This window comes from Rosistilla carotiformis (genome assembly GCF_007753095.1).
Taxonomy (GTDB): Bacteria; Planctomycetota; Planctomycetia; order Pirellulales; family Pirellulaceae; genus Rosistilla; species Rosistilla carotiformis.
Genome location: NZ_CP036348.1, coordinates 922,743 through 1,845,488, shown reverse-complemented (window position 1 = coordinate 1,845,488; position 922,746 = coordinate 922,743). Strand labels below are relative to the sequence as shown.

At 57.7% G+C, this 922,746-nt stretch carries 691 protein-coding genes, 8 tRNA genes, 3 rRNA genes and 1 pseudogene (2 of these 703 running past the window's edge); 358 read left to right on the top strand and 345 right to left on the bottom strand.

What is annotated here, in order from left to right; genetic code table 11:
• From Poly24_RS06865 to Poly24_RS06845, 5 genes are all read left to right on the top strand, one after another.
• On the top strand, positions 1-137 hold the 3' portion of the coding sequence (locus tag Poly24_RS06865) for a biotin/lipoyl-binding protein (protein ID WP_145092353.1). Its footprint begins 2,101 nt before the window's first position; only the last 137 of its 2,238 coding nucleotides appear in the window; the start codon falls outside the window, past its left edge; it ends in the stop codon at positions 135-137.
• A 390-nt stretch (positions 138-527) separates the two neighbouring features.
• Positions 528-914 (top strand): DUF3467 domain-containing protein, encoded by a 387-nt coding sequence (locus tag Poly24_RS06860; protein ID WP_197452384.1) that lies wholly within the window; start codon positions 528-530, stop codon positions 912-914.
• Positions 915-1,147: 233 nt separating this feature from the next.
• Complete coding sequence (locus Poly24_RS06855) at positions 1,148-2,482, top strand: Gfo/Idh/MocA family protein (RefSeq protein WP_145092346.1); 1,335 nt, start codon at positions 1,148-1,150, stop codon at positions 2,480-2,482.
• A gap of 112 nt (positions 2,483-2,594) precedes the next feature.
• Positions 2,595-4,973 carry a DUF1592 domain-containing protein gene (locus tag Poly24_RS06850; protein ID WP_231753500.1) on the top strand — a complete coding sequence of 793 codons (2,379 nt, stop codon included), beginning with the start codon at positions 2,595-2,597 and terminating at the stop codon, positions 4,971-4,973.
• 13 nt (positions 4,974-4,986) lie between these two features.
• Complete coding sequence (locus Poly24_RS06845) at positions 4,987-6,351, top strand: DUF1552 domain-containing protein (RefSeq protein ID WP_145092338.1); 1,365 nt, start codon at positions 4,987-4,989, stop codon at positions 6,349-6,351.
• 38 nt (positions 6,352-6,389) lie between these two features.
• Here Poly24_RS06845 and tssG read toward each other — a convergent pair whose 3' ends face one another.
• From tssG to tssA, 7 genes are all read right to left on the bottom strand, one after another.
• Positions 6,390-7,649, bottom strand: coding sequence for a type VI secretion system baseplate subunit TssG (gene tssG / locus Poly24_RS06840; protein WP_145092335.1), 1,260 nt, complete (start codon positions 7,647-7,649; stop codon positions 6,390-6,392).
• Positions 7,646-9,478 carry a type VI secretion system baseplate subunit TssF gene (gene tssF / locus Poly24_RS06835; RefSeq protein WP_145092330.1) on the bottom strand — a complete coding sequence of 611 codons (1,833 nt, stop codon included), beginning with the start codon at positions 9,476-9,478 and terminating at the stop codon, positions 7,646-7,648. The genes tssG and tssF overlap by 4 nt, the downstream gene beginning before the upstream one ends.
• Entirely contained in the window at positions 9,475-9,963 is a 489-nt protein-coding gene (gene tssE, locus Poly24_RS06830; RefSeq protein ID WP_145092327.1) for a type VI secretion system baseplate subunit TssE, read from the bottom strand. Before tssE ends, tssF begins: the two co-directional genes overlap by 4 nt.
• Positions 9,964-10,138: 175 nt before the next feature.
• Positions 10,139-10,645, bottom strand: a complete 507-nt coding sequence (locus Poly24_RS06825) for an Hcp family type VI secretion system effector (RefSeq protein WP_145092324.1) — start codon at positions 10,643-10,645, stop codon at positions 10,139-10,141.
• 129 nt (positions 10,646-10,774) lie between these two features.
• A complete protein-coding gene (gene tssC, locus Poly24_RS06820; RefSeq protein ID WP_145092321.1) occupies positions 10,775-12,247 on the bottom strand; it encodes a type VI secretion system contractile sheath large subunit in 1,473 nt (490 codons plus the stop codon).
• A gap of 62 nt (positions 12,248-12,309) precedes the next feature.
• A complete protein-coding gene (tssB, locus tag Poly24_RS06815; protein ID WP_145092317.1) occupies positions 12,310-12,819 on the bottom strand; it encodes a type VI secretion system contractile sheath small subunit in 510 nt (169 codons plus the stop codon).
• Between the two features lie 77 nt (positions 12,820-12,896).
• A complete protein-coding gene (gene tssA / locus Poly24_RS06810; protein ID WP_197452383.1) occupies positions 12,897-13,976 on the bottom strand; it encodes a type VI secretion system protein TssA in 1,080 nt (359 codons plus the stop codon).
• A gap of 287 nt (positions 13,977-14,263) precedes the next feature.
• Between tssA and Poly24_RS06805 the strand changes: the two genes are divergently transcribed.
• The 9 genes from Poly24_RS06805 (at position 14,264) to Poly24_RS06765 (ending at position 36,794) form a co-directional block, all read left to right on the top strand.
• Positions 14,264-14,896 carry a DotU family type IV/VI secretion system protein gene (locus Poly24_RS06805; RefSeq protein WP_145092310.1) on the top strand — a complete coding sequence of 211 codons (633 nt, stop codon included), beginning with the start codon at positions 14,264-14,266 and terminating at the stop codon, positions 14,894-14,896.
• A gap of 41 nt (positions 14,897-14,937) precedes the next feature.
• Complete coding sequence (locus Poly24_RS06800) at positions 14,938-16,680, top strand: type VI secretion protein IcmF/TssM N-terminal domain-containing protein (RefSeq protein WP_145092306.1); 1,743 nt, start codon at positions 14,938-14,940, stop codon at positions 16,678-16,680.
• Between the two features lie 79 nt (positions 16,681-16,759).
• Entirely contained in the window at positions 16,760-19,585 is a 2,826-nt protein-coding gene (gene tssH / locus Poly24_RS06795) for a type VI secretion system ATPase TssH (protein ID WP_145092302.1), read from the top strand.
• Between the two features lie 159 nt (positions 19,586-19,744).
• Positions 19,745-20,215, top strand: a complete 471-nt coding sequence (locus Poly24_RS06790; RefSeq protein WP_197452382.1) for a thioredoxin family protein — start codon at positions 19,745-19,747, stop codon at positions 20,213-20,215.
• Between the two features lie 623 nt (positions 20,216-20,838).
• Positions 20,839-24,924 (top strand): tetratricopeptide repeat protein, encoded by a 4,086-nt coding sequence (locus Poly24_RS06785; RefSeq protein ID WP_231753499.1) that lies wholly within the window; start codon positions 20,839-20,841, stop codon positions 24,922-24,924.
• Between the two features lie 2 nt (positions 24,925-24,926).
• Entirely contained in the window at positions 24,927-29,192 is a 4,266-nt protein-coding gene (locus Poly24_RS06780) for a tetratricopeptide repeat protein (protein ID WP_145092296.1), read from the top strand.
• A gap of 150 nt (positions 29,193-29,342) precedes the next feature.
• Positions 29,343-30,923, top strand: a complete 1,581-nt coding sequence (locus Poly24_RS06775) for a DUF4384 domain-containing protein (RefSeq protein WP_197452380.1) — start codon at positions 29,343-29,345, stop codon at positions 30,921-30,923.
• A gap of 215 nt (positions 30,924-31,138) precedes the next feature.
• A complete protein-coding gene (locus Poly24_RS06770) occupies positions 31,139-33,160 on the top strand; it encodes a caspase family protein (protein ID WP_449314250.1) in 2,022 nt (673 codons plus the stop codon).
• A gap of 1,531 nt (positions 33,161-34,691) precedes the next feature.
• The gene (locus tag Poly24_RS06765; RefSeq protein WP_145092285.1) at positions 34,692-36,794 is read left to right on the top strand and encodes an esterase/lipase family protein; all 2,103 of its coding nucleotides are present in this window, start codon (positions 34,692-34,694) and stop codon (positions 36,792-36,794) included.
• Here the strand turns inward: Poly24_RS06765 and nqrM are convergent.
• Positions 36,791-37,108 (bottom strand): (Na+)-NQR maturation NqrM, encoded by a 318-nt coding sequence (gene nqrM, locus Poly24_RS06760; RefSeq protein ID WP_145092282.1) that lies wholly within the window; start codon positions 37,106-37,108, stop codon positions 36,791-36,793. The two genes, Poly24_RS06765 and nqrM, sit on opposite strands and share 4 nt — an antisense overlap.
• Before the next feature lie 291 nt (positions 37,109-37,399).
• Between nqrM and murB the strand changes: the two genes are divergently transcribed.
• The 5 genes from murB (at position 37,400) to Poly24_RS06735 (ending at position 42,828) form a co-directional block, all read left to right on the top strand.
• Positions 37,400-38,278: a UDP-N-acetylmuramate dehydrogenase gene (murB, locus tag Poly24_RS06755; protein WP_145092279.1), complete on the top strand. Its 879-nt coding sequence runs from the start codon at positions 37,400-37,402 to the stop codon at positions 38,276-38,278.
• A gap of 40 nt (positions 38,279-38,318) precedes the next feature.
• Positions 38,319-39,221, top strand: a complete 903-nt coding sequence (locus Poly24_RS06750; RefSeq protein ID WP_145092276.1) for a cell division protein FtsQ/DivIB — start codon at positions 38,319-38,321, stop codon at positions 39,219-39,221.
• A gap of 68 nt (positions 39,222-39,289) precedes the next feature.
• Complete coding sequence (locus Poly24_RS06745; protein WP_145092273.1) at positions 39,290-40,318, top strand: alpha/beta hydrolase family protein; 1,029 nt, start codon at positions 39,290-39,292, stop codon at positions 40,316-40,318.
• A 101-nt stretch (positions 40,319-40,419) separates the two neighbouring features.
• Positions 40,420-41,274, top strand: coding sequence for a fumarylacetoacetate hydrolase family protein (locus Poly24_RS06740; protein WP_145092270.1), 855 nt, complete (start codon positions 40,420-40,422; stop codon positions 41,272-41,274).
• A 210-nt stretch (positions 41,275-41,484) separates the two neighbouring features.
• Complete coding sequence (locus Poly24_RS06735) at positions 41,485-42,828, top strand: mandelate racemase/muconate lactonizing enzyme family protein (RefSeq protein ID WP_145092267.1); 1,344 nt, start codon at positions 41,485-41,487, stop codon at positions 42,826-42,828.
• 141 nt (positions 42,829-42,969) lie between these two features.
• Here Poly24_RS06735 and msrA read toward each other — a convergent pair whose 3' ends face one another.
• Complete coding sequence (gene msrA / locus Poly24_RS06730) at positions 42,970-43,617, bottom strand: peptide-methionine (S)-S-oxide reductase MsrA (protein ID WP_231753498.1); 648 nt, start codon at positions 43,615-43,617, stop codon at positions 42,970-42,972.
• Positions 43,618-44,018: 401 nt separating this feature from the next.
• Between msrA and Poly24_RS06725 the strand changes: the two genes are divergently transcribed.
• Both Poly24_RS06725 and Poly24_RS06720 read left to right on the top strand, forming a co-directional pair.
• Complete coding sequence (locus Poly24_RS06725; protein WP_145092264.1) at positions 44,019-46,019, top strand: hypothetical protein; 2,001 nt, start codon at positions 44,019-44,021, stop codon at positions 46,017-46,019.
• 206 nt (positions 46,020-46,225) lie between these two features.
• Entirely contained in the window at positions 46,226-49,342 is a 3,117-nt protein-coding gene (locus tag Poly24_RS06720) for a WD40 domain-containing protein (protein WP_145092261.1), read from the top strand.
• Between the two features lie 64 nt (positions 49,343-49,406).
• Here Poly24_RS06720 and Poly24_RS06715 read toward each other — a convergent pair.
• A tRNA-Ser gene (locus tag Poly24_RS06715) sits at positions 49,407-49,493 on the bottom strand.
• Between the two features lie 374 nt (positions 49,494-49,867).
• Here Poly24_RS06715 and Poly24_RS06710 point away from each other — a divergent pair.
• The 5 genes from Poly24_RS06710 (at position 49,868) to Poly24_RS06695 (ending at position 54,409) form a co-directional block, all read left to right on the top strand.
• Positions 49,868-49,951, top strand: a tRNA-Leu gene (locus Poly24_RS06710).
• Between the two features lie 629 nt (positions 49,952-50,580).
• Positions 50,581-51,075: a hypothetical protein gene (locus tag Poly24_RS06705; protein WP_145092250.1), complete on the top strand. Its 495-nt coding sequence runs from the start codon at positions 50,581-50,583 to the stop codon at positions 51,073-51,075.
• Positions 51,076-51,730: 655 nt separating this feature from the next.
• Positions 51,731-52,402, top strand: a complete 672-nt coding sequence (locus Poly24_RS27820; RefSeq protein ID WP_391556906.1) for an SMI1/KNR4 family protein — start codon at positions 51,731-51,733, stop codon at positions 52,400-52,402.
• Positions 52,403-52,958: 556 nt separating this feature from the next.
• The gene (locus tag Poly24_RS06700) at positions 52,959-53,765 is read left to right on the top strand and encodes a hypothetical protein (protein ID WP_145092258.1); all 807 of its coding nucleotides are present in this window, start codon (positions 52,959-52,961) and stop codon (positions 53,763-53,765) included.
• Positions 53,766-53,881: 116 nt separating this feature from the next.
• Positions 53,882-54,409 (top strand): hypothetical protein, encoded by a 528-nt coding sequence (locus Poly24_RS06695; protein ID WP_145092255.1) that lies wholly within the window; start codon positions 53,882-53,884, stop codon positions 54,407-54,409.
• Positions 54,410-54,850: 441 nt separating this feature from the next.
• On the opposite strand, the gene Poly24_RS27815 is transcribed toward Poly24_RS06695, so the two are convergent.
• Positions 54,851-55,021: a Rieske 2Fe-2S domain-containing protein gene (locus Poly24_RS27815; protein ID WP_391556905.1), complete on the bottom strand. Its 171-nt coding sequence runs from the start codon at positions 55,019-55,021 to the stop codon at positions 54,851-54,853.
• A 49-nt stretch (positions 55,022-55,070) separates the two neighbouring features.
• Between Poly24_RS27815 and Poly24_RS06685 the strand changes: the two genes are divergently transcribed.
• From Poly24_RS06685 to Poly24_RS06645, 9 genes are all read left to right on the top strand, one after another.
• Positions 55,071-55,565 (top strand): hypothetical protein, encoded by a 495-nt coding sequence (locus Poly24_RS06685; protein WP_145092250.1) that lies wholly within the window; start codon positions 55,071-55,073, stop codon positions 55,563-55,565.
• Between the two features lie 98 nt (positions 55,566-55,663).
• Positions 55,664-56,107 (top strand): NADAR family protein, encoded by a 444-nt coding sequence (locus Poly24_RS06680; protein ID WP_145092247.1) that lies wholly within the window; start codon positions 55,664-55,666, stop codon positions 56,105-56,107.
• 120 nt (positions 56,108-56,227) lie between these two features.
• Positions 56,228-56,581 (top strand): hypothetical protein, encoded by a 354-nt coding sequence (locus Poly24_RS06675; protein WP_145092244.1) that lies wholly within the window; start codon positions 56,228-56,230, stop codon positions 56,579-56,581.
• A 188-nt stretch (positions 56,582-56,769) separates the two neighbouring features.
• Complete coding sequence (locus tag Poly24_RS27305; RefSeq protein WP_145092241.1) at positions 56,770-57,036, top strand: hypothetical protein; 267 nt, start codon at positions 56,770-56,772, stop codon at positions 57,034-57,036.
• An 842-nt stretch (positions 57,037-57,878) separates the two neighbouring features.
• The gene (locus tag Poly24_RS06665; RefSeq protein WP_145092237.1) at positions 57,879-58,118 is read left to right on the top strand and encodes a hypothetical protein; all 240 of its coding nucleotides are present in this window, start codon (positions 57,879-57,881) and stop codon (positions 58,116-58,118) included.
• Positions 58,119-58,374: 256 nt separating this feature from the next.
• Positions 58,375-58,983 carry a hypothetical protein gene (locus Poly24_RS06660; protein ID WP_145092233.1) on the top strand — a complete coding sequence of 203 codons (609 nt, stop codon included), beginning with the start codon at positions 58,375-58,377 and terminating at the stop codon, positions 58,981-58,983.
• 676 nt (positions 58,984-59,659) lie between these two features.
• Entirely contained in the window at positions 59,660-60,172 is a 513-nt protein-coding gene (locus Poly24_RS06655; RefSeq protein ID WP_145092228.1) for a hypothetical protein, read from the top strand.
• Positions 60,173-60,789: 617 nt separating this feature from the next.
• Entirely contained in the window at positions 60,790-61,212 is a 423-nt protein-coding gene (locus Poly24_RS06650) for a hypothetical protein (RefSeq protein ID WP_145092225.1), read from the top strand.
• A 737-nt stretch (positions 61,213-61,949) separates the two neighbouring features.
• Entirely contained in the window at positions 61,950-62,417 is a 468-nt protein-coding gene (locus Poly24_RS06645; RefSeq protein WP_145092222.1) for a hypothetical protein, read from the top strand.
• A 70-nt stretch (positions 62,418-62,487) separates the two neighbouring features.
• Here the strand turns inward: Poly24_RS06645 and Poly24_RS06640 are convergent, their stop codons facing one another.
• The 7 genes from Poly24_RS06640 to Poly24_RS06610 form a co-directional block, all read right to left on the bottom strand.
• Complete coding sequence (locus Poly24_RS06640) at positions 62,488-62,808, bottom strand: hypothetical protein (RefSeq protein ID WP_145090855.1); 321 nt, start codon at positions 62,806-62,808, stop codon at positions 62,488-62,490.
• 38 nt (positions 62,809-62,846) lie between these two features.
• Positions 62,847-63,887 (bottom strand): helix-turn-helix domain-containing protein, encoded by a 1,041-nt coding sequence (locus Poly24_RS06635; RefSeq protein ID WP_197452378.1) that lies wholly within the window; start codon positions 63,885-63,887, stop codon positions 62,847-62,849.
• A 3-nt stretch (positions 63,888-63,890) separates the two neighbouring features.
• Positions 63,891-64,124: a hypothetical protein gene (locus Poly24_RS06630; RefSeq protein ID WP_145090849.1), complete on the bottom strand. Its 234-nt coding sequence runs from the start codon at positions 64,122-64,124 to the stop codon at positions 63,891-63,893.
• The gene (locus tag Poly24_RS06625) at positions 64,112-64,498 is read right to left on the bottom strand and encodes an ASCH domain-containing protein (RefSeq protein ID WP_145092217.1); all 387 of its coding nucleotides are present in this window, start codon (positions 64,496-64,498) and stop codon (positions 64,112-64,114) included. Before Poly24_RS06625 ends, Poly24_RS06630 begins: the two co-directional genes overlap by 13 nt.
• Before the next feature lie 4 nt (positions 64,499-64,502).
• Positions 64,503-64,700, bottom strand: coding sequence for a carbon storage regulator (locus tag Poly24_RS27810; RefSeq protein WP_145090844.1), 198 nt, complete (start codon positions 64,698-64,700; stop codon positions 64,503-64,505).
• A 131-nt stretch (positions 64,701-64,831) separates the two neighbouring features.
• Positions 64,832-65,131, bottom strand: a complete 300-nt coding sequence (locus tag Poly24_RS06615) for a hypothetical protein (RefSeq protein WP_145090840.1) — start codon at positions 65,129-65,131, stop codon at positions 64,832-64,834.
• Positions 65,128-65,427 carry a hypothetical protein gene (locus Poly24_RS06610; RefSeq protein WP_145090837.1) on the bottom strand — a complete coding sequence of 100 codons (300 nt, stop codon included), beginning with the start codon at positions 65,425-65,427 and terminating at the stop codon, positions 65,128-65,130. The genes Poly24_RS06615 and Poly24_RS06610 overlap by 4 nt, the downstream gene beginning before the upstream one ends.
• Before the next feature lie 215 nt (positions 65,428-65,642).
• On the opposite strand from Poly24_RS06610, the gene Poly24_RS06605 reads away from it, so the two are divergent.
• Entirely contained in the window at positions 65,643-66,242 is a 600-nt protein-coding gene (locus tag Poly24_RS06605) for a hypothetical protein (protein WP_145092214.1), read from the top strand.
• 145 nt (positions 66,243-66,387) lie between these two features.
• On the opposite strand, the gene Poly24_RS06600 is transcribed toward Poly24_RS06605, so the two are convergent.
• Positions 66,388-66,642 carry a hypothetical protein gene (locus Poly24_RS06600; RefSeq protein ID WP_145090831.1) on the bottom strand — a complete coding sequence of 85 codons (255 nt, stop codon included), beginning with the start codon at positions 66,640-66,642 and terminating at the stop codon, positions 66,388-66,390.
• Between the two features lie 1,239 nt (positions 66,643-67,881).
• Between Poly24_RS06600 and Poly24_RS06595 the strand changes: the two genes are divergently transcribed.
• The 3 genes from Poly24_RS06595 to Poly24_RS06585 all read left to right on the top strand — a co-directional run bounded on the left by Poly24_RS06595 (position 67,882) and on the right by Poly24_RS06585 (position 71,446).
• A complete protein-coding gene (locus Poly24_RS06595; protein ID WP_145092210.1) occupies positions 67,882-68,181 on the top strand; it encodes a hypothetical protein in 300 nt (99 codons plus the stop codon).
• Positions 68,182-68,510: 329 nt separating this feature from the next.
• Positions 68,511-68,882 (top strand): TolB family protein, encoded by a 372-nt coding sequence (locus Poly24_RS06590; RefSeq protein ID WP_197452377.1) that lies wholly within the window; start codon positions 68,511-68,513, stop codon positions 68,880-68,882.
• A 491-nt stretch (positions 68,883-69,373) separates the two neighbouring features.
• A complete protein-coding gene (locus Poly24_RS06585) occupies positions 69,374-71,446 on the top strand; it encodes an NHL repeat-containing protein (protein WP_145092204.1) in 2,073 nt (690 codons plus the stop codon).
• 349 nt (positions 71,447-71,795) lie between these two features.
• Here Poly24_RS06585 and Poly24_RS06580 read toward each other — a convergent pair whose 3' ends face one another.
• Entirely contained in the window at positions 71,796-73,115 is a 1,320-nt protein-coding gene (locus Poly24_RS06580) for a DUF5690 family protein (protein ID WP_197452376.1), read from the bottom strand.
• A gap of 390 nt (positions 73,116-73,505) precedes the next feature.
• Between Poly24_RS06580 and Poly24_RS06575 the strand changes: the two genes are divergently transcribed.
• From Poly24_RS06575 to Poly24_RS06530, 10 genes are all read left to right on the top strand, one after another.
• Positions 73,506-74,801 (top strand): outer membrane protein assembly factor BamB family protein, encoded by a 1,296-nt coding sequence (locus Poly24_RS06575; RefSeq protein WP_197452375.1) that lies wholly within the window; start codon positions 73,506-73,508, stop codon positions 74,799-74,801.
• 364 nt (positions 74,802-75,165) lie between these two features.
• Positions 75,166-75,513 (top strand): ribosome hibernation-promoting factor, HPF/YfiA family, encoded by a 348-nt coding sequence (hpf, locus tag Poly24_RS06570; RefSeq protein WP_145092198.1) that lies wholly within the window; start codon positions 75,166-75,168, stop codon positions 75,511-75,513.
• A gap of 257 nt (positions 75,514-75,770) precedes the next feature.
• Complete coding sequence (locus tag Poly24_RS06565) at positions 75,771-76,247, top strand: PTS sugar transporter subunit IIA (protein ID WP_145092195.1); 477 nt, start codon at positions 75,771-75,773, stop codon at positions 76,245-76,247.
• 30 nt (positions 76,248-76,277) lie between these two features.
• Positions 76,278-76,565: an HPr family phosphocarrier protein gene (locus tag Poly24_RS06560; protein WP_145092192.1), complete on the top strand. Its 288-nt coding sequence runs from the start codon at positions 76,278-76,280 to the stop codon at positions 76,563-76,565.
• 202 nt (positions 76,566-76,767) lie between these two features.
• On the top strand, positions 76,768-78,513 hold the full coding sequence (ptsP, locus tag Poly24_RS06555) for a phosphoenolpyruvate--protein phosphotransferase (RefSeq protein WP_145092189.1): 1,746 nt from the start codon (positions 76,768-76,770) through the stop codon (positions 78,511-78,513).
• 5 nt (positions 78,514-78,518) lie between these two features.
• Complete coding sequence (locus tag Poly24_RS06550) at positions 78,519-79,190, top strand: TIGR03936 family radical SAM-associated protein (protein WP_145092186.1); 672 nt, start codon at positions 78,519-78,521, stop codon at positions 79,188-79,190.
• A 169-nt stretch (positions 79,191-79,359) separates the two neighbouring features.
• Positions 79,360-80,961, top strand: coding sequence for an Rne/Rng family ribonuclease (locus tag Poly24_RS06545; RefSeq protein WP_145092183.1), 1,602 nt, complete (start codon positions 79,360-79,362; stop codon positions 80,959-80,961).
• Positions 80,962-81,447: 486 nt separating this feature from the next.
• Entirely contained in the window at positions 81,448-82,470 is a 1,023-nt protein-coding gene (locus tag Poly24_RS06540; protein ID WP_145092180.1) for a DUF1559 domain-containing protein, read from the top strand.
• A 166-nt stretch (positions 82,471-82,636) separates the two neighbouring features.
• Positions 82,637-83,086, top strand: a complete 450-nt coding sequence (locus Poly24_RS06535) for a carboxypeptidase-like regulatory domain-containing protein (protein WP_145092177.1) — start codon at positions 82,637-82,639, stop codon at positions 83,084-83,086.
• 130 nt (positions 83,087-83,216) lie between these two features.
• Positions 83,217-83,714, top strand: coding sequence for a hypothetical protein (locus Poly24_RS06530; protein ID WP_145092175.1), 498 nt, complete (start codon positions 83,217-83,219; stop codon positions 83,712-83,714).
• 699 nt (positions 83,715-84,413) lie between these two features.
• Here Poly24_RS06530 and Poly24_RS06525 read toward each other — a convergent pair.
• Positions 84,414-87,680: a PSD1 and planctomycete cytochrome C domain-containing protein gene (locus tag Poly24_RS06525; RefSeq protein ID WP_145092172.1), complete on the bottom strand. Its 3,267-nt coding sequence runs from the start codon at positions 87,678-87,680 to the stop codon at positions 84,414-84,416.
• 118 nt (positions 87,681-87,798) lie between these two features.
• Between Poly24_RS06525 and Poly24_RS06520 the strand changes: the two genes are divergently transcribed.
• Complete coding sequence (locus tag Poly24_RS06520; RefSeq protein ID WP_145092169.1) at positions 87,799-88,110, top strand: SelT/SelW/SelH family protein; 312 nt, start codon at positions 87,799-87,801, stop codon at positions 88,108-88,110.
• Positions 88,110-88,847, top strand: coding sequence for an alpha/beta hydrolase (locus Poly24_RS06515; RefSeq protein ID WP_145092166.1), 738 nt, complete (start codon positions 88,110-88,112; stop codon positions 88,845-88,847). Before Poly24_RS06520 ends, Poly24_RS06515 begins: the two co-directional genes overlap by 1 nt.
• 12 nt (positions 88,848-88,859) lie before the next feature.
• Here Poly24_RS06515 and Poly24_RS06510 read toward each other — a convergent pair whose 3' ends face one another.
• Complete coding sequence (locus Poly24_RS06510) at positions 88,860-89,936, bottom strand: Gfo/Idh/MocA family protein (RefSeq protein WP_197452374.1); 1,077 nt, start codon at positions 89,934-89,936, stop codon at positions 88,860-88,862.
• Between the two features lie 300 nt (positions 89,937-90,236).
• Between Poly24_RS06510 and Poly24_RS06505 the strand changes: the two genes are divergently transcribed.
• Positions 90,237-90,671 (top strand): hypothetical protein, encoded by a 435-nt coding sequence (locus Poly24_RS06505; RefSeq protein WP_145092160.1) that lies wholly within the window; start codon positions 90,237-90,239, stop codon positions 90,669-90,671.
• A 191-nt stretch (positions 90,672-90,862) separates the two neighbouring features.
• Here Poly24_RS06505 and Poly24_RS06500 read toward each other — a convergent pair whose 3' ends face one another.
• The 3 genes from Poly24_RS06500 to Poly24_RS06490 all read right to left on the bottom strand — a co-directional run bounded on the left by Poly24_RS06500 (position 90,863) and on the right by Poly24_RS06490 (position 96,264).
• Positions 90,863-92,221 carry an excinuclease ABC subunit UvrC gene (locus tag Poly24_RS06500; RefSeq protein WP_145092157.1) on the bottom strand — a complete coding sequence of 453 codons (1,359 nt, stop codon included), beginning with the start codon at positions 92,219-92,221 and terminating at the stop codon, positions 90,863-90,865.
• Positions 92,218-93,975: a divalent metal cation transporter gene (locus tag Poly24_RS06495; RefSeq protein WP_145092154.1), complete on the bottom strand. Its 1,758-nt coding sequence runs from the start codon at positions 93,973-93,975 to the stop codon at positions 92,218-92,220. The genes Poly24_RS06500 and Poly24_RS06495 overlap by 4 nt, the downstream gene beginning before the upstream one ends.
• 453 nt (positions 93,976-94,428) lie before the next feature.
• Complete coding sequence (locus tag Poly24_RS06490) at positions 94,429-96,264, bottom strand: phospho-sugar mutase (protein WP_145092151.1); 1,836 nt, start codon at positions 96,262-96,264, stop codon at positions 94,429-94,431.
• Positions 96,265-96,469: 205 nt separating this feature from the next.
• On the opposite strand from Poly24_RS06490, the gene glmM reads away from it, so the two are divergent.
• Entirely contained in the window at positions 96,470-97,819 is a 1,350-nt protein-coding gene (gene glmM, locus Poly24_RS06485) for a phosphoglucosamine mutase (RefSeq protein WP_145092148.1), read from the top strand.
• Between the two features lie 59 nt (positions 97,820-97,878).
• On the opposite strand, the gene Poly24_RS06480 is transcribed toward glmM, so the two are convergent.
• Both Poly24_RS06480 and Poly24_RS06475 read right to left on the bottom strand, forming a co-directional pair.
• Entirely contained in the window at positions 97,879-99,846 is a 1,968-nt protein-coding gene (locus Poly24_RS06480) for a DUF4838 domain-containing protein (protein ID WP_197452373.1), read from the bottom strand.
• A 265-nt stretch (positions 99,847-100,111) separates the two neighbouring features.
• A complete protein-coding gene (locus Poly24_RS06475) occupies positions 100,112-100,963 on the bottom strand; it encodes an RluA family pseudouridine synthase (protein ID WP_197452372.1) in 852 nt (283 codons plus the stop codon).
• A 236-nt stretch (positions 100,964-101,199) separates the two neighbouring features.
• On the opposite strand from Poly24_RS06475, the gene cysK reads away from it, so the two are divergent.
• Positions 101,200-102,135 carry a cysteine synthase A gene (gene cysK, locus Poly24_RS06470; RefSeq protein WP_145092138.1) on the top strand — a complete coding sequence of 312 codons (936 nt, stop codon included), beginning with the start codon at positions 101,200-101,202 and terminating at the stop codon, positions 102,133-102,135.
• Positions 102,136-102,169: 34 nt separating this feature from the next.
• On the opposite strand, the gene Poly24_RS06465 is transcribed toward cysK, so the two are convergent.
• The 4 genes from Poly24_RS06465 to Poly24_RS06450 all read right to left on the bottom strand — a co-directional run bounded on the left by Poly24_RS06465 (position 102,170) and on the right by Poly24_RS06450 (position 106,010).
• Positions 102,170-103,606 (bottom strand): phytoene desaturase family protein, encoded by a 1,437-nt coding sequence (locus Poly24_RS06465; protein ID WP_145092135.1) that lies wholly within the window; start codon positions 103,604-103,606, stop codon positions 102,170-102,172.
• Between the two features lie 28 nt (positions 103,607-103,634).
• Positions 103,635-103,895: an acyl carrier protein gene (locus tag Poly24_RS06460; protein ID WP_145092132.1), complete on the bottom strand. Its 261-nt coding sequence runs from the start codon at positions 103,893-103,895 to the stop codon at positions 103,635-103,637.
• Positions 103,896-104,018: 123 nt separating this feature from the next.
• Positions 104,019-105,278, bottom strand: a complete 1,260-nt coding sequence (locus Poly24_RS06455) for a beta-ketoacyl-[acyl-carrier-protein] synthase family protein (RefSeq protein ID WP_145092128.1) — start codon at positions 105,276-105,278, stop codon at positions 104,019-104,021.
• Positions 105,279-105,368: 90 nt separating this feature from the next.
• Positions 105,369-106,010, bottom strand: coding sequence for an ankyrin repeat domain-containing protein (locus Poly24_RS06450; protein WP_197452371.1), 642 nt, complete (start codon positions 106,008-106,010; stop codon positions 105,369-105,371).
• A gap of 340 nt (positions 106,011-106,350) precedes the next feature.
• Here Poly24_RS06450 and Poly24_RS06445 point away from each other — a divergent pair, with 340 nt between their 5' ends.
• Positions 106,351-107,529: a serine/threonine-protein kinase gene (locus Poly24_RS06445; RefSeq protein WP_145092121.1), complete on the top strand. Its 1,179-nt coding sequence runs from the start codon at positions 106,351-106,353 to the stop codon at positions 107,527-107,529.
• A 62-nt stretch (positions 107,530-107,591) separates the two neighbouring features.
• Here the strand turns inward: Poly24_RS06445 and Poly24_RS06440 are convergent, their stop codons facing one another.
• The 4 genes from Poly24_RS06440 to Poly24_RS27805 form a co-directional block, all read right to left on the bottom strand.
• Entirely contained in the window at positions 107,592-108,734 is a 1,143-nt protein-coding gene (locus tag Poly24_RS06440) for a glycosyltransferase (protein ID WP_197452370.1), read from the bottom strand.
• Positions 108,735-108,784: 50 nt separating this feature from the next.
• Positions 108,785-109,717 carry an alpha-1,2-fucosyltransferase gene (locus Poly24_RS06435; RefSeq protein WP_145092114.1) on the bottom strand — a complete coding sequence of 311 codons (933 nt, stop codon included), beginning with the start codon at positions 109,715-109,717 and terminating at the stop codon, positions 108,785-108,787.
• A 266-nt stretch (positions 109,718-109,983) separates the two neighbouring features.
• A complete protein-coding gene (locus tag Poly24_RS06430; protein WP_197452369.1) occupies positions 109,984-110,952 on the bottom strand; it encodes a glycosyltransferase family 10 domain-containing protein in 969 nt (322 codons plus the stop codon).
• Between the two features lie 86 nt (positions 110,953-111,038).
• The gene (locus Poly24_RS27805) at positions 111,039-111,977 is read right to left on the bottom strand and encodes a glycosyltransferase (protein WP_197452368.1); all 939 of its coding nucleotides are present in this window, start codon (positions 111,975-111,977) and stop codon (positions 111,039-111,041) included.
• 550 nt (positions 111,978-112,527) lie between these two features.
• Here Poly24_RS27805 and Poly24_RS06420 point away from each other — a divergent pair.
• Positions 112,528-113,622, top strand: coding sequence for a glycosyltransferase family 2 protein (locus Poly24_RS06420; protein WP_145092105.1), 1,095 nt, complete (start codon positions 112,528-112,530; stop codon positions 113,620-113,622).
• Between the two features lie 91 nt (positions 113,623-113,713).
• Here Poly24_RS06420 and Poly24_RS06415 read toward each other — a convergent pair whose 3' ends face one another.
• From Poly24_RS06415 to Poly24_RS06360, 12 genes are all read right to left on the bottom strand, one after another.
• On the bottom strand, positions 113,714-114,478 hold the full coding sequence (locus Poly24_RS06415) for a cephalosporin hydroxylase family protein (RefSeq protein ID WP_145092103.1): 765 nt from the start codon (positions 114,476-114,478) through the stop codon (positions 113,714-113,716).
• A gap of 43 nt (positions 114,479-114,521) precedes the next feature.
• Positions 114,522-115,424, bottom strand: coding sequence for an NAD-dependent epimerase/dehydratase family protein (locus Poly24_RS06410; protein WP_231753616.1), 903 nt, complete (start codon positions 115,422-115,424; stop codon positions 114,522-114,524).
• 5 nt (positions 115,425-115,429) lie between these two features.
• Positions 115,430-115,960 carry a dTDP-4-dehydrorhamnose 3,5-epimerase gene (gene rfbC, locus Poly24_RS06405; protein WP_145092099.1) on the bottom strand — a complete coding sequence of 177 codons (531 nt, stop codon included), beginning with the start codon at positions 115,958-115,960 and terminating at the stop codon, positions 115,430-115,432.
• A 10-nt stretch (positions 115,961-115,970) separates the two neighbouring features.
• Positions 115,971-117,197: a class I SAM-dependent methyltransferase gene (locus Poly24_RS06400; RefSeq protein ID WP_145092097.1), complete on the bottom strand. Its 1,227-nt coding sequence runs from the start codon at positions 117,195-117,197 to the stop codon at positions 115,971-115,973.
• A gap of 72 nt (positions 117,198-117,269) precedes the next feature.
• A complete protein-coding gene (rfbG, locus tag Poly24_RS06395) occupies positions 117,270-118,400 on the bottom strand; it encodes a CDP-glucose 4,6-dehydratase (RefSeq protein WP_145092095.1) in 1,131 nt (376 codons plus the stop codon).
• Between the two features lie 47 nt (positions 118,401-118,447).
• Positions 118,448-119,299, bottom strand: a complete 852-nt coding sequence (gene rfbF, locus Poly24_RS06390; protein WP_145092093.1) for a glucose-1-phosphate cytidylyltransferase — start codon at positions 119,297-119,299, stop codon at positions 118,448-118,450.
• Positions 119,300-119,486: 187 nt separating this feature from the next.
• The gene (locus Poly24_RS06385) at positions 119,487-120,326 is read right to left on the bottom strand and encodes a glycosyltransferase (protein ID WP_145092091.1); all 840 of its coding nucleotides are present in this window, start codon (positions 120,324-120,326) and stop codon (positions 119,487-119,489) included.
• A 401-nt stretch (positions 120,327-120,727) separates the two neighbouring features.
• Complete coding sequence (locus tag Poly24_RS06380) at positions 120,728-121,939, bottom strand: glycosyltransferase family 61 protein (protein WP_145092089.1); 1,212 nt, start codon at positions 121,937-121,939, stop codon at positions 120,728-120,730.
• A gap of 195 nt (positions 121,940-122,134) precedes the next feature.
• Positions 122,135-123,250 (bottom strand): type III polyketide synthase, encoded by a 1,116-nt coding sequence (locus Poly24_RS06375; RefSeq protein WP_145092087.1) that lies wholly within the window; start codon positions 123,248-123,250, stop codon positions 122,135-122,137.
• Positions 123,198-124,412, bottom strand: a complete 1,215-nt coding sequence (locus Poly24_RS06370) for an NAD(P)/FAD-dependent oxidoreductase (protein ID WP_145092085.1) — start codon at positions 124,410-124,412, stop codon at positions 123,198-123,200. The genes Poly24_RS06375 and Poly24_RS06370 overlap by 53 nt, the downstream gene beginning before the upstream one ends.
• Before the next feature lie 2 nt (positions 124,413-124,414).
• Positions 124,415-125,122 (bottom strand): methyltransferase domain-containing protein, encoded by a 708-nt coding sequence (locus Poly24_RS06365; protein WP_145092083.1) that lies wholly within the window; start codon positions 125,120-125,122, stop codon positions 124,415-124,417.
• The gene (locus tag Poly24_RS06360) at positions 125,116-125,610 is read right to left on the bottom strand and encodes a 6-pyruvoyl trahydropterin synthase family protein (RefSeq protein WP_145092082.1); all 495 of its coding nucleotides are present in this window, start codon (positions 125,608-125,610) and stop codon (positions 125,116-125,118) included. Before Poly24_RS06360 ends, Poly24_RS06365 begins: the two co-directional genes overlap by 7 nt.
• 447 nt (positions 125,611-126,057) lie before the next feature.
• Between Poly24_RS06360 and Poly24_RS06355 the strand changes: the two genes are divergently transcribed.
• A complete protein-coding gene (locus Poly24_RS06355) occupies positions 126,058-126,984 on the top strand; it encodes a hypothetical protein (RefSeq protein ID WP_145092080.1) in 927 nt (308 codons plus the stop codon).
• Positions 126,985-127,027: 43 nt separating this feature from the next.
• Here Poly24_RS06355 and Poly24_RS06350 read toward each other — a convergent pair whose 3' ends face one another.
• Entirely contained in the window at positions 127,028-127,690 is a 663-nt protein-coding gene (locus tag Poly24_RS06350; protein ID WP_145092078.1) for a J domain-containing protein, read from the bottom strand.
• Between the two features lie 81 nt (positions 127,691-127,771).
• Entirely contained in the window at positions 127,772-129,193 is a 1,422-nt protein-coding gene (locus Poly24_RS06345) for a pectate lyase (protein WP_197452367.1), read from the bottom strand.
• 127 nt (positions 129,194-129,320) lie between these two features.
• Here Poly24_RS06345 and Poly24_RS06340 point away from each other — a divergent pair, with 127 nt between their 5' ends.
• Complete coding sequence (locus Poly24_RS06340) at positions 129,321-130,586, top strand: sialidase family protein (protein WP_145092072.1); 1,266 nt, start codon at positions 129,321-129,323, stop codon at positions 130,584-130,586.
• 184 nt (positions 130,587-130,770) lie between these two features.
• On the opposite strand, the gene Poly24_RS06335 is transcribed toward Poly24_RS06340, so the two are convergent.
• Together Poly24_RS06335 and Poly24_RS06330 are read right to left on the bottom strand one after the other, a co-directional pair.
• A complete protein-coding gene (locus Poly24_RS06335; RefSeq protein ID WP_145092069.1) occupies positions 130,771-132,117 on the bottom strand; it encodes an acetylxylan esterase in 1,347 nt (448 codons plus the stop codon).
• Positions 132,118-132,363: 246 nt separating this feature from the next.
• On the bottom strand, positions 132,364-133,680 hold the full coding sequence (locus tag Poly24_RS06330) for a CCA tRNA nucleotidyltransferase (protein WP_197452366.1): 1,317 nt from the start codon (positions 133,678-133,680) through the stop codon (positions 132,364-132,366).
• Between the two features lie 41 nt (positions 133,681-133,721).
• Here Poly24_RS06330 and Poly24_RS06325 point away from each other — a divergent pair, with 41 nt between their 5' ends.
• Positions 133,722-134,168, top strand: a complete 447-nt coding sequence (locus Poly24_RS06325; protein WP_145092063.1) for an NUDIX domain-containing protein — start codon at positions 133,722-133,724, stop codon at positions 134,166-134,168.
• A 57-nt stretch (positions 134,169-134,225) separates the two neighbouring features.
• Here Poly24_RS06325 and Poly24_RS06320 read toward each other — a convergent pair whose 3' ends face one another.
• Positions 134,226-134,687, bottom strand: a complete 462-nt coding sequence (locus tag Poly24_RS06320; RefSeq protein WP_145092060.1) for a hypothetical protein — start codon at positions 134,685-134,687, stop codon at positions 134,226-134,228.
• A 274-nt stretch (positions 134,688-134,961) separates the two neighbouring features.
• Here Poly24_RS06320 and Poly24_RS06315 point away from each other — a divergent pair, with 274 nt between their 5' ends.
• From Poly24_RS06315 to Poly24_RS06260, 12 genes are all read left to right on the top strand, one after another.
• Complete coding sequence (locus tag Poly24_RS06315; protein ID WP_145092057.1) at positions 134,962-135,531, top strand: hypothetical protein; 570 nt, start codon at positions 134,962-134,964, stop codon at positions 135,529-135,531.
• A gap of 166 nt (positions 135,532-135,697) precedes the next feature.
• Positions 135,698-137,362: a DEAD/DEAH box helicase gene (locus Poly24_RS06310; protein WP_391556911.1), complete on the top strand. Its 1,665-nt coding sequence runs from the start codon at positions 135,698-135,700 to the stop codon at positions 137,360-137,362.
• Positions 137,363-137,643: 281 nt separating this feature from the next.
• Positions 137,644-138,930 (top strand): PQQ-binding-like beta-propeller repeat protein, encoded by a 1,287-nt coding sequence (locus Poly24_RS06305; RefSeq protein WP_197452365.1) that lies wholly within the window; start codon positions 137,644-137,646, stop codon positions 138,928-138,930.
• Entirely contained in the window at positions 138,927-139,382 is a 456-nt protein-coding gene (locus Poly24_RS06300) for an SRPBCC family protein (RefSeq protein ID WP_197452364.1), read from the top strand. The genes Poly24_RS06305 and Poly24_RS06300 overlap by 4 nt, the downstream gene beginning before the upstream one ends.
• Positions 139,383-139,904: 522 nt before the next feature.
• A complete protein-coding gene (locus Poly24_RS06295; RefSeq protein WP_145092049.1) occupies positions 139,905-140,765 on the top strand; it encodes an HAD-IIA family hydrolase in 861 nt (286 codons plus the stop codon).
• Positions 140,766-140,950: 185 nt separating this feature from the next.
• Complete coding sequence (locus Poly24_RS06290) at positions 140,951-142,099, top strand: NPCBM/NEW2 domain-containing protein (protein WP_145092046.1); 1,149 nt, start codon at positions 140,951-140,953, stop codon at positions 142,097-142,099.
• A complete protein-coding gene (locus Poly24_RS06285; protein WP_145092043.1) occupies positions 142,096-143,814 on the top strand; it encodes a S1C family serine protease in 1,719 nt (572 codons plus the stop codon). Before Poly24_RS06290 ends, Poly24_RS06285 begins: the two co-directional genes overlap by 4 nt.
• The gene (locus Poly24_RS06280) at positions 143,804-144,814 is read left to right on the top strand and encodes a S1C family serine protease (RefSeq protein WP_145092040.1); all 1,011 of its coding nucleotides are present in this window, start codon (positions 143,804-143,806) and stop codon (positions 144,812-144,814) included. The genes Poly24_RS06285 and Poly24_RS06280 overlap by 11 nt, the downstream gene beginning before the upstream one ends.
• 18 nt (positions 144,815-144,832) lie before the next feature.
• On the top strand, positions 144,833-146,785 hold the full coding sequence (locus Poly24_RS06275; protein WP_197452363.1) for a PDZ domain-containing protein: 1,953 nt from the start codon (positions 144,833-144,835) through the stop codon (positions 146,783-146,785).
• 6 nt (positions 146,786-146,791) lie between these two features.
• Positions 146,792-147,133 carry a hypothetical protein gene (locus Poly24_RS06270; RefSeq protein ID WP_145092035.1) on the top strand — a complete coding sequence of 114 codons (342 nt, stop codon included), beginning with the start codon at positions 146,792-146,794 and terminating at the stop codon, positions 147,131-147,133.
• Positions 147,134-147,523: 390 nt separating this feature from the next.
• On the top strand, positions 147,524-148,891 hold the full coding sequence (locus Poly24_RS06265; RefSeq protein ID WP_145092032.1) for a BON domain-containing protein: 1,368 nt from the start codon (positions 147,524-147,526) through the stop codon (positions 148,889-148,891).
• Between the two features lie 530 nt (positions 148,892-149,421).
• Positions 149,422-149,997: a hypothetical protein gene (locus Poly24_RS06260; protein WP_231753495.1), complete on the top strand. Its 576-nt coding sequence runs from the start codon at positions 149,422-149,424 to the stop codon at positions 149,995-149,997.
• Between the two features lie 98 nt (positions 149,998-150,095).
• On the opposite strand, the gene Poly24_RS06255 is transcribed toward Poly24_RS06260, so the two are convergent.
• Positions 150,096-151,400, bottom strand: coding sequence for a PQQ-binding-like beta-propeller repeat protein (locus Poly24_RS06255; protein ID WP_231753494.1), 1,305 nt, complete (start codon positions 151,398-151,400; stop codon positions 150,096-150,098).
• A gap of 389 nt (positions 151,401-151,789) precedes the next feature.
• Here Poly24_RS06255 and Poly24_RS06250 point away from each other — a divergent pair, with 389 nt between their 5' ends.
• From Poly24_RS06250 to Poly24_RS06230, 5 genes are all read left to right on the top strand, one after another.
• A complete protein-coding gene (locus Poly24_RS06250; protein WP_145092029.1) occupies positions 151,790-152,785 on the top strand; it encodes an aldo/keto reductase in 996 nt (331 codons plus the stop codon).
• A gap of 15 nt (positions 152,786-152,800) precedes the next feature.
• Positions 152,801-154,300, top strand: a complete 1,500-nt coding sequence (gene astD, locus Poly24_RS06245) for a succinylglutamate-semialdehyde dehydrogenase (protein ID WP_231753493.1) — start codon at positions 152,801-152,803, stop codon at positions 154,298-154,300.
• Positions 154,297-155,631 (top strand): N-succinylarginine dihydrolase, encoded by a 1,335-nt coding sequence (locus Poly24_RS06240; protein WP_197452362.1) that lies wholly within the window; start codon positions 154,297-154,299, stop codon positions 155,629-155,631. Before astD ends, Poly24_RS06240 begins: the two co-directional genes overlap by 4 nt.
• A 24-nt stretch (positions 155,632-155,655) precedes the next feature.
• On the top strand, positions 155,656-156,936 hold the full coding sequence (locus tag Poly24_RS06235; RefSeq protein WP_145092023.1) for an NAD(P)/FAD-dependent oxidoreductase: 1,281 nt from the start codon (positions 155,656-155,658) through the stop codon (positions 156,934-156,936).
• 200 nt (positions 156,937-157,136) lie between these two features.
• Positions 157,137-158,546: a DUF1598 domain-containing protein gene (locus Poly24_RS06230; RefSeq protein WP_145102632.1), complete on the top strand. Its 1,410-nt coding sequence runs from the start codon at positions 157,137-157,139 to the stop codon at positions 158,544-158,546.
• A 294-nt stretch (positions 158,547-158,840) separates the two neighbouring features.
• On the opposite strand, the gene Poly24_RS06225 is transcribed toward Poly24_RS06230, so the two are convergent.
• Entirely contained in the window at positions 158,841-159,479 is a 639-nt protein-coding gene (locus Poly24_RS06225) for a response regulator (protein WP_145092020.1), read from the bottom strand.
• A gap of 397 nt (positions 159,480-159,876) precedes the next feature.
• Here Poly24_RS06225 and Poly24_RS06220 point away from each other — a divergent pair, with 397 nt between their 5' ends.
• The 6 genes from Poly24_RS06220 to Poly24_RS06195 all read left to right on the top strand — a co-directional run bounded on the left by Poly24_RS06220 (position 159,877) and on the right by Poly24_RS06195 (position 170,315).
• Positions 159,877-161,316, top strand: coding sequence for a sigma-54-dependent transcriptional regulator (locus Poly24_RS06220; protein WP_145092017.1), 1,440 nt, complete (start codon positions 159,877-159,879; stop codon positions 161,314-161,316).
• A 552-nt stretch (positions 161,317-161,868) separates the two neighbouring features.
• Entirely contained in the window at positions 161,869-162,669 is an 801-nt protein-coding gene (locus Poly24_RS06215; protein ID WP_145092014.1) for a leucine-rich repeat domain-containing protein, read from the top strand.
• Positions 162,670-162,999: 330 nt separating this feature from the next.
• Positions 163,000-164,058, top strand: coding sequence for a DUF3500 domain-containing protein (locus Poly24_RS06210; RefSeq protein ID WP_231753492.1), 1,059 nt, complete (start codon positions 163,000-163,002; stop codon positions 164,056-164,058).
• Positions 164,059-164,335: 277 nt separating this feature from the next.
• On the top strand, positions 164,336-167,491 hold the full coding sequence (mfd, locus tag Poly24_RS06205; RefSeq protein ID WP_231753615.1) for a transcription-repair coupling factor: 3,156 nt from the start codon (positions 164,336-164,338) through the stop codon (positions 167,489-167,491).
• A 105-nt stretch (positions 167,492-167,596) separates the two neighbouring features.
• Complete coding sequence (locus Poly24_RS06200) at positions 167,597-168,808, top strand: peptidylprolyl isomerase (protein WP_145092008.1); 1,212 nt, start codon at positions 167,597-167,599, stop codon at positions 168,806-168,808.
• Between the two features lie 154 nt (positions 168,809-168,962).
• Complete coding sequence (locus Poly24_RS06195; RefSeq protein WP_145092004.1) at positions 168,963-170,315, top strand: hypothetical protein; 1,353 nt, start codon at positions 168,963-168,965, stop codon at positions 170,313-170,315.
• Positions 170,316-170,359: 44 nt separating this feature from the next.
• Here the strand turns inward: Poly24_RS06195 and Poly24_RS06190 are convergent, their stop codons facing one another.
• Entirely contained in the window at positions 170,360-171,364 is a 1,005-nt protein-coding gene (locus Poly24_RS06190; RefSeq protein ID WP_145092001.1) for a threonine ammonia-lyase, read from the bottom strand.
• A 132-nt stretch (positions 171,365-171,496) separates the two neighbouring features.
• Here Poly24_RS06190 and uvrA point away from each other — a divergent pair, with 132 nt between their 5' ends.
• From uvrA to Poly24_RS06160, 6 genes are all read left to right on the top strand, one after another.
• Positions 171,497-178,885: an excinuclease ABC subunit UvrA gene (gene uvrA, locus Poly24_RS06185; protein ID WP_145091998.1), complete on the top strand. Its 7,389-nt coding sequence runs from the start codon at positions 171,497-171,499 to the stop codon at positions 178,883-178,885.
• 66 nt (positions 178,886-178,951) lie between these two features.
• Positions 178,952-179,434 (top strand): hypothetical protein, encoded by a 483-nt coding sequence (locus Poly24_RS06180; RefSeq protein WP_145091994.1) that lies wholly within the window; start codon positions 178,952-178,954, stop codon positions 179,432-179,434.
• Positions 179,435-179,563: 129 nt separating this feature from the next.
• The gene (locus Poly24_RS06175; RefSeq protein ID WP_145091991.1) at positions 179,564-181,084 is read left to right on the top strand and encodes a lipase family alpha/beta hydrolase; all 1,521 of its coding nucleotides are present in this window, start codon (positions 179,564-179,566) and stop codon (positions 181,082-181,084) included.
• Positions 181,085-181,181: 97 nt separating this feature from the next.
• The gene (locus tag Poly24_RS06170; protein ID WP_231753491.1) at positions 181,182-182,165 is read left to right on the top strand and encodes a metal ABC transporter solute-binding protein, Zn/Mn family; all 984 of its coding nucleotides are present in this window, start codon (positions 181,182-181,184) and stop codon (positions 182,163-182,165) included.
• A gap of 30 nt (positions 182,166-182,195) precedes the next feature.
• Positions 182,196-182,984 (top strand): metal ABC transporter ATP-binding protein, encoded by a 789-nt coding sequence (locus tag Poly24_RS06165; RefSeq protein ID WP_145091989.1) that lies wholly within the window; start codon positions 182,196-182,198, stop codon positions 182,982-182,984.
• Entirely contained in the window at positions 182,984-184,504 is a 1,521-nt protein-coding gene (locus tag Poly24_RS06160) for a metal ABC transporter permease (RefSeq protein ID WP_145091986.1), read from the top strand. The genes Poly24_RS06165 and Poly24_RS06160 overlap by 1 nt, the downstream gene beginning before the upstream one ends.
• A 154-nt stretch (positions 184,505-184,658) precedes the next feature.
• Here Poly24_RS06160 and Poly24_RS06155 read toward each other — a convergent pair whose 3' ends face one another.
• Positions 184,659-186,410 (bottom strand): BBP7 family outer membrane beta-barrel protein, encoded by a 1,752-nt coding sequence (locus Poly24_RS06155; RefSeq protein WP_231753490.1) that lies wholly within the window; start codon positions 186,408-186,410, stop codon positions 184,659-184,661.
• A 531-nt stretch (positions 186,411-186,941) separates the two neighbouring features.
• On the opposite strand from Poly24_RS06155, the gene Poly24_RS06150 reads away from it, so the two are divergent.
• The 3 genes from Poly24_RS06150 (at position 186,942) to Poly24_RS06140 (ending at position 193,272) form a co-directional block, all read left to right on the top strand.
• Positions 186,942-188,465: a circularly permuted type 2 ATP-grasp protein gene (locus tag Poly24_RS06150; protein ID WP_449314248.1), complete on the top strand. Its 1,524-nt coding sequence runs from the start codon at positions 186,942-186,944 to the stop codon at positions 188,463-188,465.
• A gap of 198 nt (positions 188,466-188,663) precedes the next feature.
• Positions 188,664-189,620 (top strand): alpha-E domain-containing protein, encoded by a 957-nt coding sequence (locus tag Poly24_RS06145; protein ID WP_145091980.1) that lies wholly within the window; start codon positions 188,664-188,666, stop codon positions 189,618-189,620.
• 178 nt (positions 189,621-189,798) lie between these two features.
• A complete protein-coding gene (locus tag Poly24_RS06140) occupies positions 189,799-193,272 on the top strand; it encodes a transglutaminase family protein (RefSeq protein WP_145091977.1) in 3,474 nt (1,157 codons plus the stop codon).
• 201 nt (positions 193,273-193,473) lie between these two features.
• Here the strand turns inward: Poly24_RS06140 and lnt are convergent, their stop codons facing one another.
• The gene (gene lnt, locus Poly24_RS06135; protein WP_145091974.1) at positions 193,474-195,243 is read right to left on the bottom strand and encodes an apolipoprotein N-acyltransferase; all 1,770 of its coding nucleotides are present in this window, start codon (positions 195,241-195,243) and stop codon (positions 193,474-193,476) included.
• Positions 195,244-195,397: 154 nt separating this feature from the next.
• Here lnt and Poly24_RS06130 point away from each other — a divergent pair, with 154 nt between their 5' ends.
• From Poly24_RS06130 to Poly24_RS06110, 5 genes are all read left to right on the top strand, one after another.
• Positions 195,398-196,210, top strand: a complete 813-nt coding sequence (locus Poly24_RS06130; protein WP_231753489.1) for a TerC family protein — start codon at positions 195,398-195,400, stop codon at positions 196,208-196,210.
• 351 nt (positions 196,211-196,561) lie between these two features.
• Complete coding sequence (locus Poly24_RS06125) at positions 196,562-197,077, top strand: sigma-70 family RNA polymerase sigma factor (protein ID WP_145091971.1); 516 nt, start codon at positions 196,562-196,564, stop codon at positions 197,075-197,077.
• The gene (locus tag Poly24_RS06120) at positions 197,074-198,069 is read left to right on the top strand and encodes an anti-sigma factor (RefSeq protein ID WP_145091968.1); all 996 of its coding nucleotides are present in this window, start codon (positions 197,074-197,076) and stop codon (positions 198,067-198,069) included. The genes Poly24_RS06125 and Poly24_RS06120 overlap by 4 nt, the downstream gene beginning before the upstream one ends.
• A 37-nt stretch (positions 198,070-198,106) precedes the next feature.
• Positions 198,107-200,815, top strand: a complete 2,709-nt coding sequence (locus tag Poly24_RS06115) for a DUF1592 domain-containing protein (protein ID WP_145091965.1) — start codon at positions 198,107-198,109, stop codon at positions 200,813-200,815.
• Positions 200,816-200,834: 19 nt separating this feature from the next.
• Positions 200,835-202,139 (top strand): DUF1552 domain-containing protein, encoded by a 1,305-nt coding sequence (locus Poly24_RS06110; RefSeq protein ID WP_145091962.1) that lies wholly within the window; start codon positions 200,835-200,837, stop codon positions 202,137-202,139.
• 119 nt (positions 202,140-202,258) lie between these two features.
• Here Poly24_RS06110 and Poly24_RS06105 read toward each other — a convergent pair whose 3' ends face one another.
• The 7 genes from Poly24_RS06105 to Poly24_RS06075 all read right to left on the bottom strand — a co-directional run bounded on the left by Poly24_RS06105 (position 202,259) and on the right by Poly24_RS06075 (position 210,587).
• Positions 202,259-203,320 carry an Rpn family recombination-promoting nuclease/putative transposase gene (locus Poly24_RS06105; RefSeq protein WP_197452360.1) on the bottom strand — a complete coding sequence of 354 codons (1,062 nt, stop codon included), beginning with the start codon at positions 203,318-203,320 and terminating at the stop codon, positions 202,259-202,261.
• Between the two features lie 47 nt (positions 203,321-203,367).
• Positions 203,368-203,979 carry a phosphoesterase gene (locus Poly24_RS06100; protein ID WP_145091956.1) on the bottom strand — a complete coding sequence of 204 codons (612 nt, stop codon included), beginning with the start codon at positions 203,977-203,979 and terminating at the stop codon, positions 203,368-203,370.
• 32 nt (positions 203,980-204,011) lie between these two features.
• A complete protein-coding gene (gene queA, locus Poly24_RS06095) occupies positions 204,012-205,064 on the bottom strand; it encodes a tRNA preQ1(34) S-adenosylmethionine ribosyltransferase-isomerase QueA (RefSeq protein WP_145102627.1) in 1,053 nt (350 codons plus the stop codon).
• Between the two features lie 182 nt (positions 205,065-205,246).
• Complete coding sequence (locus Poly24_RS06090; protein ID WP_145091953.1) at positions 205,247-206,641, bottom strand: sulfatase family protein; 1,395 nt, start codon at positions 206,639-206,641, stop codon at positions 205,247-205,249.
• Between the two features lie 74 nt (positions 206,642-206,715).
• Positions 206,716-208,029 carry a 3-phosphoshikimate 1-carboxyvinyltransferase gene (gene aroA / locus Poly24_RS06085; RefSeq protein WP_145091950.1) on the bottom strand — a complete coding sequence of 438 codons (1,314 nt, stop codon included), beginning with the start codon at positions 208,027-208,029 and terminating at the stop codon, positions 206,716-206,718.
• On the bottom strand, positions 208,026-209,234 hold the full coding sequence (locus tag Poly24_RS06080) for an outer membrane protein assembly factor BamB family protein (protein WP_145091947.1): 1,209 nt from the start codon (positions 209,232-209,234) through the stop codon (positions 208,026-208,028). The genes aroA and Poly24_RS06080 overlap by 4 nt, the downstream gene beginning before the upstream one ends.
• A gap of 210 nt (positions 209,235-209,444) precedes the next feature.
• Positions 209,445-210,587, bottom strand: coding sequence for a hypothetical protein (locus tag Poly24_RS06075; RefSeq protein ID WP_145091945.1), 1,143 nt, complete (start codon positions 210,585-210,587; stop codon positions 209,445-209,447).
• Between the two features lie 365 nt (positions 210,588-210,952).
• Between Poly24_RS06075 and Poly24_RS06070 the strand changes: the two genes are divergently transcribed.
• The 4 genes from Poly24_RS06070 (at position 210,953) to arsJ (ending at position 216,200) form a co-directional block, all read left to right on the top strand.
• Positions 210,953-213,349 (top strand): VIT domain-containing protein, encoded by a 2,397-nt coding sequence (locus Poly24_RS06070; RefSeq protein ID WP_197452359.1) that lies wholly within the window; start codon positions 210,953-210,955, stop codon positions 213,347-213,349.
• Between the two features lie 191 nt (positions 213,350-213,540).
• Positions 213,541-213,915 (top strand): ArsR/SmtB family transcription factor, encoded by a 375-nt coding sequence (locus Poly24_RS06065; protein ID WP_145091939.1) that lies wholly within the window; start codon positions 213,541-213,543, stop codon positions 213,913-213,915.
• The gene (locus Poly24_RS06060) at positions 213,912-214,937 is read left to right on the top strand and encodes an ArsJ-associated glyceraldehyde-3-phosphate dehydrogenase (RefSeq protein WP_145091936.1); all 1,026 of its coding nucleotides are present in this window, start codon (positions 213,912-213,914) and stop codon (positions 214,935-214,937) included. The genes Poly24_RS06065 and Poly24_RS06060 overlap by 4 nt, the downstream gene beginning before the upstream one ends.
• A gap of 33 nt (positions 214,938-214,970) precedes the next feature.
• The gene (arsJ, locus tag Poly24_RS06055; RefSeq protein ID WP_145091933.1) at positions 214,971-216,200 is read left to right on the top strand and encodes an organoarsenical effux MFS transporter ArsJ; all 1,230 of its coding nucleotides are present in this window, start codon (positions 214,971-214,973) and stop codon (positions 216,198-216,200) included.
• Between the two features lie 26 nt (positions 216,201-216,226).
• Here arsJ and Poly24_RS06050 read toward each other — a convergent pair whose 3' ends face one another.
• The 7 genes from Poly24_RS06050 to Poly24_RS06020 form a co-directional block, all read right to left on the bottom strand.
• Positions 216,227-217,393 (bottom strand): SGNH/GDSL hydrolase family protein, encoded by a 1,167-nt coding sequence (locus tag Poly24_RS06050; protein ID WP_231753488.1) that lies wholly within the window; start codon positions 217,391-217,393, stop codon positions 216,227-216,229.
• Positions 217,394-217,828: 435 nt separating this feature from the next.
• Positions 217,829-219,370: a glycosyltransferase family protein gene (locus Poly24_RS06045; protein WP_145091927.1), complete on the bottom strand. Its 1,542-nt coding sequence runs from the start codon at positions 219,368-219,370 to the stop codon at positions 217,829-217,831.
• Positions 219,371-219,398: 28 nt separating this feature from the next.
• A tRNA-Leu gene (locus Poly24_RS06040) sits at positions 219,399-219,482 on the bottom strand.
• Positions 219,483-219,783: 301 nt separating this feature from the next.
• Positions 219,784-223,599, bottom strand: a complete 3,816-nt coding sequence (locus Poly24_RS06035; RefSeq protein WP_145091924.1) for a VWA domain-containing protein — start codon at positions 223,597-223,599, stop codon at positions 219,784-219,786.
• Positions 223,599-224,627 (bottom strand): vWA domain-containing protein, encoded by a 1,029-nt coding sequence (locus tag Poly24_RS06030; protein ID WP_145091921.1) that lies wholly within the window; start codon positions 224,625-224,627, stop codon positions 223,599-223,601. Before Poly24_RS06030 ends, Poly24_RS06035 begins: the two co-directional genes overlap by 1 nt.
• Positions 224,620-225,675 carry a hypothetical protein gene (locus tag Poly24_RS06025; RefSeq protein ID WP_145091917.1) on the bottom strand — a complete coding sequence of 352 codons (1,056 nt, stop codon included), beginning with the start codon at positions 225,673-225,675 and terminating at the stop codon, positions 224,620-224,622. The genes Poly24_RS06030 and Poly24_RS06025 overlap by 8 nt, the downstream gene beginning before the upstream one ends.
• Positions 225,672-226,637, bottom strand: a complete 966-nt coding sequence (locus Poly24_RS06020; protein WP_145091914.1) for a DUF58 domain-containing protein — start codon at positions 226,635-226,637, stop codon at positions 225,672-225,674. The genes Poly24_RS06025 and Poly24_RS06020 overlap by 4 nt, the downstream gene beginning before the upstream one ends.
• 466 nt (positions 226,638-227,103) lie before the next feature.
• On the opposite strand from Poly24_RS06020, the gene Poly24_RS06015 reads away from it, so the two are divergent.
• Positions 227,104-228,843 carry a SulP family inorganic anion transporter gene (locus tag Poly24_RS06015; protein WP_145091911.1) on the top strand — a complete coding sequence of 580 codons (1,740 nt, stop codon included), beginning with the start codon at positions 227,104-227,106 and terminating at the stop codon, positions 228,841-228,843.
• Here the strand turns inward: Poly24_RS06015 and Poly24_RS06010 are convergent.
• A complete protein-coding gene (locus tag Poly24_RS06010) occupies positions 228,791-229,918 on the bottom strand; it encodes a lysylphosphatidylglycerol synthase transmembrane domain-containing protein (RefSeq protein ID WP_197452358.1) in 1,128 nt (375 codons plus the stop codon). The two genes, Poly24_RS06015 and Poly24_RS06010, sit on opposite strands and share 53 nt — an antisense overlap.
• 96 nt (positions 229,919-230,014) lie before the next feature.
• Here Poly24_RS06010 and Poly24_RS06005 point away from each other — a divergent pair, with 96 nt between their 5' ends.
• Positions 230,015-231,562 (top strand): AI-2E family transporter, encoded by a 1,548-nt coding sequence (locus Poly24_RS06005; protein WP_197452357.1) that lies wholly within the window; start codon positions 230,015-230,017, stop codon positions 231,560-231,562.
• 93 nt (positions 231,563-231,655) lie between these two features.
• Here the strand turns inward: Poly24_RS06005 and Poly24_RS06000 are convergent, their stop codons facing one another.
• Complete coding sequence (locus tag Poly24_RS06000; protein ID WP_231753487.1) at positions 231,656-232,930, bottom strand: acyltransferase family protein; 1,275 nt, start codon at positions 232,928-232,930, stop codon at positions 231,656-231,658.
• Between the two features lie 362 nt (positions 232,931-233,292).
• Between Poly24_RS06000 and Poly24_RS05995 the strand changes: the two genes are divergently transcribed.
• From Poly24_RS05995 to Poly24_RS05975, 5 genes are all read left to right on the top strand, one after another.
• Positions 233,293-234,561, top strand: a complete 1,269-nt coding sequence (locus Poly24_RS05995; RefSeq protein WP_145091901.1) for a glycosyltransferase family 87 protein — start codon at positions 233,293-233,295, stop codon at positions 234,559-234,561.
• 48 nt (positions 234,562-234,609) lie between these two features.
• On the top strand, positions 234,610-235,248 hold the full coding sequence (pdxH, locus tag Poly24_RS05990; RefSeq protein ID WP_145091898.1) for a pyridoxamine 5'-phosphate oxidase: 639 nt from the start codon (positions 234,610-234,612) through the stop codon (positions 235,246-235,248).
• A gap of 123 nt (positions 235,249-235,371) precedes the next feature.
• Complete coding sequence (locus tag Poly24_RS05985; RefSeq protein ID WP_145091895.1) at positions 235,372-236,367, top strand: DUF1573 domain-containing protein; 996 nt, start codon at positions 235,372-235,374, stop codon at positions 236,365-236,367.
• A gap of 31 nt (positions 236,368-236,398) precedes the next feature.
• Positions 236,399-237,184 carry an enoyl-CoA hydratase/isomerase family protein gene (locus tag Poly24_RS05980; RefSeq protein WP_145091892.1) on the top strand — a complete coding sequence of 262 codons (786 nt, stop codon included), beginning with the start codon at positions 236,399-236,401 and terminating at the stop codon, positions 237,182-237,184.
• A 189-nt stretch (positions 237,185-237,373) separates the two neighbouring features.
• Positions 237,374-238,930 (top strand): Nramp family divalent metal transporter, encoded by a 1,557-nt coding sequence (locus Poly24_RS05975; RefSeq protein ID WP_231753486.1) that lies wholly within the window; start codon positions 237,374-237,376, stop codon positions 238,928-238,930.
• A 57-nt stretch (positions 238,931-238,987) separates the two neighbouring features.
• On the opposite strand, the gene Poly24_RS05970 is transcribed toward Poly24_RS05975, so the two are convergent.
• The 8 genes from Poly24_RS05970 to Poly24_RS27630 all read right to left on the bottom strand — a co-directional run bounded on the left by Poly24_RS05970 (position 238,988) and on the right by Poly24_RS27630 (position 249,870).
• A complete protein-coding gene (locus tag Poly24_RS05970) occupies positions 238,988-240,382 on the bottom strand; it encodes a sigma-54-dependent transcriptional regulator (protein ID WP_145091889.1) in 1,395 nt (464 codons plus the stop codon).
• A gap of 88 nt (positions 240,383-240,470) precedes the next feature.
• A complete protein-coding gene (locus tag Poly24_RS05965) occupies positions 240,471-242,999 on the bottom strand; it encodes a serine/threonine-protein kinase (protein ID WP_145091886.1) in 2,529 nt (842 codons plus the stop codon).
• Between the two features lie 520 nt (positions 243,000-243,519).
• Complete coding sequence (locus tag Poly24_RS05960) at positions 243,520-246,039, bottom strand: serine/threonine-protein kinase (protein WP_145091883.1); 2,520 nt, start codon at positions 246,037-246,039, stop codon at positions 243,520-243,522.
• A 94-nt stretch (positions 246,040-246,133) separates the two neighbouring features.
• Complete coding sequence (locus Poly24_RS05955; protein WP_145091880.1) at positions 246,134-246,697, bottom strand: ECF-type sigma factor; 564 nt, start codon at positions 246,695-246,697, stop codon at positions 246,134-246,136.
• Between the two features lie 454 nt (positions 246,698-247,151).
• Complete coding sequence (locus Poly24_RS05950) at positions 247,152-248,201, bottom strand: Gfo/Idh/MocA family protein (protein ID WP_145091877.1); 1,050 nt, start codon at positions 248,199-248,201, stop codon at positions 247,152-247,154.
• 111 nt (positions 248,202-248,312) lie between these two features.
• Entirely contained in the window at positions 248,313-248,519 is a 207-nt protein-coding gene (gene yidD / locus Poly24_RS05945) for a membrane protein insertion efficiency factor YidD (protein WP_145091875.1), read from the bottom strand.
• Positions 248,520-248,557: 38 nt separating this feature from the next.
• Entirely contained in the window at positions 248,558-248,926 is a 369-nt protein-coding gene (gene rnpA / locus Poly24_RS05940) for a ribonuclease P protein component (RefSeq protein ID WP_197452356.1), read from the bottom strand.
• Entirely contained in the window at positions 248,923-249,870 is a 948-nt protein-coding gene (locus Poly24_RS27630; protein ID WP_145091867.1) for a DnaJ C-terminal domain-containing protein, read from the bottom strand. The genes rnpA and Poly24_RS27630 overlap by 4 nt, the downstream gene beginning before the upstream one ends.
• 294 nt (positions 249,871-250,164) lie before the next feature.
• Between Poly24_RS27630 and Poly24_RS05930 the strand changes: the two genes are divergently transcribed.
• Complete coding sequence (locus tag Poly24_RS05930; RefSeq protein WP_145091864.1) at positions 250,165-251,550, top strand: CehA/McbA family metallohydrolase domain-containing protein; 1,386 nt, start codon at positions 250,165-250,167, stop codon at positions 251,548-251,550.
• Positions 251,551-251,713: 163 nt separating this feature from the next.
• Here the strand turns inward: Poly24_RS05930 and Poly24_RS27625 are convergent, their stop codons facing one another.
• The 4 genes from Poly24_RS27625 to Poly24_RS05910 all read right to left on the bottom strand — a co-directional run bounded on the left by Poly24_RS27625 (position 251,714) and on the right by Poly24_RS05910 (position 255,874).
• On the bottom strand, positions 251,714-252,163 hold the full coding sequence (locus Poly24_RS27625; RefSeq protein WP_145091861.1) for an RNA recognition motif domain-containing protein: 450 nt from the start codon (positions 252,161-252,163) through the stop codon (positions 251,714-251,716).
• Positions 252,164-252,465: 302 nt separating this feature from the next.
• A complete protein-coding gene (locus tag Poly24_RS05920; protein ID WP_145091858.1) occupies positions 252,466-253,287 on the bottom strand; it encodes a sugar phosphate isomerase/epimerase family protein in 822 nt (273 codons plus the stop codon).
• Positions 253,288-253,445: 158 nt separating this feature from the next.
• On the bottom strand, positions 253,446-253,874 hold the full coding sequence (locus Poly24_RS05915) for a DUF2780 domain-containing protein (protein ID WP_145091855.1): 429 nt from the start codon (positions 253,872-253,874) through the stop codon (positions 253,446-253,448).
• A 293-nt stretch (positions 253,875-254,167) separates the two neighbouring features.
• Positions 254,168-255,874 carry an alpha-keto acid decarboxylase family protein gene (locus Poly24_RS05910; RefSeq protein ID WP_145091852.1) on the bottom strand — a complete coding sequence of 569 codons (1,707 nt, stop codon included), beginning with the start codon at positions 255,872-255,874 and terminating at the stop codon, positions 254,168-254,170.
• A 203-nt stretch (positions 255,875-256,077) separates the two neighbouring features.
• On the opposite strand from Poly24_RS05910, the gene Poly24_RS05905 reads away from it, so the two are divergent.
• On the top strand, positions 256,078-257,373 hold the full coding sequence (locus tag Poly24_RS05905) for a thymidine phosphorylase (RefSeq protein ID WP_145091850.1): 1,296 nt from the start codon (positions 256,078-256,080) through the stop codon (positions 257,371-257,373).
• Positions 257,370-257,801 (top strand): cytidine deaminase, encoded by a 432-nt coding sequence (locus Poly24_RS05900; protein WP_145091848.1) that lies wholly within the window; start codon positions 257,370-257,372, stop codon positions 257,799-257,801. The genes Poly24_RS05905 and Poly24_RS05900 overlap by 4 nt, the downstream gene beginning before the upstream one ends.
• Before the next feature lie 143 nt (positions 257,802-257,944).
• Here the strand turns inward: Poly24_RS05900 and Poly24_RS05895 are convergent, their stop codons facing one another.
• Both Poly24_RS05895 and Poly24_RS05890 read right to left on the bottom strand, forming a co-directional pair.
• Positions 257,945-259,351: an undecaprenyl-phosphate glucose phosphotransferase gene (locus Poly24_RS05895; protein WP_145091845.1), complete on the bottom strand. Its 1,407-nt coding sequence runs from the start codon at positions 259,349-259,351 to the stop codon at positions 257,945-257,947.
• A 213-nt stretch (positions 259,352-259,564) separates the two neighbouring features.
• Positions 259,565-259,942 carry a hypothetical protein gene (locus Poly24_RS05890; protein WP_145091842.1) on the bottom strand — a complete coding sequence of 126 codons (378 nt, stop codon included), beginning with the start codon at positions 259,940-259,942 and terminating at the stop codon, positions 259,565-259,567.
• A gap of 650 nt (positions 259,943-260,592) precedes the next feature.
• Here Poly24_RS05890 and Poly24_RS05885 point away from each other — a divergent pair.
• From Poly24_RS05885 to araD, 6 genes are all read left to right on the top strand, one after another.
• Positions 260,593-261,681 (top strand): lipopolysaccharide biosynthesis protein, encoded by a 1,089-nt coding sequence (locus tag Poly24_RS05885; protein ID WP_231753485.1) that lies wholly within the window; start codon positions 260,593-260,595, stop codon positions 261,679-261,681.
• A gap of 42 nt (positions 261,682-261,723) precedes the next feature.
• Positions 261,724-262,938: a glycosyltransferase family 4 protein gene (locus Poly24_RS05880; RefSeq protein WP_145091836.1), complete on the top strand. Its 1,215-nt coding sequence runs from the start codon at positions 261,724-261,726 to the stop codon at positions 262,936-262,938.
• Positions 262,931-263,737, top strand: a complete 807-nt coding sequence (locus Poly24_RS05875; protein WP_145091833.1) for a WecB/TagA/CpsF family glycosyltransferase — start codon at positions 262,931-262,933, stop codon at positions 263,735-263,737. The genes Poly24_RS05880 and Poly24_RS05875 overlap by 8 nt, the downstream gene beginning before the upstream one ends.
• 272 nt (positions 263,738-264,009) lie before the next feature.
• The gene (locus Poly24_RS05870) at positions 264,010-264,732 is read left to right on the top strand and encodes a uracil-DNA glycosylase family protein (RefSeq protein WP_145102625.1); all 723 of its coding nucleotides are present in this window, start codon (positions 264,010-264,012) and stop codon (positions 264,730-264,732) included.
• Positions 264,733-264,736: 4 nt separating this feature from the next.
• Positions 264,737-265,303, top strand: a complete 567-nt coding sequence (locus Poly24_RS05865; protein WP_145091830.1) for a hypothetical protein — start codon at positions 264,737-264,739, stop codon at positions 265,301-265,303.
• 63 nt (positions 265,304-265,366) lie between these two features.
• Entirely contained in the window at positions 265,367-267,103 is a 1,737-nt protein-coding gene (gene araD, locus Poly24_RS05860) for an L-arabinonate dehydratase (RefSeq protein ID WP_145091827.1), read from the top strand.
• Positions 267,104-267,177: 74 nt separating this feature from the next.
• Here araD and Poly24_RS05855 read toward each other — a convergent pair whose 3' ends face one another.
• Positions 267,178-268,149 (bottom strand): glycosyltransferase, encoded by a 972-nt coding sequence (locus Poly24_RS05855; protein WP_145091824.1) that lies wholly within the window; start codon positions 268,147-268,149, stop codon positions 267,178-267,180.
• A 190-nt stretch (positions 268,150-268,339) separates the two neighbouring features.
• On the opposite strand from Poly24_RS05855, the gene Poly24_RS05850 reads away from it, so the two are divergent.
• The gene (locus tag Poly24_RS05850; protein ID WP_145091821.1) at positions 268,340-268,576 is read left to right on the top strand and encodes a hypothetical protein; all 237 of its coding nucleotides are present in this window, start codon (positions 268,340-268,342) and stop codon (positions 268,574-268,576) included.
• 159 nt (positions 268,577-268,735) lie between these two features.
• Entirely contained in the window at positions 268,736-272,059 is a 3,324-nt protein-coding gene (locus Poly24_RS05845; protein ID WP_145091818.1) for a beta-ketoacyl-ACP synthase 3, read from the top strand.
• Positions 272,060-273,341: 1,282 nt separating this feature from the next.
• Here the strand turns inward: Poly24_RS05845 and Poly24_RS27920 are convergent.
• Positions 273,342-275,855: a hypothetical protein gene (locus Poly24_RS27920; RefSeq protein WP_231753484.1), complete on the bottom strand. Its 2,514-nt coding sequence runs from the start codon at positions 275,853-275,855 to the stop codon at positions 273,342-273,344.
• A 401-nt stretch (positions 275,856-276,256) separates the two neighbouring features.
• Here Poly24_RS27920 and Poly24_RS05835 point away from each other — a divergent pair, with 401 nt between their 5' ends.
• The 3 genes from Poly24_RS05835 to Poly24_RS05825 all read left to right on the top strand — a co-directional run bounded on the left by Poly24_RS05835 (position 276,257) and on the right by Poly24_RS05825 (position 280,280).
• Complete coding sequence (locus Poly24_RS05835; RefSeq protein ID WP_197452354.1) at positions 276,257-277,540, top strand: Gfo/Idh/MocA family protein; 1,284 nt, start codon at positions 276,257-276,259, stop codon at positions 277,538-277,540.
• A gap of 299 nt (positions 277,541-277,839) precedes the next feature.
• Positions 277,840-278,586, top strand: a complete 747-nt coding sequence (locus Poly24_RS05830) for an ABC transporter ATP-binding protein (RefSeq protein ID WP_145091812.1) — start codon at positions 277,840-277,842, stop codon at positions 278,584-278,586.
• Positions 278,583-280,280 (top strand): hypothetical protein, encoded by a 1,698-nt coding sequence (locus tag Poly24_RS05825; RefSeq protein ID WP_145091810.1) that lies wholly within the window; start codon positions 278,583-278,585, stop codon positions 280,278-280,280. The genes Poly24_RS05830 and Poly24_RS05825 overlap by 4 nt, the downstream gene beginning before the upstream one ends.
• Before the next feature lie 25 nt (positions 280,281-280,305).
• Here Poly24_RS05825 and Poly24_RS05820 read toward each other — a convergent pair whose 3' ends face one another.
• Positions 280,306-281,505: a hypothetical protein gene (locus Poly24_RS05820; protein ID WP_145091807.1), complete on the bottom strand. Its 1,200-nt coding sequence runs from the start codon at positions 281,503-281,505 to the stop codon at positions 280,306-280,308.
• Between the two features lie 578 nt (positions 281,506-282,083).
• Between Poly24_RS05820 and Poly24_RS05815 the strand changes: the two genes are divergently transcribed.
• On the top strand, positions 282,084-283,133 hold the full coding sequence (locus tag Poly24_RS05815; protein ID WP_145091804.1) for a 3-deoxy-7-phosphoheptulonate synthase: 1,050 nt from the start codon (positions 282,084-282,086) through the stop codon (positions 283,131-283,133).
• Positions 283,134-283,205: 72 nt separating this feature from the next.
• Here Poly24_RS05815 and Poly24_RS05810 read toward each other — a convergent pair whose 3' ends face one another.
• The 3 genes from Poly24_RS05810 to Poly24_RS05800 form a co-directional block, all read right to left on the bottom strand.
• A complete protein-coding gene (locus Poly24_RS05810) occupies positions 283,206-284,651 on the bottom strand; it encodes a sulfatase family protein (protein WP_145091802.1) in 1,446 nt (481 codons plus the stop codon).
• 49 nt (positions 284,652-284,700) lie between these two features.
• Positions 284,701-286,131 (bottom strand): sulfatase family protein, encoded by a 1,431-nt coding sequence (locus tag Poly24_RS05805; protein ID WP_145091797.1) that lies wholly within the window; start codon positions 286,129-286,131, stop codon positions 284,701-284,703.
• 293 nt (positions 286,132-286,424) lie between these two features.
• On the bottom strand, positions 286,425-287,486 hold the full coding sequence (locus tag Poly24_RS05800; RefSeq protein WP_145091793.1) for a sulfotransferase family protein: 1,062 nt from the start codon (positions 287,484-287,486) through the stop codon (positions 286,425-286,427).
• Positions 287,487-287,753: 267 nt separating this feature from the next.
• Here Poly24_RS05800 and Poly24_RS05795 point away from each other — a divergent pair, with 267 nt between their 5' ends.
• A complete protein-coding gene (locus Poly24_RS05795) occupies positions 287,754-291,224 on the top strand; it encodes a DUF4175 family protein (protein WP_145091790.1) in 3,471 nt (1,156 codons plus the stop codon).
• On the opposite strand, the gene Poly24_RS05790 is transcribed toward Poly24_RS05795, so the two are convergent.
• Positions 291,221-291,754: a zinc ribbon domain-containing protein gene (locus Poly24_RS05790; RefSeq protein ID WP_145091787.1), complete on the bottom strand. Its 534-nt coding sequence runs from the start codon at positions 291,752-291,754 to the stop codon at positions 291,221-291,223. The two genes, Poly24_RS05795 and Poly24_RS05790, sit on opposite strands and share 4 nt — an antisense overlap.
• A 290-nt stretch (positions 291,755-292,044) precedes the next feature.
• On the opposite strand from Poly24_RS05790, the gene Poly24_RS05785 reads away from it, so the two are divergent.
• Together Poly24_RS05785 and Poly24_RS05780 are read left to right on the top strand one after the other, a co-directional pair.
• Positions 292,045-293,067, top strand: coding sequence for a DUF1559 domain-containing protein (locus Poly24_RS05785; RefSeq protein ID WP_197452568.1), 1,023 nt, complete (start codon positions 292,045-292,047; stop codon positions 293,065-293,067).
• Positions 293,068-293,172: 105 nt separating this feature from the next.
• Positions 293,173-293,598: a DUF4198 domain-containing protein gene (locus Poly24_RS05780; protein ID WP_145091781.1), complete on the top strand. Its 426-nt coding sequence runs from the start codon at positions 293,173-293,175 to the stop codon at positions 293,596-293,598.
• Positions 293,599-293,626: 28 nt separating this feature from the next.
• Here Poly24_RS05780 and Poly24_RS05775 read toward each other — a convergent pair whose 3' ends face one another.
• From Poly24_RS05775 to Poly24_RS05755, 5 genes are all read right to left on the bottom strand, one after another.
• Positions 293,627-295,225, bottom strand: coding sequence for a PPC domain-containing protein (locus Poly24_RS05775; protein ID WP_145091769.1), 1,599 nt, complete (start codon positions 295,223-295,225; stop codon positions 293,627-293,629).
• A 28-nt stretch (positions 295,226-295,253) separates the two neighbouring features.
• Positions 295,254-296,573: a DUF1501 domain-containing protein gene (locus tag Poly24_RS05770; RefSeq protein WP_145091766.1), complete on the bottom strand. Its 1,320-nt coding sequence runs from the start codon at positions 296,571-296,573 to the stop codon at positions 295,254-295,256.
• A gap of 4 nt (positions 296,574-296,577) precedes the next feature.
• Positions 296,578-298,770, bottom strand: coding sequence for a DUF1549 domain-containing protein (locus Poly24_RS05765; RefSeq protein WP_145091763.1), 2,193 nt, complete (start codon positions 298,768-298,770; stop codon positions 296,578-296,580).
• 167 nt (positions 298,771-298,937) lie between these two features.
• Positions 298,938-300,971: a M13 family metallopeptidase gene (locus Poly24_RS05760; protein ID WP_145091759.1), complete on the bottom strand. Its 2,034-nt coding sequence runs from the start codon at positions 300,969-300,971 to the stop codon at positions 298,938-298,940.
• A 199-nt stretch (positions 300,972-301,170) separates the two neighbouring features.
• Entirely contained in the window at positions 301,171-302,256 is a 1,086-nt protein-coding gene (locus Poly24_RS05755) for an FHA domain-containing protein (protein WP_145091756.1), read from the bottom strand.
• A 366-nt stretch (positions 302,257-302,622) separates the two neighbouring features.
• Between Poly24_RS05755 and Poly24_RS05750 the strand changes: the two genes are divergently transcribed.
• From Poly24_RS05750 to Poly24_RS05730, 5 genes are all read left to right on the top strand, one after another.
• Positions 302,623-303,699: a mannose-1-phosphate guanylyltransferase gene (locus tag Poly24_RS05750; protein ID WP_145091752.1), complete on the top strand. Its 1,077-nt coding sequence runs from the start codon at positions 302,623-302,625 to the stop codon at positions 303,697-303,699.
• Between the two features lie 185 nt (positions 303,700-303,884).
• Complete coding sequence (locus Poly24_RS05745; RefSeq protein WP_145091749.1) at positions 303,885-304,187, top strand: hypothetical protein; 303 nt, start codon at positions 303,885-303,887, stop codon at positions 304,185-304,187.
• A gap of 63 nt (positions 304,188-304,250) precedes the next feature.
• Positions 304,251-305,945, top strand: a complete 1,695-nt coding sequence (locus tag Poly24_RS05740) for an ABC1 kinase family protein (protein ID WP_145091746.1) — start codon at positions 304,251-304,253, stop codon at positions 305,943-305,945.
• Positions 305,946-306,073: 128 nt separating this feature from the next.
• Positions 306,074-307,420, top strand: coding sequence for a magnesium transporter (gene mgtE, locus Poly24_RS05735; RefSeq protein WP_145091743.1), 1,347 nt, complete (start codon positions 306,074-306,076; stop codon positions 307,418-307,420).
• Positions 307,421-307,614: 194 nt separating this feature from the next.
• Positions 307,615-308,706 (top strand): ferrochelatase, encoded by a 1,092-nt coding sequence (locus Poly24_RS05730; RefSeq protein WP_231753483.1) that lies wholly within the window; start codon positions 307,615-307,617, stop codon positions 308,704-308,706.
• A 9-nt stretch (positions 308,707-308,715) separates the two neighbouring features.
• On the opposite strand, the gene Poly24_RS05725 is transcribed toward Poly24_RS05730, so the two are convergent.
• Entirely contained in the window at positions 308,716-310,629 is a 1,914-nt protein-coding gene (locus Poly24_RS05725) for a sulfatase family protein (protein ID WP_197452353.1), read from the bottom strand.
• 286 nt (positions 310,630-310,915) lie between these two features.
• Between Poly24_RS05725 and Poly24_RS05720 the strand changes: the two genes are divergently transcribed.
• The 6 genes from Poly24_RS05720 to Poly24_RS05695 all read left to right on the top strand — a co-directional run bounded on the left by Poly24_RS05720 (position 310,916) and on the right by Poly24_RS05695 (position 317,347).
• Positions 310,916-311,668 (top strand): flagellar hook-basal body protein, encoded by a 753-nt coding sequence (locus tag Poly24_RS05720; protein ID WP_145091737.1) that lies wholly within the window; start codon positions 310,916-310,918, stop codon positions 311,666-311,668.
• A gap of 12 nt (positions 311,669-311,680) precedes the next feature.
• Entirely contained in the window at positions 311,681-312,487 is an 807-nt protein-coding gene (gene flgG / locus Poly24_RS05715) for a flagellar basal-body rod protein FlgG (RefSeq protein ID WP_145091735.1), read from the top strand.
• Positions 312,488-312,516: 29 nt separating this feature from the next.
• Complete coding sequence (flgA, locus tag Poly24_RS05710) at positions 312,517-313,611, top strand: flagellar basal body P-ring formation chaperone FlgA (protein ID WP_145091733.1); 1,095 nt, start codon at positions 312,517-312,519, stop codon at positions 313,609-313,611.
• Positions 313,612-313,672: 61 nt separating this feature from the next.
• Positions 313,673-314,467 (top strand): flagellar basal body L-ring protein FlgH, encoded by a 795-nt coding sequence (locus Poly24_RS05705; RefSeq protein WP_145091731.1) that lies wholly within the window; start codon positions 313,673-313,675, stop codon positions 314,465-314,467.
• Between the two features lie 552 nt (positions 314,468-315,019).
• On the top strand, positions 315,020-315,664 hold the full coding sequence (locus tag Poly24_RS05700) for an exopolysaccharide biosynthesis protein (RefSeq protein WP_145091729.1): 645 nt from the start codon (positions 315,020-315,022) through the stop codon (positions 315,662-315,664).
• Positions 315,665-316,063: 399 nt separating this feature from the next.
• On the top strand, positions 316,064-317,347 hold the full coding sequence (locus Poly24_RS05695; RefSeq protein WP_145091727.1) for a transaldolase family protein: 1,284 nt from the start codon (positions 316,064-316,066) through the stop codon (positions 317,345-317,347).
• 12 nt (positions 317,348-317,359) lie between these two features.
• Here Poly24_RS05695 and Poly24_RS05690 read toward each other — a convergent pair whose 3' ends face one another.
• On the bottom strand, positions 317,360-317,602 hold the full coding sequence (locus Poly24_RS05690; protein WP_145091725.1) for an acetyltransferase: 243 nt from the start codon (positions 317,600-317,602) through the stop codon (positions 317,360-317,362).
• Between the two features lie 237 nt (positions 317,603-317,839).
• On the opposite strand from Poly24_RS05690, the gene Poly24_RS05685 reads away from it, so the two are divergent.
• From Poly24_RS05685 to Poly24_RS05675, 3 genes are all read left to right on the top strand, one after another.
• Positions 317,840-319,696: a transketolase gene (locus tag Poly24_RS05685; protein WP_145091722.1), complete on the top strand. Its 1,857-nt coding sequence runs from the start codon at positions 317,840-317,842 to the stop codon at positions 319,694-319,696.
• A 246-nt stretch (positions 319,697-319,942) separates the two neighbouring features.
• Positions 319,943-321,025 (top strand): flagellar basal body P-ring protein FlgI, encoded by a 1,083-nt coding sequence (locus Poly24_RS05680; protein WP_231753482.1) that lies wholly within the window; start codon positions 319,943-319,945, stop codon positions 321,023-321,025.
• Complete coding sequence (locus tag Poly24_RS05675; protein ID WP_145091715.1) at positions 321,022-321,354, top strand: rod-binding protein; 333 nt, start codon at positions 321,022-321,024, stop codon at positions 321,352-321,354. Before Poly24_RS05680 ends, Poly24_RS05675 begins: the two co-directional genes overlap by 4 nt.
• A 25-nt stretch (positions 321,355-321,379) precedes the next feature.
• Here Poly24_RS05675 and Poly24_RS05670 read toward each other — a convergent pair whose 3' ends face one another.
• Positions 321,380-321,601, bottom strand: coding sequence for a SlyX family protein (locus Poly24_RS05670; protein ID WP_197452352.1), 222 nt, complete (start codon positions 321,599-321,601; stop codon positions 321,380-321,382).
• Positions 321,602-321,738: 137 nt separating this feature from the next.
• Here Poly24_RS05670 and Poly24_RS05665 point away from each other — a divergent pair, with 137 nt between their 5' ends.
• On the top strand, positions 321,739-322,704 hold the full coding sequence (locus Poly24_RS05665) for a Gfo/Idh/MocA family protein (protein ID WP_231753481.1): 966 nt from the start codon (positions 321,739-321,741) through the stop codon (positions 322,702-322,704).
• Positions 322,705-322,732: 28 nt separating this feature from the next.
• Here the strand turns inward: Poly24_RS05665 and Poly24_RS05660 are convergent, their stop codons facing one another.
• The 3 genes from Poly24_RS05660 to Poly24_RS05650 form a co-directional block, all read right to left on the bottom strand.
• Complete coding sequence (locus Poly24_RS05660; RefSeq protein WP_145091710.1) at positions 322,733-323,311, bottom strand: hypothetical protein; 579 nt, start codon at positions 323,309-323,311, stop codon at positions 322,733-322,735.
• A 146-nt stretch (positions 323,312-323,457) separates the two neighbouring features.
• Positions 323,458-323,640 carry a CPXCG motif-containing cysteine-rich protein gene (locus Poly24_RS05655; RefSeq protein ID WP_145091707.1) on the bottom strand — a complete coding sequence of 61 codons (183 nt, stop codon included), beginning with the start codon at positions 323,638-323,640 and terminating at the stop codon, positions 323,458-323,460.
• Between the two features lie 109 nt (positions 323,641-323,749).
• Positions 323,750-324,676 (bottom strand): ABC transporter ATP-binding protein, encoded by a 927-nt coding sequence (locus Poly24_RS05650; protein ID WP_145091704.1) that lies wholly within the window; start codon positions 324,674-324,676, stop codon positions 323,750-323,752.
• Between the two features lie 292 nt (positions 324,677-324,968).
• Between Poly24_RS05650 and Poly24_RS05645 the strand changes: the two genes are divergently transcribed.
• Positions 324,969-325,550 carry a fasciclin domain-containing protein gene (locus tag Poly24_RS05645; protein ID WP_231753480.1) on the top strand — a complete coding sequence of 194 codons (582 nt, stop codon included), beginning with the start codon at positions 324,969-324,971 and terminating at the stop codon, positions 325,548-325,550.
• Positions 325,551-325,565: 15 nt separating this feature from the next.
• On the opposite strand, the gene Poly24_RS26890 is transcribed toward Poly24_RS05645, so the two are convergent.
• The 5 genes from Poly24_RS26890 to Poly24_RS05625 all read right to left on the bottom strand — a co-directional run bounded on the left by Poly24_RS26890 (position 325,566) and on the right by Poly24_RS05625 (position 329,099).
• Positions 325,566-325,739, bottom strand: a complete 174-nt coding sequence (locus tag Poly24_RS26890) for a hypothetical protein (RefSeq protein ID WP_197452351.1) — start codon at positions 325,737-325,739, stop codon at positions 325,566-325,568.
• Between the two features lie 379 nt (positions 325,740-326,118).
• A complete protein-coding gene (locus Poly24_RS05640) occupies positions 326,119-326,436 on the bottom strand; it encodes a DUF2442 domain-containing protein (RefSeq protein ID WP_145091701.1) in 318 nt (105 codons plus the stop codon).
• Positions 326,417-326,620: a DUF4160 domain-containing protein gene (locus Poly24_RS05635; protein ID WP_231753479.1), complete on the bottom strand. Its 204-nt coding sequence runs from the start codon at positions 326,618-326,620 to the stop codon at positions 326,417-326,419. Before Poly24_RS05635 ends, Poly24_RS05640 begins: the two co-directional genes overlap by 20 nt.
• Before the next feature lie 247 nt (positions 326,621-326,867).
• Positions 326,868-327,641, bottom strand: a complete 774-nt coding sequence (locus Poly24_RS05630) for a ThuA domain-containing protein (RefSeq protein WP_145091698.1) — start codon at positions 327,639-327,641, stop codon at positions 326,868-326,870.
• Between the two features lie 45 nt (positions 327,642-327,686).
• Positions 327,687-329,099 carry an MFS transporter gene (locus Poly24_RS05625; protein WP_145091695.1) on the bottom strand — a complete coding sequence of 471 codons (1,413 nt, stop codon included), beginning with the start codon at positions 329,097-329,099 and terminating at the stop codon, positions 327,687-327,689.
• 362 nt (positions 329,100-329,461) lie between these two features.
• On the opposite strand from Poly24_RS05625, the gene Poly24_RS05620 reads away from it, so the two are divergent.
• From Poly24_RS05620 to Poly24_RS05605, 4 genes are all read left to right on the top strand, one after another.
• Entirely contained in the window at positions 329,462-331,969 is a 2,508-nt protein-coding gene (locus tag Poly24_RS05620) for a PSD1 and planctomycete cytochrome C domain-containing protein (protein WP_145091692.1), read from the top strand.
• 104 nt (positions 331,970-332,073) lie between these two features.
• Positions 332,074-333,534, top strand: a complete 1,461-nt coding sequence (locus Poly24_RS05615; protein WP_145091689.1) for a DUF1501 domain-containing protein — start codon at positions 332,074-332,076, stop codon at positions 333,532-333,534.
• A 480-nt stretch (positions 333,535-334,014) separates the two neighbouring features.
• A complete protein-coding gene (locus tag Poly24_RS05610) occupies positions 334,015-334,428 on the top strand; it encodes a 6-pyruvoyl trahydropterin synthase family protein (protein ID WP_145091686.1) in 414 nt (137 codons plus the stop codon).
• Positions 334,425-335,468 (top strand): DMT family transporter, encoded by a 1,044-nt coding sequence (locus tag Poly24_RS05605; RefSeq protein ID WP_145091683.1) that lies wholly within the window; start codon positions 334,425-334,427, stop codon positions 335,466-335,468. Before Poly24_RS05610 ends, Poly24_RS05605 begins: the two co-directional genes overlap by 4 nt.
• On the opposite strand, the gene Poly24_RS05600 is transcribed toward Poly24_RS05605, so the two are convergent.
• Positions 335,461-336,273 (bottom strand): hypothetical protein, encoded by an 813-nt coding sequence (locus Poly24_RS05600; protein ID WP_145091680.1) that lies wholly within the window; start codon positions 336,271-336,273, stop codon positions 335,461-335,463. The two genes, Poly24_RS05605 and Poly24_RS05600, sit on opposite strands and share 8 nt — an antisense overlap.
• A 431-nt stretch (positions 336,274-336,704) precedes the next feature.
• On the opposite strand from Poly24_RS05600, the gene Poly24_RS05595 reads away from it, so the two are divergent.
• Positions 336,705-338,273: an S-layer protein gene (locus Poly24_RS05595; RefSeq protein ID WP_231753478.1), complete on the top strand. Its 1,569-nt coding sequence runs from the start codon at positions 336,705-336,707 to the stop codon at positions 338,271-338,273.
• 57 nt (positions 338,274-338,330) lie between these two features.
• On the opposite strand, the gene Poly24_RS05590 is transcribed toward Poly24_RS05595, so the two are convergent.
• The 3 genes from Poly24_RS05590 to Poly24_RS05580 all read right to left on the bottom strand — a co-directional run bounded on the left by Poly24_RS05590 (position 338,331) and on the right by Poly24_RS05580 (position 343,051).
• On the bottom strand, positions 338,331-338,828 hold the full coding sequence (locus Poly24_RS05590) for an acetolactate synthase (protein ID WP_145091677.1): 498 nt from the start codon (positions 338,826-338,828) through the stop codon (positions 338,331-338,333).
• A 110-nt stretch (positions 338,829-338,938) separates the two neighbouring features.
• Complete coding sequence (locus tag Poly24_RS05585; RefSeq protein WP_145091673.1) at positions 338,939-341,512, bottom strand: TolC family protein; 2,574 nt, start codon at positions 341,510-341,512, stop codon at positions 338,939-338,941.
• A 306-nt stretch (positions 341,513-341,818) separates the two neighbouring features.
• Complete coding sequence (locus tag Poly24_RS05580; RefSeq protein ID WP_145091670.1) at positions 341,819-343,051, bottom strand: amidohydrolase family protein; 1,233 nt, start codon at positions 343,049-343,051, stop codon at positions 341,819-341,821.
• 34 nt (positions 343,052-343,085) lie between these two features.
• Here Poly24_RS05580 and Poly24_RS05575 point away from each other — a divergent pair, with 34 nt between their 5' ends.
• Positions 343,086-345,311: a protein kinase domain-containing protein gene (locus Poly24_RS05575; protein ID WP_145091667.1), complete on the top strand. Its 2,226-nt coding sequence runs from the start codon at positions 343,086-343,088 to the stop codon at positions 345,309-345,311.
• Positions 345,312-345,323: 12 nt separating this feature from the next.
• Here Poly24_RS05575 and Poly24_RS05570 read toward each other — a convergent pair whose 3' ends face one another.
• Positions 345,324-345,698 (bottom strand): VanZ family protein, encoded by a 375-nt coding sequence (locus tag Poly24_RS05570; RefSeq protein ID WP_197452349.1) that lies wholly within the window; start codon positions 345,696-345,698, stop codon positions 345,324-345,326.
• Between the two features lie 140 nt (positions 345,699-345,838).
• On the opposite strand from Poly24_RS05570, the gene Poly24_RS05565 reads away from it, so the two are divergent.
• From Poly24_RS05565 to Poly24_RS05555, 3 genes are all read left to right on the top strand, one after another.
• Positions 345,839-349,387 carry a hypothetical protein gene (locus Poly24_RS05565; protein WP_145091660.1) on the top strand — a complete coding sequence of 1,183 codons (3,549 nt, stop codon included), beginning with the start codon at positions 345,839-345,841 and terminating at the stop codon, positions 349,385-349,387.
• Positions 349,384-351,810 (top strand): serine/threonine protein kinase, encoded by a 2,427-nt coding sequence (locus tag Poly24_RS05560; protein WP_145091657.1) that lies wholly within the window; start codon positions 349,384-349,386, stop codon positions 351,808-351,810. The genes Poly24_RS05565 and Poly24_RS05560 overlap by 4 nt, the downstream gene beginning before the upstream one ends.
• Before the next feature lie 222 nt (positions 351,811-352,032).
• Positions 352,033-352,965: a beta-propeller domain-containing protein gene (locus tag Poly24_RS05555; protein WP_145091654.1), complete on the top strand. Its 933-nt coding sequence runs from the start codon at positions 352,033-352,035 to the stop codon at positions 352,963-352,965.
• Between the two features lie 33 nt (positions 352,966-352,998).
• Here the strand turns inward: Poly24_RS05555 and Poly24_RS05550 are convergent, their stop codons facing one another.
• Positions 352,999-354,018 carry an ABC transporter ATP-binding protein gene (locus Poly24_RS05550; protein WP_145091651.1) on the bottom strand — a complete coding sequence of 340 codons (1,020 nt, stop codon included), beginning with the start codon at positions 354,016-354,018 and terminating at the stop codon, positions 352,999-353,001.
• 227 nt (positions 354,019-354,245) lie between these two features.
• Here Poly24_RS05550 and Poly24_RS05545 point away from each other — a divergent pair, with 227 nt between their 5' ends.
• The gene (locus Poly24_RS05545) at positions 354,246-354,584 is read left to right on the top strand and encodes a scaffolding protein (RefSeq protein WP_145091647.1); all 339 of its coding nucleotides are present in this window, start codon (positions 354,246-354,248) and stop codon (positions 354,582-354,584) included.
• 35 nt (positions 354,585-354,619) lie between these two features.
• Here the strand turns inward: Poly24_RS05545 and Poly24_RS05540 are convergent, their stop codons facing one another.
• Positions 354,620-354,844: a hypothetical protein gene (locus Poly24_RS05540; RefSeq protein ID WP_145091644.1), complete on the bottom strand. Its 225-nt coding sequence runs from the start codon at positions 354,842-354,844 to the stop codon at positions 354,620-354,622.
• Between the two features lie 494 nt (positions 354,845-355,338).
• Here Poly24_RS05540 and Poly24_RS05535 point away from each other — a divergent pair, with 494 nt between their 5' ends.
• Both Poly24_RS05535 and Poly24_RS05530 read left to right on the top strand, forming a co-directional pair.
• Positions 355,339-356,163 (top strand): phosphoadenylyl-sulfate reductase, encoded by an 825-nt coding sequence (locus Poly24_RS05535; protein WP_145091641.1) that lies wholly within the window; start codon positions 355,339-355,341, stop codon positions 356,161-356,163.
• 9 nt (positions 356,164-356,172) lie between these two features.
• Entirely contained in the window at positions 356,173-356,607 is a 435-nt protein-coding gene (locus Poly24_RS05530; protein ID WP_231753477.1) for an RrF2 family transcriptional regulator, read from the top strand.
• A gap of 325 nt (positions 356,608-356,932) precedes the next feature.
• On the opposite strand, the gene Poly24_RS05525 is transcribed toward Poly24_RS05530, so the two are convergent.
• Positions 356,933-358,336: a polysaccharide biosynthesis/export family protein gene (locus tag Poly24_RS05525; protein WP_145091638.1), complete on the bottom strand. Its 1,404-nt coding sequence runs from the start codon at positions 358,334-358,336 to the stop codon at positions 356,933-356,935.
• A gap of 300 nt (positions 358,337-358,636) precedes the next feature.
• Between Poly24_RS05525 and Poly24_RS05520 the strand changes: the two genes are divergently transcribed.
• From Poly24_RS05520 to Poly24_RS05510, 3 genes are all read left to right on the top strand, one after another.
• Positions 358,637-358,819, top strand: a complete 183-nt coding sequence (locus Poly24_RS05520) for a hypothetical protein (protein WP_145091635.1) — start codon at positions 358,637-358,639, stop codon at positions 358,817-358,819.
• A gap of 1,091 nt (positions 358,820-359,910) precedes the next feature.
• Positions 359,911-360,576 (top strand): hypothetical protein, encoded by a 666-nt coding sequence (locus Poly24_RS05515; protein WP_145091632.1) that lies wholly within the window; start codon positions 359,911-359,913, stop codon positions 360,574-360,576.
• A 736-nt stretch (positions 360,577-361,312) separates the two neighbouring features.
• Positions 361,313-363,496, top strand: coding sequence for an O-antigen ligase family protein (locus Poly24_RS05510; RefSeq protein ID WP_231753613.1), 2,184 nt, complete (start codon positions 361,313-361,315; stop codon positions 363,494-363,496).
• A 190-nt stretch (positions 363,497-363,686) separates the two neighbouring features.
• Here the strand turns inward: Poly24_RS05510 and Poly24_RS05505 are convergent, their stop codons facing one another.
• A complete protein-coding gene (locus Poly24_RS05505; RefSeq protein WP_197452623.1) occupies positions 363,687-364,163 on the bottom strand; it encodes a hypothetical protein in 477 nt (158 codons plus the stop codon).
• A 106-nt stretch (positions 364,164-364,269) separates the two neighbouring features.
• Here Poly24_RS05505 and Poly24_RS05500 point away from each other — a divergent pair, with 106 nt between their 5' ends.
• Positions 364,270-366,078: an O-antigen ligase family protein gene (locus Poly24_RS05500; protein WP_231753612.1), complete on the top strand. Its 1,809-nt coding sequence runs from the start codon at positions 364,270-364,272 to the stop codon at positions 366,076-366,078.
• A gap of 361 nt (positions 366,079-366,439) precedes the next feature.
• On the top strand, positions 366,440-368,812 hold the full coding sequence (locus Poly24_RS05495) for a polysaccharide biosynthesis tyrosine autokinase (RefSeq protein WP_145091621.1): 2,373 nt from the start codon (positions 366,440-366,442) through the stop codon (positions 368,810-368,812).
• Positions 368,813-368,979: 167 nt separating this feature from the next.
• On the opposite strand, the gene Poly24_RS05490 is transcribed toward Poly24_RS05495, so the two are convergent.
• Together Poly24_RS05490 and Poly24_RS05485 are read right to left on the bottom strand one after the other, a co-directional pair.
• On the bottom strand, positions 368,980-369,657 hold the full coding sequence (locus Poly24_RS05490) for a 3-keto-disaccharide hydrolase (RefSeq protein WP_145091616.1): 678 nt from the start codon (positions 369,655-369,657) through the stop codon (positions 368,980-368,982).
• A gap of 268 nt (positions 369,658-369,925) precedes the next feature.
• Positions 369,926-371,488 carry a sigma-70 family RNA polymerase sigma factor gene (locus tag Poly24_RS05485; protein ID WP_145091613.1) on the bottom strand — a complete coding sequence of 521 codons (1,563 nt, stop codon included), beginning with the start codon at positions 371,486-371,488 and terminating at the stop codon, positions 369,926-369,928.
• Positions 371,489-372,009: 521 nt separating this feature from the next.
• Here Poly24_RS05485 and Poly24_RS05480 point away from each other — a divergent pair.
• The 5 genes from Poly24_RS05480 to Poly24_RS05460 all read left to right on the top strand — a co-directional run bounded on the left by Poly24_RS05480 (position 372,010) and on the right by Poly24_RS05460 (position 382,036).
• On the top strand, positions 372,010-373,356 hold the full coding sequence (locus Poly24_RS05480) for a midas domain-containing protein (RefSeq protein ID WP_145091610.1): 1,347 nt from the start codon (positions 372,010-372,012) through the stop codon (positions 373,354-373,356).
• Positions 373,357-373,399: 43 nt separating this feature from the next.
• Entirely contained in the window at positions 373,400-376,366 is a 2,967-nt protein-coding gene (locus Poly24_RS05475) for a type I polyketide synthase (RefSeq protein WP_145091607.1), read from the top strand.
• A gap of 25 nt (positions 376,367-376,391) precedes the next feature.
• Positions 376,392-379,616, top strand: a complete 3,225-nt coding sequence (locus tag Poly24_RS05470) for an aminotransferase class III-fold pyridoxal phosphate-dependent enzyme (RefSeq protein WP_145091604.1) — start codon at positions 376,392-376,394, stop codon at positions 379,614-379,616.
• Between the two features lie 116 nt (positions 379,617-379,732).
• On the top strand, positions 379,733-381,085 hold the full coding sequence (locus Poly24_RS05465) for an EF-hand domain-containing protein (protein ID WP_145091601.1): 1,353 nt from the start codon (positions 379,733-379,735) through the stop codon (positions 381,083-381,085).
• An 87-nt stretch (positions 381,086-381,172) separates the two neighbouring features.
• On the top strand, positions 381,173-382,036 hold the full coding sequence (locus Poly24_RS05460) for an alpha/beta hydrolase family protein (protein WP_197452346.1): 864 nt from the start codon (positions 381,173-381,175) through the stop codon (positions 382,034-382,036).
• Positions 382,037-382,241: 205 nt separating this feature from the next.
• On the opposite strand, the gene Poly24_RS05455 is transcribed toward Poly24_RS05460, so the two are convergent.
• Positions 382,242-382,313: transfer RNA gene (locus Poly24_RS05455), tRNA-Gln, on the bottom strand.
• Positions 382,314-382,451: 138 nt separating this feature from the next.
• Positions 382,452-384,374, bottom strand: a complete 1,923-nt coding sequence (locus Poly24_RS05450) for a TlpA disulfide reductase family protein (RefSeq protein ID WP_145091598.1) — start codon at positions 384,372-384,374, stop codon at positions 382,452-382,454.
• A gap of 274 nt (positions 384,375-384,648) precedes the next feature.
• Here Poly24_RS05450 and Poly24_RS05445 point away from each other — a divergent pair.
• From Poly24_RS05445 to Poly24_RS05420, 6 genes are all read left to right on the top strand, one after another.
• Positions 384,649-384,722 (top strand) — tRNA-Ile (locus Poly24_RS05445).
• A 120-nt stretch (positions 384,723-384,842) separates the two neighbouring features.
• A tRNA-Ala gene (locus Poly24_RS05440) sits at positions 384,843-384,915 on the top strand.
• Between the two features lie 528 nt (positions 384,916-385,443).
• Positions 385,444-388,293: ribosomal RNA gene (locus tag Poly24_RS05435) — 23S ribosomal RNA — on the top strand.
• 118 nt (positions 388,294-388,411) lie between these two features.
• Positions 388,412-388,520, top strand: a 5S ribosomal RNA gene (gene rrf / locus Poly24_RS05430).
• A 355-nt stretch (positions 388,521-388,875) separates the two neighbouring features.
• Entirely contained in the window at positions 388,876-389,988 is a 1,113-nt protein-coding gene (locus Poly24_RS05425) for a polysaccharide biosynthesis/export family protein (protein WP_145091595.1), read from the top strand.
• A gap of 4 nt (positions 389,989-389,992) precedes the next feature.
• Entirely contained in the window at positions 389,993-391,270 is a 1,278-nt protein-coding gene (locus Poly24_RS05420; protein WP_145091592.1) for an alkaline phosphatase family protein, read from the top strand.
• 14 nt (positions 391,271-391,284) lie between these two features.
• Here Poly24_RS05420 and Poly24_RS05415 read toward each other — a convergent pair whose 3' ends face one another.
• Positions 391,285-391,908, bottom strand: a complete 624-nt coding sequence (locus Poly24_RS05415) for a CPBP family intramembrane glutamic endopeptidase (protein WP_197452345.1) — start codon at positions 391,906-391,908, stop codon at positions 391,285-391,287.
• A gap of 244 nt (positions 391,909-392,152) precedes the next feature.
• On the opposite strand from Poly24_RS05415, the gene Poly24_RS05410 reads away from it, so the two are divergent.
• Positions 392,153-393,751, top strand: coding sequence for a GumC family protein (locus Poly24_RS05410; protein WP_145091585.1), 1,599 nt, complete (start codon positions 392,153-392,155; stop codon positions 393,749-393,751).
• 60 nt (positions 393,752-393,811) lie between these two features.
• On the opposite strand, the gene Poly24_RS05405 is transcribed toward Poly24_RS05410, so the two are convergent.
• The 5 genes from Poly24_RS05405 to Poly24_RS05385 all read right to left on the bottom strand — a co-directional run bounded on the left by Poly24_RS05405 (position 393,812) and on the right by Poly24_RS05385 (position 397,139).
• A complete protein-coding gene (locus Poly24_RS05405) occupies positions 393,812-394,249 on the bottom strand; it encodes a hypothetical protein (protein ID WP_145091582.1) in 438 nt (145 codons plus the stop codon).
• Between the two features lie 175 nt (positions 394,250-394,424).
• Positions 394,425-394,703, bottom strand: coding sequence for a Sec-independent protein translocase subunit TatA/TatB (locus Poly24_RS05400; RefSeq protein ID WP_145091579.1), 279 nt, complete (start codon positions 394,701-394,703; stop codon positions 394,425-394,427).
• Positions 394,704-394,820: 117 nt separating this feature from the next.
• A complete protein-coding gene (gene tatA, locus Poly24_RS05395) occupies positions 394,821-395,015 on the bottom strand; it encodes a twin-arginine translocase TatA/TatE family subunit (RefSeq protein WP_231753476.1) in 195 nt (64 codons plus the stop codon).
• Positions 395,016-395,296: 281 nt separating this feature from the next.
• The gene (locus Poly24_RS05390; protein ID WP_145091576.1) at positions 395,297-395,920 is read right to left on the bottom strand and encodes a hypothetical protein; all 624 of its coding nucleotides are present in this window, start codon (positions 395,918-395,920) and stop codon (positions 395,297-395,299) included.
• A 106-nt stretch (positions 395,921-396,026) separates the two neighbouring features.
• Positions 396,027-397,139 carry a DUF1559 domain-containing protein gene (locus tag Poly24_RS05385; RefSeq protein ID WP_145091573.1) on the bottom strand — a complete coding sequence of 371 codons (1,113 nt, stop codon included), beginning with the start codon at positions 397,137-397,139 and terminating at the stop codon, positions 396,027-396,029.
• Positions 397,140-397,515: 376 nt separating this feature from the next.
• Between Poly24_RS05385 and Poly24_RS05380 the strand changes: the two genes are divergently transcribed.
• Complete coding sequence (locus tag Poly24_RS05380) at positions 397,516-398,655, top strand: 6-phosphofructokinase (RefSeq protein WP_145091570.1); 1,140 nt, start codon at positions 397,516-397,518, stop codon at positions 398,653-398,655.
• A 2-nt stretch (positions 398,656-398,657) separates the two neighbouring features.
• Here the strand turns inward: Poly24_RS05380 and nrdR are convergent, their stop codons facing one another.
• Entirely contained in the window at positions 398,658-399,134 is a 477-nt protein-coding gene (nrdR, locus tag Poly24_RS05375; protein WP_145091567.1) for a transcriptional regulator NrdR, read from the bottom strand.
• Positions 399,135-399,337: 203 nt separating this feature from the next.
• Between nrdR and Poly24_RS05370 the strand changes: the two genes are divergently transcribed.
• Complete coding sequence (locus Poly24_RS05370; protein WP_145091564.1) at positions 399,338-399,787, top strand: GYF domain-containing protein; 450 nt, start codon at positions 399,338-399,340, stop codon at positions 399,785-399,787.
• An 85-nt stretch (positions 399,788-399,872) separates the two neighbouring features.
• Here the strand turns inward: Poly24_RS05370 and Poly24_RS05365 are convergent, their stop codons facing one another.
• The 3 genes from Poly24_RS05365 to Poly24_RS05355 form a co-directional block, all read right to left on the bottom strand.
• A complete protein-coding gene (locus Poly24_RS05365; RefSeq protein WP_145091561.1) occupies positions 399,873-401,117 on the bottom strand; it encodes a hypothetical protein in 1,245 nt (414 codons plus the stop codon).
• A gap of 144 nt (positions 401,118-401,261) precedes the next feature.
• A complete protein-coding gene (locus Poly24_RS05360; protein ID WP_145091558.1) occupies positions 401,262-402,872 on the bottom strand; it encodes a pilus assembly protein N-terminal domain-containing protein in 1,611 nt (536 codons plus the stop codon).
• Between the two features lie 268 nt (positions 402,873-403,140).
• Positions 403,141-403,965, bottom strand: coding sequence for a TrmH family RNA methyltransferase (locus Poly24_RS05355; RefSeq protein WP_145091555.1), 825 nt, complete (start codon positions 403,963-403,965; stop codon positions 403,141-403,143).
• Positions 403,966-404,412: 447 nt separating this feature from the next.
• Here Poly24_RS05355 and Poly24_RS05350 point away from each other — a divergent pair, with 447 nt between their 5' ends.
• The 4 genes from Poly24_RS05350 to dxs all read left to right on the top strand — a co-directional run bounded on the left by Poly24_RS05350 (position 404,413) and on the right by dxs (position 408,922).
• The gene (locus Poly24_RS05350; RefSeq protein ID WP_145091552.1) at positions 404,413-405,552 is read left to right on the top strand and encodes an N-acetyltransferase; all 1,140 of its coding nucleotides are present in this window, start codon (positions 404,413-404,415) and stop codon (positions 405,550-405,552) included.
• A 109-nt stretch (positions 405,553-405,661) separates the two neighbouring features.
• On the top strand, positions 405,662-406,045 hold the full coding sequence (xseB, locus tag Poly24_RS05345; RefSeq protein ID WP_145091549.1) for an exodeoxyribonuclease VII small subunit: 384 nt from the start codon (positions 405,662-405,664) through the stop codon (positions 406,043-406,045).
• Positions 406,046-406,136: 91 nt separating this feature from the next.
• Positions 406,137-407,036: a polyprenyl synthetase family protein gene (locus tag Poly24_RS05340; protein WP_145091546.1), complete on the top strand. Its 900-nt coding sequence runs from the start codon at positions 406,137-406,139 to the stop codon at positions 407,034-407,036.
• 2 nt (positions 407,037-407,038) lie between these two features.
• Positions 407,039-408,922 carry a 1-deoxy-D-xylulose-5-phosphate synthase gene (gene dxs / locus Poly24_RS05335; protein ID WP_145091543.1) on the top strand — a complete coding sequence of 628 codons (1,884 nt, stop codon included), beginning with the start codon at positions 407,039-407,041 and terminating at the stop codon, positions 408,920-408,922.
• A gap of 180 nt (positions 408,923-409,102) precedes the next feature.
• Here the strand turns inward: dxs and Poly24_RS27620 are convergent, their stop codons facing one another.
• Entirely contained in the window at positions 409,103-409,231 is a 129-nt protein-coding gene (locus Poly24_RS27620; RefSeq protein WP_261343104.1) for a hypothetical protein, read from the bottom strand.
• A gap of 283 nt (positions 409,232-409,514) precedes the next feature.
• Here Poly24_RS27620 and Poly24_RS05330 point away from each other — a divergent pair, with 283 nt between their 5' ends.
• From Poly24_RS05330 to Poly24_RS05300, 7 genes are all read left to right on the top strand, one after another.
• Complete coding sequence (locus Poly24_RS05330) at positions 409,515-409,880, top strand: DUF2200 domain-containing protein (RefSeq protein ID WP_145091540.1); 366 nt, start codon at positions 409,515-409,517, stop codon at positions 409,878-409,880.
• Positions 409,881-409,972: 92 nt separating this feature from the next.
• Positions 409,973-411,292 (top strand): right-handed parallel beta-helix repeat-containing protein, encoded by a 1,320-nt coding sequence (locus tag Poly24_RS05325; protein WP_145091537.1) that lies wholly within the window; start codon positions 409,973-409,975, stop codon positions 411,290-411,292.
• Positions 411,293-411,597: 305 nt separating this feature from the next.
• Positions 411,598-412,098: a lactoylglutathione lyase family protein gene (locus Poly24_RS05320; protein ID WP_145091534.1), complete on the top strand. Its 501-nt coding sequence runs from the start codon at positions 411,598-411,600 to the stop codon at positions 412,096-412,098.
• Positions 412,099-412,316: 218 nt separating this feature from the next.
• On the top strand, positions 412,317-413,285 hold the full coding sequence (locus Poly24_RS05315; protein ID WP_197452343.1) for an alpha/beta hydrolase family protein: 969 nt from the start codon (positions 412,317-412,319) through the stop codon (positions 413,283-413,285).
• A gap of 299 nt (positions 413,286-413,584) precedes the next feature.
• Entirely contained in the window at positions 413,585-413,821 is a 237-nt protein-coding gene (locus Poly24_RS05310) for a hypothetical protein (RefSeq protein WP_145091531.1), read from the top strand.
• Positions 413,799-414,281: a hypothetical protein gene (locus Poly24_RS05305; protein ID WP_145091528.1), complete on the top strand. Its 483-nt coding sequence runs from the start codon at positions 413,799-413,801 to the stop codon at positions 414,279-414,281. Before Poly24_RS05310 ends, Poly24_RS05305 begins: the two co-directional genes overlap by 23 nt.
• Positions 414,278-414,871, top strand: coding sequence for an HNH endonuclease (locus tag Poly24_RS05300; RefSeq protein ID WP_197452342.1), 594 nt, complete (start codon positions 414,278-414,280; stop codon positions 414,869-414,871). The genes Poly24_RS05305 and Poly24_RS05300 overlap by 4 nt, the downstream gene beginning before the upstream one ends.
• Positions 414,872-415,054: 183 nt before the next feature.
• Here Poly24_RS05300 and Poly24_RS05295 read toward each other — a convergent pair whose 3' ends face one another.
• The 4 genes from Poly24_RS05295 to Poly24_RS05280 all read right to left on the bottom strand — a co-directional run bounded on the left by Poly24_RS05295 (position 415,055) and on the right by Poly24_RS05280 (position 423,965).
• A complete protein-coding gene (locus Poly24_RS05295) occupies positions 415,055-419,245 on the bottom strand; it encodes a c-type cytochrome (protein WP_145091522.1) in 4,191 nt (1,396 codons plus the stop codon).
• 135 nt (positions 419,246-419,380) lie between these two features.
• A complete protein-coding gene (locus Poly24_RS05290) occupies positions 419,381-420,832 on the bottom strand; it encodes a RecQ family ATP-dependent DNA helicase (protein WP_145091519.1) in 1,452 nt (483 codons plus the stop codon).
• A 361-nt stretch (positions 420,833-421,193) separates the two neighbouring features.
• Positions 421,194-422,468, bottom strand: a complete 1,275-nt coding sequence (gene serS / locus Poly24_RS05285; protein ID WP_145091516.1) for a serine--tRNA ligase — start codon at positions 422,466-422,468, stop codon at positions 421,194-421,196.
• Between the two features lie 126 nt (positions 422,469-422,594).
• Positions 422,595-423,965 (bottom strand): dipeptidase, encoded by a 1,371-nt coding sequence (locus tag Poly24_RS05280; protein WP_145091512.1) that lies wholly within the window; start codon positions 423,963-423,965, stop codon positions 422,595-422,597.
• Positions 423,966-424,131: 166 nt separating this feature from the next.
• On the opposite strand from Poly24_RS05280, the gene Poly24_RS05275 reads away from it, so the two are divergent.
• On the top strand, positions 424,132-424,476 hold the full coding sequence (locus Poly24_RS05275; RefSeq protein WP_145091509.1) for an ATP-dependent Clp protease adaptor ClpS: 345 nt from the start codon (positions 424,132-424,134) through the stop codon (positions 424,474-424,476).
• Between the two features lie 134 nt (positions 424,477-424,610).
• Positions 424,611-425,921, top strand: a complete 1,311-nt coding sequence (mtaB, locus tag Poly24_RS05270; RefSeq protein ID WP_145091506.1) for a tRNA (N(6)-L-threonylcarbamoyladenosine(37)-C(2))-methylthiotransferase MtaB — start codon at positions 424,611-424,613, stop codon at positions 425,919-425,921.
• Between the two features lie 30 nt (positions 425,922-425,951).
• Here mtaB and Poly24_RS05265 read toward each other — a convergent pair whose 3' ends face one another.
• Positions 425,952-426,872: a DUF1559 domain-containing protein gene (locus Poly24_RS05265; RefSeq protein WP_145102616.1), complete on the bottom strand. Its 921-nt coding sequence runs from the start codon at positions 426,870-426,872 to the stop codon at positions 425,952-425,954.
• A gap of 348 nt (positions 426,873-427,220) precedes the next feature.
• Between Poly24_RS05265 and Poly24_RS05260 the strand changes: the two genes are divergently transcribed.
• The 4 genes from Poly24_RS05260 to Poly24_RS05245 all read left to right on the top strand — a co-directional run bounded on the left by Poly24_RS05260 (position 427,221) and on the right by Poly24_RS05245 (position 432,741).
• A complete protein-coding gene (locus tag Poly24_RS05260; protein ID WP_145091503.1) occupies positions 427,221-428,798 on the top strand; it encodes an MraY family glycosyltransferase in 1,578 nt (525 codons plus the stop codon).
• Positions 428,799-428,934: 136 nt separating this feature from the next.
• Positions 428,935-430,578 (top strand): exosortase U, encoded by a 1,644-nt coding sequence (gene xrtU / locus Poly24_RS05255; protein WP_145091500.1) that lies wholly within the window; start codon positions 428,935-428,937, stop codon positions 430,576-430,578.
• A gap of 12 nt (positions 430,579-430,590) precedes the next feature.
• Entirely contained in the window at positions 430,591-432,111 is a 1,521-nt protein-coding gene (locus Poly24_RS05250) for a tetratricopeptide repeat protein (RefSeq protein WP_145091497.1), read from the top strand.
• 96 nt (positions 432,112-432,207) lie between these two features.
• Positions 432,208-432,741 (top strand): peroxiredoxin, encoded by a 534-nt coding sequence (locus Poly24_RS05245; RefSeq protein ID WP_197452341.1) that lies wholly within the window; start codon positions 432,208-432,210, stop codon positions 432,739-432,741.
• Positions 432,742-432,743: 2 nt separating this feature from the next.
• On the opposite strand, the gene Poly24_RS05240 is transcribed toward Poly24_RS05245, so the two are convergent.
• Positions 432,744-434,021, bottom strand: coding sequence for an O-antigen ligase family protein (locus Poly24_RS05240; RefSeq protein WP_145091494.1), 1,278 nt, complete (start codon positions 434,019-434,021; stop codon positions 432,744-432,746).
• Between the two features lie 11 nt (positions 434,022-434,032).
• Positions 434,033-435,697 (bottom strand): GumC family protein, encoded by a 1,665-nt coding sequence (locus Poly24_RS05235; RefSeq protein ID WP_145091491.1) that lies wholly within the window; start codon positions 435,695-435,697, stop codon positions 434,033-434,035.
• A gap of 505 nt (positions 435,698-436,202) precedes the next feature.
• On the opposite strand from Poly24_RS05235, the gene Poly24_RS05230 reads away from it, so the two are divergent.
• The 3 genes from Poly24_RS05230 (at position 436,203) to fliM (ending at position 439,828) form a co-directional block, all read left to right on the top strand.
• Positions 436,203-437,243 (top strand): DUF1207 domain-containing protein, encoded by a 1,041-nt coding sequence (locus tag Poly24_RS05230; protein ID WP_145091488.1) that lies wholly within the window; start codon positions 436,203-436,205, stop codon positions 437,241-437,243.
• 148 nt (positions 437,244-437,391) lie between these two features.
• Positions 437,392-438,666 carry a glutamate-5-semialdehyde dehydrogenase gene (locus tag Poly24_RS05225; RefSeq protein WP_145091485.1) on the top strand — a complete coding sequence of 425 codons (1,275 nt, stop codon included), beginning with the start codon at positions 437,392-437,394 and terminating at the stop codon, positions 438,664-438,666.
• Positions 438,667-438,754: 88 nt separating this feature from the next.
• Positions 438,755-439,828, top strand: a complete 1,074-nt coding sequence (fliM, locus tag Poly24_RS05220; RefSeq protein WP_145091482.1) for a flagellar motor switch protein FliM — start codon at positions 438,755-438,757, stop codon at positions 439,826-439,828.
• 123 nt (positions 439,829-439,951) lie between these two features.
• Here the strand turns inward: fliM and Poly24_RS05215 are convergent, their stop codons facing one another.
• The 8 genes from Poly24_RS05215 to Poly24_RS05180 form a co-directional block, all read right to left on the bottom strand.
• Positions 439,952-440,254: an HU family DNA-binding protein gene (locus Poly24_RS05215; RefSeq protein ID WP_145091479.1), complete on the bottom strand. Its 303-nt coding sequence runs from the start codon at positions 440,252-440,254 to the stop codon at positions 439,952-439,954.
• 295 nt (positions 440,255-440,549) lie between these two features.
• On the bottom strand, positions 440,550-445,265 hold the full coding sequence (locus tag Poly24_RS05210) for an Ig-like domain-containing protein (protein ID WP_145091476.1): 4,716 nt from the start codon (positions 445,263-445,265) through the stop codon (positions 440,550-440,552).
• 747 nt (positions 445,266-446,012) lie between these two features.
• Complete coding sequence (locus Poly24_RS05205; protein ID WP_145091473.1) at positions 446,013-447,524, bottom strand: coiled-coil domain-containing protein; 1,512 nt, start codon at positions 447,522-447,524, stop codon at positions 446,013-446,015.
• 17 nt (positions 447,525-447,541) lie between these two features.
• Positions 447,542-448,585 (bottom strand): DUF6384 family protein, encoded by a 1,044-nt coding sequence (locus Poly24_RS05200; protein WP_145091471.1) that lies wholly within the window; start codon positions 448,583-448,585, stop codon positions 447,542-447,544.
• Positions 448,586-448,603: 18 nt separating this feature from the next.
• Entirely contained in the window at positions 448,604-450,469 is a 1,866-nt protein-coding gene (locus tag Poly24_RS05195) for a carbon starvation CstA family protein (protein ID WP_145091468.1), read from the bottom strand.
• 101 nt (positions 450,470-450,570) lie between these two features.
• The gene (locus Poly24_RS05190) at positions 450,571-452,106 is read right to left on the bottom strand and encodes a hypothetical protein (RefSeq protein WP_145091465.1); all 1,536 of its coding nucleotides are present in this window, start codon (positions 452,104-452,106) and stop codon (positions 450,571-450,573) included.
• Positions 452,107-452,305: 199 nt separating this feature from the next.
• A complete protein-coding gene (locus Poly24_RS05185) occupies positions 452,306-453,265 on the bottom strand; it encodes a DUF502 domain-containing protein (protein WP_145091462.1) in 960 nt (319 codons plus the stop codon).
• Between the two features lie 158 nt (positions 453,266-453,423).
• Complete coding sequence (locus Poly24_RS05180) at positions 453,424-454,221, bottom strand: ComF family protein (protein ID WP_145091459.1); 798 nt, start codon at positions 454,219-454,221, stop codon at positions 453,424-453,426.
• Between the two features lie 267 nt (positions 454,222-454,488).
• Between Poly24_RS05180 and Poly24_RS05175 the strand changes: the two genes are divergently transcribed.
• The gene (locus Poly24_RS05175; RefSeq protein ID WP_145091456.1) at positions 454,489-455,823 is read left to right on the top strand and encodes an aminotransferase-like domain-containing protein; all 1,335 of its coding nucleotides are present in this window, start codon (positions 454,489-454,491) and stop codon (positions 455,821-455,823) included.
• A gap of 31 nt (positions 455,824-455,854) precedes the next feature.
• On the opposite strand, the gene Poly24_RS05170 is transcribed toward Poly24_RS05175, so the two are convergent.
• The 3 genes from Poly24_RS05170 to Poly24_RS05160 all read right to left on the bottom strand — a co-directional run bounded on the left by Poly24_RS05170 (position 455,855) and on the right by Poly24_RS05160 (position 460,071).
• The gene (locus Poly24_RS05170) at positions 455,855-456,997 is read right to left on the bottom strand and encodes a hypothetical protein (RefSeq protein WP_145091453.1); all 1,143 of its coding nucleotides are present in this window, start codon (positions 456,995-456,997) and stop codon (positions 455,855-455,857) included.
• 28 nt (positions 456,998-457,025) lie between these two features.
• The gene (locus Poly24_RS05165; RefSeq protein ID WP_145091449.1) at positions 457,026-459,377 is read right to left on the bottom strand and encodes a hypothetical protein; all 2,352 of its coding nucleotides are present in this window, start codon (positions 459,375-459,377) and stop codon (positions 457,026-457,028) included.
• A gap of 220 nt (positions 459,378-459,597) precedes the next feature.
• Positions 459,598-460,071, bottom strand: a complete 474-nt coding sequence (locus tag Poly24_RS05160; protein WP_231753475.1) for a low molecular weight protein-tyrosine-phosphatase — start codon at positions 460,069-460,071, stop codon at positions 459,598-459,600.
• A gap of 258 nt (positions 460,072-460,329) precedes the next feature.
• Here Poly24_RS05160 and Poly24_RS05155 point away from each other — a divergent pair, with 258 nt between their 5' ends.
• The gene (locus tag Poly24_RS05155) at positions 460,330-461,286 is read left to right on the top strand and encodes an MBL fold metallo-hydrolase (RefSeq protein ID WP_145091443.1); all 957 of its coding nucleotides are present in this window, start codon (positions 460,330-460,332) and stop codon (positions 461,284-461,286) included.
• Here the strand turns inward: Poly24_RS05155 and Poly24_RS05150 are convergent.
• The 3 genes from Poly24_RS05150 to Poly24_RS05140 all read right to left on the bottom strand — a co-directional run bounded on the left by Poly24_RS05150 (position 461,249) and on the right by Poly24_RS05140 (position 467,529).
• A complete protein-coding gene (locus tag Poly24_RS05150; protein ID WP_145091440.1) occupies positions 461,249-462,676 on the bottom strand; it encodes a DUF6513 domain-containing protein in 1,428 nt (475 codons plus the stop codon). The two genes, Poly24_RS05155 and Poly24_RS05150, sit on opposite strands and share 38 nt — an antisense overlap.
• 441 nt (positions 462,677-463,117) lie before the next feature.
• Entirely contained in the window at positions 463,118-464,488 is a 1,371-nt protein-coding gene (locus Poly24_RS05145) for a lipopolysaccharide biosynthesis protein (protein ID WP_145091436.1), read from the bottom strand.
• Complete coding sequence (locus tag Poly24_RS05140) at positions 464,485-467,529, bottom strand: PVC-type heme-binding CxxCH protein (RefSeq protein WP_197452339.1); 3,045 nt, start codon at positions 467,527-467,529, stop codon at positions 464,485-464,487. The genes Poly24_RS05145 and Poly24_RS05140 overlap by 4 nt, the downstream gene beginning before the upstream one ends.
• 176 nt (positions 467,530-467,705) lie before the next feature.
• On the opposite strand from Poly24_RS05140, the gene Poly24_RS05135 reads away from it, so the two are divergent.
• On the top strand, positions 467,706-469,025 hold the full coding sequence (locus Poly24_RS05135) for an outer membrane protein assembly factor BamB family protein (RefSeq protein ID WP_145091430.1): 1,320 nt from the start codon (positions 467,706-467,708) through the stop codon (positions 469,023-469,025).
• Between the two features lie 35 nt (positions 469,026-469,060).
• Here Poly24_RS05135 and Poly24_RS05130 read toward each other — a convergent pair whose 3' ends face one another.
• Positions 469,061-470,227, bottom strand: coding sequence for a glycosyltransferase family 4 protein (locus Poly24_RS05130; protein ID WP_197452337.1), 1,167 nt, complete (start codon positions 470,225-470,227; stop codon positions 469,061-469,063).
• A 270-nt stretch (positions 470,228-470,497) separates the two neighbouring features.
• On the opposite strand from Poly24_RS05130, the gene Poly24_RS05125 reads away from it, so the two are divergent.
• Together Poly24_RS05125 and Poly24_RS05120 are read left to right on the top strand one after the other, a co-directional pair.
• On the top strand, positions 470,498-472,174 hold the full coding sequence (locus tag Poly24_RS05125) for a HEAT repeat domain-containing protein (protein WP_145091424.1): 1,677 nt from the start codon (positions 470,498-470,500) through the stop codon (positions 472,172-472,174).
• A 26-nt stretch (positions 472,175-472,200) separates the two neighbouring features.
• Positions 472,201-472,758, top strand: coding sequence for a hypothetical protein (locus Poly24_RS05120; RefSeq protein ID WP_145091421.1), 558 nt, complete (start codon positions 472,201-472,203; stop codon positions 472,756-472,758).
• Here the strand turns inward: Poly24_RS05120 and aspS are convergent.
• The 3 genes from aspS to lpdA all read right to left on the bottom strand — a co-directional run bounded on the left by aspS (position 472,755) and on the right by lpdA (position 477,741).
• A complete protein-coding gene (gene aspS / locus Poly24_RS05115) occupies positions 472,755-474,542 on the bottom strand; it encodes an aspartate--tRNA ligase (RefSeq protein ID WP_145091417.1) in 1,788 nt (595 codons plus the stop codon). The genes Poly24_RS05120 and aspS overlap by 4 nt on opposite strands.
• A 187-nt stretch (positions 474,543-474,729) precedes the next feature.
• Positions 474,730-476,145: a DUF58 domain-containing protein gene (locus Poly24_RS05110; protein ID WP_145091414.1), complete on the bottom strand. Its 1,416-nt coding sequence runs from the start codon at positions 476,143-476,145 to the stop codon at positions 474,730-474,732.
• 204 nt (positions 476,146-476,349) lie between these two features.
• Positions 476,350-477,741 carry a dihydrolipoyl dehydrogenase gene (lpdA, locus tag Poly24_RS05105; RefSeq protein WP_145091412.1) on the bottom strand — a complete coding sequence of 464 codons (1,392 nt, stop codon included), beginning with the start codon at positions 477,739-477,741 and terminating at the stop codon, positions 476,350-476,352.
• Between the two features lie 307 nt (positions 477,742-478,048).
• Here lpdA and Poly24_RS05100 point away from each other — a divergent pair, with 307 nt between their 5' ends.
• The 3 genes from Poly24_RS05100 to Poly24_RS05090 all read left to right on the top strand — a co-directional run bounded on the left by Poly24_RS05100 (position 478,049) and on the right by Poly24_RS05090 (position 481,515).
• On the top strand, positions 478,049-479,077 hold the full coding sequence (locus Poly24_RS05100) for an FAD:protein FMN transferase (protein ID WP_145091410.1): 1,029 nt from the start codon (positions 478,049-478,051) through the stop codon (positions 479,075-479,077).
• 57 nt (positions 479,078-479,134) lie between these two features.
• Entirely contained in the window at positions 479,135-479,944 is an 810-nt protein-coding gene (locus Poly24_RS05095) for a hypothetical protein (protein ID WP_145091407.1), read from the top strand.
• A 260-nt stretch (positions 479,945-480,204) separates the two neighbouring features.
• Complete coding sequence (locus tag Poly24_RS05090) at positions 480,205-481,515, top strand: sigma-70 family RNA polymerase sigma factor (protein WP_197452335.1); 1,311 nt, start codon at positions 480,205-480,207, stop codon at positions 481,513-481,515.
• Between the two features lie 33 nt (positions 481,516-481,548).
• On the opposite strand, the gene Poly24_RS05085 is transcribed toward Poly24_RS05090, so the two are convergent.
• From Poly24_RS05085 to Poly24_RS05065, 5 genes are all read right to left on the bottom strand, one after another.
• A complete protein-coding gene (locus Poly24_RS05085) occupies positions 481,549-483,375 on the bottom strand; it encodes a TolC family protein (RefSeq protein WP_145091401.1) in 1,827 nt (608 codons plus the stop codon).
• A gap of 204 nt (positions 483,376-483,579) precedes the next feature.
• The gene (locus tag Poly24_RS05080) at positions 483,580-484,314 is read right to left on the bottom strand and encodes a hypothetical protein (RefSeq protein ID WP_145091398.1); all 735 of its coding nucleotides are present in this window, start codon (positions 484,312-484,314) and stop codon (positions 483,580-483,582) included.
• A 28-nt stretch (positions 484,315-484,342) separates the two neighbouring features.
• Positions 484,343-485,077: a metallophosphoesterase family protein gene (locus tag Poly24_RS05075; protein ID WP_145091395.1), complete on the bottom strand. Its 735-nt coding sequence runs from the start codon at positions 485,075-485,077 to the stop codon at positions 484,343-484,345.
• An 18-nt stretch (positions 485,078-485,095) separates the two neighbouring features.
• Positions 485,096-485,647, bottom strand: coding sequence for a YqgE/AlgH family protein (locus tag Poly24_RS05070; RefSeq protein WP_197452334.1), 552 nt, complete (start codon positions 485,645-485,647; stop codon positions 485,096-485,098).
• A complete protein-coding gene (locus tag Poly24_RS05065) occupies positions 485,644-486,657 on the bottom strand; it encodes a ketoacyl-ACP synthase III (RefSeq protein ID WP_145091389.1) in 1,014 nt (337 codons plus the stop codon). The genes Poly24_RS05070 and Poly24_RS05065 overlap by 4 nt, the downstream gene beginning before the upstream one ends.
• Positions 486,658-487,054: 397 nt before the next feature.
• Here Poly24_RS05065 and Poly24_RS05060 point away from each other — a divergent pair.
• Both Poly24_RS05060 and tig read left to right on the top strand, forming a co-directional pair.
• Positions 487,055-487,127 (top strand) — tRNA-Gly (locus tag Poly24_RS05060).
• 39 nt (positions 487,128-487,166) lie between these two features.
• The gene (tig, locus tag Poly24_RS05055; RefSeq protein ID WP_145091386.1) at positions 487,167-488,660 is read left to right on the top strand and encodes a trigger factor; all 1,494 of its coding nucleotides are present in this window, start codon (positions 487,167-487,169) and stop codon (positions 488,658-488,660) included.
• Positions 488,661-488,866: 206 nt separating this feature from the next.
• On the opposite strand, the gene Poly24_RS05050 is transcribed toward tig, so the two are convergent.
• The 8 genes from Poly24_RS05050 to Poly24_RS05015 form a co-directional block, all read right to left on the bottom strand.
• Positions 488,867-490,294: an NAD-dependent malic enzyme gene (locus Poly24_RS05050; protein ID WP_145091383.1), complete on the bottom strand. Its 1,428-nt coding sequence runs from the start codon at positions 490,292-490,294 to the stop codon at positions 488,867-488,869.
• 220 nt (positions 490,295-490,514) lie between these two features.
• Entirely contained in the window at positions 490,515-490,931 is a 417-nt protein-coding gene (locus Poly24_RS05045; RefSeq protein WP_145091381.1) for a YkgJ family cysteine cluster protein, read from the bottom strand.
• 89 nt (positions 490,932-491,020) lie between these two features.
• Positions 491,021-492,163 (bottom strand): aminotransferase class V-fold PLP-dependent enzyme, encoded by a 1,143-nt coding sequence (locus Poly24_RS05040; protein ID WP_145091377.1) that lies wholly within the window; start codon positions 492,161-492,163, stop codon positions 491,021-491,023.
• Positions 492,160-492,594 (bottom strand): molybdenum cofactor biosynthesis protein MoaE, encoded by a 435-nt coding sequence (locus tag Poly24_RS05035; protein ID WP_145091374.1) that lies wholly within the window; start codon positions 492,592-492,594, stop codon positions 492,160-492,162. Before Poly24_RS05035 ends, Poly24_RS05040 begins: the two co-directional genes overlap by 4 nt.
• Positions 492,595-492,597: 3 nt before the next feature.
• Positions 492,598-492,858, bottom strand: coding sequence for a MoaD/ThiS family protein (locus Poly24_RS05030; protein WP_145091371.1), 261 nt, complete (start codon positions 492,856-492,858; stop codon positions 492,598-492,600).
• A 79-nt stretch (positions 492,859-492,937) separates the two neighbouring features.
• Positions 492,938-495,880, bottom strand: coding sequence for an anaerobic glycerol-3-phosphate dehydrogenase subunit C (locus Poly24_RS05025; RefSeq protein ID WP_145091368.1), 2,943 nt, complete (start codon positions 495,878-495,880; stop codon positions 492,938-492,940).
• Positions 495,881-495,916: 36 nt separating this feature from the next.
• Positions 495,917-496,636: an LON peptidase substrate-binding domain-containing protein gene (locus Poly24_RS05020; RefSeq protein WP_145091365.1), complete on the bottom strand. Its 720-nt coding sequence runs from the start codon at positions 496,634-496,636 to the stop codon at positions 495,917-495,919.
• 100 nt (positions 496,637-496,736) lie between these two features.
• Positions 496,737-497,483 carry a Bax inhibitor-1/YccA family protein gene (locus Poly24_RS05015; protein WP_231753473.1) on the bottom strand — a complete coding sequence of 249 codons (747 nt, stop codon included), beginning with the start codon at positions 497,481-497,483 and terminating at the stop codon, positions 496,737-496,739.
• 332 nt (positions 497,484-497,815) lie between these two features.
• On the opposite strand from Poly24_RS05015, the gene dcd reads away from it, so the two are divergent.
• Entirely contained in the window at positions 497,816-498,394 is a 579-nt protein-coding gene (gene dcd, locus Poly24_RS05010) for a dCTP deaminase (protein WP_145091362.1), read from the top strand.
• Positions 498,395-498,530: 136 nt separating this feature from the next.
• Here the strand turns inward: dcd and Poly24_RS05005 are convergent, their stop codons facing one another.
• Entirely contained in the window at positions 498,531-499,715 is a 1,185-nt protein-coding gene (locus tag Poly24_RS05005) for an ATP-binding protein (protein WP_145102613.1), read from the bottom strand.
• A 614-nt stretch (positions 499,716-500,329) separates the two neighbouring features.
• On the opposite strand from Poly24_RS05005, the gene Poly24_RS05000 reads away from it, so the two are divergent.
• From Poly24_RS05000 to Poly24_RS04960, 9 genes are all read left to right on the top strand, one after another.
• A complete protein-coding gene (locus Poly24_RS05000; protein ID WP_197452333.1) occupies positions 500,330-501,196 on the top strand; it encodes an HDOD domain-containing protein in 867 nt (288 codons plus the stop codon).
• Positions 501,197-501,688: 492 nt separating this feature from the next.
• Positions 501,689-503,218: ribosomal RNA gene (locus Poly24_RS04995) — 16S ribosomal RNA — on the top strand.
• Positions 503,219-503,677: 459 nt separating this feature from the next.
• Positions 503,678-504,229: a sigma-70 family RNA polymerase sigma factor gene (locus Poly24_RS04990; RefSeq protein ID WP_145091357.1), complete on the top strand. Its 552-nt coding sequence runs from the start codon at positions 503,678-503,680 to the stop codon at positions 504,227-504,229.
• Positions 504,226-505,866: a LamG-like jellyroll fold domain-containing protein gene (locus Poly24_RS04985; RefSeq protein WP_197452331.1), complete on the top strand. Its 1,641-nt coding sequence runs from the start codon at positions 504,226-504,228 to the stop codon at positions 505,864-505,866. The genes Poly24_RS04990 and Poly24_RS04985 overlap by 4 nt, the downstream gene beginning before the upstream one ends.
• A 20-nt stretch (positions 505,867-505,886) precedes the next feature.
• The gene (locus tag Poly24_RS04980) at positions 505,887-507,266 is read left to right on the top strand and encodes a c-type cytochrome domain-containing protein (RefSeq protein WP_145091352.1); all 1,380 of its coding nucleotides are present in this window, start codon (positions 505,887-505,889) and stop codon (positions 507,264-507,266) included.
• 56 nt (positions 507,267-507,322) lie between these two features.
• The gene (locus Poly24_RS04975; protein WP_145091349.1) at positions 507,323-508,675 is read left to right on the top strand and encodes a DUF1501 domain-containing protein; all 1,353 of its coding nucleotides are present in this window, start codon (positions 507,323-507,325) and stop codon (positions 508,673-508,675) included.
• A 96-nt stretch (positions 508,676-508,771) separates the two neighbouring features.
• Positions 508,772-511,231 carry a serine protease gene (locus Poly24_RS04970; protein WP_145091346.1) on the top strand — a complete coding sequence of 820 codons (2,460 nt, stop codon included), beginning with the start codon at positions 508,772-508,774 and terminating at the stop codon, positions 511,229-511,231.
• Between the two features lie 126 nt (positions 511,232-511,357).
• Positions 511,358-513,571, top strand: a complete 2,214-nt coding sequence (locus Poly24_RS04965) for a DUF1549 and DUF1553 domain-containing protein (RefSeq protein WP_145091343.1) — start codon at positions 511,358-511,360, stop codon at positions 513,569-513,571.
• Between the two features lie 14 nt (positions 513,572-513,585).
• Entirely contained in the window at positions 513,586-514,572 is a 987-nt protein-coding gene (locus Poly24_RS04960) for an amidohydrolase family protein (RefSeq protein ID WP_145091340.1), read from the top strand.
• Here Poly24_RS04960 and rrtA read toward each other — a convergent pair.
• Together rrtA and mprA are read right to left on the bottom strand one after the other, a co-directional pair.
• Complete coding sequence (rrtA, locus tag Poly24_RS04955) at positions 514,564-515,172, bottom strand: rhombosortase (RefSeq protein WP_197452330.1); 609 nt, start codon at positions 515,170-515,172, stop codon at positions 514,564-514,566. The two genes, Poly24_RS04960 and rrtA, sit on opposite strands and share 9 nt — an antisense overlap.
• An 89-nt stretch (positions 515,173-515,261) precedes the next feature.
• Positions 515,262-517,478 (bottom strand): MprA protease, GlyGly-CTERM protein-sorting domain-containing form, encoded by a 2,217-nt coding sequence (gene mprA, locus Poly24_RS04950; RefSeq protein ID WP_145091334.1) that lies wholly within the window; start codon positions 517,476-517,478, stop codon positions 515,262-515,264.
• A 477-nt stretch (positions 517,479-517,955) separates the two neighbouring features.
• Between mprA and Poly24_RS04945 the strand changes: the two genes are divergently transcribed.
• A complete protein-coding gene (locus tag Poly24_RS04945) occupies positions 517,956-518,360 on the top strand; it encodes an HU family DNA-binding protein (RefSeq protein WP_145091331.1) in 405 nt (134 codons plus the stop codon).
• Positions 518,361-518,471: 111 nt separating this feature from the next.
• Complete coding sequence (locus Poly24_RS04940) at positions 518,472-518,690, top strand: hypothetical protein (protein ID WP_145091328.1); 219 nt, start codon at positions 518,472-518,474, stop codon at positions 518,688-518,690.
• A 63-nt stretch (positions 518,691-518,753) separates the two neighbouring features.
• Here the strand turns inward: Poly24_RS04940 and Poly24_RS04935 are convergent, their stop codons facing one another.
• The 5 genes from Poly24_RS04935 to Poly24_RS27615 all read right to left on the bottom strand — a co-directional run bounded on the left by Poly24_RS04935 (position 518,754) and on the right by Poly24_RS27615 (position 523,103).
• A complete protein-coding gene (locus tag Poly24_RS04935; RefSeq protein WP_145091325.1) occupies positions 518,754-520,085 on the bottom strand; it encodes an amidohydrolase in 1,332 nt (443 codons plus the stop codon).
• 217 nt (positions 520,086-520,302) lie between these two features.
• Entirely contained in the window at positions 520,303-520,932 is a 630-nt protein-coding gene (gene ruvA, locus Poly24_RS04930; RefSeq protein ID WP_145091322.1) for a Holliday junction branch migration protein RuvA, read from the bottom strand.
• Positions 520,933-521,111: 179 nt separating this feature from the next.
• On the bottom strand, positions 521,112-521,459 hold the full coding sequence (locus tag Poly24_RS04925) for a hypothetical protein (RefSeq protein WP_145091319.1): 348 nt from the start codon (positions 521,457-521,459) through the stop codon (positions 521,112-521,114).
• A gap of 258 nt (positions 521,460-521,717) precedes the next feature.
• Entirely contained in the window at positions 521,718-522,941 is a 1,224-nt protein-coding gene (locus tag Poly24_RS04920) for a DEAD/DEAH box helicase (protein ID WP_145091316.1), read from the bottom strand.
• Positions 522,942-522,974: 33 nt separating this feature from the next.
• Positions 522,975-523,103, bottom strand: coding sequence for a hypothetical protein (locus tag Poly24_RS27615; protein WP_261343103.1), 129 nt, complete (start codon positions 523,101-523,103; stop codon positions 522,975-522,977).
• A gap of 248 nt (positions 523,104-523,351) precedes the next feature.
• Between Poly24_RS27615 and Poly24_RS04915 the strand changes: the two genes are divergently transcribed.
• From Poly24_RS04915 to Poly24_RS04895, 5 genes are all read left to right on the top strand, one after another.
• A complete protein-coding gene (locus Poly24_RS04915; RefSeq protein ID WP_145091313.1) occupies positions 523,352-525,574 on the top strand; it encodes an NADP-dependent isocitrate dehydrogenase in 2,223 nt (740 codons plus the stop codon).
• Entirely contained in the window at positions 525,575-526,627 is a 1,053-nt protein-coding gene (gene lpxK / locus Poly24_RS04910) for a tetraacyldisaccharide 4'-kinase (protein WP_231753471.1), read from the top strand. It begins immediately after the preceding gene.
• 287 nt (positions 526,628-526,914) lie between these two features.
• A complete protein-coding gene (locus Poly24_RS04905; protein ID WP_145102611.1) occupies positions 526,915-528,723 on the top strand; it encodes a heavy metal translocating P-type ATPase in 1,809 nt (602 codons plus the stop codon).
• Positions 528,724-529,018: 295 nt separating this feature from the next.
• Positions 529,019-529,918 carry a DUF1559 domain-containing protein gene (locus Poly24_RS04900; RefSeq protein ID WP_145091310.1) on the top strand — a complete coding sequence of 300 codons (900 nt, stop codon included), beginning with the start codon at positions 529,019-529,021 and terminating at the stop codon, positions 529,916-529,918.
• A gap of 4 nt (positions 529,919-529,922) precedes the next feature.
• Positions 529,923-530,387, top strand: a complete 465-nt coding sequence (locus Poly24_RS04895) for a hypothetical protein (protein WP_145091307.1) — start codon at positions 529,923-529,925, stop codon at positions 530,385-530,387.
• Between the two features lie 165 nt (positions 530,388-530,552).
• On the opposite strand, the gene Poly24_RS04890 is transcribed toward Poly24_RS04895, so the two are convergent.
• From Poly24_RS04890 to Poly24_RS04875, 4 genes are all read right to left on the bottom strand, one after another.
• Complete coding sequence (locus Poly24_RS04890; RefSeq protein WP_145091304.1) at positions 530,553-531,305, bottom strand: SGNH/GDSL hydrolase family protein; 753 nt, start codon at positions 531,303-531,305, stop codon at positions 530,553-530,555.
• Between the two features lie 185 nt (positions 531,306-531,490).
• Positions 531,491-532,825 (bottom strand): glycosyltransferase family 87 protein, encoded by a 1,335-nt coding sequence (locus tag Poly24_RS04885; protein WP_197452329.1) that lies wholly within the window; start codon positions 532,823-532,825, stop codon positions 531,491-531,493.
• 19 nt (positions 532,826-532,844) lie between these two features.
• A complete protein-coding gene (locus tag Poly24_RS04880; protein WP_231753470.1) occupies positions 532,845-533,765 on the bottom strand; it encodes a prenyltransferase/squalene oxidase repeat-containing protein in 921 nt (306 codons plus the stop codon).
• A 115-nt stretch (positions 533,766-533,880) separates the two neighbouring features.
• Positions 533,881-535,260 (bottom strand): hypothetical protein, encoded by a 1,380-nt coding sequence (locus Poly24_RS04875; protein ID WP_145091298.1) that lies wholly within the window; start codon positions 535,258-535,260, stop codon positions 533,881-533,883.
• A gap of 393 nt (positions 535,261-535,653) precedes the next feature.
• Between Poly24_RS04875 and Poly24_RS04870 the strand changes: the two genes are divergently transcribed.
• Positions 535,654-537,312 (top strand): tetratricopeptide repeat protein, encoded by a 1,659-nt coding sequence (locus Poly24_RS04870; protein ID WP_197452328.1) that lies wholly within the window; start codon positions 535,654-535,656, stop codon positions 537,310-537,312.
• 381 nt (positions 537,313-537,693) lie between these two features.
• Complete coding sequence (locus Poly24_RS04865; protein WP_197452327.1) at positions 537,694-539,094, top strand: neutral/alkaline non-lysosomal ceramidase N-terminal domain-containing protein; 1,401 nt, start codon at positions 537,694-537,696, stop codon at positions 539,092-539,094.
• Positions 539,095-539,616: 522 nt separating this feature from the next.
• Here Poly24_RS04865 and Poly24_RS04860 read toward each other — a convergent pair.
• The 3 genes from Poly24_RS04860 to Poly24_RS04850 all read right to left on the bottom strand — a co-directional run bounded on the left by Poly24_RS04860 (position 539,617) and on the right by Poly24_RS04850 (position 542,812).
• Positions 539,617-540,363, bottom strand: a complete 747-nt coding sequence (locus Poly24_RS04860) for a creatininase family protein (protein ID WP_145091277.1) — start codon at positions 540,361-540,363, stop codon at positions 539,617-539,619.
• Positions 540,360-541,952: a sodium:solute symporter family transporter gene (locus tag Poly24_RS04855; RefSeq protein WP_145091274.1), complete on the bottom strand. Its 1,593-nt coding sequence runs from the start codon at positions 541,950-541,952 to the stop codon at positions 540,360-540,362. Before Poly24_RS04855 ends, Poly24_RS04860 begins: the two co-directional genes overlap by 4 nt.
• Positions 541,953-542,131: 179 nt before the next feature.
• Positions 542,132-542,812 carry a tRNA (adenine(22)-N(1))-methyltransferase gene (locus tag Poly24_RS04850; protein WP_145091271.1) on the bottom strand — a complete coding sequence of 227 codons (681 nt, stop codon included), beginning with the start codon at positions 542,810-542,812 and terminating at the stop codon, positions 542,132-542,134.
• A 128-nt stretch (positions 542,813-542,940) separates the two neighbouring features.
• On the opposite strand from Poly24_RS04850, the gene Poly24_RS04845 reads away from it, so the two are divergent.
• From Poly24_RS04845 to Poly24_RS04820, 6 genes are all read left to right on the top strand, one after another.
• Entirely contained in the window at positions 542,941-543,693 is a 753-nt protein-coding gene (locus tag Poly24_RS04845) for a hypothetical protein (protein WP_145091268.1), read from the top strand.
• Positions 543,690-544,757, top strand: a complete 1,068-nt coding sequence (locus Poly24_RS04840; protein ID WP_145091266.1) for a prenyltransferase/squalene oxidase repeat-containing protein — start codon at positions 543,690-543,692, stop codon at positions 544,755-544,757. The genes Poly24_RS04845 and Poly24_RS04840 overlap by 4 nt, the downstream gene beginning before the upstream one ends.
• A 219-nt stretch (positions 544,758-544,976) precedes the next feature.
• Positions 544,977-546,194, top strand: a complete 1,218-nt coding sequence (locus Poly24_RS04835; protein WP_197452326.1) for an NPCBM/NEW2 domain-containing protein — start codon at positions 544,977-544,979, stop codon at positions 546,192-546,194.
• Positions 546,195-546,367: 173 nt separating this feature from the next.
• Complete coding sequence (locus Poly24_RS04830; protein WP_145091260.1) at positions 546,368-546,688, top strand: MazG nucleotide pyrophosphohydrolase domain-containing protein; 321 nt, start codon at positions 546,368-546,370, stop codon at positions 546,686-546,688.
• The gene (locus Poly24_RS04825; protein ID WP_145091257.1) at positions 546,685-548,817 is read left to right on the top strand and encodes a hypothetical protein; all 2,133 of its coding nucleotides are present in this window, start codon (positions 546,685-546,687) and stop codon (positions 548,815-548,817) included. Before Poly24_RS04830 ends, Poly24_RS04825 begins: the two co-directional genes overlap by 4 nt.
• An 84-nt stretch (positions 548,818-548,901) precedes the next feature.
• On the top strand, positions 548,902-549,840 hold the full coding sequence (locus tag Poly24_RS04820) for an ABC transporter ATP-binding protein (protein ID WP_145091254.1): 939 nt from the start codon (positions 548,902-548,904) through the stop codon (positions 549,838-549,840).
• A gap of 74 nt (positions 549,841-549,914) precedes the next feature.
• Here the strand turns inward: Poly24_RS04820 and Poly24_RS04815 are convergent, their stop codons facing one another.
• On the bottom strand, positions 549,915-550,658 hold the full coding sequence (locus tag Poly24_RS04815; RefSeq protein WP_145091251.1) for a 2-phosphosulfolactate phosphatase: 744 nt from the start codon (positions 550,656-550,658) through the stop codon (positions 549,915-549,917).
• A 211-nt stretch (positions 550,659-550,869) separates the two neighbouring features.
• Between Poly24_RS04815 and Poly24_RS04810 the strand changes: the two genes are divergently transcribed.
• The 8 genes from Poly24_RS04810 (at position 550,870) to kdsB (ending at position 563,690) form a co-directional block, all read left to right on the top strand.
• The gene (locus Poly24_RS04810) at positions 550,870-552,207 is read left to right on the top strand and encodes a hypothetical protein (protein ID WP_145091248.1); all 1,338 of its coding nucleotides are present in this window, start codon (positions 550,870-550,872) and stop codon (positions 552,205-552,207) included.
• 3 nt (positions 552,208-552,210) lie between these two features.
• Positions 552,211-555,201, top strand: a complete 2,991-nt coding sequence (locus Poly24_RS04805; RefSeq protein ID WP_145091245.1) for an ATP-dependent DNA helicase RecQ — start codon at positions 552,211-552,213, stop codon at positions 555,199-555,201.
• 197 nt (positions 555,202-555,398) lie between these two features.
• Complete coding sequence (gene ftsH, locus Poly24_RS04800; protein ID WP_145091242.1) at positions 555,399-557,402, top strand: ATP-dependent zinc metalloprotease FtsH; 2,004 nt, start codon at positions 555,399-555,401, stop codon at positions 557,400-557,402.
• 73 nt (positions 557,403-557,475) lie between these two features.
• The gene (rsgA, locus tag Poly24_RS04795; RefSeq protein ID WP_145091240.1) at positions 557,476-558,630 is read left to right on the top strand and encodes a ribosome small subunit-dependent GTPase A; all 1,155 of its coding nucleotides are present in this window, start codon (positions 557,476-557,478) and stop codon (positions 558,628-558,630) included.
• Between the two features lie 367 nt (positions 558,631-558,997).
• Positions 558,998-561,505: a serine/threonine protein kinase gene (locus Poly24_RS04790; RefSeq protein ID WP_197452325.1), complete on the top strand. Its 2,508-nt coding sequence runs from the start codon at positions 558,998-559,000 to the stop codon at positions 561,503-561,505.
• A gap of 140 nt (positions 561,506-561,645) precedes the next feature.
• Entirely contained in the window at positions 561,646-562,062 is a 417-nt protein-coding gene (locus tag Poly24_RS04785) for a hypothetical protein (protein WP_145091234.1), read from the top strand.
• A gap of 177 nt (positions 562,063-562,239) precedes the next feature.
• Positions 562,240-562,872, top strand: a complete 633-nt coding sequence (locus tag Poly24_RS04780; RefSeq protein ID WP_145091231.1) for a 3-keto-disaccharide hydrolase — start codon at positions 562,240-562,242, stop codon at positions 562,870-562,872.
• 59 nt (positions 562,873-562,931) lie between these two features.
• Positions 562,932-563,690, top strand: a complete 759-nt coding sequence (gene kdsB / locus Poly24_RS04775; RefSeq protein ID WP_145091228.1) for a 3-deoxy-manno-octulosonate cytidylyltransferase — start codon at positions 562,932-562,934, stop codon at positions 563,688-563,690.
• A 30-nt stretch (positions 563,691-563,720) separates the two neighbouring features.
• On the opposite strand, the gene Poly24_RS04770 is transcribed toward kdsB, so the two are convergent.
• The gene (locus Poly24_RS04770; protein WP_145091225.1) at positions 563,721-564,773 is read right to left on the bottom strand and encodes a prenyltransferase/squalene oxidase repeat-containing protein; all 1,053 of its coding nucleotides are present in this window, start codon (positions 564,771-564,773) and stop codon (positions 563,721-563,723) included.
• A gap of 152 nt (positions 564,774-564,925) precedes the next feature.
• Positions 564,926-566,044 carry a Gfo/Idh/MocA family protein gene (locus tag Poly24_RS04765; protein ID WP_145091222.1) on the bottom strand — a complete coding sequence of 373 codons (1,119 nt, stop codon included), beginning with the start codon at positions 566,042-566,044 and terminating at the stop codon, positions 564,926-564,928.
• 221 nt (positions 566,045-566,265) lie between these two features.
• On the opposite strand from Poly24_RS04765, the gene Poly24_RS04760 reads away from it, so the two are divergent.
• The gene (locus tag Poly24_RS04760) at positions 566,266-567,699 is read left to right on the top strand and encodes a DUF1501 domain-containing protein (protein WP_145091219.1); all 1,434 of its coding nucleotides are present in this window, start codon (positions 566,266-566,268) and stop codon (positions 567,697-567,699) included.
• 21 nt (positions 567,700-567,720) lie between these two features.
• Here the strand turns inward: Poly24_RS04760 and Poly24_RS04755 are convergent, their stop codons facing one another.
• Both Poly24_RS04755 and Poly24_RS04750 read right to left on the bottom strand, forming a co-directional pair.
• On the bottom strand, positions 567,721-568,500 hold the full coding sequence (locus Poly24_RS04755; protein WP_231753469.1) for a hypothetical protein: 780 nt from the start codon (positions 568,498-568,500) through the stop codon (positions 567,721-567,723).
• 16 nt (positions 568,501-568,516) lie between these two features.
• On the bottom strand, positions 568,517-569,680 hold the full coding sequence (locus tag Poly24_RS04750; protein WP_145091216.1) for a prenyltransferase/squalene oxidase repeat-containing protein: 1,164 nt from the start codon (positions 569,678-569,680) through the stop codon (positions 568,517-568,519).
• 238 nt (positions 569,681-569,918) lie between these two features.
• Here Poly24_RS04750 and Poly24_RS04745 point away from each other — a divergent pair, with 238 nt between their 5' ends.
• Positions 569,919-571,862 (top strand): DUF1592 domain-containing protein, encoded by a 1,944-nt coding sequence (locus Poly24_RS04745; protein ID WP_231753468.1) that lies wholly within the window; start codon positions 569,919-569,921, stop codon positions 571,860-571,862.
• Positions 571,863-571,939: 77 nt separating this feature from the next.
• The gene (locus Poly24_RS04740) at positions 571,940-573,295 is read left to right on the top strand and encodes a DUF1552 domain-containing protein (protein WP_145091212.1); all 1,356 of its coding nucleotides are present in this window, start codon (positions 571,940-571,942) and stop codon (positions 573,293-573,295) included.
• 25 nt (positions 573,296-573,320) lie between these two features.
• Here Poly24_RS04740 and Poly24_RS04735 read toward each other — a convergent pair whose 3' ends face one another.
• The 3 genes from Poly24_RS04735 to Poly24_RS04725 all read right to left on the bottom strand — a co-directional run bounded on the left by Poly24_RS04735 (position 573,321) and on the right by Poly24_RS04725 (position 576,024).
• Entirely contained in the window at positions 573,321-574,199 is an 879-nt protein-coding gene (locus tag Poly24_RS04735) for an Rpn family recombination-promoting nuclease/putative transposase (RefSeq protein WP_145091210.1), read from the bottom strand.
• Positions 574,200-574,330: 131 nt separating this feature from the next.
• Positions 574,331-575,125 (bottom strand): SDR family NAD(P)-dependent oxidoreductase, encoded by a 795-nt coding sequence (locus tag Poly24_RS04730; RefSeq protein ID WP_145091207.1) that lies wholly within the window; start codon positions 575,123-575,125, stop codon positions 574,331-574,333.
• Positions 575,126-575,130: 5 nt separating this feature from the next.
• Positions 575,131-576,024 (bottom strand): fumarylacetoacetate hydrolase family protein, encoded by an 894-nt coding sequence (locus Poly24_RS04725; RefSeq protein ID WP_145091204.1) that lies wholly within the window; start codon positions 576,022-576,024, stop codon positions 575,131-575,133.
• 185 nt (positions 576,025-576,209) lie between these two features.
• On the opposite strand from Poly24_RS04725, the gene fhcD reads away from it, so the two are divergent.
• The 5 genes from fhcD to Poly24_RS04700 all read left to right on the top strand — a co-directional run bounded on the left by fhcD (position 576,210) and on the right by Poly24_RS04700 (position 581,447).
• Positions 576,210-577,106, top strand: a complete 897-nt coding sequence (gene fhcD, locus Poly24_RS04720; protein ID WP_145091201.1) for a formylmethanofuran--tetrahydromethanopterin N-formyltransferase — start codon at positions 576,210-576,212, stop codon at positions 577,104-577,106.
• A gap of 118 nt (positions 577,107-577,224) precedes the next feature.
• On the top strand, positions 577,225-578,859 hold the full coding sequence (locus Poly24_RS04715) for a formylmethanofuran dehydrogenase subunit A (RefSeq protein ID WP_145091198.1): 1,635 nt from the start codon (positions 577,225-577,227) through the stop codon (positions 578,857-578,859).
• Positions 578,856-579,677, top strand: a complete 822-nt coding sequence (locus Poly24_RS04710) for a formylmethanofuran dehydrogenase subunit C (RefSeq protein ID WP_145091195.1) — start codon at positions 578,856-578,858, stop codon at positions 579,675-579,677. The genes Poly24_RS04715 and Poly24_RS04710 overlap by 4 nt, the downstream gene beginning before the upstream one ends.
• Positions 579,678-579,770: 93 nt before the next feature.
• The gene (gene smpB / locus Poly24_RS04705) at positions 579,771-580,274 is read left to right on the top strand and encodes an SsrA-binding protein SmpB (protein WP_231753467.1); all 504 of its coding nucleotides are present in this window, start codon (positions 579,771-579,773) and stop codon (positions 580,272-580,274) included.
• A 78-nt stretch (positions 580,275-580,352) separates the two neighbouring features.
• A complete protein-coding gene (locus tag Poly24_RS04700) occupies positions 580,353-581,447 on the top strand; it encodes an NHL domain-containing protein (protein ID WP_145091189.1) in 1,095 nt (364 codons plus the stop codon).
• Positions 581,448-581,551: 104 nt separating this feature from the next.
• Here the strand turns inward: Poly24_RS04700 and Poly24_RS04695 are convergent, their stop codons facing one another.
• From Poly24_RS04695 to Poly24_RS04680, 4 genes are all read right to left on the bottom strand, one after another.
• On the bottom strand, positions 581,552-582,304 hold the full coding sequence (locus Poly24_RS04695) for a sensor histidine kinase (RefSeq protein WP_145091186.1): 753 nt from the start codon (positions 582,302-582,304) through the stop codon (positions 581,552-581,554).
• A 100-nt stretch (positions 582,305-582,404) separates the two neighbouring features.
• Entirely contained in the window at positions 582,405-584,798 is a 2,394-nt protein-coding gene (locus Poly24_RS04690) for a dockerin type I domain-containing protein (RefSeq protein ID WP_145091183.1), read from the bottom strand.
• Between the two features lie 263 nt (positions 584,799-585,061).
• Complete coding sequence (locus tag Poly24_RS04685; protein WP_145091180.1) at positions 585,062-586,093, bottom strand: agmatine deiminase family protein; 1,032 nt, start codon at positions 586,091-586,093, stop codon at positions 585,062-585,064.
• Between the two features lie 152 nt (positions 586,094-586,245).
• A complete protein-coding gene (locus Poly24_RS04680; RefSeq protein WP_145091177.1) occupies positions 586,246-587,310 on the bottom strand; it encodes a tetratricopeptide repeat protein in 1,065 nt (354 codons plus the stop codon).
• Positions 587,311-587,691: 381 nt separating this feature from the next.
• On the opposite strand from Poly24_RS04680, the gene Poly24_RS04675 reads away from it, so the two are divergent.
• Together Poly24_RS04675 and folP are read left to right on the top strand one after the other, a co-directional pair.
• On the top strand, positions 587,692-588,033 hold the full coding sequence (locus Poly24_RS04675; RefSeq protein ID WP_145091174.1) for a hypothetical protein: 342 nt from the start codon (positions 587,692-587,694) through the stop codon (positions 588,031-588,033).
• 83 nt (positions 588,034-588,116) lie between these two features.
• Entirely contained in the window at positions 588,117-588,977 is an 861-nt protein-coding gene (gene folP, locus Poly24_RS04670) for a dihydropteroate synthase (protein WP_231753466.1), read from the top strand.
• 42 nt (positions 588,978-589,019) lie between these two features.
• Here the strand turns inward: folP and Poly24_RS04665 are convergent, their stop codons facing one another.
• The 4 genes from Poly24_RS04665 to Poly24_RS04650 form a co-directional block, all read right to left on the bottom strand.
• Positions 589,020-589,808, bottom strand: coding sequence for an ABC transporter ATP-binding protein (locus tag Poly24_RS04665; RefSeq protein ID WP_197452324.1), 789 nt, complete (start codon positions 589,806-589,808; stop codon positions 589,020-589,022).
• A gap of 570 nt (positions 589,809-590,378) precedes the next feature.
• Positions 590,379-592,607 (bottom strand): HlyD family efflux transporter periplasmic adaptor subunit, encoded by a 2,229-nt coding sequence (locus tag Poly24_RS04660; RefSeq protein ID WP_145091168.1) that lies wholly within the window; start codon positions 592,605-592,607, stop codon positions 590,379-590,381.
• On the bottom strand, positions 592,604-593,740 hold the full coding sequence (locus Poly24_RS04655) for an HlyD family secretion protein (RefSeq protein WP_145091164.1): 1,137 nt from the start codon (positions 593,738-593,740) through the stop codon (positions 592,604-592,606). Before Poly24_RS04655 ends, Poly24_RS04660 begins: the two co-directional genes overlap by 4 nt.
• Positions 593,741-593,754: 14 nt before the next feature.
• Complete coding sequence (locus tag Poly24_RS04650) at positions 593,755-595,662, bottom strand: efflux RND transporter periplasmic adaptor subunit (protein ID WP_197452323.1); 1,908 nt, start codon at positions 595,660-595,662, stop codon at positions 593,755-593,757.
• A gap of 337 nt (positions 595,663-595,999) precedes the next feature.
• Between Poly24_RS04650 and Poly24_RS04645 the strand changes: the two genes are divergently transcribed.
• On the top strand, positions 596,000-597,847 hold the full coding sequence (locus Poly24_RS04645) for a TolC family protein (protein WP_145091158.1): 1,848 nt from the start codon (positions 596,000-596,002) through the stop codon (positions 597,845-597,847).
• A gap of 304 nt (positions 597,848-598,151) precedes the next feature.
• On the opposite strand, the gene Poly24_RS04640 is transcribed toward Poly24_RS04645, so the two are convergent.
• Entirely contained in the window at positions 598,152-599,798 is a 1,647-nt protein-coding gene (locus Poly24_RS04640) for a serine/threonine protein kinase (protein ID WP_145091156.1), read from the bottom strand.
• Positions 599,799-600,088: 290 nt separating this feature from the next.
• Here Poly24_RS04640 and flhA point away from each other — a divergent pair, with 290 nt between their 5' ends.
• From flhA to Poly24_RS04600, 8 genes are all read left to right on the top strand, one after another.
• Positions 600,089-602,233, top strand: a complete 2,145-nt coding sequence (gene flhA / locus Poly24_RS04635) for a flagellar biosynthesis protein FlhA (protein ID WP_231753465.1) — start codon at positions 600,089-600,091, stop codon at positions 602,231-602,233.
• Between the two features lie 86 nt (positions 602,234-602,319).
• The gene (gene flhF, locus Poly24_RS04630) at positions 602,320-603,606 is read left to right on the top strand and encodes a flagellar biosynthesis protein FlhF (RefSeq protein WP_145091153.1); all 1,287 of its coding nucleotides are present in this window, start codon (positions 602,320-602,322) and stop codon (positions 603,604-603,606) included.
• 205 nt (positions 603,607-603,811) lie between these two features.
• Positions 603,812-604,081 (top strand): hypothetical protein, encoded by a 270-nt coding sequence (locus Poly24_RS04625; protein ID WP_145091150.1) that lies wholly within the window; start codon positions 603,812-603,814, stop codon positions 604,079-604,081.
• A gap of 102 nt (positions 604,082-604,183) precedes the next feature.
• Positions 604,184-604,978 (top strand): FliA/WhiG family RNA polymerase sigma factor, encoded by a 795-nt coding sequence (locus Poly24_RS04620; protein WP_145091147.1) that lies wholly within the window; start codon positions 604,184-604,186, stop codon positions 604,976-604,978.
• 1,308 nt (positions 604,979-606,286) lie between these two features.
• Entirely contained in the window at positions 606,287-608,014 is a 1,728-nt protein-coding gene (locus Poly24_RS04615; protein ID WP_145091144.1) for a cyclic nucleotide-binding domain-containing protein, read from the top strand.
• Positions 608,015-608,034: 20 nt separating this feature from the next.
• Positions 608,035-608,853 carry a hypothetical protein gene (locus Poly24_RS04610; RefSeq protein WP_145091141.1) on the top strand — a complete coding sequence of 273 codons (819 nt, stop codon included), beginning with the start codon at positions 608,035-608,037 and terminating at the stop codon, positions 608,851-608,853.
• Between the two features lie 3 nt (positions 608,854-608,856).
• Complete coding sequence (locus tag Poly24_RS04605; RefSeq protein WP_145091138.1) at positions 608,857-611,220, top strand: MMPL family transporter; 2,364 nt, start codon at positions 608,857-608,859, stop codon at positions 611,218-611,220.
• 153 nt (positions 611,221-611,373) lie between these two features.
• Positions 611,374-614,325 carry a hypothetical protein gene (locus Poly24_RS04600; protein WP_145091135.1) on the top strand — a complete coding sequence of 984 codons (2,952 nt, stop codon included), beginning with the start codon at positions 611,374-611,376 and terminating at the stop codon, positions 614,323-614,325.
• Between the two features lie 41 nt (positions 614,326-614,366).
• Here Poly24_RS04600 and Poly24_RS04595 read toward each other — a convergent pair whose 3' ends face one another.
• The 13 genes from Poly24_RS04595 to Poly24_RS04535 all read right to left on the bottom strand — a co-directional run bounded on the left by Poly24_RS04595 (position 614,367) and on the right by Poly24_RS04535 (position 631,382).
• Positions 614,367-614,984 (bottom strand): sugar transferase, encoded by a 618-nt coding sequence (locus tag Poly24_RS04595; protein ID WP_145091132.1) that lies wholly within the window; start codon positions 614,982-614,984, stop codon positions 614,367-614,369.
• Positions 614,985-615,950, bottom strand: a complete 966-nt coding sequence (locus Poly24_RS04590; RefSeq protein ID WP_197452322.1) for an NAD-dependent epimerase/dehydratase family protein — start codon at positions 615,948-615,950, stop codon at positions 614,985-614,987.
• Positions 615,947-617,167: a glycosyltransferase family 4 protein gene (locus Poly24_RS04585; RefSeq protein ID WP_145091126.1), complete on the bottom strand. Its 1,221-nt coding sequence runs from the start codon at positions 617,165-617,167 to the stop codon at positions 615,947-615,949. Before Poly24_RS04585 ends, Poly24_RS04590 begins: the two co-directional genes overlap by 4 nt.
• Before the next feature lie 46 nt (positions 617,168-617,213).
• Entirely contained in the window at positions 617,214-617,909 is a 696-nt protein-coding gene (locus Poly24_RS04580; RefSeq protein ID WP_145091123.1) for a class I SAM-dependent methyltransferase, read from the bottom strand.
• A 1,072-nt stretch (positions 617,910-618,981) separates the two neighbouring features.
• Positions 618,982-620,142, bottom strand: coding sequence for a glycosyltransferase (locus Poly24_RS04575; RefSeq protein ID WP_145091120.1), 1,161 nt, complete (start codon positions 620,140-620,142; stop codon positions 618,982-618,984).
• Complete coding sequence (locus Poly24_RS04570) at positions 620,111-621,466, bottom strand: hypothetical protein (protein ID WP_145091116.1); 1,356 nt, start codon at positions 621,464-621,466, stop codon at positions 620,111-620,113. The genes Poly24_RS04575 and Poly24_RS04570 overlap by 32 nt, the downstream gene beginning before the upstream one ends.
• Positions 621,467-621,482: 16 nt before the next feature.
• The gene (locus Poly24_RS04565; RefSeq protein ID WP_145091113.1) at positions 621,483-622,304 is read right to left on the bottom strand and encodes a glycosyltransferase family 2 protein; all 822 of its coding nucleotides are present in this window, start codon (positions 622,302-622,304) and stop codon (positions 621,483-621,485) included.
• An 89-nt stretch (positions 622,305-622,393) separates the two neighbouring features.
• A complete protein-coding gene (locus tag Poly24_RS27795) occupies positions 622,394-623,017 on the bottom strand; it encodes a WcaF family extracellular polysaccharide biosynthesis acetyltransferase (RefSeq protein ID WP_145091110.1) in 624 nt (207 codons plus the stop codon).
• Between the two features lie 36 nt (positions 623,018-623,053).
• Positions 623,054-623,917, bottom strand: a complete 864-nt coding sequence (locus Poly24_RS04555; RefSeq protein WP_145091107.1) for an FkbM family methyltransferase — start codon at positions 623,915-623,917, stop codon at positions 623,054-623,056.
• On the bottom strand, positions 623,907-625,148 hold the full coding sequence (locus Poly24_RS04550; RefSeq protein WP_145091105.1) for an MATE family efflux transporter: 1,242 nt from the start codon (positions 625,146-625,148) through the stop codon (positions 623,907-623,909). The genes Poly24_RS04555 and Poly24_RS04550 overlap by 11 nt, the downstream gene beginning before the upstream one ends.
• Positions 625,149-625,264: 116 nt before the next feature.
• Positions 625,265-626,260 (bottom strand): class I SAM-dependent methyltransferase, encoded by a 996-nt coding sequence (locus Poly24_RS04545; RefSeq protein WP_197452321.1) that lies wholly within the window; start codon positions 626,258-626,260, stop codon positions 625,265-625,267.
• Between the two features lie 109 nt (positions 626,261-626,369).
• Complete coding sequence (locus tag Poly24_RS04540; RefSeq protein WP_145091102.1) at positions 626,370-629,003, bottom strand: O-antigen ligase family protein; 2,634 nt, start codon at positions 629,001-629,003, stop codon at positions 626,370-626,372.
• A 57-nt stretch (positions 629,004-629,060) separates the two neighbouring features.
• The gene (locus Poly24_RS04535; RefSeq protein WP_145091099.1) at positions 629,061-631,382 is read right to left on the bottom strand and encodes a polysaccharide biosynthesis tyrosine autokinase; all 2,322 of its coding nucleotides are present in this window, start codon (positions 631,380-631,382) and stop codon (positions 629,061-629,063) included.
• A 454-nt stretch (positions 631,383-631,836) separates the two neighbouring features.
• Here Poly24_RS04535 and Poly24_RS04530 point away from each other — a divergent pair, with 454 nt between their 5' ends.
• Entirely contained in the window at positions 631,837-633,165 is a 1,329-nt protein-coding gene (locus Poly24_RS04530; protein ID WP_145091096.1) for a nucleotide sugar dehydrogenase, read from the top strand.
• Here Poly24_RS04530 and Poly24_RS04525 read toward each other — a convergent pair.
• Positions 633,124-634,686: a lipopolysaccharide biosynthesis protein gene (locus tag Poly24_RS04525; protein WP_145091093.1), complete on the bottom strand. Its 1,563-nt coding sequence runs from the start codon at positions 634,684-634,686 to the stop codon at positions 633,124-633,126. The genes Poly24_RS04530 and Poly24_RS04525 overlap by 42 nt on opposite strands.
• 236 nt (positions 634,687-634,922) lie before the next feature.
• Between Poly24_RS04525 and nusB the strand changes: the two genes are divergently transcribed.
• The 3 genes from nusB to Poly24_RS04510 all read left to right on the top strand — a co-directional run bounded on the left by nusB (position 634,923) and on the right by Poly24_RS04510 (position 638,412).
• Positions 634,923-635,327 (top strand): transcription antitermination factor NusB, encoded by a 405-nt coding sequence (nusB, locus tag Poly24_RS04520; RefSeq protein ID WP_145091090.1) that lies wholly within the window; start codon positions 634,923-634,925, stop codon positions 635,325-635,327.
• A gap of 308 nt (positions 635,328-635,635) precedes the next feature.
• Positions 635,636-636,958, top strand: a complete 1,323-nt coding sequence (locus tag Poly24_RS04515; RefSeq protein WP_145091087.1) for an O-antigen ligase family protein — start codon at positions 635,636-635,638, stop codon at positions 636,956-636,958.
• Positions 636,959-637,140: 182 nt separating this feature from the next.
• A complete protein-coding gene (locus Poly24_RS04510) occupies positions 637,141-638,412 on the top strand; it encodes a redoxin domain-containing protein (protein ID WP_197452320.1) in 1,272 nt (423 codons plus the stop codon).
• 118 nt (positions 638,413-638,530) lie between these two features.
• On the opposite strand, the gene aroE is transcribed toward Poly24_RS04510, so the two are convergent.
• Positions 638,531-640,072 (bottom strand): shikimate dehydrogenase, encoded by a 1,542-nt coding sequence (gene aroE, locus Poly24_RS04505; protein ID WP_145091081.1) that lies wholly within the window; start codon positions 640,070-640,072, stop codon positions 638,531-638,533.
• A 429-nt stretch (positions 640,073-640,501) separates the two neighbouring features.
• Between aroE and Poly24_RS04500 the strand changes: the two genes are divergently transcribed.
• From Poly24_RS04500 to Poly24_RS04490, 3 genes are all read left to right on the top strand, one after another.
• Complete coding sequence (locus Poly24_RS04500) at positions 640,502-641,614, top strand: outer membrane protein assembly factor BamB family protein (protein WP_197452319.1); 1,113 nt, start codon at positions 640,502-640,504, stop codon at positions 641,612-641,614.
• A gap of 154 nt (positions 641,615-641,768) precedes the next feature.
• Positions 641,769-643,079, top strand: coding sequence for a coproporphyrinogen-III oxidase family protein (locus Poly24_RS04495; RefSeq protein ID WP_145091075.1), 1,311 nt, complete (start codon positions 641,769-641,771; stop codon positions 643,077-643,079).
• Entirely contained in the window at positions 643,076-643,555 is a 480-nt protein-coding gene (locus tag Poly24_RS04490) for a glycine cleavage system protein H (protein ID WP_145091072.1), read from the top strand. Before Poly24_RS04495 ends, Poly24_RS04490 begins: the two co-directional genes overlap by 4 nt.
• Before the next feature lie 131 nt (positions 643,556-643,686).
• Here the strand turns inward: Poly24_RS04490 and Poly24_RS04485 are convergent, their stop codons facing one another.
• Both Poly24_RS04485 and Poly24_RS04480 read right to left on the bottom strand, forming a co-directional pair.
• Positions 643,687-644,667, bottom strand: coding sequence for a hypothetical protein (locus Poly24_RS04485; protein WP_145091069.1), 981 nt, complete (start codon positions 644,665-644,667; stop codon positions 643,687-643,689).
• A 154-nt stretch (positions 644,668-644,821) separates the two neighbouring features.
• Complete coding sequence (locus Poly24_RS04480) at positions 644,822-648,163, bottom strand: type II secretion system protein GspD (protein ID WP_231753464.1); 3,342 nt, start codon at positions 648,161-648,163, stop codon at positions 644,822-644,824.
• A gap of 638 nt (positions 648,164-648,801) precedes the next feature.
• Between Poly24_RS04480 and Poly24_RS04475 the strand changes: the two genes are divergently transcribed.
• The 6 genes from Poly24_RS04475 (at position 648,802) to Poly24_RS04450 (ending at position 654,691) form a co-directional block, all read left to right on the top strand.
• Positions 648,802-649,389 (top strand): DJ-1/PfpI family protein, encoded by a 588-nt coding sequence (locus Poly24_RS04475; protein ID WP_145091066.1) that lies wholly within the window; start codon positions 648,802-648,804, stop codon positions 649,387-649,389.
• A gap of 123 nt (positions 649,390-649,512) precedes the next feature.
• The gene (locus Poly24_RS04470; RefSeq protein WP_145091063.1) at positions 649,513-651,312 is read left to right on the top strand and encodes an ABC-F family ATP-binding cassette domain-containing protein; all 1,800 of its coding nucleotides are present in this window, start codon (positions 649,513-649,515) and stop codon (positions 651,310-651,312) included.
• A 171-nt stretch (positions 651,313-651,483) separates the two neighbouring features.
• Positions 651,484-652,368 carry a serine/threonine-protein kinase gene (locus Poly24_RS04465; protein ID WP_145091060.1) on the top strand — a complete coding sequence of 295 codons (885 nt, stop codon included), beginning with the start codon at positions 651,484-651,486 and terminating at the stop codon, positions 652,366-652,368.
• Positions 652,369-652,516: 148 nt separating this feature from the next.
• On the top strand, positions 652,517-653,101 hold the full coding sequence (locus Poly24_RS04460) for a hypothetical protein (protein ID WP_145091057.1): 585 nt from the start codon (positions 652,517-652,519) through the stop codon (positions 653,099-653,101).
• A gap of 76 nt (positions 653,102-653,177) precedes the next feature.
• Positions 653,178-653,918 (top strand): ABC transporter ATP-binding protein, encoded by a 741-nt coding sequence (locus Poly24_RS04455; protein WP_145091054.1) that lies wholly within the window; start codon positions 653,178-653,180, stop codon positions 653,916-653,918.
• The gene (locus Poly24_RS04450) at positions 653,915-654,691 is read left to right on the top strand and encodes an ABC transporter permease (RefSeq protein ID WP_145091050.1); all 777 of its coding nucleotides are present in this window, start codon (positions 653,915-653,917) and stop codon (positions 654,689-654,691) included. The genes Poly24_RS04455 and Poly24_RS04450 overlap by 4 nt, the downstream gene beginning before the upstream one ends.
• 173 nt (positions 654,692-654,864) lie before the next feature.
• Here the strand turns inward: Poly24_RS04450 and Poly24_RS04445 are convergent, their stop codons facing one another.
• Both Poly24_RS04445 and Poly24_RS04440 read right to left on the bottom strand, forming a co-directional pair.
• Positions 654,865-656,040, bottom strand: a complete 1,176-nt coding sequence (locus Poly24_RS04445) for a hypothetical protein (protein ID WP_145091047.1) — start codon at positions 656,038-656,040, stop codon at positions 654,865-654,867.
• A 243-nt stretch (positions 656,041-656,283) separates the two neighbouring features.
• Positions 656,284-657,123 carry an ABC transporter permease gene (locus tag Poly24_RS04440; RefSeq protein ID WP_145091044.1) on the bottom strand — a complete coding sequence of 280 codons (840 nt, stop codon included), beginning with the start codon at positions 657,121-657,123 and terminating at the stop codon, positions 656,284-656,286.
• Positions 657,124-657,387: 264 nt separating this feature from the next.
• On the opposite strand from Poly24_RS04440, the gene Poly24_RS04435 reads away from it, so the two are divergent.
• The 6 genes from Poly24_RS04435 (at position 657,388) to Poly24_RS04410 (ending at position 662,942) form a co-directional block, all read left to right on the top strand.
• The gene (locus Poly24_RS04435; RefSeq protein WP_145091041.1) at positions 657,388-658,218 is read left to right on the top strand and encodes a sulfite exporter TauE/SafE family protein; all 831 of its coding nucleotides are present in this window, start codon (positions 657,388-657,390) and stop codon (positions 658,216-658,218) included.
• Between the two features lie 3 nt (positions 658,219-658,221).
• Positions 658,222-659,022: a TerC family protein gene (locus Poly24_RS04430; RefSeq protein ID WP_145091038.1), complete on the top strand. Its 801-nt coding sequence runs from the start codon at positions 658,222-658,224 to the stop codon at positions 659,020-659,022.
• A gap of 194 nt (positions 659,023-659,216) precedes the next feature.
• Positions 659,217-660,581 carry a hypothetical protein gene (locus Poly24_RS04425; RefSeq protein ID WP_197452318.1) on the top strand — a complete coding sequence of 455 codons (1,365 nt, stop codon included), beginning with the start codon at positions 659,217-659,219 and terminating at the stop codon, positions 660,579-660,581.
• A gap of 68 nt (positions 660,582-660,649) precedes the next feature.
• The gene (locus Poly24_RS04420; RefSeq protein ID WP_231753463.1) at positions 660,650-661,309 is read left to right on the top strand and encodes a DUF3299 domain-containing protein; all 660 of its coding nucleotides are present in this window, start codon (positions 660,650-660,652) and stop codon (positions 661,307-661,309) included.
• Between the two features lie 31 nt (positions 661,310-661,340).
• Entirely contained in the window at positions 661,341-661,940 is a 600-nt protein-coding gene (locus tag Poly24_RS04415; RefSeq protein WP_145091032.1) for a DUF3299 domain-containing protein, read from the top strand.
• A 198-nt stretch (positions 661,941-662,138) separates the two neighbouring features.
• Positions 662,139-662,942: an MBL fold metallo-hydrolase gene (locus Poly24_RS04410; RefSeq protein ID WP_145091029.1), complete on the top strand. Its 804-nt coding sequence runs from the start codon at positions 662,139-662,141 to the stop codon at positions 662,940-662,942.
• Positions 662,943-662,993: 51 nt separating this feature from the next.
• On the opposite strand, the gene cobA is transcribed toward Poly24_RS04410, so the two are convergent.
• Positions 662,994-664,490, bottom strand: coding sequence for a uroporphyrinogen-III C-methyltransferase (gene cobA, locus Poly24_RS04405; RefSeq protein ID WP_145091026.1), 1,497 nt, complete (start codon positions 664,488-664,490; stop codon positions 662,994-662,996).
• A gap of 128 nt (positions 664,491-664,618) precedes the next feature.
• Here cobA and rpsT point away from each other — a divergent pair, with 128 nt between their 5' ends.
• Complete coding sequence (rpsT, locus tag Poly24_RS04400) at positions 664,619-664,894, top strand: 30S ribosomal protein S20 (RefSeq protein WP_145091023.1); 276 nt, start codon at positions 664,619-664,621, stop codon at positions 664,892-664,894.
• 971 nt (positions 664,895-665,865) lie between these two features.
• Here the strand turns inward: rpsT and Poly24_RS04395 are convergent.
• Entirely contained in the window at positions 665,866-666,777 is a 912-nt protein-coding gene (locus Poly24_RS04395; protein WP_145091019.1) for a thiamine-phosphate kinase, read from the bottom strand.
• A 229-nt stretch (positions 666,778-667,006) separates the two neighbouring features.
• Here Poly24_RS04395 and Poly24_RS04390 point away from each other — a divergent pair, with 229 nt between their 5' ends.
• The 3 genes from Poly24_RS04390 (at position 667,007) to Poly24_RS04380 (ending at position 670,532) form a co-directional block, all read left to right on the top strand.
• Positions 667,007-667,660, top strand: a complete 654-nt coding sequence (locus Poly24_RS04390) for a hypothetical protein (protein WP_145091015.1) — start codon at positions 667,007-667,009, stop codon at positions 667,658-667,660.
• A 71-nt stretch (positions 667,661-667,731) separates the two neighbouring features.
• Entirely contained in the window at positions 667,732-669,414 is a 1,683-nt protein-coding gene (locus Poly24_RS04385) for a HEAT repeat domain-containing protein (protein WP_145091012.1), read from the top strand.
• Positions 669,415-669,509: 95 nt separating this feature from the next.
• The gene (locus Poly24_RS04380; RefSeq protein WP_197452317.1) at positions 669,510-670,532 is read left to right on the top strand and encodes a 3-keto-disaccharide hydrolase; all 1,023 of its coding nucleotides are present in this window, start codon (positions 669,510-669,512) and stop codon (positions 670,530-670,532) included.
• 40 nt (positions 670,533-670,572) lie between these two features.
• Here Poly24_RS04380 and recJ read toward each other — a convergent pair whose 3' ends face one another.
• The 4 genes from recJ to Poly24_RS04360 all read right to left on the bottom strand — a co-directional run bounded on the left by recJ (position 670,573) and on the right by Poly24_RS04360 (position 676,505).
• Positions 670,573-672,324 (bottom strand): single-stranded-DNA-specific exonuclease RecJ, encoded by a 1,752-nt coding sequence (recJ, locus tag Poly24_RS04375; protein WP_145091009.1) that lies wholly within the window; start codon positions 672,322-672,324, stop codon positions 670,573-670,575.
• A 26-nt stretch (positions 672,325-672,350) separates the two neighbouring features.
• Positions 672,351-672,515, bottom strand: coding sequence for a 50S ribosomal protein L33 (gene rpmG / locus Poly24_RS04370; RefSeq protein WP_145091005.1), 165 nt, complete (start codon positions 672,513-672,515; stop codon positions 672,351-672,353).
• 233 nt (positions 672,516-672,748) lie between these two features.
• A complete protein-coding gene (locus tag Poly24_RS04365) occupies positions 672,749-674,740 on the bottom strand; it encodes a hypothetical protein (RefSeq protein ID WP_145091002.1) in 1,992 nt (663 codons plus the stop codon).
• A 280-nt stretch (positions 674,741-675,020) separates the two neighbouring features.
• A complete protein-coding gene (locus tag Poly24_RS04360) occupies positions 675,021-676,505 on the bottom strand; it encodes a hypothetical protein (protein ID WP_145090999.1) in 1,485 nt (494 codons plus the stop codon).
• A gap of 297 nt (positions 676,506-676,802) precedes the next feature.
• Here Poly24_RS04360 and Poly24_RS04355 point away from each other — a divergent pair, with 297 nt between their 5' ends.
• The 4 genes from Poly24_RS04355 (at position 676,803) to Poly24_RS04340 (ending at position 681,377) form a co-directional block, all read left to right on the top strand.
• The gene (locus Poly24_RS04355; RefSeq protein WP_145090996.1) at positions 676,803-677,018 is read left to right on the top strand and encodes a hypothetical protein; all 216 of its coding nucleotides are present in this window, start codon (positions 676,803-676,805) and stop codon (positions 677,016-677,018) included.
• A gap of 143 nt (positions 677,019-677,161) precedes the next feature.
• On the top strand, positions 677,162-679,903 hold the full coding sequence (locus Poly24_RS04350) for a TolC family protein (RefSeq protein WP_145090994.1): 2,742 nt from the start codon (positions 677,162-677,164) through the stop codon (positions 679,901-679,903).
• Between the two features lie 128 nt (positions 679,904-680,031).
• On the top strand, positions 680,032-680,643 hold the full coding sequence (locus Poly24_RS04345) for an ECF-type sigma factor (protein ID WP_197452316.1): 612 nt from the start codon (positions 680,032-680,034) through the stop codon (positions 680,641-680,643).
• On the top strand, positions 680,640-681,377 hold the full coding sequence (locus Poly24_RS04340) for a hypothetical protein (protein ID WP_145090989.1): 738 nt from the start codon (positions 680,640-680,642) through the stop codon (positions 681,375-681,377). The genes Poly24_RS04345 and Poly24_RS04340 overlap by 4 nt, the downstream gene beginning before the upstream one ends.
• 46 nt (positions 681,378-681,423) lie before the next feature.
• Here the strand turns inward: Poly24_RS04340 and Poly24_RS04335 are convergent, their stop codons facing one another.
• Positions 681,424-682,113 (bottom strand): DUF2461 domain-containing protein, encoded by a 690-nt coding sequence (locus Poly24_RS04335; RefSeq protein ID WP_197452315.1) that lies wholly within the window; start codon positions 682,111-682,113, stop codon positions 681,424-681,426.
• A gap of 120 nt (positions 682,114-682,233) precedes the next feature.
• Here Poly24_RS04335 and Poly24_RS04330 point away from each other — a divergent pair, with 120 nt between their 5' ends.
• Positions 682,234-684,216 (top strand): NAD(+) synthase, encoded by a 1,983-nt coding sequence (locus tag Poly24_RS04330; protein ID WP_145090986.1) that lies wholly within the window; start codon positions 682,234-682,236, stop codon positions 684,214-684,216.
• A 217-nt stretch (positions 684,217-684,433) separates the two neighbouring features.
• Positions 684,434-684,507 (top strand) — tRNA-Arg (locus Poly24_RS04325).
• Positions 684,508-684,810: 303 nt separating this feature from the next.
• Here Poly24_RS04325 and Poly24_RS04320 read toward each other — a convergent pair.
• The 34 genes from Poly24_RS04320 to Poly24_RS27785 form a co-directional block, all read right to left on the bottom strand.
• Complete coding sequence (locus Poly24_RS04320) at positions 684,811-685,983, bottom strand: site-specific integrase (RefSeq protein ID WP_145090983.1); 1,173 nt, start codon at positions 685,981-685,983, stop codon at positions 684,811-684,813.
• On the bottom strand, positions 685,958-686,362 hold the full coding sequence (locus Poly24_RS04315) for a helix-turn-helix domain-containing protein (RefSeq protein WP_145090980.1): 405 nt from the start codon (positions 686,360-686,362) through the stop codon (positions 685,958-685,960). The genes Poly24_RS04320 and Poly24_RS04315 overlap by 26 nt, the downstream gene beginning before the upstream one ends.
• A gap of 637 nt (positions 686,363-686,999) precedes the next feature.
• Complete coding sequence (locus Poly24_RS04310) at positions 687,000-687,293, bottom strand: hypothetical protein (RefSeq protein ID WP_145090977.1); 294 nt, start codon at positions 687,291-687,293, stop codon at positions 687,000-687,002.
• The gene (locus Poly24_RS04305; protein ID WP_145090974.1) at positions 687,275-688,819 is read right to left on the bottom strand and encodes a hypothetical protein; all 1,545 of its coding nucleotides are present in this window, start codon (positions 688,817-688,819) and stop codon (positions 687,275-687,277) included. The genes Poly24_RS04310 and Poly24_RS04305 overlap by 19 nt, the downstream gene beginning before the upstream one ends.
• Positions 688,820-688,821: 2 nt before the next feature.
• Complete coding sequence (locus Poly24_RS04300; protein WP_145090971.1) at positions 688,822-689,433, bottom strand: hypothetical protein; 612 nt, start codon at positions 689,431-689,433, stop codon at positions 688,822-688,824.
• Positions 689,433-690,230 carry a hypothetical protein gene (locus tag Poly24_RS04295; protein ID WP_145090968.1) on the bottom strand — a complete coding sequence of 266 codons (798 nt, stop codon included), beginning with the start codon at positions 690,228-690,230 and terminating at the stop codon, positions 689,433-689,435. Before Poly24_RS04295 ends, Poly24_RS04300 begins: the two co-directional genes overlap by 1 nt.
• Before the next feature lie 2 nt (positions 690,231-690,232).
• Complete coding sequence (locus tag Poly24_RS04290) at positions 690,233-691,729, bottom strand: hypothetical protein (RefSeq protein WP_145090965.1); 1,497 nt, start codon at positions 691,727-691,729, stop codon at positions 690,233-690,235.
• A 17-nt stretch (positions 691,730-691,746) separates the two neighbouring features.
• Positions 691,747-692,187, bottom strand: coding sequence for a hypothetical protein (locus Poly24_RS04285; RefSeq protein ID WP_145090962.1), 441 nt, complete (start codon positions 692,185-692,187; stop codon positions 691,747-691,749).
• Between the two features lie 3 nt (positions 692,188-692,190).
• Positions 692,191-693,156, bottom strand: a complete 966-nt coding sequence (locus tag Poly24_RS04280; RefSeq protein ID WP_145090959.1) for a hypothetical protein — start codon at positions 693,154-693,156, stop codon at positions 692,191-692,193.
• On the bottom strand, positions 693,156-695,483 hold the full coding sequence (locus tag Poly24_RS04275; RefSeq protein ID WP_145090956.1) for a coiled-coil domain-containing protein: 2,328 nt from the start codon (positions 695,481-695,483) through the stop codon (positions 693,156-693,158). Before Poly24_RS04275 ends, Poly24_RS04280 begins: the two co-directional genes overlap by 1 nt.
• Before the next feature lie 21 nt (positions 695,484-695,504).
• The gene (locus Poly24_RS04270) at positions 695,505-695,765 is read right to left on the bottom strand and encodes a hypothetical protein (RefSeq protein ID WP_145090953.1); all 261 of its coding nucleotides are present in this window, start codon (positions 695,763-695,765) and stop codon (positions 695,505-695,507) included.
• A gap of 41 nt (positions 695,766-695,806) precedes the next feature.
• Positions 695,807-696,196, bottom strand: a complete 390-nt coding sequence (locus Poly24_RS04265) for a hypothetical protein (protein ID WP_145090950.1) — start codon at positions 696,194-696,196, stop codon at positions 695,807-695,809.
• Positions 696,197-696,255: 59 nt separating this feature from the next.
• Entirely contained in the window at positions 696,256-696,582 is a 327-nt protein-coding gene (locus tag Poly24_RS04260; RefSeq protein WP_145090947.1) for a hypothetical protein, read from the bottom strand.
• A 61-nt stretch (positions 696,583-696,643) separates the two neighbouring features.
• Positions 696,644-697,063, bottom strand: a complete 420-nt coding sequence (locus tag Poly24_RS04255) for a hypothetical protein (RefSeq protein ID WP_145090945.1) — start codon at positions 697,061-697,063, stop codon at positions 696,644-696,646.
• 10 nt (positions 697,064-697,073) lie between these two features.
• Positions 697,074-697,484 carry a tail completion protein gp17 gene (gene gp17 / locus Poly24_RS04250; protein WP_145090942.1) on the bottom strand — a complete coding sequence of 137 codons (411 nt, stop codon included), beginning with the start codon at positions 697,482-697,484 and terminating at the stop codon, positions 697,074-697,076.
• Positions 697,481-697,936, bottom strand: a complete 456-nt coding sequence (locus Poly24_RS04245) for an HK97 gp10 family phage protein (protein ID WP_197452314.1) — start codon at positions 697,934-697,936, stop codon at positions 697,481-697,483. Before Poly24_RS04245 ends, gp17 begins: the two co-directional genes overlap by 4 nt.
• Complete coding sequence (locus Poly24_RS04240; RefSeq protein ID WP_145090936.1) at positions 697,923-698,270, bottom strand: head-tail adaptor protein; 348 nt, start codon at positions 698,268-698,270, stop codon at positions 697,923-697,925. The genes Poly24_RS04245 and Poly24_RS04240 overlap by 14 nt, the downstream gene beginning before the upstream one ends.
• A 157-nt stretch (positions 698,271-698,427) precedes the next feature.
• The gene (locus tag Poly24_RS04235; RefSeq protein WP_145090933.1) at positions 698,428-699,000 is read right to left on the bottom strand and encodes a head-tail connector protein; all 573 of its coding nucleotides are present in this window, start codon (positions 698,998-699,000) and stop codon (positions 698,428-698,430) included.
• Entirely contained in the window at positions 698,985-699,302 is a 318-nt protein-coding gene (locus tag Poly24_RS04230; protein ID WP_145090930.1) for a hypothetical protein, read from the bottom strand. The genes Poly24_RS04235 and Poly24_RS04230 overlap by 16 nt, the downstream gene beginning before the upstream one ends.
• A gap of 27 nt (positions 699,303-699,329) precedes the next feature.
• On the bottom strand, positions 699,330-699,803 hold the full coding sequence (locus Poly24_RS04225; protein ID WP_145090927.1) for a hypothetical protein: 474 nt from the start codon (positions 699,801-699,803) through the stop codon (positions 699,330-699,332).
• Between the two features lie 132 nt (positions 699,804-699,935).
• Positions 699,936-701,327 (bottom strand): phage major capsid protein, encoded by a 1,392-nt coding sequence (locus Poly24_RS04220; RefSeq protein ID WP_197452313.1) that lies wholly within the window; start codon positions 701,325-701,327, stop codon positions 699,936-699,938.
• A gap of 255 nt (positions 701,328-701,582) precedes the next feature.
• Complete coding sequence (locus tag Poly24_RS04215) at positions 701,583-702,272, bottom strand: HK97 family phage prohead protease (RefSeq protein WP_145090921.1); 690 nt, start codon at positions 702,270-702,272, stop codon at positions 701,583-701,585.
• On the bottom strand, positions 702,269-703,822 hold the full coding sequence (locus Poly24_RS04210) for a phage portal protein (RefSeq protein WP_197452312.1): 1,554 nt from the start codon (positions 703,820-703,822) through the stop codon (positions 702,269-702,271). Before Poly24_RS04210 ends, Poly24_RS04215 begins: the two co-directional genes overlap by 4 nt.
• A gap of 121 nt (positions 703,823-703,943) precedes the next feature.
• On the bottom strand, positions 703,944-705,737 hold the full coding sequence (locus Poly24_RS04205; RefSeq protein ID WP_145090915.1) for a terminase large subunit: 1,794 nt from the start codon (positions 705,735-705,737) through the stop codon (positions 703,944-703,946).
• A gap of 55 nt (positions 705,738-705,792) precedes the next feature.
• Positions 705,793-706,557: a DNA-methyltransferase gene (locus Poly24_RS04200; RefSeq protein WP_145090912.1), complete on the bottom strand. Its 765-nt coding sequence runs from the start codon at positions 706,555-706,557 to the stop codon at positions 705,793-705,795.
• A complete protein-coding gene (locus Poly24_RS04195) occupies positions 706,554-707,057 on the bottom strand; it encodes a phage terminase small subunit P27 family (protein ID WP_145090909.1) in 504 nt (167 codons plus the stop codon). Before Poly24_RS04195 ends, Poly24_RS04200 begins: the two co-directional genes overlap by 4 nt.
• A complete protein-coding gene (locus Poly24_RS04190) occupies positions 707,057-707,371 on the bottom strand; it encodes a hypothetical protein (protein WP_145090906.1) in 315 nt (104 codons plus the stop codon). Before Poly24_RS04190 ends, Poly24_RS04195 begins: the two co-directional genes overlap by 1 nt.
• Complete coding sequence (locus Poly24_RS27790; RefSeq protein ID WP_145090903.1) at positions 707,301-707,693, bottom strand: HNH endonuclease; 393 nt, start codon at positions 707,691-707,693, stop codon at positions 707,301-707,303. Before Poly24_RS27790 ends, Poly24_RS04190 begins: the two co-directional genes overlap by 71 nt.
• A complete protein-coding gene (locus tag Poly24_RS04180) occupies positions 707,686-707,910 on the bottom strand; it encodes a hypothetical protein (RefSeq protein WP_145090900.1) in 225 nt (74 codons plus the stop codon). The genes Poly24_RS27790 and Poly24_RS04180 overlap by 8 nt, the downstream gene beginning before the upstream one ends.
• A gap of 134 nt (positions 707,911-708,044) precedes the next feature.
• On the bottom strand, positions 708,045-708,371 hold the full coding sequence (locus Poly24_RS04175) for a hypothetical protein (protein WP_145090898.1): 327 nt from the start codon (positions 708,369-708,371) through the stop codon (positions 708,045-708,047).
• A 73-nt stretch (positions 708,372-708,444) separates the two neighbouring features.
• Complete coding sequence (locus Poly24_RS04170) at positions 708,445-709,035, bottom strand: hypothetical protein (RefSeq protein ID WP_145090895.1); 591 nt, start codon at positions 709,033-709,035, stop codon at positions 708,445-708,447.
• Positions 709,036-709,126: 91 nt separating this feature from the next.
• Positions 709,127-709,717: a hypothetical protein gene (locus Poly24_RS04165; RefSeq protein ID WP_145090892.1), complete on the bottom strand. Its 591-nt coding sequence runs from the start codon at positions 709,715-709,717 to the stop codon at positions 709,127-709,129.
• Positions 709,717-710,331 (bottom strand): hypothetical protein, encoded by a 615-nt coding sequence (locus tag Poly24_RS04160; protein ID WP_145090888.1) that lies wholly within the window; start codon positions 710,329-710,331, stop codon positions 709,717-709,719. Before Poly24_RS04160 ends, Poly24_RS04165 begins: the two co-directional genes overlap by 1 nt.
• Positions 710,310-710,555, bottom strand: coding sequence for a helix-turn-helix domain-containing protein (locus Poly24_RS27785; RefSeq protein WP_391556934.1), 246 nt, complete (start codon positions 710,553-710,555; stop codon positions 710,310-710,312). The genes Poly24_RS04160 and Poly24_RS27785 overlap by 22 nt, the downstream gene beginning before the upstream one ends.
• A 1,008-nt stretch (positions 710,556-711,563) precedes the next feature.
• On the opposite strand from Poly24_RS27785, the gene Poly24_RS04150 reads away from it, so the two are divergent.
• From Poly24_RS04150 to Poly24_RS04105, 9 genes are all read left to right on the top strand, one after another.
• Positions 711,564-711,977: a hypothetical protein gene (locus tag Poly24_RS04150; RefSeq protein WP_145090882.1), complete on the top strand. Its 414-nt coding sequence runs from the start codon at positions 711,564-711,566 to the stop codon at positions 711,975-711,977.
• 232 nt (positions 711,978-712,209) lie between these two features.
• Positions 712,210-712,665 carry a hypothetical protein gene (locus tag Poly24_RS04145; RefSeq protein ID WP_145090879.1) on the top strand — a complete coding sequence of 152 codons (456 nt, stop codon included), beginning with the start codon at positions 712,210-712,212 and terminating at the stop codon, positions 712,663-712,665.
• Positions 712,666-712,760: 95 nt separating this feature from the next.
• Entirely contained in the window at positions 712,761-713,273 is a 513-nt protein-coding gene (locus tag Poly24_RS04140) for a DUF6714 family protein (protein ID WP_145090876.1), read from the top strand.
• Between the two features lie 86 nt (positions 713,274-713,359).
• Positions 713,360-714,043, top strand: coding sequence for a hypothetical protein (locus Poly24_RS04130; protein WP_231753462.1), 684 nt, complete (start codon positions 713,360-713,362; stop codon positions 714,041-714,043).
• Positions 714,044-714,068: 25 nt separating this feature from the next.
• The gene (locus Poly24_RS04125; protein ID WP_145090870.1) at positions 714,069-714,461 is read left to right on the top strand and encodes a hypothetical protein; all 393 of its coding nucleotides are present in this window, start codon (positions 714,069-714,071) and stop codon (positions 714,459-714,461) included.
• 196 nt (positions 714,462-714,657) lie between these two features.
• Entirely contained in the window at positions 714,658-715,167 is a 510-nt protein-coding gene (locus tag Poly24_RS04120) for a hypothetical protein (protein WP_145090867.1), read from the top strand.
• 594 nt (positions 715,168-715,761) lie between these two features.
• Complete coding sequence (locus tag Poly24_RS04115) at positions 715,762-716,214, top strand: sigma factor-like helix-turn-helix DNA-binding protein (RefSeq protein WP_145090864.1); 453 nt, start codon at positions 715,762-715,764, stop codon at positions 716,212-716,214.
• Entirely contained in the window at positions 716,211-716,699 is a 489-nt protein-coding gene (locus Poly24_RS04110; RefSeq protein WP_145090861.1) for a hypothetical protein, read from the top strand. Before Poly24_RS04115 ends, Poly24_RS04110 begins: the two co-directional genes overlap by 4 nt.
• A 90-nt stretch (positions 716,700-716,789) precedes the next feature.
• A complete protein-coding gene (locus tag Poly24_RS04105; RefSeq protein WP_145090858.1) occupies positions 716,790-717,545 on the top strand; it encodes a restriction endonuclease in 756 nt (251 codons plus the stop codon).
• 79 nt (positions 717,546-717,624) lie between these two features.
• Here Poly24_RS04105 and Poly24_RS04100 read toward each other — a convergent pair whose 3' ends face one another.
• The 7 genes from Poly24_RS04100 to Poly24_RS04070 all read right to left on the bottom strand — a co-directional run bounded on the left by Poly24_RS04100 (position 717,625) and on the right by Poly24_RS04070 (position 720,564).
• Positions 717,625-717,945: a hypothetical protein gene (locus Poly24_RS04100; protein ID WP_145090855.1), complete on the bottom strand. Its 321-nt coding sequence runs from the start codon at positions 717,943-717,945 to the stop codon at positions 717,625-717,627.
• A 38-nt stretch (positions 717,946-717,983) separates the two neighbouring features.
• A complete protein-coding gene (locus Poly24_RS04095; RefSeq protein WP_197452310.1) occupies positions 717,984-719,024 on the bottom strand; it encodes a helix-turn-helix domain-containing protein in 1,041 nt (346 codons plus the stop codon).
• A gap of 3 nt (positions 719,025-719,027) precedes the next feature.
• Complete coding sequence (locus Poly24_RS04090) at positions 719,028-719,261, bottom strand: hypothetical protein (protein ID WP_145090849.1); 234 nt, start codon at positions 719,259-719,261, stop codon at positions 719,028-719,030.
• Complete coding sequence (locus Poly24_RS04085; protein ID WP_145090847.1) at positions 719,249-719,635, bottom strand: ASCH domain-containing protein; 387 nt, start codon at positions 719,633-719,635, stop codon at positions 719,249-719,251. The genes Poly24_RS04090 and Poly24_RS04085 overlap by 13 nt, the downstream gene beginning before the upstream one ends.
• Before the next feature lie 4 nt (positions 719,636-719,639).
• Positions 719,640-719,837: a carbon storage regulator gene (locus Poly24_RS27780; RefSeq protein ID WP_145090844.1), complete on the bottom strand. Its 198-nt coding sequence runs from the start codon at positions 719,835-719,837 to the stop codon at positions 719,640-719,642.
• Positions 719,838-719,968: 131 nt separating this feature from the next.
• Positions 719,969-720,268: a hypothetical protein gene (locus Poly24_RS04075; RefSeq protein WP_145090840.1), complete on the bottom strand. Its 300-nt coding sequence runs from the start codon at positions 720,266-720,268 to the stop codon at positions 719,969-719,971.
• Positions 720,265-720,564, bottom strand: coding sequence for a hypothetical protein (locus Poly24_RS04070; RefSeq protein WP_145090837.1), 300 nt, complete (start codon positions 720,562-720,564; stop codon positions 720,265-720,267). Before Poly24_RS04070 ends, Poly24_RS04075 begins: the two co-directional genes overlap by 4 nt.
• Before the next feature lie 215 nt (positions 720,565-720,779).
• On the opposite strand from Poly24_RS04070, the gene Poly24_RS04065 reads away from it, so the two are divergent.
• On the top strand, positions 720,780-721,379 hold the full coding sequence (locus Poly24_RS04065; protein ID WP_145090834.1) for a hypothetical protein: 600 nt from the start codon (positions 720,780-720,782) through the stop codon (positions 721,377-721,379).
• A gap of 145 nt (positions 721,380-721,524) precedes the next feature.
• On the opposite strand, the gene Poly24_RS04060 is transcribed toward Poly24_RS04065, so the two are convergent.
• Positions 721,525-721,779: a hypothetical protein gene (locus Poly24_RS04060; RefSeq protein ID WP_145090831.1), complete on the bottom strand. Its 255-nt coding sequence runs from the start codon at positions 721,777-721,779 to the stop codon at positions 721,525-721,527.
• Between the two features lie 1,406 nt (positions 721,780-723,185).
• Here Poly24_RS04060 and Poly24_RS04055 point away from each other — a divergent pair.
• The 3 genes from Poly24_RS04055 to dgt all read left to right on the top strand — a co-directional run bounded on the left by Poly24_RS04055 (position 723,186) and on the right by dgt (position 726,002).
• Complete coding sequence (locus Poly24_RS04055) at positions 723,186-724,106, top strand: DUF1559 domain-containing protein (protein WP_145090828.1); 921 nt, start codon at positions 723,186-723,188, stop codon at positions 724,104-724,106.
• Between the two features lie 147 nt (positions 724,107-724,253).
• The gene (locus Poly24_RS04050) at positions 724,254-724,577 is read left to right on the top strand and encodes a carboxypeptidase-like regulatory domain-containing protein (protein ID WP_145090825.1); all 324 of its coding nucleotides are present in this window, start codon (positions 724,254-724,256) and stop codon (positions 724,575-724,577) included.
• 156 nt (positions 724,578-724,733) lie between these two features.
• Positions 724,734-726,002, top strand: coding sequence for a dGTP triphosphohydrolase (gene dgt, locus Poly24_RS04045; RefSeq protein ID WP_145090822.1), 1,269 nt, complete (start codon positions 724,734-724,736; stop codon positions 726,000-726,002).
• 111 nt (positions 726,003-726,113) lie between these two features.
• Here dgt and Poly24_RS04040 read toward each other — a convergent pair whose 3' ends face one another.
• Positions 726,114-727,388 carry an MFS transporter gene (locus Poly24_RS04040; RefSeq protein ID WP_197452309.1) on the bottom strand — a complete coding sequence of 425 codons (1,275 nt, stop codon included), beginning with the start codon at positions 727,386-727,388 and terminating at the stop codon, positions 726,114-726,116.
• A 306-nt stretch (positions 727,389-727,694) separates the two neighbouring features.
• Here Poly24_RS04040 and Poly24_RS04035 point away from each other — a divergent pair, with 306 nt between their 5' ends.
• Entirely contained in the window at positions 727,695-728,600 is a 906-nt protein-coding gene (locus Poly24_RS04035; RefSeq protein ID WP_145090819.1) for a hypothetical protein, read from the top strand.
• A 392-nt stretch (positions 728,601-728,992) separates the two neighbouring features.
• Here the strand turns inward: Poly24_RS04035 and Poly24_RS04030 are convergent, their stop codons facing one another.
• The 3 genes from Poly24_RS04030 to Poly24_RS04020 all read right to left on the bottom strand — a co-directional run bounded on the left by Poly24_RS04030 (position 728,993) and on the right by Poly24_RS04020 (position 733,835).
• Positions 728,993-731,935, bottom strand: a complete 2,943-nt coding sequence (locus Poly24_RS04030; protein WP_197452308.1) for a PVC-type heme-binding CxxCH protein — start codon at positions 731,933-731,935, stop codon at positions 728,993-728,995.
• Positions 731,936-732,018: 83 nt separating this feature from the next.
• A complete protein-coding gene (locus Poly24_RS04025; RefSeq protein ID WP_231753461.1) occupies positions 732,019-732,741 on the bottom strand; it encodes a site-2 protease family protein in 723 nt (240 codons plus the stop codon).
• A 272-nt stretch (positions 732,742-733,013) separates the two neighbouring features.
• Entirely contained in the window at positions 733,014-733,835 is an 822-nt protein-coding gene (locus Poly24_RS04020) for an SDR family NAD(P)-dependent oxidoreductase (RefSeq protein WP_145090810.1), read from the bottom strand.
• Positions 733,836-734,168: 333 nt separating this feature from the next.
• Between Poly24_RS04020 and pyk the strand changes: the two genes are divergently transcribed.
• The 9 genes from pyk (at position 734,169) to Poly24_RS03975 (ending at position 745,117) form a co-directional block, all read left to right on the top strand.
• Positions 734,169-735,782 carry a pyruvate kinase gene (pyk, locus tag Poly24_RS04015; protein ID WP_231753460.1) on the top strand — a complete coding sequence of 538 codons (1,614 nt, stop codon included), beginning with the start codon at positions 734,169-734,171 and terminating at the stop codon, positions 735,780-735,782.
• A gap of 311 nt (positions 735,783-736,093) precedes the next feature.
• On the top strand, positions 736,094-737,566 hold the full coding sequence (ffh, locus tag Poly24_RS04010) for a signal recognition particle protein (RefSeq protein WP_145090808.1): 1,473 nt from the start codon (positions 736,094-736,096) through the stop codon (positions 737,564-737,566).
• A gap of 134 nt (positions 737,567-737,700) precedes the next feature.
• Positions 737,701-738,087 carry a 30S ribosomal protein S16 gene (rpsP, locus tag Poly24_RS04005; protein ID WP_231753459.1) on the top strand — a complete coding sequence of 129 codons (387 nt, stop codon included), beginning with the start codon at positions 737,701-737,703 and terminating at the stop codon, positions 738,085-738,087.
• A gap of 1 nt (position 738,088) precedes the next feature.
• Entirely contained in the window at positions 738,089-738,772 is a 684-nt protein-coding gene (trmD, locus tag Poly24_RS04000; RefSeq protein ID WP_145090805.1) for a tRNA (guanosine(37)-N1)-methyltransferase TrmD, read from the top strand.
• Between the two features lie 71 nt (positions 738,773-738,843).
• Complete coding sequence (gene rplS / locus Poly24_RS03995) at positions 738,844-739,197, top strand: 50S ribosomal protein L19 (RefSeq protein ID WP_145090801.1); 354 nt, start codon at positions 738,844-738,846, stop codon at positions 739,195-739,197.
• 219 nt (positions 739,198-739,416) lie between these two features.
• Positions 739,417-740,229: a 4-hydroxy-tetrahydrodipicolinate reductase gene (gene dapB, locus Poly24_RS03990; RefSeq protein ID WP_145090798.1), complete on the top strand. Its 813-nt coding sequence runs from the start codon at positions 739,417-739,419 to the stop codon at positions 740,227-740,229.
• Positions 740,230-740,614: 385 nt separating this feature from the next.
• The gene (locus Poly24_RS03985) at positions 740,615-742,567 is read left to right on the top strand and encodes a sulfatase (protein WP_231753458.1); all 1,953 of its coding nucleotides are present in this window, start codon (positions 740,615-740,617) and stop codon (positions 742,565-742,567) included.
• 74 nt (positions 742,568-742,641) lie between these two features.
• Positions 742,642-744,123, top strand: a complete 1,482-nt coding sequence (locus Poly24_RS03980) for a sulfatase (protein WP_145090792.1) — start codon at positions 742,642-742,644, stop codon at positions 744,121-744,123.
• A 19-nt stretch (positions 744,124-744,142) separates the two neighbouring features.
• Positions 744,143-745,117, top strand: coding sequence for a hypothetical protein (locus Poly24_RS03975; RefSeq protein ID WP_231753457.1), 975 nt, complete (start codon positions 744,143-744,145; stop codon positions 745,115-745,117).
• Between the two features lie 16 nt (positions 745,118-745,133).
• On the opposite strand, the gene Poly24_RS03970 is transcribed toward Poly24_RS03975, so the two are convergent.
• Positions 745,134-745,934, bottom strand: coding sequence for a hypothetical protein (locus tag Poly24_RS03970; protein ID WP_145090789.1), 801 nt, complete (start codon positions 745,932-745,934; stop codon positions 745,134-745,136).
• A gap of 883 nt (positions 745,935-746,817) precedes the next feature.
• Here Poly24_RS03970 and Poly24_RS03965 point away from each other — a divergent pair.
• A complete protein-coding gene (locus Poly24_RS03965; protein WP_145090786.1) occupies positions 746,818-748,275 on the top strand; it encodes a sugar MFS transporter in 1,458 nt (485 codons plus the stop codon).
• Between the two features lie 63 nt (positions 748,276-748,338).
• Here Poly24_RS03965 and Poly24_RS03960 read toward each other — a convergent pair whose 3' ends face one another.
• The 3 genes from Poly24_RS03960 to Poly24_RS03950 are packed head-to-tail and all read right to left on the bottom strand — an operon-like array spanning position 748,339 to position 751,819.
• Complete coding sequence (locus Poly24_RS03960; RefSeq protein ID WP_145090783.1) at positions 748,339-749,772, bottom strand: phytoene desaturase family protein; 1,434 nt, start codon at positions 749,770-749,772, stop codon at positions 748,339-748,341.
• 20 nt (positions 749,773-749,792) lie between these two features.
• On the bottom strand, positions 749,793-750,509 hold the full coding sequence (locus Poly24_RS03955) for a hypothetical protein (protein ID WP_145090780.1): 717 nt from the start codon (positions 750,507-750,509) through the stop codon (positions 749,793-749,795).
• Positions 750,506-751,819 carry a hypothetical protein gene (locus tag Poly24_RS03950; RefSeq protein ID WP_145090777.1) on the bottom strand — a complete coding sequence of 438 codons (1,314 nt, stop codon included), beginning with the start codon at positions 751,817-751,819 and terminating at the stop codon, positions 750,506-750,508. The genes Poly24_RS03955 and Poly24_RS03950 overlap by 4 nt, the downstream gene beginning before the upstream one ends.
• A 39-nt stretch (positions 751,820-751,858) precedes the next feature.
• Here Poly24_RS03950 and Poly24_RS03945 point away from each other — a divergent pair, with 39 nt between their 5' ends.
• Positions 751,859-752,896: an extracellular solute-binding protein gene (locus tag Poly24_RS03945; RefSeq protein ID WP_145090774.1), complete on the top strand. Its 1,038-nt coding sequence runs from the start codon at positions 751,859-751,861 to the stop codon at positions 752,894-752,896.
• 20 nt (positions 752,897-752,916) lie between these two features.
• Here Poly24_RS03945 and Poly24_RS03940 read toward each other — a convergent pair whose 3' ends face one another.
• Positions 752,917-754,209 carry a peptidylprolyl isomerase gene (locus Poly24_RS03940; protein ID WP_145090770.1) on the bottom strand — a complete coding sequence of 431 codons (1,293 nt, stop codon included), beginning with the start codon at positions 754,207-754,209 and terminating at the stop codon, positions 752,917-752,919.
• 154 nt (positions 754,210-754,363) lie between these two features.
• Here Poly24_RS03940 and Poly24_RS03935 point away from each other — a divergent pair, with 154 nt between their 5' ends.
• Positions 754,364-755,011 (top strand): RsmD family RNA methyltransferase, encoded by a 648-nt coding sequence (locus Poly24_RS03935; protein WP_145090766.1) that lies wholly within the window; start codon positions 754,364-754,366, stop codon positions 755,009-755,011.
• On the opposite strand, the gene Poly24_RS26885 is transcribed toward Poly24_RS03935, so the two are convergent.
• From Poly24_RS26885 to Poly24_RS03915, 4 genes are all read right to left on the bottom strand, one after another.
• Positions 754,989-756,584, bottom strand: a complete 1,596-nt coding sequence (locus Poly24_RS26885; RefSeq protein WP_197452306.1) for a hypothetical protein — start codon at positions 756,582-756,584, stop codon at positions 754,989-754,991. The genes Poly24_RS03935 and Poly24_RS26885 overlap by 23 nt on opposite strands.
• 109 nt (positions 756,585-756,693) lie before the next feature.
• Positions 756,694-757,458 carry a HisA/HisF-related TIM barrel protein gene (locus Poly24_RS03925; protein ID WP_145090763.1) on the bottom strand — a complete coding sequence of 255 codons (765 nt, stop codon included), beginning with the start codon at positions 757,456-757,458 and terminating at the stop codon, positions 756,694-756,696.
• Positions 757,459-757,476: 18 nt separating this feature from the next.
• Positions 757,477-759,447 carry an ATP-dependent helicase gene (locus tag Poly24_RS03920; protein WP_145090760.1) on the bottom strand — a complete coding sequence of 657 codons (1,971 nt, stop codon included), beginning with the start codon at positions 759,445-759,447 and terminating at the stop codon, positions 757,477-757,479.
• 249 nt (positions 759,448-759,696) lie between these two features.
• Positions 759,697-762,123: an ATP-binding protein gene (locus Poly24_RS03915; protein WP_145090757.1), complete on the bottom strand. Its 2,427-nt coding sequence runs from the start codon at positions 762,121-762,123 to the stop codon at positions 759,697-759,699.
• Positions 762,124-762,496: 373 nt separating this feature from the next.
• On the opposite strand from Poly24_RS03915, the gene Poly24_RS03910 reads away from it, so the two are divergent.
• Positions 762,497-763,336 carry a purine-nucleoside phosphorylase gene (locus Poly24_RS03910; protein WP_145090754.1) on the top strand — a complete coding sequence of 280 codons (840 nt, stop codon included), beginning with the start codon at positions 762,497-762,499 and terminating at the stop codon, positions 763,334-763,336.
• Between the two features lie 44 nt (positions 763,337-763,380).
• On the top strand, positions 763,381-764,244 hold the full coding sequence (locus Poly24_RS03905) for a purine-nucleoside phosphorylase (RefSeq protein ID WP_145090751.1): 864 nt from the start codon (positions 763,381-763,383) through the stop codon (positions 764,242-764,244).
• Between the two features lie 488 nt (positions 764,245-764,732).
• Here the strand turns inward: Poly24_RS03905 and Poly24_RS03900 are convergent, their stop codons facing one another.
• Positions 764,733-765,044, bottom strand: coding sequence for a hypothetical protein (locus Poly24_RS03900; protein WP_145090748.1), 312 nt, complete (start codon positions 765,042-765,044; stop codon positions 764,733-764,735).
• A 986-nt stretch (positions 765,045-766,030) separates the two neighbouring features.
• Between Poly24_RS03900 and Poly24_RS03895 the strand changes: the two genes are divergently transcribed.
• On the top strand, positions 766,031-767,071 hold the full coding sequence (locus Poly24_RS03895) for a transporter (RefSeq protein WP_145090745.1): 1,041 nt from the start codon (positions 766,031-766,033) through the stop codon (positions 767,069-767,071).
• A gap of 448 nt (positions 767,072-767,519) precedes the next feature.
• On the opposite strand, the gene Poly24_RS03890 is transcribed toward Poly24_RS03895, so the two are convergent.
• The 4 genes from Poly24_RS03890 to Poly24_RS03875 all read right to left on the bottom strand — a co-directional run bounded on the left by Poly24_RS03890 (position 767,520) and on the right by Poly24_RS03875 (position 776,812).
• The gene (locus tag Poly24_RS03890; protein WP_145090742.1) at positions 767,520-770,528 is read right to left on the bottom strand and encodes a zinc-dependent metalloprotease; all 3,009 of its coding nucleotides are present in this window, start codon (positions 770,526-770,528) and stop codon (positions 767,520-767,522) included.
• A 326-nt stretch (positions 770,529-770,854) separates the two neighbouring features.
• Entirely contained in the window at positions 770,855-772,321 is a 1,467-nt protein-coding gene (gene hemG, locus Poly24_RS03885; RefSeq protein ID WP_145090739.1) for a protoporphyrinogen oxidase, read from the bottom strand.
• A 12-nt stretch (positions 772,322-772,333) separates the two neighbouring features.
• Positions 772,334-775,096 carry a DNA gyrase subunit A gene (gyrA, locus tag Poly24_RS03880; protein WP_391556933.1) on the bottom strand — a complete coding sequence of 921 codons (2,763 nt, stop codon included), beginning with the start codon at positions 775,094-775,096 and terminating at the stop codon, positions 772,334-772,336.
• Positions 775,097-775,468: 372 nt separating this feature from the next.
• A complete protein-coding gene (locus tag Poly24_RS03875) occupies positions 775,469-776,812 on the bottom strand; it encodes an ATPase, T2SS/T4P/T4SS family (protein ID WP_145090737.1) in 1,344 nt (447 codons plus the stop codon).
• Between the two features lie 214 nt (positions 776,813-777,026).
• Here Poly24_RS03875 and Poly24_RS03870 point away from each other — a divergent pair, with 214 nt between their 5' ends.
• Positions 777,027-778,301, top strand: coding sequence for an alpha/beta hydrolase family protein (locus tag Poly24_RS03870; protein WP_197452305.1), 1,275 nt, complete (start codon positions 777,027-777,029; stop codon positions 778,299-778,301).
• 13 nt (positions 778,302-778,314) lie between these two features.
• Here Poly24_RS03870 and Poly24_RS03865 read toward each other — a convergent pair whose 3' ends face one another.
• The 4 genes from Poly24_RS03865 to Poly24_RS03850 form a co-directional block, all read right to left on the bottom strand.
• Entirely contained in the window at positions 778,315-778,503 is a 189-nt protein-coding gene (locus tag Poly24_RS03865; protein WP_145090731.1) for a hypothetical protein, read from the bottom strand.
• A gap of 439 nt (positions 778,504-778,942) precedes the next feature.
• A complete protein-coding gene (locus Poly24_RS03860; protein WP_145090728.1) occupies positions 778,943-779,746 on the bottom strand; it encodes a DUF1796 family putative cysteine peptidase in 804 nt (267 codons plus the stop codon).
• 578 nt (positions 779,747-780,324) lie between these two features.
• Positions 780,325-781,080, bottom strand: coding sequence for a glycosyltransferase family 61 protein (locus Poly24_RS03855; RefSeq protein ID WP_145090725.1), 756 nt, complete (start codon positions 781,078-781,080; stop codon positions 780,325-780,327).
• A 228-nt stretch (positions 781,081-781,308) separates the two neighbouring features.
• Positions 781,309-782,685: an NTP/NDP exchange transporter gene (locus tag Poly24_RS03850; RefSeq protein ID WP_231753456.1), complete on the bottom strand. Its 1,377-nt coding sequence runs from the start codon at positions 782,683-782,685 to the stop codon at positions 781,309-781,311.
• Between the two features lie 93 nt (positions 782,686-782,778).
• On the opposite strand from Poly24_RS03850, the gene Poly24_RS03845 reads away from it, so the two are divergent.
• Positions 782,779-784,527 carry an AAA family ATPase gene (locus Poly24_RS03845; protein ID WP_145090722.1) on the top strand — a complete coding sequence of 583 codons (1,749 nt, stop codon included), beginning with the start codon at positions 782,779-782,781 and terminating at the stop codon, positions 784,525-784,527.
• Between the two features lie 165 nt (positions 784,528-784,692).
• Here the strand turns inward: Poly24_RS03845 and Poly24_RS03840 are convergent, their stop codons facing one another.
• From Poly24_RS03840 to Poly24_RS27770, 10 genes and pseudogenes are all read right to left on the bottom strand, one after another.
• The gene (locus Poly24_RS03840; protein ID WP_145090719.1) at positions 784,693-785,364 is read right to left on the bottom strand and encodes a hypothetical protein; all 672 of its coding nucleotides are present in this window, start codon (positions 785,362-785,364) and stop codon (positions 784,693-784,695) included.
• 87 nt (positions 785,365-785,451) lie between these two features.
• The gene (locus Poly24_RS03835) at positions 785,452-786,585 is read right to left on the bottom strand and encodes a M24 family metallopeptidase (RefSeq protein ID WP_145090716.1); all 1,134 of its coding nucleotides are present in this window, start codon (positions 786,583-786,585) and stop codon (positions 785,452-785,454) included.
• A 56-nt stretch (positions 786,586-786,641) separates the two neighbouring features.
• On the bottom strand, positions 786,642-787,166 hold the full coding sequence (locus Poly24_RS03830; protein WP_145090713.1) for an NUDIX hydrolase: 525 nt from the start codon (positions 787,164-787,166) through the stop codon (positions 786,642-786,644).
• 169 nt (positions 787,167-787,335) lie between these two features.
• Positions 787,336-789,816 carry a sodium-translocating pyrophosphatase gene (locus Poly24_RS03825; RefSeq protein ID WP_145090710.1) on the bottom strand — a complete coding sequence of 827 codons (2,481 nt, stop codon included), beginning with the start codon at positions 789,814-789,816 and terminating at the stop codon, positions 787,336-787,338.
• A gap of 510 nt (positions 789,817-790,326) precedes the next feature.
• Positions 790,327-791,724: a hydroxysqualene dehydroxylase HpnE gene (gene hpnE / locus Poly24_RS03820; protein ID WP_145090707.1), complete on the bottom strand. Its 1,398-nt coding sequence runs from the start codon at positions 791,722-791,724 to the stop codon at positions 790,327-790,329.
• Between the two features lie 3 nt (positions 791,725-791,727).
• Positions 791,728-792,690, bottom strand: a complete 963-nt coding sequence (locus Poly24_RS03815; RefSeq protein WP_145090703.1) for a phytoene/squalene synthase family protein — start codon at positions 792,688-792,690, stop codon at positions 791,728-791,730.
• Positions 792,687-793,586: a squalene synthase HpnC gene (hpnC, locus tag Poly24_RS03810; RefSeq protein ID WP_145090700.1), complete on the bottom strand. Its 900-nt coding sequence runs from the start codon at positions 793,584-793,586 to the stop codon at positions 792,687-792,689. The genes Poly24_RS03815 and hpnC overlap by 4 nt, the downstream gene beginning before the upstream one ends.
• Before the next feature lie 199 nt (positions 793,587-793,785).
• Entirely contained in the window at positions 793,786-795,525 is a 1,740-nt protein-coding gene (locus tag Poly24_RS03805) for an outer membrane protein assembly factor BamB family protein (protein WP_145090697.1), read from the bottom strand.
• A 249-nt stretch (positions 795,526-795,774) separates the two neighbouring features.
• Positions 795,775-796,104 (bottom strand): GyrI-like domain-containing protein, encoded by a 330-nt coding sequence (locus tag Poly24_RS27775; protein WP_145090694.1) that lies wholly within the window; start codon positions 796,102-796,104, stop codon positions 795,775-795,777.
• A 193-nt stretch (positions 796,105-796,297) separates the two neighbouring features.
• Positions 796,298-796,726, bottom strand: a pseudogene (locus Poly24_RS27770) (SRPBCC family protein); the annotation flags it as partial.
• Between the two features lie 204 nt (positions 796,727-796,930).
• On the opposite strand from Poly24_RS27770, the gene ispH reads away from it, so the two are divergent.
• Entirely contained in the window at positions 796,931-797,866 is a 936-nt protein-coding gene (gene ispH, locus Poly24_RS03790) for a 4-hydroxy-3-methylbut-2-enyl diphosphate reductase (RefSeq protein WP_145090688.1), read from the top strand.
• Between the two features lie 244 nt (positions 797,867-798,110).
• Here ispH and Poly24_RS03785 read toward each other — a convergent pair whose 3' ends face one another.
• Positions 798,111-798,521: a DUF1801 domain-containing protein gene (locus Poly24_RS03785; protein ID WP_145090685.1), complete on the bottom strand. Its 411-nt coding sequence runs from the start codon at positions 798,519-798,521 to the stop codon at positions 798,111-798,113.
• Between the two features lie 233 nt (positions 798,522-798,754).
• On the opposite strand from Poly24_RS03785, the gene gltX reads away from it, so the two are divergent.
• The 4 genes from gltX (at position 798,755) to Poly24_RS03765 (ending at position 802,503) form a co-directional block, all read left to right on the top strand.
• On the top strand, positions 798,755-800,308 hold the full coding sequence (gltX, locus tag Poly24_RS03780; protein ID WP_145090682.1) for a glutamate--tRNA ligase: 1,554 nt from the start codon (positions 798,755-798,757) through the stop codon (positions 800,306-800,308).
• 72 nt (positions 800,309-800,380) lie between these two features.
• Complete coding sequence (locus Poly24_RS03775; RefSeq protein ID WP_145090679.1) at positions 800,381-800,626, top strand: hypothetical protein; 246 nt, start codon at positions 800,381-800,383, stop codon at positions 800,624-800,626.
• A gap of 210 nt (positions 800,627-800,836) precedes the next feature.
• Positions 800,837-801,331 (top strand): hypothetical protein, encoded by a 495-nt coding sequence (locus Poly24_RS03770; protein WP_145090676.1) that lies wholly within the window; start codon positions 800,837-800,839, stop codon positions 801,329-801,331.
• Positions 801,328-802,503: a hypothetical protein gene (locus Poly24_RS03765; protein WP_145090673.1), complete on the top strand. Its 1,176-nt coding sequence runs from the start codon at positions 801,328-801,330 to the stop codon at positions 802,501-802,503. Before Poly24_RS03770 ends, Poly24_RS03765 begins: the two co-directional genes overlap by 4 nt.
• An 89-nt stretch (positions 802,504-802,592) precedes the next feature.
• Here Poly24_RS03765 and Poly24_RS03760 read toward each other — a convergent pair whose 3' ends face one another.
• Complete coding sequence (locus tag Poly24_RS03760) at positions 802,593-803,672, bottom strand: endonuclease/exonuclease/phosphatase family protein (RefSeq protein ID WP_145090669.1); 1,080 nt, start codon at positions 803,670-803,672, stop codon at positions 802,593-802,595.
• Between the two features lie 289 nt (positions 803,673-803,961).
• On the opposite strand from Poly24_RS03760, the gene Poly24_RS03755 reads away from it, so the two are divergent.
• On the top strand, positions 803,962-804,381 hold the full coding sequence (locus tag Poly24_RS03755; protein WP_145090666.1) for a M78 family metallopeptidase domain-containing protein: 420 nt from the start codon (positions 803,962-803,964) through the stop codon (positions 804,379-804,381).
• Positions 804,382-804,432: 51 nt separating this feature from the next.
• Here Poly24_RS03755 and Poly24_RS03750 read toward each other — a convergent pair whose 3' ends face one another.
• The 3 genes from Poly24_RS03750 to Poly24_RS03740 all read right to left on the bottom strand — a co-directional run bounded on the left by Poly24_RS03750 (position 804,433) and on the right by Poly24_RS03740 (position 807,487).
• On the bottom strand, positions 804,433-804,909 hold the full coding sequence (locus Poly24_RS03750; RefSeq protein WP_145090662.1) for a carboxypeptidase-like regulatory domain-containing protein: 477 nt from the start codon (positions 804,907-804,909) through the stop codon (positions 804,433-804,435).
• A 150-nt stretch (positions 804,910-805,059) separates the two neighbouring features.
• Entirely contained in the window at positions 805,060-806,046 is a 987-nt protein-coding gene (locus Poly24_RS03745; RefSeq protein WP_145090660.1) for a DUF1559 domain-containing protein, read from the bottom strand.
• A gap of 238 nt (positions 806,047-806,284) precedes the next feature.
• Complete coding sequence (locus Poly24_RS03740) at positions 806,285-807,487, bottom strand: AraC family transcriptional regulator (protein ID WP_145090657.1); 1,203 nt, start codon at positions 807,485-807,487, stop codon at positions 806,285-806,287.
• A 354-nt stretch (positions 807,488-807,841) separates the two neighbouring features.
• Between Poly24_RS03740 and Poly24_RS03735 the strand changes: the two genes are divergently transcribed.
• From Poly24_RS03735 to Poly24_RS03725, 3 genes are all read left to right on the top strand, one after another.
• Positions 807,842-809,143 (top strand): carcinine hydrolase/isopenicillin-N N-acyltransferase family protein, encoded by a 1,302-nt coding sequence (locus Poly24_RS03735; RefSeq protein ID WP_145090654.1) that lies wholly within the window; start codon positions 807,842-807,844, stop codon positions 809,141-809,143.
• Between the two features lie 61 nt (positions 809,144-809,204).
• A complete protein-coding gene (locus tag Poly24_RS03730) occupies positions 809,205-810,026 on the top strand; it encodes a BPL-N domain-containing protein (protein WP_145090651.1) in 822 nt (273 codons plus the stop codon).
• Between the two features lie 138 nt (positions 810,027-810,164).
• Positions 810,165-810,827, top strand: coding sequence for a hypothetical protein (locus tag Poly24_RS03725; RefSeq protein WP_145090648.1), 663 nt, complete (start codon positions 810,165-810,167; stop codon positions 810,825-810,827).
• Positions 810,828-810,857: 30 nt separating this feature from the next.
• Here the strand turns inward: Poly24_RS03725 and Poly24_RS03720 are convergent, their stop codons facing one another.
• On the bottom strand, positions 810,858-811,340 hold the full coding sequence (locus tag Poly24_RS03720; RefSeq protein WP_145090646.1) for a VOC family protein: 483 nt from the start codon (positions 811,338-811,340) through the stop codon (positions 810,858-810,860).
• Between the two features lie 394 nt (positions 811,341-811,734).
• Between Poly24_RS03720 and ggt the strand changes: the two genes are divergently transcribed.
• Complete coding sequence (gene ggt / locus Poly24_RS03715) at positions 811,735-813,456, top strand: gamma-glutamyltransferase (protein ID WP_197452302.1); 1,722 nt, start codon at positions 811,735-811,737, stop codon at positions 813,454-813,456.
• 830 nt (positions 813,457-814,286) lie between these two features.
• Here ggt and Poly24_RS03710 read toward each other — a convergent pair.
• From Poly24_RS03710 to Poly24_RS03700, 3 genes are all read right to left on the bottom strand, one after another.
• Entirely contained in the window at positions 814,287-815,585 is a 1,299-nt protein-coding gene (locus tag Poly24_RS03710; RefSeq protein ID WP_231753454.1) for a dockerin type I domain-containing protein, read from the bottom strand.
• 176 nt (positions 815,586-815,761) lie between these two features.
• Positions 815,762-816,838, bottom strand: a complete 1,077-nt coding sequence (locus Poly24_RS03705; RefSeq protein ID WP_145090636.1) for a TIGR03032 family protein — start codon at positions 816,836-816,838, stop codon at positions 815,762-815,764.
• Positions 816,839-817,869: 1,031 nt separating this feature from the next.
• Positions 817,870-818,433, bottom strand: a complete 564-nt coding sequence (locus Poly24_RS03700) for an RNA polymerase sigma factor (RefSeq protein ID WP_145090633.1) — start codon at positions 818,431-818,433, stop codon at positions 817,870-817,872.
• A gap of 269 nt (positions 818,434-818,702) precedes the next feature.
• Between Poly24_RS03700 and aroC the strand changes: the two genes are divergently transcribed.
• Both aroC and Poly24_RS03690 read left to right on the top strand, forming a co-directional pair.
• Positions 818,703-819,827 carry a chorismate synthase gene (gene aroC / locus Poly24_RS03695; protein WP_145090630.1) on the top strand — a complete coding sequence of 375 codons (1,125 nt, stop codon included), beginning with the start codon at positions 818,703-818,705 and terminating at the stop codon, positions 819,825-819,827.
• 311 nt (positions 819,828-820,138) lie between these two features.
• The gene (locus Poly24_RS03690; protein ID WP_145090628.1) at positions 820,139-820,417 is read left to right on the top strand and encodes a ferredoxin family protein; all 279 of its coding nucleotides are present in this window, start codon (positions 820,139-820,141) and stop codon (positions 820,415-820,417) included.
• Positions 820,418-820,553: 136 nt separating this feature from the next.
• Here the strand turns inward: Poly24_RS03690 and Poly24_RS03685 are convergent, their stop codons facing one another.
• The 8 genes from Poly24_RS03685 to Poly24_RS03650 all read right to left on the bottom strand — a co-directional run bounded on the left by Poly24_RS03685 (position 820,554) and on the right by Poly24_RS03650 (position 831,604).
• Complete coding sequence (locus Poly24_RS03685; RefSeq protein WP_145090625.1) at positions 820,554-821,120, bottom strand: family 16 glycoside hydrolase; 567 nt, start codon at positions 821,118-821,120, stop codon at positions 820,554-820,556.
• A gap of 71 nt (positions 821,121-821,191) precedes the next feature.
• Positions 821,192-823,009 (bottom strand): hypothetical protein, encoded by a 1,818-nt coding sequence (locus Poly24_RS03680; protein WP_145090622.1) that lies wholly within the window; start codon positions 823,007-823,009, stop codon positions 821,192-821,194.
• 344 nt (positions 823,010-823,353) lie between these two features.
• Positions 823,354-823,782 (bottom strand): Fur family transcriptional regulator, encoded by a 429-nt coding sequence (locus Poly24_RS03675; RefSeq protein WP_315852232.1) that lies wholly within the window; start codon positions 823,780-823,782, stop codon positions 823,354-823,356.
• A 300-nt stretch (positions 823,783-824,082) separates the two neighbouring features.
• The gene (locus Poly24_RS03670; RefSeq protein WP_231753453.1) at positions 824,083-824,358 is read right to left on the bottom strand and encodes a flagellar biosynthesis anti-sigma factor FlgM; all 276 of its coding nucleotides are present in this window, start codon (positions 824,356-824,358) and stop codon (positions 824,083-824,085) included.
• Positions 824,359-824,745: 387 nt separating this feature from the next.
• Positions 824,746-826,872, bottom strand: coding sequence for an alpha/beta hydrolase family protein (locus Poly24_RS03665; protein ID WP_145090613.1), 2,127 nt, complete (start codon positions 826,870-826,872; stop codon positions 824,746-824,748).
• Between the two features lie 229 nt (positions 826,873-827,101).
• A complete protein-coding gene (gene rnr / locus Poly24_RS03660) occupies positions 827,102-829,390 on the bottom strand; it encodes a ribonuclease R (protein ID WP_197452301.1) in 2,289 nt (762 codons plus the stop codon).
• Between the two features lie 135 nt (positions 829,391-829,525).
• Positions 829,526-829,729, bottom strand: coding sequence for a hypothetical protein (locus Poly24_RS03655; RefSeq protein ID WP_145090607.1), 204 nt, complete (start codon positions 829,727-829,729; stop codon positions 829,526-829,528).
• 66 nt (positions 829,730-829,795) lie between these two features.
• Complete coding sequence (locus Poly24_RS03650; protein ID WP_145090604.1) at positions 829,796-831,604, bottom strand: NADPH-dependent assimilatory sulfite reductase hemoprotein subunit; 1,809 nt, start codon at positions 831,602-831,604, stop codon at positions 829,796-829,798.
• Positions 831,605-831,861: 257 nt separating this feature from the next.
• Between Poly24_RS03650 and Poly24_RS03645 the strand changes: the two genes are divergently transcribed.
• The 8 genes from Poly24_RS03645 to Poly24_RS03610 all read left to right on the top strand — a co-directional run bounded on the left by Poly24_RS03645 (position 831,862) and on the right by Poly24_RS03610 (position 852,203).
• Positions 831,862-833,253 (top strand): aminotransferase-like domain-containing protein, encoded by a 1,392-nt coding sequence (locus tag Poly24_RS03645; protein ID WP_197452300.1) that lies wholly within the window; start codon positions 831,862-831,864, stop codon positions 833,251-833,253.
• 450 nt (positions 833,254-833,703) lie between these two features.
• Positions 833,704-835,848: a serine/threonine-protein kinase gene (locus Poly24_RS03640; protein WP_145090598.1), complete on the top strand. Its 2,145-nt coding sequence runs from the start codon at positions 833,704-833,706 to the stop codon at positions 835,846-835,848.
• Positions 835,849-835,856: 8 nt separating this feature from the next.
• Positions 835,857-836,540 (top strand): hypothetical protein, encoded by a 684-nt coding sequence (locus tag Poly24_RS03635; protein WP_145090595.1) that lies wholly within the window; start codon positions 835,857-835,859, stop codon positions 836,538-836,540.
• Between the two features lie 246 nt (positions 836,541-836,786).
• Entirely contained in the window at positions 836,787-838,946 is a 2,160-nt protein-coding gene (locus tag Poly24_RS03630; RefSeq protein WP_197452299.1) for an efflux RND transporter permease subunit, read from the top strand.
• A 293-nt stretch (positions 838,947-839,239) separates the two neighbouring features.
• Positions 839,240-848,524 carry a type I polyketide synthase gene (locus tag Poly24_RS03625; protein WP_145090589.1) on the top strand — a complete coding sequence of 3,095 codons (9,285 nt, stop codon included), beginning with the start codon at positions 839,240-839,242 and terminating at the stop codon, positions 848,522-848,524.
• Positions 848,525-848,533: 9 nt separating this feature from the next.
• Entirely contained in the window at positions 848,534-849,859 is a 1,326-nt protein-coding gene (locus Poly24_RS03620; RefSeq protein WP_145090586.1) for a GNAT family N-acetyltransferase, read from the top strand.
• Between the two features lie 235 nt (positions 849,860-850,094).
• On the top strand, positions 850,095-850,967 hold the full coding sequence (locus tag Poly24_RS03615; protein WP_391556904.1) for a phosphatidylglycerol lysyltransferase domain-containing protein: 873 nt from the start codon (positions 850,095-850,097) through the stop codon (positions 850,965-850,967).
• Between the two features lie 273 nt (positions 850,968-851,240).
• Positions 851,241-852,203: a DHH family phosphoesterase gene (locus Poly24_RS03610; protein WP_145090580.1), complete on the top strand. Its 963-nt coding sequence runs from the start codon at positions 851,241-851,243 to the stop codon at positions 852,201-852,203.
• 107 nt (positions 852,204-852,310) lie between these two features.
• Here the strand turns inward: Poly24_RS03610 and Poly24_RS03605 are convergent, their stop codons facing one another.
• The gene (locus Poly24_RS03605; RefSeq protein WP_145090577.1) at positions 852,311-853,051 is read right to left on the bottom strand and encodes a 3-keto-disaccharide hydrolase; all 741 of its coding nucleotides are present in this window, start codon (positions 853,049-853,051) and stop codon (positions 852,311-852,313) included.
• Between the two features lie 352 nt (positions 853,052-853,403).
• Here Poly24_RS03605 and hemB point away from each other — a divergent pair, with 352 nt between their 5' ends.
• Genes hemB through queC form a run of 3 tightly spaced genes read left to right on the top strand, consistent with a single transcriptional unit; the run spans position 853,404 to position 856,650 of the window.
• Positions 853,404-854,402 (top strand): porphobilinogen synthase, encoded by a 999-nt coding sequence (gene hemB, locus Poly24_RS03600; RefSeq protein ID WP_145090574.1) that lies wholly within the window; start codon positions 853,404-853,406, stop codon positions 854,400-854,402.
• A 46-nt stretch (positions 854,403-854,448) separates the two neighbouring features.
• The gene (locus Poly24_RS03595; RefSeq protein ID WP_145090571.1) at positions 854,449-855,930 is read left to right on the top strand and encodes a deoxyribodipyrimidine photolyase; all 1,482 of its coding nucleotides are present in this window, start codon (positions 854,449-854,451) and stop codon (positions 855,928-855,930) included.
• A 33-nt stretch (positions 855,931-855,963) separates the two neighbouring features.
• Entirely contained in the window at positions 855,964-856,650 is a 687-nt protein-coding gene (gene queC, locus Poly24_RS03590; RefSeq protein WP_145090567.1) for a 7-cyano-7-deazaguanine synthase QueC, read from the top strand.
• Between the two features lie 1,391 nt (positions 856,651-858,041).
• Here queC and Poly24_RS03585 read toward each other — a convergent pair.
• The 4 genes from Poly24_RS03585 to Poly24_RS03570 form a co-directional block, all read right to left on the bottom strand.
• Positions 858,042-859,601, bottom strand: coding sequence for a tripartite tricarboxylate transporter permease (locus Poly24_RS03585; protein WP_197452298.1), 1,560 nt, complete (start codon positions 859,599-859,601; stop codon positions 858,042-858,044).
• Positions 859,595-861,028, bottom strand: coding sequence for a tripartite tricarboxylate transporter substrate-binding protein (locus Poly24_RS03580; RefSeq protein WP_197452297.1), 1,434 nt, complete (start codon positions 861,026-861,028; stop codon positions 859,595-859,597). The genes Poly24_RS03585 and Poly24_RS03580 overlap by 7 nt, the downstream gene beginning before the upstream one ends.
• Before the next feature lie 8 nt (positions 861,029-861,036).
• Positions 861,037-862,641, bottom strand: coding sequence for a sialidase family protein (locus Poly24_RS03575; protein WP_231753452.1), 1,605 nt, complete (start codon positions 862,639-862,641; stop codon positions 861,037-861,039).
• 1,872 nt (positions 862,642-864,513) lie between these two features.
• Entirely contained in the window at positions 864,514-864,735 is a 222-nt protein-coding gene (locus tag Poly24_RS03570; RefSeq protein WP_145090558.1) for a hypothetical protein, read from the bottom strand.
• A gap of 96 nt (positions 864,736-864,831) precedes the next feature.
• Between Poly24_RS03570 and Poly24_RS03565 the strand changes: the two genes are divergently transcribed.
• Together Poly24_RS03565 and Poly24_RS03560 are read left to right on the top strand one after the other, a co-directional pair.
• On the top strand, positions 864,832-867,306 hold the full coding sequence (locus Poly24_RS03565) for a DEAD/DEAH box helicase (protein WP_145090555.1): 2,475 nt from the start codon (positions 864,832-864,834) through the stop codon (positions 867,304-867,306).
• A gap of 631 nt (positions 867,307-867,937) precedes the next feature.
• Positions 867,938-868,348 carry a hypothetical protein gene (locus tag Poly24_RS03560; RefSeq protein WP_145090552.1) on the top strand — a complete coding sequence of 137 codons (411 nt, stop codon included), beginning with the start codon at positions 867,938-867,940 and terminating at the stop codon, positions 868,346-868,348.
• 709 nt (positions 868,349-869,057) lie between these two features.
• Here the strand turns inward: Poly24_RS03560 and Poly24_RS03555 are convergent.
• The 12 genes from Poly24_RS03555 to Poly24_RS03500 all read right to left on the bottom strand — a co-directional run bounded on the left by Poly24_RS03555 (position 869,058) and on the right by Poly24_RS03500 (position 884,183).
• Complete coding sequence (locus Poly24_RS03555) at positions 869,058-872,861, bottom strand: HEAT repeat domain-containing protein (RefSeq protein ID WP_231753451.1); 3,804 nt, start codon at positions 872,859-872,861, stop codon at positions 869,058-869,060.
• A 110-nt stretch (positions 872,862-872,971) separates the two neighbouring features.
• The gene (locus Poly24_RS03550) at positions 872,972-874,633 is read right to left on the bottom strand and encodes a flagellar M-ring protein FliF C-terminal domain-containing protein (protein ID WP_145090549.1); all 1,662 of its coding nucleotides are present in this window, start codon (positions 874,631-874,633) and stop codon (positions 872,972-872,974) included.
• A gap of 64 nt (positions 874,634-874,697) precedes the next feature.
• The gene (gene fliE, locus Poly24_RS03545) at positions 874,698-875,003 is read right to left on the bottom strand and encodes a flagellar hook-basal body complex protein FliE (RefSeq protein WP_145090546.1); all 306 of its coding nucleotides are present in this window, start codon (positions 875,001-875,003) and stop codon (positions 874,698-874,700) included.
• 70 nt (positions 875,004-875,073) lie between these two features.
• Positions 875,074-875,496, bottom strand: coding sequence for a flagellar basal body rod protein FlgC (gene flgC, locus Poly24_RS03540; protein ID WP_145090543.1), 423 nt, complete (start codon positions 875,494-875,496; stop codon positions 875,074-875,076).
• Between the two features lie 22 nt (positions 875,497-875,518).
• On the bottom strand, positions 875,519-875,923 hold the full coding sequence (locus tag Poly24_RS03535) for a flagellar basal body rod protein FlgB (protein ID WP_145090540.1): 405 nt from the start codon (positions 875,921-875,923) through the stop codon (positions 875,519-875,521).
• Between the two features lie 27 nt (positions 875,924-875,950).
• Positions 875,951-876,355: an ATPase gene (locus tag Poly24_RS03530; protein ID WP_145090537.1), complete on the bottom strand. Its 405-nt coding sequence runs from the start codon at positions 876,353-876,355 to the stop codon at positions 875,951-875,953.
• Positions 876,356-876,393: 38 nt separating this feature from the next.
• Positions 876,394-876,852 carry a flagellar export chaperone FlgN gene (flgN, locus tag Poly24_RS03525; protein ID WP_145090534.1) on the bottom strand — a complete coding sequence of 153 codons (459 nt, stop codon included), beginning with the start codon at positions 876,850-876,852 and terminating at the stop codon, positions 876,394-876,396.
• A 58-nt stretch (positions 876,853-876,910) separates the two neighbouring features.
• Complete coding sequence (locus tag Poly24_RS03520) at positions 876,911-879,418, bottom strand: tol-pal system YbgF family protein (protein ID WP_145090531.1); 2,508 nt, start codon at positions 879,416-879,418, stop codon at positions 876,911-876,913.
• 24 nt (positions 879,419-879,442) lie between these two features.
• The gene (locus Poly24_RS03515; RefSeq protein ID WP_197452296.1) at positions 879,443-880,222 is read right to left on the bottom strand and encodes an alpha/beta hydrolase; all 780 of its coding nucleotides are present in this window, start codon (positions 880,220-880,222) and stop codon (positions 879,443-879,445) included.
• Positions 880,223-880,458: 236 nt separating this feature from the next.
• Positions 880,459-881,406 carry a malate dehydrogenase gene (gene mdh / locus Poly24_RS03510; RefSeq protein ID WP_145090524.1) on the bottom strand — a complete coding sequence of 316 codons (948 nt, stop codon included), beginning with the start codon at positions 881,404-881,406 and terminating at the stop codon, positions 880,459-880,461.
• Positions 881,407-881,581: 175 nt separating this feature from the next.
• Positions 881,582-882,973 (bottom strand): hypothetical protein, encoded by a 1,392-nt coding sequence (locus tag Poly24_RS03505; RefSeq protein ID WP_145090521.1) that lies wholly within the window; start codon positions 882,971-882,973, stop codon positions 881,582-881,584.
• Positions 882,974-882,983: 10 nt separating this feature from the next.
• A complete protein-coding gene (locus Poly24_RS03500) occupies positions 882,984-884,183 on the bottom strand; it encodes a hypothetical protein (RefSeq protein WP_145090518.1) in 1,200 nt (399 codons plus the stop codon).
• 276 nt (positions 884,184-884,459) lie between these two features.
• On the opposite strand from Poly24_RS03500, the gene Poly24_RS03495 reads away from it, so the two are divergent.
• From Poly24_RS03495 to Poly24_RS03465, 7 genes are all read left to right on the top strand, one after another.
• Positions 884,460-887,513: a hypothetical protein gene (locus tag Poly24_RS03495; protein WP_145090514.1), complete on the top strand. Its 3,054-nt coding sequence runs from the start codon at positions 884,460-884,462 to the stop codon at positions 887,511-887,513.
• A 90-nt stretch (positions 887,514-887,603) separates the two neighbouring features.
• Positions 887,604-888,638, top strand: coding sequence for a tetratricopeptide repeat protein (locus tag Poly24_RS03490; RefSeq protein ID WP_145090509.1), 1,035 nt, complete (start codon positions 887,604-887,606; stop codon positions 888,636-888,638).
• Positions 888,639-888,815: 177 nt separating this feature from the next.
• A complete protein-coding gene (locus Poly24_RS03485; protein ID WP_145090506.1) occupies positions 888,816-889,685 on the top strand; it encodes a MotA/TolQ/ExbB proton channel family protein in 870 nt (289 codons plus the stop codon).
• Between the two features lie 102 nt (positions 889,686-889,787).
• Entirely contained in the window at positions 889,788-890,225 is a 438-nt protein-coding gene (locus Poly24_RS03480; protein ID WP_145090503.1) for an ExbD/TolR family protein, read from the top strand.
• On the top strand, positions 890,222-890,710 hold the full coding sequence (locus tag Poly24_RS03475) for an ExbD/TolR family protein (protein WP_145090500.1): 489 nt from the start codon (positions 890,222-890,224) through the stop codon (positions 890,708-890,710). The genes Poly24_RS03480 and Poly24_RS03475 overlap by 4 nt, the downstream gene beginning before the upstream one ends.
• Before the next feature lie 264 nt (positions 890,711-890,974).
• Entirely contained in the window at positions 890,975-892,180 is a 1,206-nt protein-coding gene (locus tag Poly24_RS03470) for an HD-GYP domain-containing protein (RefSeq protein WP_145090497.1), read from the top strand.
• 44 nt (positions 892,181-892,224) lie between these two features.
• The gene (locus Poly24_RS03465) at positions 892,225-893,001 is read left to right on the top strand and encodes an SDR family NAD(P)-dependent oxidoreductase (protein WP_145090494.1); all 777 of its coding nucleotides are present in this window, start codon (positions 892,225-892,227) and stop codon (positions 892,999-893,001) included.
• Between the two features lie 19 nt (positions 893,002-893,020).
• Here the strand turns inward: Poly24_RS03465 and Poly24_RS03460 are convergent, their stop codons facing one another.
• From Poly24_RS03460 to Poly24_RS03450, 3 genes are all read right to left on the bottom strand, one after another.
• Positions 893,021-894,064, bottom strand: a complete 1,044-nt coding sequence (locus Poly24_RS03460) for a serine/threonine protein kinase (protein ID WP_145090491.1) — start codon at positions 894,062-894,064, stop codon at positions 893,021-893,023.
• 115 nt (positions 894,065-894,179) lie between these two features.
• Positions 894,180-894,491, bottom strand: a complete 312-nt coding sequence (rplU, locus tag Poly24_RS03455) for a 50S ribosomal protein L21 (protein WP_145090488.1) — start codon at positions 894,489-894,491, stop codon at positions 894,180-894,182.
• A 202-nt stretch (positions 894,492-894,693) separates the two neighbouring features.
• Positions 894,694-895,422, bottom strand: a complete 729-nt coding sequence (locus Poly24_RS03450) for a hypothetical protein (RefSeq protein ID WP_145090485.1) — start codon at positions 895,420-895,422, stop codon at positions 894,694-894,696.
• Between the two features lie 304 nt (positions 895,423-895,726).
• Between Poly24_RS03450 and serC the strand changes: the two genes are divergently transcribed.
• From serC to Poly24_RS03435, 3 genes are all read left to right on the top strand, one after another.
• Positions 895,727-896,839 (top strand): 3-phosphoserine/phosphohydroxythreonine transaminase, encoded by a 1,113-nt coding sequence (gene serC / locus Poly24_RS03445; protein ID WP_145090482.1) that lies wholly within the window; start codon positions 895,727-895,729, stop codon positions 896,837-896,839.
• Positions 896,840-897,007: 168 nt separating this feature from the next.
• A complete protein-coding gene (serA, locus tag Poly24_RS03440) occupies positions 897,008-898,636 on the top strand; it encodes a phosphoglycerate dehydrogenase (protein WP_145090479.1) in 1,629 nt (542 codons plus the stop codon).
• Between the two features lie 216 nt (positions 898,637-898,852).
• Positions 898,853-899,461 carry an RNA polymerase sigma factor gene (locus Poly24_RS03435; RefSeq protein ID WP_145090476.1) on the top strand — a complete coding sequence of 203 codons (609 nt, stop codon included), beginning with the start codon at positions 898,853-898,855 and terminating at the stop codon, positions 899,459-899,461.
• 29 nt (positions 899,462-899,490) lie between these two features.
• Here the strand turns inward: Poly24_RS03435 and Poly24_RS03430 are convergent, their stop codons facing one another.
• From Poly24_RS03430 to Poly24_RS03420, 3 genes are all read right to left on the bottom strand, one after another.
• On the bottom strand, positions 899,491-900,711 hold the full coding sequence (locus tag Poly24_RS03430) for a hypothetical protein (protein ID WP_145090473.1): 1,221 nt from the start codon (positions 900,709-900,711) through the stop codon (positions 899,491-899,493).
• Between the two features lie 478 nt (positions 900,712-901,189).
• Entirely contained in the window at positions 901,190-904,399 is a 3,210-nt protein-coding gene (locus Poly24_RS03425; RefSeq protein ID WP_145090471.1) for a protein kinase domain-containing protein, read from the bottom strand.
• Positions 904,400-904,411: 12 nt separating this feature from the next.
• Positions 904,412-905,734 carry an ATP-binding protein gene (locus Poly24_RS03420; RefSeq protein ID WP_231753450.1) on the bottom strand — a complete coding sequence of 441 codons (1,323 nt, stop codon included), beginning with the start codon at positions 905,732-905,734 and terminating at the stop codon, positions 904,412-904,414.
• Positions 905,735-905,949: 215 nt separating this feature from the next.
• Here Poly24_RS03420 and Poly24_RS03415 point away from each other — a divergent pair, with 215 nt between their 5' ends.
• The 3 genes from Poly24_RS03415 (at position 905,950) to Poly24_RS03405 (ending at position 909,822) form a co-directional block, all read left to right on the top strand.
• Positions 905,950-907,080: an EAL domain-containing protein gene (locus tag Poly24_RS03415; RefSeq protein ID WP_145090465.1), complete on the top strand. Its 1,131-nt coding sequence runs from the start codon at positions 905,950-905,952 to the stop codon at positions 907,078-907,080.
• A 562-nt stretch (positions 907,081-907,642) separates the two neighbouring features.
• A complete protein-coding gene (locus Poly24_RS03410) occupies positions 907,643-908,368 on the top strand; it encodes a FadR/GntR family transcriptional regulator (RefSeq protein WP_145090460.1) in 726 nt (241 codons plus the stop codon).
• A gap of 485 nt (positions 908,369-908,853) precedes the next feature.
• Positions 908,854-909,822, top strand: a complete 969-nt coding sequence (locus tag Poly24_RS03405) for a DUF1559 domain-containing protein (protein WP_145090456.1) — start codon at positions 908,854-908,856, stop codon at positions 909,820-909,822.
• 402 nt (positions 909,823-910,224) lie between these two features.
• Here the strand turns inward: Poly24_RS03405 and Poly24_RS03400 are convergent, their stop codons facing one another.
• Complete coding sequence (locus Poly24_RS03400) at positions 910,225-911,826, bottom strand: transposase (RefSeq protein WP_145090452.1); 1,602 nt, start codon at positions 911,824-911,826, stop codon at positions 910,225-910,227.
• 642 nt (positions 911,827-912,468) lie between these two features.
• Between Poly24_RS03400 and Poly24_RS03395 the strand changes: the two genes are divergently transcribed.
• The 6 genes from Poly24_RS03395 to Poly24_RS03370 all read left to right on the top strand — a co-directional run.
• Positions 912,469-915,369: a DUF1553 domain-containing protein gene (locus Poly24_RS03395; protein ID WP_231753449.1), complete on the top strand. Its 2,901-nt coding sequence runs from the start codon at positions 912,469-912,471 to the stop codon at positions 915,367-915,369.
• 92 nt (positions 915,370-915,461) lie between these two features.
• Positions 915,462-916,919 carry a DUF1501 domain-containing protein gene (locus Poly24_RS03390; RefSeq protein WP_231753448.1) on the top strand — a complete coding sequence of 486 codons (1,458 nt, stop codon included), beginning with the start codon at positions 915,462-915,464 and terminating at the stop codon, positions 916,917-916,919.
• A gap of 55 nt (positions 916,920-916,974) precedes the next feature.
• Positions 916,975-918,090: an alkaline phosphatase family protein gene (locus Poly24_RS03385; protein ID WP_197452295.1), complete on the top strand. Its 1,116-nt coding sequence runs from the start codon at positions 916,975-916,977 to the stop codon at positions 918,088-918,090.
• Between the two features lie 212 nt (positions 918,091-918,302).
• Positions 918,303-918,983: a hypothetical protein gene (locus tag Poly24_RS03380; protein ID WP_145090445.1), complete on the top strand. Its 681-nt coding sequence runs from the start codon at positions 918,303-918,305 to the stop codon at positions 918,981-918,983.
• 45 nt (positions 918,984-919,028) lie between these two features.
• Positions 919,029-921,521, top strand: coding sequence for a PAS domain S-box protein (locus tag Poly24_RS03375; protein ID WP_145090442.1), 2,493 nt, complete (start codon positions 919,029-919,031; stop codon positions 921,519-921,521).
• Between the two features lie 96 nt (positions 921,522-921,617).
• Positions 921,618-922,746, top strand: partial view of a TCR/Tet family MFS transporter gene (locus Poly24_RS03370; RefSeq protein WP_231753447.1) — the 5' portion only. Its footprint extends 131 nt past the window's final position; 1,129 of the gene's 1,260 nt are visible here — the first part of the coding sequence; its start codon is at positions 921,618-921,620; its stop codon lies off the right edge, out of view.

Below are 922,746 nucleotides of genomic sequence, written 5' to 3'. Positions count from 1 at the left end.
CCCGCGTCCCCTTACCCGATGTCGCCGATGGGATGCGTGTCGGTTATCGTGGCACCGCAAAGATCAGTGCCGCCCCCAAGTCGCTGGGTTGGCGATTTTATCGATTCTTAAACAAAACATTTCAGTTCGATTTTTAGGTAGAGCGCGACTGCGAACGACGCGTGTGGAGGGTCCACCGGGTCAAATGTGAGTCATCACAAACTTCCTGGATCGCGTGGCACCCCCTGTTTACCACCTGGAGTTCTTGGGAAAACTCACGTTAGTCAATTCAGTTGCTTGGAACAGCAATTCGAAGCTTGTAAGAGCCCTTAACAACTGTAGGATAAATGACCGTCGGGTGGGTATTCACTGGAACTTGACACCCCACCGGTCGATCTAACGAAACAACAACTATCTCTTGTTGCCGCAAGATAGTTGTTTGAATTTGAAAAATATGTGGCAACAAACCTCAAGTTTTGTGATCGTGGGTGCGTGCGGCCAGCCCGCCGCGCATACGGTGGAAAATGAAATCTACTGGAGAAGATAGAATGACCAAAGACGCGGAAACGCCCGAAGCGCCAGCGGCTGCAGCACCCGCAGCGCCAGCAGCACAACCAGCACAAGCGCAATCGCAACCCGTCCAAGTTCAAGTAACCGACGACAACGCGCAGGCATGTTATGCAAACTTCTGCCGCGTGACGGGATCGCCGGAAGAACTGATCATCGACTTCGGCCTGAACCCACAACCGATCGGTGTTCCTAAGGATCCAATCAACGTCAACCAACGCATCATCGTGAACTTCTTCACGGCCAAGCGTCTGTTGGCGGCATTGCAGATGTCGGTTGCCCGTCACGAAGCCGTCTTCGGCGTACTGGAAACCGATATCAACAAGCGCGTTCGCCCTGCGCAACAAAAGCAAGGCGAAAACAAATAAGCGGCAGGTCTCCCCAAGAACCTACCTGATCCAATCATGCCCTTCCGTAGTTCGCTGCGGGAGGGCATTTCACATAAACACAAGGTATAGTTTAACAAAGCACCCCTGCGAGGTGGTCGTGGCCGTAACCGCTGAACATCTGGATGCTGATTACGATGGTTTGGATGTTCTCTTGGGGTTATACTGGAGACTTCTATCCGCCTGTTTTCCCACCTCAAGAACAGTACAGAGCAATGCCAAACGCAGTTTCATCGGATCGCAACGACGACCGCCCAAACACCTCCACTCCCGATCGTCGCAATTTTCTACGTGCGACCGCAGCGGCATCGACTGCCGCCGCGATGACCGTTCCTTCGATGGTTCATTCCGAAGACCCAACGAAAAAACAAACCGTCAATCTTGGCATCGTCGGCTGTGGTGGACGTGGATCGGGCGCGATCAACGATTCCCTGTCGATCAACGAAGGCATTAAATTGATCGCGGCTGCCGATCTGTACGCCGATAAAAACGAACGCTTAAAGTCGACACTCACCCGCCGCCATCCCGAAAAAATCGATCTGGCCGACGACAAAATGTACGCTGGTTTGGACAGCTACAAGAAGGTCTTGGAAGATCCCGACGTCGACGTCGTGTTGCTGACCACGTCCCCTGCGTTCCGTCCCTATCACATTCTCGAAGCGGTCCAAGCCGGCAAGCACGTCTTCGCCGAAAAGCCATCGTGCGTCGATCCTGCGGGTTATCAGATCTGCTTGCAGGCCCACGAATTAGCTGAAAAGAACGGCACTTCGATCGTTACCGGCACGCAATATCGTCGCCAAGTGAACTATGTCGGTGCGGTCGACAAGATCCGCAGCGGAATGATCGGCGATATCATCAGCGCGACCAGCCGATATTGCTCAACCGGTATCTGGTACAAGAACCGGACCGAGGGAATGAGCGACACCGAGTACCAACTGAACAACTGGATGCACTTCATCTGGCTCTCGGGCGATCAGATCACCGAACAGGCGGTTCACAATATCGACACGATGAACTGGGTCATGGGCTCCGCTCCCGTCTCGGCTTACGGTTCCGGCGGCCGCTTCACGCGTCCCGACGACAGCGAAATGTGGGACAACATGGAGATCGATTACATGTACCCCGGCGACCGCAATCTGTCGTTCATGTGCCGTCAGGTCCCTGGCACCCGTGGCGACAACAGCAATGTGATCTACGGAACCGAAGCGAATTGTCACATCGGAGCCGGCAGCACCGGTTCGAAAATCGTCGATCGCAACGGCAAGGAACTGTGGTCGATGAAAGGCAGCATCGCCGACGCTTATCAACAAGAGCACAAGGATCTGGTCGACGCGGTCCGCAACAACCAGCCGATCGTCGAACTCAAGCAGACCGCGGAGAGTTCGTTGACCGCCGTGATGGGCCGCATGGCCGCTTACACCGGTCAATTGGTCAGCTGGGACTTTGTCACGAAAGAATCGAAGCTGGATCTGTTCCCCAAAGAACTGACTTGGGACGGAAAACGTCCTGCCGGCGAATTCGCCATTCCAGGGAAGACCAAATTGGTCTAACCGCGATTACAATCGATGCCTGTTGAATCATCAGAACGCTCCCCGCGCCGTCTTCTGGCGGCCGGGGACACCCTGGCAACCGGCATCTCGAATATTGGAACCCTCAACCAACGTGAACGACGCTTCTCTCTTCTCTTCAGTCGACGCGGAACATCATCGGCCCGCATGCCGTTCCCGATGGGTGCAAATCCATTTTTGCTGGGTGATCCCCAGCCTGTTGCTTTCCGTTTTCGCGACGCCCAGTAGTGCCGCCGATCTCGATCAGATTTTGAAATCGGATCTGCAACCGCTCCTGAAAACGTATTGCTTGGACTGCCACGATGCCTCTTCGGCCGAAGGCGGTGTTGCGTTGGAGACGCCCGCGTCGGCGCTGGCGATGCGAAAGGATCGCGAGACTTGGATGCGAGCCCTGCGGCAGGTGCAGGCCGAAGTCATGCCCCCATCGGACTCTCTCGAAATGCCTGCGGCCGATCGCGCCGCGATGATCCATCTGATCGACGAGGTCGCCAATTCGATCGACTGTGGCCCCAACGTCAATCCCGGAAAGATCACGCTGCGACGTCTTAACAGCAGCGAATACCGCAACACGATTCGCGAACTGACAGGCGTCGATTACACCCCCGCGGCAAACTTCCCCGGCGACGATGTCGGCTACGGCTTCGACAACATCGGCGACGTCTTGTCGCTGCCTCCGCTGCTGCTTGAAAAGTATCTGCAGGCGGCTGAAGAGATCATGGGCCAAGCGATCAAGACCGCGCCGGGAGCGCAACTGTTCAGCGTCCAACGCCCGGGGGAGAACCTCGACGACGCAGACAAGTACAGTAAACGCAACGGTAGCGTGAGGTTGAATTCCTACGGAGAGGTTTATCTGCAGGAACAGATTCCGTTCAGCGGTCAATTCGACCTCCGCTTAACCGCGTACGGCGACCAAGCGGGCGACGAGCCGGTGAAGATCGAGGTCAAGGTCGACGGCAAGCTGCAACGAATCGTCAATGTTCCCGCCTCCGACCCGACCGTTTACTCCGTCAAGCTGAAGTTGTCGAAGGGGAAGCACAAGATTTCGTTCACCTTCACCAACGACTTTTACAAGCCTGCCGCCGATGGCAAGAAAGGCGAAGACCGCAACGCGGCGATCGCCCATGTGATGTTGAGCGGGCAATCGGAGGTCGACAACTCCAAAGTGGTCGGCGACCTTCCGCCGTCGCATCGCAAGCTGATCTTTGTCAGCCCCAGTCGCGACAGATCCCCCGAGTCGGCCGCGGCCGAAGTCATCCAACGATTCGCCAGCCGCGCGTTCCGGCGTCCTGCGACCGACGACGAAATTCGTCGCTTGGGAATGTTGGCCGCTGAAGTCCGCAGCGACGGCGGAACGTTTGACGAAAGCATCCAAGTCGCGTTCCAAGCGGTCCTGGTTTCCCCGCACTTCTTATACAAATTCGAACAGCCCCGCCAGCCCGACGCTGACGGAGTCTATCCGCCGGTCAACGCGTTTGAATTGGCCTCGCGGCTCTCCTATTTCCTGTGGTGCAGCATGCCCGACGAGGAATTGTTCAAGCATGCTTGGAGCAATTCGTTGCACGATCCGGAGGTGCTGGCTGGACAGGTTCGCCGGATGATCAAAGATCCGCGTTCGGTTTTGATGGTCGACAATTTTGCCAGCCAGTGGTTGCAGCTGCGGAACCTCAGCAAATCGAATCCCGACCAGAGTCAATTCCCCGAGTTCGACGACGAGATTCGCAGCTTGTTGCGCCGCGAAACACTCACCTTTTTCGCCGCGGTGATGCGATACGACCGTCCGATCACTGAACTGCTCGACGGCCGCTTTACCTATCTGAATGAACGGCTGGCCAAGTTCTACGGCGTGCCTGGAATCAGCGGCGATGAATTTCAGTTCGTTCGTTTTAACGATGGCGTTCGCGGTGGCCTGTTGACGCAAGCGAGCATCTTGACCGTCACCAGCAATCCCACACGGACTTCCCCCGTCAAACGCGGGAAGTGGATCTTGGACAACATCCTAGGAACACCGCCACCTCCGGCACCGCCCAACGTTCCCGAACTGGAACGTTCCGAACTGACAGGCACCATGAGGCAGCGACTGGTTCAACACCGCGACAACCCAGCCTGCGCATCGTGTCACAAACTAATGGACCCATTGGGCTTTGCGTTGGAAAACTTTGACGCGATCGGACAATGGCGACAGCAGCAGGATGGGCTGCCGGTCGATGCCAGCGGCGAACTTCCCGGCGGCGTCAAGATCACCGGGATCGAAGACCTACGAAAGGTTTTAGTCGAACAGCAACGCGAGCAATTTGTTCGCTGTGTGACCGAGAAACTGCTGACCTTCGCACTAGGTCGCGGGTTGGAATATTATGACAAGTGTGCGGTCGACAAAATTCAGAATCGATTGGTCGCCAATGACTACCGGTTCTCTGAACTGATCTTGGGGATCGTGCAAAGCGATCCCTTCCAGAAGCAAGGCGTGAGGCAATAGAGCGATGAAACGGATGAACACCCATGCAACGACTCTGAATCGACGCACCCTGCTGCGTGGCCTCGGCACAGCGATCGCGCTGCCGCTGTTGGACGGGATGTCGCCAACGCGTTGCCTGACCGCCGCCGCAGCCCCAACCAACGCGGCAATTCCCATGCGGATGGCGTTTCTGTACGTTCCCAACGGGATGCACATGCCCGATTGGAAACCGTCGCAGGAGGGGAGCGATTATGAGTTGCCGCGGACTCTGAAAGAACTGGCAGCCCATCGAGCCGACTTCAACGTGATGACCGGCCTAGCGCTGAAGGGAGCCGAAGCACAAGGCGATGGCGGTGGCGACCATGCCCGCAGCGTCGCCGCATTTTTGACCGGTGCGCATCCCAAGAAGACCGACGGCGCCAACATCCAAAACGGCGTTTCGGTCGATCAAGTCGCGGCCGATGCGATCGGTTCGGCGACTCGTTTTGCATCGTTGGAATTGGGACTCGAGAACAGCGCCCAAGCGGGAACCTGCGACAGCGGCTACAGCTGCGCCTACTCTTCGAACATGTCGTGGCGGAACGCAACCTCTCCCGTCGCCAAAGAGATCGATCCGGCCAAGGTCTTCGACCGCTTGTTTGGACACGGCGACGGCGGGGCGGTTCGCGAAGCCCGCGCCACGCGACACAAGTACCGCAAGAGTGTCCTCGATTTCGCATTGCAAGAAGCCAACCAACTGAAGGATCAACTGGGCGTTTTGGATCGCCGCAAGTTGGATGAATACCTCTATTCGGTCCGCAGCATTGAAAAGCGAATCGTCGGAACGGACAAACTGGATGCGACCGAAGAAGGCGTGCCCGATTACCCGCGTCCGGCGGGCGTTCCACGCGAGATGCAGAAGCACGCCGACCTGATGCTGGACATGATGACTCTGGCGATGCAGACCGACAGCACGCGCGTGATTTCGTTTATGTTCACCAACGCCGGCAGCAACCGCGGCTACCCGGAACTGGAGGTTCGCGAAGGGCACCACGAATTATCGCACCACGGAAAAAGCGAAGAGAAGCAGACCAAGATCGCCACGATCAATCGCTTCTACGCCCAGCGGTTCGCCTACTTCTTAGAGCGTTTGAAACAGGTTCCCGAAGGGGACGGAACGCTGTTGGATCATTCGGCGATCGTCTACGGCAGCGGTATCTCCGACGGCGACCGCCACAACCACGACGACTTGCCAATCTTGTTGGCGGGACGTGCTGGCGGGCGGATTCAAACCGGCCGACACATCGTTTATCCGAAGAAAACGCCCCTCTGCAATCTCTACCTCTGGATGCTGCAACAAGCCGGAGCGCCAAGCGAAGCGTTCGGCGACAGCAACGGCGTGATCGATCGGCTGAGCTGATTTGGGTTCGACAACCGGTCTGTGCCGACCGGCATCGGCTAAGCGCCTGGGAAGATCGCATCGTTGGCGACCTCGGTATCGTCCGGGGTGCCGATCCAGCTGTCGATTCCCAGTCGCGTGAGCGAGGTTTCCGCCGTTAGCTGAGTTTCCAGCGGTTGTTCGATCTTCAGCAGTGGGCGGATGTCGAAGTCCAAACTGGGGCCGACACAGACGCGGACCATCTCTCCGAGCCGACGAAAGCCATCGCCGAGATGGTTTTCCGAAGGGGGAAGGAAGCGTTGGAAGTCGCGTGCCGACAACGGACCGACTTCGATTTGAACCTTCTGCTGACGCGACCAGATCCGTTCGCCTAACATCGCGTTGTAGCCGAGCTTGCATTTTTCAACGCCGAGCCGCGATTGCGATTCGGTTTCCAAGTTCAACCAACAGCTGTCGAACTGTTTCACACGCACCGGCACGCCCAACGCCTGCTTCAGGGCGGACTGCAAATTGGCGACGTTCATCGGTCGCTGCGACAACAATCCTGCCAATCCCAGCAGTTCGTCGCGATCGATCGTCCCCGCGCTGGGAGGACTCTCGTTTTGATCCGCCTTCGCTTCGTCGGATGCCAGTGATTGTGGAGTTGTTGCTGCCGCATGATCTTTGCGATCGGCGGGGCGCGGTTTTGTTTTGGGTTCGGGAGGGGACAGGCCCGCGATTGCGGAGAGGGCCACGCGAACGATCGTCGGCGACGGCTTGCGCTTGGCCGGTTCAAACTGTTGTCGGCGGATCGCGACGGGGAACCGATACTTGGCCCATGCGTCGAAGAACAACGAAACCATGCGATGGTTGAAGTTATCCAACCAATCGCGGAGCGCGTGGCGGTCGGTATGGCGGCTGGTCGCTTCGATCTGCTGCAGTCGCTGGGTGTACGATCGCGGCAGCGTCCCGCTGGGGCCGGTCAGTCCCATGAAGTTGACGCAAACTTGCGGCCGCTGTTGCTGCGCGTCCCAGCGGATCGATTCGATCGACGCGGTGGGAAAGGCTTGCGAATGCGGAACGGTGAATCGCAGCGATTCCTGCGACGGTTGAGCGAATTGACCGATTGGCGCCGCCGGTTGATCGACTTCGCTGGCAGCCAGTTGTTGCAGCAACAAAACGGCTTCGAAAAAGTCGAACTTCGAAGGTTTCCGGAACAGTTCGTGTCCGACCGAACCGACGGGCAAGCGTTCCAACGGATGAGGCGCATCGCTGGCGACGCCGGTCGTAAACGAGGCGTTGCCGGCGATCGAGGTGCGATTGGAAACGAAGTCGATCACAGCCGCGGCTCCTCGCCATCGTGCGGCGGAAAGTGGGCCAGTTTCCCGTCGCGTTGACGCGTCTCGACGACCGTCTCTACAAACGAATTGATCCCGCTAGCCAATCCCAGGAAGCGTTGCAACACCGATGCAAACAGATAGGCACCAGAGGCTTCAAAGTTGTCTTCGTTCAAGACGAACGTCAGTTGCGATCCCCGCGCGAAACAGCCCTCTTCGGGCGGCCCCACTTGTCGGGTCACGGTCCGGTGCCGCAGATCGATCACGCCGTCGATCATCTGCCGCGCCGCAGCGCCGCGGGTGTCGTAGGAGTCGGGATCGGAGAAGTCGTACAGACGCAAGATCTCGCGGAGCGATTCCAGCCCGTCGGGACCTTCCAGGAAGCGATGTCCAAGTGAAAGGTGGCTGATCAAGTTCCAATGAGCGTGGCGTCGCACCGGTGGACGCAGCGTTGCCGTTGGATGCTTCAGACAGCGAACCGAACTGATCGGGATCGCCGCGTCGACGTGCCACTTCACCGTGTCGCCATGCTGCCGGAGCAGAGTTGGAACGTCGCGGTCGGTGCACATCGCCCGCACGGTGACCACTTCGGCTGCCGGGGCGTGCGGATCAAAGTGTTCGTCGACAAGTTGCAGATAGACTTCCGATCCATGATCTCCAGCGGCTTGGCTGTCGCGACGCGCCGCGTGCCAATAACCCGAGACGGCGGGCTGGCCATCGCGTCGGCCGAGATCGAAAAATGGACGCCAATGTCGGTCGCCATCGATCCGCGAACTGATCACTTGATCGACGCTATAGACCTCGCATCCCATCCGCTTGGACGCGTCGGGAACGATGCGATATTCGTGTTGTTGCCGCGAGAACTGAATCGGTTCGCAGATCTTTGGATACAGGTTAACGACCGGGGTGCAGCCCAATTGGATATGGTCGGTACGAACCGATCCGCAGATCGTGTCGTGCGGAGCGTCCAAGAAGATCCAGACGTCCGCTTCGGGAGAGTGCAGTTGCTGGCCTGCGGTTTGCCAACCGGAGAGGTCGACAAACGAGAATTTCTCGGGAAACGAAAAGAGTTCGGTCAGCAAGCGGTAGCCGTCGAAGGATTGCGCGGGATAGGGGAGCATCGCTTGGTCGCGATCGAATCCGGTCGGCGTGAGGGCTTCGGCGGCGGGAACGCGAATCGCTTCGCCGCCGGGAGCGACAAAAGCAACTTCGATCGCATCGCGAACCAGGCCTTCGTACAGGCCGGCGACAACGGGATCGGGACCGGTCAGATGCAATCGCAGCGATTCCAACGGAATCGTATTGATCGGTTTGTTGTGCAGGTTGCGAACGCGAATCCGAATCGCCGAAGCGGTCCCTTGCGGCGCTGCGGGGCCTTCGCCCAACGGCGGCTGCAACATTTCGACGCTGCGGATTTCCAGCGGCCACAATTGGGTCGCTTGTGTTGTGGTGTAGCGGCACGCTTGGCCACCGACGGGAGACGTTCGCAGCGGCAGACCGCGTGGGACTGCGATTCCTTGCGGTGGCAGATTCGCGGGCTCTGCGGCCAGCGAGACGATGGCCATCGAAGGGATCGGCCGCAGGTAGTGCGGGTACAAGATCGACAGCAACGCGTCGGTGACCTCGGGCAGATCGTCGTCCAAGCGTTTGTGGATCCGCGCTCCCAACAAGGAGACCGATTGGATCAAGCGTTCGACGTGCGGATCGGCGGTTCCGGAGGCGTCCATCCGCAAACGGCCCGCGGCGGCGGGATAACGTGCCGCGAACTCGCGCGATTGTTCGGTCTGATAGTTCAGTTCGCGTTCGTAGTATTGGAACAGGGTCTGTGTCATTCTGCTTCCTGACCGATGCTGAACTGGCCGCTGGGTACGTGTAGCTTCGATTCGAAGACGATTTGTGGTGAGGTTTCAATCGCCAAACGAGCGACGACGCGAAACTTTAGCTCGCGAAACTTCTCTCCGTTGGCATTTCCTAGTTCGATTCGCACATCCGACAACCGCGGCTCAAAGGTGTTGATCACGTTCAACAGCGCGGCGGCTAGGCAGCGGCGGCCACTGGGCGTGTCCAAAGCGAAGGTCGATGGATCGGGGACGCCAAACCCGACGACCGATTCGGCCAGCAGGGGAAAATCGCGGGCCAGTTCGGGCAGCGACTGCTGGGTGTTCAAGAGGTCTTCCAGATCGCGGCGAACCGCGTTGCTGAGCGTGGCGACGTCGTACCACGGTTGGCTGTTGAAGCCGTTGTCGCTCAGATCGGCCAAACGATCGAAGACCGATGGCAACAGCGAAAGCTTGTTCGTTGGCAGAGTAGAACGCATGGTGGGAAAGCTTGCTGTGAAACGGTTGGGATGGGAAGTTCACCGCAACCCGGCGTGCCTGCGACCGGTGGTCTGCCGGTCGCGGCGAGATCTTGCCGTTGGAAGCGAGAGGTGTGGGCGAGTCGATTCGCAAACGAGCCGACTCACCGCTACCTCCACGCATCACGCGTTGATGCTAGACGCGTTTGTTCTTCTTCAGATCGTATCCGCCGGTCTTCGCCGAATTCAGCGAGCCGTCAGCTTTTTGTGGGTGGTATTCCCACTTGATCTTGGCGAAGTTCAAAGTGACTTCTTCGACAGGATGTCCTTCGACCCAAGCCCCTTCTTCGATCTCGCCCGCACCACCGCTGATGTGGCACGAAGCAACGATGATGTCTTCCATCGTGACCTTGTAATATTCCTTCTGTCCGCCACCTGCCTTACGGCATGTGAAGGTAGCGTCTTTGATGTGAGCACCTTCGGCACACGATTGCATCAACGCGGGGGAAGCGGAATTCAGGTAGGTGCGGAACTTGAAGTTTTCCATCTTCACCTTGCCAGCACCGCCGCCGCCACCTTGGCCAAAGCTACCGCTTTGTTGTTCAGCCCATTCGAAGTCGATCAGTTCGATTTCGTCCTTGTGCTTATCGTCTTCGGATTCGCCCTTGATGCCATCGATCTTCAAGAAATAGTCAACTGCCATGATTCAGATCCTTATATGTCGGGATGTTTTTAAATTGAAATTGTTTTCGAGCAATCAACGTCGCAGTGCGCGGACTGCGACGCGTCATGGCGACCCGATCGAAATCGGGCCGCGCGACCGATCAAGGTCTTAGCCTTGCTTAGGAACTTCGGCGACCAAACGCATCGAAGCACCCAGGGTTTCCATTTGGAAGTGCGGACGCAGGTAAGCGATCGCTTCGTACCAGCCTGGACGGCCAGGGATCTCAGCGACTTCGACGCGAGCTTCGCTCAACGGACGCTCTGCCTTGGTCTCTTCGCCAGCGGTGCTTGGATCGCAGACGTAGTTGCTGATCCAATCGTTCAACCACTCTTGGCATTCGGCGCGTTCCATCGACGAACCGATCTTGTCGCGAGCCATGACCTTCAGGTAGTGAGCGAATCGGCTGACGCACATCAGGTAGTTGATCTTCGACGACAGTTCCGCGTTGGCGTTGGCGTCTTCTTCGAAGTAGGTCTTTGGCTTTTGGCAGCTTTGAGCTCCCAAGAAGGCTGCGAAGTCGGTGTTCTTGGCGTGCAACAGTGGCAGGAAGCCAAGGTTCGACAGTTCGAATTCGCGGCGGTCGGTGATCGCGATTTCGGTTGGGCACTTCATCGCCACGTCGCCATCGTCGGTTGGGAAGGTGTGGACGGGCAGGTTCTCGACCTTGCCACCACCTTCGACACCGCGGGTTTGAGCGAACCAACCGTGCTTGGCAAACGCATCGGTAACGCGTGTTGCGTAAGCCCATGCGGAGCTCATCCACAGGTATTGGCCGTGATCGGTGCCATCGACGTGTTCGTTGAAGTCGAACGATTCGACCTTCTTAAAGTCGCCACCGTAAGGCAGACGGCCCAGAACGTTTGGCATCGTCAACGCGACGTAACGGCTGTCTTCGCTTTCGCGGAAGCTTCGCCATGGAGCGTAGTCAGCCCCTTGGAAGATCTTCGCCAGATCGCGAGGTCCGCTGAGGTCGGTGAAGCTGTCCATGTTGAACATGTTTGGATCGGCAGCAGCGACAAATGGCGCGTGTCCGGCAGCGGCAACGTTGCTGATCAAACGCAGCAGGTTGACGTCGTCGGCGGTGCGGCCGAAGTGGTAATCGCCGACCAGCATGCCGTAAGGCTCGCCGCCCAGTTGACCGTATTCTTCTTCGTAGCACTTGCGGAACATCGTGCTTTGGTCGAATTCAACGGCCTTTTCCAGATCCTTCTGCAATTCCGCCTTCTTGACGTTCATGACGCGGATCTTCAGACCGGTGCCGGTTTCCGAATTTTGCGTCAGGTAATGCAGACCGCGCCAAGTGCCTTCCAATTGTTGGAATTCGTCGCAGTGCATGACTTCGGCCAGTTGGACCGACAGCTTGTGATCGATCTCAGCGATCCAGCTGGTGATGTTGGTGACAACATCTTTGTCGATGGTCGCGTTGCCTTCGACAACTTTGCTAACAAATTGTTCGATGTAAGTTTGGTTGCGCGAACGTTCGCTGTCGTCCAGGGCGCGTGTTTGGTCCAAAATTTGGTCCATCAGCGACAGTTCCGCTACGGCTGCGCCGCCTTCGGATTCAGTTTGCAGGCTGCTCATAGGAATGCTCCGATAACGTGTTGGTTATGTATTTTTTGAGTGAATAACGGATCAATGCGGGACTACTCAGCAGGCGTGTCGCTGTTGAGTTCACTTTGCAAGCTCTTAGCGGCTTCGCTGTTTTCCAGCACTTCGCTCAGCAGTTCTTCCAGCTTGTCGTTGCCTTCGAGCTTGCCCAGCAAGTTCGACAGTTGAGTTCGCATGTCGAGCAATTCACGCAGAACAGGAACTTGGCGAGCGACCTGTTCGGGTTCGAAGTCTTCCAGCGAACGGAAGTTCAGTGCGACCGACAATTGCGAGTTGTCATCGGTCAATTTGTTGTCGACGCGAGCTGCGACGCGAGCGTTGCTCTTGGCCAAAACGTCGTCGAAGTTGTCGCGGTCGATTGGAACAAACTTGCGTTCCTTCAAAGGAGCATTGGCAACTTCGGGTTGGCCCGAAAGATCGGCCATCACGCCGACGACCAACGGCAGTTCCTTAGATTCCAACGCCCCGCCGGTGTCCACGTCGTAGGTCACTTGGACACGTGGTCGTCGGACTCGGTCCAGTGTGTGTTGTCGACTATCGCTCATCGAATGCCCCCAATTGAGAAAGCTAGGTTAAATGAATGTCCCCACAAACCTCGTCGTGGTGGACATGGATCGGAACTCTATTCGTCAATCCCTGACGCCTGATCACCGTCGGCGGACAAGCCTAATTCACGGTGAAACATCTCCAGTGTCGATTCTTCGTTGACCAATTGAGCCATCAATTCCGGGAACGGCAGCTGACCCAAGCGGGCGGCGCGTTGCACCATAAAAGGAATCGGGCTGTGCGGTTCGATCTGCCGCAGGATGGCAGCCGCTTCGGTCAGTTGTTGGTAGGTTTGGGCACGCAGTTGTTGCGTGGTTGCGACGATTGCCGTCGAATCGCTCGTGTCGGTTAGCGTGGGTGTTTTGGGTTGCGGCATGACTGCCTCCTCGGCATCGACGATGTCGCGCGATTCAAATTGTGGTTTTAGAACGCTGTCGAGCCATTGGCGAATGACGTTTAACGATTCTTCCAGATGGACAAACGATGGAGCGTACTCCCCCATCCGATCGACAAGCACCTGATGGAAGGATTCCAGTTCGGCGATCGCGCCATCGACCTCTTCCGACACCTGGCAGGCATCCTGGACCGTTACTTGGCGGATTGCGGTGGCGATTTCCGCACTCGTTAGATCTTCGCTCTTCCGCGTCGCAGTCATCAGACTGAATTTATGAACGCCTGCATTGAGAATTGGCAGCGACCGCAGAACGCTTGGCATCCGTGGCCCGCGATTGGGGTCGTCCAACAGATTTTCCAAGGGTGAACAGCGGGCGTCGGGATCGTCGGGATCCAGTTCCGGTGCCAACGTGTCCCAAAATTGTTCGACCATCCGTCGCATCAAGATCAGACCGTCGCGAAGTCCGGCGATGCCCCAGTGTTGCATCGCGGCTTCGGTTAGATGACATGCGATGCGAAGGTCTTTCGTCTTCTCGCACAACGCTTCGGTCGCGACCATCGTGATCGCCATCCAATCGACGCAGTCGGGACCACCGTCGGTGTCTTGGTCGTCGGGGTTTGCCGAGCGAGGCGGGTTTCGCAATTCGGCCAGTTCGGCTCGCAAGCCACGAGCATAAGCACGTCCATCTCCGCTGGGTCGGTCGCCATCGATCGCCTGTAACAGGGCGTCGATGTCGAAGGTGGCGGGGGATGTTACTTGCATCGCTGCTTCAATCAAAAAGTGTGATTTGGATTGGCGTCGCAGCAGTTGGCCGCGATGTCCGGAGAAAGCTAGACCACAAAAGTTGGCGACGCAAAAAGAAAGATTTGCATTTCCCAAATCGTTCGGATTTCCGCATACCCAGCATTCCACGGGCACGGTATGTAGTTGGCTAACTACATACATTTGCCGCAAATTCGTTGGCACTTCACACCTTTCCCCCCGGTCGTGACCTAGCTTTCGAAGCACGGAACCCGCTTCTGAAACCGTAGACAAAAAATCTAAAACTCATGCGACCTGAAACCGCCCAGCTAGTCGATCCGGTGCTCTCTATAACCTGGCAATTGCGCGAGGCGTTGGCCGCCGGACAGACCGAACGCTTTTCCAGCGGCCGCAGCGAATTAAAAGAGCTGCTGTCGAGGATTCGCAACGCCGAACTCGCCGCCGGGCACAGCACCAGCAGCGATTACCTGGGCCTCGGTTATCCGTTGGCCTGCTGGATCGATGAGATGATGACCGAGGATCCAACCGCCGGTCGGATCTGGAACGAAAACAAGATCGAAGGCGAGCTGTTCGGCAGCAACGATCGAGCTTGGATGTTCTGGCGTCAGGCGCAATTGGCCGAAACGCTTGGTCGTGGCGAAGACCTGGCCGTCTTTTATCTCTGCGTCAGCCTCGGTTTCACCGGCCAACACCGCAGTAATCCGGAACAGTTATCTGCCTGGATGCATCAAACGCGGCTCGGCCTGGGCCTGGTACCCGAATTGAAGCTTCCCTTCGCCAACGATTTGGCCCCTGCAACCGACGCACCTCCATTAACCGGCGCCGCGGCTCTGCAACGGGCGGGCTACATCGGTTGGACCTCCGCCGTCGTCCTGTTGCCCGTGATGTCCTACCTCGCCGTTTCGGCTTGGAACCGTTAACGCAACCACACACCGCCACCTCCGCCAGCCCCCTCTTTATAATGATTGCACTACTCAAAGCCTCACTCCGACAGATTGCGCGGATCGCCTTGATTGCATTTGCCCCGATGGTTGCCATTGGGCATGCCAGCGACCGGTGGCAGCGATGGGGCGTGATCGCGATACACGTGGTCGCCGTCCTGCTGGGCATCGCCGGACTGGGATACATTCAATACACGATGCAGTTGGACGCGTTGGTCCGGTCGTCGCTGCCGATGGTTCGCCTTACCTGGCTGCCATTGGTCGGATGTCTGTTGTACGCGATCGCCTGGTCGGCCTGGTTTGTCGCACACACGTTGCGAATGCCCGCCGAAAAGCCGCTCAGCGGTGGGATCCATTCCGCTTGGCAGGAGAGTTTGCATCGCTTCACCGCTGCCGGAATCGATGTCGCTCGCACACCGTTGTATCTGGTGTTAGGAAGTCCCGCCGGTGGTGTCCGCGACTTTTTCTCCGCCAGTCACACCGACCTGGTCGTGCTGCCGAGTGCCGAAGAAGCCGATCAACCGATCCAAGTTTGTGGCAACCGCGATGCGATCTACGTCTGCTGTCGCGAAGCTTCGCTGACTGGAAATTTCACCCGCCGCGCCGCCGCCGCGCGACAAAAGTACCTGGAAACGATGGGCAGCGAAGGCCCAACAAGCATCCACCGCGGACCTGCACACGTGTGGCAGGCGGGCGATGGAGCAAACACCCCACCGCAATCGCCAAGCTTTTCAGCCACCGCCCCCGCTGCGGCGAAGCCATCGTTTTCAACCGCTTCGGATACCGGAGCGTTGGCCGCCACGGCGACTCTTCCAACCACCGCTGCCTCCGTGGACCCAACCGTCAATCGGATGCACGATACCTTCGCGCAGATCGAAACGTTAACGACTGAAGAAGCGGTGGCGACCGTTCGACCGGCAACCATCCTGCAACCGCGGACCGCCAAGTTGCCGATGATGCGATTGGAACAATCCGAAGCGTTGGAACTGCTGGACCGTTTGGATGGCCTGTGCCGCGAGATCGCCGAAATTCGCCAACCGTTCTGCCCGATCAATGGCGTCGTTCTGATGCTGCCACTGGATGCCGCCGACTGCATCGAAACCGCCGACCACGTCGGGATGCGGATCGAACGCGACCTAAACACGATCGCCACGGCCACGCAGTCTTCGGTCTCGGCCCAAGTGATCTTCTGCGACCTGGAACTCTGCGAAGGAGGCCAGGCATTGCTGGACCGGTTCCCCGAAACGCAGCGTCATCGTCGCCTGGGGGCGATCCTGCCCGCACCGCCTGTCAGCGAACCGGACGCCGGTCCGGCGGGCATCGATCAAGCAGTCCGTTGGATCTGCGATGAACTGTTCCCACCGTTGGCCTACCGTTTGATGACTCGCAACCTGCAAGACGCCGCCCAAGATCGGATCTTGCGACAGGGAAATCACGCCATCCATCGCGTTGTCGACACGATGCGTCAACGCCGCGACGGGATGTCCCGTCTGCTGCGTCGATCGATCGCCGCGACCGCCGGCAACGTACGTCTTCGCGGATGTTTCGTCGCCGCGACGGGAGCTGCGGGAGCGACCAAACACGCTTTTGCCGAAGGCGTGATCCCTCAGATCCTGGACATTCAAAACGAAGTTCAATGGCTGCCCCAGCGTCGCCAACGCGACGTTTGGCAACGCCGAACCGCGGCGGCGATCTACGCCAGTGTCGCGATCACCACATGTGCTGTGCTGGCCTATCTGTTGGGCTGGCACGCGACAAACTAATCGCTCGCGATCGAGCGACTTCCCTTTTTAATTCACTTCCCACTCACATCACCCTTCCTTTCACGAGACGGTATCCACGATGGCATCGCTGCAACTCAAATCGCTTGTCAATAAACTGAACGATCCCACTCGCCGTTGCCTCGAATCCGCTGCCGGCTTGTGTTTGTCGCGGACCCATTTCCACGTCGAGATCGAACACTGGTTGCTGAAACTACTGGACGAAACCGATGGCGACCTGCCACTGTTGCTGCGTCACTTCGACATCGATATCGCCCGTTTCCAATCGGTTGCCGAAGGGGTGTTGGACAAGATGCGGACCGGCAACGGCCGTGCCCCGGCACTCAGCAACACCACGGTCGAATTGATCAAAGCGGCTTGGATGTTGGCGTCGGTTCAATACGCCGCTCCCCAAGTTCGATCGGGGCATCTGTTGGCGGCGATCGTTCGCGACCCGCTGCACTTCGAAATCGGTGCTCCCCTGGTCCGGTTGCTCGACGGAATTTCAGCCGATGCGATCACCGACGCGTTACCTGTCGTGACCACCCAAAGCGTCGAAGCGCGCGCGTCGCTGCCGACATCGTTTATGCAGTCCGGCAACGATTCGGCCCCAGCCAACGCTGGCGGTGCCCCCAGCAAAACGCCCAGCCTGGATCGCTACACCGCCGACGTCACGCAGCAAGCCCGCGATGGCAAGATCGACCCGGTCCTGGGCCGCGACGCCGAGATCCGACAATTGATGGACATCCTGCTGCGTCGCCGGCAGAACAACCCGATCCTGACGGGAGAACCGGGCGTCGGAAAAACCGCCGTCGTCGAAGGCTTTGCCCTGAAAGTGGTCAACGGCGACGTTCCCGAAGCGCTGCAGAACATCACGATCCGCTCGTTGGATCTGGGACAATTGGAAGCGGGAGCGGGAGTCAAAGGGGAATTCGAGAATCGTCTGAAATCGATCCTCAACGAAATCCAAGCCAGCCCCACGCCGATCATCTTGATGATCGACGAAGCCCACACGCTGATCGGTGCCGGTGCGCAAGCGGGAGGCGGCGATGCTGCGAACCTGCTGAAACCAGCCCTTGCCCGTGGCGAATTGCGAACGATCGCCGCGACGACGTGGTCGGAGTACAAGAAGTACTTCGAACAAGACGCGGCGTTGACGCGGCGTTTCCAAGTCGTCAAGGTCGAAGAGCCTTCGTTGGACGTGGCCAAGGCGATGTTACGTGGCGTGGCGAACAAGTTGGAACAGCATCACGGCGTGCGAATCCTGGACGATGCGATCGATTCGGCGGTCACGCTCAGCAGCCGATACATCACCGGTCGCCAGTTGCCCGACAAAGCGGTCAGCGTTCTGGACACCGCATGTGCACGGATCGCGATCAGCCAAAACAGTACCCCCGGCGCCATCGAAGACGCTCGTGCTCAGTGCGAACGGATCCGCCGACGCAGCGATCGGCTGCGAGACGAACAGAGCTGGGGTGCCGACCACGCCGATCAACTGGCGGAGATGAACGGTCGACTGGAACAAAGCGAAGCTAAACTGGCGGAGCTCGAAGCCCGCTGGCATCAAGAAAAGTTTGCGGTCAAAGAGATCTTGCAGATCAAAGACCAGATCCATCGAAAAAACGTTGAGACAACCGACACGTTGGCTAAGCCCGACGATCGCGTTGCCGAAAACGAATCGAACGATGAAACGTCGCCACTGGCTGCAATGTCGTTGACCGAATTGCAAGCGGAACTGACGCGGCTGGAAGCCGACTTGGACGACACCCAAGGAGAGGAACCGTTGATGTACGTCGACGTCGATTCGCAATCGGTCGCCAGCACGATCTCCGCTTGGACCGGCATTCCACTGGGACGGATGAGCACCGATCAAACGACGGCGGTTCTGAATCTGAAGCAACGGCTGGAAGAATCGGTCGTCGGCCAATCGCACGCATTGGATGAGATCGCTCGCCACATCCGCACCTCGCGAGCCGGACTGGGCGACCCGAACAAACCGATCGGCGTCTTCATGTTGGCCGGAACTTCGGGCGTCGGAAAAACCGAAACCGCGTTGGCCTTGGCCGACACGCTTTACGGCGGCACCCAACAACTGACGACGATCAACATGTCGGAGTTCAAGGAAGAGCATAAGGTTTCGCTGCTGATGGGTTCGCCTCCCGGATACGTCGGCTACGGCGAAGGGGGCGTGTTGACCGAAGCGGTCCGCCGTAAACCCTACTCGGTGATTCTGCTGGACGAACTGGAAAAGGCGCACCCCGGCGTGCAAGATGTCTTCTACCAAGTCTTCGACAAGGGACAGATGAAAGATGGCCAAGGCCGCGACATCGATTTCAAGAACAGCGTGGTGATCATGACGACCAATGCCGGCACCGACTTGATCGCTCAGATGTGCAGCGACGGGCGTCAACCGAGCCTGGTGGAATTGAAAGATGCGTTGCACGAAGAGTTGTTGAAAACGTTTAAGCCTGCCTTCTTGGGCCGGATCACCGTGCTCCCTTATTTCCCACTGGAAACCGACGTATTGCAGCGGATTGCCACGCTGAAGCTGAACAAAGTCGTTCAACGGACGCGCGAACACCACAAGGCGGAACTCGTCTTCACCGACGGTTTGATCCTGCAATTGGCGAAGCAATGCGTTTCGGTCGACACCGGGGCGCGAAAGGTCGACCAGGTGATCGAGCAGAACATCTTGCCAGAGCTCTCGGCCGAACTGCTGTCTCGCAATGTCGAAGGCCAGCCGGTGCGACGCGTTGTTGTCGATTGGGATGATCGCGGTGGATTCGTCTACGAATTCGAAGTCGATCAGGAAGAGGCGGTCGCTCCCGAAACCGAACCGACATCGCCAGCACTGCCGATCGATTCCACCGATTCCGCTGCCTGGATGCAAACGACCAACGAAGTTTGATCCCCGGATGACGACCACGGTCAGGCATCAGCCGCAACGTGACAGGGTCCGGTCCACCAACGATCCCTCAACGCGCGTTCCGCGGCTGATGCCTCCGAACACAAACACAGAACACCTCTCCCAACAGAACACTTCACCTTCACCCAAAGGGTTTCCATCATGAACAAGATCATGGGCATCGGGCTGCTTGCGCTCATCGTCTACTACGGCTACAACCACTACTCCAGCGACGGATTGGCGGGAATCACCGGCAACTACTCCGACGCCGACTTCGAGAAACAGATCGAAGGCCCGGGCTTGGTGCTGGTGAAGTTTGGGGCCCCTTGGTGTGGTCCCTGTCGGATGATCGACGAGCAACTGGAGCATGTCACCGGGAACGTCGAAGTGGTCAAGATCAACGTCGATCGCAACCGCGCGTTGGCTAGCAAATTTAAAGTCTCGGGGATCCCGCACACCGTGATCTTCCGCGACGGTAAACCGCTGGGACAGTTCACCGGCTACCGCGACGCCAAAGCGATCTCGTCGTGGGCTCGCCAGTTCGGATCGGAAGTCGCCCCGGTGCAAAACGCATCGACCGGCGGATCGATGCTGCAACCCAACGGCGTCAAAACGAATCCCTACGCCACCTAAATCAAAGCATCAATGCCTACGAGACGGTCGAGTGCCACTGGATTTGCCCATGTTCCCTGGCCGATACGGTAAGCCTCCTTTCATTGAAAAGGCACGCAATCGAGGAAACGTCCGTCGAACGGACGTCAGTGGGCTCCCAACACGTTGCACTCGAAGTGTGCCCCAGTTCGGATCTTTGCTTGCCAGTGCGAATGTGGGGGACATCGGAAAATCAACTCTCGAATGCCGGTTCCAACCCGATGCGGCGAGCGTCATATATCTCGCCTTGCGTCGCTTCGTAAAACCGCTAGCTACCTTCTAGTATCCGTCTGTGACTGCTGCGCCGGATGGAACCACAGCATGCGGCGGAACCGTGACGATGAAGAGCCGATCCGATACGGTTGCCGTTGGTGGGAGCACAACGAGCAGCACCGGATGGAAGCTTTGGATGGACATTTGTTCGCCGTGCGGGTTGGTAAACTCGATGACTATAATAGGGAGTGTCGCTAACGTTTACGCATCGCATCGCTATGGTCTCTCACTCAGCCACGATCGACATGATCCGTTTGAAAACCTGTGCGTGTTTCTGGCTTCTCCTTCTGATCGGGATCTGCTTTGCCAAGGCAGAGGCCGAGGAAGGCCCGATGATTCTGTTGCAGCACTCCGCAAAATTGATGAACGGCAACGAAGTGCTCGCAACGGTGCCAGCCAACACCTATCTCTATGTCTTAGAGCAAAAGGATGGTTGGTTCCTGGCGAAGCCTCCGAATTCGGACCGCCCAGGCTGGTTGAAATCGAGCGATCTTCAATACCACGCGATCGGACAGTCTCCTGCCGAGCAGGAGCGTTTGAAAAAGGCCTATCGAGATTTCGCTGTCTATCGAGAGTTGAACGCGAAAGCGGAATGGGCTGCGGCGATTGAACCCCTTCGACGTTGTTTGGTCGTCGAGCAGGACGTTCTCGGTGAAGAACATCCCGATGTCGCTGAATCTCGTTTGATGTTGGGTTACTTGCACAAACAACTGGATCAGCTTGTGCAAGCAACGGAAGAATTTGAAGCGGCCCTTGCGATCTATCAACGGTATCTAGGCAACAAACACGCCAAAACGGCAGAGTGTTTGTTTGGAATCGGCGACACGCTTCGTTTGAGCGAAAAGTTCGATGAAAGCCGCCGCAGTTTCGAACAAGCCCTTTCCGTTTTCGAATCGCTTGCAGATACCGACACCATTGAAAAGGGAAACATTGTCCATCGCTTGGGGCTGGTTGAGTTCTTCGTTGGCGACTACGAGACGGCGCGCAAGCACTTTCTACGAGCGTTGGCCATCTTTCGGATAGTGTTAGGAACCGAGCATGAACGGACCGCGGCGACAATGATGGACCTGGGGAATACGCTGTTCCAGCTTTCCGAATTCAAAGCCGCGGTGGATATTTTTCAAGAGATGCTGTCGGTTTCACGCAAGGTGCACGGCGATGAAAGTGCGGAAGTTGCGACGGCCTTCGCGAGTCTCGGCAAATCGACTTATAGCGACAATCAGTTCAAGCAATCGTTGGACTACTATCAACAAGCATTGAATCGATGGCTCGTAATCGTTGGGGAGGACGACGCAGAAACGGCCAGTGCGTTGACGGGTTGCGGACACGCAGCGCTTGGCATGTACGACTACGAAGCAGCCGAAGCGTATTATCAGCGCGTATTGGAGATCGAACGCAGGATATACGGCGAGTCGCATCTAGAGGTGGGCGCGACGATTCTGAATCTGGGCGTGCTGGAGAGCGCGCGCGAAGCCTATGAAGCGGCAATTCCGCTGTATATGGACGCCTTGAAAATCTTTGATCAGCAAAATCTCTCGGTGTCGGATAACACCGCCCGGGCGTGGCGCGAACTCGGAATCTGTCGCTATGAGTTGGACGATTTTGAGAAGGCCGCCGAGGACTTCAATCGCGCGTTGCCGATGTATGAACAGATCTACGGTTCGGAGCACCGAGAAGTTGCAATTTGTTTGAACTGGCTCGGGTCGGTTGCATCGCTAGGCAGGCAGGATCTTGAAGGCGCCAAGGCCTATCACACACGCGCCCAAGCGATATTTGAAAAGGTAAGCGGATGGCGGAGTACGGATGTCGCAGTAACCCTGCGGCAGTTGGGTGACCTGGCGCGTCAGTCGGATGACTACGCGACGGCACAACGTCTGTTGCAGCAAGCGCTAGATATTGTGCAGGAGACATGTGGCGATGTTCACGTCGAAACAGCGCACTTGCTCGATAGCTTGGGCGTGCTGTCGCACGGCAGCGGCGACTTTGTGGCAGCACGCCGACATTTTGATCAACAATTGCAGATCCATTTGAAGCTGTTTGGTGAGAAAAGTTCTCTCACTGCGGGGGCTCTGATTAATCAAGGTGACTTGGCGCACACGTTGGGCGACTACTCTACTGCGAAAGAGTGTTTTGAACGAGCGCTGAAAATCAACACGGAATTGTTTGGCGATGACGGCACCTACGTCGCCGAGCCGCTGAGTTTCCTTGCAATGGTGCATAAAGACTTGAAGGAGTACGAGAAATCACTTCAATACAACGAATTAGCACTCGAAAAAAGTCGCAAAGCACTGGGTGACTCACATTGGCATATTGCCAAACGGTACAACATGAAGGGCGCCATCCTGGAAGGAATGGGTGATTTGGACGCGGCGGAAGTTGCCTATCGAAAGGCGATTGAAATATTTCAATTGGCGCTTGGTCCGCAGAGCCTTGAAACGGTCGACGCGATTGAGAACCTTGCGGTCGTCAATCGCGATGCTGGCGATTTTGAGAACGCCCGCCAGGCGTTGGAGCAGGCATTGTCGATCCGGCGACGAACGCTGGGTCATGAACATTCGTCCGTCGTTTGGGTTCTGATGGCATTGGCCGAATTGGAGGCGCAGGCAAACCAAACCGTAAAGGCTGGTCAATATTTTGAACAAGCCCGTCGATTGTCCAGAAAGCGATTGGCGACCGTTTTGCCAACCATGACGGCGAACGAACAGATACACTTTCTACGTCGCAGTGAAACCGACGGCTTTGCCAAGTGTTTATCCTTCGCCGTCGAAAACCCCGAGTCCGAACGGATCAAGATTCAATCGGTCGGTTGGTTGATCAATGGCAAGGCTATCGGGCAAGAAGCGCTTGCCGAAAGTGCCTTATTATCGCGACCTGAAACGATTGAATATGTACGCCGTCTGCGCGTCGTTCGTGCTCGACTTTCCCAATTGGGAAGTCTGAGTGTCGGCCAGATGGATGAACAGGAACGACGCGAAGCGATAGCCGCCTTCGAAACCGAGCAACAGGATCTGCAGCGTCAAATCGCGGCGGCGGGAACTGGAATGTCGGATGTCGATCCTTGGGTTTCGGCGGGTCAATTGCGGGACAGCCTGCCCGCTGGTTCCATCATGATTCAACTTGCACAAATTTTCCCCTACGAGTTCCGCCAACACGCGTCGACGACAAACAAGCTGAATCAGGATGCACCACGATATTTCGCTTGGCTGATTCCCGCTAGCGGAGAAGGGGACGTGAAGATTGTTGATCTTGGTGATGCTGCGAAAATCGACGCTCTGGTCGAACAAACGACGACAAAACTGAAGGGGATGCCCGCCGACCCATCGCCTGAAATGGAGCGACAATCCGTTGGCGAACTGCAGCCTCTGATGAAAGGATTGGCAGATCGATTAATCGCCCCGTTGTTGCCTTTTGCCGAACAGGCCAAGGAATGGATCCTAAGCCCCGACGGAGCGTTGTGGTTAGCACCTTGGGCCGCGTTGCCAATCGAACGCGATTTTGTCATCGATCGACATGATTTGCGATTCGTCGTCAGCGGGCGTGAGTTGGTCGCCAGCCGTAGACAACATGCGGGGATCACGGAACCCGTGATCGTTGCGGATCCCGATTACGATCTGGAAATGCAAAATCTTGACCTTCGCAACATCGCCGATCATCCAACAAAAGATTCAGATGCTTCGGCGGATCACGATCTATTCGCGTTACGGGGCATCGAAGAAATCGACCATGTGAATCGTTTGAAAGGGACTGCCACCGAGGCAAAGTTGATCTCGCCGGAGATAGAACAACTTGCCGCGCGACCGCCGAAAGTGTTGTTGCAAGCTAACGCAACCGAAACGGCCGTCAAATCACTTTATCGGCCGCGATTTCTTGTGCTCAGCACGCATGGATACTTCTTTGAAGACCAGGTCGTTCGGCTCGATGCGGACCATCCTACAACGGACCGACCTAATGCACCTGCAACAAGAACGGCTGATGGCCGCCTGCTGGGCAATCCGCTAGTACGGTGCGGGTTGATGCTCGCCGGTTGCAATAACCGCCGGAATGTTCTCGATTCGGTGTCCGATGATGGCGTATTAACCGGATTGGAAGTTGTCGGAATCGACCTGCGAGGCACGGAGTTAGTTGTTTTGAGCGCTTGCAACACGGGTTTGGGAAGCATCCAATGTGGCGAAGGGGTCGCGGGACTGCGTCAAGCTTTTCAATTCGCCGGAGCCGAAGCGGTTGCTGCCACGTTGTGGACGATTCCAGACGACGCAACGGTCTCGCTGATGCAAACGTTCTTCGCAAATCTCGCCTCGGGAAAACGCAAAGCTCAAGCGTTATGTGATGCTCAACGCAGCATCATCGACCAGCGTCGCCGCATTGCCGGCGTCGCACATCCCTATTTCTGGGCCGCCTTTACTCTGACAGGAAGATAAGCGTGAACGCAATATTCCGCATCGTCTCTAACGGATCTCGACCGTGGTTATTCACGCTGGTTTTGTTTTCGATGACGCCTGCTTTTGCCCAAAAGACCGTCGAAGAACAGATCGCTCAGGCAGAAGCGACGCGAGAGAAAGCAGAAGCGCAATTGAAACAAATCGAAGACGCGCGGAAAGCACGACTCGAGCGTGACTTGGGGCCAGAGCAGGTGCAAAACCCGCCGTCAGGAAAGATGCCGAAGCCAGTAAACCCGACGGGTTCCAAAGACGATTTGCAAACCAAAACAAAGCAACCCGCGAACGACGAAGCGAACGACGAAGCGAACGAGGACCAGCCTTCGATCGCCCAACTGGAACGTGAAGTGCAACGTTGTTTACGTCAATTCGGTGTGAATAACGAGACCACCGGCTTCGCGCTGTTTGAACTCGCCTATGCATTTCATATGGAGGATAACTTCGAATCCGCTCGTAATTATTACAAACGTGCATTAGCATCTTTTGGCGCTTCGGTGGGAAACGACCAAACTATCGTGGGTACCACTCTCAACAATTTGGGCCAGATGTTTCATGAGGAAGAAGACTATGAATCGGCGAAAAACCTGTATCTTCAGTCGCTAGCAGTTTACGAGCGGACGGCGGACAAATCCCTTGAAGACGTTGCCAGAACCCTAAATAATCTTGGGACGGTATCATCAGCCTTGGGGGACTACGGAAAGGCAAAAGAGTACCTCGTCAAAGCGCTCGCTCACCGCAAGCGATTGCTGGGTGAACAGGATGACGTGACGATCGACACGATTTCCGAATTGGGGGATCTCGCATGTCAGACCGAAGCGTATGGGGAAGCGCGTCGCTATTATGATCAAGCGTTGAGTTTGTATCGGGCGAAAGGGAGTGAGAACAGCCAGCTGGCTGGAAACATCCTGAATGCGTTGGGGAATCTAAGTTGGGAAGAAAATAAATTTTCAGAAGCCTTTGATTTCTATCAAAACGCAACAAATGCTTATCGCAGCAGCGTCGGAGAGCAAAACGCCGACACCGCGATCGCTCTGTCCAATATGGGAGATTGCCAGCGTGCATTGAGCCGTCCTGCCGATGCATTGACGTTTTTCAATCAGGCATTGGCGATCCGTATCCAACTGTTTGGTGAAGACGATGTGGATACGGCAGAAACGATCAGCCTGATCGGCCAGTGTTACGGCGACATGTCAAATTTCAGCAAAGCAAACGAATATTTATTGCGTGCTTTGAACATCAACGAGAAGTTATTGGGTAATGAAGATCTGGCAGTTGCCAACGCCTTGAACCTGCTTGCAAGCGTAGCTCAAGCGGAGAGCCGATTCGAAACCGCGATTGAATGGTTCAATCGGTCGCAGCGGATCTACAGGAAAACGATAGGCGAACAAACGCCGGAATACGCAAATGGCTTGCGTGAACTGGGCACCATCGCACTGGAGTTGGATAAGCGTGACGAGGCGAAGGAGAAGATCGAGGCCGCGCTTGCGATCTATGAGGACGTATTAGGCGAAATCTCATTCGATACCGCAATCACGTTGAATCGTTTGGGCAATCTACTGTCATACAGCTTTGACGACTTCGATGGAGCTCGTGATTGTCATCAGCGCGCCCTCAAAACGATGATCGAACTCTACGGTGAAGAGGACGTGGACGTCGCTTCAACGATGCAAGACCTTGGCCTCGTTGCATACCGTTTGGACGATTATTCGTCGGCAATACAATTCTTCAACAAGGCGATTGGAATCCGCAGGAAAGTCCTGGGCGACGAGCATTTGGAATTGGCAAGAACCTACACCGCATTCAGCTGGGTGAAGATGTCGCTGGGTGACTACTCGACCGCACGCGGTTATCTTGAGACCGCGTTGAAGATTATTCGGGCACATTCATCGAATGATACGGACGATGTCGCTTCAACGTTGTCAGCAATGGGGCAGTTGGCAATGCAGATTGGCGACTATAGTTTGGCCGAACAACGGTTCAAAGAATCGTTGGGTATTTACCAACAGTTTTACGATTCGAACAATACGTATCTGGCAGGTCCTTTGGGCGATTTGGGGGAAGTCAACAAGAGACGCAAGCAATACGTTGCAGCTCGAGATTACTTTCAACAGGCGCTTGATATCTATCAACTGCAATTGGGTGCGGAAAGCAGTAGTGTCGCGTTCATGCTGAATAGTATTGGAAATGTTTGCGTTGAAGAGAAAGACTTTGAACAAGCGCTAACCCATTTTGAAAGATCGCTGAAAATCAGCGAGAAGGCCTTTGGGTTGGACCACTCCAATAATGTGTATGTATTAGAAGACATGTCGATGGCATATCGCGCATTAGGAGATTTCCCCAAGGCTCGGGAAACTTTGGATCGTTCGCGCGCGATGTTACTTCGAACTCTTGGCCCCGATCATCCAAACTATGCGTCCAGTCTGATGTCAACGGCAGAACTGGAGTTGATGTCCGGCGGAGGTCAAGCGGGAAAATCCATTCAAGAATCGCGGAGAATCGTGCGTCGTTATCTGGCGTCCATTTTGCCGACGTTGTCCAGTGCTGAGCAGATGCGTTTTTTGCAGGAAACCGAAACAGAGCAGTTTGCGAAAGCATTGTCCTTTGCACTATTAGACCAAGCCTCCGAACGGACAGTGCTGCAATCGATCGGTTGGTTGGTTAACGGCAAAGCAATCGGTCAAGAAGCACTCGCCGAAGGCGCACTGTTGTCACGTCCTGAGACCGCTGAAGATGTTCGCCGTTTGCGCGCCGTTCGCTCTCGACTGTCTCAACTGAGCGGCGCTGCAGCCGATCCCGCGGCAGAACAAACCCGCCGCGAGCAGATTGCGGCACTCGAATCCGAGCAACAGGACTTGCAACGCAAGATCGCTTCTGCCGGTACCGGTCTGTCGGGCCAAGATCCTTGGGTGTCGCCAGGTCAGTTGCGTGATAATATCCCTAGCGGATCGGTGATGGTTCAGATCATTCAGTTCAAACCTTATGATTTTCGCCCTGAATCGAAGCTCGAAACCGATGCGACACGGTGGGGAACGCCACAGTATGTTGCCTGGGTCATTCCAGCATCTGGTGAAGGCGACGTCAAAATCGTTCCACTGGGTGACGCCGTGTCGATCGACAAACAAGTGCAAGAGGTCGTGAACGAAACCGCGTTGAAAGATCCCGAGATCAGTGCCGAACAGCAACGAATTGCTGTTCAACGTCTGGCCCCCGCAACGAAGCGGCTGTCGGATCAAATCCTTTCGCCGTTGATGCCTTATCTCGACGAGGCCGATGAGTTAATTCTGAGCCCTGATGCAACGTTATGGTTGGTGCCGTGGGCTGCGTTGCCCGTCGGTTCCGATTTTTTGATCGACCGTTTGGACGTTCGTTACGTTGTCAGTGGACGCGAACTGGTGGGGCGTCGGCAGAATCACGCGGGTGTGACAGCTCCTGTGATCATGGCCAATCCTGACTACGATTCTGCTCGGGAACGACTTGCCGCGCAGGACGTCGCAAGCCCGCTAGCGGCACCCTCGCCGATGATGTTCGCTATGCGTAGCGTGGAGAACATTGACAATGTCCAACGTCTCAAAGGAACCGAGGTCGAAGCCAAACTGATCGAGCCGGAACTGCAACGGTTCGCGCGGCAATCGCCGCAAGTTTTTTTAGGCAATCAGGCAACCGAAACGCAAGTGAAGGCCAGCTATCGACCACGTGTTTTGGTACTAAGTACACATGGATTCTTTTTCGCCGATCAAGAGTCGGCGGCTGGCACCCCGCAACCATCTGCTAGTGCTTCGCGTTCATCGATGCAGGCGAGTCACGGCGGCAGCGTCATGCAAAATCCGCTGTTGCGGTGTGGACTGCTGTTTTCAGGTTGCAACCAACGCGATGCAAACGCGGATGATCTGTTAGACGATGGCGTGCTGACAGGATTAGAAGTCGTCGGCATCGATCTGCGCGGCACCGAATTGGTCGTGCTCAGCGCCTGTGATACCGGTCGCGGGGACATTCGCTGCGGGGAAGGGGTCGCCGGGCTTCGGCAAGCCTTTCAATTTGCGGGGGCCGATGCCGTTGCCTCTTCGCTTTGGAGGATACCTGATGAGGCAACCGTTCCGTTGATGCAGGCATTCTTTCAAAACCTAGCCAACGGCAAAAGTAAATCGGCTGCGTTATGTGCAGCTCAAAGATCGATGATCGAACATCGTCGCAATACACTGGGAGCGGCGCATCCTTTTTATTGGGCAGCGTTCACTTTGACGGGACGATGATTCCATGTTGCGTCTGTCCGCACGGCTTGCCAAAAGCGGATGAACGCGTTTTCTGACGATGATTTCGCAACAACACCTCACCTCTGCTCACCTCATGGAACCTTTTCGATGCACAACGTAGACAAATTTCTGCGAATATCCCTGTTGCTCGTGAGTACGTTTTTTGGGTCTCAGTTCGGGTGGACCGCCGAGACGGTGGAGTCGGTTTCTGCGATTCAGCAAGACGCTCCCGACTTTATGGTGAACGCACAGGTTAACCATGGCAATCAAGACTATCGCGAGGGGGATGAGTTTCGCATTCGAGTGGTCAGTGAACGCGACGCGTATCTTTACGTCATCTATCAACAATCCGATGGCAGTGCGTATCAGGTCTTCCCGAATGCAGGTCAGCAAAACAATCGCGTGAAGGCGAAAGAGGTCGTGACGATTCCTTCGGCGGACGATCAATTCCGCTGGCGAATCGCCGCGCCGTTTGGGACCGAGACCGTGAAGGTGATCGCAAGTGAAACGCCAATCGAAAACTTATCCAGCGAACAAATGAAGTCGAAGCGATTTAACGTGGTTTCAAAGGATGAGCTGGAACGTGTGACGAACAAGTTGGTCAATAAAAATGCGGTAGAGTCACAAGAGTCGGTACCGCCAAATGCTGAACAGCCGGCGCAGGTTTCAAAAACATGGGCTGAAACCGAAGTGAAAGTGACGACGTACGCCCGCAATCAAGAACTTGCGGCATCGGGGGCGAAACGATTTGCAGTCTACTTCGGTGTCTCTGAATACCAGTTCTCCAAACAAGCAGAACTATTCACCGAACACAATTCGAATCTTAGCAGTCCGCATCGCGATGCAATGATCTTGAACGAGATGATGAATCATGTGGGCGACATTCATGAGTCGCGTGTGTTTGTCAACGAACAAGCAACGCGTGCCAATCTCGAATCGATGGTGACCCAATGGCTGCCCCAGAAGTCGCGTCCTGGCGATACCGTCTTTATTTACTTTTCCGGCCACGGTGGACAAATTCCTGACGACGGAGGTGACGAAGCCGACAAACAGGACGAACTTCTATTGCCTTCCGACTTCATCGGGTTACCAGAATGTTTGGGTCTTTTGAAGCAGGCAGAGGAGGGAACGATCACGCCCGAAAACAAAGCACTGATTCCGGCTTTACGTCGCATAATTCAGGGGGTCGATTCGGCCGAAGTCGCGCATCACAAACTCGCGCGTCAAACCGGCGTCACCGACGATTTGTTCGCCCACTGGTTGCAATCGCTCGCCGGTCGCGAAATTGTTGTTATTTTGGACGTTTGCCATTCGGGCGGCTATGTGACCAACGAAAAATCGATTTCCGATCCTGATGCGATTTCACGGAATGTTCCCAATCGAAATCATGCGCCAATGCCTTCCGACTTTTTAGACCAAGAAGTCACGCGACTGAAAGACATTGGGCAATCCAATACTTGCGTTTTGACAGCAAGCTCAACGTCCGAACTTTCGTTGGTCCGACCCGATGGGAATCTGAGTGTCATGACACATGAGTTAATCATGGCGCTTCAACTAGCACGGGGCCCGATGGAGATCGAACAAACTTACGGTGTGGTGGCCCAGCGGTGTGCAGCGTTTTTTGCTTCCGAGGAATTCAAGGCCATGCAGAAGGGCAATGAAGAACTCATTCAACCGCATCATCCGTTGCTCTACAAACCGACCCAACAAAAGGTTTGGATGAAACCATAAGCACGATGTCGGGCATCAGCAGTAAGAATCTTACATCCACGCGACAAAAATGAACTTTCTGCAACAGGAAAACTTTGCAAAAGTCTTGGGCAATCATTTCAACATCACCATCGTACAGAAATACTCTCATGACGAACACAAGATATTGCAACCTTCGTTTTTCATCCCTCACGATCGCGACTTGGATCCTTTGCACAGTTAGTGCAACCTTCTCGGTGACGCCGGCGCCAGCCGCGGAAGCGACGGGGAACCAATGGGCCGTATTGATCGGAGCCGAGGCGTATGAGAGAGTCGTTCCGTTGCAATTCACCGTCAATGATGTTCGGCAACTCAGCGAGACCTTGAGCAGCTACGGTGGCTATCAAACGCGTCACCTGCTCGAATTGACCGATGAACAGGCCGATGCGGATTCTCAACCGCGCATTCAAACGTTAAAGAAGCGATTGCCGAAATGGCTCGCCGGCCCTAAGCCGGAAGACACGATCATGGTCTATTTCAGCGGTCATGGTTTTCAATCTGCTGATGGAAAGATGTACCTTGCACCCTTAGATTTTGATCCTCAAAACGCTGTAGAGACGGGTCTGTCGGTCGACTGGTTACGCGACGAAATTGGGAAATGCAAAGCCGATTTTAAGTTGTTGATTATCGATTCGTGTCATGCCGGGTCGGAAAAGAATGCCGTCGATGATGCAACCATGATGTCCGCCGATGTGATTGGCAACCAATTTAAGTCGGTTGCCGGCGTTGTCACACTGGCCAGCTGCAAATCGGATGAGAAGAGTCAGTTGTGGTATGGAAAGCAACGCTCGCTGTACAGTTATTGGTTGACCGAAGGGTTGAAGGGGCATGCGGACCGAGACAGCGATGGTCGCGTCGATATCGACGAATTGCATCGTTATGTCGATCGTCGCGTCCGGCACACTGCCGAAGCCAGTTTTTCGCGCGCCCAAACTCCCGTTCGGATCATCGGGCCACGGGTGGTGGGCGTGCCAGCGATTGTCAAGCTTCGCCCTCAAGAGATGAAGAAACTACTGGCCAACATGGCAGAGCATCTGGCCAATCTGATGGAAGAACATCGTTTGGAGAAGGTCGGGGTGTTGGAGTTTTCCGACGACAGCCAGTTGGAAGAGGTGTTGGGAGGCAACTTTGGTTTGTTGGGGAAATACTGCGGCGATGAAGTCGAACGCAATCTCACGCTGTTAAGCCAAGACACCGACTTTCGCGTCGTCGATCGCAATCGTTTGCGTGAGGCGTTGCGAGCCCAAGGGGGATTCAAACTGGCGGATCTGGCCTCAGCACAACGCGTCGAAAACCTCGCTGAAGAAGCCGATCAAATGAGGATGATCGCGTTGGGTTCGATTCGCGGTCGCAAGGGGCCGATCGTGCGGTTGCAGTGCGAATTGAAAGAGGCCGTCTCGGGCGATTTGATCGGTATCACCGGCGGAACCGCGGAGATGAGCGAAGGAGAATGGGCGATGATGGGGCAAAGCGTGGTGGTCAAACCGGAGGACCGCGCGGTTGTCTTGACCAATGCCCGTTCGGTCGCGGGGACCACCACGGGAGAGGTCCCAGCCACGGTGGTCGATCGCTTGGACCAGAAGATCGATCAACCGCATCCGCTGTCAGATCCCGAGTTCACCGACAAGCTGAACGTGAAGATCAAAGTGGGATCGCAAACACTGACGCCTGTCTTTGTCGACAACGATTGCTACGTTGGATTAAAGCCAGGGGACAACTATCGCATTCGCTTGGAGAACCACAGCGGAGATCTGGTGCTGGTGAAGGTTCTCGTCGACGGACTCGATACGACGCTCAAGGTTGCCGAAAAGGGACTTGCCACCGAATTGTGGGGCATGCCCGTCGCGAGCCTCGATGAAGCCGGTCATCGTTTTCTCGACCCTAACGGCGAAGAGGTGCGTGGCCGCGCTCCAGCTTGGGAAGTTTTTGGCTTCACTACGCAGACCGGCAAACGGGGCAAGGTGCGGTTGTTCGAGGTGGTCGACGCCAAGGATTCCCTTGCCAGCCGCCAAGGCTACAGCGAACAACTGGGGTTGTTGACGATCGCGTTCTACGAACCGGCCAGCGGCACGCGCGCCGTCGGCACCGCAGCCGGAGATGAACAAGAGATGGAGATCCAAAGGCGCCAAGGGCCTCGGCCGGGCAAATTGATGAGCGTTGTCCACATCCGCTATCTCGAACCGTCCGTCCTCGACAAACTGGGGCAGTCGGCTCCATAACCTGGCAAGGCCTCGTGCATACGCGAATTCATAAGTCGCAGCATTCCCGGAAAACACGAAACAACGAGTTTTCCGCATCGTCGCTGGAAGCGAACCGCTCTGCGACGCGATCGGTCGGCCTATTCGTGTGCCACTGTCTGCGCCAGTGCTCTCCGATCGAAGCAGCAAGACTCCCATGATGGAACCGTTTTGAAATGTGCCAAACGTCCAGTGACGGCTCGAGCTGAGCTTCCAGACGTGCCCTCCGATTCCCGGACATTGGTAGTGACAATGGGTTATGCCAAAGCTGGGACTTCGGCAACAAAACACTGGCAGAGCCAGTGGCACCCTGTCACCAAATGCCACAAGCAAAATAGGGGCTCCATCGGCAAACTCGGATCCACTCTGTCGTCGTGTGCCACTGGCTTTGCCAGTGCTTTCCGATCGAAGCAGCTAGCACCTCATGATCGGAACGTTTTCCAACACGGTTAAACGGTTGATGGCGGAGCGAGCTTCGAGCTTCCAAACACGGCCCTCGGTTTCCGGACTTTGGTAGTGGCATTGGGTTATGCCAAAGCTGGGACTTCGGTAACACAACACTGGCAGAGCCAGTGGCACCCTGTCACCAAATGCCACAAGCAAAGTTGGGGCTCCATCGGCAAACTCGGATCCACTCTGTCGTCGTGTGCCACTGGCTTTGCCAGTGCTTACCGATCGAAGCAGCTAGCACCTCATGATCGTAACGTTTTCCAACACGGTTAAACGGTTGGTGACGGAGCGAGCTTTGAGCTTCCAAACACGGCCCTCCGGTTTCCGGACATTGGTAGTGGCTTTGGGTTATGCCAAAGCTGGGACTTCGGCAACACAACACCGACAGAGCCAGTGGCACCCTGTCACCAAATGCCACAAGCAAAGTTGGGGCTCCATCGGCAAACTCGGATCCACTCTGTCGTCGTGTGCCACTGGCTTTGCCAGTGCTTTCCGATCGAAGCAGCAAGACTCTCATGATCGGAACGTTTTCCAACACGGTTAAACGTTTGGTGACGGAGCGAGCTTTGAGCTTCCAAACACGGCCCTCCGGTTCCCGGACATTGGTAGTGACAATGGGTTATGCCAACGCAGGGACTTCGGCAACACAACACTGGCAGAGCCAGTGGCACCCTGTCACCAAATGCTACAAGCAAAGTTGTGCTCCATCGGCAAACTCGGATCCACTCTGTCGTCGTGTGCCACTGGCTTTGCCAGTGCTTTCCGATCGAAGCAGCTAGCACCTCATGATCGGAACGTTTTCCAACACGGTTAAACGGTTGGTGACAGAGCGAACTTTGAGCTTCCAAACACGGCCCTCGGTTTCCGGACTTTGGTAGTGGCTTTGGGTTATGCCAAGGCTGGGACCTCGGCAACACAACACTGGCAGAGCCAGTGGCACCCTGTCGTCAAATGGACGTTCCGACATTTGAAGGCTGTGTTTTTGCGAGTCGCGTTGACACGGAGGGGCAAAATTTTCTAGTGTCGCCGCTGTTTTCCTGCGGAAGGATCAAAGGCCCAACGGATGCGGCGAGAAGTCAGGGTAGTTTCGACCGATTCGAATCGCGCTCTTGCGATCGGGCTGGTCGCTGCGCTCTGGTTGATTTGGCTGCCCGGTTGTGCCACGACCAGCTATATCCAAAAACGGAACACGCGCGAAAATCCGCTGACCGCTTCGCTGGCGCTCGTCTCCAATCGCGGCCCCCAGGAATCGCTGCGAACCAGCCAATTGCTGGAACGTTACGATCTGAGCGACGAATACAAAAAAGATCCCAACGCCGCGCTGCTGTCGCTGTGCACCCAAGACGAACAATCGCAAGAGAGCGAACGTTTGTATGCGGTTGCCGAACTGGCGTACATCCAAGGACAGCAGGCCAAGCACGACGGGCAAGCTGTCGAGGCGTTGCACTACTTCCAGCGAGCACTTGCAAGCAGTTATGCCTATCTGTTTTCACCCACGGTCGCCGATAACCGCAATCCCTACGATCCCCAATTCCGCGGCGCATGCGATCTCTACAACCAAGCCCTCGAAGATACGCTGCGGGTGTTGCATGCCGATGGCCAGTTACAACCGGGCAAGACGTATCAGTTGAGTTCGGGAGACAAGCACTTCACGATCAAAACACGGCTGGATGACCATTGGGACAAGCAGGACTTTGCCGAATTCGATCACTTTGAATTCGCTAGCGACTACGAGATCAAAACACTCAACAACCGCCACACCACGTACGGTTTGGGCGTCCCGCTGATCGCGATTCGCAAGCAGGCGAACAATGCCGCACCGATGGAAAAGTATTATCCCGACATGCTCAGCTTCGCCTGCACGGCGCTGCTGCAGTGCAGTTGGACGGGCGCGGTGGGCCCCGATGGCAAGCCCGAACCGCAATGTGAACTGGTTTTCTACAACCCGATGCGACGGTCGCGGACCGAGTTTGCCGGCCGTACGATTCCGCTGGAAACCGACATCACGACGCCGCTGGCCTACTTCTTGGACAACAAACAGTTTCATGATAAAGACATCGCCACCCTGGGGCTATTGAAACCGACCAAGGTACAGAACAAACAGGGTCTGTTCATGCTCGAAGCCTACGATCCCAAGCGGATTCCGGTGACGATGGTGCATGGACTGTGGTCGAGCCCGATGACGTGGATGGACATGTTCAACGACCTGCGCAGCTTTCCCGAGGTCCGAGAACGCTATCAATTCTGGTTCTATCTGTATCCGACAGGGCAGCCGTTTTGGATCAGCGCCGTCCAGATGCGGAAAGACATGAAAGATCTGCAGGAGACGATCGACCAACAATATCATGGCCACGATGCCAAAACGATGGAGCAGATGGTGCTGGTCGGACACAGCATGGGCGGATTGGTCAGCCGTCTGCAGACGCTCGACAGCGGCAACGACTTCTGGAAGATCGTCAGCGAAAAATCGATCGACGAACTCAATGCCAGCGACGAAGACCAAGCCCGCCTGGCGAGCACGCTCTTCTTCCGTCCCAACCCTTCGGTCAGCCGCGTGATCACGATCGGAACGCCGCACCAAGGGAGTGATTATTCCAACAGCACCACGCAGTGGCTGGGACGGCAGTTCATCAAACTGCCCGCCTTCCTGACCAACATCAGCACGCGATTGATCCGCGACAATCCCGATTACTTCCGCGACACCCAGCTGCTGACGACCAACACGTCGATCGATTCGTTGGCCCCCGATTCGCCAATCTTCCCGGTGATGATGCGGGCCCAGAAGAAGTCGCCGGTGAAATATCACAACGTCGTCGGATTGGTCTCCAGCAAAAGCTTGATCGGCCGGATCAAGACAAACAGCGATGGCGTCGTGGAACGAGAAAGCGCCGAACTGCCCGATGCCGTTTCACAGATTTTTGTCGAAGCCCAGCACACCGAGATTCACACCAAACCGGCGGCGATTCTGGAAGTCCGCCGGATCTTGCTGGAACACGCCAAAGAGATCGATTCGCGCGACCGCGTCGCCAGCGTGCCATTTCCCGTCAACGCTGTCGAACCGGTCAGCGTGACCTTTTCGGATTTGATTGCCCCCGAAGATGCGCCACTGGAGATCGCGATCCCGCTAGTTCCCGATGGCCAAGAAGAACCGGCGATGATGCGTTAAGTCGCCGCTTCGTGCTTCGAAGCTTCGTCGGCGGGCGTCATCCGATTGCGAAGCTCTTTGCACGCTTCGCTCGGGTTTTGGCACAACGCACAACTCTTCTCGCCCGTTTCGTTGGTGACGTTGCCCAGCCCGCCACAGCTGCCGCTGATCGGTCGCCGCCCAAACATCACACCGACCGCCATCCCCAGGCAGACCAACAGAAAGGCAGCCAAAGTGATGCCGACGATCACGGCGACGTGCGACGCCGCCCCCGACTCGCTAGCGACCTCGGCCGATTGTGCGACGATGCTGATAGAGTTTGCGAGAATAACCATGCCGATCATTATAGGGTGAGGTAGCTGGATTGGGAGAAAGTCGATTTGAGAGCCGCCTACGCTGGGACCGTTTTCATTCTATCGGCCGTAGCGCATTTTGTCGTGGCGTCGGCACGCAGCCTGCAAGCGATCGAGGAGCGGACGGTTTTAAATCTCCAGCTCCTTTTGCGGCACCCGCGGGGGCGGATTGCTCGCTTTTGCAACCGTCTCGGCTTGTCGAAGCAGGGCTAGATGTGCGACATTAGCAGCTTTCCCTGCGTGGTTTCTCTTGTGAATGGCAGAAAATAATCGATGAGTTTTCCTGAACACCTGCAGCATCTGATTTGCAACGACGAACCGTTAGCCCCCTACACCTGGCTGCGGATTGGTGGACCAGCCTGCTATTTCGCAGAACCCACCACGCGCGAGGAGCTGGTCGACTTGGTTCGCGCGGCGCACGCAGCGGAAATCCCCATTCGCGTGCTCGGCGGCGGTTCGAATCTTTTGGTCCGCGAATCGGGCTTTCCCGGACTGGTATTATCGCTTTCGGCGGCTTCGCTGGGAGAAATCCGCGTCGAGGAAACTCAATTGACCGCCGGTGGCGGAGCTCGGTTGTCGCATGTGGTCACGATGGCCGTTGGCAAAGGTCTGGCGGGCTTGGGGCATTTGATCGGCATTCCCGGAACCGTGGGGGGTGCTTTGCAAGGGAACGCCAGCGCCGGAGGGAGCGATATCGGGCAGTGCACCGAATCGGTCGAATTGCTATCGCTGTCCGGCGAGATCAGCACGCGTAACCGCGACGAACTGCAGTTTTCATATCGTCACAGCGATCTTGGCGATTCGATCGTGCTGTCGGCCAGTTTTCAATTGGAAGCGGGCGATCCGATCGAATTAACCAAGCGAATGCAGAAGCTGTGGATCGTGCGACGCAGCGAGCGACCGCGCGATGAACCGCGGGTGATTACGCCTTTCATCGATCCCGATGGCGCCACCGCTTCGGATTTGATCGAACAGGCCGGGATGAAGGGGATTCGGCAAGGCGCGGTCAGTTTGGACCCGCTGCGCCCCAAATATCTGGTCGCCAGCGACGGTGCGAGTAGTGACGACGTGCTAGCGTTGATCGACATTGTTCGCGACAAGGTTTCGTTACAGACCGGGATCGACTTGCAAATGAATCTTAAAATCTGGTAGCGTTGGCGATCATCGATCTCAGTGCGAACGGAAATGGCGGATGGGCGGAAAGAAGCAAAAACCAGCAAAGCCGACAGCGCCGGCCCCTAGCCGATCGACCTTCGGTAGTGCTGTCAGAGGCGCGATCAAGGCTCCCGCCGCACTGGCGTTTCTTTGGCCGGTGCTGCTTGTGACGGGAGGCTATCTGGCGTGGCATCGTTGGGGTGCCGACCAAATCAACCGTCGCTACAACGCGTTGAACATTGAACAGGTTCAGATTTCTCCGCCACCCGACTACATTCGTTCGAATGTGATCGAATCGGTCTTTCGAGCGACCGACTTGACGAAGGTCTCGTTGATGGATTTGCAAGCGACCGCGCAGATTGCCAACGCATTTGCCACCAGTCCTTGGGTTGAAAGTGTTCGCCGAGTGCAAAAGACCTCGACCGGAAATGTCGACGTCCACGTCGCCTACCGCCGCCCCGTGGCGATGGTCAAAGTCGTCAGCCGGCATCCGGAGGTCGATGGGATGTCGTTTTTTCCAGTGGATGGCCATAGTGTGCTGTTGCCCACCGATGATTTCTCCCGCGCCGACACGCTCAATTACATCCACATCATCGTCCAACGCGATACCTATCCCATCAGCGGTGTGGGATCGAAGTTTGGTGACACCAAGGTGGCCGATGCGGCATTATTGGCCATGCTTCTATCCCCGTATCGGGAATCCTTGGGAATCGAAGCGATCACGATCACCCAACGTGCGCCGCACGACGAGCGGCCGCAGTTGTTGAACCTCGTCATGAAGAACGGCAAGCAAATCGTCTGGGGGAGTGCTCCTGGCAAAGAACTCAACAACGAACCCCACGCATCGGTTAAACTGCAAGCCTTGCTGAAAGATTCCAATCGAAGCTTGAACGATCTGCATGTCGCGCAACCGCTGGCAGCCGACCCTGCCCGACGCTAATCTTGTGCTGCGGCGCAATCGATAGCTTCGTTTTTTGGCGCCGAAATATCAAAGCGGGAGAAGGTTAGATGCTGGGACCGGTTCGGATCGCGATTACGTTTGCGATGTCATTGATGACGACGTTGGCGAGTGCCCAGGAAGTCGGCTCGCAGAAGACCTTTCCCGCGCGGGATTCGTTGGCCGCGTTGGACGATCCCAGCCCCGACGCCGCGGACTGCTTACGCGGTTTTGCCTGGCAGAACGCCGCGTTTGACGTCCAATTAGAAAGCGACGACGCGACGCTGCGGAGCGTCCGATTCCCGTCACCTCTTGATACCGGCAACCCGATCAATGACCGGGTGACCATGAAATGGTATGTCGCCAAAGATAAAGATGGCAACGTACTGCATCGGCCCGCCGTACTGGTTGCGCACGAATCGGGATCGGGTATGACGGTGGGCCGCTTAGTTGCGAAGACCCTATCGTTGTACGGCGTGCATGCGTTCTTGATCCACTTGCCCCACTATGGCGATCGCCGCGACCGATCGATCAAACCGGAGAATCAAGATGTGGTCACGACGATGCGGCAAGCGGTGGTGGATGTCCGCCGCGGTCGCGATGCCATCGCCGTTTTGCCCGACGTCGACACAAGCTATATCGGATTGCAAGGAACAAGTCTGGGCGGTTTTGTCGCGGCGCTGGCTGGTAGCTTGGACGGCGGATTTGATAAGGTCTACATCACGTTAGCCGGTGGCGATTTTCACAGCCTGCTGGTCAATGGCACCAACGAAGCGGCCAAAATGCGGCAAAAGCTTGCCGATGCTGGCTACTCCGGTGACAAACTGAAGCAACTGGTCCAGCAAGTTGAACCGCTGCGGATCGCGCACCGTTTAACTCCTGAGCAGACTTGGATGTTCACCGGTTCGGAGGACAAGGTGGTGCCGTTCGCCAATGCCATGGCTTTGGCCAAAGCCGCAAAAATCTCCGCCGAACATCATGTGATCGTCCCGGCAAATCACTATTCGGCAATCCTTTATTTCCCGACGATCATCGATCTAATCGTTCGCGAAAGCTTGCCGGCCGACGTGATTCCGGCGGCGCTTAAGTCGGATTCTTAAGTGTCGTTGCATGGCGGTGCTCGCGATCGATTTCGACCCGGCACTGCGTTGCCAACCTTCCCATCTCCCAAACGCCACCCCCAAGTGCTATCCTAACGCTCATGAAACTCGCAAAATTCAAGCAACCCAATGGGCTCGTCGCGGCAGGCATTGTCGAGGGCGATTCGATCCAAGCACTCGATCTTTCCGCTGGAAAATTCGAAGCGTTGTCGGATCTGTTGGACGCCAAAGACATTCCCGCGGCGGTCGATTATCTTCCCAAACGCGATCCGCATTCGTTGGACAACGTGCAGTTGTTGCCACCGATCGACCGCCAGGAAGTTTGGGCCGCTGGGGTCACTTACAAACGCAGCCAAACAGCGCGGATGGAAGAATCCGAAGCGGCAGCGTCCTGTTATGACCGCGTCTATGTCGCCGATCGCCCCGAGTTGTTCCTCAAAGCGACACCGCACCGCGTGCGTGGCGAGGGACAGGAATTGCGGATTCGAACCGACGCGACCTGGAATGTGCCCGAACCCGAGGTGACGTTGGTGCTGAACAGTCGGATGCAGATCGTTGGCTATACGATCGGTAACGACATGAGCTCTCGCGACATCGAAGGCGAAAATCCACTGTACCTGCCTCAAGCCAAAGTCTACGACCAATGTGCCGGTCTAGGACCCTGGATCACGTTGAGCAGCGACATGCCGCCGCGCGAACAGATGACGATCGATCTGCAAATCCAACGCGGCGACGATGTTGTGTTTGAACAAGCGACCGACGCCGCACAGATGGCCCGCAGCTTTGAAGACTTGGCCAGTTGGTTGGGCCGCGACAACAGCTTCCCCAACGGCGTCTTCCTGATGACCGGCACCGGAATCGTTCCCGGCAGCGACTTTACGTTGGCTGCCGGTGACGTGGTTCGAATCTCCATTGCCGGGATTGGCACGTTGACGAATTCGATCGTTCAAGGCTAGTGCCTGTGCGACCGATGCACTGGGGCAAGCGTCGTGGACGCGTGGTACGGGTGACTTCGTGCGCTTCATAAACTCAGGGGACTCGTAACCTCGTCCACTACTGAATTTCGGGGACTCGTGACCTCGTCCACGACTTAATTTATCAGGCGTTGGCAACGCACGCGTCCTCCCTCTCACCCTTCCCTTTCTCCATCCCACCGCTGACCGCTCATGCTTTCCAATATTCGAATCTGCGACCTTCAAACCAACATCTCCAAACATCCCTATCGCACGCCGATGAAATTCGGCGGCCGTGTCGTCTCGGGGGTCGATGTCTTGGAGGTCCGCTGCACGGTGGAAACCAAGAGCGGACGCCGCGCCGAGGGGCTCGGTTCGATGACGATGGGAAATGCTTGGTCCTGGCCAAGCCAAGTTGTCTCTTCGGACCAGACCTTGGCTGCGATCGAAACGCTCGCTCAACGTCATGCCGCGGCGGCTTTGGAAGCAAAGGTTGAAGGGCATCCACTGGAAATCTGCCACACGCTGGCGAAACTGTTGCGGCCGATCGCTGCAGAGGTGACCCAGGAGGCGGGATTGGACGAAGCGATGCCGCAACTGGCCTGCCTGCTGGCCGCCAGCCCGCTGGAAGCTGCGTTGTTCGACGCCCAGGGCAAGGCGTTGGGAACCAGCAGCTATCGATTGCTCGGCAAAGATTATGTCGATTCGGATCTGCAGCCTTATCTGGGAAATGATTTCGCCGGGCGCTATCTGGATGAATTCGTCAGCCCACAGCCGCAAGCAAGTATGCCGATCTATCATCTGGTCGGGGCGTTGGATCCGTTGACCGATGCCGACGTCGATCAAGCGGTCGGCGATGGACATCCCGAAACCCTCGCAGCATGGATCGAAGCCGATGGGCTGACCCATCTAAAAATCAAGCTTGCAGGCGACGATCTTGATTGGGACATCGACCGCGTCGCGCGGGTCAGCCGCGTGGCCAGTGAGAGTTCCCGCGGGGCGAAGACCGATTGGCGGTTCTCGCTTGATTTCAATGAACGCTGTGCCAATCAACAGTATGTGATCGATATGCTCCAAGGCGTCGCCAAGGTGAGCGACGATGCCAACGGGCGGATTCAATACGTCGAACAACCGACGCATCGCGATCTGGCACGATTCCCCGAAAACACGATGCACGAGGTGACGAAGATGTTGCCCGTGGTGATCGACGAATCGTTGGTCGATCTTGAAAGTCTGCACCTCTCGCGAGAACTAGGTTACAGCGGGATCGCGTTGAAAGCCTGCAAGGGACACGCCGAAGCATTACTGATGGGAGCCGCGGCGCAACACTATAAGCTGTTCCTGTGTGTCCAGGATCTCACCTGCATCGGTGCCAACTTCTTGCACTCTGCATCGCTTGCCGCTCACATTCCCACCGTGGCCGCGATCGAAGGAAACGGTCGGCAGTATTGCCCGGCCGGGAACGAAGGCTGGGAAAAGAAGTTCCCAGGGATGTTCGAGATCACCGACGGCACCGTCGAAACGGGATTGCTTAACGGCCCAGGTCTCGGTTACTGAGCTTCCCGCCGCAGGGCGAGCGTCCGCCGCATTCGCAACGGACGCTGTCGGTTTGCCGCAGATGTGAGATAGCCTTCGATCCAGCGGGCGGTTCCGTTTTGGAACCGCCCCTCGCCGACGACGCCAAAGCGGCGCGCGCTCTTATTCCTTCTTCGCTTTGTCGCCGAAGATCGCTTGGAACTTTTTCACCTTGGGAGCGACAACAAACTGACAATAGCCTTGGCCAGGATTCTGGTTGAAGTAGTTCTGGTGATAGTCTTCGGCGGGGTAAAAGACCTCCGCGGCGCTGATCTCCGTGACTGCGGGACCACCGGGAAACGCATTCGCTTTGTTCAGTTTGTGCTTGTAGTTCGTCGCCAACTCTTTCTGCTCATCGTTGTGATAGAAGATCACGCTGCGATATTGCGTGCCGACGTCATTTCCCTGACGGTTTCGAGTCGTGGGGTCATGCGTTTTCCAAAACACTTCCAACAAAGTATCGAAGCTGACCTTGGTCGGATCATACGTGATCTGGCAAACCTCGGCGTGGCCGGTGCGCCCCGTGCAGACCATCTTGTAGGTGGGGTGAGGAACCTTGCCTCCCATGTAGCCCGAGACGATCTTCTCAACCCCTTCGAGCCGCTGAAAAACCGCTTCGACGCACCAGAAGCACCCGGCGCCAAAGGTCGCGATCTGCATCTCGCCGGTCGCCGCTTGAGCTGTGGCTTCGCTGCTTTCCTGCGGTTCATCCGCACCAACGGCAACCGCCGTCGTCGCGACCATCACCGCCATCATGATTAAATTACGCATCGTGGGATTGTCTCCATTTCTGTGGTCTTCGAGGCCGACGATCTCACCCCGGCTGAACCGTTTAGTATACCCGATCCGGTTTCGAGTCGACGGGTGCCCTGACGAAGAATTTCGCCGTCGACACGCTCGCGGCGTCGAGTCCGGTTTTCTAGGCGTCGGACGCGATAGGCATCACGCCTGGGCTCGTGCCCCCCTTTCCTAGCCAGTCGTCCGCGACAACCAGACGGATGTCTGGTCGGAAGCGAGAAAGTCGGCAAGACTCCCGATTGAAGGCCGTATAAAACGCAGAAACGTTGTTTGCCGATCGTGTTCCCTCGCCAGAACCAAGAATCCTCGGCGCGGGCGGATTAGCATAGACGGTAATGATGCTTTGGATCTCCCCCCGCGAATGCGCTCCGCCCATGAAATCTGTTCCTACCGACGACCGGTCGCGCCGATCGTTTCCGATTTTCACCTTTGCTTTGCTGAGTGTTGCTTGGTTCGGCCCGTTTGCTGCGGCGCGCGATCTGGTGTTGCCCGAGGTGCCTGCCAATTGGCAGTCGTTGCTGCAGACCGATCCCTCAGCGCTTCAGGAGCACCTGACCGCGGTCCTGGAGACACAGTGGGATGCTGTCGAGTTCGATGCCGACGATGATGCGTCGTCGCTGTTGGCGAAAGCACAGCAGATCTTCGCACTCAATGCCGCCACGCGGCAACGTGTCGATGCGCTTTGGAAACTGAGTGGTCCGATCGGGGCTTCCGCCGATTCCCCCGAGGCCCGCCCGGCGGCGGCCACCTTCTTAAAAACAATCTCCGCCTGGGTCGACTTCTCGGGACGCTTGCGGTTCGCGACGCGAGAACACACTCGCCAGACAGTACGCCGCCTGCCGCGGCGCGATGTCGCCCGACTGATCGGCCTGGCGCAACAGTATCAAGTGGGGATCGTCGCTCCAGCAATTGCGTTCGTCTTGGCTCAGCCCCCGGCAACCAGCAAGGTGCAGCCGTTTGATCATGCCACGCGAATGCAGTTGGTGCGTCTGATCCAATCGACTCACGAGATCGATGCCACCGCGTCGCTATACGAATTGTTGCGTTGGCCTCACACGCCCGATGCGCTGCGTTTGCATCTGTTGAATACGCTGCGAACGATCGGGATCTCCCAAGCCTCGTTGACCGATTCCAATCGCCTGACGCCGGCGGAATTGTTGGCCGAACTCGAACAGATGAAAACGCAATCACTGTCGGTCGAAGATCAACAACTGCGGATCGAACTGATGCCGTGGCTCGCCAGCCTAGCGGAACACGGCGTCCAAGGCGCAACGTTCCGCTGGGGGCCTGTGGAAATCCAAGCTGGCGATTGGGTCTTGCAACGCAATCCATCGCCTTACAATCGCTTCACCGATCTTTCCCCGGGCTTATTCACACATGTAGGAATCGCTGCAGAGGTGACCGACAACGCGGGCATTCGCCGAATCGTGATCGTCGATCTTCCGGAAACCGGCACCAAAATCGAAGCCGATACTGCCGACGAATTTGTCTCGACCAGCCTGCACTGGGTCGTGTTGCGTCATCGCGATCCCAAATCGGCGGCAGCCATGGGACGCGTCGCAGCGAAGCTGGCCGGTCGAACCTCCGAATTTGATCTGACCTTTAACACCGCGTTGGTTCACGAGCAACGCGGGATTGTCGACCGCCCCGACGATGCCGTGCGCACCTATTGCGCCGGATTCTTGGCGTTGTGCGCCCAGGAGGCGGGCGTGTCGTGGGAGCAGCTGTTTCCGTTGGTCGAACGACCGATCAACGATCGCTGCGGCGAGAATTTGGAATCGCTGGGGCTGACGATGACCGAATTCCTTTCTCCCAGCGGCCCGCTGTTTTCGCCCGACCTGCAAATCGTCGGCGCCCGGCCCCCGATGTACGCTCCCGACAATCAGATTCGCGAAGCCGTCTACGATCAATTCGCCCGAAGGATCTCCGAACGGGAGTTCCAAATGCACGAGACCTCGGCGCAGCGGTTGCGGCAGCAACTGGCCGAACTGAGCAGCGACTACAGCTGGGTTCGGGCAGCACTTGCCCAAGTCAACGATGTCAGCCCGGCGATCGATCTGGTCGTGGCCGGACGCGTGGCGACGATCGTCGAGAACTTGGATGCAATCGCCGACACGCAGGCCGAGGCGTTCAGCGATGCGATGACCTTGGTGACCGCTCAAGGCGTGCCAGCGAAGGCTCCCCCCGAAGAGGCAGCTCGGTTGACGGAGGTTCTGGCGAATCTGAAATCGGATCATCCGCAGTGGTTCGCCGATGCGGCAGCTGGAAAACTTTCGAACCGCCAGTTACAGCAACTTTTGACACGTTTTTATTCCGAACAGGGGCAAGTCTCGGTCGACGCGATGTTTTTCCCTGAATCACCTTCGCCGCAATAGAAGGTATCGCCAGCTCGATTGCCCGTTTTTTCAGCTCGGAATTGACGGCGACGCCACGGGTACGATGATTCCGCCGGCCCGATAACTTTTCAGTGTCATAATGCAGACCCAACCGGCGCCGTCGACTAGAATGTTTCCTGTCGGTCGATCGTGAATCGACAGCACGACCCTTCCCCGCCTCAGCTTCCTCAGCACACTCAAACGCTATGAACAGACGCTTTGCTCGTGCAATCTGCACGCTGGTTTTGACCTATCCATGCATTTCGGGGCTCACCGCGTCGGCACAGTTGCCGGTTGCTGAATTACCGGAGGACCGCGAGGTCAAATACAGCACCGACATCTTCCCGGTCTTAAAGAAGAACTGCGTCGCGTGTCACAATGCCAGTCGGGACGAGAGCGGTGTGAATCTGGAATCGGTCGAAAAAATGTTGGCCAGCGACAGCGACGAGCTGTTGGTCGCGGGAAAATCAGACACCAGTCGATTGTTTGCCCTGGCCGCTCACATCGATGAACCGATCATGCCGCCGGAAGACAACGAAGTTGGCGCGGCACCGCTGAATCCGATGGAGTTGGCGTTGTTGAAGCGTTGGATCGATCAAGGCGCGAAGGTCGACGTTGCCAATCCAGGCATGGTGAAATACGAATGGCAAGCATTGCCCGCGCATCTGCGTACCGTCTACGCGTCGACGATGTCGGGCGACGGTCGTCTAGCGGCAGCCAGCTTTGGCAATCAAATCCGCGTTTTTGGTAAAAGCTCTTCGACACCGATCGCTGAGTTGTCGAGCGTCGACGAAGCGGGCAAGCCGACTCCGCCGCACCTCGATTTTGTCCAAGACCTCGCCTTCTCGCCAGTCGACAACCGCTTGGTCTCGGCCGGTTTCCGAAACGTGAAAACGTGGACGATGAACCCTCCGCAAGCGATTGCGTTGCCAAGCTTCGATCCGGCGGCCAGTTTGTCGTTGGCGATCGATCGCACAGGAACTCAGGTTGCCAACTTTACAAAGCAGGGCGATGTGCAAGTCGCGGCGATTGGATCCGAGGCGTGGCAGTGGAATCAAAAGATCGCATTGCCCGAGGCGTTTGCTGGCGACGCGGCTCCCGCCGTGGTGGCAGCGATTGCTGTCGACGGCAAGACCGCTGCGATCGCGTGGCAACAAGAACTGCGGATCGTGAAGTCCGATGCGGCGGAAGCCGTGACGTTGACCTCCGAAAAACAAATCGCTTCGATGGCCTGGGATCGCAACGGCCGTCTGGTCACCGGCGACGAGAGTGGTGGTGTCACGTTCTGGGTTGCCGAGGGAGAGTCCTTCAAAGCGGTCACCGAATCGATGGGAGACAAGCCGGTATTGCATCTTGTTGTGCCAATCGAAGGGGCAGCCGTTTTGATGGCGGTCGATGCAGCGGGGAAGATCGCCGCATGGCATGCTGCGGAAACAAAGATCAAAGAGACGAAACAATTACCCGCGGCCGCGAAGTTTGTATCGCCGACGCGCGACGGTGCAGGGCTGTGGACGACGCTCGATTCGGGAGTGTTTGGACTGTTTGACATCGCATCGGGCAAGTTGGCGGAATCTCCGAAGTTCGATCCGGTCCAAGCCGAGGCTTATGCTCAAGCGAATTGGACCGTCTTGGTTGGCGAGCGATTGGTTGCCGCGACGGAAGCGGAATTAAAGACCGCGCAGACCAACGAGACGGCAGAAAAAACCAACCTCACCAATTCGGAAGCCGATGTGGCGGCCAAGGCGAAGGCTCGCGATGAAGCGAAGAAGCCGGCGGAGGATACGAAAAAGGCCGCCGACGCAGCACAGGCAGCATTGGTAGCCGAACAGGCCAAGCAGAAAGCGATGATGGAGAAGCGAGTCGCTTTGGCGGCAAAGATCCAGCAATTGGATGCCGCAGCGCCGGCGATGGTCAAAGAGAAAGAGACGGTCGCGGCCGCAGCGGCGGAGGTTGCGACGAAGATGACCGCCATGCAAACGGAGATCGCGGCGGTCGAGGCTGAGATGAAAAAGAAGCTCGACGAAATGAAGGCTGCTGCAGCGGCGATCGCAAAACAGAAAGCGGACCAAGAGGCCAAAGTGGCTGCGATTGCGGCCAAGATCGCTGCAGAAGCGGCTGCTAAAACCGCGGCAGCTGCCGAACTGAAGGCGATCCCAGACGATGCCGCGCTGGCCGCAGCGGTCAAGGCAGCGGCTGATGCCGCGGAGAAAGCGAAGAAGGAAGCAGAGGCGAAAGCGGAGGCTCTGCAGAAAGCCGAGTCGGCAGTCTCGCTGTCCGAAGAGTCCAAATCGCGAGCGGCCAAGCGTGCCGCGGAGTCGACAGAGGAAGTCGCTTCGCAAACCAAGCTCGTTGCGGCGGCGAAGGCCGAGCAGGAGCAGCGCAAGAAACACGAAGCGGCGGCGAAGGGAGCTCAGGATCAATCGCTGGCCGCCGACAAGGCACTGGCGGTTTTGGCTGACGGCAAGTTCCTTGTGACGCAATCGAGCGCGTCGGGACAGTGGAATCTGTGGACCGCTGCGGGAGATTGGATCACGGCACTGGACAAGGGAGGCGAATTGGTCGCCGCGGGCTCGCAGAGCGTCTTGATTCGAGGTGACAACGGTAAAGTGAAAGCGTATCGCTTGCCGGAGAAGCTGTGGGGCCAAGATCGGATGATCGGTTCGCCTACCGGCGAGAGTCCGTTTTCGGACCGCGTGTTGACTGTCGATATCGACCCGACTGGCAAGTGGTTGGTGACGGGCGGCGGCGAACCATCGCGTAGCGGCGAGGTGCAGATCTGGAATCTTTCCGACGGATCGCTGGTTCGCAATTTTGATAATCCGCACACCGACACCGTTCTGTGCGCTCGTTTCTCTCCCGACGGCAAGACCTTGGCGACCAGCAGCTCGGACCGGATGATCAAGCTGTGGGATCTCGAGACAGGAAAGTTGCTGAAGACCCTCGAAGGGCACACCCATCACGTCAACTCGATCGCCTGGAACGTCGACAACCGGCAACTCTCCAGCGCATCGGCCGATTCCAGCGTCAAGATCTGGGATGTGTCGACGGGACAGGCGAAGCGAACGATCGGTGGACTGACGGGCGAACTGACCCGACTTGTCTACGTCGGCCGCGATGACCGCGTCGGCTTCGTCAGCGGAGACCACTACTTCCGCGTCTATCGCACCGACAATGGCGGTCGCGAAACCAACGCCAAAGTGGCCGAAGGGTATCTGTACGCGTTGGCCTCCAACCGCGACGGGACGCTGTTTGTCCTGGGGGGAGCCGACGGGAATGCCAAGATCGTCGACAAAGCGGGAAAAGAAACGCAGAAGTACGAGTGATCGCCGCAACGACGCGGACCGCCACGAAAAAAGCCACTTGGAAAACTTCCAAGTGGCTTTTCAGCGGATGGGGTGGGATTCGAACCCACGGTACGGTTACCCGTACGCTAGTTTTCAAGACTAGAGCCTTCGACCACTCGGCCACCCATCCGTCTTATCGATCATTGAGCCGTCCGTCCCGCAGCACAGGTCTTCGGGCAAGGCAGCTCGCCCTGGAACCTTAGCATGTTTTGGAGCCAGTGCGGATGTGGAAAGTCTACTGTCCATGATGCAAAACGCAAAGTGCGGTTACCGCATCCGAATCGCTGCCAAGGTCGTCAGGAAGCGTTAAATCGCTACAAAATGATGCCTCGTCCTGATAATTTTTGTGGCCGGCTTGTAGGGTGGCTTGCAAAAAATCGTCTCCTGCGAGATACTTCCTGCACGCCGAGAGATTGTCGCCTGCCTGTGACAATCGCTCGCGCGTGATTCGATCCTGTGCCGAGCCCCTTTTGCATCGGCGCGGGTCGAAAGAATTTAGGTTGAGCCGAAGTGGCGGAATTGGCAGACGCGCTGGATTCAAAATCCAGTTGGAGCAATCCAGTGTGGGTTCGAGTCCCACCTTCGGTACTTGGTGACACGATCACCCGCAATCAAAGGCCCGCAAACACTCACGTGTTGCGGGCTTTTTTCGTATCCGCTTCGCTTCTGTTGTTGCTCTCGATCGCTTCCTTGCGGCACTTCGCGGGTGTATCTTTCGTTGCCCCACAGGCGCCCTCTTGGACCGCTCGGCCGAACGACTCTTGCTTGGTCATTGCCTCTTGCTTCCTCGCCATCGGTGCCGAATTCACAAGTCCACTCGAGCCGTCCTTTGTCGGGCACATCGCGAGCAACTCCGCCTCACGCGCTGCAGGCAAATTTTGAATCCGGCTTGAGCCATCCTTCCACGCCAGCACGTTGGACGATCCTCTTGAACGTCGCGTTGATTTCCACCTCAGGCGTCGAACGGGTACCTCCCCAACGGTTTCGTGGCGCTCGTGGCCCGCATCGCGAGAAGCTCCTAGACGCCCGAAAAGGTTCGCTGGAGCGACGCGGCGGCACTCATAGGAGTGCCGGCAGTTGCATGAGGGTGCGCAACCAGCGAGAATGGGCAGTACAATCAAAACTGTTCTCGCAGGGCAACCCGTGAGAACAGGACAATAAAACCTATTCTCAGCCGGACCAACCGGTGAGAAATACGTTACCCGACTGACATAGACATGACGGACAACCCGTTCCAGCCTCCATCGGATGACGCCAACCGGGATACGCCACCAATACGGCAACGTATCCCTAAACCCCGACCTGAAATTGCTGGCCAACTCAGTGCGTTCGGATGTCTCGGTGGTGCGTTGGTCGGCACGGTTGGCTTCCTCGTCTTGATTGCGGCAATTGAACTCTTGATGACGCCACCCTTTAAGTCGCCTCCGAACTACGGACAGTTTGGCATCATCGTCATTGGTGTTGGGTTCTACGCGGCACTTTTCGGCGTTTGCCTTGGCATTGTTCCATACGTTACTTGGCTCGGCTATATTCCCGTCCATCTGCTTGGGCTCTGGCTCATCTGGGCGATCGACAAGCAGTTCTTCGCTGAGGTTGACTGGACGGAGGCTCCGATCGTTGCGATGTTTGCTATACTTGCGCTCCCGACCCCGATTGCCGTTTGCGTAAACTTGTGGGTGAACCGCTATCCGCGAATCCCACACATGGGGTAACCATCGCGTGAACCGGAGCACGCGAGCCGAGCGTTTTGAAGTTGAAAACCTTTCGCGCGTGCCCGGTTACGCGTACCGTTATGCGGTAACACAATGATCGATTGCTTAGATGAAACGGTACAGCCACTCGACGTTGCGGCATTGAACCGACTCTTAACAGACACCGGTTCAGGACTACGGTTTGACGATGACTTCCTGTCAGCGATCCCACGCATACACGGCGCAAGTCCGGTAAATCAATATTTTACAGATAAGGCAGGTGCAGTTAGAAGGATTGGATGGTTCGTATCTTTCTACGACTTTGACTCAGATTTACCTGCGCCACGGCAAGTGGATTGCATGTATGGTGATAATGACACACGTGTAATCGATCGATCGCTTCAATACCTCGTCCGCTGGGGAGACATGTCCATCTACGGACCTTTTGACGACAAAAGAGCATTTTACCCTTTTGCTGCGCTATATCGAGACCCAAAAAACGACCACTCCGCACCATTTTCACTCTGCTGGCACCACGGGGACGGAAATGATTCGTTGTGCTTTGACACGTCTACGTCGCCATGCTCGGTGGTATATTGCAACTTCGATAATGCGCAGGACGCGTTTTGTCGGTGGGAATATGATGACGAGCAATATGATTTCGGGCACTTAGTTCATGTCGCTGATTCGTTCTCAGACTTTGCTACCATGCTGCACAAGACGTACGCGGAAGCAAGCGCATAACCAAGCGATGATACGGAGCGGCGGTGGCCACCGTTTTGAAGTGGCTGAGTCGTTTCCCGCCGCCCGCATATCGCCATCGTTATCCGACAGAACGATGAACAACGCTGATACAATTGCTGATCTCCAACGTCGTATCAGCGTTTTCCCTCCGATTGATTGCGTTACCAATCTTACAGTTGCTCCTCCGCCACCTCTTGCCCCAGCTTTGGTCTCCGAGTTCGAGACGGCAACCAACTTGCGTTTGCCTTCGTTTATCCGAAGGCTGTATTCCGAAGTTGCAAACGGAGGATTTGGCCCCGCATACGGAATTGTTCCGCTCATCGCATCTGGCGACGACACTATCCTCGACTGGAACTCCAGATACCGTTCCGCGAACCGATCAGAACCGGATGGGCCACAATGGCCCGACCACTTGCTTCACTTCTGCGAGGGTGGGTGCGTTACCACATACGTGCTTGACATCCGCACAGACGAAGCCCCCGTTTACAAAGTGGACGCCGATGCGTCCAATAATATCTATGATTGGCTTCACTTGGTTTCGCCATCTGTCGAATCGTGGCTTGCTGACTGGGCGCGTCATCCCGTAACGCAAGATCGCGGATAACCATGGATTGCACCGGAGTCGGGCTTGCGGGCGTTTTCAAATGGTTGACTTTACTCTCCCGACCCGGTGAATCCGGACGTTCCTCCACTAGCAATGAACCGTTCGAGTTTGCGATTCACACTCCGGAGCCTATTCGTGGCAATTTGCGTAATTGCGATTATCCTGGGCTTGATTTCCAACTGGTTGACGAAACCGTACGCTATCACCGGAAAATATCCAAATGGGAAACGTGCGTTTGAACAACTGCAGCGACGGACGATAAATGGTGAAGTCCAAGAAATCAAAACGACGTGTTGGTTTCCGAATGGTAAAATTGCTTTCAGACTCACGGCTGAAGAACAAACCTATTGGTATGCGAACGGAGAGAAGTTCGACGGTCGGAACACCGCTGAAGTCCAACAGTGGCTAAGAGCATACGGACACCAATTTGCGGATGCCGGTGAACCATCCCCACGACCGATTAACGGTTGCCTAAATTGGTGGAACGGGTGGTAGGATCAATCAACGTTTCCCGACTTCGCAGGGTTGCCGTGCCCCAACGAGGAGGAACCAAGGCATGGACACGGAGCGACCGTTAACGCGTTTTGGTAGTTGGAAACTCCGCTGCGGTCGCCCGGTCATGCCAACCGTTCGGCAAATGAGCAAGACTGTGGGAAATCAACAGTACGAGATGCGGTCCAATGTGTTTGGTGGTGAGTCGCTCTATCTTCCGCCAGGCGTCAGTCTTGAGACGGTTCCGACTTCGTTCCTTGAGTTGTTCACCGACCGTCTGACTGACCACCATGTCGCAATTTATAGAAACCCACGCGCGTACTTCAATTGGCTCGCTCGACGAGCACGGATTGCAGGGATGAAGAACTGGCTTTTGGCGATGGCTGCAACGAATCAATGCGGGCTCCATCTCCATCGTGCCGAATTTGGTCCATCTGTGCAAACTGAAGTATTCGTCCGGGGCTTTTTGCCTCACCCAAGACGTTTCTGTGACTTTCGGCTTGCCTCCAACAAACCGCTTTTTGATTTGCCGGTCGCGTTGCAAGACATCTACGAACTCATTGATGGAACGATTGAGGGCGATGTGTTTGAAGCGGGCGGGTTTGATAATCTGTCCAGCCTTAGGTTCGACGCTTCATCGCTCCCAATCCCTGATTCTCATGGCGTTTCCGACCTCGACCGTGCTTTATGGTTCTATACGAACAGCACTGGCGACCGGTTGCTTGCCGATGGTGAAAAGGTGTTTTGGTTTCTCCACGAAAACTGTGGACTCGTCGAAGCCGGGAATCTGACCAAAGTCGTTGACTCGTATTTCCTGTCGCTCCTGACTGGTGCCAAGTGGCTTTTTGATCCCTACTGTTCTTCACGCTAAGTCGCCGAACCATGGGTTGCACTAGAGCACGGCATCTGGCGTATTGCAGTGGAAAACTAATTCGCCGTGCCTAGTGAACCCTACCGTTCTGCTACGAAGGAAACACCCATCTCAGAATGAGAATCAAACGTCGCGTCGAGACGCCATTCTCGTTCAATACTCGCACGCTCTTTGCGATCGTTACCGTTTCTGCAATTGGGATGTGGCGTGGCGTTTTTGCATTGCTTGTGGCAATCGGAATTACCGCAATTCACTATCTAGTGCTCTCCGCGTTCGCATGGCTTTTGGCACGAACCAATGGACAACCCAAACCTCCGTATCATCGTTGGCGATTGGTCACAGCCGATAGCGGCGACACGATTCGGACCTGCACCACTACGTTCCTGATCTTCTTCGCTGTTTGGCATTTGTTCTGGTTGCTGGTTCTACTGCCACCAGGCTTCCCGCAGCTCTGGGATTCTCAAATTCACGGATTCTGTACCTTGGCTCAACTCGAACACACCGTAGCTGCCGCATTTGCTCTGCTGCTCATCACGTCGTTCCTGACCAACATTTTCGCTGGTACGCCTTTCTCTCATCGGATTTGCATTGACACCTCGACGCTGCTAACCTTGCTCTCGGCTACTCACTTTGCCATTCCTTAACCCGAGCGCAAGAGCAGAACCATCGATTGCAACGGAGCGGCGGTGGTCGCCGTTTTGGCAATGGCTGAGTCTCTCGCCGCCGCCCGCTGAATCGTGACGTTCTGTCCATCGTGTACACGTTGATTTCGCTAGGACAACTCAATGCGCACATACAGTTTTGAAAATAGCGAAATCGAAGTCCACTTCCGACCGTTTGGTGTCTTCTTGTGGTTGCTGGCAGGTTTTGAAGTTCGAGTTGGCGGACGAACCTATATCCCGAAGTTCGACACAGCAGGATTCAATACTCAGACCAATTTTCAGCTTCGATCCGGCGATAAGGAGCTTAGCGGAGTTGTGCGTTCGCTTGGACCGATGTGGCTTTTGCCCAGAATGCGATACGTAGTCAGGGTTGATGATTCCGAAATAGCTACAGACGCGCAAACATTGCAGCGATGGTATTTGTCATACTTTATGTGGGGGCTTGTCTTCGCCACCTGCATGCTTGCCGTGATAGGGGCAATTGTCGTTTTGATGATTGTTTTCCGGCTTGTTCAGTCGTAGATCGGAATTCAAATGCTGACAGAACCATCCCGTGCACCGAAGTACGGCTTGCGCGGTTTTCCAAATGGACACTCAACCTTCCGTACTCGGTGACGGGTGCCGTTACCCGACTGACATAGACATGACGGACAACCCGTTCCAGCCTCCATCGGATGACGCCAACCGGGATACGCCACCAATACGGCAACGTATCCCTAAACCCCGACCTGAAATTGCTGGCCAACTCAGTGCGTTCGGATGTCTCGGTGGTGCGTTGGTCGGCACGGTTGGCTTCCTCGTCTTGATTGCGGCAATTGAACTCTTGATGACGCCACCCTTTAAGTCGCCTCCGAACTACGGACAGTTTGGCATCATCGTCATTGGTGTTGGGTTCTACGCGGCACTTTTCGGCGTTTGCCTTGGCATTGTTCCATACGTTACTTGGCTCGGCTATATTCCCGTCCATCTGCTTGGGCTCTGGCTCATCTGGGCGATCGACAAGCAGTTCTTCGCTGAGGTTGACTGGACGGAGGCTCCGATCGTTGCGATGTTTGCTATACTTGCGCTCCCGACCCCGATTGCCGTTTGCGTAAACTTGTGGGTGAACCGCTATCCGCGAATCCCACACATGGGGTAACCATCGCGTGAACCGGAGCACGCGAGCCGAGCGTTTTGAAGTTGAAAACCTTTCGCGCGTGCCCGGTTACGCGTACCGTTATCAGACTGAAATCGCACATGCCTGAAACCATCAACTTCTACTTGGTCGACGACGAGTACGGTGCGTTCTCGAATTTCGCCGCGTATCCGATTGAACTCGATGGCGCAACATGGCCTACGACTGAACACTACTTCCAGGCACAAAAGTTTGCTGGGACTCAACATGCTGAGGAGATTCGGCTCGTCGAGTCTCCGATGAAGGCTGCACGAATGGGACGTGATCGGCAGCGCCCTCTTCGTTCTGACTGGGAGGACGTGAAGGACGATATCATGCGTGTCGCACTCTACGCCAAATTCACACAACATCCTGATCTGAGGGAACTACTGCTTGGCACTGGCGACGCTATGATTGTGGAACACACAAAGAACGACGGATACTGGGGAGACGGCGGCGACGGTACCGGACGCAATATGCTGGGTCAAATGCTTGTCGAACTACGCGCACGAATCCAGCGCGGCTGATAACCATCGCGTGCACCGGAGTACGCGAGTCAGGCGGTTTTGAAATTGAGAATCTTTCGCGCGTACCCGGTGACGCGTGCCGTTCCCCGACTAACTCAAAGCGGTTTCCGACACTGACCAATGCGTAAACAACAATCTCCGGCCGAACGACGATTGCGCCGAATCAAATCTGTTGCCGCGCTCATTCTGTTCGGATGCATTGTCATTTCCGTTTTCGGAACGGTTCATGGAATGGTGCGAAGCTTCAATGCAATTGCACTGGGAGGATCGGCACCGATTGAAGAGGACCTCGCCGAATCAATCCAATCGTCGATGACACTTACACGCATCTTGATACCTATCATGTTTATTGCTGGCATTGCTTGGGTCGGTAGCTGGTGCAAACTTCGAAGGCCGCTTACCATTGACATAGGTTCCGATCGATTGACTGCGGATGATCCGGGCTACCAACACACACAGCAAAACGACGGGTAACCATCGCGTGAACCGGAGAACGCGAGCTAAGCGATTTGGCCGTTAGAGACCTTCCCGCGCGTTCCCGGTTACGCGTAGCGTTACCCGACTGAAACATGAGTGGCACACTTCAACTGTTGACGCACATCGGGCTGGCAGGATTTTCACTCGGGCTCGGTCTTGCGGTGTTTCCCGATGCCAACGTTTTCGTGATGATGTTTGCCGCTTTGTTCTGGCTGATTGCGTACTTTCACTTCGCCGACGCTTTTTGGATTCCGTCGTGGGGGCGTGGACACGATTTCGTGGATCGAATTGGAATTGCAATCAAAGGAGTTGGTTTTGCGATGATTTCCGTATGCGTAATACTTGCTCCTTCGATTGGTTCGATCGCGATTGGGTTGATCGGTTTGATTGTGATCTTGTTTGGGCGCATACTATGGGAATTGCTGCTCGTTGACGGATCTTCGCCCCAGTGATCCTTGCGTACTCATTGTGGATAGGTGTGGCTCCAATGAGCGGGTAACCATCGGTTGCAACGGAGGCCGCGAGTTGACGTTTTTTGAAGTGGTGAGTCGTTCGCGCGGCCCCGCTGAACCGTACCGTTCGCCAACGGAATGCGAGGAGCAGCAAATGAAACGACGATTTCTTAACCTCCTTTGGGTCTCATCGCTCATTGGTTGCGCAGCAATATGTTTGCTGTGGATGCGCAGTACCTCCGGCGTTGACTCCGCAAGCTTGACCTATAATCGCTATCTCGCTAACGGACGCGCTGCATCTAATGAAGTTTACTTAACTTCCGATAGTCGATTGTGGATCAACATTATTGCAGGCTCTGTTGCACCCTATGACGGCCAACTTGTTTGGGGCTATCACGTAAGTGCTGACATGAGCAAGGGAAAGCCTCGTTTTCGATACGACCGAAGTCCCTATGCGACAAACGTCTTTGTAGGTGATGGTCGAGTGCCTACGAATGACAGTGCAATGTCTGGATGGGGACCGCTCCGTTGGCAAGACTTCCGAAGATCAAGTAATGGCGAGCAGTTCCGATCAATAACATTCGGTGTTTCCCATTGGGCGATTTTGATTCTATTCCTCTTGCTTCCGTCGTACCGTATTTACCTTCTGCGTCGTTCAACTAGGACAAATGCAACTAAGGCAAATGGCGAACAATGGGTTGCAACGGAGCGGGCGACAGAGCGATTCGGCAATGGTTGCTCAATCGCGCCCGCCCGCTGAACCCTGTCGTTATGCCACAACCCGCGTGTCCATCCTCGGTGACAAACTCACGCGTCCCCTGCTCACTGGAGACCCAAACCCTATGCGTCAATCGTTGATCCTCACTTCATTGACATTTGTCGTTTGCCTGGGCTGCGACACGGCAGCACGCCAACAGCAAGCCGAGGAAGCTCGACGACAACAGACGGTAAATGAACTCCGCGAACTGGGGGAAGAAATGCACAACAACCCAGAAAATCAGTCGGCACCCGATTCAACTGCGGCTGATACCTCGGAGGAAGATCCCGATTCGCCCAATAACAACGCCGCCTCTTCCGAGTGATTTACATGCCAGAGTCCTATGCCAGTTCACTGCGAGTACGTCGCGGTGAGAAGAGATGCCAAACACCAGATCGCCAAATTGTTTGTAACCTAAGTACACTCACCGTTTGCTACGGTTCGTCCGTGTCATCAAGGCAGATCGAACGGCATAACAAAAAAATGCACCGGAGTTGCCGACCGGGCCGAATTTGAAATCAACGTCGCTGTCGGCAACCCGGTGATTTTGCTCGTTATTTGCCAACGGTCAGGACGAGAACATGATTGCCTACTCTAAACGATTCGCAGTAACAGCCGCCGTAGTAGCCCTCATTTCGTGTGCCTGCTTGACTGGCAGAATTCGGCCGCAGTCCGACGCAATTTCAACACAGGCGCTTCCGACCGGTTCGGAGAGCCCGGAAGGCGTAGCGTGTGATCTGGTTCGCTCATACATTTCGAAGGACGCTGACCTGTTTCACGATCGCCGCTGCAAAGTTTCATGCGAGAATTCGTTTGACGCCACAGTGGCGTATGAATCCCTGACGCATTACGAGCCAGTGCAATTGAACCCCAATTCGCCAAGTTCAACCGTCGAACTGAAAATCAAGAGTGCCAGCATCAATTCGAGCGCCGCACCTTCAGCAGATACGTCCTTGAAGTGGGATACAGCACCGGGCTTTTCAAACCCAGGACGCGCAGAGTTGATGTTAACTTACGGCGCATTCGAATCAAAAGTCGTGGATGTGATTGCGACGTCACCCACCGGTCAAGAGTATTTATTTCGTGTTCAGGCAATGCAATACCCAGAGACGTGGGACCTCCACGATCCTGTGCCAAGCGGTGTTTGGCGAGGTCGACTCATCGCTGCCACGGAATCACAAAGCAAATAACCATGCGTTGAACGCGAGCGGGCGATCACGCGGATTTTGATATCATAGTCCAACGCGCCCGCCGCGTTAACGCGGTCGTTATCCGATCAAAATTACCTACTCATCCAGTTTCCATTGGCCCGAAACAATGGCAATCACACGCAAAGCTCAACGTAGAGTTGATCAGTTACTCGGTGTCCCGACGACTCGCCCGGTGCTTGCGATCGCTGCGTTCCTTGCGCCATTCGCTCTTACGGCCGTCGGGACTTGGCTTGACTTCAACCATTTCCTCGTCGTTGTGCCGTGCGCAGCTGCGGGCATTGCCAGTACGTTACTCTGTATTCAATTGCTTGGTGGCAACAGCATTCATCCAAAGTGGGTTCTCCTTGCGGGTCTCTGCTATGCTGTCTACGCCGGCCAAAACTGGTACATATTTGCGTCTCTCACCGCGGGGGTATTGCTTTGCTTGGCTGCAATCGACCGTTACGTCGGCTACTTCACTCCATTGTTTGGCCAATCGTCTAATCGCCACCGTGTCTTCCCAAAGTTCTAAACTCAGTGATGCTCACCTTCCCGCACGCTCTCCGCGGGCGGATAACAATAAAATGCAGCCGAGTTGCGGTCGCTGCGTGTTTCAAAGTTCCAGATCAACCGCCGCAACCGGCTGATTTTGGTCGTTAGCCATCTGGGAACAATAATGAATCCATCTCGACGAAGAGCGGCGATATCGATTGGGAGCGCAATGGCTTGCCTCTCGCTGAAACCCTGCTGTGAAGCGGATGACGAAACGAAAATTGCGTCAGATGCATTTACTGGAATTTGGTCATCACACTACCAGCAGACTTTTATTTATCTGATCATCCAACCCAATCAGAAGGCCGTCTTTGCACTCCTGGATCAGGGCTACAGTTTCGGGGAGGTTCCTTGGATTCCGGCAAAGAACGGAATCATCGTACGCGGATTCCCAATGCTACGACTCTGGCAAACAAATCAACCTGACCGGTGCAAGGTCCGAATGCAAGAGATACCGCCTGAAATGACGAATGACACGTTTGTGAAATTTCCTTTGAGCTTCTACATGACACGGCAGCAGGACCACTTGCCTGCAGCACTCGCCGAACTGGAGATTCCGAAAGATTGGCATGGTGCCAATCCGCCATCCGACTTTGATCGTATGGTCGGAAAACCACGAGTCGTCAACTTGAAATGATGGCTAACCAATGCAATGCACCGGAGCTGGCGACCGGCCGGTTTTCACATTGACAAACACTCGCGCCAGCCCGGTGATTGCGAGCGTTATCTGAATGAAATCGATTCGCCCGGCACGCCATTAGGTGTTTTTTAACGTTACGAATCGTAGCCGGAAGCTCGACGCCCGCAGGATGTCCGGACGAGATTAGCGAGGGGCCCCCCCCTCAAAAAAGTCCGGAAAAATATCTGCGCTGGCGGTCGGTCTACGCAAACCGGGCCGCGCCACAATATGCCCCTCCCCCGTCAGCAACCGAGCCACGTCTTCCACGCGAGAATGATCGCGACTGCACTTTAAGGCCGCGGCCGTGATCCGCCCGGTTCGATAAAGATTGACAACCTCCCCCAAAAGAGCTAACGTCGTGTTCCCAGCGTTCGCTTGTGCAACGCGAAACGGTGAGAACAGGTTGCCTATCCCATTCGCTACGGCATTATCGGGGTGAATATGTCGCTCACGCGACACTTGTTCTCACCGGTTCCCCAGAGAGAACAAGTCAAATACCCATATTCTCTCTCGGGAAAGTGGGTGAGAAACATTGTTATCCGACTGAAATGCTCGAATTCTGAGCCTCAACGAACATGTATGACTTTCGCCCGATCGACCACAAAGACTCCGACGCAGAATACGCTGCGTTGGTTCGAGGCGACGTTGCAAAGAAGGCGGGATGCGACCTGCTTGATACCGTCGATTCGGCTGCGCTTGTTGGTCGCTGGCGTAGTTCGCTCGACTACCGACATACCGAATTATTCGACTATGACTTTCGGGCGGACGGGACGTACTCGATGCCGACCTCGTTTTCAGGACCGACCCCAAATACCTGGCGCATTGACGGCGATCACTTCATCGATCATTCTTGGTGCCCGCCTGCGCCGGAATATGACATCCACGAACCGATGGACAATATCGAGACTTACCGTTGCGCCCAATTGACTGACGGTCGGTTCGCATACTGGAATGGTGATGGCAGCCTTCTCGTCTTCCTCACTCAAATAATCGGATAACCATCGCATGCAACCGAGGACGGGTGGTCAGTTTTTTCGTCTGCTTGCAAGTAGTTCGCCCGTCCCGGCTGATGCGTAACGTTATTCCGCTAGAGAGATCTAAATTGTTCGACCACTTTGATTTTTCGCTTCTGGATGACCCTGAGTTCAAGGAAGACTCCGTCCGCGAAGGAATCCGTAGCCTCTCATAAAGCTGCGATTCCCGATGGAGGATCGCGACGATCCGAAGTGATCGAACCTCTTTTCTTCTGATCCAACAAACAAAAGCCGCACGGAGGTCAATGGCATGAAGGAGTCGCACACGATTCAATCTGGGTCTGGTCGCAAAAGGCGCGAGACTGTAACGCTGACGATCGGCGAAACATACCGCGTCGAACCGTTGAACCCGCAAAAGAAAAAACATCGCGGTCGCGTCTGTGCGATTCTGGAATTCGATGATGATTTCATGCCGGGGTTTGCATCTGTTCGCTTCCACGACAACAACCGCGTCGGCAAAGTCGATTTGTCTGATCTTGTGCCCATCGATAGCGTGGTTGCTGTCGAGGATCGCCGGTGATCGCATGCCCATACACGGCATAACCAGGCCGTCACCCGGAGTGGCCGACCACGCGGGTTTTGAATTCATGGTCTTTTTGCGGCCGCCCGGTTACGGCTGTCGTTAATTTGACTGAAGTGCTTTCAAGCCCTCTTGCGACACCACGCCTTAGTATCCCCACATAGATAAGAAGGGTCATCATTTGTCTGACGTCGTTGTAGCAACATGTCTTACTGTTTTCGGAATGCTCTCAACCTCGCTTATTGCGGCTTTTGTGCAATGGAAGACATCTGCCTCTACGAGTGCGGCAACCCATGCACACGAACTCCAATCTGCGATTGCAGACGCTGCCCGTTTGCGACTCGAAAAGCGATTTGACTCTGTGATGGCAAACACAGCCGAACTGCTTTCAATTGTTGATCCGGACAATCAACAGTCCGCGAATCCTGACGACGTCGCTCGGATTGTCTTTTCGGCACAACTGCACCTCGATACATCCAAGGACGTCGAGCGGATTTTCTGCATCCGATTGACCGAACTCGCATTGTCTAGCCGTTCCCCGGATTCACGGCAAAGATTGGCTGCAAGCGACGCCGCGATCCGGGCGGCCCAAGCCTTCGCTGCTCAACACTACGACCTTCGCGACTGGCCGGGGCATAATGACGGATAAACCATCGCGTGCAAACGGAGCGGCGGTGGACAGTTTATACAAATGGTTTGCCGTCCGGTGACGCGGGACGTTATCGGGATCCCTCGACACGTTTCTGCCACCATGGCGGCAACGATGTTTCAAGTACCGGGTTTGTCGTCAGTCGAAGATAGAGATCGTGGATCGCCAACTGCCGCGATGACCCCATGCCGATCTGCACACCGCGAAGTAACGGGACCGCGACTGCGACGACATTGCCGTCCACAAACTGGGGCATGTCGACGTATTCCGTTTCGATTGGCCCATACCTATCGACAACCCAACGTTCCACCTCATCCGACGCTTTATTGCGATCCTCCAACGGATCGTGCGATCCCGGATTGCCAATCAAAGATCTTTCTCGATCTGGCATTTGCTTAACCTCGAAAATGGTTGGCTCGATCCCGTAACTTAACTGCACATTTGGCGTTCCTTGTCGGTTCGGGAATTGCGTTCTAGCAACTGCCGGTAGCGCTCCGGTAGCAGGTCGCAACCGAGTCCAGCAGCGGCCATTCGATCCGCAGCCACTGCCGCGATGGCCTTTGGGCTCGGCTTGTCGTATCCGAGCGATTCACGATTTGCCGCGTCGCGGTGTACCGCTGCGAGGATCCGCTCTGCAGCGACGTGGTCGCGTGCGTAAGCCGATTCCGGCTTCGGGTCAGGCCAACCATCCTCCGGCGGCAACACAGCGGAGGCGTTGCGACAGCGGCGGTACAGGGCAAACGGTCCATAGGCACCGACGCGGTCGGTGTACACATCGAGCAATCGCGTGGCGTGCTTGACGTCGACGGCTGCCTGCAGGTCAGCTAAAGCTCGACGCCATTCCCGGATGCCGGATAACGCGAGGCGCTGGGCTACGTGGTGCCAGGTCGCGGTCTCTTCGATCGGGGGAGGCAAATCAAAATCGCTCCCCTCACTCCCGCTCGTGTTTTGGGGGGGAGGGGGGAGAGCGGTTCTTTTTCGGTTACTTACGGTTCGTCGGACATATTGTCCGGGGTTCCGGTCAGACTGTCCGGGGTTCGTGTCAGACTGTCCGGGGTTAGCAAAAAAATGTCCGGGGTTGCCGGAGGGGAAAATGTCCGGGGTTGCGGTGGCGTTTGCTTTCGATACACGCAGAGAGATTTCGCCCCAATTGATCACCATGATGGGGCTTCGACCGTGCCTGTGCTCAATCACGATCAACTGTTCTGACTCAAGCAGCCGAATGGCACGGCGTACACTCCGTTCGCTGCAATTGATGTCGGCACCGATCGTCGCGGCCGAAGCCCAACAGCGACCACTCTTGCCGCAGTAGTCATCAATCGCGCGCAGCACGCTTAGCGCCATGCGTGAGCTGACACGCGCCGCCGCTTTGCCATCGCCGACGTCGGCGGACTTGATCGGCAGAGACTTCAGCAATCCCAGCTGGTCGCCGCGCGTGAAATCGATCGTTTGTTGCTTTGCGCCTCGCACCGATCAATCCTCAATCGCACCGAGTTTGCGAAGTTGTTCTTGACCATCGGCCAATTGGCAATGCTTGACCAATGGCAGCTGGTCGTCGGCAAGCGATGCCAGCTGCGCCCATGAAACGTCACGCCATCGACGACGGCGATATCCGCGGATTGAGACGCCGTCAGGCGTGATCCGAACGATTAGCTTCGGCTCGATGCGACGGACGATCGGGCGCGACAACGTTGCTATTCGTGGCATTCCGCCCCCCATGCAATCAGCTTGCCGTGGAAGGTGCCAACGCCATGAAACATCCGCCAGAACCGATGGAATGTTTCGAGCGATTCGAACCCGTCTGAGCTCGCGAAAGGGGCAAGATCGTTGACTGGCGTGCCGTCGATCTCAGCGGCAACGATTGATTCGTCGCCAACCTCCAACACGATGTTTTGCACCTTCAAGCAGACAGGATCCGGATCGAGGATCTTGCGGCATGCTTTCGTTCGCATGCCGGTGTAGAGCTGCAATCGATCGCCTTCGCGTGCATGTCGCCGTTTGATTATCCGGCGTACTGTATGCGATTTGGTACCTGATTCGCTCGCATCGACGAACTGGCTTTGGAAGTTGTAGGCGACCATCGCTTCAGGCCTCCACTTTGATATTCGCGGAGTCTCCATCGTCACCCAAATCGTCAACCAGCTCACTTCGCACGATGTCAACTTCGCGAGGCGCGTCGAATCCAAGGTAGATGCGGTTTCCGAGAACACGAACCACGGTAACGCGGATCACTTTGCCACAAATGTATATCGATTGGCCTGGGTTTCTGGCTAGGACTAACATCCTGCTAACTCCTTACGATTGAACAAACAAATACAATTCACCAAAAGCGACGGCAGGTTTCGAACCTGCACGGTGGCTGGGGCATAGACAGCCACCGCATCCCAAACGAACGTCGCTTTGTTTACGGGCGTTCACAACAACTCTTCATCGAAGTCGAATTGCAGTTGATTGCGCGTGGTTCGCCGTGCGCGAACCACGTCGATCTTTCGTGCTGGCGTTTTTCGCGACGTGACCGGTTGGATCGTGACGTCGTCGGGATCTTCCGGGTGTGGTTGCACGATCAGCTTGATCGTCACTTCGCGTTTCTCTGCCAAGCTTGGTCGTTGCCGACAATCCACCACGGCCGCGTGCAACTGTTCGCTGAAGTCGGTTGCCAGATCGGGCGACAACAGATGCAAGTTCTTCAGACTCAATTCGGCGGTATGACTCATCGCTGCAGAATCTCCCGTAGATCGGTGATCACCTGCTGGTCGAAGCCTCGCATGACAGCGTCGTCGCTCTCGGCAGTTTCAAGGACCGCACGCAATAGCTCATAGTCAACACAGGTGAGTTTGCCGGGCCTTGGCTCCAACTCAGAAAACTCACTATCGTCGTCCAATGCGTGAACGCCGATGCGATGCACCATCACCAAACATGTCACGCCACCGGGGGTGACGCCGTTCCACAGCCGGCACGGGACGCCGTCGATGTCGAGTTTTACGTCGGTCGATTCCATCGTCACTTGCATTGTGTTGTTCTCTTGGTTTGGTTGGTTCGGATTCAGCGCTGCCGAAGTTCCATCTCGTTCAATTCGGGCCCGTGCGTTTGCTACGGGCACCATCCTTTTTGACCATTTGCAGTTGGTTCAACCGCTCAGGGATTGCGATCATTAGTGGTTCGCTGGAAAACAATAGACGTGGGGCACTTTCGCCGACCGATGCAGTGCAAATGGATCCTGATTCAATGAATGACAACGACGATTCCGGATGCGTTCTGCAATGTGCCATCGCCGCGATCGGTGCCGTGGTGAGCATTGGAATAGCTGCTTTGCAGATCAATGCTGGCAACGCTGCGGCCGACAAGGCTTCGCAAAATGCACAGTTCATCGCCAGCAAGCAGGATGCATTGACGATCGAACTGGACAACGTCAAGCAGTGGCGGGAATCGCCACTGCTTGTGGTGCTGCGTACAATTCGCATCGCGGAAGACACGGCCAACTGCATCATCCAGAACAACGGTGGTCGCGACCTCGTGTTGTTCGGATTTGAGCTGCAGCGGACTGTTCCGCGAGTCACATCGAACAACGGCGGATCGATACCGCCACAACGAACGGTGATCGCTGCCGAACGAAGTCGATCGCAAACAATTGATTTCTCGCGATGCGATTTGACGTCGGACTGTTCGTTCTTCATGGATCCTGCAATCATCGTTAAACCGGGTGAGTCGCTCACGCTCCGCTGCGTGTTTCCGATCGGGCAAAAAGAGTACGGGCACATCGTGTTGGTTGACTCCAATTCAGTGACGCCAGAATTCCAGCTATTCCAATTCGAGCCATCGCGTTAGTTGCGGACCAATACCGACAGCGAGAAGCCGACCCCGAACGCAGCGACCGCAGTCATGGAAAGGTGGCTTTCGTTCAATCCGAAAACCAAGAACCCTGATTGCATCGCCAGAATTACGACGTTCAATCCGCGTGACATAACCCACCTCAGTTGTTGCTTGGTTCGAAGCTGGGACTCTGCTTGACTGTCTGATCGTTCAGCCGTTCGCCCAACTCTTTGAGCTGGACCGCGTAGAACTTCAAGTGCCCTATCAACCGTTGGTTCTCGTGTGCGAGATACACAACGTTCGATTCAAGCACGGCAACGCGAGACGCCAAACGGTCGACTCGTCGCCACGGCATGACGATGCGTGTGATACGAAGTCGCAAGAATGCGACGCGGTTTGAAAGTGATTCTTTCATCGCGGTTCCTTCCCTACGGACAAACGAAACGACCCCAGCTATCCGACCAACTTGTGCGAGCTGGGATGTCGAATAACTGGGGTCGATGGATCGAATGGTTTGATGGTTTCCCGCTCGCACAATCGAAGTATCGACGAGATTTCGGGAATCTCAACAGAGGTGGCGCTAGATACGGGGGGGGCGTTTTTCGCACCGACGTGTAGCGACGTGTAGCGGATATGTAGCGACGTGTAGCGGAAGAGTTGAGGGGAAATTTTTTCCAAATTCGTCTTGGATTGTCGCTTATCCAGTGCAAACAGTGATCGCATTTTGCGACTTCAAATCGGTTCGAATACGACCCTTGTCGTGCGCCACCGTCGCGCCACCAAATCGGTTCCCGGATTTGGGAATCCGGTGTGCGCATTAAAAACGCCGCTGCACGTTCGACGTGTAGCGGCGTGTCGCGGACGTGTAGCGATGTGCTTTGGATTCAAAATCCAGTGGCCGCAAGGTCGTGTGGGTTCGAGTCCCACCTTCGGTACTTGGTGACAAGATCACCAGCAATCAAAGGCCCGCGAACACTGACGTGTTGCGGGCTTTTTTCGTGCCCGTTCCGGTTCTGCGATTGCTCATGATTGCCTGCTTGCAGCACTTTGTGCGGTCCAGCTTTCGTTGCCCGACTGGCAACCCCATGCCCCGCTTGGTCGAACGCCTGTTTCATGGTCACTGCAACGTGATTCCTTGCCATCGGTGCCGAATTCCCGAGCGAATTTGTGACGTCCTATATCGGGTACAACGCGTCCAATTCTCCGCCTCACACGTTGCAGGCGAACTTTGCATCAGGCTTAAAGCCAGCCTTTCCCGTCAGCACGTTGGGCGATCCTCCTTAAACGTCGTATTGGTTCACCTCTGGCCTCTACGGAGATCTTCCAACGGTCTCGTGGCGCCCGTCGCCGCATTGCAAGAAGTTTCTTGACGCCTATATAAAATCGTTCGCCGGAGAGATCTGGCGGTACGCATGGGATTCGGAAGTTGCACGAGGGTGCGCGACCAGCGAGAATGCGCCGTACACTCAAAACGGTTCTCGCGGGCCAACCGGTGAGCGTAAACGCGATGTCGCCGAACCGTCGCATTTAGCACCGACGAAAACAGCATGATTAATCGGGGGCGCATCCTATATCTGATCCTTGCCGCGCTGATCGTTTTTAACGAAGCGACCAATGTCGTGTTCGCCTTTTCAGGTTCGTCGGAAACTTTCCGATGGCTAAAATCCGTTCTTCTACCGGCACTGATGATTTGGGCCGTGTGGAATCTGTGGCAAACGGGAGAAAAGTGGATGCGATGGGGTTTGGCGACATGGACATTCACAAAAGGCCTTACATCGCTATCGGCCTTGGGATACCTCATGTACCGTTTGGCCGAAATCACGCCACGCGAACGTTCAGACTTCTTTTTTCAAATTTCCGCGACTCTATTCACGCTACCCGCAATTCACGCGTGCATCTTCATCGCAATTGGCCTCACGTTGCTCTTCTCTCCATCAATACGCGCATTCCTTGATACGCGGTCCCAAAGTCCCAACGCAAATCATCCGTTTTCACCTCAATGATTTGTACTCACTTCTCAGAATTGCGACGCTAACATCACCCTTTGCCCCACCCTGCGACACATCAAATCGTTGCACCGGCGTGGCGAACATGCTGTTTTTTTCACACAACGCCAACCGTCGTCACCGAGTTAACCTAATCGTCACGGCGACGAGCATGCCTCGATTCTTCGTGCGTCTACAGTGTAGCGCGACGCAGTGTTTTGCCGGCTGTCCCAGGGGGACGCCGAGCGATCACGACAGACCACATGGACACCAAAACACGACAATTGACATCGCTTCCTTGGTTGACGCAGCCTTGTTCAACACGCCCGGCACAGGTGGCCGTGACCTCTACCTTCGAAGCCTTGAGAAGCTTACGGTTGTTCAAATCACAGATTCTGCTGAATATGAGGTTACTCGGGCACTTTCTCCCGACGGATACCGCATCGTTTACGCTGCGGGGGTGCCGGGTGACCGGGCGGATCACATACTCAAAATCGGCGTTGACGGAAAATCACATATTCAACTTACGGACATGGACGCTAGCGACACTACGCCCCGATTTTCTCCGGACGGATCTCAAATCATTTTCGCTCGCGACAAGACATCTATCCGGAGCGGCTTGGCCGCCAGTTGGGAGAATGGCGGCGTCATTTGTGTGATCAATCCTTGATGGCCCAGGAGAATCTCAAATGACGTCCGACGACTTGTAGTGCGCCGAGCAGGAATACACCAATGCCTTGGGCCGAAATCCTATACTTCACTTTACTGATTTTGTTGGTCGCTCCCGAAGTATCGTCGTGCTTGCGAGGAAAACGCTGTCCGATTTGTAAGTGCCGCATGAAGAGAACGGGATTGACGCATATTGTTCCGAACGGATCATTCCCAACTTGGTTATGCCGTCGATGCGATGCGAGGCTCTACGGAGACCCGCAAAAAACTGGCGAATGACAAGAAATCCTGATGACCATACGCGTCAAATTGTCCAACGCAAAAAAGAACCTTGAAACGCACGCAAGTCGCTGAAAACGTACGAATTTGCCATTCGTAAATCCAGCAAGGCGACTGCGTGATTTCTCGCGTTCTGCAACAAAGCGAAACTCCATCGGGGGTGCTACAATTTCAATCAACATGCTGGCTTAAAACCCTAAAGCGATGAAATACATGACTCTCAAGACTCTACTCTGTGCCACCCTAGTTTTCTCAGTTGGCTTAGTGGTCGGCCCAGCCTCCGCCGTTCAGCGCATTGAAGGAAGGGTTGCGGTAGCAGGCGGCTCGATTGGAAATGCCGAGGTCACTCTCTGGGAGACGACCTCGGAGGCTCCCCGGAAGATCAGCGCAACGCGGACGAGCCAGGATGGCAGCTTCGAATTGTCGATCACTGATGGGAACGCCGAAGCGGGCGTTTACTATCTGATTGCTATGGGGGGAGTGACGAACGAGGAGGCGGAGCCGAACCCGTCAATCACCCTGATGACGACCTTGGGCCCCACACCGCCAGATCGTGTGACGATCAACGAGCTCACCACCATCGCCTCCGCATACACCACAGCGCAGTTCCTTCACGATGGAGCGTTACGCGGTAACGCAACTGGCCTACGGATCGCTGCTGGCAATGTGCCGAATCTGGTGGATCTCGAAACGGGCGCCCACGGCCCCGTGATCGTGAACGCTTTGAACGGTCCTCGAACCACGACCTTAGCCAAGTTCAACACGTTGGGAGCGCTGCTCTCGGCCTGCATCTCGGGTAAACCACGGGTCTGCGAGAAATTATTCGAAGCGACGACGACGCCGGACGGGAGTGCGCCCTCCAATACGCTCAGTGCCATGCACAACATCGCGCGTTTCCCTGCCCACAACGCGACTAGAATTTTCGATCTTTTCGAAGCACTCGCTCCGGTGCCCGACGGGAAACGCTACCGTGACGTGGCATTCATCCCTTACCTTTTTCATGCGCCCAGCGCGTGGACCCTATCGCTAGTCTATGCCGGAGGCGGCTTTTACGCAGTGGGTGGTGCCGCCATCGATGGCGAGGGGAATTTCTGGACGAACAACAATTGGATGCCCGGTTCACAGACAACAATCTACCAACAATTCGGTGGCGGCGAGGGCAAATTCGCGCCCAACGGCAAGCCACTGTCTCCGATGATCACGGGCTTCAATGGTGGCGGTATCGACAGCCCTGGCTGGGGCATCGCCTTTTCGTCCGACGACAAAGTCTGGGTCACCAACCTGATCGGCCGGACGATTTCTGTCCTTGATCGCAGGACAGGCAAGGCGCTCTCGCCCGAAGGCGGCTACAATTTCGACGGCAAACTCGGGCAAATGCAAGGAGTCCTCGTTGCCCCGAACGGCGATGTCTGGACCGTCGACAACGAGAACAATCAAATCGTACACATTCCAGGAGGCGATATCTCGAAAGGTCGCATTCTCGGCCGGACGGTGGAGGGCAAACCGGTCGATGGAACGCTCCAGGTCAAGGGTCCATTCGGTATCGCCATCGACCAGCAGGACCGGATTTGGATTACGAACAGCGCCTCCAACACGGTGACCCGTTTTCCAGCGAGCAACCCCGGACAGGCCGAAGAGTTCGAGGTTGGATTCAGCCCGCACGCGATCGCGATCGACAGCAAGGGCAATGCATGGATCGGCAACCTGATCGGGCACCCCAAGGTCAGGGAGAAGTTGGCCTTGATCAAGCAAAAGTTCGAAGGCGAGATCGAGGCCCGGAAAGGCTCCATGACGCCCGACGATGTGGCTGCAAACATGTGGGCGGACTTGTGGGAAATCATCAACGAATATCCTGGTGGCGATATCTCGATGATCACTCCCGACGGCAAAGTACACGGCCCTTTCAATGCGGATGGTGCCATCACCGGCCCGTGGGGGATCGCGATCGATGGCAATGACAATGTCTGGGTGGCAAGCTCCACCAGCAGCTCCGTAACTCAGCTCGCCGGTGTTCGCCCCGAGACTCGCCCGCCGGGGGTGAAGACTGGCGACCCGCTCACTCCACACGAGGGCTATCTTGGCGGACTGCAAGTCATAGCGCCGATCGCTGTCGATCCGGCCGGTAATGTCTGGGTTGGCAATGGCTTCCACGATACGAAGGCAGGCTTCAGCAAAATTCCTCCTGAAGCCCGTTCCACCCAGTTCGGCGCCCACACGATCGTGGTCTTCTTTGGCGTGGCCAAGCCGGTGAAGCCCCCTCTGATTGGACCGGTCCGAGGATTTTAATTGCATCCGAAGCTCTGAACAGTGACGTTAGGATAGCGCATGATGCTCTCTCGAATTGCACAGGCACTTCGGTGGGCGGCCAACGGCTAACAACTACCGACTGATTGACAATCGGCTGGAACGATCGCGTTCGCAGCCATCTGCCCAGCTTGCAGATCCATCGAAGGCAATTCGGCTGGGTACGCGATGCATTGATGACTCGTTTTTACGTGGAGCATCGACCGCGACGCCCCTTACCCCGATGACGACCGAACCGCCGTTCTGCCTCGCTGCCAATTCATTCGCGACGATCAGACGTTCGCCATGGCCGTAGGATCCAGCGACCGAAAGAAAGAGCCAAACCGCTCGGCTAGGACGTCGGCAGTTCCAGAGCAAGCGGCGGTGCGGTGAGCCTCTGGCGGCTCGCCCGCATCGAAAAGTACACTTGGCAGCCGAGCATGCAGAGCAGCGAGATCAGCCCCGCGGCATAACATGTGGGCCGGAAGAAGGTCAAAAAATCGCCGCGCGGTGAGAATGCGTTTTTCGCTAACATCACTCCGACGTAGCCGAGATAGCCGATCGAATCAGCCAAGTACATCAGGTGAACCAAATTGCCTCGGTCGCGCGTCATCGCGATCAGTCGCTCGAAAATCGTGGTATGCGTGGCGACGTACGGTAGGTAAAGGCCGATGCCAAGCAGAACCATGAAGACGAACGGCGAGAGTAGCCCGACCTGCTGGCCATAGGTCGATAATAGCAAGATGCCAAAGCCGACCGAGCAGGTGGCTAATGCCAGCTTAAAGCTGCGGTAATTGTCGGAGATAAGCATCGCGGCACCGTTGGCAAGCGTGACGCCCAGACCGACCCACAGCTCCGAATAACTGAACAACTCCGGCGTCGTATTGACGCCAAGACTCTCCCAGATCTGAGGCGCAAAATCAGATCGCACGCTCCGCAGGATCGTGACCAACAGGTACATCACCAACAGAGGTGTCAAACCCCAGGCGTAACGTTTAAAAAAAGCGCGCCGTTGTTGCGTGGTCAGCGGCGTCCGTTCGCTGCGGGCGGCGATATCGGCCTGGCAAACGGGGGGAATTTTTCGAAGCATCCAGACAAACATCAGCAATGGAAGCAGGAACAACCCGCCGGCGAGGGCAGGCATCCAGAACCCTGGAACGCCCATGCTCAGCAGGCTCTTACCGACCGATTTGGTCACGCCATCAGAGAGGATAAAGCTGGTGCAAAGGATGGCCGCCATCGCTTCAGTTTGTCGGCGTCCTTCGAGGAATCCAAGCACCAATCCGAAGACCATACCCAACGGCAAACCATTCAGGAACAGGCAGAACAAATTGTAAGGAGCGGGCACCCAACCGAAACCGATCAGTGCGATCTCGGCCAGAACAACCAGCCCGATGATACTGGCCGCGCGACGGTTTGCCGGCAGTTCTGAAAGGATCTTGATACCCACGAATTTTGATAACGTATAACCAAAGACTTGCGCCGCCACGGCGACCGTCTTGTATCCCCAGCCCCATGCGGTGAGATCGTGGTAGTCGATCACCGTGAACGGTTTGCGAAAGGCATACATGCAGAAGTAGGTGCCGAAGGCAGCCACGCTTCCCCAAAGCATGAGCGACCACGAGACCAGGGGCGGCGACTGCGATGGTTTTGCGGGGCCGTGCGTGTCCATTGTCTCTCACGTTAACATACTAATAAACCTTTGCCACAGCAGCTATAAATACCACGCACCGCCCGTTGCTCAAGGCATCTTCACGCAATCCTCATCAAGGACCAACGCTCGTGTCACGCGGCGGCCGACAAAACCACCACGACAGTGCCCCCACTCCACCGCCCAAGCCGGCCCCACAGGTTACTTCCTTTCCTTAATGGCGCGTTGCAAGCCAGGCACGGGCCAGCAGGCCCATTCCATCTGCGGAACCAAATATCGGATTGCAATCGTGAATCAACCGGTGGCAGGGCGAGAAGATTGCGTTTCGCGAAGGCATGATCGATAATGGGGGGGACTGGAAACCGTTCCACTCGCTTCCCACCACCTCCGCTCCTTCCGAGACACGCCAACATGAGCCATTTGAAGCCCTTCGCCCTCCTTTGCTTGATGACTCTTTTCACGGTCTCTTCGCAAGCCGAAGCCCTTGAACCCGCCGGACGCAGCGGATTGCAGTTCCCTGCCAGCGATTGGCCTTTCTGGCGCGGCCCAAATCAAGATGGCATCGCATCGGCGGAGCAACAGCCCCCGACCTCGTGGAGCGAAACGGAGAATGTGCTTTGGCGTGCCAAGGTACCGGGTCGTGGTCACAGTTCACCGGTTGTGGTTGGCAACCGTGTCTTCATCGCGTCGGCCGATCCTCAGCGCGAGGCCCAAGTGGTGTTGTCGCTGGATCGCGCAACGGGAAAACAGATCTGGGAAACGATCGTCCACCAGGGCGGTTTCGAGACTCAAGGGAACAAGATGAACAAAAAGGCGACTCTGGCGTCGTCGACGATCGCTTCGGATGGGGAGCGGTTGTTCATCAATTTCCTAAACGGTGACGCGGTCTGGACCTCGGCGCTCGATTTCGAAGGCAAAAAACTATGGCAGACTCGGTTGACCGATTACGTCGTGCATCAGGGGTACGGCTCATCGCCAACGCTCTACAAACACCTGGTGATTTCATCGGCTGACAACAAATCGGGGGGCGCGATCGTGGCAATGGACCGGTCCAGCGGCGAGGTGGTTTGGCGACACAAACGCCCCGAAATGCCCAATTATCCGTCGCCGGTCATCGTGAAAGCGGCGGGCCGCGAACAGTTGATCATGACCGGTTGTGAACTGGTCACCAGCCTCGACCCGCTGACGGGGGAGACGATCTGGGAAACCCCAGGGGCGACGACCGAATGCGTCACGACGACGGTAACCGATGGAAACGTCGTTCTGACTAGCGGTGGATACCCCGACAACCACATCGCCGCCGTCGCGGCCGACGGTTCGGGCAAGGTGGTCTGGGAAAACACCGACCGTGAATACGTTCCGTCGATGCTGATCACCAAGGGGCATGTATTTGCCATTCTGGACGCCGGCATCGCGACCTGTTTGAACGTTTCCACGGGGGAACAGGTCTGGAAACAGCGGTTAGGAGAGACGTTCAGCAGTTCTCCGGTCTTGGTCGGCGACAACATTTATGTGACCAGCGAATCTGGAACCACCCATATTTTCAAGGCTCGCGTGGACGAATATCAAAGCGTGGCGACCAATTCGCTGGGCACCGAGGTATTTGCCTCTCCGGCGATTTGCGGAGGGCAGATATTTACCCGGGTCTCGTTGACGGTCGATGGGAAACGGGAAGAATTTGTAGTCTGCTTGATGGACCGCAACTGAGGCCGAGGGAGGTCGCTAGCGGGAAATTTCGCTCCGGGGGAGACGACAGGCCCCATTGGTCGCAACGGGTGGGCGAAGATGCCCAAACGAACTTTGTTCCGCAATCCCCAAAAAGAGCGAAAGCGAAGCGAACTGGATCTGAAAAAGCGTCAATTGAGGGTGACGGGAACAGTCCTGAGCGGGTATCGTAAGGTATTGTTTTGGAAGAACTTATGACCGAGCAAGCGAAGCATTTGAAACGGAAATACCGCCGAATCATGTGCACGCAATTACAGCAACGCTTACCTAAACAGGCATTTCGGCGTATGCTACTCGCTAGAAACGAGATCCGTTTCGATGCTGCAATCATTCTAAGGAGCAATCAATGCTAGTGAGCGTCTCTGCCCGACATGGCAATCTTGGAACTGGTGATCAATCGCTGATCGAAGACAAAGTTGAGAAGCTGCGTCGTTTGTATGATCGAGTGAACGCGATTGAAGTGATTGTCGATTTGGAGAAGCTCGAATCCCCGGTACTCGAAGCCAAAGTCTCGGTTGAACACGAGGAAGACTTCATCGCATCGGCGACCGCAGCGACCGTCATTGGAGCTCTCGACGTTGTGATCCCTAAGCTGGAAAAGCAATTGCGACGTGCGAAGGAGAAGCGTACCGAACACCGCGGAACAGGATTGAAGCACCTGGAACCGACCGACGTCACCGACGAAGTTCAATAAGAATTTGCCAGCCCGACAGTCCCCCCGTCCGGTGCGTGCAACATCGCACTCGGACGGGCGCCGTAATTTTCGATCCACTGGACAACTCGCGGCCGATAGAACATGCAGTACAACGATGCAAGACCGCACAGCCCTCCGGAAGCCGTTTGTCCTCGACGGGCACCGGTGGCTCCATGAAATCACCCACCAGCCCGATCATTGGGCGTCGTGAGACGGCCAAGCTCTGGCTGAATTTATTTAAAATCAAAGGATAGGTAATGAAATTCGCAGACTTTATTTGCGTCAAAGCGATCAAGCCGGATTTGGCATCTTACGACAAGGAAGCGGTCGTCACCGAATTGGTCGAAAGCTTGGTCACCGCGGGCGAGATCAAGGCCGCTGACAAAGCGGATATCATCGCAGCGGTGATGAAGCGCGAAGAACTTGGCAGCACCGGCATTGGCCGCGGTGTCGCCGTTCCGCACACCAAGCACCCCAGCGTTGAAAAGCTGGTCGGCACCGTGGGTGTCAGCGTCGACGGCGTCGACTTCAACAGCCTCGATGGCGAAAAAGTTCAACTGTTCTTCCTGTTGATCAGCCCTCCCGAACGTCCTGGCGATCACCTGCGGGCCCTGGAAAACATCTCGCGTCAATTGCGTGACGACACCTTCTGCCGGTTCTTGAAGCAAAGCAAGACAGTCGATGACATCAATCAACTGCTCGAAGAGGCTGACAACAACCAGTTTGCCTCTTAGACGCAAATCCCGCAGTTAACAATGCAAGCTATGTCCAATCCCACATGCCAGCAAATCGTCGTCGTCAAAAACGAAAAAGGGCTGCATTTGCGCCCGGCGGAACTGCTGGCACGGTTGGCGATGCAGTTTGAATCGACGGTCATGGTGACCAAGGACGATCAATCCGCCGACTGCAAGAACATGTTGTCCGTGCTGACACTGGGTGCAGTCCAGGGAACCCCGTTGGGGCTGTCGGCCGAAGGAAGCGACGCCGTCGAGGCGTTGGCAGCGGTTGCTGAATTGTTCGACCAAGGTTTCCATGAACTCGATTCCGAATGATCCGCCGCAGCGACCTATCGACGGGCTGCCGCGGTAAAGATCCCAACCCTTCGCGGGTTGGGACCGACGACTATTCAATTATCAAATCGTACAAAAAAGAAGAAATGGCAGGGCCACTTCGATTCATCTTCTCGATAGCTTGGCGATTCGGTCGCCTGTAGCATCGTGTCGATGACAAGGATGTTGCGCATGCCGCCATTGAATGCTCGAACTCCAAGGAATCCCGGTTTCACCCGGTGTTGCGATTGGTCCGGCCTTAGTCCTGGACGATGAAGGGTATCGCATCCCAAGGTGTCTTATTCCCGCGGCCGACATTTCGGTCGAATGGGGCCGGCTATTGTCTGCATTTGGCAAGGTCGCGAAACAACTGGAAGTGAACCGCAAGCAGACCGCCGAACGTTTAGGCGAGGAAGCCGGACGGATCTTCTCTGCCCAACAGCAGATGCTTAGCGACCCAGGCCTGCTGGCCGAACTGGAAGGTCGCGTTCACCAGCAACAGCAAAGTGCCGCGTACGCGGTCAGTCGTGTGCTCCACCGCTATGCCGAAGCGTTGGGCAAGCTGAACAGTCCATTTTTGGCCGAACGGGCCGAGGATGTACTGGATATCGAAAAGCAGTTGCTGCATCGGCTTGGGGCCGTCACCAGCGACCCGTTGAGTAATCTCGACGAGCCGGTGATCCTGCTGGCGAGGAATCTCACCCCCAGCGAAACGGCCAATCTGGATCGCCACTACGTGCGTGGGTTCTGCACTGAGATCGGCGGTCCCGGCGGACATACAGCAATTGTGGCCAAAGGGCTCGAGTTGCCAGCCGTGGTGGGGATCGGCCAATTCCTGGATCGGATCGGACAAGGTTCGCAAGTCATCGTCGATGGCGATCGCGGCTGCATGATCGTCGATCCCGACCAAGCCACGATCGATCGATACGAGGAACGGGCCCAGATTCGCCAAAAGCTGACGCTGCGACTGGCCGAACTTCGCGACCTGCCGGCCGAAACGGTCGACGGGCAACGGGTCACGCTTTCGGCGAACATCGAATTTCCCCACGAAGTGGACGCCTGCCTGCAGCGCGGTGCCGACGGCATCGGCCTGTATCGCACCGAGTTCCTGTATCTCAGCAGCGACGAAGAACCCAGCGAAGAAGACCACTACCAGGCCTACACGGAAGTTGTCGGAGCGATGCAAGGGCGACCGGTCGTTATCCGAACGCTCGACCTGGGGGCGGACAAGATGGGGCATACCTCGTTACACGAACCCGAAAACAATCCCTTCTTGGGACTCCGCAGCATCCGCTTGTCGTTGAAAAACCAGGACCTGTTCCGCACTCAAATCCGTGCCGTCTTGCGGGCGGCAGTCCACGGTGACGTGCGGATGATGTTCCCCCTGATCTCGACGCTGCAAGAATTGCGCACGGCGCGGATGTTGGTAAACATCGTGATCGACGATCTCCGCGAAGAAGGAGCCGATTTCCGCAGCGATATCCCGATCGGAATGATGGTCGAAGTGCCCGCCGCGGTCATCATGATCGATCGCTTTGCCGAAGAGGTTGATTTCTTCAGTATCGGAACCAACGATCTGGTGCAGTACACCCTGGCGGTCGACCGCAGCAATGAAAGCGTTGCCGAACTGTACCAATCGAGCGATCCGGCGGTGCTGCGGTTGATCAAACAAACGGTCGACGTTTCCAACAAGACCAACACGCCCGTCGGCATCTGCGGCGAAATGAGTTCCAATCCGGCGCGCGTGCTGTTGCTGCTGGGACTGGGCGTCCGCAGCGTCAGCGTTCCGCCTCTGGCGATCCCGCGGATCAAGAAGGTAATCCGCAGCGTGACGATCGCCGATTGCGAGGAGATCGCCTGCCGCGTGATGCAACTGGAGAGCGCCCGCGAAGTCGATTTGTATTTGCTTGATCGCCTGGGCGATCTGGTCCCTGAATTGGTTGTGCAATAATTCTCATGACACGAGCGCGATACCACATCCGCTTTTCGAAAACCGGCCCATTGCGTTGGATCAGCCATCGCGACCTGCTGCGATTGTGGGAACGCTTGTTCCACCGCATTGATCTGAAGCTGGCGATGACCGAAGGCTTCCACCCCAAGCCCCGGATGAACTTCCCTTCCGCACTCGCCCTGGGAACGGCAAGTCTCGACGAAATCGTCGAATTGGAACTGGCCGAACCGTTGAGCACCGAGGAATTGACGCAGCGTCTGTGCGATGATCAGCAGCCCGGTTTGGAAATTTTGCGAGTAACCGCGGTTCCCGAGGGCTGGCCTAAGGCAAAGCTGAAGTCAACAACGTACAATCTGCCCATTCCCGAAGCCGATCGGGAAACCCTGCTCAAGGAGATCGAGGCGCTGCGGCAACGCGACACGATCCAATTGGAGCGGAAAGGCAAGACACTGGTGTTCTCTCTGTCCGCAGAGATCGAGCACTTGGGAATCGAAGATGGCGTGCTCGTCTTCCGTTGCACGCCCGATCAAGGCGCGTCGCTACGCCCCACCGACCTGATTGAAGAACTGAAGATTATACACCTAACCGACAATGGCCAGTTTTTGACTCGAACGCGAGTCGAACTGGAAAACGAATTTGAGTCAACCACAAGCGTCACGGGGCAATTGACCAGTTAGATCGTTAGCGCCGGCAACGGACGAAGCAATCGTCGCTGCCGGCCGATGGCAACACGGAATGTTCGCATCGTATGCGTTTCAAGATTCCAACGGCACACATTGTGCCAACGGCCACAACCCTAACGGGCCCACCCGACAAAGGACGCAGTACCTATGAAAGGCAAACGATATGAAGAAGGAAATGCTTATCAATGTTGCCCAACCCGAAGAGAGTCGCATTGCGATTCTCGAGGATGGACAGCTTGAAGAGCTCTACACCGAACGTGCCAGTGCCGATAACTACGTCGGCAATATTTACCGTGGCAAAATCGTCAACCTAGAGCCCAGCATCCAAGCCGCGTTTGTCGACTTCGGTGTCGGCCGCAATGGTTTCTTGCACATTAGCGATGTCGAACCGCAATACTTCCGCCAAGGTGGTTTTGATCCTGAAGAGATCATGCGGGAATCGGACGAATTGGCCGAACAAGCGGCTAAGCGGGCTCGCGAACAGGGACGCAACCAACGCGTCTTCAAAGGGGGCCGGCCTCGCGTCAAGCCTCCGATCCAAGATGTCCTTAAGCGGGGCGACAGCATCCTCGTCCAGTGCATTAAAGAAGGCATCGGCACCAAGGGCCCAACCCTTTCGACCTACATCAGCATTCCTGGCCGCTTCCTGGTCTTGATGCCTGCCTTGGCTCGCGTTGGCGTCAGCCGCAAGATCGAAGACGACGACGATCGCAAACGCCTCAAGAAGGCCTTGCTGGAACTCAGCCCTCCCAAGGGCCTCGGCTTCATCGTTCGAACCGCCGGTGCTGGACGAACCAAGCAGGATCTGTCGCGCGATCTCGCCTACCTGCTGCGCCTTTGGAAAGCGATCCACCGTCGCTTGACCGAAAGCGAACAGCCGGGCGTGATCTACGAAGAAAGCGACATGATCATTCGCACGATCCGCGATATGCTGACCAGCGATATCGACGCGATCCAGATCGATGAGCGTGAAGCTTATGAACGGGCCAAGGACTTCATCCGCTTGGTGATGCCACGCGCCGCCGAACAGCTGAAGTTCTACGAAGGCACCGAACCCCTGTTCCATCACTACAAATTGGAATCGGAGATTCGCAAGATCCAAGCCCGCACCGTGCCGCTGCCCAAGGGAGGTTCGATCGTGATCGATCCGACCGAAGCTTTGGTTGCGATCGACGTCAACAGCGGTAGCCATCGCAGCGACAGCAATGCCGAAGAGAACGCGTTGCAAGTCAACCTGGCTGCCGCCCGCGAGATCGCTCGCCAATTGCGACTCCGCGATCTCGGTGGCGTGATCGTCAACGACTTCATCGACATGCGGAAGGAGAGCCACCGACGCAAGGTCGAACGCGCCCTGCACGATGCGATGGCTCGCGACCGCGCCCGCACCAAGATCTTGCGAACCAGCCCCTTCGGTCTGGTTGAAATGACCCGTCAACGCATTCGCCCAAGCCTGAAGCGCAGCGTCTACAAGGACTGCCCTTGTTGCAGCGGCCGCGGCGTGGTCAAGACCGGCGAGAGCATGTCGATCGAGGTCATCCGCATGTTGGCATTGGCATCGCGCAACGAACACATTCAACGCATCACGATCCGCGTGAACGATGAAGTGGCCGCGTATCTGAATAACAAGAAACGCCGCGAGATCATGCAGATGGAAGAGACCGGTGAAATGACGGTCCAGATCCTGGGCAGCGAGGGCTTGTTCCCCGAGCACATGGAGATGGACTGCCGCGACAAACATGGCGAATCGGTCGAAGTCGACAGCTGATCCAAAGCTGAAAGCGACGAATCAAAAAGCAAAAAGCTCGCCGAGGCATTCCGCTCTCGGCGAGCTTTTTTGTTGCAGCAGTCGCGTTCGGGGGCTGCCTAGGATTCGCATAACTGCTGCCCAAAGACTGGGCACCCAATGCCTACTTGTTTGACATCTTTCCGAGTGGACTTGCGGGCCGCGATATTGCCCGAGAATTCTCAACGAAAGGGACTGCAGCCGGAGAGCAAGGTTCTTCTTGCTCCGGATGTCCTGCCTCCCTCTGGAGCAAGAGTTGTGGAGGCGGATGCACCATTGCCCCATTTCCTCTCGCTCTGCAGCATGCGACGGGACGGATCGCAGCGGAACGACGCACCAGCCTGCTCCCGTAACTCCGCCGCATTGGCATGCGTTTTGCTTTCGAGAGAAGGACGGAAACTTGGGCTATCCACGGCTTCCTCCCACCGTTTCATCTCCCACCTACGATCCCCCGCAGAAACAGCTTTGATGAAAACACACAGAACCAAAAATGGATTCACACTCGTCGAACTGCTTGTCGTGATCGCCATCATCGGAATCCTTGTTGGGCTGCTGCTACCGGCAGTTCAAGCGGCGCGCGAGGCAGCTCGCCGTATGCAGTGCAGTAACAATTTGAAGCAACTGGGGTTGGCCCTCCACAATTATGAAAGCACCTACAAGAAGTTCCCTGCGGGGAGATTCAGCTTAGGAGCTCTGAATACCTCCAGTCCCACATCTCCCTACCTGCCCGATCCTTTGGCAAAAAATGGGCAGGGCTTAACCTCGCTCTTACCCTTCATGGAACAACAGCCTCTTTATGATCAATTCGATCACTCGTGCGCGTATGGCGACTACAGCCGACCAGGCGGTCCGCCACTGACGACCCCCAACGCAGTCGACTCTGGAAATGCTGCGATTTCGGAAGTTCTCGTCACCAGTTTCCGTTGCCCATCCGATGGTGGGACCGAAACTATCGCGCTCAGTGGGTATTACAGTCCTGATCGCGGAGCGGGCATTGCGGCGCAAAAAACTAACTATGACTTCTTGATGCCCGCGAGCACTTTGACCAATTACAACTACCACCGCGGAGTTTCGATCAGCACACGTTACGTGTTTGGTGAAAACAGCTACACACCGATCAGCGGAATCCAAGATGGCACAAGCAACACCCTCGCGATGGGTGAACTGACGCTGGAAACCTTCAATGGTGATACTTCGGCCTGGTCTTATGCTGGATGGCTTTCTGTCGGTATCGATCCGGTAGGCGCGTATAACAGCACCTTTCCGTCGCGCGGACTCAACGTTTGGAATTACGGCAACAATGCGAGCCCATTAAACAACATGCGAGGCCGACGCGCGTCTTGGTACAGCGTCGCGAGCTTGCACCCGGGGGGTTGCATGTTTGTCCTGGCCGATGGCTCCGTTCGTTTGATCTCTGAAACCATCGACACGACCAATCTAACGAACCTATGCCGTGCTGCGGATGGTCAGGTGATCGACGCAGAGTTCTAGTCTCTGTCGATTGCAAACTTTGATTTGTTGTGACTTGAAACGTCGCGATTCTACCGAAAGCCAACTCCCCACATCATGGGAATCGAACCAGTTTGCTGCTTCTATTCGGATCGTGATGTCGACATTCCATGGCTCCTAGAGAAATTTACTGAAGGGCGGACCAGAAGTGCAAAAACTTCAAATGTATTTGTTGGCGTTTAGCTGTTATTTTTGTATCGGATGCGGCGGCGACGGCGTAAATCGCGTCGGAATCAACGGCCAACTGCAGTCGGACGATGGCCCGATCGCCAACGCTTCGGTGCAGTTCATTCCGGAAGCGGGAACGATTGGAGACGGCGCCTTGGGAATGTCCGATTCCGAAGGGAAGTTCTCCGTCATTAGCTCGCGCGACGGCGACGGTGGCTTGCCTCCCGGGAACTACCGGGTCCGCATCAGCCAAATGGTTGATGGGAACGGCACGGTGCTACCGGCCGATGCAACGCAAGCAGAGTACCCCGATTCACGCGAGGGAATTCCAGCTCCCTATTCAACCCTCGACTCGCCGTTGGAGGTGACTATTTCTGAAGATGGCGGGGATGTGCTGATTGCGTTGCCTTCCGATCCGGCGAAAAAATAAGTTGCTCCAAGGGAGGTGATCCGAGACGAGAAAGTCGTGAGATCTCTCGCCACAAGGGAACTGCAGTGATGCAAACTTTTCCAGACCGCCTTCCTCCTCTCCGTCGCTCCTTTAACGCCTTGAGAAATACATGGCACTGCGCCGTTCAGCCTATCGTCTGCTATTGAGCCTTGGATTTTCTGCGCTGCTTCTGGGCTGCGGAACGGAATCCAAGCCCCCCGTTCCCTCTCCCGTTGTCTCAGAGTCTTCGGAACCGGCCGAGGATAGCCGAGTCGAATTGCAAGGCCCGAAAGCTTGGTTTGAAGAGCCCAACATCTGTTACTTCGAAGTGCAGTATCAGTTTGTTGCTGGCAAACCGTCTCACAGCTATCGTGTCGAAGTCTCCTTTCCCGGCAGTGAAAACGCCGGCGCCAAGGAGATGGCCAGCTGGGAATTGAAAGCTTCGGGAACGATACGCGATGGCATCGTTGTGCATTCCATGCCGATCCGCGAAGTGACCGTTAAGATGACCGAAGCCTTTTCACCGCAAGCCGGTTACCACGCAATCTCCAATGAAGCAACCGCTACGATCGATAAGCTGCCCGAGTCGAGCGCAGAGACCGAATCAGAAACGAGTGAATCGGATTGAGGCTCAGGACGCAAGTCCCTGAAACGCTCCGAGCCGCAACCGCATAAAGCCTGCCGCGCAAGCCCTCGCAATTATATACACGTGAGTCATGATGAGTTGTCGCGACCGACGCTTGCCAGGCCAGTGCTTCGTTGTTCGCAGACCATTCCACATCGCATCCATCCGAGTCAGGGCCGCAGGCTCGACCATTTGCATAGCCCAGGCCATCGGCCTGGGTTCTAGCGGCGTTGATTGACATGGTTGGGCTGTAGGCCCGATCGATTGTCACCACCTACCCCGGGGCGTTGCCCCTTCGCCCGTTGTAAAATAAAACCGGGCGCCGTCGGCTGATACCCAGCCCTGCAGGCTGGGCTATGCAAATTGCTGGACCTTCGGCCCGCGCCAGGCGTGCCAGGAATGTGCCTGTCCCCTTTAGGCTATACGCGGCCGCCGCCACCGCGGCTACGGAGAGGTCTTTGCGCGTAAAGATTGCAGGCTGTTGACCGACGCACCGGCGCCTGCCGCACGATCGCTCCCAAACCGCAGACGCGGCGATCGCATATAGCCTGCGGCGCAAGCCGCAGGATCGCAAACCGCAACCATCCCAAAGCCCCGAAGCGCGCGACAGATCCGTCGCTGATGTCGCCCCCGAACGAAGCTACGCCAAAACCGTGACTAGCGCGTCGCACGCGAGGTGCGACGGGCTTTCTCTTCGCAAACTCAGTGCAGATAGAGGAACTCGTTCGACGTGAACAACGCGTGGCAGAAATCACGCATCGCAGCGACGACCTTCGACGGCGGTTCCGACGACTTCAAGGCAGCTTCGCTGGTCACCCACGCAGTTCCCGGAGCGGGCATCTGGCCGTCTTCGCCACTGAAATCGAAGTCCAGCAGATGTTCGACCGGACCTCCTTCCGCGGCGGCGTTGACGATCAAACGATCCTTGGGAACCTCGTTGTCGGCGATCGTCAAACGTGCGACCTGCCCGTCCCAGCGATGCCCGTTCCCCTGACGTCCGCCAACCAAAACCGGCAGCGATTTGCTGTTGATGTTCCCAACGATCGAATGTGGGATCGTTGCGGTTTGCATCTTCGCTTTGGGATCGGACAGATCTTTCATGTAGAACGTGACCGTTCCAGCCGACTTGCCATCGCCACTGGGGCGTGCGTTGACGGCCGCGGCAACGTAGACCGGCTTGTTCAGCGGGAAGCGAAGATCCGACGCGACCACTTCATACTTCACCGCCCCGGCGGCGTCGTGTCCGATCAATTGAACGATCAGATTCCGCGGTTGGTAGCCCGACTTTGCACTGGTGACTCCCAGCGACCAGCCGGGCGTTTTGTTGTTGCTATTCCATGCGGAGATCAGCGTGCTGACACTTGCATCGGGATAGATCCGGTCGAGGGTCGCAATCGCTTCGATCGTGAACCGGCTGCCCAGCGGAAGGTCCTTCAGTTGCAGTCGCTCGAATCGGCTGCCCGGTTGGATCCACAACGCACCACTTCCGAGCGAAACACCATTCACGCTGGCGAACGCATTTTGAATGCTTCGCAAACCCGTTTCCCCCGGATACGGATCGTTTTCGTTTTTGGTTGGCTCTGGCGTGGGCGATTCCTGCTCAACCAAACTCTGCGTGAACTCCAACGCCATGTTTAGTTCCGCGTCGGACGCGGGGCGGCCAAACACAGTCCAATACGCTTGGTCGATCTCCGTCGCGCTGATCGAATCCGTTCCGGCCAGCAAACGCTTGCCCATCGCTTCAGCTCGCTTCAACGTCCAATCGCCGTTCACCAAAGTCAACGCCTGAGTTGGCGTCGTCGTTTGCGGACGGGTCGGAGCCGATTCGAATCCCATCGGAGCATCCAAAGCCCCCAATTGAGGATCGGGGGTGTTGCGAATCTTCTTCACGTAGATGCTTCGCACGGGAGTGTTTCCGCTAACCGATCCGCCACCGTCGCGGTGAGTCAGTTCGCCCGAAGCAGCCAGCATTGCGTCGCGGACCTGTTCAGCATCCAATCGCGTCGGCGGGAATCGCCAAAGCAATCGGTTCTCGATGTCGACAGCTTCTTCATGCTCGGTCGCCTCGCGCCGCGCCGTCTGTTGATAGGCGGCGCTGGTCATGATCATTCGGTGCATCGGTTTGAACTGCCAACCATTCTCCAGGAACCGCTGGACCAACCAGTCCAACAACTCGGGGTGGCTCGGCGGTTCTCCCAACATCCCCACATCGTTGGGCGTGGAGACGATACCGCGTCCAAAGTGATGCTGCCAGATTCGGTTGACGATCACACGCGTCGACAGCGGGTTGTCGGCCCGTGCGATCCAATCAGCCAACACACGGCGTCGCCCGGTGGTCGTTTCGGTCGGTTTGATCACCGGTGCGGGTTGCCCCAGCAACGTCAGAAACGCAGGGTCGACCGGCTTCTTACCGGTCCGCGAAACCAAAAACGTCTCTGCTGGCTCGGGCCCGACGTCGGTCGCAACAAAACCGGTCGGCAATGGCTTAGGTTTCAGATGGTCAAAGGCCTTCAGTTGAGCTTGCAAATCGTTGAATTTCGCTAGCTCTTCCGGCTTTTTGGCGAAAGCCTTTTTCCCGTCGGCTTCCGCGTTTTTCCGTGCGACCTGACGTTCGACCAGCATCACCATCTGCTGCTCGTACGTCGTCCGCTCCTCGCGCGGCTTGGCGAACATCTGCTGAATGTCCTCGGGGAACATTTTCACTGCGGCATTGGTGCGGCTCTTGTAGGTTGGCTCCAACATCGCATCGATCTGCTCGCGAATCGAAGCTGTCGCCTGCTCCCACTCCGCCTGCATCCGATCGTGGTTCTCTTTCGTCTCGCCATCGACCAACGGCATATCGGTTGGCCAACAGGTCGACGCGAGGAACGCTTGCAAGGCGAAATAATCCTTTTGCAGGATCGGATCAAATTTGTGATCGTGACACTGGGCACAACCGATTCCCAAGCCCAGGAAGACCTCTCCCGTGACGTTGGTCATCTCGTTGACGATCAATTCCCAATGCATCCGCGCGTTGCGTTGGTTGTATTCGTAAATCCCGTGCCGCAGGAATGCGGTGCCGATCAAGACATCAGGATTCTCTGGGTCGATCTCATCGCCGGCCAACTGTTCGCGAACAAATTGGTCGTACGGTTTGTTGTCGTTGAAAGAACGGATGACATAATCACGGTACTGGCTCGCTTTCGGGCGGAACGCATCCTGACGATAACCATCGCTTTCGGCGTATCGGACGACATCCAGCCAATGCTGGGCCCAACGTTCGCCGTACCGCGGACTTTCCAACAAACGATCGATCACACGCTCCCAAGCCTTGGGAGAATCGTCGTTGACAAAATCGTCGATCTGTTGGCGGGTCGGCGGCAAGCCGTGCAGATCAAAGGTCGCCCGGCGAATCAATTCATAGCGATCCGCTTTGGCAGCGGGTGTCAGATCGGCTTGCTTCAATTTCTCCGCGATGAACTGATCGATCGGCGTCGTCGCCCAAGCCTCTCCGGTCTGCGGAACCGCAGGATCGGCGACCGGTTGCACCGCCCACCACTTGTGATCCTCTTCGGTGAATCCGAACTCGTCGCGAGCGCTCGTCGCCGCAGCCTCTTCGGGCCAAGGAGCCCCCATTGCGACCCAGCGTTCCAGCAGCTCGATCTCTTCGTCGGCCAGCTTCTCATCGGGCGGCATTTCCAGTCCCGAATCGTATCGGACCGCTTCGATCAACAACGATTCGTCCGGCTCGCTAGCAACCACCGCAGGTCCCGAATCACCACCGGATTCGATAAACGAGATGTGGTCCAAGCGCAAACCGCCCTCTTGTTCGGCGTCGCCGTGGCAATCGTAGCAATGTTTGGCCAATAATGGCCGGATCGAAGTCTCAAAGAACTTGATCGCCTGGCGATCCGTGTCGGTCCCATTGGCAGGGCCCGCTAGCACGCATAACAGCAAAATTAAAAGAGGAATGCTGGGCAGGTGTTTCATCGGTGGGCTCGCGTTGACGCGTCGGAATCAATCATAAAACTGGGGCTTACACTATAACATAATCCCTTCGGATCATAGCTCTTTCGGATAAAGAGTTTTTCAAAGGACCGGACCTATCATGAATAATCGTATCGTAATTCGCTACTGCACCGGCTGTCGGTGGCTGCTCAGAGCCGCCTGGATGGCCCAGGAGCTGCTGACGACATTTGAAGCCGAATTGGACGAAGTTGCCCTGGCGCCGACCGATGGAGGCCGCTTCGTGATCGAGCTCAATGGCGATATCATCTGGGATCGCCACCGAGATAACGGTTTTCCCGAGATCAAAGTGCTCAAACAGTTGGTTCGCGACCGCGTTGCCCAGGGGCGTGACCTGGGCCATCTGGACCGCGTCAAACCCGATCCCTTGCCCAAATCCCCAGATAAACATTGATGTCCGCTCTTGAACAGAAAATCGGTCCGCTGCAGTGCGTCGTGATCGATGGTGGCGAAGCCCCAACCATTCCCGTCGTCTTGTGCCATGGTTTTGGAGCCCCCGGGGATGACCTGGTCCCGCTGGGACAATACCTGCTGGAAATGCTGGGCGATGACGCCGAAAAATTCCGCTTTGTCTTCCCGACCGCTCCGATCTCGCTCGCCGATCAAGGAATGCCGGGCGGCCGGGCCTGGTGGCCCCTGAACATGCAGCGACTGATGGAGCTGTTCCAAACGAACGACTTCAGCGAACTGCGACGCCAGGAACCGCCGGGGATCGACGAAGCGCGCCAGATGCTGACCGAAACGATCGAAGCGGTCGCCGGCGACTTCGACACGGACGCTCCCTTGGTGATCGGCGGATTTTCGCAAGGCGCGATGGTCTCGCTGGACGTCGCGCTTCGCGGCCTGAAAAATCCGCCAGCCGGCCTGATCCAGTGGTCGGGGACTCTGATCTGCGAAGCCCAGTGGAAAGCCGTCGCGGCCGATCGACTGAAATCGGTCGACGCGCTGCAGAGCCACGGGCATAGCGATTTTGTGCTGCCGATGATCGGAGCTCAGTGGCTCAGCGAATTGCTCGACGAATCGTCAGCAAATTTTGAGTTCATTCGGTTCGACGGACCTCACACGATCCCGATGGAATCGCTGCAAGCGACCGCCGAACTGCTGCGACGCGTCGCCGCCAACGCGAGCTAGCCGCTTGAGTTGTCAGTTCAACGGCAGCCCGCTAGCCAATAGCACCGCTTCGTGAACCGCCAGGTCGTGCGATGAATCCCATCGCAGGGCCTTTTCGCCGCGGATCACCTTGGCCAAGTCGCGGAACTCGTCGTCGTAACGGCCGCTGCTCCGTTCCAGCTTCACATCTTGGAAGCCCTTGGTAAACGAACCTCTCGCACGGTCCAGCCCCAAGCGGACCGCGGGCGGTTCCAACGGATTGATCTGAAACGCTCCCTGCTGCCCCGCGACCTCAAAGCCACGCCGCGGACCGCCCAGCGGATCCAGGTGGTTGCAGCGGATCGTGGCGATCGCCGCCGGGTAATCGAAGACGGCCAACTGGTTGTCGACGAAGCTGTCTTTCTCGGGGAAGGTTTGGCGATTGTGAGCCGTCACGCGGTCGGGCTTTCCAAGAACCGTGACCACCGCATCGATCAGATGGCAAGCCAGTTCAAACATCCCGCCGCCGGGATAGGCTGCTAATTCTTTCCGCAGCGGATCGCTTGCCATCTTGCCCATCATTCCGCTGATCTCGGTGATCGGTCCCAGCCAACCGTCCTGGACGACTTGGAATAGCATCTCGAAGGCGGGGTTGTATCGCAGCATGTAGCCCATCTGAATCGTCAGCCCGCGGCGATCGGCTTCGGCATGCATCGCGCGGCAAGCCGACATCGACGAACCGGCGGGCTTGTCGAGATGGATGTGTTTTCCCGCCTGCAGGCATTGCATCGCCGTCGGAACCAAAGCGTCGACCGACGTCTCGACCGCCACCGCGGCAACGCCTTGATCGCTCAACAACTCTTCGGCGGACATGAACCGCAGCCCGCGATAGACCTCGTTTTTTGCGATCGCTTGTCGTCGCTGCGCGTCCGGTTCGACAACGCCCACGACATCGTACAGGTCGCTCAATTTCCGCATCGCCGCCAGCTTGCCCGACGCGTGCGCGTGCTTCGTGCCGATCTGTCCGATTCGAATTTTTGCGGGCTCCGCCGCACCGGCGACATACGGAAACGCAAGAGCACCCGCTGCGGCAGCGGTCGTTGTGAGCAAACTTCGTCGAGTGGAATTCATGGTGCGTGATCGATGGAGGATCGGAAGTGTTGGGGAAAAAGCGAAGCGTTGATGTTCGAGGCGCCCGAGAATCAAATGGCGACTGGCCAGTCGAACTTGCAAGAATTTGCAGTATACCTGCCCGCGCGGCGCGATGCATTTGTCACAATCGCTACGATCCCACCGGTCGATCGGGGCAAAGGAGAGCAGAATCGGTGGTGGAAGCTTCAATTGCCTCCACCCCGTAACTAACGTGAAGGAAAGCAAGGGCTGTGCGTCCTTGGACCTCTCCATTGGTATCGCAACAGGAAACTCTCCACCATGACTCGACGATCCACCTTCACCGCCGCGCTGTTCCTCTTGTTGGGATCGATCGCGATTCCAGCGTCCGCCGTCGGCTATCCCAACCTGGGCTACTTCGGCAGCTACCAACCGTACGGCATCCAGAGCCGATCCAGCGTGGCGACGCCACCCTACTTCGCTCTCCACCCACCGGTCTATTATGGCAACCGCCACGTCCGCCCCTATGGCATGAGCCCCTTCGCAGCCCTACCACAGGTTACCGCCCCGAGCACCTACCAAGGCCGCCTCGCCCCCGACTTCGTCAACCCACCGCAGCACAACCCTTACTGCAACAGCTGCACCGCAGGTTCATCCACCCTCCCCGCCAGCAAGACGACGCGAAAGAACGGCTTGGTTCGCACCAACCCCTACGCGGAACAAAGCGATGTCTCGCTGACCGGCACTGACATCTAACGCAACCTTCTGCCGGGATCGATACGGCGCAGCCCCGTACCCGCGACGGATCTGCGCCTCATAATCGCCTCGCGTCCCTCTTCCGCTTTCAAGCGTGGGACCGACGCGTCCTCATTCGATCCCTCAAGAATTTCATCTCGGCCGATGGTAAACGGTTTCGCAAAACCGACGATCCCATCCGACGGATACGCCTAACGATCCAGCGTCGATTTGCTGCGCAGGATGTGATGGTAGTGCTGGGCAAAGCGATGCGATTCGTCGCGGACGTATTGCAGCAACCGTAGCGCGAACGCGTTGCGACTCAGCCGAATCGGTTCGGACTCTCCCGGCACGAAGATCTCTTCATCTCGCTTGGCCAACGAGATCACGGTCGGCGGCGTGATCTCTTGATCGCGGAAGGCGGCCATCGCGGAGTTCAATTGCCCCTTGCCGCCGTCGATCAACAGGATGTCGGGGAACTTCTCCTGGTTGTCGCTGAGACTGCGGAAACGCCGCGAGACGACTTCATAGATGCTGCGGAAGTCGTCGATCCCTTTGACGTCTTTGATCCGAAAGCGGCGATAGCCCGGCTTAAACGGCAGCCCATCGATGAACTGGACCAGGCTGGCGACCGTCTCGCCGCCGCTGAGATGCGCGATGTCGACTCCTTCGATCACCCGCGGCGTCTCTTTCAACGAGAGGACTTTCCGCAGTCCGGTCAGCCCCTTCTTGGGATCGACGTAAAAGACTTCCGGCTGCGCGTGAGTTTCCAGATCGCCTCGCTCATCCAGTTTTTCGAGCATCCGAATTTCATCGCGCAACTTCGCCGCCTTTTCAAACTGCAACGCCTTGCTCGCTTCCATCATCTCGCCGCGCAGTTCGTTCAGCAGTTTCTTGCTGCCGCCGTCGAGGAAGGTTTGCAGACGACGAATGTCCTGGCGGTAATCCTCTTTGCTGATCCGCAGATTGCAGGGGGCCGTGCATTGATCGATGCTGGCCAAAAGGCAGGGACGGAACCACTTCCAACGCTCGTCCCCTTCGTTGATGTCCAGCGAACAGGTGCGGAAGCGAAAGATCCGCTGCAGCACTTGGATCGCACCGCGCAGCGCTCCGGCGCTGGGGAAGGGACCGTACAGCTTGACGCCGCGATCGCGCGGTTCCCGCGTGACCTCGATCCGCGGAAACTCCTCCCGCGTCGTGATCATTAGATACGGGAAGGTCTTGTCGTCTTTGAGGTCCTTATTGTTCTTGGGCTGAATGTCTTTGATCAGCCGCGATTCCATCAGCAGCGCGTCGACTTCGGAATCGCAATCCATGAAGTCGATGTCGGCGATTTCGCCGATCCAGTCGGCCGTCCGCTGCTCCTCGGCCGCCGCTTTCAGAAAGTAGCTGCCGGCGCGGCTGCGGAGATTCTTCGCCTTGCCGATATAGATCACCCGCCCGGCGGCATCTTTCATCAGATAGACGCCGGGAGTTTGTGGAAACGTGCGGACCTTGGCGGCCGCGTACTCAAAGCCGAGCTCGGCTCCCGATTCGGGAGCATTGTTTGCAGACTCTGAGTTCTCGCTCATTCCATTCCTGGGCTAGTCGGTTTGCTCTTACGCACAAAGAAACCAATCGCAATCGCAATCAAGTATACGACCAACAGGCCCAAGATGGCTTGTCCCGCAACTGGATTGGCTTTGTCGGTCACTTTGTCGTAGATCGCGGTTGCGGCAGCCGCCAGGGCTCCCAAGACCGAGAAGATCATCAACACATTCCACAGCAACATCCGTCCGCCAGTCGGTTTTTCGTCCCCCAGAATCCGGCGGCTGTTCATCATCAAGAAGAATGTGATGTAGGCGATCGGCAGCAGCATCATGCCGAAGCTGGAAGTGAAAATCGCCAACCAGAACTTCGCTCCACCAGCCCAGAAGTACATCCACGAGAAACCGAACAGTCCCGCCGAGACAACACCCAGGACAAACGGGAACGTTCCGTCGGGTTGATTGAACATTTCGCGGAAGGCGTATCCGTTGATCAGCATCAGAATGATGATCGTCGAGAATCCCATCCCGAAGACGCCCAAACCGAAGACCAGCTTGGAGAGCGAAACGCCCAACAGCGGTGCCAGCGTGTCGGCCAATTGGAATGCGTCGCGTTTGACGAGCGTCGAGGCGAGCTTCTTTTCGGTGACATCCAATTGAGCGATCATCGCCAATTTGTCGGCTTCGGATGTTTCCGCCGCCGCGTCGCCGAGCTGCTGGTCGACGCGAGCGATCAACGATCCTTTGACCGCGTCGAACATCGGACTCTGCTCCATCACCGACAGATCGCTACTGGCCAATTGGTCGTCGATCTTGCCGTGGAACGTCGATGCCGCCGCGATCACAACGCAGCTGGTGACGAGGATGTAGGGGATCGCCATACCCGTTGCTAAATCGAAGCGAGCCAGGCCGCGGAACGGTTTGTCCCAGCCGCGAGAGAGCATCGAATAAGGCAACAGGAAGGTCATGTTGATGCCGACCGCGGTCGCTGCTGCGGCGATCATCACCGCTCGTTGTTCGGTGACCAAACGGTTGGTCCAGAACGATTGGCCTTGCTCCGAAAGACTGGCGACCATCGCCGCTAGATCGCCCGTCGGTTGGCCCCATTGGTTCAAGTTGGGCATCAGGCCGGAGAAGATGGCAGCGAAATCGAGTTCTCCTTTGACGCCCAACAGAATCGCGACGCCAAAGAAACAGATCACGACCATTCCGACGAGAGCTTTCAGCGTGATGTCGAACAGTTTTGCAGCGGCTCCGCGCCGCGTATTCAGCAACACGACAAATCCGGCGGCGAACAACAGGATCAACGAAACGGTTCGCTTCGCCCCCATGTCTTCACCTAAAGTCTGGCCCGCCAGCGGCATCAGGTTCTTGTCCAACGCGTCGTAGCAGAGGCTGAACTGAGGCATACACCAGATCATGTTGGCCATCATCGTCGCGATCAACCAACCCCAGCCGAGCGCCGGGTTGATCTCGGTGTTGATCGCTTCGAACGGGCGGCGTCCGGTCGACAGTGTGACGTAGCTGATCGCCGAAAGCATGATCACCCCCATCGTGATCGCCATCAATTGCAACCAGATCATGCTGGTTCCGCCCAGCACGCCCAAGAAGAGCGCTCCGGCCAGCGAACCACCGCCCAACGTGATCGCACTCTGCAACCAACCGGGGCCGGAGAGTCGAACGAACGCCGACAGCAGGCGGCCTTCAGCGGCGGCCTGTTTCAGAAATTCGCGGTCGGTATGGACTTTGTCGACAGGGTTTCCAAATTCGGCCGGCGGCGCAACTTCGGTTTCGCTCATTCGATTCTTTCGAGGGTTATGTATACGTGGGGGGCAGGCGTTCTCTGCCTGCCTGTTTTGGAGAGGGAATGTCGTTCGCGCCACCACGAATGCACGCGACTCGTAAAGTTCGCGGCCAGATCGTGAAGTCAGGGAACGATGATCGCTGTTAGTTGAGCGCGCTTTCGACGAGCGAAAGGCGACCAACCGAAATTCCCCGCCGAGCCGCGCTGGGCGGTCTTCTTATTGGGTGGGGATTTCTTTGTGGATCGGCTTCAAGTGTTGCAGAATACTTGGGGGATGTCGAGAACGCGAGACGTGGTCGCACCTCGATTTTGATGCGTTTTGGGGAAACTGCTGGCCGTTGCGAGCGACCTGTCGGACTGGACCGCTCCAATAAAGAGAGGCCGCTGCGTCGGGCAGCGGCCTCTCCATCGTTGTTCTATCGTTTGACGTCGGCAACGCGAGCGACGACTACGACACGGTCTTGGCGAACGCGCGGACGTCGGCTTCCATCGCCGCCAAGCGATCGGTGAGCTTAGCTTTGGCCGCTGGCAGATCTTGCGACTCTTCAGGTGGCAGATAGGTAAAGACGTAGAATTTCACCTTCGGCTCGGTTCCGCTCGGGCGAACGGCGAAGTAGTTCCCCGACTGGTCGAGATCCAAAATCACCAGATCGCCGTCGGGACCGTCCAACGGCGACGTCGAACCGTCGGCTGCGGTGATCGTCTTGGCGGTGTAATCGCGGACCTGAGCGACCTTCATGCCGCCGATCTCCTTGGGCGGATCCTGGCGATACTTGGCCATCAACTTGGTCATCAGCGCCATTCCCTCGCTACCTTCCATCATCACGTTGATCAGATGCTCGGCGTGCAGGCCATGGGTTTGCGAGAGCGAATCGAGCTGCTGGTGGATCGTTTTTCCTTCGCTCTTCAGCTTCGCCACCAATTCGCTCATCAACATGCAGGCCGCCGCAGCGTCTTTGTCGCGGGCGTATTTACCGATCAGGTAGCCGTGCGATTCTTCGAAGCCGAAAGCGAACTTGTCGGCTCCTTCGCGATCCATCACGCCAGCGATGTATTTGAATCCGACGAGGTTGTTGTTCTCGCAGCGGCAGCCGTAATGTTCGGCGATCCGGCCGGCCATCGCGGTGGTGACCAACGTGGTGACGATGTAATCGTCGCTGCAAAGGCTCCCTTCGGCCTTGCGGCTGCTGAGCACATAATCGGTCAGCAACGCGCCGATCTGGTTGCCGGTCAGCGTCGCCCAAGGGCTGCCCGCTTCGGTCGTCAACGGGGCCGCACATCCCAAGCGATCGCAATCGGGATCGGTTGCCATTACGAGATCGAAGCCTTCTTTGCTGGCTTGTTCGATCGGCGCGTCGAAGACTTGTTTGTTCTCGGGATTGGAAACGTGCCCGGGGACGTTGGGGAAATCGCCGCTTGGTTCGGCGTGCGGTTGGAAGACTTCGACGTCGGAGAATCCAATGCGTTCCAGAACCGGCAGGACCGCAGCCGATCCAACGCCGTGCAGTGGCGTGAACAAGATCTTCGCGTCGCGCGGGCCGCTGAAACTGCACGCTGTCACGCTGTCGGTGAACGCCTTGTCGATCTCTTCGGTGCAGATCTCGACGCGTCCGTCGGCCAATGCGTCGGCAAACGCAACGACTTCGATCGCGTCGGTCGACATCACGCGATCGATGATCGCTTTGTCGTGCGGCGGCAGAACTTGACCGCCCGTCGACCAATAAACCTTTACCGCGTTGTCGCTTGGTGGATTGTGGCTGGCGGTGACCATGATGCCACAGCTGCAGTGCTTTTCGCGGACGGCGAAGGAGAGCTGCGGCGTGGCGCGATAGTCGTCCAAGAAGTAGACTTTAAAGCCGTTGGCGACCATGATCCCGGCGCACAATTCGGCGAAATGCCGAGACTTGTGCCGCGTGTCATAAGCGATCGCACACGACAGCCCGCTGGCCGAACCCTCGTGCTGTTGCTTGACATAAGTCGCCAGCCCTTGAGCACTTTCACCGATCGTGCGGTCGTTGATCGCGTTGGATCCAAAATCGTACATCCGCCCGCGACGGCCACCGGTGCCGAACGGGATGATCGTCCAGAAGACGTCGTCCAACTTTTGCCACTTTTCGTCTTCGATGTGCCGCAGGATATCGTTGCGATAAGCGGCATATCGGTCTTCGCTGAGCCACGCGCGGAGATTCTCGACGGCACCGGCGGTCAATTTGCCCGCGGTATGAGCTGTTGCGATTTGTGCAAGCGCCGTTTCAACCGTGATCGTGGGGGCTGTTTGTGTCATGGGGATCGCGTATTCTTTCGTTTGTTAGGTGACCCGATGGGGGTAGCGGTTCGATTGCCGGGCCGTGGCAAAATCAATGGATTGCAAGTTGAAAAAAGGCTGAAAACTTCAGTCTGCTGAGATTCTAAAGCCTGGGTATTGGGGCTGGCAACCAGCAGCCGGGCGGACTCGTAAGCTGAGATTAGTAAAAGGGTAAAACGAAAAGATGTCGGAACTGATTATTAGCGTCAGCGGATTGCGAGGGATTGTCGGGGAGACGCTGACTCCGCCGGTGGCAGCCCGCTATTTGGCAGCTTTTTGCAACCAATTGACCGAACCGGGCCCCGTCGTCCTCTCTTACGACGGCCGGACCAGCGGACCGATGTTGCGCGATCTGGCCGCCGCGGCGGTCGTCGCCTGTGGCCGCGATGTGTTGGACGCCGGCGTCGCCGCCACGCCGACCGTCGGCGTGCTGGTGAAACAGTTTAATGCGGCCGGAGCCGTCCAGATCTCCGCATCCCACAATCCTCCCGCCTACAACGGCATAAAACTCTTCTCCGCCGCCGGCCGCGTGTTGGATGCTGCCAGCGGAGCCAAGGTCCGCGAGCTGTACCTGAACGATTCGATCTCGTGGAAGGCGGCCGACGCTTTGGGCAGCTGCTGCGCTATCGACGATCCGCACGCATCGCACTTGGACGCCGTGTTGGCGACTGTCGATGTCGAAGCGATCCGCAAACGGAACTTCTCCGTCGTCTTGGACAGCAACCACGGATCGGGAAGCACGCTGGGACGGCGGCTGCTCGAAGCGCTCGGCTGCCGAGTGATCGTATTAGGAGACGAGCCCAACGGCCTGTTTGCCCATCCTCCCGAACCGCTGGCCGAAAATTTGCAAGGCGTTTGCGAGACGATCAAGAGCCGAGGCTGCGACGTCGGTTTCTGCCAAGATCCCGACGCCGACCGACTGGCGTTGATCGATGCCGCTGGCAAGTTCATCGGTGAAGAATACACCGTCGCGATGTGCGTTCAGCGGGCGATGATGAAACAGCCTGGCCCGATCGTGATCAATCTGGCGACCAGCAGCATGTCGCAGCAGGTGGCGATCGACGCCGGAGCGACTCCGTATCGCAGCGCCGTCGGCGAAGCGAACGTTGCCGACATGATGATCGCTCGCGCGGCGGTCTACGGCGGCGAAGGAAACGGCGGCCCGATCGATCCAGCCGTCGGATATGTTCGCGACAGCTTTGTCGGTATGGCTCACGTCTTGGAGCTGATGGCGACCAGCGGCAAATCGATAGCTGAACTGGCGGCGGAACTGCCGCGGTTTGAGATCTACAAAGCGAAAGCGGAGATCGGCCGCGAAGCGCTTCCGGCAGCGATGGACCAGATTGCGGCGGAGCTGCCCGATGCAGAGGTCAGCCGGATCGATGGGCTACGATTATCGTGGTCCGACCGCTGGCTGTTGGTCCGCGGCAGCAACACCGAACCGATCGTCCGCTTCATCGCCGAAGCCCCCACGCTCGACGAAGCGAAAGCTCTCTGCGACCGAGCCGAACAGATCGTCAACGCCTGCACTTAAACGTTCTACCAGATGGAGCTTGTAGAGGATTCTGCCGCTCCGGTTCGACTTTCTTATGACTACTGATTGAAGTCCGAGGGGGCTCGGACTTCGATCGTCGGCTTCTTGCCGTAGATGACTCCGGTATGGCTGGTGGCATCCATATCGGAGATTAGTTTGGCGTAGAAGGGACGGTAGGCTTTGATCTTTTCGATGGCTGCGTCGCGTTTCGATTTGGAGTTTTCAAACGACTTGCGGTCAGCGACGGTTGCCGTTTTCGTGAGCCCCCGACCGGCCATGACCATCGCGTTGACCGTGTGCAGCGTGTAGTTGTGGTGATTGATCAAGCGGTGCAGCCTGTCGAGTTCGTCCTTCGACATCTGTTTGCGATTGTCAAAGTAGATGCGGTCCATCCGATCTTTCATCTGTGCCGCGATGGGCCAATAGGCGGCAAGATACATGCCCGGATTGTTCGCTCCCGGGTAGCGGTTGAAGAACGAAGCGATCATCGGTTCCTTGTTGGCATCGCCCGGTCCCTCGCGAAAGGTTTTTGCAAGCTGCGATTCCAGTAGATCGTAATACGCCTTCACCGATTCGCCGGCGACACCGTAGAGCGCGGAATAGTAGTCGCGCTCGGCGGCTTCGGCATCAAAGTCGTGATCCCACATCAGCCGCGCCAGAAGATAGTGACCGGCGCCGAGCAGTTCATAAGACCGGGCGATGTAGTGGTATCCGCCGTCGACTCCATGCGTCTGCTGTGCGCGGCACTTTTCGATCAAGTGCTTCGTGACCGGAGCAATCATGTACAGCGGCGTCTGATCGTAGTGCCAGATGTCGTATTTGTAGAACGTCCCGGCCGCCCGATGCCAGCCGCGTTCCATCGCCGCTTCAGACCAGCGGTCCCCTTCGTAAAACGCTCCCTGGCTGAAACCGCTGTTGGTCGGATGGACGAGAAATAACATCGGATGCGGTTTCACTCGCTTCGGCGGATACTTGCAATCGAGGTAGATGATCACTCCCAGCCGCTTGTCCGGATGTTCCTTCGAAACCCGCTCGGCCACCTGATTGCTGAACGTAAGGATGCGATCGGTGGTGATCCGGCGACCATCGGGGCGAACGTCGCCGCTGTCCAGAGCTAGGCATTTTCTGCACTCACAAAATTTCCGACCGTCATTGGCGGCAATCGAAAACATCTGGGAGTTCGGCGTCTTGTCGAAGTATTCGATCGCGGCGTTGGCGAAGTGTTCGACGACTTGCGGATTGCTGGTACAAACCTGCCCACCTCGTTTCTCCGCGTAGTGTTTTGGGTAGCGTCTGCCATTGATTTCCGCAAACCATTCCGGATGCGATTTGCCGTAGACGTCGGGCGACATGACGCGATGCCAGTTGTGTTCGTGGCGAACATCGATCGGATGCCCCAGCCGCAGCCGGCGACCATAGATTTGATTCGCCAGTCCGGCGGGAGACTTTGTGAACTGCCGATACATGCAATCGGGAGCGTCAGTCAGATCGATCGGCTCGATTGCAAGGTCCTTCTGAGGCGGTGTGATCGTCCCCAGATCATCGTGCCAGGCGAACAGCATTCCGTACGCGCGTTCGAGAAACGCGTAGGTGCCAAACAGCGTTCCCGGTTCCATCCCGATGCTGCCGGTAACGCGATGCGCACCGGCACCGGGAGTATCTCGCCCGACGATATGGATGTCCTGCCCCACGGTGCGAATACGGAAGCCTTCCGAATCCAGCCCCGCCGCCGTCACGCCCGCCTTATCCGACCAGGGATTGCGTCCGAAGAAGATAGTCGGCGTTCCCTCCACCGGCTCGGCAACGCGGACTGGCTCGGTTCCCGTCGCCTTGGCCACCAAGTCTCGATACTCCTTCAACGCCATCACGGCCGTAGGATCGGCTTCGTCGTTTGGCAGGCAGATCATGTTGTGTATTGGATGGCCATCTTTGACAAGCACGATGCTTGCCGGCGCCGTCTGCTGGGCTGCCGCCCCCCGACAGGCAAAAGAAATCAACGCAAAAACTGCGACGATCGATGACTTCATAGCGAATCGATGCATGGACACTCGCAACTCCCGGTTTCGGATTCGATTCATGATTCGAGTTGCCCATTAAACGCTTGTCGTATTTGAAATGACCATTCATCGTCCCCAAGTCGACGCACACGAATCCTGCAACTTCGATGCAGGGCGTGCTGCGATCGACCAAGTCGACTCGCGTTCACTTCGATACGTCACGAAGAACCGCATTGAAAGGTTCGCCAACCCGACCATTGTACGACCGGTTCGGGTTGAAATCATTGCTGAACGTTTAGAAATCCATCCCTTCGGGAATCGGGGCTTCAAACGATAACCGTTGCTGAGTTTTCGGATGTCGAATGGAAAGGCTGGACGCATGCAAGCACAGGCGTCCCAGTGGGTTGGTGGTGGCGCCGTACTTCGCGTCGCCTGCAATGGGGTGCCCGATGGCGGTCATCTGCGCACGAATCTGGTTTTTCTTGCCGGTTTTCAGTTGGACGCGAAGCAACGTATGGGCGTCGCCCGCGTTCAGGGTTTCATACGACAGCGTTGCTTTGATGGCGTCGGGAGTTTTCGCTGTAGAGGCGTGGACGACCAATCGCTCGTCCTCCTTCAAAAAGTGAGTGAGGGTCGCGTGCGGCGGTTTGGGGAAGCCTTCAACGAGCGCGTGGTAAATCTTTGTCGAAGCACCCCAATTCGTCTGGATCTGCTTTTGGGCGACCTCCGTTTTGGCGAGCAGAAGGACGCCCGACGTAAAGAGGTCGAGGCGTTGGACGATATAGCAACGCTGACGCTGCGCTGCGAGCGATTGATTGACAATCGCTTCGACAGTTCGTTTCTTCTCGTGCTTGTTGCCGACGGTTAGCATTCCGTTGGGTTTGTTGATCACAAGGATCGAGGCGTCTTCAAACAGCACGTCAAACGGCAACACGCGGTTGACGACCGCCCGCTGGTCGCGAATCTCCACGGTATCGCCGGGGCCCACAGGGGTCGCATGCTGCGTCACGGAGGCTCCGTTAACGTGGACCAAACCGCTGCGCAGGATCTCTTTCACACGCGTGCGTTTGGTGTCGCGGAGCGTCGCGATCAGGTGAGCCAGCAAGCCGGTCGGCTGCGACGGATTGGGCAAGGTTCGGGTGGCCATGGATCTCAGGGGAAAGCAGGGGAACTGGGAAGGGTGAAATGATTTTGAACGATATTCATGGTGGCAAGAAGTGGTATAACTGGCAGAAACGGAACGAATTCGCCGAAGTCCGGCCGCCGTGATGCCGACGATACCCATTGATATTTGGGCTTGCCGTTGGCTGTCGGGTGCATCTGCGCCGGATTGGTGAGATCGCAAATTGTCTGTTGTTCGAACTCTCGTAAAGGACCCTCCACATGCCGCGCGGAAAAACTTACGCCAATGCATCGCAAGCTATTGGCGACACCCCGATGATTCAAATCAACCGCCTGATCCCCAGCGATCAAGCGACGGTGTTTGCCAAGTGTGAGTTCTTCCAACCGCTCAACAGTGTCAAAGACCGGATCGGCGTGGCGATGATCGAAGCTGCGGAGAAGTCGGGGACCCTGAATTCGGAAACGCACATCATCGAACCGACCAGCGGCAACACGGGGATCGCGCTGGCCTTCGTGTGTGCCGCCAAAGGCTACAAATTGACGCTGACGATGCCCGAATCGATGTCGGTCGAACGCCGCGCACTGCTGCGTGCGATGGGTGCCAACCTGGTTTTGACCCCCGCCGCCGAAGGCATGAAAGGTGCGATCAACCAAGCAGCAGAACTTGTCGCAAAGGGGGACAACGCTTGGATGCCACAACAGTTTGAAAATCCGGCAAACCCCGCGATTCATGAGGCGACTACCGGCCCAGAGATCTGGGAAGACAGCGGCCATGACATCGATGTCTTGATCGCAGGCGTGGGAACCGGCGGCACGATCACGGGCGTGTCGCGATACATGAAAAGCGTCAATCCGAACTTCAAAGCCATCGCTGTCGAGCCCAAGCATTCGCCAGTGATCAGCGGCGGGGCGCCCGGGAAGCATCGAATTCAAGGCATCGGCGCTGGTTTTATCCCTGGCAACCTGGACATGTCGATCATTGATGACGTGGTGCTGGTCGATGACGAAGACGCGTTTGAAACCGCACGCCAACTTGCCAAGCAAGAAGGGATCATGGCCGGGATCAGCAGCGGAGCCAACATGTGGGCCGCTCAGCAAATCGCCGCTCGCCCGGAATACCAAGGCAAGCGGATCGTGACGATCATGTGCAGCTTGGGCGAACGCTACCTGAGCACGCCGCTGTTCAGCGACCAATAAATCAGCAACGCCCAATGGCCGGTTCGACCGACCGTCACTGCGACGACGTCAAGCAGTGGCGGTTGGCCATCGAGATCCCGCTGACGATCGCTCCCACGATCCCGACGAAGCCCTGATCGGTACCGCACAGGAACAGATTCGACAGGTGTGTCTGTCCGTCGAGTTGCTTATCGGGAGCGCCGTAGATCGCGCCGTTGTCGTGCCAGGTGAACCGGCGGATCGTCTTGGGCGTAAAAACGTCGGTATCGATCACATGACGCCGAAAGTCGGGCATGAACCGAACCGCGGCATCGATCGCTTCATCGTATTGAACCGTCTTTTGCCGACGGTAATCCTCTTCCGATAACGCGCACCATCGGTCGTGATTGGCCAACGTCGTGATTCGAATCACACCATCGGGCAATTGGCCATCCGAATCGTCGTACAGGTAATTGTTGGGTGAACAGACGACGCCGGTGCGTGGATCGCAAAGCGTGCCTTCCGGTCGTTCCCAGTGGAATCGCGGGCTGTCGTTATAGAACAGGATCGTCCGATCGAATCCGATCTGCTTCGGCTGACGGTCGAGGATCGAGATCGATTCGATAAACGATAACTGCCCGGCACGGGCAACGTCGACTTGCGTGATGTCGTCGCACAACCGCATCGTTTCGATCTGGCCGGCCGATGAAAGGATTCGCTTGCCGCGAATCTCCGTCCCGTCGTCCAGCACCACGCCGACGGCGTGATCCCCTTCGACATGAATCCGCTCGACTCCGCTGCGAAGCTTCAATTCCCCACCCAGCCCACGGAATTTGCGGACAAGATTCTTCAGGATCAATCGGACGCCTTTAAATGGACGGGCGAAGCCTTCCATGTAGCAGGCGCGGAACATGATGCAGAACTGGCCAAAGTCCATGTCCTGCTGACGAGCATTGCCATACCACATCAACGGGCACAGCAGCATTTCGATCAATAGAGGATCGGTGATCGTTTCTTCCAGGACCTGCCGCGTTGAGACATTAAACGACGCCTCGTCGAGGTCGTCGTAGTCGAGCAGCCGGGCGAGCAGTTTCTGAAAATTGTCCTTCTGATGCGGGAACTGCTTAGCAACATCCGCTTCCAAAATTTTGATGTCGTTACCAAAATTCAGTTCGACATCGGGAAAGCGGATCGCCGATCCGACCGCAGGGACCAATTGAAAATCGTCCCAGCGGAAGCGCAGCTGACGCAGCAGTTTCGCCAACGGACCACGTTTGCTTCCCTTCTCGGTGAAATTCGTAACCGCATGCAGACCGACGTCGTAATCGCGGCCCCCTTGGCGGTAGAACGAATTCAAGCCGCCGATGGTGTAATGCTTCTCGAGAATGCAAACACGTTGGTCGAAGTAGGCCAAGCGAATGCCTGCGGCCAACCCAGACATCCCCGCACCAATGATGATGGTGTCGTAGACGTCTTCACGCGGCGGATCGGTGGGGGATTGGGCCGTAGACAATGCGGATTGGCTTACAGGAAGGGATTCGCTAGCTGCGAACGATGTCTTTCATCTTCGGTTCCAGGTAGGTCACGGTGCTCTGCATGCTTGCCAGTTGACCGTACTCTTCTTCTGGAATCTGCACACGGTGCCGCTTACGCAACTCCATCACGATGTCCAGGAAGTCCATGCTATCGAGTTCCAGCTGTTCACGGAACGGCTTGGCATCCTCTAAATTGCTCAGATCCTCATCGGGAGCGATGTCGCCGAGGATGTCGATAATCTCTTCGCGAATGTCTTCAGGCGTCATAACGTCCTTTTCTCCTGGATATTTTCAAACGCGGACCGCTGGTCCGCCTCGTGGGTGGAAATCGTGGCGCAGGGCACCGACGCATCATAAAGGGTTCACTCAATTCTCAACAGGCTTGATCAATCAAAACCGGCGAATGATCACGACAGAATTGATTCCAAGCATTCCAAAGGAGTTATTTAAGACGTATTGCACGTCATCCAACCGCTTCGGTTCGTTGAGCACCAGCCCTGGTAATTCGCAGGCAGGATCCAATTGGTCAACGTTGATCGTGGGATGGCAGATGGAATCCTTGAACGCTGAAAGGTTTCCCGCCAGTTCCAACGCGCCCGCAGCCCCCATCGCGTGGCCGATGTAGCTTTTGGTGTTGTTGAAGTGGACATTTTCACAGCCCGCAAACGCCTCACGCAACGCCAAGCACTCCTGCGCGTCGCCGCTGCTGGTACCGGTCGCGTGCGTGCTGACGATATCGATCTGATCAGGAACCATGCCCGCCCGTTTGAGTGCTTTCGCCACACATTGGGCCTGTCGTTCAGGATTGGGTAAAACGAAGTCGGTGGCATCGGTGTTCATTGCATAGCCGACCAATTCGCCATAGATTTCCGCACCGCGACGACGTGCATCGGACAAACGTTCGAGCACGTAAACACAGCCCCCTTCGGCGACGACGATGCCATTGCGATCGACGTCAAACGGCCGCGAGGCAAGCTCGGGATTTTCATGCGTCGCCAATGCGCCCTGGCTGTTGAAACCGGCGAAGATCCCAAAGGTGTGGATGCTTTCGGAAACGCCCCCCGCCAATGCGAGATCGCATTCGTTCAACCGCAACATCTGAGCGCCTTGAATCAGCCCGGCGTTACCCGCCGCACATGCGGCACCGATCGTGTAATGCGGCCCGGTGATCCCCATATTCAGGGCAATTTCGCCCGCCGGGCTGTTGGCGACCGTTCGCGGATTGTGATGGTGCGACCAATATTTGGTGTCGTAATCGAAGCCTTTTATCTCGTAGATTTCGTTTTCGGTCTCAACGTTTCCGTGTTCGGTGACGCCAAGATAGACCCCAACATTTGATTTGTCGGTGTTCGCCCAATCGATCCCGCTGTGCAAAATCGCTTCGTTGGCGGCATAGATCCCAACGCTGCCGGCGCGGGTTCCGCGACGGATGTCCTTGCGACTCTGGTGGCGTTGGGCGTCAAAGTCGCAGACACCGGCCAAGGTTTTGCCAAAGTAGCGGATCTCGTAGTTGGTCACACCGCTGCGGCCCGAAAGCAACGCTTCGCGAAAGGTGCCCCAATCGTTGCCATTGGGGGCGGTTAAACCGATCCCGGTGATTACGATCCGTTGTTCGTCAGGCAGTTGGAAAGAGCTGTCAGCGGCGGTCACATGTATCTCTCTTGAAGAGGCCCCGAAACCCTGTAATTTAAATCTTTTCCGACCCACCGCAAGCCGATCGCCGGAGAGCTTACCGAACCGTTACTTGGACAACAACTGCACGACCGCGGCGTGATTGTTCTTCTGTGCAAAGCTGAGTGCGGTGTCGCCATCGATATCTTTTGCGTCTCGATTGGCCTGTTTTGCGAGCAGCATTTTGCAAATTTCGATCTGCCCTTCGGCGGCGGCAAACATCAAAGCGGTAAAGCCTTCGACATTGTCGGCCAGGTTGACTTCCGCTCCCGCCTCCAACAAACGCTTGACCGTTGCGTTGTTCGACCCCGACGAAGCATACATCAGCGCGGTTCGGGCCGACGCATCCTTCGCGTTAACCTTTGCGTTGTTCCGCAGTAACAGATCGACCACTGCGGTATGGCCGTCGAACGCGGCGAGCATCAGCGCCGTTCGCCCTTGTTCGTCCGCCCCACCGACCTGAAGCCCCTGATCGATTCCTTGGCGGACCGGTTCGATCAGCCCCTGCGCCGCGGCGTTGCGGAAATCGCCGAGCGTGATCGGGGTAATCTTTTCGGTGACCGTATCCTCGGTGCCGGGTGCCGCTTCTTCGGCGAGATCCGCTTCGGCGACAGGCGACGGCGGCTGCGCGTCGGTCTGTTGCGAACCACGGTCACATCCAAGTAAGACCAACCCCAGAAGCCAAACGAGGTGGCAGAATCCATTTTTCATCGAGACGATCCCCATCGATTACATAATTCAAAGTCGTACCGCGGCAAGTGAGCCAAGACTATCGAACCACGAACCCCTCGGTCGAAGCAAGCACCGTAGGCGTTTCATTTTCCGATTTACGCACCTTTTCTGAACAACGAAATAAATTCTAAACCTTTGTCTTCACTGGGCTTAGGAGCATTGAATCAGAATTGCCCTCGCCCAACCCATGCACGGGTAGGTACACTATGGACCGGCAATCCAAGGCTGGGGATCGGCGGACCAAAACGCGCGACCGGGGCGGGGCCGTTGCCACGCGAGCGGACCGCGCGGCAGGGAAGCGAGATTTGGAGACAAGGCAATGTTGACAACGACACGACACGACCCGAACGTCACGCTGACGCTACGGGGCAAAAACTCTCGAACCGTCGATCAAGAACTGGTCTCGCGTTACGAAGAGGTGCTTTCCAACAAGAAGCTGAACTGGACCACCTACCATCGTCTGGGGAAACTGTTGGGCATGGGGGGACAGGGTAAGGTCTACCTGTCGGCACGCCGTGGAACCGATGGATTCACATTGCCCGTCGCCATGAAGGTGTTTTCACCGGAGCGTTATAGCGACGTCCGCGATTACGAAGCGGCGATGTCGCGGATCGCGGGAATCGCCGCCCGGGTGGCGATGATCCAAAACGATAACGTCTTGGACGTTCAGAACTTCGTCGAACGCAACCGCATTCGAATCATGGTGATGGAATGGGTCGACGGCTACGATCTGCAGGCGCTGCTGCGTCCGCAAAAGCTGAAACTGCTCGAAGGCAATGTCAGCAAGCCGCGCTGGAAATATGTCAATGAAGTGATTCTGACCAAGGGCCCGATTCAAAACCGTTTTAAAGCGGGCGTGGCGGTAGCGATTTTACGCGAGTGCCTCGAAGCCTTGGCGGCGCTTCATCGCGAAAGCATTGTCCATGGCGACATCAAGCCATCGAACATCATGTTGAAGAAGTCCGGTCACAGTAAGTTGATCGACATCGGTTCGGCGTACGACTACCGCACTCCGCCGATCGACCGTTCCTGCACGCCGGTCTATGCAGCGCCGGAAGTTTTGGAGCACGACAATGCGACCCCCAAGAGCGATCTGGCGAGCCTAGGGTATGTACTGATCGAAATGCTCAGCGGCCGCCCGCCATTCCGTGGCGACATCTCGCTTCGGGAACTACTGCAAGCAAAACGCGAACTACCGCAACGGTTGAACGAAGTTTTGCCGGCAGAAGTCACCTGCAACGCACTGCTGATGAATTTCTGCCGCGGTCTAATCGCCCCCGATCCCAACCGCCGCTTTCCCAGTGCCGAAGCGGCCGAACACGTCGAACAAGGAGCCGCCGCGTTCCATCGCCAACTGGTGCTCAGCGACATGTCGACCGAATACGACAACGACATCCGCCTGTGGCTGGAGGAGCTGAACCGGATCGAGCTGTCGCTGGAAAAAGAACGCGAAGAGAACGAAGACCCCAGCGGCAACGAAAACGAATCGATCGTTTAGATCGACGCGGGCGCCGAGGCCGCTCAATCCGTGATCACATGTGGATCGGCGACCGCACGCAATTAGGCGGCGGCTCGCTGCTGCCGAAACAGATCCTGGTACAACGCCAACGTTGCGTCGACCATGCGAGGTGTGGTGAATCGAGTGAGAGCAAAGTCTTGGGCACGCGTTAAGGCCTGCTCATCCGCTGGCGAATCGAGCTGACGATAGAGTTGTTCGGCCAACTGGCCTTCGTCATCCACGGGAACGACCGCCGCGAATGGCCCATCGGCCTGCATTCGTGGTTCGATCCCTAGCACATCGCTTAAGCCGCCAACGGCGGTCGCAACAACTGGTCTCTTCAGCATCATCGCAGCTGCGACCGTTAAACAGAGCCCTTCGTCACGAGCCGGATGGGCGATCACATCGGCGGCGGCGAGCAGGGTGTTTGCATCGTCGCGAAATCCGAGCAGCCGCACCTCGTTAGCAAGCCCAAGCGTTTCGATCTGCTGTTCCAACACCGCCCGTTGACGGCCTTCACCTGCGATTACCGTGAGTGCTTTGCAGCCTTTGTATCGGAGCAATGCAGCGGCGTCGATCAATGTCGAATGTCCTTTGCAGGAGAACAGGTTCCCCACGGCAACGATAATTTTCTGATGCTCGCTACCTAGCAGGTCGCTTCGCAGACGCTCGACATCCGCAGGCAGCACCTGTGGAGGGTCGATCGCTGCATGAATCACCTGAGTCCACGCGGGCGAAAGACCGCGTGCGCCGCATGCATCCGCAACCGCATGGGAAACGCAGATCACCTTCTGCGAAAGCCGGTGATATTTGGCCGTAGAGCGGATCGGAAACATCGTATGCCGCATCGAGACAACGCGAAGCGACTTCAATCCGGCAGCCGCCAGCCCCATTCGTGATAAGGAACGCGAATCATTGCAGTGTAACACGGCGGGCCCCAAAGACTTCATCCACTGGCGCATCCGCCAAATCGCCGCTGGGCTTTTTCGCGAAGCATCGCACTGACCAATCTCCGGCAACCTATCTTGCATTCGTTGAGCAAGTTGCCCAGCGACGGGTGCTAACAATCGAACCTCAACACCGCGAGCTAACAATCCCTGAGCCAGAGCAAACAGATAGGCTTCCCCACCACCCCACGTCGACTGAGTCGATGCGAGGACGACGCATGTGGGAGGACTAAGGCACGGGCTGGCAGTTGTTGTCACGGAATATTCCAAGGTTTAAAAGCAAATCGCCCCATTCAGCACGTTCGGCATTACGCCGCACAACGCGTCGCGATTGGATGTCCCAGTTGGTGTTCGCCGATCCATTTGCGACATGGAATCGCAGCACCATCGAGCGTTCCAGCGTGGAACCAAGGCGATGGATAGTAGACACGTCGCGTTTCGGATTCCGCAGCCAAATAGGCTCCCCACCAACTGAACGAACTGTTGGCAATCACGGCGTGTCGGCACTTGCTAATAAGATAAAGATCTTCATGACAGGTGGAACCGTCGTTGTGCGTCACCGGCGTGAAGGGGATACCGACATCCAAATTCTCCAAACACCAGGGAATATCGTTGGAAAACAAAAAGATCTGCGGATTGGCAACGTGCTGGCGAAGATCTTCCAGGCAACGCCGGTAGTACTCGGGCCCTAACGTTCGGAAGATCTTTTGATTTACAGGATCAGAAACGTAGTCGCCACGGCGAACATGCAATGCAACGCTTTGGGTGCTGTCCATCCGACGTGCCAGCGCTGCGGTCGCAGGCGAAACGGGATCCACCAACTGGAACTCGTCCCTTAGGTTTTCCTTCATCCCAGGAAAAAAGGCTTCCCCCTGCCAATAACCTTCCGTGTAGAGATTGAGAGGCGAGTGGAGCCATTTGTCGCGAAACCCAAACGGCTTCTCGCGACGCAATCGAAAGACGCCCGACTGTCGTGGAAACGCCCGTGCGACAAACGATTGCCAGCAGGAATACGCTTTTGATGCTCCAGAATATCTGGCAGGAACTTGATGGCGAAATTCATCCGGCAATCGTAGGGCTCGAATCGCAAATCGATCGAGCGTCATCTCGCGCAACTGGTACTCGTCAAAGGCGCTGGCATCGATGTAGTGCTCCACGCCGGCCTGTTTTGCCAAGTACGCACCGTAAGCGTACTGAAACAATTGATTGCCTAGGCCACCGATTAAGCGTGTTACGATCATTGCAAGCTCCCATCCGATCAGGTGTCCCCACTGGCAAACACTCCACGCGTCGTTGCGGGGTTCCATGCCGCGACGGACGAACGCCAACAGCTCACCAAATCACGGGTTGGATCATCTCCGACATCCCCTCAGCATGCAATATCGATTTGCATCACTCGTAAGCCGGCCTGCGGACCGACGACCACGGTCTGCTTTTGGCAACACCCGCTCCGCTTCTCACCCGCTTCGGCCAAACGCTTCTGGTGCCCCGCTGAGCTAGCGGACAACTAGCGGCATTTCCTCAATAGCTGCCCGACACTGCGAAGTGCCAACTGAAGATGTTGATTCTTGGGATACAGCCAAACCTGCTGGCGATCGCCATGCTGCATCCGTTCTCGTAACAATCCGACTAATGTTGGGAACAAATTGAGATTATCTAGGACAAGCTTCCGAGCATCGACGACCTGCTGTCGATGGGCAACATCCAATTGCTGCTCGATCCCGGAACAGACTGAATCGATCGCTTGCTGAGGCTGGAAAATGTCAATCGGCGTAAAGCTGTCTCGCGGCAAGTATTCATCCGCGTTGGGAGCACCGAAATAAAATGGATACGAAAAGCCGAGAAACGCATCGGAAATTTTCTCGCTTATGTAGTGCGGATGCGCAGTATTTTCCAACGCCAGATGGAACCGGTAGGGTGCAACCGCCTCCCATTTGTCGGCTATCGGATGATGCCCGTTGCCAAAGACATCCAGTGCTTCTCCTAGATGTTCCTTCAGATGTCGTACAAACTCCAATCGTTGACGATGCCCGGGTGTCGTCGCCTTGTTCGAGATCACGACGCTCATCACACGCTTTTTTTCCGGATACGACATCGCTGAAAGCTGGTCGTAGTCCAACGCGACGCGACATTCGGCGCCGAACTGGATACCGACGTGCCATGGAAGCGATTGCTGGCGTGCGATCAGCCCTCGATGAGCGACCTCGTGGCAGGTCAAAACCCAGCGGAACTGGCGAAGGAAGTCGCTGCGATAAGTACGCAAGGTGGGAGGTTCGCCGGAGATGAACAGAACATTCTCTGGATGGCAATATGCACGCGTCGCCTCAGGAAGACTCTCGAAGACAACCCACGCATCACAACTGACATCGGATTGGTTAAATATAAACTCAAAATCTTCCCAGATCGCACGTCCACCGGGAGTTTGGCGTGTGTAGTGCAGTTCGGGGCCACAGGTTGTCACCAATACCCGGTACATCGAGACCATCCTTCATTCAGCTGTGCAACGCGTCGCAAATAGCGAGCGAAACAAGTCTCAGCGTTGTGTTTCAAACTTTCGTTTCATTAGGCTGCGTCACGATACCTCGGAATCGGAGGGAATTGGGCCCGTTTTCCAAATGCACACGCAACCGCGGACCGCGCCGCCACCTCAATCGTCGCGCTCCAGGTACGGGCACTCAACGGGTTGGTCCCCCATTGAGATCGAAGATGCTTGCAAGCGATCTCCCATTGCCCTTGCCGCGAAGCTTTTTTGGCCCATTTTAGCGGGCCCGCTGGCGATCTTGGCCTCCGACATTTGCGGATCAATTGTTCCGGATGGGCAAGTCCGCGCCTCGCATAGGTCTCTTCGAGCAATCTCACTAAGCATTCGTCTCGCGTCCCCCCTCCATTCCATGTTCCACTGGCAGCATGCTGGCGATAGCAGAGCAAAATCTCGGGCAAATTCGCCAACTTGCCAACTTCAGCCAAACGCAACCAGAGGTCGAGATCCTCGACCCAAGCAAACTCGGGGCGATAGCCTCCCACCGATTCGATCGCCGTGCGGCGAAGCATGGACACGGGATTTGCAATCGCCGATTTCAAGACGAGATTGGCGCTGTCGATTTGTTCGTGGGAGGTCGGGTATTGAACGACGGCCAGTGCCCCGCCGCTCGAATCGATTTCAAGAATCCCCGCGCCAACAGCAACCACGTCGGGGTGCGAGTCTAGAAATTCAACCTGTTTCGCGAACCGTTCGGGCATCGCAATATCGTCTGAATCCATTCTTGCGATCAGAGGTGCGGTACACACAGCGACACCGGCGTTTGCAGCACCGACAACGCCCTGATTCGCCTGTCGAATAATTTCAACGCGCGAATCCACCGTTGCGAACCGGCCCAAAATCTCCGCGGAACCATCGGTGCTACCATCATCGACGCAGATCAACCGGAATGCGCGAAACGACTGGTGCAAAATGCTTTCAATCGCTTCGGGCAAATATCGTTCCGCATTATAGACCGACATCACAACATCAATTCTATTTTCCGATATAGCAACAGCCATGTAACATCCTAGCAAGTTTGACTAACGGTGCTTTCGGTACTGACCTGGAGTTTGGTCGCTGATTATTTCCGCGTCTGGAATGCTCATTTGCGGCGAGTGATCGGTAAACTGAGGCAAGCCATTCGACCCCTGATTGGAGAACCGCAAATCGTTGGCAGTGGAATTCGGTTTCGGCTGCTTTTGCGCCCCCCAGGGGCTGATGCTTCAATGCGAAATCGCGCACACCGATCAACGAAACACAATCCAACGTCCGGCAATCGCTCGTCGACGTTAGAGCACTGGTATAGCGAAAGAATGAGTTAGAAAACAGCCCTATCTACAGCGTCTTCTGCTGGCTCGTCCGTACTGGCGGCGCAGGCATTCCAAGCTGACCTGGACGATGATCGCCTAAAACGAACAAGATACGAAAACTACTCGCGGGACCAGGTTTTGGTTGGGAACGTTTCCCAACGCGTCGAGCTGCGACACCATATCGGAAAACGAGACCAACAACCGAGGTATTAGACTTTCGATGACCAACGCAGAAATTACAACGATCATTCCAACCTTCAGACGCCCCGATCTTCTCAAGCGGGCCGTTTCAAGCGTTCAATCCCAAAGCTATCAAAAAATAAAGATCTGCATCTACGACAATGCGTCTGGCGATGAAACCGAATCGATAGCGACGCAATTGATGAATCAAGATCACCGTATTTCGTACGTCAAACGCGACACGAATATCGGCGCGATCAATAATATGGTTGAGGCAAGTATGTGCGTCAGCACACCCCTGTATTCGATTCTCAATGATGACGACATTTTGCTGCCTGGCTTTTACCAGTCCGCTGCCCATGCGCTAAATCGATATCCGTCCGCCAACATTGCTTGCGCACGAACCGTCATCGTCGATGTTGAAACGATGCAGTGGACATTACTGAATCAACCGTGGAAGCCAGGGTTCTATGAACCATCGGTTCAGAATGCAGAAAAGATGACTCAGTCGCATTTTGTGCAAACTTCCATTCTGATGCGACGCGAAGCCAGGGATATCATCGGTCCCTTTGAGCCTTCTGGCGACGACCGAATCCAGGGAATCATTGCAGCCGTCGCGTTTCCGTTTGTTGTCGTCGACGTTATTGGCGCTGCATACACGCTCCACAAATCGACGATTTCCTCAACGGGAGGGCTGCGAGGGGGCGACCAAGATGACGTCTTTCGCCACCTGGTTTCGATAACTCAACGAATTATGGCTCTCAACATCCCCGATACTTCAAAAGGTTACCTTCTTCAGACGGTTGCCAACTTCTATGGGGATTCATTCCGACAGCGTAAGGTCGATGCGCTGCTGGGGCGGAGGCCGGATGGAATTGGGGAAGAAGAGTCAATGATCCCGAATGTTAATTGGAAACCGGCTCGATTATTGTGGCTTCTCTCGAAGCGAGGCACTTTGCCCAAATGGATGACGAAATCAATACTCAAGGCGTCGCTTGACGCTTCGGAACGTCGTCGGATTAAGCGTAGAACCAAGCGATGGAACGCTCTGCCGGACGCGGTCCGAACCTGTTTGACCGAAGGGGATAATTTTCATTCAGCCCTGCAAAACATGCTGGAGAATGAGCGTCCATAATCCTTAACAGACGCTACCTAAGCGAGACTTTCGTATAAAAACGAAATGCAATCGAATATCGATCGCACGCAAAATGACATGCTCAGCTTGATTAGCGTCGTCGCAGCCAAGCACCGGGCCAGTGCGTGACATCTTCGGTCAGTTCGCTTTCGTTAAAGGTCCACGGTGGAGCGACGAGTTCAAATTCAGGATGTGTCGCGGCAAATTCCGCGGCCGAAGCGGTTGGATGATCGTGTTCCCAGCTCGCTTCACCACGCGGTGTATCGTAGACATCTTTCATGATCCCATCGGTAGCGACGATATAAGATCCTGGGGAAACCAGATCATGATACGCATTCAATTCACCTAATACATGATCTTTCGTGTGGCAGGAATCGAGTAGTACCATCACGGTTTCACCCGGCTGAATTAGCGATTTGACTTGGTTGACGATCTCATCGCTGATCGAATCGCCTTCGACCAGCGTAATCATCGAAGCGAGTTCATGCGATTCGATCGCCTCGCGATTGTGTTTGCGGATTTCGACGTCGACACCGATCACACGACCGCGCCCCATCGCTTTCATCAAACTGGCGTAATAGACCAACGATCCACCATGAGCCACGCCAGTCTCGACGATCACATCCGGTCGCACTTGGTAGATCGCCTCTTGCGTGCGAATCATATCTTGGGACAACTGGATGATCGGGCGGCCAAACCAAGTGTAGGTGTAGATCTGTTTTTCGTTCCAACCCACTTTGGTCCAGAGGTCCGACAGCAACTCGTAACCCGCTTTCGAGTACAGCGGCAATTGCCGAGTATCGCCATTTTCCTGGATCGAAATTTGAGCTTGTTCTGTGTCTATTGAGATTTGCATTTGAAATACTACTCGTCGAAGGGTGGCGTTATAGTTTGATCGATTACGTTGAATGAGACTGAACGCGTCGAGCGTGTTTGATGGTGCTTTGGATCCCCGACCGTAAACTGGTTTGTGGTTGCCAAGCGACTTCGCGGTTCAGCCGCGTCGTGTCGGCAACGACCCAAGGCGGATCGTCTGTTGCGGTCGGTACAGCGCCCCAGCGTACACGATTCTCGCCTCCGAATTGGGAGCTGATCTCGCTGACCAATTCGCGCAGGGTTATCGGCTTGCCCGATCCGATGTTGATTGGCCCGCAAACCTTGCTGTCCAATACAGCTACCAGCGCGCTGGCAGCATCGGAAACGTACAGATAGTCACGCACTTGGCGACCGTGAGAACATTCGGGAATCTGCCCCGCGAGCAGGGCGGAGATCACCGGGCCAGGGAACCGGGCTGCTGGGCTGCCGGGTCCATACATGAAGAAGATTCGTGCTGTCGCGGCGCTTAAACCAATCTGTTCGGACCACGTTTCGAGCAACTGTGACAACGCAAGCTTGGACTTACCGTACAAAGATCGCGGCGTTAGCGGGGTGATGCTTTCGCGACACAATCCGTACTGCCAGTCGTACTCCGCGCAGGTTCCCGCGCTGACCAAACGCTGGCCGCCGCTATCTTGAAACCGTTGCATAAGATCGATACTTGCCGACAGCCAATTCAGGTTCTGCGGAGAGGTCCAGTATTGCGACGGCGCGGTTTCCCAGGCAAGATGCAGGAGATGCGTCGGGCGAATTTCTGAACACAAGCGATCGGCGGAGCCAGCTTGCAACAGATCGCCGTAATGCCACTGGATCCCATCCGACGCAGGCATCGGTTTCTGGGAGACCGCGTGGACTTCATATCCACCTGCGACTAGCAACGGTAGGCAATGGGAGCCCAGAAAACCACGAGCTCCGGTAACTAGCACCCGTTTCAACGTTCGTAATCCGCATAGCTAAGGTCGCGCGGTGAGATCACGTTGGCTTCAAGCGGCCAACTGATTCCAAACGCAGGATCGTTCCAGCGAAAACCTCGTGCTAGGGTCGCATCGTAGTCGGAAGATATTTGATAAAGCACTTCGGTATCATCCGATAGCGTCTGGAAGCCGTGTGCGAATCCTTCGGGGATATACAGTGACTTTCGGTTGTCCTGCGTTAGTTCCACGCTCGTCCACTCTCCTCGTGTGGGCGATTGCGGTCGAACATCGATTGCAACATCGAAGATCGCGCCGCGGATAACACGAACTGTCTTTGTTTCGGCGCTGGGGGCTTCTTGAAAGTGCATCCCGCGAACCGTACCACGACGCTTGTTAAACGACAGGCTGGACTGACTGAATTGGGAGATCAGCCCCCGCTGGGCAAACTCTTGTTGGCAGTAAATCCGCGCGAAGAATCCACGTTCGTCCTCGGCTGGCTCGACTTCAATCACGAAGACACCTTCGAGCGGAGTCGTTTGGAAAATCATGTCGAGCGCCTTACGCAATGCGAACCTGGGGAATCGGCACGATAAACTTCCCGCCACGGTCCTGGTAATCGACCTGCTGTTGCAGGATCTCGTCGCAGAAGTTCCAGGTCAACAACAATACATAGTCGGGTTGGTCGGCGACCAGCATCTCGGGTTCATAAATTTTCAGGTGGGTGCCAGGCGTGTAGCGTCCCTGTTTCACCGGGCTGCGATCGACCACGTATTCCAACACTTCTTTGCCAAGTCCAAAGTAATTCAGCAGAGTGCTGCCTTTGGCCGAGGCGCCGTATGCAGCGATCCGCATGCCTTCGGATTTAAGGTCTTGCAGCAATTCCAGCAGGTCCTGGCGGAGGCCTTCGACAGTGTTCCGCAAGCCGAGATAGAACGACAGTTTGTCGACGCCCCAGGCACTCTCTTCGGCCAGTAGCGTTCGAACCGATTCGCCCGGCTGGTCGCAGTGTTCGCTGCGGCAAGCGACGATCCGCAGCGAACCGCCGTGGATCGGAACTCGGGAAGCTTCGACGATCGTCAATCCGTGGCTGCGGAACAAGCGATCGAGCGTGGTCAACGAGAAATAGCACAAGTGTTCGTGGTAGATCGTGTCGAATTCCACGTGATCGACGAGGTCTTTTACGTAGGGCACTTCAAATACTGCGTGCCCGGTTGGCTTCAGGATGCGGTGAACGCCGGCGACGAACCCGTTCAATTCGGGGACGTGGGCCATGACGTTGTGCCCATGAATGACATCCGCACTCTGTCCCTGTTCGGCCAGTTGCGTCGCAAGTTCCAGGCTGAAGAAATCGGCAACCGTCTGGATCCCACGTTCCTGGGCGACAGCCGCGATGTTCTGTGCCGGCTCGATGCCTAACACAGGGATTCCGAGTTGCTGGTAGTATTGCAGCAGGTAGCCGTCGTTGCTGGCGATTTCCACCGCCAAACTATCTTCCGTCAACTGCAGCGTTGGGACCAAGTGCTCGACCAAATTTTGGGCGTGTTCGAGCATGGTGTCGGAGTACGACGAGAAGTAGGCGTATTCGCTGAATAGCTCTTCCGGAGGAACTGTTTCAGTGATTTGCACTAGCGTGCAATCGGCGCAGAAAACCAGCTCGAGCGGGTACGTCGGCTCAGGCTCGGTCAACTGGTCCGCGGTCAAAAGCCGGTTGGCCAACGGCGTCTTCCCGAGCGAAAGCACGGGCTCCAAGTGGCTCGAGCCACAGGCGCGACAATTCGAAATCATGATTCAAGGATCCTAATAAATTCTGTACACAGCCGCCGATTGCTCGTACAGCTTTCCACCGCGACCGCGCGATTAGCCCGCAAGCCTTTGGGAGTGATGAGGCTGGCGGGACTGGTCAGCCCACTCTGCTCCAGCTGTCGACGCCGCATGTTCAAAGTTTTTGATCTGTTGTCGCGTGAGGTCCCGCATGTCTGCCCCTTCGCTCCAACTGCGATACCACTCGACGGTGGCTTGGATTGTCGTTGCGAAGTCCCAATTCGGCTGCCAGGCCAATTGCGAAATCGCCTTGGAGCAATCGAGTTTGAGGATGCCGCTTTCGGGCAGCGCTTCAGCAGCTGCCGGATCGATACGGACCTCGCCGGCGCCCCAGGTCGCCACGAGTCGCTTAGCAAGTTGGCCAACCGTCACATGCGCTGCGGGAGATGGCCCGAAATTCCACCCGCTAGCGAACTGCGTTCCGTCTGCGCCGCACAGACGCGATGCCAAGGCAAGGTATCCCGAAAGCGGTTCGAGGACGTGTTGCCACGGGCGGATTGCGTTGGGTTTTCGAAGCACCAAAGGCTGCTCGGCCAGGATGCTAGAGACAAAGTCGGGGACGATACGGTCTTGAGCCCAGTCGCCGCCGCCGATCACGTTGCCCGCTCGGGCGCTTGCCACACAGGTTGCGCCTGCGTCGCGAAAAAAGGAATCGCGATACGAGGCCGTCACAATCTCAGTGGCCGCCTTGCTTGCGCTGTACGGGTCTTTGCCACCCAACGGATCCTGCTCTCGATATCCCCAAACCCATTCGCGGTTCTCGTAACATTTGTCCGATGAGATCACGACGCAGGCTTGGATGTCTGGTTGCTGCCGTACTGCTTCGAGCACGTGCAGGGTTCCCATCACGTTGGTGTCGAACGTCTCTTTGGGCTGTTGGTAGGACAATCGAACCAGCGGCTGCGCCGCCAAGTGCAGCACGATATCGGGCCGTGATTCAGCAACAAATGCTGCGACCTTTTCTTGGTCGCGGATGTCGATTGTGCGGTGGTCGTATTGGCCTTCCAGTTCCAGCAACTCAAACAGGCTGGGGGTTGTTGTCGGCGTCAAACCGCAACCAAACACTTCAGCCCCCAGTTGCAATAACCACTGGCACAGCCAAGAGCCTTTAAAACCGGTATCTCCGGTGACTAGTACCCTGCGTCCCGAGAACGTATTGTCGAACATCTCACCCTCCTTGGTGAAGCCGAGTCTTTGCTGTACGCGCTTCGACGTCACGCAGCTTGTTTTGTTATTTGTGAGTGCACTCGATCGGGCAGCGTCCGGATGACCTGATCTTCGCTGCAATGCATCTTGTTCCAGACGCGCCACGGGCAATCGAGCTCTTCCCACTTCTGCTCCAGTGACTGCTTGTCGCGGAGCGTGTCCATTGGCATCCAGAAACCAGAGTGTTTGTATGCCGACAATTCTCCTCGCATCGCCAATTGTTCAAGCGGTTCGCGTTCCCAGATCGTGGAATCCCCTTCGATGAAATCGAGTGTCTCGGGCTCCAACACAAAGAAACCACCGTTGATCCAGCCACCGTCTCCAGTCGGCTTCTCTTGGAATGCGGAGACCCGGGTGTCGTTACCGATCGCCAGGCGTCCAAACCTGCCACTTGGCTGGGTCGCAGTGACTGTCGCCAGTTTGCCATGGGCGCGGTGAAAACGGATGCTTGCCTGGATATCGATATCCGCCAAGCCATCTCCGTAGGTCATCAGGAACGTTTCATTGCCAACATGCTGGCGGATCCGTTTCAAGCGACCTCCGGTCATCGTTTCCAGCCCTGTATCAATCACGGTCACTCGCCAAGGCTCGACGTGATTCTGGTGAACTTCCACCGTATTGGTTCGATAGTCCCAGGTCATATCCGACATGTGCAGCGGATAGTTTGCGAAATACTCTTTGATAAGGTAGGCCTTATACCCAGCGCAAATCACAAAGTCATTGATGCCGTGATGGCTATACAACTTTAGAAGGTGCCACAGGATGGGTCGCCCCCCAATTTCTACCATCGGCTTGGGTTTTAATTGCGTTTCTTCGCTCAGTCGAGTACCAAAACCACCAGCGAGAATTACTGCTTTCATAACGCAACCTTAAGGGTAAATCGCAAATTCCACGCTATTAAGACGCGAACCGAGTGCCAACGTGGCGGGGAGGATAGCGAACGGGGTAAGTTGCGTCAATCGCGAAACAATTTGGGTTGCTTTTGCGTTGTTTGACGCACGATCGAGACTCTTCGCCGAGGCTTTCGGCGACGATCCGCTTGTGCACTTAAGCGACCCATCGCCGCAGCGTCCGAGAGTTCTTGTGTAGCAGGCCAGCCCAGAATGTTGGATTGCACCATCGCGATCCCAGTCGGACGTCTGGAGTCTCCCAGTCTTTCGCGGCGATTCTCTCTTCCATGATCCGTGGGTGTGATCCCCGAAATGGCTCGCAAGTCTTCAGGTCCCAGGCATAGGACTCCTCTTCTGTTTGCTCCCCGGGCGTCACTTGTCTGCCATCGTAGAGGCTTAAGAAGTAGTCAGACTTAGCCGCCATCGTCTTTGGCGGCTTAACATATCCATAGTGATATACCCAAGCACCTGTGGGGGCGGCGACCAGTTTACGATCCTGAACGTTGAATCCACATGCATCGCCAACCGATTGCACACCCGCGTTCGCGCGTACGATCCTGACCTGCCGCCGATAAGGGAGCGGATCGCGAATGTTGTAGTCGGCGCGAAAATGATGGTAACGGAACGACAGTCCTTCCACTCGCTTGTTGTTAACATGCCGCCGCATGCTTGCCTGGATCCGGTCTAAATCGGCTTCGTGGATCACTTCGTCGGCTTGGATGTAGAAACACCAATCGCCAGAACACTCGCGCAGTGCGAGGTTGGTTTGGTCGGCGAGCACGGTTCCGTTTTGTCGGCTCGTTTCATCCCAAACCGTATCGATGATCCGTATCTTTGGGGAATCGATCGATTGGATTAGCTCCCGCGTTTTATCGCAGCTTTTCCCTACCGCAACGATCATTTCATCAACGATCGGAAGTATCGATGTAATGCTCTCGATAACGGGGTAGTCGTAATGGATTGCGTTGCGAGCGATGGTGAATCCCGATACTTTCATAGCTCAATCTCTATGCTACAGCTTCTGACTTCATACCCTTGCCTCGAAACATTCATTCACCGAACGACGAGGGGAAGCGAGGAACCCACCCAACTGTGTGAGCGGGATCGGCCTGTGATAGCGAATCGGGCAATAACAGAATAGCCCAATCTGCCGCTTTGCCGATATTGAACGATTCGCCAAGGGCGACAGCCTCAGTAACGTGAACATCTCTCGGGGATTCGCAACGTCAATGCGATCGGATGGCTTATATGCTCGATGAACCGGTTCGCGTTTTACAGACGGTGAGAGCTTGGCGGGCAAAGTTACACGCGTCGGTGAATTGCCGAATGCTCGCGTCGTGGAATCTCGCCCGACACCCATGAATGAAGTCATTGCGAAGCAGTATGGAAGGCGGCTCGTCAGGTATTGCAACTCTCACGGGCGGTGTGGGGTGCTTGCAACTCGCTTTCGCTCGCTGCGATCGCGTCGCGGACTGCATTGTCGAGAGGTTCCAGCGGGCAGTGCCACGGCCCTCGCCAACGGTTTCTGCTAGCGGAAACCTGCTGATACGATGCCCCGACTTCATTTGCTAGCAGTTCAAAATAGTCGCGGTCGCAATTGGAGGGTCTGATCTCGATCAAATCGATGGGGTTGGGCGAGAGCAGAATGTTAGTCAGTCCGGCGCCGTGGAGACCGACAACGACCGCCGCGTCGCGAAACAGGCGAACCTGTTCTGCCAGCGTATATTGCTCCAAGCAGTGCGATTCGAAACCATGGCTGGCCAGCAGCGCCGCGACTTCCGCGTCGTTCCCCAACGATCGGTTTCGGGCCAGTCGGCGACTGACATACAGCCGCCGCTGCGATGGCGGTTGCGGAGCCCCTGTCGTAGTTCCCAAACGGGATTGCAAGCGAGCCCCAAGTCGCCGTCGCGATACCGCTGTCGCCAGGGAGGGAACGATCAAACGATCGGCTTGGATCAGCAAGCCTTCATGTGGTTCGATCACCTTGGCTGCGGGAATACCCAACAGTTCGAGCGTCTGGCGATGAAATGGTTTGTAGTTGTCGACCACGTAGGCGTCGGCTTGCAGCACGCCCGCCTCGCGGACCAATTCCAGGCGGGGCAGCACCTCGCATAACCAGTGAAAATAGTTGTGCGATCCGGACGTGTTGAGGACGACGACATCACCGGCGACATGGACTGGTTGGGGCAGGCGGCGGGGAGTTGTCACCGCGCGGCGGATGCGACGTGGATTGAGCCAACCGCCGGGCACGGCTTTGGGAGCAAGCGGGCCATCGCAACGATGCAGTTCCGATAGCACGACGTTGTCGATTCCGATCCAGTCGCACTGCCGACCGTGGCACCATCCCCCTTCGATTTCCATAACAAGCCCGTCGTCGAAATCGCCGGTTCGATCCGATTCGACAGCATCGTGGGGCGACTTCGTTGGCAAACTGCCGGCTTCCTCGCGCCAAAGCATTTTGACGCGTTGCGGATAGCAGTCCAGCAGTTCGGCTGTCGACAGCCTTCCAGTTGGCTTCTTCTTCCCGCGGCGAAACGGCAGGAGCGTCGACAACGCAAACACATACTTTCCGTAGTGCACTAGTTTGCGATTTTGTTGGGCAATATCCATCTCGAAAGTGTCGCGCTCCGGTCGCTCGCTCCGTCCCCTGCCCGCCGTTCGTTGATTGCCGGACCGCTGTAGGTCGAATCGGGCTCCTCCGTACTCTACCGCTACCTTTCTAGAGCGTCCAGATCACCGACAGCCCCACCGAAATGGGGGCGCCGCGCGAGACGCGTCCGAAATCATGGGCGACGCTGTCAATCGCTAATAGCGCAGTAGTGCCGCTTCGGCCATCACGCCAGGACCGAAGGCGAGGACAACGGCGGGGCCTTCGAATCGCTGCGTTTGCGCCTGATTGCGTTCCATCACAAACAGCACCGTCGCCGACGACATATTGCCCAGATCGTTCAAGACGGCGCGAGAAATCTGAGTCTGATTCGGTTGGAGCTGAAGCGCTTCCTGAACCGCATCCAAAATTCGCGGCCCGCCCGGATGAACGATCCAGCGTTGAATGTCGTCGAGTTTCAATCCATGACTTCCCAACCAAGTTGTGATCCACGCGCGGAGGTAGGTTTGAATGCAATCGGGCACTCCGCTGGTCAACCGCATCTGAAAACCATTGTCACCGATATGCCAAGACATTTCTTCGGTGGTGTCTTCAATCAAGCAGGCCCCTGTCGCTTCGATCTTGCAAATCGAATCGGAGTGAGGATGCTTGGCCTCCCAATTTTCGCCCGCGACAACGAGACTACCCGCCCCATCAGCGAACAACGCATTGCCGACGATTCCGTCGAGATCCCAACGCATCCGGAAATGCAAGCTACACAGTTCCACACAGCACATCAGCACACACGCATTAGGATCCGCCGCGGTCAGTCCCTGAACCGTCCGCATCCCATTGATTGCACCATGACACCCCATGTATCCAACGTGCACGCGTTGGACGGTGCGAGGCAGGCCAAGCAACCGAATCAAATCGATGTCGACGCCCGGTGCGGCGAACCCCGTGCACGAAACCGTGACCAGATGCGTGATGTCTCCGGGCAGCACCGCGGCGTCGTGAATCGCAGCCGTCGCGGATCCCAGTGCAAGCGGCGTCGCGTGCTGCTTGTACAATGCCATTCGCTGAGCGGTCGTCGGTCCGTCGCCTCCGCCCCCTTCCAGATTCGCCTCGCCGTCGGACTTGTGCCACTGATACCCAAGTTCATACGGGATCACGGTTCGGCGCGACGAAACGCCCGACTTTTTGAACAGCGTTCTCAGCAGACGTTTCTGCTTCTCAGTCTCGCAGATCACTTCGGAGCTTAGCGCCAGCGCCTCGTCTTGGCTAACAACTTCGGGAGCTTGCGCCGTCCCCAGGCCTATGATCGAACATGTCATGCTGCCGCTCCCGATTGATTTGTCGTACCACGTAGTGCCCCAACGACGGGACAACGGTAACAACTCTCAGCAAACCACGTACCAGCTTCGGGTATCGAAGCGTCCGCGCGAAGGCGTGGCACCAGTATTGTTGGGTGATAATTAAATCTTCTGTAGTGTGTTTCCAGCGATCGACGTACGCATCGGTCCAATTCGTAACGGCATCCGTAGCCAACGGCGCAACCGCTCGGCCGGCTCGGATCGCCCACGCCATTCCTTCGCCAGTGAAAGGTTCAATATACCCTGCGGCATCTCCCACCACGAACAAACGCGTACAGGCGACATTTTGCCGGCGACGGGTCAAGGTCGTCGTCCCTTTCCACGCCCCCGATAGCATCGCGTCGCATACAGGGAAGTCCGCCGTGCGTAAGATCTCACCGCAAACCTCTGCCGCAGACTTGCCTCGCAAAGCCTGGCGATCGATCGCCGCGGCGATATTTAATTGACCTTGTTCGGTCCGCGAAACACCAACATACCCACATGCCGACACCGCCATGTAGATGGTACCCTCGCGATAAGTCTGCGGGAATTCGCGGGTCGAAATCCCGAAGCCCACGCGAGAATCGGGGCTTGTGGCCACCTGCATCTGAGGCTGGGAGATGTGGTTCTCGCTCGCCAATCCCGTCGCCATGATGACGATCCGCGCGCGGATCGCCTCCGTTTTTCCTTGCACCAGCAGTTGACGATACCCGCCGCCATCAGCCGCTGTCGTGGGATCCGCATCAATCCGTAGAGTCAATCCCGACAAAAATTCGCAGCCAGCCCCGATCGCTTGCTCGACCAACACCCGATCCATGGTGCGTCGGCTGATCGACAGTCCGCCGGGCAGAGCCAACGTGACCGCTTGCGAACCCGAACGCAATTCGTAAGCGCTCAGCGGTAGGGCGCCAGCCCGCATGATCGGTTCCAGCACCCCGAGCGCCTTCAGCCCGGCCACCGCATCTTGATTTAAACAGGCACCACAAACCTTGTCTCGCGGAAACGTTTTCCGATCGACCAGTAGAACTCTTGCCCCACCGCGTGCAATTCCAATGGCCGCGGTCGCCCCGGCGACTCCCGCTCCGACGACCACGACATCCCAGATTTTTTCGGTGGCCGTCGCGAGGTCGATCGTGGGATCCATTACTATCGTTCCCAAGTCATCAGTAAACGTTGTGGCCAGACGTTTTTCAGGACCATTTCCCGCAGTCCCGCTCGATCGGCCAGTTCTCTTAACTCAGAACGCGTAAACGCCCCCTGAACCGACAGCGGTCCATCGACGTGGCACATGCGGCTTCGTGTCAACAAACGGATTCCCGCCCAGCACATCACGTAGCCGAGCCGAGTCCTCAGTAGATCGCTAATCACGATCATCCGCGCCCCACTGTCGCGCATTGCCGTCAACAATTGAATCACCTCTGGCGGATCAAAGTGATGTAAAAACAGCGAACAACAGATCACATCGTACCCGGTCGGCAACGGATCACTCAAAACATCCGCTCGAAGAAAATTGACGTTTAAGCCCAACGTGTCGGCGCGTTGTTGAGCGTAGGCGAGCGCCACGTCACTCATGTCGCAGCCGTCGACCTGCACCGGCAGCCCCGACTTCGCCGCCTGCTGCGCCAAACCGATTGCCACATCGCCCCCTCCGCTGGCAACGTCCAAGACGCGGAGCGGTTCGCCGCTTGAATTTGCAAGTTTCGAGATTGGCCCCCACAGCGACGCTGTCGTTCCACTGATTGCATTGACCCGCGTGAGTCCCGCCAGCGCATCGTGATGCAGCTGTGGATCCAGATCGGGCTGATCCATCCACTCGGGTTCGCGGCGACGTTCCTTTAACCAGCCTTTTACCATGGCAATCGACAAACTCCCCACTGGCCGTGATTCTCGTCGACGCCGACTTCGATCATGCTAATCGCATTCCCAAACTTCGACCGTGTCTGCTCGCAAACGCGCTGGGCGATCACCCGCGCCAATTCTTCCGCGGTTGTATTGACCACCGGCAGCACGATGCAATCCTCTTTCGGGAAGACCCACCGCCGCTCCCGGAATCGGGCCACGATTTCCCCTTGTTCCTCGCGGACGCTGATCTCCGCATGATCGCGCGGCAGCAGCACATGATGGTCCAGCTGCATCGTCTCGTGCAACACCGCGTCGCGGAGCGCGATGAAGTCGACGACATACTGATTGGCATCCAAAGGCCCTTCGACGGCAACTTTCACACCATAGTTATGGCCGTGCAGTCGTTCGCAGATGTCGCCAGCAAACGTAATGAAATGAGCCGCCGAAAAGACAAACGCCTCTTTGCAGACTTCGACTCGGTAACTTGCAGTTGCCGTCATCGGACTCCCTAGGGATCGCTTTGGATGGGAATGGAAGATCGTTCACCGGCACTACGGCCAGGCAGATACCGGTGGCTGCGATCGCTAGCCGACCGTATTGAACCGCGCCCCGCACGTCCGGTGCAATAGGCGGCCCGAACATGCGGCAGCCAAGTTTTCGATGATTCCGCAAGCCACTTTGCCCCAAGCGTCCCCCGCCGCCTGAAACGTACAAACGACATTCGGTCGCCAATCGACCGATGGCTCGTTCGGGAATATTGCACGTGGGCAACTGCGTTCGTGCGCGATGGAAAACTGCGCGCCGCAGCGATCAGGCATCGAGAGGGACGACCGTCTTCGACGCGCGGTCAAGATTCGGGTTGCCCGAATGGGGCGTTTTTGACATGCTGGGCTTCGAAAACATTGGATGTTTCTCCCCGCCTCGATTGTTTTGCAAGGACCGCACTCATGACTCGAATCACCGTTTTCGCCAGCCTCCCAATGACGTTGTTGTTGGCCGTGCTTGTTGGATCTGCTGGTGCCCAGCCGACCGACAACGCGAGCCCCGCGGTCCAAGCCGAGCCAGCTTATCTGTTGCACTACCAATTAAAAGCTGGCGAAACGCTGCAGTATCAAGTGACGCATGTCGCCAAAACAAAGACACGGATTCGCGGGAAAGACGAATTGACCAACGTTCGCAGCCTCAGCACCAAGGTCTGGAATGTCGAATCGGTCGATTCAGCGACGGGGCAAATGACCTTTGTTCACATGGTTCAAGATACCGAACTGAGTCAAAAGATCGGCGACGCTGATGAAATCCGCTGGGACAGCAAGTCGGGCGAGGAACCACCCTACCAATTCGAATCGGTCAAAGCGACGCTGGGCAAACCGTTGACCACGGTCAGCATCAACGGGCAGGGACAGGAAAAAGAACGCGAGAGTCACGCCGGAACCAAAGCTAATTTGGGCATGGGTGGATTAACCCTGCCGCTGCCACCGAAGCCAATCAAAGTTGGCGCCACATGGGCCGTGCCGCGGCAAACGCACGCGCGGCTCGCCGGTGGTGAAGTCAAGCGGATCGACGTGCGCGAGCTCTATACACTCACCAAAGTGCAAACCGGCGTGGCGACGATCACAGTCCAATCGCAACCGATCACCCCGATCCACGATGCCAAAGTCAAGTCGCAAGTCGTTCAGCAATTGAGCAACGGCACGATCAAGTTCGACATTGATGCTGGCCGCGTGCTCAGCAAACAATTGGACTGGGACGAGACCGTCGTCGGATTCGAAGGAGCCGAGAGCATGATGGAATATCGCGCTCGCTTGAACGAGACGCTGATCGAAACGAAGACCTCCGTCGCTGCCCGCTCGATCGATCAATTGAAGCTCAAATAGAACAAGCGACACTTAACGACGCGGCGGCAATATTGTCGTCGCGTTAATCGGTAAACTTGTCGTCGAAGTTCTGGATCTTGGGTTGTTCAAAGTTCCCCTCGGGAACAAACCGCTCGTTCGATCCAGGGCCCCAGAACAGTAGATAGACGACGAAGATCACGACGGTAATGGCGGAGATCCCCAGATGGATTCGCCAGTCATTCTTCTGCCACCAAGCTTTTTTTGATCTTCCGCGCCGTGGTGGCGGGGATTCCGACTGAGCCGCAATGGCCGCGGGTTCTTCCCCGGTGGGCCCACGGACAACCGCGACGGATCCCGCATTCGCTGACTTCCTGGGCGTCTTTTCACCAAAGTCGATCGCGGGGAAAGTACCAAAGTCGATCTTGTTTTTTGGCTTGGGGGACGCAGGCTTCTCCCCCGATCGCTCGCGCAGCTGCGCGTCGTACTTCTCCCGCGACGCATCGTCCATCAGCACGCGACGCGCCTGAGCGATCTCGTTCATCAACTTCTGCGTCAAGCGGCGATGAGGCCCGGAGGTCAGTTGATGAAGATAAGCGACCTGGCGACTGGCGGCAGCGTCGATCACTTCGGGATTGCCTTCAAACGGCTCGATCCCCAGCAATCGGTAGTGCGTCGGCGGCTGTTGCGACTTGGGAATTCCCAGCCACTTGTGATAAGGATCGATCGGTTCGGAAGCGTCGGGCATTGTTTCTTCACGTTGCAAGAGAGCAGAGGAACAGACCAGGTCGGCCGACGTTATAACAAACCATCGATACCGCGTGGGAACCTAGCGATTGGTCGCGGCGACATATTCCGCTAACACATTTAAGTTCTTGATAAACGTTGCACTCGAAATGACCCGCCCTCCAGGTGTCTTGGCGTGCGTTTTTAATTCCCCCTTCTCCACCCAAGCTCCACGTTGGTCCAGCGATTCGATCCGTTGGGATGCCGCCTTCGCCAACGCATCACTCATCTTCGGCGTTTTCCTTTTACCGGGACGCCAAAGCTGATCCGCGGGGAGCGATTCGACCTTGCGAAGTTCCCGTTCGATCGAATCCAGTTTTGACTTCACGACAAATCCATAGTGCGTTGGCAGATCGTTATCGTCGTACGTCAACGCGTATTTGCGGGTCAGATACAACGGACGATTGGTTTGCAGTTCCAAAAATCGCGGCAATTGCCCATCGTCTCGCAGCGATTGTTTGAAGTAGGGGAGGGCGGTCCGCACGGCCTCCAGATAACGCGGGTCCCCGGTCCGGCGGTACATGTGCAACAACATCTGCATCGCTCCCTGCGACTCGCCCCCGGAGATCGATGGCGGCTCGAACTTCCGAGCCCATACCGGATGCATCTGGTAGTCATACTGTTGCGCCCAACCCGGCTGAGGTTGCGGCAGCTGAGCCAACAGCAAAAAGTCGCCGCCGCGCACCGCTGCCTCTTGGTAGCGTGAATCTTGGTAAGTGTCCCAAGCTTCCAGCATCGTGGCGATCACGTCGCAATGGGTGTTGTCGTTGAGCGTATAAAACGAATCGTATTTCTGTTTGGGAAACGTCTTCGGCGACTGCTCTGGAAAGCTCGCCTTAACGACAGGAACCTCGGCCTGATCGTTGGGACCATCGAATCGCTGCGGCCAAGCTCCGTTGCGGTATTGAGCTGCCAAGACGCGGTCCAATCCGTATCGAGCCGCTTCATGCAGCTTGGCATCGCGAAATTCCAGCTCGCTATCCAACTGCATCAAAAATCGCAACGAGGACTGCGTTTTATTATCGTCCAGCGTGCTCGTATTGCGTCGCTTGCCAACCTCCATCGAATCGACGCGATACGCGTACCGAGCCCGATCGCGCGGTGCAAATTCGATCTGTTCGCCCCAACCGCCGGAAACCAATTGCCCGTTGATCAAAGCCGTTGCGGTTTGCTGCGCCGCGTCCAACAAGATTGGATCGTTGGTCAAACGGTACGCGTTCAGATAGGCCAACCCCACCGCGGGCGTTGCTGGAGGTTCGATCCATGCTGTCGAATCGCCAACCTTGCCTTCGCCTTCTCGCAGCGAAAGATCCTCGCTCAAACGAAACACATACCCGCCCCCTGCCGATGCGCGATCGCGAAAGAACTTCACGGCGCGATGCATCGCCGCCACCGCCTGTTCGCGCGTCGGCGGTTCGTCGCCATCGACCCGCGCAATCGGTGTGGCAGCAATCGCGATTACCACCACGAGGCCCCAAGCCAACGAGCCGCGAGAAAACCTTCGGTCCCAAATCATTCGATACAATGTTGCCATAACTAAAAACGTCCAACGATGGATTGCCGACGACCAAAACAACTATGAGGAATTCACGATGTCTACCGCAAGTTTATCCGTTAACCCGAAGCACCACCTGCGGATCGCCATCATAATCGCAATTTGCGTGGGAGCGAACTTGGCGACGCTTGCCCGCGCCGACGAACCGCTGATCGCTTCGATCTCCAAGCAAACGCTGTGGGAAAATCGCGATGGCAAGGGAGCGACTTGGTTTCATCCGCGAGCCTGCATGATGCCGGGCCCCGATGGCAAACCGATCGCGCTGATGACGATTCAAGAGATCGGCGGGTCAGACTATTTCGGCCCTGTCTGTTGGTCGACGTCGACTGATCTGGGGAAGACGTGGAGCGATCCCGAACCGATTCCGGCGTTGGGACGCGATCCGATCCCGGGCCGTAGCGACGACTTGAAAGCTGCGGTCTGCGACGTCGTTCCGCAGTACCACCCCCAATCGAATTCGGTCCTCGCCCTGGGGCACGTCGTCTTTTATAAAGGCAAATATTTTGCTCGGAACGAACAGTTGTCGCGCTATCCCGTTTATGCCACCCGCGCCGCCGATGGCACTTGGTCGCCGCGGAAGATCCTCCAGTGGGAAGATCCACGCAACACCTCCATCTACTCCAATGGATGTGGTCAACGCGTCGTGTTGCCCAATGGCGACGTGCAGATGTCGTTCACCTTTGGGCCCGGAGAGAAGAACCGGATGGTCGCGGGTGTCCACGCAGCTTACGACGGCGACCAACTGACGATGCGTGAAGTCGGCCCGCCGCTGGAGAACCGCCACGGCCGCGGATTGCTGGAACCAAGCGTGACCGAGTTTGATGGCAAGTTCTGGATGACGATCCGCGCCGAAGACAATCGCGGATATGTCAGCAGCAGCGACGACGGGCTGAACTGGTCGCCTAAAAAGGCGTGGGCATGGGAAGACGGCACACCGATCGGAATGTCGACAACGCAACAACACTGGCTGACACACAGCGACGGGCTGTTTCTGGTCTACACGCGTGAGGACGCTTCCAACACAAACGTCATGCGTTGGCGTTCACCTCTGTGGGTCGCACAGGTCGATGTGGAGCGACAATGCTTGATCCGAGAGACCGAACAAGTCGCATTGCCGCTGGTCGGCGATGGAGTGAACGAACCCAATCAAGTTGCCTTGATGGGCAACTTCCACGTCACCCACGCCAGCCCCGACGAATCGTGGATCACGGTCGGGGAATGGATGCCAAGGGATGGATACCGCGGCGATGTGCTGCTGGCTCGTATCCGTTGGTCCCGTCCCAATCGTCTGCCGCTGTGGTAAACGCAATACCGTTCAACGAAGGAGCCTCGGACCGTCGAAAGAATTAGCGGCGGGATGTAGTGGACGAGGTTACGAGTCCCAGCGATTTGGCCTGATGCAAAAGGACTCGTAACCTCGTCCACTACGCTTCGTTGAACGGGATTGGTGGTAAACGACAGACGATCGCTCCAATTCCTGCGGCGGTCTACTTGGCCGCTGCGGGTTGACTTTGTTCGACGTGCTCAAGCACGCGATCGAAGAACGCTTTCTGGATATGAGCCGGCGCGTTGTGTCCCATCAAAGGTTCATTGATCATCGTCTTCTCGCCCAACAACGCGTTGTACGCGGCGTAACAGCTAGTCGGCGGACAGGTGACATCGACAAAACCGACGCTCATGATCGCGTCGGCCTTGCATCGCGAGGCGAAGTTGACCGAGTCGACGTAGCGCGACGCTTCCAGTGCCGCCGGTTCGGGCTTTCCATCGGGCCCGTTGGGAACCAGTTTCGGCCAGCCGTTGACGCGGCCGGCGACGTTTCCGGTGTGATCGCAGATCGCCGGGACGCCGGTCGCGATCAAGGTGACACGCGGATCCAATCCGCCAGCGACCAATGCTTGGCCGCCCCCTTGGCTGTGACCGATCACGATCACTTCACGTCCGTTCCATTCCGGTTGCATCGTCAGGAAGTCGATCGCGCGAACCAGTCGCAAAAACATCCCACGGAAATAGCTTGTCTCGCGGCTGTCGCGGCCGGCATAACGATAGTTATTCAGCGGGCCGCCACTCTGTTGAGCGTAGAATTCAGCGGGCTTGCCGTTGGGAATTCCGTGCGCGTTGATGTCCATCGACAGCATCCCCGCGTTGGCACCTTTGATTGCGTTGGCGAGCGACGAGCTTCGCACGCCCGCGCCATGAACCCACAAAATCGCTGGCAAGCTCTTCGCTTCCGCCGCTTCTGGCTTGGCAAAATATCCCGATACGGGAGCGCCGCCCAAGCAGGGAACTTGAACGTCAAAGCATGCGATTTGTTCGTCCCTGTAGGCGACGGGGGTCAGCGTCGGCGTGATCTCGACTTCGGCTAGTTGGCGTTTCTGCTCGGCCCAGAAGGCGTCGAAGTCATCGGGGACCGGCATGCTCGGTTGGATCTCGGTCGGCGAAAACGCGAGTCCCGCCATCCTGCGAATCGGCTTGCCCTCGGCCGGTGTGAAGGTGACTTGGCATCGCAAGACATTCGGTTGGTCCGATGTCACCGCGACGCGAATTGGCTTCCCATCGAGCGAAACCTCTCCTTCGGGATAACCTCCGCTTTTGCCGCTCCGCAAAAAATCGTCGACCACATAGGTCAGCTTCCCATCGGTCGCCGGTTGATCCCCCTGCTTCACCGAGATCACAAATGCAGCGGCTTCGCCCGAATCGTAGATCGCGTCGTCGCGATCGGCAGCGACGCTCAAGGCATAAGCTTCGGCGGCGTGCAGTGGAGCGTTGGAGACGAGGAGAGGAAGAGCGAACGCGAGCAGCAGCGCATGGCTGCGGAGGAGAGAGAATCGACGCATGGCGTATTTCCAGGTGGGTTAAGAGAGGGTGGCGGGAAGATTTTACTTGCGGGTTGTCGATTATAGCCAGCAAATCACGACGGTATTGTCAGCTTTCAAATTTTCCGAAACGCATCGACGCGCTGGGAAAATCCGTGTTCCGACTTGCCCCCCCACCGACAGGCGACCGCACGCCTGCTGATTTACATAGTCGCGAAAAACGCTTTCCCAGCACGGGCCTCACCGGAAACGCGCGCTATCGCCGACCTAAAAGTAAGTTTGGCGAACATATCCGGTTGCCACTTCCGCATCGTTTAATTCACCGTCCAGTTGGCGAGCCCGCACGTCTTGTAGGATCTCGCGAAATCCTGGGCCCGGGGTGAGCCCCAGTTTCTGCAGTGTGTTGCCACTGAGGAGCGCAGGCGGATCGAGTCGGGCGCGATCCCAGCCGAGTCGCTGTCGCGCGACGGCGACCGCTTCGCCCGGCAGGTCCATCGCGCGGGTCACGGTTTCGGCAAGCGTGACCGCATCGCCAGCGTAGCGAGCCGCGAGGACTGGCTGCACGATCGACCAGGGCTGGCGATCGGCTTGCAGCACCGTCGACAAACTCTCTAAAGCAAACGCAGCCCGCGCCGTCTCTTCGTTCGACAATCGCCACAAGTCGGCGATTCGACGGAGCGCATTGCCCGAATCACCACCGCTCCACTGGATCGCCAACAGGCAAACGATCAATCCCGAGACGAAGTCACACTCGCGCCGCGCCCCCAATAGTTTCGACAGCAGCACGGCGCCGGTTGCTGCGGGGAAGGAGAACTGCGCTGGCAGATCGGCTTGAGGAATCGCCGCCTCCCAGATTTCAGCCAACTGGGGAAAGACGACGTCGCTGATCCGAGTCTCGCGGAGCGTCGCGAGCCCATCGAAAGCGGCGGTCGCGGCTAACAGACGCCGCATCTCGGCGCCGACCCGTTCGTTGCTGACGACATCGATTTCGGCGGCATGACGATGGAGCGCGTCGCGGGTTGCCGATTCGATCTCAAATCCGAATACCGTCGCCATCCGGACGGCTCGCAGCATCCGCAACTTGTCTTCGCAGATCCGCGCGTCGGGATCGCCGATCGCCCGCAACACACCCGCCTGGAGATCGCTGCGTCCGTCGACGAAATCGATCACTCGGCCGGCGATCGGATCGTAGAACAGGCCGTTGATCGTAAAGTCGCGTCGTTGGGCATCGTGTTCGGGAGAACTGAAAACCACCGAATCGGGGCGACGGCCGTCGCTGTAATCGCCATCGCTGCGGAAGGTCGCGACTTCGATCGGGTCTTCCCCGGCACCTTTGCGACCCAATACACTGACCACTCCAAAGGCCGCCCCGATCGCCAGCGTTCGCCGTCGACCGAAGAGTTCGCGAATTCGATCGGGCGTGGCGTCGGTGGCGACGTCAAAATCCTTGGGCCGCAGACCGAGGATCCGGTCGCGGACACAGCCGCCGGCGAAGTAGGCGATGTGGCCGGCATCGGTTAGTTTTTGCACGACGCTGCGGGCGAAGCGTTCGCGAGGGTCGAGCGGCTGGTCGGAGTCGGTCACTACGGGTTTCCAAAATTCCACGAGAACAAGAGCAAGACGCAATGGACACAAACAAGGATCGTGCCGATCGACGCCAACGGACCGGGATGGGAGTCGTCGGTGTCATTTTACGCGAAGATCGGTTTCTGTTGATCCGTCGCAGCAAAACGGTCACCGCGCCGGGATTCGTCTGTTTCGCTGGCGGCGGCGTCGAAGCGGGAGAGTCGGAACAGGACGCCTTGGTTCGCGAGATGCAAGAAGAACTGGCGATCGACATCGTCCCCACCCAACGGATCTGGGAGAGCGTTACGCGATGGGGGACCGAACTGGGATGGTGGTTGATCGAAGCGGCCCACGATTTGGATCCGGTTCCCAACCCAGCCGAGGTCGAAGAGATTTTCTGGCTCAAGCGAAGCGAGATCACTCCGCGGCGGGATCTGTTGGGCAGCATGCCCGATTTTTTAGGAGCTTGGCAGCAAGGGGCGTTCAAGCTGCCGATCGATTACTGATCGGTCGCCCCCGCGTGGGAACGACCTCGCGATGCGGCTACCTATTAATAGACGGGATCAGGTTTCCGATGCCGGCTGACCGGTTCCCAATTGGGCCAAGACTTGCAGCACTCCGTTGAGGTGTGCCATCCGCGGCCCAAAGCGATCGACAAACTCGTTGAGCATGAATTCGCCATCGACCAGATGCTCGGCATTGTCGAGCACTTCGACGGTCAGATTTTCCAGGAACTGGGTCTGCACGCGGCTGAGTGTTTCGGCGGCGCGGTGACAGTGCTTTGATAGCAACGGATTGGCATCTTTCCACTGTTGCAGTTCATTGGTCCGTTGCTTTTGCATCGCAGCGGTCTGTTGCGCCATCTGTTCGAGTAACTGATTCTGCTTCTGTTGGCCGACCACAAGTTCTCGCAGCAGCTCGACAACCAGTTCGTCACCATCGAACTGAGGGCTTGCCGCTGTGGGGGGCTCCGCCGAGACATCGATGCTAAAAATAGGCGATACCGGTCGGTGAGGATTGGACATCGTCGAGGCTCCAATGATTGCAAAAAATGAGGACTTTTCGAGTATAACCACGGCCTGTTGAAAATGTCGAGCATCTAGAAATGTTTATCAAATTGAAAGATTTGCGTTGCATGCCGGATCGAACGATAGCGCGATATAGACCCATCCAAGTTGGGTCGGGCAAGCAGGGAAAGCGGCCACAATCGGGCCGTTTGTAGGTTTGATAGCGTCGAAAAATTCTCCGCTCGCATCGGTCAGCAAAGCTCAAGCGGTCGCAGGTGTCGTACCGATTGGAATGATTGCGGCGACTTTGCCGCGGCAATTGACGATGCAACATGAATGCCGCTGGAGGCACACGATCTTGGCGACCAAGAACGACATCAACCTTGGTTTTTACCTGGTGCAAAACGACGAAACCGCAGGCTGGATGGGGGGCTATCTGGTCCTCAATTCCAGCGGCCGCCCGCTGGAGTTTCATTGTTCGTTGCCTCTGCGACCGACTCGCACCCAACAAATCCTCTACGGTCCCTCCCTGGGCGCCTATCTGGTCGGCGACCTGATAGGCAAGGCGCTGTTGGATCGTGCCAAGATGAAGACTCAGTTGGTCCTTGCCGACAACGTCGACGCGCTGCCGCTGGCCCGTCGCAGCGGGATCCCGTTCGCCTGCACCGAGGTCAGCAAGCGAGCGAACATCGACGATGTGATCGAGGTCGACGGATGGCAAGCGATCGCGTCGCCGGGGCAGCGTGACGAGGTGATGGAGATCCTGCAGAAGTTACCCGCGACGTTCGATCTGAACGAACCGTTCGATCGCATTCGCGAAGCGTTCAGTGAAGCCCGTGGCACGTCCCGCGCCGCCGCCTAACGTTCCCACCACGAACCACTGCAAGGTACGCGTGAACCTACTTGCTTTCTCCGATCGAGCTCCCGAAGACGACGAACCGGCTGCCCCTGCGCGCCCCGATCTGCGGATCGTTCTCGCCGAACCGAGCTGGTATGCCGACGAGGATCCCGAGGCGCCGAGCGTCGAATTGATCAGCGAACCGCTGGCCTTCGAGACGCCGAAGCTGCTGTCGGTCAAGTTGAACAATATCAAGATCAAGACGACCGGCTTCGATTTCCCAGAATCGCCGATGTGGGGAAAGAAGTCGGAAGAGAAGATCGTCCGCAAGAAGGTCCAACCGGCCGACGAGATCGTTGTTCCGGAAGAGGATCCAGAGCCGAAGGCGAAGAAAAAGAAGTCGGCCACGCGGATCGAGCCGCCGTCGGATGTGATCAAGCTACAGGACCGGTTGTACTATCTGTTGCAGCCGCCGATGGAATCGCTGGTCGGTTCGGGCGAGTTGAACTTTCCGTTTAAGCCTTTCCCGTATCAGTTCGATGGGATCGCGTTTCTGTTCCCCCGCTACGCCGCCGTGTTGGCCGATGAGATGGGGCTGGGCAAAACGATGCAGGCGATCAGCACGATCCGGTTCCTGTTGTGTTCGGGCGAAGCGAGCAGCATTCTGCTGGTCTGCCCCAAGCCACTAGTTACCAACTGGCAGCGCGAGTTCAAACTCTGGGCTCCCGAGATTCCTGTGGGAATCGTCGAGGGAGATGCGGAGAAGCGGGCTTGGCAGTGGCGGCATCGGGCGACGCCGGTGAAGATCGCCAATTACGAATTGCTGATGCGCGATCGCGACGTCGTCACCGACCCCGAATTGAAATTTGATCTGGTCGCGTTGGACGAAGCTCAACGGATCAAGAACCGCAACAGCACGACCAGCAAGATCGTCCATGCGATCTCTCGCAAACGGTCGTGGGCGCTGACCGGAACGCCGATCGAAAACAGCCCCAACGATCTGGTCGGGATCTTCGAGTTTTTGTCGCCTGGATATCTGAACAACGACATGACGCCGTTGGCGTTGGGCAAAGCGACTCGCGACTTTGTCTTGCGACGCACCAAAGATAAAGTGCTCACCGACATGCCGCCGCGGTTGTTCCGCGACGCCGAATTGGATCTGACTCCCGAACAATGGGCGACCTATCAACAGGCCGAAGATAGCGGCGTGATCCAGTTGGAAGAGATGGGCAAATCGCTGACCGTCCAGCACGTCTTTGAGCTCGTCCTGCGGCTGAAACAGATCTGCAACTTCGACCCCGCCACCGGGACCAGCACCAAGATGGAACGCTTGGTCGCCGACATGGAAGAGGTGGCGGCGAGCGGACACAAGGCGATCGTCTTCAGCCAATGGGTCAAGAGTATCGACAAGATGCGGCCGGCGCTCGAACGCTTTGGGCCGCTGGAATATCACGGCAGGATCCCGCACAAAAAGCGGGACGGCGTAATCGATCAATTTAAGAACGATCCCAGCAAGCATGTGATCTTGATGAGCTACGGAGCGGGAAGCGTGGGGCTGAACCTTCAGTTCTGCCGGTACGTCTTCCTGTTCGATCGTTGGTGGAATCCGGCGATCGAGGATCAAGCGATCAACCGCGCCCACCGGATTGGAGCGGCCGGATCGGTGACGATCACGCGGATGCTGGCGATGAACACGATCGAACAACGGATCGCCGAAGTCCTGGACCAAAAGCGAGAGCTGTTCGAATCGGTCTTCTCCGACAGCGCCAGCCCCGGCACCGTCGGGCTCAGCCGCGACGACATCTTCGGCCTCTTCAAGCTCCGCACCCCCGAAGGGATCGTCAAAACGATCTAAAACTAATTCTGCTACCTAAGCAGCAGGATGATAGGAACTGGCAGAGCGAGGTTTGGCAGAATGATGGGGGCAGAATGATTACCTCAATAAAAATCATTCTGCCTCCATCATCCTGCCCGCCAATCATTCCTACCAATCTCCATTCCCCGTTAACGCTAGTTCAGCTCGTACGCAGCCTGACTCCTCTCACGGTCTAGCGTGGGGAACGACAATAGCCATCTTCGCTGGCGGTGTTTAAACTGGTTGAGTTTCTCCCATTCACCATGCCAGCGAGCCCCTTGATGGATACACGCACTAATCGATTCCTGCCAATCGTCCTCCTGTTGGCAGGCTTTGGAGTTTCCAAAGCGACCGCTGTCGAACCGACTTGGACTCAGTTCCGCGGTGCCGATCGAGCGGGGATCGTCTCGGACGTAGCGCTGCCGGTGCAGTGGGATCCCACGAAGAACATTCGCTGGCGGACCGAACTGCCGGGCGAAGGTTGGTCGTCGCCGGTGACCGATGGAAAGAGGATCTATCTGACCGCTGCGATTCCCAGCGACAAAGCGGCGGTGGGGGAAGAGGCTTCCAACGGCAGCTTCGATCTGTCGCTTCTGATCATCGACGCCGAGACAGGCGAACTGCAAACGCAACAAACGTTGATCCATCAAACGGCGGAAGAGACTCAAAAGATCCACGCCAAAAATTCGCACGCCAGCCCGACCTCGATCCTCGATGGCGACCGACTCTACTCTCATTTCGGATTCCAAGGAACCGTCTGCACCGACTTGCAAGGCAAGACACTGTGGATCAATCGCGACCTGAGCTTCAAGGCCATTCACGGTAACGGCGGCTCGCCAGTGTTGGTTGACAATCGGTTGGTCTTCACTTGCGATGGTGCCAGCGAACCCTTCATCGCAGCCCTAAAGACCGACACCGGCGAGTTGGCGTGGAAGTGCCCGCGGCCCGTCGAGGCGAAGAAGAAGTTTTCCTTTAGCACCCCCGCAGTGATCGAGGTCGACGGGAAACAACAGATCGTCGCACCGGGAAGCAATTGTGTTTTGGGGATCGATCCGGCCGATGGATCGATCCTTTGGCAAGTCGACTACGACGGCTATTCGGTGATTCCTCAACCGGTTTACGTCGGCGGTATCTTGGTCGTCTGCACCAGCTACGACAAAGGGGGCCTGTTGGCGATCGACCCGCGCGGCCGCGGGAACATCACCGAGACAAACGTGTTGTGGCAGCTGGACAAAGGGGCTCCCAAGACGCCGACGCCGCTGATGCAGTCGGGGCTGCTTTATATGATCAACGACGCAGGCGTTGCCTATTGCTTGGACGCTGCCAGTGGCGACCGGATCTGGCAGAAACGGATCGGCGGACAATACTCCGCCTCGCCCCTGTTGGCCGACGGTAAGATCTACTTCACAAGCGAAGCGGGAGAGACAACGGTGATCCAAGCCAGTCGTGACTTCCAGGAATTGGCGAGGAACGACCTCGGCGAGCGAACGTTGGCCAGTCTCGCTCCATTGGATTCGTCGATCCTGCTGCGGACCGCCAAAGCGCTCTACCGCATCGAAAAGCCGTGATTTGCACCGGAGATGATATCACGATCACAGGCCCCCCCGCCGAAGTCTTCCTGTGGCTGGACAATCCGCAGCGGGTCCTGCAGTGGGTTCCTCAAATGATCGCCAACGCGCACCAATCGGTCGCTGGCCAGCGGATCGGCACGCAATTCCAGCAGCGGTTTCAGTATAAGAAACGGGTCGTCGAAACGTCGGGCGAGATCGTCGCCTTCCGCCAAGACCAATTGCTGGGGATGCGGATCAATCAGGGGGGGATGCGTGTGCGAGTCGATTACCGATTGAAACCGGCGGGGGATAAGACGATCGTCAGGCAAGACGTTCAGCTGCACTTCCAGCCGCTAATGCGCATCCCCACTCGAATGGCGGCGCCACTGATCCGTTGGATTGCCCGCAAGCGGATCCGTCATAACTTGGGGCACTTAAAACGGGCAGTCGAACAAGCCAACGCGGCTTGAGAAATCGATATCGAACGCGGTGCACCCGATCTACGCAACACGCCGATCGCAACGGAACTCCATCTGCCCCAGACCGGTAGCGAACGGAACCCCGGTCTTGCCCGCCACATCGCAACTCGCCTCGATTCGCTGTCGGGTAACTGTGCAGCGACTGCGCAACGGATTGGCAAGTAGTCTTACATCTTCGGCATCTCCGCTGCGACCGAAAGTTTAATCTATCGGATTGCTGCAACAAATCGGGAAAGCGGAACCGCTTAATCGATCGATTGCGGGGAGTTATCTGACGCAAACCTTCCCCAGCCAGGTTTGCTGGCGTTCTATTTCCCCAAAGGAAACAGAAGTGGCGCGGCACTTGCGTAAGCTCCCTGCCAATGGTTTTCCGTACCAGCGATTTCAACCCTAACAATTCGCAAACCCCAGCGACCTGCCAAGCGTCTGAATTCAGACAAGCCCCCGCGGCTGGTGGGTCGCGACAGACAACTTGCGAATCATCCAACAATATTCCTTTTAAAGGCTTTGAAAATGAGCAAACTTGGATTCTTGATCGACATGGACGGCGTGATCTACAAAGGCAACCAATTGATTCCGGGTGCCGATCAATTCATCGCCCGACTGCATCAGAACGATCACCCGTTTCTGTTTTTGACCAACAACAGTCAACGCACCCAACGCGATGTCGCGGTGCGGTTGCAAAGGATGGGGATCGACGCCCGCGAGGAGCAGATATTTACCTGTGCAATGGCGACGGCGAGCTTCCTTTCCAAACAGAAGCCTCAAGGGACCGCGTATGTGATCGGCGAAGGAGGCTTGCTGCAGGCGCTGCATCTGAACGGTTATTCGATTGTCGATACCGATCCCGACTATGTGGTTGTAGGCGAAGGTCGAACCGTCACCGCCGAAGCCCTGGACGCCGCCACACGGATGATCCTGGCGGGTGCGAAATTGATCGCAACGAATCTCGACCCGAACTGTCCAACGGCCAGTGGAACCCGCCCCGGATGTGGTGCGACGGTGGCCTTCCTGGAAATGGCGACCGGCAAAAAGGCATCCAGCATGGGCAAACCGAGCCCTGTGATGATGCGTGCGGCGCGCAAACAATTGGGACTGTCCACATCGGAAACCGTCATGATCGGCGACACAATGGAGACCGATATCATTGGCGGCGTGCAGATGGGATATCACACCGTGTTGGCCCTTTCGGGAGGAACTCAATTGGCCGATCTGGACAACTATGCCTTCGGTCCCGATCTGGTGGTCGAATCGGTCGCCGAGCTGGCCGATCCCAGCTGCCGGCTGGAGTCGCTGTTTGGATTGCCCGAGGACGAACTGCCGCCGATGGGCTATCGAGATCAACGTCGCCCGATCCAGTTGGCGCACCGGTAGGTTGCCGTCGGAAGTTTTGCGATGCGATTTCCGGACAGGCCTAGCCACCCGCGTGGGTGGCCGTTTTTTGGTCCTGCTGCCTGATCGCACCTCACGATCCAAGACATGTTAAGGTTTTCAGCCTACAATGGAGCGTCGGGACGAGTCGCGTCCCTTGGTATTCATCACAGCTGGCATACCCAAACATGGCTTTTATTGGATTCTTGCTGATCGTCGCGGGGCTCGGTCAGGTGACCGTCGACAGCGTCGATGGGCAAAAGATTGCGGGCAATTGGGTCGCGATCGATGAAACCGCGATAACGATCGAAACCGCGGGCAAAACCGAACAATACCCAATCGAATCGGTCGTCAAATTGCGTCGCAACGCCGACGCCTCCCCATCGGCCACAGCGATCCGTGTCGGGCTCGTCGATGGCAGTCAGTTGAGGGTGCGCAGCGTTCAAGCCGAAGGCAAGTCGGTGACCCTCGATCTGTTGGGAGCTGCGGCCGACGACGCCACCTTAGACGTCCCGCTGAAACAAGTCGCCTGGATCCGTTTCCGCCCACCGGTTGCCCAAGGCATCAACGAACAATGGGAACAGAAGCAAGCCGCGGACAAACCGGCTGACACCTTGGTGGTACGTGCCGGCAGCGATCAACTGGATGAAATCGCCGGTACGGTTCTGGCCATCGGTCGCGATGCGGTCTCGTTCGACCTGGGAGGGCAACAAGTCGACGCGCCGCTGGACCGCTTGGAAGGCATCGTCTTCCGCGGCAGCGACGCCGAACCAACAAAGATCCAAGCTCAGATCACCGATATCGCCGGATCGACTTGGGCAGCTAGCAAAATCACCGGCCAAGGCAAAACGCTGCAGCTGGAAACCGCCGCGGGCATCTCGCGCACGTTTGCGTTGGATCGAATTCAACAGATCGAATTCCGCGGCAACGTGCGGATGCTGCGAGCTGCCGACGCGGCAAGCGTTTCATTCGCCGCAGCGATTGGCGGACTGTTGGACCCCGCGTTTTCGAAGACGCTGTTCGGCCCGCGTGATGTCGCGTCGGGGATCGCTCTGTCGGCTGGTTCGGAACTGACGATCCGATTGGGGGACGACGATCGATTGTTTGAAACGATCGTCGAAACTCCCAACCGCTCCTTCGACGGCGGCGTCGTCCGCTTGGTGATCCAGTTGGACGATGATGCGGCGTTGGACAAAAAGCTGACGGCGGCGGAGTTGCCCGAAGCGATCCAATTGGATGTCGCGGGGAAACGACGGTTGCAGATCCGCGTCGAATCGGGGCAGGACAGTTCGACCGGAGATGCTCTTCTGCTCAGGAAACCGAGGTTGCGAAAATGATCGACCGGAAGTCGTTTTTAGCCGCGTGTCTGCTTGTCGCCCTGCCGGCAAACAGCCGCGCTGCGGATGTCGATGCAAGTGTTTTGAAAGCCGAAGCGGATCGGATTGCGGCGATCGCCCAGGCGACCAATTCGGCTGTTAGCGTGTTCGTTCCCAGCGGAGCGGGAGGCGGCAGCGGAGTGGTCATCGATCCCGAAGGTTTCGCGCTGACCAATTTCCACGTCAGCAGCCCCGCCGGCGCGTACATGGTCTGCGGGATGGCCGACGGAAATCTGTACGACACCGTGATCGTGGGAATCGATCCGGTCGGCGACCTGGCGCTCGTGAAACTTCTGGGACGCAGCGACTTCTCCGCCGCAGAGCTAGGGAACAGCGACCGCGTCCAACAGGGCGATTGGTGCATGGTGATCGGCAATCCGTTCCTGCTGGCCAACGACCTGCAACCGACCGTCACCTGGGGGTTGATCAGCGGCGTCCATCGCTATCAATATCCGTCGGGAACGCTTTTGGAATATGCCGATTGCTTGCAAACCGACGCGTCGATCAACCCAGGAAATTCGGGCGGTCCGCTGTACGCCGCCGATTCGAAATTGATCGGCATCGTCGGCCGTGCCTCCTTCGAAAAGCGAGGCCGCGTAAACGTTGGCGTCGGCTACGCGATCTCGATCAACCAGGCCAAGAACTTCCTCGGCTATCTGCACAGCGGCCGGATCGTCGACCACGCCACGCTAGGTGCGACCGTTGCCACCGACGAAGGGAAGGTGATTGTCAGCAACATCCTGGAGAACTCCGACGCCTACCGCCGCGGGCTGCGTTACGGTGCGGAAATCCTGGCGGTCAACCGCCGCGACGTCGCGTCGGCTAACGATCTGCAAAACGTCCTCGGCACGCTTCCCAAAGGCTGGCGCGTGCCGATCAGCTTCCGCCATGAAGGCCGCAACGTCGACACGATCGTTCGCTTGGCGGGCGTCCACGGCCGCGATGAACTGCTGGAGAAGATGGCCGCGTCGATGCCGCCACCTCCACCCCGACCGAAGCAAAAGGAAGGGGACGCCGAGAAGGATCAGATCGCCGCTGCAAATGCGCACGACGCCGAACTGCCCGCGTCTGTCGAAGCGGTTTACGAAGCCAAACATGGATACGCCAATTACTACTTCAATCGACTGCATCAGCAGCGGTTGTGGGAGGCTTTGAAGAAGCACAGCCCCGATGCGTCGGGAGCTTGGACGATCGAAGGGCCAACCGACAACGACGGCCCCGTGCTGGAACTGAACCTGGGCAAGCAGGTCTCGATCGCAACCGATGGGGGCCAGCCGACGCTCCTCGACCCGACCGCTCTGTACGACGGGATCGATAGCCAGCAATTGCCCGCCTTCGCCGCCTGCCTGGACGCTTGGCAGCGGATGGTCGCGTTGGGACCGGATCGATTCGGTGAGGTCTATTATCTGGGGACGATGCCACTGCGTGGCGAATATCCGCTCCGCAACGTCTTGGTCGGCACCTCCGGAGAACTCGAGTCATGGTTCTACTTCGATCCCGAATCGGGGCGGCTGGAAGCTGTCGAATGCTGGGCCGATCGCTTTCGCGACCCGGCGGAGCTGTTGATCGAAGCGGGGGACAATAATCAACCCGTGGGACTGTCGCTCTACTTCGGCGAGCGACGGGCTTGGCGGATGCAGGTCGAACAATGGAAGGCGTCGGCAAATGAACAATAAAATTCGATGCATGATCGTGGCGTTGCTAGCGACGCTGGTCCTGAATACCGCCACGCTGCGGGCTCAGTATCCTGTCAAAAAGACGATCCAGGACGCGCGGCGTAAAGTCGTGAAGGTCTACGGTGCCGGCGGCTTGGGCGGCCTGGAAGCCTATCAAAGCGGCTTCCTCGTCTCCCCCGAAGGGCACATCGCGACGGCATGGAGCTATGTCCTGGACGTCGATCCCGTGGTGATCCTCGACGACGGACGACGCTTCGAAGCCGAGGTTGTCGGGTTTGAACCGCAGCTGGAACTGGCGGTCTTGAAAATCGAAGCGGGCGATTTGCCTTACTTTGCGATTCGCGAGGTCCCACCGACGCAAGCAGGCCAGCCAGTGCTAGCGATCAGCAACCTGTTTAACATCGCCACCGGACGCGAGCCCGCCAGCGTGATGCAGGGCTATGTCGCAGGTGTTGCCGAACTGGACGCTCGCAGCGGCGTCTTCAAATCGGCTTATCAAGGCGAGGTCCTGATCTTGGACTTGGTCGCGAATAACCCCGGCGCGGCGGGAGGTGCTCTGGTCACGCGAGCTGGCGAATTGGTCGGCATGCTGGGGAAGGAACTTCGCGACGCGCGCAGCGGTGCTTGGCTGAACTACGCCCTGCCCGCAACGACGCTGCGACCGCGGCTGCTAGCAATCGTCTCGGGCGAAGCGATCGTCGAGCCGCCAAAAACGGAGCTGTTGGCTCGCGACAAATCGCACAACTTTGAAACGCTGGGGCTGTTGATGGTCCCCAATGTCTTGGACCAGACGCCCGCCTACGTCGACGCCGTCGTTCCGAAATCGCCCGCCGACGCGGCGGGGCTGAGGCCCGACGATTTGATTCTGTTGGTCGGGAAGGTCCGGATCGAAAACCAGGACCGCCTGTTGGAGCAGCTGCGCAGCATCGATCGCCGCGACCCGGTTCCAATCGTCCTGCAGCGGGGCTCGGAAATCTTGTCGCTGAGACTGGTTCGATAGTCAGTTAGGATGAAACACATGAGACAAAACAACCAGTCGCCGCGGCCAGGCCGCCGGTTCATCACGCCGTTTTTTGCGGGCTTTGGGCTGGCCGTCGCGGTTGCCGCGTCGCTGTCGCCGGGCGTCGCAAACGCTCAAGACGCCGAATACGCAGCGATCCAACAAGCGATCCAGCAGACGGCGGGTGCCGTCGTGCAGATCGAAACGATCGGAGCTTCGGCATCGCAGGGAGAACTGACCCTGGGAGCGCCGATCTCGGGAACGCGGATCGATGACCAAGGGCATGTTCTGACCAGCCTGTGGGGCTTGGAAGAGACGCCGGCGAGCATCTTGATCGTCGAAGCGGACGGTTCGCGGCAGCCAGCTGAACTCGTCGCGCGGGACTTCAGCCGCGAGCTGGTGCTGCTGAAAACAAAGCCTAGCGGTTCGGCGAACCATGTCGCGTTGCAACGCAGCGAGAAGGTTCGCGTTGGCCAGTGGGCGATCGCAGTCGGCCGCGGGATCGCACCGGAAACCCCTTCGGTTTCGATCGGCATCGTCAGTGCCACTGGGCGGATGTACGGCCGAGCCGTTCAGATCGATGCCCGTATTTCACCGTCGTTTTATGGCGGTCCGGTCGTCGATATCGAAGGCGAAATGATCGGGATCTCGGTCCCGATGAAACCCGAAGCCGGTTCAGCGGGAGAGAAGTCGGACTGGTACGATTCGGGAATCGCCTTTGTCGTTTCGGCCGAAGCAATCGCCAGCCGGATCGATCAAATGAAAGCGGGCAAAGACATCCGCGCGGGCAAGCTGGGGATCGTACCGGCCAGCAAGATGCCCTTTTCCGACGACCGCACGCTGTCGGCTGTCCTGGCCCTCTCGCCAGCGAAACGAGCCGGTATTCAAGCCGACGACGAATTGTTAGCGATCGATGGAGAAGCGGTCCGCTGGAACGCTGATATCAAACAATTGCTGGGACCACGCGATGCGGGAGAGGTCTTGAAAATCAAGGTCCTCCGCGACGAGAAGGAACTGGAATTCGAGGTCGAATTGGCCGCTGATATCCCCGCTTTCCGGCCTCGCGTCCTCGGCGTGCTGGCCGATCCGCAGGGCGAATCGCTGGAAATCACTCACATTTTTGACGACTCGGCCGCCGCCAAGGCGAAGCTGCAGATCGGCGACACGATCCAAGCGATCGATGGCAACAAGATCGACGACATCGATCGAGCCCGGTTGTTGGTGATGACACATCCTCCTGGAGAGGACTTGGATTTGACCGTCCTTCGCGACGGCAAACCGTTGGACGTTCGCTGCGACCTGCAATCGACTCCCGACACCGTCGTTGCCGAACTCCCCGAACTGAAGGATCCGATCGGCGAAGAGGCTTGGGAAATCGTCCCCCGTTCGCTGCCCGACGTTTCCAACACCAGTCGGTTGCTGAAACCAAAAGGGGACGCCCGTCCCAGCCTCGGGTTGCTGGTCTTGCTGGCGCGTCCTGGTACGGAAAAGTTGGAACCGTTGGCCGAGGCTTGGCGGAGCGAAGCGGCGGAGCATCAGATCGCCGTTCTGGTGATCGGCGCAGCGGAAACGGACCGCTGGAAGCCCGCCGAAAGCGATGTGATCGTGCGGCTGATTCAACAGGCCCAAAAGGCGATCAACGTCGAACCGCAGCAGGTTGTGGTTGCGGGTTACGGCGCAGGGTCCGAGATGAGCATGATGGTTGCGATGCGCAACCGCGAACTGATTCGCGGAGCAGTTGCCGCGGCGGGCAGCCGCCCGGGAGGGTTTGCGTTGAGCGAAAACGATCCGGCGTCGCCGCTACAGTTTCTGGTCGTGGGCGGGGATGAAATGCCGATCTGGGGACGCATGATCGCCAACGTCGGCTTTCCCGTGCTGCAAGCGCCGTCGTCGGAGAAAGAGCCGTTGGCCGATGACCCCAAAATTCAAGATACGGTCGGGCGTTGGATCCGTTCGTTGGATCGGATTTGATTGCAAATGAGTGATGAAACGTCGTCGAAACTTCAGCGGAATCTGCTGCTGGTCGCCGCTGTCAGCCTGCTGCTGTGGGGCGGTTTTCGCGAAGCGTTTAGCGATCGGTTAGGGCAATCGGTTTCTAACGCCGCATTGTTGCGTGTGGGCTTTGTGCTGCTGGCCTGTTGGGTTGCCCTGCCGGTGATTCGGCGTCCGGCGGCGTGGTTGCCGCCGGGGGCAACAGCGGTCGTCGTGATCTTGATCGGCGCTGCGGTATTCCAACCCAAACTGCTGCTTGTGCTGATTCCTCTGTTCAGCTCGCTGCTGGCGTTGGGCGCCTTTATTCGCTTCTTTCGATCGTCGTAAGTCGGCCTCGTTCGCGCGGCACGCTTGCCCCGCTGGCGACTTCGATTGGGCGAAGCTAGCCCTCTTCATCCGACGCTTTCGGCGACCGTGTTGGCACTTCGAACGCGTAACCGCAAGCTACGCGAAATCGGGAAGACCAACAAAATCGGAAAAAACCGTATCGGCTGCATATTCGTCTGGCCGAAAACTTCAATGGAACAGGTTTGCGCTTGGCTTCGGTGCTCGGTACGAACCGGTTCGGTTTCGAACGTATTTGCCCTGTTTGGCAGATCGATCCAGAAGGGTTTTCGTTAGGTGGCAGCGAAGTTGTTCTCAGACCGCTTTCACCGGTAAAGAATCGCAGCAAGAGATCCTGCGGGATCCACAAATTGAACTTAGGGAGGGGTTACCATGCGACGACTATTTGTCGGTATGGCGATGATGGCAACGATGTCGATGCCGCTGAGTGCGTGGTCGGGAGATCGCGAGATCGCCGAACAGATTATTTTGAAACTGAAAACTCATCGCGACTCGGGCGCGTTGAAAGACTTTAAGGTCGACCTGAAGGTCAACGATGGCGTCGTCGCCTTCAACGGCAGCGTCGCTTCCTTGGCGCAACGCAACCTGGTTCTCGAAGCGACCAAAAGCGTGGACGGGATCAAGGATATCGTCGATGACATGAAGCTGCCCGTGGCAACCGCCAATGACAGCAAAGCGGCACAAACCGCCGAACCAACTTTGGTGATGGGCAAACCAGCCGTCCAATCGGTTCCCAAGACCAACGCGATCTCGTCGATCAAGAAGCCGCAACCGGTGATGATCGTCGACGCAACTCCCGCCGGCGTGGTGAAACCCGCTGCGGACATTAAGCCTGCAGGCATCGTAAAGCCTGCTCAAAAGGTGATCGTTCCCGAAGCGATCGCACAACCAACCGCGGGGCCTGTGACCCAATTGGCATCGTCGATCGAACCGATCGAAGTCATGCCCGTTGGCAACAAGCGTCCTGTGGCGGCTCAGCCCACCGCGGGCGATCGCGACCGCGAATTGAACGCTCGGATTACCCAAGCGTTGACACAAGCCAAGCAAGATGGTCGTCTGCGTGGCTTTGCCATGGACATCACCACCAACGATGGTGAAGTTTGGCTGCAAGGTCGGACCGTGACCGGCGAACAACGCGCATCGATGCTCGAAATCGTCCGCAATGTCCCTGGCGTCACCAACGTTGTGGATGACATCAAGGTCCTGATGCAAGATCCTTCGGCTAAGGTTCGCCAAGCCTCGGATTCGGTTCCCGTGTTCCAAGCGTCGCCGATGCCACTGCCGCAGGGACTCGCTCCCGCGTCGGTTCGCCCTGTGCCACGCCCCGTTGCTCACGCGGCTCCACAGGCTGGCATGACACGTTCGCCAGCTCGGATGATGCCGGTTCCTTATCGTCCTAGCACCATGCCACAACCATATGCCAACGCATCGAGCGGCATGATGGTTCAAGGAGCGACGATGATGGGCGGCCAACCGATGCCGATGCAACCCGCATCTGCAGGGATGGCTTACGGTTCGCCACGAACCGATCAACCCAACCTGCCTAACTACGCATGGCCAGGCTATTCGGCCTATCCAAACTATGCAGCCCTGTCTTACCCCAAGCAATACAGTCCTTCGGCCTGGCCGTACATCGGACCGTTTTATCCTTACCCGCAAGTTCCGTTGAACTGGCGTAAGGTGACCTTGGAATGGGACGACGGATGGTGGCAGCTGGACTACTCGTCGAAGTCACGCTAGCCAAACGTCAGACAACCCCTTCTGAACCGCTTGCGATGAAAGGCCCTCGACATTATGTCGGGGGCTTTTTTCGTTTGCCGTGACCACTTGCTTCCCAGGCACCGACGCCCTCTGGGTTCGCTGCCACCGGCCGTCGTGTGGATCGTCAGCGCTCGATGAGCGCCAGCCGTCGTGGGATCTTCAGGGGGCCCGCGACAGGCGCGAGGCATTCGCGAGGTCAATCACTGTCCGAACTACGGCAATTTCAACGCAGTGCAATACGCGACCGCATCGCTTCCCCACCGCGGCGAACCCGTAATCGCTGGAAAACACCGCCCCCTTTGGCCACACCCACTCGCCCCTCTTTAATGGCCTGCGGATGCTAGCGACCACGAATTTGGCGGATTACCCGAAAAACCCGCAAGATCGTTACAAGTTTACACGATAGATAACATTGGAAACAGGATTTCCAGAAGCAGCTAGCGTGACTCTGGAAGAACACGCACCAGCCGCTGGCGACGATGGATAGTCAACCGCGAAGGACTGATTGGATGAATCGCAAAGGATCACAGACACTCCTCACCCTGCTTGCCGCATTGGCGGCCGTCAGTTCGGCGGGTTGCATTGGCATGAGCCAAGGGGCTTCGTTGGGAATTTTTGGACTCCCGATCCCAGTCAGCTCTTACTACCAGCACCGTCAGGAAGAGAAATTCTGGGAGCATGAGCGTTATGCACGCGTGCCGATCATCGGACCGATCACCTCCGGTGGTCCACCGATCGCGTTGGATCCGCCAAGCGACGATGAGGTCATGATGGCGCTTGAAAAAGCGCGTCCGATTCAAGGTGGTGTGCCGTTCTTGTTTGAACGTCAACGCAACAACGTTCGGATCATCAAGGAGAAGATCGCCGACTACATCGATCCACCTCGCGTGATGCCTTTGGTCGGCCCGGTTCAATTGCACCACGCCCACTACAAGTGCACGGTCTACTTCTCCGAACGAACCATCGTCGGATACCCAGTGCCACACACGCTTGAGGATCAGGACTCGGTCGAAGTCATCTATGTCGATCACAACCACCTGCACATGGTGGGCGATGTCGATCCGGCCACGGTCCCCGAAATGTAACGGTCTCCAGACCGCATCACGAACGAAAAAGAAGCCTGGCTGCGAGCGATCGCAGTCAGGCTTTTTTCGTAGACAGGGGCGAACCGAAAGCGGAAGTTCTATGGGGTCAGGTCAAACGCAAAAACCAAATCCTGATCTCGCAAAAACAACGTCTGGCCAGCGATCACGGGGTGGGCCCAGATCGCTCCCTTGCCGCGATCGATGCTGGTTTGTTCGGGCAGCACCAACTTGCCTTTGGTTACCAAACCGTTGCGGCTGGGTTCGGCTAACACGACCGAACCGTCTTGATCGCCATAACAGTACAGACGTCCATCGGCAAACGCGATCGAACCGCTGCGCGTCTTGCCGACCGATTCCATCCACAGCGTATCGCCCGTTTGGAAGTCTTGAGCCATCCAATTGCCGCGATTCGTCTTGGTGAATCCGTAGATCACGCCATCGACCAACACGACGCCGCCGTGGTGGTTTTCCATGCTTTTGGATTCCTTCGAAAGCGAATAGACAGGTTCAACAGCCAGGGTTCCCGCTTCCCCCTTGGCCAATTTGACCAACGTGTTGCCGGCATCGTAGGCCGACGTGTGGTAAACCAAGTCGCCCGTTGCGATCGGCGTTGGGATCACTGCGACGCCGTTGGCGGTCCCCGTGTCGGCAAACACCTGCTTGCCGCTGGTTGCATCGACAGCGATCAGTCCCGGGTTGCTGGCGGTGACGTAAAACGTGATCCCATCGACGGTGTGTTTGATTACCGACGCATACTGCGCCTTGGCTTCGATCCCTTCGCTGCCCCAGATCTGTTTTCCGGTTTGTTTATCCAAACCGATCATAAAGTTTTTACCCCCGGGCGTGACGATCACGCGGTCGCCGTCGATCAACGCCGATTCGCTGTAACCCCATTTGGGAATCGAGCCGCCGAAATCGTCGACCAGGCTGACTTTCCAAACCAGTTCACCATCGGCGGTTTTCAAGCAAGCCAACACGCCGGTATCGCTGAGCGCATAAAGATGGTCGCCATCGACGGTTGGAGTGCTCCGTGGTCCGCCCCCCCAGCCCATCAGATAGGCGTCCTCTTTGGCAGCCGGTCCGATTGGCGAGCGCCAGATTTCGCTGCCATCGCTCGGCTTTAACGCGATCACAAAGCACTGGCCCTCTTCCAGCCCCATCGTGAATAATTGGTCACCCACGATCGAGAACGCGGAATAGCCGACGCCACAGTCGCGGAAGGTCCACTTCAGCTTCGGCCCTTCGGCAGGCCATTCCTGCAGCAACGCCTGCGCGGCAGCTTTTCCGTCGCGATGCGGGCCACGCCACTGCGGCCAATCGGTGGATTGTCCCAGCGCCGGGAGGGCAGGAAAAATGAAACACAGAATCTTAACCAACAGCGGCAAGTGGTCGTTGATCTTCATTGCAAAGAATCCTTGGAAGGCGGGTAGCAAATGGCGAACCCCAAGTTGCGTTGCGGCGCAGGGCTGCCGATTGTCAGCCCAAGAACAGATGTTGGAGACCGAAAACTTGAGTTCCTACGATCCTGGGCAATCGGTATGAAACTGTCTGCCAAGGGTGGCGTCAACCGGCGGATTGCCGGTGTGGGGCGTGGAATCCGGCTCGCGGCGGGCTGCCGAGGATGTTGCGGCGACGGGATTGAAGTATAACATCAGGCCCTTAAGAAGAGACGTTCCTTTCAAATCCCACCGCGTGCGGCACCCGCTTCCGGCGACCGCCACCGCTTCACCGACGAAGCGCGATCGGTTGCTCCTTTTCACGTGGATCAGAACAGGCAAAATTTGGCAGCGCGATGAAACAAACCACCCTTCCCGGAACCGACGTCACCGTCTCTCAACTGGCTCTTGGCTGTTGGGGTTTGACCAGCGATTTCCATTGGGGCCAACGCGATCCGGCGGCGGCCCAAGCAATCGTTGCAGCCGCGTTGGACGCCGGGATCACGCTGTTTGACACCGCCACGATGTATGCCGACGGGGCCAACGAAACGCTGCTGGGCGAATTGTTGGTAGGGAAGCGTAGCGAAGTTCAAATCGCAACCAAGTGCACCCCCGCACAGACAACCGCCGATGCGGTCGCCGCAGGGCTTGATGCTTCTTTGACCCGATTGAAAACCGACTACGTCGACCTCTACCAAATCCACTGGGCCGGCACCGATGCCGAGCTAGCGGAAGTCTGGGGCGCGTTGATCGAACTGAAACAACTTGGCAAGGCTCGCGCCGTTGGCGTCTGCAATCTTGGCCCGCAACAGTTGGATGTGGTTTGTGCTTTGGAAAAGCCAGCGACCAATCAATTGCCCTACAACCTGCTGTTCCGCGCGATCGAGAGTGAGATCCTGCCCCGTTGCAAAAAGCAGAAGATGGGTGTCCTCGCCTACAGTCCCTTGATGCACGGGATGTTGCGCGGCCAGTGGAAATCGGCCGATGAGGTTCCCGCAACGCGAGCCCGTAGCCGGCACTTTTCCTCGCAACGCGAACATGTCCGGCACGACGAAGCCGGTCACGAAGCGCTGACCTTCGACACGATCGAATGCCTGCAACAGTTCGCTGACGTTTCGCACAATACGATGGTCGAACTGGCCCTGCGTTGGCTGGCGTCGAATCCACAGATCACATCGATCCTGGTCGGTGCCAGTTCGCCCGAACAGATTGCGGCCAATGCGGCGACGATCGCCCGACCGTTAGACAAAGAACTGCTAAAACAAGTGAATCAAGTGACCGATCCCCTGAAACAAGCGATGGGCCCCAACGCCGACCTTTGGCAGTCGACCGAGGGCTCACGGATCCACTAACCCCAAGGCGAAGCGTTGTCCCACACCACACGCCCCGAAGAACCGCTGTCGGATCTATTGATCGACGGAACCTGGCTCGCTGGTGAGGGACCGCCACTGACGCGACAAAGTCCCGCCGACGGTTCCATCGTCTGGAACGGGCATCAGGCCAACACCGACCAAGCGCACGCGGCGATTGTATCGGCAACCCACGCGAGCCTCGCATGGGCCGCTCGACCGGCCGCGGATCGGGTCGCCATCGTCCGCCGCTTTGGCGAACTGCTAACGAGCCGTCGCGACGCCTTCGCCGATTGCATCTCGCAACAAGTTGGCAAACCCGCTTGGGAAGCGGCCACGGAAGTCGCGACGTCGATCGCCAAAGTAGATGTTTCCATTACCGCGATGCTTCAGCGGAGCGCGACAACACGACAAGAGCTCGCGGGTTTCGAAGCCGTGGGACGCTATCGCCCCTTGGGAGTGATGCTGGTTCTGGGACCGTTCAATTTCCCGCTGCATCTGCCTGGTGGGCAGATCATCCCCGCACTGTTGGCGGGCAATACCGTTGTCTTCAAGCCCAGCGAACTGGCTCCTGCGATCGGTCCGATGCTGGTGCAAACCTGGCAAGCGGCGGGACTGCCGGCGGGCGTGATCAACCTGTTGCAGGGGGGAGCGGATGTCGCCACGGCGGCGATCGATCACCCGCAAACCGCTGGCGTCCTGTTCACTGGCAGCCGGCGAGTCGGCGTCGCGATCCATCGCCAATTGGCCGGGCGCCCCGAAGTTCTGCTGGCGCTGGAAATGGGAGGCAACAATCCGTTGGTCGTCGCCGATGCGCGACCGGTCGACGCGGCGATCGATCTGGCGATTCAATCGGCCTTTCTTTCGTCGGGACAACGCTGCACCTGCGCCCGCCGGTTGATCGTGATCGACTCCCCTGAAAACCGCAAATTTGTGGAGCGTTTGGCAGCGGCGATTCCGCGAATCCGCTGTGGTCTTCCCGACGCCGATCCACCACCGTTCTGTGGTCCGCTGGTTTCACCAGCCGCTGCCGACAAGGTGTTGGCAACCCAAGAAACGCTGCTTCGAAAGGGAGGCATACCGCAAGTTCGGGCGCGGCGCGACACGGCCTGCCAATCGCTGGTGTCGCCTGGACTGATCGATATGACCGCAGCGGCGGCCGACGACGAAGAGTGCTTTGGCCCGTTGTTGCAATTGCAATGGGTCGATGACTTCGACGCCGCGATCCTTGCGGCCAACGCAACGCGATTTGGACTGGCAGCCGGATTGGTCGGCGGTTCCACCGAGGACTTCACACGTTTTCGCCGCGAGGTTCGCGCCGGAGTGATCAATTGGAATCGGCAAACAACCGGCGCTAGCGGACGGCTGGCTTTTGGCGGGACCGGTGAGAGTGGCAATCATCGCCCGGCCGGATATTTCGCCGCCGATTTCTGCAGCGATCCGGTCGCTTCGTTGGAGAGCGATCGTCTGGTCCCTCCCGCTTCGCTTCTCCCCGGATTGGAAGATACCCAACCGTGACCATTTTCGAGATCAACTTCGATGGCATCGTCGGCCCCACGCATCACTTTGGCGGACTGGGAATCGGCAATCTCGCGTCGCACCGGCATGCGGGCGAAGTCGCCAATCCGAGGGCCGCGGCGCTGCAGGGACTCGACAAAATGGCGATGCTGGCTGAACTCGGCTGTCGCCAAGCCGTGCTGCCACCGCAACCACGCCCCGACCTGGAGTTGCTGCGCGGATGTGGATTTGACGGGACGCCGGCGGAGATCATCCGCCGTGCGCGCGACGAGTCGCCGAGCCTGCTGTCGGCCGCCTACAGCGCGTCGAACATGTGGGCCGCCAACGCGGCGACCGTGACGCGCAGTGGTCGTAGCGGCGATCGGGCGACTCACTTCACGCCCGCCAATCTGATCAGCAGTCTGCATCGTTCGATCGAACCCAAATGGACCACGGTGGTGCTGCGCGAGATTTTTGCCGCATCCTGCTTCCGCGTCCACGATCCGCTTCCCCCCGCGACGCCGCTGCGCGATGAAGGGGCCGCGAACCACATGCGTTTAAGCGATCCGAGCGGGGAAGACTCGTGGGATCTCTTGGTTTACGGCGAGCCCCAGGGAACCCGGTTTCCCCCGCGACAATCGCTAACCGCCTGCCACGCGATCGCACGGCGGCATCGGCTGGCGGGGCAACGGACGCTGTTTTTGCAGCAACATCCCGACGCGATCGATGCGGGAGCGTTCCACAACGACGTCGTTGCAACCAGCTGTGAGAACGTGCTGCTGTACCACGAGCAAGCCTTCGTCGATGCCTCCGATGCGTTGGAACGCCTGGACCGGGACTTCCATCAATCGACCGGCCGGTCGCTGTACCGGATCGAAGTCGCGGCGGACGACTTTTCCTTGCACGACGCGATTGCGACCTACTTGTTCAACAGCCAGATCGTCCGCTGCGGCGACAACCGCAATGCGGGCTTGCGGTTGATTTGCCCACGGGCTTGCGAACAGCATCCGCGGGCTCGGGACGTGATCGATCAAATCCTTCGCGATCCCAATCCGATCGACACGGTCCACTTTGTCGACTTGCACGAGAGCATGAACAACGGCGGAGGGCCTGCCTGTTTGCGATTGCGCGTTCCGGTCGACGAAGCTCAGGCAGTCCAGATCCCGGCGAGTGTCTTGTGGTCACCGCAGTTGGATGAACAGCTCCGGGCCTGGGTGATCGCCCACTATCCGACTAAGCTTACGGTGGACGATCTGGGTGATATCGACCGGATCGAACAGACGCAAGCAGCGATGCGAGCGCTGAGTTCGATTCTGGACCTGCGATCGTTGTCCCGTGACCTTGCCCATTAATGCCGCCCAACCGAGTGCTTCCGCGTGAGTGACAACCGAAAAAAAGAGGTGATCATTATTGGCGGCGGTCTGGCGGGGCTGGCCTGTGGCGTTCAATTGGCCACCCGTGGCGTCGACTTTGAAATCTTGGAAGCGACCGATCGCGTGGGGGGACGGGTCCGTACCGATGTCGTCGACGGCTTCCAACTGGATCATGGCTTCCAAGTTTTCCTGACGGCATATCCGGCAGCCCAGCAGCTGTTGGATTACGATCGATTGCAGCTGCAAACCTTCGAACCGGGGGCACTGGTGCGCTACGGCGACCAATTTTCGGCATTATTGGATCCGCGCCGCCGCCCTGGATCGCTCTTTGCCAGCGCGCTGAGCCCGGTCGGCTCGTTGGCCGACAAACTTCGTTTGGCGCGACTGATGCGCGACGTCTGCCGAGGCGAATTGGAAGAGATTTGGGAGCACGTCGCCCAGCCGACCTGTTACCGACTGCAGGGGCTGAACTTCAGCGATCGCTTCATCGATCAATTCTTCCGTCCGCTGCTGGGGGGAATCTTTCTTGATCGCGACCTGCAGACGAGCAGCCGAATCATGGAGTTTGTGCTGCGGATGCTTGCCCAAGGGGAAGCGGCGATCCCCGCCCAAGGGATGCAAGCGATTCCGCAACAGCTGGCCGATCGGATTCCCGCCGATCGGATCCACCCCCAGGCAACGGTTTTGGAAATCGACGGGACGACGGTGCGGATGACCGACGGATCGCAGCGTTCGGCCGATCAGATCGTGATCGCAACGGAGAGCTCCGCAGCGGCGCGGCTGCTGAAAATCGACGACGCAATTGCCTGGCAACAGGTCAGTTGCCTCTATTTCGCCGCCGACGAGCCACCACTGAAAACGAAGCAACTGATTTTGTCGGGCGACACGTCGGGCCCGATCAACAACGTTTGCGAGGTCAGCACGGTTGCTGCCGATTATGCCCCCGCCGGCAAATCTCTGATCAGCGTCAGCGTTTTGCAGACCGACGTTCCGGCGATGGAGCTGCGGTCGCCGGTCTTAAATCAGTTGCGTGGTTGGTTTGGGGAACAGGTCGATGGGTGGTCGCTGCTACGGACGTATCACATCCCCTTTGCCTTGCCGTACCAATCGATCGACCGCATGCAACCGGTCTGCAAGCCCGTTCAAAGAGGCGGAATGCCGATTGTCTGTGGCGACCATTGCGAGACGTCGTCGATACAAGGGGCACTCCACAGCGGGATCCGGGCCGCCGACGCGGTATTCGGCCGGTTAGGGGACACGCCCCGCCAGCCTCTCCGCGATTAATGCCCATTGACCGGGTCCGAGCGAGAAAATGCAGGGCCCCAAACGACTGGCATAATGATTTTAATTGATCGAACTAAATCGCGGCGATCGTTCAAAACTGTTGTAGAGTGATCCGCTTCAGACTAATCTGAAGTTGTTCGTGACCGTTCGTTTACTCTTCTCTACGCTTTCACAGCGATGAAGGTGGCTTTCCCGTGACAATGATTTCAAATTCGCAGTTATCGCTCCAGACACGTGCCGCTTGCGCGTTGCTCTCGCTCATTTTGGCTGCCCTACCACTGAACAACGCTTATTCTGGCGACGGTGGCGACGATGACAACGATCAGAATTTCAATCAGGTTGCCGGTGTCGAAATCGACGCTGCTGGGGTGCTGCGCGTCCGCGAATTCTCTCCCGAACTGCTGCGTCAGCAAATCGCGGCAGCCCGGCAACAATTGCCTGCCGACTTAGCGCGACGCAGTCCGCTGCGGAAAATTTCGCTGCGACGACTCGAAGATGCGGTCGCTGCGAAGCTGGAAGCTGGTGAAAAAGTCCCCGAAGACATGCTTGCCCTCGCGGGACTAACGGGGGTTGAGTACGTGTTTTTCTATCCCGAACAAGGTGAAATTGTCCTCGCGGGGCCTGCCGAAGGCTTTGTGAAGGACCCCAGCGGGCGTGTGCGAGGAATCGATACCGGCCGACCTGTCGTCCTGCTGGAAGATCTGGTCGTCGCATTGCGAGCGTTTCCCCCGCATGAAAAGTCGAACTCCGTGATCAGCGTCTCGATCGATCCTACCGAACAGGGTCTGCAACAGATGCAGCAGTTCCTGGCCAGCGTTCGCGGCCGGGTTCGCCCCAGCGATGCAGCTCGGTTGGCCGCAGGTCTGAAAGGTTCGATGGGGATGCAAAACGTCACCTTCCAAGGTGTTTCTACGTCGACCCACTTCGCCCAGGTTCTGGTTGAAGCCGATTACCGGATGAAATTGGTCGGAATCGGACTGGAAAAACTGCCCGTCGGCTTGCTCAGCTACGTCGATCGGGTGCATCCTCGTCAGGTTGCTGCCAACGCGATGGAACGCTGGTATTTTGTTCCCAATTACGACTGTGTTCGCGTCAGCGAAGACGAAAACGCAATGCAGCTGATCGGCAAGGGAGTGAAATTGATCGGTGAAGGCGAACGTGTCGGCCAAGGCGGACAACGGGAAGCCTCTCGCGGCGTCAACAAGGCGAGCCAAGCTTATTGTGCTGAATTCACCGAGAAATTTGAAGAAATCTCACGTACCGTGGTTGTTTATGCCCAGCTGCGAAATCTGATCGACGTTTCGGTCGCCGCGGCTTTCATTCAAAAGCAGGACTTCTACGGCAAATCGGGCTGGGAAATGCCTGTCTTCGGTTCGGAGAAAGCGTTTGCTGTCGAAACCCATACTGCACCGGTGCAAGTCGAAACGGCAGTCAATGCGATTTGGCGTGGCAACACCCTGATGACACCTCTTGGGGGCGGCGTCAAGCTGCAACCGCGCGTGGCACTTAACCGAGACCGGATCCTTCCCGACAGCGAGGGACGGGCCGCTCAAGCCCATCAATCGCAGCGCACCGATTCGCTCAAACCCGGCCAATGGTGGTGGGACTGATCTCCGGCCCGCTGGCTTAATCCTGGGACAGCAAAACGACACCGACTCAAAACGCTAGCTTCTCCGGAAAGCTAGCGTTTTTTATTGGATTCCACCGTTGCAGTCTGCCCCGTTGGCACAGCCAATACGCAACCTGCTGAAGACGTCGGAGCGGAGATGATTTGCCTCGGGCGGCGAAATCGATGAAGAAGGTCAACCAGCCGTTTCGAGGCTGGTCGCGACCAAAGAACCCAGCATTGTTTGCTCTATGGAGCTGCTGGGTAGAGAGAGAAACCGATGTCGGTTCAATAAGGCTTATGCAAGGCCCATTTTGACGGCACGAACTGCCGCGTCGGTTCGGTCGGCAGCGTTCAGCTTACGCAAGATGTTCTGAACGTGTTCTTTGACCGTTTCGACGCTGATGTTCAACGAGCGACCAATCTCTTTGTTGCTCAGGCCCAAGGCAACGTGCCGCAGGACTTGAACTTCACGCGCCGTCAACGGAACGTCCATCACAGGGGCTTCTTTACCCGACTGCGACATCGCATCGCCGATTTTCCGCAGAAGACTATCGGTGGAGGGTTCTTCCCCACTAGCAGCCCGCGTCAATGCGTCCAGGAAGACCGAACGCGAATCCCCCTTGAGGACGTAATCATTGGCCCCCAAAGCAACCGAGCGTGCGATGTAGGTGGGATTATCGTAGGTGCTGACCATCACAATCGGCAGGTCGGGGTGGCTTGCGCGAAGCGTTTGCAAGGTCGACAGCCCATCATTGTCGGGCATGCGAATATCCAGCAGCACCGCATCCGGCAACTTCTTGCTCATCAATTCCAGCCCCTCCTGTCCGGAAGCCGCGCTACCGACGACCGTAACTTCGGGCCCCGACAGCAAGCTCGCAATGCCACTGCGGACGACCTCATGATCATCGATAATTACAACATCCAAACTTTTCATGACAATTTATGCTTTCGCGAGGTTCTAGTTTTTCCGGAAATATACAGCGTTTGGCCTCCCTCAACTAGCGATCCGAAGTGCAATTTGCGTTGGAACGCGACTGGAGAGTCTTTCTCGGCCATTAGATGGTAGGGGAACGTCAAGCGTCGTGAATCTGGCCATAAGCGTGTGCAGCATAAGGAAGAATAGCCGACTTTTGCACCGCAGGCAGCGAAAAACACCAGGTTTTTGTTGCATTCCCCACCGTAACGTTGCTATGGGGCGACGTCGATGATGCCTTTTTGACACACCGCGAATCGCAACCTAAATACTGGAAAGAAGTTTTTTCTAAACGCTGTTCGCTTCGTGGTCTGTTGACGACCGGGTCGCCCGCTCATTTTCGCACACAGGTTCGCCGATGACGTTGAATCCCAAGCTGCTGTTAGTCGACGACGATCGACGTCTTGCTGAATCGATGGCCGATTGGCTGCGTGACCAACAATTCAGCGTCGACCAAGCCCATTCCCTGGCCACCGGCCGCCGTGCGCTTCAAGAACACAGCTACGATCTGTTGTTGTTGGATCTACGTTTGGAAGATGGCGATGGTTTTGAACTGATTTCCGAAGCCAAGCGTCGCCAGCCCGATTGTGCGATCCTGGTCCTGACCGGATACGCGACCCCCAATACAGCGATCGAAGCGGTCAAAGCGGGGGCGTTTGATCTGTTGACCAAGCCGTTGGTCGACGAAGAACTCTCCCATGCCCTGGAACGAGCGCTGGCCCAGCGGAATATCGAAGCGGAAAACGAAAAACTGCGGGCCCAGCTCGACAGCCGCTTTGGACTCGAACATATCCTCAGCCACGATTACCGGATGCTGAAGATCTTCGACGTGATCGATAGCGTCGCCGACGCTCGCGCTTCGGTATTGATCACCGGAGAAAACGGAACGGGTAAATCGATGATCGCCCGCGCCGTTCACAAGCGAAGCAATCGCCGCAACAATCCTTTTGTTGAAGTCGCCTGCGGTGCGCTCCCCGACAACCTGCTGGAAAGCGAGCTGTTTGGTCACGTGATCGGAGCCTTTACCGGTGCGACGACGAACAAGGTCGGTAAATTCAAACAGGCCGACGGAGGGACGATCTTCCTGGACGAGATCGGCACCGCATCGCAAGCCTTTCAAGTGAAGCTGCTTCGCGTTCTTCAGGAACTGCAATTTGAACCGCTCGGTGGCACTGTTACCGAAACGATCGACACGCGGGTCATCTTGGCGACCAACGAAAACCTGACCAAAGCGGTTGCCAGCGGCGAATTCCGCCAGGATCTTTTCTACCGCGTCAACGTAATCAATATTGAATTGCCGGCCCTGCGGGAACGATCGGGAGACGTTCCTTTACTGGTCGACCATTTCCTCCGGGAAGTCTGCGAAGCGGCTGGCCGCGACGTGCAAGGTTTCGATCGCGACGCGATGTCGGTGCTGCAATCGTATTCCTGGCCGGGAAACGTTCGCGAGCTCGAAAATATCGTCGAACGCGCCGTCCTACTGGCACGCGATTCGGTTCTCACCCGACACGACCTGCCCCCCCATTTGCTATCGAGTTCAACACAACCACGGGCCGCCGGCACTGGCTTGGAGTCGTCGAGCGCTATCGGGAACGATCCCGGTCACGGCCAGACGCTTCGCGAAGCGTTGGAAGAACCCGAACGGCGTATTATCTTGGAATCGCTGCGATCGCACAGCTGGAATCGTGCCGCAACCGCCGACACTTTGGGTGTCAATCGAACCACTTTGTACAAAAAAATGAAACGGCTTGGGCTGGACGATCCACGCTTGCAATTCATGGGTGCCGAAGGGCACTAAGCCAGCGTTTTCCGGCATCAACCCGATACAGCCGGAATACACACCCGGCGGCTGAATCGTCGCGGTTCTCGCATTTCTTCGACTTGGTTTCCAATCCGCGTTGACACGCCCGTTTCGATCTTGGTAATTGCCTTCTCTATCGGACCTCCACCCGCGTGGCGGTTGTCCGACGATTGAGAAGAAAACCATTTGAAGCTGTACCGTTACAGTTGTCGGATTGCGGGAACTGACAACTGCATTCCCTTCGGGGGATGAAGCAAAAGCCCATTGGGATCCTATCTGGGTCGAGGATCCCATGCGGTGTTTCGCGGTAGAGCTTTACTGAGCACCGGGGTGTCGCAGCCGCGTCACCTCGGTGCCAGAGAACAGCGGAGGGCGGTTGCCTGTGAACATTCACAGACAACCGCCCTCTTTTCGTTGCTCCCCCTCGAGCCCTCGCTTTTTGGCTAAAATGAGCGAGCCCCCGCGCTTTCGCCTTCGCGGCGCTGCAGCTTGAATAGATGAAGGTTGCCGATCGATATTTCCCAGCCTGCAGAACGCCCCAAACGCCTTATGCTTTCAACCAATCGTCCCCTCACGCAATCCCGTCACAACGGGCGAACCGAGTCTTGGATCTTGTTCAGCGGTATCGCGTTGAGTCTTGCCATCATTGGATGCAGCCCAAGCTCTCCCCCCGCGGATTCACGCGACCCGGCTGCCGATACGATTCGCGACTCGCAAACCGATCCGTCGTTGTCCGAGCCGACTTTTGCGCAACAGATCGCTGACGTCCAAGCGTCGCAAACCACGCGGATCGACGTTACCACAAAGATCACCGATTCGGATCTCCCCCAGCTTTCGAACCTCGATTCCCTGACCGATCTTTTGATCGATGGAGGCGTTGTCACCGACAAGGGGCTCGCCGCGATCGCCACCTGCCCCAACCTCAAGCATCTGCGGCTGCGGTTTTCGCCGATCAGCGACGCCGGGATGCAGCAGATCGCCCAAATGGCAGAGCTGGAAATTTTGAATCTGCCTCAGTCGCAGGTCACCGCGGCGGGGATCGCCGAACTGAAACAGCTTTCCAAATTGCGGCAACTTCGGCTCGGTTCGACTCACGCCACCGCAGCGATCTGCCAGCCGATCAGCGAACTAACCGGCTTGCGATCGTTGCACCTGATCGACATTCCCGTCGACGATGAAAATCTGCTGCAGCTAGCGGATCTGAAAAGCTTGCGTTCGCTGTACATCGACGGCGGCCGCGTCACCGATGCCGGCTGGCAAGCGATGTTCGAAAAACGCCGCGACCTGCACATCCACATCGATCAAGCCCACCACGACCTCGACCCCGGCAAACACGATCCGGATCATTGAACATAAAGATGCAACAAACGGTGTTTTGGCCGCAGTGAACTTCACGGAATCGGAGCGTCTCCCGAGGCAAACAGAGACGCTGGTGGAGAACGAAGAATTTGATTTGCCACAGAGGCCGCCGAGTTCACGGAGACAACACCTTAAACTAGAAAATCAAAGACTCAGTGCCCTCTGAGTGCTCGGTGGCAAAAAGCCGCTACGGAAATCTCGGGAGCTTGCCACCATGCTATCGAATCCCCGTTTTGCATTGCAGCCGGCGGGCGAATATCATACTCGCTGGCTTTCCAAGCCTCCCACACGATCCATTCACTCCACCACGGACCCGCCAATATGCGCAACCCTCGACTCTTCTCACGCCTCTCCCTGATCACGATGCTCTGTTTTGGAGGGCTTTTGGCGACAGCAACCGGCGCGATCCTGTTGCAAGCAACCTCCGGCGGTGCGGCGATGGTCCAATCAGCCAACGCCTTCCTAAGCACGCTGGACGACGCAGCAAAATCGAAGGCGCTGTTGGCTTACGATGCAGCCGAGCGGACGAAGTGGCATTTCATTCCGATGCCAACGCGGAAAGGGCTTGTGATCCGCGACATGAATCCAGCTCAAAAAGCTGCCGCGTTGCGTTTGCTGCGCGCAGCGCTCAGCGAATCCGGGTACGAGAAGTCGCGGCGGATCATGTCGTTGGAAGCTGTCTTGTTGGAATTGGAAGGTCCCAAAAGCAAGGGCCGCCGTGATCCAGAGAAGTATTATGTAACGTTGTTCGGCGAACCGAGCGACACGCAACCGTGGGGCTTCAGTTTTGAAGGGCATCACATGTCGTTGAACTTCGTCGTCGAAGGGGGCAAGATCGTCGACTCGACGCCTCAGTTCTTCGCCAGCAATCCTGCCGAGATCAAAAACGATGTCAGCGGCCCCCTGAAAAAGGGAACCCGCGTGCTGCGCGACGAAGAGCAGCTGGCCTTCGATTTGATGGCTTCGCTGCAGTCGAGCCAACGCGAAAAAGCGATCTTCGCCGCCGAAGCTCCCGAGGAGATCAGCGACGCGGGCGAACCGCAACCGACCGCGCCAAAGCTGGTTGGCATTTCGTACGCCTCGCTCAACGGACAGCAACAAGAGATGTTGCGTTCGCTGGTCGATGTCTACATCGATTCGATGACCGCCGAAGTCGCGGCCGACCGTCGTCAGATCATCGACAACGATGGCTGGAACGACGTCCACTTCGCTTGGGGCGGTGCGTTGAAGACCGGAATCGGCCACTACTACCGCGTCCAAGGCAAATCGTTCCTGATCGAATTTGTCAACACGCAGCCCGATGCGGCGGGCAACCCAGCCAACCACATCCACTGCGTGTGGCGCGATCTGACCGGCGACTTCAACTTGCCAGCCAAGTAGTTTCCGCCGCCACGGGCCCTGCGACGGCGGCTGCGGCCGCCATTCTTTTTCGCCGCCCTGGATGTTTTCTTACCGCGATTCGTTATCTTTAATTTGCAAGGTCCACGAATCGCGAGGTGCGGTTATTCCCACGGAAGATTCGGTGCCCGTCGCCAAACCGGCGAAACGGGCGCCTCGATCGAAGATCAAAACGCTTGCTCAACTTCCCCCCGCGATCGCGCGGCGGCGCCCGGTTGCCGCTGCGCTGAAGCGTTGGAAACCAGGCGAACCGCTCTGGATGCAAGGCGTTTGGAGCGGCACCGCGTCACTGCTGACCGCCGTTCTGTGCCAGCACACCCGCCCGCTGTTGGTCCTGACGCCCGACGGCAGCGCCGCCGATCTAGTCGCCGCCGACCTCGAATCGTTCGACATTCCGAGCGCCCTGACGCTCCCCTTCAGCACCGCCGAAGGGACTCCCGAGTCGATCCAAGACCAGGATTACGCTCGCCGCTTGCAAGTCCTGCAGCAACTGCGAGCCTGGCAGCCCGGCGGCGTCCCCGATGTCGTCACCGCCCCGATCACCGCAGCGATCCAAGGCGTCCCGTCGCCGGAGAAGCTGGAACAATCCAGCCGCACGCTGAAGGTCGGCCAACGGATCGATGTCGACGAACTGCGACAATGGCTGGCGACCGCTGGATTCCACGCCTCGACCGCCGTCGAACTGCATGGCGAATTCAGTATGCGCGGCGGGATCCTGGATGTTTTCGCCCCCGATCACCAGCATCCCTACCGGATCGAATTGTTTGGCGACGAGATCGATTCGATCCGCTCGTTTGATGTCGCCAGCCAACGCAGCATCAACAATGTCCCGCAGTTTGAATTTTCCGCGGTCGACAGTGGCAGCCATTCCTCCGGAACGTTGATGCAGCATCTGCCGGCGGATACGGCGATCGTGATCGTCGATCCCGAGGCCTGCAAAAAATCGATCGACGCGCTGCTGGCTCGCACCAGCCATCACGACGACTACCTTTCCTGGAACGACCTGATGGTCCAGTGCCAACCGTTTCGAATCGCGATGGGAACGCAGTTAGCTGAAGCGGGAACCGACCAGGTGTTGGACCTGCACAGCGTTTCGGTCGATGGATTTGTTGGAGATCTGGAATACATCACGCGGCGGATCGACCAGGTTGCGTCCGACCAACAGGTGATCGTCGTCGCCGACACGCCAGCCGACAATCAACGGATGAGCGAACTGTTGATCGGGACTGAGGTCGCCAAGCGGGGCAAACTGAGTTTCCAAACCGGTTCGCTCGGGGGCGGCTTCCAGATCGACGATCCCGCAGTCTTGGTCCTGACGGGCGCGGAACTGTTCCACCGCACGCCGCTGCGACGCGTCAAAGCCCAGGTCCGCAGTAAACCGATCGACGGCTTCCTGCAACTGCATCCAGGCGACTTGGTCGTCCACCTGTCCCACGGCATCGGACTCTACCGCGGCCTGGAACTGCTGGAAAAGCACGGCCAAAAACTGGAACACCTGGCGATCGAATTCGACGGCGGCACCAAGATCTATGTCCCGGCGACCCGGATCGGGCTGATCCAACGCTACATCGGCGGCAACAAGAGTCGTCCACGGCTCGCAAAAATCGGCGGCCAATCCTGGACCAAAAACAAGAAAGCTGCCGAGTCGGCGGTGACCGACATGGCGTCGGAACTGTTGGAGCTTCAGGCGCAGCGGTCGGCGCGGCGCGGGATCGCGTTCCCTGCCGACAGCAATTGGCAGCGGCTGTTTGAATCTTCATTCCCTTACACCGACACGCACGACCAAGCCCTGGCGACGATCGCTTTTAAAGAGAGCATGGAATCGACGCAGCCGATGGACCGCTTGATCTGCGGCGACGTCGGGTTTGGCAAAACGGAAGTCGCGATGCGGGCCGCCTTCAAAGCTGTCGACGCCGGTTATCAAGTCGCCGTCTTGGTCCCGACAACGGTCTTGGCTGAACAGCACTACCAATCGTTCACCAGCCGGATGGGCGAATTCCCTTTCGATATCGGCAAGCTCAGCCGTTTTGCCAGCCCCGAAGAACAGCGGGAGACGCTCAAAGGGATCAAGTCGGGGCGAGTTGATATCGTGATCGGAACGCATCGCGTCGCCGGGGCGAACGTCAAGTTCAACAACTTGGGCCTGGTGATCATCGACGAAGAGCAGCGGTTCGGCGTACAGGTCAAAGAACGGCTGAAGACCAAACACAGCAACGTCGATGTGCTGACGATGTCGGCGACACCGATCCCTCGGACGCTGCACATGGCGATGGTCGGCGTCCGCGATATCAGCAACCTGGAGACACCGCCCGAAGATCGCTTGAGCGTCGAGACGCGGGTCACGCGGTGGGATGAGAAACTGATCCACAACGCGATCGTCCGGGAACTCAACCGCAACGGTCAGATCTATTTCGTCCACAATCGCGTCAACGACATCCACCAAGTCGCGGAGAAGTTGAAGCGGATCGTCCCGCAGGCGAGCATCGTCGTCGGGCATGGCCAGATGAACGAAAACGACCTGGAACAGGTGATGGTCGACTTCATCGCGCGCAAGTTCGACATCCTGCTGGCGACGACGATAATCGAGAGCGGCCTCGACATCCCCAACGCCAACACGATCTTCATCGATGAAGCCGATCGGTACGGGCTGTCGGACCTGCATCAATTGCGGGGCCGCGTCGGTCGCTACAAACATCAAGCCTATTGCTACATGATGATCGACGCCCACAAACATCTAAGCCCTTCGGCGGCGAAGCGGATGCGGGCGATCGAAGAATTCAGCCAGATGGGAGCTGGATTTGCTATCAGCATGCGGGACCTCGAAATTCGTGGTGCCGGAAATCTGCTGGGGACTCAGCAGAGCGGCCACATCGCAGCGATCGGATACGAACTGTATTGCCAGCTGTTGGAATCGGCGGTCCGACAGATGAAGAAGCTGCCCCCTAAACTGTCGGCCGACGTCGATGTCGATCTGCCGATCGAAGCCTATCTGCCGGAGGACTATGTCCCCGATCTGCGGCAGAAGATCGATCTGTATCGGCGGATCGCAAGGATGGAACAGTTCGACGAATTGCAGGAGATGCGCGAAGAGCTGTTAGATCGCTTTGGCCCGCTGCCGATCGAAGTCCAACGGATGATGGAGATCGCGGAACTGCGGTTTGACGCGGCGATCTGGCAGATCAGCGAGATCCGGATCGACGGCGATTACCTGGTCTTTGAATACACCGACCGCAGCCGGATCGAACAGTTGAAGCGTCAAGCGAATCGGCCGGTTCGAATCGTCGACGACCATCAAGCTTATGTTCCGGCATTGATAGCAAAGCCGAGCAATGGCAAGCCTCAACCGGCCGCCGCTAGCAACGCCGCCGAGATCGATTGGCTGGAACTTGCCAGATCGATCTTGCATTTGGCGTAGTGACGTCTTTATAAGCCAACGGTATTCCATCGTCGGGTGTCAATCTGAACCAATTGCACCGGTCGATTCAGTGGCGTGGCTCGCATTGTTGCAAGCACTCGGACGATGGCGATACGAAAAGCACCGTTTCACTTGGTCGCTGCGAATGGAATCGCGGAGTTCTCCATGATTGTTGGTTTGAAATTTTCCTCAACGCTTACGCTGCTGATCGCATTGTGTCTCAGCGGGTCATGGGCGTTTGCCCAGCCACCGGGGGTTGAGCCATCGGACGTCGAATTGCCTTCCGAACCGACGGCGATGATTGCCAATGTCGATGGCGTACCAATTCTGCTGCGCGATGTTGCCGAGACCGTCGACAACAATATTCAACAGATCATTGCCAGTTCGGGACGGCAACCAAGCCCCGAAGAACTGAAGATGGCTCGGACCGCGCTGATCCGTCGCGAGCTGCGGAAAGAGATCCAAGGCAAGATGATGTACCGCGCGTTTGTGCGGAAGATGACCGGCACTCAGCCCCAGGACAAACGGGCGGAGATGGAACTGTCGATCACCAGCAACGTCCGCAAAATGTTCTACGAACAACAAGTGCCTAAATTGCTGGAACAGTACCAACTGGAAACCGTCTCCGACGCCGACGCCGAATTACGGAAGCATGGTTCGTCGCTAGAACAACAAGAACGTCGATTTGTTGAAAGCATTCTCGGCCAGGAATTCATCCGCGGCGAAATGGAAAAGGATCCCGAGATCCCATTGCCCGACATGAAGTTCTATTACGAACAGAACACTGAAAAATTCAGCCGCAATGCGCGGGCCCGCTGGGAACAACTGACCGCTCTGTTCTCGCGATTTGAAACCAAACAAGAAGCCCGCGACGCGATCATCCGCATGGGCAACGAAGCCTACTACGGCGGTAATGTCCAAGCCGTGGCCAAGCGGTTGTCGCAAGAACCATTGGCCGACGAAACCAGCGGCCTACACGACTGGACCAACAAGGGCAGCCTCGCATCGGACGTCCTCGACCAACAGATCTTCAGCCTGCCGGTCAACAAACTGAGCCAGATCATCGAGGACGACAACGGATTCCACATCATTCGCGTGTTGGAACGTGAGGAGGCGGGGATGCTTTCGTTCGCCGATGCCCAAGAAGAGATCCGCAAGATCCTTAAAGACAACATGCAACAAGAGCAGCAAAAAAATCTAATCACCGACTTGGAACGCAAAATCCCCGTCTGGACGATCTTTCCCGAAGACGTTCCAAAATCGAAGCCGCTGGAAAACGCCGCCGTTGCATCGGCCACGACCCAATCGTTGCGTTAAGTTGCTCCTTCCAATCCAGGGCTCCTTCAACTTTCGAGTTCGATGCAGGGCTCCTGCTGCGGAGCATCTGGCCTCTACACATCGATTCACCTGATTTCCTGATATAACAATCACCGGCATTCAAATTGCGCGGCGATGCAAACGGGGAATCACGGTGAGCGAGCAGAAAAGCAAACGAAGACGCAACGCGATCATTGTGTTGGTCGCGATCGGGTTCGCGGGTTTCCTGATTCCCTGCGCGGGAATCTTGACATGGAGAGCGGGCTCCAAGGCGAAGCTGGAAAAACAGCTCGACCGCATACGAGCCAACGGCCAACCGACAAATGCGGCCGAATTGTCGAAGCATTACGTCCTTCCAGCCGGCGCCGAAGATGCGACGCAGCTGTGGATCGACGCCTGCACGCCGTTGGATACCAAACAATTTAGTACTGCAGCCAGCGACCTGCCGATTGTTGGTGCCAATGGCCCCAGCGAAATCCCGCCGCCGGGAACGCCGTGGAAAGAGCAGGCCGCAGTGCAGCAACTGTTGAACACGTACGCCGAATCGATGCAGTTGATGCATCAGGCGACAGCGATGGGCGGCTATGCCCGGTTCGATCACGATTTCACGCAAGGTATCGCACTGCTGCTGCCCCACGTGCAAAGCCTCCGCAGCGGAGCGAGGATGCTTGAACTGGAAGCCCATGTGAACGCCCACCAGGGTGACTCTGCGGCGTGTCTCCAATCACTCGAAGCGATGTTCACGATCGGCCGCGCTGTCGAAAACGATCCGGTCCTGGTCTCGCAATTGGTGATGATCGCCATGGACGGCATGGCGGTCCGAACGACCGTCGAACTGCTACCGCATCTCCGGTGGAACGATTCCCAGCTGCAGCGTCTGCAAGAATTAACGCGGCGAACGAATTATCTCGCGACGGTTCGCAACAGCATCCTGGGCCAACAGGTATTAGGGAGACTGGCCTTCGACAACCCAGCATTGATGGACGAAGAGATTACGCAGCTTCCAGGGCTTCCGCTATTTGGGAACGAAGATCAATCGCTGTATCTCGAGCTGATGGGAGATTTCATCGAAGGGACGCAGGTCTCGTGGGTAGAGAGTTTCCGAGCAGCTGATTCGGCTCAAACAAAACTGACGGAGGCCACCCAAAGTCCACTCAACCGGATTCGATACATGCTGACAACGTTAGTCTTCCCCGCCATAGACGCTGTCATCACCGCAGGGGCGCGAGCCGATTCTTATGCCAAGCTGGCCGATGTGCTGATCGCGGCCCAGCGCTACAAGCTCGCGAAATCCGAGTACCCTCAAACGATTGAAGAACTGGTCCCCGCCTACCTGCCCAGCGTACCGATCGATCCGCACGATAACGCTCCGGTTCGTTACGCTCTGCGAGACGGTTACCCGATCGCCTGGTGCGTTGGTGTCGACATGGTCGACGACGGCGGAATCGGTGGCGACAACGCGGAACCGGACGTCGCATTGACGCTCAATCCTGAGAAAGAGGATTGATGGGATGCGCTCGGTCGGCTGAAGCCTTGACTCCAACGCGGTTGTTAGACTTCGATCCAGTCCATGAATGGTTGCTGGTCAACGTTTCGGCCGCTGACGACTAGCACGATGTCTCCTTCGCCGTCGGGAGAGAACTGGCCGGTCAGTAGCGCCGCGGTCGCCGCCGCGCCGGACGGTTCGGTCCGCAGGCCGTGCTTGTCATATAACCATCGCATCGCTTGCCGCGTTTGCAGATCGGCGACGGTCACCGACGACGCGACATGCTGTCGCAAGATCGGCCAGTTATGTTCGCCGACATCGTACGATAGCAATCCATCGCAAATACTGCTGGGCCGCTCGACGCGCACCCGCTCTCCGGCGGCCAACGATTGGCGGAAGTCGTCCGCCCCCTCGGGTTCGACGCCGATGATGCTTGCCTGCGGGAAACCGTCGGCGATCGCCAGGGCATGGCCCGCCATCAAGCCGCCGCCACTGACCTGGCAAACAAAATGGGAAACGCCGCGCTGCTGTCGCTTCAGTTCTTCGACGATCTGCAACCCGCCGACGCCATTGCCAGCAATCACATGCGGATCGTCGTACGGCGACGCTTGGACGCACTGCCGCTGTTGAACGATCTCCCGCGTCAACCGATCGCGATCGCCAGTCTCGTGGTCGCGAGAGATATCATAGGTATGGACCTCCGCACCAAACGATTTGGTCAGATTGAACTTCACCTGCGGCGCGGTGTCGGGCATCACGATCACGACTTGCTTTTGATAGCGCATGCCGGCGAAAGAGATTCCCGAAGCGAAGTTGCCCGACGAATGAGCGGCGACCGGACGATCGCCGATCGCTTCCAGATGATTCGCCATCCAGTTGAGCGCCCCGAGCAGCTTGAACGATCCGACCGGCGTCCAACCGTAATCCTTCAGCCAAACGCGGCGACTGGGCGGCAACGCCAGCTCCTTTTCCAACGCATAAGACCGCACCAAAGGAGCGGGACTGATGTGCTGGTCGATCACTTTTTGAGCTTTTCGAACGTCGTCGATGGTCGCAATGGGGATCGTCATGATAGCTAAAACACAGCTCTCGAGGATGAAGGCGGGGCTCGCAGGGCGGGAAAGCACCCCGGATCATACCATCCACAAACGTTCTTGTCCCGTGGGCTTTTCTAGGTTTCACGAGATGGCTAATGTTGCGGTATGACAACCACTGACATCATCATCAAAGGGGCTCGAGAGCACAATTTGCAAGGCGTCGACCTTGTGTTGCCTCGAGGAGAACTCATCTGTTTCACCGGCGTTTCGGGCAGCGGCAAAAGCTCGCTCGCCTTCGATACGCTCTACGCCGAGGGGCAGCGACGTTACGTCGAAAGCCTCTCGTCGTATGCGCGCCAATTCATGGGGCAAATGCCCAAGCCAGACGTCGATCTGATCAGCGGGCTTTCGCCGTCGATCTCGATCAGCCAGAAGTCGGCGGGCAACAACCCGCGTTCGACCGTCGGTACGATCACCGAGATCTACGATTTCCTGCGCGTCCTGTACGCGCGGATCGGCACCGGGTATTGCCCTAGCTGCAACACCGAGATCAGTGCGCAAACCCGCGAACAGATCCTGGGTCGGTTGATGCAATTGCCCAGCGATTCGATGTTGCTGCTGTTGGCTCCATTGATCCGCGGCCAAAAGGGTGAATTCAAAGACCTGTTCGAAGACCTTCGCAAGCAAGGTTATGCGCGGGCTCGCGTCGACGGCCGTTTGATCCAATTGGCCGAACCGCCAAGCCTGGACCGCCAGCGCCGACACAACGTCGAACTGGTGATCGATCGACTGCCAGCGGGCGAACGCGAGCGAGGCCGATTGGCCGAAGCGATCGACGCGGCGATGAAACTTGGCGACGACAGCATCATCGCTTGGCTTGTCGACGAAGCGGACAAGAGCGACTGGGAAGCTTCGCCCGACGACTTCGAAGCCTCCGACGAAATCGACAACGAAGCGGACGAGGATCTCGACGACGAAGCTGAGCTCGACGACGAAGACTCCCCCGTCGAATTGCCTCTTGCCGCAGCCGCAGGGGACGACGACGATGCGCCGCTGCCGCCGCAGATTTCCGCCGGACGCGATGTCTTGTTTTCGGCAAAGTATTCGTGTGGTTCGTGCGGCAAGAGTTTCCGATCGCCGACGCCGCAGATGTTTTCGTTCAACAGCCCTCAAGGGATGTGCGAATCGTGCGACGGGCTGGGAACGCTGTACACCTTCGTACCCGATCTGTTGATCCCCGAACCTCGGAAGAGCGTCAAAAAGGGATGCTTCGAATTGGTCGGCGACTGGAAAGCGATGGGCCGCTACAAGCGTCACATCTACCAGGGCGTCGCCGAATCGATCGAACGGCAGATGGAACTGCCCCCCGACACCATGCTGCTGACCCCATGGTGCGAACTCGATCCGAAACTGCAGCACCTGTGGCTGTGGGGAACCGGCGACCTGCACGTCACCTACACCTGGCGAGGCGGGGCGAGCCCAGTCAAATACGGCGGCACGTTTGCGGGAATCATTCCCGAGCTGTTGGAGAAATACAAAGAGACGACAGCCAAGACCAAGCTGACGCAGTTCGAAACGTACATGGACACGATGGTCTGTCCGGAGTGCAACGGCAAGCGATTGAATTCGCAAGCCGGTGCGGTTCGGATCGCGACCGACCATCCCGACTTTATGGAAAAGTCGTCCCTCTCGCTGCCCGAGCTTTGCGACCTGCCGGTCTCCGAAACCGCCAAGTTCTTAGGTTATCTGCAGCTGGACGAATTGAAGCAGATGATCGCGGGCGAAGCGGTCAAAGAGATCCGCACGCGGTTGGGCTTCCTGTTGGGCGTCGGACTCGAATACCTGACCCTCAACCGCACCGCGCCAACCCTCTCCGGTGGTGAATCGCAACGGATTCGCTTGGCGGGCCAAATCGGCAGCGGCTTGGTCGGCGTACTCTACATCTTGGATGAGCCATCGATTGGTCTGCACCCGCGCGATAACGATCGCCTGATCGAAACGCTGCTGCGGCTGCGCGACGCGGGGAACACGCTGGTCGTCGTCGAGCACGATGAAGACACGATGCGCGCCGCCGACCGGATCATCGACTTCGGCCCTGGCCCCGGTGTCAACGGCGGTTATGTCGTCGCTCAGGGTAAGTTGGAAGATCTTGCCAAAGCGAAGAAGAGCATCACCGGCCAATTCCTGGCAGGTATCGAAACGATTCCGACGCCCGAGCACCGCCGCGAACCGAACGAGCGTTGGTTGCGGTTATTGGGTGCGCGGCACAACAATCTGAAGAACATCAACGTCGACTTCCCCGTCGGCTTGTTCATCTGCGTGACGGGCGTTTCGGGTAGCGGTAAGAGTTCGATGGTCAACGGGATCCTCGAACCGACGCTGCGGCGATTCCTCAACGGCGCCGAATGCGAAGGGGGAGAACACGATGAGATCACCGGTCTGGAGCATCTGGACAAAGTCATCGCGATCGACCAATCGGCGATCGGCCGCACCCCGCGCAGCAACCCGGCGACCTACGTCAAGGTCTTCGATGAGATCCGCAAACTGTTCGCTCAATTGCCCGAAGCCAAGAAGCGGGGCTACACGCCCGGTCGCTTTAGTTTCAACGTTTCCGGCGGTCGCTGCGAAGCGTGCGACGGCAACGGGGCGACGCGATTGGACATGGACTTCCTGGCCGATGTCTGGGTCACCTGCCCGGTCTGCGAAGGGGCTCGCTTCAACCGCGAAACGCTCAGCGTTCGTTTCAAGGACCATTCGATCTCCGACGTCTTGAACCTGGACGTTTCAGCCGCTTACGCGTTGTTCGAAAACATTCCCAAGGTGGCGGAAAAACTGAAGACGCTGATCGATGTCGGTTTGGAATATTTGAAGCTCGGCCAGCCTTCGCCGACCCTTTCCGGTGGCGAGGCGCAACGGATCAAGCTGTCGCGCGAACTTTCGAAAAAATCGACCGGCAGCACGATGTACGTCTTGGACGAACCAACCACCGGTTTGCACTTCGCCGACATCCGGATGCTGCTGGGCGTCTTGGACAGCTTGGTCCAACGGGGCAACACCGTCTTGGTGATCGAACACAATCTGGACGTCATCAAGACGGCCGACTGGATTATCGACATCGGTCCCGAAGGGGGTGCTGGTGGCGGTACCGTGGTCGCGGCGGGAACGCCCGAAGAGGTCGCTCAGAACCAGATTTCGTATACCAGCCGCGCGATGCGGAAGTTCATGTACGGCGAAGTCGATGCGGACGCCAAAGAGAAATCGCTTAGCGAATTGACCAATGGCGCGACCGACCAACGCCGTGGCGAAGCCACATTCATCGAGGTCGAAGGGGCGCAACAGCACAACCTCAAATCGGTCAATGCGATGGTTCCGCGCGATAAGATGAGCGTCTTTTGCGGCCCTAGCGGCAGCGGCAAGTCGTCCCTGGCGATGGACACGATCTACGCCGAGGGACAGCGTCGGTATGTCGAAAGCCTGTCGTCGTACGCACGTCAATTTATCGGCCAGATGCAAAAACCGATCGTCGAACGGATCGAAGGCCTATCGCCCGCGGTCGCGCTGGAACAAAAGAACATGGGGCACTCCCCGCGTTCGACCGTCGGCACGGTGACCGAAGTCTACGATTACCTGCGGATCCTGATGGCTCGGCTGGGCAAGATGTTCTGCCCCGATTGCAGCAAGCCAGTCGGCACGCAAACGCCCGACCAAATCACCGACAAGGTGCTGCAATTAGAAGAGGGAACCAAGGCGTATCTGTTAGCCCCGATCGAGATCAGCGGCAACGAAGATCCCAAGGAACACTTCGCCAAGCTGCAAGAGAACGGATTCCAACGGATCCGGATCGACGGCACCACAAGTGCAATCCAAGACGCCCCCACGATCGACATGCGGACCAATCATAAGATCGAATTGGTCGTCGACCGCGTCTCGATCAGCGAGAAGACCCGCGGCCGGCTCGCCGAATCGATCGAATTGGCGCTCGGAATCGGCGGCGGAATCATGGACCTTGCGATCGTTGACGAAGATCGCCCCGAACTGCAATGGAAGGTCTTCCGGCACAGCCAACACTTGGCCTGCGAGTGTTGCGGCCGCAGCTTCGAACCGCTGACTCCGCATCACTTCAGCTTCAACAGCGCCGCCGGTTATTGCCGCCGCTGCGAAGGACTGGGGACTCAACATGGCACTAACCCCGACGCGCTGTTGCGCGATCGCCGGCTGTCGTTGATGGAAGGTGCCGTCTTCTTGTGGCCAAAACTGCAACGCAGCATCGCGCGTCAAATGATGGCCGCTTTGGGACGTCACGTCGGGATTCCAATCGATCGCCCGATCGACGACCTGACGCTTCGCGAACGCAACCTGATCTTTCACGGTACCGGCGACGAATGGATCGCTGTGCGTGAATCGGATCGCGAAGTTGCCGACACGATCTACAACGCCAAACGCAAACGACCCACTGCCGAAGCGGAAGCGGAAGCGGACGCAGGAACCGACACTCGCGGCGACCGATTGGAGGAAGCGCTTAACAGCGGTGCGTCCAAGGGCGTACTGTTCAAGTTCCGCTTCAAAGGTCTTTATCCCTCGCTGGAATTGGCGTCGAAGTTGTCGCCGACCCTGCGAGCGAAGCTGGAAAAATTCACCGCCGAAATCGATTGCTCCGAGTGTGGCGGAACGCGTCTTCGCGACGACGCATCGGCTGTCCGGTTCCGCGACCTGACGATTGGCGACATCGTCCACATGCCGCTATCGCGACTGGGCGAGACGGTCAAAACCTGGAAGCTCGACCCGCGTGAGAAGAAGATCGCCGGCGAGATTATTCGCGAGGTCCGATCGCGAATCCAGTTCCTGTTGGATGTTGGTCTGGATTACTTGAGCATTGGTCGTGGAGCGTCGACACTCTCCGGTGGCGAAGCTCAACGTATTCGACTGGCCGGCCAATTGGGCAGCGGTCTGTGCGGCGTACTGTACGTCTTGGACGAACCGACGATCGGTCTGCACCCACGCGACAACCACCGCCTGTTGTCGGCGATGCATCGATTGCGGGACCTTGGCAACACGTTGTTAGTTGTCGAGCACGACAAGGACGTGATCGCTGGCGCCGACCACATCTTCGACTTCGGTCCCAAGGCGGGGCGGAACGGTGGCCAAGTGGTCGCGGATGGCAGTCCCGAACAGATCGGCCAATCGCCGACATCGGTCACCGGCCCGTATATCTCCGATACCAAAGCGATTCCGATCCCTTCGAATCGGCGGATGATCAAGGCTCCCGAAAGCGAGACGTCAGCCGCGAAGCCGGTGAAGAAGAAGAGCACCAAGCGTCCCGAGACGATGGCCGAACGCAAATTGGCTCGCAAAGCCGATTATGCCCCGACGCACTATCCACCGCTGGGCCAATGGATCACGATCCGCGACGCCCGCGAGAACAACCTGCGCGGCATCGATGTTCACATCCCGCTGGGAACGTTCACCGCCGTGACCGGCCCGTCGGGAAGTGGTAAGAGTTCGTTGATCGATGACATCCTGTATCCCGCGCTGGCCCGCAAGCTGCATCGTTCGGGCGTGCGTCCGGGACGTTACGGCAAGCTGGACGGAATCGGTTTGATCGACAAAGTGATCCGCGTCGACCAGAGCCCGCTTGGCAACACGCCCAGCAGCAACCCGGCGACGTACACCGGCGCGTTTGATCTGATCCGTAATCTGTACACGCAGGTTCCCGAAGCGAAGACTCGCGGCTACACGGCGCGTCAGTTCAGCTTCAACGTCCCCGGCGGTCGCTGCGAAGTCTGCGAGGGGACCGGTGGACGGAAGATCGAAATGCACTTCCTGCCCGACGTCTGGGTGCCGTGCGAGGAATGTGGCGGTTCGCGTTACACGCCTGAAACGTTGGAAGTGAAGTTCCACGGCAATTCGATCAGCGATGTCTTGAACATGTCGATCGGCGACGCCGTCGGGCTGTTTGAGAACCAACCGAAGATCACGCGGATCCTGCAAATGATCTGCGACGTCGGACTCGATTACGTCACCCTCGGCCAAAGTGCACCAACGCTCTCCGGTGGTGAAGCCCAGCGGATTAAACTGGCTGCCGAATTGGCCCGTCCCGACACCGGGCGGACGTTGTATCTGTTGGACGAACCGACGACCGGTTTGCACTTCGACGACATCGCCAAACTGCTGAACGTTCTGCAGCGTCTGGTCGACGTCGGCAATACCGTGCTGGTGATCGAACACAACCTGGACATCATCAAAGCTGCCGACTGGATCTTGGACATCGGTCCCGAAGCGGGAGCCGAAGGGGGCCAGTTGGTCTTCGCCGGAACGCCCGAACAGCTGAGCGAATACGCTGTCGCGGGGAAAAAGTCGCGAGCCAAAACGAAACCGCTGCGCAGCTATACCGGTGAGTTCTTGGCGCCGGTGATCGAAGCGGGCCCCTACGAACATCGTGACGAATTCGATCCGCACGCCGCGGCGTTGGAACAGTTCGAGCGCGAGCAGGCCGCTCCCGTGATCGGCGAAGGGGCGAAGATGCCCTGGGAAGAAGATGGCCGCAAATGGCACACGACCGAACTGGTCGACAACGCCGGCGATCCCGTCTCGTGGGAAGAGAAGATGGTGCTTCCGATCGTCCAACGGATGGAAGAGGCCGACTGCTTCGAACCGATCAACTTCAACCACCGCAACATCGTCGAAGTCAAAGGCCCGATCGCTAGCCGGCCCTGGTTCATGCACTTGTTCACCTCCGAATCGTGGTGGATGAAGCTGAAGCTGCGTGTTCCCAAGGGGACGTTTAACAAAGACGATCTGCCGCGACGGCTGCCGCTGCCGACGCTGAACCAAATGGAAGACATTCCGGCCTACAGCAACGAACCGCGGGTGCGCGTCCACACCGATCCGAAGTTCCAAGAGATCGAGATCCGATTCGTCAAGTTTGAAGAGATGGATCGTCCCGAGTTCTGGCACTTCTTGGACGAAGCGATCGCTGCGTATGCCAAGGTCTTTGTCCACGAAACGCGGACCAAGCCGCAGATCAGCCGCCCCAGCTGGCGCGGGCCTGAGGATGGACCATCGAAGGTCGAAGTCGCTCGAACGCGGCAGGCCGCGCTGCAAGCCGAAAAGGAAGTCGAAGAGAAGCTCGATGCGATGAGCCCGTGGCGCGTCCTGGGTCGCAAATGGCACACGCTCGAAAAAGGTTTCCCCGAAGGCGAAAAGCCCGACTGGCCGTTGGAATTAGTCGACAAATTGCTCGATAAAATCATCGCCTTTGCCGGCGAGGAGAGCGTTGAATTTGGTTCGCCCGAAAAGATCAACGTCCGCCCCGCGGGACAAAATCACTCCTGGTGCGAGATCGAAACCAAAGATCCAATGAATCTGCGGATCACGGTCGACGGACCGCATCAAGCAATCGATTGCGTCGCGTTGGGTAAACTGGGGATTAAGCCGCCCGCCCGAACCAAGGGGGACATCAAAGTCACCTTTGAGTTCTGGAACGACGAAAAGTTGAATGCTGAACCGTTCGACAAATTCCTCAAGAACCACTGGGACAAAACGGTCGGCAGCTAGCGGCGGTCGATCGATATCGCCCGCGACCGAGGACCGGCCGATTGCTCACTTAAAAAAGGTAGTGCGATGGCTTCCGAGAACCGAAACCGGGCGACGACCTACCGGCACACCCAGCACGCGCCGCTGTGCTGGGGATTGTATTTGTTATGCATTCCGCTCGGGTTGGCCGCCTGGCTGACCCGCGAGATGCCGGTGCTGCAGTGGCTGTTCCCCATCGTCAGCCTGGCGATGCTGTGGCTCGCCGCTTCGTTTCATCATTTGACTGTCGAAGATGAAGGGGACCGGGTTTCGATCCGCTTCGGCCCGCTGCCGACCTTTCGCCGATCGGTCCGATACGACCAAATCGTCAACGCCCAGATCGGCCGGACGACGGTGATGGATGGCTGGGGAATCCACTTCAGTCCCCGCGGGGGCTGGGTCTGGAATCTGTGGGGACGGCAATGCGTTGTGATTCAGATGCGGCGAGGGACGCTGCGAGTCGGTAGCGACGACGCCGAGCGATTGGCGGATTTCTTGCAGTCGCGATGCGGAGTGAACGGAGGCAGGTGAGCCATCTCGCTCTATTTGCGAGCATTGCAGTTTACTTGGCGATGCCGGCGAATTGGGGTCCTGCCCGGAGGTTGAATTCTGTTAACCTCCGTACACCATTTTTTCCCTCACCGGATTGCAATTGCACGGATGCTGTTGTCACCACGCTACCGGAGTCTCATCGTCAGCCTCGGCTGTCTGATCGGGGCGATCGGCTGCGCGGGGAAACGATCGGCGAAAGACTTGGGAAATATCTACGATTCGCTTGCCCAAGCCCCCGATTACGAACGCAATCCCGTGATCGTGATCCCTGGAATTTTGGGCTCGCGGTTGGTCGAAGCGGAGTCGCGACGCGTCGTTTGGGGAACGATCGATTCTCGGTCGACGAACCCGAACGATCCCGAGATCGCTGCTTTGCTAGCATCTCCGATGGTCGAAGGGGCTCCGCTCGCATCGCTCCGCGACAACGTCGTTTCCGACGGACCGTTGGACCGGTTGAAGATCCGCTTTCTCGGAATCCCGATTCAAGTCAACGCTTACGAAGACATTCTCGTCACGTTGGGTGTGGGTGGGTATCGCGATCCGTCGCGCGAGGAAGTCCAATACGCCGACGATCACTACAACTGCTTCCAGTTCGATTTCGATTGGCGACGCGACATCACCGAAAGCGTGGTGCTGTTGCACGAATTCATCCAACAACAAGCGGCGATCTCGCAAGAGAACTCAAAGCGTCGCTTCGGCATCGACAACCCCGACATCAAATTCGACATCGTCGCCCACTCGATGGGCAGCTTGGTGTTGCGATACTACCTGCGATACGGAACGCAACCGTTGCCGGAGGATGGGTCGCTGCCAGAGCTTACGTGGGAGGGAGCCAAATACGTGGAGCGGGCGATCATGATCGCACCGCCCAACCAAGGCTCGACGCTCACGCTCAAGGAGCTGCTGGCCGGCAGCAAGTTCTCCTCCTTCCTGCCGATCTATCCACCCGCGGTCTTGGGAACGATGCCGGCGGTCTACCAGTTGTTGCCGCGAACGCGAACCGGGTTGGTTGTACAAAAGCAAGATCCCAGCAAGACGATCGATCTGTTTGATCCGACGGTTTGGGAAGAATTGGAATGGGGCCTAACCGCGCCCGACCAAGACGAATTGCTGCAAGCGATGTTGCCCGACGCACCCGACCGCGAGACGCGAGTGCGTATCGCCAACGAACACCGCCGCAAGTGCCTGATCCGCGCCAAGAAATTGCACGCGGCGTTGGATCTTCCGGCGACGCCTCCCCCCGGATTGCAGCTGCATCTGTTTGCCGGCAGCTCAGAACCAACGGTCGAGAAGATGGTGGTCGACATGGATACCGGCGATTTTGAATTCCCCTACATGGCCGCCGGCGATGGGACCGTCACCCGGACCAGCGCGATCATGGTGGAAGAACTGCCGGGTCAGCAACCGGTCCCGCGGATCTACCCGATCGCTTGGAACAGCAAGACGTTTATCCCGAGCGACCACCTGGGACTGACTCGTCATCCGATCTTCGTCGACAACGTCCTCTCGCTGCTTTTGGAGTCGCGCGACGCGGCCGATCTGGCTGCGATCCGATCGGCATACGCTATCCAGTCGATGCGACAAGCCGACGCGCCGCCGCCGCTGGAAGAGCTGCCCCTGATCCGCTAGCGACGCATTGCCCCCTGGGACGCGCCGAACCGGACGATTACAATCGGGAAAAAGTTAGCACAGGCTACAAATTGTCTCCTTTTGGGAATCGCAGGGAATGAAGTTCGATCGAATTCTTGGATCGTGGATGCTGCTGATCGTTGCGATCGTTGGTTGCGATCGGTCGACCGAAACGGCGACGCCGACGCGGCGCGATCCATCGCGTCCGATTCGCGTGCTGACGACGACCGGAATGGTCGCCGATCTCGCCCGAAATGTCGGCGGCGATCAGGTCGAGGTCGTGCAACTGTTGGGGCCGGGAACCGACCCACACCTCTACAAACCGACCCGCGATGATGTGCAATCGATCCTTGGGTCCGATGTCGTCTTCTACAGCGGGCTGATGCTGGAAGGGAAAATGGGAGACACCCTGGTCCGCGCCGGAAGCAGCAAGCCGGTCTGGGCGGTCACCGAAGCGATCGATAAATCGTACCTGTTGGAACCCGAAGACGCTCAAGGGCACTTCGATCCGCACGTCTGGAACGACATCCAGGCCTGGAGCCAATGCATCGAAGTGGTCCGCAAAGGGTTGACCGAATTCGATCCCGAACACGCAGACACCTTCCAGGTCAACGCGGTGGAATACAAGCAGCAGCTGAGCGAACTGCACGACTACGGGCTGCGGAGCATGCAGACGATCCCGGAAGAGAACCGCATCCTGGTCACCTCGCACGATGCGTTCAACTACTTTGGCAGAGCTTATGATCTGCAGGTGTTAGGGGTCCAAGGGCTGTCGACTGAGTCGGAGGCGGGGCTGCAACGGATCAATGGGCTCGTCGATCTGTTGATCGAAAAGAAGGTCCAGGCGGTCTTTGTCGAAAGCAGCGTACCGCGAAAAAACATCGAAGCTTTGGTCAACGGCGCCGCATCGCGCGGCCAAGAGGTTAAGATTGGTGGCGAACTGTTCTCCGATGCGATGGGAACCGCGGGCAGCTACGAAGGAACCTATGTCGGGATGATGGATCACAATATCACGCGCGTGGTGCGTGCTTTGGGGGGCGATGCCCCGGAGCGCGGTCTGAATGGAAAGCTCAGCGAATGATCGCCGGCGACGGCGACTAGAAGCACTAACATGAACCAACCGCTCGAATCGACCGCCAACGACCAGATCCCGCTGTCGATCTATGATTTGACCGTTGCCTACCATCGCAAGCCCGTGATCTGGGACATCTGCGTCGACTTTCCCAAAGGGCAATTGATCGGCGTCGTTGGCCCCAATGGCGCGGGGAAGAGCACGTTGATCAAAGCGGCGATGGATCTGGTGCCGCGAGCCTCCGGGCGGGTGCTCGTTTTTGGAAAGCCTTACGACAAGAACCGCCACCGCGTCGCCTACGTTCCGCAGCGTGAGAGCGTCGATTGGGACTTCCCCGTCGACGCCTTGGACGTCGTCACGATGGGGCTGTATGGCCAGATCGGATGGTGCCTGCCGGTTCGCCGCAAGCATCGCCAAGCGGCACTCGAAGCATTGGACCGCGTCGGAATCGCCGATCTGGCTAAGCGGCAGATCAGCCAGCTGTCGGGAGGCCAACAACAGCGGACCTTCCTGGCCCGGGCGTTGGTTCAAGACGCCGATTTGTATCTGATGGACGAACCGTTCGCCGCGGTCGATGCGTCGACCGAACGAGCGATCTTGAGCATCTTGCAAGAGATGCGGGCTCGCGGCAAAACGGTCCTCGTGATCCACCACGACCTGCAAACCGTCGCCGACTATTTCGATTACGTCGTGCTGTTGAACATGCGTGTGGTCGCGCACGGGCCGACCAAAACGACCTTCACCGAACAGAATCTGACCAAGGCGTACGGCGGTCGACTGACGTTGTTGGACGAAGCTTCCGAGGCGATTCGGCGAGTGCAACAGTGATGTCCAGGCAACGGTTTCCGCAACGCGTGCTTCGCTGGTCCCGCGGCCTCGTCGGTTGCTGGATCCGATTTGCGTTGCTGCTGATCGCGGCCTGCAGCTTGATCGCCAGCAGCACCGCGGTGGGGCAAGAACCTGCGGCGATGCGATCCTTGGCCAACCGCGAACTCGGCTGGCCCTCGACCGAACAATGGCGGCGGGTCATCTTTTTGCAAGATCACAACACACGTGTCGTCGTGTTAGGGACGACGCTGTTGGGATTGGCGGCCGGCACGATCGGCAGTTTCACGCTGCTGCGGAAACGGGCTTTGATGGGAGACGCGCTCAGCCACGCGACGCTGCCCGGGATCGGGCTCGCCTTTATCGTCGCCACACAGCTTGGCTTCGATGGCAAATCGCTGCCGGTGCTGTTGTTGGGGGCCGCGGTGACGGGGCTGATCGGAGTTGCCGGGATCGTCTTTATCCGTTCGCTGACCCGATTGAGCGAAGACACCGCGTTGGGCGTTGTGCTGTCGGTCTTCTTCGGTGCGGGAGTGGCGGTGTTGGGCGTGATCCAACAGATGGAAAGCGGCCATTCGGCGGGGCTGGAATCGTTTATCTACGGCAAGACCGCGTCGATGCTCCCCAGCGACGCATGGTTGATCGGCGGCACCGGGTTTGTCTCCTGTCTCGTCTGTTTCGCTCTCTTCAAAGAGCTGAAACTGCTCTGCTTCGACGACGGATTTGCGGGCAGCGAAGGCTATTCGGTCACGCTGTTGGACGGGATCTTAATGCTGTTGGTCGTCGTGGTCACGATCGTGGGCCTGCAAGCGGTTGGATTGATTTTGGTGATCGCGTTGTTAGTCACCCCAGCGGCCGCGGCGAGGTTCTGGACGCATCAATTGACCCGCATGGTTTTGCTGGCCTCCGGCTTGGGAGCGATCAGCGGGATGCTGGGCTCGGCGACCAGTGCGCTCTTCCCGCAACTCCCCTCCGGCGCGATGATCGTGCTGGTGGCGACCGCGTTGTTTTTGTTCAGCATGATGCTGGGCCCCGCGCGTGGGCTTCTGCCACGCTGGGTGCGGCGTTGGCGGTTGAACAGCTCGATCGAACGCCAGCACCTGATGCGTGGGATCTACGAACTGCTGGAATCGAGAGGTTACCAGGGGCCCGAGAGCGGCGATCCGATCCCGTCGGTTTCGCTCGACGACCTGCTTCGGCTGCGCAGCTGGACGATGCGGCGACTAAAGCACGGGATCCGCAAAGCGGACGAAGCGGGGCTGTTGGTCCAACTGCCCAATCAACAGATCAAAGTCAACAAGTCGGGCTATCACGAAGCGGCTCGGCTGACGCATGAACATCGGTTGTGGGAGATGTACCTGATCACGCACGCCGAAAGCGCACCGAGCCAAGTGGACCGGTCGGCCGATGCGATCGAACACGTTCTCGAACCGGAAATGATCGATCGCCTGGAACGCTTGCTACAGCAGAGCCAACGGCCCACGCGGGTCGTCGACAGCCCGCATCCGCTGTCCCACGACTGACACGTAAACAATCGCGGCGGATGCCGTTGGAAAACGAAAAAACCTCGCGTTACCAAGTTGGTAACGCGAGGTCTTCTTGCAGCGGCGGCGCACTGTGGTGGAACGAGTCCCACATTAGCGCGCCGGTCATCGCCATTGGCAACGATCGAAATCGCTACCAGTTGTAATCTACACCAACGTAACCACCGTGCAGGACGAGGTTGCTGTCAGCCCAAACGTTCTGAGCTCCCAGGTTGGCTGGGTTTTCCGAGATGTTGTCGATCGCTGTGGCAACACCACCGGCAGCCAACACGCGATAGCCACCGCGAAGGGTCCAACAATCGCAGATTCGGTATCCGATGCCAAGGTCGATTTCGGCCAAGGTCGCCAGCACGGTGTCGCTGTATTCGCGAGATACCGATTGGTTTGCGAACGATGGATAGGCTCCGTTGTCGGTTACACGCGCTGGCATGCTTTCCGAATGGAAACGTTGACGAAGCGAGGCATCGTTAGCGTACCAACCGATCTTACCGCCTGCGTACAGGCTGGTTCGGCGGCCCACGCAATAAGATAGATTGCCCCCAAACTGCCAACCGAACAGTTCGTTTTCAGCGTCGACATCGTAGGCGACCGTCTCGATCATCGCAGGTGCCGCGGGGTAACGTTCGGTGCGAGCACTGAAGGACATCGCGTCTTCGAAGTGGAACCAACGCAGGCCAGTCGTCCAGCTCATTTGCAACCGAGCACCGCAAGCTGGAATCATTGGACCGCACATACCACCGCAACCGGTGGGGCAGCAGGGATCGCTGCCACAGCTGCCGCCACCGCAATCGGGACGTCCTGCTCGAGCGGCGCCACCGATGCCGAAGCCGGTCAGATTCAATTCCAAACCGTAGTACGAAGCATCGCGTCGCACGCGGTAGCTTTCCGCACGATCGAAGTGCGCGTAGACGCTTTCGTCGGTCGCGGGCATGCCCGAATCGGTGTGCATCCCGTCGTTGTTCTGATCGAAGTAGATGCGGTCCCAGTTGCGGAAGTTGGCACGATAGCCGCCAGCCGCAGGAGGCATGATCGATTGATCCGCTTCATCGTTTTCGATGTGCAACCAGGTTGCCGAAACGGCGTACTGACCACATCCCAAGTAGCGACCGACGGTGACATCGTATCCGAGGGCGAAATCGAGTTCCGCATCGCGTGCCGACAAGCGGGTTGTCGAAGGCATCGCGTCGTCGAAGACCAATGGACGATCGTAGTTGTCGTCGCGGGTCAAGAACAACATGCTCACGCCGCCGAACCAAGGGCTCAGGGCGACGGGTGCCTGATAGCAGGCTGGACCGCAGCTGCTGACCGTTTCGCAGCTACCACCACACGACGGAGCGCTGGCCGCTTGTACGTAAACGTTCGGTTGGCTGTAGCTGTAGGTCGCGCCGCTGCCTACCGATTGGTTGCAGGTCGAACACCCGGGGTCACCCGATGGGTAGTGCATCGATTGCGACATCGGTTGTCCCGTGGCGGGATAACTTTCCGGAGTCAGCACCTGCTCGGGAGCATGCCCGCCCTGCATGACCGCATTGGTCGGCTGCGGCGCGGCAATCGATTCGTAGCCGCCACCGTGCTGGGCAACGGTGCGATAGGGTTGCGGCGGTTGGTAGCTGTAATTGGCTTGCGGAGAAGCGTAGCCTGGCTGTGGAGCGGCGTAGCCCGGCCGTGGTGCAGCGTAATTCGGTTGTTGCGTCGCGTAGGTTGGCGAAGCTTGGTACGCCGGAGTCTGCTGCGCCTGCAAACTTGGGTGAACCGGGACCGCGCTTGGTTGAGCCGAATAGCTATTATAAGCCGATGCCGAATAACCGCCGTACTGCGCCTGAGCGACGCTGCCCAAGCTGAATGGAAGTATCAAGAGCATACTTCGAATAATGTTGGTTCTCACTGTTAGACTCCTTCTAACCAGTTGCCGATCGCATCGCGGCGATCGCAGTCCATTGAAATGCTTCGTGCGTTTCGCGTTTGGACGCGACGACATCACGATTAGAGGGCGATTCGTGACCCAATTGTTGTTGAGTGCCCGATGTCCTTTAAGAGCAACATGCAAGCGTTCACCAGTTGGAATTCGGCTGTGGAACAATCCTCGATTGCTTATAACCCCCCCGTTTTTGTCAAATCAGCAAATCGGGCAAGCTACAGTCGGAAGCCACAGCATCCTCGGAACAACTGGCAAACTCACAGCAGTACGAACAACTTACCACCGGCCCTCGTTGCTTCGTCGCCACCGACCACCTTCCACGTGTCCCCCGGACGTTGGGCGTGTGGCAGCAGAAAAGGCCTGCTTACTTTCCAGGCCTACAACGCCTAGATTGTAGTCAGCCGCCGTATCCCGACCTGCAATTGCTAACGCAATTGGGAATGGCATGTGATTTGCTACGCTTTCGGAATCTCTTTTTAAATCGACATGTGAGGCGACGTGATTAACGAATTAGAAACCTATCCATCCGACGGTGCGTACGACGAAATGTTCACCACCAACGGAGAGGCCCGTGGGTGTTGTGCCAGTTACGCCAAGAAGCTTGGGAACCTGCAGACGGGCGAACTGGGCCGACGGCAAACGTCTGCCGAACACGCGCTCCGCAACATGGGCATCACATTTAACGTCTACGGTCACGCCGATGGCCGCGAGAAGGTCTGGCCCTTTGACGTGCTGCCGCGAATCATCGATGGCAATGAATGGACCCAGGTCGAAGCGGGACTGAAACAACGCATCCGCGCTTTGAACTTGTTCCTGGACGACATCTATAACGAACAGGACATCCTGCACGACAAAGTGATACCAGAGGATCTGCTCGCTTCGGCGGGAACGCTACGACCTCAGATGCGTGGCTTCAGCCCAGCCAAAAAGGTCTGGTGTCACATCTCGGGCGTCGACCTGGTCCGCGATGCCGATGGCACGATCTATGTCTTGGAAGACAATCTCCGCTGCCCGTCGGGTGTCTCCTACGTGCTGGAAAATCGCGAGGTGATGAAGCGGACGTTTCCGCAAGTCTTCGAAGGGATCGCGGTGCGACCTGTCGAAGAGTATTCCGAACAATTGCTCAAGACGCTGCTGCAATGCGCCCCTCCGGGAACGATCGCCCCAACAGCCGTCGTGCTGACTCCGGGGTCGTACAACTCCGCCTATTACGAGCACACGTTCCTTGCTCAACAGATGGGAATCCAGCTGGTGCAAGGCTCCGACCTTGTCGTCGAAAACGGCTATGTCCACATGCGAACCACTCAAGGTCTGCAACGTGTCGACGTGATCTATCGGCGTATCGACGACGATTTCTTGGATCCTAAATGTTTCCGTAAAGATTCGTGCCTAGGCGTGCCGGGGCTGATCGACGTCTACCGCGCCGGCCGCGTGACACTTGCCAACGCACCGGGCACTGGCGTCGCAGACGATAAAGCGATCTACGCCTACGTCCCGGAAATCATTAAGTATTACCTGGACGAAGACGCCATCCTGCAGAACGTTCCCACCTATGTCTGCTCCGACCCCAAACACCGCCAGCACGTGCTCGCCAACCTCGACAAACTGGTGGTCAAACCGACCAATGAATCGGGTGGGTACGGAATTTTGATGGGCCCGCAATCGACGTCGGAAGAACAGGCAAAGTACGTCGAATTGATCAATGCCAACCCACGAAACTACATCGCCCAGCCGATGTTAAACCTGTCGACCGTGCCAACGCTGGTGGGCGACCGCCTGCAACCACGGCATGTCGACCTGCGTCCCTTCGTTTTGTGTGGCGAAGACATCTACGTGATGCCGGGGGGGTTAACCCGGGTCGCATTGACCGAAGGTTCCATGATCGTCAACTCATCGCAAGGCGGCGGAAGCAAAGATACCTGGGTAATCGACGAGAATTCATCCCAGGCCCCCCAGGAACCGCCGCAGTCGACCGCGACGGACTCCGAAGGCGAACAATCCCAATCGCAAAGTCAATCCTAGAAGCCTTGGATTCGCCCATCACGCTTCCACCGCGTGATGGGGCGAAACGACGCTGTCCTCTTCAATCGTGCAATAAGATCCAAAATTCGAAAGTGGCGGAAAAGTGAGTTTTTATATCGTTCGATCGGCGTTCCCCGGCGCATCGGGGACGTCTCCCTGTGTACCAACGTTCCCGCTTAATCATGAGGCACTGCAATCATGTTAAGTCGCGTTGCAAACTCCGTTTATTGGTTGAGCCGAATGGTCGAACGCGCTGAAAACGTGGCGCGTTTTATCGATGTCAACTACAACCTAACCCTGGGCGATGGCAGCCCCTTTGTGAATCAATGGGAACCGTTGGTCTACACCACCGGCGACTACGATCTGTTCAAAAAGAGCTACGACACCGCCTCTCGCGAGAACGTGCTGAAGTTCTTGGCCTTCGATCGTGACAACCCCAATTCGATCATGTCGTGCGTGATGTCGGCGAGAGAAAACGCCCGAACGATCCGCGAAACGATCACCAGCCCGATGTGGGAACACGTCAATCGTTTCTATTTGATGCTAAGAAACGCCGTCAATGACAGCAGCATCTTGTACGATCCGGTCAGCTTTTGCACCGAAGTCCGCAACGCGAGCCACACCCTTGTAGGCACCACCTACACGACGATGTCGCACGGCGAGGCATGGCATTTCCTGCGTCTGGGACGCCTGTTGGAACGCGCCGACAAGATCTCGCGAATCGCCGACGTGCAGTACTATTTGCTGCTGCCCAAAGCCGAAGACATCGGCACCTCGTTGGATGTTGTCCGATGGTCGGCACTGCTGCGTTCCAATAGCGCGTTGGAGATGTACCGCCGCGTCTATGGCGCGATCGAACCGAACAACGTGGCGAAGTTCTTGATCCTCGATCGCCATTTTCCCCGTTCGATCCGGTTTTGCTTGATCGGTGCCCAACATTCGCTGATGGAAATCACCGGCAGCCGCCCCGGAACCTTCCGCTTGAGGTCGGAACAGCTGATCGGTCGATTAAGTTCGGAATTCGATTACATGAGTATCGAAGAAATCATTGATCAGGGAATGCACGAATTTATCGACGACTTCCAGACGCGCGTTAATAATGTCGGAAATGCGATTCACGAAGACTTTTTCACGGTGCCGATGCGTGTAGAGTAATGTCGTTGCGTTGTTTGGCGGAACTCGTAAGCGACGTTGCGTCGCCGGTAATCGCATCTGTTTCGGTTCTTGGATGAATCGACGCTTGATCTATTTATATCAACCGTTTTTCGGAATTCGAGAGACACGGATGCGCGAGTTTCCATGACTGCATGTCAACACCTAGGCTAGGCCGCTCATGACCATCCGTGTTTCTCTTAACCACCAAACCATCTATCGATACGACCGCACGATCAATCTGGGGCCGCAAGTAATTCGTTTGCGGCCGGCCGCCCACAGCCGGACTCCGATCAACAGTTATTCGTTGAAGGTCACTCCAGCAGACCACTATCTGAACTGGCAACAGGATCCCTTCGGCAACTACCTGGCTCGATGCGTCTTCAACGAACAGGTCAAAGAATTTAAAGTCGAAGTCGACGTCGTCGCCACGATGACGGTCGTCAATCCGTTCGACTTCTTTCTGGAACCCGAAGCGACCGAATATCCGTTCAGCTACGACGCCGAATCGCTCGAAGAGCTGCGGCCCTACCTGCAACGTGGTGCCACAGGCCCCAAGATGCATGCGTTTCTGGGCTCGTTGGATTATACGCCGCGCCGCACGATCGACTTCCTTGTCGATCTGAACAGCAAACTGCAGAGCCACATCGCCTACACGCTCCGCATGGAACCGGGCGTCCAATCGCCCGAACAGACCCTTACACTTTGCAGCGGTTCGTGTCGCGATAGCGGTTGGTTGATGGTCCAATTGCTGCGTCAGCTCGGCTTCGCGGCGCGGTTCGTTTCGGGTTATCTGATCCAATTAAAAGCCGACGAGAAGTCGCTGGATGGTCCCTCGGGAACCGAAGTCGACTTTACCGACCTGCATGCTTGGGCAGAGGTCTTCCTGCCGGGCGCTGGTTGGATCGGGCTGGACCCAACCAGCGGTCTGTTCGCTGGCGAGGGACACATCCCGTTGGCCTGCACACCTCAACCAACCTCGGCCGCTCCGATCACCGGAACGCTGGACGAATGCGAGGTCGAGTTCGAGCACAAGATGTCGGTCACGCGCATCCACGAGGATCCGCGCGTCACGCTCCCCTACAGCGATTCGCAATGGAACCGGATCGAAGCCCTGGGGCATGAGATCGACGAACATCTGCAGCGCGGCGACGTCCGCCTGACGATGGGTGGCGAACCAACCTTCGTCTCGATCGACGATATGGATGGCGAGGAATGGCAGACCGCCGCGGTTGGGCCAACCAAACGTGGACTCTCTTACGATCTGTTGCTGCGGCTGAAGTCGCGGTTCAGCAGCGGCGGCGTGTTGCACTTTGGCCAAGGCAAATGGTACCCCGGCGAACCGCTGCCGCGATGGGCGATGGCGATCTTCTGGCGTAAAGATGGCCAACCGATCTGGCGCGATGACCGGTGGTTGGCAAACGTTGAAACCGATTACGGCCACACCGCCGAAGATGCGGAGCGTTTTGCGAAGCGATTGGCGACCCGATTGGGAGCGAATCCGCAACACGTTGCCTGCGGCTACGAAGACGCGATGTACTACATGTGGCGCGAACGTCGTCTGCCTTCGAACGTCGACGTCCGCGATTCGAAACTGGAGTCGCAAGAAGAGCGTGAGCGGATCGCGAGGATCTTCGAACAAGGGCTCACGCAAGCCGTCGGCGTTGTCCTGCCGCTGCGGCATGTCTGGTGGACCGATTCGCCACACTGGACCAGCGGACCGTGGAAGGTTCGATCCGAAGAGATGTTCCTGCTGCCCGGCGATTCGCCGATGGGCTACCGGTTGCCGTTGCAATCGTTGACCTATGTCGACAAGCCCGAACACGCGTTGGACTTCTTCGATCGCGACCCGATGGAACCTGTCGGCCATCTGCAAACCAGCGACCAGATTCGGCAAAGCCATCTGCGACATGTCGTTTCCGAAGCGATCAGCCATGGGAACATGCGGGTCGACGTGACCGAAGCCCTCACACCAGTACAGCAGTTTGCGACCGTCGGCGGTTCGCCCACTTCGCAAGCTCACGGCACCAGCGGCTGGAACGGTGGGGACGGTTCGCCGAGCAACGGAGCGATTCCGCCGGGTGGAAACGAACAGGGTGGCCCCGACCACATGTCGGTCGACACGCAAGTGGCTGATGAATCGCAAATCGTGCCGACGGCCCTGTGCGTCGAAGCACGCGAAGGCCGGCTGCACGTCTTCCTGCCGCCGACCGACCGCTTGGAATCGTTCTTGGAACTGATCTCGGCGATCGAAGCGACCGCCGAAGAACTGGAAACGCCGGTCACGATCGAAGGCTACCAACCGCCGCACGATTCGCGATTGCAAGTCATGCGAGTGACTCCCGATCCGGGCGTGATCGAAGTCAATGTCCATCCGGCTCAAGACTGGACCGAATTGGTCGACATCACCAACGGCGTCTACGAAGACGCGCGCCACACGCGATTGGGAACCGAGAAGTTCGATCTCGACGGGCAGCACACCGGAACCGGCGGCGGCAACCACGTCGTGCTGGGCGGACAGACACCGGCCGACAGCCCGTTCCTGCGTCGCCCCGATCTGCTGAAAAGTTTCGTCAGCTACTGGCACAACCATCCGTCGCTGTCGTATCTGTTCAGCGGCAAGTTCATCGGCCCGACCAGCCAAGCGCCACGCTGCGACGAATCGCGGACCGACGCGATCTACGAATTGAAGATCGCCTGCGACCAGATTCGCCGTGGCGAAACGACTCCGCCATGGCTGGTCGATCGCATCTTCCGACACCTGTTGGTCGATGTGACCGGCAACACGCATCGGGCCGAGTTCTGCATCGATAAGCTTTATTCGCCCGATTCGGCGACGGGGCGGTTGGGACTCGTGGAGTTCCGCGGTTTCGAGATGCCACCGCACGCACGCATGAGCCTGACGCAACAATTGCTGATCCGCGGTCTGGTCGCTCGATTCTGGGAACAACCGTACGAAACCGAGATGGTCGACTGGAGCACCACACTGCACGATCGCTTCATGCTGCCTCATTTTGTTTGGCAGGATTTCAGCGATGTCGTCGACGATCTTCGCGAGTGCGGCTTCGATTTCGAACACCAATGGTTCGGGGCGCATCAAGAATTCCGCTTCCCCGTGATGGGCGAATTCACCCAACAATCGATTCACGTCGAATTGCGGAAAGCGATCGAACCGTGGTACGTGTTGGGCGAAGAAGCCGCCGGCGGCGGGACCGCTCGTTTTGTCGATTCCTCGGTCGAACGACTGCAGGTCAAGGTCTCGGGGATGACCGATACGCGGCACGTGCTGACATGCAACGGCCGTCGCGTGCCGTTGCATCCGACGGGCGTCGAAGGGCAATTTGTCGCCGGCATCCGCTACCGCGCTTGGCAACCACCAAGCTGCCTGCACCCGACGATCCCTGTCGATTCTCCGCTGATCTTCGACTTCGTCGATTCGTGGAACAAGCGTTCGATCGGCGGATGCCAGTACCACGTCAGCAATCCGACCGGCCTGAACTCGCCGAGTTTCCCGGTCAACGCATTCGAAGCCGAGAGTCGCCGCGCGGCCCGATTCTTCAAGATCGGTCACACCGGCGGCAAGGTTTCGCTGCCGAAAGAGGAGTGCAATCCAGAGTTCCCGATGACGCTGGACCTCCGCCGCAATCGCAACTGATCCGCCCCGCACCGTACGCCCGTACGGACGCGGTTGCTTAACCGCGTCCCCATCGGGCGCCGTCGTTTAACGAAGCGTAGCGGACGAGGTTACGAGTCCTTTTGCATCAGACCAAATCGCTGGGACTCGTAACCTCGTCCACTACATCCCGCCGCTAATTCTTTCGACGGTCCGAAACGCCGTCGTTGAACGGTATAGCGGTTAAACGCGTGGCGGCTCCGAACCTGCGTCGCCGATCAGATCGGTTGGCGATTCGACGCTTGGCAGCGGCAACTGCTTTTTTCGTCGCCGTCGTCCCCGACAACCCGAGATCGCCAGCGAGATACACAACAGCGTGGCGAAGCGAGCTGGCCAGTCGCCGACGCGTTGATAGAACGAAACGCGTGGATCCTGCCGCGGATCGGCGATCAAAAACGATTCGTCCTGGTGCGGCAGACGCCCAACGACTCGGCCGCTGCTGTCGATCGAGACCGTTGGACCACCGTTGGCCGCCATTAAGACAGGCGTATGATGCGCCGCGGCGACTAATTGGCTGCAACGTCGATGGTGCTCGAGGATCGCCGAATCGTCGAACCAGCCGTCGTTGGTCACGTTGACGACAAGATCGGCCGGCTTCCCTTCGGCTGCCAGTTGACGCAAGTGCTTGTTCGTCACCCGTTCCACCATCGTTTCGAAACAGACGCTCGGCAGCACCTTCACCCCTTTGACGTCCGCGACGATCGGAGCGTCTCCCGGCGTGACCCCCATCTGCAACGGTGTGACCGTGTACAGCCAAGGGAACCGATTGGCAAACGGGATGTATTCGCCAAACATCACCAAGTGACGTTTGCCGTACCAGGCGGGGACTTTGCCCGTCGGATCGATCGTGACCACGCCGCTGAAGACTTGGACCGGCCCATCGACATACCGCAGCACGCTGCAGCCGACCATCAGACTAGGCGGCAGCGATCGCCCGCTGGCGGCCGTCAGCCCCAGCTGGATATCGGCGGCTCGACGCTGGAACATGTTTTGGCTGTCGCGAACCCCCGCGACGATTTCAGCCCGCGTCATGCCGGCGTCGGCGGGGACCGTAAAGTCATCTTCCAACACCCGCCACGGCATCGCAGCGGTATAGCTCGACTCGGGCCAGACGACCAATTGGACTCCCGGATCGGCCGACACCGCATCGCGGGAACCACTGAAATACTTCCGTGCCGTCTCCAGTTCGCGCTGCTCGCTGTACTCGTAGACCGCTTCGACGTCGCGCTGCACCAGCGCGACCTTCAACATCGGTTCGGGCGAGACGACCGTCTCCGCCTCTCTCAGCCGAAACAGCCCGTAACCGAGCGTCGCTGCCAGCACCGCGGTGCCGTTGAGGATCGCGTGCAGTTGCCGTCGGCGCGACGTGGCGACCGACAGCTCCGTCCCCGCCAACCGTCGGCAATGCAGACAAACCGCCAGGGCAGCGGAGACAAACATAACCACCGCGCTGACCGCGTAGGTTCCACCGAGATCGGCGATCTGCAGCATCCAGGGAAGGTTGGCTTGCGTGTGCCCAAGCATCACGCCGTTGAAACCGGACAAGGCGTAACCGCGAGCCAATTCCAAACCGATCCAGACCGCCGGGGCGGCGACGACCAATGGCATCCGCCAGCCGTGCCAAGCGACGCGGGTGAGTCCAACAAACAGCGGCGTGTAGATGCCCAGATACGCCGCCAACACGATCCAGGCGGGGATCAGCATCGGATGGGCGTGCCGAATGCCCGACAACGCGATAAACCAAAAAAGTGCACCGATCAGCCACAGACAAACGTAATCGCGGCGGAACAGCGGTTGATTGCGATGGACCAGCGACAGCAGAGGCAGCGGTGCGATCCAGGCCAAAAAGCTGAAACCGACCGGCGGGTGAGCGAGCCACATCAGCCCCATTCCTAACAGTCCGGCGATGCAGGTCTGCAACTGGGATTGCCGGTGAGTTAACGGTTCATCCATGAGATTCCTGGCATCGTTACGCTTGTTCGCGTGCGGCCACTGGAAGTCGATGGATGCCGCTGGGGACTGGTTTTTCCGGTTCAGAGCCTCTACCCTACTCGGCGAGTTTGTTAGGCGTCAAGTTGTTGAACACAATTCCGCGAGCGAGATATCGATGGGTGCAATCACCGAACTATTTACTCTGGCCAACCTGCTGACATTGCTGATGCTGATTGCCCTGCAAGCGGTGTTGGGCTTCGACAATTTGCTGTACATCTCGCTCGAATCCAAGCGGGTTGCCGAAGAGAGCCAACAGAAGGTGCGGCGGATGGGAATCGGGCTAGCGATCGTGTTGCGGATTGTGCTGCTGTACATCGTCGTCAAAGCGATCAAGTCGTTCGAAGATCCCTTCCTGACGATCGGCAGCGATACCGAAGGGGCTTGGATGTTTGGCGCGTTCAACCTGGCTAGCGTCGTCGAGATCGCCGGCGGTGGTTTCATTCTCTACACCGCGATGAAAGAGATCTATCACATGTTGTCGATCCATGAGGTCGGGCATGGGGAAGAGTCGGCGCAGCGGTCGGTCGGATCGGCCATTTTTTGGATCGTTCTGATGAACCTCGTCTTCTCCTTCGATTCGATCTTAAGCGCGATGGCACTGACCGACAGCATCGCCGTGATGGCCGTTGCGATCGTGATCAGCGGTGTGTTGATGATGGTGATGGCCGACCACGTTTCGGAGTTCTTGAAAAAGAATCGAATGTACGAGGTGTTGGGCCTGTTCATCCTATTCATCGTCGGCATCATGCTGGTCAGCGAAGGAGGGCACAACGCCCATCTCGCCTTCTTCGGCTATCACGTCGAAGCGATGCAGAAGACCACCTTCTACTTCGTCCTTGTCGTTTTGGTTGTCGTCGACATCATTCAAGGCCGCTACCAAAAGAAGCTGATGGCGCAGAAAGCGGCCGAAGTGGGCAAGCACGCCTGATCGCGCGGGGCCTGCGGTCCCGAGACAAAGTAATCCCGCTGCTCTCCGCAACGGGACGCTTCACATTAAGAAGACATCCCATGGGGCGCAGGCTCGCCCCCCTATGGGTCTTGCTGCCATACGCCTTCAGCCTTTTCCTGAATGGCCGCCCGCGGCGGCTATCTGCGCGATCGACGCCTCTCGCGACACGCTGCCCAACCGTCATTGGTTACGATTCTCCCAGGCCTGCTGCGGGCTCAGATTCCGCACAAAACGGCAAGCTGAGCGACGGCACGCCCCCTTGGCGGCATTTTTTCTGCAAAATGTTGGCTAAGTCTTTGGCGCGTCGCGTCATAGTTATAGAAAGCGACCATGAAACATCCCCCCGACCATACCCTCCAAGTGCAACAGTTGTTCGTTCAGCATCAATCCCAGCTGAAAGCGATGGCGATCGCGCTGAGCCCCAACTTCATCCAGGCCGACGATTTGATCCAAGAGACCTTCCTGACGATCACCGCCAAAGCGGAGGAATTCGACCTGGAGACCAGTTTTCTCGCCTGGAGTCGTTCGATCCTGCGTTTCAAACTCATGGAAGCCCGGCGGGCGGCAAACGTCCGCAGCGTCGATGTCATCGATTCCTTGATCGCTTCGTGCCCGGACGACTGGGCTAGCGAAGAGCGCCTGCAAGCGCTGACCAAATGCCTCGGCGACCTGGCCCCCAAATCGCGCGAGATCATTTCCTTGCGTTACCAACGCGAGCACTCTCCCACACAGATCGCAGAGATCCTGTCGCGAACCGTAAATTCGATCAACGTCGCGCTCTCCAAAACGCGAATGGCACTGCGCGAATGCATGGACCGGCAACTTGCCAGTGGAGGCTCGCAATGAAAGATGACTACATCGATCGTTTGATCGGGTCGTTCCTGGACGATGCTCTTTCGGAAGCGGAGCAAGCCGAGTTCGAAACGCTGATGCTGCACTCCGAACCGGCCAGGCAACGATTCTGGGAACTGGCCGAAGTCAGCGGCTTGGCGTCTCAAGCCGCCCTGGCAGCTTGGCCTGTCGACGATCCATCCCCCACCGCGGCGGCAGCTTCCCATCCGGTCCATCGTCGCTCCGAATCATGGAGCATCGCGTCGGCGATAACTCCGCCCGGCAAATCGACCTACGTCTTGGTGACCGGAATGCTGCTGGGAGTTCTGATCACGGGAGTCGCTTGGCCGGTAACGCGACTTTTGCAAATGCCAGCAGAAACACAGCTCTTCAGCGAAGACTTCGAATCGGGAACCACTCCCGGCGTGAACGGTCCGCCGACGATGCCGGGGCGATTCAGTGGCGACTTCAGCCAAGTCGTCGCCGACCAATCCAACGTGCAAGCCGCCAGCGGCGATCGGATGCTGCAAATGTTGCGAGCGGATTACGAAGCGAAGTCCGATCCGGCGGGCAGCCACTGGGGAGACCTCTATCGTTTGATCGACCTCCGATCGTTCCAGTCCCAGTTGGCCAGTGGAGTGACGATCGCCACGGCGACGGCACAATTTAACTCCACGCCTCAACCGCGGGACGAAGGGATCCGATACGTGATCTCGATGACCGCGATCGACGCGCAAACCGCTGCGAATCCGAAACTGCTAGCCGGGGATCTGAAGAACCGAAACGCCTTGGCGATTGCCTACCGGAGTTGGCGGCTGGACGTCGATCCGGCAACGTGGCAGCAGGGAAACTGTGAAATCAAGCTTCCCGCCGATGCCGATTTTTTGTTGCTGCACATCGCGATCTGCCACGCCGGTCCAGACGACCTCGACTCGGGGCAGCGGCTCACGTTTGCCGGGCACTTCATCGACGACATCCAGCTTTCGCTGACGCATTACCCGCGCTAGCCGCTTAACCAACCATCAATCTATCCTGCCAAACGATATGCCAAAGTTCGCCCTTTCATTTCTGTTTTCGATCGCAATCAGCTTGCCCGGGGCGTGGGTCGCCGCCGCTGAGGTCCCGGTTGCCGCCATTGCGAAGGACCACTTCGCGCTCCTGCAAAAACATTGCGTGGCATGTCACGGAGCCGAGAACGCGGAAGCTGCCTTCCGCGTCGACGACCTGCCGCTGTCGATCGAAGACAACCCGACGGCGGCGCGTTGGCAGAAGGTTCTCGGCGCGTTAAACGCCGGCGAGATGCCGCCGCCGAGCGAACCGGCGATCGACAAAGGAGCGAAAGCCGACTTCCTGGCCCACTTGGCCGACGTGATGGTCACCGCGCGTCGCGTCCTCGCCGACCAAAAGGGACGGATCACGATGCGGCGTCTGAATCGACGCGAGTACCGCAATACGCTGCGGGAGCTGTTGGGCGTCGAGATCACGGTCAACGATCTCCCCGCCGACACGGCCAGCGGACGCTTCGACACCTTTGGTTCAGATCTCTACCTGTCGAGCACTCAGTTTGAACAGTACCTGGCTCTGGGACGCGAAGCGCTCGAAGAGGCGTTTGAATGGGACGCCGCGGCCGATGTGGAAAAGAAGCTGCGTTTTGAGACCGAAGAGATCACCGAAAAGGTTCGCCAGCGGATCGAAGATCAAAGAGACGCGTTGGAGCGGGCGACGCGTTGGGCAAAGCAAGTCGATGCCGCGGTGGAGCTGCCCGAGAATGCAGAGATCATCGCCGAGATTCGAGCGGGACCACTGGGTAACCATCGACACATCTTCTATCGCAGTTGGAAGAAGTTGCCCGGCGTGCTCGCGCCGGAGACCTTTGGCTTCCAAACCGAAGAGAACAATGCCGACAAAGCGATCTCCGCTCTCAACCCATTTCATCTCCCCTATCACCAGTACTATTTAGAACAGCCAGCGGTTGAATCCGGTGCCTATCTGGCGGCTTCCAACGAACATCCGTCGGTGCTGGATAATGCGACGATCAACCTGCTGGTTCCGTTCAGCTGGCCCGTCGGCAACTACATCGTCCGCTTTGCCGCCGCAGTAACTCCCGACGCCACGCCCGAGCGGCGGTTCATCGAATTTGGAATCAATCCACGGTCCCAACAAGCGTTCAGCGCCCATGAGATCACGGGGACGATCGAATCGCCCCAAGTCGTGGAATTCCCGCTGACGATGACCCGCGCCAACAAAGACCGCTTCAATCGTTGGTTGTTCCTCCGCGAAAAGGGTACCCGCGACGACTGGGTCCAAGCGACGCGAGTTGCCCGGGAAGGACGGGACGAAAACGATGGGATCGGCCGCAAGTTCTCGCTGTGGGTCGATTGGATGGAGATTGAGCGCGTCCCAACGGCAGGCCAGCCGAAGCCGCCGGGGATCGCTGCGATCGACAAACTGCAATTCCACGACAAATCAGCCAGCCCCACAAGCGATGAACTGCACGTCGCCTTCAAGCAGTTTGCCGCCGAAGCGTTTCGTGGCGTAGCGCCATCGGAGTCCTATATCGATCGATTGGTCGCAATCTACGAAGGGCACCGTGGCCAGGGAGAAAAGCATCCCGATGCACTCAAACAGACGCTGTCGATCGTGCTCGCGTCGCCGATGTTTTTGTACCATTCGGAGCCGCGGACGACCGATCAGCCACGGCGTCTGAACGACCGCGAACTGGCCAATCGACTCGCCTATTTCTTGTGGGGTTCGCCGCCAGACGACGTGTTGGTCGGCCTCGCCGAAAAGAACGAATTGCATCGCCCCGAGGTCCTCGCCGCACAAGTCACGCGTCTTTTGGACGACCCGCGTTCGGAAGACCTCGTCAACGCATTGACCTATCAATGGCTGGGACTCGAACGACTCGACTTCTTTGAGGTCAATCAACAAAACCACCCACGATTCGACAACAGCACACGGAAAGCCGCTCGATTGGAGATCTATCAAACCGTGAGCCTGCTGTTGAAAAACAACAGCAAACTGACCGATCTGCTGAAGAGCGATTATGCAGTCATCAACGCCGTGCTCGCCAATTATTATGGCATCGATGGGGTTCACGGTGACGAATACCGCAAGGTCGCACTCCCCGCCGATTCGCCACGCGGTGGATTGCTGGGGATGGCAGCGATTCATTTGATGGGCAGCAACGGCGACGCCACTAGCCCGGTGGAACGAGGCGTCTGGGTGTTGCGAAAACTGCTAAACGATCCACCGCCACCGGCACCGGCCAACATTCCTCAACTGGCTCGTCTGGCCGGACAAGCGCTGACAACTCGCCAACGAGTGCTCGCCCACCAGGAGGAGCCACAATGCGCAAGCTGCCATCGCAAGATCGATCCGATCGGTTTCGGACTCGAAAATTTCGACGCCGTCGGCGCCTGGAGAACCGAGGACAGTTACCACGCCGCCGATGACAACGGCAAACCGAAACCGGACGGCAAAATCAGCTGGACGATCGATCCGTCGAGCGCATTGCACAACGGGCCAGCGTTTCAGAACTACTTTGAACTCCGCGACCTGATCGCCCAGCGTCACGATGCGTTTGCCCGCGGCTTCACCGAGGCCTTGATCCAATACGCGCTGGGGCGCCCGGTGGCGTTCAGCGACGAAGGCTTGATCGAAGAGACGCTGCGACAAGCTGGCGACCACGACTTTGCCATCCGATCGTTTGTTCAATCGTTGGTTCAAAGCACCGAATTTCAATCGAAGTAACCTAAGGATAACCCGCACCATGTTCCCTACAAATCGAAAACCCTCGCGGCGACAAGTCCTTCGATCCGCATCGGCTGCCGTCACGTTGCCCTTCCTGGAATCGTTTGGCTTCCGGCGCTTCGCCCGAGCTGCGGCGCCCGCAGCGCCGCCCAAACGGATGCTCTTCTTGGGTTTCGGCTGGGGCGTGACGGAGGAATCGTGGTTTCCCGACATGAATACGCCGGGGGCCGATTACCAGATTCCGCTAGGGCTGAAGCCGTTGGAACGCCATCGATCCGATTTCTCGGTCGTGCAGGGACTGCGGAACAAGTTTTCAGTCGAAGGGCATGCGGGGAGCACGTGGTGGCTGACCGGTGCCAACCCATACGGCCAACCGGGGCAGAGTTTCTGCAACACGATCTCCGCCGACCAGGTCGCTGCCAAAGAGTTTGGCATGCACACGCGCTTCGCTTCGCTGCAGTTCGATCACGCGGAATCGGCAGGACGGTCGGGGCACGGTCCTGGGCTGTCGCTAGCCTGGGACGCCAGTGGAAAACCGATCGGCGGCGACAAGGAACCGATCCAAGTTTTCCACCGCCTGTTCTCCAAAGACTCGCTGCCACTGGAACAACGACGCGCGATGATCGCTCAACGCAAGAGTGTGCTCGACACGGTTCTGGAGAATGCCCACAGCCTGCAACGCGGCCTGGGGAACCACGACAACAAAAAGCTGGATGAATATTTTGAAAGCATCCGCGATATCGAGACACGATTGAGCAAAGACGAACAGTGGCTGGAACGGCCGCGTCCGGCGGCTCCGTTGGCCCAACCTCCTTCGGAAATGATGGGCCGCGAGGAGATCCGATTGATGTACGATCTGATGGTTGCCGCGCTGCAGACCGACAGCACGCGAGTGATCACCTATCGCCAACCCGTCTCGGCGCTTTTGACCAGCATCGGCCAAAACGTCGCCCCGCACGACATGAGTCACTATCACGGGACGCGAGGCGAGAAACTGGTCTGCTCGCAGAAACGGGACTCGACGCAGAGCATGCTGCTGGCCGGCTTGCTCGATAAACTTAAAGAGACTCGCGAAGCCGATGGCAGCCGATTGTTCGACAACCTCGTGCTGGCTTACGGAAGCAACCTTCGCACCGGCCACGACCTGACGAACTGCCCGACCCTGATCGCTGGCGGCGGCGCGGGAATCAAGCTGGGCGAAAACATCGTCGTCCCTCAGGACACGCCACTCTGCAACGCTTGGCTAACGCTCTTGCGCGGCGTCGGCGTCAACGCCCAACAACACGGCGACAGCACCGGTGTGATCGATCAAATGATCGCCTAACCGTAGAAAGGGAATGCTACCCACGCCCCAACGCTCCGCGGCGGGACACTCTCTGACTTAGAGAACTGCAGTCCTCTGGACCTTTGACATTTGAACAGCAAGGCAAACCGCTCCTTCGATTATTGCCGACCTTTCAGCTCGACATACAGCGCGTCTGCCTGGAGTTGCAGCTGCTGCAAGTCTTGACCAGCCAACTGCTCTTTGGGCGTTGGAGGTCGCTTGAGCACCTCTTCCATGACCAGAATCCGGCCGATCAATTCCCCTTTTTGCTCACCTTCCTGACGTCCTTCCTGACGTCCTTCCTGACGTCCTTCCTGACGTCCTTCCTGACGTCCTTCCTGACGTCCTTCCTGGCGTCCTTCCTGACGTCCTTCCTGGCGTCCTTTCTGCTCGCCTTCCTGGCGTCCTTCCTGTTTCCATTGTTCGGCGACGGTTGGCATGATCGATGTTCCTTCTACTTGAAGAGCCTGTTGAACGATTGTGACCAGTTGCGACTTGGTAACGCGGTCGGTCCCCGTAGCGATGTAACGTAAGATGGTTTCGAAACTTTGAAGGGCGGTCGCCGGTGGCAATAGTTTCCTGAACAGCTCTAAGATTCCTGGCAACCGCTCGGGCAGCTCATCCCGCTTGATATATTTTAGCAGCGCCATGTAAGCGAGGAATACCGATTCGCCTCGCAATTCCTCGTCGCTGCATTGGCTCAAATCGAGCAACGGCATTGTGAAACTGGGAACGAAACCACGCAGGGGCTCCGGCGATTCAACCAGTTCCTGCATGGTCCGAGCAACGTTCCAAGGACTGCGGCCGTGGTAGAAGACCAGCGGAATCACGCAGCACAGCGGCTGACCGCTCCGCAATCGCTGGTCATTGATGCCGACGATGTATCGCAGCACCTGGAAGATCGTCTGCGGATCGGCTGTCGATTTGTGCTCGAACAACAACACCACAAAAGCATCGTCGCCCCGAGACAGTTTGACATCGAAGACCAGATCCGAGAGTCCTTCGCGGAGTGCGATGTCGACAAACGACTCCTTCGCCGGTCGAATGCTCTCCAAATCCAGCTCCGCCAGAACCTCCGCTGGCAGTTGCCAACGGACGAGATCGCGAACACGATCCAGCTCGCCTAACAAACGCCGCACAAAGCGATCGTGCGGATTATGAATCGATTCGTCATCATCCATCGCGGCAGTCCTCCAAGGAACAAGGGGACTACCGAAGTCTAACATTCCTAGGTCTGCGGATACAAATGATCCAGACACAACTGGGACCAGATTTCGAAATGGTCGCGTTGGCTGATCAGCTCCGCCAGCGGTGCGAAGCCCGAATCGACGAGCCCCGATTCGTTGTTCCGGACGTCGGCCGATTCCATTTTCATCAGGTGGACGACCCCCAAGTGAACCCGGCCGACAGCGGTCGACGGGTCGTAGATCAAACCGACGACCTGTTCTTCGTACTTCGATTCGATCACCAGTTCTTCGTTCAATTCCCGCAGCATTCCGGTCCGATACAAGTCGCTGCTGTCGGCGTCTTCCGACGAGATGTGCCCGCCGATCCCAACGCTTCGCTTCGCGTGCAATCGCTTTTCCCCTTGGCCGCTGCCACGGGTGTAGCGAAACAGATGCACCTGGCCGTCCGAATCGGTCCACTCCAAGACGACATAAGGAATCAATTGCTTGAACGACGGATCCTCTTCCATCTGGCTGCGTGGTTGAAAGCTCAACTGGTCGCTCGCCAACAGCGGCTTCAGGTAGCGGTCGACGTCGGGCTCAAAGCCTTCAAACGCTCCCAACGCTTCGATCACCGAAGTCGGGATGACAAGGATCTGCTCTTCTGTACTCATCGAATGATTCCTAACAATTGGATTTGTCGTCTCTAGATAATCAGCATCGCGTCGCCGTAGCTGAAAAAGCGATACTCTTCGGCAATCGCCGCGGCGTACGCTTCCATGATCAGTTCGCGTCCGGCGAAGGCACTGACCAGCATCAACAGCGTGCTCTTGGGAAGATGGAAGTTGGTGAGCATGCGATCGACAGCTCCAAACTTGTACGGCGGGCGGACGAACAGATTCGTCATGCCAGTCCAGCCAACCAGTTGATCGTTTTCGGCAGCGACGGTTTCCAGCGTCCGGACCGAAGTCGTCCCGACCGCCAGAACGCGGCCGCCAGCAGCTCGCGCGGCGTTCAATTTCTCGGCTGTCTCGGCGGAGATGCTGGCCCACTCGTAATGCATCTCGTGCTCGTCGAGCGTTTCGGTTTGCACGGGGCGGAAGGTGCCGATCCCGACGTGCAGCGTGACCGCATGCGATTGAACTCCCTTGGCCTGCAATTGCTTCAGCAGTTCCGGGGTGAAGTGCAGCCCAGCCGTTGGCGCGGCGATCGATCCGGGATCGCGAGCGAAGACCGTTTGATAGGTCTTCACGTCGTCATCGACCATCTGCCCCTCGCGGATGTAGGGAGGCAGCGGCACGCGGCCGAAGCGTTCCAACAATTCAGCCGGTTCGCCGTCGCTGCCGGGACGCACCGCGAGGTGCCCGTCGGGCAGCCGGGCGATCACTTCCAAAGTCTCCACAGGTCGCGCGTCGCGATCCTCCAACGTGATCTGCTCGCCCACCTTCAGCTTGCCGCGAGTCCGGCTGAGAATCTCCCACAGCCCGGTTTCATTGTCTTTGCGGACAAACAGCCCCTGCCAACGGCCGCCGGTTTGTGTGCGCAACCCGACCAGTCGCGCGGGAATCACGCGGCTGTCGTTGAAGACCATCGCGTCGTTCGGATCGACCAGCGACGGCAGATCGCGAACGTAATGATGTTCGATCGATCCGCTGCGGCGGTCGACGACCATCAAACGGGCATCGGCGCGTTGGGACAGCGGATGTTGCGCGATCAACTCGCGAGGCAACTGGTAATCGTAGAGATCGAGTTCGCTCACAGGACTTGGCTTGGCTGGAGGCTTCCGTTGGCTGCGTTGGGGTGCCGCCCTGGCCAAGTTCTGGCGCAGTCCCGCCCGGCGGGACTGCTTGGTCTCTAAAAAGAAAAGGACCGAAGAATCGTCGTCGGGGCTGGAACCGGTGGCACACAACCCCAACGAATCAAGATTTGGCAACCATTGGTTTAAAACGTGGTTTGTGTCTTACGTTGGGTTACTGGATACCATGCCTCGATCGCATCGGCAAGACGCTTGACAACCGCTGGGTTCTCCGCCGCCAGGTTCTTCTCCTCTGCCGGATCGGCGATCAGATCGAACAATTGCGGGCGCCGCTCGGTCCGCGGATGGGTCGATTGATAGCGATTCACTTCGCCATCGTAGGTCAGCAACAGTTTCCACCGCCCCTCGATGCACCAGCGAAACAGCAGCGACGCCTCGGGATTTTCGATGTCGGCGATATCGTGCGCGAAGCTTTCACCGAAGATCTGCTGGCGGTCGATCTTCTCGCCGCTAGTCATTTCAGGCATCAGGTTCAGCCCTGGCAGATTGGCCGGCACGTCAGCTCCCGCCGCCGCCAAGACTGTCGGCACGATATCCAAACTGCTGCACAGTTCCTCCCGATCGGCCGGCTTCAATTTACCAGGCCAAGAGAACATGATCGGCGTACGGATGCCCCCTTCGTATGGTGTCTGCTTCGATCGCGCTGCGTATTTCGAGCTGTTGGGATCTTGGATCCAACCGTTGTCGGTCACGTAGACGATCAGCGTATTTTCCCGCAATCCCTTCGCATCCAAATGATCGATCACCTGGCCACAGGTCTCATCGAACCAATCGCACATCGCATAATATTTCGCCACCGACGCGGAACGGCCGGGCTGCGTGTATTTGTCCAAAATTCGCTTCGGCGGATTGTGTGGCGTGTGGGGCAGGAAGGGAGCGTACCACAGATAAAACGGCTTCTTCTCTTCGACTGCCATGTCGATAAATTCGGTCACCGGTTGCATCCCAGCCCGACCGATCTTCAGTCCATCATCGCCATGTCGACCGCCGGGCTGCGGAAAACCGCGAGTCATCCCGTGAGTGAACCCGCCGTGTTTGTAGTTCCCTTCCCACCACTTGCCCGACTGCATGCTCAAGTAGCCGTCGCGGCCGAGGATCTGCGGGACGGTAGGGAAGCGGTCGAGATAAGAGATCAGTTGAGCGCGTTGTTGATCGTTTTCAGGCGTTCCTGGCTTGGAATATTTCGGCGAAGGATCGTTTCCCGTCACGCCATGTTGCGACGCGTAGCGACCGTTGATCAAGGTGAGCAATGAAGGCCGGCAGAGTGCGGTCGGAACATAACCGCGCCGGAACAAGACGCTCTGTTTGGCAAGCCGATCCAGATTGGGAGTTTGGATCGCGTCGTGCCCCATAAAACTGTAGTCGCCCCAAGCTTGATCGTCGGAGATCAACATCACGATGTTTGGCGGCGTTGTCGTGTCGGCCGCGTGGCTCGATCGCGTCAAACCGAAGCTGCAAACCGTGACAAATGTAAACAGTGCGAAGAAGATCGGCCGACGCCAATGGGGTTGAGGTTTCATGGATTGTGATTCTCGATGTGGGGAAATTTTCAAACAGCGTGAGAACGCATCGACGGTCCAAACGACGACCTCGATCAGCCTGCAGTCCAATGATGGCTCTGCCCGGTCAGTCGCTGCAGATCGGCAAAGTACTCGGGGTACGTTTTGGCGGTGCAGGCCGGATTTTTGATCTGGATACCTGGGGCACGCAGCCCCGCAACGGCAAAGCTCATCGCCATCCGGTGATCGTTGTAGGTCTTCAGTGTAGCCGCTCGCGGCGGTCCTGGGGTAATTTTCAGACCATCGTCAAATTCTTCGATCGTCGCCCCCAATTTCCGCAACTCGGTCGCCAAGTCGGTGATCCGATCGGTCTCCTTGAAGCGGTTGTGCGCGACGCCGTGAATCGTCGTCGGCCCCTCGGCAAACAACGCGACCACCGACAGCGTTTGCACGGTGTCGCTGATCTGATTCATGTCGACATCGATCCCACGCAGCGGGCCGCCGGCGGCGACGGTGATCCCATCGGGTGCGTCGGTCACGGTGCAGCCCATCTTGGCCAGACAGTCGACAAAACCAACGTCTCCCTGCAGCGCCGCCCGCGTCAGCCCTTCGACTTTGACCGTTCCACCGCTGACCGCCGCAGCCGCCCAGAAATAACTGGCCGCCGAGGCATCGGGTTCGATGTCATATTCGATAGCTTGGTAGACACAGGGGGCCTGGACCGCGAAGACGCCCGGAGTTGTCTCGGTCACGTCGACGCCAAAGGATCGAATCACCGCCAGCGTCATATCAACGTAGGGACGCGACACCAGTTCGCCCTCAACGTGGATTTCCAACGGGCTGCGACTCAACGGTGCGGCCATCATGATTCCGCTGAGGTATTGGCTGGAGACATTCCCGCCGACCGTCACCTTGCCCCCCTGCCAACCCTGGCTGTCGATGCGAACCGGCGGGCATCCATCCCCTTGCTCGCTGCTGGCACCACCGCCGGTCTGATTGATCGCCGTCAACAGATCGCCGATCGGTCGCTGGTGCATGCGGTCGATGCCATGCAAACGGTAGTTGCCGCCGAGCGCGGAGAGCATCGCCGTCAGGAACCGGATCGTCGTTCCGCTGTTGGCGACATAAACCTCCGCCTTGTGCGAGGCATCGGATCCGCCGATCCCGCTGACATCGGCAACGCGGCCATCGGGGCTGAGATCGATCCGCACGTCCAACTGACGCAGCGCATCGATCATCACCTCGGTATCCTCGCTGCGGAGAACACCAGTCAGATGCGTCGTGCCACGGGCCAAGGCGGCGCAGATCAGCGCCCGATTGGTCAGACTCTTGGATCCCGGCGGGCGGATCGATCCGTTGACCTGGCCGCTGGGTTGAACTTCGACAGTCGTTTGCGAGGACTCACTCATTTCGTGGCAATTTTCCAAAGTGCGTTTTCGGTGCGGGCAAAAATCGCGTCGCCGGAGACCGCTGGCGACGCGAGCATCGGGCCGTCGATCTTCGAGACCGCCAGCACCTCCGCTTCGTCGCCGTTGTCTTTCACGACCGCGCAATTCCCTTTGTCATCAAATACAAACAGGCCGGTCTGGGTGGCAACGGGCGTCGCCCACTGCGATCCAATCCCCTTGATCCGCTGCTTCCAAATCTCGTCTCCGCTAGCCAAATCGCCCGCTACCAGGACCGAACCTTGAGCCAGGTAGATGCGATTGCCGGAGATCACCGGGCTGGCGCTGCGAGCTTTCAAGCGATCCGATTCCCACAGGGGCTTCGGCGCATCGCTCGTCAAATCAAACGCGATCAGACCGGCCGTCGGGATGACCAGCGTCGATCCGGCAACCGAAGCCGAGGGTGTTGTCTTGCAATCGAGCTCGGTCTCCCAGATCACTTCTCCGCTGGCCGGGTCGACGATTGTCGCCGACTGAGAGCAGGAGAGGAACAGGGCCTGCCGACCGCTGGGCAACGGAACCGCAAGCGGTGAAGCGAAATTGGCAACCCGCGGCCGATCGAGATGCCACAACGTTTTTCCGCTGTTTTTGTCCAACCCTGCGACAAACGAATCCCCTTGGCATTCCAACTGAACCATCACCACGTCGTCGATCACCACCGGCGAACTGCTCATGCTGACGTCGCTCCCCGTCTTGGGATGATCGACGCCCAGCCCGCGATACCAAACGATTCCCCCCTCGCGATCCAAGCAGACCAGATCGCAGGAACTATAGAGTGCAAAGATCTTCTCGCCGTCGCTGGCTGGCGTCGGAGCGGCGTTGGCGCTGGTCGGATGCGTAAACGGCCGGCCCAATGCCAACAGCGTCCGCACCCAAACTCGTTTGCCAGTGGCCGCATCAAAGGCTTCGACCGAGATGTCCCGTTCGTCGATCCCGCCACAGCTGGTCGCGATCACCAGATCGCCAACGACTAACGGACCGGCGATCCCACGACCGACGGTCTCTGCATGCCAGGCGATGTTCTTCCCCTCTTCGGCGGAAAACTCCGCCGGCGGATTGGACTGCGGTGAGTCGGCGCGGCCGCCAAAACCACGGAAGCCCAACCAGTCGTCGCCCCATGCGGTCATCGGAATCAACAGCAGACAGGCAGTGAAGGTGATCGTTCGCATCGTATCGGTTTCCCAAAAGGGGAGAGAGATGAATTGTAGTGGATCTTGTTAAAGATCCGTCGAGCATCAAAAACGTCGGGGCGAGGATCTTTCATAAGATCCACTACGGAATAGGGTGCGTGCAAAAGGATCTTTAACAAGATCCACTACGGAACAGGGTGTGTGCAAAGGGATCTTCAACAAAATCCACTACGGGGACAAACGCGTCGCTTAGCGTTCGAAATGCAGCGGGTTGCCGTTGGGATCGGTGATCCGCAATTGGAACTCCCAGACCTGAGCCCACGACTGGGTTTGAGCGTTTTGGCAAACCTTGACCAAGACGGTGTTCTTCCCTTTTTGCAGCGGCACGTCGGCGATGTACTGATCGACTCCCGTCCGGGCGTGATAGACCTCGTTGGCTGTTGCCAATTCGCCGTTCACCCAGATCTTGTTCGCCACGATGCTGCCAAGACGCACCTGAGCAGGTTGGTCGGCGGGAGATTCGATTTCGAAATAGCCGTAACAAACCGCCGCCTTTTCGTTTTTGAAGATCGGATTCAGATCGACCATCCCTAGCTCATCATCGGTCGCGTGCGATTGCCAGCTGACCTTGTCCAGCTTGCCCGCATAAGAGGTTTGCGAAACGGTGTGTTGCGGACTTTCGAGGTACTCTTTCTCAGGAGCGTAGACCGCGGCAAAGCCGACGCCATCGGTGTTGTCGAACGGCGCCACCAGTTGCCACTGCTTGATGAAGCCCATGTGAGCGGCCAAGTCGACCGGGTGCCCCGCCTCGCGAAGCGACTTGGCAATCTCGGTCAGCTGCCCTGGATAGCGAGCCCATTCCAATGCCTGTTGATAGAGTGCGACGCGCGCATCTCCTTCCGCTGCCTTGGCCGCTTCCAGGACTTTGGCGACAGCTTCGTAACGCAACTGCAGACTCGGATCGTCTAACATCCCGTCGACCAGCGAGTCGGCGAGATCGGGGTCGGCATCCTTTAATAACCGGAAGGCGACGTAGCGTGCATCGCGCGATCCATCGGTGTTTTTGATAAACACTGCCAACGGCTGCACCGGCACCTGACCGTTGTCAGCGATATCGGCGGCGATCACGCGCAACCAATTCCGTCCCAACGGCGTCGCCGATTCGATCGCCGCCAACACGTCGATCAAACGGTCCGGGCCCAACTGGCTCAACCGCTTCGCCGCCGCGATCGCGTCGGCGTGCCCGGCTCCTTCGGGGCCGATCTTGCTGAACGCTGCCAAGTCCTGCTGCTGCCCGACACAGAGCGTTGCTCCCTGAAGGAACATCAATAGACAGAGCGGGATCGAGGCGAGGGGCGACAGAGTCGCATTGCGGCGCCAATTTGACATCATCGGGAAACTCCAGAGTTCAGTGGTTGAGCCCATCGAAGCGGGCATCCCACAGATTTGCTTTGTTGCAGCGACCAGAACGCGCGGGGCTGCAATTGTAATCCGTCGCGACAACCGAAGCACGTGGACGAAGCCGTTGCGATGGCGGCTAAGGATTCTTTTGCGTTCGGGAAATCCGACACGGAACGCTAGCTGATGACTTCCTGGCGATCCGGACGGACGTATGCGTCTCCGAGTACCACATGTTGAAAATCGAATTCACCCGGCTTTTTGGGAACCGCCGCGCGACCAGTGCGTCTAGGACAACGAGCGTTGCCGCCGCTCGTTGGGGCACTCGTCGTTTTCCGCTTATCAAAGGAACCGAAACCATGTCGCGAACAATTGCCACGGTCGCCACCTGCGCCAGCCTGTGCCTGACGCTGTTCTGGATCTCTCCAGCCCAGGCGCAAGGCCTGCTGATAGCATCGGAACCTGGGATCGGCGATCGGTTGCCACGGCCAATCCGACCGCCGTGGCGGCCCAGTCCGAATCCTCGGCCGCCGCAGCCGACGACTCCCGGTTTCCTGTACAACATCGCCCGCCTGGAAATTGACGCTTCGATCCAGGGGCAGATCGCTCAAGTACAAGTCGATCAGACGTTTAAGAATGTCACAAGTCGAACCCTACAGGTGAAATTTGTCTTCCCGCTGCCCGACGATGGAGCGATCGATCAGATGACTTTTATGGTCGATGGCGAAGAGTTGACCGGTCGGCTGTTGGAAGCGGACAAAGCGCGGGAGATCTACGAGGGGTACGTGCGGCGCAGCAAAGATCCGGCGTTGGTGCAGTGGATTGGGCATGGAATGTTCCAAACGCAAGTCTTTCCCGTGCCGCCGGGAGCCGAGCGAACGGTGACGCTACAGTATTCGCAGATCTGCCGCCGCAGCGGTTCGATGAACGACTGGACGCTACCGCTGGCACCCACTCAGTTCACCAGCCAACCGATCGGAGAGATCGTGATCCGCGGCCGGATCCGCAGCGACGCAAAACTGGGCAACGTCTACAGTCCCACGCACGAAGTCGATTTCGATCGCCGAGACGATCATCGCAGCGAATTCAAATACACGGCCAAGAAGCATGTCCCCGAGAGCGACTTTCGCGTGTTGTGGGAAGCGGGAGACAGCCCGTTGCAGATCTCGCTGATCACCCATCGACCTGATCCGAAGGAAGATGGCTATTTCTTGATGTTGTTGCAGCCGTCGCTGCCCGAGTCCGATCCGGCAAACGCCAAGGTTGGCAAGAACATCGTGGTCGTGGTCGACAAGAGTGGCAGCATGCGAGGCGAGAAGATCGAACAAGCCCGCCGAGCGTCGCGGTACGTGGTCGACCAATTGAAGCCGCAAGACCGATTCACCCTGATCACCTACGATAGCGACGTCGACACGTTCAACAACGAACTGATCGCAGCCGATCCCGCAACGCACGAGGACGCAACCGATTACATCGATTCGATTTTGGCTGGCGGCAGCACCAACATCGATGCCGCGCTCAGCAAAGCCTTGGCGGCGACCAAGGGAAGCGACGGGCCAGCTTATGTGGTTTTCATGAGCGATGGCCAGCCGACCGTAGGCGAGAAAAACGGGATGAAGATTGCCGATAAAGCGTCCAAACAAATCGCTTCTGGAACGCGATTGTTCAGTTTGGGGATCGGCCACGATGTGAACAGCCGACTGTTGGACAAACTGGCGGAAGTCTGCTTCGGTCAAACGATGTATGTTCGTCCGGGGGAACCGTTGGATGATGTTGTCAAAAAACTCTACGACCGCATTGGCGCTCCGGCGCTGACCGGTGCCAAGCTGGCGATCACCGTCGATGGACGCCAGGGAGGGACGCGCATGCTCTATCCCTCCGAAATCTACGACCTCTTCTCGGGCGATCAACTAGTGATCGCGGGACGCTACCGCCGCGATGGCGATGTGCAGATCAAGCTGACGGGAGATTTTCAGGGTGAGTCGCAGGAGTTCGTCTTCGATGGCAAATTTGCGAAACAGACCGACGAATCGAAAAATGTCTTCGTCGAACGCTTATGGGCGACGCGTCGGATCGGTCAGATCATCGACGAGATCGATCTGTATGGAGAGCAGAGTGAATTGGTGGACGAATTGATTCTTCTGTCGAAGAAGCATGGAATCCTGACTCCCTACACCGCTTATCTGGCCGAAGAGAAGACCGATCTGAACGATCGCGCCGCGGGCCGCGAATTGGCTCAAGTACAACTGCACCGATTGCATGCCGAATCGGGAGCCGACGCCTTCCATCAGCGTTCGTTTAAATCGCAGCTGAAACAAGCGAATCGTGGAATCCAAAGTTCCAATCAATCGATCATTGCCCCCGCAGCGCCGGCGTCCGGTGCAAGCCGAAGCTTGGGACAAACTTGGAGCAACGCAGGCAACGCAACCAGTCCGCGTTTCCAAGGCGGAATGGCTAGCGGTTCCGTCGCCAGCCCAACGCCGAACGCGCCGGCGGTTGGACCCGAGGCCCCACACAACAGCTTGCCTCGCGTTAAACAGATCGCGACCAAAACGTTCTACCTGAAGAACGATCGCTACGTTGATGCCGAAGCAACGAAAGAGCAGATCGAAGCGGCGACCAAGGTCACTCAGTTCAGCGAAGCCTACTTTGGTCTCCTGGATAAACTGGGCCAGAAGATGAATCCCTATCTCACCGAATCGTCGGAGATCTTGGTGGTTGTCGATGGCAAGCCGTATTTGATTCTGCCGCAATAAGACGGCTGAACCGCTGCATGCCGCACCGGCGCGAAACCCGCCGATCGCGTCGAGCGTCCGTAAATCGCAGTCGAAAGTAACTTCAATCGGTACCGCGGTGCCGATCACGCCCAGCCGATGCCCGATTAAGAATTGATTAAGCCCACCCTCTATCGATTGACACGCGCCAACATTTCCATAGATTTGGAATTATGGAAATAAAAGAAGCTGTCATCGCGCTATCGGCACTCGCCCAGGAATCGCGGCTGGAGGTGTTCCGGTTGCTTGCCAAGCTGGGGCCCGAAGGGTTACCAGCGGGTCAGATCGCCGAAACACTCGACATCCCTTCGGCCACGCTCTCCTTCCACCTGAAGGAGCTGTCGCATGCAGGACTTGTCGTTTCGCACAAAGAGGGACGGTCGGTGATCTATGCAATCAACGTCCAAGGGATGAATTGCTTGATGGGATTTCTCACCAAAGATTGTTGCCAGGGGCGGCCGGAACTGTGCACTCCAACGAGTTGCGACACAGCGACGAAGAAGCAAACCACCAAGAAAAAGCCATCGCAAAAAGGGGCTGTTAAATGAGTATCCGAATTGGAATCAACGGATTTGGTCGAATGGGACGGCTCGGTTTTCGCGCCGCTTGGGATTGGCCCGACTTCGAGATCGTTCACGTCAACGAAGTCAAAGGAGGCGCCGTCGCCGCGGCGCATCTGCTGGAATTCGACACGGTCCATGGCCGTTGGGGTGGAGAGATCGATTCGTCCGACGACGCCATCCATGTCGATGGCAAGCGCGTCGGCTTCTCCAGCTACAGCACGCCGGGCGAAGTGCCATGGCGCGACATGGGCGTCGACATCGTCGTCGAAAGCTCGGGGAAATTCCGCACTCCCGAAACGCTGGCCCCCTACTTCGAACAGGGTGTTCAGAAAGTTGTCGTCGCCGCGCCAGTGAAAGAGGGTGCGTTGAACGTTGTGATGGGATGCAACGACCACCTCTACAATCCTGACGAACACCATCTGTTGACCGCGGCGTCCTGCACCACGAACTGCCTGGCTCCGGTCGTCAAAGTGGTCCACGAACAGATTGGGATCAAGCATGGCGTGATCACAACACTGCACGACGTCACCAATACGCAGGTCATCGTCGACGCGCCCCACGTCGACCTGCGGCGCGCACGTTCCGCCTTGAACTCGCTGATCCCAACCACTACCGGTTCCGCAAAAGCGATCACGATGATCTACCCAGAACTGGAAGGGAAGCTGAACGGGTTGGCGGTTCGCGTGCCGTTGTTGAGCTCTTCGTTGACCGATTGCGTGTTCGAGCTGCAACGACCGTCGACTGCGGAAGAGGTGAATTCATTGCTGCGAGAAGCTTCCCAAAGCACGCTGCAAGGGATTTTGGGGTTTGAGTCCAAACCGCTCGTCTCGGCCGATTACGTCAATGACGTCCGCTCGGGAATTGTCGACGGTCCGTCGACGATGATGATCGATGAGACGATGGTGAAGATTCTCGTTTGGTACGACAACGAGGTTGGATACGCCAACCGGATGATGGAGTTGGTAAAGAAAGTTGCCAACCGTTTGCCAGCGAATCAACCGGCGTAGCGGCACGCACCTCAAGTGGATGGAACGAGCGATATGGACAAGAAGAGCTACGGCCTAGTGACGGCCGCCTACTGGGGATTCACGCTGACCGATGGCGCCTTGCGGATGTTGGTGCTGCTGCACTTTCACCAGCTTGGCTACTCTCCAGTCAACCTCGCGTTCCTCTTCCTGCTGTACGAATTCTGCGGCATCATCACCAATCTGTTCGGCGGCTGGATCGCCGCACGATACGGCCTGCGCGTGACGCTGTTTGCCGGCTTGGCGTCGCAGATCGTCGCCCTGACGATGCTTTCGTTTGTCCAACAGGACTGGGTCGCATGGCTTTCGGTCGCTTATGTGATGACCAGCCAAGCGATCTCCGGGGTGGCGAAAGATCTGACGAAGATGAGCTCCAAAAGCGCGGTCAAGCTGATCGTACAGGGGAGCGATGCGGCGGAGACCGAGTCGCGGTTGTTCAAATGGGTCGCCATCCTCACCGGCAGCAAAAACGCACTCAAAGGGTTCGGCTTCCTGCTCGGCGGCGTGCTGCTGCAGTGGCTTGGGTTCGCCCCATCGCTGCGGGCGATGGCCGCCGCGTTGGCGGTGGTGCTGGTACTATCGGCCGCCATGCTAAAAGCGGATATGGGGAAGACCAAGGCGAAGGTCAAGTTTCGCGAGCTGTTCTCCAAGAGCCGCGAGATCAACATCCTATCGTTCGCGAGGTTCTTCCTGTTTGGAGCACGCGATGTTTGGTTCGTCGTCGGTCTGCCCGTCTTCCTCGCATCGCAGCTCGGTTGGAGCGATGCCGGAGTCGGCGGCTTCCTGGCTGCTTGGGTGATCGGATATGGAATCGTGCAGGCGTCGGCCCCTCGATTCATCAACCGATCAGCCGGCGCCGCCCGCGCTGCTCAGACCTGGGGCTTCGCGCTGTTTCTGGTCTCGCTGTTGCTGTCCCTTGCGATCCAAATGAACTTCCATCCGTCGGCCAGCATCCTGATCGGACTCACCGTTTTCGGATTTGTGTTCGCCGTCAATTCATCGGTTCAGTCTTACCTCATCCTCGCCTACACCGACTCCGACAAAGTCGCCTTAAACGTCGGCTTCTACTACATGGCCAACGCCTGCGGTCGGCTAGTCGGAACGCTTTTGTCGGGCGTGATGTTTCTGGTCGGCGGATTGCCCGGATGCCTATGGACCTCGACCGCGCTGGTGCTGGCCGCCGCTGCGCTAACGCTCTACCTGCCCGTCGCACAGCGGTCCCCGATCCCTGAGGTCGCCGGCTAGTTCGTGGCAAAACAATCCAAACCAGATCAATTGGCGACGAAGTTTAAGATCCGCGCGACCTGCCGTTCGGGATGCTCCGGCGACGCAGCAACTCTCAATTTGATCTGATGCGAGTCGTTCCTTAAATCGGTGGCGAACATCACTGTCCGCGGGTAGTGCAGCCCTTTGCTGTGATGGTGGTAGAGTTCGACCGGCTGGAAAGCGCCGCCGTCGATACTCACTTCGACCGTTGCCGCATCGGGTCCCGCCAACACATAAGCTCCGATCGCCGTGCCGCTGAATTTCAACGAGCATTCCGCTCCCGCACCCTCCAGACACAACAGCCGTTCGCTGGTGAAGCGGCTTCGCTTGCCCCCGGGAATCGCATCCCAACCGGGAATCTTGACCGTCGCTTTTGCCGTCAGATCGGCGTCAGCGACGTCCAACAATCGGCCGCGGAAGTAGCTGTCCACATCCATCGGCTCGGGCAACGGATGAGGCATGATGTTCGCGCCCTTTGCATTCCTGTCACCTTTCCAAGCGACATCCATCAATTGGTCGATCAGATCAGCGGCGATCCGATTTCCCGCCGGTTTGGGATGCGTGCCACCGTAAACTTCCCAGCTGAGATCGCCCGCGGAGATGCTGCTGGCAACCTGTCGAGCCAGTCGAATCGCGGGGATCTTATAATGTTCGGCAACCGCTTCATGAGCGGCGATCGAGAGCGGAGTTTTCTGCTGCTGCGACGTGGCCAACATTCCCGGATTCACAAAGTAGGTCAGCACGATATCGGCGTTTGGATTGTGCAATCGGGCGTGGCGAATGATCCCCTCCATCCCGCGAATCGCGGCGTCGCGCGAGTGCATCGCGTCCTGATCGTCGTTGACGGCGAATTCGACAAAAAACAGATCGACGGGCCCCTTGTCCAATACATCGCGTTGCAGCCGGAAGGCGCCGGTCGTTGAACAGGTCGACGAAATTCCGGCGTCGGTGAACTTGAACTTGGTATCGGGAAAACGTTCCTGCAGCGACTCCATCACCATCGGGCGATAGCCGTTCATTTCGGTGATCGATCCGCCGATGAAGGCGACGTGCCCACGATGCTCTCGTTCGAACAGAATCCGCGCATTCTGGAAATCACCGCGAAGGATTGAATTCGCCGGATCGAGGGTAAGCGAATCATCGGCACGGGCGCGGTGGGCAAAGCATGTCAAACAGCAGATCAGTGGAAGCAGAGCGAATATCAAGGGGCGAGGCATGTTGGGAACTCACGGATATCAATGAATTGGAGGTGTTTTCTCAAGGCACCAAAGTACCAGCCAAGCCGATCGGTTTCGAGCATTTTCAGTTTTCACCGACCAATTTTTCAGGCAGCTCAAGCGCGGAACCGTGCCCTGCGGTCTTTGATCCGTCGTAACGCCCTCCCCGAAAAACTTGCTAAACCCTCGTTTTCCGACCCTCCCAGGCTCCGCCCGAGAGGGTGCAATACACAGCTGCTTACATCGCGTTTCACCCTCCCGGCTCCGCCGAGCGAGTGAAGTGGAACGCTTCACCCTCCCGCAAACGCAGTTTGCATGGGAGGGTCGAACCAGCGCAGCGAGGTTCGGGGAGGGCCGTGCAGGTGGCGGTATCGCAGTGACGTCAAGCGATCACAATTCGATCGTGCGACACGGCGTAAAGGCTTCGTAGCTGGCCAACTGAACGAACAAACGCCCGGCGCTGGTGGGAGCCGTCGTTCCGGCATCGCGATCGCTCTGCAAGGCGGCTCGATAGATTTGCGTCAACCGATCGACGAGCGCCGATTCGTTGAACGCTTCGGCCGCTCGCTGCGCGTTGGCAGCGAGATGCGGCTGCGGGTCGCCGGGTGCTGCGGGCAGGTCGTGCATGATGGGATTGGCGTCGCGAATTTGGCCAGCCAGCTTGCGATCGGATTTCGCCGCGACGATCGCTCGCGCCTGCAGACCGATCGGCAAACGGGCAAAATCGATGTCGCCGACGATCGGACCGCGATCGACCGACTCCAAGTCCAAGGCGTCGATAAATCCGTCGGGCAACCAACCCCACGCGGCACAATAGGCTTCCCAGATCTGTGGCTGAGCCGATTGCCCGATCACAGCAGCCGGGATCGAAAGCGACGGGGCAAGGCCGGGGAATTCACAACCCGCGGCGCGGAGATCGTCGGTCACCGCTGGAAGGTCGCGACCTCGCAGCGGGCATCCGGCCAACATGGCTTCCAGGAAAACAGACGCTCCGTTTTCGGCGACGCTCGACGTGAACAAGAAATCGGCAGCGGCCAGCAATTCGGCTCGCGAGATACCTTCGACAAGCTCCGCGTCGAATCGCACCGGCAGTTGCTGGTTGCGGGCGAAAGTCGACCACATCGCGTACATCTTTTGATCGATCGGATCGGTGGGGGGCGCCGCGATCGCAAACGTTGCCTCGTCGCAAACCGCACTCCACAGCAGCAGTTCGCCGATATTCTTGGCTCGGCTGCCACATGCCGGATAGATCCCCAGCGGCTTGTCCGCATCGAGATCCAACGCCGCGGTCAACTTGCGTTTCGCAGCCGCTTGATCGAGTTGGCTTTCAAGAATCGCCGGCGCGATCGGGGGCAATCGATGCAAAGCAGTATCAGCAACGCCCAGCGACGACAACAGACTGCGATCGCGCTGCGTCGCAGCGACGTAATGCAAATTGGGAGCTTGCGGATAGAGATGGCGTTCGACCGCATCGGGCGTCTGCGCAGCGAGCGACGGGATCCAGCGTTGATAGTTTGCGGACGAATAGTCTTCAGCAAAATCGTGGATCTGCAATACGATCGGCCAGCCCGCTTCGGCCAGCTGGGCGACAGCTTCGGGAAGCAACAGGTGCTCACCGAGGCTGTGGTTATGAAAATGGAGCAGGGTGTCGTCGCGAGATCCACCGGCAGCGGTGATCGCTTGGGCGATCTGGTCGGTCAAAGCCTGTGACTGATCGATCGACGAAGAATCATCCGAGAGAGCGTCGACTGAAATCGCATCGACGGGGAAACGAAGGCTTTGCAAATCGGAAAGGCCCGCGTCGCGACCACCGTGCAGCAACAACACTCGATCGATCGGAAGCTCGCTGGCGGCCAAAGCTTGCAGATGATTTAGAACCACTTGCGTGACATCGCCACGATCAAAGTGATTGTGGAGGACGACAAGTTTCATCTGCGACCAAGAAAGAGTTTAAGAATAGTGCGGGCGAGAGGAATCGAACCTCCACTCCCTTGCGAGAACAAGAACCTGAATCTTGCGCGTCTGCCAATTCCGCCACGCCCGCATGTCTTCAAAAACTGTTGCGTCATTTTCACAACGCCAATTGGATTCCGATTTTATTACTTCGGAAACAATCGTTCAATGCTTGATTTTATTTAACCAAACCATCGAGATCGATGGAAGGCATTGCCCTGGGAGCTGCCATTCCAAGCCGATCCGGCGAAACCACAGCACCAAGTTTTCGCCGATTGTAGATTCGATGAAGGTATCCTGTAAACCATGCTTTCGGATCTTTTTTCAGCAGTTGGTGCGCGAACCCTTCGACACCGGATCAGGGACTCCAAAATCGAACCGCCGTCGACCGTCTACCAATCCTTGGCCACCGGTTCGCGGGTCAGGCGTCGGCTGCGTTCCTGGTCGCGACGCCGCTGGGCCTCGCGGTCGCGAACGGCCTGCAAAAAGCTAGACGAATCCATCTGCGGCTGTTCGCCCTGGTCCGACTCCTGCGGCTGTTGCTCTTGCTGATCCTCGCCCGAATCCTGCGGTTGATCGTTCGGATCCGACTGCGGCGGCTGCAATAATTGCAACGCTTCGACCAGCTTGGTCAACGCCTCATCTTGATGCTCTCTCGCGGCTTCGACCTGTGGATCCGCTTCGGTCAACGCGTCGCCAACGGCTTGCATCGACTGCATCCCCGCGGTCACCAATCCAGCCGCCTCGCGATAGCGTTGGCCCGCCTGCTCAAATTCTTCGGTCTGCTGAGGCGACAACTGATGGCCGGCAGGCGACTCCGGCGACTGTTCCGCTTGCTTCTTTAACGCGTCGGCGATCTGCTGCGCCTTGTTGCTCAGTTCGGCTTGCTCCAACGAGATCGGCCCCAATCGACGCATCGCCGCCGGATCGTCCTGCAAACCGGCAACCTGTTGGGTTTCGTCGTTCAATTGAGCCTGCTGCATCGCGGCTTCGCGGAGATGTTCGACGACGGAGAAGAACAGCCGGCGGAGCGCTTCCAAATGCTCGACCGCTGCCTGAGCGTGACCGCTTGGCAACGCAAACGGCTCGCTCGCCGCGGGCTGCGGTTCCATCGCCGCTTCATCGGCGTCAGCTTTCTCGGAAGCTTCGCTCTCCGTTTTCTTAGGCTCCGTTTTCATCGGCTCCAGCTTCTCAGCTTCCGCTTCTTTATCTGCTTCCTTCTCCACGTCCTCCGATTCGGACTCGCTTGGCTCCGCAGTTTCCTTCGGCTCCGTAGACTCCTTCGATTCGTCAGCTTCCTTTGGCTCCTCTTTCGTCTCCGCGGTATCTGCCGTTTCCTTTGCCTCCTGTTTCGATTCGGCAGCCGGAACTTCAGCTTCTTCCGCCGTCACCTTGGCCAACGTTTCCAACACCTTGGTCATTTCGTCTTTCGCTTTGCCAGCCAACTCAGTCGCGAGTTCGAAGCGTTGCAGTTCGGCGGCAGGATCGGGCGCGTCGTCGGCTGGCGGCGTTGCCGGATCGGCGTTCGCGGCGGCGGAGAGCGTCTGTTTCTGCTTAGCGATCAATTCCGACAAGCGATCCAATCGCGTGCGGTTACGCGTTTGCAGCGGTTCGACCAGCGATTGCCGCTGAGCGATGTCGTCTTCGGTCAACGCTGGTGGTTCTTCCGTCAGATCTTCCGGCGGCTCGGGCAAGCCGGCACTGGGATCCAGCATGGCAGAGATCTGCGTTTGCGTTGCGTACGTCAATTCGATCAGCCCGCGGAGATCGAGGAACCGCTCTCGGGCATCGCTCAAACTTTCAATTCCCTGACGCTGTTGATCCAGGGCGGCGCGATAGTTGGGAATGTCCAATTCCTTCACAGCTTGTTCCATCGCAGCGTCGCCAGCTTCCAGCGACGGCAGGGCCTGGCGGAGCGATTCCATGAAGGCAGCCGTTTCGTCGTCGGCCGCGGGGGCTTGATCTTGCGGAGCGGCCGCGTGCTGATCGGCTCCCGCTTTCAGGCGCTGATACAATTCGGTCGTTCGTTCGCTGACCGATTGCTGGCGTTCGCGAAGGTATTCTTGATTCAGCCAAGCCGGCGTGGTGGGGCTCGCTTCAGGGAGCGGACTCTTGGCCGATCCGCGTTCGCCATCCGCGGCGAGCAGCGAGGTTCCCTGCGCAGCAGTCGTGGCATCAGCCAGAATCTGATCCAAGACTTCGACAGGCTGACGCAACTGGTCGCGGGCGCGTTTCAGTTCTTCCAGTGCCGAAGCGGATCGCCGAAATGCCCGCTCGGCCTGACGCAACCGCATCTGGCTGCGAGCGCCGCCCATCCGTTGGTTCGCTCGATTGACGTAGTGCAGGACGTTGTTCAGTTGAGCCGCGCGGAGCTTCTGTTCGTCGGTTCGATCGGCTTCCGGTTTGCCGTCGATCACGTCCAGTTCCTCCCGCGCGACCTCGGTCAACGATTGCGCATCGGCCAATTGCTTTCGCTGCTCCACCGCCAGTTGCCGGAACTCGTTGCGAAACGCATCGGTCGCGTTGGGATCGTCGATCGCGGAGATCCGCTGGACCAAGGCGACAGCGCTGCCAACCACCGCTCGCTGGGCTTCGATCAAGGCGTCGATCCGCTGCGTCACGTCGCGATCGTCCTGATTCGCCAGGCTGTCACGCAGCTCCAAGATCCGCCGAAGAACCACTTCCAGATTGTGCCGGGCCTGAATGTCGTCGTCGCGCAAACCGATCGCCATCCGAAACCAATCGGCCGCCGATTCGAGATGCCGCAGCGATTCGGCGGGCTTCTCTTCCAGTAGTTCATCAGCGCGGCCGATCTCGACCCAGCCCATGTTGTAGGTCGCCCGAAACCGCAGCTCGCCGTCGATCCCCGCGCCGCGGCGGGCCGCCACAAGCAGACGCTCAGCCCCGTCGAAGTCGCTTTTGATCTTTTCGATCCCTTCGTTGTAGAGCGAACGCGGATCGCGATCCTCCAACGAATCCTCCGCCTCGCCATCGGAATCCGAACTCGCCTCAACGGCTGCAACCGCGGAGTCGTCGGTCGACGGCTGCGCGGCGACGGCTTGATCGTCCACAGATTGAGTATCCTCGGCTGCCGCAGCGGGGACCGCCATGCAGGTACCGACGACCAGCAGCGCGATCGCGGCGGCAGCCTTTTGGCCGGCCGGAAGCGAAGGGAGTTCGAGCGTTTGCGATGCGGCAGCCGATCCGCCGGCCAAGACCGTTCCGGCCAGCAGGAAGATCAGCGCCGACAGCAGCGCCCACTGAAAAGCTTCGTTGCGGACGGCGCGGCCACGATCATCCAATTGCCCGCGGACCAGCGGCGCGATGTGGGCGTCGTAGATCGATTGCAGGTTCAAAACGCCAGTCCCGGCGGGAATGTAGGCTCCCTGCGTCGCTAGCGCCATGTCGCGGAGCGTCTGGCCGTCGAGACGCGTGACGACGGTATCGCCGTTCGCATCGCGAACTGTCTCCTGGACACCGGTTTTCGGATCGGTGATGCGGATCTCGCTTCCCGATTCGTCCCCCAGACCGATCGCCAAAATCTTGATGCCACGCTCGGCGGCCGCCTTAGCCGCGTCCAGCGGATGCGAATCGTGGTCTTCGCCATCGGTGATCAGGACCAGTAATCGGGAGACATCGCTTTCGCTGCGGAAGCCTTCGATCGCTTTGCGGATCGGTTCTTCCAGCCGCGTTCCGCCCCGCCCAACGCTGTTGGGGCCCGCCCCTTCGAGGATCAACTTAAAGAAGCCGAAGTCGGGGGTGAGCGGGCACAACACGCTGGCGCGGCCGGCAAAAGCGATCAGACCAACTTGGTCGCCATCGAGATAGGTCAGCAGGTCGGCGAGTTCCGCTTTGGCACGTTCCAAGCGGTTCGGCGCGGTGTCTTCGGCGAGCATCGATTTGCTGACGTCCAAGCAGACCATCACCTGAGCGCCCACGCGGGGCGTCTCGACATAATGCAGTCCCCACTGCGGCCGCATTAACGCGACGACGACGCTTAAACCCGCCAGTCCCAAGCAACCGATACTGGCCCAGCGTCGCAGCAGCGATGGGCGGCGAACCAATCGCGATTGCATCGTCGGGGACAACATCCGCGACAAGACGTCGCCGCGGCGTTGGTCCAGCCACAACAAAACCGCAACGGCGGCCAGGACGATCCAAATCGCCGCGGACCACTCTGGATTGGCAAAACGAAAATCAGACAACATCACGGCAGCGTCCTAAAGACCGTCGATCCCAACACAACCGCAGTTCCCATCAGGCACAGCCCCAGCAGAGCGAAGGTGCCATAATGTTCGGTGTACTGCAGATAACGAAACTCCGTCACCTTGGTCCGTTCCAAGCGATCGATCTGCCCGTAAATCTCGCCGAGCGCGTCGATGTCGACAGCTCGGAAATATTGACCGCCGGTGACGTCGGCGATCTCGGTCAACGTCTCTTCATCGATCTCGACCTCGGCACGAACCAATTGCATCCGCCCAAACGGATCCTGCATCGGGATCGGGGCCAGCCCGTTGGTCCCCGCTCCGATACTGTAGACCTTGATATCATTTGCCGCCGCGACCTCAGCCGCCTCTTTCGGTACGATCGCCCCGGCGTTATTAACACCGTCGGTCAACAGGATCACGATCCGCGACTTCGCCTCGCTCCGTCGCAGTCGTTCGACCGCCAGTGCCAGCCCGTCGCCGATCGCTGTTCCATCTTCATCCTCGCGGCGGACCAGTTCCAAATCGTCCAACATCGCCACGAGGTTGCCATGGTCCAACGTCAGCGGGCAGAGGCTGTCGGCGTAACCAGCAAACGCGATCAGCCCGATCGTATCGTCGGGGCGTCCCTTTCCGGCGGTCCCCTCTTCTCCCAGCACAAACTGGCGGAAGACTTGTTTGACGACCTGCAATCGGTCGACGCTTTGATCGTCTTTGACCAGATCGCGGGCGTTCATCGAACTGGAATGATCGACGACCATCATGATCGCGACCCCTTCGCGGCTGATCCGCGTTTCGGCATCGGGCGTCCGTGGACCAGCGATTGCGATTGAAAGGGCGATCAACGTGAGTGCCATCAGCAGCGCAGGCAGCTTTGCCAGGCGAACACGAACGCTGCGTGGCCCCTGATCGAGGATCGCCAACGACGAATAGACAAGCATCGACGGTCGCCGCGAGGCCCAGACAAAGACCAGCGGAGCCAGTAGCGACAGCAGCAACAACCACGGATCGCGGAATTCGATCTCAGACATTCCGCACCTCCGTCGCCGCAGGTGTCTGCGGTTCGCTGTGCTGTGGTTCGTCCTGATCGAACTCCATCAGCGGCGCGTTCTCGCGAGTCTCTTCCAAGAACTGGCTGGCTGCGTCGATGCTGCGTTGGATGTCGGCATCGCTTGGCACCGCACCGGCGAACTTGACAAGATCGGCTTGGCGGAGGAACTCGCGCAACAGCGATTGGTGGTCGCGGGTCATATCGGGTGAGGCTTGCAGGGAGTTCAAAAACTCTTCGGTCGTCAGTTCGGGAGCCCGCAGTTCAAACCGGTCCTCCAAATAATGGCGGACCAGATTCGACAGGTCGACGTAAAACGTATCGATCTCATCGGCCGAGATGCGGGGCTGGCGAAGCAGTTGATCCAGCCGCCATCGCGCGACTTCGTAGGCGCTCTTGCGGCGGCGTCTCCGCTGCCAATCGGTATACGCTCGCCAAGCAAATGGCGAGGCGGCGGCGCAGACGGCGACCAGTGCCAGCACCCACGGCCAGCGAGCCGGCGCTGGGGGCTGACGCGGTTCGAGTCGCCCCAGCGGCGGGTTCAGGTCGGCGGCGACATCGTCGGGAAGGACCGATTGCACCGTGAAGGGGATCGCGTCGGTCAAGATTTCGTAAGCGTCGTAGCCCTCGGGAGCTTGCCGTTGGTCGGGGCGATTGTCGACGTATTCGATCAAGATCGGCGGGATCGCTTGTTTACCCGAACCGGCCGGTTGCAGCCGATATTGCTGCGATAGGATCGTCTTGCCCGCATCGTCGATCGCTTCGCGAGGGACAAAGTCGACGATCGCAAAGCGGTCCAACGCTTCCCCGAATTCGGGCATTAGGACTTCGACATCCTGTTCCGCCTGGACCTCGATCCGCAGCGTGACCGGATCGCCGATCAAAGGCTCTGGCGGATCCAACGAGAGCGCGACCGAGACCGGCCCCGACTGGCTGACCTTTTCGATCGGTTGAGCCCAGCCGCTGCGGGGCGTGAGCGAACCGATGGCGATCAAAGCGACGAGCGCTAACAAAAACGTAATTCGATTCAACGATGCATCCTCCGAGAACGCATACGAAAGAACCGCACCAAGGGATCGACGACGCTTTTCGAAGCGTCGATGTGGATGAAGTCGATGCCGGAGCTTCCGAATGAACGGCGCAGTTGATCGATTCGATCTTCGGACGCGGCGGCGACGTGATCTCGGAAGGCGACCGATCCGGTATCGTACCGCTGGACGCGGCCCGTTTCGGGATCGGCGACGTTGACCATGCCGACGTTAGGAATCTCTCGCTCCTTCGGATCGGTGATCAGCACGGCGATCACGTCGTGCTTTCGGTTGGCACTCTGCATCGCTTTTAAATAGCCGTCGTCCAGGAAGTCGCTGATCACAAAGCAGACCGATTTTCGCGACGTCACCGACATCAGGAACTCCATCGCGCCGCCGACATCGGTCGCTTGCCGACCCGTTCGAAGCCAAGCCCGACGTCGACCGAAGGGCAACCAACGACGAGGCCGCTTGGCAGGCGTGGTCCCCGATTTCGTTTCGACGTTGCCGTGGGCAAGGACTTCGCGGACGACTCGCAATGAATGTTTCTGGCCCTTGCGCGGCGGAATGTATTGATCGATCCCGCCGTGGAACAGGGCCAGCCCGACCTTGTCGTCGTTCCGCGTCGCCGAAAAAGCCAACAGCGCGGCCAGTTCCGCCGTCGCTTCGCGCTTCGACCGCGTGGCCGATCCGAAGTCCTGGGAGGCCGAGACATCGGCCATCACCATCAGCGTCAGCTGGCGCTCTTCGACATACCGTTTGACAAACGGTTCGCCCGTACGGGCCGTCACGTTCCAGTCGATCGTGCGGACATCGTCGCCGGGGACATAAGGGCGGACTTCGTCGAATTCGATGCCGCGTCCTTTGAAGACCGAGACGTATTGTCCGGCCAGCACATCGGCGACCTGACGCCCGGTTTGGACTTGGATTTCGCGGACTCGGCGGATGATCTCTCGAGGTAACATGCGTCGATCGTATGAGGAAAGGGGTATCGAATCAATGCGGCCCCAACGGGAAAAAGGTTCGCTAATTTTTGATTTTTCGCAAGACCGCAAGCAATCCGGGCAAACCGCTGCCAGCAATGCTAAAGGCAGACAACGCACCTTGAAGCTCCTCTAACGGAACGCCTGGGCACGCCGTTACCTGCAGCAGCTGGGGCTTCGGGCAAGGGGTAGATCCCCACCACTGCTGGCCCCCAAAAGCTCGGTTGACCCGATTTAATGTCGATCTATATTTCAGTCTCTCCATCGTCTCGGGTGGATCCTACGCCGCAGCCTCTCGTGGCTTGCCGGCCCGGCGCATCGGCGGTTCTACCGCAGCGACGCCCTGTACTCTTATTTTTTGATCGCGGATGGTCGACGTTGGGTGCATTTGCAGCACCTTGCTGAATGTCAACCAATCGACCCTTGGCGATCGCTATTTGGATTTGAAATGCTCAATTTCTTTGCTCGCCAATCCAGTTCTATCAAAAACGATGTCCTGTCGGGCGTCACCGTCGCGTTGGCCTTGGTTCCCGAAGCGATCGCGTTTGCATTTGTCGCTGGCGTTTCGCCCCTGATCGGCCTCTATTCCGCATTTTTCATCGGTTTGATCACCGCTGCATTTGGCGGCCGTCCGGGGATGATCTCCGGTGCAACCGGTGCGATGGCCGTTGTCGTCGTCGCATTGGTCGCCCAACATGGCGTCGAATACTTGTTCCCAACCGTGATCCTTTGCGGACTGCTTCAGATCGCGATCGGCATCGGCCGCTTGGGCAAGCTGATTCGGATGGTGCCGCATTCGGTGATGCTCGGTTTTGTGAACGGTCTAGCGATCGTGATCGGCTTGGCTCAACTGGGCAGCTTCAAAACACTCTCTCCTGCGGGCGACTTGGTTTATCTGACCGGGCCTCGCTTGGGAGTCATGTTGGCATTGGTGGCATTGACGATGGGCATCATCTGGTTGTTGCCTCGCTTGACCCGCGCGGTTCCCGCGTCGCTGGTCGCGATCTTGACGGTAACGCTGTTGTCGATCGCGATCAATCGCTCGGCCGACACCGAGGGAAATATGTTGGCGACGGTTGGTGACATGTTGCGAACCAATACCCAAGCTGCCGCGATCGCCGAAGCCAAAGCGGACGCGATGGCACTGGATTCGACGATGCCCGTGGTGCACAACGTCCGCTTTGCTGCCGCCGACGAAGCCGTCGCCGCGACCACAGCGGTGTCGATCGACCCAACGGTTGTTGGCGAAGCGGCAACCGAAGAATCGGGAATCAGCGGTGGCCTGCCACGGCTGTTCTTCATGGAATACGAAATGGTCCCGATGAACTTCGAAACGCTGCGAATCATCCTGCCGTTTGCCGTCGTCTTGTGCGGCGTGGGGCTGATCGAATCGCTAATGACGCTGACCTTGATCGACGAGATTACCGAAACACGAGGTCAAGGAAATCGCGAATGCATCGGCCAAGGAGCTGCCAACATGGTCTGTGGCCTATTCGGCGGAATGGGTGGTTGCGCGATGATCGGCCAGTCGTTGATCAACGTGAACTCCGGCGGCCGCGGCCGGCTGTCGGGAATCACCGCGGCGGTCTGCCTGCTGTTGTTCGTCTTGTTCCTGGCTCCGTTGATCGAACAGATCCCGATGGCCGCATTGGTCGGCGTGATGTTTATGGTGGTGATCGGAACGTTCGAATGGGCGTCGTTGAAGATGGTCCGTCGGATGCCACGAAGCGACGTGTTTGTGATGATCCTGGTCTCGGCTTACACCGTCTTCATGCACGATCTGGCATCGGCGGTGATCCTGGGCGTGATCGTTTCGGCACTGGTCTTCGCCTGGCAACACGCGACTCACCTGGGGGCCGAAGTCAGCCTCAACGAACAGGGGGGCAAGATCTATCAATTGCACGGTCCGCTGTTCTTCGCTTCGGTCTCGTCGTTCAAAGATCTGTTCGACGTCGCCAACGATCCCGAAGACGTCGTGATCGATTTCTACTTCACGCGGGTCTACGATCAATCGGGTCTCGAAGCGATCAACACGCTGGCGGAAAAGTACGAAAGCTGCGGAAAACGCTTGCATCTGACGCACTTGAGCAGCGAATGCCGGACGCTGTTGGACAAGGCGGGCGATCTTGTCGAGATCAACCTGTCGGAAGATCCTCAGTATCACATCGCGACCGATCGCCTGGCGTAGTCCGCCGGCGCGTGGCCCACAACAGGCCCCCGATGCCGACTTCGACCGCCAGGAAAACAAGCCTGGCCAGGATCGCAGCGACCAGGGCGGGGACCAGTCCAAAGCGGGGAGCCAGCAGAGTTGAAAGAACCAGCTCTCGGACTCCCGCTCCACCGGGCAGCAGCGAGATAAATCCGGCGACCATCGCCAGTGCGATCGCTGCAGTGGCAAGCATGTAATCCTGCCACGTGAAAGCGTCGACCATCGCGCCGGGCGTCGCTTGGATCAGCAGTGCGAAGGACCATCCGATCGCGGTCCACATCAACAGCATCCAGCCCCAGCCACAGCCGATCAAACGCCAGTCGATGCCGGCGTCGTCGAGCCCCTTGTCGCTGCCGAATCGCGATTCGGAAATCTTGCGAACGACAAACCGGAACAGCGAAGGCAACGTCGGGACCGCGGCGCACGCCGCCAGGCCGATCGCCAACAACGTGATTCCGGTCGGCATCCGCAGACAGACGACAAACACTCCCGCGACCGTCCCGCCGACAGCCATCATCAACAGCGTCTCGATAAACGCAGCGACCACGGCAACGCCAGCGCGAACGTTCGGCCCCGCGATCGCACCGGTCCGCAACACGACAACCATCGCTTTGCCCGGAACGTATTTGCCCATGTGGCCGAGGATGTGGGCGCGGACGGCATCGCCCAGTCGCGGGTGTTGCTTCATGTGGCGGAGCACTTGATGAAAGAAGAGTGCGGCGGGAAACAGGCTGGCTAAATAGACAGCCGCAGCGGCGGCGACTCGCCACCAATCGATCGCCGCCAGACGCGGCTGCTGTGATACCCAACGTTCGCGCCGCGCTTGCAGATCGGCCCGCGCGGCGGGATCGGTCGTGCTTTCCAGTTGCTGGTCAAGATCGGCGATTTCACCGCGAATACGATCTCGATGTTCCGCCAATTCGCCGGCGGCCGATCGAATCGTGTGCGCCAGCCCGACGACAACCGCCAGCGCGATGGCGAACTTTGCGATTCGCAACAGCACCGTTTTTCGAGAGGGACGGGATCGAGAACCGGCGGCGTTTTTGGATTTCACAAGCGAATCAATCTGTCAGTGCGTTGCATGCGGCGGGTAAAACGGGACAATTCCAGTCTACTCGATTCATCATCTTTAACTGAAGACGACCGAACCATGACCGATTCCGAAAACGCCGACTTGCCGCGATTTGGTATGTATCGATTCATTTCGATTGCGGTCTTGATCGTGGTGATCCTGGTGACAAGCCTGCTGTTCTACCGCGTGATGATCAACTTCTTCATCCCGCTGTTTCTCGCGGCACTATTGGTCGTACTGTTCCATCCACTGCACGACTGGTACAGCAAACGCTTTCCCGGCCGCGCCCATACCGCTGCCACGCTGACCACCGCCACGGTTCTGTTGATCGTGTTGCTGCCCGGTTGCATTCTGTTGGGAATGGCGAGTGTCCAGGCGACGCGAATCGTTACCGAAATCAATCTGGGAAGCATCGACCTCGCGATCGCTCGCAGCTTGAAAGCCGTCGGGCTTGAGTTGCCCTGCGCGACCGAACTGGAAGCTGTCGACGACCGTCTGATGCAAGTGAACCAGATGTTCGATCTGCAGCGCGAACATGTTCAAGTGGAGAAACAGTTAGCTCAGTTGAGGAACGAATTCGGCACTCTGGAACAAGCGCTTGTCAATCGCGATGGAGGCATCCACGCGGCCTACTTTGAACAAGTCTCCACCGATATCGACGAACTGAATACGTACCTTGCCGAAGCGGTTGCCAGCCTCGATGCGACAAACGTGGAGCCTGCCGTCGAGGTGGGCGAAGCGACCGACGAGACCGATCCGACCGCTGATGAAATGGACGAACTGCTCCCGGCCAATCGCTTCCACATGGCGGTCGCCTCGATCACTCGCGACTATGGCAAGTTCAAAAACACGATCTCCGGCGGACCGTTCCTGGGGCCGATCCGGCAGGCGGTTAATCCGACGCCGGAAAAAAGGGAGACTTGGATTCGCGAAGTGTTCCATTTCATCCAACCTCGCGTCGTTTCGGTGACGCAAGCGACTGCGGTCTTCGCCGCCAAAGCCCTGTTTGGATTGATGATCCTAACGATCTCGATCTACTTCTTCCTGCTCGACGGGCCAGGGATGACCAAGACGATCATGGCGCTGTCTCCGCTGGACGATCGGTATGAAAAAGAACTGCTGATCGAATTCGATAAGGTCAGCCGAGCCGTGGTGTTGGCGACCTTCTTGAGCGCTCTGGCTCAAGGCGTGTTGGCGACGATCGGTTATTACTTCGCGGGGATCGAATCGATCGTGCTGCTGTTCCTACTGACCTCGTTCATGGCGCTGATTCCGTTCTTAGGAGCGGCTTCGGTTTGGGTGCCATGCTGCCTATGGTTGGCGTTTGTGCAAGACAACCTGCCCGCTGCGGTCGGGCTTGGAATCTATGGGATGATCGTCGTTTCGATGGTCGACAACATCATCAAACCGCTGGTGCTGAAAGGGCAATCGAACCTGCATCCACTGTTGGCGCTATTGAGTGTGCTGGGGGGCGTACAGGTCTTTGGACCGATTGGAATCTTGATGGGCCCGATGATCGTCGTGTTCCTGCAAACGCTGTTGGAAATTTTGAATCGCGAACTGCTGCACATCGACCAACAACACCCAAGCGCCGCCGCGTCGCCGGACGCCAACGCCACCGCGTAAAACGGTATCGCACCGCTGGAAGCACCCGCCGCCGCAACGGCGACGAGTCACCAAACAGGCCGCAGGCAGGCGGAGATAACATTGCCAATTCGCTTAGACTCTTAAGAAGATCCGCTGACGATACAGCCAATAGGCGATCAGCCAGAAGACGATCATTGCACTGATGGGAGCGACCAACGCGCCCCACATTTGACTGTCGAATGCGCCCGGCAGGACACGTTCGAACAGACCGCCGAAGTGGGCTTCGACTCGGCCAGCGGTCCAGCCGCGAATCAACTGGCCCATCATATACATCAGCAGCGAATTGACGCCGATCACAACCAGCGGGAAGGCGAGCTTCCGCAGTGGCAGTAGATCGAACAGCAGATAAAACAGCGCGAGCATCGCGATCACATAGCCGCCGCTGAAGAGAGTCCAGGACGGCGTCCAGATCCGTTTGACGATCGGGCAGATCGTTTCGCCCGCTGCGATCCCCAGCCCATAGGTGACCGCGGCCATCAACAACAAGATGCCAAACTTGCGCCACGGCGAGGTTGGCCCGATCAACAGCCGGCCGCACAAGACTCCCAACAGCATCGTGGCCATCGATGGGATGAAGTTCAGGGTCACGTAGCCTCCTTGGTTAAATAGAAACTCGTCATCGCGAGGCAGTGCGTTGAGTAACCGCAGATCGACTTGATGCGCGATGTTGGCGTTTTTGGACCATGGCTTCCAAGCTCCCTGAAAGACGGTATCCGGCGTCGCCGCGACGGCTTCGAAATCGTAGTTCGCCGGAAGGTCGTAGACTTTGAAGAACAGCCCGTAGCCGATCAGGATCAATCCGATCGCAACGACTTGCCAGCCCCATCGCAGCGGCAGCATCAGGTAGACAAAGAAGTAGCCCAGGCCGATCTGCGACAGCACGTTAACGAAGGTCCAGTTCGTCGCATCGCGGCTGGCCGACTGCAAGAAGACGCCTAACAAGACCAACACCACCGCTCGGATCAAGGCATGCATGTGGCGGGAAAAATCGGATTGCCCCGAACTCTCGCGGCGAGCGAACGAGAAGGGCATCGCGACGCCGACCATAAACATGAAGGCGGGTTGGATCAGATCCCAAGGCGAGACGCCATAGCGATGGAACTGGCTGATCCATTCGGGATGATGAAAGTACCAGCCGAGGTTGGTCCAGATGCCGCGGTCCAAGATGTTCCAGATCGGTGCCGATTCGGGCAACGATGCCAAGCGAGCGATCCCAAAACCGTTGGCGGCCAACAGCAACATGATGAAGCCGCGATAGGCGTCCAGCGAGACGAGGCGTCTGGAAGAAGCGGCAGCCACGGGAGCCGCTGGCGTCTTCGGCGGCTGGGAACCCGGCAGGCGACTCATCAAGCTATCCGACGACGCGTTTTTCACGGTCGATGACATGAGGGGGAACTTTCGTTGCAGTGGGAGGACGGGAACCGGTGGGCGTGCAGCTTTTTTTAGCTTGGCAAATCGCGTTTGTAAAACGGATCGATGGTCGAGGATTCGGATTATGACGATTGCGACACGACACCGCAAAACCGTGCCAACCGATTCGAGCATTCGATGCGGTGAGGGAACGCGTAATTCCGATAACGTCAACGATCCCGGAACACCTTGCCCCACGCGGCGCGACATCGCGCCGATTCCCCGTGGACGGTGAGGCGAGAGCCGGCGAACCGCTGCAGCCGCTCGCTGCAGCACCACTCCATCCCGCGATCCAACCCATGACCGCCCCGACGCAACCCGCCGCCAATCGAGCCCCGTCGACCAGGCGAGCGGTTGGTGCTGCGACGTTGTTGGCGATCGTGGTCGTTTGTTTGATCGCGACGACAGCCAACAACTTCCGCCGCGAAACAGCGCCGCGGAAGAGTGCGTTGGGAGGAGATTTTCTGCAGGAATGGATCGGTGGACGGCTGGTCGCTCGCGGCGATGCCGAACTTCTCTACGATCCGGCAACGACCGATCCAATGCAGCACGACGCCGCGTTGGTGGGATTCGAGTGGCCCGAGTCGGAGTATTATCCGATGGTCTATCCGCCCGCTTGGTACGCGGCGATCAGTCCGTTGTCGCGGATCGAATACCCGAGCGCGTGTTACGTTTGGCTGGCACTGTTGGCAGCCAGTTTGCCGGCACTCGCTTGGCTGATGTCGCGAGGTTTACAGTTAAGAACGGGGCAGGTGGTTGCGATCGTGATCGGCTTGGTCCTCTTTCCTCCGGCGATGCAGAGCCTGGTGATGGGACAGAAGAGTCTACTGTGGCTGGGCGTTTGGGTCGGAGTGTTCGCATTGTGTCGCAGCGGCCGCGAGGGCTGGGCTGGGACGTTGTTTGGTTTGATGTTGATGAAGCCGATCTTGGTGCCGGTGTTGATCGGAATGATGATCGCCCGACGACGGTGGTCCTTTGTTCTTGCAGCCGCCGGATCGGCTGCGACGATCGCAGCGGCGTCGTTGTTGTTTGTACCGGTCAGCAGCTGGAGCGACTACGTCGGCGTTGTCGCCGGCGTGGGAACGTATCATCAAACGGCAGGCTACTCGACCGATCTGGCTCAGAATCTGGGAGCGTTGTTGATGACAGCAACCGGTCCCCACCGAGCCGTCTACTGGGGCTTGTTTGCCGCCGGCGCGGCGATCGTGATCGTGCTGATGGGACGCGCCGCGCGAATTGGAGAACCGCAAACCGATTCGCCACAGAGCGTTTCCCCGTTGGACGACCGTTTTTGGATCGCGACGGTGTTGGGGACGATCCTGTTAAGCCCTCACTACTTTGCCTACGACCTGACACTGCTCGGCTTGCTGCCGATCGCGATCGCGTGTCAGGGGCGGTTGAGCGAAGCGATGCCGTGGATCGTCGCCTGTTTTGTCGCGACCGCGATCAACGATTCGATCGTCCAAACCCTCGGCTTTCCGCCAACGCCCGTCGTCTTGTTGGCGATGCTGGCGTGGTACGGCCGGCCGCCGATGACGCTAGTTGCTGGCTGTCCGGCGGGACGCTAGGCTGACCTTTTGCATTCATTTAACGCCCTTTTATTCCAGGAACGACGCGTGGATCTTTCAGAGCTTCGACAAGAGTATGCCGGGCAACCATTGGATGTCGATTCGGTCGACCCGAATCCCTTCCAACAGTTCACCGCTTGGTTCGACCAGGCGTCGACGGCTGAACTGTTGGAACCCAACGCGATGGTTCTGGCGACTGTCGATGCCAACGGGCGTCCGAGCCAACGGACCGTGTTGTTGAAGTATTTTGACGAATCGGGGTTCGTCTTCTTCACCAACTACGGCAGCCGCAAGGCGCAACAGATCGCCGCCAACGCGCACGTCTCGCTCCTGTTCCAATGGCTGCCACTACACCGACAAGTCGAGGTAGAAGGCGTCGCGACGAAGGTCTCCTCGGCGGAGTCGTTAAAATATTTTCTGAAGCGGCCGCGGGAAAGCCAACTGGGGGCGTGGGTGTCGCGCCAGAGCGAAGTCGTCTCGCATCGCCAGTTGTTGGAGGCGAAGCTGCAGGAGATGAAGGCGCGCTTTGGCAAGGGAGAGATACCGTTGCCGAGCTTCTGGGGAGGCTACCGGATTGCCCCGACTCGTCTCGAGTTTTGGCAAGGGGGCCCAGGGCGTTTGCACGACCGAATTGAATTTCGTAGCGACGGCCGAGGGGGCTGGGATCGCAACCGCCTGGCCCCCTAAGTGAGTGCCCGCACGTGAGTTGCCGCGAAATCGGTGTGGTAATCGCTCCGCAGCACGGTGTAAGATGGATCGACCGAACTAGGCCGAAACCGCTTCGTTAACCTAAACCCTCCAAATTTGCCGATGTATCGACAAGCATATCTTTCCATTTTGCTAGCTGTTGGTTTTTTGGTCCTGCAATGCGACGGGGCGTCGGCACAACAAAACTGGGCGAAAGAGTTATTTGTCGAAACCCAACACGACTTTGGGGCGGTCAGTCGCGGATCGATGGCGGAGTTTCACTTCGACTTTAAAAACACGCTCGACAAAGACCTATTGATCACAAAGCTGCAAACCAGTTGTGGCTGCACGCAACCTTCGATCGCCAAAGGCCGAATCGCTCCCGGAGAATCGGGGACGGTCGTGGCGAAGTTCAACACAACGTCTTTCACCGGACAGAAATCAGCGGTGGTGACCGTGGTCTTCGCCGAACCGCAGCAGGCGGAAGTTCAATTGAACGTTTCCGGCTTTATCCGTACGGATGTCGTGGTCGAACCTGCGGAGGTCAATTTCGGCTCGTTCCGCGATGGCGATGCGAAACCCGTCACGCTCAAGATTTCATATACCGGAAGTGGCGCGTGGCAGATCCAAGACGTACGCAGTCAGTTCAGCCAATTGCAAGTGTCGCTACAACGCCGCGAGAACACCGGACGTGGGATTTCGTATGAAATGAAAGTTGGACTGAAGAAGGACTCTCCGGTTGGAGAATTCCGCGAACGGATGACCCTGATCACTAATGAGGAAAAGAATCCCACGATCGCATTGGATGTGATCGGTCGGGTCGAACCCGATTTGATCCTGACGCCGGCTTCCTTGAACCTTGGATCGGTGCCCAAGGGGGGCATGGTCAGCAAACGATTGGTTTTGCGTGGCCCCGAAGCGTTTGAAGTCAAAGACATCAAGTGCAAAGATCTGCGGTTCCAGTTCACCAAGCCCGAAGGGAAGAAAGCATTGCATTTTGTCAATGTGCAGTTTTCGTCGGGCCAAGTTCCTGGAAAAATCTTTGAATCCATTGAGATTCAGACCGATCTCAACGGTGGCAACAGCGCCACCTGCCCGGTTTCGGGCGAAGTCATGTAGTCGTTCCCGCTCTGTCAGGAGGCGTTGAGCCGTGTCCGCTATTACTGTTCAGGTTAACCCTCCCAGCGGCACAATTCTGTTGACGCGTCCCGATCAACGGAATGCGTTGGATCGATCAGCCATCGAAGCGATTTCGCAAGCGTTTTTTGATCTGCATCAAGAAAAAAAGGTTCGTGGCGTCATCTTGACTGCCCGTGGTAGCCATTTTTGTGCCGGCCTGGATTTGAAGCAGATGCACCAGACCGCCAGCGGTGATCCCAAAGATGCGCTTGATGCATGGCACGACGACTGGACCCAGTTGCGGGATTTGCTGGAGACGATGCTACGGTTTCCCAAACCGATCATTGCCGCGGTCGATGGGACGGTGTTGGGAGCCGGCCTGGGGCTCGCGTTGGCCGCTGATTTAATTGTCGCCTCGCCAAACGCTCGATTCGGAGTACCTGCGGTCCGCCGCGGACTGATTAGCGGGGTTGTTTCACCCCTGTTGTGTTTCCGCAGCGGCGGCAAGACTGCGGCTCGAATGATGTTGACCGCACAGCAGATCGATGCCCAGGAAGCGCTACGTCTGAACCTAATCGACGAGATCGTCGATCCCGACGCCATTTGGGTTCGCGCCAACGAACTCGTGGGCGAATGCGCCGCCGCACCGGCTGAGGCGATTCAATTGAGCAAGCGTCTGTTAAATGAAACTGTCGGAGAAACGCTGCTGATGCAGATGTCGGTGGGGGCCGCGATGGGAGCGACCGCTTGCACCACGGAGGCTGCGGCCGAGGGATTGGCGGCGTTCATCGAAAAGCGTGAGCCAAACTGGCCTTAGCTGGCTGCGTCGACAGGCTGTCGGTTGATCTTCAAACAGCCAAGGCTCCGGTTCGCAGCGGACGGCGGTTTTATGGAATGCTTCGGAAGAGCAGAGTAACCACGGAAAAATAGTGGACCGCTGCGGTGTTCCATCGGCCCTGGGGAAACATTAACCTATGCGGTTTCGTTTCCCCCTGAGGTGCCACTTGTGACCGACAAACTGCCTGAGACGCTCGATCCGCCAACCCATCGGCTTGGCATGTTACGCTTTGCTGGCCCGGGAATGATCGTGGCCGGATCGATCGTGGGCTCGGGCGAATTGATTGCGACGACCAAGACGGGGGCAGAGGCGGGTTTTCTACTGCTGTGGTTGATCCTGCTGGGATGTGTGGTCAAGGTCTTTGCCCAGGTAGAGTTCGGCCGCTACGCGCTCTCCAGCGGCAAGACGACGCTCGATGCCCTGTCGGAAGTCCCCGGTCCACGCATTGTAGGTCGTGGGAATTGGTTGGTTTGGTTTTGGTTCGCGATGTGGTTCGCATCGATCGGGCAACTGGGAGGCATCGTTGGCGGCGTGGGCCAATCGCTGGCGATCAGCGTGCCGTTGACGTCCCAGGGAACGCTTTACAACGAAGCGGAGGATGCGCGGATCAGCCAACGATTGATGCGAGTCCGTTCGATTGAAAACGCACAAGAGGGAGCCGAGACCGCCCACGAAGCCGCTCAGGCCGAGGCGTTGAGCGCCGAATACGCAGAACAATATGGTGCCACGCAAGTGGGGAATGAAGCGAAATTGAACCCGCCGCCGGACGCCAAAATCTGGGCCGCGATCGTGGCAATAATCACTTGTGGTTTATTAGTCGTCGGCCGCTATCGGATGATCCAGTCACTGTCGATCACGCTGGTTACCGGCTTCACCCTGCTGACGATTTACAATCTTTTCAAGTTGCAGGCGCAGCCCGATTGGAGTGTTAAATCGACGGAATTCTTATCCGGTCTACGCTTCAGCTTGCCTCCAAAATCAGCGGACGTTTCGCCGTTAGTCACGGCGTTGGCGACGTTTGGCATCATCGGTGTCGGTGCCGCAGAGCTGATCGTTTATCCCTATTGGTGTCTGGAAAAGGGTTACGGCCGCTTCACCGGACCACGCGAAGACACGCCGCAATGGCATGCACGGGCAAAGGGATGGATGAAGGTACTGCGATTGGATGCCTGGGGTTCGATGATCGTTTACACGTTTTCAACGATGGTCTTTTACCTGTTGGGAGCGGCAACGTTGCATCGCGCTGATCTCAACCCAAGCAAGGATCACATGGTGCGCACGCTGGCAGCAATGTTTCATCCGGTGTTCGGGAACTGGGCATCGATCCTGTTCCTGTTCGGCGCGTTTGCCGTACTTTATTCAACGTACTTTGTCGCCAACGCTAGCCACGCTCGGACGTTTTCCGATGCGATCCGCGTGATGGGTTTTATCCGAAGCGACGAAGCGACCCAACGGCGTTGGGTCCGAGGACTCAGTGGCTTGTTCCCGATGCTGTGTCTTGTCTTGTATCTGCTGTATCCCAATCCGGTTCACTTGGTTTTGCTGAGCGGATTAATGCAGGGGTTGATGCTGCCGATGTTGGGCGGTGCTGCGCTGTACTTCCGATATCGACGCAGTATTGTCGGCCTCGAACCAGGCCTGCTGTGGGATCATTGCTTGTGGCTATCGGTCTTCGCGATGTACGTGACGGGCATCTGGACGGTGTATTCGAATTTATTCGAATAGGATGAGCCGCCGATACCGCGACCTGCCGTGTGCCATCGGTTCGCGGATCCGATCGGCTCAAGAAGTCATCTGAGCCGAATTGTCATTCGATTGGTACCGTTCCAACAAGCGATAAAGCTTGCGACGATGAATCCCTAGCTTCCGAGCGGCACTCGCTTTGTTGCCATTCTCCTTGGCAAGAACATCCAAAACGTGGGCTTTGGAAATATCATCCAGGGCGATCGATTCGTTATCTTGATCGTTGATGTTGAACCGGGGACGTGCCGTTTCGTGAACCTCCGATCGGACGGCAGAAGCGCGACCGGCGATCTCGGCAGGCAAATCGTCAAGCGTGATCATATTGGCGTCCGCCAACACCGTCGCGCGTTGCAGAACATTACTCAGCTGGCGCACGTTTCCAGGCCAATCGAAACGGTTCAGTGCCTCGCGAGCCGACGCTTCGATCGTCCATGGATGGGGCAGAAAATGATCGACCAATCGATCGATGTCCCCCGTTCGCTGGCACAGCGGAGGCAGATGGATCGACAGGACATTAATCCGGTAATACAGATCCTCGCGGAAGTTACCCGCTTGCACCTCTGCCGCAAGATCACGATTGGTCGCAACAATGATCCGCACGCGGACGATCCGTTCCTGGTGACCGCCGATGCGCCGCATCGACCCATCCTCAAGAACACGAAGCAATTTGGGCTGTAAGGCGAGTGGGAGCTCGCCGATTTCGTCGATGAACAGCGTGCCTCCATCGGCGATTTCGAACAGGCCTGGTTTATCCGTCGTGGCTCCGGTAAATGCTCCCTTTTGATGGCCGAACAGCTCGCTTTCCACCAGCAGATCCGGTAACGCCGCACAATTAATTGTCACGAACGGTTGGTCGCTCAGGTCGCTGTTTTGTTGAACCGCGCGGGCCACCACTTCCTTGCCTGTCCCGCTGGCGCCTTGAATTAAGACAGGCTTGTCCGTGGGGGCGATACGATGAATCAATCGAACCACTTCGCGCATCGAGGGAGAATTCCCAATCATCGTCAGCGCCGGACGTCGCCGAAGGGGAACGGGCTTGGGAGCTTTGCGATCGAGTTGCAGTTGACGATGCTCCAACGCCGCCAAACAACGTTCCTCAAGGTCTCCCATCGCACATGGTTTGGTTAGATAGCCGAAAGCTCCTAACTTCATTGCCGATACGGCAGATTCGATTGTTCCTTGTCCGGTCAGGATTACGACTTCAATGGTACTGAGCGACCGCACACGTTGCAGCAGCTCCAGTCCCGACATGCCCGGCATGTTCAGGTCGAAGACGGCAATATCAAAGTCATGCTTTTCACATTGGCTGATCGCTTCGGCCCCACTGGAAACCGCGGTCACGTGATGCCCTTTAAAATGCATCCAGCGCACAAACGCGTCGCGAAAGACGGCGTCGTCGTCGACGAGCAATAAGTTCATGGATCTATCTGACATTTGAATATTTCACTGGTTTCGTTTCGATGCGTCGGTTCGCCGAAGAGGTGCTCGCAAAATTAAGTCATGTGTCGCAAATCGATTTTGATCACAGCTTCACCTTGTCACCTTCGGCCACGGTCCTTTTGGGCACGCGTTGGGTTAACCAAAGCCCCTGCGGTGCGCCACGGCCCGGAGGACCACAACGACTGAAATACATCGACTTCCCATCGGGTAACAAAAAGAATGAATGCGATACCGGCGAATTGAGGTGCTGCACTTCGATTTCGCCTTGGTTATTGCGTTGGGCAAGGTATTGTCGCATCAAGGGGTGCCCCGAATGACCGACGTCATAGCTGCGAACAAACAACAACGTCTGATTATCATCGAGCAATTGAGGATGTCCTTCGAAGCGGTCCGTATTGATGGCGTTGCCCAAAGCTTTCGCTGGCGTCCACGGCGAATTCAAGGAACGACGATGAGCGATCCAAATGTCCATTGCACCGGCCTTCCCAACAGGTCGCGAGGAGCTGAAAGCGAGTGTCAGTCCACTGGGAGAAAAACTGGCGTGCATCGCGTTGCGTTCCAACTTCAATTCGCTGTTGAGTTCCTTTGCACGCTGCCAAGGCTCATCGCGCGACTCACGATGCGAGATGAACAAATCAAGTTGTTTGTCGCGGCAAGAGAAAACCATGCTGAGCCCATCGGACGAAAGTCCTGGACTGAATTGGAAACGCGAATCGTTGAGATCCTCTGGAGGGACTCGGACGGGCGCTCCAAAAGATTGATCGATGCTGTCGCGACGACATTCGTAGATTCCATGTGTTCCATTGCGTCTGGAAAAGAACATCATGCGGCAACCGTCCGCCGATAGCGTTGTCTGTGAATCCTCCGATTCGCTGTTGATCTCGGTCCCCAGGTTGATCGGTTCGCTCCACTCGCAATCGGCCGAAAGCAACATCCCAACGACCCCTTCCACCGCCACATTCGAAGCCAGCGTGCTTGGGGATCGCACTTCGGTCGCTGCCGGCGTCTCGGAATGCGATCGCCGATCATCTGGCTCCAAGCGGACCTGCAACACGGAACGACCGTTGCGTTCGATGGAGACCAATTCTCGTTTGGCCAGAACTCCATCTTTCATGACGGCGACTTGATGCTGGCCTGGACGAAGCGTGAGTTCGGCGATACCTGCGCCGCGGACGACGACTTCTTCGCCGTCAATCAAAACTTTTGTATTGGGATCATCGGTTTCCAGGACCAACGTTCCAGCGCCGGTGGTCAATCGAACCACAGTCGAGACCAATTGAGTAACCCCGGTCGCATCGGAAACGCCAACGCCGATAATCAGCGTTAGCAGCAAACCTGCCGCGATGGAGACGCATTGATTTCCGACGCCCGAATACAGGCGGGTGAGTCGAGATGGCATCGCGGAGAATCGAGACGAGTTGCTCGCAGACGCTGTTGGCAGGCGAGGAACGCAGCCCTGTTCCAGGTCCGTCAGACACCGCGCCAATAGTTCGCTAACTTCCGTCGCCGATCCGTAGCGGTCCGCGGGATCTTTCGCATGCAGCTTGGAGACGATCGCAATCATCCACGTCGGAGTCTCGGGAATGACTTCGTCCAGCGCCCGTGGAGTCTCCTCGGCCACACGCTTCATCACCGCGTGCATTGTTGGTGCGCGAAACGGCGGACGTCCGCGGAGCATTTCGTAGAGCACGCTTCCGAAACTGAAAAGATCGGCGCGGTGATCCAAGCGATGCCCCAACACTTGTTCCGGAGCCATGTAGAGCGGCGTTCCTGCAATCAACCCGCTGTGCGTGATGCTTGCATCATCGCTGGTTCGAGCGAGCCCAAAATCGGTCAGTTTGGCTCGTGCTTCGGCCTTGTGCCCCAAGAGAATATTGCTTGGCTTGACGTCCCGATGAATCACTTGTTGTGCGTGGGCCGCAGCCAGCCCGTCGGCGATCTGCTTGCCTAGACGAAGCACATCGACGAAATCCAAAGGCCCGGTTTGCAAGAGATGTTGTTGCAAGGTCAGCCCCGAGACATACTCCATCACGATGTAGGGAATCGGCGACTCTTCCACAGCGTAGATCGCGACGACGTTCTCGTGACGAATCGCCGCCGCCATCCGCGCCTCGCGTAGGAAGCGTTTCCGGGCTGGCGAAGTCGCCGCGTAGTCGACCGAAAGCATTTTGATCGCGACCGTCCGCTGCAACTTTTCGTCCAACGCCTTGAAGACTGTCCCGAAGGCGCCTTGCCCAACGATTTCCAAGAGATCGTAATGCGCCAATCGTCCCAACGAATCGGCACGGGTCGATGATTCCAAATACTCCAAGATTCGCGTGTCGCCGAACTCAGCATCGGTGCCCCCCGTTTGCGAATCGCTTGCAGTCTCTTCAAGCCGCGTCAGTTTGCCAAACAACGGCCCCATCGCTCCAGTTGTCGACGGCATCAGTTGCTCGATGGCTGGCATGACAAGAAATTGACTGCCGCGTTCATGTGTTTCCAGCAACGTCTCGACGCGGGTCCGCAACGCGTGATCTTCCGGACACAATCGCTTCAATAGGGACCGGCGCGCAATCGGTGACTCGACTTCGAGTACAGAGATGAATAGTTCGCGTTCGGTGCTGCTCATAACATGGCCATTAGGACGAGACAAATCGATCCATCGATATCTAATGCGAGGTTTGAACCCAGTTTACGCCTCAAAATCTTTTTTTGTATTTGCTTCCATTTCCAGCACGTGCGGCATTCTCCCAGTTTTATGCAACGGGCGAATTTCGAATCGCCGTTCAAATACCGCCACCGCCACTCCGCAAACTGTCGCTTGTATTCCCTGCATGCTGCAGCGCCGTGGCGACTTAGCCTCCATTGCGGCGAAACTTTCAAGACCTTCACTCAGTGCGGACAGGACGTCACCAATCTCCCTTCTCCAATTCGATCAATGCCCTCCATCTTTCGATACGAACGCAGCTCCCGTTGCCTCGGCGAAGCCACTTGATCGGCAAGATCGCGCAGCTTTGTTCCATCCAATCGAGTCGCCCCGTCGCGATAGCATCTTTACATTGACGAATGCATCGTGAGCGTTTACCGGACAATTCAAGCGGCGGAACGCAAAGGCGGACCGGTTTGCCCTGTGCTCCGTCTCTTGTTTCTCAGTCGCTTCCCCTACCAGTATTCAAACCAACATTACTCGTGCTTGCATTCTTCAACACCCGCCTCGTCTGCCAAAGATCCAAGTCGCCTACCCCCCCGTCGCGCTCGGCGCTGAAGATCATCGTCTCACCATCGGCAAGCAACCAGAAAGCATTTTCGACCGGCGAATCGATCGGGTAGACGTCGTAGTCTCCGTGACTGTTCAGCACCGCGAGATGCAGTCGGAACACCTGCCGCTCCCGCCCCTCCTCCTTACCTCCACGGGTGAACAAGAGGGTTTGTCCATCGTCAAGCAACTGAGGACTTGCTTCGATGCGATTTGAATTGACCTGATCCCCCATGTGCTGCGGCGCTTGCCATGGGGCGTCGATTCGATCTCGGTGCGCCATCCAAATCTCGTACCCTCCCAGTTGGTGGTGGCGACGTGCCGTCGTGAAAATCAGGGAGAGACTGCTTGGGGAGAGCCGGGCATATAGATCAAGCTTACGTGGTTCATTGATCTCCGGGCCTAAAGATGTTGGGGGCTCCCAGGGCTGGTCGCGCGCGGCGCGATGCATTGTGTACAAATCCAACTCTTTCACGGGCCGCGCCGCACCGACGACCGTCAATCCATCGGAACTGATCCCCGCTCCATTGATGATGAATGCTCCCGTCGCATGTTGATAATCGGCGAGGCGCGCGGAAGTGAAAGGTGCACTGACGTCATCGCGCGTTGCCTCCCAAAGATCCGCGATCCCCTTGCGACTGGAGTAGAACACCATGCACAGTCCATCCGCCGTGAGTGTCGGTTGGGAATCTTCGCCACGGCTATTGATCCCAGAGCCTAAATTAACCGGTTCGGTCCAGTGATAATCGGGGGATGTCAAACGCTCGACCAACTGGGCGGCAATTGTCGAAACAGGTTCGCCATAGGGGGACGATTCGGATGGTGAGGTCGCTGGCAAATCGACTGCGGCCGGGTCGAACTCGACCACGACGCGTCCGCCGCGAGTAACCAAGACGGTTTTGCTGGCGATCTGCTTTCCGGCAAAAAAAGCCGACACCTGGTGCTCCCCAACCGCGACCTCCTTTGCCTCGAATGCGTCTCCCGGTGCGTGGCCCAGCTTGCCATCTAAATAGACCGACAGCCCCGGATCGTTGGATTGCACGGCGAGCATCCCCGTACCACGGAACCAAGTGGTGGTGGACTGCACCAATCGCGAGCCGCCAGTCCATTCGACGAACACAAATCCAAAAATCAAGAACATGGCGACAGCAGCGAGAAACGATAACTTCCCGGCGCCAAGCGACTCCGCCAGAAAGCGGCGTTTTGCCGGCGTCGGCTTGTACCGCGGCACCTCGGGAATCAAGCCTTGCTGCCATTGCTTTTCACAAGAATCGAGCAATTCGCTGACTTCGGTAGCGGTAGCAAAGCGATCGTCAGGGTTTTTCGCGTGCAACCGTTCGACAATCGCTTGCATCCAGCTTGGCGTCCCTGGAACGATCTGATCCAGCGGTTGCGGAGTGTCGTCGGCTACCCGCTTCATCACCGCCAGCATCGTCGGCGCACGAAACGGTGGACAACCCGCGAGCATCTTGTAGAGCACGCTCCCCAAACAGAAAAGGTCGGCGCGGTGGTCCAGCTTTTTCCCAAAAGCCTGCTCCGGTGCCATATACATCGGTGTCCCCGCGATCATTCCGCTGCGTGTGATACTTGCATCATCGATGGCTCGCGCAAGGCCGAAATCAGTCAACTTGACTCGCCCGCTTGGCCCGCTTTCCAGCAGGATGTTGCTCGGCTTCACATCGCGATGCACCAATTGCTCCGCATGCGCCGCGGCCAATCCATCGGCAATCTGCTTGCCAAACTTCAGCACGTCGGCCAACTCCATTGGTCCCTGTTGTTCAATCCGTTGTTGCAATGTTACACCAGAGATGTACTCCATCACAAGATAGGGAACCGGGTCTTCTTCGACAGCATGAATCGCAACGACGTTTTCATGCCGAATTGCCGCAGCATTTTGCGTTTCTCGCAAGAATCGCTTTCGAGCCGCCGGGACGACAGCCATATCGATCGCGATGATCTTGATCGCCACCACACGTTCCAGTTTCTCGTCAAAGGCTCTGAAGACGGTACCGAAGCCCCCCCGCCCGACGATCTCCAGTAGTTCGTAGTGAGACAGTCGCCCGAGCGAATCGGCGTTCTTGGCAGGCCCCAGATAGTTCAACAGCAAATCGTCGAGCGGCTCCCTGCCCCTCGAGCGACACGCCGCTCCCCCTTCCTCCCATTCTTCTCGCCGCGTCGAGTCACTGCCGTAGAGTATCGCCCGTTCCGTCGATCCGCTTCCCCACGTAGCGATTTGCTCGAGGGCTGGCATCTGCAGAAACTGCCCACCGCGCTCATGTGTCGCCAGCAGCGACTCGACGCGGGCGCGCAACTGGTGATTGTCAGGGCAAAGTCGCTCTAAAAGTGCTCGTCTCGCTTCGGGAGCATCGATATCCAGAGCGGAGACAAACAGGTCGCGTTCAGAGCAGCACATAAACTGGAGACCATAAGGACGAGAGACAACAATCCATCGTCAAACAATGCGAGGTTTGAGAGCAAACTACGCCACAAAATTGTTTTTTGCTCCTCTAGGAGACGTGCCCGTCGAGCGTTTGCTGCAGCCAAGCCCTCGCAAAAGCCCAAATCCGATCTGCGGTCCGCGGAGAAATATCCATCGCGTTGGCGGCCTGGACATTCGTCAGCCCTGCGAAATACCGCAAATTTACCAATTTTACCGCTTCGGCATCGATCGCCCCCAGACGCTCCAATGCCTCATCCAAGGCCAGAATGTCTTCGTTGACTTCGCCCGCCTGCAATGGAACTTGGTCGATGTCATGACGCTGCATACCGCCACCGCGTTTCACACATTGCTTGCTTCGAGCATTCTCGACCAAGATCCGACGCATCGCTTCGGCGGCTGCGGCAAAGAAGTGACCACGCCCCTCCCAGGTCTGCGGTTTCTCGATATCGACCAACCGCAGATAAGCTTCGTGAACGAGCGCTGTCGCCTGAAGTGTTTGCCCCGCCTTTTCCTGCGTGAGCCTTCGAGTGGCGAGATTTCGCAATTCGGCATAGACCAACGGCAACAGTTCGTCCGCCGCCGCAGCATCTCCGGACTCTAATTTATGCAGGATAGCAGTAACATCGGACATGCAACTTCCCCTTCCCTGCTTTGATATGAGTCTTGGCCTTACCGAATCCCAGCACGCTCCACGCGGAGCCCCCAACTTCATGTCGGTTTCAAGTCGTGTTCCAACTAGAGGAGTCTCGCCAGGTTGCGCGATGATCGCGTGCTGCATGCAACAGCACGAACGAGTGCTTATCAATTGAATCTCGCCCCCGCCCCGACGTCGATTCAACGACACACTTTACTCATCCGTCATTTCGCGCCCTACTGCTTGGAAACCGACGAAACAGATATAAGACGGAGCGCCCCCCCACTACTGGCAACCTTATGTTATAGAAATCCCCCAAAATCTCAACCCCCGTGGCCCCCCCGTCGGAGTAGCAGCCAAAGCACAGGCAAGAGATCGGGCGGCAAGCCACCGCCCGACGAGATCAGGAAGCAGGAGCCCCCGTTGGTCGCTGCAAAGGAGTCGCAGCAGGTTAGCCCAATGGCAGCGACACACTTCGTTTTTCTTGGGAAGCTTTGTAGATCGCCAGAATAATCTCAACCGAACGCCGCCCCTCGCGACCATCGACAAGCGGAGTTTCGCCCGACTCGATTGCTTGAGCCACGTCGGTGAATACGGCAGTATGCCCATGATGGCCGATCGCTGCGGGGTCGGCAGCTCCTCCACCGGTCTTATTTTTACCGATCATCTCCTCCTGCACCCGGCGGTCTTCATCCGTCATTTCGGCGAATTCCCAGGTCTTGATATCCTCTTCTTCCAAAACGGCGGTCCCAATCGTACCCGAGATTTCGATCCGCTTCAGACTGCCAGGAAAGGCAGCCGTCGATGCCTCGATCACTCCCAACGCGCCACTTTCGAAGCGAACCGTCGCAACGGCGACGTCTTCGACTTCGATCCGCTCGTGCGCCAGCGTCCCGGTGCAAGCGGTAACCTCGGTGACAGGCCCCATCATCCAGGTCAGCAGATCGACGGTGTGAATCGCCTGATTCATCAACGCACCGCCACCATCCAATTCCCAAGTGCCCCGCCACGCGCCGCTGTCGTAATACTCTTGCGTGCGGAACCATTTCACGTAGGCGTCGCCCATCGTGATGGTGCCAAAGCGACCACCGTCGACCGCTTGCTTGATCAACTGGGAACTCTTGTGGAACCGGCTCTGCAGCGTGACCCCCAACTTGACTCCCGCCTTATCGCAGGCATCGATGATCTTGTCGCATCGTTCCAGGGTGACTTCCAATGGCTTTTCGACGACAACGTGCTTGCCCGCTTCGGCCGCTAGCAGCGCCGGCTCCATGTGCGCTCCGCTAGGCGTCGCGATGCTCACCGCAGCGACCTTCGGATCGGCCAACATCTCTTCGACCGATCCGTAACAAGCGATTCCCAGAGGTTCGCCGAAGGCTTTGGCTTTTTCCAGATCGCGAGCACAACAGGCGACCAATTCCACACCCGGCGCATCGTTCAATGCCTTGGCATGAAAGTTCGCGATCATTCCACAGCCAATGATTCCAAATCCGATCGACATTTAAGATCTATCTTTCAACGTAAGAGGGTTCAGCGGGAGAGAGGAGGGAGTCTTTCACGGGGCCCAGCAAGCAACGCTGCCAGCCGCCGATCGCCCGGCATTATAAGACAATCACGGCGGATCGTAACCGCCGGGATTCCAGGGATGGCAGCGAGCGATTCGCCAAACGCCTTTGCAGATTCCACGCAGCACGCCGTATTTGCCGATCGCTTCGATCGTGTATTGGCTGCATGTCGGACTGAACCGGCAATTCGGCCCCAACATTGGACTGATCCAACGTTGATAGAAGCGGATCGGAAGGATAAACAGCCAACGCATCGCTTTCGGTTGGACCCCGTCAAAGGATTCGAATCAGTTTAAGATTTCACGTCACCGCTAGGCCGCTGCCGCGTCGCCCGCCAGGCGACGCCAAGCAATGATTTGCGAATCGCCGCATGCTCGGCAACCGCACCGCGGCGCGGCCGGACGACAAAATCAAAGCCTTGCGGCAACTGGTCCCGCTGCGTCCGAAACGCTTCGCGAATAAAACGTTTCCAGCGGTTGCGGACGACGGCGTTGCCCGCCTTCTTAGGAATCGTGATCCCAATCCGGCTGAAACCCAAATCGTTAGGAAGCGTATTTAAGACCAGCGTGTTGTCGGTCGCGACGCGGCCCCGACGAATGATCCTGCCGAATTGCTCGGGCGTTTTCAGCCGCAGGGTTTTGGGGAATCGTTGATCTATCACCAAATCAACGACCGACGCGGCTGTATCGGATTGCGTTCTTCGAACTTGCGAATCCATTCTTCGCTCTGTTCGTCGATTTCGGTGGGCAACTGGACACGCACTTCAACATACAGGTCGCCCGAATCCCCCTTGGGATCGCGGACGCCTTGTCCCTTGATTCGCAACCGCTTGCCATCGCTGCTGCCCGGTGGAATGGTCAGCGAAATCGTTCCGCCGGGAGTCGGTACATCGACCTTCGCGCCGAGTACCGCTTCGCCGATTGTCAGCGGCAGTTTCAGGTCCAAGTGCTTTCCGCGGCGTTGAAAATAGGGATGTGGAGTGACGTTTAACTGCAAGATCAAGTCGCCAGTCGGTCCGCCATTGGGGGACGCTTGACCTTGGCCGCGCAAGCGAATCTTCGACCCCGTTTCCACGCCCGCCGGTATCGTCACCGAAACACTTTCAGGCCCCGTCGGCTTGCTGATCCGGATTTCCGACTTGCCGCCCAACACGGCAGTGTTGAACGGAATCGGCACCTCTTGGCGAACGTCGCTACCACGCGTTTGCCTCGGCTGCCGCGGTGCGCCTCGCCCCGCCCCTGGGTGCCCGCCAAAAACCTGTTCGAAGAAGTCGCCAAACCCTCCCTGGAATCCGCCACCTCCGCCACCGCGGCCGCCAAAGATCTGTTCGACGTCGACTCCTTCAAAGCCGCCGCCATCCCAAGCGCCACCGCCAGCGCGGACGCGCTCGAAATCGCTGCCGTAGCGATCGTAAGCACCGCGTTTTTCCGAGTCGCTCAGGACGTCGTAAGCCTCTTGAATGCGCTTAAATTTTTCCTGAGCGGATTTGTCGCCAGGATTCAAATCGGGGTGGTGTTTGCGCGCGAGCTTGCGATAGGCCTTTTGGATTTCGTCCTTTTCAGCCGTCTTATTCACACCCAGTACTTGATAGAGATCTTCAGCCATGCCTTGCCGTCTGTCTTCCTGAAATTGTTCCAACGCACGACGCCACGAGCAATCGCATTGTAATCTTATAAGAAAGCCCCTCGTGAACGAAAGCCGACGTCGCGGAATCGGCCTCCCCTGACCCATCGTAAATCGTTGCAGACAATGCATTTAGCAACCTTCCCGAGACGTTCGCTCGCCATTGCGGTGCTGCTATGCGCCATTGCCCCCTTACGCTTCTCCGACGCCGCCGGGGTTCTAAAGCTCCAAATTAAGGACCGCCAAACCGACGAACCCGTTGCGGCGCGGGTGGTGATGATCGGCCCCCGAGGCCGTGAAGTTCCCGTCCGACGCGCCACCGAAGCTGGAGTCGGCTGGGCGATCGACGGGCAGATCGATCTGGAGGTCCCCTCGGGCGATTTTCAGTTCCACCTGACCCGGGGCCCCGAATATCGAATCATGACGGGAAATTTCCAGATCGACCGCACCGCGGAGGATTCGCATACGATCACACTGGAACGGTTTGTCGACACGCAAGCTGAGGGTTGGCTCTGCGGTGACCTGTTCGTCGATCGCAACCTGCGCGACCTGCCGCTTTTGATGCGCGCCGAGGACCTGGACATTGTGGCCGTTGCGAATCGAGATGGCGACGGGCAACCGATCGCGCAGGGCAGTGAAACAACGCGGGCCGCCGATGCCAACAGCGAAACAATGGACATCGCCACTGACAATATGCGGGATCGCCGTGAAGGAAGTGGCTTGTTGATTGTGGACGCCGATCCGGCGATCCAGCCTGTCGATGCCGACGCCCCCAGCAGCCTATTGTTTCGCAACGCCCGTGATGCCCCTGGGGCTCGGTTCGTCGTCGAAAATCCTTTTGCTTGGGATCTGCCGATTTGGTTGGCCAGCGGCAAGGTCAACGGCTTCGCGCTGATGGGTGACTTCCTGCAACTGGACCGCTCGGTCACTCGGGTCTCCAACGGACGTCCGGCAACAAAACCTGAATACAACAACCCCTTGGGGCTTGGTTTCTGGGCCGATGACATCTACCACCAACTGCTAGAGGCAGGGTTCCGGATCCCGCCCGTCGCTGGCAGCGGAAGCGGGTATCGAACGATCAAGAACCCGCTGGGATACAACCGTGTCTATGTTCAATGCGGTGAACAGGTCTCTCCCGAAGCGTTTTGGAGCGGCTTGTGGACGGGCCGATCGGTCGTGACCAACGGACCGCTGCTGAGACCAAGGCTGGACGCGCAGTATCCCGGCTACGTCTTTACCAGCTATGGGAACGAACCGCTAGAACTGCAGATGGACTTGCAACTGGGCACGCGCGATCCGGTCGACTATCTGGAGGTCGTCTACAACGGCAAGGTGATCTACTCGGCGCGGCTGGAAGAATTCAAAGACAACAAGGGGATCATCCCTGCATTCACTTTTGATCGCAGCGGATGGGTCGTCGCCCGCGTCGTGACCGGATACGAAAAGCACTACCGCGCCGCGGTCTCGGCCCCGTGGTACATCGTATTCCCCGATCAGCCAAGGATCAGCCGTTCAGCGGCCGAATTTTTTATCGACTGGCTGCAGCAGCGTGAGCAGATGCTGCAAAAGAAGTCGCCCGAATACATTCGCAGCGTAGCACCATTCATTCGTGCAGCCCGTTCGTTCTGGGACGAACGTTTACAACAGGCGACGGTCGATTGAGAGTCGGACGTCCGCTGCGAGGCAGGGCGGAAAGTTGCTTATATAAAAAAAGAAACCTAGCTAGGCATCCGGGCCACGCTAGGCAATCAGAGATTGTCAGCCGCATCGCCAATCAAATATCGGCGAGCGACTGAAATTTCATGTTTTCAGGGCTATTCGTGTCTTAGTAGCGATCGTCACGGCGTCCGCCGCGTCCACCACCACCGCCGCCGCCACCGCTGCGACCACCGCCGCCACCGTAGCCGCCGCCACCACCGCCGCCGTAGCCGCCGCCGCCACCGCCACCGCTGCGACCACCGCCGCCGCCGCCGCCACGGTAACCACCGCCACCGCCGCCGCCACGATCTTCACGTGGACGGGCTTCATTAACGGTCAACGAGCGACCGTCGTGTTCTTGTTCATTGAGGCCCGTAATGGCCGCTTGCGCTTCCGCGTCGCTTCCCATTTCAACGAATCCGAAGCCTTTGCTTCGGCCAGTGTCGCGATCTGTGATGACCTGAGCACTTTCGACCGTACCGAACTGAGCGAACAATTGTTCCAAATCGGAGCTTGAGACACCAAAGCTCAAGTTTCCACAATACAGTTTCCTTCCCAACACAAAACTCCCATGCATGGATGGACAACCAGCCGTCTAACTTTCTGGGCTGTAATAGAATCAGATCTCTCGGGAGATCCATCGAGTGGTACGAACGATACTTGCGGGGCCAGGTGATCCGGCTACGTTTCCACGAACGTCCAATCTCGTATTGTATACTCGAACCATGTTCACCCGCATACCCCCTGATTCCTAGGAAATGTAGCTATTTCTTAGTATCAATGCGGCTTCATGGTGGTGGTTAGCCCTCCCCCGCCAGTTAAGAATGCTGGCATTCCGTTATCCCGATGCGGCGGGGGGCTTCCAATCCAGAAGGGTGATCAGCTTTGGGCAGCTAGCATATTCTTCATGCTTTCGCTCACCAGCGTCTCAACGCCAGGCGAATAATCAAAGACTTCGACCGAGACCCACCCCTGGTAATCGACGTCAGCAAGCGCTTCGAAAATCGGGGCGAAATCGATCGCCCCCATCCCCGGCCCCTGACGATTTGGGTCGTTGGCGTGGAAGTGGAGCATCAGATCGGCGTTTTGGCGAATCAACCCGGCAATATCCTCGGTTTCGTCGCTCATCGCCTTCACATCCAAGTGCAGCCCGATGTGTTCCGAACCGATCATCTCTCGCAATTGCCGACCTTGGGCTTGGGTGTTCATGAAGTTCCCCTCTTCATGCCCCAACGGCTCTAGGGCGATTCGCACGTCGTTCGCTTCCAGGGCAGGCACGACTCCACGCAGCACGTCGGCGGCAAATTCGTAGGCCTGCTCCATCGACGCCCCTTCGGGAACGTTCCGCTGCTGCGGCGACCCTAAAACCATCACCTTGCCGCCGAGATCTTTGCACAGGCTGGCAAGTTCGCAAAAGTAGTCGGTCGTCGCCTTCCGAACTTCGGCGTTGTCGGTGGTCAGATAGAAGCCTTCTGTCTTCGCCAACAACCAATGCAAGCCGATGACTTCAAATCCCGCCGCTTCCACCTGGCGTCGATAATCGCTTCGCTGTTGCGCCGAAATCGCCCGAGCGTCGTTTGCCAGCATGAACGGCGCGACCTCCCAGCCGGTGTAACCGAGCTGTCGAGCCAGTTCGAGCGACTTGTCCAGAGGCCAGTCTTGAAACGTTTCATTGCAGATGCCGTATCGAAATTCTGCCATCGTTGTTGTCCTTTGAGCAGAGCCCGTTGACACTGAGAAAAAGAGGAAACAGGCCCGGAACGCACCGCACCTAACATATCGAAACAAGATTCCGTTTCGACCGCGCCGCAAATCGCGCCGCGAAGAAGAACCGCCTGGGGCCGTAATTGACGCCGCGGTTAACCTTGGCCGTCGACCAAGCTCTTAAGCATTGGGAATTTGGCGAACACCTGGTCCAGCACATCATCGCCCGCTTTGCTCTTAATGAATCCGATCAGCATCGTCACAAACTCGCCCAGCTTATCTGTCGGCAAGCCTTTTTCAGTCAATGCGGCGCCCATCTCCAACGCGTTGCCAGCCGATCCACCCAACATTCCACTGGCCATCCCGGCAAGTTTACCGAGCAGACCACCGCCAGATTCGCCACTGTCGTGCGTTGCGCTAGCCATGATGATCGAATCGAGCCCAGGGATCGCAGAGGCCAAGCTTTTAAAGGTGGATTCGTCGACGTTTGCCTTGATGATCTCCATCGCTTTGCCCGCGACGCCTTGAGCGGTGGAGGGATCGATTCCCAGGCGGTCGGTCAATTGTTGAATCAGTTCGTCCATGGAAGCACCTTGTGTATGGATAGGATCACGAACAGCGCAAGCTCTCTTTCCGCAGCTTCGATCGGCAAGCGGGACGATCGCGGTTGGGACCCGGAGCGAGGTCGCGGCGTCTTCCAACCACAGCGGTCGGCATAATGTACCGGACAAACAAACCGCCCGAAAACCCCGCGAGCCCAGCGCGGCGGAGATTTAATATTGAAGGCCACGTTAGGATGACGCCATGGGGTCGCTACTGCGGCGGCGAGCCGACGCCAACGATCGACCTTAGGGGGAGATCTCGCCTATAAGAAGTCTCAGCGGCCAGCGACCTTCTCGCCCATCCGCTCGCCCAAACGTTTCAGCGTTTCGCTGGCGTCGTTTTCCACTAGCCGAGCTTGGATGATCGTCGGCTGAGACCGGTCGTCCCACGCCGACGAAAGTGCGGCGTCGAATTCCGCTTCGGTGTCGACTAAAAATCCCTTTCCGCCACCGAGAAGCTCGGGCATCTTGTGATAAGCCCATGGCTGGATCTCGTTATATTCCCAGTCGCCCGCTTGCAGATAGCGTTCGGTCCCATAACCGTGGTTGTCCAGGACGATCACGATCGGGCTGCACCCATTGCGGACCAAGGTCGACAATTCGCATCCGGTCATCTGAAACGCGCCGTCGCCAACCAATACGACCACGCGATGGTCGGGCCTCGCCGCCGCGGCACCGACTGCCGCCGGAACGCTGAAGCCCATCGAGGTGTAATAGGCGGGACTGAGGAATTCGCCGCGATCGTGAGTCACCAATTCGGTCGCCGCAAAAAGTGCGTCTCCGACGTCGGCGATCACAACGGTATCGAGATCCAAGCAGGTGTTCAGCCGCGACATCAACCGGCTGATCCGCAGCGGTGCCGTTGGTTCGATCTCAAACGGTTCGCGGTCTCGATGGAAGGTGATCGCATCGGGAATCGTTCGCGTCGTCGGCTTCAGGTCCAAGGAGTTCAGCCGGTCGAGGAACTCGCCCAACGCGACGTTATGAAAATGGTGATGCGAGATCTGCAACGCTTCGCTGGTCGCGTAGACACATTTGTCGAGATCGAGATTGGCGGTGTAGATGCCAAGATTGATGTCGGTCATGAAGGTGCCCAACAGCAGGATCAGATCGCTCTGTTCGACAAACTCGGTCACTTCGTTGCGGCCGATTGCCCCTTCGTACAATCCGACAAACAACGGATGGTGTTCGCTGATCACACTTTTGCCAAGGATCGTCGTGGCGATCGGGATCTGAGTCCTTTCCGCCAACTCGACCAATTGGTTCTGCAATCCGAAGCGATGCAGTTCGACACCGGCGACGATCACGGGACGCTCCGCGGCAGCGATCCGCTGCGCCGTTTCGGCGGCGGCTTCGTCGATCGCTTTGACGTCGGGCTCCCACGTCGGCTGGCGGAACGAATGCGTGATCGGCGGGACGGCGTGGACCATGTCGCGCGGCAGTTCGATATAGACCGGACGCTTGAATCGGTCGGCGGCATCGAGCGCCCGATCGATATCGGCAAAGGCGGTTAGCGGATCGGTCAACTCCACCGCATCGATCGTCACCTTTTGGAAGACTTCCAATTGGGTGCGGAAGTCGCGGACCTTGTGGTGCAGCAGCGGATTGTTCTTCCGCTCGTTCATCCCCGGCGCGCCGGAGATCACAACGACCGGCGACTTTTCCGCATACGCACCGGCGATACTGTTGCAGACGCTCAGCCCGCCGACCGAATAGGTGACGCAGACAGCGCCCATCCCGTGAAGTCGCGCGTACGCATCGGCGGCGTATCCGGCGCAGTCCTCTCGCGTGCAGCCGATCACCTTCAAGCGACTCTGTTCCAGCATGCTGTAGAACGACAGGACGTAGTCGCCGGGGATCCCAAAGAGATGCTCGATTCCGTAATCGCTAAGCCGCCGGATCAGGTATTCCCCGATCGACAGGTTAGCCATCGGACGACGCGACTCCGCCGCTCCGTTGTGATTGGACTCCGCTTTTAACATCGTTGTACCAGCCTTTCGGTTTTCGAGAAGACACGATCCCTGGAGTGCATTTTATGCCCCTTGCGATGTGGAGGACAATGTTTTTGGGTTCCGGCGACGCGTCATTGCGCCGTCTCTCCACGTGCGAAACGAGTACAAAGCGTGGTATAACGGAGGCTGGACAGGCTGCAGAATCGAGTCGATTTTACGATGGAGGCAATGGATTGATCCCCGCAGTATTGATCGCGAAGAAACGCGATGGACATCCGTTGAACGACGCCGAGATCGCTTGGTTCATCGAGGCCTTTACGCGCGGTGAGGTCTCCGATCCGCAGATGTCGGCGATGGCGATGGCGATCTGTTTGCGCGGCATGACGCCGCAGGAAATCTCGGCGTTGACCGCCGCGATGCTGGCCAGTGGCGAATCCTTGCCGCGCGACACCTCTTCGGTTCCGCGAGTCGACAAGCACAGCACCGGCGGCTTGGGAGACAAGGTTTCCTTGATCCTTGCGCCGTTGTTGGCCTGCTGCGACGTGCAGGTTCCGATGATCAGCGGCCGCGGGCTGGGACTGACCGGCGGCACGTTGGATAAACTCGAATCGATCCCCGGCTTCCGCTGCGACTTTGATCTCGATCAATCTGCCCAGCTTCTGAAAGCCGTCGGCTGTCATATCGTCAGTGCCAGCGAGCGGTTGGCGCCGGCCGATCGCCGACTCTACAGCCTCCGCGATGTCACGGGGACCGTCGAATCGGTGTCGCTAATCACGGCCAGCATCTTGAGCAAGAAGCTGGCAGCGTCGCTGGACGCGTTGGTGATGGATGTGAAAGTCGGTTCGGGGGCGTTTATGAAATCGCACTCCGACGCGCTGCAATTGGCGAATGCGTTGGTCGAGACGGGAACCGAGATGCAGCTGCCTGTGTCGGCGTTGATGACCGATATGGATCAGCCGTTGGGACGCGCTGTCGGCAATGCGTTGGAGGTGAACGAAGTCCTCGATCTATTGCGTGGTCAGGGGCCGGGGGAAGTTCGCGAACTGACGCTGCAGTTGTCCGCGGAAGCCTTGCTCGCGGCGAAAGTCTGCACATCGCGTGACCAGGCCCTGTTGCGTCTGCAGCGCGTTTGGGATGATGGTTCGGCGATGGAGCGATTTGAAAAGATGATCGCTGCCCAAGGTGCCCGGATCTCCGGCCAGCTGCCGGTCGCAGCAAAGCACCCGATCGTGGCGCAGCGGGCGGGATTCGTCCACTTGATCGAGTGCTCGACGATCGGCCAATGTGTGGTCGATCTGGGAGGCGGACGTCGCAGCGCCGGCGACACGATCGATCCGGCGGTGGGGCTGCAAGTCGATGTCGCGATCGGCGAACGGATCGAATCGGGGCAACCACTCGGCTTCGTCTTCTGCAGGGATGACCAAGCCGAACGCTGGACGAAGGAACTGCAGCGATCCTTTATCATCGACGACGAACCGGTCGCGCCGCGGCCATTGATCATTCAACGCATCGAGTCGAAGAAAACATGAATCCCGACGACATCAACGCTTCCGCCGAAGATTCCGATCTGCTGACTCCGTTGATCGACGTCGCTTGCGACGTCCGCCAACAAGCGTATGCACCGTACAGCAACTTCCAAGTCGGTGCGGCTCTGCTGGCCGAATCGGGAGCGATCTACCGAGGTTGTAACGTCGAAAACGTTTCGTTTGGACTAACTCTCTGCGCCGAGCGAACCGCCGCCAGTGCAGCGGTCGCCGCGGGAGAGCGTGCATTCAAAACCTTGGTGCTGGTCACAACCGGCAGCGTCTCGCCGTGTGGCGCCTGCCGACAGTTTCTGATCGAATTCGGACCGGCGTTGGAGATCGTGATGGTCGAAGCGTCGACTCGCCAAATTACCCAGCGGATTTCATTGGGCGAGCTGTTGCCGAATCAGTTCAACGATTTTCGCGAGGGGTAAGTGCCATTGTTGGCGGTCCCGCAGACTGGTCCAGACCAAACGTTTCCCCGACAGCAATACCAGCACGAAGCATAAGCGAATTTATTCTCGGTTCGACGCCTGCAATGTCACTCACCAGCGCTTCGTGCTCGTAACGGCGACGGCTAATAGGCTTCGGGTTGTCGCCAGGCGACCAGCAGCGTCTTGAAGAGGATGCGGATATCGAGCCACAGCGACCAGTCGCGGATGTAGCGATGGTCGAAGTCGACGCGGCGTTGCATCTTGTCCAAAGTGTCGGTCTCGCCGCGACAGCCTTCCACTTGGGCCAGACCGGTGATTCCCGGTTTGATCTTATGACGCAGCATGTAGCCGCGAATCTGGCCGCGATAATGTTCGTTGTGCGCCGATGCGTGAGGCCGTGGGCCGACCAGCGACATCGAACCTTCGAGGACGTTGAACAACTGAGGCAGTTCGTCCAGCGACGTTTTGCGGAGGATCGCTCCGAGCGGCGTGATCCGAGCATCTCCCTTGGTCGCTTGGCGGACGACCGATCCATTGTCGCAGGTCGTCATCGAGCGGAATTTCCAAACCAGGATTTCGCGGCCATCGACGCCATAACGTCGTTGCCGGAAGAAGACCGGACCAGGGGAGGTCAGTTTGATCGCAGCGGCGATCATCAACATCGGGATCGCCGCAGCGACAAGAGCCGAGATGGTGACCGCGATATCAACCAGCCGTTTCGAGACGCCATCGACGCCGTACAGTGGCGATTCGAACACGCTGACCGCAGGGATTCCGCCCATGTTGGTCCATTGCGAATGCATCAATTCGAAGACGAAGAAGTCGGGAACGATGTAGACCGACGCGGTCGAATCGCTCAGTTTTTCCAAGATGAACTTGATTCGATCCTCCGCTCGCATCGGCAGCGAAATCATCACGATATCGAATTCGTTGTTTTGAGCTGCGACGATCAGATCGTCGATCTTGCCTAACAGCTTGGGATCGTTGGGGCCAAGGTCCGAACGACGCTCGGGATCGCGATCGTCATAAAATCCCGTCAACTGAAAGCCAAGGCCGGGGGACTGTTCGATGTTCCGCGAGACCTGAAGCCCAAGATCGTTCAATCCGGCGATGGCAACGCGTCGGGTGCCGATCCCTTGTTTCAAAAGCATCCGCTGGACGACTCGCCAAACCATCCGAATCAGGCAGATCAGCACCGGTGCCATGACGCACCATCCGAGAACGACCGAACGAGCGAAGTGCTGGCCGTAGCGAGCAAAAAACGCCAACCCGGCGATCACCGCCATGGTCAGTACCCACGTCGTCGTCACGCGAACGACTTCTTGATTCGCCGTCATGTCCAGGCCAGCGCGATACAGACCGGTGACATGCCCGAGCAACAGGAAGGCCAGGATTGCTGTCAGACCAGCCACGATCGCTTGGTTGTCAAACCAGCCGGGCGAAAGACCTTTGACGATGGCCAGCGTGCCGATGATGGCACCCCCATCGACGATCAATCGCAAAAATTCAATGGATCGCTGGCGGGGACGAATGGGAGTTAGCGATTGCATGGATCGGATCGATAATGACGGAAGGTTTGCGAAGTCGCGGCCGACCACTCACACGTCGGTGGCCAGCGAAACACGAAACTCTAGGTCAAAACCGAGCTTCCACCAAGAAAAACTGAGCCGCCACGATGCGGTTCCAACACCTGGGTCGCAGTGTTGGCAGGTCCGCTGACAAACGGCTCGATCTCGAATGGGGGAGCGGGCGTCCTTCAGCGATTAGCGAGGCGATTTGGGATACAAAACGTTCTCGAGGTTGGCTGGCAAGACGCGACGCGGTTCAAGCCCAGCAGCGACAAACAATCGGCTGACGCCGGTCATCAAGCGGTGCCATTGATCCAGCAGGATTGGCACTTCGAACTCTCCGGCGTCGTTGCGGCCGAGCCCACATTCGCTGACTTGAACGGTCGCGTTCAAGTGCAACAACGCTTCGAGGCACAGATGATCGCGACGGTCTTGTTCGCTGAGATCCGCGTCGTCGTAGATCCAAGCGTGAGCTGCCATCGCTTCGTCCATCAATCGCATCGCAGCGAATTCTGCGGTAGGAGCCGAGATGATGAGAGCTTGAGATCCGCAGCTTACGTAGAACTTTGCCATCGCAGTGTCATCCTTGAAAGGTGGATTGGATGTTGCCATCCGGTCGAACAGGAGAATCGTTTGCCAAGGTGAACTGTTTCGTTCCCCTCGACACCACTAATCATCGCGACCGGTAGGGACAACTTAGGTCACGCAGCGGAAAGGACTGGAAATTTACTGCTCGGCGGCTGCGAGAGTCGCCAATAAGTCTCTGCGGCGGGGTGACAAGCAACCTGCCCCCCAGATGTTCCCCAGCGAAAATTGTTAGCTAGCTCACGTTCGCTGTAGTGGCCGCAATAACCCGGCCCGCGGTCCGTTTTTTCTGCGTTAGACCGTCTGTTTAGCGTTGCTATGGCCATGTTCTCGGTTCAATCTATGGGTAAACTCACAGCAGCTAGTGCCCAGCCCAATAGTTCGGCTTTATCGTCAGAATAGGAACACTCGTTATTTCGTCCGATATCTCCGCCAGTTCTTCGATCGAATCTCCCGAATCGGAAGCGACGACGCCCGATGGGAGCGTTCTTTCGAAGCGGCGTATTCGCTCGCTCGCCAGCGCGATCGCCGCAGCGTTCGGAACTTTTGGATTCTTCGCGATCCAAGGGATCCTGCTCGCGCGCCTGCTGGGACCCGAGGGACGCGGAGCTTATGCGACGATCGTTGCCTACCCACAAATGTTTTTGTACATGGGCTTGCTGGGATCGGCTGATATCTTTGCTCGCTTGGCAGCCAAGTTGCCAGCCTCGGCGGACGACGCCGCGGCCAGGCGTGCTGCGATGCGTTACGGTCTCACGACAGGAATCGTCACCGCGGCGGTCTGTGTTCTATTGGCCTGGTTTGCGTTGCCCGTCGATAAACGCTACCTCGCCCCGTTGGCATCCTTGGTCGCATTGCCCCTTCCGCTGCAGCACATCCGCCTGGCGGTTCAAGGCGTCGATCATGGACGCGGCTACTTCTACCGTCTCAGTTCGTTGCGAGCCGCCGCGGCCGCGTTTTTCCCCCTGCTTCTGTTGGGCATGTGGCTGGTCGAATGGAACGATCTGCGCGACGTGACCTGGGCTTTTGTCGGATCTTGCGTCGCTGGCCTTTTATTGTGCCAAGTCGGGATGCGAGGCAGTTGGTTCGGGCCGACGCAGCAATCGGTGCTCGAATCGCTGAGCGAAAATCGCGGGCTGGCGATTTCGCAAATCTCCGCCGAACTACTGGATCGCGCCGACTTGTTCCTAATTATGTTTCTCGGAACATTGACCGACCAAGGCTTCTACACCAGCGCGATCCCGATCGCCAGCACGATGATCATCGTCCCCAATGCGTTGGCGCTCTTCTCCTTCCGGCACGGTGCCGATCCCAACACTCCGTTGACCGCGGCGGGAGTGACCCGTTTTATCGCGTTGATGTTTGCGGGGCAGATCGCGACAGGATGCCTATTGGCGTTCGTGATCCCTTACGCCGTGCCAATCCTTTACTCACAAGCGTTTACCGGCACCGTGATGTTCGCCTGGTATCTGTTGCCTTCGGGAGGCCTGCGAGGAATGCTGATGACAGCCGATGGGTACCTTCGCGGCCGCGGCATGTCCACGCCGGGAATCACCGGGCGAATCGTGGCGTTGGTGATTCTGATCGGGTTGACGTTTGCATTGCAACCGCGGATGGGAATCTGGAGCATCCCCGTGGCGCTTGCCGCCGGGCAATTCGTCTGCTTGGTGATCGTCTTCTTCGCGATGTACCGCCAAACGCAAGCGAATTCGCAGAACAAGGTCTAGGGAGAACGTGCAGGTGCAACGTAGAGGAAAGACGTTTCGATCATGAATACGGAATTGCAATCGCATCCGAAACCAACGCGCTGCGACGCTCCGGTCGTCGATGCGCGGGTGGTTTTGTTGACGCATTACATTCCGATCTACCAGTTGCCGATCTATCGAGAGCTGTCGCGACAGATCCGCGACTTCCACGTGCTGTTGTCGACCGATGTCGAACCGAACCGGCACTTCCAGCCGCGTTGGGAAGGGCTGGACGTGACGCTGCAGAAGACGCTTACGCTGCAACGCCGTTGGCGACATTCGGCCGGTTTTGACGACACCTTATATGTTCACGTCCCCTACGATACCGGCCGCCAGTTACGGCGACTGCAGCCCGACATCGTGCTCAGTTTAGAGCTTGGGTTTCGCTCGTTAGCCAGTTCTCTGCATCGGATCTTGCACCGGCGCAGTAAGCTGATTCTGTGTACGTATATGTCGCAGCATACCGAACAGGGACGGGGGATGATGCGGGCCGCCGCTCGGCGATGGCTGATCGGCCGCGCCGACGCGATCACTTACAACGGCCCCAGTTGCTTCGATGTGCTAAGCGATCTCGGCGCCGATCCCAAACGACTGTTCCACTTTCCTTACGCGGCCAACCCCGACAGCATCTACACCGGCCCGCGGCAGTCCTCGGGTTCGCCAAGCGTCACGCGGATGTTGTACATCGGCCAGATGACGCAGCGGAAAGGAGTGGAGGCGATGGTCGAGCAAGTCGTCCGTTATGCGCAGCAGCACGCGGAGCAAACGTTCCAGTTGACGATGGTGGGAGAGGGACCGTTGCGTGAGTCGTTGAGTGCTGTCGCGACGCCAGCGAATTTGGGAATCGAATTCACCGGGAACTTGCCCAGCGAACAACTGCCGACGCTGATGCCGGCGCACGATCTTTTGATCTTTCCAACGCTAGCCGACGAGTGGGGCTTGGTCGTCAATGAAGCTTTGCATTCGGGGCTGCCAGTGATCGGCAGTCTGTTGGCACAGGCGAGCACCACGCTTTTGCAAGACGATCGCAACGGCTGGCTTTACGATCCTCGAGACGACAGCGGTTTGGCTGGCTGTTTGGACCGCTGGCTCGCTTGCGACGCGGCGACTCGCGGGTCTATGGCTCAGGCCTGCCGCGATTCGGTTCGCGATCGAACTCCCGCGTTTGCAGCCTCCGGTTTGATCGACGCCTGCCAATTTGTAATGGGCCATTCAACAAACGATCGATGCGATGATTGATTCGGGAAAACACAGTGTGATCGGCGTCAATGTCGACGCGGTCGACTATGAAGCCGCCGTCGCCAAGATCATGCATGCGGCGGTCGAGCGGCAATCGATGTCGGTCACTGCGCTGGCGGTGCATGGCGTGATGACCGGCTATTTGGATCGCGAACAGAACTATCGACTGAATCGATTCGATCTCGTCTGTCCCGATGGGCAACCAGTCCGTTGGGCGCTAAACCTGTTGCACGGCTGTGGGCTCACCGACCGCGTCTACGGGCCCGAATTGACGCTGCGGTTGTGCCAGGCGTGCGTCGAACAACAGCAATCGATCTTCCTGTTCGGTGGGACCGACGAGATGAACGCGGTCTTGATCGACAAGCTGGCCGAGAAGTTTCCCGGACTGAAAGTCGCCGGCGCACGAGCCTCTCGTTTTCGGACGCTCTCCCCCGAGGAGTGTTCCGAACTGGCCGACGAGATCAACGCCAGCGGTGCCAGTTTGTGTTTCGTCGGGATCGGATGCCCACGGCAGGAAACGTTTGCGTTTGAAATGCGCGATCGGATCTCGATGCCGCTGATCGCTGTGGGAGCTGCGTTTGCGTTTCATGCCAACCTGTTGCCGCAGGCACCTTCATGGATGCAACGCGCCGGGCTGGAGTGGCTGTTTCGTCTGGTCAAAGAGCCGACGCGACTGTGGCGTCGTTATCTGTACCTCAATCCGATGTACCTAAGCTTGTTGGCCTTGCAACGGCTGGGTATCTTCAAAGGCCGAACCGACGACGGCACTCCGCCCCAGCAAGAGGTATTGTTTGGGTGAACGGCATGTGCTCGTTTGATCACGACCATACGAGCACGAAGCGTAAGCGAGTAAAATCGCGTGCTAGATCGTTTAACCGCGGCGGCAACGCCCCGCGCGTCGGTCGGCGGAAGCCTCGACTCCAACACGCGGCCCGTTGGGCACGCGGTTAAACTAAGCTGCCTCCTGGTGCCGCAAAAACCCTGAAACCATCCTACTGAAGGATCGATCCCTTCGATCGTGTTCCGCAGCGATTGCGTCGCTGCATGGCGAGACGTTGGGCCGACATCAATATGCCCAATAAAACCGCTACTCGATTGATCGAAGCTGCCGCGAATCTGGCCGATGAAGTCGACCGATTGTCGTTCGCCGATCCGGTGACTCACGTCTACAACCCGCTGCGGTATGCCGCCGCGGCGCATCGGATGTATCTGTCGCGATACGCCAAACCGACCTGCAAGGTTCTGCTGTTGGGAATGAATCCCGGGCCGTGGGGGATGTCGCAGACCGGCGTTCCGTTTGGCGAGATCGATGCGGTGCGGAACTGGATGAAGATCGAGACCGACGTCGACAAGCCGGATCCGGAACATCCGAAGCGGCCGATCGAAGGGTTTGCTTGCCAACGCAGCGAGGTCTCCGGACGGCGGCTGTGGGGGCTGTTTGCCGAACGTTTCCCCGACCCCAAAGATTTTTTCAAAGCGCACTTCGTGGCCAACTATTGCCCGCTGGTCTTCATGGAAGCGTCGGCGCGGAACGTGACTCCCGATAAATTGTCGAAAGCCGAACGCGAGGGATTGGAACGGGTCTGCGACGCCCATTTGGCTGAAGTGATCGAGGCTCTCGATCCGACTTGGGTTGTGGGAGTCGGTGCGTTTGCTGAAAAATGTGCCGGCCGCGTGCTGACGGGAGATCGCAAATTGGCGAAAATCTTACACCCCAGCCCCGCCAGCCCCGCTGCCAACCGAGGCTGGGCCGAAGCCGCGACCAAGCAACTCGAAGACCTCCAGATTTGGTGAACCGATGATTTCCATGACCGAAGATTTTTGTTCGCTGCCGCTGCCGCAGAAACTCGTCGATGCGATCGCTGCGTCGCAATTGCCAGGCCTTGGCGATGGCCCCGCCAATCCGGCGATCGTCGATTGGATCAGCGGCAATCGGCTGCAGGATCCTCAAGGAAAACCACACGACCGCGACGCGGCCGCCTGCTGCGACAGCGGGTTGTGGTTGCTGGCGGGCGATCTCGATCGATCGCACTCGATCAGCCAGGATATCCACACCGCCGACGGCAGCTTTTGGCATGGCATCATGCATCGCCGCGAGCACGATTTTGGCAACGCAAAATATTGGTTCCGCAATGTCGGAACCCATCCAGCGTTCGAGACCTTGGCCGAGGCTGCGACGCCGCTGGTGACCGATCAGACCGCGTCGCTGATCGCCGACGACCGCTGGGATCCCTATGCGATGGTCGACCTGTGCCAGCGAGCGGTTCGCAGCGGCGGCGATTTGCAGTCGCAGTGTCAGCAGCTGGCTTGGCTGGAGTGGCAGGTGCTGTTCGCAGCCAATTTCCGCTACGCTTTTATGGACTGATCCGCAGCGTTTGAGTAGCCATTTATAGCTGCATTTCTTCCGCCTCCAACCAAGCAACCGATCATGAGTGAGCGACCACGCAAGACGCCCGAACAACTCCGCAGCTACCGCTACTTCGGCCCCGACGACCTGCGTTCCTTCGGGCATCGGTCGCGTCAGAAGCAAGCCGGGTTTGCAACCGAGGAGTTTAAAGACAAGCCGGTGATCGGGATCTTGAACACCTGGAACGATCTGATTTCGTGCCACGCCCACTTCCGCCAGCGGGCCGAAGACGTCAAGCGAGGCGTTTGGCAGGCGGGTGGATTTCCGGTCGAGATTCCCGTGATGGGACTCAGCGAAACGTTCATGAAGCCGACGTCGATGTACTATCGCAATCTGTTGGCGATGGAGACCGAAGAGACGCTGCGGACCTATCCGCTGGACGCGGTGATCTTGATGGGAGGCTGCGACAAGACGACGCCGGCGATGTTGATGGGAGCTCGCAGCGTCGATATCCCCAGCATCTTCATGCCGGGCGGGCCGATGTCGCGGACCAGTTGGCGCGGCGAACCGCTGGGGAGCGGTAGCGACGTTTGGAAATATTGGGATCAACGCGGCGCGGGGCGTCTGTCGTGCGAAGCCTGGTGCGAACTGGAAGACCACATCGCCGCATCGCCCGGCCACTGCATGACGATGGGAACCGCATCGACGATGACGGCGATCGCCGAAACGATGGGGCTGTGTCTGCCCGGCTCCTCGTCGGTTCCCGCGACACATTCGTCTCACTCGCGGATGGCATCGGCCACCGGATCCCGCGCCGTCGAACTCGCTTGGTTGGACATCAAACCGTCGGAGTTCATGACTCCCGAATCGTTCGACAATGCGATCACCGCGTTGATGGCGATCGGCGGATCGACCAACGCGATCGTTCACTTGATGGCTTTGGCTGGACGAGCCGAGGTGCCGTTGACGCTGGAACGCTTCGACGAGATCTCGCAGAAGACGCCAGTCGTCGGCAACTTGCGGCCCGCTGGAAAATACGTGATGGCCGATCTGTTTGATGCCGGCGGGCTGCAGGGGCTGCTGCATCGGATCGGCGACCTGCTGAATCTCGATTGCCCCAATGTCGCCGGGACGACGCTGGGCGAAGCGATCGAAGGAGCGGAGGTGTACGACGAGGATGTGATTCGTCCGCGTTCGAATCCGTTGAGCGAATCGAGCAGCCTAGCCGTTCTTCGCGGCAACCTCGCTCCCGACGGTTGCGTGATCAAACCGCCAGCGGCTGAGAAGCATTTGTTGCAGCATCGCGGGCCGGCAGCCGTCTTCAAGAACTACCCCGATCTGAAGGCTCGGATCCATGATCCCGCCATGGGACTGACCGCTAACCATGTGATCGTCTTGCAAAACGCAGGTCCCTTGGGCGCTCCGGGGATTCCCGAATGGGGCATGCTGCCGATTCCAAAATATCTGCTGGAACAGGGCGTGACCGATATGGTCCGGATCTCCGACGCGCGGATGAGCGGCACCAGTTACGGCGCGTGCGTGCTGCACGTGGCACCGGAATCATTTGTCGGCGGGCCGCTAGCGTTTGTCCAAGATGGCGACATGATTCGTTTGGACGTCGCCGGACGGCAGATCGAACTAGAGATCAGCGACGAGGAACTCGCCAGTCGCCGCAGCGGTTGGACGCAGCCGGAGAACAAGTTCACTCGCGGTTACGGAAAACTGTACTTCGAACAGACGACGCAGGCCAACCTCGGCTGCGACTTCCGTTTCTTGCACGCCGATGGCAGCAAAGACAAAGATCCCGAGATCAATTGATCGGCCGGGGTGGACTGCGAGCGAAATGCTAGCTGGGGACGTGCGAATACTGCCAGCCGCAACGGCAGCGGTGACTACTGCAACAGTTCGAGGAACAGCTCGCGAGCGCGGGTTTGGAATTCGACCTCGTTGGTCTCGAACCAAGCGCGAGCGGCTTGGCCCCGTTGCTCGAGCGAAGCGGTATCGGTCGCCAAAATCTCGTTGATGACGCGTTGCAATTCGACGGGGTCGACAAAAAAGTCGGTTCCCAACTGCCGTGGCTGAGAATGGTTCCAAGGAACGAGGAAGCCACGCGATTCATCGACAAGCTCGTTCATCGGCGGAGCGTCGGTGGTGACGACAACCGCGGCGCACGACATCGCTTCGACGATGTAGTGTCCCCAGCCTTCGGATCGCGACGGGCACAGATGGATCCCGTGTTCGTTTTGCATCCGCTGCAGGACCGCATCGGTCAGATACTCTTTGAACAGCACGACGTTTGCCGGAACCGTTTCGGGAGCGTGGCGAGGATGTTGGACGATCGTTAGCGTTGGCCACTGCGGATTCTGGCTCCACAGTTCCAGCAGCATTTGTGTCCCCTTGAGCGTGCTGCTGCCTGCCAAGTGGAAAAACTTGCCGTAATCGGGAGCGACCTCGGGCAGTCGACGATCCAACGAGGTGAAGCCGATGAAGCGGGCTTCTTTGGCATGACGGCTGAAGATTTCTTCGGCATGCCGCGACTTGCACAAAACGATGTCGATATCGCTCAACCGATGAAGCAGGCGTTCGGGGAAGCGTTCCTGGTTGGGCAGCAAAACGCTTTGGCCTTGGTTCTTGACCCAGCACCAAGGAACCCGTTCGATCATCACATTGAGTGGTTCTGTCCCAGGCGCGGGGGGACAGCAAAGTGATTTGAAACGGTCGGCAATCGAAGCGAGCGAGCGGACCGAGTGGTTTTCAACGAGCGTCCCCGGCGGAAGGGCGCTTTGCAACAGTTGAACATCCCGTTCTAAGCCGACACCGTTTTGGCGAGCGACGATGCGAACGGCTCGCTTTCCAGTCTCCATCGATCATCTCGCGCAGCGGTAAAGGGTAAAAAACGAGCAAGCAAGCGGGGCTGCGATATCAGAGTCCTGATTGATAGCGAACCATGTACGCACTCTTCCCGCCTACGCGATCTTTTTCGGTTGCGCACGACGGTGAGTTTGGCAAATGATATGGAACATAAGGTATCTTTGCAATCGAAGCAGCACCGTCGTGCTAGCAATCGCTTCTGTAGGGACGCGAGAAAAAATCATCTACGGTTGGGAAAGAGACAAAAAAGCAGGCAATTGGCGACCCACTGCCGTGCAAACCGCCCAGAACCGTTTGTATGGGGCAGCTCGCGACAGGATGTCGTTGAAAACTGGCAAGGTTTGTATTGCATTAATTACCGATTTGTCCGACCATTCGCTTGGCTCGCTGCAACTCGGAGAATCCATTCATGAGGAATGATCGTTCGGCGTGCGAGAACCGATACAAATTTATAGGCGACCGCTTCCCCGCATCGCCAGTCCCGCTGATTGCCCCGTCCTGAACGACTTTGATAGCAATATCGGAGGAGTCTTGCCGCGACAATCGATATAGCTCAGTCCTCTCGACCGGAATATTTCGATGGATCGAAATCAACTGCTGTCGCTTTACAAGTCGATGTTCACGGCCCGCGAAGTTGATCGTGTTGAGCAGGAACTCACCCGCCGCGGAGAGTCCTTCTTTCACGTTTCGGGGGCCGGGCACGAAGCGCCGGCAGTCTTGGCGCGTCATCTGACCAAACACGATTGGTTGCATTTGCATTACCGCGACAAGGCGTTGATGATTGCGCGCGGTGTGACGCCGCGTAAATTCTTCGATGCGTCGCTGTGCAACGACACTTCGCACTCGCGCGGCCGCCAGATGTGCGCCCAGATGAGCGATGCCGACCTGCATATCCTTAGCCTCGGCGGGCCCGTCGGAAACGCTGCCCTGCAAGCGGTTGGCGTTGCTGCGGCGACCAAAGAGAAAAAGCACACCCCCATCACGATCTACTGCATCGGCGACGGATCGACTCAAGAGGGCGAGTTCTTGGAAGGGGTCGCCGAGGCGGTTCGCTTGCAAGTTCCGCTGCTGATCGTCATCCAAGACAACCAATGGGCAATCTCGACCGAGACGCGTGGGCAAACCTTCTTCTCGCTTCCCGACGGCGATGCCGATTCCTTCTATGGCCTGCCGATCCACCGCGTCGATGGCCGCGATATCGTCGCATCCGACGCCGCCTTGGGTGACTTGGTTCAACAGATGCGTGAGTCGCGCGGCCCAGCCCTGGTGCTGCTGCAAACCGAACGTCTGAGCAACCATACCAACGCCGACGATCAATCGATCTATCGACCGACCGAAGATATCCGAGCGGCGCAGAACGAGCGTGATCCGCTGGTCCGTTTTGAGCAACAACTGCTCGAACGTGGGATCACCGAAGCGGAACTCGCTGCGATTCGCGAGACCGTCGTCGCCGAAGTGGCTGCCGATGAAAACGACGCAATCTACGCCGCCCAACCTTCCGCGACCCACGAAGCCAAGAAACCGTTGCAGGTCGAACTGACCCATCCGTCGCGCGAACACCGCGGCGATCGGGAAGCGGACGGCCAATTGACGATGAAAGACGCGATGCGTTCGGTCCTGCGAGATCGCCTGGCCACCGACGACCGCGTCTTCCTGTACGGCCAGGACATCGAAGATCCCAAGGGAGACGTCTTTGGCGTCACACGTGGGCTCAGCACCGCTTACCCGGGACGCGTCTGCAACGCGCCGCTGTCGGAATCGACCATCCTGGGAAACTCGATTGGCCGCGCCCTGGTGGGACAACGTCCGGTTGCCTTCATTCAGTTCGCCGACTTTCTGCCGCTGGCATACAACCAATTGACCAGCGAACTGGGCAGCATGTACTGGCGGACCAATGGCACTTGGGAATCGCCCGTGATCGTGATGGTTCCCTGCGGCGGCTATCGCCCCGGCTTGGGCCCTTTCCACTCCCACTCGTTCGAATCCGTCTGTGCCCACATTCCCGGCGTCGACGTCTACATGCCCAGCACTGCCGGCGATGCGGCAGGAATGTTGAACGCGGCGTTTGAATCGGGTCGTCCCAGCGTCTTCTTCTATCCGAAGGCATTGCTGAACGATCCGAGCCAATCGACAAGCCCCGACACGGCGAAACAGTTCACGCCGATTGGTGTCGCACGCAAAGTGCGAGCCGGCCGCGACATCACTTTGGTTGGCTGGGGAAACACCGTTTCTCTGTGCGAAAAATCGGCAACCGCTTTGGAACAAGCAGGGATCGAAGCCGAAGTGATCGACCTGCGTTCGCTCTCCCCTTGGGACGAAGCGACCGTCCTGGCGTCGGCTGAAAAAACAGCCCGCCTGATCGTCGTTCACGAAGACAATCACACCTGCGGAATCGGTGGCGAAGTCGTTGCGACGATCGCCGAAAAAACTCGAGTTCCCGTGGCGATGCGCCGCGTGACACGCGCCGACACCCTGATTCCTTGCAACTTCGCCAACCAAATCGAAGTTCTGCCATCGTTCAAACGGGTTCTGTCGACCGCGGCCGAGCTGTTGAACATGGACCTCGAATGGATTGCGCCGAAGGAACTGGAAGTCGGCATGGCGGAGATCGAAGCGATCGGTTCGGGCCCATCGGACGAAAACGTTCTGCTGGTCGAACTGAATATCAAGCCGGGCCAACAGGTGTCGCGTGGAGACGTCGTCGCATCGCTGGAAGCCACCAAAAGCGTCTTCGATCTGACAAGTCAAATCGACGGCACGATCGAAGAGATCTTTGTGGCCGAAGGGGATACGGTTCCCGTGGGCGATGTGATTGCCAGCGTCCGTTGTGCGACCGATAACAAGCGTCCGAAACCGGTGACCACCGAAAACCCAGGCACACCCGTCCTGCGTCGCCGTGTGACCGATCCCAACCGCTTGTTGGTTCCTCGCCAAACGATCGAGCGACGTCCGTTTGATGTCGGCATCTCGGGTGTCGCAACGGTTCAAGGCAGCCGATTGATCACGAACGAAGAACTGGTCGAAGGCAAATCGATGTCTCCCGAAGACATCATGCGTCGCACCGGAATCCAGTTCCGTCATTGGGTTCAAGGAAGCGAGACAGCACAGAGCATGGCCAGCCAAGCGTGCTGGGAGATCCTGGACCGCGAGGGTTTGATCGTCGACGACATCGACCTGGTGATCTGTGCAACGACCTCGCCAAGCTTCGTCACGCCGTCGATGGCATGCCAAGTGCTGCATCAATTGACGGGCGGTGCCAGCGAAGCGATGATCCAAGCCTACGACATCAGTGCCGCCTGCTCGGGCTATCTATACGCATTGCAAGCCGGTTACGACTTCTTGCAAAGCAAGCCTCATGCTCGCGTGTTGATCGTGACCGCGGAAGTCCTTTCGCCACTGTTGGACCTGGGCGACCTGGACACCGCAATCCTGTTTGGCGATGCTAGCAGCGCGACCGTGTTGTACGGCGAAGATCACTTCGGCCGATCCAAGGCGCGGCTGCACCGTCCCGAACTCTCGGCTCGAGCCGACGATGGCAGCACGCTGTCAGTACCGTCGCAAAACAATGGCTTCATCAAAATGAAGGGCCGTAAAGTGTTTGCCGAAGCGGTTCGCGCGATGATCGGCAGCCTGACGCGTGTTTGCGATCAGCAGGGCTACGGCGTCGATAACCTCGACCTGATCGTCCCGCACCAAGCGAACCAACGGATCATCGATGCGATCCAGAGTCGCGTTTCGTCGTCGGTCTTCAGCAACATCCGCGAGCACGGCAATACGTCGTCGACCAGCATCCCGCTATGTCTGAGCGAAGTCTTGCCGAAGATGAAATCGGGCGAGCGATTCGGTATGTGTGCCTACGGTGGCGGAGTCACCTTCGGTGCTGGAATCTTGGAAAAGAACTAGCGACCTCCGCTTGGAACCGCCAAGCCGAGCTCCCCGGAAAGCATCGTGAAACGCTCTTTCCCCGATCCTCCCAGCCCGCTGGGGGGTGAAGACTGGTCGTTGCCAACGAGCGACTTCCCCTTTCTCTGACGCAGCTTCGTTGGGGAGGTCGAACGCGCGTGAAAGAACCAGAGACCTGGTTCGCCAGATGCTCGCGGACATAAGTAACAATCGAAGCAGTACAACGACTGCCAGCCGGTCCCACCGTTTGGCCGGTTCGAGCCGAGCGGAATCCGACCCCAGGGCCGGAGCTCGCCATTCACGTTGCACTTTGGCCCGATAGCAAAGCGACGGTGAGAGGTGCCTGATTCACCCTTTGCGTGCTTCGAAAGCAAACGTCTCCATTTGTCGAGGTTCGCATCACGCCAATGGCAGGCTGTGCCATGGAACGTAGGCTGAGCAGTAGCGATGGCTCGACGTGGCTCGACGTGGCTCGAAACGGCCCCTCTCACTGCACGAGACATGAGGGCGGTGAGACGCAATCGCGCTCCAGCTTCCCACGTTCCAGCCGTTAAGTGGGAAGACCGTGGAGCACTGGAACCGCCTGCCCCCTTCCGATGCTGGATTCGGGTGATTCAATATTCCAGAACGGTTGCTCTTCGACGTTCCGTGGCCCCTAGGGTTCGCCGCCGTCCGAACGAAGCCACCGCAGATTCGGAGCAGGGGGATTTCGAACGGTTTCACTCCTGGCAGACTGCGGCAGCTAGCGAGATGGTGGCAAACCGAGCGCAAGCGGATGGCCATACGGTTCCTCGCCACAGCCTGGCGCGCTCAAAACGCTACGACAACCGCACGTCGGCGAAAGATTGCAAAGGTGTGTTCTTCGCCTCGCGATTCTGGTGCGTACTGCGGACCGCTGAGGGCCTGCGAGACGGATCGATCCCACGGCACGGCGGGCTCGGAAACCAGCGTATCATGCACCCGTTCGACGTTCTGAGATCGATCGCGGGATCGCCCCTCTCTCCGAACGCCAGCGAAGCGTTCCCCTGTCCGTGCGGTGGCCGCGATACCGCTCGGCATGCCGAGACGCTGAAGATCGGTTCCAGGACGCACCACTTTGCGTCGGGCCAAGGGCTGCGAGTTCAACCCGAGGGCGTGGATGGAAAGTCTGCCATCGAATGGCGAAGCATTGGCAGGCGCATCGGGTCGCTTTGCGACGCTTCGGACCGATGATTCCGTCCTGCGGAGCACGTGTCGCAAGCGACACGTGCTCAATGGATGACGCCGAGGGCGATGGGTTCGTCTACTCTTGGTTTTCCCAAGTCACGCCCATTTCGCTTTCCAGTGAAGCATACCAGTCGCGGAACAATTGACCGGCTTGGAAGTTCGCGAATTGTCGCAGTCGCATCCGTTGAGCGGGCTGCATGAAATCCTCGCGAAGCTTTTCCAGGTCCGGCGACGTTGACTTCACCTGGAACACGTAGAACGTGTTCTGCGGTTGATTCGCTGCGCTGCCGAAGGCTTTCTCGGAAGTGGAGAAGACGGCTTTCATGAAATCGGGGCCAACGCGATCCAGATCCGGAACACTCAAACCGAAGCCTTGCATCGCCGTGAAAGGTCCCACGTCGCCGATCACCAAGGTCTGTTTCGCTTCAGGGATCTCCGCCGCAATCGTTTCCGCATTGGCGTTGTTCAACTTCTTCGCCAACGCTTCGGCTTCGGTCTTTGCCAATTCACGTGCTTTTATCAATCGCAACGCATCTTTGACTTCCGCTTCGATCTCCTCAAACTCGGGAGTGAACGGTTCACGCTGTTCGGTCTTCCAGAATACGAAAGCCGATCCCGGTGGGTTGCTGTCGGTTCGCTTGGGGGTATAGAGCGGGAATTGGTCGTTGTAGATCAGGCTAGCAAACGAATCGCCACCGCCAAACCCCATCCCTTGAGTTTGCGAGCTCGCGATCGGTTGGTCGGCGACCGACAACGGGTCCTGCATGCCGGTGACGCCGTATTGCAGGCCTAAAGCCGCACCCAAGTCCTTCAGACTGAATTCGGGAGCTTCGCCCACTTTCTTACCTTGGTCCTTGTCACCTTGCCACAGCATGCGGGCACCGAAGTAACGCTTCATTTCGCTTTCAGCTTGCCCCATCGCCTTCTGCATGGCAGCCCGAGCCGCTGGCAACGCGAGTTCGCTGGCGACTTGATCCTTCACTTCTTCAAACGTCTGAACACGCGTTTTCGGAGCTTCGGGAGGCGTCAGTCCTTCAGCGGGCGATTCTTCTGCCGCTGCGTCAGTCTTCATTTCCGGCGTCGCATCGGCGGGCTTTTCGTCGGCTGGTTTTTCCTCAGCCTTTGGCTTTTCTTCCGTCTTGGCTGGTTCGTCTTTCTTCTCTTCCGCAGGCTTGGCTTCGTCAGCCTTCATTTCCGGCTTCGAATCGGCTGGCTTCTCGTCCGCAGGTTTTTCCTCAGCCTTTGGCTTCTCATCCGCCTTGGCTGGTTCGTCCTTCTTCTCTTCGGCCTTCGGTGCGTCCGCTGGTTTTTCTTCTTCTACCGGTGGCTCTTCTTCGGCTTTTTCATCGTCCTGCGGACGGAATGCAGCGAGGCGAAACATCGAACGTTGGCTGGTCGAAGACTGATCCGCAGCCCCCGCCTCTTCTTTGGCATCGTCGCCAGCGTCCCCCTTGGGTTCCTCCGCAGGCTTTTCGTCTGCAGGCTTTTCATCCGCAGGCTTTTCATCCGCAGGCTTTTCATCCGCAGGCTTTTCATCCGCAGGCTTTTCATCCGCAGGCTTTTTATCTGCAGGCTTTTCGTCCGCAGGCTTCTCGTCCGCAGGCTTCTCGTCCGCAGGCTTCTCGTCTGCAGGCTTCTCGTCTGCAGGCTTCTCATCTGCAGGCTTCTCGTCCGCAGGCTTCTCGTCGAGGACAAATTCCTTGAAACGACCTTGAGCGACTAAACGATCGTATTCTGCGCGGAGGTCCTCTTCGCTGATCGTCTTCTTTTCCGCTTCCAGGAAACTGTCGAACGATGCGGTCAAATATTCGACGTTCGCCGAATAATTGCGGCGGAAGCCGGGGGTCGCGGAATCGGGATTGGGGAAGTCATCTTTGTGCTTTTCGTACAGTGCTTTGACTTCGGCTTCGGGCAGTTTGTCGTCGGGAACCTGATCGGTGAAGCTGGCCACGACAACCGGATAGGCATCGATCGTCGCTTGTTGGTTCATCTGCTTGAACAGCTCCCAGCTCTCGCCGGGCGATGTCAGCGGCTGGGCTCCGGCAGCAATCCCCGTCTGTCCGACGCGTTCGACCGCGTTGGCTAGCAGTTCGGTTTTGAGCACGCTGGCCAATTGGTAGCGACCGATTTGGTTATCCGAAGATGTCGACAGGATCGCGTCCATCTCGCCTTCGGTGACTTTGTCGTTGGCATACAAACGCAGCCATTGATCGATCGCACCGTCATCGAGATCGAAGCCCATCTCCTTCGCTTTCCGCGACAACAGATAGGTTCGCAGCGCGTTGTCCAGCGACATTTGGTTGGAGATGCCAACGCGTTGGACGTTCCCCTGTTGGTCGACGGCAAACCCAGGAACTTGGGGACGTCCTCCCTTGTCCATCACCTTCTTCGCCACATCGGCAAGGAAACGCGTGGTCAGCTGGTGGTTGCGAAGATAGCGATTCATCTTCGCCATATCGACTTTTTCGCCACCAATGGTTGCGACAGCTTCGCTCTGTCCGCCACCGCCACGACTGGAATCCAAGTAAACCTGAAGCGCCGGAAGGACGACAAACGCAATCATGGCCAATCCGGCCAAGGCCGCGACCATTATCTTTTGATTACTACGAAAAATCGACAGAGGGCCTGCCATAATGGTGCTACTTTCGTGACTGGAGCTTTTAAAACGAACCTCTCCGGCGGGCAACCGATGCCACCGATCAAGGCGAAGCGAAACCTATATCTTATGCCGGGCCGACGACAGCCGCCAAACCGGTGTCCTGCTAGCAATTGAAGCGGTCATTGCGCAGCGACCCCAACATTTTCAAGGGCTGTCAAAGTACACCGCACCGATTCAAAGGGTCAAGGCCGGAGTCTGGCGGGGAAAGCTTGGCCGAGGTTGCCAAAAAAGGGGAGCAAACCCCTTGTCGATCCGTTATCTTATGAGCAGACAGTTCGTCTTCCCACCGGTGCTATCCCACCAAATTCTCTCTCTTGAAGGAATCCCTCCTGATGTTCGATCGACGTCAATTTATTGCCTCTTCGGTTGCGACCACCGTCGCAACCACCGCCCTTCACTCTCAAGTCTCCGCCGCCGAGTCCGAAAAGACGGTCAAGGTTGGCGTGATGGGCCTTTCACGCGGTATGTCGCTTGCCACCGATCTGGCCAAGATGGACGGTGTCGAAGTCAAATACATCTGCGACGTCGACAGCACTCGGCTCGCTTCGGGCGCTGAAAAGCTGGGCAAGATCGCTGGCACGTCTCCAGAAGCGATCACCGATTTCCGCCAGATCTTGGACGACAAAGAAGTCGACGCGTTGGTCTGCGCCGCTCCCAACCATTGGCACGGCCCGGCGACGATCATGGCCTGCAAAGCGGGCAAGCACGTCTACGTTGAAAAGCCCGCCAGCCATAACGCTCAAGAAGGCGAATGGATGATCGAGGCGGCTGAAAAATACAACCGCGTCGTTCAGGTCGGCACGCAGCGCCGCAGCGCTCCTGAAATGATCCAAGCGATGGAAAAACTGCAAGCCGGAGCGATCGGCAAGGTCTTCCTGTCGCGCGGTTATTATGTCAACCAACGCGGTTCGATCGGAAAGGTAGAACCGAGTGCACCGCCAGAGAATCTCGATTACGCGCTTTGGGAAGGCCCCGCCCCTCACCGCGAATACAAATCGAACGTCGTTCCTTACAACTGGCACTGGAACTGGCACTGGGGGGGCGGCGAGTTGGCCAACAACGGCGTCCACACCCTGGACATCTGTCGTTGGGGAATGGGAGTCGATTATCCGACGCGCACCACGATCTCCGGCGGCCGCTACTGCTACGACGACGATCAGATCACTCCCGACACGCAAGTTGTTGCGTTTGAATTTGGCGATGGCAGCCAGATCACTTGGCAAGGCACTTCGTGCAACAAGCACAACGTCAACCCATTTGTTTCGTTCTACGGAACCGAGGGTTCGATGGAAGTCGACAGCAACGGCGGCTTCAAGTTGTTCAATCGAGCCAACAAGATGGTCGAAGAGGTCAAGGGAACGAACAACGGCCAACTGGCGCACCTGACCAACTTCGTCGACGCGGTTCGCAGCGGCGATGCTTCCACCTTGAATCAACCGATCGCTGGCGGACACTGCAGCACGATGATGTGCCACTTGGGCGTGATCGCGTATCGCACCGGCCAACCTGTCATCTCCGATCCGACCAACGGCCACGTTCAAGGACCGCAGGAACAGAATGAGATGTGGGGACGCGAGTACAACCCGGCTTGGGAAGCCGACGTCACCAAGATCTAAACATTCCCTGACTCTCCAACCTGTAACCACTCTCATCGCCCCATCCGCTTGGTGGCCGCCAACATCGTTACAGGTGTCGCAATCCGACCCGAGAGCAGCCTCTACAGTAGAGGCTGCCTCGGTTATCTGGCCGTTGCCCGGCGGGCCCCTTGGTTTGCAAGGTAGATCTTCGTTGGACAGCCACGCGCGGTAGCGATCACGCTGCTGATCGGACGAATCGACAACTCCACGTCGATCCGCTTGGGCTGGACCTGCAAACGTCCCTTCATGCCCACAGCCAAACAGCCCAGCGACGCCCTATGATCCGCGCGATCGATTTTCACAAAGCCTATGAATCCACCGTGGCGGTGGCCGGTTTGTCCTTCGCAGTTCTTCCCGGCCAAGTCTTTGGGCTCGTTGGGCCCAACGGCGCCGGGAAGACGACGACGCTGCGGGCCTTGAGCGGCCTCGTACCGGCAACGCGCGGCCGGTTGGAAATCGCGGGCCTGGATGTTGAACAACATCCGATCGCCATCAAGCAACAGACGGCGTATGTCCCCGACGATCCACAATTGTTCGACGACCTGACCGTCGGCCAACACATGGACTTCTTCGCTTCGGTCTACCGCGTCGCCGATGCCGAAACCAAAACCCATCAACTGCTGCAGACCTTCGACTTGATCGAAAAAGTCGACCAGCGAGCCAATGCCTTGAGTCGAGGGATGCGACAGAAGTTGGCCGTCTGTTGCGGCTACCTGTACTCTCCCCAAGCGATCTTGTTGGACGAACCGATGACCGGTTTGGACCCGCCGGGAATTCGTAACCTGTTGGAATCGGTACGTCAGCGAGCGGCCGACGGAGCGGCGATCATGATCAGTTCGCATCTGTTGGCGATGATCGAATCGGTCTGCACCCATGTCTTGGTTCTGGATCGTGGCCGTTCGAAATTTTGCGGCCCGATCGATACGTTCAAATCGCAGTTTGAATCGGCTGGTGCCCCCGCGTCGCTAGAACAGGCCTTCTTTGCCGCGACGTCGGGAGAGCTTTCGGCGGGAGCCTCGTTATGAATGCGTTCTCGTTGGAAGCGTGTTTTCCCGTGGGTTTGCGGCAGCTGTTACAGATGCGAACCGTGGCCAAGATGGCCCGTTTGAAACGCCGAATTTTCGCTCCCCGACGCATCGTCTTGACGGCGATCGCGCTCCTGTTAGCAGCTTTTTGGGCGGGGCAGACGCTGCTTGGCATCCTGCTGCGGCCAGCGGCCGACCCACAGCGGTTGCAGTTATGGATCACCAGCGGTCTAGTCATGTATGCGTATTGGCATCTGCTGCGGACCGCTTGGAATAGCGAGCGGGTGGGGATTCCGTGGTCGCGTCCCGAGCGTGAATTGCTCTGGACCGCCCCGCTCTCCCGGGCTCAATTGATCGGATATCGCTTGGCGGGCAGCTTCGCCCCGGCATGCCTCAAAGCGGCTCTCTTGACTGTCGTGCTACTGCCCGATTCGTCGCGTATCGAACTGACGTTTCTCGGTTTACTGATGGCGTTGGGGATCTTGGAACTGTCGCGGATGATCGTCGAGATCGGTTGTTCGGGCATGTCCAAGCCCGCGCTGCTGCGGCTCCGCATCGGCGTCGCGGCGATCGCCATGGCGATCGCTGCGTCGGTTGGCGTGAGTGTCTGGACGCATTGGAATCCCGAATTCGGAATGCCAGCGATCCAGTTACCGAATCTGATGCTCGGCGGTTTGGTCGAACTCAGCCAAGGAGAAGTCGCACGGACGATGGGGTATCCGATGCGTTACCTTGCGGACATCGCCATCGCCAGCCATTGGAACCTTGCCGTCGTGATCGGACTGATCGCGGGGACGTTGGAGATCGCGGCCCTGGTCGCGATCATCTTCTGGGTGGAGCGGGCATTGGCCGCATCGCAATTGCGCCAGCATCGCGTCGAATACGCTTCGCTGGAATCGCAGCAGGTCGTTGAAGCGCCACTGGCCCAACAGAATCTCGAAGCCTTCCAGCGTCGCCGTCGCCTGTCTGGTGCGCTATCGTTCGCTGGCGTTGGACCGTTGGTTGCGCGACACGCGGTGACGTTGCGCGGGTACTGGCTAACCGTGTTGGCCACGTTGTTTGTCCCCGCCGCATTTTCGACGTTTCCAATATGGGTGGTCCCTGCGGACCAGCCGATCTTGATTCACGTCGTCGGTTCGTTGATCTTCTACACGCTGCTGTTGGGCCCGCCGGCACTGAAGATCGATTTCCGCCGCGACCTCGACCGGATCCTCTCGCTGCGACAACTGCCGATCTCCGAATTCCGGATCACAATCGGTCAATTGGCGCTACCGATCGCCGCCTGTTTGGCGTTTCAGTTGGTGGTGCTGGCGGTGACCGCGATCACGCGAACTCCCGATGCAACCAAACTTGGCATGTCGATACTGGTGCTAATCCCCGCGACGGTCTTTACCTTCGCGTTGGAGAACGCAATCTTCTTGACCTTCCCGCAGCGAACTGGTCAGGAGGGAATTGAAGTCCTGATCCGCACGACACTGGTCTTTACGTTCAAAGGCCTACTGTTCGTGCTGGGGGTCGCGGTCCTGATGGCTTGGACGATGTCGATACGTCGTTGGGTCAGCGACGATTATCAATCGATCGTCTACCGGACCGGTGGGCTGGCGATTTTGTGGTCCGCCGCGGCGGCATCGCTGTGGGCGACGGCGACCGCGCTGCGGCGCTTTGACCTGTCGGTCGACACGCCCGCAGCCTAAGCCAATTTTGCTGGCACGAGGGCTTCTATTCCGCTGGAGCAGCAGCTTTGGCAACGACCTCAAAGTCGAGCGTCGATTGGCCAAACTTCTTTCCCTTGAGGTCCTCGATCGTTAGCTGGATGCGATGGGGTCCGGGAGCCAATTGTTTGGGCAGATACAGACGGTACGCGATAAAGTAGTCGCGGCGATAGTTGTTGCAGGTCTGTTTGTCGGCCGGCAGCACTTGTTCGGCAACGCGGACTCCGTCGGCGTTAAACAGGTCGTAGCTGCCTTGGAAATGCGTTTCGTAGCCATCGCTCAGCCGTTCGGAGGCGAAGTTGTCGATCTCGCAGTACAGGATCACCTGTTGGCCAGGTTCCATTTTGTAGTCTTTGAACGGCGTGATCCGACCGTAGCTTTCGACTTCGGTGCAGAAGGCAATGCTGCTAACGTTCAACGATTCGGTCGCGGCAGCGAGGTGCCCCGAAGCGAGCCGAAGATTTTCCAGCGACTTCTCCCAACGTCGTGCCCGAGACGGGGATCCGTCGGGGTCGACCAAGTTCCACATCGTCATCATCTGATAACGCAGATAATCCTGTTCGGCGGCGGTCAATTCGTCGACCTTCTGCATCGCTTGGTCGGGCTTATCGGCCAACAGATAAAGCATCCGCAGTTTGGCCAATTGGGTCAGCCCCTCGGGCGTGTCCAATGCGAAATCTTGCGCCTCGTAATGCGTGATCAAGGCGTCGAGATGTTCTCGGTTGGTCATGCTCTTCGCGACGGGGGCCGCCGCGGGCACTTCGGCTTCCAATTGGATCGTCTTGGTCTCAGGTTCAGCCGGCTTCGCAGCAGGCGTGGTTGCCGCGACTTGTTCGACCGCAGCGGTAGGTGCCGTTTCGGCAACCGGTTGGGACGCAAATGCGACGGATGCTTGCAATTCTTTATCGGTTGCGGTGGCCGTGGATTGTTGAATCGCGTTGGGAGTTGCCGACGGTTGTTCCGAAGCGGTCGCAAGGGCGTGCGCGACCGGTTGGCTTTGGGTCGGTTTAGGCAAACTCATCTCCTTGGCCGGAGTAGGATTCGCGGCGCTGGACCCCTCCGAAGTCGTCGCTTGTTGACGCTGCATGTTGCGCATCGCCGCCAATTGTTGGCGGGCCGCGGCCTGAACCTCGGGACTTGCATTGCTGAACGCTTCGATCAACCCATCGGCTTCGTCGTCGGCGGTGTTGCCACCCATCGAAGCCATCTCGTTGTCCTTCGGCGCTGCTGGGGGGGCTTGCCGCTTTCGCGCATTGGCCGCATTCGAAGTCGAAGGACGTGTTTGTTGGTTCGGCGATGCCTGAAATTGCTTGGCAATCGTCGAAAACAGCCCTCCGCTGGGCTCCGCCGGCGGTTGAAGCTCGGCCTGCAACGAGCGATCCGGGACGGCGGTTCGGCAACCGGTCGCAACAATCAAAGTATATAATGTAACCGAACAAAGGGTCATTCGGAGCGTAACGCCGTGCATCCTTGCCTCGTGCGTTGATGGATTGGGTAGGGACCCCGAAGATGGGGCTTTGGGAGAGCGTAAGGAAATCCGCCGGTTTCCATCAAGATAGATTCAAAATATTTTTCCCCCGCTCACCAAAACCGCTTGGTTTGTGTCCTTCTGATGAAAGATCGCTCTTGGTCGACAGCCCGCCATTGACCAAAGGCCCCGATTACGCTTAAACCAACACTGCAGGGGAGTTTAGAGCGACGCTCGGCTCCCCCCTCCCCCGGTCTGCCCGCTGTTTGGTGCAGATCGTTTTTTTGGTTGCTTGATAAACGAATGCAAAAATCCCGATGACCCAGACGACCGACGACCTCCGAATCCGCGACCAAAAATCGCTCCGCTCCCCCGCCGACCTGATCGCAGAAATTCCTGTCAGCGAAACTGCTGCCAACACGGTCTACCAAGCCCGGCAGCAATTTCATCAGGCGTTGGAGGGGACCGACGATCGGATCGCTGTCGTCGTGGGCCCCTGTTCGATCCACGATCCCGAAGCGGCGATCGAATACGCTGCCAAGTTGCAAAAGGTCCAGCAGCGTTTGAGCGACGATCTGTTGGTCATCATGCGGGTCTACTTCGAAAAACCGCGGACCACTGTCGGCTGGAAGGGGCTGATCAACGATCCTCGCATCGACGGCAGCTTCGAGATCAATCAGGGACTGCAGACCGCCCGGAAGTTGCTGCTGGACATCAATGAAGTCGGCGTCCCCGCCGGCGTCGAATACCTCGATCTGATCAGCCCTCAATACATCGCCGATCTCGTCGGTTGGGGAGCGATCGGGGCGCGGACCACCGAGAGCCAGGGGCACCGCGAACTCGCCTCAGGCCTCTCCTGCCCTGTCGGTTTCAAAAACGGAACCGCTGGCAGCGTGCAGATCGCCGTCGACGCGATCGGTGCCGCCCGCAACTCGCACCATTTCCTATCGGTCGCCAAAGATGGTCGATCGACAATTTTCCAGACCACCGGCAACGAAGACTGCCACCTGATCTTGCGCGGCGGCAACACGCACACCAATTACGACGCCGCCAGCGTCGACGACGCCGCGGCGTTGTTGGAGAAAGCGGGGCTCGATCCGCGGATCATGATCGATTGCAGTCACGCCAACTCGCGAAAGCGGCACGAACGCCAAGCTTACGTCTGTCGCGACATCTGCCATCAGATCAGCGAAGGAGACCGGCGGATCATCGGCGTGATGATCGAGAGCAATCTGGTCGAAGGCAAACAGAGCAAGCCGGAACAACGCGGGCAAAGCATCACCGACGCCTGCATCGGCTGGGACGATACCGTCACTCTGTTGGATCGCTTGGCCACCGCCGCCAAAGAACGCCGGACAGCGAAGTAGCCGGTCCGGCTGGCAGTTCGGCCATCGCGCCGCTTCATCGCAACGAACCCCCCAGGCCACGCCCTGGGGCTGTTATTGGCGAGTCCGTCCGTCTGTCCGCGCCTTGTCGAGGGCTGCGGCCAGACGCTTCACGATATCGCGATGCGCCGCGGCGACGTCGGTCGTCTCTCCGGGATCGTTAGCAAGATCGTAGAGCTGGTGGACCTTGCGGTCTTTGCCGCCGGATGTCTCGATCATCTTCCATCGGCCCGAGCAAACGGCGATCGCGTTGTCTTTCGTGTCACCTTGAACAAAGATGGCCTCGCGACGGGGCGTCGTCGGATTGCCAAGGAGTGCAGGCAGGATGCTGATCGAGTCTTCACCGGCATCGTCGGGGAGGTCGACTTGCAATAGGTCGGCGAATGTGGCGAGCAGGTCGGTCAGACAGAAGGTCAGGTCCGACGTTGAACCGGCTTCGATCTGCCCCGGCCACCGCGCGATGAAGGGGACGCGATGGCCCCCTTCAAAGGGCGATCCCTTGCCGTCGTGCCACTTGCCATTGGTGACGTGCCCCAAAGCTCTGGCATCCGCTTTGGCAGACTTGAATTTCCCCCGCACCTCCCCCGCTTCGCTGGCGAGATGAAGGTTCGTGTTCTGCGTCCCTTTGAAGTCCTTCGGAGAGGCGCCGTTGTCGCTGGTGAAGATCACCAGCGTTTGATCGGTCAGTTGCAGTGCATCGAGCGTGGCGAGAATCTCGCCGACATGGGCGTCGAGTTCCTGGATGTGATCCCCCAGCAGTCCCGCCTGGCTGGTGCCGCGGAACGTGGCGGCTGGCGTGACGTGAGTGTGAGGCGCGCAGGGGGTGAAGTAGAGAAAAAAAGGACGCTCGGCATTCTCGCGAATGAACTCGGTCGCTTTGGCCGTTAACGTCGTATCGACTTGATCTTCGATCCGCGGATGAGCGACACCTTCGGGAAAGTCGCGACCTTTCACGACTCGAAAGGCTTCGCCTGGCTTGCGGCCGACGATGTCGTGGTTTTCGATGAAGACCCGGTAGGAGTCGTTGTGGTTCTGCGGCACGCCAAAGTGATAGTCAAAACCGACTTCCAACGGCCCCGTGATCGGCAGTTTGTTCCAATCCTTGCTGTAACCCAGGTGCCACTTGCCGATCGCAGCGGAACGATAGCCTTGGGGCTGGACCAGCGAAGCCAGCGTCATCCGCCCCGATTCGAGTCGGTAGTTATTGCCTTTCTTGTGCAGTCGCCAAGGCAAGCGTCCCGTCATCAACCCGTAACGCGATGGCGAGCAGACCGATGCGGCTGTGTGCGCGTCGGTGAACTGCTTCCCTTGGCGAGCCAGTCGGTCGATGTTTGGCGTTTTGATTTTTGTCGCCCCATAACAGCTGACGTCTCCGTAACCCAAGTCGTCGGCCATGATGATGACGATGTTGGGAGGAGCTTGGGGCGATCGAGTCTCTGCGGCGTACAACACGGCAGCAGGGGCAAGCAGCAAGAGCGGAGCGAGTAAGATCTGTTTCATGGGAATTCAACGGAATGTGGAAGTCGGTTTCTACGGATTGAATTTGGATTTAGAACTGGTAGTCGGCTCCGTCGCGGCTGAGCCGACACGATTCGTCGTATTCGGCCATCCGCGCTTTCATCCTCGCCAAAATCTCCGGCTCGGTCGCCGCGAGGTCGTGTTCCTCGCCCGGATCTTCGGCGAGGTCGTACAGTTCATATTCGCCGCCGGCCACGGCCCGCTTCAGCAGCTTGTAGCGATTCTCGACCAACGCCTGTCCGTCGATGTCTTTATAGAGTCGCCGGTAGCCGAAGAATAATGGCGTCGACCGCTGCGTGGCGGTTCCTTTCAGCACGCCCATCAACGACTGGCCGTCGATCGGGCGATCGGCCTTTTTTCCGAGCGACGCGCCGGTCAATTCGACCACGGTCGGGAAGTAATCGACGGTCGCGCAAACCGTGTCGCTGGTGGTCCCCGCCGCGATCTGCCCCGGCCATTCGACAACCGAAGGCACCCGCAACCCTCCCTCGTACATCGTGTGTTTGTGGCCGCGGAACGGGCCGGCTGAAGCGACTCCCTTCTTCGCCAACGAATCCGAAGGGCCGTTGTCGCTGGTGAAGAACAGGATGGTGTTCTTTTCAATGCCGAGCTGGCGGAGTTCGTCGCGGAGCCGTCCGATCTGGTCGTCCATCGCCGTGATCGCGCCAAAATAGTTCTGCTTTGCCGTGCCGTTGTTCGGATAGAGTTTGCGGTATTCCGGTCCGGCGATGACAGGTTCATGAGGCGTGTGAAACCAGACGCACGCCAGGACCGGTTGCTGATTCTGTGCGGCACCGCGGATGAACGGAAGCACTCGGTCCATGATCACCCGGCTGTCATCTCCTTCCATGTTGTCCGCGACTTCCACGCCGTTGTGGACGTACGGTTTGCCCCCCTTCCACGGCTCGGGCTCTTTGGATGAATCCTTCTTACCACTCTTCTTACCGCTCGATTTGTCCGGCGGCGTCTTCGTTGGGTTCCAGGTCGGCACCGCGCTGGTCGTCGCGAAGGTTTCGTCAAAACCGTGATGCCACGGCGGCGAATAATAGCCGCGCGGCAGCTGTTCCTCCGGCTTCACCCAGCCCAGATGCCATTTGCCAAAGAACCCCGTCTGGTATTTTTTAAGATGAGCGACTTCGGCCACCGTCATCTCGCCCCGTCGCATTCCGCCAGTGTGAGCCGCTAACACACCAAAACGCCACGGATGACGTCCGGTCAGACAGCTGCCACGCGTCGGCGAACACAACGGCGAAGCGGTATAAAACCGCGTCAGCCGCATTCCGTTCTTCGCCATCGCGTCCAGATGAGGCGTCTGGATGACGGTGTTCCCGTTGAAGCCGACGTCACCCCAACCGAGATCATCCGCCATCACGAGGATGATGTTTGGCTCAGTTGGCTCTTCAGACCAAAGGGTGGTCTGAGACATAGCGAGTAGCAACAGCAGCATGAATCGCGTAGACATCGATGCGTGGAATCCTGGAAAAGAATGAGAGAAGAGGAATGTCGCCGGGGCCCAGACTGTGCTCACGATCTAACCGTTGACGGCCGGTCACGGGTCGGTCGATAGCCGTTGAGGCCTTCAGCGTACGATCGATTCTATCCAAGATAGCGAGCCGACGGTGCGGTCGGATCGACAAAAGGAGCCAAGAAATGGGGGGAGAGAAGGATGCGCGAAAACAGGCGCTGGAGTCGAGGCTTCAGCCGAATGAATGCTGGGGGGCGTCGCCTGAAGGCTCGACTCCAGCGGTGTCTCTCCTACAAGTATCCATACCGCTCGAAATATTCGCTCCAACGTTCCTTCAGCACCGCCTCCTGCTCCGGTGGCAGGGAGTGTTGGTTGGTGCGGTAGCTGCGGTGTTGGCTTTCGACCCAGTCCTGCAGTTGGGGCTTGAGATTGCCGTCGAAATCGCCGAGGTTCAGCTTTTCGTAGACGTGGCCTAATTGAGCGACGGGATCGGCGACGAGGTCTTCATATCGGATGTCGATGATCTGATCCTCGGCGACCGCCGACCGGCCCGCGTGGAAGGCGCGATACATCCGCTCGTGACACTCGAGGACATATTCTTCCAAGTGGTCATAGTTGGGCCGTTGGAAACATTGCGAGACATCTAACGATTTCCACAGGCGACACGTCGATGGGAAGATGTTGCGTGGGTCGCGCGTGATGTGGATGAACTTGGCGTCGGGAAAAGCCTCCGCCAAGACGGCGATCCGCCCGGTGTGGGTGGGGCTCTTCAAAACCAATGGTTTCGGATTTTTGTAGGTCAACGCTTTGAGGAACCCACGCAGACCGTTCACCCAAGTGCGATGTTCCTCGGGAGAGATGTTTGTCCAATCGAGATAGTTCATGTCGGGCGGAGCTTCGCCGGGGAAGGCCATCCGCCGGTAGGGCGATGGCAGGCCGAGGACCAGCAGCGCGAATTCGTCCTCCTGTGGCAAACGCCAGCCGGCCGACATGTTGTCCATCGGGCGTTTACTCGGCAGCAACCAGCTGCCAAACATGTTGAACTGCCATTCGGTGAACAGGAAATGGTGCGGTGCGAAGCACTGGAACGATGTCGGAAACGTCCATTGGTTGTCCAGGACCATCAACTCATGCAGCAGCGTCGTGCCGCTGCGCCAATGACCGACGATAAAAACGGGCGGTCCGGCCAGTTCGGTGTTATCGATTCGCCGACCGTGGACCAACCGATGCCCCGCCGCCATCAGGTCGTTGATCGGCGCGATCCCCGAAATGATCGCCGCCATCGCCAGCCGAGAGGGCTGGATTTTGAAGTGCCCGTCGCGGAGCAGTTTCCAGTAGGGAGCGGTTCGCATCCCATGCCAGAACCTGGGCGTGTAGAACGGGTACGGGTGAAAATCGTCGGGCTTCGGCGACGCGGACGATTTTGCAGCAGCGGGTGCGTGTTCGCTCAAAATGATTGAATGCGGGTTGCAGGGGGAGACGGCGGGCCAAAATCTGATCGTAGTTGTCGCCCAGCGGATTTGCTAGGCGAGCTTGGTTTTCACTTCCCCCGGGGATCGGGCTCCGGGCGACTTGCAGTATACTGAAAACGTGAACTCCCAACCCTCGAGGCCCGTTGGATGTCGACCACTCCATCGCATCACCCATCCACCGCCCATCCGCTGCTGCGTCGCGTCCGAGGGCTCTCCTGGCAGGCCCACGGTTTACTATTGGTTCGTGCGATCGCGATCGTCGCGGCGTCGTTGATCCTGTTGGCGATCGGGCTTGGCACAATCGATTGGCTAGTCCGTTCCCGTAGCTTGGGGTGGCGTTGGCTCTCGACTGGCTTGCTGGTCGCCGCTGCGATGGGGCTCGCCTGGCGTTGGCTGGTCCCCGCGATCCGGCTGCGGCTGCGAGGGACCGATGTCGCCCGGCAGATCGAAGCTGTCTTTCCCGCCCTCGGCGATCGGCTCAGCAGTAGCATCGACTTTCTCGAGTCGCCACGTCCTTCGAAAAGCCACCTCGAAGCCGCCGTCATCGATCGCACGACTCAGGATGTGCAAGGTTTATCGTTTGCAACGGCACTCAACCTCCGGCCAACCCTCGGCGCGTTGACCGCCGCGGCGGTGATCGCTGCGGTTTTGAGCGGCCTGTGGTTCCAGGATTCCGCGACGGTCTCGCACGCCGCCGCCCGACTGGCTCAGCCCTGGCGACAACTCGATTGGCCGCGTCGCCATCATTTGCAAATCGATCCGTTGCCCAAAGTGGTCCATCAGAGAGACAGTTTGGAAGTTGTCGTCCGCGACCCGCAATCCGATCTTCCATCCGATGCGGTCGTGTTGGTGCGAACGCCCGCCGGGACGCAGAGGCTTCCGCTGCAGCAGGCTGGGCACAGCGGAGTCGCCCGAATCGAGAACGTGCAGACCCGGTTGGAGATCCGCGCGACCGGAGGCGACGACGACACGCTCGACTGGCAAGCGGTCGACGTGGTCCAGTCTCCCGAAATAAGGCGCCATCAGTGGACGCTCACCGCGCCCGAATATACCGGCAAGCCCCAACGGGCGATCGAAGCCCTGCGGTTTGATGTCGTCAGTGGAACGCGGGCTGGGTTGGAACTGAGCCTCTCTAAACCGATCGCCGAAGCAAGACTGAGTCAGTCGACCAGCAACTCGTCCAATTCGAATGTCGCAAGCGAAGGAAAGCTGTCGACCGATGGGCTGACCGTCCTCTTCGAGCCGTTGGAATTGACCGAGGATCGCCAGTTTCAGATCGAATGGACCGACGTCGACGGTCTGCCGGGGAGCTTTGCCCAAGAGTGGACGATTCGTGTCGTTGCCGATTCGCCTCCGCAAGTCGATTGGTCCGAAGCGCCCCGCGTTTCGATGGTTATGCCCGACGGAGAGGTCGCGTTGAACTGGACCGCGGAAGATGACTTTGGGCTCACCGAAACCGGGGGCCGCTGGAATCGACCCGGCCGGTCCGCTGCGGAGGACGCGGCGGAAGCTTCCGACTTTGCCGTGCAAACGTTAGCGGAGATCGAGCGGACGACCGACGGCAAGGCGATGTTCAAGCCGTCCGATTGGAAGCTGCAAGCGGGCGAGACGATCGAGCTAGCCGCGTGGGCGATCGACCAGCAGGGGCAGCGAGGTGTCAGCCCGACGCTATCGTTGGCGATCGTTTCCGAAGCGGTGATTCGACAGCAGGTCGCCGAAAATGAAAACACGATCGTAGAGAAGCTGCGCGATGCCACCGCCGAACAACGATCCGCTCGCGATCAAGTTCTCGCCGCCGCGGCGGAGTTGAAGCCGGATCAGGACCGCGCCACCGCAGCCCAGCGCGTCGACTTTGCAGAGACCACTCAACAGCAATCGCGCCGTACGTTGCAAGAGACCGGCGGCGCGATCGATCTGGCTAGGCAAGCCGTCGAACTGCTGGAGAGCAACAGTCTGCTGGACGCGGATTCGCAACGCTTGAGCGATTTGCTGGACGCGCTGTCGGAGCTGGCGGACCGTGACTCCACCGAGATCGTCGATGCGATCGCCAGCGCCGCCGCTGCGATGGAATCCGAAGCACGCGACGCAGCGGCGACTGCGAAACTGAAACAGCAACTGGATCGGATCGGCCAACAACAGCAGGAGGTTGTCGATCGGTTGGAGTCGTTGGCTGGAGAGCTTGTCAAACGCGATGCCGTCCGCGATCTGTCGCGTCAGTTGGACGATTTGTTATCGGATCAGCAGCGATTGCAGAACGAAACCGCCGATCTCGATGCGGCCGATGATTCGGCAAAGGACTCGCGCCAGCAGACGCTTGGCAATTCGCAACAGGAACTGTCGCGGCGAGCTGCACGCTTGGCGGCGGAGATCGCCGAAACCGCAACGGATCTCCCCGACGAACAGGCTCCGTTTGCCGATCGATTGCAGCGGGCGGCCGAGCGATTGGATGAAGATCAAGTGGTCGGTCAGATGCGGTCGAGCGCCGAGGATTTGAAGTCGGGACGGCTGGGGCAGTCGATGGAAAAGCAATCGCAGATCCAGCAGGCGTTGCAGTCGACTCGTGCGGCATTGGAAGGAAGCGATCGCAGTCGCGAAGAATCGATGTCCGACGCGATCCAGGCCGCGGCCAAGGACTTGGAAGACGCAGCCGATCAGCAGCAGCAGATCGGTCGGCGCTTGGATGATCCGCAGGAGGAAGCTGCCGAGTTGGCCGACGATTGGAAGCAGCTGGCCGATCAGACTCAGCGGTTGCGTTCGCAAGTAGAGCGATTGGGTGCCGAGCAGGCGACCGATCGGATCGACCAGGCGTTGGAAGCTCAATCGCAAGGCCAACAGCAATTGCAGGCGGGCGATCGGGAATCGGCACAACGATCGTCGCAGACCGCTCAGCAGCAATTGGACGATGCCCGCGAGCAACTGGCGCAGCTGCAGAAGCAAGTCGACGCCGACCAGCAGCGGAAAAAGATGTGGGCGTTCATCGAACAGTTGGAAGGGATCTTGGCCGACCAGCGGATATTGATCGCTCGGATCGAAGCGGCCCAATCGGGAGGGCTCGGCGATCTGGCCGCGACCGAAAAGCAATTGGCTCAGCGCGTGCAAGCGATCTCGCCGATGGTATCCGAACTGGCCGGGTTCGACTTTGTCATGTCCGGTGCCACCGACGACATGAACCGCGCTGCGGCGATGCTTGCACGGGACGATCGATCACCGGCGGTGATCGATGCGGCGCAAGGAGCGCTCGCGAGATTGGAACAAGTGCTCGAAGCGGTGATGCAGCAGATGCGTCAGCCCCCTGGAAACGAACCGATCGATCCGTCGCAGCAAGATCCGCAACAGCCACAGGATGGACCGGACGACCATGAAAATGAGCAGCCGTCGATGGCCAGTTTGCGGCTGTTGTTGGGGCTGCAGCAATGGTTGTTGGATCGAACCGCAGCGGTCGAAGCGATCGATCCGGTCGACGAGGCTCAGCGAAACTACAAACAGCAGGCGATCCGCCAATTGGCTCAGCGGCAGCAAAAGCTCCGCGATCAATTTCAATCGCTATTGGACCAAGCTCCCGCACCCGCAGCCGACAAAGAGGGGGACGGGATCGGAGCTCGTCGTTGGTCGCCTTAGCGGTTTTGTGAGAGCGGAGTCCCGCAGCGGTCGCAGAATTTGGCTTCGCTGTCGTTGACGGCGCCACACGATCCGCAGGTCGCCAACATCGCGGTCCCACACGAATCGCAGAACTTGGCGTCGTGATCGTTTGCGGTTCCACAACTGGGACATGCCACGGACGACTGACGGGCGGACTGGTTCAGTCCCGCGCCGATCGCCGAGGCGACAGCTTGCACACCACCACGGGTCTCTTCGGCCATGTAGTTGAAGGTGTCTTTGCCGACCGGCGCGATCTCCCCCGCTTGGTATCGCGTGATCGCACCCATGAACCCATATCCGCTCATCGTGCTGCCGACGAACATCAGGGGCATCCCGACAAAGCAGCACCAGAAGAATCGTGGCGGGCCAAAGCTGCCAAACGACATAAAGAAGCTGGCCATGCCGACGATCGTGAACAACGCGCCGACGCCAAAGATTAAAGGGCCGATCTTGCGTAACAGCTGCCGCGTTTTCAGATGACCAGGATTGATTCGCTCTTCGTCCGACATGGTTTTCTCCGGTAGGTGTGTACCACGAATTCGCTGATAACGCCCGAATCTTGGCCACTTTCTCAATTATAGGGTCAGCCTTGGGCGGAATACCGCGCGATGACGCGAGGGGAACCAAGCCACCCCTGTGGTTTTAATCTCCAGCCGAATTGACCATTTACGGGGTTTATCTTGCCCTTGAACGACTGTAATGGTAGCGTTATACCCTGCTCGCGGGTGGCCATATTATGTCTGACATCATTTTTTTCCCGCGATTCTATGTTTCTCTCCTTTCATCGGAATTTAAATCTATGAAACGCAAAGGATTCACCTTAGTGGAGTTGTTGGTGGTGATCGCCATCATTGGAATCTTGGTGGGATTGCTGTTGCCGGCCGTTCAGGCAGCACGCGAAGCGGCTCGCCGGATGCAGTGCAGTAATAATCTGAAGCAGCAAGCTCTGGCGATGCACAATTATCACGACGTGTACAAGGTGTTGCCGCCAATGTACATCCACGACACCAATGTCACCGACGATGGTGGGCACTGGGCGTGGTCCGCGTTCCTGTTGCCGTTTATCGAGCAACAACCACGTTATGACGCGTTGGAAGTGGGAACCGCCAAGGCACGTGCAAAGATCACCACAAATCCGGAGTTGTTTCAAAATCCGATCGACGGCTATCGCTGCCCATCGTCGACTGGACCAGCCGTTCATGAACCGGGGGTCGACGCAGGATACTGTATCGATGATATCAACGATACGAATACCGGAGTGGCGGTCACGAATTATGTCGTCGCTTCGAATATCGCGGATCTGCGTATGAAACGGGCCTCGAACATGATCGATGGACTGACCGGAGCGATTGGGATCTTCTCCCGCGGCATTAAGGGCGAGCCGACAGCGGGCCTCCGGGACATCCTCGACGGCACCTCCAACACGCTGATGATTGGAGAACGTTTTCACAGCCGTGCAGGAGGAATTCGGATGTCGGGGGGAATGATGTTGGTGGCGCGTGACAATCTCTCGCTCGGCCCCACAGCTCGCGACAACCCAGGCAATACGGCAACCAATCAAGGCGTTATGTCACTTGCGGGTAGCGCTCGCTATCCGATCAACGTCGTGATGACACCAAGCGAAAACGTCAGTTCGACGAAGAAGATGGCTTTCAGTAGCTTGCATCCAGGGGGAGCCCAGTTTGCGGCGGCCGATGGTTCGGTCAAGTTCATTTCCGACACGGTCGAATTGAGCAACGGCAACAACGGCGGTGGTTGGACTGTCGACAGCGTGATGGAAGCGCTGATCGGCATGCAGGACGGCGTCCCCGCTTCGCTGTAGTCCGGTTGCTTGCTCGCTTTCATTATTGAAGTGCCCGTCTTGTGGCGTTGTCGCAGGGCGGGCACTTTTTTCTTAGATACTTGGATTGACTGAAAGATTTGAACGATGAAGAACTGTAAAAAAATCGTGGCGACCGGACTGTTGGCAATGTTGATTCTTGCGACATTCGGCTGCGGCCCTTCGGGGCTGCCTCCCTTGGGAACCGTTCATGGCACCGTCACGATCGACGGTCAACCGGTCGAAGGTGCCAGCATCGAATTCATTCCCGAAAATGGACGCCCTTCGGTTGGCGAGACCGATACCAGTGGGAACTACAACATGATGTTCACCTACGATGCCGACGGCGCATTGGTAGGCAAACACACGGTCCGCATTACCACCGCGCGGGAGGGTGTCGTTTCCGAAGGGGACGGGCCTTCGATCGAAGCGCGCCCCGAGTTGTTGCCAGCCAAATACAACGAGGCGAGCGAGCTACAGGTCGACGTGGCCGCTGGAGACAACACGTTCGATTTTGATCTCGAAGGCAAGTAGCGACGCGTCGCACTTCGTTTGATGGGAACTATGGCTTGACCGCGGTCAGCCAGATCTGGTCGAGCGTTTGCTCGGTTCCGGCGACCGTGAAGGTCGCCGCTTGTTCCCGCGGACGCTCGCCAGCGATTCGCCCGATGATTCGGATCGGGCCGGAAAACGCGACGCTCTCTTCTCCGCTGACGCTGATCTCCAGCTTCACTTCTTTTGCGGTCTCCCCTTTGGCCGCGGACGTTCCCGTCGTGGCGGTCAGCGTTTCGGGTAGCCCTTCGATCGAGATCGCGATCTCGTCGCTACAACCCCGCTCGCGAGCGACGGCGATCGGGAGAGTCAGTTTCTCTTTCCCTTTGATCACAAACGAATCGGCGGCGACGGTCAGGGCGAAGCTGGGGGGTGAATCGTCGATCGTCATTCGGTAGGCGAACCGTGGGCCTCCATTTCCATAGAGATCGCGGACTGTCAGTTCATAGCGTCCGTCGGCGGGAATCGTCTGCTTCAGTTCCGAATCGCGGCGTCCGCTCGAATCGTCGACCTCCGCCAGCTGTTTGCCTTTTTCATCCAACAGCGTGAGCACCGGATCCAACAGATAGCCCAGCGAATCGGATTCGACGCGGCATCGCAACGTCTGTCCCTTCTTGGCGTCGAAGGCGAACTTGTCAACTTCGCCCGCCGCCGAGATTTGATCCGAGATAACTACGGGCCAGGCGATCGGATCGCCTTCGCTGTGCCTGGTCGGATCGAAGACGGGGATGCTCGATCGGACGACTTCGACAAACGAGGCGAGTTCGGGATGCGAAATATATTGCCGCTCGCCGGGGATCGCCGATGGCGTGACGCTGGCTGCGGTCTCGGCGATATTCCAACCATGCAGTTGGATCGCGTTATCGGTTTCCGTGTCGATCGCCATCGGGCTGCAGTGGTCGACGAAACCGGCGGTCGTTAGGGTCAGTCGATAGATGTAGGAACTGCTGCCCGAGAAATTGATCGTGCTGTTGGGAGTCGCTGGAAAGGCGAACAGGCCGACGCTGTAGGTTCCGTCGGCGGGCGCTTCGAACGCGATCTGAGGATCGTTGCCGACGTTGTCATCGTTTTGGGCGACGACAAATCCACGCGGATCGGCGACTTGCAGCACGGCATCCATCGGCGAACCGAGACGGCTGTGGGCCTGTAGCGATGCGACGAGCGTTTGCCCTTTTTTCATCGGGACCGCAAATCGATCGACCTCGCCCGATTTGTGCAGCACGCCATCGACGACGGCGTTGCCATCGATCGGCTGCGCTTGTTCGGGCGAGTTGTTGGGTTCGACTTCATCGACTGCCGGCAGCGAATCGACAAGGAACGGTCGCACGACCGAAGCTCCTTCGGCGTCGAACAGTCGGATGAAATAGACGCCAGCTGCATCGGCGCCCGCGGCGATCTCCAGCTTCCCTTTGTCCTTCGCCGGCGTCACCGTCAATCCTTCGCGGTCGACCCAGACCTGCGGGGGCCAGGTCGAAAACGAACCGGCAGCAGTGACGGTTCGGGCCGCCTCGCGACCAACGCCCGCCGGAAACAGGTGGTCTATTTTCGGTGGGGCCGCGAGGGCGGAGAGGGATTGGCTGGCGGCGAGGATCAGGGCAAGAGTTCGCATGCGGTGGGGACTTTCGACGACGGTCGGGCTACATCAATTCGGAGATCGGTTCGGGATTGGAGACGTACGTCATCGGCCGCCCTTCGGGAGTGTGGACGATCTTGTCGGGATCGATTCCCAATTTGCGATAGACCGTCGAAACGAAGTTCTCCGGGGCGAGGACGCGGTCGACTGCGGAATAGCCCTGGCGATCGGTCGCGCCGATCACTTGGCCACCGGGCGTTCCACCACCGGCAAACATCACACTCATCGCATTGGACCAGTGATCGCGTCCGCCATCTTTGTTGATCTTCGGTGTGCGGCCAAACTCGCCCAACACGATCACCAACGTTCGCTCCAGCATTCCACGCTCTTCCAGATCTTGGATCAGCGCGGCGATCGTTTGCTCATGCGGTGGCAGCTTCTTGTCGAACGCACTGAACAGCTTGGTGTGATGATCCCAGCCACCTTCGTAGAGCGTGATGAAGGGAACGCCCGCTTCGACCAAGCGACGCGCCAACAACGCTCGTTGGCCAAACGAATTGCGGCCGTATTTCGCACGCGTCTCTTCGGGTTCGCTGTGGATATCGAACGCCTTTTGAGCCTGCGGCGAAGTCATCAGCTGCTGGCCTTGGTCGTAGAACTCATCGACCGCGATCAACGGATCGGCAGCCGCTTCGTCGCGGAACCGCTTGAGCGCATCGATCTGCCTGCGAATCGATTGGCGATCGGAGAACTTGGCTTCGGAGAGTCCCTTGGGCAAGGCGACGTCGCGGACTTGGAAGCTGGCCGAGTTCGGATCGTCGGGAACAACAAACGGAGCATATTTGGCACCCAAGAAATTGGGGCCACCGCTGCGCGACATGCTGGGCATCGAGAAATAGGCGGGCATTCCGGCGGGCGCCCCCACCTCGGCGGCAACCACCGATCCCATGCTGGGATGGAAGCTGACAAACGCGCCGCAGCCGACTGGAATTCGCGGCGGTGAGCCGGTCATCATGTAGTGGTTTCCCGCGCCGTGATTTCCTTGATCGTGGCGGATCGATCGGACGATCGACAAGCGGTCGGCGATCTTTGCGGTCGCGGTCATGTGCTGGGAGAACCGAACCCCGGGGATCGCCGTCGGGATCGTACCAAATTCGCCGCGAATCTCCACCGGCGCATCGGGCTTGGGATCGAAGGTTTCGTAGTGCGATGGGCCGCCATCTTGCCAGACCAGGATGCAGGCGTCGGCTTGATGTTGTTTGATCAATCGCGAGGCGTCCGCAGCACGCAACGCACCCGAGAGACCAAGCGAAAAGAATCCGCCCAGCCCGACCTGCAGACAATCGCGTCGCGTCACACCGGAACAATTTTGATAGCGCGTCATTTGTCTAATCCTTGAACATGAACTCGGGGGTGTTGAGCAAAGCCCACATCAAATCTTGAATGGCATCGCGGCGAACGGCCGGATCGGTTGGACCACCAGAAAAAAGCGAGACGCCAAACTCTAATTCCGCATCGTCGGGCAGCCGGCTGTAGGTCGACAGATACAGCTGACGGACGACCTCTTCTGGCTTTAGATCGCTCTTGGACAGATCGGCAGCGCGGCCTGAATCGGAAGTGATCTTGGCCTGCATCGTTTTGGAATTCATCAGATGCAAGGTCTGTGTCACGGTCGTCTGCTCCTGCCTTTCGCAAGGTGGATCTTGGTTTGGGTCGGGGCGTCCAAAGGCGTCTAAGAACTGCGAAGTGATCCGGTGGGTCCAGATCTCTTTGGCGCGGCTGCCCGCCGGCATGCCGGTGAAGTTATCTTCGACACCTGTCACTTCGGCCACCGAATCCATCAGCACCTCGGCTCGCAAGCGTTGACGGTAGCGACGCGAGAAATTGCGGGTGTCACCAACGTTTCGCTCGTTCGGTACGCTGTCCAACGAATAGACCGCCGACGCCGCGATCGCTCGGATCAGCTCTTGGATGTCAAATCCCGACTCGCGGAAATGATCGGCCAAGGCGTCCAGCAGCGGTCCATTGGAGGGCGGGTTAGTCGCTCGCAAATCGTCGACAGGTTCGACGATTCCACGTCCCATCATGTCGGCCCAGATGCGGTTTGCCATCGTTTGAGCGAAGTAGTCGTTTTCGGGACTGGTGATCCAAGCTGCCATCGCGACGCGAGTGTCTTTGTCGTCGGCACCAACCTCGGCTGTACCGAACAACGGGGCTGGGGCCAGCGAAGCGCCGGTCGTCGGATGGTTTACCGTTCCCTTTTTGGCGGCGTAGACGATCTCTTCGCTTCCAGATATCGGCGGCGACACTCCCGTACCCTTTCGGCCCAAACCGGCGAAGTAAGAGGCGAAGCTGTAGAAGTCGTGTTGGCTCCACTTTTCAAACGGATGATGGTGGCACTTGGCACATTCCAAGCGAATGCCCAGGAACAACTGAGTCGTGATCGTTGTCAATTCGTCGGGCGATCGGCGATCACGGAACAGGGTCACCGCACCGTTGTGGAACGTGCTCCCTTGAGCGGTCAGCAGTTCCCGGACGAACTGATCCCAAGGCACGTTTTTGCGGAAACGTTCGCGGATCCAGAGGTCGTAATTCAGCACCGCTTTGATACCGACGCGGTACGGATTAGGACGCAGCAGATCGGCCCACTTGTTGGCCCAGTGCTCTGCATATTCAGGGCGTTGCAGCAGATCGTCGATCAGATTCAAACGCTTGGTCGACGAGGGATCGTTCAAAAACGCTGTCGCTTCGTCGGCGGTCGGCAGGCGACCGATGATGTCGGTGTAGACGCGTCGCATGAACTTGGCATCGTCGACCGAAGCCGAAGGGGTGATCCCCAGCGACTGCAGTTTGTTCCAGACGTGATCGTCGATGAAGTTGTTGCGCGGCAGGTCGGCATAGAGGTCGTCGGGGACATCGCCCGCCAACGGGATCGCGACGTTGCAGGTTGCGATCACGTTCATGTAGCGGACCATGATCGCCGCTTCGCCCGGCAGCGAACCGGCTCGCACGACGCCGTCGTCGCCAACGGCGACGGTCGCGCTTTCATTGGATTGGTACATCGCCATCGCGGTGACGTCTTGCTGCGTGCCGTTGCTGTAGTGAGCGGTGACGACCAGCGGCAGCGATTCGCCTGGCTTGAGAAACTTCTGCGTCGGCGAGACCGTCACCTGGTCCAGGCTCGGTTCGTCGGGCAGATTGCGTGGCATTCCCGATTCGATCCAACGCAGCAGCGTGCGGTATTCGGCGCTCTGTTCATCGAGCTTTCTTCCCCCGCCATGGGGCAGTTCGCCGGTCGCCTTGAGCAGCAGCAGGCTCTCGCGCGGCGAGGTCGGGAAGACGCGGCGGCCTCGGGCGTCCCGAGCGATCGCGTTGTAATCGAAATTGGAATCGAAGCCGAGCAACGACAACTGAAAACCGTTCTGGCCGTTCTGTTTGCCGTGGCAAGGGCCGGTGCTGCATCCGCGAGCAGCGAGAATCGGCTGGACTTCCAGTTCAAAGCTGACAGGTTGTGCAGCGACATTCTGCACCGTCAGCCATAAGGCAAGGAGCATCCAGAGCGGAAGTGCGTGGGTAGGCATGGGCGGGATGGGGGTAGGAGGGAACGGCTAATTATAGACGTTCCCGGCGGCGACAAGCAAGCAGAATTGGTCGGTTTGACTTGCTTGTCGCTTGAGGTGGGGTGGCGCATGTGCACCGCTGCTTGCAGTCGAAACAGCGGGCACCGGCTGGGATCGCAGCCCGTGGACTACCAGATTTTCACGCGGCGATCGGCCGGAATGAACATCTTGTCACCTGGTTTAATATCAAACGCTTTGTAAAACGCATCCATGTTGCTGACGATTCCATTGACTCGGTATCGGCTGGGCGAGTGCGGGTCGACCACTAAACGCCGACGTAATTCCGGTTCTCGGTAGTGTCGCGGCCAGACCTGGGCCCAACCGATGAACAGGCGTTGATCGCCGGTGAGTCCATCGATCACGGGAGCGGGCTTCCCTTCGAGCGACATTTGGTAGGCGGTGTAGGCGACGTTCAGGCCGCCGAGATCGCCGATATTTTCGCCCAAGGTCAATTCGCCGTTGACCGACATGTCGGGGAACGGTTTGTACTGGCCAAACTGTTCGACCAGTCCTTCGCTGCGTTTTTCGAACTCGCTGCGATCGCTTTCGTTCCACCAGTTGCGAAGGTTTCCTTCGCCGTCGTACTTGCTTCCCTTGTCGTCAAAGCCGTGGCTCAGTTCGTGGCCGATCACCGATCCGATGCCGCCGTAATTGGCAGCGTCGTCCGCTTCCAGATTAAAGAAGGGCGGTTGTAGAATCGCCGCGGGAAAAACGATCTCGTTCATCACGGGGTTGTAATAGGCGTTGATCGTCTGCGGCGACATGTGCCATTCGTGGGGATCGATCGGTCCGCCCAGTTTGTCGACCTCGCGTGCATGTTCGACTTCGGCCGCTCGCATCACGTTCTCAAACAGTTCGTCCGGCTTGATCTCCAACTTGCTGTAGTCTTTCCATTGGTCGGGGTAACCGATTTTGGTTCTGAACTTCGACAGCTTCTCGTGAGCTTGCAGCTTGGTTGGCGGAGTCATCCATTCCAGTTGATCGATCCGCTTGGCAAACGCAGCTTTCAGATTCTCGACCAGTTCGGTCATCCGTTGCTTGGCTTGAGGCGTGAAGTGCCGGTCGACGTACAGTTTGCCAACCAGTTCGCTCAACGTGCCACCGGTCGCTTCGACCCCTCGCTTCCACATCGGTTGTTGTTCCCCAACGCCGCTGATCACGGTGTCGTGGAAATCGAAGTGGATCTTTTCGATGTCGGCACTCAGGACCGGCGCCAGCGAATCGGCGACATGAAACGCCATGTACGCTTGCCATACTTGCAGCGATTCTTGGTCGAACAGTTGGTTGACAGCTTCGAGGAAGCTGGGCTGCCGCACGACATAGTTTTCGATTCGGTCGACGTCGGTGACTTCGGCGAACTTCTCGAATTGCAGATGCTTCAGCGTCTTGGCCAAGTCGCCGCTGGAGACCTTGTTATAGGTCTTGATCGGATCGCGGTTGGCAACCTTGGTCCACTGAGCTTCCGCCAGCTTGGTTTCCAGAGCGACGATCTGCGGCGCGGCGGCTTCGGGATCGGGGTAACCGACAGCGGTCAACAGTTTGACGATGTAATCGGGGAACGCTTCGCGAACCCGCACGTACATCGTATCGTCTTCTAAGTAATAGTCGCGGTCGGGCAACGTGGTCCCGTGCTGCGAAAAGTAGACGGTGTAGTTCGCCGAATCGCGGGCGTCGGGGGAGACATAATAGCCGACAGGTTGGGAGATCCCTTGTCGCGACAATTGAGCCATCAACACGGCCAGCTTGGCTTTGGTGTCGGCTTGCTCGATTTGTTTCAACAGCGGCGCCAGCGGTTTTGCGCCACGCTTGTTCCGCGTTTCGATATCGATATAGGACGTGTAGAAGTCGCCCACCTTTTGAGCGTCCGAACCGTCGGGGCGATCGGTCGCCTCGGCAGCTTCCTGGATCATGGTGCGGACCGCTTCTTGGGTCTGATCGTTGAGCATCGTGAAGACGCCGTAGTTCGATTCATCTCCGGGCAGCGGATGTTTCTTCAACCAACCCTCGTTGATGTATTCGTAGAAGTCAGCTCCCGCGGTGACGGTGTCGCTGAAATTGGTTGTGTCGATCCCCGACTGCAATTCGGTCTGGGCGCAGACCGATCGCGTGACCGAGACGCTGGCGATGGCAAGCGTTGTGAACAAGCAGAGCGTGCGAATCATGATCCTCATCCGTGTTGGAAAGTTTTACGTTTTACGTTTTACGTTTTCGAAGTTCGGCGGTTGCCGCGAACTTGTAGATTCTACGGCCATTGGAGGGATCGGCCAACATGCGGCCACCACGGACTCGATTCTCTCCGAACACTGGTTGGGGGAGGATGAAGTGTCGTGCAACGCGGATTTGATTCACACACCGCCGCTTCTATTCTTGGAACAAAGCGTGTTCGGTGCGCGGGTCATGGATCAGATTGCTGTAGATCGAATACGATGTAATCCCCAGGCCGACGACGACCGCGAGGATGATCGCACGCGTGGTCCACCAGTGGTTGTCCTGGCTGCCGAGCCGTTGCAGCATCGAGGGTTGGGCGGCGCGGGCTTGCTTGCGTTTTGCTTTGGCGATTCGCTTGGCCAACGCCCGATCCGCTTTCGCTTTTTTCTTTCGCTCCGCGGGGGACAGGTCCGCCATCGGTGTTTCGGGGGCGTCGCCAAAGAGTCCCTCCTCTTCGGCGGCGGCTTGAGCGGCACGCTGCTCCGCCTCAAGCTGCGATCGCAACCGCGGCTTCTCGCGCTCGGGGGTCTCTTCGATCACGCCGGTCAAGATCTGCCGCAGCCCCTTGGCGGCAGCCTGATCGCTGCTGGGTCGGCCGAAACGCATGTCGATGCTCGACGCGGAGTTTGGTTCTTCGCTGGTTCCAATCTCGGAATCGGTGTCCGAATCGGACGATTCAAAGTCGTCCGAGAGCATCGCCGCCAACTCCGCCTCCTCGGCTTCTTTGCGTCGCCGGTGATCGGACTGAATTTTATCGATCCGTTCTTTTCGATCCGCTTCGTCCAGTTCGTCCAGGAGCGCCGCAAGATCCATCTCATCGAACGGTTCGGGACTGACGCTCCGGTCCGCGGTGGCGACGTCGAGATCGTCGCCCGAGTCGCTTGCCAAATCGTTGGCGTCGAATTCGGACGGGTCCCCACGTCCCCAGCTCGGCTGCACCTCACATACCTGCACGGCAAATTTTGCTTTGCCGAGCGAGATCTGATCGCCATCGCGCAGCCGACGTTTACGGTCGGGCGAGAGACGAACGTCGTTAACAAGGGTCCCCAAATGGCTGCCGAGATCCTGAATCCACACCTTTTCATCGCTACAGATGATCGCGCAGTGCCGCCGGCTGACCGAACGCGTCTTGGGCCGAACTTGGCACCGACGACTGCGACCGATCAGGCTGATCCCGGGTTTGATCTTGATGCTCAACGCAGCTTTTTTGCCTGCCGAGACTACCAAACTGGTTCGCATGGGGGCGTTTGCTCTAAGGGGTTCGATGACGGTTGGCACTGAGATTCATCACAAGGTTAACAAAATGGAAGTGGAAAAGTTCGGAGACATCGCGGCCTTTCCCCTAATAGGTGACCTGTGTATCCGATGGGTTGGTGGGCGCTCAACGGGTTCAGCGTCTCCCGTGGATGCGGTCGACGTGCATTTCCGCTTGCGGGGCTGGTCGCGGCGTTATTCACCAGTTGCGGTCGGCGACCATACCGCTGCCGTTGTGAAGTTCTTGTTAAAGTTCGCCTCGGTATCTCGTCTTGCATTCCGATCAACCAACTGGCACGATTGGCGACAACAATCTTGAAAACCTATCAAACGCATAAAAAGAGACTCCAAATGTTGCATGCAGTCATCATGGCCGGTGGCAGTGGAACGCGGTTCTGGCCCGCCAGCCGTCGGTTGATGCCCAAGCAGATGCTGACGTTGGTCGGCGATCGCACGATGATGCAGGCGACCGTCGATCGCTTAGAGGGCTTGGTCCCCGCCGATCAGATCCGGGTGATCACCAACGCGGCTCTCGTCGAGAAGATTGGCGAACAATTGCCCTCCCTGCCGTCGCAGAACATCGTCGGCGAACCGTGCAAGCGCGACACCGCCCCCTGCGTCGGCTTGGCTGCAGCGATGGTTGCCAAGCAGGATCCCGATGGGATCATGGCGATGCTTCCCGCCGATCACGTGATCGCAAGCAACGATCAATTCCAGGGGGCGCTACGTCGCGGCGTCGAATTGATCCAGCAGGATCCGCAACGGATCGTGACCTTTGGGATCACGCCCAGCTATCCCGCCGAGTCGTTTGGATACATCGAACGTAGCGAGCCGATCGATTCGGATTCGCCAGCCGCCTTCAGCGTCGCCCGGTTCCGCGAGAAACCAAATCGCGCCACCGCCGAAGAGTATTTGGCATCGGGATCGTTCTATTGGAACAGCGGGATCTTCCTGTGGCGTGCTTCGACGATTCTCGACGCGCTGAAACAGCACCAACCGGCGATGTATGAACACATCATGGCGATCTCCGACGCGATCGGAACCGACCAATTCCCGCAAGTTCTGCAGGAGCGGTTCACCGCGATCGAGGGGATCTCGATCGATTTCGCTGTGATGGAGAAACACGAACCGATCGTCGTGATCGAAGCCCCATTCAGCTGGGACGATGTCGGCAGCTGGCAATCGCTGGCGCGGATGAACCCCAGCGATGCCGATGGCAACACCGTGCTTGGCAAGCATCTGGGGATCGATACCAGCGGAACGATCATCCGCAGCGAAGGGGGACACACGATCGTCACGATCGGCGTCGAAGATATGATCGTCGTGCAAACCAAAGACGCGACTTTGGTTGCTCCCAAAGCGGCTGAAGAACGCGTTCGTGAAGTCGTTCGACAGCTGACGGAACAAGGGCTCGACGAACTGCTTTAACGGCTTGCTGCGGAGCGGCGGACAAATTGTCGAACCACGGGCCGAACCAGGGCCCATGGTGGCTCGAGGCATTGTTTTTCGCGGGTCTGACGCACTAGCCAACAGATTCCCAATGCGTTAGCATACTTCGGGTCGGAACAACGCCCAAATTTCTACATCTTCACTCCAACCCCTGCTAATCGCCAATGGCCAAGTCACGCGGTTCTAACCTAAAACGCGCTCGCGACGAAGCGGATGCTTTCGAAGCAAAGGAAGCCGAAGCTCCCGTCAAGAAAAAGGCCAAAGCGAAACGCAAGACGAAGAAAAAGGTTGCCGTCGAAGCTCGCATGAAGCTGTATTGGGGCGTCTTCAGCCAGAGCCTCAAGCGGGTTGCTGTCTTCGAATTCGACCAGAAGGAAGAAGCGGAGAAACGCTGCAAAGAACTCGGCAAAGGGGGCAAAAGCCCTCACTTTGTCCAGAAGGTCAAAGAAGAGATCGTCGAAGAGTAGACCTTCCGCAGCAAGTGATCTGATGCGGATTACAATGGAGGCTCTCGCTTCCGTTGGATATGCATGAAGATCACATCGATTCCACAACTGTATCGCAATTTGCGTCGATGCCAGGAAATTCTTGGCGTCCTGAATCGTTATGGCTTGGCTGGTTGGCTGAGTCATTTTCCAAAGACGCCATTCAGCGATATCTTGAAGGATCCGCAAGGGACGCCGCTGTCTCAGCACTCCCGCGAAGTCCGGATCCGCTTGGCGCTGACCGAACTGGGCCCCACGTTTATCAAGCTGGGACAGATTCTGAGCGCCCGCCCCGATCTCGTCGGCCCCGCGTTGGCGACCGAGCTGCGTCAGTTGCACGCCAGCGTCCCTCCCGATCCGCCGGAAATTGTTGAAGCGACGATGCGCTCCGAGTTGGGCGAACAGTTCGAACTCCACTTTGCCGAATTCGATCCCGTCCCAACCGCCGTCGCGTCGATCGGTCAGGTCCATCGCGGTCGCTTGATCGACGGGACCGATGTGGCGGTCAAAGTCCAGCGCAAGGGGATCGAAAGTACGATCCTTCGCGACCTGGATGTGCTGTCGGGGTTCGCCCAACTGGCTCAACGCGTCAGCTCGCTGGCGGCCTGGGGGCCGGCCGAAATGGTCGCTCAAATGGGGCCGATGTTGCGTCGCGAACTCGATTTCGAACGCGAACTGCAAAATATGCGGCTGTTCGGTGGCTTCTTGGCGAACGATCCGAAGGTCCATGTCCCCAAGACCTTCGACGCCTTGTCGACTCATCGGGTGCTGGTGATGCAGTGGATCGATGGCGTCTCGCTGACAAAATTTTCGGACCAACCGACACCCGCATGCGACCGCGAGCAGCTGACCCAACGGATCGCCCAGTGCTACATGCAGATGCTGTTTGTCCACGGCACGTTTCACGCCGATCCGCATCCGGGAAATCTGTTGGCGATCGGCAGCGATGAACTGGGAATCCTCGATTTCGGAATGGTCGGCCGGATCGATGACCGTTTGCGTGAGACGATCGAAGAGATGCTGTATGCGATCTCCGCTAGCGATCAGATGCAGCTAACGCGGCTGATCAAACGCGTCGGCAAGGCGCGAGAGGACATCGACGAGGCGGCGCTGTCGATCGATGTCGCCGAATATCTGTCGACCTACGGGCCTCAAGACCTCGATCGTTTCGATCTCACCGGGGCGCTTAACGATTTGTCGGAGATCTTGCATCGGCATTCGATCAAGCTGCCGCATCAATCGGCGCTGCTGTTGAAGATGCTGATCTCGCTGGAAGGGACGTTGCGTGAACTCGATGCCCGCTTCAGCACCTTAGAGATCATGCGCGGTTTTCTGCGTCGGGCGATGATGCGGCGGCTTTCGCCGCGGCGGCGGCTGCGTCAAGCGCGGCGGATCTACATGGAAGCGGAGAACTTTCTCGAGGTCGTGCCGGACCAATTGGTCACGATGCTCGAACAGATTCGCCAGGGGCACCTGAAAGTCAATCTGCAGCATCGTCGGCTGGGACCGCCGGTGAATCGATTGGTGTTGGGCATGTTGGCCAGTGCCCTCTTTCTCGGTTCATCGCTGTTGCTCAGCCGCGAAGTGCCACCGCTGCTGTTCACCGAACCGTGGCGGTTCGGATTACACAATATCAGTCTCGTCGGACTGATTGGGATCTCGATCAGCTTGTTGGTAATGATGCGGTTGATCCGAGCGATCGGTCGCACGGGGCACTTGGACGATCGCGAATCGGACTGATCGCCCCAGCTTCGTGGGCACGTGTCCTTGCACCCTCGGCGTTTTTCTGAGAACGTGCTTTGTACCGATTCAGTGACTGTGTGCACACTTGAAATTCGGCTCGTCGAACCGGCTTGGAAGCAAACACCATGGAAAATTTGCAGCTCGACCCCGTAACGGAAGACGAAGCCCCAGAAAATGCCGGTATCGCCGAAATCGCGAACCTTGTCGCGACGGGCGAGATGGCCGATGCGGTGGTTGCATTGGATCGGTTATCTCACGATTCGCAAGTCGAAGCGGTTGCCAGTCTGTCGCCCGAACTCGCCGCCAATTTGATGGAGCACGTGGTCGAAGCGAGTGCTGTCGAGATCATCGACCATCTGCCGACCAACATCGCCGCATTGATTCTCGACGAGGTGACCAGCGATCACCGCGCCGACCTGATCGCCGAACTGTCCGAAGCCAACGCCGCGGAGATCATCGATCAGATGACCCCCGAAGAGGCGGCCGATGCGCGGACATTGATGCAATACGCATCGGACACCGCCGGCGGTCTGATGATCACCGAATACGTCAGCTTTCAAGCCGACCAAACGGTCCGCGATGTGATCGAGGATCTCGCCGAAAACGCGGATGAATACCGGCATTACGACATTCAATATTCGTTTGTCTGCGATGGCGAGCGGTTGGTGGGCGTGCTGCCGCTGCGCGACCTGCTCCTCTCCAAACGCGCCACTCCGCTTCGCGACATCATGGTCGCCAACCCGATCTCGGTCCTCGATACGATGTCGTTGGACGATGTCGAAGATCTGCTCGAATCGCACGCCTTTCTAGGCGTTCCGGTGATCGATGCCCAAGGCGATTTGTTGGGCGTCGTGCAGCGAGCCGCTGTCGAATATGCTCGCAGCGAACAACAACGCAGCGACTATTTGAAGAGCCAAGGTATCGTTGGCGGTGAAGAGGTACGGAGCCTGCCGCTGCTGGATCGCAGCAAACGGCGGCTTTCATGGCTGAGCGTCAACATCTTGCTGAACATCATGGCGGCAAGCGTGATCGCCTTCTTCCAGGACACGCTCGAATCGGTGATCGCCCTGGCGGTCTTCCTGCCGATCATCTCCGACATGAGCGGATGCAGCGGGAATCAAGCGGTCGCTGTGAGCATGCGAGAGCTCTCCCTCGGCTTGGTCAAACCGAACGAAGCCCTCCGCGTTTGGTTCAAAGAGATTTCGGTCGGTATCCTCAACGGCTTCACGCTCGGATTGCTGATCGCCACCGCGGCGATGCTTTGGAAAGGGGACGTGATGCTCGGCTTTGTCGTCGGATTCGCGCTCTGCATGAACACGATGATCGCCGTCTCGTTTGGCGGCGTCGTCCCATTAATTTTGAAGCGAGCTGGTGTTGATCCGGCGATCGCATCGGGCCCGTTGTTGACGACGATCACCGATATGTGCGGCTTCTTCTTGGTCCTCGGATTGGCCAGCCTGTTGCTTGTGTAGCGTCGTTGGGGCGGATGAGAACCATCGGCTTGAACTTCGTCGAAATTGAACTTCGACGAACTTGTCGGTTGGTGCGACAGCCGATTCGACTGCATAATAGAATGATGTTGCGCAGTGCGTGCTCTTCGCGGTTAACCGTGAGGTCGTCCCGTAAACACCCTTCCTCTCCCACCCCCTCATAGTTGTTCCACGACGTGCCAGTAACCGCTACCGAATTGACCGATGCAACGGCTCCGGCCCCTGAGAGTCTCGACGCCTTTTTGTTGATCTCCTTCGGTGGTCCCGAGGGGCTCGAGGACGTCGTCCCCTTCTTGGAGAACGTGCTGCGCGGCAAAAACGTTCCGCATGAGCGGATGCTTGAAGTGGCCGAGCATTACAAAAAGTTTGGCGGCAAGAGTCCAATCAACGATCAGAATCGCGAACTGTTGAACGCGGTCCATCACGAATTGCGTCGCGCTGACGTACAGCTGCCGATCTACTGGGGCAACCGCAACTGGGAACCGACGATCGCCGACGCGTTGATGAGTATGCGCGACGATGGCAAGAAAAACGGAATCGCTTTTTTCACCAGCATGTTCAGCTGTTACAGCGGATGCCGCCAGTACCGCGAAAACATCGCCGACGCCCAAAAGCAGATCGGTCCCAACGCACCGACGATCGTTCGGCTGCGGTTGGGATTTAATCACCCCAGCTTTATCGAAGCGGTTGCCAGTCGCTTGAACGACGCTTTGGCCGCTTTCCCCGAAGCGGTTCGCGGCGAGGTGCCGGTCCTGTTCACCGCCCACAGCATCCCGATTTCGATGGCTGAAAACTGCCGCTATGTGCAGCAGTTGACCGAGGCCTCACGCTTGGTCGCCCAACAGACCGGATCGGCTAATTGGGAGCTGTGTTATCAAAGTCGCAGCGGCCCGCCGCAGGTTCCATGGTTGGAGCCCGATATCTGCGACCGGATCGAAGCCTTGCATCAGCAAGCCGCTGCCGACGGCGGATCGCTCGATCGTTTGGTGATCTTGCCGATCGGATTCACATCGGATCACATGGAAGTCATCTACGACTTGGACGACGAAGCGGCTAGCCTTTGCAAGTCGCTGGGGATCGAGATGCAACGCGCCAAAACCGTCGGGACGCATCCCAGTTTTGTCCGCATGATCCGCGAATTGGTGGAAGAGCGGATCGGTCGCCGCGACGGACGAGCGACCGCAGGCGACTTGCCCGCCTGCGAAGATGTCTGCCCCGCCGATTGCTGCACCTACACGCCGACTCGCCCCGGCCGGCCGCGCGGTTGATCGGGGCCGCTATTTCGCTTTGCGTTGCGGCGGCTTCTTTTTGGCGATCGGCTGGAAGTTCGGATCCAGATACTCCAGCCGCCGCAGCGCCGCATCGTCGCTGGCCGTCAATTTCAAGCTTGCCAGCGACGACGCGGTAATCTCGAACTCGACAGCCGTCGGGCCGTCTTGAAGCATCACGACCGTGTTCAGGATCTCCGCCGCTTCGAGTGGCGAAGTCGTCGATCGCAGCGCCTGCATGATCACCGGCCGCGGATCCTCACCCGCGATCAGGCTCAAGCTTTCCGCAGCCCTCACCCGGACCAAGCGGCTGGCGTCCCCAGATGCCAGTCGACGCAGGACGTCCGCCAACGAGGCCGCCTGTTCGCCGTGACAACTGCAAACGATGCAGCCCCAGTAGCGGAGCAGTTCATCCTCTGCGGCGAGCGTTTTAGCGATCGCCGGCGCCACATCCAGGAAAGGTTGCAAGCTGAGATCGGCGACATCCATTGCCGCCGCGATCCGTTCCTGCTGCAGCTGGCCAAAAGCCACGGGATTATCCATCGCTTGGTCAATCAGCACACTCTCGGGAAACAGGCTCAGGTCGGGCATCTGCCGCATCCGTTGCCCCAGTTGCGTTCGCAATTCCATCAGCACGTCGGCGTATCGAGGATCGCCGGCCAAGTTGACCGTTTCATGCGGATCGGACTCCAGGTCGTATAACGCTTCGACGCTGCGAGGTTGGAAAAATTGAGCCTGCACGGCGTTCAACTCGCCCGCCGCAAACAGATCCCTCCATTCCTGAAACGCCAGCGATTTGTAGCGATAGTTGTTTTGCAGGCCATCGAAATTAAACGGTTGGAAGCTGCGGACGTATTCGTAACGTCCCTTCCGCAGCGTCCGCACGAGGTCCCACTTTTCATCGAATCGGTCGGCGTATCCAAACGCTTCGTCGCGGCTGGCCAGTTCGGCGGCGGAGATCCCAGGCCCAAGGAACGGTTTGCCGTCGACGCCTTGTGGCACGTCGACTGCCGCCAAATGAAGCAGGGTCGGGCCGAAGTCGATAAAGCTGACAAAGCCTTCGCTGCGGCTGCCTCGCGTGGCGTCGACAAGGTGTTGGTATTTGGCCGGAATCCGCACGACCAGCGGGATGTGCAAACCGCTGTCGTAGGCGTAGCCTTTGCCCCGCGGCAACACTCCGCCGTGATCGCCAAAGTAGAAGATAAATGTCTCCTCCAACAGACCGTCCGCTTCCAATCGATCGACGACCTTGCCGAGCTCCGCGTCGACCTGCTGCATCAGGTCGCGATACTTGGCGTTGGTGTAGCGGAAGGTCGGCGTGTCGGGATGGTAGGGAGCGACAAAGACGGTCGCAGGATCGGTCGTCGTCGGGTTCTCTTCCATCGACTGACGCGAAAAATGCAGCCGGCTCTCGTGCGTCGTTCCGAACGACTGTTTGTGGAAGAACGGTTGCCCCGGTTTGCGGTCGCGCCAAGTTGCTTTGCCCGACGACGCATCCCAGACGCCGGGACCTTCGATCGCGTTGTAGTCTTTTTTGCTGTTGTTGGTCGTGTAGTAGCCGGCATCGCGGAGATAGGCGGGCCACATCCGCAGCCCCTCGGGCATTGGAGCGGGCTGGCTGCGGCGATGGAATTGCGTGCCGATCCGCGGCCCGTAACAACTTGTAATCAAAGTCGTGCGAGCGACCGAACAGACCGGCGCGTTGGAGAAGGCGTTTTCGAACAACAGCCCGTTGGCGGCGAGGGCTTCGATATTTGGAGTCGCAGCGCCGCGGGAATCGAACAACTTCAGATAGTGTGTCGAATTGTCTTCGGAGATCAAGAAGACAAAGTTCGGCTGGTCGGCTCCGCTAGCGAGCGAAAGGATGGGTGCGGGAGCCAACGCAACCAGCAGCGTCAGGACGCGAAGAAGCAGCGATTTCATGAGGTTTCCGCCAATGGAAATGGTTTTGAAGAGGGCTGACCGCGATTGTAGCATTGCCGCTCAACGGGTTGGGAACGCTATCAATCGCATCGATCGGGGATCCGCGTCGGCGATTGGTCGGCAGCTTGCCAAGCTGCTCTTGTCACTGAGTTCCCGAATCGATTAGAGACAAGTTTAACCAGGAGTCACCGCGACGTTGGAATGAAAATTTTGCAACGTCCGTCGGTGCGGCTTTTGGGGAGAGGATACACGCCGGGGGGCGTTAGATCGAAGAGGCGAGAGCTCGATGCCCTACGGAATGTACATGTCGGCGGCCGGCGCCAAAGCGCAGAGCCATCGTTTGGAAGTGGTCAGCCATAACTTGGCCAATGTCAACACGCCGGGCTACAAAGCTCAGGCGCCGGTGTTGCAGGCTCGCTTTGCCGAATCGATCGAAGAATCGATGAAAAATCCTGGCAGCGGAGAGATCGATGACGTCGGCGGCGGCGTGACGCTGCAGTCGACCGGCACGGAGTTCCGCGAGGGTCCGATCAAACAGACTGGCGTTCGCACCGATTTTGCGATCCACAACGCGTCGGACTTCTTCGTCGTCGAGCACGAAGATCAACAGATGCTGACCCGCGCCGGGAACTTCTTGTTCAACTCGGCCGGCACGCTGGTCAATCAAGGCGGCGATCCTGTATTGGACACCGGCGGACGCCCAATTCAGATCGATCCCCGGCTCCCCTTCGACGTTACCGCAGGAGGGCGGATCACCCAATCGGGTACCTCGTTCGACCTGATGCTCGCCCGTCCCAACGGATACGGCGATCTTTCGCGACAAGGCGAAAACCTGTACATGCCACTAGCTGACTTTCAGCCGGTGGCGCCAACCGAACGCGAAGTCGCCAACGGTGCGTTGGAACAATCGGCGGTCAACCCGACCACCACGATGATGGAATTGATCGAAGCATCGCGTGGCTACGAAGCCAATACCAAGATGATTCAGAACCAAGATCATGTGATGGGATCGTTGATCTCGCGCATTTTGCAAAGTTAATTGGAGCGATAGATGAGTGTCCAAACGCTATACACCGCCGCGACCGGTATGGACGCGATGGAAACCAAGTTGGATGTGATCGCCAATAATTTGGCGAATGTGAACACCACTGGGTTCAAACGCGATCGCGCGAACTTTGAAGATCTGTTGTATCGCAACGAGATCTATCCCGGCGTGCAAGATTCCAACCAAACACCAACCCCCACCGGAACGCAGGTCGGATTGGGCGTGCGCGTGATGAGTACGCAGACCGATCACAGCCAAGGAACGCTGGAACAGACCGGTCGCGAACTCGACTTTGGCATCGAAGGCCGCGGCTTCCTGCCGGTTCTGGATCCACGCAGCCAGACGACCGTCTACACCCGCGCGGCCAATCTGGACGTCAACGCCAACGGGCAATTAGTCCTGGGTTCGGCTCAGACGGGCCGCTTGATCGATCCGCCGATCACGATCCCTCAAGATGCAACGCAGATCCAAATCAGCGACACCGGAGTCGTTTCGGTGCGGATTCCCGGAACCGTTGAACTGCAACAACAGGGGCAGATTCAATTGGCACAATTCGTCAATCCGGATGGCTTGCTGAAGATCGGTGAAAATTTGTATCAAGAGACCGAAGCGTCGGGAACCAACCAGCTCTCGACGCCAGGCAGCGATGGCGCGGGGGTGATCCGACAAGGAAATCTCGAGGTTTCCAACGTCGAACCGGTCCGTGAATTGATCGACCTAATCACCACGCAACGGGCGTTTGAACTGAATTCGCAAGCCGTCCAGGCGGGCGATCAAATGATGCAAACCATCGCCAACCTCCGTCGTTTCTAATCTTGGGATTTATCATTTTCACATCCACGATGATTGCCGAACGCCACGAATTTCGCAGTTCAGCAACGCAGCGGCGTTCTGGCGTCAGCTGGCAAATCGTCTGCGCTGTCGGCGTTTGCCTGGGGATGCTCAGCACCGCCGCACTCGCACAGCAGTCCGATCCGTGGACACTTCAGCTGAAGCCAAACGTCTCGGTCACTTCATCGATCGTCCGTGTCGAAGACGTCGTGCAACCCGTTTCGATCCCCGACAACGTCTGGGAACAGCTGCGCAAGTCGACGGTTGGTCTGGTCCCGACCGACGGACGACCGCTCCGGCTGATGCGGTACCGATTGGCAGAGGCGCTTAACCATTCCAAACTGGTCACCGCGCCCATCCTGTGGGTTGGACCCGAATCGACAAGCGTCCGCTCAAATCCCATCGTGCAGGTCGCCGCGAAGGTGGTCACGACGGTGGCCGAAGTCGCGCCAAAAGAAATCGAGCCGCAAAGCAAACGCTTGATCGAGCGGGTCGTCGAACAAGCGATGCAGGACTACGAAACCGATTTCGAATACAAGATCGAATGGGCTCGACTGCCGATCGACAAAGTCGAAGACATCACCAGCTACCAACGCGTTGCGGTACCCACCACGATCACCGCCGGAGTCGCTCGGTTTGTCTTAACGGCTAGTGTGGAGGGGCAAACGCGGGAGGTTCCCGTCTATCTGCAGATCACTCAATTGCCGCGAGCGATCGTCGCCACGCAGAACCTTTCCCGCGGACAGATCGTCGGCGCCAGCCAGCTGCAATGGAAGGTGATCGATTCGAAGGTCCGCAGCGATCAATTGGCCACCGACATGAGTCAGTTGATTGGTCAGGAAGTGAAACGCAACGTTCCTGCAGGTCGTTGGATTGAGCAGAGTGACGTTGGTCCGCCGATCCTGGTCCGTCGCAACGACATGGTCGAAGTCATGGTGGTCGGTGGTGCGATCGTGATCCGCACTGGCGGCAAGGCGTTGGGCGAAGGTTCCGAAGGGGACCTGGTTCAGATCGAAACGATCGAAGACCGCAAGCGACTGCTGGCCCGTGTGATCAGCACTGGGCTAGTCGAAATCGTCACCCGCGCCCCGCAAGTGAAACGCTAATCGACGACCGGCAACAACAACTCCCCAAAAGATAAACCAGCAAACCTCAGGGAATCATCGAATGATCAAAGCCTTCTCATCGACGTGGCTCGTCGGTTTGCTGTTGGGTTGCGCTGCCGCGGCGCTAGCTCAGGAAAATCCATTCCCTCAAGTTCAATCGGGAATCGGCAGCGAAGAGATCGCGCCGACGACAAATCAAAACGCCAATCCGTACGATCGGGGCGCGGCGACGGCCGATCCCGCTGCCGCCGCACCACCGGAGGCTGCTGGTGCCCAATACACCCAGCGTTACGATGCCCCCCTGCAATTACAATCGGCCAGTTGGACCTACATCCCGCCACCTCCCACACGCACGCTGCAGATGAACGACATCGTCACGATCCGTGTCGATGAAATCGCCCGCTTGCAAGCCGAGGGATCCGCCTCGACCCGAAAGAACGGATTGTACGACACGCTGCTGAAAGATTGGATCAATCTCCGTGGTGGCAAACTGCAGCCCGATACGCACGAAGGAGGCGATCTCCGTCTGCAAGGGACTGTCAACAGTTTGTACCGTGCCGATTCGGAGATCGAGAGTCGCGAGGCGCTGTCGTTTAATATCGCTGCTCGCGTCGTTGACATCCGCCCCAACGGCAACTTGGTTGTCGAAGCGCACAAGACGATGTATGTGAATGAAAATGTCTGGGAGACGTTCCTCTCGGGCACCTGTCGCAGCGAGGACATCGGCCCGGATAACGTCGTCCTCAGCCGCGATCTTCTGGATCTGCAAATTCGCAAAAACGATCGCGGACGGATGCGAGACGGATACAAGCGGGGCTGGTTCACGCGTTGGTTCGAAACGTTGCAACCTTTCTAAACGGTCATTGGCCGCAGCTACCAGCGGTATGAATCGAAGGAGCCGTTCTTCACGGCAACCGGTCCCTGACGTTACCGCGCGTCGTCTCTTTGGCGGCATGTGTCTCCGAAGAGCCTTGTCTTCGATGGCGAAGCAACGGTTGGTTGGTCGACGAGATGACGCTTCTTCTCGCAGTTGACCGGGATGCCGATGCCCGACTCCAAATTGGGTGCTGGGGTGGGGAATCGCTTGCCGGCTCGATTCCATCGCGGAGTGCTGGGGCCGATAAATTGACTTCCAACTTCGTCAGTGCGCCGGATTCGGCACGAGAGCTGCAAAGCTTTTCGTTTTTTCATTCGATCCTAATTCACCGTGAGACACCGCGCTGTACGGGCAGGATATGCGTGCCATGCGACGGCGTGTGCGCCTGCCTTGGTCTTTCATCCGATGGTGCCCTGCGTCGAGCGGCGACGAGGACCGAGCGTTAGGCTGCGTACGCTGTATCGATAGCTGCCTCACGAGGGACGAAACGGATCCCAGTGATGAACGCATCGGATTTGGAGGGAGGCATTCATGAGTGAGAATTTATTTCGCTCAGCGACTCAGCAAACGCAGCGCGAAGCGGGCGAAAGCATTTGCGAGAAACCGCTGAGCTCGTTATTGAAACGTCTCGATACACTGTCCGAGCGGCAGGAAACCGTTTCTTTTGGTAACGCACTCGACGCGGTCGGAAAGCATTCGTTTGCACCGATTCTGTTGTTGATTGGTTTGATCATGTTAGCACCCGGCCCGGCCGATATCCCCGGTGTTCCCGTCGTGTTGGGTGTCTTGATCATTCTCGTCGCCGTGCAAATTTTGTTTCGGCGAGACCATCTTTGGGTACCGCAGTGGCTGGAAAATCGCGAGATTCGTAGTCAACGTGTCCACAAAATGATCGATCATCTGAAGCCTTGGGCGAAGCGATTGGATCGCCTGACCAAGCCGCGTTATTCATGGCTGCTGCGCCATGTGGGCGTGGCGATGATCGCGGTGGCCTGCATCCTGATCGCTTTGACGACGCCCTTGTTGGAGTTTGTGCCGATGAGTGCAAACGTCGCCGGGGCAGCGATCGCCACATTTTCCCTTGCTATCCTTTCAAAGGATGGTCTTCTGGCAGGTCTCGCGATGTTATTTTCCATCGGCTTCGTTGGGATCGTCGCTTGGGGCCTGCTGCACTAGCGCGAACAAGCGCCGCATTGAAGGAGAGTTCGCGTTCAATGGAGCGATCGCGATCGCCGCTTGTGTTTCGATGAAGGCATCACACCTCGTGTCGTCGGCCTTCCTCGCAGTGACGCCCATCGATCAGCGATTGGACTCAAATCAACCACTTCGGTCGACCTGCGCGCAGACGAACCAGCCAGTGATTGCAGATCCGCAACGCGTGGATGGTTGTGCCATGGCGACTTCGATGCCTCTCGCTGACCTGGTTCCTTTTTCTGACAAGCGCCGCGTAAAGGTGCATGTTTTGCAGAGCCTGTCTGAGGTCGTTGAATCCAATGCGTGCCTGCCACTGAAAGCGCGAGTTGCGGAGCGGAAGGCACGGTTCGTCCTTAGTCAAACCGGAAAGGTAGCGCCTGTATGACCACCAAGACAGATCGCGAGGGAGCGATCACCGAAACCATCCTTCCCCACACGGAACAATCGAAGCAAATCGCGGAGTCCATTCGACGCGATATCCGTTGGCGCGGTCCGGCGCCCGAGACGACCGAGGATCCGTTCTGGCAGCGGACCAATCCGACCAACACGCAATTGTGGCTCGATAGTGGTGATCTGGAAGCGATCGGCGACCTCTGGAATTCCCAGTTCAGCGGTCTGACGACCAACAATTCATTGTTGAACGCGGAGGTGCAAAATGGCACCTACGATCATTTCATTCCCGAAGCTGCGAAATTGCTTCCCGGCATTTCCGAGAGTGCTCGGGTGCGCGAGATCGCGTTTATCCTGAACCTACGCCATGCGTTGAAACTGGTCGAAAGATTTCGATGCCGTGTGAGTGTCGAATTGCACACCGATGTCGCCAATGACGTGGAAGCGACGCTCGCCTACGCGCGCCGGTGCCATGAGCTTTGTCCGGAATATTTCCTTGTCAAAGTTCCGTTGACGCCCGCCGGACTCGTGGCCATCAAGCAATTGAGCGACGAAGGGATTCGGGTGAACTGCACGCTTGGCTTCAGTGCCCGTCAAAATTACGTCGCCACCGCATTCGCGCGGCCCGCGTACGTGAATGTCTTCCTTGGCCGTTTGAATTCATACATTGCCGAAAATGATCTGGGCGACGGCGAGTGGGTTGGCGAAAAGACGACCTTGGCTAGCCAAGCGGCTGTCGCGTCCTGCGAGACGGGGAATGGAGACGAGCGAACGCAACAGATCGCCGCCAGTTTGCGCGACGCTGAACAGTTGCAGCGTCTGGCCGGAGTCGACGTGATCACGATGCCGACGAAGGTCGCCCTTCAGGCCAAAGACGTGCTGGAGGAACCGTGGCGTTCTCAGCTGGATCAACACTATGAGGTCAAGCTGCACCAAGGAGTCGATCCTTCGCTGGTCGGCGTGGAGAAGTTATGGGAGATCAGCGACCTAGAGCGGCAGTTCGTCGAAAACGCGGCCAAGGCAAGTTCGCTCAGCCCCCTTCAGTTGCAGCAATTGGCAATGGATCATGGGGTGGATGATCTGTTTCCAACGATGTCGGAACAACAACGGCAAGCCATCGCCGACCAAGGCAAAGTCCCTGTTCACCAACATTGGCAGGAAGGGATCCGAGACGGCAGTCTTGCGATCGACAGCCTCATGACCTTGGCCGGGCTCGCCTCCTTCGCCGCTGCCCAGGCGGAGCTGGATCAGCGGATTCGCGATCAACTGGCGTGACCTAAGCGGCGGTTATCGCCCCGTCGGCATGCAACGCCTTGCTTCGTCGGCGCACTGGTAATGCGGATCACACCAACACTGTGGCAACGGTTCGTTGGAAGGGAAGACGAGGCCTGCTTTCAGGAACTGCGTCTCCCCCTGCTCCTCCTCGCCCGCCTGCCGCCAGCCGCAAACCTCGCTGGCCTGCGGATTGGCGAGTTGATCGATTCGATCGATCCGCACCAAGTCGCCCGTCGCTTTTTCTTTAACAAACATCGGAAGCCTCCTTCGTGAAAAACTGGAACTTTACTCGAAGACCTATGGTGCAATCCTCGTTCCAGGCACAGTGATTGCTGGAACGTTGGGATGAATGATGCGAATCGTGCGAAGCGGACGCAGCCAGACGCTGCCGACCGGATGGTAAGACGTCGGCTGCGGATCGCGCCCTCCGGTGCCAAGCAGGGGCGTCGTCGATGCAAACCAAACAACAACAGGTATTACAGGAGAGAAACCATGGCAACGGTCACCGAAAACGCTTTGGAAAAACGCCACCAGATTGCCACTCAGTTGCGCCGCTGGATACTGCAGATGACGACCGACGCAGGGTCGGGGCACGCGACCTCGTCGCTTTCCGCCGTGGAGTTGATGGCGGAGTTGTTCTTCGGCGCTCACTTTCGTTTTGACGTCGAACATCCAACCGCTCCCAATAACGATCGACTGATCTTTTCGAAGGGACACGCTTCTCCCTTGTACTATGCGCTTTGGAGCGCCGCGGGGCAAGTTGCCCCCGATCGCTTGGAGAACTATCGGCAATTCGGCAGTCTACTGGAGGGCCATCCCACCTCCCGATTCCCGTTCACCGAAGCGGCTACCGGATCGCTGGGCCAGGGGCTCTCGGTGGGTGTTGGCATGGCATTGGCCGCCAAGCTGGATCAGCTCGACTACCGAACATTTGTATTGCTGGGTGACAGTGAGATGTCGGAGGGGTCGCAGTGGGAAGCGATCCAAATCGCAGCGGAGTACCAGTTGAACAATCTGGTCGGCGTGATCGATGTCAATCGACTGGGGCAGCGGGGCGAAACGATGTACGGCGACGACCTGCAGCAGTACAAGCGGCGGATCGAAGCGTTTGGTTGGCAAACCGTGGTCGTGCGCGACGGTCATGACTTCACCGAACTTTCGGAGGCCTACCATCGCGCGGCCGCCTCGACAAATCAGCCGACGATGTTGATCGCGAGGTCGGTGAAAGGGAAAGGCGTTTCCTTTTTAGAAGACGAAAGTGGATGGCACGGCAAAGCAATTGACGACGCTCAGCTAGAAACTGCCTTGCAGGAACTCGGCCAGCCCGCCTCCGAGGTTCGTGGTGAATTGAGCATGCCGAACGATCGTCATCCGTTGTCCGTATTGCCGGCGGACGCCGAACCAATACAGTACCCGGCAGGTGATGAGGTCGCCACGCGGACGGCCTACGGCGACGCGCTGAAGCGTTTGGCATCTCAGTACCCCGAGATCGTCGCATTGGACGCCGAGGTCAGCAATTCGACGCGAGCAGAGTTTTTTGCGGAGTCGTATCCCGACCGTTTTTTCGAGATGTTCATCGCCGAACAGAACATGGTGGGCGCGGCGGTTGGGTTGGGACAGCGAGGGAAGATCCCCTTCGTCTCAACCTTTGCTGCATTTCTGACGCGGGCGTTTGACCAAATTCGGATGGCGAGGCACAGCGAGGCCAACGTGAAATTTGTCGGTTCCCATTGCGGTGTTTCGATCGGTCCCGACGGGCCCTCGCAGATGGGACTCGAAGATATCGCGATGTTCCGAACGATTCAGGAGTGTGTCGTCCTGTATCCCTCCGACGCGATCGCGACGCAGCGGTTGGTCGAACGGATGGCGAATCATCGGGGCATATCCTATTTGCGAACCACTCGAGGCAAGACCCCCGTGATCTACGATAACGACGAACGGTTCGAGATCGGCGGTAGCAAAGTGCTGCGTCGGAGCGACCGCGACCGCTATACGTTGGTCGCTGCGGGGATCACGCTGCACGAAGCGCTTGCGGCGCACTCGATCCTTCAAAACGAAGGGATCGCCGCGCGCGTGATCGATCTCTATTCGATCAAGCCGCTCGACCACGCAACGATTCGCGCCGCGGCCGACGCGACCGAAATGATCTTCACGATCGAAGACCACGTTCCCGAAGGGGGCATCGGAGAAGCCGTATTGACGAGTCTTGCCGATCATCCAACACCGGTTCGGTCGCTCGCCGTTCGGAAACGACCGCTCAGCGGTTCCAGCGAGCGTCTGCTAGACGACCAGGGGCTTTCAGCCCAGAAGATCGTCGCCGCTGTCAAAGCCGTTGCGGATCTGAACTGAACCCACGTCGGACAGGCGTCCCGTCGTACTTGCCGACCCTCCGCGGCTTCATCGTTTGCGACGATACTCGCGGAGAACTAAGTGCTAGCAAATCGTGACGTGAGGAATCCCAAAGCTCCGAAGGAATCATTCGCTGTCCGAGCGGGGCTCCTTTTCCACTGCATTTCCTCGCGTTAGCCGGTACAGGGTAACGACTATTGCAACACGTGTCGCAATTATCGTATCACCGAAGTCATGAATCTTCTGATGCGATCAATCCTGTTGTTTTTGGTGCCGTCGATGCTTGCTGCATCGGTGTCGGCCGAAGAACTGAAGCTGCGTGATATCTGCCGCATCAAGGGGCAAGAGATCACGACGGTTCAGGGACTTGGGCTGGTGGTTGGCCTCAAGGGGACTGGCGATCCGGATGCCAAACCGACCGCTAAAGCTTTGGCTCGCATGATCCAATTGATGGGCGGCCAGATCTCGACCGATCCGCGCGGCCAGATGATGTTGGACGATGTTGAACAAGCCGGGAACGTGGCACTGGTCTTTGTCACCGCACGGGTGCCCGAAGTGGGAGCCCAGCAGGGCGATCGACTCGACTGTACCGTCAACGCGATCGGAGCCAAGAGTCTCGCTGGCGGAACGCTCATGCTCGCGCCGCTGTTGGGCCCGCGAGCCGATCAACCGATCGTCTACGCGATGGCCGAAGGACCGCTGCGGATTTCAAACCCAGATACGCCCACCTCGGCAATGGTTCATCAGGGAGCGAAAATGGAGCGCTCGCTGCTGGCGCCGTTTCATGAAAACGGCAGGCTGACATTGGTCCTGGATCGCGACTTTGCCGACTTCGACACCGTGCAATGGATCGAAGATGCAATCAACAGCCAAGGCGAACAACCACTGACCGGCGAATCGGCCGGTATCGATCCATCGGCTCGCGTCCCTGTCGCTCGCGCGATCGATCAACTGCATATCGAAGTCGACATACCGCCGGTCTATCGAAACAATCCGATCTCGTTCATCTCGCTATTGTTAGGGCTCCGTGTCGCGCTGCCCAACAATGACACCCGCGTCGTCATCAACGAACGCGAAGGCGTGGTCGTGATTGGCGAAGAGGTGCGGATCGCTCCGGTGCTGATCACGCATCGCAACCTGCGAATCGAAGCGGGTGCGCGGCCAGGGTTTGTGCCTGTCGACGCGGCGGCCCCCAAAGCAGAAAACGCCAAGCTGAAGAATCTGGCCGATGCGCTCAACGCGTTGGAAGTTCCCACGGACGATCTGATTGCAATTATCAAAGCCTTGAAAACCAAAGGCGACCTTTACGGAGATGTGATCTTCCAATGATCAGCGGAATTCATAATCAATCGCTTACCAACCAAGCGGCGGCGCATTCGAAGTCGAATCTGCAGCAATCGGGCAATGCGTTGCAAGCGGCGCCAGCCGATGAAATGCAGACGCTGTTTCGCGACTTCGTCGGCAAGACGCTGTTTGGCGAACTGATGTCGTCGATGCACAAGACGCACGACAAAGCCGCCTACTTTCACGGCGGCCAGGCAGAAGAGATCTTCCAACAGCAGTTGGATCAGGTGATGGTCGACGAAATCAGCGATTCGTCCGCTTCGCAGATCGCCGACCCGATGTTCGAACTGTTCCAACTCTCCCGCCGCGGATAGCGTTGCCGCCAGCGGCTGCCAAACATCAATAGTGCGGCGGTTTCTCGTGAGGCAGGTTGTCGCCAGCGATGTTCTCCGAGAGCCAGTGAACGCGTCCTTTCTGCTGCTCAAGCTGCCGCGTCGCATTGTCCAATTCGCGACGGATCTCCAATAAGGCTTCGTGAAAATGGTCGATCGTTCGTTGCTGGAACGCGACGGTTTCCTGTAGCTTATTGATCTGTTGTTGCATCGATTCAGACGGGTTCATGAGGGCTCCTTGGCTTTTATGATGACCGATCATTGAATTGGCTGCCAGGCCGGGTGCCGCGACACGATCGGGTAGCCCCTTTTTTGTTTGTCGCTTTACTTGCGCAAACCCTTTGGTTTGTGGATCGGATATTTTGCTTGAACGCTTTACGTTTTGGAGTTTTGGGAACGGCGCGGATCGCGCGGCGGATCGTCGCCGATATGCAATCGGTCGACGCGATTCAAGTCGTGGGGATCGCCAGTCGGGATCCGGCTCGCGCCCGTTGGTATGCCGATCAATACGGGATCGCTCAAGCCTTCGACAGCTACGATGCAATGCTCGCCAGCGACCGTATCGACGCGGTCTACATCCCGTTGCCCCCATCGCTGCACCACGACTGGGCCTTGGCCGCCGCCGACGCGGGCAAGCATTTGATCGTCGAAAAACCCGTGGCGATGACGCTTGCCGAAGCTCAAGCGATCGACCAGCGGTGTCGCGATCGCGGCCGGCAATGGCTCGACGCAACCGCTTGGCTGCATCATCTGCGGACCGATCGAATCCGACAAGTGATCGACGCCGGCGAACTGGGACGAGTGCAGCATATCAGCGTCGCTTGTTCGTTTTTTGAACCGTTTCAATCGGACGACCATCGACTGAAACCTGAACTGGGTGGCGGTTGCCTGTTGGATCTCGGTTGGTATGCGTACGGGATGGCGCGGTGGGCGGCAGGGCGACTGCCGGTCGCAATCCAATCGATCGGTCGGCAGGACCGGGACATCTGGTTTCGCACCAGCAGCCTGCTGGACTTTGGTGACGACCTGACCGCCACGGTGAACTGTGCCTATGACACCGCGACGCGGAAGTGGTTCGAAATCGCTGGCGACCAGGCGTCGATCGTCTGCGACGACTTCACCCGACCGTGGCCTTCGAAGCCGGCAAGATTCTGGATCCACGACCGGGCTGGGAGCGTTAAAAGCGAAACCTTTGACGGAAACCAAGAAGCCCGGATGCTGGCCACTTTTGCCGATCTGGTCAGCAATGCCACCGCGGCCACGGCGATGAATCAGCAGGCGCTCGATACCCAACAGATCCTGCAAACCATTGCCGATGGGATCGCTAGCTGAACCTCCGTCGGTTAGCGGACGACATCGGTTAGCGAACGATGAACAGTCCGCTAGCGTCGATCATCAGATGTCCCAGCGGATCGACCGACCCGGTCCCTTGAACGACCACAACTTGGTCTTTCTTGACGCCCAACATTTTTCGTGCATCTTGCGGCAGGATCTTCCCCTCTTCATCGAGGAACCGAACGATCGCCACCGAATCGGTTGGATTGTTCTTTTGCTTGCAGAACGGACAGGTATCGGGGTTGTGACCGGGGCCGTCGTGAGCCGCCGCTGCGTCGGCGTCCAACGTCGTCGTCGTATCGCTCTTCATCAAAAACATCGCCTTACCCGCCTCAAACGGATCGTGCTCGCCGGCGGTAATCCGCGCGATGACCGTCACCGGCCCTCCCGCTTCCAACCCCTGTTTGGCGTCGGAGATGCTGACCGCATCGGCGGGAACTTCCGCCAACAGGAACTCGCTGTCGACAGCGGGAGTGGCCGCGGAACCGGCGTCCGACGCCGCGTCGCAGCCTGCCAGAACAAGGCTCAGCGCCAACAGGCAACCGATTTGCCGAAAGCCCCCTCGGGCGACAGTCTTCGAATGGTTGGGGGCGTTTGATTTCATCGACGTCATGGGAAACATTGTCACTCCGTTAGGAAGATCGCAGGGAACCGTGTTAATACGCAGCCGCTGGCGGATTGTTCGCCAGAGATCGGTCGATGCAAGCAAACCGGCAGGCCGCACAGCCGATCCACCGGCCTACCTGGATATTATTCGCGTTCGGTCCAGACGTTGGCCATTCCATCGGCGTCGATGTCGACGTGGATCACGTTGGGACGGCAGCAGACTGGACAGTCTTCGACATAGTCTTGGCTGACGCCCGCCGAGAGATCGATCGGGATAACAATCTCTTCGCCACAGCCATCGCAGATATATTTTGCTTCGTCTTGCATCGCAGGAACCCTTCATGAAATTGAGCAGATCGGGTTGATCGCCTTTCGTAACGCCAACGAGCGGACGTCCAACGTACCTTCGCAGAGCGAAAAGGGGACCAAACGGCTATTAGGAAACCAGGCCCTTGGTGACGGTCATAAAGACGTCTTCGAGCGTCGGATCTTTGTCGTTGAACTTCCGCACGCGGACCCCTTCGGCCAGCATCCGTTCCAACAATTGAGCCATCCCCTCGTCGTCGGTCTCCATTTCCGCTGTCGCTTTGTCGCCGATCACGTCCAACGACCGCAGCGCTTCGCTGCTCCGCAAGATCGACAGCCCCGCATCTTGGTTTTCGAGGAAGCTGACCTCCAAGACACGATTGCGACGCAGTTGCCGGTAGACCGAATCGATCGGCCCGTGCATCAGGATCTTGCCCCGTTCGATGATCCCAATCGAAGTGCAGCAATCGGCGAGTTCGGTCAAAATGTGGCTGCTGATCAGAATCGTTTTCCCCATCCGCCGCAGCTCTTTTAATAACGCTTTGACTTCGACGCGGGCCCGCGGATCCAGACCGCTCGCCGGTTCGTCGAGGATCAAAACCGGCGGGTCGTGGACAAGCGTCTTGGCGAGGCACAGCCGTTGTTTCATGCCGCGGGAGAGCCCGTTGACGAAATCGTCCCGCTTGTGCGACAGGTCCAACAGTTCCAGGACCTCCGAAATGATCCGCTTCCGCGCTTCTTTGCGAATCTGGTAGGCGACAGCGAAGAAGTCCAGAAACTCCCAGACTCGCATCCCGTCGTAGACACCGAAGTTATCGGGCATGTAACCGACCACGCGGCGGACCGCCATTGGATCGCGCGAGACGCTGTGCCCGGCGACCGTTCCATCGCCGCGCGACGCTTTCAGCAGAGTGGCCAGGAAGCGGATCGACGTGCTTTTGCCAGCGCCATTGGGACCGATAAACCCAAACACCTCCCCCGCCTCGATTTTCATGTCGATGCAGTCGACGGCGGTGAAGTCGCCGTAGTCTTTGCCAAAGCCGTTGAGTTCAATCATCGCGATATCCTGCCTCGATCCAATCATCCCAGATGCACCCTCGATTCTATCGCAAATCGTCCCCGAATGTCGTCGGCAAACTTTTCGGGGCCCACGGCAATCAGGGCGATGCATCGGCCGATACCTCAATTCAAAGCATGTCGACGAAGCAGCTGGAGCAGGGGATTCTGCGAAAATCGCGAAACGATTTTGTGGTCATTGAAATCCGGGCTTCTACAACGAGAGGCAGACAGCAGCTGCAAACCCTACCGTCCACACACTGTTATAAAACGCCCATTCTGGAGAATGAACGATGAGAACTTTGATCACCTGTGCAACCATGATCGCAATGACCACGATGACCTACGCCGGAGACAACTGCCGCAAACAACAGGTCGTCTGCTCGGGAACCGTGATTCACGTCGGCCCCGCCCAGCGGCTCGTCGCACACACACCAGTCGCCGCACCGGCAGCGGCAGCAACGGATACAAAAGATATCGTCGACACGGCCGTCTCCGCGAAGAAGTTCTCGACACTTGTCGCCGCAGTGAAAGCAGCCGGTTTGGTCGAAACATTAAAAGGGGACGAGCCATTCACCGTCTTCGCTCCCAACGATGAAGCGTTCGCGAAACTGCCACAAGGCACGATCGCCGACCTGCTGAAGCCCGAGAATAAAGCCAAACTCACAGCGATCCTGACCTACCATGTCGTCCCCGGCAAGGTGATGGCAGCCGACGTGGTGGGCGTGAAATCGGCCAAGACAGTCAACGGTAAAGAGGTCTCGGTGACCGTCGAAGGGAACACCGTGATGATCGACCAATCGAAGGTCATCGCCACCGACATCGTGACCAGCAATGGAGTCATCCACGTGATCGACAGCGTCCTGCTGCCATAAGGCGGGACTCAGAGGCTAAGCAAACGCCGCAGAGCCTTGCTGCCAACCTTCTGGCAGCAAGGCTTTTTTATCGTCAATACCCGAAGCTGGAATGAACCGATCGCCCTTTCGGGCCGATTCGCCCTGCTGCATGAATTTGGCCGTTTCCGGTTGAAGCGTTTGGTCAAACCCAGCATCTTCAATAATCACGTAAAGACCAGTTCCCAATTTTTGGCGCTGCCAAACCTTGCGACCGCTGACGATCAAATCGTAGGAACGGACCGAATCAGCCCGGTCATCACGACAACCGATACCGGAGAATCACGGATCTATCAGGGTCTCTCGCTGATGGCCGAAGTGCGACTCTATCTATGCCCAAGCGAACATCCACCCAGCGGATGCCAGCTCCACGAAGCCGCCCCTAACTATCCATATAAGGTGTCATCGCAAACGCGATTGCGACGAGGAAAGAGGAGCTTCCACGTGCTCGGCAGCCTCGATATGCCGTAATTTCAACGGCAGAACATGCGGGCAAGCCTTGCGGGCAAAGCAGGTTTGGCAGCAAACGTCCTCTCCCCCAATAGCGCGATTAGTTATTGCCGTTCTTCCCCTGACTTCTCATTTCAAGCCAACGCTTCAATGAACCTTGGCTTTCACCGGAAGGTTTACCCGAGAGAAGATTGTCGACGCTGATATCTTCATCGAGATCGGGCCAATGAATCCCTCGACCGTTGCCGACCAACCGCCAGCGATTGCGTTCGGCGATCGTCCCATGGACGAGTCGTGGGTACCAAGCAAGAGGAACCGAGATCGCACGTCCGTCGGACAACTGCACCAACAAGATTTCGTCGCTAACCGTGGCAGAGGTGGCCGACGGACTTTGAGTTTCAACCGTTGAAGTATTCATCCCAGCTATCCAGAAGTGCTTGTTGATTATCAGCGATCAGTTTCTCAAGCTTGTTCACTTCGCGAGGGGCAAAGCCATGACTTCTCGCAAGCCGCACAGGATCAAGCCAAAATTTCGCTTCACAGTCATCTCGTTCGACGTGAACGTGTGCAGGCTCATCTCGATCACCTGCATAGAAAAACAATCGGTACGGCCCGTTGCGCAAGACTGTAGGAATCACTCCATCATACGTCTCCGCTCCATCTGCGGCAACGCAAACGCGATTGCGATCCAGGGCTAGCAAGAGTTTGTGTGGGGCGAATGAACGGGCACGCGATCACGTCCGGTTCCCGCAGACAACCGGACGATATTGCGTGCCGACCGCTACCTCACATTGAAACACGGATTTGCCGTGGCTTACGAACCTTAGAGTCGGCCTGCGACTGATAGCACTACTGACCCGCCGCCCAAGCGAGACCTTTGATCAACGTGTCCAGAAAAACGGGATCGCCAAAGGTCTCGTTGGAATGGCCGTAGGTGGTCCCGAAGACGCGAGCTTTGCCGTATTGGTTGGTCCAATAAACGCCGTGCTCCTTGCCCGTCTTTTCGCTTGTCGATGTGGCGAGGATCGTTGTCCCGGGCCAAATTTTTTCGATCACATACAGCTCGTCGGTCTCGCTTTTGTAATCGCTGGGAAAACCAGCCATGATCGGATGGTCGGGCTTAACGACCTTGACCGGGTAGTTGCTTTTGTGTTCGTGCTTGCGGCTGGTCACTCCAAGAAACTCCCGCCAGTCGTCGACATCGGCCGCCCGGTAGGTGTGTATTGCACAATGGATCACCACCGCGTTGACTCCCGCTTTGTGCGGGTCGGTGATGCTGCGGATGTAATCGGGATCGGTCGTGTTGGCGAAACATTCGTTGTGAATCACCACGTCAAAGCCCTGCGACCAATCGACGTTCTTGTAGAGATCGATCTCTGCCGTCGTGCCGGTGCCGCCGTCGTTAACCACCGTCCACTGAACCTTCAGCCCCCGCTCGGCCGCAGCCAATTGGATCGCTTTGGCTTGAAAGTCGTAATCGTGGCAACAACCGCCGGTGACCAACAAGACGTTGATCGAACGCGCCGCCGCCGACTTCGCGTCGTCGGCTCGCAGACCGCCAAGGCTGGCCAGAGTGAAACTGACAGCCAGACAGAATAGGTTCGCTCGATTCAACATCGTCATCGGTCTCCAGAATAGCAGTGGGTTGTCGCGCGGCCGGCGACGGAATTACGCCTCTTCCGTCGTCGCTTCCTCTTCGGCTGCGGGGGTCATTCGATCCCAAAAGCCTACGGTAAACAACACGAAGACAGCCGAGGCCAAAATCGCCGGAAAGATCCAATAGTTTTTCCAATCCTGCATCGCGGGAACGACATAGGCTGCCGTGTCCAATCCCTCCGGATAGCCCTTGTTAAACATGTTCATCAGGCTCTCCAGGAAGGTTGGCGTCGCTGCGTCGGCGCGAAGCGCGGAGATCTGTTCGGCAAGCTCCGGCCCCGGTGCGGCGCCATATTCACCGATCCGTGTTGGCAACGGAATGTTGGTGAAGGGGAAGTTGGCGCCAAACGCAAAGCGGAAACCGAAGAACAGCCCCAATCCCTGCGTCAAGAAAACGAGCAAGCTTTGCGCCTGGCCGCGGATCTCGCGTGGCGCTTTGTTGTCGGTGTACATGAATCCTGTAACGAAGAAGAAGTCGTAACAGATACCGTGTAGCGCAACGCCCAACAGCAACATCCAGGTGACTTGATCGGGAGCTCCCATCGCGAACAACAGATAACGCAGCACCCAGCTGGCCATACCGATCATCAGCATCAACTTGACGCCCAACTTACGGAAGAAGAACGGGATCAAGATCATAAAGAAGATCTCCGACATCTGTCCCAGCGTCATCGTCGAACCCGGTTCGGTAAAGCCGGCGGCCCCCAGGTAAGCGGAGGTCTGACCGTAATAATAACCCAACGGGATGCAGATCAGCATCGAACAGATCGCAAACACCAGAAACCCAGGACTCTTCATCATCCCAAAGGCATCCAGCATCAACAGCGATCGGAAGTCCAACGGCTTGTCCTTCGCGGGCGGTGGCGTGTGGGGCAGGGTGAAGCTGTACAGGCCTAGCAAAATGCTGCTGATCGCTCCCAACCAGAAGATGTTCAACGAATCGGACCATCCCGCGAATCCAAGCGTCAGCCCGGCAACGATCCAACCGATCGTTCCCCAGACACGAATCTTGGGGAAGTGGTTTTGGTCGGGAATGTGAGTGAAAGCGATCGTGTTACTGAGCCCCAGCGTCGGCATGTAGCAACACATATAAGCGATCATCAAACGGACCATCAACGTGCCATCTCCCTTCGCCGCGATCGAAGGGAGCATGCACATGATTCCGCCGCCGATCAGCAACAGGACTCCCATCACTCTTTCGGAAGCGAAGAATCGGTCGGCGATCAGCCCCAGGAATAAAGGAGCGAAGATCGCCGCGATCGGAGCGCTTTCGTAAGCACCGCCGGTGAATTCCGCCAATCCGTTACTCCCCAAGGCCAGGGCCAGCGTTGCAAACCATGCACCCCAGGCGAAAAACTGGAGGAACATCATGATCGACAATCGCGTCGTCATGTTCGACTGGGACGTGGGGGCGGCAGTGCTCATCGTGACACGAACTCCGTTGTGCAGGATCTCGGAAGGAGAGGGTAGGAGAGGCGAATCGCTGCAAAATCGCAGCGTTGCAAATCTTGGGAAGTGCCGATTCTAGTCCACCGCCGCGTCACGGGCACCCCCGCAATGCAATCATTCACCGCCCCCGCAGATCGCTCGTATAATGAACCTCAATCAACACAGGCCCCCCAAAAACGTGGGCCGCGATGGCGAGCGACTCTCGGCGCGAATTCGATCCCGATTCCCGAGCAAGAAACTTTTAAATTCATCGCCGGTGCACTATAATGCCGAACACCCACCCTGTGCCACAGCGTCAACGCTGACATGCCCACCGCTTTGCGAAAACCGAGCATATCATGAACAGACTGTGTTTTTACGTCATCGCTCTACGACTGATTGTCACGCCGACTGGACTGCTAGCCGACGACGCTGCAGCCCCCGGTGCCGAGCAGGTCGCGTTCTTCAATGACTCGATCCTGCCCGTCCTCGAGGAACATTGCTTCAAGTGTCACGGCGGCGATAAGGAAAAAGGTGGGCTGAAACTCGATTCCCGTTCGGCTCTGGTCCGCGGCGGCGACAGCGGTTCGGGGATCGACATGGACGCTCCCGAGCAGAGCATCCTGCTGGAAGCGGTTCGCTTCGAATCGTACGAGATGCCGCCGTCGGGCAAGTTGCCCGATGAGACGATCGCGTTGATCGCCCGTTGGGTTGCGATGGGTTCGCCCTATCCAGCCGACATGATCGGCGACGACGACGCCCCGGTTCACGAATCTCCCGGCTCGCGCGTCACCGACGAGGACCGCAAGTTTTGGTCCTTCCAACCGATCCAAAATCCGCCGGTTCCAGCGACCGATGACGCGGGCTGGGCGCGGACGCCGACCGATCGCTTCATCTTGAATCGTTTGGCTGAAAATGGACTGCAGCCCAACGGCGAGATCTCGCCGCGCGGTCTGCTGCGCCGCGTCTATTACGACCTGACCGGACTGCCGCCAAGCATCGAAGCGATCCAAGAATTCGAAGCCGACCCGAGCGATCTCGCTTATCAGAAGATCGTTGACAACTTGCTCGCTTCGCCCGAATACGGCGAGCGTTGGGGGCGGCACTGGATGGATCTGGTTCGCTATGCCGAAACGAACAGCTACGAACGGGACGACGCCAAACCCGAGGTCTGGCGTTTCCGCGACTACGTGATCGATTCGCTGAACGCCGACAAACCGTTCGACGATTTTACGCGCGAACAGATCGCCGGCGACGAGATGGAATTTAAGCCGGAGCGGTTGGTCGCGACCGGTTACCATCGGCTTGGGATCTGGGATGACGAACCAGCCGACAAAGAGCTTGCGTTTTACGACGACATGGATGACATCGTCGGGACGACCAGCCAGGTCTTCCTGGGGCTGACCGTCCATTGCGCTCGCTGCCACGAACACAAGATCGATCCGATCCCGCACGCCGATTATTACCGGATGCTCTCCTTCTTCTCCGGCCTGAATCGGCTGGGCGTTCGCAGCGGCGATTCGGTCCGCCAGAACTCGCTGCGTCCAATGGTTCCGCCCAGCCAGGGGCGTCAATATACCGAGGCGAAGAAGCGTTACGAGAACGAACGCCGCGAGTTGGAAAAGACGATTCGCGAGATCGAGAAACAGGTCCAGCCCGATTTCCAACCTGTCGAGAAAGAGGACTTCGCTTACCAAATGAACCGCGAAGCGATCGTGGGCAAACGGGTTGGCAAGCTGATCGACCGAGCGAAATATGACCAATACGTCGCCGCTCGGAAGCGGTTGACCGAAATCGAGCGGAACAAACCAGCCGAGGTGGGAATGGCGTTGTGCGTGACCGAGATCGGTTCGCAAGCTCGCCCGACGTTTGTGCTGACGCGCGGCAATCCGCACGCGCCGGCCGATCCGGTAGAACCGGGCTTCCCCGAAATTTTGGGTGGCCAAACGCCCGAGATTCCTGCCAGTCCGAATCCTGAAACCTCGGGACGCCGAATCGTGCTGGCCGATTGGTTGGTCAGCGACAGCAATCCGATGACCGCTCGCGTGCTGGCCAACCGGTTGTGGCAATACCACTTCGGTCGCGGGATCGTCCGCACTCCCAACGACTTCGGTTTCCAAGGGGCTCCCCCAACCCATCCGCTGTTGCTCGACTATCTGGCCAGCGAATTGATTCGCGCCGATTGGCATCTGAAACCGCTGCACCGGATGCTTGTCACCAGCAGTGCCTACCGGATGACATCGGACAGTCGCGACGAAGCGTTTGCCGCCGATCCGACCAACGATTACTTCTGGCGATTCGAATCGCGGCGGTTGAGCGCCGAAGAGATCCGCGACTCGATGCTCGCCGCGACCGGCAAGTTGAACCTCAGCAAAGGCGGTCCCAGCATCTACCCGATCATCGAAGCGGAGGTCCTGGCAGGTCAGTCGCGACCGGGAGCCGGTTGGGGCAAAAGCAGCGACGCCGAACGCGCCCGACGCAGCGTTTACATTCACATCAAACGCTCCCTCGGCGTTCCGTTGCTGATGAACTTCGACGCCGCCGATACCGATTTCACCTGCCCCGTCCGTTTTGCAACGATCCAACCGACGCAAGCGTTGGGAATGTTTAACAGCGACTACCTGGTGCAACAATCGTCCGACCTCGCCGATCTGGCAGAGCGTGAAGCTCCCGCGGGAGACGCTGCCGATCGCGTCGCGGTGGCGCTGCGACGCGTGCTGCAACGCGACGCCAGCGAACAAGAGATCGCCTGGGGCGTCGAACTGATGCAACGTCTGCGATCCGAACACCAGGTCGACCAACGCCGCGGCTTGGAACTGTTCTGTTTGGTCGCCTTGAATTTGAACGAGTTTATCTATCTGGACTGACACGCGTTTGACTGCTGACGAATCTTCCGCGATGCCTCCACCGAAGCATGGTCCCTCGACGCGGAAACCACTTTCACGCTCCACCTGCTAACAGGCTCTATCCGATGACAACCAACAACGAATTCTGCCGTCGCACTCGCCGTCAAGCTCTATGGGAAATGGGCTGCGGCTTCACCGGAACCGCATTGGCCACGATGCTTGGCGACTCGTTCCTGGGAACGCAAACGGTCGCTGCCGACGGCAAGACCGCTTGGGAAAATCCGCTCGCCCCCAAGCAACCGCCGCTGCCTGCGAAAGCCAAGTCGGTGATCTTCCTGTACATGTATGGCGGCCCCAGCCACATCGATACGTTTGATTACAAACCAGCGATGAAAGGGATGGACAACAAGTCGATCGAGGTCAAAACGTTTGGGCGCGGCGGACATAAGAACAAGGGACGGATCGTCGAACCGCGTTGGGACTTCAAGCAGTACGGCGAGTGTGGCAAGTGGGTCAGCGATCTGTTTCCCAACTTGGGAACCTGCGTCGACGACATCGCGTTCATCCATTCGATGACCGCCGATTCGCCGATCCACGGTTCGGCGATGCTCCAGATGAACAGCGGCCGGATCCTCAGCGGCAGCCCCTGCCTGGGATCGTGGGTCAATTACGGCCTGGGAACCGTCAACCAAAACCTGCCCGGGTTTGTCGTCATGTTGGACCCGCGAGGCGGACCGATCAGCGGCGCGAAGAACTGGAGCAGCGGTTTCATGCCGGCTCACTACCAAGCGACGGTCATGAAGAGCAACGGATCGCCGATCCTGAACCTGAAACCGCAAGCTGGCATGACCGACACGTTGCAACGCGATCTGTTGGACACGATGCGGAAGTACAACGAACAGCATCAGGCGGCGCGGATCGAAAATACCGATTTGGCGGCAAGGATCAGCAGTTACGAACTGGCTTATCAGATGCAAGCCGCGGCTCCCGACGCCGTCGACCTCTCGAAGGAAGACGCTCGAACGATCGACGATTACGGGATGAACGATGAAAAGTCGAAGACCTTCGGCAAGCAGTGTCTGATGGCGCGGCGGCTGGTCGAACGGGGCGTCCGCTGCGTGCAGATCTACAGCGGCGGCGCTCACAACGACGACAACTGGGATGCTCACAACGACATCGCCGTCAACCACAACCTGCACGCGGCGGAGACCGACAAACCGATCGCCGCACTGCTGAAGGACCTCAAGCAGCGCGGGATGCTCGATTCGACGCTGGTCGTCTGGGGGGGCGAATTCGGCCGCCAACCGACCGCCGAATACGAGAAGGGAACCGGCCGGGATCACAATGCCTACGGCTTCACGATGTGGATGGCTGGCGGCGGGATCAAGGGGGGCGTCAGCGTCGGCAAGACCGACGAACTGGGATCCGCCGCTGTCGAAAACCGCTACCACGTCAAGAACCTGCACGCCACGATCCTCGACCGATTGGGATTCGATCCCAACCACCTGACCTACTTCTTCGGCGGGCTGGATCAAAAACTAGTCGGTGTCGAAGGAGCCGAACCGATCCATCAAGTGCTAGCCTAACCCAGGCCGCACCAACCATTGCGGCCACTCACCGTTCTTGTTTAACCGCAATACCGTTCAACGAAGGAGCCTCGGACCGTCGAAAGAATTAGCCGCGGGATGTAGTGGACGAGGTTACGAGTCCCCGCGATTGGGCCTGATGCAAAAGGACTCGTAACCTCGTCCACTACGCTTCATTGAACGGTATTGCGTTAACCGCGTGGGCAACGCCCCGCGCGTCGCTCACGGCACAAATCGCAACCGTCCCCTTCGCGACAGCGAGCGATCATCGCTGAACCTTAATAAAAGCGGCCCGATGGGGACGTGATGAAACGACATCGGATGATTGCGGCGGTCTCCTGCGCACAAGCACTTCCATCGCACTGAATTTTCGCGACCCCCGTTTGTCCAAAGCTGACGCTGCGGCTTAGGATAGAACTTTGGGGAGGTGCTTCGTTCTTTGGTTCGTGGGAGATTGTGATCGCTATGGGTCTGACCGTGATGCGTCGTATTCGTTTCTGTGCAGGTCATCGGTTGGTTGGACACGACGGCAAGTGCGTCCATTTCCACGGGCACAACTACGTCGCTGAATTCTATGTGACCGGCGAAGTCCAAGACGATGTCGGGCGGATCATCGACTTCGGCGTGCTGAAGCGAAAGTTCAAAGGCTGGATCGACGAGAACTGGGACCACGCCTTTGTGCTCTGGGATCAAGACACCAACGGCCTGCGGGCGATCCGCATGGTCGAACCCTGCCGCGTCTTTGAATTGCCCTACAATCCGACCTCCGAAAACATGGCCCGCTATCTGCTGGAAGTCGTCAGTCCCGAACTGCTGCATGACACCGGAACGCATGCCAGCAAAGTCGTGATCTGGGAATCCGAGGAGAGCTGTTCGGAAGTGACGCGAGGGTGAGTTCAACAAACGAAACGTTATCGCAACCGTTGGAGACGTCGGAGGCGACCGTCGCAGCAGCCAACGCCATCCCACCTCAACCGATCGCGGCTCCGATCTCTTACACTGTCGGCGTGATCTATTGCCTGTTGGCGGCTGTCGGTTACACGTTGGCCAACATCGCGCTGCGGCAGGCGAGCGACCTGGACCCGATCTTGGTGACGGCAGCCAAAGCGGTTCCGACGATGGTTGGGATGGCGCCGGGCGTTTTCTTGCTGTGGAACCGCGGCGTCGTTTTGGCTCCGCAGCGATCGGCGATCGGGTACCTGATCGCCGGCTGCCTGGTCGGTCAATTTGTCGGCAACTGTTCGTTCCAGTATTCGTTGAGCATCGTCGGCCTGGCGCTGGCGGTGCCGATCACCTTGGGGACGATGGTGATCGGAGGGGCGATCTTTGGGCGGATCTTTCTTGGAGAACGGGTCACGACACGATCGGTGATCGCGATCGTGGTCCTGATCCTAGCGACCGCGATCCTCTCATTGGGTAGCGGTCGCAGCGCGGTCCGCGACGACCTGACACCGCTGCAGATCGCCAGCGGCGTGATCGCCGTCTCGATCTCGGGGCTCGCGTTTTCGTTCCTGGGAACGATGGTCCGCCGCAGTCTGTTGAGCGGGATGGCGGTCGCGACGACGATGTTTGTCAGCGGGCTGATCGGCACGTTCGGGCTATCGACGATCGCGCTGATGCGAGTTGGCCCGGAGGGATTGGCGGCGACGACGGCAAACCAGTGGTTGGTGATGTTAGCCGCCGGGCTATTCAACCTGATCGCCTTCTTCCTGCTGACCGTTGCGTTGCAGGTCGTTTCGGTCGTCGTGGTGAACCTGTTAAACGTGACCCAGGTCGCGATGGCGGCGATCGCTGGCGTGCTGATCTTTCACGAACGGATCACGCAATCGATGGTGATCGGCGTCTCGTTGACGATCATCGGGCTGATGGTCTTAGGCAAGCGGAAGACGCCCCGGACCAAACCGCTCGTCTCGGAAAGCGACGAACCTACTTAGCAAATTCGTTGTACTTCACCTTGCCAAACCCAGGGATTTGAATCTCGGGCAGCGAGGGTTTCTTAGACGGTTCAGGAGTCGCGGCTTTCGTGACGGGCGGTTCGCTGAACTTCACATGGGCGACTCCCCCCCCCGCGAGTCCGTCGGCAGTCGGCCGTGGCTGGACCACCAGTCGATCGTCGAGGATCGTGACCTTTTGGAACATTCCCACCAGAGCCGCAAAGCGAGGGTCTTGGATCTCTTCGGTCGACAGTTTTAGATCGCGCAACTGGGACAGCAGTGATTCGTCGACCGGCTCCCCTTTGACCTCTGCCTCGATCACACTCAACGACACCGTTGTATCGTCTAACGCCAACGCAAGCTCACCCGACGCATTGAGAAAACGCCCCGATCCACCGGGCATCCGATCGGTTGGGATACTTAAATCCGCACGCAACCGGCCGTTTTGCAGGGTCACAAAAACGCGATCCTTCAAACCGGGCTGACTGTTCAAAAGAACATTCAAATCGCGTGTCGAAAGGACAAACTGTTCGTCGGCATTTCCGATTTGAACGCGTTGAAAAAACTCGTTCGCTCGCTGGGCAATCTCGTTCGCCTCGTCATCGGTATAGGCAACCGTGGGGACCGACCGTGGTTCGGTCTCTGTATATTCGACGACCTTCCCGGTGAGGAAGTACCAGCCATAGCCCGCAGCCCCGACTACGCCAATCCCCAACAGCAACATCGGCAGCAGGCAACCGCACAAAAACAGCTTTCGAATTCCGCCGCGTCGGTTGGCAGAGGGCATGTGGGGTGTCGTGTTCATCGTTTTTTGCTCGTGGAGCGCGAAGTGTTGAAGAGACTCGGCGACACTCAATAGGTAGCTCACCGCACGGCGACGCATTGCGGATTTCAGGCAGTGCAGGGGAGGCAACCCCTGTCGGAAGTCCGAAAATTCGGGCTGCACCAATGATAGGCACCTCACCGCTTCGAGTTCCGCGACTCGTTTCAACACTCCCCACGATCGCAGCCAGAATGGTTTGATGACCGAAAGCTCCTCAATCCCGCCGAGAAGAACTCGCTCGCGTCGCATCAACGGGCATTCCTTTCGAAGCAACAATCGGTCGTCCTCGTTGCGAAAAACGAACGCGACATCTTACGAGTACGGCAGCCTCGGCGGCTCCTGAGTATATTGTTCAGGTCACGCTTCACGTTGAAGTATTCGTCTGATTTCCCTCCCACGACTCTTTGAGCCCCATGATTCGCCTCACTCAATTTAGCCTGCATTTTCCGCTGACGATCGCGCTGGTAATCCTTGGCAGCCAATGGAAGAGCACCGCGAGTGGCGACGAGTACGAAATCGCATTTTCGACATTCATTGGCGGTTCCGATTGGGAACACGCCCGCGACGTCTTCGCGGACGAAGCGGGAAATGTCTATGTCGTCGGTGGCACGCAATCGGATGATTTTCCGACAACGGAAAATGCACTGCAACGATCGCAAGACACCACGGGGAAGAGGGTTGGCAGCGGAGGTTACTGCGACGCGTTCGTCTGCAAATTTTCGGCCGACGGAGAATTGCTCTGGTCGACGTTGTTGGGGGGCCCCAACTACGATCGCGCTTATGCCGTGGAAGTCGACGCCGAAGGATTTGTTTACGTTAGCGGACGCGGAGGCCCAGGGTTCCCCGTCAGTGAAAATGCGTTCCAAACCCAGTTTCGTGGAACCGACAATGGGATTTATGGGATGCAAAACGGCTTCATCGCCAAACTGGCCCCCGACGGATCGGAGATCGTCTGGGCTGCCTATGTTGGCGTCGGATCGCTCTGCCGCGACCTATCGATCGACGACGACGGCAATGTTTATGTCCCGTTGCATTACACCGGCAGCGGCCCGCTGCCACCAGATTCCTGGTGCGCTGGTGGCTTCCAACCCAAACCTGCCGGCGGTTCAGAGATCGGCGCGTTGAAGATCGCAAGCGACGGCCGATCGATCCTTTGGGGAACTTGGTTGGGTGGTTCCCTTGACGAAGTCTCCAACTGTGGCATCCGCATCGACCAGCAGCGGCAGGTCTATCTGAACTTCACGACCAAGTCGACTGATCTGCCAACGACCGCAGGCGCTCACGATCGTTCGCACAACGGGAAGACCGATGCCTTCGTCGCGCGAATCAGTTCCGACGGATCCCGGTTATTGATGGGGACATATTTTGGTGGCGCGGGAGACGACGAAGGGAATAGCACGCACAATTTGGCGGTCGACGCCCTCGGGAATTCCTACCTGCTGACGAGCACGCGCAGTGAAGACATCCCGGTCACCGCAGGCGTCGTGCAGCCGAACCTTAGCGGCAACCAACGCGATATCGTCGTGGCAAAGTTTTCCCCCGAGGGAGCTTTGCAACGTTGCACCTACCTGGGCGGCAGCGACAACGATGGAGCGGACGGCATCTATGCAAACGCCCGCGGGGATGTCTTCCTGACCGGCAACACCGCTTCCAATGATTTCCCCTTGACCTCCAACGCTTTACAGACACAGCGGGGCAAATCTCACGACGCCATCGTTGTGGTGCTCGCTGCCGATTTCGCCAGCCTGAAATTCAGCACGTTGCTTGGCGGCCCCAGTTACGACTACGGCCGTTGCGGCTTTTTAGACAACCGCGGGAACCTTTACGTCACCGGATCGGTCAATGGCCCCGGTTGGCCCGTCCATCGCGCGTTCCAACCCAAGTTTGCCGGCGGCGGTGGCGGCAAAGAACTTTGTTATGAAGGCGGCTGTTACGCCGGGGATGTGATCCTGGCAAAGTTGAATCGCTTGCGGAACGACTAGTTCACATCGAAGCGAAGGGAACGCGATCTCATGTCGGCGAAACGTTCGCCCAACAGATCACTCCTCTTCGCCCAGCAGATCGCTTTCTTGCAGCGTGCGGAAATTCTTCGCTCGCAGCGTTTCGATCCCAAGATCGATATTGTCGACCATCAGCGCCACCGCAGCCCGTTGGTTGGGGCGTGGGATCAAGGGATACGCTTGAATGATGTTCACTTCCGCTTGCAGTAGCGCCGTGCAGACGTGCAGCAGCGGCTGCGATGTGTCGGGCAATTCGACGCCGATCAGATCGGTTTCGATGATCGACAAACCCGCCCGCTCCAAGATCTCGCGAGCCCGCTCGGGATGGCTGACCACAAATCGCACAAACGCGCATTCGGCGGCATCGTTGATCGATAGGGCGACGATTCGCAGACCGGTCCCTTCGAATCGACGCACGACTTCTAACAGCTGCCCGACGCGGTTCTCTAAGAAGACGGTGAACTGTCGAATTGCGGGATAATCGCGGCCGCGAGCGGTTTGATAATCGATCGCGTTTCCTTCTCCGATGCTGCTCATCCGGCGGCCTGTGCTTTCTACAAAAAGTGACTTGGGAGCCCCAAACTCTAGTCCAGCGCTCAGTTTACGTTGTCGGGCGGCCAACGGTCAAACCCGGTCTTATCCGCCAGCTACGGCTCCGGGACGCGAAGCGGTTCGGCGGAATTGATTTGGTTCGCGGGGGCATTCGCTGGCATCGGCAGCCGCTCGGGCAATCCACCGACGACCGGCGCGACGTCTCCGTTTTCCAATAACGTCGTATCGTCAGCCAGTGCGGCCCCTGTAGGGTCTTCGATCGGCCCCGGATCGATCCAAACACCCGTTGGATCCAATTGCATCGTCCCCATTTCAAAGTCCAAGAGGACGCGGAGGACTTCGTAGTTAACCCATACGTTCAGGAAGTCGTTTTGCGCGTCCAACAGATCGGACAACGCGGAGACCAAGTCGCGTGCAGCGGTCGGAGAAGTCGTGCTCTGTTGATTTGGTCGCAGCGGAGGATTCAGCTTCAGCCGCGCGATATCGACCTGGGCGATCGCCACCTGGACCGCTGTCCGACGGACTTCCAAGTTGATCCGGCTGAGCGCTGCGATCCGCAGCGTATTCCGCAGGCTCAACGAAACGCGATCCTCGAACAGCATGTAGTTCCGGCGGGCTTGCTGGTAATTCAGCAGCGCCTCGCGGTATTGATTTCGTTCGACCAACCGCGCCGTCGGCGTATCAAACTGAACGCCAAACCGGACTCGACTGCGATCGGGCGTAAATTGCACGATGTTATCCGGGTCGGTCCCCAATTCGCCACTGACGACCACGTCCAGATCGCTCTGCAGCGCGTTGGCGAAGAATTCGATCTTCCGCCACACATCGACCAAATTGGCTCGAGCGTTCATCCAATCCAAACGATTGGTCCGCGCGTAGCGGAGCGCTTCAAACGGCTCGATCTCCAGCGGCAGCAACGTGATCCCCTGCAATCGCGTCTCGGCGTGAACAAGCGATAGTTCCAACAACAAGTCCGACAGACGCCCCGCACGATCGTTCAACGTCTTCCATTGCTGCTGCAGCGTTGGCTCCGTTGGCGATTCGGGATCGCCCCCGTCGGCTGCTCGCAATGCCAACGGCTGCTGCGATTGCGTGTACTCCTGACGCAATTGATTCAGGTCGCCTGCGATCGTGGGCAAACGTTTTTTGAGAAACGCAATCCGTTTCATCAACACCTGCTCGTCGTACACTCGGCTATCGACATCGGCATCCAATTCGTCGATCTGCATTTTGACCTGCCGCAGCTGCTTGCGACGTTCGGGCAAATGTTTCTCCAGCGCCGCCAGATCAGCCAGCGCCGATTCCAGCTGACGCTCGATTCCAGCGTTCAAAGCAACAACTTTGCCGCGAGCCGCCTCCAGCGATTTCTCGCTTGGATTTTCGCGTTCGCTGCGAATCTCCAACAGAATGTCCGCTACTTCGTCTTGCAGCTCCGTCAACTTCGGATCGATCAGAGTAAACCGATCCAAGAGTTCATCGCGAATCTCGACCGGCAGCGTCGGTGGCAACCCGAGGTCGACTTTGAAGCTGTCGACGCGTGTTTGATAGGCTGCTTTGGCCGCCAACAGCGAACTTTGTGCATTGAGCAACGCCTGACGCGCTTGATCGACCTGCAACCGGCTGTTGATTCGGTTCGCCTCAAACGCCGCTTCCAATTGCGCCAAACTATCGCGGAGCGCGGTGATGTTGGTCGCTTGATTGCGGATCTGTTGCTGGTCCTGCAACAGTCCCATGTAGCCGCCGGCATCGGCAGCACCGCTCCGCCCGCTGGGGACCCCCGCGATCAGACCGAGCCCCGCTTGGCCGACGTTGGTGGCCAAACTTGGTCCGGGACCGGAGTTGCGGCCGGTGACGACATCGACGTAAAAGCCCTGCCGATATTGCTGCATCTGTCGGACGTTGGCCAACAGATTCCGTTCGGTTTGCGTCAGTTGTTCTAAAACGCGAGCGCGACCACCAAACCGCAGCAACGGCTGCACCAGGCTAAAATCGATCGTCGAAGTGAATAGATCGCTATCGGTACCCCAAAAATCCCAGACCAACGAATTGGCAAATCCGACGACCAATTCGCCGCCGGTCGCACTCAGCTTGCGGACACTGCCGAAACTAGTTTGGGTGAGCACGCTGCTGGCGCCGACGTCAGTTCCCCGGAACTCTTCAAACGTGCGTGTGCCCGAGAAAAATTGATGGTCGAAACGGAAGCGTTCGAACGAGACGTTCAGCGCCGAACGATACAGCGTCTCGACGTTTTGTTGGTAGTCGCGTGAATTGATCCGCGCCACACCAACGGCATCACGCAGATTCAGGACGACATTCCCGGTCTCGTCTTTGGGGAGCGAGGCGAGCCAATAAGGCGATTCGATCGACGAGATGTCGCCGTTGCGATGCCAATGTTTCCAACCGTGCATTCCATCGACACAGTGCATGTACCGATGCGAGTTGGGATCATCGGGCGGCATGGGCGACCGATCGATCGAAAACGGATCGAACATGCGTGAATCGGACGGTACGTAGACGCTGCCTCCATCGAGGTAGCCACCTTTCTGCTGGATCAAACAGTTGGCATCTTCGTCTGCCTGTTGCCGATACCAGCGCCGCGAACACCCCACCAGCAACAATGCTAGGCAAGCGATCAGCATACCGGTCGCGAAATACCTACTTCTGCCCATGCACTTCCATCCAACCGCCCAATCCCTCACAAACAAAAATCGGTGAACCGATCCGCGCAACGGCGATCAGCTCCCCTCGGGATAGATCGGCGCCAGTCAGGAAAGATCTGAGGATGAATCGGATTTTAGCGGATATGAACCTCTTTGGGCGAGCAAACCTCGCTAGCAAATCCCGTATCCACAACGCCAATACAGCATCGTCCCCCCTCGACAAGTGCCGGCCCTACTTCACCCTTACCCCAAACGAAGTCTGATGGGGTGGGTCGAACAAGCGAAGCAAAGTCCGGGGAGGCGAGTTCGCGTGCGTTACGAACCGAGTCGCTGCCGGACACCAGGAATCAGTCGGGCTGCGTTTTCTGAATAGACTTTCCGAAGCACGTCGTCGGGTAGGTAGAGGCCATAAATTTGCCACAGCCCCTGGGGCGGAAACTCTTTTTCCGAATACGGGAAGTACTGGTCGCGGGTCTCCAGGAACCGCCAGTACAGCCGGATCCGCGTCTCGGGCCAAGGACCATCGGTTCCGAACATCACACGATCGGCGTATTTGATGATGAAGTCGCGGGCTGAATAGGGCTGGCGTCCCAGTTCACCAATCCGCGAAGCGAATTCGACCGACAGGTTGGGATAGCGATCCAACCAAGCCGCGACGGTCTCTAGATCCTCCGAATTGTTCGCCACGTGGGCACCGATAAACTTCGTTTTCGGATGCCGCTCAATCACACGGTTTCTGGCCTCCAGCAAGGCCTCGCGCGACGGGAAGTCATCGCCGTGGAAGCTCCAGTCGGGATGACGGCTGAGTTCTTCCCAACGCTCGTTCTGCGGATCGATCGGATCGAAGAAGGCGGCCGGGTCGGCGACGTGCATGATGATCGGCAGCCCCAGTCGGCCGCACGCTTCCCAGATCGGATCCCACCGCAAGTCGTCGATCGCCAACAGATCGCGATCCTCACCGCGGTATCCCAGCCCAAACCCTTTAAAGATCTTCAGACCGCTGATCCCCTGTTCCGCTGCCGCTTCCAACTGCATCACGGTCTGACGGACAAACCCCGGTTGATTGCAGGCCCAGGTTGCCGGGTCGTCCGCATCCCCCGCCCCCTGCCAATCAATATTGGCATAGATCACAAAGCGGTCGCGATATTTGGTCCACAGATAACGCATGTGCTGCTGCAATTTATCGCCCAAGCGGCCGTCGAGACTGCAACAGACGGCGATGTTGTTGCGGTCCATCAATTCGACAAATGCGTCGAGCGCCTCGGGATCATCCTTCAAACGATAAGAGAGATGCGTGTGGACATCGACGACGGGGAACTTGGCTGCGTCACGCGGATTCTCGGGAACGCGAAGCTTCGCTTGCGGACGGAAGTTACGCAACAACAGCTCACGACCGTCGCGGCCGTCCAACGGCATCAAAAGCGGTTCCAAGGGCGCATCGGTATTCTCGGAAGTTGTTGCAGGTTGTTGAGCATCGACCGCGCCGCCCCACCAAACGGTGGTCAAGCCGATCGCGCAACAAAGTGATAGAATGCGAGCCAGAGACATTGTGATCCACGGATTCAAAGGAATTGCACTGTAAATGGCAGATGATTATACCGAGCAGCAGTCGTCGGGCGAGCAGCAGGACGCCTTGAAGCTGAGCTTGCAAACGACGACACCACCAGCCGAAGTGCCAGGATATCGCATCGAGCGATTCCTAGGTGCTGGTGCGTTTGGTCAGGTTTGGGTGGCGCGGGACCTCAATACGGGGCGCCCCGTGGCGATCAAATTCTATCTGCATCGCGGTGGGGTCAATTGGTCGCTGTTGAGTCGCGAGGTCAAGAATCTAGTGGCGCTGAGCGCCGACAGCTATATCGTGCAGGTCTTGGAAGTCGGCTGGGACAGCGAGCCACCTTATTACGTGATGGAGCTGATCGAAAACGGATCGCTCGAAGATCTGTTGCACAAGCGCGGCCGGTTGCCGGTCGAACGCTCGGTGCAGTTGTTCCGCGAGATCTGCATCGGCATGAACCATACTCACGGCAAGGGGATCCTGCACTGCGATCTGAAGCCGGCCAACGTCTTGTTGGACGAAGAGCTTCGCCCGCGGTTGGCCGATTTTGGACAGAGCCGGTTGTCACACGAACAATCTCCCGCGCTGGGAACGCTGTTTTATATGGCGCCCGAACAAGCCGACCTCGATGCGTCCCCCGATGTCCGCTGGGACGTCTACGGTCTGGGGGCGATCTTATACCGGATGTTGACCGGCACGGCGCCGCATCGCGAAGGGGCGGTGCTGGATCAGATCGACACCGCCGGTTCGCTGAACAAACGGCTTGAAAAGTATCGCGATGTGATTTGCCAGTCGGGTCCGCCCACGGGACACGAAAAAGTTCCAGGGGTCGATCGCCGACTGGGACAAATCCTGCAGCGCTGCTTGGCTCCCGATCCCGAACACCGGTACGCCAACGTCCAACAATTGGTCGAAGCGATCGACGAGCGGAATGCGTCAAAGGCCCGTCGCCCATTGATCCTGCTGGGACTCGTGGGCCCGTTGTTATTGCTGACCGCGATGGGGCTGTACGCGATTCGCAGCATCCGCGAAACGGGAAAGCAATTCACCACCGCGATGCGCGAAGAACGCAGCAAGACGAACCTGAGTGTCGCTGGGGAAAAATCACGTGCGTTGGAAATCGAACTGCGATCGTATTTTGACCTCGTGGCCCACGAAGCATCGCAGCCGGAGCTGGTGTCGACGATGTCGGCTGCGCTGCAAGAACCTCGGCTAACCGAACTGCGCGCGCAGATTGCCGCCCAGCAGGACCCCGAAGCGGCCCGCGAAGAAATTCTGGACAAACAACTCGGCCAGCCGTTGGAAGATTATCTGTCGCGACGTTTGCAACATTACAACAAACTGGCAGAATCCCAGCCCGGCGTTCCCAAGCTGGCAACAATCTTTGTCACCGATAGCCAAGGGACGATGATCGGTTTTGCGCACTCGGGCGAGGTCACGCGGAAACGGATCAGCCGCGGCCGCAATTACGCATTTCGCACCTACTTTACGGGTCGCAAGGAAGACCTCCCCAAAGAGACACCAGCGGCGGAGGTCAAAGAAATCGTCCAACGGACGCATCTATCGACAGCGTTTCAAAGCACCGCCACCGGAGTCTGGAAGCTGGCGGTCAGCACGCCGATCCGGTTGCCCCATCTCGACGCATCGAGCAGCCGCGATCCGGAGATCGATGGCGTCCTCGTGGCGACGACCAACTTTGGCGACTTTGAACAGTTTCGCGTCCGAGAGAAGGATGAATACGATGCCATCGGGGTCTTGGTCGACGCCCGCCCCGGTCCATTGCGGGGAACCATCCTACAACACCCTTGGATGCAGAAGCACCGTGCGGAGCATGAAGGCCACCAGAGCGAACGCTTCCAAGTGAGTGACGCGATATTGGATGAATTGCTCGCCGGTGGCGACATCAACTACCTCGATCCGATCGCCACAGCGCATGGTGGCGAAAATTTCAAAGGGAACTGGATCGCCGCGGTGCAGCCGGTCCATCTCCCTCAATCGGAAGATGGCAGCGGCGGCGAAACCGATTGGATCGTGTTGGTCCAATTTCGGCTCAGCAAGACGATCGCGCGAGTGGAAAGCCTAACCAACAAGCTGATCGCCGAAGGCATTATCGCGGCGCTGGCGATCCTGATGGTCAATGGAGCGATGTGGTACTTGGTCCGCCGAGCCAATTCCGCTGCGACCAGCGACGAAACCGATTCGGAGTCGACGCTCCCGGTCGCGATGCAGGAAACAATTTCCATTCAGGACTGATACGTCAGCCCGCTAGGTCGCTCGGACCCAACGATAGGCCACCGCGATCGTCAGTCCAGCCACGCCGCCAATCACGTCGTTCACGACGTCGTGAAGGCTCGCGCGACGGCCAAAATAGGGCTGAATCAGCTCGATGGCAACGCCGATCGTTAACACGCATGCCAGCGTGTAAACCGCCCTTCGCCAGAACGCCCAGCCGTCTAAAATCTGCATCAACAAGAACGCAACGCAAGCAAAAACGGCCAAATGTGAAAGGTTGTACAGCTGGTCCAGGCGTTGCGACCCAGCGGGCAAAGGGACGAAAAACGCGCCTAAAAGACAGCAGGCCGCCGCCAACTTCCACCGTGAAAACTCGGGGCGTCGTTGGTTGGCGGGGGATGCGTTCATTAAATTCTTTGCAGTTGAGAGAGCCCGGCCGGCGGACTTCAGAAATTTGGCGTTTTTTGCATGCATTGCACCCCAACCCTGGCTGGGCAATTATCCTAGACCGCATGTTTCGATCGGTTCAACACTAGATTACGCTAGCCATGCTTTTTCGTAAACGACAAAATCGACTGCGCGACTTGTCGTTTGCCGAACCTCTTGAACCGCGGCAGCTGCTGGCTGGAACTCCACTGACCGCAGCCGCCCCCGTCGAATCGGCTACGGCCAGCTCGACTTCGGAACCGATAGACGCTGACCCGGTGAGCTCCTCCAGCGGCCAGAGCGAGGAGGTCGATGACGCCGCCAGCGCGGCGAGTTCCTCAACTGCAGTCTCGGAAGAAGCGCCGACCGCCCCCGTCGAAACGGAGACCGAAAAGCCATCCGTTGGCGAACGAGTGGTGGAAACTGCGAAGTCAACGGTCGAAGTTGCGACCAACGCGACGAAGCAGGTCGTATCGGGAGTCACAAGCCTGGGGAAATCGGTCGCCAGCCTTCTTCCGGGCAGCGTTTCCACGACATCGAAAAGCACCGCAGCTCCTTCGTCGACGGAGCCTGTCGAACCGTCCAAAGAAATTGAAACGCAACTCCCAGCGACGGACGACGCCAACGAACAGTCTGAGGATTCGTCGTCTATAGAACCGGAACCGGAACCGGACGACACGGACGACACGGACGACACGGACGACACGGACGACACGGACGACACGGACGACACGGACGACACGGACGACACGGACGACACGAACGACGACGACGACGACGACGACGACGACGACGACTCCGACTCCGACTCCGACTCCGACTCCGACTCCGACTCCGACTCCGACTCCGACTCCGACTCCGACTCCGACTCCGACTCCGACTCTGACTCTGACTCTGACTCTGACGAAGACGACGCCGATAAGGCCATCGAAAACGAGAGTGGCAACGACAGCGGATCCGAATCCTCGGTCGAACGTGCAACGATTGCGAACTCGGCCTCGGACCGATCAAACACGACTCCACCAGAGCTTGAAACGGCAAATGCTCATGATTTCGTGGCTCAGGAAACGCGGGATGCGGCGATTCCGTTAACAACCGTGGAAGCCGCCCCGCCCAAGACAACTCCGCCCGAAGTGAACCAGGACGGGAGCGTCGAAGCTCGCGTGGATGTCGACGTTCAGATCGACGTCGAACTGCCAGCCTTCAGCGACGTTGAATTTGTCAACAACACGTCGGTCGACGCGGATCTGCCTGCCTTCTCGTCGGCAGCATCGCCAACAACTGAGAACTTGGCATCGGCCCCCGTGCCAAACGAATCGCCCACCACACCTTCCAACGCCGACTCCGCAGCATCCGCCGATCGGAATCTACCGCAGGGGCTTGCGAAACGGGACACATTGCCAGAGGGAATCGCGCAGCAAGATACGCTTCCCAAGGGCTTGTCCAAACGAAGTGAGCCTGCCGTCACGAGCACGCCGACGAATGATTCCACCGCGCCGATAGAAGCGGCTCAAGCGGCAACCGCTGAACTTGCCCCGCCGGTTGCTGTGGTGGAACCGGCCCCAATTGGCGAACCGGGCGTGGTCCCAATGGAACCTGCCGCGACCGTCACGGCAACGGTTTCGGCCAGCGTCCAGCAAGCCCCCTCCGAACAGCCCCCCGCTGCAACGACACGGACCACGTTCAACGCTTCGTTACACATGGAAGTTTCGATTCCAAACGTTTTTGGAAAACAAGATACCACCGCGGAAGCGGTGGCGAATGCTCCGCAACCTTCTCCCACAACCGACACGTCCGCGCAGCGTTCCAATCGCAATCTCGCGGCTTCTGCCGCGGCTCCCGAAAGCTTGGATCTGCCAGCAAGCCAGCCTCAAACGGAAAGCTCAGCAGTTCCGTCGAGCCCCGCTGCATTGCAAACGGCTGAAACGTCAATCGTCCCATCGACAACCGCTCCGATCGCAAGCGAACCGCCACCGACCGGCAACGTGGCGGTGAATGAACGTGTGGCCGAAGCCCCGACCGGCACCACGCATTTCGAACCCTCGGTCGCAGAGCTCGTCGCGACCTCTGCGGCTTCGGAGCGTTCCGTCGAACCGAAGCCAAACGGCGGTCAAGAGGTTACGGAGGAGAACGCTTCTGTCGAACTGCCAGTCGCCACGGATTCCGAGCCCGCGGTAGCGGACATCGCAACGACAACAGCCGATGCAGAACCCTCCGCTCCACGGAGCCTAAACCGCCAAGTCACCGCCCCTCCGTCCGCTGTTGAATCGCAACTTGCCATCGAAGCGACAACGTCTGACGGATCGCTACCGTCGGTATCGGACACGCACGTCTTGGCAGACAATCAACAACAGATCGCGGAACCGACGCTGCAAGGTACATTTCCCGAATCGGGGTCACCTGTTGTCAGCACGACGGCGGATACAATCGTCACGCCCCAACCCGGCGTCAACGACGAACTTGTCACAGAAACTGCAACCGACGCAGACGCCAACCAATTAGCAACGGCAACCTCTATCGAACGGGAAGCTCCCTTCGTTGCGTCCGACACGGTTGCCGAACGTACCGGAGAATCGCGACGTCGGTTGTCGTCGGATTCTCTGCCCGTGGAAGCGGCAGATTCGATTGCGATGCATTTCGATGTCGCGAATGATTCGACGGAAACCAGCATCACGTCGGCCACCACTCCGACAGACGCGATTGCCGAAACGCCCTCAAACGCCGCGGAATCATCGCTGAATGCCTTGGCTTGGGAAACTCAAATCGAATCCAAAGTGGAGACGCTTACTGCGTCCCCCATTGAAACCCGAGACACCTTGGATGTCCAAAAAGCTTCGCGATTGGAAGGGTTGGAGACGCTTGGCGATCGCACCGCCGAGTCTTCCGGTAGCGAATCGTTCGTTGCATCGTCGGTCAACACCGAAGAACCCGACGCCTGGTCTGCAGCCGAGCGACAACATGACGCAGATTCCAATGCGGTACCGACGGGACTGGAGCCAATGTCGGACAGTTTGTCGGACCCGATCGAAATGTTGTCCACAACGCCACCGTCCAGCACACATGACGACGGAGTCCATACGCCGCCCACGTTTGCGACGATCATCGGTAGCGTTGCGGAAGCTCGCGGTGAATCCGCAATGGAAAGGCCAAGCGATATTCAACTTGTCAGCCCGGAGACCAGCCGTGGCACCAGTGGACAGGATCTGATGCCGGGGGTGATCGGTGCACCGCAGCTGGCCTACCACCATAAAATTAGTTTCTCGATTCAAAATCTCGACGCATCCGACGCTGGCAAGTCGGATCCCACATTACGACATTCCGAAGGGGAAACGGAAGCTCGCACCGAAAATGGCGTCCTGATGGATGCAGGGGACGCTGGCGGGCTTTATGCCCACAACGATTCGTCGCGTGAGCAACATCCGGTCAAACACGGCGACGACGCTGCGTCTGCGGAGTCGCAAGAATGGGCTCCTTTAGAAGCGGAATCCGAATCCGCCGCCAAGCGTCCACTCTACCCTGTAAGCACTGCGGTTCCGAAGGCACCTGCCGAAGAAGTTCCCACCGCCACGGCGATCGTACTGGGAATCTTCGCGCCGGCTTTGGGACGCGTACGTCAGCGTCGGAGTAAGGAAAACAGCACGTCCAAAATTCGATCGGAAGAGCAACCGTGACCGCCGCCGACTTCCAGCTGCACGAAATCGAACAGCTATGGTCCCGCTTCAAAGAGCAGCGGGCCGATGCTGATGATTTGAGTGTTGCCGAGTTTGCGAAACAGTTCCCCGCGTTGGCAACCGATATCCTGCGCGTCTTTCCGTTGATGATGGAATTGGACGAATACGCCAATACCGCAGACGAATTGCCCACGTCGCAACAAATCCCCGAACAGATTGGCGGCTACCCCATCGTTCGCCAGATCGGTGTTGGCGGGATGGGAGTGGTTTATGAAGCCCAGTGCGACACGTTGCGAGAGCGCGTTGCGATCAAGGTGATTTCTTCAGAACGGTTGGATGCCAAGGGGATCGAACGCTTCAAGCAGGAAGCCCGGGCGGTCGCCAGTTTGCACCATACCAACATCGTTCCGCTTTACGCATTTGGCGAATCGACCGATCATCACTTCTATACGATGCGGTTGATCGATGGTCCCAATTTGGCCGACGTTGTGCGGATCGCCGCGGAAGCATCGAACGAATCGGAATCCGACCGTAGTGTCAGCGACGTCGTGGCATGGGAACTACTGCAGCGTCTGCGAAACAACTGGCGTCTGATCGCCCAATGGGGCAACCAGGCCGCGTCCGCATTGGCTCACGCGCACGCCAAACAGATCTTGCATCGCGACGTGAAGCCGGCGAATCTGCTGATCGATTCGGCCAACAAACTGTGGGTCACCGACTTTGGCTTGGCCAAACGAACGCTCGATGACAACAGCTTGACCAGCATGTACCACGCCGTCGGCACGCCTCGCTATATGGCACCGGAACAACTGCGAGGGATCTCCGATGAGCGCAGCGACATCTTTTCGCTAGGACTCACGCTATGCGAATTGGTCACGCTGCAGAAAATGGATTCGGCGACGCGCGATGCGTTGTCGGTCGCCAAACCAGGCGAGCTCAGGAAGCGGCATCCGCAACTGCCAGAGGAACTCGAACACATCATTTTGAGGGCCCTTGCGCTCGCTCCTCAGGACCGCTACCAGTCCGCCGCCGCAATGGCAGATGACCTGAACGCGTTCGCAGGAAAGACACAGCCGCCCCCCGAGGGCCGCCGTCCGCGGACGCTGGCGACCACATCCTTGGGGATCCTGTTGGCGATCGGCGGTTTGTTTTTGGCCAGCTCCACCAACGACGCCGTCTCGCACAACTTGGATTCGGTCGCCGCGCAACCGGTCGTTCATCGCAGCGATCGAATCGGATTCAAAGTGCCCGAAGGAACCGATTCGGTCGGTGAAGTCCCGGCAGATTTCGGCGACTTGAGCGCGATTCAACTTGCCGGCGAAGATGCATCGCGATTTCAGTTCGATCCCCGCTCTCGGCAACTGCGTTTCCGGCAAACGCCCGATTTTGAAGTGCCGCTGGATCGCGACATGGATAATGTCTATTCGCTACAGATCGCCGAACATCCGTTGGCCGTTACGGTCAGCGACGTCAACGAACCACCTCAATTTGACCAATTTGTGTTCGAGCCCGACGGTCAAACGATCATCCTTTCACGTCAACAACTAGCATCCGCTTGGGCGATCGATGTTCGTGACGATTCCGACCGGCTGTACGATGGCCTGTGTCTGACGATCACCGGTGGTGCCGATCGCGAATTGGTCAAGATGACAACCCAAGGCGTTTTTGTTTTCGACCGCAAGCTCCGCGACACGATGCCAGCCGACGACAATGGCGACGGAATCTACGAGATCGAAGTTACGGCGCGCGACCAGACCCCGATCTGGTTTGCGAGGTTGGAGCAACAACCGGATGGCAAAATTTCGCTGCTCCGAGAACGTGTTGTCGCCGGTGCCAAGCTGGAATCGACGCTTTTGTCGGTGGACTGTTTGATCCGACGCGATGTGGTCGATATTGCAACCGCCGACGGCAAAACGTTTTATCACCTGCACAGCAACTCCTCGGAGAAGGTCTCGCTGTTCCGTAGCACCCTGACTCAACGCGGGACGTTTGAATCGACGCAGCTGAGCCAAGATTGTTGTCTTGGCAATGATGTGATTGGTTTTGCCACGCTTGATGGAAAGGAGTTTCGTTATCTGACCCGACAACGCGGCGCGTTGCAGGCGCTGCGAATGTATCAAGCGACGCTGCGTGACGACGGATCATTCGATAGCCAACCCCTTAGCGCGGACTGTCGTTTGCCCTACACGATCGAAGGCTTCAGCTGGCTTGACACGACACGGTTCCATCACGTCCGGCGACTGGGCAGCGGTGAGCGCTTGTTTTACTTCTCCTTTCAATCGGGAGACCGGTTCGAAAACATGCGGTTGCATGAATCCGAATCGCAATACACCGGTCAAACCCGCGGGCAAGCCGCTTGGCAAGAACACGCTGCGACATCTCGGTCCACCGTGCAGACGATTCGCTTCCAGATCGCACCGTAAATTCTTGACAAACGAAACGATCGACGGTTTCGATTGAGGTTATGATATCGGCCGAGCACGCTTTACGTCCGACCGGTTTGTCGACACTCGATCGGCATCTGCAGTGGTCGGGAAGGCGATTTCCGCTCCGCGAATGAGCGAGCGGCAAACGCACTTTTGCGGAGCGAAGGCGATCATCTTTCTGCGCCGGCCCCCTCACCCCATCTCTTGGATCTCTTCGACATGCGAACTGCTTTACCACTGGCCTTTGCCTTCTTGATCTTCACGAACCTGTCCGCGATTGCGCAACACCGCTTCCTGGCCAATCAGCAAAACAAGCTGGTGATCATCGATGCCCAAGGGAAGACGGAATGGGAGATGACGCTCAGCGGGGCGCCCCATGATTTACAGTTGCTCGACAATGGCAACATCCTGACGCATCAGAATACCGAGATCATCGAGATCGATCCCCGTAGCAGCGAGATCGTGTGGCGGTTGGATGCGAAGAAGTTCGCGACCGTGGACCGAGTCGAGGTTCACAGCGTCCGGGCGATCCCAGGGGATCGGATCATGATCGCGCTGAGCGGCGAAGGAAAGCTGCTGGAAATTGATCGTGACGGGACGCTACAGCATTCGATCGCGTTGCAACGCACTCACCCGCATCCCCATCGCGACACGCGACTGGTTCGGCGTATGGAGAATGGCAACTATCTTGTCGCTCAGGAAGGTGACGGCAAGGTTTGCGAATACGACCACGACGGCAAGATCGTCTGGCAATATGACGTGCCGATGTTTGGTCGCCAACGACGTGGCGGGCACGGTCCCGAAGCGTTTGGCAATTCGGTGTTCAGCGCGCTGCGACTGCCCAATGGCAACACCCTGATCGGCACCGGTAACGGACACAGCATCTTGGAAGTGACGCCTGAGAAAGAGATCGTCTGGAAATTGGCTCAAAACGATCTACCGGGCATCACGCTGGCTTGGGTGACGACGCTGGAATACCATCCCAATGGCAACATCGTGTTTGGCAACTGTCACGCCGGTCCCGATAACCCTCAGCTGATCGAAGTCAATCGCGGCCAGGAAGTGCTATGGCAATTCCATGATTTCAAGACGCTGGGGAACGACGTTTCCAATTCGATCGTCTTGGACGCCGCCGCAGACGTGGTTCGTTGATCTGCAACGGCCTCGCAAATCGCGGGCGGAGCGTCAAACTGCGGCAGCAGATTGTGACGCCTCGCGACACTGATCATCGTGAACGATGCAGGCCGTTGCATGGGCGCTGTCGGGCAGGCGAGGAATGATCTCGCGACATTCGGATTGCGCGTCGGGACACCGGTCGACAAACGGGCAACCTGGATAGGTTTTGTCGGGCGAAGGCACTTCGCCTGTTAAAACGGTTCGCGTTCGTTCGGCTTCGATCTTCGGGTCCGGAACCGGCACGGCCGACAACAGGGCTCGCGTGTAAGGATGGGTGGGATTGTTATACAGTTCGTCGGCATTGGCCGATTCAACAATCCGTCCTAGATACATCACGCCGACGCGGGTCGCGATGTGCCGGACGATCCCCAGATCGTGGGCGATGAAGAGATAGGCAAGCCCCAGCTTCTGCTGCAGGTCCATCATCAGGTTGATGACTTGAGCCTGGATCGAGACGTCCAAAGCACTCACCGGTTCGTCGCACAGAATCAACTTGGGTCGGACTGCCAAAGCCCGCGCGATGCCGATCCGTTGGCGTTGGCCGCCGGAAAATTCATGGGGGTAGCGATTGAGGAACCTTGGATTGAGGCCAACCAAGTCCATCAGCCGCAGCACTTCCAACTTGCGGTCGTTACTGCTCAGCACGCCGTGAATTTGCAACGGTTCGCTGATGATCGCGCCAACGGTCATCCGCGGGTTCAGCGAGGCAAAGGGATCTTGAAAGACCATTTGCACGGTCCGCCGAAAGGGCATCATCGCCGATTCGCTGAGCCCACAGATTTCGCGGCCTTCGATTTTGATCGATCCGGATGTTGGTTCATTCAGTCGCGCGATTGCGCGGGCGGTGGTTGATTTCCCACAGCCGGATTCGCCAACCAGCCCTAGCGTTTCCCCTTCGCGAATCTCAAAAGAGACGCCATCGACGGCGCGGATCAATCCATGTTCGGGGGCGAATAATGTGCCGCGACGGAAGGGAAAATGAACCTTCAGGTCCTCGACAGCCAACAGGGGAGCGGTGGGATCGTTCATGCGTGCTCACTGAATTCCGGCATAACGGCGAAGGGCAGGTAGTGCGTGCAAGGCATCTTACAGTATTGGGAAACCTGGTCCCAGGCTTTCCCTTGACGGAAATTCGGCTAGGATTCAATCCAAACGCCACGAAACAGCGTTCCCACGATGGTGTGGCCACACGCCAACAGCAGCCCCCGCTGCGTGGTGATTCATTGAACCCTGATTACGCCCCGGAATCTTTAGAGATGGCAGATCTTTACGAACGCTACAACGAAGTCGAACAATTGATGGACGCTGGCAAAGATGCCGAAGCGGTCGCGGGACTCAATGCAATCCTCGCGGAGGACGAAACGTTTGTATTGGCTCATTTGGCGCTGTCGCGAGTCTTGACGCGAACGGGCGACCACGTGCAAGCGATCGTGCACGCGGACCGTGCATGTGAGCTGGAGCCGAACGAACCGTTCAATTACACGGCCAAGAGCGTCACCTGCCAGCGAGCCTGGGCGGGAACCCAAGACCAGAAGTACATCCAGATGGCTGAAGACGCGATGGCTCAAGCCCACGCGATTCAGGCCAATCAATAATCCGACGAGCAAAGGCCTAAGGCACCTTTCGCGGATCAGGCCGCTTCGCAACGGCGGATCTGATGGTATGCCAGCAGGACTTCATAGAGGTCTTCTGAAACGGAGACTTCGTCCTTGCAGAAATCACGCAACCAATTGCGATCGGTCTCCCATGCGTCGACCAGCAACGGCACCAAATCGCCTACCGAAACGGTCACGGTTGGCGCCGATGGGAGCATATCTCGTCGTGGTGCGTACAATTTCAGGGTATTCTTGTCCATCAAGCTTCCTTTGAACCATGTCTTGCCGTCGAGGGAGGTCTACCCGAATTTAGGCCTTGCTGCCAAGAGCCAAATTCAAGCATCGGATGAATGTATCGTCGGTTAAATCACGCCGACTTTAACGATTCTCGCGATTGTGCGGCTAACTTTTCTTTCCTGCGGTTCTTCGCAGCACGCTTGCCCGGCAAACGCTAGCCCTCGGCTGAACACGCCCCTCCGAATGGTCGATGCCGACGATTCGACAAAGAAACTCTCGCCCCGCTTGCTTCGACAGCCCTAACGCGTGGGGACCGAACCGCCATCCGGCAAACGCTTGCGAACCGTGGATGACTTGCCAGCGGTTTAGAATCTCCGATTGATTTCTCAGAAAGTTTCAACGTACAAGGTGAAAGCTCCGATTCATCCAATACTTGACTATCTTGATAAAGTATATACCATTAAGACCTTTGACGAGGCAAACGCCTTCAACAGCCCACTAAAACCGTCAATAACTCATGCCTGAACAAAAGCTCGCGGAACCTTCAGACCGGCCGACGCTGAAAGTTCTTCGCCCCGAAGCCTCGGTCGCAACGACGTCCTCGGATCCGATCGGAGCGCTGGCGGCCGATCCACCGCTGGTGCCAGGGGACGAATTATTCGGCGAACTGGCGGCACACAGCCAACGCTTGGAATCAGCCTCTCCCCAAGAGATCCTGGCCTGGGCGGTGGCACAATACGCTCCGCGGTTTACGATGGCGACGGCCTTTGGCCCCGAGGGAATGTGCCTGATTCACATGTTCGCCGAAGTCGCTCCACAGACGCCGATCTTCAATTTGGAGACGGGGTATCAGTTCAAGGAGACGTTGGCGCTGAGGGAACAGGTTCGAGAGCGATACGGGATCACCATTGAATACAAATATCCCGAACAGACGGTCGAGGAATATGAAGCGGCCAATGGCGGCCCGGTTTACAAGACCGACACCAATCGGTGCTGCTTTGATCGGAAGATCAAAGTTTTGCACAAGGCAGCTCACGGCATGCATGCCTGGTCCAGCGCGATTCGTCGCGATCAGAGCCCCGACCGGGCAGAACATCCGATCGTCGGTTGGGACAAAAAGTTTCAGCTGGTAAAGATCAGCCCGTTAGCGAATTGGACGAAGAAGGAAGTCTGGGGCTTCATTGCCAAGAACAACATTCCGTACAACCCATTGCACGACCAAGGCTACCCAAGCGTGGGCTGCTGGCCCTGCACCCGTTCGATCGCATTGGGCGAAGACGAACGGGCGGGTCGTTGGAGTGGTTCGGCAAAGACAGAATGCGGACTACACAGCAGTGACTGAGGTGACGCGGTGAGTTTTGCGATGTCGGCCAAAGCGCATTACGCCTGTCTGGCGATGTTGGAACTGGCGCTTCGCCAGGACGAGGATCGTCCGGTAGCGCTCCGCGAGATCACTGCGCGACATAGCATCCCGCAGCCCTTCTTAGTGCAGATCCTGCAGCAATTGAAACAGGCTGGCTACGTGACGAGTACGCGTGGCAGCCAAGGGGGTTATCGATTATCCGTGGATGCGGCAACGATTTCGTTACTAGACATCTGCGATGCAATCGGTTGTGGCGAATCGGAGACAACACTCGACAACGCCGACACAACTCCCGAAGCCCAAGTTTTGGATTCGACCTGGCGTGCAGCGAGCAAAGCGTTCCGCGATGTGCTCTCGGCGATTCGTTTGGAAGACCTGGCCAACGATTGCGCCCGCAGCGAAGGAGCGATGTTCTACATTTAGAATTCGCCCATTGCAGAATCGAAGCGAAGCCTGTGGTCGTTACCCACATGGGCTTGCCCTGCATTCAACGATGCCTTCCTGCAATCCGACGGCCCGCCTGACGACCGCTTGCGGTTTCCCGTGGTTTGTTTCGAGGTTGGGAACCCCAAGCGATCGCCAGGCGGCAGACTAGATGGCATTGTTTTTTCAGGTGTTCCACTTCACGCAGCACGGCTTCGGAAACACCGATCGGATCGGCAAGGTATGAAGTCCGCAGGACGGCCATGCCGCGGGCGATTTGCATCGCCCGCGACAATTGGCTTGGCCGTCGTGCGTTTCCATCGATCTAGTTGCGGAACAGTTCGGTAATGCCGTAGGTGAAGAAGGTGACCAGACTGAAATTGACCAATTCTTCGCACGGCTTATACCTTAGGATCAGCGTGTCGCCAGGCTGAACCATCAACCGTTCCGATTTATCGTTCAGCGCTTTGTTCAAGTCGACGGCGATATTAAATTGATCACCACAGGGCGTGGTTCGCATGACGTACAACTGAGTCGGCGATGCCCCCGCGAAGCCGCCACCCAACATCCCTCCACCTCCTTGAGATTGGCCAGAACCTCCCAGACCTTGACCTGCGATTGCCATCGCCCCCACGACATCTAAATCATAGTCGCGTGGGATGGGAAACTGACCGCCTGGCAACAGGCCTCCGGTGTAGAAAAATTCGGTATCCCGAGCTTCCACGACCACGATATCGCCTTCCTCCAAAATGATGTCCGATGGCTGTAGGTGGGGCATCTGTCCCGGATAGACTCGCAACGGGATGCGGATCGCGGTGGGATCGAAATCTTGGTTTAGGTTGCAACCCGAATAACAAGGGTCCTGAGGCATGCAGCCGCCACCGATCATTCCAGAGTCGACGTACGATCCCGCCATTCCGGGCATCATGATCGGCATCCCATTGGCATCCAATTGTCCGATTCGATTCGCCTTGAGGATTTTCACTTCATTCTTCGCGTTCAAGCCGGGAAGTCCCCCGGTTTGTGCAAGGGCATGCATGACATCGTTTTTGTAAGCGGGTAGATCCAACGTGTGCCCCGACCCCGAGCGTGTCGAACCGCCAACGATGCTTCCCTTGCTGCCACCGCCACTACCGCCAGGAAGCGCCAGCGAATCGTCTTCGTCTTCGCGAATCACAATCACACGATAGGTTCGTTCACGCATCAGCGAGACCAAGATCCGATCGCGGCCCTCCTTGAGGATCTTCTTGTCGACCACATACGCCTTACGAATCGCTGCTTCCACTTCGGTCAGGGTTTTGCCCCGCACCTGAATGGGTTCGACCAAGGGGAGTGGCAGCGTGCCGTCGTCGCGGATCGGAATCGGATAGCCAACCGACGGTGGCAAGTCACTGCCTGCTTCGGGAAAGTGGACTGGCGGCGCGGTTTCGGTTTGGTTTTCATTCGATTTCGGAGGCATGATCCCTTCGATATAGATGCCTAAGATATCCCCCTCATCGAGCGAATAATGCGGGGGAGCCTGTTGACGCAGAATTGAAAGTGGAACCGGAACCAAGTTGTTCCGACTTTGCCCTCGCATCTCCGGTGGTATCTGACCTACAGGGATGCCCGACATGGGCGACAAGAAGGAGGTGCAACCGGTCGCCGTGAGCGCCAAGAGGCCGGCGATGGCGAACCAACATCGCGGTGACAAGTAAGCGGTATTTCGATTTATCGTGAGGACTCGCATTGGACTACATTCCGTTGTGTGATGTGTATGACGGGTCGTTTCATACGACCCCGCGATTAAACTATTTAGGCCACCTAGTTCGATAATCCCGGAACCTGGCTCCAGCGGACCGAGGTTCGAATGACCTCTGACAGGGGAGCGTCATTCGGAGAATCGCTCGGAATGAGCCCCAACGAAGGGTGAGCTTTTGCATTCTGTTGAATCCCGAAAGACGTTTGCTTGAGCGTTGGCCTCGCTTCAGACACAACATCGTGTTGTGCATGCACCCGATCCCGTGCATCCCCATTGGAAGGCGACGGGATGTCACGCAAGACTGGCAAGGCCAGCGGAATCGGCGTCGATGATTGCAAGGGGGGACTTTGCAACGCGCTGCCTACTGGACGCTGCGGTGCTGCCACGCTGACGGGAACCAAGCGTGTTTGCGTTGGAATCGGCGTGAATTTCGCCGATGCGGGGACATCTACTGCGGGATCTGCGAAATGACGCGTGACGCGATTCGAAGCTGCAGACTCACCAGCGACTCGCGCAACGGATGTTGCCACTTCTGGCGACGGATCGATAACGCTGCCTGCAGGTCCGCAAGCGGGCGATGTTGCAGAGCAGTTGTTAGCTGGCTGGTATTGAGCGATCAGGTGCGCTGGCATCGTGGAACGCCACCACAAATGACAGCCCTGCTGTTCCGCAGCGATAACCCCCAGCGGATAGCCTTCGAACCAGGCTTGATCGCGGCAGTTGTTCTCTGGAGAACGGAACGCACCCACGAGACAACATTGATTTTGAGGGGGGAAGACGGGGGGACAGCCATCTTTCCCCGATGCGACGTCCACAAAGCCGTCGATAAAACCGCGGCGAACGGCGAGCGTATTACAGTGGTTCGCGTAACAACTTGCGTGTTTCTGGCTCCACACGCGACGTGCCATCAATTGGGCCCGTGTCATATGTAGGCTGCGATTGACGGAACAATCACAGGAGCTGGCCACGCCTTGAAAATTCGCGCAACCCGATATGCTGCTGGACAACAAAATTGCCATCACCGCGAGCACTGAACGGTGCACTATCCTGCTTAAGGTTCCTGCCCGTGGGCGAATGAACGCCTGGCGATGGCGATCACTTTCGTTCAGTTCATTCATGATTTCCTCCTTGAGAACTCCGCTGCATCGTCGCCGAAGCAGCAACATGTGTTGGTCCGAAGCGGGTGCAGGCAACGTTGCGATTGTTTGAGATCTGGTCGCGATCACCCTTCCGCTCCATCCACCAGAGCCCCCATGCGAGAAAGTATTTTCATCCAGACATGGGACAACTGAGGCTTAACCAATGTTTTCGTTACATAGCAACCGTTAGCCTACCTTTTCTTTGCTTCAGCGAATCTTTCCAATGACCGGCACTCTTCCCCCAAACACCCCTGCCTATCCTATGCAACGTCCCCTCCCTCAGAGGTAGCTAAACGGGCGTTTTAGTCAACATGCACAATATGCGAACTTTGCCTATTGATCTGGAAATCCGGCCCCAGTACACTACCTTGACTATGCATGCGTAACCTTTGCTAAACACATCAATGAAGAGGATTGAGACAGATGAAACGCAGAAAACTATGTACCGGTCTCTTAGTAATTGCCTTTTCCACGCACCAAGCCTTTGGTGTGGTCGGGTCTCAGCTGACTCCTACCGAGACCGTTGCGGGACAAGTCACGGAAGCTGGTGAACAAACGGATGTTCTGCCCAAAATGGCTGACATCGCGTCGTTAAAAGACCTTGCTTCCGCGATGACTCAACTGCAATCCGACATCGAAGCCGATGAGCAACCTTGCTCCGAACTCCTGACCCGTCTGGATGAACTACAGACCAATTTGACGAACGTGGTTGTGGCCGAACCCGAGCAGGTGTTTTATGACCAGCTGTTGGTCGATTCCAACGCAATGCGCGGGCATCTTCCTTGTGCATCTTCGGAGGTCATCATCTCCGAGGAAGAAATCATCGTCGGAGAAGAAATTCTCGGGGAATGTTGCCAACCCACGCTTGGTGGTGCACCGCTTGAAGGAAGTGGCTGCTGCGGAGGTGGAGGCAGTGGTGGTGGTGGAGGCGGATTTGGCGGAGGCCTTGCGGGCTTGGCCGGTTTGGCTGGCTTGGCGGCAATCGGCAGCGACGACGACGGCGGCGGTTACAAAGGTGGCGGCAAACCGAACCACCACGTCAAGTCAAAACGCTACGGACACGGCTACTCCAAAGGAAGCGGCTACTAGGTCGTATCCTTTGCAACTCAGGGGATAGCCATCTAAGAATCCCGTTTTGTGGAACAGTTCAAATTCCGTAGCATCCACGTCTGGCTTGCTGCGGAGTTTTTTTCTTTTGGTCGCATCCAGCTATCAACGGATACCTCACCTTCCTGCCCTTCGTCTCACACTTTCATCCACCAGACCTCCCAACGCGATGTCACGCAACGATCGTCCAATCGCGAAGCCTCGACAGGCCGATTCGAAAGGTTCCCGGTGGTGGGCAAACCTAGGGATCTACCTATGCCACCTGACAATCTTAGGATTGCTCTCGTATTCGGCATGGATGTACGGCGGCGCTCAAACCATTGTCCAATGGCAGCTTGCCGTTGGAATGAGCGTTGCAGTAGGACTCGGGTTGATTGTGGTCGAGTCCCGAGAAACAACGCCTCGCCCTCGATCAGGATTGTGCGTTCTTTGTTTTCTCTGGCTGCTTTGGGGTTGGCTGCAGTCAGTGCCGCTGCCCGAGCGTCTTGTTCATACGGTGTCACCAGGAACGGCCAATACACGAGCGGAATTTATTCCCGCCAGCGGCGATCCCGAGACCTCGTCGCCTCGGCCGACTGACGCGACATCGTCTTCGTTCCAAACGCTGAGCATCATTCCATCGCAGAGCCGAGTGGGCTGGAGCGTAAGCACTTTAGGGGTGGCTGGGCTTGTTCTCGGCTGCACCGTTTTTACGACGCGGAATGGACGCTTGACCCTAATGCTTGGCATCGCTGCGAATGCGGGAGCAATCGCGGTCTGGTCGATCATGCAGCGGGCAACAGATTCCACCCAAGTCGTCCCCGGCATTCAAGAAGAGTACTTTCGCGATACATTTTCGACGTTTCACTATCGCAACGCAGGGGCTGCTTACCTGCTGGTCGGCTTATCGGCCGCGAGCGGGATCGCAATCTGGAACCTCGCAAACAAACAACTCTGGAACTTCGGTCGACAGCGAGGCTCTCGGAACCTTCAAGTTTACAACCGTGGCGGATACTGGACCGACCTGCCCGTCGTGGCATCCATCTCGCTGATGCTACTAATTGGAATTGCAATCGTTCTATCGCTGTCGCGCGGCGCTTGGGTATGTGGTGCGGCTGGATTGTTTTTTATTGCGATCGCTGGTTTGAGAACGGTTGGTTGGCGGGCTATCGCTGCGTTAGGGGCATGCGCGGTGGCAGTCGTCGCCGGCGGTTCGTATTTGGCAGCACAACATGAACGTATTGAGACACGATCGACAGACCTCGCACTAGATCACATTGCCGGCGATGGCCGGTTCGAACACTTCTGGGATGGGGTCGACGCAGCGATCCACTACATTCCGACAGGTTCAGGCATCGGCACTTACGGATTTGCCCACCTGCCTTTCATGCACGAGGACTCCACCGCCTGGTATGAAAATGCCCACAACCAATATCTTGAAGTGCTCACCGAAAGCGGGATCCTCGGCATGGTACTCTTGATGTCGGGTATCGTCCTGTTAGGAATTCGATCTTGGCATGTCTTAACGTGCAGCAAGGAGCCAAGTCAGATTGGAATCGGCGCCGCCGGATGTGTTGCCTTGATCGCGGTTGCCGGCCAAGCACTCGTTGATTTTGTGATTATCTACCCCGCAAATATGATGACGGCAGGACTGCTGCTCGGAGCGGTCTGCGGTTGTGAGTTGCGTTCCTCCAAAGGCTCGCCAACAGACGCGTCGACGTATCACAGCAAGCCCCCGACATCTCCCCGGCCCATCGCTTTGGGTCCGTTTGCATGGCTCATGCTACTGGCGATCCCACTGTTCTCCAGCCAATTCATACTCGGTAGAGAGGTTCACAGCCAACAGATTTTGCTCGCAACAACACCTCTTTCCGACGATCAACTCCCCTCGCAAAAAGAGTGTTCTGAAAACGCTCAGCAGCTACAAAAACTGACCGATGCGATGCCCGATAACGCGATCGCGTGGCAACAATTGGCTTGGTGGCAGAACGCGGAACTGCGGCTTCGGATCATCGCACGCCACGCGTCCAACCAACCATCGGTATCCGACGCACAACAGAGCGAACAATGGATCATCCAATCCCCGATGGGCTGGTTCGAAGCTTTTGCGGTGGCCGATCAGCAACAACAATCGAAACTCCGCAACCAACTGGTCCCCGAGGAGGGTGATCGGCAGCTACTCCATTCGTCGCTTGCCGCCCTGTCGCGTGCCAACGAATCGAATCCGTTAATGCCACAAACCCATTTGAACCGTGCCACGTTGGCTCCGTGGATCGGCGACGATTGGCGCCCCCATGCATTGCGTTTGAAACAACTTGCACGTAGCAATCCTGAGCAACTCTATTTTGCAGGACTACTCTTCTACCTGGGCGACGAACAAGAACTGGCGATAGAGACTTGGCGTCGCTATCTAGCCATCGCCGCGACGCGGCGGCAAACGATTTTGGGACTCGCCATGATGAAATGGAAGGCAGAAACGATCGTCAATCAGTTGTTTCCCGCCAATCCCGACTTGTTGATCGCAATGACCGGACACGCATTGCGAGACAAGAAGCTTGCAGAACTAGTACCATTTTGCCAACGCCGAAGCGAGCAACTGATCCATTCTGAAGGTCTACTTACAACAGCCGAAAGACACGCCTGCAACGCACAACTGGCGGAACTGAACGCGGATTTGCAGCGGGCGGCAGAGCATTGGCAAAACGCCACTCTTGCCGCCCCCCAAAATATTGATTACCGACTTCGCTCCGCTTCGTTGGCGTTAAAACTTGGCGACGCGCGGACCGCTCAAAAACAAGCCAATGTGGCCCGAGCGCTCGGTGGATCCAATCCGCAACTCGATCGAATCTTCGCGGCGATTGAACTTCAAAAACCTCGTCACCGCGCTCGTGACCAAGAAGCCTCCCCAAGAGACATGCGTTAGCCAGGTTTCCCCCATCATCCTCTGAATGAATTTGCAACTAACGATGGCGTCGAATTCCTAACCTGCAGAACGCCACTGAAGCCCCCCAGCAACGCCACCGAGGCGGGCTACAAACACCTGGGCGCTGCAAGTGCCAACAATCCAACCAGCGCCGAACGTTCTCCACGCATCTTACGATTCGTTGCCAATCTTAATTTCTGAACAGTTCGGTAATACCGTAGGTGAAGAAGGTCACCAGACTAAAGTTGACCAACTCTTCGCACGGCTTGTACCGCAGAATCAGGGTATCACCAGGCTGGACCATCAACCGTTCGGAGTTGTCATTGAGTGCCTTGTTCAGGTCCACGGCGATATTGAATTGGTCGCCGCACGGAGTGGTTCGTATGACGTATAGCTGAGTCGGGGACGCACCAGCAAAGCCGCCACCCAACATTCCGCCACCTCCTGGTGATTGACCAGCAGCTCCGAGACCTTGACCTGCGATCGCCATGGCACCCACACCATCTAAGTCATAATCGCGTGGGATCGGAAACTGACCGCCATGCAGAAGGCCACCAGTGTAGAAAAATTCGGTGTCCCGAGCTTCCACAACCACAATATCGCCTTCCTCGAGAATGATGTCCGATGGTTGAAGCATCGGGTTGTTGATTTGGGTTTTGGCAGACAAACGACTCTGGACCTTTGAACGTGAACGCTCGACTCAAGTTTGGGATTCCTACAGTCGGCGCGGATACTGGACCGACCTGCCAGTCGTCGTTTCGATTTCGTTGGTAATGGTGATCGGCTTTGCTGTTCTATTATCGTTTTCTCGCGGAGCCAGGGCTTCTGTACTGATCGCGACCGTTTTGATTTCAAGCGTTGGTCTGCGCGGCATTGGTTGGCGGTCCGTGGTGGGCGTTGCGCTGATCTCGATTGCGGGGATGGCTGCAGCAACATGGTTTCTCTCCCAGCAGGATTCGCTGGAAAAACGTTCAGAAGATCTTTCGGCTCAACGAATTTCTGCCGACGACCGTTTCGAACACTGGGCTGCGGGATCCGCCGCTGCAATTCACTATCTACCGCTCGGCTCTGGTGTCGGCACCTATGGCTTCGCCCATCTCCCCTTCAAAAACCGCGATACCGATTCGTGGTACCGCAACGCCCATAACCAATACCTCGAAGTTTTGACCGAAAGCGGATTGCTTGGCGTCGCCATCGTTCTGTTGGGAATCCTGTTGTTGGCGCGGCGATGCTGGACCGTGTTCACCCAGAGCTCCGATCCGGGGCAAATGGCGATCGGAGCGGCAGGGTGTTTTGTCTTGGCCTCAATTGTCTGTCAAAGCAGTGTCGATTTCGTGATCACCTATCCTGCAAATCTTTTGACATGTGGGCTGATATTTGGCGCGGTTCTTGGCTGCCCAGCAACCGCCGAATCACGAAAAGATTCCTCAAGGCTTGCGGTGGGTGGCGCACCGTACCCGACAACGGGAGCCAACGGATTCATATGGCTCCTGCTAGCTGTGGCACCACTGCAACTCAGCCAATATTTGCTTCGCAAAGAAGTTGAATCGGACAATATTTTATCGGCAACTGAAATTCCAATGGAGACCGTCACTCCAACATTGGATCAGTGCAATAAAAACCAGGACAAACTGCGACGTTTAACCGATGCGATGCCCGACAATGTCGCCGCTTGGCAACGCTATGCTTGGTGGCAACTTGCCGAACTTCGCTTGAAAGCAGCGAAACAGGAAGCCCCCAACCAACTCGATAAAGCTTGGCAACATCAAACCACGCTACACTGGTTTTCGATGTTTGCGAACATGCCTTCGAAACAACACTCGCAATCCCTGGCAGCCCTCTTCCCTTCGCCTACCGATCAGCGATTGATGCGCGATGTGAATCACTCTCTGCAGCGTGCAGTCCAATGCAACCCTCTTTCACCGCAAAGTCACCTTGCACTGGCGATGCTCGCACCTATTTCGAACAACGCTTGGCAGCACTGGGGAACCAACTTAGCGCAACTGGCACACAGCAATCCAGAGCATATCTACGCTGCTGGCTTACTGCACTACTTAACGGATGATTCGGAAGCCGCGATCCGGCTTTGGAACCGCTATCTCACCGTCTCTAGCCAACGTGCGGACACGATACTGGCACTTGCCCACCGACGCTGGCCCCCCGAAACGATCGTAAACCAACTATTTCCTGACAACATCGCCCTATTGCTGGCGATGGCTGGGCGGGCCCAGCGCGACCCATCAATGCGCGAACCCCAGTCGCTCTGGACAGCCCGCTGCATCGACATACTTCAATCGGATGAAAGTCTATCGGATGCGGAGCGTGCGGCAGGGCGCGCCCAGCTCGCAGAACAGCAGTCCGATTGGCAACAGGCCATCACGTATTGGCGAGAAGCGGTTCAAGGTGACACGTCAAACCCGACCTTTCGCGTTCGTCTCTCCGCTGCGCACTTGAAACTGGGGAATGAGATTGCTGCCTACGACCAAGCAATTGTCGCTGGCTCGCTGGGAGCCAGACAGCATCAGGTTGACTCCCTGTTTCACACGATCGAACGCCTGCGCAGAAACCGCGAACCGCGTTAATTCCATCCTCGGAAAGGCGTCTAGGTTTTCCTTTGCGATGCAATCGATTTAACAATACGACAAATCAACGACACCGCCAATTTTACTACTTGCGTACGCACAACAAGCTGTTAATACTATCCCTGCGGGCAGACAAGACAACGTAGCCAATCCAACGCACCGCACCCGCCACGCAGGGGAGGGTGGGGATAGAGGAGAATTTATATGATCGGGCTACCTGTCAGTGTTGCGAGAAACATTTCGCCACAGCGCATTTCCGTTCGCGTTGGGATATTGAACAGGTACGCGCAATCCCCAATGTCAGCTTGCCGATGTCGAACTTCACTTCGCCTCCAACTCGCAACTCCAAAAAACCATCGCCATGCAGACCAATCACTCCACGAAAGAGATCGCATTCCCAGCCGATGGGATGCTTGACTCGCCCCCCAGCGACGTTACGCGTATTTTGCGTCGCCGTTGGCCGCTGCTGCTGTTTGGTTTGGTGGTGGGGCTCGGCATCGCCTACGCGTACCACAAAAACACGAAAGTGGTTTATCAGTCGAGCATGGACATTCTGGTGTCTCAACGCGCATCGGAATTGATGACAAGCAATTCCCCCAACGGACGCAGTTTTGATGCCAGTGTGGTCCGAGCGGACTTGCTCGCAACTCACATCGCACTACTCAAAAGTCCGATGATCTTGAACGATGCAATCGAAGTCGGAAATCTTTCCGATCTCGATTCGTTTGTCGCTGCCCGTCGCGAAGGAAACTCGGCACTGGGCCTGCTGAGTGGAAACCTGAACATCCAACGCGGTGGGGCGGGTGGTTCCCAAGGCGCAAGTGTTCTTCAGGTGACGTACCAAAGTTCCGATCCCGAAGATGCCGAGTATGTTTTGGAAGTGGTTTACGAGCGTTACTGTCACCACATCGAATCGCGTACGCAAAATGTCGGCGAAGAAGCGGCAGCATTGATCATCCAAGCTCAAGCGACAAACGAACAGGAACTCCAGGACGCCACACAAGCGTACACCGCCTTCCTGGCAACGTCGGTCGGCATGCTCGATGGCGAACAACTGCACAGCGTCTCCCATGACCGCTTGCAGACGCTCGAACAAGAAATCGCAGAAGTTCGTTCGCAATTGGTCTACGCAAAATCGAAGCTTGAAAGCATCGCCGAGATCGAAGCCTCTGGAAGCGACCAAGAGCAGATGGACATTGAACGTCTGGCACTCCTGAACGCCCGCGACGCTGATCGTCTAAAATTCTTCATGGATATCGCCAATGGCGATGTAGGGTCTACCGGCGCATCGCGCGAAGATCCGCTTCGCGCGGCAGCCATCAATTTGGAACACACCAAAGTGCTGGGCTTAATGCTTCGCGAACAAGCCTTAACAGCCGACTATGGAGATGAACATCCACTGGTTCAACGGGTACGCGACGAGCTCACTTCGGTTCGAAATTATATCAACGAGAAAGCACCGACAGGGCTGGAAGAAATTGTTTCCTCGGGCATGACTCCGTCACAAATTCTAACTGCGTTCTCCACTCTGCTGAATAACGACATTAAAGACCTGAGCAAAAGACAACAACATTTGATGGAAGAAGCCGCGACGGTTCGTGTCGCAGCAAAAGCCGCGGAATCGGAGTTCCTGGAGGGGACGGCGTTGAAAGCCAAAATGACACGCGCTCAGCAACGCTACGATGTGATCATGGGACGCCTTCAGGAACTGGAATTAACCTCCGACTATGCCGGATTTACGATCGATCTCCTCTCGCCACCGGGCGTCGGTGGGCAAATTTGGCCTAAGCTATCGAAGATCCTGATGAACGGCGCTCTCGCCGGTTTGTTGGTTGGCGGCCTGCTTGCTTTCTGGGCCGAATACGCGGATCAAACATTCCGCGACCCAAGCGACTTGGAGCGTTCGCTCAATGCAAACGTGATTGCCCATGTTCCACGTTTTCAAGTTACGCGAAAGGAAAAGAAGGCTGCGAAGCAGTCGTCGCTTAGCCCTCTATGCCGCACCGTCTTCGCACCGCACAGCGTCGAGTCGGAAGTGTTGACGATGGCCAGAACAAGCTTGTTTGTACACACCGGCCAAACCGATGAAAACGTGATCCAAGTCACCAGCCCCATGCCCGGTGATGGAAAATCCACGATGACGGTTAACGTTGCCGCAGCGATCGCCAAAGCAGGCAAACGTGTCCTACTGATCGACGCGGACCTTCGACGCCCCACACTTTACAAACTGTTAGGAATTCAGCATCCGAAGGGACTTGCCGAATACTTGATGGGCGACGCTTCGCTGGAAGAGGTGACCGTATCATCTGAAATCCCAGGACTTGATTTCATCTGCCATGGGCATCATGCCAGTGAACCTGCAGAGCTACTGGAGTCCTTCGCGTTGGAAACGCTGATTGCCGAAGCGAGACAAGATTACGACTTTGTGTTTATCGACTCTCCACCCTTGTTGGCGGTCGCCGATCCATTGATCATCGCCGCTCAGGCCGATACGGTTCTGATGGTGGTCCGTGTGCAAAAGAATGGCCGCCGACCGGTAGAGCGATCCCGTGAATTGCTCACTTCGAACAAAATCAAAGTGGCGGGAATCATTGTCAATGGAGCCGAGCGAGGCGATAAGAACTTTGGCTACGGCGAATACGTCAAGCCTTATGAATATGGCTATGCAACCCAGTACACCAAGTCGTATTCCTCGAAGCCGCAACCGCGCCCCGTCTCATCGGCCAGCGTTTAATCACAGGTAGCAACGAGGCCCTGCAACGGCATTAAATTGCAACGGCCATCCAATTGGCTCCGATCAAGAACCTCTCAGCTCTCGACCTTCCAATGCTAGAAGGTCGAGTCGAGAACGGAGACCGCTGACGAGCCTAGCAGCTCGTCGCGACAGCTAAGTAAAACGGATCACTTGCCCGCGAGTTCTTTGACGCGGATGTTGCGCCAGGCAACTTGGTAGGGACCTTTGTCTTTGCCGATCCCGTGAACTTGCAAGCCAATGAAACCGCTAGGGTGCGTTTCAAAGATCGGTTCGTCGGTCAAGTCTTCAATCATCTCGCCGTTGATCCAAGTTTGGATCCGAGGTCCGTTGGCGACGATCCGGAATTTATTCCAACCGTCATTGTCGAAGTGGTCGTGGGGCTTGAGTCGTTCCGCTGGAGTTAACCAACCGCGACCGGTGGCTTCACCGTAGACATAGCCCGCTTCAGCCGGTCCGCTTTCGATTTCGACTTGCGGTCCGTTGACACGGCCGAAACCCTTTTTCTTGTCATCTTGTTCCTTGGTTTGGGAACGAATTTGGACTCCGGAGTTCAAGCCCTTGTCGACCTTGACTTCGAATTCGAGTTCAAAGTTTCCGTAGTCTTTGTCGCTGCATAAAAACGAATTGGGGCTTCCTACGGCGGTTCGGCCGACAATCGTCCCGTCTTCAACCGCGTAGGTGGCGGTGCCATTTTTCTGGGTCCAGCCGGTCAACGATTTGCCGTCGAACAACGACACCCAGCCGTCGTCCGCAATGGCAATCGTGGGGGCGACGCTGCAGGTGGCCAACATCATCAGGAAGGCAGATGTGAACAGTTTTCGCATGTGAAATCACTCTTGTGTAAAAGGGAAATAGGGGGAGTCGGTGCGCCGCGTGAGTTGAGGAAGCGGCCGAGTCGAAACTCAACAACCGCAACGGGAACGACGAGATGACCATTGTGATGGATACGCCCTGGCAATCCAAGGCTGGAACAAAAGAAAGCGGCCACGCCTGCAATGTTGTCCCACAAGCAGACGTGGCCACGTTCCGGGAAAGGAGAATTGGTGAGAGGGCATTTGAAATGCCCCCTCTTAAGCGATTCCGTTGCGTGTTCTACTTCGAAGCCGATTGTTCGACCAAGATCGGATCGATGCCATCGACAAAGCTGATCAGCGAACTGGAGCGATAGGGCTGTTGTAGCTTGCGAACCGCTTTGCTTTCGATCTGACGAACGCGTTCGCGAGTGACTTGGAAGATCTTACCGACCTCTTCCAATGTATAGGTGTAACCGTCGGCCAAGCCATAACGCAGACGCAAGATCTCGCGTTCGCGATAGTTCAACGTCTCCATTGCCTGTTCGATCTGTTCCTTCAACGCGTCGCGATTCGTCTCGTGCAAAGGATCGTCGTCGCGATAGTCTTCCAAGAACTCACCAAACGCGCTGTCCTCGTGATCGCCCAATGGTTGGTCCAACGAAAGCGGTTGACGACTCATCTTCAAGATCACGCGTGCATCATCCAACGACAACCCTGCGCGATCGGCGATCTCTTCGGCCATCGGTTCACGACCGAATTCTTGTACCAAATCGCGAGTGATCTGACGGACTTTGTTCATCGTGTCGATCATGTGAACTGGCACGCGAATCGTGCGACTCTGATCGGCGATCGCTCGCGTGATCGCCTGCCGAATCCACCATGTCGCGTACGTGCTGAACTTGTATCCGCGAGCGTGTTCGAATTTGTCGACCGCTCGCATCAAGCCCGTGTTCCCTTCTTGAATCAGATCCAAGAAGCTGAGTCCACGATTGCGATACTTCTTGGCGATCGAAACGACCAAACGCAGGTTGCCAGCCGACAACACTCGCTTCGCTGCATCATAGGTTTCACGATGCATTTCGGTTCGATCGACGCGACGCTTCAGCGTTGCCGAACTTTCGAAAGTCATCCGCATCAAATAATGCAACTCTTTGCGAAGTTCGGCGTGCGAACGAACGCCCGGCATGTCTTCGACCGAGGGTTGTAACAATTGAGCTTGAATTTCTTGCATCCGAGCATTGATGTCCGCCAATTTGTCGAACAGCGGTTGCAGGCGATTGGTGCGAAGGTCCATTTCTTCAACCAGCCGAACGATCTTGTTGCGGCGTTGAACCAACTTTTTCCAAGCGGCCCGACGCACTTCTTCACTGTTGCGAAGGCTGATCGCGGTGTAGAAGTCGGCACGATTGAGCGACAACAGGTGGCGGATTGTTTTTACGTTAGGACCAATCCGACGCAGGATGTTTCGCTTTCCAACCGCATTGGTGACGCTGACTTCGATCGTCCGGTCAAGACGCAACTGACCGTCGCGCACTTGTTCCAACAGCTTGCAGGCGCCTTGCAGGATGAAATCGGTGGCCAACATCCAATGGCGATACTTTTCACGGGTCGATTCGATGTTGATCGCCGATTCAACCTCTTCTTCGCGTGTCAACAACGGGATCTGCCCCATCTGCATCAGATACATACGCACGGGATCGTCGATCGTATCGGTATCCGCTTCCTGAACCAGATCGCCGCTTTCGTCGCGATCTTCATTCTCTTCACTCAAGTCGTCCGATGCGACGCGACTTGTGAATTCTTCGGTCTCGTCCAAGAATTCCAAGTTATCGTTGCGGTTGCGTGTGCTTTTCTTTGCCATGGTGTTTTCCTCTCTCCCGGTGCATTGGATCGTGTGTGGGACGGAGGGGGATAAAAGCACGATGGATGCCAGACTGCCGAAAAAGCCTCACAAAAACAGCGTAACCCTTTACAGTAGTTGCACTTAGAGACAAAAGCGATCATTCAACAGGAACTCGGCTGATGCAGCGACGCATCAAACCGCGTTGCAAATTCTCCACATCCGCGCCACTGCGGTGCGGCAACGCAACACGCCCGCCGGGCGGAGACCGAGCATCTCCCCAGTGCTCCCTTACGGCATTCGCCCTCCGCGACACGCCCCCCCTCTCCTGCACCCCTCTGCAGAAGAATGTGGGGACAACGATCCCCACCGGACTCAGCCAATACGATCCGTTTTTTTGGAAAAACCGTGGCGATCGTCCTAGTATTTCCAGGATTACCAACGCAAGGTAACCAAGATGACGACAACGCATGACGCGTTAATGATCCTGGTTGCATGGAGGCGAGGTTACCGCCCCCAAAGCATCTACAAAGACCCCAACGATGAATTTTCCCAAACGCACCAACCGACTCCGACGCAACGCCAGTGAAACACTTGAACCTCGCACCCTTTTGAGCGCATCGGCTTTCGCCTCCGCTCAGGGCTCCGCCTCCGTTCAGGAAACAGCCGACACAAACAGCGATCAAACGTCGGAAGAGTCCACCGAGACGCAAGCCTCCACATCCGCCGTCGTCTGCTCACGTAGCACCCACGAGATGTCAAGCGAAGGTGAAGCGCAAGCTTCGAATTCGGACGACAGCGAAGCCCCGGTCTCGGAAACCGATTCCACCGAGACGACCGAAGACGCGGTTGCCACCGACGACGACAGCACCAGCGAAGAAGTCACAACCGACGAAACCACCGCCGACGACAGTGAAGTCCTGGTTTCGGAAACCGATTCCACCGGCGCGACCGAAGACGCGGTTGCCACCGACGACGACAGCACCAGCGAAGAAGTCGCAACCGACGAAACCACCGCCGACGACAGTGAAGTCCTGGTTTCGGAAACCGATTCCACCGGCGCGACCGAAGACGCGGTTGCCACCGACGACGACAGCACCAGCGAAGAAGTCGCAACCGACGAAAACACCGCCGACGACAGTGAAGTCCTGGTTTCGGAAACCGATTCCACCGGCGCGACCAAAGATGCGGTCGCCACGGATGACAGCACCAGCGAAGAAGTCGCAACCGACGAAACCACCGCCGACGACAGTGAAGTCTTGGTCTCGGAAACCGATTCCACCGGCGCGACCGAAGACGCGGTCGCCACCGATGACAGCACCAGCGAAGAAGTCGCAACCGACGAAACCACCGTCGACGACGGTGAAGTCCTGGTCTCGGAAACCGATTCCACCGGCGCGACCGAAGACGCGGTCGCCACTGACGACAGCACCAGCGAAGAAGTCGCAACCGACGAAAACGTTATCGACGACAGCGAAGTTTTGGTCGCCGAAGCCGATTCAGACACAACGAACTCCGAAGAGGTCTTGATCTGCAACACGGAAGCTTCGACGACAACCGCTACAGAAACCGACACGGACACAGGATCGGAAACGAGCGACACGTCGGCCAGCGACGATCAAGACAACGTCGTTGCCCAGTCTACAACGTCCAGCGATGAAGAGACATCGGTCACCGATGACACGACGTCCACGACCGGCACAGCGACAGCGCCGATGGCCATGTCGACCGAGAGTGACGGTAAACAAACCCGCCAGGAGCGACAGGGACACCGGAACGCCCGTGGCCGCGGCTTTCACGCCAAACACTCCAGACACGGCAACTGGTACGCCAGCTTTCACGCCTCCAAATCCAAACGTTCCGCTGGCAAGATCAGCCGATCGATTTAAATAGACGCATCTCCTCTTTCTAAATTAGGATCCACCCGGAAATATGAACAATGATTCGGAACCACACTCCGCACCGGCAGTCGACGGTATTGCCATCATTGGTCTCGCCGGACGGTTTCCTGGTGCAGAAGATGCCCCAGCGTTTTGGGAAAACTTGGCCGCCGGTGTCAGCGGGGTAACCGACGTCCCGGCGGGGCATAACCCGAACAGCAGCCTTCCATCGCATCCGAATTACGTTCCGCGAGCCGCAGTCGTCAAAGACGCCGACTTCTTCGACGCCCAATTCTTTGGCATCTATCCCAAGCAAGCTGTCGACATGGATCCGCAGCATCGCTTGTTCTTGGAGATGGCCTGGCACGCGATGGAAAACGCCGGCTACGTCCCCGATGCAGCTCCCGGCCGCGTCGGTGTCTTTGCCGGTTGCCACATGAACACTTACATCTTCACACGACTGGCCGCCGATGCGGAGTTCCGCGAGTCGCTGGCCGATTCGTATCCCGGCGGCAGCTTGACCGCGGAGATCTCCAACGACAAAGACTATCTCGCCACGCGAGTCGCCTACCAACTGAACTTACGTGGACCAAGCGTCGCCGTTCAGTCAGCTTGTTCGACTTCGCTGGTGGCGATCTCGCAAGCTTGCGAAAACCTGATGGCCCGTTCGTGCGACATGGCGATCAGCGGCGGAGTGACCGTCACGTTTCCGCAGCAGCAAGGATATCTGCACACCGAAGACTCGATCCTTTCACCCGATGGATCGTGTCGCACCTTCGACGCCGACGCCTGCGGGACGATCTTTGGCGACGGAGTTGGCGCCGTCGTGCTGAAACGGCTGAGCGATGCGATCGCCGATCGCGACGACATCTATGCCGTGATCCGCGGCTGGGGAGTCAACAACGATGGCGGCGATAAAATGGGCTACACCGCGCCGAGCGTCTCCGGACAATCGACTGCGATCAAACTGGCCCATCGCCGCGCGGGGATCACCGCCGATACGATCAGCTACGTCGAAGCCCACGGAACCGGCACCCTCGTCGGCGATCCGATCGAAGTCGCAGCGTTGACCGAAGCGTTTCGCGAGACGACCGACAAGAAGCAGTTCTGTCGGATCGGATCGCTAAAAACCAACGTCGGGCACCTGGATGTCGCCGCAGGCGTCAGCAGCGTGATCAAAACCAGCTTGGCACTGCGGCATCGCCAGATCCCGCCGATGCTCCATTTCAAATCGCCCAACCCGAAGATCGACTTCGCTAACAGTCCATTTATCATCAACGATGAACTGACCGATTGGGAATCTCTCACCGGACCGCGACGCGCTGGCGTCAGCTCCTTTGGTGTCGGTGGAACCAATGCCCACTTGGTAATCGAAGAAGCTCCCGCTTCCGAATCGCTGGCGTCGTCGCGTCCCTGCCATCTGATCCGACTATCGGCTCGCTCGCTCTCCGCGCTCAATCAAATGAGCGACGACTTGGCGCAACACCTTGCCGACAACAACGATCTGAACCTGGCCGACGTCAGCCACACGCTGCAAGTGGGCCGCAAGACGTTCCGCCACAAACGTGTCGTCGTCGCCAGCGACCTAGCCGAAGCTGTAGAAACGCTCCGCTCGCGCAGCCCCAAGCAGGCGCCGACCGTCGACAATCGCGCCACCGCGACACCGATTGCGTTCCTGTTCCCCGGCCAGGGATCGCAGCATATCGACATGGCCCGCGCCCTCTACGAAACCGAACCTGTCTTCGCCGAACATCTGGATGCCTGTGCAGAATGCTTGACGCCGCATCTGGAGCTCGACCTTCGCACGCTCGTCTTTCCAGCCGCCGACGCCCCGCCGAGCGATCGCTTGGATCAAACCGAAATCGCGCAGCCCGCGCTCTTCATGATCTCTTGGGCGTTGGGAAAATGGTGGCAATCGCTAGGCGTCCAGCCGACGACGCTGATCGGGCACAGCGTTGGCGAATTCGCGGCCGCCGCCTTGGCCGGCGTGATGTCGATGGAAGATGCCGCTCGACTGGTAGCCCTTCGCGGCCGGTTGATGCAGTCGCTGCCAGCGGGTTCGATGCTGGCGGTCCAATTGTCAGAGGAGCGTTTGCAGCCGTTGCTGCCAGAAGCGCTCGAGATTGCAGCGAGCAACGGCCCCGCGTTCTGTGTCGTCTCCGGCCCAAGCGAAGCCGTCACGGCTTTCGCCGCCGAGATCGAAGCGGGCCGACACGGCGAAGGCATCGCCTGTCGCACGCTGCGAACCTCCCACGCATTCCATTCCCGCATGATGGACGCGGCGATCGAGCCGTTCGAACAGGAAGTCCGAAAAATCGAATTGCATCCGCCGACGATCCCGATCGTTTCTTCGGTGACAGCGCTGCCGATGGATGCCGCCACCGCGACCGATCCGGTCTATTGGGCGCGTCAGATCCGCGAACCGGTTCGCTTCTCCGACGCCTTGGCCGCATTGATCGCACAGCATTCGGGCGATTTGGTCCTCTTGGAAGTTGGCCCCAACCAAGCCTTGAGCACCTTGGCGCGGCAGCAACCGTTGGACACGAACCGCCAACATGTGCTTTCGTCGCTGCCTCATGTCAGCCAGACGGCAACCGACACAAGGTTTACGGTTACAACGATTGGACGGTTGTGGCAACAAGGCGTCACGCTCGATTGGACAAAAGTCTACGCGGGTGAATTGAGATCGCGATTACACTTGCCTATGTATCGCTTTGAACGCCAACGGTATTCGTTCGAAACCGACTTGCAGCGTTGCCAAACCCGTCGCGACCAGAACGTTGCTGCGTCGACCGAAAAGCCAGCAACACCGGAGCCCGAACCGCAACCACGACCGGCGCCGCAACCCGCCGCCGTCGAAGTGGCTGCCGAACCGCCGGTCGCCCAACAGGCTGCCACGGCGGTTCCGCAACAACCTCTGGCAACTCACACGACCAGCGTCGCCCAAACGGTGATCCAACAGCAGATGCAGTTGATGAACCAACAGATGACGCTGCTAAACCAAACACGACGCACCTAATCAAAGAACTGTCTCGAGAATAGCAATGGATCGACTTGACCCCGGTTTTACCCACGTTGAAAACACGCTTTCGACACTGCTGCGCGAGCGGACCGGTTATGAAATCGCAGATCTCGATCGCGACGCGACCTTCATGGAACTCGGCTTCGATTCGTTGTTCCTGATCCAATTGAGCCAAGAGATCAAGCAGCGGTTTTCGGTCAAGGTCTCGTTCCGCCAGTTGATCGAAGAGGTCACGTCGGTCGATGCGTTGATCGCCCACTTGGTCGATCAAATGCCTGCCCCCGCAGCAGTTCCCGCTCCCGAAACGCCGGCACCCGTCACCGCCCCTGCCGTCGCAGAACCAGTCGTGGAACCAACGCCACAACCGGAACCTGTGGCGACACCGGCAGCCCCGGTGGTCGAAGTACAACCAGCCGCGCCGACGGCTCCTGTGGTTGCCGCGGTAGCGCCGCCGCAACCTGCCACGGCGATGATCCCAGCGCCCCCGCAACCGTTGCCAGCCGCAACGATCACGCCGATCGCAGCCCCTGCCGCAACGGTCACCTACAGCGGCCCCGTGGCCAGCGTCAGCGGAGTCGAACAGATCATCCTACAACACAACGCATTGATGGCTTCGCATTTGGCGATGCTGACCGGTCAACCGATGCCAGCCAGCCCCGTGATGCCGGCGGCAGCAGCGATGCCAGCGTCACAACCTGTTGCACAACCGATCGCCGCCGCACTGGCAATCCCTGCTCCATCGTCAGTCGCCGTCGACGCCGGTGCCAGCCAAAGCTGCGCGTCTAACAACGGGCAATCTTGCGTTGGCGACGCTTCCGCGGCGATCGCCCCGGCTCCCAAGCCTGTCAACAAATTCGAACGCTTTGGTCCCTACAAACCGGTTCGCAAAGGGACCAACAACGGTTTGACCGACCAACAGCAACAGCACCTGAATCAATTCATGGACCGCTTCACGCGGCGGACCGCCAAATCGCGTCAGCACGCTCAAACGCACCGCGACCACTTTGCCGATCCACGCGGCGTGGCGGGATACCGCCGGATTTGGAAGTCGATGGTCTATCAGATCGCTGTCGAACGCTCCAAGGGTTCCAAGCTGTGGGACATCGACGGCAACCAATACGTCGACATCGCGATGGGCTTCGGATTGAACCTGTTCGGCCAATCCCCCGACTTCGTCACCAAAGCGTTGCACGAACAATTGGATCGTGGAGTGGAAGTTGGCCCGCAGTCGGCGATCGCTGGCGAAGTCGCTCAATTGTTGTGCGACTTCTCGCGAAAAGAACGCGCCACGTTCTGCTGCACCGGCTCCGAAGCGGTCATGGCGGCGCTGCGATTGGCCCGGACGGTGACCGGCAAATCGAAGTTCGTCTACTTTAATAAGGACTACCACGGCAACTTCGACCAAGTCTTATGTCGATCCAGCCGAATCGGCGATCGCCGAATCTCCTCCCCCGCCGCTCCCGGTGTCCCTCAAACTTTTGCCGACAACGCGATCGTGCTGGATTACGGAACGCCCGAAGCCCTGCAGGTGATCGAGCAGCGATCCGATGAGATCGCCGCGGTCCTGATCGAACCGGTCCAAAGTGCCGATCCGTTTTTGCAGCCGAAGGAATTCCTGCAAGCGATTCGCCGGATCACTCGCGAAAAGAACATGGCGATGATCATGGATGAAGTGATCACCGGATTCCGAGCCGCTCAAGGAGGAGCTCAAGAATGGTTCGATGTCTGGGCCGACATGTCGACCTACGGCAAGATCCTCGGCGGCGGAATGCCGATCGGCGCGTTGGCCGGTTCGCGAAAATACATGGATGCCCTGGATGGCGGCACGTGGAAGTTCGAAGACGATTCGGAACCCGAAGCCGACATGACCTTCTTCGCCGGCACGTTTGTCCGGCACCCGCTGGGCTTGGCTGCGGCGCATCAGGTGCTGATGAAGCTAAAAGAGGAAGGGCCCGCACTGCAGCGACAACTGACCGACAAGACGACGCGTCTGGTGCAAACGCTAAACGCATTTTTTGAGCGAGAACAGTTCCCGATCCGCGTCGCTCAATTCGCTTCTCAGTTCCGATTCATGTTCCCGCCCGATCTGGAATACGCCGACATGTTGTATTTCCACATGTTGGATCGCGGCGTCTTCACTCGCGGTTGGGGAGACAATTGTTTCCTCTCGACCGAACATTCCGATGAAGACATCGCGCACGTGATCAATGCGGTTCAGGAGAGCTGCTTGGAGATCCGCCGCGGCGGTTTCTTCCCCGATCCCGTTGCCGCGTCGGACGTTTGCGAGTCCGACGAAAAAAAAAAGTCGATAGCGACGCAGGCTAGCAGCGTCGCTTTACCAGCGGTCAGCTCGCCCGCCAGTGATTCTTGGATCTCGACGCTCGTCGAGATCCAGCCCGAAGGGGATCGCACCCCGCTGTTCTGCACTCCCGCCGCCGATGGATTGACGATGATCTACCACGCGTTGGCCGATCATTTGGGAGAAGACCAGCCGCTGTATGGACTCAATTCGCCCGGCGTCTTGGGGCTGCCGATCGCCGATACGTTGGAAGAGTTTGCCGCCGGATTGGTGCGGGAAATTCGCGAAGTCCAACCGCACGGGCCCTATCTATTGGCCGGCTATTGTTCTGGCGGCACTGTTGCGCTTGAAATCGCCCAACAATTGACCGCCGCTGGCGAACAGGTCGCGATGCTCGCAATGATCGAGACCTACAACTGGATGACCGCTCCATCGACCAATCCGACCACGGCGACGAAACTCAGCTACGGCCGCCAACGCGTTGAGTTCCATTTGCGGAACTTCCTGCTGCTGAATTCGCAGGAAAAACGGCTGTTCCTGTCGTCCAAGCTCCATTCGCTGGGCGTCCGCACCAAGGTTTGGCGGGGTTCGATCGCTCGAATGTTCTCGAAAAAGAAACCGCGGCGGATCGGGGCGACCGTCAACATGGCCGATCTGTGGCGACAGCACGACGCGATTTGCGAGGCGTATGTTCCCAAGCCCTACCCGGGGCGGATCGTCCATTTCCGGCCCCGCCGCGACTACAAATGCCATCTTGGGACGGAATTGGAAGCTGTCGAAGGAGCGGAATACCATCGCATGGAAGCCTATCCGGCCGGCCTGATGGTCGATCCGTTCGTGCGGCAATTGGCCGTGAAAATCGAGCAATCGATCGACGAAGGACTCGCGATGCTGCAACCGCCGCGAAGCGCACCCGCTCCCGAATATGCAGCCATCGGCCAGCAATAGCGAAATACCAGCTTAGATTTGCGGAACCCTGCGGCCCGGGCAGGGTTAAAATCGGTGGTGCGCTGCGCCTTGATTCCAAGATCGTCTAATTTTTGTTGCCTTCAGGATTTTTCAGCATGTTCTCTCGACAAGCTCGCATCGGTTCGCTGGTTTGCTTGCTCGCCATCATCGCGTCCGACGGATGGTCGCAACCGCCGTTTGGTCGAGGGGACCGCGGCGATCGTGGGGGAGACCGCGGGGATCGTGGGGGAGACCGCGGGGATCGTGGGGGGGACCGCGGCGGGCGTGGTGGCCGCGGCGGGTTCGATCCTTCCAGCTTCATCGATCGGCTCGATCGCAACGGCAATGGGATGATCGATACCGATGAAATGGAGGGCCCAGCCAAATTCATGCTCGACCGGATGGCTCGTGACAATCCCAAGATCGATACGTCGAAGCCGATTTCGTTGGACTCGTTGAAACAGGGATTCGAAAAAATGCGCGGGCAGCGTGATTCGGGGCGCGACAGCGATCGAGACCGTGACCGCGGAAGAGACCGCGACGCAGAACGCCGCGAAGTCGAAGAGGCGATGGAACTCGACCTCTTGGTGATGGGGTTTGACGTCGAAAAGCCAGCGGAGCCCGTACCGGGATTTGGCAGCGCGGGGGAATTGTTTGCCGTCCGCGTGACGCCCGCCGATGAACGGACGGCGACCGAACGAATGGGACGCTACGATCGCAATAAAAATGGCTATCTCGACAAAGAGGAAATGAGCGGAAATTGGTTCGGTAATCCGTTGGACTTTGACCGCAACGGGGACGGTCGACTGTCCCCCGCCGAATTGGCTGTCCGATACGCGCGCCGCCGAGTGACCGAGGAGGAGGTGAAGGAGGAACGTAGCCGCCGTGAAGCACGGCGCGAACCAGAAAAGAAACCTACCAGCGAAGAAGATCCGTTTGGTGGCCGGAAATCCTATCGCCGTATGGTCGCCGAATCCGATGCCGGCCTACCTGGCTGGTTCAATGAGCGTGATCGCGACCAGGATGGCCAAGTAATGATGGCCGAATACGCTTCGGTCTGGAACGACGATCTGATCCACGACTTCTTTAAATTCGACCTCAATTCCGACGGTGTGATTACCGCTGCGGAATGTTACAGCGCCGTCGAATCGGGAGCGTCGCCGGGGAGCAGCGTTTCCAGCAGTTCTAGCGCGTCGGTCCGTTCGGAATCCGCGATGACGTCGACCACCAGCAAACCCGCTGCTTCGGCAACGCCCTCGGCAGCAGGTTCCGATGCGACATTGGATCCCAAATATGTCGGCTATGCCAAACGGATCATCGAACGCAGCGACAAGAACAAAGACGGCGTCCTGACAGCGGCGGAATGGAAGGACATGCTGTTGGACATCTCCCCCGCAGACGCCAACAAAGACGCCCGGATCACCGTCGAAGAATATGCCACCTGGTTGAAGGCGAAGTCGACGCGTTAGCCCGGCCGAAGCGGTGCATTACTCAAAGAGACGCCCCGTCGATCTGCGTTCAAGCTACCGATTCGCCGAGCAATTTGGAGTCTTCAGTTGCGTGCACGGATTACGTCCATCGTTTGGCTCGTCGCGGTCTGCGGTGCCGGCTTGGCAGCGGGATCAAACGGCGATCTGATCACTCCTGCGATGGAAGACGGTTCACCCGCGGCTGGTAGACGAGTCCGCCAAGTCGCCGCGGAATATGCTGGCACAAACGTCCATCACGCGTTGTACCTGCCCGTCGATTGGAAGCCCGGCGGCCGATATCCGGTGATCGTCGAATACACCGGCAACAAATTCCCGCCGTCGCATTCCACCGGGCAAGTGAAAGATGCGAACCTCGGATATGGGATCAGCGGTGGCGAAGGATTCATCTGGGTAGTCATGCCCTGCGTCGCAGTCGGCGGGGAAGAGAACGCGGTGACCTGGTGGGGCGATCGCCAAGCGACGGTCGACTACTGCAAGACGAACCTGCCTCGAGTGTGCGCTGAATTCGGCGGCGACCTCGAGAATCTGTTTGTCTGCGGATTCTCACGCGGCGCGATCGCGGCTAGCTACATCGGACTCGCCGATGATGAAATCGCCAGCTTCTGGAAAGGGATGTTCACCCACGACCACTTTGACGGCGAGCGGCAATGGAATTATCCCGACAGCGACCGCGAATCGGCGCTGCAGCGATTGGCCCGCCTCCGCGGCCGCCCCGTTTTAGTCAGCAGCACGCGGGCCAGCGCGATCCGCGACAACTACTTGATCGATCATCGCGATCTAGCGGCGTTCACGTTCCTCGACGTGCCGACCAAACAATTGTTCGCGATCCCCGAAGGTCCCTATCGGCATCCACACATGGACCTTTGGATGCACCGCGAGAGTCGCTATCGGCAGCAGGCCCGCCAATGGCTGCAGCTCGCACTGCAGTAGCTGCCAGCCTGCGCGACGACAGCGAAAAGCAGAAGGGCAGGGAAGTGCCCATGCGAAACGGAGGCGATTGCGACGGAGAATCTGAAGCTGGGAGCCACTTTCCGCAGCGATGCTGCGACGCGCCGCGGAGCAGAACTGCATAAAAAAACCCCAGCAAAAGCTGAGGTTATTCGGGCTTGCCGGCAAGCGGCTCATCCAATCAAAGTTGCCCGACTAGGACTTGAACCTAGAATGATGGAACCAGAATCCACTGTGTTGCCAATTACACCATCGGGCAGTTGATCGAGCTGCAGCAAATCTGCTGCAGCTCAAACGCATTCGCAAAGGACGTCGCTTGGTGTCGATCGCGTCCACACCAAGCTCACCTTCGAGTCGACTAAGCTAGAAAACTTGGGGCTACTGGTCAAGTATCCGATCAGCGAACGATACTCTTGATTTCGTCTTCCAATTCGGTCGCGATCACATTTGTTTTGGCAATTTTGCCCTGCTTGTCGATCACGATAGTCGTCGGCAACGTTTGTACGCCCAAAATGTTCGCCAACGGGCTCGATTCGAGTCCCCCTTCGTCGAACAACTGCGGCCAATTCACGACCGATGCGTTTTCGCGAAGGTAATCCTGGGCGGAAGCCTTGACGGTATCGACGTTGATCCCGATGAACTCTACGTTCTCGCCGGCGTACTGCGCCTGGAGCTTGCGATACAGTTTCATGTCCTGCTTACACGTTTCGCACCACGTTGCCCAATAATGGATCACGACGGGGCGACCACGATAACGGCTCAGATCAAAAGCGCGACCGTCGATCGTTGTCCCTTTTAACGGCAAGGTATTGCCGATCGCGTCCAATCGGCGAATCGCACCTTGCGCTTTCTGGGCCTCGGGTGAGGAAGCAAAGTTAGCAATCACCTTGCCGTACCAAGCGACCGCCGCCTTGTCTTCGTTCTCAAACTCTTTGCTGAGGGCCAGATCCATCATCGCTTTGGCCGATTCGTCGGCAGTGGGATACTCGGCAACAAAATCGGTCAGCGCCTTAATCTTCTGTTCTTGGATCTTGGCAAAATCCGCTTCTGGCTTTTGCAGCTTCAGGCCATAGTCTGCATTGATGTATTCGAACGTAACGAAAGCCGCCAAATCCTTGTTGGCACCGGGAATCGAGCGACGGAGCCGATCCAATCGGGCCAGCCCGCCCTCGAATTCTCCGCCGTGAATCGCAGCGCTGATGGTCTCGGCCATCTGTCGAATCCACATCGATGCCTCATTGGCATCGCGCGCGTTGGAAATCAACGCTTCTAAAACCTTCGCCTGGTCATCGTGCAGGCTGGCTTTATCCGCATCCGATTTGGCCAGACGCAGCTTTTCTTCGATCGCTTCCATCTGAGCGACCAATTTTTGCATACTTTCATTGCCGGCGGCGTTTTCGGCGGGAAGATTGGGGACCGCCCCCGGTGCAGAGAAGAACAAACCCGCGGTCTGAGCAACGCCTTCGCTATTGTCCAGCAATTGAGGAACATCGATCACCCGCCAAGCATTGCCGACCCGGACCAAGGTTCCAACATATAACTGGCCTCCTTTCCCCGGGACATCCCCTTCAAACATTGCCACGACGTTTTCATAGACCAACAGATCCTGGTCCGAGTCGTTGCTGACCACTTGAGTTACCGCGCCAGGCTGTGACGCAATAAAGTGTTGCCACTTGGCCCCTGCACCGATTGCCGTCTGCTTTCGGACCATAGCATCGAAGCCCGACTTTGCATCGTTCAGCTTCCGCCCCAAGCGGCCAGACAGTTCGTCGGACAGATTCAGTTTCCCCAGCTCCGCCGAACTCAAGAGAAGACGGGCAAACCGCTGCGAATCTTTGGTGGCAATCGCATGAACCAATTCTTGCGTCGACTCTTCCGCGGAAATCACCTTCCAAGTGTCGACCGTACCGTCTTCATCTTTATCGATCCCCCAACGCGACCCGGCGGTTCCCAACCAGCGATATTGGTCGGCTTTGCCGTTAAAATCGGAATCGATATCGCGATAGACCTCGACTCCACCAAGGTAATAGCACCATAGATCGATCTGCTTGTCATTATTAGTATCCGCGAACCGACGCAGCTTATCTCCGGCCGGGCTCAGCACGTACCATCCCGCCCAACCCGGCTCTTTGGTGCTTTGCACGCGGCAATCGGGAATCTCATCCGCTTTGACGCGCGCGTATTCGACATTCTTCTGAACCGGCGAAATCGCATCGCTTAAAGCGTCTTTGGCGCTGGGATCTGCGGCCAGCAGGCTCCCGGCAAAAAAACCCAAGCCGATCAACGACACTGCCGTCCTCTCAAAACAACTCTTATACATGGCGATTCCTTCTATTGGTCGCACGGTGATTTGTTGGCCTCTATCCCGGGAATTTAACGCAAAACGTCGTTTTAAGGGAATGTCGATTCAAGTCCGCCCCAACAAGCAGTCGACAATTACAGCAGCGAGTTCGAGCGAACGACGCAACGCAAGTTGTGTTCCATTTTTTCGAATTTGCGGCGAAGCCCCGTTTGACAGCGGCGGCCAACTGCGTAAACTTTGGATCGTTGAAGCGACGGTGACCGGCCAACCTTGGCCGCTCACACGGCTTCGAGGGTGTATAGCTCAGTTGGTTAGAGCGCATCGCTGATAACGATGAGGTCCCAAGTTCGAATCTTGGTACACCCACTGAATTGTTAAAGCTTTCACCACTCGAATGCCGAAACAACTTCAGCGAGACGGAAAACTTTGAATCAGGCCTTGCACTAAACCGCAACATCGATTCTAATCCCGCCTCGCAAAGATCCAGGGGGTGTAGCTCAGTTGGGAGAGCACCTGCTTTGCACGCAGGGGGTCATCGGTTCAAGTCCGTTCACCTCCACTGGAAACTCCAAACGACGGTTGCTAAAACAAACGCCGTTTGATAACCTTTTTCAACTACTTGTTGCGAAAACAACAACCGTTGAAAAAAAACAAAACTTGTTGAAAACTTAAAACAGCTGTTGACGACAAACGCCACCAACTGTAAACTTTCGACTCACCTGACACGCCAAACGAAGCACTGACAAATGTCAACTTCGGGCAGCAAATCAGAACAATTAAACGCACTTGCTAGACTTAAGTGCGTCCGATCTTTGACATTTTGGTTGATTGGTAGAAGGCATCTAATAGAACACCACAGTTCTATGTTGCTGACTTAAATCCTTTTAAGTTGGTTAACATAGTCACTGACAATGTTTTTCTGAAGCGTTGATACCATTGCAAGTAACGAACCTCACGTTAGAGCTCGTTGCAAAGCATGGTATCACAAGAGCAGCAAATATTTATCGTTGGTAGATACCCTGAAGCCTTGTGTTTGCGAAAACAAAACTCTTTCGAGAGTGCTGTTTAGCGAGTTCGAGATTTCGGTGGTCAAGCTACTAAGGGCACATGGGGGATGTCTTGGCGTTAAGAGAATGGGCGTGGAAGTCTGCGAAAAGCCTGGGGAAGTTGACAAACAAACGATGATCCCGGGATACCCTACCCAACCTGGTGAACTGAAACATCTAAGTAACCAGAGGAAGAGAAAGAAAAATCGATTCCGTCAGTAGCGGCGAGCGAAAGCGGAATAGCCCAAACCGCGAGGGTTTCCCTCACGGGGTTGTAGGACTTCAATATCTGATTGAGACGCGTTAGTGGAACGGCTTGGAAAGACCGACCATAGAGGGTGACAGTCCCGTACGCAAAAATGTTGTCTCACGGTAGAAGCACCTGAGTAGGCCGGGTCACGTGAAACCCCGGTTGAATCGACGAGGACCATCTCGTAAGGCTAAATACTCCTTAACGACCGATAGTGAATCAGTAGGGTGACTGAATGATGAGAAGAACCCCTTTTAGGGGAGGAACGTGAACCTGAAACCATGTGCTTACAAGCGGTCGGAGCCCTATGGCCTAGCCACGGGTGACGGCGTGCCTTTTGCATAATGATCCGGCGAGTTGTGGTATACGGCAGGTTAAGTCTTTACGGGACGTAGCCAGAGGGAAACCAAGTCTTAATAGGGCGTTAGTCGTGTGCTGCAGACGCGAAAGCTGTGTGATCTACCCATGAGCAGGTTGAAGCGCGGGTTAAACTGCGTGGAGGACCGAACCCACTTGGGTTGAAAACCGAGGGGATGACTTGTGGGGAGGACTGAAAGTGTAATCAAACCAGCAGATAGCTCGTTCTCTCCGAAATATCTTGAGGGATAGCGTCGAGCCACTATTTACCGGGGGTAGAGATACTGAATCGGATGGGGGCCCTTCCCGGGGTACCTCACTGAACCAAACTCCGAATACCGGTAAAACTATCTCGGCAGTCAGTCCGCGGGGGATAAGCTCCGCGGTCGAGAGGGAAACAACCCAGACCGTCTGCTAAGGTCCCTAAATAATACTAAGTCACTAAGGAAGTTGAAGTGCCGTGACAGCCGGGATGTTGGCTTAGAAGCAGCCACCATTTAAAAAGTGCGTAACAGCTTACCGGTCGAGCATTTCTGCGCCGATAATGAACGGGAGTAAGTATTATACCGAAGCAACGGGTTCTAGTCTTCGGACTAGAGCGGTAGGAGAGCGCCGATGATCAGATACAAGCCGTACGGTAACGAGCGGTGTCGGGGTCATCGGGTGATTATGCCGGAATGAGTAACGATAAAGCAGGTGAGAATCCTGCTCGCCGAAAGCCTAAGGTTTCCTGGGGAAGGTAAATCCGCCCAGGGTTAGCCGGTACCTTAGTCGAGGCCGAAAGGCGTAGACGATGGAGAATAGGTCAATATTCCTATGCCATGTCGTGGAGTGATGGAGGGACGGCGTCCGGAATGAGAGCGGTACGAATAGATATGTCCGTGGAGGCAACTGAGATGATGGGGGCTAAATTACCTGTCACAAGTCAAGGTTGTCGACCGAGAGCATTTAAGTTCTCGAAGTCTCTGGAAGGACGTCCAAGAAAAGCTCCTAGCTTTGAAGCGACGTGACCGTACTAAAACTGACACAGGTAGGTGAGACGAGTAGTCTAAGGCGCTCGGGAGAACGGTGGTTAAGGAACTCTGCAAAATGGCCCCGTAAGTTCGCGATAAGGGGCGCCTACGCAAGTAGGCCACAGAAAATCGGCTCTAACGACTGTTTATCAAAAACACAGGACTCTGCTAACACGCAAGTGGATGTATAGAGTCTGACGCCTGCCCGGTGCTGGTAGGTTAAGGAAGGCGGTTAGCCTCACGGCGAAGCTGGCGACCGAAGCCCCAGTAAACGGCGGCCCTAACTATGAGGGTCCTAAGGTAGCGAAGTTCCTTGTCGGGTAAGTTCCGACCTGCATGAAAGGCGTAACGATTTGAGCACTGTCTCAACCACCGACCCGGTGAAATTGTAGTTGTGGTGAAGATGCCACATACCCGCGGTTAGACGGAAAGACCCCGTGAACCTTTACTGCAGGCTGATATTGGGCTGAGGTATAATTTGTGTAGGATAGGTGGGAGGCTATGAGACCGGCACGCTAGTGTCGGAGGAGCCGTCCTTGAAATACCACCCTGGTTATGCTTTAGTTCTAACCTCGACTCTTGAATCAGAGCGAGGGACAATGTCAGTTGGGCAGTTTGACTGGGGCGGTCTCCTCCCAAAGAGTAACGGAGGAGTGCAATGGTACGCTCAGCCTGGACGGCAATCAGGCGAAGAGAGTAAAGTTAGAAGCGTGCTTGACTGCGAGACCCATAAGTCGAGCAGGTACGAAAGTAGGTCTTAGTGATCCTGTAATCCCGTATGGAAGGGTTATAGCTCAACAGATAAAAGGTACTCCGGGGATAACAGGCTTATCGCATCCGAGCGTCCATAGCGGCGATGCGGTTTGGCACCTCGATGTCGGCTCATCACATCCTGGGGGTGAAGAAGCTCCCAAGGGTTTGGCTGTTCGCCAATGAAAGTGGTACGTGAGCTGGGTTCAGACCGTCGTGAGACAGGTCGGTCCCTATCTGCCGTGGGCGTTCGAAACTTGAGGGTGTTCAACTTTAGTACGAGAGGATTTGGTTGGACGAAGCTCTGGTGTACCAGTTGTCGCGCTAGCGGCACGGCTGGATAGCTAACTTCGGAACGGATAAACGCTGAAAGCATCTAAGCGTGAAGCCCGACCCAAGATTAGGTTTCGTATGTCACTTGTGACGAGAGTCCCCTGGAAGACGACCAGGTTGATAGGCTGGATGTGTAAGCATGGTAACGTGTTTAGCTAACCAGTACTAACGGACGAAGGCTTGACCATCGATATCTTGCACTCGCAACAACGTTTTAGGATCCTGTCTACGACACGGGTCTAGATGATCTTCTACCAATTACCAGAATTCAGGTTTGCTGTGGTGAAATACCTGCAGCAAATCTTTTCCGGCGACCATATCGAAAAGGTCACACCTGTTCCCATCTCGAACACAGTAGTTAAGCTTTTCGAGCCGATGATAGTGTATACCAACGTGAAAGTAGGTATCGCCGGGTTATTTAAAAAGCCTGCTGAGCATTAATTTGCTCAGCAGGCTTTTTTTCGTTTGTACGTCAGGCGGATCTCTCATCTGTATCGCTTTGCAACGATGAGCGTCGGACTCAAGATTGGCTTTCAGGCGTGCCCATGTAGTTCTTTGTGCGATGTAATTCGTTCGCGATGATTCGACTCGGTGCTTGCAGGATGGTGCTAGGGCTTGTTGAGATCGGTAAGTAACGAAAGGGGGCCCTTCTTGCGGTGCATTACCTCCAAATCTTGCGGGAAATCCAGTTCTGTTGTTTGATCGGGGTTTCGCTGTGTTTTGATTTGGGGCTATATAGAGTGGTTGTCGTCTCACCTTGATGGGTTGATGTGCGGAAGCAGTATGCATCCAATGGAACGGACTCCATTTTCATGAAATCAGTGGCTCCCCTATCGTTGTACTTCATCACGTTGACCAGCGTATTCGGCTGCAGCTCGACCGCAAACTACCAAGCGGCCAGTCTGCCACAAGATCTTGCCGCGCCGCAAACTGTCAACGCAAAGAAGATTGACATGACGGCGCTGGCCGGCTCGGTTCAGCCTTCCGATCGCTTGACCCCAGGCGATGCGGTGATTGTTACGTTTGCAACAGGCATTGAAACGGACAAACCACCCGAGTGGACGATTCGAGTCGCGGAAGACGGCTCTTTGAATGTGCCCTTGGTGGGCCCGGTTCCCGTAGCCGGGATGCGGCTTACCGATGCGGAAAAATTGCTTGCTTTCGAATCGGTCCGACGAGGCGTTTACGTATCCCCGAACGTAACGTTGCGGATTGAACAGCGGCGGTCCAATCAGGTCACGGTACTCGGTGCGGTCAACAAACCCCAAACCTATGAATTGCCTGTGGGCGGTAGCGATTTGATGACCGCCATTAGTATGGCCGAGGGCTTTTCGGAAACAGCTAATACGGTCGCGCAAATCAGGCATCCCCCTGGAACGGGGGCGAGGTTGGCTTCGATCGCGCAAACCCAACAGGTATCGTATCCAAACGGGGTGGTACCGCCGCCGGTGCCCGATCAGTTTGAAATGGATCTTTTGCGATTGAATGAGGTTCCCGAAAGTCATTTGCAATTGGTGGACGGCAGTGTCGTGATGATTTACGAAAAGCCGGAACGGTTTGTGAATGTGACCGGGCTCGTACGACAATCCGATATGATTGTGATGCCCAAGGATGGCGATATGCGTCTGATGGATGCCATCAGCCAGGCGGGGGGACTCAGCGAATCCCTAGCGAACAAGGTGAAGATCATCCGAAAGCGGCCCGATGATTCGGAGGTGGTTATCGAAGCGTCGATTCGAGACGCAAAGAAGGGGGGGCCGGCAAATATTCGTCTCGCCCCTAATGATCTTGTCAGTATCGAAGAGACCCCGCTTACCTATACGCTGGGTACAATCAAGACATTCATTCGCTTCGGTTTCAGTTCCGCAGTCCCAGGTATTTAGCAAATTGAATCGCGTTTGCATTCTTAATGTCGTCGGTCTCACACCGCGACTGGCGGCGTTAGCACCTCGGATCTCTGAACGGGGTAACCCTCTTGCGTGGAAGAGCCCGATCCCGGCCGTCACGTGCACTTCGCAGGCGACGATGTTGACCGGGAAGATGCCACGGGATCACGGTATCGTCGGCAACGGTTGGTATTTTCGCGAGACCGCGGAGATTCGCTTCTGGCAACAACACAATGCATTGATCCAAGGTGATAAGTTTTACGATGGGGTGGAGACTGCCAAAATGTTTTGGTGGTTCAACCAATCCGCCCCCGTTCGCTGGAGCTGTACGCCCAAACCTCACTATGGTTGCGACGGTTCAAAAGCTTTCGATGTCCTCGACTTCACCGACTGCAACCTCACCCAAAAGCTGGGGCCGTTCCCATTTTTCGCTTTCTGGGGTCCCGGTGCGGGACTGGCATCGTCAAAGTGGATCGCGGAAGCGACCGCGATGGTGATGCGAAAGCAAAAGCCGCAGCTTTCGATGGTTTATCTGCCACATCTCGACTACGACTACCAAAGATTTCCCGATCACGACCCGCAACGCGTGGCTGAAGTTGACGCCTGTGCAGGGCTCGTGATCGACGCCGCTGATGAAATTGGTGCGGAAGTTGTCGTGGTGTCGGAATATGGTTTGGTTCCCGTCAACAAAGCGGTCATGATCAATCAACATTTGCGCCGCGCGGGAATGTTGACGGTTCGGAACGGGCCCTTCGGCGAAATGTTGATGCCGGGTGAATCGCGTGCTTTTGCGGTCGTCGATCATCAACTGGCGCATCTATATGTCAACGATCCGACAGTTCTCGGCGAAGTCCGCAAACTTTTGGAATCGATCGATGGAATTGCCAGTGTTGTCGCGCCGGGTGATTTGCAACTGGACCATCCTCGTAGCGGCGAATGGATCGCGCTAGCGGAACCCGACGCGTGGTTTGCCTATTACTATTGGCTCGATGACTCGCAAGCTCCGGATTTCGCGCGGTGTGTCGACATTCATCGCAAGCCCGGCTACGATCCGTGCGAACTTTTCATGACATCCAAGGTGCGAGCCGGAATCCGATTGGCGCAGAAAAAGCTTGGAATGCGTTACAAAATGGATGTCATTCCGCTAGATCCCACCTTGGTCCGAGGCAGCCACGGCCTGCATCCCGCAGCGGAAGATGGACCAATGATCTTAGGGCCCGATTCGCCCCCCGATCAAATGGCGGGGTTCAAGGATTACCTAGGTCGTTTATTGGCTTAGTCCACGCCTTTCTTTCAACGGGCGCCCGCGACGGGGGCTTGGTTATCGGAAGCGGCGACCGCCAGCCACAGCTGGATAAAGTCGAAGAGGGCATGGGCAGTGATAGGCACAAGTAAATTGCCGGTCGCCACCAGCATCGTCCCAAAAAGAATGCCCATCGCAAAGACAACGACCACGTAAAGCTTGGTCACGGCATGGGCCAGACCAAAAAAGGCGGAGGCCACCAGGACACCGACCACCAACGAACCCAAATTCCAATCGGATATCGGGCCAGTGATCAGGGTCTGAAGCCAGCCGCGAAACAACAATTCTTCGCCAACGCCCGCAGCAATCGACAACGCGGCAAGTTCGAGCAGGTTCAGGCCTCGCAACATCGGTAAAATTTGCTCGCGTCCCAGGCGATTGATCTCATCCACTTGGGCAATGTTCAGACGCTGCAGCCCCTGAACCACAGCGACCATCGGCAAGGCGCATAGCGTCCCCACCCCAATCCCCCAACCGAGACTCCATAGATCGCTCATCCTCGGCACGAAATCATTCGCCACGGGGCCAATGATCCTTCCCAGAAATACGGCAACAACTCCTAGGCCGATTTCAAAGCCGAGAGCCAGCACAAAGAAGTTTCCCGAGGCATCCAAGCGTTCGGCAGGCGAACGGTCTTCGCGTTTCGGATCAGGCATCAGAGAAGACAGCTCAAGATGGTGAAGATGACAAAAAATTCGCACGACCGTTATGACCAGGCCCCACGTGCAGCGTTCGTGTTGTAGCAGCTTGGCGACGTCCAGAGAACCATCGCTATTTGTAACCTAGGGTTACAGCAGAAGTTGAATTGCGATGCAACTTTGTTTCGAATTTTCGTGTTGAACCTCAGAGTGAAAAATCATGTCCGGCAGCGCAGCACCAATCGCTTGGCGTCACCTGTTCCATACCATCCGCGCCTATTTTCCATTGTGGGCCGGCGCGACGATTCTGTTTACCGGCTTGGGGTATGCGTATACGCGAGTTCGCGTGGATACCTATTCCGCCAGCCAATCGTTGGTGATTCGCAATGAAGCGCACGGTGAAGGGGAGTTGTTGGGACGGTTTGCGAGCCAAACCGACCTGAAAGCCGCCCAGGAAACCGTACTGGAATTGGCGAACAACCGGAATGTGTTGATGGCGGCGCTGGCGCGACTGGATCCCGAATTGGCTGAACTGCCCAACGGCCCGTCGCAAGCCTATTTATCCGACGCCAAAAGCCGAGTGATCGTGCGACCTCCCAAGGGCTCCGAATTTGGGGCAACCGAAGTGATCTACCTGGAAACACGGGAATCGAGTCAAGAGCGGGCCGAAAAGCTGTGCAATTACATGCGACAAAGCTTAACCGAAGCAATGCGCGAGATTCGAGCAGAACGTTTTTCGGGAGTCATCCTAGAACTAACGCACTCGCGCGACCTTGCCGCCCAATATCGCCAAGAAGCCAATAATAAATTGCAAGCTTTGGAGGCCAGTGTCGGTAGCGACCTCGGAGAGCTTCGTTCGCTGACAGAAAACTTTGCCGGCAGTGGCAATTCGCAGCGTGTCCTCACCGACCTGCAGAAAGAATCACAGCAAGCCGAACTGGAACTTGAAAAACTCCGCGAACTTGAATCGCTTCTCAAACGTGGGCAAGCGGACCCTGACCAATTGTTGGTTTCCGGAGGCGAATTATTGGCCAGCCAACCGACGCTGAAGCGACTGAAAGATGGCTATACCGATGCGCAATTGGCAGCATCATCGCTTAGCAGCCTGTATACGGAAAGCCATCCCAAGATGCGGGCCGCGGAATCCGCGCAGCGGGAGATCCTGGAAAAGATTGGCCATGAACTGCAAGCATCGATCGAATCGATGGAACCTCAGATCCGTGTTGCCACTGATCGGGTTGCCAAGCTGAAGAAGAAGCAAGAGGAATTGAGCAACCGCCTGAACGAACTGGCCGAAATGCGGACCACGTACAGCAACTTGCTATCCGATTTCGGGCATCGCACGAACCTACTGGAACGCGCCGAAGCATCGCTGAACGAAGCGGAAGCATCGCGTCAAGCAGCACTTTCGATCGACCTCATCTCGCCCCTTGGCCCCGTGCAAACTGGTGACAAACCGGTCGGTCCCAACGACACCATGCTGTTGATGGGTTCGATCACCGCGGGACTTCTGTTTGGCGTCGGGATGGTCTTTTTGGTCGCTCCCGGATCGGGAAAAGACAATTTTGGACGACGCTGGTCCGACTATTCGGGCAGCAAATTCAATGCCACCGCGCCGCAGGCCCCCGCCCCTACCCAAGCGACAATTCAGCCATCTGCTACGGTCGAGACAAAATCTCAAACAAACGGGTCCACGGACACCGCGAGCGTTCCCAACCACGCCGCCGAAGCGTGGAGCAATCTACAACGTCTTGCAGCACGTTCGACACAATCGAACACCGGCGAAGCACGCGTTGAACGTCGCACCAACCCGCGTTAGGTAACACCGGATCATGCGACCGCGGAATTCATCCGACGCGCGGTAAGATTCCGCCAGGGACTACGAAGTCAGCATTGCCGCCGGTTCCAGCGGCGGCCAATGAACAAAATAAGAGTCATCGCCAACGGACCGCCCCTGGGCATACTGACGAAGTTCGGCAGCGAGTGAGTCGTCCTGGACAATCGCATCTTCGATTTCCAGCCGCTTGACCGCATCGGTTTGAATTCGCACCTGGCCATCCCGCTGCACTTCGATCTGAAGCGAAGTCCCCTCGGGCAATTCCAATTGCCGAAGATGTTCCGCCAACGCGGCATGAATCCGAGCGAGCTGGTCGGCGGACGAATCAGAAACAGCCGCGGCCGACTCCCCCTCGGAAGAGGACGCTTCGGGCTTCACCAGATCCGCAAAATTTTGCACCGCCCCCCGCGCAATATTGCCAACTTGCGAGGCGACATCGACAGCGGAATTGAATGCCAGCAATTGCAGTCCCGGTCCCATCCGCTCAACCTTTGTTTGGAGGATACCGGAGCGGTCCAATTCTACGAAAAGTGGACACTCACGACAAAAACTTCCCAACCCGTAACGCTTACTTTATCGGAACAACCGGAGGGGAACTTGAGCATGTCCAGGAGAGAGGCCCATGCAACGCCAAGGGCGAGCCTGCAAAGCCGCATTATTCTTCGCTGGCACTCTTGGCTGGTGGTGGCGTGAACTTGGGGGCCACCGGTTTACGGTACTCCGGTTCATCGTAGTCTTCCAATTTCGTTGTCGATGTAGGCGCGGGGTTCGTGAAATCGCTGATTTTGAATTGCCCCTGCAGGTCGCTAAGACCGCGACGAAACTGGTTGTAACTCTGCCCCAACGACCGCGCCACCTCGGGCAATTTGCTGCCAAACAGCAGGATTGCGACCACGCCAAACAGAATTATTTCAAAGGGACTCAAACCAAACATGCGTCTTCCGATCACTTGAAGGATTCGCGCGGACGAACGATCGGCGGCAAGGATCTGCCACCGAGAAGAAAAGCTTGCAACGAGAATGCGTTAAAAACGCCTTCGCTACCGAGCCGCCTATTCTTTCGGCTGATCTTTGTCAGGGTCATCCGAGACAGGATCGTTGAGCCCATGCTTGAATTCGTTCGCGCTGCGGCCCAGGTTTCGCATCAAGGTAGGAAGTTTTGCACCGCCGAAAAGAACCAGCAGGATCACCAAAATGACCATCATTTCGGGCAATCCGGGCATACCGATACCAAGTAACTGTGTCATTCGTTCGCTCTCGCGTTATTAGATGGGTACAAGTACCCCTCCAACAACCGGCGAAAGCGGATAGCCAACCGAATAAAGAAGGGGCTATCAGGACCGGTCTGTCGGGGTTGAAAGTCAACCGGAGGCAGAAATACGAGCAGTCGAACGCGGGTTCGCCACTGGCTCGGCGTTTCCTCCACAGCTTCTATTCTATTGCGACACCACGGCCTGTCAAATACCCACGACGAATTCGCTTGGCTTTGGCACGCTGCATCGATACAGCCGATCAGATCCCCGCCCCACTACGAAACCAGTGGCAGCGGTTCACGCGCGAGTGCTTCGAGTTCTTGATCGGCCTGTAATTCTTGATCGCTCAACGGCGAAAGGATCAATCGAAGGCGGCATTTGCGAATCACGCCACGCTCCATAAAGTCGCCGAAGAACTGAATCCGGCTATCGGGGCCATCGTCGACTAATCGCGCTTGGGCAACATCACAAGCTTGCATCACGATAGCAACGTGAAATGGCGCGGCATACGTTTGATGGATGCACGCGAGTTCGGTTTGCTCCAGCTTGGGAACTGTGATCTCCAGCGACGGATGCGTCTCAAACGCCCTGGTTTGAACCGCATAGGTCGCTTGCAAAACCAGACGCGACGGCGAAACGGTCAGCAATTGGTAACGGATATCGAGACTAATCCCCGGTTCGGTCGTTGGGCGGTACCGCGCCAACAGATCCTCTTGGGGGCGGTCGACTTCTTGAAACCGCGGCATCGCGACCGAACTACCAATCGACAACAAATTTCCCCGTTCCGCGGCCTGATCACAACGGATCTTCCAGCCCAAATCGGGAGACGCCAACAAGGTGCGCAGCGTCCAAACGCCGGCAGATTTTTCAACGTCGTCGTCGGTAAGCATCCAGGTCATGGAAGGGAAACTCAGCTTGCGGGGTTCGAAACCAAATCGGGAAACATCTTAATAGATACCCCGAATCGGTGCCTGGAAGAACCCGTCTTCCATGTTGGAACGTCGCCTAAAATTTCCCAAGCACCTGGCCATCATCGCGTGCGATCAACCGCTCATAGACATCGTCGGGAGGGCCGTTCCCTTCATTATTGTTCACTAGATAGTGGGTGCTAGTGGGGTCGGTTTCTGGCTTGACGGTGAATTCGATACTCTCAGCGACAAACCGGACGCTGCCGTCGACAAATACGAACATCGCGCCACCGGGATGCAGACTGGAAAACCCGGTCTTCTTGCGACGAGCCCCCGTATCGCCACTCTTGGCCCCGTTGTAGTTCATCCGGACAATCCCCAGCCCAATCACCGCGCTCGCTTCGGCCGACAGGCTGCCATTGGTTTCCCGGCCGTAGACCAATCCCGCCGCGGAAATCTGCACCGAACGATCGTGCACGTCGTTGTATTGCCAACGCCGTTCGCCAAGCAGAAACACTCCCGAGGTGCCATCGCGGACGTCGCGAAATCGGATCCCTTTGTCTTCGACAAACATCCCGTGCTTGCCAGGGCCACCGTCGCCAGCCGATCCGCTATCGCTGGCTTCGGCCCAACCGATGTTGTTGGAGCCGACGTAATTGGAAACGGCAGTAGCTTTCCCATCGGGCTTCCGATCTCCATCGCTTGATTCGATCGGTCCAACGTCACTGGGACAGCGGAACACCTCCTGCTTCTGCCGCATGACCTCCAGCTTAACCGCGTCCGACAGCGCGTTGTGAAACGGCACACGGACGGTGTCGATCGCCCTGGCTGCGTTATTTCCTTCGACGAACGGCAGGATCAAGGCGCCCCAACCATAACAATCTTGATTGGGGTTCCAAGGCGTTGGATTGATCCAACCCGATGGGAAACAGCGATGCGTGTCGTGATAATTGTGGGCGGCAAGCCCCAGCTGCTTCAGATTATTGGAACATTGCATTCGTCTGGCAGCCTCCCGGACCGATTGCACCGCTGGCAACAACAGTCCCACCAACACACCGATCACCGCCACGACTACCAACAACTCGATCAACGTGAACCCTCCTGAAGAGGGCGTTGATTGTTGTCGGTGAAGCCTCGTGTACCAGATGGCGTGATCTCGCCTTCCGTCATTCGGCACCTCCCAATCATCCTTGTGCTCGTTGCATGTCATTTGCGCACTTTGATCCCCATACTTCTCAGTTCGTGATCAGACACCCCATCGGCCTTCAAGGCTTCGATCTCTGCAGAGGTATAAGAGGTTTTCCGTGGCATTTCCGGGTCGCCGGGGGCGACTTGCGCCGAACATCCCGCCACCGTGCATGCACACGATGGCAAGATTAGCAAGAGAGAGAAGAAATGCTGTTTCATAGGGTTTGCTCACCATGCTGTTTCACGTGGCGCGTCCTCCTGAGATCAACTCGATTATAACAATTCGTTTCGCTTTTCAACCGCGCACCCCAATATAAGCTACAGAAGTCGGCGACCTTAAAGCATTGCGTTACAATATCACCGACACAAAATCAAACTGGACACTAAGGAATTGCAACATGAGCATCCCAACGAATGATTCCACCCGTCCACGGATTGGCATCCTGACCGCTGGCGGTGATTGCCCCGGACTCAACGCGGTGATCCGCGGAGTGGTGAAATCGGCGTATCGGATGGGCTTTGAGACGCTAGGATTTGAAGGAGGATTCGAAGGCTTGGTCGCTCCCGTGCGATGTCGCCAACTGACGCCTCAGAACACGTCGGGCATCCTGACCCTCGGGGGAACGATCCTCGGTTCAACAAATCGCGGCCGATTTGGCGTCACGGTCGGGATCGATCAGAAGCTATCATTGCCGCAGCCACTCATCGACGCCGTTCGCCAGACGTTTCAGGAGATGGGGATGCAGGGACTGATCTGTGTTGGCGGAGACGGGTCGCTGTCGATTGCGTTGGAACTGCATCGCGCGGGGTTGCCGGTGGTAGGTGTCCCCAAAACGATCGACAACGATCTGTCCTGCACCGCCTTTACGTTTGGATTCGATAGCGCCGTCAATTGTGCCACGGACGCGCTGGACCGGCTTCACACCACCGCTTCAAGCCACGACCGGGTGATGGTGCTGGAAGTGATGGGACGACATGCCGGTTGGATTGCGCTGCACGCGGGAATCGCCGGCGGTGCCGACGTGATCCTTATTCCCGAAATCCCGTGGACCTATGAGGGGATCATCGCCAAGATCGAAGATCGTCGTCGAATGGGGAAGAATTTCACGCTGGTCGTGGTGGCCGAAGGAGCTGCATTGCCCGAGGGAGTCACGGTCGCCCAGGAGACGATCCAAACCGACCGTCAGACATTGTTGGGGGGGATTGGCGCCGAAATCGCCGAACGGCTGTTGCCTCAAATCGACCAGGAGATCCGTTGTGTTGTGCTGGGGCACCTGCAGCGCGGCGGAGGCCCCACTAACTTTGATCGCGTCCTGGCAACCCAGTTGGGCGCCCACGCGGTTCGGCTGATCATTCAACGTCGATTTGGAGAAATGGTCTGCTACCAACCGCCACAAATCGACAGCGTCACTATCGCCGAGGCGGTCGGGGAACTGCGTCGCGTTCCGCCAGACAGTTCAACCGTTGCGGCGGCCCGCGCGATGGGGATCAGTTTTGGCGACAGCTTGGAATACAAGAATCCATTTTTACCGACGTGATGCTACGACGTCGTGTCACCGGTTCCGGAGGCTTGCTGTCGTCCGGAGAGGACGTTGACGAAATCGTCCAAACTATCGAACTCTTGATAGACGCTGGCGAATCGCACAAAAGCAACCGCGTCCAATGGAGCGAGATGTTTCATCACGATCTCGCCGACCTGCCTGCTGCTGACTTCGTCTTCAAACTGCCCGTGGATCTCCGCGACGATCCCTTCGACCACCGAATCGATCCGTTCGCGCGATGGTGGTCGTTTCCAACATGCGGTTTCAATCCCACCGCGAATCTTTTCGCGACTGAGCGGCTCGCGGACCAGGTCCTTTTTAATCACCCGAATCCCGATCTCCTCGACCCGTTCATAGGTCGTGAAGCGTCGGCGACAATTGTTACAGCAACGCCGGCGGCGCACCGAAAAGCCATCCTCGTTGGCACGCGTGTCGAGCACTCGATCGTTGTCGTGTTGGCAGAAGGGACATCGCATAGGAAATCGCAACTCTTGGAATCGGTCGACGCACTGGCAAAATCACGGTCTTACGAAATAGCCGCCGCCCGGTCGCTAATTTACTCTTAATAAGCCGCATCGCCCAGCGTTCGAATTGCTTCACTCAGGAACTGAGATATGCTACAGGTCGTGGCACAAATTCGAACGGACGATGTTTCAAGCACAATTTGCAGGCTGGTTGTATGCCAAACCGGCTGCCGGACAAAGGGGTTGTTTTCAGCATGAGCCAGTGGTTCGTTCAGCAGGATGAAGATACCGAAATCGGCCCCTTGAGGCCCAGCGAACTATTGGATCTAGTCCGCCAAGGCGTTGTCACGCGGCAAACGCTGTGTCGCAAAGAGGACTCCCCCTGGTGCTATGCCCAAGATGTGGGGGGACTATTCCAGGCCGCCGAAAGTCAGGTCGCTAGCTATCGATGCCCCCACTGCCAAAAATCGATCAGCCAACCGCCGACCTTTTGCAAGGGCTGCAACAAATATGTCGACGAGGCGATCGAAGTCTTGCGCGATGCCAGCGGTCGCAAACTCGACGCCAAGTCGCAAGCGTTTGCCTCCACCAAAGGATCGGTCTCGAAATGGTCCGACTGGGTCTCCCGGCTCAAATCGCAACGTGCCAAACGCAAGCAGCCCTAAAACGCAAACACGCTTGCAAGGGCAGAGAGCTTGCAAGCGTGCGCGTCATTTCGATTCGAAGCAGCGGTTGTCACCACGGCTTCGTTTAAAACAAGGCTTCGATCGAAGCGGTCGCACCGTGAAAACCGAGATCGTCGGTTTCGCCCGTGACATATGCCGAGGGGAAATTCGCGGCGACCGTGTTTACATGCATCATGTACCAAAACTCGTAACCGATCTTAGCTGACAGATAGCGAGTGAAGTGGTAGTCTGCCGAGATACCGTATTCGAACAAGCCTGCATAGTCAGTATCGTCAAATGAATCCCGAATGACTTGCTGTGTCGCCGTGCTATCGGATACAGACGTGTCTGCATCAACGAAGTTTGCGTAGAGACCGCCACGAATGCGACTGCCAACCATCAAGCGTTTCATCACCGGGTACATCAGGTCGAGTCCAAGCTGCGCACCAACCATTACGTTGTCGATGTCCTGGCTGAAATGCCCCGTGTCTCCCGTTGTATTGTTTGAGTTAAAGTCGAACTGTTCTTCGTAGCTGATCACACGCACACCGGCAACTGTCGAGATCACATCCCATCCCCATTGACGGTGGTTGAATTCAGCGCTGTTGTATCTCGCTTTGAAACGTTGAGTTTGTAGCGAGGTGTCGTACAGCCCCGGCAAGCTGGCTTCGGTGAATGTTCCGGGAGGGACGGGACGGAAGTTCAATTGGCTTGTAGGGTCGCTACGAAAACCACCGTATTCCCATTCCAACAAACCGGTAAAAGTCGCTTCGAATCCGTCGGAGCAGTTGAGCATTCGCCCCAGCGTAATTCGAATACCAGGCTCGTAGTCATCACCAATAAAGGGGAACAAATTGCGGCTGTAATTTACCGCATCCATTTTGCCTTGCTTAAAGTACAACCCCTCAAAACTGCCGTAACAGGCGGGAGCACAGCCCTCAGGGCATCCCCAACTACAGTCATAGCAATCATTTGGCCCAAATCGCGTCTTTCCGCGTGGGCGGCGGTTGGCTCCGTGGCCGGATTGATTCAGCGGCAAGTAGGGGATGCCGTGGGTAGGACTGCTCACGACGCCGCCTGCGGGCTGACGACCGCCTGCCGGTTGGCGGAGGATCCCCGATTCTCGCAAGATCGGATCGCCACCGACCACCTCTTCACCAGGACCAAGGTCCAAGGCGTCAGCCGACATGATCACGCCGCTGCCGTGGTGATCGGGCTGGCCGACGGCAGATTGATTCGCCGTTTGCATGATTCCAAAGCCGACCGGTTCGGGGGCTTCGGTGAATGGCCAACCTTGTGCCGAAGCGTCTCCCGCCAGCAGGATCGCCATGACAAAGGTTGCGTTGCACGCTGCCCTACAGGGCAAGCGGAGAGTTCGCGATGGTGTCATTTCACACTTCTTCATTTCTCTGCCTCGAAGGTTTACTTCCGTGAGAGATCAGGCCTCTCGAAACCTTTAATTTCAAACCCAAGACTAACGTACAACGATTTCATCTCGCACGCGGCGTAAGCACGCTGAACGTACGACTTGCATGATTTTTCTTGCTTGCGATTCGGTTTCCGCAGTCCCAGAAACCGCAAACCCATCTTCCACGACGTGGACCTTCACATTGGCTTCAGAAAACATCGACGCAACCGTCCCGGTCATCTGCCCCGCCAATCGCTGGTCTTCGGATTCACCTTCGGCCCCATCCACCTGGACCACGTACAATTCGGGCTCCAAGTTGGGCGTACTTTCGGTCCAAATCGCAACACGGGTACGGCCCAACTTGCGGCCGACGACCATCACGCTTTCTTTGCCTGTCGTCACGGCATTGCACACATCGGGATGTTCAACCGACACTCGCACAATACGATCGCCAGCAAACAACATCCGGCTCTCGGCAACGCTGACCGCAAACTGCGACCGCGTGACCAAATTGGCTTCCAGATCCATCGTCGACTTGATCGCCACGACCGCTCGATCCGCAACCGACTTCGGCTTGGCGATCGCATCGGCCGGCGGCACGTCGACCACCACTTTGTTTTCCCTAACAAGCGTTGGCTGCGGAGTAGGTTCCTGCGACTTGGTGACCGACGTCTTGTCCAAAACCGATTTCGTCTTCTGATCGGCCCCTTCCAACATGCCACCGAAGCGTGCCTGCCCGGCATGCGCTACCAACGGCAATGGAGCGTCCTCCGTAAGCGTTTTCGCGACGGTCGGCTTGGATGATGCCACGTTCGCGGACTCTGTGTTTTCTTTCGGACGAGGCTTCGCGGCGATTCGACCTGCGGGCTCGTCCGCCGGATCCTCGTTCACCAACGGGCGGATCTTGGGCATTTTCCAAACCTGCCCCCCCGTGGAGGGTTCCACGGGTGCAGAGGATTCGGTCACTTGCTTGCGTTCGACAATGGGCATCTTGGCCGGGTCGTTTTTCGGTTTGACCAGCGGGATTTGGCGCGGTGATTCGACCACTTCCACAACCGCTGCCCGACGGGGCCGCACCAATTCGACCGGCGTTGTTTCCTGCGGCCGCGGCGGAATCGATAGCGAATCGTCCGAAATACTAAACGTGACTTCGGCGTCGGCTTCGGCCGGTGCTACGTGGCGTTGCGGCACGATTGACAACACGCTGCGTGATTCGCCAACCGGTGGTTGCTTCCGGGGCGACGTCTCGTTCGAACGCAGCTTCAAGGTCGAACGCGGTGCTGGATTACCGATCATCTGTGGAACCGAATCGGTACCCGCGGGCACTCGGAATTCCAGCGTCGACTTGGATTCCGCAGGCGAATCGGGTGCCGCGGTCTGCACAATCGCTAGCGGATTGAGCTGCACTTGGCTTTCGATCAACCGCACATGACGAGCGATCGACGACGGTTCACCGACTTGTTCGGCGGCGGTGTAAGCAATAATCCGAGGCTGAGAAAGAGGCCCCTTGGTTTCACCGGTCAGTGCTGGCATTGCGTACTGATTTTTTTGCACAGGAGCCAGTTCGGCTTGCGGCTGGTCGGCGGTGCTGAAACCGTTGCTGCTCGCGGTGATGAGCGATACAAGGGCGGCACGCCGCAGATGCCTGGTTAGGCATCGTCGTTGAGGCCAACGCATGATTGACTGTCCAATGAGGTCGTGAATTCGACATCGACCACCCCCCTGGCAGCCGCCTCGAAATCGAACATTACAAGCGGGTTGTAATGATCGTCACGATTGGTATCGGGAGTTGCATTGTCCCGAATTCAGTAATCTTGCAGGCTGTAACGAATGTAGCGCTTGTTTTACTGATTATTCCAGTGCTAGCATCATCGCCCAGGCGTTAAAGCTTGACAGGTTTACCACGACGATCGCTTCCACGAAGCGATCGGTGGCCCCCGGGCGATCAAACGCCGTCGATGGACCGTTGCCGCCGAGCTTCGAACAACACGACGGCGGCACTTACCGACACATTCAAACTGTCGGCGATCCCCGCCATTGGAATCTGAAACGCCTCATGCGGCGCCCGCTCCCACTGGCTGCCCAAACCTTCCGCCTCGTTGCCAAAGACGATCGCAATCGCTTCGGTCAGCGGCAAATCCCAGTAGGACCGCTCCCCGTCAACTCGCGCCAACGCCACGCGAATGCTGCGTTCTGCCAACCAATGGGCGACCGTAGCGTGGTCACCGATCGCGGTTGGCAGCGCTAACACCGTTCCCACACTGGCGCGGATCGCGTTGGGATTAAATCGATCGGTCGTCGTTCCGGTCAGGATCACCGCGTCAGCACCAACGGCATCGGCGGTTCGATAGATTGCCCCCACATTCCCCGGCTTTTCAATTCCGTCGAGGATCACGATCAATGGATTTTGAGGAACCGACAACGACGCCAAGGAGTCCCCCGATGCGACCGATGCGACGGAAACCACCTGTGAGTCGCGTTGGCCGTAGCAAACCGCGGGGAACAACGAAGCAGCGATCAAGATCAGTGCGTCGTTGGCCCGCGCCCACGCGATCACTTGGCCAAACTCCGACTCCGACGAGACCGCTTCCCAATCGCAATCTGCCGAACACAACACCTCATGCGGCGCGATCCCGCTTTGAATCGCACGCAGCGTGTCGCGCGCGCCATCGATCAAGAACTCACCGCTCCGTTTTCGTGCGCGTCGTGATCGCAACTGAACCCAGCCGCGGTATCTAGGATTCGAACGGCTGGTGATGGTCAGTGGCATGATTCGTCGACGAGGGCGTTGGCGTTTTTGGCCTCATCATAGTCCATGGTAAACGAAGTGCCATTGGATGGCCGCGGCAAATCATACCGCTCCCCAGCGTTCCCAATCCAAGAGAGTGACGGCGGCACGCCCCATTGAGAAAAAACGCGGTCCCGGCCGAGTGCTCCGGCTCCGCAATTCGGCCCAGCCCTGCAACAAACTGCGCCAACACGCTACATTAGGAGGCTCGACCTATCGGCCTGCCCGCCAGTTCGAAAAACGACGGCCCCCATGAGTTTCAATGCCTGCGAAAGCGGGGACACCTCGGATGCATTGGCGACTCACCACGCCGTGCCCGGTAAAGCCAGTTGCCCCTTAACATTCCGTGTGTGCTGGTAAGCATCCCGCCGGTGTTCTCCCGCTCGGGGTGTTTGCGGGCGTTGGGATTCCCCCTTACTTTGCGAAATAATGACTGAAACACTGAAAATCTGGCCGGTTCAATCGAGCAAAGACCAAAAGAAATTCTTGGCTCTCCCCTGGCAAATCTACCAAGGGGACGAGAATTGGGTTCCCCCCATTCGCTCGCATCAACGCGAAATGGTGAATTTCAAGCCGCACCCATTCTACCAAGACGCCGAGATTCAAACCTTTTTGGCGGCCCGCGGTGACAAGATCGTCGGCCGCATCGCCGCGTTGGTGAATCACGCCCACAATCGTCAATTCGACGAGCAGCGTGGCTTCTTCGGGTTCTTCGAATGCGAAGACGATCAAGAGGCGGCGACCGGCCTGTTCGAAGCCGCTGCGAAATGGTTGGCCGACAAGGGAATGGACGCGATGCGCGGCCCGGTGAATCCCTCGTTAAACTACGAATGTGGGCTGCTTGTCGAGGGCTTCGATTGCCCTCCAACATTTATGATGACCTACAACAGGCCCTACTATCCGGCGCTGGTCGAATCGTTTGGGCTTGCCAAAGTAGAGGATCTCTATGCTTACGATGTCGAGCTGTCGATGCTCGACAACATCGACCCCAAACTGAAATTTGTTGTCGAAGAGGTCGCGCGTCGATTCGAAGTCGAAACGCGTCCATTGAGCCGCAAGAACTTCATGAGCGATGTCCGTCTGTTCTTGGATATCTACAACAAATCGCTCGTCAACACCTGGGGCTACGTGCCGTTGTCCGAAGCGGAGATCGACCACCAGAGCAAGCAGCTGCGGATGCTGGTGACGCCCGAGATGACCAGCATCGCATCGATCAAAGGCAAACCGATCGGAGCCTGTTTTGGCCTGCTCGATTACAACCCGCTGATTAAAAAGATCGATGGCAAACTGTTCCCCTTCGGCTGGCTGCGGCTGCTGATGGGGCGTCGCCACCTAAAACGCGCCCGCTTGCTCAGCACCAACGTCCTGCCCGAATACCAACGCTGGGGACTGGGCGTTGTGACGATCTATCGGATCTTGCCCGACGCTTTAAAGTTCGGGCTGACCGAAGGCGAACTCTCCTGGGTGCTCGAGAGCAATCAATTGTCGCGTGCCTCGATCGAACGGGGCGGAGCTCAGATCACCAAGACCTATCGCCTGTACGATCGCGATCTCGCCGACTTCAAATGATCGGTCGGTGACAAACGATACGACTCTCCCCACAGTCCCGACGGCAACTCGCAACCCAAATTGCTTTGCCCGACGGACCTTGAAGCGAAGACTACACCAACGCAGCGTCATGAAGAAAAAGTCGGCTCGAACCAAGACCAGCGAAACCATCTCCGATGACAGCAACGACGAGACACCGCCGTTGCAATTCGAAGAGGGGCTGTCGAAGACCCAGCAGATCGTCCGCGATTTGGAGAGCGGCGACTTAACGCTCGAGGAATCGCTGCAAGCCTACGAAGTGGGTGTCCGCACGATCCGACATTGCCAAGAACTGCTGAACAGCTTTGAACGGCGGATCGAGCGTTTGACCGGCTTCGATAAAGAGGGCAACCCGATCACCGAACCGTTCCACGAATCGGAGATGACGCTCGAAGAGAAGCAACAAGGGCGCGGCCGCCGACGCGGCGCCGCAGCTGCGAAGAAGCCCAAGGATGATTTAGAGGGTTTGTTTTAAGGCAATCTCTTCCGGTCATCGGCCCGCCTTCGCCAATTCCGCTCGACACACCACCTGATCCTCGCCCATTTTTCCATCGCCGATTCCCAACATGTCGAATCCCGCATCGCCCGCAAAAAACCCGCTAGCCGACTTGGTCCCCGAAATCGATACGGCGCTCGACGCGGCGCTAGCTCCTCAAGAGGGCTGCCCCCCCGAGCTCAACGAAGCGATGCGTTACAGCCTGATGAGCCCCGGCAAGCGGTTGCGTCCGGCGCTTGTCCTGATGGCAGCGGAGGCGTGTGGCGGAGAGCGAAGCGAAGCGATTGCTGCGGCCGTGGCGATCGAGATGGTCCACGCCTACTCCTTGATCCACGACGATCTGCCGGCGATGGACGACGACGATCTGCGTCGTGGGCGGCCGACGTGCCACAAACAATTCGACGAAGCGACGGCAATCCTGGCCGGCGACGCGCTGCTAACGGCAGCCTTTGAGACGCTAGCGACCGGGATCCCTCAGCCCGAACGAGCGGTCCGCGCCTGCGAAGTGCTTGCAAAATCGGCGGGTCGATCGGGGATGGTCGGCGGCCAAACCGACGATCTACTTGCGGAAAACCGAAATGAGCGGCATAACCTCGCCTGGCTCGAAGCGATTCACCGCAGAAAAACGGGAGCCCTCTTCACATGTTCCTTACAATTGGGTGCAATTAGTGTAGGTGCTCAAGAATCGCAAATCGCGTCGCTGACCGATTATGCTAGAGACTTGGGCCTGGCGTTCCAGATTGTTGACGACCTACTCGACTGGGAAGGCGACGGCGACGAAATGGGCAAACAGAGCGGCAAAGACGCCGCCCGTGGCAAATTGACATTCCCAGGATTTATCGGCGTTGACGCCAGCCGAAGCAAAGCCAGTGAACTGGTCACTGCGGCCAAAGAGCACGCGGAGTTATTCCGCGGCACCGGCCAACGGTTATCCCAGTTAGCTGACTATGTACTGCAAAGGAGCCGCTAACGATGCACGAACTACTCGCACAGCTTGATTCCGCCGAACCGCTTAAAGACTACTCGGTCAAACAACTCGACCAACTGGCCGACGAGATCCGCGATGTCTTGTGCAACCTGCTGGCCACCCGAACCGCTCACTTTGCATCGAACCTCGGCGTCGTCGAACTCTGCATCGCCCTGCACAGCGTGTTTGATTTCCGCAGCGATCGCTTGATCTGGGACACCGGACATCAAGTCTATCCGCACAAATTGGTCACCGGACGGTACAGCGAATTCAAGACGATTCGCACCAAGGGGGGCCTGATGGGTTACCCTAACCCGCACGAGAGTCCCTACGATCTGTTCATGACCGGACACGCCGGGTGCAGCGTCAGCACAGCCCTTGGCTTGGCCAGCGGCGACGATCTGGCGGGGCAATCGCATCGCAAGAGCGTTGCGGTGATCGGCGACGGCGCGTTCCCCAGCGGCATCGTTTTCGAAGCGATGAACAACGCGGGCGAACTGAACAAAGATCTGTTGATGATCCTCAACGACAACGAGATGTCGATCTGCCCCCGCGTCGGCGGCGTCGCTCGCTACCTCGATCGCCTCCGCGGCAATCCGTTCTACACCGGCCTCAAGCAGGAGGTGGTGCGAGTGCTGAACCACGTTCCCGTCTTCGGCGATCCGACCGAACGCCTGTTGGCTCAGATGAAGGAAGGGGTCAAGGCGGGCGTGCTTGGCGGCATGATGTTCGAAGAACTGGGCTTCCGCTACGTCGGTCCGATCGATGGCCACGACATCGGCCTGCTGAAAAAGTACCTGGCGATGGTCAAGGATCTCAGCGGCCCGGTCCTGCTGCACGTCGTGACCGAAAAGGGACGCGGTTACGTCCCTGCCGAACAGGATCCCGTCTATTTCCACACCCCGCCAAAATTTGTCGATGAAGGGGGAAAGCCGGTCCCGACCAGCGGTGCCAGCCAACCGGCCTACACCAATTTTGCTCGCGATGCGATCCGCGACGCGATGCAACGGGACGAGCGCGTGACGGTGATGACCGCAGCGATGTGCCAAGGCAACAAACTGGAACCGGTTCGCGAGCAGTTCCCCGATCGCTTTTTCGATGTCGGAATCTGCGAATCGCATGCGGTCGCCTTCGCCGCCGGGCAATGCAAAGCGGGGATGCGGCCGATCGTCGATATCTACAGCACCTTCCTGCAACGCAGCTACGACCAGATCTTCCAGGAAGCCTGCCTGCAAAAGCTGCCGGTCGTCTTTATGTTGGACCGCGCGGGACTGACCGGTCCCGACGGCCCGACGCACCACGGCCTATTCGATATTGGATACATGCGCGTCTTCCCGAACCTGACCGTCATGGCTCCAGGCTACTCCGAAGAACTCGCCCCAATGCTGGACTACGCGCTGCAATCGGATGTCGCCACATCGATCCGCTATCCAAAGTGCTCGGCACTGCATATAGAGCGCGAACCCGACCCGATCGAAACCGGCAAAGCGGAATACATCCAACGCGGAACCGACGTAGCGATCGTCTCCTTCGGAGCGCTGTTGGACCAAGCCTTAGAAGCTGCCAAGCAATTGGAATCGGAAATGAGTGTGACCGTGGTCAACGCCCGATTCGCCAAACCGATCGATCGCGAAATGGTCGCCGAGGTGATCGAGAGCTGCGGACATGTGATCACGCTCGAAGAGGGTGCTCTGCAAGGCGGCTTCGGTTCGGCCTTCCTGGAAGCGGCTAACGACATGCACCTGGACACCCGCGGCATCACGCGACTGGGAATCCCCGACATGTTCGTCGAACATGGCGAACGGGAGGAACTGCTGCACGATCTCTCGCTAGACGCCGACGCGATCAAAAAAGCCTGCCGCGGAATCCAAAGCACCGTCGCGGTCTAATCGGCCTCAGGTTTCTGGCGGGGCAACGAGTCCTCCTCTTTCATCACCAGACGATGTAATCACAAACGGCTACCTCGACACAAGGAGCCGAGGCGAATATCGCAGATCGCGGTCGCCCCGGCGATATTGCCTGCTCCCGTTTCGACGAAACGCAGACGGTTCCCATCTGTTCCAACGCGGTCAGTCACGCTTTTTGGAATCGCGGTTCCCCAAACGCACTGCCGTGTAAACGATGCAGAACGGTATGGCGATTCCGGCCAAACCAACCGCCGCAATAATGATGATTTCCAAGACGCCAATTCCAAACATCGGTGGCACTCCGGCTTGAGGGAAGATCCTTTTCTACGACATATTCGTCGCAGCCTCAACAAACTTGGAAACATTCCGTTTTGCACAGCAGATCCAGGGCAGGGCTCCCACCAGCAACAGCCCGACTCTCGGTCGATACCCAGCAGTTACCGGATGCTCGCAACAGCTCCCGTCCCCACCTGCTTCTATTTCTTCGCGTAAACCAAAGAACTTTCCGGGCCTTCGATGGTTAAAATCGGTTGAGGGAATCTAGCAACGCCACGATTTGGAAGAGTATCCCAGAATGAGCACCACCAGCGATCACGACAATCGGATGGCGAAGCTGACCTTTGCGTCGGTCTACCCGCACTATCTAACGAAGGTGGAAAGGAAGGGACGCAGTCGCGAGGAATTACATCAAGTAATCCGCTGGCTGACCGGATTCGATGACAAGGCGTTGCAGAAACAGATCGACGACAACGTGACGTTCAAACAGTTCTTCCAGCGGGCGAAGCTGAATCCTAATGCGCACCTGATCACGGGAGTCATCTGCGGGTATCGCATCGAAGAGATCGAGACCCCACTGACGCAGAAAGTCCGCTACATGGACAAATTGGTCGACGAACTGGCCAAAGGCCGGAAGATGGAAAAGATCTTGCGAAGCGAATAAACTCGCACGCAACGTTCTATCGACTCTTCGACGCACCACGCCATGCTCCGCAGTGACGGTTGCTGGCGTCCGCGGCCCCAACGGAAATTGAAATGAAGCGGACCACCAAATTCTCGACGCCCCTCTACGCGACCTGGATCCTGATCGCAAGCCACTGCCTGCCGTGTCTCGTCGATGCCGCCGATTTCCACCTGACCGTGCAAGGAGCCGGACGCAAGGATGGCTCCACCTGGGAACACGCCCTGGACCAACAGGCACTCTCGGACGTCGTCAACAAAACGATGATGCCGGGCGATCGGTTGCTTTTGGGAGGCGGCGTCTACAAGAACGCTCGACTGACGATCACTCAAGGAGGCGCCGAGGGATCACCCAAGACGATCGCGGGCGTCGACCGCGGAGAGGGCCTGCCGGTCTTCGCATCGACATGGTCGGAGGATAAACCCGACAAGGGAGCCACTGCGGTGCAGATTAAACCGGGAGCCGGGCATCTGGTTCTCGAGGGGCTTCGGATCGAGAACTACAAAAACTGCGTCCTGGTCTCTGCCGGGAAGGAGGGAGCGAACTGTCCGCACCTGGTCTTCAACGACGTCGACATGCGGCGGTTTCGGCACGGGTTCTACCTCTCCGGTTGCGACGACCTGCAGTTGCATGGCTGCGATCTTCGCCGCTACACCAAACATGGTTTTCGATTTGAACAAGCTTGCAACGGCGTGACCCTGCGGCAGTGCACCGCCGATTGCTCCGAAGGGGACGCCGATTGGGAGACGAAGACGGAGTTGTTTCCATTTGGCTTTATCGTCAACAACGGCGGCGCCCCCAACTCACAGTTTGTGTTTGAAGACTGCCTGGCGCAGAACAACCTGATGCCGCTGCAGAAGAAGCGTTACAAAAATGGTGACGGTTTTGTCGTCGAAGGGAACACATCGGACGTCCGCTTCACGCGCTGCCTAGCCATCCGCAACCAGGACGGCGGCTTCGATCTGAAGGTCGACGGCGTCCAGCTTGTCGATTGCGTCGCACTTGGCAACTCGCGCAACATCCGGATCTGGAAATCCGCCACGCTGAAAAATTGCTTTTCTGGTTGGGCATCGTGCGGCCTGTGGTGCAACGGCGGGCCGATCACCGTCGACCGGTCGACTTTCCATGCCATGCGAACCGCCGCAGTTCAGACCGACGACAAAGCCAAGCAACCGGTCACGCTCCGCGATTGCCTAATCACCGCTTGCCCGCAGGTCCATCGCAAGACAGCACGTGGCAAAGTTGAGACCGATGCCACGGTGGAGGTCGAAGAGGCTGACGCGGCCTACATGCACCCCAGCCCTGATTGGGACGGGCTAGGAGATGCGTTCAACAGTCAGACCTATACCGACAAGGGATATCATCGCTCTCCCTCTTCCAATGCCACCAACTGAATTAACCACCCAATCACCGCGAACACCGAGGCATGACAACGCGCACCTACACACCCCTGATCGGGGATGCTAGACGGCGGATCGCAACGCAGTTAAAAGAAGGTGATGGAGCAACGAACACTACTGGAGACGATCCACAACACAACGACAAACCGGAACTTCGCAACAACGAAAACTTCCATCGCTGAAGCACCGACCGAACCAGTCCGGCCAATCCACCTGTTTCAGCAACCAGTGCCCCGAAGTCTCCTCCGTCCAGCCCGACGATAACAGCACGCCTTGAACACGAACCCGAGAGAACTCTCATGACCTTTCCTCGCACATTCTCCCACATCGGCATCTCCGTTACCGACCTAGAAAAGGCCGTCGAATTTTACACTCAAACGCTGGGTTGGTACGTCATCATGCCTCCTACCGAGATTGTGGCGGATGATTCGGCGATCGGTGTGATGTGCAACGATGTTTTCGGGGAGGGATGGGGCCGGTTCAAAATTGCACATCTAGCGACGGGGGATAAGATCGGCGTCGAGCTGTTCGAATTCGACAACGCGGAGAAGCGTGAAAACAATTTTGAATACTGGAAGACGGGAGTGTTCCACTTTTGCGTACAAGACCCTGATGTAGAAGGACTCGCCAAACGGATCGTCGAGAACGGAGGCAAGCAACGGATGCCAGTCCGTGAATACTATCCTGGGGAAAAACCTTACAGGATGGTCTACTGCGAAGACCCCTTCGGGAACTTGATTGAAATCTATTCTCACAGCTATGAACTAACGTATTCGGCCGGTGCCTACCAATCCAAGTAGCTAGGAAGGAGTTTTCGAGTTTAACCGCGCGGACATCGCCCCGCGTTTTTGAAGGCTGCGCAGCCCGATAGGCTCGCGGTTAAACGGAAAAACACAATACGACCAGCTTAAGCCTGAATGAAAAACCGACCGGCGCGTTACCCAAATGCACTAGGACAATCCATCGAGGTTTCCGCGCGTCGTTATCCCAATCACACCGCTCGCTTGGAACAAAGATCATGAAACTGTTCATGTACCGATGTTGTCCGGCAGTTCTGCTGGTTATCGTTCTTGGTCACGCCAGTTGCGCCGTTGCGCAGCAGACGGTTATCGACCTGCCGATGAATTTAGATGAAGTCCGTCAACGCAATGTCCCGGTGGCAATTCATCTGCCGAAGAGCCGTGAGGCTCAGCCGCTCGTACTGGTTTCTCACGGCGGTGCGGGTAGCCGTCACGGTCTGTACGCCTTGGCCGCCGAAATGGCGAAACAAGACTATGTTGTGATCTGCCTGGAGCACGTCACCAGCAACACCGACGACATCCGCCGTCGTATGCGAACCCAAAAGCTTGACTTCAAGAAAGCTCTTTTGGAATGCGGCGATGACATGACCGCGAGAAAGAATCGACCGCGTGACGTACGGTTCGCGATCGATCTCGCCGAGCGACTCAACAGCTCGGACGCTAGAATCCGAGATCGCATCGACTTATCGAAGATCGCGATCCTAGGACATTCTTACGGTGCCTACACCGCGATGGTCAGTTGTGGAGTCAAACCGGTTGGCATCGACGAGGACCTTTCCGAACCTCGCATCGGACTGGGCATCGCCATGAGCCCGCAGAGTTCCAACGGCAACTTCTTCGACCGAAACAGCTTCTCCGAAGTCGAAGTTCCGTTTGTCGGGATCTCCGGCACACGTGACATCCAAGGGAACGGTCATCGTGACTTTTTTAATCTGATGCCGAAAAAGGACAAACACCTGCTCTGGTTCTACGATGCGACTCACTTCAGTTTTTCCGATCCCACCGGCGGCCCCCGCAAACTGATGCGGACCGACACCGACGTCACCCGTGCGTTACAAATCATCGTCCCGCGAATTCTGGACACCTACCTCCGCGGCGCTCCCAAGCTCGACCAAACCGCCCGCGACGCCCTGGTGAAGAAAAGCCTCGGTGGCAAGGTCCGCCGAATCGAATGGCAAGCAAACTGACTCGAGCCTTCCGTAGTTAGTCAAGGCGCCTGCGTATCGGATAGCCCAGTCGGGTGACTGCGTCTATTTCCAAAGGATTCTCGAGCAATTGAAGAGCATGGAGTATTTTCCGGCGTGACCCCAGTAAACGCAGCCTGTGCCTACATGGCGGCGCCAGTGGATATCGCATATTCACACCGCGCGGAACCAGAGACGCTCGCCCTATCGCTAAGAGCAATCGACTCGCACGGAAATTGGGATTCACGTCCCATTGAACGGATGTTAAGATGCGCCGTATAGCACACGACAGGGAGGTTGTGATGGATCAGGACAAGCCATACCGGATCGAAGCGGCGGCAGCTCGAGCACTGGCCGAATGGAAAGCGACATTTGCTGAGCAGGTTGCCTATCAGGCCAAGGAACTGGCGAAGAAAAGCGGCTCCCCCCAAGTCATCACACTTGGTCACTACCGTCAGGCAGCGAGTATCGCAGTGCAGAAGTTGGCGACCGCAGTACGGGACACTGACTCAAACGATGGCCGTCAAGAAGCAGCCTGATCCACCTGGTGAGACACTCCAGGAGGGAGCTAACGACTGGTTTCGGATATTTCTAAAGCACCTCGAAATCAATTTCGTGGAAACAGGCGGTGCCCTTTCAGCTGATTCCACGAGCACCGACTACAGCATTGCCGCCGTGCAAGCGGTAAAGCTCACACTGCTCGATTCCGGTCTCAACGACGAGCAAATTCTCAGCATCTTTGGTCGTGCGGCGTTGGAGTCCCTGAAGATACCCGAAAAGTCTCGCTGGACGACCGAGTTGAACAAGAGACGGTTTGAACTCATTGATGCCGATATCCAAGGGACGTTGAGCCACTCGGAGCAACTTGAGTTGGCAGGGCTGACACAACTCATGCGTCAACATATCGATTCGGAAATGAATCTGCCGCTTGCCGGTGCAAAGAAACTTCACCGCTACCTCACCGAATTGGATTCAGAGCGATCGGAATCGGAGCCGTGATTTTTGAATACCCCGAACCGCGAGCAGTACGCACTCACGGACCGGCACAATACGCATCATACGAATCCTTTCGCCCTTGGCTCCGAGATGAATTCACATTCCGATGTGTTTACTGCCTGAAGCGCGAAACATGGGGACAAGTCACCAGTGAATTTGAACTCGACCATTTTCATCCTCAAGTTCTCTCACCGGATCGCAAACTCGACTATTTCAATCTCGTCTATTCCTGCAGACGTTGCAACGCAGTCAAACTTGATCAAGTCATCGATGATCCCCTAACCCTACTGTCCTCTACTGTTGTGACTGCCTTACCCGACGGTCACCTCATAAGTCGCGTCCCTGAAGTGAAACGAATCATCCAGCAAATCGATCTCAATTCCCCCAAGCTGTTGCGTTGGCGAGTCATGTGGATGCGAATCGTCGAATTAGCATCAGAACACGAACCATCGCTAGCTCGTCAGCTGATGGGATTTCCTGATGATTTACCGGACCTTGCAAAGCTGCGTCCTCCAAGCAATTCCCGGCCTGAGGGAGTTGGAATCAGCTGGCATGCCAAGAGGGAGAAAGGCCAGCTACCTGCCAGCTACTGATCCCTTGCTTTACCATCTGCTACACAGCTCTGCCCACCCCAACGATCACTCTACAGAGAAGACGATCCGGACTGGCGTAGGGCGCCACAACACCGCGCCGACTCCTCTTTGAAGGGACTCGGCCCCGTGCCTATGACGCGACTTTCCGATCGTCCCTCGCCTAGCGACAAACTACAACGCACCTTACTTTTCAGGAACGGTTCGAAGCGTGTAGAACGCCCGGTCGGGGAAGAAGGCCGCTGAGTCTGACTTTGCCATCGACTTCAGATTGAATTCGTAGACGTAATCGGGACGCAGCGGATTGGCCAGTTCGATGACTGCGGTTCGCTTGTCTGGATCGTAAGCGACCGAGGCCACGGTTTCGGAGCGGTTGTTTTTATCGTCGCCACCATACGCGGGCGTCGCTTCTCGCGTGTAGGATTGGACTGCGTAGTTGTCCGAATCGGCTGCCGCATTCGCAGCGACCTCTCCGGTAAACTCGACGATAAAACCTGCTGGTGTCGCTCGCACTTCTCGAATTCCCGCGGGCAGTTCCGATTCGACGAGCTCCATCCGCACGACGCTGCCCGTGTTCTGACCCGCTCCCCAACCGCTGTCGCGGATGTTGCCGATCACCAACGCTCCGTCGGGCGAGACCGCTGCGGAAATGGGACCCAACATCGCCGGGCCGGTCGGCGGTTGATCGTAGCTGAACGGATAAGCCGCTCCCTGAATCGTATCGCCCACCTTTTCAAGGCTCATGCGAACCAGCCGCCGCGTGTCGTATTCGCATCCGACGAGATGCCCTTCGAAGGGCCCAAACGCATCGCTGCCCAACTCCTTGGGCGACTCAAGGAAACAGATCCCGTTGACACTGCGAGTCCAAGGATGTGGGATGTCGATTGCCGGTGCGGTCAGCGGCGGATTAAATCCGTCCTTGCGTTCCAGCCGGTTGATGAATCCGTAACGATGCCCCTTCATTACATGATTGAGTTCATTGAACGGGTTGTAATTGCCTTGGTTGTCGGTCACAAACAGATCGCCTCCACGGTTCCGGGCGATACCGATCGGGAAGCGATGCCCGCCGCTGAGCACTTCGATATCGAAATGCTGCGGATTTGCGGCACTCGGCCGCCGCGGATTCAACCGCAACACGGTCCCTCGCAGATAAGCAGCCGGCTGAGTCCGCGTATCCTGCTGACATGCCAGAGCGACGTAATAACTGCCGTCGGCATCTTGAGGCAACCCGGTGGCCCAATCGTGATAGTCGGCCGTGTGCCCCCATCCGCTCACCAGGTTCTCCACGCGGCCGTCGTCGAACAAACGCAGCAATGCATACTTTGTGATCACATCGACGTAGTCCTTGCCAGCGCTGACGCCAAACGGCGCCGCCAGTTCATCGCTGACCTGCGTCACGCGATCGGGGATCTGATCGCCATCGGTGTCCTCGCCGCGGAAGACACGCCCTTTGAGATCGGCGATGAACATCGTTTGCGGATCGCGCCAGGCCATCGCCACCGGCATGATCTCATGCGACAGCGGCAATTGAACGGACTTGAAGCCTGGCATCACATCCAACGCGATCGATTGCAGGTCATCAGCCGGCGTGTCGAACGTCGGCAAGCGATCGACGGGCAGTTCCGCGAGATAGTTCAACTGAACCGGTTGCCCCGACTGCAGCAGCAACTTGCCCGTTGGATCAAACGCTGTTGCTTCATTTCCCGCAGCGACATACAGCTTGTTCTTCTCTTTCGCTCGCAAATTCCCATCGCCGGCCAGCTGAAACGCATCGCCAGCGGCACGAAGCCGAAGCATCCAGTCAGCGGGGAGCGGTCCGGAAACCACTCGTCGGCTCCAGCCCGAAGCTCCGTTTTCTCCAGTGACTACCGAATACAACTCTTCGACCGGGACCACGATCTCGACATCGTCGGAAGCTTGAAACTTCAAGCGATACTCGAATTGCAATCCATCCGCGGTCTGACGCCACGCGTCGGGTTCGGTGATAAATTGTCGCTCGCGAACCGGCATCAGCACCTCCCCCGAGCTCTTGGAGACCAGGGCGAAGTCGGCATCGGATGTCGGAGCGTCGATCAAATTCACTCCCCCCGCTTCCCAGTGCCACGCCTTGCCTTCGGTATATTGCGAAGCGGTATCGCCCATCCACCAACCGGTCAGCCGAGCTTCGGCCAGGTCGAACAAGATGTTATGCCGATTCGGCAACCCGATCAAAAACGGTTTGATGTATTGTGTCTCATCGACTCGCAAAACGTCGGTCAAAACGTGAGCGTCGCCATTGAGATCGTTTCCATTGTGGCGAACAACACGCAGAGCATCGGGCCGCGGCGGGCGGAAGCCTTCGAGATTCAAGACCTGCCAAACCGCACCGATCTGTTGATCCAAATTGTCGTGCAGCACGCCGTCGACCGGCACTTTGATCGCCGGCATTTCGACACGTGGAACCACGCGCAACGGATCGGCAACCCAGCGGTCGAACCATTCCTTACGAACATCTTTGCCCAGCCCCGCCAGATTCGGACCACGCGAATTGACAGGCGCCTTGGCCGGAGAAACATCGCCGATACTGTGACAACTGACACATCCGAAACCGTTGCTGGTAACCAGACGCGGCCCGACGGCAAGCAAAGCCGATTCGCTCAGCTGCGCCGGCTGTTCGGCCTGCCCATGTGCGGGGATTCGGTCTTGAGCGATGAACCAATCGGCCAAGCGATCGGCTTCGTCCGCGTTGAACCGGAACTTCGGCATCCGCACCTGCAACCACGGGCGTCGCTTGGGAGCTTCGCCGCGAACGGCTTGCTGTAGCGAAGCGTCTTTTAATTTGTCGCCGATGCTGTTCAGCGACGGCGGCGTCAGCACGGCAGCATGTTCGAAAGCGTCCGAATTTTCAGCGGCGATCGCAAAGGCGAGCTTCGCATTTCCTGTGGCCAGGTTGCGAGGATGACAAGCCAAACAATTGCTACGTCGCAACACATCGGCTCCGCTGAATTGAATTTCAGCGTCGGGCAGGACCGCGTCGACAGCCGCCTTGATCGCTTGCTGGTCTTCGTCTCCCAACGCGTAGTGCGGACGATCGGCCCCGGTCGAACCGACGCACGCCTGCGACCAATCGCTATCCGAAGTCAAAGCGATCTTGGCCAATGACGGAGCGGGACGAAGTGATTCTTCGATCTCGTGACACGACGCACAGCGATTTTGCTTTACTAATTGGCGTCCCATTTCGATCAGCGCCGGATCGCCAAGCCACTTCGGCTGAGCAGCGACATCGCTTTTCGCAGCGTCCTGCTGTAGATAGGTCGCCAGATCGGAAGCTTCCAATGCGGACAGCTCAAATCGCGGCATGCGATGATGAGTGTTTATCGCGGCGGGGTTGAGCAGCCAACGAGCAAAGTAATCTTGCGGTCGCTTCGCGGCGACTTTTTCGAGCGATCCGCCGCCAAGCAAATCCTGCGTTCCCAGGCCTCCCTTTTCGTGGCAGGCCAGACAGCCCATGCCGACAAAAAGGTCGTGCCCACGCTCGACAGGCTTCTTCAGCTTTTGGCCTCGCCTCGGCTTGGGTTGCTTCACCGCCGCCAACTTCTTCGGCGGCTGGTCCTTGGACAATGCAAACAGATAAGCCGCGACCGCTTGGCCCTGCTTTTCAGTCATGGCGAAGTGAGGCATCTTGGTCGACGCATCGGCGTCAGAGGTCGACTGCATCAGTCGATCGACGACCCACGACGGATGCAGATTGCCGGTCAAACGATCGAGCGCCGGAGCATCCAACGGTTGCGAAGCCCCACCGATCTCATGGCACGCGGCGCAGCGGAACGCTTCGGCCAACGCGTTCCCACGAGCAAAGCCATCTTCGGGTTCGTCTTCGATCTCATGCAGCGTGTTGGCCGGATTGATCGGCTCCCAGGAAAACGAATCGCTCGACCAAAACAGACGCATCGCCGCGGCATCGGCTGACTTTTGAAAGCGGATCGTCAAGTCGTGCATCCCGGCTCGCAACGGGAACGCTTCACCGGCGATCCAATCGCGTTGCGGCGACTCGCAATCCAGCAGCACCTCGCCGTCGACCTCGAACTTCACTTTCCCGATCGAATCCGAGGCGAAGCGATAGGTGCCAGCGGTGCGAACCAAGAGCTGCCCCTGCCAGACCACCGAAAATTTGTTGGCATCGATCCGTGGATCGGGAGCGGCATCAGCCCAATCGAAGGCAAGGCCCGAATCAACGCGTACCGCGGTATGCCCATCCGCATCGCGATAGGTTCCGATCAGTCCTGGCTTGGGGAAATCGTCGAACAGGTCGTCGTCTTGAGCGATCGCGGGATGAGCAACCAACAAGCTGATCGCGCAAAGGAAAAGACGAGCCTTAAATGTCAAAGGATGATGCATCGGAAGAAGCTGTCAGGTGGGGAGGCGGGAGTATTTCTGCAGCAGCCGCGCAAAGATCATTGCCGCAAGCTGCCGAGATTTTATGATAATCGGAAAACAGCCGAGGAACGCTGTCGCCTGCGATTGTACCGGAATTCAGGCACCCGTTTGGGATTCTGCAACCCCAAAGTATTCGTTCAAGAAATCTTTGCGGTCCCCTTCGTGCTTCACGTATTGGACCAACGCGTACAGTTTTTGCTGGTCGCGACGCAATTTTTCGTCCAGTTGATCCTGGTCGGACAATTGCGGCGGCATCGGGCCGGTCACGCGGGCTTTTAGCGGCCGCAGCGAGCCCTCGATCGCCCCCCAGCGGTGCAACATCGACAGTGCAGTGTCCAGCCGATGGTCGTGCTTGTCTTTCCGCGTCAGTTGATCGCGGAGCCATTCGATGCCATAAGCCTGGATCTGTTCTGCATCGTGCTTTAGAAAATCGTAGACGCGGCGATAGTACTCCGCCGACGGATTGCTCCAACCGATGAACTCCATCTGCGTCGCCAGATCGGCTTCCTCGTACAGAAGCGTACATTCCGATGGCAGGCCGTCGCGGCCGGCTCGCCCGATCTCTTGGTAATACGACTCCATCGATCCAGGCACATCGGCGTGGACCACATACCGAATGTCCTCCTTGTCGATCCCCATTCCAAACGCATTGGTCGCCAACACCATCCAATCGGGCTGCAGCATGAATTCATCTTGCACGCGGCGACGCTCGTGACGCGGCAGATCGCCGTGATAGACCAGATGCGGAACGCCGCGCGATAGCAGTTGGTCGCTGAACTGTTCCAGCGTCTTGATCAATGTGAAGTAGACGATCCCGCTTCCTTCGGCTTCTTCGCGAATCCGCAGCATCTGTTGCAGCTTCTCGTCCTCGCCCCAGACATCGATCACCTTCAGCGAAAGGTTGGGGCGATCGATTCCCTCGTGGAACGTCCGCGCTTCGTGCGGTTGCAGGCCAAGTTGAGCGACGATATCGGCCTGTACTTGCGGAGTCGCCGTGGCGGTCAAAGCGATCGTTATTGGATTGCCGAGCGTCTGGCGGATCTCTTCCAACCGCGTGTAGTCGGGACGGAAGTCGTGCCCCCATTGGCTGATGCAGTGCGCTTCGTCGACGGCCAGCAACGGGATCTCTCGCCGGCCAAGTTGCTCCAAGAAATCAGCTTTGCGAAATCGTTCGGGCGTCACGTACAGCAGATCGTATTTCCCCTCGCCGATCTCCTTGTAACGCTTGTTCCGCTCCTTGCGATCCAACGACGAATTAACAAACGTCGCCGAGATATCGCGTCGCACCAACGTGTCAACTTGATCTTTCATCAGCGCGATCAAGGGGGACATCACCAATGTCAGCGGCCGCCGCTTGGTCTTTGCGTCCCGTGATTCGGCGGCCAGCATGAGCGCCGGGATCTGGAAGCAGAGCGATTTGCCCATCCCGGTCGGCATGATCACCAACGCATGCTGACCGGACAGCACGTGGTCGACAATCTGAGCCTGCTTGGCGCGAAACTCTGAATAACCAAAAAACTTCTTCAGAACGGAAACGGGAGTATTCAAGAGCGTCAGCAGAGCAAAAAAGAGGAATGTAGCAGGTGCTTCCAACTGTTGTGCATGCACCAATCCACCGGCACAGGCACTGGTTCAACCGCGTGCCCAACGGGCCGCGCGCGGGGCGTTGCCCACGCGGTTAAACGAAATCGAGGGCGGCGAGCAAGTCGATGCCGACGCCGTTAAATGCAATACCGTTCAATGAAGCGTAGTGGACGAGGTTACGAGTCCTTTTGCATCAGTCCAAATCGCTGGGACTCGAAACCTCGTCCACTACATCCCGCTGCCAATTCTTTCGACGGCCCGAGGCTCCTTCGTTGAACGGTACTGCCGTTAAACGATCTCTTTCATGCGTGGGGCCATCGATCGGTTAGCCGATCTTTTCTTTGCCGACCCAAGGCTGCAGAGCTTTGGGAACCGCAATCGATCCGTCGGCTTGCTGGTTGTTTTCGATGATCGCAATCATCGCCCGACCGGTTGCAAAGGCTGTCCCGTTGAGCGTGTGAACGAAGTTCGTTCCCTTTTCGCCCTTGGTTTTGTAACGCACGTTCAAGCGGCGGGCTTGATAATCGGTACAGTTACTTGTGCTTGTGACTTCGCCCCATTCACCCGCTTCACCGCGACCGGGCATCCAGGCTTCGAGATCGTATTTGCGGTAAGCCGGTCCGCCGAGATCGCCACTGGCGGTGTCGACAATGCGGTAGGGAACCTCCAACGCGTCGAAGAGCTCACATTCGGTCTGACGCAGTTCCTCGTGCATCGCATCGCTCTGCTCGGGACTGGTGAACGCGAACATCTCGACTTTGGTGAACTGATGCACGCGATAAAGTCCTCGCGACGCACGCCCCGCGGCTCCCGCTTCGGTCCGGAAACAGTGGCTCAACCCACACAGCTTGATCGGCAATTCTTCGAGATCGACCGTCTGGTCCGCGTACATCCCGCCCAGCGTGATCTCAGCGGTGCCCACCAGGTGCAGATCCGAATTTTCGATGCTGTAGATCTGCGTCTCGGGACCACGCGGCGTGAAGCCGATTCCCTGCAGAACCGAGGTGGTCGCAAGGTCGGGGGTGGTGACGGGGATGAAGCCCTTGGACATCAGATGGCGAATGGCAAATTGCTGCAACGCCAGATCCAACAGGACCGCATCGTTTTTGAGGAAGTAGAATCCCGAACCGGTCACGCGTGCGCCGGCTTCGAAATCGACAAGGTCCAGCGGTTGGGCGAGTTCCAAGTGATCCTTGACGGCGAAGTCGAACGTGCGAACCGCCGTCTTGCCGAAGCCGACTTCCTTCGCATCCTCTTCGCCACCGCTGGGAACATCGGAGTGAGTCATGTTCGGAATCGCCGAGATCAGCGAGAGGACTTCGGCATCGATCTCGTCGTGCTGCTTCTGCGCTGCGTCTTTCTTCTGACGCAAGTCACGCCCCTCGGCGATGAACTGCTGACGCTCGTCGTTATCCTTCGCCGATTTGATCTTCTTGCTTACTTCATTCGCTAAGCGATTGAACTCTTGCGAATCGGTCAGCAACGTCTTGCGTTGGGCTTCCAGCGATACGATCCGCTGGACCTCGCAACTGACGCCGCGGCGCTCGCAATTGGCTTGAACCTGATCGGCGTGTTCGACAATAAATTTGCGGTCTAGCATCTGTCGTATTCGGGTAGATGGAATGAAGTGTGATCGTGGAAGAGGGGGCCGCAGCATCGCGGCCGCCCACAGTTGAAGCCTGCTGGCGGCGGCAAATCCGCGGCTATCGGCCGGGAACCTACTGGGTTACGACTTCGCAGCCAGTTCTTCCCAGAGGTAGGCGCTCGCGCGGATACCGCGATGGAAATCGGCTAAACAAAACTTTTCGTTCGGGCTATGTGCGTTGTCATCGTCCAATCCCCAGCCCAACAATAGGCATTCAGCCCCCAACTGCTCTTGGAATTCGGCGACGATCGGGATCGAGCCCCCTTCGCGAATCAAAAACGGCGTCACGCCAAAGGAGCGCTGGATCGCCTGCTGGGCTGCCGCCATATAAGGACTGTCGATGCTGGCCAGCATGCCGCCGCCACCGTGTCCGACTTCCAAGCGGTGCCGCACGCCGGGAGGACAGATCGCGGCGATCCGTTCTTTGACGACCTCTGCGATCTTGTCGGGGTTTTGGTCGGGGACCAAGCGGCAGGTGAATTTGACCGACGCTGTCGAAGGGACGATCGTCTTGCCACCTTCGCCTTGATGCCCGGAGGTCAAACCGTTGATGTCGAGAGTCGGCCGAGCCCAACGCCGCTCGTTCGTCGTGAAGCCGGGCTCGCCCACCAGGGCGTCGACGCCAACCTGTTTGGCGAACCGCGATTCGTCAAACGGCAGCTTCGCCAATTGGGCTCGCTCTGCATCGGACAGTTCGCGAACGTCGTCATAAAAGCCGGGGATCTGAATCTTTCCCTCGGCATCGATCAATTCGGACATCATCCGGCACAGAACATTGGCCGGATTGGCTAACGCGCCGCCGAAGGATCCCGAATGCAGGTCTCTGGCAGGACCATCGACGTGCAATTCGAAAGCGATGATCCCGCGAAGGCCGTAGGTGATCGCAGGCTTGCCGTCGCCAAGCTGGCTGTTGTCGCTGATCACAACGACGTCGCAAGCCAAACGTTCCGATTCAGTCTTGAGGAACTGTTGCAGGTTCTCGCTGCCAACTTCCTCTTCGCCTTCGATCAGATATTTGATCTGCAGCGGCAGCGGCTGGCCGGTTTCGCGCCAGGCGGCCAGGCTTTGAATATGCGTTAGGACCTGCCCCTTGTCATCGGTAGCCCCCCGAGCGTAGATATTGCCGTCGCGAACATCGGGTTCAAACGGGCCGGTCACCCACTTGTCCAGCGGCTCCACCGGCTGAACATCATAATGTCCGTAGACCAGGACGACGGGAGCTCCCGGCACCGGCGGCGTCTGAGCGTAGACCAAAGGATGCCCCTGGGTCGGGATCAATTCGACCTCGAGATCCAGCGAGCGGAACTTCTCGACAACCCAGTCGGCTGCGGCGTGGACATCTTGGGTATGCCGCGAATCAGAGCTGATACTGGGAATTTTCAACCAATCGATCAAATCGGATTGAAAATCGGCTTCGCGAGAGTGCAAAATAGTGTCTAGGTCTTTAGCCATTGCAGGGGCTGTCCGTTTTGTGCGCTCGCCGAGCGTGCGGCGAAAGCGACACGATGGCGAAATTATGGTGTTGGGCGACTTCTCAATCGCTACAATATATCGATGTTTCCGAGACCCGAAACGCCGGGTCTTGTTTTACAGGCTCACGCAGGAGCAATGACGAGCCATGACAAGCAAAAGCGCCGCAGCGGCGATACCTGAAGTAGAACAACAGGGAACGCGACCCAAGCCAAAACGGCAGCCGCGTTACAACGTCATCCTATGGAATGACGACGATCATTCGTACGAGTACGTGATGATGATGATGAAAGAGCTGTTTCGCTATCCGATCGAAAAAGGCTTTCAAGTCGCCAAAGAGGTCGATCGCAGCGGGCGAGCGATCTGTTTGACGACGACCCGCGAACACGCCGAACTGAAACGCGATCAGATCCACGCGTTTGGCAAGGATTCGCTGATCGCTCGCTGCCAAGGGAGCATGTCGGCGACGATCGAACCGGTTCCCGGCGAATAATCGCCTCGCTCTTCGTCCTCCGGACTGCTTCGGAGGCTCTCTTGTTTCGCGATTGGGCGATCCCCTCTTTTCAAAGACTCCCGATCGCGGCGGTGCATCTTTACGAGCCGCGACGACCGTGGCACACTGGCACCATGTCTGCAAAGCTCAAAACCCATACGCTCGGCTGTAAAGTCAACCAATACGAAACCGAACTCGTGCGGCAGGGGCTGCAACGCGCCGGCTATCGCGATGCGGAGAAAGACGAAGCCGCCGACGTTTGCGTGGTAAACACCTGCACGGTCACCGCCGAAGGGGACACGAAGAGCCGGCAGATCATTCGCCGGATGGCGCGGCAGAATCCCGACGCTCGAATCGTCGTGATGGGATGTTACGCCACGCGGGCTCCCGAAGAGGTCCTCGCGCTGCCGGGAGTGTCTGAAGTCGTTACCGACAAGCGAGAGCTGCCCGATCTGCTGACGCGCTTCGGCGTGATCGATCTGCCGACCGGACTGGATGGCCACAGCGGTCGCAAGCGAGCTTATGTCAAAGTGCAAGACGGATGCCTGTTGCGATGCAGTTATTGCATCATCCCCCAGGTCCGGCCCGAACTGACGAGCCGCCCGATGAAGCATATCGTCGAGGAAGTGGAGCGTCTTGTCGCCGGCGGCTTCCGCGAAGTCGTGCTGACGGGAATCCACTTGGGCCATTACGGCGTCGACTGGAATCGCCAGCAACCGAAAGAGAAATGGATTCGACTTGCTCACTTGGTCCAGCGATTGGCCGAACTGCCGGGCGAGTTCCGGATCCGGCTGAGCAGCATCGAGGCGACCGAGGTGACGCGCGAGCTGATCGAGATCATGCAGAGCTATCCGACGCGGATCGCACCTCATCTGCATCTGTGCCTGCAGAGCGGCAGTGACACGATCCTGCGAGCGATGCGACGCCGCTGGAGCACGCGGATGTTTTTGGACCGCTGCCAGATGTTGCGCGACGCACTGGACCACCCCGCGCTGACGACCGATGTGATCGTCGGCTTCCCAGGCGAAACCGAAGAGCATTTCCAGCAGACGTGCCAGACCAGCCGCGACGCAGGATTTTCGAAGATCCACGTCTTCCCCTACAGCCCGCGACGGGGAACTCCCGCGGCTGAATACGCCGACCAAATCGACAAACAGGTCAAACAGGAGCGGGTCGATCGGCTGTTGGCTCTGGAGGCGGAACTGCGAGCCGATTATTACCGCAGCCTCGTTGGGCGCGAGCTCGACGTGCTGGTCGAGGGATCGCAACCGATCGTCGATCTAGCGGCGGGGACGCCTCATTATGTTCATCGCGGCACATCGTGCCGGTACGCACCGGTCGAATTCCACAGCGCCGATGCGAACCTGGAAAAGCAGCTGATCAAAGTCCAGGTGGCCGAGGCAAAAGATGATCGCGTGACAGGCCAGCGTCGCGAAGACGCCTGAGCTCAGATCACCTTGTTTCAAGTCAACGGATTACAGTGAATCGGGGATCACTTCGCCGTTACTGCGGGTTCCCAAGGCCGACCAGACTTGCGGGTCGATCGTTTCGGCGAAGAACTTCACATGTCCATCAACCAACACTGCTTGGACGCCGCCGCGATGACGACTGGAGAAGCAGAGCTCCCGTTCATCGATATACCAATCGGTGGTTCGATCCAACGAGATGTTGATTGGCACTCCGCTAGACCCCACAACTTCGGAGACCTCATTCGACCCAAACGATGCAGAACCGATCGGCCAATGATCGACCGAGGCGTTCAACCCCCAGAAGTCGTTCTCTTGAATCTCGGGAAGATTGACGGCTTCGCTGACCGCGATCGTATGGGTCGTGCCATCGAGCATATCGCGGATTCGCGTCCGACTTTGATCGAAGATGAAACCGTCGATATCTTGATGGTACATCAATTTTTGCGGACCGGGATCGGGCCCCGCTTCCCGCGTTAATAGCCCGGACGCACACGCCAGATAATTTGAGGGAACACGATCGACAAGGTAGTCATCGAGCCCTTGGCGATTGATAGCAGAGGGACATTGAAACAAGTCCAATCGCGTTTGCAGGGCGACTGCGTTGGGGTTTCCTAGGATTCTCCAACTTGCAGACTGGTTGAAGTCGAGCGTCTGATAGACGTTATTTTGTTCGACATACGGCAGGATTGCCGCCGACCAGAAGGCATGATTCGTGCGAACGTAAGCTGCAGGAAATTGGTTGTAGGTGTCGTGGTACGAATGGAGGGCGAGGCCAAATTGCTTGAGATTGTTTTGACATTTCATACGTCGAGCGGATTCGCGCACCGCCTGGACTGCAGGCAGCAACAAACCGATGAGAATCCCGACGATCGCAATCACCACTAGCAGTTCGATCAACGTGAACCCTCGAACGTGCTGGCGTTTCATTTTTCGGCTACTCCGCTAACGGCCCAAATCGCAAATTTACAAAGTCCTTCATTGTACCGCTCGAACGACCTCAAGACTTCCGCCCAAAGTTGGTTTTTACGGAAATTCCCTGATGATTACTTGCGAATTCCCAAGGGGCCCGATACAACCTCCGCGTCATGTCAGAGGCCCACAGGACGGCCTTATCGATGCTGAGGATTGTAGGAGCCGTATGAATATTTAAATGCACATGATTGCATTAACACGACTTTTATGGTCGTTTCGTGACTCGCTGCTCGGTTTAGATTAACTTAGGCAGTGAAGTTTGTCGTATCTTCCAAGTTTACAGTTCACGGACAGTTGCAATTCATGTTTACTCTCGCTTCCCTGTGCGGAACGATCGCATTAATTGCTGGCCTTTTGCTGGTTCCCATCGTCCGCGCGTTAGCCCGCAAGATTGGGATTGTCGATCGTCCCGACCCCACCCGCAAACTCCATAGCGGTGCCATTGCTCTGGGGGGTGGAGTTGCGGTCTTTTCCGCGTCGTTGATCGCAATTTTCGTCACACTGTTCTATCTCGCCCCTGTCCAACTTGGGACCGAAGTAACGATTCCTTCCGGCTGGTCGACCCTGCTGTTGTGCTCGCTGTTGATTGTGGTTCTAGGATTGGTCGACGATTGGTTGACGCTTCGAGGCCGGCAAAAACTGCTTGGCCAAATCATGATCGTCGCGATGCTCGTGGGAGGGGGCTTGGTAGGTGAAGGGACTGTGATCCGGCACGCGGATCTGTTTGGGATTCCAATCGAGTTGGGAATCTTCGCATTGCCACTGACGATGCTCTGGCTGCTTGGGGCGATCAACGCATTGAACTTGGTCGATGGGGCGGACGGAGTTGCTTCGACAATGGGATCGATTATCTGCATCGGTCTCGCGATCATCGCTTTTTCTCGCGGGGAATTGATCGAAGGCGCGGTTTCGATCGCACTGGCTGGCGGCTTGGTCGCGTTCCTGGCATTCAATCGCCCCCCCGCGACGATCTTTCTCGGTGATTCGGGAAGCATGATGATCGGATTGGTCGTGGGCACTTTGGCCGCCTGGACCAGCACCAAAGAATCGACAGCCATTGCGGTGATCATCCCCATCGCGGTTTTGTCGGTCCCTTTGTTTGATTCAACGATCGCCATCCTACGACGCGTGCTGACCGGACGCAGCATATACGCCGCGGACCGAGCACATATGCATCACGTGCTCAAAGCGTATCTCGATTCCAAGGGCTACCCACAGGGCTGGATGCTTGTGATTGTAGCGATTCTGACCGTGATTCCCGTGGCCGGTGCGACGGCCAGCGTGATCTGGAATGAGCCTGCCTACGCCCTGTTGGCGACGGGCGTCGTTCTGGGCGGAATGGTGCTGACGAAATCTTTTGGTCACGCCGAACTCTCGCTGCTGGCCCGTCGCTCCGCCAGCTTTGGCACCTCGTTGTTGACCCGCAGCCATCACGCCGACGATGTCGTTCGACACACATCGATCCGGCTTCAAGGTTCTCGCAACTGGGACGTCGCCTGGGCGACCTTGGTCGAATACGCGGAACAACATGATTTGTGGCGGATCAAACTGGATCTCAACGTCGCCTGGCTACACGAAGGATTTCATGGAGAATGGCAACGTTCACGTTTACCCGAACGTGCCGTCCAATGGACGATGCGATTTCCGGTCGAGGTTGACGGTAGGCAGGTTGGCAACATGGATATTGTGGGGCGTGGTGGCGGCCTGGCAACGTACCAATTGATGGAAACCTTGCTGGCATTGATCGTCGATTTGCAGCCACACTTTGAATCGATTGTCAAAGACGACCCACGGAGCATGCCAAGCGAACCGATTCGCAGACCTCGATTAGAAAATCGTCCGTCCCCTGGGGACGTCAGCCAAACGGCAGCGCATACCTAACCGCGGGACCTCATTTTCGATCAGCGGCCGATTTGGCGAAAGCCATTCCTCCATCCTCCACCGGTGCATTGCGAGCCCGTGGTTTGTTTTTGAGTCAGCCCTGCGGCAGATCGAATTTTGAAGATCCAATGTTTTCATGAAGCACGACGCCGAGACGAACGCTGCACCGACACAGTGGATCCATTTCTGCAAAACGTTTCGCTTGGAACTAGCGATCTTGTTCTGCTTTGCGCCCCTTGTCTGTTTGCATTTCCGCAACCTGTGGCGTTACGATCACTACCAGTACTTTCCGCTGATCTTGCTGGCCTTCCCCTACCTGGTTTGGAACAGCCGAGGTGCTGCCCCCGATCCGCCGCATCGTTGGTGGGAATTTGGATTCACGATTTCCAGCCTACTGCTGCTGGGGATTGCTCTGTTTTTCTGGTCGCCGAACTTGGCGATGTTGGGGGCGATATTTGCCGCCGGAGGACTTTTGTTGGCGATGCGTCGCACCGGTTGGATTCGACAGTTCCTGCCGCTGTGGATCCCATTGTGGTTCTTGGTCCGCTTGCCTGGGAATCTGGACATCTCCCTGATCTTCACGCTGCAATCGTGGACTTCGCGCGCCGCGAGTCTACTGATTGACGCGATGCGAATCGACCATGCATTGCTGGGAAACGTGATTTGGGCCGGCACGCACAATTACTTTGTCGAAGAAGCGTGCAGCGGAATCAATTCGCTCTTCTCGTTGACCGCGTTGACCGCAGTCGCCTTGGTCCTGTATCGACGCCCACCGCTGCATGCGATTTCGCTGATGTTGGCTGCCGCATTCTGGGCGTGCATGGTCAACATCCTCCGCGTCGCGGCATTGGTTTTGTTCAACGAACGATTTCAAATCGATCTCCTCGAAGGCACACCGCATACCGTTTTTGGGATGATCTTGTTTGCCTTCGCAATTGCAATGTTGATCAGTACCGACCAATTCTTGATGACGTTTCACGAATCGGAACACGTCGTCGACTTCGGCACAACAACCAAACGCGACATCACCACGTCCGCGAATCAACAACACCCCCAACAACCGCCTCATGCCGTGAGGCAAACGTTCGAAATCAAATCGCATTGGTTTGCCGCGAGCCTATGCCCATTGTTCGCACTGCTCCTTCTCTGCCAACTGTATTCCTTGGCTGCCGGAACCGGGCGGACCGCCAGTCGCAATCTGCAGCAGACGGAAATCACTTTCACCGCCGACGACCTCCCGACCGAAATCGATGGCTGGAAGCAGGAAGGATTTGAAGTTCAAACCCGCAACGTGGTGAATTACTTGGGCGAAAGGAGTGCCATCTGGACCTTTCGACGCAAATCCCATGAAGTACTCGTGGCGGTCGATTATCCATTTTGGCACTGGCACGAACTGATTCTATGCTATCAAGCACAAGGGAAGGAACTGGCAGCTCGCGAGGTCCTTCCTAGCTCGGACGAATTGCCCCCCGTCGTGCTGGCGGAATTGACCGCCGTCTCGGGGCAAGCAAGCCGGTTGGCATTCTGTTTGTTTCGTCAATCGGGAACCGCGATGCAACCGCCGCCTGGAGCGGGTGGGGCACTTGCCTATTTCTTCACTCGATTCGACAACAACCTAGACACCTTTTTCAATCGCCACGAACCAACCTACCAAGTACAAGTACTCGCCCCGATCCCCGACCCCACAAATCGCCTGTCGGACGAGGCCATCCTTGCTTTGCATCGTGAGGTCACGCAAACGATCCGCGCGTTGGTTCCTCAAAAAGCAGCGGGAGGTTGAGCGATGGAACCCATGAAACCCCGCCGACCGCGCAAACAACGCAAAGACTTTAACCCTGGCGCCTGGTTGGCGTCGCGACGCTGGAGCCAACTATTGCCTGCGGCACCCGCCCTGCTGACCGCAACGGCGATCACCGCGACCTGCGTATGGATTCAATCAAAAAGCGAAAGCTTGCAACCGCGTTATCTGAGCGCGCTCAGCCAGGCCGTCGAATCCGACGAGACCGAAGTTGCTGAACGGTATGCCAACAAACTCGCTGTCCTGGGAGCGTCGGAACGCCCCGAAGTCCAATGGATCCGAACCGTGATCGATTTACGGCAGGGACGCTTGCAAGCGGCTCAAGCGATGCTGGAAATACTCGCCCCCAGTGACACTATCGGTTACCCACAAGCTCATCTGTTTGTCGCACAACAGCTAGCCCAACGGGGCAACATCGATCCCGAGGGGGCCGAACGTCTGAAACACCATCTGTTGGCCGCCAGTTCGCTTCCGCGACAGCGACAATGGACGGCGATGACATTGTCGAAAATCTATCTTGCGCAGAACGATCCGAAAGCGGCGACGCGCGTCTTAGAAAAGATCGTCGACATTCAACCAGAAAAATGGCTGTTGATCGCCAAGTTAAAAAAGCAGCAGGGGGACACGGCAGGAGAGGAGCACGCGTTAGCTTCCGCGGTCACGAGCATTTCGAAGCGGGTCGCAAACGCCCCCAATGATGTGACAAGTCGGTTGGCGCTAGCTAAAGCTACCTTCCCGAGCGAGGGCTTTCGAGCCACCGAAACGATCTTGCTGGAAGGCCTGAGAAGAAATCCTGAAGAGCCGAAGCTACGTTCGGCGATGGCATCGTTATACGTTCGACATTCGGACGATGTGCGTGCGGTGAAGACGGCACAGAACTCAGAAATCGTCGGAGCCCTGCAGTTAATTGAACGGGCACTCCAACTGGCTCCCAACCACCCGCTCGCGATTCAGCGTTTGATGTCACTGCTGGATGAACACGGTGTCGCTGAAGAACGCGCCAATCAAGTACTCAGCGATCTCCTGGCCAGCGGAGAAGCGACCGCCACGGTGCATCTGCTCGTTGCCACGCGTGCGATGCTGGCTGGTGATGACGCCACCGCAAAACGGCACATGGACCTCGGCTATGAGAAGAACCCCGACCTTCCGGTTCTATTGAATAATCTCGCATGGCTGGTGGCCCGCCAAACCGACCCCAACCTGGAGGAAGCATTGGGATATTCCCAAAGGGCGATCTCATTGGTAGGTCGCAACGCCCCCGGTCTTGCGCGGCTGCGTGACACGCGCGGACACATCCTTGTCAAAATGGAACGTTGGCACGAAGCGATCGACGACCTGGAAGCGGCCCTGCCACAGTTGAGCGATCGAGCGAAATCGGAAACCCACCTTGCCTTGGCGAAAGCCTATCGAAGCTTGAAGCAACCCGCGGTCGCCGCGTCGCATGAAAAGCAAGCCGCCGCGATCGGGCTGGAAACCCTGCCCACCGACGGAAGACTGGACCACGACGAAGATTGATAGCCGTTGCCAGCGGCCGTTGCTAGAATGGAACCGCTGTGAAACGTGCCCAGATCGGGCACTGCGGCATCTCAACTTCAAGAAGGTCACGACCGAATGAAAACTGCATTTGTTTTGGGGGCGACGCTGCTGGCATCGCTGGTCCTCATGAATCGCACCGCACACGCCGAGGTCCAAATCGGCGACGAGGTTCCGGAGTTTAAGTTGGTCGGCAGCGATGGCAAGACCTACACCAGCGAACAGTTCAAAGGCAAGCAGGCGATCGTGATCGCTTGGTTCCCTAAAGCGTTCACCGGGGGTTGCACCAAAGAATGCAAATCGATGCGTGAGCAGGGGGAAACGTTGAAGCAATTCGACGTCGCCTACTTCACCGCCAGCTGCGATGCTGTCAAGAAAAACATGGACTTTGCCGCCAGCCTCGACCTCGACTATCCAATCTTGAGCGATCCCGACAAAACGTTTGCCAAAGCGTTGGGATGCCTGAGCCCGCGCGGAGTCTCCAGCCGCTGGACCTATTACATCGGCAAGGATGGCAAGATCCTGCACATCGACAAAAGTGTCAAAACTGAGACACATGGCGCTGACATCGCGGCCCAATTGGAAACGCTTGGGATTGCGAAGAAGCAATAATCTCAATCGGCTTCCGGCTGTGGCGGATCGAATTGCATGTCCAGCTGCCGCCACAGCAGTGCCGAAAACCAGATCAAGATCGATGCGGAAGGGACTGCGGCGAATAGCATTCCATCGATCAGCCCACCGGCGAGAATGACCGCCACCAAACCGTCGATTTCGTAGCGTGGATCGTGATAGATCGCGTACACGAAGTAGAGGACCATCGACAACAGCACCATCCCGCCGATCACACCGGTGTTCAAGCACATATTGAGCACGATGTTGTGGCAGTGATAACTGTATTTTTCCATTACAAAACGGGCGGTCATGTATCCGTAGCCGTGCAACGGCTGGTCGGCGATCCGGCCGATCGCGTACGCCCAGATTTCGGTGCGTCCGGTCGCCGTGGTCAATTCATCGGCGCTGCCCGATTTGGAGAGCTTTTCAAGCGTGTCCCCGATGACCCAATCGAACCCTCCGGTCCCGGCAACAACAAAGACCGGCGGAATCAGCACGATCGCCAACAGCAGTGCGGCAATCACGGTTTGCTGCGTGAACAGTTCCTTGCGATAGACAACCAACAGCCCGACGACCGTGATGCCCATCGACGTGCGGCTAAAACAGGCGACTAGCGTTACAACGCCCAACAGCATCGCGGGGATCACGATCAACCAACTCAAGCGTCGGCCGTAGCCCAAGACAGCGAACAGAACGGTCGTGAACGCGCTGTACAGCCCCAGTTCGTTAGGATGCCCCAGTCCGCCCATCCGTTCTAGGACTTCGGTCCGCGTAATCTGCTCCTTAAAGATCCCAATCTCGGGAAAAACAAGGTAAGCGATCCAAGACCCGACCAAAAAAGTCATCAGCCCGGTGGCAACGACCAACAGGTAGCGGTACCCCCCTAGAATTTGCATTGCGGCCGGAAGCAGCATCGTCACCGCCCCCAAGGAAATGTATGCGGCGATGGAATAGCTGCGGTCGACCGAAAACGGCAGCGTAACTCCAATCCATGCGATCAACAGCGTGATCAAAAAGCCTGGGAACGTGACAAAAGCTCGATACGATTTCGAGATTAGCAGGAGCCCTGTCCCACCACAAATCGCGCAGATCATCAATCGAAAATAGATCTGCCAATGAACGCTGAACTCTTCACCGGTATCGCCACGAAAGTCGGCGGCGTTGATGAACACGATGGCGTAAACCAAACATCCCACCAGCGATGAGACCAGCCAATTGGAATGGCTGACCGCAGCGGGGCGTTCATGTTCATGAAAACGAGGGGATGCAACAGTGGCCATCACGTGGTTCGTCAATCGTTGTGGTGATCCGCGTGGTTGTTCTCAACCACCCGATGGTCGTCGTCCGCTGCAACGTCCGTCTCCACCGGACTGCTCTCTGGCACGCGTTCAACGATCCCGCGCGACGTGGCCTTGGATTCGATTTGAGCCAAACGTTGATCGAGTTCGGCATAGTCATCGTCGACACCGGGAAAGCGATCGCTGGCCACCGCCACAAAGACGCCGCACAACATCGAAAGCAGGAATCCGAGAACTCCCAACAGACTTCGTTTAGGGCTGACATGCTTCATCACAAACGAAGGTTGCTGGACGATCGAAACGTTCGAGATCGCTTCCTGATCGAGCGCGTTGTTGATCCGCGATTCTTCTAATTTTTGCGCATAGATGCGGTGGTTGTTGTCGGCGATATTGATCCGTCGCCGCAGCTCCGATGAGGTGAGCTCGAACGAGTTGACCTTTTGCAATTCGTTATTGAGTTCCTGTTCAACGGTCAGCAACGCGTCGATCTTCGCTTCGAGTCCGGCGATCCGCGATTTCGCGGTCAGCAACGATTTATGGACATCTTGGCGAACCGGATTGATCGCCATCACGTTGTGTTCCCGCTCTTTTTCCTGAGACGCGAGGATCATCTTGGAGTCGTTGAGTTGTTGGCGCAGGGTGACCAGTTTGGGATGGACCGACTTGTATTTCGATGCCAGATCCTTTTCTCGAATCTCCAGTTCGTACAACCGATCGCGCATCTTATCATTCGCTTCATTGGCGATGCCCCGCGTCGTTTCGGTTGCCATCTCTTCGGGCAAGCGTTCCATGTCGGCCATGAAATCCAACAGACTGGCCCGCGCCGAAAACAGTTCGGTGTTGGTATTGATGATCTCTTTTTCAACGCTAGTGATCTGTTCCTGCAGCGATTGTTGCTTCCCTTCGATCGTGAGCACGACCATGTCGTTTTTGGCCTCTCGCATCGCATCTTCGTAATCGCTGACCATCCGCTCGTGTTCGGCAAAATTCTCCTCGAAGAACTTATACGACCCCGGAGACTTGTAGGCATCGAGATGCATTTTGTTATGGCTTTCCAAAAACTTGGTCGTCAGGTCTTGGGCCAATTTGGGCGTCCGGGCGCGACAGACGACGGTGATCGTCGTCGATTTCTTAGGCGAATTGATTTTTGTGTTTTTAACCACATAACGGACCGCCGATTCGAATTGTTCCTGCAGCTTGATCTGTTCGGGAGTCATCGACCCCAGTTCTTCACCAGCCCCCGACGATTCGGGCAATTCAGGAATCATTGCCATCACGTTGTCGATACTTTTTTCGATCCAAGAATGCTTTTCCAGAATCCGATCCGCTCCGATCGCCGTCACCACGTCTTCGGCCAATTGGCGACTTTGCAACATATCGGTGATCGAATTGATCTCCGACTCCCGCGATTCTTGAATCGAGATCGTTTGCCCCGTGGTTGCTGTCGTATCCATCGTGACGCTGCCGCGCCCGAGCCGGACGAACATTTTCGCTTCGGATTCAAACTTCTTGGGGAACAGCACCACGGCCACCAGCGATAGCGCCATCACCAACAGGAACGTAAACGCAGCGCGCCAACGGTATTCGATCACCGCGGCAAAGATATCAAACAAAGTCAGCGGACTGTCAGCAGAAGTATTTTGGCGTCTTCGTGCCATCGGAAAGCGTCCTCGCCCCACCCGAATTGGTGAGTTTCAAAAATACAGATCGGAGAATCAACGGATATTGATCGACTGTTCACAATAAACACGCGAACGCCTCGTGCTTCGCTGACCGACAAAGAACCCCCAACTTCCTCAGGGTCGGTTCCAGTTTGATAGAACAATCCGAATAATTCAACGGTTGAATTCCGCCTACCCCCCTAAAAACCTTAGGCATTTTGAGCTGAAAAGGCGCCGCGAGCGCGGCGCGCGCATGCGTGAAATCGGTGGGCAAGGACGCTCACCGAGAGTAAATGCTATCGCAGTGATAGGCAGCCGCACGCCTAAATCGCCAGCCCACGACTCGTCTGGCCCTACGCCGACGAAATCTCTAAATATTGAATTTTGACTGGCGTGGCGTCTGCTGGATGCCGAGCGCTGCAGGTTTCCCCCCGGTCCCGGAAAAACGTGTTTCCCAACGTGAGACACTGCAAGTTCAAAGCATGATGGAAACATTGACACCATGAACGTAAGTCGACATCGTTGCGCGATTGCGTTATGGATCGCCGTGCTGTGCGTCGATGCGGCGATCGCACAGCGGATCGCGTCCTTGGAACCGCGCACGTACGACACGCAGCCCACCCCCGGTGCAATCACTGCGGCCCTGAACGAATCCCAGGCGATGTCGTTTGACCCGTACGAGACCTCCGCAGCGCAAATCGCCCAATTGCCGCCGCTGCCCATGGCACCGCTGCCTTTTATTCCCCAGACGATCCAACCGCTGGGAAGCAACGCGCACGCTTCGGTCTGGCAATGGCAGCTGTTGCCCAAAGATTCGATCTACCCGGTCTATTTAGCCGACGAAAAGGCCTCGCGTCTGGCAGGCCGGTTCACGCGTCCCGAGGGTGACAACCTGCTGCTCGATGGAACGTTGGGCGGCCGCTTTGGCCTGTTTCGATTTGGCGATCGTTCCAACGGTCCGTTCCGTCACGGCATGCAATTGGATATCGAAGGTTCGGCGCAGGTGCGGCTGGACATGGAGGAGGAGGCCGACGTCCGATCGGTCGACTTTCGAGCCGGCGTGCCGTTGTCCTTTGGATTTGGACGCTGGCAAACTCGAGTGGGATATTACCACTTGAGCTCGCACACAGGCGATGAGTTCCTACTGAAAAACCCTGACCACGATCGTTTGAACTTTTCCCGCGACGTGCTGTTCGCCGGAGCTGCTTTTTGGATCACCGAGCGGCTGCGGACCTATGGCGAAGTCGGCTGGGCGTTTTATTCGGACGTCAGCGAGCAGTGGGAGTTCATGTTTGGCATCGAATACATGCCAACCGCCCCCACGGGGTGGCGAGGGGCTCCGTTCGCCGCCGCTCACGCCCATCTCCGCGAAGAACTCGACTACGGCGGCAGCCTGACGCTACAGGCCGGCTGGGCGTGGCGTGGCCACGATGGGGCATTGCTGCGGTTGGGCGCCGATTTTTACGAAGGCAAGAGCCAGCAATGGTCGTTCTTCGACAAATACGAACCCTTGATTGGATTTGGAATGTGGTACGACTACTGATCGATCGGGCCGCTCGCGTTGACCAATCCCGAGGCCTGACAGATACTTACGACAAGTGATCCAACGTGGCACGGCCTGTCGCGGACCTGATCGGATCCCTAAACGAACACTTTGAACCGCCTTTGATTGCTGGAGCATCCCGCGTCTGATGACCACTGCCGAAACACCTTCCCTGAAATCCTACTGCCTGGATGTTGCCGAGCGCGCCCATCGTGCGTCGCGCCAGCTGTCGACGTTGAGCACCGAAATTAAAAACCGTTGGCTGCTGCAATCTGCCGACGCGCTGCTGCAACACGAAGCGGAGATCCAAAAGACAAACACTCTCGATTTGCAAGCAGCAGCGGGGTTTGGCTTGACCGACGCGGAAGTCGATCGGCTGCGGCTGACCAGCGACCGGATCGCGGCGATCGCCAAGGGGCTCCGCGAAATCGCAGCCTTGCCCGATCCGATCGGCCAGGTGATCGAAGGCTTTCGCCGTCCCAACGGCCTGCAAATCATCAAGCGCCGGGTCCCGCTGGGCGTCGTCTTTTTCATCTACGAAAGTCGCCCCAACGTGACCGCCGACGCGGCTGCGATCTGCGTCAAAAGCGGCAATGCGGTGATCTTGCGAGGGGGCAAAGAGGCGGCGCATTCGAGCGCGGCGATCGTGGAGATCCTCAACAAAACTGCGGCCGAAGTCGGTCTGCCAGCCGACGCGGTGCAGTTAGTCAGCACCGCCGATCGCGACGCGGTCGGCCACTTCCTCGAGATGCACGAACTGATCGACGTCACGATCCCGCGCGGCGGCGAGAGCTTGATCCGCCGCGTTGCTAGCGAAGCGACGATGCCCGTGATCAAACACTACGACGGCAACTGTCACGTTTACGTCGACCGCGATGCGAACCTCGATCAAGCGGTCGAGATCGCTGTCAACTCGAAATGCCACCGCATGGGCGTCTGTAACGCCTGTGAATCGCTGCTGGTCCACCGCGACGTCGCAGATGCCTTCCTGCCGCAGATCGCTGCAGCGTTGGCTCAGCACGACGTGGAGATCGTTGGCGACCCGCAGACCTGCCAGCGAGTCCCCGCGGCGTCGGCAGCGACCGAAGCCGACTGGAGCACCGAATACCTGGGCCCCAAGATCAGCGTCCGCGTGGTCGACGACCTAGAATCGGCGATCGAACACATCAACCGCTACGGTTCGCATCACACCGACGCGATCGTAACGAAGGACCTCGCCGCGTCGGAGCGGTTTACCGACGCGATCGACAGCGCCGCGGTGATGGTCAACGCGAGCACACGATTCAACGATGGCGGCGAATTTGGACTCGGCGCCGAGATTGGCATCTCGACGGATAAATTCCACGCCCGTGGCCCGTGTGGACTGACCGAGCTAACCAGCTACAAGTATGTGGTCAACGGCCAAGGGCAAGTGCGAAGCTGATCGACCGCCGGGGCGTTCGCTAGCGAGCGTCTGGGCGTACCGCGGAGGAAATCTTCGCGGATGATTTTATAAGCCAAGGAAGGCGAATATGTCCGACGAAATACTGAGCCAAAACCAAGTCGAAGATCTGATCCGCGCGATGGAATCCGAAGGCACCGGTCAGCCCAAGGAGAAATCGGCGAACCCCGCCGCCAATCCCGCGCCGCGGTCAGCCGCATCGGCGTCGCGGCACAATGATCCGCGGATGCGGCCGATGAATTACGATTTCAAACGGCCTGAACGTGTTGGCAAGGAATTGATGGGGGCGATGCGGTCGTTGCACGAAGGCATGGGACGCGCTTTCAACGCCAAGCTTTCCGGGCTGTTGCGCAGCATCACCGAAGTCAAATTGGTCAGTGCCGACCAGCTGACCTACAGCGAGTTCGTCTATAGCCTCGATACGCCCACCTGCTTCTGCGTGCTCGACGTCAAACCGCTCGAAGGCAACTGGATCCTCGACATCGCTCCCACGCTCTCGTTTGCCGTTGTCGATCGCATGCTCGGTGGCGACCCGCAACCCAATGACTTGCCCAACCGGGCGCTGACCGAGATCGAACACCGTTTGATGGGACGCGTTACCAAGCTGTTCCTCGATGGCATGCAGTCGACATGGCAAAGCGTTGTCGAACTGGAGCCGACGCTACGTTCGATCGAAAGCAATCCACAACTGGTGCAAATCGTGCCCCCGAACGAAGTGATCGTCTTGATCTGCTTCGAGGTCACGATGGGAAAGAACCGCGGCATGATGAATCTATGCATTCCGTACAACACGATCGAACGGTTTAGCAGCCAATTGTCCAGCAAGGGCTGGGGAGGCTATTCCAGCACTCCCGCGACGCCGCAAACCAAACACGCCTTGGAATCCCAACTCGATTCGGCGCTGGTGGAACTGACCGTGACGCTCGCTCGATCAAAGATCAAGACGGGCGATCTGTTGAGCATGGATGTCGGCGATGTGATTACGACCGAACATCTGATCGACAAACCGCTGGAGGTCGCGATCCAAAGCGTTCCCAAGTTCAAAGCGACGATTGGAGCGTTGAAAGGGAAGAAAGCGGTCCGGATCCGCGAACACGTCGATACGCGCCCCAAGGCGTCGCAGGGTGACGCGGGACCAGGGTGACGCGGGATCTACCGTGGAAACGGGTAAGCACGCGCGACGGCGTCGCATCCCCACAGCCTACGAAAAAAGCCAACACCGAAGTTCGATGTTGGCTTTTTGTTCGAGCACGGGAACGATCCAAAATTAGATCATTTCCTTCAACGCCTTCAATGGGCGAATGGTGACCTTCTTCGACGCGGGCTTTGGTTGCAACCAGATCTCTTCGCCGGTTGCAGGGTTGCGTCCCTTACGCTTTGGCTTCGCTGGTGTTTCGCGAACGGTTACCTTGCAAAGACCGGGAATGGTGAATTGGCCAGGCCCCTGGACTGCGGTGGCAACTTCGGCGCTCAAGGCGTCGAATACCGCCGCGATGTCTTTCTTGGTCAACTGAGTCGACTCGGCGATTGCGTTGAAAATTTCTGTCTTGGTTGGAGCTTTTCCTACCATGAATGGTCCTTTCTATCGGTAGAAGGTGTTTAAGTACGTTTCGTAGTGTTTGCTACCTTTACGGCGAATTGGCAAAGATTACGTCGGAAAGTCCTGTTTCCGCAAGTCGCCGCATCACGGAAACCCTGCATTTTCCAGGTTTTTAGCAATTGCAGCGGCATATTACGCGGAGATCGACGCCACTGCGAAGACCGCCCCACCCTACAGAGGGGACGATTGAGGCAAACCGCCGCAGAGCAAGCATTCGGCGGGATTCGGCTCCCGCCGTCCGATGGACTTCACACAGCGTGTTTGCTTAGCTTAAATCGCCCATTTCCGCGAACACGATGTCGTTGACAGCCGCTTGATCTTCTTCGTCCTCGTCGTCATCCGACGCGCTGTCGGCGAGCGTAGAACTGGCAGCTTGCTGCTCCCAAACGTCGGCCGATCCAAGCGGCAGGACGATCGCTGAACTGCTCGCTTCGCCCTCAGCAAAGACAGCGGCCGCAGTGCCGCTGGCGGCCGAAGTGCTGCTGACAGGTGTGAACTCGGTCGCTGCGGGCGTGTTGACCCGGATTAACATGAAACCACCCTGTTGCCCTCGCATATCGACGGCATTCGAATCGATGTCAAGCACAGAGGAAATTTGGCCACCATCGGTGCTCGTGGTGCTGGTCGCGGTCACGATCACCGAAGAACCATCATCGTTCAGCGTGACCGCTGGATCGGCAAGTCCCGATGCCAGCTTGGAGACCTGCAGATTAAAGCCTGGAGTATCCCCGTCTTGTACGACCGCTAACACCACGCTCTCACGCGATGTGCTGCCGAACCAATCGCGAATCGCGATATAGGATGGGTGCATCGCACCAATCTCAATCGTCGGGGCGGTGTAATCCCCATCGTCCATGTCCGAATCGATCGTGAAGACTTGGTCTTGTTCAGCACCGATCAAAAATGGAATCGCCGGAACCGTCAACGTGTAGCTGCCCGGGGCCTGATCGGCAAACGAGAACGTGCCCGCAGCATCGACCGTCACGGTTGCGTTAACCGCATTGCCAAAGTCGTCAGTGCCGGTCAGCGTCACGTCGAACCCGAACGCATTCAAGAACGTGCTCTCGATCGTAAAGTTGAAGTCGCGTGGCACGTAATCGAGCACCGTCACCGAGACGGTTGCCGACGCGGTCAGCCCACCGGTCGTCCGATCCATGATCGTGTAGCTGAAGGTCTCGGTCCCGGTAAACGTTCCGTTGGGAGTGTAGACCAGCGAGAGGCCATCGGAACTGATCGTCACGGTCCCGGTCAGATTCGCGCCATCAACCGCGGTGATCTTCAACGTTTCGTTGGTATCGACTCCTGTCGTGTCGTTGGCCAACACGTCTAAGGTCGTCGAACCTGCCGATTTGCCAACTTGAAATTCGTCCGTGACAGCGACTGGCGGATCATTCACCTCGGTCACGGTGAAGGTGATCGTGCCGGTTCCGGTGTCGCCGTCATCGCTGCGAATGGTATAGGTGACGGTTTCGGTGCCATTGAAGTTGGCAGCCGGTTTGTACTGGACCGTCCCATCGCTGGTGATCAGCGCGGTCCCGCCGTTGGATGTCGAAACGATCGACTGCAAAGTGATGTTCGATTCGTCGGGATTGGCAGCGCGGTCGCCCGTCAACACGTCGAACGTCGCCGCGGCGGCATCTTCCACGACGGTGAACGTATGCGTTCCGGTGCTCAACGCCGAAACGTTCACCGTTACCGTCGCGGTGCTGGTCAGACCACCGGTCGTGCGATCGCTGATCGTATAGCTGAAGGTTTCGGTCCCAGAGAAGTTGGTGGCCGGAGTGTACTGGATATAGCTGCCTCCCGAAGCGATGGTGACCGTTCCACCGTTGCTGGTCGTGCCGACCGAAATCACTCTCAGCGTTTCGTTTTCATCGGGAGTGATAATATCGTTGTCCAACACTTCCAAGACGTTCCCCGTGCTACCACGATTGATGTTGTCGAACGTGTCAGCGACGGCGGTCGGCGCGTCGTTGACCGGTTGCAACCCAACGGAAACCGTCACGGTTTGGCTGGAGCCGTTCTGATCTTCGACCGTGTAGGTGAATTCATCGGCGCCATTGATATTGGCCGCGGGGGTATACGACAGCGATTGTCCGCCCTCCACGATCGTGACCGTGCCACCGTTGAGCGGCGTGCTGGTGCCGACGATTGTCAACGTCGTTCCAGCGGTCAGTAATTGATCGTTGCTCAACACGTCCATCGCGTTGTTGGCACTATCTTCGTCGAAGTTGTAGATGTCATCGGCGGCGACAAACGTGGAAACGATTTCGATCGAAGCGGTCCCAAAATTGACTTCCGACGGTTCCAATTCGTCGTCGCTACCATGGACCAGAACTTCGGTTCCGTTTCCGTCGGCGGGATCACCGGTGAAGACCAACACCCCGGCATTTAAGGCTCGAAAATGAATCGAAACCAGCCCCGCTTCCAAACCAGGTTGCGAGGTAGCAAACGCCCCCAGTTCATCGATCAAACCGGGCGTCGCCGCGGAACCGAGCCGAGCGTCGTTGAAGAGCGAGGTGAAGGTGAAGGGGGATGCGGCGATGTCCTCGGCCGTATCGGTCGGATTGATCGTCAGGTTCGTCCCTACAGGTTCGGCGAGGTTCTGGTTGTAAAGAATATCCAAGTAGGCAGCGGCAACTCCCTTGAGCGAGCTGATCAGCCGATGATCGATCGCAGTGATGTTCAGCAGGAATTCGTCACCGCGTTGCAACTGAGTGATCGGATTGCCCGCGAGATCGGTGAACGACATCTCCAACGAAACCGTCGTCTCGCTGCCCACGTTGACGCTGAACGAATTGTCGCGGCTGTTCCCCGCTTGGTCGGTCGTCTTCACCGAGAAGGTCTGATCGCCCAATTGCGACGTTGTCGGTGTCCAGGTGACGACGCCGGTCTGAGCGTCGATCGTCATCCCCGCGGGCCCATTGGCCAGCGAATAAATGACGCCGTTGCCTTCTTCAGCTTGTGTCAGGTCGATGGTATACAGCGATCCCGCAGTCGCTTGAGTTGCGATTTGCGTGGTGATCGCCGCCGGAGCCGAAGAATCGTAGACGACCGTAATCGGGCTGGTCGCCGCACTGGTCGTGCCGCCGCTGGTCTGCCGCGCCGAGATCGAATAGGTACCGTTACCATTGGACGCCAATTGCGTCGTTGTGATCTGGGTCGTCGTGCCGGTGGCCACCGCCGTTCCGATCACGGTGCTACCGGACAATAACTCCACGGTCGAACCGGCGGTCGTGCCGGAGATCGTGAAGGTTGGGTTGGTGCTACTGGTGATCCCGTCGCTGTTGCTGACACCCGTGTCGCTCGCCGCATTCAGGGTGACGCCTTGCAACGCCGACGCCTGTACGGTCACGCTAAGGGTCTGCAGATCGAAGGCGGTCGAATCGGCTTGCGTCACCGTGCTGCTGGCCGCTTTAACACCGACCTGCACCTCAAACGTACCGACGAAACCAGCCGGTGGCGTCACGGTGACCTCGCCCGTCGATTGGTTGACCGACGTCGTGTAGCCAACCGAACCGACCTTAAACGCAGCGTAGGTGACCGCGTCCCCTTCGACATCGGTACTGGACAATTGGATCGTCGCCGCCTGACCAGCGGTTGTCGCAACGTCGCTCAGATCACCCAGAAACGGTTTACCGTTAGAATTCAATTGATTGTCGGCGGTCACATTCACCGTGATCACTTGCGACGTCTGATTGCCGTCGCTGTCGGTGACCGTGATCGTGACGTTCACCGGCCCGGTGCCACTGCCGGTCGGTTTCAGCATGATCACCGAGTTTTCGTTATCGGTGAAGATCGACGCTTCTTCGATCGTGATCTGGCCAAAGGCATTCGCAAACGCTGTCGTCAGGCGGCCAGTGCTGTCGGTCGGCACCTCGCTGATCGCGTCGCGGACCGCTTCCCCTTCAACCAACTGACCAAAGATCGAGTGGTTGAAATCGAGGTGTCGCGAGTCCCCTTCGGTGATGAAGAACTGCGAATCGTTGGTGTCGTCGCTCGTCTTCGCGTACGAAAGGATGCCCGTCGCGTTGTGCTGAAGATCTTCGTGGAATTGATCGTCGAAATCCCCCAGGTCCGAACCGCCAGCGCCCGTCGCTGTCGGATCGCCAGCCTGCAGGACAAAATCGTCCAAGATGCGATGGAACGTGATCCCGTCGTAAAATCCGTCCTCGGTCAATTCGATGATCCGAGCCGTCGGCCGCTCGGCCCGTTGTTCGTACAACTCGAAGACCATGTCGCCGTAATTGGCGATCTTCAGCCGCAAGCTGCGATTGCCGCTGATCACCGACGCCTCCAACAGGCTCGGGTCCGAACTGGTCACCGTCACGGTCAACGGTTGGCCATCGGGATCATAGGCGTCGATCGGAATATGCAGCGGAGATCCCACGCCCACCGTTTGATTGCCCACTGGGACAAAGCTAGGTGTTTCCCCCTGCGGAATCGCGATTCCACTGCGTTGGGAGATGTCGGCCAGCGACAGAACGCCTTCGACCTCGGTTCCGTCTTGGAAGCGCCAAGTCGGGAAACTGGAGATCCCTTCGGCAGTTCCGGTCGCGTTGAGCGAATGATCGGGATTGGTGACTTCGACAAACGGCAGGTAGTTCTGACCGTCTTCAAACAATTCCTTCTGGTCGGTGCAGTTCGGACACCAGGCCGCTCCGAAGAAGACAACTCCACCATCACTGAGCGCTTTGGCAAAAGCGACAAGATCGGGCGCGGCTTCCCCTTCGGGAGTGGTTTCCCCTTCGGCGGTCACGCTCGACGTCAACGCGTATTGAACCGTTTCGTCGCTTGCCGGAGCGATCGGTGGCAGCAGATCGACATCTCCGGCCATCAATTGACGATGCTCCAAAGGTTCCAGCCGCAGGAATCGCGAACCGCTGGTTCGCGGTTCGGCAGGTCCTAGCAGGGCATGAATCCAACGGCGCAAGCGGGTCTTGGATTGTGGCTTTCGAGATTCGGAAGATCGTTTTGTCATAGCTGTCAGCAGTTCAATCAGGAAAAAATCCACCAGGGACAAGCGAATTCAGGTCGTCGACTCCGTCCCCTAAGCCTAATACAGGACGGAAATACCGAATCGCGCAACTCACCCAAACTCACTCAATCGGAAATTTTCCCGTGACAAGACCAAGTGTATCGGCGCAATCCGTATTCATTGCGCAACTTGCGCAACCGGAACGGCATGCGTTCGCCAGCAAAACCGGCGATTTCATTCCGTAAAAAAGACGCATTTTTGACGGCCGGGGGCAGCAAAAGTTCCCAAGTTACGACCGCAACGCTCCTCTCGGGCCGCCTAAATCCCAAGTCGCCCTCGCGAACCAACACCATGCAACGCCCCCCAACCGTCGCCGCTTTCCCGTCGCGACGGTGAAGGCCTCCAAACACGCCTGGCCGAGGACAGAAAAAACCTAAGCCGTTTACCCGAAAGCACTTAGCACAAACACACAGCGTTCCCGCAAGGAGGGAGAGATGGTGAGGTGCCGGCGCAGCGATCCGCCCCAACGGGCAACGTCCGACGGCATCATGCCCGCAAGTGATTTGTCACCCTAGAGAAAGTCGATCCGCGGTCTCCCGATCGATCGTGGGAGGCAATAGCCGCGAAATTCGCGAGGCGGATCGTGGCAGGTCACGCAGGCGTCTGGGCACACACGAGGCTAAAACAGGGGCTGCTCAGACTGTGGATGCGACGGGAGGGGGGTGCCATGGGACGTCGGCTTCACGAAAACTAAAACCCTCTCCGAGTGCTAAATCCGGAGCGTCGCGGTGTGGGCATACTTGGTCGGCTCGTCTTTCGCGTCGATGAGGTTGGATAACTCATCCGTCGCGAACCGGCGCGACGAGCGCTTTCACGCAGCGCAGCTCCCGCCGCGTGCGCCATCGTTTGCAGCAAAATCTGCCCCATCGGCGAATTCGCGGCGTTGGCGACCCGGCGCGAATTCTCCTCGTACCAGTTCGGCGCCGTGTGTTGATGGCGGCGGATGTGTTGCCACAGGAGATCGGGGCGTTCGCGGCCATCGATCAATCGTTGCAGCGATTCACGAATGTTCAATTGGTCGTCGAAGTAGCTGCGCGAATCATCGAACCGAGCCCGCTGAAACTGCTGGGCCAGATAGTGGATCGCTTCGGCCAGGTCTTCGGCCTCTTTGAGCTGTTGGCGGCGGGAATCGGCGGATTGCTGGAACCGGCGAATCTCTTCGTCCAAATGTTTCAGCCGCGCGACCAATTGATCGTCGACCGGATCGGGAGACTGAGCCGCCCGCTGCTCCAAGGTCAGCGTTTGGGTTTGATCCAACAAACGCCGGTAATGTTCGACCGCCTCGGCGTAGAACGGCCCCTCGCTATCCAACAACTTGTCGATTTCGGCTCCGGTTTCGTGGGTCTTCACGACCGTCTGTTCCAACTGCTGCAGAAGGTCATCGCGTTGGGCTTCGCGGGAGTGAATCTGATCCAGCACCTTATCGAGCCCCAGCTCCGCCGACACCTTCTGCTGCGCCCGCTCCAACCGATCCAACAACTGGTTCAGCGAATTGCGACGTTCGGCGATCAATTCCCGCATCTTCTCGGGCACCTCGCTCAAGAACTCGTAGCTCTTCCGCGCCTTCGGATAATCGATCAGTCCGCTGACCCAACGATCCATCCGCCGTCGCCATCCCCGCGCGGTGTACTGCGGCGTTCCCATCTTTCGTTTGTGCAGATACTGAAACAACCGACTGCGTTGATACGCCGGCAGCTTGGCGATCACATCGTGCTCGACTTCGTCCAAGCTCGATTCGGCACGCTGCAGGTTGATCTCCGCCACCGCTGCTTGATCGGTCAGCTGTTGGAAAGCGGGATCGCCGGCAAGTTGTTCGCTGAGCTGTTTGCTGAGCGTATCGCGTTGGCCGCAGACGGTTTCGAGTTTGTGATTGAGCGTCTCCAGATCGTGCCGCAATTGAGCCTGCGTCGATTCCAAACGTTCGTGCTCCTCCTCCAACTCGCGTTGCCGCATCTCTTTCCGCAGCAGCACATCCCGGATCGCAGGCTGGATCTCGCGCCAGACCTGCCGAACCGTTTCCTGACTGAGTTCGGGAAGATAGTTTTCCGCCAGTTCAACCAACGTCTTCCCGCGTTCACGGACCAAGGCATCCGATTGCTGCAAGAGCTCGCGTTGTTGGGATTGCAACGCATCGCGTTGGCGTTTGGCATTCTGAATCGCAAGCGAGATCTCGCGAAGCACTTCGGAACCGGATGTTGGCATGGATATCCTGCGACTGGCTACCAATTGGTAATCTGAGCGGACCGCTGCAGCTTTTCGCCGCTGCGGGTCGGGATCTGAACCTGCTCTTGGGTCTCCCCGCGACGCTTCACCGCAAACAAGGTTTCGTTCAACACGCCATCGGACACTTTGTCGTCCCGCAATCGCTCGTAGACATCTTTGGGAACGCGTTCAGCCCACCGAGCCACCAACTGTTGTTTGCCGGTTTCCGCATTGCGAATCGTTTGCCGCAGCACTCGCCCCTCGGGAGAACGCATCTCGACGACCACGTAATAACCAGCCTGACGTGTCCCTTGGTCATCCGAAAAATCGCGTTCAAAAGCCGACATCTCGCTGCCACCCGAAACGATATGGACTTCGTACTGGGTTTGCATCTGTTCCCACAATTGATTCAGCCGCTGGTGGGCCGCAGCGGCCACCGAGGGGTTGGCCGCGCCGGCGGCTTGCACTTCGGCCATCAACCGCGAGGCTTCAGCCGTCGCGTCCTGATCGACCGAAATCGAAGTGATTTGTTGCAAGAGGACTTGCGATTGCTCCACCTGAACCGCTGCTGCCCGCTCCGCCCTCACCGTCGGACTCAACGGCGCCCAAGGAGACATGAACGCATACCATGTGAGGGCCAACGCCACCGTCACCGCCGCAGCGCCCGCGGCCACGCGTCGCCGCAGCACATACGCGTGAGCCAACATCGATTCCAGGCCGAACTTCGGCTCCTTCAACACATGCATCGTGTCAAAGTACTGTTCGATCGCCGCATCGACCTCCGCGTCGCTAACCTGTTCTCCGGTCACCTTGGCCGATTCGATCAATTTGCGTCGAATCTCGGTCCGCACCTCATCGCGACGCAGCGCCACTTCGGCTGTCTGCCGATCCTCGCGCATCTGACGGGCAACTTCCAGAACGCGAAGCATCTCGGGCAACGAGAGCGCCGCGGCCTCGTCGGTCGAAACGTCCGCCGATGCCGACGCGCCGGCACGACCGGCGAGCCGTGGATCGGTCGCTTCCTGAGGAGCGTTCGAAGATGCGTTTTGTGATGCGGTCATGGCTGTGGTTATCGTAGCCTAAGACGATGGCTTGGCAACGGCCGCCTCTTCGACAATTCCACGCACCGTCGGCCACAAGATGATCGCTTCGACAATCATCCAAGCCTCCAAAACCAACGTCGCACAGCCGATCACGATCACGACCCAATTGGGCGATTGCCCTTCGGGAGGGTTCAACCAACCTGGCAGTTCGATCAGCATTGCCCAAGCCGGCATGATCAACATCATGACCATCGGGATCACAACGAACCAAACCGGAATTCGGCGACGCCACAGGAAGAACGAGATCACTAAGAACGCGAGGCCAGCCAGTAATTGATTGGTCGCTCCAAACAGCGGCCACAAAATCAGGCCGCCTTTGCCCGCGTTGGCCAGCGTCATCTCGGCTCCGGGCGCTGGCAACGCCGCGATCGCCAGGGCCAGGGTGATCGCAAAAATCGTGGCCCCGTGTTTATTGGTTAACCAGGTCATCGGATTCGCCGACACCGCAACATCCTCAGCCCCCGATCCGCGGACAAACGTCGCGGCCAGCTCCTGCACGACATAGCGTTGCAAGCGACACGCCGTATCCAACGTCGTGCCCGCAAACGACGCGACCAAGACGCCCATCAGCGCGATCGCGATCGCTGGCGGGATCGACAACGCTTTGAGAAAGTTGGCCGAGCCGTCGACGAATGCGCCCACCTTCGCTCCCAAACCTTGAGCCGATTGCCACGACTGGTAACGGGCTTCGTAAGCGGCCGCGCCGGTTACGACCGGACCGCCACTCATCTTCTCGGTGACACCTAATCCGATGCCCGCCACGCAAGCCAAAATCACAAGCGTCGCTAAAAAACCTTCGGTCAACATCGAACCGTAGCCAACGAACTGCGCGTCGGTCTCACATTTGATCTGCTTGCTGGACGTTCCCGACGAGACCAAGCAATGGAATCCACTGCACGCCCCGCAGGCGATCGTGATGAACAGGAATGGGATCACCGCCGGCGCTCCCTCTGGATTCGCCCGAACCGCCGGTGCTGAGATCTCCAACGGCACCCGATCGCCTCCTTCGGACAACGGGGCTCCACCAAACAAACCGGCCACGCCAAGTCCCACCACAATTAAGCCAAGGGCGGTGATCAGCTGCAACGAATTAATGTAGTCGCGCGGCTGCAATAACATCCAAACCGGAAGCACCGACGCGACATACGAATAGACCAACAGGATCAACACCCACGTGATCACCGACCATTCGGCCATCGATTGGTTCAGTGTCCCCAAGACGCCTGAGTTCCCGTAGATCAACGTCGAGTACATCGCGATCAACGCAATCAACGATGGCAGCAACAGATGCACGTTCTTGCGATGCAACCACACGCCGATCGCCATCGCGATCGGGATCTGCACCAAGCAGGGAATGATCGATGCAGGGTACTGTTTGAAGACCGCGGCGATCACCAAACCAAAGATCGCCAACACGATCGTCAGCGCCATGAACAGAATCAGCAGGAACAACAACCGGACGCGGCGATTCAGCACCCGACCGGCGACGTCGCCCACGGTCTGACCCTTGCTGCGAATCGAGACGACCAGGGCGCCAAAATCGTGCACCGCACCGACAAGGATCGATCCAAGTAAAACCCAAACCAGAGCCGGCAACCAACCCCACATGACAGCGATCGCAGGACCCACAATGGGGCCGGTCCCAGCGATCGACGTAAAGTGATGGCCAAACAGCACCGAACGATCCGTCGGAACAAAATCGCGGTCGTCGTTTAATTCCACGCTGGGGACGACCGCATTGTCGTCCAACTGGAAAATCTTCCGCGCCAACCAACGCCCGTAGGTGTTGTAAGCGATCAGATAGGCCACCATCGTGCCCAACGCTATCAATAGAGTCGTCATTCTCGGTCCGTAGTTTCAAATACTCGTTGCAACAAGGGGCGTATTATTCACCAAGTCGCAGAGGCTGGAAACTGGTCGACCTGGAAGCGACGCCCGAGAAGCTAAAATTCGGCGCTGTATCGGCCGGTCATCACCTGGCGAATTTCAGCCGTCGCCGAGTCGATGTCCTGCCAGATCTGTTGCACCGAAGCCGCCCCCTTGGTTCGCTCCTGCCCCCGAATCACCGCGTCGGTGCGGCCCTCCTCGCGGACCGAAGCCTGCGCCGCTCCCACGCTCGCAGAATATCCCTGAGGACCGTAGAGAGCACCGTCGTAGCCTCTTCCTGCACGGTATCCGCCGCCATAGGAACTGTATCCGTACGATGTTGGACTGTTCATCCCGGTCCGCACCGACGATCGCATCCCCACACCTTTCATCGACATCTCCGCCTCGCGTAACATCCCCGAGATATCACGTCCGTATTTCAGCAGCGCGGGGTCGACATTTAACAAAGGCAAACCATCGATTTTGCGGGCGTATTTGTCGTACCAGATCGCCGCCTGGCCAAACGTCTTGACGTGATCGGTCTTCGGTTTGTCGCGAAGATCGTCCAACAGCGTCGTGACGCTCTTGTAGTACTGCTGCGATGCGATGCGAGCGGCCGATTCTTCGGAATCGGATCCCGATGAAGCAGCATCGTTAACAGCGGCTCCCAGCGAGCGTGGCAGTTCCAGCACGCTCAAGACCCGACGCGTGCCGGTCGCGGAAAGCTTGCCACGGAGAAAAAAGGTGTTACCGCTAACCGAAGGGGCCCAATCGCGAATGTCTTCAAGCATCGCGCCTTGGCTGCCCAGAATCTCGATCAACAGCGGCTTGCCCACCTTTGCCAAAGCTTCCGGCGAAGCTTCAAAATCGACTCGAATCGCGCCGATCGTTTGGTCTTCCAAAGTGATTCCCAGCGTGATCCCCTGCACACCGCTGATCAGTTTCGCAACCGCGGCGGGAGAGAGTCCCGAATCTTTCAACGATTCCAAGTTTGGGATTGCCCGGGTGACAGCCCCCTGCGAAACCAACCCACTAAGATCCATCGCCATCACGATCGGCGTACCGACTTCGGCCGCATAAGCGAAGGCATCCTGTAGATAAGGAGACATCCTTTGGCCGGTGTCCAGATCGGTCGACTTCAGCCAACGGCTCACGTCCTGGCGGTTTGCCGGAGTGTAGGTTCCCATCAGATTTGGCCGGACCTGGACGACATAGTGATCGTCGGGCAAACGGGCTGCGCTGCGGCCGGCGATGTTGTCGATGCTGCCACCAAAACGGGTCGCCACGGTCGTGACGTTCCGCTCTCCGGTGAGTTTCACCAACGCCAGCTCCCAGACCGATTTGCCAAACTCATGATCCGATCGTCCGGCCAAGATGACTTCGGTCGCGTCTGGCGGCAGCGCCGAAACACCCGCGTCGTAGGCCGCTTTGCGTCGCGCCACCCAACGCTCGCGATCCGAAACGGGCGATCCAAACGCCTTTTCCGCGTTGATCAAGATCAACGTGTTGGCATCCGCAGGAATCCGGTACTTCATCCCTTCGAACTGAGCACTCGACTCCGAAACCGCCAACAACGTAATGACGACAGACAATAAAAACAGACAGCGATTCATGAGTTAGATGCCCAGGTCAATCCGGTCAACACGAGAAGAAATGGCGCACGGGGACCTTTCGCATGGATACGAAAGCCCTCGATGCGGCCAGCACAGGACCCGGATTATAGTTGCTGTGTGATGGGGCGTGTTCGATGATTCAGAGATCTTCATCGTGGAAATCGCGGCGTCATGACGCGCGAACGGGGCTTTGCCACGTTCAATCGGTCAACGCAGAGGGGCCGGCCGTGTCGCCACCTCCGGTTGGTGTCGCGTTGGATGCCTCTTTCCCCGTGCCTGGCAAATTCAACTGCAGACGGCTGAACGCTTGCTGCTGTTTCGCCGGAACGACGACGCCACAGCTGACGATAAATTGAATCGCTTGATCGATCGTCAGGTCCAAATCGACAGCTTCGCTCTTACGCACCGTGACAGTAAACCCTGTCACCGGCATCGGCGAGGTCGGCATCAAAACGCTCAGCACCGGCTCGTTCGCCGCCGCGCTGATATCCGCCATACTCTGACCGGTCACAAATCCGATCGACCAAATCCCTTTGCGTGGGTATTCGACGGCGACGACGCGGTTGAATTCGATGTCCCGTTCGCTGAAGACAAAATCGGTGACCTGTTTGACCGACGAATAGACGTTGCTGACGACCGGCACGCGGCCGATAAACCGATCCATCGCGCGGACAAAAAATCGCCCGATCCCGTTAGCAAACATCCTTCCCAGGAAATACAGCAGGATCAGGAACATTAACAAGAAAAACGGGACGACCACCGTACGCGGCAGGTAGACCAATTGGACGTAGCGATGCCAATACGCCAACGCCGTCTGCGGCACCGGTTCGTAGGGGCCCAAGCGATGCAGGTTTTGGTCGACATAAGCGACGACATAACTGGGCAGAAACTTCTTTCCCGTCGAATCGGCGACATAATCGCCCCCCGCGGGCTTGGTATCGTGGATGTCCTGCATCTTCCAGACCAGGACATTCCGAATTCCCGATTCCAGCGGTGAGAGGACGTAATTTTCGGTCGTGTTCCAAGCCCACACGAACAGCAAAATCGTCAACAACGGCGGCATGACGATTCCCAAGCCGTGCAAGATTGCGCGGCGAAAGGTGGTCGCGGTGCTCGGCGATCCCGCTGGCGATAGCTCGTCAGTGTTCGAAGGGTTCATACAAAACTGCTGGTATTTTTGCGTCAAAAATGGAATTCAAGCAGGCGCCGATGCGCAACCTTCGATCGAACATCGGCCCTGCCGTGCCATAGCTTAGGTTTTTATAGGGGACCGAGAAAATAAAAGTTCGTTGCCGAACCGCGCGATCTCGATATAGCTTAGTTTTTTCCCACGCCGCGCGCAGTGGCCGCAACGCAAACTCGCGTCGCACCAGCCGCCAACAACACTCGGGCAACTTCGCTTAACGTCGCTCCCGTCGTCATTACGTCGTCGATCAGCAAATAAGTACGCCCCTTGGGGTGGTAACGTCGGCGTACAGCAAAGGCGTTGGAAATATTGCGAGCCCGTTGATCCGCTGCCAACTTTCCCTGTTTGGTCGTCCCCCGAGTGCAGCGGGTTGCTGTATGCACTGGCCGCCCCAAGACACGGCCGACCTGCTTGGCCAACGTTGCCGCTGGCACCGTACCACGTCCAAGCCTTCGTCGCCAATGCGAGGGAACGAAGGTGACGATTTCGGGGATGGGATCCAATCGACTCGCGATTTGCTGCCCCAACAGCTCTCCCAAAGCCATCACCAACGGCTCGTGAATGTATTTTTTCCCAGCGATCACCGCCTCACGCATCGCCCCTTCGTAGCGTCCCAAGACGACAACCTCCTCAAACGGCAGCTTTTGCTTGCCGCATCGATTGCACTTCCGCTCCTCCAACCGCATCGGTTCCATCGGCATCCCACAGCGACGGCACCAATGCCGGCAGCTGCCCCGAACTGCGTCGATGCAAGCATCACACATTTGGACGCTCCGCGTCGGCAAGAGCGCCCCACCGCACAGTGTGCAGGTGGGCGGATAGACCATTTCGAGAAAGGCGTTGGCAACCGACAGCGGCAGCCGCGACCAAGCGTTTCCGTCGCGCAGACCGCTCCTCACCGCGGACTGCGGCGACGTCTTGGCCGCCATCGATGGAAACTTCCGCTGGACCGCCACGCGTTCCTCCCGCTTTACGGATCACACGAGCACGCCGCTCCGACGTGCATCCCACCTATAACGCGAGAAGTCTGCGGTTGTCCGATCCCGCGATGAAAACTTTTCCCCTGGGCACGTTCCCTGCATCACGATTTCGACGACGTCGCAGCGTGGTGCGGCCGAACCCGCGATGAAAACTTTTGTCATTACCCGAGCCAAGCGACAAATCTGGGGAATCCTCTCCCCGATAGATTCGCTAACATGAAATCCTTCCCCTTCACTCGATCCGATATCAAACGAGTTTTTCAGCGAATGAACCTTCACAACTCCACGCACGAGCAACTTCTCAGTCCCCGCGGCACCCGGGCTTCGGAACAACCGATCAGCCAATTGATGTCTGCCGCCTTGGCCAACCCAGGAATCATTTCCTTGGCCGCGGGATTTGTCGACAATGCCACGCTGCCGTTGGAGTTTGTTTCCGAAGCCGCCCAAAACGTGCTCAGCGACACCGCCACCGGGCGGTTGGCGCTGCAATACGGCACCAACAACGGGCCGCAGGAACTTCGCCAAGCGATCGCGCAGCGGAACTTCAGCAACAACGCCGACGATCTGGCCGATCGGATGATCCTGACCGCTGGCAGCAACCAATTGCTGCACCTGGTCGCCGAATGCGTCTTCGACGAAGGGGACATCGTGCTCTGCGCGGCGCCCACCTATTTCGTCTTCTTGGGGCTGTTGAAGGATATGGGCGTCCGCGCCTTTGGTATCGAAGCGGATGACCAAGGGATGATCCCCGAATCGTTGGACCAAGGCTTGCAGCAACTGGCCTCCAACAACGAACTGCACCGGGTCAAATCGGTCTACTTGATTCCGTATTGCGACAACCCGGGCGGCTCGACGGTCCCCGAATCGCGGCGCCACGATCTGATCGCCGTGATGAACAAGTGGCAGCAGCAATCGCCGATCCTGTTGTTGGTCGACAACGCCTATCGCGACTTGCGTTATTCGGGCGAAGACATCCCGACGCTGACCGACCTCGGTGCCGACCCTGAATTAACCGTCGAAAGCGGGACCTTCTCGAAAAACTTCGGCCCCGGAATCCGCGTCGGTTGGGGCGTGATGCCTCGCTGGCTGTTCGATTCGGCCCGCCGCTTCAAATCGGTGATCGATTTTGGTTCGGCTCACCTGAACCAGCAACTGATGCTGAACATTTTGAAATCGGGTCGCTTCGACGAACAGGTCCAGCGACTGCAGACCGCTTATGCGGGCAAACTGCAAGTGATGTTAGAGGCCTGCGATACGCACTTGGCAGGAATCCCAGGCGTCGAATATCGGCGACCGATCGGCGGCCTATACGTCTGGCTGGAACTGCCGCCGGGCGTCGATGCCGGCTCCGATTCGCCACTCTGGAAACAATGTATCGAGCGCGGCGTGTTGTATGTTCCGGGCGAGTTTTGTTACCCAAGCGAAGGAGCCGCGGTGCGGAAGAACACGATCCGACTCAGCTTCGGCGTCCAGCCCGAATCGCAAATCCGCGACGGCATCAAACTGCTCAGCGAAGCGATCACCGCCGTCATGAACCCCGCCAACGTCTAAGCCGGGTTAAGCTCTATTTTCAAGGACGCCATCAGCTTTGGGATTCTTCCGCTGGCGGCGTCTTGTTTTTGTCGGTCCCTTGCCACCAGCGACTCAAGCCGCTCCAAGCGTTGCCGATCAGGGTGCCGTTAAGTAGATCTTGAGTGAGCGTCGATTTGGTCTCGTCGAAGTTGTTCCAGATCGCTTCCAGATAGGGCTGGCTCGATTCGGCCAACGTCGTCCACAAACCGCGAACCTGGATCTCGGTCAACGCATCGGCGTAGTGACCGACGATATGTTGATCGATCAGATTGCCCGCGACCACGACCGACGAGAGCGCCCCCTGGGAGACCAACGACAGGCGGTTCATGCTGAACATCGTCATCGTTGTGGCGACATCGAAAACCGACGTCTCCGCCTTGGTCGCCGCCGTCTCCATCTCCTGCCAGATCCTTTTGATCTCGGCTTGCGGAATCGTGGTCGTTGGATCGATGCGGTTCAGCGCCGCGCGCGTCTTATCGATCGTCTGCTGCAAGCCTTGCAGATTGATCGGCGGGGCATTAAAGGCATCGGCCCCTTGGACGCTGGTTTCCTGCAACGCGTCGATCAGATCGGTGACGTGATCAATCGTCGATTCCTGATCGATCAATCCCTTGCGTTTCAATTCTTCGCTCAACTGACGCATGTACGTGCTCGACCCATACGCGACGTCACTGATGATTGCCAAGACCGTCATCGGCGACATGTGCAGCGTCGCCATTCCGGCGAAATCGAGCATCCCGCCGACGGTCTGACGAGCCATCAAACCTTCGGTTTGAGCGTCGGCCGAAGCCGGCTTGTGCGAGACGACCCCGCCGACATCGTGGACCACAAAATCCAACGACTGTTGGACGAAGACCCGATAACTTTTGGAGGACCGGAACGCCGCGGGGATCAACCGCGCGGCCGATTCGCTGGCAAAGCCGCCAACCAACGCGGAAACCGTCCGTGCCGAGCGTTCCGGCAGCGACAACCCGAAAAGCAGCGTATCGATCAGGCTGCCCGAAGGAGCGGTGGACGCGGGCGAGTCCAAACTTTCCGGGCCGTTGGGAAGCGATTGGGGCTGCGTTGCAAGATCGGGCACCACCGGAGCCGTATCGTCCGACTTTACTTCGTCGTCGCCACCGCTGCTGGCTTGGGAAGGATCGAAAGGCACAGCGTCGACTCCTAGAAGAAGCGAAGATCTACAACGGTTGAATGGCGGATAGCTTCAAGAGACTTCCGTCACCGGTGATATCCACAGCGTCGTTTTCAATCACCGCAAGTATCATAACGTTTTGATCTTGGTAGGGCATCAGATCATCCAACAACCCAAACAGCGTGATCGGTTCGGCGGGAGACGATTCGCCGATGTACCGCGCCAATTGAATCGAATGGTATCCCGGACGTGATTGCGCTTTGGTCTTGCTGCCCAATTTGGCGACAAGAAAAATCCCGTCGCTGCCGCGCCGCGAAGAGGACAACCACTGAGGCGCCAAGCCCGCCAACGATGTCATCAGCTGTCGATCTTCCCCCAGACTGGCGAGCAACCGCGCCGCCTCTTTCTTCGGGTGCTTGGAAAATGGATTGTCGGAAACGGATACCGCCAAATCGGCCAAGCCACGATACAGCGAGTTTCGGTTGACATTAAAGTCGGAACTCCCCTTCTCGGTTTCGATCGCTAGGGCCAATGCTTCGCGCGCCGTTTGCAGCCGCTGTTCGACCACCGACGGTGCGGGTTCGGGATCGATCGCCGTAGGCTCGTCAGCGGCTACCGCAGGCATCTGAGCATCATCGGCCGCGACCGATTCAGAATCGTCCACGTTGGGCAGGTCGATCGATTCAAGCAGTTCGCTGTTTTCGTTGTTGACGACAAAATCCGACCCACCGAAATCGTTATTCCGATCAACGTTCATCGGCACAAATTCGCCGCTGCCGCCCACGACCGAACTGCTGCGATTGCTTGGTGGCTGGAACGGCAAGAACTTTGGAAATTTCTCGGGGAAGCCAAAGTAGAGGATCGCCAAGGCACCGCCGATCCCTAACACACCGCCCCCAAACCACTGGATCAACATCTTGATGATCGATGGCTTTTGGCGACGCCGAGCACGCGGCTGCAGTCCATGGGCGGACATGTCAAAACCGGCAGGCTCCATCACCGGGGCATCATCGAATCCGGGGTAGGGATTCGATTCGTATTCCGCGGACTCCGTCGATTCGACCTCCGTTGCGGTTCCCCCTCCCCAGCCACTTGTCGCAGCGCTGGCGTCAATCGCAGCGACGGCCGCGTGAGCGGGCCCCGATCCCGGTGAAACCACTTCCAACGCAGGCGCCAATTGATTCGCAAAGACACTTAATGCATTGGTCTGGCCACACCAAGGACAACGCACCACGGCGTCAGTTCCCGCCGCCGATTCGGGCATCCGCACCGGATCGTTGCACTCGGGGCAAACGACCTGCGTCACCAGACTCGCGACTCGAGAACGTTTGGGGGCTGCAGGAACGCTTTTCGTCGCAACGTCCAGCTCCAATTCGTCTTCCATTGCGCTGTCGTCGACATCGTCCACCGCAGACTCGCGATCGAATTCTGTAAACCCAAGTGGCATTCCAATGGTTTCTTCTTCTGCGGCAAGCGGTTCTTCGCTGTCCGAGGATTCGATTTCCTCCGAATCGACGCTCCCGATCAATGCGGCAGCCGCGAAGGCATCATCGTCGTTCGACGCGGCATCCGATTCATCGTCGCCATCGATCGACTCAAACTCCATGCTCGGCAATTCGATCCCATCTTCGTCACTGATATTGTCGACAAGATTTGCCGCTTCGGCATCCAATTCCGCTTCGGCAGCAAAAGCAACAGGCTCTGAATCCATGCTCGCTTCCGCCGATTCTTCCGGCTCCAGCTCCATCATCGGTAGCGAATCGTCTTCGTCGTTGTCTGTTTCGGAATCGATCCCCGACAATCCGGGAGCGACAACGTCCGCATCACCTGCTGGTTGCATCGAGTCGTCATCCGAAGCATCCTCCGCGATCGGGTCCGACTCAAAATTTGGCAGTTCCTCGTATTCGTCCTCGTCGCCCAAATCCATCATCGGCAGCGCTGCGGCCGACGCATCAGGAAGTGGTGAATCGGTGTCGGCTGGCTCTTCGTCAAACGCGATCGGTTCGGACTCCAAGCTCGGCAGCTCCTCGGATTCGTCCCCCGCGTCCAGTTCCATCATCGGCAGCTCTTCGCTCTCGTCATCCGTTTCCAGGTCGAGCATCGGCAGCTCTTCGCGATCCTCATCGAAACTCAGCAGTTCGAGCCCTTGATCGTCCGCCTCGGTCTCGCTGTCAGAGGCATCGGCGAGAATCTCGCCTTGGGAAAACTCATCCTGCGCGTGCTCGTTGAAGATCACTTCCGGCTCTGCCGCGTCAAGCTCCGCTTCCGGCGAGGCAGGCAAAAATTGTTCGACTTGGTGAACCGCTCCACAGTGAGGACACTGCAGCGTCGTATCAGAACTCGCAGATTCGGGCAGGTGAAGCGATTGGGCGCAGCCGGGGCAGTGAACGACATTCATGTTTTCGACGCAGTCTGCTGGAATTTCGGAATAGGACGAGAGGACCTTCGAAGTATGCTTCGACGTAAGGGCGTTGTCAGCCCTTTGCTTGCCCAGCCGAAACCAAATTGCCGGATCTGGCCAGGAAAGCTGCAACCATTGCATCAATCGTAACGATTCGCCGATGGAGCGTGGCTTGGCATCGTGTTCGATTTTACAACTTTTTCATCCCCACCGCCCCTCAACTAGATTCCGTCGTCAACGACGCCAGGATTTTCGGACAAGCGGCCTCAAGCATGTTCAAGACGAATTCAAATCCCTCCTCACCGCCGTAATAGGGGTCGGGAACATCGCCCGGCCACGCATCATCCAGATAGCTGCTGAGCATTTCGATCCGGGCGTCCGAACCGCCATGGAGAGCGATCAGATCGCGAGCGTTCTCGGCATCCATGGCGATGACACGATCGAAGTCCTTTAGATCATCCGCCGTCACCTTCCGCGCTCGACTCGTCAACTCAAGTCCCCGCTGTTGCGCGGCGGCTCGCATCCGGCGATCCGCCGCCTTCCCGGTGTGAAAGCCGATCGTGCCCGCCGAATCGATCGTGATCCGGTCTTCGAGGCCCTCCGCTTCGACCAACCGCCGCATCACCCCTTCGGCCGCCGGAGAACGGCAGATATTCCCCATACATACAAACAAGATGCTGCAAGGTTTCAAAACGATCGCTCCGTTGAGTCCCCGCATCGCAGGGTAGTGGCTGAGTTACAAATACGTGACGCGACGTCGGCGGTCGCGACGAACCAAAGCTTCACGCGGCGTCGCCACGAGAATTGCCAAGTTTACGCCAGTCATCCGCCAGCACCTAGAGTGCCCCAACGAGCTAGCAGAGCGACGAAGAGGGGATGGCACCGCGGCCACAGCGCGCGAAGCTCTCGACAGGTATCCACACACCGCGCGACCGTTATACTGGCGGCCATGGAAGTGATCACGTTGCAATCGGGAAGCAGTGGCAATTGCGTGTACGTCGAAACCGACGGCGTGCGGTTGCTGTTCGATGCAGGGATCAGTGGTCGCCAAGCCCAAGAGCGACTGGCCCAACATGGCAAAGACATCCACCGCGTCGATGCCTTGATCATCTCCCACGATCACAGCGACCACACGAGCTGCATGGGCGTCTATCACCGCAAATTTGGCCTGCCGATCTATTGCACCCCCGCCACGCACGCGATCGTCGACCGTCGCAAACGGTTGGGGCGCGTCTCCGACGTCCGCCACTTCGATGCCGGCGAAACACTCTGGTTCGGGCAGGTCGCTGTCGAAACGCTCTCGACGCCTCACGACGGAGCCGACGGCGTCGTCTTCATCATCGATAACTCGCGTCGCCGATTCGGGATCCTGACCGATCTGGGACACGTCTTCGATGGGCTCGAAGCCGCAGTCGCCTCGCTGGACGCGGTCTTGATTGAAAGCAATTACGATCCCGTCATGCTCGCAGAAGGCCCCTACCCGCCGGCGCTGCAGGAACGGATCAGCGGTCCCGGCGGCCACATTTCGAATCTCGAAGCGGCGCGACTGCTGCAGCGCGCCGACAGCTCCCGATTGCAGTGGGCCTGCCTGGCGCATCTGTCGGACGAAAACAACGCTCCCGACGTCGCATTGCAAACGCACCGCCAACTGTTGGGCAGCGAGTTCCCGGTCTCGTGCGCCGATCGCTACCTAGCGACCGATCCATTAAAGGTCGAAGATCCATGCGAAGGGATCGTCGCGGTCTGCGATGCCGACGAGGAAACATCGTCGAACGATCACCGCACCGATGACGCTTCCCAACCGAGCACGCCCGAAAACGCACAGTCCGGTAAACGCAAATCGTCCCGCAAACGGATCGCAGCGGGATTTAATCAGCTGACTTTTTTTGACGACGCTTGCCACTGAGCCGGTGATGCTTTTCGTCGCGCGTCAGATGTCCCCAACGCAGCGACTCATCCTGCTCGTAACGTTTCCCCAGCGTGATTGCCGTCAGCGCCTTGCACATCTCAAAGCCGAGGTAGAAGGCATGCGAAGCGTCGACCTTTTCCCCCTGCTCGGTTGCCAGCAGAGCTTCGAAGATCTCAAACGGATCGTCGCCGACCAGGTGCAGATCGCGAGAGACCAACCTGATCTCGTCCCCCTGAGCGAACAACCGGAAGTTGTTGTCTTTGATCTGATCGGCCAATTGCTCGGTATGTCCGGCGGGCAGTTCGCTTAGACGCGGATCGCGCAACATCACCAACGCATCGCTAAGGTTCTTTGGCGGAATCCGCTCTTTGCAAGCCGCATAGACCATCCGCCGAGCCAGATCGCATTCGGCGACGCTGCTGCGAGCCCAATTGATCACCTGGGTCGTCAACACGCTTTGAATGCCCAGTTCCTGACAGATCCCCAGCAGCAGAAAATTGACGCCGGCGGAGTCGACGTCGGTTAATTCGCTTAGATTTCCGATCCCCATCATCATCGCCGCGTCGGGATGCCGCCGCCGCGTTTCGATATAGCGATTCAAGCTTGCGGCAAACCCAAATCCGATCGGTTCCAAGATCGGATCCAACCGGATCGGCACGTTCCGCTGCGTCAGATATTCAGCCGTTTCGTCCATCGTTTCGATCGCATCGGGAGTGTCGGGAATCACGACCACCTCGGTTCCCCAATCGACTGCCATCTCGCGGTTACTGCGATTGACCGAAAGGACCAATTCGGCACCGGCGGCGCACGCACCGGCCGCTTCGAACGGATCGAGCGTATCGATCGAGACGCGCAAGCCGAGATCGCGCAACATCGGCACGACTCGTTTGATACCATCCCATCGCTGTTCGGGATTGCATCCCAAGTCGATGATGTCGGCGCCGCATGCGGCATAGCCACTTGCGAGCGCCAAAAGCTCGTCGACGGGACGACTGGGAGCGTGATTAATTTCCGCCACAATTTCGATATCGAAGTCGTTGAGCGATCTTTTTTTGCTAGAAAGCGAAAAAAAATTTGGCAGATCGCTAAGGTCTTTGGGACCGCATTGGACGGGCACATCCAGCATCGCGGCGATCTCCGCAAGACCTCGAACGCAGTAGCCGGGCAGGATCACCTCGGTCGCTTGCGCCGGTACATCCAAATGTCGTGCAAGCCACTTTGGCGTAATCAGAGCCGCCACAGTGATCGGCATCACGCCGATCGAATAATCGAACCCAGCGCGAGCAGCAACCGATTCAACAACCTGCCTCAACGAATGCTCGGCGAGGCGGCCGGTAATGAAGTGGTAATGGCATCCCAAACCATCGTTTTTACTTGCGTTTTCCATGCCCCTATCGTGCGCAGCCGGGGTTAAAAATGGCAAGCGAGATCATCAAAAGATCGCCACAATTTGCGAAGATTCTGCATGGCATCGGGTACGCCAAGAGTGGTTGTTGGCGAAGCGCAGCGAGCGACTGCAAAACGTCACATCGCGACATTGGCATTCGCTCTCAATCGCGATCCTCGAGCGATGCGATACAGCTGTCGCGCCGTGCGGCGGAACAAACCATCCCAACCACCCTGCGGTCGCGGCAGCCAAAGGGTTGCGATCGCGTGAGTCGAACGCGCAACGTCGACCGTAAAATTTTTTGCGATCACTATTGACCAAATTTCAATCGAGCATAAAAAAGCGTTCAGGAGAGACTCAATAAATGGCAAGCGTCGCGTGCGGCGAAAGTCATTTGTGGCCGGGGTCTCTCTTTTTTTATGCGCCGACAGAAGAATGGACTCACCGCTTTCGAAGCTTCAGATAGCCCCAGGTTTGCAGCGGAAGTAAGACCAACCAGAACGAAGCTGCGTAGGCACACGCGATGCCCCACGTCGAATAGAAATAGCCCGCCAGCCAAATCGATGAGGCTGAAATGATCATTGCCGGGATCATGATCATCAATGGCGGAAAGCGACGCGATAAGATGTAAAAGGATTGAATCGCTGACAGATGGTTTGCCAAGCAACCGAGCCCTAACATCGCAACAATCTCAGGCGACACAAAGCGGTTCTCGAAACGGGAATCTAACCAAGGCAGCAGCATGACCAGAAGGGTTAAAGCAACGAAAGCCAACACCAGCAAGGCGGACGAACTGATTGCAATCTGCCGCCACATCGTCCCGGCTTGTTCTCGTTCGCCAGCCCCATGCAAACTTGCAGCAACCGGGTACTTGGCTTGCACCCAGGCCATCGCAAGCATCTGGATTGCTGCGGTCGCGGTTAACGTCATCCCCAATCGTCCCGCCTCGGCGCTGTCCTTGCTGAACCACAGGATGATCAGCACAAAACATTGCGTGGTAACGTAGTAGAGCACGCCATTGACGGCCACCTTCCACTGGAAGGGAACGACATCTTTCCGCCACGAAAACTCCGCGGATTGGCCCACTTGAGCCAAGATCGGCTTGAATACCGGTCGCCCATGGACGGCAACCAAGTACCCCGTCCAAAGGGTCTGCGTTGCCGTTGCGGCAACAACACTCCAAATCCCCAGCCCCATGGTCAAGCAACCCCAGACGACGAGGCTGCCCGAGAACGCCTGCAGCAGGCGAATCCGATAGACCGTTTCGCGGAGCCCAATCCCTTCCAGGATTGCGACATCGGGAGACCAAACGACCGTCAACGCGGCACAGGGAAGTACCAGCACCAAGGGCCAATGCCAGGCGACCGGATTGGTGAACTCCAAATCGCTTAGCACATTCCACCCCATCAACAGCGCCACGCCCCCGTAGACCACACCGGCGGCAGCGAACCACCGTCGCGATGCTCGCAGCAGTTCCGCCATCCGCATTGCAGCGCGTTGCCAAGCTTCGTCTTCCAACGCGGGAGGAGAGTGAACGTTCAGCGACGCGGCCTCATGTCCAGCAAACGTAATCAGCACACTCAACAGGCCCAGTTCGAAGAACGCCTGAATCGTCAGAAAACTGAAGATTCCGTAATAGACGCCCTGTTCGTCGAGAGACAAATAAATCCCGATCAGACAAATCGTCAGCGGCCCCGACACAACCTGCCAGATGCGGGCCGCAAGGACCCAAAGCAAAGACCGGTCGAGCTGGAATCGCTTCGCCAAGGCAGCCAATCGGCGGTTCATTTTTAATGAAGGGACGGGACTCATTCGGGCGGCTGAGCTTTCGTGGGGGAGGCCATCAAGTACTCGGCCAGATCAATTAGCTGTCCGCGAGTGAGTTTCAGATGCAAGTTGGCGGGCATTATCGATTGCGGTTGCTTCTGCAGTTCATCCACCTCGTCGCGCCGAATCGTCCGATCGATCCCTTGAGCCGTTCGAATGGTGACAGCATCGTCGGTTTGGCTGATCAATACTCCCGACACAATCTGGCCGTCGGACGACAATAACGTGTGCGTCTCATAGCCATGAGTGATTGCCGCGTTGGGAGTTAGGATAGCGGAGTAGAGTGCCGAAGGGGAAAGACGCTTCCCAATGTCGGTCAAATCGGGACCAATTTCTTTTCCGATTCCGTTGTACCGATGGCAGCTGGCGCAATTACCGGCATCGCGAAAGACGATAGCGCCCGCGGCCGCATCCCCTCGTTCGCGAATCAACTGATCCACCAAAGGCATCGCCATCGCTTCGCCGGACTCCTGCGACGCCAACCTTTCCGCAGCAGCGTCTGCGACCGATTGCACCGGAGACGCCAACAACACATCGCGGATGGAAACTTGGATTGGTGCCGGCAGATCATCTGTCTGAAGGTGTTTTAACAAAGCCGCTTGTCCGTCGGTCCGCGCCGCCAATCCGTCCGCTGCCGCAATGCGTAGCTCCATTGGCAACTTGGACCGCAACGCCAGAGGCATCAGCAGCGGAACGGCTTGCTTGCCAGCCGTCAAACTGACCAGATGGATCGCTTTGGCGGCACGCTCCGGTTCGGATGATTCCATCGCATCGATCAGCGGCTGTGCCGCGTTCAATTTGAAAAGCACCTCGGCCGCCCGGACACTTAAGGTGCCGCTTGCATCGTCCAACAGACGCGTGGCAAGTTCATGCGCGACATCGACGATTGCGTACCGTTCAATCAGATCGAGCGATTGGGATGTGTAAACGTTGGACCGGACAAACAGCAGCAAAGCGTCCGTCGCCACGGCGGAAGTGGAAGCGTCGCGGGCATTGAGCCTGGTAAAGACCTCTTCTGGATGGACGTCGTAGCCCTGGTCCACCAGGCTTCGCAGCGCGAGCTGTTTTTCAATTCCCGAATGAAAGTCGAACGCACGCAGAAAGCGTGCGTGTTCCGAGCGCGGAAGCTGTGGCGAATTCAAGATTTCAGCCAGCAAGCTACAGGCCTTGCGGGCTCGCGAACGCCAAACAAGATTCCGCCCCGCCTGGCTGTTCCAATTCGATCCCACCGCGGCCAACCACGCGTCGAAGCATGCATCCGCATTTTGATCCGATCCGATTCCCAATGCCTCCAGATACCAACGATCCTCTCCATCATATTGTTGCGCCAGCTCGGCCCAACGAGTTGCCGCAGCAGGGGATTCGCTTTCACGCAAGGCGATCGCAAGTTCACGGCGCACTTGCGGCGAAGGGTCGCGGAACAACGACGGCAACGCATCACAAACGTCTCGCTGCAACTGACGCGCTAGCCGGATACTTACGATGCGAATTCTGGGGTCCGGGTCCTGTGCTGCTTGAGCGAGCACCTTATCAGCTTGGTCGGGCAGATTCCCCAAAAACCAAATGGCCCGAGCGCGATGGATGGGGTTGTCGGATTGAGCCAGTTCCCCAAGGGGCTCCACAGCGGAATCCCCAAAGCTTTGCAACGCTTGCCAAGCTCGATAGCGCGTCGCGGCATTCGGATTCGTCAGGGCGGCCACCGCTGCGGGAACATCGTCTAGTTGCAAGGAAGGGATACGATAGCTTCCATCGTGATCGGCGGGCGTGATCCGAAACAAGCGTCCCCGCTTGGTGTCACCCATCATGTGACCGCCGACTCCTGGATCGTACCAATCGGCGACCAAAATCGATCCGTCGGGAGCCACCTTGGCATCGGTGGGGCGAAACCATGAGTCGCGCGCGCCCAACAACAAGTCCTTTCCTTGACAACGGAAACCCGCCAAGTCCGCTTCGACATCGTAGGCTCGGCAAACATTCACCCCGGCATCGGTATGAATCAGATTGCCCAGCAATTGCGGCAGAAGCTCCCCCTCGTAGCACGTAATCCCCGCCGGGGCGCCACCTCCGGTGTGCAACAGGCTGGGGACCACACCAGGGTCGTCTAAGTGCCAGTGTTGACGCGGTTTCTCAGCGCTCATCCCCGTCCTTTCCGTATGCCAACCGGCCCCGGTCATTTCATCCCGGAAGCCATAGTTACCGAATTCCAGAACATAATTAAGACGCACCGAAGCGTCGCCGTCGTCGTTATCGGACAGCCACATCGAGCCAAAAGAATCGACGGCCACCATCCAGCTGTTGCGTAAATTCCATCCGAGCGTTTCAAAATGACTGCCATCGAGATCGCATCGAAATAGCATCCCTTCTTGGTAGGGAAGCTGTTGCGTCGAAACAACATTTCCAGCGAGGTCCACGATCGGCTTGCCCTCCTTATCCTTGATTTGCCGGCCCTCGTTTCCAAAGTTGAAGTAAAGTTTGCCGTCCGGACCAAACGAAACCGCGTGGATTCCGTGGTCGTGCTGGACTCCCGAAATGCCGGAAAACAAGGTCTGTTTTTCATCTGGTTTGTCATCGCCATCGGAGTCGGTAAATCGAATGATCTTGTCTCCAGCGGACACGAACACGTGCTCCCCTAAGACGCAGACTCCGTGGGGCGAATTGATATCCGGACCTTGGTAGAAGACGCTGTGTTTGTCAGCAACCCCGTCCGCGTCGGTGTCCTCGATAATGACGATTCGATCGCCTTGAGGACGAGCATCTTCGTGATGCTGGCGATAATTGGCGATCTCACAGACCCAAACGCGGCCCCGGTGGTCGATGTCGATACTGGCAGGGTTGATACACTGAGGTTCGGAGGCAAATAGCGTCACCGTCAGCCCCTCCGCGACATCGAGCCCAGCAACCGCCTGCGAAGGCTCGCGCATCGTCGTATCGAATCCGGGATCCGGAGTCGTCGGCTTGGCAAAGCGATTCCAGATGGCAACAGAAACGACCGCGAGGCCCATGAGAGCCAGGACAGCGAGCCCCATCCGAAGACGTATGTTGTTTAGCCAGTGCATGGTGCTGCTGTATTGCGGTCGATTTATTCGATAGGATAGACGGATCGAGAACGACGATCGAAGCTCCGTCGGTTGCCGATTAACGAGTTTCGAAGCGTATAATACCACGTCTCTCACTTTAGGGAGTTGTGGCGTGGAGAGTGGAGATGATGAACGTCCGGGTTGCTTCCTTGATTGCCGCGACTCTCCTGGCTGCGAGTCAGGGGGGATGCAAACGCGCCCCTGAAAAAGTCGTTTCCGAGTTGCCTGAAATAAAGGACGTTCCAATCGTGGAGCTTCCGCACACGGCCGCTTGGGGGTCGTTTCGTGGACCGGGCATGGAAGGACACGCCCCCGACCAGCCTTTGCCCACCTCATGGGGAGAGGACCAAAATGTTCTCTGGGCGAGAGACTTGCCTGGCCTTGGGCATGCATCTCCGATTCTTGTTGACAACATGGTGGTGTTGCCGACGGCGATGGAGGAACAGGAACGGCAGCTCGTGATCGCGTATGATCGCTCCGATGGTCGTGAGCTGTGGAGTCGCGTCATCCACGAGGGGAACTTTGTCGACGAGAGCCAGTTGCATCAAAAAAGCAGCCAGGCAAATTCAACGCTGGCCTGCAACGGCAAGCAAATTTTCGCAGTGTTCTTGAACGATGCGAAGGTTGTTCTCTCGGCGTTGGGACTCGATGGAACGTTGCTTTGGCAAACCGACGTGAGCAAGTTTCAGTCGAGAAATGGCTTTGGCGCCTCCCCCGTGCTCTACAAGTCACTCGTCATCTGCCCAACGGACAACAACGGCGGCGGAAACATCGTCGCCATCGACGGTGCTTCGGGCGAGGTCGTCTGGCGCACCGACCGCGGTGCCCACAACACGTATTCGTCCGCCAATGTTTGCTTCTTCGGTGAGGACCGGGATGCTCAGCTGCTGATCAGCGGAGGAGAGGGAATCACCAGCTACGCCCCCGAAACAGGGAAGATCAACTGGGTCGCTCACTCCGAATGTGATGTCACCTGCGGAACGATGATTTGTGGTGGCGATTACACGTTTGCGTCGGGGGGCGTCCCTGGGAACGAGACGATCTGTTTAGATCGTCTCGGGACGACGATCTGGACGAATCAGGTGAAGGTCTACGAACCCTCGCTTTTGTACGTCGAAGGATACCTGTACGCGGTCACCGACAATGGCATCGCGTATTGTTGGGAAGCGTCCACTGGAGAGGAGTGCTGGAGGAAACGCTTGGGGAAAAACTTCAGCGCGTCCCCTTGGACCTGCAACGGGCTGATCTATGTGACCAATGTTGTGGGGGACACGACCGTTTTTGAAGCCAACCCCGATGAGTTCAAAGAAGTTGCCAAAAACCACCTAGGCACCGATTGCTTTGCCTCTCCTGCTATCGACGATAGCCGAATCTACATGCGTGTGGGAGTCGAGGGTGAGAACGGTCGCCAGGAAAGACTCTACTGCCTCGGTGACGAATCGTAGCCGCCAGGAAAACCTTGTCCCGCTTTCGCAATTCTTTACGAAGCTTCCTCGAGCAGCTGATCGATCCGTTCTTTGTAGCGTTCGCTATTGATACCGATCGAGTGCTCTGAACGCACCCAGCGCTGGGCTGCTTCGGAGCAGCGCTGCCAGGTCGCAGCATTCTCATTGAGTTCGCGAAGCCGCTGAGCGGCAACGTCGAGGTCGTTGTCGGTCCCCCAACCGGCTCCGGACGCCGAAAGATAGCCGTCGAAATCTTCGAGGGAAACGATCGGGGTGCCCGCTGCAGAAGACTCGAGAATCACATTCGGAAAGCCTTCAAATTCGGCTGCCCCTGTTGATAAGTAGGCTAAGGCATTGTGGTAGCGCTGGGGCATCTCGGCGTAGGGCACGAAACCAAGAATCTTCACGTTGTCGGGCACCGCCTCGCGAAGCTCTTGTTCAACAATCACGCTTCCTGGGTTCAGGATCATTTCAAACTGCAGCTCGGGGCATCGTTTCGCAATCTCCAAGCACAACCAAGGCCGCTTGTGCCAAGTATCGTACCGGCCGATCCATAACACAGGCCCCTTGGAATGCATGCGTGGCTTCAACGGGGCCCAGCGGTCAATCGTGATGCCCCCTTTGATGCGATGGGCTTCAAGGTTCAACGTCCTCCGCACCTGATCCTGCTGCCACTGAGTTTGACAGATGATTGCCGAGGCGAGGCGAAGTGTCTCCTGACGGGCTTGCACGGTCTCCCCGTATTCATTGCGTGCGGTGACCTGCATGTCGTCAGAAAAGGAGGGAGCGTCCGCGTTGGAAACGATGCATGCGATCGACTTTGCCCCGATTTCATTTGCTGCGCGGATGCAAGCCAGTTGGTCGCTGCCCGTCCCAAACACCAAACAGATAGCCGGTTCGATTTGGCGAATGTGCTCCGCGATGTGGGTTGCTATCGGACGACGATCTCGAAACGGACGGGTGACAGCGAGCAAGGGAACCTGCCACGCCAATCGCAACAAGGACCGAACGCGAACCTGCTTGAGAGCTTGCAGGTTCAGACTCTGCGACACCTGAAGCCGGATGCTTTTGAGCGGGTCCAGGATGGTATGCAGTTCGACATGATCCACGACCGCGTTGGCTGGTCGTCGCGATTCGCTCAAAAGGATGGAGATCGCCAAGTCGTCGCTAGCGCAAGCCAGCGTCCTAGCAATCGTCCACATCCCCGACTCGAGCCCCCCGACCGTTGTTCCCGATCTACCTTGAATCGCCGGATAGGCATTCAGACCTAAAAAACAAACCTTTTTCGCTGCGGACATATTCGAAATGAAAATCTGGGGGAGCGACGGTCAAATGGCGGTTCACAGGTGCGTCAACTCCGTGCCCTTTTGCCTCCAGCAAGCCTGGAATGCTATACTAAACAATCTTTGATGTACCTGCTGCAGAAATCTCATTCCGGTTTGACGTTAATGCTGTTACCCAATCTGAAACGAATGGTTCGGAAACCTTGGGCTTTCACTCTGGTGGTCATGGTAGTCGTTTTGGCAACGACTTCCACTCAGGAAGCGTCTGCATATTCGCCTGAACATCCAGATGTGGTCCGCATGATCGATCGCGGGATCGCATTCCTGCGTTCGCAAGAGAAGGAACATGGGCACCACGAGGAAGGTGCCAAAATGTTGAAGGCCTATGCCATCTACAAGGTGAATCACGAACCCGACGACCCGCTGGTCCGCGAGGGTGTGGCAGCCGCAGTGGCATACATCGAAAAACAAACGAAAGCGAAATCGGTCGACCACTACATGTCGTACGCCGGCGCGTTCGCAATGCTGCTGTTGATCGATGTCGACCCGATTAAGCACCGATCCGCGATTGAGCGGATGTCCCGCTACTACTTGGGGTTGCAAAAGCCACACGGCGGTTTCGGGTACCCCAATGGCCCCGAAGGGGACAATTCGCAGAACCAATATGCGGTGCTGTCGATGTGGTCGCTACGAAAGGCGGGCTTCGAAGTCCCCCCGGAAATCATGGAACGGCTGGCGATCTACCTGCTGCAAACGCAAGATCCATCGGGAATGTGGGGCTATTTTGGAATCATCGGCAACCGCGGATTGGTCAAGCAGGAACGAACGCGGTTGTCACTGACGTCCGCGTGCGCAGGTAGTCTGTTGATCGCAGGCGACTTTTTTGATTTCTACAAGGACCGGGCGCGTCGCAAGCAGAAAATCGACAATGACAGTGGATTGCCCCCCGCGTTGGCGATCCACGACGAGAAGTCCGAACAGTCGGCCGCTGCGGTAAAAACATCGCAACTGAAGCCCCCCATGATCGAAACGGCCGTGGGCCGCTCGATGAACTTTTACAACAAGACAGCGTTTAAGTTCTCAAACTTCCCTAACTCACTGGGTTTTTACTACTACGCGCTCTACGCCCACGAGCGGTTTATGAGCTTCGTCGAGAACTCGCGCGGCGAATATGAAAACGAGCCGGCCTGGTACAACCAGGGCGTCGAAGATTTAAAACGGCACCAAGACCCCGACGGAGGGTTCGGAGGAGCAGCTGCCCGCAAGGCAGGCATGTCGCCTCACCTCTCTCCGAGCGAAAACACTGCCTTCGCAGTTCTGTTCCTGATTCGCAGCACGAAGAAAGCCATTGGCCAGCTGAGTACCGGGACGATGCAGGGCGGGTACGGCCTTCCCAAAAGTACCAAGGGGATGCAGACCAAGGGGGGCCAGTTGATCGATGCTCCCAAGGCGGGCAGCGTTGGCGGAATGCTCGATTTGCTCGAACAGGGTGGCGACGATGTCGACGACAAGGCGATCTACGATTCGCTGATCCTGTCGAAAGATCCGCAGGAACGAGCCGACCAATTGAAGCGGCTGAAGCGAATGGTCAAAGGCGGCCCCTACAAGACCCGCCGCGCGGCGGCTCGAATGCTGGGGCAGAGCAGCGACATGGACATCGTGCCGACGCTGATCTTCGCTCTGACCGACCCCGACAAAACGGTGCAACGCGAAGCGCGTAATGGCTTGCGTTTTGTCAGCCGCCGTTTCGAAGGCTTTGGCCTGCCCGACGACCCGACGCCCAAACAAGTCGACGCGGCCGTCAAAGCTTGGAAAGAGTGGTATCTGCTTTCGAATCCCTCTTACCTTTTCCTGGATGAGGGCTGATCCTCGCGAACCAACGGAGCCGATCGATGCGGATCTTGATCCTGACCGTCGTCGCGACGATCCTCGCCGCCAACACCTGCCCCGCGCAGGTCGTCATGCTGCCGACGTTTGACACGTTTCAGTATTCGGGATCGGTCTTGGTTCCCGACGGCGGATCGGCTCATTTGGGCAGCATCGGCCGGTCGGCTGAAAGCAGCCGCAACTCGGGCTGGGGTTCGCGATCGACAGGCCGCTCGATCTCTCGCGGCACGATGAGCGCCCACGTTCAGATCATCGACTTGGCCGAGATGGATCGTCAATTGCTAGGCGCCGAACCGGCGGAGTTCCTGCGCCAACAGAAGGCCAAAGAAAACGCGGCGGCCAAGGTTGTCCCGCCGAAACCGATCGATCCGGTCGAGGCAGCGAAACAGCTGGTCCGCGACGCCCGGCGATGCGTGCAAGAAGGCCACCTGAAGGCAGCCGATTATTATTACCGCCGCGCGATCGGCGAATTGCCGAGCGATCTCGCCGCGATCGCTCAGCGTGAATATGACCGCTTCGGCCAGCAGCGTCATCTGCTGGCCCGCCGTCAAATGCAGCCTTAAGCTTGCTGCTTGCTGGCTGGCGGAGTCGTTCGCAAATACAGCTCTTCCAGCTGCTTCTTGTCGACTTCGCTTGGTGCTTCGGTCATCAGATCCGATGCCTTCTGCGTTTTCGGGAACGCGATGCAGTCGCGGATGCTGTCCAGATTGGCGAACAACATCACCCAGCGATCGATTCCCAACGCGATCCCGCCGTGCGGTGGCGCCCCCAGACGCAGCGCGTCCAACAGGAACCCAAATCGCTCCTTCGCCAGTTCGGGCGAAATCCCCAGCAGATCAAAGACCTGTTGTTGGATCCCCGAATCGTGGATCCGGATCGTTCCGCCGCCAGCTTCGCTGCCGTTGATGATCAGATCGTAAGCGATCGCTCGGCAAGCGGCCGGATCCTCTTTCAGCATCGGCAAATCGGCGGTCCGCGGTGCGGTGAACGGATGATGCATCGCGACCCAACGGTCCTCTTCGGCATCGTGTTCGAACATCGGGAACTCGATCACCCACGAAAAACTCATCGCCTTGGGATCGTACAGCTTCAGTTCCGCACCCAATCGCTTTCGCAAACCGGCCAAACCGCGGCAGGTCACCTCCCACGAATCGGCAAGGAACAGCAACAAGTCGCCCGGCTCGGCTTCCAACCGCTGGCCGATCGCCTGCAATTGCTCCGCTTCCAGATTCTTGCTGATCGGCGACCAGAGCGATCCATCGTCTTCGACGCGGAACCAAGCCAAGCCCTTGGCCCCAAAGTCCTGCTTGACGTATTCGGTCAGCTCATCGATCTGACGCCGCGAATATTTCGACGCGGCTCCCTTGGCGTTCATGCCGCGGACCTTGCCCCCGGCGTCGACGGCACCACGGAAGACGCGGAACTCCACGTTCGCTGCGATATCGCTGATGTCGACGATCTCCATCCCAAACCGCAGGTCGGGAGCGTCGGTTCCGTATTTGGTCATCGCTTCGTCCCACGTCATCCGTGGCAACTTGGCGGGCGCGTCGATCCCCAACACATCCTTGGCGACCACGCTGACCAGACCGTCGATCATCCCGATCACATCGTCCATGTCGACAAACGACATCTCGAGGTCCAACTGCGTGAACTCCGGCTGGCGATCGGCGCGAAGATCTTCGTCGCGGAAACATTTGGCAACCTGCACGTAGCGGTCGAAGCCGGCGACCATCAAGATCTGCTTGTACAGCTGAGGCGATTGCGGCAGCGCGTAGAATTCGCCGGGATGCACGCGGCTGGGAACCAGGTAATCGCGAGCACCTTCGGGAGTGCTGCGGCCCAGGATCGGCGTCTCGACGTCGATGAAGTCGCGATCGGCGAAATAGTCGCGCATCAGCTTGATGATCCGGCTGCGAAGGACCATCGTGTCGAGCATCTTGGTCCGACGGAGATCCAAATAACGATGCTTCAGTCGCAGATCTTCGCCCGGCAGATCTTGCTGCGACGGAACAAACGGAGCCTGTTGGCAGCTGTTCAGCAGCTCCAAATCCTTGGTTCGCAGCTCGATATCGCCGGTTGCCAGCTTGTCGTTGTGCTTCCCTTCCAACCGCGCCGCGACGGTCCCGACGACCTTGATCACCGATTCGTTCGAAAGCCGCCCGGCGGCGTCGACAGCCGCCTGACCGCACTCGGGGCCAACAACCACTTGGGTGATTCCGTAGCGATCGCGGAGATCGATAAAGACCGCACCGCCGTGGTCCCGCGTGCTTTCAACCCAACCGCAAAGTGTGACTTCAGTGTCAATATCCTGCGACCGAAGCTGGCCGCATGTGTGCGAACGTAACAATTTAGTGACCTTTTGAGGCGTTTTTGAAATGCTGGGAGGATCCGGAACGCGTCCGGTGAAAACGATCTAGACGAGCATTTTACTTGCGATCCTCTGGCCGGGAAGGTCACCACCGAAACAACCCGTCGGGGCAGGGGATTGACGGTAACTCGCCGTTGTCGGATCGGCAGAGCCACCAGAACCGCCGCTACAGCAGGTGCTTGGCTTTGATTTCAAGATACTGGTTTACCAGCGGAGCGGTCATCTGTTCGGGAAACAGGTCCATCGCCAGCACGCCGGCGTGTTTCATGTCCTGGATCACCTGATTCCGCCAACACAGGATCTCCGCCGCCGCCGCCGCCCGATACAGTCGCTGCGGATCGTTTGACGGATGATCGGCCGCGTCGAACAACTGATGATCACGCAACAGGATCCCCAGCGGCAGATGTTTGCCGACGAGATTCGACAGGTAATCGGTCACCTGACCAGCGTTCACCTCGTCGATCACATTGGTCGCCATCACGACTAACGATCGCTGCTTGCAGTGATTGGAGAGATACAAAAACGCCTTATCGAAACGAGATTCGACCAGCTGAGGGAACTGGTTGAAGCCGGCCTGCAGCAGCCGATTCATCTGCGCCTTGCCGGTCCGAGGCGGGATGTAGGCGTGGATTCGATCGGAGAAGCAGAGCATGCCGACGGCGTCGCCGCGAGCCAGTGCGACGTGAGCCATCATCAGGAACGAATTGAGGGCGTGATCCAACAGCGTCATCCCGTCGTGCTCGTTGGTCATCATCCGCCCGCAATCGAGCATGAAGATCACCCGTTGCGATTGGTCGGTTTGAAACTGGCGAACGGTCAGCTTGTTCCGCCGCGCGGTCGTCCGCCAATCGATGTGCCGATAATTATCGTCGCGGGAATAATCTCGCAACCGCTCGAAATCGTTGTCCTGGCCGATCCGTCGCGACTGCCGCACGCCGATCAGACTCAGTCGATCCTGCCGCGCCAGCAAGGCGTAATCGCTCAACTGCTTCATGTCGGGGTAGACGTTCAGCTTCGATTCGCACGGCAATTCGATATGCCGCCGCCACAACCGCAGCCCGCTGACGACTTCCAGATAGACCGTCGTCAGCTCCGCCACGCCGCGACGCATCGGCGTCAATCGACGCCGAAACGTCAACTGGCTGCGCGACGGCAGCGTCAACGGATGCTGTTCGGGACTGCTGAGAAACCCTTCGGGAAGATCATCCCGCACGCTGCCGCGAAGCGACCGCGGCCCGCGATTGATGACCGTCAGATCGACCGACGTCGGCGCACCGATCGACGCGGTTCGAACCAATTGCCGCTGAGCCGTCAGGCCGCGCGATCCGGGTAACATGAGATAGTCGACCAAGCCGACAACCAGGATCACCGCGTCGACAGCGATCACCGCGTAAGCCCAAGCGTCGGTCAGCGTCACCGCTAGACTGAGCCCCGCCGGGATGATCAATAACCCGATCCACAACCGGCTGGGATAGGTCTTGCGAACCAACGCGACGATCACCAGCGGCAGCAACACCACAGCCAACAACAACCAAGGGTAGTTGGCCAGATGGCCGATCGCTTCGGTTGTGGAATTTGGCATTAAAAACGCAGGTCGGTTAGCTCAAACGATTCGCGGCGATCGGCGAGGCGGCAAGCTCGAACGCTTCCCGCCCCAAATGCTTAAGCACATCAAGCAGCACAGTGTTTTTCTAGTTTAACCGCGCGGGCATCGCCCCGCGCTTCCATCGGCGCGGCCCGCAGAGAGCCTCGCCGATCAACCGAAAAACAAACTGTGCACGCTCACTTAAAAGGTGTGCAAGGCGCGGCCGTCGACGCCCAGTGCCGCTTCGTGCAACGATTCGGAGAGCGTTGGATGGGCGTGGCAGCAGCGAGCGATATCCTCGGCGCTGGCACCAAATTCCATCGCCGCTCCCGCTTCGGCGATCAGATCGCCCGCTCGAGCGCCGATGATGTGAACGCCCAACACGCGGTCGGTCTTGGCGTCGGCCAAGACCTTCACGCGGCCTTCGGTCTCGCCCAGCGTGTGAGCACGGCCGTTGGCACCGTAGGGAGCCATTCCCTTCTTGTATTCGATCCCCGCTTCCTTCAACTGTTCTTCGGTCTTGCCGACCGCAGCGATTTCGGGATGTGTATAAACGATCGCCGGGATCACATCGTAATTGAAGTGGCTCCCCATGCCGGTCATCCGCTCGACGCAGACGACACCCTCTTCCATCGCTTTGTGAGCCAGCATCGCGCCGCCGATGCAATCGCCCAGAGCGTAGACCCCCGGGACCGAGGTTTGGTAGTTGGCATCGACTTCCAGGAACCCGCGTTTGTCGGTCGCGACGCCCGCAGCATCCAATCCGATCTTGTCGGTCGACGGAACGCGGCCGGTCGCCAGCAGCACGCGATCGGCTTCGATCGTCTCGCCCGCCTTGGTCTTGATCACGCACAGATCGCCTTGGACCTTGGCCGATTCGACAAACGTCGACATCTTGAATTCCAAGCCCTGCCGCGTGAAGGTCCGCTTGGCGATCGACGCCAGTTCGCTGTCGATCCCGGTCAGGATGCGATCCAACGCTTCGAGCACGACGACCTTGCTGCCCAGTCGATTCCAAACGCTCCCCAGTTCCAGCCCGATGTAGCCGCCGCCGATCACAACCAACCGCTCGGGGACTTCGGGAAAGCTGAGCGCCATCGTGCTGTTGCCGATCCGCACGCCATCCTCTTCGATCGACGGGAACGACATCGGCCGCGATCCGACGGCGATGATCGTCTTGGCCGCTTTGACGCGAGCGGGCGACTTGCCTTCGATTTCGATTGTGTCGGAGCTGATGAAGCGGCCGCGGCCATTATAAGTCGTCACCTTATTCTTCTTCAGCAGCATGTTGATGCCGCCGGTCAGCGTGTCGACGACCTTCTCTTTGCGGCTCATCATCGTCGGCAGATCCAACTCGACGTCGCCGATCTTCAGACCGTGATTGGAGAACGACGTCTTGGCGTCGTGATACAGATGGCTCGATTCCAACAACGCCTTGCTGGGGATACAGCCGACGCGGAGACAGGTGCCGCCATAGCGTTCATTTTCGTCGATACAGGCGACGTTCATTCCCAGCTGAGCGGCGCGAATCGCTGCCACGTATCCACCGGGTCCACCGCCCAAGACAACCAAATCATGCTGCGCCGTATTCATTCCAATCCTATCGATCCAAGAGCTGTAAAAGTTTTTAACCAGTTGAGTGCGGGGCGCGTCTCCGGTGAACTCGCACCCCGTGGCCTCGCGACGCCGTCGCGAACCCTCCTGCGCATATACCGCCGCCGCGCAAGGCTTCCTTTATCGCCGATTCGAGTCCCGCATGCGACCCGGCAAAGCAAAAGCAAGTCTATCGACAATAGACAGACCGGCGGGCCAACCGTTCACGCGGGCTATGCCTACCGCCTGCAAAAGCTACTAAAATAAAAACGTCCTCCACCCCAAATCCAACTCAGCGGCCAATCCCTTGAACAACGCGGCTTCTCCTTCGGAAAACTCTCCCAGCATCGCCCGCCCCGGCGAACTGATCTCGGTCATCCGCCCCGCGATGGCGACGGAGTTTGAGGTGCTGATGCCGGCCGACGTCGATCGCGAGGCGCCGGAGATCGCGTTGGAAGCGCTCGAATGGATTCGCACGCTCGAAGGAATCTTTTCCGTCTATCGCTCCGACAGCGACATCTCCAAGCTGAACCGCGAAGCTGCCGAGAGGCCCGTCCGCGTCGATCCGCACCTCTTCAAGATCGTCCAACAAGCGGTCGCGATCTCCGAAGCGACCGGCGGCGCATTCGACATCACCGCCGGGCCGCTTGTCGACGCTTGGGGATTCACCAACCGCAGCGGACGCAAGCCGAGCGACGAAGAACTTGCCGCGGCGCTACAGGCTGTCGGATACCAAAACTTGGAACTCGACGCCGACCAGCAAACGATCCGCTTCAAACAGCCGGGGATGCGGATCAACCTCGGGGCGATCGGCAAAGGTTACGCCCTGGACCAAGCCGTTGCGATGCTGGTCACCTCGGGCGTAGAAAACTTCCTGATCCATGGCGGGCAGAGCAGCATCGTGGCCCGCGGCAGCCGGCGGCCTGGGGAACCGGGCTGGCCGATCGCGCTGAGCCATCCGATCCGCCCGCAACGCAAGCTCGGCCGAGTGTGGCTGCAGAACGAATCGCTTTCGACAAGCGGTTCGGGGAAACAGTTCTTCCACTATCGCGGCCAACGACTCGGCCACATGATCGACCCGCGAACCGGCTGGCCCGGCGGCGATCTGCTGTCGCTGACTCTGATCGCGAAAGTCGCCGCCGAATCGGACGCGCTGGCGACGGGGCTGTTTGTCGACGGGATCCAGAAAGCGACACAATTCGTCGAAACGAACCAAGGGCTGGGAATCGTGGGAGTCGCCGAGGTGGCTCGCAGTAGCGAAGTTGAAGTCGTCGCGGTGGCGATCGCCGACGAGCGTTGGGAACCGTTCCAGGAGAGTCCACGCGATCAGAACTAGACCTGTGGCAGAAAAGCTCTCGTCGCCACTTCGCACCACGCGCTACGAACCAGGCAAATGCAAATGGACCATGGCAATGATTCCACGCCGCTCGCGACACGCCCCATCTGTTCGTCTCGCACCGTCGCAGCGATCGCCTTCTTAGGAGCGGTTATCCTCGCGATGGGCATCGTGTCCGGTGCGATCCAAAACCGAGACCCCAATTCTTGGTTCATCTTTGCATTTATTGGCATGCTGGTCAGCTGGAATGCGACCGTCGCCACCTGCTGCTTGGCCAAGGGCCCACACCTACCGCTCCGCTTGATATTGTTTGCCGTCACCATTTTGTTTTCGACGGCAACCTCGTCGGTCTTGGGCGGCGACACGGTCCAATTTTTTGCACCCTTCTTTTTGTCGTCGGCGATGCTTGCCTGGCTGCTGAGTTTTGCTGCGGGCTTTCCCGCCTGGCGGCTGGCAAACGATCCCAATCCGGCAGCGCGATCCCAGTATTCGATTCGCGGCCTGTTGATCCTCACGACTTGCATTGCCGTGCTGTTCACGCTCTTCAAACAACTCGCCCCATCGCAGCGCGATCTGACAGCGATGACAATCCTGTGTGTCGGCGGGACAGCGGGTTGGTTATTGGGGTGTTCCTCGTTTTGCCATCGCACCTATCGGTGGCCGCTGGCGACGCTCGTCCTACTGGCTTTGCTCTGCCTCAGCTTCTGGACCCTCATGACCAATTACGACTTTGGGCAACCGAGATCGGGCACCTTCGAAGTCTGCTTTGTCTACCCAGTGGCCAGCTACAGCATCCCCGCCATCATCGGCCGCTTCACCCAACCATCCCCCACGCCAATCGACGAAGCCCTGGCAATCGACGCCTGATACCGCTGGCATGCCTTGCCCTAGCAGCCAGCCTGCCGATTCGCCTTCGCTTTCGCTAAACCGAAACCTTTGAGGGGCTTCGAACTCTGCCAGGAGTACGGTTTCCCACCGACGATTGTCGATCGGGCCCCAACCCTCAAATCGAGCTGAAACGCCTCCGCCCCATGCTCAAGGGCTGCGATTTTCGCTTTCCGGCATGCCGATTGCACCTCTGTCGCCTTGCACTTGGCTCTGCCAACTTGATTTGGAAAGGCGATATCATGGAAAAAACAAACCAACAAGGCGGTGGCGGTTGGATGAACCGGTCGCCGATGCTCTCGAAACGACACTTCCCCAACGATAGCGAAGGGGTGACTGAATATTTTGAAGCGGTCTCGCGGACTAATCTTTTAACTCCTGAAGAAGAGGTTCGGGCAACGCAGCGGATCAAGCGGACTCGCAATGCGTACCGCCGCGCGATGCTTGCCGACGTCTCGATCATCGCGGCGATCGCTGGCGTCTTCAACGAAGCAACGCAAAGCAATCACCGCATCGATGCGATCATCGACGTCGCGCCTCACGATCGGACACGTGTCGCGTTATTGCGACGCGCACTGCCCGTGGCGACACAGTCACTGCTTCGCTTCGATCATGAAAACGAGCTCGATCAGAAAATAATCGACTCGCAGCGAACGCCCCCAAAACGACGCGCCGCCGCTCAACATCGAGTACGCAATCGCATTCGCGTCTGTCGCCGGTTGGTCAACGACCTGCCGCTGCGTCTGGAGGTGCTCGAACAGGCGTACGAGACGGCGACACGCGGCAAAAAGAGCCCCGCCTTGCGAACCAATCGACGCCGCGTCAAAGCGCTACGTCGATCGTTGCTACGGCAGAAGCGGGAATTTGTCACCCACCATTTGCGGCTAGTGGTCCCCATTGCGAAACGCTACCGGGGCCGCGGGCTCGGATTTTCCGACCTGATCCAAGAGGGGAACGCTGGGTTGATGCGAGGGATTGAAAAGTTTGATCCCGACCGCGGCTTCCGCTTCAGCACTTACGCTTCATGGTGGATCCGGCAAGCGATCTCCCGCGCCGTCACGATGCACGCCCGCGCGGTTCGAATTCCGACCGCCGTTCTGGCAGGTGTCCGCAACGTCCGTCAGGCGAGCGAGCTGTTCGTGCATGCGCACGAACGTCAACCCTCTATCGAAGAGTTGGCGAAGCTGACGGGGCAGTCGGTCGATAGCGCCCGCCGCGCGATCGAAGCGATGCGCGAGATGGTCTCGATCGACGACAGCATGGCGATGCAGCGACAATCGATCGCCGAAATGCTGCCCGATCCATCGCAGGCGAGCGACCCGAGTTCGCGGTTGCAGCGTGAGGAGTTCGACCAGACGGTGCAGTCGGTGCTCGATGCACTGCTGCCGCGGGAACGCCGCGTCGTCGAACTGCGTTACGGAATGGATGACGGAAGCCCGAAGACGCTATTGGAAGTTAGCAAGACGATGTCACTGTCCCGCGAACGTATCCGTCAAATCCAATCGGTTGCGATCGAAAAAATGCGGGAGGCTGCCGAACATTTGGACAATTGATCTGCAACGGGCCCGACCGGCACCGCGATCGCGCTACAGCGGCGTTTCGACGAACAGCAAACCGTTCGCGCGACGCAGTTGCAGGATGGCGACGTTGTACCGGGTCAGGGCGGTGATGTAATTCGACTCGGCCGTTTGCAAACGGTCTTGGGCTTCGAGCTTCGCCGCAACATCGCCGTCACCAATCACGGCCAACTCCTCAGCAACCTTCTCCGCCGTTTCGGCTTCGAGCCGCATCTGAGCGAAATTCCCACGCAGCTTCAGCATCGCGTCTTTGACATCCAAGCGGACAAGATCCATCACCGCCTCCAGCTCTTGCGACGCCTGGGCGCCCGCTGTGGGCAACGTTGGAATCCGCGAGTTCACTAATTGATGCTGCGCAGCTGGACCATAAGACTCCAGCCGAGCGATCGCTGCTCGCACTTCGGCCCTCTGCACCAACGCACGTTCCAATTCCTGCGTCTCGTTGCGTTGTAGATCACACTCACAAGGAACGTCCTGCGGCATCAGTTCGATCTCATTTTGCCAGCCGGGAACGCTGACCAAAAACGCCAATTCATTCTGAGCTTGCTTCAGCGCGATCCGCTTCGAATTCACATCCGCGCGGCGTTGGCGGATCGTCGCTTCGACCATCACGAACCGTTGGCGATCGTGCTCCGAAGCGAACTGCCGTGACGATTGCTCATATAACGCGAGCGCTGCGTCATGATGCCGCTGGCCGATCGCAACAAGTCCCCGCAGACGATAAACGTTCCAATACGCGTCGGCGATCTGCAGCAACATATCCGCGGTTTTCGCACAGGTGTCGCCACGAAACGCCGCGGTGCGGTGGCGGGCGACAAAAACCAGCTCGGAATTCAAGGTCGGATCGCAACCGGGCGGGGAAGGGCGACTGTAACGCAGCGTCAAACAAGACAGATCCGAACCGCCGTGCTGCGGAACCGTTCCATCGAGCCGGAGGATTTCCAAGAGGGGCGAATGCTGCATCGCGATCGTGATCAATTGGTCTAAATCGACAGCCACCTTCTGGGGATCATCCAAGTGGCAGCCCGTTTGCACTTGCGTTTGCCACCACGGCGACCACGGCAGCGAGGCCCCCACGGGACTTGCCAACGGGAAATCTCCCACCGGTTCCTGAATCACGCGTTCCTTGGCGGGCAGCGGCACACTGGAATCGCCAAACTGCGACGACGGCGTTAACGTCGCCTTGCCGATCGGATCGGCACGCATCGGCGGGGCGTTCGATTCGGCGGAATTCGATAGCGCGTCATTCGATTCACCCGAACGCAAGACTTGAGGCAACATATCGCTATAGACACGTGGCTTATCCCAGGTCGGATCGGGTTGCCGTGGTTCGACGGGCTCATCGATCTGCGGCTGCGGCGTTTCAATCTGGCGACTCGGGGGCAACACATCCTCAGCGAACCGGTTACGGCGGCTGGGGATTGCGGGAACTTCGACCGCCGGTGGTGGTGGCAGCGTTTCCTGGGCGTCGGTCCGTTCGATCGCTGGAATCGGCTTTTGATTGATCCCCGAATCCGCACCGGACTGCTTGCGGATCGAGTACTCGCCTTCCAAACGGTGAGGGACCACGGCGTGCGGCGTCTGCAAATCGTTGACAGGAGGCAAACGCTGGGGGGTGACCGTCGGTTCCGATCGCGCAGCCGGAGGCGAAACGATCGGCCTTTGGCGATCGGGCACATCATCAACCAAGATGCTACCCGCATCGGGTTCGCTGACGACCAACGGATTGGACCGCACCGGGCTCGCTTGACCTTGCGCCCAGGCTAGCGTCGCACCGGCCACCGCCAAGACCACCAACATCTGAATCAATACAATTGGGCGACACACAGTTGCCATGGGAATCACGACCTTCAATCAGCTCGAAATCTCACTGGACGCTGTCCAGCCGACACCCCCAATGAATCTCAACGGCGAACAATCCACGCGACCTGACACGTTGGGCACCGGGCGTGCATCCTCTTCGTTATCGGAACGACCGCTGCGATCAGGCCAAACGGAATTGCCACGAAGCCGTAGATTTCCTGAACTAGTTTGCAAGCATCAGCGCGTGATGTGAAGTTCCAAATCGCCAATCGAAAGCGTCACCGGGACGACACTCTCGACGCATTGGCGGGGGAGCAACCGCGACCGAAAACCAAACCTGACGACAACCTGGCTGGAAAGATTTTTCAGCTGCACCCCAACCGAAGAGCGCGAAAGCCGCAGCTGATTGCGGGAGACCGTTACGTTATCGAGTTCGGCGATGATCAGCTTGCGGTAATCCGCGACGGGAATCTCCGCGAAAGGGAGCGGTTGGCCGATCGATTGGCGGCCGACGTCCAACGTCCGATGGAACCGCGTTCGCGACAACTCGGTTTCCCCACGCACAATCACCAACCATAGATGCGGCACCTCCTGCTGCAGGCGGCCAATCATCTTTTCCAATACCTCACGCGAATACGCATCAAATCGCAGCAACAGATCGTCAATCGTCGGGGCCGTGGCCCACTGCAACCGCACGCGATACTCCTCGCCAATCAATTCCCAGACCTGACGATAGCCCGCGGGCAATGCTGGCATCCGCTGACAATAATCTTCGACGATCGGTGAGTTGGGAATCGCAGTTTCGACGCCGACCGGGACGGGAAACCGCCAGCGATATTCCAGATCGATCATCGCCAATTCCGCCGCGTCGTCGATTGCAAGCGTCGGATCGCACAACAGAGAATCGATCGCGCCGTAATCCCGCTGCTGCCAGGCGGCTTCGAACCGGTCGATCAAGGAGGAGTTGTCCATTTTACAACGATGCCGGTGCAAGCGTTTTCTAAGTCGGCTTCTGCGGGGTGAGGTGCTGGCTGAAATACTGAACGACCGACCGAATCCGCCGCATCATGACAAGTCCAAATTGACGCCGCGCGTGCCCGTGCAGATTCGCTTGCCAAACTTCGGCCGTGTTCAAATCCAACGCCGTCAACCAACCGCCGCCAAAACAGTAGGTATCCAAACAGACCAAATGGCCAAGGTCCAAGACCTCCAGATTCGCTTGCGGCGTGTGCCCGACGATCACGCGTTTGCCGCTGTGGTGGGGCAGCGGAGCGACCGGCGGAAGGTGCTCCCAAAATAAATGCTGTTCCCCCAAACAGTTCATCGGTTGGTCGGGCAGATACGACGCATGAACGCAGATATTGCGATCGTCCTCCCAGTAGGCGCGGCAGGTTTTCAGAAACTCGACATGCCGCGCGGGGATATGATGCAGCGCCCCGCCGTAGCTAGCTAGCGTCGCATTGCCACCACACATCTTCCAGATTTTGTCTTCCATCCCGCCGCAAACGACGCCCAGAAACATAATCTCATGATTGCCCAACAACGGCACCAACGTACAGCGTTGCTGGAGATCGATCAGCAAATCGATCACCCCGCGGCTATCCGATCCGCGGTCGACGTAGTCCCCCAGAAAGACCAGAGTATCGTCGGCCGTTGGGTTAATCGTTTCGACCAACGTCCGCAACGCTCGGCTGCAGCCGTGAATGTCTCCAAAAGCGATGGTCCGTCCCGGCATCGTACTCGACTTTCGGGGCTAGTTCATTTGGGAATCGACATTGCTTGCAAACGGGACCGCTTCGCCGATGATCGAGCGTCCCACCCGTTTGACCAACGATTCCCAAAGCGGTTCAAAATCGCCAAAGACCTCGTCGGGTGTTGCATCACAAGTTAACCAACCGCCGTACTGAAGCTCGGATTCCAATTGACCAGCGCCCCAGCCGCTGTAACCCGCGAAAAAACGAACTCGCGCCTGTGGACGATTCGCCAACAGGATGATCGATTCCTGTTCGCTGGTCACGAACAGCCCCCCTTCGCAATCCAGATCGGCCAAATTGGCGTCTTCATGCAATGCGCACAACGGCCCTTCGACAGGACCTCCCAGATAGACAAGATCTTCACGCAGCGCGGTGCCACCCATTGTCGATTCAAGCAATTGTTGCAAACGCAGATCGCTTGGTCGGGTCAGGACCAACCCAAGAGCTCCGTCGACATCATGTTTCACCATGTAGACAACGGTCCGCTGAAAATTGCTATCGGGTAGATAGGGGGATGCGAGCAGAAATTTCCCATTCAATAGTTGTGTCATCGTCCGACTCGCCCAAACGTGTCTTTCCACAAACACCCTGCCCACGACCATCCGACGCCAAAACCAACCAACACGTTGGTGTCGTCTTTGCAAAGCGTACCATCGCGCCGCAGATCGTCAATCAGAAGCGGGAGCGTCGCCGAGACCGTATTGCCGACGTCGCGGAGCCGAATGGGCAAACGGGCTTCGTCGACCCCCATGCTGATCCGCAACTGCTCCAACATTTTAAAGGTTGCTTGATGCAGCAGGAAGAGATCGATGTCGTCGGTCGTCAGATCGTTCTGCTGGACAATCTCTTCGATCAACTTCGGAACCGCACCGACGGTGAAATTGATCAAACTTGGGCCGTCCATATACAGCCGACTCTTCCAACGTTTGCGATGCCGCGGCTTGTGGGCGTCTTGGGGCAACCGAGCTCCCCCGTCGGCGACCAACAACGTGTCCGCTCCGCTTCCATCGCTGCCAAACTGGAATCCCCACAACGTCTTTTCGTCGTTGGCTTGGACCAAAGTTGCCGCAGCGGCGTCGCCAAAGATCGTCCGCAAACTGCGGTCATCGGCATCGATATATTTTGAGTAGGTTTCGGCGGTCAGCAGCAAGATTCGCCGGGCCACCCCCGATTGAATCAAACCGTCGGCCATCGCGAGACCATAGACAAACCCGGAACAGCCCAGGTTGTAATCGATCGCCCCGCACGTCGGTGAAAGCCCGAGACGCTGTTGGATCAAACAGGCTGTCGTCGGCAACGGATAATCGGGGGTCTGGGTGCACAGCATGATGAAATCGATACTCGATCGATCGATGCCGTGCTCAGCAAACAGCTTTTCGGAGGCCTGAACCGCTAGATCGGCTGCCGTCTCTCCGGGGGCTGCGATGTAGCGTTGCATGATCCCCGTTTTTTCGCCGATCACCGTGAGATCCCAATCGGGATGCTCCGATTGCAATTGAGCGTTCGTTTCAACGCGTTCCGGCAGATGGACTGCGATCGGTCCGATTTGGGCGTAAGGCACGTGGAACCTTCAGGAAACGAGCAGACAGAATCGTGACTTCAATCGACGCCAGAGCTGCCGCAAAAACAGGGAACTCAACGCGGCGTCGCCCAGCGTATCACGTCGTTCTCCCCTCCGACAACCGGTCGGTAAATTACCATTAACCGTTAATCTGATATTTTCTCGGCCACACTTTGCTGCCCGGTCTTGCAAGCCTCGGCGGGAGTTCTATAATTCCCCTCATGCCACAGAGGTGATCGCGTCGAAGAGATAGCGAAAAGCATCCTTTTAAAGGCACGAATACGCTGACACAGATGTTGCCAACAGCATCACGGGCTCAAACCGACCTCGGAAACTTTCCGTCATGTCGAGGCCCAGTTTCAGCCGTATTCAGTTTTCAGAGTAAAGAAATTTCCAGGCGGGTGTAGCTCAGTTGGCAGAGCACAACGTTGCCAACGTTGTTGTCGTGGGTTCGAATCCCATCACCCGCTCTTCTTCTCTCTTTTTTCTCTCGAGAGGCCCCCAACGGCATGTCCACAACCGATGCCCCAAATTCGTCCGAAACCACCGAAGACACCAAACTGACGCTGACCGTTGCGGTCGACGCGCCGCAGACCTGTCTTCGTCACGTTGTTGTGACCGTCTCTCGAGCCGATGTCGAACGCTACCTAAAGAACGCCTACGACGATTTGGCTCCCGAAGCCAGCGTCCCAGGTTTTCGCGCTGGTCGCGCGCCACGGAAACTTGTAGAGAAGCAATTCAAGGATCGCGTTGCGGACCAAGTCAAAGGGCAGCTGTTGATGGACAGCCTCGCGCAAGTCACCGAAGAACAAGCGTTCTCGGCGATCAGCGAACCCGATTTTGATTTTGAATCGGTCGAACTGCCTGAAAGTGGCGATTTCCGCTTCGAATTCAAAGTCGAAGTCCGCCCCGAATTCGACACGCCCGAATGGAAAGGCCTCAGCCTGACCGAACCGGACGAACAAGTCGATGACGAAGCAATCGATGCCTCGATCGCTCGCGTGATGTCACGCTATTCGAAGTTCGAAGCGGTCGACGACGCTGCGAAATCGGGCGACCGCCTGCTGGTCACCGCCACTTTCCGCAACGGCAGCGAAGTCCTGTCGGAGATGGAAGAAGAGCATGTCGAACTGGGCGGAGGCCTTAGCTTCCCCGACGGTCGCTGCGAAGATTTCGGCAAGTTGATGGAAGGCGTTCGCGAAGGCGAATCGCGAACCGGCAAGGTGACACTCAGCCAAGAAGCTCACCCCGAATTGGGTGGCAAGGAAGTAGAAGCTGAATTCAAGGTTGTCGAAGTCAGCCGCAACGAGGCCGCTAAACTGACCCCCGCGGTTCTCGAAGAGCTTGGCGATTTCGAAACCGAAGCAGAACTTCGCGAATTCATTTCCGAAAGCCTGCAACGTCAGATCGATTACCGCCGCCAGCGTTCGCTGCGTAGCCAAATCACCAAGACATTGACCGCAGATGCCAACTGGGAATTGCCGCCAGATCTCGTACGCCGTCAAACGCGTCGCGAACTGGAACGTCAAATCCTCGAAATGCGTCGCAGCGGGTTCCAGGAAGAAGACATTCGCAACATGGTCAACATGGCGCGACAAAACGCACAAACCCAAACCGAAGCGGCACTGCGTGAGCACTTCATCCTCGAGAAGATCGCCGACGATCAAGATATCGATGCAGCACCTAGCGATTACGACGACGAAATCGCGTTGATCGCCGAACAGAGCGACCAGCCCGAACGCCGCGTCCGAGCCCGTCTGGAAAAAACAGGCCAAATGGACGCGTTGCGTAACCAAATCGTTGAACGCAAAGTCATCGAAATGATCACCGCCGATGCGACCGTCTCGAAAGAGAAGGCTGAGAAGAAGGCCGATGGCGGCAATGCTTCGCGTGATTTCGCAGTCGACCACAGCTTGGTTCCCGCGAAAGACGAATTGCCCGAAGCGAAGTACGACGACAAGACCAAGGGCGAAGCGTCAGAAACGCCAACCAATAAGTCGTAGTGATCACGGCGATTGGCGAGCGGCCAGTTGCATAAACAAAATGAATCAAAGGGACAGGTTTCGACCTGTCCCTTTTTTCGTTGAACGCATGCCCTCGAAACTCCGTCACAGCTCCGATCTTCCACACGGGAACCATCGACGCCCCCGAACCGATCGCACGTCCGAGAGTTCCCGGTGCCATCGCACCGGGAACAACGGCCGACTTCTTATAGCCCAACGCCTGCATTTTTGGGACGACGCCGGGCAACGCCCGTCTCCGCTGCAGCTTCCGCCACCGCTTTGGCGACCGCGATGGCAACGCGTCGATCGAAGACGCTGGGGATAATGTAATCGCTGCAGCGTTCATCATCGGTGATGATGTCAGCGATCGCCTTGGCCGCCGCGACCTTCATCGCATCGTTGACTTCGCTCGCGCGCACATCCAAAACGCCGCGGAATAGACCAGGGAAGCACAACACGTTATTGATCTGGTTGGGATGGTCCGAACGCCCCGTCGCCATCACCGCGACGTGCCCATTGGCTAGTTCGGGACGAATCTCGGGATCGGGATTCGCCATCGCAAAAACGATCGGATCGCTTGCCATACTTTTGACATCGTCGACCGTCAGCACATCGGGAGACGAAACGCCAATAAAAACATCCGCCCCGCGGACGACATCTCGCAGCGAGCCCTGTTGGCCGGCCTGGTTCGTCACCGCGGCCAGTTCATCCTTTACAGGATTCATCCGAGTCGTTCGCCCCGCGAAGATAGCCCCTTCGCGATCGCACACGACGACATGTTCGGCTCCAGCCAACTGCAACAACTTGGCGATCGCCGCTCCGGCAGCTCCTGCACCGTTGATGACAATCTTGACTTCGCAAAGTTTCTTTTGAACCAGACGCAACGCGTTTTCCAGCCCCGCCAACGTCACGATCGCCGTCCCGTGCTGGTCGTCGTGAAACACGGGGATATCCATCGTTTCATTCAGACGTCGTTCGATTTCGATACATCGCGGCGAGGAGATATCCTCCAGATTGATCCCGCCAAACGTCGGCTCTAAACGCTGAACCGTGGCGATGATCTCTTCGACATCCTGCGTCGCGATACAGATTGGAAACGCGTCGACGCCGCCAAATTCCTTGAACAACATCGCCTTCCCCTCCATCACCGGCATCGCGGCTTCGGGACCGATGTTCCCCAACCCCAAGACAGCGGAACCATCGCTGACGACGGCGACCATATTTTTTCGGATCGTCAGGTTATAAGAGGATTCGACGTCCTCGTGGATCGCCATGCAAACCCGAGCCACACCGGGCGTGTAGACCGACGAGAGGTCATCGCGACTTTTGATGGGAGTCTTCGAAACGACCTCGATCTTGCCCCCCAAATGCTTCAGAAACACTTGGTCGGAAACCGTCTGCAGCTCCAGCCCCGGAATCGCCTCCAGATGCTCCGCAATCCGTTGAACATGCTCGGCGCTTGCGGCGTTCACACTGACATCCCGCGTGATCCCCCTCCCGCTGGAACTGACGATATCGATCGCCCCAATCATCCCATCCTGCTCACCGATCGCAGTTGCGATCTTGCCCAACATGCCGCGATCGTTTGCGTAGGTCAGTCGAATCGTCGCGGAATATGAAAATGTCTGGTCCATTCGGATTTCCCAAGGGGCGGGCAAAAGCAAAAAATAGCTAGGTGCCAACGGCTGCACCATCATGCCCGTTTAGATTAGCAAATCCATCCTAGGGAAGACGAGAGCAGCACATTCGGCAAATGATGACCGCGCACGGGTGCAGCGGCGACTGCCGCCGATCCCTTTTCGCGACAACCGAGCTTTCACAGCGGATGCGCTGCAATTTTCAACTGCCGCGTCCTCAGACGCTCTTCTCTTTCCGACGCGCTTCGATCTGTTTGAAGTTGTAAAGCTTGCCCACACCGCTGCCGGGACAGATGTCGCAGGTCTCTTTCCAAGCCGCTTTATCTTCCAGCGTGCTGTCCCAAAACGGCCAGGTGCGACACTGAATCGGGCGTGCTTCGTAGACCGAACAGCCACGGGTGTCGGGATCCAAAAAGATGCAGTCGCCGTCGGAATATTCGACGAGACTTTTGGCCGCCCCGACGTTGCGAACGAACTTGTGCTCGAAATCGTCAATCGTCATCTGCATGTGCACAGCCAGCGCGGCGATCTCGTCGTCGTTCACCCAGACATAGCCCGGCTCGCCGCTGCAGCATGCGCCGCACTGCGTGCACTCAAATCGCAAGCCATCTTTGTACCAAGGTTTTCCTGCCATCGATCTTCGTCCAAGTGTTCCAGTTTCGCCAACGAGTCGAGCCCGCCGGCTAAGGTCTTTAATTTGTATTGTTTTCGTTTATCGCGTTGTCACCCGTGACCAACCAATTGGCTAACGGCATCGATCACGCGGTCGAGCGCGGCGGAGGTGGTGAAGCGTCCCAAGCTGAACCGCAACGTGCCGCCATCGGTCCCCAACGCTTCATGGATTCGCGGCGAACAGTGCAGCCCGGCTCGCGATTGAATCCCAAACTGAGCGTCCAAAACTCCCGCCGCATCGGTCGGTTGCCAGCCGTCGATCGCCACGCTGACGACCGCGACATGCGACCGCGCCCGATCGCGATAGACCTGCACGCCCGGCAGCGCCGCCAGCGCCTCCGCCAACCGATCGGCCAACGGGCCGCTTGAATCTTCCGTTTCGCTGTTGGCCGCCCAACGTAGCGCCGCCAACAATCCAGCGATCGCCGGCACGTTCAGATTACCCGCTTCGTGACGTCCCGGCAGCCCTGCCGGCATTTCCATTCGATCCGAATCGGTCCCCGTGCCACCATACATCAACGGCTGCACCTGGGACTGAATCGAATTTCCCAGATACAGAACTCCCGTCCCCAGCGGTCCCAAGCAACCCTTGTGCCCGGGACTTGCCAACATGTCGATCGCCATCGCCTGGACATCGATCGGCAGATGGCCAAGCGACTGCGCCGCGTCGACCAAGAACAGGGCAGGGCACTGCCGCACGATCGCTCCGATCGCGGCGATGTCTTGCACCGCGCCGGTCACATTCGACGCATGCGAGACCGCCACCAAACGCGTCTCCTCGCGGATCGCCACAGCGATCGCATCGACGTCGACAAATCCAAACCGATCGCAGGGGACAACCGTCACCGACACGTCGCGGCTTTCCTGCAACCAGGCCAGCGGCCGCAGGATGCTGTTGTGTTCGACCTGCGTCGTGACGACATGGTCGCCGGGGCGCAGCACACCCTGGATCGCAATGTTCAACGCGTGGGTTCCGTTGCAAGTCAACGCGATCTCGGCAGATTGAGCGTTGATCAATTGAGCGAGCGCTGCGCGGCAATTGGCGACCACTTGCTCCGCCGACATCGCCGCGGCGTAGGCCCCGCGCCCGGCAGCGGCTCCAATTTCAGTGATCTCCGCCGCGATCGCCTCCGCCACTCCGGGCGGCTTCGGCCAGCTGGTCGCTGCGTTATCCAAATAGATCCGTTGGTTCATGGATGCACCCACTCCGTCAGTCCGTCGGACCAATGCTCTTGCTTCCAGATCGGCACGTCCGACTTGATCTCATCCAACAGCCAGGGGATCGCTTCAAACACCTCCCGGCGATGCCCACCGCTGGCGGCGATCGCGATGCTCGCCTCGCCCAGATCGACCCGTCCCAAGCGATGGATCACAACAACACGTTTTAATTGCCAACGGTCCGCCGCCGCATCGGCTAAACGGCGCAGTTCGGTCAGCGCCATCGGACGATAGGCATCGTAGACCAGATAGTCGGTTTCTTTATCCGCCGTTCGCCGGCGCGTCTTCCCCAGAAACAGACTGTGAGCACCGGCATCGAGATCCGACAGCGCGTCCAAGATCGGATCGCTCTCGATCGGCCGATCGACCAATTCGACGACGACTCGCGTTTCGGCGCTGCGTTCCACGCTTCAACCTCCACTGACAGGAGGGATCAACGCCAGCTGAGCACCGGGCGAAATCAGATGGTCCGCCGCCACGTACTGCAGATCGACAGCCAACCGGCAGGCGGGCAACAAGCCTTGCAGTTCCGGACATCGCTCCCCCAATTGCACCAAGACCTCGCCAGCGGTTGCGCCGGCAGAGAGCTCAATCGTCAGCGAATCCGATCCCGCCAACGCTTTGGCGGCGGCAAACATCGCCACTTCGATCGTGCTTTGGGAATCGGTCATCGACGGAAAACAACGGCTCAGGGAAAACAAATCCAACGGGGCAGGGGACCGTGGGTCGGCCGCCTACCTTCATAAACTTCTAACTCAAAGCGGTCAGAGCGGGAAGCCGCCCATAGGCGTAGGCCAACACTTTGATCGGATGCAGCGTCGTCCGGTTGCTGCCGTGTTCGATCTGATTTTTGCAAGCGCTACATTCGGTTGACGCCGCCTGGATGTCGGCCTTTCGCATCCCGCTGATCAGATTCCAGCCGATGCGGACGCTGTTGCGGAAGTTCTCCCGTTTCATTCCGTACAGCCCCGCCATCCCGCTGCACCCCTTCTCCATCGATTGAACGCGCAGCCCGGGGATTAGATCCATCAACTGCTGTGCCGGCTTGCCCGAATCGATCGCGCGAACGTGGCATGGCTGGTGATAGGCGACACTGGCAGCGACCGGACGAAAGTCCAGCGACAGTTCGTTCCGCAGATGCATGTCCCACAGATAGCGGCAGGAATCGTAGGTGTTTTCGGCGACCAAGCGAGCGTCTTCGCTGTCGATCAAGTTGGGATATTCATGGATCAGACAGAGCGCTGCGGTCGGTTCGGTCGTGACGATCTGATATCCCTGGCGAACCGCTTCGGCAAGGATACGAATGTTGTGAGTCGCCGCGTGCATCGCCCCTTTTAAATCGCCCGCCGCGATCCGCGGCATCATCGACGAATACTGATTCGGTGGCACGTAGACCCCAACGCGATTGTGTCGCAACACTTCGACAAGGGCTTGCCCCAGTTCGGGGTCGTGCCAGTTGGCGAAGTAGTCGACGAAATAAGCAACCTTGGGGCCACCTTTTTGCAGCGGCCGCGTCAGCCGTTTCTTAGCCGCCCAACGCATGAAACTGAGCTTCGCGTAGGGAGCGATCCGGCGTCCGCGGGCCAGTCCCATCGTCCGCTCCAAAACCCAACGCCAACGCGGACTCTTCAGCACCCAGTTCGAAACCGTTGCCACGCGACTGGCCAGCGGCGCGATCGACTCGATCCGCGTCAGCATATAATCGGCGACCGAAAGCCCGTTGGTGGCGACGTATTGTCCGCGCAGCTCGTTGACGATCTTCGGGATATCGACCGACGCGGGGCATTCGATCCGGCACTGATGGCAACCGAAACAAAGATCGGTGATCTGTTTGACCTCGTCGGTCGCCAACGCATCGACCGACAGCTCGCCCGCCAAGACCCCACGCAACAGATTCGCCTTGGCCCGCGGCGACGCCTCTTCGATCGGCATCACCCGATAGACCGGACACATCCGCTCGCTTGGCGCCAACGTTTTGCAACGCCCGCAACCGTTACAGTTTCGCGTCGCCATCTCGATCGGTTCATCGGCCCACGACTGCAATACAGGCAATCGGGCGACGATCGGCTCGGAGACCGGATCGTTTTCTTCATCGTCCTCGGCAATCGACTCGGGCCCGACATGAATCGCAGCGGTCACCGAACGCAAGTTCTCATCGGGTCCCTGCGATGGCAACCCCACCACTTTGCCCGGATTCAACAATCCCGCCGGATCAAAGGCCCGTTTGACCGCGATCATCGCTGGCCACAAGGAACCGTATTGCCGCGGCAGGAACCAGCTGCGGCTGAGCCCCGCGCCATGTTCTCCGCTGATCGTGCCCCCAAACTCCAGCACCTTCTCGAAGATCGATTCAGCCAATTCCCGCAGGACCTGCGGGCTGCCGGGATCTGCCAGATCCAAAAACGGACGGATATGCAAATGCCCATGCCCCGCGTGCGCAAACATCGTGGCGGTGATCTGGTGCTCTTTCAAAATGTTCTGCAGCTCGACCATCAGATCGGGCAATTTTTCAGGCTCGATCGCGATATCTTCAATGATCGGCAACGGACGCGTATCGCCGCGCAACCGATACAGTCGCGGGATCACACGCCGCACGATCAACCAAAAGAAATCGCGCTCGCGGCGTTCGACCGTCATCCGCGAACCGAAGGCTAACTTTTCCGTCCGGCACAAGCTCTCGTTTAGGTCTCGCAAACGCGCTCGCAGCGAGGTCAATTGATCGTCTTGAAATTCAACCAGCAACATCGCTTCGGCATCGCGAGGGATCAGCTGTTCGAACCGCGCGTCGGTCTCGCGAGCGATCTCCAGCAAGCGACGATCCATCAGATCACATGCGACCGCGCCGCGACTGGCGGCCAACAACGCTCCGCGGGCGGCATGCTCTAAGCGATGGAAAAACAGCAGCGAAACACCGCGGTGCGTTGGCAAAGGTTCGGTGCTAACGGTCGCTTCGGCAATGATTCCCAGCGTCCCCTCGGCACCGACCAACAGCTTGGCCAGGTTGACTTGATCGTCGGCGACCGCGAGGTCCAAGCGATAGCCACCATGATTGTGCGTTGCACCGTCGCGGAGCTTTCCCAATTGCTCGGCATGCCGGCTTGCGATCCCCGAGACCTCTTTGGCCAGCCGCCCCGCAACGCCTCCGGACTCGCGATGGTGGCTGGAAAACTCCGCGATCTCTCCCGTGGCAGTGACAACTTTGATCGACTGCACGGTGTCGCGCGCCGAACCATAGCGGAGCCAATGGCTGCCTGAGGCGTCCAAGGAGAGCACGCCTCCCATCGTGGTCACGCTGCGAGCCTGAGGATCGGGCCCATACAATCGTCCGTGTGTCCCCAGTTCGCGATTCAATTGCGCCAGCACGACACCAGCCTGGACGCGAATCAAACGATCATCCAAGCGATACCAACGTCGCAAATAACGCGACATGTCCAGCACGATCCCTCGCCCGAGCGACTCCCCCGCTAAGCCGCTTCCGGCGCCGCGGGGATGGATCGAAAGATGGTGTTCACGGGCATACTGCACACACGATGCGATATCGTGGATCGTCCGTGGCCGCACGATCCCGGCGGGCTTCAATTGATAGATGCTCGCATCGCTGGCGTAGATCTGCCGATGCACATCCTCGCACAACACATCCCCTTCGATGATCCCGCGCAGATCGGCTTGCAATCGTGTACTGTCGGCATCCATATCAAACCGTCAACTCTCAAAGTCCAGGATCGGCTGTCAGTTTCGACTGAATGGCGGCGGAAATCCTGACGAGAGCGATGTGTTTTCGGGCCCGCAAGCGTCCCCTTGTTTTGGCGATGGCGACAGGGCAGCGATCAACATCTTGGCCCGCTGATCGACATCGAGTTCAGCCAACAATTGCAGTTTCCGCGCAACCGGAATGCCAACGGTATAGGCGATGATGTCGCTGACGATCCCCAACGGCATCTGGCTGTCTAACAATTGACTGAAGTTCTCTTGGGCAAGGGCGGATTCGGGAATGTATTTCCGAAACTCCTCCAATAACAACCGCTTCAATAGCGGCCGCTCGGGGGCGAGCTGCGGGGAATAAACGTCGTCCAAAACTTCGACCTTCGCCATCCGATAGGTCTGATTCGTGACAACCTCTTGCAGGATCCGCACCCGGCGAATCCCAAGCAACAAAATATTGTGCCGCTCGTCGTCGGTCGGCGTATGCGACACGATCCGGCCGATGCAGGCATACTCTTCCAATGCCGGTCGCCCCTCGTAGTCGGGTTCCCAACCACTGGCCAGCGTCGCCATTGCGATCAATCGGTCGGCCGCCAGGGTATCGGTCAGTAAATCACAGTAACGCGGCTCAAAGATATGCAACGGCTGCATCACATGCGGAAAACTGACAACTCCCGGCAACGGGAACAAACGCACCGTCCCATCAAAATGATCAGGCAAGCGCGTCAGACTTTCGATATCGGACATGAGTCAATCGCTGTCCCTAAGTGCCGCCCCGACCAGCGATCCCCGGCGCGGTGATCGCATACAAATTTAAACGCCCATTGGACGAAGCTCGATCCGGAGGCTAATCGTTCGACGAAAACGACATTACCAACCGCAGGATATACCAAAACAGGATCGCTACCGAAGCAAACAGGGCCAATGATGCAGCCACATACTGATCCGTTCGATAGTGATGCAGCACGTTGGACGTGTCATACAAGATGTACCCCGAAGCGACGGCGACCATGATCGCGGAGAAAAAGATCCCCAACGAAAAGCCAAACACGATACTGCAGACAATTGCCCCCATCGCAACCAATCCTGCGAGAAACAGGACCTTCCCCATCCAACTGAGGTCGACTCGCGTGACAAACACAAACGCTGTCAGACCAAAGAAGACCACGCTGGTCAACATCCCCGCAATGACGGGAGTCTTGGGATCGAATCGCATTGCGATATACAGCATCGGCAAAAAGACGACCGCTTGCCCGACGACATATAAAGCCAGTCCCAAGTACTGCATTCCTCGCGACGCACCGCTTTCGGCCCACCAGCGGGCGACCCAGCTGACGACCATAAACGCTCCCAAGACCAGCAACCAACCGTAACCGCCAACCATCCGGCCGACGATCGCTTCCATGGTTGCCGCAGGAACGGCGGTCAACAGTAAGGTTTCAAAGCCGATAAACCCCAAGACCGCCGCAGCGAGATGGAGATAGGTTTTGCGAATAAAGGTCGCGCGTGCCGATTCCTCAGCAAACGCAGCCATCGCATTGTCGCCAAACCCACGCTGCCCAGGATCATATTGGTAGGGATTCGTTGAACTCACGCCACGCTCTCCGCAAATTTAATTGATAGGTTCGTTCTTAATTGTTGATCGATGCGCAAGTCAAATACAGGCACGCCCCGTTGCGCAAACACTTCAGTCATTCTAAGCGGGCTCGATCGGCGAGAACACTCTCACCGCAAGAACCCCTGGAAGTGTACCACATTCAATCATCGCTTCCCATGGAATCCGGTTTTGGAAATCCCACGGTTTTCCAGCAACTGATTAGTTGACACCCGACAGTCCCATGATCGAGAATCAAGCATTACGGCGAACGATTCCCCCACACCCCTCCCCCCTCACCTGACCGCCGTCCTTTTCGGAGCAAAGATCGCATGATTCTCTCGGGCGAAGAAATTAGGTCGCGGATCGGCAACCAGATCGTCGTCGAACCCTTCGAAGAATCCAAATTAAACCCGAACAGCTGCAACTTATCGTTGCACGACGAACTGCTGGTTTACGAGGAAGTCGTGTTGGATGTCCGCCAGCCCAATCGATACCGTCGCTTGGAAATTCCTGCCGAAGGCATGGTCCTGCAACCAGGCTGCTTGTATCTCGGACGAACCTCTGAGTGGACCGAAACGCGGGGCTTGGTCCCGATGATCGAAGGCCGCTCCTCGCTGGGCCGTCTCGGGCTGTTTGTGCATGTGACAACCGGCTTTGGAGACGCAGGCTTCTGCGGCTACTGGACGCTGGAGATGTACACCGTGCAACCGATCCGAATCTATCCGGGGATCGACATCTGCCAGATCATGTACCACGAGGTTCGGGGCGACATCGAGGAATACTGCAGCAAATACCAAAACAGCCGTGACATCCAACCGAGCATGATGTATCGCGAATTGGGCTGCGTCGAAAACGATCAACAACTCGAACTCGACTTCGAATCGCTGGTCCGCGAAGCGATCTCGTAAAAAGCAACACGCCCCGACAAGAGCCAGGCGCCATGTCGCCGTTCGACTTCTCAGCGACGATCGCTACGCCAAGCGATGCGTCGCAACGGCCGATCTAGCGTCGTGGTCACCGCCGGGGCGGATGCAAACGCCGCGACTACATCACCGAGAAATAGTTCTCGACAGCAAAATCGAAGTATTCGTTGCACAGCTCGACCGGTTTCCCGTGATACAGGCAGTAATTGCGGACCTGCAACAACAAGTCGCGGGGCTGGCAATTTCGAAACGGTCGCTCGACCGGCAGATAGTGCTTCTTAATAAGATAGTCGATCGGTCCGGGCTGGTACGGGATCTTGGTGACCTTGCACATGATCTCGAACAACTTGCGAAAATCGGCTTCCGATGGATTGGTGACTTCGATTTTGTAAGGGATCCGCCGCAAGAACGCGTCATCGACCAGATCCTTCGGTTCCAGGTTGGTGCTGAAAATTACGAGCTGATCAAACGGAACTTGAATCTTCTTACCGCTGGCCATGTTTAAGTAGTCGTAACGCTTCTCCAACGGCACGATCCAGCGGTTCAACAATTCGTCGACCCGCATCCGTTGGCGGCCAAAGTCGTCGATCACCAGTGTTCCGCAATTGCTTTTCAGCTGCATCGACGCTTCGCTGATGTTGCTTTCGGGATTCCGCCGGACCTCCAGCATTTCCATCGTCAATTCGCCCCCCGCGACGATCGTGGGCCGTTTGATTCGCACCCAGCGTTTGTCAAACGCCGCATCGCTCAACAACCCACCACCACTCTCGGGCATCGCCAATTCATGGTTCATCGGGTCGTAAACCCGCATGATCTCTCCGTCGACAAAGATCGAACGAGGAATCCAAATGTATTTCCCAAAGGCGGAAGTGACACGTTCGGCGATGCTAGTTTTTCCGTTACCTGGATACCCGAACAAGAACATTCCACGACCGCTGTTGATCGCCGGCCCCAATCGTTCAAGCATCTTGGGATTGATCAACAGGTCGGAGAACGCCTTCAGCAGATCGTCCTTCTGAGGCCGTTGCCCTTCGACGGTCTGATGTTTAACGCTGGCGACATAATCCGCCAAAAGCACCGGACAGGCGCCGTAATAGGTGCAATCGTCGACATACCGGCGGGCTAGATCGCGCCCACTTTCCGTCAAGACGTACAGATAATCGCCCGCCGCTGTCGACGACCGATAGGCCACCGTCTGCTCCATCTTCATCCGGTTGAGCCCCGGTTCGACCAGCCGGAAAGGCAATTGCAACTGTTCGGCGATCGCCCGCCCATCGGCTTCCCCCGCGTTCAATAGAAAACGCATCGTGATCTGTTCGAGCAATGTTTCCGAGACCCGCGATTCACCCAAGGACCGAACTTCGCCTGGTCGCCACGGCTCATCGCGACTCGGTTGGAAACCAATCGCCGCGGCAGGGCGCGTTGGCTGAGACGCGGAGACACCGGCCGGCACGGTTCGCGGCGGCTGTCGCGGGACGTCGGCAGCGACGTTGGGCGGAGCAGACTTCTCAGGCACCAAAGGAGGTAGCTGACGCGACGCCCCATCGGAAAGCCCGTGAATTTTGGCTAGCAGTGCATCGAGCTTGCTGTCGGAATCTTGTTGCTGAGCCGTAGAACTCACTTGTATTCTCCAAAGAATTGCAATCGCGAAGACCCAAGTCCCATCGCAATTCCAATCGCCACATTAGCCCACAGACTGGGGCAATAATCGATACAGCGAAAACTACATTACAAAAATGCGCCTAGCAAACTTGCCACGCCTCTTCTCCGTGATGACCTAGATTATTTCACGAAGCGAAACTCCCGAAGCGTCTCTATCGCTCGCGCAATCGATCCGACCCCCACAATCGAATGCGTGCTTCCACCGAGACGTCGCGAAACCAACGTGATTCAGAGCCCCGATTCACAGAGCCCCCAAGCTTGACCACTGCATCGATCTCACCAACCGACGAACGGCTGGAAAAACTGGCTGACCGCGCCCGTTGCCAATTCCCGCTTCCGCCAATCGCAAAGTGGCTCCTTCGCAACGGCCATTTCGCGAACAGCGATGTCGACGATTTGTTGACGCAAATCGCGCCTGGCACCACGCTTTACGTTCGATTGCTCGCTTGGTGCAATTCACCGCTGTTCAATTGGTCCGAAACCTTTCCATCGCTTCGGGCGGCGGCACTGGTCATCGACGCCGATCACATACTGCGCCTCGCCTTCCTGGCCATGATCCGAGATTTTTACAGCCCTCCGCTGAAAATCGGCAGTTACAGCCGCGACGGACTTTGGAAACACAGCATCGCCGTCGGAGTCGTCGCCTCCTTTATCGCCCGCACCTCGGCACGTGCCACTCCCGTCGATGCCTTATTGGCAGGGGCCCTTCACGAAATCGGCCTGCTGGCGACCGAAAAGCTGGCCCCCTCCCTGTTTTCCAGCTGGCTCGCCAACAGCAACGCCGTGCAACATCGCCGGCGAAACGAAAACCTCTGGTTTGGCGCCGAAACGCAAAGTCTAGGAACAGCCCTCATTACCGAGTGGGGACTGCCGGAGTCCATTGTTCATGCAACCCAATCGCACCGTGGCCCCGACTTGATCGGGAGCCCCCCGCTTCCCGAAAGCAGCTGCGTCGCGATCGCCGACTACTTATGCAGCCGGGCAGGGCGAACGGCTACCGGAACCCACAATGTCGACGCCCCAAGCGACCAACACTTTGCGAACCTGGAGATCGATCACGACCTTTTGAGGATCGCGTGGACGAACTTGCCAACGATTTTGGTTGGTTGCGACCGCTTTCAATAACCGCCCGACAAACTTTGAAAAACGTTCACTAGGCAAATTGCAGGCCCAAACGACTCTTCCGCACAAATTTCTCCGAAATCTCTTAAACGCCCCTTGTCCATACAGCGAACCCCCTGTAAATTTCTGCCATGCCAACGAGGGCAGCACAGAAGCGAATCACGAAACGATCACTTCCGAGCTACTAACTCTCGCTGACATAAAACAAAACACGAGTCAAAACTTTCTTGAAAGTTTTGACTCAAGAGTCCTCAGACTCTTGACGATAACTTTAGCATCGACTAAAACATTCGAACCACCTGACTCACACGAGTCAGCACTGAGAATTTTGATCTTTGACAATTTGGTTGGTGAAACTCTTATTGAGTTCAGCTTTGAGACCGTTAGTTTTTAACTAATGGCGAAAAGTTTTTGCCGGGATGACCAACCCGGCGAGTTCAGCTTAAACTTACTTTGGTTAGCCACGATCGGAACTTCGGTTCTGGTCTATGCATACAATTGAAGGGTTTGATCCTGGCTCAGAATGAACGTTGGCGGCGTGGATTAGGCATGCAAGTCGCGCGACAAGTCTAGCTTGCTAGACGGAGGAGCGGCGAAAGGGAGAGTAACGGGTAGATATGTGCCCTTGAGACCAGGATAGTGTCGGGAAACTGGCAGTAATACTGGATAACATCTTCGGATCAAATGGTGTGATTCCGCTCAAGGATCAGTCTGCTTCCTATTAGCTTGTTGGCGGGGTAATGGCCCACCAAGGCTGAGATGGGTACCGGGTGTGAGAGCATGACCCGGCTCACTGGGACTGAGACACTGCCCAGACACCTACGGGTGGCTGCAGTCGAGAATCTTTGGCAATGGGCGAAAGCCTGACCAAGCGACGCCGCGTGCGGGATGAAGGCCCTCGGGTTGTAAACCGCTGTCAGTTGGGAGGAAATGTATTTGGGTTCTCCCTTTTACTTGACCGATCTTCAGAGAAAGTACGGGCTAAGTTCGTGCCAGCAGCCGCGGTAATACGAACCGTACGAACGTTATTCGGTATCACTGGGCTTAAAGCGTGCGTAGGCGGCCTTGTAGGTCGGGTGTGAAATCCCACGGCTCAACCGTGGAACTGCGCCCGAAACCCCAAGGCTTGAGGAAAGCAGGGGTGTGCGGAACAGATGGTGGAGCGGTGAAATGCGTTGATATTATCTGGAACACCGGTGGCGAAAGCGGCACACTGGGCTTTTTCTGACGCTGAGGCACGAAAGCTAGGGGAGCGAACGGGATTAGATACCCCGGTAGTCCTAGCCGTAAACGATGAGCACTGGGCTGGGGGGACTTCCACATCCTCCCGGCCGTAGCGAAAGCGTTAAGTGCTCCGCCTGGGGAGTATGGTCGCAAGGCTGAAACTCAAAGGAATTGACGGGGGCTCACACAAGCGGTGGAGGATGTGGCTTAATTCGAGGCTACGCGAAGAACCTTATCCTGGTCTTGACATGTTTAGGAACTTCTGTGAAAGCGGAAGGTGCCTTTCGGGGAGCCTTTACACAGGTGCTGCATGGCTGTCGTCAGCTCGTGTCGTGAGATGTCGGGTTAAGTCCCTTAACGAGCGAAACCCTTGTCTTTAGTTGCCAGCGGGTAATGCCGGGGACTCTAAAGAGACTGCCGGTGTCAAACCGGAGGAAGGCGGGGATGACGTCAAGTCCTCATGGCCTTTATGACCAGGGCTGCACACGTCCTACAATGGTGCATACAAAGAGAAGCAATACCGCGAGGTGGAGCAAATCTCAAAAAGTGTACCTCAGTTCGGATTGCAGGCTGCAACTCGCCTGCATGAAGCCGGAATCGCTAGTAATCGTAGGTCAGCATACTACGGTGAATGTGTTCCTGAGCCTTGTACACACCGCCCGTCAAGCCACGAAAGTTGGGAGGGCCCGAAGCCGCTGAGCTAACCCGCAAGGGAGGCAGGCGTCTAAGGTCAGCTCGACAATTGGGACTAAGTCGTAACAAGGTAGCCGTAGGGGAACCTGCGGCTGGATCACCTCCTTTCTAAGGATTTCTGATTTACTTAGGGTGACCTTTGTATTTCATACCGTGGATAACGATCTCAAGCTATCAATAAGAGTCGCCTCGCAAGAGGCACACCACCAATAGTCACAAAGACCCGCTTAGGTTTTCGCCAACCTGAGCGGGTTTTTTCGTGCGCTGATCGTATCGGCTCGCATCGGGACGTGAGATTACCCTCAAGTCCCACCTGGGATCCGTTGCGTATCGGCAAACAACTAAACCCGCTCGGGACTTCACTGTCCTGGGCGGGTTTTTTTGTGCCCCTGTTTTTTGGATATGGGCCACCTCACCCCTTCTTTTGTCATTTCGGTTGCCTTGTCAGCCAATCAGACCGGTGTGAGGGCGTTTTATCTTGGTTTCTTATCAGTTTCATGGCGAATGTTGTTCGCGACGAAACAACACTTTAGTAGTAGGAGGTACCCATAATGGTACCTCCGCCGAATTCCATCTCCTCCTATCGATCGAGCCTCGATCCTGGATACTCAGCGACATCTACAGTTTGCCGAACGCGTGGTGAAAAATCAGCAACGCGTCTATCGGTACATCGTGTCGCTGGTACCCAACCGGGCCGATGCAGAGGATTTGTTCCAACAAACGTGCCTCACGCTTTGGGAACAATGGGATCGCTACGACCCCGCTTTAGATTTTGTCCCTTGGGCCTGCGGTATCGCGCACAACCATGTTCGAAATTTCTATCGCAAGCGAGAGAATTCTCAGCTGCATTTGGATCCCGACGTGATCGTCAGCTTGTCGACCGAAAGCATGAAAATGCAAAGCGGTTCTGATGAACGGATCGAAGCAATCGAGCGCTGTTTGCAAAAGATGACGCCACGGAATCGCGAGGTGCTGGAAAGTTACTACGGCGGACGATCGATCACGGAAATCGCCGGCCGTTCGTCGACTCCCAATGCGATCTACAAGCAACTAGATCGAATTCGCGCGGCGCTGCACCAATGTGTTACCGCACGTTTGGCGGGGGAGGGTCTCCAATGAATGATCCCTCCCGATGGCAAACGCTTGCCAATGCGATGATCAACGGTACGGCAAGTGGTTCGGATGCCGCTGAATTGTCATCCCTGTTGCGGGACGATCCCGCTCGACAGAGAGAGTATTTGGAATATTTTGATACACACGCGACGCTGAGTTGGAAATTTCGCGATGCGGAGGTGACAGCGGAGCGTCCCCAGCCAAGCCAATCCACCCGCGGGCGCCGTGAGTGGTTGCCTTGGGTGGTCGCGATCGCTGCCACGTTCCTTGCGATTCTCTCCGTAGCGTCGCATTTGATTCCAATTCGTCGCGACCGTTCGAATTTTTTCGCGGCGGAAGAGAGAAGTCGTCCTGTTGAAGAACCCCAAACCATGTCCACGGCGCAGCCGATGGCGATGTTGATGGACCAAGCGGGTGCTCGTTTCGAAAAAGGTCGCGCTCCCACCGGCACTCGCTTTCAACAGGGCGATTACAAATTGCTCGAAGGTGTGGTGCATCTACGTTTCACCAACGGAACCGATCTCGTCGTTCAATCCCCTTCGGAGTTTCGGATCGAAAGTCCTCAACATTTCCGTTTGGCTGGGGGGCGGGTTCGGGGCATGGTCCCACCAACGGCCAAGGGTTTCACCATCGTTACCGCCGAAGTTGAGTTTGTGGATGTCGGCACCGAGTTTGCGGTTCGGGTCGGTGACGGTGGCCAAAGTATGCTGCATGTTTTTGATGGCCAAGTGAATGTGCTTCGTTCCAATGGCGAACTGATGAGGAGTGTTTTCGGCGGCGAATCGGTTCAATATCACGACGGCAACCTGCTCGATAGCGAGATTTTGGATCTCGACGGCTACCAGACTCCCGAGCACATCGGTTTCATGCGATGGCGCGAACAACGTGCGCAGATGCTGCAAAATCCGGGGTTAATTGCTTGGTATCCCTTTGTCAAAGAGGCCAATGGATCGATCCTCACCAACATCGTTCGCTCCGAAAAGGTTCCTGATGGGCGAATCGCCGGGGCGCGTTGGGTCGCCGGACGCTGGCCTGGCAAAGAGGCGCTGTTGTTCGACCGCGATTCGGACTTCGTTCAACTGAATATCCCCGTTGAATCGCCCGAGATCTCGGTCGCCGCCTGGATCAAATCCGATCGATACGAAAATGAGATGAATGCGATCCTGAACTCCAATGCGACCCAACGCGGCGGCATGCATTTTCAATTGACTCGGTTTGGACTCCCCCGGGGTGGAATTGTCGGTTTCAACCGGAGCGATTACCGCTGGGTTGGAAATCCGGTACCGCAAAACAAATGGTGTCATGTCGTCTCCATCGCTTCGTTCCCCACGCGAAAACATTCGATTTATGTGAATGGGAGCTTGGTGACTGAATCGATGTTTCGCGGCGAAGTCGAAGAAGAACGAATTTCATTGGCGCATTGCCGGCTGGGCAATTGGTTGCCTCCAGCAACGATGAACCACCAACCCTCGCGGTCATTCCGCGGCCGAATCGATGATTTGGCGATTTGGAATCGGGCCCTAACGCGCGAAGAAATCCTGGCCCACGTCCAACGTGGCCGCCCGAGTTTATTATGGCAGCCAGAAAACCCAACACTTAACGTGGAAGTGCCTGCTCTACCTCACGCGGCGCATCATCCATAGCAAACACTTACGAAGTACTTATGAAATACCTGATCTCCACCTTGGCGATGCCCCTGTTGTTCGCATCGTTTTCCGCCGCCGCGGAATCGCCGAACTACGACGACCACATCAAACCACTGCTCCGCAAGTACTGCCTGAAATGTCATGGCGATGACGACCAACAAGCGGACATTAATATGCAGTCGTTCACCGGAGTAATGCGTGGCGGCAGCGGCGGCGCATTGGTCGTGGCGGGACGATCCAGCCAAAGTCTGTTGGTTCAAATCATTACCGATTCCGATCCCGCGATCCGCATGCCTCCGGAAAGTCCCGCGATGCCCGATGCCGAGGTCCAATTGATCCGGCAATGGATCGATTCGGGATTGCGCGAATCGGCAACCAGCAAGTCGATGACCAAATCGCGTGACATCAGTTTCCAACCGGCCGCGGGCGCCGGCGGCCGCCCCGAATCTCCCGCGATGCCCGAAGCGCTTCCCGAAATCTCGGTTCCCAAAGTCGTTCATCCGCTGCCGGTGCTGGCGATGGCCGCCAGCCCTTGGGCACCTCTTGTCGCCGTCGCGGCCCAAAACCATATTCGATTGTTCAACACTGAAACCGAAGAAGAGATCGGCCAGTTGCCGTTTCCCGATGGTGAGCCCCATGTAATCCGCTTCAGCCGCGATGGAAATCTGTTGATGGTTGCCGGTGGACGTCCCGTCGAATCGGGACGCGTTGTGTTGTTCGATGTGAAGACCGGCCGACGGTTAGCCGAAATCGGCGACGAGATCGACGCGGTCCTTGCTGCCGATATCAGCGCCGATCAAACATTGGTCGCGTTGGGTGGAACCGGCCGCGTTGTGAAAGTTTATTCGACCAAAGACGGGAAACTGCAACACAAACTGGAAAAACACACCGACTGGATCACCTCATTGGCCTTCAGCCCCGAGGGGCATCAACTGGTCAGCGGCGACCGAACCGGAGCGATTCATTTATGGGACGCAGCCAGCGGCGGGATCCTCTTAAATCTGTCCGAACACAAAGCGACAGTCACCTCGCTCGACTGGCGCACCGATGGCAAGTTGTTAGCATCGGCCGGCGAAGACGGCTCGTTGATCTGGTGGGATGCTGGCGATGGTTTTCCCGTGGTCAATCGCGGCAAAGCGCACCCGCCGGCGCGTCCCGCCGACGTTCCGTACGGCGAGATCCCCAACGGTGTACTCTCGGCACGATTCGATGCCAGCGGAAACTTGATCTCCTGCGGACGCGACCAACACGTGCGGACATGGAAACCGAACGGCACTCCGCTGGGATCGATTAAAGTACCAACAGGACTGCCGATCAGCGTCGCCACATCCAGCGATGCGAAAGTCATCGCCGGCGATCTGAACGGAAATATTCACTTCTGGCCGCTTTCGAAATAGCTCACTTCCCACATCATTCAAACCTTGCCCAGCGAAGCCCCAACAAGGATTTCCCTATGAACAGAACACTCACCTCTCGACGCAAAGTTCTTCAAGCCGGCGTGTGCGGCGCGCTGGGATTGTCGATGGCCGACATGCTTCGGATGGAAGCTGCCGAAAGCAAAGCGTTCACTCAAGTCGCTGGACAAAAACGCGAAGCCAAAGCGCTTAGCGTGATCCAACTGCACCTGGGAGGCGGTCTCCAACAACAGGAATCGCTCGACCCCAAACCCGAAGCGCCGATCGATATCCGCGGCCAGTTTGGCGTGATGAAGACCAACACCGGCGACATTCTCAGCGACACATTTCCCCGCACCTCCGCGGTCGCAGACAAGCTGACGGTGATTCGCAGCGTCGTCGGACGGATCCCCGATCACCAACAAGCGACTTATCACCTGTTCACCGGATACACCCCCACCGCCGTGATCGATTTCCCTCAAATGGGTAGCGTCGTTTCGCACGAATTGGGCAAACGTGGCGAGCTTCCGCCCTATGTCGCGATTCCAAACCAGAACGCCTTCGCTGGCGGAACGGGTTTCCTCAGCAGTACTTACGGTGCGTTCGAGACCGATTCGGACCCGGGCGCCCGCGGATATCAGGTCAAAGATTTCTCGATTCCCAAAAACGTCTCGATGGAGCGTTTTGATCGCCGCCAATCGGCACGTCAGATCGTCGAACAACGGATCCGCCAATTGGAAGCCGACCGCGGCACGTTGGACACGATGGACGATTTCTACAAACAAGCTTACACCGTGCTCACCTCGGCCCAGGCGCAAGCTGCGTTCTCATTGGATGATGAAACCGACGAGACGCGGCAACTTTATGGCAGCGATGTCGTGGGACTCAAAGGCCCCGACAACCGCTTCCATCCCAAGGGGTTGGCCGAACGATTGATCGTCGCGCGGCGGCTGGTGGAGTCGGGTGTTCGTTTCGTTACGGTTAACTACGGCTCATGGGATTGTCACGTCGACGTTCGCAGCAACACGCTGGACCAGATTCCAGCACTGGACGCCGCGATCACCGGCATGGTCACCGACCTGGATCGTCGCGGCCTGCTAGACACGACGATCTTCTGGGTCACCACGGAATTCGGCCGCACGCCGAAGGTGAACAGCGACGCGGGGCGTGACCACTGGGCCCGTTGTTATTCCAACCTGATCGCCGGCGGTGGATTCACGCGTGGGCAGATGTACGGTGTCAGCGATGCCACCGGTGCCGAACCGGCTCGCGATGCGGTCCCGTTGGAAAACCTGATGCATACGATCTACCACCAACTGGGAATCGATGCTTCGAAAGAACTGTTAGCCTTCGGAACCCGTCCGATCGAAATCATCAAAGAAGGCAAACTGGTTAACGGCTTGCTCGCCTAGTCGCACGCGAGTTCCGATCCCGCAAGTTTGACCATCGCCAGCGACCGCAATGTCCTGGCGATGCTCCCGCCCCACATTCCATTGAACGACCGCACCATGCATATTTTCAACCGCACGCTTGCCATCCTCGGCTGCCTGATCGTCGCGCAACAGGCGTCCGCCATGACGAAGAACCTCGAAGGGACCGCGCCGCGCATCGGCCAGCGTGGTACGACCGTCGACGTGACGATCGTTGGCGTTTCGATCGGCGATCCCCGCGAGATCATCTTCTACAAACCGGGCATCCGCGCGGTGAACGTTCGGACCGCCGATGAACCGCCCAAAAGACGCGGGTTGATGCATGGGGGACGGATCGAAGAAGCTGTCGTTTGTCAGTTTGAAATCGCGGAGGACTGTCCGCTGGGCGAGCACCCGTTTCGGCTGTTGACGGCGACCGAACTGACATGCATCGGCACCTTCCACGTCTCTCCGTTTCCAATCATCGACGAAGAGGAAACCGAACACCACAGCAACGACTCGCTCGAAACCGCAAAATCGATCACTCCCAACGTCTCGGTTCTGGGAATTCAATCGGGCAGCCAGCGTCCCGACGTCGACATCTATCGCGTGCCAACCAAGGCCGGCCAGCACGTCTCGGTCGAACTGGATTCGGCCCGGATTGCCGACGTTCATTACGGCGATGCGGAGTTCGATCTGGCGCTGCGGATCCTCGACGAAAAGGGGAAAGAACTGGGTTCCAACGACGACAACCTACTGCACGTGCAAGATCCGATTTTATCGATCATCGCTCCACGCGATGGCGATGTTTTCATCGAGGTGACGCGTTCGGCGTACAAGCGATCGATGACGACGTACTGCTTGCATGTCGGCACCAATCGGCGACCGATCCTCGCGTTTCCGCCAGGTGGGCAGGTGGGGACGAAACAGGATGTCGTCCTACTCGGCGATCCGGCCGGCAGCTACAGCCATTCGGTTCAGGTGCCCGAGACCGAAGGGTTGTTCGATCACTACGACGGCGGCCCTTCACCGATCAAGTTGAGTGCCAGCGACTTCCCCAACCTGATCGAAGATGCGACTGCGGAGGTGACGAAAGTCCCGCAATTGCCGATCGCGATCAACGGGATGATCGATGCCCGCAACGATCGTGATCGCTACAAATTAGACGTCAAAAAGGGAGAACCGCTGCACATCCGGCTCTTCTCCGCGACGCTTGGATCTCCGATGGACACCAAGATCGTGATTCGCCCGATCGGTGCCGACGGGACGCTGGGCAAAATCGAATTGGAAGCCGACGACGCGACGCTGGAAGAACGGGGCACGTTTGGCACGAATTATCGCGCCCGGGGTGGGCAGACGTCGGTGCTGGATCCGAGCGTGCTCTGGAAACCGGCGGCCGATGGCGAATACCAATTGGAAGTCTCCGATCCCAGCGGCCAAGGCGGCGCGTTGGGAGTCTATCGAATCGAGATCCAGTCCCCCCATACAATCGTGCAAACCATGTTGGCCAGTGCCACGTTCGACTGGACCGAAAGCATGCGTGTCTCCGGCTTCGCCATCCCGCGCGGCAACCGCTGGACCGTCAACGTCTCGCTCCCCAAGGGCCAATGGAATACATACGATGGCCCATTCGAATTCATCGCGAACGGATTGCCCGACGGGGTCCAACTGGTATCGCCACCGTTGACCTCCGATGCGGGGAAGTGGCCGGTCCAATTGATCGCCGATCCCGATGCTCCGCTGACCGGAGCGACCTTCACGCTGGAAGCCCGACCGATCGATTCGGATGCGACCCTCGCGACCCGTTGCCAACAAAACGTTCCGTTCATCAACCATTCCGGCGGCGATGCGTGGCGTGCGGTGCGCGTCGACCAATATATGATGGGCGTCACCGATCCGGCTCCCTTCTCGCTGGTCGTCGAAAGCCCCAAGGTCTCTCTGGTGCAAAGTGGCGAACTGAATATCGATGTCGAGATCGTTCGCCAAGATGGTTTCGACGGGCCGGTGCTGCTGGAAACCGGCTACGTTCACCCTACGATCAGTTCATCGCCACCGGTAATCATCCCCAGCGGTTCGAACTCCGGAACGCTCACCCTGGCGGCAAAAGGGCGTCCACCGTTGGGCAAATCGCCGTTGGTCGTGATCGCCAGCACGATCAACGATTCGATCAAACCTTACTTGGGCCCCGGTCACATTCGCGTCTCTTCCGATATTCTCGAACTGGACGTGAGCGCTCCGTTTGTCCAATTGACAGCCGATGTCCAATCGGTCCGCCGCGGGGAAACCAAACCGTTTATTTGGAAGGTGAAGCACCAAAGCGAGTTTGAAGGGGAAGCGAACGTTCAATTGCAGGGACTTCCCAAGGGAGTCAGCGTTGTCGATCCGCAACCGACGCTGACCAAGGACTCCAAGGAACTGGTCTTCCAATTGCAAGCGACCGACGAAGCGCTGCTGGGCAAGGTCAGCGGACTTCGGTGTCAGCTGTCCGTCCCCGTCGCGGGGCAGACGATCGTGCAAGGCGCAGGCCAAGCGAGCTTACGGATCGACCCCAAGCTGTAACGAAACAACAACTTAAACTGCCGAACCTCATTCGTTTCGGCAGGCTTGCGGAACGCCCTCAGTAAAACGAAACGACCGCGTTTGAATTGGCGACCTCCCCCGATTCCCACTCCCCAAAAATCAACGATGAATATCCAACGTACATTCGCTTTCAGCATCGCCATCCTGACCACGTCGCTGCTGCAGGCCGCTTCGCCCGAAGTCCCCAGCTTTCGCAAGGACATCATGCCGATCCTGTTCCGCACCGGCTGCAACTCCGGCGCTTGCCACGGAGCAGCTCAAGGGAAAGACGGTTTTATGTTGTCGCTGTTCGGATACGACGTCCGCGGCGATTACCACCGGATCACGGGGGAGATGATCGGCCGGCGATTGAATTACGCGATCCCCGAACAGAGTCTGCTGTTGAAGAAAGCGACCGGGGCGGTGCCGCATTCGGGAGGCAAGTTGTTCGACACCGACAGCCCATATTACGAAACGCTGCATCGCTGGATCGCCGCCCGAGCTCCCGACGATGAAGGGGAGGTCGCCGAAGCGGTCGGATTGGAACTGTCGCAAGATGCGTTTGTGTTTGAAACCTCCGGCGCCGAATCGTCACTGCGCGTGCTGGCGAACTTCAGCGATGGAACGCAGCGCGACGTCACCTCCCTTGCGCTGTTCCACAGCAACAATGCCAGTGTCGCCGACATCAACCACGACGGCTTCATCACCGCCGCGCAGCCGGGAGACACCAACGTCTTTGCCCGCTACAGCCGGTTTACGGTCGGTGCCGAAGTGATTGTCTTGCCGCCCAGCAAAGGCTTTCAGTGGCCCAATCCCCCTGAAAACAACTACATCGATCACCTGGTTTTCGACCGACTGCAGAAGCTGCGGATCGTCCCATCGGAGCTGTGCGACGACGAAACCTTCTTGCGCCGCGTGACGCTGGACCTCGCCGCTCGGCCTCCGACGCCTGACGAATACCATGCATTTATGGACGATAACGATCCGGGGAAACGCGAGAAAAAGATCGATGAACTGTTGCAAAGCGATGAGTTTTCCGACTACTGGACGACGCTGTGGAGCGAACAATTGCGGATCATCGGCGGCAACTACGCTCCCGTGGGAACCCACCTGAAAGCGGCGACAATGTTCCAAAAATGGATCCGCCAGCAGATCGCGTCGGGGCGTCCGCTGAACGAGTTTGTCGCCGAGATGGTCGCAGCGTCGGGAAGCAACCTGACCAACGGCCCCGCAAATCTCTACACGATGCTGCAGCATAAACCGCGTTTTGAACCGAAGGTCTTCGCCGCCGATTTCTCTCAGGTCTTCCTGGGGATTCAAATTCAGTGCGCCGAGTGCCACAACCATCCCTTCGATCGCTGGACGCAAGACGATTACTACAGCTTCGTCAGCTTCTTCTCCGGCGTGAAACGCAAGCCGGGCGTCGAGCCTCGCGAACGGCGGATCTTCTACGACACATCGGCTCCGCCGGCCAAACACGTCGTCGATCAACGCCCGATGCCGCCCAGAGCGCTCGGCACCGTCGATCCAGCCGAACACGACGGCGATCCGCGGCAAGCCCTCGCCGATTGGCTGACATCGCCGGAGAACGAGATGTTCAGCCGCAACCTGGCCAATCGCATCTGGGCACACTTCCTAGGACGCGGGGTGATCCAACCGGTCGACGATATTCGCGTCAGCAATCCGCCGGTCAACGCGCCGCTGTTGGATGCGTTGAACGATCGTCTTGTCGATTCGAACTTCGATCTTCGAAGCCTCGTCCGCGACATCTGCAATTCCCGCGTCTATCAACTGAGCACCACGCCGAACGATTCGAATCGCTTGGACACCCGACAGTTCTCGCACATGCATCTGCGACGACTGCGAGCCGATGTGCTGTGGGATACGATCAACGATGTCACCGGCATGCCCGGGACGCCCGACGGACATCCTCAAGGAACCCGAGCGGTCCAGTCGTTTCCGGTCTCCGGAGGATCGACCGAACGTCCAAATTTCGGTGGCGACTTCTTTAAGACGTTTGGTCGTGCGGGGCGCAATTCGGTCTGCGTCTGCGACACCAAGACCGAACCGACGTTGTCGCAAACGTTAAACCTGAGCGTTGGCTCGACGGTTCAAGGGCGTCTGTATGCCAACGGACGATTCCGAAAGCAGATCGCCGATGGCGAAACGCCGGAAGAAATCATTCAACAGATGTTCATCACCGCTCTCTGTCGCCAACCGACCGCCGAAGAGATGTCCGGTTTGCTGGGTCTGATCGGTGACCAGAAGAAAGACGCCCACGTTTATGAAGACATCTTCTGGAGTCTGCTAAACTCAACCGAGTTCATCTTCAACCGCTAAACCGCGAGATCCCCATGAATCCCAATTCACTTGAGTCTCTCAAAACGTCGACGATCTCGCGCCGCGGTTGCTTGCAAAGCGGTGCCGTTGCGTTGACCGGGCTGTGTCTTGGCACCAGCGACGCCGCCGAAAGCGATCCGCCGCTGGAGATCATCGATTGCCATACGCACTTCTACGATCCAAGCCGGCCACAGGGAGTGCCTTGGCCCGGACCGGGTCCGCTCTACCGAACCGTCTTGCCGAAACATCTCCGCGAGCTGAAGCAATACCGCCCGGTGACCGGAACCGTGATCGTCGAAGCGAGCGTCTGGGTAGAAGACAACGCATGGCTGCTCGATTTGGCGGCGGACGATCCGTTTATCTTAGGGATTGTCGGCCGGATCGATCCCGACCAACCCGACTTCGACAAACACCTGGCTCGGTTCTCCGCCAACCCGCTGTTTCGCGGCATCCGGATCTCGGTCGGGCTTTTGAAAAAGCTGTTGGAAGCCAACGACCTCGCGGCACTCAAAGCGCTGGCCGACCGCGGCCTGGCCCTCGACGTCAACGGTGGCCCCGAGACCCCAGCGGTAATCGCCAAGTTGGCGCGTCGGCTGCCCAGCCTGACGATCGTGCAGAATCATATCGGCAACGTCCCGGTCACAGCCGATCGACCGCCGCAGGGATGGATCGACGGGATTCGCGCAGCCGCCGATCACGACAACGTCTACTGCAAGATCTCTGGTCTCGTGGAAAGCGCGGCCCATCACAGCAAGCAACCGGCCCCGAAGGACCTCGAATTCTATCGCCCCTACCTCGATGTCGTCTGGAATGCGTTTGGCGATTCGCGCGTGATCTATGCTAGCAATTGGCCCGTCTCGGATCGCGGGGCCACTTACGAAGACCTGCAGCGGATCGCGATGCAATACGCCGCAGAAAAGGGAGCCACAGCGACCGCCAACTTCTGCTCGCTCAATTCCAAGCAAGCCTATCGCTGGGTCGAACGGCCTCGTTTAGACTGAGATCGGCTGTCGAACTCGAGTCCAATTCTGAACGATAGGCACACCCAGTGCGGCGGTCGCGCCACAGATCAGCCCTGCAATGTGGGCTTCGACCAACGGCACGAAGGCAGCCGACTGGACAAACAGCGTCTGGTGAAAGACCGCTTCGTAGCCGAGTTTCCCGACCAGCCCCAGCAACATCATTCCTCCCAGTCCCGCCGCCGGCAAATCTTTGGCGTGCAGGTTGGTTCGTATCCAATCGATCACCCACCATCCGAACAACATCGTGTCGATTCCCGAGAGCCCACGATAACAACGGATCTCTGGACACACGATCGCTAGCGATAGAGAGATCACCAATATGCTGCCGACCAAGATGGGAGCGTACGCGCGGCGGTACTTCGATTCGCAGATCGCCGATAGCGTGGCGAACATGCTGACATCCCAAAAGAAGTGACTCCAATCAAAATGGACCACGTGTCCGCTGATCCAACGCCAAATCTCTCCTTGGGCGGCCCGTTGAAAATCGAGCTCCAGCAACGATGTGAGGCTCGGAAAGACCGCGGCAAGAATCGATATCAGGACGATCGTGATCGTCACAGGAACAGGAATCGTCTTCATCGCTGATTCGCTCCACATCAGGTCGGTTCATGTTCCATCAAGGCTTCGTCCCAGCATCTCCTTCCGCCGGGACACTCTTCCCGCAAGCATCAAACCTTCGCCGGTGGGTTGCGGCGTCGACGTGTCCAGGCGGCCGCTCCGGCAGCAGAAATTGCCAGCGTGGCGGTGATGGGATCGATCGCGCCTCCACCGCCTCCGCTGAAGGGACGCACATCGAGATCGACTCCGCGACGCGAGCGAGCTTGGCCGGGCGCGGCAGGTTCCGGAGAGTTGCCGGCGGGGACGCTTGCGTTGTTGGCAGCGTCTTGGCTATTTGCAGCGGGCGTATCGGTCGCCGCCGGTTTCGCAGGCGTCGATACAAGGTACTCCTGGCTGCGATCACGTAGAGCCGCCAGTTTATCGGCGACCTGTTTTTGCGAAGCCCGATCGCGGCTCAAGCGCGTTGCGTTGCGTTGCTGGATCTTCCAGCGCTTGTATTCGGCGTCGTTCTCCAAAACCAGCATCGAAGCATAGGGAGAGACGATCGAATAGCCTTCGCACAGCCGCACGATCTCGGCTTGGCGCGATCCCGATCCGCCTCGTTCCTCGTCCAACAACCGCGAGACCTTGCGGAACGCCCACATCCTTTCGATCAGGCTGTTATAGGCTTTCGATCGCTCCGTCGGCAAAGGGATCTCGACGGTTTGTTCCCATGGACTCCCTTGGATCTCGCCTTTCATCGTCACCTGAGTCGGACCGCCGGAGGAGAACCGCCCCAACAGACGCAGTGGCGTACCGTAAAACAGATTGCCCAGTTGTTGCGGTTCGACTTCGCTGATTCGCGTATCGGCGAAATCGACCGACAGGTTGGCGATCGCTGGGCGAACCAGCTTTTGACGCATCAGATGGGCTTGGCGACGGAAACTATCCTCGGTCGAAACAAACGCCGCCAATCCGCCGGCTCGCGTCGCGATCTGGTCCAACAGGGGACGATTCACTTCGTTGCCAACGCCAACACAAAACACCCGGACTCCGTCGGGTCGTGCTCCGATCAACCGCAGCAGTTCCGATTGCTCGCCCGGTTCGGTCAGCCCGTCGCTCAACAGGACAACGTTCAGCGGTCGATCGGCATCGCGATATCCGTAAGCCATCTTCAGCGCTGGCCCCAGCACGGTCCCGCCGCGGGCGCGTTGGGCGGCAAAGAATTCATTGGCGACTTCCAAATTGTCAGCCGTCGCGGCGCGAGCTTCTTGAAACAACGGCGTCGGTTGCAAATTGAAGGCGAGGCATTCGAAGCGATCCTCGGGGCTCAACGATTCGATAAACGCGGCGACGCTCCGGCGGCTGATCGCCAGTTTCTCATCCCTCGCCATCGATCCGCTGATATCCAACAGAAAGACATAATCCATCGCCTCCATCGTGCTGCTGAGATCCTCGCCCGGCGTGATCGTCATCATAAAGTAGCCGTCTTCTCCCTCGGGCCAACTGCTGACAACATCGACTCCCGTCTGCGGCCGCTTGGTCTGAAACGCTAGCACGATGTCGCGGGAAAGATCGCCTTCGGTCAGCTCCATGCTCGCCTGAGCATAGCTCTCGGTGTGGTTGACGACCACGAAGTCGTCCTTGTGCGATTCGCTTCGCAGTTCCTGCAACGGCACCTCGCTGAGCAGTTCCAGGTTCATCGAAAACCGGCCCTGCACCCGCGTATCGATCGGGCGACCTGCGGTTTGAGTTGCGAGCGGGTAAACGTAGGTGCCCCAGTCGTGATCGAGCTGGAGTTCCTGGTAGTATTCGATCCGCACGCGCTGCTCCGCTCCGGCGGCGATCGGAAAGATCCGCATTTCAAACTGCTTGAAATCGACTTGTTCGAGCAATCCCGGGTCGCGTCGCACCCGTTTGTAGCTGTTGTAGATCTCGCGAGCCCGCTGCTTTTCGACGACCTCTCCGATCATCTCCTTGCCGCTGATCCACATGCTGAAATTTGAAACGCTCGCGCCGCGTGGAACCGGGAAGGTGTAGAGCGCTTCGACGATCCGGTTTTCGGTATTCACAAAGACTTGGTCGATCTGCGTGACAGCAATCCCGTTGTTGATCGTCACGCGGACATCCTGCTGTTTGATCTCCAGCACGCCCCCCGCACCGCCGTCGGCGACCAGCATTCCGGCCGCATCGGCTGGCCGGGCAAACAGAACTCCAACGCTAGCAACTGCGACGATCAGCAAGCCCACCAACTGTCGACTCTCGGCGGCGAAGAGGTTTGAGGTTCTCCGATCGCGTCGCAAAGGCGATCGATCGACGGGTGGAGAAACGATTGAGGCGATGTTCATGACGGACTCCTAAGGTTTTGATGGGGGAGGGCGTCGAGCGAACGCTCGACAGCTCTTCCGTTCAGGAGCCCATCGCAACGGGAGCCTCTCGACCCAATTTGCGAAAAACCGCGCAACCGCAAACCGTCGGCGTGTTGCAGTGCAGCGAGACAGCTCGATTACCAGGCTGTATCGCATACGCTAGCAAAGGAAAGCAGGACGTTCCGGCGGGGGAGTTGTGAGAGCTAGCGAAATACAAACCGAAAGTGGAATCGGCTTAGTAAATGCTAGCCAACGTCTAGTACCACGATCTTTACAGCTTTGTTGAAGTTTGCGGGCTAGAGAGCCGATTCGGAGAGTATCGGTTGTGTCGATCGTTTCGATCTTACGACCGGTCGATCTTGACGGCAGGTTCGGTTGCGTCTACACTTCGCTTTACTAAGTAGCGTCGTGCAAAGGACTTACAACGCTGAATCATCCGTCTTGGGGATCGAGTTTGTGACCAAAAAAGACATTGTCAAAACGATTTCCGAGGAAGTCGGGCTGACTCAACAACAAACCAAGAAGATCGTTCAAAAAACGTTCGACGCAATCATCGAATCGCTTGTCAAAGAGGAGCGGATCGAACTGCGGAACTTTGGTGTCTTTGAAGTCAAATTAAGGGCTGCCCGAAAGGCCAGGAATCCTCGTACGGGGAAACAAGTGAGTGTGCCGGCAAAGTATGTCGTCACATTCAAGCCAGGCAAGGAGATGGAGTCGCGTGTTGCCGAACTGACGGCGGGCATTGTTAACAACCTTGAGACCGAATCCGTTTTGGATCCGCTCGAAAGAACCGACAACAACCACAACAAGCCCGCCGATTCGACAACTCACGATGCCTTCGGAGACCGCTCCGTTGGCTGATTACGATTACGAGAAGTAGTACGATCGATTTCCTGCGTTGCGATTCCGAGCAGATTCGGATCCGAACAATGGACTTCCACGGCAGACAAAGACGTTCACGGAGGAACGGCGATGCGACGTTTATTTCAGATTACCGCCCTGGCACTATGTCTCGGACCGTTGGGCGGCTGCTTTCTGCCAATCTATTCGGCTCGGCCCGAGCACCGTGTCAAACAGTTGCTGTTCACCTCCGAAGACCTTCGCCAGGTCGTCGATGAATGGGAACGCTTCTGGTTCCTTGACCAACCAAGCCATATGACGCCGGTTCGCGTTCACGGCGGCATCATCTAGCAAACGCTTTTGCAAGCGTTTGACAGATCGGTCCGCGCCCTGGCAAGCCTTCCGTTGCCGGTGCTATTTGCTGAGGATTTCCAGCGCGGCCGCAACCATCGTCTGCAGCCCCGTCGTCAACGTCGGTTCGATGTCGGGGTAGTAGAGACTCGAGTGGAGCGACGGGGGATTGGTTCCTAATACCTCGTAGCGGTCCAACCGCCGCGCTTCGACCGATCCCAAGCGATACATCAAAATCGGCACTCCCGCTCGGCCGTATCGGCTGAAGTCCTCGCCTCCCATCGACGGCGCTGGCGTGCTCACATTCGCTTCGCCCAACAGCTTCTGAAAGACTGCGGTGATCCGCGCAGCCAGCTGATCGTCGTTCCTCAGCGAAGGTGTCCCTTCGGCGACGCTGATCTTCGGTTCGGGAGCGGCAAAGCTAGCGGCGACCGCCTTGGCCTTTCGCTCGATCGCCGCCAGCAGCTTCTCGCGGACCTTGGGATCGTACGACCGCACGGTCAGCTGCAGGTGGCAGCTATCGCCAATGATATTGTGCTTCGTCCCACCATGAATCGATCCGACGGTGACCACAGCCGGATCCAAGGGCTTGATTTCGCGGCTGACAATCGTCTGCAGGTCCATCACCAGGGCGGCAGCTTGAACGATCGGATCGATCGTCGTGTGAGGCGCTGAACCGTGGCCGCCGCGGCCGATCATCGTGATATCGACGCTGTCGACGTTCGCCATCGCGAAACCTGCCAACGTTTCCACCTTCCCCGTCGCGACATTGCCTCCCACATGGAGCGCGATCGCAAAGTCGGGCTTTTGAAAGCGAGTGAACAGGCCATCTTCGAGCATCGCTTTGGCCCCCGCCCCGCGTTCCTCCGCGGGCTGGCCAATCAACATCAAAGTTCCCTGCCATAGATCGCGGTGGCTGGCGAGGAATTGAGCGACGCCAACCAGGTTGGTCATGTGAACATCGTGGCCACAAGCGTGCATCACCCCCGTATCGGTACCATCGGTGTTTTTGGTGGTCACGGTCGATGCGTAGGGCAATTCAGTTTTTTCGACCAGTGGCAACGCATCCAGATCGGTCCGTAGCATCAAGCGTGGTCCGGGGCCATTTTCAAGGATCCCCACAACACCATAACCGCCAACACCTGTGGTCACTTCGAAACCCGCCTCGCGCCACCGTTGAGCGATCCGAGCAGAGGTTTCCCGTTCTTCAAACGAAAGCTCCGGATGGGTGTGAAACCAGTGGTAGTCGGCGATCAAGTTTTCCAAGTGACTCTCTACCCACGCCTTCACCACCGCGGGCATTTCCGTCTCCGGACCTTCCTGTGCCGGCTCCTTAGCCCATCCGGGACTGGTGATGACAGCGAACAGGAAAACGCGCGGCAATAGACGAAACATGATCGGCTCTCTTAATAAGAAGTTCGGGCAGAATCGGAGGATTCGCCGAGGAGAGCTCCGGTTCCAGCAAATGCGTGGCAACGCCCACACGTGTTCGTTGCCGCTGGCTATCTTAATGCAGCCGAAAACAGAAAGACAGCGCTGCAGTCGAGGCTTCAGCCGACCTGGGTGTGCGCGGTCGCCTGAAGCCATAGCTCCAACGACCTCACGCCAACACCTATTGCGTGCTCTTTTGATAGATCGCAGTCAGCAGCGATTCGGTATCTTTGAACTTCTTTTTGCTGGCCATCGCATCGTCGATCAATTGCCGCGCGTCGGCTTCGCCATGTCCGAGCGCCAACAAGGCATCAAACGTATCGCGCACGACATCCAGTTGGTCGTCGTCCCCTTCGGGCGTTGCATCGCGACCGACCAACAAGGCGAACCGAGGCATCTTGCGACGCAGTTTGGCGATCACGCGCTCTGCGGTCGCCGGGCCGATCCCAGGCAAACTCGACAGCCCCTTGGCGTCCTGCTGCTCGATCATCACTGCCATCTCTTTGACAGGGCGGACCATCGCACGCAACGCTTTTTTGACGCCAACCCCATCGACGCTGCAGAACAGTTCGAAAAACTGCTTCTCCACTGTGGCGACAAATCCGACCAGGCGGGGTGACAGCCGGCCGCCCTGAGCTGCATTGCCGTCGATGTAATTCAACGTATGCAGCGAAATGGTCGTGCCGATTTTTCCCTGCAACTGACGCCGCGTGAAATCGGGAATAAAGACCTCGTACTCGAACGGCGGAATATCCAAGATCGCCGACTCTTCGCTCAGTGACGCCAGTTTTCCGGTAATCTTTGTGATCAAAGTGGATCGCTTCCTTCAACGTTCGACAAATGACAGAGGGAGTGCGTGGCTGCGTCGCTCCGCCGTCACAAGCCTTCTAAAAAGCTCCGCCGACGCCCTGACCAAACACAACGTTGCCTGGTCAATCTATCGCCGCCACCCGATTCACGCCAGCTGTCGGCGATTCCTGACTTTCAATGCTAGCGCGTTAGACTTGCCGGTGGCGTCACACCGCCAACCCGTTGCACGAGATTGACAACGGGCAAAGCGATCCCCCGTTTCTGTGCTTCGATCCGAAGGCCTCGTTCAAAGAAGGGGAACGGATAAAGCGGCTGACGTCGACGAGACCAAACATAGATCGCGTTGATCAATCGCTTATCCAACTTTCCCTGATCGCTGAGCACGACCACGCTTCTCAGAAACGCTTGCTGCTCTTCACGCGTGGCCCGCAAGCCGTTGATCAATTGGTCTTCTAAGCGAACGACCGCCTGTGCGGTTCCTGCAGTCGTTCGTGAGGGGGTAATTTGGGCAAAGACATGCTGCGTCATTAAAGTCAGAATCCCTACGGTTGCGTATCTCAAAGTGAGCCCGAACATATCTGCGACCTTTGTTTTCTGTCAAATGACGGATGTCGATCGAAGCTGCGGACGCAGCCTCCTTCTCAGTGCGACCAAGGCACCCAAAACGAAGCGAACGCGCCGCATCCCAACCACAGCCTGCTTCAATAACCCAACCGCTTCCCGCGATGCAAGGTCAGCCGGCGCCGTGTGCTATCAAAAAACGGCTCATTGCAAAATTGACGCACCCTAAAACCTAACGCTGTGACTCACGGTGGAGCATCGCAACCGCTCCCGCCCAAGGAAAACATCCTCCTGCCGCTGGAACTCCGATGCCAACCGAAGCGGATCCGACGGAGCGACGCTTTGCGCCAGTTGCCGGTTCACCGCCACGCTTCGCCAAGCACCCTGGTTCCATTCCCACTGCTCCTCCGCCTCGATCCGTTTCCACATTGGAAAAGCCGCCTGCCGACATTGCACGATCTGCTTGATCGGCTGCCCCACCGACTTGCAAAACACCGGCCCCGCCATGTCCAACATGCTGCTGCGCCCCGCCGGACGACAGAAGACCGTTTTCAGCTCGGGGCAATCGAGCGATTCGGGTACAGCCGCGGTGCTGATCAAAACACGCACGCTTCCTCGTTCGAACCCGTTCAACTGGCGTTCCCGATGCGCCCCGGTCCCCAACAGCTCGCAAGCGATTCCCTGTTCCTGCAACAGACCGGAACAGGCGAGTCCCTGCTGTCGGCGTTGGAAAAACACCAACGACCGTCCCCATCGATCGGGCTCTTCAATCAACCGCTTCGCAACCACCGCTGGCGTATACTCGCCCAGCGTGTAGTGACGGTAGGGACTCAAATGACCATCGGCGATCAATTGCGAGACTCCCGCGTCGCGGATCACGCGGTCGAAACAAGCCTTGATCGGATCGCTGTTTGCCGCCAGCCCGAGGGTCCACCGGGGATGCAGTTGCCGGTGCAGTCGTTCGATCTGCGCCGTTCCACCACACTCGACTTCATCGACCACCAACAGGTCGACTTCTGCCGGCGACTTGTCGAACATGCTGATCGTTTGCAGATCCAGGTTGAAATCCCGCGACGCGTTTTCCGCAGCGACGCGAGCCAACGAGTTCCTCCGCATCGCAGCCCAGCCGACGCGGCATCCGGTCGCACGTTGAAGCGCGCGGGCAATCGCTAGTCCGATCACTGTCTTGCCGCTGCCGACGGGACTCTCGACTAAGACACGCCCCGCCGCGGGAGCCAGCTGCCCGTCCGGCGCACGCCACCGCCCAGCAACCATCTGCAGCGCCGCGACCACCATCCGCCGCTGATACGCCCGCGGCTGGAGGTGAGCGGCGGCAAGCACTTTGGCCGCCACGGCGGCGGGAGCGAAGTTATCGGCCAGTCCCAAGCCGCACGATGTGGCTTGGTTTTGGCAATGCGAAACTGTTGAAAACGCGGAATCAAGAACCATTGTGGAAGCCTCCCTGTCGAATCGTCCAATGTTTTAACCGGCGGCGTGCCCGGCAAGCGTCTGCCATGGTTGGCAGTTCGCCAGCCGACGCCGACGCGTGCTGACAACTCCCGCAGTGTCGCCTGCCGTCGTGACACGTTGGGTCATCGGATCGACAAACATCGACGATTCCGGAGCGTGGCAATTCGGTTTCGCCCTGCGACAAGTCGTCCCCGGCGGAACGTGGCGGCTACATCGGCCGCCCTTTCCCCGTTACAATCGCGTCCGATGCCGATTGCGGGTTCAATGCGTGGCCCCCTCCTTGCCGCGGAGGAACTGCGTCCCCATTCGCCTCCAACGACAACTCACTCAACGTTATTCAGAACAGTCGCTGCGGTCATTCCCGTAGCCCGACATCCAAAGGAACATCCATGGCCCAAGCAAAGATCATTTACACGCAAACCGATGAAGCTCCCGCCCTGGCCACCGGTTCTTTGCTGCCGATCATCCGCGCGTTTGCAACCGCTGCGGGGATCGATGTCGAAACCAAAGACATCTCGCTGGCCGGCCGCATTTTGGCAAACTTCTCCGATCGCCTGCCCGCCAACCAACAACAGACCGATGCCTTGGCGGAACTCGGCGAACTCGCCAAGACTCCCGAAGCGAACATCATCAAACTGCCCAACGTCAGCGCATCGATCCCGCAATTGAACGCCGCGATCAGCGAACTGCAACAGCACGGCTACGAACTGCCCAACTTCCCTGCCGAACCCAAAACCGATGCCGATCAAGAGATTCGCGATCGCTACGCCAAAGTGCTTGGCAGCGCCGTCAATCCGGTCCTTCGCGAAGGCAACTCCGACCGCCGCGTCGCTGCTCCAGTAAAGCAGTACGCCCGCAAGAACCCACACTCGATGGGCGCTTGGTCGGCCGATTCCAAGTCGCACGTGGCGTCGATGGACGACGGTGACTTCTACGGCAGCGAACTATCTCATGAAATGGCCGCCGCGGGCACCGTTCGAATCGAACTGGTTGCCGCCGATGGTTCGGTGACCGTGCTGAAAAAGGACTTCCCAATTCAAGCCGGCGAGATCATCGACGGATCGCGGATCAGCCGCAGCAAACTGCAAGCCTTCTTCGCCAAAGAAATCGAAGACGCGCGCCAGAACAACGTCCTGTTTTCGCTGCACATGAAAGCGACGATGATGAAGGTCTCCGACCCAATCATCTTCGGACACGCCGTCCGCGTCTTCTTCAGCGACGTGATCGAAAAGTATTCCGCGGAGCTCGACGAAATCGGCTTCAACCCGAACAACGGCCTGGGCGATCTGTACGCAAAACTCGGTAAACTGGACGAAGCGAAACAAGCCGAAATCAAAGCCGCCATCGCTGCCGAAATGGAAAAGCGTCCCGAATTGGCGATGGTCGATTCGGACAAAGGGATCACCAACCTGCACGTCCCTAGCGACGTGATCATCGACGCATCGATGCCCGCCGCGATTCGCACCTCCGGCCGCATGTGGGGCCCCGATGGCAAGCTGCACGACATGAAAGCTGTCATCCCCGACCGCTGCTACGCGGGCGTCTACCAAGCGACGATCGACTTCTGCAAAAAGAACGGCGCGTTCGACGTGACCACGATGGGCAGCGTCGCGAATGTCGGCCTGATGGCACAGAAGGCCGAAGAGTACGGGTCGCACGATAAGACCTTTGAAATCCCAGCCGATGGAACCGTCCGCGTTGTCGACGGGCAGGGCGAGACGTTGATGCAACACGAAGTTGCCGCCGGCGACATCTGGCGGATGTGCCAAACCAAAGACGCGCCGATCCGGGACTGGGTCAAACTGGCCGTCACCCGCGCCCGAGCGACCGGCGCGACCGCCGTCTTCTGGTTGGATGAAAACCGCGCCCACGACGCCAACCTGATCGCCAAGGTGAACAAGTACCTGCCCGAACACGATACCGCAGGCTTGGACATCCAGATCATGCCACCTGTCGAAGCCACCCTGCACGCCTGCCAACGGGCGAAGGAAGGCAAGGACACGATCTCGGTCACCGGCAACGTGTTGCGAGATTACCTGACCGATCTGTTCCCGATTCTCGAACTGGGAACCAGCGCCAAGATGCTTTCGATCGTACCGCTGCTGGCCGGCGGTGGCTTGTTCGAAACCGGTGCTGGCGGATCGGCTCCCAAACATGTTCAGCAATTTGTCGAAGAGGGGCACCTGCGTTGGGATTCGTTAGGCGAATTCTTGGCATTGGCTGTCTCGCTGGAAGATCTGGGAACCAAGACAGGCAACAAGAAAGCCTTGGTTCTGGCGGAAACGCTGAACACCGCGACGGGAACATTCCTGGACAACGACAAGTCGCCGTCGCGAAAAGTTAAAGAGATCGACAACCGTGGCAGCCACTTCTATCTGACGCTCTATTGGGCTCAGGCACTGGCCGCGCAAACGCAAGACGCTGAACTGCAACAACGATTTGCAGCCGTCGCCAGCCAGTTGGCCGATCAGGAAGCGAAGATCGTCGCCGAACTCAGCGATGCTCAAGGCCAACCTGTCGATTTGGGCGGCTACTATCAGCCCAATCCAGAAAAGCTGAGCAACGCGATGCGGCCTAGCGCAACGTTCAACTCGGTCATCGAATCGCTGTAAATGGATATTCGTCCTATCATGTCGGGCCAGCGGAGAGATCCGCTGGCTCGTTTGTTGCGCATGGCGACTCGCGTCGCGGCGATCCCTTACGGCGTGGCGACCACGCTGCGCAATCGCAAATACGATCGCGACGCTTCGTCGATCCAACACGCCGACGTTCCCGTGATCTCGGTCGGCAACATCACCACCGGCGGAACGGGCAAGTCGCCGATGGTCGCTTGGATCGCTCGCGTGCTGCGCAACGAAGGCCTTCGCGTGGCGATCGTCAGTCGTGGCTATGGCGCCGATGCGAGCGGAGTGAACGACGAGGCGTTGGAACTGGAAGAACGCCTGCCCGACGTGCCTCATGTTCAAAATCCCGACCGTGTCGAGGGTGCACGTGTTGTGGTCGAAGAACTGGAGACCGAAGTCATCCTGCTGGACGATGGTTTCCAACACCGCCGACTGCACCGCGATTTGGACATCGTCTTGATCGACGCTAGCTGTCCGTTTGGATATGGGTATCAACTGCCACGCGGCATGTTGCGTGAATCGTTAAAAGGCTTGAAGCGAGCCGACGTCGTGGTCCTGACGCGCAGCGATGCCGCCTCCGACGCGGATCGACGACAGATCCGCGAGACGGTGCAACGGTACGCCCCCACAGCGACGTGGGTTGAATCGGTCCACGAACCCTCGGCGTTACTGACGCACGCCGCCGATCCGTTGCCGATCGAAACCCTACGCGGGCAACAGGTGCTGGTCTTCAGTGCGATCGGCAATCCGGACGCGTTTGTAAAAACGGTCACCGATTGTGGCGCCACGCTGATCGACAGCAAAACCTTTCCCGATCACCACCGCTTCGACCGCGAGGATATCGAAACACTCACCGCCTGGGTCGACCAACACCCTGCGGCTGAAGCGATCCTCTGCACGCACAAGGATCTCGTCAAACTAAGAACCTCGCGAATCGGCCGCCTGCCGCTGCGAGCTGTCGGAATCGAGATCGCACTGACCGTCGGTGAATCGGAACTGCGCCAGCGACTGCTGCAGACAGCCCGCCAAGCAACTTCCTAGCCCGCTGCACCAACCGTCGCGGCGCGCTCCTGGTGCAGCGTCAACAATAAGATTTTGGGGTAGTGGACGAGGTCACGAGTCCTTTCGCGCCAGAGATTATGGGGACTCGTGACCTCGTCCACTACCATTAGGCCTATAATCGAAGTTTGACCAACCACCAGGTTAACGATCGCGAATCCTAAAACCGATTCCGTCCCTTCCACAATGCGAGATTTCCCTTGCCAGCATCCCCCGCACCTGCCACGTGGAAATCGCGTGAAACGCTGATCGCGATCTTTACCGTCGCAATGATCAGCGTGCATCTGGTACTGCGGTTCGGCACGGCCAGCAGTCCGCAAGCGGCAAACATTCCACTCTGGGCGGTCCTCGTATTTGGTGGCGTGCCGTTGGTCTTCGATCTGCTGCAGAAGATGTTGCGGCGCGAGTTTGGCTCCGATCTGCTGGCGGGAATTTCGATCGTCGCATCGGCGTTGTTAAGCGAATATCTGGCAGGTGCGTTAGTCGTGCTGATGCTTTCCGGTGGCGAAGCGTTGGAAGCCTACGCCGTCCGCAGCGCGTCGTCGGTACTGCGAGCGCTCAGCAAACGCATGCCATCGGTCGCGCATCGCAAGCAGGGAGCATCGGTCGTCGACGTTCCACTGCAGGATCTTGCGATCGGCGACATCGTTTCGGTCTTCCCTCACGAGATCTGCCCGATCGACGGGAGCGTCGTGGAAGGGCACGGCGTGATGGACGAATCGTTTCTGACCGGCGAACCCTACATGATGTCCAAGACGCCCGGCTCAGCCGTCCTCTCCGGCGCGATCAACGGCGAAACGGCGCTGCTGATTCGAGCCGACAAGCTGGCGATCGATTCCCGTTACGCCAAGATCATGGAAGTCATGGCGGCCTCCGAACAGAACAAGCCGCAGATGCGGCGACTGGCCGACAAACTGGGTGCTTGGTACACGCCGTTGGCTGTCGCGATCGGGATCGCCGCCTGGGCGTTTTCCGGCGATCCCGTCCGATTTTTAGCTGTGATGGTCGTCGCCACTCCCTGTCCGTTGCTGATCGCAATTCCCGTTGCGATCATCGGATCGATCTCGCTGGCGGCGCGGCGAGCGATCATCGTCCGCGATCCCTCGGCGTTGGAAACGGCTGACACCTGCCGCACGTTGATCTTCGATAAGACCGGCACCCTGACGTATGGCAAACCCAATTTGACGGCTCAAGTCGTGGCGTCGGGATTTGTCGAAGCCGACGTTTTGCAATGGGTTGCCAGTTTGGAGGTCTATTCCAAACATCCCTTGTCGCGAGCGATCGTCGCAGCAGCCAAAGCCGCGGGGCTTGCGATGTTAAACGTTGACGAGGTCAGCGAGCGTCCCGGCGAAGGCTTGCGCGGCAAGGTGGGGACGACTTCGGTTCGGGTCACCAGCCGAAATAAACTGCTCAAACAATATCCCGACCTAGCGGCACAAATGCCCGATCAACAGGCGGGTCTGGAGTGCGTGATCTTGATCGATGAACAGTACGCGGCGACCTACCGATTCCGCGACACTCCGCGGACCGACGGTGCCCGCTTCATCGGCCACCTGGCTCCATTGCATCACATCTCGCGGACCATGGTGGTATCGGGCGACCGGGAATCGGAAGTCGCTTATCTGGCCGAACAAGTGGGCATCCAGAGCGTCTACAGCAGCCAAAGCCCCGAACAAAAGCTGGCGATCGTCGAGGCCGAGACCGCCAAGGCGAACAGCATCTACGTGGGAGATGGGATCAACGACGCACCGGCGCTGATGGCCGCGACGGTGGGGATCGCGTTCGGCCAGAACAGCGATGTGACGACGTCGGCGGCCGATGTCGTTGTGATGGACAGCTCGCTGCGGAAGATCGATGAATTCTTGCACATCAGTCGGCGGATGCGGCGGATCGCGATGCAGAGTGCAATCGGCGGGATGGCGCTGAGCATCATCGGGATGACGATCGCAGCGGCCGGTTATCTGCCTCCCGTCGCCGGCGCGATCAGCCAAGAAGTGATCGACATCGTCGCGGTACTCAACGCGCTCCGCGTGGCGATCGTTCCCAAGACGATGATCGATTTTGAATCGAGCGAATAGGGAACTTCCAGCAATTCGCTGACTCTTCGGAGAGGCCTGATCGATCAATTGCGTGGGTTGCCCAGACGCGTATCAGTCCGGCGTCAATCACACTCTTTTTGCCAGGGACGCTAGTCCCAAAGGATGGCTTGGTACCGATTCCTTTGCTCAGCATTCTGGTTGCCGTCGCGAGCCGCCATGCGTTACCATGACCCTTTACGCTAGGGCGACGGATATCCTGTCCGCCACTAGGGCATTTAATGGCGGCGTATGCTGCCGTATAGATTTTTCTTTTCGTATTGGGAGGTATCAAATCATGAAGCGAATTCATCCCCTTCATGGACCACAGCGAGGCTTTACGCTGGTCGAATTATTGGTGGTGATTGCGATCATCGGCATCCTGGTCGGCTTGCTGCTGCCGGCAGTCCAAGCAGCTCGCGAAGCGGCGCGGCGGATGCAGTGCTCCAACAACATGAAGCAACTCGGTCTCGCGCTGCACAACTACCACGACATCAACAAACGCTTTCCGCCGAGCAGCATCGATGGCAATGGCAAGATCGGGATCTTTGTCCGACTGCTGCCGTTCATGGAACAGCAGGCGATGTTCGACCAAGTCCGCTACGATGGGAACTACGTTCAGAACTTGCCGATTTCACTGAACCGCCTCGACACGCTGTTGTGCCCCAGCGGTCCTCAGCTCTATTCGGTCAGCACCGCAGCAAACGAAGCCGACTGTTACACCAGCCATTACTATGGAAATTCGGGACCTATTGGAACCAACGGCCAGACCGGGCAGACCTACACGCGAGACACATCGCGGGAGAACGCAAGCTTTGGCGAATACGCGACCGATGGCATTTTCCAACTGCGCAGCAACCTTCGCTTCGCAGACATCCTCGATGGCACGACCAACACGATCGGGATCGGCGAACTGTCTTATCAGAAATACGGTTTCTATCGTGCATGGACCCGCGGATTGTACTGGTACAACGGCGTTGCGTTACTGTCCAGCAAGAATCACAAGTGGCCGATCAATGCCGCGGTTAATGGCGGCTTCACGATGACCTTCAACAACGGCGGCTACGGGTCCCAACACCCAGGCGGATGCATGATGGGAATGATGGACGGATCGGTTCGCTTCCTATCCGAAACCATCGACATGACAACTTACCGAAGTGCCGCAAGCCGCGCCTCGGGTGAGGTACTGGAACTATAGACCGATGATAGATCTACACTTCCAAATCCAAAAAGCACCGCGCCCCTGCGGTGCGTCATGTCCGTTGTTCCGTTTGGCGTCCGTTATCCCGTTGATCATGATGATGATCGGGTGCGGTCCTTCGGGCATCGAACGCTACCCGATCTCTGGCACGGTGACCTACCAAGGGCAGCCGGTCAAACATGGCACGATCATGTTTGAACCGGATACCTCCAAAGGCAACTCGGGAGCTGCGGGATCGGCAACGATCGTCGACGGAAAATTTGATTCCGCAACGGAAGGAACTGGCTTCACCGGCGGGCCTCAAATCGTCTCGATCCAGGGCTTCAGCGGCGTCGATGCCAACCCCGAATACGCGCCCTATGGGACGCCGATCGGCGAGGGCAAAAGCTACATTAAGTCGTTCGATTTCCCCGAAAACGAAGCGGTCGAACAAGACTTCGAAATGGCCGATGTGATCGACGAATAGTCGTCGATCGATCCTTCTCGTTGGGGCACGCCAGCAACTCATTGCGGGCGTGCAGGACAAGCCCACCGGCCACATCGACTGAAAACGCCTCAAAAAAGAAACCGCGTGGGGAAGACTCCCACGCGGTGAAGCGATTGTTAGCGATATCCTTTTCTCGACAACGTCTTAGACGCCGACGGTTTCTCGCCAGGTCTTCGCCATCAGCGTGTGACCGGCCAGGGTTGGATGGACGCCATCGGCAGCCCAGTAGGCCGGCGGGGCGTCGTCGATCGCTTTGTCGAACATCTGCTGAAACGGAACCACCGTCAGGCTCATCGAATCGGCAACGCGAAGCGCCGCCTCGCGTCGCTGATCGAATTCGGGGAACCACTTGTCGTTGACCGCACCACATCGCAGCACAAACGGTTCGCAAACGACAACGCGAACATCGGGCAGCGCCGACAACGTTCCCTCGATCAATTCGCGGTAGCCACTTTCGTAGACCGCGACCGAACCGTCATAGCGGCCATTGAGCTTGTGCCAGATATCGTTCACGCCAACCAGGATACTCAAGATGTTCGGCTTCAGATCCAAACAATCTGCTTGCCAACGCTTCGCGAGATCGGGGACCTTGTTTCCACTGATCCCACGATTGTGGATCTGCAACCGCTTGGCCGGATGCGACTCCAACAGGCCACCGGCGATCAGAAACGGATAGCCATCGCCAAGCCCCGCCGACTGATTCGCCGTCTGTTTCTTGCGATCGCGGCGGGCATCGGTGATCGAATCCCCTTGAAACAGAATCACTGCACCCTCGGGAAGCGATTGAACGCTGGAATCGTTAGCAGCCGACACGGTCGTTGCGGTGGAGACACTCGAAGCGGCGACGCCAGCGACGATCGTGGATTGCAAAAGATTGCGACGCGTGAGTTTCATCATTCTCAGCTCCTCGGTGAACGGGGCAAATTCAAACTAGCAAGACGAATCCCAGTATAGACGGCGGGGCGACGCGTTGCATTGCCGATCGCCACCACCGCCAGGGCAATTCAATGTTTCAATTTGCCGTATCCGCTGGCGTGTGTTCGGCCTCGGAAACGGGAGGCAACTGCCCAGCGGCGAATGCCTTAAACAGAAACCTGGTTCACCTTGCCATCACGACGGTTCCAAGCCAAAAACAGCAGCACCACGCAGGCGATTAGCAGCGAAATCGCATTCAGACTCGTGACAACATCCTTCGCGAAACCGTCGATCTGGAAGCGATTTAAGACCATCAAACTCGAAGCGTAATTCAGAGCGGGCATCAACATCGAGATCGCCAAAAACATCCGCATTCGCCAGCTCAACGTATCCCATGCCGGTCGCAACGCGATCAAAATCGCAACGATCACCGGCGTCAAAATCATCGCATCGTAGACCTGATGAAAAATGGCGACCAGCGAGGTCAACAGCACGATCGCGCCGCTGAGTCCCGTCGCCGCGCCGTCGTCGCGATTGTGGCGATGGTAGACCATCAACACGATCGCTGCGGGCAGCAGGATCGCGATCATCCACACCAGATGCGTTGCATCGCCGGGCACCCAATCGGTCCATTTCGCAACGATCGCTAAGAGGTCGATACGCGTCCACGTATTGGCCGGTACTTCGTAATCATCGCTCCGATGGACATCTTGACTGGTGCCGATATCGGACATCATTTGCGAAGCCGAACCCGACTGGATCAACCAGCCAAAACAAGCGACCGCAAGAACCAAGGAGATCATTCCGGCAAGCGCTACCGCTTTGATGTTACCGCGAAACAACATCAACCCCGCGATCGGTAGCACAAACGTCGGCTTGCAGGAGATGACCACCAACCCCAGCACGCTCCGCCACGGATGCGTCTTGCCATAGTGGACAGCAAGCAATGCTCCTAGGATCAATTCGAAAGTGAAGTAGCCGGTGAAGAGCGTCTGTTGCCCACCTCGCGCAAAGACCAACGCACTTGCAATAATCCAAAACCAATCCCAACGCCATCCCGCACCGGCACCGCCAGTCGTCCAGCGGACGGAAAGCCAGGCAATCCCTAACAGCATTCCAAGCGACACGACGAAGTACACAACTTCGGCGACCGGCAGCGGCAACCAGGTTAATGGCGTGTGGAGAGCGAGGACCAAGGGGGAATAAAACGGGATCGACCGCTCGACCGGATACTGCTGGACATAGGCGGCGCTGTAGGGCGAAACGCCTTCCCGAAACGCAAGAGCCGGAAAATAGACACCGTTGTGAAAGTCGCAGTAGCCCTGCCGCGAAGGGTCGAACGGGCCAGGGGGTTGATAGGCCAAGGCGATGCGACTTGCGGTCAGCGCGACACCAATCAAAAAACAGGCGGCAGCCAGCCAAGCAACCATTTGGCGACGCCGTTGCGTCGACGCAACCGTCGTGTGGTCTCGCGGTTCGGTGTCGGTCGTCGATTCCTTCATCCCCGCCACCCGAAGAAGATCACAACGACAGCAACGAACATGCGGCGAGCCCATAAAAGGTATATTCAACGTCTTCGGCTGGATCCATTTCGAATCCGGCGAACCCGCCACCCGGCCGTTCCATGCTATGGACATAACGCGTGGCCGCGGCGCGATCGATCTGATCCAACGATTGCAGATCGGTTAAGGTCACGATCGCCGTACAGGTGCTTAACAAGTCGGCAATAGGAATCCGCGTGTTGGCCGTCATGCCGCCATCATTAATCTGCATTTCGGCGAGAAATTCAGTCGTCAACTGCTGTGTCGGTTCATCCAGTCTCTGTAGCACCCGCAGCGCACCAATCGCTGCTGCCGTCGGGTTCACTCCCGCACGCTTGCCGACGCGAATTTCCAAGAAGCCACCTTCGACCTGAGCCTGGCCGCGAATGAAGGCTTCGATCTGGCGAGGTTCCGGTGGCGAGCGTTCGATCAATTCGTAACACAACAGCGTCAGAAAGGTTTGATAGGTGCTGCCCGCTCGCCCTTCGGGACTCTTCGCATACCCTCCGTCCTCGCGGCGAAGCGTTTCCAACAGCTCGGCGATCGCATCCTGCCATCCGCCGTTGGCCGACTGCATCACATCGATCCCCGAGGAGATCTCCAGCATCTTGGCCGCCATGATCAACGAGATCAGATCGATGATCGCTTCGCGTCCCTGCAACCGCTGTTTCAAAAATTCGGCGGCGCGATCGGCCGGTTCGCCATCCAACAGGCCCAGGATCATCAATGATCGCAGCGCAAAGGCGGTGTAATAGAGATCGCTGCCCCCTTCGCGACCGGCGAAACCGCCGTCGGGTCGCTGTTGAGCCAACAGCCAATCGCCCTGTCGCTGCCGCATCGCTTCGGGCAGCTCTGCCGCACCTTGAGCCAACCGGATCGTTAACGCCTCAAGATATGTCACGAATCACCGATGTCCCGAGAAAAACCTGGGCTCGCGTCACCGATAGACTTCCCATCGTCGCGGCCCAGAGTAAACCATAAAGGGGCGTTCGCGATGCGCGAAGCCGGGCAGGGGATCAGGCGAATTCGGTTTTCGCCGGCTTCGGCTGCGGCGTCTCCTCGACCACCTCCACCTCCGCACCGATCAATTCGGCAACGGTGTGCAAATCGCCGTGATATCGACGGCTGAAGATCATCACGACCGGTTCGGTTGTCCTGATCTCCAACGTGTTGGTCAACCAACCGCGGGTGATCTTCAGCTTCGCATCCGCAGGCAGATCGCTAGTCAACGGAGTTCGGAACCAACGCCTCTGCCGCATCGTCCACCCCTGATCGTGACGGCAGAGCGTGACACAGGCCTTATCCTGAAAGCCGTTCCAATCGGTTTTGGGAAAGACGACCAGTTCAGCCCGCGACGGCCGACCGTACGTCTTCTGGAACATCGGCCACAACGAATCGAACACCATGTGCCGGTAGAAGTGAACGCGGCGGTTGATCCATCGCAAAACCAGCAGACAGACGACAAAGACCGCCAGATTCAACACCGTCGCCAGCGTCGGGCTAAGCGCATACAAAGCCATCAATCCCGCGCACATCGTTTTGTTGGCGAATTCGAAACAAGCGTCCAAAAACGGAATCGGCGTCAGCCAGATCAAGAACTCAAAGAAGAACTTCACGCTGTTGATCACCAACACGTTGATCACCATCGCAACATATAAAAGAGCCCCCACGGTTCCCGAAACGATTCCCGCCTCGACGATCTCGGGACTTTCGTCCAAGACTTCATTCGGCGACGCGATGTAGCGAATCGCAATCAGCGTGATGATTCCCGCGTAAGCCTCCACCTTGTCGACAGCCACCGCGACCGGCTTGCTGACCTTCGACAACCGCGGCAGCGAAGTGATGATCGTCAACGCGGCGAAGGCCCAGAAAAGGTTCGGATTCTTCAGCGGCGTCGCGGCGTCCAACAAACCATTCCCCGGCATCCACTCGGGACTCCACAGCGCCAGCCCCGACAGACACGTGATTCCGAAGAAGGGGGACAAAGCGACTGGTGCTAGCGGGCCCAACCAATCGACCGGCGTCAACTGTTCGACCATCTGATTTGCAGCGGCCAGATCGGCGGCTGAGATCTGCTCCTTGGTCATCGAACCCTTCAGATTCTTTTCGATTCCTGAGGCCGACAGCGGTTCGCCATCTCCCGATTCCTCTGCTTCGAGATCCGACAGATCGATTTCGGGCAGCGAGATCGGAGGGGCCGCCGGCTGTTGCCAATGGGCGACAAGAGTCGCTTCGATCGGCGGCGACTGGCCCGTGGAAGTCGCCGTCGAAGTGGGCGTCCCAAACGACGGCAGCCAAGCCAACGCGGCGATTGCTAACAAACAGGGGCCCAATCGCCACCAGGGTAAAGAGCGGTTGGCACAGGGTTGTCGACGTCGATCCACAGCATTTCTCATCAAACCCCTCGTTCTGTCTCGTCTCAACAACCGATACAGCCAGCCTTTCAAAACGCGAAATGATGGGGCCTGGCGATCGATCTTTCTCCATTCTCTACCGGTCCATTGTACCGAACCAGCCGACGACCCGCGGGCACCACCGTCGGTTTGGGCCTCTCTGCCGCCCGATCCTACCCATGGGATGGACCCGAAGCTGGGCGACGGAGTCAATTTCGGGCGAGTTCTGGTCAGAAGCGGCGAGATCACCGTTGGCGTAGCTTAGCCAAACAGGCCATAATAAAACACAGGCTTGCCGCTTCCTGCCACAAACGCCCGGCCAAACTGGTCGATTCTCGCATCGCGATCCATTCGAACCAAACACCGATGAAACACAATCCACACGGAGAGGGATCTATGTTGTTCCACCACGCTATTCGCGTTCCGCTGCTGCTTGCAGTGCTATCGATTTTTGGGGGAACCGCCCCGCTGGCCTTCGCCGATGGCGAGGGGCAGCCCGATTTGGACGAAGCGATGGTCATGCGGTTGGACGCCAAGACGCTGGACGACCTAAATAAGATCGGCGATCTGTTGCAGTCGGCTCTCGCCAAGGGATTGGATAAAGAGAACGAAGGCTTTGCCAAGCAGATGCTAGCTGGCGTGGCGTTGGAACGGGGCAAGGCGATCGCTCAACAGATGTTCCGCCAACCGCAAGCCGGAAATCTGGCTCAACTGCGAGGCGAAGCGCTCAAGCACCTCGAGACCGCTGTCGACAACGATCCTACGCTCGCCGAAGCGCAGACGCTGATCGCCCGCTTGAACGCATTGCCCGGCGGAGACCGGACGCGTGCGTTAAAAGCAGCCACCGCGGCGGTCGATGCGTTGAAAGAAGATTCGTATGCGCAAAGCGAAGCCTACATGCTGCGAGCGCTGATGCAAACCGATATCGAAGCCCGGCTGGCCGATATTAATAAGGCGATCGAAACGAACAGCGAGAACATCGAAGCTTACCAAGCCCGATCGCAGTTCTATTTCCAACAACAGAAGTTCGACGAAGCGGTCGCCGACCTGCAACATGTTCTGAAAGTCGATCCAACCAACACCCGCGTCACCGCGACGGCGGTCAAAGCGCTTGCCGAACTGAAACGTTTGGACGAAGCCAAGACGATCCTCGACGATGGTTTGAAAGCCAAACCCGATGCGTCGCTGTATCAATTGCGAGCGGCGATCTATCGCACCGAAGACAAACTGGACGAAGCGATCGCGGACCTCAATAAAGCGATCGAACTGCAGCCCCGCGATCCAGCGTCGCTGTTCGCCCGCGCCGAGATCTATCTCAGCCGCGACGACACCGCCGCGGCTCGTCGCGACTTGGACAAAGCGATGGAATTGAACCCCGGCAGCGTGCAAGGCGTCCTGCTGCGAGCCTATCTGTCGGCTGAAGAGGGTCGGCTGCCCGATGCGATCAACGACATGAAACTGTTGGTCCGCAGCTTCCCCGAGAACGCCACCTGGGCGATCCAATTGGCTTCGTTCTATCAAATGGACAACCGTCCCCGGAAAGCGATCGACGTCACGACCGATGTGATTCGCCGCGAACCGGGCAACTGGCGGGCGCTGCGAATTCGAGCTGACACGCGGCTGAGCGTTGGCGAGCACAAGGAAGCGATCGCAGATTACGAAGCGGCTCTGAAAGCCGAAATCGAGATCGACGAGAGCAAAGCAGGGATCCTCAACAACCTGGCTTGGGTGATGGCAACCAGCCCTCAAGACGCGGTCCGCAACGGCGCTCGTTCGCTCGAAATGGCCGAACAAGCGGCCAAGCTGACCGAATACAAGCAGGCTCATATCCTCAGCACGCTCGCCGCAGCATATGCCGAAACGGGCGACTTCGACAAAGCGTTGGAATGGTCCGAGAAAGCTGTCGACCTGGGCAAAGAGGATAGCCACGAACAGTTGAAACAACTGCAAGAGGAACTCGACAGCTACAAAAACAAGAAGCCGTGGCGAGAGGAACAGAACGTCGAAGAGAACAAAGCGCCGATCTTCTCGGCGGAAGATATCATCGACACCTGATCACAAACCTCGGCCGATCGATCCCATCGTCGCGATGGGATCCTATTGGTTTGTCAAACTTTGATTTTAGGACGGATGGTAGTGGACGAGGTCACGAGTCCCCATAATCTCTGGCGCGAAAGGACTCGTGACCTCGTCCACTACCTTAAATTTTAGTGTTGACGCTGCACTAAGCCCGAAAGCCCTTATCCAGCATTGGCCCATCGGCCGTGACCTGGAGCCATTCCGCGGCTACGCGGAATCCGACCTACAAAACACGGTGATCTCCTAGGATTCGCCGTCCCACCTCCCGGCTCAATGCACCTCGCCGCATTGCCTTCCTTTCCCGCCGTCGCAGTTTTTAATACGCGACACAACCTTTTAACCAAAGGGTCCCACATCATGAAATGGCTTGCTTGTTTCCTCTTTGTGCTACTGCCGCTCACCGCATCCGCTCAGCCTTGGCAAGCGGGTTCGGCACGGATCTCGATCACTCCCGATGAACCGATCTGGATGGCAGGCTACGGTGGCCGCGACCATCCAGCCGAAGGCAAGTTGACTGACCTGTGGGCCAAGTCGTTGGTGCTGCAAGACGCGGCGGGGCACACCGCCGTCTTGATCACTCTGGATCTCGTCGGAATCCATCGCGACACCGCGACAAAAATCTGCGACCAGATCGGCAAGAAGCACAATCTGTCGCGCGACCAGATCGCAATCAATTGCTCCCACACCCACACCGGCCCAGCAGTCGGTGCGAACCTGGGACCACTGCATTACGTGCAGGTGCCGGAAGAGCAGAAGCAGCAACTGGACGATTACGAGCAACAGTTGATCGAGAAGATCGTATCGATCGTCGACTCCTCTTTTGAATCGCTCCAGCCTAGCTGGCTCACCTGGGGCAACGGTCGCTGCAGCGTTGCCGTCAACCGACGCGACAACGTTCAGAACGATGTCCCCGCCCTGCGAGTCCAGGGAAAACTGAACGGCCCCTCCGACCACGACGTCCCTGTCTTGTTGGTCCGCGACGCCGATCAAAAGCTGCGTACGGTCGTCTTCGGCTACGCTTGCCACGCCACCGTGCTGGGAATCTATCAGTGGTCGGGCGACTATCCCGGCTACGCTCAGATCGAAGTCGAAGAGCGTTACCCCGAAGCGATCGCGATGTTCTGGGCGGGCTGCGGTGCCGACCAAAATCCCTTGCCACGGCGTACGATCGAATTGGCTCAACAGTACGGCAAGCGATTGGGAACAGCGGTTGCCGAAGTCATCGAAGGATTTGTCCACCCAGTCGCATCCTCGCTGCAAACCAGCTACACCGAACTCGACCTTCCGTTGGTCGATGTGCCAACGGTTGAAGAAGTGATCCAAACGCGAGAGACGACGACAAACAAGTTTGAGCGCGGCCGAGCGGAATACATTTTGGGTCGACTGGGGGATGCGAAAACGCTCGACGAAACCTATCCCTATCCCGTTGCCAGTTGGAAAATTGGCGACGACATCCGGATGGTCTTCCTGGGCGGCGAAGTGGTCGTCGATTACGCGCTGCGATTGAAATCGACAGCCGCCGGCACGCCAGAGGATAGCGCGTCGATGATCTGGGTTGCCGGATACAGCAACGACGTGATGGCCTACATCCCCTCGCGCCGCGTCCTGAACGAAGGGGGCTATGAAGGGGGCGGATCGAACGTCTACTACGGCATCCCCGGCCTGTGGTCCGAAAAGATCGAGAACATGATCGCCGGTGAAGTCGCCAAGCAACTGGCGGCTCCCAAACCAGAGCCCGCTGAAACGTCGAGCAAATAAAAGGCAAAGTGCCGAAGGTCCGGCAATTTACATAGGTAAATCGCCGTACCTTCCGCCCTGTCAGTTATACGCAAGTCGCAGGCAACGGCGAAAGCAAGGGGCGAAAGGGACAGGCACGTTCCTGGCACGCCTGGCGCGGGCCGAAGGTCCAGCAATTTGCATAGCCCAGCCTGCAGGGCTGGGTATCAGTCGACGGTGCCCGGTTTCATTTCACAACGGGTGAAGGGGCAACGCCCCGGGGGGGGGTGGCAATCGACCGGGCCTACAACCCAACCATGTCAATCATCGCCGCTAGAACCCAGGCCGATGGCCTGGGCTATGCAAACGGTCGAGCCTGCGGCCCTGACTCGGATAAATGCGATGTGGAACGGTCTGCGACGAACGAAAGACTTCCCGCTGGCCTGGCAAGCGTTCGGTCGCGATAACTCACCATGACTTACGTATAACAGACAGACCTTCCGCCCAGGGAATACGCGTCCAATCCGGGTTACACGCCCTCGACTCGCTCGCTCTTGTCGTTGGCTAGCTGGGCAGGGGTTCGGCCAATAATCGGTCGACGGCAACACTCACTCGATCGACGATTCCTTCGAACATCTGGCGTCCCTGTTCGGCTGTCGCCAGATCGGGGCGGCCTGTCGCTCCGGCGGCGGTTCGCTGCTTCATATCGCGGCAGATGAACATTCCTTCGACCGCGTCGGGCTTCCATCCCATCGCCGACTCGACGGCCGCGGTGTCGACGAGCTCTGGACGCAGATGCAGGATCAACGCCGTTTCCGCTTCGCACGCGTGCCCAACCGCTTTGTCTTCCCCGGTCAGGCGATCGGCGATCGCCGCCTCCGCGATCGACCAATACGACGCGGCAGCCAGCAACCGGTCGGGCCACTGCGATTGCAATTGACGCACCGCGACTCGCATCGGATCGATGTTGCCACCGTGTCCGTTGAGGATCAGGAAACGGCAGAAGCCCATTTCCAGCAGCGGCTGCAACGTCTGACACAACAGTTGGATGTACGTTGGCAGGTCGCAATCCAACGTCGCCCCGAGTCGCAGATGGTGCGCGCTGGCACCGATCCACTGAGTCGGCAAACGCAGAACGCAATCGGCCGCCTGAGCTTCCACTGCGTCGGCGATCGCGTCGCTGATCAACGTATCGGTGCCGCAGGGAAGATGCGGGCCATGCTGTTCGACAGCCGCTGTCGGAAGGACAACCAGGGTCTGCTGACGATCGAGCGCCCGGATCGCCGGGGCGGTTGAATTCAAGAATTTCATTCGGACGGAAGCTCCTGCTTACGCTTGGGGTTTTGTCGCATCACGGCTGCAAAGGTCAACGGTTCTTCACCCGATCCGGCTGTCCGCGGCAAGCAGAGATTGATCGCAAAGCACAACACCAACGTCAATCCAAACCCGACGGGCCAGAACCACATCGAGAACCATTGGTCGAAATGATACATCATCGCCATCGTCGCCGCGGCAGCGATCAACGTCCCGGGAAAGACCGCCGCAGCGCGGGCTTTCCGTGAGAAAAAGGCGAGGATAAAGACAGCCAACAGCGGGCCGCCGAAGGAGGCTGTCAGTTTCTTGGCGATGTCAAACACATCACCAAGCGGCCCGACAAAACAAGCCAACGTGACGCTCAACACACCGACGACGACTAACAATCCGCGGATCAATCCAACATCGTGGGCACTGTCGTCGGGCTTCCACGCGGGCATCAGACGGTCGCGAAAATCGACAATGATCGCCGTCGTGACCGAGTGGATACCGGAGTCGATACTGGACATCACCGCCGCCATCAACGCGACAAGAAACAATCCCACCATCCCCGGTGGAAAGTGCATTCGAGCGAACTCGGGAAAGACCTTGTCCTGCACTCCTGCCGCCAAGACCGCATCGCGCATCGCAACCGATTCGAGCGGCGACGGCAGCTCGCCCACGCTCACGCCTTGCAACAGCGGCTGCAATTCAGCGGGGTTTTCGCCATAAAACGCAAACAGCCCGACACCGATCAAAAGCAGGCCCGGGATCACCAACCACATCCCGATCAGGTTCACCAAGTATCCGATCTGCGATGTCCGTTCCGACTTGGCCGAGATGTAGCGTTGCACCGCAACTTGGTCGGCACCAAAGGCCGACAGCGCTTCCAGGAACGTGCCGATCAGCACCGCCCAACTGCCATGCTTGAGCGTCATCGAGGGAGTCCAGTCGACCAACATACTGGAGCGGCCTTCGAAATAACTGCTGATCGATTGGGTGAAGCCGATCCCGCTGGTGTAGATCAGCAGCGAGAGGGCGACGAGAATCGTCCCGGCAAAAACAAAGAACTGCAGCACGTCGGTCCACATCACCGCTCGCAATCCACCGACCATCGTATACAGAATCGAGACGGCTCCCAGCGACAGGATGACCGTGACTTGCGGCACCTGCGAGACGCTGGCGATCACCAACGAAGCCGCAAACGTCGCCGACGCCATCCACCCGATCCGCAACAAAATAAACAAACCGCTGGCCAAACAGCGGATCGAAACATGGAACCGACGCTCCAGATATTCGTACGCCGTCGTGCAGTTCAATCGCGAATAGACGGGAATAAAAACCCAAATCACGATCGGCGACATCAGCGTCGCCCCCACCAACATCATCCCCACGCGAAGGCTGTCGCCGTAGCCGACCGATGGATACATCGCAAAGCTGTTCGATGAAAACAGCGTCGCCATCACGCTCAGCCCTACCACCATCCACCCCATTGAACCGCCAGCGGCAAAAAACTCGCGGCGCGATTGCCCGCGACTAAACAACATCCCCATTCCCATCATCACGATCAAATAGACAACGATGACGACATAATCGAGCGTTTGCATGAGGAGAGTTCTCTGGGAGGGAGGAGAGGGGAGGGAAGGCGAGCTGTCGGATAACCGGTGGCGTCACTTTAACATGACCACCTGCGTCGTACATTCGACGACGATTCTCAGGAGTCAAAACAAAGCAGATTTCTGCCGGCGAGCGATTCCTCAAGCGGAGAGCTGCCGCTTGGCCATATTTATCGCGGCAGCGGCGTTTGCGTCTCGTTCCACGTCGCCAGCACCGCTTCGATCGTTTCGCGACGCCGGATCCCGGCTGGCTCCAACCGCTCGAAACGCTGCAAATATTCCAGCTCTTCGCGCAGCACCCGCTCCAGAACCGCAGACCGGCGTCGCAGATTCAGCGGACCAAACAGTAGTGCCGCATCGCGATCGACGCCATCGTAAGCCGGGTCGTCCCGATCGGCAGCGCGCTGAAACGTGAGGATCGAATAGGGCCAATGGCCGCAGGCGATCTGTTCGTCGACCAATTGAAAACCGCCTCGCAATCCCCACCGGCGCACCAATTCGGACTGCCGATTCGGCTGCAGGAAGACGCGTGGCGGGACGCGATCAGGGAACGCTTCGAGAATCTGTACGATGCTTTCGGCGCCCATCCCACAAATACTCAAACTCTCCGCTTCCCCCGCTTCCAAGACCGCCAGTCCATCGCCAAAGCGAACGTCCGCGGCCAGGTTCGCCAATCGACGACGGGAGTTCACAAACGGCTGCTGCTTGTTTTCGATGGCGATCCCACGCTCGATCCGGCCACTTTTCAGCAGCGCCGCCAACAGCCGCGCGTGATCCGAACCGACGTCGACATGCGTCGAGCAACGGACCTGATCGAAGACAGCTTGCAAGCGAACGTCCAAACCAAACATAGCGTTGACACAAATTCCCAGCTTCGAATTCCGATCGGCCGGGACCGTCCCCAGTTCAAATCGCAGCAAACTGCTACAATAACACGAACCGCCAAAACGTGAATCCGCCCCGCAAGGACAACTTCCCCGTGAGCCAAGCATCGACTGCGAATCGCCTCCGCTGCAGCATGACCGTCGCGTTTGCTGCGTCGTTCATGCTCGCGGTCGCCGGGGTGGCTGCCATCGCAAGGGCTCAGCCGCCAGAATCAAGCGGGGATCAACCGCCGCCGGCTGCCGATCTGCTGGGCGATCTGGACGGTTTATTAGACGAGGCGATGCAAGCCGAATCGAAATCGGACGGAAAGCAGCAACCGGCAACCGACGATCCGCAAGCCGCCGGGGAGCCGGTCGATGCCATGCTGAAGACGCTGCAGGCTGTCGATCGCGAGATGCAGCAGGCGATCGCGGGGCTTGGCAAAGGGGATGCCGGACCGGCAACGCAAGCCGCTCAGCGACGGGCGTTGGAAATGCTGCAGACGATCGTCGATCAAGCGGGGCAAAACGCCAACCAAGACCAGTCCCAGTCGTCGCAGCGTGCGCAGGAACAGCAGATGTCGCAGGCGGGGCCAGAAAAACCGGAGACCGATCCGAACCGCGAAGGCCAGCAACCGCAGCAACCCGAACTGGGAACGCAGCCTGGAACCGAAGTCGGCAGCAGCACCGACGTGATCGTCAACGCGGGCCCTTTGCAAGGCATGCGTGAAGCGGTTTGGGGACACTTGCCCGAGCGGATTCGGGGCGAACTGCAGGCGACGTTGCCAGAGAAGTTCCTGCCCCGTTATCGCGATGCGATCACCGAATACTTCCGCCAACTCTCCTCCGGTTCGGACGCGAAACCTTGACCAACAATCTCGCACGCACCGGCGCGATCTCGCGGCGCGACCTGATCGGCCGATCGATCGGCTTGCTGACCGCATCGGCCTTGCCCGTCGCGGCGGTTGCTCAAACGGGCGACGATGGGCTCTACACGCCTGCCGTTTCGCTGGCGATCGATCGTGGACTCGCCTCGCTGGTCGCGCGTCAAACCGCCGACGGCAGCTTTGGCGATGGCCGCGGCACCGGCTTGGGACGCAACGTCGCCGTAGTCAGCTTGGCCGGGCTGGCGATGTTGTCGCGAGGCAGTCTGCCCGATCGCGGGCCTCACGGCGCGGCGCTGGATCGCTGCGTCGACTACATCGCCGACGCGTGTGAAGACGAAACGGGATTCATCATCCGACGCGAATCGGTAAGCCGCGGGGCGATGTACGGCCACGGCTTTGCCACGCTGTTCCTCGCCGAAGTCTATGGGACCAGCGACCGCAAGGATCTGCAACGCAAGCTGAACCATGCCGTCGATCTGATCGTCCGCTCGCAGAACAGCGAAGGGGGCTGGCGATATGAACCCGAGCCGCGCGACGCCGACCTGTCGGTAACGATCTGCCAGATGATGGCTTTGCGAGCGGCTCGCAACGCGGGGACCTTTGTTCCGGGAGAGACGATCGAAAGGGCGGTCGATTACGTGCGGCGATGCCAGAATCCCGACGGCGGTTTTATGTACCAATTGACCGGTGGGGAGAGCCGATTCCCGCTGACCGCCGGCGCGATCGTGGCGCTTCAAAACGCGGGACGCTACCGCGGCAAAGAGCTCGACGACGGCTACGATTTCCTCAGCAATCGAGCCGGTCACAACTTCTCGCCTCAACGCAACAACTACTTCTTTTACGCACACTATTATTCGGTGCAGGCACTCTGGCAGCGAGGCGGCTCCGACTGGAAAGCGTGGTACGAACAACTGCGAGACATTCTATTGTCGGCACAACTAAACGACGGCAGCTGGCTCGATTACACCGACCGCACCTACGCCACGGCAATGGCCTGCATCATCTTAAACACTCCCCGCAGCCTGCTGCCGATCTTCCAACGGTAACCGGAAACGTTTAACGAAGCGTAGTGGACGAGGTTACGAGTCCTTTTGCATCAGACCAAATCGCTGGGACTCGTAACCTCGTCCACTACGTCCCGCCGCTAATTCTTTCGACGGTCCGAGGCTCCTTCGTTGAACGGTATTGCGGCTAAACTAGAGGACTCATTTCGAATCGATTCCCCCTAAAGGCTCCTCATGCATCGCGGCGTACTTGCATTTTGCGTGACTATTTCACTGGCGGAAATCGTCCCGGCGGAAGATCTCTTGCTGAACAGCGGTCTCGTTGCGGTCAGCTTTTCCGATTTCGAGTCGCCCGAACAATTGACCTTTCGCGACGACAAGAACCAACCGCTGGTGGTCGCTGCCGATCAATTGATCCGATATGGCCACGAGCCGATCGCCGATTTTGCGTCGGGGCTGATGATGGTCGATGGATCGTGGGTCGTCGGACGAATCGAACGGATCGCAAAAGACCAGGTCGCCATCTCTGGGCGTTACTTCCGAACGACGCTGTCGTTGACAAACGTTCGCGCGATCGCGTTGCAATTGCCGACTCAGCCGCTCGCGCGGGCCTCGATCTTGAAGACGTTCACCGACGCCGATGGCGGAGACGATCGCTTGCTGAGCGTTGCCGGAGACGAGATCGTCGGCGTGCTGCAGTTTCCGCCGACGATCGACGACGCACCACTGACGTTTGGTGCGACGTGGAATCTGCAACGCGGCGAACGCTCCGACGACGTCGCGGCCTCGACCCTCCGCGGCATCGTATTGAGCCCGTTGTTGCATCCGATCCGCCCCGCCGAAACAGGATTCTGGTTCGGCCTGGACGATGGCACGCGATTGGCGATCCGATCGATCCGGCGAACCGGCGACGCAATCGAACTGGAACTAGCCAGCGGCGAAAGCTTGGCGTTTGCTGGCGACTGGGATCAATTCTCCGCCGCGGTGCAATCGATCCAGCCAGTTCGGGGCGCAACGCATTGGCTCAGCCAGCAGCCTGCTCTGGCGTTCAAGCAGCAAGCCTCTCTCTCCGAACTCCAATGGCCACTGGCCACCGACAGCGGACTTCGCGGCGAACCGCTGAGCATCGCCGGATACCGCTACCGACATGGTCTATCGATGCATGCGAACGCTCAAGCAGCGTACCGTATCCCACCCGATGCGACTCGGTTTCAAGCGACGATTGGGTTAGCAACGGGTGATGATTTGGCAAACACCGCCGGGAGCGTGGTCTTCCAGGTTTTGACGGCTGACGCGACCAAGGCGGTCCGGACGCAGTTCACGTCGCCTACGCTGCGGCCCGGCGACGCTCCGATTTCACTCGATATTCACCTTGGCGATGCGAAGCTGATCGTACTGATGGCCCGCGACGCGGGAGACGGCAGCAGCGGGGACCACGCGGTTTGGGCCGACGCCCGTTTTTTGCTCGGCAACAATTGAACCTTTTCCAGCGCCAGCTGCGTAAACGAAGACAAAACGCTGCATACAGAGACTCCGCTCAACCGCCGCAATTGAACCTTTTGCCTCGCTATCTGCGTAAATGAAGACAGCCTATCCTTCGAACGCAGGGCGGTTACAATTTTAGCCCCTCTGTATGTATTGGAATCGACTTGATGAATGAACCAAAACCCGAGATCTCGCTCGCCGATTTTCAGCAGAAGATCAAGGCGATGTATTACGAGAAGGATGTCGTCCGCGGGGTCGACGGCACCTTCATGTGGTTGATGGAAGAGATCGGCGAACTGGCCGCGGCGTTGCGAGGCGACGATCGCGAGAACCTGGCGGCGGAGTTCGCCGACGTGCTGGCTTGGTTGGCGACAATCGCCAACGTCGCCGACATCGATCTATCCAAAGCGATCAGCGAAAAATATGGCAGCGGCTGTCCAGGCTGCAGTCGCCTGGTATGCACCTGCCCGAACGAAGAGAAACCGTGATCGCCAGGACAACACGCAAATCGACTGTTTGGCTCTCCTGGGCATCATCGGCCGCGTTGGCCCTTTTGATCGCCGCCCCGCGTGCAGCCGATGCTGCTGACCTCTCCGCAACGGCGGGAATCGATGGTCGCGGACGAGCTGGGATGTGGGCTGAATGCCGCATCGAAGCGGGGCAGGGCATTGCGCCGGGCAACGTGGTCGTCGCCACGGCCGACGGCGACGGCGTGGGAGTCGATTACACGCAAGCGATTGCCAGCGATGGCGATCTGCGGTGCTATTTCCAAGTCGGCCGTGACGACCAGCGGCTGAAGGTTTCGATCGCCGAGGAAGCGGGGCAGACGGTGGCATCCGCGAACATCGACGCCCCCGCAGCGATCCCCTTTGAAAAGGAATGGATCCTAGCGATCGGTGATGCGATTGGAATCGAAGGGGCCAGCGAGCAACAAGGTCGCCGGAATTTCCCCATCGTTTCGGTTTTGCCCGACGGTCGGGACCTGCCGCATCACTGGATCGCCTACGACGGCGTCGATCTGATCGTCTTCCCAGGATCGCAGGGAGCGATCGTCAACGCGTTGGCCGATTCGCAGAAACAAGCCCTCTCCGATTGGGTTCGCCGCGGCGGGCGGATGGTCCTGACGCTGGGAGGCGAATCGCAAGCGGCGGTCGCGGCCGGATCGTGGATTCGCGATTCGCTTGGTCTGCAGATCGAGGAGGAGGTTGTCGATGTCGACCCGCGCGCGATCGAATCGTTCACCAACACGCAAACCCCTTTAAAAGCGTATCCCGCACTGCGCCTGCCCAGCTCCGGCGGACGCACGCTTCTGACCGGCAGAACGCTCGACCGCCAAACCGTCCCGATCGTTAAAGAGTATCTCGTCGGCTTCGGTCGCGTTTTGATCCTGGCCGCGGATCTGGACCAAGAGCCGTTTGCCTCGTGGGCCGACCGCCAGAATCTGCTGGAACGCTTCCTGCCCAACGCGATCGGCACTCGCAACAATACGTCGCAACGTCACACCAGCGCCGCCGGCTACACCGACTTGGTCGGACAGATCCGCCGCACGATCGACCAATTCGATTCACACTGGGTGTTGCCGTTCAAATGGCTGGCTGGATTTTTTGTGCTCTACCTGGGACTGATCGGTCCGCTGGACTACTGGATCGTCAATCGTTGGTTGGGGCGTCCGCTGCTGGGCTGGATTACGTTCCCGTTGGCCGTGTTGGGCTTTGCCGGACTCGCCTTTTATGGGACGACGATCGCCACGCCAGCACAGCCGGTTGTGAATCAGTTCTCGGTTGTCGACATCGACCCCAGCGAAAAAGTGGGGCGAGGCTTCGCCTGGACTCAGCTGTTGAGTGGTAGCGCCGGCCGCAATAACCTTCGCTACACGATCGAGTCCGAGTTTTCCGATCCCGATTCACAGCAACCGATTACCGGTTGGTGGGGAGTCAACGGACAAGAGTTTGGCGGGCTGACGTCGATCGGACGCGATCGCCAGATGCCCGACTACACGATCGCCGCCGAAGCAAGCGGCGAAAACCTATCGTCCATCGCCACCGGGTTGCCAATGGCAACAGCCGCCACCAAGGGACTCGCCGCGTGGTGGCAGTTCGAGCCACGGGCAGCGGTCGAAAGTTCGCTGAAACAGCGTCCCGGTACCGACTTGTTAAGCGGCAGCATCTCCAACCCGTTATCGGTCGACCTCTTGGACGGCCTGCTGGTCTATCGCGGCTGGGCCTATCTGCTACCAACACGCTTTACTGCGGGGAAACGGATCGCCGAGGTTAGCTCGCTGACCTCGAAAAACCTGAAGTGGCGATTGACGCGCCGCAGCGTCGACAAAGCCTCCACGGCGACCGAACCTTGGAATCCCGAGATGCAAGGCGACCTGGATCGACTGCTGGAGATCGCGATGTTCCACGATACCGCCGGCGGCCCCAAATACACCGAATTGAGCAACCGCATCATCAACCACTTGGACCTCAGCCACGTGCTTTCGACCGACAACGCGATCCTGTTGGGACGCGTCGACACGCCGATCGTTCAGCTGGACGAGGACGAACATGCGGCCGAGGCTGGCACCGTGCGAGCGTTCGCGCGGATCTTGTTGCCCGTCGAGACCGGCCGCTAAAACCGAACACAACCTATCGCTCCAATCGTCCGCCACAGCGTTTCGCTCACCGGGCCGTTGAACCAGCACCCCAGGGCCTTCACCGTGATCAGAACTTCTGGATTGTCAAAAAAGTATGGCGACATGTTTGCCATCAAGGACATCAACCTCGACCTCGGCGAGGGAGACCTGTTCGGCTTCATCGGCCCCAACGGTGCCGGCAAGACGACGACGATGCGGATCATCGCAACGCTGTTGGAGCCCAGTTGGGGCGAGGCGTATGTCTGCGGACACGCGGTCCAATTGAACCCCAAGGAGATCCGGCGGCTCGTCGGTTACATGCCCGACTTCTTCGGCGTGTACGACGACATGACGGTGATCGAATACCTGGAGTTCTTCGCCGCGGCGTATCGCATCAACGGCCCCGCCCGACGCAAACGCTGCGACGAAATGCTGGAGATCGTCGACCTCGATTTCAAACGCGACGCATATGCCAACACGCTCAGCCGCGGACAGACTCAGCGACTCGGGCTAGCTCGCACGCTGCTGCACGACCCGCAAGTCCTCTTGTTAGACGAACCGCTCTCGGGACTCGACCCACGGGCTCGGATCGAGATGCGAAACCTGCTTCGCAAGCTCGGCCAGATGGGCAAGACGATCATCGTCAGCAGCCACATCCTGCCGGAATTGGCGGACATCTGTAACAAAGTTGGGATCATCGATCGGGGCGTTCTGGAAGTCAACGCGACGGTCAACGACGTGATGCGTCAGGTTCGTGAATACAACGTGCTGGTCGTCCAACCGGCCGACATCGTCGACCTCACGAAGATGTCCGATCTACTGGAAGGACATCCCAAGGTTCGCGGCGTGGAAGTTGGCGACTCCGAGATCCGCGTGATCCTGAACCGCGACGTCGAAGACTACAGCGACCTGCCGGCGCTGTTGATCCAATCGGGCATCCGCGTCCGCCAGTTCCGCGAAGAGGAACTGAACCTCGAATCGGCCTTCATGGCATTGACCAAAGGGACCGCGGTCCGGATGTAACCAACGGCGTCGTGCCGTACTGGGATCGGAACGAAGTCCGCGACGCGATCGCCTGATCGACATCGCACCGTCGGTTATTCGCAGCGCAAGATGCACGGATTGCGTGACACGCGGCGAGGAACCAGCGGCACCGAGTCGATCCGAGCGACGCGCTGCAGATCGTCGGCGAACCCGATCCGTTGCAGATTGCGGCCCCCTTTGGATAGCGCCAGGAATTCCGCGAGCCGCGCCGGATCGGCGGCTACCGGTTCGGCAGCCTCCCACGCCGCGATCGCCAACAACGCCGAATCGTCGGTCGTTTCGAAGCCGCGGCTGGCGATCAACCGCTTGGCGATCGCACCGGCCAACAACACATCCTCGCCACTGATCCGGCCATCGGTTCCCGCGCAAACCAACAACACATCAGCCGATTGCGCGCAATAATCGCTCGCCGCCGACAGATTCAAAAACGAGGCGGTCAACACATCGGCCGCCGTATCGACCGCCGCGAGGGCTCGCGTCCCGTTGGTCGTCGTCATCACGACCGTCTTGTCGGCGATCACCTCACGCGGATATTCGGCCGGGGAATTCCCCAGATCGAAGCCGTCGATCGGCAGCCCGCCGCGCTCGCCGCACAACTTATAAGCCCCCGGCAAATTCGCAGCCTGCCGCTGAGCCTGATCGATCGATTCGCAAGCGATCACGCCCGCAGCGCCATTGCCCAAGGCGGTCGCGATCACCGAAGTGGCTCGCAGCACGTCGATCACCACCGCGGTGCAATCGGCTAGCGATTCGCGTTGGATCAACGACGGCAGCAGGGCAACGGATACCGATTTCATGGCAAGCTTTCATCCTTGGAGCGATTGGGATACCTATTTGCAGGGCTGCCCTGCTTAGGCTAGTTTGTCATGCTAAATTGAACCCTGACATTGCGATACTAGGCGAAACCATCCGCTCGCGATTGTCGGGCGATTTCCAGTAAAAAATTCCCCTGGCCACCGCTCGCCAGGAGCCGCAGAACGCGATTCGATATAAGGATTTACAACACCGATGAGCTTTGCCCGAACCATCCCCACCCTGCTGCTGACGCTGTTGTTGCTCTCGGGTTGCAAAAAGCAGGAGGTTGCCCAACCGAATAAAGAACCAGCCGAGGCTCCCGCCGCTGCGGCAGCTGCTGAACCGACGCCCGACGATGCGGAAGTCGTCGCCGCGATCGAAGCGGCTGGCGGAGTCACCGTGAAGAAGCAGGGCGAGAACATCGTCGAACTCGATCTTCGAGGCCTGTTCCCCGACGCTGCCGAAGACCAAGCGGACGAATTCGCCTGGGTCGCCGGATTGCCAAAGCTGCAGAAGATCCTCGCCCGCGGCCCCGGCGTGACGCTGGAAGCTGTCGAAAAACTGAAAGCACATCCGGAACTGAAGGTCATCGGTTTCGATAACTGCACGCAAGTCGGCGACGAAGCGGTCGCGGTCCTGGTCACGCTCCCCAAACTGGCCGATGTCGATCTGATCAAGAGCGAGATCACCGACGAATCGCTGAAGACTCTGGCTGGCTGCGATACGATCCGCCAGATCCGGATCGCCCGCACCAAGGTCACCGACGCGGGAATCAAGTCGCTCGAAGCCGCCGAGCAATTGGAGCTGTTGGATCTGCTCGAGTGCTCGCTGCTGACTAACGAATGTGCGACTTCGGTTGGCAAATTGACCAAGATGCGAAACGTCCGCCTGCCCAACGCAGTCGACGACAGCGGATTGGCTCAGCTCACCGGCCTCAACAACCTCGTCGCCCTGGGCCTGCAATATTGCCGCGTTGGCCCCGAGGGGATCAAACACTTGGTCGGACTGAAAGAGCTCAAGGAAATCAACCTGTACGGCGCTAGCAAAGTCGACGACGAAGTGATCCCGCTGCTGGCTCAGCTGCCGAAGCTGCAAAAGGTGCGGGCCCGCGAGACGAGCATCCGCGGTGAAAACGCCGCGGCATTTGCTGACATGAAAGCCCTGCGAGATCTCGACCTCAGCGAATCGCCGGTTCAAGACGCCGTCTTCGAACACTTGGCCAAGCTGCCCAATCTGGAAAACCTGAACCTCTGGAACACCGAAGCGACCGAAGAGGGGATCGCTCAGCTGAAGGGAATGACCCAGTTGAAGCAATTGAATCTCGATAACCTCGGCGACGCGATCAGCGACGATTGCCTCGACACGATCGCCACGATGACCAATCTGGAGCTGTTGCACCTTGGGGGGACTGGCGTCACCGATGAAGGCATGCCGAAGTTGTATGGATTGAAGAAACTTAAACGGTTGTTCATCACCCGCACCTATGTCATTGAAAAGAGCACCGTCGAAGCGTTGAAGCAGGAATTGCCTCAAGCGAAGATTGAGTGGTAGTTCATGCCGTCGACACTTTCCCCAAGCGATTTCCTGGACCGGTTTGGCCTGACCCAATTCCGCAGCGGGCAGGAAGCGGTGATTCAACAGGTCCTCGACGGCAAGGACGTGTTGTGCGTGATGCCAACCGGCGGCGGCAAAAGCCTGTGCTATCAATTGCCCAGCGTGATGCTCGACGGGCTGACGATCGTCGTCTCGCCGCTGATCGCGCTGATGCAGGACCAGGTCGACGTGCTGCAAAAGAAAGGCTTTCGGGCGACGCTGATCAACAGCTCGCTGAAACCGGCCGAACAGTTCGATCGCATGCAAGCGATGGCCGAGGGAAAGTACGACCTGATCTACATCGCGCCGGAGCGGCTGCGGAACAGCCGCTTTTTGGAGAGCGTTCGCAAAACGAAGGTCTCGCTGCTGGCGGTCGATGAAGCCCACTGCATCAGCGAATGGGGACATGATTTCCGCCCCGATTACGCTCGCCTGGGGCAGTTCCGAATTCGCAACCTGGGCGGCGTGCAGACGATCGCTCTGACGGCCACCGCCACGCCGACGGTTCGCGACGACATCGTCAAGCTGTTGTCGCTGCACGAACCAAAGCCATTCATCACCGGTTTTGCTCGCGAAAACCTGCGGTTCGCGGTCACTCCCTGCGGCAGCGATCGCGAGAAGGATCAACGGCTGGCGGAGTTCCTGCGGGGCCAGAAGGGGATCGGGATTATCTATGCCGCGACGCGGAAACGCTGCGAAGAAATTGCCCTCTGGTTGCCGGGGAAGCTGGGCAAACCGGTCGGGATCTATCATGGCGGCCTCGATCCGCAACAGCGGCGGAGCGTCCAAGAGGACTTCATGGCGGGGAAGTTGGCCGCGATCGTGGCGACCAACGCGTTTGGGATGGGAATCGACAAATCGGACATCCGCTACGTCGTCCACTACAACATGCCCGGCAGCCTAGAAGCCTATTACCAGGAAGCAGGCCGGGCCGGCCGGGACGGTTTGCCCAGCGAATGCCTGCTGTTGTTCAGTTACAGCGACCGCTACATCCAAGAATTTTTCATCGAGAACAACTACCCGACCCGCGACGTCGTCGCGGCGGTCTACAAGTTCTTGCACTCCCGCACCGACGACCCGATCGAAATGACGCTCGATCAGATCCGCGAGAAGATCGGCCTACAAGTCGGCGGCGAGGCGATCGGGACCGCCGAGCGGTTGCTGGCCAAAACGGGAGTCCTGGAGCGGCTGGACAGCAGCGCCAACCAGGCGATCATCCGGATCGACAGCACGCTGCCGACCTTGGTCGACATGCTGCCGCGGGAAGCCAAAGTTCGCCGCCGCGTGTTGCAAGCGGCTGAAAAGATCATCGGCGATCGACGCGAAGAGGATGTCTATTTTTCGCTCGACCGGATTGTCAAATCGACCGATCAATCGCGTGAATCGGTGACGCGAACGCTGCGTGAATTGAGCCGGTTGCGAGACTTCGATTACGTGCCGCCGTTTCGCGGCCGGGCGATCCACTTCCGCAAACGCGATGTCCCCTTCAACGACCTGAAGATCGATTTCGTCGAACTCGAACGCCGCAAGCGGGCCGAATACGAGAAGCTGGATCATGTGATCCGGTTTGCGCAAACGCCGAACTGCCGGCAGTTGGCGGTGCTGAATTATTTCGGCGATCCAGCAGCCGACGTCTGCGGAAACTGCGACCGATGCGACCTGACGCAGCCCCGAAAAAATGCGGCGGTGACAACGGCGGCCGCCGTCCCGTTGACCGCTGAAGAGACCGAGGAACAGCAGCTGATCACCCAACTGGTGCGGATCGTGCTCAGCGCCCTGGCTCGCACCCACGGGCGATTTGGCAAAGGGCTGGTCGCTCAAATGCTGGCCGGTTCCCAAAACAAGAAGCTGCAACAATTGAAGCTCGATCGCTTGAGCACCTTTGGGCTGCTGAAGGGACTCAAACAAGCTCAAGTCACCGATCTGCTGGACGCCGTCTGCAGCGTCGGGATGGCGCAACAGATCGAAGTCACCCAGCGGCGTCCGACGGTTAAGCTGACCGATTTTGGGCAGGAAGTGATGAAGGGGAACCAACCGGTACCGGTCGCCTTTACGATCGCCCGGCCGCTGAAAATCAAAGCGATGGCATTGGTCCGCAAGATGGCCGCAGCGGAAGAGGTCGCCGAGACGCCGGCGGAAAAGCCGAAACCGACAGCGAATCCCGATCTTCTGAAGACGCTCCGTAAATGGCGACTGGAAGCGGCCAACGAACTGGGCGTTCCCGCCTACCGGATCGTCAGCAACGCGACCCTCGAAGCGATCGCCGCCAAACAGCCGCAGAGCGTTAGCGAACTGGAATCGATTCGCGGCATCGTTCCCGAGACGGTCGAACAGTATGGCTACGCGTTAACCCAGTTGATCACATCGCAACTGTCCGAAGCCGATGATCTCCCCGACGACGATATCGACCTCGATCCGTCGTACGACGAGCTATCCGACGACGACGACGACGTCCCACAACCACCGATATCAGGAAACGAAGCTTCAGTCGCACTGGATCACGGCGAACCGAAACCGTTGGCAAACCGCGACTCCGGCCAACCGAAGGATCTATTGTGGGACGCTAACGCCCCCACGAAGTCGGTCAGCGGCGGCGGCGCCTTCGGCGAAGCAAAGCCTGCCACGCCGGAGGAAGCTCCGACGCGTCAGGTGACGGGCGATGGCGACGCTTTCTGGACTTGGAAACTGCTGCAGGATGGCTACTCCGCCGACCAATGTTGCGAGATTCGGCGGATCGACCAGGGGACCTTATTGTCGCACCTGATCGCCGCCGCCCGCGATCAGCGACCGGTTCCCTTGGACTGGGTAGCCGGTGAGGAAGCGAAATTGCTGGCCACCATCGCTGCGGCGACCGATTCAGCGGCCACTCTTGACGGCTTGATCCCCAGCCACTGGGATCCCAAGCTATTGCAATTGGCTCGCGAAACGCGTCGGCCCCAGGGGCGTGGTTAGCCTAATCGGGGCAAGCCCGCTACAATTGAGAAAATCATACGGAATTGGCCCAATGTTCGCACAGGATTTGCTGCGAACGCAAACGATCGGCAACCGCCGAGATCGTGAAAAACAGAATCGCAGCTTGGAAAATTTGCACTCAACGTCGAGCCATTGGCAGGCGACGGGCTTGATTCAATGGCATCGAAAGGGAACTGATGGAGAATCGGGAAGAGAACACCTCGGGCGGTCGAGACAAGAAACCTGAAGGTCGATCAAATAATTCATGGGTCATATTTTTGGCGCTTGCCATTTTGGCGGTGATTTTGTTTTGGCGCGGCGAAGGGACTGCCAACACGGTTTCGTGGAGCTTCTTTTTGAAGCAAGTCGACGATGGGAACGTGGAAAAAATTATCGTTCGCGATGGCTACATCGTCGGCGATTTCAAAACCCCACCGAGCCCTCCGGTCAAATTTGGCGACAAGACCGCCACGGCAACTTCGTCGGAAGCCGACAAATTGCCTACCGAATTTTTGGTGTATTATCGCGATCTCCCCGAAGACCTTGATTCGCGGATCGTCGCTCAAAACGGAACCGTCGAAAATGCCCCGGCAGATCAATTACTGCCGACGCTGACGATGCTGTTCTTAATGCTGCCGCTGCTACTGCTGGGCTTCATCTGGTTCTCCTATCGCCGCACGCGAAACGAGATGATGGGGGGTGGTTTCCTGTCGGGGTTCAGCAAAAGTCCTGCCAAACGTTACGAAGCGAGCGAACAAGCGATCACGTTCGACCAAGTCGCGGGCCTCGAAGGGGTCAAAGCCGATCTGCAGGAGATCGTCGACTTCCTCAAGAGCCCGGAGAAGTTTCAAAAGCTGGGAGGCCGCGTTCCCAAGGGCGTTCTGCTCAATGGACCGCCCGGCACCGGCAAGACGCTGTTGGCCCGAGCGATTGCTGGCGAGGCGAACGTTCCCTATTTTTCGGTGAACGGTTCGGAATTCATTCAGATGTTTGTGGGCGTCGGTGCCAGCCGGGTCCGCGATCTGTTTAAGGTCGCCAAGGAGAGCAGCCCGTCGATCATCTTCATCGATGAAATCGATGCGGTCGGTCGCCAGCGTGGCGCTGGCCTCGGCGGCGGTCACGACGAACGAGAGCAGACGCTCAACCAGATCCTTGGCGAAATGGACGGCTTCGGCGGCAACGACGCCGTGATCGTCGTGGCGGCGACCAACCGTCCCGACGTCCTCGATCCAGCGCTGCTGCGTCCAGGCCGTTTCGATCGCCACGTGACCGTCGGACGCCCGACGCTCAAAGGCCGCGAAGCGATCTTCAAGGTCCATGTCCGCGAAGTGCCACTGGCCGACGATGTCAATTTGCACACGCTGGCCGCTGGAACTGTCGGACTGACCGGTGCCGATATTCGCAACATGGTCAACGAAGCGGCACTCTGGGCCGCTCGCAACAACAAGACCGAAGTCGCGATGGAGGACTTCGAATATGCTCGCGATAAGATCCTGATGGGAGCCAAGCGCGAAGAGGTGTTGCAGGATTCGGAGAAGGAAAAGACAGCCTATCACGAAGCCGGACACACGATCGCCGCCTGGTATCTCGATGGTTCGTACCGCGTTCACAAGGTCACGATCATTCCGCGTGGCCGTTCGTTGGGCAGCACGCAAACGATCCCTAGCGAGGATCGATTGAGCATGTCCGAGCGCGAACTACGACATCAATTGATCGTCCTGTTGTCGGGCCGCGCCGCCGAACGGATCATCTACGACGAGACGACCGTGGGTGCGGAGAACGATCTCGAACGCGCTACCAACATCGCCCGGCGGATGGTTTCGCATTGGGGCATGAGCCCCAAGCTGGGTCCGGTCAGCTACAAGACCAGCGACGAAGATCCGTTTTTGGGTCGCGAGATGCATCAACAGCGTCAGTTCAGCGAAGCGACGCAGGAGTTGATCGATGGCGAGGTCGCGCGAATCTTGCACGAAGTCGACGAGGAAGCCTTGGCGCTGCTTCGCGACAAGAAGGACCAGCTCGAAGCGATCACCCGCGATCTGCTGGAACGCGAGGAACTGTCCGAAGAGGACCTCACCGCGTTGATCGGTCCTTCGGTGCACGTCGACGCCAAGAAGGATGCGCACAGCGAAACGGTGATCGCACCCGACACGGTCCCCAATAGTCCCGATGCAGTCCCCAATGCCAATGCGAATTCGTGAAGTGGTTGCGATGACGAAGGTTGCGGGCGTCAATCGCCAAGGCGGTCGGCGTTGATCGCTGAAGGATTGGCCCATGGCGCGTAACAAGAAAAACCGCTCGAAGATTCGGACCGAGTTTCGCAAGAAACATCAGGGGAAGACGCGCGATGCAGATCTGACTCGCGAATTTAAAACCGGCGACACCGAGCGTCTTGCTGACGCCCAGCATGGTGAACGGGTCAGCGGCAAGGGTGAACTCACCCGACACCGCACTGTCTTCGGCGACGCGATTGATGATTCGAACGGGGGTCTGAACGTTCAACTCGATTCGGACGATTCCCTGATCACCGGTCGCGTATTGAGTGTCCATGGGCTTCAGAGTCGCGTGCTTGGGGACGACAACGTCGTTTACAGCTGCACCGTTCGCCAGTTGCTCAAGTCGCTCAGCACCGACCAACGGCATGTGATCGCCACCGGGGATCGCGTGGCGATCCGCACGGCCGATAATCAAGAGGGGATGATCGAACGGGTCGAACCCCGTTCGCATGTGCTGAGCCGAACCAGCCGCGGCCGACAGCACGTGATCGTCGCTAACGTCGATTGGTTGATGATCGTCACCAGTGCCGCCGAACCGGGGCTCAAGCCAGGGCTGATCGATCGCTTTCTCCTGACCGCCGAACATTTCGGGATCACGCCGATCATCTGCATCAATAAGATCGATCTGGTCGATGCGGCGGAATATCAGCAATTGGTCGGCACCTTCGGCCAGCTGGGCTACCGCGTATTGACCTGTTCGGCGGAAACCGGCCAGGGAATCGATTTCCTTCGCCAGGTGATCGCCAACCGAGAAACAGCGGTTGTGGGGCAAAGTGGTGTTGGCAAAAGCAGTCTTTTGAACGTGATCGAACCTGGCCTGGCCCTGCGGGTGTCTCACGTCAGCAGCGAGAACCAAAAGGGTCGGCACACGACCACCGCAGCGAAACTGATCCCCCTCACCAGCGGTGGCTTTGTCGTCGACACTCCTGGAATCCGGCAATTCCAGCTCTGGGACATCACTCCTGGCGAAGTGTCCGCCTTGATGCCCGATCTGCGACCTTATGTCAGTGGTTGCCGCTATTCGGATTGCCTGCATTTGGACGAAGACCAGTGCTTGGTCAAAGAAGCAGTCGCCGATGGCCGAATCGACGCACGTCGCTACGACAGCTACTGTCATCTGCTGGAAGAGGACTTGATGAACAAGGGCAGATAGCCCCCCATTCATTGGGACAACACTCCCCTTCGGAGAGAAATGCAGGACTGGCGATGGAATTTGCACGCAAAGACGTATGCATTGGAGATTGGTTTCGGATTATGCCGAAACGGTAGTATTGGCAGCCCTGGCGAACGGGCAAAAGATTGACCGAAACGGTAATTCCAATTAAGGTTATCCAAGTGGGACATCGCCTTACGGCGGTTCCAATCCACCACAACCTCCAAGTGTCAGAACGGAAGTCTGACGGTTGCAAGGCCTTTTCTCGAACGAATGATTTCACCCGGCGTGGCAGATGTCAGAGTTCAGCTCTCAGCGCACGACTCAGCTACCTCTTGACGGGGGTTTCGATACCGATGCGCCGACCGTGCGCCGCTTGGCTGACACCGGCGAGGGTTCGGAATCGGGAGTCGTCCCCGCGGTAGCCGTCGGTTCATCGCGGGTTGAAACCGCTCAGACCGTAATTCGCCGAACGGGCAGTGAACTGCCACCTCCGCCGTCGGAACAAGCGACGCCGGCCGAAGTCGCCAAGGTTCTCGAAGGAGCCGAATTGGGGAACTTCCGCCTGCAATGCCTGATCGGTGGCGGCGGTATGGGAGCTGTCTTCCGCGCAGCCGACACGCGGTTGGACCGAACGGTGGCGATCAAGGTGATACCGCGTGTCGGGGAAGATCCCGATCTGTTGCGGCGGTTCAAGAACGAAGCGCAAAGCGCGGCCAAACTGGACCATCCCAACATCGCGCGGGTCTACGACGTTGGCCAGGAGAACGGCTGGCACTACATCGTCTTTGAGCACATCGATGGGATCAACCTGCGCGACTTGGTTGCGCAGGAAGGTGTCCTATCGATCGACGATGCGGTTTATTACACGCGGCAGGTTGCCGAAGCGCTCGAACACGCAAACGAACGGGGCGTGGTCCATCGCGACATCAAACCTTCCAACGTCTTGGTCACATCCAGCGGCCAGGTCAAACTTGTCGACATGGGACTAGCTCGGTCCCAACACGTGGAGGTCACCGACGACATGACCGCCAGCGGAGTAACGCTGGGAACGTTCGACTACATCTCTCCCGAACAAGCTCGCGACCCGCGCGAAGCCGATGTCCGCAGCGACCTCTACTCGCTCGGCTGCACGCTGTATTTCATCCTCGTCGGTCGGCCTCCCTTTCCGGGCGGATCGATCGTTCAGAAATTGATGAACCACGGGAACGCCCCGCCTCCCAATCCGGCGGTTTTCCGTCCCGAAATCCATCCCGATCTGACAGCGATCATCCATAAACTGCTCGCGAAAAAACCGAGTGATCGCTACCCACGACCGGCCGACGTGATCGCCGACCTGCATCACCTGTCGAAGCAATTGGGGCTCACTCGATCGGCCGCGATGGGGACCACTTCGGTGCCGACGCCCAGCGTTTGGCCGTCGCTGTTGCAGCAGCATCTGCCATGGATCGTCGCGGTCAGCCTGCTGTTGCTGAGCACCGTTTGGATCCAAATGATGTCCGCTGGCGAAAGCGATCTACAGATTCCGAGACCCGATGAATTGCGATCACGTCCGCAATCGGTCGCTAATTCGCTGGCGTCCAACGAGTCGCCTCCCGACGACACGCCTGCTGCGATGGTGGGACCGACCTCGCCTGCAGATTCCGAAGCCAGTCGTCTGCGACTGGCCGCGGCGGAACTCAAAGACGCCACCAACGATCCTCCTCCGGTTCCCTGGACAACGCTGATCGTGAACCCTAGCGCCCGCGCCGATGATCCGCGCGCGGTTCGATCGCTTCTCGACGCATTGGAAAAAGCGAAATCGAACGCCGCGATCGACACGATTGAATTGCGAGCCGATGAGATCGAAGTCGGTCAACTGCGGATCCCTCGCAGTGGATTGAAGATTCGCGTCGCCGAAGGCTTTGCCGGCATGGTCATTTTGAAAGATGATGCGATGCCGGCGATGGAACCACCAATAAAAATTGTCACTGGTGGCCACGGGATCGCTTTCGAAGGCGTCCATTTCTTCTGGCAGACAGGATCGGCTCGCGACGGCGGCGCCGTCTTTGGGCTGACCGGACAATCCAAAGAGAAGATCGAATTAAGCGATTGTTCGATCACGATCGACAACCTTGCGCGACGCAGCGATGTGTTCGCCTTCCAGGTGAAATCCAATGCCGATACGACGCCCAGCCGGACTCCGACCGCGACGTCAGCGGGCTTACTGGTGTGGTTGAAGCTCAAAAACTGTGTCTTTCGCGGCCAGATGACACTTATCGGAATGGACAGCGCGTCGCGACTAGACGTCGAATGGACCAACGGCCTGCTGGCCACATCGGGACGATTTCTCGAGACCGGTGGCGCCGCGAAGGCTTCCTTTGCGATGGAACAGATCAAAATTAAATTGGACCACGTTACGGCCCATTGCGATGAAGGTTTTGCCCGCGTCCAGATCACCCCGGCGGCGTCCTATCCTGTGATGCTGAATCGATCGTCCAACAGTTGCACTTTTGTTTCCGCCCCCGAAACGAGGCAATTCGAGATCGCTGGCCTGGAAGATCTGCAAGCGACCGCCGCCAAATGTCTTTCGATGCAGGGAAAGAACAACGCGTACCAATTGGACGAAAACCGGATGGGCGTGATCTACCGGGCCAGCGATACCCGAGGAGAATCGCTGGAGTACGGTTGGACCGATTTGAACGATGAGGCGACTTGGTTCGACGGCTTCGAAGAAGAACGCCCCAAGAGTACCGTGATCTGGTCCGATGTTTTTCCTCGCGATAAAGCCGTCCACACCCACGTTCCACGCGATTATCTGCAGGACGGGGTTTTGCCTCCTGGATTTGACCCGGCTACCATTCCGAAGCTGCCAATGCCGACAAAGTCTCTGTAAAACCTTGCCGATATTTGACAATGCGGTGTTTGGCAGCTTAAATCTATCCTGCAGGAATCGCTTCGAACTGCGAGTGACTGCTGCGCACGTATCCACTTCGCTAACACGCACGACAAATTACCTCTTGGAGAATCAATCGAATGTTGCGAGTTTTGTTACTGACGATCGCTATGACGGTTACCGCTTCGCAAGCCATGGCCATCGGCGAATTGAAAAAAGAATGGTCCACCAAATATGCTGGCGATGACAGCGGCGATTTCAAAACCGTTGCCCGCAAGGCCGGATGCAACGTCTGCCACGTGAAAGGTGTCAAAGACAAGAAATCGGCCGAAGGTCGGAACGAATACGGCACCGCGATGGCTGCATTCTTGAAGGGCAAGGACATCAAGATTGATGACCTCAAGGCTCAATACAAAGATGACAGCACCAAAGACGCTGCCGTCAAAACCATGATGAGCATGTTCGAAACCGTGAACGCTGAAAAGTCGAAAGACGGCGAAACCTTTGGCGCCAAGATCTCGGCAGGCAAATTGCCAGCGACCGACGCCAACCTGTAAGAGCTTGCTTTTCCCTAACTTCAGGGAATTGGAACATCAAAGCGCCAGACGAATTTATTTCGCCTGGCGTTTTCTCATTCGTAAAGCTTCCTCGCACCCGACGCGATACTACGTTCGTACCCCATGTGGTTGTGAGGCTCCGTCTAAAAAAACGTCCCCCAACAAAAGACTCTCCCGATGAAACAATTATTCCGCGGCTCGATCGCGCTGCTGCTTGCCGTCGCCCTGATCCAACCTTCCGTCGCTCAAGAGGAAGGCTTCACTCAACTGTTCGACGGCAAATCGCTCAGCGGCTGGAAAGCGTCCGAAAACACCGACAGCTGGTCCGTCAAAGATGGCACGCTGATGTGCGATGGCCCGCGCAGCCACCTGTTCTACGAAGGCGATCTGGCGCCGTTCAAGAACTTCCACTTCAAAGCCGACGTGATGACCACCCCCGGCAGCAACGCTGGAATCTATTTCCATACCCAGTTCCAACAAGAGGGCTGGCCCGTGAAGGGCTACGAGTGCCAGGTCAACGTCACGCACAAGGATCCAAAAAAGAGCAGCAGCCTGTACGCAGTCGATAACGTCGCCGCACCGCCCGTGAAGGACAACGAGTGGTACACCCAGGAGATCATCGTCAAGGGACGCCACATCGTCCTGAAGCTCAACGGCGAGACGATGGTCGATTACACCGAACCGGAAAACAAACAGGCCGACAATTCGGGTTTTGATCGCCGGCTCAGCGAAGGGACGTTTGCGTTGCAAGCGCACGACCCCGATAGCGTCGTCTACTTCAAGAACCTTCGCGTCAAGAAACTCGACTGAGTTGGCCGACAACATCTGTCGTCCTGTTTCAAAACCACTGCAACCGATCTCCCCGATTTATGCTCAACGCCAAGATTGTCATTCCGGCGCGACTGGCGTCGACACGACTGCCCGAAAAACTGCTGCGGGTCGTCGCGGGGAAATCAATTCTGCAGCGAACCTACGAAGCGGCAAGCCGATCGCGGCGAGCCGCTTCGATGATCGTGGCGGTCGACGATCCGCGATTGCTGGCGGAAGTCGAGCGGTTTGGCGGCAACGCGATGATGACGTCGGTCGATTGCCAAAGCGGGACCGACCGGGTCGCCGAAGCGGCGCTATCCGATGACCAAGCCGACGTCTTCGTGAACGTTCAAGGCGACGAACCGGAGATCGATCCCGATGCGATCGATTTAGTCGTCGATCTGCTGGAACAGCATCCCGAAGCCTACGCGGCGACGCTAGCGACTCCGATCCGTGACGTCGCCGATCTGAAGAACCCCAACTGCGTCAAGGTCGTGCTGGAGACGGGCGGCTATGCGTTGTACTTCAGCCGCAGCCCGATCCCGCTGCCTCGCGACCAAGATTTCCAGGCGCTGGTCGATCACGACCCGCGACTCTGCTGGCAGCATATCGGCTTGTATGCCTACCGCCGCGAGGTGCTGCAGTGGTTCACTCAGCAGGCCCCCAGCCCGTTGGAGCTGACCGAACGGCTGGAACAATTGCGGTTGTTGGAAGCGGGCCGGCGGATCGTGGTCGGCAAGATCGACCATCCCGCGATCGGGATCGATACCGAAGAGGACCTGCAAGCGTTCGAACGCAAACTGGCCGCCGAAGGCTAACCGTCGGCGTCGCTGCCGCGAGAATGCCGACTATCGCTGGTAGATCGGCAGGTACCCTTTATCCAGCTGCAGCATGATCAGATTGCATGCGGTCACGTAGACCGGGTGGATCTGACCTTCCCAGTAGCCGTCAGCCTTCTGTTCGCCGACGATCCGATCGTACAGCTTGTCACGGAACGGAGCCCATTCGGCTTCGCCCTGCCGGTAGACGACTTGGCTGTAATAGAGATAGGTGTAGTGCCAGTGGCCGTACGCCTGCTGTTCGCCGCTGATCCGATGCAGGCTCTTCTTGGCGTAATCGAGCATGTCGGGAACATGTTCGCCGTCGTAATCACCGGCGTTGTAGAGCGCCGCCAACGCCGCCGCGGTGATTGCCGGGCGACTGCTGCCGGTCTGACGCGAACTGTAACTGATCCCGCCGTCGGCGTTTTTGCACTCGTAGATGTACTGCTTTGCCTTTTCGATGATCTCCCCAGGCACCGGAATCCCGGCGTTGCGACAGCCTCGTAAGCCTTGGACCTGCGTGATCGTGGTACTTCCCTCGTCGAAGTTACTGCCGTCGCGAGCCGACACGTATCCCCAACCACCCGCAGGCGTCTGAGCGAATCCGCTGAATTGCACCGCCTTGGTCAAGACATCGACCAGCTCGCGGCGACGATCGACAAGCCCCTCTTCGCCGAGCACCTGCGACAAAAACAGCATCGAAAAGCCGTGGCCGTAGGTGTATCGGGAATCGGTTAACGGATCGCCGATCAAACCGTTGTCGCGACATTTGCTGATCAGGTAGTCGGTCGCGCGGGCGATCGGGCGTGCATAAGGCCCTTGAGTTGTCGTCGACCCCGACCCGATCATCGCGGCGCCGGCCAGTGCGGCCAGTGCGGTCGGATAGTGTTGGGCGTTCCATTGCCCCCGCGACGACTGGGTTCTCGCCAACCAATCGAGTCCCCGTTGGATCGATTCTTCCCAACGCGGATCCCGTTTGCCAGCAACCGCTTGCGGGGCGAAACCGGCTGCTAACGAAAGGGCCAGTCCGGCCGCAGCCGTATCGCGGAGCATCGCGCGTCGAGAGAGCGATAATGACATCGTTTGGAATCCTTTAAAACTTAAGGTCGCAGGGATCGCTTGCCCTCGAGGACAAAACGATCCGCGTGTCGCAGCCGAGCCCCAGCCGCACTCCATTATAGAGTGTCGTCAGCCCGGCAAGGTCGATTCCATTGTATTCGATGCTGGCGAGGTTAATCGTTGAACATCGGGACGGTTTCCGCACGCCCTTCGTGATTCGCCGACCGCAGGGCCGCATCGAGAATCGCTTGAGTTTTCAAAGACACTTTGGGCCAGAAGGGGTCGCGAGTTCCCGACAGCACCAGTTCCGAGAACTTCCGGAACAATTGGGTCTCCTGCGCGTCGGCCGCATTGTTGCTGTATTCCGCCACGCCAATCTGGCGGGAATGCTGTTCCATCGTGAACCGACATCCCTCTTCGACAAAGTTGTGGTTGGCGACTTCAAAGCGGGAGGTGTTCCCGAGGAAAGGGAGAACGAAATCGTTCACCTGCAAATATCCCTTGTCGCCGCTGATATGTCCCAACTGCTGATGGTTGGTTCGGAAGGAGTTGTAGAACGACGCCGACGCTCCCCCCTCAAAATGCAGCTCCCCTTGAAACTCCATCGGTACCGCCTGGCCACTTCCGTCGCGGCAAACCGAATGCAAAATCCGCCCCCGGACCTCCGTCGGCATCTGATAGTTCATCGCAAACAGAATAAACCGGATCGTATACCAGCCCAGATCGCCCAGGCAGCCGGCCGGCTCCAGATCGCTTCCCGCCCGAATGTTGCTCTGCACCCAATCCTCGGGAGCACAGAAACTGAACTGGCTGGTGATTCGGCGAATCGTCCCGACGCTGCTGCCATCGTCCAAGACGCGACGCATCTCGTCCATCCGTTTGCTGTGCATGTACATCACGCCATCCATGAACTGGACGTTGTTGGCGTCGCACGCATCGACCATCCGCTGCACATCGTCGACCGTCACGCCGCAGGGCTTTTCGACCATCACGTGCTTGCCAGCATTGGCAGCTTTGACGACCCAGTCGGTCCGCAGACCGGTCGGCAACGGAATGTAAACCGCATCGATATCGCTGCGAGCCAGCAGATCGTCGTAGCTGCCGAGGGCATCGACGTCATGCGGCACAGGAGCCGACGCTTGGCACGCGGCGATAAACGCCTGGGCCTTCTCCGCCGAACGGCTAGCAACCGCCACGATCTGGCCGTTTCCCGAATTTCGAATCGAATCCCAGTTCTTCTTTGCGATCGCTGCGGCACTCAAGATTCCCCAACGACATACATTTCCATTCATGCTGTTTTTTCCAACCATAAAGATTAGCGACAAGGTCGAGCTTCGTTCCGCACGATCAGTGACAATTTATAACGTCTCGCACACTCCGCAGGGAGTTCCCGCAAACCGCCGGTGTCCAACAATTCCCAATGATTTTTTGCGTGCCACAGCCAAACGCGTTACACTTTCGCTTGCCCCCCTAACGACTCGCCCCCCACCTCACCTCACGGAGTCGCCCGCCAATGTTCCAGCACCCACAACTCCCACGCCGCCAAGCGATCCAGGCGGGCGCTGTCGGTCTGCTTGGACTGGGCATGTCCCATCTGGATCGGTTGCGAGCCGAAGGTGCCGCGTCGTTTGAATCGGCCCGCGCAAAGAACGTGATCTACATCTTCCTGTCCGGCGGGTTGGCTCAGCACGAGAGCTTCGACATGAAGCCGGACGCTCCGGCGGAAATCCGCGGGGAGTTCCAACCGATCGCCACTCGCACGCCGGGGCTGCAGATCTGCGAGCACCTGCCCAAGCTGGCCGCTCGCAGCGAGAAGTGGTCGCTGGTCCGCAGCCTCACGCATCCCCACAACGAACACTCGATGGGACACATGGTGATGCTCTCGGGGCGGTCCGACCTGCCGACTGGATTCAGTCCCAATGGCCCCAAACATACCGATCATCCATCGATCGCCGCGATCGCCGGACAGGTAACGCAATCGGTCAACAACCTGCCGCCAGCGATCATGCTGCCGGAGAAGCTGGTCCATCGATCGGGCCGCGTCTTGCCGGGTCAATTCGGCGGCCAGATGGGGCCGGGGACCGATCCGTTTTTGCTCGAATGCTGCAGCACCAATCGCCAGGCGTACGGGGCGTGGCCCGAATTTGGGTTCCATCACGCCCGGGGATCTGAAAATCCGAAAGACCTCTCGTTTGGCCTTCCGAGCCTACAACTGCCCAGCACGATCACCAAAGGTCGACTGGGCAGCCGCGTCGACTTGTTGGCCGAACTGCAATCGCAGCAGCGCGGCCTGCGGAAACTAGCCGAAGTCGACAGCTTCGATCGCTTCCAAGAACGGGCGTTGTCGATGTTGGCCGATGGAAAGATGAGTAAAGCCCTGGACGTCGTCGACGCCGATCCCAAGACGCTCGACCGCTACGGCCGACATGTCTTCGGTTGGTCGCTGCTGCTGGCGCGACGATTGGTCGGCGCCGGGGTGAACTTGGTTCAAGTCAACCTCGGCAACAACGAAACCTGGGACACGCACGGCAACGCGTTTCCGAACCTGAAGAACTATCTCTTGCCGCCGATGGACCAAGCGGTCGCGGCGCTGTTGGATGATCTCGACGCGTCGGGGCAATTGGACGAAACCCTGATCGTGATGGCGGGGGAATTCGGCCGGACTCCAAAAATCTCGCACCTCCCCAGCGCCTACGCTCTCCCGGGACGCGACCACTGGGGCGCTTGCCAGTCGGTCTTTTTGGCCGGCGGCGGAATCAAAGGAGGCCGCGTGGTCGGATCTTCCGATCAACATGGCGGTTGGCCCAAGGACAGCCCACAGACTCCCGAGAACTTTGCGGCGACGATCTACTCCGCGCTCGGGCTTCCCCGCACCTCCTACTGGCACGATCTGTTGGATCGCCCGATGCCGATCTATCACGGCGATCCAATGCCGGGGCTGACGTAAACGCGGTGTGAGGGCTAGGAGCTACGCGTCGTAGCGAACCAAAAACCAGCCCGATCCGAGCCGCAGATGCGAGCGCAGGTGATGGCTGTCTTGCAGCCCACCGACAAACGATTCGGGCTCGCTCGATTCGGGATGCCATTCGACCCAGTCGGCAGCTTTGCTACCGCCCAGCTGCAATTTGATCGCTCCATCGTCGCAGCGCTCGATCGCCGCGATACAGATCTCCCCGCCGGAGACCGTTGGTGGCGCAAGCAGGATCATCGTCGTGGGCTCGCCAAAGGGATACGCCATAAATGGACCGATCTGCGGCAACTCGCCATCCTCCTTAGGCCAGTCGCTTCGCAGCGGCCGGGCGATCGTTTCCAATTCGGCGACTCGAGCGACTAACCGCAGCCGTTTTCCCTGCCAAGCCAACGAAGCGTGATTGCTCGCCAAACCGCACCACAACGCGACGACAGCCGTCAACATCAACAGCGATCGCAGCGACCGAACGGGGCGGCTGGCCGCGGTCCCCTTCAGCATCGCCAGGAACAGACCGACTAACGAAACACCCGCCAACGCGATCACCACGACAAACAACGCCAGCCGCCATGCTCCAAACATCACCTTGGCCGATTGCAGCGCTGCGATCGGTGAATCGCTTCCCCGACGCAACGCTTCGGCGAGCGATTCGAACTGGGGATCGAAGATCGTCCAAACCAGCACCGTCGCCAGCGCGGCCAACTGGATCGCGTACAGGCAATTCCACTTGCTGTAAGGCTTGGGCGAGGACATGCCGATCGTTTGCTGAAACGACTCCATCAACGCGGACTCCGAGTTACTTGGCGGGAGCACAATAGGACAGAGCCATCAACGCGAAACTGGTTGCCAGGTTCTTATCGTTCTCGAACCAACGGCGGTTGTCGTTCGACCACGATCCATCGTCCTGCTGACGCTCGCCAAGCTCTGCGATCAGATCGGCTCGCCAATCGTGACTCTTCCCGTCGGCATCCTTTACGGTTTTCATGCCCGAGGTTTGCAGCGCCGCGGCGAAGGTGTGGTAGTAGTAATAAAGACCGGCCGAGCCCATGCCGGGATTATTTGCCACGTCGTAGTGATCGGTGATCCACTGCACCGCCGCTTGCACTCGCGGGTCGTTGGTGGTCAACCCCGCATAGATCATGCTCTTCAGACCGTTGTACGACATCGATCCGTAGCTACGGAGACCGCCGTTGGGCGTAAAGCGTTCGTCCGAAGTGCTTGGGTCGATCTTGGTTGTTGGGATCTCATAATAGAAGCCGCCGTCGTCGACCTTACCGGCAAACTGCGTATCGTTGTGTTTGCTGTTCAGGTTCTGGCACCGCGAGATAAAGACCAACGCCCGTTGAATCGCGGGATCGTTTGGCTCGACCTCCGCCGCGCGAAGGGCTTCGATAAAGTAGCCGGTGTTGGAGAGATCGGGCCGACCGTCGCCGCCGTATCCGACGCCTCCGTACCACGGATCCGACGGATCGCGTTTTCCTTGGCCGTATTGGATTCCCGTCACAAAGTCTTTGGCACGCTTCAGAATTTCGTTGTACTGACCACCCGAATTGGCTTCGGAAAAACAGACCATCGCGACGCAAGTCTCATAGTTCCGCAGCCGACCGTTGCCGTAGATCCCCCCGTCGGGCTTAACGAATCCCTCTAGTGCCTTGAGCCCCGCGGCGACCATCGGATCGTTTGCAATCCGACCGTTTCGCAGCGCCGATGTCAGCGCCAAGGCGGTTACCCCGGGGCCAACTTTATCGGAGAAGGTGCCGGCGTCGGATTGCCCCTGCTTTGCCAGATAGGCCAGTCCCTTGTCGACGATCTCGCGACGCTTTGCTTCCGACTTCGAAACCGTTTCCGTTTTCGTCCCCTCCGCGGCCGGTTGAGCGATCGCGCTGCCGGCGGTTACCGCCAACAGAGCTGCGGTGACAAAAAGGCGTCGCGCGTGGCGGAATTTCCATCGTTGATACATCCAGCAACTCCAAAAGGTAAGCGTTTTGTCGGCTCAACCATCAGGCGAGCGGTTCGGCTGAAAAGACAACGCAAACCGAATGCCAAACCTCTCAACGATGCTTTGAGATGGACGTTTGTCGGCTGCGAATCTATAATGGGGTTACCTATGCAGCCATTCTTTCGGTCGAAGGACCGATACCTCCCCTTACCGTCCCGACCCGCTGCGTAACCTACCTCGGAATCATGGCCCTCCCTCTATGGATCGCTTGTTTGCATTCAGCGGAATGCTTGCTATCGCTGTCGCTCTCACTCTCGGGCACGCATCCGCCTCCGCTGTCGATGCCAAAGCGCTCGAGAAATGGAAGAAGGACTTCAATGAATCGGTCCTGCCGATCATCCAGTCGCGTTGCATCGAGTGCCACCGCGGCGAAGATGCCGATGGAGAGTTCGATCTTGCCAAATTCCCCAGTGGCGAAGAAGTCGCCAAGCAGATGGGGATCTGGGAACGGGTCGGCAAACGAGTGCGGCTGAAGGAGATGCCGCCCGAGGGAAGTCCGCAACTGAACGACGAGCAGAAGAGTGCGTTCCATCGTTGGTTGGATTCGCAACCGAAAGAGGATCTGTGTTCGCAGATCGCCAACGAGGAGACGCAAGCGTGGTATCGCGGCGTGGTGATGAGTCGCCGGTTGACGCGGACCGAATATTTGAACGCGATCCGCGACGCGACGGGAGTCGCCGTCGATCCGCGGTTTGAAATCCCATCGGACGGCGCTGGCGGCGAGGGTTTCGATACCAACGGCGATTCGCTGTTCACCTCCCCGATTCATATCGAACAATACCTGGCTGTCGCCGCCGACGTGATCGGCCGCGCGATCGCTGATCCCGCGTCGACTGGAAACGCTCCGCTGCAATTGACCTTGCCGGGCAAGGCTGCCGACGGAACGGAACTCTCCGCCGAACAAGCCGCTCGCACGACACTCGGTCGATTTGCGCGGCGTGCCTGGCGACGACCGATCGCCGACGACGAGATCGATCGACTGATGCAATTGTTCGCTGCCGTGCAGGCGGGTGGAAAAGAGTACAAGCAAGCGATCGCCGAACCACTGAAGGCAATTCTCCTGTCGCCGAACTTCATGTTTGTCGTCGAATCGGAATCGGCTGAAGGAGGCGTGCAGCGACTTACACCGCATCAATTGGCGATGCGATTGTCGCTGTTCCTGTGGTCTTCGATTCCCGACGAGCAACTGTTGGCCCGAGCCGACGCGGGTGAACTCGACACGCCCGAACAAGTGATCGACGAAACCCGGCGGATGCTCGACGATCCGAAGGCTCGCTATCTCGGCGAGAACTTTGGCTTGCAGTGGATCAACATCAACAACCTACTGACCAACATCCGCCCCGATGCGGAGGTCTATCCAGAATACAATCGCCAGCTGGCCGAAGATCTCCGCGAAGAAGCGATCCTGACGATCGCGAACGTCTTCCGCGAGGACCGATCGCTGCTGGAATTGATCGACGCTCCCTACGTCTACGCCAACGACCGGATCGCAAAACACTATGGCTTGAACGTGGCGGACGACGCCGATTGGCAAGCCATCGACGCGGGAGAAACGGAACGCGGCGGAGTGCTCACGCTTGGGGCGACGCTGATGGCGACATCGTATCCGCGGCGGACCAGCCCGGTGCTGCGGGGCCGTTGGCTGCTGGAAGACATCCTCGGATCGCGCGTTCCGCCACCGCCGCCGGGCGTGCCGGCGTTGGAAGCCGCGGAGACGGAGAAAGTGGTATCGCTGCGCGAGCGACTGGAGATCCACCGCAAGAATCCCGAGTGCGCATCGTGCCACAACCGCATGGATCCGCTGGGCTTCGGGCTGGAAAACTTCGACGCTCTGGGCCGCTGGCGCGAATCCGAAAACGGATTTACGATCGATGCCGGGGGCAAATTGCCGTCGGGTGAATCGTTTACCGGGCCGAGCGAGTTGAAGAAAGTGGTCTTAAAACGGTCGCACGATTTCGAAAAACACTTTGTCAAAAAACTGCTCGGCTTTGCCTTGGGTCGCGGGCTCAATAAGTTCGATCAGTGTGTGATCGAAGATTGCATGAAAGCTTTAAAAGAGCAGGACCATCGCGCCGCGGCGATCATCGAAACGATTGTCGTCAGTTATCCGTTCCAGCATCGTTATTTTAAAGCTGCCGAATAAGATCGCCGACGTCGCTTGCGACGCAGCCGACCACGCCTCCCGCCTTCCAACCAACCTCTCCAATCCGGAGCCTCACGATGAACCGCAACGCTTTTTCCGCAACGACTTCGTCCAAGAGAACTCACGGTGTCAACCGTCGTCTGTTCCTGCGAGGAACCGGCGCTGCATTGGGGTTGCCGTTTCTGGCGTCCAGCAAATGGCTGCGAGGTAGCGAGACGGCGACGCCACCGCTGCGAAACGCATTCATCTACTTCCCCAACGGTGTCTGGGAAAAGGCTTGGGTGCCGGAGAAGACGGGCAGCGATTACCAGTTGACGCCTTCGCTGGAACCGATCGAAGCGATCCGCAACAAGGTGTTGGTGCTGACCGGGCTGGATAAAAAGCACAGCCACGGTGGCGACGGGCACTACGCCAAAACAGCGAACTTTCTGACCGGCATGCCCGTGGCGAAGACGACCGGCAAAAACATCAGCAGCGGCGGTGTTTCGGTCGACCAATTGATCGCTCAACACAACAGCGGGCTGACTCCCATTCCGTCGCTGGAACTGGGGACCGAACCGGTGATCAGCGGCATCGACAGCAACGTCGGCTACACGCGGCTGTACGGTTCGCACATCTCGTGGCAATCGCCGTCGCGACCGGTCGCTAAAGAGATCAATCCACGCGTCGTCTATGAGCGTCTGTTCGGTCAGAAGCAGGCTAAGGGTGCGTTGGCCGACAGCAATCTATTGGACTACGTTTTGGAGGACGCCCGCCGTGTTCGCAAGACACTCGGCCGCGACGATCAATTCAAGATGGACGAGTATCTCGATTCGGTGCGGTCGGTCGAACGGCGGATCGAATATGCGATGCGCGAAGATCCGCGGCAATGGCAACCGACACTCGACGCCGCACAGATCGCAGCCCGCCGGCCCGGTTCTCCCGCCGAATTCCGCGAACACATCGACGTGATGCTCGACCTGATGGTCTTGGCCTTCCAAACCGATTCGACTCGCGTCTGTAGCATGATGTTCGCCAACGACGTCTCGGGACGCAACTTCTCGTTCCTCGACGGCGTCAAAGGTGGCCACCACGAGCTGTCGCACCACGAGAACAACGAAAAGAAGATCGACCAATACCAGCGGATCAACCGTTGGCATGTCGAACAATTTACGAAGATGATCCAGAAGATGGACGCGATCCAGGAAGGGGAGGGGACGCTGTTGGATCACTCGATGATCATGTTTGGTTCGAGCTTCTCCGACGGCAACCGCCACGATCCCGACAACTTGCCGATCTTGTTGGCTGGTGGCGGCAGCACCGGAATCCAATCCGGACGCCATCTCGCGGCCGAAGGGCAAGTGCCGTTGTGCAACCTGTACCTATCGATGCTGCGACGCAACGGCATCGAACTGGAGAGCTTCGGCGACAGCAACGCCGAACTGTCGATCTAATACAACCGACGAACGCAGCGATCGGCTAAGCCAGTCGATCGTGCAGGCGCGTCCGCAGCTCCGCCAACAGCTGATTGAGTTCCTCGATCGAGAGTTGCTGCAAATCGGAAAGCGATTGCGGAGGCTCGTCCAACAGATCCTGAGTCAGCTGGATCTGCCCTGCAACGAATCCTTGTTCGCGTCCCTCATCGCGGGCACTGGCGATCGACCATTCGTAGTCTCGAATAGCTCTTTCACGCTGATCGTACATCACCCTATCCTCCGTTTTCTCAGCGATCCGCTCTACGACGATAATCGCTGTTTGAAACTCCACCGCAGGTAACAACTCCCGCAAACGGTCTGCATCGTAACGATGTGCATTCAAAAGAAAGAAGGCCCATTGTTCGAGCGGACTCGCCTCTGCGATCGTCTCTTCCCTAAAATTATACTTCGGCAATTCGACGGTGTGTACTTCGATACCATCGCCAAACGTTCGCCCGCTCTCGCGATCGACCATTTGATACCAATGGTGAGCCTGCGCCGAACCTCTATGCAGGTTCTGATTTACAAAACAAATGGAAATTGCCGAACAGAGGCGATGGTAGTCGTCCCCCCGCTCAAGTTGCTCGACATACATCGAACAAGCGTAATACGTCAATCGTTGCAACAATCCGGGAAACGCCGCAACCTGCAGCTCGACATTCAACATCCTCCCCGTAGTATCGCGTGCGCGAACGTCCAGGATGATCTGCTTCGCCTCCTTGAATTCCTGGTAATTGAAAGGATTGAGAATCTCCACCGACACGATCGGATGTTCCAAACAAAGCACCGCGTTGAGCAAGCCGATCAATGCCTGCACATTCTCGGGACTGCCAAAGATCTTCTTGAACGCAAAATCGACGAGCGGACTGATACCAAGCGGCATGACGGTGTCCCCAACAACTCGATCTCAAAAATCGGTCACGGCACACCTTCATGTTAAAGCATCAGACCGGCAAAAAACCATGGCCCCCGATCGGGCAAGAACGGCGTACCGCTGGCGAAATCCCGCACAACCTACGGCTTGCGATTCCAGCCGCCGTTGACTTCGAGTGTCTGGGCGTTGATGAATGCAGCGGCGGGGCTGCATAAGAATGCGATCGCGGCAGCCACGTCATCGGGGCTCCCCCAACGTTGCAGCAGCGAACTGTCGATCGCTCGCCGGTTCCACCCCTCGTCGGCGACTTCGCCCCAGGCGGTCCGGATCCATCCAGGCGCTACACAATTGACGCGAACATCGGGAGCAAGTGTTTGAGCCATGCTCTTGGACAACGCCATCACCGCAGCTTTAACCGGGGCAAACATCATCCCGGCATCCCCTTCCATCCCGTGCGGAGCTTGGTCCCAGCCGATGAAGACCATCGAAGCAGGGAGCCCCGCGGAAGGTTGTTCACGCATCCGATCCCCGACACGACGGGCGAGATCGGTCGTGCCGCGGACATCGACAGCCCATAACAGATCGAGCTTTTCTTGAAAGCTCAGTTTGGCGGCATCGCCCGTCAACACATCGGCCCCCGCGTTGTGAACCCAGCTGTCGATGCGGTCATGCCGTTGCCAACAGATGTCGACCAACGACTCTCGGTCGGCGGCGGATTGCAAATCCGCCTGCACGATCGACGCCTCGCCACCGATCGCCCGAATCGCCTCCGCCGTCTCTTCGGCTCCCGCTTCGTTCTGCCGGTAATGAACGACCACCGCCGCGCCGCGAGCTGCCACGTGCAGGCAGGTCGCCCGGCCGATACCGCTGGAACCGCCCGTGACGACAACCGTCCGATCCTTCAGGCTAGCCGAATCTTCGACGTGACTGGCCATCGCAGTTACGCAAACCGCTGAGCGCGAAACGACTTCGCTTCGTCGCTATCAGCCGCTACACAAGGGTTGGTCAAGCTGCCGATCCCTTCGATTTCGACGGTGCAGCTGTCGCCTGGTTTCAGGAATCGCTTCGGCGTCCGCGCCGCACCAACTCCCGGAGGCGTGCCGGTGAAGATCAGATCGCCCGGACGCAGCGTGGCGATCTGCGTCAGGTGAGCGATCAGTTCGGGGATGCTGAAGATCAGCTCGCGGGTCGTGCCATCTTGCAGCGTCTCGCCCGAAACGTGCATCTTGACCGACAGGTTGCCCGGATCGGAGAGCTCCGATTTGTCGACGATCACCGGACCGATCGGTGCAAAGGTGTCGAAGGTTTTGCCCAACAGCCACTGGCCGCCGGGAGTTCCCTTTTGCCAATCGCGAGCCGAGACGTCGTGGCCACAGGTGTATCCGAAGACACAGTCCATCGCTTCGTCGACCGAAACATTGTGAGCTGTCTTGCCGATCACGATCACCAATTCCGCTTCGTAGTCGACGCTGTCGCTGACCGTTGGCAAGATGATCGGATCGCCCGGGCCAACCACGCTGGAGGGGAATTTGCAGAAGACGACGGGGGATTCGGGGATCGGGCTGTTCGTTTCGATAGCGTGGTCGCGGTAGTTCAGTCCGATGCAGATCACTTTTTCGGGAGCCGCAACGGGTGCGAGAATCTTCACCGAATCGACGGCGATGCTCTCCGCGGCGTCCGCTTTGGCCAGCCGCGCATCGAGGCCCTCGGTCGCCATCAGTTCCTGCATCGTGCTTGGGAGCGTGGCATCGATTCCCGCCAACGGCGTGATCCGGTCGCCAGCAATAAGACCCAACTGGACAACATTGTCGATTTCAAAACGGCAGTAGCGCATCGGTACAAAGGACCTTTCGAAGAGGATCGCGGCGGGATGGAGCAGCGACGGTGCTGCCCCGACCATCGTACGCTACCGCCTGCGGTCGGAAAAGCCGATGCGGTGCGTGTCTGGTCGATGGCAAGCCGGCTCGTTACGCTGTGTTGACGCGACGGCAATCCCCGATTTCACGAGCAGCTTCCCCCATGAACGCCCTTCCCAAAATCGACGATACGTTTGCCGAAGCCTTTCCGATGAAGGCGACCCGGTTGATCATCACGGCGATCGATGCGGAACTTGCGAAAATCGCGGCTCAGGAATTCTGCGGTAACGCGTCGAGCGTGATCGGATGCGATGCCGAAGCGGGGATCGAACGCGTGCTGGCCGCCGATCAAACTCCCGACGGGCGACCCGGCGTGAGCGTGCTGGCGTTTGCGTTCAATCGCAAGTCGTTAGAGAAAGCAGTCGCGTCGCGGATCGGCCAGAATGTCCTCACCTGCCCGACGACCGCCTGTTATGCGGGGATGACTAGCGAGTCGAAAGAGGATCGGATCAAGATGGGAGCCCAGCTGCGATTCTTCGGCGATGGCTACCAGTTCTCCAAGAAGTTGGCCGACCGTCGGTTTTGGCGGATCCCTGTAATGGACGGCGAGTTCGTCTGCGAAGACGTCACCGGAACGGTGAAGGGGATCGGCGGGGGCAATCTGCTGGTCTGTGGCCGCTCGCAGATCGAGACGCTTGCCGCCGTGCGAGCCGCCGTCGCGGCGATCCAATCGCTCGACGATGTGATCCTGCCGTTCCCGGCGGGGATCGTCCGCAGCGGATCGAAGGTCGGATCAAAATACGACAAACTGCCGGCGAGCACTAGCCACACGTGGTGCCCGACGTTGATCGGACAGTGCGACAGCGATCTCGAAGCGGGTGAGCGGGCGGTCTACGAGATCGTGATCGATGGCCTCTCCGAGCAAGCGGTTGCCACGGCGATGGCGGTCGGGCTGCGAGCGGCTTCGCTGCCGGGAGTCCTGCGAATTTCAGCTGGCAATTACGGCGGCAAACTGGGACCACATCACTTTCATTTGCATCGGTTGCCAACGATCGATTGATCGTCAGCCATCGCGACGACAACCTGCCGCGACAGCGGTATACTCGGGGACGCGATCACCTGCGATCGCGTCGCCCAAAAAAATCACTCGACACTCGACCACTTCAGGCAACCGCATCATGCTTCGCATCACGGGGGGGACCGTTTATGATCCGGCCAACCAGATCAACGGCAAAGTCCGCGACATCTGCATCGTCGACGGGCGGATCGCAGAGTCGGCCGTCGGAGCACGCGAGATCGATGCGACCGGCTTGATCATCTTTCCCGGCGGCGTCGACGTGCATACGCATGTCGCCGGCGGCGCGATGAATTTCGCTCGAGCGATGACCCCCGAGGACCATCGCCGCACGCAGACCTTCATCCGCAACCAATCGCGGCGGTCGGGCATTGGCGGGATGACGCCCAGCACGTTTGCGACAGGTTATCTGTACGCCGGGATGGGCTGGACGACGGTCAACGAAGCGGCGGTGCCGGTGCTGTCGGCACGCCACACGCACGAAGAGCTTGGCGAGATCCCGATCGTCGACAAGAGCTGCCTGGTGTTGATGGCCAACAACGAGATCATGATGGATCTGATCCAGGCGGGAGAATACGAAAAGGCGAAAGATGTCGTCGCTTGGTATGTCTGGGCTGCCAAAGCGTACGGCGTCAAAGCGGTCAGCCCCGGCGGCGTGGCGGCGTGGAAGTGGGGCGAGGATGCGAAGCAATTGACCAGCCCAATCGCCGGTTATCACAAGCTGACGCCGGGCGACATCGTTAAAAACCTGGCTCGGATCGTCGACGATCTCCAGCTGCCCCATCCGATGCACCTGCACTGCAACAACCTGGGCGCACCGGGGAACATTTCGACGACGATCGAAACGATGAAGCATCTGGAAGGGCATCGCGCTCACATCGCCCACCTTCAGTATCACGCTTACGGCGGCGACGACTGGGATACGATCCGCAGCGAATCGGCGCAGATGGCCGACTACTTCAACGCTCATCCTCACATGACTACCGACGCCGGGGCGGTGCTGTTTGGCGACGCGGTCACGATCACCGCCGACGGGCCTTGGCAACACATGCTGTACCAATTGACGGGGCGGAAGTGGGGCAATCTGGATGTCGAAAACGAAACCGGCTGCGGGATCGTCCCCTACACCTACAAGCCGTCGAATTTGGTGAACGCCGTGCAGTGGGCAGTCGGATTGGAACTGTTGCTGTTGATCAACGATCCGTGGCGAGTTTTCCTGACGACCGATCATCCCAACGGAGCCTGCTTTTGGCGGTATCCGGAGATCATTCAGTTATTGATGTCGGCCGACTTCCGCAACGACTGCATGAAGATCCTGCCGCCGCAGATCAAGAGTCGAATCACGCTGCCCGAGCTGACGCGTGAGTACACGCTTTACGAAATCGCAACGATCACATCCGCCGGACCGGCCCGCGCCTTGGGGCTCTCCCAGAAGGGGAACCTCGGAATCGGCAAAGATGCCGACCTGGTGATCTATCGCGCCGACAAAGATATCGCCCGGATGTTTGGCCACCCGCGGTACGTGATCAAAGCCGGAGAGATCGTGATCGACGATGGCGATATCCGCGAGACGCCTGAAGGACAACAGTTCATCGCCAAACCGCAATACAATCCCGACACCGACGCCTTCTTGCGACCGCGGTTTGAGGATTGTTATTCGCTGGCGTTCGAAAACTATCCCGTCGACCTCAGCGGAATCGAACAGCCCGAAGTTCACGACTGCAACGCAAATCCATGATCCGTTTAATACTGAAACGCCAGCCGAAGGTGCCGCTGCAAGCCGAACGTCTGTCGCCCGACGGGCTGAGCGGTCTGTCGCACGATGCGATTGGCGCGATTGAGATCCTCCACGGACGCCGACGTTGCCGCGTCGATGAGTTCTTCGAAGTGCAAGGCGAAGGAGCGGACGAATTGCAGATCGAAGGGGACCTCCGCAAGGTCCAACAGATCGGCAGCGGGATGACTCACGGCACGATCGCGATCCGCGGCGACGTTGGCATGCACTTGGGAGCGTCGATGTCGGGCGGCAAGATCAACGTCGACGGAGACGCTGGTGACTGGGCCGGTGCAGAGATGGTTGGCGGTGAAATTCACATCAGCCGCAATGCGGGAGATCGCATCGGCGGCGCTTATGTCGGCAGCCTGACCGGGATGAAAAACGGAACGATCCTCGTCGGCGGAACCGTTGGATCGGAGATCGGTCTGCGGATGCGGCGCGGTTTGATCGTCGTCGGTGGCCAGGCGGGAGAGCTTGCCGGACTGCAGATGAAAGGAGGGACGATCGTATTGCGAGGTGGCGCCGCAGCGCGATGCGGAGCTTGGATGCGGCGAGGGACAATCGTGTCGCTGCAACCGGTGGCGACGCTGGCAACCCATCGCTATTCGACTGATTACAATCCGACGTTCTTGAATCTGTACGCGCGACACCTGCAAGGCTTCGGGATCGAGATCCCCTATCGCAGTGAAGAGGGCGGATACGCGAGGTACTGTGGCGACGGATCGGTTCGCGGCAAGGGAGAGATTTTGGTTTGGCAGCCACGCGACGCAAGCGTCTGATCGCCGCCAAGCCCGCCGACAAACGGCCTCCCCTTCGCCGGCGGTCTGTTTGTGTTGTAGAATTCGCATTGCAACATTCAACAGGTAGAGCACGTGGCGAAGAAAAAACAGCAGAAATCGAAGGCGAAATCGGGCAAGAAGCCGCCGCCCCCTAAAAACGTCGCCGAGAACCGGAAGGCGAAACATCAGTACGAGATCTTTGAAACGCTCGAGTGCGGGATGGTGCTGGTCGGTAGCGAAGTGAAATCGATGCGCGACGGAAAACTCTCGCTCGACGAAGCGTATGGCCGGATCCAAGGAGGCGAACTCTGGTTGATAGGGGCCGACATCGGGCACTACTCCAACGCCGGCTTGTGGAACCACGACCCGCGGCGGCCGCGAAAGCTGCTGGTTCACAGCCGCGAATTGGACAAAGTGAGCGGCAAGGCGAAGGAACGGGGCGTCACGATCGTCCCGCTGCGCGTCTATTTCAACGAACGCGGGATCGCCAAATGCGTGATCGGTCTGGTCCGCGGCAAGAAGCTGCACGACAAACGCGAGACTTTGAAAAAACGCGATACCGACCGTGGACTTGCCCGCGCGATGCGACGACGATAGGCGATACGCCGCCGTGCCCCCAATGGGGACGGCCGACTCCCAAAACCACGAACCCTTGAATTTGCAGAAGGTCTCTCCATGAATCGATTCCGTTGGTGCACGTGTTTGGCAATCGCCGTTTGTTTGACTTCCGCAACCGCTCGCGGTGGCGACATTCAAACCGTCGCAGGAACCGGTGATCCTTCGAACAACGGAAACTCTGGCGTCGCCACGCAGGTCAACGTCGGCGATCCCTTCGGCGTCGAAATTGGCCCCGACGATGCACTCTACATCACCGAGGTTCGCAACCACCGCGTACTGCGACTGGATCGCAAAACGGGACAACTGACCACCGTCGCCGGGACCGGCGACAAAGGCTACAACGGCGATGGTGGACTGGCGACCGACGCCAACTTAAACGAACCGTATGAAGTTCGCTTCGACCGCGACGGCAACATGTTTTTCGTCGAAATGATGAATCACGTGATCCGACGCGTCGACGCCAAGACGGGCAAGATCGAAACGATCGCGGGAACGGGGAAGCAAGGTTTTTCAGGCGATGGCGGCCCGGCGACCGAGGCGATGTTCTCGCGTCCGCACAGCATCGCACTGGACCACCGTGGCGGCTTGTACGTGGCCGATATCGGCAACCACCGGATTCGCCGTATCGATCTGCAATCGGGCACCGTCGACACGTTTATCGGAAACGGAAAAAAGCAGTTGCCCAAGGCGGGCAAGGCGGACGCAAACAGTTCGATGGTTGGGCCGCGAGCTCTGTTTATCGACGGCGATACGTTGTGGATCGCGCTGCGTGAAGGGCACAGCGTGTGGCGGTTGGACCTGCCGACGCAAAAGCTCTCGCACGTCGCGGGGACCGGAAAATCGGGCTTCAGCGGCGATGGCGGCGATCCGTTAAAAGCGACCTTCAACGGGCCCAAGGGCGTCGCTGTCGATCCCGATGGGAACGTCGTCGTGGTCGACACCGAAAACCAAACGATTCGCAAGATCGATCTGAAGAAGAACGTGATCACCACGATCGCGGGTAAAGGACCAAAGCACCGCGGCGGAGCAGGGGACGGCGCGGCAGCGACCGAAGCTCAACTGGACCGGCCTCATGGAATCTGCGTCGACGCGGCGGGAGTCGTCTATATCGGCGACACGATCAACCACCGCGTGCGAGCGTTTAAAGAGTAGACGCAGCCACGGCGGTCGTCCCGTTCCAGAGGGCTCTGTTCAATCGCCGCGTGCAGGCGTTTAAAGACTAAACGCCGGCTAAAGACGAACCGCCCGCGAGGTTGTTATTGCAGCAGCCGCGGCGGCATCGGAAACTCGATCGTGAACTTCGTCCCGCGGCCGACTTCACTCTGCAACGAGATCCGCCCGCCGTGGGCTTCGATGATCTTCTTGGCGGTCGGCAGGCCAAGCCCCGAGCCGCCATTTTTGGAACTGTAGAACGGTTCAAACATGTGCAGGATCGTGTTGTCATCCATCCCGCAACCGGTGTCGATCAGATCGATCGCCACCGTCTTTTTGGTCGTGTAGGTGCGAGCCAATAACTGGCCGCCATCCTCCATCGCTTCGAGCGCGTTTTTCACTAGGTTCATCAGCGCCGCTTGCAACGCGTCGCTGTTGATCATCACGCTGGGAGCGTCGTTGTCCAGGTAGCGGAGGATCTCGACGCCCGATTGATCGGCTTGGGCCTGGTAGGCGCGAAGCACCCGATCGATCTGGTCGTTCAGACTGCCGGGGGTCAGTTCGACCGACTGCAAGCGGGCGAAGCGGAGGAAATCTCGCAACAGGTTCTCCATCCGCTGGCACTGCTGGCGGATGATCTCAACCTTGTCGAGCGCTCGACGGCGGATCGGCGAATCGGACTCCGCGATCTCTTCGCTGAGCAGTTCCGAATTCATATGGATCACGCTCAACGGATTCTTGATCTCGTGGGCCAACGAACCGGCCAATTCGGCTAGCTCCTCGTACCGCCGCCGCAAACTCGCCTCTTCAGGTCGCTCGCGCGTCTTCGATTCAGACTCCGTTGGATCGTCGTTCATAGCGTCTGGCAATTGGATAGGGAGGAAAGCCCCAGGACAGTCCCGGCCGGTATATGCTAACCCTGGATTGCCGATTTAGGAACGGTGCGACAAGTGGGCTTTAGCGAACGCGTTTTTCCAGTTCCAGCAGCCAATCGACATCCACGGCCCACAGCGCATCGTCACTTGCTTCCGCGGCCGGTGCCGCCTGCGAGGCCGACTGTCGCCCAATCGCATTGATCACGATCAAGGCGTCCAACGGTGTTAAGAAATAGTCGCCGTTGGTGTCAAAATAACTCTCCCCCAGTGGCTCGGTCGCCGGATCGAGCCGGCGAGGCCCGCCATTAAGATTCAAACTATTGAGAATCCGCAACGCGTCGATCGGGGTGACAAACGTGTCGCCGTTGACATCCCAGCGGTTATCGGGGTTTTGATAAAATGCCGGTTCATCATCGCGGACCAAAAGCTCCGTCGTCGCGGCCAGATAGAGATCCGTAGTGAAGTTCAGCTTGAGCGTGCGCGGTCCCTGCTGAAGCGTATCATCCTCGCCAGTCAGCGGGACCACCACCTGTTGCTGCCCCGCGGGGATCGTGACGGTCGAACCAATGCCCAATGTCCCACTTGGGTCGCCAGAGACCTGCACGACGATTGCACTTTGCGTATCGGTATTCGAACGTCGGACGGTCAACGCCAGCCCGCCGGCAAGTTCATCTTCGGAAATCTCCGACACATTGAGTGAAGCGATGATCGATTCAACGTCATTGACCACCAAACCGACCTCGCTATCGTCGAATCCGCTGGCCGAGGCGACGAACCGAACGTCCTGATCACCATCGAGCAAGTTGTCGTCGATCGCCGTGACCGGAACGACCACGCTTGACTGCCCCGCAGGAATCGTAACCGAGGTCGGCACGACGGCTTCCGACCGATCCGAACTGGACAGCGAAACCGTCTGCGAAGCGGCGGTCGACGCCGTGCCGCGCGAAATGGTCAACTCCGCCGCACCGGCCCCTGCATTCTCGTTGATCGAACTTCGATTCACTGTCAACAACAGGGCAGGCGGCTGCCCTACGGCAATTTGAAATGTCTGTACCGCACTACCGCCATCGTCGTCGGTGACGGTAATACGCACCGTTTTCGTGCCGACCGACGTATAGATATGATTTGCGTTGAACGAGGCCAGTGTAGCGCGGGACGCATTCCCCACTTGGTCGATCGTCGCATCGCCAAGATCCAGCGTGGAACCGTCGCCCCAGTCGATGCTGTAGGTAAACGTTTCATCGCTGTCGTTGGCGGTGTTTCGGAAACCGGGATCGCTGATCTGCCCAATGTTGGTGATCGAGATCGACTGGCCCACCGTCGCGGCTAGATTGCCGCTGACCTCCAACGTCGGATTCACGTTGGTCACGGCAGCGGACAGCGATTTGGATTGCTCACCCAATCGGCTGCCGTTGAGCACCACGTTCACATCGTACGTGGCGTTGTCAGCGTACACGTGGCTGCCACTGACGGTTACCTGCCGGTTTGCCAAAGTCCAGCCGAGGTCATCCAAACCAGCCCAATCGAGCGCGGTCGGATAAGTACGCATTCCACGGGCAAGACTTGGATCCAACAGCGTCGGCTGACCGTCATCGGTAATCGTCGCACTCCAGTGGCCTCCACTGACCGGCACATTGCCGCTGCCATCGTAGGCCGCCCGCGACTTGGCGCCCGTAAAGCCATTGCCCGAAACCAACTGGTTCCAGCTTTGCGACGTTCCAAACCCTAACAAGTGCGCGATCTCGTGCATCGCGACCGAAACAAAATCAACTTCGCCTGGCTGAATCCCATCGACGTCGGCGTCAAAATACCAGTCGGTTAAATCGCTGTCGAAGGTGATCGAACCGCCCCAGGGGCCAAAGTCAGTGGGATTGGTTCCAGCGGCCCCGGTCTGACCGCGCGTGGAAACGCTGTCGAGAAAACTCTGCGTGCCCGACGCGCTGAACCCGCCAAACGAACCTTCTCCCAACTGCGAACCGGGCAACGGCTGAGCGCCGGCGTAGATGATCAACTCATTCGCTTTGACACTCATGTTGGTGACCGAAACCTGCTTGGTGCGATCCGCTGGATTGGCAAACGTCGCGGTCCAGGTGTTGCTTGCACCGGGAGTGATCGCGCCGAGCGAATCGGTCAAGCGTTCGACCATCAAATCAACAGCGCTTTGCAGCAGCGCCCGCCGCTCGGTCGTGAAGAAACCTCGCGTGTCGTAGTCATACCGGATCACTGCGGTTAGCGGCCCGTTAGTGTTGACCGACGAAACGGTCGCTGGCGACGTGCTGCCATCGCCCCACTGAACCGATCCGCTGACCGAACCGACAAACGCCGAGGCGTCGATCGAAGTACTGAAATCAAATGGCGTCGCTTCGGCCACCGCCAACAGGCGACGACATTCCAGCCTTTCCGCCCATAAACGCCGCGCGCGCAAAGGCTGGCGACGACGACGGCTCTGCGATCCCGATCGAGATGAAATATTCAAGGTTTCACTTGTGGGGAAACGAGAAATAACAAGGGCAGGGCACCACGATGCAACGACCAACGACCCGCGGCGAACGTCTCCGAACAAGGAGATTCGGACGATTGTTACATCGATATCTTAGTTCACCGATCTTCCGTAGACGACGCCATCCTATAGAAAGCAATGTCTCCAATCGAGTATTTAGCTAGCATCCGGTTCTTCTCGATCGATCAGGCAATCCGACACAACCGCCGCGGCATCGCAGCGGATTCTATCCGCGACGATCAGTCTAAAGGCCGCGGACGTGGCTGCTGTTGGCTCATACAGTGAAACGCACCAAGGCCCCAACTGAGCGCCGAGGCATCCAACGGCACGACATCATGTTTGGGAAACAGGTTGCGGAGGATTGCGACCGCTTGATCGTCATTCTTTGAATCGGCAAAGGTCGGCACAAGAACTTGAGGTCCACTGATCAAGAAATTGCAATAACATTCCGGCACCCGCTGGCCATCAACATCGCGCGGCGAGGGAATTGGCAGCCGATGCACGTTGACATTGCCGCCCGCCTGATCGGCCCAACGTCGCAATTGATTGTAATTTTCTTCCAACGCCGGATAGTTGGGATCGCTCGGTTCGCAAACGGCAATCACCAAGTTCTCGGGATCGACAAACCGCGCCAGCTGGTCGATATGGCCATCGGTATCGTCACCGATCAGCCCGCCGCCGGTAAGCCAGATAAATTCGCGAACCCCCAGCTTTTCGGAAAGCTCCGCTTCGACCTGCGGTTTCTCCCAGCCTGGATTCCGGGTGTCGGTCAGGACGCAATCGGGAGTCAGCAACAGCCGCCCGGTGCCGTCGGTTTCGATCGCTCCTCCTTCCAGACAAAGCGTCGAAGGAATCCGCGAGACGCCGATCTGACCGAGAATCTTTTCAGCGGCAACCGCATCGCAATCCCAGGGTGGATACTTTCCACCCCAAGAGTTGTAGCGCCAATCGACACCAGCGAGCGAACCATCGGCGGCCTGCACAAACGTCGGTCCGTAGTCGCGGATCCAACAATCGTTGGTCTCCACGTCGACGATTTCCAGATCGGCAATCCCCTTCAGTGCCTGCTGAGCTTCCGCAGCAACCGATGCTCCAGCCAAGACGCGTACCGGAGTGCCCAGTGCGATCTGGCGGGCCAAATTGGCAAAAGCTTTCGGAACCGGTTCATAGAGCCCCGGCCAGGTCTCGCGGTTATGCGGCCAGGAGAGCCAGAGAGCCGACTGGGGTTCCCATTCGGCGGGCCAGCGAACGGAGGAAACAGGGTGTGTCATGAAGATGGTTGGATGGCGATGGTGATCGCGACGCGTTGCGGATGAAACTGCAATGGTCCCATCGATACTGCCACTGCGACGTCGCTTTGGATATTGCGTGCGAAAGGAAATCACACCCGGAAAACGTCTCCTTTATACCGCGGTCGCAAAGTTCAACCAGACACCATGGCGGACGAATCTGTGGCGTTACGGGGCGCGATGGTGGCCGAGGAGGGAATCGGACTTTGGTAGTTCCAGCCCTCCTCGGGGTCGGGAAGGTTGAAAGCGTCGTGATACTCCCGCTGGCGGGCCTCGATCCAAACCAACGTCTTCTGAAACAATCGGGAATCGCGTCTTGAGAGCGTTTCGGTCGCCAAGCGTTTCGCCTGGACAAAGTCTTGCCGCGCGACCGCGGCGATCGCCAGATTGTGCATCGCCGCCAGCTGTCGCGGGTGCGCTTCCAACGCCTCACGCCAACAGGCTTCGGCTTGCATCCAATCTCCATTCAATGCGTGCTGGTTACCCTGCCGCGTCCGTTTGGCTCCCAGCGAGCCCCACGGGACGGCCAGTTCGACTTGGAATTGGTCGACAAACGGCATCAAGAGCTTCCATGTTTCGCGTCCGGCCGCCGCCTGCAATTGCTGACGCAGCGGTTTTTCCCGATCAGCCAAATCAGGATAGGAACGATCGATAAAGGATTTTGACACCGACAGCGGATTGGCCCACAACGTTTCGCCCGACGCGACATCGATCAACCGCCAAGAGAACGCCAAAATCGGATCGTCGTTGCGGTTCTCCAAAATCTGTCCCAACTTGAACTGGAACGCGGGATCGTCGGGAGCCAACGCCTTCTCTTGACCTGTAAAAGGATCGTTTAAAACTTCGCCGACCAGGACAAAATCAACTCCCGCCCGACGCGCGACCGGTAACAAAGCAAGATCGCTTGGCGCGCGATCTTCGAACGAAACCAATTGGATCGTGTCCGCCTGCGACATTTCATATTGCGAGACCAACTGAGTCTGTTGCGGCAATTGAGGTTGTTCGTTGGCGATCGCTTGCGTTAATTCCCCAGCCAGTGCCGGCGCCCCGACCAACGGCGAAACCGCAACGCGTTTGCCCACACCGTCAGCCGCCAGCGGCGGCTGCCAAACATGGACTCCAGTTCCCACGCGACACCCCAGAAGCATCGGCATCAAGCTGAAGCAGAGGATCGTAAAGCGTCTTTTTTGCTCGGACATGCACCCGGGGTTCCGAAGAAATTGAAATGAATCGGTTCATCAACGGCCTGCGTAAACCGGTCCGCCCCCCCCGGTCAAGTGAAACTGGGCGATCCAGGAACGACGGGGAAAAGAAACGGGCAAATGCCCAGCTGTCTTTGAAAATATCCAGGCACAACCTACCGTTAGGCATTTAACGGTTATCGGTTTTATAAGCAAAATGCTGATCAGATCGCGATTGCCAGGAGATTTCGGAAAGAATCTTTTTTAGCGCGGTTGGATTGCCCCCTTTCGCGTTAACATATTGTTAATGAAAATCTGCTTAGGGGACTACGGAGAGTCTTAAGGCGTGGAGGGATTCAAATTTCTACAAAATTTCGTAGTGCAAAGAAGGTGAAGACGATGTTACGTGTAAGTTTGTTGTGTGCGTCGCTGATGGTGATGTTTTTGGTTGTAGGCTGTGAAGAAGCGACCAAGATGAAGGACGATGCATCGACCGCGACCGAAGAAGCGGTTGGTGAAATGACCTCTCACGCTGAAGAAGGCGCGGACAAAGCGGGCGACGCTGCATCGGATACGATGGAAGCCGCCAAAGCAACCGCTGACGATGCGGTAGAAACCGTTAAGGAAAAGACCGGCGAAGCGGTTGAAGCTGTCAAAGAAGCAACCAGCGATGCAGCTGCTGCAGCCAAGAAGAAGGTCAACGAAGCTGCCGACGCTGTCAAAAAGGCAACCGACGAGTAATCGTTTCCAACGTAGCTTTCCTGTCCTGCCCAATAATGCTCCGCGATTTATATCGCGGAGCTTTCTTTTTATCGGAACCGATCATGTCGCCGATCTGGAAACTGCCCGAACGTTCCATAGCACTGGACCATGGCCCTGTCGTGATGGGCATTCTGAACGTTACGCCCGACAGTTTCTCGGACGGCGGACGGCTAGCCGATTGCACCGCGGCGGTCGACGCGGCTTTGGCAATGGAAGACGCTGGCGCGGGGATCATCGATATCGGCGGCGAAAGCACGCGTCCCTATGCTCCCGCCGTCGATGCCGATGAGGAACTTCAACGCGTGGTGCCAGTGATCCAACGACTGCGTGGCCGACTGGCATGCCCAATCTCGATCGACACTTCCAAGGCAGTGGTTGCCCAAGCCGCCATCGATGCGGGAGCTGAGATCATCAACGACGTCACAGGGCTCCAGGGAGATCCGCAGATGTTCGACGTTGCCGCTCGCAACAAGGTGGCGATCTGCGCGATGCACATGCAAGGAAGTCCGCAAACGATGCAGGACAATCCTCACTACGACGACGTCGTTCGCGAGATCTACCAATACCTAGAAGCCCGCAAACAGCAGTGCCTGGCTCATGGAATCGATTCCCAACGGATCTGTCTTGATCCGGGCATCGGATTTGGAAAAACGCACCAACACAATATCGCCCTGCTGCAAGGGGCGGCAGAGTTCTTGAAATTGGGCGTGCCAATTTTGATCGGGCACTCGCGGAAAGGGTTTATCGGGAAACTAACCGGCGACGATCTGACGCTTCGCGACGCCGGAACCGTGGGAGTTTCACTGGCCATGGCCGCTGCGGGAATGCACATCCTGCGAGTTCACAACGTCGCGATGACCGTCGCTGCGTTGAAGCTGTTTCAGCAGTCCCGGCCACCACACGCGATCGAGGGTGCACGGTAGTCTCTCGATTTCGCGCTGCCATCACGGCCTATCCGAGTCCAATCACGCCGCATGCGTTCGCGATTCTTCGTCCAGGAACGCGGTGATTTGCTGTTGCAAATCGCCATAGCGAGGATGACTTAACACATCGGCCCGAACACGAGGCCGTTCAAACGGAACGTCAAATATCTTGCCGACCGTTGCTTTCGGACCATCGGTCATCAGCACCACGCGGTCGCTTAAAAGCAGCGCTTCTTCAATGTCTCGAGTGATCATTAACGTCGTCAACGAATGCCTGGCGTGCAGATCCAACAGCACTGTCTGAAGATCCATCCGCGAGGAAGGATCCAGCAATTCGAAAGGTTCGTCCAACAACAGCATCTTTGGATTCAGTGCCAACGCACGTGCAAGCCCGACGCGTTGTTGCGCCGCGAGTGTCAGCGACATCGCCTTCTGAGAACGAACCTCGGACAATCCCAACTGGCGAACATAATCGTCAACGATCGCTTCGCACTGCGCGCCACTGGCGTCGCGATGCGATTGGTGAACCGAAAGCATCACGTTGTCGAACACCGTCATCCAAGGCAGCAGGCCCGGGGACGAAAACAGGACACGCCGGTCGGCTCCCGGCCCCTCCACCCCATGGCCATCGACAAGAATACCGCCATCGGTGATCGCGGTTAATCCAGCCACCATCGTCAGGATTGTACTCTTGCCGCAACCTTCGTGTCCCAACAAAGAAACACACTCACCTTTGGCAATGTTGAGATCAAAATTCTCGACAATCACTGTCCGGCCATGCGGCTCTTGATATGTCTTGCCAACCCCGGAGAGCTCAACGAAGCTACCCATGTTGTTACTGCCTTTCTCTGCCCTGAAGTGACGAGATCCCACACGTTCTTCTGACGACGCGGCACAACAAATCTCCATACCGGCCACCATCCCATTCGAACTCATCACAAGATCTTGTCAGCGTCTCGACGTTACGCGAAAAATTTGGTTTTGATTCCCAAGCGGTTGCACCGACCCCTACCGCATGGGCCGAGTTGTCGCAGCGAAGCGAGACGCCTCACCCGAACGCTTCCCAACCATTGCAGCTGACATGCCAAACGCTGGCCAATCGTCAAAATCAAGTCGTAAGGGAATTTCCGCAGCCCCACACGACCACCATAAAACGAAATAACGCCAACAAATCGCCACATTACCGGGGCTCTCTACCCCGCTAACCCCACATCGCCCCCTTTAACCAACGGGATATTAAAACGCCGCAAAGAAGGCAAAATGACTTTTATCAAAATCTTTTGCCTAGAAGAAAAGCACGCAAGCCCAACGCTCAGGCAGTGACAAGGCAACGCGGATGCGTGCCCCCCTGGCGACGCGCAAACGGGGATGGGAAGACCACCCTGACAGACATGCAAACGATCAAGGATTCAGTTCGAACCGTATCGAATCGGCAAGAAATCGTGCCAGCCGCTCAAGCAAAGATTGAGCGCCCACATGAACCTGGGCGACGCCGGTCACACGCAGCGGAAGCAGGCAGGAGTTGTCAGACAACGCGACGAGAATCTGATAGGTCGGTTCGAGCGGCTTATCACCACCAGCGACGCTTGGTTCCACAGCAACGCGTTGATTGACAACCAATTCCCGAGGCAAATGGGCCACGGGTTGCGCATCGACCTGGATGACTTCTCCTTGCACTTTCCCTCCCGAAGCTCCGGGAACATGTAGCGTGACGGATTGCCCAGGACGGACAAAACCGATCTCGCGGTGCGAGGCAAACAGGGCGACGCTGCGTCCGTTGGGCGAACCGATCGAACACAGCGGAGTTCCGCGAGGCAAGAAGCAGCCCCGATTGTGCGGTTGCAATAACGTTCCCGACCAGAGATGCGCGTCGGTCGATTCGTCCATTGCAATGCTTCGCGATGCGGCGGCAAACACCAGCCCGCTTTTGGGAGCCATGATCTGCAACGCATCGCGTTCGCGTTTCCGCAGGGCGATTTTCTTTTGTGTCGCCGCGACCAGGTCGCGCAGCGGAGGGATCTGGGCGGCGAACTGAGGATCCTCGCTGCGCAACGACATCACCCGATCCAGTCGTTGCACGAGTTCCGCCGCTTGAGCTGCCAGGGATTCCAATTCCAGATCCAGATCGCGATTCCGCAAACGCGCGATCACATCGCCGGCGTCGACCGGCGTGCCTTCACCGACGACCGACAACAAAATTCCAGGTTGCACGACAAAGATATCCTGCTGGTCGACCGCCTTGGCAATGAACGGCAGACTGATCCGCTGGGGCCAGGGAAATAACAGCCCGGCGATCGCCCCCCCCCACAGCACTAGATTGCCTATCGCAACGCGACCGCCTCGCATTCTCCGGCGTTCGATATTCGATAGACGCAGTGAACCGATCTGGCGACAGCCGCCACGGAGCAAGCCAAACAACATCGGTGCGGTCACCAACCAAGCGAGGATTCGCAGATCATGCGCGATGGCCACTTTATGAATTGCAAAGAGAATCACGCCGATCACCATCACCCGATAACAGAGGCTCGCTACGGCGTATGCGATCAACAGACCTTCGGATCGCCGGGTTTGATCGTTGCGTATTGCAGGAGACAATCCGGTCAGCAGATGCTTGATGCGTCGCAGCAACGCCGCCGAACTCTCACCCGCCAAGTTGGGAATTCGCAACAGATCCGAAAGGATGAAGTAGCCATCGTAGCGCATCAAAGGGTTGCCGTTAAACAACAACGTGCTGACGCTACAGACAACGATGATCGACAAACAGGCCCAGTGCAGTGGTCCATCGACCGTGATCGCCCACAGCACCGCGGCAGTCGCAGCGATCCAAAGTTCGGCCAAAATCCCTGCGGCAGAAATTGCAATCCGTTTGCTGCGCAGCGGCTGCAGCCAGGCATTGGAAACGTCGCAATACAGGCACGGGATCATGACCAAAAACATCAGCCCGATCTCAGTACACGAACCGCCATAGCGACGGCAGGTTACCGCATGGGCCAATTCATGCACGATCTTGGTGATTGCGATCACGAGGATCACCACGCCCATCATGCCAGCCGAAGCCCAGGCCTGCGATTGCTGAAGTTCCAACAAAAAGGTATCGGCTCGCAGCCCAACGAGCACGGCTGCCCAAAGCATCCACATCACGGCCAACCCCAGCGTCAGCGGCGCAAAGATCCAACGGGTCTTCGGTTCGATCCAATCCAGCAGCGGATCGGGATTAACGCCCGGCAAACGGATTGCCAACGGCGACAGCAGCCCCTTGCGAAACCCACCGCGCGAGCGCGCCGCGGAAAGTTCAGCGGTTTCCGTCGACGCTCCTGAACGCTGCAGCAAACCACTGCGTTGCGTTTGAGCCAAAAACGCAACCAAATGATCGGGGGACAAAACGTCATTGCCGTGATGCCGGCGATAGTCCGCAGCGATCGCGTCGGGAGACCGCCCATCCAACGCCGACAGCACCGTGAACTCGCGCTCACTGAAATAGAAAAAATCACCAGCGATCGGATCCTTGGTCACCCACAACGTCCGATCTCCCATCTGCAAACGACGATGAATCAGATCCTCGCGCAGCACCAACCGGGGCCGCTTCGCGGACGATGCAGGAACGTTGCTCGGATCGATCAACCCGTTCACGGTTCGGTTGTCGCTCCATCGGCTTGGTCCTCGGGGTCCTCCAAAACCTCGGGCAGATGGATCGTCATCGTCCCCTGCATCCCGGGCCACGCCTGATGTTTCGGGTTGTCGAATTCAGCCCAGATCGCCACTTCGTTGTTCACCGCATCGACTTCGGGGGAGACAAACGAGACCTGGCCTTGAAACACCAGCGATTGCTTGCCAAAGCCATCGACATGGATCTCGGCTTGGCATCCCACCAAATTCCCGTGAAGCCATCGCGTGGGCAGGAACCCTTCGACACGCATGCGATCCAACCGCAACAGACGCAAGATTGGATCGCCTTGCTTGACCCATTCTCCCTGTTGACGAAACCGTTCGACAACGATCCCGGCAAACGGAGCTTGAACACGATGCTGGTCCAAATTCAGGCGTGCCGCTTCGAGCGAGTTTTGGTACAGGTCGGCATTCAATTGTGCCAGTTGCAGTTCGGTTTTTGCTTGCTGCAATTCGATCATCAATTGCTCGGTCGACAACCGATGCGACTGCAGCGATTCGTCCGACGCAGCCGCAGCCAGCAGCTCTTGCTGACGCTGAAACTCGGCCTGTTGCGATTCAAGTTCCGCCTGCTGAAAGGCCAGCGACAAGCCTTCGATTTCCGACTCCGATACGCTATCGGCAAACACATCGTGTGCGCGCCGCGCGCGTTCCAGTTCGTTTTTTGCAACCGCACTCGACTTTTCAGCAGCTTCCACCGCCAATCGGTTTTCGGCTAACCGATGGGCAGCGTCGTTTTCGATCGCGTATTGTTTGTTCGCTTGTCGTGCCACTTCCAACCGCTTCTCGGCCAATTGGATTTCGCCACGATTGTTCACCTCCTGCAACGCGACTTCATACTCGATCTTGGCGCGCTGCAAATCGATGTTGGCATTTCGATCGTCCAACGTAGCCAACGGTTGATCCTTGACAACCGAAGCCCCCTCTGCGACGGAAATCTCCGCCAACAGGCCCGCTTTAGGAGCGGCCAGTTCGACGTCGGCAATGCGTTTCACAAACACCCGCTCGAGAAACAAAGGTTCTCCAGCCAGCATCGATGACGACGCGGTCGCTGCCAGAACCAAGAAGGCCAAAGACCTTCGATGGAATGAGACCATGGGGTTCGTCTCCGTTAAAAGTAAAAATGGCTTTGACAAAATTCGATCAGCTCGCGGAACCAGATAAATGCCAACGATCGCCGACCGCAATCGATGCGCGCGACCACTCCCGCGCCGATCCGCGGATCATGCAGCACACCGTCATCGATCGCTGCGGTCACCAACACCGTGGTGCGTCCCTGCGGATCGATCTGCGATGATTCGGCAATCTCCTGAACCACCGCCGACATCACTTGACCGGGCTCGCTGCGAATCCGAAACCGAACATCCAACGGATCACCATGCCGGGCTCGGATCACATATCCGATCAAGCCATCGGGAACATCCAGCCTCAATTCCCATGCCGAATTCGCATCGATGACATCCATCAAGTGCTGCCCATGGGTGACGGGACGGTCTCGCAGTTCTTGCTGCAAGTCCCAACGCTGCACCGTGCCGGACAAAGGACTTGTGATGTCAAGCTGCTTGCGATGGTCGAGCAGCACGTCGCGTTGTCGCTGCAAACCGACAAGCTGAATTTCGAGATCCTGTTCTTGCGCCGAAAGCTCTCCACCGCGCCGACGTTCCGCGTCGCGAGCCCCTTGGCTGCGAGCCGCCTGCGCCGAAGCCAGTTGCGACTGCAACGTTGCGATCTGCCCCTCCAGTTCACTGGCACGCAATTCCAATTCCGGATCGCGAATCGACAGCAACCGCGCCCCTTCGGTCACCGCAGCCCCATGCGCCACGTACATCGCGTCGATCACGCCATCGCTGGGAGCAAAGAGACCTCGAGAAGCGACCGGATGCAGCTGTCCATCAACCGAAATCCACAAGTCGCCGGGAATCCATAGAAGCCCCATCAACGCAACGCAACAGACCATCGCCCCTACCGCCATGGAGCGCGCTGGCGAAGCGTGGCGGACCGGCCGCAAAAACTTCCTCCAACCGCGTTCCTGTCGATCGACCAAATGCCTCAGCACCGGCAAAGCCTGGCTTGCGATACCGCGATCCCGCGGTGTGGTCGTGCGATCAACGGTAAATCGTTCCAGCACGATCGCCGTGGGATGGGACTGCAATCGTGGGAGATCCAATTGAACGTCCACCTGTCGACACTCCGATTCGTCGACGAATTGCACGAGGGTTTCATCTTCGGCGAAGGGGCAGGGCATGCCCATCGCATACGAAAGCGTTCCGCTGCCTTGCGCTAATTTGGTGACCAACCCCGCCATGCGACGGACAACGAGAGCGCGATGGTCGATGTTACCGGCCGGTGCCATTGCCAACAAACGCGATGCGCCCGCTTGATACTGCAACAGGCTGACACGGTCGGCGCTGGTCGCGTCCAACAGCACTGCGGCCAACGAACGCAAGGCTTCATCCGAGGACGACGCATCCACGATCAGATCGAGGAAGGCTTGACTGGGATCGGTCGCCGTTGGCCGCTGGGAAAGGGTTTCAAACCGATGGCGAACCCATCGATTACCCACGATTTCGGCAAAGCCTTCAAGGATCTCCTGACGTTGGCGGATCACAGCCGGAGACGCGTCGGGTTCGACCGCAGCATCGACAACCAAAAAACTTTCGGGGCCGCCGCAATAGTTGGCGACGATGCGCGTCCCGGCAGTCGCCGATTTGCTGGCGTCGGGTATCGCGCAAGGGAACGATGCCGACGTGCCGGCGGCGACTTGTTGCAAAACTTCGGGCAGGGGATGGGGTAATTCGCTCTGCCCGTTTGGTGAACGCGCCAGCAAAGAGAGTTCCTCCAGCTCGCGACACCACAGCGCCGCGGCGGTTGCGATCCCCTCCTCGACCAACACTTCGATCAGTTCAAAGAACAGGGTGCTGCTAACGTCAGGCTGACTGCAAACGCGATCGACCTGCGCAAAGAACCGCTCCACGTGCGGATGCGGCAGCAAGTTTTCGGCTGGATTCATAGGTTGCATAAAACGATTCCCTAGCATTCATGCTATCAAGCCGCTCGCCACACGCTGCGCAGAGGGCAGAAAACCATTTTGATTTCGCCAAAAGCCGGCATTACAGCCGCTACATCGAGAGTATCGATGACGCAAACCACAGCGATCGCTGGCAACGCCGACAAGATACGAAGACTATCGCGACATTGACAGTTATCCCGGTTGCAACGTCCGATCGTCGACGAACCATGGTCGGTTGTGCGAATCGCATCGGTTCGAATGGATTTGATACCTCCCTTGGTTCGACCAAGGAGGATTGGACAAGTTGTTCTCTTATTGACACTTCGAATGGGCATTCGGATGCACCATGATTGATCACCATTCAACCTGCGTCACACAATCGCACCCCCCGACGGCACACCGGCAAATGCTGGTGTGGGGCTGGGCGATTGTCACGATCGCGCTTTGCGCCGCAGGTTGTCGCACCTTGGAACAAACGCCGCAGACCATTTGTAACGATACCACGGCCGTCGATGCTGTGATGTGTCGGGTCGATTCGGGAAATGCTGGCAGCGTGGCGAGCACCGAAGATCAGCGGCCGTTGACGCTGGAAGACTTTCAATCGGGCAGCGAGATCCACTATTGGGAGCTCACGCTGGAAGAAGCGATATCGACCGCGCTGACCAACACCCAGGTGTTGCGCGATCTGGGAGCGACGATTCTGCGGTCGCCCGATCTGATGATGACCGAACAGAGCCGGCCTCTGCAGCAGACCGATCCACGCTTTGGAATGGAAGGGGCACTCAGCGCCTTCGACGCGCAACTTGATATTTTGGCGACCTTTCAGAACAACGACCGTCGCTTTAACAACCGCTTTTTCGGAGGCGGATCGAACGTCTTCACGCAAGATCGCCACGACTACATTGCTCAATTGAGCAAGCGAAGCGCCACCGGTGCCGAATTCGCACTCCGTAGCATCAGCGACTACGACGCCAACAACGCGACGGGCAACATCACCCCCAGCGCGTGGCAGCAACAATTCGAAGGGGAGGTCCGACAGCCGCTGCTACAAGGTGGCGGTTTAACCTTCAATCGCATCGCCGGTCCCGGCAGCGTACCGGGCGTCTATAACGGTGTTTTGATCGCCAAAGTCAACAGCGATATCAACGACTTAGAATTTGAATTAGCGTTGCGTCGGTTTGTCAGCGACGTCACCAATGCCTATTGGGACTTGTACTTCGCCTATCGCGACTTCGACGCCAAGCACTTTGCTTTGGAAAAGAGTCGTGAAACGTGGTTGAACTACGAGGCGCAGAAAGTCGCCAACCGGCGTTCAGGTGCCGCCGAAGCGCTCGCTCGCGAACAATTCTTCCGCTTTCAATCCGAACTGCAGGATGCGATCGCAGGCAAAGCGACTCAGCGAACCGAATCGGGCAGCGGAACTCAGGGGGGCGTGTTTGCTGGCGTCGGAGGTGTCCAAGCTGCCGAACGTAAACTACGGCTAATGATTGGGCTGCCGCAGCGTGGCGAACAATTGCTGCGCCCCAGCGATGAACCGATCGCAGCACCGATCCGATTCGATTGGGACTCGATCGCCGCCGAGGCCTTACGCGATCGCGCTGAACTGAGAAAACAGCGGATGGTGGTCGAACGACGCCGCTTGGAATGGATCGCCGCCAAAAACTTCCTGTTGCCTCAATTGGACATGATCGGCCGCTATCGCTACCGCGGACTCGACAAAAACTGGATCGGCGATGATTCGGCGTTTCGGGACCTCGGCAGCGGAAACTTTCAAGAATGGGAAGCCGGGTTCGAACTGTCCTTGCCCGTCGGATTTCGTCAGGCGCATGCGGCGGTGCAAAATGCCAGGCTGCATTTGGCACGAGAACAGGCCGTGCTGACCGAACAATCGCGGCGCGTAACCCATGACCTGGCGGCGATGGTCGCCGAAGCGGATCGCGCGTTCCAGCAAACCCAAACGAACATGAACCGCTTTCTCGCTGCAGCCGATGCTGTCGAAGCACTCGAAGCAAACCGCCGCGCTGGCCTTCCGGTGAACCTGGAACAATTATTAGATGCCCAACGCCGGCTTAGCGATGCCCAAACCCTCTACTTCACGGCGAAGACCGAATACGCAATCGCGTTGAAAAACATCGAATTCGAAAAAGGCTCGCTGTTGCGAAGCAGTCGGCTGTATCTCGCGAGCAACCAATAGTTGCTTCGGCAGAATGGCCTAAGCCAAGACAAAATTGTCGGGCCTCCTGCGATACGACGACTGAAAGGCGCGACTTCGCAGTCAAGTGCCTCCCCTACGTTGGTCCGATCGGACTGATCTCTGTTGCGAAGCAAGCAACGGCATCTCGCTAGCAACCATTCGTCGCTTCGGCTGAACGGCATAAGCCAAGACAAAATCGTCGGGTGTCCTGCAACGCGACGCTTGAATAACGCGACGCGGGAACAACGCGGATCCTCGCTCGACGGACTCGCCGACGCGGGGAAGATCAACCTGAGCTGGCGTGCTAGAACGCGTGGATGTTCTCAGCATCTACCATCGAACGCACTTGGCTCATCGCCGATTCATCGTCGGCATCCACCGACGCAAAGATCAGCACGCGGTCGTTTTGAGCGACGGCTTGCAATTCTCGCAAGAACTGCCAACTCGCCGCGTCAGCATGCTGCAAGTGTTCGATGCACAGAACGATCGTGCGGTCGTCTGCCAGGGTTTGGAAGAGCCACGCTAAATCGCTCAGGCCAGTCTCTCTCGCCCCGTTGAGAGAGGTGGCCTGAGCGAAACGCGTGTGAGATGACGCGAGGATCCCCAAAATCGGCCATTGGGCGATTGCGGGGGAATCTTGCAGCAACGGCCATTCGCTGCGCAAGCAAGGATCCAGGTTTTGCAACCATTGCCCCAGTTCGCTGACGATCGGATTGATCGCACGATGAGAAAAATGCTCGTCGGTGCAGGTCTGCCCTTTGAGCACAAGGTAGTTTTCGTCTCCTGAAAGCGCGACCATCGCGTCTCCCAACGAGGCTTCCGAGGTCTCTTGAAGCGCCATCACGACCAAGCCGCTTTTCGCCGAACTCGCTTTGACACACCGACGCAGCTGGCTTTGCAAACCATCCTCGGATGCGGGCGCAGCGGGTCGGTTCGTCGCCGCGTCGGGACTCAAATATTCGAGAATCGATTCCGCCGAAGGGCGTTGGTCGGGATCGAAAGCGTTGGTTCCAATGCACAGATTGACCAAGTCGCTTGGCGTTCCGAAGGGCAACTGTTGCGTCAGCTGTTCGGCGATTCGAGCGTCGGTCCAATCGGGTTGGGTCGGAAGATCGATACAAGGCAAACGCCCCGCCAGCAGATAGAACAGAACACGGCCGAAACTGTAGATGTCCGACGCCGTTGTTTGACAGCAGGTCAGCGCAATTTCGGGGGCCAGGTAACGGAAGGTCCCCAGTTGCAATTCGGGATTGTTCCAATTGCCCAGTGTTCGAATTCGCGTGGCCAGTCCAAAATCGATCAGCTTCAATTGTCCGGAGTCATCGACCAGGATGTTGTTCGGTTTGATATCGCGATGCATGTAGTTCTGTTTGTGCAGGACATCGAGCACCTCAGCCAGTTGGGTGATCGCTTCATAGACGCGGTCCAGCGATGGCAATTGCCCCACCGGAACGCCTTGTCGAACCCAGCGATCGATGGAGGACCCCGAAATCATCTCCTGCGCCAGCACGTGGACATCGCCCACCGCATGCAACGAGCGTGCTTGCACGATGCGTGGATCGGCGATCCTGCGAATCAAACGGAACTCGCGATCCATCAGGTCGTTGACCCAAGGACTGACAATCCGAGGAACCTTGAGCGCAAAATCTTGATTCGCCGAATCGGTTGCGTGATAGACATGCGCCACCCCTCCGCTTCCCAGCGGCGCTTGGATTGTGAACATCCCAAACTGCGATCCGGGTTGAAGCACTTGCAACAAAGGCCCGTCGAAGATCTTTTGGCTGGCAAGATTCCGCGGAACCGAAACGGTGGAGCCTTGCTCCCCATCGGGAAAGTTGTTGGTGTCATCAACCTGGCACAGGCTATCGAGAAAAGCTTGCGCCATGCGCTGCGTGTGCTCGGAAACAACCCGTTTGGGATGTAACGCCAGTGCATTGATTCGTGCGGACATTAGGACAACCTACTGAACCACTCACCCCAGTTGGGGAGAGTTCAACTAAAAAATATCGTCACCTATTGCACTAATGCGTTTAGACGCCAAATCGCGACAAAGAAAATCGACTTTTTTTGAACTCATCCGGCCGCAGTTCCGTCTAACCGGCCTTTCGAGCACCGCAACCCATTGCCATTACACGACTTATCCAGAAACGCTTCAAACGATCTGGACCCTGACTGAACGATTGACTACGCTCCTGCCGCCATGCGGCCATAGGTCGATCCGAATTTTCGGATCGGGGCCGTATGGGTTTCAACGAAACCCACGCTCGCGATCGTTTGATCATGAACCTGCTGCTTCGCTACCGAGATCTCATCCTGCCGCTGGGCATCATTGGCTCATTGGTAGTCATTCTGGTTCCGTTGCCACCGGGGCTGATGGATATTTTGCTGTCAGCAAACATCACCGTGGCGGTGATCGTGTTGCTGACGACGGTTTATGTCCCCAGCCCGCTGGAATTCAGCGTCTTCCCCTCCCTTCTTCTGGCGACAACCCTTGCCCGTCTGGTGCTCAATGTCGCCACCACGCGTCTGATCCTGACGGGAGCGGGCGATCGGCAGATGGAAGCTGCCGGGGGAGTGATCCAGAGTTTCGGCGAGTTCGTTTCGGGGGACCGCGTGGAAGTCGGTCTGATCATTTTTGTGATCATTGTCGTTATCCAGTTTGTCGTGATCACCAAAGGTTCGACGCGGATCAGTGAAGTCGCCGCCCGTTTCGCATTGGACGGGATGCCAGGTAAACAGATGTCAATTGACGCCGATCTGAGTGCAGGGATCATCGACGAAAAAGAAGCCCAACAACGCCGGCTGGACGTCACCAATCAGGCCGATTTCTATGGAGCCATGGACGGTGCAAATAAGTTCGTCCGCGGCGATGCGATCGCCGGTATTATCATTACCGTGATCAACGTAATCGGCGGCCTGTATGTCGGTATCGTGCAAGCGGGCATGAGCCTGGCCGATGCCGCAGCTCTCTTTACGAAACTGACAATCGGTGACGGCTTGGTCAGCCAGGTGCCCGCGCTTTTGATCTCATTGGCCGCCGCGTTGTTGGTCACGCGAAGCACGCAAAAATCGAATCTACCTGTCGAATTCCTAACCCAACTGTTCAGCAATCCTCGCGTTTTGACCGTTGCTGGCGCGTTCCTGTTCATCATGTTGATGACCAATCTGCCGACCCTGCCAATGGCCACGATCGGGCTTGGATGCATTGGATTGGCCGTGGTGATGAATCGAACGGCCGTCAACAAGGAGCAACGGCAACAGCAGCAATCGGCCGACGAAGCCGCCGCCAAGGCGGCTCCCGAAGAGCCACGCGTCGAAGATCGCTTGGCGATCGATCCGATGGAGGTCAATCTGGGACTGGAGCTGATCCCGCTGGCCAGCCCCGCCAAGGGAGGCGATCTCATGGATCGGATCAGCGGAATCCGTAATCAGATTGCGTCCGACATCGGCATCATCCTGCCCAAGGTCCGGGTCCGCGACAATCGCAACATGCCCGACTACAAATATGAGATCCGCATCGCGGGCAATCCCGTCGCCCAGGGGATGGTCCAACCAGGACACCTGCTGGCGATGGAGCAAGGTACAACCACCGGAGCGATCGAAGGCCAACCGACCCGCGATCCAATGTACAACCAGCCCGCCGTCTGGATCGATCCGACGCGCCGCGAACAGGCGATGATCTACGGCTACCGGATCGCCGAACCGGGAAGCGTGATCACCACGCATCTGAAGATGATCGCCAAGCGATACGCCGAAGAATTGCTCTCACGCGACGCGACCAAACATCTGATCGACGAACTGAAAACGTCATCCCCCACGGTCGTTGACGAATTGATTCCCGGCGTGATGAAACTTGCCGAGGTGCAACAGGTGCTGCAGATGTTGCTCCGCGAAGACATTCCGATTCGTCAGCTTTCCACGATCCTGGAAACGCTGGGCGATTACGCGTCCAAAACCAAAGACCCCATCTGGTTGACCGAATACGTCCGTCATCGCCTGGCACGTACGATCAGCACCCGCTATCGCGACGAACACGACCGTCTGCATGTCGTGACGATGGATCCCGCCTTGGAAGATCGCATCGCCGCAGGCATCGAACACACCGATCGTGGCCTGTTCATTCGGATGTCTCCGGCTGCCGTCGAGATCACATGCAGTCGACTGGGGGATGAATTGAAAAAGCTGACCGCGGCCGGGCACCCTCCCGTCGTCTTAGTCAGCCCGCGGATTCGGCCCGGTTTGCGACAATTGACAAATTCGTCGTTGCCTCGAATCCATATCCTTTCGTACAACGAGATCACCCAGGACACCGCGATCGAATCGATCGGACTGGTTACCGATCCTCCCGCGAAAGAACCGCCGGTCAATCCAAAGCCCAAGGGCTAGCTGAATCTCCTCGGTTTTTAATGCCAACACCACCCATTTCCCCAGCGAACAGACGCCTCGGTCAACCTTACGAGGAATAATCGACGATGCACATCCGTACTTTTCAAGCACCGACGCTGCAAGAGGCGCTCGCCGAGATCCGTCGTCAGATGGGTAGCGATGCGACCGTGCTGCACACGCGCGACGTTCATCGCGGGATGTTTGGGTTGCTGGGAAAGTCGCACGTTGAAGTCACCGCCGGATTAAAACCCAAACCGGTCCACCCACCTCGAGCGTCCCAACCTCCAGTCCCCTCAGCGAGCGAAGCACCGCAAACAGGCAAGCCCGTAGCGGAACGCTCCTCGCCTGAAGTGCGGCACTTGACCGAACAGGTCAGTCGGTTGTCCAAAGTCGTCCAAGCGTTGGAGCACGCGCACTCAGTAAAACAGACGCCCGTCACCGCGGTCCCGGAAGTCCGCAGCCCCGACGCGCGGGTCGCCAAGGCCTTGAACGATCACGGTATCGATCGCTCCAACGCCGATTGGATCGCCAGTCAAATCGCGATCGATGACGCCACGAGCGACGAAAATCTTTTGCCCGTGCTGCGGCAACGCCTTCGCAAACGCTACCGCACCACCGGCCCCATCGATGTTCCGCGCGATTCCCAACGCATTGTCGCGTTGGTTGGTCCGACGGGTGTCGGGAAAACGACCACGATCGCAAAACTAGCCGCTGGTTTCCGTCTGTTGGAGAAACGGTCGGTCGGTCTGATCACGATCGACACGTTCCGAATCGCGGCGGTCGATCAACTGCATAAATATGCTCAAGTGATGCAACTGCCGATGGAAGTTGTCGCCGGTGCCGATGAGATGCGGGCGGCGATGCAACGTCTACGCGATGTCGATCTGATTTTGATCGACACCGTCGGCCGCAGCCCACGTGATCATCAACAATTGGAAATCACTCGAAAATTGTTGGCACACGCCAAGCCACACGAAACCCATCTGGTCCTTTCGGCCACTTCATCGCGATCGGCAATCGAATCGGCGATACAGAATTTTGCGGTGCTGGATCCGACGGCGGTGATCATTTCCAAACTGGATGAAGTGGAACGGCAGCCCGACCTAATATGTTTCTCCGATGCGGGCGTGCCACCGATCAGCTATGTCACGACCGGACAGAACGTCCCCGACGACATCGATCTGCCGCAACCAAGTCGTTTGATCGAATTAGCGCTCGATGGCGGCCGGCACCCGTCTTCGGAACCCGCATTCATCGACGATTCCAAACGGCCCGAGCGGCGTGAACGCGCATCGGACACGAGGGAAGCGACCGCGAATTCGGCGGCGGAAAAGTCGACGGCACCGCGCAATTTGCTCTTGCCATCAAACTAGAAATCTACGCAAAAAAGATGCCATTGGCGGGCAAAACATTCCGAGAGTCGGAAAAAAAACGTTCGCACTAAAATAAAATTTTCAGAAACTGATCGAACGGACTGAACAAGTGAACGCGAGATGGACGATACCAGTAGAGCGGCGACTTTTCCCCTGTGGAAATGTATCGCACGGCTTTGACGTATGGTGTCGGAGGATTCGCCTGGTGGCTCGTTCGTACGCGGTTTCGCTCGGAGCAATTGCTCTCGGACTAATCGCCTTGCGAGGTGCTATCAACAGCAACGATCTTTCGTCTGTCGTCACGTTAGGGTTGATTGGTATGGTCGTGGCCTGTGGTGTCGGTTATATCATCGGTGCGATCGCGGACCAAGTGATATGTCAAACAGTGGAAGCTCGATTTAGGCAACGTTTGGCTGAAGTGATTGAGCACTTCAACAAAATGGAAGCCGATAAACAAAATTCCCGCACGTCATAGCGTTTGTGGGCAAACTGAATTTCTTTTCGTCAGCGGCATGGATGCTCGCAGCGGAGTGAAGTTCATATGAAAACGTGCCGGTGAAGATCACGGAGGATTTGGATGGCAACGAAGACGGCAGCTGAATTAGAAGAAATCCAAGAGATTTGGGATCAATATAAAGCGAATCCAGAGGTTCGCGATGAGTACCTGCGCAATCGGCTGGTCGAAAACTACATGCCTTTGGTTCGCTATAACGGCGAACGCATCTGGCAGCGGTTGCCCGAAGGCGTGGAACTCGACGACCTGATCAGCGCAGGAATCTTCGGCTTGCTGGACGCGATCGATGCGTTCGACCGCTCCCGCGGTGTCAAGTTTGAAACCTACTGCGTTCCGCGGATTCGTGGGGCGATGCTCGACGAACTGCGATCGATGGACTGGGTTCCGCGTTTGGTTCGCAGCAAGGCGAGCAAGCTGAACGAAGCGAACAAGAAACTGAACGAGAAGCACGGTCGTGCTCCTACCGTTCAAGAACTGTCGGAATTCATGCAGATCACCGTTCCCGAAGTGGAAAAGTGGCAGCAGGAAGCCAACGCCGTCGGTTTGGTCAGCCTGAACAAGAAATGGTACGAAACCGATAGCTACAAAGACGTTCGCGAAATCGACGTCCTGGAAGACAAAAAGGGTGAAGACCCCACGCGCCGCGTTCAAAAGAACGACCTGATGCGTCTGGTTACGAAAGGCCTCAATCGCAATGAGCGTCTGATCATCATCCTGTACTATTACGAAGAACTGACGATGAAGGAGATCGGTGCCACGTTGGACCTTTCCGAAAGTCGCGTCAGTCAGATGCACAGCAGCATTGTTGCCCGCCTACAGCAACAATTGGGACCACGCCGCGTCGAGTTCGGCGCCTAGTCCTTAAGCTCTGCCCACGCAATCGATACGCTCGCAAAAGGCGACCCTCCACGGGGTCGCCTTTTGTCGTTTCCGGCGACCGATGGTGGCTCCAAGCACCTGGTGATACCACCACTTCACCCGCCCGGCGAAGCTGGGAGGGTCGGAAAACGTACGTCTAGCGAGTTTTCCGGGGAGGGCAGATCACCCGATGCCACAACGCAGATCTGAACAGAACTCCCCTCCCCGAACATCGCTTCGCTCGTTCGCCCCTCCCCCGCAAACTGCGTTTGAGGGAGGGTGATATGATTTGCTAACTTCACCCGCCCGGCGAAGCTGGGAGGGTCGGAAAACGTGCGTCTAGCGAGTTTTCCGGGGAGGGCAGATCACCCGATGCCACAACGCAGATCAGAACAGAACTCCCCTCCCCGAACTTTGCTTCGCTCGTTCGACCCTCCCCCGCAAACTGCGTTTGGGGGAGGGTGAAATGATTTGCTATCTTCACCCGCCAGGCGCAGCTGGGAGGGTCGGAAAACGTGCGTCTAGCAAGTTTTCCGGGGAGGGCAGATCACCCGATGCCACAACGCAGATCTGAACAGAACTCCCCTCCCCGAACTTTGCTTCGCTCGTTCGCCCCTCCCCCGCAAACTGCATTTGAGGGAGGGTGAAATGATTTGCTATCTTCACCCGCCCGGCGAAGCTCGGAGGGTCGGAAAACGTGCGTATAGCAAGTTTTCCGGGGAGGGCAGATCACCCGATGCCACAACGCAGATCTGAACAGAACTCCCCTCCCCGAACATCGCTTCGCTCGTTCGACCCTCCCCCGCAAACTGCGTTTGGGGGAGGGGGAAATGATTTGCTATCTTCACCCGCCCGGCACAGCTGGGAGGGTCGGCAAACGAGCCTTCAGCGAGTTTTCCGGGGAGGGCAGATCACCCGATGCCACAACGCAGATCTGAACAGAACTCCCCTCCCCGAACTTTGCTTCGCTCGTTCAACCCTCCCCCGCAAACTGCGTTTGGGGGAGGGTGAAATGATTTGCTATCTTCACCCGCCCGGCGAAGCTGGGAGGGTCGGAAAACGTGCGACTAGCAAGTTTTCCGGGGAGGGAACGCCAGAGGCGTCCAACGCGGATTGAATCGCAAAACGCCCCTCCCCCGCAAACTGCGTTTGGGGGTGGGGGAAGCAGTCGCTGACGAGTGGAACCACGACAACTTCGTCACGTTTCCCTATGCCTACGAAAGCAAAATTTATAGCATTGACGCAGGTCGGCAATCTCCTTCAAAATGCCGCTACTTCACTCTCCCCCACTTTCAGCGAGACCCACGGATGGGCACCACCTCGACCATCGAAATACGTCGACCGCAGCGCTGGGATCAACCCTTTGATCCCGACATGCAGGACCGCGACGTACAGTGGCTCAGTTCATTGTCCCCCTTTTCCGAGATGGATAAGGCAGCCTTCCCTGCCAGCACGCCGCTCGACGGCGTGCTCCGCAACGATTGCCGGATCCGCCACGTGCAACCGGGCGAAGTGATCGTCCGCGAAGGGGATTACGGCAACAGTGCGTTCCTGGTCATCGCCGGCAGTGTTCGCGCAGTCCTGGGGCAATTACCACCGCAGTCGCTAGGCCGAACGACCGCGAAACAAAAGGGCTGGCTATCGGCGATCTCCGCACTCTGGAAACAACCGCGATTCCCCGAGGTCCGCACCGTCGACCAGATCACTCCCGGTGGATCGTCGCGCGTCCAACAACACGGGGACACCGCGTCGATCTTTTTGCAAGACTTCGATGGCATCGTCACCCACCAACGGACGCTGCAAATTGGCCCGGGTGAGATGTTTGGTGAGGTGGCAGCGATGTACCGCGCCCCGCGGACGGCAACCGTCGTCGCCGACAGCGAAGCAACGTTGGTAGAAGTCCGCTGGCAAGGGCTGCGTCTGTTGCGACGCGACCGCGTCTTGGCTGAACAACTGGAGCAAAACTACCGCACCAATTGGTTGATGATCCATTTGCGGGAAACGCCGCTGTTCCGCTTCCTGCCGGAGAACTGTTTGCAAAAAGTGGCCGACGCGACGCTACTGCGTTCCTTTGGTCGACTCGAATGGCATTCCGACTATCGCCGCACGCGGAAGCTTCCGCCAGTCGAACAGATCGAATCCGAACCGTTGGTGGCGATGGAAGGGCATCTGCCGACCGATTTGCTGCTGATCCGCAGCGGCTTCGCCCGCGTCTGCTCGCGCCACGGCGAAGGGCATCGCACGCTGGCTTATCTGGGCAAAGGACACATGTTCGGTTTGCGAGAAATCGTTCACAACACCTATCGCGACACCAATCAGGCTCCGGTGACGTTGCAGGAATCGCTGCGGGCCGTCGGATTTGTCGACACGCTGCACATACCGATCGAAGTCGTTGCCGAATACGTGTTGCCCTTCATCCGTCGGTCGGAACTCCCCGATCCAATCTCACGCGACGATCAACAAGCCCGCGCACGGCACGACATCGCATCGCAAGTTCCGACCGGAATGCTGGAATTTATCGTTCAGGAACGACTCAACAACGGTCGCCAGGCGATGGTCATCGACCTGAACGCCTGCACTCGATGCGACGATTGTGTCAAAGCATGCGCGACGACACACAACGGCAATCCGCGATTCACTCGCAGCGGTCCGGCCAACGATGGGATCCAGTTCACGCAGGCCTGCATGCACTGTGCCGATCCGGTCTGCATGATCGGCTGTCCCACCGGCGCGATCTCGCGGCATCCAGAAACCGGTACGGTCTCGGTTCATGAAACCATCTGCATTGGATGTGGTACCTGCGCCGCGTCGTGTCCTTACGAAAATATTCAGATGCGGACGATGCGCGATCCTCAGGGTCGGATGTATTTCGACGAATCGGCGGGTTTGCCGATCATGAAAGCAACTAAATGCGATCTCTGCCAATCACAGCCTTCGGGCCCCGCTTGCCAGAACGCATGCCCACACGACGCCTTGGTCCGGATCGATCTCGGCAACTTGGAAGATCTTAGCGATTGGATCAGCCGACGCCGTTAGCACAAAAAGGTCATTACCCTATGCTTCACAAACGAACGCGACGAACGATCGCCCTGTCGATCACAGCGATTGCGGTGCTGATCGCGGCGGTTGCCACCTGGCTGATCCGCCAGCGACTCGGCCACGCATCGATGGCAACCGGCTGGACGCTGCTGGCCAGTGTCGGGCTACTGATGCTGTTGGGGCTGCGCAAAAAACTTGTGATGTTGCCGATCCTGCCGGTCCGTGTTTGGACCCAGTTCCACATCTACACCGGCCTGTTTGCGTTGGCGATCTATTTAATGCATGTTCCCGTTGTGATCGCGTCAGGCTTTTTTGAATCGACGCTCTCATTGCTCTTCCTTTCGGTTGCGGGCAGTGGTTTGTATGGCGTCTGGATCAGCCGCCGTGGCGCCAAGCGACTGACAGCGATCGCCGGGGAATACCGATTTGATCGTTTCGGCTGGCATCGTCGCACGCTCGCCGATCGGGCAGCGGAAATCCTCACCGAAGTCGGCCAAACGGGCGATGTGCCGGTAATCGCCCAATTTTATCGCGAGCGGCTGCAACATTATTTTTCGACGCGGCCGAGCCTGGCGTATGTGTTGGTCCCGACCAGCCATCGGAAGCGTCGTCTATTGACCGAACTGGGCGAACTCGATCGCTACTTCGCCACCAACGTTAAACAAGCCGCAGGCCGCCTGGCGGCACTGATTCGCACCCGCGACGACCTCGATTATCACTATGCGACCCAATTGCGAATGCGAATGTGGCTGGCGATTCATATCGCGCTGACGGTCGCCATGTTGGTGTTCATCGTGGTGCATGTGTTGATGGTGTTGCGGTTCCAAGGAGCCTGATAGATGAGACAGAGCGACAAACCGCTGCCGCAACCGCTGCCGCAACCGCCACGCGACGACCGCCCCGGTGACAATTGGGTTTGCGGATGGAGCGATGCGGGAACGCCCTGCCAACACGGCCCCTCAGGCAAAGGGGACTGTCCGGCACTAGCCGCTTGTCGCCCCTTTGCCAACGGCGATTCCTGGTCCTGCAACCGTCCCGCCTGCTTAGGCGGCAAGTGCGACTCGGGCCCCGACCAAGAGGGCGTCTGTGGGCTGCAACCGACTCCCTGCACCCCTAAACGATCGTGGAAGGCGAAGCGGCGTATGGCGACCAGCCTCTGTTTTCTGTCCGCGGTCAGTATGATCCTGCTCTCGCTGGGAGGCCGTTGGCGAACCGAAGCCTTCGCGCCCGGCGGCCTGATCCAACCGCACGCTCAGATTTTGGGCGGGGAACTGAAGAGCGACCGCTGCGCTTCGTGCCATCCCGCGGCCAAGGGTTCGCTGACCAGTTGGTTCTTCTCGGCGGGTGATGCACATCAAAACGTGACGCAAACCCAGCTGTGCATGGACTGCCACCACAACACCATTGACCGAAACCTCTCTCGCAATGCGCACAACCTTTCGTCGGAGCAATTGCAACTGGTAAGCCTGTCGCAGACCGAACAGAAGTCCGGCTGGCATGCGATGCTGCCCAGTGCCGCAGTCACCAACGACGATATCGCCTGTGCCACCTGTCATCGCGAGCATCACGGCAGCGAGCATAGCCTCTCGGCATTGACTAGCCAACAATGTCAGACCTGCCATAAGAATCAATTCAGTAGCTTTACGCATGGCCATCCCCAGTGGACCGACTGGCCCTACGGCCGTAGTGGAAAGATTGCATTCAATCACGCGTCGCATGCTGGCAAACACTTCGCTCAAGAGAACGCCACGTTTGATTGCAAGCGTTGTCACCAACAGACCGCCGATCAGGAGCTTGGGCGCACCGCGTCATTTGAAGTCGCCTGCGCCAGCTGTCACGACAAGTCATTGAAGGTGGGCATTGCCGAAGGCTTTGCAATCGTCCAATTTCCAATGCTCGACACTGAAGCGATGCGTCGCGGTGGACACCCCGCAGGAGCCTGGCCCGCCGACGCGACGGGGATCTTCGATGGCAAGATCCCACCCGTTGTCCGACTGCTGCTGCGCTCCGATGCGGACGTCGCGACGGCGCTCGATCGATTGCCGGCCGATGGTGATCTGAGCCGGCTGGATTCCAACTCCGCCAACGATCTAGCCGATGCCAAAACCATTGCGGCAGGGGTGCGTCGGTTGATGAACGAAATGGCCGATTCGGGATACGACGCGATCGCCAAGCGATTGAGCCTGGCGACAGGACTCGATATGCAGACGACCGGCCAGTTGGCGGCAAAACTATCGCCTCAATTGATCGAAGCCGCCTGCAAAAACTGGCTTCCCGAAGAGAATTCGATGGTGGTGATCCCGCCAGCGCTCCGCGCGATGCAAATTCAGTTGGTCGCCGACTGGGAGATTGTTCCAGAAAATCCGCTCCGCGTTCAACTGGCGATTCCACACCAAGTCCCGCCCGCTCAACGGATCGCCCAGGTTCCCGAATTGCTGCAGGGCCAACCTTCAACCGCGCCGCTGCAACCGGCGGCGCCTCCCGCAGCGCTGCAAGCACCATCGCAACTCGCGTTGGCCCCCGTGACGCCGGATGACCCGCTGTCGCAGCCGCTAGCCGATGCGTTGAGCGATCCGTTAAACGACCCGCTCAGCGACCCTTTGGCCGGTGCAGCTCCCGCCAGCCCCGCCCCCGCACGTCCAAAGCGGTTTGATGCGACCAAGCGTCTGCCCGCCGGCGGTTGGTACAGCGACTCGCTGCGGCTGGCGGTCCGATATCAACCCAGTGGACACGCCGATCAGATGTTAGTTGCGTTGGTCGGACTGGCCAACAGCGCCAAATCGATCCACCCCAGCGACTATGAAGCGATCATGTCGATGCAGACGGTCAAGGCATGCGTTCGCTGCCATCAGACAGCACGCGCCGATTCCTTGGCGTCGTGGCGTGCAGCACCTGAACATGGGCCCAGCAAGACATTCACACGATTCTCACATCGCCCTCACATGAACCTACCGATGTTGATGGACTGCAAATATTGCCATCAGGTCGCGGGGAAGGGCGAGGAGAATGCGGTCCAGAACGTCTCGACCGGCGAATCGCATCCGGACCACGACTTCGGTCCGCTGACGCTCGACGCCTGTGCGAAATGTCACACCGCGCAAGCCGCGGGCGACCAGTGCACAAAGTGCCACCTCTACCATGTAGATAGTAAGCAATTTGCGATTGAACAACTTGCCGACCATCTCAAATCGTCGGACCGATAGTGAACTCCGCCAACTCAAATCCAGAACCTTCCAATCGCCTTATGACGAAAATTAAGGTAGATTCAACAATGGGAAATGCCGCCGGTTCATCGGTTCACTCGCAAATTCGTTGAAGGCGGCTACACAATCATTCGTTGCGGCAGGATTGGATTGATGGGTTTCTTTAAATCGTGGGCTTCCAGAACGAAATCGAACAAGCGATCCAAACCCCAGCGTTCGCGTTCTCGCGTCGGCAGGCGGCGAGGAATCCGCCTGGAAACGTTGGAACGGCGAGACCTGTTGGCTGTCGACATCGTCTTTGATTACACCTACGACGATGCTGGATTCTTTGACACGCAGGCAAAAGCCGCATTGGAACGTGCGGCAACCGATTACGAGACGCGACTGCTCGATACGTTGACCGCGATCCCGTCTCCGACGGGCGGAAACTCCTGGACCGCATCGTTCCAAGATCCGGAGACCGGCAGCACCGTCAATCTTCAGAATTTGCAGCTTGCGGAAAATGAAGTCCGCGTCTTTGTTGGCTCCCGCAATCTGACCGGCTCGACGCTCGGCAAAGCTTCCACCGGGTACGGTGTCCAGTACACAAACCAGGGGTGGCTTGATACCGTCTTATGGCGCGGGCAAACCGGCGAAGATGAGCAGAGCACCTGGGGCGGCAGCATCGCGTTTGACACCTCGCCAACATGGCACTTTGACGTCGGCTTACCGACCTCGGGAACCACTGATTTCTACAGCGTGGCGTTACACGAACTGGGACACATCTTTGGAATCTCCAACCAACCGGGCAACACCTGGACTAACTTCACCCAATCGCTGGCCGAACTCTCCCCCTCCGACCAGGCCCTAGTCGGCAACGAGCCCGGCGACTACTTCACCGGCCCCAAAGCAGTCGCCCTTTACGGCAGCCCGATCCCCGTTGACGGCGGTCACTTTGAGCACGACGTTTCCTACGCTGGAGCCGAAGCCGCACTCGACCCCAATTTAACCACCGGAACCCGCAAAGCGATGACCCTCCTCGACTGGACCGCCCTGGACGACATCGGCTGGGATATCGAACACCCCACCACGTTCCTTGAAACAAACGGGACTGAAAACGATGACGAAATTACGATCGACTTGATTGCTCGTGAGATTCGTATGAATCAAGAGATCACCTCGATACCAGACACCTTAACAGAACTAATCGTCCATGGTGGTGCGGGGACGGACACCATCGTCATCATTGGCTCCGAGAACTTCAAAGATGCCACACTCGGTCAAGGCACAATCCTAGCAACAGACGCCACCCTGTCATTGAGCGTCGACGAAATCGAGATAGCCACGGTGTCGGCCCCTACCGCTGCAACATCCACAGCCACGATCCACGACACATCAAGCGACGACCGCCTGACAACCTACCCCAACAAAGCCATATTCACAAGCGAATCCTTTAACTACACATTGGACGGGTTTGACGAGACATTCGCTATCTCAAGTCATGGCGGCACCGACTTGGCATTAATGTATGGTTCGCCAGGAGACGACACCTTCGACTCGTCCCCCAACACCGCGAATTATAGCGGAACAGGGTTCGCTAACCATGTCAGTGGATTCGCCCAAATAAACGCCTATGCTGCTGCAGGATTCGACCATGCGATATTGCGTGATTCCAGTGGCAGCGACCAATTAACTGCCACGCCGCAATCCACGCAACTGCAAGGAACTGGATTCCTGAATTATGCTGCAGGATTCGATCAGGTAAATGCCTACTCAACACCAACAGCATTTGACATCGCCCATTTCTATGATTCGATCGGCAACGATCAATTCACAGCAACTCCAATCGCAGCACAGCTCAAAGGCCCCTCTTTTTTCAATCACGCAAGCGGCTTCGAGCAAGTAAACTCCTACTCGATTGCTGGTGGTTTTGATATCGCGTTGCTGCACGACTCTTCAGGCGACGATCGATTGACATCAACTCCAGCTTCGTCTCAGCTAATCGGCCAAGGATTCTTGAATTATGCAAGCGGATTTGACCAGGTCAACTCATATTCGAATGCCGGCGGTTTCGACATTGCGTTTCTACACGACTCAACCGGCGACGATCGTTTGACCGCCACTCCTGGTTCAACACACCTTCAAGGGAGCGACTTCTCAAACTACGTGGCGGGGTTTGAGCAAGTAAATTCCTACGCCAGCGCTGGGGGACATGACCTTGCGTTGATTTACGACTCCAACGGAGATGACCGATTCACAGCGAGTGCGATTACAGCGCAGTTAGCTGGCAACAACTTCCTGATTTACACGCACGGTTTCGACCAAGTAAATTCCTACTCGATTGCTGGTGGCGTCGACGTCGCACACTTATACGACTCGAGCGGTGACGATCTGTTCGTGGCGACACCTACGATGGCGCAGCTCACAAGGGATACATCCCTAACCTACGTGCAGGGGTATGGGCAGGTCAACTCCTATGCAACTGCGGGCGGTAATGACACTGCGTCGCTATATGACTCAAGCGAAGACGATCGTTTAACCGCGACGCCACGTTCGGTGCAACTAAGCGGGACGGACTTCCTCAACTATGCAACTGGTTTTGATAGAGTAAACAGCTATGCCAACTCTGGAGGATTCGATGTCGCAATTCTATATGACTCTGGTGGCGACGACAGTCTCACTGCCACTCATAATTCGGCGCAGCTAAGCGGGACAAACTTCTTCAATTACGTCAAAGCATTTGAACAAGTTAACACGTACGCGACCGCAGGAGGTTACGACACGGCAGTCCTGAGTGGTTCTACTGGCAACGATTCACTTATTTCACGTCAATCCTACACTCAGCTAAGCGGTCCAGGGTACCTAAACTACGCACTTGCGTTTGAACTCCTCGTCGCCAGCGGCGGAGGCGGAAGCGATGTCGCAAATCTCTATGACGCTGCGGGCGACGATCAGCTCATAGCGTCTGGCAGCGCTGCTAACTTGGTCCGCGCGTCAGGTCGCAGGGTCGAAGCCAACGCATTCCAAAGCATTAACGCAATTGCGTCGAGCGGAGGAAGCAACACCCTACAGGTATCGATGATTGACTTCACCCTTCACCATGTAGGAGACTGGCAATTGGTGTAGCACGTTTACTATCTCGTTACGTTTTTAGACTTGCGCAACAATCAAGCTGCACGCTTCTGCGGTTCAGAAGCCGAATCGTTACTGTGACTCGAAATTTTTGCCTGCTGAATTCCATCGCGACGCAAGACTTTGGCCATAGTAAGCAGCAAGACTTTCAAATCGAATTCCGTACTAATCTTCTGCATGTATTCAACATCGTACTCAACTTTCTCATGAAGCTTCAGTTCATCGCGACCGTTGACCTGAGCCCAGCCTGTAATTCCTGGTCGCAATCGCTGTACTCCTTTCTGGGTTCGTAGTGCCACAAGATCATCTTGATTAAACAATGCCGGGCGTGGGCCAACCAAACTCATGTGCCCCACTAACACACTCCACAACTGCGGCAGTTCGTCGAGACTTGTCTTACGGAGAAGATTCCCCAGCGGCGTGATATGTTTTTCCGCTCCCTCCAATAGATGGGTCGCCAGTTGCGGTGTGTTCAGATACATTGTGCGAAACTTCGGCATGCTAAATAAAACATTCCTTCTACCAACACGCTCAGACCAATAGATTACAGGGCCCGGAGAGGTTAGGCGGACAGCAAAACCAACAACAAGAATGAGTGGTGTTAAGACCAGCAGGGCAAGCAACGCTAAACAGAAATCCATCCCTCTTTTCATTCAGAAGCTCCTATTTCCAATTCTGTACTGACGAACGGTTGCGTCTAAGCCTTCTTTTAGCGACACACCTGGTTCCCAACCGATCCGACGCTTGATTTTCTCAGTGCTAAGTGTCAAAGAATCTAACAGGCGAGACACCTCATCCTGCCTGCCAGTTAAGTATCCGGCGGCACGGATCATTGATACCGGCGTGGGTAGCAGCCTCTCTTTCTTTCCAAGCGCGGACGCCATTTCTGAAATCAGTTCGCTTGTCGAAACTGGCAGATTGTCTGCGACATGAAATACTTCGCCAGTTGCATTGGGATGCTCCAGGCACTCGGCAATGGCACTAGCAAGATTGCCCACATACACGAGACTGCGGCGGTTCTTTATGCTCCAGCACGGGAGCGGGATTCCAAGGTCAACTGCGCGCAACATCCTAAGGAAATTCCCAGGCACTCCTGCTCCGTAGACCAGCGGAGGACGCAGGATGACAGGAGCGATGCCCATGGCGCCAGCAGCGTCCAGAAGCAGGCGTTCCGCTTCCAGTTTCGTCTGGCCATACGGGGTTTCCGGCATGCAAGCGTCGATTTCCTCGCAGGCCTTTTCCGACCTTTCTCCTACCGCCTTAATAGAGCTAACGAACACAAACCGTTTAACGTTGGTGCGTCTGCAGCCTTCTAGCAATCTTTGAGTGCCGCGCACATTGACACTGCGATATAGTTCCAGTGGGTTGCTTGCCTGATCTCGCATCACGTGCGTTCTCGCAACCAAGTGAACAATGGCGTCAACATCGCCCAAAGTATCATGCCAGTCTTGAAAGCTCTCGATGTCGCCTGTTGCAATAGGAGCGACATTCTTGGGCAGGGATGGGAAAGATTTGGGATGTCGAACAGTGCCCCGCACTTGCCAGCCACGCTCCGAAAGCAAGGCACATAGAAAGCGTCCAACGAAACCATTCGCACCTGTTACAAGAACACGTTTCATGCGGCGGCTTTCTGCGCAGGACACTCGACTCTTGTAGCATGCGGGGAAGACGGTCTGGACAACGACTGCTGATACAACTGCCATGTTGCCTCACGGACAGCGTCAATCCCATACTTGCTCTCCGCTAAGCGTCGGCTTTCAACCCCCATCTTTTGCCTCAGGCTATGGTTCCCGACAAGTTCCTCTATAGCGTCAGCTAACGGGACTACCTTTCGAGGGGGAACAATACGTCCGTTTAGCGATTGCGATACCATTTCCCGGCAACCAGGCATATCTGTTGTGATGATGGGGCGTCCAGCTGCGGCGGACTCAATTAGCGAAAGTGGAATGCCTTCACCGTAGTATGACGGCAAACATGCAATGTGTGATCGATTCAACAGTTTAGGTATGTCGCCCCGCTTCCCAAGCCATTCGACAATTCCTTCGTCATGCCATCGTTGCAACTGTTCGGCAGGGATGCTGGTAGGGTTCGCAGGATCCGGCAAGCCCGCCAATACAAACCGACAAGCTACGCCACGCTGCCTCAGCAATCGTGCCGCTTCAACTAATTGCCCAATCCCTTTATCCCACAACATACGTGAGTGAGTGAATACGATGGGCTCTCCAGAAGGATCTGGAGTGTACTTATATTTTTGCAAGTCCACCCCCGATCCGTTGATGATGACCGCTTGCGTCGGCAACACCATCTCTTTCGCAACAAGCTGATCACGGTCGTCCGGGTTCTGCACAATCACGCGGACCTTGGGCTGCCCATAAACGTAACGCCGATAGCACTGGCGCACGATTGTTTGCAGCAACCGACGAGACATCCCGCCTGGTGCAAACAGGCTCCCTAGTCCCGATATCGCGCAGATTGTTGAGCGAACCCGGGTTCTCCGAGCAGCAATGGTGCCGTAAAGGATGGGCTTGAGACCGACCAGATGGAGAATGTCAGGACGAACTTGCCGACACACCGCAGCAATATCACGGACGGCATTCCATTCGCTCAAAGGGTTGTAGCTTGCTCGTTTTAGTCGGACCACATGATGCTCTATCCCAGCCGAACGAATGATGCCAGATTTTGTGCCTGAACTCGTTGCCACTGAAACCCCGGCCCCCTTTTCGATCAGCCACTCCGCTAGGGGTAATCGGTGTGAACAAAAATACCAATCCTCGGTAGCAACAAACAGAACGCGTGGATGCTTGCGGTCGCCAGACAGCGTGCTCTTATTATCCAATTTCCTGAACTCCTAGACAACGTATAACTGCAGGCAAACTAAAACTTCATTTTCTCGCCGCAACCATAAACCCCGTTGGGGCTGTAGTAACGTTAGCCCCCGTCTGAATGCTCCCAGGCAAGCGGGCGAGCAGGTGATTTATAATCCGCAATGGAAACAATACGCGACGTGGAGCGAATGCCGTCGTAACGAGGTCTGAGATTACGTGCAGCCGATTGCCTAACGAAAAGATTTCCACCTTGCTATACGTTGAAAAAAAACCAGCTAAGCATTCGCGGGTAGGCCTCCAGAAATCATAGGGATCACCATGCTGGTGAAACAAGAAAGGAACCGTGACAACAGCCAGGCCGCCTGGCTCTAAAACGCGATCGATTTGTTCAATGAACTTAAACGGATTGGAGACATGCTCCATGCACTCAGTCGCAACCACACAATCAAACCGGCAATCGTCAAAGGGCATTTGCGTAGCATCAGCCACAACATCCGTAACCCCAGGCACGTTCTCTATGTCCAGGCAGGTGTAGTCCTTCACGTGCGAGAACAGACTCCGGTATGGATCGTGGCCTGCACCAACAATCAATACAGATTGACGATCTGCTAGATCAAGCGAGCACAACGATCGCTCCAATAGCCTACGCCGTGATGTGGGAAACAATACTCGCAGCCAATGTTTGGGACTATGCAATGGAAGTGCTGCCTTGCCAGATTTTTGTTCGTCCATGATTTCTAACTGCATTGCCATCCCAGATCCTTAGCGTTAATGGTACACCGCCTATATAGTGACTTGTCACGATTAGGCCTAGAGCATATTCGAGGGCGAAATAGCTAGAACCAACATTTGCCGGGGGGGGATACAACTTAGTCATCTCGAAAATAGACGCGACAAAGCCTCTCAGTTGATTGTGCTCGAATGTTGACCGCATCGTGCAAGCAATCGGCACCGCACTTCCTGCTAGCAACCCAATACGGATTGAAGCACAAGATCCACCACCGCAACGACAACACACAGCCCTCCCCCGGCAGGCCACCAACGCCGGGACACATAAGCGCAAGCAAAATTGCTGCTCCACACTAACTTCGAACCGAAACTCGCCCCCTCGGAAAGACGCGCCAGTTCTGAAGCTCCCAAGGTTGAGAGCTATCCGGACCTGGCAAAAAGAATCCCCAACGCGCAACCTACCGCACAAACGCCGACACAGGAAAGCGGAATGGTCGCGTGACGAGCAGGGGCCCGGCCCCCCAAACCAATACTTTGATTCGAAGGAGGGGCGCATGGCCAATCGCTGCCAGACTTCTGGCAGCACAGCCTTCAAACTTCGTCACCCCATCGGCCTGAGCCCAAAACAGTAAGCAATAAGAGGCGTGGTGAACTTTGAACGAGGAAGGCCGTTGAGCTTGGGGGATTAACGTACACCCACGTGTGCCCCTAAGCCAATCCTAGTGGATTGTAAGTATCACGTGTGTTACCAAACCTCAGTCGCACACGCCGAATGCTGCCCCAAACCCATGCGTACGTCGCGACAGTCTTTTGCTATCGATGATCCATAGGCAGTGAACATGCAAAGATGTTGGCTACCCACGATGCACGCCGGATGTCGAGTGGGCTTATACTGATGGACCGTCCACGCCGCCGACCTAAAAATCAAGGAACCATAATTTAGAAGAAACGCAACAGCCATTGTGCCAGTGCAGTCGTCTTCGTGGCAAAATAGCGAATTTCACAAGCCCCCCCTAACCCTGGAACCAGGACCGCCCACACATATCCGACGCAAACTAAGGGCTGCGTTGGCTGACTCTACCTCTCTCCAGAAACGTCAACTCGCCAGTCGCGGCAGAACATTCCTTGCAGCCAGACGCCCCCATAATTGCACATATTGCTCCGCAACGTTTTCAAGGGAAAAACTGGAAGCAACATACTGGCTTGCCTTAGCGCACATTTCAGATCGCTCAGAACGACTAAGTGTCATGATCGCCAAACAGGCACGTGCCATCGACACAGGGTCCTTTTCCGGCACTGCCTCCCCGAAACCTGACAGTACTTCAGAAAGAGCCCCAGTATCGCTAACAACACACGGCACGCCACACGCTAAAGCTTCGGCAACGACGAGACCAAATCCTTCCCACGCGTGCGATGCCAAAATTTCCACATCAAACGCTGCATGCAAGCGGTGAGTATCATCCCGTCGCCCAAGCAAATGCAGGCAATTGTCGACTTCAAACTCACGAGCCATCGCCATCAGAGGTGAGTTCGACGGCAATACATCGTTGCCCGCGAGAACAAAATGACACTCGGGATTAGCGGCCCTGACTCGATTTGCGGCCGACAGGAACGTCCGGTGATCTTTGCTCGGATCGAAACGCGCCAACATGCCCACCAGTGGCGTCTCCGATCGCAGGCCGAGCTCCTCCCGGATGTCATCTCTATATCCTGCGCAAGGAACAAATCGGCCAACATCGATCCCATTTGGTATTACACACCCTTTATCGGAAAAGTACCCCAGCCCTTCGTGCACGCTCCGTGCTGCATTCGACACATACACGATCGAAGAAGGAATCCTTCGGGACATCTTGCCGTTTAGTTTTCTGACATTTCGTGTCGACCATCCAGCCAAACGATCATCCGGTGAACAGGTGTGTACAGTCCAAACAAGAGGAAAACGCTTTGCGGACAGCAGACAGGAAATCGCGGCAACAAAATCCGATTGATACAGCCACGACTGAACGAGATCAGGTGACGTCCGCCTTAGCTCCCGTGTTAGCTCAAAAATCTGAAGCAACGGGAGGGCCCCTCGCTTCCAACCTAGATAAGAAACACTAACACCGAGTTCCTCTATCTCATCCGAAAGCGGGCCTCTGCCCAGCAAACACACAACATGAGACGAAATCCCAAGATCACGCGTCTTGGAAAGCAAGCTCCTCAGCATTATTTGCGCGCCGCCAGCTTCAAGACTGTTGATGATATGGCAAACTTTCATATTCTATCGCTTTCGCTAAAATTAATTCACTAGCTCGGCCTCTTCGTTGCCCATGCGGAAGCAGCGGGCCTCTCAACCCTCTCACGCCGACTGGCCTTGCTGTCACTAAAGTCGTTACACGCTTCCGACGACTCCCACTGGAGGCCGCAATAGAAACCCCATACACAAACAACAATCCATTGTTCCACCCCCCCGACATAGATGACAATACTATATATAGCACTACGCTCGCGGCGAACCCCAATTCAATGCGAGTGCCTTGGAACTGAAGCAGCTGAAAACTCGCCAGAACAAAGGGCAATACAACGACAACAGTAAAAACCACCGCACCTCCCTTGTAGAGTGTCGACAAAACACCAACGTGCGGTGTCAGGGCACGGTCATCACCATCAACGACCACGCTCGAGTGGAAGCGGCTACCAAAGCCTCTTCCCAAAATATAGTCTGCAGGGCCAGCCATATCTTCGAACATAAGTTCGACTTCAACAAACCGATCTTCATCACTCAGGTTGGTCTGCCGCAGCCGGTCCACTAAAAACGTTGACGCCCCGAGCCCCAGCAATGCATACCCCCCAATCACCGCTGTTGGGGTGATCCATGCGACCCAACTCATCCGAGACTTCGTTGAAACCCAGTAACCAAGAGAAACGCTAACTGTACTTAACAGTAAGATCGAACGTGTGGCAGCAAACACTCCTGCGAGAAATATGCATGCAGCACCGATATAGGCAAGGCACATCTCTCGATAATGCGCCCCTGGTAACTTCCGCTGCCAAGCCGCCACGAACAAGCAAGGAAGAATGACAGCTATAAAGTTAGTGCAATTAAAGACGGCATAAGTGAATAGCCTGGAACCTTCGTTCGCTGGTGGAATCAAACCTACCGCAAGGCCAGCCAGATTAGCCAAAAGAAGCACTGAAAAGATCAGTGCCCACTGCTGCAGCAACCGAGCTGCCTCAGCGATTCCGCGTTGCCCCACCCACAGGAAGCCATATGGCAACCCGAGAAACATCGAAAAATCGATTGCCCACCACCGAAACTCCGCTCCTTGCAGGAAGCCCATGGTCGCCATCAGAAACATAGCAAGAGCTGCAGTCAGCAAAAGCAAAGAGGGCCTGCGAAGCGATCTCCCCCCGATCATGTGCTCAAAAGCAAACGAAGCGATCGCGAGGTAGAACAGAAAGACATTGAGCGGAACGCTTGCAATGTAGATCTTTCCAACAACGGTTTCAGGCAACCCCGTCCACAGCAGTGAAGCCCCAAGGATCGCATCACTGAAAATCGACTGAAACCGCCTCACGCTAGGTTTGCTTTCAACGCTCATTATTTCATTGCCATCGTTATGCAACTCGCGGCAACTCGATAAGCCCAATCTTTCTCGCCAGACGCCACTGCGCCTTTCGTGCCAGACTCGGCAAACGATACTTCCAGTACATTAACCGCTGAGATAGCTCGGAACAGGATGACGCGCCATAGCGTTCTCGGAATAATTCCAGCTCTGCTTCACGAACCTCTTGAATCCGCATTGATTTGCATTCGCCATGCAAGCGAAAACAAGCTAGCAGCGCCGGAAGACGGGCAAACGGAGAATGCAGGGCGAGACGAGCAAAAAGGTCATAATCCATTATAAAGTTTAGAGTTGGATCGACGCCCCCAACTGCCTCATACGCTGAACGCCGCCAAAACGCTGCGGGTTGGTACAAATTATCCTGGGCATAGAAACGCAACTTGTCGAAGGTTGCTTGTTCCCCCAGCGTGAAAACGCCAAATCCCTTCACCGGCTGGTTGTGTTCGTCAATTGTAAACGCACCGCCACTTAGGCACTGAGTTTCTGGATGATCTGTGAAGTAGCGAGCGACTTTGCTCAACGCACCTGGCAAGAACAAATCATCCGAATTTATCCAACAAATTACATCTCCAGTGCAGCGTGCAAAACCTCTACTAATCGCATCCGCTTGGCCACCATCAGGAGCACTACACCAATAAGCAAGCTGATCGCTGTATTTCTCGATAATGTCAGCACTGCCATCGGTGCTACCACCATCCAAAACCAAGTACTCAACATTCGAGTAGTCTTGTTGCAAAACCGAAAGAATGGTTTGCTCAACATACTCCGCTTGGTTATAGCTTGGAGTAACGACTGAAATTCGAACCTCACTCATTTAGTCTTGGTCCTTCCAACAACTATATCTATTAGTCTAAATCTGCCGCAACTTGCACGGGTCGCCGCAGCAATGCTCCCAGATCTCCGTCAGGCACGCAACTGACGTTTTTTTATAAAGACACACGGGTTGCCACCGGAAACCGACATAGCTGGAAGGTCGCGTACAACAACACTACCTGCCGCAGCGACAGCCCCCTCGTAAACGGTAACACCGGGTCCGACAAAGGTATTGGCACAGACCCAAGCTCCCGCGCGAACAACGATACTCCTTTTTACGAGCCCAAAAAATGGGTCCGTTACATCATGACTTCCCGTACAGAGATAGGCATGCTGACTTACACAAGCGTTATCGCCTATTTCAATTTGCGCTAGAGAGTAAAGCACCGCACCTTCTCCGATCCATGCATGGTTGCCGATATGGATGTTGCGGGGGGTCGTAATCTCACACGGTCGCAGTACCACGTTAGTCCCCACAGTTGCACCAAAAAGTCGCAGCAACGCGGCCCGAACTTGATTCCCTCGAGAAAAACCAAGGAGCGAACAACGATAGATGCGTTGCCCCACGGTCCGCCACAACTTATCCAAGACTCGATCCTTGCAGCTTAAAGCACCGACACCGGTAAACTTGGACAGATCAATCTGCCTCCACTCGGATCCAGACTCATCTAATCCGCTGGCGTTCGTATTTGAGTTGCAACCTAGCGGCAACATATTTGCACCTTCTCCTTGCGATACAATATCCTACCGCTAAACCCATTGAGGCCGCATCGATGGTTTAAAGAGAAAAACATCTGGAGGCAAAGTCCCTGATAATAGTTTCGCTCGCGAGTCTTCAGTGAACGGCGCTAAAGTTGCCCCCTCTGCCATGTAGTATGGCTCAAAGCCGAAAGACTCTAAATCAGCCAATGTGTCGAGAGTCGACCTACCACACTGCTGTGCCGCAGGTTCATATAGTTCGATCATCATAGCTGCACGTGGTTCATTAGCCAAAAATTGGCTCCCGCCACGAACCACCTGTTGCTCAAAGCCTTCGACGTCAATTTTCATGAAAACGCCCTTACTTGAATCCACCCCGTTACAGATCTCATCGAGCGTTTTGGTAGGAACTTCGATAACGCACTGGGGCTCAGTCCCATCCATAGGGCAAGTAACTCCCAGAGAGTTATAGACTCCGCCGCTACTCTCGCCAAACAGATTCAGTTGGGCTATCCCATCGCTGTCGGAGAGTGCGCAGCAATGACAAGCGACTCGATCTTGGTATCCATTGAGCCGAACGTTTTCCTGAAGCGATTCGAATGTTGATGGCGTTGGCTCAATTCCAACAACATTTCCAGAAGGGCCAACTCGCTGCGCAAAGAGGCAAGTATAAAAGCCAAGATTTGCTCCAATGTCAAGAACGGTCATTCCCGGTGCAATAATTCGATTTAACAAGTCACGTTCAGCGCGTTCAAATGCGTTGGCGAACAATTCTTCACCAATGCGATTCTGGGAGGAGTACCGCAGCTTAATCCCCGAGCACTTGGATTGAACAACATGCGGCTGCCGCCAAGCATGAACCGTGCGATAGAAGGCTCTCTTGGGAAGTCGCAGACAGACGGGATCAGGTTGCATATCGAATCTCCTTGAACGAACGCATTAGTAAGACGAATTGGACGCCTAGAACGAGGCTGGAAACGAGAAGCCCACTCAACATGGCAAACGCGCCGCCCAGGGGGCCCAGTCTGGGGATTAGAATCCCTGCTGCAGTAATGATCACTGGCGTACTAGCGACGGCGGCCCACGCCGTTTGCTTGAATCGCCGGGCAGCATGAAGGAAGTAGGCAAGGGCGCCGTTGAAGCACTGAAGCGTCGATGCAACTGCCAGCCAAAGGAACAACTGTCCTGAATTCGCAAACTCGTCGGAAAATGCGAACCTCAGAAATGTTGCGCCGCCCATCACCGCCAACGCCAACGCGAGCAGACCGTTTGCAGCCCCAACTCCGAGCACCACTCCCACATAGCGGAAATACTTAGCCCGATCGCCAGCGTTATAGCTGCGAGCCAGAGCCGGAAGCATGGCATGCCCCAAAGCAACTTGAAAAAAATACAACCCAGAAAACAGCGCACACAGCGAAGCATAAATCCCAAGTTCAGCGGCGCCAGACTCGCGTTCTACAAAATAGCGAGGAATTTGCGAATTCAGAGACCCGACCACTACAACGGCGGCCAGTGGTAGCGCTGTAAAAAAAAGCCGACCAATGGGTGCGAACTCAAATACCGGAAGTAGTTCGCCTCCAAACGCAACCTTCACAGGTCCACGCCTCCGTGCGGACAAGGCATGCGCGCCATTGGGGACGTCGTAGCCAACTAGCACGACTGCGCCAACACCTGCATTTGCGATCAACCCCAGCAGCAGACTACCAGTCATGGCAATCGTGCACGTTAACAGCAGAACCGAGGCCACAGCTTTTAGCATCATTGACTTAGCAACAAGATCCAAACGCTCACCACTCTGAAGTTCGCCGTAGACAACATCACTTAAAGACTCAATAGCCTTACCTAACGCGATGACAACAACTACATAAACCGTTGTTTGTGGGTAGCCGCCGAATACAAGAACCATCAGGACCAAGCAAAGCGCCGCAGGAATGCCTAACAGTCGCAGTGCCATGAAATGACCGAAGCAGTTTTTTCGCAACGTGTCAGTCGCTTGGACGGAGCGAAGCTGCAAGTTGGCAAACATGAAAATTGGCGTAACAATCGCAATCCCAAACGCAAACTGCCCAACGGCCGCTACCGAAGATACTTTAACCAACGCTAAAACAATGGCCCACTGGGCGGCGGCATAGACGGCATTCCCCAACGCAGTCCAAGCCAAGTTGGCATGGACTGAGCGTTCCGTACGTCCATCTTGTGAGTCTAAAAAAGTCGAACGAACAGCGCGGCTAACTCGCCTGAACCCTACCGTGGAAACAGCCATTAAGACGTCTTTTGAATGTAAAACGACCCGGGCTCCCGGTCCGCCGAGAGGCACGGGCATACAATTTTAAGTTGATCTCGATAGGCATGATGCAGATAATTTAATGCACCAAGAATCTTCCAAGAACTGTTGTGTGAGAGAAATGCCTCCAGAAGATACTGCTCGTTCCAGAACTTCACTTCATCTTGCAACCACCGAGTCAAATAATTCCTAGGCGTAAAAATGTCATGGACATGAACGATCACGCCAGGCCGCAGGCTCGGCAGCAACTCCAGATATTCAAACAACACGTCGCCATCAGGACGAATCATATGGCTCGAGTCGATAAACAGAACATCATTTTCACCAAGGCTCGAGAAAAAACCGCTTCCCAAATCCTCAACCTTCTCCCTCACAACCTTTACACCTGTAGACTCTAGCCACGGCATTTCATAAGGCTCGACACATACATGCTCACACTCGTACGCCGTATCATCAGCGACATTTGCTTCAACAGCCTTGATCGCCATTCGTGTTGAATTACCGCTTCCAATCTCATATATCCGCCTTGGTTTTTTCAGCCGGATCATCTGATACAAGAACTCAGCATCTCCGGAGCCAAAAGATCCATTGTCGTAATCAAATCTTTGAGGGCTGCTGCCATTGGCCTCGTCTCCTACTAATTCATGCGAATAAACGAGCTGATCCAATAACGCCAATTGTCCGTCTGTGTTCCACTCAATCCCTGGAAGATCTCGTGGTTCCGAAAAACTGCGCCGCGGATTTGCCATGTCATACTGCGGCTCGTAGTAATGGTTCCGTATTGGAAAAACACCTACTTGAAACAAGGCCTTTTTACAAAGCGGCAAACGATGAACACCGGCTTTCCTAACCAGTTTCAACAACAACGCAGCGGGGTAAACGAACGGAACTGCGGGAAGATCAACCCAAGGCAGTAGTTGCTTTATCGTAGGAGCCATATTGATTTTGCTGTCCCAAAAGTTGAGTTGCGTCACTGTGCGATGCAGATTGGTAGCGTGCTTAAACTATTGTCGTAGCGAGGAAGATACCAATCGGGTTGCATTTTGCAAATATCAATTCATTATCTACGCTGCGGCCTATCCTTCACCTCGGTTTAAGAGGCGTCAGCCCTGCGATTTCAAGCCGCCGACATTCAACCATCAGACGTTCTAGTTTGGGGTCGTTTGGACGACGTGCCTTGCACCATTTCAAATGTTTGCTAGCGATTTGATGATCGTCACACTTGACAGACAGAATGGCGCAAGCCATTCGATATTGATATTCCTCGGGGCGCAGCTTGACTGCTGCTGATACAGCCTCTAACGCTTTTTTTTTCTCGTTGAGCTGGTCGTATAAGGCAGACAGCCGAAAACGAATTATCGCTTCGGTTGCATTGTCTTTGCATTTCGGAAGCTCTTCAGCTAATTGATCGACTAATCGCTCAGCGACAGCATCCGCGTTAAACGCATTTACCTGTTTGAGATAAGCATAATACAACTGCCAAGTCCCTTCGTGGTTGGGTCTTAAACGGTCGATTAAAAATTGGGCGGGAAAGAGCGGTACAAGCTGAGCAACAAGTGCTGCGCGAACCTCTCGGTCATGATTAAAAGCGAATCGCCAATGCTCAAACCCTCGATCGATCTTTCCTGCGGCAATTCGACGTTTTCCCTGCAGCATATGAATTACGGCATCGTGCGGGCGAACGCTGAACGCCTGATCCAGCAATGCTTCAGAGGTCAGTAACGGAATTCGATTTCCATCGCTTGGCAAACTAAATGCGTATGCCCGCCCCAGCAAAGGGTTGGTCGCAAACGTTCGCACGGCCAGCGATTGAGCTGTTTCCGAATGTGCGTTTTTGCTGGGCGTTACTGTTGCTTGGGGTGAGGCAGCATTCTGCCTGTGCCAGAACGCCTGAGCAAGCAAACTCTTTGCTTCAGCGTGAGTTGGATCGTGGTGTATCGTTTTCCTTAGCAATTCGATTTCTCGACTAATGCGTTCTGTTTCTTTGATGTCTAAGTTGCGTGTTACACGACGAAATTCATTCCAAGAAAAGGCAGCTTTGGCTGGTGCTACGAGTGTGGTGGTACAGAACATAATCAACATAAAACCAAAAGCGAGAACGGGTGGGAGAGCATTGACGCCGACTTCAATTTGCCCTGGCCATCTCAGCACGCTGTTGAGCCTATATATCACCCCAGGCTTGGCGACCGGCAACACTAGTGGTGCCAAGCGGTCGGCAGAGGATATTGATGCAACGTTTGGCAGCCGAACCGCGAGCACCACAACAACGATTGTCCAAGACATGCACGCTGAGATATACCAAACAAAATCACCAATTGCATGTACTAAGCTCGCCGTGCTCGCAGCACATAACGGCGATGCCAAAGCGGCTATTCGGAGCGTTCGATGAGACTCGGGTGACACGCCTAGCCTTACACAAGGAATCAGACGCAAGGCGATAAATACAATCGCCGCCCCCAACAATACTGCTGCGCCCACACCACCTTCCATCAACAACGGTAGATAGCCACTTTCGCCATGCGTAAATTCAACGTTGTAATATGTCTGCATGTAAACGGGATAGACGTCAGAATGGGATCCGATGCCGGTCCCCGTGAGCCAGAAATGCTGAGTCGCAGAGAGCATTGCATCCCACAATGCACGGCGACCATGGGACAGTTCGGCAAGCGATTGCGACTCGTGCAATGTCGACAACCTTCGAGCGAGCGGTTCGTACCCGTAAATGCAAAGCGTTACGACTACCATCGCAACGACACACGCTGCAATTTTCAAAGTCGTACGCTTGCCGACGTTCTGCCCGCGACATAGCCCTACAGCAACCAGAGTTGCTGCAGCAAAGGCGAGGAAACCACCACGTGAAAACGTAAGCATCACAGCCAGGGCGACTAAACCGATTGCGACCGAAAGCGTGTAGGCTTCAAACGAGCCAGCGTTTTCTTTCCCTCCTGAAAAACGACTGCGATTGCACCGCTTTGATCGAGACACCTTCCTTGATCCTGCCTGCCTGCCAATCACAACCAACAGCACCCAAAGCAATGGGCCAATCCCCAAAGCCATCATGTGAGCAAAGTGGTTTTGATTTTGAAACGGTCCTTTGACGACTCCATCGGTAGTCCGGAATGGGTGCTCGTAGAACCAAAGAAATTTGCCATTGCTGGTGAGAAATTGTGTGAGGCCAAGCATTGCCAAGGCGAGCGTGCCGTAGGCCAGACTACGGAGCAGCCATTCAACGTCTTCAAGCTTCCGAACCCGCTGGACCAACAACATGAAAAACAACGCATAAGCCACGTAGACCGCCAACGCTTGGCGAGTGGCATTCGGTGCCAACGAAAGCGTGTTCCAGGTGCCGATTTGGAAATGGTTGGGATCGGGGGAGGAGAACCAAATCGGCAATAATTCGCGGAGGTTTGGCGAGAAGGTCAGCAGCACTGACTCGGGCCAAGGAATCAACTGGAACACCACCAACAACGCTCCTGCCGCGATGATCCACTCGGCACCGCTGAGCCGTAGCACAACCGTTTTGCGACACAACGATTGCACGATCCAGGCCAATGCCATCAGGCTGACGAAGCAGACAAAGACAAACTTCCCGAACGGTCCTCGCCCACCCATGAACAACGGTGCGACAAAGAGCACGCCGTAGAGCGCCCAGTCAAGCGCCTTGCTTGCGAATCGTTCGATGGTGGAAGGGTAATCGTCCATGATTTTTTGCTGCATTGGGCAGTCGCCGAAACCTCGAAAGTTCAATACGGCGATACGAGATCGTGCCTGAGACTATGCGGCTTTCCGGTGAGGTGACTGTGTCGGCGTTTGCTCCATTGGCAATGCTTCAACCGCATCGTCGTGTTCTTCGTCGCCGTAGCCATACCCGTAGCCATATCCGTAGCCGTATCCATATCCGAACTGGCCACCCGAAACGCTATCGTCCACGCGATTCAAGATAATTCCGGTCAACTGAACTCCCAGTTGCCCCAATTGCTCGACCGACCGAATCACCAGCTTGCGATGGTTCTTGGCAGGTTGAACAACCATCATCAGGCCATCGACGAAACGGCCGATAATCGCTGCATCGCTGGCGGCGACCACTGGCGGGCAATCGACAAGCACTTGGTCGTAGTTGGCTTCGGCCCAGGCCAACAGTTCTCCAAAATGGGAACTGGAGAACAATTCGGTCGGGTCTTGCGGTCGTGGACCGGCGGGAATGATCGATAGGTTGGGAATCCCCGTCCCCTTGACTTCATTCGCCCAAATCGGTGCAACAACATCCGCTTGCGTCAGCAGTTGCGAAACGCCGCCGAGGCCTCGCATATCGAACAACCGGGTCAAGCCTGGCTTGCGAAGATCGCAGTCGATCAATAGCGTTCGTTTTCCTGCTGTCGCGTAGGTAACTGCCAAGTTGGCGATCACTGTTGTCTTGCCATCGCCTGGTTCGGAACTTGTAACCGCCAGCTTCGAGAAATCGCTCCCTTGCAGCGACAACGAAGTTCGCAAAGTGCGGAACGCTTCGCTCTCGGCACTCTTGGGATTCGTGAACATGTGTAAGTTCTGACCTCCCGCTTCTCCCGATCCATTCAAACTCTGGATCATTGCGATCACCGAAACGCCGACCTGTTCCTGTAGTTCGTCTGGAGACTGGAATCGGTCCTCCAGCAGATCTGTAATATATGCGATTGCGATACCAATTCCGCAACCTGCGAAAATGCTTAACAAGCCGATCACTTTTAGTCGGGGAGCGACCGCGCCGGGAGACGCGACAGGTTCACCGACCACAGAAACGCGGATGTCACCTCCTTCGGTTTGCAAATCGATGTTAGCGATTTGATTCAGCAATGTGTCGTGCCAATTGCGAAGGCGTTGCAGTTCGTTTTCGACCAATTGCAAGGAGGTCATGCGGCCGTTCAACGTAACCGCTTCAGCTTCCGCAATCGCGTACTCCCGCTCCAGCTGTTCTTCATTTGCTTGCGTCTCTGCCAGTGCTTCGCCGATCATCGAAAGCAACATCTCGCCGAGTTGTTGTTCTTGCTGGGGCCCATTGGCGGCATTCATCTTCGCCCGATATTCCAACAGATATCGCTCCGAATCGGCGATCTTCTGTTGCAGCATTTGGATCTTCGGATGAACCGGCCCCAAGTGCTTCGCTTGGGATTGCAATAGTGCTCGGTCGGAAAGCAGTTTCTGCTCGATTTCGTCAGCAACCTGGGCAAAACGTGGACTCATGCCAAGCCCATTGAGCATCAGCTCACGCCCGATCGTCGGTTCCAGCTCAACCAAATACTGTCGTAGGTCGCCGCCGGTTTGAACGGCATGCTTCACAGCGACCTCGGAGGCCTGAAGCTTCAATCGCTTTTCACGCGCAGCGACAAGGATGTCGTTCATTTTTACCGCACGCTGTACCAAAGGGTGAACAACGCTACTACCGCTGCGCAGTCCGAGATCACCGGCCTCGCGACTCACTGTCACCCACTCTTCTTGCTTCGCTTTGAGGTCGCGTTCCTTCTCGCGTAGTTCGTCTTTCAAAATCGTCGCGATCTCGACCGACACATCTTTATGGCTGGTGTCGATAAACTCGAGATACGATTCCACGACAGCTTCGAGCACCGCCCGCGCGGCGAGCGTCGATTTGGAGCGATAGGAAAGTTCGATAATACTTGTCCGACGCGCCGCACTTGCTGAGAGATTGCCACGCAGTAGATCTTTCCACTTTTCCTCCGGCACGCCAGCGAGGTCGACCTTCAGCTCGCTATCGAGCTTGCGGATTCGATCCAACGCACCGCCGAGAACAACCGAACTCTCAATCAACCGTTCGTGGGTCGCAACTAGCGCATCGTTGTTCAGATTCGATGAGACGCCGGCGTTGAGCATATCGGGACTGGTCTGCGTCACCAACAGCTGAGCCTTCGCTTCATAAACCTTGTCCGCTGTCAGGTAATAAAATGCCCCCAACGCACATGTGACCAGCAGAGAAAAAGCGATGTATTGCTTCTTTCTGCGAAGCATCCGCAGGAAACGGAGCGCTGCATGGATTGCATCGGCCGCTTGAAACTCATCGTTTCCGTGTTCGGTTTCCGACAGCCGGGGGGCGGATTCTCTTTGCACGTTGCTTCTCGGCAGAATAAATGACGGACGAATTGGCTGGCTAGCGTGAGCCCAATTTGGTTAGTCGCTGCAGGACTCTACCGAAATTGCCTCAATGGAGAAAGCTTGATTTCTGCCTCCGTTTTGTTGCTAGTTGGTCCGCACGGGTCACGGCAATGCACGCAGGCCTCGCAAATTCCCCCAGTCTCTGCCAGGATGGATTGCACGCCAAGATTACCACGACATTGGGCTTCCCCCGAAGGTACTCTGGTGTTTGCGATGTGAAATTAACGAAGTTCTACACTCCGGCTGCTATCGATTTCACTTGCGGCTAATCGACATAAACGCCTATCCTATCATTGGGAATTGCTAGCCCCGCCGCTAAGGCCCCCACCGCGTTGCCAGTGGAACCTAGCCAAACCGAATATTTCTTGCAGATTTCAGCTCCCCCTTTTAAATCTGACGGTTCAACGCGATGACAAACAACTACGACGAATTAATACAGCGGATCGAGCAAGGCAACGCTTACGTTGGCATCTTGGGGCTCGGATATGTTGGCTTGCCGTTGATCGACGCCTTTTCCTCGGCTGGTTTTCGCTGTCTTGGCTTTGATGTCGACGAGCGAAAAATCGAGTCGCTGAATGCTCAAAAGAGCTACATCAAGCACATCTCCGACGCTAAGATCGCCAAATGGTACGCCGACGCCGACTTTAGCGCCACGATTGATGCTAGCAAACTCGCCCAGCCCGACGCGCTGCTGATCTGTGTTCCCACGCCCTTGGACGATGCCCGCGATCCCGATCTGTCGTTTGTAGAATCGACCGCGCGCACGATCGCCGCGCATCTGCGGCCCGGGCAAATCGTGATCCTGGAAAGCACCACCTATCCCACGACCACTCGCGACGTGATGGTGCCGATCTTGGAGACGTCAGGACTCAAGGCTGGCGTCGACTTTTACGTTGCCTACAGCCCCGAACGCGAAGACCCTGGAAATCCAACCTTCTCCGCTGCCGGAATCCCTAAGGTTGTCGGCGGCATCGACATTCCCAGCCGCGACCTCGCCTGTGCCCTGTACAACAAAGCCGTTGCCGGGACGATCCCGGTCGACAACTGCGAGATCGCCGAAGCGGCCAAAGTGCTTGAAAACATTTACCGCGCGGTCAACATCGCGCTGGTGAACGAATTAAAGGTTCTGTTCGATTCGATGGATATCGATGTCTGGGCCGTGATCAACGCGGCGAAGACGAAGCCATTCGGATTCCAAGCCTTTTATCCCGGGCCGGGGCTCGGCGGCCACTGCATCCCGATCGATCCGTTCTATCTCAGCTGGTTGGCTCGCAAACAAGGACTGAACACGCGGTTCATCGAGCTGGCTGGCGAAGTCAATTCGTCGATGCCAACCTATGTGATCAATCGGACCAGCGAATTTCTGAACGAGGTCAGCAAACCCATCAAGGGGAGCAAGATCTGCATGCTCGGCGTTGCCTATAAGAAAGATGTCGACGATCCTCGCGAAAGCCCTTCGTTTACACTGATGGAGATCTTATTGCGACGTGGTGCGGAGCTGACCTACAACGACCCACATGTTCCTGAGTTGCCGAAGATGCGACATCACGACCTGCCGGAAATGAAGAGCCAAGAGCTGACCGCTGAGTTCCTGAGCCAACAGGACTGTGTCCTGATTGCCACCGACCACTCCGCCTACGACTACGACTTTATCGTCGAACACTCGTCGCTGATCGTCGACACACGCAACGCGACCTCAGCCGTCCAATCGGGGCGCGAGAAGATTCGCAAAGCGTGAGTTCGCCAATCGCGATTGCACTTTGACCGCATGCTGGCGGAATTCCGCGAGCACTTGTCCCAGGTAACGCTGCGTATGCGAACTTGTGGCGATCACCACGACGATTGCTAGCAGCGCGAAGTAAGGCCCCACAAGCAGCGTCGCCGGCAGAACCAGCGCGAAACCGATCGAACGGTCGAACACGAATCCCTGCGTCGACATGAAGTAAAGCACCAACAACAGCACCACCAGATTGGCGATCGCCGTCGATAGCATCGCGCCATAGAGTCCCATCATCGGCAGTAGTACGCTGTTGAGTGCGATGTTGGCAAGCAACCCCGAGGCCAACGCGACGCCGATCAACTTTCCCTTCTCGGCACACCACAGGTAATTTTCGGCAACGATAATCAGCCCGCTCCAAGCACAGAAAACAAACGCGATCGGCATCACCGCAAGCGCTTCGGTATAGCGACCGTCCAGCAAATGGTTGAACATCCATGGGGCAAGCAACATGCCGACCGCCGAACCAAACGCAAACGCTCCCGATAGCAACAGCAGCGTTTTGCGAAGCCGTAGATTCACGCGACGCCGACGCCCCGATTCCCAATCGGCGGTCAGATACGGCATCAGCGCCCCGCCGATCAGGGTCCCCAAGCTGAGCAGGAAGATCGGCAGCAGTCGCGAACTAAAATACTCGCCAACCATCGCTTGGCCGACGCTGGGCCCACCGACGCTGAAGTGCAAGATCATGTATCGATCGGACAAATCGAATAGATTGCCGATCAGATTGATCGCCCACAACGAGACCGCATACGGCGCGATGCGTCGCGCCAACGAACGGTCGGTCAGCGGTTCCGACGAACGCTCCAACCCTGACCAATTCCGCAACAACACCCACGCAGCAGGCACACACCCCAAAAACGCGGCGGCAGCGAAGGTGAGGATCAGCCCCGAGACGCCTCCACCGATCGACAACCATCCGATCGCAAAGAAGGTAAAGCCAACGCTGTGAATGAATTGCATCAGCGACGCGACGCGGACTTGTCGCAAGCCGCTGACCAGATGCTCCAAAAAGTTGAAAACGATCGTCGCGACCAAACAGACGGCCAATGCAAACACAGGTCCGACGATGTTCGCATCGCGGAAGATCAGTTCGGCGTATCGATTCGGGCAGACCAACATCGACGTTGCCGCAAGCAACGTCAGCACCGCCGTCCCGAAGACGATCCTGTAAATGAAGGCTTGCAATTGTCCGCGGCGGCGAAAGTACTCAACAAATCGGACGATCGAACCGGGCAAGCCCAGCAGGAAGATCGGCGTGATCAGATTGATGAAGCACAACGCCATCGCCCATTGGCCCAGCGTCTCTTCATCCAGGAACTTGCAAAACCCAACGCTGCGGGCAAATCCGACCCCACGTTGCACCACGGTCATCGCCAGCGAAACGAACAACCCCACGGCCAACGAATCAGCCAGGAACGGCTCGCGGACCGTGACACTTTCGTTGACAGGCGATTGGGCAGCGTGATTTGCGGATTCCATGAAGACACGAATCGACGGAGAACGGATGAGAATTTCGCAGAATAAACGTAGTCTTGCTTTTCTAGGACGTCGGGGAGGAATATTTTCCACGGCTTGCGAAAATTACGGAACGTTCGGATTGCATCGGTTCCAACGACAGCGAACGCGAAGCGACAAAAATCACAGGGCCCTTTGCGCAATCGACGTGGCGTGCTTAACTTACGGCCCAACCTCAGCAACTTCAGAATTTGGATCCTATGGCAACTCGTCGGCGAGCGCGTGAAGTCACGTTACAGCTCTTATATGAATACGATTTCGGAACCGAGCGAACGCGCAACGAGCGCGATCAGTTCATCGAAACCCGGATGCGGAACCACCCGGCCCTGTCGGACTTCGCTCGCTCGCTGCTAGGTGGCGTCATGACGCACCGCTCCCAAATCGATTCGCTGCTCGCCAAGCATTCGTCCAATTGGTCGATTAGCCGGATGGCCGTCATCGATCGCAACATCTTGCGACTGGGAATCTACGAGATCGTGTTCGGAAAAACCCCCGGCCGGGTGGCAATCAACGAAGCGATCGAGCTAGCCAAACGTTATGGCGATCGCAAAAGTCGCGGGTTTGTCAACGGAGTCCTCGATCGCATCCTCAGCGAAAACAAGTAATTTCGATCGCCCCCCGCGGAGCAGCATTGCCACACACGCGGATTACTACGTTTTCTTAGTGCTGCGACAATCGCGACAGTCACTCGTAGAATCTGCCCAAAGTGGCTTGTTCATTACGAAAAATTTCCGCAATCTCGGAATCTCGCCCTAACTTTGTCGCTCTTGCTCCATTCTGGCAGCTAAGTTTCATCGCACCATTCAGGTGCTGATTCGATTGTCGGAGAGGACTGTTGGGATTCTTAGGACTACTATTTGCATTGGCCGCGATTGCGTGGGGGATTCTCCTTGCGCACCGTGTTTCGCTGCAAATGTTGGCCTTAGCCACGTTGATCCTAGGGACGCTCTTCGGCCCTCCGTTTTTTGCGATTCAGGGCCCCATCCTTTTCAGTATCGACCGTTTCTGCTGGTTTGCGATGCTGGGGCTGTTCGTCGCGCGCGTGTTTGCCGACCGCACGCGGCCGGTGGAACCCAACCGGATGGACTGGTTAGTCCTTGCCTTTGTCGGTTGGCTGTTGATCAGTTCGATGATGGGGGAAGCCCCCGAAGCGGGAACCGAACCGCTGGCGCGGTGGATCTTCTACGCGTTCTTACCGCTAGGCATGTACATCGTCGCTCGGTTCTCACGCCTCTCGCGATGGGAACTGAATGTCATCCAGATCAGCTTCATTGCCCTGGGGCTGTATTTGGGTCTGACAGCGCTCGCGGAAAAAGCAGAGCTCAAATCGCTTGTCTTTCCGAGCTTTATCAGCGACCCTAAAAATGCCGAATTCCTAGGCCGCGGCCGCGGTCCGCTCCTGAATCCAACCGGCAACGGATTCCTGCTGTCGATCGCGATGACCGCGATGCTGCTCGCGTTTCAGCAGCGCCAACGGGTCGCAAAGATCGGCTGTGGATTCGCGATGCTTGCGGCCGCCGGAGGGGTGTACGCAACGCTCACGCGCAGCGTTTGGATTGCTGCGGCCGCCGCGATTTCGCTATCGCAGATAAACCAGATCCCGCGCGGCATCCGAATTTGGGCGTTTGCCTCGGCGCTTGTTTTCGCCACGGTCATCGGGTTGGTTTTCGGTGATCAGATCCTGAATCTCAAACGCGACAAGAATTTGTCGGCCAGCGCCGCCGCGGACTCGATCGAACTGCGACCGATGCTAGCGATTATCGCATGGGAAATGTTCAAAGACCGTCCGATTACGGGAGCCGGATTTGGACACTACTTCGCCTACAACCAGGAATACGCCCAAGCCCCCCAGTGGGAAATGCCGCTTCGCAAAGCGATTCCCTACCATCAGCACAACGTCTTGCTCTCCTACCTGGTCGACACGGGGCTGATTGGTGCGGGCATGTTCACGCTCCTGGCCCTCTCTTGGGGACTTAAAGGCTGGCAGATCGCCCGCAGCTCGTCGGCCTGCCGCGAGGCCCAGAATATTGGCCTGCTGATGGTGGCAACCATTTCCAGCTATTTGATCAATGGCATGTTCCAAGACGTGTCGATCATCCCGATGCTGAACATGTATCTTTTCTACTTTGCCGGCCTGACCGTAGCGGTCGATACCGTCGACGGCCACTTGCCCCAGCAAATCCTCTCCCGCCGCCGCCCTGCGCCGGTGATCGGGAAACCAGCGGCCAGCCGTTAAAAATGAAATCCCCTCCATCGCCATAGGTTCGGGAGTCGGGATCGTCTAAGATTTACGGAACTCCCTCCTTGCGCAAACCGGCAAGAATGGGCAACGAACCAGAACCGACGGCTCCCCTTCGGCTGCGATGCGATCGGCCAAGCCAAACTCCTACCAACGAATCTTTGACAGGAATTCCAGTAATGTTTACTCGCCCCCTGGCCCCGGCCCTCGCAGGCTTGTTCGCCATTGCCTTCAGCTCACTGAGCGCTCAAGAACCGGCTAAGATCTCTCCCGAAGCAGAGCCAGTTCTGGCTGCGTTTGTCGATCAAATCAAGTCGGCCAAAGCGGTCACCGCCGAATTTAAAACCAGCGAACAAGTTCACTCCGAAGGCCAAGTCGTCTTTGAAACCAAAACCGACTACTCCGCCGCATCGGCTCTGCCCAACAAGTTCGCGCTGCGTGTCCGCAGCGAAGAAGTCAATGTCGACATCGTCTCGGACGGCAAGATGTTGAACATGCTGGTCACCCCCGATGCCTACATCTCGAAAGACAGTCCCGCCACGCTGGCGGACCTGATCGTCGAACCAGGCATGCCCGGCGGACCGATCATCGACGCCTTGCTGGCGATGACCATCCCCAGCGAATCGGCTCGCGAAAACCTGTTGACCGATGTCACCAGCGTCGAATTGATCAAGCCCGAAGCAGATGCGAAACCCGTTGGCAAAACGTTGCAATTCAACCGCGCCGACGACAGCTTTGTCCAACTGACGATCGCCGACGAAAAGCAACCTAAGCTGGTCGGTATGTTGATCGACATGACCGAATTGATCAAACGGGCCAACCCCCAAGTCCAGAAGACCCCAGGCTTCAAGTTCGTCGTCAGCGTCAAAGTGGATAAGTGGGAATGGGCCGAAGGCGGTTCGGACACCTTCAAATTCGAAGCTCCTAAAGATGCCAAGGCCTTCGCTTCGGTCGAAGCTTTGGTCGAAGCGATGGAAGGGGGACCGCACCCCTTGGTCGGCAAGCCGGCTCCAGAATTCGAAGCGCCGCTGATGGATGATTCGACGCTGAAGCTGTCCAAGCACCTCGGCAAAGACGTCGTGATCCTCGACTTCTGGGCAACCTGGTGTGGCCCCTGCCGATTGGCGATGCCGGTGATCTCCGAAGTCGCTGCGGAATTCAAAGACAAGGGAGTTGTCCTGTACGCGATCAACAACGCCGAATCGAAGGCGGAGATCGAAGCCTTCTTGAAGCAATCCAAGCTCGCGATCACCGTCGCTCGCGACGAAGATTCGTCGATCGCTACCACGTATCAGGTCACCGGTTTCCCAATGACCGTGATGATCGGCAAGTCGGGGAAGGTCGAAAACGTTCACCTGGGCTTCCAATCACTGGAAAACCTCCGCGAACAATTGACCACCGAATTGTCGGTCCTCTCCAAAGGCGAAAGCTTGATCGAGAGCAACGAATAGGCGATCCGTAAAACGGATCGAGCGATTCGCGGCCCCGAGTTCCCATCGGTAACGAAGCCCCCGCTGATCGCTGCTCGGACGAAAGGCAATCGCGATGCTCGCGATTGCCCCCCGCGGCTTAAGCCCCTTCGGTGTCGGTGTCGTGTTTGTCGTCGACCGCTTCGGTCGTATCCCAAGTCTGAGCGGGATTGACCGCGCGTGCCAACGCTTGTCGCATGACGGCGATCGGCGGTTCCTTGCCCGTGAACAGCTTGTATTGATACGCCGCCTGGCGAATGAACATGTCCACGCCGGTCACGATCTTGCATCCCTTCTGACGAGCGAGCTTGACGAACAACGTCTGCCCCGGGTTGTAGATCGTTTCAAAGACGGTTGTTTCAGGACGCAATTGACGGCCATCGTAAGGGGATTGATCCAGGTTCGGATACATTCCCAACGGCGTTCCGTTGATCAAGATGTCGGCCTCGGGATCGTGCCGGTGTTCCCAAGCAATCGCATTGCCGCCAACCGACGCGGCCAACGCTTCCGCCCTGGCGGGACTTCGACCGGTAACAATGATATCGGCGCCGCGTTGCCGCAGCCCCCATGCGATCGCCCGACAGACTCCGCCAGCTCCCAACAGCAACGCCGTCTTGCCGCGAAGCGGTTCGTCCGACGCTGCATCGTGCTCGACCGATTCCATCAAACAATCCATCGCCGCCCGGTAATCGGTGTTAAAACCACGACGCTTATCGCCATCGAAGACGATCGTGTTGACAGCACCGATCTCGTGCGCCGACGCCTCAATCTCCGTCAAGTAATCCATCACCTCTTCTTTGTGCGGGATCGTAACGCTGAGCCCCTTGATTCCCATCCGCTGGCAGTTCTCCATGAAGAAATCGAGGTCTTCAGCAGGAACGCGGAACGGTAGGTAACGGTTATTGAGTTGTTGGTGCTTGAAACCCGCATTGTGAATCAAGGGGCTGTAGCTGTGACCTACCGGATCGGCGATCACACCAAACAGTTTCGTATCGGCGTTGATGCTTTCGGCGTCGTAGACCCGCATCATCTCTTTCCAACCGACCTGACCGGGCGCCATCGTGCGTTCTGAATCGATCGAAGCAAACGTTAGCGGCGATCCCCAGCTCCCCTGCAGGATCCGGGTTGGAGTCCCCAGGTCGCCCATGCAGATCCCGATCGTCGGGACGGCGGCGTTTTTGACAAGATCCATCATCCGGAACGTGTCTTCAACACAATGCGCCATCGTCGCCAGTTTGACCACGTCGGCGTCGCGACGCGCCAATTCGCTGTGCAATTCGACCAGATCATCCGGCGTGGTCTCAAAGTTGTGGTAACTAACGATCCGTTTGGTTCGCCCGTAACGGGGAACCGTGTGGGCGATATCCCCCTCGAGATCGACGTAGTCGACCCCCGAAGCGATCGCCGATCGCAACAGCATCAGCCGGGCTTCTTCGGTCCCTTTCCAACGCCCCCCATCTTCACGGCGGCGGCATGTGGCGATCACTTGGCAATGCTTGTCACCCAAAAGTCGCTTCAAATCGACGGTCCGCGTCAGGTAATCCAAACGCAGTTCGACCAATTTGATCCCCTGCTGAGCGATCCATTCATATTCGGCGATCATTCGTTTATGGCGACCGCGGCCAATGCTGACACAAATCATAAAGTCCGACTTATACCCGGTGACTGGAGCGTTTTTCGATGTAAGAACGGTCTCGGATCCGTTGCTGTTCGTGGCCCGAGATCTTAATCCAAGCGAGCCCCGAAGTGTACAAAGATCTCGGCAAAGGCAACCCCGTTGGTGAACAAAACCGTTCGCTCCACTTTAATCGACACAGCGGAAGTTCGTCAGATACACCTTGGGAACGAAATCCAAAGATGCGAAATTTTGGCCGTTTTCACCCCCTGGGGTCGTTCCCGGTATAATGAAGCGGCAATCGCGAGCCGGTGGGCCGCCGATCGCCCCTGCCAATTGATGACCACTCGCGGCCGAAAGCTCTTGCGGCGACGCAATGTCTCGCATCCCGGTCCGCCATGGTCGCGCTGCCGCGCCGACCGTAAAACTTCCATCCCCAACCACCAATTTGTCTCGATGCCGCTACCGAAATTAGCTCTCCTCCTTTGCACCCAGCTCGCGCTCTGGGCGTCGGTTTCGATTTGTCCAGCTCAATGGCCTGTCGAACGTGGCGACCAAGCAGCCACCGGGGCCGTCCCTACCCCGCTTCCCGAAAACCTGGCCGTTGCGTGGGACTTCGCCGATGCGAAAGCCTTCGAAGCCACTCCGGTGATCGATGCCGGACGCGTCTACGCTGCCGACACCGAAGGGGGCGTCTATTGCCTGAATCTGGCCGATGGCACGCTGGTTTGGAAGGTTTCCATCGACACCGGCTTTCTCGCAGCCCCCGCGATCCAAGGAGAAACGCTGATCCTGGGGGATTACGACGGCATGGTCTACGCCCTGTCGACCGTTGACGGCAGCGAGCGTTGGAAATTCGAAGCGGAAGGGCAGATCGATTCGGGCGCGATGTTTCATGGCGAGAAAGTCCTGATTACCTCCGAAGCGGGCAAACTGCATGCATTAAAGCTGTCCGACGGCTCGGTCGTCTGGGAATATGAAACCGCCGACCAAATCCGCTGCTCCGCCACCGTCGCGGGCGATCGTACCTTCCTAGGCGGCTGCGACAGCCAACTGCACGTCGTCGACCTCAACACGGGCAAGAAGGCGACCGACCCGATGCCGTTGGAAAGTCCCACCAACAGCACGCCGGCAGTTGTTGGCCCGTTAGCCTTTCTGCCGACCTATGGCGGCCAAGTGTTTGCGTTCGATTGGCAAAAAGGGATCCGCACTTGGACCTACGAAGATCCCGAAAAGTCGCAAGAGTACCGGAGCAGCGCCGCAGCGACCGACAAAGTGGTCGTCGTCAGCAGCCAAGGGAAACGCGTCACAGGGCTCGATGCGACCACCGGTAAACAACTCTGGCAAACCATGATCCGCCGCCGCGCCGATTCCTCCCCCGTGATCGCTGGCGACAGCGTACTGTTGGCCGCTACCGACGGCCGTTTGTATCGGCTGAATCTTCAAGACGGAAAACCGACCTGGCAATATGAAGTCAAAGGGGCGCTGCTAGCATCCCCCGCGATCGCCGACGGAAAGCTGATCCTCACGACCGAAGAAGGGCATATCCTCTGCTTTGGCGGGAAGTAACGGCTGCCGAGAACTTGATTTACTAGTAAACTGTTAAGCAGCTCGGGCCGAAGAATGCATGCGGGTTGCCGATTCCAAACGCAGTCCGCGTCGCTCGGGATGTCTACCACTTCCCACCGCAACGACTCCATCCGACCTCAGAAAGCGAGATCTCATGAGCACTACCGATTCCAAAACCGAAGTCGGCAGCTATTTCATCTCCAATTACCCTCCCTATTCTCAGTGGACGGTCGACGCCCTACCAACGGTCGAAAAGACGCTCGGCAGCGCCCCCAAACCGGACACGCCGTTGGGTTTGTATCTGCACATCCCGTTCTGCCGCAAACGCTGCAAATTCTGCTACTTCAAGGTCTTCACCGACGTCAAAGCCCCCGAGGTGCAACGTTACGTCGACGCGTTGTGCAGCGAGATCGAAATGGTCAGCCAGCTGCCCGTGATGGGCGAAAGACCGTTCCGTTTCGTCTACTTCGGCGGTGGCACCCCCAGCTTCCTCAGCCCCAAGCAATTGACAGCGCTTTCGGAACGACTGCATCGCCACATCACATGGGATGGGGCCGAAGAGGTAACGTTTGAGTGCGAACCGGGCACGCTCAGCGAGACCAAGGTTAAGACGCTTCGCGAAACCCTGGGCGTCACGCGACTGAGCCTGGGTGTCGAGAACTTCACCGATTCAGTGCTCGAAGAAAACGGCCGCGCTCATCTTTCCAAACAAGTCTACGCGGCTTGGGAATGGATCCAGGAAGCCAATTTCAACAACGTGAATATCGATCTGATCTCGGGAATGGTCGGGGAGACATGGGACAATTGGAAGTACAACATCGAAAAGGTGATCGAACTGAGTCCCGAGAGCGTCACGATCTACCAGATGGAATTGCCGTTCAACACGGTCTATTCCAAAGACATCTTGGGCAACAAGATCGAGACCCCCGTCGCCGATTGGCCGACCAAACGAGCTTGGGTCGCGTATGCGTTTGAAGAGCTGAAGAAGGTGGGCTACAGCGTTAGCAGCGCGTACACGATGATCAAGGATCCCAACAAAATCAGCTTCAGCTATCGCGACAACCTGTGGCGTGGCAGCGATCTGTTGGCCACCGGGATCGCCAGCTTTGGGCACGCTCAAGGCGTCCACTATCAAAACCTGCCCGGCATGGAACAGTACCTCGGCGCAATCGAAGAGGGGCGACTGCCGTTGGGACGCGGTTTCCAGCCGACCGAGCATCAGATGCTGATCCGCGAAATGGTCCTGCTGCTGAAGAAGGGCGTGCTGGACGTCGATTACTTCCGCCAGAAGTTTGGCGTCGATGTGATCGATCGCTGGCGCGACGTTTGGCAAGGTTACGCCGACGAAGGGCTGCTGAGTTTCAACGAGTCCCAAGTCGAATTGACGATGGATGGCCTGTTGCGAGCCGATTCGCTGTTGCCGGCGTTCTTTGAGCCCGAGCACCAAGGGGTTCGCTACACATGAGCGAATCGGCTGAGTCGAACGGCTCGTTGGTCTTCAGTATGGGAGAGTTCCAAGCGAGCTTTCCGCAAGACCGTCTATATGCCAAGAACCATATGTGGGCAATGCCCACCGAAGCGGGGCGTTTCCGCTTCGGCTTATCCGCCTATGCCGTGCGGCTGCTGCAAGACGTCTACTTCTTGGACTGGATCGTCGACGCGGGGACGACCGTTGCCGTCAGCCAAAACATCGGCAGCATCGAAAGCAAAAAAGCTGAAAGCGATCTCTATTCGCCACTTGCCGGTCGATTAACAGCGATCAATCCGGAAGCGTTGGACGATCCATCGGCGATCAACGCGGAACCTTATGGCGCCGGTTGGTTGATCGAAATCGAGACCGACGACGCCAGCCGCCTGCTCGACCCGACAGCCTACATGCAGCACCTCGATTCCGCTTGGGAAGTCGCTCAGCGAACGATCAAAGGCCAGGCGAACCAATAGATCGCCACGCTGGAGTCAAAGCTTCAGCCGACGGAGCGCTAAAGTCAAGGCTTCAGCCGACGCCGCGCTGGAGTCGAGGCTTCAGCCGACAAAGCGCATCTTCGGCTGAAGCCTCGACTCCAACAAGCTCCTTAAAACGTCATCCCGGCGTTAGCAAACAGGCCGGCATCGAAGTCGTATTCGTCGCCCGATTCGTATTCGATCGACCTCGCAAAGGCGATCCCGAGTTCGGCAAACCAGCCTCGGCCGCCATCGCGAATTTGTTCGACGCCGAACATCGTGCGGATATCCCCGAGCGTCAGCTCGTCGTCTCGCCCATCGCGACGACGGACGTTAAAGGTATTGCCGCCGGGAGCGATCGAGGCGTAGCCCCAGGTTTCGCTGAGCGGTCCGTTTTTGGCGATCCGGTGCAGCAACCGTGGCCGCGGAAACATCAACTCCAATCGCCAATCCGAATTTGGCCGCCAATCGAGTCCAACCGCCGGCAGCACCGGCAGGTCATCGCGGCCGAGATAGGCAGCTCCAAACGAAACGGTCAAGACTTCGGGGATCCATTCCCAGGCGATGAGGCCGAATCCGGAGAGCCGCCACGAGTGATCTTCGGTTTCAAAATCGGTCCTCAGCTGTGGCGAAACCATCGCCAGAATCGAGAGCCCTGGTTTCCATTGATATCGCGTAAAGAAGGACACGCCGGTTTCGTACAACCGATTGGGGACATCGATCGCGTCGCCGGCGTTCACAAAGTATTGGCGAAAACTGGGCGAGAGCACCAGCAAATTCTGGAAGCTGCCCAGCGGCACCGCCAGTCGAGCGGAGACCTTGTAGTCGGCGATCGACAACGCGTCCTCACCGGCATCGCTCACGTAACCACTGGAAACGCTGACGCCTTGAAACATGCTTTTGCGAAACCGAACGACCGGTTGATCTTCCCAAGCCAACTCCGTCACCGGCTCTTGCCCCCGGCTATCGATCGCCGAAACGCAAAGCCCTAACCCCACCAGGACCATCTTGCCCAGCAACCGGCTGGCACGGCGTAACGCAACCTCCGCCACCGATCGCCAAGGCAGTGGAGCAACCGCGAGCCGCGAAGTCCAGGTTGGATGAATGAGCATGCGCCGAAGGATTGGGTTCATCGTCGTGACTGTCGTCGTGAGTGTCGTCGGCACCGGCGAATACAAAGGAGCTGTCACCCTATAAAAATCCCGCGGGAGCAGTGTCGATGGACACTACTTCCGCGGGACGAAGGACAACCGATTCGGCTAGCGATTACCGGGTCGGATCGAATCCGGTTTGCGCCAACTCTTCTTCTTCCTGAATGATGATCCGTGGCGTGACCATCAACATCAGGCTGTTGGTTTCACGCCCGGTTCCGACATTCTTGAACAGACGGTTGATGTAGGGCAGCTTGCTCAAGATCGGCACGCCCTGCTCGGAGCGGGTTTCTCGCAAACGCTTGATACCGCCCAACAGGATCGTTCCGCCATCGGGAACACTGACCGTTGTCGAAACCGAAGTGAAAGCGAAGGTCGGCAACTGGACCGTGGTACCTTCGTTGACTTCTTCTTCGGATACATCTTCGTCGTTTTCGTCGATCACGCCGTCGTTGTTGGTGTCACGACGCGTCGAATTGCTGGTCGACGAACGCCCTTCGAACGTAAACGTGTCGACTTCACCGATCTGGCTGAAGAACGGCACCAACGTCAGTCGGACGAAGCGTCGGTCATCGCTGACCACCGCTTGCACGTTCAACGCCGTACCTTCGTTCAAGACCACGATGATCGGCTGTTGTGCGACCGCAAAGTCACCGACGATCGGCGTCACACTGATCACAAACGGTCGTTGCGATTGATCGTTGATCGACGCGATTTGACCATCGAACAGCGTCACCTTCGGTGCCTGCAGAACGTTTGTTCGGCTGTCACCCTGAGCGGCTTCCAAGAAGAAGAACGCTTCGATGTCGCTGAGGATCGCAAATCCGATACTGGCAGCGGATCCCGGATCGAAACCACCAAACGCGGGGGCCGACGCTCCGAAGCTGCCTTGGTTGAAGGCAATGTCGAAGTCAGCCGTTGGTGTACCGGCCGAATCGCCGATACCGATCGCCACCGAAGGTCCGCGGTCATCCAGCGGCAGGCTGGAGACATTGTCGTCGAACTCCACGTTAAAGCTGAGACCGATGCGTTCGAAGAAGTTGTCGGCCAACGAGATGAAGCGAACTTCGATCGTGACCTGCAAGTTCTGTAGCTTACGCAACGATTCCAACAATTGAGTGATCTGGTCGTGGACTTCGCTGGTCGTGCTGATCACCAAGCTCAAGTTCGCCGGATAGGGGCTCATCGTACTTGGACCACCCAATGCTTCCCACGTATCGGGAACGACGGTGGTTTGAATCAATTCCATCAGCGAATCAAAGTCGGCGATCGCACCACCACCCATCGAACCGGGTTGTGTGGTTTGACCTTGATGCCCGCCGTTGCCACCAAATCCAAACGCTCCCGGTGCGGTGAAGCCACCTTGTGCCAAGATGTTGGGATTCATCGACGTCGGCGACATCGGGGTGTTATTCGACGCGAGGCCCGTCAACGATACTGGCATCGTGTTCACGTTCAAGCGATTGTTCGCCATCGCGTGAGCCGCTTGAATGGCTCCTGCCAAACCGGTTTCGTACGACGTTGTAAAGTTAGGAATCGGTAGCACCAACGAGGCGACACGATAGGTCACCGGATAGACATCCGATCGCTGCATCTCGCGGCTGGTGACCATCAAGACTTCATTGCGGATCACATAGCTCAGGTCCAACGGACTGAGGATCAATTGCAGGGCACTGCGGAGCGAGATCGGTTGGCTCAAATCGATGCTAACCGATTGATCGCGTGTCATGTTGAAGGCCGACAGAGCGCGGTCGTCGATGTGCATCGGCACGCCGGTCATCTTGCTCAAGGTGTCGATCACTTCGCCCAGCGGTCGCTTGTCGAAACGCACTTCCACAGGAGTTGTTAGACGACTTTCGATTTCCAATTCGCGTGGCCCCATCCGGCGATTGGCCGCACGTTCACGCTGCAACCGCGTAGTGCTCATCGGAGCCCATTCGCGAGCATCGGCAAACTTCAATGGGTTCCGGTCGTCGAACGGAATCGACGATTCATCGACAGCTTGCAACGTGTCGACAAAACCGATCTCTTTCTTGCCTTGGATCTCTTCGGCTTGGTTCAAACGGATTCCCATTCGCGAATTGTGCCACAGCAGCGTCGCGATCGGCGAATCGGGTTTCAGTTCATTAACTTGTTTCGCGATGATCTCCGCCTCGGGATAACGTTGGTCATCCATCAGTTCGTTGAACTGTTCGACCAATTGAGAGACCTTCTCGTCCAATTCGATCAGGTCGAACTGATCTTGATTGATCTCTTCGCGAATCCGAGCGTTGGTCATGTCCAGATCGATCTGGGCACGGTTCTGTTCCACGTATTTTTGTTGCGTAGTGATCTGGCGATCGACCATCGACAACATCTGTTGCCGCGATGCGGAATCCGCATCGGTGTTGGCTTCGATGCTACGACGCAGGCGTTGCAGCCGCTCCAAGGCGCCGATCGGATTGTCCTTCTTGGCTTGTTCGACGTTCGCAAGTTCGCTGGTGACTTCACGCATCAGACGTGCACGAGCCAACGTTTGCTCTTGCGTCACGGCGTCAAACGCACCTGTCGATTCCGCCATCGGACGAGGTTCCGTCGCTGGACGCATCAACGTCAGCTTGTCTTTCAATTGTTGACGGGTCGCGGGATCCAAGGTGGCTTCGCTTTTCCAAGCTTCCAGGAACAAAGCTCTCGCTTGATCGCTGTTGCCGGCCGAAAGCGCTTCGACTCCCTTGCGATAGGTTTCCGCTGCGTCGCTGGGGACCGGCACTTGAGGCAAGTTCGCTTGAACCTGCATCACTTGCGAACGATCGCCGGTGGCGTTGTATCCACTTTGCTGAACCTGTCCCATACCGGGTGCGGCACCAATCGGAACCGTCGCTCCAGCCTGCATAACACCGCCCAACTGAGCGGGATTGAATTGAGCCTGTTGGGTTCCCTGCGGTTGCCGGCGCGACATCGAATCGGCGTCCAGCATCAGCTGCCACGGTCGGGTTTGTCCGGGTCGGAAGGCGGCATCGGGAACTTCCAGGCTGTCGGCCTGGGTCGCGAGCTGTTGCGCGGTTCGGAAATCGCCCCGGTCCATCGCCGCTTGTCCCAGCGCGACCAAGCGGCCCGCTTCGATCAAACGTTGTTCGACAGGCGCCTGTTTGGTGATTTGTGTTGTTTGTGAATTGTCGGAACCGGCGGCTGGCGATTGTCCTACGGTTGTTGGCAACCGGGTCATATCGATAGGAGCCGTCAGGTTGGATCCGGCGGAAAATTGCATCGGTGGAATGCTAAAGCCACCGGGCAACGGCTGCGTCGGGGACTGCAATTGCAATCCCGCTTGGCCGTTCATCGCCGGGACGATTGCCATTAGGTCCTTGGCTTGCACCCCCATCGATTGCAGCTGTTGATACAGCCCATCGAGTTCGGGTCGCAGCTGAGGCACCATGGGCAACATGCCGGCGGCTTCACGGAAAGCCGTCACTGCCACTGGCAGATCCCGGTCCGTTATCGCCTGCTTGGCTTGTTGAACCAAGGCATAGGCTCTGCCTGGATCAAACGGGGTTGGCTGGGCAGCACGAGGCTGGACAGGCACCGGCGCTGCGGCGGGGGCCTGGGCATGCGTATTCACATCAACGCTCGAGAGCACAGCTCCAAGCAGAGCGATTGATGCGATCCAAAGTCTGTAGTTCACCGTTGCAATCAACGCGAATCTCCTTCATCGCGGGCACGCTTTTTAAGCAAAACTAACCCGCCAGCCAATGTTCGCGATCGAAATTCATTTTCGATGCGATATCAAGATCGTCCCGCCGCTGCGCACGCCATCCGTGGCAAATTCTTTCGCAGAACTGGACGACCCAAGGTCCACAATCGTCTGACCAACCAAACGACCGCGTTTGCCCCTCATCATGCGATCACGCAAAACAGTGGGCTGGAGGGTGAGTACCAATCGGAAACTCCCCGCGTCAAGCCAGAATTTCCCCTGACCTCAGATATTTTTCGATGCGGCTCCGGCGGCTGGGTGCCTGGCTAAAAAAGAAGGCCCAGGTTAGCCTGTGGTCTGAAGGGCGTTTGCCTTCAACATTCAAACGTTTTCTGCTTCCTTTAAGCCCCGAGGATTCCTAGGCGATGGCTGCCAAAAAGATACTGATGCTGGTCGGCGATTTTGTGGAAGACTACGAAGCGATGGTGCCGCTGCAGATTTTGCTGTGCGTCGGGCACCAGGTCGACACCGTTTGCCCAGGTAAGCTAGCCGGACAGACCGTCGCGACAGCGATCCACGATTTTGAAGGGCATCAGACCTACAGCGAAAAGCCAGGCCACAATTTTGCGATCACCGCCAACTTTGCGGACGTTCAGGCAGCAAACTATGATGCCTTGGTGATCCCCGGCGGCCGCGCCCCCGAATATCTGCGGATGGATTCGCAGGTGATCGATCTGGTCAAGGCATTCCACGCCGACAATAAGCCGATCGCCGCGGTCTGCCACGGCCCGCAAATCCTGGTTGCGGCGGGACTGTTGGCGGGACGCCAGTGCAGCGCGTATCCAGCCGTTGCCGCGGAAGTCACCGTCGCGGGCGGTCAGTTTGTCCCCGCATCCGCTGGTTTCGACAATGCCCATGTCGATGGCAACCTGGTCACTGCGCCGGCTTGGCCGGCACATCCCGCCTGGATGCGTGCCTTCCTGGAACTGCTGGGAAGCGAAATCAAGCCCTAACCCCAGCCGCTCCGATACTTCCAATCGGACACGCACGTTTCCCCCTTCCTCCATTCAGCTGCGACGCCTGCCGCCCCCCACGGCCGGGCGTCGCCAAGTATCCTCTTACGACTCAAAGGCCCCATGGCAACGCTGCTCCAAATCAAAGGCGGTTTCAAACGATACGGCGAACAAGTCTTGCTCGATGATGCCGACGCAACGATCGTCGACAACGTAAAACTCGGTTTGGTCGGCCGCAACGGCGCCGGCAAATCGACCCTGCTACGAATCTTTATGGGCGAAGAGGAACTCGATTCGGGCGAGGTCACCTACAGCAACAATCTGCGCGTCGGATACCTGCGTCAGCACGACCCGTTCGAACCGGGCGAATCGGCCCTCGACTTCCTGATGCGCGACAGCGGCCAGCCCGATTGGAAGTGCGGCGAGGTCGCCGGCCAATTCGAACTTAAAGGCGTCTACCTCGACGGCCCCGTCAAAGAGCTTTCCGGCGGTTGGCAAACGCGGGTTAAACTGGCCGCACTGCTGCTGCACGAACCGAATCTGTTAATTCTCGATGAACCGACAAACTTCTTGGACGTTCGTACGCAGATTCTGTTGGAGCACTTTTTGCGTGGCTTCAACGCATCGTGTTTGATCGTTTCGCACGATCGCGCGTTCCTGGAAGCGACCTGCGACCAGACCCTCGACCTGACCCGCGGCAAATTGACGATGTACCCGGGCAAGATCGAAGCCTTCTTGCAATATCAGGAAGAGCGCCGCGAACACGATCTGCGCGTCAACAGCGCCGTGTTGGCAAAGCAGAAGCAATTGCAGACCTTCATCGACAAGAACCGAGCCAACGCGAGCACCGCCAGCCAAGCTCGATCCAAACAAAAACAGCTCGAACGCCTGCAAACCGTCGAGATCGAAGTCGACCTGCCAACGGTCCACATCCGTGCGCCAATCATCGATAACCCGCGACAGGGACCTGCGGTTCGTTGTCTCGATCTCAGCATCGGATATCCCGACCATACGGTCGCTTCGGGAATCCAATTGGAGATCGAACATGGCGAACGGGCGGGCATCGTCGGTGACAACGGCCAAGGTAAAACGACGCTGCTGCGAACTTTGGTGCAATCCCTGAAACCGGTCGCCGGAGCGGTCAAATGGGGCTATGGTTGCGAGATCGGTACCTACGCGCAGCACGTCTACACCAGCCTCACGCCGACCTGGACTGTCCTGGAATATCTAGAATCCAAGGCGCTCACCGGGACGACGCATCAACAGATCCTTGCCGTCGCCGGATCGTTGCTGTTCCGCGATTCGCACACCCGCAAGAAGATCTCGGTCCTCTCCGGTGGTGAACGCGCTCGGTTGTGTATGGCCGGCCTGTTGTTAGGCGATTACAACATCCTCGTGCTCGACGAACCGGGCAACCACTTGGACGTCGAAACCGTCGATGCGTTGGCCAACGCGTTGTTGGAATACAAGGGTACGGTGATCTTCACCAGCCACGATCGGCACTTCATGCAGCGGATCGCCACCAGCGTGATCGAGGTCCGCGATCAACAAGTGCGGAACTACGGCAGCGGATACGAATCGTATCTGTACGCGGTCAACAAAGAGGTCGACGACGGAGAGCGTGAACTGAATGCCAAGCGTGGCAAAGCGGGCTCGCCCGCCGGCAAGGCGCCCAAGGGAGACCACCGCGCCGCGCGACGCGACGACCGCAAACTGCGGAAGGAGATCAGCAGCATCGAAAAGAAGATCGCTCGACTGGACGACAGCAAGAACGCGCTGAATCGAGAGTTATTGGAAACCACCGATGCCAAAAAGGCACTCGACCTGCACAACGAGATCCAAGATCTGACGGAGCAGTTGAGCGAAGCCGAAGCCCAATGGATCGAATTGCAAGCATTGCTCCCCGAAAGTGACTTTGGGTAGGCAATTTACAGGGTAGAACGCCGCTGAACCGCATGGTCGACGCAAGATGCCGGGTTGCCGGTCGCGTCGACTTTAGCGGTTGCGCCGCCCAATCTGCAGGCGAGTTTCTCATCCGCCGATCCTAGCTAACGGGCATTTATTTGGCTCGTTGCAAAGGCAGACGGAGAGAACATGACCGATCGAACAGGTGTCACCACGGATCGCGTTCCCAGCGCAAAACGAAATCAATGCGTTGGCATTTGGCGTTTGCTGGAGTGCTTTCATCAAGGGCCTTGGACCGATCTGTTTTACGCGCAGCCCGCCGAAGCGGCCGGTAGTCCGCGCGCCGATTACGTCGTCAAAATGCTCACCGACAGCATCGATGCGCAGCTGGAAGGCCAGCTGCAATTGCGTCAGGAAGCGACCAGCGCCAAAGCGGCCAACCATCCCAATTTGATCGCGCTGTTGGATGCTCGGCTCTCCGCGCCGCGTCCCTATGTCGTCTTCCCACGCTTGGACGGACAACCGCTCTCGACTTGGCTGGGCAGCAAATATTCGCAGCCATTGCCGGTCGGATTGTGGTGGATTCGCCAAGCAGCGCAAGCGCTCCAAGCGTTGCATCAATCCGGTTGGATTCACGGCGATGTGAAACCCGACAACATGCTGGTCAGTCTCAGCGGCCACCTGACGGTGATCGACCTGGGCCTATCAATGCGTGAAGGGGACACGCTGCAAGCCGATCGCTTCCAAGGAACTCCCGCCTACGCCGCTCCCGAACAGATCCAAGGCAAGGGCAGGGCGACCAGCCAGTCGGATATCTACTCGCTGGGAATCGTCTTCCAACAAATGCTCTGCCGCAACCAACCGGCAGTCCCGGCGAAGCCTTTGAATCGCCAGCTGTTGCAAAAATTCCAGGTTCCCGAATCGGTCGTCGGCATGTTGGAAGAGATGACCTCGTCGACCCCGACCGATCGGCCGACAGCAGCTCAATTGGTCGATCGGATCTTTAAACTCGAGATCGAAACGCTCGGAACGCACATCCAACCGTTGGACGATACGCTTCCTCAAGCCGCCTGATCCTGGCGGTGCAGGGCGAGGTACCATCCGGCACGCGTGAGCGTCCGGTTAATCTGCTGACATGCCGTCCGTTCGACGGCTCGCAGGGTCTGGCGTACAATCGAAGGCTCACGACGCCTCGACCGCCGATGATTTGGAGACCCGTGCGATGGTGGATCTAATCGCCGAACGCCCGTTCATGCTGACCTTCATTCTGTTGGCCTTTGCCGTCGCATCGGCCTACGGTTGGATGCAAACGGGAAAGCGGGCGGGGCTGATCATCGCTGGCGTCTTCCTGCTGTTGATTCCGATCGGGATCTACGTCGAAAAGATCTGGGTGACCGACCGCGAATCGCTTGTCGATTCGATCCTGCAGGTCGCCGACGCGCTGCAGGCGAACGACCACCCGCGCGTCTTTCAGTTCATCGATCCCGATGCCGAACCGGCGATCCAATCGGCCAAGGCGGAACTGCCGCGCTTTCACTTCGATCGGGCCCAGGTCAACATGGGTGGCTTTCGCAAGTTCGAGATCCGCAGCGATCTGCAGCCTCCCGAAGCGATCGTCGACTTTACGATCAACGTCACCGTTTCGATGAAAGACAAGAGTCACACCAACGCGCAGGTCCCTCGGCGGCTGATCGTCAAGTTCCGCAAGTCGGGCGACATTTGGCGAGCTCTCGAATACACGCACCTGCCGGTGATCGGAGATCCCGACGGGATGAGTCCCAACGGTGGCCGGCCGCCCACTTTCTGATACGATTGTCGATCCCATCGAGCGCCACCGCGGTCGATTCCCGCGATCTTATGCCTTCCCCGCAGACTCCACACCGATGATTGTTGCCGATTCGCTGAATCTATCGATCGACGGGCAATCGATCATCGAAACGCTGGACCTTCAAATCGCAGCGGGCGAATTCGTCGCGATCGTTGGCCCCAGCGGTTGCGGCAAGACGTCGCTGCTGCGGATGGTCGCCGACCTGCAGCGTCCCAGCGGCGGCAGCTTGAAACTTTCCGTCGCCGATCGCGACCGCCCACCGATCGCCTACGTCTTTCAAGATCCCACGCTCCTCCCCTGGAGGACGGTCCTGGAAAACATCGCGCTGCCGTTGGAACTGGCGGGGAAATCTCGCCGCGAAGCGACCGCTTCCGCGGCGGGCGTGCTGTCGATGGTCGGTCTGCGCGACGACGATCGCAACAAATTGCCGGCGATGCTTTCGGGCGGAATGCGGATGCGAGTATCGCTGGCTCGAGCTGTCGTGATGCAGCCGCAGATCATGTTGTTCGATGAGCCCTTCGCGGCGCTCGACGATCTGTTGCGCAGCCGCTTGAACGAACAGATCCTTCAGTTGTGGCGGCAACAGCGTTGGACCGGATTGTTTGTCACCCATAACGTCAGCGAAGCGATCTTCTTGAGCAACCGCGTACTGGTGATGACCGATCGCCCGGCGCGGATCGCGGAGATCGTCGACGTTCCTTTCGATCACCCGCGCGAAGCTTCTTTGCGATCGTCGATCGAATTCAATCGATTGACCGAGCGTTTGACTCAGTTGTTGCGAGGAGAGGCCAAATGAACCAGCGGGTCGAACGGTTCACCGATTCGTTGTGGCCGATGCTGGTGGCGTTGGTGCTGTTGATCGCCGGTTGGTCGGCGGCGAAGTACCTGTGCGCCGTCGAGGATTACTTCGTTCCCTATCCTTGGACCGTCGTCACCGCCGCGGTTCGGATCGCTCCGGAGCTCGCTGCTGCAACATGGTTGACGGCCCGTGCGGCGGTCTGTGGTTTCGTTCTCAGCACGCTTGTCGGATCGGTGATCGCGATCCTGTTCGCCCAGTTCCGGCTGCTGCGGCTCGGCTGTTTTCCCTACGCCGTGATCTTGCAAACCGTCCCGATCGTGGCGATCGCGCCGCTGATCACCTACACCCGCGGACCCGGCTTTGAGAGCGTGGTGCTGATCGCGTTTATCGTCAGCCTGTTTCCGATCATCGCCAACACGACCGCCGGCCTGACAAGCGTCCCGCGCGGCCTGCAGGAACTGTTTCGCTTGAACCACGCCACGCGATGGCAACAGATTTGGAAGCTGCAGACACCGCACGCCGTCCCGAACCTGATCACCGGGATGCGGACATCGGCCGGACTGGCGGTGATCGGAGCGATCGTGGGAGAGTTTTTTGCCGGCAACAGCAGCCGCGGCCACGGGCTCGGATTTATGGTCCCTCAGAAAATGGACCGCTTGCGCGCCGATGAAGCCTTCGCCGCCGTGGCGATGGCGACGCTGTTAGGGATCGCCATGTTCGCCGCCGTCAGCCTATTGCGCAGCACCGCGCTGCGGCGATGGAGTCAATGAGCGCCGCGCTGGAGTCGAGGCTTCAGCCGACAAAGCGCATCAGCAAGCCGCGGATGCGGCGATCGCATAAAGCCTGCGGCGCGAGCCGCAGGTCCGGACTGCGCACCGTCGGCTGAAGCCTTGACTCCAACGTTGCGCCTCTTCGGCTGAAGCCTCGACTCCAGCGGTTGCGTTTAGGCTGCGGACTTTTGGTCTTGTTGATCGCTGGCGCCCAACCAGTTGACGATCTCGCCGAGGTCCTTCGACCACGCGCTGCTGACGCGGCGAGCGCAGAAGACGTGGAACATCAGGTCGATCGTTTCGCTGAGCGTTCGGATCGCGTCGATCCGGTCCTCCACACCAAACTCGATATCCTCGTCGACGTGGATCTTCGCTCCGCTGATCGCAAACGTCTCGGCTTGCAGGACCAGATCGAATTGCTGGCCATCGCGGACGACGGTCATCCCGGTTTTGCGAGGCAGTTTGCCACATCGAACCGCTTGCATCGCTTCGGGTAACCGCGTCGGCGCTTCCGCCGAAATCACCTCTTTGCCCGATTCGCCCGCCGGGCATTCCAGCGTCAAGGTCTTGTTCAACATCACCGCCACTTCCGACTCATCGGGCAGTTCGAAGGTGTCGGTTTCGTTCTCCAACGTCCACCACAGCCACAGCAAAAACTCGTTCCCCAAAAAGTCGGGAGCTTGCGAATGTTCGCTGGTCCAGGCGATATCGCCATGGTGATGGTTGGGGACAAAACAAGCGGGAACCAGGTCTTCGACTTCGGCTAGCTTCTTGTTGTCGCGTCCCCATTGCATCGCGATCGTCCCGGCACTGACATGCCGCAGCTCGATCTCGAAAGTGCGTTCCAGCAGGTCGGCGCAGTGACCGCTGGCGGTGCCGGTGGATCCGCCGAAGTAGAGCATGCTGTTGCGTTGGTCCCACAGAATCGGGAACTGCTGCATCTTGCGGTATTTGCCAGTCGCGGCTTCGACATCGCAGCGCTGCTCCACCGCTTCTTTGGCTTCCTTTCGCTGCGCCTTGGTCGGCACGCCGCTGGAATTATCTTTCGCCAGCGCCGCCAGTTCCATCTGCAACCAAGCGTTGCGGATCGCTGCGGGAATCTGATTCGTATCGATCCGCACGCCACAGTGCAACGCATCGTTAATGACATTCTTACTGATGTCGAAATCGGGATCAAACAGATGCGATCCGCCGAGGAAACCGACGTGGATGTTTTCGGTCGACGACGTTTGCGTCTGGCCAGCGCGATGGCTGTCTAAGATCTCGATGTGCTCATCAATGAATTGCGGTGCATCAAAACCCGAAACGTCGAATCTCTCAAATGCAAGGCTACCGCCCAAAAATGGCATAACAACTCTCAATCGACTGAAAGGAAACATGGACCGTTCGCGTCGAAGTCTTATCGGCCTCCAATCCTCCGCACATTTGCCGCTCCACCGCCGGGCGATACGACAGTTGCATGCGTCACGATCGCAACCGGCGTCGTCGGCCGCAAGGTCGTGCGACCACCAGAGGGGGCGACGCGGTTGGTAAACCGGCGACCGTAGGGGGCGCGTCGGTCGCCTGAAGGCTCGACTCCAGCGCATGCGCCTTTACAACTTGCCGTTTTTTTCGATTCGGTCCCAGCGGATGGCGTGCTGGTCGTTGGTCAAGCGGCGGTAGCTGATCATGATCGAACCGAGCGTGCCGATCGCGACGGTTGCGGCGATCAGGAACATGATCACGATTTGATACTTGACCGCCGACATCGGATCGACTCCCGACAGCAATTGCCCAGTCATCATCCCTGGCAGACTGACGATCCCCGCGACAGTCATCGCGTTCATGATCGGAATCATCCCGGTTCGCATCGCCGATCGAACCGTCGGGCGGACCGCTTCCCAACGGGTCGCTCCCAGGCAGAGCGCTCCGTCGATCACCGCTCTTCCGCGACTGAGTTCGCTGAGGAACCGATCCAAGCCCAGCGAGATCCCTGTCAACGCGTTCCCCAAGATCATCCCGACCAGCGGAATCAGATACTGCGGCCGCCACCAAGGATCGGGCTGGACGACCCAAACGACGGCGATCGCCGCCACGATCCAGCTGCTGGCCCAGACGCTGATCAGACTGGTGACGTAGATCCCGGGATAGCGCAGCTCGCTGCGCCCGACAGCCGACAGCCCCGCTATCGTCGTCATCAGGGCGACGATCGCCAGCACCGCCGCGGGTTGGTTGACGGTAAAGATCCACTGCAGCACGTATCCGACCAGGATCAATTGCAGCGTCAGCCGGACCGAAGCGACGAGGAACCGCTTGCCCAAGTCCAACCGCAGGGCCAACGAGACCGCGGCGTTGATCAGGATCAGACTGGCGGCGATCGCGACCTGCCACCAAGCCAGATCGATGTAGGCGGTTGTCGCAGCCAGCGGGAATTGAAATGTCAGATCGGACATCGGCGGTTTGAATATGGATTGAGAGGCGTTGGAGTCAAGGCTTCAGCCGACCGAGCGCATTGTTCGTTGGAGTCAAGGCTTCAGCCGACCGAGCGCATCTTCGGCTGAAGCCTTGACTCCAACGTTGCGCATCTTCGGCTGAAGCCTCGACTCCAACGGTGCGCTTGGTCGGCTAAAGCCTTGACTCCAACGAACAATGCGCTACTTCGGCTAGCGTCGCGACTCCAGCGGCGGGCCTACACCAAACCGCCAGCTCGCTCTAACATGATGGAAATGTTACCACTGGAAGAACTCGCCGCCTTTGCTGCCGTTGTCTGTCTGGGCATCTTCGTCCAATCGGCAACCGGTTTTGCTGGCGGGCTGGTCATCATGCCATTGATGTTATGGGCTGGCCAGGGGATCCCCGAAACGCAGGCGGCGCTGCTGGTTGCGACCACGCCACAAAACGCATGGGGCCTGTGGCAGTACCGCCAAACGGTGCAACTGAAAGAATTCGCCTTTCCGGCGACGCTTCGGATGGCATCGCTGCCGGTCGGGATCGCCGTCCTCTCGCTGATCGATGGCTTCCCGGTGCAATTCATCCGTCAATTGATCGGCGCGGTCGTCATTCTGTGCGTGATGATGCTGCTGATCTTCCGCCCCACGCCGCGCGAGCATCTGCACATCGGCTGGACCTGGCTCGCCTTCTTATCGTCGGGCTTCTTCCAAGGCTGCACCGGAACGGGCGGCCCGATGATGGTGCTGTGGGTGCAGGCGCACGACTGGAGCACCAAGCGGACGCGAGCGTTTCTGTTCACGATGTATCTGGTCTCGATGCTCCCCGCCTGGGGCCTGCTGTACTATTGGTTTGGCCAGCGGATCATCAACCCATCGCTGACGGCGATGGCGATCATCCCGCTGCTGCTGGTGGCAACTTGGATGGGGCTGCACGTTGGCACATGGCTGGGCCGGCACCGGTTGCGACGCGTGACGATGTGCGTGCTGTTGGTCGTCGGGCTGGTGGGGCTACTGTCACCGCTGTTCAGCCCGGCCCGCAGTCCAGATAATTCCGCTTCTAAGAACACCACCACGTCCCTCTCTCCACCCACTCGGTAAACCATGATTGCCGCGGACCTGCACGTTGAAGCAAGTGGAATTTTTACTGTCGAAGCCCTGATCGCGTTGGTTGCCCTGACGTTGATGGAAATCGTTCTGGGGATCGACAACATCGTTTTTATCGCGATCAAGACCAGCGGACTGCCGGAAGCACAGCGACCGACGGCACGGCGACTCGGATTGCTGGCGGCGTTGGTCAGCCGGATCGTGCTGCTGCTGTGCATCAGCTGGATTGTGAAAATGGAAGCCCCGCTGTTTCATCTTTCCGACTTGGTGCCGGCCAGCTTGCTACCCGATTCGATTGCGAGCAACGAAGAGGCCGATGGGATTTCGGTCCGCGACGGGCTCCTCTTTTTCGGCGGGCTGTTTTTGTTGTGGACCGGAGTTCGCGAGATCCACGACAAGATCGAACACATCGACGAACACGCCCAGCCCAGCAAAGCCAGTTTCGGCCGCGCGATCGCCACCATCGCAGTCATGGATATCGTCTTCTCCATCGATTCGGTGATCACCGCCGTCGGCATGGCGGATCAGATCTGGGTGATGGTCGCGGCAGTGATCATCGCTGTAGGCGTGATGATCGCGTTTGCCAATCAAATCAGCGACTTTGTCGAGAACCACCCCACGATCAAGATGCTGGCTCTGAGCTTCCTGATCCTGATCGGCGTCGTCCTGGTGACCGAAGCGGTCGGCAATCCGCTGGCCAAGGGATACGTCTACTTTGCAATGGGTTTCTCGTTGATGGTGGAGTTCCTGAACATGCGGTTTCGGATGAAGCAGGTTCCCAGCGACCAATCGCCATGAGCGTTGCCTGCAAAATCGCTGCAAGCTGCAAAGCTTTACCAGTTTGCACTTTATGGCAATCCGCAGCGACAACGGGTGCTTTTTTGCGGAACAATCACCTATTATGTAGAGACGATTCGTCACAATGCCGACATGCTTCGCACGTGGAGCGGTTGGCTGCAGGAACCCCACCCGCCTAAACCGAGGATAGTTCTATGGGACGTCGATTCGTTCCCCTCCTTTTGATCTGCGCCACGCTCAGCCAATCCACCAACCTGTTGGCCTGCCCATTCTGCACCGCAGTCTCCCAAACCCTTCGCCAAGAGATGGCATCGATGGATGCGGTCGTCGTCGCCGAAGCGACCGAAGCGATCGAGCCGTCGGACACCGGCGAAGTCGAACTGACCGTCAAAGTGGTCCTGAAAGGGGAGAAGTTGGTCAAAGTCGACCAACGGGTCAAATCGGTTTACTTCGGCAAAGCCGAAAAGGGACGCCGGTTCATGCTGACCGGCGTCGATCCACCCGAACTGATGTGGTCCTCGCCGCTGCCGCTGACCAAGCGTTCCGAAGACTATCTGCTGAAACTGACCAAGCTGCCCGACGACGATATCGAACGATTGGTCTTCTTCCAGGAGTTCTTGGAGGATGAAGAGGATTTGCTGGCACGGGACGCCTACGACGAATTTGCCGTCGCCCCATATTCGGCTGTCAAAGCGTTGGCTCCGAAGATGCATCACGACCAATTGATCGAGTGGATCAAAAACCCAGAAGTCGCATCGGATCGCCGCCGGCTGTACCTGACGATGCTGGGCGTTTGTGGCGACAAAAAAGACGTCCCGATGCTCGAAGCGATGCTGACCAGCACGCAAAAGAGTACCCGCGGCGGCCTCGATGCGTTGATCGCTTGCTATCTAACGCTCAACGGCGCCGACGGCTTGCCCGTCGTCAACGAACTGTTCCTGGACAACAAAAAGGCCGAATACGCGGACACTTACGCGGCAATCATGGCGTTGCGATTCCATGGCACCGAGACCGATGTGATCCCGAAGGAGCAATTGGTCAGCTCGCTGCACCACGTTCTCAAACGTCCCCAATTGGCGGATCTGGTGATTCCCGACCTGGCTCGCTGGGGCGACTGGTCGCAGATCGATGCCCTAGTCGATCTGTTCAAAACTGCCGAAGCTGGCAACAACTGGGTCCGCGTTCCCGTGATCAATTATTTGCGAGCCTGCCCGCTGCCCGAAGCGGCCGCGGCGCTTGTCGAGCTGGAAAAAGTTGATCCGGCGGCGGTTCGACGCGCCAACACTTTCTTCCCCGTCCCCGCATCGGACGCCCCGAAGAAAGACGCTGAAACCTCGCAAATCTCCGATTCGCCAGCCGCTGGATTGGTCCAAACGCTCGATTCGGGAAAACCGCTGGCCGCGGCTGCGGTTGTCGTTCCGCAAGTTGTTCAGCCGGTAACCGCGCTCCCCGCAGTGAACCCGCTGCGACTGTTGTTCGTATCAAGCATTACCGCCACAAGCCTGACGATCCTGATCTGGCTCGTCATCAGCGGGGGAACTCTGCCGGCGCAGACCTGAGTTCCCGACATTCGTCGCTGCCTCATTCCGCCCGACCCAACAAAGCCATGGCCACGGACATTGCCCCGATGTCTGCAACCGCAGACACCGTCGATTATCCCTATCGAGCCCTCAGCAAGCTGGCGATCGCCTCGGTCAGCTTGTTTATCGTTGGCCTGCTGGGCCTAGTGCCGCTGTTCGAGCCGATGCTTTCGCTGGCGATGATCGGTGCGGCCTGCGGAATCTTCGCAGTCCGTTCGATCAAGCAATTTCCTGAAGAATACGGCGGGCTAATGCTAGCTCAAACCGGAATCTTCCTGAACGTCGCCTTGATGATCGGCGGCATCGCCGAGCACACCTACATCTACCTAACCGAAGTCCCCGACGGCTATCAACGCGTTGGGTTCTACGAGCTGGAACGGACCAAAGGCCCCGACGCGCCGACCGAAAAAGCTGTTGAGATCGACGGCGAAGATATCTTTCTCAAAGGCTACATCCACCCCGCGTCGGGCGAAGGCGCTTTGAAACAGTTCATTTTGGTACCCGATCTGGGAACCTGCTGTTTCGGAGGCCAACCGAGATCCAGTAGTATGATAGAAGTCACGCTGACCGGCACGAAGACAGTTCGCTACGGGCGAACGAAGATGAAGCTGGCCGGGCAATTCGAGCTGAACAAATCGCTTCGCACGAAAAAGGACATCGACAACATTCTGTTCTATCGACTGCGAGCCGATTATGTGAAGCAATAAAAAACCTTCACCCAACGAAACGAGCGTCTAGATGTTGTCCCACTCTCCCGCCTCCAGCACGCTGCGGATCGCGATCTGTTGGATCTTTGCATCGACAGTCGTCCTGCCCCTAACCGCCGCACCGATCGAAAAAGACGAAGGTAAAGAAGCAGAAGCCGCCGCGACGACGACCGAACGCCCCGCTCGCGGCCTGCGTCCCGATCCAAGCGAAGCCAAACCAGCGGCTCCGCCACGGCGGATGCCTCCCAAACGCAAGGGAGAGATCTCGTTCGACACGATCCTGTTCGAGATGGACAAGGAAGCCGACTACGACCCCAGCATGGTCACTCCCGAGATCAAAGCCCTCGAGGGGAAAGAGGTCACGATTCGCGGCTTCATCCTCCCCGCATCGGTCTTCCAACAGGTCGGTATCAAACAGTTTGTCCTCGTCCGCGACAACCAAGAATGCTGCTTTGGCCCCGGCGCAGCCCTCTACGACTGCATCATGGTCCGGATGGCTGGCGACAACGGCGCCAGCTTTTCGACGCGTCCGGTCGCTGTCAAAGGGAAGTTCCATCTGACCGAAAAGTACAAGTATCCCGACGGCAAATACTTGGCGATCTACGAGATGGAAGCGACAAAAGTCGAGTAGTCGCGGCGAAGGGGCAGGGCGCCCCCCCGAATTCGCCAGGCGAAACCGACATCACATGGAGCGTTTGGCCAACGACCGGTCGCCAGTGACGGGCGGCGATCGATGAATTCGCCGATCTCGCATCTGTTGCTTTGGGGCGATGCGGCCTATCATCAAGGGAAACAATTTTTCCTTATCATTTAGGCCACGAACAGACGAATGTTGCCCCACAAAACCCTGTTTCCGGGCGTTATCGAACTGAACTTCCAGGCGGGTGAAGTGCTCGGCTGCAACGTCTACCTAGTCCACGACCAGGGCGAATGGACGCTGATCGACATCGGTTACGAAGAGACCGTCGATGAGTTCATCGAACTGATTCGCCAACTCGACTTCCCGCTGTCGAAGTGCAAGACCTTGATCGCCACGCATGCCGATGTCGATCACATCCAAGGGCTTGCCAAAGCGAAACAGATGCTGCGGACATCCGTCACGTCGCATCCACTAGCTGTCGAAGCGTTGCAGACCGGCGATAAACTGACCACGTTTGCCGAGATCAAAGCTCAAAACATCCACTTGGACATGCCGCCGGTGGAGATCGAGCACCAGGTCAACGATGGCGACACGATCCGTATCGGCAACCTGGAACTGGAAGTCTGGCACACGCCCGGACACACCGACAGCCAGCTGGCGTTCCGATTGGGGGACGTGCTGTTCAGTGGCGACAACATCTATCGCGACGGCTGCGTCGGTGCGATCGACGCGCATCACGGCAGCAATATCAACGACTTCATCAAGTCGCTCGAACGGATCCGCGACAGCGACGTCGTCTGGCTGATGCCCAGCCACGGACCGTTCTTCCGCAAAGACGAAAAGATGCTTAACGCCACGATCGATCGCCTGCGCGGCTATCTGAAAATGGCCGACTTCGGCACCCTCGCCAACGAATGGCCGCTGATGGATCAATGGGAGAACGAAGTCGCCGACGGCACGCTCCCCGACGGCGTCGGGATCGAAAACGCGTAGTCCTTGCGGGCCGCCGCATCTTCGATATCGCGCGACGCTCGCGCGATCGGGCTAAACGTCGGCCTGGCGAATCGCTTCGACGAGGCCATCCATCGTGTACTGCTTGGCCTCGCAAGCTACCGAAAAACCAAGCCCCTGCAGCGTTTGGGTCGTGATCGGACTCAGGCTGGCCAGTTTGGTCCGGTGCAGAGAATCGCCAAACATCTGCGCCAACGACCGCGCTATCGCGCTACTGGTGACCGTGGTCCAATCGATCTGGCCATCGGCCATCCGTTGGCCGATTCCTGCGTCCGCCTGAAGCACGTCGCGATTCTGATAAGCGACCACGTCGCGGACGCTCGCCCCCGCATCGACCAACTGCTGCCGCAAAACATCGCGGCCGCGGCTGGCTCGAATCGAAAGGATCTGTTTCCCCGCGGTCTGCGGCGCCAGCGACGCCGCCAGCGAGGCAGCTTCGAAGTCCTCGGGAACCAGGTCGGCCAGCAAGCCATACTGCCGCAGGGCCTCCGCCGTTCGATCGCCTACCGCGGCGATCTGGCAACGCCCCAGCAGTCGCATGTCGCGGCCGAGTTCCAAGATCCGATCCAGGTAAAACTGGACGCCATTGCGGCTACTGAAGACGATCCAGTCGAAATCGGCAAGCCGGGCGATGCTGTCGTCGACGTCGGCCCAATCGGCTGGCGGCGCGATCTCGACGGCGGGTTGATATAGCGGATCGGCTCCCAATTCCTTGAAGGCCTCCCCCAACGCATCGGCTTGCCCAATGGGACGCGTGACCAAGACGCGTTGCCCGAACAACGGGCGTCGCTGGAACCAATCGAGCTGATCGGGCAGATCGGCAACCGGGCCGACAATCACAAGCGCCGGCGGGCGGATCTTGTTGGCTGGGGACAGCCGATCGGCGACCTCTGCCAAAGTGCAGCGGAAGATCTGTTGGTCCGACCAGGTGCAGCGGCGGACGATCGCAACGGGCGTATCGGCCCGCTTGCCGCCGTCGATCAGAGCCTTGGACCAGATGTGGGCAGTGGTGACCCCCATGTAGATCACCAACGTACCGGGGAACTTCGCCAGCGCGTTCCAGTCGAGATCGGTGGCGTCGTTATCCTGCTGGTGGCCCGTTACAAGCGCCACTGCAGAGGCGTGATGGCGATGGGTGATCGGAATGCCAGTAAAGCTTCCCGCGGCCAAGGCGGCAGTGATTCCAGGAACGACTTCGAACGGGATCCCTGCCTGCGACAGCGCCGCGGCTTCTTCAGCCCCCCGCGCGAAGACTGCGGGGTCGCCCCCCTTAAGCCGGGCAACGACCCGCCCCTCGCCAGCCAAGCGGAGCAATTCGACCTGGATTTCATCTTGAGTCCAGATCCGCTGCTGACCATGTTTGCCGACGCAAACAAGTTCGGCATCCGCGGCGGCGTGAGCTAGCAGTTGCGGATTGACTAACCCATCGTACAGGACGATATCGGCTTTTTTCAGACATTGGACCCCCCGCAGCGTAATCAACTGAGGATCGCCGGGACCGGCTCCGATCAAATATACGTGTCCAGGCATGCGGGTCGCCGAATGAATCGGTCGCTCGATGGGGTGAAACGGTGACTTTGGGCTAGACATTTTGGCCCGCTGTCTTCAAACTGCTCCTATTGCATCAATTACTACGAGATTTGTATAGGGAACAACGAATGCCAAATTCCGAAGGTGCTAAAAAACGTCTCCGCCAGAGCTTTGTCCGTCGCGATCGCAACAAGGCGGTCAAGACTGCGATGCGCACCCAAATCCGCAAGGTTCGCGAAGCTGTACAAGCTGGCGACATTAGCGCTGCTGAAGCTGAGTTCCGCATTGCCGCGAAGCGTTTGGATCGTGCTGGATCGAAGAACATCATCCACCGCAACACTGCAGCCCGCACCAAGAGCCGCTTGCAACACTTGATCAAGACTTCGAAACTGCAATCGGCGTAGCACGTTCCTGCAGAGATCGGCCATCCGATCTCTGGCGGACGCCGCTTACGATGCAATAAAAAACGAAGAGCTTCGGGCCCTGCAGCCAGCAAGCCGCCATGCGAAAAACGCATTTGGCGAGGCATGCTGCTGCCATCTCATCTGATCGACAGCGCGCAACTTGCTGCGGGTCGGAAAATCAGCCGAGGCCCGTCAAGCGAAGAGCGAGAAGCGTCCGCCCGTTTATTTCAGGGTATTCGTCGACAATACCCACCAGGCTGGAGCGAGACCGCGCGGCCGATCAGATAGACCACATCAAGCTGGTCTTCGATTCCAGACGGGGCCACTTGCTACCCAAAGACTAATCGGCGGAATCATCATCCACACGCCGATCCAGCGAATCGGCTGGGAAGGGGGCTTCAATTTAAAGAGAGATTGCGCCCACAGCGCCACGCGATCAAGGCGCGGCGCCCGACAGAGATCGCGATCGATCTAGATCTGCGGCACTGCCAACGTTGGTTGGTGCAGTTGCGACTGACACGGTTGACCACCGCCACATGGCTGGCTGCCACAGGGCTGCCCACCACAAGGCTGTGAGTCCTGGCAGGGCGAGGCACCACAGTTTGGTGTGGGACGGATGCCGAAGTGGCACATTCCGAGATTGTCACACTTCCACTGCTCAATGCCGCCGATGACACTGCAGCCAGTCAGGGAGGTGAGGGAAATTGCCAGGAGGAAAGTAAGCTGAATTCGTCGCACAAGATTCTCCGGTATGTGCTGCATGGGCGAAGGATGCCCAAGTTTGCGAGACGCCCCAGCAAATGCAAATCACAATCCGCTATTGGCTCACGATACAGCGCTCCCGATCCGGCCACCCGCACGATCATTACAGATGTTCCGGCTTCGCGCATTGATCCACCTTAACGCACAGACACCGTTTACCTAGGCCACAAAATCGACCCAACCGTTCATCGGCAATCCCCACCTTGCGATCAGCCTCCATGGACAAAACCGCGAGGCGACAAGCGGATCAACTTATTAGGAAGCTTCGACCACAGGCCCGTCCGACTGGTCAACACGCCGATCTGCGTCAGCGGCGTCCCCAAGTCGGCGGCAAGAATGTCCGCGGCTTGTTCGGCGGGGCAGGTGAGGATCAATTCATAGTCCTCACCATCGCCAAGGGCATGCTCCAAGGGATCGCCACCATCCTGCAGCGATAGCGTCTTCGCATCGTCGGAAATAGGGATTTGATCCAATTGCAGCTCGATCCCGCAACCGCTGGCAGCACACAGCCGGTCCAGATCCAATAGCAGCCCATCGCTGATGTCGATCGCCGCGTGGATCGTGAAACTGTCGCGCAGCTGCTGTGCCAGCCGAACTCGCGGAGTGAATGCCAGATGCTTTTGCAGGATACTGCCCCCCAGCGAACCGCTCACCAGGACCGCATCGTCGGGCTCCGCACCACTCCGAAGCCAGGCTTTCTGCGGCGCGGCCTGCCCGATGATCGTAATCGAGATCGCCAACGGACCATCGTAGACGGTGATGTCGCCGCCACTGATCGCCACGCCAAACTCCGCCGCCGTCGCGAGGATGCCTTCGTAGATCCCAGCAGCCACCTGAGTCGCCTGCTGATTGGGAAGCGAGATCGCCACCAGCACCGCAACCGGATCGGCCGCCATCGCAGCCATGTCGCTGAGATTCACCGCCAAGGCCTTGTGACCAATCGACGCCAGTGAATGCTTGTCCAGAAGGAAATCGACTCCATCGACAATCGTGTCGACGCTGGTCACTAACTGTCGCGAAGAAGGCCAATCGAGGATTGCCGCATCATCGCCGATGCCGACAGCAACCTGCGGCAGGTCACGCTGGCGTCCACGCAACCATGCTAAAAAACTTTGTTCCATTGAGGATCATCCGGGACTGAGGTGGCGGCTAGGAGTTTGCAGGGCGACGCCCCGAACATGCCCCGCATGATATACCTAGCCGGCAAATTGCGGACCGGTGGACCCGTTTTTTTTCGAACGGTCGCTTTGATCCCTCTTGGAAACACATAACGATTGAATCGTCGGAAAATGTGTCTAAGATTGAAAGAACCGATTGCGTTTTTGAATCCTAAGAAAAGAATGCCCCCTCATGTCGCGATTCCTCCTCCTTACCGTTGCGTGCGCCGCTGCAATGGCAACCCCGGCGATGGCCCAGTACCCATACCCTCCCTACCCCTACGGAGGCGGCGGCATGTACGGAGCGGGGTCGACGATCGCGGGTAGTGAAATGGCGGGCATGGCCGACCTAGTGCGGTCCAGCGGGTACGCCAACTTGCAAAACTCCGAAGCGGCAATCAACGTCGAACAAGCCCGCTCGCTACAATTAGATAACCGCGTGAAGTACGCAGAAACCTATTATGAAAAGCGACGGATTCGCGAAGAAGCGAAGAGCTACGACCGCAACAAGATCACGCCCGAACAAGTTCATCGGCTAGCGGATATGCAGCGGCCCAAACCGTTGACCGAAAGCCAATACAACCCAAAGACCGGTGAGATCCATTGGCCGTTGGCTGCGATGCAGCCCATGATGAATGGCACCCGGCGACGCATCGAACAATTGATGCAAGAACGCAGCCCCGACGGCCGCCTGGAAGCGTCGGCCTACTTTGAAATCGCACGTCTGTGCGAAGTTTTAGACAAGCAAGTCGGCGCGGAATTGGACACCCTGCCGATGCAAGAGGTTTCCCAGGCGAAAGCCTTCATCAAAAGCTTGTCCTATCTAGCCCGACAAGCCGCTGGCTAGCGGCTCTCCGCCACTCACCTTGCGTCATCCCCCTCGCTGCCATTTCTCTTCGATTCCCGAGTTCACCCATCATGTCCACCGCATTGCGTACCTGCCGATTCCTGTTGGCATTGCTGATAATTCAAACGTCTCTGACTAGCGTTTCCCTGGCCCAATCCCCCGATGTCGCGTCGCTACTGAACGAACTGCGAACGGGAACCTCCGAACAACAATCCGCCGCGATGAAGGCCATTGTCGCCGCGCCGACCGGCCCCGCTCGCACCGCCGCGATTGCCGGACTCGTGAAATTGCTCGACTCGGATCAGCCTGCCGTGCGAGGCCGCTCGGCTTATGCACTGGGCTACCTAGCCGAAGGAAATGTCGACGTTGCCAAAGCGCTGATCCCACACGCAACCGACAGCGACCAACGCGTACGCAACGCGGTCATCAAAGCGCTGATCCGCATCAAAGCCCCCCGGGAACTGACGATGCCAATCTGGGCGCAAACACTCAAAAGCAGCGACCCCGAAACGATCATGCAAGTCATCCATTCGATGGCCGATCTCGGTGGCGATGCGGTGCCCGCACTGCGTGAAACGCTCTCCCACCCCGAAGCTGCCTACTGGGCACTGTTGGTCGTCAGCGAAATCGGCCCCGACGCCGCCGAACTGACCCCAGAATTGATGGAACTTGTGGATCACGCTCAACCTGAAGTTCAATTGCAAGCGATCATTGCGATCGGAAAAATCCAAGGCGATGGGCAGAAGATCGTTCCCGGCTTGGTCAAGGTCCTGCGGGGAGACGCGCCTCTGGCCGGCAAATATGCTGCCTGCTTTGCGCTGAGCCAATACCCCGAACCGACCACCGGCGCGGCCGCCCTGGAAGCGACGCTTGAAGATGCGACCGATGCCGAATTGAAACTGCTGGCCGGATGGAGCCTGCTGACCCTGAACCCGAATTCGGACAAACGGGCTGCGGCCCTGACATCGATCATCGCGGGTCTTTCGTCGGACCAACCGCGAATTCGCCAACTTGCGATCCGTGCACTGGGGAACATCAAACCAGGAGCCAACGGCCCCAACCCCGTAGTGATCGAAGCGATGTCCAAAGCGCTCCAAGACAGCGAACCAGCGGTTATCTCGCAGGTCGTCGATGTCTTGGCCGCCAAGGGAACCGCTGTACTGGGCGTGATCAAAACCGGGCTGTCGAACAAAACGCTTCGCCCGCTGGCGATCGAACTGGCACGTCGCTTGGGCCCCGACGCCGCCCCGCTGGTCCCCGAACTGATCACAACGATGAAGTCGAGCGACGATCCGGAACAAGTCCGTGAAGTCGCGTTTGCTCTGGCCGCGATCGGCACGGCTGCCAAACCGGCAAGCGACGTCCTGGTGGCCGAACTTTCCAACGAAAACCGCCGTGTCCGCTACAGTGCATGTTATGCCCTAGGCAGCATCGGATCGGATGCGAAAAACGTCCTGACCGAACTGACACAGCGATTGGGTTGCGACGACCCCTTCCTACAACTATCGGCCGCCTGGTCGCTGCTGAAGCTGCAACCTGGCGACCCCAAGCTGATCGCGCAAGCAGTCCCCTTACTGACGGGCGCCTTGCAGCACGAAAACGAATTCGTGCGTCTGGAAGCCGCTCGCAGCCTCGGGACCCTGGGACAGGCTGCCTCCGGATCGGTCGACCAACTGAAAGCACTTGAGAGCGACGAAAGCTCGATGGTCCGCGCAGCAGCTGCGGAAGCTGTCGCGGCGATCCAAAGCAAGTAGCCTCGACGCACCAGCTCTCCAGCGCCAGCCTTTGCAGGCATCTCCAACGCGGCGCCCCACGCCGCGATTCCCCTTTGCACCATGACACCGCTTCCATGAATCATTCGATTACCTGCCTGTGCCTCGTTTTCGCCTCCGCTGGGCTTGCCATTGGACAGGAGAAGGCTGCCCCCCAGGACAAGCCGGCCGAAGTGGCTGCCGCATCCGAAGCCAAAGAACCAGCCGATAAGCCTGCGGCGAACAAAGAGGACGCCCCCGAGGAAGCGGCCAAAGAAAAGCCCGCTGACGAAGCAAAAGACCCAAAGACTGAAGCCCCTGCAGCAAAGCCCGAAAAGCCAAAGGCGGATGCCAGCCCCGAAAAGCCGGCTGCGAAGCCCCCCACGTCGATGGTGCCGATCGGCTACACCGACACACAAAAGATCCCCGGACAACCGTGGCGCGTCCACGATCTGCTGCGGCCTCGGCCGCGAGCGGTCACGCCGGGCGACGACTCCCCCGCCGCGCCCCCCAGCGACGCAATCGTGCTGTTTGACGGAAGCGACCTATCGCACTGGGGACACCAAGACCGCAAGGCTCCAGGGCAATACGTCCCCGCCCGCTGGACCGTGAAGGATGGGTACATGGAAGCGACCCGTGGCACCGGCTACCTGTGCTCCCTTGAAAATGTTGGCAGCTGCCAACTGCACATCGAATGGGCTTCCCCCGAAAAGGTTGCTGGAGACGGACAGGGACGTGGCAACAGCGGGATCAAACTCTGGGGCGCGTTCGAGATCCAAGTCCTTGATTCCTACAACAACCGAACCTACGCCGACGGCCAAGCGGGCGCGGTTTACGGGCAGTACCCGCCCGCGGTGAACGCCACGCTACCACCCGGGCAATGGCAAGCGTATGACGTGATCTACGAGATGCCCGAATTCGACGGTGAAGGCAAACTGACCAAGCCCGCCTACGTGACCGTCTTCCACAACGGCGTGTTGCTCCACCACCACCGCGAATTGACAGGCCCTACCGGCCGAGCGAATTCGAATTACAGCGAGCATCCACCGGGCGGATCGATCATGCTGCAAGACCACGGCAACCCCGTCCGCTATCGCAACATCTGGGTCCGTCCGCTTTAAAAGAACGCCCGCCTCGGAACTTCACCAAGCCAGCAGGCGATCAATCCGAAACGCGCTGGCCCGCGGGTCGCCAATCGACGATCTGAATCTCGACCTTCCGGTAGCCCCGGAACTCATTGATTACCGGGCGATAAGCAACGTCGATCGGAGCGTTCAATGCGTTCAGCTCCTCGCACCACTGACCCGCTCCAAACGCAACAGCTCGCATCGCACTGTTGTGCTGCACGAGGTTGACGGTCAGGTGCCGGTCGCCTCCCCCCATCTTCCGAGCGGGCTCCTTCAGCGAGACCCCCGAAGCACAAAAGATCGGCCGCGGATTGCTGTCGCCAAACGGCTCCAACATCTCGACCTGCTTAACCGTTTCGAGATTCCACTGGCTAAAAGACGCTTCGGCATCGATGTTGATCTCGGCCTGATAGTCGCTTGGCACGTTTTGCGAAACCGCTTCGCAGAACGCTTCGCGGAAACGATCCAGCGAGGATTCATCCAAGCTGACGCCCGCCGCTGCGGCGTGCCCGCCGTAAGTGATCAGATGCTCGTTGCACTCTCCAAGCATCGCGTGCAAGTCGACCATTCCGCCAGACCGGGCAGAGCCCACCGCTGGCTTGCCCGCGGCACCGTCAAGCGACAGGATGATCGTCGGCCGGCCGTACTTCTCTGCGATCCGCCCGGCAACCACACCGATCACACCCTTGTGCCAATCGACTCCGCTAAGCACCAATGCAGGATCCTGTTCGGGATCGAATTCATCCTTGGCTTGCTTATCCGCCGCCAGATAGACACTCCGTTCCAGCGTCTGCCGGCTACCATTGAGCCCGTCGATGTATTCTGCCAGGGCGGCGGCGCGGACGGGATTGTCGGTGGTCAGCAGTTCGACGCCCAACTGAGCTTGCCCCAGACGGCCGGTCGCGTTGAGCCGCGGGGCGAGCATAAAAGCGATATCCTCGCTGGAAAGCGCCGACTTCTGATCCAACTTGGTCATCTTCAGCAGCTCGCGCATCCCGATCGAAGGATTCGACAGCAGGCTTCGCAGCCCGTGATGAACTAAGATTCGGTTCTCATCCAACATCGGAACAACATCGGCAACGGTGCCGATCGCCGCGACCGCCAATGACTGCATCAGATACGAACGCAACCGCTCGGTAACCTTCTTGGCGCCGCAGGCCCGCTGACAAACCGACCAAGCTAACTTGAAAGCCACTCCCGCCCCGCAGAGTCCTGCGAATGGATAATGGCTGCCAGGCAGCCGAGGATGGACGAGCGTGGCGTCGGGCAAACGCTCACCGAACTGATGGTGATCGGTGACGATCAGCTCCAGGCCCAGCTCCTTGCACAGATCGGCTTCGTCGGGGCTTGCGATCCCGCAATCGACGCTGATCACCATCTGCTTGCCGCGGGTGGCCAGTTTCCGCAGGGAATCGCAATTCAGCCCGTATCCATCCTCCAGCCGATTGGGGACGAAATAGCTGACGTCCGCCCCAAGCAACTTCAACCCATTGAACAGGATCGCCGTGCCGGTAATTCCATCGGCGTCGTAATCGCCGTAGATCACAATCGATTTGCGATCGAGGATCGCTTGATGGATCTGGTCGGCAGCGGCCGGAACCCCGGGTAGATCCTCGGGGTCACGCAGCATGGTCAAGCGGCTCTCGAGAAACCGCTGAACGTCTTCGGACTGAAACACGCCGCGTCGGATCAGCACTTGGGCGACCACCGCGGGCAACCGGGATTGGCGCATGAGATGCTCAACCCGGCCCATATCATGAGGCAGCAGACGCCACCGCTTGGCCATGGCGTTTCCTTCCGCTGACTTTTAGACTATTTCTTCTTCTCGTTGTGCCAAGTGTGCTTACGCAAACGAGGGCAGTATTTCTTCAGACGCAGCTTTTCCCCACCACCTTTGCGGCGGATGCTGTAGTTGTAATCGCCCGATTCTTCGCAGACCAGGAAGATGGTGTCCGCTTTCTTATTGCTCTTGGCCATTGGCTTGTGCCTCTAATCTCAACAAACTGACGTTGATTTACGTTGTATTTTTACTTCACGCGGTCTCGGGAGCGCTGCCATCGCCTGAGCGAGGAGGCTTGTGCCGCCGATAATCGCGCACGGTTTATAAAGGGTTTGGTTGCCCAGTATGACTTAAAATGCAGCCGTGCGGTAGCCCATATCTTCGGTCGGATCGGTTCTCCAAACCACTTAAAACCGCCCTCGCAGCGGTCCTACCGGTTTGCCGACAGTTCCGCCGCAATCTGAGTCTGCAAAAACTGCGGTGCCCGCGTGATTAGACGCCGCGAAACCGGGTCGATCACTCCGGCAAAGGTCTCGGCCGACTCATAGCCGGCCGCTACCGCAATCCGTTCCAAGAGGTTCGCTTCTGCAGGAACAGCGGGGCTGAAAACGACCGTTCGTGACGAGAGCGCCAGTGCGTACAAGCTGGTCACTAACCAATTCCCATCCCCCAGATCGCGAATCGTCAGCCCAAACGGTGACAGCAACTCCTGCTCCAACGAGGTCAATGTTTCGTGCGTTGGCCAAGGCAACACCGTGTACTCGGGAGTCATACCGTATTGCCAAGCGCTCGGCCAATCGATCAGGACGCGAGCATTACGCGCCGCCGCGACCTGGGCCAGCCAATGTTCGACCGGACGCGGCAGATCGCCTTCCAGCACGACCGCCCCCGGCTCGGGGCGCGGCAGGTCCAACGGCGTGCCGTCGACAAGCCATCGCGATGTCTGCGTCGCGGGCAATTTCGGCGGCAGGTTTCGGCTGATTCGCAGCGCGTCGAACGCTAGCCCCACGCGCCACGCGGCCTGAGGCGAACCCGTCACCTGAACGATGCTGGTCGCCGGATCGAGCGTCAATTCGACGGGATCGTCAGGCAGATTCGCCAACTGGGTGGCCATCGGAAGGATCGTTTCGGGGTCTTGCAGATCGGTCACCAGCAGCGCCGGTTCGATAAAGCTGGCGATCCGAGCATCGCTCGCCCGCACCACCATTTGGCCAGGCGAAGATTGCAGCAACACACATCCGATGGGGGCCAAGATCTCGCGGAGTGCGTCCCCTGCGGTTGTATTCAGGTAACGCCCCGAGACAGGCGACTGGAGATCGATCCCGGCGGAATCGAACGATTCGATATCCAACGTGATCGGCACCGAAACCAACTGCGAAATCATGGCGACGCTGGCCTGCAGCGTCGTGCCGCTGAGATTGATCCCCAGTGGCTGCTGCAGCCGCTGCTGAGCATCGACGGCAGGCTGGGGCGTCGGATAGCGTTCGCTCAGTTTCGGTGGCGGTTCGAAACGAATCGCCTTGACCGCGAGGGGCTGCGGTTTGGCTTCGGGCTGGCCGAGATCGAGTCCTTGACCAAAGATGCTGGAAAACATTTGCAAGCTGGGCGGCAATTCTTCCATCGCCGCCGCTTCGGGTTGATCCGCCGGTTGGCCAACGTCGGCAAAGATCCGTTCGGCTTGGTTCACTCCCGCAGCCGGAGGCGTTTCGTTGCCGGTGGCTGGCTCGGCGACCATCGCCTCGTTCGCTGACGCCTCGGGCGCGGCTGGGGCATCGGCTGGCGCGGCGCCATCGGGGGGCGGTACCGGTGACGTCGCATCGACGTCCGCAAGAGTTGTCGGCGAAGCGGCAGGCTCTTCGCTATCGACCGCATCGGCCGTGTTTGAATCGTCGACAACGGAAGGCTCTCCCTCAGCGGGAGCAGCGGCTTCGTCCGAACCAGGTTCCGCGTCGGCCGAGTCGTTATCGACTGCAGCCGTCTGTGGTTCCTTGGTCAACGAGGACTGGATGAACAGCCCAAAGATCGCGGCCGAGCTGACGATTGCGATCAAGGAGACCAAAGCGATCAAGCCGATCCGGCGATAACCCTGATAACTCGACGGCTTCCAGTCGCCCGGTGGCACCGTCCCAAAGGATCCGGCGGGGAGCGAGTCGTCAGAGTCCTGCGAATCAACAGGCGGCTGGGGAGGACCTGCCTGCGGAAACGATCCCTCGGATTGCAATTCATCTTGAATCGATTCGCTGGTGATCGCTTGGCTATCGATATCGTGCTGGCGACCGATCGTCAGCTGCCCCTCGGTGGGCGGTTCTACCAAGACCATCGCTTGGCAATTGGGGCAAGCCAGGATCTGGCCGAGCATGCTTTCATCGCGCACCTTTAACCGCGAACGGCAGGTGGTACAGGTGATGAAAAATGGATCCACGACCAGATAGCCCCTTGAAGGAATGAAGCCGCGCGATCCATGATCGGGCCACGAGGCATCGGCTTAGGTTCCGCGGCGGCCGACGATCGAACACCACGTGGGCAGCACGGCATTATACAGCTGTCGACAACCGCGATAGCCAACGTCCAGCGGCAATACCCGCGAGAATGAATTTCCTTGGGCCTACGGAAACCCTGAGACGGCGACGACGTCACAACCGGCGCAACCGGAAAATTCGGCACGTCTGCCCGGCGTCGCCGGGCGATTGCGGAGGGGGAGATTAGCGTCCGGCAGCCGCCGCGGCGGTGCGTTGATCGATTTCTTGCTTGAGCTGCATTTGCACGCGTTCGAGATTGCGCACGATCTTGACGTTGTCTTGGTACAGCGCCGCCAACTGGGTCCGCATTGCGGATTTCCGTTGTTGCAGTTCGTTGGCATAGGCTTCGATCGCCGACTTTTCGACGCGATACTGTGCCAACTCCGCTTCCAACTTCAACTTGTCCTCTTGGCCCTTCACCAACATCGTGTCGTTGGCCCCCTTCACCTTTTTCATGATCGCGATTTCACGATTCAAGATGACCACTTTTTCGGCCAGGACGTCGAGTCGTTCGAAGACGTGCCGCTCGATTTCGTCGTAATCGTTTAACGGTCGGACATAGATCTCATCGATCAATTCGGCCACCCCGGAACTGATCAGCTCAGTCGCCTCTTCGTACTTAAAGACCAGTTCGGTCCCCGCTTTGAATTGGACTTCGTCCCCGTCGGCCAATTGCAAGCGGCTATCGACGGCTTGCCCCAAGAGGTCGAAATAGCTCCCTTCGGTCGCTGTTCGTTGGCCCGAACCGTCGACGATGATCGAATGATCTTTCAACAGTTTGATCTTTCGCCATTTCGCTTCGGGAGGATCATCGGCCTGGGCTTGCTTGCCGTCCTTGAGATACGCCTGCAAAACGTCCGGCGGGACCTTGCCGGCCAACGCCGCGTTGAGGAACGCTTCGTCGGCGTCGCCGAAAATCGCTTCGTCCCGTTTTCGGCTCGCCTCGATGAAAAACGGCTCGTGACCGTCCAACGGCATGACTTCATAAATCGCCCACGATTGGGCCTGGCTGATCCCTTGCTGCTGGCGTTTGGAGAGTGCCGAAAGGGCACGCAACGGCTGCAGGGTCAACGATTGAGGCGTGCTTTGGGTGACCAGGTATTGCCCAAGGAAGGTTTGCGGAATTCGGTTTTGATTGGGATCCATGACTTCCGAAAAAGCAAACACCAGCGTTTCCACAGGAATCGCTGCCGTGGGCGCCGCGGCACCGGCCGCCGGTGCGGCAGCGGGGTCAGCGGCCGCATCGGGATCCACCGCTGCGCCGGCGGCGGGTCCTTGGGGCATGTTCAACGTGAATTGGCCTTGTGCGGCTCCTTGCGGGGAAAGCCCACGCCATACGCGTCCGGCATCGACCCGCAATTTTTGCAGCGCCAGTTCGATCGGAACGACCGCGCGTTGATCGCCTTCCAATCCGATCACGCCATACTTCAGCTCTTCTTCTTCGACGGTTGCCTTGTCGAGGCGTTGTTCTAATTCGACCGAGATCTTCTGCCAAGCGACGCGTGATTTTGCCGAAAGCGCCACCAATCCCATGAAAACGCCCGCTTCGATGAAGACGATGGGAGCGATCACCAACGGCACCCAAGTCCAACGCTCAGCACTCTTCCACATCAGTACACCGAAACCGATGACTGAGAGTCCGAGTAGTATTTGAATAACGATTTCCATCGGTGTTCCGGAGTGGCAGAGACAAGCGGATGCGGGGTCGATCGCGTCGGAGCGGACAAGACGAAGGCTTAACCTATGCTCTGATGGTAAGTTGGGACTATTCAAGCGTCAAGAAAAACCCACCAAGAGGGCGCTTGTTCATTAAACCATGCGGAAGACCTGAGGCGGATTGCTAACACCGCGACAACCCGCATATCCGGATCAAGTGGTCCGGCGTGCTTCTTCTCCAGGCTCAATCGCGCCAGCCGTTTCAAGTCCAACCGTAGATCGCTCCGAACCTATACAGGGCCGATAGCCGTGAAAAACGGTACGATCGGCCGCGAATCTCCGCACCCGCAGATCGTGGCCAACCACTGCATTGGGGACATCCCCTCAATCTGGAACGCAACGCTGTCGGGAATGCGCGGTCGATCGAACCCCAACCTTTTGAGCCGCGTCGACGCTGCAACCACCGGCATCACTCGGATCGCGACCAAAACGCAGATCGCAATGAACCTTCGCCCAGCCGCTTAGACCGGCGGGCACCGAACCGCGCTTGGGCGGCGACACGATCAGGATCGATCGGTCGTCCGCAGGCAACAACTCTATGGATAGGGAATTCAGGCATGGCAGCCGACAACCAGACGGTTCTTTTCGTGCGCCCCACGATCGCGGCAATGCTCCGATCATCAACCATCGTATTGTTGATTGCCAGCGTGGTGCTGGGCAACGCGGGTTGCAACCGCGCGCTGTATCGCAAAAAAGCGGACCGCGAAGCGTACAACTTGATCGATGAGAAGGTCTGTCACAGTGGGGAAGATCCCGGCCATGCGCTGCGAATCGAAATCGACAGCCACAGCCGGATGTTCGATCCGTTTGATCCCGACCGTCCGCCGATGCCCAAGGACGATCCCAAATCGAACACCTACATGAACTGCGTCGACGGGAAACGCGGCTATCCGCTGTGGCACGCCAACGGCGACACGAACACTGCCGAAAATCCCGACTGGTGGCGTTTCTTGCCGCTGGATGAACGGGGCGTGCTGGTGCTTGATTCGGACACGGCGTTCCAGTTGGCGCGGTTGAATTCCCCTGGCTACCAAGAGGAATTGGAGACGTTGTACCTGTCGGCGTTGGATGTCAGCAGCGAACGGTTCCGCTTCGACACCCAATTCTTCGGCGGCTTTCAATCCTTTTACACCGCCGACGGACGCCTGCGTTCAGGGGACGGCGAGAGCAGTTCAAACCTGGCGATCGGTCCCTACAGCACGGGACAACGGCCCTGGTCGATGCAGCGCAGCTTCACCACCGGTGCCGACCTCGTCGTGGGAATGGCAAATTCGATCGTCTGGGAATTCAGCGGTCCCAACACACAAAGCGCATCGACAGTGCTCGACTTCACGCTTATCCAACCGCTACTGCGCGGTGCTGGACGCGACCGCGTGATGGAGCGGCTGACGCTCTCCGAACGGCGACTGCTGGCGAACGTTCGCGCGTTTGAACGCTACCGTCGCAGCTTTTATCTGTCGATCACCACGGGCCGCAGCGTCGATTCGGGCCCCTCGCGCAGCGGTGGCGTGTTTGGCGTCGGCCTGGAAGGCTTCTCGGGACTCGGCGGCGGCTTCGCCGGACTCGGCGGCGGTGGAAACGCGGGAATTGGTAACGGCGGCGGCGTCGCCCAGGCGGGCGGTTTCCTGGGCCTGTTGCAGGACCAACTGCAGATTCAGAACCAAGAGGAAAACGTGGCTCGGCTGCGTGAGAACCTGTTGTTGCTGAACGACACGCTCGTCGAAATGCTGACCACGATCCCGCTGGACCAGGAAGCAATTCCGCGGCAACGCTTGCAGGTCGCTCAGGCCCAACAGGCGTTGCTCTCAGCACAAAGCCAATTGGTCAGCCAGCAAGCGGCGTTTAACGCATCGGTCGATTCGTTCTTAGGAGACCTGGGACTGCCACCCTATCTCTGCGTCGAAATCCGCGACCCCGTGCTCAATCAATTTCAATTGATCTCTCCCGACCTGAAAAACCGTCGCAACGAGATCGCCGATATCCGCACCCGCGTGGGCAACATCAATACGAAACTGTTGCTCTCGGGCAAGGAAGTCATCAATCCAACCACCAACCTGCCCGAATTGAAGATCGTCTGGGACGAACAGGTCGCCGAATCGTTGCAGCAATTGCAAGCACAATTGGCCCCGATCGCCGCGCTGCAGCAAACGTTTATCCAAACCGATCTCCCCAACATCCAACGCGATATCGAAGCCTTGGCCGCGGCGGTTCCCGATCGCCAACGCGCTTCGAGCCAGTTGTTGGAGATCTACCAGCGTGAAAAGGACCAGATCTGCACGCTGCTACCGCTGACGATGGTCGACGAATCGCTGTTCGACCCCGCCGATTTCGAACGCATCGGCGACGGGCTTGTCGAAGATTTCAACAAGCTCGAAAGTCGCATGAAAGCTTACGCGATCGAAATCAAATCGATCGACGAAGGTTTACAAGAACTGGTTCACTCGCGCGATTCTCAACAGGCGATCCAACAAGCCGACCGCCAAGGCGGGTTGTCCGAGCAGATTCGCGACAAGGGAATCCTAGCCGCTCAAGATCTGATCGCGGCGATCGGCGAGGACGTCCTGGCGATGCAACTGATCCAGGCGCGGGCACGGATCGAAAGCGTCTCGTTGCCGGAGGTCGATATCAGCGCACCGCAAGCGCTCGAAATCGCGAGACAACAGCGGCGTGATTGGGCCAACGCACGCGCTTCGCTTGTCGACTCCTGGCGTTTGATCGAATTTAACGCCGACAACCTGGAAAGTTCGCTCGACATCACCTTCAGCGGCGATATCCAAAACACCGATAGCAATCCGTTCAAACTCCGCGGCGATGCGGGACGATTGCGTGCCGGACTGCAATGGGACGCACCGCTGACCCGGCTGCAGGAACGCAACACCTACCGTCAATCGCTTATTGAATACCAACAAGCACGCCGGAATTACTATCAGTACGAGGACGGGGTGTGGCAGTTGCTGCGGGGTCAGATCCGCCAGCTGCGCGCCAACCAAGTGAACTTCGAACTACAACGCTCGGCGGTTCGCATGGCCGCCGAACAGATCAGCTTGAACGAGGACTTGCGACTGTTGCGAGAGGCCCGCGGTTTGTCCAGCGGTCCGACCGCGGCTCGCGATATCATCTTCGCGTTAAGCGATCTGTTGAACGCTCAAAACGGCTTCCTGAACATCTGGGTCAACTACGAAGTCGTGCGGCGCAACCTCGATCTCGATATGGGAACGATGGAATTGACTCCCGATGGCTATTGGATCGATCCGGGCGTGATTCGCGCCGATACCGTCGGTAGCATCAATCGGTTTTCCGGCAACACCCCCGGGATGATCGTCGAGGCCACCGACATAAACCTTCCGTAGGAAGATCAACGGATCCGACATTTTGTTCAATTTTCACTAGACAACGAATCGGACCCAGGACCAAAATTACAGGGGCGTGAAGCACGGTCCGCGCTTGGGCAATGATTCCAAATCAGGTCGAGAGTGCAATGAACAGTGAAGGCGACAGCAACAACAATCCAGAACTGGATGAATTGGTCGAAGGTGTCCGGCGTGGCGACAACCTCGCCCTGGAACAGGTATTTCACCAATATTTCCCTTACCTGGTGTCGTTTGCTCACAGCCGGATGCGCCGCCGTCGCCTAGGATGCGACGGGGAAGGAGCTGCGGCCAGCGCCATGCGCAGCTTTGTCAGCGGGGCGGGAGCAGGACGATTTGCCCAACTGAAAACTCAACAAGACCTCTTCCGATTGTTGAGTGTGATCGTGTTGCGGAAGTCAATCAAATACAGCAATCGCGACGGACGCTACATCCACATCTCCGAACAGGCGGGCGACTCGTCGAGCAACAACTTCCTTTCGATCTTCGCCTTCCCCACCGGGCCGGTGGCCGAACAAGCATTGATCGTCCAAGAAACGTTGGAACAATTGCTGCAAGCGTTAGGGAAAGACGTTTTGCAAACCATTGTGCTGATGCAACTGGAAGGACACGCCAAGCCGTTTATCGCCGACGCATTAAAGCTCTCGGTTCGCACGGTGGAACGACACATCTCCAATATCCGCGATACCCTGACCAAGATTGAAGCAGCAGAAAACGAATGACGGATTGGAACGAAGCGGAAGTCGACGAGGCGTGGAAGCAATTTGAAACGTCTTGGCGACGGGGCAAACCGCTGAACATGTGGGATGCGATCTCTGCGGTCAGCCCAGTCTATCGCCGCGATTTGGCGGTCGAATTTGCCATGATCGATCTGGAGTGGCGATGGCGTCTGGGCGTCGATAACGAACCGCGTGACACACGGTATTACGCCGACATCTTGGCCGCGCTTCAGCTGAATCCCGAGCACTACGTGTCGATTCTCGAACATGAATACATCGTCCGATCGCAGTGGGGCGATCGCCCAACAATCGACGAGATGCTCGTCGGACTGCCGGCCAGCGAACAGCTCCGCCGTATTTTTGAAACGGCACTGGACGAAAACTTCCCCGTTTACTGCTTTCTCAAAAATCGCGGCGAACGTTTTCTAGAGCATCGAAAAAAACTGGTCACGGTCTTCGGCCGACAACAAGCCGAAGAACCAGAAAAATTTGCGTTACTCAGCGAGCGATTGAGCACGCGTTGCGTGATCGCAAACGCCGTGGAGACGTCGATCGCCCCTGCCCATCTCGAACTCAGACGCGTCGGCGCCGACCGAATCGTTGCCGAAGTCCTCGTGGCAGACGCGAAGTGCCTCGCCGCGGATCAATTGCTGTTGCCGCGGCAACCGGTCGAATTGCAACTGCCCCAGAAACTGCAAATCGAAGACTACGAACTGGTCCTCGATTGCGGATTCTAACGCATCGCTCCGTCCGACGGCCGCAAGCCTCGGTCCCACCCGGCGCTCAAAACGGCACGCAACCGCTTTCACACAAGAACTGCATCAACGCTCTCGCCGCTCGAAACTTGGCAAGGATCGTCGTCACCAAATCCGGTGACGTCACGTCGCTCTCGGCCAACGGACTCAAGCCGATGAAGTCTTTGCGACGCAGATCGTCGATCAACGGATGATCTTTGAAAAAGTCGCGGGGCGTTGTCTTCAGACTCTCTCCCTCCAGACGATAGTTCTCGCGGAAGGCCTTGGCGTCGCGTGCCCGTTTCCAACGCGTCGGTTCATCGTCGATCTTGCGTCGGATCGCCAACAGTGCTTGCGAATCGGGATGCCAACACCCCGCTCCGACGAAGCATCGCTCTGGCTCAAAGTGAACGTAGAAGCCGGGGGCGTGAACATCTTTGCCCGCCTCGTGGCGAAACTGGATTCCGATGTTCGTCTTGTAAGGCGTTTTATCTTTGGCGAATCGCGTGTCGCGGTGGATCCGCATCAGCGAACCGCCAACGCGTTTGGCGACTGCCGGAAAGAAAGGAGATAGTTTTTCCAAACGCGGACCGATCGCTTCGATCAACCGCAAGCTCGGCTCGCGGACCGACGCTTCATACCGCTCTTTGTTCTCCGCAAACCACTGGCGATCGTTGTTGTGCCGCAACTCTTCCAGGAACTGCAAACAGTCGTCCGTATACATCGATCGGGAACTCATCGGGTACCTCTCTCCGGTATCGCATCGCCTGCTTCAGCGCTCTCGCCGATCCGCCGCCGCGCCGAGTATACTACAAATCACGTAAGAAAAACCTCGTGCCCAACAAGGATCGTCTCGCTCATGCACCCTCACGGATATGTCCGCATCACCGCCGCGAGCCCTCCGGTTCATGTGGGCGCACCTCGCAAAAACGCGGTGGAGATTCAAGTTCTGCTGCAACAGCACGTTGAATCGGACATCGTCCTTTTTCCCGAACTCTCCCTGACCGGCTACACCGCGGCCGATCTGTTTGGACAACAACAATTGCTCGACGCGGCGATGGACGCGTTGCAGCAGATCGTTACCGCATCGGCCGGCCGCGATCAATTGATCGTCGTTGGGTTGCCGGTCAGTGTCGCGGACAGCCTGTACAACTGCGCCGCCGCGATCGATAACGGCCGGCTGTTGGGAATCGTTCCCAAACAGTTCCTCCCCAACTATAAAGAATTCTACGAGGCGCGGTGGTTTCGAGCCGCCGACGGCGGCGAACCGGCAACGATTGAAATCGAGAACGAACCGATTCCCTTTGGCATCGATCTGCTGTTTCGATCGGGAGATGCGGTTGTGGGGATCGAGATCTGCGAAGACCTCTGGACTCCCAATCCCCCCAGCGGCCTGATGGCAGTCGCGGGGTCTAACATCTTATTAAACCTGTCCGCAAGCACAGAAACGGTGGGCAAAGCCAGCTGGCGAACCGATCTCGTCAAGTCGCAATCCGGACGCTGCATCGCCGCCTATGCTTACGCCGGCGCGGGCCCAACCGAATCGACAACCGATGTCGTCTTTGGTGCGCATTGCATGGTCGCCGAAAACGGAGCCATCCTGAGCCACTCGCGCCGCGTGGGCGATGGTCAACCGGCGTGGCAGGGGGCGACATCGGCCACCGTCGATGTCGACATTCAAAAACTGGGACACGATCGCCGCACGATCGGTTCGTTTGACGACGCACGCAGCACGCTACCGCGTCGATATCGCAAGATCGATTTTTCGCTCGCCCAAACTCCTGATCGCGCCCTGCAGCGCGACATCGCTCCGCGGCCGTTTGTCCCGAGCGATCCAGATACGCTTGCCGACCGTTGCAGCGAGATTTTTGAGATCCAATCGGCCGGCTTGGCTCAGCGAATTCGTCAGCTGCCCCAAAATATGCCTCTCTTTATCGGCGTCTCCGGCGGCCTCGACAGCACGCTCGCGTTGGTCGTCGCCGCGAAAATGTGCCAGCGCTACGACTGGCCGACCTCCCGAATCCACGGAATCACCATGCCCGGCTTTGGCACCACCGACCAGACGCGGGAGAGTGCCGACCGGTTGATGCAACAACTGGGCGTGACGCGGGAGACGATCGACATTCGCCCCCTGTGCCTGCAAGCGTTTCAATCGCTGCAGCATCAGCCGTTGGGAATCGATGCCGAAAATCGGGACGTTGAAACGCTGCAGCTCCAGTTGGTTCAAACGCCCAACGATGCCCAAGACTTGGTGTTCGAGAACATTCAAGCGAGGATTCGAACCTTTTTGCTGATGAGTCGCGGGTTTGTTTTGGGAACCGGCGACCTATCGGAACAGGCGTTGGGATGGTCGACCTACAACGGCGATCACATGTCGATGTACAACGTCAACACATCGGTCCCCAAAACGCTAGTCCGCTTCCTGGTCCGATTCGCCGGCGACCATCACTTCGACGAATCGGTCCGCAGCACGCTGCACCAAATCGCCGACGCGGTGATTTCTCCCGAACTAATGCCCCCCACCGAAGAGGGAGCGATCCGCCAGAGCACCGAAGCAACGATCGGGGCTTATGAACTGCACGACTTCTTTTTGTTCCACTTCATCCGCAACGGCTACACGCCCGACAAGATCCTCTGGCTGGCCAAGCAGGCCAAGTTTTCGGAACCTTACGACGACAAAACGCTAGCCGATACGATGCAGACCTTTTTCAAACGGTTCTTTGCGAATCAGTTCAAACGGACGTGTGTCCCGGATGGCCCCAAAGTGGGCAGCGTCAGCCTGTCGCCGCGGGGCGATTGGCGAATGCCGAGCGATGCCGATCCCGACGCCTGGCGGCGATAACGACGCCGATGCGGCAGAACAGGGCGTTAGCGAGCGAGAATCACCCTGTAACGGTCATTGAAGAAAAGGGGCATAAACCGGGCCAAAGCGAGCCGGTCGGCAATTTTGTCCCCTGCAGGACTAGCACGCCTGCAAAAATCTTGTAAGATTTGGACAACCTGGCAACGAGCGAGACATCGCTTTCGGCCAGCCAAAGGTATTGCACTTCGGTGCGGATGCCTCCGTAGCTCAACTGGATAGAGCACCGGTCTTCGGAACCGGGGGTTAGGGGTTCGAATCCCTTCGGGGGTATAGCCCCTCAAAAACATTGAGTTTTTGAGGGGCTTTTTTTTTGGGGGTGGACGGTTTGGACGGCAAAAGTGGACGGTTTGGACGGTTAACCGTCCACCCTCCAACCAGCCTTTTCCCCTGCATTTTGCATACTCCGAACCCTCGCCATCCAAACCGGCCAAACCGGCCGTCCACCGAATTTCCCAGAATCACTGGATTTTGGCTCAGCGCACAAGAAGCGCACAAGGCTGTTTTCAGCGCGCACAAATCCGGCGAGGGGATGAGAATGGGCGCACAAATACCGCCCTAGAAAGGGATCGGCGACTAGAATGGGCTTAGCTGCTTGGCCGCTTCGATCGCGTTGTCGCAGTCGCGTTGACGCATCTTCTGATAGTGGTCTCGGCTGACCTTGACGGTGTGCCCAATCCACGTCGTCACTTGCCGCTCCGGGAAGATTTCAAGCAGGTCGTTTTCGCAGCTTGCACGAAGGTTCTGAAGTAGCCGCCCCCACGGTTCGCGGCCCGATCGCAAAACCGCCTCCCTTGCTCGCTGGTAAGTAGCCGATGACGATCGGCTACGCATCTGCTCTGACACGACAAACCGAGTGTCGCCCGTCGATTTGCGCTGGCGCTCAAGTTCATCGCGAACGTGATTGAATAACGGCATCACCCGAGGCTTCTTCTTCTTGCTGTCAAGAATTGTTAACGTGCCGGATTCGACGTCGACGTCCTGCCACTTCAATGTGCGAACCTCCGAACAAGTCCGGAATCCAGCAAACCGGCCCATTGCAAACGTAATCCGAATGTCAGGTGTCAAACATGATTCCATCGCGTCGAGAACCCACTCGGCCGGGATGTAGACGTTGCGTTCGTCGTTGACCATGCTGGCCAGCGATAGAATTGAAAACGGACTGTGTTGACAAATCCCTTGCTTGACAGCCCAAAGCCCGATGCTGCGCCACATCTTATTGTCACGCGTCCACGTTGCTTGCGCGTAGAAGTTCCGCTGCCATGAATTGAAGTCGGCCAGGATCCGCTTTGCCGATTCGCTGAACACTGGTGCGGCGGTCGAGTGAACCGAACGCATTGTGGGCTCGATGTCTTTCAGCTGGACGTCTTCGATTTTGCTAATTCGATTCCGTAGCATCACGCTCACGTTGCGTGTCGATTTCGCACTGACGTCGGATCGCTGCTTGTAGTCCGCTTCGAACGCCCTTCCGAGTTCCCCCACGGTCATATCATTGGTGCGGAAGTCGAACAACCCAAGCTCGCCTAGCTGGGTCTTGTGCATTTCGGATAGCGATTGTACCCACGCCAGCAATTCTGGTGGAAGAGTTTTGCTGCCGTGACGGTTGTGGTTGATCACGGCATCGACCTGCGCGGCAAACTTCCGCGCTTCGGATGTGCTGACTTTTCCGATCGTCACGTTTCTTCGCGCCTTCTGGTACGAAGCGATCAGCGTCCATGTGCCGTTAGGATGTTTCTTCGGTTTTGCCATTGATCATAAATTCCACTAGCGAAACCGTACTAATTAGACGCCGCTTCATTGAGCTCCGCTTGGTCGCAAAGTCGCCTCTATCGCAATATCGTTTGATCGATGTAGCCGATAGTCCGGTATAGCGAGCTGCCTCGCCGGTCGTGCAAAATTCGCTATCGAGCATTTCCCAATCGCTTGGCTCCAGTCGATCGGCGTGCTTTGTGATCACTTCTTCGGCATGGACACGGTTGGCCGATTTATCGTCGCCGCGGCCGCCTCTCAACGCCAGCATCTTTTCACAAATCTGACGCTCGGTTCTGGCGTCAATGAGTCGTTTTTCCAATTCCGCTTCCTGCAATAGTGCAGCCCTATACCTCGAAACCGTTGTATCCACCGCCATGGTCAAATCCAGTTGACATTGCCGCTGGCCGCAGTTACCCTTGGGCAAGCAGACAGCGGTCCGGCTCAATGAGCAGGAAAAAATGGTTGTTGCTGATTCGTCCTTTGAGTTGTTAACCCTCTGGAGGACGGTCGGCGTTAAGCTGCAAAACTTAAAGGCAATCCGACGCCAATCGGAGGGCCTTTTTTATTGCGCAGCCACAATGCGTGACGCGAAAGCGATTAGGGAAAACGGGGCATGGATGAACCATCCTTGGAATTGCGCGCCGCAATAGACAATCCACGCGGCGGCGGACTGATTTCTTGAGACACTGGTGATGCACTGGATTGAGATTTCGGGACGGGCTGCGTGGTGCGACTAACACCACGCAGCCAGCCGTTTCACAGAGTAGGGCTTGGAATTGCGGTTGTCAATTGTCGCGTTGCCCAGAGGACATGGTCGCGTCCCACGTCAATGGACGTTGTTCTGGGTGTCGCGAACACGCAAATCTAGCCGCTAAATCATGCCCAGCAAACGGAATGTTGAGCAGATATTAAGATTCCTGCAAATGACCTGATGTGTCATTTGAGCGAGCTACGAACGGGCGCAAATTGCGAAGACGGAGTGCAGGCCTCGAAAGAGTCGAGCCGCATCGCGTTCAATCACAAGAAAAAGAAGGGACACCGTTAAGTGTCGCCGATAGCAGCGCCGCGATCGCGGTCTGCTGCTCGTTTCGAGTTCGCCCAAACTTCAGCAGCGCGTGACGGTTGGCGTTGCGAACGATCCGCCTCGAGATCTCGGGCAGCCCTGAATCGTCGCCGGGGCGAACCGCATTCAACGCGACACGCAGCTGCAGGCAGTCATCGCACGGCCGTTGCAAGTCGAGATCTGGGTACCGAGCGATCAACGCGTCCCCGAGTCGCACGCCGTAGGTCACCATGAGATCGTGCAAGTGCCACCGCGTTTGCCTCCCGTCGGCACGTGTTCGTATACGGTGCTACCGTTGGGACGCATCCGGCCAGCCGACGAAACATAGCTGCTGGTTGGTGCATCGTAAAACACTCCGCCGGTGTATCCGCCAGGGGCGTCCCATTCAAACGGCACAATGCCTGCCGGAATGATATCGAGAGTGTGGGAGGATGTCTCCTCCGACAGCAGCCCCGGAACAATCTTCTGGAACGTCCATTCATGCCGCGGCGAACCAGGCACTGCGCTGTACCCCAAGTACATCCGCACGCGAAGTATCGTCTCGTCCAGGTCCGCACGGTACCAGATCAGCACCTCCACACGCATCGATTTGGAATAGCCGTTGCCAGAGACTGGCACGTCGTAGGTGAACCGCGTGACGGCACCGTTCCCAGTGCTTCCGCCAGACGTCGTGGAGTTACGCGAAATCGCTGACAATTCGTACTCACCAGACGGATCGAGACCGACGAAACCGTTGACACGCACGACCCGCTCCCAAGCGTCGTTGTCCCAATAGGCGTCAATGTATTTGCCCGTCGATTGGTCGTAGATCACAACGTCGTTCGTGCTCCAACTACTGCCGCGGTTGTAGTCCAGCAAGTATGTTGAATCGTCCCCAAACTGCACGATGTCGATCCAGTAGCTAGACAGGAATCCACCATTGACCAGCGCGTGAACGCCGCCTGTGTCGAAGTCAATGGATGGTGAAAAATTCCAAGTGTTTGCAGTTTCGCGAAACCCACCACCCCAGTATTTGTACTCGTAACATGCGTTTTGCTCGAACTTGATTCCCGCAATGGTTTCGGGTTCGTCGAAGCTCTCCAACATCAGCCGGTTTTCTACCGTAGCGCCAACCCCCGTCAGAAAGTCATCCGTTGCCGCGTTCACATAGTCGTCACCAGGCCAAGCTTCCGACGAGATACTTGGCCACCGCGGATCCGTGTGCGTTATCGCGCTCAGATTTGGCATCATCCGCAATGGATGGGCGTAGATTGATTGGCCATCGCTCCCACGCACCGATTCTCCGGCCGGTGCGAACTTCCCACGCGTCAATTGATCCACGCAGGATATCGCGAGAGTCCCACCTTCGGAGGCGTCAATTGATTCGGTGCGCAGGAGGACGCTGACCGGATACTCGCTGATTGGGATCGACTGCGGGTTGTCGATCTCGGTTGAGTACATGACACGGGAAAACGAAACCTCATCGGAGATGACGTCGAAAAACTCGCCACGCACCCCGTTTCCGATCGGGTGACCGATTCGCAGTTTGCCATTGATGGCTGGGAAACTCACGACCGCTTGATCACCGTATTCGACCTTGGCCGGCAGCGCATCGAGAATGATCCGCGTGTTGGCTGCAAGCTCGATCGACCCATCTTCGTTGACCGTCACGCTTCCTTGGACCACCGTCCATCCAATCAATCCACCGTCGCCATCGGCGACAAACCGATGCGTGGCGATTCCGCATCCACCACCACAGCAACAACCGCCTGGGCTCCAACTGAAGGCCATCGTCAATTTCTCTTGGTGATGTCGAGGATAAACCGCTTCATTGCATCGTGATCAATTGCGTATCGTTCGAGCAAGATCGCTTTGCTGGTCTCGTGATCCTGGTTTGACCAGCGGATCGGGTGGGGCGTGTGCTGGAATACCGGTCGTTTGTCGACGTGTATCGGCACGCCAAGCAAGTGACAGTGGTACGGCAGCCACCAATCCCAGCCGGGCATGCCGACCAAGAAGCCAACGTTGGGGATCTTGTGCCGGATATCACTCGGAACAAAGAACGCATCTATCCCCCACCGCTCCAACTCCGGACCGTTGTGGCGGATTCCGCAGTAGAGCGTGCCGGGACGCCAATCCCAATCGATCGGACCGGTCAACGAGATGTCAGAATTAAGAACAAGACCGGGCCCTTGGTCGATTAGATCGGTGATGTAGGGCAAATGCGGTTTCGCAAATTTGCTTTGGCTTGGGGACACGGCCAGCGAATCGACCCCGTCAATCGGATCGATCACATCGAGCGTCGACTGAACCGCGGCGACCGCGTGACCGTATCGGCTCCAACTGTCGATACATTCCTTTTGCCGGTCCATTCGCGAAGGGGCCAGGCTCGTGATGATTCGCATCACCCGTCCTCCCGTCGACCTTCAAAGTAATCCCGGACGCCAGCATGCAACGCGGGTTTTTCGGTGCACCATTCGGTTAACCCACTTGCGCCAACGCGAATATCGCGTTGATCGTCGAATCCAAGGTCCGCAAGCATCTTGTGACGCTCGACATACTTCCGATTCCCTCGGTCGCCATGCCAAATGTGATGTGCGGGCTTCGGAAGGTGCGAACAGTATCCCTTCATTCGTGCATACAATTCATCGTCTCCGGATCCGATGATCTTGTGATGCGGGAAGCCGCCGATACTCCGTAGCCAATCGACTTCCCCGACCCAAACGCCACCGGGACAGTATCCGCCGGAAACCGTCCCGCCAAAGCTGGTGTCAACTCCATTGCGATCGTAGCGAATGAACTGGTCGAACAACTGCACCGCATGAACGGCCGGCGACAACAACGCCACGCCATCGGCCAGCCAACGGTCGTAGTGGTAGTAGATGTCGTGATCCATCCAACAAAACAACCGCGTGCGGCATCGCTCCAAAGCGATCTGCAGCAACGATTCCTTTTGCCACATGAAGTGTTTGGCTCGTGTGCCATAGACGCGGACCGAACCGTCGATCTCGGGCGCGTCGCCATCAAGCACCGCCTCATAGCAAACCATTTGCGACGCCAGGTTACCCAGTGTCGGCAGCCATTCGTAATAGGTCTCCCGAGCCCGGCGAAACCCCACCGGGTTGAAGTGCGTCGTCACGATCGTGACGTCGTCGGTGGTGTAGATCTTGCGAGGCCGGTAAACGACAGTTCGAGGTCTCATCGTTACGCCTCCGCGGGTGCAAGGATCAGGCCAGCGTCGGTTAGCTTGGCGATCAGCGTTGCGACCGACGCGTCGGCCGCAACCGTTTCCAGCGAATGCCCAACGTATTGATAAACGGTATTAGTGCCGTCGCATTGAATGTCGACGCGGCTGCCAGGTTCCCGAAGCTGGATTGTCGTCCCCGCGATCGTCAGCTTGTTCGGTACCGGATCGAGATATCCGCCGCCGCTGCTACCCTCTAAATAGATATACGGGGACGTCGCAGGCGTGTAGTCGCTAGACCATTCCTTTTGTTGCGACCACCGTACCTCTTCCATCAACAATGCCGGGTAGGTACTCGACTCGCCCCGAGTGCTGATTTTCGGCGTGATCCCTTCGGTATAGGTGAATGCCGCGATCGTCGCCGTCAGATCGAGGGCGCCGTCCAAATAGACGTTAACAACATTGGTTGACGAGTCGAACGTCACGCCAATCTTGGCGGAATGCAGCTCGAACCACCCGCCATCACCATATAGCGTATCGCCGTAAACGACGCCCGATGCATGCGACAGTCGAAGTCGGAACCCTTCATCGTGGGGCGAGAGCGACAAGACCAGGCTCCCAACCTCCAATAGCTTCACTTGCGCAACCCCGACCGGATTGCCGAACACAAAAAAGACTCCGTCGAACGTCCAGTCGCTGCCCCAATAGATCGCTGGGGCTAAGTCGACCGAAGCGACAGGCAACCCCGCGTCGGGTTCCAACACGATCGCATTCCCCCACGCGCCGTCCGTAAGCCGACCACCGACAACGTCGACCGTGCCGCCGGCTGCGTTGGTTGTCTCGCCGTCGGTCAGGTCGTCGCAGTGCAGTAAAACGCTGTAGGGTGTCGGTCCGGACGCCTCATAATATCCGATGGTTTCGCCGGGCTCGGTTACGATTATGGAGTAGGCCCCAACCGAAACAGGGATAGTTACAATCACGTCCCCTTCGGATAGTGAAACCAGATATGGTCCTTCGCCTGGAACGGCGGTGAAATTTGTAGTCTTGACCAGCGGAGTGCCGCTCGTTCCATCGGTACCGTCTTCCCCATCGGCTCCGACTAGTGAAGCAAGCCAAGCAGTCACGTCTCCGACGAATCCGTTGCCAACTGCGATCTCGTAAGCCGATGCGCCGTCGGTTCCATCTTCTCCATCGGTACCGTCTTCCCCATCGACTCCGACTAGTGAAGCAAGCCAAGCAGTCACGTCTCCGACGAATCCGTTGCCAACTGCGATCTCGTAAGCCGATGCGCCGTCGGCTCCGTCTTCTCCGTCGGTGCTACCTTCGAAGGCTTCGAGGGCTGTTTCTAGCGACTGCAACGCCGCCTTTACCGTCGACGCGGTTGGGATCGTTTCACCTGTAAACGTCCCCAGCGTGACGACATCGGGGTGCATCGAATCGATTAGCGAAACGAATGATGCCTCCGTCAGAATGTCGCCCGTCTCGAATAGTGCCTTCAGTGCTGAGGCCGTGGCCATGTCGTGTTCCTGAATCGTTAAATTGTGTCGGTGCCAATCACCGCGGATCCAATAATTGCTCCAGCAGCTCCAGATCCATCGCCATTGCAATACTCAACGATGAGAACCCAACCGCCGCGATGCCGTTTGACCTGCATGTACTGGAATTCGTGATCGGCCCGCGGGGCGATCGGTGCGCCGTAGTGCCGGATGTCGATCGATATTGGATCGCCGGCGCTGTCCAATGACTTTTCAAGCTCGCCATCGGTGCCGATGGGATCGTACTTGGTGCAGCTCGTTATGCTCGGCTTCTTGCCGCCCTTGGTTGCACCTTGGATTCCGTCAACTGGGATGCGTACGAAGGTTCCTTGCGTTGGGGCGCCAACGCGCGGCGAGTGATCTCGCGGCAACGGCAGCTGGAAAGCGCGCCGGCGAATCTCAGCAGCCAGTTCTTCGGTTGAATATCCCCACAGCCCCATGCGCTAGCTCGGTAGTTTTAAGGCTGTAGAGAAGTTCAACGTGGGAATGTGTTCCCATTCGCCGATCACGGCGGTATCGGATTTCAAGCCGTCTTCATCAAGGAAGCCGGTCGTTGGTATATCGTTTTTGCTGTCCATGTAGATCTCCGGATCTGCATCGATCGCCGAGCGAAACTTCGTTCCGGTCAAGATCTTGGTCTCTTTCCAACCGTGCTCGAGCGGGTTGTATTTGACCGTGTAGCTAACCTGGAACACGTCGAGTTCGCTGTCGGGCGTCGGCGGTACGGGGGGCTCAGCTTCGGGATCGCCCGGGTCGCCGGCGATCGGGATCTTGGCGGGGGATCTCTTGACGTCGAAGATCATCCAGCTGTAGCGCGGCTTGCCATTCCACACGCCGGCGTTTGTGCGGCTTCCGTGGTCGGCTATCGTCGTCCAGGGGAATGTCGTCGTGTAGAAAGTGAGGTTCGCGACGACCAACGTCACCGGCCGCGTCGTCGGCTCGGCAAAGTGTTCGCCAACCGGGTTGGTGATCTCGTTGCCGTCGATATCTTTCCAAACGACGACGTCAATCGTTTCGCTGTTGTATTCGACCTTCGGCTGGACGTCGTCAACGCTCTCCGGTTTCTCTTGCGGCTGGTTGTCCTGCTCGCCCCCTTCGGATTTCGGCGATTCAAAATCACAGGTAACGTCCCAATAGCGGATGTTTGCGGGATCTTGCTTCGCCGATTTCGAACGACAGATCGAATAGGGGATCCATTTGTTGCCGATCGAATAGACCGACAGGTTGACGACGGGCAAGCCGGATGCGGTGATCGCGTCGAAGTAGGTGCAATCCTTCGCTTCGTCGGGATCGTCGACCTCGACGCGATAGATCAGCTGGTTTTTGAATTTCAGCTTACCTTTGTCGTCGCCGACAATGCTGCCGGTCAACCCGCGACGTGGTGCACCGTGGACGCTGCAATCGACCATTATCCAACGCTCCCAAAGACATCGCCCAGTTGCTCAATCTTGCCGTTTAGCTTTTCCAATTCGCTGTTCCCCTTCTCGGTCGCCGCGACGATCTTGTCCTCCGGTTTGTCGGCGGCTTGGGCTCGCATCGCGTCGACGATCATCTTGTAGGCCTCGGCGGTACCGCGGCCGGCCGTCGATGGTGCACCCTGTTTTTCGGCTCCGCCGCGGGCGTCCTGTTCGGCCTTGCGTTTCGCGCGGGCGAACGTCTGGTCCGAAATCCGACCGGCGTCGCGTAGATCGCGGTAGTATCCGAGCTCTCGCTGCAGACGCTCTGCTTTGGTCTCCAATTGCTGCGTCAATTGCTCGGCCTGCCGTTGGGCCTGATCGTCAGCCGATTGCTTCTCCGCCGCTGCTTGCTTGGCTGACTGTGCCGCGTCGGCTTCGGCCTTTTTGAGTGCTTCGGCCGCTGCGATTCTCTTTTGCAACCGATCGTATTCGGCGAGCATTTCGGGGCTCGCACCGGATTGCTTGAGGGCGTTTCGATTCGCGTCGGATTGTCCGTTCTCCGCTTCTTCCGCTTTGCGTCGCAGCGTATTCATCTGCGATTCCATCCGCTGCATTTCCACATCGGCTGGCGACTGGGTGTCGATCGGCTCACGCTTCGGTGCACTTGGCGTCAGGCCGCTTGTGATCCCATCGGCAAGCGTCGCCGCGGCAGCCGATCCATTGAGCACGCCCATCACGCCGTGATCTCGCAGCAGGCCCAGCCCCTTGAACACCTTCCCGATGAATCCCACCTTGTCGGCGGTCTCATCGAGTTCGGCGTTTCCAGACCGGAGCCATTTGGCCCAGTTCTGCAGCTCTTCACTGACGACAACCACTTCGGGTGCAAACTCGATTGCCAGCGTGTTCCACATTCCATCGAGCGCCATGCTGGCCCGTCCGATTGCGTCGTTTGCCGCTTCGACTTTTGCCGCGTCAACATCGGAGAATGTCAGCCCCAACGCGTCGGCTTCGGCTCGCACCGCGGCCAGGCCGGAGGATCCTGCGCGGAACGTGTTGACCAACGCAACGCCTTCGCTGTCGACCATCTTCATGGTTAGCCGAACCGCGTCCCCCTGGTTGCCGATCTGACTGATTGCATCGGCGACGGCGGCAAACTGTTGATCGGGTGACAGCTGGGCCAACTCTTTCGCATCCAGCTTCAGCTCGCGCAACGCTCCGCGGGCCTCGCCGGTACCGTTGGCAGCTTCAGCGATCCGGCGGACCATCCGTTGCACCGCGGTGTTTGTCGTCCGGCCGTCGACGCCGGAGTACTCCGACGCGGCCATCTGCAGACCAATCAGATCGCCGGATTCTTCGAACCCAAGCTTGCGGCTGTTCTTTGCGGTTTCATCGATCCGCCCCATGGCTTCGACCACGCCATCACGCATGGTCGCAAATGCCTGGTGAACCGAAAACGCAGCCGCCGCCATCCCGATCATGCGTGTCTGCATCGACGACATTCCGCTGGCGATTCGGCCAGGGTTTGCCGATTGAATTGAATCGGCTGCCCGTCGCGCACCGCGGGCGTAGAGTTCTTGGCTGATTTCGCCGCGACGCAACGCGGTCGTTAGCTCTTGCATTTCGCGTTGGTATTTTTCCGTCGCGGTTTCGAGGCTGCGGGTCCATTGTTCCGACCGTTGCATTGCTTCGGTACGTTCCCGCTCCGCTTGTCGCACACTTGGCAGACGGTTTTCCGCTTCGGCGAGCGATCGCGTGTAGGTCTCTTGCGAGATCCGGCCAGCGTCGAGGTGCCGTTTCAGGTCCTGCGTTTCGCGGTCGTAGCGTTCTTCGGCCGTCGTCGCTCGATCGGTGATCTGAGCCGCTTCGGCCAGCTCCCGGTTGCGACGTTCCTCGGCCGCAATCACCGACGGCAGCGTCTGCTCTGAATCTCGTAACGCGCGAGTGTACGTCTCTTGTGAGATTGACTGGTTATCGAGCATCGCTTTCAGATCGCGTGCTTGGGCTTCGTGGCGTTCCTCGGCCGTCAGATACTGCAGCGTGATCTGTTCGCCGCGCCGGGTCTCGTCAGCCAGTGCCTTTGCCGCGGCGACCGCTTGTGGCGTCTTCGCCTGCAGTGCAGCAACCGTGTCGACATAATCGGCTGACGTGATCGCCCCGGTGTGCATGGCTCGCGTGAGGACGTCGAGCTGTTCGGCATACCGCTCGGCATCCGTTTTGCTCTCACGCATCGCGCGACGCACCATGCCGATTTCCGATCGCGACAACTGCGTATCGCGTCGCAGATCGCCGGTTTCGGCACCGATCTGATAGTTGAGTCGGCCGATGGTCGCGGTCTGCATGGTGGTCTCATCAGAGGATGATTAGAAGCCGGCAGCGGCTCGGCTGCGGGCGGCCGATTCGGATGCCGATAGCGTGACACACCTGGCCGACTTGGGTATCCAGCCGGGCGGATGGATCGGAACGATGTCTTCCGGATCCACATGGATCGGCTTTTGATTGCGATCCAACAGGCCAGCCGAATTCAGCACGGCCGCGACGATCTCGGCGGTCTGCCGCCATGGGTCGCCAAACGGCTCGATCGAGTAATATCGCAACAACAGATCGACCGATTCGCGTGGCATCGAATCGAGCCACGCGATCGGATCGTCGCCTGTCTGGACGGCTATTCGGCAGGCGAGTCGAAGTCGTCTGTTGTTAGCGAGTTTTTTACCGTGTCGCTTTCGGGCCCCGATTCACTCGGTCCGTTCAACTTCAGGCACCGCGCGTAAACGGTCGCGACGAATGCCGATCGCTTGATCAGCATCGGCATATCGTCTTTGGTCAACGCGAGGTCCTTCGTGTCGGGATCGACGATCGACGCGCGGACCATGCGAGCTCGGCTTTGAATGGCAAGCTTGCGATCATAGATGCCATCGGCGTCGAGGTTCTGCGCGTCTAAAGTGCAGCGCTCGGTCTCGGTCAACGATCGGATCGTGACGTCGCCAAAACAGGTGGGGAACGTGTCATAGACGCGATCGGGCGCGTCGCAGAGGGCTTGTCGGCTAAATTGCATGGTTGCAGTCTTTGGTAAGGTTGGAAGTTATCGTTGGGGGTGTGACTCGACGGCTTGGATTAGTCGAAGTCGACGTCGGTATCCAAATCGTCGTCCGGTTCAACGTCGTAGGAGTCTTCGGCCGGCGGCTGCTGGCTGCCCGATGGTGCCACGCCCGTCCGCAGTGCGATCGCTTCGTCGACGGCCGTTTTCTCTTGGTCGGTCAGATCCCGAACCAAATACGAGACCGGCGACTTCGCCCGATCGAGAACCAAGCCGATTTCCTTGCCATCGATCAGGATCGATAGTTGGGCTGCGCCGCATGGCGATTTTGCGGGAACGTTGATTGCTTTGCCGTCGCGTTGGCGTTTGCGTTGGCCAACAACGGGCTTGAAAGTCACTTGCATTGAATTACTCGATCGAGCTGTAGGATTGATAATCAGAACGGGACGGGGGACGCGGCCGTCGTTACGATGCGACCGCTTCGGTGAACGCCGGAGCGGTCGCCTTGTTGTCGTATTGGATCTTGAGCGTGCCCTGTTTCGTTTCGTTGTTGGCATGCTTCGGATCGACCGTCAGGTCGGTAATGAACGCGCTGCCGATAAACTTCGCCGCAGTCGCTTGCCCCGTTTCCAACTTATGGGTGACGGTGACCAACTCGGCTGGCGAATTGATCGATGGGGGAGCGTTATTACCCTCCCAAAAGATCTTGAATTCCCGTTCACCCGGCTCTGCCAGATCTTCGGGAAGGTACTCATGAAAATCTTCAGAGGACAGGTCGCTGTCCTTGATCTTTCCGCGTGTCTGTTTGACTTCGCCGATCTCTTCAAACCGTGCTGTGAATCCGGAAGTTGCGAAGGTTACTGTCGATCCGTTGCCGGTTGCCATGCTCGATCCTTTAAGGTTGGTAGCTGATTCGAAAGTCTTGAATTGCCGCGCGAATGCCTTGGTCGCTGGCTTTGGGTTGTGTGAACTGGTTGCGTTGTGCGTCGACGGGGATCAGGCCGTGCACAACGAATCCATCGTAGGTACCCCAATAGCCACGCAGCCGATTGCGTACCAAACGACACAACGCGTTCGCTTCGTGACGGTTGAGTGCGAGGCAATCAATCTGTAGACGCGAATGCAAGGCGACGGCGTTGCCATCCAAATCGGTGTCTTCATTCGTGCTAATGATCGTGTGCCGGATTGCTGGGTAAACTTGATGCTTGTCCAGTTCGTCGGCCGTGATGCGCTTGGCAACAATCCCATTGATCGTCGCGTCGGTGTTGAGCCAGGCGGTTACAAATTGTTGAACGTCGACGATCATTGCGAATTAAACTCCTGAACACCCATCTGCAACACAAGCAACACGCTGCCGGCCACTTCGCTTCGCGTGGCATCGATCGCCGGTCGCATGAAGGGATAGGGCTGCACGCGACCATAGATTTGCCCGCTGGTTGTGCGTTTGATGTCGTGCCCGAATTCAACCAACCAGCCGTGGTTGCCCTCGGGCCAAGTGCAACCGACGACCGCGATCGACGTGTACTCGTATTTCCGGATCACAGCGTGGATCGTGTTCTTGAGCGGCTCTTTGCCGGGCTTGTCCCCTGGGTAGCCAGGTTGCGATACACGTTGCTTCGCTTCGCGGATGATCGGTTTGGCACCGGCTCGCAATGCCTTGGGCAGCTGCTTGTGTTGCAACACGTCGGGCATCGTCTGCAGCAGCCGGTCGACGTCTCCGGTTTCGTCGATCGTCACATTGACCTTAGTCTTCGACATTTTCGAAAGGCTCTTTGCTGCAGTAGACTTCCAACCAACGCCGGGGATGATCGGGATCCGGATCGATGATCGCTCCGATGTAAAGCGTTTCGCCGCGACAGGCGAGAAGGTCATAGGGGGTTAGCCCAGCAAGATGCCGGATCGTCACAATAAGGCTCGCATCCGCGACACCTTGCTGAGCTAAGTTCTTTCCCCCATACGTATCAATCGCTGCAGCAACCGTTTTCACGTCGGTATAAGTCTCGGTGACTTGGCCGACTTCGTCGTACTCGATCGACCGTCGCTTGATCGTCACCCGATGCCGCAAACGGCCGATGCGTCGCTTGGATTTCATTGCGGCTTACGCTTCGACTGGTCGGCGATCAATCGCGAAAGCCCCGCGTGCCTGATCGCCGCGCATTGCACCCCGCGAGGCATCGCCGGTCGTGCCTCAGTAGGTCGGGCCGGCGATGCTTTCGCGGTGGTGGCTTCGCTGTTTTTGTTGGGGATGGTCATTCGTCTGCAGGCCGGAGGTTTGCAACCAGGTCGCCGAGTACTTGCGGGAGCGCGATATCGCTGTCTCCACGGTTTTCGTAGAAGAAAGCGATCAACGTCAGCAACGGCCGCACGTAGATCTCCGGTACGCTGTCGGCGTCTGTGAATCCGACCTCTACATCGATCGTGACGGCATCGGGCGTGTGCCGCGTGGTTGGCCAGGGGGCCCAATCTTTCATGGCGATCCGTGATCGCCCGTAGTCGTTCTTTCGCAGCGATACCGATTCGGTCGCCAGTGTGGTCTCGGTCCCATCGGCCGCGACGTAGGTAATCGCGTCGATCGATTTCACAGGCCAGACGGGCAACGTGATCGGTGTGCCGGCGGCGGGGAAGTTGTCGGCCGTCAGGCGTGTCTTCTGAGTGATCAGACGCAGATCGGTTTGACGTTCCAACCACAACGTTGCGTCGGCGATCGCTCGCGTAATATCGTCGTCGTTGTGCTCTTCGTCTTCGTACAGGTGCAGCTTTGCGGCCGCGAGGGTTAGCGGTTGCATCGCCGGCGACTGCAGCGTTGTCAGTTCGTATTGCATGCCGCCTCGGTGACCTGCAGCGTGGTCGCTCGTGGTGCGGATCGGATCAGTCGTGCGATCGCTTGGTCCCCCAGAACCGACCGCAGTTCACGTTCCCACGGAACAGTGCGTTCGCCTGGGATAACTCTCACTTGATAGCCAACCATCTCGACAGAGCGGCTGTTGTGGCGACATTCCAAATCGCTCTCGATGTCATCCTTGATCGCAAAGTACTCTTCGTCGATCGAGGCCAGCCGCGCGAGCAATTGAGTGCGGCGATTGTCAAGTTCCACATACCTGCGGAGATTTGCTTTCGATACCATCCTGAAGAGACCTTTGGTTATCGAAACTTATCGGATCAGGCCAAGGCTGCGGAACACGACATGGATGTCGCGAACCGATGCAGCACCAACGCCGGCCAGCTCATCCATGCCACCATTGTCGGCAGACCACTGAATTAACTGGCGACCGGTACTGGGACGTGTAGTCGCGTCCAACTCGGCAAGCCCCGCGATAAGTTTCGCGTGTACTTTGGGGTCCAATCCGTAATCGACCAAATCCGCAAGGTCGACGTCCACATCCATGCTGTTGGTGTCAATGTTGTCGACTGTGTTTGATGCGTCAACAACAGAGGGTGCAACCGATTGCCTGCGCGATCGCGGTAGCGTTTTGACTTTGGCCGGATCAATATCTGCATCCACCACCGGGTTGGCCAAACCGCCAGCGATCAATCGCGCCGCGGCGGTATCGCTGACGTTTAGCAGCGTGCCCGGATCAAACGCGAACTCGGTGCCTGATATGCCCGTGGCCAAAACAACAATCATTGATCGCTCGGTTGAAAAACGTGTAAGAGGTTAAAAACATGCGGCGGACGTCTCCGCCGCATGGGTGCAATCAGAGTGTCGAGGCGAGTCTTCCGGCGTACCGGTCAGCCTGCTGTCTCTGATCGTGGACTATTATTCGGCGGCTGCCATCTTCAGCACTTTGACCGGATGCGTGCCGGCGTCGATCAGACGACCGCATTGACGCAAGAATGCGATGAATCCGACCTGGTCGTTTTCCAAGTAGAGTTCGCTCGCTCGCATCAATCGGACCGAGCCAACGCGTCGGATTCCGTACTTGCTGCAATCGCCATACAACGCGACCTTGGCATCGGCCTCCATCGTCGAGGCCATCTTCGAATTGCGAACCAGGCGATCACCAAGCAACGTGTCGGGGACGCCAGCCTGCAGGCCGGATTGCCAGATGAAGTTGCCATCGACCTTCAGTTTGCGGATTGCGCTGATGATCAACGAGTGCATCATGAAACAGACGCTGTTGCCGGAGCGGTAAGCCGAGTCGACGCTTTCTTGTAGATCGATCAGTTCTTCGGGCGTGAGCGCCGTTTCCAAAGCCGCCGTTTTGCCGACGGTCGCTTGGGTCACGATACCGTTGGTTCCGGTGGTGAATTCACCATTGGCTTTGCGTCCGATGCGTTCGCCAAGCATCGCACCCAACAACAACGCGAAGTTGAACGCGCTGTCGGTCAACAACTCAAAGGGTACCTTGACCAGCTTGCTCGAGTACTTGTCGGCACCGAACAGGATCTGACCGAACGTTGGGTTCGCCTCAGTCGAAACGTCGGCATTTTCGCCAACGATTTCCCCTTCGTTGCCGGTATCGTTCGCGGTTGGGAAGGGCATCGGATTCCCTTCGGTGGTGCTGAAGATCGACGCCACTTGCTCGACGCCGTTGAATTGCAACATGGCAATTTCGAGCTGATTGACGAACCCCGTTGGGACCGTGAATCCACCTGAGTTTCCAGTTTGCGTTGTCAACGCACGTTTGGTGTGCGTGGGGTGATGCGTGGCGAAGATCTCTTGGCGTGCCCGCAGTTGTTCGGTCCCGCTTAAATTGATCTCGATGTTCTTGCCGCGGTAGCCGACCTGCTTCATCGCGTCCCGATGTTCTTTCGACAGGTCCATTCCGGCGGCCGTTCTGGCCCACCCCTGCAGGGCCAACGCGCGTTGCTCCGCGATGTTGGTTTGGGGATCGTTGCGGCGACGATCGCCGCGACCAAGATCGGCGGTGGGATCGAACTGGCCACGGTTCCCCGATCCATCGTCCAACGATCCAACACGGCGTTCGATCTCGGTCGCTTCGGTTGCTTCCCGCAGCTGCGTTTCGACAGCGTCGTAGTCAGCGTTGACCTTGTCCCAATGCGTGCGGGTTTCGTCCGGCCACAGCTCTTGCTCGGGCGCGTCTTTTCGTTTGTCCCTGCGACCGTTGTATTCGTTCGCTTGTCGCTTGATCTCCGCGGCCAGCTTGCCACGTTTCTCTTGCAACGCTTTCAATTCATCGGGAGTCATCGGGGGCATTCCTATTGGTTTGGTGATCGCCTGGGGGAAGCGATGGCAAAGTCGTTGTCGCGGTCTCAGCCATCGCGTCTGGACGCCGGAAGATTCCGAAGGCAAACCACCGAGCGGGTATCCGGCGTCAGGACGCGCGAGTCCACACTGCGGCGTAGAGATCCGAGTGATATTCAGACTTCGAGAATAGGCGGGCTGCGCAGAGGCGGGGAATTTCCCAGAATTCAGCATCGAATTGGACGCTGGATCGCGAAGCTACATCGGTGGGAGAGACGCAAGCCGAGCCGCGATCGCGATGTCGTAGGGCTCGGCTTCGGCGGCATTGCGTTCGGTGCGATAGTTCGCCAACTCGGTAACGATCGCTTCGGCGTCGGCCGATCGCCCAGAAGAGGCGCCGTCGTAGGCCGGAAAGGTCACGGGACCGACGTCGTAGAGATCAACGTCTTCAATCCATCGAACCGCGTAATCGTCGGTCTCGGTCCAACTCACTCGCGAGGGCCGAAACCAAAAGCTGCTGCCGGAAACGTCGCCGCGATCAATCATCCGGCCGATGTTGACGTGCATGGGGCTGTTGGGATCGTCGTCGATTTCGTATGCCAATCCGACCGCGTCGGAACGCAACCGCATTGTTCCCGATGCCGTCCTACCGAGGACTTGGTTGGGATCGTGATTGAACAATCCGCGGACGTCCTGTTGTTCAGCAATCGAACGATCGAAGGCGCCAGGGCGGATCCGTTCGACAATGTCATCCCACAGCCAGTACTCGGTTGATTCGTCTCCCTCGCGATAGTACACAGCGCCATAGCCGCGGATCATACTGGGCGAATCGTCTCCCGATCCGCTGCGCCGTTCAACACGGCTATGGCGTTGGTGGACTACCAAATTCTCGCGACCAGCTCGGTCGCTACGATGGTATCCCGCTCGGTGGTCTGTTTTCATTGTCATTTCAAAAGAGCCTTTGCAAAGTTGGGAATCGAAACGCGAACCGCGTCCCAGTTGTCATCCGCATCGCGCATCCAGTTGTCGTAAGCGTCCAACACTGAAGCCACGTTTACACGTGCGATCGCCGCCGGCGTCGACAACATGCTTTCGCAAATCGACCGATTAGCGGCCATGTTCGAGGCGTAGTCGGCATGCTTGCGAGCCTGGCCGTGAAGCCGGCCGTGCATGCGGGTAAGAGTTTCGACCATCAACGCGCGGTGCAGCGATCGCTCCGCGTCGTCGGTCTCCGGATCTTCGTCGGGCTCACCTTCGTATTCGTCGTCGGCTGATTTGCCGACAGTGGCCAAGTGCAGCGGTTGGTACCAAACATCGCCGCCGTCGTAGGCGTTCATGTTTTCCCAGCTGCGTGTCTCGTTTGGTGAGTAGCGTCCGGACTGGATGCCCTTGCTGGCGATCTCGGCGCGCGTCTTCGCGTCAGTCCATTGCATCGCGTTGATGTTGTAATCGATCAGATGCGTATCGGCCTCGCGCTCGGCATCCGACAACAGCTTCAATTGGCATTCCGACTTGATACCGACCAACCATGGCGACAACGCCGATTCGTGATAATCCTGCTTGGCCATTTCGCGGCTGTTGTAGCTGACACTCGATTTAAGACCAAAGAGCGACGGATCGAGGTTATACATCTGCGCGACCGAGCGGATTCCATCTTCATCGATCGACGACACGCTGGCCTTCTGCGGATCGACTTGGGTTCCAAGCCACTTGTAGCCGTCGCGCAGCACTAACGTCTTAAAACTTTCGTTGGATTCGCCGCTCATCTTGGCGTCGAGCTTATTACGCACCTTGCGGACGTTGTCGGGATTCGAACCAGGTGGCACCATTAAGATGCCGCCCAGGTTGGCGTTCCCTTTGAAGAACTTCGATTTGAACTTGCGTGCTGCAAGGGCCAAACCAAAGTCGTGCCGGAACAACCTCAGAATCGATTCGCCGGCTTCACAGTCGATCGACACGCCTTCGATATGAATCACGTCGTCGGGGAGCAGCTGCCACAGCTTGCCGCCCACTTCAGTGTGAACGCACAACTGGCCTGTTTTCTTGTCGCGTCCGTATCCAGTACGATCCGACAACAGGTTGTAGAGTCCGATCGGTCGTCCCGATGCCGAGCGTTCGATCCACGCCCAGCCGTTGTTCCACAACAACGCCTGAGCCATCAGCCGTCGCCAGAACTTGAACGCGGACACACTTGGATTCGCCCGCCCCATCAGTTGAATGATCGGAAAGACCGCGTGATTGCGTTGCAGTTCCTTCCCACCTTTGACGCGTTTGTAGATGCCCAGCGGCAGCTTGGCGACGTCGCCACTGATCCGGCTCACCGCTTGATAGACCGGCGCATAGCCAAGGGCCTTGGTCGCAGTCACCGTTTCGCCTGCATCGCTGGTGTCGCCCGTCGCAAACACATCCCATCCGGCACCACCGCCGGCGGCGCTGCGTTGTTCGGTCGAATGATAGATGTCGAAGCACGATAGTGCGTCGTAGACTCCGGCGGTCACAGGCGATTCTCCGAGGGATGTTTTCGATTGAGATTGCGACGCCAAGCCAATTCTGGCTCGCGGGGCGTCAGCACATAGATCAAGCACAGGATCACAAACGCGATGTCTCTTATCGTCTCGATCACAGAACCTCCACGTCGTGGTCGTCGTAGTAGTCGGCCAGCTCACCGTCCCCCGTAACAACGTCCTGCAGGCTCATCAACATGGCACAGCTGCCGTCGATCTTCTTTTTCTCGCCCTCAGGCGGTTTGACCGGCCGCTTGTCGCCGTTTGCATTCGTGCGGGCTGTCGTGTTGCCCAACTGCCACGTCAACACGCGGTGGCCGTTGTGACGCAGCTGCCGGCGGATCATCATCGTTTCAGCGATCCGAATCACGGGACCATAGCCGACGAACGTTTGGGGAAATCCAACACGCTCGGCGCCGGTCGCATCGGCCAACTCTTGCGTCAACCATTCGGCTTGGAAGTTCGGATCGAAATACAACCGATGGCATCGGAACGGTTCGAGCCAATCAATCAGATCGTCGAGGATGGTGCGAAAGTCGACCGCGTCTCCCGGCGTGGTCTTGATCAGCCCGTCGGCGATCCATTCCCGGTAGGGAATCGTTTCCTGTTGTTTGATCGCGGTGTTCTCTGGCAACCAGAACTTGGGCGTCACGCGAACGATGTCCGGTTGATCAGGATCGACAAACGACAGCACCGCGGCGGTCGTGTCGCGAACTGTAGCGCCATCGAACCCCAACACGCATGGCATGCCGTGTAGCGATTCCAATGTGAAGTCTTCGTAACAATCGATCGGGTCGCGATCTTTGGATTCCGATCGCTTCAGCTCGCCGGCGTCCCACGATGCCAGACCAAACGGAAGCGCTTTGCCAAGCCAACTGTCTTGATTCGTTTGCCAAAGGTTCAACCGCAGCTGCAGCCAGTCGTGCCACTGAGTTGGATCCACCTTGGCCGTTTCGTAATCTTGCCTAAAGCTGCTCAGCTTCAACGGCGCCTCGGCTGATTTGCCAAGGCTTGGATTCGCCTTGAACCAGGTCGCCTCGGCATGCGGATCGTCGGCCGGATCGGCAGCATAAATCTTCCCGAGGAACGCTTCGTCGGTTTGCGTGCCGGCGTCGATCGCCAGCGTCTTGTCGTGCAGCTGGCGACAGACGGTGTCGGGATCATTCCCGGCCGTCGTGATCGCCGCAAACAATCCCTCGGGCTGCGAAGCCAACATCCAACGAAGCGTGTTGAAAAACTGATACCCGCGCCAACGATGGACTTCGTCGGCCAGGCAGTGTCCGTTGACGCCGTCGGCGGAATCGGGATCGCTTGATGTTACGAACCATTCGTTGTCACCGAACTGCAGCGATAGAAAGCCTTCCAGCTTCCGGATCTGCGTGTAAGCCGCCAACTCGGGCGCGTTCTTAACTTGTCGGACGCTATGTTTCAGCAGCCGCTCGGCTTGCTTGCGCGTCGTGGCGCACGTGAACAGGTTGATCTGTCGACCGAAACTGTCGCCGAAGAACAGGTAATTGCCGATCAACGCCAACAGCGGCGTTTTGCCGTTCTTCTTTGGCACCTCTTCGTACCAAAACTTGAACCGACGAACGGGGTAGCCCCACTCGGGTGAATGTTTCTGCCATCCGAACAGCCGCGATGTGTCCTCGGCTTGCCAGTCCAACAGGTCGAACTTCTGGCCGAGCCATGCACCCTCGGTCAACGTGCCGTACTTGTCGGCAAAGTCTAACCAGTGGTCGGCACGGTGTTGACTGAACCAGCAACCGCCGAGCATTGCTCGCTCGTCGGCCTCTTCACCAGGCCCTTGCCGAATCCACTTCAGCCATCCATCACGCTTGGCTTGCGATCGCAATTCGAGCACACGCGCCGTTGGCGATCGCTTTGGACGTTTGGGTTTAGGATTCGTCACGTTGTCGGCCTATTTGACGCCAGAACCGTGGACTTCTGACGACGAACTCCGCACGTCAAGCAGCGGTTTCGGTCAAACGTTCGCAGGCGATCGCGTGATACTCTTTCACACCTTCGATTCCGGTGTATTTCAGCCCTCGCTGAACCGATGCAACGCCCGTTGTGCCGCTCCCCTGGAACATGTCGAGAACGTGTCCACCATCGGGGACCAGGCGTACCAGCTCCGCCATCAGCGCCAACGGTTTCTGCGTCAGGTGACGCTTGCCATTGCTCATCGTTTGGAAGGTGAACACGCCAGGCAGATAAACGTCTTTGTCGCGATCGAGTTTGCCGGGCTTTCGCGCACTGATGATCCATTCGGTCTGCGATCGGAACCCATTCTTCATCGGTCGCGAATTCTTCTTGTCCCAGGTCGCCACGCCACGCAGTTGGAACCTCGCGCCGCCAACGATCTGCATCAATGCGGGATAGCAACGCCAATCACAAAACAGGATCACATCGGCACCGGGACGGGCCACGCGGTACGCTTCAGCCATGATGCTCTGCATCATCCCTTGCCAAGCTTCGGGGACCATCGAGTCCCCGAGGATATCCGGGAGCGGTTTGGCCCCCGTGCTTCGATACTTCGAGCTGCTACTACTGAGTCGGCCGGCGACCGTATTGGCACCGCTGCCATAGGGCGGATCACTGACGATCGCGTCGAAGCTTTCGTCGGGCAACGTGCTCAGCACGCTGCGAGTGTCGCCCAAATAGGATTGCCAGTCTTTCCCTCGTTCCACGTTGACGGCCTCGGCCGTCTTACATCGTTCACAGATCATCATTTTTCCAAATCGTCGTACTTGGATCGCGCAAAGATTGCGATCGCGGGGATGCTACTCTTGGTGTCAGTCAATTTGCCAAGATCGGCCAGCGCCTTGGGCGTCATGCCGAACTTGCTCCACAGCTTTTGCAGCGTGTCGAGTGCTTTGTTGCGAAACCGGATCCGTGGATCTTCTGCGACGTATCCGGTTTCTGTGGCGAACGTCAGCTTGTCAGGGTTCGCCGTGATCCAGTCTTGATTGGTTCGATATTCGTGCCACGCTTCGCACAGTGCGGCGAACGCTCCCAGGTGGCTGTTGGTCAATAGCTTCGCTTCGATCAGCACGGGCCCCACCGTCACCCAATACTCTTTGGCATACTTGCCCAAATAGGCAGGTGGCTTGGGGACCGCAGCCAACGCTTTCTCGCTGGCTGTGTTCGCCGGCGGCTTCGTGGTCGATCCCTTGGGGCGCCCACGTTTGGTTCCCGGCCGCGGCTTGGTCGTCGCCTTCTTCTTTGGCATTAGGCCACTTCAGCGGGAACGACATCGATCGACTGCACGGTGCCGACGTTCTCCGCAAGCTGCGTCGCCTTCTCGCTGCCAACCTCGCGAATGAACTCTTCCTTCCAAGAGACGCGTCCCTTGGCCGTCGACCAACGCAGCAGGAATCCCGATCGCTTGGCGGTCGGGTTGCCGGTCGATCGAAGATCATCGTACGCGATCTTTCGGAGGTTCTTGATTTCCGATTCCAGGGCGCGGCTTTCGCTATCGATCGTTCGCTTGCGGCCGATAGCCGCGACCAGGCGTGACAGTTGTGCTTTCGTGACGCGAGTCATTGTTGGGGATTCCTGTTCGTTCGGTCTGAGTCTTTTTGCTGTGGCATGAATTGCACAGCGATTGCCAGTTGCGGCGCGACCAAAACAGCCGCTTGTTGCCGCGATGCGGGATGATATGGTCGACACATTGGGCCAACCGGATCTTCTTCCGGCGTAGATGCTCGGCGCAGTACGGGTTCTCAGCGAGGAACGCTCGACGCTCTTTTCGCCAGCGGCGATCGTAGCCACGCTGTGTCGACGTCTTGCGTGAGGTGATCGGCCGCGGGGCTGCCGGTGAGTGGTCCGGCCTGCGTTCGCCCAGCCGGCGGGCACGCTTAGGCATTCGTTTTTCGCTGGGACGTCGATTCCAGCACGGTGACGCGTTCGTTCAGCCCTTTGCGGCCGTTTCCGTAGATCGCGTGATCGTGCTTTTCGATCTTGCTGCGGATCGTGTCGGTCAACTGCTCATTCGCCGAGACGCGAGAGTTGAGCGCGACCCAAGCCGCAATCGCGCCGCCGATGTTCGCGACGATCAAAGCGGCGATGAATTCAAGAGACATCCTCGGCCCGTGTCCAAAGCTTGCGGTGAGACACGCGGATTGAGTGCCGTCGGACGATATCACGGATTAACGTCGCGATGTGGAAGAGCGAAATGCCGACCAGCATCGCGACAATGATTGCAATGCACATTGGTCTATTCGACCTCGGCGGCATCTTCCTCGGCCAGCTGAGCGTCGGCTAGTTCCCGCATGCTACGGGCCACGGCAAGCTTGTGTTGTCGTGCATTGGCTTCGGCTCTCATGTCGATGTAGGCCTGGGCCTCTTCACAATCGACAGCGAAGGAATTGCTGGACGGGCGAACGTTTCGCAGCGAGGTGAACGGCGTGGGAGTTTCGCACCCGGGGGCGCACCCGCAACGCTTGCGGTTGCGACGGCTGACAAGCACGACGACGACAGCGATCGCCAACAGAACGATCAGCCCCACGACGACAGCGGCAATGTATTGTTGATTCGGAGACATTAACGGATTCCCAGTTTAGGAGCGAACAACAGAACGATCAGTAAGAGACACAGCAGCGCGGCGTCGACGATCATCAATCGTCGGCCAACAGCAGATAGGCCAACGCCGCAATGATGCAAACCGCCAGCACGCCGCCGGCGGCGAGCAACATCCACGCGATCGCCGACGGTCCGCCGGTTGACGGATAAGGTGGGGCGATCTGCCGAGAATCGCGGAGCGGGTATCCACTCGATTCGGCATAGACTCGCGTGTCGGGCCAGGCTTCGGGTTGCCGTGGCGGATAGTACGGGTGCAGGTTGTGATAGTGCAGCATCTCAGCATGCAACGCCGCGGCCGTGGCCGGGATGTTCGAACCGCTGGCTTTGTACTCCACGCCCCCGTCCGGACGGACCAACGCGATCACGGGCGTCTCCGGCAGCTGGGCCGCATAGCGACGTTGATACAAAGCGTTGTCGGACGTGAATTGGTGGTAATGGACCTGGGCCATCAACTCGGCAAAGTGTGGATCCTCTGCGAGCCACCGTACCAACTGCTCGGCCGTCGGAGAGGGTTGTGGTTGCGTTACGACGATGATCGTATAGCGACCACCATCCTCCGGCACTTGCGCTTGGCAATGGCTTGCGGCGAGGATTCCGGCCAGGACTGCGATGACGATCGGCTTCATTGGATGGTTCCACACTTGGCCCCCGGCAGCCGATCGAAACCGGCCACCGGAGGCACTCGGGGGTTATTAGATTAAGTTGCGACGCGCCGGTTCAATCGGTGGCAATCGTAGACTTCAACGCGGCAACGAACGGTTCGCGTTTTTCGTCGGGCAGCTTTGCACGCTGCAGGACCAATCTCAGATAGCCCGCATGTTCCTCGGGTGTCGTTCGATCCCAGCATTCATTGCAGAGATACGTCGCAACGTCCCCTGCAGGCGTCCAAAGGCTATGCCAGTCGGCACCGACCGTCGGCCTCATGCAGCGCAGGCACTTGCACGATCCTTGCTTCACCGCGACAGTGCTGGCAACGGCTTCCGCCTCACCAACGGAATCGATCGATCGGGCTGGGCATCGCCCGCCTGGACACAATTGAGGCGGCTGGAGAATTGGTTGCCGCGGCTGCTGAAAGATCGGTTGCCGCGGCTGGACGGGGGCCGGTCTGACGTTTGGAAAGTAAGGATTGCGTTGCGGCGATTGGCCGTTGATATCAACGTTCCAACCCGCTCCGTTTACATCGACGTTCCACCCGGGCTGTTGGTGATGATGCGGGTAGGGCTGTTGGGCATCGCATCCGCTCATCACCGGCACCAACGCGGCGACAAGCAAAAAGCAGAGACAGAACAAGTTGCGTTTGGGGTGCATCAGACACTTTCAAAAGCAGGGAATAGGGTAGGCGGTACCGGCGAGAATGTGGTACTGAGCGCGAACCCGTCGTATTGTTTCCAGCGCCGCAGAAACTCGGTTCGTTCCACGCGCAGGTAGCGTTCGATGCGGTTGTTGTCGCAGAGGATCGCGTACTCGATTCCGTCGACCTTCGCCCACCCGCAGAAGTGAACGGCGTGATCCTTGAAGAACCAGATGATCGCGCCGCGTCGGGTGCGGCTTGCCCAGTCGAGGAATGCAGGATCCGCGGTTGTCGTCGCGTTAAATGGAAGTCCCTCGGCTCGGACGGCTCGCTGCATTGATGTTGCCGATTCGCCCCCCGAATGCGTGGCCCGCCATCGCTCGGCCAGTTCCAATTGGTTCTGCCAACGCAGGTGGTAGACAAACGACGCATGAGCGCACGAACCGATGCCGAGGCGATTGGTCCAGTTCCATTCCCGCAGATCGACGGGAAGGTTGGCGACCGGGATCTCCGCCGCCGGGGGTGGCACGGGTTGAGTAGCAGGAGCCGTTTCGAGTGATCCGTTGCATCCGGCCAGACTCAACAAAATCAGACAGACGCCAATTCCAGCTACGCGACACGTGCCAAGCATACGAGACATTCCGAGGTGGTAACGCGATAGCCACATGAACAGCAGCGGCGCGGTCGGCAAAATGAATACGAGACGACATCGCTGTATCGAGCTACGGTCCGGTGATCACACGCCACTCGGCGCGAGACTTCCCGATGCGACAGGCCGATCGACAATAGCTCGCCGATCTTCTGACGTTGCTGGTCGGAAAGACGCTTGTTAAGGCGACGTTTCTTGCCCCCCATGCCCCAAAGCTGGAGCATTCGATGGGCGGTCGATTTACTTACTCCAACTGAAGCAGCTGCAGCTTCGATCGACGTTCCCGAAGCGACAAGTTGGCGCAGCGACAGAACAAACTCCGGCATCCGTATCCCCCGATAAGCGATGTTTCAACGCAAAGAATCCTACCCGGTGGGATCGGGGCCGGGGAATTTCCCAGCAGGTCCGACGCGGGGGGGAGGCGTGAGTCAAACGTCCGGTAAAAGCTTGTGCAGGCGGGCTCTGACGCCATCAGCGGAGCCGGGAGTTGCAAACGGGGGGGCAACCTGCGAGAATAACCGCTGCTAGCGAAGCTGTTCTCACGGAGCAACCAGTGAGAATAAGCCCATAAATCCTATTCTCAGCCGGGCCGACCGGTGAGAAACATAGTTCGCCGACTTTCGCATACAAACCTTCACGTAGTGCCCTCCCGCATTGGATGACGCAAATCCCAACGATGCTCCTCGACAGACATCCGAGTCTGATGTTGCATCTGACCATCATGCGGGACCCAAAGGCAACGCTATGTTTTGGGGCTTCGTTGCCGCTGCATCGTTTGCTCTTTCGATTTACGTCGCAACAAACCTCAATGCACGGTGGCATGATCCGTGGATGACTCCGCGGTACTCGCAGTCCATGATGCTATGGTGGCGTTTCGGTGGTGTGATGGGGCGCGTCATGCTTCTGACGTTTCCATTCGGCATTGCTCTTTGCTTTACCGCATCGACGCCGCGAAAACGACTGAGCGCCCGATTGCTGACTGCTTCACTGGTCCTAATTCCATTGTTTCTCGGTCTTCCGATCTGACCGGATGATCGATACAGTATTTGTGACACTTCACCACCAACATCGATTGTGGTGTCTGTCGGCACTCCGTTGTAATTGCGGCGAACCATGCGATGCAACGGAGCCGGGCTTGCAAGGTTTCACGAATGGAACATCAACCTTCCCGGCCCGCTGATCGCCACCGTTCTGCTATGAAGCAGAGTATTTCGATGCAAGTTTCAACCCAAGGTCCACGGCAACATTTAGTGAGACCGACATTCGCAATCGCCGTTGCTGCCTTCAGCGTGCTTGTTGCAATGTGGTACGCGGCGAACGTTGGATACTTTGAAACTGATACAAGCAAATACGCCGTGATAAACGACATCACGGTGAGACAAGGGCTTGATTCCGGGTATCGTCTTATTGCAGTTGATGATCGCCCGGAAAAACGAAGGAAGGGGCGATTCGTTACGTTCGTGCCGGTCGCTTTAGTCAATCCTGGCAATCGCAAACTAACGCTCCAAAAGAAAGACCACGTATCCGAATCAAACGCAACCATCTTCGCGCAGCTAAAGCAAGGTACGCGGTACCGCATCAAGCTGCAGGACGGTAAACTCAATTTGGTCAAAGATACCGACTTCTAACGATAAGACAAATGAGCAGAACCATCGGTTGCAACGGAGCCGGACTTGCAAGCGTTTTGATAATGGACGACCAACTCTCCCGGCCCGCTGAACCGTAACGTTCTGTCAATGAGTGCTGATGCCGTTTCCTGTTGACCTAACTGATTTTGTTCTAAACGGTCGCTTCGGCGCTTTCGATCGTGCTACGCGACGCAGCACTGTCTTTTCCACACTTGGGCCATCTGATTCTTGGATGACGTACCCTGGGATCTACGGCTATGGTTGCGTCGGATTCGAGATCCTTGATGACGACGTCCCTGATCCTGAGTTCCGGCTGCGCGTTTGCTTCAATTTCAAACATGCCGAACACTTCCACCTTCCGATGGAACACTTTGGCAAAACTTGGGAGCAAGGTTGGAAGAACATGCTCTACGATTGGCCTGATTCTCGCTTTGACGTAAATCTTGGACCGTTTCTACCAGGCGCTCGAATCGACGACCTGTACCAAGACTTTCTAACCGACGCTCAGGAGATCGATTTTGTTGGCGGGGGTCCGACTCCGACGTGGCGGCGTTTTGACATGCCTAGCGGTGTGACCGTAGAATTCAGCAACTGGGGCAACAGTTCCGAATACACTTTGTTACGCCTGGACACCAATCGTCGATGGGGTGCCGACGTTTCCCCGATCGAAGAAATGACAGAACCATGACATGCACGGGAGCACGGCTTGCAGCGTTTTTCGCAATGGATAGCCAACTCTCCGTGCCCCGTGATGTCCGCCGTTCGTCGGACTGAGAGAATCGTTTGCGAGATTGGCTGATTCGGTACATCGAACAAGCATTCGCTGGCGTCACGCTGGGTGATGGCACAACTCTCTACGAGGCAGCCTTCCACGCAGACTACGGCTTTGACCCGCGCGAACTTGCCCGCTCCGACAACGCCGAAAGAAGCGACTGGCGACGTGTTCCGTTTGACGATCTATTCTCTCGGAACGACGCTATATTTTTCATGAACTCTAGTGGCAAGCGGTTTTACTCTCCGGCGATTATGCGCGCGGTACTGACCGACGGGATGCGGGATGGATTGATGTACGACGCCTTCATCTTTGATCTTGCTGGCTTCGTCCACGCGAATAACAAAGATGACATTCCGTTTGCTACGCTCTACAATGCTCACCAGCGGGCGACTTTCGTTCGGTTTTGCAAGTTCGCTGCTTTCAATGCTCCTCGGGAATTCGGTCGGGATGACCCACTGCGAATTCTAGATCGCATTCGGCAACTTGAACCTGCACCAAGAAGCCGACGAACCAAGCGATGAACCGAAGTCGCGGAGTCGTCGTTTTTGACAATGGAAAACCAATCGCCGCGACTCGGTTATCGCGGTCGTTCCCCGACCGAAGAGCCATGAATCTCAACATCATGACAATTCGTGCCTCAGCTATTTTCCTGATTGCAGGACTGTTGCAGGCTCATGCGTCTGCCGATGAATTCGAGGTTTTTGGTACGCCAACGGTTTTCACCGTAACGCCTGAGATTCTCGCTAGAACGCCAACTTGGAACGCCGGCGAAGAGCCGATTCCCTGCGGAATCGTACAAGCGATAAAGGTCGCAAAGACACGACACGAAAAAACTGTTTTCAAGGGCTTCGGTGATCTTCATGCGTGGGCCTTCCACCGCGCTATACTCGTGTCCGAAGACGAAAATCGCTTCTACTGGCTGGTGACATACAAGGGTCCGTACGATCCGTCTCTTTTTCGAGGTCCCGGCGGCTACTCGTATCCCGATGCTCGTACGCGATACATTCACTATCCGGTTTTGATGAACGGTCAACTCGCACCGGAATTGCCTCTGGCAGCAAAACAGACTCGCTTCCAAAAGCGGTTGTTTGACAGTTTTGACTTCTGGAGTCCGCTGGAACGTACGGGCTGGCCTCATCTTTCGCGTGATCTCGACGAATTCGCAGGTGACCGAGACGACGATCCCTTTGCTCCCGCCGAGGGCGAAACAAACAGAGGGGAACCATCCCGTGCACCGGAGCCGGGCTTGCAAGGTTTCTCAAATGGACAATTAACTATCCCGGCCCGGTGACGGGCAACGTTCCCCGATCTGGATAATGCACCTCAATCCTTATACAGCTTCTAGCGATATCGACAGCAACGGCAATACAGCCGGTCCAAATGCAGTTCGCGGGTTATCGGTTCGCGGAACGATTGTGCTAACGCTGTTCGGGTTCGTAATGATTGGTGCCTTTTCGTTCGTGACCTATGTCATCCTCGCTTCTGGGTACGGTTTTGACCTACCGGGCGGTTACCGGCCACCAAACTCGGAACGCTTCCGCCGAACTCTTGGCATCACGGCATGGATTACGACAGGACTGGCATTCCTTTCGTTTTCCTACGCTGCTTGCTATGGTCGCGGTCGAAGCCGAATCCCCGCCGGCGCGTTTTCGTTGATCGTTTTTGTTTTGATTTCGTGGGCTGTGATTGCTGAAATTTTTCATTACTGATTTCGCGTTTGATAACTGCTGCTTGGGCGTGATACATTCACGCTGCCCGCTGTAACCTGGAATGGAATACAGCGGGGAACCAACGGATGCACGCGAGCGGCGACCCGACGTACGGTTTGTTCAACCCACTCTGTCGCCGCCACGTGATCCGAGTCGTTATCCGACTGCAATCCACTCGCTAAACTTGGGTTAGATCATGCGTTTCACTCTTGCGCACTGCTTGACCGCCATTCTGATTCTCGCGGTCGGCATGGGCTTGTACGCGAACCATATACGCCACCAGCGGGAAGTTCATTCTCTCCGTCAGTCAATCAACGATTCGCGTGGTATTCTACACACAATCGAATATGGTCATGCGAACCTTCAACTAATCGTGTTAAATCCCGACGTATGGAACGACCGAGATTGCTCCAAGTTCTTGAAGCACGAACTTGCGGTCGCGATACTTGAGCATTGGCGGGAACAAGACGCGATTGACCACATCGTTGGAACGCCCGGCTACGCGTTGGACTTCGCCTCAGATGCGCTCTCGTTCTTTAACTGTAAATCCGCACATGATTTCGCAAAGATATGTCGCAACCAGCTTTCGGTCTACCCAAGCGACGAATTGTGGCACTCGGTCGCAATGCTCTCCGATGCCGAACTTGCGTCACTTGATACATTCATTCGTGCCGCGACGTCATTGCAGTCTAAAGCCGGCAGATAACCATGGGTTGTTGCGGAGCGGCGGTGGCACGCTTTTCCGTTTGCTTGCAAGTCAATCACCGCCGCCCGCAAAACCCTACCGTTATCTGAATGAAATCGACTCGCCCGGCACGCCATTGGGTGTTTTTTAACGCTACGAATCGTAGCCGGCAACTCGACGCCCGTAGGATTTCCGGACGAGACCGGCGAGGGGGGCCCCCCCATCAAAAACTTCTGGAAAAATATCTGCGCTGGCGGTCGGTCTACGCAAGCCGGGCCGCGCCACAATCTGCCCCTCCCCCGTCGAGCAACCGAGCCACATCTTCCACGCGAGGATAATCGCGACTGCACTTCAATGCCGCGGCCGTGATCCGCCCGATTCGGTAAAGATTGACAAAATCCCCCAAAAGAGCTAACGTCGTTTTCCTGGCGTTCGCTCGTTCAACGCGAAACGGTGAGACCAGGTTACCCATCCCATTCGCTACGGCATCATCGGGGAGAATATGTCGCTCACGCGACACTTGTTCTCACCGGTTACCCAGATAGAACAAGTCAAATACCCTTATTCTCACACGGTCAAGCGGGTGAGAAACATAGTTATTTGCGTCGAAACCATATGAACTTAACTGAATTCAAACAGATTCCTGAAGCAGAACGGTCCGCTGTTCTGAAACGACTCTCGTATCGCGAACGCGAGATTGTGAAGCTTCTCTCCGGACTTGGCGACGGATACGACTATACACTGGAAGAGGTTTCACATGTGTTCAAGGAAACAACAGAGCGCATTGAAGAATTCGCATCTGAAGCGATGAGGAAAGCTGAACGTTGGCTCGCTACAGGTATTGCTGACGCGGAAGTGGGCGAAGCACCGACCATGGAAACCGACTCTGTCTCTATTTGCATCGCATTGCCGGAGTTTTGTGATGAACAATTGGTTGGCGAGAAACTCGCCGAGCTTTACGTCGCCCTGAACGGAATGCACATCGGCGCAGGCGGTTCCGGACTGACTGTTCGCGAAGATCAATCAGATGCCGGAGTGCTGACCTTGGAAGGAGCGCCGACACGATGAGCGATGAACAGAAGGAGATCATCCAGATCGGATTGACAGAGAAGGAGTCAGCCGACCGCGCAGGACTCGTCGAGGAACTGCTGACAGACCTCAAGGAAGCGCTACCAGGAGTTTTCACTGACTTGTCTAGCTCAGGCCGAACTTGGTTTAAAGGGAAGTCCGCGCAAGAAGCTGCAAGAGCGCAGCAAATCTTGTCCGAGGTGCTTGATAAAATTGGAAGGTTCAAGCTCGACGAGCGCGAGCAAGATCATCGGCATCGGCAAGAATCAGAGTTGCACTCAATCGACGTGAAGCAGAAACAAGCGGAACTATATCTCTCCTCGCTTGAGCGCGCAACTAAGTTATGTCGCGAGCTAACTGAAATGGGCGTTGACGTGGATATCCGTGCCGTATTGGCGGGTATGGATATTCACATAAATAGCCTTCCAGAGATCGTGTCGTCAACAGCTGCTGTGCCGCGGATTGATGCCGAAAAAAGCAAATAACCATGTGATGCAACGGAGGACGGGTGGTCCGTTTTTTCGTCTGCTTGCAAGCCGTTCGCCCGTCCCCGCTGATCACTAACGTTATTTCGCATGATTACAACGTCCACACCCGATACTTGGCAGGCATTGCAAACCGACGTTGCATCAATTCTTCAGCAATGCGGATTCGACACTGAAGTGGAAAAACCGGTCGATACCGCTAGAGGCGCTGTCGAACTCGATGTTTACGCCGAAGAGGTTGTCAAAGGCCGCAAATATACGATCGTCTGTGAGTGCAAACACTGGAAGAACCGCGTTCCTCAAACAGTAATTCACAGCTTTCGAACGGTCGTTTCAGACATTGGCGCAAACGTCGGGTACATTATCTCCCTCAATGGTTTTCAATCGGGCTCATTCACTGCATCCGAACTTACCAATCTTGAATTGGTGACGTGGCGGGAGTTTCAAGCCGCCTTTGAAGAAACATGGTTCGAGAATTATTTCTCGCTTCAGGTAGACGAACACCTTGATCCTCTAATGACATTTGCCGAACCCTTCTTGCCTGCGTGGTTTGGCGATCTGCCTGAATCCGATAAAGAAGAATACATGGCCCTCAAACGACAGTACGACCTATTTGGGATTGTCATGCAATCGTTCTGTCCATACTCACGGCTGTTCCGAAAAGAAGGCGTTCCGTCGTTACCTCTTGTTGATCGTCTTGAACCGCACGAGTTGCTCGAGACTATTCCTGATCACATCCTACAGGAAGTTGGCTATCGCGAACTGCTGGAACATGCCCTCGAATATGGTAGAACTGCAATTGCGAAGTTTCGTGCAATCCGCGACCGAAACGCCAAAGCGAAATAACAATGTGTTGCACACGGAGCGGCGGGCGGCGTCGGCCCTGAAGTCAATGTCGTGCGCCGCCGCCTGCTGAACACAAACGTTATCGGGATCCCTCGACACGTTTCTGCCACCATGGCGGCAACGATGTTTCAAGTACCGGGTTTGTCGTCAGTCGAAGATAGAGATCGTGGATCGCCAACTGCCGCGATGACCCCATGCCGATCTGCACACCGCGAAGTAACGGGACCGCGACTGCGACGACATTGCCGTCCACAAACTGGGGCATGTCGACGTATTCCGTTTCGATTGGCCCATACCTATCGACAACCCAACGTTCCACCTCATCCGACGCTTTATTGCGATCCTCCAACGGATCGTGCGATCCCGGATTGCCAATCAAAGATCTTTCTCGATCTGGCATTTGCTTAACCTCGAAAATGGTTGGCTCGATCCCGTAACTTAACTGCACATTTGGCGTTCCTTGTCGGTTCGGGAATTGCGTTCTAGCAACTGCCGGTAGCGCTCCGGTAGCAGGTCGCAACCGAGTCCAGCAGCGGCCATTCGATCCGCAGCCACTGCCGCGATGGCCTTTGGGCTCGGCTTGTCGTATCCGAGCGATTCACGATTTGCCGCGTCGCGGTGTACCGCTGCGAGGATCCGCTCTGCAGCGACGTGGTCGCGTGCGTAAGCCGATTCCGGCTTCGGGTCAGGCCAACCATCCTCCGGCGGCAACACAGCGGAGGCGTTGCGACAGCGGCGGTACAGGGCAAACGGTCCATAGGCACCGACGCGGTCGGTGTACACATCGAGCAATCGCGTGGCGTGCTCGACGTCGACGGCTGCCTGCAGGTCAGCTAAAGCTCGACGCCATTCCCGGATGCCGGATAACGCGAGGCGCTGGGCTACGTGGTGCCAGGTCGCGGTCTCTTCGATCGGGGAAGGCAAATCAAAATCGCTCCCCTCACTCCCGCTCGTGTTTTGGGGGGGAGGGGGGAGAGCGGTTCTTTTTCGGTTACTTACGGTTCGTCGGACATATTGTCCGGGGTTCCGGTCAGACTGTCCGGGGTTCGTGTCAGACTGTCCGGGGTTAGCAAAAAAATGTCCGGGGTTGCCGGAGGGGAAAATGTCCGGGGTTGCGGTGGCGTTTGCTTTCGATACACGCAGAGAGATTTCGCCCCAATTGATCACCATGATGGGGCTTCGACCGTGCCTGTGCTCAATCACGATCAACTGTTCTGACTCAAGCAGCCGAATGGCACGGCGTACACTCCGTTCGCTGCAATTGATGTCGGCACCGATCGTCGCGGCCGAAGCCCAACAGCGACCACTCTTGCCGCAGTAGTCATCAATCGCGCGCAGCACGCTTAGCGCCATGCGTGAGCTGACACGCGCCGCCGCTTTGCCATCGCCGACGTCGGCGGACTTGATCGGCAGAGACTTCAGCAATCCCAGCTGGTCGCCGCGCGTGAAATCGATCGTTTGTTGCTTTGCGCCTCGCACCGATCAATCCTCAATCGCACCGAGTTTGCGAAGTTGTTCTTGACCATCGGCCAATTGGCAATGCTTGACCAATGGCAGCTGGTCGTCGGCAAGCGATGCCAGCTGCGCCCATGAAACGTCACGCCATCGACGACGGCGATATCCGCGGATTGAGACGCCGTCAGGCGTGATCCGAACGATTAGCTTCGGCTCGATGCGACGGACGATCGGGCGCGACAACGTTGCTATTCGTGGCATTCCGCCCCCCATGCAATCAGCTTGCCGTGGAAGGTGCCAACGCCATGAAACATCCGCCAGAACCGATGGAATGTTTCGAGCGATTCGAACCCGTCTGAGCTCGCGAAAGGGGCAAGATCGTTGACTGGCGTGCCGTCGATCTCAGCGGCAACGATTGATTCGTCGCCAACCTCCAACACGATGTTTTGCACCTTCAAGCAGACAGGATCCGGATCGAGGATCTTGCGGCATGCTTTCGTTCGCATGCCGGTGTAGAGCTGCAATCGATCGCCTTCGCGTGCATGTCGCCGTTTGCTTATCCGGCGTACTGTATGCGATTTGGTACCTGATTCGATCGCATCGACGAACTGGCTTTGGAAGTTGTAGGCGACCATCGCTTCAGGCCTCCACTTTGATATTCGCGGAGTCTCCATCGTCACCCAAATCGTCAACCAGCTCACTTCGCACGATGTCAACTTCGCGAGGCGCGTCGAATCCAAGGTAGATGCGGTTTCCGAGAACACGAACCACGGTAACGCGGATCACTTTGCCACAAATGTATATCGATTGGCCTGGGTTTCTGGCTAGGACTAACATCCTGCTAACTCCTTACGATTGAACAAACAAATACAATTCACCAAAAGCGACGGCAGGTTTCGAACCTGCACGGTGGCTGGGGCATAGACAGCCACCGCATCCCAAACGAACGTCGCTTTGTTTACGGGCGTTCACAACAACTCTTCATCGAAGTCGAATTGCAGTTGATTGCGCGTGGTTCGCCGTGCGCGAACCACGTCGATCTTTCGTGCTGGCGTTTTTCGCGACGTGACCGGTTGGATCGTGACGTCGTCGGGATCTTCCGGGTGTGGTTGCACGATCAGCTTGATCGTCACTTCGCGTTTCTCTGCCAAGCTTGGTCGTTGCCGACAATCCACCACGGCCGCGTGCAACTGTTCGCTGAAGTCGGTTGCCAGATCGGGCGACAACAGATGCAAGTTCTTCAGACTCAATTCGGCGGTATGACTCATCGCTGCAGAATCTCCCGTAGATCGGTGATCACCTGCTGGTCGAAGCCTCGCATGACAGCGTCGTCGCTCTCGGCAGTTTCAAGGACCGCACGCAATAGCTCATAGTCAACACAGGTGAGTTTGCCGGGCCTTGGCTCCAACTCAGAAAACTCACTATCGTCGTCCAATGCGTGAACGCCGATGCGATGCACCATCACCAAACATGTCACGCCACCGGGGGTGACGCCGTTCCATAGCCGGCACGGGACGCCGTCGATGTCGAGTTTTACGTCGGTCGATTCCATCGTCACTTGCATCGTTTTGGTCTCTTGGTTTGGTTGGTTGGGACGCAGCGATCCCGAAGTTCCATCTCGTTCAATTCGGGTTGGTTCATTCGCCACGGGCACAACCCTTTTTGACCATTTGCAGAAGGTTCAACCGCCCAGGGATTGCGATCGTTTTGGATTCTCTGGAAAACAGGAGACGTGAGGCACTTTCGCCGACCGAAGCAATGCAAATGGATCCTGATTCAATGAACGACAACGACAATTTCGGATGCGTTGTGCAATGTGCTATCGCCGCGATCGGTGCCGTGGTGGCCGTTGTGATAGCTGCATGGCAGATCAGTTCAGGCAACGCTGCGGCCGACAAGGCCTCACAATGTGCACAGTTCATCGCCAACAAGGAGAATGCATTGACGATCGAACTGGACACGGTCAAGCAGTGGCGGGAATCACCACAGCTTGTGGTACTGCGTACAATTCGCATCGCGGAAGACACGTCCAACTGCATCATCCAGAACAACGGTGGTCGCGACCTCGTGTTGTTCGGATTTGGGCTACAACGGACCGTGCCACAGGTGACGTCGAACAACGGCGGATCGATACCGCCACACCGAACGGTGATCGCTGCCGAGCGAAGTCGATCGCAAACAATTGATTTCTCGCGATGCGATTTGACGTCTGACTGTTCGTTCTTCATGGATCCTGCAATCATCGTTAAACCTGGTGAGTCACTCACGCTCCGCTGCGTGTTTCCGATCGGGCAAAAAGAGTACGGGCACATCGTGTTGGTTGACTCCAATTCAGTGACGCCAGAATTCCAGCTATTCCAATTCGAGCCATCGCGTTAATTGCGGACCAATACCGACAGCGAGAAGCCAACTCCGAACGCAGCGACCGCAGTCATGGAAAGGTGGCTTTCGTTCAATCCGAAAACCAAGAACCCTGATTGCATCGCCAGAATTACGACGTTCAATCCGCGTGACATACCCCACCTCAGTTGTTGCTTGGTTCGAAGCTGGGACTCTGCTTGACTGTCTGATCGTTCAGCCGTTCGCCCAACTCTTTGAGCTGGACCGCGTAGAACTTCAAGTGCCCTATCAACCGTTGGTTCTCGTGTGCGAGATACACAACGTTCGATTCAAGCACGGCAACGCGAGACGCCAAACGGTCGACTCGTCGCCACGGCATCACGATGCGTGTGATTCGAAGTCGCAAGAATGCGACGCGGTTTGAAAGTGATTCTTTCATCAGGGGCCCTTCCACTCAGCAACACAGGCGAAACGTAAGTCCACAAAAAAACCCCGCTGCTCCAACTCGACTTGGGACAGCGGGGTGGCCGGTCGATTCGCATCGGCAGGCGTGGTTTGTTGGTGTTCCCAAGTCGAGTGCTAGAAAGTTAGCGGCTGCGAAAGGGGTGGACGGTTGCGTTGTCGAATTTGGACGGAATGGACGGTAAACGTCCAGGCGCACAGAAAGCGCACAAGACCGCTAGAAAACCATCAAAACACAATGGTTCTGAATGGGTTCGAATCCCTTCGGGGGTACTCATCTTCTTCGTGGCTTCACAACGTGCACTGGTGAGCCGCTTCCGAGAGTACAAAATACGCAAAAAGGCTTGGAACATCCGCTCCAAGCCTTTTTGCGTTTCAGGTCGCTAACGTCGCTGCTCGCTCGAGCAGCTCGGCGGCCAAGCCAATCGACGATCGATGCCGATTTGATGGAATCCCCTACCACGCGCGCAATCGGGCGTCTTTGAGAATCAGGCTACCGATAGCGTGGGAGAGCGCTTGCCGAAGCGTTCACCACCGCGAGCCGAACGCGAAGACCTTGTACGCCGCGCCACAAGTCAGGAACGAACCTCCTGCCGATCTCTCCGCAGCGATGGTCTCCCGTTGCCGAATCCAACGCCATGAATAAGTCGCGTGCCTTCGTCGCCTCTGCGTCAGCCACACCCTGCACACATTGCCTTCCGCCCCCTCTTGCTTCCGCCCGGCTTCCAACTCCCACACGGACCACACGCCCCCCACTTCCGACTACGCCAGCGAGCAACTCCACAATTCACCCACACTCGTGCAGTTCACACCTCCGAAAACCATCCTCCCAGGAACACTCAACACACCACACGAGCTAACTAAAAACCAAGCCACACCACAAACGACGAATAACAGACCACCACAACTACTACCAACTTCAGTGAAAGAGCCCCCACGGGACCGCACCGCACCACAGCCAACAAACACGACACCTATGGATACTCGCCTCACACCACACAAGCTACCACCGCATCAACATTTAACTATAGAACAACCTTCTCACTAACCCCACTTCTGTATAACTCAATACCCCACATCAGCACTTTCTATACATGCTCACCCTCCTATTCCTACACGACGCTTCGATGAGGAATCTACTAAGTGTGAGAAAAGATCCATTGCCTCACTGCTAACGTACCGATATAATCCACAGCAACTAATCTACTCCCCGCACGCTTCAGTGCTCTGGGATGTACGCATTTCTAATGCGGCACAAATTCTTTGCAATGCGACTTCTGTCGAATGAGTTGCGCTCAGAGGGGAGGATACGGCGAATGCGTTTCCCCCAAAAAAATCAACTCACCCGTTTTTTTCGTTTCTATTTAGTATTAGGGATTCCTGATGAAAGCAAAAAAAGAGAGTGGCTTCACGTTGGTGGAGCTCCTGGTTGTAATCGCGATTATTGGCATCTTGGTTGGGCTATTGTTACCAGCGGTTCAGGCGGCTCGCGAAGCGGCGCGGCGCATGAGCTGCAGCAACAACATGAAGCAGATTGGACTTTCGCTTCACAATTACCACGACACCTACCGGAAGCTGCCGCCAGGTATCGTGACAAGCAATCAACTAGCTTGGGGAACGATGATTCTGCCGTTCATGGAACAAGGCCCCTTGTTCGATTCGCTTTCCACAGCGGGTGCGTTCGATCAGCCGTGGGAGGACATTCTGGAAGTCACGACAAACGGCGTCGGAAACAACCCACCGCTCGCGCAATCTCCCGTAAGTGCCTTCCTTTGTCCTTCGGACCCAGGCGGGGACCTGAATAGGAAGCTGGGCGGAACCGGCGGAATCTACTTCGCAAAATCCAACTATGTCGGCGTCTACTCGGCGTATTACAACGGTTCCGATCCTGTCGCGACCAATGGGGCGGGCGGTTCCGACAGAGCGTCGATTTTCACCGACAACTCGGCGACACAATTCCGCGACATCATCGATGGTTTAAGCAACACGATCATGGTGGCAGAGCGATGCACGATCGGCGGACCCGCGGGCTCGTTATGGATCGGCTATCAGAACGACTTCGGCGGCAGCATTTCCGGCAGCATATCGCAATTCCAGGTTCGGATGCGAATGGAGCGTTCGTCGAACGACACGGATTACGTCATCAATGGCTCAAGCGCTTACAACCCAAGCAGCTTGCATCCAGGTGGCGCTCAATTCATCCGCGGCGACGCCAGCGTCACTTTCATGTCGGAGTCCATTCCGCTGCGTCTCCAAGCCGCGCTCGGAACGATGGACGGGGGCGAAGTGATCGGCCCGTACTAGTTGCACTCCGACTTAATTCCATCATTTGGCTACTTATCCATGAACGTCATAGACTTATCAGCAGCTCGCATATCGACCTTCGTTTTCATCGCCCTTGCCTGCGTTACCCTGGGTTGTGGCGGTAGCGGGGGACCACGATTGGCCGCGGTGTCCGGCACGGTCACCTTTGATGGCGAACCATTGCCCAATGCACTCGTTTCGTTTTATCACGAGGACGACCGTCCATCCCACGGCAAGACCGATGCCAGCGGACTTTACGAACTCACCTACATGGCCGATCGCCCCGGTGCGATCGTCGGTAAGAACGTTGTCCGCATCACGGTCGCTACGGTGGAAGGCGAAGGCGTTGCACCTCAAAAAGAGCTGATTCCGGCGATGTACAACGTGGACTCCGAACTGACCGTCGACGTTCAACCGGGTTCGAACGCGGACGTCGACTTTGACCTAAAAAAATCGGGCGGACCGGGGTAATCGAGACCTGCACCGTTCAGAATCTGTGCCTATAGAAAAACGCCTCGATCGGATCGGGGCGTTTTTTTTGGTGTGTACGGTTCCGATCAGGGGCAAGTCAGGTTTTCTGGTACAACAGCGAGCGAACCTGTCCTTTCCTTCAATCGCGACCCTACGATGGCCAACACATTTTACAACGCGTTCGATATCGAACCTCTCTCGGGTGCCGGCGGACAGCGGCCCGACGACTACCGCACGCCCTTTCAGATCGACCGAGACCGGATCCTGTATACCTCCGCATTCCGCAGATTGCAGAGCAAAACGCAGGTTTTCCTGTCGGGCGAATACGACTTTTACCGCACGCGTTTGACGCATTCTTTGGAAGTCGCGCAGATCGGCCGTTCAATCTGCGGTCGACTCAAAGCGACGAACGACTCGATGGGCGACGATCACTTTATCGATCCCGATCTGGTCGAGGCCGCCTGTCTGTCGCACGATATCGGCCATCCCCCCTTCGGTCACGCCGGCGAGCGTGTGTTGCACGATCTGATGCGCGACCATGGAGGATTCGAAGGGAACGCACAAACACTGCGTCTGTTGACCGAGACGATCTATGGCACACGCGGCATGAATCCATCGCGAGGATTCTTGGACGCAACGCTTAAATACAAAACACTCCTCGCGGAGACGCCGCACGCCGACAATCACTTCGTCTACGATTCTCAGCAACGTTTCCTGGCGTTCGCGTTTGGCAACGACAGGTTCTTATCTCAACTGGCCCCCGGCCAGGAACGCAACGGTTTCAAATCGGTCGAATGCCAGATCATGGACTGGGCCGACGACACCGCCTATTCGTTGAACGATATCGTCGACGGCAACAACGCGGGCTTCATCAATCTGGAACAACTGGAACGTTGGGCGGAAACCAATGACATCACCGACCAGGACGGACAACACATAAAGGATCTCTGCAGTGCAATCCGTCGGCGGCGACTGGAACCTTTAATGGGACGCAAAGTCGGCGACTTCATTGCTGCGGCTGACATCGTCGCCGCCACCGACAACTTCATGTCCGCCCATACCGCGCGATACCGGTACGACGTGACCGTCGCTCCGGAAGCGGCGGCCGAGTCGCGGCTGTACAAACGCATCGCGTTGGATCTTGTATTCCGCGCGCCTCAGTTGCAACAACTGGACCACAAAGCGGCCCGCGTCCTCGGCGAACTGTATAAAATATTTGCCGACAACTACCTCGGCGGTCGCAAGCGTCCGCTACGTCTGCTGCCCCCCGAAACCGAAATGGCACTGCGAGAGGCCGACGGCGACCAGCGGACCGCGGCGCGAATCCTCTGCGACACGCTGGCGCAAATGACCGACCGCTTCGCCGTCCGCACCTACCGCCGACTGATCGATCCCGAATTCGGAAGCATTGTCGACCTGATTTAGCACTGCTGCGCCGGCCAATTGTCAGCCCTCTGAAATCACTTCGCTACGCAGCGATCGTGCGTCAACCGAGCACTCACGAACTGGCGTCGATCGACAACAGAAATATCCACTTCAAATCAAACCACGGACGATCCGCGAGAAGGCGATCGATGCGATCAGCCCGATCGTGGCGGCGACTGCGAGGGATGCGAAGAAGTATTGGTGGCCAAGTTCCCCCGGCCAACGATCCAACAGGATGCCCATCCAAGGTCCCATGAAGACGTCGGGCGTGAAGCCGATGACCGAGACGATGCCGACCGCGCAGCCCGTGTCGCCAAACGGCACGCGGCCTTCTTCCATCATGGCAAAGTAGAGCCCTCGCAACGCGAAAACGCAGGCGCTGGTGCTGACCATCGTGGCAAAGAAGAACATCGACATACCCGGCGGGAAAGCTCCGACGGCCAACATGCCGCTGCCGATTCCGAATCCCAGCAGGCTCAAGATCGTCAGTCGGGCGACGCCAAAGCGATCGGCTAGCAGGCCCGCGGCGACTGCTGCCACGGGACGCATCCACATCGAAAGCGTGCCGACCTGAGCCGCTTGCACTTCGTCGAACTCCAGCACCTCGTGCGCGTAGAGCGAGATATTGTCGAGGCCCTTGTAGCCGACGTAGGCACTGACGACAACGATCGCTTGCAACCACACCGTCGGCATCTTTAGTACGCGGCGGACCGCACCCAGCGGGCGTTTGAGTTCGATTGGATCCGACGGTTCTCCCTGCCGCGGCAATGCGAACCAGACCAGCGCCGCAGCGGCCAGCGTGATCCCTGTGAACAGGTAGACGACTTGTTGGAAGGCGTGGGTTCGTTGAGCCGCGGATGCCGTTTGGACATCTTCGGGCATCAACAGCGCGAACAACGCGACGGCTCCGCTGCCGATCGCCGCAGCGACGAGGCCACGTCCTCCGTCGAGGAATCCGAAGGCGCGGCCGGGGAGCATCGCGCCGCCCCAGGCTCGCGTCGCTCGAATCAACGGTGCCCAAAACAGCAGGATCGTGGTGGCACCCCAGAAACCGTAAAGTAGTTTGAGGCCGCCGAGCGAAGGGATCGATGCTAGCAGCAAGCCGCCAGCGGCGGTCGCTAGCAGCGCCACAGCCATCAGCTTCCGCGCCGAGAACAGGTCTGCCAGCGGGCCGCCGGGGAAATAGGCGATCATCGCCACGACGCCGTACAGCGAAAACGCGATCCCCAGTTCGAGGTTCGTCAGCTGAAAGACTTCCAGCAGAGTCGGCCTAAAGACCCGAGGCAGCACAAACGGCAAAAAGAAGACAGCTTCCCCAGCCACGATAAGCGTGAACATCGCGATCGCACGGGCGATGGGGGGCGGTGGTTGGTCGGGCTTGGTCACACGCGGTTCCGGTTCAGACAAAAACTGAAGGACTGAAAAACTGTCCTGCGGGGGTGAGCCCCTATCGCGAGACAAGCATCCGCGTGCTGGATGGCTGAAGAACGTCGCCGCCGACTGGCGGGACTCTCGCAAACAGATCGCATGATAGCACGTTTGCGGTTCGGATTGTACGCGCGGCCGTTGGCGTTGGGCGATCGATCGAGCCGAGATTTGCTAGCCTTGTCTTTCGATTGGCATTGCCGAAAGATAACGATGCGATTTACAAGCGATGTTCGCTCGCACAGGAATGCCGATTGGAGGATGACGATGATTGCTCGAAACCCACTGACACTACTCGCAACCACGCTGCTGCTGCTGCAAGGCGTTGCGGTCGGGCAATACGCTCAAGACGCTTGGGGTTCGCGCAACGCGGCTCCCGCCGCGCAAGCCAATCCGTCCAGCGCGATTCGTCCAATCGATGCGCCGAGCATCGTCGATCGGTATCGCCCGCGCGGTTTTCAGTCCAATCCGCAGCCCGCCGCGCCGGTGAATGTCGCCAGTGCGCAGATGGGCCAATACCCGGCGCAGCAGTATCCTTTGCAACCGAGCCCGATCCAGCAGACCGCCTACCAAGTGCCTGGCGATCAACAGCAGCTCGCGCAACCAGCACTCCCAGGTGGTCAATACCAAGTGCCAGCGAACCCATTTAACAACCAACAGAATCTGTCGGTTCAGGGGCAACCACCGCAGACCTTTCAGAATCCGCAGCAGCCGATCGCTCCAAGTATCGCTCCGCCGCCAACCTTAGCGCAACCGCAATACGGGCAGACGCAGCCGACTTACCCGCAGACGTTGTATCCTCAACCGCAGCAGCAATATCCGCTGCCACAGCAACAGGTCTCGGGGCAGCCGTTTGCTTCGATGGGAACCAGCTCAGCCATTTCGCCAGCATCGACTTGGACCGCTGGCGGGGCCTGGGATTGCGGAAACGTCGCACAGACAAGTGCCGTCTCGCCACAGGTTTACGTGCCGCCGAACACCTACACGCCACCGGTCATCACACCCGATCTGGCTCCCAACGCCTACGCACCCAACAACGCCGGCTATCGTCCGTTGGTCGCCTTGGGATCGCCCTATCCCAACGTCCAAGTCGGTCGCGGAATCATCGGCCAGCCGACCGTTTACGTCCCGAACCAACCGATTCGTAACTTCTTCCGCTACCTGTCGCCCTGATCGCGACTGGCGCAGCCTGCACCCGCCTAGCGGAGCTGGGAGGGTCGAAAAACAAGCGTTTAGCGAGTTTTTCGGGGAGGGCTTACCAGCAACCATCGACCGGCCGGGATTGGACTCAAGAACTCCCCTCCCCGAACATCGCTTCGCTCGTTCGACCCTCCCCCGCAAACTGCGTTTGGGGGAGGGTGAAGTGCTGCCGGCGACGTCCAACTTCACCCGCCCGGCGGAGCTGGGAGGGTCGAAAAACAAGCGTTTAGCGAGTTTTTTGGGGAGGGCTTACCAGCAACCATCGACCGGCCGGGATTTGACTCAAGAACTCCCCTCCCCGAACATCGCTCCGCTCGTTCGACCCTCCCCCGCAAACTGCGTTTGGGGAGGGTGAAGTGTTCCGGTCACTGCACTGGAGTGAAGTCGGACTGGAAGTAGGCCGAGAGGTCGATGATCTGTTGGTGCGTCAAGTCGTCCAACAGTCCTTCGGGCATCAGCGAAACTCCGGTCGCCGTGATCTCTTCGATATCGTCTTTGGCGAGCGTGATCTTTTCTTTTGGCGTCTGCAGGACCACGCGTTGGCCATCCTGCGATTCGATCACGCCGGCCAATACGCGTCCGTCGATCGTTTCGATCGTGCTCATCTTGTAAGCCATCGGGACCAATGTGTTCGGCGAGATCACGTTTTCCAAGAAGTATTCGACGCTCTTGCGTTGACCGCCGGTAAGATCCGGACCGATCGTGCCTCCTTCGTTTAGCAGCTTATGACAGGTCGCACACTTCTGCACAAAGACCTGCTTGCCCGCGTGCAGGTCCGCCCCCGCGATCGCGTCTTCGGTCAGCATCCGCTTCATCTGGTCGATCTGGCGGTTGCGTGTCGCGTCGGTCGCGGTGACCGTGCCGTAGATCTTGCGGAGCTGATCTTGGACGGCTTTGTCTTTCAGGCGACTCAATTGTCCAACGGCGAATGTCGTCAGGACCGTTTCGGGAACCTGCTTGTTTTCGATCGCACTCAACAGTCGTTTGGCGTAGCTGTTCCGCGTGACCATCGCATCGATCAATGCGGTCTGTTGGTCGGCGGGCAGGTTGCCAAAGTCGGCGATCAGCTCCGCGGCGGTGTCGGGAAGTTCGACGTTGCCCAGGGCGCGAAGGGCTTGCGTGCGCAGCGACCGCAGTTTCAGTCCCTGCTGGACGACGGCGGCGGTGTCAGCGTCGGAATACTGGACCAACAAGTCGAAGGCGTTTTGAGCGTCTTCCGCTTCGCCAGTCAGCGCGGCGGCCAGTTGCTTCCGGGCCGATGCGTCGCCAAAGATGAGCGCCAGCTCATAGCCCAGTCGATTACTTTGAATCGATCCATCCAGCAAGCTGTCACGCGCTTCGGACCAAGCTTGCGGGGCGTCGATAGAACGTCCTCGCAGCGCTTCCAGCAGTCCCGAGATCAGCGATTCTCTGGAAGCCGGTGGGCACTGGGCCGATGCAGCGACGGTCAGAACGAGATCGTGCGCATCGATCGCTGCCAGTTTTTGCGAGATGCAGTGGGCCAAAATCGGTGGTTCGAAGGCTGCGTATTGTTGGCTCAGCGACTGGATCGCCGCGGGATCCTGCTGCAACGTTTCGGCGTTGAATCGCGGTTCGATCGCATACCACATCAACTGCAGCAACCGCTTGCGGAGCTTTTCGTCGGCGATGTTCGCAACGAGTTCGGGAGTGATGTTTTCGATCGAGGCATCGTCGCGACGGATCGCGGCGGCAACTTGTTCTTGCAGCAGCAAGCCGGCGGATTGGTTGGCGGTTTGGATCCTTCCCGCGGCGATCGAAGCATCTTCGCTCGCCAGTCGCGTCGCCCAGGCTTGCAAGTTGATGTCGCCGCGGGCCGCCTCTTGCAGGATCGATCGATCGGCAAGGCCGCAGGCGGCGGTCAGCCACAGCATCCGCAACTTGAGCCGCGAATTTTCGAGGGGCACATCGCGATAGGCTTGGACGATTTTCGATGCCAGTTGTTTGTTGTCGGGCTGCGTGGCAACGCGATGTTGCAGCACGCGCCGGGCGGTCTGCATGAACCAGGCGTTTTCATGGTTCTGCAGTTCCAGCAATTGATCGTCCGGCAGAGCGTTCAGGTCGCCCGACCATTGCCGCGGCGTGCCGTAAGCGATCTTGAAGATCCGCCCGGTCTCGACGTGGATGTCGACGAAGTCGTGGCACTCGCCGGTGTCGTTCCAGTCGAGGACGTAAACGGTTCCGTCGGGGCCGTATTTCATCTCGACGCCGCGGAAGAAGGGATCGACCGACTGCATGAAGTCGGCGTCGTGACTGGCGACGTAACCATCGGGCGATGCGATCAGCCGGTCGCAGTTCATTCGCCGACCGTGGATGTTGATCGTGTACAGTTTGTCTCGGTACTTCTCCGGCCAGTTGTCCCCTTGGTAGATCATCGCGCCGCAATGGGCGTGTCCGCCGCCGGCGTCGTCATGTTTGCCACCGATCGAAACGTTCCAATAGCCGCCGGCCCAGTGGATGTGGTCGGCGCAGGAATCCATCAACGTGAAGGTGTTCGGATTCAGGTCGTTGCCAAACATTCGTTTGAAGCGGGCGCCGGGAATCGCATGGAAGACGTGCTCGATCACACAGTTGGTGAAGAAGGCTTGGCCGACTGAATTCCAGTCGATGCCCCACGGATTGGTGCTCCCTGCGCAGTAGGGTTCGAAGACTTTTTCAGTCGGATGGAATCGCCAGACTCCACATGTCATCGGTACCGGTGGTTGGTCCGGTTTAGAAGGGTTGGTGACTTGGCTGACATCGAGGATGCCATGCATGCCGTACAGCCAGCCATCGGGTCCCCAATGCAAGCCGTTGAAAACGTTGTGCTTCATCTTCAGCGAGAAGCCCGACAGCAGCGTTTCCGCAGGGCCATCGGGAATGTCGTCGCCGTCGGCATCGGGAATGAAGATCAGGTCGGGCGAGCTGCACAGATAGACTCCGCCAAATCCGACTTCGATGCCCGAAAGATTGCGACCGTTGTCCAAGAAGACGGTTCGCCGATCGTGGCGTCCGTCGCCGTCGGTGTCTTCAAAAATCAGGACACGATCTTTGCCCTCGTCGACGCCGATGTCCTGCCAATCGGGATAAGAGGTGCACTCGACGACCCACAGCCGTCCACGCGTGTCGATCGTCATTGCGATCGGTTGCACGACGTCCGGTTCGGCTGCGAAAACCGTGGCACCGAAGCCGTCGGGCAGCTTCATTTCGGCAACAGCTTGTTGGGCGGGCATCGCCGCGGGGGCTGTCTCTTGCCCCGCAGCGATCGCATGGAAACTGAGGATGAATACGAGGGGTAGGAGCCGAGTCAACGTGGTGTTCCTTCGAATGTGCCGCAGCGGGCGGGGGCCGATGTTGGGGAGGTCGGCCATTGTAACTGCGGCATATCCGAAAGTCAGTAACTTGCAATCTTTTGCCCGTTGCGATCCAACAGCACATAAGAACGGCGAGCGGGGCCCGTCGAAGCCTTAGCCGCCTGTGGCCGCGGTTGCGGATCGGACCAACTGTCGTAGGCGTTCTGGGGCTCGGTTGCCATCGCTTCGCGTTGCACCATCGCCAGTTCGGCGCGGGCGGCAAAATAAGCGAAGATCGCAATAAAGATCAGCATCCCGTCGGTGAACAATCCGACCACGCCCATCCCGATCGCAAGCACTTGCCCGACGGACGCCGCGATCTGCGTCGCGCGAACGTAGGGGAAGAACGCGCCAAGGAACGCTCGGAAGACGCGACCACCATCCATCGGGAAGACGGGCAGCATGTTGAAGACGATCAGGGCGATGTTGATGTAGATCATGCTCATCAGGAACGTGCTGGCGATCGATCCGCTGGCCAACAACAGCAGCGGCACCAGCAGAGCGGCGATGACAAGATTCACGGCAGGTCCAGCCAGCGCGATTGCACCTTCGGCCAACGGGCTGCGCGGCATGCGGTCCAGGCGAGCGACACCGCCGATCGGATAGAGCGTGATGTCGCGGGTGCCGACGCCAAACAGACGCGCCATCATGGCATGCCCCAGTTCGTGCAACAGGACACATCCAAAGACCGAGAAGAGGATTGCCAGGCGCATCGCCAGCGATCCATCGGGCATCGCGGTCAAAAGGACAAATAAAGGGAGCAACCAAAACGTCCCGTGGACGTTGATCGGGATGCCAGCAACAGTGCCAAGTTTCCAGTTGAACATATCGGTAACGAGCCTCCTGCGACTCGGGGATTTTTTAATCCGCAGCGTTAATCCGCCGCGACATATTGCTAATTCGCTGGCTGAATGTCGATCTTGGCGTTGCCTGGGCAACCCCTTTGTCAGTTTAGGTCGGTGGCGACAAAACTGGCACATTCAACCACGAATGCACAGCAGATGCATAAATCGCGCCAAACGCGACAGAACCGAGTTCAATCTTTGCTGCGAGTGAACCAGAGCAGGATCCGGTCCCCCAGAGTGGGCAGCAGATGGCCGATCGCGATGATCGGCCGCAGGTAGCCGGGCAGCAGCACATCGGTCGATCGTTTGCGGCAGGCTTTGAGGATCCGGTCGGCCACATAAATAGGATCGAGTCCTTTGACTCGCGCTCCGCCGGCGGGGCGATTCGCACTCTCGGGCAGATCCTCACCGACGCGGTCCTTGTAGCGATACCCCGCGTCGTCGCGGCGGATTGGACCGGGGGAGATGAGGATCACGTTCACCCCCAGGACTCGCGATTCCAATCGCAACTGTTGCGTGATCGCCGCCAATGCGTGCTTCGCCGCAGCGTAGCCACCGAGATATCGCGGCGCGACTTTGGCGGCTAACGATCCGATGTTGACGATCTGTCCGCCCGATTGAGCTAACAGGGGCAAGGCAGCTTGCGAACAATTCAGCGCGGAGAAGACGTTGGCGTTAAACAAGTCGTTGAGCCGGTCTGCGTCGAGGGCCTGGATCAGTCCCCGATCGCTGAGCCCGACGTTGTTGACTAACACATCCAATCGCCCGAACTGTTGCTGGACATCGTCGATCAGGCGATCGACTTGCTGGCGATCAATCACATCGCAGACCATCGCCACGGTCCGCGCGTCGCCAGCGATTTGCGAGGCGGCCGATTCGGTTCGCTCGCGATCTCGCCCGACGATCACCACATCAAAACCGGCGGCCGCAAAGCGTTGGGCGATAGCAAACCCAAGGCCCGTGGAAGCACCGGTGACGAGGGCGACTTGGCGATTCGAAGAGACTGCGTTCATGGAAGGATCGGGAGGATTGGCCGGCCAGCATTGCCGAGCGGTTAGAGTGATATTAACAACGGATAGAAGCGGGCAAGGATGCTAGATGTAAGACACCGGGCGAAGAACTTATCTTGTGTCGGCTCCACGACTCGAAAAATAACGCACACTACAAGTGGCATCTGGTGCCGAAACGGGCGAGTTTCAGCAACCGTGGGGAAAATTAAGCGATTTTCACGTCGCACGACCATTTTTTTGGTCCCCACTAATGGCAGCTGGGTGCCCCAAAACGATCAGGCAGTGTAACCCGCACAACCGCAAGCGGCCATTTTCATCTCGAGCGCAAGCAGACTCATGTCATCAGATCAAGCAATTGGCAACCAAATCGGATACCTTAGCCAAATCACACCATATACCAATGGCAAGCCGATGAAACCGCAAACCTACGTGAACGAAATCGGATACTTTGGCAATCAAGATCCCGAACACGGCTCGAAAGGCAGACGCATGTCCCGACCGACCCCGGATGAACCTTGTACCAAAATTGTGGCGACGATTGGGCCAGCGTGCTCAAGCGTCGACCAGCTGGCCAATCTGATCCAGCACGGCGTCGCTGTGTTCCGGATCAATTCGGCCCACGGCTCTCGGGCTTCGCACCAGGAGACGCTCGACAACGTGCGGAAAGCCTCGCTGCAGGTCGGCTTTCCCGTCGGCGTACTCTACGATCTCGCCGGTCCCAAGATTCGCTTGGGCACCTTGGCGTGTGATCCCTATCACTGCGAAACCGGTTCCCAGGTGACGTTGATCCGCGGTGAAGAATCGAGCGTCGACAGTGAATTAACAAGCAATTACGACAAACTGCTCGACGAACTGCAGGTTGGTGACAGCGTGATGCTGGCCGACGGCAATGTCTCGCTGCAAGTCGCGTCGGTCACCGCCGATCGCGTCGTCTGCGATGTTTTGGCGGGCGGAACGATCCGCAGTCGCCAGGGGATCAATCTGCCTGGGGTGAAGTTGAGCATCTCGGCGATGCGTCGCCAGGATGTCGACAACGCGATCTGGGCCGCTCAAGAAGGGGTCGACTTCATCAGCCTCAGCTTCGTCCGGACCGCTGGCGACGTCGAATCGCTGAAAAACTTGATTAGCACTTACGAATCAAAGGCGATGGTGATCGCCAAGATCGAAAAACGCGAGGCGATGGAAGATCTCGAAGCGATCGTCGAAGCGGCCGACGGCGTGATGGTCGCCCGTGGCGATCTGGGTGTGGAGATCGACGTTGCCGAAACGCCAGTCGCCCAGAAGCGGATCATTCGCGTTTGCCGCGACAAGCTGAAACCCGTGATCGTCGCGACGCAGATGCTCGAATCGATGCACCATTCGCCTCGTCCGACACGAGCCGAAGCAAGCGACGTCGCCAATGCGATCCTCGACGGTGCCGATGCCTGCATGTTGAGCGGCGAGACGGCAATCGGCGAATATTCGGTCGAAGCGGTCGACATGATGTTCCGCATCCAACAACACACCGAACGAGAACTCGTCGGGCCTTCGAAATCGTTGATCAAAACGATCGACCGCGCACATCCGATCACGTCGGCGGTCGCGTACGGAGCCACCCAAATCGCCGATTCGATTCAGGCAAAAATGCTGATCGTCGTCACACGAACCGGCGGGACGGCATGGGTCAAAAGCAAGCAACGCAGCCTGATCCCAACGCTAGGCGTCAGCGATAACGAAGACACTTTGCGACGGATGAGCTTGTTCTGGGGGATCAAACCCCTCCGCGTGAGCCAACTGGACGACACCGAAAAGCTATTTTCAGAAGTCAGTGGTTGGGGCTGCCGCGGCGGACACCTGTCCGCAGGCGACCGTTTAGTTTTTGTCACCGGAACCGGCGTGATGGACAGCGCCCACAATCTGGTAGTCGTTCACAAAGTCACCTCCGAAGAGGCAAAGGCGGCTCAAAAATAGCCCCTTTTGGGTGCAGACCGAACGTCTGAACGCCCCCTGCGTCCGCCCCCCTTGCCTGATCGGTCAAGTCGCGTTGATGCTCGTCACCGAGGAACGAATCACCTCCCGTTGGGGTGATTCTCCGGTGAAGCCGCCGCACCCCCGAAGGGGACTTCTCAACTTCGCAAAGCGGCCGCACGGCTTTCGAACGCCAGTTTAACGTGAAATAGCGGGTGTTTGTCGTCGTATTGACAACACGCCAAGCCTTTACGATCCTAAAGCGTTTCTTATAGAATACGTGGCTTCGTACACCTGACTGGGGATCGTTCTGCATGTTTGAATCGCTGTCCGACGGACTGCAATCCGCCTTCAAGAGCTTGCGTGGTAAAGGCAAGCTCACCGAAGCGAACATGCGCGATGGGCTGAAACTGGTCGAGCAATCGATGCTCGAAGCGGATGTCAGCTATTCGGTTGTCCAGTCATTCATGGAGCATGTGACTGAAAAAGCCGTAGGTCGCCGGGTGTTGATGAGCCTGCGACCAGGCGAAGAATTGGTCAAAATCGTCTACGACGAATTGGTCGATATCTTGGGCCCGGTCGATTCATCGCTGCACCTGAAAGCCGATGGCGTGACGGTCATCATGATGTGCGGCCTGCAGGGTAGCGGTAAAACGACGACTTGCGGAAAGTTGTCGCAACTGCTGAAAGAACAAAACATTAAGCCGTTGCTGGTCGCGGCCGATCTGCAACGCCCCGCGGCGATCGAACAATTGCGAGTGATCGGGCGGCAACTGGATGTCCCTGTCTATGCCGAAGAGGGGGCCAACGATCCGGTCAAAGTATGCCAAGCGGGCGTTAAACAGGCCCAACAGCAGGGGGCACGTGTCGTCATCCTCGATACGGCGGGTCGACTGGCGATCGACAAAGAATTGATGGATCAGTTGGCGCGGATCGATAAACGCGTCAAACCCGACCAAGTTTATCTGGTGGTCGACGGCATGACCGGGCAGGACGCCGTCAACAGTGCCGGTGCCTTCAACGAAGCCCTCGAACTCGATGGCGTTGTGATGACGAAACTCGATGGCGACGCCCGCGGTGGCGCGTTATTGAGTGTAAAGCATGTCACCGGCGTGCCGATTAAGTTCATTGGTACGGGTGAGCATTTTGATGCGTTGGAGCCGTTTCGTCCCGAGGGGATGACCGGCCGAATCCTCCAGATGGGCGACATGGTCGCCGCGGCGCGTGAAGCGCACCGGATCGTTGACGAAAGTCAACGCGAAGAACTTGAAGAGAAGATGAAGTCGGGCGAGATGACGCTCGATGATTTTAAAGGCTTGATGGAAAAGGTCGCCAAGCCGGGGCTGATGGGCAAGATGATGGGCTTGATGCCTGGCATGGGCCAGCTGAAAGACCTGATGAACAGCGAAGAGGCAGCGGGCGGAATCAAGCAGACAATCGGCGCAATCAACAGCATGACGCTGGAAGAACGCCGCAATCCAAAAATCATCGATATCGCCCGCCGCACCCGAATCGCCAAAGGTTCGGGAGTGCAAGCGTCGGCGATCACGCAATTGGTCAAGCAGTTCGAGCAGATGAAGCCGATCATGCAGGCGATGGCTGGTGGCGGGATGGGCGATCGGATGCAGCTGATGCGTCAATTGCAATCCAGTGGCGCGCTCGATGGGTCCAACCCGGGCGGCCTGAAGATGAAAAAATCGACCGGGAAGCGGCTGTCGGCCGCTGAAAGGGCGAAACAGAAAAAACAGCGTGAAAAAGAGTTGCGAAAAATGCGACGTTCAAAGTGATCGCAACGATTAAGCTGTCACTGCGAACCGATTACGCCTAAAAATGCGTTTGAAAATTCAGAGTGATCCTCGCTGACCCGTCAGCCGTTTGATACATAGATACGATTAAAAGACCACTACCTGGAGAAAACCACGTGGCAGTTCGAATCCGAATGAAGAAGATGGGCCGTGCCCACCGACCGTTTTATCGTTTGTGCGCCGTCGACCAACGCACCCCTCGCGATGGCAAAGTGATCGAAGAGCTGGGCTATTACGACACCAGTGTCCCCGAGACCGATGCCCGCGCGATCCTTAAGGGCGAACGCATCAATTATTGGTTGGGCGTTGGAGCCCAAGCGAGCGACAAGTGCCACGTCTTGATCAAGAAGTACGGCGCCGAAGGCACGCACCTGGAAAAGCAACGCGAAGCACTGCAACGCATGCAAGCGGGTCGTCCTGCCGCGGCTCCCAAGCCAGCCAAGCCGAAGGCCGAAGCACCTGCTGCTGAAGCCGCACCTGCGGAAGCAGCCAGCGAAGAATAGAATGCGCTTTGATGTCGTGACCTTGTTCCCGGCGATCTTCGATGGCTATTTGACGCAAAGCTTGTTAAATAAAGCGATCGAAAATCAGCTGGTCGAGATCCAGTGCCATAACCTGCGAGACTGGTCGACCGACGACAAGCATCATAAAATTGATGATCGTCCTTTTGGTGGTGGACCTGGCATGTTGATCCAGGCGCCCCCGGTGGTCGATTGTGTTGAAGAAATCGAAAGCAACGAAGCTCGCCCCGCCCGGCGAATCCTGCTTTCCCCCCAAGGTCGACGCTTTGATCAGCAGTTGGCCGAAGAATTTGCGACCGAACCGCGACTGATGTTGCTGTGCGGACGCTACGAAGGGTTCGATCAACGAGTGATCGATATCCTGGAACCCGAGGAACTGAGCGTTGGTGACTTTGTGCTCAATGGCGGCGAAGTCGCCGCGATGGTTGTCATCGACGCGGTGGTCCGATTGTTGCCAGGTGTGTTAGGAGATGAGTTCAGTAGCTTTGACGATTCGTTCTCACGCGGGAATCGAATGTTGGAGTTCCCGCAATACACTCGACCAAGAGAATTTCGTGGCCACGAAGTGCCCGAGGTTTTGTTGGGTGGAAATCATCAAGAGATCGCCGCTTGGCGGGCAGATCAGATTCAAAAGAGAACAGCCGAACGTCGCAGCGACTTGCTCTGACGACAAACCAAAATTGCTGCCAGCCAGCAACCAAACAAAAATATCACCATCAGCCAAGCGGAGTTATCCCTATGAGCCAACAAGTCATGGACCTCGTCGAAAAGACGTGTCTTAAATCCGACGTTCCTCAATTCGACATCGGCGACACCGTCGATGTTCACACCAAGATTTTGGAAGGTGCGAAAGAGCGCATCCAGGTCTTCACCGGCGTTGTGATCGCACGCAGCGGATCGGGAACTCGTGAGATGTTCACCGTCCGTCGCATGGTCGCTGGCGAAGGTGTGGAACGCAAGTTCCCACTGCACTCGCCACGCGTTGAAAAGGTTGAAGTGAAGCGTAGCAGCGTCGTTCGTCGCGCCAAGCTGTACTTCCTTCGCGATCGCGTCGGCAAGGCAGTTCGTCTGAAAGAACGTCGCCGCAGCTAATCCGTTTGCTGGCAATCGATGAAGCGACGCGCCGATTGCGTCGCCAAAGATGCGATGCGGCATTGGACCGGCTATCTTGGGTTCAATGCCTTACTTCTCGGGCGATCGCTTCGCCCGCTCAGGATCTCCCTTTGCTGATCGCCCAAACGGTAGCCAGGCCGATCGCATCGGCCTGCTCGATCGATGGGCGCTGACGCGCAGCCCGTTGATTGACTTCCTATGACCAGTTCGCCGCCAATTCAGCTTGCCGTTCACGGTGCCGCAGGGCGTATGGGACGCCGCGTTGTTGCGCTTGCCACCGCCGACGAAGCGTTCCAAGTGATCGCCGCAATCGACCACCAGCAGCACCCGCTGCTCGGACAGGACTCGGGCGGCTTGGCAGGTTGCGATCCCAATCAAGTTCCGTTGTCGGCGACTTGGCCAGAGGAATGCGATGCAGCGATCGATTTCTCACTACCGATCGCTGTTGGCAGCGCGGTCGCCAGTTGCCTGCAGTCGAAAACGCCGCTGGTGATCGCCACAACAGGACTGTCCGACGAAACACAAGCGGCGATTGAAGAAGCGGTCAAACAGATCCCGATTGTGTGGGCTCCCAGCATGAGCCTCGCGGTGAACCTAACGATGAAGCTGGCCGAGCAGGCTGCAGCAGCTTTAAAGAACGTCCCGGGCGGCGTTGACATCGAGATCATTGAACGACACCACCGGTACAAGGTCGACGCGCCAAGCGGCACGGCGCTGAAGTTTGGTGAACTGATCGCGGGCCAAATGGATGGCGAAACGAAGCACGTCCATGGCCGCGAAGGCGAGACCGGGCAACGCTCGCGTCACGAGATCGGTTACCACGCGGTCCGTGTCGGCGACAATACGGGCGAACACACGATCGTCTACGGCATGCTTGGCGAGACGCTTGAACTGCGCGTCGCATCGAGCAACCGCGACTGTTACGCCTCGGGGGCCCTCGCGGCAGCCCGCTGGATCCAAGGTCGCCCACCAGGCCTCTACTCGATGTTCGACGTCCTGGGCCTCTCGTAAGCCAGTCGCGATAATTATCCAAAAGATTGCACCTCCTCGGCGACGCATCGCGGCGTCATGAACAGCGCCTTTATGACTCCGCTCAAAGGTCCCCTCGCTCAAGAGGCCCCGAGGGACAGCTGCACCGACTCCGGCGCTCTCCTGCGGCAAATCGGCGTCAGCCAACGGCCTCAACCCCCGATCCACTTCCAGCACTGCGCCTTCTTTGCCAAAACGCATTGCCCTTGAAGAGGCCTTCCACGCGCGTCGCTTCGCGAAAACTGGCGACCTTTTCTCGCTGAAATGTCTGGGAGAAGACACGCTGCCGCGACATACTAGAACCGCAAGGCGGCTCCGCTTCGCCAATTCATGCTCCCCCGTCCTTACCTCCGGAGGCCAACCTGTCGTGATCTCAAACAAGCGACCGCTCCCTTCGTTGCTATTTCTTGCTTGCCTTGCTGGCGGAGCGCTCTACGCGGGCGGCGATCTGTTGGCGGCGAAACCGAATGTCGTTTTCATTCTGGCGGACGATCTGGGTTGGAGCGACACGACGCTCTTTGGAACCACCAAGTTCTACAAGACGCCAAATATCGAGCGACTGGCGGCTCGCGGGATGACGTTCACTCGCGCCTATTCCTCCAGTCCGCTCTGTTCGCCAACGCGAGCCAGCATCCTGACAGGACGGAGTCCGGCGCGGACCGGGATCACGACGCCCAATTGCCATTTGCCAAAGGTGATCCTCGCGGCTGAAGCGACTTCGACCGGCCCGCCTCATCTGAAGGCGACGTCTCCCAATTCGGTCTCGCGTCTAAAGATCAGCTACTACACGCTTGCGGAGATGTTCAAAGACAACGGTTACGCCACCGCCCACTTCGGGAAATGGCATCTCGGCAGCGCTCCCTATTCGCCTCTTGAACATGGCTTCGACATCGATGTGCCGCACTGGGCTGGTCCCGGTCCCGCCGGCAGTTACGTCGCTCCCTGGCGGTATCCTGATTTCGATCCGCAGACACCCGATGAACACATCGAAGATCGGATGGCCTCCGAAGCGGTGACGTTTTTGGAACAGAACCAAGGGCAACCGTTCTTCTTGAACTATTGGATGTTCAGCGTGCACGCTCCGTTTGACGCGAAACAGGCGTTGATCGATCGATACGCAAAACAAATCGATCCCGAAGATCCTCAGCGAAGTCCCACCTACGCTGCGATGATCGAGAGCATGGACGATGCCGTCGGCACGCTTTTGGACACGTTGGATCGTCTGAAGATCGCCGACAACACGATCATCATCTTCGCGTCGGATAACGGCGGAAACATGTACAACCAAGTCGACGGCACGACGGCGACCAGCAACGCGCCGCTGCGTGGTGGCAAAGCGACGATGTACGAAGGCGGCATCCGCGGGCCGGCGATCGTGGTGCAGCCCGGCGTTGTCGCGGCCAGCTCGCGCAGCGACGAAGTGATCCAGAGCAGCGACTTCTACCCGACGCTGCTGGAGATGCTATCGATCGAAAAACAGTCCGATCAAATGTTTGACGGAATCAGCATCGTTCCGGCACTGCAGGGCGAATCGCTCGATCGCGACGCGATCTTCACCTACTTCCCTCACAGTCCTCCGGTCCCCGAATGGATGCCTCCTGCGGTCAGCGTCCACCAGAACGATTGGAAACTGATCCGCATTTTCCACAGCGGTGAAGAGGGAAAACATCGCTACAAACTGTTCCATCTTGCGGAGGACATCGGCGAACAGCACGATCTGTCGGCAAAACATCCCGAGCGGGTGCAACAGATGGATGCGTTGATCGAAGCGTTTTTGGTCGACACCAATGCGGTTCGCCCGCAACCCAACCGCAGATTTGATCCGGCCAAGTACCGGCCCGATCTGGAAGGGATGGGCAAGCTGAAGAATACAGCCGCAAAGCCGGCGAAGAAATCAGCCAAGCCACGCGGCAAGCCGGTCGCAGGCTGGCAGCCCGATGGCACCTGCACGCTGAAACGTGACGGCGACGCATTGGTTCTCACCAGCGATGGCGGCGATCCTTATATGATCTACGGCTTGCCCAAACCGGTCTCACAACAACCGTTGACACTTCGCTTTGCCATGCGATCGAACTCCAACGGCCACGGGCAAATCTTCTGGCGTGAACAGAGTGTCCGCCCGCCCTTCCTGGCAGCGAGAAGCGTGACGTTTGAACCCGAGTATGATGGGGAAACGCACGAGTATGCTGTTGAGTTCACGCCGAGCAGTCCCATCGACGCGGTCCGCATCGATCCGTCGACAGCAGCTGGTAAAATCCAGATCTCGAACATCCGCCTGACCGATCGGGCGGGCCACGTGCTACATCGCTTCACCCCGTAGAATCGTCTGTCGGGAGTCGAACGCGTGCTGGATAGTGAATCGCAAACCAGGAAAAGCCAGGACTGAATCAAGAGATGAAACGGGTCGCCATTTACATTTGCGTGGCGCTGGCGACTTCGGTCGCTGCGCAAGCCGCCGATCTGCCCAAGCCGAACGTGTTGTTCATCGCGATCGACGATCTGAACGATTACATTTCGCCACTGGACAACCAGGTGGGCGTGAAGACTCCCAATTTCGAACGGCTTGCCAAACGGAGCGTGACGTTTGCCAACGCGCACTGCGCGGCTCCGGTTTGCCATGCGTCGCGCGTCGCCACGATGACCGGAGTGCATCCGATTACGTCGGGTCTTTACAACAACCTGTTTGGCGCACACGGGCCGCGATGGCGAGACGAGTCTCCAGCCCTGAAAGATGCGGTCGTCTTATCCCAACACTTCCGCAATCACGGATACCATGCGGCCGGCGGCGGAAAGATCTTTCACACGTTGCAGTGGACTCGCGGCGATTCGCAGAACGATCCCGACGCCTGGGACGCCTACCGCGGCGATCCTCTGGATCCGATCTCCGCCGACTGGCCGCGGCCACGGATCATCCCCGACGCGCGAGCGGGGATCTCGCCTGGACGCCCCGTTGGCGGCCGCAATCTGTTTGGGGCGCAACCGCTGTTGGTTCCCGATACACAAACCGGCGACCACATGGTTGTCGATTGGGCCGCCGAACAACTGAATGCGAAACACGACAAACCTCTCTTCCTGGCGGTGGGATTGTTTCGTCCTCACATCCCGTTTGAAGTCCCTAAAAAATACTTCGACATGCACCCGATCGATCAGATCACGCTACCGACCACGCTGGACAATGATCTCGACGATGCCCGAGTTCCCGAGCGGCAATCATGGCATCGTTGGGTGGTGAAGAATCGATTGTGGCGCAAGATGATGCAAGGCTATCTGGCCAGCATCAGCTACACCGATCATCAGCTCGGGCGGTTGCTCGATGCTCTGGATGCTTCGCCGATCAAAGAGAATACGATCGTCGTCCTCTGGAGCGATCACGGATTCCACATCGGCGAAAAACAGAACTGGGAAAAATTTTGCCTGTGGGATCAAACGACCCGCGTGCCGATGTTTATCCACGCCCCGGGAGTGAGTGCTGATGGCCAAGCGACTCGCCAACCGGCGACGCTCACCGACCTCTACCCCACGCTTTGCGAGCTGGCTGGTTTGCCGATCCCGTCGCAGTGCGATGGTCGATCGCTGGTTCCGCAATTAAAAGATCCGGGGCGGAAGCGAGATCGGTTGTCGCTGACGTCGTACGCCTTTGGGCCCGAACCGTCGCATGCGGTCTCCGATGAACGCTACCGCTACATCCGCTACGACGATGGTTTTGAAGAACTGTACGATTTGGAAAACGACCCGAACGAATTCACAAACCTCGCCTCGTCGGAGGCGCATGCAGAAACGAAAGCTCGCCTTGCTGAAGGCCTGCCGAAAGCAACCGCTCCACGCCGCGAAATCCCCAGCGATTCGAAATACAATCTCCGCAGAACAAACAACTAACGCGCAAGCGGATCCCACCATGAATCTCCTGAAACGAACTCGCGTGCAAACTTGGATTACTCTGCTCATTGTCTGCAGCGCCAACATACAGGCAGCGATCGCGGAGGATTTGATCACGATCGACAACGGATCGATCAAAGTGGGTATCGATCGCGAGAAAGGAGCTGCAATCACGTGGCTGTCGTCCGCTGGTTATCCTCGCAACCTCGTCAACATTGCCGATCCGGGACGGCTGATCCAACAATCGTATTACGCTGGCCGAGTGATCGACCGCACTGCAGATGGGCAGCACAAGTCATGGAGTCCGTGGTCCTGGAATCCGATCCAGGGAGGGGGCGTTGGCAGCGTGAAAGGGCAGGGTAGTTGGGCACGCGTGACGGTGTTTGAAAAACGTGAGGATGCGTTGTATTCCGAAACCATTCCCAAGCTGTGGGACATGGCCGACGAAGAGGCTGAAGCGGTGATGCGGCAGTGGACGACGATGGAATCCAACATGCCAGGCGTCGTCCGCGTGCGATGCGAGTTCCAGGCGATGCGTCGCGAAGGGGATCGCTGGGGCGCCGCGAGAATGAACCCGCAGGAGGTCCCCGCTTGCTACTTCACTCGCAACTTCGCTGACGTGCGAAGCTATCTGGGATCGGGAAAATGGCGCCCCGAGCATCAACGTCCAGGGCCTCCTTGGGGCAAGGCGTCGCCGCCAAGGCAAGCGATGGCGATGTTCGAAGCCTCCGGGCAGGGTGTTGCACTGTTTTCACCCAGCGCAACGGAGCACTGGAATTTTGGACCGCATGCCGCGGGACTCAGCGACGACCCGACGGCTGGCCCCTGCATGCATGTCGCGCCGGTCTCGCGAGTCCTGATGGGCCCCAAATCGATCTATCGATACCGCTACTGGTTGATCGTTGGCAACGAAACCGAGATCGCCGCGCGACTCGACGCATTGTGGAATCTCTACGCAACCGATAAGGCGGAACTGGTCGAGTCACCGCAGTAAGACGACCGAGCGGTTATTACTGGCTGGCCGAAGCGACAACGGGAGTGTCGGGCGTGGTGTTGATTTGAGGTTGCGGCCGGCCGATCAGGACGCGATTCATTTCGGTAATCGAGGGCGAGATATAATCCCAGCGAACGCGGTAGCCTGCCGCGTGCATACGGTAGGTGCGATCGATGTCGATGGCGACATCAGCCCCTAGGACGTTCTTTAAACACTCCGGTGCTGGGTGCAACCGATGTTGTCGGCAGCATGGCAGGAGTGCAACGGTACCTCGCAGCGAGATCGCATGGGCGATGCACTGATCCGTTTTTGCACCGCAGGCATGGACACCTAAAATCGCGGTTCCCGCCTCGAGATGGTCCAGGGCTCGCTTCAACGGGGCTTCGACGTAACGAATCTTCGCCTCGGTCCAAGGGGCAACCGCCTGCGCCGCGGCTAGGATCAGATCAAAACTCGGCGGACGCACTTTGTCCAACAGGCAAACGTCTTCGACATCCCGATCGAACATGGCAAAGAGGATTCCCACCAACCCATGGCCGCAGCACATGTCAGCGATCGATTTGCTGCGGATCCGATTTCTAACGCAGGCGAAAAATTCAAAACTCTCCAGCACCTCTTTGAACGGCAACGCCTGACGCTCGCACAATTCTCGAGCGAACACCGAAGACAGATAGTCGCCGGGAAACCATCGTGTATCGGATTGTCGAAGTCGATCTCGGCAGGACGCCTTCTTCGCGAACTCTTCCGAATTGAATTGCTTTAGATAGCGAAACGGTGGATTGGCTTGAACAAGCAGGTTGTTCGATGGGTCTAACATAAGTCGGGGCAGTCGCCGGGGAGAGTCGCTTAGAATTTGCCAAAGGCAGTGGTATCAAACCGCCATCATACGCGAAAGTCGATTTGAGGTGGCCTTCAGGATTTCGCGTGCCTTTGTGCCTTTGTGCCTTTGCGAGAGGCACTTTGCTGGAGGACGGAAGACTCTCACGGAGGCACCAAGGCACGGAATTTAGGTGGGAGAGTTTCGGTTCAAGTTCGCCTATCGTCCACATCCATTTATCCATTGTCGCCACCCTCCGCCTGCATTCTCTGCGCCTTTGTGCCTTTGTGCCTTTGCGAGAGGCATTTTGCTGGGGAACGGAAGTCTCTCACGGAGGCACCAAGGCACGGAGTTTGGTTGAAGGCTAAAAGCACATGGTAAAAAGTAGACGGATATTTCAGCTGATGTAGATCAGTCCTGTCGAGAGGGAGACTGCTTCGCCGGGCGGGGGTGGGCTGCTGGCGGTCGCAAGGTGGGCGCCATCCTTTACCCTCCGCCAAACGCAGTTTGAAGGGGAGGGTCGAACGAGCGAAGCGTTGTTCGGGGAGGCGAGTTCGTGCAAATCACTGTCGTTCGATACGGCCGCCCTCCCCGAAAAACTTGCTAAACGCTCGTTTTTCGACCCTCCCTGCTTCGCCGGGCGGGTGAAGTGTGGCAGCCTTAATTTTACGTCCTTCTCTTCACTCCCGGCAATTTGCACGTCCACGTGGTGCTCCGGTAGAGCAAACGGATCGTGATCGAATAGACTGTGGACTCGATCGGGCTGTCTCGCGATGGCGGCGAGCGGATTGGAAAAGATGCTGGCTCTCGCGGGCAATATGTCGGCGCACTGGGTGAGCTAAGGAATCGCAGAATTATTAGCTAGGCGGAAACAAGATACTCAATGGATACATCAGCTTCATCGCTCGCCGATCGCGAGCCGTCGGAACTCGCCAACGTCCCGGCCGCGGTCGTTCCACGCCGCTACTTGTTGGCGTTCATTTTGACGACCTGCTGTTTTTCGATGTGGGGATTTGCCAATGACCTGACCAATCCGCTGGTGAAGGTTTTTAAGGAGGTCTTCCAGATCAGCAACACGCAGAGTTCGCTGGTTCAGTTCGCTTTCTATAGCGGCTACTTCACGATGGCATTACCGGCGGCGTTTTTCATTCGCCGGTTCTCCTACAAAGGAGCGATCATGGTCGGGTTCGCGCTCTATGCCGTCGGCGCGTTGATGAGCATCCCGGCCAGCCTGAATACCAATTTCTGGATCTTCATCGCTGGCTTTTATGTGCTCACCTTCGGCTTGGCGTTTCTGGAAACCAGCTGCAATCCCTACATCTTGGCGATGGGCCCCGCCGAAACGGCGACGCGGCGTTTGAATCTAGCTCAAGCCTTCAATCCGATCGGATCCTTGACCGGTATGATCGTCGCCTCGCTGCTGATCGCCCCCGCCCTGAACATCGGTTCGTTTCGCGACGCTGTCGAAAATCGCGATCCCGCCGCGGTGCAGTACCTGCAGGCGGAGTATCCCGACGGGCTGCCCGATTTCGCCACGAAGTTTAACGCGTTGGATCAGGCCACCAGCGCGGGACTGAAGAACATGAAAGCGACAGCGCCGGAAGAGTTCCTGGCGATCCAAACGCACGACCTGGCCGTGGTGCGAACGCCCTACGTCGCGATCGCTGCCGTCGCGTTGGCATTTCTGGTCCTGTTTGCGGTCGCCAAGATTCCCGATTTCCGACAGCCCGAACGGGACGCCCCCTTCTTCGAGATCGTCGGCCGATTGCTGGCCCGGCCGAATTTTCGCGAAGGGGTGATCGCGCAAGCGTTTTACGTGGGAGCCCAGATCACGTGTTGGACGTTTGTGATTCACTACGGCATGGAACAGGTGGGGCTGACGCTCGCCCAAGCTCAGAACTGGAACATCGCCGCGATGGTGATCTTCTTAATCAGCCGATTCATCTGCACCTTCTTGATGCATTACGTTAGTGCCGGCCGACTATTGGCGTTGTTTGCGATCGCGGCGGTTGGTTTCACATTGGGAGCGATCCTGTTGCCGGGCAAGACCGGCCTGATCTGCTTGGTCCTCGTATCGGCCTGCATGTCGCTGATGTTCCCGACGATCTACGGGATCGCGTTAAAAGATCTTCCCGAAGAGGAAGCCAAGCTCGGATCGGCCGGATTGATCATGGCGATCGTCGGCGGCGCGGTGCTGCCGCTGTTGCAGGGCAAGTTCATCGACGAGCTAGGCGTCCGCAGCTCGTTCTACTTGCCGCTGATCTGCTTCGTCGTGATCGCTCTATTTGGCATCCGCACGTTCACCAAGTTCGAACGCCCAGCCGTCGCAACAGACCACTGAACCTCGCCGCGCCCGCAATCCTTGCGGTTGTTAGAACACCGCAAGGAGACCTCTAGCCGTCGCCTACGCCGGGGCGGCTTCTTGTTTCATCAGGCGTTGGTCGACGTCGTTGGCGACGATCACGCCGTAGTTGATCGCTCCCAACCAGCCGCTCATGATGATCCCGACGCTGCCGGCGTGGTAGAGTCCGCCGATCTGTTCGGGCAGCTTGCGGCTGACCGCCAGCCCTTCGAACTTGGTGCCAAAGCTGGCTCCCAGCTGGTGTCGGGTGTAGTGGTTGAAAGTCCGCGGCGTGGCGGCTTCGACCCAGTCGATCTTCTCGCGAACGTTGGGGACAAACTTGTCCAACGCGGCGACCGTCGTCTCGATCAACTCCTGCTTGCTCGCTTCGTATTCCGTGTCGCTAAGTTCCGACCAATCCTCCCAGCGGGCGTTGGTGCTGCTGACCACCGCATAGCGTCGCTTCCCTTCGGGGCGTGTTCGCGGGTAATAGAAGCTGAACGTGCGGCTGGTGATATCGCGGCTGAGCAACGCTTCGGTGCGGAACAGCGGGGCGGTGCTGGTGAATAACAGATCGCCGCACGATTCATCGATCTCCACGCCCGGCTTCATCGCCATGTAGACCTGCGTGCTACTGTTGTTCAAGCGAACCGCTTCGGCTTCTTCGACAAACGACGGATCAAAATGTTCGCTGCCGACCATGTTGAAGATCGTCGATCGCAGATTGGAATTGCTGATCACCGACTTGGTGCGGATCGTTCGGTTGTGCACCTCGACCGATTCGACTTGACCGTTTTTGATGTTGATCTTATCGACGGGGCAATTGATGCAGATGTCGACGTTGTTCTTTTTCAGCTCCTTCTGCATCCGACCGATAAGGTCCTCGGTTCCCCCTTCGTAGATAAAGACTCCCTTGGACATGAAGTTCGAAAAGACGATCCCGTAGGTCAGCGCGGGGTCTTCGAGAGTCGAACCGTTGGCGTAGGTGATCGGTTCCATCAGCAACCGGATCACATCCTCGCGGCCGGGGAAAAAGCGATCGAACAATTGACGCGTGGTCGTCGCTTGATCGTCGTAGAAGTTCATGCTGCGCGCGGTGTCGAAAAACCCTTCGACAGCCGACTGTTCGACGGCAAACTGTTCGACCAGCAGTTTGGTGAAGTCCTTGCGATTGAAGGTCGTCGTCAGCGAGAACATCGGGTTTTCGAAGCGGACGTTTTTCAGTTGAACGATCCGATCGGAGATGTCATCGTTCCAATAACGCTTGCAGCTTTTGATCATCCCAGCGGGAAAACCGTGCAGCGAGATATCGAAGATATGCCCTCCGGGACGGCGGAACCAAGTCGCCAGTCCGCCCAGTTTGTAATGCTGTTCCAACAGCAGAACGCGATGGCCATGGCGACCGAGGATGTTGGCGGTGGTCAGTCCCGCAAGTCCGCTGCCGATCACGATCACGTCGTATTCATCGGCCGCTTTGGCAAGAAAGTCTTTGGGCATTGGGCTTATAAAATAGGAGGTTAACGTCGATTCTCTTGGACTTCAAATGGCAGACCGGGCAGCGGTTGCAGCTCGGCAAAGAGACCGTCGATGTCGTCGTCGGGCGCCTCTTGGCCAAACAGCATCAGGCCCCCATCGCCAGCGAACCACTTCTCTTCGATCACGCGCAGGGAACGTCCGGCGGCGACGACCGTCTCGGCTTGAATGCCGCCGCGAATCGTATCGTGCGATCCGCGAAACAGCGCCGCCTGGCGATCGGACAGGACTGTCGCCATCCGCCACAGATTTCCCTGATTGCGTACCAGTGTAATGATTTTCCAGCGGTTGTCCCGTGGGTCACTGAACAACCGCAGCGTGACCAGCGATTCCCCCCCGGGCAACGGCTGCCCCGAATACCACGTTGGCTCCGGCGATCCCGCCGGCCAAAGCGTGCTGTAGGCGATTTGATAGGATTGCAACGCCGGGGTTCGGACTCGAATTTTCCAAGTCAACGGTTCGTCAGTCGGCACCACCGCCACGACCAGCTTGGAGCGATCGGTCTCGTTGAGGTAGCCGACTTCGCTGCGCAGCTGCTTCAGCTGGACCATCGCCTGTCGCAATTTCCAGCTCGTATAAAAATGCGAACCGACCATCGTGACAACCACAACCAATCCCAGCAGCCCGCGCAGACTGAACCGCCATCCCACACGCCGCCGCGGCGATGGAAGCTGTCCCGCGTCGTCCGCTTGCCGACTCACGGCCGCTCCGCCACGGCAACACTGACGGTGACCGACGCGCTGCCGCGGTTATCGGCCAACGCGGCGGGATCGTCACCGATCCGCAGCAACAACATGCCATCGAACTCCGCGACAAACGTCCCCTCGCGGCCGACGCCGACGATCTGAGGATTCGTCATCCGCGTCGCATCGGCATCGCTTGTCGGAGCGACAGCCGCCAACAGCATCCCCAACGGATGGCCGCGGTGATATTCGATCGTCACCCCTTGAGGTTCGCATTCCCACGGCCGCGGATCGTCGCCCAAGGTGTAGCGTCCTTCGGCGGTGATCCGAATCGATTGGCCTGCAGCGACGCGAATCCCGCTCGATTGCCAGCCGCGATCGGCCGCGATCTCTAGCTGTTTGGTCGCGGTCGACGCTTCGGCGGTGGCGGGAAAGTTGGTCAGATCGATCCGGTTCCGCAGCGGATCAAAACCGTAGTCGAGCCCGTCGACAAGCATCCGCCAACGCAGCTGCAATTGAGGCCACTGGTCCTTGAGTTCGCTGTAAAAGTTGCGAGTGAACTGCAGCGGAGGTTGGCCCGCCCGATCGGTCGCCGCGATCGCAGCGGTGCGATATTCGGGATACATGTTCAACAGCGTCAGCGCTCCCCAGCTCCAGGCATACGGTTCGACTTGGCGATGAGCTTTATGGCTGTATCGCATCACCGCGTCGATCGGCAACGCTTGGCCCTTGTCGCGAGCCGATTGAATGACTTTTAAACGGCCCCAAAACGGGAACGCTTCCCGCGATTCGGGGATCACCGGCAACGCGATCTCGCCGTCGCTCCAGCGATGCGTCGCCAACAACTCCGCCATCCCTTCCATGTACCACGCCGGTCCGGCACCGCCGAACAACTGGAACATCAACGCATGCACTCCCTCGTGCAACAGCAGATGCCGGGTGTAGTAGTCCGACGGTTGATCGACAACCCAAACGGAGTTGCCGTATTGGTAGCCGTGCGCGAAATCGGGGAGATGATCGGGCAACAGACCACGCTGCTTGAAGGCGTCGCGGCTGGTCATCAGATAGGCAGTCACATGCCAGTCGGCGAGCCGATCGGGATCGACGCCAAAAAACTCACACCACTGCGGGACCGCGGCATCGAAGGCGGCCGGCAATTGATCGAGCGCCGCCGAAGCGGGCAGATCGGTGTGGATCGTGACGTGTCGGCCGCTGAATTGCCGCGTCTGCGCAGCGGCAAAAGGGGCGACGAAAAGGCATAACGCCAGCGCGGCCCCGATTCGCGGCGGCGAAAAACCTGCAACAATGGTTGGATTGTCGAACAACAAAACGATGATTCTCCGTAGCCCTCCATCATAGCTGGATACATGCCCAACACGAAACGCCCTCTCGATTGCTGCCGTTTGATCGCACCGTTGATTCTGTTGGTCGGCGGCTGTGTGCCGCGTCCCGAAAACGAAGTCGTCGTTTATTCGGCGCTCGACCAAGAGTTTGCCGCGCCGATGTTGAGCAGCTTCGACCGGCATGTCGACAGCGAGATCCAGGTCAACGCGCGGTTCGACATCGAATCGACCAAGACGATCGGGCTGGTCAACCGGATCCTCGGCGAACGCGATCGCCCGGTCTGCGACCTGTTCTGGAACAACGAGATCATCCACACGGTGCGGCTGCAGAAAGCCGGCTTGCTGAAAGAGATCGACTGGCCGATCGACACCGTTTGGCCCGCCGGCTGCATCGCGTCGGATGGCACCTGGTGCGGGTTTGCCGCTCGCGCTCGCGTGCTGATCGTCAACAAGAAACTCTTGCCCGACCCCGACCAATGGCCGACGAGCGTTTTGGATCTGGCCGATCCGAAGTGGAAGGGGCAGGGGGCGATCGCGCGGCCGCTGTTCGGCACCACCGCCACGCACGCGGCGGTGCTCGAGAATCAATTGGGCCAGGAAAAGGCGGACGCTCTGTTTCGCGAGATCCAACAAAACGCCGTCACGCTGTCGGGGAACAAGCAGGTTGCACAAGCGGTCTCAGCCGGGCAGGTCGCTTGGGGGCTGACCGATACCGACGACGCGGTGATCGAACGGGACCTGGGCTTTCCCGTCGAGATCGTCTTCCCCGACCAGCAGCCCGATCAGATGGGAACGCTGAGAATTCCTAACACCTTGGCTGTCTTAAAGGACGCCCCGCACCCGGTCGCTGCGGAGCAGTTGGCGTTGTTTTTGATGAGCCCCGAGACCGAGAAGCGGCTGGCGATGGGGAACAGTTCGCAGATCCCGTTGTTCCGCAGCGTCAAGGAACAGCCGCGGGTGCTGCCTGAAGAATCGGTCCGCTGGCTGGACGCCGACTTTGAAGCGGCGGCCGATCGCTGGGAACCGCTCGCTGAGCGGCTCAATGGAATCTTCGTCGATTAAATCGGCGACCGCCAAGCGAATCAGTAGGGGAGTGTTTCCGGTTTGTAATCGTGGTCCCGCTTCCGAACGACTTCCGCTTCGATGATCGAATCGGGCAACACGACCGGTGCGTCCTTCTCCTTTTCAAGCTTGGCGCGGTTGAGCGTCGAGATCGCTCCCATCCCACTGACCACGCGGCCGAAGCAGCAGAGTTCTTTGTAGTCGGGGTTGAATGGCAACAGAGTGATCAGAAACTGGCTGCTGCCCGTGTTAGGAATGGTGCCCGACGCATCGGGATCACGTTCAGCATTGGGATTGGGGATCTTGGCCATCACCAACGATCCGCGGAAGATCGCTCGCTCACCAATCGCTTCGTCGGGCAGACGGTAGTCGGCGGTTCCCGATCCATCGCCGTCGCGATCGCCCGTCTGAGCAAACTCATGCTCCACCACTTGGTAAAACGGCACATTGTCGTAGAAGCCATCTTCGACCAACGAAATAAAACTGGCGACCGTGTTGGGAGCTTCGTTTTCAAACAGTTCCACCAACACTTCGCCTCGCGTGGTTTTCAGCAGAACCCGCGGCAAGTCGTCCGCTTTCGCCTCCGCCTCACGCAACTTCTGCTCCTTCTTCCAGGCTTCCTGCAATGGCGTGAGTATATAATCCATCCTGCGGGCGACCTTCATCAGGCCCTCATCGCCCTCGTTGGGAGTGAGTTCTAGATTCTCTTTGGCGACCTCAAAGTCTCCCGTCGCTGCCGCGGCGACCCCCGCGATCACGTTCAACTGGACGTCCTTGATCCCGAGAGCCAGCATCGCCACGGCCGCCTCCTTGAGACCTTCATACCAATCGTTTTGCGCGTGGTAGATGATCGATTGGGCCATAAAGGCCCGCGCTTCGCGATTTTCATGGTCCAGGGAAACCAGATTGGTCGCAGCGATGAACGTCGCCTGCATCGCGTCGCGAGCGGCTGATTCTCGTTGGGCCCAGCGGATCTGTTCGCTGAACTTCACGTCCCCGGTGGCGGTGTGAAACTCGTTGACCTCAACCCAAAGTTCTTGCGTCGCTTTCCGCCAATCTTCCACGCGTTGATCAAAGACCGCCTGCAATTTTTTCACCGCTGCCGGATCAACCTCCGCTGGCTTGGACTCGTCGCTTGGCTTGGACTCGTCGCTTGGCTTGGACTCGTCCGTCGGTTTCTGCTCAGCGGGCACCGACTCTGCAGCGGTCTGTTCGGCAGCTGGTTTTTCATCGACAGCCGGCTCTTGCGCACCGGCCATGGAGCCCCAACAAATCGTCAACAACAGCGGCGCGGCCAGATTTCGTAAACCCATTTCAAACTCTCATCTTCAAGATCGAATCCGCAGCCTGTCCCAGGCTCCCATTGATGGCCACACCACGCGACGTCATGATAGACCGTAGAATCCAGGCTGTACGAATGCAATTGCCTGGGCGGTTCAATGAAATCCTTGCGAAACGTGACAATTCTTGAAGAAATCAAAACCCTACCAGGCATCCGAGGCGAAGCGCAGTGTGAAAGCGAAAGCGACCACGCTGCGAGTGATCGGGGGCGATATGCGGGGCCGCAAGGTCCGCTACAACGGCGACCGCAGCACGCGTCCGATGCGAGACTCGGTGCGCGAGAGCCTGTTTAATCTGATCGGCCAACGGATCAAAGGGGCGATCGTCTTCGACCCCTTTGGTGGCACCGGCGTGCTAGCGATCGAATCGATCAGCCGCGGAGCCAGCCGAGCGGTGACGATGGAGCAAAACCGCCGAACACTGGAACAGATCCGTCAAAACGTCGCCGATCTCGACCTTACCGACCGTATCTCGCTAACCGCAGGAGACGCGTTTCGCGGCCTGGGAGCGTTGATGCACCAAGCACACGCCGAAGAACCCGATACGCCGTGGGTCTTTTTGATGTGCCCGCCGTACGAGATGTTCCAGTCGCGGATCAAAGACCTGAACCGGATGATCTGCTTTGCCGCCGAGGCCCATCCCCGCGGCGTGCTCGTTGCCGAATGCGACAACTTTTTTGATACCGCCGAACTAACCGCAGCCGAATGGGACGTGCGGAAATACGGAATCACTCAGCTGGCGGTGACCGAACTTAGTTCTGTCCAGCTACCTTAGGCAACGTCGCAACGCTTGGCTCGCTGCGATTGAGTGCGGGGGGACTGCTGGAGAACGGGCCATCGAAGAAGGGACTCGGATTGGCGTTGGGTTTCGCGTCGACAGCGCCGGGGTTCACATAAGCCTGCAGCTTGGTTTCCAACTCGCGTAGCTTTTCGGCGTATTCAAGGTTCTTCGACAACATCGTGTCATTGACCCCCGCCTTCACCTCATCGACGATCGCCACCAACCGAATCGCGTCGGCCTTCTCCTTTTCATCGCTGAGATTTGCCACCAACCCCGTGGTAACGCTGGCGGTGTCGGTTTGAGCTCGGGTGCCCGTCAAACCGAGATGAAACGATTCGATCACATCGTTGATCATCCTTCGCGCTAAGATGATCTCAATAGGTTGCGGCTTCGCGGCGCCTGGTCCAGGCATCCCCATGCCCATGCCCATCCCCATTTCCATGCCCATATCGGGATAGGCTTCGGCGCCCCCCATGCCCATTTCCATGCCCATTTCCATGCCCATCCCCATACCAGCCATTGAAGCCTTGGGACGTGGCTTTTCCAGGTCTTCGATCCGCTTCGCCTCTCGTGAAATCGTGGACAGCATCTGCGACGCCCAGCGTTTCAACACGGCGTCAGCCTGCGGCTTGAATTCCTTGGGGATTTGAATCTTAGGCGTTGCTCGAGCGGCATAGACAAGGGCCAGCTGTGACGAATCTTCTTTGGTCGGAAGTTCCAGCACCAATTTGGCCACTTGGTCGACGCGACGAGGGTTTTTCAAACTGACCAACGTATTGATCGCCAACATTTGCACCCAGCCATGGGCTTCGAGGTTGCGATCTTTGGGAGCCGTCGCATCGGCGATCGAGATCATCAGATCGGCGACCTGATCCTGCAGTTCCGGTTTCCAGCGATCGGAGTTCAGCATCGCATGACGCTGGATGCCTTGAATTGCGGCGACCTTTAAACCGTCGTTATATTTGGGATCCTGAGCAATTTCCAACAGCAACGGCAGTGCCGCTTGCATCGGGATCGGCGCTTTCTTTTCCAAGGAGTTCGGTTCGCGGTCGTTGAGTTCGCCGATCATCAAGACCGCATTTATCCGCGCACCGGGATAGTAGTTGCCTTGCGCGATCGCTTTGCATTGCTGGAACGACATGATCGACAAACCGCGCGAGACCTGCGTGTTGCCGCGGCGCCCGGCGTTGTAGATGTCCTTCATCACTTCGGCCCGACGCGGTTGCAGATTGGCGAACTCTGCCGGGTCGGTCATCGACGCAAAGAGATTCTGATAAATCTTGACGAAGAAATCTTTCTGTTCGGTCAGCTGGGCGGGATCGTTGACGATTTGGCTGCGAATCTGCTTGATCCGATTGACGATCGATTTTTCAGTAAACCAGTTCGGCTGGTACTTCATTACGTCGTACTGAGGTTTTGCAGCTGCCGCTTGTCCCCACGCTGGCGATGTTAGCGTCCCAAACACCACAGCGGCGATCAATCCAATAAACCATGCCGCCAGCAACTGCTGGGTTCGATGGGAATGTTGGAGACTGGCGGCGTGGGTAGCTTCGACGCGATATGACATCGGAACCTCGTGGGGGCTAAAACGAACAGGAGGCGCAATCGCCAAAAGAAAAGAGGGATTTGGGGACAGAAATCCCTATAAACAGACTATCGCCGCAAACTGGCGTGTGTCAACAAGTTCCGCCGTCAAAGACCAACTTCTTTCGCCCACCATGGAGGGCCGTACCGACCAATACGTATCGGCAGCCCCCCTCTTTTAGTATCCGGATATCGGCAAGGGTCCGAATTCCGCCACCGGAGGTCAGCTCAACATGGGGGTGTTCCACGGCAATAGCACGGCAAATCGACGACGTTAGGGTGCCGGAAGCGGCTCCGACAGCCGCCAGATCCAACGCGATCAGCCGATCGAAACCGTAGCCGATCGCTTGGCTAGCGATCTCGACCGCCGTTTGGCTGGCCAAGGCTGACGAGCCGGCCAAAACCACTCCCGCGCGCAAATCGATGCTCAAAACGATCGCATGTCGCTGAGCCCCCCACCGCTCGCGCAGCGGCACCAGTTCGTCCAAAGCGGCGATCGATTCGGTCCCCACGACGCGGACGATCCGTTCGATCGCGGGCAGCTGCAATTCGACGACGCCCGCGTCGATCCAGATCGGAGCTCCCAAATCCGCCAAGCGATTCAGGAGATCGTCGTGAGGAGAACCTGCGGTGATCGCGTCCAGATCGGCGACGTACACCCCACCGACGCCGCAGTCGAGATACATTTGAGCCAACGCGATCGGATCGCCATCACTTGTCGCAGCACAACAAACCGGCCGATAACTGTCGCGATTGCCGCGGACCGCGTGGACCGCTTTGCCCCCCTTCAGATCGATCACTCCCAAGACCGAGCTCAGTAGATCGTCGTCGGTCGAATCTGCGGTGGAAGTGAGCATGACATGAAAACCGCCGAACTACTTGCGGTAGCGGTTGGGATTATCGGCTTGGCCGGTGATCTCATACAGGAACCGGCTGGGCGTCGTCGGCCGTGGCTTACCCCATTTACGACGCGTCAGGGCCAGCGAAAGCGTCAGCTTTTCCTGCGCCCGCGTGATCCCGACGTAGCACAACCGCCGCTCTTCGGCGATCGCGTCTTCGTCTCCCTTAGCGCTACGATGGTGCGGCAGCAGGCCATCCTCCATGCCGACCATATAGACGACCGGGAATTCGAGCCCCTTGGCAGCGTGCATCGTCAGCAACCAGATCGCGTTCTGTTGGGCGGCACGATCTTTTTCGTTCCCCATCTCGCGTCCCGAAAGGGCGATCTCCGAAAGGAAGTCGGTCAGGCTGGGGGTACGGGCGCGATCGGCATACGCATCGACCGCGTTGACGACTTCGCCGATCGATGCGATTCGCGCTTCACATTCTTCGGGCTCGTTGTAACGGGTGCGAATCTCGTCCATGTATCGGGTCCGCGCAATCAGCGTGTTGACCGCCTCGGTCAGCCCATCATCACGGATCCGATTCTGCACATCGACCAGGATGCCGCGCAGGTCGTCGATCCCGCGGCGAGCCGCTGGCGGCAGCGTCGATGTGACCGTATCGTCACACATCACCTGCCAGATCGGCTGGCCTCGCTTCACCGCGGCATCCATCAACAACTTGATCGTCCCCTGTCCCAGCCCGCGTGGCGGTGTGTTGGCCACGCGCATCAACGAAACCTCATCGTCGGGTTGTTCGACCCACTTCAGATAAGCCACGATATCGCGGACTTCGCGTCGATCGAAAAACGACTGGCTGCCCATCATCACGTAGGGCAGGGCGGCCTTCCGCAACTCCTGCTCGAACAACCGCGGCTGTTCCTTGGTCCGGAACAGGATCGCGATCTCGCCCGGTTGGTAGTGGTTCAATTCGATCATCCGGCCGATCTCGCCGACGACGCGCTGCGATTCTTCGGTCTCGTCTTTGAACTGCGAGATCCGCGGCCGCTGTCCCGCCGGGCGCGCCGGCTTCAGCGATTTGTCGTGCCGCACCGTGTTGTACTGGATCAAACGGTTCGCCATTTCGAGGATCGAACCAGTCGAGCGATAATTGTCCTCCAAGCGGACGACGGTCGCATCTTCCCAGTCTTTCTTGAAGTTCAAAATGTGGCGAACATCGGCTCCACGCCAGCCATAGATCGATTGATCATCGTCCCCCACGACGCACAGATTGCGGTGCGCGTCGGCGAGCGCTTTGATGATCCGATACTGGCTGCCATTGGTGTCCTGATACTCATCGACAAGGATGTGATCAAAGCGATCGGCCTCCGATTGGCGAACCTCTTCGTGTTCGGTAAACAGCACCTCGGTATTCAGCAACAGATCGTCGAAGTCCATCGCGCCGCAAGCCTTCAGCGAATTCTGATACCGCCGATAGCCGGCTGCCGCCAGATGCTCTTTGTCGGTGCGGGCTTCGTTGACCGCCGCCTCAGGATGGACCGATCCATTTTTCCATTGGCCAATGATCGACAGCAGATCGCCCGGCTTGAGCGCCGCGGTCGGCAAACGCAATTCGCGAAGCACGCTCCGCGCGATGCTCTCCTGATCGGATCGATCATAGATCGCAAACTTCTTCGGGTAGCCCAGATTGGTCGCGTGCTGACGCAGGATGCGAACACATTGCGAGTGGAACGTACCGATCACGGGCCGCGGCCGATCGTCTTTCTTGGAGGGGCGTTTCGAGATCCCCAACAGCTCGGCGATCCGCTCCTGCATCTCCCCCGCCGCTTTGTTGGTGAACGTCACCGCAAGGATCCGATCGGCGGCGGTGCCGTTGCGGATCAGGTTGGCGATGCGGAAGGTGACAACGCGCGTCTTCCCCGTTCCCGCTCCGGCCAAAACCAGCAGCGGACCCGAGAGTGTGTTGACAGCGTCGCTTTGAGCGGGGTTCAGACCATGTGACATAGCTGCCGAATCCTAACGAGCGTCCAAGTTGCAGCAAAGGGGCCGTCGAGAGACAACGGCCCCGGCGACCGCCGATCGCTGCGGCGTTTGGCACCGCAAAAAGCAGGGAACGTGGCTCCCGCAGCAGGCCCGCGATTTTGCCGAAGGCCGCCTTTCGCCGCTTCAGCCGCCAAGCAATAGCGTCAGGTTCTCGCAGCGCGTTTTGGGCCCGCACTTTCGCGGAGCGCCGGGCGGGCAGCGGCCCGGCCGCTAAAACAGCCGCTGGGCGATCCCCACCGAATCGACTTGCCATGGAGTCCATAGAAGGATGGGAGGTTCGACTCGCAAATCCCCTTTGCGCGGATTGATCAGCGTCTCCTCCAGCTTCAGGTTCTCGATATGAAAGCGTTCGGCCAGTTCATCGATCTCCCGCTTCAAATCCTCTTCCAGGTCGGCCATGTCGTCGTGCAGCGCTTGCAACGCCGCTTCGGCTCGGCGGACATCCTCTTTCTGACGCGAGGCGCGATTCCATCCGTTGGCCGCTGTCGAAGCCCGACGGCTGATCTTGTTCCCCATAAATCCGTTTAACAGCGTCGAACCGATCTGGATCATCGATTGCCAAGTCGCCCCCTGGGCTTGCGACGCTTCGCGGGAAACGCGGTCCTCGGCGGTGCGGATCTTCTTTTCCAACGACTGCATTTTCGAGGAGAACTTGTCGCGCAAGTTCTCCGTCTCGCGATCCCGCGCCTCGCGAGCCGCTTGTTTGAAGTGCAATCGCGCCTGCACCTCGGTCGATCCCGGTGGCGCCAGTTGATCGACTTCATCGCATTCGTAGACGGCCAGCGTTTGGTGTCGGTAGAAGTAATCCTTCAGATCGTCCGCCCAGCGTTTGTACGATTTCTCATTCACCAATTCGGTCGGCAGATCGGCGAAGGCAAACTTTTCGTCCGGTCGATCGCTGAGCTGCAGATCCGGTGGAGCCGGTTTGCTGTCGATCCACAGCGGATCGGGGACGCCAGCGGCGCAAGAGACGATTCGCGACTGGTCCTGCCATAGATCGATCGACCCGCGGCTGCGGACGAAGTGCAGCGATCCCTTTCCTAAAATCGCCGGCCGGTAGACCAGCGACGCCGATTCGGCCGGGCTTTTCGTCGGGCAGACAAACCGCTCCTCGATCCCCGCGGGGACCATCGGCCGCGAACCTTGAGCACTTCCCGTGGCGATCGATTCGGCCGGTTCACCACTTTCCGCCAACGCCGTGGCCGCTTGCTCGCGGCGGTCCTTCATCAACCGAGAGATCTGATCGCGAGCCAACGGGCCCGACAGGAACGACAGCGCCCAACGCGACTGAAAGACGCGCGGCCCATCGTCGTGAACGTTGTTCATCAAGAAGACGCGGCTTCCCAACCCGGCCAGCGTCTGTTCCATCTCTTGGCGATCAAACGGCACGCCGGTCTGCGCCGCGGCTCCTTCGAGTCCTTCGAGCACACGCTGCTTATCGCGTTCGGTTTGCAACCGCCCCAGGAACCAGGTGCCGATGTTCGATAGCCCTTTGTAATCGAGATCGACCGGGTTTTGGGTGGCTAGCGTGACGCCCAATCCAAACGCCCGAGCCTGCTTCAGCAGCGTCAGCATCGGCGCCTTGGATGGCGGTTTCGCGACGGGAGGGAAATAGCCAAAGACCTCATCCATGTAGAACATCGCCCGCAAGCTGCTGGTGCCGCTCTGCGTCCGCATCCAGGCGACCAATTCGTTCAACAGGATCGTGACGAAAAACATCCGCTCGGTGTCCGACAGATGAGCGATCGACAGGATCGTCAACCGCGGCTTCCCTTCGTCGGTGTACATCAAACGCTGAATGTCCAACGCTTCGCCTTCCAACCAAGTCGAGAAGGCGGGAGAGGCCAACAGATTGTTCAACCGCATCGAAAGCTTGGTTCGATCGGCTGGCGACATGAAGGCATCGAGATTGATCACGCCGACGCGATCGAAAGGGGGCGAAGCGATCATGCCGATCAAGTCGCCGATGGTTACGTTTTTCCCGGCACGCCAGTTGGTGTCTAAAATCTTCGACAACAGGATGTGATCGGGGGAGGAAAGCGGATCGGCATCGACGCCGACCAACGCCAACAACCCCGACGCAGCGCCGGCGATCCGATCGCTCATCGCTTCGCTGTCTTCTAGGATTTCGGGGGGCGGCGCGTTGAAGCTCTTTAAGATGGTCAGCGGCAGCCCGATGTTGCTGCCGGGCGTGTAGACGGCGATGTCGACCGAATCTTGAAAACGGCGGATGCGATCGCCGTCTTGGCCCCACGACGCCAAACCGTCCTGCCACAGCTTGGCCTTGCTGGCAGCCAATTCGTCCAGCGTGATCCCCTTCCGCGCGGCTTCACCCTGTTCCAACCAAGGCTTGTAGTCTTCGGGCCGAAAATCGGGGAAGGTCAGCAGCAGGTTGGCAAGATCCCCCTTGGGATCGACGCAGAGCGCCGGAATCCCATCGATCGCCGCTTCTTCCAACAACGACAGACAGAGCCCCGTCTTGCCGCTGCCGGTCATCCCGACACACAACGCGTGGGTGCACAAATCCTTGGCATCGTACATCAGCAGGTCGTCGCAATTGCGGCCGGCTTTCATATCGTACTCGCGGCCCAGATAGAAGGCTCCGAGCTTTTCAAACTGGTCGACAGAAGGGATCATGCGAATTCGCTTCTACTTATACGTGCAACAAAAGGACTTTTAAAAGAACGATGGCCGCGAAGGGGTTCGATCTGTCCGAACCTTTTCGGCGTGGCGGTTTACCGCAATGTAGAGACAAGCTGAGTTTAACGGATTTTCGTGCAGTCGGCCGCAGCGGCGTGCCGATCCGGATCGGGTATCGGTGCGAAAAGAAAATATCCAGTCGAAGTTCTTTTGAAACAGATATCCTCAATCCTATCAAGTCCGTTGCCACGTTGGGGGCGCAGGTTTTATGATGCGACATCGCCCCCGCAGCACCGATCTCCGCAAGACGACCGATGCTCCCCCCCCAAACCGCGAAGACCGTCGCAACCGTGAGATAAAAGGATTCCGCATGCTCGACCTCTATGACAAAATTGAAGAAGCAACCGCTGCAATCCGGGCCGCCTGGGGAACCACGCCGCGAGCGGGGATCATTCTGGGAACGGGCCTGGGGGGACTTGTCGACGAGATCCAGATCGAAGCCTCTCTGGATTACGCGGAAATCCCGCACTTTCCCACCTCGACAGCCACCAGTCATCGCGGTCGCTTGGTTTGCGGGCAATTGCAAGGGGTGCCCGTGGTTGCGATGGAAGGTCGCTTTCATATGTACGAAGGCTATCCGCTGAAACAGATCACGCTGCCGGTCCGCGTGATGAAGGCTTTGGGAGCCGAATTGTTGGTCGTTTCGAACGCTTGCGGCGGCCTGAATCCCTATTTCCAATCGGGGGACATCATGGTCATCGAAGATCAGATCAACCTAATGGGAGACAATCCATTGATTGGGATCAACGACGATCGCTTGGGGCCTCGCTTTCCCGACATGTGCGAACCGTATGATCAACGGATGGTCGACCAAGCTCTGGAAATTGCCCGCCGCGAGAACATCCGCGCCCACAAAGGTGTCTTCGTCGCCGTCGCCGGCCCCAACCTGGAAACCCGCGCCGAATACCGCTTCCTGCGAACGATCGGAGCCGATGTGGTCGGCATGAGCACCGTGCCGGAGGTGATCGTGGCGGTCCATTGCGGACTGAAAGTGGTTGGATTTTCAGTGATCACCGACATGTGTTTGCCCGATGCGCTGAAGCCGGCCGTTGTCGAAGAGATCATCGCAATTGCCAACGCGGCCGAACCGAATTTGCGAACCTTGGTGCGACAGACGGTCGCCGATTTCGCCAGCGTCCGACTGGCCTAGTCGCATCGTCCTGAGTTCCGCGGAACCCTTCAAACAAGAATCGCATGACCAAGCATCCCGATCCCCAGTGCCCCGCCGAGCGTGTATTGCGAACAGCGGAATTCATCGCATGCAAACTGGCCGAACTGCCGCGCGTCGCGATCATCTTGGGCAGCGGACTGGGGAATCTTGTCGACTACATCGAAGATGCGATCGCCATCGATTACGCCGACATCCCCAACTGGGGACAGTCGCGGATCGCGGGGCACAGCGGTCAATTGATCTTCGGTTGGTTTGATTCCCAGCCGGTGATCGCCATGTCGGGCCGCTTCCATCGTTACGAGGGCTGGACCACGGAACAGGTATCGTTCCCGGTTCGCGTCCTCGCTGCGATCGGATCGCACACGTTGATCGTTTCCAATGCCGCTGGCGGACTCAACCCCCAATACCGCATCGGCGACATCGTGGTGATCCGCGACCACATCGACATGATGCACGGACACCCATGCCGCCGGTTTGATTATGGCACCTATCCGCCGCAAACGCGCAGCGACGCACCGCTGCGAGGGGCTTCGCCCTATGATCAAGCGCTCAGCGACAGAGCACTGGAAACGGCGCGGCTGAAAAACTTCCCCGCCCACCCGGGAACCTACCTTGCCACGCTGGGCCCGACCTACGAAACCCGCGCCGAATACCGCTTCATGCGCAAGATCGGAGCCGACGTGGTCGGCATGAGCACGGTGCCCGAAGTCCTGCAGGCGCAGCGAATCGGGATGCGTGTGCTGGCGATGTCGATGGTCAGCAACATCGCTCGCCCCGATGCTCCGTTGCGCACCGATCACGCCGACGTCCTAGCCGCCGCCCAGATCGCCGAACCAAGAATGCGAGCGATCGTGCGAGAAGCAGTCCAACGCAGCACCACCAGCTGAGTTGGTGGTGGAAACCGGTCACAGCCGGGCGTTTCGCATCACCCGCGATACGACGACCTCTGCGCGGGCGTTGGGGGCGCAAACGCGTCAGGTCCAAGATCCTCACTCCCTCGACCGCCAACCAGATTCACGGCAAGTGTTTTCCATCCGCGTAGATCCGTGCCATTCGCGGGCGAAAAATGGGCAGAGGCGAGTGCGCAATCCTCAGGTGAGTTCTCCGAGGATTTACGCTTCAAATCGGACGACAACCAATCGCCGGACCGTTGGCCCTTCCGTTACGTGTTGCGGACACGCTCCCCAGGCCGGCACTCCGCTCGCACGACTCGCTGCGATTGGCCTGGGCTATGCAACGGATCGGAGCTTCGCCCCTCGGCCACTGCAATAGCCGCGGAGGCGGCGCTCGCATATAGCCTGCGGCGCGAGCCGCAGGATCCGCCAAGCCAGGTGTCACCTGCAACAGGTTTCGGCAGGCAGTTGGGCGTTGCGGGTTACGACCAATCGATCGATTGAAGATGCTGGCGGAACGCGTCTCGATTCATCGACGGGTAAAAGATGATCGGATTCGCCAGACCTGGCTGGCTATGACGGAAACGGATACCGCGCTTAAAAATCCCAAGGATCGAGGTTTCTTCGAGCCCTTGAAAATTCTCGCGGTCGATTCGGAACGACCGAATGGAGGCACTTAGGGTAAGCGACGACGGCTCGACGGCCAGTTCAACAAACAGCTGAGCGGTGAAGGAACCCGCACGCATCGATCCACGAAATTTCAACGCTTCGGGAGATGGATCTAAGTTTGTCATTGGGATCTCTGACGAAGGGATTGCAATGAACTCGAATGAAAACACCCCCGCAACGCAAAACCGCCAATTGCGGGGATCAGCATATTACCAAACGAGCGAGCAGCTTTCGACGTTCCAACAGACGAACCTCCGCCAACCAGACCGAGCCGATGAATTGGGGACAGGCACAATTCAAATCGAGCAACAACCAATCGCCGGACCGTTGGCCCTTCGGTCGCGTGTTGTGGACACAGTACCCAGGCCGGCACTCCGCTCGCAGGGCTCGCTCCGCCGGACCTGGGCTATGCAAAGCACCGGAGCTTCGCCCCTCGGACAAGAACGATGGCAGGGTGTGCCACTGGCTTGCCAGTGCTCTCTTCTGCCGGAGTCCCAGTGTTTGAAGAACCGCAAGACGTCGGGAGTGCCGGTCGTGTGAACTGGATTAATTTGCGGAAACCAAATTGCACCGGATGCCATTTGGATGCCTCACTCCCAAGTGCTTCGTTCGAAATGCACTGGCAAGCCAGTGGCACCCGGTACCCCAGGCAAAGCACCGGAGCTTCGCCCCTCGGACAAGAACGATGGCAGGGTGTGCCACTGGCTTGCCAGTGCTCTCTTCTGCCGGAGTCCCAGTGTTTGAAGAACCGCAAGACGTCGGGAGTGCCGGTCGTGTGAACTGGATTGATTTGCGGAAACCAAATTGCACCGGATGCCATTTGGATGGTTCACTCTTTGGCGCTTCGTTCGAAAAGCACTGGCAAGCCAGTGGCACCCGGTCTTCTCCCCCTGGCAACGGATCGAAACTTCGCCCTTTGAATCATCCCGTAGTTTTCGTCCTGTGATTCCTGGGCCCCGTTGTCAAGCTAGAACTGCTGGAACGATTGTTCCGACGCTTGCGACAGCGCCGCGACTTTCAGCTCCGGTTCACTCATGCTGCGACAACGGAGGTTCCGATCTCCGACAGGGTGAGGGGCGGGCCGCAAATGTAGCCGAGCAAGGATGTTGAAATGAAGCGATTGAATGTCGCGTTCTTTATGCTGCTAGCGGCAGCAAATGTTTCTACTGCGCATGACGATTATCGGTCTCGAGCCGACAAACATGCGCCGGCTGGTTTGATGGGAGACCATCTGCACGCTCCCGGCGAGTGGATGGTCGAATACAAGTACATGAACATGTACATGGACGGCAACCGCGCCGGCACCCAGCGATTGAGCGACAGCGAGGCGATCGATTTTGGTGCGACCAGCAACCCCGTCACCAATCGCATGGCATCGCCCAATAACATGACGCACGAGATGCACATGGTGCACATCATGCGTGGAATGACCGAGGATATCACGCTCTACGCGATGGTCATGCTGCCAAGCATCACGATGGACCACACTCGCGGCCCGATGAATGCTGGTGGTGGCGGCCCGGGCAGCCTGTTCACGACGCACAACAGTGGATTTGGCGACACCACGATCGGGGCGCTGATCGGTCTCTATACCGACAGCAATGACGATGTGATTCTGAACCTCGGCGGCTCGCTGCCGACCGGCGATATCTTCCGGACGACGAGCATCCCTTCGGGCGGCACGATGGAGCAGCCGTTGCCCTATCCAATGCGTCTCGGCTCGGGAACCTTTAATGCCCGCCCCGGCATCACCTGGAAGCACTACTTCGATGTCGGTTCGTTTGGTACGCAGTTCCAAACCGACCTACCGATCGGCCGCAACTACCGCGACTATTCGGTCAGCGATGAATTCCGGTTGAACAACTGGTACAGCCAACTGCTGACCAACAACCTCTCGACCAGCATTCGCGTGGAAAACCTGTGGCGTACGAACTACGACGGCGCCGATCCGATGACTCCCGACGCGATGATCAGCACCAACGTCGAAAGCTTCCGCGGTGGTTATACGCTGAACCTGGGACTGGGTGCGGCGGCACTGCTGCACGGCCATCTGTTAAATGTCGAATTCGTGCCAATGCTGTATCAAGACTTGAACGGCATCCAACTGGAAACCGATTGGTCGATCGTCACCAGTTGGTCGAAGAGCTTTTAGGGTTACCTAGTCGCCTAAGCACGTGACAAGACAGCCCTCGGCTAAACCGAGCGGCTTTTGAGCCGGGCAGGAAATGAAAAGCGCGGGGCGATGTCCACGCGGTTCAACGCAATACCGTTCCACGAAGGAGCCTCGGACCGTCGAAAGAATTAGCGGCCGGACGTAGTGGACGAGTTTACGAGTCCCAGCGATTTGGCCTATTGCAGAAGGACTCGTAACCTCGTCCACGACGCTTCGTTGAACGGCATTGCGGTTAAACGAGAAGACTTCTGAGCGGTTGCTTGGCTGTTCTCGTTTGAGCGACTGAAGGTCAGCGGACCTGCGATTGCATCGCCCCCAAACGTAGCGATCGACGAAGCGAGCCTAGGCCCACTCCGTCGATCGTATTGCTTTTGCTGCGACGCTTATCGCGTCGCAGGCAAATCGACTGGGATTGTCCCGATCGGGATCACTCCGCCGATGGTTCGTCACCCGAAAGGATGAACATCAACGGGCCCTGTTGCTGGTTGCCGCTGTTGAAGACGTATCCAGCGTTCAGCGCCTGTTCGATCCGCGATTGGCATTCCGACAGGTGGGCTTTGGTGTAAGCGTCCATGTCGTCGCCACACTTGCCCAGCGACTTGTCGATCTCATCCTTCAACTCTTTCATCTGCATCATCGCCAAATTGCTGATTGGTTTTGCGGCCGCACTGGTGTCGGTTTTCTTCAGCATCAAGTCGATCAAACGATCCAGATGCTCGCGTTGCAAGTTGCGTCGCAAGCTGGAGATCATCGGATTGCGAGAGTTACTATCAGCGGGACACTTTTCGCCCAGTTCGGTCCAAACGGCCGTGCGAATCGTGCCCAACAGTTCGGGCAGCGTCAACGTATCCTGATCGGCTGGCAATCGGAATTCGTTGTCGTAGACGCGTCGCAACGTCGTCGGGTTCATGATCATCGTCAACGCCGAGGCTTGCAGACCGAGGATTCGGTCGTGGATCGGCCAGGTCGCTTCGTTGGTCATCGCCCGGCTGAAGCCTTCGTCGAGCCATTTGTCGACGCTCATGCGAGCCAACAGTTCGGGAGTCAATCCATAAGAATCGTCGTTGAACGAAGTCTCGATGACAAAGTTCAGTGCAGCACGCTGTTGCTCTGCCGGCACGACTTCGATCGGGCTGCGATCCTCGGGATCACCCTTCTTATCGCGATGCACAAACGCACCGCCAACCCAGCCAGCCATCATGCTGATCGCGCTGGTCTGCTTGCTTAACGTCAATTCGTAACCGCGGCGCGCCTTGGCCCAGCTGTCTCCTTCTTTGACGAATTTATCCAGGATTCGGCTGCGGTACAGCTGCACCAGCTTCATCTGCTCCTTAGCGTAATCCAACGGATCGCGACCAAAGTCGTATCGACGCGCCAAGGGGTCGGGACCCGAAGTGTCTTCGTCGGTTGCAAACTGCAGTTCCGGTTCGTGGCATCGCTTCAAGATTTTAGGCAAATCCGCGTCGGTGAAGGTGTAACCATATTCGACGGCCCAGTAATCGTAAGGACCGATTTCGATCATCGCGTAATCGCCTTGAACATCTCCCGATTCCAAGCGGAAGTTGATCGGTGTGTAATCCATCACCGAACCGGTAAAGGTCTTTTTCCCCTTGACCGCTTCGCTGTTGATCTCATCCAAAGAATGGACGCTGGAGGCTTTGAAGTTGTGGCGAAGGCCCAGAGTGTGACCGACTTCGTGAGCCACCAGGTCGGCCAACAACGGCCCGACAAACCATTCCGGGATGCCGTCGAGCAACTGGTCTTTCGGTTTATCGTCCGTCTTCTCTTCCTTCTTGTCGTCCGTTTTGGCTACGGCTTCTTCGTCCTTGGCTTCCTCTTTCGTTTCCTCGGGCTTCTTGTCTTCCGCTGCAGGACCGTCCTTCTTGCCAGCCGCTTCTTCCGCCTTTTTCTTCTCAGCAGCCGCTTTCGCTTCGTCTTCCTTTTTCTTCTTGTTGGCGTCCGCTTTTTCTTCTTCCAACAATGCCAAGGTCCAGTTCATGCGAGTCAGTGCGAGGTCCATGCGGCGACCGTTGGCAGCCATGCACAATCCGTTTTTCTGGCTGATGTTGCCATACAGGCCATCGTATTCGTCGTCTCCCATCAATTGAGGATTGGCGGCGGCAAAGCTGTGGCCAGCCATCGGCGAACGGGACGAACGGGCGACCGATTCGCGAACTGTCAATCGTTCCGCAGGGTGGGCCAAGCGAACGCGAGGGTCCCAGCTGGGGTTGTTGGCAAGCCAAGCCAGCGTTTCGGGGCTCATTCCCTCCATCGCCAGTTCGGGCATCAAATCGTAATAGTTGAAATTGAAGTAACGGATCCAACCATCGGTCAGGATGATATCGGCATCGAGGATCTGTCCGGTTTCAGGATGAACGCGGCTGGGGCCGATTGCGGTGCCAACATTGTTGTTCAGCCAACGGATGAAGTTGTAGCGCACATCCTCGGGATCCTTTTCCATGTGGGCGCCGCTCTGCGCGTCCTGGTATTCGATCACGATCGCATCGACAATACCCACCTTCTCAAAGGCTTTGTTCCAATAGTCGACACCCTGTTTGATCCAACGGCGATAGCGAACCGGAGCGGTATGCTCGACATAGAATCGGATCGGATTCTTCGGCGGACTCAGTTGCAGTTTGGGATCGCGTTTTTCCAAGTGCCAACGATTGATGTAGCGAACACGGGTCTCGTCGTCGGTGTATTTGCTCAGATCGGTGAAGGCTGTGGTGAAGTAACCGATCCGTTCGTCCGCCTTGCGTGGCTTGAAACCGTTGCTGGTCGCGGGGACTTCGCTAAACGAATAGTGAATCGTTTGCAGTTGTCCTCGGCTGCCCACAATCTCGTAGGCCAGTTCGACGTTGTCAGGGAAAACCTTGGCTTTTTCAATTTTGAAAATTTTCGGCTTGCTGATCCGCACTTGGTTGCCAAAAAAGTTGGAAGCGTTATTGATCAGCAGGCTGTCCATATCGATCACAGGACCGCCCGTCGGCCCCTTGGCCAACACAGGAACATCCAACAAGACACGGTCGGTGAACAACCGTTTGACCGATGCGCTCGCCTCGGCCTCCCCCTTAGCGGTCACCTCCAGATTAGGAAGCACAAGCGCCAGACGCTCATCATATTGACGCCACTGGACCACCATGTCGCCCGATTGCAGGCCGGCATAGCGGTCGCCGCTGCCAACAGTCAATGCGATGAAATACCGTTTTCCGGCAAACGCCTTGGGAAGTTCGGCCAACATTTGGCCATCCTTCTCGCGCGTCCAAACACTAAAAAGCGTCTTGTCGCTCTGTTGATCCGAAGAGGTTAACTTCTTGTAACCTTCGGAGACGGTGTCGAACGCCGGCAGGTCCGCAAAGGCCGCACCGGGCACCAACAGCAACAGGGCCAGGCTGAGACGAAGGCCCAGCGGAAACGGGAGACGTAAAAACTTCATCTATGCAATCCCTCGTACAAAGGTGGGTGTTTGGATGCTCGTTGGTTTCAGAGCGCAGCGGTTCCGACGTCGAAATCTACGTCATGTCCCCCCGTCGACCTGTGCCGACCGGCGGGCAAGCTGTTTTTCTTTCATTCTACGCCCGGGTTAACCCGATTGCGACTTTACCAACCAGCGGGTGGATCCGATCCAGGCAGGTTATCTTGCCTAATTGAACCTATTTACGCTTTCGTCGCATCTTGGATTTTCGCAAAAAACGACAAAATCGACATCGACGCAACGGACAGGTTCGCACCGATCGACGGAACCCCAGGGCGACGGCGTGACTAAAGCGGGGAAGTGCCACGGGCTTGATCTGCCACCTGATCGACGATTCTGTCGACGGCAGTCCGGGAGGTTCGAATGCAATGGGCGATTCCCACACCCTCGAGCGCGTTGCCCGCCAGCTCCAGTCCCGGCAGGCCGGAGATCTCGCGTTGGATCCGATCGCGGCGATCACAATGGCCGACATGGTACTGTGGCATTGCGGCGTTCCAGCGCACGACGCGCTCGATTTTCGCCGGCCCCCGCAATCCGATCATGTCCCCCAGTTCGCGGCGTGCGGTTTCGATCAACCCTTCGTCGCTGCGATCCAGCAGGTGCCCTTGCATCGCTCCGCCGATAAAGACGCGAATCAGATGCATGTCGTCGGGAGCGCGGTCGGCGAATTTGCGATTCAAGAAACTGGCGGCAATGATCTCCCGTTGCTCGATCGCGGGCACGACCATCCCGAAACCGTCCAGTGGATGCGCGACCTGGTCCTTACCAACACCCAACAGCACCAGCGCGGAACTTGCATACGGTATCTCGGCCAGATCATCGGCAACGGCCGCTGCCAGCGGTCGCAGTAACTTCGATGCGGCAGGGCCGGGCAGGGCGACGATCACCGCATCATAGGAAGCGGCTTCCCCTTGCCCCGATTGCAGTGTCCACTGGTTCCCGTTGCGACACAGCGACGCGATCCGTTCCCCTCGGCGAATATTGCCATCGCCGATCCGATCGACCAACGTGTCGAACAGTTCTCCCATCCCACCGGGCAGGCTACGAAACTGAGCGTAACGGGCTCCACTGGCCGAACGGGCCGCATCGTCTTTGCTTTGTTTTTGCAGTGCCCGCGTCGCGCGGACCATCCCGCCATGCTCGGCTTCCAAGGCGACAAACTGCGGCATCGTCGCCTGCATGCTCAACTTGCTGGCATCGGCGGTATAGATCCCCGCAACCAGAGGTTGAATCAAACGATCGAACGCTTCGCGGCCGAAACGTCGTAACGCAAAGCTCTGCAGGCTCTCATCGGCATCGTCCGCTTTCCCTTTGACAAATGCCTCGGCCACCAATCGCAAGCGACCAGGAATCGACAACAGCGGCGACGCCAGCAGCTTCTTAAGATCGGTCGGTCGCAGCAGCGCGAAGCCCTCGGGGACAGGCACCAGTTTGCCGGCGCGGAGGATAAACGCTCGCCGATTTGCTTCCAACGGATCGACCAACCGATCCTCGATTCCCAAGTCGCGACACAATTGGATCGCGCCGGGGGGCTGGACTGAAAAACTGTCGGCCCCAAACTCCAACAAGAAGCCATCCTGGCGAACCGTTTGGATGACGCCACCGACACGCTCGCTCGCTTCGTACAGCGCGACATCCCAGTCGGGATGTCGATGCCGCAAATCGAAAGCGGCAACGAGGCCACTGATCCCGCCCCCGATGACCGCAACGCGGGCATGCGGGGGAGGTGTCGGTTTAGGTGCTAACGCCTGCAATCGGGATTCGCCTTACTCCGCCGCATCTTCGTTATCGGGCGACGCGTTGTCGTCCGCTGCTTCATCACCTTCGGAAGCGTCCTGTTCAACATCGTCCGAATCGGCAAGGTCATCGCCTTCTACGGCGGATGCTTGCGAAACATCGACGGGCGTGACCGGCGCGGCTGCGGCCGCCTCTTCCTCTTCGGAAACCTCTTCTTTAGGCACACGCACGATCGCGGCTAACGAATCGCCGTCGCCAAGGTTCATGATCCGCACCCCTTGGGTATTCCGGCCGATCACGTTGATCTCTTCAGCGGCCACGCGCTGGATCTTTCCTCGCGCGGTCATCATCAGAATCTCTTCATCGCCATCGACACGCAAGCTGCCGATCACCTGGCCATTGCGGTCGGTGGTCTTGATGTCGCGAACGCCTTTTCCGCCACGATTCTGGACGCGATATTTCGCCGACGACGACGTTTCGTCTTCCGCCGGATCGGTATCTCCGTTGGGGCCAAAGGGCGTTCGCTTTCCGTACCCACGTTCGCAAATCGTCAGCAGCGTGGCGTTTGGATCGGCAACGACCAAGCCGACCAGATGATCGTCTTTGCCCAGGCTGATCCCCTTCACGCCCGACGTATTACGGCCCATCGGTCGCGCGTCCGATTCGGAGAACCGGATCGCCATTCCCTTGGCCGTCGATAGCACGACTTCGTCTTCGGGCTTGATGATCACCGCTTTGACAAGCTCATCTCCTTCACGCAGCTTGATCGCGATGATCCCGCCTCGCTTGGGACGACTGTAGTTTTCCAAAGGCGTCTTCTTCACCAAGCCGCCCTGAGTCGCCATCAAAACAAAGTGGCCAGGAAGATTGAAATCGCGTACCGGCAAACAGGCGGCGATCTTTTCGTCTTCCGCCAACTGCAACAAATTGACGATCGCGCGTCCACGGCTCTCGCGACTGAGGTTTGGCAGATCGTAAACCTTCTGCCAGTAAACCTTGCCCTTCGTCGTCAAGAACAGCAGGTAGGCGTGCGTGCTGGCGACGAACAGGTGTTCGATCGGATCCTCTTCTTCGGTCGCCGCTCCCTTGAGTCCCTTGCCGCCACGCCGCTGCGCTCGGTAGGTGCTCGACGCGACACGTTTGATGTAGCCGCGGTGGGTGATCGTGACGACCATCGTCTCTTCGCGGATCAGGTCCTCCAGGTCGATGTTGCCCAGCTCTTCGCCGCTGATCTCGGTGCGGCGGGCATCGCCAAAGCGACGCATGATCTCCTGCATATCCTCTTTGATCATGTCGAAGATCAACTGCTGATCGGCCAAAATCTCAAGGTAGCCGGAGATTTCGATCAGCAATTGAGCGTGCTCGTCGCCCAGCTTTTCCTGCTCCAGGTTCACCAACTGGCCCAACCGCATCCGCAGGATTTCGTCGGCCTGGACGCTTGTTAAACTGTAGGTATCGGAGACCCCACGTTCCTGTTGGAATTGGCTAAATCCGGTGTCTCCCAGAGCGCGGGCCATCAGCGACGCGGGACACTCGACTCCCATCAGACCGATTTTCGCTTCGGGCTGCGTTCGGCTGTTGCGGATGATTCGAATGATCTGATCGATGTCGGCCAATGCCAACAACAGACCTTCGACCGAGTGCTTGCGACGGCGCGCACGCGCCAACAAGAACTGAGTTCGGCGACGGATCACCGTCACCCGGTGGCGGACAAATTCCTGCAGGATCTCTTTCAGATTCAGTTCCCGCGGCTTGCCATCGACCAGCGCCAACAAGATGATCGAGAACGTGTCTTGCAGTGGCGAGTACTGATACAACTGGTTCAGCACCACGTCGGGATCGGCATCGCGTTTGAGATCGATCACCAACCGCACGGGCTCTTTCAGATCGCTTTCGTCGCGAATGCCCGAAATTCCCTTGATCCGATCGCCGGTGACCAACGCAGCGATTTTTTCGACCACGCGATCGCGTGCCTGCTGGAACGGGATCTCGTTGACGACGATCCGGTTGCGTTTCTTTTCCGTTTCGATGCGACAGCGGGCACGAACAACAACCGTGCTGCGGCCGGTGTAATAACCACGGCGAATCCCGCCCCGCCCGCAAATGATCCCGCCGGTGGGGAAATCGGGGCCCTTGACGATGTCCATCAATTCTTCGATCGATACATCGGGCTCCTCGACCAATCGCACGATCGCCTGGCAGACCTCGTTCAAATTGTGCGGTGGGATGCTGGTCGCCATACCCACGGCGATACCATTGGATCCATTGACCAACAGATTCGGGAACCGGCCAGGCAAGACGGTCGGCTCGGTCCGCGCTTCATCGTACGTGGGGACGTAATCGACGGTGTCCAGCTTCAGATCGTCCAGCATCATCGCCGCGACGGCGCTCAAACGAGCTTCCGTGTACCGCATGGCCGCCGCGGGGAGACCGGCGATCGACCCAAAGTTCCCCTGCTTATCGATCAACAGGTGCCGCATGTTCCATTCTTGCGCCATCCGAACCAATGTCGGATAGATCACGCTTTCACCGTGCGGGTGGTAGTTACCCGACGTGTCACCGGAGATCTTCGCGCACTTGACCCGCCGCGACTGAGGGCCCAGATTTAAGTCGTTCATGGCGACCAGAATCCGGCGTTGGCTCGGCTTCAGGCCGTCGCGAACGTCGGGCAACGCGCGGCTGACGATCACGCTCATTGCGTACGTCAGATAGCTTTCTCGCAATTCGTCTTCGATCGGCAGGTCGACCATCCGCAGCGCGCCATGGCCGCCACTGTCGCCGCCGATGGGAATCGACGAACTACTGCCGTTTTCATTCTCGTCGCCGCTACCGTTTCCGTTCTCTTCGTCAGCCAATGAAGCGTCCTTTGATTACTCTTTCACCACTGTCGCTGTCCGCACCGATTGTCGGATAAACGCCTAAGGGGCGATCCCGGTCGGGCAGTTCAAAACTCCCGCGCCCGGTGGAATCACCTTCGCCGCGAGCGATCATGGAACAGACCAAGAAAGACCTTGTCGACCGTCGAAAATCGGGCGACGGGGACAAGGTATATCAGCAACACTATCGAGGCCAAAATCTTAACCGATTCCAGCCTCATTGACAACGGGCCCGAGCCTTCCGCACGAAGACCTAAGTGCTACGCGATAAAGAGTTTGCGACGCGATTTATTTGCCGCCACTGCTAAAAATACGCCGCATCTCTTCGAGGCTCGTAATACCGCGTGCGACAGCCATGATCCCCTCGTCCTGTAGATTGCGATGCCCCTCGGCCTTCGCCACCTGACGCAACTTGTTCACGTCGCCGGTTTTCAGCAGGGCATCCTTCAGCTTTGGACCAACCGTCAGCAGTTCATAAATCCCAAAACGGCCGAAATAGCCGCGATTCGCACACTTGGGGCAGGGCGGAATCGGCGCCGGGTTCCCCTTTTCGTCGACCTGCTGCTCGATCGGCGGTGGCACAAACGGCTGATACATCATCGCCACGCGACCTTGCGGGATCCCCAACTTCTGCAGCAACTGGGGGGGCGGCGCGAAGCCCTGACGGCAGGTTTCGCACAACCGACGCGCTAGCCGCACGTTGGTGACATGCGATAACATTTCAACGATCTCTTTGGCTACGGCGCGATGATTGTGGACCAGACGCGCGCATGCCTCGACGGCATCGCTCGCCACGATCCGCGAGATCACCTGCTTTTCGATCTTCGTCTGCCCATGCAATAGCTTGATCGTTTCGTCGTCGTAAAGCTCGGGCATCACAAAAACATCAGGCTCACGCAGCGAAAGCGCCCTGACGGCATCCCGAGCGGTATCGTTCTTGGCCCCCGGACCGAAATAATTCGGGCTGACGTTGATGATATCGGGCTCACTGCTCCCCTTGGGCTCGATCGCCTGAAAATCGCTGATGAATTTGTCCGCAGCTTCCAATGCGATCGTCCATGACGTCGTCAGACCGCCCCCTTTGGGAGCACTGATGAGAACCATGTGCCCCTTGTCGTTGAGCGCCTCTTTCAGCTGGACCTGCATTTTGTCACGCATCCCCAGATCATCGAGCGTCTTGAAGGGGATGTCCTTTTTGTCGAGCGTCAGCATCACTCGCTCCCCCGTGGGCACCCCTTGGCTCTGGATCTTGACGTTGTATTTGTCGCGTCCCATGATCGCCAGCGTTTTTCCCTGCTGAGCGTTCTTCCGATCGGCGGGATTCATCCGACACAACGTTTTCGCCGCGACCAGCATCGCATCCCCTGCGTCGCGAGGCAGCGGCGGCAATTGTTCCCACATACCGTCAATCTGATAACGCATGTTGACCATCTGCGCGTTGTAATCGAGCATCAGATGTGTCGCACGGTTGGCGATCGCGTGCCCCAGCTGACCTCCCAAAACGGGAAATCCAGGCGACTGACGCGCGGAGATCAGCAAGCCCTGGGCCAGCCCCGAATCCTCATGAATACCTTTGAATTCACAAGGGGCAACGGTCTGCCAAAGTTGTAATTCTTCTTGTTGCTTGGCCATAGAGATCAAAGAAAAGTGCGAATGTGACGGAGATTGAAGGGTCCAGCGTGCGGGAAAGCTTGTAATTTGCATTGTCGCTCGAATCGGGCCGATGAACAAGAGCAGCCCGCAAAGGCCCCCCTCGCAGGAGTGGCAATATTCGGATCGGCAGGAACGACCGTGCTACAATATCGTCTCTAATGACAACGAATCCCCCTCGCCCCCCACTGTCACCATGAAACGCTTCCTCGCCTTCCTGCTCATTCCCTTCATCCACCACTCCGTACTCACCGCCCAACCGAGGCAAGACGAGGACGTCGCCCAAGCCTTGGCAGCGATGGTCGCTTCGGCGAAACAGGCGCCCGAGATGCGGTGGGTCGACCAATCAGGCCCCGTTCACTCGTTGCTCTACGCGGGCGAAGACTATCGCGGCAAACCGACCGAGGTTTTCGCCTTCTACGCCTCGCCAACCACTCTTGGCGAAGCAGCGGCCGATGCCAAATACCCAGCCGTCGTGTTGATTCATGGCGGTGGCGGGACCGCGTTCGCCGAATGGGTTTGGTTGTGGGCCAAGCGAGGTTATGTAGCGATCGCGATGGATCTTGGCGGATCGCGCCCCAGCGATCCCCAGTTCAATCCACAGACGGGAGTTCCGATCGCCAATCAGGGATATCCCGCCAACACACGAACTCGACTGGAAAACGGCGGCCCCAACCAGGGACACTCCGAAAAATTTGATTCGATCGGCGGCGAGGCCTCCGACGACTGGCCTTTCCACGCCGCAGCCTCGGTCTTGCGAGCGCATTCGTTGATCCGTTCGTTTGAAGACGTCGATCCCGAACGAACCGCAGTGACCGGGATCAGCTGGGGTGGCTATACGACCTGCCTAGCTGCTTCGCTGGACGACCGCTTCAAAGCGGCAGTCCCTGTCTACGGCTGCGGTTTCTTGCACGAAGGGGAATCGGTTCAGAAGCCGTCGATCGATCGCTTGGGGGATCGCCGCGACGACTGGGTCGCGGTCTATGATCCCGGCAGCCAGCTGCGCCACTGCCGCGTCCCGATCCTGTTCGTCAACGGCACCAACGACATCCACTATCCGCTGGACAGCTACCAAAAGAGCTTCGACGTCGTTCCTGGGACCAAGCAAATGCGGATCGAAGTCAAAATGGGACACAGCCATCCGGCCGGCTGGAAGCCTCAGGAGATCGGCCAGTTCATCGATTCGTATTGCCGTGACGGAAAGGCATTGCCCGTGCCAGGAACTCCGCAGATCGATGGCGATGTCGTCACGTTGCAATACGCCAGCGAGGTGCCACCGAAATCAGCCAACCTGCACTACACCACCGACAGCGGCCCGCGAGCGAAACGCGACTGGCAGACGGTTCCCGCCAAGATCGATGGCCAGACGATCACCGCTCCCAAACCACCGGCCGATGCAAACACATGGTTCCTCGCGTTAACCGACACTCGCGACGCGATGGTAACAACCGCCGTGCAGTTCAAAGATTAGAACGCTGCCGGATTCAATCGGCTTCACCCGCTGCGGCGCGGCGGGTCTGTTGGCGTCCCAGGTAGATCGCCAGGATTCCCCAAGCGATGACAACCGGGAACATGATCGCGCTAAACTCGTCGCCAACAGGGGTTGTTCGCTTCCAGTCTTCCGTTGGCGACATGCCTGTGCCTTGGGCCGACGGGGAACGTTGCTTAGGCATACAGGATCGCAAGTTGCAGCGACCACGACTGCCGGTTCATTCCTTCGTCCTGAACCGGATCCATCAACAACGGAGATGCAAGCAGCGGGGCCCGCAACCTTCGCAAGTAAATCGACTTAGTCCTGCACAACGACCACGCCACGCACCGCGATGTCCCCTACGGCTATCGACTGGGGGTGCTACCGCTAAGAAGCGGACAGGAAACCTCTGGTCGGATTGGCACCGCATAAAAAAACTCGGTTTTCTGTCCGGATCTAAGGCGTTTCAGATTCCATCGCTGATCGAGATCGTCTGTCGCGAACGTCCTGCTTGCGTTAAATGCCGAGATTTCAAACGCACGATACAGGTGAGCGCGTCTGTCGGGTTCGGGTCCCGTTTGTGTTTCGGAATTTCCACGGAATTCGCAGCGTGCTTGGCACAAACTCGGAAGCCGCGTCACTTAGATTAGGCTTGCTATATTTCTGAACTTGCGTGGAAGCATTTGTTGAATGCGACGGCCCGTCGACAACGGGATGGATTTCGCCAAATCAACACGACTCATCACCCCCTGCCTTAGCAGCAAATTCCTCCACTGGTTTTTCCATTGCCGACCTGCTCTTCGATTGTTTTCGGGGCGTGCAATCAACCATTCGAAATCAATTGTGGGCACAGCGCAGCGTTTCGCATTTTTTGCAAATTGGTGAACAACCGACGGCATGCTTAAAAAAGGCTCATCCGTCGAAAAAACGCTGATTAGTCGTATTTTGGGATGGGCGTACTTGCGATCCATCATCTCCATAAACTCCAGAGACTCGTCTATCAACTTTTGCGTCCTGTCTCCCACCGTAGATTCGCAAAGCAACTCGGGGCCTTCATCGAAACGACGATAGTAAACAAATACGATTTCTCGTTGCGGGTCCGTTAGGATTCTGGTTAACCGATCGATCCTTCGGTTCAAGGTCTCCTTTGCGTGTGAATCTTCCAACGGATTGCCGTGCACGTGCGCTTTGTTTGGATAGTTCCGAAAGACAACGACTTCTTGGTTGGGCCAGCGAAAGTGAGGTGATCGGATATATGCATCGCGACTGCGAACCTCAAGGAAGTCATTTTCAATAATAGAAGTTACTGCCCGAAGCCCATCGTGTAAGTTCCACAACCAATCAAATGGAAGACTTACTTGCCGTAGATAAAAGTGACGAAGGATCAAAGCGACATCGCATCCGCCTCCGAGGGAAACCACAACCTGATTTCGCGTTCTGTTCACAACTCATTCCCCTAACAATTTCCATGGCTATTGGGCTCGCACATGATTTATTTAACACGCCACTCGCCCCCCCCCTCATTTGGCAAGTCTGATTCTCTAGCAAAGTCGTAGATCGCACGTCAACAAGCGTTATAAACTTTTACAATTCGAAACAGTGAAATAGAAACTCCTTTCATAAGCAACGCCGCCCACCTTTTGCGATGACGAGTTCGATGGGCCGGCGACACTGTGATTTACCGTAGAAGCGGCTATGGTGTCTGCTACCGGTCTCGAGTTTTCGGACAACTCAAAAGGTGCATGTTTTCCTGAGAGACAGGGTTCCCAACCGAAAACGAAGTCAAGCACGCTCACGCTCGCATCTTGCGCAGGATCGGGCTAGCGCGCACTCGATAGCCGTGTATCCCGGTCGATCAACCCGAGCTTCGTTTTGGTAGCGGGGTTCCCTTGGCACGTGCGGAACAAGTCATTCAAAAGAGGGCGGATTGTTTTTGTACAGGTTGGTGCGTTCGACGGTGCGCAGAATGACGAAATCTTACGGATTGTGAGAGATTACCCGGTAAAAGGGAATCTTGTTGAACTTAAGCCAACGTATATAAACGTTTGCAGGCAATTCGACGGCTGACATAGACACGCTGACTCGGCTTGGAATGTAGTGCTGCCAAACTGTTGTCGGTTTGACTTTGCAAGTGAATTCCGAGGCGACGTCGCGAGCCCGCGGTTGCAATGGATGGCACGATCAAACGATTGGCTTGAAGCCTCAAGCCCTGATGAGGCTCAATGATCTTTTCCGCTGGAATGCCCAACAACTGCAGCGATTGCCACTGGAACGACTTGTAGTTATCGATCACGTAGGCGTCCGCTTGGAGGACCAACTCCAGACGCGGCAGCGTTTCACGCAGCCAGTGATGATAGTAATGCGATCCAGGCGAGTTGAGAATGACGACATCGCCATCGACTTGCACAGGCTTCGGGAAACGGCGCGAGGTCGTTAACCGATGACGGTAGTAACGTGGATTAAGCGGCCCGCTGGGAGGCATCTCAGGGATTAGCTGACTGCCATCGCCGTGCAGATCTGCCAGCGTACGATCGTCGATTCCGATCCAGTCGCAGCGCCGACCGTAACACCATCCCCCAGCAATCTCAATTACGGAGCCTCCCTCGGACGGATCGTGCCATAGCAACCGCATCCGGTCAGGATATTCCGCTAGCAAATCACGCGACGCATCGAGCCGCTGTGGTTTTTTGGCGCCTCGACGAACGGGCAGCCAACCCGCTGGCGCAAACACATATTTGCCGCGATGAATCAGCTTGCGCTTATGTTTGACAATATCCATTTCTAAATAGTCTTTCGCGCTTTCAGAATCCGATTGCAGGCGAAATTCCTTTGGTGTCCAGCCTGGGCATGCCCACAAACCTCCTGAACAGTAGTGCCACCCAAAGGCACCCGTCCAGGTCACCGCGTGGCCCGAATTACGTAGCCTTCGCCGCACTGCCTATTCCGCCGATCCTGAACGTGAGCGTTGGGCAGACGGGTACTCACTTTCGGATCCTTCGGGGCAAACTCAAACGTTCTCAATCGACGCAACACCATCGGCTTTGGCTTTCGACTCGCATTCCCCTGCCGCCGCGCGGCGGGTTTGTTGGCATCCCAGGTAGATCGCCAAGATTCCCCAAGCGATCACGACGGGGATCATCAACGCGTTCATTGCAGCCAGTCCAAGATGCCACTGGCGGATGAAAGCAAACGCTTGGCCGCTGATCGCATCTCCGCCGCGGACCACGACGGTGTCGATGAAGCTTTTCGATTTGTATTTGTCGGCGCGATCGACCACTGTAAACAAGACCTCTCGCGATGGAACCGTCACGCCGTAGACGACCCCGCGGCGGAGGACGTCGCTGATCGCCAGAACGGCGATCGATGGAAACAGCCCCAGCCCGATCAACGCCAGCAAGCAGACGATCGGCAGCAGCACTAGCGCCGCCGCGACTCCCATCCGTCGCAACACGAGCCCGACCACACCGGCTTGTAATCCCAGCGTCAGCAGCTGAGTAAACAGATTCAGTTTGCCAAACAAAGCGGTCTGCGCGTCGCGTTCGGGGATAAACTCTTTCACAAGTTCCGCTTGCACCAGATAAAAATGCGTGCCGGTCAATTGGCCCAGCAACAGGAACAGACAGATCATCGCCAGGTAAGGCGAACGGGCGACGTGCGTGATCCCTTCGAAGATCCCTCCGCCCGGTGCCGGTTCGTCGTCGGAAGACTTTGCGTCAGCCGACGACTCCGATTCAGCAACCCCGTCGGAATCGTGAACGTCGACTGCGGGTGGTTCGGCTTTCATCATCCGGCCAGCGCAAAAGACGCCAACTTCCAACAGCACGATCGGCAGCCACAGCAGGTTCTGCACGCCCAGGATCGTCGACAGCAGCGAGGTCAACAGCGAACCGACGATCGCTCCCAAAGTGCCTCCGACAGCGATCATTCCAAAGACGCGTTTGGCTTGGCGGCTGTCATAGAGATCGGCCAGCACGCTCCAGAAGACCGATGTGTTAAACAGGCTGAAGACGCTGGTCCAGATGAAGAAACATCGCGCGACCCAAACGTGGACCTCGGCACTTTCGACGTGCATCGCCAACCAGAACAGCAGCAGGTTGAGGGCAAAGAATCGGTAGACGATCGGCACCAAACGTTTGCGTTGGCAGCGAGCCACAACAAATGAATAGATCGGCACGGCGATCAGCATCGTTGTGAAAGTGCCCAGGAAAAGCCACGGCAACTGTTTCGTGCCTCCCTGAATCCCCATCGTCTCGCGGACCGGGCGGATCACAAAGTAGGCCAACAGAATGCAGAAGAACCAAGCGAATGCCCAAGCCGCCCGCCGCCGCTGGTCGGTCGACATCGCAGTCCACTGCGTTTGCCATTGGCGAATGAAGCCCATCATGCTGTCCCCGGTTGATTCCACGCCAATGCAAATGCTGATATTCTAGCGAGACGCTGGCGTTTGTATCACCGCATATCAATTGGACCTCAGGCAATGGACACTCCCAACGACGACGCCATATTGGCTTCGATCCGCACCTACCGCGAAGCCTTGCAACAGACGCGCGACCTGTTCATCAGCAGCGGTCGTCAGATCGTCGACCACGACGCCTGGATGCTCGACGGCGGCGAGACCGATTTCGTCAGCCAGATGGACGACCTGCACAGTGGCTTCATCATGAAAGTCTTCGCCGTCGGAGCGTCCAGCCAAGCGGCCAACCTGATCGAACAGCGTCAATTGGGACGCGTGCTGCTGACGCATCTGTGGGGCAAACCGATCATGGGGGCACAGCTGCGTGAGGCGGTCGAGTGGCTGTTGGATGAAGCCGAGAACTTCGAGTGGCACGACCTGATCCAACCCTTTATCGTCCTACCGCCGCTGCGCGATCGCTGGGGCGAAGTCATGGCACTGGCGATCCGGATGGCGAACATCGTCGCCAAAGCGGACGGTTTGATCGGTACCGCCGACGCGGCGCGGCTGCGTCAGTTGCAAGCCGATCTCGATCAAGCGGCGGCGCAAACCGAAGCTCATTTTGCTGGCGACAGTCGAACCGAGCGCGAGGTGGTTCGCAAAGTCGGTGAGGACTCGCAGCGGCTGCGCAAGAATCCAGAGCCTCCGCTGCGACAGGCATCGCCAGCGCCGACGGCTTCTGCGCAGGCCGGGCCCACGACGACCGAGCCGGCTGCCGAACCGGAACCTCAGCTATCGCCCGAGGAGCGGTTGCAGAAGTCGCTGGCGAAGCTGAACGAGTTGATCGGATTGGAGAACATCAAAGAGCAAGTCTCCACGCTGACGAACTTTTTGAAGATGGAAGCACGCCGCGTCGCCGAGGGGCTGCCGACGACCGAACCGAGCCTGCACATGTCGTTTGTCGGTAATCCGGGAACGGGCAAGACGACCGTCGCTCGGATCATCGCCGACATTTTTGGAGCTCTTGGCGTGTTGGACAAAGGCCAATTGGCGGAGACCGACCGCAGTGGATTGGTCGCCGAATACGCGGGGCAGACCGGACCCAAGACCAACGCCAAGATCGACGAAGCGCTCGACGGCGTGCTGTTTATCGACGAGGCGTACACGCTGATCGATGCCAGCGGGCAGGATCAATACGGCCGTGAAGCGATCCAAACGCTGCTGAAACGGATGGAGGATCAACGCGATCGATTGGTCGTGATCTTGGCCGGATATCCCAACGAAATGAACACGATGATCCGGTCCAACCCCGGGCTCAGTTCACGGGTCGGCACGACGATGGAGTTCATCGATTACACGCCGGGCGAATTGAGTCGCATCTTCGGCTTGATGTGTGGCAAGGCGAAGTACGAACTGCCCAGCGAAACCCGACGTCGCGTGCTGCATGGGCTGACCTTCTTATACGCCACGCGAGACCGTCACTTCGGCAACGGCCGGACCGCCCGGAACGCCTTCGAACGCACGGTCCGCCGGCTGGCAAATCGGCTGGCCGGAATCCAGGAGATCACACGTGGACTGCTGGTCACGATCGCTCCCGAAGATATCGAGATCCCCGATCTCTCCGACGAACAGCTCGACGCATTGGGCAAGCTGCCGATGAACGTCGAAGTGCAGTGCGATCACTGCCAGGCCAAACAACCGATCGCCGACACCTGCTTGGCAACCGAAGTCGTCTGCACCGCGTGCAGCAAAACGTTTGAACCGGGCTGGGGCGAACCAGTCTCGGAAACCGCGAAGGCTGCCGAAGCGGAAACCCAAGCACCGAAAAGCTAAACGACGCCCCAATCGTTTAACGAAGCGTAGTGGACGAGGCTACGAGTCCTTTTGCATCAGACCCAATCGCTGGGACTCGTAACCTCGTCCACTACGTCCCGCCGCTAATTTTTTTCCACGGTCCGAGGCTCCTTCGTTAAACGAGGTGGCATGTGGATGCCGGCCCTACGGGCGGCCGAAGGTGCTTTGCACCAGCACCGACATGCTTCCTTTGTTGTCGCGCGGTTCGACGTCGAACATCCGCAGCACCAACCTGCCCGTTTCGGGAGCGATAAAATCGGTCCCGTTGCCGATCGGGAACGGCTTTAATTTGCTGACGTCGGGCTGGCTGACGATCATCCCGATCAGCGTCCCCAGTTTGATCTTGTTGTTCTTCGGATCCATCTCTTTGGGAATCACCAGGCCATCGGCGTCGGTCTCGTTGACGACAATCCAAGTTCCTTTGGCTTCGATGTGGACCGGGTTCCCTTTGACAATGATGATCTGCGTATCCTGCCAGTCGCGATTCGCTTGGACCTCGACCACCTTGCGATCTTGGGTCGATTGAGCGTTCAAGATTCGTTTCAGCCCCAATTGAGCGGCTTCGTATTCGGGAATCAAACGGGTCATCGATTCGTAAACCTCGCGGGCTCCGTCGAGGTTCTTCTTGCGTTCGTATTCCGCCGCCAGTTTCTCCGCCTTGGAAACGAACTCCTTGTGCAGCCCCAGCAGTTCGGGATCGGTGACGGAGGAATCGCCTGTCGGACGCACACCGCGGCCTCCGCGCTGAGCCGATGCGATGGAGGTGAAGCCGACGACAAGCAGCACGACTGCTGCGGAAAGATAGCGAGGTGACATGCGCAAAGGTCCTGGAAAGGCAGACAAAAGCTTGGCGATTGGCAGACGAACAACGATGCCGTGGAACATTCTAATTGCTCGCCGCGGTCACTTCCAATCGAGTCCTTGATGCAAGGTGCCGAAGACGACCGGGCCGTCGGTGGTCGCGGCAACCATGTCCTCCACACGGACACCGCCGACGTTGCGACCATACAAACCGGGCTCGATCGTCAGGACTTCATTCGGCAGAATCTCAGGGCCGCCGTCGTCCAACAGAATCGGTTCGTGAATCTCCAGCCCGATCCCGTGCCCGGTGCCGTGTTGAATCGATGGATGGTCGGTGACCGTGCCGCGCGACAGCGGATAGCCGCGGTCGAGCAAGACGTCGGTCGACGCTTGGTGCACCGCGTCGCCGGTGTTTCCCACTCGCAGCGCAGCCGTCGCAGCGGCTTTGGCCTGAACCACCGCCGCGTGCATCTGCTTGACCTCTTCGGACGCTTGCCCGTGAACGACAGTCCGCGTGCAATCGCCCCAGTAGCGGCTGGACAAATCGCGCGGGAACAGATCGACGACGATCGGCACCTCGGTTCTCAGCGGCCCCGCGCCGGCGTGGTGACAGTCGGCGACTTCGGGAGCTGTCGCGACGATCGATCCATGTTCCATGGCAAAGTTGTGCTCGAGAAAGAACTGCGCGGCGATCGCTTTGACGCGTTCGCTGGTCAACAATTCCCCTTCGTGCACCAATTGGCCGCTGGCATTGGCGGTGCTTGCGGCGATCGTGCGGCACGCCAATTCCATCGCCCGCTGCGTCATCTCTTGAGCCGTTTGCAAACATTCCAGTTCGCGGTCGCTCTTGCTGCGGCGATCGATCACGCCCAGGTCGGCGTTGTAGGCGATCTCGATTCCCGCTTGTTGGATGTGCCAAGCGAAGATGAACGGCAGCGTGCGATCGGTTTGAATCGATGCGATCTTTTTGCGAGCCAAGAACTCGGCAACTGCTTGAGCCGTCGCGGTCGCGCGATCGGGACTCAGCCCACCAGCGGGAGCGTATTCGCCGGGCGAACCGAAATGGTTGGCAGTCAGTTGTCGCCGCGCGCGGTCGACTTCGATGTCGCGCACGATCACCGTCGTCTCACCATCGACTTGGATCCAAGCCGCGGGATCGCCGACGGACAACGGCATGCGGTGAAACAGCGAGGCGTTTTCGGCGGGGATTCCGGCTAACAGCGTGGTGGTTTGCATGATGACTTATGAGAGGCGAGGTGTTCAGAAAAGAAAGGCGTCGACAAGAGGTGCAGTTAGCGGTTTTGGCGGTCCAGCCAACGGCGAACCCACAGCAGGCCGGTCAGCGTTTTGCCATCTTCGAATTCGCCGCGATCGATCATCGCGTCGATCTCCGCCCAGGTGGTGATCCGGTTCACGATCGCTTCGCCCGCTTCTCGCGCATGATCCCCTTCGGTCAGATCCTCGGCGATAAACAGATGCATCAATTCGTCGGTGATCCCTGGCGAAGCGTAGAACTGGAGAGCCCGCGTCAGTTTGCCGGCGCGATATCCGGTCTCTTCGATCAATTCGCGAGCCGCTGTGACTTCGGCAGTTTCGTTGGGTTCACGTGTCCCGGCGGGCAACTCCATCAACGTCTTGCCAACGGTGGCTCGCGTGTTTTGAATCAACACGACGCGATCGTTGTCCAACAGCGGCGCGATCACCACCGCGCCGGGATGTCGAGCGACATGCCGCTTGATTGGGCTACCGTCAGCCGTCGGCACATCAATCTCATGGACATTAAACCGGATACCTTCAAAAACGATACGTTCGGCCACGACGTGACTCTCTGGGGTAGGTGGAGCGATGCAGAGAAGCCCAAGCGTAACACGATTGAGAATCGGGAGCTATAAGCCGGGGTGAGCAAGCAGGGCCGCTGCCTGTGTGGCAACGAGATGCGATCGAAAGCCCTGCTTGCGAATTGAAATACGCTTCTCACCAAGCACGCTACAGAATGCCCATCGCGACCAGGCTGAAGCGGACGACGAGGCCGGCGACGACAACGCTGACCATGCTCATCAATTTGATCAGGATGTTCAGGCTGGGGCCGCTGGTATCTTTGAACGGATCGCCGACGGTATCGCCAACAACTGCCGCTTTGTGCGCCTCGCTCCCCTTGCCGCCATGCGCACCACTCTCGATGTATTTCTTGGCGTTATCCCATGAACCGCCAGCGTTGGACATGAAGATCGCCAGGCAGAACCCGCTGGTCAAACATCCCGCTAACAGACCGATCACCCCTGCTACGCCCAACACCAATCCGATCGCGATCGGCAGCAACAGCCCGATCAGACTGGGCAACACCATCTCGCGCTGCGCCGCTTTGGTGCTGATCTCCACCGGCCGCTGGTAATCGGGTTTGACTTCGCCCGTCTTGATCCCCGGGTTCTCTTTCAATTGACGGCGGACTTCCAGGACCATGCCTTGCGCGGCGCGGCCGACAGCTTTCATCGTCATCGCACAGAACAGGAACGTCGCCATCGCCCCCATGAACATCCCGACCAGGACGCGCGGATTCATCAGCGACCCGTCGTAATAACGCATGAAGTCGCGGATCGTCGCGGTTCGCGTGGAGATCAGGTTTTCCTGAGTCGACGCGAGCAGAGGGGCACCGTTTTCGATTTGCGAGACTACCGCCGCGTCGATCCGCGCCGGCCCCGCCGACGTGTCGATCGCATTCCAGCCGTCCAACGACGTCGGATCGAGCGATGTGGTTGGCATCAACAGCAGCGGGGTGATCTCGTCGCCAGCTTTTTCGAGTGCAAACGACGGTGCGATCTTATAAAGACCATCTTCATCGATCTGGACCACCTCCGCCGTCGCCCAGCGATCAAAGCCGTCGCGGACTCCTTCGACATACGCCGCCAACAACGCCAACGCGGTGAGGGCTGCCGAACCGATCGCAAAGCCTTTACCGGTGGCCGCCGTCGTGTTGCCCAAGCTGTCCAACGCGTCGGTCCGTTGGCGAACGGTTTCTTCCAGCCCCGCCATCTCCGCGTTGCCGCCAGCATTATCGGCGATCGGTCCGTAGGCGTCGGTCGCCAGCGTGATCCCGAGCGTGCTGAGCATCCCGACCGCGGCGATGCCAACGCCGTAGAGGCCCAGCGGGAAGTATTGAAAGTTGTTGAAGTGACCGCCGCAGGCGAAGCCGTACGCGGCCAGCGTCGCAGCACAAACGATGATCACCGGCACCCAAACGCTCATCATGCCGTCGGCGATGCCGCAGATGATCAGCGTCGCCGGCCCGGTCTCCGCTTGTTCGGCTAGCTTCCGCGTCGGTTGCTGTTCGTCGCTGGTCGCGTATTCGGTCCACTTGCCGATCAACCATCCAGCTCCCAGCCCAACGATGATGCTGACCGCCACGCCGGGCAACACGCCCCACAGCATCGTGCCGGGAATACGAGGCATCAGCCACAGACTGACCAACACCGCCGCGACGACGACCAAGGCGGCTGAGAAATTGATACCGCGAGCCAACGCGTGCAGCAGTTGTGTCTGTGAAGTGTTTTCGCCGGTCCGAACGCGATAGATGCCAGCGATCGACAACAGGATCCCAACGCCAGAGATCGCCATCGGCAACAACATCGCGTCTAACTGGGCCGACTCGACCGAGACGCCTTCGGGCATCAGCGCCGGATTGCTCATCGCCGCCACACCCAGCGCCGACGCTGCCAAGATCGAACCGCAATACGATTCGTACAGATCCGCTCCCATCCCCGCGACGTCGCCTACGTTGTCGCCGACGTTATCGGCGATCGTGGCCGGATTCTGCGGCGAATCCTCTCGCATGTCCGATTCGACTTTGCCCACGAGGTCGGCTCCGACATCGGCAGCTTTCGTGAAGATGCCGCCGCCGACGCGAGCGAACAGCGCTTGGGCACTGGCTCCCATCCCGAAGCTGAGCATCGCGATCGAGATCTGTTGCAGCGACAGGGGATGCCCCAACATCGGACAGATCCAATACAGGATCGCAAACCAGACGGTGATATAGATCAGCCCCATCCCGACGACGGTCAGCCCCATCACCGCACCGCTGCGAAAAGCGATCTGCAAGCCTTGGTCCAGGGAATGTCGAGCCGCGGCGGCGGTCCGGCTGCTCGCCTGCGTCGCCGTCTTCATCCCAAACCAACCGCACAGCCCGGAGAAGAAGCCGCCGGTGACAAACGCGATCGGCACAAAACCGCTCTGCAAACCGAAGCCATACGCCGCCACCGACAACAGCGCCGCGACAACAATAAAGACGATCGTGACCCACCGGTACTGTTGCTTCAGATAGGCATCGGCCCCCTGGCGAACGCTCTCTGCGATTTCTCGCATCAGATCGGTTCCTTCGTCCGCCTCCATCATCGCCTTGTAAAAGCGGCGAGCCCAAACCAGGGCTGCGATGGCCGATGCAAAACAAACCAACCATACAATGCCTGCGTTCATTGCTGACTTCCTTTGTCTCAGTTGTCTACGTGCTGGGGTAGCACGCCGCGTTGAAGCGATCGTGTAGGGGAAAGCGAGCAACGCAACGAAATCGCCTGCTGCCCCGAAGCGGCAAGGCCGTTACGTTTGCTCAAGAATTTACCTCAGATTGAGTGGCCGTCGAGGGGGCAAGCCATCCAAGGACGCGATACCTCCCCCTGCAACAACCCCACCGGCAACCATGCCGCCACTGCAGCCAATCCGCTCGGTTTAATGGGGAACAAGTCAGCGAATTTTTTTCGTGACGAAGTATCCCCGGGGTCCATTGTATCGACGCTGGAATGCTAAGAGTTGGCGAAAGTCGCGTTCCGATCGTTTGACCGTCGGGGCAACGCCAGGCCCGACGGTGTCGGTCGTTACGCGATCGCCGCGCAGCACGCGGGGCACGCGGTTAAACGAAGCCGCGACCACGATGCGGGGGGCTTTGTTCAACCGCGAGAGCAATGTCCTGCGGTTTCTGGCCCACTGCACCTAACGAACCAACAACCGGGCGAGCCACGATTTCGCCAACGCCGGCCGCTCATTCCCGCTCGACCGCCCCAAGTTGTCGGCGATCTGGTCGGCCGCGCGATAGCCGCTGATCACGGCCGATTCCATCGTCGCGGGCCAACCGGTGGCGGTCCAGTCGCCAGCAAGCCACAGGTTGGGTAACCGTGTTGTCGCGGCGGGCCGACGTTTTTCAGTCGCCAGCGAAACCGAGTAGACCGATTTGGGATCGGTCACGATCCGCGAAGCGACAACGTTTGCCTCGCGGGCTGCGGGCAGCAATTCGCGAAGTTCGCCGACGACTTGGTCCAACAGTTGTTGCCGCGGCGGCAAGTCGCGCGATCCACTGATCACGATTTGATGATAGATCCTACCCGGTTGATCGCTTGCAAACGTGGGACGAAACAACCACTGGATCGTGCGGCCGACAAAGGCTAAGTGATCCGCATCGGTCAGCGTCCGGTCGCACCACAAATGGATCCCCGTGATCGGCGAGGCGGGGATCGATGCGATCGCGTCGCCATCGTCGACCGCATCGCTGGCATCACCTAAAACGTTTTGCAATTGATGCCACGGCGTCGCGATCAGCAGATAATCTGCGGCGATCGTCGAGCCATCGCTCAACCGCACGCCGGTCGCGCGTCCGCCGTGACTCTCGATCCCGACCGCCCGCGCCGACAATCGGATCTCGACGCCGCGCCGGGTTAAGTCGTCGGGCAAGCGTTGACCAAACAAGACCGAAAGAGGCAACTGAGGCACCCAGACGTCGCCAGCATCGCGGTGCGAAAGGAAGCCGTCAACCAAGACCTTCCGCGCCGGAGCGACAGCGACGCGATCGGTCGCCTCCCCGAGGGCGCTGACCAAAATCACGTCCCAAAATTCCCGGATCGCCGCTTCGGATTGCCCCGCAGCGGTCAACCAATCCTGCATCGTCGGCCAGTTCGCTTGGTCTTCCGGACGCAGACGCATCAACTTCCAAATTCCCTGAGCGATCGTTTTGCGAAGGTCTTGCGACAGGTAGCTTAAGCCCGAAAAAGCCTTCATCAGATGCAGCGGAGCGGGCAACCAACGCGAGCCCGCAAACGGACAGACTTCTCCCGCCGGACCGATGAACGTCAGTGATCGATAACGCCGCCAAGCGTCCAACTGGCCCGTCCGCTTCAAAAGATCCAACAGGTTCGTGCAGCAGCCCATGCCGACGTGTTGGCAATAATCGATCTCCGCCCCCGTAGTCGGATCGATGAAGGAACCCGCGCGGCCGCCGGTTTTGCTGCGAGCTTCGATCAGCGTCACCTTCAATCCGGCCTGCGACAGTCCCAGCGCAGCGGCCATCCCGGCCAATCCTCCTCCGACGATCGCAACGCGTGGCGGTGCCGTCTCCATCGATCAACCCTCTTGATCGCGGCGAGGCGACACGACGGCAAGCCGCCGCGGATAGCCGGGGACAAAGTGGCTAGCGGCGATGTTCATTTTCTGCCGCCAGGTCAGTCGCACGCGTCGCTGCAAAACCTGCAGCGGTTGCTGGCGGATCTTCTTCAACAACGCGTGATAGCTGTGCCACATCATACTGAACATCGGTCGCCCGTCGGCATGGATGCCATCCCAAGCGAGCCAACCCTGCTGGTAGTACGACTCGGCGCGGTCACCGTAATAACTCAGCAGTTCTAGCCAAGCTGCCTGTTGATCGTCGGTGGGCCGCTGCGGATCGACGCCAAACCGCTGCAGATCGGACTGCGGCAGATAACATCGCCCACGCTGCAGGTCTTCGCGGACGTCGCGCAAGATGTTCGTTAACTGGAACGCTTTGCCACAATCGATCGCAGCCTGCCGAGTTGCTTCCCCATGAAACTCCCAAATCTGCAAACAGACCAGCCCAACCGTCGATGCGACTTGGTAACAATAGGTGTCCAGTTCCTGTTGCGTTGTGATCGAGCGATCCAGCTGGTCGGCGAGCGCGCCGTCGATGATTTCGAGAAGCAGCGTCGGGTCGATCGCGTATCGCTTCTGCGCGTGTTGCAGCGCGGGCAGGATTTGCATCGCGAGTTCGGATCGCTTGCGAGATTCCGGTCCGGCGGAATGCAACGTCGACGCGGGAGGGATCAGATCGCCCGCGAAGGTCGCTTCGATCGTCTGCCGCCAGGCATCGAGCCAGCGACGTTTTCCAGCGATCTCGCCCGCCGCATCAGCGGCGTCGTCGGTCAGTCGAGCAAAAGCGTAGAACGCGCACATCGCTTGTCGTTTGGCTCGCGGCAGCAGCCAGAACGAAGGATAGAAGCTGCTGGCTGCTTGCCGAGCCACGCGAGCGGCTACGGCATAGCTGGCGTTGATCGAAGCGGGAGCGTTGTTCATCGGGCAGACCAATGCAGCCAAGCGGTACGCGCGACCCAGGCGAGCCGCGTCTTCAACGGCACTTTGCACCGTTTGCCCAGGATATCAAAATCGGCGTCGCGGATCGCTTGCAGTGCCGCTTCGCCGCCCGCAAGGATCAACTCCAAATCCAACCGCAGCCAGCGAGGCACCTGTTTCAATAACGGGCGGCCCTCGTCAAACAAGCGGCTTGCGATTTCGACCTGTTCGGAAACGAGCGACTTCAATTCCGCAGATGCTGTCGGCGCAGAGAGCATCGCATCGGTAACGCCCCACGCCTCGCAGCGGTCTTGCGGCAGATAGACTCGCCCGCGACGAAAGTCCTCACCAACGTCCTGCCAATGATTGGCCAGCTGCAGACCGGTGCAGATCGAATCGGACAGTAGCGCCCGCGACGGATCGAACGCCTCCGCCAAATGCAGGATCAGATGTCCGACGGGGTTAGCCGAACCGCGGCAGTAATCCGCCAGCTCTTCTTGAGTCGCGTATCGCGATTGGTCTTGGTCGCGGCGAAAGGCAACCAACAGATCCAGAAAAGGTTCTCGCGGAATCGCAAACCGCTCGAGCGTCGACTGCAACGCCACAAAAGCGATGTGCGTCGGTTGACCGTCGTAACAGCGCTCGAGTTGCTGTTGCCAAAGATCCAACAGGTAAAGACTCTCGGCTGGCGAAGCGATCTCGTCGGCGAGATCGTCCGCGGTGCGACAGTAGGTGTAGAGGTTGTAGAAGTCCTGGCGGAGATCGCGCGGCAGACAGCAACTGGCGACGACAAAATTCTCTCGCCGCGAGCGCGCATACCGTCGGCAGTAGGCCTGGCTCTCTGCGAGGCTTGGCGGCGCGGCGTTCGGATTTTCGAGCGGGCTGGCGGGGGAAGGCATGGAGGGTTTCAGGTCACAGCCCGGAAGGGTGATGTCTGCGGGGGACGGGGGCGTTCGACTGGCAACTTCACCCGCCCGGCGGAGCTGGGAGGGTTGAGAAACGAGCCTTCAGCGAGTTTTTCGGGGAGGGCACGATGCGGATTTCACTGAATGAGCGTAGTGCAAATGCGAGGCAATTCCAACCTTTGGGCCGCTGTGCCTAGGGCTCGGAATTTTCCGACGCTACGGGATCCGCAGCGGGTTGACTCAGCATCGGCAGGTCGATGCAAGCGGCTTCCAAATCGCTGCGGACCAACAGCTTCGATCCGTACAAACAGAGCGTGTTCCAGCAGATGCCGTCGATCGTTTTGATCTCGCCGTATTCGTGATACTCTTCGGGCGAAGCGTCGATCAAATGCAGCGTTCCCGATTCGCTGTGGATCAAAATTTTGTCGCCGACCAACAGGATCTGACCGTGCCCAAACCGGCCGCGCTGTTTCCAGTTTCGCGTTCCGTCGCTGAGGTCGGTCGATTCCATAAACCCGTTGGAAAGCGAGTAGCCGTGCCCGTCGTAGATCACGGGGCTGGTCAGTTTCGTTTTCAGAACGCTGGCGTTATACCAGACCGATTCGGGCGTGATCTTTTCGCCGTCGACATTCAATCGAATCCGTTCGCCACCGCCGCCGGGATAGCCTTTAGTCGTCATCACGTCGGTCTCCGAAACGACCGACAACTGCGAGGTGTTCGCGCCGCCGTCGCTGTCGCCGCTGCGTTCGAACGTCCACAACACGTCGCCCGTTTCGGGATTGAATCCCATCGCCTGGCTCTCCGCGGTCATCAGAATCTGCCGGATGCCAGAGACCGTTGCGATCGTGGGCGATCCGTAAGCGATCATCTCGTCGCCGCCGCGCCACTTCAGTTCGCCCGTCTGCAGATCGAAGGCCATCAACGTCGCCTTCGTTCCGTCGCGCGGCCCACCGCCGGCGATGATCACGCTGTCGTCGACGATCAACGGAGAATTGCTGCGGCCCCACGCCAGCGACGTGTTCTCTTCGTATTGAACCGTCAGCCCATCGTTGTCGGTCGTTTCCGCCAGCTCGATATCCAACAGTTCGTTCAGATCCACCTGCCAGAGCGGCGTTCCATCGGCGCCGTCCAAGCAGACGAAGTTGCCGACCGCGCCGACGGCGTAAACCCGCCCGTCGTGGATGACGGGCGTCGACCGCGGACCGACGTGTCCGAGGTTCATCGCGTCGCGGTGCCGGGCCGGATGCTCGTACAACCAGACCAGCGTGCCATCGTCGATCTTATAACAACTGACGCATTCGTTGACGCCACGCTGTTCCATCGTGACGGCAAAGCCATTGCGAGCGACGAAGCCCGGCCAACCGAGGCCGATCGTTTTCTTCCACAGGATTGGACTGTCGGCGAATTTCTCGGGATCGATCTGAGCGTCGACGCTGCCGGTCTGCTCGCGTCCCAGGAACTGAGCGAAATCGGCCGGCGTTTCGGTTTTCAGATCGACGGTCACAACTGCGGCGTCGTCGGCCAGCGCCGCCGGTTGGGCTCGCTCGGTCCAGACCGGCTCGAACCGCAGGAAATCGATATCGCCGCCGCCGACCGGGCGAAACAGACTCAGAAATCCGAGCGGCAGTCCGATCAACAGGCCCGCCACGGCGATCCGCTGCGGCCAGTTCCAACCGCTCAACAGCAACGCCCAGCCAGCCCATCCCAACAACAACGCCCCGGTGCCGAACAAGGTGATCACATTCAGCACATCCATGCTGATGCCAGCCAAGTCTTCCAGTTCGATGATGAAGTAGCGACCGCCAATGGTGAAGGCGGCGAACAACAGCGTCAGCGCGACCAGGATCACCGGTTTCCGCCCCGGCTTGCGTGCCGGCGGGGTGGACGCATCGGTGGCAGCCGGTTCGTTTTCGGGAGTGACATCGTCGGACATGGGACTTCGCTCGTTAGGTGTTTTTTCTTACGGGAGAACCGGACGCTATCGCGTGCCAAGTTGATACCTTACATCGAATCGCAGATTTGCACTGGGTGGCCAACTTCGTTTTTTGGGCCCGACCAGGAATCGACGGGTTCATTTAAACGCGGCGTCCCCAAGGGGTTCGCACGCGGGGATCGGATCTTGGCCCGGGGGGCGGTCGGCTCGCGAAAATCGGTTGCCCGTTGGCGTTTTAAAAACGGAAAGCTATCGCAACGGCAGATAGATGTCGGTGACAAGGTCTTCATCGGCCGTATCCTCCGGCGTGTTGCGGTAGATCTCCAGCGTCTCGGTCTTTGCGAGTTTACGTTTTCGGTAATTGGCAAACTGGTGAGCACCACTCCACGCATTGCCAAGGTTTTCGTAACTGCCGACATGCTTGACGTGCAACGCCTTGGCTGCCGGGATCGAGCACTCGACGAGCCCCGCCGGCAGTGAGACGCTTGGATCGACGACAAATCCGCAAGTGAATTCGAACTGGCCACGCATCATGTCGCTGGGGTGGTAAACGCTCAACATCTCCCCGTCCAACGGCATATTGCGTCGCGAGAACTCTTCCCCAACGCGAGCGAAGGTCTTCTCCAACGCGAGCGAAGGTCTTCTCCATCACCGGACCGATCTCGGCCAGTTGGCACGACTCGCGGAGCCCGATAACGCGGCGAGGCGGAATTTTTTCGATTCCTTCGACCGTACTCTTCGACAACACGCGGCCGGTCTGGATGTATTCGCGGAGCATTTTGAGGCCGCGTTGGTAATCCATACCGATAAAGGTCTCCATGTTGCGTCGCATCCAGAACAGGAACCAGGGGAGGGTGCCATCCATCGCCCAGGAGAGCCGCGTCTGGCCAGCTTCGCTTTGCACGCTGAATTCGACCTGCGACGTTGATTTGAACGGCTTTTCGAATCGCAGCGTGTCGACGATTTTGCGAGGGCGATCCAATTGGCGGTGTTCGATCTCCCCCCGCCCGACGAATTCGCCGCTCCAGCGATAGATCGATCCGACGCTCTTGGGGTCATCGGTCACGGTCACGACAGCTTCGTGGGCGATCACAAACCAGGGGGACCAGGTACTCCAGGTGCTGAAATCGGCGACGGTATCAAATACGGTTTCAGCGTCCGCATCGATCAGGATCGAACGCTCGACACGATAGGCTGGCATGGCGAGGACCTATTTAATATGAAGGGGGACTGCGAAGGAGCGAATCGGTGGTGGCAGCGACTGCGGCGGCCGGCTGCAAATCAACGACCGATTCGCCTAAGCAGAACGCGAAAAGGGCGTTAGGCAGAAAATCGTTGTCCGGTTATCCTATCGGTAGCGGAACTTCGACGAAATTGATGACCTCGGGATAAAGACGATTCTACTATGAAAATTCACCTTGCCGCGCCGCGTGGGTTCTGTGCGGGCGTCAACATGGCGGTCGAGAGCCTGGAGATCGCGTTGGAAGCGATGGGGCCGCCGGTCTATGTCTATCACGAGATCGTCCACAACCAATACGTCGTCCGTACCTTCCGTTCCAAAGGGGCCGTCTTTGTCAACGAATTGACCGACGTTCCCGAAGGGGCCACCGTCCTCTTCTCCGCTCACGGAGTCGCCCCCGCGACGCGTGAACTAGCGAAACAGCGGAACTTGACGGCGATCGATGCCACCTGCCCCCTGGTGACCAAAGTCCATCTCGAAGCGATCCGATACGCCAAGCAGGGCTATACGATCTTCTTGATCGGCCACGACGGCCACGACGAAGTGATCGGCACGATGGGGGAAGCTCCCGAGGCGATTATCCTTGTCGAAACCGAAGAGGATGTCGACAAGTTGGACGTGTCGGACGAATCGAAGCTGGCTTATCTGACGCAGACCACCTTGAGTGTCGACGACGCGACGCGGATCATCAACCGCTTGAAGGCTCGCTTCCCCGAACTCAAGGGGCCTCCCAAAGATGACATCTGCTACGCGACGCAGAACCGCCAGGAGGCAGTACGATTGTTGAGCGACGCCGCGGATGCGGTGATCGTGTTGGGGAGCCAGAACAGTAGCAACAGCCAACGCCTGCGCGAGCTGGCCGAATCGCCCGATCGCCCCGCCTTCTTGATCGACGGTCCCGAAGACCTTTCGGTCGACCAGTTCCAAGCCGATTGGACCGTCTTGGTCACCGCCGGTGCCAGCGCTCCCGAATCGGTCGTCAACGCCACGATCCAGTGGCTCGAAGAGAACTTTGCCGCCGAAGTCGAACTGAAAACCGTCCGCGAGGAAAAGGTCTCCTTCCCGCTGCCCAAACCGCTGCGTCAGTACGCGAAGAAGTAGTTTTTATACTTCACCGCTTCGATTAACCGCGCAATACCGTTCAACGAAGCGTAGTGGACGAGGCTACGAGTCCTTCTGCATGCATCAGACCAAATCGCTGGGACTCGTAACCTCGTCCACTACATCACGCCGCTAATTCTTGCGACGGTCCGAGGCTCCTTCGTTGAACGGTATTGCGGCTAAACGACGAAGGCGATCGGCTGAAGCCTCGACTCCAGCGCGGGGGATTCGTCTCCATCCTGCATCAGCAGGCGTATCCGTGGGTGTATTGCCGGGCGATGATCTCGCGTAGGACCTCCAAGTCGACGTCGTCAAGCTTGTTGATGTACAGACAGGCGACCGATCGTTTGTATTTTCCCAGTCGTTGGTACAGCGAATCGGCACCGTCAAAGGTGTCGCTGACGTAGAAGGTCATGTTCGACTTGCGTGGCGAGAAGGCGGCCGCCGGCATGTCCCCTTCGCGCCCCGTCGCGTAAACGTAGTGATATGTTCCGAACCCAATGATCGACGGCCCCCACATCACCGCTGGCAGGCGAGTGATTTCCTTGTAGATCGCCAAAGCTGTCAAAGCGTCCGCCCGCCGTCGCGAGTTGTCGATCGCTGCGATAAAATCGTCGACGCTGGCGTCGGTCGGCTGAGTTTTGTTTTCGGCCATGGGACGTGATTCTCCGAGGATCTCGATGCGAGACGTTGGCTTGATCGGCCGCGGGACGCTGGGTGGACTAGCGGATCTTCGTCCAATCGATCAGGCTAATGGGGCGAATCGGCTTGGAATCGACGCCGATGCCGGTGGTCGTGGCAACGCCCAGCGGCGTGAGCTTCGCTTCACCATATTAATGTTATTTGACGTTCGCTTTTGATTCTCGTTTCCATCGACACCCCAGTTCTATGATCCGCACTCGCTTTGCCCCCAGTCCGACAGGTTACCTTCACATCGGCGGCGTTCGCACGGCGCTGTTCAACTGGCTGCTGGCACGGCAGGCGGGAGGCCAGTTCATCTTGCGGATCGACGACACCGATCAACAACGGAACGTCGAAGAAGCGTTGCAGCCGATTTTGGATGGCTTCCGCTGGTTGGGAATGGACTGGGACGAAGGCCCCGAAGTCGACGGCCCACACGCTCCCTATTACCAGTCGCAGCGAGCCGATCGCCACCGCGAAGCGGTCGATCAATTGCTGAAATCAGGCCACGCCTACCGCGACTTTGCCAAGCCGGAAGAACTGCAGCAGCAGCGTGAGGCGGCGGAGAAGGCGGGAGGCGCATTCGTCTACGACCGACGTTGGATGGCGGAAACCGAAGAGCAAGCAGCGGCGTTCGAAGCCGAAGGGCGAGCCGGCGTGGTGCGGTTGAAGATGCCTCGCGAGGGAGTTTGCCAAATCGACGACCTGGTCCGTGGCGAGGTCCGCGTCGACTGGGCGGCTGAACAGGACCACGTGATCCAACGAGCCGATGGTTCGTGCCTGTATCACTTGGCGACCGTTGTCGACGACCACGATTTTGAAATCACTCACGTCGTTCGCGCGGCCGAGCACCTGCCTAACACGCCGCGGCAGATCTTCATCGCCCAATCGCTTGGGTTCGAACTGCCACAGTTCGCGCACCTGCCTTACGTAGCCGAACCGGGCGGATCGGCGAAGCTGAGCAAACGGAAGCTGGACAAATATCTGAAGCAACGCGACTTCGCGGCGCTGACCGACTACGGCAAACGGATCGCCGACCGGATCGGGATGGATACCGATGCCAACACGTTTAATCCTGTGATCGTCGACTTCTATCGCGAGATCGGTTTCCTGCCCGATGCGATCTTGAACTATCTGATGCTGCTGGGATGGTCGCTGGACGGTTCGACCGAACGGTTCACGCGCGAAGAGATGATCAAGCACTTCACTTTGGCTCGGGTCAACAAGAGTCCGGCCAGTTTCGATCCACAGAAGCTGTTGGCTTTCGAAGCCGATCACATGGCCGACTTCGACGTCGATCGGAAGGTCGAAATGGCGTTGCCGTTTCTGCTCAAAGCGGGCTGGGTTGCGGAAGCCGACGACGCGACGCGGTCGCGCGTGCGGCAAATCGTGGCGGCGGTTGGCGATCGCTTGAAAGTTGCTGGTGACATCATCGATTACGAATTCTGTTTCATTCCGGCCGATCGACTGACCTACGTCGAGAAGGATTTCGAAAAACGAATCCGCAAGCCCGAAGAGGCCGTGGGGCTGCTGAAAGACCTGGCCGTTGAACTCGCCAAGGCCGACGACTTCAGCGTCGCCGGAACCGAAGTCGCCGTGAAGGCGTTTGTCGAGGCGAAGGAGATCAAGATCGGTCAGATCATCCACGCGCTGCGTGTTGCGACGACCGGTCAGGCTGTCGGGTTTGGGATGTTTGAAACGCTAGCAATTCTGGGACGTGAAGAAGTCTTGCAGCGGATCGAAATCGCGGTTAATCGATAGATAGCCGTCGGCCGAAATAGACGGCTGAGTCGATGCGTGACGTTTCCTTGTATTGCTAGCAGGGTTGCCAGGATGGAGCCTTCCGAACAGCTTGATCTAACGAGTGATCCCAACGGTTCGGCCAGCCGCGGCGGCGACAGCAAAGCCAAACCGTTTTTGGGCGTGGTTTTCTCTTGCTGCAACATCTACGTGCGGGTCTATCGCGACCGCAAGGGGGGAGCGTTTTACGAGGGACGCTGCCCGCAATGTTTCGCAAAAATCCGCTTCGTCGAAGGCAACGGCGGCCGCCGCGATACGTTCTTCCGGACGCAGGGGTAATGTCTTGCGGTGCGTTGGAGTGGAGGCTTCAGCCGACGGTGCGCATCGTTCGGCTGAAGCCTCGACTCCAGCGCGGAGGGATGCCTTTCATATCTATTGCTTTGGCCGATTCCGATGTGGTAGAAGCCAGGTCGTTGACCATTTGCTATTGGCCGGGAGGGACGACCTTTCCGGCCGCGGGAATCGGCCGTTGCTTGAGGCACCCCTGTCTTGTTGTCGGAATATAAAGTCAGCCGTTGCTCGCGACGCTGCAGCGTCCTGGATCGGCCGCTGAAGCCTGGCGAAACGTTTTATTCGGTCGTCTTCGAAGACGACGAGGATTTCGCGCGCAAGGACATCTCCGCCGAGGCTTGGGAAGGACCGCCCGAAGAGGCGATCGGTTGGTGGCAGGGCAAGATGCCCGAGGCTGGAGCTGGTCGGATGAAGCTGGCTCCCAACCATGTGCTGTTGGACCTGCTGAAACAAATGTCCGAACAACCGCATCGTGAAGCGGTTCGCTATCTGCTGGCACTGATGTTGATGCGGAAGCGGGTCGTCCGCCCGTTGGACCATGAGGAAGGGGCAGTCGATGGGATGTTGGTGGTCCAAGTGCTCGCCGACAACTCGCAAATCGAAGTCGCCGAGTGCGAGATCCCTCGGGAAGAGCGGGATCAGATCCGCGACGAATTGACCGAACTGCTCTACTGCGAAGTCGAGGAATCATGAATCCACGGGGCCCCAACTCGGAACCATCGCATCGCCAACGCTGGCTGCAGATTTTGCTGACACTGTCCGTGACCTGGGTCGCCGGTGGTGCAACCTGTTATCGTGGCAAAGCGGTCACCGATTTCAGTCCGCCGCCGGAGATCTTCGAAGGAACGCCGTCGCGCGAAGAATTGGCGGCAGCTGTCAATCGAACCGATCGGATCGAAAAACTGCAAAGCACCTCCGCATCGATCAAGGTCTTGAGCATGCCGGCGCTGCCAAGCCTGCGCGCGAACTTGGCGTTGGAACGGCCGCGGCGGATTCGGATGCGAGCCAGCCTGCCCGTGGTGATGGGAAGCGGGATGGATCTGGGGAGCAATGAAGAGCTGTTCTGGATGAAGATTCCCGAAGGGATGGGGACCAGTCTCTATTTCGCTCGACACGAAGATTACCAACGGCAATTGCAGCGAGCGATTCTGCCGGTCGACCCGACGTGGTTGGTTGACGCCTTGGGGATGGCTCACATCGACGTCAATCAAATCGAAGAAGGGCCGACGGTGCGAGCTGACGGCAAGCTGGAACTGAAGCTGTCGCAACCGATGGTCGACGGGACGTATCGCCGTGTGATGGTGATCGACCAGCGGCAGGGTGTGGTCACCGAATTGCTGCTGTACGGTCCCGATGGTCGCTTGCTGGCAAACGCCTCGGGCGAGGACTTCCGTTACTTTGAGGAAGTGCAATGCAGTCTGCCGCACGATGTCCAACTGCGGCTGACGCCCAACGGAGGCGAACCGCTGGCGCTAAAGATCGAAGTCGGATCGTATTCGGTGAACCAATTGCTGTCGGACGATCCGCGTCTGTTTGCGATGCCACAAGATGGCAACGAACGGCCGATCGATCTAACCACGATCGGCCAGCCGCCGATGAGTCCGGTGCCGCCGACCTACAACGTCCCACCACCGCAAGCCAGTTACGCGCCGCTGCAAGGTTTCCCGCCGCCAACCGTTAGTCCGCCACCAGCGAATTACCCGCAGACAAACTATCCGCCGCCGCAGGCCCAAGCTGCGATGCCGGCCGCCAGCTATCCGCCGCCGCAAGCGCAATACGCCCCGCAGCAGCCACCCTACGCACCGGCTAGCGGTTACGTCCCGCAGGTTAGCCAAGGGACAACCTATCGCGGCGTTTATCGTTGATCCATAAACGAATCAACCGATTTCAACGCGACATGCCGCGAGGGTGATCTCGTTTGGTCGATGCCTTCCGTTCCCAGCTGCCACGAAGACTATTCGATAGCCATGTCGGCGAAGACCATCAAGTGATCGCTGGCGGCGCGAGAATCACCGACGTTTAACCGCTCTCCGTATTTCGGCAGTCCCGCATCGGGGTCGCTGACTTCGGAATTGAGGACTTCGTGGCCTACAACTTCGATCCCCTCGCTGTGAGCGATGTAGTCGATCTTTACAGCGGTCTGTAGCGCCGGATTGGGCGTGCCTGCCCAAACCGTGTTCCGGTTGCCATCGGTGTCGGTCGACTCCAGCAACCGTAGACCAGCTTGCTCGCACTGAAGATTGGGATAGGGGACGTGCTGCACGGGAAAGTCGATATCAGCACCTAACACAAACCCGCTGAACACTCCATCGGGCTGAGCCGCAAACGCGTCGGTTTGCGGGCTGCGGTTATCGTCGTTCCAATCTCCCATCACGACGACATCGAGATTAGGATCTTGCTTCCGCTTCGCGTGGATGTCTTGCTTCAGCCGAATCCATTCGATCGCTCGCGGGAACTCCAACGCAGGCCTTTTGACGTTTGCACATGGCCCCTTGTAACACCACGATTCGGTGTGAACGACGTAGACCAACAAGTTCCGACTCTCATGCCCCACATCGAGCACAGCCCACAAGTGCTTACGTCGGAATTCATTCGCTGGTGCGGTGGAGCCAAGCGAGCCCGACGACAGTACCGGATAACGCGTGAGCAACGCCGGCTGCAAGCCGCCCGGCTGAGTGACCACGTTGGGCAGCCCGGGGACCAGCGTCGGCAGCAATGCATGGTCCGCGTCATTGATCTCGCTGAGCCCCATGATATCCGGGGCGGTGCGTTGGATCTGACGCACAACCGCAGCCCGATGCGATGCATTGGCCAGCCCCAAATAGATATTGAAAAATCCAATTCGAAACTCAGCCGGCGACGGCGTCTCCTCGGCTGCGGTTATGGTCATCATACTGGTCAGCACGGTAGCGACCGCGGCTCCGACAAACATCCGCAATGCAAATGTCCTACCGGCAAACGAAATCCTCCGGCGGAGGCCTAGGACTGCGTGTGGCGTCGATCGCGGGATTGCTGGCTGGGCTGTGTGGTTCATCGGCGTCTCCTCGATGCGTTGCCAATTGGCTGACAGGCGGTTCCGTTTTCGTAGCTGCGACTCCCTAAGCTAGAGACAACCAAAGCGCCGATCAATCGCACGATCGTCGAATATTAATGATCCGCGACGGCAACGCGACTTGCGATACCAACTCTAAACAGGGGGCCGTTGGGAACCGCAGGGCGAACCGTTATATTTTGCTGTTTGGAAGACGCGGGCAATCGAAATCGGCTAGCCTCGTGTTTCCGCGTCTTGGATCCTTTGAATCGCCGGTTGATGCAATACGACTATGTCAGACCACCGCGAGGCTTTTGCGACTTTCATCAAACCGTTTGCCGAATTTCCGGCGCTGCAACAGCGCGTGCTGGATGTGTTGGAATCTCTGCCAGCGGACGTGCAGTTGGATTTCGCCAGCGATCCACGGTTCGATGTCGCAATCGAAGACTACCAGCCCGGCAAGGGATCGCGGCTGTTCATCGCCAGCCCTGGAGCGGTTGGCAAAGGAAGCCGCTGTGTCGTGCTGCGGCCGAAGCTGGATCGGGCATCCGAAGCGTTTGCAAAATACGTGATCGCTCACGAATTTGCGCACGCACATCTGCACAACGGGGGCTGGGGAGAGATCACCGACATCGAGCAAGCCGCCGACGCCCTCGCCGCTTCATGGGGCTTTGATCGGCCGGAACAGACCGGCTGGGCGTGGCTGCAATAGCACCTCAATCAGCCATCGATATGGCTGATTGATTTTGATCCGCGACCGAAATCAGGCTTCCGCCATGGAGTTTTCGGAAACGTAGTCACCATTCTTCGGGCGACTTTTCAAATCAAACGTGTAAGTCTTTTCGCCATCGTTCGAGATCGAGATGACTTCGATTCCATTCTCTCCATAGACAATTGGAATCGATACACTTTTGCCCGACTGCGAATCGGTCGTCTGGTCGGTCGATTGAATTTGAACCAGATAGTTTCCTGCGGCAATCCCTTCACCGTATTGCGGGGTCTCCAATTTGAAGGTTCCCGAATTGTCGGTCGTAGCAAATGCACGCGGTAACGTTTCGCTGTAAAAGACGAGACTCGCATTAGCGACCGGTGAACCGTCCAGGTTCACGACACCCGATACCGGGACCATCTCATAACTTGGCAGCGAATCGCCACAGCCGATCGCCGTGATCAGCAGTAGAAACGCAGCAGCGGTATTGGTAAACGCGGGGATACACGAGGCGGGATGAGAGGTGGGCATGATCTTCGTTGGCTCCTCGCTACAAGAAGGGAAGGGGCGTAGCGTCGAGAGATGGAAACAAAAGAGAGACTTAAAGTCAGAAGCTGCGAGCAGTACAGACCGCCGGCAGCTTCTATATTTAATACATCGCTTAATCGCGCGACGATCGGATTAGTAGTCGTCGCCGGTGACTTCACCGTCTTCTTTGTTTGCGATACGGTTGATGGTCACGCCATCCATCGTCTCTGCAAAGAAGCGAGTGCTACCGTCGCTTACGACAAACTGAGCTCCGCCGGGATGGTGCGATCCAAATGCGTAGGAGCTCGAACCGTTGATCCCATAAAGCGAACTTTGCGAGCCACTTGCGGTGACGCCACGCAGCGTTTGATGCGTGGCAACGTTACTGCTGGCACCTCCAGTGGTCACGCCGATCCAAACGGCTCCGCGATATTGAATCAAGTCTCCCGCAGAGTCGCGGGTTCCATTGGCGCCGAAGGGGACTTCGCCGATCATCACCGTGTGCGTCGTCCCATCGGTGACGTCGCGAAACTTGGTGGAGCTGTTCGCGGAGAAAATACCATTGCCACCTTTGATACAGCTTCCCTGATAGTAGCTGCAGTCGTCGCCACTGTAGTTGTATTGGGTGTTCAGATCGCCAAACACACCTTTGTAGGTCGATAGTCCGTGGGATGGTTCGGAGCTTGAGTTCTTGAACTCAGGGTTGAGATCCTCTTTGGCAGGTGCACTTGGGCAGACAAAAGCGGAAACCAATGGCTGCGAGTATTCCAAAATCGTTGGATCGTCGCTGGCGAACTGGTCGTTCACTTGAAGCGCTTCGTAGCGATTGTTTTCTTCGATCTGAGGAAGAATCATCGTTCCCCAACCCCAACCTGGTCCGGAGAAGGTGGAATAAGAGTAGCTGCGGCGATAGAAGCCAGCGGGGAAGCAACCATACGTGTCGTGGTAGTTGTGCATTGCCAACCCCATCTGCTTCAGGTTGTTGCTGCATTGCATTCGCCGGGCAGCCTCCCGAGCCTGCTGGACAGCCGGCAACAGCAGGCCGACCAGGATTCCAATAATCGCAATCACCACCAACAGTTCAACAAGCGTAAATGCGCTTCGTTGAATCTTTGATGCTCGTGCCGTCAGTGTAGTCATCGGATGTTCTCTTTAGGTCTAAGTGATGAATTCATGAGTAACGAATGTTGGGGGGCAGCACCCCTTGTGCATGCTCGTATGCACTTTAAGCAAGTCGCCCAGAGATCCCCAGGGACGTTCGCGCAAAATACTTAACCGTTTTTGCACTCGAGCCATCGCCCCCATTCGGACGCGAAAACTATCGACACCAGTCGACCGATGCGCGACGCGACAAACTGTCGCTAGACAATCGCGGGACTCAGAGCGTTTCGGGAAACATCGGCAGATCGATCGATTGGTTACGACGAAACTCGCCCGGCGTCAGGCCAGTCATTCGCTTGAAGAAACGAAACATCGCGTTCTCACAACTGAAGCTCGCCTCGACGCTGATCTCCGCATGGGTCATCGTCGTCCGCCGCAACAAATCCTTCAAAACGCGGACGCGTGCAAACCGGATCTCTTCGGCGGGGGAACGTTTCAACGCCTTGCGGAAGCGTTCCTCCAGCGATCGCCTGGAGATATCCAGATGGTCGGTGATGTCGCTGACCGTGATCGCTTCATCGCAGTGCCTCTTAATAAATGAGACAGCCTGTTGCACCAAAACATCGGTCGCAAACTCAGTGTCGGTCGACGGTTTTTCGATCACACCGGCAGGGGCGATCAGTATAGGCTTCTCGTGCGGTTCGCCTCCGGCGATGAGTCGCTGTAGTTCTTGAGCCGCTTCGTACCCAACCTGTTCCATCCGCTGCTCGATTTGTGAGATCGGCATTGGTGACAAATTTGACACCAGTGGATCACTCTCTACGGCGAGGATTGCGACTTCGTCAGGAACGCAGATACCCTCCGCTCCACAGGTCAACATGATCTCGCGAGCGAGCGTCGTGTTCCATGCAACAATCCCAACCGGCTTGGGAAGCGAACGGATCCACTGGACCAGACGCAAACGTTGGAAGTCGTAATCGGGTTGGGGTGAATTGGGGTCGGGGTCGAATTTATATGCCTGGCATCCAGCTTCTTCAGCAACCCGGTCGACCTCCGGCCAGACTTCATCCCGATAGTTGTAACAATCGGGCGGACCGATATATCCGACCTGCTCAAAGCCGCGTCCGATAAAGAACTCGGCGGCCAGTCGACCGCAAGCTTGAGGGTCCGAGATGACTTTCGGAAACTCACGACAATGGGTTCCGTGCCAGGAAACATTGACAGTCGGCAGTCCGTGACGCGCTATCGATTCCCGTAGCGGTTCGTTGGAAATCCTGGCAATCACCCCATCGCCGCACCAATCCTCGGGAAGCTTCGGCGGCTCTTTCAGGCCACGTGGTTGCAACCAGAAGTCCCATCCACAATGCTCGCCTGCATAGCGGGCAATTCCGTCCAACACCGAGCGACTCCAGTGGCTCTCGTTGAGAATCAACAGCGCAATTCGACAGCGGTCCAGGAAGGCAGGAATTCGTTGGATCATGTTTGGTGCAAAAGCAGGAGAGCTTCAGGCGGGATAGGTGGGAGGGAAACCGAGCCGTTCGATTTGGGCGGGAGGTGGAGGGAAGAACTCTTCCAAATGCAACTTTGGGACCAAAACTTCATATAGACCGTTTTCGCCGACAAGTTTCTGCGTCTGTTCGCAAGGAAGGGGCCAGACGCCTTCGAAGCTGGAAGAAATGGAACTTTTTTTGCGCATTACAGCATTGATGTGGCGAGGCAACTCGATGATATTTCCTAGACCCTAGGCAACTGTTGCTCAAATAACAGGCAGCTCCGCGCCTCCCCACCTGAAACTCCCCCACCTCAGCACAAGAAGAACGCAACGATGAAAATCATGATGCGATCCCGCCTTCTGACAGTGATGCTTCCGCTCTTGGTACTACTCACCGAAAACGGCATGATTGCCCAAGCATTGGCTTGCACAACGGCTGTAATCAGCGGCAGTGCGACCCCTGATGGCCGTCCGATCTTGTGGAAGAATCGCGACTACGGCAGTCGGCTACACAATGAAATGGCGGAGATCACCGGTGGGAAATTCAAAGCGATCGCCGTCGTGAATGCGGGCAGCCGGTCGTCGGTTTGGATGGGTGTCAACGAGGTAGGATTCTGCATCGAAAATTCGCTCAGCAAAGACCTGAAGATCGAAGGAAAAACGTCCGGCCCCGGCAACGGCACCTTGATGCGGATGGCGTTGCAGACATGTGCGACCGTGGCCGACTTCGAGAACTTACTGAAAGAGACCAACACCAGCGGACGGGCGACGATCGCAAACTTTGGTGTCATCGATGCTCAAGGCGGAGCTACGTTGTTTGAAACCGGGCCCAAGCAGTACAAGATGTTTGACGCCAACGATCCCAAGGTCGCCCCACGCGGCTACATCGTTCGCTCCAATTTCTCGACAACCGCTCAAGAGCTCGATGCAAATCCGAGTCCCGTTGAACTGAGCGATGTCTCGTCGAGCGATCGCTACCTACGAGCATGTGGGATCCTCGAACTGACAGCTTCGGATGGCATCTCGGTAGAGGAAGTCCTTCGGCAATGCGCTCGAGACTTGAGCGACGAACAGGGCAACCCGCTGCCAGGTTCGGTCAACGGCAAGCCGGGAACCCTCCCCACGCGAATCGCAACCAAAAACACGATCAGCCGCACGACCACGGTATCGGCTGCGGTGTTCCATGGCGTCCGCCCCGGCGAAGATCCTCGCCTGACCACGATGTGGACGATGCTGGGCGATCCCAAATTCACCATCGCGGTCCCATCGTTTGTTGTCGGGGGCGTCGCCGATGATCTGACGGACGAGCGTGGTGGAGAAATTGGAGAGATCGCAATCACGCTTCGCGAATGGAGCCTAACACCGGACAAAGAAGCGATCTACAGTGACTTGCTGCCCGGTATCTGGAGCGACCTGTGGGCGCTCGAAGATCGTCTACTGACGACCACGCTTCGCGCTAAGCAACGATGGTCCCAAGGAAAGGCCCCCGTGCAGGAGATCAAGAAGCTGCACACCGAAGCAGCCCAAGCCGCGATGCAAGCGATGTCAAAAGAATTGCAAGAAGCGAAAACCATCGCCTTGGCGAAACCCGCCCCCAAGCCGCCCGTGTTTGACGATTCAAGCTTCGCCACATCCTCAAATTAGTTCTCGTCGCCAATTTGATCGACGCTCTCCGACTACTTGCAATCTAATAAAGTCATCTCTCATGAAACGTTCAACCACTACCATCCCAAAAGCTCTCCCTGGTTCGATCGCGACTCTCTGCCAGTTGCTGCTTTTCTGCGGACTTGTCGCTACCGGAATCACCCGCGCCGAATCTCTACCGGGGACGGATCGCGACACGTTGATTCGCGTCGCAATTTATGACCATTCCGATGGCTCTGCCAACGGCCCCAAAAACCTCAAACGAATCCTGGTCCGCGACGCTGGATTCGATGCGGTCCGCGTGACTCCGGAAGAGATCCAGAAAGGCATCTTGGAGAAGTTCGACGTCTTGATCATGCCGGGCGGATCGGGCAGCAAGCAGGCCGAAAAGCTGGGCGAAGAAGGACGCGAGGTGGTGAAGAGCTTCGTCCGGTCCGGTGGTGGCTATGTCGGAATCTGCGCCGGATCCTACCTTGCATCGTCTCAGTACGATTGGTCGTTGGGGATCGTCAACGCAAGGGTTTGGGATCGCAGCCACTGGGCTCGTGGAACAGGAACTGTATCGCTGGGGCTCACCCCAAGCGGACGCAAAGTGCTCAAATCGAAAGCATCCGAATTGGATGTCTATTACGGACAAGGCCCGCTGTTGGTCCCTCACGACAATCCAGAGCTTCCAGGCTATGAAGTCCTGGCGACTTATGTGACCGAAGTTGCGAAGAAGGGAGCTCCCGAAGGTGCCATGGTTGGCACTCACGCCATCGTGCGAACGAAGTTCCACGACGGGCGAGTCCTTTGTTACAGCCCACACCCCGAATCATCCGGTGGCCCAAATTCGATTATGGTAGAAGGAATCCGTTGGGCCGGCAGCAAGCCGCAGAACTGATGTTTCGCATCGCCGTGAACGATCTAGACCGGTGAGAACTGACGACTCCCGGGGACGAAAGCTACTGCGAGGGGATGTTTCTTGATTATCGATCGACTCGCCACTTTATCTTCAGGCGCAGCCTCTTGGAGTTTGGCATTGGGCGACCCATGGGAGGTTGCCGAAGAACACTTCTACCCATGGAACACCATCGAAATGGTTCCCGACAGCCCGGTCCGACTGCCTCTGGTCGGATATGGCAGTCTGATGAACCGCAGTTCCGCCCTTCGCACGCTGAGCGAACAGAGCGTCTCGTCAGCCCGCCCCGTGCTCGTGATGGGGGCTCGCCGGGTCTACGAATATGTGATGAGTCCCCGCGGACGAAAGATCTATGGCGATCAGGTAGCGGAGGAGCGCTTCGGCGTTCTCAATGCGAGAGCGAGTGAAGATTCCAACGAATGGTTCAATGGAATCCAGTACCAATTAAACGCTACCGATATCATGGCGTTGGCCGATCGAGAATCCGCTTACGACCTGGTGCCAGCGTGGACCATTCCCTGGGGCGTGAAAAACTCCGCTCCACAGATCGGCTATTTCCTCTCCTGCCGCACCGAAACGCATGAAGGCCGGCAGCTGCTCGACTCGCAATTGCTGCCCCACCCAAACTATCACGCCATCTGTGAAGAGGGCTGTCGCGACGTCTCTTCGGATTTCCTCAAAGCATTCCGCCGAAGCACTTGGGTTCGAGAAGCTCGAGTGAGCGACGTCGCCGAAACATTGGCTCGCGACGCCACCACTCCTCCCCCCGCTTCGCAGCTCTAACACGTGGTAGCGAAGGACAACAACAAGAAACTACTTTGCGAACAACGCGCCCATGTCGTTGAAACCTTTCATTTCGACAGCGTTTCCCGACGGATCGTAGAAGAACATCGTCCCCTGTTCGCCAGGCTCACCTTGAAATCGGATATAGGGAGAAATCACAAACTCCACACCTTTTGACTTGAGTCGTTCGGCGAGTTCGTTCCAACGCGGCATGTCGAGAACAATGCCAAAATGCGGAACCGGGACCCCATGCCCATCGACTTCGTTGCAGTGAACTTCACTGGGCGTTTTGTCGGGATTGAGATGACACACAAATTGGTGTCCAAAAAAGTCGAAGTCGACCCAAGTGTTTGCACTGCGTCCTTCGCTGCAACCGAGCAGTTCACCATAGAATTCACGAGCTTCCGCCAAGTCATTTACTTGAACCGCCAAGTGGAACGGAGAGAGCGATGCTTGCGATGAGTTATTGTTTGATTGATGAGAACCGCTACTTGATACAGAACCTTCCGTCATCATTATCTCCAATACGGTGAACCTTAAATCGTTTGATTAACAAATGTTTGTTTATTTATGCCGCAAGGCGATGAATTTGAACAGCCTGCCGATTGAGATAGATACATAATAGAGAACAAAAAGCAAAAACAACTTACAAAGCCAACACCGCCCGGTGACGGCGTGAAAACTTGAGTATCCCCCACCGTTCATTAGACTTCCCTGCCGATGCATTTGAAGTGAAGCAAATGCTCCACATCATTTAGCTCTCCTTTCCGTCCTACCTCTGAAGATGATGAAGACAATGCTTTTACCGCTCTCCTCAGGTTCCAGGTCATCCCGAAAGTTCCCGTTGCCGGTCGTCATTGCAACTTTTTTCGCAGCATTTCTATTCAGCGGCGTTGCCAATGCGCAAATGAAGTTCACGATGCCGGCTCGCATGCCCGTCGATGTTGCGAAGGGAAAGAGCGGGGTTGTCGTCTCGAACACTGCTGGCGCGTCCAAGGTGGGGCGCGAGATACTTGCCAAAGGCGGTAACGCGGTCGACGCGGCAATTGGAGTCGCCTTCGGATTGCAGGTCACTTGGCCGGAAGCGGGCAATATCGGCGGCGGCGGGTTCATGATGATCGCTCCTCCCGACGAAGAGGTCGTCTGCGTCAACTATCGCGAAACGGCTCCGGCAAGCGTCGACGAATACAGTTTTGACAAATGGACACAACGGCACCACAGCCGCATGGCAGGCGTCCCCGGAACCGTCCGCGGCATGGCGTTGGCTCACGAAAAGTTTGGCAAATTGCCGTGGGACGAGATCCTTAAACCGTGTATTGCACTGGCTCGCGAAGGATTTGTTGTCGACGAATACTTGGCCTATTCCCTGAACGCGGTGCTGAAGCTGCAGTCGATTCAGACCGAGCCGCGGTTCGCCGAATTTCGTCGCGTCTACGGCCCTCCCACGGGCAAGTTCTGGAAAGCGGGCGACCTGTTGGTCCAGCCCGACTTGGCAGACACGCTGGAATTGATCGCGGATCAGGGCCCCAGTGCCTTCTATGAAGGAGCGATCGCCGACAAGCTTGCGGCCGAGATGACTCGCAGCGGCGGCCTGATCACCAAGAGCGACTTAAAGAACTACACCGCCGAGATCCAACCAGCGATCGCTGGCAAGATCGGCCAGTATGAAATCTTTGGTGCCGCTCCACCATCCTCGGGTGGAATCACCGTGTTGATGCATTTGCGGATGCTCGCGGCGATTCCGCTGCCCGCGGCGACGGACGCCCTCTGGACGACCGACCAGGTCCACTATCTGGTCGAAGCGATGCGACGTGGTTTTCGCGAACGAGCAGCTTGGCTGGGCGATCCCAACTTTGTCGAGATCCCAGAACATCTGCTCACGACAGAACATGCCGTCGAGCTTGCCAAAACGATTCGCCCCGACGTCGCAACGCCCAGCGAAGCGATCGCCGGATCGATCCCGTTGAGCGAAGGGCCCTACGAGAGCCCCGAGACGACCCACTTCTCGGTGATCGATGCCGATGGACTCGCCGTCAGCAACACCTACACCCTGGAGGGGACTTTCGGATGCCGGATCGTCGTCCCCGGAACCGGGTTCCTGCTGAACAACGAGATGGGAGACTTCAATTGGTACCCCGGTTACACCAACAAGGAAGGGAAGATCGGAACCGCCGCCAATCTGCTGGCTCCTGGAAAACGGATGCTCAGTTCCCAATCGCCAACGATTGTCCGCGTCGATGGCCAGGCGAAACTGTTGGTTGGAAGCCCCGGCGGCCGGACAATCATCAACACCGTGACGGAGATCCTTGTACAGACATTGTTCTTGAATCGTTCGCTCGAAGAAGCGATCGATGCCCCGCGGTTTCATCACCAGTGGTTCCCCGACGAGATCCGTTTCGAATCGACTAGCCGTGGATTATTCGAATCGATGAAGACCGATCTGGAAGCCCGCGGCCATCACGTCGATCTGTCTCCCACCCGTCGCCAGGGATCGGCTCACAGCATCATGATCGATCTGGAGACAGGTGAAGCGACAGGCGTCGCCGATTGGCGACGTGGAGGCACAGCGGAAGCTCTGGAACAGACGCCCGCGCCTCTGTCACGCCAAGCTGCCGCAGTCGGCGAATGAGCAAGATGCTGCAGAGGGCACCGAGCGCAACGTTCCCGCAGGGATCACAGATGGTAGCCGGAGGTCGTCGCGCAGCGGCGCACCTCCGGAACACGATGCCCACACGCGTGGCGCTCCCGGAGGGATCGCAGATCGACGTGCGCCCCCGTCGGGGGCGGCGTTTGATTTCGCGGTTGGGGTCCGGTGGTGTTCGCTACGCTCAAACCACCGGCTACCTTCTGGGGCCGCTTCGCGGTCCATGGGGCTCGTTTCGGGAGCCGATTTGTTTTGGCGGGGCGAAGCTCCAGCAATTTGCCTAGCCCAGGCCATCGGCCTGGGAATGGCGTCCCACACGAATTCCCCCGAGTCGAGGACCAAAGGTCCGGCGATTTGTCCGCCTCTTCCCAATTGCCGGGCCTTCAGCCCTAACCTCTTTACGCTGCGGTTCGATTACCCAGGCCGATGGCCTGGGCTAGGCAAATTGTCGAGCCTTCGGCCCTGGGACACCCTGCCGGGCCTTCGCCCCTAACCGTTTTGCGCTCCGGTCCGATTTTACCCAGGCCGATGGCCTGGGCTAGGCAAATTGTCGAGCCTTCGGCCCTGGGACACCCTGCCGGGCCTTCGCCCCTAACCGTTTTGCGCTGCGGCCCGATCACCCAGGCCGCTGGCCTGGGCTAGGCAAATCGCCTGGCCTTCGGCCCTGAATCCGCAGCGGATGCGACCGCGTCGCGGTCGATAGGAGGCAGCCTTAAGGCCAGGCCTGTCCCCGTCCAATCCAACGCTAAATCCCGCGGCACGAACCGGTAACGGTCGCACGAAACGGTACCAGAAACCGTTCCGGGTAAACTCGTTCAACGTTCCCCCAACCATTGCAGGATCGCCAGGTCCACCGCTTCGTGTTGGTCCTCTTCGTCGGCGTCTTGGTTTACCGGTGATGCAGCAAACACATAGGCTTCGCCCGCTGGTGCTTCGCCTTCGCCGCGTCCGAGGGCATTGATAATCCGCAGCGCGTCGATGGGAGAGACCTGGTTATCTCCCGACGTGTCGTAGAACTTCTTCGGGAACGAGGCACCTAACGATTCGGGAGCAACCAGCGCCGAGGTGCCTGGCTGAACGTAAGCCTTGCGCCCTAGTTCGTTCAAAATCTGCAAGGCATCAATCGGTTCAATTGTTCCCGAACCGTTAACATCCAAGTGATTCAATGGATTGGTCCAACCGGCACCGACAAATTCGATCGTATTGGAACCCGATTTTGCCGTGATGATCAATTGATCATCCTCCACTCGAGAACTGTCGACCTTAAAGGTCCCGCTGCGGAAGCGGATCGTGTCGCCGAAGTCCTTGACGATCCTGAGCGTTTGCCCGGCGTCGCGGATCGCCGAAACATCCTGTTCGCTCAGGGAGAGTTGGTTGTCGCCGGTCCCTCGCAAATCGATCACCTCCAGTCCGTTGATGCTACCGGCAGGCAGATCGCTTGTGTTGATCGATTGGCCGCTGCCGCCGATCTGCAACGTGTCGCGTCCCGTGCCGCCATGGAATCCAACGGTTCCTGGGAAATCGACGAAGCTGGCGTTTAACAAAAGCGTGTCGTCGCCGTTGGTGCCGGTGAAGTCCAGTACGGCAAGGCTGACGGCGGGGCCTTGGAATAGGATCGTACTCCCTTCGCGAACCACCACGTCGCTGCCACTCTCTTCGATCGTGACGGTTCCGGGAGTAATCGATGTCACATTGACGGTGCTGTTGCCGCTCAACGTGCTGTCGATCAACGCAAGCGTACCCGCCGAATCGAATCGGATCCCAACTCTGCTGTGCGTCGTTTCGCCAAAACCGTTGGAACCGGTGGTGCGGCCATCGGTCAGGGTTAATTGCAGCAGCGTCACATCGACCGATTCACCGGCGACATTCAGAACGCGCGATTGCTGATTTGCATCGATCACGGTCGTCCCTCGTCCGGCGCCAGTGATCGTCACGCTGTCGGTGATGCTTAATTCGCCAAGCCCCAGCACGATCGGTTGGGTGACGGTTTCGAAAAATGTGATCTCGTCTGCACCAGGCGAACCATTGGCCAGCGAGATCGCTTCCCGCAGGCTAAGAACTCCGTCGGACGCTGCGACGACATCATCGAAAGTGGTGACATGGAAGACTGCCAACAAACGCCGACTCTCCAATGCCTCAACGCGTAAACGACGTGATGATAGGAGAGACTTGCGTTTGGGATTTCGTCGTTTTTTTTCATAGCAGGTATCAACTATCTCGGCGTTGATAAAAACGACATTTTTTAGTTGTGACAGTGAGACGTCTTGATTGGCGTCACCGCTGTCGCTATTTACTTGCGAAGTTCCGGGGGAACATCGGCCAGGGCGTGATCGGGTAACTCAAACGAACCGGCAAGCAACTGGCGGTCTTCGTTGACAAGCTCGGGGTAACGGGACCCGACTAATACCTCGACGGCAAAGATCTCTTGCACGGCGTCTTCGAACTTGACAAACGCAACGATCTCGCCGGTGTGGATATTCACCACCCAGACTCCGCAGATCCGTTCGGACAGATCGCGTTCGGCAATCGGCACCCCACCAAACACCGCCGTCTCGCGAACTTGCGACAGACCAATGAAGGCCAGCGGACCGTGGAATGACAGACCGCGCGTGAACCCTGGCAGTTCGACGATCGATTCGTATTTGCCGGTGTCCAAGTCGATCGTGCCAAACCCGCCAGTTCCGGAATGCAGGACGAACAGCTTGCCGTCGTACCAACGGGGCGAATGGGGCATCGAGAGCCCACGGGCGATGATCTCGTTGCTGTCCAGATCGATCAGCAGTCCGCCATCCTTCTTGTTCGCACGCCAACCATCGGGCTCATCGGTTTCACCAAGCGCGGTTACATAACGAATGCGGTTATCGCGGACGGCCAGACCGTTCAAATGACAACAGTCTCCCGGAATGTATTTCGTGATGAAGGAAGGACGCCAAACGGGTTCAAAGTTGTAGGTGCCGCTGCGGCGAGCCAAACAGGAGAACAACGTGTTGATGAACACGACGTCGTCGTCGATCCAAGCCATCTCATGAATCTGAATATCGCCGGTCCAGTGCGCAACGCGAGGCAGAAAGCACGCATCGTTGACGGGTGGGTCCAGCTTGGCACCGGCGGCGGGAATGTTGTGGAATTCCCAGACCTGCATCGACGTCCCGATCGCCAGTCGGTTCGGCTCCACAGCCAACCCCATCGGTTTCTCGAACACGCGGAAGTGCGTGTTCAGGACGCCCATCTCTGGCCGCAACATCACCAGCTTGCCCGACTGGTAAGTGGTCACCAGGATCGAAATCCCCAGCTGATTCAAGATCTCAGGCAGATTCGAGGTATGCACCGATCGCAAAGCGTTAGGTGTCTCTTCGAGGGGTGTCATGCGGGACTCCAGCCCCTATTGTGGGCGTTAAAGGTGTTTTCACTGGCGTTGTGCGCCAGTCACCCCTGACAGCAGACCACTCGCTTGGGCGGGGGCCAGTATACCCTATGAGTGTGCGGTAGCAAATGAAATGCCCGCAACCCAGCGAGCTGGAGTCAGTGATCGGGGGCCGGCCCCGGTGGAATTGGTTGCGTTCAAACCACCGGCGACTCTCTGCGATCCCTGTCGGGATCGTGCTCCGGTGTTGCGGTTGTGTTCAGCTAGGCGTTCCCGAAGAGATCGCAGATCGGCCTGCGACCCCGTCGGGGGCGGCGTTTGAATTCGCGATTTGTTCCGGTGGTGTTCGCTACGCTCAAACCACCGGCTACCATTTGGGGCCGCTTCGCGGTCCATCGGGCCTCTCGTTTCGGGAGCCGATTTGGTTTGGCGGAGCGAAGCTCCAGCAATTTGCATAGCCCAGGCCATCGGCCTGGGGGCCGGACCTCCCGACAAGAAGACACACGAATTGAGGACCGAAGGTCCGGCGATTTGTAGGCCTCTTCCCAATTGCCGGGCCTTCAGCCCTTGCCTCTTTACGCTGCGGTCCGATTACCCAGGCCGATGGCCTGGGCTAGGCAAATTGTCGAGCCTTCGGCCCTGGGACACCCTGCCGGGCCTTCAGCCCTAGCCTCTTTGCGCTGCGGTCCGATTACCCAGGCCGATGGCCTGGGCTAGGCAAATTGTCGAGCCTTCGGCCCCGGGACACCCTGCCGGGCCTTCGCCCCTAACCGTTTTGCGCTGCGGCCCGATCACCCAGGCCGATGGCCTGGGCTAGGCAAATCGCCTGGCCTTCGGCCCTGCATCCGCAAAGAGTTCGCTACGCTCAAACCACCGGTTAGCGTGTCCAATCCCATTCGGGATGTTTTTGCCACAGAGGGCTCCGAGGCCACGGAGGATTGATTCTCTCTGTGTGCTCGATGACCTCGGTGGCTCAATCATTTTGGCAGCGAGCGCGTTCAAGAAAAGAATGTTGAGGCGTTCATCGCAGCCGGCTAGACGCCTGGCTGGCTTTGACGCATCTTGTCGCGGGCGCGGCTGAGCATCGGGCCGACGCTGTTTTCGGGCAAGCCGAGATGATGGCCGATCTCGCGGTAGCTCTTCCCTTCCAGATGATGCATCCGCACGATGTCAGCTTCTTTGGGATCGAGCCGAGCGAGCATCTGTTCCAGCTGATCGCGATCCTCGACCTGTTGTTCCACTGGACTGATCAGCGTCTCTTCGCTGGCGATGCGATTTTTCTGAGCCGCATTCCGCTGAGCGGTTGCCAGTTGATGCACGATCACGCGGCGGGCAATGACCGTAAGATAGGTCGCCAGACTGCTCTGACGCCGGAAGCGACGCAGCACCGCTCGATCGTTGTTGACCAGGGTCAGGAAGACTTCCGCAACCATGTCGTCTCGTTCCGCAACGGGGAGCGTAACGCCGCGTGATGTGGCGGTGTGGTTGACGACGTGCACCACCAGCCCCAAGAAGCGATCGATAAACGCTTCCCAAGATTGAGGCTCGTTGTCCAAGCAACGATCCAGCAGTTGTCGATCGATGTCCGAGAGTGTCAAGAATTGCGTCTCTGTTCGGAGGAGAAGATTTCTGACAAAATACCGGTATAAGCCGGATGAATTGCCGTCGGTTGGCGTTCAATTTCATCTTAGGTACGGTATTAGCGTCCCGCAAGTGAAACCTTTGCACTCGAAGATTTTGACCGAAATAAGGCCCTTTGGCACGCGTTTCGGGGCTGCATTTGACGATTCCCGGCAGGAATCCCTGGTTTCTGCGTCAATTTTTGCGACTGGGGACAGTTTGACTTCAAGCTACGAAACGGATCCCCATGACAGGCAACTCGTTCGGACAGGCACTGCGAATTACGACAGCTGGCGAGAGCCACGGTCCCGGTAACGTCGTGATCATCGACGGCGTCCCCGCTGGGATCCCGTTTTCAGTCGACGACCTGCTGCCCGATCTGGCCCGCCGCCGGCCCGGCCAAAGTAAGATCGTGACGCAGCGGAAGGAGTCCGATGAACCGGAGATCCTCGCCGGCGTCTTCGAAGGGCGGACCACCGGGACCAGCGTAGCGATCTTGATCCGCAACCAGGATCAACGTAGCAAAGACTACTCCGACATCAAAGACAAATATCGGCCGGGGCACGCCGATTTCACCTTCGATCAAAAGTACGGGTTCCGCGACTACCGCGGCGGCGGACGTTCGAGCGCTCGCGAAACGACGGCCCGCGTGGCGGCCGGAGCGCTAGCGAAGAAGATCCTCGCCGAAGCGTTTGGCGGCCGCGTGATCGGCTACGTGACGCAGGTAGGGGACCTGAAAGCGGAGATCGCCGATCCGGCAAGCGTCACGCTGCAGCAGGTCGAAGAGTTCGCCGACGGGCAACCGAACATCGTCCGCTGTCCCGACGAAGCGGTCGCCCAGCAGATGATCGCCAAGATCGAAGAGGTTCGCAAAGCGGGCGATTCGATCGGAGGTGCGGCGGAGATCGTGGCGGCCAACATCCCGGCGGGACTGGGCGAACCGGTGTTCGATAAATTGAAAGCCGATCTGGCCAAGGCGTTGTTCAGCCTGCCGGCGGTCTTGGGAGTTGAATACGGGATCGGGTTTGGGTGTGTGACGATGCGTGGCAGCGAACACAACGACCTGTTTACCACCGGCGAAGATGGCCAGATCACAACCAAGTCGAACCGGCACGGCGGCATGTTGGGAGGGATCTCGACGGGGTTGCCGATCGTGCTTCGCGCGGCGGTCAAACCGACCAGCAGCCTGCCGATCGAACAGGCGACGGTGACCAGTTCGGGCGAAGCGACGACGATCCGCACGCGCGGTCGCCACGACCCCTGCCTGCTGCCGCGGTTCATCCCGATGGCCGAAGCGATGGTTGCGATCGTGATCGCCGACCACTGGTTGCGATGGCGTGCACAGAACGCTTGGTCGGCAGCAACCGAGTGATGAAATCCGCGTTCGCTTAGCGAGATCGGATCTCAATAGAGCGTCTGCAAAATGTTAGGCCGATCGCGCGATTTGGAGCTTCGGTTTCGTTGACATAAGTCGTTTGGAGCTATACGATTCCGACAGATGTAAGCGCGAACCTTTTTAGTGCCGTTTGTCGTCTTGTGTCTGCGGGGAAATTGGAAAAGATTGGTGCTGTGATAGGTACGTTACCGATCAACTGAATTCAGGGATGTGAGTTTTCTGGTCGGCTGGCTCCCCAAGGCCCCATCCAGATTCGCGTAAGAAAAGATCCAGAAAGGTTTTCAAGAATGACTCATGTAGTAGCCCAACCTTGTTTCGGTTGCAAATATACAGATTGCGTTGTCGTCTGCCCCGTCGAATGCTTTTACGAGGGTGAGAAGATGCTTTACATCCACCCCGAAGAATGCATCGACTGTGAAGCGTGTGTCCCCGAATGCCCCGTCGAAGCGATCTTCCACGAAGACAACGTTCCCGACGAATGGACGGAATACACTCAGATGAACGCGGACGAAGCGGAGAAGTGTGAAGTGATCACCGAGAAGAAAGAACCGCTGGCCGACCAATAGGATCGCCGCGAGTTCATACAACTCAAACAAAAAGAGCCTGACCGGAAACTTTCCGGCCAGGCTCTTTTTCATTCTTCCGTTCTGTTTTGATTTGTGTCGGCCGCGCGACAAGAATTCCCCGCGTCGCAGCGAAGGCTTAGCCGTCGAGATTCGCCAGCGTCAGCTTGCGGATCTCGCTGGCGGTATCCCAGGTGGCCAGCCCGATCGGCGCCATCTGCTCCTGTTCCCACCAGACCGAATATTTGTGTTCGTCGTGATCGAGATCGATCACGCGATCGCCATCGATCGCAAACAGCACCGCCGTTTTGTTGACCTCCATCTCAAACCGATACCAGCGGTTCAGCTCGAACTCGCGATATTCAGTCGTCGGGTTTTCGACAGCCGACATGTTGTCGATGTTCGAGATCCCGATCACTCCGCCCCCCCAGCCGCCGACGATCAGCGTCGCGTGGCTGCCGCGAATCGGAAACGTCAGGCCGCAGAAGAAGTCGCTGCCGGCGGTGCGGCGAGCCTCCCAAGAGATGCGGTAGTAGTCACCGGGTTGCGGCCCGCGATAGCTGAGCCCACTGGCAGGCCGCCCCTTGCCGATCGAGAGCGTTCCGGAGTCGAACGCAATCTCCCCTCGCTCAGCAAAATCAAAGCGATCGGCGATCAGCCAACCGCGAAGCCCAGGTTGCAACAGATCGATCGCTTCGTTTGCCATAACTGTCCATTCCTAATTAATCCGGCCCCCAGAGACTCGATGCGCAACGCCAACGCGACGCGGGCACGAACCTAGCGCTGGGCAGCGACGGCGCGGGCAGGGGCTTCGGTGGGTTTCAGCATCAGACCTCGCACGAACCAACCATCGGGTTCGGTTTTCAAGGTCACGCCGGATGGCTGCAAATGTTGCTTGACAACTTCAAAGTCGGGAAGCTTTGCCCCGTCCACTTTCAGTTCTTCGTCATCGCCCTCCTGCCCAGACTCTTTGAACATCCGACGGACGATAGCGGCCAAAACCGAATCCGATTGTTTCAATTCACCACGCTGCAACAATTCGTATTTTGCACGAAAGGCACGATCGGATCGCAGCACGCGCCAAATCGCGCGATCGGGACCGTGCTGATCCAGCAACGCTGCTCGCATCCGCTCGAAATCGGCCTGCCCTTGCAACGCCTCTCGCTCGCTTTGACGATGATGTTCGATCGAATCGACCAACATCTGTGCATGGCTCGAGAACAACAGATAACCGTCGTAGACCGTGATCGCCCACTGGTTCAAAAGGGGCGGCGCCCGCTTACCTTCGGATTCGTCGATGAACTCTTCAAAGTCCTCAAAACCTTCGAGCTCGATCTCGTCATCGCTCACGTCGGGTTGGGTGACCTGCCAAATCCAACTGTGATGGGGATAGGGGAATTCTTTTGCGTTGGGGTCGCTCTTCATCGCCTTGTCGATCGCCGCTTTGACAACCGCTTCATTTTTCAATGAAACACCGATCAGCATCCGTTCACTGTCGATCGAGACCGGTTGGACATTGTCGGTCAACATGATCACACGTTCGCGAAAGTTGGCGATGATATTGTTCGCCAAGTCGATCTGCGGACCGTCTTTATCCTTTTTGATACCATCGACAACGCGGCGGAAGATCTCATCGCCGACGGCTTGGTTGACCAATGTCTCGGCAGCCCAAAAGGCTTCTTCCAATTTCCAATTTCCGTCCAGATAGGTCGCCACGGTAGGCAGAACCCAAGCGGGTGGATCCTGTGCGTCCGAGTTGGGGAACTGCAACATCCGCCCCGCCAATTTGTACTTGCTAGGCAGTGCCGTGGTCGGTGGCGCGTTGATATAGGTTTGGTGCCGGACATCAAACTTGCCGTCGTCCAACCGCACGTGCCCACCAGCCGACAAGATGGCGTCAAAGCCTTGTTCCTGCAGCAATTGAATCGTATCGAGCTGCTGCTTCTTCAAACCGCCACTGCGTGCTTCCAACACCCGCGCGAATCCAAGCGGTCGCACAAACCAACGGATATCTTGCTCGCCACCTTCGCCGATTTTCGCTTCGACCGCCTCATAGTCGCTCGCCTTGATCAGGTCGCCCGAGCCATCGATGCGATCGACAAAACCTTTGACGGCATCCAATTGATCCGCTGCGATCAACCGTCCATCGATCCGAACGTAACTGAATTGTTCGACCTTGATTTGCCCAAGCTTCTTCTTCAATAGGTAAGTCGAAATCAGATGACCTCGGTAGGTCAATTCGGTCATCGTCGCCCCACGATGCTGCTTCAATTCAGCGTCGATTCTTTGCAGCACTTCCGCAGTCTGAGCGTCACGACCACGGGTATCGATCAAAACGCAGACCGCGTTGGTGGTACGCAATTGCAACCAACCGATGGTGACTTCGCCCGAGGCGATTGCACGGATATCCTTCAGCGTGAAATTAAACGCCAACCCCGACTCAGACAATTGCTGCCGAATCGTTTCCACCTGCGAATCGAAGAACGGCTTGAAGACGTTTGATTCGGACAAAGCTCCGGCAAACGAATGCTCCCATCGGGTTTCCGATCGCGGCACGTCCAACACTTCAAAAACCGCTTGGGTCTCGTTCGACAACAAAGTGCGGTTCGCGGGGAAGGCCTCGGCAGCGGACACGATCCTGGGAGACGCGCTGTAAAATACAACGGTCAGCCCAAGCAGAGCTGTCGTACAAATCCGAATTGTTGAATTCACGAGCCTTCGTCCAAGTTTAGTGAAGAATTGACTTGCTGAGCCGATGCCTGCAGATCGATTCTGAAGGACATCAGCAGCACGGAACCCCATTTAGTGTCGGCAGTGCGTGAGCCTTACCGCAAGACGTTTCCCCGTTGAACACCCTCATGTTACCCAAGCAACCCATTTAATTGCCAGTAGTGGCAACGTCGCCACCGCTACAGCACTCCAATTTGGGGGATCAAGACCTAGATTAAATCCTGCTTGCGTTTCTTCCGACGGCGTGAGCAATCTTGGCAGACCCCTTGAATGATCAAGCGGTGGCTGGTCACGCGGAAGCTGTGCTGGGCCGCAACCTGAGCACGAATCTTCATGATTTCGTCACTGGTGAATTCGATCAATTTCTGACAGCGGGTGCAGTACAGATGATCATGCTGCGGGTAGCCGTAATCGTGTTCGTAGACCGAACGTCCTTCCAACTGAAAGCAACGCAACAGCCCGGCATCGACAAATTCCTTGAGCGCCCGGTAGACCGTCGGCCGGCTGACGTAGTTTTCCTGCCCCTTACGCGGCAATTGTTCGATCAGCGAATCGACGTCAAAGTGTTCGTGGTTACTGAACACCCGATCGACGAGAAAGCGACGCTGTTCGGTGTTCCGCTGTCCACGACTCTGCAAAAACTCCTCAAATCTCTCTTGAGGAGTTAGCGAAACGGAGACTTTTCCAAGTGGGGCTGAATCGGACACAACTACGTAACTCAAAGCACGACAGGGGAAATCGGAGGCAACGCATGATGCTGGAAGCCCCTTCCAGTTTAAACCGAACGCGAGAGAAAACGACACCGCGTCCCCGAAAAGTGAACGCGTGTGGCATTGGAGGCGTCATGCGAAGAAGTATAAGCCTTTGGCAAGCGGGGACCAATGGCAGACGATCATTCGCCGGTTTCAGTTGACTCGCTAAGGATCGCCCCCAAACGGCTAACCGACTTCGTCCAACAAGCGGTCCAAAGCAGCACTCAATTTGTCGTCGGTGTCATAACTGCCATCGGCGATCTGACGACGAATATCCGCGACCTTGTCGAAACGAATCCCGTCGACCACGCCAGTCTCGCTGGCCCCCGAGAGGCGATTGATCCCCTGAGCCTCGGAAGACAAGTCCAATTGATCGATCGGTTGGCTGGAGCCGCTGGTGGCACGATTCTCGACAACTTGGTTGGTGCGCGAAACATTATTGGTCGGCTGAGGTGTACTCACACGGTATGGACCAAAAATCTGCATCGGTAGAAGGCTCCCTGTACGGTGAAGATGCAACCTGGCCGCAGTATTGCGACAGGCCATGCGGCAGTATCAGTGATGTGGAAAACCCGCATCAGGACAATCCAATACGCCGCATTCCGTGTCGTTGGGAAATGCAATCCGTAGCAGAAATAAGCGACTTTGCTAGCGTTCAGAATGACTGTCCACCTACACTATCGGGGGAACGGTCAGCGGTGCGTTAGCAAAAAATCAAATCATCTGCGGCAACGGATAACTCTCCGCTGCCAACTCTATCGCGACGGAAAAATCGGAACAAGGGCAATCGATCAATCCGCAAACATTCCCCTGTTCAAAAGTCGCTTCAAGTCGCAAGACACTTGCGCATCATTGACCTGCGGCCGACTTGTCTTCTGCAAACGACAAGCTGCCCAGTGCCCCCATCTTCCCGTATTGAGCTTCCGTTGCGGAAAACGCTCCCTTTGCCCCACCGTGCACTTCCAACGGGCGCGGGGCATGGAGGGCCAAGATTCCTGGCAGGTCCAAATAGCGAGCTCCACCAGGGACAAAGTTGGCATCGGCGATGTTGGCAACCTCCTGGAAGCGGAAGTCTCCGCGTTCGATGCGGCAACCGTCGACCAACGGCCCCGCGACAGCACCGGCTACCGCGACGATCGGCCCCGCTTCCCCCAGACCATCCATTTGGATCTGCTTTGGCGTCCGCTCGTGGTTTCGCATGAACTGAGCCAACGCGAGCAGCGACTTGGCGCGGCGCAGCAACAGTGCGCGGTTGTATCCGTAGGTAAAACAAGCGGCCAGCCGATCCTGGCGGACCAGCTTCTGCTTCGTCCCCGCTTCATCCCCTTGGGCTGCCGGCAGATCGCACGTGGCGATGCAGGTTCCCGACGCCAGCAGTTTCGCATATTCCGACTCGGGATCGGCCAAGCGTTTTTCCACTGCCGCGATTCCGCCGACGTCGGCGACCAGCGTGACGTTACCGTTCCATTGATCGGGATAGTTGAAGTAGACGGGCAACTTGTCCGCATCGCCGGCCGACGTCAGGTCTCCCGTCATCACGAGGCTGCCATCGACTTCCTGCTTCGACGCTAAATCGAATTCAGCTTTTGAAACGGCTTCATCGGCACGGTATCCAACCATCGCTTCGACCGCGGGCCCGGCGACATCGCGGAATTCCGCTCCCTTGTCCTCAGCAAGCGCTAGCGACCGCTGAAGTTTTCGCTGCGTCGACTGGTGCCAATCCTTCAGCAGCTTCCGTTCAAAGTCCAAGCCAGCCGGCGGGGCAGGGTGCTGATCATCCCAAACGGTCAGCTCCTCCGCAGTCAGCCGCTGGAAATCGGATTCGAGGATCGGTTCTTCCAGCCCCAGCCCAAACGCTTTGTTCAGCATCGCGTAACAGGCGACGCGGCTGACGTGATTGTAGTTGTGCCTGAAGTGGACCGCCGGGGCGAGGCTAACGCGGTTCTTGGCGCCAAACAATTCGTAGACGCGTTGCAGCTCGGGAAATCCGTCGGTTGGCATCGTGCGGGTCCAATCGTCCGCAGCGGTCATCCCCAGCCATCGCGGTGCGATACACGAAGCGATGTGGATGTTTCCGCCATCGATGCGCAGATAGCAAGCGTTTTCGCAGGTGCAGCCCCCCTGCATCCCGGTGCTGACCATCACGGCGGGAAAGGCGGCGGTGATCGCCGGTTGGATCGCGGCAGCGACAAACGTCTGCGTTCCGCCACCACTGGCACCGGTCATTGCGATTCGCGACGCATCGACGCCCGGCAACATCTGGGCGACGCGGACCGCCTGCAACGTGTTGATCGTCTGCAACCCCATCGGCGATTGCAGATGGCTTTCGGCCTGCGGGCTGAACAGCAACCAACCGTCGGCGGTATTCTCGATCTCGGCGGGCTGGGTGCGGAAACCGTGAATTCGGTCGATCGAAATCTGTTGGCTGTCGGCATGCCCGACCATGTCCCAGTTCAAGACGACACATCCCATCCGCGCGAACTGCACGCAGCGAGCTTGGATAACGTTATGAGCTGCCGATTCGAAACGCTCGGCCCCCATTGCGATCGCCGCTCGTGCCGCTTTGTCACCGGCATCGTAGAATCGACCGTCGGTCCAGTGGCCGTGCGCGCTCAATACGATCGGGGCAGCATCCGTCGCACCCGCGGGGCGGTACAAATTGCCGGTCACATAAAAACCGGGCAGGCTCTCGAAATAGATCTTTTCGATGCTGTAGCCGTCCATTTCACGGCGGCCGTAAATCGTCGGCTGCGGATCGGCCAACCCGGGCATCGGAATCAATCCGTTCGCCAATCGCAGCATCGTGCGAACATGTTCGTTCTGCGTTTCGATCGCCTGCTTGCTGGCAGGGACCTGCATCGGAAAGTGGGAATCGAGCGTCGTCAATTCAGGCGTGGCCGATTGGCCAACAACCTGGTGACTCGTAACCAATAGACTCAGTGCAAACAGGCAGGCAACAAAGCGGCGGGGTTCCATCACAGCACTCTTCAATCGAGAAAACGGAGGAAAGCAGGAAAGGCGGGAAACCTATCATGCATCCTCCGCGGTCCCGATGCAATTACATCGATGCCGCAGGGCGAATCAGTTTTTGCGTTTCGACAAGTCCACCTTGCTGTGATGGTTCACCATCCCAAGGAAACCTCCGCGCGATCGCACGCCGAATGACATCTCCCAAGGAATCGCGGATTTGCCAAGGTCGATGCGGTTAACGCTTTCGTTTTTGATTCTGTTTCAGTTTCTTTTTCACGCGAGCTTTGTCGTATCGCTTTCCTGCGGCAGTCTTGGGTTTGGCTCTGTTTTTCAACTGGTGTTTGGGTGCCTTGCCAGCCTCTCTGCCGACCAGTCCATAAAACAGCTCGCGGGCCTGCATGTCGACTTTATCGATCTTGACCACGATTCGATCGCCCAGCCGGAACTGGTTCCCTTCGCGGAAGCCTTCCAAGCGGTGCCCCTTGCGTTCGAAACGATAGTTGTCCGGTGGCAGTTTATCGATCGAGATGTAACCTTCGGCGGGCATCTTGATCCCGCGGGCATACAGTCCGTCGGGATGCACGCGCGTCACCACCGCCTCAAACGTTTGCCCGATGTTCTTATTCATATGATGCAGCAGCTTGATGCGGATCAATTCGCGTTCCGCGGCCTCGGCATTCTTCTCTTGATCGCTACAGTGGTGGCCCATGCGGATCAGCACCGGCATCGGATCGCTGGGATTTTTGTTCCCTTCGGTTAGCTTCTGCACCATCCGATGGATCGTGAGGTCGGGATAACGGCGAATCGGGCTGGTGAAGTGGCAATAGTGATCCATCGCCAAGGCGTAGTGCCCTTCGCGATGCGGACCGTAGATCGCTTTGTTGGTTGCTTTAAGGACGGCGTAATTCACCGCGTAGTCCAGCGGCGTTTTCTTCACCGACTTCAAGACTCGGCGGACCGCGTGGCGGTTCTCCAAGTCGTCCCCAGGAATGCCGAGCTCTTTCAGGAATTGAGCCAACTGTCGCAACTTGCGGCGCTCGGGAGCGGGGTGGATGCGGCGCAGGAAATCCAGCTTCATGTCGTCGAACCAAGTCGCAACGCCTTGGTTTGCCGCGAGCATAAACTCTTCGATCACCTGGTGGCTTTCGGTGTTGACGACCAGATGCGCACCGCGGACCTTGCCGTTGGAATCGAGATCGATCTTGATCTCGGGCAGGTCCATTTCCAGAGAGCCCTGTTCCATGCGGCGAGCGCGTAACTTCATCGCCAACGTGTGCATCCGCTGCAACAGATCGCAGATCGAATCCCCCAGCTTTTGCCGCATCACATCGGGGGTTTCTAAGAACTGATCGACCTGTTCGTAGGTCAGACGGCAATCGCTGCGGATCGCGCTGTTGTAGACCTGCGTGGCGACAACCGCACCGCCGGATGTGAATTCGATTTCGACAGTCTTCGCATACCGAACCCGATCGGGCTGCAGGCTGGCCAAGTGGTTGCTGATGATCTCGGGGATCATCGGCACGACGCGGTCGGGCAGATAGACGCTGGTCGCGCGTTGCTTGGCGTCCTGGTCCAGGATCGATCCTTCAGGAATGAAGTGCGAAACGTCGGCGATATGAACCGACAGCAGCCAGTGATCGTTTTCGATCTCCTGCAGCGAGATCGCATCGTCGAAATCGCGAGCATCAAACGGATCGATCGTCAACGTCAGTAGACCGGTGAGATCGCGGCGGTCGGCCGGAATCGATTCGTCGAACTTGTCGGCTTGTTCCCGCGCCGCGGCCATCACTTCTTCGGGGAACTCTTCGGGCAAACCGTATTGCCGCATCACCGCCATCGTATCGACAGCCGGATTTTTGCTGCTTCCCAACACCTCCATGATCACGCCCTGGCCGCCGCTGCCATCGCGTTCGGGGAACTGAACGACTTCGACAACCACTTTGTCCTCGTTCTTCAGCGGCAGCCCTCGAGTGTCGCCGACCGAGATCGGATGCTTCAGATGCGTGCCGTCCAAGAGGACGAGATTCTCTTCCCCGCTTTTGCGGAACGTTCCTGAAAACTGCCGCGTGGCGCGTTTGATCACCCGTTCGATGTGGCCTTCCATCCCACCGCGCGATCGCGAACGGTTCGTCATCAAGCGAGCTTCGACAAAGTCGCCGTCGAAGGCGTCGGCGACATAAGGTTCGGGAACAAAGACGTCCTCCAGCGGAGCCGCTTGTTCGCCGGTCCCCTCTTGGCGGATAAAGCCAAAGCCAGCTTGAGCGAGTCGAAAGATCCCCCGGACCATCGGAGAACTCTGCCGCCGCTTCGCCGCATGCGCCTCACCGGGGGGAATCACGAGATGGTTCGATGCGTAGTCGAGTTGTCCTTGCAGGACGAGCCACTTCACCGTGCGGCGGACTTCGCGATACTGCTCGTCCTCCAACTCCAACGCCTGCATGATCTGCTTCGCCTTGCAGGGTCGATATTCGGGACTGTGAACATAACGTACGATCGCATCTGCGAGTTCTGATGATACTTCCATGTATCGATAATAACTGCCGCTCGGTCGGTCCGAAACGCCCACGCGACGGAGAACTGCGAATAACGGCATCGCCAGGCATCCGGACGCTCCCACGAAGCGAGCGTCGACGCCATTCCGCGGGCTATCAACCACTGGTTAATGGTCGGCGCCGTTGAAATCGTTTTTGGGTTTGCCGTTTTCGTCGTACCGCATCCATGCGAAATAGGTGAAACAGACGGGCAGGCAGGGGATCAGGGCCAGGTGGTACCAGGATCCGAACGCAGCAAATGCGACGCTGGCAAACGCAAACCCGAGCCACAAGTATTTCGTGTCGCGCCACAAACCTTTTAGTTGTTCCATTGTTTGCTCCTGAGTTATCCGAAAGGAAGCGAGCCGTGGAGAGACTTGCTGCCGTTTACTGCTGCATTAAATCGATGTAGGCCCGTCGACAGTTGGCCCCGCCGCGGTGTCGTCAACGATCGCCGCGAGCCCATCACCGAATCGATTACAGAAATCGCCCAAGCTTTCGCCATCGCTGGCGTGATGTTTGTAGGCGGTGAACAGCTGGACCAACTGAGGCACCAGGTCCGAGGCGGCGACCATGTCGCGATAGCTGAAAGCCAACCGCGTTCCAAGCAAGGTTCCGCCAACGTAGATCGTGTAGCGATCGACCGCTTTGCCAACCAAGCCGATATCGGCGACGTAGGGGCGGGCACATCCATTGGGGCAACCGGTCATGCGGATCGTGAACCGCTTGGCACACAGCCCCAGACGTGCGAGTTCGCGTTCCAGGTCGTCGATCAATCTAGGCAGTCGCCGTTCGGCTTCGGTAATCGCCAAACCACACGACGGAAGTGCCACGCAAGCCATCGCGTACCGTCGCGCCATGCTTACCTCTTCGGTCGGGCGAATCCCATTGGCAACCAGGATCTCGGCGATGCGTTGGCGTTGGTCGGTGCGGATGTCGCAGAAGATCAGGCTCTGGTTCCCCGCCAAACGAACCTCCGTTCCTAGATAGTTGACGATCTCTCGCAGCCCGGTTTTCAGTTGCTTGGCGGCTTGATCTTTGACTCGCCCGTTTTCGATGCTCAACCCGTAAGAGAAGAGCCCATCGTCTTGAGCTTGCCAGCCCATGTGATCGTCGACGTCCTGGACATCATCCTCGGTGCAATCGCCCAACGGGAAGTTGAGCAGACGCTGGACATGCTGGCGAAACGTTTCGATTCCCCAGCGGTCGACAAGATATTTCATCCTGGCAACCTTTCGATCGCTTCGATCCCCATTGTCGCGTTGCACGATCAAAACAGCTTTCGCTACGTCGACAGCTTGTTCCGCGGTGCAGAACGCCAGCCGTTTGGCAACCGCTGGATAGGTCTTCTTTTGGCTGGGCGTGGTCCCCATGCCGCCCCCGACCAACACGTTGTATCCGATCACGCGTCCGTCGCGAACGACTGCCAGGAAGCCAAGGTCTTGGGTGTAGATATCGATGCAGTTGTCCGCTGGCAATGCGATCCCACATTTGAATTTTCGCGGCAGATAGGTCGGCCCATACAGCGGCTCGACATTTGATGTTGCCTCCGCTCCGCCATCGCTTTCATCCCCCGACGGATCGCTGGGAGTATGGGATGCGAACATGCGTTCCCCCGTTTGTACGTCGGTGACCCACAGTTCGTGATAAGCGGATGTTTGCGGAGCGAGCGAGACAGCCAAGGCATCCGCAAGGCGTTGGAGTTCGCGATGGACGGGATCGTTTTGCTTGCGAGGGCAGCACATCACGTTGCGATTGACATCGCCGCAGGCAGCGAGTGTCGATAATCCGATTGCGTTGATCTTGCGAATGGTTTGCTGCAAGTCACGTCGCACGACACCATGCAATTGGATCGTCTGACGCGTGGTGATCTTCATGGTCGAATTGCCCAGAAGGTCACAGATATCCAGATGTGCAAGAAACTGTCGCGCCGTCAACCGACCGCCAGGAATCCGGCAGCGGACCATCATCGAGAACGCCTTCTCCTTTCCCTGTTTGCGGAGCACGCTGCGTTGATCGCGGTCGTCCTGTTGGTAGGTGCCGTGGAACTTCAGCAGCTTCAGCGTCTCGGTCCCAAAGCTCGGTGATTCGTCGGCCAACTCTTGGGCGATCTCTCCAGCGAGATATTGGCTGTCCGCCTTGATCTGTTCATCGCGGGTCAGTTTGGGCTTGGAAGTCGCAGTCGGATCGGGTGAATGGGTGCTCATGAAAGTAGTAATGCCCCACCGCAGCCGCCCCGTCAATCTAGCTTTGGCAGATCGTTAGCAATCCATTCAATCGACCTTTTGGATGCAGTCAATCAATAGGCAAATCAACCGCGCAATTGTAACTTAATCGGTGAAACGTTCACTTTGGTTGCGATTTACAACACAGAATCTGCTAGCGATTGAATGGCTATTCATCTAGTCTAGGAGCCACGCAATTCTGGCCAATTGGCGTTCACGGGTTCGAGAGAGGGATGGTTGTGAAGAACAAAACATCGCAGCGACGAGACGACTGGTTGCCCGATGTCGAGCGCGCAGACATCCCGATCTATTTGGCTGTGGCCGAAGCGATCGCTGCCGATATTCAAGACGGGAGGTTGCGAGGTGGCGACCATTTACCGACGCAACGGACGCTTGCCAAACGCTTGAATTTGGACGTGACCACAGTCGCCCGCGGGTACTCCGAAGCGGCGCGACGCGGGCTGGTCGAAGCTCGAGTCGGGGCGGGGACGTTTGTCCGCCGCAGTTCGCCGCAACCGACCCGTGTCGGCCGACAATTTGATCTCGCGGATCGATCGATGAATCAACCGCCCGATGTCGCCGATCCCGATGTGCTGACGGCGATCGCCGATTCATTTCACGTGGTTTCCGAATCGATGCCTTCGGTGTTACGATACCAACCGCTGGGCGGATCGATGCGCGATCGCGCCGCAGCGATCCGGTGGCTGTCGAATCGTGGGATCGATGCCGGTCCCGAAGCTGTCTACGTGACGGCAGGAGCGCATGTTGCGCTGGGAGCGATTGTCGCTAAGATCGGATCGCCCGACGACGTGATCGGGTGCGATCAGATCACGTATTCGGGAATCAAAGAAGTCGCATCGACGCTGCGCCGCCGCTTGATGGGGCTGCCTGGAGATGCTCACGGGATGTTGCCAGCGGCGCTCGATCGAGCGGCCCGGGAAAATCGGGTGCGTGTGGTTTACCTCAATCCAACGCTTCGCAATCCAACGGTTGAAACGATGCCGATCCAGCGCCGCAGCGAGATCGTGCAGGTCGCTCGCAAACATGGGATCGCAATTATCGAAGACGATGCTTACGGGATGCTGCCGACAGCCGGTCCACCGCCGTTTGCCGCGCTAGCCCCCGAGATCACATTCTACGTGACGACGTTAGCCAAGTGTTTGGCACCGGGGTTGCGGATCGCGTATCTGGTTGCCCCACGCGACCAACGGGCCAGCGGCGTGCTGTCGGCGCTGCGAGCGGTTTCCGTGATGGCGTCGCCGGTCTGCGCCACCTTGGCAACTCATTGGATTGAATCGGGACTGGCCGACGCCGTTCTGGCATCGGTGCGATCGTCGACCCGGGCGCGACAGCGGTTGCTCAAACGCTACCTGCCGGCCGATATCGTGCAAACCGATGAACATGCTTTTCACGCCTGGATCCGTCTGGAAAAACCCTGGACTCGGGCCCACCTTGTCGATTGGATGCGCGGCTATGCGTTGGGCGTGGTGGCATCGGATCGCTTCTGCGTCGATATCGAAGCTCCCGAAGCGCTCCGAGTCTGCCTTGGCGGAGCGGCGAGTTTGCAGGAGACAGAGCTTGCGATCCAAGCGCTCTGGGGCGCCCTGCAAACCGAGCCCAATGCGATTTGAGAAATTCTCGGCTGCGGCCGAAGACGCAAGTAGTCGAGCGGTGCGACGGTCGGCTGAACCAACGTTTCCAACGATCGCGACCGGGACGGGAGATATTGCCATAATCCATGCCGACCAAACAACAACGTTTTCTTAAAGCGACACACATTTAGGCTTGGCTGGCTGGATTACCGCAGGTTGAACGAGCCGCCTGAGCGATCTAACTGGCACGCCCGAAGAGCTCGCCCGACGACACCGGTCCAGACGCTGCCGTGATGATCGGATCGACGATGCCCAGCCGATTACGAGAGGAGAACGATCGAGCGGAGTCCAATCAAGAGGGAGGCCACCGGAAGAATTACTCCGGCAGAGCATCTCTACCGTTGAACAGGGCAGGTGCGGGGCTTAGTCTGGTGATTTGATGCCCTACGCAACGGCAAGCGTCCCGATCTCGATCAACCTAAAACGCGGATGAGCACGCGCTCCCAAGATTACTCATTTTTGTCGCCTCCCGAACTGCCCGATGAGATTGGTCGGCTAGGGTCGTATCGCATCTTGGAGCTGATCGGCGAGGGAGGGATGGGAAAGGTCTTTCTAGCGGAGGATCAGCGTTTACGACGTAAAGTCGCTTTAAAAGTGATGAGCCAACGGATCGCAGCATCCAAGAACGCCCGCGAGCGATTTGTCCGCGAGGCCCGCGCTCAGGCAGCCGTTCATCACGACAATGTGGCGACGATCTTCGAAGTCGATGAACAGAACAACACCCCTTTCTTAGCGATGGAGTTATTGAAGGGGCAATCGCTGGAACAGGTGTTACGAAAAGGCTACAAGTTCAACATCAAACAGATCATCGCGCTCGGACGCCAGATCGCACGCGGGCTCGGCGCCGCGCACAAGCAAGGAATCGTGCACCGCGATATCAAGCCGGCGAACATCTGGATCGAATCGGAAAAGGGACGTCCGAAGATCTTGGACTTCGGCTTAGCAGCGATGACCGGTCCGGTCGACACGCTGTCGCGGCGCGGCGCGGTCGTGGGTACGCCGGGCTATCTTTCCCCCGAACAGGCTGCCGATGAACCTGTCGATGACCGATCCGACCTTTACAGTCTAGGGATCGTGCTATACGAGATGTGTGGCGGGATGCTGCCCTTCCGATATTCCAACGTAGGAATGATGCTGATTGCGATCACGGCGCATTCGCCGCGTCCGCTGTCGGAATTTGCCGAACATGTCCCGCCTGGACTGTCCGACCTGATCGACCGTCTGCTCTCCAAAGAACCCAAAGATCGACCGGCAAGCGCCGACGCGCTGTTGGAAGAACTGAAATTACTGGCCGACGAATCGCCGCCGCCGGGTCCGGCAACGCATGCCCAGGAAACGGACAGTCCGTCGTTAGAAATCGCGATCGATTTTCAACCTGAACCACCGACACGCACACTGCGAACGAAAAAACAACGTCGCTCGCGAACTCCCCTGATCGCGGCGGCGATCGCTACGGGAATACTCGCGCTCGTCGCTGGAATCTTTATCTTCCGTCCCCAACCGGAAGAACCGCTTCCTGAACCGAACGTTGCCGTTGCCCCAACGACTCCCGATCGCACGGCACCGGTTGTCGTAACGGCGGAGATGCTGCAGCCCTTGCAAATCGAAGCGGTCACGTTGGAGTCGACGCGCATTCTGGCGGGCGAACCGGCATTGGTCCGATTCCGCCTTGTCAACACAGCCTCCAGCCGTGCGAAGAATCCAGCAATCCTAGCGGGTAAAGCCGCGATCGCTGCTCAGATCCGCGTCTTCTTGAAGCCCGAATCGGGTGGCAACGAACGTCCGGCGACGATGTTTCCGATGCGGATCGCGGGCGTGCGAATTCCTCAATCGGGAAAATCATTGGAGATGTTGGCTCGGTTTGGAAGCGAAGATCTGACCCCGGGACGCTACGCCGTGTTCCTGCGTTTGACGACCGTCGATGACAAACAGGTCTCGCAAGCGGAGTCTCAGATTTCGATTGCCGCCAATTACTCCAATGGTTCCTTATCCGGATTCCAACAGATCACAACCCGAACCGGAAATGGCGCGGACACAACCGTGGTACGCGGCGACGACACGCCGCGCGGCGAACTGGATTCATTGTCGACGCTGCTGCCCGAGAAATCCGACGGCCCGCTGCAGTACGTTTATCTAAGATTTGACCTCAGTCAATGGCAACATCCGATGAACAGTCTGCAAGACGCGGTCGTTAGTTTGGCGTTAAAAGGGGGCGCTACAGCGAAGCAAGAATTGCGTCTCTACGGTTTCGACGCGTCACAGGCCGTTTCATGGGTGGAAAAAGGGGAGGGGGCTTTAAATTGGAAAAATGCACCGACGGCCAACAATCTTGGCAAAGCGAAGTATTTATGTAGCACGGTCATCGACAACACCGAAGGTCGAATGGCCAACGAGTCCAACGACAACGTCCGTTTCTTTGGAGACGAACTCGATGCGTTCCTGACCGGATTCCCCGATTCTGAGGTTACTTTTGTCGTGGTCAGCCACAGCAAGGCGGCGCAGAATACAATGTTCTTCTCCAAAGAGTCCGACCAAGTCGACAAAGTTCCAAGCCTTCACTTGAAGGTTCAATAACTCACAGCATGAACTCCTCGCAGCCCCCCGATCGAACGATCCAGTTGGCGCGGCAATCGACCCGTTGGTCGCAGGCCGACAGCGCCGGCGGCTACACGATGCGCTACATCACCGCGATGCGAAACTACTTGATCGATCTATGGGGCGATGGCGAAGCGGCCGACAAATCGCTGGTCCTTTTGTTGGGACATCTTGCGTCGAAGGGATTTGGCGAGTCGGAAAAGGGTCGCCTTCGCGACTACCTGTTGCGTTCGGCGCGCGCGGCGGCGACGGCGCAATACCGTCGCGAACCAACAGCCGTCGTGCCTCCGGTGGATCAGATGCAGGTCGACGATCCGGCTTGGATTCAAAACTGGCAGGAATGTTTGTTGGCGCGCGTCTGGCGTGGATTGGAACGGTTTGAACACGCCAATCCAACGCAGATCGAATACAGCGCGTTGCGGATGGCAACCGATCACCCAAGCGATACGACGGCGATGTTGGCAGTGCGTGTTTCCAAGCTGCGGAACATTGCGATCACACCGCAACAGTTCAGTGACGCCCTGCGGGCGGCGCAGCTTCGTTTTGCACAATTGATCGCCGACGAAGTCACCGACACGCTGGAATCACCCACCACAGAAGATGTCAACGTGGAACTATCAGAAATCGGACTGCGGCATTTGGTCGATCCGTTTTTGGGAAATCCGCAATAGCGGTCTCCGAACGGGTCTTGCCGGCCTCGATCGCATCGCACGTGCTTTCTCTGCCTGAAATTATCACTATGATTTCAGACTTGTTCGTATGGCCAACCTGCAAATCCAGTATAGGGCACCATGGGGTCTCTTACCATATTCCGCTACCGAATCGCGATCCTGCTCCTGGCATTATTCTGCGCGCTGCCCATTGTTCGTGGCGCCATCGACGCGCTGTCCACGAACTCAAACCGCCCCGAAGATTGGTTGCCCGAGCGGTTTCAAGAGACCCAAGATCTCAACTGGTTCTCGGAGAAATTTGTCAGTGATGATGTATTGATCCTCAGCTGGGACGGATGCCACCTGGACGATCCACGGCAAACAGAACTCACGCAGCAACTGCAACAACCGGTGGATCTTGCTGGCGAACAAAATGTGCAATTGTTTCGGTTCGTCACCTCGGGCAGTGACCTCGTCGCTCAATTGACCAGTGAACCGTTGTCGCTGAAAAAATCTCAAGCGATCGCTCGTTTGAATGGCTGGTTGGTAGGCGCTCCCCATGCCGCAGGCCAACCGGTCACCAGTTCGGTTGTCATGATGCTGACCGACGAAGGTTGGCGGTTGCGCGACGCAACCATTCAACACGTCCAAGCCACCGCCCAGCAGATTGTTGGCGTGTCGCGCGATCAGATCCATATCGCAGGAACAACGTATGACGGACTCGCCATCGATGAAGCGAGTCAGAAAGACATGGGCTGGTTCACCGCGGTTTGCTACGTGATTTGTTGTATCGTTCTGTATCTCAGTTTCCGCAGCATCAAGCTGAGCGCGTTTGTATTCCTAAACGCGGTTTATTGCCAAACGATCAGTCTTGCGATGATCTCCTTCGGCGGTCAAACGATGGACAGCGTGATGCTGATGGTCCCTTCGCTAGTCTTTGTGCTTAGCATTTCCGCGGGCGTTCACCTCGTCAATAACTACCAAGACGTGGTCCTTGCCGACGGTCTCACCGAGGCCCCACGCAAGGCGATTCGAAACGCGTTTGCCCCGTGTTGGCTGTCGTCGTTCACGACCAGTCTAGGGTTGATTTCATTGATCAGCAGCTTCTTGTTGCCGATTCAGAAGTTCGGGCTTTTCGCAGCCATAGGCGTACTGCTGGGGACCGCGGTTCTGTTTCTATTATTTCCTTGCCAGCTGGAACAATGGCCCCCACGACGCTGGGCATCCCGTTTGGCCGGCGGAGGCGCTGACCTCCGCAATGCGATTTCCCAACGCATGGTCGATTCGATCGCACGTTGGTGGCCGTTGATCTTGCTGAGCACCGCCATTGCGATGACGATTGGGGTGATCGGAATCACGAGACTTCAATCCACCGCCCGCGTGCACGATCTGTTCGCCCCCGGGGCCAAGATCCTACAAGACTACGAATGGTTTGAATCGCATGTCGGTCCACTGACTCCCGTGGAAATCGTGCTTCGGATCCCCAAGGCCACGATCGCGGAAAGCACCAGCCGGACACCGATGCTCGACCGGATGAATCTGGTCCGCCAAGTTCAACATGCTGCGATGCGAGTTGACGACATTGGCGGAACCGTGTCGGCCGTGAACTTTTCGCCCTCCTTCCCCGACACGTTTCGATCGGGTTCGCGAGGCATCGGCCAGATCGCTCAACGCATTGTTCTAGAACAACGTTTTACAGATCTACGCGAGATGTTTCGCGAGATGCAGTATTTCCAAGATGATGATACGGAAGAACTGTGGCGAATCAGCGCGCGGGTTCCGACTTCCGAAGAGATCGATTTGGGAAGAGTGGGCGATCAGCTGCAAGTAGCAATCGATTCCGTGATTGAAGAACTCGCACCACAGCAGGGCGTTCGTAGCGTTGTCTGCGGCAGCATGCCGCTGATCCAAAAAGCGCAGGAACAATTGCTGGACGACATGGCCCGCAGCTTCATTACCGCGTTTGCCTTAATCGCCGTGGCGATGATGGTCACCCTGCGGAGCATCGGCGCGGGGTTGATGGCGATGGTTTCGAATGTCCTCCCCTCGGTGATCCTCTTTGGCCTGCTTGGATGGTTAGGCATTAAGGTGGAAATCGGATCGATGATGACGATCACTGCGGCGATGGGAATCGCTGTCGACGACACCTTGCATTTCGTGACCTGGTTCCGGCGCGGGGCCGCGGCGGGGCTGATCAAACACGACGCGCTCGTCTACGCCTTCCGGCATTGCAGTCGCGCGATGCTGCAGACGTCGATGATCTGCGGACTGGGACTGTTGGTCTATGCGTTCAGTCCATTCACTCCGATCGCGCGGTTTGCGTGGTTAATGTCAAGCATGTTGGGCGTCGCCTTGATCGGAGACCTGATCGTCCTGCCGGCGATCATCAGCAGTCGCCTGGGCAATTCTTTTCTGCCGCGACGCTAGAACACAGCCCCTCCATAACGGAAGAGCAAAAGAAGGGGACCTTGCCCCCCTTCGTACCGTCTACTGGCTGTTCTCTCGCGATCCACCGACGCGGCGCCATGCCCCAAGCCACCCCAGGGACACCTGCATGGGCAAAACAATAATTGCCAATTGAACGGCACTCCCCACGTGATTAAAATGGGAAAGATAGGGGGGGCGTGCGTGAATTCTTAGTTGGCTTCCACTTTCACCGCACCATCCGTTAGCGAATAAATTTCTTTGGGCTGCGATACAAAACGGCAGGTTTTTTAAGTATGAATGTTGATTCCAAGGCTGCCCCACACCAGGGTGAACCTCTAGCTATTGTAGGCATTGGTTGCCGATTGCCTGGTGGCGCGGTTGATGCAGAAAGCTTCTGGAACCTGCTGGCCGAACGCCGTTCAGGAATCGTCGAGGTCCCGGAAACACGATGGGACCGAGACCACTACTACCATCCGAAAAACGACGTTGCCAATCGCATGGTGACGCGATGGGGTGGCTTCGTCGATGGGATCGAAGACTTCGATCCATTCTTCTGGGGAGTTTCGCCTCGCGAAGCATCGCGGATGGATCCACAACAACGCTGGTTGTTGGAAACCGCCTGGGAAGCGATCGAGGATTCGGGCATTGCCCCTGGCAAACTCAAAGGGACGCAAACCAGCGTCTTCGTCGGCGTTGCAAGCCACGACTTCGCCAGCATCCAGATGTCCGAAGACGTAAGCGCCGACGTGCACACCAACAGCGGTTGCACGTTGAGTATCGCATCGAACCGCGTCTCCTATCTGCTCGATTTAAAAGGCCCCAGCGTTTCGGTCGACACCGCCTGTTCGTCGGCGCTGGTGGCGGTCAGTTTAGCCTGCGAGAGTATCTGGTCGGGGAAAGCGACCGGTGCGTTGGCGGGGGGCGTCAACTCGATCCTCACCCCGCATGCGACGATGGGCTTCAGCCGCGCATCGATGCTCTCCCCCGACGGGCAATGCTTTGCGTTTGATGCGCGCGCCAATGGCTACGTCCGTGGCGAAGGCGCTGGCATGGTTTACATCAAGCCGCTTCGCCAAGCGATCGCCGATGGCGATTCGGTCTACGCGGTGATTCGGGGCGCCGTGGTCAATCAAGATGGACACACATCGTCGATGACGGTCCCCGGCGTCGATGGACAATCGGCGATGTTACGGCAGGCGTATCAAGAAGCGGGCTTAGCCCCCAGCCGAGTCGCCTACATGGAAGCGCACGGCACCGGCACCTCGGTCGGTGACCCGATCGAACTTGCCGCGTTGGGCAGCGTCTTATCGCAAGGCCGCCCTGTCGACCAACCCTGCCTGCTGGGATCGGTCAAAACGAACATCGGTCACTTGGAAGCCGGTTCGGGAATCGCGGGTTTGATCAAAGCCGCGTTGGTGTTGCACAAGGATCAAGTGCCACCGAATCAAAACTTCCAAACCCCCAACCCCAACATTCCATTCGACAAACTGCAGTTGCAAGTTGCAACCGATTTGCAACCGCTTCCGCACTACGATTCGCAGCAGCCGGTCGCGGCGGTCAATTCGTTTGGCTTCGGTGGAACCAATTCACACGTCATCCTGGAAGCGGCCCCGCAGAATGTTTCATCCGCGAAGCCTCGCCAGCGTCTGCAATCGCAAACCGCGATCGCGTCACTCACCAACAAACCTAAAGAGAATGGGGCGAGCAACGGCGCTGCCAATGGTGCGACCAACGGAGCCCCGGATCACGCCGCGCCCGAACGGGCCCAGCGGCCGTGCCTGCTGCCGATTTCGGCTCGCGATGAGGTCGCGTTGAAGAGCTATGTCGCTTCGTTTATCGACTTGCTGGACAGTCCAGAGGTTCCGCTGCGAGACGTTTGTTACTCAGCTGGCGCACGCAAGGAACAGCACCCAGATCGTTTGGTGTTCACCGGCGCGGACCGCGAAACGATGCAACAACGAATGCGAGATTGGCTGGAAGATCCAAGCCAAGCCAGCGGATTTGTGCACGCCAAAGCAACCGGCGAACACGATAAACCGGTGTTTGTATTCACAGGGCAAGGTGCGCAATGGTGGGGCATGGGCCGCGAACTGCTTGCGCGTGAACCGATCTTCCGGGCGATGATCCAACGCATCGATGCGCTGTTGCAACCACTGGCCGGTTGGTCGTTGTTGACCGAAATGCAACGCGATGAAGCCGATTCGAAGATCAATCAAACCGCGATTGCTCAGCCCGCGATCTTCGCGTTGCAAGTAGCACTTGTCGAGCTTTGGAAATCTTGGGGCGTCACCCCGTCGAAGGTCGTTGGTCACAGTGTCGGCGAAGTCGCGGCGGCTTATTGCGCCGGAGTCTATAGCCTTGCCGACGCGGTCAAAGTGATCTATCACCGCAGCCGTTTGCAAGACACGATGGCGGGCACCGGTCGGATGCTGGCCGTTGGAATCTCCGCTGCTGAAGCGCGGCAATGGATCGGGGATCGATATGACCGCGTCCAAGTTGCGGCGATCAACAGCTCCCACTTAGTTACGTTGGCCGGCGATACCGAACCGCTGGAGGAGATCGCCGAAGAGCTGGAAAAGACAGGAAAATTCTTGCGGTGGTTGCGTGTCAATTACGCCTTCCACACGCATCAAATGGAACCGATCAAGGAAGAACTGCTGCAGTCGCTGGCAGACATCCAGCCTCGTCCGGCCAAGCTCCCTCTCGTTTCGACCGTCACGGCCAGCGAATTGTCGGGCGAGTTGCTAGACGCGCATTACTGGTGGCGGAACGTTCGCTACCCCGTCCTGTTCAGCACCGCGATCAATCATATGATCGCCGCGGGCGCCGATTCGTTCCTGGAAATTGGTCCCCATCCCGCGCTAATGAGCTCGCTGAATCAATGTTTAGCCGACCAAGGCAAGCAGGGAACGATCTTCCATTCGTTGAGTCGCAAGACCGACGAATCGGAACAACTGCTGAGCAACGTGGCCGGTTTGCATTGTTCCGGGATGGCGATCGATTGGGCCGCCGTCAATCAAACCCCGGGGCACTTGGTAAAACTGCCGCGCTACCCGTGGCATCACACCCGGAATTGGCTGAGCCCCGACGACATGAATCTGCTTTGGCTGCAGACCGATGTCCATCCGCTGTTGGGCCGTCGCGTGATCGCTCCCGAACCGACCTGGGAATCCGCGCTCGATCTCAACGTCTTCGACTACTTGTCGGACCATTCGTTCTGGGGATCGGTGGTATTCCCCGGCGCCGGATATTGCGAAATTGGTTTGGCATTGGCCCGCCATCTGTTCCCCGACGAGGCTTACGTCGTCGAAAACGTCGACATCAAAGACGCCTTGTTTGTCTCCGCCGAACGGATTCCTCGTGTGCGTGTCGTGTTCCACGAGAAGGACCGCAGCTATGGCGTCTACAGTTCGACAGGGCGTCGCGAAGACTGGAAACTGCATGCCGAAGGCCGACTGACGTTGTTGTCCGCGCCGCAGCCAGCAGCTGTCGATTTGCAGCAGTTGCGGGCGGCATTGCCCAACCAGATGGAACACGAACAATATTATGGGGAGTTCGCCGAAGCAGGTTACGAATTTGGACCGCTGTTCCGACACATCCATCATGTGTGGCGTGATACCGGAGAAGCCTTGGCCGAAGTGATCGTGCCCGCGGGGATCGAGCAAACGGTCGACCAATACCATATCCATCCAGCGGTCTTGGACGCCTGCTTCCACATTTTTAAGGGCGTTCAGACACTGTCGCCCGAAAAGCAGGCAGCCGACTATTTTTATCTGCCTCAGTACATTGGCCGCGTGCGGATGTATTGCGAAAATCCGCCCACGCGATTCTGGGCACACGCTCAACAGATCGCAGACGATGGCAAGAGCTTGCAGGCGGACATCTTCGTTTACGACGACGAAGGGAATCGGATCGCCGACATTTTGGGCTTCCGCGCCGATCTCGCCGAACAGAAGAAATCGGCCGATGCGATCGAAAACGGATATTACCAGTTCCATTGGCAACCGGCAGCATCGGACGACGGCGATGCGGGAACCTCCGAATCGCTTGAAGGCGAAACGGAGTCGATCGACGCGGCTCCCATCGCGGCAGCCCCAGCGACAACCACCACTCCGGCGACCTACCTGGTCTTCATCGATCAACAAGGTGTCGGCGAGACGCTTTGCCAATCCTTAACCGCTGAAGGACATCAAGCGGTTGCGGTTCGAGCGGGTGACGAGTTCGCTAAGCAAAGTGCGGAACAATTCACCATCCGCCCCGAATCGGTCGACGACATGCGTCGGATCATGGCCGATACCGAGGTCCGGATCGACGACTTGGCAGGGATCGTGCACTGTTGGTCCTTGGACCATCCTGCGGCCGATAAACTACAGGCCTCCGACTTGCAGGCCGCGCAAGCAACCGGATCGCTGCACGCGTTACGTTTAGTCCACCTATTGGAAGGTCGTCCGTTCGCACAACCTCCACGCGTCCGCTTCGTGACTCGCGGAGCGCAAAGCATTCTTGATAGCGACACCTGTGTCCACCTCGCCTCTTCACCGATCGTTGGGTTCACACGCGTTGCCAACAACGAACATCCAGGATTCCGCTGGACAGTGATCGACCTGGATCCTGCCGGCTCGACTTCCGAACACGACGCGTTGCGGCATGAAGTGACGGCAGGCGATGCCGAACTGGAAATTGCCTACCGCAATGGAACCCGCTTCGTCAATCGTTTGTCGCGGGTACCATTGGATGACCTGCGAAAACGAACACGCGATGCATTCCAACCCGATGGCAAGGCAGCGTACCGATTGCAGACCGAAAAGCCGGGCATCTTGACGAACCTGTCGTTAAACGAAACCAGTCGCCGCGCACCTGGTGCTGGCGAAATTGAGGTCGAAATGAAAGCCGGGGGGATTAACTTCCGCGACGTCATGAAGGCGTTGGGAATGTACCCCGGCAACCCGATCGACCTGCTGTGGTTCGGCGACGATTTCGCGGGAACCGTGACTCGCGTTGGCGAGGGAGTGACCGATCTGAAAGTGGGCGACTCGGTGGCCGGAATGGCTCCCTATTCGTTCCGTTCGTTCTCGACGATCGATCGTCGATTGTGCTTCAAGATGCCCGAACATCTTTCATTTCAAGAAGCAGCGACCCTCTCAACGGTCTTCCTGACGGCACAGTACGCGATCTGCGGATTGGCTCACATGCAAGCGGGCGAAAGCATCTTGATCCATGCCGGCACCGGTGGCGTGGGACAGGCAGCCATCCAGATTGCGCAGCACCTGGGCCTGGAGATCTTCGCAACCGCGGGAACGCCAGAAAAACGGCAACTCTTACGCGACATGGGCGTCCCTCACGTGATGGATTCGCGTTCGTTGGACTTTGCCGACGAAGTGATGGCGATCACTAAGGGGCGCGGTGTCGACGCGGTTTTGAATTCGTTGGCCGGCGACTTTATTCCTAAGAATTTCTCCGTGCTGGCGCCGTTTGGACGCTTCCTAGAGATTGGCAAGATCGATGTCTACGGAAATTCCAAAATTGGTCTACAAGCACTACGGAACAACATCTCCTACTTCGTGATCGATTTGGCCCAGCATCTGGAGCACCGGCCAGCATTTATCGCGTCGCTGTTTGCAGAGCTGTCTGAACGATTCGAAGCACGCGATTTCCGACCATTGCCGCATACGGTCTTCCCGATCAACGAAGTGGTCGACGCCTTCCGCTACATGGCGCAAGGGAAACACATCGGCAAGAACGTGCTTTCGTTCGAAGTCGATCAATTAGCGATCGGTCCATGCACCGAAGACGCGAACCTGTTCCGCCAGGAAGCGAGTTACCTAATCGTTGGTGGTGCCAGCGGATTTGGACTCGAACATGCGAAATTCATGGCCCAACATGGGGCCCGACATCTGGTCTTGATGAGTCGCAGTGGGGCCCGCGATGAAGCGGCGATCGCGGACATCGAAAAACTGCGAGCGTCGGGCATCGAGGTTGTCGACGCCCGAGGCGACGTGACTTCTCCCGAAGATGTTCAACGCGTCGTCGACGAAATCACCGCCACGCTACCTCCGCTGCGTGGCGTGATACACAGCGCGATGGTTTTGGACGATGAATTCATTGTTGAACTGAACGACGAACGATTCAATAAAGTCATGAATCCGAAGTTGCTGGGCGCGTGGAACCTGCATCAAGCGACGCTCGACGCCCCGCTGGAACATTTCGTTTGCTTCTCATCGTTCTCGAATATCGTCGGTGGTGCGAAGCAATCGAACTACAACGCCGGCAATTGTTTCCTCGACGCATTGGCACACTATCGCAACGCATTGGGGTTGCCCGCGCTGACGTACAACTGGACCGCATTGTCGGGAGCCGGTTTTGTCGACCGCAACGAGAAGACCGCGCTCTATCTGGACAAGATCGGAATGAAAGCGTTCAGCATGGACGAGGCGTTCCGCGTCTATCGTCAAATGTTGTCGCGAAACCCGGTTCAACTGGGAGCCTGCCGCGCCGATTGGGCAGCCCTGGCTCGTTTCAGTCCGATGGTCGCCACCGCGCCGACGTTTGCCGAAGTGATCGGTGATCAAAGCGATAGTGGATCTGGCAGCATGCTGGGCCCGCGGATTATCGCTGCGTCGCCGCAAGAACAGATTGCGCTCGTCGAAAACTTGATCGCCGACCAGGTCGCGGATGTGTTTGGCATCGAAGCGAAGCAAGTCGACCGTGAAGCGTCGCTGACCACCCTGGGACTCGACTCGTTGATGGCAATCGATCTGATGAATCGGATCGAAACCGAACTGGGCGTGACCATAGCAATGGGAAGCGTGCTTGGCGGTTCAAGCATCAAAGACTTCTCCAAAGTGGTACTGCGTCAGTTGCTCGAATCGGCCAACGTTTCCGAATCCAACGGAACCGGTGAAGCGGCGGAAGTTTCGAACAACGTGCCGTTGGAAGTCCTGGCACATCGCGAGGATACGTTTGCATTGACCGCCGAGCAGTTTGTCGCGTTGCAACCGATGGACGAATACAGCTCGCAACATGTCGTTTCCATCGCAAAGGTTTCAAGCCACTTGGATCCTAACGCGATCATCCAATTATTCGATGATTTGCGATCGCGGCATCCAATGCTACGTGCTCGCTTCCATCCTCGTGACGGACGTCTTGTGCAAAGCTACGGTGCTAACGACGGACCAAACTGCTGCGTGACGGTCCACGACTCGCACGTTGCCAGCGATATTCAAGGCCGTTTAAAGGAATGCGTCGATCACCCGTTTGATCTGCAATCGGGTCCTTGTGTGCGAGTCGATCTTTTCCCTATCAGCCGACACGAGACGATCCTTGCGATCACCGCGCATCAAGCCGTTGCGGATTCGCAATCGCTGACGATTGTGATGCGGGAATTGCTGACACATTACACCTTGCAACAGCAGGGTGAATCGCTCCCTGCCGCGGCGACAAGTGTGACCTTTGAAGACTTTGCCGCTTGGCAAGCGAAATGGCTTTCGGGCGATCGCGCCGAACATACGCGGAACTACTGGAACACGCTTTTAAAGGAAGCGTCATGGGACTTTGCGTTGCCTGCCGATCACGATTGCAACGATCGCGCCGCGAGGCATGCAACGGCAGGTTTCACCCTTCCACCGGACTTGTCACAGCAATTGGTGACCTTGGCGGCCGAACAGGACGTACCGCAAGAACGCGTGTTGCTGACCGCGTTTCAGATCCTATTGCACCGCTACGCCAACCGTTCCGATATCGTTTTGGAACTTGCGATGCACGGTCGACGACACGCTGAACTGCGGAACGTGGTGGGACCGTTTGCAACCTCGGTTCCGGTACGCAGCCAAACCGGTGACGACCCCACGTTTGTGGAGTTGTTGACACGCAATCAGACGGCGCAAATGGCCGCCGATGAACACTACCCCATCTCGCTCGCGCTGCTGCAGCAGGATGCTGGTGTCGAACCGATCCACAACGCGTTGGGGGTTGGTTTTTCAATGAACGAGATCCCAGGTGAAGATGCCGCAGGGCTCACCGCGTTGGGTCTGGGAGTTGCCGGCGTGGTCGCCAACGTGGCGGAGAACTCATTGCAGTCGATCGACTTTGAACACGCTCAATCGGCCAACGCGCTCTGCCTGCGTTTGCAGTTCGCCAATGGGACCTTGATTGGTGGCTGGGAATTCGACGCCACCCGATATAGCGACGAAACGATCGCAGGTCTGCACGAACTCTTCCAGCAACTGTTGGAAGAAGTGGTCCAGCAGCCCAATCGACGCGTTGCCGATTTCCGGTGCTTGGCGACGGTTCCGAGTGGTTCAACCGAGTCGCCTTCGGCGCCGTCGAAGGCGAGTCTATTGAGTCGCGCGGGGCGCGAAGCCATCGATGTCGATTTCGCCAAAGAAGCGATGCTCGATCCATCGATTGTTCCGCCAACCGACGCTAAATACGAATTTGCAGCCCCCCGTGCGGTCCTGCTGACCGGAGCGACCGGTTTTGTAGGGGCGTTTGTGTTGGAGCAATTATTGTTGCAGACCGACGCCACGGTCTATTGCTTGGTTCGCGCCAAGGATCGCGAACGCGCTGCGACACGACTTCAAGACAATCTTCGAAAATATGATTTGGTGCTTCCGGAGTTCGATGCGCGCGTCATCCCGGTTTGCGGTGACTTTTCCAAGCCACTCCTCGGGATGTCGCAGTCGCAGTTTGATGAATTGGCCGAGGTGCTCGACGGGATCTACCATAACGGTGCCGACGTCAATTTGGGCGCACCTTACGCTCAATTGAAAAACACCAACGTTTTGGGAACTCAAGAAGTTTTGCGACTCGCCGCGCAATCCCGATTGAAACCGGTTCACTTTGTCTCGACCTTCACGGTGATGGCCAGTGAAGCAACACGCGGAGAAACGGTGAACGAGAACGATCCGTTGCCGCCACCCGAATCCTTGTTGCACGGATACTCGCAGTCCAAGTGGGTTTCCGAAACGATGATCCGCCAGGCGCAAGCCCGCGGTATTCCGGCGGCCATTTACCGTCCTGGACACGTCACCGGACACAGCGAGACCGGGGCGTCGAACATCGACGACCTGCTGCATACGATCATGTTGACATGTTGGCGGATGGGATCGGCTCCACTGCGTTCCGGAGAACTGGACATGACGCCGGTCGATTACGTTGCCAACGCAATCGTAGGCATCTCGCAGCAACCCGAATCGCTAGGTGGAGTCTTCCACCTGACGAACCCCAACCCATTGAACTACAGGTACCTCGTCGAATGGATGCAACGCGACGGGACAGGAATCCGTCCGGTTCCCTACGATCAATGGCGTTCGGAACTATTGGCGTTGACCGCGCGCGTCCCAATGGAAACCATGCAAACGTTGGTCAAGACAATGGTTCCCGACGCGGCAGATAACAACGGCGTTGCACCGGCATTGCATCCCAAATACGACTGCCGAATCACGTTACGGATGCTGAGTCAGTTGGAAATCCGCTGTGCCGAGGTCGATACACGACTGTTGAATTTGTATCTGGAATGCCTCAAGCGAACCGGTGCTTTCCCGTCGCTCGAATCCGATCCGGCCAATAGCGTTCAATAGGCGAATCCCGTGACAACAGAAACGACAGCGTTTCACTATCGCATTTTCAATGCGACAACCGAGGTTCCTGAAAATGAATGGAACTCGGTCCAGCAGTGCGTCGGTGATACATTCTCCGACCTTCGTTTCATCCGCGTTGTGGAATCGACAATGGCGGCCGACACCTGTTGTTGGCCGGTTATCTTCTACGATGGAGACCGTCCCGTTGCGATCTCGTGCATCACGCGTTACCGCGCCGATGCGGGAATTTTGACCGAAGGGATCGTCCAGAAACTCATTGGAACCGTGCGAGAATTCCTACCATCGTTTCTGCATTTGAAGATCGTGTTTGCCGGATTGCCAATTTCCGCGGGACAACGGGGGCTGCTGATTCTTCAGGACACCGATCACGAGGCGGTGGTCCAGATGATGGATTGTGCGTTGCAAGACATTGCGGGTCGCGAGTCCGCCGCGCTGATCGTTCTGAAGGAGTTCGAAAATTCGGACTCCTCATGGACGGATCAATTCAGTCGCGAACTCCGCTATCACAAAGCGGACAGCCTACCGATGAACCGTTTGGAACCCGCGTTTGAAAGCTTCGATGCCTATCTGGCTGCTCGTAGCGCCCGAAGCCGTTCCAGCATTCGGCAATCATTGCGGAAGCTCCGCGAGGCGGGTTGTCACGTAGTCCAGATTCCGGGAGGCCCCGAGGCGATCGAACGCTTCACCGACGAAGCGCATCGTTTGTACCTAGAGGTTCGAGAAAAATCCCCGGCAAAACTGGAAACAGCCCCCGTGGCGTTCTTCCACGAACTGTCGCGACAAATGGGGGATTCAGCGCATTTCACGTTTATATACCAAGCCGAACGGATCGTGGGCGTCTCGTGTTCTCTGAAATATGGAAATTCTTATCAACTTTTGTTCTGTGGTATCGACTACGCTATTAACGATCAGGCACACTTGTATTTCAACGTCATGTTTGCCGACATGGATTATGGCCTTCGTCAAAACGTAGCTCGGATCAATTTTGGCCAGACTTCGGACTCCTTCAAGGTAAGGCTCGGCTGCAAACAGGTGCCGCTAAACATTTATGTTAAGGGGAGACGTATCTTCCGGCCTTTACTTTGGTTGATCCGCCCCTTTGTCTTACCCCCCATAGCGCTGCTGCCTCCGATCGAAACCTTCAGCAAGAAGCGGCCCAACGCAAGTAAACAGACACCGAGGGATCAACCGCGCTCAGGGAACAAACTCTCTCCGCGCGAACAAAATTCGCCGAGAGACCAACGCCCGCGAGACCAAAAGTCCCATCAAAGCAAAGATCTCTCATTCAACAATTGCCCCAGCGATCATCCTTGAGAAAACTTGCTTCAATCGGAAGTCAACCTAAAACACCACAACTCGCAAGAGTTGTATCGGACGATTTGCAATGAGTTCTCTAACATCGCCTCGGAGCAGTGCCCCTGTTGCCCCAATCCCACGAAAGACCGTCGAACCACGAGACGATCTGTTTCGTTTTTTAAGACAGCACGGCAAACGTTGCCTTGGATACTCCAGTCTTCAGCCAGGCTTGGAATATTTCATCGACGACGAAATGGGTTACATCGCATTCCAGAGCTTCCGCCATCCGTTGTTGGCAGTCACGGGCCGCAAAATTGTCGTTTCGAATCCCATCTGTGCTCCCGCTAACTATCAGGCGTTGACACAACGTTTTTTGGCACAACACCCTAAGGCGATCTTCCTGCAGATCGACCATGATTACGCAACGGTGTTGGCATCGATGGGCTACCAAGTGAATTGTTTTGGTATCGAAACAGAAATACCGCTAGCCGGATTCAACGTGAACGGCAAACACCGTAGCAAACTGCGGCAATGGCGAAACAAATGTGAACGCGAGGAGGTCGTTGTTGAACATTGCAAGATCTCCGATCTCGATCCAAACGAAATCCAATCGCTTTCCAATGCTTGGCTTAAGAATCGCAGCGGTCGAGAATTCACGTTGCTGACCCGACCGTTTCAGGCTTGCGACGAAGAGGATGTCTTTTTCCTAACCGCGCGACAACACGGCAAACTGATCGGCATGACAAGTTTCGATCCGATTTACGATGCTGGAAAGGTATCTGCCTACTACCACAACATCGACAGGATTGCTTCCGACGCCCCTAATGGCACGAGCGCTTTTTGTATTTTAGAAGCAATCAAGTTGTTTGCATTGGAAGAGATCCAATACGTCACACTCGGCTTCTCACCGCTTTATGATCTCCAAGAAGTCTTTCCCCACAGTCGCATCACGAACTTTTCTCTTCGTTTTGCGTACGATCACTTAAATTTCTTGTATCCGTTCCAAGGCAATGCGTCTCACAAGAAGAAGTTTGGCGGGGATTCCAAGCCCGTCTACGTCAGCTGCACCCAGGGGAATTCAGTCCGGGAACTATTGTCGATCATCAAGACGTTGAAGCTATTCTAGCCCTGGTCGATGGCGCGCATCCATCCTCGACATGGATCAACTCCTGGATCGGTGCACACGTGCACACCAGAGAGATCATTTTCCCGCAGCGTTTAAGGTGCAATCGGTAATACCGGACCTTCAGCAACCTTTCTTCCCCGACACAGAGAACGCCACGTTTTCCTAGGCCTCCGAGTGTTCTATGAATGAGTAGTGGCACAGTGCGCATTGTCATCATTGCGCGCGACAAGTCATGACGCATTCCACAGCAACTCATTCCGAAGGCACCCTGACATGGCAACGACGACAAAACAGTACCGTTTATTGACACGCAGCGACTTCGATGGGCTGGTGTGTGCAATCCTGCTCAAAGAGTTAGGGATTTTGGGCGAAATCAAATTTGTCCATCCTAAAGACGTCCAGGACGGGATCGTCGATGTCACCGAAAACGATATTTTGACGAACCTACCCTACGTTAAAGGGTGCCATCGGTGCTTTGATCATCACACCAGTGAAATCACGCGAAACGAGGATTTAGAAAGCGACGACTACATTTTGATTCCTGGGGCCGATTCCGCGGCACGCGTCGTCTACGACTACTACGGCGGCAAGCAACGCTTTCCCGAAATTGGCGAAGACATGATGCAGGCGGTCGACAAAGCCGATTCGGCAAAATTTGATCTCGAGGAGGTTTTGAATCCGAGCGGTTGGGGACTCCTGTCGTTCCTGATGGATGCCCGTACCGGGCTTGGACGATTCCACGACTTCCGGATATCAAACTATCAATTGATGATGGATTTGATCGATTGTTGCAAAAGCTATTCAATCGACCAAATCCTTGCGCTTCCCGATGTCCAAGAGCGAATCACCATTTACCGCGCGCATGAATCGCAAGCGAAGAAGCAGATCCGACGATGTTCGACCGTCTATGGAAATCTCGTCGTCTTGGATCTCCGCGATGAAAAGACGATCTATGCGACCAACCGCTTTACGATCTATTCGCTGTTTCCCGAGTGCAATATTTCGATGCACGTGCTGTGGGGAAAGATGCAGCAGAATACTGTCTTTACGATCGGCAAGTCGATCTTCGACCGCAGCTGCAGCACCGATGTTGGCGAGCTGTGCCTGAAGTACAACGGCGGCGGGCACACCGCTGCCGGAACCTGCCAGGTCGCTCACGATGACGCCGCTCGCGTGCTAGAGGAATTGATCTGCCAGATCAACGAAGATGCGGCAATCGCGACGTCGGTTGTTTAGGAGAGGTTGAGTTGTTGCTTGCTGCTTTGGTGGCGTGGACCGTTTGTTGGTCTACGAAGCTATTGAAAAAAGGCGCTCGGCGGAGTCGAGTGGCCACCCGTGCAAACTCAGCCGCCGGTGGGCAGTTCGCGGATTCGCAGATCGCGCCAGCGGACTTCCAGCGGCGGAGTGCCGTTGGGGACGCTGTGGACTTGCAAGCCGATGAAGCCGGTTGCGGGTGAGTTCTCGTCCAACAGATCTTCGACTTTGCGGCCGTTGACCCACGTCTGAATTCGCGGTCCAACGACACGGATTACAAATCGATTCCACTGGCCGTTGATCATCACGTCGTCGATGATTCGATTTTCGCTCAGCCAACCGCGGCCGGTCCCTTCGCTGTAGATGTAGCCCGATTCGCACGCGTTGTTCGGATCGTCCGACAACGCTTCGATCTCGATCTGAGGCCCGCAAACGCGTCCGCCGTTGACATCCTTCTTGCTGAACGAGCGAACCTGGACGCCGGAGTTCAATTTGTCGTCCAGCAGGACTTCAAACGTCAGTTCGAAATCGGCGTATTCCTTTTCGGTGCACAGCAGCGACGTCGGGCTGCCAACAACCGACCGGCCGACGATCTGCCCACCGTCATTGTGGTAGGTTGCGGTTCCGTTGCGCGGCACCCAGCCGAGCAGACCGACGAGTTCAACCATCGGTTTCCAGCCGGCGGAGCTGATGTCGGGGGAGGCGATCCGCAGATCGCTGCCACTGTTTTGGCCCGGCCGACTGCCCGTCCCCGCACTACTCAACTGGCGCGGAAGAAGACAGCTTGTGATTGCGATCGCAGCAATCGTGAGTAATCGCCAGCCAAACATAAACGATCCGCTCCAAAGTTGCCGACTCAGCGGTCGACGAATTAAGTTTGTCCTGTCATCTTAAAGGATCGCTGCGGGCGATGCCCACACAATCGTTGATCCAATTTCAGGGCAACGCTGTGTTCCAGTTTGATGTATCCGCCAGCACGCGCTAGCGTCCGACCAATTTGCCTCAGCACAAACACGAAAAAGCCCTGTTGTTCCAATGTTGCGGAATCGCGAAACTCAATCAATTGAGATTGGGCAAGCTAGTGCAGGAAAATAAGATTTCATTCCACTCGCTCCGCAATCCGGCCGGCATCGGCCCCCTCCATAATACTCTACTTTGAAATTGCAGACATAGGAAACCATCATGTCTCCACGCGGTGAATATCCGACCACGCGTATGCGACGCGTCCGCCGATTCGATTGGTCGCGACGATTGGTCCGCGAAAACGGACTCACCCCCAACGATTTGATCTGGCCCGTCTTTGTTGTCGATGGAGAGAACGTCCGCCAGCCGATCGCTTCGATGCCGGGAGTCGAACGGTTGTCGATCGACCTGTTGGTCCAAAGTGCTGCCGAGGCGGTCGAGCTGGGCATCCCCGCGATCGCTCTGTTCCCCGTCACCCCATCGGAAAAGAAGACGCCTGGGGCCGAAGAGGCGATCAATCCGGAGAACCTCGTCTGCCGCGCGGTCCGCGCGGTGAAAGCGAAAGTGGGTGATTCACTGGGGATCATCTGCGACGTTGCACTGGATCCCTACAGCAGCCACGGGCACGATGGGCTTTTGAAAGATGGCTACGTCGTCAACGATGAAACGATCGAAGTCTTGTGCCAGCAAGCGATCGTGCAGGCTCAAGCCGGTTGCGATGTGATCGCGCCGAGCGACATGATGGATGGCCGGATCGGCGCGATCCGCAAACATCTCGACCAGGCCAACCTTCACGACACTCAGATCATGTCGTACGCCGCGAAATACGCGTCGGCATTCTATGGTCCGTTCCGCGAAGCTGTCGGTTCGGGCAAGAACCTGGCTGGTGGCGACAAGAAGACCTATCAACAGGATCCGGCCAACACCGACGAAGCACTCCACGAGGTCGCGTTGGATCTAGCCGAAGGAGCGGACATGGTGATGGTCAAACCGGGAATGCCGTATCTGGATGTCGTCCACCGCGTGAAAGATACGTTTTCGGTGCCGACGTTTGCCTATCAGGTGAGTGGCGAATATGCGATGTTATCGGCGGCGATCCAGTGCGGTTGGTTGGCTAGAGAACAGGTCGTCCTCGAGAGTTTGCTCTCCTTTAAACGAGCCGGGGCCGACGGAATCCTGACCTACTTTGCCATCGACGCCGCCCGCTTGATGCAGTGATTGTTTTGCGAGGCAAGTCGACCAGCTCGTGCACCGAAAGCCTTGAATGACCCGCATCCCCGAACTGCGTATCCGCGACCTCAACGCGAAATCGGTCCGCCCCGACGGACAGTTTGTCCTCTATTGGATGATCGCCAACCGGCGGACTCGCTATAACTTTTCGCTGCAACACGCGGCGTCTCTCGCGCAAGAACTCGGCCGGCCGCTGATCGTGCTCGAAGCCTTGCGTTGCGATTACCCCTGTGCCAGCGACCGGCTGCACCGCTTCGTCTTGCAGGGGATGGCCGACAACCGCGCTGCCCTGGCCGATGCCAATCTCCGCTACTACGCCTACGTCGAACCAAGCGTCGGCGAGGGACGAGGACTGCTCCAACAGTTCGCTCGCGACGCTTGTGCGATCGTGACCGATGACTTTCCCTGCTTCTTCATCCCCGCGATGTTGCGGTTGGTCTCGCGGCAGGTCGATGTGGCGATGCAAGCTGTCGATTCCAACGGCCTGTTGCCGATCCGCGCCACCGAAAAAGTCTTTGCCAGAGCGCACGATTTCCGTCGCTTCCTGCAAAAGAATCTCAAGCCGCATCTGAGCGAGATGCCCAAGCTGGCGCCGCTGCAAGGCTTCCGATTGTCCCCACCGCCACCGATCCCCGACGCGATTCTTGAGCGTTGGCCCGAAGCGACCGATACGATGCTGGAAGCGTCGCCGGAACAGTTGTCCGCGCTGCCGATCGATCACGAGGTCGGACCGGCCGCGTTCGACGGAGGTTCTGCCGCCGCCGCGGCGACGCTCGATTCATTCATCTCGCAACGCTTGCCGCGATACGGTGAGGATCGCAACCAACCCGAATCCGACGCGTCCAGCGGTCTCTCCCCCTACCTGCACTTTGGCCAGATCTCGACGCACGATGTCTTTGCCGCCATCGTCGAGCGCGAACAATGGTCTCCCGATCGCTTGGCTGCGAAGGCGAGCGGATCGCGCGAGGGTTGGTGGGGAATGAGCGAAGAGGCGGAGAGCTTTCTGGACGAATTGATCACATGGCGCGAGGTCGGTTTCAATTTTTGCACCCACCGCCGCGACTACGATCGCTACGAATCGCTCCCCGACTGGGCTCAACAAACGCTGGGAGAACACGCCGACGACGAGCGTGAATTCATCTACTCGCTAGAGGAATTCGAAGCTGCGAAAACGCACGACGACCTCTGGAACGCGGCTCAGCGGCAATTGGTTCGCGAGGGGCGGATGCACAATTATTTGCGGATGTTGTGGGGCAAGAAGATTTTGGAATGGACCCCCACACCGCAGGCCGCGTTGCAGGTGATGCTTGAATTGAACAACAAATACGCTGTCGATGGTCGCGATCCGAATTCGTATTCGGGCATCTTTTGGGTCTTGGGGCGTTACGACCGCGCCTGGCAAGAACGGGATGTTTTCGGCAAGATACGTTTTATGAGCAGCGAGAACACGGCGCGGAAACTGAAAGTGAAAAAGTATCTGCAGCAATATGCCGCCGATGCCTCGACCGCTCGCTGATCGAATCACGACGCGTTTTAGAAAGCAGTGCAAATGACGAAACCAGCCGTTGTCCTCTTGTCCGGTGGACTCGATTCCGCCACCTGTCTGGCGATCGCTCGCCGCGATGGCTTCGATCCGCATGCGATCAGTTTCCGTTACGGCCAGCGTCACGAAAACGAACTCGATTGCGCCCGCCGCGTCGCGGATCATCTAGGCGTCGCCAAGCATGTCGTCGTCGATATCAACTTGGGGCAGTTCGGCGGATCGGCCCTGACCAGCGAGATCGCGGTCCCCAAACACGATTCGATCGATCAGATCGACGATGCGATTCCGGTCACCTATGTCCCCGCCCGCAATACGGTCTTCCTGTCGCTGGCCCTTGCCTGGGCCGAAACGCTCGACGCCCGCGACATCTACATCGGCGTCAACGCATTGGACTACAGCGGCTATCCCGATTGTCGCCCCGCGTTTATCGAACAGTTCCAGCGGCTGGCCAACTTGGCGACCAAAGTTGGCGTCGAATCCGCGGACGACGCGATCAAGATCCATGCGCCGCTGATCGATTTGACCAAAGCAGAGATCATCGCCCAGGGACTTAAGTTAGGCGTCGACTACGGCCTGACGCTCAGCTGTTACGATCCCGCCGACGGCCAGCCCTGCGGCCACTGCGACGCCTGCCTGCTGCGCAACAAAGGCTTTGCCGAAAACGACCTCACCGACCCCAGCCTCGCTGGCTAAACGCTCGCTCATCGCCCCCTTCAGCTTCGCCGCGTGAAGCACTGATGACTTCACCCTCCCCCAAACGAAGTTTGGCAGGGGAGGGTCGAACGAACTAAGCGAAGTTCGGGGAGGGGCAACACGCGGCAAATCCGAGTCGGTCCAACCTTGTGGTAGGCCCTCCCCGGAAAACTCGCTAAACGCTTGTTTCCCGACCCTCCCTGCTTCGCCGTGCGGGTGAAGATTCCTAACACTTCACCCGCCCCCCCAAACGAAGTTTGGTAGGGGAGGGGCGAACGAGCGAAGTGAAGTTCGGGGAGGGGCGACGCGCGACAAATCCGGGCCGGTGCAACCTTGTGGTGGGCCCTCCCCGGAAAACTCGCTAAACGCTTGTTTTTCGACCCTCCCTGCTTCGCCGGGCGGGTGAAGATTCGTAACGCTTCACCCTCCCCCAAACGAAGTTTGGTAGGGGAGGGTCGAACGAGCGAAGCGAAGTTCGGGGAGGGGCGACGCGCGGCAAATCCGGGCCGGCCCAACCTTGTGGTAGGCCCTCCCCGAAAAACTCGCTAAACGCTTGTTTTCCGACCCCCTCTGCTTCGCCGGGCGGGTGAAGATTCGTAACGCTTCACCCTCCCCCAAACGAAGTTTGGTAGGGGAGGGTCGAACGAGCGAAGCCAAGTTCGGGGAGGGGCGACGCGCGGCAAATCCGAGTCGGTCTAACCTCGTGGTAGGACCTCCCCGAAAAACTCGCTAAACGCTTGCTTTTTGCCCCCCCTGCTTAGCCGGGCGGGTGAAGTTTCCTAACACTTCACCCTCCCCCAAACGAAGTTTGGTAGGGGAGGGTCGAACGAGCGAAGCGAAGTTCGGGGAGGGGCGGCACGCGGCAAATCCAGGCCGGTCTAACCTCGTGGTAGGCCCTCCCCGGAAAACCCGCTAAACGCTTGTTTCTCGACCCTCCCTGCTTCGCCGGGCGGGTGAAGGTTCCTAACGCTTCACCCTCCCCCAAACGAAGTTTGGTAGGGGAGGGTCGAACGAGCGAAGCGAAGTTCGGGGAGGGGCGGCACGCGGCAAATCCAGGCCGGTCTAACCTCGTGGTAGGCCCTCCCCGGAAAACCCGCTAAACGCTTGTTTCTCGACCCTCCCTGCTTCGCCGGGCGGGTGAAGGTTCCTAACACTTCACCCTCCCGCAAACGAATTTGACAGTGGAGGGTCGAACAAGCGAAGCGAAGTTCGGGGAGGGGCGACGCGCGGCAAATCCGGGCCGGCCCAACCTTGTGGTAGGCCCTCCCCAGAAAACTCGCTGGAAGGCTCGTTTTCCGACCCTCCCTGCTTCGCCGGGAGGGTGAAGCCCTGTCACTTCGCTCTCGCAACGAAGTTTGAAAGGGGACGCAAACCAGCGAAGCAAATCAAATTTACGTCGCTTGGCGATCGCGGCGGCGGAAGGATTCGACGAGCATCGAGCCAACCAAAACGACAAACAGGGTGGCCAAGGCGATCGAGAGCGGTCGTTGGACGAGACCGGCGATGTTCCCGTTGGCTGCGGTTAGCGATTGAACCAAGCGTTCTTCCAGCGGTCCGCCCAAGATGATTCCCAACACGACCGGAGCCGTTGGCATTTGCAACCGGACCAAGACAAAACCCAAGATGCCCATCGCCAACATCGTTAAGACATCGAACAGGCTGCCGTTGAGGGCATACGAACCGGTCACGCAAAACGCGACGATCAATGGAAACAGGACCGCTTTGGGAATCTGCACGATCGTCCCGCTGACACGAATCGCCAACAAACCGACAGGCAGCAGGACTAGGTTGGCGAGGATGAACAGCAGGTAGATCGAATAGACCAGCGGCAGTTGTTCGTCGAAAATCTGAGGCCCAGGAGTCAGGTTCTTCATCATCAGAACACCGATCACGATCGCGGTAATCGAATCGCCCGGGATCCCGAAGACGAGTGCCGGGATCCAGCTGCCCGCCAGCGAAGCGTTGTTAGCCGTCGTTGCATCGCCGATCGAATCGAGCGAGCGACGCTGCGATTCGACTTCGCCCTCGTCGCCAGTGACCGTTGGAGCTTTCTGCTGCATCCGCCGCGATGCAGCAAACGCAACCCACGACGCGATGTCACATCCGGCCCCGGGAAGCATCCCAATCAGAACGCCAATCCCTCCGGACCGTAACGTCGACATTTTGCGTCGTCGCAGGCGGTCGCCGATTTCTTGCAAAGTGAGCGCCAGCGAATGCGTGGATCGTTGCAACGCCGACTCGACTGGCGGACGTGGCTTGGCGGGCGCCGCACCGTCGACAAGGTTCAGCAACACTTCGGACATTCCAAACAGTCCGATCATCGCAGGGATAAAGGAGATCCCGGAATAGAGCGAAGCGATCCCCAGCGTGAAGCGAGGTTCTTGATGCGCCGCACTCAGCCCGATCGTCGAAAAGAACAAACCCAGCAACAGGCTTAAAACCGCTTTGCTGCGAGGCCCCTCGGCGACGATCACCGCACACGTCAGTCCGATTAGGAACAACCAAAAGTACTCGGTGACGGAGAACCAACCCGCGGCTTGAGCGAGCCAGCCGCCAAGCATCATCATCGCGATCGCCCCAAAGATTCCGCCGATCACGCTGCAGACCAGTCCCAAACGCAAGACGCGTTGCGCTTCGCCGCGACGCGTAAATGCGTAAGCGTCGTCGACATAAGCGGCCGACGCGGGGGTGCCGGGAATCCGCAGCAGCACCGTCGGAAGATCGCCGGCGAAGATCGCACAGGCGGCCATCGTAATGATCGCCGCAATCGCCGCGATCGGATCCAACCAATAGGCCATCGGCACAAACAACGCCACCGCCATCGTTGCCGTCAGTCCAGGGATCGCGCCGACAAACACGCCGTACAACGCAGCAGCGATCACGATCAACCAGACATCGCCGCGGGCAAAGACTTGCGCCGCGGCTTCGGTGAATGCTCCGATATCTACCACCCCAGCCACCCCCAGGGCAACGGAACGCCCAACGTCCGAGCGAACAATTGATACAGCAGTGGTGCGGCCAACAGCGTCACTGCGACGGTCTGCCGCCGCGTCGCACCAAAGACGATCGCAAGCAGCCACATCAACACAGCGGTCGCCAACACATAACCAATCGTTTCACAGGTCGCGACAAAAGCGATCACCGCCAAGATCACAACGACCGGGCGAATCCAACGCGATGGCGAACTGTCGTCGCTTTCCTCCGCCACCGACGGTTCGGTTGCAACCGCGGCTTGGCTGCGGCAAGCCGGCACGACAAAGATCAGCCCTAGAATCCCCAAGCAGATCGGAAAGAAATAGGGACGGACCACCGCTGTTTGCGATTGGACAAACGCGGGGCTGCCGAGCGTCTCGGCAAATTGTCGATCCGATCGACTCAAGAACTCCGTAAACTCCGACGCGTCGGCGATCGACGTCTGAAACCCGCCAGAGTCCATGAACTCCGCGAATTTCGGACTGCGAGAGAGTCTGTCGACCGCAGCTTCCAGCACCGCTACCCGCTCTGGCGGCACGCCGTGCGGGCACAACAGGCCGCGCCAACTGGATAGACTCCAATCGTCTCCTTGCTCGCGAAACGTCGGCACATCGGGAGCCGCGGGGGATCGCTCGTCGGCCATCAGTCCGAGACAGCGGATTTCGCCAGCATCGAGCATCGCACGGGCTTCGGGGATCGAACAGCAGACCAGATCGATGCCGCCGGCCATCAGCTCTTGCAGCGACGGGGCCGCACCGTTGATCGAAATCCAGTTCACCGATTCGCTTGGCAATCCACACTGGGCGACCCAGCCAATCAGAGCTGCATGCCAAATTCCACCCGCTGCGGTGCCGGAAGCGTTCATCGGTTCAGCTCTCTCGGCCAACGCGGCTTCCACATCGGCCAAGCTGTGCCAGTCGGAACGCTTGTGAACGAACAACGCCGCCGGATCGCGGTTCAGCAATCCCAGCGGTTGGTAATCATCGGGGCCGATGGCGCTCAAGCCGCGATGATGCAGCATGTTTAATTCGACCGTCGCCAGGGTCAGCGTGTATCCATCGGGACTGGCCAACGCGCCGCGAGAATGCCCCGTCACGCCGCCACCGCCGGTTGCGTTGACGACGTTCACCGGAACACCCAACTCTTCTTCCAACTGCACCGCCACCTGCCGCGCGATCCGATCGGTGCCACCTCCCGCCGACCAAGGGCAGATCAACGTCAGCGGTCGCGAAGGAAATTCGCGATCGCTGCCACAGCCCACAACAAGACACGAAACCGCAACCAACGCGGCGCAAAAAAAGCGAGCGAGTCGAAAGGTCTCACGTTCCGAAAACAAAAGCTTCAAGGGGGATTTACACCACAGGCCAGCAGCGGATTCACGATTGGCGGCTTCTTCCGTCACCATGTTCTTCACTAGCGATAGAAGACCGGAACGGCCCATTTGCCAAATTTAATCGTCTCCCCTTTGGAGCAATCCTTTTGATACAGCGTGCAGAAATTGGCGGGCGATTTAGGATCGAAGAGTCGGATTTCGGGAACCGCGACCACTCGGAAGCCTTGTTCGATCAGACGCTTCGATTGGGAATCCCGGTTGCGATCGGGGGCCGGTGTGAGAAACCAAACCGTTCCCGCAGTCTCACACGTGACCGTTTTCTCTCCTACCAGCGGCACCTTCAGGAACGAGACCTCCGGCAGGCCGGTTGGCAGTTCCGCCGCGGTATAGCTGCGATCAGTGAAGAGATCGACGCCGCCTACAAAAGGTTGGGCTGCAAACGATCCGCCGGCCCATTGTCCCGGCTTGCTTTTGCTCAACGGCACGCCATCGGGATTAGCTCGCACGGTCACCGGAGGTTTCTCTTTCCCACCGGAGGCTTGGCTGACGACTTGCCGCAGACGAACGTCGCCGCTGACATCGCGTCCGGCAGCGACATCCTGTTCGCGAAAATGAGCCGTCAGGATCTGACGTGCATCGGTGCGACTGAAGTCGTAAACGATATGGATCATCCCGTCGGCGGTCTGCTGGCCATCGGGATACGAGACGCCACCGCGCTCATCCAACAACAACCCTCCGCCCCAACTGGCGCCATCGTCGCTGGAGACAAACGCCATCAAATGCGATCGTCCCGTCCGCCGGTCGACCGGACCGTGTTTTACCAACAACAGATTCCCCGACGCCAATCGACGTACAAAAAAGCGAGCGCTCGGGTGCTGGATCGTCGAAGGTGTCAGTTCGGGCCAGGTCTTGCCGCGATCTTTGGAAACCGATTCCCCGATTCCGTAATTGGTACGGACCAGCATCCACAGCGAACCGTCTTTGCGTTCGACAAACATGTGCTCATCAAACTGGCGGTCTTTCACCGGCACATTGCAGGCACCGCGCAACGCCCACGTTTTCCCTTCGTCTTCCGATACGATCATTCGGGCACTTTCATCGGTCTCTCGCCACGTCGATGCCGGCAACACCCACTCGCCCGAACTCAGCACCGTCGGCTTGCACATCATGATCCCGTCGGTCAACCGCTGCGGTTTGCTCCAGGTCGGGTTTTCGGAATCCGGTTGATCGGTCGAGACACACCAAACGCCGGCGATGCTGCCACCGTGGCCAACCGCTTGAGCCCAGAACACAAACAACCGACCGTCCGGGGCCATCCACAGTTCGGGATCGTAAGCGCGAACCGGACCGCTGCCATCGGGATCGACGATCAACACCTCTTTCCATGTCGCTCCGCCATCGCCGGAGGTGCTGACGGCGACATAGTTGTTGTGGTCCTCGCCCGGCGTGATCCCGGCATACCAGTTCACCCACATCCGCCCGCCCGGCGCGACGGCCAAACTGGGAATGCCTTGAAACGCGCGGTTGGTGACCGCGTGGTCCTTGGGCAACGGAGCTCCTACGTGTGCGGGAGCTTTGAGGAAACTTTCATCGGCTAGGCCAACGCTGCCGAAGCAGACCAGCGTCAACAACAGGGGGAGCGTGCAATGCAAGCAAAGCGTCAAGCGTGTCATGAGGTGATTCATCGGTGGGGGTATTTTTTTGTGGAGAGGCGGGGAAACGCTTGCTGCCGTAATCGTTGGGGTGAGAGCAAACGCCTGTGGTGGGATTTGATGATACACGCAGAGAAAGGACAATTCGAGACCTTGGGACTGGCGGCAATGGCAATTAGATAGACTCAGTTGCCGCTGCTGCGAGAGGGAGTGTCCCGTTGTCGGCTAAACGCTTGATTTTTTAAACCTCCCGGCTCCGCCGAGCGGGTGAAGGCGCGTTGCCTCACCCGCCCCCAAACGCAGTTTGGATGGGGAGGGTCGAACGAGCGAAGCAATGTTCGGGGAGAGGGAGTCGCGCGGCGGTCGTTGATGTTCGAACCGGCGGGCAGGCCCTCCCCGAAAAACGTCGCTGAACGCTCGTTTTCCGACCCTCCCGGCTCCGCCGGGCGGGTGAAGTCGCGTTGCTTCACCCGGCCCCCAAACGCAGTTTGGATGGGGAGGGTCGAACGAGCGAAGCGTCGTTCGGGGAGGGCAGTTTCGCGGCGGTCGCTGATGTTCGAACCGGCGGGCAGGCCCTCCCCGAAAAACATCGCTGAACGCTCGTTTTCCGACCCTCCCGGCTCCGCCGAGCGGGTGAAGACGCGTTGCTTCACCCTCCCCCAAACGCAGTTTGCAGGGAGGGTCGAACGAGCGAAGCAAAGGTCGGGGAGGGGAGTCGCGCGGCAGTCGCTGATGTTCGATACGGCGGGCAGCCCTCCCCGAAAAACGTCGCTGAACGCTCGTTTTCCGACCCTCCCGGCTCCGCCGGGCGGGTGAAGACGCATCGCTTCACCCGCCCCCAAACGCAGTCTGTAGGGGAGGGTCGAACGAGCGAAGCAATGTTCGGGGAGGGGAGTCGCGCGGCAGTCGCTGATGTTCGATACGGCGGGCAGGCCCTCCCCGAAAAACGTCGCTGAACGCTCGTTTTCCAACCCTCCCGGCTCCGCCGAGCGGGTGAAGACGCATCGCTTCACCCGCCCCCAAACGCAGTTTGCAGGGGAGGGTCGAACGAGCGAAGCAATGTTCGGGGAGGGGACTCGCGCGGCAGTCGCTGATGTTCGATCCGGCGGGCAGCCCCTCCCCGAAAAACGTCGCTGAACGCTCGTTTTCCGACCCTCCCGGCTCCGCCGAGCGGGTGAAGTCGCGTTGCTTCACCCTCCCCCAAACGCAGTTTGCAGGGAGGGTCGAACGAGCGAAGCAATGTTCGGGGAGGGGGCGTCGCGCGGCGGTCACACATGTTCGATCCAGCGGGTAAGCCCTCCCCGAAAAACATCGCTGAACGCTCGTTTTCCGTCGCTCCAGGCTTCGTCGGGCGGGCGCAAAAGAAAACCCGCCCGCCAGGCACAAGGTGAACCTGACGGGCGGGAGTTTTATCTCGCTCAGGACCATGCGACTCGGCAGAAGGCAACCTCTTCGTGTTCTCAATAACGAACACCGTTGTCTACCGAATTCGCTATCGGCTGATCAGCCGAAAGGTGATTCGCGAGTGGGGTGGCTGCCTGAGCTGGCAGCCCGCCGGCTGAGCTACGGGTTACCACCCCGTTGGCAAGTACAGCAATATTCCACTTGAACACCTCCCTTCAGATAAACCTGGTTTGGCAGAAGCGGTCCGGGGCCAACCAGAGTGGACCGCTTGATCTGCTCGGAAGTTAATCGTCGCGACGCGTAAATCGCGACCCAACATATTCAGGATTGGCGGGTGGGTTCAAAAAGGCAAATGGAATTTGGGTGGGGGGGCTGAGTGGTCGGCCTGATCGAATCCCCAATGCGTTGCAAGATCGATACTTACGTCGCATTGGTCGCCCAAAAACAATTTCTTACAACCGGCTTGTTCCGTGGCCAGCTGGACTCAGTTTTGTCGCCGAATCACGGAACGTCGATCTCGAACAAGATGATCACCATCACGTCCGACGCGGAGAACGAACTCATCGGTCCGCTGCCACCGCCACCGCTCTTGGGGGCGATATTCCCTTCGAGCTTGACGACCTTGCCCCCTTTTTTATGCAGTCGAGCGATCCACCGATTGATCTCGACCTCCAATTGGTCCAATTCGCTTTCGATGCTTTTGAAGATCTTGACCTGTTGCATTAGTTCCGTCCGGTTCTCGGCGACGCACGACTGGTTAAATTCGATGCGTGGCAGTATCGTCTGTCGCGTGCCCCAGATCAACTCACGAGACCCACGATGCAAGAATCACCAATCGATCGCGACCAATTGGCGGTCGAATATTTGGAACTGCTCCCCTACGAACCCTATCCCGTTCAAGAGGAGGCTTTGCTGGCGTGGTTCTCCGAGCCCCAAGGGGTCCTCGTCGCCGCGCCGACCGGGACCGGCAAGACGCTGATCGCCGAGGCGGCCGTCTACGAAGCCCTGAAGACGGGCAAGCAGATGTATTATACGACGCCGCTGATCGCGCTGACCGATCAGAAGCTGGTCGAGCTGCAGGAGACGGTCGTCCGCTGGGGCTATCCCGCCGAATCGGTGGGGCTTGTCACCGGCAACCGCCGCGTCAATCCCGACGCTCCGATCCTGGTCGTCGTCGCCGAGATCCTGCTGAACCGATTACTCAACCGCGAGGCGTTCGATTTTGCCGACGTCACCTCGGTGGTGATGGATGAATTCCACAGCTTCAACGATTCGCAGCGCGGCATCGTCTGGGAATTGACCCTCGGGATGTTGCCCGAGCATGTGCGGACGCTGCTGTTGAGTGCCACCGTCGGCAACTCGGTCGAGTTCGTTTCGTGGCTGTACCGGTCGCACAACCGCCGGCTGCGCTTGGTGCAGGGGACCGAGCGAAAGATTCCGCTGCAATACTGGTGGGTCGACGATCAATTGATCGGCGAGTTTGCCGAGAAGATCACCGAGGGACCGCCCGAGGTGCGGCGGACGCCATCGCTGATCTTCTGTTTCAATCGCGATCACTGCTGGCTGACCGCCGAACAACTGAAGGGGAAGGGGCTGGTCGACGCGGCGCAAAAGACCGAACTCGCAAACATCCTCAACGCCGAAGATCTCTCCGAAGGTGCCGGCCCGAAGATGAAGCAGATCTTGATGCGAGGCGTCGGCATCCACCACGCGGGGATACTGCCGCGCTACCGTCGTTTGGTGGAGTCGCTGTTCCAGAAGAAGCTGTTGAGCGTTTGCGTCTGCACCGAAACGCTTTCGGCCGGGATCAACCTGCCCGCGCGATCGGTCGTGTTGCCGTCGCTGTTAAAAGGTCCCAAGGGGAAGAAGAAGGTTGTCGAACCGAGTTCGGCGCATCAGATCTTCGGCCGCGCCGGGCGTCCACAGTTCGATACCGAAGGGCATGTCTTCGCCTTGGCTCACGAAGACGACGTGAAGATCTTGCGTTGGAAAGAGAAGTACGATCAGATCCCCGAGGACACCAAAGATCCGGGGCTGATGAAAGCCAAGAAACAGCTGAAGAAAAAGATGCCCAAGCGGCGTCAGGACGAAGCCTATTGGAACCTCACGCAGTTCGAACAGCTGCAGAACGCAGCGCCCGCGAAACTGGCCAGCCGCGGGCAGATGCCGTGGCGTCTGATGGCGTATCTGTTAGGCCATTCGTCCGACATCCAACCGCTGCGAGATTTCGTCGGCCGGCGGTTGATGAACGACAAAGAACTCAAGAATGCTCAGACGCAGCTGAATCGGATGCTGGTCGTGTTGTGGTCGGCCAAATATATCGAACTGGATCCCAAGCCAGCCTACGCCAGCGCCGATGCGCCGCCAAAGAAACAGGCCAGCGACAAACAGTCGGGCGAAAAACCGGAGGCTCCCAAACCGCAAGGACTGTTCGGCGAGATCCTGCAGCAAATGGAATCCGAACCGAAACCGGAGACCGATGCAAAACCAGCCGCTGCCGACGACGGAGCGCCCGATGAAGCGGCGATCGCGCGAGGCTACGACTACGAGAACTACAAACCGCTGACCGCCACGCCAACGCCGACGTTGGAGCTGTTGGTCCGGTTGCGGAGCATCCATCCGCTGTACGGCGTCTACATGGCCGACCACATGCTCAAGGCCGACACCAACGAGAAGCTGTTGGCGTTGGAAAGCGTGTTGGATATCCCCGGCAACGTCGCTCGATCGGTCCGCGTGCCGGGCAAAGACGAGCTGCCGCCGGGGCCGCTGGCAACCGAAGTACTCGATCCGCGGCTGTTGAAGCTGGGACTGGCGACGGCGGAGGAGCTGGGAGCTGGCGGGGATGATGAAGAGGAGGACTCCGGTCCGCGCGGGCGGAAGTATTACGACGAACCACCGGTCCGCGTATTAACGCTCGGCGACAAGCTGTACCGGATGTTCCATTCCGACGTCCCCGGCGTGCACGACGTTCGCGTGAACCCGGTTTGGATCGCGGGAGAGGTCCTCGAATACGGCGACTTCAACAAATACATCCTCGCCAAAAAGCTGCAGAAGCAGGAGGGGATCCTGTTCCGGCACCTGTTGCGTTTGATCATGTTGATCGACGAGATGGCCGAGATCCCGCCACTTGGCAGCACGCCGGAAACCTGGGAAGACATCCTGGACGACATCGCCGATCGGCTGACCGAGATCTGCCGCCGTGTCGATCCCGAGAGCACCGACGAAGCGATCGAAAACGCCACCGTCGGCGACGACCTTCTGCCACCAGTCGTCCGACGCAAAGAGAAGGGCTAAAAGCCACAACGCCGTGTGCCACTGGCTTGCCAGCGGCACACGCCGGCCTGCGCATCCCTGGTCAAGCGGAGCGAGCCCCGCGAGCGAAGTGCAGGCCTGGGGAACGTATCCGCGGCGATCAACCCAAGAACCAACGGTCCGGCAATTTGCCGTCGACCGAATGAACGTTTCCCTCGCTCCAACCCGCAATCTTCCAACGCTCACAGGTCGACTATGACCTTGAACCTTATTCGTGTCCTCACGCTAAGGGGGCGACGAAACGAGAACCGTCGCAAAGATTGACAGCCTCCCGGCAAGACAATACGCTGACGACAGAATCCCCCTAGCAAACTGGTGATTCGATGAATTATCAGGCGTCCGTAGATCGAGACGTAAACCAATGAATCTCTCGGTGAGAAGAGGACAAAGAGACGAATTCCTCGCTGACCGCGACTCTTGTAAACAAGTTATCGCATCGAAGTAAATGTTGTGGCCAATTGTATTGCCGTTCAAGATCACATTCTGGTCGCTTGCAGGGCTCGTCTCGCTATTGACTCTTCTTTCTCCCGTCCTGAAATGGAAACGCGGTAAAACATTCTTGATCGCGTCTTTGCTTGCGTGTCTAGCATTCATTCCTTCCTGTGCTGGCATCATGGCAGTCCTCGATGCCCAACGCTTTGGAGTCTTCAGCTACGGCACCTATTCCGAGGTTCAAGACTTTCGCATCGAACGTTACCTACCGACATCCGCACGCGAGATCACGCTCGACAAATTTGCGATGGGGCATAGGGCGAAATATGCGATCACCAAAACGGAATTGACGTCTTATCTGGATACGCTATGGCTCAAGGCTGGTCGATACTCCGCTATCTCACGCGAAGAACTTGATGACGGCTCTTCAGTTCCGTTCGACCAGATTGCACACGACTTCGACGGACTCAACTGGCCCAAACTTTCAACCGCGATACGATTTTACAGCCCGATCCAAGGCGATGGTGGTGGGGCGACGTACTACTTTGATCCATCGGCAAACATCGCGTATCATCGGGCCGGATATTGGTAGCGATGACCATGTGATGCAACGGAATACGGGTGGCCTGTTTCCTCTTGTGCATGCAAGTCGTTCGCCCGTCTCCGCAGGTCACCGCCGCTACCCACTCATTGAATAATCTTTGTCACGCTCGTCCTAACGCTTCACCGGTCGTGCTGGATGCCGACAAGAAGCATGTCGCCGCATTTACCGCGAGAAAGGGACATGCAACACACCCCAGGGCTAGCGGACAAGCGCCGATCAAGGAAGGGGCGAATGCGAAGCCGTTTCGGGGAACGAATCGCCTGAAGCCTTGACTCCAACGCCTACGCTGTTACCAAGACGTTCTACACCTCAAAGGAAGAGAGGTTCGAAACGGTACTTACTGGGGGCCACAAATCACTGCGAGAGCTGGGTTCGCTCCAAGCGGTGGTCAAGGCAAAAAACTTCCCGATAGTATTTACCGCAAATGCCTTTCGGCATTCCACGTTTCCATGGCAGGCTGCCTTGTTGCCGTGTAGGGTTGCACAGACGCTTTTGTCAAGGATTTGGCCTGTTTCGCATCGCTCGCTCGTTCGCCTTGGCTACCTTCCAGTTAACCAGTTATCCAGGTCGGACGGGCGAGCCGCGATGCCATCACGGGATTGACAACTGAAGGGACTTACATCACACAGCGTCCCCATCGGGCGACCCGAAGCATGATTTTGGCAACACAGCCGAAGGCATTCGGCTGCGGTGGCTATCAACGCTGCTTTGTCCCATCGCTGGTTTCGGCGACTTCCACCGCGGGCAGGACACCCAAGTAGCTCAACAGGTTGCTGATCTCCGACAGCGACAACGTATCGAGCAGCCCTGAGGGCATCGTGCTGGTGTTGCTTGGTTGGATCTGATCGATGTCCCGTTTCGCGATCGTGGTGACTTGGTTCTTCGCGTCACGAATCGTCACCTGATCCCCATCGCTGGAAGACATCAGACCGTTATATACCTTGCCATCGAGCGTCATCACTCGCTTGGACTGGTATTGGTCGCTGATCACGTGCGATGGATACAAAATCGATTCGACCACTTCTTGCTTGGTGAAACGACGTGCGGTTTGCGTTAGATCGGGTCCCACGCTTTGGCCTTGACCACCAAACCGGTGACAACTGGCACACTGGGCCGATGTAAACAGCTCGCGTCCCTTGGTGGGATCGCCAACGCGTCCCTGTTCGGTTCGCAAGTAATCGAGCAATTGCTCCATGTCCCATTTCGATTCGTCTTCGCCCGGCAGTTCCGCGGCTGACTTACTAGGATAGCTGCGGGCATACCAGTCCTGCCACGGACGCATCGGTTCCTTTTCGTCGCGTGGCGGTTGGAATCCGGTCCAATGTTCCAGTAGCGCCAACGATTGCTTCGGCGAAGCCCCATTTTCGATCGCTCGCAATCCTAACAGGATCACTTGCCGCAACGCTTCCGGGTCATCGGTCGCGATCTCAACGGTCGTCAATTGCGCCAAAACGTCCACCGCGGCCGCGGGTTCGAGGATGTTCAGCGAGCGAACTAAGTAGTCCCAGTTTTCGCCATCGGGATACAGTGCCAATCCCATCGCGACAGGGGTTCGGCGTTCGGGTTCTTCACGCCAAATCTTGCGGAGATGAGCTTGGGACTGATCGTCCCCGGCCATCGCCAACATCGCAACGACGCCCGTTCGCAAGCGGCGATAAACGTCGCTGGTGTGACGATCGGTGCTGATCGAAATGTCTAGGTCGCGAAGCATCTCGGCGGTCTCGGCATCGATTGGACGCGGCAATTTGAAGATTGCCGCCAAGGCCGCGTTGGGCCACTTGTCCCCTTCTTCCAGGATCACGCGGGCTTCTTGTTCGGTCAGATGTTTCCCAAAGTCGCGGGTTACATTCATCATGTACAACGGATAACTGCCGCCGGCTTGAGCCAACGCCGCCTCTTCGTAGAAACGGATCAATTCGAACCGCTGTTCGGGCGTCCAATCGTAGTCCATGAACTGCAAATGCATCGCGACATGTGTGCGGTCTTCTTCGGGCGCGTCGCTGCGGAGGTACTCCATCGCGCGATCGACGATCGATGTCGCTTGCAGGTAGGCACACAGACGGACGATCTCGCGATTCATCCGCGGTTCACCTGTTGGAAACTCTTCGGCGATTCGATCGCGCAAGCCAGGCACATCCGCAGGCCGGATCTTGCCACGATGCAGCGCGACTTCGGTCACACGCAGTAGATCGATAAAGTCCCCGTCGCTGAGGAAGTCTTCCATCAGATTTGTCATCTTGGCGAGCACAGCGGTCGCGACCGCTTTGTCGGTCGAACGGGTGACCAGCGCCAAACCACCCATGATGGCGATGCGCGGTTGATCCGACTGCAGCACAAGATCTTGCCACTGGTGGACGGGGGTCTGTTCCAGTAATCGCCGCGCGGCAAACGCTAGCTGGCGATCGTGATCGGCGAGCAAAGGAAGCAGTTGTTCCACGGGAGCCGTCTCCCCTGATCGCAACAGCGCTTCACATGCGGAACGGCAGACACCGGGATCGGTATCGGCGAGCATCTCGACCAAGCGTTGTGCGGTTTCTTGGCCTGGGGTCAATCCCATCATTTCAGCCGCTTTGCTCCGAACTGCCTCGCTTTTCGCATGGCTCAGTTCCAGGATCAATTCTTCGCTAGGCAGCGGTCCAAACAACTGCATCAGATTCATCGCACGGGTTCGATAATGCGGTGGGTTGTCGTCGCTAAAGGCAACCCCAGCAACCAGTTCACCCCATTCCGAACCGAGTTCTTTTTGTACGCCGGCGATCTTCTGCCGTGCGTAGGCCGAATCCAACTGTGGTTGGCGAATTGCCGCGGCGACCCCGCTGCCAAGATTTTTTACGCGATCGGGAACGTCGCCATCCCACAAAACGCGATAGATCCCGCCCGCAGTCCCACGTCCACCGGTGGCGAAGTAGAGCGCCCCCTGCGGTCCGACCGCCAGGTCGGTCACGTTCAACGGTTGGCCTTGCAAAAAGACCTCGCTGTCGGCGGTGTAACCTGCTCCTTGCTTCTTCAAATTGACCGACAAAATGCGTCCCTCGGACCAATCGGCCAGGAACAGTGAGTTTTGATATTTGGCGGGGAACATGAAGTGGTCGTAGACCGTGGCTCCGGTAGGCGAACCACGCCCGGTTTCGAGCACGCTGGGAACGCGGTCAAGGTAATGTTCAGGCCATTTCGACCACCCGCTGCGCCAGCCAAACTCGGCTCCTTCGGCGACTTCAAACAACAGCGTCGGCCGATACCAGGGCGCCCCGATGTCCGATTCCATGTCGCTGTCGTGAACAAACAATCCACCATCAGGATGGAACGCCAGGTCGTAGGCGTTTCGCAAGCCACCAGCGACACGTTGCACGCTGCGGCCTTCAATATCGGTACGGAAGACGATCCCGCCGGGCGCTTTGACTCCCAATGCGTGTCCACCGGGATCTTCATATTTGGGAACCAGATCTCCTTCGTAGCTGGTCTTCAGCGTCGTGCCAGGGCCCTTGTCGGCCTTGACTTGCACGTGATTTCCAACGACGCAGTAAATCATGCCATCGGGGCCCAAGGTCAACCCGTGGCCACCATGTTCGCCGGGGCTACCTTCGAACTTGACGATCAGACGAACCTCTTCCAGCGTTCCATTGCGGTCCCGATCGCTCAAGCGATACATGCCCGCTCCTTCGGGACCATAACCTGTAACAAAGACTTCGCCGTTGAGCGCCAAAATACCCTGGCAGCTTTCGACCTTGTCACAATAGGTGCGAACCTCTTCGGGAATCGAATCCCCATCGCGGTCGAAGATCAGCAGCAGCGGACCGTTTTCTTGCGAGGCAATGATATGTCCAAATTCGTTGAACGCCATCGCGATCACCGAACCGACCTCTTTGCTGTCGAACACGCGTTGGACGGTGAAGCCGGGCTGGATCATGAAGCGTTCGCTATCGTGATGCGACTTCTCCGCGACCACATCGGCTTGGCGATCCCAAGGAATCGTGCTGCCCAGCTGGCCAAACGATTGCGCCTTCAACCAACGACGATCGTTGTACAGTGCCGTTTGCCACATTGGTTGCGCGGCATTGGCGACAACCCACGTTTCGTCGCTAGAGAACGAAAACCATTGGCCACCGGTAGCCGCTTGAATTTGCACGCGAGCTGCCAACGCGGCGGTCGATCCACGCAGATTGCTGACCTTGACCGCAACCACATTGCGACCGATTGCCAAGAAACGCGTGATGTTGAATTCGTCCAACTTGCGGGCACTGCTGCCCGATCCGACCAAGCGTCCGTTGACATACAGCTCATATTCGTCGTCGGCCGCGATCGTGACGCGACCGGTGACCTGAGCGCGAACGTTGAAACTTTTGCGGAAGTAGCATTCACGCCCTTCGGGGATGCTATCTTGCTTGAATCCCGGAGCCCAGATCCATTCGGCTTCCTGCGCGGACAAACCGCTGGCAGAAGCAAGGATCAGCGAGCTGATAAGAACGCAAAGGCGATTGCGGATGATTCGATTGCCGTTCATGGCTGGCTCTTCTCTCTCAGGTCCTTCGAGATTCTTGAGTGAATTGTCGTTCGACGTTACCCGAATCTCGGAAACCAAGGCAAGAGCGATTTATGCGCCACGCCGACCTTTTAAGCGGCGTCGCTAAGCCAGCTGCGAAGCACATTGGCTGCCGCGTCGGGATTGCTTTCGACGATCGAATTCAGTTCATCGCGGAGATTCGTTCCAGTGACCTCCAGCGAAGGGGCCGTCGAACCGGCAACAGGTTGTTCGTCGTGCAGGGCCAATTCATCCTCGGGCAACTGCGGGATCTCCAAACCGAAACCATCGGCGAAGTCGGCGGTAGGCCTTGCCGGCGGCGCCTTGAGTGCACTGCGGGCGACCAGCAGTGCAACCAATGCGAGTAAGACCAGCGCGATCGATTGCCAGGAGGAAGCCAACCATGCGGTCGCCCGGCTTGTGGTTTCGGGAATCAATTCCGTTGGGCTGGCCAGGTCGGGATAATCGATCACGGTGACCAGCGGCGAACGATCATCGCCGGCACGCAATCGCGGAATGATCGTGGTCACCGCGCTGGTGATCTCCTCTTTGGTGGACGTTCGCAATCGTTCGCGATCGGCCGCCGACAACGGCGGCACGTCGTCCGATTCTTTATCGGGATTTTCGGCCAGCCAGGAGCTCTTCCACAATTCGTCGTAATAGCTGCCTCGCAGACTGATCACGACCGAGGCGCGAATCGGTCGCAAGCCGGCCAGCTTGGTTTGCGTGTGGGTGGTGCCGACCACTTTTTCGGTCTGCTCGCTGGTTTCGGTTTCCTTGTTGCGGTCGGCTAGTTCTTCGACTCGGGCCGCTTGGTTGCCATAGGCATTCGACGCGACACCCGGTACTCCACCGGATTGCGGACGGGTCGATTCCACCGAACGGGAACTGCTCTGCTCTTTGAGCGTTGCCGGGTTGGAATCGTACTTCAGCTCGGTCGATTCGGAATCCATCGTCGGATCCAGTTCAACGTCGACGACGACCCGCGGCGCTCCGTAGCCCGCCAACGCATGACGGATTTTGGTTTCCCAGGCGCGTTCGTAGTGACGTTTGGTGCGGTAGTGTGGGTTGTTTTCATCGATCCAGGGATCTTCGGTCGCAGCCCGTGCATTGGTATCGGTGACCGTCACGTCGGACGCTTCCATGCCAGCGAAGGCCGCCCGCACGAGATCGGCAATCTCCTTTTTGGTGTAGGGGGACAGCGGATCATTGCCGTGGGGAACGATCACGATCGATGCCGATTGTTTTGGTTTGGAAGCAAATCCCTGCCGCTGGGAATCGTAAAAGACCGAAGCCTTGCGGACTTCGGGAAACTGCATGATCCGCCCGGAAAGATCGATCTCCTTCCCCTTCATGATCCGTTTTTCCAACAGATTGTTCGACGCGAAGGGACTCGAATTATAAAGTGCATCTTGCGTCGCGGCGGCTTCTTCCAAAGGGATCGCGTTCCCATCGCTCAAGGCCCGCAGATAGACGTCGCGTGTCTCTCCCGGAACGGCGATCCGGCTGCCGACAAATTCGTAATCGCGCAGCTCCGCATTTCCAAACGCGATCTCCGCCTTGCGAATATCCTCATCGGTCAACAACCGCCCACCAAACAGATACTGCTTTGCTTCGGAGCTTTCCGACTTCAACAACAGTCCCACCCCGACAACGATCACAGCCACCAACATCCCCGCGATCATCCGCGATTGCAGCGGCATGGCGGTGAAGTTGTCGCGGATCTGATTCCAGAAGTTGCCGAAGGTGTTCATGGTGCCGTGAAGGTGAATGGACTAGTGATGAAACAACATCCCAACGCATGGAGCGGCGTGAGGATTAGATTTGCATCTGGTTGATCTCGCGATACGCTTCGACCAATTTATTGCGGATCTGCTGCATCAAGCGGAACGACATATCGGCCTTTTGCACCGACGTCAGCACTTCGATCCGATCGACATCTTTTCCCGTCAACAGGTCGTGCACCGATGCGTTGGCAGAGTTTTGAGTCGCGTTTACCTCTTGGAACCCTTCGATCAATAGGTCCGCAAACTGCTTGTAGCCCGGTTCCGCTGGTTGCGCACCGGGAACCGCCGGGGCGAGCGGCAGTTGTGGAGCTGGAATTCGCAGCGAGACAGGGTTCATAAGTTCGGTCGAATATCAAAAAGGGAGGCCCGAGGTTGGACCTCCGGTTTGGTTCATTCGCAAACGCTCGTTAGGCGATGATCGAAAGGCTTTCACGCCCCAGATTTTTGGTGATCTCCATGACACCGATATTCGCTTCGTAGGAGCGTGTGGCTTCCAAGGCGTCGACCATCTGGGTCGTCATGTCGATATTCGGATAGGCGACGTAACCTTGATATTTGCCTTCTTTGATCGCCAACGGATGTTGAGGTTGATAGCGATAGATTGGTTCGGCATCGCTGATCTCGATCGAATCGACTTTCACTCCCGATACGCCTGGGTTGGTCGAAACCGAGTTGTCGGTTTGGAAGACCACGCTGCGTCCTTTGTACGGTGCCGCTTTGCCGGTTTCGTCTTTGAGCGACGACATGTTGGCGATGTTGCCCGAAATCGTGTTCAAACGGACGCGTTGGGCAACCAGCGCGCTGGTGCTGATGTCTAAAGCGGAGATCATTTAGCTGCCTCGTTTCGATTGATTAAACACGTTCACTGATCGCCACACGCAACGTCTCGAATTGACTCTTCATCAACGCAATCGCGGTGTTGTGGAGGTTTTGGTTCTTGGCGATTTCGGTAACCTGGCGTTCCAGATTGATTTCGCTGCCATCGTGGTACAACAGGTTTTCCATCGCCCGCCGCGGACCATCCATCGGATCGACATCAGCGGCGTCGCCCAGGTTGTAACCGGGAGACGGATTCCGCGTCGCTTCAATCGCCTCGGCCAACGCGGTTTCAAATTCTTCGGTCGACAGGTCCCGCGCCTGGTAGCCGGGCGTGTCGATGTTGGCCATGTTACCGGCCAGCACATTGTGCCGACGCTGGGCAAAGATGGCGCTCTGTTCCAACGCCGGTAACGTGGTCTGATTAAAGATGTTCAGCATCGGAACCTCTTGAACTTCCCGAGCCCACTAAGCGGCTTGTCGACAGATCTGCTGTTTGGCAAACCGAACGGTGACGGCTGCCCCGCCTTGAGCGCAGTCTTGCCAGCTTAATTCCGCCCCGGTCAACTGTGTCGACACGGGAAGCGTGCATTGCCGTTCGAGAACGCCGCGCCCCGTGTCGGCGATCTCCAGTTCGCAAGCGTCCGGAGAATCCCAGCCCACGAAGGCCAATTCGCCCCCGACTTCCATCGACGCGGTCGCTTGTTCGGTCAACGCACAGACAAGTTCAGCCAGCGGCCGCATCGGGGCCGGCATCGGAATCTCGCCCGGAATATCGACTTCCACCGAAAATCGCTGTTCCAGCTCCAGATCACTGATCACTTGATGGACGACATCGGCCAAGCACGCTGGCACTTTTCGAAACTTGGGCATCGCTGCTGCTCCTTGCATTGAGAATCCAAGAAGCTTGATTACGAAGATTCGTCGAACTCAGCAAGGTGAGTCTCGTCGTCAAGTGAATAAGAATTGGAAGATCTTGAATTAAAGTTGGAAAATTCCTGAATTTGTTTCGCCATCGCGTCGCGCTGCGTCGTGGCTTGCCGTTCACACACCGCTTCCATCTCCAAAACCTGTTGTCCCAACGCGTTGCACTGCTGGGCCGCCGCTTGGCAACGGCCGCGAAGCTCCGGCGAAGGCCAGACCAGTTCACCCGCCAATTGGATCGTGGAGATCGCATCCTGCAGTCGCTGCAGATCGCTGATCAAGGTCTGCTTTTCAGCTAGCAAATGCAGTAGCGCCGTGGCATCTCCCGTCTCGATCATCTGCCGTTGCTGTTCCCCTTTCTCCAACAGCGCGACCAGCAAATGAAACTTTTCGTCGACCAGCTGGCTCAGACGTGAGGCGGCATCGGCGTGGGGGTGCAAGGTCATGGGGTTAGCATCGCGATTGCAAAGAAGGGGAGGGGGGAGAATAAAAGCGGCGCGGCGCTCAACCGTTCAGCAGCCATTGCAGGAACTGCGACCATCCGGCTCGATCATAACGTGTCGTTTGCGCGAAGCGATCGTCGTATTCCGGTGGAATGCGGTCGAGAATCTGTTGGGCTTGTTTCAAGATCCGTTGCACGTCGGACTGGCGATCCAAGGCATCGAAGCAACGCGATTGTTGAACCAACGCCTCCAACGCGATCGGTTCGTTGATGAAGCGATTGATCGTCGCACTGTACGCCGTGATCGCGTCTTCGTATTTTCGCAGCCCCAGCAGCGCATCGGCTTCGCCCAAATAGCAGTTCCGCAACATCGCTTGCTCCAAATCGGTCAGCGCACCGTCGTCGTTGACGCTGTTGAGGTCGGAGCGCAGTTTGCGGAACGTTTGCGCCGCCGCCGCCAGATGCTGGGAATGGATCAAATTTTGTTCGCGGCGACTGGAATCAAGCGTGTCGGCCATCTCGGCGCGCAACTTGGGCCAAACGGCGGCATAACGATGCGCCTGCGCCGCCAGATAGACCGCCCGTCGCGATTCGCGAAGGCCGGGATAACGCGTGTCCGCCTCTTCAAGCCGGCGGATGGCGGCATCGAAAACCGCTTGGTTTTTGCGATACAAAGGAGCCTGATCTTCGATTGGCGGGGTGGCTTGATTCGGTTTGGGCGTTGTCAGGGCAAAGTGATTTGCGAGCGCCTCGGCGTACAACAACTCCCCCAACGCGAGCAACGAATCGCGCCAAGCCCGGCTGTCGGGAGCCAGCAAGCCATCGTGCAGGTTGGCCTCTAGAAAAGCTTGCGCGGCGCTAACATCTCCCAGCTCGCGAGCCGCTTGGGCTGCCAAAATACGCGCTTCGTAAGAGAGGCTGTCGCGCGGGAACTCGGCGATACAGGCGTCGCAGACCCGCATCGCGGTCGCAAAGTCGCGCAGCGCGAGCAGCGCTTTGGCCTGCAGGATCATCCCCTGCGGCAGTTGATCGCGGCGTTGATATTTCAAATACGGTTCCAGCAGATCCAAACAGGGCTGGTACAAATGGCCGAGGTCGTACTGTTGAATCGCGTCCCACAACAAGTCGGGATACTGTGGCGAAGTAAACCACAACTCAGCAGCTTGAGCGTAGGCTTTGCCGGCGAGGGCATGCAATTCTTTCGAGCGTTCGAGTGTTGCCCGATCGGCAGTGGAATCGGCGCGGAGGTTTTGTTCCAAGTGCGACTTTCCCCAAGCGGCATAGCTGGCCGCCTCCATCCGCAGCGTATCGGCGGGCTCAAAAATCGGGCGTAGTTCCTGCGTCACTTCGATCGCGGTTTCAAAACGCTGCTGCCGGCGGAGATTATCGACCACGCTGCTCAGCCGGCGGCGGAATTCATCCAACGAAATCAACCGCGGATCGAAGCCGGTCGGATCTCCCAAGTCGCGGGCGAGATACGTCGATGTCCCGATGCACTCTTCGGCCGTGCCATGATCCACAAGGATCTCCAGCTCTTCGATCGCTCCCGCCAAAGAGACTGCGGGGTCGACGTGATTCTGACGGACCGCTCCAAACAACCCCAGAGCTTTGTCATATTCCCCCAGCAACCGTTGCGCCTGACCGGCGACCAACATCGCGTCGAGTCCCAAGCGTTCATCAGCGGTCCGCGCAATCTCAACCAATTGCCCCAATGCGTCTTCGATGATCTGCCGCGCTTCGGGTGAAAGCGCTTTGGCAGCAGGGGCCCCCCGCCGGCGCTCGCGGATCATTTCCGAGGCCCGACCCAGCTGAATCTTCGTCACCTCCAACTGCGGCTTGGCTCCCAAACTGGGCTCTAGCGCAGCCTGCTTGGTTGCTGCAAGGGCGGCGTCCCAGGCACCTTGCTCGCGAAGAATTCTCGCTCGCAACAAATTGCCTTCGGCGCGTTCGACGCTGTCGAGCGTCTGCAGCGTCAGATATTTGTCGATCGTCGACAAAGCCGCCGCGGAGGAATACTCAGCTGACCGCAATTGGGAATCGGCAAGCGGTGGCAAGAACTTCCGCTGCGCATCGACACGATTCTGGATGCCCTGTTCAAACCCCTTGGCAGCCCCCGCAAAATCACCGGTACGATAGTCCGCGTGGGCCAGCAACAGCGTCCCTTCGCGGGCATAGCTCTTGGGGAATCCGATCAATTCGGCATGCTTCAGCTTGCCAACGACCTGGCTCAACTGAACGCGTCGCGCGTCGAGTTCGGGCACTTCGAACGCTTGCTGGACCGCGGCGGCGGCATCGAGAAAAGCGTGCAGTTGACGCTGATCGTCGGTCCAATCGGGGCTGGCAGTCAGCGCGTTGGTGAGGGAACTGACCACCTTCCAACGGCGTTCGTTGAATTCTTCCCGGGCAAGCTTGAGCGTGGCATCCACGTTGACAGCGGAGCGCTGGGTGAAGGTGGCGAACAAAGTCGCGAAGGTACCCAACGCAACCAGGGCGAGGACCGCGATGCTGGCCATCCTCCAGGGACTCACCGGCTTGGCGGTTACTTCGTTTTCGGCCGTCGTTTCGTCCAATGAAAGGCCTAGTTCGAGCTTTGTTTAGTTTGCGGAGAACTCAACCGGTTCGGTGTCGCACATCGTCGCGGTCCGTAGCGTGTCGATTCCTGTGATCAGCGCCATGATCCATTCGTTCACATCGCTGAGGATCTGCGGGTGCAGTTCGTTGCGAACATCGTATTGTCGTAGATCCAATCCAACCCGAGCGGCATGCAAATGTCGCAGGTCGCGGCAGAGATCGTTGGTGGGGTAGGTGGATTCGTCGGTTCCCAAGGCCATCATCATCGGCAACTTGCGGGCCGCGGCGAGATTCGCCAGCGGACGCGAGCCTGTCGGAAAGCGGCCTCCCAAAGAGATCGCTCCAGCAAAGGCGGCGGGATGACGCAAGGCGGTTCGCAAAGCCATCGTGCCCCCTTCGCGATAACCAACCACGCAAACCCGGTCGCGATTGATGTTGTAACGCGTACTGGCGAGATCGATCGCATCGAACAGAGATTGTTCGGTGATCGCGATCCCCGATTCACTCTGCAACCATGAGAAACCGTGCCCCTGCGAATCGGTGGCACGTGGCGCTCGGACACCGACGCCGATGTAGTTCTGCATGCTGATGGCAGGAACAACACTGGACATCTGCGATTGATCGCTGCCTTCGTTGTGCAGCCAGATTACCAGCGGGTATTGGTAATTGGGTTCGTATTGAACGGGAAGGAAGAAGGAGGATCGGCCGCAGGTTTCCAGCGTCACTGCGGACTGCGAGTGCTGCTTTTTTGCCCATGAGAAGTTACCACTCGCCGAAGCGTTTTCAGACCAAAGACGGTTCATAGTCGACATGTCCTGGGGACCGAGAAAGGGAAAGGCCTGGACGGCCATTCAGCTCGCGAGAATCGGAACGTTTTAGATTTCCTTCGTGTATCTGTCAACACTAAGATTAGATATCAAATCGCCGCTCTTGGTCGTTCCCGCGAGCGCTTCGACGCCCCAAGAGCCAGCGATTAACATCCCGATTCCACGGACCACAAAAACCATGCCGGCAATCGTGGCGGCTTGTCCAATGGCAACTATGCCGACAACAAACCATCCATTGTTGCGACCAAACTCTTGACCGCGTCGACGCTCTTTTGGAAGTTTGTTTTTTCTTCCGAGGTCAGTTCCAATTCGATGATTTTCTCGACGCCATCGTTCCCCAAAATACAAGGAACACCAACGTAAAATCCGCCAACACCGTATTGGGTGTCACAATAGGCAGCGCAGGGAATCAGGCGTTTCTTGTCTTTGACGATCGCTTCGACCATCTGAGTGCAAGCGGCCGCTGGTGCGTAATAAGCGCTTCCAGTCTTCAGCAGCGAGACGATTTCGGCACCGCCGGTGCGAGTGCGATCGACGATTTCGTCGAGCCGTTGCTGTGATAGCAATTGAGTCACGGGGATCCCGCCGACGCTGGTGCAGCTGGGGATTGGCACCATCGTGTCGCCGTGGCCACCCATCAACATGGCGCTGATGTCTTCGACGCTGACACCCAATTCCATCGCCAGAAACGCGCGATAGCGTGCGGTATCCAAGACGCCCGCCTGGCCAACCACCTTGTTCGGTGCGAACCCGGTGACCTTCAACATCTGTTGGACCATCGCATCCAAAGGATTGCTGACCACGATCACAACGGCATTGGGGCTTGTCGCCTTGATCTGTTCTCCAACGCTGGAAACGATCTTCGCGTTGGTCGCCAGCAGGTCGTCGCGGCTCATTCCCGGCTTGCGTGGGATTCCGGCGGTGACAACGATCACGTCGCTGTCACGCGAATCTTCGTAGCTGGTGGTACCGACGATATTGCTATCGAATCCCATGATCGGCGAAGCTTGCATCAGGTCCAAGGCCTTCCCCTTGGGCATGTCTTCGGTGGCGGGAATATCGAGCAAAACGATATCGCCCAGTTCTGCCGCGGCACACCAATGAGCACAGGTGGCGCCGACATTTCCGGCTCCGATGATCGTAATTTTAGCTCTTTTCATGTCTGACTTTCTGGAGGGGTGAGAGGATTCATTTTCAGTGGCCCCAAGGGCCGTTTGACCGTTGCCCGACGATTATAACGCGTCGGGGCAAGCTTTGGCACAGCACCACGAAAAGCGTTCCCCACACATTACCTTAGAACAGCCAGCGGGAGGACGAACCCCTTGAACTACGATCTCAACCCGTCGGCGCAGAAGGCTTGCTGTCGTCCAAGCTGGGAATGACATCGGGAAGCGAACGATTCCGTTTTGCCCGACTCTGGCGGTCCGCACGCGCCGCCTTGGTCAAATAGGCAATCGTGGCAAGCAGGCCACCCAAAAACAGAATCGCGATCAGCCAACCGATTCGGGCGAGGCTTGCCTTGGCCGACCCGGGCGGCTTCATTTTGATAGCAGTGGCAGCGATCAAGGGTCCGATCTGCCGATCGCCCCCCTTGCTGCTGACGAAATCGGTTTCGTAGGTCCATAACCGATAGAAGAAACCGTCGACGTCGATCATTGCCTTATGCATCAGCATCGCCTTGGTCACGCGGCCATCCTGGCTGACCAGTTCGTTCAAGAACGGCGGCAACTCGAGCATCGCCAAGGTGACCGGATAGCGATTGCCGAACGTGATCGGATCGCCGCCCTCTTTGGGCTGGATTCGTACTTCGGCGTTATCCAGGTCGCCAAACGCATCGATCTCCCAATAATGATCTTGCCCGATCTGTGACATCAGCGACGGGGCGACGATCTGTTGGATCCGCGCCGTTTCCAAACGGACACGAATGAACTGGCCGATCAGCTTTTGCGATTCCGCTGTGCTTAACAAGACCTGCGGCCGAATCGATTCGGGAACATGCGTAGCGTCGTCGGGCACCGCGGCGGCAGCTTTTAGAAAGTCGTAAAACGCCGTCGATTCCGCTGCCGAGAGCGCCGATCGGTTCCGCTGTTGGATCAACCCCATCTGCCCGACATTAAACCCGGCTTGACTGAGCATCAACCAGCCAGCGGGCATCGACATGTCGGGATCCGACTCGGTCGGAAACCATTGCACGTGGCCGCAGACCAAAAGCCCCGGAGCTGCCTGAGAGGGACTGGCGATCAGAAATCCGCGTGCCCCCATCGGTTGACGCAACGTTTTAGCGGTCTTCCATTGCGACGGAATCTGCTGACACAGCAGCCCCATTTCCTCGTCCTCGACCACAACGTTGACAAGCCACATCGTGTCAAAGTCCAACGATTCGGCGAGCCGCGGGGGGATCGGTATCTTCTGCACCGCAACGGCTTCACCTTGAACGGCCACCGCATGGGGCAGATTCGGGGCAGGGGACGAGGGCTTTTCCAACAGCTCGGAAAGTTGGCGATCGCCGATCCGACCAATCCGCCACATCACGCGGGCCGCTTCGGTCGGCACAGCACTGGTCTCGGATTGTGCTATCCACCACTGTCGCACCGCTTGCAGGTCCGCTTCGGTAACTCCTGGAATGGTCGAATCGATCGCGGGGTCGTTCGATTGGGCAAGACCTGGATCGGCCCCGACGAAGCTTAAGACCATCAGCAAGGTTAACGCGACAGTGCGGGTTTTCATTTCGTTCACATCACTCCAGTTTGTCGAACAGCTTCAGATCGGGTTGGGTTCGCTTTTGACGCAGCTGCCGCGAGTGCCGTTCGTTGCGGCGAACACTCCAGTACCAGAGCCCCGTGACGGCGATGGCGATCAGCGCCGCGGCGGCAACAGCCATTGCGATCGCCGATCGCGGCGGCGCGACGGAGCGCGACGAGGTGGCCTGCGGAACCGGTTGAATTCGGGCGACCAACAACGGCGCTTGATCGTACCCACCAGCCGACCGGTACAAGTAGCGTTTCAGGAACAGACCGTCGATATCGACCATCGGCCCACTGTCGTCGACTCCCGTTTCCGGAAGCGCAGCGACCTGTTCGGAAACCTCCGGACTGTAGACGACGACCGGTCGCTCCGATCCATCGATCGGTCGCAACCAAACCATCCAGTAGTGATCGATTCCAAACGAGTTCGATTTGGCATCGATCCGCGTGGCCTGAACGGCGCGACCATACATCCGTACATGTCGCCCGCGATAGATCACCGATTGCTCGATCAACGGGACGACGCCGATGTAGACCGGATCGTCCGAGAACGAATCGTTCGCAGCCACCCGTTCCAACGTGCGATAAAACGCTTTGAAATCCCCACCATTCCAGACCGTGCCATCTTCGATCGTGTCGAAGTAGGTCGCATCGAGCGCGGCTTGCAACGCGTCCAAATACGTCGATTCACTCGCCTTCCATCCGGCATCGCCAGGTTCGGAATCGGCCGTGATGGCCAGCATGGATTCGAATTCCGTCGGGTCTGGGAAACCCGCTTGCCGAGCCGCACTGGCAACGGACGCACCAAGCGTGTCGTCGGGCGCATCGTCGGCAGGATTCGAAGGATGGCGGATCGCCGCCAGGCGACGAGTCAACGCGTCGCGTTCTTCGGGACTCAGCAGCGCCACCAACTTCCGAAAGTCGTGCGTCTCGGCAGACTGCGATGGCACCGCGGGCAAAAAGGTCGGCTGGCTGGGAATTTCGATTCCCGCGGGAGTTGTGATCGGAACTCCCAACCGCGCAAAAATCTTGCGGTAGACTTCGGGATCCCCAGCCTGCTGCATCAACAACAGGACCAGAACCAAGGCGAGCGTCAGCGTGCTCAGCCGCCGCCCGTTGGATCGGGCCGTCGATTGGGGATGGTTCCGCTGACGATACAGCGAGCGTTCAGTCAGTGAACTGCGGATTTTCATTGGGATGATCGGTACAGGAGATACAATAGATTATAGGTTTTCCGGTATCCCGGCGGTTGCCTGTTGTAAGCCGACAGAGGGTCTTTATATTGAATAGACGCGGAAGCTAGGCAGTACAAAGGCGATACAGGACCAGATTCCGCCCTAACGACCAGGTTGAGCACTTCCCCTCCACGCTCCACCTTCATGTTACCAGAAATAGCTCGAACGTACCTTTTCCGAGATGGGCATAGTTCATGCCTAACGCCTCCCCAAGCTGATTGATTCAGGGTTCGAATGATCCACCAAACCAAGATGGTCCTGACGGGACTGCTCGCGATTGGATTTGCTGTCGTCTCGGTACCGCAGCGAGTCTCCGGTAGCGAACCTGCTGAAATGTATTTGAAACAGCTGCGTGCGAACCGCTATTTCGACATGGCGTTAATCTATCTGGATCGGATCGAAAAAGGGGCCCCCGCCCCCGATGAGATCCGATCGGCACTCGACCTGGAACGCGCCCAAACCTTCTTGGAAATTGCCGGCACGACCCGAGTGCCCACCGTTCGCGACGAGAACTTCTTGAAAGCGGAAGCCGCCTTGCGATCGTTTGTCGACCAAAAGAAGGATCATCCCCGCGTCGCCGAAGCTCGGATGCAACTGGGCAAGCTGTTGTTAACGCGAGCGGTGGTGCTGTTGGAAGGTCGCGACCTGGACGATGCCAAACGCGACACTGCGCGTGGGTCATTGGATGCTGCGGCAACCGTATTCGACCAGATCGTGGAGGATCTTCGCGGCAAGCTGAAAGAGATGCAAGGGAACAAGATCGATCCGGGCGACGCAGCGGCGTTAGCGTTGCGAGAGCGTTATCGCGGTGAGTTTTTAGGAGCCAACCTGTTGGGCGGCGATGTCCGCGAGAGGGCCGGCGACACGTTCCCCAAAGATTCGCCCGAACGAGCCAAACGCTATGATGCGGCGCTGGTCAAATACAAAGAGCTAGCCGAGAAGTACAGCTCGCTGCTACCGGGCGCCCAGGCGGCCTTCTTCATTGGTCGCGTGCAAGAAAAGAAAGGGGATGCCGACGCAGCCCTGATCGCTTACGAAAATACGATGCGACAGCCCGATGTTGAAGCGCTGCGACCGGCCAAGACCGAAGCGGCCGCTCGGGCGGTCGATATCTTGATGTCGAAGAGTCCTCCCAAACTGAAAGAAGCCATCGCGATCGCCGCTCCTTGGATGGGCGGCTTGCGTCCCAATGAACGCTCGCTCCCCGAATGGCAAGTCTTGCGAACGGCTTTGGCCAAAGCCTACCTCGCGACGGCGTCGTCGGAAAAACCGGCCGACGCGCGGAAAACCAAAAGCAACGCCCGTTCGCTGTTGGTTGCCGCGACGAAGGTGCCCGGGCCGCATGTCGACGAGGCGCGGGAACTGTTGGCAAACATCGGAATCGATGTCGCCGACGCGGATGCCGCTCCCGTGGAAGCTCCCAAATCATTCGCCGAAGCGTTGGCTGCCTGCCGTGAAATGATGGACGCTGCAAAGATGGCGGCGCTGCCGATTCAAGTTCTCAAAGATGAGATCGCCCGCGGTGGTGAGAACGTTGCCGAGCTGAAAAAACAACTCGACGAGGGCCAAGCGGATATCGACAAACGCTACGAAGTCGCCTCCAGCACGATCCAACAAGGGCTGGCGATGACGACCCCCGAAGACACGCAGGAGTCGATCAATCAAGGACGCTTCTTCCTGGCGTGGCTCGAATCCCAACGGGCACGCTATTGGGAAGCGGCCGTCGTTGGTGAATTCGTCGCGCGACGCTTCCCCACCGATGCGTTGGCGTTGCAATGTGGATTGGTCGCATTAAACGCTTACCAATCAATGCTGCAAGCGGCTGACAATACGAAGCAAGCCGCGTTGATGCGAAAGATCGAACCGCTGGCGTTGTTCCTATCGGAACAATGGCCCGACGATCCGAATTCCGCCTCGGCGGCCAATCTGTTGGTACAGATCTCCATGCTGGATAAACGCTGGGACGACGTAGAAAAGTACCTTGTAAAGATCCCGTCGGAGTCTCCATCGCGGGCCAAGTTCCAGAACCTGTTGGGGCAGTTCCTTTGGAATGAATATCAACAGCAGACCAAGGACGAACAAACCGAACAAGCGGCGGCGACGCTGCGGCGAAGCATCGAGCAATTGGATGCGGGCTTGAAGCTGGTGCAACGCGACGACGTCGACAACACCACACTCTTGTCGGCGCTGCTGCTGTCAAAAGCCAAGCTACAAAACGACGACGCGAAGGCCGCGTTAAGCATCTTGGAAAACGAGACCTATGGCCCGCTGGTCCGGATGAAAGGCGAGGGTGCCCTAAAATCTCCAGGCCAAGGTTTTGTCCCGGATACCTACCGCACGGCGCTCCAGGCGGTGGTCAGCCAATTAAAAGATGGGGGCGATGGAAGCGAACTGCTGCCCAAAGCCAAGGGGATGATGTCCGACCTGCGAACGGCCTTGGAATCGGAACCCGACGCGAACAAGAAACTGATCGGCATCTATTACTCGTTGGCCAAAGACATCCGCCAACAGATCGAACAGGCCAAGCCCAATGAAAAGGCAAAACTGATCGACGCAGTCAAGCTGTTCCTTGGAAACGTGGGCGAACAATCGAGCGACCCCGCGACGATCCACTGGGTCGCCCAAACCTTTATCGAGATGGGCGAATCGGCGATGGGGGATGTCCCGCCACCAGCGACCGGACAAGCGAAAGACTTGCTCGAAGCAGCGGCGAAACAGCTGCAAGCGTTGATCGACACCCCATCGGAAGACCCCGATGCGGTTCGTCAAATCCGATTCGAACTGGCGACCACATCCCGGATGATGGGGGACTACAAAGAGGCGATCAATCAGCTGGAACAGATCTTAATAGAGAAGAACAGCATGATCGACGCGCAGATCCAAGCTGCCTTGAGCTACCAACAATGGGCGCTCTCGCCCGGATTCAATCCCAAGTACGTCAAGAATGCGTTGAACAGCGCGATGTCGGGCGCACGTCCCGACGCGACGAAGAAGAACACGATCTGGGGCTGGGGAAAACTGGCCAAGTTGGCGCAAGGCAAACCAGCCTTCGAAGCGACGTTCTTCGACGCGCGGTATCGGATTGCAGAGTGTCTGTATCTGACCGGCCAACGTTCGCCCAACCCGAGCGACAAATCAACCTACGGGGAGAAAGCAGAGAAAGTCATTTTGGGAACGCTGCAATTGTATCCCAAGCTGGGCGGCCCCGAAGACGTTCAACGCAACGATCAACTGATTCGCCAGGCTCAGCAGGCGCAATCCAAATCACCGACGGGGCTTCCGAAGTAGGCCGAACCTGATTCCCTTCCCCTGCCAGCCCCGCGCGGCGGTAGCACCCTCTGTTCTCAAAACTATCCGATTCCGGAACCGAATAAACCCATGAATAAAATCCTCCATCGAACGATCATTGCTGGCGTCTTCGCACTGTGGATCCAGATTTGCCCCGAGGCGTTTGCTCAACTGGATCGCGTCTACCCAACCCAAGGTCCCGTGGTCAGTGGCACGATCTCTCAGGCCCAGCCCGACGGAGTGGTGATTCAGGTGGGCGGCGCGGAGCGGAAGTTCACGCTCGACAAAATCGACAGGGTCGTATTCAACCGGGAACCGGGCCCACTGACCGAAGGGCGTAGCCTAGTCCGTCAGGAACAATATGAAGCCGCCCTGGCGCAGCTGTCGCAAATCAACATTTCGGAAATCGATCGCGATTTCATCAAAGCCGATGCCATGTTCTACCTGGCCTACTGCCAAGCCAAGGTGGCGTTGGCGGGGCAGGGGGATAAAAATTCGGCCGTAAAAAACATGTATGGTTTTGTCACGACGGCAGGAAAAAACAGCTTCCATTTCTATGACGCCGCCAAAACGCTCGGTGACCTGGCGTTGGCCGTCGGCAGCTACGACAACGCGGTGAAGTACTACGGCGCGTTGGCGCGGGCAAGCGATGCCAACTTGCAACTGCAGTCGCGGTACCTGGTCGGTTGGTCGTATTTACAGCAGAAACAGCTCGATGAGGCGGAGAAAGCGTTCGCCGCGGTCGCGTCGGCAACGGTCAATTCCCCCGAACAATTACGTTATCAAAAGCTTTCGATCGCGGGGCAAGCGGCAATCGCTGCGGCCAAGGGACAAGCCGACCAGGGCCTGGACAGCTTGAACAAGTTGATCGAAGAGAGCGATCCGGCCGACGCCGAACTGTTCGGCCGATTGTACAACGCCCAAGGAGCGTGCCTGGCCGCCAAGAGCGATCCCGAGGGGGCGGTGTTGGCTTATTTGAAAACCCACCTTTTGTTCCCATCGGACCCCGATTCGCACGCCGAAGCGCTCGCAGAATTGGTACAGTTATGGCCACAGGTCGGGCATCCCGAACGTGCCAATGAAGCCCGCACAATCCTGCAAGCCCGCTACCCGGGGCGAAACTGATTTCCAAACCGCCGACTCAGAACCGGTTGCGAACGGGATCCGCACCGCGTCGGGGCGGCTTGAATCGCTGCGGGGCTGCGAAAAAACTTCGCGGACAATTGCCTTGCTCTGTCTACAATATCACTTCTTGAACAAACCAACCCAACCATGCAATCACACTGTGCTGGAGAACCTTTGATGACCCGATTGTCGAACCTGACCAATGCCAAGCGGCCTGCAGTGGGCCTTTTCGGGTGGTGTTTTATCGCCCTGGCCTTCTCGCTGTTCGCCGTTGTCACGCCAGTTTCGGCGCAGGACGAAGCGGCCGATGAATTCGCCGACGCGCCCGCAGAACCCGTCGCAGCCGCTCCGGCCGAAGACGGAGGTGCCGCGCCAGCGGCCGCGCCCGCAGCGGCTGCTCCCGACGCTAGTGATCAAAGCTTGCTGGGTTGGGTTTATCAATCGCTAGGCCTGACCTACCTGCTGGTCTTTTTGGCGCTGTCGTTCACGTTCGTCTCCTTACTGGTGATGAATCTGTTGACCGCCCGCCGCGATACGTTGTGCCCTCAGGAATTGGTCGACAGCTTTGAAGAGAAACTGGACGGCAAGGACTTCCAGCAAGCCTACGACCTGGCCCGCGCTGACGAATCGGTGCTGGGACACGTGCTGTCGGCCGGCCTGGCGAAATTGTCCAAGGGCTACAACAAAGCGCTCGAAGGAATGCAAGAAGTGGGCGAAGAGGAGAGCATGAAGCTGGAGCACCGCTTGAGTTACATGGCATTGATCGGCAACATCAGCCCTATGATCGGTCTGTTTGGAACGGTCGACGGAATGATTCGATCGTTCCAGGTAATCGCGACCAGCGGTTCGACGCCGAAGCCCAGCGAACTGGCCGGCGGTATCTCGACGGCGTTGTTCACGACGCTTGTCGGTCTGGCGATCGCGATTCCCGCCATCGCAGCCTACAACATCTTGCGCAACCGCGTGACGCGATTGCTGCTGGAAGTCGGTGTGACCAGCGAAGATCTGATGAGTCGCTTTGAAGACATCAAGCCAGGCGCCAAATAGGCGATCGCCCGGCTGGTCCAAATTGCCGAAGACCGGCGACGCCGGTCCTATTCCCATGTTCGCCAACGCATTGCGTTGGCTCACTGACCCCAGAGCACAAACATGCGCGTGAAATCAAAGAAACCCGAGATCGTAGAAGGCGATTTGACGCCGATGATCGATATGACATTTCAATTGATCGCGTTCTTCATGGTATTGATCAATTTCTCGCAAACCGAAGCGAACGAACGGGTTCAGCTGCCCAGCAGCGAACTGGCGCGTCCCCCCGAGGGCGAGATCGAATCACCGATCATCATCCACGTCGCTGCCGACGGAACCGCGATCATCGGGGCCGAGGAAATCTCGGTCGACACGATGCGACCGATCCTGAATCGCGAGATCAGCGTCCTGAAATCCAGCGGCAAGACCGCCGAGGATGCGAACATCATCATCCGCGCCCATAAAGATGCGGCGACGGGGAAGGCCCAGGAAATCATCAGCGTCTGCCAAGAGGTCGGCTTTGAGAACTTCCTGCTTCGAGCCAAGGAGGAAGTGCTATGAAAATTCGCAACCGTGCCGAAGGAATCAAGAACGAACTTCAGATGACCTCGATGATCGACATCGTGTTCCTGCTGCTGGTCTTCTTTATCATGACCTTCAAGATCGTCGAACAAGAAGGTGACTTCAATATCAAGATGCCGCTGGCATCGCAGAACAAGCAATCGCAAAGCGATGACCTGAACATCCCTCTGAAGGTCCGAATGGAATCCGACTCCAGTGGCGGACTGATACGAATGCGATTAAACGAGATCGACCTGGGAACCGATTTCTCAAAACTGCGGCAGACCGTGGTGGGTCTGGTCGGTGCCGGAGGTGGTCCTACCGAAGGCGAAGATGGCCAAGAGGTCGAGATCGATGCCGATTACAACTTGCGTTACGAATACACGATTCAAGCGATCACGATGGTGACGGGCGAAAAGCGTGGCAAGGAGACGATCAAGCTGATCGATAAAATCAAGTTCGCTCCCACGCGGCGTCCACAATAGGCTCTACCGACCCTTCGCTTTGATTCCACATTTGCCGCCTTGGGACTTTGTGCCAATGGCGGCTTTTTCGTAGGCATCTCCGATCCCCCAGTCGTCACAGAAGCTACAGTCGACGGCAGTCACGTCGTCGCGACAGGTTTCTTCGCACCTATTCCGGGTCCGGCGGAACTTTCTGCGGTGGAATACCGAATTCGATCTTAACAGAGACTTGATACAGAACTATCAAGTTCGTCTATTCGATCCCCTTGTTCATCGGAAATCCAAATGCCCCTGGATTTTGGAAGGCTGGGCGTCGGCACCGTACTCAAGGAATCGCTGTACAGCGATTCTGGAATGCTTCTGCTGCGCCGCGGCTCGTACATCAGTGAAGAAGTTTACAATCGCTTACGCCGACGCAGCACCTCGCGGACGGCGTCCGCCCCGGCGTGGGGCGATCCCTACACCGCCAAGCTGCCCGGATCCAACGGCTCGCGGCATGGGTGCAAGCCCTACGACGCCCAACAAATCCAACGCTTGCAGGATCGTTTTGAATCCGCTTCGGAAACCGTCACCGACCTGGCCGAAGCGTTCAATCAACGCAAGCTGACATCGGACGCGGGACTGCGAGAACTGGCCGGCGATTACATCGAAGAGATGGCTCGCGATATGGACCAGGTCCTATCGGCGCTGTGCGAAGTTCCCGAAGACCAACGTCTCGCAGCGCGTTGCATTCGAATGGGAATGATCAGCATCGCGATCGGCATCGAGATGGACCTTCCCAAGGATGATCTCATCCAATTGGGAACCGCGGGGGTCATGCACGACTGGGGCCTGTTTGGCGAACCGACCGACCTGCGGTTCATCCACCCAGCGATGACGTTGCACCAACGCATCCAATACACGCGTCATCCGTTCCACACCTACGATCTGCTGCGATCGATTACCAACGTTTCGAATTCCGTCGTGCAAGCGGTTTTACAAACACATGAACGGCTCGACGGCAGCGGCTTCCCGACGGGACTGCGCGGTGATCAGATCCAACCTTTCGCGCGGATCCTGGCGGTTGCCGATACGTATTTGTCGCTGACCGAACCACTGGGCGACCTCCCGTCGGTCGTTCCCTGCGACGCGGTTGCCTACTTGGTGGGACAGCTGGGCAAATCGCGATTCGACCCTCGCGCGGTGCGCGGATTCTTGCAAGCGATGGCCCAGTTCCCCATCGGCAGCCTGCTGCAATTGAGCGATTTTCGGCAGGTCAAAGTTCTCCGCAGCAATGGCAAACAATATGGCCGGCCAATCGTCCAAGACTTAATGAACAGCGAAATATTGGACCTTGCCAAGCAGGACCTGCGGGTCGTCAAACCCATCCTTCGCCACGACCCGCCAGAGTATCGACTGAAGCCCGAATTTCGGCGGTTGATGGACAATCGCGATCTGCCAGAATATCTCCATCAAGATTGTTTCGTGAGACCCGAGGCGGTTGAGGCGTAGAACGCCCGCGTCGGGCTCCATTTCATTCACGCGGAGACCCCACCATGACGCTACCAGGAATCAAGCTGTTCGACCTCTCGGGTAAATCGGCGATTGTCACCGGCGGTTCGAAAGGACTTGGCCAAGCGATGGCCGCGGGCCTGGCATCGGCTGGTGCCGACGTGATGCTGGTCAGTCGATCGCAGCAAGAAGCCTCCGACGCGGCGGCCAAGATCGCTAGCGAATTCGGGCACCAAGCGTTTGGATTCGCCGCGGATGTCTCTCAACCCGAACAAGTCCAATCCATGGTCGACGAAGCGATCAACCGCTTTGGCAAGATCGACATCTTGATTAACAACGCGGGGATCAATATCCGAGGTAGTATCGAATCGTTAACGCTCGATGAATTCCGGCAGGTCCAATCGATCAACACCGACGCGATGTGGAGCTGCTGCAAGGCGGTGGTCCCTTTCATGAAACAGGCGGGTTCGGGCAAGATCATCAACCTGGCCAGCACCCTGGGCTTGGTGGGCCTGGCGAACCGCACCCCTTACGCGACCAGCAAGGGAGCCGTCGTCCAGCTGACCCGAGCGCTGGGGCTGGAATTGGCCGGCGATGGGATCCAAGTCAATGCGATCTGTCCCGGTCCGTTCCTGACGCCCATGAACGAATCGATCGCGGATACCGAAGAGGGAAAGCAGTTTATCGTGGGTGCGACTGCGGTAAAACGGTGGGGCGAACTCGAAGAGATCCAAGGGGCCGCGATCTACCTGGCGAGCGCCGCGTCGAACTACATGGTCGGCAGCCTGCTGGTAGTCGACGGGGGCTGGACGGCGCGATAGCCGCAATCCAACGCTGCGACTAATCTTTCTGAAAGATCAGCAACAACCCCAACACCGCTGACACGAACAAGACAATGGCCAACATCACCGTCCAGGATGCCTCGGGGCGCTCGAGCCCTTGGCCGCCACGACGGATGCGATCGCGCAAACGGTTTTGACCAATCCCGATCGCAGTTTCGGCGCCAACGTCAGGGCGATGTCCCGATTCCGTTTTGGCGTTGGCAAGAATCGATTCTTCAACATTGTGCTCGGTGGCGATTTGCAGCATCACACCCTGCACGTGGCGTGCGTTGAAGGGACGCTTCTCTGGATCTTTTTCCAGCAGTTGTGCGATGATCTCGTCAAACGCTGAGGGACAACCGGGAATGCGGTCGCGGACTCGAGGGGGCGTGCCATGCAAATGGGCTTCGAACAACTGCATGAAGTTGTCGCCGCTGAACGCCTTCTCTCCCGTCAGCATCTCATACAGGCAGCAGCCCAACGCATACAGATCGACTTTGCCGGTGATCGATGCATCTCCGGTAATTTGCTCCGGAGCCATGTAGGCATGGGTCCCGACCGTCATCCCCGCTTCCGTGAGGTCGCTGTTATGGAGGTCGCGGGCGATGCCAAAATCGCCTAACTTCACCGTCCCATCGCTGGTCAGAAAAATATTTGCGGGCTTGATGTCACGATGGATGACACCGTGATTGTGGGCGTACTGAAGCGCCGAACAGATCTGAATCGTCAGCGAAACCACTTCTTGCCACGAGAGGCATTGGCCGCCGTGAAACAGCTCCTTGACCGACCCACCGTCGACAAGCTCCATCACGTAATACAGTTGCCCGTCGTGCTCGCCACCACCGTAATATTCGATGATGTTGCGGTGCGACATCCGCTGCAGGATCGCCATCTCGCGTTCGAAGCGAGCGCGAATCAACGGATCCCGCGAAACCGCGGGGTGTAAGATTTTAACGGCGTATCGGGCACCGTCGCGGGGATCGGTCGCGTCACATATCGTGCCGACAGTGCCAACACCGATCGTCGTTCCAAGCTGGAGGTCTTCCAGCCGAATCTGTTTCATCGGTGGCTCGTTTCACGCTAGGCAACGGACCATCGGAACTGCCGCCCGATGATCGAGAGGGACGCGGAACCGCACATCGGAAGATCACGATGCTTCGCCTTGCGGAAACGACGCGCTAGACTTCGATCGATTCAATACGCACGCGGGTGTAAAGCTGGCGATGGCCGGTACGGCGCTTGAAGCTTTGACGGCGACGGAACTTTTCAACGTAAACCTTCTCGCCCTGCTTCGGTCCCAAAACGGAAACCTTGACGGTGGCACCGCTGACCGTTGGCGAACCAAGCTTGAAACCATCGTCCGAACCGATCGCCAAAACCTTGGGGAAATCAAGGCTTTCCCCTTTTTCGACGTCGCGGTAATCGATATCGATTTCTTGGCCGGGCTCAGCACGATATTGCTTGCCACCATCCACGAAAATTGCATACATCGTAGATTGATTCCTGTGTCGTATTCGTTAGTGTCTGATTAAATGTGCGTTGTCGTGCCGGGGGATTGGGCACGTTTAGCTGCGTGAGATTGGATGACTATAGACGCTGGGTCGTCTTTATTGAAGGGCTAAAACAGAGCACAGGGCCGCGGATGACCAGAATTTCTGTTCTTTTCCTGCGGCTTGGCACGCTCGCTTGGCTTTATTCCGGTCTCGCGATGTCCTTGATTTCCCAATGGATCTGGCCATCGTGGGTTTCTTTGGCGACCAGCCTGACCAAAACCGGCTCGGCAATCACCCCCGCCGCGTCTTCAAATTGCAGTGTCCAACGGCGAAGTCCCGTTGTTCTCATCGTGCTGTCGATACGAACAAACTCCCACTGGGGTTTCTTGTCGGCATTTAACAGCGACTTAACGAGCGGTTGTGCGATAAAATCGCTGAAGACGGGTCCACTGGTCGGCAGGTCCTGTTCTCCCCCGGGTGCCGGCTGATTGGCATAGTATTTTGCCAGATCGACGTGTTTGTAGTGACGGTCCCTCTCCGGTAGCATCATTTCGAAGCAGAATTCGGCTTGGCCGGTTTGAAAGCAATTCAACCAATCGACCGCAAAGCCCTTGGCCGTCTGCAAATGCAACTGATCGGCAGCGTTGTGCGACGCGACGGCCCAGCTGCCGAAAAACAGCCCCAGCCCAAGCCCCGCCATCGCGAGCGTCTTCCCCGCATACGGTAGCTTCGACGGACGCAAGGCAATCAGTGCGGCGGCAATCGCTAGAATCGGCACAACCCACATATAGGGCCCAGCCAAAGCAACGGCACTGATCAGTCCCAACAGCAACGAGACGATCCCCGAAACCCGCAATGGATGGCTTTGCAGTTGGTCCGGATCCATCTCAACCGATGAAAAAACAACTTTGGGCGAACCGGAATCCATGATCAAGCGACTCTTACTTGTATTCGGTGGTCGATCAAACGCGCCACCAGCTGGCGGGAGCTGTGAGACATTGAGGCACTACGGAGACGAACCGGATTGGGTTCGAATCGCCCCACAAATCGCTTGAGCATCGCTCCGGCTGGCCGAACGCGGCCGGTTTGAACGGCTTTCCGAAAATATCCGTCGCAACCTTTCCTTGGGAGCGGTTTAGCAACCTTCCGCAGAAGCTCTCAGGGGCGTAAAATTCCCGCCTAGCTTGGTGTGCAACCAGGCACTTCAAGAAATCTAGAAAAGGAAGATCACGATGACTGCCCAGGCTGTCCAGGAGCGAATCTATAATTTCTCCCCAGGTCCAGCAACGATGCCGCTGTCGGTATTGCAACAAGTGCAAGACGAACTGCTGTGCTTGCCTGGATCGGGCTGTTCGATCATGGAAATGTCGCATCGTGACAAGACTTTCCTCGACATTTTGCACGCCGCCGAAAACGGCATCCGTTCGCTGTTGAACGTTTCGGATGACTACGCGGTGCTCTTCCTACAAGGGGGAGCGCGGCTGCAGTTTTCGATGATCGCAGCGAATCTTTTGCGTGGCCAAAGCGGCAAGGCCCAGTATCTCGTCACCGGCAGCTGGGGCAAATCGGCCGTCGCCGAGGCGGTGAAAGAAGGCCCAACGGAAGTTATCTGGGACGGCAAAGCCGACAATTACAACAACATCCCCAGCGACGCCGACTACTCGGTCGATCCGTCGGCGGCCTACCTGTATTACTGCAGCAACGAAACGATCCAAGGGGTTCAGTTCCAAACCGAACCTACCGCACCACAAGGCGTGCCGTTGATCTGCGATTCGTCGAGCGATTTCCTGTGTCGCCCCGTCGATATCGAAAAGTACGGCATCCTGTACGCGTGTGCTCAGAAAAATGCCGGCCCTGCAGGGGTGACCGTGACCGTGATCCGCAAGGACTTGTTGGAACGGTCGCAAGCCGAACTCCCTGGCTACCTGAACTACAAGAACCATGCCGACAACGATTCGGAATGGAACACCCCGCCCACGTTTGCGATCTACGTTCTGGGCAAGGTATTGAACTGGTTGCGCGACGACATCGGAGGCCTGCAAGCCATGCAGGACGTCAATCGCGAGAAGGCAGCACTCCTGTACGACCTGATCGATCAATACCCCGAATTTTACATCGGACACGCAGCCCCCGGATGTCGTTCATTGATGAACGTCACCTACAAATTGCCTAGCGACGAATTGCAGTCCGCGTTTTTGACCCAGGCGGCGAAACACAATCTCGGCAGCCTGAAGGGTCATCGCAGCGTCGGCGGCATCCGTGCCAGCATCTACAACGCGATGCCTCGCGAAGGTGTTGCAGCCTTGGCCGATTTCATGAAAGATTTTGTTGCTCAAAACGGTTAGTGCTGGCCCCGTGAATTCACGGGCTACCGCCAACGACGCTGCAGAGATCGACTGGTGACAGCGGATCCCTGCGGCTCGCGAAATCGTTTGCGTTAGGGCATTCCCCCGCTGGCCCTTACGATTGCTAATTTCCTCCATCGCAGACTCCCATCAGAACCGACTTAAATCATGCACCGAATCATCGTTCTCGACAGTATCGCCCAAGAAGGCCTGGATATTTTGGATGCCGAACCAGGCGTCGAATACGACGTCCGCACCGGTCTCAAAGGTGAAGAACTCCGCCAAGCCCTGTCCGAATACGATGGCGCCATTCTCCGCAGCGGCGTGAAGATCACGCCCGAATCGGTTGCCGGTAACACGCGATTGAAGGCGATCGTACGAGCCGGGGTGGGAACCGACAACATCGACAAACCGGCAGCCACGCGGCAAGGGATCGTTGTGATGAACACGCCGACGGGAAACACCGTCAGCACCGCCGAACATGCGTTTGCTCTGATGATGTCGCTGTCGCGGAACATTGCCGCAGCGAACCAAAGCCTGGTCGAAGGCCGCTGGGACCGCAAGCTGTACATGGGCAGTCAATTGGCGGGCAAAACCTTGGGCATCGTCGGAATGGGACGGATTGGCCGCGAAGTCGCTTCGCGCGCCAAAGCCTTCGAAATGCGGGTCGTCGGTTACGATCCGTTTTTGACCGAAGAGCAGGCGATGAAACTAGGAATCGAATACGCGGCGACCGTCGACGACCTGTTGCCGCAAATCGATTACCTGACGGTCCACACGCCACTGACCCCCGAAACGACCAACCTGGTCAGCAAGGCGAACCTCGACAAACTGAAGCCCGGCGTTCGCTTGATCAATGCCGCTCGCGGTGGCATCTATGACGAAGAAGCGTTGCTTGAAGGCTTGGAAAGCGGAAAGATCGGCGGCGTGGCGCTGGATGTTTTCCCCAACGAACCTTGCATCGACAGCCCACTGTTTGGCCGCCCCAACGTGATCTGCACACCGCACTTGGGTGCCAGCACCGAAGAAGCACAAACCCAGGTCGCTGTCGAAGGTATTCACTTGTTAATCAATTTCCTGAAGACAGGTGAAATCCGTCACGCGGTGAACGTCGCCGCCTTGGACCCCAAAACGCTCGCCGACATGAAGGGCTTCCTGAACGTCGCGCATCGCTTGGGCGTGCTGTTGGCCCAATGGCACGGCAGCGGAATCTCCTCGGTCAGCTTGAACTACCGCGGCGAAATCGCTTCGAAGAGCACCCAACTGCTGACCAGCGCGTTCTGCGCCGGTTTGTTGGAGAACGCGTTGGAAGAAGAGGTTAACGTGATCAACGCCGAGGTCCTGTTGCGAGATCGCGGAATCGATCTGGTCGCTCAACAACACCATGAGATGGGATCGTTCACGTCGTCGATGACCGTGGAAGTTTCGGGTGCCGACCGAACCGTTAAGGCATCGGGTGCCTTGCTGGGGCACAACATGCCACGCTTGGTGATGCTGGACGACCATCGCTTGGAAAGCTACCTCGACGGCAAACTGTTAATTTTCACCCATGCCGACGTTCCAGGAATCATCGGTCGCGTGGGAACCGTGTTTGGTCAGCACAACGTCAACATCGGACAGATGGCAGTGGGCCGCGCTGGCGGCAAGCCAGGCGGACGTGCCGTGGGCGTGTTGAATCTCGACGGAGTTCCGTCGCAAGCGGCACTGGACGAGGTGCAGGCGATCGAAGCGATCGACCATGTATGCGTGATCGAACTGCCTCCAGCGGATCAATTGCCCGCATGGTTGCAAAACTAGTTCTAACACCACGGAACGGAATCGTACGGACGGTCGCCCGACGCACGGTTGCCGGACGCACCGCACGACGCTTCCGGAAGGCGTGAGGCCGCGTCGGCTGGACGCGGCGGCCGAAACCAACTTTCCTCAAAACTTCTCGAGCTTGCAATGTTTCGTTGCCAGCCAGCGAGGTTATATTAGAGGTGACAATGGTTTTCCGCTCACAGGAGCTAGGTGATGGACGAACACGATTCGATCGATCTGTTTGCCCGCGTTCGCGAAGGCGAAAGCGAGGCCCAGTTCGAGCTGTTTGACCATTATGTCGTGCGACTCTTGGGATTGGTTCGAAAACGCATCTCACCGCAATTTGCCCGCCGCATCGAAGCCGAAGATGTGGTGCAATCGGCTTACCGCAGCTTCTTTTCAGGCGTCCAGGACGATCGCTTTGTGCTGCAAAACAGCGGCGATCTCTGGCGACTGCTGGCCGCGATCACGATGAATAAACTGCATCGCCAACTGGAGCGGAACAAGGCAGCCAAACGTTCGGTAAATCGAGAATGCAGCATTCAATTGCAACTTGGAGATTCCAGCTGCACGTTTTCGGTCGACGCGGTCGCCAGCGAACCGACCCCTGAAGATGAAGTCGCACTCAGCGAAGAGATTGGCCTGCTGATGGATTCCTTTGACTCGGCGCAGCAAACAATGTTTGAACTGCGACTGGCGGGAGCCACGATCGATGAGATCGCCACGCAGATGCAGTGCTCCGAGCGAACGGTCCGCCGCTTCTTCGATCAAAAAGTGAAACCGATGCTCGCGTCTCGGTTTGGCGTGCCCGCCACATCGTAAGACCGAGCCTGCCCGATGAAACCGCCGCGCTAGTCTTGCGTTCGCATCGTCACGCGAGGCACCAAAGGCGGACTGGATTGCCGTGCCGGCGGCGCAGGTGAAGGCAACAGATCCAACACCAAATTGTTGGCCTCGCCCGCAAACAACGGCTGCGAATACTCAGGGGCCACCAATTGCTTCGGGGCGCTGATCGCCAACGGCTGCGGGGTGCGCAGCAAGGCGATCGGGCGACTGGCATGCACCGCCAAGATGCCCGCGGGATTCGTGTCGCAGGCACCGACAAACTGCCACCCCGCATCGTCCATCGCAAATCGGAATTGCATCAAATCAAACGGGTGCGCCGGGCGATGGCTGCCGACCAAAGATTGCACGCCCAAAAGCTGCTGGGCCGATTGCAGCAGCGAGTCTCCAAGCTGGCCATTGCGAATCGTCACGCCGCCGGCGATGCCCGTCAACAGTCCCCGCTCGATCCGGCATTGCCCCAACCAAACGTCCGCGGTTCCCGTCAGCTTATGAGCCAGATTGTCGAACACCCGACTGACTTCGATTCCCGTGATCGAAGAACCGCCCAGGTCGACGTTCCATCCTTCGCGATTCAATCGACAACCGATCGGACCATTAAATTCACATCCATTCCCCAGTTTAGGCAGCTGAGGGAAGTAGTCCGAGAGCAGTGAATAGGGGAGCGACGTCCCTCCGGTGTGCAGCTTCCAAGCCGTCTCGGGATACCGACGACTGCGATCGCGAGTGATCGAAATCGTGGCTGGGGAAGGCATCTCGCGACCGGCAATTTTGAACTGCATGATCGTTTCGTTGGCAAAGTCGTGCGGCTGCACATAAGCCTGAAGATCGGTCAGCGTCACTCCGCCGCTGGTGCTCGAGATGCTTAGATCGTCCGCCGCGATCCGGACCGGATGGGTCGTCAGTTCGGGGTGGCACAAGAATCGATCGTGCAGCAGATTCCAGGCGTGAGGCAATTGGGCCGCCCGAACTTCGGGTTGCGCCAACCGCAACGCGAGCCTTCCATCGCGGGTCGTGAACTGCACCACGCGAATGCTGCCGACATCGGCTCCCGTTTCTGGATCGGTAACATGCACCCGCTCCAGTTGCATCGCGCCGGGAGCCAACACCTTCAGAACGCCAATTTCAAATCGCAGCCCAAAACGATCGCAAAGCTCTGTCTCCAGACGGTCGCGACGCCAGTTATCGAACCACGGCGTGCTGCGAACCAAGACGGTTGATATCGTCATCAGTGTGGGCAGCGCGCACGCGACCACAAACACCATTTGACATATCATTCGACGAGTTCTCTCGTGCATCCTTGCACCGATCGGTTGATTGACTCCGACCATGAAACCGTCCAAGATCTCGGCTCCATGTTCGCAACGCAGCGTGCGCAATCGTAGTGGTTGATCGAAGATGAGGGTAGAGCGAACGTGCTCGCGCGATGGCGAAAACCATCGGTTTCTGAAGGGTTTACTGGCGGCGATGCCGCTGGAACATCGGCCCTAAGCCACGCTAGCATCCATCGCCAATGCGCCTAGGCTCCAGTCGCGCTGGCGTACTCTGCACCCAGCGTTGTTTTCCACAGTAGCGCGATAGCATTCTCAAGCCGAGAGATAGATTGCTAGCAATCTATGGATGCCTAAGCGTAGCTGCAGCCGTTGCGTACCGGTAGCGTCGACGGAACCTGCCGGCGAACTTCGCGGATGTCTCAATGGCAAGCTTTCAATAGGCGTCGTTGGAGCTGCCAAACGTCATCGACTTGGCGGTCGAATTGCTTTCGGTTGGTTCGCTCCACTGAATATCGCAGCGGCTCATCAGCCGGCCGGCGATCGTCAGATCGGCCCCCAGCGTTCCCACCAAATTCCCCAGAATGGAATCGACGGGGATATCGGAGGCTTCGTGCAGGATCATCGTCTTGGCATTGGGAGCGACGACGGTCGTGATCTCGCCTCCAACGGCCGCTTCAATCGCCGGCCTGAGCGAATCGAGCTGTCGCTTGTCGTCACCGACCAACAGCACGCGTTGGCGTCCACCAAACCGCAGCAGCTTGGGATACGCTTGTTTGAGCGCCGCGGTGATTTGGCTTTGCAATTCTTCGGCGGAAACCACTCCCGCTCCACTGGTATCGTTCAACATTTCGTTGGCGGTGGCCGTGGCGGCAGCCAACATCCTGTCGAGCATCTCACCGATCTTGGCGGGCCCAGTGGGGGAGGATGAGTTCAGACAACGGAACAACAGCTTATCGGCGAACTGATCGTGCAGCGCCGTCGCGATGATCGGCTGGATCTTCCGTTCGGTCAAATTTGAAGACGCACCGCTGGGCAAATCGAGCCCCAGCAATAATTGGTGCAGGTCGGCGAGTTCATTGGCGTGTGCCAACAGTTCTTGTTCGAGTCGTTTCACCCGGTCGCCGATTTCTTCAAAAACGATGCCGTTGGGTTTTTGCAAATCGGCCCGCATCAGATCGATCATGGCACCGGACAGCTTCGACAGATCGATTTGATTGATCCGCGTCGACGTTAGGTCGCTCATTAAGTGATGCAACGCGTCGTTGGCGCGTTCTTTCAGACAGGTGATCTCGCGTTCGTTCTCTTGAGCGTACGCGAAGCATTGTTTTGTGATCGCCCGCAACAATCCGACCGACTGAAACAGATCAAGCTTTTGGTCACGCAGTTTGCCGCGAATCAACCGCATCAGCGCGGGAATCGCTCCTTGCCCCAAGGGAGGCAGGTCGTTGTTCAGCTCCTCGACCTCCGCCGCCTGGGCGAGTAGAGGCTGTGCTTTCGCACGCGCCCAGAGCACCGCGTCTTTGGCAATGGGCGCCTTGGGATCGCGCCGCGACTGCAGTTCCGTCGCAAGCGTTTGCTCCAGTTCGCGGCACCAAGCTTCCGGCTTTTGGTGCAAGACGTCTTCGATTTGTTGTGCCGCCCAGAGCGTGGGTGAAACGCCAATCTGATTGAGCATCGTGATCACATCGTGAGGCAGGTTGGCGTGCTGCGTCTTGGGATCCCCCATCCAACCACGAATCACTTGATCGATCGAACGCTTCTTCAAGCTTTCGATATCGATCGTTGGGCGGACCTGTAGCGGTGCGGTCCCGAAGCTGCGGATCGTCGATTGGGTGCGATTCGCGTTATCAACTTCCGGTCGCTTCCGTGCCTGATCCATCAGGGCCGGTGCGACAAACGCGTCATTCCAAAGGTAGTCTGAGATCAATTGGACGCCATCCTGATCCTTCGTAGGCGCCGCGACGTAAGCTGCGGGCAACGGGGTCCTTGCTGCGGGCACCGATGCCAAGGTATTGGCGCGGTCCTCGGGGTATCCTTTGTTAGGTTGCAAGAAGTAGTGCATTTCGCTGAGCGCCGCATGCGTCGATGCGACCGACAGGGGATCTGCGTTTTCAACGTTTTCGGGAACCGATGCCAACATCAACGGCCGCACTTCGACATCGGCAAAGTTGTGTTCGTCCAACAGATTCCGAATCATAAAGGTGACGTCCAGAAACATCCCGCTAGCCGTTCCGCCCAGCAGCGATCCAACGACATAGATACGTGGCTTCAACGTCCCCGTGGGATCGACGATCAATTCCGATATCGACTGGGTCAGCATGCGTTTCAAATGACTCGCATGATCGATCAAAGCCAACCGTCCCAACGGACGCAACCCTTCGGTGCGGCGTGTCTTGGGAACGTTGTAGATCCAACGGCGGCTGATCGAAGTGAAACGATCGCCGTGCGAATCACGGTAGTCGTGAGGGCTCTTCAACGGAAAGCAGGCCCGCTGCACATTGCAAATCAAGTTGTTGGCAATTTCGAATTCGCGGAACCGATACATTTCGGCATCATCGGTATCGATCAGCAAACCCTGCAGATCGAAATCGGCACTATTGGTGTTGGTTTGCTTGAGGCACAACTGCTCCATCACACTGCGCCCCACGCCACCGAGACCAATCACCAGGGCTTGGCTGGTTCCAAGGTTCGCCAGTTCTTGAGAATCGAGGCGGGGCAGGTTGTCGACGGCCGGACGATTGCTGCCTGCGGGTCCTCCGCCGAGACCGCCAAACTGCTGCGTCGTCCCATCGACGGGGTTCGCTTGGGTGGGAATGGCAATCGGCCGTTCATTGGATTGCCGCAGACGGCTGACCAATTCGCGGCAGCTCGCAAACCGTCGATTAGGATCCTTTTCTAATGCGCGTGCAATCACGGGACGATCCGCCGGGGGCAGCGATTCCAGGTTCGGGGCGCTATGAACGTGCTGGGTCGCCAATTGCGCGATCGTGCGTCCCGCGAATGGCCGGTGCCCGGTCAACAACTCCTGGTACATGACCGCCAATGAGTACTGATCGCTGTTGTGATGCGGCCGACCATCGAACACCTCAGGAGCCGCGTAGATTGGCGTCAGACCACCCACCATCGAACATTCAACATCGCCAAGATCTTTCAGCAGACCAAAGTCGCCAACCTTGACGTGCCCTCCAACGATCAACAGGTTTCCCGGCTTGACGTCCAAGTGCTGCAGCTGAAATTCGTCGTGCAGGTAGTCGAGACCATCGGCGGCGTCGTGTAGGAAATTCAACAGATCCGACTTTGGAATGCCGCACGATCCGCGCTCGCGATGCTTGTTGTAGATATCCTCCAAACTGCCACTTGCCAATTCGGTGATGATGATCAATTGACCGTTGACAATTTCAAAACGTTCCAACGACAAAAGGAACGGATGATTGACCCCTTTGATGCGGTTCAACGAGCGCAATTCGCGCGCCCCTCGTTCGCTGTCATGCGAACCGAAGACGAACTTGATCGCTTTTTCCATCCCGCCGGGCGCTTCAGCGCTCCAGACTTCGCCGTAACCACCGGCCCCTAGTTTGCGCAAGACCTTGTAGCCAGCGATGGTTTCCGTACCGGATTCTATTTTTAATGCTGAAATCGTCATTTTGCCCACACTCTATAGTTCGCTGAAGTAGCTCTTACATGCTTGGTCCAAGAAGTCGGGTCTCAATTGAGGTGGGATCTTCTTGTACTTACAAAAGTTGTTCACTTGGGTCAGGATGTCGCGTGGCTGACAGCGACGCAGCGACCGACCGCTCTGTTCGTAGAATCGCAGAAGATGCTCGGCAGCCCCTTTGACTGGCGGAAAGCCCATCTTCTCGACGTTGTGGTTGAAGATCCGCGTAAACTCTTTAGGATCCGGATCGTTGACCATGATCTTGTAGGGGACGCGTCGCAGGAACGCTTCGTCGACCAATTGGTCGGGATTCAAGTTGGTCGAAAAAATGATCAACTGCTCAAACGGTATCTCAATCTTCTTGCCCGATGGCAGCGTCAGAAAATCGATCCGGTTTTCCAGCGGAATGATCCAACGATTCAACAGTTCTTCGGGCTGGATCCGCTGCCGACCAAAGTCGTCGATCAATAGACAGCCACAGTTGCTTTTCAGTTGCAGAGGTGCTTCGCAAGTGTTCGAGCGGGGGTCGTGCCGCACCTCGAGGTTATCCATCACCAATTCGCCACCGACGATAACCGTCGGCCGTTGAATCCGGACCCAACGGTGATCCCATTGCTGAGCCTTGATAATCCCGTCGCCGGTTTGGGGAATCGGCATCGGACGATGGAAAGCATCGTCTTGGATCTTGATCAGATTGCCATCATCTAAAAACGCATGCGGGATCCAAATTTCTTGGCCAAGGCATTGCGTTAGACAGCGGGCGATTGTGGTCTTCCCATTCCCCGGCGGACCAAACAAGAACATTCCACTGTTACTGTTGATCGCCGGCCCCAACTGGTCTAACAATTCGTTGTTGTGAGAGATCCCAGCAAGCGCGGCGCGCAAGTCGTCATATCCAATCGGGTCCATGCCCGCGGCTTGCGCTTCGACACTCAACACATAGTCGCTCAATGGAACGGGAGCCGGCCCGGTGTAGGCACAATGACTCATGTGCGTCTGCGCCCGCTTTTGGCCGTTTTCGGATAATGAATAGTAGTAGTCATTAAAGGCAGCAGGGCGAACGTGCGTAATCAACTGCCGTGTCCGCTGGGCCTCCAGCAACGGTTCGATCACGCAAAACGGAAGTCCGGTCCGTTCGGCCATCGCCCGACCACTGAGCGTTCCGGTGCCCAGAAATATTTTTAGAATCAACGCATCGATATACGACTCCGAAAGTCCCGTTTCGTGCAGATTGCGTGGTTCGGTCGGCCAAAAGGTATCGCCACCTAATAGGCCAGACAACAACGCTGAATCGATGCTGTGCGTCTGATTTAGTACGGTCACTAAGTTCACCTAGCGAGGGTCAAGCGATATTGGTTTGCGGACGTTCCGCTGAAATCTAGCTCGCTAGATCAACCAGGGAAGCGAGAACGGATAAACTCCTGAAAAAGATGTTTTGCTTGATCCAACCCCTCGTTTTACGTCCTAAACTTCGAAAGATCTCAGAACACAACAGGTACCAAAATGGACAAACCGTCCTCTTGCGGATTGCACTGATTATGACAATCGCTCCGAACATGATCGCTACCAACCCACTGTCAACAGAAATTGGCAGTGATGTATGGTTCCTTAGCGGCCCGACTCGGCCCGGGGATGTGTCGCGTTTTATCCCTGTCGAAGAAGAACCGTTCGTCGTCGGCCGCAAGCCCAACGTGAACCTGACTCTGGGATACAACACCGTTAGTAGCGCCCATGCCAGCCTATGGACCGAAGAGGGACAACTGTGGCTGCAAGACCTGGGCAGCACCAACGGCACCTTCGTAAACGGACAACGGGTCACACAACCGGTACGACTGGGCGAAGAGGACCTCGTTCACTTTGCCGAAGCGCTCTTCCGAATCCGCCGCCAAAGCATTGGCGCATCAATGTCGGGTACGATCCCACAAAACGTCTGCGATCAAGCATTGGCACTGGTTCAATTCGATCGGTTGATGAGCGAACGCTTGGTCGTTCCACATTTCCAACCGATCGTGCGAATGAGCGACAACGAGATGCTGGGGTTTGAAATTTTGGGCCGTGGCCGCGTCTTTGGATTGGAATCGGTCGGCGCGATGTTCGAAGCGGCGTCGCAATTGAATCTCGAAGTCGATCTCAGCCAGATGTTGCGTTGGGAAGGGGTCCGCGTCGGTCGCAGCCTTCCCCAATGTCCGGTCCTGTTTGTAAATACCCATCCCGCCGAACTCGCCAATGAAGGGCTCGAGGCCTCGCTGGAACTGCTCCGCGACATGGCGGGCAGCACGCGACTGGTACTGGAAATTCACGAATCGGCAGTCACCAACCCAGAATTGCTCAGCCAACTACAGTCCAAACTGCAGTCGCTTGGAATCGGATTGGCATACGACGACTTCGGATCCGGGCAAGCACGACTTAGCGAATTGGTTCAGGCCCGTCCCGAATTCGTGAAATTTGACATGTCCTTGATCCGTGGCATCGATACCGCCAGTCCCGAGCGTCAACGGATGCTGGAAGCCCTGGTCAAAATGGTCCGCGACCTCGACATCCAGGCGCTTGCCGAAGGAATTGAAAGTAAAGCCGAAGCTGAGTTCTGCCAGCAGATCGGCTTCGATCTCGCCCAGGGCTATTACTTCGGGCGCCCCGTCCCCATCGAATCGGCAACCGATCGTAGCTGAGACGCAGTCCTCCAGCGTCCGATGAACAAGTCGCTTGCAGCACAAGCGCAAGAACGACATTGGTGCGCCACGCGATTGCCCATGCGATCCCGTGGTGATCTTTCTTTCGCCTCCGGGCGACCTCACGCGCGCACGAGTTCTCCGCCCGCCCCCGATCGCCCGGTTCGAGCGTGATTCACGCTCCGATGCGTCGGATCCACCCGGCATCGGCGTTGTGCCGTTGCCCTCCAACGGTGCCATCAGACGGCGGCGAATACACGGATTTGCATGAATCCATGGTTTCTAGCCCCTCGGTTTCGTTCCGACCGATGGACGATAGCACCTCTTCCTCTCTCCCCCGTCGATAGGAAGCGGAAAACAAAACACCAAAAGGTGGGTGCCGCATGTTTACTGCCTCCGCTTTACTGCCTATTATGTCAGACATGTAGGGCGTATAATCGTCGACTTGGCGGGAGGGATTTCCCCCTTCCAGCCGCGAAGCGTTAGGCTTCACGCCTCAAAGGTCCCGACCGGCAACTCGCCGATCGAGCGCTAATCACTTGTCTCAAATAAGGAATCGATCGTGCAATTGACACCCGTGCCGCGGCGTTCTTCCGTCGATGAAGTGGTCGAGCGGATCCGACATGAAATCGAGTCCAAAGGGCTCACGTCGGGCGATCGGTTGCCCGGTGAGATGGAGCTGATCAAACAACTAGAAGTTAGCCGACCGGTGCTCCGCGAAGCGCTGGCTCGTCTGCGAGGGCTGGGGCTAGTCGAGATCCAACGTGGCAACGGCACTTTTGTCGCCGAGACCGATTCGTTGACCAGTTGCGTGCGGATGTTGCGGTCGGCCGTCACGATCTCGCCCCGCGAACTGCTCTCCTACACCGAACTGCGAACGGCGATTGAGGTCCAGGCCGTCCGTCAAGCCGCTCAACGTGGCACGGCGGAGGACGTCGCAGAGCTTCGAGCCATCCTGGAGCGATTGGTCAACGTCGATCTTCCATGCGAAAAGTCGCTCGAATTGGACTTCCGCTTCCATCGTCGACTCCTCCAAGCGGCCGACAATGTGTTGATGCAGAACATCATGGAAGTGATCTATGAGTTTGTGTTAACACAGATGGCACAAACGACACCTTCCCCTGCCGACAACGCATTGGGACACAAGTTGCATATCGAGATCGTCGACGCAATCGAAGCTCGAGATCCCGATGCCGCCGAATTGGCGATGCGACAACACATGGAAATTGTCCTTCAACGTTTGACAGCGATGGTCGATGAAGCCCCACATGCTTCCAGTGCAAGCTAAATGCTTGAAAACTGCTAATCGCACATCGATTGAGCGTGCCGCCCTTCCACAACATAAAGAGATCACGGGGCGAACTATTAGCAGCTCATCGATGACGATCGAACCGACAAACAATCATCCAGGTTCGTCACTTGATCTCCCCGAACCTATCGGGATATAGACTTCTAAACGCTCAAAATACTTTGGGCGCGATGGGAATCGCTGGAACGCGAAACCTCAAAACCAGGCATCGATATCAACGGAGGAGTTGCCAGGACGTAAAAACACTGGCACTCCGAGTTGAGCTCGCTTGACCGCCACCAGGGGCGGTGTAGAATGTCTGACGTCTTCCCGCTGCAAGGGCTGCAAGGCGGTTCAAGTGCACTTAACGTGATTGCGTTAAGTGGTTCGGGGCCATTCGGTGGGAAGTATCCATCGATCTTTTGTCCGGGTTCAGAACAATTTCATGCATTTTCAGCAGCCTAATTTCACAAAGAGGTCTCCTGATGAAACGTCGGAAATTGGGTTTCACGTTGGTTGAGCTATTGGTTGTGATAGCGATCATTGGAATTCTCGTCGGCTTGCTCTTGCCGGCTGTCCAGGCGGCGCGCGAAGCGGCACGCAGAATGTCGTGCAGCAACAATCTGAAGCAGCTTGGTTTAGCCGTTCACAACTATCACGACACATTTAAAGTTTTCCCAACAAATTGCATCGTTGCATCAGGAACCTGGGGACAGGATCACGTTTCACATAAAGGCAGCTTCCTTGTCAAACTGCTGCCGTTTATTGAACAACAAGCCCTTTACGATAGTTGCGATTTCACGGGCGACACCGTGCTGCACAGTGTGACACCGAGTGGTGAATTTGTTCATTCCGTGATTGTCGAAGGGTTCATTTGTCCCAGCGACAACCATCAAGGACACTGGATGGGCGGGGCCACACACACTGCCGATTCCAACGGGCAGAATCGTGCGTTATCGAACTACTCAGGCAGCATGGGCAGTCAGGCCAATAGTCCTTGCGGTACACACAATAACTACTTTGGGACCGGCCCTGATATTCGTGCTGACACTTTGAATGCGAGTCGAATTTCAGGTGTGTTTGGGCACTGGGCATGGTCGGCGCGGTTGCGAGACATCACCGATGGGACCTCCAGCACGATTGCAATTGGCGAGATTCGGCCCAATTGCGCAATGCATACTCGCGACGGCTGGATGGCAGAAAACGCTCTCTACACGGGAACGGGAATCACCATTAATTTCAACACTTGTGAAGGCGAACCTGGAAGCGGAACGGGGTGCAATCAACACACCGGACAATGGGGTGCGTCGCAAGGATTCAAGTCGATACATCCTGGGGGGGCGATGTTTGTCTTGTGCGACGGCTCGATTCAATTTCTCTCCGAAACTATCGATATGGTCACCTATCAACGACTCGGCGATCGGCGCGACGGACAGCCGGTTGGACCAATCTAGGACGTTGAGAAATTCGCAATTTCAATTTCAAGGGGATTCATATGTTTAAATTCGTCTTAGGCCTCACCTGCGTTTCGTTTGGACTGGGCTGCTCTGGAAGTTCCGTTCCTGAGACCTATCCGATCAGCGGGACAGTGACTTACCAAGGGGCTCCGGTTGCAGATGCAACCATCACTTTTTCGCCAACCGCCGGGCGTCCCGCATCGGGGACAACCGACGATGGTGGTACCTTTCAATTGACAACTTTTGATGAGGCGGCAAAAAGGTCATCTCGAATGGTATGAAGAATTTTCGATCAGCAGTATTTTTTCACGCAATCGCCGACCTTCTCGATGCGCAGCTAGGGCCAGGGAGACGTGGCGCCGATGCATTGCTGGCAGATGCCCGCGCAGACCACCTGCTTTACCCAACTGCCGAGCGGTAGGCGGCAACGCGACGGATGTTCAGCCCGAGCGCGCGCAGGGTTGCCACATAGGTGATGTTGAGCATCTTTCGGACTCGCAATCGAATCATTCCCATCTGGTACTTGAGCCTTGACATGGTTGCCTCAACTCCGGCACGCCATCGATAACGGTCACGGAACTCGTCGCCTCTTTCCTTCAATCTGCGTAGTCGAAGGCGCACGCGATCGTGTGTGTATTGGTAGCGAACTGAACTACGTCCTACCGATGATGCTGGACACCGATCCTTGTGAGGACAACTTTCACATGTTTCCGTCATGAAAATGACTTGAAGACGAATGCCAGCGACGCTCGTCTCTGCAGGCCGCTGTCCGGCAGGACACCGTGTAATGCGTCCTTCGTCATCGACGTCAAAGTCTTCAAGCGTGAACTTGCCTTGCAACTTTCCTTTAGGCGTTTGCGCCGGAGCAACGATTTCAACATCGCGACCATTTCCGTTTTCGATGCACTCAGTCGATCCATAGTGCGAGTCGGCAAGAAGTTCCTGCGGCTTGATGCCACGCTGCTCAGTGTCATCGAATGCAGGAGTCAGTGCGTCTTTGTCGTGCATTGTTAACGGGTCCACAGCCACATGGGTGATCAGATCAGGTTTTGGAGTGATTGAAGTATCTGGCTCCTCGGAATCTTCCTCGTCATACGTTTCCATGATCTGTACGAGATAGCCCGTGCCGCGATGTTTGTTGTAGCGAGCATCGGGATCAGCCGGATTGATCACGCCATCACATCCCGTTTTACTCGGTGGCCGCACAGTGACGGGTGCTTCACCTGTGCTAGAGACCTCACACTGCTCGTGAAAAATTTTCCGTAGCAACTGGTAGCTCTCTAAAGTCGAGCATTCCGTTTCTTGAAAGAACTCAACGAGTTTAAAGACATTTCCGGCGGCTTCCGATATCCGCTTTCTTGACTCACTGGGCCGTGTGTCGCCAAAGCAACCGTCGCCTGTTCGCGTTACATATTTGCGAATGATTTCTGGATCGACCAACGAATATTGTTCCGGATGCTTTCGTTTGAGCTCCCGCAGAAACTTGCACGTTGCCTCGACTAATATTCCCAGCCTAGTCAATCCACGGATGGCTGATCGTACTGCGGTCGAGTCAAGGCGTTGCTTGCTTGTGTCGACACCGATCTCCTTGATGAGTTTGTCTGTCAGCGTGCGGAAAAGAACTTGATCAAGGCCAGCGTCGAGCACCTTCTTGCGATAGTTGCGGAGCGTTCGCTCGCAGATGTATGCATCGGAATTGTGCCTGATATCCAACGCGTAATGCCAAGCGATATTCAACGCGATTGCTTCAGTGGTTTGCTGGTCGGTGAAATCATGGAGTTGCTGAAGAATCAACGCACCGATCGCGACATAGATATCCTTCGTCGGACGCCCAAAATCATCGCGAAACCCGGTCGCAAGATCGCGGACAGGAAGCTGCTCCAACAAATAGTCCCGAAAAACTCCGGCCCAACTCCGATCAAGCAAACGTCTTCGCTTGGGCCCCAGATATTCCCATGGATCGAACAGGTCACCGGTATGATGGTCGCGTAGAGTTAGCATGAAGCAAACTTAGCGCAAACCCAGGTTTACGCAACTCCAAACGCGAGACTTTTTGCCGCCCCGTCAACTTTTGTGTCAGGCGATGGAGCACTCGCGGGGGAGCACCAAGTTCTGGTTCAGAAGATTGAAGCCGCGGACATCAATGATCCATATGCGGAACGCAAATCGCTAATTCCAGGAAAATATGCTGACTTGAAAAGCACTCCTTTGAAGCAAACAGTTCAGGCGGGTGAAAACGCCGAGGTTGCCCTTGAACTAGCCGATTGATTTTGTTGCGGGACTGCAATTCGCCAGCTCCTTTAAGTACCGACGCGATATGCGACTACTTTAATTGAGCAGCAGGAACCACCAGTTGCTGGCGTTCCCAAACGATTTCATTTTGAGCTGGGAGAGGGAAGATTCCAAGCGTGGTTAGGTGACATAAATTAGGCTTAAGCATTCCGCCACACTTCAAAGTATCCCCAGGTTTCGTTTCCAACGATCGGTCCACGACGGTGTGGAGATGGATTCATTATCCACATTTGCGAGACACGTTTATTTTCGGACAAGTATAGAGGATCCACCGGAAGTGACGCGGTGGACTGGAACAAAGTGTCTTGCAACGTTTGACCGCGATGTTCGATGAAAGCCCGGGATTTCCTAATGAAAGTTAGTTTGCTGAGAGTACCGCCATTGGGCGAAGAGCCCATCGATGACGAGATCTCCCGTCGGACATTTAGCAGCCCATCGATGACGATGAAAGGTCGAGCAACCATGCCGGAGAGTGAATTGATTCCCCACGACCTCTTTCGAGATTTAGCGCTCAGAACGCTTAAGACGGCGGTGGTTATTTGCGGGCTGTTGTGTCCTGTTGCGGCGTCTGGTCAAACGATTGACTTCCAGAATGACATCCTGCCGATCCTGCAAGAACACTGCATCGATTGCCACGGTCCCGATGCTGCCGAATCGGATCTCCGGCTCGATAGTTTGCTCACCGCACTGCGAGGTGGTGATTCGGGCGAAGCCGCGATCGTGCCAGGCGACAGCAAAGGTAGCGATCTGATCCACCGTCTGACCAGCGACGACGCGGCCCACCAAATGCCTCCCGACGGCGACCGCTTGCCGCCTGCACAAATTGAGCTGTTCAAGGCTTGGATCGATGATGCCGAGTTATGGCAATCAGCGCAGGCGGAACTGGCTAAGGAGACGATCGATCACTGGTCGTTTCAGCCGTTGCAACGGCCCACGGTTCCCAGCGGCTCCGATTCGCAAGCTCATGCGATCGATGCGTTTCTCGATGTGAAGCTCTCGGCAGCGGGGCTGTCGCAGTCTCCCACCGCGCCCCGTCGACGACTGGTTCGCCGCGCTTATCAAGTGCTGCACGGGCTGCCTCCAACGCCACAGCAGGTCGACGCGTTTGTCGGCGATACTCGCGACAACGCCTGGGAATTGCTGGTGGAAGAGCTACTGGCCAGTCCGCGATATGGTGAGGCGATGGCGACGCAGTGGCTGGACCTGGTCCGGTTTGGCGAAACGCATGGCTTTGAAACCAATCGCGAACGCCCGAACGCTTGGTATTACCGCGACTGGGTGATCGACGCGTTTAACGCTGACCAGCCCTACGACGATTTCATTCGCCAGCAGATCGCGGGCGACGCCCTCGGCGCCGATGTGGCGACGGTTTTTTTGGTCGGCGGTCCGTACGATCTGGTCAAAGGAGCCGACCCGTTGTTGCGGCTGACGCAGCGGCAGGACGAACTGGCTGACATCGTCAACACGACGGGAACCGCTTTCCTGGGGCTGTCGCTAGGTTGTGCGCGATGCCACAACCACAAGTTCGATCCGGTTTCTCAGACCGATTATTACGCGATGCAGGCGGTCTTTTCGGGAGTCAACCACGCCGAACGGGCATTGCCTTTACGTGACGACGCGCAGAAGCAACTGGAAGAAATCGATCGCCAGATCGCCGACGCTCGCCAGCATTTGTCTCCATTCGTCGCCAAGGATGTATCGCGGCCAGCGGTTGACGCCAAAGGGAACGTGGAGAATTGGGAGCCGATCGACGCGCGGTTCGTTCGCTTTACGATCCAGGCAACGAACCAGTCGCAGCCCTGCATTGATGAATTGGAAATCTTTAGCGGCGATCAAAACGTAGCCCTTGCCAGCGGCGGCGCGATCGCGACGTCCAATGGTGACTTTGTCCATCCGCTTCATAAGTTGGAACACATCAACGACGGACGGTTTGGCAACGCCCGCAGCTGGATCGCCGCCAAAGCGGCCGGAGGTTGGGTGCAGATCGAACTTCCCAAAACCCACGCAATCGACCGGATCCAATGGGCTCGCGATTCGGACGGAAGGTATCGCGACCGCTTGGCGACCGAATATCGAATCGAGATTTCGACCGATGGCGATGCGTGGACAGAAGTTGCCAACGGCGCAGATCGGTTGCCGCATGGCGATTCCAGCGAGACTCCGTACCGCTACGACTTCGCCCACGCAACCGAGGCCGAAGCCGAGATGGGCCGCCAGCAATTGCAGCGGTTGGAAGAACTCAATTCGCTGCGTGAATCGCTCTTAAAGACGCCGACGGTTTACGCCGGAACGTTCAGCCAGCCCGCACCGACACACCGGCTCAACCGCGGCGAAATCGGATCGCCTCGCGAACAGGTCGCTCCCGCGGCGATCCGCTCGCTGACCGATTTATCGCTCGCCAACGACACGCCCGAACAACAGCGACGTGTGGCGATCGCAAACTGGATCGCATCGGCCGACAATCCGTTGACCGCCCGCGTCTTTGTGAATCGGATTTGGCAGTTCCTCTTCGGCACCGGGATCGTCGACACGCCCAGCGACTTCGGCGGCAACGGCACTCCGCCGACCCATCCCGAACTGCTCGATTGGCTCGCCGCCGAATTGCTCGACAGCGGTTGGTCGACCAAACACATCCACCGCCTGATCCTGACCTCCAAGGCTTGGCAACAGGATAGCCTTCCTCGCGACCAAGGCCTGGCGATCGATGCGAGCAGCCGATTGCTGTGGCGATTCCCGCCGCGACGCCTGTCGGCCGAAGCGATCCGCGACAGCATCCTGTCGGTCACCGGCAAGTTGGATCTGAAGCAAGGGGGCCCCGGATTCAGCGCGTTCGAAGTCGAACCCGAAAACGTGCGGCACTACTTCCCCAAAAAGGACTTTGGTCCAGCCGATTGGCGGCGGATGGTTTATATGACGCGTGTTCGTCAAGAACGCGATGCCGTCTTTGGCGTCTTCGATTGCCCCGACTTCAATCAAGTCGTGCCACAACGCAATCGATCGACGACACCGCTGCAGGCATTGAATCTTTTGAACAGCCGGTTCGTTTTGCAGCAGGCCGACTTCCTGGCCCAGCGACTCGAGAACGAGGTGAGCGATCCGGCGGCGAAAGTCGCCCTGGCCTATCAGCTCTGTTTCTCGCGGCTCCCCGATGCGGAAGAGTCGGCTGCGGCGCTCGCCTTTGTCCAGCAAAACGACTGGCAACAGTTCGCTCGAGCGATCTTGAACGCCAACGAATTTGTCTTCGTCCCCTAGATCGGAACCGCTCGCAAGAGCTCCCGCGTCGGTTCGGCTGGACCGACCGCAGCCATCCCCCAAAAAATGCTCCCCTCTGAGATTGATTTGTCATGCAAACTTCATCACGTCGACAGTTGTTGTTGAATGCCGCCGGAGGGCTCGGCGGGATCGCCGTGGCCAGCATGTTGCATCAGCAAGGTTTGCTTGCTGCGAACAATGCACCCCTGCGACCGCAGATCGATCCATCGCAACCGTTTGCCAGTCGCGACAGTCACTTTGCGCCGCGAGCGAAAAACGTGTTGATGATCTTCTGCAGCGGCGCGTGCAGCCAGATCGATACGTTCGACTACAAGCCGGAATTGATCAAACGGCATGGCCAGCCGTTGCCGGGAGCTGAGAATCTGCTGACCTTTCAAGGCGCCCAGGGCAACCTCACCAAGAGCCCTTGGAAGTTCCGGCCGCGAGGCGAATCGGGCAAGATGGTCTCGGATCTGGTTCCGATGTTGGGAGAGCTTGCCGATGAGATGTGTTTCTTCCATTCGCTGACCGGCAAGACGAACACGCACGGTCCGGGCGAAAACTTCATGTCGACAGGATTTACGCTCGACGGTTTTCCCAGCATGGGAGCGTGGCTGACGTGGGCGTTGGGAACCGAAAACACCGACCTGCCAGCCTACGTTGCGATTCCCGATCCGCGTGGCACGCCGCAGTCGAGCGTCAACAATTGGGGCCCCGGTTTCCTGCCCGCTGCGTTTCAAGGGACCGACTTCAACGCGGCCAAGCCGCTGCGGAATCTACAGCGTCCGGTAGGTATCGATTCCGAGACCGATCGGCGGACGCGGGAGTTTTTGCAGTCGATGAATCGTCGCCACTTGGAAGATTATCCCGGCGATTCGGAACTGGCCGCGCGGATCGCCAGCTATGAACTGGCGGCGCGGATGCAGTTGAGTGTGCCCGAGGTGAGCGATCTGTCGACCGAATCGGCGGCGACGCTGAAAATGTACGGCGCCGACGATACACAGAATTCGTTGAAGGCGGCCTACGCTCGCAACTGCATCTTGGCGCGACGATTGGTCGAACAGGGCGTGCGGTTTGTGCAGGTCTTCAACGGGGCTTATCAAACCGGCGGCGAAGGGGTTAGCAACTGGGACGGACACAAGGCCCTGGAGCAGCAGTACAGCAAACATGGTCCGGTGTTGGATCAGCCGACCGCGGCGCTGGTCCGCGATATGAAACAACGAGGTCTGTTGAAGGATACGCTGATCGTGTGGTGTACCGAATTCGGTCGGATGCCGACGTTTCAAGCGGGTGCCAGCGGCCGCGATCACAATCCCGATGGCTTCACCGCGTGGATGGCCGGTGCGGGCGTGAAGGCGCCGTACACTTACGGAGCGACCGATGAGTTTGGGCACAAGGCGGTCGAAAAAGTTGCCACCGTCTACGACTTTCACGCCACGATCCTGCATATACTGGGGCTCGATCACGAGCGGCTGACCTTCTATCACAATGGGATCGAACGCCGTTTGACCGATGTTCACGGACACGTCATCAAGGAAGTGCTCTCCTGAGCCAGCTCGATCGCCGCGTCTGTATTCCCTTCCACAACGCGGTGTTCGAACTGAGATGACCAAAACGAAAACGTTTGCGCTGTTGCTGATCGCCAGCCTCTTCATCACCGGTTCCCCGCGTGCGGTCGACGCGGCCGATCGGCATACCGAAAACGTGGTCCTGATCTCGATCGATGGGCTGCGTTGGCAGGATCTCTTTTCCGGAGCCGACGGGCGATTGATGAACCGCGACGACGGCGGCGTCCGCGAACTCGATCCGCTTCGCCAGCGGTTTGGTGCCAGCACGCCCGAAGCGCGTCGCGCCCGCTTGATGCCCTTTTTCTGGAGCGTGATCGCCAAGCAGGGACAGGTCTACGGCGACGTCAACGCGGGAAGCGTCGTCCGCGTCACCAACGGTCGCTACTTTTCGTATCCCGGCTACAACGAACTGTTGTGCGGTTTCGGCGACAACGAAATCGATTCGAATGCCAAACAGCCGAACAAAAACGTGAGCGTTCTCGAATGGCTCAACAGCAAGCCGGCGTATCGCGACCGCGTCGCCGCGTTTGGTTCCTGGGATGTGTTTCCTTTCATCTTGAACCAGCAACGCAGCGGGATCTACGTCAACGCGGGCTGGCAGGATTTGGATGTCTTTTGCAACGAAAGGGAACTGACGCAGTGGAACCTGTTGTCGAACAGTCTGCCGCGCTATTGGAGCAGCGTGCGTTACGATGCCTTCACCACGCGGGGTGCGTTGGAATACTTGAAGGTTAAGCAACCGCGAGTGCTCTACGTCGCCTTGGGCGAAACCGACGACTGGGCTCACGACGGTCGGTACGATCAATATCTCGACGCCGCGTTGCGATCGGATCGGGCGATCGAACAACTGTGGAACACGTGCCAGAAGATCGACCAATACCGCGACAAGACGACCTTCATCATCACCACCGATCATGGTCGCGGCGACGATCGGGTTGGTTGGAAGAGTCACGGAGACTCGATCCCCGGATCGGAGTTCGTCTGGATTGCCGTGCTGGGCCCCGATACGCGGCCGTTGTCAAAACCATCGACTGCAGAGTTGACGCAGTCGCAGGTTGCCGCGACGGTTGCCGCGGTATTAGGCGAAGACTTTACCGCCAGCGACAACCGGATCGCAAAACCGTTGAGCAAGGCGATCGGCGTCTCTCCGTAGCTGAGAAACATGCGTTGCGACGGTGCGAGCCCAAATCAGCCGCCACGCGTTAGCGTCCGGTTCCCTTGGACAACCGGACGCTAACGCGTGGCGGCTGATATTTCACATTGGCGCCGGTTCGCCCGGCGCGACGGTGGCGAAATTTAGAACGGCCCCGCTGAATTGGGTTACGATGGGAGGGGGGACCATCGTGTTGGAAAAGGGGACGATTGATGCGCAGCCGAAAACGGTTTATGTCGCTCGTCGCAGGGGGCACTCTCGCGTTGGCGGTGCCGTTGTGCGGAGCGATGCTTGCGCAACGCATGTTTCCCGAAGCGCGGTGCCAACATCTGCCGCTCCATTCCCTTTTGGAATCGATGGGCGGTTTGATCGCGATCGCAATCGCCAACATCTTGATCGTCGAACGGGCCCGACGCGAGAACAACCGGCACTACCCCGTGATGGCCGCCGCGCTGATTCCGATGGGCGTGCTGGATCTCTTCCAAGCGGGCGTTGAGGTTGGCGACAACTTTATTTGGCTGCACAGCGTCGGAACGTGTCTGGGGGGCGTCGTCTTCGCTCTGGTTTGGTACCGCACCTGGTTGCAAAAGCATGGTGCGCGGTGGATGCCCAGCATCGCACTGGCGGCCAGCGTGAGCCTGGGGACACTGAGTTGTCTTTTTGCGCCGTCGGTGCCGACAATGATCTGGGACGATCAGTTTACGTTGGCGTCACGATTGTTGAACGGCATCGGCGGGCTTGGCTTCCTGATCGCCTGCGGCTTCTTTACCCGTCGGTTTTATCTGGCCGGACGCTACGAAGACTGGCTGTTCCTCTCCTGCACGCTGATGCTGGGAACCGCGGCGATTTTGTTTGGGCTCTCGACGCTTTGGGACGCCACGTGGTGGTGGTAGCATCTGCTGCGGATCTTCGCTTATGCCGCCGCCCTGGCCTATGCGATGCAGGTCTTCTTTCGGACTGAAACCGAATTGATCCAGTTGAACCGTCAGTTGGTTGTTTCCAACAAGACGCTCGACGAAAGCGTCCGATCGACGACGGCCGATTTGCACATGGCGCATCGCGAATTGGCCAAGCACCAGCATTTGTTGAGCACGTTGGTCGAAAACATTCCCGACCCGGTCTTCTTCAAGGATCTCGAAGGACGTTTTTTTCGAGCCAACCAGGCGATGGCTTCCAGTTGCGGGCTCGATAGTCCTGAAGCGATGTTGGGCAAGACCGATGCCGATATCTGGACAACGGAATTCGCTCGGCAGACCGACGTCGACGAACAAGTAATCATCCGCAGCGGCAAGCCGTTGATCAACAAAGAGGAGCTGTTGATCCGCCCCGATGGTCGTCAGCGGTGGGTGTTGGTGACCAAGATGCCATTAAAAGACGAGGCGGGGAATGTGGTCGGAACCTGCGGGATCGCGCGCGACATCACCGACCGCAAGCATCAGGAAGAACGCATCTCGAGGATCAATCATCAACTGGAACACCTCAACGAAGAACTGCTGACCAGCGAGAAACGGTATCGCGGGCTGGTCGATCATTCTCCCGAAGCGATCTTAATGCTCGATCTCGATTCGCAATTGTTCGTCGATGGTAACGACAGCGCGCTCAAAATCTTTGGGATCTCGCGAGAACAACTGCTGCGTTCGCGCCCCAACGATCTCAGCCCGCCGCTGCAACCCGATGGGAAAACGTCCGACGAGAAGGCTCACGAATTTATCCGCCAAGCCTTCGCAGAAGGGGTCGCCGTCTTCGATTGGGTTCACCAACGCGTCGACGGCGGACTGGTCGAATGCGAGGTCCGGTTGGTCAGCCATCCCGACCGCAATCGGCGATTGATCCGAGCCAGCGTGATCGACAACTCGTGGCGGAAATCGCTCGAACGCGAACTCCGCAGCGCCCGCGATCAGGCGGAACGATCGAGTCGTGCGAAAAGCGAATTCCTGGCCAACATGAGTCACGAGATTCGCACGCCGCTGAACGCCGTGATCGGATTGACCGAAGCGGTTTTGAGGACGGAGCTGTCCGAACCCCAACGCGATCATTTAAGCACGGTCGTCGATTCGGCGGAATCGCTGCTGTCGGTGATCAATGACATCTTGGACTTCTCCAAGATCGAAGCGGGGCATTTGCAGATGGAGCATACCGATTTTAAATTCCGCGATCTGTTGGACGATACGCTCAAATCGCTTGCCCTCCGCGCGGAGAACCGTGGCAACGTGATGTTGTGCGATTGTGATGCCGACGTTCCGGCGGTCCTGGTCGGCGATCCGTTGCGGTTGCGACAGGTGATGACAAACCTGTTGAACAATGCGATCAAATTTACTGAGCAGGGGGAGATCTTGGTTCGCGTTGGCGTGGCCCAAAGAATCAGCGAGGATCGCGTGCGACTGCATGTCGTCGTCAAGGACAGCGGAATCGGGATCCAGCCGAACCAGATGGATCGACTGTTCGAAGCCTTTGAACAAGCTGATTCATCGACAACGCGGCAATACGGCGGCACCGGTTTAGGGCTCAGCATCTGTGCCCAGTTGGTCAAATTGATGGATGGAAAGATCTGGGCGGAAAGCGATTTGCAGCACGGCAGCGAGTTCCATTTCGAAGCCGAGTTTGGCGTCGCCACCGGCACACCGCAAGGGCTGCCCGATGGCGACCTGTTGGTTGGCGTGGGCGTTTTGGTCGTCGAACCCAACCCCACCAATCGCGCGATCTTGGAACAGATGCTGGTTGCCAAACAGATGTCGCCGATTGCGGTCGCTACGATTCCGGAGGCGTTGGAGGCGATTGACCGCGCGGCAGCGACGCTCCATCCGATTCGAGTTGCCTTGCTGGACGACCACGTCGGCGATCCACTTCCGTTGCTGCAAGCCGTTGGCGATGGAAAGCCCCGGTTGCCGATGCAGGTGATCGTAATGGGAGCTGTCGATGGGCCGCGCGATGCGGTTCCGGGGGCTACGGGGTGGCTGACCAAACCGGTGAAGCAATCGGAGCTGTTTCAAGTGCTGTGCAAAGTCTTGCATGGTGCTCCAAGAGTGGCGGCGGTTCCCGTCGCCGACAGCCCAGCGATCGTGCTGCCGCCGCTGGATATCCTGCTGGTCGAGGACAGCGTCGTGAACCGAACCGTTGCGATCGCGATCTTAAAAGGGCATCGGGTCGAGATCGCTGAAAACGGTCGGCAGGCCTTGGAGCAATTGGAACGGCAATCGTTTGATGTCGTCTTGATGGACGTGCAGATGCCCGAGATGGATGGTTACGAAGCGACCGCCGAGATCCGCCGACGCGAACAGGGAACCGATCGTCATCAATACATCATCGCCATGACGGCCCATGCGATCCAAGGGGATCGCGAGCTGTGTCTGGCGGCGGGGATGGACGACTACGTCTCCAAACCGGTCCGTCGCGAAACGTTGATTGCCGCGATTGCCAAAGCGAATCCTTGATCCTGCTTTACCTTTTGCCAGCCGTCGTACAAAATGGCGACTTAACGGTATCAAGGATCACGCGTCGATCGCGTTGTTCAACACAGCGGAGCGACAGTGAACAAGCCCGGGCAACGGCGACAAGCCGCCATCTCTTTCATCCTGATCACCCTATTCATCGATATCTTGGGGATCGGGATCATCATTCCCGTCCTGCCCGAATTGGTGAAAAGCTTTGTTCAGGGGAGCACCGCCGACGCCAGCTGGTACGTCGGTGTGATCGGTTCGGTCTACGCGTTGATGCAGTTCATCTTCGCCCCGGTCGTCGGTGCGTTGTCGGATCGGTTCGGTCGTCGACCGGTGATCCTTTGTTCGCTGTTTGGCCTCGGCGTCGACTTCATCGTCCAGGGCTTGGCGACCAATATCGGCTGGTTGTTCGCCGGGCGGATCTTTGCCGGCGTGATGGGGGCCAGCATCTCGACGGCCAACGCCTACATCGCCGATGTTTCGACAGCCGACACGCGGGCCCGCAACTTTGGTTTGGTTGGCGTCGCCTTTGGGATGGGCTTCATCATCGGCCCAGCCCTTGGCGGTTTGCTGGGAGCTTTCGATTTGCGGTTGCCCTTTTTTGTCGCCGCAGGGCTGGCGCTAGTGAACTGGTTGTACGGATACTTCATTTTGCCCGAATCGCTGCCGCCGGAGCGTCGCAGCAGTTTCACGCTCGCCAAAGCCAACCCGTTGGGATCGCTGCAACGCCTGCGTCAGTATCCGATCGTCGCCGGGTTGGCCGTTGCGATCGTCTGCACCTCGCTGGCCCAACGCGGCTTGGAAAACGTCTGGGTTCTGTACACCGGATACCGATTCGATTGGAATCAACAGACCAATGGACTCGCCCTGGGGCTGGTCGGATTGATGGCGATGTTGGTGCAAGGCGGGCTGGTGCGGCCGACGATCAAGCGGTTTGGTGAACGCCGCACGGTTCTGATCGGCGTGACGATCTCTTTCATCGCCTTCCTCGGCTACGGCTCGGCGACGCAGGGCTGGATGATTCCCTGCATCATCATCTTTGGCGGCTTTGGAGGAGTCAGCGGGCCGGCGATGCAGAGTCTTATCGCCGGGGCGATCGATCCGTCGGAGCAAGGGAAGGTGCAGGGAGCGCTGACGTCGTTGATCAGTCTGACCAATGTGATCGCCCCGACGTTTTTCACCGCCGGTTTGTTCAGCTACTTTATCTCCGACGCCGCCC

What these genes read in the sequence shown, in the direction of transcription:
- Poly24_RS06860 (WP_197452384.1), top strand. Translation starts at nt 528, where the DNA reads ATGACCAAAGACGCGGAAACGCCCGAAGCGCCAGCGGCTGCAGCACCC.
- Poly24_RS06855 (WP_145092346.1), top strand. Translation starts at nt 1,148, where the DNA reads ATGCCAAACGCAGTTTCATCGGATCGCAACGACGACCGCCCAAACACC.
- Poly24_RS06845 (WP_145092338.1), top strand. Translation starts at nt 4,987, where the DNA reads ATGAACACCCATGCAACGACTCTGAATCGACGCACCCTGCTGCGTGGC.
- tssF (WP_145092330.1), bottom strand. Translation starts at nt 9,478, where the DNA reads ATGACACAGACCCTGTTCCAATACTACGAACGCGAACTGAACTATCAG.
- tssE (WP_145092327.1), bottom strand. Translation starts at nt 9,963, where the DNA reads ATGCGTTCTACTCTGCCAACGAACAAGCTTTCGCTGTTGCCATCGGTC.
- Poly24_RS06825 (WP_145092324.1), bottom strand. Translation starts at nt 10,645, where the DNA reads ATGGCAGTTGACTATTTCTTGAAGATCGATGGCATCAAGGGCGAATCC.
- tssC (WP_145092321.1), bottom strand. Translation starts at nt 12,247, where the DNA reads ATGAGCAGCCTGCAAACTGAATCCGAAGGCGGCGCAGCCGTAGCGGAA.
- tssB (WP_145092317.1), bottom strand. Translation starts at nt 12,819, where the DNA reads ATGAGCGATAGTCGACAACACACACTGGACCGAGTCCGACGACCACGT.
- tssA (WP_197452383.1), bottom strand. Translation starts at nt 13,976, where the DNA reads ATGCAAGTAACATCCCCCGCCACCTTCGACATCGACGCCCTGTTACAG.
- Poly24_RS06805 (WP_145092310.1), top strand. Translation starts at nt 14,264, where the DNA reads ATGCGACCTGAAACCGCCCAGCTAGTCGATCCGGTGCTCTCTATAACC.
- Poly24_RS06800 (WP_145092306.1), top strand. Translation starts at nt 14,938, where the DNA reads ATGATTGCACTACTCAAAGCCTCACTCCGACAGATTGCGCGGATCGCC.
- tssH (WP_145092302.1), top strand. Translation starts at nt 16,760, where the DNA reads ATGGCATCGCTGCAACTCAAATCGCTTGTCAATAAACTGAACGATCCC.
- Poly24_RS06790 (WP_197452382.1), top strand. Translation starts at nt 19,745, where the DNA reads ATGAACAAGATCATGGGCATCGGGCTGCTTGCGCTCATCGTCTACTAC.
- Poly24_RS06785 (WP_231753499.1), top strand. Translation starts at nt 20,839, where the DNA reads ATGATTCTGTTGCAGCACTCCGCAAAATTGATGAACGGCAACGAAGTG.
- Poly24_RS06765 (WP_145092285.1), top strand. Translation starts at nt 34,692, where the DNA reads ATGCGGCGAGAAGTCAGGGTAGTTTCGACCGATTCGAATCGCGCTCTT.
- nqrM (WP_145092282.1), bottom strand. Translation starts at nt 37,108, where the DNA reads ATGGTTATTCTCGCAAACTCTATCAGCATCGTCGCACAATCGGCCGAG.
- murB (WP_145092279.1), top strand. Translation starts at nt 37,400, where the DNA reads ATGAGTTTTCCTGAACACCTGCAGCATCTGATTTGCAACGACGAACCG.
- Poly24_RS06750 (WP_145092276.1), top strand. Translation starts at nt 38,319, where the DNA reads ATGGGCGGAAAGAAGCAAAAACCAGCAAAGCCGACAGCGCCGGCCCCT.
- Poly24_RS06745 (WP_145092273.1), top strand. Translation starts at nt 39,290, where the DNA reads ATGCTGGGACCGGTTCGGATCGCGATTACGTTTGCGATGTCATTGATG.
- Poly24_RS06740 (WP_145092270.1), top strand. Translation starts at nt 40,420, where the DNA reads ATGAAACTCGCAAAATTCAAGCAACCCAATGGGCTCGTCGCGGCAGGC.
- Poly24_RS06735 (WP_145092267.1), top strand. Translation starts at nt 41,485, where the DNA reads ATGCTTTCCAATATTCGAATCTGCGACCTTCAAACCAACATCTCCAAA.
- msrA (WP_231753498.1), bottom strand. Translation starts at nt 43,617, where the DNA reads ATGCGTAATTTAATCATGATGGCGGTGATGGTCGCGACGACGGCGGTT.
- Poly24_RS06725 (WP_145092264.1), top strand. Translation starts at nt 44,019, where the DNA reads ATGAAATCTGTTCCTACCGACGACCGGTCGCGCCGATCGTTTCCGATT.
- Poly24_RS06720 (WP_145092261.1), top strand. Translation starts at nt 46,226, where the DNA reads ATGAACAGACGCTTTGCTCGTGCAATCTGCACGCTGGTTTTGACCTAT.
- Poly24_RS06705 (WP_145092250.1), top strand. Translation starts at nt 50,581, where the DNA reads ATGACGGACAACCCGTTCCAGCCTCCATCGGATGACGCCAACCGGGAT.
- Poly24_RS27820 (WP_391556906.1), top strand. Translation starts at nt 51,731, where the DNA reads ATGTCGCTGATTCGTTCTCAGACTTTGCTACCATGCTGCACAAGACGT.
- Poly24_RS06700 (WP_145092258.1), top strand. Translation starts at nt 52,959, where the DNA reads ATGGACACGGAGCGACCGTTAACGCGTTTTGGTAGTTGGAAACTCCGC.
- Poly24_RS06695 (WP_145092255.1), top strand. Translation starts at nt 53,882, where the DNA reads ATGAGAATCAAACGTCGCGTCGAGACGCCATTCTCGTTCAATACTCGC.
- Poly24_RS06685 (WP_145092250.1), top strand. Translation starts at nt 55,071, where the DNA reads ATGACGGACAACCCGTTCCAGCCTCCATCGGATGACGCCAACCGGGAT.
- Poly24_RS06680 (WP_145092247.1), top strand. Translation starts at nt 55,664, where the DNA reads ATGCCTGAAACCATCAACTTCTACTTGGTCGACGACGAGTACGGTGCG.
- Poly24_RS06675 (WP_145092244.1), top strand. Translation starts at nt 56,228, where the DNA reads ATGCGTAAACAACAATCTCCGGCCGAACGACGATTGCGCCGAATCAAA.
- Poly24_RS06665 (WP_145092237.1), top strand. Translation starts at nt 57,879, where the DNA reads ATGCGTCAATCGTTGATCCTCACTTCATTGACATTTGTCGTTTGCCTG.
- Poly24_RS06660 (WP_145092233.1), top strand. Translation starts at nt 58,375, where the DNA reads ATGATTGCCTACTCTAAACGATTCGCAGTAACAGCCGCCGTAGTAGCC.
- Poly24_RS06655 (WP_145092228.1), top strand. Translation starts at nt 59,660, where the DNA reads ATGAATCCATCTCGACGAAGAGCGGCGATATCGATTGGGAGCGCAATG.
- Poly24_RS06650 (WP_145092225.1), top strand. Translation starts at nt 60,790, where the DNA reads ATGTATGACTTTCGCCCGATCGACCACAAAGACTCCGACGCAGAATAC.
- Poly24_RS06640 (WP_145090855.1), bottom strand. Translation starts at nt 62,808, where the DNA reads ATGCCAGATCGAGAAAGATCTTTGATTGGCAATCCGGGATCGCACGAT.
- Poly24_RS06630 (WP_145090849.1), bottom strand. Translation starts at nt 64,124, where the DNA reads ATGCCACGAATAGCAACGTTGTCGCGCCCGATCGTCCGTCGCATCGAG.
- Poly24_RS06625 (WP_145092217.1), bottom strand. Translation starts at nt 64,498, where the DNA reads ATGGTCGCCTACAACTTCCAAAGCCAGTTCGTCGATGCGAGCGAATCA.
- Poly24_RS27810 (WP_145090844.1), bottom strand. Translation starts at nt 64,700, where the DNA reads ATGTTAGTCCTAGCCAGAAACCCAGGCCAATCGATATACATTTGTGGC.
- Poly24_RS06615 (WP_145090840.1), bottom strand. Translation starts at nt 65,131, where the DNA reads ATGAGTCATACCGCCGAATTGAGTCTGAAGAACTTGCATCTGTTGTCG.
- Poly24_RS06610 (WP_145090837.1), bottom strand. Translation starts at nt 65,427, where the DNA reads ATGCAAGTGACGATGGAATCGACCGACGTAAAACTCGACATCGACGGC.
- Poly24_RS06605 (WP_145092214.1), top strand. Translation starts at nt 65,643, where the DNA reads ATGAATGACAACGACGATTCCGGATGCGTTCTGCAATGTGCCATCGCC.
- Poly24_RS06600 (WP_145090831.1), bottom strand. Translation starts at nt 66,642, where the DNA reads ATGAAAGAATCACTTTCAAACCGCGTCGCATTCTTGCGACTTCGTATC.
- Poly24_RS06595 (WP_145092210.1), top strand. Translation starts at nt 67,882, where the DNA reads ATGGCTAAAATCCGTTCTTCTACCGGCACTGATGATTTGGGCCGTGTG.
- Poly24_RS06585 (WP_145092204.1), top strand. Translation starts at nt 69,374, where the DNA reads ATGACTCTCAAGACTCTACTCTGTGCCACCCTAGTTTTCTCAGTTGGC.
- Poly24_RS06580 (WP_197452376.1), bottom strand. Translation starts at nt 73,115, where the DNA reads ATGGACACGCACGGCCCCGCAAAACCATCGCAGTCGCCGCCCCTGGTC.
- Poly24_RS06575 (WP_197452375.1), top strand. Translation starts at nt 73,506, where the DNA reads ATGAGCCATTTGAAGCCCTTCGCCCTCCTTTGCTTGATGACTCTTTTC.
- hpf (WP_145092198.1), top strand. Translation starts at nt 75,166, where the DNA reads ATGCTAGTGAGCGTCTCTGCCCGACATGGCAATCTTGGAACTGGTGAT.
- Poly24_RS06565 (WP_145092195.1), top strand. Translation starts at nt 75,771, where the DNA reads ATGAAATTCGCAGACTTTATTTGCGTCAAAGCGATCAAGCCGGATTTG.
- Poly24_RS06560 (WP_145092192.1), top strand. Translation starts at nt 76,278, where the DNA reads ATGTCCAATCCCACATGCCAGCAAATCGTCGTCGTCAAAAACGAAAAA.
- ptsP (WP_145092189.1), top strand. Translation starts at nt 76,768, where the DNA reads ATGCTCGAACTCCAAGGAATCCCGGTTTCACCCGGTGTTGCGATTGGT.
- Poly24_RS06550 (WP_145092186.1), top strand. Translation starts at nt 78,519, where the DNA reads ATGACACGAGCGCGATACCACATCCGCTTTTCGAAAACCGGCCCATTG.
- Poly24_RS06545 (WP_145092183.1), top strand. Translation starts at nt 79,360, where the DNA reads ATGAAGAAGGAAATGCTTATCAATGTTGCCCAACCCGAAGAGAGTCGC.
- Poly24_RS06540 (WP_145092180.1), top strand. Translation starts at nt 81,448, where the DNA reads ATGAAAACACACAGAACCAAAAATGGATTCACACTCGTCGAACTGCTT.
- Poly24_RS06530 (WP_145092175.1), top strand. Translation starts at nt 83,217, where the DNA reads ATGGCACTGCGCCGTTCAGCCTATCGTCTGCTATTGAGCCTTGGATTT.
- Poly24_RS06525 (WP_145092172.1), bottom strand. Translation starts at nt 87,680, where the DNA reads ATGAAACACCTGCCCAGCATTCCTCTTTTAATTTTGCTGTTATGCGTG.
- Poly24_RS06520 (WP_145092169.1), top strand. Translation starts at nt 87,799, where the DNA reads ATGAATAATCGTATCGTAATTCGCTACTGCACCGGCTGTCGGTGGCTG.
- Poly24_RS06515 (WP_145092166.1), top strand. Translation starts at nt 88,110, where the DNA reads ATGTCCGCTCTTGAACAGAAAATCGGTCCGCTGCAGTGCGTCGTGATC.
- Poly24_RS06510 (WP_197452374.1), bottom strand. Translation starts at nt 89,936, where the DNA reads ATGAATTCCACTCGACGAAGTTTGCTCACAACGACCGCTGCCGCAGCG.
- Poly24_RS06505 (WP_145092160.1), top strand. Translation starts at nt 90,237, where the DNA reads ATGACTCGACGATCCACCTTCACCGCCGCGCTGTTCCTCTTGTTGGGA.
- Poly24_RS06500 (WP_145092157.1), bottom strand. Translation starts at nt 92,221, where the DNA reads ATGAGCGAGAACTCAGAGTCTGCAAACAATGCTCCCGAATCGGGAGCC.
- Poly24_RS06495 (WP_145092154.1), bottom strand. Translation starts at nt 93,975, where the DNA reads ATGAGCGAAACCGAAGTTGCGCCGCCGGCCGAATTTGGAAACCCTGTC.
- Poly24_RS06490 (WP_145092151.1), bottom strand. Translation starts at nt 96,264, where the DNA reads ATGACACAAACAGCCCCCACGATCACGGTTGAAACGGCGCTTGCACAA.
- glmM (WP_145092148.1), top strand. Translation starts at nt 96,470, where the DNA reads ATGTCGGAACTGATTATTAGCGTCAGCGGATTGCGAGGGATTGTCGGG.
- Poly24_RS06480 (WP_197452373.1), bottom strand. Translation starts at nt 99,846, where the DNA reads ATGAAGTCATCGATCGTCGCAGTTTTTGCGTTGATTTCTTTTGCCTGT.
- Poly24_RS06475 (WP_197452372.1), bottom strand. Translation starts at nt 100,963, where the DNA reads ATGGCCACCCGAACCTTGCCCAATCCGTCGCAGCCGACCGGCTTGCTG.
- cysK (WP_145092138.1), top strand. Translation starts at nt 101,200, where the DNA reads ATGCCGCGCGGAAAAACTTACGCCAATGCATCGCAAGCTATTGGCGAC.
- Poly24_RS06460 (WP_145092132.1), bottom strand. Translation starts at nt 103,895, where the DNA reads ATGACGCCTGAAGACATTCGCGAAGAGATTATCGACATCCTCGGCGAC.
- Poly24_RS06450 (WP_197452371.1), bottom strand. Translation starts at nt 106,010, where the DNA reads ATGAAAAATGGATTCTGCCACCTCGTTTGGCTTCTGGGGTTGGTCTTA.
- Poly24_RS06445 (WP_145092121.1), top strand. Translation starts at nt 106,351, where the DNA reads ATGTTGACAACGACACGACACGACCCGAACGTCACGCTGACGCTACGG.
- Poly24_RS06435 (WP_145092114.1), bottom strand. Translation starts at nt 109,717, where the DNA reads ATGATCGTAACACGCTTAATCGGTGGCCTAGGCAATCAATTGTTTCAG.
- Poly24_RS06430 (WP_197452369.1), bottom strand. Translation starts at nt 110,952, where the DNA reads ATGTACCGGGTATTGGTGACAACCTGTGGCCCCGAACTGCACTACACA.
- Poly24_RS27805 (WP_197452368.1), bottom strand. Translation starts at nt 111,977, where the DNA reads ATGTCGGTCTATAATGCGGAACGATATTTGCCCGAAGCGATTGAAAGC.
- Poly24_RS06420 (WP_145092105.1), top strand. Translation starts at nt 112,528, where the DNA reads ATGACCAACGCAGAAATTACAACGATCATTCCAACCTTCAGACGCCCC.
- Poly24_RS06415 (WP_145092103.1), bottom strand. Translation starts at nt 114,478, where the DNA reads ATGCAAATCTCAATAGACACAGAACAAGCTCAAATTTCGATCCAGGAA.
- rfbC (WP_145092099.1), bottom strand. Translation starts at nt 115,960, where the DNA reads ATGATTTTCCAAACGACTCCGCTCGAAGGTGTCTTCGTGATTGAAGTC.
- Poly24_RS06400 (WP_145092097.1), bottom strand. Translation starts at nt 117,197, where the DNA reads ATGATTTCGAATTGTCGCGCCTGTGGCTCGAGCCACTTGGAGCCCGTG.
- rfbG (WP_145092095.1), bottom strand. Translation starts at nt 118,400, where the DNA reads ATGTTCGACAATACGTTCTCGGGACGCAGGGTACTAGTCACCGGAGAT.
- rfbF (WP_145092093.1), bottom strand. Translation starts at nt 119,299, where the DNA reads ATGAAAGCAGTAATTCTCGCTGGTGGTTTTGGTACTCGACTGAGCGAA.
- Poly24_RS06385 (WP_145092091.1), bottom strand. Translation starts at nt 120,326, where the DNA reads ATGAAAGTATCGGGATTCACCATCGCTCGCAACGCAATCCATTACGAC.
- Poly24_RS06380 (WP_145092089.1), bottom strand. Translation starts at nt 121,939, where the DNA reads ATGGATATTGCCCAACAAAATCGCAAACTAGTGCACTACGGAAAGTAT.
- Poly24_RS06375 (WP_145092087.1), bottom strand. Translation starts at nt 123,250, where the DNA reads ATGACATGTTCGATCATAGGCCTGGGGACGGCGCAAGCTCCCGAAGTT.
- Poly24_RS06370 (WP_145092085.1), bottom strand. Translation starts at nt 124,412, where the DNA reads ATGGATCCCACGATCGACCTCGCGACGGCCACCGAAAAAATCTGGGAT.
- Poly24_RS06365 (WP_145092083.1), bottom strand. Translation starts at nt 125,122, where the DNA reads ATGGTAAAAGGCTGGTTAAAGGAACGTCGCCGCGAACCCGAGTGGATG.
- Poly24_RS06360 (WP_145092082.1), bottom strand. Translation starts at nt 125,610, where the DNA reads ATGACGGCAACTGCAAGTTACCGAGTCGAAGTCTGCAAAGAGGCGTTT.
- Poly24_RS06355 (WP_145092080.1), top strand. Translation starts at nt 126,058, where the DNA reads ATGACTCGAATCACCGTTTTCGCCAGCCTCCCAATGACGTTGTTGTTG.
- Poly24_RS06350 (WP_145092078.1), bottom strand. Translation starts at nt 127,690, where the DNA reads ATGCCCGACGCTTCCGAACCGATCGATCCTTATCACAAGTGGCTGGGA.
- Poly24_RS06340 (WP_145092072.1), top strand. Translation starts at nt 129,321, where the DNA reads ATGTCTACCGCAAGTTTATCCGTTAACCCGAAGCACCACCTGCGGATC.
- Poly24_RS06335 (WP_145092069.1), bottom strand. Translation starts at nt 132,117, where the DNA reads ATGCGTCGATTCTCTCTCCTCCGCAGCCATGCGCTGCTGCTCGCGTTC.
- Poly24_RS06325 (WP_145092063.1), top strand. Translation starts at nt 133,722, where the DNA reads ATGGACACAAACAAGGATCGTGCCGATCGACGCCAACGGACCGGGATG.
- Poly24_RS06320 (WP_145092060.1), bottom strand. Translation starts at nt 134,687, where the DNA reads ATGTCCAATCCTCACCGACCGGTATCGCCTATTTTTAGCATCGATGTC.
- Poly24_RS06315 (WP_145092057.1), top strand. Translation starts at nt 134,962, where the DNA reads ATGATTGCGGCGACTTTGCCGCGGCAATTGACGATGCAACATGAATGC.
- Poly24_RS06305 (WP_197452365.1), top strand. Translation starts at nt 137,644, where the DNA reads ATGGATACACGCACTAATCGATTCCTGCCAATCGTCCTCCTGTTGGCA.
- Poly24_RS06295 (WP_145092049.1), top strand. Translation starts at nt 139,905, where the DNA reads ATGAGCAAACTTGGATTCTTGATCGACATGGACGGCGTGATCTACAAA.
- Poly24_RS06290 (WP_145092046.1), top strand. Translation starts at nt 140,951, where the DNA reads ATGGCTTTTATTGGATTCTTGCTGATCGTCGCGGGGCTCGGTCAGGTG.
- Poly24_RS06285 (WP_145092043.1), top strand. Translation starts at nt 142,096, where the DNA reads ATGATCGACCGGAAGTCGTTTTTAGCCGCGTGTCTGCTTGTCGCCCTG.
- Poly24_RS06280 (WP_145092040.1), top strand. Translation starts at nt 143,804, where the DNA reads ATGAACAATAAAATTCGATGCATGATCGTGGCGTTGCTAGCGACGCTG.
- Poly24_RS06275 (WP_197452363.1), top strand. Translation starts at nt 144,833, where the DNA reads ATGAGACAAAACAACCAGTCGCCGCGGCCAGGCCGCCGGTTCATCACG.
- Poly24_RS06270 (WP_145092035.1), top strand. Translation starts at nt 146,792, where the DNA reads ATGAGTGATGAAACGTCGTCGAAACTTCAGCGGAATCTGCTGCTGGTC.
- Poly24_RS06265 (WP_145092032.1), top strand. Translation starts at nt 147,524, where the DNA reads ATGCGACGACTATTTGTCGGTATGGCGATGATGGCAACGATGTCGATG.
- Poly24_RS06260 (WP_231753495.1), top strand. Translation starts at nt 149,422, where the DNA reads ATGAATCGCAAAGGATCACAGACACTCCTCACCCTGCTTGCCGCATTG.
- Poly24_RS06255 (WP_231753494.1), bottom strand. Translation starts at nt 151,400, where the DNA reads ATGAAGATCAACGACCACTTGCCGCTGTTGGTTAAGATTCTGTGTTTC.
- Poly24_RS06250 (WP_145092029.1), top strand. Translation starts at nt 151,790, where the DNA reads ATGAAACAAACCACCCTTCCCGGAACCGACGTCACCGTCTCTCAACTG.
- Poly24_RS06230 (WP_145102632.1), top strand. Translation starts at nt 157,137, where the DNA reads ATGATTTCAAATTCGCAGTTATCGCTCCAGACACGTGCCGCTTGCGCG.
- Poly24_RS06225 (WP_145092020.1), bottom strand. Translation starts at nt 159,479, where the DNA reads ATGAAAAGTTTGGATGTTGTAATTATCGATGATCATGAGGTCGTCCGC.
- Poly24_RS06220 (WP_145092017.1), top strand. Translation starts at nt 159,877, where the DNA reads ATGACGTTGAATCCCAAGCTGCTGTTAGTCGACGACGATCGACGTCTT.
- Poly24_RS06215 (WP_145092014.1), top strand. Translation starts at nt 161,869, where the DNA reads ATGCTTTCAACCAATCGTCCCCTCACGCAATCCCGTCACAACGGGCGA.
- Poly24_RS06210 (WP_231753492.1), top strand. Translation starts at nt 163,000, where the DNA reads ATGCGCAACCCTCGACTCTTCTCACGCCTCTCCCTGATCACGATGCTC.
- mfd (WP_231753615.1), top strand. Translation starts at nt 164,336, where the DNA reads ATGCAAGGCGTTTGGAGCGGCACCGCGTCACTGCTGACCGCCGTTCTG.
- Poly24_RS06200 (WP_145092008.1), top strand. Translation starts at nt 167,597, where the DNA reads ATGGCGATACGAAAAGCACCGTTTCACTTGGTCGCTGCGAATGGAATC.
- Poly24_RS06190 (WP_145092001.1), bottom strand. Translation starts at nt 171,364, where the DNA reads ATGACGATCCCCATTGCGACCATCGACGACGTTCGAAAAGCTCAAAAA.
- uvrA (WP_145091998.1), top strand. Translation starts at nt 171,497, where the DNA reads ATGACAACCACTGACATCATCATCAAAGGGGCTCGAGAGCACAATTTG.
- Poly24_RS06180 (WP_145091994.1), top strand. Translation starts at nt 178,952, where the DNA reads ATGGCTTCCGAGAACCGAAACCGGGCGACGACCTACCGGCACACCCAG.
- Poly24_RS06175 (WP_145091991.1), top strand. Translation starts at nt 179,564, where the DNA reads ATGCTGTTGTCACCACGCTACCGGAGTCTCATCGTCAGCCTCGGCTGT.
- Poly24_RS06170 (WP_231753491.1), top strand. Translation starts at nt 181,182, where the DNA reads ATGAAGTTCGATCGAATTCTTGGATCGTGGATGCTGCTGATCGTTGCG.
- Poly24_RS06165 (WP_145091989.1), top strand. Translation starts at nt 182,196, where the DNA reads ATGAACCAACCGCTCGAATCGACCGCCAACGACCAGATCCCGCTGTCG.
- Poly24_RS06160 (WP_145091986.1), top strand. Translation starts at nt 182,984, where the DNA reads ATGTCCAGGCAACGGTTTCCGCAACGCGTGCTTCGCTGGTCCCGCGGC.
- Poly24_RS06145 (WP_145091980.1), top strand. Translation starts at nt 188,664, where the DNA reads ATGTTAAGTCGCGTTGCAAACTCCGTTTATTGGTTGAGCCGAATGGTC.
- Poly24_RS06140 (WP_145091977.1), top strand. Translation starts at nt 189,799, where the DNA reads ATGACCATCCGTGTTTCTCTTAACCACCAAACCATCTATCGATACGAC.
- lnt (WP_145091974.1), bottom strand. Translation starts at nt 195,243, where the DNA reads ATGGATGAACCGTTAACTCACCGGCAATCCCAGTTGCAGACCTGCATC.
- Poly24_RS06130 (WP_231753489.1), top strand. Translation starts at nt 195,398, where the DNA reads ATGGGTGCAATCACCGAACTATTTACTCTGGCCAACCTGCTGACATTG.
- Poly24_RS06125 (WP_145091971.1), top strand. Translation starts at nt 196,562, where the DNA reads ATGAAACATCCCCCCGACCATACCCTCCAAGTGCAACAGTTGTTCGTT.
- Poly24_RS06120 (WP_145091968.1), top strand. Translation starts at nt 197,074, where the DNA reads ATGAAAGATGACTACATCGATCGTTTGATCGGGTCGTTCCTGGACGAT.
- Poly24_RS06115 (WP_145091965.1), top strand. Translation starts at nt 198,107, where the DNA reads ATGCCAAAGTTCGCCCTTTCATTTCTGTTTTCGATCGCAATCAGCTTG.
- Poly24_RS06110 (WP_145091962.1), top strand. Translation starts at nt 200,835, where the DNA reads ATGTTCCCTACAAATCGAAAACCCTCGCGGCGACAAGTCCTTCGATCC.
- Poly24_RS06105 (WP_197452360.1), bottom strand. Translation starts at nt 203,320, where the DNA reads ATGGATGATGACGAATCGATTCATAATCCGCACGATCGCTTTGTGCGG.
- Poly24_RS06100 (WP_145091956.1), bottom strand. Translation starts at nt 203,979, where the DNA reads ATGAGTACAGAAGAGCAGATCCTTGTCATCCCGACTTCGGTGATCGAA.
- Poly24_RS06090 (WP_145091953.1), bottom strand. Translation starts at nt 206,641, where the DNA reads ATGAAACCTCAACCCCATTGGCGTCGGCCGATCTTCTTCGCACTGTTT.
- aroA (WP_145091950.1), bottom strand. Translation starts at nt 208,029, where the DNA reads ATGAGTGAGTCCTCGCAAACGACTGTCGAAGTTCAACCCAGCGGCCAG.
- Poly24_RS06080 (WP_145091947.1), bottom strand. Translation starts at nt 209,234, where the DNA reads ATGCGAACGATCACCTTCACTGCCTGTCTGCTGTTGATTCCGATGACC.
- Poly24_RS06075 (WP_145091945.1), bottom strand. Translation starts at nt 210,587, where the DNA reads ATGATGTCAAATTGGCGCCGCAATGCGACTCTGTCGCCCCTCGCCTCG.
- Poly24_RS06070 (WP_197452359.1), top strand. Translation starts at nt 210,953, where the DNA reads ATGTCGCGAACAATTGCCACGGTCGCCACCTGCGCCAGCCTGTGCCTG.
- Poly24_RS06065 (WP_145091939.1), top strand. Translation starts at nt 213,541, where the DNA reads ATGGAAATAAAAGAAGCTGTCATCGCGCTATCGGCACTCGCCCAGGAA.
- Poly24_RS06060 (WP_145091936.1), top strand. Translation starts at nt 213,912, where the DNA reads ATGAGTATCCGAATTGGAATCAACGGATTTGGTCGAATGGGACGGCTC.
- arsJ (WP_145091933.1), top strand. Translation starts at nt 214,971, where the DNA reads ATGGACAAGAAGAGCTACGGCCTAGTGACGGCCGCCTACTGGGGATTC.
- Poly24_RS06045 (WP_145091927.1), bottom strand. Translation starts at nt 219,370, where the DNA reads ATGAAACTTGTCGTCCTCCACAATCACTTTGATCGTGGCGATGTCACG.
- Poly24_RS06035 (WP_145091924.1), bottom strand. Translation starts at nt 223,599, where the DNA reads ATGTTGTCTGATTTTCGTTTTGCCAATCCAGAGTGGTCCGCGGCGATT.
- Poly24_RS06030 (WP_145091921.1), bottom strand. Translation starts at nt 224,627, where the DNA reads ATGTCTGAGATCGAATTCCGCGATCCGTGGTTGTTGCTGCTGTCGCTA.
- Poly24_RS06020 (WP_145091914.1), bottom strand. Translation starts at nt 226,637, where the DNA reads ATGTTACCTCGAGAGATCATCCGCCGAGTCCGCGAAATCCAAGTCCAA.
- Poly24_RS06015 (WP_145091911.1), top strand. Translation starts at nt 227,104, where the DNA reads ATGCTCAATTTCTTTGCTCGCCAATCCAGTTCTATCAAAAACGATGTC.
- Poly24_RS06005 (WP_197452357.1), top strand. Translation starts at nt 230,015, where the DNA reads ATGACCGATTCCGAAAACGCCGACTTGCCGCGATTTGGTATGTATCGA.
- Poly24_RS06000 (WP_231753487.1), bottom strand. Translation starts at nt 232,930, where the DNA reads ATGAGTCGCCTGCCGGGTTCCCAGCCGCCGAAGACGCCAGCGGCTCCC.
- Poly24_RS05995 (WP_145091901.1), top strand. Translation starts at nt 233,293, where the DNA reads ATGACCGCCCCGACGCAACCCGCCGCCAATCGAGCCCCGTCGACCAGG.
- Poly24_RS05985 (WP_145091895.1), top strand. Translation starts at nt 235,372, where the DNA reads ATGTATCGACAAGCATATCTTTCCATTTTGCTAGCTGTTGGTTTTTTG.
- Poly24_RS05970 (WP_145091889.1), bottom strand. Translation starts at nt 240,382, where the DNA reads ATGTCAGATAGATCCATGAACTTATTGCTCGTCGACGACGACGCCGTC.
- Poly24_RS05965 (WP_145091886.1), bottom strand. Translation starts at nt 242,999, where the DNA reads ATGAGCAGCACCGAACGCGAACTATTCATCTCTGTACTCGAAGTCGAG.
- Poly24_RS05960 (WP_145091883.1), bottom strand. Translation starts at nt 246,039, where the DNA reads ATGTGCTGCTCTGAACGCGACCTGTTTGTCTCCGCTCTGGATATCGAT.
- Poly24_RS05955 (WP_145091880.1), bottom strand. Translation starts at nt 246,697, where the DNA reads ATGTCCGATGTTACTGCTATCCTGCATAAATTAGAGTCCGGAGATGCT.
- Poly24_RS05950 (WP_145091877.1), bottom strand. Translation starts at nt 248,201, where the DNA reads ATGTCGATCGGATTTGGAATCATTGGCTGTGGAATGATCGCGAACTTT.
- yidD (WP_145091875.1), bottom strand. Translation starts at nt 248,519, where the DNA reads ATGCGTTGGCTGTTTATCCTTCCGATCCGCTTCTATCAACGTTGGATC.
- Poly24_RS27630 (WP_145091867.1), bottom strand. Translation starts at nt 249,870, where the DNA reads ATGGCTGAAGATCTCTATCAAGTACTGGGTGTGAATAAGACGGCTGAA.
- Poly24_RS05930 (WP_145091864.1), top strand. Translation starts at nt 250,165, where the DNA reads ATGATCGGCCCCCGAGGCCGTGAAGTTCCCGTCCGACGCGCCACCGAA.
- Poly24_RS27625 (WP_145091861.1), bottom strand. Translation starts at nt 252,163, where the DNA reads ATGCATGGGAGTTTTGTGTTGGGAAGGAAACTGTATTGTGGAAACTTG.
- Poly24_RS05920 (WP_145091858.1), bottom strand. Translation starts at nt 253,287, where the DNA reads ATGGCAGAATTTCGATACGGCATCTGCAATGAAACGTTTCAAGACTGG.
- Poly24_RS05915 (WP_145091855.1), bottom strand. Translation starts at nt 253,874, where the DNA reads ATGGACGAACTGATTCAACAATTGACCGACCGCCTGGGAATCGATCCC.
- Poly24_RS05910 (WP_145091852.1), bottom strand. Translation starts at nt 255,874, where the DNA reads ATGTTAAAAGCGGAGTCCAATCACAACGGAGCGGCGGAGTCGCGTCGT.
- Poly24_RS05900 (WP_145091848.1), top strand. Translation starts at nt 257,370, where the DNA reads ATGAATCCCGACGACATCAACGCTTCCGCCGAAGATTCCGATCTGCTG.
- Poly24_RS05895 (WP_145091845.1), bottom strand. Translation starts at nt 259,351, where the DNA reads ATGCAATCGCTAACTCCCATTCGTCCCCGCCAGCGATCCATTGAATTT.
- Poly24_RS05890 (WP_145091842.1), bottom strand. Translation starts at nt 259,942, where the DNA reads ATGGCAAAGTTCTACGTAAGCTGCGGATCTCAAGCTCTCATCATCTCG.
- Poly24_RS05885 (WP_231753485.1), top strand. Translation starts at nt 260,593, where the DNA reads ATGTTTTTGTACATGGGCTTGCTGGGATCGGCTGATATCTTTGCTCGC.
- Poly24_RS05880 (WP_145091836.1), top strand. Translation starts at nt 261,724, where the DNA reads ATGAATACGGAATTGCAATCGCATCCGAAACCAACGCGCTGCGACGCT.
- Poly24_RS05875 (WP_145091833.1), top strand. Translation starts at nt 262,931, where the DNA reads ATGATTGATTCGGGAAAACACAGTGTGATCGGCGTCAATGTCGACGCG.
- Poly24_RS05870 (WP_145102625.1), top strand. Translation starts at nt 264,010, where the DNA reads ATGCCCAATAAAACCGCTACTCGATTGATCGAAGCTGCCGCGAATCTG.
- Poly24_RS05865 (WP_145091830.1), top strand. Translation starts at nt 264,737, where the DNA reads ATGATTTCCATGACCGAAGATTTTTGTTCGCTGCCGCTGCCGCAGAAA.
- araD (WP_145091827.1), top strand. Translation starts at nt 265,367, where the DNA reads ATGAGTGAGCGACCACGCAAGACGCCCGAACAACTCCGCAGCTACCGC.
- Poly24_RS05855 (WP_145091824.1), bottom strand. Translation starts at nt 268,149, where the DNA reads ATGGAGACTGGAAAGCGAGCCGTTCGCATCGTCGCTCGCCAAAACGGT.
- Poly24_RS05845 (WP_145091818.1), top strand. Translation starts at nt 268,736, where the DNA reads ATGGATCGAAATCAACTGCTGTCGCTTTACAAGTCGATGTTCACGGCC.
- Poly24_RS27920 (WP_231753484.1), bottom strand. Translation starts at nt 275,855, where the DNA reads ATGGTCGCGGCCTTGGCCGGATTGGCCATGATTGCGTTTGTCGTCCTT.
- Poly24_RS05835 (WP_197452354.1), top strand. Translation starts at nt 276,257, where the DNA reads ATGTTCGATCGACGTCAATTTATTGCCTCTTCGGTTGCGACCACCGTC.
- Poly24_RS05830 (WP_145091812.1), top strand. Translation starts at nt 277,840, where the DNA reads ATGATCCGCGCGATCGATTTTCACAAAGCCTATGAATCCACCGTGGCG.
- Poly24_RS05825 (WP_145091810.1), top strand. Translation starts at nt 278,583, where the DNA reads ATGAATGCGTTCTCGTTGGAAGCGTGTTTTCCCGTGGGTTTGCGGCAG.
- Poly24_RS05820 (WP_145091807.1), bottom strand. Translation starts at nt 281,505, where the DNA reads ATGGCTTCGATGGGTGGCAACACCGCCGACGACGAAGCCGATGGGTTG.
- Poly24_RS05815 (WP_145091804.1), top strand. Translation starts at nt 282,084, where the DNA reads ATGACCCAGACGACCGACGACCTCCGAATCCGCGACCAAAAATCGCTC.
- Poly24_RS05810 (WP_145091802.1), bottom strand. Translation starts at nt 284,651, where the DNA reads ATGAAACAGATCTTACTCGCTCCGCTCTTGCTGCTTGCCCCTGCTGCC.
- Poly24_RS05805 (WP_145091797.1), bottom strand. Translation starts at nt 286,131, where the DNA reads ATGTCTACGCGATTCATGCTGCTGTTGCTACTCGCTATGTCTCAGACC.
- Poly24_RS05800 (WP_145091793.1), bottom strand. Translation starts at nt 287,486, where the DNA reads ATGCGAACCGCTCCCTACTGGAAACTGCTCCGCGACGGGCACTTCAAA.
- Poly24_RS05795 (WP_145091790.1), top strand. Translation starts at nt 287,754, where the DNA reads ATGTCGACCACTCCATCGCATCACCCATCCACCGCCCATCCGCTGCTG.
- Poly24_RS05790 (WP_145091787.1), bottom strand. Translation starts at nt 291,754, where the DNA reads ATGTCGGACGAAGAGCGAATCAATCCTGGTCATCTGAAAACGCGGCAG.
- Poly24_RS05785 (WP_197452568.1), top strand. Translation starts at nt 292,045, where the DNA reads ATGAAACGCAAAGGATTCACCTTAGTGGAGTTGTTGGTGGTGATCGCC.
- Poly24_RS05780 (WP_145091781.1), top strand. Translation starts at nt 293,173, where the DNA reads ATGAAGAACTGTAAAAAAATCGTGGCGACCGGACTGTTGGCAATGTTG.
- Poly24_RS05775 (WP_145091769.1), bottom strand. Translation starts at nt 295,225, where the DNA reads ATGCGAACTCTTGCCCTGATCCTCGCCGCCAGCCAATCCCTCTCCGCC.
- Poly24_RS05770 (WP_145091766.1), bottom strand. Translation starts at nt 296,573, where the DNA reads ATGACGCGCTATCAAAATTGTTCCGGTGTGACGCGACGCGATTGTCTG.
- Poly24_RS05765 (WP_145091763.1), bottom strand. Translation starts at nt 298,770, where the DNA reads ATGCCTACCCACGCACTTCCGCTCTGGATGCTCCTTGCCTTATGGCTG.
- Poly24_RS05760 (WP_145091759.1), bottom strand. Translation starts at nt 300,971, where the DNA reads ATGATTCGCACGCTCTGCTTGTTCACAACGCTTGCCATCGCCAGCGTC.
- Poly24_RS05755 (WP_145091756.1), bottom strand. Translation starts at nt 302,256, where the DNA reads ATGCGAACCAGTTTGGTAGTCTCGGCAGGCAAAAAAGCTGCGTTGAGC.
- Poly24_RS05750 (WP_145091752.1), top strand. Translation starts at nt 302,623, where the DNA reads ATGTTGCATGCAGTCATCATGGCCGGTGGCAGTGGAACGCGGTTCTGG.
- Poly24_RS05745 (WP_145091749.1), top strand. Translation starts at nt 303,885, where the DNA reads ATGGCCAAGTCACGCGGTTCTAACCTAAAACGCGCTCGCGACGAAGCG.
- Poly24_RS05740 (WP_145091746.1), top strand. Translation starts at nt 304,251, where the DNA reads ATGAAGATCACATCGATTCCACAACTGTATCGCAATTTGCGTCGATGC.
- mgtE (WP_145091743.1), top strand. Translation starts at nt 306,074, where the DNA reads ATGGAAAATTTGCAGCTCGACCCCGTAACGGAAGACGAAGCCCCAGAA.
- Poly24_RS05725 (WP_197452353.1), bottom strand. Translation starts at nt 310,629, where the DNA reads ATGAAATCGCTGCTTCTTCGCGTCCTGACGCTGCTGGTTGCGTTGGCT.
- Poly24_RS05720 (WP_145091737.1), top strand. Translation starts at nt 310,916, where the DNA reads ATGCCCTACGGAATGTACATGTCGGCGGCCGGCGCCAAAGCGCAGAGC.
- flgG (WP_145091735.1), top strand. Translation starts at nt 311,681, where the DNA reads ATGAGTGTCCAAACGCTATACACCGCCGCGACCGGTATGGACGCGATG.
- flgA (WP_145091733.1), top strand. Translation starts at nt 312,517, where the DNA reads ATGATTGCCGAACGCCACGAATTTCGCAGTTCAGCAACGCAGCGGCGT.
- Poly24_RS05705 (WP_145091731.1), top strand. Translation starts at nt 313,673, where the DNA reads ATGATCAAAGCCTTCTCATCGACGTGGCTCGTCGGTTTGCTGTTGGGT.
- Poly24_RS05700 (WP_145091729.1), top strand. Translation starts at nt 315,020, where the DNA reads ATGAGTGAGAATTTATTTCGCTCAGCGACTCAGCAAACGCAGCGCGAA.
- Poly24_RS05695 (WP_145091727.1), top strand. Translation starts at nt 316,064, where the DNA reads ATGACCACCAAGACAGATCGCGAGGGAGCGATCACCGAAACCATCCTT.
- Poly24_RS05690 (WP_145091725.1), bottom strand. Translation starts at nt 317,602, where the DNA reads ATGTTTGTTAAAGAAAAAGCGACGGGCGACTTGGTGCGGATCGATCGA.
- Poly24_RS05685 (WP_145091722.1), top strand. Translation starts at nt 317,840, where the DNA reads ATGGCAACGGTCACCGAAAACGCTTTGGAAAAACGCCACCAGATTGCC.
- Poly24_RS05680 (WP_231753482.1), top strand. Translation starts at nt 319,943, where the DNA reads ATGCGATCAATCCTGTTGTTTTTGGTGCCGTCGATGCTTGCTGCATCG.
- Poly24_RS05675 (WP_145091715.1), top strand. Translation starts at nt 321,022, where the DNA reads ATGATCAGCGGAATTCATAATCAATCGCTTACCAACCAAGCGGCGGCG.
- Poly24_RS05670 (WP_197452352.1), bottom strand. Translation starts at nt 321,601, where the DNA reads ATGAACCCGTCTGAATCGATGCAACAACAGATCAATAAGCTACAGGAA.
- Poly24_RS05660 (WP_145091710.1), bottom strand. Translation starts at nt 323,311, where the DNA reads ATGAAATCAAACGCCCCCAACCATTCGAAGACTGTCGCCCGAGGGGGC.
- Poly24_RS05655 (WP_145091707.1), bottom strand. Translation starts at nt 323,640, where the DNA reads ATGCAAGACGAAGCAAAATATATCTGCGATGGCTGTGGCGAAGAGATT.
- Poly24_RS05650 (WP_145091704.1), bottom strand. Translation starts at nt 324,676, where the DNA reads ATGATTGAACTCAACGGCTTTGGCAAAGACTACGGCGACTTCACCGCC.
- Poly24_RS05645 (WP_231753480.1), top strand. Translation starts at nt 324,969, where the DNA reads ATGAGAACTTTGATCACCTGTGCAACCATGATCGCAATGACCACGATG.
- Poly24_RS05640 (WP_145091701.1), bottom strand. Translation starts at nt 326,436, where the DNA reads ATGAATACTTCAACGGTTGAAACTCAAAGTCCGTCGGCCACCTCTGCC.
- Poly24_RS05630 (WP_145091698.1), bottom strand. Translation starts at nt 327,641, where the DNA reads ATGACGATGTTGAATCGAGCGAACCTATTCTGTCTGGCTGTCAGTTTC.
- Poly24_RS05625 (WP_145091695.1), bottom strand. Translation starts at nt 329,099, where the DNA reads ATGAGCACTGCCGCCCCCACGTCCCAGTCGAACATGACGACGCGATTG.
- Poly24_RS05620 (WP_145091692.1), top strand. Translation starts at nt 329,462, where the DNA reads ATGAACAGACTGTGTTTTTACGTCATCGCTCTACGACTGATTGTCACG.
- Poly24_RS05615 (WP_145091689.1), top strand. Translation starts at nt 332,074, where the DNA reads ATGACAACCAACAACGAATTCTGCCGTCGCACTCGCCGTCAAGCTCTA.
- Poly24_RS05610 (WP_145091686.1), top strand. Translation starts at nt 334,015, where the DNA reads ATGCGTCGTATTCGTTTCTGTGCAGGTCATCGGTTGGTTGGACACGAC.
- Poly24_RS05600 (WP_145091680.1), bottom strand. Translation starts at nt 336,273, where the DNA reads ATGAACACGACACCCCACATGCCCTCTGCCAACCGACGCGGCGGAATT.
- Poly24_RS05595 (WP_231753478.1), top strand. Translation starts at nt 336,705, where the DNA reads ATGATTCGCCTCACTCAATTTAGCCTGCATTTTCCGCTGACGATCGCG.
- Poly24_RS05590 (WP_145091677.1), bottom strand. Translation starts at nt 338,828, where the DNA reads ATGAGCAGCATCGGAGAAGGAAACGCGATCGATTATCAAACCGCTCGC.
- Poly24_RS05585 (WP_145091673.1), bottom strand. Translation starts at nt 341,512, where the DNA reads ATGGGCAGAAGTAGGTATTTCGCGACCGGTATGCTGATCGCTTGCCTA.
- Poly24_RS05580 (WP_145091670.1), bottom strand. Translation starts at nt 343,051, where the DNA reads ATGTCTCTGGCTCGCATTCTATCACTTTGTTGCGCGATCGGCTTGACC.
- Poly24_RS05575 (WP_145091667.1), top strand. Translation starts at nt 343,086, where the DNA reads ATGGCAGATGATTATACCGAGCAGCAGTCGTCGGGCGAGCAGCAGGAC.
- Poly24_RS05570 (WP_197452349.1), bottom strand. Translation starts at nt 345,698, where the DNA reads ATGAACGCATCCCCCGCCAACCAACGACGCCCCGAGTTTTCACGGTGG.
- Poly24_RS05565 (WP_145091660.1), top strand. Translation starts at nt 345,839, where the DNA reads ATGCTTTTTCGTAAACGACAAAATCGACTGCGCGACTTGTCGTTTGCC.
- Poly24_RS05555 (WP_145091654.1), top strand. Translation starts at nt 352,033, where the DNA reads ATGCGAACTGCTTTACCACTGGCCTTTGCCTTCTTGATCTTCACGAAC.
- Poly24_RS05550 (WP_145091651.1), bottom strand. Translation starts at nt 354,018, where the DNA reads ATGAACGATCCCACCGCTCCCCTGTTGGCTGTCGAGGACCTGAAGGTT.
- Poly24_RS05545 (WP_145091647.1), top strand. Translation starts at nt 354,246, where the DNA reads ATGGCAGATCTTTACGAACGCTACAACGAAGTCGAACAATTGATGGAC.
- Poly24_RS05540 (WP_145091644.1), bottom strand. Translation starts at nt 354,844, where the DNA reads ATGGACAAGAATACCCTGAAATTGTACGCACCACGACGAGATATGCTC.
- Poly24_RS05535 (WP_145091641.1), top strand. Translation starts at nt 355,339, where the DNA reads ATGCCTGAACAAAAGCTCGCGGAACCTTCAGACCGGCCGACGCTGAAA.
- Poly24_RS05525 (WP_145091638.1), bottom strand. Translation starts at nt 358,336, where the DNA reads ATGCGAGTCCTCACGATAAATCGAAATACCGCTTACTTGTCACCGCGA.
- Poly24_RS05520 (WP_145091635.1), top strand. Translation starts at nt 358,637, where the DNA reads ATGTCACGCAAGACTGGCAAGGCCAGCGGAATCGGCGTCGATGATTGC.
- Poly24_RS05515 (WP_145091632.1), top strand. Translation starts at nt 359,911, where the DNA reads ATGAAACGCAGAAAACTATGTACCGGTCTCTTAGTAATTGCCTTTTCC.
- Poly24_RS05510 (WP_231753613.1), top strand. Translation starts at nt 361,313, where the DNA reads ATGCTTGGCATCGCTGCGAATGCGGGAGCAATCGCGGTCTGGTCGATC.
- Poly24_RS05500 (WP_231753612.1), top strand. Translation starts at nt 364,270, where the DNA reads ATGGTGATCGGCTTTGCTGTTCTATTATCGTTTTCTCGCGGAGCCAGG.
- Poly24_RS05495 (WP_145091621.1), top strand. Translation starts at nt 366,440, where the DNA reads ATGCAGACCAATCACTCCACGAAAGAGATCGCATTCCCAGCCGATGGG.
- Poly24_RS05490 (WP_145091616.1), bottom strand. Translation starts at nt 369,657, where the DNA reads ATGCGAAAACTGTTCACATCTGCCTTCCTGATGATGTTGGCCACCTGC.
- Poly24_RS05485 (WP_145091613.1), bottom strand. Translation starts at nt 371,488, where the DNA reads ATGGCAAAGAAAAGCACACGCAACCGCAACGATAACTTGGAATTCTTG.
- Poly24_RS05480 (WP_145091610.1), top strand. Translation starts at nt 372,010, where the DNA reads ATGAATTTTCCCAAACGCACCAACCGACTCCGACGCAACGCCAGTGAA.
- Poly24_RS05475 (WP_145091607.1), top strand. Translation starts at nt 373,400, where the DNA reads ATGAACAATGATTCGGAACCACACTCCGCACCGGCAGTCGACGGTATT.
- Poly24_RS05470 (WP_145091604.1), top strand. Translation starts at nt 376,392, where the DNA reads ATGGATCGACTTGACCCCGGTTTTACCCACGTTGAAAACACGCTTTCG.
- Poly24_RS05465 (WP_145091601.1), top strand. Translation starts at nt 379,733, where the DNA reads ATGTTCTCTCGACAAGCTCGCATCGGTTCGCTGGTTTGCTTGCTCGCC.
- Poly24_RS05450 (WP_145091598.1), bottom strand. Translation starts at nt 384,374, where the DNA reads ATGTATAAGAGTTGTTTTGAGAGGACGGCAGTGTCGTTGATCGGCTTG.
- Poly24_RS05410 (WP_145091585.1), top strand. Translation starts at nt 392,153, where the DNA reads ATGTCCGGCAGCGCAGCACCAATCGCTTGGCGTCACCTGTTCCATACC.
- Poly24_RS05405 (WP_145091582.1), bottom strand. Translation starts at nt 394,249, where the DNA reads ATGGGACCGGGACTGCAATTGCTGGCATTCAATTCCGCTGTCGATGTC.
- Poly24_RS05400 (WP_145091579.1), bottom strand. Translation starts at nt 394,703, where the DNA reads ATGTTTGGTTTGAGTCCCTTTGAAATAATTCTGTTTGGCGTGGTCGCA.
- tatA (WP_231753476.1), bottom strand. Translation starts at nt 395,015, where the DNA reads ATGACACAGTTACTTGGTATCGGTATGCCCGGATTGCCCGAAATGATG.
- Poly24_RS05390 (WP_145091576.1), bottom strand. Translation starts at nt 395,920, where the DNA reads ATGACCTGGATGCTTACCGACGACGACGTTGAAAAATCTGCCGGCGTT.
- Poly24_RS05385 (WP_145091573.1), bottom strand. Translation starts at nt 397,139, where the DNA reads ATGACATGCAACGAGCACAAGGATGATTGGGAGGTGCCGAATGACGGA.
- Poly24_RS05380 (WP_145091570.1), top strand. Translation starts at nt 397,516, where the DNA reads ATGAGCATCCCAACGAATGATTCCACCCGTCCACGGATTGGCATCCTG.
- nrdR (WP_145091567.1), bottom strand. Translation starts at nt 399,134, where the DNA reads ATGCGATGTCCCTTCTGCCAACACGACAACGATCGAGTGCTCGACACG.
- Poly24_RS05370 (WP_145091564.1), top strand. Translation starts at nt 399,338, where the DNA reads ATGCCAAACCGGCTGCCGGACAAAGGGGTTGTTTTCAGCATGAGCCAG.
- Poly24_RS05365 (WP_145091561.1), bottom strand. Translation starts at nt 401,117, where the DNA reads ATGGCGATCCTGCTGGCGGGAGACGCTTCGGCACAAGGTTGGCCATTC.
- Poly24_RS05360 (WP_145091558.1), bottom strand. Translation starts at nt 402,872, where the DNA reads ATGCGTTGGCCTCAACGACGATGCCTAACCAGGCATCTGCGGCGTGCC.
- Poly24_RS05355 (WP_145091555.1), bottom strand. Translation starts at nt 403,965, where the DNA reads ATGCCACTGACCATCACCAGCCGTTCGAATCCTAGATACCGCGGCTGG.
- Poly24_RS05350 (WP_145091552.1), top strand. Translation starts at nt 404,413, where the DNA reads ATGACTGAAACACTGAAAATCTGGCCGGTTCAATCGAGCAAAGACCAA.
- xseB (WP_145091549.1), top strand. Translation starts at nt 405,662, where the DNA reads ATGAAGAAAAAGTCGGCTCGAACCAAGACCAGCGAAACCATCTCCGAT.
- Poly24_RS05340 (WP_145091546.1), top strand. Translation starts at nt 406,137, where the DNA reads ATGTCGAATCCCGCATCGCCCGCAAAAAACCCGCTAGCCGACTTGGTC.
- dxs (WP_145091543.1), top strand. Translation starts at nt 407,039, where the DNA reads ATGCACGAACTACTCGCACAGCTTGATTCCGCCGAACCGCTTAAAGAC.
- Poly24_RS27620 (WP_261343104.1), bottom strand. Translation starts at nt 409,231, where the DNA reads ATGTTTGGAATTGGCGTCTTGGAAATCATCATTATTGCGGCGGTTGGT.
- Poly24_RS05330 (WP_145091540.1), top strand. Translation starts at nt 409,515, where the DNA reads ATGAGCACCACCAGCGATCACGACAATCGGATGGCGAAGCTGACCTTT.
- Poly24_RS05325 (WP_145091537.1), top strand. Translation starts at nt 409,973, where the DNA reads ATGAAGCGGACCACCAAATTCTCGACGCCCCTCTACGCGACCTGGATC.
- Poly24_RS05320 (WP_145091534.1), top strand. Translation starts at nt 411,598, where the DNA reads ATGACCTTTCCTCGCACATTCTCCCACATCGGCATCTCCGTTACCGAC.
- Poly24_RS05315 (WP_197452343.1), top strand. Translation starts at nt 412,317, where the DNA reads ATGAAACTGTTCATGTACCGATGTTGTCCGGCAGTTCTGCTGGTTATC.
- Poly24_RS05310 (WP_145091531.1), top strand. Translation starts at nt 413,585, where the DNA reads ATGGATCAGGACAAGCCATACCGGATCGAAGCGGCGGCAGCTCGAGCA.
- Poly24_RS05305 (WP_145091528.1), top strand. Translation starts at nt 413,799, where the DNA reads ATGGCCGTCAAGAAGCAGCCTGATCCACCTGGTGAGACACTCCAGGAG.
- Poly24_RS05295 (WP_145091522.1), bottom strand. Translation starts at nt 419,245, where the DNA reads ATGCATCATCCTTTGACATTTAAGGCTCGTCTTTTCCTTTGCGCGATC.
- serS (WP_145091516.1), bottom strand. Translation starts at nt 422,468, where the DNA reads ATGCTAGACCGCAAATTTATTGTCGAACACGCCGATCAGGTTCAAGCC.
- Poly24_RS05280 (WP_145091512.1), bottom strand. Translation starts at nt 423,965, where the DNA reads ATGGCTAAAGACCTAGACACTATTTTGCACTCTCGCGAAGCCGATTTT.
- Poly24_RS05275 (WP_145091509.1), top strand. Translation starts at nt 424,132, where the DNA reads ATGACAAGCAAAAGCGCCGCAGCGGCGATACCTGAAGTAGAACAACAG.
- mtaB (WP_145091506.1), top strand. Translation starts at nt 424,611, where the DNA reads ATGTCTGCAAAGCTCAAAACCCATACGCTCGGCTGTAAAGTCAACCAA.
- Poly24_RS05265 (WP_145102616.1), bottom strand. Translation starts at nt 426,872, where the DNA reads ATGAAACGCCAGCACGTTCGAGGGTTCACGTTGATCGAACTGCTAGTG.
- Poly24_RS05260 (WP_145091503.1), top strand. Translation starts at nt 427,221, where the DNA reads ATGTTTACTCTCGCTTCCCTGTGCGGAACGATCGCATTAATTGCTGGC.
- xrtU (WP_145091500.1), top strand. Translation starts at nt 428,935, where the DNA reads ATGAAGCACGACGCCGAGACGAACGCTGCACCGACACAGTGGATCCAT.
- Poly24_RS05250 (WP_145091497.1), top strand. Translation starts at nt 430,591, where the DNA reads ATGAAACCCCGCCGACCGCGCAAACAACGCAAAGACTTTAACCCTGGC.
- Poly24_RS05245 (WP_197452341.1), top strand. Translation starts at nt 432,208, where the DNA reads ATGAAAACTGCATTTGTTTTGGGGGCGACGCTGCTGGCATCGCTGGTC.
- Poly24_RS05240 (WP_145091494.1), bottom strand. Translation starts at nt 434,021, where the DNA reads ATGGCCACTGTTGCATCCCCTCGTTTTCATGAACATGAACGCCCCGCT.
- Poly24_RS05235 (WP_145091491.1), bottom strand. Translation starts at nt 435,697, where the DNA reads ATGGCACGAAGACGCCAAAATACTTCTGCTGACAGTCCGCTGACTTTG.
- Poly24_RS05230 (WP_145091488.1), top strand. Translation starts at nt 436,203, where the DNA reads ATGAACGTAAGTCGACATCGTTGCGCGATTGCGTTATGGATCGCCGTG.
- Poly24_RS05225 (WP_145091485.1), top strand. Translation starts at nt 437,392, where the DNA reads ATGACCACTGCCGAAACACCTTCCCTGAAATCCTACTGCCTGGATGTT.
- fliM (WP_145091482.1), top strand. Translation starts at nt 438,755, where the DNA reads ATGTCCGACGAAATACTGAGCCAAAACCAAGTCGAAGATCTGATCCGC.
- Poly24_RS05215 (WP_145091479.1), bottom strand. Translation starts at nt 440,254, where the DNA reads ATGGTAGGAAAAGCTCCAACCAAGACAGAAATTTTCAACGCAATCGCC.
- Poly24_RS05210 (WP_145091476.1), bottom strand. Translation starts at nt 445,265, where the DNA reads ATGACAAAACGATCTTCCGAATCTCGAAAGCCACAATCCAAGACCCGC.
- Poly24_RS05205 (WP_145091473.1), bottom strand. Translation starts at nt 447,524, where the DNA reads ATGCCAACATCCGGTTCCGAAGTGCTTCGCGAGATCTCGCTTGCGATT.
- Poly24_RS05200 (WP_145091471.1), bottom strand. Translation starts at nt 448,585, where the DNA reads ATGACCGCATCACAAAACGCATCTTCGAACGCTCCTCAGGAAGCGACC.
- Poly24_RS05195 (WP_145091468.1), bottom strand. Translation starts at nt 450,469, where the DNA reads ATGACGACTCTATTGATAGCGTTGGGCACGATGGTGGCCTATCTGATC.
- Poly24_RS05190 (WP_145091465.1), bottom strand. Translation starts at nt 452,106, where the DNA reads ATGAATCGCTGTCTGTTTTTATTGTCTGTCGTCATTACGTTGTTGGCG.
- Poly24_RS05185 (WP_145091462.1), bottom strand. Translation starts at nt 453,265, where the DNA reads ATGAACCCTTCGAACACTGACGAGCTATCGCCAGCGGGATCGCCGAGC.
- Poly24_RS05180 (WP_145091459.1), bottom strand. Translation starts at nt 454,221, where the DNA reads ATGGCGGCCAAGACGTCGCCGCAGTCCGCGGTGAGGAGCGGTCTGCGC.
- Poly24_RS05175 (WP_145091456.1), top strand. Translation starts at nt 454,489, where the DNA reads ATGAAATCCTTCCCCTTCACTCGATCCGATATCAAACGAGTTTTTCAG.
- Poly24_RS05165 (WP_145091449.1), bottom strand. Translation starts at nt 459,377, where the DNA reads ATGAATGTCGTTCACTGCCCCGGCTGCGCCCAATCGCTTCACCTGCCC.
- Poly24_RS05155 (WP_145091443.1), top strand. Translation starts at nt 460,330, where the DNA reads ATGGAAGTGATCACGTTGCAATCGGGAAGCAGTGGCAATTGCGTGTAC.
- Poly24_RS05150 (WP_145091440.1), bottom strand. Translation starts at nt 462,676, where the DNA reads ATGGAAAACGCAAGTAAAAACGATGGTTTGGGATGCCATTACCACTTC.
- Poly24_RS05145 (WP_145091436.1), bottom strand. Translation starts at nt 464,488, where the DNA reads ATGAGTCCCGTCCCTTCATTAAAAATGAACCGCCGATTGGCTGCCTTG.
- Poly24_RS05140 (WP_197452339.1), bottom strand. Translation starts at nt 467,529, where the DNA reads ATGGGGCTCGCTGTCCTGGCTCTCATGGGCCTCGCGGTCGTTTCTGTT.
- Poly24_RS05135 (WP_145091430.1), top strand. Translation starts at nt 467,706, where the DNA reads ATGATGAACGTCCGGGTTGCTTCCTTGATTGCCGCGACTCTCCTGGCT.
- Poly24_RS05130 (WP_197452337.1), bottom strand. Translation starts at nt 470,227, where the DNA reads ATGTGGACGATTGCTAGGACGCTGGCTTGCGCTAGCGACGACTTGGCG.
- Poly24_RS05125 (WP_145091424.1), top strand. Translation starts at nt 470,498, where the DNA reads ATGGTTCGGAAACCTTGGGCTTTCACTCTGGTGGTCATGGTAGTCGTT.
- Poly24_RS05120 (WP_145091421.1), top strand. Translation starts at nt 472,201, where the DNA reads ATGCGGATCTTGATCCTGACCGTCGTCGCGACGATCCTCGCCGCCAAC.
- Poly24_RS05110 (WP_145091414.1), bottom strand. Translation starts at nt 476,145, where the DNA reads ATGCCAAATTCCACAACCGAAGCGATCGGCCATCTGGCCAACTACCCT.
- lpdA (WP_145091412.1), bottom strand. Translation starts at nt 477,741, where the DNA reads ATGAATACGGCGCAGCATGATTTGGTTGTCTTGGGCGGTGGACCCGGT.
- Poly24_RS05095 (WP_145091407.1), top strand. Translation starts at nt 479,135, where the DNA reads ATGCAAATGGACCATGGCAATGATTCCACGCCGCTCGCGACACGCCCC.
- Poly24_RS05090 (WP_197452335.1), top strand. Translation starts at nt 480,205, where the DNA reads ATGGAAAAAACAAACCAACAAGGCGGTGGCGGTTGGATGAACCGGTCG.
- Poly24_RS05085 (WP_145091401.1), bottom strand. Translation starts at nt 483,375, where the DNA reads ATGGCAACTGTGTGTCGCCCAATTGTATTGATTCAGATGTTGGTGGTC.
- Poly24_RS05080 (WP_145091398.1), bottom strand. Translation starts at nt 484,314, where the DNA reads ATGGACAACTCCTCCTTGATCGACCGGTTCGAAGCCGCCTGGCAGCAG.
- Poly24_RS05075 (WP_145091395.1), bottom strand. Translation starts at nt 485,077, where the DNA reads ATGCCGGGACGGACCATCGCTTTTGGAGACATTCACGGCTGCAGCCGA.
- Poly24_RS05070 (WP_197452334.1), bottom strand. Translation starts at nt 485,647, where the DNA reads ATGACACAACTATTGAATGGGAAATTTCTGCTCGCATCCCCCTATCTA.
- tig (WP_145091386.1), top strand. Translation starts at nt 487,167, where the DNA reads ATGTCCACAACCGATGCCCCAAATTCGTCCGAAACCACCGAAGACACC.
- Poly24_RS05050 (WP_145091383.1), bottom strand. Translation starts at nt 490,294, where the DNA reads ATGGACCAGACATTTTCATATTCCGCGACGATTCGACTGACCTACGCA.
- Poly24_RS05045 (WP_145091381.1), bottom strand. Translation starts at nt 490,931, where the DNA reads ATGGCAGGAAAACCTTGGTACAAAGATGGCTTGCGATTTGAGTGCACG.
- Poly24_RS05040 (WP_145091377.1), bottom strand. Translation starts at nt 492,163, where the DNA reads ATGAACCAACGGATCTATTTGGATAACGCAGCGACCAGCTGGCCGAAG.
- Poly24_RS05030 (WP_145091371.1), bottom strand. Translation starts at nt 492,858, where the DNA reads ATGACCGATTCCCAAAGCACGATCGAAGTGGCGATGTTTGCCGCCGCC.
- Poly24_RS05025 (WP_145091368.1), bottom strand. Translation starts at nt 495,880, where the DNA reads ATGGATGCCGACAGTACACGATTGCAAGCCGATCTGCGCGGGATCATC.
- Poly24_RS05020 (WP_145091365.1), bottom strand. Translation starts at nt 496,636, where the DNA reads ATGTCCGATATCGAAAGTCTGACGCGCTTGCCTGATCATTTTGATGGG.
- dcd (WP_145091362.1), top strand. Translation starts at nt 497,816, where the DNA reads ATGATTCTCTCGGGCGAAGAAATTAGGTCGCGGATCGGCAACCAGATC.
- Poly24_RS05005 (WP_145102613.1), bottom strand. Translation starts at nt 499,715, where the DNA reads ATGCGTTTTCTATTGAACGCGGGGGAAGCCGATGGGCGGGCGATCGCC.
- Poly24_RS04985 (WP_197452331.1), top strand. Translation starts at nt 504,226, where the DNA reads ATGAATGATCCCTCCCGATGGCAAACGCTTGCCAATGCGATGATCAAC.
- Poly24_RS04980 (WP_145091352.1), top strand. Translation starts at nt 505,887, where the DNA reads ATGAAATACCTGATCTCCACCTTGGCGATGCCCCTGTTGTTCGCATCG.
- Poly24_RS04975 (WP_145091349.1), top strand. Translation starts at nt 507,323, where the DNA reads ATGAACAGAACACTCACCTCTCGACGCAAAGTTCTTCAAGCCGGCGTG.
- Poly24_RS04970 (WP_145091346.1), top strand. Translation starts at nt 508,772, where the DNA reads ATGCATATTTTCAACCGCACGCTTGCCATCCTCGGCTGCCTGATCGTC.
- Poly24_RS04965 (WP_145091343.1), top strand. Translation starts at nt 511,358, where the DNA reads ATGAATATCCAACGTACATTCGCTTTCAGCATCGCCATCCTGACCACG.
- Poly24_RS04960 (WP_145091340.1), top strand. Translation starts at nt 513,586, where the DNA reads ATGAATCCCAATTCACTTGAGTCTCTCAAAACGTCGACGATCTCGCGC.
- rrtA (WP_197452330.1), bottom strand. Translation starts at nt 515,172, where the DNA reads ATGAAGACGATTCCTGTTCCTGTGACGATCACGATCGTCCTGATATCG.
- mprA (WP_145091334.1), bottom strand. Translation starts at nt 517,478, where the DNA reads ATGAACATCGCCTCAATCGTTTCTCCACCCGTCGATCGATCGCCTTTG.
- Poly24_RS04940 (WP_145091328.1), top strand. Translation starts at nt 518,472, where the DNA reads ATGCGACGTTTATTTCAGATTACCGCCCTGGCACTATGTCTCGGACCG.
- Poly24_RS04935 (WP_145091325.1), bottom strand. Translation starts at nt 520,085, where the DNA reads ATGTTTCGTCTATTGCCGCGCGTTTTCCTGTTCGCTGTCATCACCAGT.
- Poly24_RS04925 (WP_145091319.1), bottom strand. Translation starts at nt 521,459, where the DNA reads ATGACGCAGCATGTCTTTGCCCAAATTACCCCCTCACGAACGACTGCA.
- Poly24_RS04920 (WP_145091316.1), bottom strand. Translation starts at nt 522,941, where the DNA reads ATGGTTCTTGATTCCGCGTTTTCAACAGTTTCGCATTGCCAAAACCAA.
- Poly24_RS27615 (WP_261343103.1), bottom strand. Translation starts at nt 523,103, where the DNA reads ATGTTTGTCGATCCGATGACCCAACGTGTCACGACGGCAGGCGACACT.
- Poly24_RS04915 (WP_145091313.1), top strand. Translation starts at nt 523,352, where the DNA reads ATGGCCCAAGCAAAGATCATTTACACGCAAACCGATGAAGCTCCCGCC.
- lpxK (WP_231753471.1), top strand. Translation starts at nt 525,575, where the DNA reads ATGGATATTCGTCCTATCATGTCGGGCCAGCGGAGAGATCCGCTGGCT.
- Poly24_RS04905 (WP_145102611.1), top strand. Translation starts at nt 526,915, where the DNA reads ATGATCAGCGTGCATCTGGTACTGCGGTTCGGCACGGCCAGCAGTCCG.
- Poly24_RS04900 (WP_145091310.1), top strand. Translation starts at nt 529,019, where the DNA reads ATGAAGCGAATTCATCCCCTTCATGGACCACAGCGAGGCTTTACGCTG.
- Poly24_RS04895 (WP_145091307.1), top strand. Translation starts at nt 529,923, where the DNA reads ATGATAGATCTACACTTCCAAATCCAAAAAGCACCGCGCCCCTGCGGT.
- Poly24_RS04890 (WP_145091304.1), bottom strand. Translation starts at nt 531,305, where the DNA reads ATGATGAAACTCACGCGTCGCAATCTTTTGCAATCCACGATCGTCGCT.
- Poly24_RS04885 (WP_197452329.1), bottom strand. Translation starts at nt 532,825, where the DNA reads ATGAAGGAATCGACGACCGACACCGAACCGCGAGACCACACGACGGTT.
- Poly24_RS04875 (WP_145091298.1), bottom strand. Translation starts at nt 535,260, where the DNA reads ATGAGAAATGCTGTGGATCGACGTCGACAACCCTGTGCCAACCGCTCT.
- Poly24_RS04870 (WP_197452328.1), top strand. Translation starts at nt 535,654, where the DNA reads ATGTTGTTCCACCACGCTATTCGCGTTCCGCTGCTGCTTGCAGTGCTA.
- Poly24_RS04865 (WP_197452327.1), top strand. Translation starts at nt 537,694, where the DNA reads ATGAAATGGCTTGCTTGTTTCCTCTTTGTGCTACTGCCGCTCACCGCA.
- Poly24_RS04860 (WP_145091277.1), bottom strand. Translation starts at nt 540,363, where the DNA reads ATGAAATTCTTGAATTCAACCGCCCCGGCGATCCGGGCGCTCGATCGT.
- Poly24_RS04855 (WP_145091274.1), bottom strand. Translation starts at nt 541,952, where the DNA reads ATGCAAACGCTCGATTATGTCGTCATCGTTGTCTATTTGATCGTGATG.
- Poly24_RS04850 (WP_145091271.1), bottom strand. Translation starts at nt 542,812, where the DNA reads ATGTTTGGTTTGGACGTTCGCTTGCAAGCTGTCTTCGATCAGGTCCGT.
- Poly24_RS04830 (WP_145091260.1), top strand. Translation starts at nt 546,368, where the DNA reads ATGAATGAACCAAAACCCGAGATCTCGCTCGCCGATTTTCAGCAGAAG.
- Poly24_RS04815 (WP_145091251.1), bottom strand. Translation starts at nt 550,658, where the DNA reads ATGAAATCGGTATCCGTTGCCCTGCTGCCGTCGTTGATCCAACGCGAA.
- Poly24_RS04810 (WP_145091248.1), top strand. Translation starts at nt 550,870, where the DNA reads ATGAGCTTTGCCCGAACCATCCCCACCCTGCTGCTGACGCTGTTGTTG.
- Poly24_RS04805 (WP_145091245.1), top strand. Translation starts at nt 552,211, where the DNA reads ATGCCGTCGACACTTTCCCCAAGCGATTTCCTGGACCGGTTTGGCCTG.
- ftsH (WP_145091242.1), top strand. Translation starts at nt 555,399, where the DNA reads ATGGAGAATCGGGAAGAGAACACCTCGGGCGGTCGAGACAAGAAACCT.
- rsgA (WP_145091240.1), top strand. Translation starts at nt 557,476, where the DNA reads ATGGCGCGTAACAAGAAAAACCGCTCGAAGATTCGGACCGAGTTTCGC.
- Poly24_RS04785 (WP_145091234.1), top strand. Translation starts at nt 561,646, where the DNA reads ATGTTGCGAGTTTTGTTACTGACGATCGCTATGACGGTTACCGCTTCG.
- Poly24_RS04780 (WP_145091231.1), top strand. Translation starts at nt 562,240, where the DNA reads ATGAAACAATTATTCCGCGGCTCGATCGCGCTGCTGCTTGCCGTCGCC.
- kdsB (WP_145091228.1), top strand. Translation starts at nt 562,932, where the DNA reads ATGCTCAACGCCAAGATTGTCATTCCGGCGCGACTGGCGTCGACACGA.
- Poly24_RS04770 (WP_145091225.1), bottom strand. Translation starts at nt 564,773, where the DNA reads ATGTCATTATCGCTCTCTCGACGCGCGATGCTCCGCGATACGGCTGCG.
- Poly24_RS04765 (WP_145091222.1), bottom strand. Translation starts at nt 566,044, where the DNA reads ATGAATGGAAATGTATGTCGTTGGGGAATCTTGAGTGCCGCAGCGATC.
- Poly24_RS04760 (WP_145091219.1), top strand. Translation starts at nt 566,266, where the DNA reads ATGTTCCAGCACCCACAACTCCCACGCCGCCAAGCGATCCAGGCGGGC.
- Poly24_RS04755 (WP_231753469.1), bottom strand. Translation starts at nt 568,500, where the DNA reads ATGGAGTCGTTTCAGCAAACGATCGGCATGTCCTCGCCCAAGCCTTAC.
- Poly24_RS04750 (WP_145091216.1), bottom strand. Translation starts at nt 569,680, where the DNA reads ATGTATCAACGATGGAAATTCCGCCACGCGCGACGCCTTTTTGTCACC.
- Poly24_RS04745 (WP_231753468.1), top strand. Translation starts at nt 569,919, where the DNA reads ATGGATCGCTTGTTTGCATTCAGCGGAATGCTTGCTATCGCTGTCGCT.
- Poly24_RS04740 (WP_145091212.1), top strand. Translation starts at nt 571,940, where the DNA reads ATGAACCGCAACGCTTTTTCCGCAACGACTTCGTCCAAGAGAACTCAC.
- Poly24_RS04735 (WP_145091210.1), bottom strand. Translation starts at nt 574,199, where the DNA reads ATGCCGCTTGGTATCAGTCCGCTCGTCGATTTTGCGTTCAAGAAGATC.
- Poly24_RS04730 (WP_145091207.1), bottom strand. Translation starts at nt 575,125, where the DNA reads ATGGCCAGTCACGTCGAAGATTCGGCTAGCCTGAAGGATCGGACGGTT.
- Poly24_RS04725 (WP_145091204.1), bottom strand. Translation starts at nt 576,024, where the DNA reads ATGCGCTACTGCCGTTTTGAAATCGACAATGTTGTCCAGTTGGGTCTT.
- fhcD (WP_145091201.1), top strand. Translation starts at nt 576,210, where the DNA reads ATGAACGCCCTTCCCAAAATCGACGATACGTTTGCCGAAGCCTTTCCG.
- Poly24_RS04715 (WP_145091198.1), top strand. Translation starts at nt 577,225, where the DNA reads ATGCTTCGCATCACGGGGGGGACCGTTTATGATCCGGCCAACCAGATC.
- Poly24_RS04710 (WP_145091195.1), top strand. Translation starts at nt 578,856, where the DNA reads ATGATCCGTTTAATACTGAAACGCCAGCCGAAGGTGCCGCTGCAAGCC.
- Poly24_RS04700 (WP_145091189.1), top strand. Translation starts at nt 580,353, where the DNA reads ATGAATCGATTCCGTTGGTGCACGTGTTTGGCAATCGCCGTTTGTTTG.
- Poly24_RS04695 (WP_145091186.1), bottom strand. Translation starts at nt 582,304, where the DNA reads ATGAACGACGATCCAACGGAGTCTGAATCGAAGACGCGCGAGCGACCT.
- Poly24_RS04685 (WP_145091180.1), bottom strand. Translation starts at nt 586,093, where the DNA reads ATGACACACCCTGTTTCCTCCGTTCGCTGGCCCGCCGAATGGGAACCC.
- Poly24_RS04680 (WP_145091177.1), bottom strand. Translation starts at nt 587,310, where the DNA reads ATGTCCGAGCAAAAAAGACGCTTTACGATCCTCTGCTTCAGCTTGATG.
- Poly24_RS04675 (WP_145091174.1), top strand. Translation starts at nt 587,692, where the DNA reads ATGTTACGTGTAAGTTTGTTGTGTGCGTCGCTGATGGTGATGTTTTTG.
- folP (WP_231753466.1), top strand. Translation starts at nt 588,117, where the DNA reads ATGTCGCCGATCTGGAAACTGCCCGAACGTTCCATAGCACTGGACCAT.
- Poly24_RS04665 (WP_197452324.1), bottom strand. Translation starts at nt 589,808, where the DNA reads ATGGGTAGCTTCGTTGAGCTCTCCGGGGTTGGCAAGACATATCAAGAG.
- Poly24_RS04655 (WP_145091164.1), bottom strand. Translation starts at nt 593,740, where the DNA reads ATGGTCTCATTCCATCGAAGGTCTTTGGCCTTCTTGGTTCTGGCAGCG.
- Poly24_RS04650 (WP_197452323.1), bottom strand. Translation starts at nt 595,662, where the DNA reads ATGCAACCTATGAATCCAGCCGAAAACTTGCTGCCGCATCCGCACGTG.
- Poly24_RS04645 (WP_145091158.1), top strand. Translation starts at nt 596,000, where the DNA reads ATGATTGATCACCATTCAACCTGCGTCACACAATCGCACCCCCCGACG.
- Poly24_RS04640 (WP_145091156.1), bottom strand. Translation starts at nt 599,798, where the DNA reads ATGTCCGCACGAATCAATGCACTGGCGTTACATCCCAAACGGGTTGTT.
- flhA (WP_231753465.1), top strand. Translation starts at nt 600,089, where the DNA reads ATGGGTTTCAACGAAACCCACGCTCGCGATCGTTTGATCATGAACCTG.
- flhF (WP_145091153.1), top strand. Translation starts at nt 602,320, where the DNA reads ATGCACATCCGTACTTTTCAAGCACCGACGCTGCAAGAGGCGCTCGCC.
- Poly24_RS04620 (WP_145091147.1), top strand. Translation starts at nt 604,184, where the DNA reads ATGGCAACGAAGACGGCAGCTGAATTAGAAGAAATCCAAGAGATTTGG.
- Poly24_RS04615 (WP_145091144.1), top strand. Translation starts at nt 606,287, where the DNA reads ATGGGCACCACCTCGACCATCGAAATACGTCGACCGCAGCGCTGGGAT.
- Poly24_RS04610 (WP_145091141.1), top strand. Translation starts at nt 608,035, where the DNA reads ATGCTTCACAAACGAACGCGACGAACGATCGCCCTGTCGATCACAGCG.
- Poly24_RS04605 (WP_145091138.1), top strand. Translation starts at nt 608,857, where the DNA reads ATGAGACAGAGCGACAAACCGCTGCCGCAACCGCTGCCGCAACCGCCA.
- Poly24_RS04600 (WP_145091135.1), top strand. Translation starts at nt 611,374, where the DNA reads ATGGGTTTCTTTAAATCGTGGGCTTCCAGAACGAAATCGAACAAGCGA.
- Poly24_RS04595 (WP_145091132.1), bottom strand. Translation starts at nt 614,984, where the DNA reads ATGAAAAGAGGGATGGATTTCTGTTTAGCGTTGCTTGCCCTGCTGGTC.
- Poly24_RS04590 (WP_197452322.1), bottom strand. Translation starts at nt 615,950, where the DNA reads ATGAAACGTGTTCTTGTAACAGGTGCGAATGGTTTCGTTGGACGCTTT.
- Poly24_RS04580 (WP_145091123.1), bottom strand. Translation starts at nt 617,909, where the DNA reads ATGGCAATGCAGTTAGAAATCATGGACGAACAAAAATCTGGCAAGGCA.
- Poly24_RS04575 (WP_145091120.1), bottom strand. Translation starts at nt 620,142, where the DNA reads ATGAAAGTTTGCCATATCATCAACAGTCTTGAAGCTGGCGGCGCGCAA.
- Poly24_RS04570 (WP_145091116.1), bottom strand. Translation starts at nt 621,466, where the DNA reads ATGAGCGTTGAAAGCAAACCTAGCGTGAGGCGGTTTCAGTCGATTTTC.
- Poly24_RS04565 (WP_145091113.1), bottom strand. Translation starts at nt 622,304, where the DNA reads ATGAGTGAGGTTCGAATTTCAGTCGTTACTCCAAGCTATAACCAAGCG.
- Poly24_RS27795 (WP_145091110.1), bottom strand. Translation starts at nt 623,017, where the DNA reads ATGTTGCCGCTAGGTTGCAACTCAAATACGAACGCCAGCGGATTAGAT.
- Poly24_RS04555 (WP_145091107.1), bottom strand. Translation starts at nt 623,917, where the DNA reads ATGCAACCTGATCCCGTCTGTCTGCGACTTCCCAAGAGAGCCTTCTAT.
- Poly24_RS04540 (WP_145091102.1), bottom strand. Translation starts at nt 629,003, where the DNA reads ATGCAGCAAAAAATCATGGACGATTACCCTTCCACCATCGAACGATTC.
- Poly24_RS04530 (WP_145091096.1), top strand. Translation starts at nt 631,837, where the DNA reads ATGACAAACAACTACGACGAATTAATACAGCGGATCGAGCAAGGCAAC.
- Poly24_RS04525 (WP_145091093.1), bottom strand. Translation starts at nt 634,686, where the DNA reads ATGGAATCCGCAAATCACGCTGCCCAATCGCCTGTCAACGAAAGTGTC.
- nusB (WP_145091090.1), top strand. Translation starts at nt 634,923, where the DNA reads ATGGCAACTCGTCGGCGAGCGCGTGAAGTCACGTTACAGCTCTTATAT.
- Poly24_RS04515 (WP_145091087.1), top strand. Translation starts at nt 635,636, where the DNA reads ATGTTGGCCTTAGCCACGTTGATCCTAGGGACGCTCTTCGGCCCTCCG.
- Poly24_RS04510 (WP_197452320.1), top strand. Translation starts at nt 637,141, where the DNA reads ATGTTTACTCGCCCCCTGGCCCCGGCCCTCGCAGGCTTGTTCGCCATT.
- aroE (WP_145091081.1), bottom strand. Translation starts at nt 640,072, where the DNA reads ATGATTTGTGTCAGCATTGGCCGCGGTCGCCATAAACGAATGATCGCC.
- Poly24_RS04500 (WP_197452319.1), top strand. Translation starts at nt 640,502, where the DNA reads ATGCCGCTACCGAAATTAGCTCTCCTCCTTTGCACCCAGCTCGCGCTC.
- Poly24_RS04495 (WP_145091075.1), top strand. Translation starts at nt 641,769, where the DNA reads ATGAGCACTACCGATTCCAAAACCGAAGTCGGCAGCTATTTCATCTCC.
- Poly24_RS04490 (WP_145091072.1), top strand. Translation starts at nt 643,076, where the DNA reads ATGAGCGAATCGGCTGAGTCGAACGGCTCGTTGGTCTTCAGTATGGGA.
- Poly24_RS04485 (WP_145091069.1), bottom strand. Translation starts at nt 644,667, where the DNA reads ATGCTCATTCATCCAACCTGGACTTCGCGGCTCGCGGTTGCTCCACTG.
- Poly24_RS04475 (WP_145091066.1), top strand. Translation starts at nt 648,802, where the DNA reads ATGGCTGCCAAAAAGATACTGATGCTGGTCGGCGATTTTGTGGAAGAC.
- Poly24_RS04470 (WP_145091063.1), top strand. Translation starts at nt 649,513, where the DNA reads ATGGCAACGCTGCTCCAAATCAAAGGCGGTTTCAAACGATACGGCGAA.
- Poly24_RS04465 (WP_145091060.1), top strand. Translation starts at nt 651,484, where the DNA reads ATGACCGATCGAACAGGTGTCACCACGGATCGCGTTCCCAGCGCAAAA.
- Poly24_RS04460 (WP_145091057.1), top strand. Translation starts at nt 652,517, where the DNA reads ATGGTGGATCTAATCGCCGAACGCCCGTTCATGCTGACCTTCATTCTG.
- Poly24_RS04455 (WP_145091054.1), top strand. Translation starts at nt 653,178, where the DNA reads ATGATTGTTGCCGATTCGCTGAATCTATCGATCGACGGGCAATCGATC.
- Poly24_RS04450 (WP_145091050.1), top strand. Translation starts at nt 653,915, where the DNA reads ATGAACCAGCGGGTCGAACGGTTCACCGATTCGTTGTGGCCGATGCTG.
- Poly24_RS04445 (WP_145091047.1), bottom strand. Translation starts at nt 656,040, where the DNA reads ATGCCATTTTTGGGCGGTAGCCTTGCATTTGAGAGATTCGACGTTTCG.
- Poly24_RS04440 (WP_145091044.1), bottom strand. Translation starts at nt 657,123, where the DNA reads ATGTCCGATCTGACATTTCAATTCCCGCTGGCTGCGACAACCGCCTAC.
- Poly24_RS04435 (WP_145091041.1), top strand. Translation starts at nt 657,388, where the DNA reads ATGATGGAAATGTTACCACTGGAAGAACTCGCCGCCTTTGCTGCCGTT.
- Poly24_RS04430 (WP_145091038.1), top strand. Translation starts at nt 658,222, where the DNA reads ATGATTGCCGCGGACCTGCACGTTGAAGCAAGTGGAATTTTTACTGTC.
- Poly24_RS04425 (WP_197452318.1), top strand. Translation starts at nt 659,217, where the DNA reads ATGGGACGTCGATTCGTTCCCCTCCTTTTGATCTGCGCCACGCTCAGC.
- Poly24_RS04420 (WP_231753463.1), top strand. Translation starts at nt 660,650, where the DNA reads ATGTCTGCAACCGCAGACACCGTCGATTATCCCTATCGAGCCCTCAGC.
- Poly24_RS04415 (WP_145091032.1), top strand. Translation starts at nt 661,341, where the DNA reads ATGTTGTCCCACTCTCCCGCCTCCAGCACGCTGCGGATCGCGATCTGT.
- Poly24_RS04410 (WP_145091029.1), top strand. Translation starts at nt 662,139, where the DNA reads ATGTTGCCCCACAAAACCCTGTTTCCGGGCGTTATCGAACTGAACTTC.
- cobA (WP_145091026.1), bottom strand. Translation starts at nt 664,490, where the DNA reads ATGCCTGGACACGTATATTTGATCGGAGCCGGTCCCGGCGATCCTCAG.
- rpsT (WP_145091023.1), top strand. Translation starts at nt 664,619, where the DNA reads ATGCCAAATTCCGAAGGTGCTAAAAAACGTCTCCGCCAGAGCTTTGTC.
- Poly24_RS04395 (WP_145091019.1), bottom strand. Translation starts at nt 666,777, where the DNA reads ATGGAACAAAGTTTTTTAGCATGGTTGCGTGGACGCCAGCGTGACCTG.
- Poly24_RS04390 (WP_145091015.1), top strand. Translation starts at nt 667,007, where the DNA reads ATGTCGCGATTCCTCCTCCTTACCGTTGCGTGCGCCGCTGCAATGGCA.
- Poly24_RS04385 (WP_145091012.1), top strand. Translation starts at nt 667,732, where the DNA reads ATGTCCACCGCATTGCGTACCTGCCGATTCCTGTTGGCATTGCTGATA.
- Poly24_RS04380 (WP_197452317.1), top strand. Translation starts at nt 669,510, where the DNA reads ATGAATCATTCGATTACCTGCCTGTGCCTCGTTTTCGCCTCCGCTGGG.
- recJ (WP_145091009.1), bottom strand. Translation starts at nt 672,324, where the DNA reads ATGGCCAAGCGGTGGCGTCTGCTGCCTCATGATATGGGCCGGGTTGAG.
- rpmG (WP_145091005.1), bottom strand. Translation starts at nt 672,515, where the DNA reads ATGGCCAAGAGCAATAAGAAAGCGGACACCATCTTCCTGGTCTGCGAA.
- Poly24_RS04360 (WP_145090999.1), bottom strand. Translation starts at nt 676,505, where the DNA reads ATGGAAATCGTTATTCAAATACTACTCGGACTCTCAGTCATCGGTTTC.
- Poly24_RS04350 (WP_145090994.1), top strand. Translation starts at nt 677,162, where the DNA reads ATGCTCCGATCATCAACCATCGTATTGTTGATTGCCAGCGTGGTGCTG.
- Poly24_RS04345 (WP_197452316.1), top strand. Translation starts at nt 680,032, where the DNA reads ATGAACAGTGAAGGCGACAGCAACAACAATCCAGAACTGGATGAATTG.
- Poly24_RS04340 (WP_145090989.1), top strand. Translation starts at nt 680,640, where the DNA reads ATGACGGATTGGAACGAAGCGGAAGTCGACGAGGCGTGGAAGCAATTT.
- Poly24_RS04335 (WP_197452315.1), bottom strand. Translation starts at nt 682,113, where the DNA reads ATGAGTTCCCGATCGATGTATACGGACGACTGTTTGCAGTTCCTGGAA.
- Poly24_RS04330 (WP_145090986.1), top strand. Translation starts at nt 682,234, where the DNA reads ATGCACCCTCACGGATATGTCCGCATCACCGCCGCGAGCCCTCCGGTT.
- Poly24_RS04320 (WP_145090983.1), bottom strand. Translation starts at nt 685,983, where the DNA reads ATGGCAAAACCGAAGAAACATCCTAACGGCACATGGACGCTGATCGCT.
- Poly24_RS04315 (WP_145090980.1), bottom strand. Translation starts at nt 686,362, where the DNA reads ATGGCGGTGGATACAACGGTTTCGAGGTATAGGGCTGCACTATTGCAG.
- Poly24_RS04305 (WP_145090974.1), bottom strand. Translation starts at nt 688,819, where the DNA reads ATGGCCTTCAGTTGGAGCCCAGGCGGTTGTTGCTGTGGTGGTGGATGC.
- Poly24_RS04300 (WP_145090971.1), bottom strand. Translation starts at nt 689,433, where the DNA reads ATGCGAATCATCACGAGCCTGGCCCCTTCGCGAATGGACCGGCAAAAG.
- Poly24_RS04295 (WP_145090968.1), bottom strand. Translation starts at nt 690,230, where the DNA reads ATGAGACCTCGAACTGTCGTTTACCGGCCTCGCAAGATCTACACCACC.
- Poly24_RS04290 (WP_145090965.1), bottom strand. Translation starts at nt 691,729, where the DNA reads ATGGCCACGGCCTCAGCACTGAAGGCACTATTCGAGACGGGCGACATT.
- Poly24_RS04285 (WP_145090962.1), bottom strand. Translation starts at nt 692,187, where the DNA reads ATGGGGCTGTGGGGATATTCAACCGAAGAACTGGCTGCTGAGATTCGC.
- Poly24_RS04280 (WP_145090959.1), bottom strand. Translation starts at nt 693,156, where the DNA reads ATGGTCGATTGCAGCGTCCACGGTGCACCACGTCGCGGGTTGACCGGC.
- Poly24_RS04275 (WP_145090956.1), bottom strand. Translation starts at nt 695,483, where the DNA reads ATGCAGACCGCGACCATCGGCCGACTCAACTATCAGATCGGTGCCGAA.
- Poly24_RS04270 (WP_145090953.1), bottom strand. Translation starts at nt 695,765, where the DNA reads ATGCCACGCGAATCGGTCGATCTGTTGTTGCGATATTACTCGATCGAG.
- Poly24_RS04265 (WP_145090950.1), bottom strand. Translation starts at nt 696,196, where the DNA reads ATGCAATTTAGCCGACAAGCCCTCTGCGACGCGCCCGATCGCGTCTAT.
- Poly24_RS04260 (WP_145090947.1), bottom strand. Translation starts at nt 696,582, where the DNA reads ATGCAAGTGACTTTCAAGCCCGTTGTTGGCCAACGCAAACGCCAACGC.
- Poly24_RS04255 (WP_145090945.1), bottom strand. Translation starts at nt 697,063, where the DNA reads ATGGCAACCGGCAACGGATCGACAGTAACCTTCGCAACTTCCGGATTC.
- gp17 (WP_145090942.1), bottom strand. Translation starts at nt 697,484, where the DNA reads ATGATCGTCGACGTTCAACAATTTGTAACCGCCTGGCTCAACACCGAC.
- Poly24_RS04245 (WP_197452314.1), bottom strand. Translation starts at nt 697,936, where the DNA reads ATGTCGAAGACTAAGGTCAATGTGACGATCGACGAAACCGGAGACGTC.
- Poly24_RS04240 (WP_145090936.1), bottom strand. Translation starts at nt 698,270, where the DNA reads ATGAAATCCAAGCGACGCATCGGCCGTTTGCGGCATCGGGTGACGATC.
- Poly24_RS04235 (WP_145090933.1), bottom strand. Translation starts at nt 699,000, where the DNA reads ATGCAATACGAACTGACAACGCTGCAGTCGCCGGCGATGCAACCGCTA.
- Poly24_RS04230 (WP_145090930.1), bottom strand. Translation starts at nt 699,302, where the DNA reads ATGGTATCGAAAGCAAATCTCCGCAGGTATGTGGAACTTGACAATCGC.
- Poly24_RS04225 (WP_145090927.1), bottom strand. Translation starts at nt 699,803, where the DNA reads ATGATTGTTGTTTTGGCCACGGGCATATCAGGCACCGAGTTCGCGTTT.
- Poly24_RS04220 (WP_197452313.1), bottom strand. Translation starts at nt 701,327, where the DNA reads ATGACTCCCGATGAATTGAAAGCGTTGCAAGAGAAACGTGGCAAGCTG.
- Poly24_RS04215 (WP_145090921.1), bottom strand. Translation starts at nt 702,272, where the DNA reads ATGACAATGAAAACAGACCACCGAGCGGGATACCATCGTAGCGACCGA.
- Poly24_RS04200 (WP_145090912.1), bottom strand. Translation starts at nt 706,557, where the DNA reads ATGATGATCTGTGAACGATGTAAGACGGCCGAGGCCGTCAACGTGGAA.
- Poly24_RS04195 (WP_145090909.1), bottom strand. Translation starts at nt 707,057, where the DNA reads ATGCCAAAGAAGAAGGCGACGACCAAGCCGCGGCCGGGAACCAAACGT.
- Poly24_RS04190 (WP_145090906.1), bottom strand. Translation starts at nt 707,371, where the DNA reads ATGACTCGCGTCACGAAAGCACAACTGTCACGCCTGGTCGCGGCTATC.
- Poly24_RS27790 (WP_145090903.1), bottom strand. Translation starts at nt 707,693, where the DNA reads ATGCCTAAGCGTGCCCGCCGGCTGGGCGAACGCAGGCCGGACCACTCA.
- Poly24_RS04180 (WP_145090900.1), bottom strand. Translation starts at nt 707,910, where the DNA reads ATGTCTCTTGAATTCATCGCCGCTTTGATCGTCGCGAACATCGGCGGC.
- Poly24_RS04175 (WP_145090898.1), bottom strand. Translation starts at nt 708,371, where the DNA reads ATGTCTCCGAATCAACAATACATTGCCGCTGTCGTCGTGGGGCTGATC.
- Poly24_RS04170 (WP_145090895.1), bottom strand. Translation starts at nt 709,035, where the DNA reads ATGAAGCCGATCGTCATCGCAGTCCTGGCCGGAATCCTCGCCGCAAGC.
- Poly24_RS04165 (WP_145090892.1), bottom strand. Translation starts at nt 709,717, where the DNA reads ATGCACCCCAAACGCAACTTGTTCTGTCTCTGCTTTTTGCTTGTCGCC.
- Poly24_RS04160 (WP_145090888.1), bottom strand. Translation starts at nt 710,331, where the DNA reads ATGCTTGGCACGTGTCGCGTAGCTGGAATTGGCGTCTGTCTGATTTTG.
- Poly24_RS27785 (WP_391556934.1), bottom strand. Translation starts at nt 710,555, where the DNA reads ATGGGGGGCAAGAAACGTCGCCTTAACAAGCGTCTTTCCGACCAGCAA.
- Poly24_RS04150 (WP_145090882.1), top strand. Translation starts at nt 711,564, where the DNA reads ATGCAAGTTTCAACCCAAGGTCCACGGCAACATTTAGTGAGACCGACA.
- Poly24_RS04145 (WP_145090879.1), top strand. Translation starts at nt 712,210, where the DNA reads ATGACGTACCCTGGGATCTACGGCTATGGTTGCGTCGGATTCGAGATC.
- Poly24_RS04130 (WP_231753462.1), top strand. Translation starts at nt 713,360, where the DNA reads ATGAATCTCAACATCATGACAATTCGTGCCTCAGCTATTTTCCTGATT.
- Poly24_RS04125 (WP_145090870.1), top strand. Translation starts at nt 714,069, where the DNA reads ATGCACCTCAATCCTTATACAGCTTCTAGCGATATCGACAGCAACGGC.
- Poly24_RS04120 (WP_145090867.1), top strand. Translation starts at nt 714,658, where the DNA reads ATGCGTTTCACTCTTGCGCACTGCTTGACCGCCATTCTGATTCTCGCG.
- Poly24_RS04115 (WP_145090864.1), top strand. Translation starts at nt 715,762, where the DNA reads ATGAACTTAACTGAATTCAAACAGATTCCTGAAGCAGAACGGTCCGCT.
- Poly24_RS04110 (WP_145090861.1), top strand. Translation starts at nt 716,211, where the DNA reads ATGAGCGATGAACAGAAGGAGATCATCCAGATCGGATTGACAGAGAAG.
- Poly24_RS04105 (WP_145090858.1), top strand. Translation starts at nt 716,790, where the DNA reads ATGATTACAACGTCCACACCCGATACTTGGCAGGCATTGCAAACCGAC.
- Poly24_RS04100 (WP_145090855.1), bottom strand. Translation starts at nt 717,945, where the DNA reads ATGCCAGATCGAGAAAGATCTTTGATTGGCAATCCGGGATCGCACGAT.
- Poly24_RS04090 (WP_145090849.1), bottom strand. Translation starts at nt 719,261, where the DNA reads ATGCCACGAATAGCAACGTTGTCGCGCCCGATCGTCCGTCGCATCGAG.
- Poly24_RS04085 (WP_145090847.1), bottom strand. Translation starts at nt 719,635, where the DNA reads ATGGTCGCCTACAACTTCCAAAGCCAGTTCGTCGATGCGATCGAATCA.
- Poly24_RS27780 (WP_145090844.1), bottom strand. Translation starts at nt 719,837, where the DNA reads ATGTTAGTCCTAGCCAGAAACCCAGGCCAATCGATATACATTTGTGGC.
- Poly24_RS04075 (WP_145090840.1), bottom strand. Translation starts at nt 720,268, where the DNA reads ATGAGTCATACCGCCGAATTGAGTCTGAAGAACTTGCATCTGTTGTCG.
- Poly24_RS04070 (WP_145090837.1), bottom strand. Translation starts at nt 720,564, where the DNA reads ATGCAAGTGACGATGGAATCGACCGACGTAAAACTCGACATCGACGGC.
- Poly24_RS04065 (WP_145090834.1), top strand. Translation starts at nt 720,780, where the DNA reads ATGAACGACAACGACAATTTCGGATGCGTTGTGCAATGTGCTATCGCC.
- Poly24_RS04060 (WP_145090831.1), bottom strand. Translation starts at nt 721,779, where the DNA reads ATGAAAGAATCACTTTCAAACCGCGTCGCATTCTTGCGACTTCGAATC.
- Poly24_RS04055 (WP_145090828.1), top strand. Translation starts at nt 723,186, where the DNA reads ATGAAAGCAAAAAAAGAGAGTGGCTTCACGTTGGTGGAGCTCCTGGTT.
- dgt (WP_145090822.1), top strand. Translation starts at nt 724,734, where the DNA reads ATGGCCAACACATTTTACAACGCGTTCGATATCGAACCTCTCTCGGGT.
- Poly24_RS04035 (WP_145090819.1), top strand. Translation starts at nt 727,695, where the DNA reads ATGATTGCTCGAAACCCACTGACACTACTCGCAACCACGCTGCTGCTG.
- Poly24_RS04020 (WP_145090810.1), bottom strand. Translation starts at nt 733,835, where the DNA reads ATGAACGCAGTCTCTTCGAATCGCCAAGTCGCCCTCGTCACCGGTGCT.
- pyk (WP_231753460.1), top strand. Translation starts at nt 734,169, where the DNA reads ATGTCATCAGATCAAGCAATTGGCAACCAAATCGGATACCTTAGCCAA.
- ffh (WP_145090808.1), top strand. Translation starts at nt 736,094, where the DNA reads ATGTTTGAATCGCTGTCCGACGGACTGCAATCCGCCTTCAAGAGCTTG.
- trmD (WP_145090805.1), top strand. Translation starts at nt 738,089, where the DNA reads ATGCGCTTTGATGTCGTGACCTTGTTCCCGGCGATCTTCGATGGCTAT.
- rplS (WP_145090801.1), top strand. Translation starts at nt 738,844, where the DNA reads ATGAGCCAACAAGTCATGGACCTCGTCGAAAAGACGTGTCTTAAATCC.
- dapB (WP_145090798.1), top strand. Translation starts at nt 739,417, where the DNA reads ATGACCAGTTCGCCGCCAATTCAGCTTGCCGTTCACGGTGCCGCAGGG.
- Poly24_RS03980 (WP_145090792.1), top strand. Translation starts at nt 742,642, where the DNA reads ATGAAACGGGTCGCCATTTACATTTGCGTGGCGCTGGCGACTTCGGTC.
- Poly24_RS03975 (WP_231753457.1), top strand. Translation starts at nt 744,143, where the DNA reads ATGAATCTCCTGAAACGAACTCGCGTGCAAACTTGGATTACTCTGCTC.
- Poly24_RS03970 (WP_145090789.1), bottom strand. Translation starts at nt 745,934, where the DNA reads ATGTTAGACCCATCGAACAACCTGCTTGTTCAAGCCAATCCACCGTTT.
- Poly24_RS03965 (WP_145090786.1), top strand. Translation starts at nt 746,818, where the DNA reads ATGGATACATCAGCTTCATCGCTCGCCGATCGCGAGCCGTCGGAACTC.
- Poly24_RS03960 (WP_145090783.1), bottom strand. Translation starts at nt 749,772, where the DNA reads ATGCCCAAAGACTTTCTTGCCAAAGCGGCCGATGAATACGACGTGATC.
- Poly24_RS03945 (WP_145090774.1), top strand. Translation starts at nt 751,859, where the DNA reads ATGCCCAACACGAAACGCCCTCTCGATTGCTGCCGTTTGATCGCACCG.
- Poly24_RS03940 (WP_145090770.1), bottom strand. Translation starts at nt 754,209, where the DNA reads ATGGGTTTACGAAATCTGGCCGCGCCGCTGTTGTTGACGATTTGTTGG.
- Poly24_RS26885 (WP_197452306.1), bottom strand. Translation starts at nt 756,584, where the DNA reads ATGTCATATCGCGTCGAAGCTACCCACGCCGCCAGTCTCCAACATTCC.
- Poly24_RS03925 (WP_145090763.1), bottom strand. Translation starts at nt 757,458, where the DNA reads ATGCTCACTTCCACCGCAGATTCGACCGACGACGATCTACTGAGCTCG.
- Poly24_RS03920 (WP_145090760.1), bottom strand. Translation starts at nt 759,447, where the DNA reads ATGTCACATGGTCTGAACCCCGCTCAAAGCGACGCTGTCAACACACTC.
- Poly24_RS03915 (WP_145090757.1), bottom strand. Translation starts at nt 762,123, where the DNA reads ATGATCCCTTCTGTCGACCAGTTTGAAAAGCTCGGAGCCTTCTATCTG.
- Poly24_RS03910 (WP_145090754.1), top strand. Translation starts at nt 762,497, where the DNA reads ATGCTCGACCTCTATGACAAAATTGAAGAAGCAACCGCTGCAATCCGG.
- Poly24_RS03905 (WP_145090751.1), top strand. Translation starts at nt 763,381, where the DNA reads ATGACCAAGCATCCCGATCCCCAGTGCCCCGCCGAGCGTGTATTGCGA.
- Poly24_RS03900 (WP_145090748.1), bottom strand. Translation starts at nt 765,044, where the DNA reads ATGACAAACTTAGATCCATCTCCCGAAGCGTTGAAATTTCGTGGATCG.
- Poly24_RS03895 (WP_145090745.1), top strand. Translation starts at nt 766,031, where the DNA reads ATGAAGCGATTGAATGTCGCGTTCTTTATGCTGCTAGCGGCAGCAAAT.
- Poly24_RS03890 (WP_145090742.1), bottom strand. Translation starts at nt 770,528, where the DNA reads ATGAAGTTTTTACGTCTCCCGTTTCCGCTGGGCCTTCGTCTCAGCCTG.
- Poly24_RS03875 (WP_145090737.1), bottom strand. Translation starts at nt 776,812, where the DNA reads ATGGCCAAGCAACAAGAAGAATTACAACTTTGGCAGACCGTTGCCCCT.
- Poly24_RS03870 (WP_197452305.1), top strand. Translation starts at nt 777,027, where the DNA reads ATGAAACGCTTCCTCGCCTTCCTGCTCATTCCCTTCATCCACCACTCC.
- Poly24_RS03865 (WP_145090731.1), bottom strand. Translation starts at nt 778,503, where the DNA reads ATGCCTAAGCAACGTTCCCCGTCGGCCCAAGGCACAGGCATGTCGCCA.
- Poly24_RS03855 (WP_145090725.1), bottom strand. Translation starts at nt 781,080, where the DNA reads ATGGATATTGTCAAACATAAGCGCAAGCTGATTCATCGCGGCAAATAT.
- Poly24_RS03850 (WP_231753456.1), bottom strand. Translation starts at nt 782,685, where the DNA reads ATGATGGGCTTCATTCGCCAATGGCAAACGCAGTGGACTGCGATGTCG.
- Poly24_RS03845 (WP_145090722.1), top strand. Translation starts at nt 782,779, where the DNA reads ATGGACACTCCCAACGACGACGCCATATTGGCTTCGATCCGCACCTAC.
- Poly24_RS03840 (WP_145090719.1), bottom strand. Translation starts at nt 785,364, where the DNA reads ATGTCACCTCGCTATCTTTCCGCAGCAGTCGTGCTGCTTGTCGTCGGC.
- Poly24_RS03835 (WP_145090716.1), bottom strand. Translation starts at nt 786,585, where the DNA reads ATGCAAACCACCACGCTGTTAGCCGGAATCCCCGCCGAAAACGCCTCG.
- Poly24_RS03825 (WP_145090710.1), bottom strand. Translation starts at nt 789,816, where the DNA reads ATGAACGCAGGCATTGTATGGTTGGTTTGTTTTGCATCGGCCATCGCA.
- hpnE (WP_145090707.1), bottom strand. Translation starts at nt 791,724, where the DNA reads ATGGAGACGGCACCGCCACGCGTTGCGATCGTCGGAGGAGGATTGGCC.
- Poly24_RS03815 (WP_145090703.1), bottom strand. Translation starts at nt 792,690, where the DNA reads ATGAACAACGCTCCCGCTTCGATCAACGCCAGCTATGCCGTAGCCGCT.
- hpnC (WP_145090700.1), bottom strand. Translation starts at nt 793,586, where the DNA reads ATGCCTTCCCCCGCCAGCCCGCTCGAAAATCCGAACGCCGCGCCGCCA.
- Poly24_RS03805 (WP_145090697.1), bottom strand. Translation starts at nt 795,525, where the DNA reads ATGTCCGACGATGTCACTCCCGAAAACGAACCGGCTGCCACCGATGCG.
- Poly24_RS27775 (WP_145090694.1), bottom strand. Translation starts at nt 796,104, where the DNA reads ATGCCGTTGGACGGGGAGATGTTGAGCGTTTACCACCCCAGCGACATG.
- ispH (WP_145090688.1), top strand. Translation starts at nt 796,931, where the DNA reads ATGAAAATTCACCTTGCCGCGCCGCGTGGGTTCTGTGCGGGCGTCAAC.
- Poly24_RS03785 (WP_145090685.1), bottom strand. Translation starts at nt 798,521, where the DNA reads ATGGCCGAAAACAAAACTCAGCCGACCGACGCCAGCGTCGACGATTTT.
- gltX (WP_145090682.1), top strand. Translation starts at nt 798,755, where the DNA reads ATGATCCGCACTCGCTTTGCCCCCAGTCCGACAGGTTACCTTCACATC.
- Poly24_RS03775 (WP_145090679.1), top strand. Translation starts at nt 800,381, where the DNA reads ATGGAGCCTTCCGAACAGCTTGATCTAACGAGTGATCCCAACGGTTCG.
- Poly24_RS03765 (WP_145090673.1), top strand. Translation starts at nt 801,328, where the DNA reads ATGAATCCACGGGGCCCCAACTCGGAACCATCGCATCGCCAACGCTGG.
- Poly24_RS03760 (WP_145090669.1), bottom strand. Translation starts at nt 803,672, where the DNA reads ATGAACCACACAGCCCAGCCAGCAATCCCGCGATCGACGCCACACGCA.
- Poly24_RS03755 (WP_145090666.1), top strand. Translation starts at nt 803,962, where the DNA reads ATGTCAGACCACCGCGAGGCTTTTGCGACTTTCATCAAACCGTTTGCC.
- Poly24_RS03750 (WP_145090662.1), bottom strand. Translation starts at nt 804,909, where the DNA reads ATGCCCACCTCTCATCCCGCCTCGTGTATCCCCGCGTTTACCAATACC.
- Poly24_RS03745 (WP_145090660.1), bottom strand. Translation starts at nt 806,046, where the DNA reads ATGACTACACTGACGGCACGAGCATCAAAGATTCAACGAAGCGCATTT.
- Poly24_RS03740 (WP_145090657.1), bottom strand. Translation starts at nt 807,487, where the DNA reads ATGATCCAACGAATTCCTGCCTTCCTGGACCGCTGTCGAATTGCGCTG.
- Poly24_RS03735 (WP_145090654.1), top strand. Translation starts at nt 807,842, where the DNA reads ATGATGCGATCCCGCCTTCTGACAGTGATGCTTCCGCTCTTGGTACTA.
- Poly24_RS03730 (WP_145090651.1), top strand. Translation starts at nt 809,205, where the DNA reads ATGAAACGTTCAACCACTACCATCCCAAAAGCTCTCCCTGGTTCGATC.
- Poly24_RS03720 (WP_145090646.1), bottom strand. Translation starts at nt 811,340, where the DNA reads ATGACGGAAGGTTCTGTATCAAGTAGCGGTTCTCATCAATCAAACAAT.
- ggt (WP_197452302.1), top strand. Translation starts at nt 811,735, where the DNA reads ATGAAGTTCACGATGCCGGCTCGCATGCCCGTCGATGTTGCGAAGGGA.
- Poly24_RS03705 (WP_145090636.1), bottom strand. Translation starts at nt 816,838, where the DNA reads ATGACACCCCTCGAAGAGACACCTAACGCTTTGCGATCGGTGCATACC.
- aroC (WP_145090630.1), top strand. Translation starts at nt 818,703, where the DNA reads ATGACAGGCAACTCGTTCGGACAGGCACTGCGAATTACGACAGCTGGC.
- Poly24_RS03690 (WP_145090628.1), top strand. Translation starts at nt 820,139, where the DNA reads ATGACTCATGTAGTAGCCCAACCTTGTTTCGGTTGCAAATATACAGAT.
- Poly24_RS03685 (WP_145090625.1), bottom strand. Translation starts at nt 821,120, where the DNA reads ATGGCAAACGAAGCGATCGATCTGTTGCAACCTGGGCTTCGCGGTTGG.
- Poly24_RS03665 (WP_145090613.1), bottom strand. Translation starts at nt 826,872, where the DNA reads ATGGAACCCCGCCGCTTTGTTGCCTGCCTGTTTGCACTGAGTCTATTG.
- rnr (WP_197452301.1), bottom strand. Translation starts at nt 829,390, where the DNA reads ATGGAAGTATCATCAGAACTCGCAGATGCGATCGTACGTTATGTTCAC.
- Poly24_RS03655 (WP_145090607.1), bottom strand. Translation starts at nt 829,729, where the DNA reads ATGGAACAACTAAAAGGTTTGTGGCGCGACACGAAATACTTGTGGCTC.
- Poly24_RS03650 (WP_145090604.1), bottom strand. Translation starts at nt 831,604, where the DNA reads ATGAGCACCCATTCACCCGATCCGACTGCGACTTCCAAGCCCAAACTG.
- Poly24_RS03640 (WP_145090598.1), top strand. Translation starts at nt 833,704, where the DNA reads ATGAGCACGCGCTCCCAAGATTACTCATTTTTGTCGCCTCCCGAACTG.
- Poly24_RS03635 (WP_145090595.1), top strand. Translation starts at nt 835,857, where the DNA reads ATGAACTCCTCGCAGCCCCCCGATCGAACGATCCAGTTGGCGCGGCAA.
- Poly24_RS03625 (WP_145090589.1), top strand. Translation starts at nt 839,240, where the DNA reads ATGAATGTTGATTCCAAGGCTGCCCCACACCAGGGTGAACCTCTAGCT.
- Poly24_RS03615 (WP_391556904.1), top strand. Translation starts at nt 850,095, where the DNA reads ATGGGTTACATCGCATTCCAGAGCTTCCGCCATCCGTTGTTGGCAGTC.
- Poly24_RS03610 (WP_145090580.1), top strand. Translation starts at nt 851,241, where the DNA reads ATGGCAACGACGACAAAACAGTACCGTTTATTGACACGCAGCGACTTC.
- Poly24_RS03605 (WP_145090577.1), bottom strand. Translation starts at nt 853,051, where the DNA reads ATGTTTGGCTGGCGATTACTCACGATTGCTGCGATCGCAATCACAAGC.
- hemB (WP_145090574.1), top strand. Translation starts at nt 853,404, where the DNA reads ATGTCTCCACGCGGTGAATATCCGACCACGCGTATGCGACGCGTCCGC.
- Poly24_RS03595 (WP_145090571.1), top strand. Translation starts at nt 854,449, where the DNA reads ATGACCCGCATCCCCGAACTGCGTATCCGCGACCTCAACGCGAAATCG.
- queC (WP_145090567.1), top strand. Translation starts at nt 855,964, where the DNA reads ATGACGAAACCAGCCGTTGTCCTCTTGTCCGGTGGACTCGATTCCGCC.
- Poly24_RS03580 (WP_197452297.1), bottom strand. Translation starts at nt 861,028, where the DNA reads ATGGTGACGGAAGAAGCCGCCAATCGTGAATCCGCTGCTGGCCTGTGG.
- Poly24_RS03575 (WP_231753452.1), bottom strand. Translation starts at nt 862,641, where the DNA reads ATGAATCACCTCATGACACGCTTGACGCTTTGCTTGCATTGCACGCTC.
- Poly24_RS03570 (WP_145090558.1), bottom strand. Translation starts at nt 864,735, where the DNA reads ATGCAACAGGTCAAGATCTTCAAAAGCATCGAAAGCGAATTGGACCAA.
- Poly24_RS03565 (WP_145090555.1), top strand. Translation starts at nt 864,832, where the DNA reads ATGCAAGAATCACCAATCGATCGCGACCAATTGGCGGTCGAATATTTG.
- Poly24_RS03560 (WP_145090552.1), top strand. Translation starts at nt 867,938, where the DNA reads ATGGCAGTCCTCGATGCCCAACGCTTTGGAGTCTTCAGCTACGGCACC.
- Poly24_RS03555 (WP_231753451.1), bottom strand. Translation starts at nt 872,861, where the DNA reads ATGAACGGCAATCGAATCATCCGCAATCGCCTTTGCGTTCTTATCAGC.
- Poly24_RS03550 (WP_145090549.1), bottom strand. Translation starts at nt 874,633, where the DNA reads ATGAACACCTTCGGCAACTTCTGGAATCAGATCCGCGACAACTTCACC.
- fliE (WP_145090546.1), bottom strand. Translation starts at nt 875,003, where the DNA reads ATGAACCCTGTCTCGCTGCGAATTCCAGCTCCACAACTGCCGCTCGCC.
- flgC (WP_145090543.1), bottom strand. Translation starts at nt 875,496, where the DNA reads ATGATCTCCGCTTTAGACATCAGCACCAGCGCGCTGGTTGCCCAACGC.
- Poly24_RS03535 (WP_145090540.1), bottom strand. Translation starts at nt 875,923, where the DNA reads ATGCTGAACATCTTTAATCAGACCACGTTACCGGCGTTGGAACAGAGC.
- Poly24_RS03530 (WP_145090537.1), bottom strand. Translation starts at nt 876,355, where the DNA reads ATGCCCAAGTTTCGAAAAGTGCCAGCGTGCTTGGCCGATGTCGTCCAT.
- flgN (WP_145090534.1), bottom strand. Translation starts at nt 876,852, where the DNA reads ATGACCTTGCACCCCCACGCCGATGCCGCCTCACGTCTGAGCCAGCTG.
- Poly24_RS03515 (WP_197452296.1), bottom strand. Translation starts at nt 880,222, where the DNA reads ATGAACCGTCTTTGGTCTGAAAACGCTTCGGCGAGTGGTAACTTCTCA.
- mdh (WP_145090524.1), bottom strand. Translation starts at nt 881,406, where the DNA reads ATGAAAAGAGCTAAAATTACGATCATCGGAGCCGGAAATGTCGGCGCC.
- Poly24_RS03505 (WP_145090521.1), bottom strand. Translation starts at nt 882,973, where the DNA reads ATGAAAACCCGCACTGTCGCGTTAACCTTGCTGATGGTCTTAAGCTTC.
- Poly24_RS03500 (WP_145090518.1), bottom strand. Translation starts at nt 884,183, where the DNA reads ATGAAAATCCGCAGTTCACTGACTGAACGCTCGCTGTATCGTCAGCGG.
- Poly24_RS03495 (WP_145090514.1), top strand. Translation starts at nt 884,460, where the DNA reads ATGATCCACCAAACCAAGATGGTCCTGACGGGACTGCTCGCGATTGGA.
- Poly24_RS03490 (WP_145090509.1), top strand. Translation starts at nt 887,604, where the DNA reads ATGAATAAAATCCTCCATCGAACGATCATTGCTGGCGTCTTCGCACTG.
- Poly24_RS03485 (WP_145090506.1), top strand. Translation starts at nt 888,816, where the DNA reads ATGACCCGATTGTCGAACCTGACCAATGCCAAGCGGCCTGCAGTGGGC.
- Poly24_RS03480 (WP_145090503.1), top strand. Translation starts at nt 889,788, where the DNA reads ATGCGCGTGAAATCAAAGAAACCCGAGATCGTAGAAGGCGATTTGACG.
- Poly24_RS03475 (WP_145090500.1), top strand. Translation starts at nt 890,222, where the DNA reads ATGAAAATTCGCAACCGTGCCGAAGGAATCAAGAACGAACTTCAGATG.
- Poly24_RS03470 (WP_145090497.1), top strand. Translation starts at nt 890,975, where the DNA reads ATGCCCCTGGATTTTGGAAGGCTGGGCGTCGGCACCGTACTCAAGGAA.
- Poly24_RS03465 (WP_145090494.1), top strand. Translation starts at nt 892,225, where the DNA reads ATGACGCTACCAGGAATCAAGCTGTTCGACCTCTCGGGTAAATCGGCG.
- Poly24_RS03460 (WP_145090491.1), bottom strand. Translation starts at nt 894,064, where the DNA reads ATGAAACAGATTCGGCTGGAAGACCTCCAGCTTGGAACGACGATCGGT.
- rplU (WP_145090488.1), bottom strand. Translation starts at nt 894,491, where the DNA reads ATGTATGCAATTTTCGTGGATGGTGGCAAGCAATATCGTGCTGAGCCC.
- Poly24_RS03450 (WP_145090485.1), bottom strand. Translation starts at nt 895,422, where the DNA reads ATGGATTCCGGTTCGCCCAAAGTTGTTTTTTCATCGGTTGAGATGGAT.
- serC (WP_145090482.1), top strand. Translation starts at nt 895,727, where the DNA reads ATGACTGCCCAGGCTGTCCAGGAGCGAATCTATAATTTCTCCCCAGGT.
- serA (WP_145090479.1), top strand. Translation starts at nt 897,008, where the DNA reads ATGCACCGAATCATCGTTCTCGACAGTATCGCCCAAGAAGGCCTGGAT.
- Poly24_RS03435 (WP_145090476.1), top strand. Translation starts at nt 898,853, where the DNA reads ATGGACGAACACGATTCGATCGATCTGTTTGCCCGCGTTCGCGAAGGC.
- Poly24_RS03430 (WP_145090473.1), bottom strand. Translation starts at nt 900,711, where the DNA reads ATGACGATATCAACCGTCTTGGTTCGCAGCACGCCGTGGTTCGATAAC.
- Poly24_RS03425 (WP_145090471.1), bottom strand. Translation starts at nt 904,399, where the DNA reads ATGACGATTTCAGCATTAAAAATAGAATCCGGTACGGAAACCATCGCT.
- Poly24_RS03415 (WP_145090465.1), top strand. Translation starts at nt 905,950, where the DNA reads ATGACAATCGCTCCGAACATGATCGCTACCAACCCACTGTCAACAGAA.
- Poly24_RS03405 (WP_145090456.1), top strand. Translation starts at nt 908,854, where the DNA reads ATGAAACGTCGGAAATTGGGTTTCACGTTGGTTGAGCTATTGGTTGTG.
- Poly24_RS03400 (WP_145090452.1), bottom strand. Translation starts at nt 911,826, where the DNA reads ATGCTAACTCTACGCGACCATCATACCGGTGACCTGTTCGATCCATGG.
- Poly24_RS03395 (WP_231753449.1), top strand. Translation starts at nt 912,469, where the DNA reads ATGAAAGTTAGTTTGCTGAGAGTACCGCCATTGGGCGAAGAGCCCATC.
- Poly24_RS03390 (WP_231753448.1), top strand. Translation starts at nt 915,462, where the DNA reads ATGCAAACTTCATCACGTCGACAGTTGTTGTTGAATGCCGCCGGAGGG.
- Poly24_RS03385 (WP_197452295.1), top strand. Translation starts at nt 916,975, where the DNA reads ATGACCAAAACGAAAACGTTTGCGCTGTTGCTGATCGCCAGCCTCTTC.
- Poly24_RS03380 (WP_145090445.1), top strand. Translation starts at nt 918,303, where the DNA reads ATGCGCAGCCGAAAACGGTTTATGTCGCTCGTCGCAGGGGGCACTCTC.
- Poly24_RS03375 (WP_145090442.1), top strand. Translation starts at nt 919,029, where the DNA reads ATGCAGGTCTTCTTTCGGACTGAAACCGAATTGATCCAGTTGAACCGT.